The 922746-nt window shown below is 63.2% G+C and carries 707 protein-coding genes, 27 tRNA genes, 15 rRNA genes, 1 other RNA gene and 4 pseudogenes (1 of these 754 running past the window's edge); 459 read left to right on the top strand and 295 right to left on the bottom strand.

Annotated features, from left to right (window positions below):
• A protein-coding gene (locus tag U0O11_RS17220; protein ID WP_043331757.1) for an MFS transporter crosses the window boundary here: on the top strand, positions 1–448 show its 3' end. Its footprint begins 740 nt before the window's first position; only the last 448 of its 1188 coding nucleotides appear in the window; the start codon falls outside the window, past its left edge; it ends in the stop codon at positions 446–448.
• Positions 449–586: 138 nt separating this feature from the next.
• On the opposite strand, the gene U0O11_RS17215 is transcribed toward U0O11_RS17220, so the two are convergent.
• Positions 587–1624 (bottom strand): GlxA family transcriptional regulator, encoded by a 1038-nt coding sequence (locus U0O11_RS17215; RefSeq protein WP_324690882.1) that lies wholly within the window; start codon positions 1622–1624, stop codon positions 587–589.
• A 265-nt stretch (positions 1625–1889) separates the two neighbouring features.
• Here U0O11_RS17215 and U0O11_RS17210 point away from each other — a divergent pair, with 265 nt between their 5' ends.
• Entirely contained in the window at positions 1890–3545 is a 1656-nt protein-coding gene (locus U0O11_RS17210) for a BCCT family transporter (RefSeq protein ID WP_324690880.1), read from the top strand.
• 254 nt (positions 3546–3799) lie between these two features.
• The gene (locus U0O11_RS17205; protein ID WP_153636711.1) at positions 3800–5380 is read left to right on the top strand and encodes a BCCT family transporter; all 1581 of its coding nucleotides are present in this window, start codon (positions 3800–3802) and stop codon (positions 5378–5380) included.
• Between the two features lie 96 nt (positions 5381–5476).
• On the opposite strand, the gene U0O11_RS17200 is transcribed toward U0O11_RS17205, so the two are convergent.
• The 3 genes from U0O11_RS17200 to U0O11_RS17190 form a co-directional block, all read right to left on the bottom strand.
• A complete protein-coding gene (locus U0O11_RS17200) occupies positions 5477–5905 on the bottom strand; it encodes an organic hydroperoxide resistance protein (RefSeq protein ID WP_054556341.1) in 429 nt (142 codons plus the stop codon).
• 99 nt (positions 5906–6004) lie between these two features.
• On the bottom strand, positions 6005–6862 hold the full coding sequence (locus tag U0O11_RS17195; protein WP_324690877.1) for a DUF3883 domain-containing protein: 858 nt from the start codon (positions 6860–6862) through the stop codon (positions 6005–6007).
• Positions 6863–6886: 24 nt separating this feature from the next.
• The gene (locus U0O11_RS17190) at positions 6887–7750 is read right to left on the bottom strand and encodes a YicC/YloC family endoribonuclease (RefSeq protein WP_107335803.1); all 864 of its coding nucleotides are present in this window, start codon (positions 7748–7750) and stop codon (positions 6887–6889) included.
• A 195-nt stretch (positions 7751–7945) separates the two neighbouring features.
• On the opposite strand from U0O11_RS17190, the gene rph reads away from it, so the two are divergent.
• Positions 7946–8692, top strand: coding sequence for a ribonuclease PH (gene rph / locus U0O11_RS17185; protein ID WP_043331764.1), 747 nt, complete (start codon positions 7946–7948; stop codon positions 8690–8692).
• A gap of 212 nt (positions 8693–8904) precedes the next feature.
• Here rph and U0O11_RS17180 read toward each other — a convergent pair whose 3' ends face one another.
• Complete coding sequence (locus U0O11_RS17180) at positions 8905–9672, bottom strand: exodeoxyribonuclease III (RefSeq protein WP_043331765.1); 768 nt, start codon at positions 9670–9672, stop codon at positions 8905–8907.
• A gap of 86 nt (positions 9673–9758) precedes the next feature.
• Between U0O11_RS17180 and pyrE the strand changes: the two genes are divergently transcribed.
• The 4 genes from pyrE (at position 9759) to rep (ending at position 13848) form a co-directional block, all read left to right on the top strand.
• On the top strand, positions 9759–10433 hold the full coding sequence (pyrE, locus tag U0O11_RS17175; RefSeq protein ID WP_107335804.1) for an orotate phosphoribosyltransferase: 675 nt from the start codon (positions 9759–9761) through the stop codon (positions 10431–10433).
• Positions 10434–10488: 55 nt separating this feature from the next.
• Positions 10489–11049: a YfaZ family outer membrane protein gene (locus tag U0O11_RS17170; RefSeq protein WP_153636709.1), complete on the top strand. Its 561-nt coding sequence runs from the start codon at positions 10489–10491 to the stop codon at positions 11047–11049.
• A gap of 144 nt (positions 11050–11193) precedes the next feature.
• Positions 11194–11667 (top strand): tRNA (uridine(34)/cytosine(34)/5-carboxymethylaminomethyluridine(34)-2'-O)-methyltransferase TrmL, encoded by a 474-nt coding sequence (gene trmL, locus U0O11_RS17165; protein ID WP_324690873.1) that lies wholly within the window; start codon positions 11194–11196, stop codon positions 11665–11667.
• A 99-nt stretch (positions 11668–11766) separates the two neighbouring features.
• Positions 11767–13848, top strand: a complete 2082-nt coding sequence (gene rep / locus U0O11_RS17160) for a DNA helicase Rep (protein WP_054556336.1) — start codon at positions 11767–11769, stop codon at positions 13846–13848.
• A gap of 30 nt (positions 13849–13878) precedes the next feature.
• On the opposite strand, the gene U0O11_RS17155 is transcribed toward rep, so the two are convergent.
• The gene (locus U0O11_RS17155) at positions 13879–14373 is read right to left on the bottom strand and encodes a c-type cytochrome (RefSeq protein ID WP_324690870.1); all 495 of its coding nucleotides are present in this window, start codon (positions 14371–14373) and stop codon (positions 13879–13881) included.
• A gap of 144 nt (positions 14374–14517) precedes the next feature.
• Between U0O11_RS17155 and U0O11_RS17150 the strand changes: the two genes are divergently transcribed.
• Both U0O11_RS17150 and U0O11_RS17145 read left to right on the top strand, forming a co-directional pair.
• Positions 14518–14594: transfer RNA gene (locus U0O11_RS17150), tRNA-Arg, on the top strand.
• A gap of 358 nt (positions 14595–14952) precedes the next feature.
• Positions 14953–16458: a coniferyl aldehyde dehydrogenase gene (locus U0O11_RS17145; protein ID WP_324690869.1), complete on the top strand. Its 1506-nt coding sequence runs from the start codon at positions 14953–14955 to the stop codon at positions 16456–16458.
• 6 nt (positions 16459–16464) lie between these two features.
• On the opposite strand, the gene rnk is transcribed toward U0O11_RS17145, so the two are convergent.
• The 3 genes from rnk to typA all read right to left on the bottom strand — a co-directional run bounded on the left by rnk (position 16465) and on the right by typA (position 20415).
• Positions 16465–16878: a nucleoside diphosphate kinase regulator gene (gene rnk / locus U0O11_RS17140; protein ID WP_175090630.1), complete on the bottom strand. Its 414-nt coding sequence runs from the start codon at positions 16876–16878 to the stop codon at positions 16465–16467.
• A 187-nt stretch (positions 16879–17065) separates the two neighbouring features.
• Positions 17066–17956: a WYL domain-containing protein gene (locus U0O11_RS17135; protein ID WP_043331776.1), complete on the bottom strand. Its 891-nt coding sequence runs from the start codon at positions 17954–17956 to the stop codon at positions 17066–17068.
• 650 nt (positions 17957–18606) lie between these two features.
• Positions 18607–20415, bottom strand: a complete 1809-nt coding sequence (gene typA, locus U0O11_RS17130; RefSeq protein WP_043335760.1) for a translational GTPase TypA — start codon at positions 20413–20415, stop codon at positions 18607–18609.
• Positions 20416–21057: 642 nt separating this feature from the next.
• Here typA and glnA point away from each other — a divergent pair.
• The 6 genes from glnA to U0O11_RS17100 all read left to right on the top strand — a co-directional run bounded on the left by glnA (position 21058) and on the right by U0O11_RS17100 (position 30009).
• Positions 21058–22464 (top strand): glutamate--ammonia ligase, encoded by a 1407-nt coding sequence (gene glnA, locus U0O11_RS17125; protein WP_043335758.1) that lies wholly within the window; start codon positions 21058–21060, stop codon positions 22462–22464.
• A gap of 451 nt (positions 22465–22915) precedes the next feature.
• Positions 22916–23608: a DUF4124 domain-containing protein gene (locus U0O11_RS17120; RefSeq protein ID WP_324690865.1), complete on the top strand. Its 693-nt coding sequence runs from the start codon at positions 22916–22918 to the stop codon at positions 23606–23608.
• A 262-nt stretch (positions 23609–23870) separates the two neighbouring features.
• Positions 23871–24965: a nitrogen regulation protein NR(II) gene (gene glnL, locus U0O11_RS17115; protein ID WP_264158090.1), complete on the top strand. Its 1095-nt coding sequence runs from the start codon at positions 23871–23873 to the stop codon at positions 24963–24965.
• On the top strand, positions 24962–26371 hold the full coding sequence (gene ntrC / locus U0O11_RS17110; RefSeq protein WP_043335756.1) for a nitrogen regulation protein NR(I): 1410 nt from the start codon (positions 24962–24964) through the stop codon (positions 26369–26371). The genes glnL and ntrC overlap by 4 nt, the downstream gene beginning before the upstream one ends.
• 130 nt (positions 26372–26501) lie before the next feature.
• Positions 26502–27839 carry a deoxyguanosinetriphosphate triphosphohydrolase gene (locus U0O11_RS17105; protein ID WP_043335753.1) on the top strand — a complete coding sequence of 446 codons (1338 nt, stop codon included), beginning with the start codon at positions 26502–26504 and terminating at the stop codon, positions 27837–27839.
• Positions 27840–28257: 418 nt separating this feature from the next.
• A complete protein-coding gene (locus U0O11_RS17100) occupies positions 28258–30009 on the top strand; it encodes a BCCT family transporter (protein ID WP_043335751.1) in 1752 nt (583 codons plus the stop codon).
• Between the two features lie 120 nt (positions 30010–30129).
• Here U0O11_RS17100 and U0O11_RS17095 read toward each other — a convergent pair whose 3' ends face one another.
• From U0O11_RS17095 to tkt, 8 genes are all read right to left on the bottom strand, one after another.
• Positions 30130–30966, bottom strand: a complete 837-nt coding sequence (locus U0O11_RS17095; RefSeq protein ID WP_107335810.1) for an ATP-grasp domain-containing protein — start codon at positions 30964–30966, stop codon at positions 30130–30132.
• 149 nt (positions 30967–31115) lie between these two features.
• Positions 31116–32036, bottom strand: coding sequence for a nuclease-related domain-containing protein (locus U0O11_RS17090; protein ID WP_043335750.1), 921 nt, complete (start codon positions 32034–32036; stop codon positions 31116–31118).
• Between the two features lie 92 nt (positions 32037–32128).
• The gene (locus U0O11_RS17085) at positions 32129–32581 is read right to left on the bottom strand and encodes a YbaY family lipoprotein (RefSeq protein WP_043335747.1); all 453 of its coding nucleotides are present in this window, start codon (positions 32579–32581) and stop codon (positions 32129–32131) included.
• 51 nt (positions 32582–32632) lie between these two features.
• On the bottom strand, positions 32633–33007 hold the full coding sequence (locus U0O11_RS17080; protein WP_043335744.1) for a translation initiation factor Sui1: 375 nt from the start codon (positions 33005–33007) through the stop codon (positions 32633–32635).
• A gap of 185 nt (positions 33008–33192) precedes the next feature.
• On the bottom strand, positions 33193–34257 hold the full coding sequence (fba, locus tag U0O11_RS17075) for a class II fructose-bisphosphate aldolase (RefSeq protein ID WP_043335741.1): 1065 nt from the start codon (positions 34255–34257) through the stop codon (positions 33193–33195).
• 119 nt (positions 34258–34376) lie between these two features.
• Complete coding sequence (locus U0O11_RS17070; RefSeq protein WP_043335739.1) at positions 34377–35540, bottom strand: phosphoglycerate kinase; 1164 nt, start codon at positions 35538–35540, stop codon at positions 34377–34379.
• Entirely contained in the window at positions 35537–36646 is a 1110-nt protein-coding gene (locus U0O11_RS17065) for a type I glyceraldehyde-3-phosphate dehydrogenase (RefSeq protein ID WP_324690859.1), read from the bottom strand. Before U0O11_RS17065 ends, U0O11_RS17070 begins: the two co-directional genes overlap by 4 nt.
• A gap of 462 nt (positions 36647–37108) precedes the next feature.
• The gene (gene tkt / locus U0O11_RS17060) at positions 37109–39103 is read right to left on the bottom strand and encodes a transketolase (RefSeq protein ID WP_043335737.1); all 1995 of its coding nucleotides are present in this window, start codon (positions 39101–39103) and stop codon (positions 37109–37111) included.
• Positions 39104–39611: 508 nt separating this feature from the next.
• Between tkt and metK the strand changes: the two genes are divergently transcribed.
• The 3 genes from metK to U0O11_RS17045 all read left to right on the top strand — a co-directional run bounded on the left by metK (position 39612) and on the right by U0O11_RS17045 (position 42894).
• On the top strand, positions 39612–40832 hold the full coding sequence (gene metK / locus U0O11_RS17055) for a methionine adenosyltransferase (RefSeq protein ID WP_043335733.1): 1221 nt from the start codon (positions 39612–39614) through the stop codon (positions 40830–40832).
• A 133-nt stretch (positions 40833–40965) separates the two neighbouring features.
• Positions 40966–41469 carry a M48 metallopeptidase family protein gene (locus U0O11_RS17050; RefSeq protein WP_324690856.1) on the top strand — a complete coding sequence of 168 codons (504 nt, stop codon included), beginning with the start codon at positions 40966–40968 and terminating at the stop codon, positions 41467–41469.
• A gap of 153 nt (positions 41470–41622) precedes the next feature.
• On the top strand, positions 41623–42894 hold the full coding sequence (locus tag U0O11_RS17045) for a cation:proton antiporter (protein ID WP_324690855.1): 1272 nt from the start codon (positions 41623–41625) through the stop codon (positions 42892–42894).
• 99 nt (positions 42895–42993) lie between these two features.
• Here the strand turns inward: U0O11_RS17045 and U0O11_RS17040 are convergent, their stop codons facing one another.
• Positions 42994–43749, bottom strand: coding sequence for an aspartate/glutamate racemase family protein (locus U0O11_RS17040; protein ID WP_216061195.1), 756 nt, complete (start codon positions 43747–43749; stop codon positions 42994–42996).
• A 380-nt stretch (positions 43750–44129) separates the two neighbouring features.
• Here U0O11_RS17040 and U0O11_RS17035 point away from each other — a divergent pair, with 380 nt between their 5' ends.
• The 3 genes from U0O11_RS17035 (at position 44130) to U0O11_RS17025 (ending at position 48137) form a co-directional block, all read left to right on the top strand.
• The gene (locus U0O11_RS17035; RefSeq protein WP_324690852.1) at positions 44130–45605 is read left to right on the top strand and encodes an NCS1 family nucleobase:cation symporter-1; all 1476 of its coding nucleotides are present in this window, start codon (positions 44130–44132) and stop codon (positions 45603–45605) included.
• Between the two features lie 305 nt (positions 45606–45910).
• Positions 45911–47083: a GGDEF domain-containing protein gene (locus U0O11_RS17030; RefSeq protein ID WP_215823609.1), complete on the top strand. Its 1173-nt coding sequence runs from the start codon at positions 45911–45913 to the stop codon at positions 47081–47083.
• Between the two features lie 178 nt (positions 47084–47261).
• Positions 47262–48137 (top strand): UDP-2,3-diacylglucosamine diphosphatase, encoded by an 876-nt coding sequence (locus tag U0O11_RS17025; RefSeq protein WP_324690850.1) that lies wholly within the window; start codon positions 47262–47264, stop codon positions 48135–48137.
• Between the two features lie 3 nt (positions 48138–48140).
• Here U0O11_RS17025 and U0O11_RS17020 read toward each other — a convergent pair whose 3' ends face one another.
• Positions 48141–49070, bottom strand: a complete 930-nt coding sequence (locus U0O11_RS17020; RefSeq protein WP_054556323.1) for an AEC family transporter — start codon at positions 49068–49070, stop codon at positions 48141–48143.
• Positions 49071–49441: 371 nt separating this feature from the next.
• Between U0O11_RS17020 and metF the strand changes: the two genes are divergently transcribed.
• A complete protein-coding gene (metF, locus tag U0O11_RS17015) occupies positions 49442–50293 on the top strand; it encodes a methylenetetrahydrofolate reductase [NAD(P)H] (protein ID WP_153636696.1) in 852 nt (283 codons plus the stop codon).
• A gap of 159 nt (positions 50294–50452) precedes the next feature.
• Entirely contained in the window at positions 50453–51022 is a 570-nt protein-coding gene (sodC, locus tag U0O11_RS17010; RefSeq protein WP_324690847.1) for a superoxide dismutase [Cu-Zn] SodC, read from the top strand.
• Positions 51023–51127: 105 nt separating this feature from the next.
• Here the strand turns inward: sodC and U0O11_RS17005 are convergent, their stop codons facing one another.
• Together U0O11_RS17005 and prlC are read right to left on the bottom strand one after the other, a co-directional pair.
• Positions 51128–51379, bottom strand: coding sequence for a YheV family putative zinc ribbon protein (locus U0O11_RS17005; RefSeq protein ID WP_043335719.1), 252 nt, complete (start codon positions 51377–51379; stop codon positions 51128–51130).
• Between the two features lie 180 nt (positions 51380–51559).
• Positions 51560–53608 (bottom strand): oligopeptidase A, encoded by a 2049-nt coding sequence (gene prlC, locus U0O11_RS17000; protein ID WP_324690845.1) that lies wholly within the window; start codon positions 53606–53608, stop codon positions 51560–51562.
• A 271-nt stretch (positions 53609–53879) separates the two neighbouring features.
• Here prlC and U0O11_RS16995 point away from each other — a divergent pair, with 271 nt between their 5' ends.
• The 3 genes from U0O11_RS16995 to U0O11_RS16985 all read left to right on the top strand — a co-directional run bounded on the left by U0O11_RS16995 (position 53880) and on the right by U0O11_RS16985 (position 56963).
• The gene (locus U0O11_RS16995) at positions 53880–55223 is read left to right on the top strand and encodes a sodium-dependent transporter (RefSeq protein ID WP_324690843.1); all 1344 of its coding nucleotides are present in this window, start codon (positions 53880–53882) and stop codon (positions 55221–55223) included.
• A 197-nt stretch (positions 55224–55420) separates the two neighbouring features.
• The gene (locus U0O11_RS16990; protein WP_043335714.1) at positions 55421–55963 is read left to right on the top strand and encodes a gamma carbonic anhydrase family protein; all 543 of its coding nucleotides are present in this window, start codon (positions 55421–55423) and stop codon (positions 55961–55963) included.
• Positions 55964–56255: 292 nt separating this feature from the next.
• Positions 56256–56963 carry a metal-dependent hydrolase gene (locus U0O11_RS16985; RefSeq protein WP_052384803.1) on the top strand — a complete coding sequence of 236 codons (708 nt, stop codon included), beginning with the start codon at positions 56256–56258 and terminating at the stop codon, positions 56961–56963.
• Between the two features lie 63 nt (positions 56964–57026).
• On the opposite strand, the gene U0O11_RS16980 is transcribed toward U0O11_RS16985, so the two are convergent.
• The 3 genes from U0O11_RS16980 to U0O11_RS16970 all read right to left on the bottom strand — a co-directional run bounded on the left by U0O11_RS16980 (position 57027) and on the right by U0O11_RS16970 (position 61812).
• Positions 57027–58562, bottom strand: a complete 1536-nt coding sequence (locus U0O11_RS16980; protein WP_324690841.1) for a sigma-54-dependent transcriptional regulator — start codon at positions 58560–58562, stop codon at positions 57027–57029.
• Positions 58559–60958: an ATP-binding protein gene (locus tag U0O11_RS16975; RefSeq protein WP_324690839.1), complete on the bottom strand. Its 2400-nt coding sequence runs from the start codon at positions 60956–60958 to the stop codon at positions 58559–58561. The genes U0O11_RS16980 and U0O11_RS16975 overlap by 4 nt, the downstream gene beginning before the upstream one ends.
• An 83-nt stretch (positions 60959–61041) precedes the next feature.
• On the bottom strand, positions 61042–61812 hold the full coding sequence (locus U0O11_RS16970; protein ID WP_054556318.1) for an FCD domain-containing protein: 771 nt from the start codon (positions 61810–61812) through the stop codon (positions 61042–61044).
• A gap of 425 nt (positions 61813–62237) precedes the next feature.
• Between U0O11_RS16970 and U0O11_RS16965 the strand changes: the two genes are divergently transcribed.
• The 5 genes from U0O11_RS16965 to rrf (U0O11_RS16945) all read left to right on the top strand — a co-directional run bounded on the left by U0O11_RS16965 (position 62238) and on the right by rrf (U0O11_RS16945) (position 72365).
• Positions 62238–63944, top strand: coding sequence for an L-lactate permease (locus tag U0O11_RS16965; protein ID WP_324690836.1), 1707 nt, complete (start codon positions 62238–62240; stop codon positions 63942–63944).
• 62 nt (positions 63945–64006) lie between these two features.
• The gene (locus U0O11_RS16960) at positions 64007–66949 is read left to right on the top strand and encodes an FAD-binding and (Fe-S)-binding domain-containing protein (protein WP_324690835.1); all 2943 of its coding nucleotides are present in this window, start codon (positions 64007–64009) and stop codon (positions 66947–66949) included.
• Positions 66950–67443: 494 nt separating this feature from the next.
• Positions 67444–68984: ribosomal RNA gene (locus U0O11_RS16955) — 16S ribosomal RNA — on the top strand.
• Between the two features lie 243 nt (positions 68985–69227).
• A 23S ribosomal RNA gene (locus U0O11_RS16950) occupies positions 69228–72113 on the top strand.
• 136 nt (positions 72114–72249) lie between these two features.
• Positions 72250–72365 (top strand): 5S ribosomal RNA (rrf, locus tag U0O11_RS16945).
• 379 nt (positions 72366–72744) lie between these two features.
• Here the strand turns inward: rrf (U0O11_RS16945) and U0O11_RS16940 are convergent.
• Entirely contained in the window at positions 72745–73035 is a 291-nt protein-coding gene (locus U0O11_RS16940) for a hypothetical protein (RefSeq protein ID WP_324690833.1), read from the bottom strand.
• A 304-nt stretch (positions 73036–73339) separates the two neighbouring features.
• Between U0O11_RS16940 and U0O11_RS16935 the strand changes: the two genes are divergently transcribed.
• The 50 genes from U0O11_RS16935 to rplQ all read left to right on the top strand — a co-directional run bounded on the left by U0O11_RS16935 (position 73340) and on the right by rplQ (position 114342).
• Positions 73340–74880 (top strand): 16S ribosomal RNA (locus U0O11_RS16935).
• 243 nt (positions 74881–75123) lie between these two features.
• Positions 75124–78009: ribosomal RNA gene (locus tag U0O11_RS16930) — 23S ribosomal RNA — on the top strand.
• A 136-nt stretch (positions 78010–78145) separates the two neighbouring features.
• A 5S ribosomal RNA gene (gene rrf / locus U0O11_RS16925) occupies positions 78146–78261 on the top strand.
• The 16S, 23S and 5S rRNA genes sit together here, the layout of an rRNA operon.
• A gap of 179 nt (positions 78262–78440) precedes the next feature.
• Complete coding sequence (locus U0O11_RS16920; protein WP_324690831.1) at positions 78441–81404, top strand: DUF2339 domain-containing protein; 2964 nt, start codon at positions 78441–78443, stop codon at positions 81402–81404.
• A gap of 91 nt (positions 81405–81495) precedes the next feature.
• Entirely contained in the window at positions 81496–82476 is a 981-nt protein-coding gene (locus tag U0O11_RS16915; RefSeq protein WP_043334904.1) for a biotin--[acetyl-CoA-carboxylase] ligase, read from the top strand.
• The gene (locus tag U0O11_RS16910; RefSeq protein WP_054556896.1) at positions 82473–83312 is read left to right on the top strand and encodes a type III pantothenate kinase; all 840 of its coding nucleotides are present in this window, start codon (positions 82473–82475) and stop codon (positions 83310–83312) included. Before U0O11_RS16915 ends, U0O11_RS16910 begins: the two co-directional genes overlap by 4 nt.
• Positions 83313–83421: 109 nt before the next feature.
• Positions 83422–83505 (top strand) — tRNA-Tyr (locus tag U0O11_RS16905).
• A 46-nt stretch (positions 83506–83551) separates the two neighbouring features.
• Positions 83552–83625 (top strand) — tRNA-Gly (locus U0O11_RS16900).
• Between the two features lie 35 nt (positions 83626–83660).
• Positions 83661–83735 (top strand) — tRNA-Thr (locus tag U0O11_RS16895).
• Positions 83736–83898: 163 nt separating this feature from the next.
• Positions 83899–83974: transfer RNA gene (locus tag U0O11_RS16890), tRNA-Trp, on the top strand.
• A gap of 77 nt (positions 83975–84051) precedes the next feature.
• Positions 84052–84420: a preprotein translocase subunit SecE gene (gene secE, locus U0O11_RS16885; RefSeq protein ID WP_043334897.1), complete on the top strand. Its 369-nt coding sequence runs from the start codon at positions 84052–84054 to the stop codon at positions 84418–84420.
• 10 nt (positions 84421–84430) lie between these two features.
• Positions 84431–84964, top strand: coding sequence for a transcription termination/antitermination protein NusG (gene nusG / locus U0O11_RS16880; RefSeq protein WP_043334895.1), 534 nt, complete (start codon positions 84431–84433; stop codon positions 84962–84964).
• A 120-nt stretch (positions 84965–85084) separates the two neighbouring features.
• On the top strand, positions 85085–85516 hold the full coding sequence (gene rplK, locus U0O11_RS16875; protein WP_043334893.1) for a 50S ribosomal protein L11: 432 nt from the start codon (positions 85085–85087) through the stop codon (positions 85514–85516).
• Positions 85517–85518: 2 nt separating this feature from the next.
• On the top strand, positions 85519–86211 hold the full coding sequence (rplA, locus tag U0O11_RS16870; protein WP_054556897.1) for a 50S ribosomal protein L1: 693 nt from the start codon (positions 85519–85521) through the stop codon (positions 86209–86211).
• A 261-nt stretch (positions 86212–86472) separates the two neighbouring features.
• Positions 86473–86979, top strand: a complete 507-nt coding sequence (rplJ, locus tag U0O11_RS16865) for a 50S ribosomal protein L10 (protein ID WP_043334888.1) — start codon at positions 86473–86475, stop codon at positions 86977–86979.
• Positions 86980–87071: 92 nt separating this feature from the next.
• The gene (rplL, locus tag U0O11_RS16860) at positions 87072–87440 is read left to right on the top strand and encodes a 50S ribosomal protein L7/L12 (protein ID WP_043334886.1); all 369 of its coding nucleotides are present in this window, start codon (positions 87072–87074) and stop codon (positions 87438–87440) included.
• Between the two features lie 206 nt (positions 87441–87646).
• Positions 87647–91723: a DNA-directed RNA polymerase subunit beta gene (rpoB, locus tag U0O11_RS16855; RefSeq protein WP_043334884.1), complete on the top strand. Its 4077-nt coding sequence runs from the start codon at positions 87647–87649 to the stop codon at positions 91721–91723.
• An 88-nt stretch (positions 91724–91811) separates the two neighbouring features.
• Positions 91812–96053, top strand: coding sequence for a DNA-directed RNA polymerase subunit beta' (rpoC, locus tag U0O11_RS16850; RefSeq protein ID WP_043334882.1), 4242 nt, complete (start codon positions 91812–91814; stop codon positions 96051–96053).
• A 137-nt stretch (positions 96054–96190) separates the two neighbouring features.
• Positions 96191–96565, top strand: coding sequence for a 30S ribosomal protein S12 (rpsL, locus tag U0O11_RS16845; protein ID WP_043334880.1), 375 nt, complete (start codon positions 96191–96193; stop codon positions 96563–96565).
• A 101-nt stretch (positions 96566–96666) separates the two neighbouring features.
• A complete protein-coding gene (gene rpsG, locus U0O11_RS16840; protein WP_043334878.1) occupies positions 96667–97137 on the top strand; it encodes a 30S ribosomal protein S7 in 471 nt (156 codons plus the stop codon).
• A gap of 18 nt (positions 97138–97155) precedes the next feature.
• Positions 97156–99273: an elongation factor G gene (gene fusA, locus U0O11_RS16835; RefSeq protein WP_043334876.1), complete on the top strand. Its 2118-nt coding sequence runs from the start codon at positions 97156–97158 to the stop codon at positions 99271–99273.
• A gap of 29 nt (positions 99274–99302) precedes the next feature.
• A complete protein-coding gene (gene tuf, locus U0O11_RS16830) occupies positions 99303–100496 on the top strand; it encodes an elongation factor Tu (protein WP_043334873.1) in 1194 nt (397 codons plus the stop codon).
• A 147-nt stretch (positions 100497–100643) separates the two neighbouring features.
• Positions 100644–100955: a 30S ribosomal protein S10 gene (gene rpsJ, locus U0O11_RS16825; RefSeq protein WP_024950650.1), complete on the top strand. Its 312-nt coding sequence runs from the start codon at positions 100644–100646 to the stop codon at positions 100953–100955.
• Between the two features lie 146 nt (positions 100956–101101).
• Positions 101102–101740 carry a 50S ribosomal protein L3 gene (gene rplC, locus U0O11_RS16820; RefSeq protein ID WP_024950651.1) on the top strand — a complete coding sequence of 213 codons (639 nt, stop codon included), beginning with the start codon at positions 101102–101104 and terminating at the stop codon, positions 101738–101740.
• Between the two features lie 13 nt (positions 101741–101753).
• Positions 101754–102359: a 50S ribosomal protein L4 gene (gene rplD, locus U0O11_RS16815; RefSeq protein WP_054556901.1), complete on the top strand. Its 606-nt coding sequence runs from the start codon at positions 101754–101756 to the stop codon at positions 102357–102359.
• Positions 102356–102652: a 50S ribosomal protein L23 gene (gene rplW, locus U0O11_RS16810; RefSeq protein ID WP_043334865.1), complete on the top strand. Its 297-nt coding sequence runs from the start codon at positions 102356–102358 to the stop codon at positions 102650–102652. The genes rplD and rplW overlap by 4 nt, the downstream gene beginning before the upstream one ends.
• A gap of 16 nt (positions 102653–102668) precedes the next feature.
• Positions 102669–103496: a 50S ribosomal protein L2 gene (rplB, locus tag U0O11_RS16805; RefSeq protein ID WP_043334862.1), complete on the top strand. Its 828-nt coding sequence runs from the start codon at positions 102669–102671 to the stop codon at positions 103494–103496.
• A 22-nt stretch (positions 103497–103518) separates the two neighbouring features.
• Complete coding sequence (gene rpsS, locus U0O11_RS16800; RefSeq protein WP_024950655.1) at positions 103519–103794, top strand: 30S ribosomal protein S19; 276 nt, start codon at positions 103519–103521, stop codon at positions 103792–103794.
• A gap of 19 nt (positions 103795–103813) precedes the next feature.
• Positions 103814–104146, top strand: coding sequence for a 50S ribosomal protein L22 (gene rplV / locus U0O11_RS16795; RefSeq protein ID WP_043334859.1), 333 nt, complete (start codon positions 103814–103816; stop codon positions 104144–104146).
• Positions 104147–104156: 10 nt separating this feature from the next.
• Positions 104157–104849 (top strand): 30S ribosomal protein S3, encoded by a 693-nt coding sequence (gene rpsC, locus U0O11_RS16790; protein ID WP_043334856.1) that lies wholly within the window; start codon positions 104157–104159, stop codon positions 104847–104849.
• Between the two features lie 11 nt (positions 104850–104860).
• Positions 104861–105274 carry a 50S ribosomal protein L16 gene (gene rplP / locus U0O11_RS16785; protein WP_043334854.1) on the top strand — a complete coding sequence of 138 codons (414 nt, stop codon included), beginning with the start codon at positions 104861–104863 and terminating at the stop codon, positions 105272–105274.
• The gene (gene rpmC / locus U0O11_RS16780) at positions 105274–105465 is read left to right on the top strand and encodes a 50S ribosomal protein L29 (protein WP_024950659.1); all 192 of its coding nucleotides are present in this window, start codon (positions 105274–105276) and stop codon (positions 105463–105465) included. The genes rplP and rpmC overlap by 1 nt, the downstream gene beginning before the upstream one ends.
• 1 nt (position 105466) lies before the next feature.
• Positions 105467–105727: a 30S ribosomal protein S17 gene (gene rpsQ / locus U0O11_RS16775; protein ID WP_043334852.1), complete on the top strand. Its 261-nt coding sequence runs from the start codon at positions 105467–105469 to the stop codon at positions 105725–105727.
• Between the two features lie 50 nt (positions 105728–105777).
• On the top strand, positions 105778–106149 hold the full coding sequence (gene rplN / locus U0O11_RS16770) for a 50S ribosomal protein L14 (RefSeq protein ID WP_043334850.1): 372 nt from the start codon (positions 105778–105780) through the stop codon (positions 106147–106149).
• Between the two features lie 15 nt (positions 106150–106164).
• The gene (gene rplX, locus U0O11_RS16765) at positions 106165–106482 is read left to right on the top strand and encodes a 50S ribosomal protein L24 (protein ID WP_043334846.1); all 318 of its coding nucleotides are present in this window, start codon (positions 106165–106167) and stop codon (positions 106480–106482) included.
• Between the two features lie 17 nt (positions 106483–106499).
• Positions 106500–107039 (top strand): 50S ribosomal protein L5, encoded by a 540-nt coding sequence (gene rplE / locus U0O11_RS16760; protein ID WP_043334844.1) that lies wholly within the window; start codon positions 106500–106502, stop codon positions 107037–107039.
• Positions 107040–107048: 9 nt separating this feature from the next.
• Positions 107049–107354 carry a 30S ribosomal protein S14 gene (rpsN, locus tag U0O11_RS16755; protein WP_043334842.1) on the top strand — a complete coding sequence of 102 codons (306 nt, stop codon included), beginning with the start codon at positions 107049–107051 and terminating at the stop codon, positions 107352–107354.
• Positions 107355–107386: 32 nt separating this feature from the next.
• Entirely contained in the window at positions 107387–107779 is a 393-nt protein-coding gene (gene rpsH / locus U0O11_RS16750) for a 30S ribosomal protein S8 (RefSeq protein ID WP_043334840.1), read from the top strand.
• A gap of 9 nt (positions 107780–107788) precedes the next feature.
• A complete protein-coding gene (gene rplF / locus U0O11_RS16745) occupies positions 107789–108319 on the top strand; it encodes a 50S ribosomal protein L6 (protein ID WP_216060035.1) in 531 nt (176 codons plus the stop codon).
• Positions 108320–108328: 9 nt separating this feature from the next.
• Positions 108329–108679: a 50S ribosomal protein L18 gene (gene rplR, locus U0O11_RS16740; protein WP_024950667.1), complete on the top strand. Its 351-nt coding sequence runs from the start codon at positions 108329–108331 to the stop codon at positions 108677–108679.
• Between the two features lie 11 nt (positions 108680–108690).
• Positions 108691–109191 carry a 30S ribosomal protein S5 gene (gene rpsE, locus U0O11_RS16735; RefSeq protein WP_054556902.1) on the top strand — a complete coding sequence of 167 codons (501 nt, stop codon included), beginning with the start codon at positions 108691–108693 and terminating at the stop codon, positions 109189–109191.
• Between the two features lie 6 nt (positions 109192–109197).
• A complete protein-coding gene (gene rpmD, locus U0O11_RS16730) occupies positions 109198–109380 on the top strand; it encodes a 50S ribosomal protein L30 (RefSeq protein WP_024950669.1) in 183 nt (60 codons plus the stop codon).
• A 3-nt stretch (positions 109381–109383) separates the two neighbouring features.
• Positions 109384–109818, top strand: coding sequence for a 50S ribosomal protein L15 (gene rplO, locus U0O11_RS16725; protein WP_043334834.1), 435 nt, complete (start codon positions 109384–109386; stop codon positions 109816–109818).
• Positions 109819–111153 (top strand): preprotein translocase subunit SecY, encoded by a 1335-nt coding sequence (gene secY / locus U0O11_RS16720; RefSeq protein WP_043334831.1) that lies wholly within the window; start codon positions 109819–109821, stop codon positions 111151–111153.
• A gap of 34 nt (positions 111154–111187) precedes the next feature.
• Positions 111188–111301 carry a 50S ribosomal protein L36 gene (gene rpmJ / locus U0O11_RS16715; RefSeq protein WP_077373351.1) on the top strand — a complete coding sequence of 38 codons (114 nt, stop codon included), beginning with the start codon at positions 111188–111190 and terminating at the stop codon, positions 111299–111301.
• A gap of 131 nt (positions 111302–111432) precedes the next feature.
• Positions 111433–111789: a 30S ribosomal protein S13 gene (gene rpsM, locus U0O11_RS16710; protein ID WP_024950672.1), complete on the top strand. Its 357-nt coding sequence runs from the start codon at positions 111433–111435 to the stop codon at positions 111787–111789.
• A 30-nt stretch (positions 111790–111819) separates the two neighbouring features.
• Entirely contained in the window at positions 111820–112203 is a 384-nt protein-coding gene (gene rpsK, locus U0O11_RS16705; protein ID WP_043334827.1) for a 30S ribosomal protein S11, read from the top strand.
• A gap of 12 nt (positions 112204–112215) precedes the next feature.
• Complete coding sequence (rpsD, locus tag U0O11_RS16700) at positions 112216–112836, top strand: 30S ribosomal protein S4 (protein WP_043334824.1); 621 nt, start codon at positions 112216–112218, stop codon at positions 112834–112836.
• A gap of 74 nt (positions 112837–112910) precedes the next feature.
• Positions 112911–113909 carry a DNA-directed RNA polymerase subunit alpha gene (locus U0O11_RS16695; RefSeq protein WP_043334822.1) on the top strand — a complete coding sequence of 333 codons (999 nt, stop codon included), beginning with the start codon at positions 112911–112913 and terminating at the stop codon, positions 113907–113909.
• A gap of 46 nt (positions 113910–113955) precedes the next feature.
• Positions 113956–114342, top strand: coding sequence for a 50S ribosomal protein L17 (gene rplQ, locus U0O11_RS16690; protein WP_043334820.1), 387 nt, complete (start codon positions 113956–113958; stop codon positions 114340–114342).
• 184 nt (positions 114343–114526) lie between these two features.
• Here the strand turns inward: rplQ and uvrA are convergent, their stop codons facing one another.
• The gene (gene uvrA, locus U0O11_RS16685; protein ID WP_324690811.1) at positions 114527–117406 is read right to left on the bottom strand and encodes an excinuclease ABC subunit UvrA; all 2880 of its coding nucleotides are present in this window, start codon (positions 117404–117406) and stop codon (positions 114527–114529) included.
• A gap of 207 nt (positions 117407–117613) precedes the next feature.
• Between uvrA and U0O11_RS16680 the strand changes: the two genes are divergently transcribed.
• From U0O11_RS16680 to U0O11_RS16655, 6 genes are all read left to right on the top strand, one after another.
• A complete protein-coding gene (locus U0O11_RS16680; protein ID WP_052384727.1) occupies positions 117614–119029 on the top strand; it encodes an MFS transporter in 1416 nt (471 codons plus the stop codon).
• A gap of 87 nt (positions 119030–119116) precedes the next feature.
• Positions 119117–119773: a single-stranded DNA-binding protein gene (ssb, locus tag U0O11_RS16675; protein WP_278421209.1), complete on the top strand. Its 657-nt coding sequence runs from the start codon at positions 119117–119119 to the stop codon at positions 119771–119773.
• Between the two features lie 142 nt (positions 119774–119915).
• Positions 119916–121235, top strand: coding sequence for a site-specific integrase (locus tag U0O11_RS16670; protein ID WP_324690807.1), 1320 nt, complete (start codon positions 119916–119918; stop codon positions 121233–121235).
• 28 nt (positions 121236–121263) lie between these two features.
• On the top strand, positions 121264–122805 hold the full coding sequence (locus U0O11_RS16665) for a site-specific integrase (protein WP_284893609.1): 1542 nt from the start codon (positions 121264–121266) through the stop codon (positions 122803–122805).
• The gene (locus tag U0O11_RS16660; protein WP_324690804.1) at positions 122798–124855 is read left to right on the top strand and encodes a hypothetical protein; all 2058 of its coding nucleotides are present in this window, start codon (positions 122798–122800) and stop codon (positions 124853–124855) included. The genes U0O11_RS16665 and U0O11_RS16660 overlap by 8 nt, the downstream gene beginning before the upstream one ends.
• Positions 124855–125262, top strand: a complete 408-nt coding sequence (locus tag U0O11_RS16655; RefSeq protein WP_284893603.1) for a hypothetical protein — start codon at positions 124855–124857, stop codon at positions 125260–125262. Before U0O11_RS16660 ends, U0O11_RS16655 begins: the two co-directional genes overlap by 1 nt.
• A gap of 167 nt (positions 125263–125429) precedes the next feature.
• Here U0O11_RS16655 and U0O11_RS16650 read toward each other — a convergent pair whose 3' ends face one another.
• The 4 genes from U0O11_RS16650 to U0O11_RS16635 form a co-directional block, all read right to left on the bottom strand.
• Positions 125430–126557, bottom strand: coding sequence for a DUF3800 domain-containing protein (locus U0O11_RS16650; RefSeq protein ID WP_284893600.1), 1128 nt, complete (start codon positions 126555–126557; stop codon positions 125430–125432).
• Positions 126558–126637: 80 nt separating this feature from the next.
• Positions 126638–127585 carry a DUF4365 domain-containing protein gene (locus U0O11_RS16645; RefSeq protein WP_284893597.1) on the bottom strand — a complete coding sequence of 316 codons (948 nt, stop codon included), beginning with the start codon at positions 127583–127585 and terminating at the stop codon, positions 126638–126640.
• 134 nt (positions 127586–127719) lie between these two features.
• Positions 127720–128286 (bottom strand): hypothetical protein, encoded by a 567-nt coding sequence (locus U0O11_RS16640; protein ID WP_284893594.1) that lies wholly within the window; start codon positions 128284–128286, stop codon positions 127720–127722.
• An 89-nt stretch (positions 128287–128375) separates the two neighbouring features.
• Complete coding sequence (locus U0O11_RS16635; RefSeq protein WP_284893592.1) at positions 128376–128966, bottom strand: hypothetical protein; 591 nt, start codon at positions 128964–128966, stop codon at positions 128376–128378.
• 1479 nt (positions 128967–130445) lie between these two features.
• Here U0O11_RS16635 and U0O11_RS16630 point away from each other — a divergent pair.
• The 4 genes from U0O11_RS16630 to U0O11_RS16615 all read left to right on the top strand — a co-directional run bounded on the left by U0O11_RS16630 (position 130446) and on the right by U0O11_RS16615 (position 136536).
• Complete coding sequence (locus U0O11_RS16630) at positions 130446–130739, top strand: hypothetical protein (protein WP_284893589.1); 294 nt, start codon at positions 130446–130448, stop codon at positions 130737–130739.
• 1562 nt (positions 130740–132301) lie between these two features.
• Positions 132302–134809: a bifunctional diguanylate cyclase/phosphodiesterase gene (locus tag U0O11_RS16625; RefSeq protein ID WP_324690800.1), complete on the top strand. Its 2508-nt coding sequence runs from the start codon at positions 132302–132304 to the stop codon at positions 134807–134809.
• Positions 134810–134871: 62 nt separating this feature from the next.
• The gene (locus U0O11_RS16620; protein ID WP_324690798.1) at positions 134872–135756 is read left to right on the top strand and encodes a sugar nucleotide-binding protein; all 885 of its coding nucleotides are present in this window, start codon (positions 134872–134874) and stop codon (positions 135754–135756) included.
• A gap of 18 nt (positions 135757–135774) precedes the next feature.
• Complete coding sequence (locus U0O11_RS16615; protein ID WP_324690796.1) at positions 135775–136536, top strand: lysophospholipid acyltransferase family protein; 762 nt, start codon at positions 135775–135777, stop codon at positions 136534–136536.
• 142 nt (positions 136537–136678) lie between these two features.
• Here U0O11_RS16615 and fabB read toward each other — a convergent pair whose 3' ends face one another.
• Both fabB and fabA read right to left on the bottom strand, forming a co-directional pair.
• A complete protein-coding gene (fabB, locus tag U0O11_RS16610) occupies positions 136679–137896 on the bottom strand; it encodes a beta-ketoacyl-ACP synthase I (protein WP_324690794.1) in 1218 nt (405 codons plus the stop codon).
• A 13-nt stretch (positions 137897–137909) separates the two neighbouring features.
• Positions 137910–138425 (bottom strand): 3-hydroxyacyl-[acyl-carrier-protein] dehydratase FabA, encoded by a 516-nt coding sequence (fabA, locus tag U0O11_RS16605; RefSeq protein ID WP_043334808.1) that lies wholly within the window; start codon positions 138423–138425, stop codon positions 137910–137912.
• 297 nt (positions 138426–138722) lie between these two features.
• Between fabA and U0O11_RS16600 the strand changes: the two genes are divergently transcribed.
• The gene (locus U0O11_RS16600; protein WP_324690793.1) at positions 138723–140561 is read left to right on the top strand and encodes a putative bifunctional diguanylate cyclase/phosphodiesterase; all 1839 of its coding nucleotides are present in this window, start codon (positions 138723–138725) and stop codon (positions 140559–140561) included.
• 5 nt (positions 140562–140566) lie between these two features.
• Here the strand turns inward: U0O11_RS16600 and U0O11_RS16595 are convergent, their stop codons facing one another.
• The 10 genes from U0O11_RS16595 to U0O11_RS16550 all read right to left on the bottom strand — a co-directional run bounded on the left by U0O11_RS16595 (position 140567) and on the right by U0O11_RS16550 (position 150524).
• Entirely contained in the window at positions 140567–141106 is a 540-nt protein-coding gene (locus U0O11_RS16595; RefSeq protein WP_324690791.1) for a DUF2878 domain-containing protein, read from the bottom strand.
• On the bottom strand, positions 141094–142377 hold the full coding sequence (locus U0O11_RS16590; RefSeq protein WP_324690789.1) for a cyclopropane-fatty-acyl-phospholipid synthase family protein: 1284 nt from the start codon (positions 142375–142377) through the stop codon (positions 141094–141096). Before U0O11_RS16590 ends, U0O11_RS16595 begins: the two co-directional genes overlap by 13 nt.
• Before the next feature lie 10 nt (positions 142378–142387).
• Positions 142388–143206: a DUF1365 domain-containing protein gene (locus U0O11_RS16585; protein WP_324690787.1), complete on the bottom strand. Its 819-nt coding sequence runs from the start codon at positions 143204–143206 to the stop codon at positions 142388–142390.
• On the bottom strand, positions 143203–144549 hold the full coding sequence (locus U0O11_RS16580) for an NAD(P)/FAD-dependent oxidoreductase (protein WP_324690785.1): 1347 nt from the start codon (positions 144547–144549) through the stop codon (positions 143203–143205). Before U0O11_RS16580 ends, U0O11_RS16585 begins: the two co-directional genes overlap by 4 nt.
• Before the next feature lie 96 nt (positions 144550–144645).
• Positions 144646–145470 (bottom strand): SDR family NAD(P)-dependent oxidoreductase, encoded by an 825-nt coding sequence (locus U0O11_RS16575; protein WP_324690783.1) that lies wholly within the window; start codon positions 145468–145470, stop codon positions 144646–144648.
• 169 nt (positions 145471–145639) lie between these two features.
• Positions 145640–146140 carry a nuclear transport factor 2 family protein gene (locus U0O11_RS16570; RefSeq protein ID WP_324690781.1) on the bottom strand — a complete coding sequence of 167 codons (501 nt, stop codon included), beginning with the start codon at positions 146138–146140 and terminating at the stop codon, positions 145640–145642.
• Positions 146141–146204: 64 nt separating this feature from the next.
• Positions 146205–147701: a deoxyribodipyrimidine photo-lyase gene (gene phrB, locus U0O11_RS16565; RefSeq protein WP_324690779.1), complete on the bottom strand. Its 1497-nt coding sequence runs from the start codon at positions 147699–147701 to the stop codon at positions 146205–146207.
• A 49-nt stretch (positions 147702–147750) separates the two neighbouring features.
• Entirely contained in the window at positions 147751–148662 is a 912-nt protein-coding gene (locus U0O11_RS16560; RefSeq protein ID WP_043335996.1) for a MerR family transcriptional regulator, read from the bottom strand.
• A 266-nt stretch (positions 148663–148928) separates the two neighbouring features.
• Positions 148929–149315, bottom strand: coding sequence for a sirohydrochlorin chelatase (locus U0O11_RS16555; RefSeq protein WP_192839454.1), 387 nt, complete (start codon positions 149313–149315; stop codon positions 148929–148931).
• 39 nt (positions 149316–149354) lie between these two features.
• The gene (locus tag U0O11_RS16550; protein ID WP_324690775.1) at positions 149355–150524 is read right to left on the bottom strand and encodes an NAD(P)/FAD-dependent oxidoreductase; all 1170 of its coding nucleotides are present in this window, start codon (positions 150522–150524) and stop codon (positions 149355–149357) included.
• A 165-nt stretch (positions 150525–150689) separates the two neighbouring features.
• On the opposite strand from U0O11_RS16550, the gene U0O11_RS16545 reads away from it, so the two are divergent.
• Complete coding sequence (locus U0O11_RS16545; RefSeq protein ID WP_324690773.1) at positions 150690–151625, top strand: TIGR01777 family oxidoreductase; 936 nt, start codon at positions 150690–150692, stop codon at positions 151623–151625.
• A gap of 20 nt (positions 151626–151645) precedes the next feature.
• Here U0O11_RS16545 and U0O11_RS16540 read toward each other — a convergent pair whose 3' ends face one another.
• From U0O11_RS16540 to U0O11_RS16530, 3 genes are all read right to left on the bottom strand, one after another.
• Positions 151646–152407, bottom strand: coding sequence for an RluA family pseudouridine synthase (locus tag U0O11_RS16540; protein ID WP_324690771.1), 762 nt, complete (start codon positions 152405–152407; stop codon positions 151646–151648).
• Between the two features lie 232 nt (positions 152408–152639).
• Positions 152640–155582, bottom strand: a complete 2943-nt coding sequence (rapA, locus tag U0O11_RS16535) for an RNA polymerase-associated protein RapA (RefSeq protein ID WP_324690770.1) — start codon at positions 155580–155582, stop codon at positions 152640–152642.
• Positions 155583–155720: 138 nt separating this feature from the next.
• A complete protein-coding gene (locus tag U0O11_RS16530; protein WP_324690769.1) occupies positions 155721–156578 on the bottom strand; it encodes a TlpA disulfide reductase family protein in 858 nt (285 codons plus the stop codon).
• A gap of 198 nt (positions 156579–156776) precedes the next feature.
• Here U0O11_RS16530 and U0O11_RS16525 point away from each other — a divergent pair, with 198 nt between their 5' ends.
• A complete protein-coding gene (locus U0O11_RS16525; protein ID WP_043335981.1) occupies positions 156777–157037 on the top strand; it encodes a hypothetical protein in 261 nt (86 codons plus the stop codon).
• Positions 157038–157072: 35 nt separating this feature from the next.
• Here U0O11_RS16525 and U0O11_RS16520 read toward each other — a convergent pair whose 3' ends face one another.
• From U0O11_RS16520 to ispB, 3 genes are all read right to left on the bottom strand, one after another.
• Positions 157073–157303, bottom strand: coding sequence for a hypothetical protein (locus U0O11_RS16520; RefSeq protein ID WP_054556922.1), 231 nt, complete (start codon positions 157301–157303; stop codon positions 157073–157075).
• Positions 157304–157439: 136 nt separating this feature from the next.
• A tRNA-Pro gene (locus U0O11_RS16515) sits at positions 157440–157516 on the bottom strand.
• Positions 157517–157758: 242 nt separating this feature from the next.
• Positions 157759–158748 (bottom strand): octaprenyl diphosphate synthase, encoded by a 990-nt coding sequence (gene ispB / locus U0O11_RS16510; protein WP_107335841.1) that lies wholly within the window; start codon positions 158746–158748, stop codon positions 157759–157761.
• A gap of 283 nt (positions 158749–159031) precedes the next feature.
• On the opposite strand from ispB, the gene rplU reads away from it, so the two are divergent.
• From rplU to thiO, 26 genes are all read left to right on the top strand, one after another.
• Positions 159032–159343 (top strand): 50S ribosomal protein L21, encoded by a 312-nt coding sequence (gene rplU / locus U0O11_RS16505; protein WP_043335971.1) that lies wholly within the window; start codon positions 159032–159034, stop codon positions 159341–159343.
• Positions 159344–159376: 33 nt separating this feature from the next.
• Entirely contained in the window at positions 159377–159634 is a 258-nt protein-coding gene (gene rpmA / locus U0O11_RS16500) for a 50S ribosomal protein L27 (protein WP_043335969.1), read from the top strand.
• A 125-nt stretch (positions 159635–159759) separates the two neighbouring features.
• Entirely contained in the window at positions 159760–160956 is a 1197-nt protein-coding gene (gene cgtA / locus U0O11_RS16495; RefSeq protein WP_043335967.1) for an Obg family GTPase CgtA, read from the top strand.
• A gap of 221 nt (positions 160957–161177) precedes the next feature.
• Positions 161178–162341 (top strand): glutamate 5-kinase, encoded by a 1164-nt coding sequence (gene proB, locus U0O11_RS16490; protein WP_425337742.1) that lies wholly within the window; start codon positions 161178–161180, stop codon positions 162339–162341.
• 301 nt (positions 162342–162642) lie between these two features.
• The gene (gene rpsT / locus U0O11_RS16485; protein ID WP_043335965.1) at positions 162643–162909 is read left to right on the top strand and encodes a 30S ribosomal protein S20; all 267 of its coding nucleotides are present in this window, start codon (positions 162643–162645) and stop codon (positions 162907–162909) included.
• Between the two features lie 279 nt (positions 162910–163188).
• Positions 163189–164685 (top strand): murein biosynthesis integral membrane protein MurJ, encoded by a 1497-nt coding sequence (murJ, locus tag U0O11_RS16480; RefSeq protein WP_234368289.1) that lies wholly within the window; start codon positions 163189–163191, stop codon positions 164683–164685.
• A 134-nt stretch (positions 164686–164819) separates the two neighbouring features.
• On the top strand, positions 164820–165953 hold the full coding sequence (gene ribF / locus U0O11_RS16475; RefSeq protein ID WP_324690765.1) for a bifunctional riboflavin kinase/FAD synthetase: 1134 nt from the start codon (positions 164820–164822) through the stop codon (positions 165951–165953).
• An 11-nt stretch (positions 165954–165964) separates the two neighbouring features.
• Entirely contained in the window at positions 165965–168796 is a 2832-nt protein-coding gene (ileS, locus tag U0O11_RS16470; protein ID WP_279837339.1) for an isoleucine--tRNA ligase, read from the top strand.
• Between the two features lie 118 nt (positions 168797–168914).
• Entirely contained in the window at positions 168915–169442 is a 528-nt protein-coding gene (lspA, locus tag U0O11_RS16465) for a signal peptidase II (RefSeq protein ID WP_279837337.1), read from the top strand.
• 20 nt (positions 169443–169462) lie between these two features.
• Positions 169463–169906, top strand: coding sequence for an FKBP-type peptidyl-prolyl cis-trans isomerase (gene fkpB, locus U0O11_RS16460; protein WP_043335961.1), 444 nt, complete (start codon positions 169463–169465; stop codon positions 169904–169906).
• 59 nt (positions 169907–169965) lie between these two features.
• Positions 169966–170934, top strand: coding sequence for a 4-hydroxy-3-methylbut-2-enyl diphosphate reductase (gene ispH / locus U0O11_RS16455; RefSeq protein ID WP_052384823.1), 969 nt, complete (start codon positions 169966–169968; stop codon positions 170932–170934).
• 221 nt (positions 170935–171155) lie between these two features.
• Positions 171156–171644, top strand: coding sequence for a type IV pilin protein (locus U0O11_RS16450; RefSeq protein WP_107335846.1), 489 nt, complete (start codon positions 171156–171158; stop codon positions 171642–171644).
• Between the two features lie 74 nt (positions 171645–171718).
• Positions 171719–172219 carry a GspH/FimT family pseudopilin gene (locus U0O11_RS16445; protein WP_176678500.1) on the top strand — a complete coding sequence of 167 codons (501 nt, stop codon included), beginning with the start codon at positions 171719–171721 and terminating at the stop codon, positions 172217–172219.
• A complete protein-coding gene (pilV, locus tag U0O11_RS16440; RefSeq protein WP_082388834.1) occupies positions 172216–172782 on the top strand; it encodes a type IV pilus modification protein PilV in 567 nt (188 codons plus the stop codon). The genes U0O11_RS16445 and pilV overlap by 4 nt, the downstream gene beginning before the upstream one ends.
• The gene (locus U0O11_RS16435; RefSeq protein WP_192839447.1) at positions 172779–173768 is read left to right on the top strand and encodes a prepilin-type N-terminal cleavage/methylation domain-containing protein; all 990 of its coding nucleotides are present in this window, start codon (positions 172779–172781) and stop codon (positions 173766–173768) included. Before pilV ends, U0O11_RS16435 begins: the two co-directional genes overlap by 4 nt.
• Entirely contained in the window at positions 173768–174346 is a 579-nt protein-coding gene (locus U0O11_RS16430) for a pilus assembly PilX family protein (protein ID WP_131432819.1), read from the top strand. The genes U0O11_RS16435 and U0O11_RS16430 overlap by 1 nt, the downstream gene beginning before the upstream one ends.
• 13 nt (positions 174347–174359) lie before the next feature.
• Complete coding sequence (locus U0O11_RS16425; RefSeq protein ID WP_279837332.1) at positions 174360–177938, top strand: pilus assembly protein; 3579 nt, start codon at positions 174360–174362, stop codon at positions 177936–177938.
• Positions 177939–177948: 10 nt separating this feature from the next.
• The gene (locus U0O11_RS16420) at positions 177949–178287 is read left to right on the top strand and encodes a hypothetical protein (RefSeq protein WP_043335952.1); all 339 of its coding nucleotides are present in this window, start codon (positions 177949–177951) and stop codon (positions 178285–178287) included.
• Positions 178288–178343: 56 nt separating this feature from the next.
• Positions 178344–178772: a type IV pilin protein gene (locus tag U0O11_RS16415; protein WP_054556933.1), complete on the top strand. Its 429-nt coding sequence runs from the start codon at positions 178344–178346 to the stop codon at positions 178770–178772.
• Between the two features lie 244 nt (positions 178773–179016).
• Positions 179017–179562 carry a GspH/FimT family pseudopilin gene (locus U0O11_RS16410; RefSeq protein WP_215824657.1) on the top strand — a complete coding sequence of 182 codons (546 nt, stop codon included), beginning with the start codon at positions 179017–179019 and terminating at the stop codon, positions 179560–179562.
• Positions 179546–180052 carry a hypothetical protein gene (locus U0O11_RS16405; RefSeq protein WP_153636659.1) on the top strand — a complete coding sequence of 169 codons (507 nt, stop codon included), beginning with the start codon at positions 179546–179548 and terminating at the stop codon, positions 180050–180052. The genes U0O11_RS16410 and U0O11_RS16405 overlap by 17 nt, the downstream gene beginning before the upstream one ends.
• Positions 180052–181053 carry a PilW family protein gene (locus U0O11_RS16400; protein ID WP_279837331.1) on the top strand — a complete coding sequence of 334 codons (1002 nt, stop codon included), beginning with the start codon at positions 180052–180054 and terminating at the stop codon, positions 181051–181053. The genes U0O11_RS16405 and U0O11_RS16400 overlap by 1 nt, the downstream gene beginning before the upstream one ends.
• Positions 181050–181589: a pilus assembly PilX family protein gene (locus U0O11_RS16395; RefSeq protein WP_279837330.1), complete on the top strand. Its 540-nt coding sequence runs from the start codon at positions 181050–181052 to the stop codon at positions 181587–181589. The genes U0O11_RS16400 and U0O11_RS16395 overlap by 4 nt, the downstream gene beginning before the upstream one ends.
• A 1261-nt stretch (positions 181590–182850) precedes the next feature.
• Positions 182851–185025 carry a pilus assembly protein gene (locus U0O11_RS16390; protein ID WP_279837329.1) on the top strand — a complete coding sequence of 725 codons (2175 nt, stop codon included), beginning with the start codon at positions 182851–182853 and terminating at the stop codon, positions 185023–185025.
• Between the two features lie 184 nt (positions 185026–185209).
• Positions 185210–185665: a type IV pilin protein gene (locus tag U0O11_RS16385; protein ID WP_054556939.1), complete on the top strand. Its 456-nt coding sequence runs from the start codon at positions 185210–185212 to the stop codon at positions 185663–185665.
• Positions 185666–185816: 151 nt separating this feature from the next.
• A complete protein-coding gene (thiO, locus tag U0O11_RS16380; protein WP_279837328.1) occupies positions 185817–186962 on the top strand; it encodes a glycine oxidase ThiO in 1146 nt (381 codons plus the stop codon).
• A 49-nt stretch (positions 186963–187011) separates the two neighbouring features.
• Here thiO and U0O11_RS16375 read toward each other — a convergent pair whose 3' ends face one another.
• Complete coding sequence (locus U0O11_RS16375) at positions 187012–187275, bottom strand: PP0621 family protein (protein ID WP_043337174.1); 264 nt, start codon at positions 187273–187275, stop codon at positions 187012–187014.
• Between the two features lie 180 nt (positions 187276–187455).
• Here U0O11_RS16375 and U0O11_RS16370 point away from each other — a divergent pair, with 180 nt between their 5' ends.
• A complete protein-coding gene (locus U0O11_RS16370) occupies positions 187456–189090 on the top strand; it encodes an NAD+ synthase (RefSeq protein ID WP_043337176.1) in 1635 nt (544 codons plus the stop codon).
• Positions 189091–189216: 126 nt separating this feature from the next.
• Here U0O11_RS16370 and U0O11_RS16365 read toward each other — a convergent pair whose 3' ends face one another.
• Positions 189217–190020: an outer membrane protein assembly factor BamD gene (locus U0O11_RS16365; RefSeq protein ID WP_054556941.1), complete on the bottom strand. Its 804-nt coding sequence runs from the start codon at positions 190018–190020 to the stop codon at positions 189217–189219.
• A 94-nt stretch (positions 190021–190114) separates the two neighbouring features.
• On the opposite strand from U0O11_RS16365, the gene rluD reads away from it, so the two are divergent.
• From rluD to ilvN, 5 genes are all read left to right on the top strand, one after another.
• Positions 190115–191068 (top strand): 23S rRNA pseudouridine(1911/1915/1917) synthase RluD, encoded by a 954-nt coding sequence (gene rluD / locus U0O11_RS16360; RefSeq protein WP_054556942.1) that lies wholly within the window; start codon positions 190115–190117, stop codon positions 191066–191068.
• Between the two features lie 39 nt (positions 191069–191107).
• The gene (gene pgeF, locus U0O11_RS16355) at positions 191108–191884 is read left to right on the top strand and encodes a peptidoglycan editing factor PgeF (protein WP_043337183.1); all 777 of its coding nucleotides are present in this window, start codon (positions 191108–191110) and stop codon (positions 191882–191884) included.
• 310 nt (positions 191885–192194) lie between these two features.
• Positions 192195–194843, top strand: a complete 2649-nt coding sequence (gene clpB, locus U0O11_RS16350; RefSeq protein WP_279837326.1) for an ATP-dependent chaperone ClpB — start codon at positions 192195–192197, stop codon at positions 194841–194843.
• A 578-nt stretch (positions 194844–195421) separates the two neighbouring features.
• Positions 195422–197146 (top strand): acetolactate synthase 3 large subunit, encoded by a 1725-nt coding sequence (locus U0O11_RS16345; RefSeq protein ID WP_043337225.1) that lies wholly within the window; start codon positions 195422–195424, stop codon positions 197144–197146.
• A complete protein-coding gene (ilvN, locus tag U0O11_RS16340; RefSeq protein ID WP_043337227.1) occupies positions 197146–197637 on the top strand; it encodes an acetolactate synthase small subunit in 492 nt (163 codons plus the stop codon). Before U0O11_RS16345 ends, ilvN begins: the two co-directional genes overlap by 1 nt.
• Before the next feature lie 91 nt (positions 197638–197728).
• On the opposite strand, the gene ilvY is transcribed toward ilvN, so the two are convergent.
• The gene (gene ilvY, locus U0O11_RS16335; RefSeq protein ID WP_279837325.1) at positions 197729–198658 is read right to left on the bottom strand and encodes an HTH-type transcriptional activator IlvY; all 930 of its coding nucleotides are present in this window, start codon (positions 198656–198658) and stop codon (positions 197729–197731) included.
• Positions 198659–198978: 320 nt separating this feature from the next.
• Between ilvY and ilvC the strand changes: the two genes are divergently transcribed.
• From ilvC to rrf (U0O11_RS16310), 5 genes are all read left to right on the top strand, one after another.
• Positions 198979–199995 (top strand): ketol-acid reductoisomerase, encoded by a 1017-nt coding sequence (gene ilvC / locus U0O11_RS16330; protein ID WP_043337232.1) that lies wholly within the window; start codon positions 198979–198981, stop codon positions 199993–199995.
• A 209-nt stretch (positions 199996–200204) separates the two neighbouring features.
• Complete coding sequence (gene pssA, locus U0O11_RS16325; protein WP_043337235.1) at positions 200205–201056, top strand: CDP-diacylglycerol--serine O-phosphatidyltransferase; 852 nt, start codon at positions 200205–200207, stop codon at positions 201054–201056.
• Between the two features lie 647 nt (positions 201057–201703).
• Positions 201704–203244: ribosomal RNA gene (locus U0O11_RS16320) — 16S ribosomal RNA — on the top strand.
• A 243-nt stretch (positions 203245–203487) separates the two neighbouring features.
• Positions 203488–206373 (top strand): 23S ribosomal RNA (locus U0O11_RS16315).
• A gap of 136 nt (positions 206374–206509) precedes the next feature.
• Positions 206510–206625 (top strand): 5S ribosomal RNA (gene rrf / locus U0O11_RS16310).
• Positions 206626–207404: 779 nt separating this feature from the next.
• Here the strand turns inward: rrf (U0O11_RS16310) and U0O11_RS16305 are convergent.
• Entirely contained in the window at positions 207405–208304 is a 900-nt protein-coding gene (locus U0O11_RS16305; RefSeq protein WP_324690746.1) for a Tim44 domain-containing protein, read from the bottom strand.
• A 74-nt stretch (positions 208305–208378) separates the two neighbouring features.
• Between U0O11_RS16305 and U0O11_RS16300 the strand changes: the two genes are divergently transcribed.
• A complete protein-coding gene (locus tag U0O11_RS16300; protein ID WP_279837395.1) occupies positions 208379–208984 on the top strand; it encodes an isochorismatase family protein in 606 nt (201 codons plus the stop codon).
• 27 nt (positions 208985–209011) lie between these two features.
• On the opposite strand, the gene yaaA is transcribed toward U0O11_RS16300, so the two are convergent.
• The 3 genes from yaaA to U0O11_RS16285 all read right to left on the bottom strand — a co-directional run bounded on the left by yaaA (position 209012) and on the right by U0O11_RS16285 (position 211472).
• Entirely contained in the window at positions 209012–209800 is a 789-nt protein-coding gene (gene yaaA / locus U0O11_RS16295) for a peroxide stress protein YaaA (protein ID WP_279837396.1), read from the bottom strand.
• Positions 209801–209907: 107 nt separating this feature from the next.
• On the bottom strand, positions 209908–210360 hold the full coding sequence (locus U0O11_RS16290) for a DMT family transporter (protein WP_043336565.1): 453 nt from the start codon (positions 210358–210360) through the stop codon (positions 209908–209910).
• Positions 210361–210440: 80 nt separating this feature from the next.
• On the bottom strand, positions 210441–211472 hold the full coding sequence (locus U0O11_RS16285) for an NADP(H)-dependent aldo-keto reductase (RefSeq protein ID WP_279837397.1): 1032 nt from the start codon (positions 211470–211472) through the stop codon (positions 210441–210443).
• A gap of 317 nt (positions 211473–211789) precedes the next feature.
• On the opposite strand from U0O11_RS16285, the gene U0O11_RS16280 reads away from it, so the two are divergent.
• Together U0O11_RS16280 and U0O11_RS16275 are read left to right on the top strand one after the other, a co-directional pair.
• Positions 211790–212275: a tetratricopeptide repeat protein gene (locus U0O11_RS16280; RefSeq protein WP_043336560.1), complete on the top strand. Its 486-nt coding sequence runs from the start codon at positions 211790–211792 to the stop codon at positions 212273–212275.
• A gap of 266 nt (positions 212276–212541) precedes the next feature.
• Positions 212542–213042 carry a 3'-5' exonuclease gene (locus U0O11_RS16275; RefSeq protein WP_043336558.1) on the top strand — a complete coding sequence of 167 codons (501 nt, stop codon included), beginning with the start codon at positions 212542–212544 and terminating at the stop codon, positions 213040–213042.
• 208 nt (positions 213043–213250) lie between these two features.
• Here the strand turns inward: U0O11_RS16275 and U0O11_RS16270 are convergent, their stop codons facing one another.
• Positions 213251–214219 carry an NAD(P)H-quinone oxidoreductase gene (locus tag U0O11_RS16270; protein WP_324690741.1) on the bottom strand — a complete coding sequence of 323 codons (969 nt, stop codon included), beginning with the start codon at positions 214217–214219 and terminating at the stop codon, positions 213251–213253.
• Between the two features lie 212 nt (positions 214220–214431).
• On the opposite strand from U0O11_RS16270, the gene U0O11_RS16265 reads away from it, so the two are divergent.
• Positions 214432–216213 carry a lysophospholipid acyltransferase family protein gene (locus U0O11_RS16265; RefSeq protein WP_279837398.1) on the top strand — a complete coding sequence of 594 codons (1782 nt, stop codon included), beginning with the start codon at positions 214432–214434 and terminating at the stop codon, positions 216211–216213.
• Positions 216214–216347: 134 nt separating this feature from the next.
• On the opposite strand, the gene U0O11_RS16260 is transcribed toward U0O11_RS16265, so the two are convergent.
• A complete protein-coding gene (locus tag U0O11_RS16260) occupies positions 216348–216890 on the bottom strand; it encodes a TIGR00730 family Rossman fold protein (RefSeq protein WP_043336551.1) in 543 nt (180 codons plus the stop codon).
• Positions 216891–217239: 349 nt separating this feature from the next.
• Between U0O11_RS16260 and U0O11_RS16255 the strand changes: the two genes are divergently transcribed.
• Positions 217240–218580 carry a sodium-dependent transporter gene (locus tag U0O11_RS16255; RefSeq protein ID WP_279837399.1) on the top strand — a complete coding sequence of 447 codons (1341 nt, stop codon included), beginning with the start codon at positions 217240–217242 and terminating at the stop codon, positions 218578–218580.
• 97 nt (positions 218581–218677) lie between these two features.
• Here U0O11_RS16255 and U0O11_RS16250 read toward each other — a convergent pair whose 3' ends face one another.
• The 9 genes and pseudogenes from U0O11_RS16250 to U0O11_RS16210 all read right to left on the bottom strand — a co-directional run bounded on the left by U0O11_RS16250 (position 218678) and on the right by U0O11_RS16210 (position 225738).
• Positions 218678–219205 (bottom strand): DUF501 domain-containing protein, encoded by a 528-nt coding sequence (locus U0O11_RS16250; protein ID WP_279837400.1) that lies wholly within the window; start codon positions 219203–219205, stop codon positions 218678–218680.
• Positions 219183–219512 (bottom strand): hypothetical protein, encoded by a 330-nt coding sequence (locus U0O11_RS16245; protein WP_043336543.1) that lies wholly within the window; start codon positions 219510–219512, stop codon positions 219183–219185. The genes U0O11_RS16250 and U0O11_RS16245 overlap by 23 nt, the downstream gene beginning before the upstream one ends.
• 64 nt (positions 219513–219576) lie before the next feature.
• Positions 219577–220056, bottom strand: coding sequence for an aminoacyl-tRNA deacylase (locus U0O11_RS16240; protein ID WP_279837401.1), 480 nt, complete (start codon positions 220054–220056; stop codon positions 219577–219579).
• A 95-nt stretch (positions 220057–220151) separates the two neighbouring features.
• Positions 220152–220541 (bottom strand): annotated as a pseudogene (locus U0O11_RS16235) (acyl-CoA thioesterase); the annotation flags it as partial.
• Positions 220542–220588: 47 nt separating this feature from the next.
• Positions 220589–221410 (bottom strand): hypothetical protein, encoded by an 822-nt coding sequence (locus U0O11_RS16230; protein ID WP_043336537.1) that lies wholly within the window; start codon positions 221408–221410, stop codon positions 220589–220591.
• Entirely contained in the window at positions 221407–222429 is a 1023-nt protein-coding gene (locus tag U0O11_RS16225; protein WP_279837402.1) for a zinc-binding dehydrogenase, read from the bottom strand. The genes U0O11_RS16230 and U0O11_RS16225 overlap by 4 nt, the downstream gene beginning before the upstream one ends.
• A gap of 215 nt (positions 222430–222644) precedes the next feature.
• The gene (locus U0O11_RS16220) at positions 222645–224186 is read right to left on the bottom strand and encodes an alanine/glycine:cation symporter family protein (protein WP_279837403.1); all 1542 of its coding nucleotides are present in this window, start codon (positions 224184–224186) and stop codon (positions 222645–222647) included.
• 80 nt (positions 224187–224266) lie between these two features.
• On the bottom strand, positions 224267–224704 hold the full coding sequence (locus U0O11_RS16215) for a universal stress protein (RefSeq protein WP_043336528.1): 438 nt from the start codon (positions 224702–224704) through the stop codon (positions 224267–224269).
• Between the two features lie 608 nt (positions 224705–225312).
• Complete coding sequence (locus U0O11_RS16210; RefSeq protein WP_213114765.1) at positions 225313–225738, bottom strand: hypothetical protein; 426 nt, start codon at positions 225736–225738, stop codon at positions 225313–225315.
• A gap of 120 nt (positions 225739–225858) precedes the next feature.
• Here U0O11_RS16210 and U0O11_RS16205 point away from each other — a divergent pair, with 120 nt between their 5' ends.
• Positions 225859–227013 carry a MalY/PatB family protein gene (locus tag U0O11_RS16205; protein ID WP_153636641.1) on the top strand — a complete coding sequence of 385 codons (1155 nt, stop codon included), beginning with the start codon at positions 225859–225861 and terminating at the stop codon, positions 227011–227013.
• A gap of 576 nt (positions 227014–227589) precedes the next feature.
• Here the strand turns inward: U0O11_RS16205 and U0O11_RS16200 are convergent.
• The 5 genes from U0O11_RS16200 to U0O11_RS16180 form a co-directional block, all read right to left on the bottom strand.
• A complete protein-coding gene (locus U0O11_RS16200) occupies positions 227590–228555 on the bottom strand; it encodes a tetratricopeptide repeat protein (protein WP_043336518.1) in 966 nt (321 codons plus the stop codon).
• A gap of 134 nt (positions 228556–228689) precedes the next feature.
• Entirely contained in the window at positions 228690–229169 is a 480-nt protein-coding gene (locus tag U0O11_RS16195; protein WP_192839481.1) for an EVE domain-containing protein, read from the bottom strand.
• Between the two features lie 169 nt (positions 229170–229338).
• Positions 229339–229415 (bottom strand) — tRNA-Met (locus tag U0O11_RS16190).
• Positions 229416–229458: 43 nt separating this feature from the next.
• Positions 229459–229535, bottom strand: a tRNA-Met gene (locus tag U0O11_RS16185).
• A 53-nt stretch (positions 229536–229588) separates the two neighbouring features.
• Positions 229589–229665, bottom strand: a tRNA-Met gene (locus U0O11_RS16180).
• Between the two features lie 370 nt (positions 229666–230035).
• Here U0O11_RS16180 and phbB point away from each other — a divergent pair.
• Positions 230036–230782, top strand: coding sequence for an acetoacetyl-CoA reductase (phbB, locus tag U0O11_RS16175; protein WP_279837404.1), 747 nt, complete (start codon positions 230036–230038; stop codon positions 230780–230782).
• A 151-nt stretch (positions 230783–230933) separates the two neighbouring features.
• Here the strand turns inward: phbB and U0O11_RS16170 are convergent, their stop codons facing one another.
• Positions 230934–233780 (bottom strand): DUF349 domain-containing protein, encoded by a 2847-nt coding sequence (locus U0O11_RS16170; protein ID WP_324690734.1) that lies wholly within the window; start codon positions 233778–233780, stop codon positions 230934–230936.
• A 524-nt stretch (positions 233781–234304) separates the two neighbouring features.
• On the opposite strand from U0O11_RS16170, the gene minC reads away from it, so the two are divergent.
• The 4 genes from minC to sbcB all read left to right on the top strand — a co-directional run bounded on the left by minC (position 234305) and on the right by sbcB (position 237863).
• Positions 234305–235063 (top strand): septum site-determining protein MinC, encoded by a 759-nt coding sequence (gene minC / locus U0O11_RS16165; RefSeq protein WP_153636638.1) that lies wholly within the window; start codon positions 234305–234307, stop codon positions 235061–235063.
• Positions 235064–235145: 82 nt separating this feature from the next.
• Positions 235146–235964: a septum site-determining protein MinD gene (minD, locus tag U0O11_RS16160; protein ID WP_054557277.1), complete on the top strand. Its 819-nt coding sequence runs from the start codon at positions 235146–235148 to the stop codon at positions 235962–235964.
• A complete protein-coding gene (minE, locus tag U0O11_RS16155) occupies positions 235961–236221 on the top strand; it encodes a cell division topological specificity factor MinE (protein ID WP_043336475.1) in 261 nt (86 codons plus the stop codon). Before minD ends, minE begins: the two co-directional genes overlap by 4 nt.
• Positions 236222–236387: 166 nt before the next feature.
• The gene (gene sbcB, locus U0O11_RS16150; RefSeq protein WP_279837406.1) at positions 236388–237863 is read left to right on the top strand and encodes an exodeoxyribonuclease I; all 1476 of its coding nucleotides are present in this window, start codon (positions 236388–236390) and stop codon (positions 237861–237863) included.
• A gap of 164 nt (positions 237864–238027) precedes the next feature.
• On the opposite strand, the gene U0O11_RS16145 is transcribed toward sbcB, so the two are convergent.
• The gene (locus tag U0O11_RS16145; RefSeq protein WP_279837407.1) at positions 238028–241012 is read right to left on the bottom strand and encodes an insulinase family protein; all 2985 of its coding nucleotides are present in this window, start codon (positions 241010–241012) and stop codon (positions 238028–238030) included.
• A 140-nt stretch (positions 241013–241152) separates the two neighbouring features.
• Positions 241153–241863: an SOS response-associated peptidase gene (locus U0O11_RS16140; protein WP_084589627.1), complete on the bottom strand. Its 711-nt coding sequence runs from the start codon at positions 241861–241863 to the stop codon at positions 241153–241155.
• Positions 241864–242158: 295 nt separating this feature from the next.
• On the opposite strand from U0O11_RS16140, the gene U0O11_RS16135 reads away from it, so the two are divergent.
• Together U0O11_RS16135 and U0O11_RS16130 are read left to right on the top strand one after the other, a co-directional pair.
• Positions 242159–242803 (top strand): TetR/AcrR family transcriptional regulator, encoded by a 645-nt coding sequence (locus U0O11_RS16135; RefSeq protein ID WP_279837408.1) that lies wholly within the window; start codon positions 242159–242161, stop codon positions 242801–242803.
• A complete protein-coding gene (locus U0O11_RS16130) occupies positions 242800–244692 on the top strand; it encodes an MFS transporter (RefSeq protein WP_192839485.1) in 1893 nt (630 codons plus the stop codon). The genes U0O11_RS16135 and U0O11_RS16130 overlap by 4 nt, the downstream gene beginning before the upstream one ends.
• A gap of 122 nt (positions 244693–244814) precedes the next feature.
• Here U0O11_RS16130 and U0O11_RS16125 read toward each other — a convergent pair whose 3' ends face one another.
• The 3 genes from U0O11_RS16125 to U0O11_RS16115 all read right to left on the bottom strand — a co-directional run bounded on the left by U0O11_RS16125 (position 244815) and on the right by U0O11_RS16115 (position 248541).
• Positions 244815–246050: a multidrug effflux MFS transporter gene (locus tag U0O11_RS16125; RefSeq protein WP_160317893.1), complete on the bottom strand. Its 1236-nt coding sequence runs from the start codon at positions 246048–246050 to the stop codon at positions 244815–244817.
• 316 nt (positions 246051–246366) lie between these two features.
• Entirely contained in the window at positions 246367–247644 is a 1278-nt protein-coding gene (locus U0O11_RS16120; protein WP_043336457.1) for an HlyC/CorC family transporter, read from the bottom strand.
• Positions 247645–247743: 99 nt separating this feature from the next.
• Positions 247744–248541, bottom strand: a complete 798-nt coding sequence (locus U0O11_RS16115) for a cytochrome C assembly family protein (protein WP_279837409.1) — start codon at positions 248539–248541, stop codon at positions 247744–247746.
• A gap of 384 nt (positions 248542–248925) precedes the next feature.
• Between U0O11_RS16115 and ffh the strand changes: the two genes are divergently transcribed.
• The 15 genes from ffh to rrf (U0O11_RS16040) all read left to right on the top strand — a co-directional run bounded on the left by ffh (position 248926) and on the right by rrf (U0O11_RS16040) (position 265348).
• Positions 248926–250362 (top strand): signal recognition particle protein, encoded by a 1437-nt coding sequence (gene ffh, locus U0O11_RS16110; protein ID WP_054557273.1) that lies wholly within the window; start codon positions 248926–248928, stop codon positions 250360–250362.
• A gap of 223 nt (positions 250363–250585) precedes the next feature.
• Positions 250586–250837: a 30S ribosomal protein S16 gene (gene rpsP / locus U0O11_RS16105; RefSeq protein ID WP_043336448.1), complete on the top strand. Its 252-nt coding sequence runs from the start codon at positions 250586–250588 to the stop codon at positions 250835–250837.
• A gap of 7 nt (positions 250838–250844) precedes the next feature.
• Entirely contained in the window at positions 250845–251411 is a 567-nt protein-coding gene (rimM, locus tag U0O11_RS16100) for a ribosome maturation factor RimM (RefSeq protein WP_082388946.1), read from the top strand.
• Between the two features lie 25 nt (positions 251412–251436).
• Positions 251437–252189: a tRNA (guanosine(37)-N1)-methyltransferase TrmD gene (gene trmD / locus U0O11_RS16095; protein ID WP_043336440.1), complete on the top strand. Its 753-nt coding sequence runs from the start codon at positions 251437–251439 to the stop codon at positions 252187–252189.
• Between the two features lie 196 nt (positions 252190–252385).
• A complete protein-coding gene (gene rplS, locus U0O11_RS16090) occupies positions 252386–252742 on the top strand; it encodes a 50S ribosomal protein L19 (protein ID WP_043336437.1) in 357 nt (118 codons plus the stop codon).
• Positions 252743–253012: 270 nt separating this feature from the next.
• Complete coding sequence (xerD, locus tag U0O11_RS16085; protein ID WP_279837412.1) at positions 253013–253918, top strand: site-specific tyrosine recombinase XerD; 906 nt, start codon at positions 253013–253015, stop codon at positions 253916–253918.
• Between the two features lie 39 nt (positions 253919–253957).
• Complete coding sequence (locus tag U0O11_RS16080) at positions 253958–254728, top strand: DsbC family protein (protein WP_279837410.1); 771 nt, start codon at positions 253958–253960, stop codon at positions 254726–254728.
• 172 nt (positions 254729–254900) lie between these two features.
• A complete protein-coding gene (locus U0O11_RS16075; protein WP_153636631.1) occupies positions 254901–256217 on the top strand; it encodes a homoserine dehydrogenase in 1317 nt (438 codons plus the stop codon).
• Positions 256218–256332: 115 nt separating this feature from the next.
• On the top strand, positions 256333–257724 hold the full coding sequence (gene thrC / locus U0O11_RS16070; RefSeq protein WP_215823551.1) for a threonine synthase: 1392 nt from the start codon (positions 256333–256335) through the stop codon (positions 257722–257724).
• Positions 257725–257883: 159 nt separating this feature from the next.
• Positions 257884–259689 carry a single-stranded-DNA-specific exonuclease RecJ gene (locus U0O11_RS16065; RefSeq protein WP_279837413.1) on the top strand — a complete coding sequence of 602 codons (1806 nt, stop codon included), beginning with the start codon at positions 257884–257886 and terminating at the stop codon, positions 259687–259689.
• Positions 259690–260169: 480 nt separating this feature from the next.
• Positions 260170–261710, top strand: a 16S ribosomal RNA gene (locus U0O11_RS16060).
• Between the two features lie 76 nt (positions 261711–261786).
• A tRNA-Ile gene (locus U0O11_RS16055) sits at positions 261787–261863 on the top strand.
• A 39-nt stretch (positions 261864–261902) separates the two neighbouring features.
• Positions 261903–261978 (top strand) — tRNA-Ala (locus tag U0O11_RS16050).
• Positions 261979–262210: 232 nt separating this feature from the next.
• Positions 262211–265096, top strand: a 23S ribosomal RNA gene (locus tag U0O11_RS16045).
• A 136-nt stretch (positions 265097–265232) separates the two neighbouring features.
• A 5S ribosomal RNA gene (gene rrf, locus U0O11_RS16040) occupies positions 265233–265348 on the top strand.
• Between the two features lie 865 nt (positions 265349–266213).
• On the opposite strand, the gene U0O11_RS16035 is transcribed toward rrf (U0O11_RS16040), so the two are convergent.
• On the bottom strand, positions 266214–268799 hold the full coding sequence (locus tag U0O11_RS16035) for a heavy metal translocating P-type ATPase (protein ID WP_442872663.1): 2586 nt from the start codon (positions 268797–268799) through the stop codon (positions 266214–266216).
• A gap of 257 nt (positions 268800–269056) precedes the next feature.
• On the bottom strand, positions 269057–269512 hold the full coding sequence (locus U0O11_RS16030; protein ID WP_213113556.1) for a MerR family DNA-binding protein: 456 nt from the start codon (positions 269510–269512) through the stop codon (positions 269057–269059).
• 443 nt (positions 269513–269955) lie between these two features.
• Here U0O11_RS16030 and U0O11_RS16025 point away from each other — a divergent pair, with 443 nt between their 5' ends.
• Positions 269956–271209, top strand: coding sequence for an OmpP1/FadL family transporter (locus U0O11_RS16025; protein ID WP_279837643.1), 1254 nt, complete (start codon positions 269956–269958; stop codon positions 271207–271209).
• 177 nt (positions 271210–271386) lie between these two features.
• On the opposite strand, the gene U0O11_RS16020 is transcribed toward U0O11_RS16025, so the two are convergent.
• The 6 genes from U0O11_RS16020 to U0O11_RS15995 all read right to left on the bottom strand — a co-directional run bounded on the left by U0O11_RS16020 (position 271387) and on the right by U0O11_RS15995 (position 279903).
• Positions 271387–272469, bottom strand: coding sequence for a porin (locus tag U0O11_RS16020; protein WP_279837642.1), 1083 nt, complete (start codon positions 272467–272469; stop codon positions 271387–271389).
• A 353-nt stretch (positions 272470–272822) separates the two neighbouring features.
• Entirely contained in the window at positions 272823–274418 is a 1596-nt protein-coding gene (locus U0O11_RS16015) for an ABC transporter ATP-binding protein (protein ID WP_279837647.1), read from the bottom strand.
• 147 nt (positions 274419–274565) lie between these two features.
• Positions 274566–275489 carry an ABC transporter permease gene (locus U0O11_RS16010; protein ID WP_107335886.1) on the bottom strand — a complete coding sequence of 308 codons (924 nt, stop codon included), beginning with the start codon at positions 275487–275489 and terminating at the stop codon, positions 274566–274568.
• A gap of 14 nt (positions 275490–275503) precedes the next feature.
• The gene (gene oppB / locus U0O11_RS16005; RefSeq protein WP_279837641.1) at positions 275504–276430 is read right to left on the bottom strand and encodes an oligopeptide ABC transporter permease OppB; all 927 of its coding nucleotides are present in this window, start codon (positions 276428–276430) and stop codon (positions 275504–275506) included.
• A 59-nt stretch (positions 276431–276489) separates the two neighbouring features.
• Positions 276490–278127 (bottom strand): peptide ABC transporter substrate-binding protein, encoded by a 1638-nt coding sequence (locus U0O11_RS16000; RefSeq protein ID WP_279837640.1) that lies wholly within the window; start codon positions 278125–278127, stop codon positions 276490–276492.
• A gap of 150 nt (positions 278128–278277) precedes the next feature.
• Positions 278278–279903, bottom strand: a complete 1626-nt coding sequence (locus U0O11_RS15995) for a peptide ABC transporter substrate-binding protein (RefSeq protein WP_324690714.1) — start codon at positions 279901–279903, stop codon at positions 278278–278280.
• Between the two features lie 419 nt (positions 279904–280322).
• Here U0O11_RS15995 and prfB point away from each other — a divergent pair.
• The 6 genes from prfB to U0O11_RS15965 all read left to right on the top strand — a co-directional run bounded on the left by prfB (position 280323) and on the right by U0O11_RS15965 (position 285896).
• A protein-coding gene (gene prfB, locus U0O11_RS15990) for a peptide chain release factor 2 (protein WP_107335890.1) occupies positions 280323–281421 on the top strand; the annotation gives its coding sequence in 2 pieces (ribosomal slippage) (positions 280323–280397 and positions 280399–281421; 1098 coding nt in all).
• A gap of 164 nt (positions 281422–281585) precedes the next feature.
• Positions 281586–283124, top strand: a complete 1539-nt coding sequence (lysS, locus tag U0O11_RS15985) for a lysine--tRNA ligase (RefSeq protein ID WP_043336301.1) — start codon at positions 281586–281588, stop codon at positions 283122–283124.
• 367 nt (positions 283125–283491) lie between these two features.
• A complete protein-coding gene (locus U0O11_RS15980) occupies positions 283492–283875 on the top strand; it encodes a hypothetical protein (RefSeq protein WP_043336300.1) in 384 nt (127 codons plus the stop codon).
• Between the two features lie 205 nt (positions 283876–284080).
• Positions 284081–284392 carry a BolA family protein gene (locus U0O11_RS15975; protein ID WP_043336297.1) on the top strand — a complete coding sequence of 104 codons (312 nt, stop codon included), beginning with the start codon at positions 284081–284083 and terminating at the stop codon, positions 284390–284392.
• A gap of 2 nt (positions 284393–284394) precedes the next feature.
• Complete coding sequence (locus tag U0O11_RS15970; protein WP_279835845.1) at positions 284395–285366, top strand: hypothetical protein; 972 nt, start codon at positions 284395–284397, stop codon at positions 285364–285366.
• Positions 285363–285896: a GNAT family N-acetyltransferase gene (locus U0O11_RS15965; protein WP_279835848.1), complete on the top strand. Its 534-nt coding sequence runs from the start codon at positions 285363–285365 to the stop codon at positions 285894–285896. Before U0O11_RS15970 ends, U0O11_RS15965 begins: the two co-directional genes overlap by 4 nt.
• Before the next feature lie 194 nt (positions 285897–286090).
• On the opposite strand, the gene zapB is transcribed toward U0O11_RS15965, so the two are convergent.
• Both zapB and rsmD read right to left on the bottom strand, forming a co-directional pair.
• Positions 286091–286351 carry a cell division protein ZapB gene (gene zapB, locus U0O11_RS15960; protein WP_054556544.1) on the bottom strand — a complete coding sequence of 87 codons (261 nt, stop codon included), beginning with the start codon at positions 286349–286351 and terminating at the stop codon, positions 286091–286093.
• A 182-nt stretch (positions 286352–286533) separates the two neighbouring features.
• Positions 286534–287208, bottom strand: coding sequence for a 16S rRNA (guanine(966)-N(2))-methyltransferase RsmD (gene rsmD / locus U0O11_RS15955; protein ID WP_279834585.1), 675 nt, complete (start codon positions 287206–287208; stop codon positions 286534–286536).
• 451 nt (positions 287209–287659) lie between these two features.
• Between rsmD and ftsY the strand changes: the two genes are divergently transcribed.
• The 5 genes from ftsY (at position 287660) to U0O11_RS15930 (ending at position 294779) form a co-directional block, all read left to right on the top strand.
• On the top strand, positions 287660–289075 hold the full coding sequence (gene ftsY, locus U0O11_RS15950) for a signal recognition particle-docking protein FtsY (protein WP_442872662.1): 1416 nt from the start codon (positions 287660–287662) through the stop codon (positions 289073–289075).
• Positions 289072–289740, top strand: a complete 669-nt coding sequence (gene ftsE, locus U0O11_RS15945) for a cell division ATP-binding protein FtsE (RefSeq protein WP_043336289.1) — start codon at positions 289072–289074, stop codon at positions 289738–289740. Before ftsY ends, ftsE begins: the two co-directional genes overlap by 4 nt.
• Positions 289737–290819 carry a permease-like cell division protein FtsX gene (gene ftsX / locus U0O11_RS15940; RefSeq protein WP_043336287.1) on the top strand — a complete coding sequence of 361 codons (1083 nt, stop codon included), beginning with the start codon at positions 289737–289739 and terminating at the stop codon, positions 290817–290819. Before ftsE ends, ftsX begins: the two co-directional genes overlap by 4 nt.
• A 258-nt stretch (positions 290820–291077) precedes the next feature.
• The gene (gene rpoH / locus U0O11_RS15935) at positions 291078–291953 is read left to right on the top strand and encodes an RNA polymerase sigma factor RpoH (RefSeq protein ID WP_043336284.1); all 876 of its coding nucleotides are present in this window, start codon (positions 291078–291080) and stop codon (positions 291951–291953) included.
• A gap of 195 nt (positions 291954–292148) precedes the next feature.
• On the top strand, positions 292149–294779 hold the full coding sequence (locus tag U0O11_RS15930; RefSeq protein WP_279835853.1) for a putative bifunctional diguanylate cyclase/phosphodiesterase: 2631 nt from the start codon (positions 292149–292151) through the stop codon (positions 294777–294779).
• A 148-nt stretch (positions 294780–294927) separates the two neighbouring features.
• Here the strand turns inward: U0O11_RS15930 and slmA are convergent, their stop codons facing one another.
• The 5 genes from slmA to coaBC all read right to left on the bottom strand — a co-directional run bounded on the left by slmA (position 294928) and on the right by coaBC (position 300183).
• Positions 294928–295545, bottom strand: coding sequence for a nucleoid occlusion factor SlmA (gene slmA, locus U0O11_RS15925; RefSeq protein ID WP_043336281.1), 618 nt, complete (start codon positions 295543–295545; stop codon positions 294928–294930).
• Positions 295546–295657: 112 nt separating this feature from the next.
• Entirely contained in the window at positions 295658–296575 is a 918-nt protein-coding gene (argB, locus tag U0O11_RS15920) for an acetylglutamate kinase (protein WP_043336279.1), read from the bottom strand.
• A 227-nt stretch (positions 296576–296802) separates the two neighbouring features.
• A complete protein-coding gene (locus U0O11_RS15915) occupies positions 296803–298185 on the bottom strand; it encodes a phosphomannomutase/phosphoglucomutase (protein ID WP_054556539.1) in 1383 nt (460 codons plus the stop codon).
• 171 nt (positions 298186–298356) lie between these two features.
• Positions 298357–298815: a dUTP diphosphatase gene (gene dut, locus U0O11_RS15910; RefSeq protein WP_043336274.1), complete on the bottom strand. Its 459-nt coding sequence runs from the start codon at positions 298813–298815 to the stop codon at positions 298357–298359.
• Positions 298816–300183: a bifunctional phosphopantothenoylcysteine decarboxylase/phosphopantothenate--cysteine ligase CoaBC gene (gene coaBC, locus U0O11_RS15905; RefSeq protein WP_279835854.1), complete on the bottom strand. Its 1368-nt coding sequence runs from the start codon at positions 300181–300183 to the stop codon at positions 298816–298818.
• A 300-nt stretch (positions 300184–300483) separates the two neighbouring features.
• Here coaBC and radC point away from each other — a divergent pair, with 300 nt between their 5' ends.
• From radC to U0O11_RS15850, 11 genes are all read left to right on the top strand, one after another.
• Positions 300484–301158 carry a RadC family protein gene (gene radC / locus U0O11_RS15900; RefSeq protein ID WP_043336272.1) on the top strand — a complete coding sequence of 225 codons (675 nt, stop codon included), beginning with the start codon at positions 300484–300486 and terminating at the stop codon, positions 301156–301158.
• Between the two features lie 440 nt (positions 301159–301598).
• Positions 301599–301835 carry a 50S ribosomal protein L28 gene (gene rpmB / locus U0O11_RS15895; protein ID WP_043336270.1) on the top strand — a complete coding sequence of 79 codons (237 nt, stop codon included), beginning with the start codon at positions 301599–301601 and terminating at the stop codon, positions 301833–301835.
• Positions 301836–301927: 92 nt separating this feature from the next.
• Positions 301928–302083, top strand: coding sequence for a 50S ribosomal protein L33 (gene rpmG, locus U0O11_RS15890; RefSeq protein ID WP_016417370.1), 156 nt, complete (start codon positions 301928–301930; stop codon positions 302081–302083).
• A gap of 156 nt (positions 302084–302239) precedes the next feature.
• Positions 302240–303055 carry a bifunctional DNA-formamidopyrimidine glycosylase/DNA-(apurinic or apyrimidinic site) lyase gene (mutM, locus tag U0O11_RS15885; RefSeq protein WP_279835855.1) on the top strand — a complete coding sequence of 272 codons (816 nt, stop codon included), beginning with the start codon at positions 302240–302242 and terminating at the stop codon, positions 303053–303055.
• A gap of 130 nt (positions 303056–303185) precedes the next feature.
• Positions 303186–304376 carry a class I SAM-dependent rRNA methyltransferase gene (locus tag U0O11_RS15880; protein WP_279835856.1) on the top strand — a complete coding sequence of 397 codons (1191 nt, stop codon included), beginning with the start codon at positions 303186–303188 and terminating at the stop codon, positions 304374–304376.
• A gap of 208 nt (positions 304377–304584) precedes the next feature.
• Positions 304585–304941, top strand: coding sequence for a putative signal transducing protein (locus U0O11_RS15875; RefSeq protein ID WP_279835858.1), 357 nt, complete (start codon positions 304585–304587; stop codon positions 304939–304941).
• Complete coding sequence (locus tag U0O11_RS15870) at positions 304938–305444, top strand: acyl-CoA thioesterase (RefSeq protein ID WP_216060563.1); 507 nt, start codon at positions 304938–304940, stop codon at positions 305442–305444. The genes U0O11_RS15875 and U0O11_RS15870 overlap by 4 nt, the downstream gene beginning before the upstream one ends.
• 143 nt (positions 305445–305587) lie before the next feature.
• Positions 305588–306709, top strand: coding sequence for an alanine dehydrogenase (gene ald / locus U0O11_RS15865; protein WP_279835860.1), 1122 nt, complete (start codon positions 305588–305590; stop codon positions 306707–306709).
• 185 nt (positions 306710–306894) lie between these two features.
• Entirely contained in the window at positions 306895–307908 is a 1014-nt protein-coding gene (locus U0O11_RS15860) for a tryptophan--tRNA ligase (RefSeq protein WP_279835861.1), read from the top strand.
• A gap of 250 nt (positions 307909–308158) precedes the next feature.
• The gene (locus U0O11_RS15855) at positions 308159–309403 is read left to right on the top strand and encodes a YeeE/YedE family protein (RefSeq protein WP_249330402.1); all 1245 of its coding nucleotides are present in this window, start codon (positions 308159–308161) and stop codon (positions 309401–309403) included.
• 309 nt (positions 309404–309712) lie between these two features.
• Positions 309713–311392, top strand: coding sequence for an NAD-dependent malic enzyme (locus U0O11_RS15850; RefSeq protein WP_324690696.1), 1680 nt, complete (start codon positions 309713–309715; stop codon positions 311390–311392).
• Positions 311393–311538: 146 nt separating this feature from the next.
• On the opposite strand, the gene acnA is transcribed toward U0O11_RS15850, so the two are convergent.
• Entirely contained in the window at positions 311539–314298 is a 2760-nt protein-coding gene (acnA, locus tag U0O11_RS15845) for an aconitate hydratase AcnA (protein ID WP_215823533.1), read from the bottom strand.
• 377 nt (positions 314299–314675) lie between these two features.
• On the opposite strand from acnA, the gene U0O11_RS15840 reads away from it, so the two are divergent.
• The 3 genes from U0O11_RS15840 to trxB all read left to right on the top strand — a co-directional run bounded on the left by U0O11_RS15840 (position 314676) and on the right by trxB (position 317349).
• Positions 314676–315041, top strand: a complete 366-nt coding sequence (locus U0O11_RS15840; protein ID WP_153636610.1) for a CPXCG motif-containing cysteine-rich protein — start codon at positions 314676–314678, stop codon at positions 315039–315041.
• A gap of 279 nt (positions 315042–315320) precedes the next feature.
• Entirely contained in the window at positions 315321–315923 is a 603-nt protein-coding gene (locus U0O11_RS15835; protein WP_043333044.1) for a peroxiredoxin, read from the top strand.
• Between the two features lie 469 nt (positions 315924–316392).
• On the top strand, positions 316393–317349 hold the full coding sequence (gene trxB, locus U0O11_RS15830) for a thioredoxin-disulfide reductase (RefSeq protein WP_043333042.1): 957 nt from the start codon (positions 316393–316395) through the stop codon (positions 317347–317349).
• Between the two features lie 190 nt (positions 317350–317539).
• On the opposite strand, the gene U0O11_RS15825 is transcribed toward trxB, so the two are convergent.
• Entirely contained in the window at positions 317540–317791 is a 252-nt protein-coding gene (locus U0O11_RS15825; protein ID WP_279835865.1) for a SlyX family protein, read from the bottom strand.
• 584 nt (positions 317792–318375) lie between these two features.
• Here U0O11_RS15825 and U0O11_RS15820 point away from each other — a divergent pair.
• Positions 318376–318840: a cold-shock protein gene (locus tag U0O11_RS15820; RefSeq protein WP_043333039.1), complete on the top strand. Its 465-nt coding sequence runs from the start codon at positions 318376–318378 to the stop codon at positions 318838–318840.
• Between the two features lie 95 nt (positions 318841–318935).
• On the opposite strand, the gene U0O11_RS15815 is transcribed toward U0O11_RS15820, so the two are convergent.
• The 7 genes from U0O11_RS15815 to map form a co-directional block, all read right to left on the bottom strand.
• Positions 318936–319349 (bottom strand): hypothetical protein, encoded by a 414-nt coding sequence (locus U0O11_RS15815; RefSeq protein ID WP_279835866.1) that lies wholly within the window; start codon positions 319347–319349, stop codon positions 318936–318938.
• Positions 319346–320545, bottom strand: a complete 1200-nt coding sequence (gene dapE, locus U0O11_RS15810) for a succinyl-diaminopimelate desuccinylase (protein ID WP_279835868.1) — start codon at positions 320543–320545, stop codon at positions 319346–319348. The genes U0O11_RS15815 and dapE overlap by 4 nt, the downstream gene beginning before the upstream one ends.
• A gap of 157 nt (positions 320546–320702) precedes the next feature.
• The gene (gene dapD / locus U0O11_RS15805) at positions 320703–321728 is read right to left on the bottom strand and encodes a 2,3,4,5-tetrahydropyridine-2,6-dicarboxylate N-succinyltransferase (protein ID WP_279835870.1); all 1026 of its coding nucleotides are present in this window, start codon (positions 321726–321728) and stop codon (positions 320703–320705) included.
• Between the two features lie 40 nt (positions 321729–321768).
• Positions 321769–322125 carry an ArsC family reductase gene (locus U0O11_RS15800; protein ID WP_279835872.1) on the bottom strand — a complete coding sequence of 119 codons (357 nt, stop codon included), beginning with the start codon at positions 322123–322125 and terminating at the stop codon, positions 321769–321771.
• A gap of 84 nt (positions 322126–322209) precedes the next feature.
• Positions 322210–323409, bottom strand: a complete 1200-nt coding sequence (gene dapC / locus U0O11_RS15795; RefSeq protein ID WP_279835874.1) for a succinyldiaminopimelate transaminase — start codon at positions 323407–323409, stop codon at positions 322210–322212.
• Between the two features lie 185 nt (positions 323410–323594).
• Positions 323595–326306 carry a [protein-PII] uridylyltransferase gene (locus U0O11_RS15790; protein WP_279835875.1) on the bottom strand — a complete coding sequence of 904 codons (2712 nt, stop codon included), beginning with the start codon at positions 326304–326306 and terminating at the stop codon, positions 323595–323597.
• A 5-nt stretch (positions 326307–326311) separates the two neighbouring features.
• Positions 326312–327103: a type I methionyl aminopeptidase gene (map, locus tag U0O11_RS15785; RefSeq protein ID WP_043333030.1), complete on the bottom strand. Its 792-nt coding sequence runs from the start codon at positions 327101–327103 to the stop codon at positions 326312–326314.
• Between the two features lie 315 nt (positions 327104–327418).
• Here map and rpsB point away from each other — a divergent pair, with 315 nt between their 5' ends.
• The 18 genes and pseudogenes from rpsB to tilS all read left to right on the top strand — a co-directional run bounded on the left by rpsB (position 327419) and on the right by tilS (position 349365).
• The gene (gene rpsB, locus U0O11_RS15780; RefSeq protein WP_043333027.1) at positions 327419–328153 is read left to right on the top strand and encodes a 30S ribosomal protein S2; all 735 of its coding nucleotides are present in this window, start codon (positions 327419–327421) and stop codon (positions 328151–328153) included.
• Between the two features lie 178 nt (positions 328154–328331).
• The gene (gene tsf / locus U0O11_RS15775; protein WP_043333025.1) at positions 328332–329201 is read left to right on the top strand and encodes a translation elongation factor Ts; all 870 of its coding nucleotides are present in this window, start codon (positions 328332–328334) and stop codon (positions 329199–329201) included.
• Between the two features lie 116 nt (positions 329202–329317).
• Positions 329318–330055, top strand: coding sequence for a UMP kinase (gene pyrH / locus U0O11_RS15770; protein ID WP_225347344.1), 738 nt, complete (start codon positions 329318–329320; stop codon positions 330053–330055).
• A 4-nt stretch (positions 330056–330059) separates the two neighbouring features.
• Positions 330060–330617 carry a ribosome recycling factor gene (gene frr / locus U0O11_RS15765; protein ID WP_043333023.1) on the top strand — a complete coding sequence of 186 codons (558 nt, stop codon included), beginning with the start codon at positions 330060–330062 and terminating at the stop codon, positions 330615–330617.
• Positions 330618–330671: 54 nt separating this feature from the next.
• Entirely contained in the window at positions 330672–331415 is a 744-nt protein-coding gene (gene uppS, locus U0O11_RS15760; protein WP_043333020.1) for a polyprenyl diphosphate synthase, read from the top strand.
• On the top strand, positions 331415–332218 hold the full coding sequence (locus tag U0O11_RS15755) for a phosphatidate cytidylyltransferase (protein WP_279835877.1): 804 nt from the start codon (positions 331415–331417) through the stop codon (positions 332216–332218). The genes uppS and U0O11_RS15755 overlap by 1 nt, the downstream gene beginning before the upstream one ends.
• On the top strand, positions 332215–333468 hold the full coding sequence (ispC, locus tag U0O11_RS15750) for a 1-deoxy-D-xylulose-5-phosphate reductoisomerase (protein ID WP_324690684.1): 1254 nt from the start codon (positions 332215–332217) through the stop codon (positions 333466–333468). The genes U0O11_RS15755 and ispC overlap by 4 nt, the downstream gene beginning before the upstream one ends.
• An 88-nt stretch (positions 333469–333556) precedes the next feature.
• Entirely contained in the window at positions 333557–334912 is a 1356-nt protein-coding gene (rseP, locus tag U0O11_RS15745) for a sigma E protease regulator RseP (RefSeq protein ID WP_279835879.1), read from the top strand.
• Between the two features lie 245 nt (positions 334913–335157).
• Positions 335158–337494 (top strand): outer membrane protein assembly factor BamA, encoded by a 2337-nt coding sequence (gene bamA / locus U0O11_RS15740; RefSeq protein WP_192839168.1) that lies wholly within the window; start codon positions 335158–335160, stop codon positions 337492–337494.
• Between the two features lie 145 nt (positions 337495–337639).
• Positions 337640–338152 (top strand): OmpH family outer membrane protein, encoded by a 513-nt coding sequence (locus U0O11_RS15735; protein WP_279835881.1) that lies wholly within the window; start codon positions 337640–337642, stop codon positions 338150–338152.
• A 92-nt stretch (positions 338153–338244) separates the two neighbouring features.
• A complete protein-coding gene (gene lpxD / locus U0O11_RS15730) occupies positions 338245–339282 on the top strand; it encodes a UDP-3-O-(3-hydroxymyristoyl)glucosamine N-acyltransferase (protein ID WP_043333012.1) in 1038 nt (345 codons plus the stop codon).
• A 193-nt stretch (positions 339283–339475) separates the two neighbouring features.
• A complete protein-coding gene (gene fabZ / locus U0O11_RS15725) occupies positions 339476–339919 on the top strand; it encodes a 3-hydroxyacyl-ACP dehydratase FabZ (protein WP_043333010.1) in 444 nt (147 codons plus the stop codon).
• Positions 339916–340683, top strand: a complete 768-nt coding sequence (lpxA, locus tag U0O11_RS15720; protein ID WP_043333008.1) for an acyl-ACP--UDP-N-acetylglucosamine O-acyltransferase — start codon at positions 339916–339918, stop codon at positions 340681–340683. The genes fabZ and lpxA overlap by 4 nt, the downstream gene beginning before the upstream one ends.
• 2 nt (positions 340684–340685) lie before the next feature.
• Positions 340686–341837 (top strand): lipid-A-disaccharide synthase, encoded by a 1152-nt coding sequence (gene lpxB / locus U0O11_RS15715; RefSeq protein WP_107335918.1) that lies wholly within the window; start codon positions 340686–340688, stop codon positions 341835–341837.
• 101 nt (positions 341838–341938) lie between these two features.
• Positions 341939–342583 (top strand): annotated as a pseudogene (gene rnhB / locus U0O11_RS15710) (ribonuclease HII); the annotation flags it as partial.
• A gap of 359 nt (positions 342584–342942) precedes the next feature.
• On the top strand, positions 342943–346443 hold the full coding sequence (dnaE, locus tag U0O11_RS15705) for a DNA polymerase III subunit alpha (protein ID WP_279835885.1): 3501 nt from the start codon (positions 342943–342945) through the stop codon (positions 346441–346443).
• 276 nt (positions 346444–346719) lie between these two features.
• A complete protein-coding gene (accA, locus tag U0O11_RS15700; protein WP_043333001.1) occupies positions 346720–347673 on the top strand; it encodes an acetyl-CoA carboxylase carboxyl transferase subunit alpha in 954 nt (317 codons plus the stop codon).
• Positions 347674–347832: 159 nt separating this feature from the next.
• Positions 347833–349365 (top strand): tRNA lysidine(34) synthetase TilS, encoded by a 1533-nt coding sequence (gene tilS, locus U0O11_RS15695; protein WP_324690679.1) that lies wholly within the window; start codon positions 347833–347835, stop codon positions 349363–349365.
• A gap of 41 nt (positions 349366–349406) precedes the next feature.
• Here tilS and ppx read toward each other — a convergent pair whose 3' ends face one another.
• Entirely contained in the window at positions 349407–350966 is a 1560-nt protein-coding gene (ppx, locus tag U0O11_RS15690) for an exopolyphosphatase (RefSeq protein ID WP_405277782.1), read from the bottom strand.
• Positions 350967–351372: 406 nt separating this feature from the next.
• Here ppx and trxA point away from each other — a divergent pair, with 406 nt between their 5' ends.
• The 5 genes from trxA to folM all read left to right on the top strand — a co-directional run bounded on the left by trxA (position 351373) and on the right by folM (position 356813).
• Positions 351373–351699 carry a thioredoxin gene (gene trxA, locus U0O11_RS15685; protein ID WP_043332999.1) on the top strand — a complete coding sequence of 109 codons (327 nt, stop codon included), beginning with the start codon at positions 351373–351375 and terminating at the stop codon, positions 351697–351699.
• Between the two features lie 596 nt (positions 351700–352295).
• Positions 352296–353555, top strand: coding sequence for a transcription termination factor Rho (rho, locus tag U0O11_RS15680; protein WP_043332997.1), 1260 nt, complete (start codon positions 352296–352298; stop codon positions 353553–353555).
• Between the two features lie 160 nt (positions 353556–353715).
• On the top strand, positions 353716–355185 hold the full coding sequence (ubiD, locus tag U0O11_RS15675) for a 4-hydroxy-3-polyprenylbenzoate decarboxylase (RefSeq protein ID WP_054556519.1): 1470 nt from the start codon (positions 353716–353718) through the stop codon (positions 355183–355185).
• An 86-nt stretch (positions 355186–355271) separates the two neighbouring features.
• On the top strand, positions 355272–356066 hold the full coding sequence (locus U0O11_RS15670; RefSeq protein WP_043332993.1) for an FAD-binding oxidoreductase: 795 nt from the start codon (positions 355272–355274) through the stop codon (positions 356064–356066).
• A 33-nt stretch (positions 356067–356099) separates the two neighbouring features.
• The gene (gene folM, locus U0O11_RS15665; RefSeq protein ID WP_279835888.1) at positions 356100–356813 is read left to right on the top strand and encodes a dihydromonapterin reductase; all 714 of its coding nucleotides are present in this window, start codon (positions 356100–356102) and stop codon (positions 356811–356813) included.
• A 177-nt stretch (positions 356814–356990) separates the two neighbouring features.
• Here the strand turns inward: folM and U0O11_RS15660 are convergent, their stop codons facing one another.
• Both U0O11_RS15660 and U0O11_RS15655 read right to left on the bottom strand, forming a co-directional pair.
• Entirely contained in the window at positions 356991–357701 is a 711-nt protein-coding gene (locus U0O11_RS15660) for an anti-sigma factor (protein ID WP_107335921.1), read from the bottom strand.
• Positions 357680–358234 (bottom strand): sigma-70 family RNA polymerase sigma factor, encoded by a 555-nt coding sequence (locus tag U0O11_RS15655; RefSeq protein WP_043332989.1) that lies wholly within the window; start codon positions 358232–358234, stop codon positions 357680–357682. The genes U0O11_RS15660 and U0O11_RS15655 overlap by 22 nt, the downstream gene beginning before the upstream one ends.
• Before the next feature lie 726 nt (positions 358235–358960).
• On the opposite strand from U0O11_RS15655, the gene U0O11_RS15650 reads away from it, so the two are divergent.
• Together U0O11_RS15650 and U0O11_RS15645 are read left to right on the top strand one after the other, a co-directional pair.
• Entirely contained in the window at positions 358961–360121 is a 1161-nt protein-coding gene (locus U0O11_RS15650) for a 3-deoxy-7-phosphoheptulonate synthase (RefSeq protein WP_279835889.1), read from the top strand.
• Between the two features lie 262 nt (positions 360122–360383).
• Complete coding sequence (locus tag U0O11_RS15645; RefSeq protein ID WP_279835890.1) at positions 360384–362525, top strand: PhoX family protein; 2142 nt, start codon at positions 360384–360386, stop codon at positions 362523–362525.
• A gap of 206 nt (positions 362526–362731) precedes the next feature.
• Here U0O11_RS15645 and ppk1 read toward each other — a convergent pair whose 3' ends face one another.
• On the bottom strand, positions 362732–365017 hold the full coding sequence (gene ppk1, locus U0O11_RS15640) for a polyphosphate kinase 1 (RefSeq protein ID WP_131432772.1): 2286 nt from the start codon (positions 365015–365017) through the stop codon (positions 362732–362734).
• 48 nt (positions 365018–365065) lie between these two features.
• On the bottom strand, positions 365066–366085 hold the full coding sequence (hemB, locus tag U0O11_RS15635) for a porphobilinogen synthase (protein WP_279835892.1): 1020 nt from the start codon (positions 366083–366085) through the stop codon (positions 365066–365068).
• 664 nt (positions 366086–366749) lie between these two features.
• Between hemB and elbB the strand changes: the two genes are divergently transcribed.
• Positions 366750–367436, top strand: coding sequence for an isoprenoid biosynthesis glyoxalase ElbB (elbB, locus tag U0O11_RS15630; RefSeq protein WP_054556514.1), 687 nt, complete (start codon positions 366750–366752; stop codon positions 367434–367436).
• A gap of 201 nt (positions 367437–367637) precedes the next feature.
• Here the strand turns inward: elbB and tatC are convergent, their stop codons facing one another.
• The 13 genes from tatC to U0O11_RS15565 form a co-directional block, all read right to left on the bottom strand.
• Positions 367638–368429 (bottom strand): twin-arginine translocase subunit TatC, encoded by a 792-nt coding sequence (tatC, locus tag U0O11_RS15625; RefSeq protein WP_131432770.1) that lies wholly within the window; start codon positions 368427–368429, stop codon positions 367638–367640.
• On the bottom strand, positions 368429–368827 hold the full coding sequence (gene tatB / locus U0O11_RS15620; protein WP_131432769.1) for a Sec-independent protein translocase protein TatB: 399 nt from the start codon (positions 368825–368827) through the stop codon (positions 368429–368431). Before tatB ends, tatC begins: the two co-directional genes overlap by 1 nt.
• 5 nt (positions 368828–368832) lie before the next feature.
• Positions 368833–369087 (bottom strand): Sec-independent protein translocase subunit TatA, encoded by a 255-nt coding sequence (gene tatA / locus U0O11_RS15615; RefSeq protein WP_043332981.1) that lies wholly within the window; start codon positions 369085–369087, stop codon positions 368833–368835.
• A gap of 109 nt (positions 369088–369196) precedes the next feature.
• Positions 369197–369532, bottom strand: a complete 336-nt coding sequence (locus U0O11_RS15610; RefSeq protein WP_043332980.1) for a phosphoribosyl-ATP diphosphatase — start codon at positions 369530–369532, stop codon at positions 369197–369199.
• A gap of 201 nt (positions 369533–369733) precedes the next feature.
• Positions 369734–371362 (bottom strand): ubiquinone biosynthesis regulatory protein kinase UbiB, encoded by a 1629-nt coding sequence (gene ubiB, locus U0O11_RS15605; RefSeq protein ID WP_043332979.1) that lies wholly within the window; start codon positions 371360–371362, stop codon positions 369734–369736.
• Positions 371359–372027: a ubiquinone biosynthesis accessory factor UbiJ gene (locus tag U0O11_RS15600; protein ID WP_131432768.1), complete on the bottom strand. Its 669-nt coding sequence runs from the start codon at positions 372025–372027 to the stop codon at positions 371359–371361. Before U0O11_RS15600 ends, ubiB begins: the two co-directional genes overlap by 4 nt.
• A 7-nt stretch (positions 372028–372034) precedes the next feature.
• Positions 372035–372781 carry a bifunctional demethylmenaquinone methyltransferase/2-methoxy-6-polyprenyl-1,4-benzoquinol methylase UbiE gene (gene ubiE, locus U0O11_RS15595; RefSeq protein WP_043332974.1) on the bottom strand — a complete coding sequence of 249 codons (747 nt, stop codon included), beginning with the start codon at positions 372779–372781 and terminating at the stop codon, positions 372035–372037.
• Between the two features lie 147 nt (positions 372782–372928).
• Complete coding sequence (locus tag U0O11_RS15590; RefSeq protein WP_225348182.1) at positions 372929–373300, bottom strand: gamma-butyrobetaine hydroxylase-like domain-containing protein; 372 nt, start codon at positions 373298–373300, stop codon at positions 372929–372931.
• A gap of 338 nt (positions 373301–373638) precedes the next feature.
• Positions 373639–374964, bottom strand: a complete 1326-nt coding sequence (gene hslU, locus U0O11_RS15585) for an ATP-dependent protease ATPase subunit HslU (protein WP_043332972.1) — start codon at positions 374962–374964, stop codon at positions 373639–373641.
• A 1-nt stretch (position 374965) separates the two neighbouring features.
• Positions 374966–375487, bottom strand: coding sequence for an ATP-dependent protease subunit HslV (gene hslV / locus U0O11_RS15580; RefSeq protein WP_043332970.1), 522 nt, complete (start codon positions 375485–375487; stop codon positions 374966–374968).
• A 331-nt stretch (positions 375488–375818) separates the two neighbouring features.
• Positions 375819–376472, bottom strand: a complete 654-nt coding sequence (locus U0O11_RS15575) for an SPOR domain-containing protein (protein WP_279835894.1) — start codon at positions 376470–376472, stop codon at positions 375819–375821.
• A gap of 3 nt (positions 376473–376475) precedes the next feature.
• The gene (gene argS / locus U0O11_RS15570) at positions 376476–378161 is read right to left on the bottom strand and encodes an arginine--tRNA ligase (protein WP_043332965.1); all 1686 of its coding nucleotides are present in this window, start codon (positions 378159–378161) and stop codon (positions 376476–376478) included.
• A gap of 240 nt (positions 378162–378401) precedes the next feature.
• Complete coding sequence (locus U0O11_RS15565; protein ID WP_279835895.1) at positions 378402–380660, bottom strand: primosomal protein N'; 2259 nt, start codon at positions 380658–380660, stop codon at positions 378402–378404.
• Between the two features lie 240 nt (positions 380661–380900).
• On the opposite strand from U0O11_RS15565, the gene rpmE reads away from it, so the two are divergent.
• Complete coding sequence (gene rpmE / locus U0O11_RS15560; RefSeq protein ID WP_054556509.1) at positions 380901–381113, top strand: 50S ribosomal protein L31; 213 nt, start codon at positions 380901–380903, stop codon at positions 381111–381113.
• A 566-nt stretch (positions 381114–381679) separates the two neighbouring features.
• Complete coding sequence (locus U0O11_RS15555) at positions 381680–382948, top strand: malic enzyme-like NAD(P)-binding protein (RefSeq protein ID WP_054556560.1); 1269 nt, start codon at positions 381680–381682, stop codon at positions 382946–382948.
• A 195-nt stretch (positions 382949–383143) separates the two neighbouring features.
• Here U0O11_RS15555 and U0O11_RS15550 read toward each other — a convergent pair whose 3' ends face one another.
• Complete coding sequence (locus U0O11_RS15550) at positions 383144–383905, bottom strand: DUF481 domain-containing protein (protein WP_043332961.1); 762 nt, start codon at positions 383903–383905, stop codon at positions 383144–383146.
• Between the two features lie 224 nt (positions 383906–384129).
• Positions 384130–386646, bottom strand: a complete 2517-nt coding sequence (locus tag U0O11_RS15545; RefSeq protein ID WP_107335931.1) for a penicillin-binding protein 1A — start codon at positions 386644–386646, stop codon at positions 384130–384132.
• A 248-nt stretch (positions 386647–386894) separates the two neighbouring features.
• On the opposite strand from U0O11_RS15545, the gene pilM reads away from it, so the two are divergent.
• The 12 genes from pilM (at position 386895) to eno (ending at position 404313) form a co-directional block, all read left to right on the top strand.
• Positions 386895–387959: a type IV pilus assembly protein PilM gene (gene pilM, locus U0O11_RS15540; protein ID WP_107335932.1), complete on the top strand. Its 1065-nt coding sequence runs from the start codon at positions 386895–386897 to the stop codon at positions 387957–387959.
• Positions 387956–388546, top strand: coding sequence for a PilN domain-containing protein (locus U0O11_RS15535; protein ID WP_064503256.1), 591 nt, complete (start codon positions 387956–387958; stop codon positions 388544–388546). Before pilM ends, U0O11_RS15535 begins: the two co-directional genes overlap by 4 nt.
• The gene (locus tag U0O11_RS15530; protein WP_043332958.1) at positions 388543–389175 is read left to right on the top strand and encodes a type 4a pilus biogenesis protein PilO; all 633 of its coding nucleotides are present in this window, start codon (positions 388543–388545) and stop codon (positions 389173–389175) included. The genes U0O11_RS15535 and U0O11_RS15530 overlap by 4 nt, the downstream gene beginning before the upstream one ends.
• Positions 389172–389723 (top strand): pilus assembly protein PilP, encoded by a 552-nt coding sequence (locus tag U0O11_RS15525; protein WP_279835897.1) that lies wholly within the window; start codon positions 389172–389174, stop codon positions 389721–389723. The genes U0O11_RS15530 and U0O11_RS15525 overlap by 4 nt, the downstream gene beginning before the upstream one ends.
• A gap of 152 nt (positions 389724–389875) precedes the next feature.
• Positions 389876–391933, top strand: coding sequence for a type IV pilus secretin PilQ (locus tag U0O11_RS15520; protein WP_279835898.1), 2058 nt, complete (start codon positions 389876–389878; stop codon positions 391931–391933).
• On the top strand, positions 391933–392475 hold the full coding sequence (gene aroK, locus U0O11_RS15515) for a shikimate kinase AroK (RefSeq protein ID WP_054556506.1): 543 nt from the start codon (positions 391933–391935) through the stop codon (positions 392473–392475). Before U0O11_RS15520 ends, aroK begins: the two co-directional genes overlap by 1 nt.
• Positions 392476–392544: 69 nt before the next feature.
• Positions 392545–393651 (top strand): 3-dehydroquinate synthase, encoded by a 1107-nt coding sequence (gene aroB, locus U0O11_RS15510; RefSeq protein ID WP_054556505.1) that lies wholly within the window; start codon positions 392545–392547, stop codon positions 393649–393651.
• Between the two features lie 507 nt (positions 393652–394158).
• Positions 394159–398610, top strand: coding sequence for a glutamate synthase large subunit (gene gltB / locus U0O11_RS15505; protein WP_054556504.1), 4452 nt, complete (start codon positions 394159–394161; stop codon positions 398608–398610).
• A gap of 77 nt (positions 398611–398687) precedes the next feature.
• Positions 398688–400103 carry an FAD-dependent oxidoreductase gene (locus U0O11_RS15500; protein WP_043332950.1) on the top strand — a complete coding sequence of 472 codons (1416 nt, stop codon included), beginning with the start codon at positions 398688–398690 and terminating at the stop codon, positions 400101–400103.
• A gap of 194 nt (positions 400104–400297) precedes the next feature.
• Positions 400298–401938 (top strand): CTP synthase, encoded by a 1641-nt coding sequence (locus U0O11_RS15495; protein WP_043332948.1) that lies wholly within the window; start codon positions 400298–400300, stop codon positions 401936–401938.
• Positions 401939–402069: 131 nt separating this feature from the next.
• Entirely contained in the window at positions 402070–402921 is an 852-nt protein-coding gene (kdsA, locus tag U0O11_RS15490; RefSeq protein ID WP_279835900.1) for a 3-deoxy-8-phosphooctulonate synthase, read from the top strand.
• 102 nt (positions 402922–403023) lie between these two features.
• The gene (gene eno, locus U0O11_RS15485) at positions 403024–404313 is read left to right on the top strand and encodes a phosphopyruvate hydratase (protein ID WP_043332946.1); all 1290 of its coding nucleotides are present in this window, start codon (positions 403024–403026) and stop codon (positions 404311–404313) included.
• Between the two features lie 1262 nt (positions 404314–405575).
• On the opposite strand, the gene fdxA is transcribed toward eno, so the two are convergent.
• Positions 405576–405899, bottom strand: a complete 324-nt coding sequence (fdxA, locus tag U0O11_RS15480; protein ID WP_043333067.1) for a ferredoxin FdxA — start codon at positions 405897–405899, stop codon at positions 405576–405578.
• Between the two features lie 279 nt (positions 405900–406178).
• Positions 406179–408758 carry a DNA mismatch repair protein MutS gene (mutS, locus tag U0O11_RS15475; RefSeq protein ID WP_153636588.1) on the bottom strand — a complete coding sequence of 860 codons (2580 nt, stop codon included), beginning with the start codon at positions 408756–408758 and terminating at the stop codon, positions 406179–406181.
• Positions 408759–408924: 166 nt separating this feature from the next.
• Here mutS and U0O11_RS15470 point away from each other — a divergent pair, with 166 nt between their 5' ends.
• The 9 genes from U0O11_RS15470 to U0O11_RS15430 all read left to right on the top strand — a co-directional run bounded on the left by U0O11_RS15470 (position 408925) and on the right by U0O11_RS15430 (position 417141).
• Entirely contained in the window at positions 408925–409461 is a 537-nt protein-coding gene (locus U0O11_RS15470) for a CinA family protein (RefSeq protein WP_404813635.1), read from the top strand.
• A 215-nt stretch (positions 409462–409676) separates the two neighbouring features.
• On the top strand, positions 409677–410744 hold the full coding sequence (gene recA / locus U0O11_RS15465; RefSeq protein ID WP_043332943.1) for a recombinase RecA: 1068 nt from the start codon (positions 409677–409679) through the stop codon (positions 410742–410744).
• Positions 410745–410916: 172 nt separating this feature from the next.
• Positions 410917–411561: a regulatory protein RecX gene (locus tag U0O11_RS15460; RefSeq protein ID WP_324690661.1), complete on the top strand. Its 645-nt coding sequence runs from the start codon at positions 410917–410919 to the stop codon at positions 411559–411561.
• A 242-nt stretch (positions 411562–411803) separates the two neighbouring features.
• Entirely contained in the window at positions 411804–414407 is a 2604-nt protein-coding gene (alaS, locus tag U0O11_RS15455) for an alanine--tRNA ligase (RefSeq protein WP_153636586.1), read from the top strand.
• A 109-nt stretch (positions 414408–414516) separates the two neighbouring features.
• The gene (locus U0O11_RS15450; protein ID WP_043332939.1) at positions 414517–415764 is read left to right on the top strand and encodes an aspartate kinase; all 1248 of its coding nucleotides are present in this window, start codon (positions 414517–414519) and stop codon (positions 415762–415764) included.
• Between the two features lie 358 nt (positions 415765–416122).
• Positions 416123–416314: a carbon storage regulator CsrA gene (csrA, locus tag U0O11_RS15445; RefSeq protein ID WP_043332937.1), complete on the top strand. Its 192-nt coding sequence runs from the start codon at positions 416123–416125 to the stop codon at positions 416312–416314.
• 462 nt (positions 416315–416776) lie between these two features.
• Positions 416777–416869: transfer RNA gene (locus U0O11_RS15440), tRNA-Ser, on the top strand.
• A gap of 22 nt (positions 416870–416891) precedes the next feature.
• Positions 416892–416968, top strand: a tRNA-Arg gene (locus U0O11_RS15435).
• Between the two features lie 96 nt (positions 416969–417064).
• Positions 417065–417141 (top strand) — tRNA-Arg (locus U0O11_RS15430).
• A gap of 307 nt (positions 417142–417448) precedes the next feature.
• Here the strand turns inward: U0O11_RS15430 and U0O11_RS15425 are convergent.
• On the bottom strand, positions 417449–418507 hold the full coding sequence (locus U0O11_RS15425) for a tRNA dihydrouridine synthase (RefSeq protein ID WP_153636994.1): 1059 nt from the start codon (positions 418505–418507) through the stop codon (positions 417449–417451).
• 256 nt (positions 418508–418763) lie between these two features.
• Between U0O11_RS15425 and U0O11_RS15420 the strand changes: the two genes are divergently transcribed.
• The 3 genes from U0O11_RS15420 to U0O11_RS15410 all read left to right on the top strand — a co-directional run bounded on the left by U0O11_RS15420 (position 418764) and on the right by U0O11_RS15410 (position 422461).
• Positions 418764–419030 (top strand): OadG family protein, encoded by a 267-nt coding sequence (locus U0O11_RS15420; RefSeq protein WP_153636585.1) that lies wholly within the window; start codon positions 418764–418766, stop codon positions 419028–419030.
• A gap of 205 nt (positions 419031–419235) precedes the next feature.
• Entirely contained in the window at positions 419236–421071 is a 1836-nt protein-coding gene (oadA, locus tag U0O11_RS15415) for a sodium-extruding oxaloacetate decarboxylase subunit alpha (protein WP_153636584.1), read from the top strand.
• Between the two features lie 70 nt (positions 421072–421141).
• Positions 421142–422461 (top strand): sodium ion-translocating decarboxylase subunit beta, encoded by a 1320-nt coding sequence (locus tag U0O11_RS15410; RefSeq protein WP_131432760.1) that lies wholly within the window; start codon positions 421142–421144, stop codon positions 422459–422461.
• 85 nt (positions 422462–422546) lie between these two features.
• Here U0O11_RS15410 and U0O11_RS15405 read toward each other — a convergent pair whose 3' ends face one another.
• From U0O11_RS15405 to U0O11_RS15380, 6 genes are all read right to left on the bottom strand, one after another.
• Positions 422547–423662 carry a metal-dependent hydrolase gene (locus U0O11_RS15405; RefSeq protein WP_153636583.1) on the bottom strand — a complete coding sequence of 372 codons (1116 nt, stop codon included), beginning with the start codon at positions 423660–423662 and terminating at the stop codon, positions 422547–422549.
• A gap of 50 nt (positions 423663–423712) precedes the next feature.
• Entirely contained in the window at positions 423713–424297 is a 585-nt protein-coding gene (locus U0O11_RS15400; RefSeq protein WP_153636582.1) for a DNA-3-methyladenine glycosylase I, read from the bottom strand.
• The gene (locus tag U0O11_RS15395; RefSeq protein WP_242007701.1) at positions 424297–424701 is read right to left on the bottom strand and encodes a DoxX family protein; all 405 of its coding nucleotides are present in this window, start codon (positions 424699–424701) and stop codon (positions 424297–424299) included. Before U0O11_RS15395 ends, U0O11_RS15400 begins: the two co-directional genes overlap by 1 nt.
• 66 nt (positions 424702–424767) lie before the next feature.
• On the bottom strand, positions 424768–425211 hold the full coding sequence (locus U0O11_RS15390) for a GNAT family N-acetyltransferase (RefSeq protein ID WP_153636581.1): 444 nt from the start codon (positions 425209–425211) through the stop codon (positions 424768–424770).
• A 44-nt stretch (positions 425212–425255) separates the two neighbouring features.
• Positions 425256–425861: a glutathione S-transferase family protein gene (locus tag U0O11_RS15385; protein WP_043332924.1), complete on the bottom strand. Its 606-nt coding sequence runs from the start codon at positions 425859–425861 to the stop codon at positions 425256–425258.
• 133 nt (positions 425862–425994) lie between these two features.
• Complete coding sequence (locus U0O11_RS15380) at positions 425995–426597, bottom strand: LysE family translocator (RefSeq protein ID WP_043332923.1); 603 nt, start codon at positions 426595–426597, stop codon at positions 425995–425997.
• A gap of 157 nt (positions 426598–426754) precedes the next feature.
• Here U0O11_RS15380 and U0O11_RS15375 point away from each other — a divergent pair, with 157 nt between their 5' ends.
• Positions 426755–428203, top strand: a complete 1449-nt coding sequence (locus U0O11_RS15375) for an aminotransferase-like domain-containing protein (protein WP_153636579.1) — start codon at positions 426755–426757, stop codon at positions 428201–428203.
• A 13-nt stretch (positions 428204–428216) separates the two neighbouring features.
• On the opposite strand, the gene U0O11_RS15370 is transcribed toward U0O11_RS15375, so the two are convergent.
• The 4 genes from U0O11_RS15370 to U0O11_RS15355 all read right to left on the bottom strand — a co-directional run bounded on the left by U0O11_RS15370 (position 428217) and on the right by U0O11_RS15355 (position 433273).
• Entirely contained in the window at positions 428217–429548 is a 1332-nt protein-coding gene (locus tag U0O11_RS15370; protein ID WP_153636578.1) for a methylated-DNA--[protein]-cysteine S-methyltransferase, read from the bottom strand.
• 114 nt (positions 429549–429662) lie between these two features.
• Positions 429663–430187, bottom strand: a complete 525-nt coding sequence (locus tag U0O11_RS15365) for an acyl-CoA thioesterase (RefSeq protein WP_043332919.1) — start codon at positions 430185–430187, stop codon at positions 429663–429665.
• 272 nt (positions 430188–430459) lie between these two features.
• Entirely contained in the window at positions 430460–431770 is a 1311-nt protein-coding gene (locus U0O11_RS15360; RefSeq protein ID WP_153636577.1) for a short-chain fatty acid transporter, read from the bottom strand.
• 168 nt (positions 431771–431938) lie between these two features.
• Positions 431939–433273: an MATE family efflux transporter gene (locus U0O11_RS15355; protein ID WP_153636576.1), complete on the bottom strand. Its 1335-nt coding sequence runs from the start codon at positions 433271–433273 to the stop codon at positions 431939–431941.
• A 273-nt stretch (positions 433274–433546) separates the two neighbouring features.
• On the opposite strand from U0O11_RS15355, the gene U0O11_RS15350 reads away from it, so the two are divergent.
• Positions 433547–433828 carry a hypothetical protein gene (locus tag U0O11_RS15350; protein WP_234368090.1) on the top strand — a complete coding sequence of 94 codons (282 nt, stop codon included), beginning with the start codon at positions 433547–433549 and terminating at the stop codon, positions 433826–433828.
• A 107-nt stretch (positions 433829–433935) separates the two neighbouring features.
• Here U0O11_RS15350 and U0O11_RS15345 read toward each other — a convergent pair whose 3' ends face one another.
• From U0O11_RS15345 to U0O11_RS15330, 4 genes are all read right to left on the bottom strand, one after another.
• Positions 433936–436866, bottom strand: a complete 2931-nt coding sequence (locus U0O11_RS15345; protein WP_153636575.1) for a sensor domain-containing diguanylate cyclase — start codon at positions 436864–436866, stop codon at positions 433936–433938.
• 594 nt (positions 436867–437460) lie between these two features.
• Positions 437461–437718, bottom strand: coding sequence for a YfhL family 4Fe-4S dicluster ferredoxin (locus U0O11_RS15340; protein WP_043334597.1), 258 nt, complete (start codon positions 437716–437718; stop codon positions 437461–437463).
• Positions 437719–437728: 10 nt separating this feature from the next.
• Entirely contained in the window at positions 437729–438238 is a 510-nt protein-coding gene (coaD, locus tag U0O11_RS15335) for a pantetheine-phosphate adenylyltransferase (protein WP_043334599.1), read from the bottom strand.
• A gap of 227 nt (positions 438239–438465) precedes the next feature.
• The gene (locus U0O11_RS15330) at positions 438466–440340 is read right to left on the bottom strand and encodes a beta-ketoacyl synthase (protein WP_279837392.1); all 1875 of its coding nucleotides are present in this window, start codon (positions 440338–440340) and stop codon (positions 438466–438468) included.
• A gap of 478 nt (positions 440341–440818) precedes the next feature.
• On the opposite strand from U0O11_RS15330, the gene trmB reads away from it, so the two are divergent.
• Positions 440819–441508: a tRNA (guanine(46)-N(7))-methyltransferase TrmB gene (trmB, locus tag U0O11_RS15325; protein WP_107335950.1), complete on the top strand. Its 690-nt coding sequence runs from the start codon at positions 440819–440821 to the stop codon at positions 441506–441508.
• A 6-nt stretch (positions 441509–441514) separates the two neighbouring features.
• Here the strand turns inward: trmB and U0O11_RS15320 are convergent, their stop codons facing one another.
• Positions 441515–442441 carry a LysR family transcriptional regulator gene (locus U0O11_RS15320; RefSeq protein ID WP_153636574.1) on the bottom strand — a complete coding sequence of 309 codons (927 nt, stop codon included), beginning with the start codon at positions 442439–442441 and terminating at the stop codon, positions 441515–441517.
• Between the two features lie 141 nt (positions 442442–442582).
• Here U0O11_RS15320 and U0O11_RS15315 point away from each other — a divergent pair, with 141 nt between their 5' ends.
• From U0O11_RS15315 to dacB, 3 genes are all read left to right on the top strand, one after another.
• Positions 442583–443032: a PACE efflux transporter gene (locus tag U0O11_RS15315; protein WP_153636573.1), complete on the top strand. Its 450-nt coding sequence runs from the start codon at positions 442583–442585 to the stop codon at positions 443030–443032.
• A gap of 4 nt (positions 443033–443036) precedes the next feature.
• Positions 443037–443366, top strand: a complete 330-nt coding sequence (locus tag U0O11_RS15310; RefSeq protein ID WP_153636572.1) for a DMT family transporter — start codon at positions 443037–443039, stop codon at positions 443364–443366.
• Between the two features lie 67 nt (positions 443367–443433).
• Entirely contained in the window at positions 443434–444984 is a 1551-nt protein-coding gene (gene dacB, locus U0O11_RS15305; protein WP_242007700.1) for a D-alanyl-D-alanine carboxypeptidase/D-alanyl-D-alanine endopeptidase, read from the top strand.
• Positions 444985–445288: 304 nt separating this feature from the next.
• On the opposite strand, the gene U0O11_RS15300 is transcribed toward dacB, so the two are convergent.
• Both U0O11_RS15300 and nhaB read right to left on the bottom strand, forming a co-directional pair.
• Positions 445289–446266: an MDR family oxidoreductase gene (locus U0O11_RS15300; RefSeq protein WP_153636571.1), complete on the bottom strand. Its 978-nt coding sequence runs from the start codon at positions 446264–446266 to the stop codon at positions 445289–445291.
• 197 nt (positions 446267–446463) lie between these two features.
• Positions 446464–447996 carry a sodium/proton antiporter NhaB gene (nhaB, locus tag U0O11_RS15295; RefSeq protein ID WP_043334613.1) on the bottom strand — a complete coding sequence of 511 codons (1533 nt, stop codon included), beginning with the start codon at positions 447994–447996 and terminating at the stop codon, positions 446464–446466.
• Positions 447997–448283: 287 nt separating this feature from the next.
• Here nhaB and U0O11_RS15290 point away from each other — a divergent pair, with 287 nt between their 5' ends.
• The 4 genes from U0O11_RS15290 (at position 448284) to U0O11_RS15275 (ending at position 453720) form a co-directional block, all read left to right on the top strand.
• A complete protein-coding gene (locus U0O11_RS15290; protein WP_043334615.1) occupies positions 448284–448655 on the top strand; it encodes a diacylglycerol kinase in 372 nt (123 codons plus the stop codon).
• Between the two features lie 102 nt (positions 448656–448757).
• Complete coding sequence (glnE, locus tag U0O11_RS15285) at positions 448758–451847, top strand: bifunctional [glutamate--ammonia ligase]-adenylyl-L-tyrosine phosphorylase/[glutamate--ammonia-ligase] adenylyltransferase (RefSeq protein ID WP_279837374.1); 3090 nt, start codon at positions 448758–448760, stop codon at positions 451845–451847.
• 79 nt (positions 451848–451926) lie between these two features.
• Positions 451927–452694, top strand: a complete 768-nt coding sequence (locus U0O11_RS15280; RefSeq protein WP_054557234.1) for a hypothetical protein — start codon at positions 451927–451929, stop codon at positions 452692–452694.
• A 141-nt stretch (positions 452695–452835) separates the two neighbouring features.
• Positions 452836–453720, top strand: a complete 885-nt coding sequence (locus tag U0O11_RS15275; protein WP_279837375.1) for an ion transporter — start codon at positions 452836–452838, stop codon at positions 453718–453720.
• 121 nt (positions 453721–453841) lie between these two features.
• On the opposite strand, the gene speD is transcribed toward U0O11_RS15275, so the two are convergent.
• The 4 genes from speD to U0O11_RS15255 form a co-directional block, all read right to left on the bottom strand.
• Positions 453842–454636, bottom strand: a complete 795-nt coding sequence (gene speD, locus U0O11_RS15270) for an adenosylmethionine decarboxylase (RefSeq protein ID WP_043334620.1) — start codon at positions 454634–454636, stop codon at positions 453842–453844.
• A gap of 313 nt (positions 454637–454949) precedes the next feature.
• Entirely contained in the window at positions 454950–455375 is a 426-nt protein-coding gene (locus tag U0O11_RS15265) for an OsmC family protein (RefSeq protein ID WP_324692531.1), read from the bottom strand.
• 178 nt (positions 455376–455553) lie between these two features.
• Positions 455554–456414, bottom strand: coding sequence for a nucleotidyltransferase family protein (locus U0O11_RS15260; RefSeq protein WP_279837376.1), 861 nt, complete (start codon positions 456412–456414; stop codon positions 455554–455556).
• Positions 456414–457682 (bottom strand): aminoglycoside phosphotransferase family protein, encoded by a 1269-nt coding sequence (locus U0O11_RS15255; RefSeq protein WP_153636567.1) that lies wholly within the window; start codon positions 457680–457682, stop codon positions 456414–456416. Before U0O11_RS15255 ends, U0O11_RS15260 begins: the two co-directional genes overlap by 1 nt.
• A 383-nt stretch (positions 457683–458065) precedes the next feature.
• Here U0O11_RS15255 and U0O11_RS15250 point away from each other — a divergent pair, with 383 nt between their 5' ends.
• From U0O11_RS15250 to U0O11_RS15215, 8 genes and pseudogenes are all read left to right on the top strand, one after another.
• Entirely contained in the window at positions 458066–460450 is a 2385-nt protein-coding gene (locus tag U0O11_RS15250; protein ID WP_442872661.1) for an LPS-assembly protein LptD, read from the top strand.
• A gap of 82 nt (positions 460451–460532) precedes the next feature.
• The gene (locus tag U0O11_RS15245) at positions 460533–461816 is read left to right on the top strand and encodes a peptidylprolyl isomerase (protein WP_043334629.1); all 1284 of its coding nucleotides are present in this window, start codon (positions 460533–460535) and stop codon (positions 461814–461816) included.
• A 27-nt stretch (positions 461817–461843) separates the two neighbouring features.
• Positions 461844–462860 (top strand): 4-hydroxythreonine-4-phosphate dehydrogenase PdxA, encoded by a 1017-nt coding sequence (pdxA, locus tag U0O11_RS15240; RefSeq protein WP_324690640.1) that lies wholly within the window; start codon positions 461844–461846, stop codon positions 462858–462860.
• A 194-nt stretch (positions 462861–463054) separates the two neighbouring features.
• Positions 463055–463843 (top strand): annotated as a pseudogene (gene rsmA, locus U0O11_RS15235) (16S rRNA (adenine(1518)-N(6)/adenine(1519)-N(6))-dimethyltransferase RsmA); the annotation flags it as partial.
• A 185-nt stretch (positions 463844–464028) separates the two neighbouring features.
• On the top strand, positions 464029–464409 hold the full coding sequence (gene apaG, locus U0O11_RS15230) for a Co2+/Mg2+ efflux protein ApaG (RefSeq protein ID WP_043334633.1): 381 nt from the start codon (positions 464029–464031) through the stop codon (positions 464407–464409).
• A 71-nt stretch (positions 464410–464480) separates the two neighbouring features.
• Positions 464481–465320 (top strand): symmetrical bis(5'-nucleosyl)-tetraphosphatase, encoded by an 840-nt coding sequence (locus tag U0O11_RS15225; RefSeq protein ID WP_043334635.1) that lies wholly within the window; start codon positions 464481–464483, stop codon positions 465318–465320.
• A 78-nt stretch (positions 465321–465398) separates the two neighbouring features.
• Complete coding sequence (glpE, locus tag U0O11_RS15220) at positions 465399–465725, top strand: thiosulfate sulfurtransferase GlpE (protein WP_043334637.1); 327 nt, start codon at positions 465399–465401, stop codon at positions 465723–465725.
• A 91-nt stretch (positions 465726–465816) separates the two neighbouring features.
• Positions 465817–467061, top strand: coding sequence for a polynucleotide adenylyltransferase (locus U0O11_RS15215; protein WP_216060519.1), 1245 nt, complete (start codon positions 465817–465819; stop codon positions 467059–467061).
• A gap of 196 nt (positions 467062–467257) precedes the next feature.
• Here the strand turns inward: U0O11_RS15215 and U0O11_RS15210 are convergent, their stop codons facing one another.
• Entirely contained in the window at positions 467258–467878 is a 621-nt protein-coding gene (locus U0O11_RS15210; protein ID WP_279837381.1) for a glycerol-3-phosphate acyltransferase, read from the bottom strand.
• A gap of 161 nt (positions 467879–468039) precedes the next feature.
• Between U0O11_RS15210 and folB the strand changes: the two genes are divergently transcribed.
• Positions 468040–468417 carry a dihydroneopterin aldolase gene (gene folB, locus U0O11_RS15205; protein ID WP_043334640.1) on the top strand — a complete coding sequence of 126 codons (378 nt, stop codon included), beginning with the start codon at positions 468040–468042 and terminating at the stop codon, positions 468415–468417.
• The gene (folK, locus tag U0O11_RS15200; protein WP_131432744.1) at positions 468414–468953 is read left to right on the top strand and encodes a 2-amino-4-hydroxy-6-hydroxymethyldihydropteridine diphosphokinase; all 540 of its coding nucleotides are present in this window, start codon (positions 468414–468416) and stop codon (positions 468951–468953) included. Before folB ends, folK begins: the two co-directional genes overlap by 4 nt.
• 159 nt (positions 468954–469112) lie before the next feature.
• On the opposite strand, the gene tsaD is transcribed toward folK, so the two are convergent.
• The gene (gene tsaD, locus U0O11_RS15195) at positions 469113–470153 is read right to left on the bottom strand and encodes a tRNA (adenosine(37)-N6)-threonylcarbamoyltransferase complex transferase subunit TsaD (protein WP_054557225.1); all 1041 of its coding nucleotides are present in this window, start codon (positions 470151–470153) and stop codon (positions 469113–469115) included.
• A 425-nt stretch (positions 470154–470578) separates the two neighbouring features.
• On the opposite strand from tsaD, the gene rpsU reads away from it, so the two are divergent.
• The 3 genes from rpsU to rpoD all read left to right on the top strand — a co-directional run bounded on the left by rpsU (position 470579) and on the right by rpoD (position 475284).
• The gene (rpsU, locus tag U0O11_RS15190) at positions 470579–470794 is read left to right on the top strand and encodes a 30S ribosomal protein S21 (protein ID WP_024951433.1); all 216 of its coding nucleotides are present in this window, start codon (positions 470579–470581) and stop codon (positions 470792–470794) included.
• A 228-nt stretch (positions 470795–471022) separates the two neighbouring features.
• Positions 471023–473119: a DNA primase gene (gene dnaG / locus U0O11_RS15185; RefSeq protein WP_279837382.1), complete on the top strand. Its 2097-nt coding sequence runs from the start codon at positions 471023–471025 to the stop codon at positions 473117–473119.
• Between the two features lie 326 nt (positions 473120–473445).
• A complete protein-coding gene (rpoD, locus tag U0O11_RS15180; RefSeq protein ID WP_043334650.1) occupies positions 473446–475284 on the top strand; it encodes an RNA polymerase sigma factor RpoD in 1839 nt (612 codons plus the stop codon).
• Between the two features lie 210 nt (positions 475285–475494).
• On the opposite strand, the gene U0O11_RS15175 is transcribed toward rpoD, so the two are convergent.
• From U0O11_RS15175 to U0O11_RS15165, 3 genes are all read right to left on the bottom strand, one after another.
• Positions 475495–475821, bottom strand: a complete 327-nt coding sequence (locus U0O11_RS15175) for a hypothetical protein (protein WP_054557224.1) — start codon at positions 475819–475821, stop codon at positions 475495–475497.
• A 437-nt stretch (positions 475822–476258) separates the two neighbouring features.
• Positions 476259–476993 carry a hypothetical protein gene (locus U0O11_RS15170; protein WP_279837384.1) on the bottom strand — a complete coding sequence of 245 codons (735 nt, stop codon included), beginning with the start codon at positions 476991–476993 and terminating at the stop codon, positions 476259–476261.
• A gap of 153 nt (positions 476994–477146) precedes the next feature.
• The gene (locus tag U0O11_RS15165) at positions 477147–478157 is read right to left on the bottom strand and encodes a LysR substrate-binding domain-containing protein (RefSeq protein ID WP_131432742.1); all 1011 of its coding nucleotides are present in this window, start codon (positions 478155–478157) and stop codon (positions 477147–477149) included.
• Between the two features lie 264 nt (positions 478158–478421).
• On the opposite strand from U0O11_RS15165, the gene U0O11_RS15160 reads away from it, so the two are divergent.
• The 6 genes from U0O11_RS15160 to U0O11_RS15135 all read left to right on the top strand — a co-directional run bounded on the left by U0O11_RS15160 (position 478422) and on the right by U0O11_RS15135 (position 485493).
• Positions 478422–479804, top strand: a complete 1383-nt coding sequence (locus U0O11_RS15160) for an L-serine ammonia-lyase (RefSeq protein WP_131432741.1) — start codon at positions 478422–478424, stop codon at positions 479802–479804.
• Between the two features lie 618 nt (positions 479805–480422).
• Positions 480423–481256 (top strand): ABC transporter ATP-binding protein, encoded by an 834-nt coding sequence (locus U0O11_RS15155; RefSeq protein WP_279837385.1) that lies wholly within the window; start codon positions 480423–480425, stop codon positions 481254–481256.
• Positions 481253–482050 (top strand): ABC transporter ATP-binding protein, encoded by a 798-nt coding sequence (locus U0O11_RS15150; RefSeq protein WP_442872634.1) that lies wholly within the window; start codon positions 481253–481255, stop codon positions 482048–482050. Before U0O11_RS15155 ends, U0O11_RS15150 begins: the two co-directional genes overlap by 4 nt.
• Positions 482051–482313: 263 nt before the next feature.
• On the top strand, positions 482314–483495 hold the full coding sequence (locus U0O11_RS15145; protein ID WP_279837394.1) for an ABC transporter substrate-binding protein: 1182 nt from the start codon (positions 482314–482316) through the stop codon (positions 483493–483495).
• Between the two features lie 107 nt (positions 483496–483602).
• Positions 483603–484490 carry a branched-chain amino acid ABC transporter permease gene (locus tag U0O11_RS15140; protein WP_043334657.1) on the top strand — a complete coding sequence of 296 codons (888 nt, stop codon included), beginning with the start codon at positions 483603–483605 and terminating at the stop codon, positions 484488–484490.
• Between the two features lies 1 nt (position 484491).
• Positions 484492–485493, top strand: a complete 1002-nt coding sequence (locus U0O11_RS15135) for a branched-chain amino acid ABC transporter permease (protein ID WP_082388929.1) — start codon at positions 484492–484494, stop codon at positions 485491–485493.
• A 468-nt stretch (positions 485494–485961) separates the two neighbouring features.
• Here U0O11_RS15135 and nirD read toward each other — a convergent pair whose 3' ends face one another.
• Genes nirD through U0O11_RS15120 form a run of 3 tightly spaced genes read right to left on the bottom strand, consistent with a single transcriptional unit; the run spans position 485962 to position 490504 of the window.
• On the bottom strand, positions 485962–486426 hold the full coding sequence (nirD, locus tag U0O11_RS15130) for a nitrite reductase small subunit NirD (RefSeq protein ID WP_279837387.1): 465 nt from the start codon (positions 486424–486426) through the stop codon (positions 485962–485964).
• Positions 486423–489074: a nitrite reductase large subunit NirB gene (gene nirB / locus U0O11_RS15125; protein WP_279837388.1), complete on the bottom strand. Its 2652-nt coding sequence runs from the start codon at positions 489072–489074 to the stop codon at positions 486423–486425. Before nirB ends, nirD begins: the two co-directional genes overlap by 4 nt.
• Positions 489071–490504, bottom strand: a complete 1434-nt coding sequence (locus U0O11_RS15120; protein WP_279837389.1) for an NAD(P)/FAD-dependent oxidoreductase — start codon at positions 490502–490504, stop codon at positions 489071–489073. Before U0O11_RS15120 ends, nirB begins: the two co-directional genes overlap by 4 nt.
• Before the next feature lie 840 nt (positions 490505–491344).
• On the opposite strand from U0O11_RS15120, the gene U0O11_RS15115 reads away from it, so the two are divergent.
• The 9 genes from U0O11_RS15115 to U0O11_RS15075 all read left to right on the top strand — a co-directional run bounded on the left by U0O11_RS15115 (position 491345) and on the right by U0O11_RS15075 (position 504015).
• On the top strand, positions 491345–494209 hold the full coding sequence (locus tag U0O11_RS15115; protein WP_279837390.1) for a molybdopterin-dependent oxidoreductase: 2865 nt from the start codon (positions 491345–491347) through the stop codon (positions 494207–494209).
• Positions 494178–495164, top strand: coding sequence for a uroporphyrinogen-III C-methyltransferase (gene cobA, locus U0O11_RS15110; protein WP_324690622.1), 987 nt, complete (start codon positions 494178–494180; stop codon positions 495162–495164). Before U0O11_RS15115 ends, cobA begins: the two co-directional genes overlap by 32 nt.
• A gap of 607 nt (positions 495165–495771) precedes the next feature.
• Positions 495772–497312: ribosomal RNA gene (locus U0O11_RS15105) — 16S ribosomal RNA — on the top strand.
• A gap of 243 nt (positions 497313–497555) precedes the next feature.
• Positions 497556–500441, top strand: a 23S ribosomal RNA gene (locus U0O11_RS15100).
• A gap of 136 nt (positions 500442–500577) precedes the next feature.
• Positions 500578–500693 (top strand): 5S ribosomal RNA (gene rrf, locus U0O11_RS15095).
• Between the two features lie 239 nt (positions 500694–500932).
• Complete coding sequence (tnpA, locus tag U0O11_RS15090) at positions 500933–501286, top strand: IS66-like element accessory protein TnpA (RefSeq protein WP_324689574.1); 354 nt, start codon at positions 500933–500935, stop codon at positions 501284–501286.
• Entirely contained in the window at positions 501283–501618 is a 336-nt protein-coding gene (gene tnpB, locus U0O11_RS15085) for an IS66 family insertion sequence element accessory protein TnpB (protein WP_175090695.1), read from the top strand. Before tnpA ends, tnpB begins: the two co-directional genes overlap by 4 nt.
• 92 nt (positions 501619–501710) lie before the next feature.
• Positions 501711–503240 (top strand): IS66 family transposase, encoded by a 1530-nt coding sequence (tnpC, locus tag U0O11_RS15080; protein WP_324689573.1) that lies wholly within the window; start codon positions 501711–501713, stop codon positions 503238–503240.
• 496 nt (positions 503241–503736) lie between these two features.
• Complete coding sequence (locus tag U0O11_RS15075; RefSeq protein WP_054556829.1) at positions 503737–504015, top strand: hypothetical protein; 279 nt, start codon at positions 503737–503739, stop codon at positions 504013–504015.
• 179 nt (positions 504016–504194) lie between these two features.
• On the opposite strand, the gene U0O11_RS15070 is transcribed toward U0O11_RS15075, so the two are convergent.
• Positions 504195–505040 (bottom strand): acyl-CoA thioesterase, encoded by an 846-nt coding sequence (locus U0O11_RS15070; RefSeq protein WP_248380608.1) that lies wholly within the window; start codon positions 505038–505040, stop codon positions 504195–504197.
• Between the two features lie 201 nt (positions 505041–505241).
• Here U0O11_RS15070 and tadA point away from each other — a divergent pair, with 201 nt between their 5' ends.
• Positions 505242–505688: a tRNA adenosine(34) deaminase TadA gene (gene tadA, locus U0O11_RS15065; RefSeq protein WP_279836850.1), complete on the top strand. Its 447-nt coding sequence runs from the start codon at positions 505242–505244 to the stop codon at positions 505686–505688.
• Positions 505689–505796: 108 nt separating this feature from the next.
• On the opposite strand, the gene U0O11_RS15060 is transcribed toward tadA, so the two are convergent.
• Together U0O11_RS15060 and mltF are read right to left on the bottom strand one after the other, a co-directional pair.
• A complete protein-coding gene (locus tag U0O11_RS15060) occupies positions 505797–507752 on the bottom strand; it encodes a GGDEF domain-containing protein (RefSeq protein WP_052384859.1) in 1956 nt (651 codons plus the stop codon).
• 82 nt (positions 507753–507834) lie between these two features.
• Positions 507835–509328 carry a membrane-bound lytic murein transglycosylase MltF gene (mltF, locus tag U0O11_RS15055; RefSeq protein ID WP_082388806.1) on the bottom strand — a complete coding sequence of 498 codons (1494 nt, stop codon included), beginning with the start codon at positions 509326–509328 and terminating at the stop codon, positions 507835–507837.
• Positions 509329–509500: 172 nt separating this feature from the next.
• On the opposite strand from mltF, the gene purL reads away from it, so the two are divergent.
• The 12 genes from purL to nadA all read left to right on the top strand — a co-directional run bounded on the left by purL (position 509501) and on the right by nadA (position 525260).
• Positions 509501–513415 (top strand): phosphoribosylformylglycinamidine synthase, encoded by a 3915-nt coding sequence (gene purL / locus U0O11_RS15050; RefSeq protein ID WP_324690616.1) that lies wholly within the window; start codon positions 509501–509503, stop codon positions 513413–513415.
• Positions 513416–513811: 396 nt separating this feature from the next.
• Complete coding sequence (locus U0O11_RS15045; protein ID WP_199852285.1) at positions 513812–515458, top strand: FMN-binding glutamate synthase family protein; 1647 nt, start codon at positions 513812–513814, stop codon at positions 515456–515458.
• A gap of 213 nt (positions 515459–515671) precedes the next feature.
• Positions 515672–516493: a crotonase/enoyl-CoA hydratase family protein gene (locus U0O11_RS15040; protein ID WP_131432728.1), complete on the top strand. Its 822-nt coding sequence runs from the start codon at positions 515672–515674 to the stop codon at positions 516491–516493.
• A 265-nt stretch (positions 516494–516758) separates the two neighbouring features.
• On the top strand, positions 516759–518549 hold the full coding sequence (locus tag U0O11_RS15035) for a DEAD/DEAH box helicase (protein ID WP_279836852.1): 1791 nt from the start codon (positions 516759–516761) through the stop codon (positions 518547–518549).
• 131 nt (positions 518550–518680) lie between these two features.
• Positions 518681–519895, top strand: a complete 1215-nt coding sequence (locus U0O11_RS15030) for a hypothetical protein (RefSeq protein ID WP_043336371.1) — start codon at positions 518681–518683, stop codon at positions 519893–519895.
• A gap of 126 nt (positions 519896–520021) precedes the next feature.
• Positions 520022–521059 carry a segregation and condensation protein A gene (locus U0O11_RS15025; protein ID WP_279836853.1) on the top strand — a complete coding sequence of 346 codons (1038 nt, stop codon included), beginning with the start codon at positions 520022–520024 and terminating at the stop codon, positions 521057–521059.
• Entirely contained in the window at positions 521056–522147 is a 1092-nt protein-coding gene (gene scpB / locus U0O11_RS17670) for an SMC-Scp complex subunit ScpB (protein ID WP_279836854.1), read from the top strand. Before U0O11_RS15025 ends, scpB begins: the two co-directional genes overlap by 4 nt.
• Before the next feature lie 332 nt (positions 522148–522479).
• Positions 522480–523340: a 23S rRNA pseudouridine(2605) synthase RluB gene (rluB, locus tag U0O11_RS15015; protein WP_043336411.1), complete on the top strand. Its 861-nt coding sequence runs from the start codon at positions 522480–522482 to the stop codon at positions 523338–523340.
• 267 nt (positions 523341–523607) lie between these two features.
• Positions 523608–523682: transfer RNA gene (locus U0O11_RS15010), tRNA-Lys, on the top strand.
• Between the two features lie 36 nt (positions 523683–523718).
• Positions 523719–523793 (top strand) — tRNA-Lys (locus U0O11_RS15005).
• A 16-nt stretch (positions 523794–523809) separates the two neighbouring features.
• Positions 523810–523884 (top strand) — tRNA-Lys (locus U0O11_RS15000).
• Positions 523885–524201: 317 nt separating this feature from the next.
• Positions 524202–525260, top strand: coding sequence for a quinolinate synthase NadA (gene nadA / locus U0O11_RS14995; RefSeq protein WP_279836891.1), 1059 nt, complete (start codon positions 524202–524204; stop codon positions 525258–525260).
• 110 nt (positions 525261–525370) lie between these two features.
• On the opposite strand, the gene U0O11_RS14990 is transcribed toward nadA, so the two are convergent.
• A complete protein-coding gene (locus U0O11_RS14990) occupies positions 525371–526873 on the bottom strand; it encodes a M48 family metalloprotease (RefSeq protein WP_279836855.1) in 1503 nt (500 codons plus the stop codon).
• Between the two features lie 255 nt (positions 526874–527128).
• Between U0O11_RS14990 and U0O11_RS14985 the strand changes: the two genes are divergently transcribed.
• The gene (locus U0O11_RS14985) at positions 527129–527395 is read left to right on the top strand and encodes a sulfurtransferase TusA family protein (protein WP_043336423.1); all 267 of its coding nucleotides are present in this window, start codon (positions 527129–527131) and stop codon (positions 527393–527395) included.
• On the top strand, positions 527392–528483 hold the full coding sequence (locus U0O11_RS14980; protein WP_043336373.1) for an AI-2E family transporter: 1092 nt from the start codon (positions 527392–527394) through the stop codon (positions 528481–528483). Before U0O11_RS14985 ends, U0O11_RS14980 begins: the two co-directional genes overlap by 4 nt.
• Before the next feature lie 135 nt (positions 528484–528618).
• Here the strand turns inward: U0O11_RS14980 and U0O11_RS14975 are convergent, their stop codons facing one another.
• Positions 528619–529095, bottom strand: coding sequence for a peroxiredoxin (locus U0O11_RS14975; protein ID WP_054556838.1), 477 nt, complete (start codon positions 529093–529095; stop codon positions 528619–528621).
• A gap of 447 nt (positions 529096–529542) precedes the next feature.
• Here U0O11_RS14975 and dapA point away from each other — a divergent pair, with 447 nt between their 5' ends.
• From dapA to purC, 4 genes are all read left to right on the top strand, one after another.
• Positions 529543–530427 (top strand): 4-hydroxy-tetrahydrodipicolinate synthase, encoded by an 885-nt coding sequence (dapA, locus tag U0O11_RS14970; protein WP_043336386.1) that lies wholly within the window; start codon positions 529543–529545, stop codon positions 530425–530427.
• Positions 530427–531365 (top strand): hypothetical protein, encoded by a 939-nt coding sequence (locus U0O11_RS14965; RefSeq protein WP_279836856.1) that lies wholly within the window; start codon positions 530427–530429, stop codon positions 531363–531365. Before dapA ends, U0O11_RS14965 begins: the two co-directional genes overlap by 1 nt.
• Positions 531366–531520: 155 nt before the next feature.
• Positions 531521–532303 (top strand): MBL fold metallo-hydrolase, encoded by a 783-nt coding sequence (locus tag U0O11_RS14960; RefSeq protein ID WP_213114027.1) that lies wholly within the window; start codon positions 531521–531523, stop codon positions 532301–532303.
• 194 nt (positions 532304–532497) lie between these two features.
• Positions 532498–533214, top strand: a complete 717-nt coding sequence (purC, locus tag U0O11_RS14955) for a phosphoribosylaminoimidazolesuccinocarboxamide synthase (RefSeq protein ID WP_043333774.1) — start codon at positions 532498–532500, stop codon at positions 533212–533214.
• Between the two features lie 161 nt (positions 533215–533375).
• On the opposite strand, the gene U0O11_RS14950 is transcribed toward purC, so the two are convergent.
• Both U0O11_RS14950 and tsaA read right to left on the bottom strand, forming a co-directional pair.
• A complete protein-coding gene (locus tag U0O11_RS14950) occupies positions 533376–533954 on the bottom strand; it encodes an NADPH-dependent FMN reductase (protein WP_043333775.1) in 579 nt (192 codons plus the stop codon).
• 187 nt (positions 533955–534141) lie between these two features.
• Positions 534142–534882: a tRNA (N6-threonylcarbamoyladenosine(37)-N6)-methyltransferase TrmO gene (gene tsaA, locus U0O11_RS14945; RefSeq protein WP_279836892.1), complete on the bottom strand. Its 741-nt coding sequence runs from the start codon at positions 534880–534882 to the stop codon at positions 534142–534144.
• Between the two features lie 359 nt (positions 534883–535241).
• Between tsaA and U0O11_RS14940 the strand changes: the two genes are divergently transcribed.
• The 4 genes from U0O11_RS14940 (at position 535242) to U0O11_RS14925 (ending at position 537792) form a co-directional block, all read left to right on the top strand.
• Complete coding sequence (locus U0O11_RS14940; RefSeq protein WP_279836857.1) at positions 535242–535907, top strand: methylthioribulose 1-phosphate dehydratase; 666 nt, start codon at positions 535242–535244, stop codon at positions 535905–535907.
• Positions 535904–536500: a 1,2-dihydroxy-3-keto-5-methylthiopentene dioxygenase gene (locus U0O11_RS14935; RefSeq protein ID WP_052384566.1), complete on the top strand. Its 597-nt coding sequence runs from the start codon at positions 535904–535906 to the stop codon at positions 536498–536500. Before U0O11_RS14940 ends, U0O11_RS14935 begins: the two co-directional genes overlap by 4 nt.
• Entirely contained in the window at positions 536497–537177 is a 681-nt protein-coding gene (gene mtnC, locus U0O11_RS14930; protein WP_279836858.1) for an acireductone synthase, read from the top strand. Before U0O11_RS14935 ends, mtnC begins: the two co-directional genes overlap by 4 nt.
• 93 nt (positions 537178–537270) lie before the next feature.
• A complete protein-coding gene (locus tag U0O11_RS14925; RefSeq protein WP_052384567.1) occupies positions 537271–537792 on the top strand; it encodes a GNAT family N-acetyltransferase in 522 nt (173 codons plus the stop codon).
• A gap of 138 nt (positions 537793–537930) precedes the next feature.
• On the opposite strand, the gene U0O11_RS14920 is transcribed toward U0O11_RS14925, so the two are convergent.
• The 3 genes from U0O11_RS14920 to nadC form a co-directional block, all read right to left on the bottom strand.
• Complete coding sequence (locus tag U0O11_RS14920) at positions 537931–538725, bottom strand: SDR family NAD(P)-dependent oxidoreductase (protein ID WP_279836859.1); 795 nt, start codon at positions 538723–538725, stop codon at positions 537931–537933.
• A 135-nt stretch (positions 538726–538860) separates the two neighbouring features.
• Positions 538861–539520 (bottom strand): class I SAM-dependent methyltransferase, encoded by a 660-nt coding sequence (locus tag U0O11_RS14915; RefSeq protein ID WP_279836860.1) that lies wholly within the window; start codon positions 539518–539520, stop codon positions 538861–538863.
• A 110-nt stretch (positions 539521–539630) separates the two neighbouring features.
• The gene (gene nadC / locus U0O11_RS14910) at positions 539631–540494 is read right to left on the bottom strand and encodes a carboxylating nicotinate-nucleotide diphosphorylase (RefSeq protein ID WP_054556845.1); all 864 of its coding nucleotides are present in this window, start codon (positions 540492–540494) and stop codon (positions 539631–539633) included.
• 171 nt (positions 540495–540665) lie between these two features.
• On the opposite strand from nadC, the gene ampD reads away from it, so the two are divergent.
• From ampD to U0O11_RS14870, 8 genes are all read left to right on the top strand, one after another.
• Positions 540666–541277 (top strand): 1,6-anhydro-N-acetylmuramyl-L-alanine amidase AmpD, encoded by a 612-nt coding sequence (gene ampD, locus U0O11_RS14905; RefSeq protein ID WP_052384569.1) that lies wholly within the window; start codon positions 540666–540668, stop codon positions 541275–541277.
• Positions 541278–541725: 448 nt separating this feature from the next.
• The gene (gene aceE, locus U0O11_RS14900; protein WP_279836861.1) at positions 541726–544401 is read left to right on the top strand and encodes a pyruvate dehydrogenase (acetyl-transferring), homodimeric type; all 2676 of its coding nucleotides are present in this window, start codon (positions 541726–541728) and stop codon (positions 544399–544401) included.
• Positions 544402–544506: 105 nt separating this feature from the next.
• On the top strand, positions 544507–546540 hold the full coding sequence (aceF, locus tag U0O11_RS14895; protein ID WP_279836862.1) for a pyruvate dehydrogenase complex dihydrolipoyllysine-residue acetyltransferase: 2034 nt from the start codon (positions 544507–544509) through the stop codon (positions 546538–546540).
• 270 nt (positions 546541–546810) lie between these two features.
• On the top strand, positions 546811–547572 hold the full coding sequence (locus U0O11_RS14890) for a TerC family protein (protein ID WP_043333781.1): 762 nt from the start codon (positions 546811–546813) through the stop codon (positions 547570–547572).
• Between the two features lie 554 nt (positions 547573–548126).
• Positions 548127–548783, top strand: a complete 657-nt coding sequence (gene adk / locus U0O11_RS14885) for an adenylate kinase (protein WP_215823460.1) — start codon at positions 548127–548129, stop codon at positions 548781–548783.
• 290 nt (positions 548784–549073) lie between these two features.
• A complete protein-coding gene (gene tsaB / locus U0O11_RS14880) occupies positions 549074–549769 on the top strand; it encodes a tRNA (adenosine(37)-N6)-threonylcarbamoyltransferase complex dimerization subunit type 1 TsaB (protein ID WP_279836863.1) in 696 nt (231 codons plus the stop codon).
• A 205-nt stretch (positions 549770–549974) separates the two neighbouring features.
• Positions 549975–550793, top strand: coding sequence for an undecaprenyl-diphosphate phosphatase (locus U0O11_RS14875; protein ID WP_054556849.1), 819 nt, complete (start codon positions 549975–549977; stop codon positions 550791–550793).
• Between the two features lie 296 nt (positions 550794–551089).
• Complete coding sequence (locus tag U0O11_RS14870) at positions 551090–551788, top strand: class I SAM-dependent methyltransferase (RefSeq protein WP_225348174.1); 699 nt, start codon at positions 551090–551092, stop codon at positions 551786–551788.
• Positions 551789–551899: 111 nt separating this feature from the next.
• On the opposite strand, the gene plsB is transcribed toward U0O11_RS14870, so the two are convergent.
• On the bottom strand, positions 551900–554518 hold the full coding sequence (gene plsB / locus U0O11_RS14865) for a glycerol-3-phosphate 1-O-acyltransferase PlsB (RefSeq protein WP_324690603.1): 2619 nt from the start codon (positions 554516–554518) through the stop codon (positions 551900–551902).
• Positions 554519–554821: 303 nt separating this feature from the next.
• Between plsB and U0O11_RS14860 the strand changes: the two genes are divergently transcribed.
• Positions 554822–555943 (top strand): phospholipase D-like domain-containing protein, encoded by a 1122-nt coding sequence (locus U0O11_RS14860; RefSeq protein ID WP_054556850.1) that lies wholly within the window; start codon positions 554822–554824, stop codon positions 555941–555943.
• A gap of 119 nt (positions 555944–556062) precedes the next feature.
• Here the strand turns inward: U0O11_RS14860 and U0O11_RS14855 are convergent, their stop codons facing one another.
• Positions 556063–556791: a YecA/YgfB family protein gene (locus tag U0O11_RS14855; RefSeq protein ID WP_064503292.1), complete on the bottom strand. Its 729-nt coding sequence runs from the start codon at positions 556789–556791 to the stop codon at positions 556063–556065.
• Between the two features lie 181 nt (positions 556792–556972).
• Between U0O11_RS14855 and U0O11_RS14850 the strand changes: the two genes are divergently transcribed.
• From U0O11_RS14850 to U0O11_RS14835, 4 genes are all read left to right on the top strand, one after another.
• Positions 556973–557629, top strand: a complete 657-nt coding sequence (locus tag U0O11_RS14850) for a SprT family zinc-dependent metalloprotease (RefSeq protein WP_279836865.1) — start codon at positions 556973–556975, stop codon at positions 557627–557629.
• A gap of 276 nt (positions 557630–557905) precedes the next feature.
• Entirely contained in the window at positions 557906–559852 is a 1947-nt protein-coding gene (gene acs / locus U0O11_RS14845; RefSeq protein WP_107335998.1) for an acetate--CoA ligase, read from the top strand.
• A 268-nt stretch (positions 559853–560120) separates the two neighbouring features.
• Positions 560121–561077, top strand: coding sequence for a DMT family transporter (locus U0O11_RS14840; RefSeq protein ID WP_279836866.1), 957 nt, complete (start codon positions 560121–560123; stop codon positions 561075–561077).
• A 228-nt stretch (positions 561078–561305) separates the two neighbouring features.
• Positions 561306–561968 carry a response regulator gene (locus U0O11_RS14835; protein WP_043333788.1) on the top strand — a complete coding sequence of 221 codons (663 nt, stop codon included), beginning with the start codon at positions 561306–561308 and terminating at the stop codon, positions 561966–561968.
• 133 nt (positions 561969–562101) lie between these two features.
• Here U0O11_RS14835 and U0O11_RS14830 read toward each other — a convergent pair whose 3' ends face one another.
• Positions 562102–566100 (bottom strand): hybrid sensor histidine kinase/response regulator, encoded by a 3999-nt coding sequence (locus U0O11_RS14830; RefSeq protein WP_324690597.1) that lies wholly within the window; start codon positions 566098–566100, stop codon positions 562102–562104.
• Between the two features lie 553 nt (positions 566101–566653).
• Between U0O11_RS14830 and U0O11_RS14825 the strand changes: the two genes are divergently transcribed.
• The 10 genes from U0O11_RS14825 to U0O11_RS14780 all read left to right on the top strand — a co-directional run bounded on the left by U0O11_RS14825 (position 566654) and on the right by U0O11_RS14780 (position 578361).
• Positions 566654–566911, top strand: a complete 258-nt coding sequence (locus tag U0O11_RS14825) for a DUF4212 domain-containing protein (RefSeq protein WP_043333789.1) — start codon at positions 566654–566656, stop codon at positions 566909–566911.
• Between the two features lie 90 nt (positions 566912–567001).
• Positions 567002–568804 carry a sodium:solute symporter family protein gene (locus U0O11_RS14820; RefSeq protein WP_225347281.1) on the top strand — a complete coding sequence of 601 codons (1803 nt, stop codon included), beginning with the start codon at positions 567002–567004 and terminating at the stop codon, positions 568802–568804.
• A gap of 152 nt (positions 568805–568956) precedes the next feature.
• Entirely contained in the window at positions 568957–570927 is a 1971-nt protein-coding gene (locus U0O11_RS14815) for a DUF294 nucleotidyltransferase-like domain-containing protein (protein ID WP_279836868.1), read from the top strand.
• Between the two features lie 28 nt (positions 570928–570955).
• Positions 570956–571600: a 3'-5' exonuclease gene (locus U0O11_RS14810; protein ID WP_215823455.1), complete on the top strand. Its 645-nt coding sequence runs from the start codon at positions 570956–570958 to the stop codon at positions 571598–571600.
• A 507-nt stretch (positions 571601–572107) separates the two neighbouring features.
• A complete protein-coding gene (locus tag U0O11_RS14805) occupies positions 572108–572329 on the top strand; it encodes a hypothetical protein (RefSeq protein ID WP_043333792.1) in 222 nt (73 codons plus the stop codon).
• Positions 572330–572556: 227 nt separating this feature from the next.
• Positions 572557–573522 carry a tRNA 2-thiocytidine(32) synthetase TtcA gene (ttcA, locus tag U0O11_RS14800; RefSeq protein WP_082388814.1) on the top strand — a complete coding sequence of 322 codons (966 nt, stop codon included), beginning with the start codon at positions 572557–572559 and terminating at the stop codon, positions 573520–573522.
• Positions 573523–573740: 218 nt separating this feature from the next.
• Positions 573741–575519, top strand: coding sequence for a bifunctional isocitrate dehydrogenase kinase/phosphatase (aceK, locus tag U0O11_RS14795; RefSeq protein ID WP_279836869.1), 1779 nt, complete (start codon positions 573741–573743; stop codon positions 575517–575519).
• A gap of 54 nt (positions 575520–575573) precedes the next feature.
• Positions 575574–576323 (top strand): SIR2 family NAD-dependent protein deacylase, encoded by a 750-nt coding sequence (locus U0O11_RS14790; RefSeq protein ID WP_052384572.1) that lies wholly within the window; start codon positions 575574–575576, stop codon positions 576321–576323.
• 82 nt (positions 576324–576405) lie between these two features.
• On the top strand, positions 576406–577350 hold the full coding sequence (locus tag U0O11_RS14785; protein ID WP_324690590.1) for a bile acid:sodium symporter family protein: 945 nt from the start codon (positions 576406–576408) through the stop codon (positions 577348–577350).
• A 99-nt stretch (positions 577351–577449) separates the two neighbouring features.
• Positions 577450–578361 carry a tRNA-uridine aminocarboxypropyltransferase gene (locus U0O11_RS14780; protein ID WP_082388815.1) on the top strand — a complete coding sequence of 304 codons (912 nt, stop codon included), beginning with the start codon at positions 577450–577452 and terminating at the stop codon, positions 578359–578361.
• 89 nt (positions 578362–578450) lie between these two features.
• Here U0O11_RS14780 and U0O11_RS14775 read toward each other — a convergent pair whose 3' ends face one another.
• The 5 genes from U0O11_RS14775 to def form a co-directional block, all read right to left on the bottom strand.
• A complete protein-coding gene (locus U0O11_RS14775) occupies positions 578451–579899 on the bottom strand; it encodes a TrkH family potassium uptake protein (RefSeq protein WP_043333794.1) in 1449 nt (482 codons plus the stop codon).
• 88 nt (positions 579900–579987) lie between these two features.
• Positions 579988–581361 (bottom strand): Trk system potassium transporter TrkA, encoded by a 1374-nt coding sequence (gene trkA, locus U0O11_RS14770; RefSeq protein ID WP_043333795.1) that lies wholly within the window; start codon positions 581359–581361, stop codon positions 579988–579990.
• 160 nt (positions 581362–581521) lie between these two features.
• Positions 581522–582973, bottom strand: a complete 1452-nt coding sequence (gene rsmB / locus U0O11_RS14765; protein ID WP_279836870.1) for a 16S rRNA (cytosine(967)-C(5))-methyltransferase RsmB — start codon at positions 582971–582973, stop codon at positions 581522–581524.
• Entirely contained in the window at positions 582970–583974 is a 1005-nt protein-coding gene (fmt, locus tag U0O11_RS14760; protein ID WP_279836871.1) for a methionyl-tRNA formyltransferase, read from the bottom strand. Before fmt ends, rsmB begins: the two co-directional genes overlap by 4 nt.
• Positions 583975–584159: 185 nt before the next feature.
• Positions 584160–584669 (bottom strand): peptide deformylase, encoded by a 510-nt coding sequence (def, locus tag U0O11_RS14755; protein WP_043333797.1) that lies wholly within the window; start codon positions 584667–584669, stop codon positions 584160–584162.
• A gap of 255 nt (positions 584670–584924) precedes the next feature.
• Here def and U0O11_RS14750 point away from each other — a divergent pair, with 255 nt between their 5' ends.
• Positions 584925–585977 (top strand): LysM peptidoglycan-binding domain-containing protein, encoded by a 1053-nt coding sequence (locus U0O11_RS14750; RefSeq protein WP_279836872.1) that lies wholly within the window; start codon positions 584925–584927, stop codon positions 585975–585977.
• A gap of 101 nt (positions 585978–586078) precedes the next feature.
• Entirely contained in the window at positions 586079–587368 is a 1290-nt protein-coding gene (gene dprA, locus U0O11_RS14745; RefSeq protein ID WP_279836873.1) for a DNA-processing protein DprA, read from the top strand.
• Positions 587369–587427: 59 nt separating this feature from the next.
• Here dprA and U0O11_RS14740 read toward each other — a convergent pair whose 3' ends face one another.
• Complete coding sequence (locus U0O11_RS14740; RefSeq protein WP_279836874.1) at positions 587428–588312, bottom strand: 5'-nucleotidase, lipoprotein e(P4) family; 885 nt, start codon at positions 588310–588312, stop codon at positions 587428–587430.
• A 306-nt stretch (positions 588313–588618) separates the two neighbouring features.
• Between U0O11_RS14740 and U0O11_RS14735 the strand changes: the two genes are divergently transcribed.
• The 3 genes from U0O11_RS14735 (at position 588619) to aroE (ending at position 591177) form a co-directional block, all read left to right on the top strand.
• Complete coding sequence (locus U0O11_RS14735; RefSeq protein WP_279836875.1) at positions 588619–589200, top strand: L-threonylcarbamoyladenylate synthase; 582 nt, start codon at positions 588619–588621, stop codon at positions 589198–589200.
• Positions 589201–589379: 179 nt separating this feature from the next.
• Positions 589380–590300, top strand: a complete 921-nt coding sequence (gene hemF, locus U0O11_RS14730) for an oxygen-dependent coproporphyrinogen oxidase (RefSeq protein WP_279836876.1) — start codon at positions 589380–589382, stop codon at positions 590298–590300.
• 43 nt (positions 590301–590343) lie between these two features.
• Complete coding sequence (aroE, locus tag U0O11_RS14725; RefSeq protein ID WP_279836893.1) at positions 590344–591177, top strand: shikimate dehydrogenase; 834 nt, start codon at positions 590344–590346, stop codon at positions 591175–591177.
• A 179-nt stretch (positions 591178–591356) separates the two neighbouring features.
• On the opposite strand, the gene U0O11_RS14720 is transcribed toward aroE, so the two are convergent.
• Positions 591357–592073: a response regulator transcription factor gene (locus U0O11_RS14720; RefSeq protein ID WP_043333802.1), complete on the bottom strand. Its 717-nt coding sequence runs from the start codon at positions 592071–592073 to the stop codon at positions 591357–591359.
• Positions 592074–592349: 276 nt separating this feature from the next.
• Between U0O11_RS14720 and U0O11_RS14715 the strand changes: the two genes are divergently transcribed.
• Both U0O11_RS14715 and U0O11_RS14710 read left to right on the top strand, forming a co-directional pair.
• Positions 592350–592841 (top strand): hypothetical protein, encoded by a 492-nt coding sequence (locus U0O11_RS14715; protein WP_279836877.1) that lies wholly within the window; start codon positions 592350–592352, stop codon positions 592839–592841.
• A 48-nt stretch (positions 592842–592889) separates the two neighbouring features.
• Positions 592890–595316 carry an ATP-binding protein gene (locus tag U0O11_RS14710; RefSeq protein ID WP_279836878.1) on the top strand — a complete coding sequence of 809 codons (2427 nt, stop codon included), beginning with the start codon at positions 592890–592892 and terminating at the stop codon, positions 595314–595316.
• Positions 595317–595538: 222 nt separating this feature from the next.
• On the opposite strand, the gene U0O11_RS14705 is transcribed toward U0O11_RS14710, so the two are convergent.
• Both U0O11_RS14705 and U0O11_RS14700 read right to left on the bottom strand, forming a co-directional pair.
• Positions 595539–596726 carry an EAL domain-containing response regulator gene (locus U0O11_RS14705; RefSeq protein WP_279836879.1) on the bottom strand — a complete coding sequence of 396 codons (1188 nt, stop codon included), beginning with the start codon at positions 596724–596726 and terminating at the stop codon, positions 595539–595541.
• Positions 596727–597103: 377 nt separating this feature from the next.
• Positions 597104–597943, bottom strand: a complete 840-nt coding sequence (locus U0O11_RS14700) for a M48 family metallopeptidase (RefSeq protein ID WP_279836880.1) — start codon at positions 597941–597943, stop codon at positions 597104–597106.
• A gap of 237 nt (positions 597944–598180) precedes the next feature.
• Here U0O11_RS14700 and U0O11_RS14695 point away from each other — a divergent pair, with 237 nt between their 5' ends.
• Complete coding sequence (locus U0O11_RS14695; RefSeq protein WP_043333805.1) at positions 598181–599044, top strand: ATP-binding protein; 864 nt, start codon at positions 598181–598183, stop codon at positions 599042–599044.
• A 175-nt stretch (positions 599045–599219) separates the two neighbouring features.
• Here the strand turns inward: U0O11_RS14695 and der are convergent, their stop codons facing one another.
• From der to U0O11_RS14625, 14 genes are all read right to left on the bottom strand, one after another.
• Positions 599220–600644 (bottom strand): ribosome biogenesis GTPase Der, encoded by a 1425-nt coding sequence (gene der / locus U0O11_RS14690; RefSeq protein WP_043333806.1) that lies wholly within the window; start codon positions 600642–600644, stop codon positions 599220–599222.
• A gap of 413 nt (positions 600645–601057) precedes the next feature.
• Entirely contained in the window at positions 601058–602218 is a 1161-nt protein-coding gene (gene bamB, locus U0O11_RS14685; protein ID WP_043333807.1) for an outer membrane protein assembly factor BamB, read from the bottom strand.
• On the bottom strand, positions 602215–602871 hold the full coding sequence (locus U0O11_RS14680) for a YfgM family protein (RefSeq protein WP_279836882.1): 657 nt from the start codon (positions 602869–602871) through the stop codon (positions 602215–602217). The genes bamB and U0O11_RS14680 overlap by 4 nt, the downstream gene beginning before the upstream one ends.
• 87 nt (positions 602872–602958) lie before the next feature.
• On the bottom strand, positions 602959–604242 hold the full coding sequence (gene hisS, locus U0O11_RS14675; RefSeq protein ID WP_084589419.1) for a histidine--tRNA ligase: 1284 nt from the start codon (positions 604240–604242) through the stop codon (positions 602959–602961).
• A gap of 112 nt (positions 604243–604354) precedes the next feature.
• Entirely contained in the window at positions 604355–605470 is a 1116-nt protein-coding gene (gene ispG / locus U0O11_RS14670) for a flavodoxin-dependent (E)-4-hydroxy-3-methylbut-2-enyl-diphosphate synthase (RefSeq protein WP_043333809.1), read from the bottom strand.
• A gap of 11 nt (positions 605471–605481) precedes the next feature.
• Positions 605482–606519 (bottom strand): RodZ domain-containing protein, encoded by a 1038-nt coding sequence (locus U0O11_RS14665; protein WP_279836884.1) that lies wholly within the window; start codon positions 606517–606519, stop codon positions 605482–605484.
• A 337-nt stretch (positions 606520–606856) separates the two neighbouring features.
• Positions 606857–607765, bottom strand: coding sequence for a type IV pilus biogenesis/stability protein PilW (gene pilW / locus U0O11_RS14660; RefSeq protein ID WP_324690579.1), 909 nt, complete (start codon positions 607763–607765; stop codon positions 606857–606859).
• A 131-nt stretch (positions 607766–607896) separates the two neighbouring features.
• On the bottom strand, positions 607897–609054 hold the full coding sequence (rlmN, locus tag U0O11_RS14655; protein WP_043333811.1) for a 23S rRNA (adenine(2503)-C(2))-methyltransferase RlmN: 1158 nt from the start codon (positions 609052–609054) through the stop codon (positions 607897–607899).
• A gap of 354 nt (positions 609055–609408) precedes the next feature.
• A complete protein-coding gene (gene ndk / locus U0O11_RS14650) occupies positions 609409–609834 on the bottom strand; it encodes a nucleoside-diphosphate kinase (RefSeq protein WP_043333812.1) in 426 nt (141 codons plus the stop codon).
• A gap of 240 nt (positions 609835–610074) precedes the next feature.
• Positions 610075–610401, bottom strand: coding sequence for a HesB/IscA family protein (locus U0O11_RS14645; protein ID WP_279836887.1), 327 nt, complete (start codon positions 610399–610401; stop codon positions 610075–610077).
• A gap of 15 nt (positions 610402–610416) precedes the next feature.
• Positions 610417–611565, bottom strand: a complete 1149-nt coding sequence (locus U0O11_RS14640; RefSeq protein ID WP_225347262.1) for an aminotransferase class V-fold PLP-dependent enzyme — start codon at positions 611563–611565, stop codon at positions 610417–610419.
• A gap of 120 nt (positions 611566–611685) precedes the next feature.
• On the bottom strand, positions 611686–612159 hold the full coding sequence (locus U0O11_RS14635; RefSeq protein ID WP_043333815.1) for a Fe-S cluster assembly transcription factor: 474 nt from the start codon (positions 612157–612159) through the stop codon (positions 611686–611688).
• Positions 612160–612301: 142 nt separating this feature from the next.
• On the bottom strand, positions 612302–613261 hold the full coding sequence (gene cysE / locus U0O11_RS14630; RefSeq protein ID WP_215823443.1) for a serine O-acetyltransferase: 960 nt from the start codon (positions 613259–613261) through the stop codon (positions 612302–612304).
• A 9-nt stretch (positions 613262–613270) separates the two neighbouring features.
• Complete coding sequence (locus U0O11_RS14625) at positions 613271–614068, bottom strand: RNA methyltransferase (RefSeq protein WP_054556868.1); 798 nt, start codon at positions 614066–614068, stop codon at positions 613271–613273.
• A gap of 505 nt (positions 614069–614573) precedes the next feature.
• On the opposite strand from U0O11_RS14625, the gene U0O11_RS14620 reads away from it, so the two are divergent.
• A complete protein-coding gene (locus U0O11_RS14620) occupies positions 614574–615368 on the top strand; it encodes an inositol monophosphatase family protein (protein WP_043333816.1) in 795 nt (264 codons plus the stop codon).
• Positions 615369–615495: 127 nt separating this feature from the next.
• Here U0O11_RS14620 and secF read toward each other — a convergent pair whose 3' ends face one another.
• The 5 genes from secF to queA all read right to left on the bottom strand — a co-directional run bounded on the left by secF (position 615496) and on the right by queA (position 621106).
• Positions 615496–616401, bottom strand: a complete 906-nt coding sequence (secF, locus tag U0O11_RS14615; RefSeq protein ID WP_279836888.1) for a protein translocase subunit SecF — start codon at positions 616399–616401, stop codon at positions 615496–615498.
• 12 nt (positions 616402–616413) lie between these two features.
• The gene (gene secD, locus U0O11_RS14610; RefSeq protein ID WP_054556870.1) at positions 616414–618264 is read right to left on the bottom strand and encodes a protein translocase subunit SecD; all 1851 of its coding nucleotides are present in this window, start codon (positions 618262–618264) and stop codon (positions 616414–616416) included.
• Positions 618265–618334: 70 nt separating this feature from the next.
• Complete coding sequence (yajC, locus tag U0O11_RS14605) at positions 618335–618670, bottom strand: preprotein translocase subunit YajC (RefSeq protein WP_043333819.1); 336 nt, start codon at positions 618668–618670, stop codon at positions 618335–618337.
• Positions 618671–618800: 130 nt separating this feature from the next.
• On the bottom strand, positions 618801–619919 hold the full coding sequence (gene tgt, locus U0O11_RS14600) for a tRNA guanosine(34) transglycosylase Tgt (protein WP_054556871.1): 1119 nt from the start codon (positions 619917–619919) through the stop codon (positions 618801–618803).
• 155 nt (positions 619920–620074) lie between these two features.
• Entirely contained in the window at positions 620075–621106 is a 1032-nt protein-coding gene (queA, locus tag U0O11_RS14595) for a tRNA preQ1(34) S-adenosylmethionine ribosyltransferase-isomerase QueA (RefSeq protein ID WP_279836894.1), read from the bottom strand.
• A gap of 407 nt (positions 621107–621513) precedes the next feature.
• On the opposite strand from queA, the gene U0O11_RS14590 reads away from it, so the two are divergent.
• A tRNA-Leu gene (locus U0O11_RS14590) sits at positions 621514–621599 on the top strand.
• 256 nt (positions 621600–621855) lie between these two features.
• On the opposite strand, the gene U0O11_RS14585 is transcribed toward U0O11_RS14590, so the two are convergent.
• The gene (locus tag U0O11_RS14585; protein ID WP_279837496.1) at positions 621856–622101 is read right to left on the bottom strand and encodes a hypothetical protein; all 246 of its coding nucleotides are present in this window, start codon (positions 622099–622101) and stop codon (positions 621856–621858) included.
• 939 nt (positions 622102–623040) lie between these two features.
• Between U0O11_RS14585 and U0O11_RS14580 the strand changes: the two genes are divergently transcribed.
• Positions 623041–623652, top strand: coding sequence for a LysE family translocator (locus U0O11_RS14580; protein ID WP_279837512.1), 612 nt, complete (start codon positions 623041–623043; stop codon positions 623650–623652).
• A gap of 148 nt (positions 623653–623800) precedes the next feature.
• Here the strand turns inward: U0O11_RS14580 and U0O11_RS14575 are convergent, their stop codons facing one another.
• Complete coding sequence (locus tag U0O11_RS14575; protein ID WP_279837495.1) at positions 623801–624352, bottom strand: copper chaperone PCu(A)C; 552 nt, start codon at positions 624350–624352, stop codon at positions 623801–623803.
• 311 nt (positions 624353–624663) lie between these two features.
• Here U0O11_RS14575 and U0O11_RS14570 point away from each other — a divergent pair, with 311 nt between their 5' ends.
• The 10 genes from U0O11_RS14570 to U0O11_RS14525 all read left to right on the top strand — a co-directional run bounded on the left by U0O11_RS14570 (position 624664) and on the right by U0O11_RS14525 (position 665059).
• Positions 624664–625176: an NUDIX hydrolase gene (locus U0O11_RS14570; RefSeq protein WP_225347259.1), complete on the top strand. Its 513-nt coding sequence runs from the start codon at positions 624664–624666 to the stop codon at positions 625174–625176.
• 118 nt (positions 625177–625294) lie between these two features.
• The gene (locus tag U0O11_RS14565; RefSeq protein WP_054556876.1) at positions 625295–626224 is read left to right on the top strand and encodes an AAA family ATPase; all 930 of its coding nucleotides are present in this window, start codon (positions 625295–625297) and stop codon (positions 626222–626224) included.
• Positions 626221–627240 (top strand): DUF58 domain-containing protein, encoded by a 1020-nt coding sequence (locus tag U0O11_RS14560; RefSeq protein WP_279837494.1) that lies wholly within the window; start codon positions 626221–626223, stop codon positions 627238–627240. Before U0O11_RS14565 ends, U0O11_RS14560 begins: the two co-directional genes overlap by 4 nt.
• Positions 627237–629393, top strand: a complete 2157-nt coding sequence (locus tag U0O11_RS14555) for a transglutaminase TgpA family protein (protein ID WP_279837493.1) — start codon at positions 627237–627239, stop codon at positions 629391–629393. The genes U0O11_RS14560 and U0O11_RS14555 overlap by 4 nt, the downstream gene beginning before the upstream one ends.
• Before the next feature lie 218 nt (positions 629394–629611).
• Complete coding sequence (locus tag U0O11_RS14550) at positions 629612–657364, top strand: VCBS domain-containing protein (protein ID WP_324690564.1); 27753 nt, start codon at positions 629612–629614, stop codon at positions 657362–657364.
• Positions 657365–657461: 97 nt separating this feature from the next.
• A complete protein-coding gene (locus U0O11_RS14545) occupies positions 657462–659636 on the top strand; it encodes a type I secretion system permease/ATPase (protein ID WP_279836845.1) in 2175 nt (724 codons plus the stop codon).
• Positions 659629–661011: an HlyD family type I secretion periplasmic adaptor subunit gene (locus tag U0O11_RS14540; protein WP_153636505.1), complete on the top strand. Its 1383-nt coding sequence runs from the start codon at positions 659629–659631 to the stop codon at positions 661009–661011. The genes U0O11_RS14545 and U0O11_RS14540 overlap by 8 nt, the downstream gene beginning before the upstream one ends.
• A 33-nt stretch (positions 661012–661044) precedes the next feature.
• Complete coding sequence (locus tag U0O11_RS14535) at positions 661045–662352, top strand: TolC family outer membrane protein (RefSeq protein WP_279836844.1); 1308 nt, start codon at positions 661045–661047, stop codon at positions 662350–662352.
• A 66-nt stretch (positions 662353–662418) separates the two neighbouring features.
• A complete protein-coding gene (locus U0O11_RS14530) occupies positions 662419–664368 on the top strand; it encodes an EAL domain-containing protein (protein WP_279836842.1) in 1950 nt (649 codons plus the stop codon).
• Between the two features lie 22 nt (positions 664369–664390).
• A complete protein-coding gene (locus tag U0O11_RS14525; protein ID WP_153636503.1) occupies positions 664391–665059 on the top strand; it encodes a transglutaminase-like cysteine peptidase in 669 nt (222 codons plus the stop codon).
• Positions 665060–665243: 184 nt separating this feature from the next.
• Here the strand turns inward: U0O11_RS14525 and U0O11_RS14520 are convergent, their stop codons facing one another.
• Positions 665244–665657 carry a DUF7079 family protein gene (locus U0O11_RS14520; RefSeq protein ID WP_166020033.1) on the bottom strand — a complete coding sequence of 138 codons (414 nt, stop codon included), beginning with the start codon at positions 665655–665657 and terminating at the stop codon, positions 665244–665246.
• Positions 665658–666007: 350 nt separating this feature from the next.
• Between U0O11_RS14520 and fabV the strand changes: the two genes are divergently transcribed.
• From fabV to astB, 7 genes are all read left to right on the top strand, one after another.
• Positions 666008–667210, top strand: a complete 1203-nt coding sequence (gene fabV / locus U0O11_RS14515; RefSeq protein WP_043334421.1) for an enoyl-ACP reductase FabV — start codon at positions 666008–666010, stop codon at positions 667208–667210.
• A 266-nt stretch (positions 667211–667476) separates the two neighbouring features.
• Positions 667477–668478 carry a GlxA family transcriptional regulator gene (locus U0O11_RS14510; protein WP_172978721.1) on the top strand — a complete coding sequence of 334 codons (1002 nt, stop codon included), beginning with the start codon at positions 667477–667479 and terminating at the stop codon, positions 668476–668478.
• A 156-nt stretch (positions 668479–668634) separates the two neighbouring features.
• Positions 668635–669855, top strand: coding sequence for an aspartate aminotransferase family protein (locus U0O11_RS14505; RefSeq protein WP_279836840.1), 1221 nt, complete (start codon positions 668635–668637; stop codon positions 669853–669855).
• 23 nt (positions 669856–669878) lie between these two features.
• Positions 669879–670940 (top strand): arginine N-succinyltransferase, encoded by a 1062-nt coding sequence (locus tag U0O11_RS14500; RefSeq protein ID WP_279836849.1) that lies wholly within the window; start codon positions 669879–669881, stop codon positions 670938–670940.
• Positions 670940–671971, top strand: coding sequence for an arginine N-succinyltransferase (astA, locus tag U0O11_RS14495; RefSeq protein WP_279836839.1), 1032 nt, complete (start codon positions 670940–670942; stop codon positions 671969–671971). Before U0O11_RS14500 ends, astA begins: the two co-directional genes overlap by 1 nt.
• Before the next feature lie 152 nt (positions 671972–672123).
• Positions 672124–673623 carry a succinylglutamate-semialdehyde dehydrogenase gene (gene astD / locus U0O11_RS14490; RefSeq protein WP_279836837.1) on the top strand — a complete coding sequence of 500 codons (1500 nt, stop codon included), beginning with the start codon at positions 672124–672126 and terminating at the stop codon, positions 673621–673623.
• Between the two features lie 100 nt (positions 673624–673723).
• Positions 673724–675070, top strand: coding sequence for an N-succinylarginine dihydrolase (gene astB / locus U0O11_RS14485; protein ID WP_279836835.1), 1347 nt, complete (start codon positions 673724–673726; stop codon positions 675068–675070).
• 118 nt (positions 675071–675188) lie between these two features.
• Here the strand turns inward: astB and U0O11_RS14480 are convergent, their stop codons facing one another.
• A complete protein-coding gene (locus U0O11_RS14480) occupies positions 675189–676379 on the bottom strand; it encodes an MFS transporter (protein ID WP_279836833.1) in 1191 nt (396 codons plus the stop codon).
• A gap of 229 nt (positions 676380–676608) precedes the next feature.
• Here U0O11_RS14480 and U0O11_RS14475 point away from each other — a divergent pair, with 229 nt between their 5' ends.
• From U0O11_RS14475 to U0O11_RS14455, 5 genes are all read left to right on the top strand, one after another.
• Positions 676609–677313 (top strand): glutamine amidotransferase-related protein, encoded by a 705-nt coding sequence (locus tag U0O11_RS14475; RefSeq protein ID WP_279836831.1) that lies wholly within the window; start codon positions 676609–676611, stop codon positions 677311–677313.
• A gap of 480 nt (positions 677314–677793) precedes the next feature.
• Complete coding sequence (locus tag U0O11_RS14470) at positions 677794–678387, top strand: (2Fe-2S)-binding protein (protein WP_442872633.1); 594 nt, start codon at positions 677794–677796, stop codon at positions 678385–678387.
• A complete protein-coding gene (locus U0O11_RS14465) occupies positions 678374–680758 on the top strand; it encodes a xanthine dehydrogenase family protein molybdopterin-binding subunit (RefSeq protein WP_279836830.1) in 2385 nt (794 codons plus the stop codon). Before U0O11_RS14470 ends, U0O11_RS14465 begins: the two co-directional genes overlap by 14 nt.
• Before the next feature lie 103 nt (positions 680759–680861).
• Entirely contained in the window at positions 680862–681887 is a 1026-nt protein-coding gene (locus U0O11_RS14460) for an XdhC family protein (RefSeq protein WP_279836828.1), read from the top strand.
• A 33-nt stretch (positions 681888–681920) separates the two neighbouring features.
• Positions 681921–682535: a nucleotidyltransferase family protein gene (locus U0O11_RS14455; RefSeq protein WP_279836826.1), complete on the top strand. Its 615-nt coding sequence runs from the start codon at positions 681921–681923 to the stop codon at positions 682533–682535.
• Between the two features lie 105 nt (positions 682536–682640).
• Here U0O11_RS14455 and U0O11_RS14450 read toward each other — a convergent pair whose 3' ends face one another.
• The 13 genes from U0O11_RS14450 to U0O11_RS14390 all read right to left on the bottom strand — a co-directional run bounded on the left by U0O11_RS14450 (position 682641) and on the right by U0O11_RS14390 (position 698411).
• A complete protein-coding gene (locus U0O11_RS14450; RefSeq protein WP_054555691.1) occupies positions 682641–683051 on the bottom strand; it encodes a hypothetical protein in 411 nt (136 codons plus the stop codon).
• Positions 683052–683253: 202 nt separating this feature from the next.
• Positions 683254–686448, bottom strand: a complete 3195-nt coding sequence (locus tag U0O11_RS14445) for an efflux RND transporter permease subunit (RefSeq protein ID WP_279836825.1) — start codon at positions 686446–686448, stop codon at positions 683254–683256.
• Positions 686445–687731: an efflux RND transporter periplasmic adaptor subunit gene (locus tag U0O11_RS14440; protein WP_279836823.1), complete on the bottom strand. Its 1287-nt coding sequence runs from the start codon at positions 687729–687731 to the stop codon at positions 686445–686447. Before U0O11_RS14440 ends, U0O11_RS14445 begins: the two co-directional genes overlap by 4 nt.
• Positions 687732–688017: 286 nt before the next feature.
• Complete coding sequence (locus U0O11_RS14435; RefSeq protein ID WP_153636493.1) at positions 688018–688782, bottom strand: transporter substrate-binding domain-containing protein; 765 nt, start codon at positions 688780–688782, stop codon at positions 688018–688020.
• Positions 688783–689031: 249 nt separating this feature from the next.
• On the bottom strand, positions 689032–689784 hold the full coding sequence (locus tag U0O11_RS14430) for an ABC transporter permease (RefSeq protein WP_225348169.1): 753 nt from the start codon (positions 689782–689784) through the stop codon (positions 689032–689034).
• Between the two features lie 41 nt (positions 689785–689825).
• On the bottom strand, positions 689826–690542 hold the full coding sequence (locus U0O11_RS14425; protein WP_043334396.1) for an ABC transporter permease: 717 nt from the start codon (positions 690540–690542) through the stop codon (positions 689826–689828).
• A 41-nt stretch (positions 690543–690583) separates the two neighbouring features.
• Positions 690584–691408 carry a transporter substrate-binding domain-containing protein gene (locus tag U0O11_RS14420; RefSeq protein WP_043334394.1) on the bottom strand — a complete coding sequence of 275 codons (825 nt, stop codon included), beginning with the start codon at positions 691406–691408 and terminating at the stop codon, positions 690584–690586.
• Between the two features lie 189 nt (positions 691409–691597).
• Positions 691598–692392, bottom strand: a complete 795-nt coding sequence (locus tag U0O11_RS14415) for an ABC transporter ATP-binding protein (RefSeq protein ID WP_442872660.1) — start codon at positions 692390–692392, stop codon at positions 691598–691600.
• Between the two features lie 588 nt (positions 692393–692980).
• Positions 692981–694003, bottom strand: coding sequence for a succinylglutamate desuccinylase (locus U0O11_RS14410; protein WP_192837393.1), 1023 nt, complete (start codon positions 694001–694003; stop codon positions 692981–692983).
• A complete protein-coding gene (locus U0O11_RS14405; protein WP_043334387.1) occupies positions 694000–694818 on the bottom strand; it encodes a DUF1338 domain-containing protein in 819 nt (272 codons plus the stop codon). Before U0O11_RS14405 ends, U0O11_RS14410 begins: the two co-directional genes overlap by 4 nt.
• A gap of 287 nt (positions 694819–695105) precedes the next feature.
• Complete coding sequence (locus U0O11_RS14400; protein ID WP_279836819.1) at positions 695106–695663, bottom strand: lipocalin family protein; 558 nt, start codon at positions 695661–695663, stop codon at positions 695106–695108.
• A 181-nt stretch (positions 695664–695844) separates the two neighbouring features.
• Positions 695845–697047: a GGDEF domain-containing protein gene (locus U0O11_RS14395; RefSeq protein WP_175089233.1), complete on the bottom strand. Its 1203-nt coding sequence runs from the start codon at positions 697045–697047 to the stop codon at positions 695845–695847.
• Positions 697048–697178: 131 nt separating this feature from the next.
• On the bottom strand, positions 697179–698411 hold the full coding sequence (locus U0O11_RS14390; RefSeq protein WP_242007692.1) for a TauD/TfdA family dioxygenase: 1233 nt from the start codon (positions 698409–698411) through the stop codon (positions 697179–697181).
• Between the two features lie 200 nt (positions 698412–698611).
• Between U0O11_RS14390 and U0O11_RS14385 the strand changes: the two genes are divergently transcribed.
• Positions 698612–699535: a LysR family transcriptional regulator gene (locus U0O11_RS14385; protein WP_153636487.1), complete on the top strand. Its 924-nt coding sequence runs from the start codon at positions 698612–698614 to the stop codon at positions 699533–699535.
• Between the two features lie 213 nt (positions 699536–699748).
• Here U0O11_RS14385 and U0O11_RS14380 read toward each other — a convergent pair whose 3' ends face one another.
• Entirely contained in the window at positions 699749–700594 is an 846-nt protein-coding gene (locus tag U0O11_RS14380; protein ID WP_279836815.1) for a zinc-dependent peptidase, read from the bottom strand.
• Positions 700595–700598: 4 nt separating this feature from the next.
• Positions 700599–702158, bottom strand: a complete 1560-nt coding sequence (locus U0O11_RS14375) for a carbon-nitrogen hydrolase family protein (protein WP_279831993.1) — start codon at positions 702156–702158, stop codon at positions 700599–700601.
• Between the two features lie 388 nt (positions 702159–702546).
• On the opposite strand from U0O11_RS14375, the gene U0O11_RS14370 reads away from it, so the two are divergent.
• Positions 702547–703266, top strand: a complete 720-nt coding sequence (locus tag U0O11_RS14370) for a glutathione S-transferase N-terminal domain-containing protein (RefSeq protein ID WP_166020010.1) — start codon at positions 702547–702549, stop codon at positions 703264–703266.
• Positions 703267–703352: 86 nt separating this feature from the next.
• Positions 703353–704042 (top strand): glutathione S-transferase C-terminal domain-containing protein, encoded by a 690-nt coding sequence (locus U0O11_RS14365; protein ID WP_279836812.1) that lies wholly within the window; start codon positions 703353–703355, stop codon positions 704040–704042.
• A 106-nt stretch (positions 704043–704148) separates the two neighbouring features.
• Here U0O11_RS14365 and U0O11_RS14360 read toward each other — a convergent pair whose 3' ends face one another.
• Positions 704149–705063: a LysR family transcriptional regulator gene (locus U0O11_RS14360; protein WP_279836811.1), complete on the bottom strand. Its 915-nt coding sequence runs from the start codon at positions 705061–705063 to the stop codon at positions 704149–704151.
• 446 nt (positions 705064–705509) lie between these two features.
• Here U0O11_RS14360 and modA point away from each other — a divergent pair, with 446 nt between their 5' ends.
• The 4 genes from modA to U0O11_RS14340 all read left to right on the top strand — a co-directional run bounded on the left by modA (position 705510) and on the right by U0O11_RS14340 (position 709424).
• Positions 705510–706451 (top strand): molybdate ABC transporter substrate-binding protein, encoded by a 942-nt coding sequence (gene modA / locus U0O11_RS14355; protein WP_279836810.1) that lies wholly within the window; start codon positions 705510–705512, stop codon positions 706449–706451.
• Between the two features lie 174 nt (positions 706452–706625).
• Complete coding sequence (modB, locus tag U0O11_RS14350) at positions 706626–707318, top strand: molybdate ABC transporter permease subunit (protein ID WP_054555674.1); 693 nt, start codon at positions 706626–706628, stop codon at positions 707316–707318.
• Positions 707311–708549 carry a molybdenum ABC transporter ATP-binding protein gene (gene modC, locus U0O11_RS14345; RefSeq protein WP_279836809.1) on the top strand — a complete coding sequence of 413 codons (1239 nt, stop codon included), beginning with the start codon at positions 707311–707313 and terminating at the stop codon, positions 708547–708549. The genes modB and modC overlap by 8 nt, the downstream gene beginning before the upstream one ends.
• Before the next feature lie 59 nt (positions 708550–708608).
• Positions 708609–709424, top strand: a complete 816-nt coding sequence (locus U0O11_RS14340) for an MOSC domain-containing protein (RefSeq protein ID WP_153636483.1) — start codon at positions 708609–708611, stop codon at positions 709422–709424.
• 124 nt (positions 709425–709548) lie between these two features.
• On the opposite strand, the gene U0O11_RS14335 is transcribed toward U0O11_RS14340, so the two are convergent.
• Both U0O11_RS14335 and U0O11_RS14330 read right to left on the bottom strand, forming a co-directional pair.
• Positions 709549–710523, bottom strand: a complete 975-nt coding sequence (locus U0O11_RS14335) for a histone deacetylase family protein (protein ID WP_242007690.1) — start codon at positions 710521–710523, stop codon at positions 709549–709551.
• On the bottom strand, positions 710507–712672 hold the full coding sequence (locus U0O11_RS14330; protein WP_279836807.1) for an alkaline phosphatase D family protein: 2166 nt from the start codon (positions 712670–712672) through the stop codon (positions 710507–710509). Before U0O11_RS14330 ends, U0O11_RS14335 begins: the two co-directional genes overlap by 17 nt.
• Before the next feature lie 266 nt (positions 712673–712938).
• Here U0O11_RS14330 and U0O11_RS14325 point away from each other — a divergent pair, with 266 nt between their 5' ends.
• Both U0O11_RS14325 and U0O11_RS14320 read left to right on the top strand, forming a co-directional pair.
• The gene (locus U0O11_RS14325) at positions 712939–713595 is read left to right on the top strand and encodes an oxidoreductase (protein ID WP_279836806.1); all 657 of its coding nucleotides are present in this window, start codon (positions 712939–712941) and stop codon (positions 713593–713595) included.
• A 51-nt stretch (positions 713596–713646) separates the two neighbouring features.
• Positions 713647–716409 (top strand): ATP-binding protein, encoded by a 2763-nt coding sequence (locus U0O11_RS14320; protein WP_279836805.1) that lies wholly within the window; start codon positions 713647–713649, stop codon positions 716407–716409.
• 85 nt (positions 716410–716494) lie between these two features.
• On the opposite strand, the gene cra is transcribed toward U0O11_RS14320, so the two are convergent.
• A complete protein-coding gene (gene cra / locus U0O11_RS14315; RefSeq protein ID WP_279836804.1) occupies positions 716495–717502 on the bottom strand; it encodes a catabolite repressor/activator in 1008 nt (335 codons plus the stop codon).
• A gap of 387 nt (positions 717503–717889) precedes the next feature.
• On the opposite strand from cra, the gene ptsP reads away from it, so the two are divergent.
• Genes ptsP through U0O11_RS14300 form a run of 3 tightly spaced genes read left to right on the top strand, consistent with a single transcriptional unit; the run spans position 717890 to position 723761 of the window.
• Positions 717890–720934 (top strand): phosphoenolpyruvate--protein phosphotransferase, encoded by a 3045-nt coding sequence (gene ptsP, locus U0O11_RS14310; RefSeq protein WP_279836803.1) that lies wholly within the window; start codon positions 717890–717892, stop codon positions 720932–720934.
• Entirely contained in the window at positions 720934–721977 is a 1044-nt protein-coding gene (locus U0O11_RS14305; RefSeq protein WP_279836802.1) for a 1-phosphofructokinase family hexose kinase, read from the top strand. The genes ptsP and U0O11_RS14305 overlap by 1 nt, the downstream gene beginning before the upstream one ends.
• Positions 721974–723761, top strand: coding sequence for a PTS fructose-like transporter subunit IIB (locus tag U0O11_RS14300; protein WP_279836801.1), 1788 nt, complete (start codon positions 721974–721976; stop codon positions 723759–723761). The genes U0O11_RS14305 and U0O11_RS14300 overlap by 4 nt, the downstream gene beginning before the upstream one ends.
• Positions 723762–723920: 159 nt before the next feature.
• Here U0O11_RS14300 and betT read toward each other — a convergent pair whose 3' ends face one another.
• The 8 genes from betT to U0O11_RS14260 all read right to left on the bottom strand — a co-directional run bounded on the left by betT (position 723921) and on the right by U0O11_RS14260 (position 737478).
• A complete protein-coding gene (gene betT / locus U0O11_RS14295; protein WP_043334330.1) occupies positions 723921–725960 on the bottom strand; it encodes a choline BCCT transporter BetT in 2040 nt (679 codons plus the stop codon).
• A 1009-nt stretch (positions 725961–726969) separates the two neighbouring features.
• Positions 726970–728154, bottom strand: a complete 1185-nt coding sequence (locus tag U0O11_RS14290) for a Spy/CpxP family protein refolding chaperone (protein WP_279836799.1) — start codon at positions 728152–728154, stop codon at positions 726970–726972.
• 243 nt (positions 728155–728397) lie between these two features.
• Positions 728398–728793, bottom strand: coding sequence for a hypothetical protein (locus tag U0O11_RS14285; protein ID WP_279836798.1), 396 nt, complete (start codon positions 728791–728793; stop codon positions 728398–728400).
• Between the two features lie 199 nt (positions 728794–728992).
• The gene (locus U0O11_RS14280) at positions 728993–729736 is read right to left on the bottom strand and encodes a response regulator (RefSeq protein WP_215823399.1); all 744 of its coding nucleotides are present in this window, start codon (positions 729734–729736) and stop codon (positions 728993–728995) included.
• Positions 729737–729769: 33 nt separating this feature from the next.
• Positions 729770–731188, bottom strand: coding sequence for an ATP-binding protein (locus U0O11_RS14275; protein ID WP_279836797.1), 1419 nt, complete (start codon positions 731186–731188; stop codon positions 729770–729772).
• Entirely contained in the window at positions 731185–734310 is a 3126-nt protein-coding gene (locus U0O11_RS14270) for an efflux RND transporter permease subunit (RefSeq protein WP_279836796.1), read from the bottom strand. The genes U0O11_RS14275 and U0O11_RS14270 overlap by 4 nt, the downstream gene beginning before the upstream one ends.
• Complete coding sequence (locus tag U0O11_RS14265) at positions 734307–735752, bottom strand: efflux RND transporter periplasmic adaptor subunit (protein WP_279836795.1); 1446 nt, start codon at positions 735750–735752, stop codon at positions 734307–734309. Before U0O11_RS14265 ends, U0O11_RS14270 begins: the two co-directional genes overlap by 4 nt.
• A gap of 367 nt (positions 735753–736119) precedes the next feature.
• Positions 736120–737478, bottom strand: coding sequence for a GntT/GntP/DsdX family permease (locus U0O11_RS14260; protein ID WP_043334321.1), 1359 nt, complete (start codon positions 737476–737478; stop codon positions 736120–736122).
• Positions 737479–737771: 293 nt separating this feature from the next.
• Here U0O11_RS14260 and U0O11_RS14255 point away from each other — a divergent pair, with 293 nt between their 5' ends.
• On the top strand, positions 737772–738362 hold the full coding sequence (locus U0O11_RS14255) for a gluconokinase (RefSeq protein WP_324690533.1): 591 nt from the start codon (positions 737772–737774) through the stop codon (positions 738360–738362).
• Positions 738363–738420: 58 nt separating this feature from the next.
• Here the strand turns inward: U0O11_RS14255 and U0O11_RS14250 are convergent, their stop codons facing one another.
• From U0O11_RS14250 to U0O11_RS14240, 3 genes are all read right to left on the bottom strand, one after another.
• Positions 738421–739458 (bottom strand): LacI family DNA-binding transcriptional regulator, encoded by a 1038-nt coding sequence (locus U0O11_RS14250; RefSeq protein WP_153636471.1) that lies wholly within the window; start codon positions 739456–739458, stop codon positions 738421–738423.
• A 76-nt stretch (positions 739459–739534) separates the two neighbouring features.
• Positions 739535–740461 carry a lysine exporter LysO family protein gene (locus U0O11_RS14245; RefSeq protein WP_153636470.1) on the bottom strand — a complete coding sequence of 309 codons (927 nt, stop codon included), beginning with the start codon at positions 740459–740461 and terminating at the stop codon, positions 739535–739537.
• 195 nt (positions 740462–740656) lie between these two features.
• Positions 740657–741520 (bottom strand): hypothetical protein, encoded by an 864-nt coding sequence (locus U0O11_RS14240; protein WP_279836793.1) that lies wholly within the window; start codon positions 741518–741520, stop codon positions 740657–740659.
• A 258-nt stretch (positions 741521–741778) separates the two neighbouring features.
• On the opposite strand from U0O11_RS14240, the gene U0O11_RS14235 reads away from it, so the two are divergent.
• A complete protein-coding gene (locus U0O11_RS14235) occupies positions 741779–742339 on the top strand; it encodes a DJ-1/PfpI family protein (protein ID WP_043334317.1) in 561 nt (186 codons plus the stop codon).
• Between the two features lie 106 nt (positions 742340–742445).
• Here U0O11_RS14235 and U0O11_RS14230 read toward each other — a convergent pair whose 3' ends face one another.
• Positions 742446–743525: a PLP-dependent cysteine synthase family protein gene (locus tag U0O11_RS14230; protein ID WP_279836792.1), complete on the bottom strand. Its 1080-nt coding sequence runs from the start codon at positions 743523–743525 to the stop codon at positions 742446–742448.
• Positions 743526–743759: 234 nt separating this feature from the next.
• Here U0O11_RS14230 and U0O11_RS14225 point away from each other — a divergent pair, with 234 nt between their 5' ends.
• Positions 743760–744215, top strand: coding sequence for an Lrp/AsnC family transcriptional regulator (locus U0O11_RS14225; protein WP_043334316.1), 456 nt, complete (start codon positions 743760–743762; stop codon positions 744213–744215).
• Positions 744216–744269: 54 nt separating this feature from the next.
• Here U0O11_RS14225 and U0O11_RS14220 read toward each other — a convergent pair whose 3' ends face one another.
• Complete coding sequence (locus U0O11_RS14220; protein WP_279836791.1) at positions 744270–745286, bottom strand: 2-hydroxyacid dehydrogenase; 1017 nt, start codon at positions 745284–745286, stop codon at positions 744270–744272.
• A 444-nt stretch (positions 745287–745730) separates the two neighbouring features.
• Between U0O11_RS14220 and doeA the strand changes: the two genes are divergently transcribed.
• From doeA to U0O11_RS14175, 9 genes are all read left to right on the top strand, one after another.
• Positions 745731–747041, top strand: coding sequence for an ectoine hydrolase DoeA (doeA, locus tag U0O11_RS14215; protein ID WP_279836790.1), 1311 nt, complete (start codon positions 745731–745733; stop codon positions 747039–747041).
• 45 nt (positions 747042–747086) lie between these two features.
• Positions 747087–748172, top strand: a complete 1086-nt coding sequence (gene doeB / locus U0O11_RS14210) for a N(2)-acetyl-L-2,4-diaminobutanoate deacetylase DoeB (RefSeq protein WP_279836789.1) — start codon at positions 747087–747089, stop codon at positions 748170–748172.
• Positions 748169–748672, top strand: coding sequence for an Lrp/AsnC family transcriptional regulator (locus tag U0O11_RS14205; RefSeq protein WP_192837421.1), 504 nt, complete (start codon positions 748169–748171; stop codon positions 748670–748672). The genes doeB and U0O11_RS14205 overlap by 4 nt, the downstream gene beginning before the upstream one ends.
• A gap of 94 nt (positions 748673–748766) precedes the next feature.
• Positions 748767–749780: a LysR family transcriptional regulator gene (locus tag U0O11_RS14200; RefSeq protein ID WP_324690525.1), complete on the top strand. Its 1014-nt coding sequence runs from the start codon at positions 748767–748769 to the stop codon at positions 749778–749780.
• Between the two features lie 73 nt (positions 749781–749853).
• Positions 749854–750807 carry a glutamate racemase gene (gene murI / locus U0O11_RS14195; RefSeq protein WP_279836787.1) on the top strand — a complete coding sequence of 318 codons (954 nt, stop codon included), beginning with the start codon at positions 749854–749856 and terminating at the stop codon, positions 750805–750807.
• Between the two features lie 207 nt (positions 750808–751014).
• The gene (gene trmA / locus U0O11_RS14190) at positions 751015–752145 is read left to right on the top strand and encodes a tRNA (uridine(54)-C5)-methyltransferase TrmA (protein ID WP_248380820.1); all 1131 of its coding nucleotides are present in this window, start codon (positions 751015–751017) and stop codon (positions 752143–752145) included.
• A gap of 357 nt (positions 752146–752502) precedes the next feature.
• Positions 752503–757341, top strand: a complete 4839-nt coding sequence (locus U0O11_RS14185; protein ID WP_279836786.1) for an NAD-glutamate dehydrogenase — start codon at positions 752503–752505, stop codon at positions 757339–757341.
• 338 nt (positions 757342–757679) lie between these two features.
• A complete protein-coding gene (locus U0O11_RS14180) occupies positions 757680–758822 on the top strand; it encodes a hypothetical protein (protein ID WP_279836784.1) in 1143 nt (380 codons plus the stop codon).
• Between the two features lie 207 nt (positions 758823–759029).
• Positions 759030–760073: a quinone-dependent dihydroorotate dehydrogenase gene (locus U0O11_RS14175; protein ID WP_279836783.1), complete on the top strand. Its 1044-nt coding sequence runs from the start codon at positions 759030–759032 to the stop codon at positions 760071–760073.
• Between the two features lie 833 nt (positions 760074–760906).
• On the opposite strand, the gene rmf is transcribed toward U0O11_RS14175, so the two are convergent.
• Complete coding sequence (rmf, locus tag U0O11_RS14170; protein ID WP_043334308.1) at positions 760907–761116, bottom strand: ribosome modulation factor; 210 nt, start codon at positions 761114–761116, stop codon at positions 760907–760909.
• 488 nt (positions 761117–761604) lie between these two features.
• Between rmf and rlmKL the strand changes: the two genes are divergently transcribed.
• Both rlmKL and U0O11_RS14160 read left to right on the top strand, forming a co-directional pair.
• On the top strand, positions 761605–763821 hold the full coding sequence (gene rlmKL / locus U0O11_RS14165) for a bifunctional 23S rRNA (guanine(2069)-N(7))-methyltransferase RlmK/23S rRNA (guanine(2445)-N(2))-methyltransferase RlmL (protein ID WP_279836782.1): 2217 nt from the start codon (positions 761605–761607) through the stop codon (positions 763819–763821).
• A gap of 3 nt (positions 763822–763824) precedes the next feature.
• Complete coding sequence (locus tag U0O11_RS14160) at positions 763825–764175, top strand: glutaredoxin family protein (protein ID WP_279836781.1); 351 nt, start codon at positions 763825–763827, stop codon at positions 764173–764175.
• Positions 764176–764268: 93 nt separating this feature from the next.
• Here U0O11_RS14160 and U0O11_RS14155 read toward each other — a convergent pair whose 3' ends face one another.
• A complete protein-coding gene (locus tag U0O11_RS14155; protein ID WP_043334304.1) occupies positions 764269–764547 on the bottom strand; it encodes a WGR domain-containing protein in 279 nt (92 codons plus the stop codon).
• Positions 764548–764758: 211 nt separating this feature from the next.
• Between U0O11_RS14155 and pdxB the strand changes: the two genes are divergently transcribed.
• Together pdxB and nhaC are read left to right on the top strand one after the other, a co-directional pair.
• The gene (gene pdxB / locus U0O11_RS14150) at positions 764759–765937 is read left to right on the top strand and encodes a 4-phosphoerythronate dehydrogenase PdxB (protein WP_043334303.1); all 1179 of its coding nucleotides are present in this window, start codon (positions 764759–764761) and stop codon (positions 765935–765937) included.
• A gap of 303 nt (positions 765938–766240) precedes the next feature.
• Positions 766241–767797 carry a Na+/H+ antiporter NhaC gene (gene nhaC / locus U0O11_RS14145; RefSeq protein WP_279836780.1) on the top strand — a complete coding sequence of 519 codons (1557 nt, stop codon included), beginning with the start codon at positions 766241–766243 and terminating at the stop codon, positions 767795–767797.
• A 97-nt stretch (positions 767798–767894) separates the two neighbouring features.
• Here the strand turns inward: nhaC and argE are convergent, their stop codons facing one another.
• Genes argE through U0O11_RS14120 form a run of 5 tightly spaced genes read right to left on the bottom strand, consistent with a single transcriptional unit; the run spans position 767895 to position 772177 of the window.
• Entirely contained in the window at positions 767895–769049 is a 1155-nt protein-coding gene (gene argE / locus U0O11_RS14140; RefSeq protein WP_279836779.1) for an acetylornithine deacetylase, read from the bottom strand.
• 8 nt (positions 769050–769057) lie between these two features.
• Positions 769058–769822, bottom strand: a complete 765-nt coding sequence (locus tag U0O11_RS14135; protein WP_279836778.1) for an ABC transporter permease — start codon at positions 769820–769822, stop codon at positions 769058–769060.
• A complete protein-coding gene (locus U0O11_RS14130) occupies positions 769815–770540 on the bottom strand; it encodes an ABC transporter permease (protein ID WP_043334300.1) in 726 nt (241 codons plus the stop codon). Before U0O11_RS14130 ends, U0O11_RS14135 begins: the two co-directional genes overlap by 8 nt.
• A 44-nt stretch (positions 770541–770584) precedes the next feature.
• On the bottom strand, positions 770585–771358 hold the full coding sequence (locus tag U0O11_RS14125; RefSeq protein WP_248380800.1) for a transporter substrate-binding domain-containing protein: 774 nt from the start codon (positions 771356–771358) through the stop codon (positions 770585–770587).
• An 18-nt stretch (positions 771359–771376) separates the two neighbouring features.
• Positions 771377–772177, bottom strand: coding sequence for an ATP-binding cassette domain-containing protein (locus U0O11_RS14120; protein WP_279836777.1), 801 nt, complete (start codon positions 772175–772177; stop codon positions 771377–771379).
• 201 nt (positions 772178–772378) lie between these two features.
• Between U0O11_RS14120 and U0O11_RS14115 the strand changes: the two genes are divergently transcribed.
• Together U0O11_RS14115 and U0O11_RS14110 are read left to right on the top strand one after the other, a co-directional pair.
• On the top strand, positions 772379–773272 hold the full coding sequence (locus tag U0O11_RS14115) for a dimethylarginine dimethylaminohydrolase family protein (RefSeq protein WP_279836776.1): 894 nt from the start codon (positions 772379–772381) through the stop codon (positions 773270–773272).
• A gap of 10 nt (positions 773273–773282) precedes the next feature.
• Positions 773283–773906 (top strand): TetR/AcrR family transcriptional regulator, encoded by a 624-nt coding sequence (locus U0O11_RS14110; protein ID WP_043334296.1) that lies wholly within the window; start codon positions 773283–773285, stop codon positions 773904–773906.
• A 111-nt stretch (positions 773907–774017) separates the two neighbouring features.
• Here U0O11_RS14110 and htpX read toward each other — a convergent pair whose 3' ends face one another.
• The 4 genes from htpX to msrB (U0O11_RS14090) form a co-directional block, all read right to left on the bottom strand.
• Positions 774018–774917 carry a protease HtpX gene (gene htpX / locus U0O11_RS14105; protein WP_107336103.1) on the bottom strand — a complete coding sequence of 300 codons (900 nt, stop codon included), beginning with the start codon at positions 774915–774917 and terminating at the stop codon, positions 774018–774020.
• Between the two features lie 195 nt (positions 774918–775112).
• Positions 775113–776351: a pyridoxal phosphate-dependent aminotransferase gene (locus U0O11_RS14100; protein WP_225347204.1), complete on the bottom strand. Its 1239-nt coding sequence runs from the start codon at positions 776349–776351 to the stop codon at positions 775113–775115.
• 238 nt (positions 776352–776589) lie between these two features.
• On the bottom strand, positions 776590–777567 hold the full coding sequence (gene ylqF / locus U0O11_RS14095) for a ribosome biogenesis GTPase YlqF (RefSeq protein ID WP_043334293.1): 978 nt from the start codon (positions 777565–777567) through the stop codon (positions 776590–776592).
• A 233-nt stretch (positions 777568–777800) separates the two neighbouring features.
• Positions 777801–778223 carry a peptide-methionine (R)-S-oxide reductase MsrB gene (gene msrB / locus U0O11_RS14090; RefSeq protein WP_043334292.1) on the bottom strand — a complete coding sequence of 141 codons (423 nt, stop codon included), beginning with the start codon at positions 778221–778223 and terminating at the stop codon, positions 777801–777803.
• A 268-nt stretch (positions 778224–778491) separates the two neighbouring features.
• Here msrB (U0O11_RS14090) and U0O11_RS14085 point away from each other — a divergent pair.
• The 17 genes from U0O11_RS14085 to U0O11_RS14005 all read left to right on the top strand — a co-directional run bounded on the left by U0O11_RS14085 (position 778492) and on the right by U0O11_RS14005 (position 787740).
• A tRNA-Glu gene (locus U0O11_RS14085) sits at positions 778492–778567 on the top strand.
• Positions 778568–778593: 26 nt separating this feature from the next.
• A tRNA-Gly gene (locus tag U0O11_RS14080) sits at positions 778594–778668 on the top strand.
• A 4-nt stretch (positions 778669–778672) separates the two neighbouring features.
• Positions 778673–778748, top strand: a tRNA-Glu gene (locus tag U0O11_RS14075).
• Positions 778749–778785: 37 nt separating this feature from the next.
• Positions 778786–778860: transfer RNA gene (locus U0O11_RS14070), tRNA-Gly, on the top strand.
• Positions 778861–778933: 73 nt separating this feature from the next.
• Positions 778934–779009, top strand: a tRNA-Glu gene (locus U0O11_RS14065).
• A gap of 70 nt (positions 779010–779079) precedes the next feature.
• A tRNA-Gly gene (locus tag U0O11_RS14060) sits at positions 779080–779154 on the top strand.
• 31 nt (positions 779155–779185) lie between these two features.
• Positions 779186–779261: transfer RNA gene (locus U0O11_RS14055), tRNA-Glu, on the top strand.
• A gap of 35 nt (positions 779262–779296) precedes the next feature.
• Positions 779297–779371: transfer RNA gene (locus tag U0O11_RS14050), tRNA-Gly, on the top strand.
• Between the two features lie 368 nt (positions 779372–779739).
• Complete coding sequence (locus U0O11_RS14045) at positions 779740–780708, top strand: ABC transporter ATP-binding protein (protein ID WP_043333884.1); 969 nt, start codon at positions 779740–779742, stop codon at positions 780706–780708.
• Positions 780705–781478, top strand: a complete 774-nt coding sequence (locus U0O11_RS14040) for an ABC transporter permease (RefSeq protein WP_043333883.1) — start codon at positions 780705–780707, stop codon at positions 781476–781478. Before U0O11_RS14045 ends, U0O11_RS14040 begins: the two co-directional genes overlap by 4 nt.
• Positions 781479–781612: 134 nt before the next feature.
• On the top strand, positions 781613–782491 hold the full coding sequence (gene queF, locus U0O11_RS14035) for an NADPH-dependent 7-cyano-7-deazaguanine reductase QueF (RefSeq protein WP_225347203.1): 879 nt from the start codon (positions 781613–781615) through the stop codon (positions 782489–782491).
• A 150-nt stretch (positions 782492–782641) separates the two neighbouring features.
• A complete protein-coding gene (locus tag U0O11_RS14030) occupies positions 782642–783202 on the top strand; it encodes an NAD(P)H nitroreductase (RefSeq protein WP_054555640.1) in 561 nt (186 codons plus the stop codon).
• A 66-nt stretch (positions 783203–783268) separates the two neighbouring features.
• Positions 783269–783856 carry a YiiD C-terminal domain-containing protein gene (locus U0O11_RS14025; protein WP_225347202.1) on the top strand — a complete coding sequence of 196 codons (588 nt, stop codon included), beginning with the start codon at positions 783269–783271 and terminating at the stop codon, positions 783854–783856.
• A 176-nt stretch (positions 783857–784032) separates the two neighbouring features.
• Positions 784033–784120, top strand: a tRNA-Ser gene (locus U0O11_RS14020).
• 276 nt (positions 784121–784396) lie between these two features.
• Entirely contained in the window at positions 784397–784678 is a 282-nt protein-coding gene (locus tag U0O11_RS14015; protein WP_043333877.1) for a peptidylprolyl isomerase, read from the top strand.
• A gap of 94 nt (positions 784679–784772) precedes the next feature.
• The gene (locus tag U0O11_RS14010; RefSeq protein ID WP_225347201.1) at positions 784773–786362 is read left to right on the top strand and encodes an ABC-F family ATPase; all 1590 of its coding nucleotides are present in this window, start codon (positions 784773–784775) and stop codon (positions 786360–786362) included.
• Between the two features lie 181 nt (positions 786363–786543).
• Positions 786544–787740, top strand: coding sequence for an NAD(P)/FAD-dependent oxidoreductase (locus U0O11_RS14005; RefSeq protein WP_225347200.1), 1197 nt, complete (start codon positions 786544–786546; stop codon positions 787738–787740).
• Positions 787741–787768: 28 nt separating this feature from the next.
• Here the strand turns inward: U0O11_RS14005 and U0O11_RS14000 are convergent, their stop codons facing one another.
• Entirely contained in the window at positions 787769–788677 is a 909-nt protein-coding gene (locus tag U0O11_RS14000) for a LysR family transcriptional regulator (RefSeq protein ID WP_225347199.1), read from the bottom strand.
• Positions 788678–788923: 246 nt separating this feature from the next.
• On the opposite strand from U0O11_RS14000, the gene U0O11_RS13995 reads away from it, so the two are divergent.
• Positions 788924–790120, top strand: coding sequence for an MFS transporter (locus tag U0O11_RS13995; RefSeq protein ID WP_225347198.1), 1197 nt, complete (start codon positions 788924–788926; stop codon positions 790118–790120).
• A gap of 95 nt (positions 790121–790215) precedes the next feature.
• On the opposite strand, the gene U0O11_RS13990 is transcribed toward U0O11_RS13995, so the two are convergent.
• The 4 genes from U0O11_RS13990 to U0O11_RS13975 form a co-directional block, all read right to left on the bottom strand.
• Positions 790216–790566: a YqjK-like family protein gene (locus U0O11_RS13990; RefSeq protein ID WP_225347197.1), complete on the bottom strand. Its 351-nt coding sequence runs from the start codon at positions 790564–790566 to the stop codon at positions 790216–790218.
• 34 nt (positions 790567–790600) lie between these two features.
• On the bottom strand, positions 790601–791023 hold the full coding sequence (locus tag U0O11_RS13985) for a phage holin family protein (RefSeq protein ID WP_225347196.1): 423 nt from the start codon (positions 791021–791023) through the stop codon (positions 790601–790603).
• Positions 791023–791361: a DUF883 family protein gene (locus tag U0O11_RS13980; RefSeq protein ID WP_082388358.1), complete on the bottom strand. Its 339-nt coding sequence runs from the start codon at positions 791359–791361 to the stop codon at positions 791023–791025. The genes U0O11_RS13985 and U0O11_RS13980 overlap by 1 nt, the downstream gene beginning before the upstream one ends.
• 441 nt (positions 791362–791802) lie before the next feature.
• Complete coding sequence (locus U0O11_RS13975; protein ID WP_225347195.1) at positions 791803–793017, bottom strand: phospholipase A; 1215 nt, start codon at positions 793015–793017, stop codon at positions 791803–791805.
• Positions 793018–793442: 425 nt separating this feature from the next.
• On the opposite strand from U0O11_RS13975, the gene mscK reads away from it, so the two are divergent.
• Positions 793443–796988 carry a mechanosensitive channel MscK gene (gene mscK / locus U0O11_RS13970; RefSeq protein ID WP_225347194.1) on the top strand — a complete coding sequence of 1182 codons (3546 nt, stop codon included), beginning with the start codon at positions 793443–793445 and terminating at the stop codon, positions 796986–796988.
• A gap of 144 nt (positions 796989–797132) precedes the next feature.
• Here mscK and U0O11_RS13965 read toward each other — a convergent pair whose 3' ends face one another.
• The 3 genes from U0O11_RS13965 to U0O11_RS13955 form a co-directional block, all read right to left on the bottom strand.
• Positions 797133–798293, bottom strand: a complete 1161-nt coding sequence (locus tag U0O11_RS13965) for an ABC transporter substrate-binding protein (protein ID WP_225347193.1) — start codon at positions 798291–798293, stop codon at positions 797133–797135.
• A 128-nt stretch (positions 798294–798421) separates the two neighbouring features.
• Positions 798422–800146, bottom strand: a complete 1725-nt coding sequence (locus tag U0O11_RS13960) for a sensor histidine kinase (RefSeq protein ID WP_225347192.1) — start codon at positions 800144–800146, stop codon at positions 798422–798424.
• Positions 800143–800973 carry a response regulator transcription factor gene (locus tag U0O11_RS13955; protein ID WP_225347191.1) on the bottom strand — a complete coding sequence of 277 codons (831 nt, stop codon included), beginning with the start codon at positions 800971–800973 and terminating at the stop codon, positions 800143–800145. Before U0O11_RS13955 ends, U0O11_RS13960 begins: the two co-directional genes overlap by 4 nt.
• A gap of 257 nt (positions 800974–801230) precedes the next feature.
• Here U0O11_RS13955 and U0O11_RS13950 point away from each other — a divergent pair, with 257 nt between their 5' ends.
• The 13 genes from U0O11_RS13950 to U0O11_RS13890 all read left to right on the top strand — a co-directional run bounded on the left by U0O11_RS13950 (position 801231) and on the right by U0O11_RS13890 (position 817999).
• On the top strand, positions 801231–802316 hold the full coding sequence (locus U0O11_RS13950; protein ID WP_324690504.1) for an AbrB family transcriptional regulator: 1086 nt from the start codon (positions 801231–801233) through the stop codon (positions 802314–802316).
• 129 nt (positions 802317–802445) lie between these two features.
• Positions 802446–802542, top strand: an RNA gene (gene ffs / locus U0O11_RS13945) — signal recognition particle sRNA small type.
• Between the two features lie 430 nt (positions 802543–802972).
• Positions 802973–805246 (top strand): DNA polymerase III subunit gamma/tau, encoded by a 2274-nt coding sequence (dnaX, locus tag U0O11_RS13940; RefSeq protein WP_225347189.1) that lies wholly within the window; start codon positions 802973–802975, stop codon positions 805244–805246.
• Between the two features lie 181 nt (positions 805247–805427).
• The gene (locus U0O11_RS13935; protein ID WP_043333871.1) at positions 805428–805760 is read left to right on the top strand and encodes a YbaB/EbfC family nucleoid-associated protein; all 333 of its coding nucleotides are present in this window, start codon (positions 805428–805430) and stop codon (positions 805758–805760) included.
• Complete coding sequence (gene recR / locus U0O11_RS13930; protein ID WP_043333870.1) at positions 805760–806386, top strand: recombination mediator RecR; 627 nt, start codon at positions 805760–805762, stop codon at positions 806384–806386. The genes U0O11_RS13935 and recR overlap by 1 nt, the downstream gene beginning before the upstream one ends.
• A gap of 217 nt (positions 806387–806603) precedes the next feature.
• Positions 806604–807785: a ribonuclease D gene (gene rnd, locus U0O11_RS13925; RefSeq protein WP_225347188.1), complete on the top strand. Its 1182-nt coding sequence runs from the start codon at positions 806604–806606 to the stop codon at positions 807783–807785.
• Positions 807786–807900: 115 nt separating this feature from the next.
• Positions 807901–808257: a YcgL domain-containing protein gene (locus U0O11_RS13920; RefSeq protein ID WP_225347187.1), complete on the top strand. Its 357-nt coding sequence runs from the start codon at positions 807901–807903 to the stop codon at positions 808255–808257.
• Positions 808258–808326: 69 nt separating this feature from the next.
• Positions 808327–808806, top strand: coding sequence for a YcgN family cysteine cluster protein (locus U0O11_RS13915; protein WP_054555633.1), 480 nt, complete (start codon positions 808327–808329; stop codon positions 808804–808806).
• Between the two features lie 393 nt (positions 808807–809199).
• Positions 809200–809826, top strand: coding sequence for a TetR/AcrR family transcriptional regulator (locus U0O11_RS13910; protein ID WP_225347186.1), 627 nt, complete (start codon positions 809200–809202; stop codon positions 809824–809826).
• An 86-nt stretch (positions 809827–809912) separates the two neighbouring features.
• Positions 809913–811145, top strand: coding sequence for an efflux RND transporter periplasmic adaptor subunit (locus U0O11_RS13905; protein ID WP_225347185.1), 1233 nt, complete (start codon positions 809913–809915; stop codon positions 811143–811145).
• A 3-nt stretch (positions 811146–811148) separates the two neighbouring features.
• Complete coding sequence (locus U0O11_RS13900) at positions 811149–814232, top strand: efflux RND transporter permease subunit (protein WP_324690500.1); 3084 nt, start codon at positions 811149–811151, stop codon at positions 814230–814232.
• Positions 814233–814459: 227 nt separating this feature from the next.
• Entirely contained in the window at positions 814460–817087 is a 2628-nt protein-coding gene (locus tag U0O11_RS13895) for a DUF1266 domain-containing protein (protein ID WP_225347184.1), read from the top strand.
• 312 nt (positions 817088–817399) lie between these two features.
• Complete coding sequence (locus U0O11_RS13890; RefSeq protein ID WP_131432632.1) at positions 817400–817999, top strand: C40 family peptidase; 600 nt, start codon at positions 817400–817402, stop codon at positions 817997–817999.
• A gap of 150 nt (positions 818000–818149) precedes the next feature.
• Here U0O11_RS13890 and U0O11_RS13885 read toward each other — a convergent pair whose 3' ends face one another.
• On the bottom strand, positions 818150–819124 hold the full coding sequence (locus U0O11_RS13885) for a LysR family transcriptional regulator (RefSeq protein WP_225347183.1): 975 nt from the start codon (positions 819122–819124) through the stop codon (positions 818150–818152).
• A 187-nt stretch (positions 819125–819311) separates the two neighbouring features.
• Between U0O11_RS13885 and U0O11_RS13880 the strand changes: the two genes are divergently transcribed.
• The gene (locus U0O11_RS13880) at positions 819312–820631 is read left to right on the top strand and encodes an MFS transporter (RefSeq protein WP_225347182.1); all 1320 of its coding nucleotides are present in this window, start codon (positions 819312–819314) and stop codon (positions 820629–820631) included.
• A 141-nt stretch (positions 820632–820772) separates the two neighbouring features.
• Here U0O11_RS13880 and msrA read toward each other — a convergent pair whose 3' ends face one another.
• Positions 820773–821450, bottom strand: a complete 678-nt coding sequence (gene msrA, locus U0O11_RS13875) for a peptide-methionine (S)-S-oxide reductase MsrA (protein WP_225347181.1) — start codon at positions 821448–821450, stop codon at positions 820773–820775.
• Positions 821451–821746: 296 nt separating this feature from the next.
• Here msrA and U0O11_RS13870 point away from each other — a divergent pair, with 296 nt between their 5' ends.
• From U0O11_RS13870 to U0O11_RS13850, 5 genes are all read left to right on the top strand, one after another.
• The gene (locus tag U0O11_RS13870; RefSeq protein WP_225347180.1) at positions 821747–823969 is read left to right on the top strand and encodes an FAD-dependent oxidoreductase; all 2223 of its coding nucleotides are present in this window, start codon (positions 821747–821749) and stop codon (positions 823967–823969) included.
• 67 nt (positions 823970–824036) lie between these two features.
• Positions 824037–825320, top strand: a complete 1284-nt coding sequence (locus U0O11_RS13865) for an ABC transporter substrate-binding protein (protein ID WP_279835475.1) — start codon at positions 824037–824039, stop codon at positions 825318–825320.
• Positions 825296–827059 carry an ABC transporter permease gene (locus U0O11_RS13860; RefSeq protein WP_225347178.1) on the top strand — a complete coding sequence of 588 codons (1764 nt, stop codon included), beginning with the start codon at positions 825296–825298 and terminating at the stop codon, positions 827057–827059. The genes U0O11_RS13865 and U0O11_RS13860 overlap by 25 nt, the downstream gene beginning before the upstream one ends.
• A gap of 59 nt (positions 827060–827118) precedes the next feature.
• Positions 827119–827781: a CDP-alcohol phosphatidyltransferase family protein gene (locus tag U0O11_RS13855; protein ID WP_225347177.1), complete on the top strand. Its 663-nt coding sequence runs from the start codon at positions 827119–827121 to the stop codon at positions 827779–827781.
• Positions 827782–827863: 82 nt separating this feature from the next.
• On the top strand, positions 827864–828562 hold the full coding sequence (locus U0O11_RS13850) for a DUF3047 domain-containing protein (protein WP_225347176.1): 699 nt from the start codon (positions 827864–827866) through the stop codon (positions 828560–828562).
• A gap of 202 nt (positions 828563–828764) precedes the next feature.
• On the opposite strand, the gene U0O11_RS13845 is transcribed toward U0O11_RS13850, so the two are convergent.
• The gene (locus tag U0O11_RS13845) at positions 828765–829247 is read right to left on the bottom strand and encodes an FKBP-type peptidyl-prolyl cis-trans isomerase (protein ID WP_043333860.1); all 483 of its coding nucleotides are present in this window, start codon (positions 829245–829247) and stop codon (positions 828765–828767) included.
• Between the two features lie 493 nt (positions 829248–829740).
• Here U0O11_RS13845 and U0O11_RS13840 point away from each other — a divergent pair, with 493 nt between their 5' ends.
• The gene (locus U0O11_RS13840; protein ID WP_043333859.1) at positions 829741–830025 is read left to right on the top strand and encodes a hypothetical protein; all 285 of its coding nucleotides are present in this window, start codon (positions 829741–829743) and stop codon (positions 830023–830025) included.
• A 158-nt stretch (positions 830026–830183) separates the two neighbouring features.
• Here U0O11_RS13840 and U0O11_RS13835 read toward each other — a convergent pair whose 3' ends face one another.
• The 11 genes from U0O11_RS13835 to U0O11_RS13785 form a co-directional block, all read right to left on the bottom strand.
• A complete protein-coding gene (locus U0O11_RS13835) occupies positions 830184–831161 on the bottom strand; it encodes a lipid A deacylase LpxR family protein (RefSeq protein ID WP_107336769.1) in 978 nt (325 codons plus the stop codon).
• A 549-nt stretch (positions 831162–831710) separates the two neighbouring features.
• Positions 831711–832214, bottom strand: coding sequence for a glycine zipper 2TM domain-containing protein (locus U0O11_RS13830; RefSeq protein ID WP_052384587.1), 504 nt, complete (start codon positions 832212–832214; stop codon positions 831711–831713).
• Positions 832215–832702: 488 nt separating this feature from the next.
• On the bottom strand, positions 832703–834013 hold the full coding sequence (gene aceA / locus U0O11_RS13825; protein WP_225347175.1) for an isocitrate lyase: 1311 nt from the start codon (positions 834011–834013) through the stop codon (positions 832703–832705).
• 197 nt (positions 834014–834210) lie between these two features.
• A complete protein-coding gene (locus U0O11_RS13820; RefSeq protein ID WP_225347174.1) occupies positions 834211–834981 on the bottom strand; it encodes a hypothetical protein in 771 nt (256 codons plus the stop codon).
• A gap of 338 nt (positions 834982–835319) precedes the next feature.
• Positions 835320–835751 (bottom strand): GNAT family N-acetyltransferase, encoded by a 432-nt coding sequence (locus U0O11_RS13815; protein WP_225347173.1) that lies wholly within the window; start codon positions 835749–835751, stop codon positions 835320–835322.
• The gene (locus U0O11_RS13810; protein WP_054555618.1) at positions 835748–836992 is read right to left on the bottom strand and encodes a cupin domain-containing protein; all 1245 of its coding nucleotides are present in this window, start codon (positions 836990–836992) and stop codon (positions 835748–835750) included. The genes U0O11_RS13815 and U0O11_RS13810 overlap by 4 nt, the downstream gene beginning before the upstream one ends.
• 257 nt (positions 836993–837249) lie before the next feature.
• Complete coding sequence (gene purB, locus U0O11_RS13805; RefSeq protein WP_192837462.1) at positions 837250–838617, bottom strand: adenylosuccinate lyase; 1368 nt, start codon at positions 838615–838617, stop codon at positions 837250–837252.
• Positions 838618–838766: 149 nt separating this feature from the next.
• On the bottom strand, positions 838767–839402 hold the full coding sequence (gene hflD / locus U0O11_RS13800; RefSeq protein WP_043333854.1) for a high frequency lysogenization protein HflD: 636 nt from the start codon (positions 839400–839402) through the stop codon (positions 838767–838769).
• A complete protein-coding gene (gene mnmA, locus U0O11_RS13795; RefSeq protein WP_054555617.1) occupies positions 839399–840580 on the bottom strand; it encodes a tRNA 2-thiouridine(34) synthase MnmA in 1182 nt (393 codons plus the stop codon). The genes hflD and mnmA overlap by 4 nt, the downstream gene beginning before the upstream one ends.
• A gap of 201 nt (positions 840581–840781) precedes the next feature.
• Positions 840782–841231, bottom strand: coding sequence for an NUDIX domain-containing protein (locus U0O11_RS13790; protein ID WP_043333853.1), 450 nt, complete (start codon positions 841229–841231; stop codon positions 840782–840784).
• Entirely contained in the window at positions 841231–842034 is an 804-nt protein-coding gene (locus U0O11_RS13785; RefSeq protein WP_153636424.1) for a pseudouridine synthase, read from the bottom strand. The genes U0O11_RS13790 and U0O11_RS13785 overlap by 1 nt, the downstream gene beginning before the upstream one ends.
• Positions 842035–842134: 100 nt before the next feature.
• On the opposite strand from U0O11_RS13785, the gene icd reads away from it, so the two are divergent.
• The 3 genes from icd to clpA all read left to right on the top strand — a co-directional run bounded on the left by icd (position 842135) and on the right by clpA (position 846596).
• Positions 842135–843397 carry an NADP-dependent isocitrate dehydrogenase gene (icd, locus tag U0O11_RS13780; protein ID WP_043333852.1) on the top strand — a complete coding sequence of 421 codons (1263 nt, stop codon included), beginning with the start codon at positions 842135–842137 and terminating at the stop codon, positions 843395–843397.
• Between the two features lie 499 nt (positions 843398–843896).
• Complete coding sequence (clpS, locus tag U0O11_RS13775) at positions 843897–844298, top strand: ATP-dependent Clp protease adapter ClpS (protein ID WP_324690487.1); 402 nt, start codon at positions 843897–843899, stop codon at positions 844296–844298.
• 33 nt (positions 844299–844331) lie between these two features.
• Positions 844332–846596: an ATP-dependent Clp protease ATP-binding subunit ClpA gene (gene clpA, locus U0O11_RS13770; protein WP_043333850.1), complete on the top strand. Its 2265-nt coding sequence runs from the start codon at positions 844332–844334 to the stop codon at positions 846594–846596.
• Positions 846597–847171: 575 nt separating this feature from the next.
• Here the strand turns inward: clpA and infA are convergent.
• The 3 genes from infA to aat all read right to left on the bottom strand — a co-directional run bounded on the left by infA (position 847172) and on the right by aat (position 849301).
• The gene (gene infA, locus U0O11_RS13765) at positions 847172–847390 is read right to left on the bottom strand and encodes a translation initiation factor IF-1 (RefSeq protein WP_024953359.1); all 219 of its coding nucleotides are present in this window, start codon (positions 847388–847390) and stop codon (positions 847172–847174) included.
• A gap of 354 nt (positions 847391–847744) precedes the next feature.
• Entirely contained in the window at positions 847745–848548 is an 804-nt protein-coding gene (locus tag U0O11_RS13760; protein WP_054555616.1) for an arginyltransferase, read from the bottom strand.
• 36 nt (positions 848549–848584) lie between these two features.
• Positions 848585–849301: a leucyl/phenylalanyl-tRNA--protein transferase gene (gene aat / locus U0O11_RS13755; protein WP_225347171.1), complete on the bottom strand. Its 717-nt coding sequence runs from the start codon at positions 849299–849301 to the stop codon at positions 848585–848587.
• 26 nt (positions 849302–849327) lie between these two features.
• Here aat and U0O11_RS17665 point away from each other — a divergent pair.
• The 3 genes and pseudogenes from U0O11_RS17665 to lolA form a co-directional block, all read left to right on the top strand.
• A pseudogene (locus U0O11_RS17665) lies at positions 849328–850368 on the top strand (DNA translocase FtsK 4TM domain-containing protein); the annotation flags it as partial.
• Positions 850348–853560: a DNA translocase FtsK gene (locus tag U0O11_RS13750; RefSeq protein ID WP_442872659.1), complete on the top strand. Its 3213-nt coding sequence runs from the start codon at positions 850348–850350 to the stop codon at positions 853558–853560. The pseudogene U0O11_RS17665 and the gene U0O11_RS13750, both read left to right, overlap by 21 nt.
• A 193-nt stretch (positions 853561–853753) precedes the next feature.
• Positions 853754–854422, top strand: a complete 669-nt coding sequence (gene lolA / locus U0O11_RS13745) for an outer membrane lipoprotein chaperone LolA (protein ID WP_054555615.1) — start codon at positions 853754–853756, stop codon at positions 854420–854422.
• Positions 854423–854553: 131 nt separating this feature from the next.
• On the opposite strand, the gene U0O11_RS13740 is transcribed toward lolA, so the two are convergent.
• Positions 854554–855921, bottom strand: coding sequence for a replication-associated recombination protein A (locus U0O11_RS13740; protein ID WP_324690482.1), 1368 nt, complete (start codon positions 855919–855921; stop codon positions 854554–854556).
• Between the two features lie 312 nt (positions 855922–856233).
• Here U0O11_RS13740 and U0O11_RS13735 point away from each other — a divergent pair, with 312 nt between their 5' ends.
• The 13 genes from U0O11_RS13735 (at position 856234) to U0O11_RS13675 (ending at position 871337) form a co-directional block, all read left to right on the top strand.
• Positions 856234–856782: a hemerythrin domain-containing protein gene (locus U0O11_RS13735; protein WP_043331576.1), complete on the top strand. Its 549-nt coding sequence runs from the start codon at positions 856234–856236 to the stop codon at positions 856780–856782.
• Positions 856783–857034: 252 nt separating this feature from the next.
• Positions 857035–858588, top strand: a complete 1554-nt coding sequence (locus tag U0O11_RS13730) for an NAD-dependent succinate-semialdehyde dehydrogenase (RefSeq protein WP_225347169.1) — start codon at positions 857035–857037, stop codon at positions 858586–858588.
• Positions 858589–858684: 96 nt separating this feature from the next.
• Positions 858685–860145 carry an aminotransferase gene (locus U0O11_RS13725; RefSeq protein ID WP_225347168.1) on the top strand — a complete coding sequence of 487 codons (1461 nt, stop codon included), beginning with the start codon at positions 858685–858687 and terminating at the stop codon, positions 860143–860145.
• 3 nt (positions 860146–860148) lie between these two features.
• A complete protein-coding gene (locus U0O11_RS13720) occupies positions 860149–861258 on the top strand; it encodes a pyridoxal-phosphate dependent enzyme (protein WP_225347167.1) in 1110 nt (369 codons plus the stop codon).
• Positions 861259–861316: 58 nt separating this feature from the next.
• A complete protein-coding gene (locus U0O11_RS13715) occupies positions 861317–862345 on the top strand; it encodes a cyclodeaminase (RefSeq protein WP_225347166.1) in 1029 nt (342 codons plus the stop codon).
• Positions 862346–862479: 134 nt separating this feature from the next.
• A complete protein-coding gene (locus tag U0O11_RS13710; RefSeq protein ID WP_225347165.1) occupies positions 862480–863340 on the top strand; it encodes an HAD family hydrolase in 861 nt (286 codons plus the stop codon).
• 6 nt (positions 863341–863346) lie between these two features.
• Complete coding sequence (locus tag U0O11_RS13705) at positions 863347–864396, top strand: DMT family transporter (protein ID WP_225347164.1); 1050 nt, start codon at positions 863347–863349, stop codon at positions 864394–864396.
• 264 nt (positions 864397–864660) lie between these two features.
• Entirely contained in the window at positions 864661–866148 is a 1488-nt protein-coding gene (locus tag U0O11_RS13700; RefSeq protein WP_054555610.1) for a SulP family inorganic anion transporter, read from the top strand.
• Positions 866149–866324: 176 nt separating this feature from the next.
• Complete coding sequence (locus U0O11_RS13695) at positions 866325–867215, top strand: universal stress protein (RefSeq protein ID WP_248376876.1); 891 nt, start codon at positions 866325–866327, stop codon at positions 867213–867215.
• Positions 867216–867637: 422 nt separating this feature from the next.
• Positions 867638–867994, top strand: coding sequence for a RidA family protein (locus U0O11_RS13690; protein WP_043331456.1), 357 nt, complete (start codon positions 867638–867640; stop codon positions 867992–867994).
• Positions 867995–868293: 299 nt separating this feature from the next.
• Positions 868294–869304 (top strand): IS30 family transposase, encoded by a 1011-nt coding sequence (locus U0O11_RS13685; RefSeq protein WP_442872632.1) that lies wholly within the window; start codon positions 868294–868296, stop codon positions 869302–869304.
• 8 nt (positions 869305–869312) lie between these two features.
• Positions 869313–870578: a biosynthetic peptidoglycan transglycosylase gene (locus tag U0O11_RS13680; RefSeq protein WP_324690476.1), complete on the top strand. Its 1266-nt coding sequence runs from the start codon at positions 869313–869315 to the stop codon at positions 870576–870578.
• A gap of 24 nt (positions 870579–870602) precedes the next feature.
• Positions 870603–871337 (top strand): NYN domain-containing protein, encoded by a 735-nt coding sequence (locus tag U0O11_RS13675; protein ID WP_131432607.1) that lies wholly within the window; start codon positions 870603–870605, stop codon positions 871335–871337.
• A 12-nt stretch (positions 871338–871349) separates the two neighbouring features.
• Here U0O11_RS13675 and U0O11_RS13670 read toward each other — a convergent pair whose 3' ends face one another.
• The 20 genes from U0O11_RS13670 to U0O11_RS13575 all read right to left on the bottom strand — a co-directional run bounded on the left by U0O11_RS13670 (position 871350) and on the right by U0O11_RS13575 (position 891454).
• Positions 871350–872219 (bottom strand): hypothetical protein, encoded by an 870-nt coding sequence (locus tag U0O11_RS13670; protein WP_225347161.1) that lies wholly within the window; start codon positions 872217–872219, stop codon positions 871350–871352.
• 33 nt (positions 872220–872252) lie between these two features.
• A complete protein-coding gene (locus U0O11_RS13665) occupies positions 872253–872792 on the bottom strand; it encodes a heavy metal-binding domain-containing protein (protein WP_225347160.1) in 540 nt (179 codons plus the stop codon).
• A 214-nt stretch (positions 872793–873006) separates the two neighbouring features.
• The gene (locus U0O11_RS13660; RefSeq protein WP_225347159.1) at positions 873007–874266 is read right to left on the bottom strand and encodes a beta-ketoacyl-ACP synthase; all 1260 of its coding nucleotides are present in this window, start codon (positions 874264–874266) and stop codon (positions 873007–873009) included.
• Positions 874266–875039, bottom strand: coding sequence for a 3-oxoacyl-ACP reductase FabG (fabG, locus tag U0O11_RS13655; protein WP_324690475.1), 774 nt, complete (start codon positions 875037–875039; stop codon positions 874266–874268). The genes U0O11_RS13660 and fabG overlap by 1 nt, the downstream gene beginning before the upstream one ends.
• Positions 875039–875647 carry a hotdog family protein gene (locus U0O11_RS13650; protein WP_225347157.1) on the bottom strand — a complete coding sequence of 203 codons (609 nt, stop codon included), beginning with the start codon at positions 875645–875647 and terminating at the stop codon, positions 875039–875041. Before U0O11_RS13650 ends, fabG begins: the two co-directional genes overlap by 1 nt.
• The gene (locus U0O11_RS13645; protein ID WP_225347156.1) at positions 875641–876960 is read right to left on the bottom strand and encodes a beta-ketoacyl-ACP synthase; all 1320 of its coding nucleotides are present in this window, start codon (positions 876958–876960) and stop codon (positions 875641–875643) included. Before U0O11_RS13645 ends, U0O11_RS13650 begins: the two co-directional genes overlap by 7 nt.
• Positions 876953–877768 carry a DUF3261 domain-containing protein gene (locus U0O11_RS13640; protein ID WP_225347155.1) on the bottom strand — a complete coding sequence of 272 codons (816 nt, stop codon included), beginning with the start codon at positions 877766–877768 and terminating at the stop codon, positions 876953–876955. Before U0O11_RS13640 ends, U0O11_RS13645 begins: the two co-directional genes overlap by 8 nt.
• Positions 877769–877777: 9 nt before the next feature.
• On the bottom strand, positions 877778–879169 hold the full coding sequence (locus U0O11_RS13635) for an NAD(P)/FAD-dependent oxidoreductase (RefSeq protein ID WP_225347154.1): 1392 nt from the start codon (positions 879167–879169) through the stop codon (positions 877778–877780).
• A gap of 84 nt (positions 879170–879253) precedes the next feature.
• Positions 879254–881710: an MMPL family transporter gene (locus U0O11_RS13630; protein WP_225347153.1), complete on the bottom strand. Its 2457-nt coding sequence runs from the start codon at positions 881708–881710 to the stop codon at positions 879254–879256.
• Positions 881707–882312, bottom strand: coding sequence for a LolA-related protein (locus tag U0O11_RS13625; RefSeq protein WP_225347152.1), 606 nt, complete (start codon positions 882310–882312; stop codon positions 881707–881709). The genes U0O11_RS13630 and U0O11_RS13625 overlap by 4 nt, the downstream gene beginning before the upstream one ends.
• Complete coding sequence (locus tag U0O11_RS13620; RefSeq protein ID WP_225347151.1) at positions 882312–882824, bottom strand: acyl-CoA thioesterase; 513 nt, start codon at positions 882822–882824, stop codon at positions 882312–882314. The genes U0O11_RS13625 and U0O11_RS13620 overlap by 1 nt, the downstream gene beginning before the upstream one ends.
• A 14-nt stretch (positions 882825–882838) precedes the next feature.
• Positions 882839–884443, bottom strand: a complete 1605-nt coding sequence (locus tag U0O11_RS13615; RefSeq protein ID WP_225347150.1) for an HAL/PAL/TAL family ammonia-lyase — start codon at positions 884441–884443, stop codon at positions 882839–882841.
• 113 nt (positions 884444–884556) lie between these two features.
• Positions 884557–885600: a glycosyl transferase gene (locus tag U0O11_RS13610; RefSeq protein ID WP_225347149.1), complete on the bottom strand. Its 1044-nt coding sequence runs from the start codon at positions 885598–885600 to the stop codon at positions 884557–884559.
• Positions 885597–886460 carry a glycosyltransferase family 2 protein gene (locus tag U0O11_RS13605; protein WP_225347148.1) on the bottom strand — a complete coding sequence of 288 codons (864 nt, stop codon included), beginning with the start codon at positions 886458–886460 and terminating at the stop codon, positions 885597–885599. Before U0O11_RS13605 ends, U0O11_RS13610 begins: the two co-directional genes overlap by 4 nt.
• Positions 886457–888511, bottom strand: coding sequence for an AMP-binding protein (locus U0O11_RS13600; RefSeq protein WP_225347147.1), 2055 nt, complete (start codon positions 888509–888511; stop codon positions 886457–886459). The genes U0O11_RS13605 and U0O11_RS13600 overlap by 4 nt, the downstream gene beginning before the upstream one ends.
• Positions 888512–888637: 126 nt before the next feature.
• Positions 888638–889255 (bottom strand): hypothetical protein, encoded by a 618-nt coding sequence (locus U0O11_RS13595; protein WP_225347146.1) that lies wholly within the window; start codon positions 889253–889255, stop codon positions 888638–888640.
• Positions 889252–889524: an acyl carrier protein gene (locus U0O11_RS13590; RefSeq protein WP_043331449.1), complete on the bottom strand. Its 273-nt coding sequence runs from the start codon at positions 889522–889524 to the stop codon at positions 889252–889254. The genes U0O11_RS13595 and U0O11_RS13590 overlap by 4 nt, the downstream gene beginning before the upstream one ends.
• Complete coding sequence (locus U0O11_RS13585) at positions 889514–889783, bottom strand: phosphopantetheine-binding protein (protein WP_043331448.1); 270 nt, start codon at positions 889781–889783, stop codon at positions 889514–889516. The genes U0O11_RS13590 and U0O11_RS13585 overlap by 11 nt, the downstream gene beginning before the upstream one ends.
• Positions 889784–889928: 145 nt before the next feature.
• The gene (locus tag U0O11_RS13580) at positions 889929–890732 is read right to left on the bottom strand and encodes a lysophospholipid acyltransferase family protein (protein WP_225347145.1); all 804 of its coding nucleotides are present in this window, start codon (positions 890730–890732) and stop codon (positions 889929–889931) included.
• Between the two features lie 8 nt (positions 890733–890740).
• Complete coding sequence (locus U0O11_RS13575; protein WP_225347144.1) at positions 890741–891454, bottom strand: beta-ketoacyl synthase chain length factor; 714 nt, start codon at positions 891452–891454, stop codon at positions 890741–890743.
• Between the two features lie 421 nt (positions 891455–891875).
• On the opposite strand from U0O11_RS13575, the gene U0O11_RS13570 reads away from it, so the two are divergent.
• Positions 891876–893339 (top strand): TrkH family potassium uptake protein, encoded by a 1464-nt coding sequence (locus tag U0O11_RS13570; protein WP_225347143.1) that lies wholly within the window; start codon positions 891876–891878, stop codon positions 893337–893339.
• An 85-nt stretch (positions 893340–893424) separates the two neighbouring features.
• Here the strand turns inward: U0O11_RS13570 and U0O11_RS13565 are convergent, their stop codons facing one another.
• Together U0O11_RS13565 and U0O11_RS13560 are read right to left on the bottom strand one after the other, a co-directional pair.
• Positions 893425–894693 carry a 1-acyl-sn-glycerol-3-phosphate acyltransferase gene (locus tag U0O11_RS13565; protein WP_225347142.1) on the bottom strand — a complete coding sequence of 423 codons (1269 nt, stop codon included), beginning with the start codon at positions 894691–894693 and terminating at the stop codon, positions 893425–893427.
• Positions 894694–894755: 62 nt separating this feature from the next.
• Entirely contained in the window at positions 894756–895676 is a 921-nt protein-coding gene (locus U0O11_RS13560; protein WP_043331446.1) for a recombination-associated protein RdgC, read from the bottom strand.
• Positions 895677–896060: 384 nt separating this feature from the next.
• On the opposite strand from U0O11_RS13560, the gene U0O11_RS13555 reads away from it, so the two are divergent.
• The 8 genes from U0O11_RS13555 to rpsA all read left to right on the top strand — a co-directional run bounded on the left by U0O11_RS13555 (position 896061) and on the right by rpsA (position 908175).
• Positions 896061–897161, top strand: a complete 1101-nt coding sequence (locus tag U0O11_RS13555; RefSeq protein WP_225347141.1) for a YHYH protein — start codon at positions 896061–896063, stop codon at positions 897159–897161.
• Positions 897162–897292: 131 nt separating this feature from the next.
• A complete protein-coding gene (locus U0O11_RS13550) occupies positions 897293–897841 on the top strand; it encodes an acyl-CoA thioesterase (RefSeq protein ID WP_225347140.1) in 549 nt (182 codons plus the stop codon).
• Between the two features lie 248 nt (positions 897842–898089).
• Positions 898090–900867: a DNA gyrase subunit A gene (gene gyrA / locus U0O11_RS13545; protein ID WP_225347139.1), complete on the top strand. Its 2778-nt coding sequence runs from the start codon at positions 898090–898092 to the stop codon at positions 900865–900867.
• Between the two features lie 58 nt (positions 900868–900925).
• Positions 900926–902020, top strand: a complete 1095-nt coding sequence (gene serC / locus U0O11_RS13540) for a 3-phosphoserine/phosphohydroxythreonine transaminase (RefSeq protein WP_054555590.1) — start codon at positions 900926–900928, stop codon at positions 902018–902020.
• A 13-nt stretch (positions 902021–902033) separates the two neighbouring features.
• A complete protein-coding gene (pheA, locus tag U0O11_RS13535; RefSeq protein ID WP_052384256.1) occupies positions 902034–903173 on the top strand; it encodes a prephenate dehydratase in 1140 nt (379 codons plus the stop codon).
• A 68-nt stretch (positions 903174–903241) separates the two neighbouring features.
• On the top strand, positions 903242–905473 hold the full coding sequence (locus U0O11_RS13530; RefSeq protein WP_225348167.1) for a bifunctional prephenate dehydrogenase/3-phosphoshikimate 1-carboxyvinyltransferase: 2232 nt from the start codon (positions 903242–903244) through the stop codon (positions 905471–905473).
• Complete coding sequence (gene cmk, locus U0O11_RS13525) at positions 905470–906189, top strand: (d)CMP kinase (RefSeq protein ID WP_225347138.1); 720 nt, start codon at positions 905470–905472, stop codon at positions 906187–906189. The genes U0O11_RS13530 and cmk overlap by 4 nt, the downstream gene beginning before the upstream one ends.
• Positions 906190–906495: 306 nt before the next feature.
• Positions 906496–908175, top strand: a complete 1680-nt coding sequence (gene rpsA / locus U0O11_RS13520; RefSeq protein ID WP_043331442.1) for a 30S ribosomal protein S1 — start codon at positions 906496–906498, stop codon at positions 908173–908175.
• A gap of 245 nt (positions 908176–908420) precedes the next feature.
• On the opposite strand, the gene U0O11_RS13515 is transcribed toward rpsA, so the two are convergent.
• The 5 genes from U0O11_RS13515 to U0O11_RS13495 form a co-directional block, all read right to left on the bottom strand.
• Positions 908421–908624: a hypothetical protein gene (locus U0O11_RS13515; protein WP_107336170.1), complete on the bottom strand. Its 204-nt coding sequence runs from the start codon at positions 908622–908624 to the stop codon at positions 908421–908423.
• 475 nt (positions 908625–909099) lie between these two features.
• Positions 909100–909918 carry an RNA methyltransferase gene (locus U0O11_RS13510; protein ID WP_225347137.1) on the bottom strand — a complete coding sequence of 273 codons (819 nt, stop codon included), beginning with the start codon at positions 909916–909918 and terminating at the stop codon, positions 909100–909102.
• Positions 909919–910239: 321 nt separating this feature from the next.
• Positions 910240–911889 carry a chaperonin GroEL gene (groL, locus tag U0O11_RS13505; protein ID WP_043331439.1) on the bottom strand — a complete coding sequence of 550 codons (1650 nt, stop codon included), beginning with the start codon at positions 911887–911889 and terminating at the stop codon, positions 910240–910242.
• Between the two features lie 57 nt (positions 911890–911946).
• Complete coding sequence (locus tag U0O11_RS13500) at positions 911947–912240, bottom strand: co-chaperone GroES (protein WP_043331438.1); 294 nt, start codon at positions 912238–912240, stop codon at positions 911947–911949.
• 628 nt (positions 912241–912868) lie between these two features.
• A complete protein-coding gene (locus U0O11_RS13495) occupies positions 912869–913432 on the bottom strand; it encodes an FxsA family protein (protein ID WP_216061314.1) in 564 nt (187 codons plus the stop codon).
• A 561-nt stretch (positions 913433–913993) separates the two neighbouring features.
• Between U0O11_RS13495 and U0O11_RS13490 the strand changes: the two genes are divergently transcribed.
• From U0O11_RS13490 to rsd, 6 genes are all read left to right on the top strand, one after another.
• Entirely contained in the window at positions 913994–914755 is a 762-nt protein-coding gene (locus U0O11_RS13490) for an SDR family oxidoreductase (RefSeq protein WP_153636394.1), read from the top strand.
• A gap of 142 nt (positions 914756–914897) precedes the next feature.
• Complete coding sequence (msrB, locus tag U0O11_RS13485; RefSeq protein WP_225347136.1) at positions 914898–915395, top strand: peptide-methionine (R)-S-oxide reductase MsrB; 498 nt, start codon at positions 914898–914900, stop codon at positions 915393–915395.
• A gap of 160 nt (positions 915396–915555) precedes the next feature.
• Positions 915556–917979, top strand: coding sequence for a Tex family protein (locus tag U0O11_RS13480; RefSeq protein WP_225347135.1), 2424 nt, complete (start codon positions 915556–915558; stop codon positions 917977–917979).
• A 164-nt stretch (positions 917980–918143) separates the two neighbouring features.
• The gene (gshA, locus tag U0O11_RS13475) at positions 918144–919742 is read left to right on the top strand and encodes a glutamate--cysteine ligase (RefSeq protein WP_225347134.1); all 1599 of its coding nucleotides are present in this window, start codon (positions 918144–918146) and stop codon (positions 919740–919742) included.
• A 272-nt stretch (positions 919743–920014) separates the two neighbouring features.
• Complete coding sequence (locus U0O11_RS13470) at positions 920015–920575, top strand: disulfide bond formation protein B (protein WP_225347133.1); 561 nt, start codon at positions 920015–920017, stop codon at positions 920573–920575.
• A 126-nt stretch (positions 920576–920701) separates the two neighbouring features.
• Positions 920702–921205 carry a sigma D regulator gene (rsd, locus tag U0O11_RS13465; protein WP_213114509.1) on the top strand — a complete coding sequence of 168 codons (504 nt, stop codon included), beginning with the start codon at positions 920702–920704 and terminating at the stop codon, positions 921203–921205.
• A 108-nt stretch (positions 921206–921313) separates the two neighbouring features.
• On the opposite strand, the gene U0O11_RS13460 is transcribed toward rsd, so the two are convergent.
• Positions 921314–922705, bottom strand: a complete 1392-nt coding sequence (locus U0O11_RS13460; RefSeq protein WP_043331433.1) for an FAD-dependent oxidoreductase — start codon at positions 922703–922705, stop codon at positions 921314–921316.
• Between the last annotated feature and the right edge of the window lie 41 nt (positions 922706–922746).

The following is a 922746-nucleotide window of genomic DNA, read 5'->3' as shown; positions in this document are numbered from 1 at the left end:
GATGGTGCTGGCCGTCTTCGGGGTAGGCACCATCATCGGCAACCTGATCGGTAGCCGTGCCGCGGATATCGACCTGATGCGCACCATTCCTGCCGTGCTGATCTGGAGCGCGCTGGTGCAGGGCGGCTTCTACTTCGCCGCCGATGGTGTCTGGAGCGGCATCCTGTTCGTCGGGCTGGTCGGTACTGGCATCGGGCTGGCACCGGCGCTGCAGATGCGCCTGATGGATGTGGCGGAAGACGCCCAGACCATGGCGGCGACGCTCAATCATGCGGCCTTCAACATCGCCAATGCGCTGGGCGCCTGGTGTGGCGGCATGGCCTTCGCCTATGGCCCGTCGCATTCCTCCATCGGCCTGGTCGGGGTGGCGATGGCCATCGCGGGCTTGATCGTCTTCCTGCTCGGGCAGCGTCATGAGCGCCGCGAGCTGCAGACGGCTTCTGCCTGATGTGGGCCTGAAGCGGGGCAAGAACCCCCCGTGAGCACAAGCCGCAACGAAACAACGCCGCCCTTCGGGGCGGCGTTGTTTCGTTGCGGTGGCGGAAAGTCTGTGGAACAGCACCGGCACGTCAGCAACAGGGCACCGTCAGCGCTGCTGACGCGCGCGCGTCGGCGACATGCCGAAGTAATCGCGGAAGCAGTGGCTGAAGTGGGTGGTGCTGACGAAGCCACAGGCCACGGTGACCTCGGTGATGCTGGCGTTGCCCTGTGTCAGCAGCTGGCGTGCCCGGGTCAGGCGCAGCTCCAGATAGTAGCGCGAGGGCGTGGTATCCAGATGGCGGGTGAACAGGCGCTCGATCTGGCGGCGTGACAGCGTCACGCAGTGTGAGATCTCGCTCATGCTCAAAGGCTCCTCGAGGTTGTTGCTCATCAGCTCGAGGATGGTGCGCAGTGCCTCCGGGTGCTGGCTGTCCGGCGCGGGCAGCGTCTGGTCCGGATGCCAGGGACTGGGTGTCGCGGGGCGCTCGCAGGCGAGGATTTCCTCGACACTGCGCGCCAGGTCATCGCCGTGACGCTGGCGCATGGCTTCCAGCATCATGTTCAGGGCGCTGCCGGCATTGGTGCAGCTGAAGCGCGCCGCTTCCACCACCAGCGGGGCGCGTGACAGCTCCAGCTGGGGGAATGACTCGCTGAACAGCGCCGCATTCTCGGGATGGATGGTGCAGCGATGGCCCGCCATCACGCCGGCGGCCGCCAGAAAGTAGCTGCCATTCCACAGGCTGCCGAGGCGACAGCCCTGGTGGTCGGCTCGCCGCAAGACCTCGCTCAGCAAGGGAATCTCGTCCAGCTGCACCCGGTAGCCGCCGCACACGATGATCATGTCGATCTGCGCCTGCCCCAGCGACTCGAGCCCAGCGCTGGCCATGATGTCGATGCCCAGATCACTGCGTACGCTGCCCGCCGTCACCCCGAAGGTGTGAATGCAATAGAAGGGGATATCGCGGAGCAGATTGGCCGTGACCAGCACATCGAGGGCGCTGGTGAAGGCGGGCATCGAGAAATGCTCTAGGAGAATGAAGGCGACATTGAGCGGTGCGCTCTGGGCACAGGTCACGTCCTTGAGCAGATGCTGGTTGCGACGCTTCATCGCGGGGGTGAAGTCGCGGCGACGGGGCGAGGTCATGGCTTGCGTTCGTTGCAGGGGCCGCGAGCGGCAGTGGATCGAAGGCGGCCGGGAGGGCGGCCACCGTGAGACTCCATCCTCGCAGCTGCGCGCTCCCGCGGCGAGCCTCTCGCTGGCGGTTACGGGGTGGCAGGCATGTAATGAGGCTGTTGGCTTGATGATACGTCGCGTTACATGGGTGTAAAAACAATCACTTGTGTCATATTCGGCGCTTTCTCGCCTGTTAGACTGCCCCGTCACTCAGATCATGCCCCGAGGCTGACTAATGACGGATACCACCCGGACTGCCTTGTCCGGCTCCGCAACCCAAGCAGCTCCCCTTTCCGATCACGCCGCATCTCTTGCTGATCACACCGCATCCTCTCCTGATCAAGCCGCATCACTTCCTGATTCCGAGCTCACAGCGCTCAACAGCTCCCGCAGTCTGGACTGGCCGGTCTTCCTCCTCAGTGGAGGCGTGATGGCGCTGTTCGTCGCCGCCGCGCTCATCGACCTGGACGGCGTGTCGGCCCTGATCAATCACGCCTTCGACTTCTCGACCACCTACTTCGGCGCCTATTGGCAGGGCTTGATGATCGTGACCTTCCTCGTCGCCGTCGGCATGACCTTCGGGCGCACGGGGCGCGTGGTATTGGGCGGGTTGGCGACGCCTGACATCTCCACGCCGCGCTGGATGGCGACCATTCTGTGCACCCTGCTGGCCGGTGGTGGCGTGTTCTGGGCCGCCGCAGAGCCCATCGCGCACTTCGCCTCGCCGCCGCCCGTCTTCGGGCCGGAGGCACCGGTCGGCAATCTCGATGCGGCCTACAATGCGCTGGCGCAGAGCTTCATGCACTGGGGCTTTCTCGGCTGGGCGGTGCTGGGCAGTCTGACGGGCGTCGTCTTCATGCACCTGCACTATGAGAAGGGCTTGCCGCTCAAGCCACGCACCTTGCTCTATCCGCTGCTCGGAGAACGCGTGATGCGTGGGCCGATCGGCGCGCTGGTCGATGCCTGCTGCGTACTGGCCGTCATCGCGGGCACCGTGGGGCCGGTCGGGTTCCTCGGTATCCAGGTCAGTTACGGGCTCAATGCGCTGTTCGGCATTCCCGATACCTACGCGACGCAACTGGTGCTGCTGGCCATCCTGACCCTCGTCTACACCCTGTCCGCCGTCAGTGGCGTGATGCGTGGCATCCAGTTCCTGAGCAGTGCCAACGTGCTGATCGGCGGCGCGATGCTGTTCTTCATCGTGCTCTTCGGGCCGACCGAATTCCTGCTCAAGGCCTTCCCGCTGGGCATGGTCGACTACCTGGACAATATCGTGCCGATGGCGGTCTTCCGCGGCGACAGCGGCTGGCTGGATAGCTGGACGCTGTTCTTCTGGGGCTGGTTCATCGGCTTCGGTCCGCTGATGGCGATGCTGGTCGCACGTATCTCGCGGGGGCGTACCCTGCGCCAGATGGTGCTGTTGATCACCATCCTGTCGCCGCTCGCGACCTGTCTCTGGTTCACCATTCTCGGCGGCAGCGGCCTGGCCTTCGAGCTGGAAAACCCGGGCAGCGTCTCCGGCCCGTTCAGCGGCTTCAATCTGTCGGCGGCCTTGATCGCCATCACTCAGCAGCTGCCGTTCGGCTTCATCATGTCGGTGCTGTTCCTGATTCTGTCGGCGCTGTTCGTGGCCACGACCGGGGATTCGATGACCTACGCCATCTCGATGGTGATGAGTGGGCACGACAACCCGCCACGCAGCGTGCGCGTGTTCTGGAGCCTGATCATGGGGGTCGTGGCGGCGATCCTGATCTCGATGGGCAATGGCGGCATCAATGCGCTGCAATCCTTCATCGTGGTGACCGCGGTGCCTGTCTCGCTGGTGCTGTTGCCCAGTCTGTGGAATGCCCCACGTATCGCGCGGCAGATGGCGCGTGAGCAAGGGCTGTAACTGGCTGATGTGAAAAAGGCCGCCCACTCGGGCGGCCTTTGCATGTCGTCATGCACGGATCAGCCTGGCATGGCCGCAAGATGGCAGCCGAGGGAGGTCATGAGTTGTTATCACCGATGCCCGGATGTAAAACGGCTGTAGGCTTGGTGATACGTCGCGTTACATGGGTGTAAAAACAACGGCTTGTGTCATAGTTCAGCGTTTTACGGCTGATACACTGCACCGTCACTCAGATCATGCCCAGAGGCTGACTAATGACGGATTCTTCCCGGACTGTTTCGTCCGGCTCCGCCACACCGGTAAATCCCCCCGCTGAACCCGCACACACCCCGCAAGGTATCGACTGGCCCGTCTTCATCATCAGTGGTGGCGTATTGGCAGTGTTTGCCATCGCCGCATTGGTGGATCTCGACGCTGTCTCCGCGCTCATCCAGAGTGCCTTCGGTGTCTCGACCCAATACTTCGGTGCCTACTGGCAAGCGCTGATGCTGGCGACCTTCGTCATCGCCATCGTGCTGACCATCGGCCGTACCGGACGGGTGCGCATGGGCGGGCTGGCGGCGCCAGATATCTCGACGCTGCGCTGGATGGCCATCATCCTGTGCACGTTGCTGGCGGGTGGTGGTGTCTTCTGGGCAGCGGCAGAGCCGATCGCTCACTTCACCTCGCCGCCGCCGGTATTCGGCGCGGACGCCCCGACGGGCAATGCCGATGCCGCCTACAACGCGCTGGCGCAGAGCTTCATGCACTGGGGCTTTCTGGCCTGGGCGATGCTCGGCAGCCTGACCGGCATCATCTTCATGTACCTGCACTACGAGAAGGGCCTGCCGCTCAAGCCGCGCACGCTGCTCTATCCGCTGTTCGGCGACCGCGTCATGCGTGGCCCCATCGGTGCGCTGGTCGATGCCTGCTGCGTGCTGGCAGTGGTGGCCGGTACCGTCGGCCCCATCGGCTTCCTCGGCCTGCAGGTCAGCTATGGCCTCAATGCGCTGTTCGGCATTCCCGATACCTACGCGACCCAGCTCACGCTGCTGCTCGTACTGACCGTCATCTATACCCTGTCGGCCGTCAGCGGCGTGACCCGTGGCATCCAGTTCCTGAGCAGCACCAACGTCCTGCTCGGCGGCGCGCTGCTGCTGTTCATCCTGATCATGGGCCCGACCGGCTTCCTGCTCGAAGCCTTCCCGCAGGGCCTGGTGCGCTACGTCGGTGACTTCGTCGCCATGTCTTCCTTCCGGGGTGACGATGGCTGGCTGAATGGCTGGACGCTGTTCTTCTGGGGCTGGTTCATCGGCTATGGTCCGCTGATGGCGATGTTCGTGGCGCGTATCTCGCGTGGCCGCACCCTGCGTCAGATGGTGCTGCTGATCGCGGTCATCTCGCCGCTGGTCACCTGCCTGTGGTTCACCATCATTGGTGGCAGCGGCTTGGCCTTCGAGCTGAGCAACCCGGGCAGCGTCTCCGGTCCGTTCACCGGCTTCAATCTGCCGGCAGCGCTGATCGCCATCACCCAGCAGCTGCCGTTCGGCTTCACCATCTCGGTGCTGTTCCTGGTGCTGACCACGCTGTTCGTCGCCACTACCGGTGACTCGATGACCTACGCGGTCTCGATGGTGATGAGTGGCCACGACAATCCGCCGCGCGGCGTGCGCGTGTTCTGGAGCCTGATGATGGGCGTGGTCGCGGCGCTGCTGATCTCGATGGGCGATGGCGGCATCAACGCGCTGCAATCCTTCATTGTCGTCACCGCCGTGCCGGTGTCGCTGATTCTGCTGCCCAGCCTGTGGAACGCTCCGCTGATTGCCCGCCGCATGGCGCGCGAGCAGGGCGTTTGATCAGCCCCCACGCTCGCAAGCCATGCGCGTCTCGCACCATCCAAAACGCCGCCCCGAGGGGCGGCGTTTTCGTGTCTGGCGATCAGTCGTCAGCCATCAGACGCTGACGTTCAGCGTCACATCGATGTTGCCACGCGTCGCGTTGGAGTACGGGCACACCTGATGCGCCTTCTCGACCAGCGCGTCCGCCTCGGCCTTGTCCATGCCCGGCAGGCTGATATCCAGCGCCACCTCGATACCGAAACCGGCCGGAATCTGGCCGATGCCCACCTTGCCGGTGATCTCCAGGCCTTCCGGCAACGTCACGCCGTCAGTGCTGGCCACGTGCTTCATGGCACCGATGAAGCAGGCAGAGTAACCCGCCGCGAACAGCTGCTCCGGGTTGGTACCTTCACCGCCACCACCACCCAGCTCCTTCGGTGTGCTCAGGGTGACATCCAGCGCCCCATCGGAAGAACGCGACTTGCCCTCACGACCCCCAGTGGTAGTGGCTTCTGCACGGTACAGCACTTGTTCGATAGACATGCCTGACTCCTTGAGCGGAAAAGCCCTCAGCCGAGGGATGGAAACAAGATGGCGCCTGTCGGGCAGAGTTTCAATTGCTGAGGGACGGGTGCCAGATATTCACAGCAGGTGCGCGCGATAGCTCTGCGGGTTGAGCGTCAATTGCGGGTAGAGGTCGCCCCTCAAGCAGTACATGTTGGGCTGGGTTAAGAAGCTAAAGATGCGGAAAAGATGGTAGTGCTCAGGATTGGCTTGCGAGCACTTGAGTTCATTTGGCGTGATGAAAAAAGCGCACTCTTTGGCAAATGCCGTTGTCTTCACCTCGATCCAACGCTCTCGTCCATCCGCATCAAAGGACAGGACGTCATAGCCCAAGCCATCGCCCTGGGTTTCCGCCACATGCTCGACCTTCTCGGCCAGCGATGTGTGGCCTTCTTTTCTAAGGCGCATCTTCTCAAAGGCCACCACAAAGCGCTCGCCGGCACTCCCCAGTGCATGGTTGCGGGCTTCTCGCGCCAGGTAGTCGCGCTTAACCGGCGTGGGCGTCGCGTAACCCTGCTTGGCTTCTTGCACGCTGGTCTGAGGCGTCTTAGATTCCGGTGGCGTGACAATGATGGAAGTATCTTTGGGGGCCGGTGCATCAATGACCGGCCGGTCTGCTGCATTGCGTGCTGCCTGATCGAATAGCTCAGTACGCAGTAGGTGGCGTTCAACAACATCGACCAGCATGCCCTGATAGTTACTCCTCGGCTTGTAGCCGTTGATATAGGGGCAGTCGGCATCGCGCAGCACGGCACTGATATTTTGGTGCTTAAATTCGATAGAAGCCTTTGAGCGATTATTTAATTTCTCGGCAAGCTCACGATTGTGGTCCTTTTTCACGTAATGCTGGCCGCAAAGTTCTGCAACCAGCATCTTCTTGTACGTTTCGACAATCGCTGTGACTTCTTCACCACTCCATGGTTCGGGTCTGCTCATCCGGCTAACTCCTTTGGCGGGATATCACTCGATATTCTGAATCTGCTCGCGCATCTGTTCGATCAGCACCTTGAGCTCGACGGCGCAGCGGGTGGTGTCGGCGACGACGGACTTGGAGGAGAGGGTGTTGGCTTCGCGGTTGAGTTCCTGCATCAGGAAGTCGAGGCGGCGGCCGATGGGGCCTTTCTGGGTGAGCTGACGACGGACTTCGCCGACGTGGGTGTCGAGGCGGTCGAGTTCTTCGTCGACGTCGGCTTTCTGGGCCATCAGGGTCAGTTCGGCTTCCAGGCGTTGCGGGTCGAGGGTGGCGCGGACTTCTTCGAGGCGAGCGAGCAGGTTCTCGCGCTGACGGGCGAGGATGTCGGGCATCAGGCGGCGGACTTCGGCGACGTGGGTATCGACGCCATCGAGGCGTGCGCTGATCAGCTCGGCGAGGCGTTCGCCTTCGCGGGCGCGGCCTTCGATGTGCTCGTCCAGCGCGCGCTTGAACAGGCTGAGGGCATCGGCCTTGATGCGTTCTTGATCGGCGCCTTCGCGCACCAGCACGCCGGGGTAGTCGAGCAGGGCGAGGCGTGAGGGCTGCGGGGCGTCCGGGCAGTGCTGGCCGACTTCGGCGAGCACGCGGCTGAGTTCACCCAGGCGTCTGGCATCGACGGCGAGGCTGTCGGCACCGGCTTCGGCGTCAAAGCGCAGCGAGAGTTCGACCTTGCCGCGGTTGAGGCGCTTGCGCAGGCCTTCGCGGAAGGCGCTTTCGAGTTCGCGCAGGCTGTCGGGCAGGCGGAAGTGCGGTTCGAGATAGCGCTGGTTCACCGAGCGCAGCTCCAGCGTCAGGGTGCCGTAGTCGGCTTCATGGGTCTGGCGGCTGAAGGCGGTCATGCTGTGGACCATGACGTGCTCCTTGTCGGTTGGCTGTCAGAAGAGGGGCGGTGCATGAGCGACCGCGCTGATAGCCTGAAGTGTACGCGTGCCGCTCTTGAGCGCCCAGTGATCAGGAGCAGGTCCGGCCCGCGCGGTGCGAAGGTCGTCGCCCGTGGCTGCGGCGTGTAGACTCTGGCCTCCCGAATACTGCTACAAGGAATCCCCATGAGCGAAGCCAACGTGACCCGTCCCAGTGGCCGTACCCCGGAGCAGCCGCGCGAGATCCGCCTGACCCGTGAGTTCACTCGTCACGCCGAGGGTTCGGTGCTGGTGGAGTTCGGGGAGACCCGCGTGCTGTGCACCGCCTCTGTCGTGGCTGGCGTGCCGCGCTGGCTGCGCGGTTCCGGCAAGGGCTGGCTGACCGCCGAGTACGGCATGCTGCCGCGTGCGACCCATACCCGTAATGATCGTGAAGCGGCGCGTGGCAAGCAGGGTGGCCGTACGGTGGAGATCCAGCGTCTGATCGGCCGTGCGCTGCGCGCTGCGGTAGATCTCAAGAAGCTGGGCGAATACACCATCACCATCGACTGCGATGTGCTGCAGGCCGATGGCGGCACGCGTACCGCGGCGATCACCGGTGGCTGTGTGGCACTGGTCGATGCGCTGCAGGGCCTGCAGCGTGAGCGCAAGATCAAGACCGACCCGCTGGTGAGCCTGGTCAGCGCCGTCTCGGTCGGCATCTACAAGGGCGTGCCGGTCACCGATCTCGACTACCCGGAAGACAGCAAGGCCGATACCGACATGAATGTCGTGATGGCCGAAGGCAAGGGGCTGATCGAGGTGCAGGGCACGGCCGAAGGCGCGGCCTTCGATCGCGCTGAGCTCAATGCCCTGCTGGATCTCGCCGAGCGTACCGGTGAGCAGCTGTTCGCCGCGCAGCGCGCCGCACTCGGCATGCCGGCCGACGCCTGAGTTCTGCGACACGGTGCTGTGTCATGAGCGCCATGTCATGAGTGCTGTGTCGTGAGTGTCATGTCATGAGCGCTGCGTCATGAACGCTTGATGCCAGACAGAAAACGCCCCCACCGCTTGCGCGATGGGGGCGTTTTCGTCAGTGCCCGAAGGCACATCATGCGACTGGCAGGGTGGCCCGAGGCCGAACGCTCAAGGGGTGACAGCGTGCATCACAGCTCGAGGTCGTACTCGACGATGACCGGTGCGAACTCGCTGAAGGTGGCATCGGTGTCGATCCAGGCGTCCTTGATGTGACGACGCAGGTTCGGGTCGATGACCTGATAGTCGAGGCGCCAGCCTTCCTGACGGGCGCGCGGCTGGTCACTGTCCAGCGCTGGCCACCAGGAGTACTGGTCGGCATCGCGGTTGACTTCGCGGAAGGCGTCGATGAAGCCGATCGGGCCGAAGACCTGATCCATCCATGCGCGTTCTTCCGGCTTGAAGCCCGGCGTCATCTGATTGTCGGACCAGTTGGCGAGGTCGACAGTCTTGTGGGCCACATGCCAGGTGCCGCAGATCATGTAATCACGACGCTTGCGGCGCAGCTTGCTGAGGTATTCCTGATACTGCTCCATGAAGGCGCCCTTGGCAGCCGGATCACTTCCGTCAGGCATCAGGAAAGAGCAGATGCTGAAGCGGTCGTAATCGGCCTGCAGGTAGCGGCCTTCGTTATCGCACTGCTCGAAGCCCAGTCCATACATGATGGCCTTGGGAATCTGGCGGCAATAGAGGCCAACCCCTGAGAAGCCGTCTTTTTCGGCGTCCAGGAAGTAGCCTTCGTACCCTTCCGGGTAGAGGATGCTGTCGTCGAGCTCGAAGCTCTTGGCCTTGAGGTTCTGGATGCAGACGACGTCGGCGTCCTGACTGGCAAGCCAGTCGAGGAAGCCGCGGCTGACCGCTTCTCGAATACCATTGACGTTAACTGTAGCGATTTTCATACGTGGTCCCTGGTTCGTCGCGCCTGTATGATACCCGAGCTTTAGACGATTTGGTAAATGGCTAACGAATTCAAAGGTGATATCGGATGCAGGACTACCAGCGGGAGTTCATTGAGTTTGCCATCGAGCAGGACGTGCTGCGGTTTGGCGAGTTTACGCTCAAGTCCGGGCGGGTGAGCCCCTACTTCTTCAATGCTGGTCTATTCCGCTCCGGACAGGCCCTGGCGCGTCTGGGACGCTTCTATGCGCGTGCCATCGTCGAATCAGGCCTGGAGGCCGATGTGCTGTTCGGCCCGGCGTACAAGGGTATCCCGCTGGGTGCCGTGACGGCCGTGGCGCTGGCTGATCATCATGATCGTGACATGCCGTTCACCTTCAATCGCAAGGAAGCCAAGACCCACGGTGAAGGGGGCTCGTTGGTCGGCGCGCCCCTCGAAGGCCGCGTGATGATCATCGACGATGTCATCACCGCCGGCACCGCCATCGGCGAAGTGATGGAGATCATCCACGCCGAGAGTGCCAAGGCGGCGGGTGTCGTGATCGCACTGGACCGTCAGGAGCGCGCTCCCGATGGTCAGGGAGGCCTGAAGGCGAACAGCGCCATTCAGGAAGTGGAGGCACGTTTCTCCATGCCCGTGGTCAGTATCGTGACGCTCGACCAGGTGCTCGAATATCTGGAACAATACGCACAGCAGGAACTGTCTGGGCATGCGGTCGCGATTCGCGACTACCGTGCGCAATACGGTCTCCAGGGCGCCTGAGAGCGTTCATGACCCGCGCAGCATTACCTTCCCAGTCACGTACAGAGGTGCATACATGACAGCTCACCGTAACATTCTCGGCCTTTCGGCAGCCATCCTCGCTGCCAGTCTGTCCGCCCCGGCCATGGCCGGCAACGCTGACCTCAACCTGAATAGTGAAGCCGTTCAGGGCGAAATCAATGGCGAGATCGGCAATGGCGTCCAGCTCGGCGGCGGTATCCTGTCCAGCGATGACCACGACGACGTCACGGCCGGTCACGTCCAGCTGCTGGGCACCGAGCGCACCAGCGAATACGACGTGGGCCTCGGCGCACGCTGGAGCCAGTACGACACCGACCACGGTGACGGCGGCGGTCTGGGCCTCGGCGGCTACGGCTACTACTACCTGCCGGGCGCACCGCGCGTCTCGCTGGGTGGCTACGGCTACGTGACCCCGGACGTCGCGACCAGCAACGATCTCGAGCACAGCTACGAATACGGCCTGCGCGCACGGTATCAGGTCATCGACAACGTCGAAGGCTATGTCGGCTACCGCAAGGTGAAGGCTGACTTCGAGAACCGTGACGAACGCACGCTGGATTCCGGCCCGCTGGTCGGCATGCGTCTGCAGTTCTGAGGCGGGTTCTCGGCAACGCGTGCTCCGCGTGAGTCACGCATTGCGGTAAGATGGCGGGCCCTTCGGGGCCCGCTTTGCGTTGTCATGGCCAGGTGAGCATCGCCGGCCAGCCCCCTGTTTTCGCCTTCTGCCGCGAGTCTGCTCATGCTCGATATCGTGCTCTATCAGCCCGAGATTCCGCCCAATACCGGCAACATCATCCGGCTGTGTGCCAACACCGGTTACCGCCTGCATCTGATCGAGCCGTTGGGGTTCGAGCTGGACGACAAGCGCCTGCGTCGGGCGGGTCTCGATTATCATGAGTGGGCTCGCGTACAGCGCCATGCCAGCCTCGATGACTTCATGACGAGCGTGACACCTTCGCGGGTCTTCGCGCTCTCGACGCGTGGTCGCACCGCGCCGCATGAGGCCAGCTTCCAGGCCGGTGATGCGCTGGTATTCGGCCCCGAGACACGCGGCCTGCCGCAGGCGATGCTCGACAGCCTGCCCCGCGAGCAGGTGTTGCGCCTGCCGATGCTGGCCGACAGCCGCAGCATGAACCTGTCTAATGCCGTCGCCGTGGTCGTCTATGAAAGCTGGCGTCAGCTCGATTTCGCCGGCGCCGCAATTCTCGATTGATCGGCTAGCCCTCGACTGATCGGCCAGCCCTCGATTGACCGACCATCGCCCGCGTGAGATGCATTTCCGCTCCCTTTCTTCGCCCAGCAGGACACCGTGATGACCGAGATCCGTGATCGCCTCGCCAAGCTCAACCCCCGCCAGCAGGAAGCCGTGCGCGCCATCGATGGCCCCTGTCTGGTGCTGGCCGGTGCCGGATCAGGCAAGACCAGCGTGATCACGACCAAGATCGCCTACCTGGTGCAGGAATGCGGCATGAAGGCACGCAACATCGCCGCCGTGACCTTCACCAACAAGGCGGCGCGCGAGATGAAGGAGCGTGTCGGCAAGATGCTCAAGGGCCGCGAGGGCCACGGGCTGATCGTCTCGACCTTCCACACCCTCGGCCTGACCATCATCCGCGGCGAGCTGAAGACACTGGGCTACAAGCCGGGCTTCTCGCTGTTCGACACCGATGACGCCAAGGTGTTGATCAAGGAGCTGATGCACAAGGAAGCCGACACCGACGCCGAGCAGATCAACGCGGTGCAGAGTCAGATTTCCACCTGGAAGAATGACCTGATCCTGCCCGGGGCGGCGCTGTCGCATGCCGAGGATGAAGACGCCCAGTACGCCGCGGTGATCTACGAGGCCTACAACCGGCATCTCAAGGCCTACAACGCGGTCGACTTCGATGACTTGATCCTGCTGCCGGTGGTGCTGTTCCGTGATCACCCCGAGGTGCTGGCGCGCTGGCAGCGGCGCATCCACTACATGCTGGTCGATGAGTATCAGGACACCAACATCAGCCAGTATCTGCTGGTGAAGATGCTGATGCAGGAGCGCCAGACCTTCACGGTGGTGGGCGACGATGACCAGTCGATCTACGCCTGGCGCGGCGCGCGCCCGGAGAACCTCGTCACCCTCGGTGAGGACTTCCCGCGCCTGAACCTGATCAAGCTGGAGCAGAACTATCGCTCCACCGGCATCATCCTGCGCGCGGCGAACACCCTGATCGCCAACAATCCCCACGTCTACGACAAGACGCTGTGGTCGCAGATGGGCGATGGCGACCCGATCCGCATCATCATGAATCGCAACGAAGAGGCCGAGGCCGAGCGCGTGGCGGGCGAGATCCTCACGCGGCGCATCAAGGAAGGCGCCGAATGGCGTGACTTCGCGGTGCTCTATCGCGGCAACTTCCAGGCGCGCCTGCTGGAGCTGAAGCTGCAGCACTACCAGATTCCCTACAAGCTCTCCGGCGGGACCTCCTTCTTCGGGCGCAACGAGATCAAGGACGCGATGGCCTACCTGCGTCTGCTGATCAATCCGGCGGACGACAACGCCTTCCTGCGCATCGTCAACGTGCCGCGGCGGGAAGTCGGGCCGGGCACGCTGGAGAAGCTGGCCAACTACGCCACCGGGCGTGGCGTGTCGCTCTACGCCGCCTGCAGCGAGATGGGCCTGCGCGAGCAGCTGAGCGAGCGGGCGCTGGACCGCCTCGGCCGCTTCACCCATACGCTGGACCGCGTGCGCCGCGAGATGGATGCCGGCCAGTCGATCAGCGCCATCCGCGAGCTGTTCCGCGAGGTGGATTACGAAGGCTGGCTATACCAGAACGCCAGTGCGCCCAAGATCGCCGAGCGGCGCATGGCCAACGTCTGGATTCTGGTCGATCAGCTCGAGAAGTCGATCAGCGGCAATCCGCAGGAAGAGGTGGAGGAGCTCGAAGGCAGCGAGGCGATGATCGGCGATACCGAGACCGGCGATGTCGCGGCGGCCATCTCACGCCTGGTGTTGCGCGACATTCTCGAGCAGCAGGCCGAGGAAGATGACTCCGACCGCGTGCAGCTGCTGACGCTGCATGCCTCCAAGGGTCTGGAGTTCCCGCATGTCTACGTGCTGGGGCTGGAGGAAGACCTGCTGCCGCACCGCAACTCCATCGAGATGGACACGGTGGAGGAGGAGCGCCGCCTCGCCTACGTGGGCATCACTCGTGCCCGCCGTACGTTGGTGCTGACGCTGGCGCGCCAGCGCAAGACCTACGGCGAGATGATGGACTGCGTGCCGAGCCGCTTCCTGGATGAGCTGCCGCCAGAAGACCTCGAGTGGGAAGGGCGGGCCGACAAGCCGCAGGATCAGGAGAAGAAAGTGGCCCGCGGGCGGGATGCCATCGCGGGCCTGCGTTCGCTGCTGGGCTGATGTTTACTGTCGGGTACTGTGCGCTGAGACTCAGCGCACGGAGTCGAGCAGATAGTCCACCGCGGCCTTCACTTCCTCATCGGAAAGCGCCGGGTTGCCGCCCTTGGCCGGCATGGCATTGAAGCCTTCGATGGCGTGGGTGTAGAGCGTCTCGTCGCCCTTGGAGAGACGGCCCTCCCAGTCGCCGGCCTCGCCCAGGCGCGGGGCACCGGCGGCGCCAGTCGTGTGACAGGCCATGCAGATGCCACCGTAGACTTTCTCGCCGTCTATCGCGCTGGCGGCATCGGCTTGCCCGCCAGCGCCGCTGACCGCCGGCTGCGAGCTCGCTGCCGAGGCATCACCGGCGCAGGCATCGCCCTTCACGCATAGCTCGCCCACCGGCTTGAGTCGCTCGGCAATCGCCTCGCGGGAGTTGTCTGCGGCCTGTGCGGACGCGCTGACAAGCACGCTGAACAGCATCGCGCTCAATGAGAGTGACAGGGAAGAGCGCTTGAGGGGAAAAGCAGCTGGCCGGCGAGCTTGCATGGCGTGCACCTTTTGGGGCTGTGTATCGAGCCAGTATAGCGCTCGCCGGAGGCGCAGCAACCGCGTGGCTGGCGGGATATCTCGACATCGTAGAATCAAGACGTTACCATAAGCGCGCCTCGGTTCACTGCAACCCTGGCATGCGCGCCCATAGCTCAGCTGGATAGAGTACTGCCCTCCGAAGGCAGGGGTCGCAGGTTCAAATCCTGCTGGGCGCGCCAACGAATTCCCGTCACCGGCGCCATCGCCGGTCGACACCCGAAAAGCCCTCGTACCTCACGGTGCGGGGGCTTTTTGCATTGCGGCGTGCACCAGCGGCGCAGGCGACTTTCTTTGACGTCATCAAACGAGTGTTCTAAAACGGGATGAGCCACGCTGGCGATTCTCCGCGCGCCGGTCGCTACCGACTGGTACGCCATACTCGTGGCTGTCTGCCTTCGCTGCCGGCTTTGCCGGCCCTCACTGGATGTTCTCATGACGACTGCCGCCCCTGTTGATCCTGCTTCGCCTGAATCTGTTGTCTCGTCTGCTGGCTCGTCTAATGAGAGCAGCGAGGCTGCCACTCGGGAGATCACGCGCATGCAGGCGCTGCTGGAAGACCAGCGCGCCGCCTATGGCCTGTCGCCGATGCCCAGCGCCAATGAGCGCCAGGCCTGGCTGACCTCGCTGCGTGATGCGCTCAAGTCACACGAGGAGGCCCTGATCGCGGCGATCAGCGCTGATTTCGGCCACCGCAGCGCCCATGAGACGCGTCTGGCCGAACTGGTACCGAGCTACGAAGGCATTCGTCATGCACGCCGTCACCTGAAGGGCTGGATGAAGCCCTCCAAGCGCCATGTCAGCGTCGCCTTCCAACCGGCCTCTGCGCGCGTCGTCTATCAGCCGCTGGGTGTGGTCGGCATCATCGTGCCCTGGAACTATCCCCTCTATCTGGCGATCGGCCCCTTGATCAGCGCCCTGAGTGCCGGCAATCGGGTGATGATCAAGATGAGCGAGTTCACCCCCGAGACCGCTAAGGCGCTGCGCGTGATGCTGCTCGATGCCTTCGATGAGGTGCAGGTGGCCGTGGTGATCGGTGAGGCCGATGTGGCGGCGGCCTTCTCGGCCTTGCCCTTCGACCACCTGCTGTTCACCGGCAGCACGGCGGTCGGCAAGCATGTGATGCGCGCCGCGGCGGACAACCTGACCTCCGTGACGCTGGAGCTGGGCGGCAAGTCGCCGGTGATCATGTCGCGTGAACTGATGGCGGATGAGGCGCAGCGTCGTGAAGCGGCGGGGCGGCTGGCCTTCGGCAAGGGCATGAACGCCGGCCAGACCTGCGTCGCGCCGGACTACGTGCTGTGCAGTGAGGAGCAGGTCCCGCTGCTGGTCACGGCGCTGGGCGAGGCCTTCCAGCGCTTCTATCCGCGCTTCTGCGAGACGCAGGACTATTCGCGCATCATCAATCAGCGTCAGTACCAGCGCTTGCGAGAGGTGCTCGAGGACGCCCTGGCGAAGGGCGCGACACTCAGGCCTCTGGTCGACAGTCCCGACTGGAATGACCCGGAGCTGGTCGAGAAGCGTCTGATGCCGCCGCTGGCGTTGCTCGAGGTGACGGATGAGATGCGCGTGATGCAGGAGGAAATCTTCGGCCCGCTGCTGCCGATCGTCGGCCTGTCGGACCCGGGGGCAGTGGATGAGGCGGAGGGCGAGACGAGTGTGAAGGACACGTTGCTGGAGGCACCGGCGGATACGCTATCCGTCGCGATGGCCTATGTGAACGCCCGGCCCCGGCCGTTGGCGCTGTATTACTTCGGCCACGACAAGCATGAACAGCAGCGGGTCACCGAAGGCACGCATGCGGGCGGAATGTGTCTGAACGATACCCTGCTGCATGTGGCGCAGGATGACATGCCGTTCGGCGGTATCGGGCCGTCCGGGATGGGCCATTATCATGGCAAGGAAGGCTTCCAGACGCTCAGCAAGGCCAAGGGAATCTTCGCCAAGGGACGCATGAATGGCGCGCGACTGATGTATCCGCCCTATGCCGACGGGCCGACAGCGCGCGCCATCCATGCTCTTATCCGCCGCCTGCTGATGCGCTAGGCGCTGTCAGCGGTGCAGGTCGCCGGCACTTTCCGGCTGGTAATGCAGCGCCTCGATACGCACCTCGTGCAGGCTGCCATCCGGCAGCCGCCACTCGATGAGGCTGCCGACCTTGAGGCCGAGCAGGGCAGCCCCCAGTGGTGCCAGCACCGACAGGCCATCCTGCTGGCCGGGCAGCGCATGCGGATAGACCAGCGTGCGCACCAGAGTCTGCTGGCGGGTCAGGTCCGTGAACTCCACGCGGCTGTTCATGCTGACGATATCGGCGGGCACCTCGTGAGGCTCGACGACCTCGCCGCGCTCCAGCTCGTCCTCAAGCTGTTCTGCCACCTGACGGTCGGCGGCGGCAACGCGATCAATCAGGCGCTCGAGGCGTTCGGCGTCCAGACGATTGATGATGATCGAGGGAAGTGTGGCCATGAGACCTCCTGTCAGTCGTGGTGTCAGCCCCTTGCGAGCAAGGCCTTGCTGGACACCAAAAAAACAGCCCTCCGCCGGGAAGGGCGAAGGACTGTGTGCAGAAGTCATCATATAAACTTCGCTCGGCGATGGATAGCCCATTCAGGCAACTGAGGTCAGCGCGAGGGCAGACCCGCTCACTCCCGCGTCAGGCGCTGGAGCTGACGAACAGCCAGTCAGTGATCTCGTCGCGATTGAGCACGACCAGCTGCTGGGCGCGCGGAGACTCTTCCAGATGGTCCGGATTGATGCCCAGCTCGCGCAGGACGTATTGCACCAGAGCGCCGCGTGTCGGCAGGTGCAGCTCGCCATCCACCATGCCGTGGTCCTGCTCTATCAGGCCGCGCTCGGCGGGCGTCAGGCGCGGGTCGGCGCCCAGCTTCAAGGTGACGCGCGTCTCCCAGCCTTCATCGCACTCGCGCTGGCTGCCCTCGAGGGCTTCACCGAACAGCTCCGGCACCGCGCGGAATCGAGACAGCACGAAGTCACGAAAAGCCCGGTTCTTCTCGCAGAAGGCGCGCACATGCCAGCGGCCAGCGGCGTAGACCAGCGTATGCGGACACAGGATGCGCTCCTCTCCCTGAGGAGAGTTGAGAGAGGCATAGGTCACCTCGAGACGCGCGCCCTGACTGGCGGCTTCGATCAAGGCCCTGACCACCGGCGGACTGGCGCTGCGTGACGGCAGGCGCAGGGCCTCGGTGTTTGCCTGGCCTAGCCCCAACCCGGTGAAATGCGGATTCAGATTGTCGTGATTGCCCAGCAATTGCAGGTATTCATCGACCTCACCCCGCGTCAGCATGGGGCAGAAATTCGCCGACGGACGGTAGCCCTTGATGACGGGGTCATACTCGAGATTGTTCTCGGCGACCGTCTCGCGGTAGGTCTTCATGACGCGCGAGGCTTGCTGTCTGGCGATACCGAAGGCGTTGCCCAGATGACGCGAAGTGACTCGCCCCTCCCACAAGGCGATGATCTCGATCAGGCGGTAACGCGCCAGCGTGTCCCATGGCAGGACTTCGAGGCGTTGCTTGATGCTCATTGCTGAATCCTTTCATACGGGTCTTCTGGAGCGTATTCGTGACGCATTGCACACACCTGGCTTGGCAATGACGACACATGGCGAGTGCTCACGAGGATCGGTAAGAGGACCCTGCTCCGGGTGGCGTGTGGCGAACAAGTCTTCGTTAACTGCAGGATATGCATAAAGAAAGCTCCGGCAGAAGATACCTGCTCCGTTGCGTTGACCCTAGTGACTGCGCATCGACGTCTCGTTTTTGCGTCGTTCAAACGCGACGCATCATTAGAATTCGACGATTTATCCTCGCTCGGTGACGTGTGATTGCGCGCTATCAACAGATCAAGACATTACGTTGCGCAGGGGCGTTGGCCGCGTGTGGCATGCTCTGAATGAAGACGCTATATGCGCAACACGAATATGCCTCATATAACCCTCATTTAAGTGTTAGAGATGCCTCAGGCCAAGGTATCGCGCAAAGTTCCCTTATTCTGCGAGCCCTAATAGCGACGCACTTCCTGCAATGACATTCATAAGTATTAGAGAGATGGTCATGCTGTCCTTTGCGGCAACAGCGAAAAGTGCTCAAACGCAAAAGACCCGCCGAGTTGGCGGGTCTTTTGCGTTTGAGCACGATGCCCCCTGCCATCAGGCAGGGGGCAGGCTGGGCCAGCTTACTTGCTGGCGCGCTTGCGCTCGTTCTCTTTCAGGTACTTCTTGCGGATACGGATGTGCAGCGGAGTGACTTCCACCAGCTCATCGGAATCCAGGAACTCGATCGCCTGTTCCAGGGTGAAGCGAATCGGCGGCGTCAGCACGATGTTTTCATCGTTGCCGGTAGAACGCATGTTATCGAGCTTCTTGGCCTTGGTCGGGTTCACGACCAGGTCGTTGGCGCGGTTGTGGATACCGACCAGCATGCCTTCATAGACTTCGGTACCGTGACCGATGATCAGCTTGCCACGTTCCTGCAGGGTGTACAGGGCGTAGGACAGCGCCTTGCCCGGCACCATGGAGATCATGACGCCGTTGCGACGCTCGACGCCTGCGCCTTCCTTCAGATCACCGTAGTGATCGAAGCGGCTGGTCAGGATGCCGGTACCGGAGGTCAGGGTCAGGAACTGACCACGGAAGCCGATCAGACCGCGAGACGGGATGATGAAGTCCAGACGCACACGACCCTTGCCATCCGGGTTCATGTTGGTCAGCTCGCCCTTGCGGTAGCCCAGCTCTTCCATGATGGAGCCCTGGTGCTGCTCTTCACAGTCGATGATGACTTCTTCGTACGGCTCCTGCTTCTTGCCGTCGATTTCCTTGATGATCACTTCCGGACGGCCCACGGCCAGCTCGAAGCCTTCACGACGCATGGATTCGATCAGAACGGAGAGGTGAAGCTCACCACGACCGGAGACGACGAATTTCTCCGGAGTCTCGCCCTGTTCGACGCGCAGTGCGACGTTGTGGATCAGTTCCTGGTCCAGACGCTCACGGATGTTGCGGCTGGTGACGAACTTGCCGTCCTGACCGGCGAACGGAGAGTCATTGACCTGGAAGGTCATGGAGACGGTCGGCTCATCGACGGTCAGCGGCGGCAGCGCCTCGACAGTGGCGGTGTCGCAGATGGTGTCGGAGATCGCGAGGTTCTCGATACCGGTGATGCAGACGATGTCGCCGGCAGTCGCCTTGTCGGTCTGCACGCGGTCCAGACCCATGTGAGTCATGACCTGGCCGATCTTGCCCTTACGGACAGCGCCTTCCTTGGTGATGATGGAGACCTGCTGACCCGGGCTGACGGCGCCGCGCTTGATGCGACCCAGACCGATGACGCCGACGTAGCTGTTGTAGTCCAGTGCGGAGATCTGCATCTGGAACGGACCGTCCAGCTCGACCTTCGGCGGCTCGACGATGTCGACGATGGACTGGAACATCGGGTCCATGGTGTCTTTCAGGTCTTCCGGATCCATACCGGCAATGCCGTTGAGGGCAGAGCAGTAGATGATCGGGAAGTCGAGCTGCTCGTCAGTCGCGCCCAGGTTGTCGAACAGATCGAAGATCTGGTCGACGACCCAGTCAGGACGAGAGCCCGGACGGTCGATCTTGTTGACGACGACGATCGGCTTCAGGCCCTGGGCGAATGCCTTCTGGGTCACGAAGCGAGTCTGCGGCATCGGGCCATCGACGGCATCGACCAGCAGCAGCACGGAATCGACCATGGACATCACGCGCTCGACTTCGCCACCGAAGTCAGCGTGCCCAGGGGTATCCACGATGTTGATGTGGTAGTCGTTCCACTGGATCGCGGTGTTCTTCGCGAGAATGGTGATGCCGCGCTCTTTTTCCTGGTCGTTGGAATCCATGATGCGTTCCTGACCCTCGGCCTTGCGGTCCAGGGTGCCAGACTGACTCAGGAGCTTGTCGACCAGGGTAGTTTTACCGTGGTCAACGTGGGCGATGATGGCTATGTTGCGAAGTTTCTCGATCACGACGGGAACCTGTGCGGAAAATGGGCGCTCGCGTACCGGGCGCTTGTGATTTGGGGCGCATTATAGGGGGCATGGCATGCCTCCTGCCAGCATCGTGCATTCACGAGGCGAGTCAGCGAGTGCCTTCAATTGGCCTGAAGTGCCCAAATGGTTGTCTCTCAAGTCTTTTCCGCGCCCTTGTCGCGGATGAAAAAAACTTGTGAGTCGAGGCAAACATGAGGATGAAAGAAAGAAATGACCGCAATGTGATGCTGACGTGATCATCGGGTGTGAGTGGAAAAATTCCCCGGATTCAGTGTTTTGCACCAATGTGGAGCAATGGCGTTTTTTGGTGCACTCAAATGATGAATCTGCACTGCGCGGCAAGATTTTTTGCACCTTGTCGGCCCATCTTTGGTCGGGTTTTCGTGCTGCATGCATGAAGATGGTGATGTTTTTTTTCAGCATATTCATGGGCTTACTGAAATGAGCGATGTGGCGTGCGCCATTCTGGCACGCTCGCTGCATTGTTAGAGCATCCTGTCTGATGGCTGGCATAACGACGCCGACCATGAGAGAAAAGGCTTACAAAATAGAGCAATAACCCCAGACAACGCTGACACCAACTGTAACCAGAGCCGCCGGCTCCATCGGAGAATTACCATGGCTGAGAAGACACTTGCCCTGATTGAAGAACACGAAGTCAAGTGGGTTGATCTGCGCTTCACCGACACCAAGGGCAAGGAGCAGCACGTCTCCATCCCGGCGCGCACAGTTGACGAAGAATTCTTCGAGAACGGTCAGATGTTCGATGGTTCCTCCATTGAAGGTTGGAAGGGCATCAACGAATCCGACATGATCCTGATGCCGGACGACGGCACTGCCTTCCTCGACCCGTTCACCGAAGACACCACCCTGGTGCTGCGCTGTGACGTCATCGAGCCGGCCACCATGCAGGGCTATGAGCGCGATCCGCGTTCCGTCGCCAAGCGCGCCGAGGAATTCCTGAAGTCCACCGGTCTGGGCGACACCGCCTTCTTCGGTCCGGAGCCGGAATTCTTCATCTTCGACGAAGTGCACTGGAAGAACGAGATGAACGGTTCCATGTTCAAGATCTCTTCCGAAGAAGGTGCCTGGGCGACCGATTCCACGCCGGAAGGCGGCAACCTGGGTCACCGTCCGCGTCTGAAGGGCGGCTACTTCCCGGTCCCGCCGATCGACAGCTTCCACGATATCCGTGCTGCCATGTGCAACACCCTGGAAGCCATCGGTCAGGAAGTCGAAGTTCACCACCACGAAGTGGCGAACGCCGGCCAGAACGAGATCGGCGTCAAGTTCAACACCCTGGTCAAGAAGGCCGATGAGGTTCAGGAACTCAAGTACGTGATCCACAACGTGGCTCACGCCTACGGCAAGTCCGCGACCTTCATGCCCAAGCCGCTGGTCGGTGACAACGGGTCCGGCATGCACGTTCACCAGTCCTTCTGGAAGGATGGCGACAACCAGTTCGCCGGTGACGAGTACGCGGGTCTGTCCGAAATGGCCCTCTACTACATTGGCGGCATCATCAAGCACGCTCGTGCCCTGAACGCCTTCACCAATGCGTCCACCAACTCCTACAAGCGTCTGGTGCCGGGCTTCGAAGCGCCGGTCATGCTGGCCTACTCTGCCCGCAACCGTTCCGCTTCCATCCGTATCCCGTACACCGCCAGCCCGAAAGGCAAGCGTGTCGAGGCGCGTTTCCCGGATCCGACGGCCAACCCGTACCTGGCGTTCTCCGCGATGCTGATGGCCGGTATCGACGGTATCAAGAACAAGATCCACCCGGGCGACGCGATGGACAAGAACCTCTACGACCTGCCGGCCGAAGAAGCCAAGTCCATCCCGACCGTGGCCGAGAGCCTCGAACAGGCCCTGACCGCGCTGGACGGCGATCGTGAGTTCCTGACCCAGGGCGGCGTCTTCACCGACGACATGATCGATGCCTACCTCGAGCTGAAGGGCGAAGACGTCCAGCGCCTGCGCATGGCGACTCACCCGCTTGAATTCGACATGTACTACAGCGTCTAAGTACTGCCGGGGTTGAGGCAGACATTCGCTAGTCACGCCATCTGACGGAGTGCCTTCCAGGTGAAGGCAAGCCCACGACGATGACGACAGCAGGGCCATACCGACAGGTGTGGCCCTGTTTTCGTTGTGGCCCTGTTTTCGTTGTGGCCCTGTTTTTCATTGTGGCCCTGTTTCGTTCTATCTCTTTGCTCTGATCCTTTGCTCTGCCCCTGATCCTTTTCCCTGAGATCGGCCATTCTGCTGACAGACCTGCAGGGCGCGGTGGTAGCCTTGCGTGACAGTCAATGCACACAGGCGTCTTGTCGAAGGCCCCAAATGCTGGCATCAACGCGGTAAGCTTTGTAACTTGTTAGCCTTGTCATCAGGCAGCAGGATCGCCTGTCGATAGACCCAACCCGCTGGAGCTGCCTGCGGCTTCTGGCCTCCCATGACTCTCTTCAGGAATCTTCGGATGTGGCCCTTCGTATCCTCCCTGCGCGTCGCGAACCCCGCGACTGACTCGCGTGCACTGCCAGCAGCGCGCCCCGAGCCACTGCAGTGCCTGCTGCTGGCAGCGACGCTGATGCTGTCGAGCCTGTCGTTCGATCTACAGGCGGCCCAGGTCTATCGTCACGTCGATGCCAACGGCAACGTGGTCTTCAGTGATCAGCCTGCGGGCGGCAGCAAGGTGCAGCTGACGCCGCTCAGCGTGGTGCCGTCGACGGAATCCCTGCCGTCGCGGCGCAGCACGCCGTCGCGCGTGACTTCTTCCTCATCCAGCGAGAGCACCCGCACCCGGGCGCCTGCGGTGGATGTGGCCTTCCGTGGCTATACCACCTTCACCATCCAGAGCCCGTCCAACGAGGAGACGCTGCAGACCGGGCAGGCGGGCAATCTGGCGGTGCGCCTGGGGATCGAGCCCAAGCTGCGCCCGGAAGACAAGGTGCGCGTGACCGTGGACGGCGCGCCGTCTCAATCCGCCATGCACAGCACCGTCTTCATGGTGCCGGCGCTGGAGCGTGGCAAGCATGTCATCCAGGCGGAGCTGCTGGATTCCACCGGCCGCGTGCGCCAGACCAGCGAGCCGAAGGTGGTCTATGTGCAGCGCGCCAGCGTCAATCTGCCTCGCAACCCCAACAACCCTGCCAATGCTGGCGGTGGCTAGCAGCGTCTGGGCGGCCTTTTGCTTCGCGCGTTTCTCCTTCGCTGACAGGCCGCCTTCGGGCGGCTTTTTCGTGTCCGGGCCAGTCGATGTCGGGCCGCCTGGCGGTGAAGTGAGGCAACGCGGGTTCGAGTGCGATTTTCCGCCTGCACCATTTTGGTGCCAATATGAGGGGCCAGAAATGGTTGCACAGCATCGGACGCCGTGTTCTCGGTGCCTGCACCAGACTGGCGCGGTTATTGCAGAACAGGGGGACGTACTGCAGATGGCGAACAAACCCATGCATCAACGACTGCTCGAACACCTGAACACTGCCGTGGTGGTGCTGGACTCACAGCTGCAGATGGTCTGGATGAATCCCGCCGCGGAGACGCTGCTGGCGGTGAGTCTGGTGCGTGTGAAGGGCAGTACGCCCGACAACATGACCGGGCTGGATGACACCCTGATCAATGTGCTGCGCAAGGCGCTGGAGGAACAGCACCCCTACACCCAGCGTGAGGCCGAGATCATCAACGCGGCCAATGAAGCGCTGACGGTGGATTTCACCGCGACGCCCATCAGCGCCAATGAACTGCTGGTCGAGATAGAACCGCGTGACCGCCTGATGCAGATCTCGCGCGAAGAAGCGCTGATCGCCCGCCAGGAGGCGGTCAAGGTGCTGACGCGTGGTCTGGCGCATGAGGTCAAGAATCCGCTCGGCGGCATTCGTGGCGCTGCCCAGCTTCTCGAACGTGACCTGCCCGAACCGCAGATGGTGGAGTTCACGCGCATCATCATCGAGGAGGTGGACCGCCTGCGTGATCTGGTCGATCGCATGCTCGGGCCGAACCGGCCGCCGTTGCAGGCACCGGTCAATGTGCATGCGGTGACCGAGCGGGTGCGGGCCTTGCTGCAGGCGGAAGGCAGCGCCATCACCTTGAGCGCCGACTACGACCCGAGCCTGCCGGAGGTGATCGGCGACGAAGGCCAGCTGATCCAGGCGGTGCTCAACATCGCGCGCAACGCCACCCAGGCCCTCAATGAGCAGCCACAGCCCGATTCACCGCAGCCTGACGCCGCCCCCTACGAGATCACGCTGCGGACCCGCGCTCGCCGGCAGTTCACGCTGGGCCATGAGCGCCACCGGCTGGTCTGCGAGCTGGCGATCATCGACAACGGCCCCGGCATTCCGGAGAGCCTGCGCGAGACGCTGTTCTACCCGATGGTCTCGGGGCGCGCCGAAGGCTCAGGGCTCGGGCTGTCGATCGCCCAGGGCATCCTGCACCAGCATCAGGGGCTGATCGAGTGTGACTCGCGCCCCGGCCATACCGAATTCCGATTACTCATTCCGCTAGCCGGCACTTCTGGAGATCACACATGAGCGAGACTGCCCGCGTCTGTATCGTCGATGACGACCGTGCCATTCGCTGGGTGCTGGAGCGCGCTCTGGCACAACCCGACCTCGAGGTGGAAACCTTCGAGCGTGCCGATCAGGCCGAAGCCAGCATCATGCGCCAGTGCCCGGATGTCCTGATCACCGATATCCGCATGCCCGGAACCGATGGTTTGGACCTGATGGCGCGCGTGCGCGAGAAGTACCCGGACCTGCCCGTCATCGTGATGACGGCGCATTCCGACCTCGACAGCGCCGTGGCCTCCTATCAGGGCGGCGCCTTCGAATACCTGCCCAAGCCGTTCGATGTCGATGAAGCGCTGGCGCTGGTACGGCGCGCCGTGGCACATGCCCGTGAATCCAAGGCGCCCGCCGCCGTGCCGGAAGGGCTGACCAAGGAAATCATCGGCGAAGCGCCGGCGATGCAGGAAGTCTTTCGCGCCATCGGCCGCCTGTCTCAGTCGCATATCACCGTCTTGATCAACGGCGAGTCCGGTACCGGCAAGGAGCGCGTGGCCCAGGCGCTGCATCAGCACTCGCCGCGCGCCGCCAAGCCGTTCATCGCGCTCAACATGGCCGCGATTCCCAAGGACCTGATGGAATCGGAGCTGTTCGGCCACGAGAAGGGCGCCTTCACCGGCGCCACGGCGCTGCGCCGCGGGCGCTTCGAGCAGGCCGATGGCGGCACGCTGTTCCTCGATGAGATCGGTGACATGCCCGCCGAGACCCAGACCCGCCTGCTGCGCGTGCTGGCCGATGGCGAGTTCTATCGTGTCGGTGGCATCACGCCGGTCAAGGTCGACGTGCGCATCATCGCCGCGACGCACCAGCACCTGGAAAAGCTGGTCGAGGATGGGCGTTTCCGTGAGGATCTCTTCCACCGCCTCAACGTGATTCGCGTGCATCTGCCGCGCCTGTCGGAGCGCCGTGAAGACATTCCGCGCCTGATGAGCCACTTCCTGGGCGAGGCCGCGCGTGAGCTTTCGACCGAGCCCAAGGTGCTGACGGAGGCCGCGGAGAAGCACCTGACGCGCTTCGACTGGCCGGGCAACGTGCGCCAGCTCGAGAACACCTGTCGCTGGCTGACGGTGATGGCCTCGGGGCGTGAAGTGATGATCGAGGACCTGCCGCCGGAACTGCGCGATGCCAGTGGCACCGAGGCGGCCTCCGGCGATTGGCGTGGTGCCTTCCGCGAGTGGGCGGACCGCGCACTCGCCGCCGGCCACACCCATCTGCTGGAAGAGGCGGTGCCCGATTTCGAGCGCATCCTGATCGAGACGGCCCTCAAGCATACCGGTGGTCGCAAGGGTGAAGCCGCCGAGCTGCTGGGCTGGGGCCGCAACACCCTGACCCGCAAGCTCAAGGTGCTGCTGCCGGCGCTGGCCGAGGACTGAGGAAGGCCTGAGCGGGCTGGAGACAAGGAGAACAGGGTGCCACAATCCCTGTTCTCTTTTTTTATGCGCGTCATTCACCTGTTATCTGCTCGCCGGCGCCAGTGCTCGGCGCCTGCCAAGGAGTTGCCTGATGTCATCGATGAGCTGGGAGCGACTGCTGGAACCGAGTCGCCTGCATGACGCACCGGGCACCGTATCGCGTGAGATGGGGCGGACTCCCTTCCACAAGGACCACGATCGCATCGTGTTCGCGGGCTCCTTCCGTCGCCTGGGGCGCAAGACCCAGGTCCACCCGCTGACCGACAACGACCATATCCACACGCGGCTGACCCACTCGCTGGAGGTCGGCTGCGTCGGTCGCTCGCTGGGCATGATGGTCGGCGAGAAGCTCAAGGAGCAGTTGCCCGACTGGATCACGCCGTCGGATCTCGGCGTCATCGTCCAGACCGGCTGCCTGGGGCATGACATCGGCAACCCGCCCTTCGGGCATGCGGGGGAGTACGCCATCCGTGACTGGTTCGCCGCCGAGGCCGCCAGTGATCACGGTCGGCTGGCCGGGCTGAGCGATGCCGAGCGCGAGGACCTGCTCACCTACGAAGGCAATGCCCAGGGCTTTCGCATCGTCACTCAGATCGAATACAACCAGTTCCATGGCGGCATGCGCCTGACGGCAGCGACGCTGGGCACGTTGCTCAAGTACCCGTGGACGGTGGAGCACGCCACGGCCGGCGGCAAGTTCGGCTGCTATCAGAGCGAGCGCGTGCTGCTGGATCAGGTCGCCGAGCGCTGCGGGTTGCTGGCGCGGGCCGATGGCCGCTGGTGCCGTCACCCGCTGGCGTGGCTGGTCGAGGCAGCCGATGACATCTGCTATGCATTGCTGGACCTGGAAGATGGCCTCGAGATGGGCATCCTGCAGTTCGAGGAAGTGTTCGAGATTCTCACCGGCATCAGCGGTGGCGAGCCGCGCGAATACCAGGAGATGGTCGCCCGCGGCACCTCCCAGCGGCGCAAGGTGGCGGCACTGAGAGGCGCGGCGATGGAGCGTGCCGTCAATGATGTCGCCGAGGCTTTCGTGCAGCGCGAGACGGAACTGCTGGCCGGCACGCTCAGTGAAGACCTGCTCGACCTGTGCCACCCCGACCTCGGCTGGGGCGTGCGGGAAGCCAAGAATCTGGCGCGCCAGAAGATCTTCCGCAACGAGCGCAAGGCCAAGCTGGAGATCGGCGCCTACACCACGCTGGGCATCCTGCTCGAGGCCTTCATCGGCGCTGCGCATGAGCTGCATACCAAGGGGCGCTCCAGCTTCAAGCATCAACGTGTGCTGGCATTGATCGGCGAGAACACGCCGACCAAGGACTGGGATCTCTACCGCAGCTATCGGCGCATGCTCGACTTCATCGGCGGCATGACGGACCACTTCGCGGTAGACCTCGCCCAGGAGATGGGCGGGCGCCTGCGCGGCGACTGAGCCCGAGGCGCCATCAGCTCGATCATCTCAAGTCTGATTATTCCCACCAGGGAACGGCAGCAGTGCCGTTCCCTGGTGGATGCCTGCTCTCCGGCCTGACATCTGCCGCTTTGCCTGCGTCTTACCCCTATGGGCCTTCCCTCCTGCTGCTATCCACCTCTGCGCCGCCTGTTCTGGCTGTGTCTTCCCTGCTGATTTGCCTGTCGCTGCCAGCCCTGTCGTCGTGCTTCCAGCTCTTCTCTTGGCCTGAACGCCAAGGCCTGCCAAGCGCTAATAAATGACTGGCTTGCGTTAAATTAACTTTACGTAGCCGCTTGGATCGTTGTACTAGGATTGTACGCAGTGGGGATGCGTGTATCGCAATCACTCATGATAAGCTGTTATCATGTATAGCAATAACGATAAATGAGGCTTATATATGAGCAAGGAAACCCGAAAGGTATCCGCCAGGGCGGCGGGGGATCGGCCGGAAAAGCCCTTCGACATGATCGACAAGCCGACCTTCTTCGGCTCGATCTTCCTGCTGTTGGCAGTGACGCTGCCCCTGGTCATCTTCCCCGAGCAGGGCGCGATGTGGGTATCGGCGGCCAAGAACTTCGTCACCAGCAAGCTCGGTGTGCTCTATCTGCTGCTTGGCGTGGGGGCCGGCGGCTTCATGATCTACATCATCTTCAGCGATATCGGTCAGATAAAGCTCGGTGATGCCGAGGAGAAGCCCGAATTCTCCATCGTCTCATGGGCGGCGATGCTGTTCTGTGCCGGTATCGGGGCCTCCATCCTGTACTGGTCGATGATCGAGTGGGTCTACTACTACCAGTCGCCCCCGTTCCATGTGGAAGGCCAGACACCGGAGGCAGCGGAATGGGCCGCGGCCTACGGCATCTTCCACTGGGGCCCGCTGGCATGGGCGATCTACCTGATTCCCGCCGTGCCGATCGCCTACTTCTACTATGTGCGTCACCACAGCGTGCTGAAGATTTCCGAGGCGCTGATGCCGGTGCTGGGTGAAAAGCTGGCGCATGGCTGGCTGGGCAAGCTGATCGATATCAGCTTCATCTTCGGCATGCTGGGCGGCGGTGCGACCACCCTGGGTCTGGCGGCACCGATGATCAACGAGGGGGTGCACGAGCTGTTCGGGGTGCCCAAGTCGCTGACCACGCAGATCGTGGTGCTGCTGGTGTGTACCGCCCTGTTCGGCTACAGCGCCTACGTGGGCCTCAAGAAGGGCATCAAGCTGCTGTCAGACATCAACTTCTGGCTGGCGGTCGGCCTGTTGCTGTTCATCTTCATCGCGGGGCCGACCCTGTTCATGGCCAATACCGGGCTGGATGCGCTGGGCCGCGTGATGAGCAATCTGATCCACATGGCCACCTGGCTTGAACCGTTCGCCGAGTTCAAGGGCTTCGAGGACACGCACTTCCCGCAGGACTGGACCATCTTCTACTGGGCCTGGTGGCTGGTGTTCGCGCCCAGCGTGGGGCTGTTCATCGCGCGTATCTCGCGGGGCCGCACCATCCGCGCCATGGTCGCCGGTTCGATGTTCTTCGGCACCATGGGCTGCTTCCTGTTCTTCATGGTGATGGGCAACTACGGCCTCTACCTGCAGCTGTCCGGTGAGCTGGACGTGGTCACCATTCTCAATGACCAGAGCCCGACCGCAGCCATCTTCGCGATGCTGCACACGCTGCCGCTGGACTACGTGGTGATCTTCGCCTTCACGCTGCTGGCGCTGATCTTCACCGCGACCACCTTCGACTCCATCTCCTACATTCTGGCCGCTGTGGTCCAGAAGGAAGTCGATGAAGAGCCGATGCGCTGGAACCGCCTGTTCTGGGCCTTCGCCCTGTCGTTCATGCCCATCGTGCTGATGTTCATCGGCGGGCTGGAGACCCTGCAGACGGCCTCCATCATCGGGGGTGTGCCGCTATTGGCAGTGGCCTTGATGCTGTGTATCTCCATCGTGCGTGCCGCGCACTATGACCTGCGCTACCAGCCGGATTACACGGTCAAGGAAATCAACATCGAGGAGTTCCCGGCAGACGACCCCTGGACCGAAGACGGCACTTGGGAAATACCCGACGAGGACGTGCCGGCAGCAGGCAAACCGCGGCAGGACCCGCCCAAGGATCATATCGAAGGCGATCCGCACAGCCGCCCCTCACGCCTGTGAGGAGATGAGCCGGCCGGCCGGTTGAACGGCCAGTGCCAGACGACAAGACGCCGCTCATTGGGCGGCGTCTTGTCGTTCAGGGCAGGCAAGGACGTAGCGTGATGACTGGCCCGCAAGGCGTCAGCCGGTTTCCTCGAGTGTCGCGCGGCGCACTCGGCGCGGCGTCAGTAGCGGTGGCGTCGGGTCGTTGTCGCTGCTGTCGAGCGCCAGATGGCGGAGGATGGCGGCACCGATGCGCCGCGAGCTGTCCGGGATGCCCTGATTGCCGAACAGGCGGTTGAACTCGAACACGAGCGGATGGCCATCGACCATCGCGATATCGAAGCCGGCATGATCGACACTCAGTGCCTCGGCCAGGTGCAGGGCCAGGGCGATGGCGGGCGCCGGGATATTGTCGTAGGCCGTCTCGCCGCCCTGACTGACATTGGAGCGATAGCCGCCCAGCGGCGTGACGCGCCAGTAGGCGGTGATGACTTCGCCACCCACCACCACGATGCGCAGGTCGCGGTCGATCTCCAGGCGCGGCTGGGCATACAGCACCGGATGCTCCGCCGCATGTGCTTCCAGTTCGCCACGCGACTGGATCAGCTTCACGCCGACGCCCATCGAGCTTTTGACTTCCTTGACGATCAGCGGATAGCCGAAGCGCGCCTCGATATCGTCGATTGCCTGACGGCTGGCGCCGCGAATCTCGGTCGGTGGCACGTTGTCCGGGCAGATGGCCTGAAAGACGCGTGTCTGCTCGACCTTGTCGTGGCCGATCGCGTAGCTGGGCAGGCTGGGGAAGATGCGTTTGCCGAGGCCGTAGACCAGGGTGGTGATCTGCCAGTATTCGGGAAACAGCAGGATATCGGCGGCGCGGATCTCGTCGAGGTGATCCAGCATGCGCTCCGGCTTGATATAACGAACACCGGGAATGCCGAGGGTACGAAAAGCGTCGAAGGTGATGAGTTTCATGCGGGATATGTCGCCAAGAGCGCCATCATTGCGATAGCGCGATAAGGTTGCCAAGGCTGGACCGGCGCGTATTTAACGCCGGGCGGGGCGCCTTGGCAAGCCTTTGTCTGGCGCTGCCATGCTCCGAGGGGCCGGAGCATGGCGGAGGATCAACTGGTGGCGAGGCGCTCGGCCTGAACGCGGTCAAGAATCGCCTCGTTGATGCGCTGCTTTAGGGCGTCATCCAGGGTCGGGCAACCCTCTTCGGGAGCCATGCAATGGGTGCTCAGCCACTCGGCCAGGCCCTCGCCATTGACGACTTCGGGGTCATTCTCGCGCTGGGTCCCCTCGCGCACGATCTGCCAGCCCGGCAGCGCCAGCAGCCCCTGCACCGGCACGTCGACACCGCATTCACGCTTCAGCCAGGCGGCCGTCCAGTCGCGTGCGGTACGTGTCTCGCGCAGCGGTTTGCGCTCGCGATAGCCCGGGAAGTACAGGCGACCATCCTTGAGCTTGACCTCATCCTTGAGTGCGCCCAGCGCATCCAGCGGCCGCGAGCGCGCCTTGGTGCGAATGGCATAGGCGCCGGCGGGGGTGACCACCAGATGATCGATATGGAAGCCATCGGCCGGCACGTCGTGATAGACCATGCTGGTCAGCTGTTCCGGGCGGATGAGCTGGTCGAGCTCCTGACCGATGGACAGCTCGCAGGCTAGCCCCAGCTTGAGCTTGCGGATACGCTGGAAGTGACGCGTCAGGCGCAGCGCGAACACCAGCACCAGCAGTGCACAGGCCAGACCGTAGGCGGCCCATTCCAGCCAGTTCTGCTCTTCGCCGAACACCATGCGCCCCATGCCGTAGACCAGCGGACTCAAGGTGATGAGCGGCCCGAGCGCCCCGTCGAGAAACAGCGCCTGGAAGGCCTCGTCGAGACGGTCACGCAGGCTCTGGCCCGGTTCACGCAGCTGGCGGCGGGTCAGCGGCGACTGGATGCGCCGCTCATGCAGGCCGCGCATGCCCAGCACCACCAGCGCGATGGCACCCAGTGGGGTAAGGAAGAAGACAGGTAACAGGTATTCCAGCCAATCCATTGGGGTGTCCTATCGGTGAGAGACGGGCCTACTGGTCAAGTCGAGCGTACTGGTCAAGTCGAACGTACTGATCGGGCCGGGCGAGCGCGCCATCAGTGGCCCAGCGCACGCGGCAGCGGCGTGAGCGGGATCTCGACCTCGCCCTGTGAGGTGCTGGCGTCACCCAGCACCGGCACCGCGCTGTCATTGATCCAATACAGGCGACCCTCGCTGCGCACATCGGCTTGCAGCGCATAGCGATGGCCTTCCTCGATGGCATTGCGGTCGTACTGCAGGCTGACCGGGAAAGGCCCTTCACGCAGGCCGCCATAGCGGGTACTGGCAATCAGTCCGGCCTCGGCGTCGGCGCGGGAGACATCCACCAGGCGCACTTCCAGCATCGCATCCGGCGGTGCCGTGAAGGCCTGCTGTGGCACCACGCGCGCCTCCAGCTGCGTGAAGTCCGGGCCGGTCATGCAGCCACCCAGCCCGAGCGTGGCCAGCAGCAGGCCAGAGAGCGAGAGCGTGCGAGCCGAAGGCCGGCGTGGCGTGATGAAGTTCAGCATGGAAATCCCTTGTGCAGCGAGATGGAAGGCAAAGGTGCGCGCAGCAGGCGTTCAGCCACCGGCCAGCTTGACGGTATAGCCCATCCGCGTGAGTTCAGCCTTGAGCGTCTCGCGGTGATCGCCCTGGATCTCCACGATGCCATCCTTGAGGCTGCCGCCAGTGCCGCACCGTTGCTTGAGAGTCTTGGCCAGCGCCTTGAGTTCCTTCTCGGCGAGCGGAATCCCGCTCACGGTGGTCACGCCCTTGCCCTTGCGACCGCTGGTCTCGCGACGGATACGCACCACGCCATCGAGGCTTGCCAGGCGCTCACGCTCGGCGAGGTCGGCACATTCGCACTCGGCTTCGGCACGCCGACACTCAGGGCAGGTTGCGCCATGTTCGGTGGAATAGACAAGCCCGGACAGTTGATCCTTGAGCGAGGCCATGATGTCTCCTGCGATACGGTGATGAATGATCAATGCCAAACGGAATCTCGAAAGGATACCTGCGTGCGCGAGAGGCTGGCACCCTGAGGCGCATAAAAAAGGCGACCCCGAAGGGTCGCCTTTCTCTTCATTCCCTGCCTGCTCGCGTGCGGGCAGGCAGGGAGACCTTGGCGGGTGTCGCCCGATCAGTTGATCTTCGGGTCCAGCTCGCCGCGGTTGTAACGCTCGAACATCGCTTCGAGGTTGATCGGGTCGATCTTGCTGCCATGACCGGCGGCACCGAAGGCTTCGTAGCGGGCGATGCAGATGTCGCGCATCGCCTTCACGGATTCCTTCAGGTACTTGCGCGGGTCGAATTCAGACGGGTTCTGCGCCATGAAGCGACGGATGGAACCGGTAGAGGCCAGACGCAGATCGGTGTCGACGTTGATCTTGCGCACGCCGTGCTTGATGCCTTCGACGATCTCGTCGACCGGCACACCGTAGGTTTCCGGAATCTTGCCGCCGTATTCGTTGATGATTTCCAGCCAGTCCTGCGGCACGGAGGAAGAGCCGTGCATCACCAGGTGAGTCTCGGGGATGCGGGCGTGGATTTCCTTGATGCGCTGGATGGACAGGGTGTCACCCGTCGGCGGCTTGGTGAACTTGTAGGCGCCATGGGAGGTGCCGATGGCGATGGCCAGGGCATCGACGTGGGTCTTCTTGACGAAGTCGGCGGCTTCTTCCGGGTCGGTCAGCATCTGGTCGTGGTCCAGCTTGCCTTCGGCACCGATGCCGTCTTCTTCACCGGCCATGCCGGTTTCCAACGAGCCGAGGCAACCCAGTTCGCCTTCGACGGACACGCCACAGGCGTGGGCCATCTCGACGGTGCGACGGGTCACATCGACATTGTATTCGTAGCTGGTCGGGGTCTTGCCGTCTTCGCCCAGCGAGCCGTCCATCATCACCGAGCTGAAGCCCAGCTGGATGGAGCGCTGGCAGACTGCCGGCGAGGTGCCGTGATCCTGGTGCATGACCACCGGGATATGCGGGAATTCTTCCACCGCAGCCAGGATGAGGTGGCGAAGGAACGGCGCGCCCGCGTATTTGCGTGCGCCGGCGGAGGCCTGGACGATCACCGGAGAGTCGGTGTGATCGGCGGCTTCCATGATGGCGCGCATCTGCTCGAGGTTGTTGACGTTGAACGCCGGGATGCCGTATCCGTACTCGGCTGCGTGGTCCAACATCTGGCGCATGCTGATCAATGCCATGACATCACCTGTCTTTTTGAGGAATCGAGTGGAGAAGCGTCGGGTGCCCCCCGTCAGCTGACGGGGAGCGACCTTGTGGCCGTGACTCTAAGCCTGCGCCAATGAGGACACAGGCGGGTTCAGCTTGCTGCGGCTTCCAATGCCGCAACGGCCGGCAGTACCTTGCCTTCCACGTATTCGAGGAAGGCGCCGCCACCGGTAGAAATGTAGGAGACGCGCGACTCGACGTCGTACTTGTCGATGGCCGCCAGGGTGTCGCCACCGCCGGCGATGGAGAAGGCGTCGCTCTCGGCGATGGCCATCGCCAGCTGCTCGGTGCCGTTGGCGAACTGTTCGATCTCGAACACGCCGACCGGGCCGTTCCACAGAATGGTGCCGGCGTCCTTGAGCAGCGCACCGAAGCGCGAGGCGGTCTCCGGACCGATATCCAGGATCATCTCGTCGTCCTGGACGTCGGCGACGGCGCGCACGACGGCTTCGGCCTTGTCGGAGAACTCGGTGGCGACGACGACGTCGGTCGGCAGCGGGATCTCGACCTTGTCCATCAGCGCGCGAGCGGTATCGAGCAGGTCAGCCTCGTAGAGGGACTTGCCGACGTTGTAACCGGCCGCCGCGATGAAGGTGTTGGCGATGCCGCCACCGACGATCAGCTGATGGCACTTGTCGGACAGCGCCTTGAGCACGTCGAGCTTGGTGGAGACCTTGGAGCCGCCGACGATGGCGACCATCGGCGCACGCGGTGCGGCGAGTGCCTTCTCGAGGGCTTCCAGCTCGGCGGCCAGCAGCGGGCCGGCGCAGGCGTCCGGGGCGAAGCGTGCCACGCCATGGGTCGAGGCCTGGGCACGGTGCGCGGTGCCGAAGGCATCCATCACGTAGACATCGCACAGCGCGGCGTAGGCGCGGGACAGGGATTCCTCGTCCTTCTTCTCGCCCTTGTTGAAGCGCACGTTCTCCAGCAGCACGACCTCGCCTTCGGCGACATCCGGTGCCGTGTCGAGGTAGTCGTTGATCAGGCGCACCGGGCTGCCCAGCAGCTCGCCCAGATGTGCCGCGACCGGTGCCAGCGAGAACTGGTCTTCCGGCTCACCCTCGGTGGGGCGGCCCAGATGACTCATCAGCATCACGCGTGCGCCGGCGTCGCGTGCCGCCTTGATGGTCGGCAGGCTGGCACGGATGCGCGCGTCGCTGGTCACCTGACCGTCGCGGATCGGCACGTTGAGATCTTCGCGGATCAGCACACGCTTTCCGGACAGGTCGAGGGCGGTCATCGTTTGCACGTTCATGACGGGTTCCTTGGTCGTGAATCGGTGGAGAGAGCTTCCCTCGCCAGAGGCGTTGTCATCTCGCAGGCGTGCCAATGGGTGGCGACGTCCAGCATGCGATTGGCAAAGCCCCATTCGTTGTCGAACCAGCACAGCATCTTGATCAGCCGGCCGCCGGCAACACGGGTCTGGGTCGCATCCACGATACCCGAGCGCGGATCGTGGTTGAAGTCGATGGAAGCCGTCGGCTCCTCGCTCAATCCCATCAGGCCCTGCAGGCGTTGGGCGCAGGCCTCGCGCAGCAGGTCATTGACCTCATCCGCGCTCACGTCACGCTTCACCTCGATGGACATGTCCATGCAGGACACGTTGATGGTCGGCACGCGCAGGTGCAGACATTCGAAGCGTCCTTCCAGGTGCGGCATCAGGCGGTTGATGCCCTTGGCCAGGCCGGTGTCCACCGGCACGATCGAACTCATCGCCGAGCGCGTCAGGCGCAGGTCCGTCTGGTGGTAGGCGTCGATCACCGGCTGGTCGTTCATCGCCGAGTGCACCGTGGTGGTGACGCCGCGCTCCAGCCCGAAGGCCTCTTCCAGCACCGTCAGAATCGGAATCAGGCAATTGGTGGTGCACGACGCCGCCGAGACGATGCGCATGCCGCTGCCTGCCGGCCCCGCCTCGGCGGGGGCCAGCGCCGACTGGTTGATGCCGCACACGATGGTGGCATCGACATCGGCGTCGGTATCGCCGGGCTGGGAGAACAGCAGCCGGCCGGCGCCTGCCGCCAGATGCCGCTCGGCGGTGGCGCGGTCCTTGAAGCTGCCGGAGCACTCCAGCACCAGGTCAATCCCCAATGCCCGCCAGGGCAGGCAATCTGGATTGGCCTCGGACAGGATGTTGATCGCATGGCCGTTGACGACCAGCTGGCCGTCGCGCTGTTCCACCGTGCCGGGGAAGCGGCCGTGGGTGGTGTCGTAGCGGGTCAGATAGGTGATGGTGTCCAGATCTGACAGCTCGTTGATCGCGACCACTTCCAGCGGCAGTGCCTCACCGCGTGCTTCACGTTCTACCAGCGCTCTCAGCACACACTGACCGATGCGTCCGTAGCCATTGATGGCCACTCGCAAGGGAGCGTTTCCCTGGCGTCGGGACGCCTTGTCTCCCTGGGGAGCGTCGGCGGTGGGCAGAGGCGGTTGGTGGTTCAAGGATGTTGAGTTCCGAGTGTTTTTCAGGGGGTCCATGGTAGCGCATCGCTTTGCTGGGCGGAGGGAGCGAAAGGCGCGCAAGCGCCTGATTTCTGGTTTTTTTCGTCTAAGGACACGTAGTCACACTACCCAACTGGAGGGGTTGTGTAGTCGCCGTCTGCGCTGTCTTTCGTGGGCATGATCGCCGGAGAATGACCGCTCATGCAGGATGAATCGTGTCATCAAGCCGCGACTCGTGTGAGCCACGTCGACTACAGGCGACAGCCGGTGACGCTTGAGGGCTCCTCGAGTGTCGCACAGACGAAAACGCCGCCGCTCCCAGCGGGAGGCGGCGGCGTCGATCTGCATCCCACTCCGTCATCGACGGGGTGGGTCAGGCGGTGATCAGCCCAGCAGCTTGTTGGCGCGTTCGACCACGTTCTCGACCGTGAAGCCGAAGTGCTTGAACAGGTCGCCAGCCGGCGCGGATTCCCCGAAGGTCTCCATGCCGATGATGTCGCCGTTCAGGCCGACATACTTGAACCAGTAGTCACGATGACCGGCTTCGATCGCCACGCGTGCGGTGACGGAAGACGGCAGCACGGATTCGCGGTATTCCGCGTCCTGCGCATCGAACAGGTCGGTGGCCGGCATGGACACGACACGCACGGCGCGACCGGCGGCTTCCAGCTCGGCGGCGGCATCCATCGCCAGGCCGACTTCGGAGCCAGTGGCGATCAGGATCACTTCCGGCTGGCCGTTGGCGGCGTCCTTCAGCACGTAACCGCCACGGCTGATGTTGGCCAGCTGGGCCTTGTCACGGTTCTGGTGCGGCAGGTTCTGACGCGACAGGATCAGCGCGGTCGGGCCGGAGTGACGCTTGATGGCTGCATCCCATGCCGCCGCGGTTTCCACGGCATCCGCCGGACGCCAGGTGGACAGGTTCGGCGTGGTGCGCAGGCTGGTCAGCTGTTCGATCGGCTGGTGCGTCGGGCCATCTTCGCCCAGACCGATGGAGTCGTGGGTGAAGACGTAGACGGCCTGCTGACCCATCAGGGCGGCCATGCGAACGGCGTTGCGCATGTATTCCATGAAGATCAGGAAGGTCGCGCCGTAGGGGATGAAGCCGCCGTGCAGACCGGCGCCGTTCATGATCGCGCCCATGCCGAATTCACGCACACCGTAGTGCAGGTAGTTGCCGCTGAAGTCTTCGCGGGTGATCGCCTGGGCGCCCTTCCAGAAGGTCAGGTTGGACGGGGCCAGGTCGGCACTGCCGCCGAGCAGTTCCGGCAGCTGCGGGCCGAGCTGGTTCAGGCACTCGAAGGACGCCTTGCGCGAGGCCGGGCTGTCGCCGGCGGCCTGGGCATCCTCGATCATCTTCTCGCTGGTCAGGGCGTGCGGCAGCTTGCCTTCCAGACGACGGGTGAACTCGGCGGCCAGTTCCGGGTGTGCTTCGGCGTAACGGGCGAAGCGTGCATCCCAGTCGCTCTCGAGCTTGGCGCCACGCTCGCTGGCGTCCCAGCCCTGATAGATGTCTTCCGGAACGTGGAAGGGTGCGTGGGTCCAGCCCAGCTTCTCGCGGGTGGCAGCGACTTCGTCGTCACCCAGCGGTGCGCCGTGGCAGGACTCGGTGCCTTCCTTGTTCGGGGAGCCGAAGCCGATCACGGTCTTGCAGATGATCAGACTCGGCTTGTCGTCGTGGCTCTTGGCCAGGGCGATGGCAGCGTTGATCTCTTCCGGCTTGTGGCCGTCGACGTTGGAGACGACGTGCCAGCCGTAGGACTCGAAACGCTTGGCGGTGTCATCGGTGAACCAGCCTTCGACTTCGCCATCGATGGAGATGCCGTTGTCGTCATACAGGGCGATCAGCTTGCCCAGACCCAGGGTGCCGGCCAGCGAGCCGACCTCGTGGGAGATGCCTTCCATCATGCAACCGTCACCCAGGAAGCACCAGGTGGTGTGGTCGACGACGGTGTGACCCGGACGGTTGAACTGCGCCGCCAGTGTCTTCTCGGCGATCGCCATGCCGACGGCATTGGCTAGACCCTGACCCAGCGGGCCGGTGGTGGTCTCGATGCCCGGCGCGTAGCCGTATTCCGGGTGACCGGCGGTCTTGGCGTGCAGCTGGCGGAAGTTCTGCAGGTCTTCAAGGCTCAGCTGATAACCCGAGAGGTGCAACAGGGAGTAGAGCAGCATGGAGCCATGGCCGTTGGACAGCACGAAGCGGTCACGATCGGCCCAGTTCGGGTTGGCCGGGTTGTGCTTGAGGTGGTCGTTCCAGAGCACTTCAGCGATGTCGGCCATGCCCATGGGGGCGCCGGGGTGGCCAGACTTGGCCTTCTGAACGGCGTCCATGGAAAGTGCACGGATGGCGTTGGCCAGGTCAAAACGGGAAGGCATGCAGTAGCTCCTCGCCTGCGGGCGTCAAGAGTGGGGCAATGAATCACGGCGTGCTGCGCCGGACGCTCAGTGCATCCCGAGAGCCAGGGCATGCTGCTGCCTGGGTCTCCTTCAGGACTGTGCGCCTGAAACAGTGCGCCGGAAAGGACAGTGCGTCGCGTGAACCTTGTACGCGCGGACTCGCGTCCGAGCGTGATCTCCGGGCGGGTATTGTCACCGAGATGACAGGGCGCGGCAAATCGCATCCGGGATGTGCGCTCGTCCAAAGGTGGCAACGGCTTATTACCCTGTGTGCAGCGCTTGTCGCAAAAAGGTCTCGATTGGACGGCCCCACGGGCCCCATTGCGCTAGGAACTCACATAAGTGGCGTGTAAACTCGCCCCCCCGAGGCTCAACCGCCCGTGTTGAGCTTCATCGTGCGCCGCAAGCGTGTTTCTACTCGGTCGTCAACGCAGTCTGCCGTCAGTGGCCGAATCATCCCCGCATCCGAAAAGAGGGTCGAGGACCAATGAGCGAATACTCACTCTTCACATCCGAGTCCGTGTCCGAAGGGCATCCGGACAAGATTGCCGACCAGATTTCCGACGCCGTGCTCGATGCCATCATCGCGCGCGACAAGCAGGCACGCGTCGCGTGCGAAACGCTCGTCAAGACAGGCGTTGCCATCGTGGCCGGTGAGATCTCCACCAGCGCGTGGGTGGATCTCGAGGAGCTGGTACGTCGTGTCATCACCGATATCGGCTATACCTCTTCCGACGTCGGCTTCGACGGCGAGACCTGTGGTGTCCTCAACCTGATCGGCAAGCAGAGCATCGATATCGCCCAGGGCGTCGATCGCACCAAGCCGGAAGATCAGGGCGCGGGCGACCAGGGCCTGATGTTCGGCTACGCCACCAACGAGACCGACTCCTTCATGCCGGCGCCGATCCACTACGCCCACCGTCTGGTGGAGCGTCAGGCGGAACTGCGCAAGAACGGCATGCTGCCGTGGCTGCGTCCGGATGCGAAGAGCCAGGTCACCTTCCGCTACGACGAAGCCGGCAAGCCGGTCGCCGTCGAAGCCGTCGTGCTGTCGACCCAGCATGACCCGGAAGTGTCCCAGGAAGACCTGCGCGCGATGGTCAAGCGCGAGATCATCGAGCAGGTGCTGCCGGCCGAGTGGCTGTCCGAGACCACCGAATACCACATCAACCCGACCGGCAACTTCGTCATCGGTGGCCCGGTGGGTGATTGTGGTCTGACGGGTCGCAAGATCATCGTCGACACCTACGGCGGCATGGCCCGTCACGGTGGTGGCGCCTTCTCCGGCAAGGACCCGTCCAAGGTCGACCGCAGCGCCGCCTATGCCGGTCGCTACGTGGCCAAGAACGTCGTCGCCAGCGGCCTGGCCGACAAGTGCGAGATCCAGGTCTCCTACGCCATCGGTGTCGCCGAGCCGACCTCCGTCTCGATCAACACCTTCGGCACCGGCAAGATCAGCGATGCCAAGATCGTCGAGCTGGTGCGCGAGCACTTCGACCTGCGTCCGTACGCCATCACTACCATGCTGGACCTGGCGCACCCGATGTATCAGCTGACCGCTGCCTACGGCCACTTCGGTCGTGAGCCGTTCGAGCACAGCTACAGCTGGACCGACGTGAGCGGCGAGCAGAAGACCGAAACCTTCACCGCCTTCCCGTGGGAAAAGACCGATCGTGCCGCTGGCCTCAAGGCTGCCGCTGGCCTGTAAATTCGCCAGCTCGACAGGCCTGGCAGGTGGCGGACGTCTCGCCCCTCGCTTTCGGCGCCATGACAAGAAAACCCGCCTCGGCGGGTTTTCTTGTCTCTGGCCCTCCTTCGGACAGCAACAGGAGAGATGCCCAGTGGCTGATCTACGCTATCTCAAGGGCTACGCCCCCGAAATCCAACAGCAGGCGAGTGAACTGCTGGCGTCGGGCAAGACGGCAGCCTTCTTTCTCGGCAAGTATCCCGAGCCTCATCAGCTGCAGGGGGCGCGGGCGCTGCATGACTACACCATGGCGCTGAAGAATCGGTATCTGCGCAGCTCGGCGCCGATCAGCAAGGTGATCTACGACGACCGGATTCACGTCATCGACAACGCCCTGGGGCTGCACACCTTCGTGTCGCGGGTGCAGGGCAACAAGCTCAAGGCCAAGAACGAGATCCGTATCTCGTCGCTGTTCCGTCGCCTGCCGGAGCCACTGCTCAACATGATCGTGGTGCATGAACTGGCGCATCTGCGCGAGAAGGCCCACGACAAGGCGTTCTACCGGCTCTGCTGTCACATGCAGCCGGAGTATCATCAACGTGAGTTCGAGCTGCGTTTCTATCTCTGCCACCGTGAACGCCACGGCGATCTCTGGTAGCCGCGCTCCGTTCTGGTAGCCATGAGCCGCTCTGGACAGTCACGCTCAGCTCAGACAGCCACGCGGCCGCTCACGCGACAGAAGAACTGGAAAGAATGACAAGGACGTCATGCCATCAGGGGTATCGGCGCCACTGCAAAGGACCGTTTTCGGATGCTCAATCTCGCTGCACTGTTCATCACCATCACTGCCGTGTGCATGTGGTTCAATCATCGCGTCCTGCGCCTGCCGCCGACCATCGGCGTGATGGCCATCGGCCTGGTGCTGTCGCTGGGCGTGATCGGGCTCGATCACTTCGCGGTGACCACCGTCGTGGCCGATACCGCGGAAGACTGGCTGGGGCGCATCAATTTCAACAGCCTGCTGATGGACGGCATGCTGTCCTTCCTGCTGTTCGCCGGCGCGCTGCACGTGGACCTCTCGCGCCTCAAGGCCTATCGGCGCTCCATCGGCCTGCTGGCCACGCTGGGCGTGCTGATCTCGACGCTGGTGATCGGCTCCGCCGCCTGGTGGCTGTTCCAGTGGGCCGGTATCGAGGTGCCCTACCTGTATTGCCTGGTGTTCGGTGCGCTGATCTCGCCCACTGACCCGATCGCCGTGCTCGGCATCATGCGCAGTGCCGGCGCGCCTGCCGACATGGAGATCCGCATCGTCGGCGAATCACTGTTCAATGATGGCGTGGCGGTGGTGCTGTTCACCGCGCTGCTGAGTGCGGCGTCGGCCGGCAGCGGCGAGGTCGAGCTCGGCCACATGGGGCTCTTGTTCCTCGAGGAAGCCGGCGGCGGCATCCTGCTCGGGCTGGCGCTGGGCGCGCTGGTCTACCAGCTGATGCGCAGCATCGACCAGTATCAGGTCGAGGTGATGCTGAGTCTGGCGCTGGTGCTGGGCGGCTATGCGCTGGCCTCGGCGCTGCATGTCTCCGGCCCCATCGCGATGGTGGTGGCGGGGCTGATCATCGGCAACATGGCGCGTGATGGCGCCATGTCCGACAACACTCGCCGCTATCTGGACGGCTTCTGGGAGCTGGTCGACGAGATTCTCAACGCGGTGCTGTTCGTGCTGATCGGCCTCGAACTGGTACTGATGCCGATCACGCTGACCTCGATCGGCATCGCGCTGGTGCTGGTGGCGGTGATCCTGCTCTCGCGCCTGGCGCTGATCGGTCTTCCGCTGAGCCTCTTGCGCCGCTGGTACACCTTCCGCCCCGGCACCACGCGCGTGCTCACCTGGGGTGGCCTGCGCGGCGGCATCTCGGTGGCGCTGGCACTGGCGATTCCCGAAGGCGACTTCCGCGAGCCGCTGGTGGTCACCACCTACATCATCGTGCTGTTCTCGATCCTCGTGCAGGGGTTGAGCATCGGCAAGCTGGTGATGGCGGTGGTCGGCGATCGCAGCCACGCGGGAGAGTCGAACGACAAGCACTGAGTCAGAGTCGGCCAAAGCAAACGCCCCTTCACTGACAGCAGTGAGGGGGCGTTTTCGTTTCGGTCGCGAGGCGCCAGCCAAGGGCAGTTCGCCTGCGAGTCAAAGGGCCGCCAGGCCCCGGGCAAAGACACCGCTGAGAGGTTTCACCTCACCCGCTTGCTTCGCGCGAGCGACAGCGGGCTGGCGCATCAGGGTCAGCAGCAGGTCGCGCCCCGCCAGCAGCGGGTCGACCACCGGCAGGCCGATCTCTGACGCGATGGCATCACGCAGCGGCCCCATCGCAGCGCAGCCCAGCACGATGCTGCCGGCACCGCTGGCTCTGGCGTGTTCACAGCTCACCAGCAATGGCGCGGGGGGAGTGCGCGCCTCGGACAACGCCAGCACCGGTACGTCGCATGCCAGCAGCGCCTTGCACAGAGGGCGCATCGCATAGCGCTCCAGCAGCTGCTCGGACATCGGCAGCGTGCTGGTCATGCTGGTGACGATAGCAAAGGAGGGAGCCGCCAGCGTGGCCATGTGCATGGCGGCCTGGGCGATGCCGATCACCGGCACGGGGCTCAGTTCACGGGCGGCCTCGAGGCCGGGGTCACCGAAGCAGGCCAGCAGATAGCCATCGGCGGGCGGGGTCTCCAGCAGGCCCTCACGATCACGGGCGATCAGCGCCAGCAGCGCGACCACCGCCATGGCTTCCTCGACGGCGGTCTCGATGCTGGGGGCGCCATGCTCGGCAGTCAGCACCTCGAGGTGGACGTCCCGGGCGAGCTGCCGTTGCAGCGAGTGCGCCATCTGCTGGCTCATCGCCTGGCTGGTGTTGGGATTGATGACCTTGAGACGCAACATGGCGGGCTCTCTCATGATGGTGGGCTCGTGATGGACTTTCGCGTGACGGCGCGCGCCGGATGCAGGGCCGTGCGAGCGGAGCACACAAAACACGAGCAGCATCCGTGCCAGTCCGGTAACACCTGCTGGCGCAACGTTCGTTTCATTGGCGGTGCGCTGCTGTGGTGCATATGGCTAATACAGCGGAAGTTGATGGTGCCTGATGTCTCAGGAGTTGCCACGCACATGACGTTGCTGGCAGGGGTGTCACGCAGATCGGGCCTTGGGGAAAACGCTTGGAGTTTGAAAATCCGCAACAAGTGTTTCACTGGCACGCTTGTTGATAAGGGGAGGGTATGGCGAGGCATGACGCCTCGTGACTGGCCCATGGCCCACAAGCCCCTCTGGAGACAACAATGACACCCCAGACTCCCCCTGATCTGAGCAACGCGAGCAAGCGGCTCATCAATGAGGACCTCGCCCCCTGCGAGCAGAACTGGAACTGGTACAACATCTTCTCGTTCTGGATGTCCGATGTGCACAGCGTCGGTGGCTACGTCTTTGCCGCCAGTCTGTTCACCCTGGGGCTGGCCAGCTGGCAGATTCTGGTCTCGATGCTCGTTGGCATTCTGGTGGTGCAGGTGTTCGCCAATCTGATCTCGCGGCCCAGCCAGCAGACGGGAGTGCCCTTCCCGGTGGTCTGCCGTCAGTCCTTCGGCATCTATGGTGCCAACATTCCGGCGATCATCCGCGGGCTGATCGCGGTGGTGTGGTACGGCATCCAGACGTATCTGGCGGCGCATGCCTTGATGCTGGTGCTGCTGCGCTATGTGCCGTCGCTGGAAGGGCTGACCGAGACCCAGCTGTTCGGGCTCTCGCAGCTGGGCTGGTACTGCTTCCTGTTCATGTGGGTGCTGCAGGCGCTGGTGTTCTGGTGGGGCATGAATGCGGTGCGCCGCTTCATCGATTTCGCCGGGCCAGCCGTCTATGTGGTGATGTTCGCGCTGGCGGGCTGGATCGTCTGGCAGGCCGGCTGGGACAACATCAGCTTCACGCTGGGCAGCAAGACGCTCTCTGGCAGCGACGCCCTGTGGCAGATGGTGATCGCCGCGGCGCTGGTGGCGGGCTACTTCGCGGGGCCGACGCTCAACTTCGGGGACTTCTCGCGCTACTGCGCTACCCCCGGGGATGTGAAGCGCGGCAATTTCTGGGGCCTGCCGGTCAACTTCCTGCTGTTTGCCGTCATCACCGTGGTGGTGGTGTCCGGCACGCAGCCCATCTTCGGCGAGATGCTGCATGACCCGATGGAGACCGTCGCCCGCATCGACAATGGCGTCGCGGCAGCGCTGGGCATCCTGACCCTGGTGCTGGCGACCATCGGCATCAACATCGTGGCCAACTTCGTGTCCCCGGCGTTCGACTTCTCCAATGTGGCACCGTCACGCATCAGCTGGCGCATGGGCGGCATGCTCGCCGCCGTCGGCTCCATCTTCATCACGCCGTGGAATCTGTTCAACAACCCGGAGATCATCCAGTACACCGTGGGCATCCTCGCCGCAGCCATCGGCCCGGTGTATGGCGTGATCCTGTTTGACCACTATCTGGTCAACAAGGGCGGCATCAACACCAAGGCGCTGTTCACCGACAGCGCGGAAGGCGAGTACTTCTTCGAGAAGGGCGTCAACGTCGCGGCGGTCAAGGCGCTGCTGGTCTCCTCGGCGGTGACGCTGATCATCAGCTTCCTGCCGCTGGGCGACATCACCCACTTCACGCTGTTCATCGGCGGGCTGATGGCGGCAGGGCTTTATGGCGTCTTCTCGGGGTACTGGCTGGGAGATGCCGCCTCTGCACGCATCTATGTGCCGGCCGGGGTGCGCCAGAAGATGTCATGACGCTCAGGCCGTGAGCTGGGCGTGAGCTGGCCATGACCTGGCATTGCCTTGGCTTTACCTTCAGCGCCCTGCTGTCGCCACCGATATGGATGACGACAGCAGGGCGCTTTCGTTCGTGTTGCCGGCACATTCTTGTTGCCGACACCTCTTTGCCCTTGCTTCGCCTGGCCGGCCTGATGACACAGCACATTGTTCTATCAGGCAGACGGTATTCTTGCGTTTACTGATCAACTCTTTATTCCAGTGAGGTGTGCTCTGCGCGCGGTGTAACATTGGTTGATGCTACCGAGTGTCGAGGATGGAACATGCTGCTTCATGAACATCTGATATTGCCGGGCAGGGACGGTTCGGATATCGAAGCGCAGCACTATCGCACGCGAATCAACAATACCTTCATCATGTTCGCCATGGCGTGCTTCGCCTGCTTCCTGCTGTTTGACTATTTCCAGGTGCCGTCTGCCTGGCAGGCGTTGTGGGTGGGGCGGCTGATCATCTTCCTCTGCTGCCTGCTGTGCATCCTCCAGCTGCGCCGCGGCGGCGTGCATTCGGACAAGATCCTGCTGGCCGGGGCGATACCCGCCAATCTGTTCTTCTGCTTCGGTGCCGCGCTGATTCCGGATGCACTGACGCTGACGTTGTGGAACCTGAGTTTCTCGACCTGCATGCTGATCGCCATGCCCGCCTGGCTGGTGTGGGGCTGGCGCTACCAGCTGGCCAGCAGCCTGCCGCTGATACTGTGTTATGTGCCCATCTATGTGTGGCTGAGTCCCTTGTCGTTGACGACATTGGCCGGCGCTGGCGGTGCCTACATCCTGGGGACCCTCTTCATCGCGCCGGCACTGGCGCATGCCCGAGCCTCGACCTTCCATCGCACCATCCGGCTGCAGCGCACGCTGGAGGCGCGCAATCTCGAATTGCACGACATGAATCAGCGGTTGCTCACCCAGCAGAACGAGCTGGAATACCGCGCCAATCATGATCTGCTGACGGGGCTGCCCAACCGTCGTTTCGGCTTTGATTTTCTCGAGCGGATGCTGGCCGAGAGCACGAGCACTCGGCAATGCATGTCGATCCTGTTCGTGGATGTCGATCGCCTGAAGCACGTCAACGACAGTTTCGGGCACGCCGAGGGCGATCGCCTGATCCAGCTGGTGGCTCGGAGTGTCGCCCAGGCGGCCGGTGAAGACGGGCTGGCATGCCGCCTGGGTGGCGATGAATTCCTGGTCGTGATGCCTGGTGCCTGTGATATGGCCAGCCAGCAGGCGACGACCCAGCTGATGCGCCATCTTCAGGAGCAACGTCTGGAGCAGCAAATCCCCTTCCCGGTCGAGGTCAGTATCGGGCGCGTCACCCACGACCCGGTATTGCAGGGCGATGTGGATGTCGATGATCTGATCCATATCGCGGATGACCGCATGTATCGTCAGAAGCGCGCTCGGCGGCGGGCCATGGCGGGCGCCAACGACCCTCAGGCGTAAAAAAGCCCGCGATCTTCCCCTCATTCATGCTGCAAGTGATTGATGGCAATGGCTGTCATCGCTTTTTCATGTCGCTGTTACGGGTATGTCATCGCCTCCCCTCAGTCTTGCTGGGCAACGACAGGGGCCATCTGCGCCTCGCCTGTCGATTCCGCCTGGCAACCCAGAGGTGACTGACATGACCGCTCCGCAATCGGCTCCCCGTGCTGAAATGCCGCCTGCTTCCGACGCTCTCGGTCAGGTTCGCACGCTGTTCATCTCCGATGTGCATCTGGGAACCCCGGACTGCCAGGCGGCGCTGCTTGCGAAGCTGCTGCGTCGCGTGCGCCCCGAACGCCTGTATCTGGTCGGCGATATCGTCGACCTGCTGGCGATGCGCAAGCGTGCGGTGCTCGACAAGGACCAGCAGGCGCTGGTGGCGCGGGTGCTGCGTCTGGCGCGCAGTGGCTGTGAGGTCATCTACATTCCCGGCAATCATGATGCCGCCTTCCGTCGCCTGTGCGGCCTGAAGCTGCACAACGTGAGCATCGAGCGGCGCGCGATCCATACCACCGGCAGCGGTCGTCGCCTGCTGGTCTCCCACGGCGACGAATTCGACACCCATGTGCGCATCGCGCCGTGGCTGCTCAAGCTGGGCGATGGCATGCACGGCTTCATCCTGTCGCTCAATCGCTGGTGCAACCGCGCGCGTGGCATGTTCGGGCTGCCGTACTGGTCGCTGGCCAGCGCGCTCAAGCGTCGTAGCGGCACCGCCCAGCGCTATGTGGCCCAGTTCGAGGAAGCCGCCATGCGTCAGGCGCGTCTCGAAGGGCTGGATGGCTATGTCGGGGGGCATATCCACCAGGCGGGCTTCCGGGTCGAGGAAGGCGTGCTCTACTGCAACGACGGCGACTGGGTCGAGCACTGCACCGCGTTGGCGGAAGATGCCGAAGGCGCGCTGCACCTGATTGACTGGCAGGGTCAGATCCTCGAGACGGCGCCGCGCCATCTGATGCCGCGTCCGGCGCCGGCCGCGACGCCCGACGCCGTCACGCCCGAGATGGCTGGCGCCTGAGCCTCACCCCAGGCCGCTGATCGCCAGCATCCATGACAGATACAGCGGGATGATCAGCGGCGCCGCCAGGGTGGTCAGCATCACCGCGATCGCGCCCTTGGCCGGCTGGATATTCAGCTCGATGGCCAGCACGACCACATTGGCGGCCATCGGCACCACGCCCAGCAGCAGCAACACCTGCGCCAGCACCGGGTCGAGGGCGAACAGGCTACCCAGTAGCATCACGCTGCCCAGACTCAGCAGCGGCCACATCACGAAGCGCAGGCCGGTCGCGGCCAGAATGAAGCGCGGGTCGATCTCGCGCAGGCTGACACCGCCCAGCGTCATGCCGATGATCATCATGCCCAGCACCGTGTAGCTGTACTTGAAGTAGTCGAGTCCCTCCATCACCGCCCCCGGTACCTCGAGCCCCAGCGTCCCCACCAGCAGGGCGGCCAGAAAGGCGTAGATCAGCGGCAGACGCACGATCTTGACCAGACTCTGGCGCATCGAGAACTGCCCGCGCGCACTGACGTAGAAGCCCAGCGTGAACTCATACAGCGTGATGCCGAGCAGGCAGAACAGGTACTGGGTCACGCCTTCCGGCGGCAGCAACAGCATCGCGACCGGCAGGCCGAAGTAGCCGGTATTGCCGGTGCCGGAGGAGAAGGCGAGCAGGGCGGCTTCCTGCGGCGGGAAGAACTTCGCGGCCAGCGGGCGCACCAGCAGGCAGATGCTGCTGGCCAGCGAGAACAGCCCCAGCGTCAGGCCCAGATCACTCAGCGATGGCTCGCCGAGCACCAGCCCGCGGAAGAAGGTCAGCGGCGCGATCACGTAGATCAGCAAGGTGGCGATGGGGCGCGGGTCGATCGCGAGGCGGCGTGCGCAGAGGGCGCCGAGGGCGACGAAGGTGATCAGCATCCAGAGCGGTTGCTGCAGATCGATGTGGTCCATCACGGTTCCTTGTGAAGCGTCATTGTCCTTTTGGCTCATCATGCCGTGTGGCCCCTGTCAGCGTCATCCCATGAATGACGCTCATTGCGTCTTTCCTTGATCCGGCTACGCATCGCGTGGTTGCGCGGCTGGTGAGGGCCAGGACGCCACTGTCAGCAATGGTTATAAACACGCACTTTCTTATATGAATGGTATTGAAGTTGAGGCGAAAACCTTTCATTGGCCGGGGTCGGCGGCGGCGGTCAGAATGCTCGACATGCAGTACAGGGGCGGTGGCGTGACGCGCCGGACGTGTATTGCTGCACGCGCACCGCGAAGTGTGCGGCGATAACGACATCAATGCCGGACACGACGACCACGAGGGCCGCCCCATGAGTGCAAGCGAACATCCGTCAGGGATCAGCTTCGAATTCTTCCCGCCGAATACCGAGGCCGGGCGTGAAAAGCTCAAGGGGGTTCGCGATCAGCTGGCGGCGCTGGAGCCGGAGTTCTTCTCCGTCACCTATGGCGCGGGTGGCTCCACGCGTGAGCGCACCTTCAACACCGTGCAGTCGGTCAGCGCCAGCGGCATCTGCACCGCGCCGCACCTGTCGTGTGTCGGCAGCGACCGCGGTGAGCTGCGCGAGATCCTGGCGCAATACCGCGAGCAGGGCGTCAAGCGCCTGGTGGCGTTGCGCGGGGACCTGCCCTCCGGGATGGGCTCGCGCAGCGAGCTGCGTTACGCCAACGAGCTGGTCGAGTTCGTGCGCGAGGAGACCGGCGATCACTTCGAGATCGCGGTGGCGGCCTATCCGGAGTGCCATCCACAGGCCGACAACTACCACAGCGATCTCGAGAACTTCGCGCGCAAGATGCAGGCCGGCGCCGATATCGCCATCACCCAGTACTTCTTCAATGCCGATGCCTACTTCCACTTCGTGGAGCGCGCGCGTGCCGCCGGCATCCAGCAACCGATCATCCCGGGGATCATGCCGATCACCAACTACACCCGACTGGCGCGTTTCTCCGATTCCTGCGGGGCGGACATCCCGCGCTGGCTCCGCCGGCAGCTCGAGAGCTATGGCGATGACAGCGAGAGCCTCCAGGCCTTCGGCACCGAGGTAATCTCGCGCATGAGTCAGCGTCTGCTGGATGGCGGCGCGCCGGGCCTGCATTTCTATACCCTCAATCAGGCCGAGCCGTGTCTCAAGGTGCTGGAAAATCTGGGGATCTCTTCTCGTTGAGTCACGCGCGCCGGGTGTGCGCGACAAGTAATTGGAAGAGCGGCATTGAATGTGGCGTCGCTCGCCCTGAGGTCTGACGGGTAGCCGCTTGTGACAGCGGCCCGCAAGCCACTCAAGGCGTCGGCAGTGACGCCGGCCTCAGTGATGGAGAGATTGCTCATGAATCACGAGACACAGCACACGGCATCCTTTACGACCTCTTCCAGAAAGCCCCTCAAGACCGCCGCGACGGTGGCGCTCGGCGCCTGGTTGTTCGGCGGCGTCGCCCAGGCCGCCACCGAGGTGGAAATGCATCGCGTCAGCAGTGATGGCGTCGGTGAGTCCGTCGGCAGTGTCATGGCCGAGGATACCGATGATGGTCTGCTGCTGACGCCGAAGATCGAGGGGCTCGAGAGCGGCATCCACGGCTTCCACCTGCATGCCAATGCCAGCTGCGAACCGGCCGAGAAGGATGGCGAGACCGTCGCCGCGGCCGCGGCAGGTAGCCACTTCGATCCAGAAGAGACCGGTACCCACCAGGGCCCCTACGGTGATGGCCACCTCGGTGACTTTCCGGCGCTGAGCGTCGATGCCGATGGCAAGATCGCGCTGCCGGTGCTGGCACCGCGCCTCAAGGAAAGCGATCTCAGCGGCCATGCGCTGATGATCCATTCCGGCGGTGACAACTACACCGATACGCCCAAGCTGGGCGGTGGTGGCTCGCGCGTCGCCTGCGGTGTGGTCGACTGAACGATGGTCGACTGGTCTGTGGTCAACTGAACCACCTGCCGAGATGACATGAAAAAGCCCCGCCAATTGGCGGGGCTTTTTCATGTCGCTGCGCTACAGCAGATGTTAGTGCAGCTTGCCGGGGTCCAGAATGCGCACCGGCTGAACCTCATCGCTTGCCGGCGTCTCGCGGGGGTCGCTCACGCGCGTGGAGATCTCGGCGAGGGTCGGCGGTTCCTCGATGGCTTGCTGTTCGAAGAAGTCGCAGGACACGCAGTCACGGTAGCGGGTCTCGTTCTGCTCCCAGGTACGCAGGCGGTCCATTGCTCCGCAGCGCGGGCAGACGGCACCGGCGATGAAGCGCTTGATGGTAGACATGGTGCCTCCAGTCAGGGTCAGGGTAGGTCTGGCAATCCCGCCTCGGGCGGATGATGCGCCATATGATACGCCCCCGACCGGTAAAGGTCAGGGGCGCATGGTCTGTGGCATACGATCCGTAGCGTAAGCTCAGCGGCTCGTGGTCAGGCTTGCGCCATCACGAGACGGGGCGAGGCGAGATCAGGCCGCCTGGGCACCGATGCCGGAGTGACGCAGCAGGGCATCGACCTGCGGGTCACGGCCACGGAAGGCGCGGAACAGCTCGGCGGCGTCACGCGAGCCACCGCGTGCCAGTACCTCGTCACGGAAGCGTTGGCCGGTGGCGGTATCGAAGACCGCGCTTTCCTCGAAGGCACTGAAGGCGTCTGCCGACAGCACCTCGGCCCACTTGTAGCTGTAGTAACCCGCGGCGTAACCGCCGGCGAAGATATGGCTGAAGCCATTCTGGAAGCGATTGAACTCGACCGCCGGTACCACGGCGACCTTGCTGCGCACCTCGTCGAGCAGTGCCTGGACATCGCTGGCCGACGGCTTGTCGAGCTCATGATGCAGGCGGAAGTCGAACAGCGAGAACTCCAGCTGGCGGACCATGGTCATCGCCGCCTGGAAGTTGCGGGCTGCCTGCAGGCGCTCGAGCATGTCATCGGGCAGACGCTCGCCGGTGTCGACGTGACGTGCGATCAGATCCAGCCCTTCACGCTCGTAGCAGAAGTTCTCCATGAACTGGCTGGGCAGCTCGACGGCGTCCCAGGCCACGCCGTTGATGCCGGAGACTTCGGCGACTTCCTGACGGGTCAGCATGTGATGCAGGCCGTGACCGAACTCATGGAACAGCGTGACCACTTCATCGTGGGTCAGCAGTGCCGGGCGATCGCCCACCGGGCGGGTGAAGTTGCAGGTCAGGTAGGCGACCGGCAACTGCAGGCTGCCATCCTCGCGGCGGCGACGCACGCGGCACTCATCCATCCAGGCACCGCCACGCTTGCCTTCACGCGCGTAGAGGTCGAGATAGAAGCCGGCGATCGGGGTGTCATTCTCGATCACCTCGTAGTAGCTGACGTCCTCGTGCCATACCGGCACTTCGCGCTGCTTGAAGGTGATGCCGTAGAGGCGGTTGACGACCTCGAACAGCCCGTCGATGGCCTGCGGCGCCGGGAAGTAGGGACGCAGCTGCTCCTGATTGATCGCGTAGCGCGACTCGCGCAGCTTCTCGCTGGCATAGCCGACATCCCACGGCTGCAGGTCGTCGATGCCGAGGCTCTCGGTGGCGTAGGCCGCCAGCTCGTTGAACTCTTCACGCGCCTGCGGCACGGCGCGGGTGGCGAGGTCATCCAGGAAGGCGATGACCTGCGCCGGTGAGTCGGCCATCTTGGTCGCCAGCGACAGTGAGGCGTAGTCGTCGAAGCCGATCAGTGCGGCCAGCTCCTGACGCAGGGCCAGAATCTCCTCGATCACCGGACCGTTGTCGAATTCACCGGCGTTGGGGCCCTTCTCCGAGGCGCGCGTGACGAAGGCGGTGTAGACCTCCTCGCGCAGCTCGCGGTTGTCGGCATAGCTGAGCACCGGGAAGAAGCTCGGGAAGTCCAGGGTGATGCGATAGTCTTCCAGGCCCTTGGCTTCGGCATTGGCCTTGAGCGCTTCAAGGCCGCTTTCCGGTACGCCCGCCAGCGCCTCTTCGCCGACATCCTTGTGCCAGGCCTGGGTGGCATCCAGCACATGGTTGGAGAAGGTGTTGGAGAGCTCGGACAGGCGCGCCTGGATCTCGCCGTAGCGCTGCTTCTTGTCTTGCGGCAGATCGACACCGGCGAGACGGAAGTCGCGCAGGCTGTTGGTGATCGCCTTCTGCTGGGCTTCATCGAGGCTTGCGAACTCATCGCTGTCCGCGAGGCGCTGATAGGCCGCGGCCAGGTCGCTGTTCTGACCCACCCAGGTGGAGTAGGCCGACAGCTTGGCGAGACAGGCCTGATAGGCCTCACGCAGCTTGGGCGAGTTCATGGTCGAGTTGAGGTGCGAGACCGGCGACCAGGCCTGGCTCAGGCGATCACCCAGTGCTTCCAGCGGCGCGGCGAAGTTGTCCCAGCGCGTGTCATCGCGAGTGGCCTCGATCAGGCGCTCGATCTCCTGCTGGTTGTGCTCCAGCAGCTCGCTGATCGCGTCCTCGACATGCTCGGCCTTGAGGGTGTCGAAGGGGGGCAGGGTGTTGCGTTCCAGCAGGGGATTGATCGACATCATGTACCTCGCGTCATTCGGGTGGGCGGCAGCGGTGAGCGGTAAAGGAGAACTTGCGCATCGATTGCGCCGTGAAAACGGCGTCACCGCTGCCGCGGGGATACCTAGAATGTGAGGCCTCGGCGCGTGTTATTCAATCTATCGCCTCGATAGGCGGGCGTTGCCACGCGCATGTCGCATTGGCCGAGACCGGTACGGCTGCTATCTTGCTGGCCTTGGCCCCTGAGTGGGGCCCGTATCCTTCCCCCGTACCGAGACCACGAGAGCAGACATGAGCGAAACCACCGAACGCTGGGGCAGTCGCCGAGCCTTCATTCTGGCCGTGACCGGGGCCGCCGTAGGGCTGGGCAACATCTGGCGCTTCCCCTACATGACCGGCGAGAACGGCGGTTCCGCGTTTCTGCTGCTGTATATCGGTTTCGTGCTGTTGCTGGGCCTGCCGGTGATGATGGCCGAGATCATGATCGGCCGCGCCGGACGTCGCGGACCGATGCAGGCGTTGGCCCATCTGGCCGTCAGCGGTGGACGCACCCCGCACTGGCGCTGGCTGGGGTTGTTCGGTGCCATCACCATGTTCTTCATCCTGTCGTTCTACTCGGTGGTCTCCGGCTGGTCGATCGAGTATCTGGTCGATTCGCTGAAGGGTGACTTCAGCGGCATGAGCCCGCCGGAGATCGGCGCTTCCTTCGGTACCTTCCTGGAAGACCCGGTCACGATGACCTTCAACCACACCGTCTTCATGCTGATGACGATGAGTGTGGTGGCCGCCGGTATCTCTTCCGGTCTCGAGCGGCTCAACAACCTGATGATGCCGCTGCTCTATGTGCTGTTGCTGGCGCTGGCGGGTTACAGCATCAGCACGCCCGGCTTCGGCCCCGCGCTGAGCTGGCTGTTCATGCCCAATCCGAGTGCCATCACGCTGGACGTGATGCTCAATGCCATGGGGCATGCCTTCTTCACTCTGGCGGTCGGTGCCTGTGCTCTGATGGCCTACGGCGCCTACATGCCGGAGCGCCAGAGTCTGCCGACGGCCGCGATCGCCGTGGCGGCACTGGATATCGGTGTGGCGCTGCTGGCGGGTATCGCCATCTTCGCGGCGGTCTTCAGCCAGGGCATGGACCCGGCCTCCGGCCCCGGCCTGATGTTCGTCAGCCTGCCGATCGCCTTCGCCAATCTGCCGGGCGGCAGCGTGCTGCTGGCGCTGTTCTTCCTGCTGTTGCTGCTGGCGACCTGGACCAGCTCGATCAACATCGCCGAGCCCATCGTCGAGGTGCTGGAGGGCTGGGGGCTCAAGCGTCGCCACGCGGCACTGGTGGTCGGTGTCTCGGTGTGGGCGATGGGGCTGTTGTCGGTGCTGTCCTTCTCGAGCCTCAAGGACGTGCACGTGCTGGGCGAGATGAATGTCTTCGATGCGGTGACGACGATTCCGCCGGACTTCTTCCTGCCGATCGGCGGGCTGCTGATCGCCATCTTCGCGGCCTGGGTGATGCCGCAGAATCGTGCGCTGGCAGGCCTCGGCACCTCGCGTGGCTTCTTCCGCACCTGGCGTTGGGTACTGCGCTGGATCTCGATTCCGCTGGTTGTCGTCGTGCTGGGCTGGAGCTTCTTCAAGTAATTCCGCTTGCGCCATCGGTACGTGAATCTTGCGTTGAGTCAGCGCACGGCGTGGCGCGATGCGTGGGGCATGGCGAGCCTGCAAGCGGGGCGTCGGGACGGGGTGTCGAAAACATCGCAACGCGAGTCAGGCTGTTGCGCTATTGGCATCCCGGTGTTTGGCGCAGTAGGCTGGTTGCCTAATTCAGGAGGTAAGGCATGAGCATTAGATCCTTCAAGGGCCTGACGCCGCGACTGGGCGAGCGGGTTTTCGTCGATCCGGCCAGTGTGGTGCTGGGTGATGTCGCCCTCGGGGATGACAGCTCGGTATGGCCGCTGGCGGTGATTCGTGGCGACATGCACCGTATCCGCATCGGTGCGCGTACCAGCGTGCAGGATGGCGCGGTACTGCATATCACCCACGCCAGTGATTTCAATCCGGGCGGCTACCCGCTGGAAATCGGCGATGACGTCACCATCGGTCACAAGGCCGTGCTGCATGGCTGCACCATTCACGACCGCGTGCTGGTCGGCATGGGCGCCATCGTGATGGACGGCGTGGTGGTGGAAGATGAAGTCATCATCGCGGCGGGTGCGCTGGTGCCGCCGGGCAAGCGCCTCGAGGGTGGGCATGTGTATGCCGGCAACCCGGCCAAGGCACTGCGCCCCATCAAGGACAGTGAACGTGAGTTCTTCACCTATTCGGCGGTGAACTACGTCAAGCTGAAGGATCAGCATCTGGCCGAAGACTACGTCGACTGAATCTTCCTCGCACAGAGCGGCAGACGCAGCAATGATCACTCCCCCGTTGGCTCAGGCCGGCGGGGGAGTGCTCGTTTCAGGGCCGGATTCTCCACAAGCCAGGGGCGGATTTGCCGCAAGCCAGAGTCGGTTTTCCACGAGCTTAAGAAGGCAGATGTGGCAGTGGTGCGTACAAACCAGGACAAGCCATTGTTTTTCATGAAATGCTTGCGTCATAATCTGGACGTATATCCAGTGCCAGCGTGTGGCGTCTGGTCCAGTGACATCGTCGAGGGCTCGCGACCCGTATTTCATGGCCAATTTTCGTACCCATATCACCGTAGCGGCCTTTGCCGGCGGCATCGTCGCGGCGGCGGGCTGGCAGGGCGGCCTTTGGTCGCTGGCGGAGGGGGTTCCGCTGGCGAGCCTGACCACCTTCGGCGGTATCCTGCCGGATATCGACTCCGACAACTCGCGCGCCATCCGTATCCTGTTCACGCTGTTTGCGGTACTGGCGACCATGGCCTGCGTGCTGTTGCTGCAGGACCGCCTGCTGGCGGGGCCGCTGATGATGGCAGGCGGCGCCACCTATCTGGGCGTGCGCTATGTGGCCAGCGCCATCTTCAAGCGCTTTACCGTCCATCGCGGTATCTGGCACTCGCTGCTGGCGTCACTGCTGTGCTCGCTGGGCGTGACGGCCGCCAGCCTGCATGTGCTGGGTCAGAGTGAAGAGCAGGCCTGGTGGCAGGGCGCGGCCCTGTTGTTCGGCGCCATGATTCATCTGTTGCTCGATGAGATGTACAGCGTCGACATGGTCGGGGCACGCCTGAAGCGCAGCTTCGGCACCGCCTTCAAGCTGTTCGATTATCGTGAGCCGGGCAACTCGCTGGCGATGGTGGCAGTGATCGCCGCCATGACGCCCTGGCTGCCACCATTGTCGGTACTGGTGGACATCATGCATCTGCAGGGGCCGCTGTCCGTGTTCGGCGCAGGCCTGTCACGGCTGATGGCCGGCGTCTGATGCCGTCTGGCTGAAGGCCGGCGCGAATCTCAGCTGCTGTTGTGATGCCTTGGTTGTGATGCATCAGGCACGATAGGGCTCGGCGCTCAGGCCGTGCTTCTTGAGCTTGTCGTAGAGCGTCTTGCGCGGCAGGCCCAGCCGTTCGCAGGCCATCACCACCTGACCTTTGCTGGCCGCCAGGGCCTCGCGAATCAGCGCGGCCTCGAACGCCTCCATGCGCTGCGGCAGCGATTGCGCCTGGGTGGCTGCCTTGACGTTGTGCTCCAGTTCCCCCAGCTCGCCTGATTCCCTCGGTGCGCCTGATGCATGCCGCTCGCCCGTGCCGGCGATGATGCCTTCTCTGTCCGCCTCTCTTGCGGCTTCCGCGCTGTTCACGGCCGGGCCACTCGTGCCCGCGGTGAGCGGTCGCCCTTCCGCCATGCTGTCGCCGATGTTGCCCTCCAGCCCGCCCAGCAGCACATGGCGTTCTGCACAGTTTCTCAGTTCACGCACGTTGCCCGGCCAGTCATGCGCCAGCAGTGCCTGCAGGGTGGTGGCGTCCAGTGGCGGGACTTCCAGACTGGTGCGTTCGCTGGCCAGAATCGCGAAGTGCCGGAACAGCTGCAGGATATCCTCGGCATGCTCGCGCAGTGGCGGCAGATACAGCGTGACCACGTTCAGGCGGTAGTAGAGGTCTTCGCGAAACTCGCCGGCGCTGGCCGCTTCACGCAGATCCCGCTTGGTGGCGGCGATGACGCGAATGTCGATGGGGCGTGGCGTATTGCTGCCGAGCCGCTCGATGCTGCGCTCCTGCAGCACCCGCAACAGCTTGATCTGCAACGACATCGGCATCGATTCGATCTCATCGAGAAACAGGGTGCCGCCGTCGGCGTGTTCCAGCTTGCCGATGCGGCGCTCGCTGGCACCGGTGAAGGCACCTTTCTCATGGCCGAACAGTTCCGATTCGATCAACGTCTCCGGCATGCCGCCACAGTTGAGTGCCACGAAGGGCTTGCTGGCGCGGGCACTGCGCTCGTGCAGACAGCGGGCGACACGGTCCTTGCCGGCGCCGGTCTCGCCATACAGCAGGGTGTCGGCATCGACCGCCGCCAGGCGTGATACCTGAGCATCCAGGCGCTGCATGATGTCACTGCTGCCGACCAGTCTGGGGCCGGCGCTGTTGCGCTGGGTATCCAGCTGTTCGCGCAGCGAGCGGTTCTCCAGCGTCAGCCGGCGGGCGGCCACCGCACGCCGCACGCCATCGAGCATGCGCTCGCGATCGAAGGGCTTCTCGATGAAATCCCAGGCACCGGCCTGCATGGCCGCGACGGCGGTATCGATGTCGCCATGCCCCGTCATCACGATCACCGGCAGCTCGTCATCCACGGCATGCGCCGCGTGCAGCAGGCTCAGGCCATCCATGCCCGGCATGCGAATGTCCGTGATCACCACACCTTCGAAGGGCGCTTCGGCGCGCAGGATCGCCAGTGCCTGCTCGGCACTGGCCAGCGGGCGAGTGCGGTAATCGGCCAGCATCAGACTCTGGCTCAGGCTGTCGCGCAGGTGCGGTTCGTCATCCACCACCAGCACCTGCATGTCGGTATTCGTGACGTCGCTCATGACGGCTCCTGTGAATGGTTGGCGGTGGGTGGCATCGGGGGTTGTGAGGGCATAGACGGTTGTGAGGGCATCGCCAGTGAGGGCATCGAGAGTGCCGGCAGCGTCAGCCGGAACAGTGCGCCGCCCAGCGGCGAGGGATGCGCCTCGAGGGTGCCGCCGAGGTCGGCGACGATACGCGCGCTGATCGATAACCCCAGCCCGAGTCCCTGGCCGTCGGCGCGCTGGGTATAGAAGGGTTCGAACACGCGCACCAGTTGCGATGGCTCAAGGCCGGGGCCGTTGTCGTGGACTTCCAGCACGACCTGATTGCCGGCGCTGCCCGCTTGCTCATGCAGGTTGAGCTGGATGCTGGGGGGCTCCGTGCGCTCGGGGGGCATGTCGGCCAGCGCATCCAATGCATTGCCGATCAGGTTGACCAATACCTGCTCCAGACGTACCGGCTCGGCGCGCACCCGGGCCAGCTTTGGACTCGCTTCGCGAATGAGGGCCACGCCGAGTGCCTCGCAGCGTGCATGCAGCAGGCGCAGGGCGTAGTCGAGGCTGGTGGTGAGATCGATGGCCTCCAGGCGGTCACCGCTCTTGCGTGAGAACTGACGCAGCTGTGCGCTGATCTCGCCCATGCGCTGGGTCAGCTCGGTGATCTGGCGCAGATTGCTCTCGACCTGGGAGGTCTGGGCGCGGGCGAGGAAGGCGGTCGCGTTCTCGGCATAGGCGCGGATGGCGGCCAATGGCTGATTGAGCTCGTGATTGATGCCGGCGGCCAGTTCCCCCAGTACCGCCAGCTTGGCGGTCTGGATCAATTCATCGCGCGTCTCGCGCAGCTCGCGTTCGGCGCGGGTGCGCTCCTCGACTTCGGCACTCAGGCGCGTGTTGCTGGCGGCGAGGTCGCGGGTGCGCTCGACCACCCGTTGCTCGAAGGCATCGCGTGCCTGGGCGAGCTGTTCGGCCTGGGCACGGCGTTCGCTGACATCGAAGACCGTGACCAGCCAGCGCGGACCGTTGGGACTGGGCAGCGGCGAGCAGGAAAGCTCCAGTGGCACCGCGACACCCTCGCGCAGGCCATGCACTTCCAGCGGCCCGACGGAGCGGGCCTGGGTCAGGCGGTCCAGCAGGTGGCGCTCGGCCGGCAGGAAAAGCTCGCGCAGATCACGCCCTTCACGGGCGCTGGGCTGGCGGGATGAGTCTTCCGGTGAGGCATCGGCACTCAAGGGCGAGCCGAACAGCGCGATGGCCGTCGGATTGAGATACACCAGCCGGACCCGCTCATCGAGGATGCACAGGCCAGCCTGAGTGCGGTCGATGATGCCGCGCACCCGTTGCTGGCTGCTGGCGAGATTCTGGCGCTCGCGCTCGGCGAACAGGCGACGCTCACGCAGGATGCGCAGTCGCTGCCAGCCCAGCCCTGCCAGCAGACACAGCAAGGCATAGCCACCGGCCGCGAGTCCGGCCGCTTGCCAGATGCCGCTGCGCAGCGGTGCCAGTGGCTTGAGCACATGCAGGCGCCAGCCGATGTCCGGCAGTGGCTGGGACAGGCTCAACCAGGCGTGCTGCCAGAGATCCCCCGGTGTCAGCTGCAACAGCTCGATGGAGGTCGTGTCGCGGCGCGACTCAAAGGGCGGGCCCAGCAGCTCCGGCAGCGCCTCGCGGTGATGCAGGCGCAGCGGGCGCAGGCGCTGATTGGCATAGCGCTGGGTGTCGAGCAGCCGGTTGCGTGTCTCCTCGCTGAGTGGCTCCAGCGTGCGCAGTACCCGCTGCGCCTGGCTGGCAATGAAGATCACGCCATGCGGATCAGTGACCATGATGTCGGCATTCTGGTCGAGCCACGCCGCCTCCAGCGCCTCTATCTGCACCTTGACCACGGCCACGCCACGTCGCCCCTGGGGGCTGGTGACGGCAGCGCTGAAGAAGTAACCGCGCTCACCGGAGCTGGTGCCCAGCCCGTAGAAGCGCCCCTCGCCGCCGTTGATGGCGTCTTGCCAGTAGGGGCGGAAGCGATAGTTCTGGCCGATGAAGGTATTGGCGGAACGCCAGTTGCTGGCGGCGATGGTGGTGCCGGTGTCATCGACCAGGTAGAGGTCCGAGATGCCGGCCAGCTCACGCATGCGGTCCAGGCGCTGATTGAGCGCCACTTCCGCGCTGGGATCTTCTGGGTGATCCAGAAAGTCGCGCAGCTGGTCATTTTCTGCCACCAGTCTGGGCAGATAGGCGTGGCGATTCAGCTGACCACGCAGGCTGGCGGCGGTCAGACGCAGTTCGTTGTCTGCCTCATGCCCCAGGCGCTCCAGCCCTTGGCTGCGCGCCATCGAGACCGCCTGCCATACGCACAGCATCAGCCCCAGCGGCAGCACGACCGCCAGTACGAGACGCCACAGCTGGGGCAGGCGCGTGTCCTTCATCGGCAAGCCTTCATGTTCAGGCCCTCATCTCAAGCACTGCATATCCGGAACTCCATATTCAGCCAGAGCGTCATGACTGAGCGTCATGAGCCATCCGGCGCCGCCTGGGCACGGCGCAAGGCGCGCTGGGCACGAGTCTCGGCGCGTTCCAGTTCCAGCAGCGAATCCTCGACGAATACCAGATGCTCATGGGCGGCGTTGCGTGCATCTTCGGCGCGGCCTTCCATGATCGCCTCGAACAGGCTGCGGTGCTGCTGGATCAGGCGCGGGCGTGATTCCGGCTTCTCGAACAGGTGGCGCAGGTTGGCCACGATGCTCTTCTCCAGCAACTGGAACAGGCTGCGCATCGAGTGCAGCAGCACCACGTTGTGCGCGGCCTCGGCGATGGCGAGGTGGAAGGCGGCATCGGCACCGGCCTCGCGCTCCGGGTCACGTCCCTCGAAGCTCTTCTCCAGGTCCTCGAAGCGCTGGCGCAGCATTGCCTTGTCGGCAGGGGTGGAGCGCATGGCGGCGTAGTAGGCGCTGATGCCCTCCAGCGCATCGCGAAATTCCAGCAGGTCGAGATTGAACTCGCCGTGGCGACCCAGCAGCGCGCTGAGCGGGTCCGACCAGGCGCGCGCCAGCTCTTCAGAGACATAGGTGCCGCCGCCCTGGCGTGAGGTCAGCAGTCCGCGCGCGGCCAGCTTCTGGATGGCCTCCCGCACGGAGGGGCGCGAGACCTCGAACTGCTCGGCCAGGGTGCGCTCCGGTGGCAGGCGCTCGCCGGGTTTCAGGCTGCCTTCGATGATCATGCTTTCGAGGCGCTCGGTGAGTACATCGGCGATACGGGGTTGGCGGACAGGGGCGTAACGCATGGAAGTGTCCTTGCGGCAATGGTGAAAGGCGGCGCCGAGCGCTGGAATGCCGGTGCGCGGCATGCAAGAGAGGGGCGCTTGCGGCGCTGCCGATGATCAGTGTGGCCCGTGGGCATTCCACGCCACAGCCGACATTGGTCTTACCAATATGTGTGATAACCACGCCTCGCGTGGGAGACGGGCGCTATCAATAATTGGTAAGACCAATTTTACCCAATGAGGCTGCTTTGACCAATGTCTAGATGCCTTGCACCACATGATGTTTGACCCCTTTCGAGGCGACGCCTAGATTATGCCGAAGCACAGTAGGGTAAATTGGTATGACCAATTTATCGGAAGGCCTGACCCAAGGGTGCGCCAACCCCCGAGTCCTTCATTGCCGTGCCAGACAACAATCACAACAATTCGCCTGCGGAGTTTCCGTCATGTCCGAGCCACTGCTGGCCTTGCTGGCCTTCACCCCTATCCTGCTGGCGGGCATCCTGCTCGTCGGTCTGCAATGGCCCGCGCGTCGCGCCATGCCATTGGTCTTTCTCGTCACCGCTGCCATCGGCTACTTCGTGTGGCAGATGTCGCTGACGCGCATTCTGGCCTCCACGCTGCAGGGGCTGATGGTGACCGTCTCGGTACTGTGGATCATCTTCGGCGCCATCTTCCTGCTCAATACGCTCAAGCATTCCGGGGCGATCGCGGTGATCCGCGGCGCCTTCACCACCGTCAGTCCCGACCGTCGCGTACAGGCCATCATCATCGCCTGGCTGTTCGGCAGCTTCATCGAAGGGGCTTCCGGCTTCGGGACGCCTGCGGCCATCGCGGCGCCGTTGCTGGTCGCCATCGGCTTCCCGGCGCTGGGGGCGGTGATGGTGGGCATGATGATCCAGTCGACGCCGGTATCATTCGGGGCGGTGGGCACGCCGATCGTGATCGGCGTGAATGCGGGCCTCGACAAGGCCAATCTCGGTGAGCAGCTGCTGGCGAACCATTCCAGCTGGGAAGCCTTCATGCAGCTGATCACCTCGGAGGTCGCCATCGTGCATGGCATCGTCGGCCTGCTGATGCCGTTGTTCATGACCGTGATGATGACGCGCTTCTTCGGCGCGAAGAAAAGCTGGAGCGAGGGGCTGTCGATTGCGCCGTTCGCGCTGTTCGCCGGCCTGTGCTTCACGCTGCCCTACGTGGCGGCGGGTATCTTCCTCGGCCCGGAATTCCCGTCACTGATCGGCGCTCTGGTCGGCTTGATCCTCGTGGTGCCAGCGGCGCGTGCCGGCTTTCTACTGCCGAAGGACAGCTGGGATTTTCCGCCCGAGGCCGAGTGGCCCAAGCATTGGCTGGGTGACCTGACGCTGGAGCGTGATGACGTCGAGTCCGCCGCGGCGGGCAGAAAGCCGCTGCCTCTGTGGCTGGCGTGGTTGCCCTATGGGCTGATCGCGCTGCTGCTGGTCGCCTCGCGCGTATCGAGTGACTTCAAAGGCTGGCTGGTCAGCGTGCAATTCAGTGCCACTGACCTGCTGGGTGCCAGCGGTATCTCCGGCGCGATACAGCCGCTCTATCTGCCTGGCGGCATCATGGTCTTCGTGGCGCTGATCACGCTGCTGCTGCATCGCATGGCCCCTCGCCAGCTGGTGGCGGCGGCCAGCGAATCCTGGCGCACACTGGTCGGCGCCGGCTTCGTGCTGGTGTTCACCATTCCGATGGTGCGCATCCTGATCAACTCCGGCGTCAATCTGAACGACCTGGCGTCCATGCCGGTGGTGATGGCGGACGTGGTGGCTGACAGCCTCGGTCAGGCCTATCCGTTGTTCGCCTCGGGCATCGGCGCGCTGGGCGCCTTCATCGCCGGCTCCAATACGGTCTCCAACATGATGCTGTCCCAGTTCCAGTTCAACGTCGCCGCCCAGCTCGGGCTGTCGGGAGCGCTGATGGTGGCGCTACAGGCGGTCGGGGCCGCGGCCGGCAACATGATCGCCATCCATAACGTCGTGGCGGCCTCGGCGACCGTCGGTCTGCTGGGGCGTGAGGGTCGTACCCTGCGCATGACGGCGATTCCGACCGCCTACTATCTATTGGCCTCCGGCGTGCTGGGCATGCTGGCGTTCCACCTGGTGGGCCTGAGTGATCCGCTGCTGCCGTAAGCGTGATCCGTGCTGACTGATACCCTGAAAGACATCCTGACTGACTGATGAAGAGACTGGCCATGACCGTCGCTGCTGCCCCTGACTCCACTGCTCACCCTGCCATGGGCGGGCATGCCTCTCCCCAGGCGCGTGCTGCTGCCTATGACGCCCTGCGCGAGGCGTTGGCGCAGCACATTCCCGGTGAGCGCCTGATCCATGATCCGCTGCGTACCCTGGCCTACGGGACGGATGCCAGCTTCTATCGGCTGGTGCCGCAGCTGGTGGTGCGGGTGCATGACGAGCAGGAGCTGGGGCATGTGTTGCGCGAGTGCCGGGCGCGCAAGTTGCCGGTGACCTTCCGTGCAGCAGGGACGTCACTGTCCGGTCAGGCGCTGACGGATTCGGTGCTCATCCAGCTGGGCGGTGAGTGGCGAGGGGCGCAGGTGCTGGAGCAGGGCAGCCGCATCTGCCTGCAGCCGGGGGTGATCGGGGCGCGTGCCAATCAGCTGCTGGCACCCTTCGGGCGCAAGATCGGCCCGGACCCGGCTTCGATCAACAGCTGCATGATCGGCGGTATCGCGGCCAACAATGCGTCCGGCATGTGCTGCGGTACGGCGCACAACAGTTATCGCACCGTCGAGGACCTGCGCGTCATTCTCGCCGATGGCACCTGCCTGGATACGGCCTCGCCGGAGAGCGTGCAGGCCTTTCGCGCCAGTCATGGTGGTCTGCTCGCGGAGCTGGAGCGCATGGCGGCCAGTGTGCGCGCCGCCCCTGAGCTGGCCGAGCGCATCCGCCACAAGTATCGGCTCAAGAACACCACCGGCTATAGCCTCAATGCGCTGGTCGACTATGCCGATGGTCTCGAGATCCTCAAGCATCTGATGATCGGTTCGGAAGGCACGCTGGGTTTCATCGCCTCCATTACCTATCGCACCGTGATCGAGGAGCCGCACAAGGCGGCGGCGCTGGTGTACTACCCGAACATCGATGCGGCCTGTCGCGCCACCATGCTGCTGAAGACGGCACCGGTCGCGGCGGTGGAGCTGATGGACCGCGCGGCGCTGCGCTCCGTGGAGGACGCACCGGGCATGCCGGACGTGTTGCGCACCCTGCCGGAAGAGGCGGTCGCGCTGCTGGTGGATGTGCGGGGCGCGCATCATCAGGAGCTGGAGGCGCGCATGGCCGAGGTTGCCCGCGTGCTGGAAGGCATCGAGACCTGCGAGTCGTGGGCCTTCACCCAGGATGCGCAGCGTTATGCGCTGTACTGGAAGATCCGCAAGGGGCTGTTCCCGGCGGTCGGCGCAGTGCGTGACCTGGGGACCACCGTGATCATCGAGGATGTCGCCTTCCCCATCGAGCGGCTGGCGGAAGGCGTCGGTGCACTGACGGAGGTCTTCCAGCGGCATGGTTACTCCCAGGCGATCCTGTTTGGCCATGCGCTGGAGGGCAACCTTCACTTCGTCTTCCCGCAGGGCTTCGAGCGCGAAGGCGAGGTGGCGCGCTATCAGGCGCTGATGGATGACGTCGCGCAGTTGGTGGGGCAGGAATATGGTGGCTCGCTCAAGGCCGAGCATGGCACTGGACGCAACATGGCGCCTTATGTAGAGCTTGAGTGGGGCAAGGATGCCTATGCCCTGATGTGGCGTATCAAGGAGGCCTTCGATCCGGACAATCTGCTCAACCCGGAAGTGATCCTGACGCGCAATCCTCGCCTGCATCTGGAAAACCTCAAGCCATTGCCGGCGGCGGACCCGCTGGTGGACCGCTGCATCGAGTGCGGTTTCTGTGAGTCGGTCTGCCCGTCGAAGAACCTGAGCCTGACGCCGCGCCAGCGCATCGTCATCCGGCGGGAGATCGCACGCCTGGCTGCGCTCGAGGCGCCGGATGAAGCACAGCGCGACCAGCTGGCAGTGCTCAGGAAGGAATACGCCTATCAAGGCATGGAGACCTGTGCGGGCGATGGCCTGTGCGCGACCCAGTGTCCGGTCGGTATCAATACCGGTGATCTGATCCGGGGGCTGCGTCATGAGGAGAACGCCGGTGCCGATCATCCAGGCAAGATGAAGGTGGCGCATTGGGCCGGTGAGCACTTCACGCGTGTCACCAGCGGCATGCGTGGCGTGCTCAGGCTGGCGGACGGGCTGCATGGTGCCGTCGGCACGCGCAACATGTGTCGCCTGACCCGGGCTGCTCGCAAGGTGTCCGGTGACAGGGTGCAGCAATGGACTCCCAGCATGCCGGCCGCCGCTGCGCGTGATTATCTCAAGCATCTCGCACAGCCACTGGGGCGCAGTGCAGCGCCCAATGGGCATGTCGTCTACTTCCCGTCCTGCGCCACGCGTGTCTTCGGGGTCGCTGCTGATGATCGCGATCCGCGCAGTGTCACGGAAATGGCGCTGGCCTTGATGGACAAGGCCGGCTTCGAGGTCGTGCTGCCGAAAGGTCTGGAGGCGCTGTGCTGTGGCATGGCCTTCCAGTCCAAGGGGCAGTTCGAGGCGGGAGATGCCAAGGCCGCCGAGCTGGCAACGGCGCTGGTGGAGGCGAGTGACGGCGGACGGCTGCCGATCTTCTGTGATACCAGCCCGTGCCTGGCACAGGCTCAGGCCTATGCGCGCGAGCACCTCGAGGTGTCGCTGACTCTGGTCGAGCCGGTGCAACTGGTACTCGACTATCTATTGCCCTATCTCTCGATCACACCGCTCAAGGCGAGAGTCGCGGTGCATGTCACCTGCTCCAGTGTCCGTATGGGGCTGGCAGAGCAGTTCGTGGCGCTGGCGCGGCAGTGCGCCAGTGAAGTCGTCGTGCCGGAAGAGATCACCTGCTGCGGCTTCGCCGGCGACAAGGGCTTCAGTACACCGGAGCTCAATGCCTCGGCATTGAAGGGACTGAAGGAGGTAGTCGCCGATTGCGACTACGGGGTCTCCAACTCGCGCACCTGCGAGATAGGGCTGAGTGAGCACTCCGGGCTCAGCTATCAATCGATTCTCGGTCTGGTCGATAGAGCATCGGCACCAAGGTGATGGGAGGTGTTCGAGATGCATGACACCCTGATGACAATCTATTGAAAAAGCCCTTGCCCTCACGGTGGTTCGTGCGTAAAGTACACATCCGCTGCCGGGGACGCATGGCGTTACCAGCGGTGAAAGAGGTTTGCAGGTGATTGTTTTGCTTGATGTTTTTGAAGTTCACTTCGAAATCATCGATTGACAATCCCGGGCGATTCGCTAGAATACGCCGCACTCCTTACGGAACAGGTGATCGAGCAACGCTCCTCACCGCTTGATGATGCTTAGAGGCAGTCGACTGACTCATCATCAAGTGCTTGACTTCTCAAGCGTTCCGGGTAGAATATGCCTCCTCGCTTAACAGCGACGCTCTTTAAAAATTTGATCAGGTAATTCGTGTGAGCGCTTGCCGATGAGTGGTGACAAGGTCACCAAATATCGGAGCAAGCCTCTCACGAGAAGTTTGACTCTGAACCAAGTTTGGTCTGCTTAACAGACTATCAAGCTTTCAACTGAAGAGTTTGATCATGGCTCAGATTGAACGCTGGCGGCAGGCTTAACACATGCAAGTCGAGCGGAAACGATCCTAGCTTGCTAGGAGGCGTCGAGCGGCGGACGGGTGAGTAATGCATGGGAATCTGCCCGATAGTGGGGGACAACCTGGGGAAACTCAGGCTAATACCGCATACGTCCTACGGGAGAAAGCAGGGGATCTTCGGACCTTGCGCTATCGGATGAGCCCATGTCGGATTAGCTTGTTGGTGAGGTAATGGCTCACCAAGGCGACGATCCGTAGCTGGTCTGAGAGGATGATCAGCCACACTGGGACTGAGACACGGCCCAGACTCCTACGGGAGGCAGCAGTGGGGAATATTGGACAATGGGCGAAAGCCTGATCCAGCCATGCCGCGTGTGTGAAGAAGGCCTTCGGGTTGTAAAGCACTTTCAGCGAGGAAGAACGCCTTGGGATTAATACTCCCGAGGAAAGACATCACTCGCAGAAGAAGCACCGGCTAACTCCGTGCCAGCAGCCGCGGTAATACGGAGGGTGCAAGCGTTAATCGGAATTACTGGGCGTAAAGCGCGCGTAGGTGGCTAAGTCAGCCAGGTGTGAAAGCCCCGGGCTCAACCTGGGAACGGCATCTGGAACTGCTTGGCTAGAGTGCAGGAGAGGAAGGTAGAATTCCCGGTGTAGCGGTGAAATGCGTAGAGATCGGGAGGAATACCAGTGGCGAAGGCGGCCTTCTGGACTGACACTGACACTGAGGTGCGAAAGCGTGGGTAGCAAACAGGATTAGATACCCTGGTAGTCCACGCCGTAAACGATGTCAACTAGCCGTTGGGTCCCTTGAGGACTTAGTGGCGCAGCTAACGCAATAAGTTGACCGCCTGGGGAGTACGGCCGCAAGGTTAAAACTCAAATGAATTGACGGGGGCCCGCACAAGCGGTGGAGCATGTGGTTTAATTCGATGCAACGCGAAGAACCTTACCTACCCTTGACATCCAGAGGACTTTCCAGAGATGGATTGGTGCCTTCGGGAACTCTGAGACAGGTGCTGCATGGCTGTCGTCAGCTCGTGTTGTGAAATGTTGGGTTAAGTCCCGTAACGAGCGCAACCCCTATCCTTATTTGCCAGCGAGTAATGTCGGGAACTCTAAGGAGACTGCCGGTGACAAACCGGAGGAAGGTGGGGACGACGTCAAGTCATCATGGCCCTTACGGGTAGGGCTACACACGTGCTACAATGGCAAGTACAAAGGGTTGCAATACTGCGAAGTGGAGCCAATCCCATAAAGCTTGCCTCAGTCCGGATTGGAGTCTGCAACTCGACTCCATGAAGTCGGAATCGCTAGTAATCGTGGATCAGAATGCCACGGTGAATACGTTCCCGGGCCTTGTACACACCGCCCGTCACACCATGGGAGTGGACTGCACCAGAAGTGGTTAGCCTAACCTTCGGGAGGGCGATCACCACGGTGTGGTTCATGACTGGGGTGAAGTCGTAACAAGGTAGCCCTAGGGGAACCTGGGGCTGGATCACCTCCTTATCGACACTGTCTACTGCTCGCGGCAAGTGCTCACAACGAATTACCTGATCTTATTGCTGGCTTAGCCGGCAGTGGCAAGCGTGCTCATCAGAGCGCGCTTCTCACTGTTCTCTGAACAGCCGCTCTTTAACAATGTGAATCATGCTGACGATAGATGTGTGCGCCAAGCGCATGTCTATCAAAACGATATGTCGGAGAGGTCCGACAGATTCGTAATCCTTGACAGACCCCTTGGGGTTATATGGTCAAGCGATTAAGCGCATACGGTGGATGCCTTGGCAGCCAGAGGCGATGAAGGACGTGATAGCCTGCGATAAGCGTTGGCGAGGTGGCAAATACCCTGCGACCCAACGATTTCCGAATGGGGAAACCCACTCACCATCAGGTGAGTATCTATAGGCCAATACATAACCTATAGAGGCAAACCCGGGGAACTGAAACATCTAAGTACCCGGAGGAAAAGAAATCAACCGAGATTCCCCAAGTAGCGGCGAGCGAACGGGGACCAGCCCTTAAGCGTGACAACTGACAGACGAACAAGCTGGGAAGCTTGACGATACAGGGTGATAGTCCCGTAGTCGAAGTCTGAGTCACGTGAAATCGAGTAGGTCGGGGCACGAGAAACCTTGACTGAACATGGGGGGACCATCCTCCAAGGCTAAATACTCCTGGCTGACCGATAGTGAACCAGTACCGTGAGGGAAAGGCGAAAAGAACCCCGGCGAGGGGAGTGAAATAGATCCTGAAACCGTATGCGTACAAGCAGTGGGAGCACCTTCGTGGTGTGACCGCGTACCTTTTGTATAATGGGTCAGCGACTTATATTCTGTGGCGAGCTTAACCGTATAGGGGAGGCGTAGGGAAACCGAGTCTTAACTGGGCGACCAGTCGCAGGGTATAGACCCGAAACCGGGCGATCTATCCATGGCCAGGGTGAAGATTGAGTAACATCAATTGGAGGCCCGAACCCAAGTATGTTGAAAAATGCTGGGATGAGCTGTGGATCGGAGTGAAAGGCTAATCAAGCCCGGAGATAGCTGGTTCTCCTCGAAAGCTATTTAGGTAGCGCCTCACGTATCACCGCTGGGGGTAGAGCACTGTTTCGGCTAGGGGGTCATCCCGACTTACCAACCCGAGGCAAACTCCGAATACCAGTGAGTGCAGCGTGGGAGACACACAGCGGGTGCTAACGTCCGTTGTGAAAAGGGAAACAACCCAGACCGTCAGCTAAGGTCCCAAAATCCTGATTAAGTGGGAAACGATGTGGGAAGGCTCAGACAGCTAGGAGGTTGGCTTAGAAGCAGCCATCCTTTAAAGAAAGCGTAATAGCTCACTAGTCGAGTCGGCCTGCGCGGAAGATATAACGGGGCTAAATCAGGTACCGAAGCTACGGGTTCATCCTCTGGATGAGCGGTAGAGGAGCGTCGTGTAAGCCAATGAAGGTGGATTGAGAAGTCTGCTGGAGGTATCACGAGTGCGAATGCTGACATGAGTAACGATAAGGGGAGTGAAAAACTCCCCCGCCGGAAGACCAAGGTTTTCTGTTCTACGTTAATCGGAGCAGAGTGAGTCGGCCCCTAAGGCGAGGCGGAAACGCGTAGTCGATGGGAAACGGGTTAATATTCCCGTACCGGATGTGGTTGCGATGGGGGGACGAAGAAGGCTAGGTGAGCCAGGCGTTGGTTGTCCTGGTGAAAGCATGTAGGCCGAGGAATCAGGCAAATCCGGTTCCTCTGAGGTCGAGATGCGAGACGAACTGACCACGGTCAGGAAGTCATCGATGCCACGCTTCCAGGAAAAGCCTCTAAGCTTCAGATCACATGCGACCGTACCCCAAACCGACACAGGTGGTCAGGTAGAGAATACCAAGGCGCTTGAGAGAACTCGGGTGAAGGAACTAGGCAAAATGGCACCGTAACTTCGGGAGAAGGTGCACCGGTTCGAGTGAAGGACTTGCTCCGTAAGCTCTTACCGGTCGAAGATACCAGGTGGCTGCAACTGTTTATTAAAAACACAGCACTCTGCAAACGCGCAAGCGGACGTATAGGGTGTGACGCCTGCCCGGTGCCGGAAGGTTAATTGATGGGGTTAGCTCACGCGAAGCTCTTGATCGAAGCCCCGGTAAACGGCGGCCGTAACTATAACGGTCCTAAGGTAGCGAAATTCCTTGTCGGGTAAGTTCCGACCTGCACGAATGGCGTAATGATGGCCACGCTGTCTCCACCCGAGACTCAGTGAAATTGAAATCGCAGTGAAGATGCTGTGTACCCGCGGCTAGACGGAAAGACCCCGTGAACCTTTACTATAGCTTTACACTGGATGCTGATGTTGTCTGTGTAGGATAGCTGGGAGGCTTTGAAACCGCGTCGCCAGATGCGGTGGAGCCAATCTTGAAATACCAGCCTGACATCATTGGCGTTCTAACTCAGGTCCGTTATCCGGATCGAGGACAGTGTATGGTGGGTAGTTTGACTGGGGCGGTCTCCTCCTAAAGAGTAACGGAGGAGCACGAAGGTACCCTCAGCACGGTTGGAAATCGTGCATTGAGTGCAAGAGCATAAGGGTGCTTGACTGCGAGACAGACACGTCGAGCAGGTACGAAAGTAGGTTCTAGTGATCCGGTGGTTCTGTATGGAAGGGCCATCGCTCAACGGATAAAAGGTACTCCGGGGATAACAGGCTGATACCGCCCAAGAGTTCACATCGACGGCGGTGTTTGGCACCTCGATGTCGGCTCATCACATCCTGGGGCTGAAGTCGGTCCCAAGGGTATGGCTGTTCGCCATTTAAAGTGGTACGCGAGCTGGGTTTAGAACGTCGTGAGACAGTTCGGTCCCTATCTGCCGTGGGCGTCGGAAGTTTGAGAAGAGCTGCTCCTAGTACGAGAGGACCGGAGTGGACGAACCTCTGGTGTTCGGGTTGTCATGCCAATGGCATTGCCCGGTAGCTACGTTCGGACGGGATAACCGCTGAAAGCATCTAAGCGGGAAGCCCCCTTCAAGATGAGACTTCCCTGAGGCCTTGCGCCTCCTGAAGGGCCCTTGAAGACTACAAGGTTGATAGGCTGGGTGTGGAAGCACAGCAATGTGTTGAGCTAACCAGTACTAATTGCCCGTGAGGCTTGACCATATAACACCCAAGGGGTTTGCGCAGGCAAACGCCGGGATTGCGACAGGATCGAGACATATCGGTCAGCATGATTCATATTGCGAGTCGCGAGGCCAAAAGCCTCGGGACTCAGGCATCGCAAGATGCCACCGTTTCGCCTGACGACCATAGCGAGCGTGAACCACCCGATCCCATGCCGAACTCGGAAGTGAAACCGCTTAGCGCCGATGGTAGTGTGGAGTTTCTCCATGTGAGAGTAGGTCATCGTCAGGCACTTATCCCGAACCGCCCCTGTAGCCTTGCTGCAGGGGCGGTTCTCTTTGTGGTGAGAAAAGTTGTGCTCAGGAAAAATTTGCGCAGGGAGTCCTGGATGCGAAATAGCTGTGGGCGAGAGATAAGCTTCCCCTGGCTGCGCAAGAAGAAAGTCTTTGGCTCATCATCGTGCTGTGATAGTTCTGTCATTGATGAAAAATGATGTGCGCTTTTTCTTTATGCCTGGTTTTGCCAAGCATCGCCCCTGCAGCTTTTGTTGTGGAGGCGTTTTTTGTGCGGTTTGAGGCACCTCGCATGGGTCTGTCAGCGTCGGAGTTCATCAGAGGGATGCTCATTTGCATCATGTCTGGGTTGGGAGTGGTGTCATTCAGGATGTTTTTTATGCGCAAGACTGGGTTTTTTTCCGTGCGCCGCCAGGTGAAGAAAAGGGTGCTAAAAACGAGCCTTGTTGCCAGAGATCGGCTGGCTGGAGTGCTCCAGGTGCCAGAATCAGGGGTGTGAAGGCGAAATCTGGCCTGATCTTCAAAAAGCCCTTGCCCTCACGGCGGTTCGTGCGTAAAGTACGCATCCGCTGCCGGGGACGCATGGCGTTACCAGCGGTGAAAGAGGTTTGCAGGTGATTGTTTTGCTTGATGTTTTTGAGGTCCGCTTCGATATCATCGGTTGACAATCCCGGGCGATTCGCTAGAATACGCCGCACTCCTTACGGAACAGGTGATCGAGCAACGCTCCTCACCGCTTGATGATGCTTAGAGGCAGTCGACTGACTCATCATCAAGTGCTTGACTTCTCAAGCGTTCCGGGTAGAATATGCCTCCTCGCTTAACAGCGACGCTCTTTAAAAATTTGATCAGGTAATTCGTGTGAGCGCTTGCCGATGAGTGGTGACAAGGTCACCAAATATCGGAGCAAGCCTCTCACGAGAAGTTTGACTCTGAACCAAGTTTGGTCTGCTTAACAGACTATCAAGCTTTCAACTGAAGAGTTTGATCATGGCTCAGATTGAACGCTGGCGGCAGGCTTAACACATGCAAGTCGAGCGGAAACGATCCTAGCTTGCTAGGAGGCGTCGAGCGGCGGACGGGTGAGTAATGCATGGGAATCTGCCCGATAGTGGGGGACAACCTGGGGAAACTCAGGCTAATACCGCATACGTCCTACGGGAGAAAGCAGGGGATCTTCGGACCTTGCGCTATCGGATGAGCCCATGTCGGATTAGCTTGTTGGTGAGGTAATGGCTCACCAAGGCGACGATCCGTAGCTGGTCTGAGAGGATGATCAGCCACACTGGGACTGAGACACGGCCCAGACTCCTACGGGAGGCAGCAGTGGGGAATATTGGACAATGGGCGAAAGCCTGATCCAGCCATGCCGCGTGTGTGAAGAAGGCCTTCGGGTTGTAAAGCACTTTCAGCGAGGAAGAACGCCTTGGGATTAATACTCCCGAGGAAAGACATCACTCGCAGAAGAAGCACCGGCTAACTCCGTGCCAGCAGCCGCGGTAATACGGAGGGTGCAAGCGTTAATCGGAATTACTGGGCGTAAAGCGCGCGTAGGTGGCTAAGTCAGCCAGGTGTGAAAGCCCCGGGCTCAACCTGGGAACGGCATCTGGAACTGCTTGGCTAGAGTGCAGGAGAGGAAGGTAGAATTCCCGGTGTAGCGGTGAAATGCGTAGAGATCGGGAGGAATACCAGTGGCGAAGGCGGCCTTCTGGACTGACACTGACACTGAGGTGCGAAAGCGTGGGTAGCAAACAGGATTAGATACCCTGGTAGTCCACGCCGTAAACGATGTCAACTAGCCGTTGGGTCCCTTGAGGACTTAGTGGCGCAGCTAACGCAATAAGTTGACCGCCTGGGGAGTACGGCCGCAAGGTTAAAACTCAAATGAATTGACGGGGGCCCGCACAAGCGGTGGAGCATGTGGTTTAATTCGATGCAACGCGAAGAACCTTACCTACCCTTGACATCCAGAGGACTTTCCAGAGATGGATTGGTGCCTTCGGGAACTCTGAGACAGGTGCTGCATGGCTGTCGTCAGCTCGTGTTGTGAAATGTTGGGTTAAGTCCCGTAACGAGCGCAACCCCTATCCTTATTTGCCAGCGAGTAATGTCGGGAACTCTAAGGAGACTGCCGGTGACAAACCGGAGGAAGGTGGGGACGACGTCAAGTCATCATGGCCCTTACGGGTAGGGCTACACACGTGCTACAATGGCAAGTACAAAGGGTTGCAATACTGCGAAGTGGAGCCAATCCCATAAAGCTTGCCTCAGTCCGGATTGGAGTCTGCAACTCGACTCCATGAAGTCGGAATCGCTAGTAATCGTGGATCAGAATGCCACGGTGAATACGTTCCCGGGCCTTGTACACACCGCCCGTCACACCATGGGAGTGGACTGCACCAGAAGTGGTTAGCCTAACCTTCGGGAGGGCGATCACCACGGTGTGGTTCATGACTGGGGTGAAGTCGTAACAAGGTAGCCCTAGGGGAACCTGGGGCTGGATCACCTCCTTATCGACACTGTCTACTGCTCGCGGCAAGTGCTCACAACGAATTACCTGATCTTATTGCTGGCTTAGCCGGCAGTGGCAAGCGTGCTCATCAGAGCGCGCTTCTCACTGTTCTCTGAACAGCCGCTCTTTAACAATGTGAATCATGCTGACGATAGATGTGTGCGCCAAGCGCATGTCTATCAAAACGATATGTCGGAGAGGTCCGACAGATTCGTAATCCTTGACAGACCCCTTGGGGTTATATGGTCAAGCGATTAAGCGCATACGGTGGATGCCTTGGCAGCCAGAGGCGATGAAGGACGTGATAGCCTGCGATAAGCGTTGGCGAGGTGGCAAATACCCTGCGACCCAACGATTTCCGAATGGGGAAACCCACTCACCATCAGGTGAGTATCTATAGGCCAATACATAACCTATAGAGGCAAACCCGGGGAACTGAAACATCTAAGTACCCGGAGGAAAAGAAATCAACCGAGATTCCCCAAGTAGCGGCGAGCGAACGGGGACCAGCCCTTAAGCGTGACAACTGACAGACGAACAAGCTGGGAAGCTTGACGATACAGGGTGATAGTCCCGTAGTCGAAGTCTGAGTCACGTGAAATCGAGTAGGTCGGGGCACGAGAAACCTTGACTGAACATGGGGGGACCATCCTCCAAGGCTAAATACTCCTGGCTGACCGATAGTGAACCAGTACCGTGAGGGAAAGGCGAAAAGAACCCCGGCGAGGGGAGTGAAATAGATCCTGAAACCGTATGCGTACAAGCAGTGGGAGCACCTTCGTGGTGTGACCGCGTACCTTTTGTATAATGGGTCAGCGACTTATATTCTGTGGCGAGCTTAACCGTATAGGGGAGGCGTAGGGAAACCGAGTCTTAACTGGGCGACCAGTCGCAGGGTATAGACCCGAAACCGGGCGATCTATCCATGGCCAGGGTGAAGATTGAGTAACATCAATTGGAGGCCCGAACCCAAGTATGTTGAAAAATGCTGGGATGAGCTGTGGATCGGAGTGAAAGGCTAATCAAGCCCGGAGATAGCTGGTTCTCCTCGAAAGCTATTTAGGTAGCGCCTCACGTATCACCGCTGGGGGTAGAGCACTGTTTCGGCTAGGGGGTCATCCCGACTTACCAACCCGAGGCAAACTCCGAATACCAGTGAGTGCAGCGTGGGAGACACACAGCGGGTGCTAACGTCCGTTGTGAAAAGGGAAACAACCCAGACCGTCAGCTAAGGTCCCAAAATCCTGATTAAGTGGGAAACGATGTGGGAAGGCTCAGACAGCTAGGAGGTTGGCTTAGAAGCAGCCATCCTTTAAAGAAAGCGTAATAGCTCACTAGTCGAGTCGGCCTGCGCGGAAGATATAACGGGGCTAAATCAGGTACCGAAGCTACGGGTTCATCCTCTGGATGAGCGGTAGAGGAGCGTCGTGTAAGCCAATGAAGGTGGATTGAGAAGTCTGCTGGAGGTATCACGAGTGCGAATGCTGACATGAGTAACGATAAGGGGAGTGAAAAACTCCCCCGCCGGAAGACCAAGGTTTTCTGTTCTACGTTAATCGGAGCAGAGTGAGTCGGCCCCTAAGGCGAGGCGGAAACGCGTAGTCGATGGGAAACGGGTTAATATTCCCGTACCGGATGTGGTTGCGATGGGGGGACGAAGAAGGCTAGGTGAGCCAGGCGTTGGTTGTCCTGGTGAAAGCATGTAGGCCGAGGAATCAGGCAAATCCGGTTCCTCTGAGGTCGAGATGCGAGACGAACTGACCACGGTCAGGAAGTCATCGATGCCACGCTTCCAGGAAAAGCCTCTAAGCTTCAGATCACATGCGACCGTACCCCAAACCGACACAGGTGGTCAGGTAGAGAATACCAAGGCGCTTGAGAGAACTCGGGTGAAGGAACTAGGCAAAATGGCACCGTAACTTCGGGAGAAGGTGCACCGGTTCGAGTGAAGGACTTGCTCCGTAAGCTCTTACCGGTCGAAGATACCAGGTGGCTGCAACTGTTTATTAAAAACACAGCACTCTGCAAACGCGCAAGCGGACGTATAGGGTGTGACGCCTGCCCGGTGCCGGAAGGTTAATTGATGGGGTTAGCTCACGCGAAGCTCTTGATCGAAGCCCCGGTAAACGGCGGCCGTAACTATAACGGTCCTAAGGTAGCGAAATTCCTTGTCGGGTAAGTTCCGACCTGCACGAATGGCGTAATGATGGCCACGCTGTCTCCACCCGAGACTCAGTGAAATTGAAATCGCAGTGAAGATGCTGTGTACCCGCGGCTAGACGGAAAGACCCCGTGAACCTTTACTATAGCTTTACACTGGATGCTGATGTTGTCTGTGTAGGATAGCTGGGAGGCTTTGAAACCGCGTCGCCAGATGCGGTGGAGCCAATCTTGAAATACCAGCCTGACATCATTGGCGTTCTAACTCAGGTCCGTTATCCGGATCGAGGACAGTGTATGGTGGGTAGTTTGACTGGGGCGGTCTCCTCCTAAAGAGTAACGGAGGAGCACGAAGGTACCCTCAGCACGGTTGGAAATCGTGCATTGAGTGCAAGAGCATAAGGGTGCTTGACTGCGAGACAGACACGTCGAGCAGGTACGAAAGTAGGTTCTAGTGATCCGGTGGTTCTGTATGGAAGGGCCATCGCTCAACGGATAAAAGGTACTCCGGGGATAACAGGCTGATACCGCCCAAGAGTTCACATCGACGGCGGTGTTTGGCACCTCGATGTCGGCTCATCACATCCTGGGGCTGAAGTCGGTCCCAAGGGTATGGCTGTTCGCCATTTAAAGTGGTACGCGAGCTGGGTTTAGAACGTCGTGAGACAGTTCGGTCCCTATCTGCCGTGGGCGTCGGAAGTTTGAGAAGAGCTGCTCCTAGTACGAGAGGACCGGAGTGGACGAACCTCTGGTGTTCGGGTTGTCATGCCAATGGCATTGCCCGGTAGCTACGTTCGGACGGGATAACCGCTGAAAGCATCTAAGCGGGAAGCCCCCTTCAAGATGAGACTTCCCTGAGGCCTTGCGCCTCCTGAAGGGCCCTTGAAGACTACAAGGTTGATAGGCTGGGTGTGGAAGCACAGCAATGTGTTGAGCTAACCAGTACTAATTGCCCGTGAGGCTTGACCATATAACACCCAAGGGGTTTGCGCAGGCAAACTCCGGGATTGCGACAGGATCGAGACATATCGGTCAGCATGATTCATATTGCGAGTCGCGAGGCCACAAGCCTCGAGACTCAGGCATCGCAAGATGCCACCGTTTCGCCTGACGACCATAGCGAGCGTGAACCACCCGATCCCATGCCGAACTCGGAAGTGAAACCGCTTAGCGCCGATGGTAGTGTGGAGTTTCTCCATGTGAGAGTAGGTCATCGTCAGGCACTTATACTGAACCGCCCCTGTAGCCTTGCTGCAGGGGCGGTTCTCTTTGTGCGTGGAAAAGAAAGCCCGGCTCCCCCAGGAGTCGGGCTTTTTGCGTCCAATGTGCAAATACGGTGCTGAGAGACTGACAGCATGAGGTGCCGGGCAAAATGCCGTAGTCTCTGAACACGACTCTTCGATGACGGGCTGGGCGATGGATGAGCTGATGTTGGTGGGCGTCATGATGGCGTTGCTGGTACTGGGTGGTTCCTTGATGGGGTGGCTCAGCATGCTGCGCATCAAGGCGCTGGAGCAGCGACTGCGCGATATGGAGGCCAGGCTTGCTCGCGAGCTTACTGCTCATGACGCTCCGGTTATGCACACCCCCTTGCAAGAAGGGGGTGTGGACAAATCGCCTGCCGAAGTGCCGCCCCGGGAGGGACTGGCAGCAGCCGATGCAACACCACCGATCAGTGACTCGCGGGCCACTGCATCATCCAGTGGCGGCCACTCTCTGTCCTACCGGCTACTTCAGCGCTTGTTGCATGGCGCTGCCTCCAGTCGTTCAGGCAAGAAGGGCCGGGGCGCAGACCCTGCAAGCAAGGCATCAGAGGTGCTGCCGGGAGGCATGTCACGTCTGCTGACGGTCCTTCAGGAACACTGGATGATTCTTGTGGGTGCCTTGTCTCTGGTGATGGCAGGCATCCTGCTCGTCGGGTACTCCCTTGAGCAGGGCTTGCTGGGGCCGGGGGTACGGCTGGCGCTGGGTCTCGGGTTCGGCCTGAGCATGACGGTATTGGCCGAGTGGCTGAGACTGCGTACGTCCCAGTCATCGAGCCTGACCGGCGCCGTCAGCGGTGCCGGCAGTCTGGTGCTCGCGGCGAGCCTGCTGGCTGGTCACTTTCTGCTTTCGCTGGTGTCCATGCCGGTCACCTTCGTGCTGTTGGCAGCCTTGAGTCTGTGGATGCTGGAGCGTGCGCGGCATCATGGGCCGTGGCTGGCAGCATTGGGCATGTTGGGCGGATATGCTCTGCCCTTGGCGCTGCCCATTCACCAGCAGTGGCAGGAAGCCTCGACCTTGCTGTTGCTGGGGTATGCGGGTGTGATCGCGGCAGCGTGTCGTGTGCTGTACCGCCAGGTCGCGGTGAGCTGGCTGTATTGGGGCGGTCTGGTGGGAGCGCTCGCCTGGTGGTTGTTGTTGATGCCCTTCGGCATCTCTTCTGGCGCGACATTGCTGGTGGGGCTGTTGCCCTGGGTGGGTGGTGTCTGGCTGGCCGTGCTGGCGTTGGGGTATCTGTGGGGGGAGGTGTGGGAGCCATCCACGGGCGCCGCAGAAAAGGATGAGCGACAGTCGAAGACCTCACTTGCGACCTGGTTGCCCTGGCGCGCATCTCTTGACCTGCGTCGGCACTGGCTCGCCGGGGGGCTTGTCTCAGTGAGCGTCGTGCTGGGACTCTGGCTGCCCTGGCTGGGCAGTCTCGTGCATGGCGTCTCCTTTGACTCATTGGTGGCGCCTTCCGATATGGCCGGCTCCGGTGTGTCCCTGTGGCATCGGGGGTGGCTGGCTAGCCTCATGCCGATGCTGGTGATTGCCTGGTCTAGTCGCCGCCATGCGGTGCTGTGGTCGATGGTGGTTGCTGGCAACGGACTCTGGTTGCTGGTGTGGGGGCTTGCTTTGACGGCACCGCTGTCGAGCAGCGCGATGATCAGCCCGCTGATACTGAGTGTCGGCCTGTTGTCGCTGGCGCGTTGGCGACCGCGTCATGATGCGGGTGAAAGAGCAGAGAGGTCGCTTGCAGCCTGTTGGTGGGCATTGGCGACCATGGTGCCGCTGCTGGCGTGGGCCCTGATGCTCTGGCAGGACGTCATGCCATGGACGAGCGGGGCGAGCGATGCAGGGAGGCTGATCAACACAGGACTGGTCAACACAGGGCTGCCGCCATTGATCTGGGGGCTGGTGTGCTGGGCAGGTGCCATGCGTTTCCAGGCGCGTGAAGGCGCTCAGCTTGCCGCAGGACTGTGGCTGCCGGCGCAGGCCGGAATATTCCTTGCCCTGGTGGCAGTGCTGGAGGGGCCATCTCTGACCCTGGCGCTGGCGCTGCAACTATTGGGTTTGACCGCTTGTGAATGGCGCTGGTATCGCGAGGGGCATACCGCGGGGCGCTCCGTGTTTGCTGAGCTGTCACGCTTGCTGGCGTGGGGTGTCGTGGCTCGCTTGATGTATGGCATGGCGCATGACGACTATGCCGGTATTGCGCACTGGCCACTGCAGATACTGCTGCCGGTATTGGCCTGTGTTGCCATGACCAGTCTCGGCATGCGCCACCGTCCGCGGACACAGCGTTGGCTGGAGGGTGCCGTTGTCCAGCTTGCCGTCGCGACGCTGGTGATGGAAATCCGTTATGTGTTGACCGGTGGAAAGCCCTTCGAGGGCAGCCTCACCCTGGCGGAGCTTTCCCTGCAGGTGTTGGCGCTGGCCGGGGTGGCGGCAAGCTATGCCTGGCGTGCTCGTAGCGACGGTGCTGAGGCGCGGGCAGGGACGCAGCTTTATCGCGTGCTGGCACTGGTGGTCGGCGGAGCGGCTGTGATTCTCTGGAGTGTCGGCGTGCTGGGCATCTTCAATCCGCTCTGGCACCCGGGGGATGTCGGGAGCTGGCCGCTGGTCAATTGGCTTCTGCCGGCCTACGGCCTGCCTGCACTCGGCGCCGCTATGCTCTGGCGCATGACATCCAGGCGCGCACCGGACGTGGATGCGGGAAGCGCCGCGACACGCTCACGAATACGCGGGCTAAGTGAAGTGCTCGGTCTGCTGTCAGCCGGATTGTGGTTGGCGCTCAACTTGCGTCACTGCTGGCATGGCGCTGGGCTGGGGCTATGGCAGGGCATCGAGCAGGCGGAGCTATATGCCTACAGTGTGCTGATGCTGGTCGTCGCGGCGGCCCTGGTCGTGAGTGGTGCCAAGGTGGGGCAGCAACACTGGCAGCGTATCGGACAGGGCATTCTGATCCTCACCGTGATCAAGGTGGGGGTGTGGGATACCGCCACCCTGGAGGGGCTGTGGCGAGTAGGTTCATGGCTGGGACTGGGCAGTGTCCTGATGCTGCTTTCCGCCTTGTTCAATCGCCTGGCGGGGGCGGGAATGCGTGCCGGGGAGCGGAATTGACGAAAAGAGCGTTATCTTTGGTCGTTGTTCTTGGCTCGCAAGCCCATGAATCCGATAGAATGTGCGCTTTTGCACAGGGACAGGCCTCCGCATGACCATCCGTGATCTCATTCGTCTGCTTGGAGATGGTGGCTACCACTCCGGAGAGGCCCTGGGCGAAGAGCTCGGGGTGTCGCGTACGGCGGTCTGGAAGCAGCTCAAGAAACTTGAGGCGCTCGACATTCCGCTGGAAGCCATCAAGGGGCTTGGCTATCGACTGGCCAACCCCATCGAGTTGCTCGATGGTCAACAGATCATCGAGGCGCTGCCGCGCGAGACTCGCAAACACCTGACGCGCCTGTTCGTCGAGGAGTCGGTGGACTCGACCAATACCTTCATCCGCGAGCGCTTTCGTCAGGGAGCCGGCCATGCCGAGGTCTGTCTGGCGGAGGTGCAATCGGCTGGGCGTGGCCGTCGTGGGCGTGAGTGGGAGACTCCCTGGGGCCGCAGCCTGGTCTTCTCGCTTGGCTGGCGCTTCGAATCAGGCGCCGCATCGCTTGAGGGCCTGAGTCTGGCGATCGGCGTGGCGGTGGCGGAGGTGCTCGAGGCCGATGGCCTGCCCGCGCGCCTCAAGTGGCCCAACGATGTCCTGCTGCAGATACAGAAGGATCAACCCAAGATCGCCGGTATCCTGGTCGAGGTCACAGGGGATGTGTCCGGTCCCTGTGATGTCGTCATCGGTATCGGCATGAACATCGAGTTGCCGGCCTCCCGACGCGAGGCGATCACTCAACCGGTGGCTGCGGTACGTGACATCATTCCCGGTGCTTCACGCAATCGCTATGCCGCGCGTCTGATGGAGTCATTGCTGGCACTGTTGCCCGAGTTCGAGTCGCAGGGCTTTGCCGGATGGCAGGCGCGCTGGAATGAGCGCAATGCCTTCAAGGGGCGTGATGTGGTGATTCTGCGCGGAGACAGACGAGAAGAAGCCGTGGCAGAAGGTGTCGATATCAATGGAAATCTTGAGGTGCGCATGAATGGCGAAACCATCACTCTCGCCGGTGGCGAGATCAGTCTGCGCGCCGTCTCATGATTCTGGATCTTGATATCGGCAACACCTTGTCAAAATGGCGTCTCAAGGACACCGTTTCCAGCGAGATCCGCTCGCGCGGCGCCGTCTGGACGCGAGAGGAGTGGCGGCCGGGCGCGGACATTCCTGACCTGGATGTCGTCACGGCCGTGCGTATCTCCAGCGTGGCGCGCAAGCAGGTGCTGGATGAGACGGTGGAGTTGCTGCGCAAGCAGGTCGGCGTCGTGCATGTCGCGCACTCGACGCGGGAGGCGCTGGGCGTCACCTGCGGCTATGAAGAGCCGCAACGGCTGGGCGTCGATCGCTGGTTGGGCGCACTCGCCGGCCATCACCTCACCGGGGGCTGTTGCAGCGTCGATTGCGGTAGCGCGATCACGGTGGATTTCGTGCTGCCGGGTGGCAAGCATCTGGGGGGCTATATTCTCCCGGGGCTGCGTCTGATGAAGGAAAGCCTCAAGCTGGGCACGCGCAATGTGGCCATCGACCCGGATACCGAGGTGGATACGTTGCTCGCGCCGGGTCGCAATACGGTAGAGGCCGTCAATCACGGCATCTACATGGCGGCCGTCAGCGCGGTCAATCGTCTCTATGCCGAGGTCTGCGATCGTGAAGGGGTAGCCTTGCCGCTACTGCTGACCGGCGGTGACGCGCGGGTGGTGGCGCGCGGTCTGCGGGTGCCGCATGCGCTGTGGCCAGACATGGTGTATGCCGGCCTGGAGGCGCTGTATCCATTGACCGCTGCCGAGCGGGCAGGGCGCCTGTCAGGTGCGCCCGACCAGCCGCGAGTGCCTGATCTAGAAAAACTTCGCTCAGGGCTTGCGCTCACCCAGATGCTTTGACATACTACGTCCCGTTCTGAGGCGATACATTCCCTCAAGCGCTTGAAGTAGAATGAAATCAAGCACTTGACAGCGTATCCCAAGCGGCGTAAGATTCGTCGTCACAGATGGTGGGGTTCCCGAGTGGCCAAAGGGAGCAGACTGTAAATCTGCCGCGAAAGCTTCGAAGGTTCGAATCCTTCCCCCACCACCAGATTCGCTTATGATGCCGCGTGCATCAGGGCAGCAAGAGTTGGAAAGCGGGCATAGTTTAATGGTAGAACCTCAGCCTTCCAAGCTGATGACGCGGGTTCGATTCCCGCTGCCCGCTCCAGTTCATCTCGCCAGTCGAGATTGCGCAAAGGTTTTGCTCGTGTAGCTCAGGGGTAGAGCACACCCTTGGTAAGGGTGAGGTCGGCGGTTCAAATCCGCCCACGAGCTCCATACAACGGAAAGGCGAGTCGCAGTTTGGCTCGTCTTTTTCGTTTCCGACGACCTCCCAGGTCGCGGTCAAAGATAAGGCTTGTCAGTTTGGGTTGTCTCAGCTATGATGGCGCCCGCTGTTCATTCAGCCTTGTTTTTAGTCTCTGGAACACGCAAGTGTTACAGGCCAGTAGCTCAATTGGCAGAGCAGCGGTCTCCAAAACCGCAGGTTGGGGGTTCGATTCCCTCCTGGCCTGCCATCCTTCCCCAGGATGGTATTCGACTTCTTACCGATTCTCGATTCTAGCGATCGCTGCACCCTTGAGGAGTCTCTTTGATGAAACAGAACGCCGAGGTGCAGGAAGCGCGCCACGACGGGTTCAAGTGGTCGGTCGTTGTCATTCTTCTTGTGCTGGCTGTTGCTGGCAACGCCTATTTTGCTGACCAAGCGCTGCTTTATCGCGTGCTTGGCGTCGTCGTGCTTGGTGTTGCAGCGGCTGCTCTGGCGATCACGACCAACAAAGGTCGTGATGTTGTCGAGCTGGCAAGTAGTGCGCGCCGCGAGATCCAGCGCGTCGTTTGGCCGACCCGACAGGAAACTGTCCAGACAACTGCCATCGTGCTGGGTGCCGTGCTTATCGTGGGCCTGTTGCTATGGCTCATCGATACCACCCTCGGCTGGCTGATGTCCGGCATCGTCAGTTAACGGAGTTTCCATGTCCAAGCGTTGGTATGTCATACACGCCTATTCCGGTTTCGAAAAGCAGGTCATGCGTTCGCTCAACGAGCGTGTGAAGCTTTACGCCATGGAAGATCACTTCGGTGAGATTCTCGTGCCGGTCGAAGAAATCGTCGAAATGCGTGACGGCAAGCGCCGCAAGAGCGAGCGCAAGTTCTACCCGGGCTACGTGCTGGTCGAGATGGACATGAATGATCAGTCCTGGCACCTGGTGAATGAAACCCCGCGCGTCATGGGGTTCATTGGCGGAACCCCGGAGAAGCCGGCAGCGATTACCCAGAAAGAAGCCGACGCCATGCTGCGTCGCGTTCAGGATGGCACCGACAAGCCGCGTCCGAAGACTCTCTTCGAGCCGGGTGAAACGGTGCGTGTCACTGATGGTCCGTTCGCGGACTTCAATGGCGTAGTCGAAGAAGTGAATTACGAAAAGAGCCGTCTGCAGGTCAGTGTGCTGATCTTCGGGCGTGCTACGCCGGTGGAGCTCGAGTTCTCCCAGGTCGAGAAGGACTGATCTCAGGATCATCATCTCACCTGTTTGAACACGAGCATCACGGCAACACGACGGGTCGCCTGAGGCGGCCCGGTTTTACGGGGAGCCGCAAGGCGCTACCACCCATACTGGAGTCCTATCATGGCCAAGAAAGTACAGGCTTACATCAAGCTGCAGGTTGCAGCCGGTAAAGCTAACCCGAGCCCGCCCGTGGGTCCTGCCCTCGGTCAGCACGGTGTCAACATCATGGAGTTCTGTAAAGCGTTCAACGCCGCTACCCAGAACGTCGAGCCGGGTCTCCCGACTCCCGTGGTCATCACTGTCTACTCCGACCGTAGCTTCACTTTCGTCACCAAGACGCCGCCTGCGGCCGTCCTGCTGCTGAAAGCGGCTGGTCTGAAGTCCGGTTCTGGCGAGCCGAACAAGAAGAAGGTCGGTACCGTGACTCGCGCTCAGCTCGAAGAGATCGCGACCACCAAGGAACCGGACCTGACAGCTTCCAATCTGGACGCTGCTGTTCGCACCATCGCCGGTACTGCCCGTAGCATGGGCCTGAACGTGGAGGGTCTTTGATCATGGCCAAGATTTCAAAGCGCGCCCAGGCGATCAACGCGAAAGTTGAATCCGGCAAGGTCTACAGCGTCGAAGAAGCTGTTGCTCTGCTGTCCGAGCTGTCCACCGTCAAGTTCAAGGAGACCATCGAAGTCTCTCTGAACCTGGGTGTTGATCCGCGTAAATCCGATCAGGTCGTTCGCGGCGCTACCGTGATGCCGAATGGCACCGGTAACGAAGTGCGCGTCGCTGTCTTCACCCAGGGCGCCAACGCTGAAGCAGCGAAGGAAGCCGGTGCAGACGTGATCGGCATGGATGACCTGGCAGAACAGGTCAAGAAAGGCGTGATGGACTTCGACGTCGTCATCGCTTCTCCGGATGCCATGCGCGTTGTCGGTCAGCTGGGCCAGATCCTCGGTCCGCGCGGCCTGATGCCGAACCCGAAAGTCGGTACCGTGACGCCTGACGTCGCGACTGCCGTGAAGAATGCCAAGGCTGGTCAGGTGCGTTTCCGTACTGACAAGAACGGCATCATTCACGCCGGTATCGGCAAGATCGACTTCAGTGCTGACTCCATTCAGGGTAACATTGACGCCCTGGTGGCCGAAGTCAAGAAGCTGAAGCCGAGCACTTCCAAGGGTATCTACCTGAAGAAGATCACCCTGTCCAGCACCATGGGCCCGGGTCTGACTGTCGATCACGCCAAGTACGCGTAAGGCAGTCTCAGAATGTTTCACTTTGCGGTCCCCGTGCTCAGCCGCGGGGCGCCGTCAAAGACCGCAGGCGCTGGCCTTGTCACCTCGGTGACGGGGCCGGCTTAATCGCGCCGCGATGCTTGCATTGCGCGTAGCCTGCGCAGATGGTGTCCCAGCCCTGCTGGTGGCAGCCATCCTCCAAGACTCTCCCGCGCAGTTCTGGTGAGAGAGATGGTAAACCACTGGGGAATTCGTTCCCCGGCACGAAATGGAGTCAACACCGTGGCTTTAGGTCTCGAAGACAAGAAGGCAATTGTTGCTGAGGTCAGCGAAACCGCCAAGGGTGCTCTCTCCGTAGTCGCTGCCGACTCTCGTGGTGTAACTGTTGGTGCAATGACCGAATTGCGCAAACAGTGCCGCGAAGCGGGCGTCCAGCTGCGTGTTGTTCGCAACACTCTGGCTCGTCGTGCGCTGTCCGGTACCTCTTATGAGGTGCTGAACGAGTCCTTCGTCGGCCCGACTCTGCTTGCATTCTCCATGGAACACCCGGGCGCTGGCGCTCGTCTGTTCAAGGAATTTGCCAAGAAGGTCGAGGCGTTCGAAGTCAAGGCATTGGCCTACGAAGGCGAGTTCATCCCGGCGGCGAATATCGACCGTCTGGCATCTCTGCCGACCCGCGATGAAGCACTGTCCAAGCTGCTGTCTGTCATGAAGGAAGCTTCTGCAGGCAAGCTGGTCCGTACTATCGCAGCACTGCGCGATCAGAAGGAAGCCGAAGCCGCCGCGTAAGCAGCGCTTTGACCTCCTGGCTGTCTCGTGCAGCCTGAATCGATTTCCGTTTGACCGAGCATCTTTGCTCCGCAAAGTTTAGGATTGCTAAAATGGCACTGACCAAAGAAGACATCATCAACGCCGTCGCTGACATGACCGTCATGGAAGTGGCTGAGCTGATCGAAGCAATGGAAGAGAAGTTCGGCGTTTCCGCCGCTGCCGCCGTCGTCGCTGGCCCGGCCGCTGCTGGTGAAGCCGCTGAAGAACAGACCGAGTTCGACATCGTTCTGACTGCTGCTGGTGACAAGAAAGTCAACGTCATCAAGGCTGTTCGTGAACTGACTGGCCTGGGTCTGAAAGAAGCCAAGGCAGCTGTCGACGGCGCTCCGGCCACCCTGAAAGAAGGCGTGAGCAAGGAAGACGCTGAAGAAGCGAAGAAGAAGCTGGAAGAAGCTGGCGCGTCCGTGGAACTCAAGTAACTCGTGTTCCAGGCTGCGCACGCTGCGTAAGCTTCCTGGCTGGTGGCGGACTCCGCCACCAGCCTTTTTCTGTTGCAAGACGAATTATGACGGCGAGCCAGCCCGCAAGGGAGGCTTGCCGTCCGCGCCTGATGGACATCGCCGCGCCATCAGGGATGAGCCGACCACGCATCGGTCACCCAAGGTGAACAAGCTGGGGAATACAGATGGCTTACTCATACACTGAGAAAAAACGCATCCGCAAGGATTTTGGCAAACTGCCCCAAGTGATGGATGTGCCTTACCTGCTGGCCATCCAGCTTGATTCCTACCACGACTTTCTCCAGCAGGACAGGGCGCCAGAACAGCGCCTGGAAGTCGGCCTTCACGCTGCCTTCAAGTCCGTGTTCCCGATTGCCAGCTTCTCTGGCAACGCAGCGCTCGAGTATGTCAGCTACCGCTTCGGTACGCCGGCGTTCGACGTCAAGGAATGTCAGCTGCGCGGAGTCACTTACTCTGCACCGCTGCGCGTGAAAGTGCGCCTGATGATCTATGACAAGGAATCGTCGAACAAGGCGATCAAGGACATCAAGGAGCAGGAAGTCTACATGGGGGAAATCCCCCTGATGACAGAGAACGGTACCTTCGTCATCAATGGTACCGAACGTGTCATCGTGTCACAGCTGCACCGCTCGCCGGGTGTGTTCTTCGACCACGACAAGGGCAAGAGCCACTCGTCCGGCAAGCTGCTGTACTCCGCACGTGTGATTCCTTACCGCGGTTCCTGGTTGGACTTCGAGTTTGATCCGAAGGACAACGTCTACGTCCGTATCGACCGTCGTCGCAAGCTGCCGGCTTCCGTTCTGCTGCGTGCCATGGGCATGACCAGCGAAGAGATTCTCGGTACGTTCTTCGACACCACGATGTACCACATCGAGCGCAGCGGCTTCTCCGTTGAGCTGGTGCCGGCACGTCTGCGTGGCGAGACCGCCGCCTTCGACATCAAGGATGCCGACGGTAGCGTGATCGTGGAGGAAGGTCGTCGTATTACACAGAAGCACGTCCGTCAGATGGAAGCCTCCGGCCTCGAGCGTCTCGAAGTGCCGATGGACTACCTGTACGGCAAGGTGCTGGCCAAGGATCAGATCGATCCGGCCACTGGTGAGCTGGTCTGCGAAAGCAACAGCGAGATCACTCCGGAACTGCTGGAGAAGATGGCTCAGGCCAAGATCACCCAGTTCGAAGTCATCTACACCAACGACCTGGATTGCGGTCCGTTCGTGTCCGATACCCTGAAACTGGATACCACGCGTAACCAGCTCGAGGCGTTGGTCGAGATCTACCGCATGATGCGTCCGGGCGAGCCGCCCACCAAGGATGCAGCAGAGTCACTGTTCCAGAACCTGTTCTTCAGCGAAGACCGCTACGACCTGTCGGGCGTGGGCCGCATGAAGTTCAACCGTCGCCTGCGTCGCGAAAGCGATACCGGCAGCGGCGTGCTCGATCAGGACGATATCCTGACCGTCATGAAGGAGCTGATCAGCATCCGTAACGGCAATGGCGATGTCGATGACATCGACCACCTGGGTAACCGTCGTATTCGCTCTGTGGGCGAAATGGCGGAAAACCAGTTCCGTGTCGGCCTGGTCCGCGTCGAGCGTGCGGTCAAGGAGCGTCTGTCCATGGCCGAGAGCGAAGGCCTGATGCCGCAGGATCTCATCAACGCCAAGCCGGTTGCGGCGGCGGTGAAGGAATTCTTCGGTTCCAGCCAGCTCTCCCAGTTCATGGATCAGAACAACCCGCTGTCCGAAGTGACGCACAAGCGCCGTGTCTCCGCGCTTGGCCCGGGTGGTCTGACCCGTGAGCGCGCCGGCTTCGAAGTTCGTGACGTTCACGCCACGCACTACGGCCGTCTGTGCCCGATCGAAACGCCGGAAGGCCCGAACATCGGTCTGATCAACTCGCTGGCGACCTACTCCAAGACCAACAGCTATGGCTTCCTCGAGACGCCGTACCGCAAGGTCGTGGATTGTCAGGTCACCGACGATGTCGTCGATCTGTCCGCGATCGAGGAAGGCGATTTCATCATCGCCCAGGCCTCCGCGACCGTCGACGAGAACGGCCGTCTGGTCGACGACCTGGTTCAGGTTCGTCACCGTGGCGAGACCACCTTCATGGCGCCGGAAAAGGTCACCATGATGGACGTGTCTCCGCGTCAGGTCGTCTCTGTCGCTGCCGCACTGATCCCGTTCCTCGAGCACGATGATGCCAACCGCGCCTTGATGGGTGCGAACATGCAGCGTCAGGCCGTTCCGACTCTGAAGGCTGACAAGCCGCTGGTCGGTACCGGCATGGAGCGCTTCGTGGCGCGTGACTCCGGCGTCTGCGCCGTGGCACGTCGTGGCGGCGTCATCGATTCCGTCGATGCCAAGCGCATCGTCGTACGTGTGCGGGAAGAAGAGATCATCGGCGGTGAAGCCGGCGTTGATATCTACAACCTGACCAAGTACGTGCGCTCGAACCAGAATACCTGTCAGAACCAGCGCCCGATCGTGCGCCCTGGCGACGAAGTCGCCATCGGCGACATCCTGGCCGACGGCCCGTCCGTCGACATGGGTGATCTGGCCCTGGGTCAGAACATGCGTCTGGCGTTCATGCCCTGGAACGGCTTCAACTTCGAGGATTCCATCCTGTTCTCGGAGCGTGTGGTGCAGGAAGATCGCTTCACCACCATCCATATCCAGGAACTGACCTGTGTCGCGCGTGACACCAAGCTCGGGCCGGAAGAAATCACTTCCGATATCCCGAATGTCGGCGAATCCGCACTCTCCAAGCTGGATGAGTCCGGTGTCGTCTACATCGGTGCCGAGCTGAACCCGGGCGACATCCTGGTCGGCAAGGTCACGCCGAAGGGCGAGACCCAGCTGACGCCGGAAGAGAAGCTGTTGCGTGCCATCTTCGGCGAGAAGGCGTCCGACGTTAAGGACACCTCTCTGCGTGCCCCGACCGGCATGAAGGCCACCGTCATCGACGTTCAGGTCTTCACCCGTGACGGCGTCGAGAAGGATCAGCGTGCGCTCTCCATCGAGCAGATGCAGCTGGCCGAGGTCCGCAAGGACCTGCAGGAAACCTACCGCATCGCGGAAGAGGCGACCTTCGAGCGTATGCAGCGCAACCTGGTCGGTCAGGCCGTCAACGGTGGTCCGAAGCTCAAGAAGGGCGACGTGCTGACCGATGACTACCTGGAAGCACTGCCGCGCCAGGAGTGGTTCAAGCTGCGTCTGCAGGACGAATCTCTCAACGAACTGCTGGCTCAGGCCGATGAGCAGCTCGAGATCCGTCGTCGCGAGATGGACGAACGCTTCGAAGACAAGAAGCGCAAGCTCACCCAGGGCGATGATCTGGCACCGGGCGTGCTCAAGATCGTCAAGGTATACGTCGCCGTGAAGCGTCGTATCCAGCCGGGTGACAAGATGGCCGGTCGTCACGGTAACAAGGGTGTCATTTCCGCGATCATGCCGGTCGAAGACATGCCGTTCGATGGCAATGGCGAGTCGGTTGACGTCGTGCTGAACCCGCTGGGTGTTCCGTCGCGCATGAACGTCGGTCAGATCCTCGAGACCCACCTCGGCATGGCCGCGCGTGGTCTGGGCGTGAAGATCGAGCACATGCTGCGCGAAGAGCGTGCCGAGCAGGTCAAGCAGATCCGCGAATTCCTCGACAAGGTGTACAACACCGTCGGCGGTCGCCAGGAAGACCTCTCCGTGCTCAGCGATGATGAAATCATCACCATGGCGCACAACCTGAAGAAGGGCGTGCCGATGGCAACGCCGGTCTTCGATGGCGCCAAGGAACACGAGATCAAGCAGTTGCTCACGCTGGCCGGTATCCCTGATTCCGGACAGATGGACCTCTACGATGGCCGCACCGGCGAGAAGTTCGATCGCAAGGTGACCGTCGGTTACATGTACATGCTCAAGCTCAACCACCTGGTGGATGACAAGATGCATGCGCGTTCGACCGGCTCCTACTCCCTCGTCACGCAGCAGCCGCTGGGTGGTAAGGCGCAGTTTGGTGGTCAGCGCTTCGGTGAGATGGAGGTCTGGGCCCTCGAGGCGTACGGCGCTGCCTACACCCTCCAGGAGATGCTCACGGTCAAGTCCGATGACGTGGAAGGCCGTACCAAGATGTACAAGAGCATCGTAGATGGCGATCACACCATGCAGGCGGGCATGCCCGAATCCTTCAACGTGCTGGTGAAGGAAATCCGCTCGCTGGGTATCGACATGGAGCTGGAAGGCTGACGCCGAAAAGCCACAAGTATTGACGGTCCGCAAAGCCTGGTGTCAGCAGCCAGGCTTTGCCCATGACAACTCCGCAACGGAGCGACCCATGAAAGATTTGGTGAAAGTTCTCAAATCGCAGGCGCAGTCCGAAGAATTCGACGCCATCAAGATTACCCTGGCGTCTCCGGACATGATTCGCTCGTGGTCTTTTGGTGAAGTGAAGAAGCCTGAAACCATCAACTACCGGACATTCAAGCCGGAACGTGATGGTCTTTTCTGTGCCAAGATCTTTGGCCCGGTGAAGGACTACGAGTGCCTGTGTGGCAAGTACAAGCGGATGAAGCATCGCGGCATCATCTGTGAGAAGTGTGGCGTTGAAGTGACCAAGGCGGCAGTGCGTCGTGAGCGTATGGCTCACATCGAACTGGCGAGCCCGGTCGCGCATATCTGGTTCCTGAAGTCTCTGCCGTCCCGTATCGGCATGCTGCTCGACATGACTCTGCGTGATATCGAGCGCGTGCTGTACTTCGAAAGCTTCGTGGTCATCGATCCGGGCATGACGACCCTCGAGAAGGGTCATCTGCTCAACGATGAGCAGTACTTCGAAGCGCTGGAAGAATTCGGTGATGATTTCGATGCCCGCATGGGTGCCGAGGCCATCAAGGCGCTGCTCGAGGACATCGAGCTGGAAGAAGAGGTCGAGCGCCTGCGTGAAGAGATTCCGCAGACCAACTCCGAGACCAAGATCAAGAAGCTGTCCAAGCGCCTCAAGCTGCTGGAAGCCTTCTACTATTCCGGCAACAAGCCGGGCTGGATGATCATGGAAGTGCTGCCAGTGCTGCCGCCGGACCTGCGTCCGCTGGTACCGCTGGACGGCGGCCGCTTCGCGACCTCGGATCTGAACGATCTGTATCGTCGTGTGATCAACCGCAACAACCGCCTCAAGCGTCTGCTCGACCTCAATGCGCCGGACATCATCGTGCGCAACGAGAAGCGCATGCTGCAGGAATCCGTGGATGCACTGCTCGACAACGGTCGTCGCGGTCGCGCCATCACCGGTTCCAACAAGCGTCCGCTGAAGTCGCTGGCCGACATGATCAAGGGCAAGCAGGGTCGTTTCCGTCAGAACCTGCTGGGCAAGCGTGTCGACTACTCCGGTCGTTCCGTCATCACCGTCGGCCCGACCCTGCGTCTGCACCAGTGTGGTCTGCCGAAGAAGATGGCGCTTGAGCTGTTCAAGCCGTTCATCTACGCCAAGCTGCAGGCCTCCGGTCACGCCAGCACCATCAAGGCCGCCAAGAAGATGGTCGAGCGCGAAGCCCCGGAAGTCTGGGATTTCCTCGCCGACGTCATCCGCGAGCACCCGGTGCTGCTGAACCGTGCCCCGACTCTGCACCGTCTGGGTATCCAGGCGTTCGAGCCGCTGCTGATCGAAGGCAAGGCCATCCAACTGCACCCGCTGGTCTGCGCTGCGTATAACGCCGACTTTGATGGTGACCAGATGGCTGTCCACGTACCGCTGACGCTGGAAGCCCAGCTGGAAGCGCGTGCGTTGATGATGTCGACCAACAACGTGCTGTCGCCGGCCAACGGCGAGCCGATCATCGTGCCGTCCCAGGACGTCGTGCTGGGTCTGTACTACATGACCCGCGAGAAGATCGGTGCCAAGGGTGAGGGCATGGCCTTCGCGAACCTGGGTGAAGTCGAGCGTGCCTTCGGTACGCACAGCGCTCACCTGCACGCGATGGTCAAGGTCCGTCTGACCGAGACGCTCAAGGACGAAGAGTCCGGCGAGCTGTACGAGAAGACGTCCCTGCACGACACCACCATCGGTCGCGCACTGCTGTTCCGCATTCTGCCGAAGGGCATGCCGTTCGAGCTGATCAACCAGGTGATGAAGAAGAAAGCCATCTCCGGTCTGATCAACGAGGCGTACCGTCGTGTCGGTCTGAAGGACACCGTCATCTTCGCTGACCAGCTGATGTACACCGGCTTCCGTCTCGCGACCTGGTCCGGCGCCTCCATCGGCGTCAACGACTTCGTCATCCCGGACGCGAAGAAGGTCATCATCGACGCGGCCGAAGACGAAGTGAAAGAGATCGAAGACCAGTTCTCCTCCGGTCTCGTGACCGCGGGCGAGAAGTACAACAAGGTCATCGATATCTGGGCGCGTGCCAACGACCGTGTCGCCAAGGAGATGATGGCAGGTATCTCGAAAGAGACCGTCGTCAACTGGAAAGGCGAAGTGGTCAATGACGAAGACGGCAAGCCGATGGAGCAGGACTCCTTCAACAGCGTCTTCATCATGGCCGACTCCGGTGCGCGTGGTTCCGCCGCACAGATTCGTCAGCTGGCTGGTATGCGTGGCCTGATGGCCAAGCCGGATGGCTCGATCATCGAGACGCCGATCACCGCCAACTTCCGTGAAGGTCTGAACGTACTCCAGTACTTCATCTCCACGCACGGTGCCCGTAAGGGTCTGGCGGATACGGCACTGAAGACCGCCAACTCCGGTTACCTGACCCGTCGTCTGGTCGATGTTGCCCAGGATCTGGTCATCACCGAAGCGGATTGCGGCACTCAGGAAGGTCTGATTCTGCACCCGGTCATCGAAGGCGGCGACATCATCGTCCCGCTGTCCCAGCGTGTGCTGGGTCGTGTCGTGGCGCAGGACGTGATCGATCCGGTCTCTGATGAGGTCCTGATCGCACGCGGTACGCTGCTCGACGAAGCCTGGTGTGCACAGCTCGATACCATGGGTGTCGATGAGATCATCGTGCGTACCACCATCGGTTGTGAAACCGTGCACGGTGTCTGCTCGGCCTGTTACGGTCGTGACCTGGCGCGTGGCCATCAGGTCAACGTCGGTGAAGCCATCGGTGTCATCGCGGCACAGTCCATCGGTGAGCCGGGTACCCAGCTGACCATGCGTACCTTCCACATCGGTGGTGCCGCTTCGCGTGCCTCCGCCGTGGACAGTGTCCAGGTCAAGCATGGCGGCAGCGTGCGTCTGCACAACATCAAGTCGGTCGAACGTGCCGATGGCAAGCTGATTGTCGTCTCGCGTTCCAGCGCACTGGCAGTGGCGGATGACCACGGCCGTGAGCGCGAATTCTACAAGCTCCCGTACGGTGCTGAGCTGTCCGTACGTGACGGCGATCCGGTGGCCTCTGGTCAGTCCGTCGCCAAGTGGGATCCGCACACTCACCCGATCGTCGCGGAAGTCGCGGGTCAGGTGCAGTTCACGGACATGGAAGATGGCCAGACCATCAACCGTACCACTGACGAAATGACCGGCCTGTCCTCCATCGAGGTCATCGAAAGTGCTTCACGTCCGTCCGCGGCCCGTGACAAGCGTCCGATGATCATGCTGGTAGACGGTAGCGGCAAGCACGTGACACTGCCGGGCTCCAACACGCCGGTCCAGTACCTGCTGCCGGGCAATGCCGTGGTGTCCGCCGAGAATGGCGCAGCCGTCGGCGTGGGTGACGTCATCGCACGTATCCCGATGGAAGCGTCCGGTAACAAGGACATCACCGGTGGTCTGCCGCGCGTTGCCGACCTGTTCGAAGCACGTCGTCCGAAAGAGCCGGCCATTCTGGCCGAGATCTCCGGCACCGTGACCTTCGGCAAGGAAACCAAAGGCAAGCGTCGTCTGACCATCACGCCGGTGGAAGGTGATCCGTTCGAGCTGTTGATCCCGAAATGGCGCCAGATCAGCGTCTTCGAAGGTGAAACGGTCGAGAAGGGTGAAGTCATCTCCGATGGCCCGAGCAACCCGCACGATATCCTGCGTCTGCTCGGCGTCGCGGAAATGACCAAGTACATCACCACCGAAGTCCAGGAGGTCTATCGCCTCCAGGGTGTCGGCATCAACGACAAGCACATCGAAGTCATCGTGCGTCAGATGCTGCGCAAGGTCGAGATCACCGATTCTGGCGATTCCACCTTCATCACAGGCGACCAGGTGGAATACGCCCGCGTCGTCGAAGAAAACATGCGTCTCGAGGCCGACGGCAAGTTCCCGGCCAAGTTCGATCGCATCCTGCTCGGTATCACCAAGGCGAGCCTGGCAACTGAATCGTTCATCTCCGCGGCGTCCTTCCAGGAAACCACGCGAGTTCTGACCGAGGCATCTGTCACCGGCAAGCGCGATTATCTCCGTGGTCTGAAGGAGAATGTCGTGGTCGGTCGCCTGATTCCGGCGGGTACTGGCCTGGCCTATCACGACGAGCGTCGCCGCCGTCGCGATGGCCTGCCGCTCGCACCGGCCCCGTCGGCACAGGACGTCGAGCAGGAATTGGGCGCTCAGCTCACTGCCCTCGACGCGGACGACGACGACCTCTGAGGTCTTGCGCCCCGCCGTCTCTGACGGCGGGGTTGACGCCCTTGTGGCCCAAGCCCTAGAATATGCAGCCTTTAACAGTAGGGCAGGTGCATCCTGCCCTGTTGTTGGAAGGCAGTACAACCCATTGGAGCAAGCAAATGGCAACCGTTAACCAGCTCGTGCGCAAGCCGCGCAAGCGTCAGGCGTCCAAGAGCGACGTCCCTGCGCTGCAGGCATGTCCGCAGAAGCGTGGCGTGTGTACCCGTGTATACACTACTACCCCGAAGAAGCCGAACTCCGCACTCCGTAAGGTTTGCCGTGTTCGCCTGACCAACGGCTTCGAAGTCACTTCATACATCGGCGGTGAAGGTCACAACCTTCAGGAACACTCTGTTGTTCTGATCCGTGGCGGTCGTGTGAAGGATTTGCCGGGTGTCCGTTACCACACCGTTCGTGGTGCACTGGATACCTCTGGCGTGCAGAACCGTAAGCAGGGCCGTTCCAAGTACGGCGCCAAGCGTCCGAAGGCGTAATTCAAAGTTTAATATCGGTCTGATAAGAGTAAGGTCGGGCGTCGCGTCCAACGCGAGGCGTCCCGGGTTTACCTGAAGGACCCTTCTACTGAGGGCTTATCATGCCTAGAAGACGTGTAGCAGCTAAGCGCGAAATCCTGCCGGATCCGAAGTTCGGAAGCGAGCGCCTGGCCAAGTTCATGAACCACCTGATGATCAGCGGCAAGAAGTCTGCAGCTGAGCGCATCGTTTACGGTGCTCTCGATCGTGTTGCCGAACGCTCCAATGACGAGCCGCTGGACCTCTTCGACAAGGCGCTGGAAGCCATCCAGCCGATGGTCGAAGTGAAGTCCCGTCGTGTTGGTGGTGCAACCTACCAGGTGCCGGTTGAAGTTCGTCCTTCCCGTCGTCAGGCACTGGCCATGCGTTGGCTGGTGGACGCTGCGCGCAAGCGCGGCGAAAAGACCATGGTGCAGCGCCTCTCTGGCGAGATCCTGGATGCCGCTGAAGGCAAGGGTTCTGCTGTGAAGAAGCGTGAAGACGTGCACCGCATGGCAGAAGCCAACAAGGCCTTCTCCCACTACCGCTTCTAAACAACGGGGATACTCACCGTGGCACGCAAGACTCCACTTAAGCGTTACCGCAACATCGGTATCTGTGCCCACGTCGACGCCGGTAAGACTACCACTACCGAGCGCGTCCTGTTCTATACCGGCCTGTCTCACAAGGTCGGCGAAGTCCACGATGGTGCTGCCACCATGGACTGGATGGAGCAGGAACAGGAACGTGGCATCACGATCACCTCTGCGGCGACCACCTGCTTCTGGCAGGGCATGAGCAAGCAGTTCGACGAGCACCGTATCAACATCATCGATACTCCGGGGCACGTTGACTTCACTGTTGAAGTCGAGCGTTCACTGCGTGTTCTCGATGGCGCGGTCGTGGTGCTGTGTGGTTCTTCCGGTGTCCAGCCGCAGACAGAGACTGTCTGGCGTCAGGCCAACCGTTACGAAGTTCCGCGCATGATCTTCGTCAACAAGATGGACCGCGCTGGCGCGGACTTCTTCATGGTCGTCGAGCAGGTGCGCAAGCGCCTGGGCGCGAACGCCGTCCCGATCCAGATCAACTGGGGTGCGGAAGACGAGTTCAAGGGCGTCATCGACCTGATCAAGATGAAGGCCATTGTCTGGGACGAAGACAATCACGGCATGAACTACGAGCTGATCGACATTCCGGCCGAGCTGCAAGATACCGCTGCCGAATGGCGTGAACACATGCTCGAGTCTGCTGCTGAAGCGTCCGAAGAGCTGATGGACAAGTACCTTGAAGAAGGCGAGCTGTCCGAGGAAGAAGTCAAGGCTGCGCTGCGTCAGCGTACCCTGGCCAACGAAATCTGCCTCGTGACCTGTGGTTCTGCCTTCAAGAACAAGGGTGTCCAGGCGGTTCTGGATGCGGTCATCGAATACATGCCGTCTCCGCTTGAAGTCAAGGCCATCGAAGGTGAGCTTGACGACAAGGACGGTACCATCGAGACCCGCGAAGCTGACGACAAGGCTCCGTTCGCGGCGCTGGCGTTCAAGATCGCGACCGATCCGTTCGTTGGTACCCTGACCTTCATTCGCGTCTACTCGGGCGTGCTGAAGTCTGGTGATGGCGTCTTCAACTCCGTCAAGAGCAAGAAGGAGCGTGTCGGTCGTATCGTCCAGATGCACTCCAACTCTCGTGAGGAGATCAAGGAAGTCTATGCTGGCGATATCGCCGCATGTATCGGTCTGAAAGACGTGACCACCGGTGACACCCTGTGTGACCCGGATCACAAGATCGTGCTTGAGCGCATGGAATTCCCTGAGCCGGTCATCTCCGTCGCTGTCGAGCCGAAGTCCAAGGCCGACCAGGAAAAGATGGGTGTTGCACTGGGCAAGCTGGCCCAGGAAGATCCGTCCTTCCGCGTCGAGACCGACGAAGAGTCCGGTCAGACCATCATCTCCGGTATGGGTGAGCTTCACCTGGACATCCTCGTCGACCGCATGCGTCGCGAGTTCAATGTCGAGGCGAACATCGGCAAGCCGCAGGTGGCTTACCGTGAGACCATCCGTACCAAGGTCGAGCAGGAAGGCAAGTTCGTTCGTCAGTCCGGCGGTCGTGGTCAGTTCGGTCACGTCTGGCTTCGCATTGAGCCTCTCACTGCAGAGGACAAGGGCGACGACGAAGAAATGACCTTCAAGTTCGAGTCCGAGATCGTCGGTGGTGCGGTTCCGAAGGAATACGTGCCGGCCGTCGAGAAGGGCGCCGCTGAGCAGCTCAAGAATGGTGTCATCGCCGGTTATCCGATGATCGACGTCAAGGTCACGCTGTTCGATGGTTCCTACCACGACGTCGACTCCAACGAGACTGCGTTCAAGGTCGCCTCTTCCATGGCGATCAAGGCCGGTGCCCCGAAAGCGGGTGCGGTGCTGCTTGAGCCGCTCATGAAAGTCGAAGTCGTCACGCCTGAAGATTTCATGGGTGACGTCATGGGCGACCTGAACCGTCGTCGTGGCCTCGTTCAGGGCATGGATGATTCTTCCACTGGCAAGATCATCAATGCACTGGTGCCGCTGGGTGAGATGTTCGGTTATGCGACCGACCTGCGCTCACAGACCCAGGGCCGCGCAAGCTACTCCATGGAGTTTGCGAAATACGACGAAGCACCGAACAGCATCGTCGAAGCCGTCATCAATCAGAAGTAACCGATTAGCTAACGAAAGAGGTTATAGCAGTGGCTAAGGAAAAATTTGAGCGTTCGAAGCCGCACGTCAACGTCGGCACCATTGGTCACGTCGATCACGGCAAGACCACTCTGACTGCGGCTCTGACTCGCGTCTCTGCAGAAGTCTTCGGTGGTGACGCGCGTGCGTTTGACTCCATCGATAATGCCCCGGAAGAGCGTGAGCGTGGTATCACCATCTCCACCGCTCACGTGGAATATCAGTCCGAAGTGCGTCACTACGCGCACGTCGACTGCCCGGGTCACGCCGACTACGTCAAGAACATGATCACCGGTGCTGCCCAGATGGACGGCGCTATCCTGGTCTGTTCCGCTGCTGACGGCCCCATGCCGCAGACTCGCGAGCACATCCTGCTGTCCCGTCAGGTCGGCGTTCCGTTCATCGTTGTCTTCCTGAACAAGGCTGACATGGTCGATGACGAAGAACTGCTCGAGCTGGTCGAGATGGAAGTTCGTGAACTCCTGAGTGAGTACGACTTCCCGGGCGACGACACTCCGATCATCATCGGCTCTGCCCTGATGGCTCTGGAAGGCAAGGACGACAACGGCATGGGTACTACCGCCGTTGCCAACCTGATCAAGGCCCTGGATGCGTACATCCCGGAGCCGGAGCGTGCTATCGACCAGCCGTTCCTGATGCCGATCGAAGACGTCTTCTCCATCTCTGGCCGCGGTACCGTCGTCACTGGCCGTATCGAGCGTGGTCTGGTCAAGACTGGCGAAGAGATCGAGATCATCGGCGTGCGTGACACCACCAAGACTACCGTTACCGGTGTCGAGATGTTCCGCAAGCTGCTGGACGAAGGTCGTGCTGGCGAAAACGTCGGCGCCCTGCTGCGCGGCACCAAGCGTGATGACGTCGAGCGTGGCCAGGTTCTGGCCAAGCCGGGCTCCATCAAGCCGCACACCAAGTTCGAAGCCGAAGTCTACGTCCTGTCCAAGGAAGAAGGCGGTCGTCACACTCCGTTCTTCAAAGGCTATCGTCCGCAGTTCTACTTCCGTACCACTGACATCACTGGTACCTGTGAGCTGCCGGAAGGCGTCGAGATGGTCATGCCGGGCGACAACGTCCAGATGGTCGTGTCTCTGATCGCTCCGATCGCCATGGAAGATGGTCTGCGTTTCGCTATCCGTGAAGGCGGTCGTACCGTCGGCGCTGGCGTCGTGGCCAAAATCGTCGAGTAAGGTTCTCCTTACCTGACACAGAAGGGGGCCCTGATGGGCCCCCTTTTCTCGCATGTTTGACACCTGATGTCAGTCTGCCTATAATGCGCATCCTTTGAATGCGTGGGTGACGGCCTACGCCGTCGACATCCATTGGAGTTTTGGGCAATGCAAAACCAGAAGATTCGCATCCGGTTGAAAGCATTCGACCACCGTCTGATCGACCAGTCCTCTGCAGAGATCGTTGAAACTGCAAAGCGTACCGGTGCTCAGGTTCGTGGCCCGATCCCGCTGCCGACCCGTCGCGAGCGTTACACCATCCTGGTCTCTCCGCACGTCAACAAGGACGCGCGTGACCAGTATGAGATTCGTACCCACAAGCGCGTTCTCGACATTGTCGAGCCGACAGAGAAGACTGTCGACGCGCTGATGAAGCTTGACCTGGCTGCCGGTGTGGACGTCCAGATCAAGGTTGACTGATACCTCACTAGTCACTGCGGCCCAGCGCTCTCACTGATAGAGCAGCAGCCGCCACGCCGGGATGGCGTCATACAATGTGCTAGTGGAATGCTCTGGAAAGGGCAGCCATAGCGGGTGACAGCCCCGTACACTAAAGGAGACTGAACATGTCTATCGGTTTAGTCGGTAAGAAGGCCGGGATGACCCGTGTCTTCACCGAAGCTGGCGCCTCTGTGCCGGTTACCGTGATTGAAGTTGAGCCGAACCGCATCGTGACCATCAAGTCTCTCGAGACTGACGGCTACAATGCTATTCAGGTGACAACTGGCTCTCGTAAAGCCAAGCACCTCACCAAGGCAACTGCTGGTCAGTATGCCAAGGCGGGTGTTGAGGCTGGCCGTACCCTGATGGAATTCCGCCTGAACGAAGGTGACGAAGCTCCTGCAGTGGGCGGCGAACTCACCGTATCCCTCTTTGAAGCTGGTCAAAAGATTGACGTGACCGGCACCTCCAAGGGTAAAGGTTTCCAGGGCGCAGTTAAGCGCTGGAACTTCCGCACCCAAGACGCTACCCACGGTAACTCACTGTCGCACCGCGCGCCGGGTTCCATCGGTAACTGTCAGACCCCGGGCCGCGTCTTCAAAGGTAAGAAGATGGCTGGCCAGATGGGCAACGTCCGTTCCACCGTCCAGAGCCTGGAAGTGGTCCGCGTCGACGCTGAACGCAATCTTCTGCTGGTCAAGGGTGCCGTTCCAGGTGCTCCGGGCGGCGAAGTGATCGTGCGTTCCGCTGTGAAAGCTCGCTGAGGGGAATTAACCGATGAATCTTAATCTTGCAGGTGCAGGCGGCGCAGTAGACGTCTCCGATGCCACCTTTGGTAAGGACTTCAACGAGGCTCTGGTTCACCAGGTCGTCACCGCCTATCTGGCTGGTGCACGTCAAGGTACCGTGGCTCAGAAGACCCGTTCTGACGTGTCCGGCGGTGGCAAGAAGCCGTGGCGTCAGAAAGGTACTGGTCGTGCACGTGCCGGTACCATCCGTTCCCCGCTGTGGCGTTCTGGCGGTGTGACCTTTGCAGCGCGTCCTCAGGACCACTCGCACAAGGTCAACCGCAAGATGTATCGCGCTGCCATGCGTTCCATCCTGTCCGAGCTGGTCCGTCAGGATCGCCTGGTCGCGGTCGATGCTATCAGCGTCGAAGCTCCGAAGACCAAGCTGCTGATCGCCAAGCTCCAGGAACTGGGCCTTGAGAAAGCGCTGATCGTCACTGAAGAGCAGGACGTCAACCTGTACCTGGCCGCGCGCAACATCCCGTATGTTGACGTCGTCAATGTCGCTGGCGCTGACCCGGTCAGCCTCGTCGGTTACGACAAGGTGCTGATGACTGTCGCTGCCCTGCGCAAGTTCGAGGAGAACCTGGGATGAATCAGGAACGCGTATTCAAGGTCCTGCTTGGTCCTCACATGACCGAGAAGGCCGCGGTCGCTGCCGAGAACAACCAGTACGTGTTCAAGGTTGCCAGCGACGCGACAAAGCCCGAAATCAAGAAAGCCGTCGAAGCGCTGTTTGGTAAGAAAGTCGATCGTGTTCAGGTTCTGAACATGAAAGGCAAGACCAAGCGCACCGCTCGCGGTGTTGGTCGTCGCGCTGGTTATCGCAAGGCCTATGTAACTCTGGCCGCCGGCGAGACCATCGAAGACTTCTCTGGCGCCGAGTAAGGCAGGAGTACGGAACATGGCAATTGTTAAGACAAAACCTACCTCCGCCGGTCGCCGCCACCTGGTAAAGGTCGTCAATGACGAACTTTTCAAAGGTCGCGCGTACGCTCCGCTGCTTGAAAAGCAGTCAAAGTCCGGTGGTCGTAACAATAATGGTCGCATCACTACTCGCCACATCGGCGGTGGTCATCGTCACCATTACCGTCTGGTCGATTTCAAGCGCAACAAGGATGGCATTCCGGCCATCGTTGAGCGTCTGGAGTACGATCCGAACCGTAGCGCGAACATCGCGCTGGTGAAGTACCTTGACGGCGAACGTCGCTACATCATTGCACCGAAAGGTGTCTCTGCTGGCGATCGTCTCGAGTCTGGTGTTAACGCACCGATCAAGAAAGGCAACGCTCTGCCGCTGCGCAATGTCCCGGTGGGTTCCACCGTTCACTGTGTAGAGCTGAAGCCAGGCAAGGGCGCCCAGATCGCTCGTAGTGCAGGTACCAGTGCCCAGGTCGTGGCACGTGACGGTAACTACACCACGCTGCGTCTGCGCTCTGGCGAGATGCGTAAGGTGCTGTCCGAATGCCGTGCAACTCTCGGCGAAGTGGGCAACTCCGAGCACAGCCTCCGTCAACTGGGCAAGGCCGGTGCTAAGCGTTGGAGAGGCGTGCGCCCGACTGTTCGCGGTGTCGCGATGAACCCGGTCGATCACCCGCATGGTGGTGGTGAAGGTCGTACCTCTGGTGGCCGTCACCCGGTCAGCCCGTGGGGCGTCCCGACCAAGGGTCACAAGACTCGCAAGAACAAGCGCACCGATAAGCTTATCGTCCGTCGCCGCAAGGCCAAGTAACAGATATTGAGGGGTAACGGCTGTGCCACGTTCACTGAAGAAAGGTCCTTTTATTGACCTTCATCTGCTGAAGAAGGTTGAGACAGCAGTGGAAAAGAACGACCGCAAACCGATCAAGACCTGGTCGCGTCGTTCCATGATCCTGCCGAACATGGTCGGGCTCACCATTGCCGTCCATAACGGTCGCCAGCATGTCCCGGTTCTCGTTTCTGAGGAAATGGTCGGTCACAAGCTCGGCGAGTTTGCTGCCACCCGCACATACCGCGGGCACGCTGCAGATAAAAAAGCCAAACGGTAAGCCAGAGAGGATTTAAGAGATGGAAGTAGCTGCTAAGCTGCGCGGCGCTCGTTTATCCGCCCAGAAGGCCCGTTTGGTGGCTGACCAGGTGCGCGGTAAGCCGGTCGCCGAGGCGCTGAATCTGCTCGCTTTCTCACCGAAGAAGGCCGCGAAGATTGTTCGCAAGGTTCTGCAGTCCGCGATCGCGAATGCGGAAGAAAACAACGGCATGGACATTGACGAGCTTCGCGTCTCGACTATCTGTGTCGACGAGGGCATGACGCTCAAGCGCATCCAGCCACGTGCCAAAGGCCGTGCGGATCGTATCTTGAAGCGCACTTGTCATATCACCGTCAAGGTAGCCGAGAAGTAGGAGACGACCAATGGGTCAGAAAGTTAATCCGACAGGTTTCCGACTGGGTATTGTCAAGGATCATACCTCTGTCTGGTACGCCGAAGGCGCTACCTATGCCGACAAACTGAACAACGATCTGCAGGTGCGTGGATTCCTGGAAGAGCGTCTGAAAAGCGCTTCCGTGAGCCGCATCAGCATCGAGCGTCCGGCAAACAACGCCCGTATTACCATTCACACCGCCCGTCCGGGTATCGTGATCGGTAAGAAAGGTGAAGATGTCGACCGCCTTCGTCGTGAAGTTTCCGAGATGATGGGCGTTCCCGTCCACATCAACATCGAGGAGATTCGCAAGCCGGAACTCGATGCCAAGCTGGTTGCTGCCAATGTGGCAGGTCAGCTCGAGCGTCGTGTCATGTTCCGTCGTGCGATGAAGCGTGCTGTGCAGAACGCAATGCGTCTGGGCGCCAAGGGCATCAAGATTCAGCTCTCTGGTCGTCTCGGCGGTGCCGAAATCGCCCGTACCGAATGGTACCGCGAAGGCCGCGTTCCGCTTCACACCCTGCGTGCTGACATTGATTACTCCACCTTCGAAGCTCACACCACCTACGGCATCATTGGTGTCAAGGTCTGGATCTTCAAAGGCGAGATCCTCGGTGGCATCGAAGAGGTGCGAGCCAAGGCGAAGCAGCCCGCGTCCGCACCCAAGAAGAAAGGCAAGTAAGGGGGTAATCGATGTTACAGCCCAAGCGTATGAAATTCCGCAAGATGCAGAAAGGTCGCAACCGTGGCCTGGCGCATCGCGGAAGCAAGGTAAGCTTTGGTGAGTTTGGCCTGAAAGCCACCGGCCGTGGTCGTATCACCGCTCGTCAGATCGAAGCTGGCCGTCGTGCCATCACTCGTCACGTCAAGCGTGGCGGTAAGATCTGGATCCGTGTCTTCCCAGACAAGCCGATCTCCAACAAGCCGTTGGAAGTTCGTATGGGTAAAGGTAAGGGTTCTGTCGAGTACTGGGTCGCTCAGATCCAGCCCGGCAAGGTCCTCTACGAGATCGAAGGTGTATCCGAAGAGCTGGCCCGTGAAGCATTTAGCCTGGCCGCTATGAAGATGCCGATCTCCACCACCTTTGTTAAGCGGACGGTGATGTGATGAAAGCCCAAGAACTCCGTGAAAAGTCAGTCGAGGCGCTCCAGGAGCAGTTGTTCGAACTGCTGCGTGAGCAATTCAATCTGCGCATGCAGAAGGCAACAGGCCAGCTGAGCCAGGTTCACCTGCTCAAGCAGACTCGTCGCCAAATTGCTCAGGTTAAGACTGTGCTCAACCAGAAGTCAGGTGAGTAAAATGGCCGAAGAAACTAAAGCACGCACACTCACCGGCAAGGTGGTGAGTGACAAGATGGAAAAATCCATCGTTGTCATGGTCGAGCGCCGTGAGCGTCACCCGATCTATGGCAAGTACCTGAGACGCTCCACCAAGCTGCACGCCCATGATGAGGCGAATCAGGCTCGGATCGGTGACACCGTCTCTATCGCCGAGACTCGTCCGCTGTCCAAGAAGAAAGCCTGGACCCTGGTCGAGGTGGTTGAACAGGCCAAGGGTTAATCCCTAGGCCAGTTCCCACCAGGCAGTCAGATTAGGTTTGGAGAAAACCGATGATTCAGACTCAGACAATGCTGGATGTCGCCGACAACAGTGGCGCGCGCCGGGTGCAATGCATCAAGGTGCTGGGTGGTTCACACCGCCGTTACGCTCGTGTTGGAGACATCATCAAGGTCACCGTCAAAGAAGCTATCCCGCGTGGCAAGGTCAAGAAAGGCCAGGTCATGAAGGCAGTGGTCGTTCGTACCAAAGCCGGTGTCCGTCGTAATGACGGTTCCGTGATCCGCTTCGACGGTAATGCGGCCGTTCTGTTGAACAACACCAACGAACAGCCGATCGGTACCCGTATCTTCGGCCCGGTTACCCGTGAACTTCGCAGTGAGAAGTTCATGAAGATCATTTCCCTGGCGCCCGAAGTGCTGTAAGGAGCGGAAGCGGATATGCAAAAGATCAAACGTGACGATGAAGTCATCGTCATCGCCGGGAAGGACAAGGGCAAGCGCGGTACCATCAGCAAGGTGCTGAAAGGTGAGCGTCTGCTCGTGTCCGGTGTGAATATGATCAAGCGTCACACCAAGCCCAACCCGATGCTGGGCACCCAGGGGGGTATCGTCGAGCGCGAGGCTCCGATTCACGCGTCCAACGTGGCCATCTTCAACCAGGAGACCGGCAAGGCGGATCGTGTCGGAATCCAGGTACAGGAAGACGGTACTAAGGTACGCATCTTTAAGTCGACTCAGAAGCTGATCGACGCCTAACGCGAGTCGGGTACAACATGGCGAACTTGAAAGAACGTTATCAGAACGAAGTGGCCGCCCAGCTTAAAGAGCAGTTCGGCTACGCCAATGTGATGCAGGTTCCCCGCATCACCAAGGTGACCCTGAACATGGGTATCGGTGAAGCCACCGCTGACAAGAAGCTGATCGACAACGCGTTTGCCGATCTCCAGATGCTTTCTGGTCAGAAGCCCATCGTCACCAAGGCACGCAAGTCCATCGCTGGCTTCAAAGTCCGCGAAGGATGGCCGATCGGTGTTAAGGTGACCCTGCGCAGCGATCGTATGTGGGACTTCCTGGACCGTCTCGTGAACGTGGCTATCCCGCGCGTTCGTGACTTCCGTGGTCTGAACCCGAAGTCCTTCGATGGCCGTGGAAACTACTCCATGGGTGTGCGTGAGCAGATCATCTTCCCGGAGATCGAGTATGATAAGATCGACCGGATTCGTGGCCTGGACATCACCATCACCACTAGCGCCAACACCGATGATGAAGGTCGTGCGTTGCTGGGCGCGCTGAACTTCCCGTTCAAGAAATAAGGGTGGATCATGGCAAAGAAAAGCATGGTTGAGCGCGAGCTCAAGCGCACCAAGCTGGTCGCTAAGTACGCCGCCAAACGCGACGCACTGAAGACCATCATCAACGACGTCAACGCTTCTGAAGAAGAGCGCTTCGACGCACAGCTGAAGCTGCAGCAGCTGCCGCGTGATGCCAGCCCGGTCCGTCAGCGTAACCGCTGCCGTATCACTGGCCGTCCGCACGGCTACTACAACAAGTTCGGCCTGAGCCGCAACAAGCTGCGTGAAGCCGCTATGCGTGGTGACGTGCCTGGTCTGACCAAGTCCAGCTGGTAACACCACTGCAAGAATTCAGGAGCGCAACGTAAATGAGCATGCAAGACACTCTGGCGGATATGTTCACTCGTATCCGCAATGCGCAGATGGCCACCAAGGAGACGGTTACCATGCCGTCTTCCAAGCTCAAGGTTGAAGTGGCCCGCGTATTGAAGGAAGAGGGTTATATTTCCGAGTTTGCCGTCGCAGAAGGCGCCAAGCCGGAACTGACCGTGACCCTCAAGTACTTCGAAGGCAAGTCGGTTATCGAGAGCATCAAGCGTATTTCCAAGCCGTCCCTGCGCCAGTACAAAGGCAAGGGTGAGCTTCCGAAAGTCGCAGATGGCCTGGGTATTGCGATCGTTTCCACCTCCCGGGGCGTGATGACCGATCGTGCGGCCCGTCAAGCTGGTGTCGGCGGCGAAGTCCTCTGCACCGTATTCTAGGAGTTTGGAATGTCCCGCGTAGCCAAGTATCCGGTTAAATTGCCGAACGGCGTCGAGGCAAAGCTCGACGGCGACAAGCTGACCGTGAAGGGCAGCAAAGGCCAGCTGGAACTGACCGTCCACCAGGACGTGGTCATCTCTATGGAAGAAGGTCAAATGACCTTCGTTCCGTCCGAGACCGCCAAGAACTGGGCGATGGTTGGTACCACTCGTGCTCTGGTCAACAACATGGTGTCTGGTGTTTCCGAAGGCTTCACCAAGTCTCTGGAAATCAATGGTGTGGGTTATCGTGCCCAGGCCAAAGGCCAGACAATCAACCTGACACTGGGCTTCTCACACCCGGTCGACTATGAACTGCCGGCAAGTGTTACGGCTGAAACGCCGAAGAACACTCAGATCGTCCTCACGTCTGCTGACAAGCAGGCTTTGGGTCAGGTCGCCGCAGAGATTCGCGCATTCCGTCCGCCGGAGCCCTACAAGGGCAAAGGTATTCGGTACAGCGACGAAGTCGTCCGTCGTAAAGAAGCCAAGAAGAAGTAAGGCAGGGTTATGAACGCGAAGAAAGAATCTCGTCTCCGTCGTGCCCGCCGCGCTCGTGCGAAAATCCGCGAGCTGGGCGTGTTTCGCCTGTGCGTGAACCGCACCCCGCGTCACATCTACGCGCAGATCATCTCGCCGGATGGCGGCCAGGTCCTGGCCACCGCATCCACGCTCGACAAGAGCCTGCGCGAAGGTTCTACCGGTAACTCGGACTCCGCCGCCAAGGTGGGTGCTCTGATTGCCGAGCGCGCGAAGGAAGCGGGTATCAAGCAAGTGGCTTTCGATCGCTCCGGGTACAAGTACCACGGTCGCGTGAAGGCCCTGGCCGATGCCGCACGTGAAGGCGGCCTGGAATTCTAAAGGGTTTTACGATGGCGAATATCGAACAGAAGGGCGGTGACCTGCAAGAGAAGCTCGTGCAGATCAACCGCGTCGCCAAGGTAGTCAAGGGCGGCCGTATCTTCGGTTTCACCGCTCTGACTGTCGTTGGTGACGGCAATGGTCGTGTTGGCTTCGGCCGTGGCAAGGCACGTGAAGTGCCGGTCGCGATCCAGAAGGCAATGGACCAAGCTCGTCGCAACATGATCAAGGTTGACCTGAAGGGCCACACCCTGCAGTACCCGGTGAAGGCTCGTCACGGCGCATCCAAGATCTACATGCAGCCAGCGTCCGAAGGTACCGGCATCATTGCCGGCGGTGCGATGCGTTCCGTGCTCGAACTGGCAGGCGTCCATGACGTCCTGGCCAAGTGCTACGGTTCCACCAATCCGGTCAACGTGGTGCGCGCGACCATCAACGGTCTCGCTGCCATGAAATCTCCGGAAGACATCGCCGCCAAGCGTGGCCTGTCTGTCGACAAGATTGCGGGGTAAGGCACCATGGCAGCTAAGATCACGGTAACCCAGATCCGCAGCACCATCGGCGTCCTCGAAAAGCACAAGGCCACTATGAAAGGTCTTGGCCTGCGCCGCATCGGTCACACTGTCGAGCTGGAAGACACCCCCGCGGTACGCGGCATGATCAACAAGGTTCACTACCTTGTCCGTGTTGAGGGAGAGTAATCCATGAAATTGAATACCCTGAGTCCGGCCCCGGGCTCCAAGCACGCTGCAAAGCGTGTCGGTCGTGGTATCGGCTCCGGTCTTGGTAAGACCGGCGGTCGTGGCCACAAGGGCCAGAAGTCCCGTTCCGGTGGCAGCGTCAAGCCGGGCTTCGAAGGCGGTCAGATGCCTATGCAGCGTCGCCTGCCGAAGTTTGGTTTCACTTCCGCGAAGTCTCTGATTTCCGAAGAAGTGCGCCTGAGCGAACTGGCACTGGTAGACGGCGAGATCGTCGACCTCGAAACGCTGAAGAAGGCCAACGTGCTTCGTGATTCCACGAAGTTCGCGAAGGTCATGCTCTCCGGCGAACTGGACAAGGCAGTCACGGTTCGCGGCATTAAGGTCACCAAGGGTGCCCGTGCTGCGATCGAAGCTGCCGGTGGCAAGGTAGAGGACTAAATGGCTAAGTCAGGAAACGTACCGGCGATGCAGGGAAGTGGGTTGAGCGAACTCTGGGCGCGTTTGCGCTTCGTGTTCATCGCCATCGTGGTGTACCGAATCGGTGCACACATCCCCGTTCCCGGTATCAATCCTGACCAGCTTGCTGCCTTGTTCAGGGAAAACCAGGGCACCATCCTGAGCATGTTCAACATGTTCTCCGGTGGTGCACTGGAGCGAATGAGTATCTTCGCGCTGGGCATCATGCCCTACATATCCGCGTCGATCATCATGCAGCTCCTGACGGTGGTCTCGCCTCAGCTTGAGCAGTTGAAAAAGGAAGGCGAGGCCGGCCGTCGCAAGATCAGCCAGTACACGCGCTACGGCACGGTAGTACTGGCCCTGGTCCAATCGATCGGCATGGCAGTCGGACTGGTCGGAAACGGTGTCGCCTATTCCGCTGACTTCAGCTTCTACTTCACCGCCGTGAGTACGTTCGTGGCTGGTGCAGTGTTCCTGATGTGGCTGGGAGAGCAGATCACCGAGAAGGGTATCGGCAACGGGATCTCACTGATCATCTTTGCTGGTATTGTCGCCGGGCTGCCGAGTGCCATCGGCCAGTCTTTCGAACTGGCGCGCAATGATGGTGCCTGGAATGTGCTTCCGCTGCTGGCGCTGACGCTGCTCGCAGTCATTACCGTTGCCTTCGTGGTGTTCATCGAACGCGGCCAACGCCGCATCACGGTGAACTATCCGCGCCGTCAGGTTGGCAACAAGATGTATGCAGGTCAGAGCAGCTACTTGCCGATGAAGGTCAACATGGCCGGGGTCATCCCGCCGATCTTCGCGTCAAGCATCCTGCTGTTCCCTGCGTCGATGGGTCAATGGTTTGGCCAGAGTGAAAGCATGCAATGGTTGCAGACGGCATCTCAGGCTCTCGGGCCGGGTCAGCCACTGTATATCTTGCTTTTCGCTGCCGCTGTAGTATTCTTCTGCTTCTTCTACACGGCGCTGGTCTTCAATCCGAAGGATGTTGCTGACAACCTCAAGAAGTCAGGAGCGTTTCTGCCGGGTATTCGCCCAGGCGAACAGACCGCCCGTTACATCGATAAGGTGATGACTCGCCTGACGCTGTTCGGCGCCCTCTACATCACCCTAGTCTCCCTGATGCCTCAATTCCTCGTTGTTGCATGGCAGGTTCCGTTCTATTTCGGCGGCACCTCTCTGCTCATCGTGGTCGTGGTGGTCATGGACTTCATGGCCCAGGTGCAGTCGCATCTGATGTCAAATCAGTATGCGTCGGTGATGAAGAAGGCCAACCTCAAAGGCTATGGCAGCGGTGGCATGATGCGCTGATTGCGCAGCCCCTGTTAGCAAACTGGAGAGAACGATGAAAGTTCGAGCTTCCGTCAAGAAAATTTGCCGTAACTGCAAGATCATTCGGCGTCGTGGCGCAGTGCGGGTCATCTGCACTGAGCCCCGCCACAAGCAGCGTCAGGGTTAATTCCCTCGACCCGCTTAGCTGAATACAAGCTCGGGTGCTGGCATACCCCCTTGTTCCCAATGGGATCAAGGGGTATGCTATTGCGCCCTTTGTGGATGTAAAATCCGCCGCTAACCTTTCGGAGAAAACTGATGGCCCGTATTGCTGGCGTCAATATCCCGGACAACAAGCACGCGGCGATCTCGCTGACTTATATCTTCGGGATTGGCCGTACGCGTGCACAGCAGATCTGCGCCGCTCTCGGTTTAGAACCGAGCGTCAAGATCGCTGATCTGTCTGTTGAACAACTGGACCTGGTTCGTGCCGAGGTGGGTAAGTACACCGTCGAAGGCGACCTGCGTCGTGAGATCACGCTGAACATCAAGCGTCTCATGGACCTCGGTTGCTATCGTGGCCTGCGCCATCGTCGTGGTCTTCCGTTGCGCGGTCAGCGCACCAAGACCAACGCACGTACACGCAAAGGTCCGCGTAAACCGATTCGCAAGTAAACGAACTGGCGTTTAGACAGGAAACATCTAATGGCTAACCCGAGTAAGCGCAAGAAGGTTAAAAAGCAGGTAGTGGATGCCATCGCGCATATCCACGCCTCTTTTAACAACACTATCGTGACGATCACAGACCGCCAGGGCAATGCTCTTTCCTGGGCAACTGCCGGTGGTTCGGGTTTTCGTGGTTCTCGCAAGAGCACCCCGTTCGCTGCGCAAGTCGCAAGTGAACGTGCAGCGACCGCTGCAGCCGAATATGGTGTGAAGAACGTCGACGTGCTGGTCAAGGGCCCGGGTCCGGGTCGTGAGTCCGCCGTGCGTGCTCTCAATGCCGCAGGCTTCCGCGTGCAAAGCATCACCGACGTGACCCCCATCCCGCATAATGGGTGCCGTCCGCCGAAGAAACGCCGCGTTTAAGGAGACAGACTCATGGCTCGTTATATTGGACCGAAGTGCAAACTGTCTCGTCGTGAAGGCACCGACCTCTTCCTGAAGAGTGGCGTGACTCCGTTCGAGAAGAAGTGCAAATCCGAACAACCCCCGGGTGTTCATGGCCAGCGCCGTCAGCGTCTTTCAGACTACGGCCTGCAGCTGCGTGAAAAGCAGAAGGTACGTCGCATGTACGGCGTGCTGGAAAAGCAATTCCGCAACTACTACAAAGAAGCCGCTCGCCTCAAGGGTGCGACCGGTGAGGTTCTGCTCCAGCTCCTCGAGACTCGTCTCGACAACGTCGTCTACCGCATGGGCTTCGGCTCCACGCGTTCCGAGGCACGTCAGCTGGTCAGCCACAAGGCGATCGCCGTGAACGGCCGTACCGTCAACGTTGCTTCCTTCAAAGTGAAGGCTGGCGATGTGGTCACCGTTCGTGAGAAGGCCAAGAACCAGGCTCGCATCCAGCAGTCTCTGGCACTCGCTGCCAACCGCGGTGATGTCTCCTGGGTCGACGTCGACTCCAAGAAGATGGAAGGCACTTTCAAGGCTGTCCCCGAGCGTGGCGACCTGTCTGCCGATATCAACGAAAACCTGATCGTCGAGCTGTACTCCAAGTAATGTAACGCCGGGCCGATTCGTCGGCCCGGCTGGAGTACCCAGATTATCCGTTTGGCAGCCTTAAAGGTGTTCTTATGCAGCGCTCAGTGACAGAGTTTCTCCGTCCTCGCGATATCAAGGTCGAGGAAGTCAGCGCCCATCACGCGCGAATCGTCCTCGAACCCTTCGAGCGTGGTTTCGGCCACACCCTGGGGAATGCTCTGCGTCGCATCCTGCTTTCTTCCATGCCCGGCTGTGCCGTCGTGGAAGCTGAGATCGAAGGCGTTCTGCACGAGTACAGCGCCATTGAAGGGGTGCAGGAGGATGTAATCGAAATCCTGCTGAACCTCAAGGACGTGGCCATCAAGATGCATGGTCGCGACGAAGCTGTGCTGGCGCTGAACAAGAAGGGCCCGGGTATCGTGACTGCTGGCGACATCGCTGGCGACCACGATCTCGAAATCGTGAATCCGGATCACGTCATCGCTCACCTCAATGATGGTGGCGAGCTGAAGATGCAGCTCAAGATCGCTCGTGGCCGCGGCTACGAAGCGGCAGATGCTCGCATCTCTGCTGATGACGAATCACGTGCCATTGGCCGCCTCCAGCTGGATGCGACCTTTACCCCGGTTCGTCGGGTCTCCTATGCCGTCGAGGCTGCGCGTGTTGAACAGCGCACCAACCTCGACAAGCTGGTGATCGACCTGGAAACCGACGGCACACTGGATCCGGAAGAAGCGATCCGCCGCTCCGCAACTATCCTGCAGGAGCAGCTGGCAGCCTTCGTTGATCTGGAAGCAGACAAGGAACAGGAAGTCGAAGAAGAGGAAGATCAAATCGATCCGATCCTTCTCCGTCCCGTAGACGATCTTGAGCTGACTGTTCGCAGTGCGAACTGTCTCAAGGCCGAGAATATCTATTACATCGGTGATCTCATTCAGCGCACCGAAGTTGAGCTGCTGAAGACCCCGAATCTCGGCAAGAAGTCCTTGAATGAAATCAAGGACGTGCTGTCCGCGCGTGGTCTGTCCCTCGGCATGCGGTTGGAAAACTGGCCGCCCGCAAGCCTGAAGGACGACAAGGCTTCCGCTTAAGGAAGCCCGGTCGGCTCAAGCCCCAGACTGGTAAGGAATCACAACCATGCGTCATCGTAAGAGTGGTCGTCACCTGAACCGTACCAGCTCTCACCGTGAAGCCATGTTCAAGAACATGTGCATCTCTCTGGTAGAGCACGAAGTCATCAAGACTACCCTGCCGAAAGCCAAGGAACTGCGTCGTCATATCGAGCCGCTGATCACCCTGGCCAAGCAGGACACCGTTGCGAACCGCCGTTTGGCGTTCTCTCGCACGCGCTCCAAGGAAGCGGTCGGCAAGCTCTTCAATGAGCTCGGCCCGCGCTACACCTCCCGTCCGGGCGGTTACCTGCGCATCCTGAAGTGCGGCTATCGCGCCGGTGACAATGCCCCGATGGCATTCGTCGAGCTGGTCGATCGTCCGGTTGCCTCCGAGGCAGCGGGCGAAGAGTAAGCTTCGGCTTGCTTCGTCCACAAGAAAAGGCCAACCCTCACGGGTTGGCCTTTTTTTATGCCTAGCAGTTGGCCGGGTGACACGGGCGTGTCATTTGCCGAAAGGTTCACCTCGCCCCGGGGTGTGTTGAGAGTGTGCTGGGGCGAGGTGAATCAGAGGAGCTGAAGGGGACGTGAGCCGGCGCCTAGCTGCTGGTCTCGGCCTTCTTCTTGCTGCTCGCGGTGGCACTGGTGGCTTTCTGGCGCTCCAGCAGCGGGGCCAGGAAGCGACCGGTGTGCGAGATCTCCTGCGTGGCCAGTTGCTCCGGCGTGCCTTCGGCGATGATCTGGCCGCCGCCTGAGCCGCCCTCCGGGCCGAGGTCGATCAGCCAGTCGGCGGTCTTGATCACATCCAGGTTGTGCTCGATCACGACCACGGTGTTGCCGTGATCGCGCAGGCGGTGCAACACGACCAGTAGCTGGCGAATATCCTCGAAGTGCAGACCGGTGGTCGGCTCATCGAGAATATAGAGCGTCTTGCCGGTATCGCGCTTGGCCAGCTCGCGCGCCAGCTTGACGCGCTGGGCTTCACCGCCGGACAGCGTGGTCGCACTCTGGCCGAGGCGGACGTAGGAGAGGCCGACATCCATCAGCGTCTGCAGACGGCGGGCGATGGCCGGAACCGGCGAGAAGAACTCCAGCGCCTCCTCGATGGTCATCTCCAGCACTTCGTGGATGTTCTTGCCCTTGTACTGCACTTCAAGCGTCTCGCGGTTGTAGCGCTTGCCCTTGCAGACATCGCAGGGCACGTACATGTCGGGCAGGAAGTGCATCTCGACCTTGATCAGGCCGTCGCCCTGACAGGCCTCGCAGCGGCCGCCCTTGACGTTGAAGCTGAAGCGGCCCGGCTTGTAGCCGCGGGCGCGTGCTTCCTGGGTGCCTGAGAACAGCTCGCGAATCGGCGTGAAGATGCCGGTATAGGTCGCCGGATTGGAGCGCGGCGTCCGCCCGATGGGGCTTTGGTCGATATCCACCATCTTGTCGAACAGGTCCAGCCCTTCGATGGTGCCGTAGGGCGCGGGCGTGAGGGTGGTGGCCCGATTGAGCTCACGCGCCGCCAGTGGCATCAGGGTGGCATTGATCAGCGTCGACTTGCCCGAGCCCGAGACCCCGGTGATGCACGTCAGCAGGCCTGTCGGCAGCGTCAGCGTCACATCCCGCAGGTTGTTGCCGGTGGCACCGGTCAGGCGCAGCACCTTGTCAGGGTTGGCCGGAAGGCGGTAGGGCGGCACGGCGATCTCGCGCTCGCCGCTCAGGTATTGTCCGGTCAATGAGCCTGGCGTGGCCTCGATCTGCTCCGGCGTGCCCTGGGCGACGATCTCGCCACCATGCACGCCGGCGCCCGGGCCGATATCCAGCACGTGGTCGGCGGCGCGAATCGCATCCTCATCATGCTCGACCACGATCACGGTGTTGCCCAGGTCGCGCAGATGGATCAGCGTCTTGAGCAGGCGATCATTGTCACGCTGATGCAGGCCGATGGACGGCTCATCGAGGATGTACATCACTCCGACCAGGCCGGCACCGATCTGGCTGGCGAGACGGATACGCTGCGCCTCTCCGCCAGACAGGGTGTCGGCGCTGCGCTCCAGGGTCAGATAGTCGAGGCCGACATTGACGAGAAATTCGAGGCGCGCCTGGATCTCATGCACGATCTTGGCGGCGATCTCGCCCTTGCGTCCCGGCAGGCTCAGCTTGCCGAACTCTTCCCACGCCTCGCCGATCGGCTGACGCACGACCTCGGAGAGTGTGCGGTCATCGACATAGACGTTGCGCGCTTCACGACGCAGGCGCGAGCCGTCGCAGCTCGGGCACGGCTGGACCGCCAGATAGCGGGCGAGGTCCTCGCGCACCATGTTGGATTCGGTCTCGCGGTAACGACGCTCCATGTTGGGCAGCACGCCCTCGAAGGGGTGCTCGCGGGTCACCTTGCGGCCACGGTCATTCACGTAGCTGAAGGCGATGTCCTCGCGGCCACTGCCATTGAGCACGGCGTCACGCGCTTCATCGCTGAGCGACTCCCAGGCCGCTTCCAGCGCGAAGCCGTAATGCTCGGCAACGGCCTGAAGCTGGCTGAAGTAGTAGACGCTGCGACGGTCCCAGCCCTTGATGACGCCTTCGGCCAGTGACAGCTCAGGATGGCTGATCAGCTTATCGGGATCGAAATATTGCTTCACGCCGAGGCCGTCACAGGTCGGGCAGGCGCCCGCCGGGTTGTTGAAGGAGAACAGGCGCGGTTCCAGCTCGGCCAGCGCATAGCCACACACCGGGCAGGCGAAGCGCGAGGAGAAGACGAGGTCTTCCTGTTCGCCATCCATGAAGTGCAGGCGTGCGCTGCCGTCGGCCAGATTCAGCGCGGTCTCGAAGGATTCGGCCAGGCGCTGCTTGAGGTCTTCGCGCACCTTGAAGCGATCGACGACGACGTCGATGTCATGCTTCTTGTTCTTCTCCAGCGGCTTGAGGTCATCCAGCTCGACGATCACGCCGTCGATGCGTGCACGCACGAAGCCCTGGGAGCGTAGCTCTGACAGCAGCTGGAGGTGCTCACCCTTGCGGCCACTGACCACCGGTGCCAGCAGCATCAGCTTGCTGCCTTCCGGCAGGGCGAGCGCCTGATCGACCATCTGCGAGATGGTCTGGGCTTCCAGGTCGATCGCGTGGTCCGGACAGCGCGGCGTACCGGCGCGTGCATACAGCAGGCGCAGGTAATCGTAGATCTCGGTAATGGTGCCGACGGTGGAGCGCGGGTTGTGCGAGGTCGATTTCTGTTCGATGGAAATCGCCGGCGACAGACCTTCGATATGGTCGATGTCCGGCTTTTCCATCATCGACAGGAACTGACGTGCGTAGGTGGACAGTGATTCGACGTAGCGCCGCTGTCCCTCGGCATAGAGAGTGTCAAAGGCAAGTGATGACTTGCCGGAACCGGAAAGTCCGGTCACCACGATCAGCTTGTCACGCGGCAGTTCGACATCGATGTTCTTGAGGTTGTGGGTGCGCGCACCCCTCACCTGAATCCTGTCCATTGCCACCTCGGGCTGCGTCGATAAAAGCAACGATTATAAGGCGCGGGTGAAACACCCGGCAAAGGCTGCATGCTTTCAAAGCCGCCAAGCGGGCCTTAGAATATGCAGTCCATTGGTGGGCGACCATCGTTGGACGTCACATCTCGGCGACCCACGTGGTCGGCCTCCCTCTTCTTGACTGTCATGCTCCGGAGCCCGCCGCCGCCCATGAAAACCTCTCGACTGCTCGCGCCGGAACGCCGCGCCATCGTCGGCCTTGCCAGCCTCTATGCGACTCGCATGCTGGGGCTGTTCATGGTGTTGCCGGTGCTGGCGCTCTATACCCGTGATCTCGCCGGTGCGACGCCGACACTGGTCGGTGTGGCGCTGGGTGGCTACGGGCTGACCCAGGCATTGCTGCAGATTCCGTTCGGCTGGCTGTCAGACCGACTGGGGCGCAAGGCCGTGATCGGCTTCGGGCTCGGGTTGTTCATTCTGGGCTCGCTGGTCGCGGCGACGGCCGACAGCATCGAGATGATCATCCTTGGACGCTGTCTGCAGGGCAGCGGCGCCGTGGCGGGAGCGATCATGGCACTGCTGGCCGATCAGACCCGGGAGGAGGTTCGCACCATGGCGATGGCCTCCATCGGCATGTCGATCGGGGTCGCCTTCGCGCTGGCGATGGTCGCAGGGCCACTGGCCGCAGATGCCTTCGGCCTGTCGGGGGTCTTCTGGTTGACCGCCGTGATGGCCGTCGCGAGCCTGTTCGTGCTCTGGAAGCTGGTGCCAGCTGCGCCCAGGCGTCAACATCAGGATGTGGGGCTTGATAGGCGCCAGCTCAAGGGTATCCTCGCGAATTCCGCATTGTTGCGCATGGATGTGTCGATCTTTGCGCTGCACATGATCCTGACCGCCTGCTTCGTGGCCATTCCCCAGCAGCTGGTCAATTTCGGCATCGCCCCGGCGCATCACGGCTGGATCTACCTGCCATTGATGGGGCTGGCCTTTGTCGCCATGCTGCCACTGGTCATCGTGGCCGAGAAGTATCGGCGCATGAAGCCCGTCTTCCTGGGGGCCGTCGCGACCATCGCGACAAGCTTGCTGCTGCTGGGAGTCGATGGCATCGAGCATGCGGGGCTGGCGATGTTCCTCGGCCTGCTGTGGCTGTTCTTCGTCGCCTTCAATCTGCTTGAGGCGACCTTGCCGTCGATGATCTCCAAACTGGCCCCGGCCGGCGCCAAGGGCACGGCGATGGGGGTCTATTCCACCAGTCAGTTCCTGGGCGCCTTCGTGGGCGGTGTCGGGGGCGGCTGGTTGACCGGGCATTTCGGTCTGAGCGGCGTGTTCTTCGCCATGGGGCTGGTCGCCATTCTGTGGCTGGCCGTGGTGTGGGGCATGCAACCGCCGCGACATCTGGGCAGTGAAGTGATCGGCCTGTCACCCGAGGCCTCGCAATTGTCGGCCGTCGAGCTGCAGACACGCCTGCTGGCGATCGCCGGCGTGGAAGAGGCGCTCGTGGTGCGTGAGGAACGGGTCGCTTATCTCAAGGTCACACGCGATACACTGGATGATAAGGCGCTGGCCCGCTTCACTCGCCAGCGTGATGACGAAACTCCGGCAGGCGCGGAAGTGCCTGCCAGCTGAACCCTGACATCGGCAACACATTGCCGGTGCACTCGATACCTTCTCCGGTGCCCATGGCGCGCCGGTCTATTTGCAGGAGTAATCTTCATGGCTCGTGGCGTAAACAAGGTCATTCTGATCGGTAATCTCGGTCAAGACCCGGAAGTTCGCTTCACCCCGTCCGGTAGTGCGGTGTGCAACCTGAACCTCGCGACGACGGATACCTGGAATGATCGCCAGAGCGGTCAGCGTCAGGAACGTACCGAATGGCACCGTGTGGTGATGTTCAACAAGCTGGCTGAAGTGGCCCAGCAATACGTCAAGAAAGGCTCACGCCTGTATATCGAAGGCCGCCTGCAGACGCGCAAGTGGCAGGATCAGAACGGCAATGACCGTTACAGCACCGAAATCGTGGCCAACGATATGCAGATGCTGGATACGCGTGGTGAAGGTGGCGGCGGCAACTTCGCTGGTGGTCGCCCGCAGCAGGCGCCTCAGCAGGGTGGCCAGCAACCGGCCGCAGCCCCCCAGCAGGGTGGCCAGTTTGGTGGTCAGCAGCCGGCCCCGCAGCAAGGTGGCCAGTTCGGTGGTCAGCAGGCGGCCCCTCAGCAAGGCGGTCAGTTCGGTGGTCAGCAGCCGGCCCCTCAGCAGGGCAACAACTTCGGTGGCCAGCAGCCTGCCCAGCAGAACAACTCCCAGAACAACAATTTCGGTGCGCCGCCCGCGGGCAGCTTCGATGATTTCGATGATGAAATCCCGTTCTAGCCAATAGCTTCAGAGTAGAGTAGATAAAATGATAGGCAAGTCACTGATTCTTCAGTGGCTTGCCTTTTTTTGTGTGCAGAAAAAAGTGGAGAAAAGATTTACTAGTACTACACTCAAAAAAAGGTAGAGAAAAGAGGGAGCCATGTCGACACTCACAATCAGGGTCCTAGAGGGAGGGGAGCGTACTCCGTTCCTGCTGGATGACAGCGGTGTTCCGATGTTCTATCCGACTCTGTTCACCACGGTGCGCTTACGTAACGCGGGTGCTGCGGTCAACACCATCAGGAACAAGCTTGCCGACATCCTCGTTCTACTACTGTGGGAGGCTCACAACCGGAGGGACCTGATCGCTGAATTCTCCCAGTCTCGCTTTCTGTCTCTCCCCGATGTTCTATCCCTACGGGACTTCATGAAACGCGACACACGCGACTTGAAACCCGTGAAACCGCGTAGGGGGGCCGCACCGATTCATGCTTTCCTTGAGGCGCACGTGGGGCAAAGCGGTACACAGGCATCGGTCTGTGCCTCACACCACTTCAACCGAATGACCACCTTGGCCGAGTATCTCGAGTTTCTGGCAACCGTACTGACTCAGCATAAGCAGAGTAACGACGATTCGGATGCGATCAAGAAGATGGTGACGAGCATTCGTAACCATCGGCCGCGTGGGCTCATGGGGTATTCGGACGGTGATCCTCATGACAAGTCTCCTCCCTCAGAACTCATCGATCGCTTCATGGCCGTGTCCGCTGTCGATCATCCTCACAACCCGTTCCGCGACCCAGGCGTTAGGTTGCGCAATGCGATCCTGTTTGGGTTGCTGAGGCATACGGGAATGCGACGTGGAGAGCTGCTGAGCGTCCGTACAGACCTCATTGAGTTCGGTAATGAGCCCTTGGTCTGGTTACGCCGCAATCAGGACGATATCAGTGACCCTCGTCCCTATCAGGGGGTCCCCAAGACCAACGAGCGTGCTTTACCGTTGCCGCGGGCCCTTGCAGATCAAATCCAGGACTACATCCTGAACGTTCGTGCAGGCATTCCAGCGGCGCGACGGCACCCGTACCTGATTGTGTCGCACAAGAAAGGGCCTGGATATGGCAACCCCCTGTCTGCTGCGGCCCTTGGCACTCAAATCATGTGCAAGATGCGTCAGGTCGACCCCGCCTTTTCTGCAATCCATCCACACGCCTTTCGGCATCACTTCAACTATGAGCTGTCTCAGCAAATCGATGAGCACAATAGGAAAGCGCGTAGTGGTAGTGCCGAATACGCGATGCTGGAGCCTATTAGTGAGGCTAGAGAGTTGGATATTCGGGCGATCTTGAATGGCCATCGAAGTCGAGAGTCTGGAGTTGCCTACAACCAACGTCATATTCGTGAAACCGCTAATCGGGCTATTCGCGAGCTACAGGCGGGAATGATGTCGACTGATCCTTCAAGGGGGGAACATGATCACTAGCGCTAAAGAATGGCCCCAAGAGAGGTCAGTGGATCAGCAGATTTTATCTAAAGACGGATATGCTTTCTCCTTGTCAGACCCCCTTTGGAAGCTGAATAAAGATGTAAAGTTGTCAGTTGGGTTTGTATCCGATCTGCCGGAGCCGACGCAGAGTGGCTTCCGTTTAACATTAGCTCGATATGCTGAAGAGTTCTCAGCAAAGCATGCCGAAAATATGACAACAAGATTTAAGAGGTTCCTTAACGATACTGGTGCGAACTCTGTATCGTCTGAAGCACTGCTGAACTGGCGCTCGAGCTTACAAAAGGAAGAGCAATGGTATCTCGGAGGGCTCAAAGGCTTCCTGTTAGCGTGGCACGATTATGGCTTCCCCGGTGTGAAGAAAGATGTGGCCGATTTGTTGCGGGAGTGGCGGATAAAGGGAAACGAGAAGGGTAAGGCAGTAATAACGTCATGCCCCGAGACGGGGCCTCTAACAGATCTTGAAATCCAATCTCTGTTGAATTGGGCCAATATGGCAGCTGCCCAAAAGAAAATCAGTCTTAGTGAATATGCCTATTTGCTGACACTAGCTATGACAGCCAGAAGGCCCGTGCAGATTGCAGCTTTGCGTGGGAAAGACCTTCTCAAGGAAACATCCAACGACATATTACAGTATAAGATACGTATTCCTCGCGCTAAGCAAAGAGGAGGTAGATTTCGCCATGCCTTTCGCACGCTGGCTGTTATTGAAGATTTATACCAAGTACTCAAGCATTTGCATCTAGAATCGGTTTCTCAAGTAGAGAGCGTAATTGGCAATAAGCTAGATTCCGAACTCTGTAATGAGATACCTATCTTTATCAACCCGCTAGCGTTGGAAAATATATCTGATGCTATCGATGTTACAGAGCTTCTGATGGGAGCTCGCCCTGATGCGTTGCATGCGACTACAGCACAACTTGCACGGGGACTCCAAAACCTGGCTCGATTGTCACAAGCTCGCTCAGAACGTACTGGCGAGTTTATTCGCTTATCAGCAACACGCTTCCGCTATACCCGAGGAACAAAACTCCGCCGAGAAGGTTTTGGAGCGCAGGTGATTGCTGAATTGCTAGACCATACGGATACGCAGAATGTACAGGTCTACTGCGAGAACACAGCCCAGGAAGCGGTTATCATCGATGAGTTAGTAGGGGCTAAATTGGCACCGTTTGCTCAAGCCTGTATGGGGACACTGGTTTGGTCGGAGCGTGAGGCTATACGAGGAAGTGATCCGGGAAGTCGAGTACCGAATCATCGACAGCAAGCTGTTGGTACTTGTGGTAACTATGGCTTTTGCGCCAGTGGATATCGTGCTTGCTATACCTGCCATCATTTCCAGCCTTGGGTTGAAGGCCCGCACAGAGAGGTACTCGTGGAGCTTCATGAGGAGAAGCGTCGCTCACGAGAGGCTGGATGTGATGAGCTGGTTGTGCAGGCAAATGATCAGTTGATTCTGGCTGTCGAGCATTGCGTATCTTTGTGTGAGCGGGCACAGCGGACTGATGTGCCAGCCGAGGAGTCAAATATGGAGAGAGATGATGGCTGATATAATCCAATTTGTTCCTCGAGTAGAGTCGGATGCAAAGCAGAATCTGAAAGATTTCATTTGTCTGGCCAAAGAGAAGCTGACGGCCTTTGAAGAGGGCGGTGGGTGGGATAGTGACCGGTGGCAGCAAGGCAAAACAGTTGCAGTATTTGCAACAAAGACTAAGCCTCTAGGTGCTTACACTTATACGCCGTTATCGGACCCGTATAGACAGTTTGCCAAGGCTTACATCCGCTATACTTTTAGTCACCGACCAGTTGTGTCGGTCATGTATGATTTGCATGCACTTCGGTGTCTTGAAGCTGCACTGCTAGATGTGCATGGCAAGGCGGATATCTCTCTTCTGAATCAGGTAGTATTGGATGTCAGTGCTGATAAGTGTCGAGAGTATTTTTCCAATTCGGATGTGAAGCATAAAACTGGGTTAAAAATTCAAAAGATTTGCGAATTTTGTGTCAAGCACAGCTTAGTGCCATCTCTTCCTCAGTGGAGATCCCCATTTACTAAGCCTAAGATTTTAAATAAAGCTCTTGATGAAGATGGTAGTAATCATAGGGCATCAAAAATGCCCTCGCATCAAGCTATGCTTATGGTAGCTGATCTATTTGCTAATGCAGATGACGTGGAGACACAATACTTCTCTAGCATCATGGTGTTACTTATGGTTGCTCCTAGCCGTATTTCCGAGGTGCTTGCGTTGCCTGTGAATTGCATAGGTTGGGAGGAAGACAATCAGGGGAGGCAACAGATGTTTCTTCGCTGGTATGCTGCGAAGAGTAAGGGAAATATGAAAAAGTGGATCATACCCGCTATGCATAGTGTTGTGGAGGAAGCAGTGCGGCGTCTTACCGTGATTGGCGAGCCTGCACGTATAGCGGCAAAATTCGCGTATAATAACCCTGGTCGTATTATGGGCGACGCGGGAGTGGACATATTCCCGAATAGTCAAAGAGACAATCAGCTTTCTCCTAAAGAACTAAGTGATATACTAGCATTATCATCTAGTCAGGGTAATGCCATTGATAGTAGTGGGAATGTACGGTGGGCATCGATAGGGGGTCAGAAGTGGCTTTCTAAGTTAGTGATAGACAATAAAATAACATATGGTCGGTTGGCAGATTTTATATTTAATACCTATTGTGGTGCAGAGTGGCCTTACTCAAGTAGTTTAGGTGAGGTTTTTATGTGGAATGCATTGTGTCTTCATCGTGAGGGCGAGTTTCACTCTACATTTAAAACGAAGCCATTTTCGTGGCGTCTGCCTACTACTACTGAAGTGAATAGTCGTATGCAGTCAAAGAGCAGCAATAGCCGGAGGTCTTTGTTTGAACGGTTTGAGCTTAGAGAGGTCGATGGCACACCGATTGTATTAACAAGCCATCAATTAAGACACTGGCTGAGTACTATGTCAGAGCGTGCTGGAATGGATGACTATACGCTCGCACAATGGGCAGGCCGTGCTCGGGTGAGCGATAACCGTTACTACGATCACCGTACCCCCGAAGAAAAATTCAACACAGTCCAAAAATTGTTGCATGCAGAGAAGCCTAGTGTCCTCGAACGGTTTCGAGGAAAGGCTCCCGTCACCTATAGTGAGCTAGGCATCGATCGGTTGGGTACGGCGAAAGCAACCCTCTATGGTATGTGTACGCACGACTACGCAATGGCTCCTTGTCAGAAACAGATGGAGTGTATGACCTGCAAAGAGCATGTGTGTGTAAAAGGGGATCATGTCACCCTCGAACGCATCAAGCGGCTTGAAGATCAGACGGAAGAGCTGCTCAAGCTTGCGACAGTGGCCCACCAGGACGGCATTTTTGGTGCCGACCGATGGGTAGATAATCACAAGTGGAAGCTGGCGAATGTTCGCGCTATGCGCATGACGCTTGAACAACCAGGTGTACCTGATGGCACGCTTGCAAGCATACCTAATGAACATGACCCCTCGGCTATTGAGCGGACGTTAAGGTCATTGGATATTACCTATGATCATGTTAGCGATCCTTTAGTAAAGCCCATTGTCTTTCAACCAACTTTAGGAGATTCGTGATGCCCAAGAAAATAGTAACTTCATCTACTCTGCCTAAAATTCTTAGGGAGCTGGATCGGTGGCAAGGAAAGCTAACCTGGCCTCTATTCTGTGAGCATATGGCTACCGTGTTAGGTATTTCGTCTATATCAAAGCATACGATGTATCAATATCCCGTTATCAAGACTGCTTTCAAAGAGCGCCAACTAGCCATCAGGGAGGATGTGAGCTCTTCTCCTCGCGATTTTACGCTAGAAGCAGCAAATAAACGCATATCTGCCTTGGAGGCTGAGGTCAAGCGCTTAGAAAAGACTAATAATCTGTTGTTAGATCAATTCAGGCGCTGGCAATATAATGCTTATTCGCAGAATATGGATGTGTCTCGGTTAAATCTTGATTCGCCTTTGCCGGAAGTTAATCGTAAATGATAAGTGCTATCAAGTTAATTCACTGTAGGAAGTGCCTGTTCAAAAGTAATCGTGCGCTCAGCTCCATATCCATCGAGCACCTATGTATTTTATCGCACAGGTGCTCAATATCGTATTATCGATAATGTACCAAAGCTTAAGACTAAGCATTTAGTAACTTAATGTTTTTACAATTTGCTATGCATAAAGCGAATGTTCTTCTGTACTTCATCCTCACTGACAACTCTGTGGAAAAAACCACGACTCACTTCGTCTGATTTATCAATCAATATTTTCAATAATTGCATGTTTGTTCTCTGTTGTGAGTCTAGGTTGCTCCTAATTACATCTAAGTGCTCGTGTTTCGTATCTGTAAGAAAGGCTGAATATTTTGCAAACAATCCCGCTAAAATATCTGAAATCTGAACTTCTACTGATTCTTTAGAATCTACAAAAGAATAATTTTTTATTGTTTCTCCTCGATCTAAAAGCTCGGTTTGGTTGAATATAGACTCAATTTCTTTTTCTACATCAAATATATGATTGGAGTTTTTAAAGAGGAATACATTCCTTAAATAAAATGTGAAAAAGTCAGAAATTAGAATGTGTTTTTCTTCATCCATTACAAACAAGAGCTCGTCTGAATTTAAAGCTTTCTCTACGAACATGTTTATATTATTCCTTCTCCACCTATCTAGACTCTCTGAGTTATTCTGAACGAAAGCAACTAAAAATATTGAGAAGTCCTTTATCTTGTTAGGCTTTATATCCGGATAATCAAATTCTCTAAGTTTTTCTAGGAATAGCTCTTCATTGCTTAGTATGACCTTGTATAAATCATTTTTTATCTGTTGATTAATTGTAATGTAGAAGCATCTTTCCTGTTCGGTTAAGTTTTCTATGATCGAGTCTACAATATCAGTAATTGACCAGTATAAAACATTTAAGGTGAAGCAGTGTATGTATAGTTCGTTATCTATAAGCCATTGCAATAGAATGCTTAATGTCTTAGATTTTAAAATATCTACGAATGAGCCTCTGCCAATATGTTTTAATTTAACTTCGTTGGTAGATTTTTGTAACTTTAGATTTATTATTAACGTATCAAAGTTCGCGCTATGATAACTACCTTTGTGCACGATTCCAGCCAATACAAAATTACCTGCTTTATTGACATTCAATCCCCGAGTAGTTAAATGTAGTTTCCTAATATTATTAGATTCATCGTAATAAAAGGTAAAGTTATCATCGACATGATCAAATTTCTCATGCGCAATAACTAAATCCCTAATTTCATTGATATCAACAAGCTGCATAACGTCTCCATAAATTTTATAATACCGCAGCGGGTAAGGGATTCGGTAGTTCGATCATGCGTTTGTAAGTATTAAGCTCTTTACCATTGTAAGTCATCCGCAGTAAAAACTTTACTTTGAAATTTGTTTTCCTCAAGTAGAAAGTCATCTAATTCTAAGAATGACTTTCCTAGATCGTTTAACTCTAGCTGTAATCGATAAGTAGCAACTTCACCATCTTCTTGGAAAGGCACTATACCTTCTGGTTCGTCGTACCATTCATCAAAAGACATACCATGAATTACTCTTCCTTCTTCTTCATCATAAGTCATGTAGCACTCGGCATCCCATTGCCCAATGCTAGCTTCACGATGAGCTTCTATATCTATCTTAACATCTGCCCAAGGCAAGAAAAATTCGAGGGCCTCTTCAGGTGACATTCCTGGGCAGTAGGTCATGGGCCAAGACTGACTCTCATCGTCACAGAATAATCTAATTTGGTATCTATTCAATGATTTGTTTATCCAATCATCAAATTCCACAAAAACATTACGCCCTTGGTTTAACTGCTCTATCCAGTAGCGATCAAGCTTTATTTTATTAAGTTTCTGTATGTATGGTTCCGGCTGAGTAATACTGCTTAGGGCTCTTAGGCTTCTATCATCCAAAATGTTTCTTTTGGGTATTTTAACTTTCCAGCCTATGCCAGTCGAAGTGATAGTATCCTTATTTATATGCTCCCAATATAACTTTTCCTCGTCGGTATTGTACATGACTAAAATGATCGGAAGAGTATGGTTGGACCAATATTTAATATGCTTGTCTTCTGTTCTGTAAATATATGAAGCTTCATTTTCTTCTGAAAAAAAACTCATACCAGATTTTATTTGTATGGCAATAAGTTGTCCTGTTGGATAGTGTTCTGTAGTGATCTCGACATGCGCATCTATTCCATAATCATGCACCGTTTGCTCTCTGAATAACCAGCCATGAGAAGCAAAGTAGTGTCCAAGCGCCGTAACACCTAATCTATCAGTACATGGCTGCATATTTTCAGTCTCCTAAATGTCTATTTAAATTCAAGCAGAGAATAGAGTTTAATGTTGAATCTGTTTTTAGTATTTTGCATAACGAATATGTCCTTTGGATTTATTGATACGTTGAGTTCTCTTGCCTGCACTTGTTATTTTCTTTGTTCATATTCACGGAGTGCCTGTTGAAATCGATGCGCCAAAGAGTTTGAATCCGATAAGGATTCTAGGCGACTGCCAACATGTTTAGCAAAATCCTCCAGAACATCCATACTGTTATCACTGGGAGTACTCGGCTTTGCGAGTGCCTCTCGAAGAGCCCTAAAGGTTTTAACGGACAAAAGAGACTCTTTGTCCTGGTCAGTTACTTTAGCCTCTAAATTGTGAGCTAATTGATTCCTGATTTTATTCAAGCGCCGAATTCCAACAACAAGTTCCTCGATCTCTGGGGAGTAATTTTCTATAAGCGCCAGTTTTTGCGCAAAAGTGAGTCGTGCTTTCTCCAGGTTCCCTAAAGCCGGATTAAATGTTACTAGGCATTCAGTAACAAAGTGCTCGACAAAAAGATGCGCGCGGAGAATGCGGCCTATGGCCCCTACATCTTGATTCCATTTATCATTAATCCGAGCAAGTTTTTGGTCCATTTCGTCATTGAGTTTTTGCGTGCCTCCAGAGAGTTCAATTACTCGCTTGGCAATCTCTGTATGATCAATGTCCATGCATCCCCCTTGGGATATAACGACGCCAGTACGCAAGGCTCTGTAGTGAGGGCGAAGCCGTAATGAAAAGACGTCTTTTAATTTTCCCCTCAGGCACCCAACGCTGAGAGAAGAAATGAGCCTATTGAGGCAATGCTACCGGCACTCGGCAAAGCGCCCAAAAGCGTTTCTACGACAACCTTGCTAGGTGCGCTTGATTCGAACTGACCCTCAATAGCATCAACCACTTCAAGAGCCGGCTTTTGATCCTGACCTGGAAGGAGGCGCTTCACTTCTGCTCGCAACATTGAAATATGCTCGGAGACATCGGAGGTAATATTAACTGTATTTACTGAATTGTCAGTAGAGTGATTGTTGACTCGAGCGTTGGACCCGGATATGTGATACGTGATGTTCTGAGCTGCCGCCTTGGCTTCTGGCACACCAAGTTTTCGATGGGTTATCTGGTAGTGAGCCTCAATACCATGGAAGCTCTCATGAAACCCCGGGTCGATTACCTCGTAAGTCTCTTTACCGCCGTTAGTCATCTTCCGCTCAATAAGGTCACCGGTTTCGATTAAAATATCGTACCGATATATGAAGATTTTTTTCGCCTGAACGTTGGCTTTAATTTCTTCTATTCGATCACCATTCTTTCTCTGAAGAGTGACGGTATCATTTAGCATGTTTGATAATTGCACGATGACTCCTTATATAAACTCATTTTTTAAAAATTTGCCATGATCGATATCAGACTTGATCGCAAGCTCACGTTTAACAATGTTGCTTAGCGTGTCGCTCATGCTCTAGACTATTGAAATACCGAGGCGTTTAGTATTATTCGTCAGTATAGCATCAGTCATCGCACATGCACATATACCTGATAAACATACCTGCTGTCTTTGGCCGCTTTGGGTTGAAACGGGTCATTGTTCTAGATTCTGTACGAAAGGCTATTTTTGCTAGTGTGACTCATGTATATCCAGCATAGGCGCGATATGGCAGATCGCTACGAAATCTCTGATCGCCAATGGCAGTTGATCGAAGATATTTTGTCACTAGCTCAATCGACGGGAAGGTCCAAGAAAGGCGATAGATAGTTGCTGAGCGACATCTTTTGGGTCCTCTGCTCTGGCGCCAAGTAGCGCGGCCTTCCCAAACGTTATGGCCGTTGGGGTACTGTCTATGCCAGGTTCCGACAATGGCGTAACGACGGCACTTTTGAGACGGTTTTGTTGCGTTTTCGGCTTCGCGAAGATGGCCAGATTGATTTCGAAACCTATATGATCGACTCAACCGCCGTCAGTGCAACATCTGCCTCCGCAGGTAGGGGACAAAAAGAGGGGTATGAAGAGACTTTAGACCATGCACTGAGCCGGAGGAGTACGGCATTACGACCAAAAATTCATTTGATTTGTGACCGTCCTGACTGGCCCATCTCCTGCACGCTTAGGGGGCAAGAGTCGGATGCGAGGTGCTTTAGGTCCACCTTTGTAAGGGCTCATTTAACGGAGCGTCTTGGTCGGCCACGTAAATATTACCGCTACATTGTGGCAGCCAAGGTTTATGATTGTGGCGAGTTGCTCCGTTACTGTGACCGCATACTAATCAAGCCGGCCATCGCTCAACGAAAGGTGAAGCGAAAACCCCGCCCAGGTCTCCCATATGTTTTCGATAAACTCATGTACCGTCATCTGAACATCGTGGAGCGCTCTTTCAGTTGGCTGAAGTGTTTCCTCGCATTGCGACGCGATATGAGTAGTTTGTCCGTAGCTTTTATGCGACGGCATGCATGGCTTACGTATGCCGCTGCTTACGAGCCGACTTTTGTACAGAGCCTAAGAAGCGGGCACAGACACATAAGGAACAACCATAGCTCCTGCATTTCGATATTGGCTCCCATCGCACTTTGCCTTTGTAGTCGATTAGTCTAATCCGGAGCCTTGAAAAAACTAACTTTTCTCCTCCTTGCTATTTAATATATCGTTTATTAAGTCTTTCTCTAGCCTCTTTCAACCGGTTTTAGCTCACAAATGGAGTATAACTAATTAATTTTCAGTTTACTCCGGTTTGGAAGGGTATTTTTCAAAAAAATAATTTATTGGTTTTGTTTGCTAGCTAATTGATTTGTTCTGAACAGCTAGTATTATGATTTACGGCTAAACTAATTAGGAGTGTAGATGATGACTACCAGTAAAGAAGTGTATGATTGTAGTGTAAAGGATTGGCTTATTGTTTCTGTGGACGATGATAAAGTCAAAGGAAGGTTTTTATATGGTATTGTAGTGTTAGATAAAGTAGGTAGGTTTAATGAAGGCGACTATGTTTTCACATCTCCTATATTGTCTATAGACGAAGAGTCATCTATTATACGAACATATAATAACAAGTATTTGGCTTTAGGGGAGGGTGAATCTGTTACTTACTCTTTTCCCCAAGCTATCTTACTTAAACAATTTGGGGTCTTATCTTGAATAGACTTATGTATATAGGTGACAAAATGACAAAAGAGCAAATATATATAAGGCTTTATAGAGTTATTTCTGATCAATACGATATTAGGAACAGTCTTCTATCGGTCGTAATTCGCGACTGTGTTGACAATAAGGGCACTATGCCCTCATCGTTAAGTAGTAGTGAGGTAGAAAGACAGTGTCCAGGTGTATTAGACATGATCTGTAAAAATTATTTTTTGATCATTGCGGAGGACAAGGAGTCTTTGTAATGCCTATATTCTACGTCTGGTTTTTTGAAGTCAGCATACTCAGGACTGTTACGTAGCAGGGCAGTCTCAAGTTCCATGCGCAACGCTATTGAAGGGTGCTCGGACCGCCGACAGATTTCGTGAGTACCTCGGCGTAGATTTCCTGTGGGGTTCGCTAGTCCAGTGTCTGGCGAGACCTGCCGACGTGAATCGTTGGGAGACATGCGCTTCAGTGTGCGGGCTATCTGTTACGGTGACCAGTACTTGCGCAGTAGATGGACCACGACTCCCCGTAGGGGAGCAGCTTGCGACGCCGACGGGGCCGATGGCGCGTCAGACGAGCCAGGTAGCCTGCGAGGCTGGCATCGTAGCCATTGATGGAGTGGCGAGCGATTTCTAGCGACACGGCACTCGGTGCACAGTCCAGATAATGGGCAATAGCTCGGATCGAGTGAGTCGCTTTTATCATCATGATAGCGGCTCGGGCTTCAGCAGAAAGATGGCGATCGTAGTGGTTCATGGCAACACCGTACCTGATGGGGCACGTGTTGCACTTGGTCATAGAGACCGTCCAGTAAGGGGGGGTAGTGTGTGGCTGGTTTTTCCTGATTCGGTAAACCCAAGGTCATCGCCACTCTTGGGTTTATGTGTAAAGTGGCAAGAGTTGGCTGAGTGCTGCTTGGTCCTAGAGCTTGTACATAGAGGAGGCGGGGACGCTTGGCTTCAGTCTGGATCGAAAGGGAGGCACTGCCAGCAGCATTTTGATCAACTAAAATTCGGTCAGTGGTTGACTTCTTGTGGATTTTTCCAAATTTTTCCTGTAGATTCATATGTTTATTCTAAGCCATTTTGTTTTAATTGTGTTTAGGTATACACAACCGTTCTGAATAAAGTTTTTCGCCTGTGCGCCGATAGAGCGCGCAAGCGATAACGATGAAAAGGCCCTCGTTCAGCGAGGGCTTTTTTTTGAATCAACCATGAGATGTTCGCGATATTTTTTTATGTAAGCTACTGTTTTTCATGAATTATAGCCGATCATGAGAAATGATTCCGAGCGCGACATCCAGTGGCTAGTGCCGCGCGTAAGGGAGGTTGAGCGCCAGTCCATTGCGGCTCATACATGCGTTGCAAACGAGCGTTGTGCAAAAAACGCTTCATGGCCGTATTCTCTTGGTATCTCGCCGTTGGACTGCCAGTGTTGTCGGGTGGCAATCCATGGCCTGAGAAGCCTGTCGTGGTACTCCAGAGGGGGTGCTGGCGACATGACGCCGTTGTCGGATTTCCGCCCCTATCTTGCCGACTGTGGCATGCCCCTGATGATTGAGGTTATTCATGCATGGCAGTTATTCCTATCCACTGGTCGCCCTGTCAATCGTGGTTGCAGTGCTGGCTTCACATGCAGCGCTGCAGTTGATTCGTCAGGTCGCGCTGGCCCCTTCGCGCGCCACCAGCCTCGGCTGGCTGGTGGGCGGAGCCGTGGCGATGGGGCTGGGTGTCTGGGCCATGCATTTCATCGGCATGCTGGCGTATGAAAGCCAGGCTTCGGTCACCTATGCGCCCGGCCTGACGGCGTTGTCGGTGCTGATCGCAATGCTGGCCTCGGGGCTGGCGCTCTGGGTGAATACGCTGCCACGCCTGACGCCGATGCTGTTGATGACGAGCGGGACCATCATGGGCGGCGGCATCGCCACGATGCACTACACCGGCATGGCGGCGATGCAGATGCACATGCCATACCGCTATGACCCGCTGCTGTTCGCGGTGTCCATCGTGGTGGCGGTGGTGGCCGCGACGGCGGCCCTGTGGCTGGGAGGCTTCTTCTTGCGCCAGCGCCGCCCCAATCGTATCTATCAGGCCCTGGCGGCCGGTGCGATGGGTCTTGCCATCGCCGGCATGCATTACATCGGCATGGCGGCGATGGAGATGATGCCGCTGACCACGCCCATCATCTCTCCCGCCGGGGTGGGCATGAACTCCGGGCAGAATCTGTGGCTGGCCCTGGCCATCGCGATCGCGACCCTGGCCGTGCTGGGGCTGGCACTCCTGGCCATCAGTGCCGAGCAGCGCATGCGTCGTAGTCGCCATTACCGCTCGCGTCTTGATGGCCTGCTGGAGTATCGGACCCGGGAGCTGCGTCATGAGCGCGATCAGGTGGCGGTCATGCTGGATTCCATCGATGAAGGAGTGATCAGCCTCGATCGCGAGGGCCATATCCAGCACATCAATCCCATCGCTGCCGAACTGTGTGGCTGGGACCCGTCGTTGGCCCGCGGTCGTCCCTGGGCGCGCATCTTGCAGCTGCGCCATGAAGGTACGTTGCAGTCGGTTGCCAGCCAGCTGGAAGGGGTCTTGCAGCGTGGCGAAGTGGTGCACATGTCCAGCCAGACGCTGCTGGTGGCACGTGATGGCAGTGAATGTGCCGTGGAGCTCAAGGCCTCGCCCGTGCGGCGTCGCAGTGGAGATGTCGAGGGGGCCGTACTGGTCTTCCGCGACATCAGCTATCGCCAGGCCATGATTCGGCGCCTCAACTTCCAGGCGCATCACGACAGTCTGACCGGCCTGCACAATCGCACCGCCTTCGATGACTCTCTCACCGCGGCGCTGGCCGATGGCGGCTTTCACCAGCTGCTGTACCTGGATCTCGACTTCTTCAAGGTGGTCAACGACACCTGCGGGCACGCGGCTGGAGACACCGTGTTGCGCGAGCTCTCCGCGCTGATGCGAGCACATGTGCGGGAAACGGATGTACTGGCACGCCTGGGGGGCGATGAATTCGCCGTGCTGCTCTATCGCTGTTCTCGCGAGCAGGCCATCGAGCGTGCCGAAGCGCTGTGCGCGGCCGTCAGTGCCTATCGCTACTACGATGAGGGGCGGCCATTCCAGTTGGGCGTCAGTATCGGGGTCGCGCCGGTCGAAAGTGGTGTCCAGGCCTCCGGGGTCCTGCGTCAGGCGGATGGGGCCTGCTACATGGCCAAGCAGAGCGGGCGCAATCAGGTGCATGCCTACCATGACGGAGATGCGGGGTTCGAGCGCGCCCAGCGCGAGGTGCAATGGCTGCCGCTGCTGCACGAGGCGCTGGAGAATGATCGCTTCACGCTGTATATCCAGCCGATCCGCTCGCTGAGTGATGCCACCAGCAAGCCCTACTATGAGGTGCTGCTGCGCTACGTCAACGACTCGGGCGAGCACCTGGCCCCGGCGCACTTCATGGCGACGGCGGAGCGGTTCGGCCTGATGCCCGAGATTGATATCTGGGTCGTTACCCAGGCGCTGCAGGTGCTGGAGTCCGATGATGGCCGCATCGAATCGGATGCCGTGCTGGCGATCAACCTCTCCGGCCAGAGCATGGGCGATCTGCGCATGCGCGATCAGCTGGCGGCGCTGGTCACGCAAAGCTCCGTCATGCCACAGCGGCTGTGCTTCGAGATCACCGAGACGGCGGCCATCAGCAATCTGGCCCAGGCGCGCGAGTTCATCTATAGCATGCGCCGGCTCGGCTGCAGCTTCGCCCTGGACGACTTCGGCAGCGGCATGTCGTCCTTTGCCTACCTCAAGGAGCTGCCGGTCAACCAGCTCAAGATCGACGGTGCCTTCGTGCGCAACCTGACTCGCGATAGCCTCGACGCCGCCATCGTCTCCGCCATCTGTGGCATCTGTGCCCAGATGGGCATCATCACGGTGGCGGAATATGTCGAGCGTCTTGAGCTGATCCCCGCCCTCGAGCTGATCGGTGTCGACTTCGTGCAAGGCTACGGCATCGGTCGTCCTCACCCGATCGGCGCCCCTTTGATCCCCATCACTCCACGCAACAACGGGCCTGCAGCCAGTCTGCAAGGTTGATAGAATGACACCTTTGCATCGTCGCCTCTTGCGGCGATGCGCCTGTTTGCTGGAGCCTGCCTGTGAAACTCTTGCTGCTAGATGCCGGGCATTGTCTTGGCCTGGGTCTGATTCGTGCGGCCGGTACGCGCGCCGATCTTGAGCTCAACGCCGTCAAGTCTGACCGTATTGGTGCCGATGACATCCGCGCCAGCCAGGCGGATGTCGTCATCGTGCCGCCGTTCGCACGCCCGGCCGATTCCGCACCTGCCGAGGTGATGGCGCATGCCGAGGCGGTGGAGCAAGTGCTGGCCGCCTGCATCGAGACCGGCACACCGCTGGTGTGGTGCGTGGCAGATCAGATGTTCGAGCAGGGCGGCGAAGGCTTGCTCGACGAGGACGAGGTGCCCTCGCCGATCGATACGGCGCTGCGCCGCGTCATCGCGACCGGTGATCGCATCCGTGCCGAGCTGCCCGATCACCTGATCGTGCGTCTGGGCCCGCTGTTCGGTCCGGAAGGGCGTGATGCCTGGCTGCCGACGCTGATCGAGCGCCTGCTGGCGGGGGAAGAGGTGCGTGCCGCCGAGGACGTCATCCTGTGCCCGACCAGTGTCGATGCCGTGGCGATGGCGTTGATCGGCATGCTCCAGCAACAGCGCTGCGGTGCGGATGCCTGGGGGGCCTACCATCTGGCCGGCACCGAGCCCATCAGCACCTACGCCTTCGTCAGTGTCGTGCGTACCCAGTTGATCACCCGTCTCGAGGGGCTGGGCGAGACGGTGGCCGCGGGCCCGCTCAAGGCACTGACCCTCAACGCCGGTACGCCGCTGCGGCGTGTGCTCAACTGTCGTCGCGTGCTGGACACCTTCGGTGTGCATCAGAAGCCGTGGCGCCTCGAACTATCCCGCCTGATGGATGACTGGATCGCGCAGCGCGCCTCCGGCTCATCTCGCCCTGATTCGATCTGACCTGTGGAGACTGTGCCTGTGAATGCGCTGCGTAGCGTGCTGTTTTATGTGGGTTATTTCATGGCGTTGCTGCTCAGCGCCGTGGTGCTGGTGCCGCTGGCGGCCTGCCTTCCGCTACAGGCGCGCTACCGTGTCCTGCATAGCTACAACCATATCGTGCTGTGGTGGTTCCGTCTGACCTGCGGCGTGAAGGTGCAGGTGAGCGGGCGTGATGCCTTGCCTGAGGGGGCCTGCGTGCTGCTGGCCAACCACCAGAGCGAGTGGGAAACCATCTATCTGCAGGTGGCCAAGCGCCCGTTATGCACCGTGCTCAAGCAGGAGCTGCTGAAGATTCCGGTCTTCGGCTGGGGGCTGAAACTGCTGGAGCCGATTCCGCTGGATCGCACCCAGCCGTCCAAGGCGCTCAAACAGGTGCTGTCAGTGGGCACTCAGCGCCTCAAGGACGGTTTTACCGTGCTGATCTTCCCGGAGGGCACGCGCATCGCGCCGGGGACGCGCAAGAAGTTCAACAAGTCCGGCGCCGCGATTGCCTGCCGTGCCGGCGTGCCGGTGGTGCCGGTGGCGCACAATGCCGGTGAGATCTGGCCCAACGACAGCTGGATCAAGCGCCCGGGCACCATCCATGTCGCCTATGGCCCGGCCATCGAGACGGCGGGTCGCAAGCCGGATGCGGTGATCGCCGATGTCGAGGCCTGGGTCGAGACCAAGCTGCAGGAAATCTCCAGCGTCCAGCGTCCGCCGCTGGAAGAGGAAGCGGCGGCCGATAGCGTCGGCGCCTGACAGCTTGTCGCGCTTCTGATGCATCCGGTCCCCGCCAGCGAGTACCGGACAGCCACCAAAAAGGCCGCCCCGAAGGGCGGCCTTTTCGTGTCTCACACCAGCGCATATCTGCAGACTGCATGTCTGCTGAACGCGTGCTGAATCAGTCCTGGAAACGTTCCAGAATCAGGCAGGCGTTGGTGCCACCGAAACCGAAGCTGTTGGACAGCACACGGTCGATCTTGACGCCATCACGACGGGTCGTGACGATGTCGAGGCCTTCGGCGCGGTCATCCAGCTCGCTGACATTGGCAGACGCGGCAATGAAGTCGTTCTCCATCATCAGCATGGAGTAGATGGCTTCCTGCACGCCAGTGGCGCCCAGCGAGTGACCCGTCAGCGACTTGGTCGAGCTCATTGCCGGGCTGGCGGCGCCGAAGACTTCCTGGATGGCCTTGAGCTCGGCCACATCGCCCACCGGCGTCGAGGTGCCGTGGGTGTTGATGTAGTCGATATCGCCATTCACGGTTGCCATCGCCTGACGCATGCAGCGTGCTGCACCTTCGCCGGACGGTGCCACCATGTCGTGGCCATCGGAGGTCGCGCCATAGCCGGTCACTTCGGCGTAGATCTTCGCGCCGCGTGCCTTGGCGTGTTCCAGCTCCTCGAGTACCAGCATGCCGCCGCCGCCAGCGATGACGAAGCCATCACGGGTCTTGTCGTACGGACGCGACGCGGTTTCCGGCGTGTCGTTGTAGCTGGTGGACAGGGCGCCCATGGCGTCGAACAGGCAGGACAGGGTCCAGTGCTCTTCTTCACCACCACCGGCAAACACGATGTCCTGCTTGTTCAGCTGGATCTGTTCCACGGCGCTACCGATGCAGTGGGCAGACGTGGCACAGGCCGAGGAGATCGAGTAGTTGATGCCCTTGATCTTGAACGGCGTGGCCAGACAGGCAGAGACGGTCGAGCCCATGGTGCGAGTGACGCGGTAGGGACCGACGCGACGCAGGCCCTTGGCGCGCATCACGTCTGCGGCCTCGACCTGGTTCGCGGAGGAAGCGCCACCGGAACCGGCGATCAGGCCGGTACGCTCGTGGGAAACCTGCGCTTCGGTGAGACCGGAATCGGCAATCGCCTGCGCCATGGAGATGTAGGCGTAGGCCGCAGCATCCCCCATGAAGCGCAATTGCTTGCGATCGATGTGGTCTTCGAGATTGATGTCGACAACGCCGGCCACGTGGCTACGGAAGCCCAGCTCGGCGTATTCCTCTTTGCGGCGGATACCAGAACGTCCTTCGCGGAGCGATTCCAGGACCTGCTGGCGATCATTGCCCAGGCAGGAAACAATGCCCAGCCCGGTGACTACCACTCTACGCATGGGAGCCTCCCGTTCAGAAGTTCGCAGTGGAGGTGAACAGACCGACGCGCAGGTCGTTGGCCTGATAGATGTCGCGACCGTCAACTGTCACTGTACCATCGGCGATGCCGAGGATCAGCTTGCGAGTGATGACTCGCTTGATGTTGATGGTGTAGGTCACTTTCTTGGCGGTCGGCAGCACCTGGCCAGAGAACTTGACCTCGCCGCAGCCCAGCGCGCGGCCACGGCCCGGATTGCCCAGCCAGCCGAGGTGGAAGCCCACCAGCTGCCACATGGCATCGAGGCCCAGGCAGCCCGGCATCACCGGATCACCCGGGAAGTGGCAGTCGAAGAACCACAGGTCCGGAGAGATATCCAGCTCAGCAATCAGCTGACCCTTGCCGTGGCTACCGCCTTCCTCACTGATGTGAGTGATGCGATCCAGCATCAGCATATTGGGAGCAGGCAGTTGCGCATTGCCCGGGCCGAAGAGTTCGCCCTGGCCACAGGCCAGCAGCTCGTCGCGAGTAAAGGAGTGTTGCTTGGTCACTGAGTCATTCCGAGTAGCGGGATGGTAATGCCGTACGAGGCACCTGAGCGCCTGAATGGGGCTAGTCTAATGGCTGGCACCCCTGAATGCACGTGGGGGCCAGACTAAAGGGCAGCAAGGGCGGGTGCAAATAAGTCCTACAGCTGGGGGGAAAGTGGTCGATAGGAGCTAGTGTGTGATTCGCGCGGGATCCCCTTTGCCGGCATCGGTCGCAATCCGCTGGAGCCGTGCCGAGAGTGGCCCGCTGCCTGCAAATGCAGGATCATCCCCGATGACCCCTTCCACCGAGAGCTGCTTATGTGGCCGCAAGCCCACTTCAATCGGCCCCTGATCATCGGGGCGCTCGTTGCCTTGACAGCGCTGCCCTGGTTGCCGGGGCTCGAGCTGCGTCTTGCCGCGTTGCTGCCCGCCGTTCTGGCGGGGCTGGACATCGCGCGCCAGCGTCGTCGCCAGCTGCTGCATCGTCAGCTGCTGGAAGCCGCCGTGCACCTGAGCAGTGATGGTCTGGTGATCAGTGATCGCCACAATCGGGTGCTGGCCGTGAACGCCGCCTTCAGTCATATCACCGGTTACGCACCGGAAGAGATCATTGGTCGCAACCCTTCCCTGCTGTCTTCCGGGCGCCATGACGAGGAGTTTCACGCCCGTTATCGCCAGGCGCTCGAGGCCAATGGCCACTGGGAAGGCGAGGTCTGGAACCGGCGCAAGCAGGGGGATGAATACCCCGAGTGGCTGCGAGCACGCCGTATCGAGCAGGGCGGCGACGTCTTTCATGTCGCTCTCTTTACCGATATCACCCGCCACAAGGCACGCGAGCAGGATCTGCAGCGTCTGGGGCTGGAAGACTCCCTGACGGGCCTGCCCAATCGCCGACGGCTGGGCGACCTGCTGGTCAGTCGCCTCAATGGCCTGCGCGCCGGGGAGGCGATGGACCTGGCACTGATCGATATCGATGCGCTCAAGAGCATCAATGATGCCCTGGGCGCGGAAGGGGGCGATCGTCTGCTGCAGCAGTTCTCCCAGCGTCTGACAGCGCTGGCGCGGGGCGGCGTGGTCGGACGCATCGGCGGCGACGAATTCGTGATTCTGCGCTCTACGGCGGGTGGCGAGCATACCGCCTGGGTGGATGAGCTGCGTCAGGTGCTGACCAAGCCCTTCGAGATCGGCGATCAGGCGCTGCACCTTGCGCTGTCGATCGGCAGCTGCCGCGCCCCGGAGGATGGCGTTGACGCCGATGTGCTGATGCAGCGCCTGGAAAGTGCCCTGTATGCCGCCAAGCGACATGGCCGCAACACCGACATGCGCTTCCAGCCTGCACTGGATGCGGGCGGTGACCTGCAGCTGGGGCTGGCGAATGACCTGCGGGTCGCCATCGAGAGCCAGGGGCAATTGCAGCTGCACTATCAATGTCAGCACGACGCCAGCACCGGCAAGGTCGCGAGTGTCGAGGCGCTGTTGCGCTGGAAGCACCCGCTGCGGGGTGCCATCTCACCGGCCGAATTCGTGCCGCTGGCCGAGCGCCACGGCCTGATGCTGCGCCTGGGCAACTGGGTACTGCGCGAGGCAGTACAGCAGCAGGCCAGCTGGCGGCGTGCCGGTCACCGCCTGTGCATCTGGGTCAATGTCTCGGCCTTGCAGCTGATCCAGGGTGGCTTTGAGGCCTCGCTGGCGGGCCTGTTGATGGAGTATGACGTGCCTGCCAGCTCCATCGGGCTGGAGCTGACGGAATCGGTATTGCTGGATGAGCGTGCCGGCGACGTCTCACGGCGCCTGGCGGCACTACGCGCTCGCGGCCACCAGATCGCGGTGGATGACTTTGGTACCGGCTATTCGTCACTTGCCTATCTGAAGGACCTGCCGGTGGACAAGCTCAAGCTGGACCGCGCCTTCATCCGCAGTCTGCCCGGCGAGCGTGCGGATGCCGCCATCACGATGGCGGTGCTGGCGATGGCCAAGGGCCTGGGCATGGAGATGATCGCGGAAGGCGTCGAGACCGCTGAGCAGCGTGAATATCTGGTATCGAATGGCTGCGGCTGGATCCAGGGGTTCTACTTCTCGCGGCCGGCACCCGCGGGGGAGGTCATCGAGCGGCTCAATGGCTACGAGGCCGGCAATCTGGCCATCAAGGCCGCATGATGTCCTCAGGTGCGCTCGGCATGCCCCTGCAGGCGTGCGATGCCCAGGCACAGGCCGCCCCAGATCAGCGCCTGCGCCGGTAGCAGCCAGTCGGCGAGGGCCACACTGGCGAGCTGCGCCCCGCCGTAATAGGACAGCGGGGCACTGATGGCACCGCCAGCCGCCGCAAGCCAGGGCCGCTGCCACAGCCAGCGCAGCGCATGATGGATCGTGCTGGCGAACAGCGGCCACAGACACCACATCCAGACAGGCAGGGGCAGCCAGTGCGCCCAGTCAGTCGTGTCCGAGGTGATGGTGTAGCCACCGGCCAGTGACAGGCTGCCATCCACCACCATGCCCAGCGCCACGAAGGCGGCCAGCCAGCGCAGCTCGCGCAGGCGCGCACTCGTCGGCACGATCAGCCACAGATGCACGGCCAATATCAGCGGCGTGGCCAGCAGGGCGACCGTCGAGCCGCCCAGTACGCAGCAGAACCAGCCGAGCTGGAAGAGCCCGGCATTGAGCAGTGCTCCATAGCGCTCGGACAGCATGTTCAGGCGTCCCAATCCTGAAGTCCCGCCTGGACCGGACGTGCCCCCGGCCCCCCCAGCAGCAGCTGACAGGTGCCGATGGTGCGCTCGCGGAAGCCCCCCTCGCAGTACGCCAGGTAGTAACGCCACATGCGCACGAAGCGCTCGTCGTAGCCCTGCGCATAGACCTCCCCGAGACGCGCCTCGAAGCGCTGCCCCCAGGCCTTGAGCGTGGCGGCGTAGTGCAGGCCGATATCCTCGAGCTGCAACAGGTTCAGCTGGGTGTCCTGCTGCATGGCGCTGAGAATCGCCGCATGGGACGGCAGGAAGCCGCCGGGGAAGATGTAGCGCTTGATGAAGTCCATCTCGCGGCTGGCGGCCACGAAGCGCTGATCGCGAATCGTGATGGCCTGCAGTGCGATCAGGCCTTCCGGCTCGAGCAGGCACTCGAGGGTCTTCAGGTAGGTCGGCAGATACTGATGGCCGACCGCCTCGATCATCTCCACCGAGACGATGCGATCGAAGCGACCTTCCAGTGCCCGGTAGTCTTCCTTGAGCAGCGTGATGCGATCCTCCAGCCCTTCCGCGGCGATACGCGCCTTGGTATAGGCGTGCTGCTCATCGGAAATGGTCGTGGTGGTCACGCGGCAGCCGCGTGTTCTTGCGGCATGGATCGCCAGCCCGCCCCAGCCGGTGCCGATTTCCAGCAGGTGATGCTGTGGCCCCAGTTCCAGCAGGTTGAACAGCTTCTCCAGCTTGTGGGTCGAGGCCGCCTCCAGGCTGGCCTCGGGATAGGGAAACACCGCCGCGGAATACATGCGGTGCTCGCGATCGAGAAACAGCTCGAAGAGGTCGTTGCCGAGATCGTAATGCGCCGAGATGTTGCGCTTCGAACCCGCCAGCGTATTGCGCGCCAGCGCGTAGGCGACGCTCAGCGCCCACTTGGACAGGCGCGACGTCCCGCTGTCCACCGAGTCATTGACCTGTTCGAGGTTGTAGGCGAACAGGCGCACCAGCCCGACCAGATCATCCGTCTCCCACTGGCCATCCATGTAGGCCTCCGCCGCCGCGACGGTGCCACCCAGCGCCATGCGCCGCCACGCGCGTGAGTCATGGATACGCAGCGTGACGTTGCGCGCGCCGCCCTTGCCCAGTAAGTGGCGCTCACGGCCTTCCAGCACCGTCAGGCTGCCACCCTCGAGCTTGTCGAGCATGCGCAGCAGGCGTGGCCGCAGCAGCCGAGTCAGGCGGTCCGCCGGTGCCTGTGTCGTGGCCAGCGTGGGGGGGGAGGGTTCGAATTGGCTCATGATGAGTTCCTCATGATGAAGACGGCGAGCGCGGATGGTCGAAGATCGGCACGCGCTTGAGCGCCAGACGCAGCGCCTCGAAATGAATGCCTGCGACCGTCTTGAGCGTCATCCAGGGGAAGCGCAGCAGCAGGCGATGAAAGGCGCGCGGGGTGGCCGGTTCCAGATGCAGGCTCAGGCTGGCATCGAACAGCGAGTGCTGCGCTATCCGCGCCGTATCCCCGGTGAGGGGGTGGTTTTCCATGTGCAGCAACAGCTCATCCGCGCTGGGGTCGTTGAAGCGCCAGTGATAGCGCATGCCCATCGGCATGAAGGGCGAGACATGCATGCGCTTGTCGAACTGCGCCGCCTGCATGCGACGTTGCGGGTCAGTCCGGGCGGCATACAGCACACGCTCCCCCCAGGGGATATTGGTTACCTCACCGAGCACGGCGCCCAGCTGGCCTGAGGCGTGATAGAGGTAATAGAGGCGGATCGGATTGAAGCCGATCCCGAAGTGGCGCAGCTGGGTCAGCAGGAAGATGCGCCCCTGCGGCAGCGGTGCGTGATCGCCATTGCGGGCAAGCTCGCGCTGGCAGGCGGCGCGCACCCGTTCCTCGAGTGGGCCATCGGCAATGTCGTGGACTGCGGCCGGCAGGTGGTCACTGTCGCGAAAGGCCAGTGGCGCGGCGTGACTGGCACTCACCAGACGCTTGCCGTCCATCAGTGCCGGCAACTCATCCAGTGCCAGCCACGCCATGGCGACGCGATAGCGAAAGGCGTGCTGGCGCGGCGCGTGGCGACGGTGGCGCAGCGTGCCATAGCCGATGCGGCTGGCGGGCGCCTTCAATCGTCTGCCTCGCGCGCACCCAGTGCCTCGGCGACCCGCAGCGCACTCCATACGCCATCCTCGTGAAAGCCGTTGCGCCACCAGGCGCCACAGAAATGGGTGCGGCCCACAGCACCGTCCGCCTTGGCCTGCGCGCCGGAAATCTGCGTGAAGCATGCCTTGGCGGCTTCGGCGGCCAGCGTGAAGCGCGGGTGGTCATAGGCATAACGGCCCAGTACCCGAGCGGGATCAATCGCGTCGCTGTCATTGAGCGTGATGCAGAAGGTCTCGCGGGGCGGGTGCTCGCGCTCATCAAGGCGTTGCAGGATGTTCATGTCGTAGGTGACGCTGGCCCGCTGGGCGTCGTCGCGCCCATCGAGGCGGTAGTTCCAGCTCGCCCAGGCCGCCTTGCGCCTGGGCAGCAGCGAGGTGTCGGTATGCATCACCACCTCATTGCGCTGGGTCGTGATCGCTCCCAGCACCGCGCGCTCCTGCTCGCTGGCATCGCCGAGCAGGGCCAGTGCCTGCGGCGCATGACACGCCATCACCACCTGGTCGAAGCGTTCACGGCGGCCATCGGCATGCTCAAGCGTCACGCCGTCGGCGTCGCGCAGGACCCGGGTGATCTTGCTGTTGAGGCGAATGCGCTCGGCGTAGCCCTCGGTCAGCGGTGCGATATAGGCGCGCGAGCCACCGACCAGCGTGAACCACTGTGGGCGGTCATTGACCGACAGCAGGCCGTGATGGCGGAAGAAGCGCACGAAGAACAGCAGCGGGAACTGCGCGATATCCGCGATGCTGGCGGACCAGATCGCCGCGCCCATCGGCAGCAGGTAATGCTCACGGAATACCTGCGAGTAGCCATTGGCATCCAGGTAGCTGCCCAGGGTCGCGCCCTCGGCGAGCTTGCCGTTGTCCAGATCGGCGGCAGCCTGCTTGTTGAAGCGCAGGATGTCGCGCAGCAGGCGATAGAAGCGCGGGCGCAGCAGATTGCGCTTCTGGGCGAACAGCGACAGCAGGGTATGGCCGTTGTACTCGAAGTCCTCGGCGGTGGTGTGCACCGAGAAGCTCATCTCGGTGGGCTGATAGGCCACGTCGAGACGTTCCAGCAGGCGCTGGAAATGCAGGTAGGTGCGGTCATTGAAGACGATGAAGCCGGTGTCGATGGCCCAGTCGCTGCCATCGGCGCACTGCACATCCATGGTGGCGGTGTGGCCGCCCAGGCGCTCGGCTGACTCGAAGACATGCACTTCATGCTTGCGACTCAGGTAGTAGGCCGCTGACATGCCGCTGATGCCGCTGCCGATGACGGCAATGCGCTGGCGGGGTAGAGGCGCTGTCGCGTAGGTCGTTGTCGTGTTCATGCCACTCCAGAAGAAGAACGCACCATGTCGTCATGAGCAGAAGCGTTGCCGGGTATTCGGCGCGGGCAGGTATTGTCGGTCTTGCCTGCCGCGCCCTCAGTCGCGGGTCATGCGTAGACCGATGCTGCGTCGCAAGGGGGCGGGCAGGATGCCCAGCAACTTGACCAGCAGCGTGAAGCGTCTCGGGAAATGGATGTCGAGCCGATGACGCGCGAGCCCCGCCACGATCGCCTCGACCGCCTGATCGACAGTGACCTGCATCGGCATCGGGAAGTCATTGCGCTCGGTCAGCGGTGTCTTGACGAAGCCGGGGTGAATCACGCTGACATCGATGCCCTGGTTGTCGAGGTCCAGTCGCAGCGATTCCAGGAAGTAGCTCACCGCGGCCTTGGAGGCGCCATACGCCTCCGCGCGTGGCAACGGCAGGTAGGCCGAGGCACTGGAGACCGCTGCCAGCTGCGGTCGCTCACCGCCGTCTGCCGCTGCCATGCGCAGCAGCGGCAAGGCGCTTTCGATCACATCCACTGCGGCCTGGAAGTTGGTCGCGAACACGCGGTGGACCAGGTCTGCCTCGAATTCCCGTGCATCCAGATATTCGCAGGTGCCAGCGTTGAGCAGTGCAAGGTCGAGTCCACCAAAGCGGGCCTCTATTTGGCTGGCCGCCGCGCGGATGGCCTCACGGTCGGTGAGGTCGAGCGTCACGACCAGCGCTTCCCCGGGGCCTTGCTCGGCATCGGCTGCGATGGCCTCCAGCTTGTCGGCGGAGCGCGCGCTGAGGGCGACCCGGTGGCCATCCGCCAGCAGCCGGCGTGCCAGCCCTTCGCCGATGCCGGAGCTGGCGCCGGTCAGCCAGATGCGTTTGCGAGCCTTTGCGGTCGCCGATGCGGTCGTCGATGTCGTGCTCGAACCATGACTGGCCATTTCCCCTCCTTGGCATGTGTGTGTCTGGCGTGCCTGTCTGTGTATGCGTGTCTGACTGTGTCTGCGTGTCTGCGCCTTGCCTGCCTGGCCTGGCGAATCTGGATGGCACTGACTCAGAGAACGCCGGGCGTGTCCGTATGGATGTCGCCAGGGCTCAACCCTCTGCTGCTCAGTCCATGCGACGTTTCAGCAGGCCGATCACGTTGCGCAGTACGGGCACCTGCTCGTAGAGCAGCTCACCGGCATCGAAGAAATCACGGTGCTGGATGACCTTCCCGTCTCGGAACTCGAGGCGTGAGGCGCCCTGCACGCTGATGTCCTTGCCCCCGTTCAGACGGGGATGGCGATAGGTCATCGTCCAGCTGAGCCAGGCAAGTCCCTGTTCATTGCCTTCATCCGCATTGCCTTCATCCGCAGGGCCGGGGGCTTGCGCAGGCATCGGCCCCAGCGGGTGGTGAAAGACGAAGTCGATGGCGGCGACATTCATGTACAACCCTGAGAAATAGGCGTTGAGTGCCGTCAGGCCGCGGACTTCGTGCAGGGGGTCGCGGAAGACGATGTCGTCACTGTAGACTGATTTGAGCAGTTCTGTAGAGGTTTTGTCCAGCTTTTCGTAAAGACGACATACCCGAGTCAGGGCCGGGCTCATCTCGTCGGGTAGCGATTGCATGGCAATGCTCCTGAAGGGGGAATACAAGAGCGGCCTGCTGAAGATCAGCAGGCCGCTTGAGGGGTCATTCGCTTTTTGACAGCGCCTTGAAGGTATCCAGCGCCCGCTGGCGGGCGGCCTTGTGATCGACGATCGGTCGTGGGTAGCCCGTCTGTTGGCAGTCATCCGCACTGGGCTGGTGGCGCCGCTTGGCCGGCAGCTCGGCCAGTTCCGGCACCATGCTCGCGATGAACTCGCCGTCCTTGTCGAAGCGCTGGCCCTGGGTGGTCGGATTGAAGATGCGGAAATAGGGCGCGGCATCGGTGCCGGTGGAGGCCGCCCATTGCCAGCCACCATTGTTGGCGCCCAGCTCACCATCGACGAGATGGGTCATGAAGAAGGCCTCGCCACGCCGCCAGTCGATCAGCAGATGCTTGGTGAGGAACATCGCCGTCACCATGCGCAGGCGATTGTGCATCCAGCCGGTCTGCACCAGCTGACGCATGGCGGCATCGACGATGGGGTAGCCGGTGCGGCCCTCGCACCAGGCGGCAAAGCCTGCGTCGTCATCGCGCCACTGCAGGGCTTCGGTATGACGCTGGAAGGGACGGTGGCGATTGACGCGCGGGAAGCCGACCAGGATGTGCTGATAGAACTCACGCCAGATCAGCTCGTTGACCCAGCTGGTCAGGCCGACATCGCCATCGGCGAGGCTGCCGTTCTCTGCCAGCACGGCGGCGTAGCATTGGCGGGCCGAGATCATGCCCAGTGCCAGATAGGGCGAGAGCTCGCTGGTGCCCCGGGTGGCGGGGATATCGCGCTGCTCGTGGTAGCGGCGCGCGCGGAAGGTCAGAAAGCGTTCCAGACGCTCCTGCGCGGCCTCTTCGCCGGCCGGCCACAGCTCGGCGTCCAGCGCTGTCGCCGGCTCGCTCTTGAGCGTCTCGGGCAGTGGCGGGATGGCGTCGCCGTGGATCTCGCGCTCCTGGGCGTCACGGGGCGTGGCTTGCACTGCCGGTGCCTCGTTCAGCGCCAGACGACGGGAATCGACTTCCTTGTGCCAGCGCTTGGAGAAGGGCGTGAAGACGCCGTAGTAATCGCCCTTGCCGGTCAGCAGCTCGCCGGGCGTGAAGGCCAGCATGTCGGTGTAGCGATGCAGGCGGACGTCGCTCTCGGCCAGGCGCTCACGCACGCGCCTGTCGCGCTCACGCTCATTGACGGCATATTCGTCATTGAAGTGCAGGCCCTGGGCTCCCAGTTCGTCGCACAGCGCGGCCAGCGCCTCGGGCACCTCATCGAAGGTGTCGCAGTCGAGCACCTTGAGCGGGATGTGATAGCCGGCGAGTGCCTGTTGCAGGACATGCAGGCCGCGGCGCAGGAAGTCGAGCTTGTTGGCACCGTGACCGTGCTCGACCCACTGCGCCAGGCAGGGGGCGACGACGGCCACGACCGGGCCGCGTGCGGCGGCCTGCGAGAGAGCAGTGTTGTCGTGTACGCGCAGGTCACTGCGCAGCCAGACCAGCTGCAGGGGAGCCCCCGCTGGCGCGGAGGCGGGGGAAGAGGCGGATGGTGAGTCAGATGACATCGGGGCTCCTTGGCGATCGGTGAAACCAATGCCGAGCAGGAGCCTGCGATCAACGTGCCATCAAGGACCTCAGGCGAGCGACCGCCTGAATCGGGTCGGCCCCCAGGCCTTCAATGGGCCCGTCTACCAGCTCCTGCTGGCGAATCTGGGCGGCCGGACCAGCGATGGCCAGCGGCACGCTTAATTGTTCTGCGACCCGCGGCAACTGACGGCGCATGACATCCGAGCGCTCGGCCTGGGTGCCGACCAGTACCACGGCCTGTGCCTGCAGGCGCTCTGCGGCCAGCGGCAGCTCCGCCAGCGGCAGTGGGCCATCCAGCAGGCTGACGTGATAGCCGGCGTCGCTGGCGACCAGCGCGAACAGCAGCAGCCAGCTCAGGCCCGGCTCTTCCGGCAGGCGCGTCAGCGTGATGTGCGGGGCGTGACGCTCCTGATTGGCAAACACCAGCCGAGCACCGATGCGCGAGCGCAGGAAGCTCTCGAAGAAGCACTGGGCCAGGCGGGTGCCGAAGGTGGCGGTACCGCGCTCCTCGAGCTGCTCGAGCAGCGGACGCCACAGGCGCTCGACCACGCTGCTGACCGGGTACAGCGCCAGACTCTGGTTGTACAGCTCGGCCAGGCGCGCCTCGTCCTGGGCGTCGATGGCGGCCAGTGCCAGCTGCTGCTGGCCACTCCAACTGCCTTCGTCCGGCATCGGCGTGCTTTCCGGCTGCGGCTGGTCGAGCAGCTCGCGTACCTGGCTGACAGGTACTCCGCGGTTGAGCCACTGCAGGATGTGTTCGATCCGCTCGATGTCCTCGCGGGCATACAGGCGATGCCCCTTGGGCGTCCGGCGGGGCTCGATCAGTCCGTAGCGGCGTTCCCAGGCTCTCAGCGTGACCGAATTGACGCCGGTCAGGCGAGAGACTTCGCGGATCGGAAACAGCGGCGAACTGGCAGTTTCCGTGGCCTTGTCAGTCATGAATGGTGTTACCTCTGGCGGTGACGAGGCATCCCGGGTGAAGCACAGGTGAGGACGACACACAGGGTAAAGTTGAAGTGTCGTCACTTGGGGCGCTGTGGGATACCGGCAATGCATCTTGTGCACTAGCTGTACATGTGGGCATCAGGATGGCGCAGCCGCCAGAGCCTGACAAGAGGCAAGCTGCGTCGTATCCCCGGTGCGCATGTTTTGAAGGTGCATCACAGCGCCTTTGACGCCGAAGGTCCCGTCATGAAATCGGCCGTCTAGGCGTTGTCCTGTTGCTCCACAATCTGGATCAAGGCCTCGACAAAGGCCGGATGTGCACCCACCGGGTCAAGCAGACTGATGGGGCAGTCGGGGTGCTGGCGCTGCGAGTCTTCCAGCATGGCGGGCACGTCTTCACGCAGATGACGGCCGGCCGCGAAGAACAGCGGCAGGATGTCGATACGCGCGGCACCGTCTGCCGCCAGGGCATCGATGGTGTCGGTCAGCAGCGGATCGCACAGTTCCATATAGGCCAGACGCGTCGGGCGCTTGAGGCGGGAAGCCAGTGTGGCTTCCAGTGCCTCGAAGGGCTCGCGCCAGCGCGGGTCACGTGACCCATGGGCCAATAGAATCAAGGCGTTGTCGTGATCTGTGGGCGTAGTCATGCAGCTATCCTGTGGGCGATGAAGGGTCGCGGCAGCGTATCAGCTGTCGGCGAGGGTGTTGAGCAGCTGTTCGGCTACCTCGTGCCCTGACAGCCAGGCGTCCTCGACGCGCGGGCCACGCAGGGCGTCTCCGGCCAGCCATAGCCCGGATGACCCTTGGCCGTAGCCCTTCTGGTCATAGCCATTGTGGCCGGCTGCCGCTGAGGTCTGCGGCAGTGTCTGGGTCGGGTGAGCGTAGCGCCAGCGATGCGCCGCAAGGGTGACCTTGCCCTGGCTCCAGCTCGGCGCCAGCTCGCGGAGCTCCGGCAGTGCCTCGAAGGCCTGCCACAGCAAGGTCGCGACTTCCTGTGGCGACTTCTCGAGATTCGCTCGGCTCCAGCCGGCGGTCGCCAGCAGGCTCAGGGTCTCCCGGGCATGCATCGGTGCCTGGCGGCCGGGACGCGAATGCTGGCGCATCACGCAGCGCAGCGGACCATCATCACCGCGACTGACCAGCAACCCTTGCCAGTCAGCGTCGCCCCCCAGCGCGGGTAGCGGCGTCTCCAGAGTGGCCATCAGTGTCCAGGTCGGCGCCATCTCCACCTGCGCCAGCGCCTCACTCAGGGCCGGGGCCAGCGAGTCCTCGGCGAGCGCCGCCCCCTGGGCGTCGGTGCCGGCCGTGCTCAGCAGGGCGCGTGCCTGCGGTGCCGGTGCGCTGACCACCACGTGATCGAAGGGGCCGTGCTGATCACCGTCGCTGTCCTCGAGTCGCCAGCGCTTGCCTGATGCTGTGCCTTCGTCCGCGATCAGGCGCGTGATGCGCGTTTCGCTGTGCAGACTGGCGTGGGCCGGCAGCTGTTCACTGAGGTGGCGGCTCAGGGCGCTCATGCGCGGACTGGCCACGTAGCGGGTGGAATCATCGCGCAGCCGCTGCCATTGGCTCTCGTCAGATGCCGACTTGCCGAGACTCAACAGCCTCTCACCCCAAGTTGCGACGACGCCTGCGGCCCGCCACTGCTCGAGCGCGGACTGGAAGCGTGGATCACGCGCCGTGAAGTATTGCGCGCCGATGTCGATGGGGCCTTCGCTCGTTCGGCGACTGGCCAGGCGTCCGCCGGGGCCGCGTGCCTTCTCGAATATCGTCACTGCATGGCCCTGGGCGGCGAGTCGGGTAGCGGCGGACAATCCGGCGATACCGGCACCGATGATGGCGATGGACGATACTGGCATCTGGAGGCGACTCCTGCGCGGGCGGTGTTCAGGGGGGGGACGGGTCGTCATGTGACCCGACAGCAGATACGCTAAAGTTAACTTCTTGCGCATAATTGTACAATATAAGTATAGATTTATGGCGGAAGTCGGCACACTCGATGCTTCATCGCCGAGGAGGGCAACATGCGAATATTGATAACAGGTGCAACGGGGTTCGTCGGCCAGGCGCTGTGTCAGTCACTAGCCGCTGCGGGTCACTCGCTGGCGGTCGTATCGCGCCGCCCGGAGCGTGCTGAGCGCCAGTTTGCCGACCTGGGGCTGACGGTGGTCGCGGCGGATTCGTCGCTGGCCTTCAAGGATTGGCAGCCTGAGGGCATCGTCAATCTGGCGGGGGAGTCGATAGCCGGGCGGCGCTGGAGCGAGGATCACAAGCGTGAGCTACGGCGTTCGCGGCTGGAGACCACCGAGCATCTGGTGATGCTGTGTCAGCAGCTGGCCGTCGAAGGCCATGCGCCGCAGGTGATGGTGTCCGGTTCGGCGATGGGCTATTACGGCGCACAGCCCAGGGCGGGCGAGCCGGGCGATGTCGAGATCGACGAGCAGGCGACGCCTCACGACGATTTCAATCATCGCCTGTGTCGCGACTGGGAAGCGGCCGCCATGCCCGTCACCGAATACGGCGTGCGACTGGCCATCATCCGCACTGGCCTGGTGATGGAGGTCGATGGCGGCACGCTGGCCAAGCTGCTGACGCCCTTCAAGCTCGGGCTCGGGGGGCGGCTGGGTGATGGGCGCCATTACATGCCGTGGATCCACCGCCACGACATGATTCGCATCATCGAGCGTCTGCTGGCGGATGACAGTCTCAGCGGTGCCTTCAATGCCAGCGCGCCACATCCGGTCACCAACATGGGCTTCACCCACGCTCTGGCTCGCGGTCTGGGGCGTCCGGCGATTCTGCCGCTGCCGGCCAAGGCGCTTGAGCTGGGGCTGGGGGAAATGAGCACCCTGCTGCTGGAAGGCGCCCGCATGGTGCCGGCGCGTCTGCTGGCTGCCGGCTTCACCTTCGACTACCCGACCCTCGACGTGGCCTTCGCCGATATCCTGTCACGCAAGTGAGTCTTGGCAGCAAGGCGATGCTAGAAGGGCAGCGGCGCTTCCAGCACCAGTGGCGGTGACTCGCTGTCGCTGGCTGGCGGAATCACCAGGCGCGCCGCATGCAGCAACAGGCGCGGGCTGGCATTGAGTGCCGCTCCGCGCGCATAGAAGCCATCACCGATGATCGGATGGCCGAGCGCCAGCATATGCAGGCGTAGCTGGTGTGAGCGCCCGGTATGCGGCGTCAGCGATACACGGCTGGCGGCGAGGGTCTGAGGCGTACCATCCGGGCGCTGGCCCTCGAGCGTCAGATGCTGCTCGACCCGATAATGCGTCAGTGCCGACTTGCCATGCGTGAAGTCGACGATCTGACGCGGGCGGCGTGGCCAGTCACAGCGCAGCGGCAGGGCGATGCTGCCCTCGGCGGGCGTGAGATGCCCTGCCACCACGGCCAGGTAGCGTTTCTCGATGGTGCGCGACTGGAAGAGCCGTGACAGCCGCCGCTGGCCCTCGACGTTGCGCGCCACCAGCAGCACCCCGGAGGTCGCCACATCCAGACGGTGCACGGCGCGGGTATCGTCGCTCAGCTGACACAGGCGCGAATGGACACTGTCGAAGCGCGAAGGGTCACGCCCCGGCACCGAGGGCAGCTCGGCCGGCTTGTCGATGGCCCACCAGTCATCGCCCGCGGCCAGCAGCGACAGTCCCACCTTTGCGACACGCTCGCCTTCCTCGGCCAGGCGCTCTCCCTGCCAGCTCTGCCCTGACGCTGCCTCGTCGCTCTCTGGGTATGATCTCGCCATGAGGGTGCTCTGTAGTAATGAAACGATAGGATGAAACGAAAAGGGTGAAGCGGAAGTGATGAAGCGCAAGTGACGGGCCGCGAGTCGCGACGCGCAGGCGATGGCATCGTCGCGGCCGCTGGTCGATCTGGCAAGTCCAGCGGGCCATTGTCGCTGGCGCACACGGCAAAACGCCCCACCTGCCGATGGCGGGTGGGGCGTTTCAGGTGCATCACTGACGCCTGCGGTCAGCTCAACGCTCGTGGGCATCCACGGTGACGATGACGCGCACGCTGTCCAGGCGCAGACGGGTAGTCTCGATGGCGCCATCCAGCGCGGCACGTTCCTGACGCAGCGCTTCGAGCTCTTCCTCGCGCACGGCCGGGTTGTGGCTGGCCAGGGCTTCCAGGCGCGCCAGTTCGGCACTGAGCTGCTCGCGCATCTGCTGCTGGGCCTGCTCGACGATGGTCGGCAGTTCGCGCTCGGCTTCCTGCTCGGCATCGCTCATCAGCTTGCGCAGCGTGGCGTGGCTCTGCTTGATCAGGTCGCGTGCGACCGCCTTCTTGACCGGCTTGAGGTTCTTGGCCAGTCCGCCGAAGGACACCTTGTCGGACAGGTTGCTGCCGGTTTCATCCAGCAGCACACGGATGGCGGTCGGCGGCAGGAAGCGGCCCAGACGCAGGCCGCGCGGCGCGGTGGACTGGGTGCGGAACACCACTTCCGTCATCAGGCGGCCACCGGGAATCGCCGGGTGCTTGAGCAGCGCCAGCGCGGTGTTGCCCATCGAGCCGTCCAGGATACGGACCAGCATCTCGCGTACCAGCGGGTGCTCCCACGACAGGTGCTGCACGTCTTCGCGTGACAGCGCGGTGGCGCGGTCACTGGTGACGCTGAAGCCTTCCTCGCCCTTCACCAGCCCAGGCAGACCGTCGAGCATGTGCGGGCCCGGTGCCAGATAGGTGATGCCGTCGCCGAGGTCCCGGCTCTCGATGCCGAAGATGTCGAAGGCGCGCTCCAGATAGCCGGGCAGCGCCTTGTCATTGTCCAGCGTCTCGATGGCGGCGATGACTTCCTCGGCGCGCTCGTGACGGCAGGCATTGAGTTCCAGCAGGCGGTTGCGGCCGGACTGACGCTCTTCCTGCAGGGCGTCGAAGCGCTCGCGGGTCTGCTCGATGATGCTGTCGATCTCTTCGCTGTCGAGCAGGGCTTCTTCCAGCTCGTCGCCGAACTGGGCGTAGAGCTCGCTGCCGATGCCGTGCGGCGCGCTGAAGGCGTCCATGCCATCACGGTACCAGCGCAGCAGCTGGGCGCCCGGCGAGCCTTCGAAGACCGGCACGTGGATCTCGATCGGGAACTGCTGACCGATGCGGTCCAGGCGCCCGATGCGCTGTTCGAGCTGGTCCGGATGCACCGGCAGGTCGAACATCACCAGGTGGTGGCAGAACTGGAAGTTGCGACCTTCCGAGCCGATTTCCGAGCACACCAGCAGCTGCACGCCTTCCTCTTCGGAGGCGAAGGCCGCGGCGGCACGGTCGCGCTCGACCAGGCTCATGCCCTCATGGAAGACCGGCGCATGCACGCCGCCCAGCACGCGCAGGCCTTCGGACAGCTCGCGCGCGGTATCGGCGGTATGACAGATCACCAGTGCCTTCTCGTTGCCGAGGTCGGTCAGGGTTTCCAGCAGCCACATGACGCGCGGGTCGATCTGCCACCAGGGCTCCGCGTTCATGCGGTCATCGGGCAGCGATCGGTACATCTCATCGAGGAATAACACCACCTCGGGGTGGTTCATGCCGGTCTCGATCAGCAGGTCATCGAGGTAGTCCTCGTCACGCTCCAGCTTGCGCACTACACGACGGTAGGAGGAGGGCAGTTCCAGCTCGTGGACGTGCAGGCGACGCTCGGGGAAGCCGGCGACATGGGTACGTGAGTTGCGGAACATCACGCGGCCGGTGCCATGGCGGTCGAGCAGCTGGTCGCGCAGCTGGCGACGCGCGCTGTCGCGCTGGGCATCGTCGGCATCACTGTCCATCAGGGTGTCGAGCAGGGCGCGGCTGTCGCTGTCATCCAGCACGCTGGCGAGGCTGTCGAGACCGGACTGATCGGCGGGCAGCGCTTCCAGGGCGTCGATGGCGCTGGCGACGGCGACATAGCCCTGTTCCTCGGCCTTGAAGCGCTCGATGTCGTGATAGCGCTCCGGGTCGAGCAGGCGCAGGCGCGCGAAGTGGCTCTCGAGCCCCATCTGCTCCGGCGTGGCGGTCAGCAGCAGCACACCGGCGGTCTGGCGAGCGAGGGATTCGACACAGGCGTAGCCCGGGCCGACCTTGTCTTCGCTCCAGTCGAGGTGGTGGGCCTCATCGACGATCAGCATGTCCCAGTCGCAGGCGGCAGCCTGGATCTGACGCGACGGGTTGGCGAACAGCCAGTCCTGGCTGGCCAGAATGATCTGGTTGCCTTCGAAGGGATTGCGCGTGCCGTAGGCCTTGCACTGCTCCTCGTCGAGCAGCGAGACATCCAGCGCGAAGCGGCGCAACATCTCGACCAGCCACTGGTGGGTCAGGCTCGCCGGTACCAGGATCAGCGCTCGGCTGGCGCGGCCGCTGAGCAGCAGGCGGTGCAGGATCAGGCCGGCTTCGATGGTCTTGCCGAGGCCGACTTCATCGGCCAGCAGTACGCGCGGCGCGTGACGGCGCGAGACTTCATCGGCGATGTAGAGCTGGTGCGGCACCAGATCGACCTTGGGGCCGGACAGGCCCAGCGCCGGGCTCTGCTCGACACGATGGAAGTGGCGCAGGGTGCGGTAGCGCAGGTCGAACCAGTCATTGCGGTCGACCTGGCCGGTCAGCAGGCGATCACGCGCCTGATTGAACTGCATCTTGTCGTTCAGGCGGGCTTCGGGAAGCTCGATGAGCTCGCCGGCATGCTCGCCGCTGCGCTCACAGATGTAGACGATCTGGCCGCGCACTTCCTTGAAGTCATCGACGATCAGCCATTCGCCATCGTCGGACTGGATGCGGTCGCCATTGCCGAAGGCCACCCGGGTAAGGGGCGCTTCGCGCAGACTGTAGGTGCGGGTTTCTTCGCTGGCGGCAAAGAGCACGGTGACGGTGCGGAAGTCGACATTGAGGATGGTGCCAAGGCCGAGATCAGCCTCGCCGTCACTGATCCAGCGCTGACCGGGAATGAAGTCGCTCATGAAGCCTCGGGGTAGGACAAAGACGGGAATCGGGAATACAGGGGCGCGGTATCTTACCGGATCAGACGCCGTGGCTTAAGCGCCTTTTCTTGTGGCGAGCGTCTTTGTCGCAGCGAGCGAGGCCAGCGGCGTGTCGCACTATGGCTGTGACGCCGGTAGCAGGGCGTCCAGCTGGGCGCGGCTCAGCTCGCCGATATGACGCTCGATCAGCTGTCCGTCGCCATCGAAGACGAGGGTCGCGGGCAGTCCCTGCGCCTCGGCCAGCGCCATCAGTTGCATGGCGGGGTCGAGCAGCGCGTACTCGAGCGTCAGCTGTTCGCTTTTCAGAAAGCGGGTAACCGCCAGTGCCTGCTCGCCCTGATTGGCGAGTACCACGGTGACGCCGGGTCTCTGATCGGCCTCTGCCAGCAGTGGCATCTCGCGCCGGCAGGGCGGGCACCAGGTGGCCCATAGATTGACGATCACGCGCTCGTCCTGGATGTCATTCAGTGCCACGGGGCGGCGATCCAGATGATTGAGGGTGATGGCAGGCATCGCCTCGATGGCGGAGTCGTTGCCCAGCGGGTCGAGTTGCTTGAGGCCGAGGAAGGCGGTCAGCCCCAGGGTCAGACTGCCCAGCGCGATGACCTGGCGAATCGCGCCATGCCGGCGCAGCAGCCACAGGCTGGCCAGGGTCGCGGCCAGCATGCCGCCGAGCAGGTGGTAGCCCGGTTGCCACAGCTTGAGGATATCCAGCGGTGCCTGCTGATAACTTGCCCAGTGCAGTGCGACATGAGTGAGGCGCGCACCGATCACCCAGCTGACCAGCATGCGATTGAACCAGCGCGAGGGGCTCAGCGGGGGAGAATCGTGAGCGGGCGCGGTCGTGCCCCTGGCGTGCATGCGTGCCAGCAGACGAATCAGCAGCGAGAACTCGATCAGCATCACCAGGGCTGCCACGAAGGCATAGAGGCGTTCGACGGAAATCAGGGCAGGGCCCAGGGCGATGGCATCCATGCGGTTATCCTTTGGCGGTGTCCGGGGAAGCGTTCAGGGCAGAAATGCCTGTCGGCCACTGTATGTGGCAAGTGCTTGGCAAACGCTCGGCAGGCGCTGCAGTCGCGAGGCTCGAGTATGCGATAATCGACGGACTTCGACATCCACGCCTCGCGCTGAGCATTGCTCTGCCGCCGAGGACGCTGCAAGGATATCCCCATGCTGTCACATCATTATGACCGTAGCCGTGCGATCGCCGTTGCCAGTCAGGCCAGCGGCCTGATCGCCATCGTCGCGCTGGAGACCTGGCTTGGCGATGCCGCCCGCCCTTGGCAGGGCCTGGTGTTCGCCCTGATGCTGGCCTTCGGTCTCGGCCTTGCCCTGCGCAGTTACTACCTCAAGCAAAAGGCCCGCCGCGACCGTGAACGTGCTGGTCGCGAGCGGGCCCGCAAGGCGAGTGACAGCTGGATGTCCGACTGACTCGCCGCTCGATATGGCTCAGTGCGCGCTATGAATCAGTAACTCTGCAGGCGGTAGCCGTCGCGCTCCATGCAGTATTTCAGCAGTGTCTGCTTCTCGTTGGCGGACTTGTCGGTCAGGCCAAGCTCGTACTGGCAGCCCGCATAGGTATTGTGGGCTTGTGTGCTGTTGGCACCGGGCTTTTCCCATTGGGCGCGCGGGCTGGCGCAGGCGGAGAGCAGTGAGGTCAGCAGCAGGGACAGCAAGGCAAGACGCAGTGTGTGCATGGGGCATCCTGAGGGATGTAGCGCGTTGGGGAGTGCGTCGCAGGCGCGAGCAAGCAGAAGGAAGCTTGTGAGGCAGGAAAAACCTTCCAGCATCAAAAAAGCCGCTGATCAGTGATCAGCGGCTTTTTCATATGTCTGGTCGGAGTAGCAGGATTCGAACCTACGACCTCTGCCTCCCGAAGGCAGCGCTCTACCAAGCTGAGCTATACTCCGATGCGTCGTGAGCTTGTCTCGACGGAGGTGAATTATACGCAGGCAGCTTTGCTTTGCAAGCCCTTGAGGTCAAAAAGTTTTATCTGAGTCTCAAGGGGCAATTCCGCTGTCGAGAAGCGCGCTTCTCTTTACCCCGTCCTGCCGGCGCTTCTCGCCACGTTGGCGGCGGTTTTCTGCTGTCATGATGGACTGACTGACCAGCTGACCGACGACCTGCCAGGCAGGCCATCGTCATGCGGGTATCAGGCCTGGCGGCCGACGCTCAACAGCGCGATGCGCTCGAGGCTGTCGCGGAATTCGCTCTCCGGCAGTGCCTTGAGCTCGTTCAGGGCGTTGTCGGCCATCTCCTGGGCGCGGCTGCGGGTATAGTCGAGGCCGCCCGTGAGGCGCACCACTTCCAGTACCTCGTCGAGCTGCTCCAGCCCACCTTTCTCGATGGCGCCGCGCACCAGACTGGCCTGCGCCGGGCTTCCGACCTGCATGGCGCGAATCAACGGCAGGGTCGGCTTGCCTTCGGCCAGGTCATCACCGACGTTCTTGCCCATGGTCTCGGCATCGCCCTGATAGTCGAGCAGATCATCGATCAGCTGGAAGGCGAGGCCCAGGTAGCGGCCATAGTTCTGCAGCGCGCTGACCTGTGCCGGGGTGACGGTGTCGTCGGTTTCCCTGGCCAGAATCGCGCCGGCATGTGCGGCCGCCTCGAACAGCATGGCGGTCTTGCCGTGGATGGTCTCGAAGTAGGCAGCTTCATCAATGTCGGCATTGCCGATATTGGTCAGCTGCAGGACTTCCCCCTCGGCGATGGTGCAGGTGGCGGCGGAGAGAATCGCCATCACGTCCATCGAGCCGACTTCGACCATCATCTGGAAGGAGCGCGAATAGAGGAAGTCACCGACCAGTACCGAAGGCGCATTGCCCCAGGTGTCATTGGCGGTGGAGCGGCCACGCCGCAGGCTGGATTCATCCACGACATCATCGTGCAGCAGGGTCGAGGTGTGCATGAATTCGATCAGCGCGGCCAGATGAACGTGTTTCTCGCCTTGATAGCCCAGCGCGCGGGCTGCCAGCAGCACCAGCACCGGGCGCAGGCGTTTGCCACCACTCTGGATGATGTACTGACCGATGGTCTGGACCAGCGGCACGCGCGACTCGAGCTGCGCGAGGATGGTGCGGTCGACGGCGGCGAAGTCATCTGCCACTGCCGCGTGAAGGGTCGATGCGTCGGCTTGCATGAGATCGTCGTGCCCGTAGCGAGAGGTGAGGCCGCCGTGGCGTGCCGTTTGGCGGTAATGCTATGGGGCACCCCTATGGCCGTCAAGGCGTGCACCCGCGCAAGGACGCTGGCTGGCGGCCGATTGGTCGCGTAAACCTTGACATTGCTTGTCGGTCGCGGCACGTGGCGCTATAATACGCGGCCGTGACTCATCCCGCTCCCTGTCAGATGGCTCCAGAAGGGGCGCCACTCGCAGCAGGCCACCCAAGAGCACACCCTTGATGAGTCCGATGGAGAGAATCATGTACGCAGTTATCAAGAGCGGTGGCAAGCAGTACCGCGTTCAGGAAGGCCAGACCCTGAAGCTCGAGAAGCTTGAAGTCGCGACTGGCGAAGCTATCCAGTTTGACGAAGTCCTGATGGTCGCTGAAGGCGACGACATCAAGGTCGGCGCTCCGCTGGTTGAAGGTGCCAAGGTTTCTGCCGAGGTCGTGTCTCACGGCCGTGGCGACAAGGTCACCATCATCAAGTTCCGTCGCCGGAAGCACTCCATGCGTCGTGCGGGCCACCGTCAGTGGTTCACCGAAGTCAAGATCACTGGTATCTCTGCTTAATTGCAGCGCTACCCACCATAGGAGAATTATCCAATGGCACATAAGAAGGCGGCGGGCTCTACCCGCAACGGTCGCGATTCTGAATCCAAGCGCCTTGGTGTGAAGCTGTTCGGTGGCCAAGCGGCTATCGCCGGCAACATCATCGTGCGTCAGCGCGGCACCCGTTTCCACGCTGGTACTGGCGTCGGCATCGGCAAGGACCACACTCTCTTCGCTCTGGCCGACGGCCACGTGAAGTTCGAGACCAAGGGTCCGAAGAACCGCAAGTTCGTCAGCATCGTTTCTGCCTGAAACGTCTGACAGCTTACGCAGACTGCTCGATGCCCCGGTGTCGCATGGCAGTCTGCAAGGAAGCCCCGCCCAGGCGGGGCTTTTTTGTCGCATGACGGCCCGGGTCGTCGTCAGGAGAGAGCAGCATGCAGTTCCTTGATGAAGCGTCGATCATTGTAGAGGCCGGACGTGGCGGCAATGGTTGCCTGAGTTTTCGCCGTGAAAAATACGTGCCGCGCGGTGGTCCCGATGGGGGCGACGGCGGGCACGGCGGCAGTGTGTACCTGATCGGGGATGACTCGCTCAATACCCTGATCGACTTCAAGTTCCAGCGCTACTATCAGGCGGAGAGCGGCGATGCCGGTCAAGGCCGCCAGATGGCAGGCAAGGCGGGCGAGGACCTGATCGTCAAGGTGCCGGTCGGCACCACCGTGATCGACGAGGAAACCCTCGAGATCATCGGTGACGTGACGGAAATCGGTCAGCTGTTGCTGGTCGCGCAGGGCGGACGTCGTGGTCTGGGTAACATCCACTTCAAGTCCTCGACCAACCGCGCGCCGCGCCAGACCTCCAAGGGAACCTGGGGCGAGCGTCGCAACCTGCGCTTCGAGATGAAGGTGATGGCAGATGTCGGTCTGCTCGGCATGCCGAATGCCGGCAAGTCGACGCTGATCCGCGCCGTCTCCGCCGCCAAGCCCAAGGTCGCCAACTACCCGTTCACCACCCTGGTGCCGAACCTCGGTGTCGTGAAGATCGGTAGCCACCAGCACTTCGTGATGGCCGATATCCCCGGTCTGATCGAAGGCGCTGCTGACGGCGCTGGCCTGGGTCTGCGCTTCCTCAAGCACCTGACGCGTACGCGCCTGTTGCTGCACGTGGTGGACATTGCGCCCTTTGACGAGAGCGACCCGGCCTATGCGGTCGAGGCGATCCTCAAGGAGCTCAAGAACTTCTCCGCGGCACTGACGGAGCTGCCGCGCTGGCTGGTGATCAACAAGATCGACCTGCTGCCCGAGGATGATCGCGACGCTATGGTCAAGGACCTCGTCGAGCGCCTGGGCTGGGAGGGCGAGCTGTTCGTCGTCTCCGCGGCCAGCGGTATCGGCACTCAGGAGCTGGTGCAGGCCGCTCACCGTTGGCTGGGCGAGCAACGCCTGCAGCTGGCGGAAGATCCGGAAGCTGCCGAGGCGCATGCCGCCTTGCTGGCGCGCATGGAGAACGAGTCGCTGGAGCGCGCTGAAGAGCGCCTGACACGTCGCAAGCGCAAGAAGGATGACGAAGAAGAGGACGATGACGACTTCAATGACGACGATTACGACGTCGAAGTCGAATACGCGCCCTGAGGTCTCAGTTCGTCCGGTGGCTGTCCTGCGCGGCAGCCACCGAGTGACGAGCGACCCGCTTCGCGATTCACGCCCCGCCCCGAACCTCATGGTCTCGCGGCGGGGCGTTTTCGTTGTCGGGGCCGGCGAGGAGTGATGACAGCGGGCTGGCGGGAGCAGACAATGGCAAGCAGGGAGGCAGAGCCTGCCGGGCGGGGGATTACATGACAGGAGAGAGCGCGGTGTCGGAGCAGAAGGTGGCGGAAGTGGCGGAACTGGGTAGTCAATCGGGGCGCGAGGCCTTGGCCAATGCACGACGCGTGGTGGTCAAGATCGGCAGTGCGCTGCTGACCGACGATGGCCGCGGGCTGGATGATGCCGGCATCGGCCGTTGGGTCGATCAGATCGCGGCGCTGCACGCGCGGGGTGTCGAGGTGATCGTGGTGTCCTCCGGGGCGATCGCGGTTGGCATGTCGCGGCTGGGCTGGTCGGCTCGCCCCAGCGGCGTGCATGAGCTGCAGGCGGCAGCGGCGGTCGGTCAGAACGGCCTGACCCAGTGCTATGAAGAGCATTTCCATCGTCATGGCCTGACCACGGCGCAGATTCTGCTGACCCACGATGACCTCTCCAACCGCAAGCGCTACCTGAATGCACGCTCGGCGCTGCGCACCCTGGTCGACCTGCGGGTGGTGCCGGTGATCAACGAGAACGACACCGTGGTCACCGACGAGATCCGCTTCGGCGACAACGACACCCTCGGCGCGCTGGTCGCCAACCTGCTCGAGGCCGATGCGCTGTTGCTGCTCACCGATCAGGAAGGCCTCTATGATGCGGACCCGCGTCATGATCCGGCGGCCAGCCTGATCGAGGAAGCCCAGGCCGATGACCCGATACTGGTCAAGGTGGCCGGCGGTGGCGGCGTGCTCGGACGTGGCGGCATGGCGACCAAGGTGCGCGCGGCGCGTCTGGCGGCGCGCAGTGGCGCATTGACCGTGATCGCCTCTGGTCGTCAGCCCGAGGTCATCACCCGGCTGGCTTCCGGTGAGCGCTTCGGCACGCTCCTCTTGCCGGAGCATGCGCCGATCGCGGCGCGCAAGCGCTGGATCGCGGGGCAGCTGCAGGTGCGCGGCACCCTGACGCTGGATGCCGGCGCCGTCAATGTGTTGACCACGCGTGGCTCCAGCCTGTTGCCGGTGGGCGTCAGGAAGATCGAAGGCGCCTTCAAGCGCGGTGATCTGGTGCAGTGCGTCGATGAATCCGGCCAGCGCATCGCCAAGGGCCTGGTGAATTATAGCGCCGAAGATGCCGGGCGGATTCTCGGCCTGCCCAGCCATCAGATCGAGGCGACGCTGGGCTATATCGAGGCGCCGGAACTGATCCACCGCGACAACCTCATCGTGCTGTAGCACCCATGAGGCCTGCTTCCTGGCTCTGTGCCTGGGTCTGTGCCTGGGGCAGGCGCAGGCAAGCTCAGACTGGCGATATGCGCTCGGGTCATGCTAGACTCTGCCGTCCTGTCGGGTGCTGGTCCGCCCCGATGGCGAAGGTTTGGCGGGGCTTCCACGTCAAGTCGCTGATTTCTCGAAAGTCTTCACTTCAGTGTCGAAAGGCGAGAGATGATCGGACTCGCTGTCGCGGTGCGACAACGTCTTCCAAATTCAAGTTCATGAGTACGCGCCTACGGGTGGACTCATAAGGAGCATCAAAGTGGCAAATTCCAAGCAAGCACGTAAGCGCGCTCGTCAGGCTGAAGTTCGTCGTCAGCACAACTCCGCACAGCGTTCCGCCGTGCGTACCAGCATCAAGAACGTGCTGAAGACCGTCAAGACTGGCGATCACGCTGCTTCCATGGCCGCTTTCAATGTCGCGCAGAAGGTCCTCGACCGTTACGCCGACAAGGACATTCTGTCCAAGAAGAAGGCCGCTCGTCTGAAGAGCCGTCTGAACACTCGCGTCAAGGCACTGGCTGTCTAAGACGTGTGAGTGTGAAAAAACCGGCTTCGGCCGGTTTTTTTGTGTCTGTCTGTCGAGTGGATGACATCGGTGTCAGGTCAGGGAAGCGAGAGGGGTGTCAGGGTGAGCAAGCCGCAGGATGAGTCGCCCGCAGGCGAGAAGGAAGTCAGGGGAGAAGACGGCAAGGCCGAGGCCGCCGCGCAGTCCGCTTCACAGGCGAGTGCCCAGGGCGAGACCCGCTCGGGCGACAGCCTGCCGGTGCGGGGTGGTCTGTTGCGCTCCGGGTTGATCGTCAGCGTGATGACGATGCTGTCGCGCGTGCTGGGCCTGGCGCGCGATGTGACCATCGCATCCCTGCTGGGCGCCGGCAGCGGGGCGGACGCCTTCTTCGTCGCCTTCAAGATCCCCAACTTCATGCGCCGCCTGTTTGCCGAGGGTGCCTTCAACCAGGCCTTCATTCCGGTGCTGTCGGAATATGCGACTCGCCGGACGCGGGAAGAGGTCCGCGAGTTGCTGGACGCCGTCAGCGGCAGTCTTGGCGTCATACTCGCGTTGATCACCGCGCTTGCGATGCTGTGTGCGCCCTGGCTGGTATGGGTCTTCGCGCCCGGGTTCGGTGACGATGCCGGCAAGCTGGCGCTGACCGGCGACATGCTGCGCCTGACCTTCCCGTATCTGCTGCTGATCTCGCTGACCGCCTTCGCAGGCAGCGTGCTCAATACCTGGAATCGCTTTGCGGTGCCGGCCATCACGCCGGTGCTGCTCAACCTGAGTCTGATCGGCGCGGCGCTGTTGCTGGCCCCGCGCTTCGAGACACCCGCCATGGCGCTGGCCTGGGGCGTGTTGATCGCAGGTGGCGTGCAGCTGCTGTTCCAGGTGCCGTTCCTGCTGCGGCTTGGCCTGATGCCCAAGCCATGGCCGAATTTTGCCCATGAAGGCGTGCGCCGCATTCTCAAGTTGATGACCCCGGCGCTGTTCGGTGTCTCGGTCTCGCAGATCAATCTGCTGCTGGATACCGTGCTGGCCTCGTTTCTGGTCACCGGCAGCGTGTCGTGGCTCTATTACTCCGACCGTCTGGTCGAGTTGCCGCTGGGCATCATCGGCATCGCCATCGGAACGGTGATCCTGCCGGCGCTCTCCAAGCGCCACGCCGAGCAATCACTGGAGCACTTCCAGAAGATGCTCGACTGGGCGCTGCGTTCGGTGCTGTTGATCGGTGTGCCGGCGGCGCTGGCGCTCGGCGTGCTGGCCGAACCCCTGCTGATCACCCTGTTCCACTACGGCGCGATGACCGACAACGATGTGGTGATGTCGGCCCAGAGTCTGCGCGCCTACAGCTTCGGTCTGCTTGCCTTCATGCTGATCAAGGTGCTGGCGCCGGGCTTCTATGCGCGTCAGGACACGAAAACGCCGGTCAAGATCGGTATCATCGCGATGGTCGCCAACATGGCCTTCAACCTGGCGCTGATCGTGCCGCTGGCGCACGCCGGGCTTGCGCTGGCCACGGCGCTGTCGGCCTTCCTCAATGCGGGTCTGCTGGCACGCGGCCTGTATCGTGACGGCGTGCTGCGCTTCCAGCCCGGCTGGGGACGCTATTCGCTGACCCTGATCGGCGGTTGTGCCCTGATGGGCGGCGGCCTGATGTGGCTGTCACCGGACTGGACCACCTGGCTTGGTTGGGGCCTGTGGGAGCGCTGTGCGATGATGGGAGCGCTGGTCGTTGGCGGTGTACTGGCCTATGCGGTGTGGTTGGGGCTGTGCGGTGTCCGCCCGCGCCATTTCCGCATGCAGAGCTGAGTCTGCTGCCCGGGTGCCATGCAGGTTGGTGCCCCCGGTTCCAGCTGTTTTCTCCCTGGCGGGGCAACGGTGGCTGTCAGCGCCGTGCCCCTTCGCTATAATCGACCACTTTCGGCGGCTTGTGTGATGCACGCATGGACTTGATCAGAGGACTCCACAATCTCGCCCGCCTGCGCAAGCAGGATGGCAGTCGCGGCTGTGTGGCCACCATCGGCAATTTCGATGGCGTGCATCTCGGCCACCAGGCGATTCTGGAGCAACTTCGCGAGCGCGCGGCGGCCTATGGTCTGCCCGCCACGGTGGTGGTGTTCGAGCCGCAGCCGCGTGAGTTCTTCGCGGGTGACAAGGCGCCGCCGCGGCTGACGCGTCTGGCGGACAAGGTGCGTCTGCTGGATAGCCATGGCGCCGAGCGCGTACTGTGTCTGCCCTTCAATGAGGCGCTGCGCTCGCTGTCGGCACGTGAGTTCATCGAGCAGGTGCTGATCGATGGGCTCGGCGTGCGTCATCTGGTGGTCGGTGACGACTTCCGCTTCGGCTGCGATCGCGCCGGAGACTTCGCGCTGCTGGAGCGCATCGGCGCCGCCGAAGGCTTCGCGGTGGAGCATACCCGCACCTTCGAGATCGCCGGTGAGCGTGTTTCCAGCACCCGCGTGCGTGAGGTGCTGGCCGCAGGCGACATGGCGCTGGCCGCCCGGCTGCTGGGGCGTGCCCACCACTGGCAGGGGCGCGTGGTCGCGGACCGCCAGCTGGGCCGCACGCTGGGCGTGCCGACCGCCAACCTGCCGCTGCCGAATGCGCCGCTGGCGGTCTCCGGCGTCTACGCGGTGATGGCGCACCTTGCCGACGGCCGCGACTGTCCGGCGGTGGCCAACATCGGCTGGCGCCCGACGGTTGGCACGCCGCGACCGGTGCTCGAGGTCCATCTGTTGGACTTCGCGGAAGACCTCTACGGCCAGCCGATGCGCGTCAGCTTCTGCGCCTTCCTGCGCGGTGAACAGCGCTTCGATGGCCTGGAAGCCCTCAAGGCCGCCATCTACGCCGACATCGCCCTGGTGAAGCGCTTCTTCGCGCTGGCCGCGGGCGAGACGCCTGCCGGTGATGAGCAGGCGTTGCTCGATTGCATGACCTCGATGGCTGACCTGCCGCTGGCCAGCCGTCCGCTGAGCGCACTGATGACGGATGCGCCGACGGCACCCTTACACGGCACTGCTGAGGTGTCTGATTCCACAGCTCGGGAAGCCCAGGCTTCCCGCCCCCACGACGGCTGACCCGAAAGGCTATGAGCGACTACAAGCACACTTTGAATCTGCCCGATACCGACTTCCCGATGCGCGGCAATCTCCCCAAGCGTGAGCCGGACCAACTGGCACGCTGGAACGAGATTGACCTCTACGCGCGTCTGCGTGAAGCAGGCAAGGGCCGTCCGAGCTTCGTGCTCCACGACGGCCCTCCCTATGCCAACGGCAATATTCACATCGGTCATGCCGTCAACAAGATTCTCAAGGACATCATCGTCAAGTCCAAGACGATGGCGGGCTTCGACGCGCCTTACGTGCCGGGGTGGGACTGTCATGGTCTGCCCATCGAGCACAAGGTCGAGACGACCCATGGCAAGCATCTCGAATCCGAGAAGGCGCGCCACCTCTGCCGTGAATACGCCGGCGTGCAGGTGGAAGGCCAGAAGCACGAGTTCATCCGTCTCGGCATCGTCGGTGACTGGGGCAACCCGTATCGCTCCATGGACTTCGCCAATGAAGCCGGCGAGATCCGTGCGCTGGCCGAGATGGTCAAGGGCGGTTATGTCTTCAAGGGCCTGAAGCCGGTCAACTGGTGCTTCGACTGCGGCTCTGCGCTGGCGGAAGCGGAAGTCGAGTACGCCGACAAGACCTCTGACGCCATCGACGTCGCCTTCGCGGCAGACGATAGCGCGGCGCTGGCCAAGGCCTTCGGCCTCGAGTCACTGAGCAAGCCGGCGGCGATCGTGATCTGGACCACCACTCCGTGGACCATTCCGGCCAACCAGGCGCTCAACGTTCACCCGGACTTCGTCTACTCGCTGGTCGACACCGGCGAGCGCCTGCTGGTGCTGGCCGAGGAACTGGTCGAGGACAGCCTGGCGCGCTTCGGCCTGAGCGGCGAGACGCTGGCGACCGTCAACGGCGCGGCGCTGGAGCTGATCAACTTCCGTCACCCGATATACGATCGTCTGTCGCCGGTCTATCTGGCCGACTACGTCGAGACTGGCGCCGGTACCGGTATCGTCCACTCTGCGCCGGCCTACGGCGAGGATGACTTCCATACCTGCCGTCGTTACGGCATGAGCTTCGACGAGATCGAAAGCCCGGTGCAGGGTAACGGCGTGTACGTGCCGGACCTGCCGGAATTCGGTGGCCAGTTCATCTGGAAGGCCAACCCGAACATCGTCGCGCGTCTGGAAGAGCTCGGTGCGCTGATGGCGCACGAGAAGATCTCTCACAGCTACATGCACTGCTGGCGCCACAAGACCCCGGTCATCTATCGCGCGACGGCCCAGTGGTTCGTCGGCATGGACATTGCCGGCACCGACGGCGTGACTCTGCGTGACAAGGCGCTGTCCGCCATCGAGGACACCGCCTTCATCCCGGCCTGGGGTCAGGCGCGCCTGAAGAGCATGATCGCCAACCGTCCGGACTGGTGCATCTCGCGTCAGCGCAACTGGGGCGTGCCGATTCCGCTGTTCCTGCATCGCGCGACGGGGGAACTGCACCCCGACAGCGTGGCGCTGATGGAAGCGGTCGCCGATCGCGTCGCCGAGCACGGCATCGATGCCTGGTGGTCACTCGACAGCCAGGAGCTGCTGGGCGATGAGGCCGAGAACTACGAGAAGGTCACCGACACGCTGGACGTGTGGTTCGACTCCGGGACGACCCACTGGCATGTGCTGCGTGGCTCGCACCCGCATGGTCATGAGGAAGGCCCGCGTGCCGACCTGTACCTGGAAGGCTCCGACCAGCACCGTGGCTGGTTCCACTCGTCACTGCTGACCGGCTGTGCCATCGACGGCCACGCGCCCTACAAGGCGCTGCTGACTCACGGCTTCACCGTGGATGCGCAGGGTCGCAAGATGTCCAAGTCCGTCGGCAACGTGGTCGCGCCGCAACAGGTGATGGACAAGCTGGGTGCCGACATCCTGCGCCTGTGGGTGTCCTCCAATGACTACTCCGGCGAGATGGCCGTCTCGGACGAGATCCTCAAGCGTACCGCCGATGCCTATCGTCGTATCCGCAACACCTCGCGCTTCCTGCTGTCCAATCTGAACGGCTTCGAGCCCGAGCGTGATGCGCTGGCCTTTGACGACATGCTGGCGCTGGACCAGTGGGTGGTCGATCGTGCCGCCCAGCTGCAGGCACGTGTCGAGCTGGCCTACGAGGAATACCGCTTCCTCGACATCTACCAGCAGGTACTGACCTTCTGCTCGCGTGAGCTGGGCGGCTTCTATCTGGATGTCATCAAGGACCGCCAGTACACCACGCAGCCGAACTCGCGTGCGCGTCGTAGCTGCCAGACGGCGCTGTATCACGTGATCGAGGCACTGGCACGCTGGATGGCGCCGATCCTCTCCTTCACCGGTGAAGAGATCTACGCCAACATCCCGGGCCCGCGCAAGGACACCATCTTCCTCGAGACGGCCTACACCGGCCTGACGACTCTGGCGGATGATGCGGCCATGGGGCGTGAGTTCTGGGAGCAGGTGCTGCACGTCAAGCAGGCGGTCAACAAGACGCTGGAAGGCGCGCGCAACGCCGGTCTGGTCAAGAACGGTCTGGCGGCGGAAGTCACTCTCTACGTCAACGACGAGCTCAACACGCTGCTGGCAAGTCTCGGCGACGAGCTGCGCTTCGTGATGCTGACCAGCGGCGTGACCCTGGCGCCTCTCGAGGCGGCCGGTGAGGCAGAAGAGACCGAAGTGTCCGGCCTCAAGGTGGCGGTCAAGGTCAGCGAGAATGCCAAGTGCGAGCGTTGCTGGCACCACCGTCCGGAAGTCGGCACCCTGCCGGAACATCCGACGCTGTGCAGCCGCTGCGTGACCAACCTGCCGGATGGCGAAGGCGAGACGCGTCACTTCGCTTGATCGCTGATGCGACCGCGGCATCGTTCAGCCTCCGCTGAGCGCTGATATCGAACGCCGGGCTCTGGCCCGGCGTTCGTGTCTTGCCGGTCGCAGACTCATTTCACGACAGGAAGGTAACATGACGTCTTCTTCACAAGGCCCCGCGACGGATACCCCCTCGGCCGGCAGTGAGCCGATGCGCTCGCCGCTGCGCTGGCTGTGGCTGTCGCTGGTGATCGTGGTGCTGGACCTGGCCACCAAGTGGCTGGCCAGCAGTTCGCTGGTCTATGGTCAGGCCAACGAAGTGCTGCCGATCTTCAATCTGACGCTGCTCCACAACACCGGCGCGGCGTTCAGTTTTCTGGCCGGCCATGATGGCTGGCAGCGCTGGTTGTTTGCGGGCATCGCGGTGGTGGCAGCCATCGGCCTGAGCATCTGGCTTGCGCGCCTCAAGCGTCACGAGACCTTCACCGCGCTGGGCATCGCGCTGGTGCTGGGGGGCGCGCTTGGCAATCTCTATGATCGTGTCGTGCATGGCTACGTGGTGGACTTCCTGTCCTTCCACTTGGGCAATGCCTTCTTCCCGGCCTTCAACGTGGCGGACGTCGCCATCAGCCTGGGAGCCGTGGCACTGATTCTTGAATCTTTCCGTGGCCGCTCCGAATGAGCGCCACAAGCGAGGTCAGCATGAGCGAGCATCGTATCGCCGATAACATGGAGGTCAGCCTCCATTTCCGTCTGCGTCTGGAAGACGGCACCGAGGTGGACTCCACCTTCGACAAGACACCGGCCACCTTCCAGGTGGGTGACGGCAATCTGCCGCCGGGCTTCGAGCGTTCGATCATGGGCATGGCGGCGGGCGAGACCGGCAGCTTCACGATCACGCCGGAGCATGCCTTCGGTCAGCACAATCCGCAGAACGTCCAGACCGTGGCGCGCAAGAGCTTCGATGAAGAGATCGAGGTCGGCATGGTGATGTCCTTCGCCGAGCCGTCGGGTTCGGAGCTGCCGGGCATCATCCGCGAGATCGATGAGCGTGACGTCAAGGTCGACTTCAATCACCCGCTGGCCGGGCGTACCCTGACCTTCGAGGTCGAGGTACTGTCAGTCGCCCCCGCGACCACGCACTGAGTCTTCTTTCCAGAGGTGCGCTCCCCGTGAGCGCACCTCGCCATCAAGCGGAGCCTGTCATGCAGATCAAGCTGGCCAACCCGCGCGGTTTCTGCGCCGGAGTGGATCGCGCCATCGATATCGTCAACGGGGCGCTCGACGTGTTCGGGCCGCCGATCTACGTGCGTCACGAGGTGGTGCACAACCGTTTCGTGGTCGACTCCCTCAAGGAGCGCGGCGCCATCTTCGTCGAGGAACTGCACGAAGTGCCGGATGACGTCATCGTCATCTTCTCGGCACACGGTGTCTCGCGTGCCGTGCAAGAAGAGGCCGAGCGTCGCAACCTCAAGGTCTTCGATGCCACCTGTCCGCTGGTGACCAAGGTGCACATGGAAGTCCTGCGCTATGCGCGCAAGGGCCAGGATTGCGTGCTGATCGGTCATGAGGGCCACCCGGAGGTCGAGGGCACCATGGGCCGCTATGACACTTCCAAGGGTGGCACCATCCATCTGGTGGAAGACGAGTCCGATGTGGCGCGTCTGGAGGTCAAGGACCCGGAGCAGCTGGCCTTCGTCACCCAGACCACGCTCTCGATGGATGATACGGCGCGGGTGATCGACGCGCTGCGCGAACGTTTCCCGGCGATTCAGGGCCCGCGCAAGGATGACATCTGCTACGCGACCCAGAATCGCCAGGACGCCGTGCGCATGCTGGCGGAAGCCTGCGATGTGGTGCTGGTGGTCGGCAGCCCCAACAGCTCCAACTCCAATCGCCTGCGCGAACTGGCCGAGCGCATGCAGACCCCCGCCTGGTTGATCGACGATGCGCAGCAGATCGAGGCCAGCTGGCTCGAGGGGATCGGCAGCATCGGCATCACCGCCGGGGCCAGTGCCCCCGAAGTGCTGGTGCAGGGCGTGATCGATCGTCTGATGGCGCTGGGAGCCTCGGCGCCCGAGGAGCTCGAGGGCCAGGAGGAAAACATCGTCTTCTCGATGCCCAAGGAGCTCAAGGAGCGCTTGATCGCCTCGGATCAGATCCGCGAGCTGTAACGCCTTGTAAGTTTCTGCCAGTGAAGAAGCCGCGACCCTGTCGCGGCTTTTTTGTGCGCGCCATTCGCATTTTGCCATCCAATTCAGCAGTTTCTTGTATAAGCAACGGCATTCTTGAGCACGATCGTTGATCAATCTGGTGCGTATTGAAAAAAAATGTAATGCGCAGTTACCAAAATGATACATAATAGAGGTATGGTTCGTACTCTGGAGAATTCCCCATGCCACGACTGTTCTCGGTCACCGGTGTCAGCAGTGCAGGTGCACGCCGCAAGCCGAGACCGGGGCGCGGGGCAGCTGGCAGGCGTCGGGCCAAGGGCTTCACCCTGATCGAGATGATGATGGTGGTCGCGATCATCGGCATTCTGGCGGCGGTCGCCATTCCCTCCTATCTCGGTTATGTGGAGCGCAGCTGGCGCTCGCATGCCCAGCAGGCACTGGGGCAGCAGGCCAGACAGCTGCATGGCTTCTACTACCAGAATTTCTCCGAGGCGCCCGTGGGGGATGATGACCAGCCGACGGATGGCGTCAGCCGTATAGAGGACGGCGGTGGCAATCTTCGCTACCTGATCACGTATCGCAGTCTGTCTGCCTCGGCCTTCGTCCTGCAGGCGACGCCTCAAGGGGCACAACTCAATGATGACTGCGGCGTGCTGTGGATGGACCAGGACATGAATACCGGTGCCGAAGGAGGAGGTCGGTGCTGGTGATGGTGGGCCCCCAGAAGACAGACTCGAGTCCGGCATGGCCGGTCGACCCTTAGCGGCAAGGAGAAGTATCTCTCATGCGCCAATCCCGTGGTTTCACCCTGATCGAGCTGGTCGTGACAGTGGCGATCATTGCCATCATCGCGACCTGGGCGGTGCCGGCCTGGCAAGGCCTGGTGCAGCGCTCTCAGGTGGAGTCCGATGTGCGTGCCCTGACCCATGCGCTCGGCATGGCGCGCAGCACCGCTACCACGCGCGGTGTGGATGTGAGTGTCTGTCCCTATGCGCCGAGCGTTGCCACCCCCAATCCCACGACCTGCGACGATGACTGGGCGAATGGCTGGGTCGTCTATGTCGGGAGTACTTCCAACTTCACCCTCGACGACCGCCTGTGGATCCATCAGGACAGCAATGCGGTTGCCCAGTCGGGGGGCGCCTCCAGGATCACCTACAACGATCGCGGCACGCTGACGAGTGGCAACAGTACGCTGGTGTTCTGTGCGGCCTCCGATGCTACCTCTGTGGTAGTGGCGCCTTCAGGCCGTGTGCGCCTTGAATCAGGAGGGGACTGCTCATGACAGCATCGTTGATGATCACATCCCTCAAGCAAGCCCTGCAGCCGAGAGCGCTGAGGAAGACATTGCTGTCTCGCCTGCAACGGCGCCGTTCCGCTCGGCATTCACAGCGCGGCGTCGGCCTGATCGAGGCGCTGGTCGCGGTCATGCTGCTGGGGGTTTCCCTGCTGGGGCTGGGGTTGTTGCAAGTTCAGACGCTTCAGCATCAGCGCGTCAGCTACAGCAATACCGTGGCACAACTGCTGTCGCTGGACATGGCTGAGCGTATCCGCGCCAACCTTGAGGCCATCGATCAATATGATGATGCCGATACCACCAATGCGCCCGCGGATGGATGCAGCTCGGACTGCGTGCCCGCAGAGCTGGCGGACCAGGACATCATTGATTGGCGTGACGCCATCATCGGCTCCACGCTGACCAGCGGCGTCGGCAGCGTGGAAGTCGACGAGCGTGTTGTCGGCGGCGCCGGTATCGGCGTTCACGATGTCAGTGTCCAGGTGCAGTGGAGTGACCCCATCAGCGGGGGAGTTGACCAGCAGACCTATCGTTTCGAGGTAGAGCCATGAATCGCTGTTCCCCTGCATCGGTCCGCCGACGCTTCGCCCCCGCCACCACCCGCCCTCATGGCATGAAGCGCCAGGCGGGTGTGGGGCTTGTCGAGCTGATGATCAGCCTGGTGCTGGGGCTGTTGATCACGGCGATGGCCGTGCAGATGTTCTCGACCTCACGCAGCACCGTGAGCACCCAGGAGGCGCTTTCCTATCTGCAGGAATCGGCCCGCTACGTGTCCTTCCGGCTCCAGCCGCTGATGCGCAATGTGGGCTACGCAGGCTGTGCCAATAGCCGCGATATCACTAATGCCAGCTCGGTGGATGCGTCCCATGACCTCACGGCGCCTTTCGGGGGGCAGCAGCGTACCCAGCGGGGCCTCAGCTATTTCAATCTGACGTTCGTCGCTGCCAGCAAGGACGGCGATGAAACCACGCTGACCAGCAGCATGACGTCGCTGGGCGGCCCCCTGTCCGTGCGCAACGGCAGCGAAGATGCCTTCGTGACCAACGAGTATGCGCTGGTCAGTGATTGCAGCAGCACCGATGTCTTCAGGGTGTCGGGCACCACCCAGGGCAATGTGGAAACCAATGACACCCTGTCACGTTCCTACGGCAGCTCTCAGTCCTCGAACGCCTATCTCTACCCGGTGCAGGCCTGGGAGCTGCGGCTGGATGACCAGGCTGACGATTCTTCGGTGCGTTCACTGTATATCGACCGTATCGATGCCGCTTTCGCACGCGAAGAACTGGCCTCCGGCGTACAGGGCTTCGATGTCAGCTTCAGTCTGGATACCACCGGCAATGGCAGTGTCGACCGCGTCAAGGTGCCGGCCGCCACGGTGCGCAGCGAAGGCCGTTGGGATGAGGTGCGCCGTATCGAGATCGCACTCACGCTCGAGAGCCTGCCGGGAGTGGTGCCGGGCGGGGATAACGATGGGCGTTTGACGCGAACCTTCAATCTCACGTTCACACCGCGCAATCTGCAACTGAGGGGCAGCTGATGAATACATCGTCTTCAACGTCCAGAGTCTGCGCGGTCACCCGGGGGCCGGCACGTCAGCAAGGCATCGCCTTGCTGATCGTGTTGATCATGCTGGTCGTGATCGGCCTGCTGGCCGTGACCGGGGTCGAGGACAGTCAGCTGCAGACACGCATGGCCGTCAACAGCCGCAACTTCGAGCAGTCCTATTACAACGCGGAAACCAGCCTGAGCATCGGTGAGCGTGCGCTGCAGGAAAGCCTGGAGGATGGCACCTGGAGCCTGGACAGCTTCGATGACTCGGCTGGCCTGATGCTGGCACTGCCCGAGGATGCACCGCCGATCAACCCGCTCTCGGAAGCGGATTGGCAAGCCAGCGGTATCCAGACGCTGGACAGTGATACCGGTGCGGTCATCGGGGCCTATGTGATCGAGTATCTGGGCAAGGTCGGCGAGCCGCCGCTGAATGCCAGCAACGAAGTGAATGCGGTGGGCACGCGCCTGGATGCCTTCCGTATCAACGCGATGGGCACGGGGGGCGGCAATGGTGCCTCCTGGACAGTAGTGCAAAGCGAGATGGAACTGGGCCCTTACTTCTGAGAGGAGCATGAATATGCGTTATCTGCTGAGTGGTGCCTTGTGCCTTGTCGCCTTGCCCTGTCTGGCGGCCCCCGGGGAAATCGCCCGCGCCCCGGTCACGGAAGCGACCGGGGTTCAGCCCAATATCCTGTTCATTCTGGATGATTCGGGCAGCATGGCCTGGGAAGACACTCTCAACAAGGGGGTGGAACACTGGGGGTATCAGCCAGCGTCCTCGGTGCTTGGGAACTCCGGGGTCTACTCGATCAATGCCGGGGTCGTCAGCCATCGCACCCAGAACACCATCGCTCGGGCCATCGGCTCGTGCAATGGTTTCAATGTGCTGGCCTACGATCCGGAGCTGACCTACACCCCTTGGGCGGGCAAGGACCGCTTTGGGGTGGAGTACGCAGATGCCACGTTGTTGACGGCGCGTTCAAATCCTTATGAGCCGACGTCCACCGTCAACCTCACCGGGGTCTACTACATGCCCTGGACGGATAATGATGGTGATGGAGAGTATGACTTCGAGGAGTGTGGCCTCTATCAAAGCGGCAGCAGCCTCTATGTGGACAACACACGTCAGACCTACATCAACCAGCAGTCCGCCGCGCAGAAGACCAACTTCGCCAACTGGTTCACGTATTACCGTGACCGCATGTCCGTGGCCAAATCCGCCATGGCCGGCGTGATCGACGCCAACGAGTCCCGGGTCGGGCTACGTACCATCCAGGGTCGCAACAATCGCAACGTTGCGGACATGACGGATGTCGATGAGCGTGAAGACCTGCTGGAGGAGCTGTTTACCGCCTATCCCTCCGGTGGCACCCCTCTGCGTACCGCGCTCAAGAATGCCGGTGAGTATTATTCCAGCACTGGAAGCAATGCTCCCATCCTGAGTGCGGATGAGGGCGGCATGTGCCAGCAGAACTATTCCATCATGATGAGCGATGGCTACTGGAATGGCTCCAGCCCCAGTGTCGGCAACGTCGATGGTGGCAGCGGTGATCACATCAGTGCCAGTCACCGTGACAGCCATTCCAATACGCTTGGCGATGTCGCGATGAAATATTATCGCGAGGACCTGCGGACTGACTTGATCGACAGCGTGCCTACCATACCGGGAGTGGATGAAAACTCCGCTCAGCACATGGTGACCTACACCGTCGCTTTCGGTGTGGATGGCTCGCTGTCCGAGAACCCTGCTGATCTCGAGTCTGCCTTCACCTGGCCGCAGCCTTCCGCCAATACCAATACCACCATCGATGATCTGCGCCATGCGGCCTGGAACGGACGTGGTGAATATCTCAGCGCCGCCAATCCGCAGGCATTGATTGATGCGCTGAACAATATCGCGCAGTCCATCGCAGGGCGCGCGGCCAGCACCGGTAGCCTGGACATCAGCAGTGGTGGGCAGACCAGCGGCGCTTATGTGATCCAGACCATCTATGATCCCGCCGATTGGTCGGGCGATGTCGTTGCACGCAAGATCGGCACCAATGGCGCCTTGAGCGCCACCTCGGACTGGTCCGTCGCGGAGTGGTTGCGTGACGATGATAGCCGTAGCTCCAGCCGCAAGGTGATCACCTACAACCCGGGGATCTCCGAAGTGGATGAAAAGGCGTTCTTCTTCAATATCGAGGAGGCCGGATCACTGGAGGCCGAACAGGTACTGGACCTCGTGGGCTTCCTCGATGAGACCCTGCTGTCAGAAACACTGCTGGCAACGCTGCGGAGAACCGTCCGGGATGATGACGACGACGACGACGACGACGACGATGATGATGGCATTCTTGGCGGAGTCGGCTCAGTGGTCGGAGGCGTCACCAGTGGCGTGACTCAGCTGACGGGACGCGTCCTGGATACTACCGGTACCTTCCTGAAGCTGGATGGCGCTAACCTTGGTGTCAGAACGTCGGATCTCGAGAATCTGATCGGCTACCTCAAGGGTGATGATGCCTACGAAGGCACCTTGTTCCGCGAGCGTGACGACAACTATCTCGGAGATATCGTGCATGCCTCGCCGGCGATCGTCGGGCCGCCTTCGGCCAGCTATCGCAATGACATGGAAGTGTCTTCGTACCGCTCCTTCAAGACGCTGTATGAGGAGCGCCAGAACATGATCTACATCGGTGCCAACGACGGCATGCTGCACGCCATCGACATGGAGACCGGTGAAGAGAAGTTCGCCTACATGCCGTATGCCGCCTTCAGCATCGAGAGCGGGCGCGGTATTCGCCAGCTCGCTGATCAGAACTATGTGCACCAGTACTATGTCGATGCCACTCCGGTCGCGCGTGACGTGCATGTCCAGTTGGGGGATGAGGATGCGCCCGGTTGGCACTCGGTCCTGCTGGGTGGGCTGGGCGCTGGCGGCAAGGCGGTCTACATGCTGGATATCACCGATCCTGAAGGCTTCGAGTCATTGGGTGAATCCGACGGCACCTCGCCGGCCGAGATCGTGCAGTGGGAATTCACGCACGAGGACCTCGGCTATACCTTCAGCGATATTCAGGTAGCGCGTCTGGATGACGGCAAGTGGTATGCCATCTTCGGCAATGGCTACAACGCCGACAGCGATGGGCGTGCCAAGTTGTTCATCGTGGACCTGGAAGACCCCGACAACTATGCGCTGCTGGATTCTCAACAGGGCAGTAATGCCGGTGGGTCGTGCACCTCTGGCAGCAGTGACTGCAATGGCATGTCGAGCCCTGAGCTGGCCGACGTCGATGCCGATGGCATCACCGACTGGGTCTATGCCGGCGACCTGCATGGCAATGTCTGGGTGTTCGACATGCGCGAGTTCTCGCTGAGCAACATCGGCAGCAGCGAAATGTCGCGTCTGTTCCAGTCATGTGCCGTTGCCTTGAACAGCACGTCATCGATCTGCCCAGCTGCTTCCCGTCAGCCCATCACATCGCGGGTAGCCGTGGCACGCAGCGGTGTCTTCAACAGCACCGTCGATACGCCGTACCTGAATGTGTACTGGGGCACCGGGCAATTGCTGACGCTGCAGGATGCGGTCGATACCTCGACGCAATCCTTCTACAGCGTGCTGCATACCGGGTCTTCGACTCGCCGTCATCATGGCCAGCTGGAAAAGCAGAGCTTCTCCAATATCAGTGGCGTGAGTGACGCGCGAACGGTCACGGGGGTAGGCGTCGATTATTCCAATCAGAACAACAATGGTATGCAGTATGGCTGGTACCTGGAGCTACCGGACTCCGGTGAGCGTCTGGTGACCATCCCGGCTGTCCGTGGTGATCTGATTGTCTTCAATACCACCATCCCGGGCTCCAATGGCCCCTGTACTGGCGGTGCCAGTGGTTGGCTGAATGCGCTCAGCTTGCGCAACGGCCTGCAGCCGGTACGCAGTTACAACAATGTGCAGCAGGTCTTTGATTACAACGCTGATGGCGAGGTCAACGCGAGCGACAACGTCAACAATCAGGTCGTACTCTCGATCAAGACAGAAGGCGAGCCCACCTCACCGAAATTCCTGGGCGATACCCAGTATGTCGGTCAGGGTGGCACCAATCAGGTGGTCGAAATGGCCATGGACTTCGGGATCGATGGGCTGGAAGGCCGTAGTGCCTGGTATCAGCTGCGCTAGGAGAGAGACCATGAAGACATCACGACTCAAGCTGACTGGTAGTGGACTGATGCTGGCGGCGGGCCTGCTCTTCACGAGCTGGGGCTCCCAGGCCCTGGCGGAAGATGCCCCGATTCCGCTGGTCATGGAGCAGAGCGTCACCGGCGTCATCGACGAGCGAGAGGGAGATCAGCTGCTCGTCGACGACATGGGGTTCGTGCTTCAGCCGGATAGCCGGATACTCAATCGCAATGGGCGCGAGCTGAAGGCCTTCCACCTCACGCCGGGGCAGGAGGTCGAGGTGCGCTTCGACCCACGTGGTGAGCCGAAGCAGGTCATCGACATCACGCTGCTGCGTCGGGGGCGCTGATGATCAGGCGAACAGGGGGGGCTCGGGCACAAGGCGGCTTCGGTCTGCTGGAGCTCATGATTGCCGTGGCCATCATCGGCATTCTGGCGGCGATCGCCTATCCCAGCTATCAGGATCAGGTGGAGCGTTCACGTCGCACCGACGCCACCACCGCCTTGCTGGCGCTTGCCCAGACCCAGGAGCGCATCATGGCAACCTGCGGTGAATACGCGACGGCCAGCGTGACAGCGGCGACCAGCTGTGGAGATGCGCTTGGAGGCGGTGGCGGTGGTATCGGGCTGGGCCAGGCAGATGCCGTCAGCGAGGAAGGCTTCTACAACCTGGCCGTCGCAGGCGATGCAGACAGCTATACCTTGACCGCCACTGCTACCGGCAGTCAGGCCAACGATGAGGACTGCGCCACCTTTACGCTCACGGAGTTGGGAGTGAAGGGAGCGGCAGTCCTTGAGGACTCGGAAGACACCGATAGCAGTGATTGTTGGTAGGCACTGACAGCCGACATTGCATGGCAAGCGCCTGAAGCCTCGATCTACGATGATCGGGGCTTTTTTTGTCTGGTGGATGAGGTTCAGTCGAGAAATATGGAATAACGGTGATTATGGGGAGTTTTCGGAATGATGGGTAATCTTGTGTAACATAATGATTCCATCTGTGGTTCATAGACGTTAAATTGCCCAATTTCACGCCCTGCAGGGTGCTTTGGCCTGCGTGGCTTTCAGGGGTAAGACGATGCAGCTTTTTCCTGCACTTCGGCATGGATGTCAGCAGGGCCGCCAGCAAGGCTTCACGTTGATTGAGCTGATGATCACGCTGGCCATTCTCGTGATCACGATCACGATTGCCGTCCCCGCCTGGCAGGGGGTGGTCGCGCGCAACGCCGTCACCGGCACGGCCGAGACGCTCGTGTCTTCCATCAACTATGCGCGTAGTGAGGCGGTGGCCAGCGGCAACGACATCACGCTCTGCCCTCTGAATGCGCAGGGTGACGCCTGCATGAATTCCACCAGCTGGAGCAATGGCTGGGCGGTGGTGCAGGGCAGTCAGGCCGAGGCACGGGCGTCGCTGGGCGATGACCTGTTGCGCGTGTTTGATGCCGCCATCACCGTGCAGGCGGGTGTTGCCGGCGTGACTTTCGATGATCAGGGCGCGACCTCTGATTCCACCTGGTTGTTGATCTGCGATCAGTCGGGCGGGCAGGGCCATCGCCAGCTTGAATTGACTCCCATCGGACGAGTATTGACGGAGACTTATGGCAGCGATGACCAGAGTTGCTGAGCTTGGCGTGTCCCGCGCAAGCGGTGGCCAGCAAGGTACCAGCCTGCTGGAGGCGTTGATCGCTCTGCTGTTGATGGGGCTGACATTGCTGGGGTTCGGGCTCATGCAGATGGAAAGTCTGCAGGCCAACAACGAGAGTTACGCGCGTACCGAAGCCCGTATTCTCCTGGTCAGCATGGCAGAGCGCATTCAGGCCAATCCCGATGGCGTGGATGACTACGATGGGCTTTCCACTGCGGGGGCAGGAAATCCGGGCGGTTGCCCATGCAGTGTTGCCGAGCTTGCGGCCCGTGATGTGGCGGTGTGGGCGGACAGGCTTGAGGACAGCAGTCTGAACGCGCCGGTCGGGTCCATCGCCAGCAGCGGCAGTGACCTTCTCACTCTGACCCTCGGCTGGAGCGGTGCCGCGCAGCTCGGGCAGAACGAAGACAGCATGGACGCCGATGCTCAGGCATTGAGCGAGACCCTACAGATACGAGTGGTGCCCTGATGTCGTCGAAAGCCTCCCTCCCGCTGCGAGCCTTCGCGTCGCGCTCGCCTCGGGCGCCGCGCTCGATTCCCTCACGGCGTGCCCAGCAGGGCGTCGGCCTGGTCGAATTGATGCTGGCGCTGGTGCTGGGACTGTTCATTTCCGCCATGGCGCTGGAATACTTTCTGGCCTCGCGCTCGACCCTCAACACCACGTCTGCCGTGTCCTACCTGCAGGAGTCTGCACGCCATGTCACACGCCGCCTGCAGCCATTGGTGCGCAATGCCGGCTTTTCCGGTTGTGCGTCGGTGAGTAGTGTCAGTGATGGTACCGGCAGCCATGCGCTGTCCGATTCTCCTCTGACGGCCGAGTCCGACACGGTGGCGGGGGTCACCTACGACCGTCTGGCCTTGCAGGTACCGGCGCTGGGAGCGCAGCGCGGTTGGCAGCTCGGGGCGAGCGTCGCCCAGGGCGATACCTCGCTGACCCTGGAGGACTACACCTCCGGCACGCTGGAGACGGATAGCGTCGTGCTGATCAGCGACTGTGAGAGCGGCGATATCGCACGCCTCTCGGGCGATGGCAACAACTCGCTCGAGCTGTCGAGCGCCGTCGAGCACGGCTATGGCGGCACCATACAGACCCAGGCATATGTCTATCCGCTGCAGCGTTGGTACCTGTTGCTGTCACAGGCCGATGACGACTCCCCCGTTCGGCTCTGCCTGAACGGCGAGGATGTCGCTGGCGACCCGGCAGCAGGCTGTGGCGAAGAAGTGGCGCGATACGTCGAAGCGCTGGACCTGACCTTCGATACGGCCTCCGGCAGCGGTAGCGCGAGTCGCTTTGCCGTGGAGCGCAGCGTGGCGGAAGTGGAGGCCGCGAACGACTGGAGCAGCGTCAGACGGATCCACATCAGCCTGATCCTCAAGACGCCGCCGACGATCAATGTCGAGGGTGAGGGGAACGGTGAGTTGCAACGCACCTTCGATATCACCCTGAGCCCGAGGAATATCGGTCTATGAACCAGTCAAGTTCTCCCAGGCTGCCACGCCAGCAAGGCATGGCATTGCTGGTCGTGCTGATCATGCTGATCGTGGTGGGTGTGATGGCGGTGACGGGCAATGAAGATACCCAGTTGCAGACCCGCATGTTGATGAATACCCAGTTCTACGACAACGCCTACGCGGAGGCCGAGAGCCTTCAGCAACAGGCGGAGAGTCGTCTGCTCGAGGGGGAGCTGACCCTGGATGATTTCGGTGGGGACGGCTTCTATGACGTCACGGCGGGGGAGGACCTGGACTTCGATCCTCTGCAGGCAGACGCCTGGGAGGGGGAAGGTGTCTTGAGTGGTGATGCGGCTGACAACGGCAACTATGTCATCGAGTATCTCGGAGAGACGACGGAAGGCGTTCTGAATGACGATAACCTGAGCAGCAGTCAGTTGTTGAATGCCTTCCGCATCACGGCCGCCGGTTGGAGTCTTGAGAGCGCAGGTGACCCTGATAGCAAGAAGCGTGCACTGGCAGTGGTGCAAAGCGAAATCATGATGGCCGATTGAAGGGAATCTATCGATGAAATCGAAGCACTCACCCCGCCGCAGCGGCTTGCGTCGTATTCACCTGCCGGTCTTGCTGTCAGGTGGACTGCTGGTCGCCTTGCCCGTGCTGGCAGACAGCGACACACTACTTCAGTTGCCCACCACCCAGAGTGTCGGCGTCACGCCCAACGTCCTGCTGGTGCTGGATGATTCGGGCTCGATGTCTTTTGAAGACACTTTTGAGGGTGGGGATTCTGTTCAGAAATATGACTTGGTCTATGCCGAACAGAAAGAGTGTGAGTGGGTACAGAGGTGGTGGGGAAAACAAAAGAAATGTGAGACTGTTTTCAAACCTCTTGACTTGGATAGGAAGTATTTCTGCTACACACAAAATACTCAAGCATATAACCCTCATCAGACTTATCTTCCTTGGAAAAAGGGGGATGGGGATGAACGCTATGACAATATGGATCCTACTGCTACCTGGGTTGATTTCAACTTAGGAGATGTTACCAGTAACCTGGTTGATCTCACCGATCCAGATTTGAACTATCGTTACTACACTGGAAGTAACTGTAATTCGGATACTGAGGTAAAACTCTCAGGTGACAGTCTTTCGGAACAAGAAAAAATCAATTACGCCAATTGGTTTACCTACTATCGTGATCGTTTGGGTGTCGGTAAGGCTGCTGCCTTGGAGTTGTTGGCAGGCACTAATTTTCGCACTGGCTTTTTGACTATCAATCCAGACTCTGTTACTGCCAAGCAAGCTGAAGTTGATGATATATATGATACATTGATAAGCGAGGTCATCAATTCTATCGGAACAATAGTCTCAATAATAACAAGCTCTGACAGTGGTAATGATCATCTGGATGAAGTGAAGGATGCTATCGTTGGCTCCAAAATCATACCGAATACTGAATACAATTATAATTCCTATCGTGGAACTCCACTGCGTGAGGCTCTTCATCGTGCCGGTAAATATTACCAGGGTGATTATAGGGGGCTCGGGGATTCCCCCATAATTTCTGCAGATGAAGGCGGTATGTGTCAGCAGAATTTCACTGTCCTCATAACCGATGGTTTCTGGAATTCCGAGGACTCTTCATACTCCACTGCGATTGAAAAAGATATTCGTGATGCCAATGGTGATGGTCGTACCTGGCGTCAAAGCAATGGCCGATCTGGTGGCGATGCCACCTTGGCGGATGTCGCTTATTATTATGCCAATATTGATTTACGCAAAAACCTTGGCAGTGGCACCTATGAAAAGCAGGTGATGACGACGTATACCGTCGCCTTTGGTGTGGACTCCGACAGTGATGAGTGGAGCAGCAAAAAGCGTGTCACCGAAAGCAGCTCCAGCACCATTGATGACCTGGAGCAGGCGGCGATCGATGGTGGGGGCTCCTACTTCAATGCCTCCAGCCCGACGGACCTCGTCTCGGCCCTGGCGGCGATCGCCTCCGAGATCGTCGCGGTGGGCAACAGTGTCAGCGGCCTCTCCACCAACCTGACGACGGCCAGTGTCGAGACGGATAGCCGACTGATCGAGAGCCGCTATTCCGCCTCGACCTGGACGGGCGATGTGGTGGCCTCGTCGGTACAGGAGGGCAAGGACGTTGAGGATGACGACCAGGTCTGGAGTGCTGCCACCCAGTTGAGTGAGGCATTGGAAGAGAAGGATGGTGTTGAGTCGCGTACGGTCTTCACCATGTCCGGCGGCAACGGAGTCAAGTTCACGACCGACAACGCGGGCCGCCTGAGCTCCAGCCAGCGCAATGATCTCGCGCGCATGGAGGTCGGCGGCAACTCCACCGATGACCACGTGGAGGCAGCGATCGAGTGGCTGCGGGGCAGCGATGAATACGAAGGCGATGGTCTGCGCAATCGCACTGGCGTTCAGCTGGGCGACATCATCGGCTCGTCGCCTGTCGTCGTGACTCAAGAAGACTCGACGACAGAGGGCAGTGTCTTCGTCGGGGCCAACGACGGCATGCTGCATGCTTTCGACCTCAAGACCGGTAACGAGCAGTTCGCCTATATTCCGGAACTGCTCTACAGCGAAGAGGACGACGCAGGGCTGGGGTATCTGACGGACCCGGGCTATCAGCATCGCTACTATGTCGACGGTGAACTGCGTCTGGCCAGCCTGAATGGTGAGGAGTGGCTGGTCTCCGGTCTCGCTGGCGGTGGGCGCGGCCTGTTCGCGCTCAATGTCACCAAGGCCGTGGCAGGCGAAGACTTCGATGAAGATGATGTGGTGCGCTGGGAATTCGGTGCCAGTGACGATGATGACATGGGGCATGTCTACGGCAGCGCGCATATCGTGTCACTGAACAACGGCGACAGCGCGGTGCTGGTCGGCAACGGGCTGGAAACGGTCGATGAGAACGCCGCGCCGACGTTGTTCGCGCTGGAGCTTGATGGAGTCAATGCCGGTGGCGTGATCGCCAAGCTGTCCCCCAGCGGGGTGACAGGCGGATTGGCAAACCTGCAGGTCGCGGACCTCGACAGCAATGGCACCGTCGATTTCGCCTATGGCGGAGACCTGCAGGGGCGACTGTGGAAGTTTGACCTCAGTGACGACGACAGCAGCAAGTGGAGTGTCACGCGCCTGTTCACGGCCTGTGCTACCAGCCTGACCGGCGGGGAGTGCCAGACGGACGCGCTGCAGCCGATCACCGTCAAGCCGACACTCAGTCGCTACTCCGGCGAGACGCACACCATGACCTCGCCCAATCTGCTGGTGTCCTTCGGGACCGGCCAGGACATGTACGCCGACGCCGAAGATGAAGCCTGGGTCACGCAGAGCCTCTACACCGTGCTGGATACCGGCGGCAGTCATACCGGCCTGACGCGCAGTGACCTTGAGGCACGCAACTTCGTCAGCGGCAGCTACACCAACGGCGAGCTGACAGGCCGGACCCTTGGCGGCGACAGCTTTGCCTACTATCCCAGCCAGCTCGAGGATCAAGACACGGATCGCTTCGGCTGGTATCTGGATCTGGATGCCTCCGAGCAGGAAGAGCTGGTCGAGCCGGCCAATCTGCTCTCCAATCTGGTGGTCTTCTCCACCAGCACGTCCAGTACCGGAACCAACTTCTGTGAAAGTACCGGCGGTGGCTGGCTGGTCGCGCTGGACACCGAGACAGGTCTGCCGACCTACGACGATAGCGAAGGCAGCTACGTGACCATCTTCGATTTCAATCAGGATGAGGCCTTCAGCGCTGATGACCTGGTCGGTACCCTCGTTGATGACACCGTCGCCGTCGGCAATGTCATCGTCAGCGTCAAGTTGAGCGGTACACCGACGTCCAGTGTCAGTGTCGGTGATACGGTCTACGTGGGCACCAGTTCGCTGGGCAGCGAGGAGGGCGGTGTCTCGTCCTATGATCTCAACGTGTCCAGCTCGACGGACACCGGCCGTGTCTCCTGGTATCAGCTGCGCTGAGCCCGCCTCGGACATGAGGCAAGGATGACACGCTGCGCCGCCACGCCTTCCCCGGGGTGGCGGCGCCTTGCCTTTCATCAGGGTTTACTTCCTTCAGGCAGGCTTGCTCGGTGCCTTTTGGCCGAGTCTTGCGCCCTGGTCTTTCACCCAAGCCCTTCATTCACGTTCTTCAAGGAAGCACTTCATGGCCAGTCTTCTCTCTTCCCGTTCGCGCCTCTCTCGGCGCCGGTACACCTCAGGCTTCACGCTGACGGAGATCATGATCGTGATCGTCATCGTCGGCATTCTCGCGGCGATCGCCTACCCGAGCTATCAGGACCAGGTGATCCGCTCGCGTCGTGCCGATGGGCAGGCGGCACTGATGTCATTGGCTCAAGCCCAGGAGCGCTACATGGCGCGTTGCGGTGGCTACGCGACCAGCATCGCCGGCGACAGTGATTGTGATGAGGAAGGACTGGGGCGTGCCACCGAGTCGCCGGAAGGCTATTACACCCTGAGCCTGGAGGATGGCGCCACGACCACGCGCTTCACGCTCATCGCGACCGCGGTGGCACCTCAAAGCGCCGATGCCGACTGCCCCGCGCTGACCCTCACCAATACCGGTGTCCGCGATACGACCGGCGATGGCGATTGCTGGTAGCCGTGAAGCGCTCGGCTCTGCACGATGCTGGAGACTCTGCTCAATGCTGGAGGCTCTGCGCAATGCTGGATTGCACGCGGCTCGCTTGCACCGCCTTGCGGGCGGCGTATTCTTGACCCCTTTCCCGGGCTGATGGCAGGAGCGAACAGGCGTGAATGACTTTGTGGTGGTAGGCGGTGGCGTGATCGGCATGCTGACCGCGCTGGAGCTGGCGGATGGTGGTGCCGAGGTCACGCTGGTCGAGCGAGGCCAGTGTGGGCGTGAGGCGTCATGGGCGGGCGGCGGTATCGTCTCGCCGTTGTATCCGTGGCGTTATAGCGCGCCGATCTCGCGCCTGTCTGCCTGGTCGGAAGGCTTCTACCCCACCTTGGCCGAGCGCCTGATCGAGACCACCGGCATCGACCCCGAATATCGCCAGCAGGGCCTGCTGTACCTGAATGTCGAGGACGCCGAGCAGGCACTGGCCTGGTCCCGGGAATATGCCAAGCCGCTGACGCGCGTGGACGCCGACTTCGTCTATGACAAGGCACCGGCGGTCGCGCCCGGTTGCGAGTCGGCGCTGTGGATGCCGACGCTTGGCAGCATCCGCAATCCGCGTCTGGGCAAGTCACTGCGTGCCGCGCTCGACGCTCACCCGCGCGTGCGCCTGCTGGAGAATGTCGCGGTGCAGGGCATTCTGCTGCAGGACGACACCGCCATCGGCGTACAGACCGCCAATTCGGTGCTGTCTGCCGGGCAGGTCGTGGTCTGCGGTGGTGCCTGGAGTCGTGAGATTCTGAGAGAGGCGGGGCTTGCGCTGCCGGTGCGGCCGGTACGCGGCCAGATGGTGCTGTTCAAGGCACCCAAGGGGCTGGTGGAGCGCGTGGTGCTCAAGAATGGACGCTACGTGATACCGCGGGGCGATGGTCGCATCGTGGCCGGCTCGACGCTGGAGGAGGTCGGCTTCGACAAGGCGACCACCGCCGAGGCACGCGAGTCACTGATCAAGAGCGCCTGCGAGATCATCCCCGCGCTGGCGGAGTGTGAGGTGGAGCACCACTGGGCGGGACTGCGCCCCGGTTCGCCGACCGGCACGCCCTTCATCGGCGCCGTGCCTGAACGCCGCCACCTGCACGTCAATGCCGGCCATTACCGCAATGGGCTGGTACTGGCGCCGGCCTCGACCCGCCTGCTGGCGGATCAACTGCTCGGGCGCACGCCGATCATCGACCCCGCGCCCTACCAGCCCGAGACTCTGCTGGCCGAGATCGCTGCGCTGGATGCGTCGTCAGATGCCGGCGAGACCCGCTGGGCCTGAGGGATTGGTTGCCGTCTTTCGCCATCGAGCATCTCGTCTCGGTGGCGAATCATTTGCGCGGTCCTTCGTCGAGGAAGTGCTGCTGGTGTTCCTGGCAGCAGAAGTGCAGCGCCTCATGGCGGATGGCGTCATTTTCCGGCAGATGCAGGTCGCAGTAGGCGCAGCGCACCATGTTCTGCGCCTCGCGTTCGGCGGGGCTGTCGTTGCCGTAGTCGTCCTGGCTCAGCTTCCATTGGCGATACATGCGGTAAAGGCGCAGGCCGGCCCAGAACAGGGCGACGAAAACCAGCAGACGGATGATCAACAGGCTCATTCCTATATGACTCCCAGATGAGGCGGCGCGCGTGGCTTTTGCCAGCGGCGCGACCTTGCGGGACAATGGCGGCCAACATGATGACAGGTGGGCCGGTGCACGGCTCAGTGATCTGAGCCAGATGTCTGGCCACAGTGTACTGGCCCCTTATCGAACCGCCAATCGAGAGATCCTTACCGCATGCAAGATCTGACTCTGGTGATGGCCCAGCTCGACCCGCTGGTCGGTGATATTCCCGGCAACACTGCGCGTGCCATCGAATCGGTGCGTGAAGCGAGTCTTGAGCACAAGGCCGATGTCGTAGTGCTGCCCGAGTTGTGTCTGACCGGCTACCCGCCGGAAGACCTGCTGCTGCGCGAGTCCATGGAATCCCGCCTCGAGGAGGCGCGCGCCCAGATGGCGAAGAAGGTCGCGCCCGGCGTGATGGTCATCGTCGGCTACCCCGGCATGCGTGACGGCAAGCGTTACAACCTGGCCGGCGTGCTCAAGGATGGTGAGTGGATCGCCGAATATGCCAAGCAGGCCTTGCCCAACTATCAGGTCTTCGATGAGCAGCGCTATTTCACGCCGGGCAGCGAGCCGTGTGTGGTCGAGTGTCGTGGTGCCCGTCTGGGCATCGTCATCTGCGAAGACCTGTGGGACGGCGCGCCGATCCGTCAGGCACGCGATGCCGGAGCCGAGATTCTCGTCAGCCTCAACGCCTCGCCCTACCACCTGGAGAAGCCGGCCGAGCGCAATCAGCTGTTCGCCGAGCGGGCAGCCGAGGTCAATTGCCCGCTGGTCTACGTCAATCAGATCGGCGGTCAGGATGAGCTGGTCTTCGATGGGGGCTCTGCCGCCATCGATGCCGACGGCAAGACCTGCGTGCAGGCGCCGTGGTGGGATGTCGGCCTGATGCCGGTGCAGTTCCTCAAGGCAGAGGGTGGCAACTGGGTGCCGCAGAGTGGCGAGATCGCCGAGCTGCTGTCGCCGGAGGAGTCACTCTACTGTGCGCTGGTCACCGGGCTGCGTGACTACGTCAACAAGAGCGGCTTCAAGGGTGTGGTGCTGGGGCTTTCCGGGGGCATCGATTCCGGCCTGTCGCTGGCCATCGCCGTCGATGCGCTGGGCGCGGACCGCGTGCACGCCGTGATGATGCCGTATCACTACACCGCGGACATCTCCAAGGAAGACGCCGCCGAGCAGGCCAGGCTGCTGGGCGTGAATTACGAGGTGATGCCCATCGCGCCGATGGTCGAGGCCTTCACCGAGACCCTGGCGGAGAGCTTCGCCGGCAGCGAGCGCGACACCACCGAGGAGAATCTGCAGTCGCGGTGCCGTGGCGTGCTGCTGATGGCCATCTCCAACAAGAAGGGCCTGATGGTGCTGACCACCGGCAACAAGAGCGAGATGGCGGTGGGTTACGCCACGCTCTACGGCGACATGGTCGGCGGCTACAACGCGCTCAAGGATGTCTACAAGAGCTGGGTGTTCCGTCTCGCCAACTGGCGCAACACCATGGGCCCGGCGATTCCGGAGCGCGTCATCACGCGCCCGCCGTCCGCCGAGCTCGCCGAAGACCAGCTCGACAGCGATTCGCTGCCGGACTACGACACCCTGGATGCGATTCTCACACACTACATCGAGGGTGACATGAGCGCCGAGGCGATCATCCGCTCAGGCTTTGAAGAAGAGGATGTCTATCGCGTGGTGCGTCTGGTCGACCGTACCGAGTACAAGCGTCGTCAGGCGCCGGTGGGTGTGCGTGTCACGCCGCGCGGCTTCGGGCGGGACCGTCGCTACCCGATCGTCAATGGCTGGGTAGCCGGCGAATGACGGATTGCGGATTCTTTGCGCAAGACGCTGAAAACGCCTGAATCCGACGATTCTGGCCATGCTGGCAGCACGAAAAAGCCCGTGATCGATGATCACGGGCTTTTCGATGGTGACGCCTGCCGGTCGTCAGACCGTCAGGTCGTCAGCCTTCACGTAACGCGGCTCGAAGGTGCGGCCATCCAGACGTTCGTTGTCCGGATCATTCTGGATCAGCACCTTGAGCGTCTCGCTGGCACGGTCACGCAGACCGAGGCCCAGATAGCCCTCGACCATCACGGCCAGCGCATCGCGGGTGGCAGGAGTGTTAGGGTAGTGCTCAATGACCCACTCGCCACGCTTCACGGCAGCCAGATAGGCCTGCTTGCGCAGGTAGAAATCGGCTGTCTGCAGCTCGCCGCGCGCCAGTACGTTGCGCAGATAGATGATGCGCTGACGGGAATCTGCCGCGTAGGTGCTGTTGGGGAAGCGACGTACCAGCTCACCGAAGTCGACGTAGGCATCGCGTGTCGCGCCCAGGTCACGCTTGGAAATATCGATCAGATCGAGGGATTCCAGGCTGAAACGACCCGCGCTGTACGCTGCCAGTCCACGCATGTAGTAGGCATAATCGACCTGCGGGTGATCGGGGTGCAGGCGAATGAAACGGCTGGCCGCGGCGCGTGCCGCCTCCCAGTTGTCGACCTGATAATAGGCGTAGATCAGCTCCAGCTGCGACTGTTCGGCGTAGCTGCCGAACGGGAAGCGAGTATCCAGGGCTTCAAGTTGTTGCACAGCGGAGTTGAAGCGGCTGGTATCCAGGGAAACCTGGGCCTGACGATACAGGTCCTGCTCCTGAAGATCCGGTGCCGGCTCGTTGGACGCACAGCCAGCCAGCAAGGTGCTGGCCAGGGCGAGGGCAGTCAAGGGAAGGGCGCGCATCGGTTTCCTCATCTCGGGCAATCCATGGCGGGCATGCTAGAATCCGCCGATCCGCACTCACTATAAAGCAAAGGCCCTTTCGTGCGAAACGGCCTCAGAGAGCAATATGGCAGACACCATCAACCGCGAAGAGCGGATCCCGGAGGCGATGATTGGCATGCGCCTTGATCAGGCCTGCGCCGAGATCTTCTCCGACTATTCCCGCGAGCGTCTCAAGCACTGGATCAAGACCGGTGCGCTGACCCTCGACGGTGCCGCCGTCAAACCCCGCGAGAAGGTCTATGGCGGTGAACGTCTGGCCCTGACCGCCGAGCTTGAAGAAGAAGTCAGCCACGAGCCGGAAGATATCGAGCTCGAGATCGTCTATGAAGACGACGACGTGCTGGTCATCAACAAGGAGCACGGCATGGTCGTGCACCCGGGCGCGGGTAACCACGATGGCACGCTGCTCAACGCCATCCTGCATCATTGTCCGGGCAATTCCATGATGCCGCGTGCCGGCATCGTGCACCGTCTCGACAAGGACACCAGCGGCCTGATGGTGGTGGCCAAGTCATTGACCGCCCAGGCGGACCTGGTCGAGCAGCTGCAGGCCCGTACCGTGTCGCGCGAGTATGATGCCGTCGTCACGGGCGTGCTGACCTCCGGTGCCACCGTGGATGCGCCCATCGGGCGTCACCCCAAGGACCGCAAGCGTCAGGCCGTCACTCACAGTGGCAAGCCGGCGGTCACCCACTTCCGCGTGGTGGAGCGTTTCCGGGGTCACACCCATATCCGCTGCAAGCTGGAAACCGGGCGTACCCACCAGATCCGCGTGCACATGGCGCACCAGCGCTATCCGCTGGTCGGAGACCCGGTCTACGGCGGGCGTCTGAAGCTGCCGCCGGGGGCCAGTGACCCGCTCAAGGAGCTGCTGCGTCAGTTCCCGCGTCAGGCACTGCATGCCCGTCGTCTCGCCTTCATCCACCCGATCACGGGCAAGGAAGTCGAATTCCGCGCCGAGATGCCGGGCGACATGCTGGTGCTGATCGACTATCTCAAGGAAGACATCGCTCGCTGAGGCGGCAGGCTCGCGCGACACGCCGCACAAGGAGAGGTTATGCACGACGAGAGTCTACGCCCGACCCTGATACTGCCGGACTGGCCCGCGCCGAGCCCGGTGCAGGCCTTCGTGACCACGCGTGAGAGCGGCCCCAGCCAGGGGCCGTATGCCGGCTTCAATCCGGCGCTGCATGTCGGCGATGACCCGGCGATGGTGGCGCAGGTGCGCGAGCTGCTCGCGGCGGAGGTCGATGACGGTCGTCCGCTGGCGTGGCTGGATCAGGTGCACGGCACTCAGGTGGTGGATGCCTTCGATGTCTGCCACGCCGAAGACCGCCCGGATGCCCCGCCACGGGCGGATGCCTGCATCAGTACCGGCACCGGGCAGGCCTGTGTGGTGATGACGGCGGACTGTCTGCCGGTGCTGTTCTGTGATCGGCAGGGCACGCGCGTCGGCGTGGCGCATGCGGGTTGGCGCGGGCTGGTCGAAGGCGTGCTGGAAGCCACCATCGAGCGTCTTGGCGATGACCCCGGCGAGCTGATGGCCTGGCTGGGCCCGGCGATCTCCAATGCGCAGTTCGAGGTCGGCCCCGAGGTGCGTGACGCCTTCATCGCGGACCTTCCCGAGGCCGATGACGCCTTCGAGGCCAGCCCCTACCGGCTCGGTCACTATATGGGTGATCTCTACAAGCTGGCACGCCTGCGTCTCGAGCGTGCCGGGGTCGGTCATGTCAGTGGCGGTCACTTCTGTACCGCCTCTGAATCACGCTTCTATTCACACCGGCGGGATGATGGCGTGACCGGACGCCTCGCCACGGTGATCTGGCTGCGCTGAGGCGCTGATCAGGAATCTCGGTCGGGGCGCTGGTCAGCGCATTCCGCAAGCTCGACATGCAGTACCCACAAACGCCCCGTTGACCTGATATCTCAGGTTGGCGGGGCGTTTCTGTGTGTGACAAAGCTGATGGCCGGCGGGGGCGGCGGGAATCTGACCTGGATCAGGCAAATGCCACAACATGCTGCAGCGCGGCGAATCCTGCCTTGAAAGCCGTGCGCCAGCCCCCATCTTGAGAGTCAGATACGAAATGTTACAGGCGAAGCTCCTGAGAAAAGGAGTACCGCCATGACTCTCAGGAGAAGGCACCATGCGCATCGACAAACTCACCAGCAAGCTGCAGAACGCTCTGGCGGATGCCCAGTCGCTCGCCGTCGGGCGAGGCCACAATGAAATTCACCCGCAGCATCTGCTACTGGCACTGCTGGAAGACCGCGATGGCGGCCTCAAGGCACTGGTCAACAAGGCGGGCGGCGATGCCACCAGTCTGATCAGCGGCCTCAAGCGCCAGCTGGATGACCTGCCGACCGTGTCCCAGTTCGACGGCAATGTCGCGCCCTCGCAGGCCCTTGGCAAGCTTCTGAATCTGGCCGATCGTGAAGCGCAGAAGCGCGGCGATCAATACATCGCCTCCGAGCTCGCGCTGCTGGCTGCGCTGGAGCTGGGTGGTGATCTCGGCAAGCTGTTCACCTCCTCGGGCATCAAGAAGCCCGCCCTGACCTCCGCCATCGATGCGCTGCGCGGTGGCGAAGCCGTGGGCGATGCCGATGCCGAGAACAATCGCGAGGCGCTCAACAAGTACACCCTGGATCTGACCGAGCGTGCGCGGGATGGCAAGCTCGACCCGGTGATCGGGCGTGACGAGGAAATTCGCCGAACGATCCAGGTGCTGCAGCGTCGCACCAAGAACAACCCGGTGCTGATCGGTGAGCCCGGCGTCGGCAAGACCGCCATCGTCGAAGGGCTGGCCAGCCGTATCGTCAATGGCGAGGTGCCGGAAGGCCTCAAGAACAAGCGCGTGCTGTCTCTCGACATGGGCTCGCTGCTGGCGGGGGCCAAGTTCCGCGGCGAATTCGAGGAGCGCCTCAAGTCGGTGCTGAAGGAGCTGGCGCAGGAAGAAGGCCAGGTCATCCTGTTCATCGACGAGCTGCACACCATGGTCGGCGCGGGCAAGGCTGAAGGCGCGATGGATGCCGGCAACATGCTCAAGCCGGCGCTGGCGCGTGGCGAGCTGCACTGTGTCGGTGCCACCACGCTTGACGAGTATCGTCAGTACATCGAGAAGGACGCCGCACTGGAGCGCCGCTTCCAGAAGGTGCAGGTCGATCAGCCCAGCGAGGAAGACACCATCGCCATCCTGCGTGGCCTGAAGGAGCGCTACGAGGTGCATCACGGGGTCGACATCACCGACAGCGCCATCATTGCCGCCGCGCGGTTGTCCTCGCGCTACATCACGGACCGTCAGCTGCCGGACAAGGCGATCGACCTGATCGATGAGGCCGCGTCACGTATCCGCATGGAACTGGATTCCAAGCCGGAGGAGATGGACCGTCTCGACCGCCGCCTGATCCAGCTCAAGATGGAGCGTGAAGCGCTCAAGAAGGAAACCGACGAGGCAGCGCTCAAGCGTCTCGGCGCGCTTGAGGACCAGATCTCGGAGCTGGAGCGGGAATACGCCGACCTCGATGAAGTCTGGAAGGCCGAGAAGTCCAGCATCCAGGGCGCGGCCCAGTTCAAGGCCGAGCTGGAGCAGGCGCGTATCGATCTGGAGCAGGCGCGCCGCGCCGGTGACCTCAGCCGCATGTCGGAATTGCAGTACGGCGTGATTCCGGGGCTCGAGAAGCAGATCAGCGAAGCCGGCGAAGGCGAGGCGGATACCTCCGCCCACGTGCTGCTGCGCTCCAATGTCACCGAGGAGGAGATTGCCGAGGTCGTCTCGCGCTGGACCGGCATTCCGGTCGCCAAGATGCTCGAAGGCGAGCGTGACAAGTTGCTGCGCATGGAAGAGGCGCTGCACGAGAAGGTGATCGGCCAGGACGAGGCGGTGATCGCGGTGTCCAATGCGGTGCGTCGCTCACGCGCTGGGCTGTCGGACCCGAATCGTCCCAACGGCTCCTTCCTGTTCCTCGGCCCGACCGGTGTCGGCAAGACGGAGCTCTGCAAGTCACTGGCCAACTTCCTGTTCGACACCGAAGAGGCGATGGTGCGCATCGACATGTCCGAGTTCATGGAGAAGCACTCCGTGGCCCGTTTGATCGGCGCGCCTCCCGGCTATGTCGGCTATGAAGAGGGCGGCTATCTGACCGAGGCCGTGCGCCGCAAGCCGTACTCCGTGCTGCTGCTCGACGAGGTCGAGAAGGCGCATCCGGATGTCTTCAACATCCTGCTGCAGGTGCTGGAAGATGGCCGCCTGACCGATGGTCAGGGGCGTACCGTCGACTTCCGCAACACCGTGATCGTGATGACCTCCAACCTGGGCTCGGAAATGATCCAGCGCATGAGCGGCCTCAATGGCGAGCTGGCGGAAGACGAGAGCAGCACGGAAGGTGCCGACGAGCGTGCCGAGCGCAAGGCGGCCTTCCAGTACGACGACATGAAGACGGCGGTGATGGAAGTCGTCGGCAATCACTTCCGCCCGGAGCTGATCAACCGCATCGATGAAGTGGTCGTGTTCCACGCGCTGGGACAGGCGCAGATCGCCTCCATCGCGGGCATCCAGCTGGAGCGTCTCAAGGCGCGTCTGGCCGAGCGCGATCTCGGCTTCGAGATCACCGACCCGGCGATGGCCTTGCTGGCCAAGGCCGGCTTCGATCCGGTCTATGGCGCTCGCCCGCTCAAGCGCGCCATCCAGAGCCGCATCGAGAATCCGCTGGCCCAGGCCCTGCTGGGCGGTGACTTCGTGCCCGGTGACGTCATCCGTGTCGGCGAAGAGGGCGGGGAGTTGACCTTCACGCGCTGATTCGCACGCCCGTAAGTGACGCCCCACCGTGACGGAAGCACGCCCTTCCGCTTGCGGTGGGGCGTTTTCGTGTCTGCCGCCTGGGCGCAAAAAGACAACCCGGCGTGAGGCAGGCTGAAATCCACGAAGCAGAAAATTGCGAATTTATCGCCATTGGTGAGGTTTTACGCACGCTTATGGCCGGATTCGTTGTTATCGGTGTGGCATTTGGCGCAGGCGGCGCACACTGGCGTAAGGTTGAGTTGACAGCCCCTTGCGGCTGTTGGACTCTTGACCATTCCTGATTGCGGGCGCGGCCATTCGGGCGACCCTCGAAGCGCCGCGTGAAGGACAGACGCTGAGTCGCTGTCCGCCTGTCAAAGGATACGCCGGTCCGGGTACGCCAACCGTACCGACCGGCCATCAGCCCCGACCGCATCCAACCGATGCGACAAGAGTGCAGGCCCTAACCGGGCCGCAGACGCCAGGGTTTGGCATCAGGTGCCGCAATTTCTGCGGTAGCGACATTCAGGTCGCACTCGATCCGGCTTGCGCATTGCCGCCGGACGCACTCGAGACCTCCAGGGGAGAATAACCAAGTGGAATTGCTTTCCGGCGCTGACATGATCGCCCGCGCCCTGCATGACGAGGGCGTGGAATATATTTACGGCTATCCCGGTGGAGCGGCGCTGCATATCTATGACGCCCTGTTCCGCCAGGACAAGGTCCAGCACATTCTGGTCCGTCACGAGCAGGCCGCGACCCACGCCGCCGATGGTTACGCGCGCGCCTCCGGCAAGCCGGGTGTGGTGCTGGTCACCTCAGGCCCGGGCGCGACCAATGCTGTCACCGGCATCGCCACGGCCTACATGGACTCGATCCCCATGGTCGTGCTGTGTGGTCAGGTCGCCAGCCACCTGATCGGTGAAGACGCCTTCCAGGAAACCGACATCGTCGGTGTGACTCGCCCGATCGTGAAGCACAGCTTCTCGATCAAGCACCCGAGCGAGATTCCCGAGGTGATCAAGAAGGCCTTCTATCTGGCCTCCAGTGGTCGCCCGGGGCCGGTCGTCATCGATATCCCGAAGGACATGACCGCCCCGACCGAACGCTATGAGTACAGCTACCCCAAGAAGGTACGCATGCGCTCCTATAGCCCGGTCACCCGTGGCCACAGCGGCCAGATCAAGAAAGCCGTCGAGCTGATGCTCAAGGCACGTCGCCCGCTGTTCTTCACCGGCGGTGGTGTGGTGTCAGGGCGTGCCAGCGAAGCGCTGACTGACCTGGTGCGCCGCCTCAACTTCCCGATCACCACCTCGCTGATGGGCATCGGTGCCTACCCGCAGGGCGATCGGCAGTGTCTGGGCTGGCCCGGCATGCACGGCTCCTACGAGTCGAACAATGCCATGCACCACACCGATCTGATCATCTGCATCGGTGCGCGCTTCGATGACCGCGTGACCAACAACACCTCGAAGTTCTGCCCGACGGCCAAGATCATCCACGTCGACATCGACCCGAGCTCGGTTTCCAAGACCGTGCGCGCCGATGTGCCGATCGTCGGTCCGGCCGATGCCGTGATCAACGAGATGATCAGCCTCGTGCAGGGTCGCGAGCTGGCCAACCCCGATGCACTGGAGGCCTGGTGGTCCCAGATCGATGGCTGGCGTGCCGAGCGTGAAGGCAAGCTGTATGAGCCGTCCGCCCCGGGTGAGCCGCTCAAGCCGCAACAGGTGGTGGAAGCCGTGCACCGTGCGACGCGTGGTGAAGCCTTCGTCGCCACCGATGTCGGTCAGCACCAGATGTTCGCCGCCCAGTACTACAAGTTCCAGCGCCCCAACCGCTGGATCACCTCCGGTGGTCTGGGCACCATGGGCTTCGGCTTCCCGGCGGCCATGGGCATCAAGATGTCCTACCCGGAAGACGATGTGGTGCTGTTCACCGGTGAGGGCAGCTTCCAGATGATGATGCAGGAGTTCTCGACCTGTAAGCAGTACGGGATCGGGGTCAAGATCATCAACCTCAACAACCAGTCGCTGGGCATGGTGCGTCAGTGGCAGGACCTGAACTACAAGTCCCGTCACTCGCATTCCTATATGGAGTCGCTGCCTGACTTCGTGCAGCTGGCGGGCGCCTATGGCTTCCGTGCCATCAAGGTGCACACGGTGGAGGAGCTCGAGCCTGCGCTGGAAGAAGCCTTCCGCAACAAGGACGAGCTGGTGTTCCTCGACATCTATGTCGACCCGCGTGAACACGTCTACCCGATGCAGGTGCCTCTCGGCTCCATGCGTGACATGCTGCTTACGAAGACGGAGCGGACCTGATGCGCCATATCATCTCCATTCTGATGGAAAACGAACCGGGCGCGCTGTCACGGGTCGTCGGCCTGTTTTCACAGCGCAACTTCAACATCGAGACCCTCAACGTGGCCCCGACCGAAGACGCGACCCTGTCCCGTCTGACCGTCACCACGGTCGGTGAAGATCGCGTCATCGAGCAGATCACCAAACACCTCAACAAGCTGGTGGATGTGGTCAAGCTGGTGGATCTCACCGAGGGCAGCCACATCGAGCGCGAGCTGATGCTGGTCAAGGTCAAGGCGCTGGGCGCCCAGCGTGACGAGATCAAGCGCACGGCGGACATCTTCCGTGCCCAGATCGTCGACATCACGCCGAGCCTCTACACCATCCAGATCACCGGCGACGGTGGCAAGCTGGATGCCTTCCTGGCGGCGATGCAGCCGGTAGGCGTGCTGGAAGTGGCACGTACCGGTGTCTCCGGCATCGCTCGCGGTGAGAAGGTGTTGAGCCTGTAAGACGGTGGTGGTGGAATCGCAAGACAAGAACGGCGCCCCTCGGGGCGCCGTTTTCGTTGCTGCGCCATTTTCGTGGGCTCGCTACCAGGTATCAGTCAGCGGGGCGCTGCGGCGAGCCGGGGAGTTGCTCCCACAACGCGCGCACCAGCGGATGTCGCAGGCGTTTTTCCTGTACGCACAGGCCGACCTTGTAGGGGGTCAGCGGCGGATCGACATCAAGGATGCGCACCTGGTCGGCCAGCGGCGAATTGTCGAGCACGATCTGCGGCACCACGCCGACCCCGAAGCCCAGTCCGACCATGCTGACGATGGCCTCGTTGCCGGCGACCTGGGCATACAGGCGCGGCTTGATGCCGCGTGTGTGGCACCAGGCATCGAAGCGCTCGCGCGCCAGGCCGGTCTCCGACAGGATCATCGGCACGCGCGTCCAGTCGATGTGGTCGTCGCCCGCCGCCGAATCGTCCGCCTCGCCGATGCCTTCCAGTTGCTGGCCGGGGCCATCACGACGCGGGGCAATGAAGCGCAGTGGCGACTCGGCGAAGTCGGTGAAGGCGAGACGGGAAGGCAGCACGTCGGGGCGCGCGGCGATCGCCAGGTCCTCGTGCCCCATCAGGACACGCTCCAATGCCACGGCGGGGTCGCCGGTATGCAGCTTGAGCTCCACATGCGGATGGCGGGCACGGAAGGTGGCCAGAATCTCGTAGAGAAAGCTGTAGCTGGCGGTCACCGAGCAATACAGGGAGAGCTCGCCGCGCAGCTCATCGCTGTCTTCCAGCAGTGACTGGCGAATGTCATCCCATTGACTCAGGAGTTCGCGAGCATGACGACGGAAGCGTTCACCCGCCGGTGTCAGCGCGACGCTGCGGTTGTCGCGTTCGAACAGGCTGACGCCCAGCTCCTCCTCCATGGCCCGGATGGCACGTGACAGGGCAGAGGCGCTCAGGTGGCAGGCAGTGCTGGCGCGCCCGAAATGTAGCGTTTCGGCGAGGGTCAGGAATTGCTTGAGTTGACGATTGTCCATGCCGGAGTCCGCTGTCGGTGAGTGCTGTAGAGGGAAATGCCTTGTGTTGCGCAATATGGCATATGATGGTGCAAATATAGCATTTTACGCAATGTTGAGGTGCAGGTAAGGTGGACTCATCGCCGCGCAGGAGGAGGACGGCAGACCTTGATCCAAGGCGCACGACCTCCCCAGGACGCAGAGCGGCCGAGACAGATGGCCGTCGGCGCTGGACACTGTCATACGCCTTTCCCTCGCGGGAAGGGTCGCAAGAACAACAGACACTCTTTCAAGATCTCACGCCATCCCGCTGACGGGGTGAGCCGCCAGGAGCAATGACGATGAAACTCTATTACGACAAGGATTGTGACCTCTCCCTCATCCAGGGCAAGAAAGTGGTCATCCTCGGTTACGGTTCCCAGGGCCACGCCCACGCGAACAACCTGAAGGAATCTGGCGTCGACGTCACCGTAGCCCTGCGTCGCTCTTCCTCCAGCTGGGCCAAGGCCGAAGCGGCTGGCCTGAAGGTTGCCGAAGTCGAGGAAGCGGTCAAGGCTGCCGACCTGGTCATGATCCTGGCGCCGGACGAGAACCAGAAGGCCATCTACGAGAACCAGGTGGAACCGAACCTGAAGCAGGGCGCGACCCTGGCCTTCGCTCACGGCTTCAACGTCCACTACAACCAGGTCGTTCCGCGTGCTGACCTCGACGTCATCATGATCGCGCCGAAGGCACCGGGTCACACCGTGCGTTCCGAGTTCGTGAAGGGCGGCGGTATCCCGGACCTGATCGCCATCCACCAGGATGCGACTGGCCAGGCCAAGGACATCGCACTGTCCTACGCGGCAGGCGTCGGCGGCGGTCGTACCGGCATCATCGAGACCACCTTCAAGGACGAGACCGAAACCGATCTGTTCGGTGAGCAGGCTGTCCTGTGTGGTGGCGCGGTCGAGCTGGTCAAGATGGGCTTCGAGACCCTGACCGAAGCGGGCTACGCACCGGAAATGGCCTACTTCGAGTGTCTGCACGAGCTCAAGCTGATCGTCGACCTGATGTACGAAGGCGGCATCGCCAACATGAACTACTCCATCTCCAACAATGCGGAGTATGGCGAGTACGTGACCGGCACCGAAGTCATCAACGAGCAGTCCCGTGTCGCCATGCGCAATGCACTCAAGCGCATCCAGAGCGGTGAATACGCCAAGATGTTCATCCAGGAAGGCAACACCAACTACCCGTCCATGACGGCCCGTCGTCGCCAGAACGCCGAGCATCCGATCGAGCAGACTGGTGAGAAGCTGCGCGGCATGATGCCGTGGATCACTGCCAACCAGCTGGTCGACAAGTCACGCAACTGATCCTGCCTATTGGATCCGGCGTGAAATGAGCGGGGCGCTCTCCATCAGGAGGGCGCCCCGCTTGCGTTGTTGCTCTATAAGCGCTATCGAATGGGAGAGGGAAGTGACAGTCGACGGTGAGGCCGCTAGGGTGTCACCACTATTCGCGCTCATTGGCAGGTGTAGAATGTGGTTACCCTGCCACGACGAGGCATGATGCAAGGAATCCCATGACTGACGAAAATCGACATCCCGGCGCAGAAGAAGCCCCCGAAGCACAGACACGCCGCAGCAGTTCAGTGCTGGACAAGGTAGTGGAGGAGTTCACCGACGACAGCGAAGTCGTGGAAGAAGCCATCGAGGACGGCAAGCCCGTTCGTCGGCGTGGTATCTATCTGCTGCCCAACCTGTTCACCACCTCCGCGCTGTTCTCCGGCTTCTTCGCTGTGGTGTGTGCGCTGAACGGGGAGTTTGCCAACGCCTCCATCGCCATCTTCGTCTCGATGGTGCTCGACGGCCTGGACGGTCGTGTGGCGCGCCTGACCAACACCCAGAGCGCCTTCGGTGCCGAGTACGACAGCCTCGCGGACATGCTGTCCTTCGGCGTGGCGCCGGCGCTGGTCACCTTCAGCTGGATTCTGCAGGATGTCGGCAAGATCGGCTGGATCGCCGCCTTCGTCTACGTGGCAGGCGCTGCGCTGCGTCTGGCGCGCTTCAACGTCCAGATCGGCTCCACCGACAAGAAGTGGTTCATCGGTCTGCCGAGTCCGGCAGCGGCGGCACTCGTGGCCGGCTGCGTATGGACCATGCACAACTTCGACGCCGAGACCTTCGCCTTCAAGTCGCTGATGGTCTTCGTGGTCGCGGCTGCCGGTATCCTGATGGTGTCGAATATCCGCTACTACAGCTTCAAGGAAATCGACCTCAAGGGGCCGGTACCCTTCGTGGCGCTGCTCGCCATCGTGCTGGCCTTCGTGGTCATCTCGCTGGAGCCGTCCGTGATGCTGCTGGGCCTGTTCGGTTGCTATGTCGCCAGTGGCCCGATCATGGCGCTGGGGCGCAAGCTGCGCGGTAACAAGTAAGCGTCAGCTGTCAGCAGTGTGATGATCGATATTCGGCCCCGCCATTCCTGGCGGGGCCGAATGCGTTTCTGGCCGGGGGAAGATGTCAGCAAGCAACGGCGCGACGAGGACAAGAAGAACAGAGAAGCAGTATGAGGAGGGGAGAGAAAGGCAGAGCAGAGATGTCACCCGTATGTCCCGAGAATGACAATCTCTTGAAAAAGCCCTTGCCCTCACGGCGGTTCGTGCGTAAAGTACGCATCCGCTGCCGGGGACGCATGGCGTTACCAGCGGTGAAAGAGGTTTGCAGGTGATTGTTTTGCTTGATGTTTTTGAGGTCCGCTTCGATATCATCGGTTGACAATCCCGGGCGATTCGCTAGAATACGCCGCACTCCTTACGGAACAGGTGATCGAGCAACGCTCCTCACCGCTTGATGATGCTTAGAGGCAGTCGACTGACTCATCATCAAGTGCTTGACTTCTCAAGCGTTCCGGGTAGAATATGCCTCCTCGCTTAACAGCGACGCTCTTTAAAAATTTGATCAGGTAATTCGTGTGAGCGCTTGCCGATGAGTGGTGACAAGGTCACCAAATATCGGAGCAAGCCTCTCACGAGAAGTTTGACTCTGAACCAAGTTTGGTCTGCTTAACAGACTATCAAGCTTTCAACTGAAGAGTTTGATCATGGCTCAGATTGAACGCTGGCGGCAGGCTTAACACATGCAAGTCGAGCGGAAACGATCCTAGCTTGCTAGGAGGCGTCGAGCGGCGGACGGGTGAGTAATGCATGGGAATCTGCCCGATAGTGGGGGACAACCTGGGGAAACTCAGGCTAATACCGCATACGTCCTACGGGAGAAAGCAGGGGATCTTCGGACCTTGCGCTATCGGATGAGCCCATGTCGGATTAGCTTGTTGGTGAGGTAATGGCTCACCAAGGCGACGATCCGTAGCTGGTCTGAGAGGATGATCAGCCACACTGGGACTGAGACACGGCCCAGACTCCTACGGGAGGCAGCAGTGGGGAATATTGGACAATGGGCGAAAGCCTGATCCAGCCATGCCGCGTGTGTGAAGAAGGCCTTCGGGTTGTAAAGCACTTTCAGCGAGGAAGAACGCCTTGGGATTAATACTCCCGAGGAAAGACATCACTCGCAGAAGAAGCACCGGCTAACTCCGTGCCAGCAGCCGCGGTAATACGGAGGGTGCAAGCGTTAATCGGAATTACTGGGCGTAAAGCGCGCGTAGGTGGCTAAGTCAGCCAGGTGTGAAAGCCCCGGGCTCAACCTGGGAACGGCATCTGGAACTGCTTGGCTAGAGTGCAGGAGAGGAAGGTAGAATTCCCGGTGTAGCGGTGAAATGCGTAGAGATCGGGAGGAATACCAGTGGCGAAGGCGGCCTTCTGGACTGACACTGACACTGAGGTGCGAAAGCGTGGGTAGCAAACAGGATTAGATACCCTGGTAGTCCACGCCGTAAACGATGTCAACTAGCCGTTGGGTCCCTTGAGGACTTAGTGGCGCAGCTAACGCAATAAGTTGACCGCCTGGGGAGTACGGCCGCAAGGTTAAAACTCAAATGAATTGACGGGGGCCCGCACAAGCGGTGGAGCATGTGGTTTAATTCGATGCAACGCGAAGAACCTTACCTACCCTTGACATCCAGAGGACTTTCCAGAGATGGATTGGTGCCTTCGGGAACTCTGAGACAGGTGCTGCATGGCTGTCGTCAGCTCGTGTTGTGAAATGTTGGGTTAAGTCCCGTAACGAGCGCAACCCCTATCCTTATTTGCCAGCGAGTAATGTCGGGAACTCTAAGGAGACTGCCGGTGACAAACCGGAGGAAGGTGGGGACGACGTCAAGTCATCATGGCCCTTACGGGTAGGGCTACACACGTGCTACAATGGCAAGTACAAAGGGTTGCAATACTGCGAAGTGGAGCCAATCCCATAAAGCTTGCCTCAGTCCGGATTGGAGTCTGCAACTCGACTCCATGAAGTCGGAATCGCTAGTAATCGTGGATCAGAATGCCACGGTGAATACGTTCCCGGGCCTTGTACACACCGCCCGTCACACCATGGGAGTGGACTGCACCAGAAGTGGTTAGCCTAACCTTCGGGAGGGCGATCACCACGGTGTGGTTCATGACTGGGGTGAAGTCGTAACAAGGTAGCCCTAGGGGAACCTGGGGCTGGATCACCTCCTTATCGACACTGTCTACTGCTCGCGGCAAGTGCTCACAACGAATTACCTGATCTTATTGCTGGCTTAGCCGGCAGTGGCAAGCGTGCTCATCAGAGCGCGCTTCTCACTGTTCTCTGAACAGCCGCTCTTTAACAATGTGAATCATGCTGACGATAGATGTGTGCGCCAAGCGCATGTCTATCAAAACGATATGTCGGAGAGGTCCGACAGATTCGTAATCCTTGACAGACCCCTTGGGGTTATATGGTCAAGCGATTAAGCGCATACGGTGGATGCCTTGGCAGCCAGAGGCGATGAAGGACGTGATAGCCTGCGATAAGCGTTGGCGAGGTGGCAAATACCCTGCGACCCAACGATTTCCGAATGGGGAAACCCACTCACCATCAGGTGAGTATCTATAGGCCAATACATAACCTATAGAGGCAAACCCGGGGAACTGAAACATCTAAGTACCCGGAGGAAAAGAAATCAACCGAGATTCCCCAAGTAGCGGCGAGCGAACGGGGACCAGCCCTTAAGCGTGACAACTGACAGACGAACAAGCTGGGAAGCTTGACGATACAGGGTGATAGTCCCGTAGTCGAAGTCTGAGTCACGTGAAATCGAGTAGGTCGGGGCACGAGAAACCTTGACTGAACATGGGGGGACCATCCTCCAAGGCTAAATACTCCTGGCTGACCGATAGTGAACCAGTACCGTGAGGGAAAGGCGAAAAGAACCCCGGCGAGGGGAGTGAAATAGATCCTGAAACCGTATGCGTACAAGCAGTGGGAGCACCTTCGTGGTGTGACCGCGTACCTTTTGTATAATGGGTCAGCGACTTATATTCTGTGGCGAGCTTAACCGTATAGGGGAGGCGTAGGGAAACCGAGTCTTAACTGGGCGACCAGTCGCAGGGTATAGACCCGAAACCGGGCGATCTATCCATGGCCAGGGTGAAGATTGAGTAACATCAATTGGAGGCCCGAACCCAAGTATGTTGAAAAATGCTGGGATGAGCTGTGGATCGGAGTGAAAGGCTAATCAAGCCCGGAGATAGCTGGTTCTCCTCGAAAGCTATTTAGGTAGCGCCTCACGTATCACCGCTGGGGGTAGAGCACTGTTTCGGCTAGGGGGTCATCCCGACTTACCAACCCGAGGCAAACTCCGAATACCAGTGAGTGCAGCGTGGGAGACACACAGCGGGTGCTAACGTCCGTTGTGAAAAGGGAAACAACCCAGACCGTCAGCTAAGGTCCCAAAATCCTGATTAAGTGGGAAACGATGTGGGAAGGCTCAGACAGCTAGGAGGTTGGCTTAGAAGCAGCCATCCTTTAAAGAAAGCGTAATAGCTCACTAGTCGAGTCGGCCTGCGCGGAAGATATAACGGGGCTAAATCAGGTACCGAAGCTACGGGTTCATCCTCTGGATGAGCGGTAGAGGAGCGTCGTGTAAGCCAATGAAGGTGGATTGAGAAGTCTGCTGGAGGTATCACGAGTGCGAATGCTGACATGAGTAACGATAAGGGGAGTGAAAAACTCCCCCGCCGGAAGACCAAGGTTTTCTGTTCTACGTTAATCGGAGCAGAGTGAGTCGGCCCCTAAGGCGAGGCGGAAACGCGTAGTCGATGGGAAACGGGTTAATATTCCCGTACCGGATGTGGTTGCGATGGGGGGACGAAGAAGGCTAGGTGAGCCAGGCGTTGGTTGTCCTGGTGAAAGCATGTAGGCCGAGGAATCAGGCAAATCCGGTTCCTCTGAGGTCGAGATGCGAGACGAACTGACCACGGTCAGGAAGTCATCGATGCCACGCTTCCAGGAAAAGCCTCTAAGCTTCAGATCACATGCGACCGTACCCCAAACCGACACAGGTGGTCAGGTAGAGAATACCAAGGCGCTTGAGAGAACTCGGGTGAAGGAACTAGGCAAAATGGCACCGTAACTTCGGGAGAAGGTGCACCGGTTCGAGTGAAGGACTTGCTCCGTAAGCTCTTACCGGTCGAAGATACCAGGTGGCTGCAACTGTTTATTAAAAACACAGCACTCTGCAAACGCGCAAGCGGACGTATAGGGTGTGACGCCTGCCCGGTGCCGGAAGGTTAATTGATGGGGTTAGCTCACGCGAAGCTCTTGATCGAAGCCCCGGTAAACGGCGGCCGTAACTATAACGGTCCTAAGGTAGCGAAATTCCTTGTCGGGTAAGTTCCGACCTGCACGAATGGCGTAATGATGGCCACGCTGTCTCCACCCGAGACTCAGTGAAATTGAAATCGCAGTGAAGATGCTGTGTACCCGCGGCTAGACGGAAAGACCCCGTGAACCTTTACTATAGCTTTACACTGGATGCTGATGTTGTCTGTGTAGGATAGCTGGGAGGCTTTGAAACCACGTCGCCAGATGCGGTGGAGCCAACCTTGAAATACCAGCCTGACATCATTGGCGTTCTAACTCAGGTCCGTTATCCGGATCGAGGACAGTGTATGGTGGGTAGTTTGACTGGGGCGGTCTCCTCCTAAAGAGTAACGGAGGAGCACGAAGGTACCCTCAGCACGGTTGGAAATCGTGCATTGAGTGCAAGAGCATAAGGGTGCTTGACTGCGAGACAGACACGTCGAGCAGGTACGAAAGTAGGTTCTAGTGATCCGGTGGTTCTGTATGGAAGGGCCATCGCTCAACGGATAAAAGGTACTCCGGGGATAACAGGCTGATACCGCCCAAGAGTTCACATCGACGGCGGTGTTTGGCACCTCGATGTCGGCTCATCACATCCTGGGGCTGAAGTCGGTCCCAAGGGTATGGCTGTTCGCCATTTAAAGTGGTACGCGAGCTGGGTTTAGAACGTCGTGAGACAGTTCGGTCCCTATCTGCCGTGGGCGTCGGAAGTTTGAGAAGAGCTGCTCCTAGTACGAGAGGACCGGAGTGGACGAACCTCTGGTGTTCGGGTTGTCATGCCAATGGCATTGCCCGGTAGCTACGTTCGGACGGGATAACCGCTGAAAGCATCTAAGCGGGAAGCCCCCTTCAAGATGAGACTTCCCTGAGGCCTTGCGCCTCCTGAAGGGCCCTTGAAGACTACAAGGTTGATAGGCTGGGTGTGGAAGCACAGCAATGTGTTGAGCTAACCAGTACTAATTGCCCGTGAGGCTTGACCATATAACACCCAAGGGGTTTGCGCAGGCAAACTCCGGGATTGCGACAGGATCGAGACATATCGGTCAGCATGATTCATATTGCGAGTCACGAGGCCACAAACCTTGGGACTCAGGCATCGCAAGATGCCACCGTTTCGCCTGACGACCATAGCGAGCGTGAACCACCCGATCCCATGCCGAACTCGGAAGTGAAACCGCTTAGCGCCGATGGTAGTGTGGAGTTTCTCCATGTGAGAGTAGGTCATCGTCAGGCACTTATCCCGAACCGCCCCTGTAGCCTTGCTGCAGGGGCGGTTCTCTTTGTGGTGAGAAAAGTTGTGCTCAGGAAAATTGGCGCGTAAAAAGCCCATGGATGGCCACCTCATGGGAGGCCTGTACCAAGGGCGGTCATGAAAAGCTCGTCAGGCACTTGTCCTGCACCGCCCCTGTCGCCTTGCTGCAGGGGCGGTGCTGTCTGTGGCAGTGCATAGGGGGGCAAGGTGCCCTGCTGAGGAAGGGAAGCGCACAGAGATCCGCCTGTGGACAACCGGAATCTGGGAGTGGCGCCTGAATTATCCACAAGGGCTTGTCGAGCACGAGGAGTTTCCAGGAGTAGGCAAGCCTTGCTGAAACCATGGGTACAGCCGACTGATGGTGGGGGCTGATCAGGCGTCGCGGGTTCTGCACCTCAGGGTTGCTCATGTTTTTTACGGTCAGGCTGAACTAAAGCTCAATCGGCGACTCTGAGTATGTGAGTTTCGACGTTCCCTTGCTTAGAAACTTGTCTGTGCTATCCCATCAGCAGACTTTTTGCGATCTGGCGCTCCTGCCTTGCAGTCGAGCAGCCTATCCGCCGGTCACTTCCCCAGTGGCCGGTTTTTTTATGCCTGTCATTCGGGCGATGCCTTTGTGGTCTTCGGTGAACTGTTGCGAAGGCTCCGGTGACCTTCTGCAGCGAGACACAAAAAAGCGGCCGGATGAGTGATCATCCGGCCGCTTTGGCATCTGATGTGGCCCTCACGGAGTGAAGGTCACATCAGAGAGAGGAGCGTCTTAGCTGTTCTGCTCGATGCCCTGGATGTGCCAATCGGCGCCATCACGCAGCTCACGGACCAGGTGCCAGGTCTCGTTGAACTCGTTCTGCTCGCCATTTTCATCCAGCACGCCGTGGAACAGGACCGTCGCTTCCGCCTGCTTGCCAATCTCCTGCACGCTGCCCAGTTCAGCAAACAGACGCACGATCTCGGTACGGTTGTTGGCCGGTTGCTGAGCGCGCTCTTCACGCAGCAGATTGTAGAGCTCTGGCGTGACGTACTCCTGAATGCGCGGCAGGTCGTTGTTGTCCCAGGCGCGCTGCAGCGTCATGAAGTGTTCCTTGGCGCCGCCGAGGAACTGCTCCTTGTCGAACCAGGCCGGTTCGCTGGTAGGGGCACCGCCCGTCAGGCCTGCCCCGATACCACCGGCCGGAGCCAGCGACTCGCCTTGCGCCTGATGCGCTTCACGCGCCTGCACATTGCGCGGCTGGTCATCGTGGCGTGTAGAGGAACCACCACCACTACCTGCCGGCCCGCCGCTCGCCATGGCGGCCTTCTTGCGCGCGCTGAGGAACTTGAAGGCGATGAAGGCGATCACCGCGATGATCAGGAAGTCTGTCATGCGCAGACCATCGAAGGCGCCGCCGAAGAACAGCGATGCCAGCAGGCCGCCTGCCAACAGGCCTGCCAGAGGTCCGGCAAACTTGGACAGGCCGCTGGAGGGCTTGGACTTCGCTGCGGTGCTGCTGTTGGTGGTCTTGTTGCTACCAAACAGTGAGCTGGAGGATTTTCCGCTGTCAGCGGATCGTGAGTAGCTACCGAAACTCTTGCCGCCGCCGAGGCGCTTGGCCTCTGCGTGTTCGACGCTCAGACCGAAGCCGAGCAAGCCGACCATCAGCATGATGAACAGATGGCGCATGTGGGATCTCCTTGGATGCGCTAGCGTGTAAGTGGAAGCTCCATTCTAGCCTTAGAATCGTCGTGGGAGGACCAATGGACGACGAAAAGTCTCAACACCTGATGGCGAGGCGATCATTGTTGTTGCTGATCGATTTCCAGGCTCGCCTGATGCCGGTTCTGAGTGGCGGAACCGAGGCCATCAACAGTGCCATCTGGCTGGGCGGAATCGCCCAGGCGCTGGAAATTCCCGTCTGGCTGACCGAGCACTGCCCCGACAAGTTGGGCGCGAGTGCTCCGATGACGCATCTACTGAATGAGCGCACCCGCTGCTTCACCAAGCGCAGTTTCAGTGCGCTGGATGCGCAGGACTTTCGCAAGGCATTGGAGCAGAGTGGCTGTGACCAGTTGGTGGTGTGTGGTGCCGAGGCGCACGTCTGTGTGATGCAGACCGTGCTGTCCCTGTGTGGCGCAGGCTATCGAGTGGCGCTGGTCGCCGATGGTGTCGCCAGCCGCCGCCCGCGGGAGGCGGCGCTGGGAGTGGCCCGCTGCGAGGCAGCGGGCGCCAGTATCGTCAGTGCCGAGATGGTGGCGTATGAATGGCTTGGGTGTGCAGATCACGTCCTGTTCGGCAATATTCATCGCCGTTACCTCAAACCGCGTGCCGCAGAACATCTGACTTTCCCGGGGCTGGGCGAATGAGGCGTTAAGTGACCCGCCGGTCACGTATCAGGCGCGTACCGCGTCGGCCTCACTGCGCGTGAAGACCAGCGTATCGCCCTCAGAGGCGGCATTGGAGAAGCGATAACCGGCCACGTCGAAGTCCTTGAGGTCCTCGGCTGTCTCGATATCGTGCTTGAGCATCCAGGCGCTCATCAGGCCGCGCGCACGCTTGGCGTAGAAGCTGATGATCTTGGACTGGCCATTCTTCTCGTCCTTGAACACCGGCGTCACGATGCGGTGGCGGAACGCCTTGGCATCGATGGCCTTGAAGTATTCATTGGAGGCCAGGTTGACCAGTATCGGCGTGCCGCTGTCTTCCACCGCCTGCTCCAGTGCCGGAGTCAGCGTCTTGCGCCAGTAGGCGTAGAGGTCCTTGCCGGCCGGGTTGCTCAGACGCGTGCCCATCTCGAGACGGTACGGCTGGATGAGGTCCAGCGGGCGCAGCAGCCCATAGAGGCCGGAGAGAATGCGCAGCTTGTGTTGTGCGCGTTCAAAATCTTCCTCGCTGAACGAATCCGCCGCCATGCCCTGATAGACGTCCCCCTGGAAGGCCAGCACCGCCTGTTTGGCGTTATCCGGCGTGAAGGGCGGCTGCCATTCCTGGAAGCGAGCGGCATTGAGGCCGGCCAGCTTGTCGGAGAGCTTCATCAGGCTTGCGATGTCCTGCGGCGACTGTTCGCGCAGGATGTCGATCAGCGGTTGAGCCTGCTCGAGAAAATCGGGTTGGCTATGACGGGAGGTCACGGGGGCGCTGTCGAAATCCAGCGATTTGGCGGGCGAAATCACACTCAGCATGTAGACCTCCTGGCAGGGAAAGGTCTCAGTATATCAGGCAGACAAGATGGCCCCGAGTCCGCCAGGACTATCGGGGCCATAGATTGCACTGCGTGACGCCAGAGGCATCAATAGCGGCGGATCAGGAAGACCCCCGCGAACAGCAGCAACACGCCTGCCACGCGCCCCAGCGAAAGGTCATGCTGCGGGAAGGTCGCCCAGCCGAAGTGGTCCAGCACTACCGAGGCCGTCAGCTGCCCCGCCAGAAAGGTCGCCATCATGGTGGCAGCGCCCAGCTTGGGCACCAGTATCACGCTGGCCGCGACGAAGAAGGCGCCCAGCAGACCGCCGGTCCAGCTCCACCAGGGGGCTGCCTTGAGGGCACCGACGCCCGGCATGGGCAGGCGCATGGCCAGCACGATGACGACCAGCGCGATCGAGCCGACCACGAAGCTGACCATGGCAGCCATGAGCGAACTGTGGGTCTGCAGGGCCAGCGTGGAATTGACGCCAGCTTGAATCGGCATCATGGCACCGGCGGCGACAGCCATGAGGATCATGCTCAATTCAGCGGGATTCATGAGGGGTCCTTGGTCACGAGCAGGCCGGTCATGATGACCGGCCTGTCGGGGTTGTGTATCCGTTACGGGTCAGTGGCGATTCAGGGGCACGGGTTGGGCGCGGTGTTGTGGATCATCTCGATCTCGGCCAGCACTTCCTCGCTCAGCTCCACCTCGAGGCTTTTGATGTTGCTTTCCAGCTGGGTCATCGTCGTGGCACCGATGATGTTGCTGGTCAGGAACGGGCGAGTGTTGACGAAGGCGAGGGCCATCTGGGCCGGGTTCAGGCCGTGACGACGCGCGATGTCCACGTAGCAGGCAATGACGTGCTGAGCCGGCTCGGCGTTGTAGCGCTGGAAGCGCTCGAACAGCGTCAGGCGAGCGCCTTCCGGACGGGCGCCGTCCAGATACTTGCCGGACAGGGTGCCGAAGGCCAGCGGCGAGTAGGCCAGCAGGCCGACATCTTCGCGGTGCGCGAATTCGGCCAGGCCCACTTCGAAGCTGCGGTTGACCAGGTTGTACGGGTTCTGGACGCTGGCCACGCGCGGCAGGTTCAGGCGCTCGGCCAGATTCAGGCACTGCATCACGCCCCACGGCGTCTCGTTGGACAGGCCGACGGCGCGAATCTTGCCGGCGGTGACCAGCTCGCCGAGTGCCGACAGGCTTTCTTCCAGCGGCGTCATGTCTTCCTCTTCGGTCGGCTGGTAGCCCAGCTTGCCGAAGAAGTTGGTCTTGCGGTCCGGCCAATGCAGCTGATAGAGGTCGATGTAATCGGTGCCCAGGCGACGCAGGTTGTCGTCACAGGCGGCGATGATCTGCTCACGCGTCAGGCGCGAACCACCGCGCAGGTAATCCATGCCCGGGCCGGTGACCTTGGTGGCGATCTTGACCTGATCACGATTGCCGCGTGCCGCCAGCCAGCTGCCGACGTATTCCTCGGTACGGCCCTGGGTCTCGCCATTCGGGGGCACCGGGTACATCTCGGCGGTATCGATGAAATCGATGCCAGCGTCGAGCGCGCGGTCCAGCTGCTGGTGGGCATCGGCTTCGCTGTTCTGCTCGCCGAAGGTCATGGTGCCAAGGCATAGCAGACTGACGTCGATGCCAGTACGGCCAAGAGCTCTACGTTGCATGCAGGATTCCCCTATCGGGTAGGTGTCAATATTGCGGGCAGGACGAGTGCTTCCAGCACGCGCGTGGCGCGCGGTTCGCGCGCGTACTTTACCCCAAGGATCGCGCACATATTAGCAGCGTAACAAAAACCCACAAGGCGGGCTTGAGTCCCCCCGATTGCGCGAGTATGCTTGGCGCCCCGCTGTCAGGGGAGCAGTCTTTCTAGGCCGCCCGCAAGGGCAAACTGACAGTGTTGGCAAGGAGAATAGCGTCGCGGGCTCAGGATCGGGCCAGGACACGGCGTCACCCCTCTTATTCTGTATCAAGGTTACTCGTCATGCCGCAGGCCCCAACCCTGATGACTGGACTGAAATACCGCCTGGCGGAGCGTCTGTTCCACGCCTCCTGGCTGTCCGGCTCTCAGCAGAAGCATCGTCTGACCATGCGTCTGTTCAATCACTGCGCCAATGCCGGTCACACCGGTGCGTTGTCATTGTACGGGCACATGCTGTTCCAGCGCGGCAACTCCGCTCAGGAAAAGGCCAAGGGCGCGCGTTTCGTCATCAAGGCCGCGCAGGCCGGCGACGTGCATGCCCAGTATCAGGCGGCGCGTATCTATGAGTATGGCTGTGCCCAGTATCAGAGCGATCCGGCCAAGGCCGTGACCTGGTACGCACGTGCCGCCGAGTGCCGCCATGCTCTCGCGGCCCAGCGCCTGGCGCGTGCCTATCGTGAAGGCTCCCTCGGTCTGGCGGTCTGCCCGCACAAGGCCGAGCAGTGGGAAGCCCACGCCCGCACGGGTGGTGAGGCAGACCTGCACTGAGCTGATGTACTGAACTGATGTACCAGCTGATGTGCTGCCCTCGCTGCCACTGACAACGCCCTCTTCGTGAGGGCGTTGTCGTCTCTGGCCCTCCCGCGCGCGTCTCTTGAACGTGATGCCAGCGTGATGGAGCAGATCGACCTGATGCCTGCGTTGACAGCGTCGCGCTCAGGACTCGCCAAGCAGGGGGCAATTCCCGTAACCTGAGGACATTCAACCTCTTCTCGCCCGGGCCCTGTCTGCCTGAGATACCTTGGGAGATTCGTGTGACGCTGCCTATTCTGCTCGATATTGAAGCCTCCGGCTTTGGCCGTGGTAGCTATCCGATCGAGATCGGGCTGGCGCGTGCCGACGGCAGCAGTTGCGCCTTCCTGATACAGCCTCTTGATGAGTGGGTGCATTGGGACCCGAAGGCGGAGCTGTTGCACGGCATCTCACGGGCACGGCTGGCACGCGAAGGGCGGCCAGTGCGTGAGGTGGCGCAGTGGGTCAATGATGAGCTGGGTGAGGCCGGAATCGCCTACAGCGACAGCTGGGGCTACGACAATACCTGGCTCTCGCTGCTGTTCTATCATGCCGGCATGCTGCCGCGCTTTCGTCTCGAGGCGCTCAGACGGCTGCTCGATGAGGAGCAGCTGAATTGCTGGGCGGAGCTCAAGGAAGCGGTGATCGCCGAGGGTGGCATCCAGCGCCATCGCGCCGGAGATGACGCCCGTCTGCTGCAACTCACCTGGCAGAAAGCCCAGTCGATCGGGCGTAGCGAATAAGCCTCTGCCAGGTGCCTCGGGGTCTACGCCTGGCGGCATGAGCGACACTGCTGTCAGGCCGGGTGTTGTCAGGTCAGATGTTGTCAGGCGGAGCAGTGAGCACGAGATAGCGCCAATAAAGCCAAAAAAGCGGCAGCCCAGTGGGCTGCCGCTTTTTCATGCTGCCGTTTTTTTCATGCTGCTGATGTCATCAGCGCCATGACGAGGCTCAGGCGCCCGTCACCGCCAGCAACACCTTGCCGGTGCTGGCGTTGTCCTGCACATAGGCATGCGCGGCATCGGCTTCCTGGATCGGCCAGCTCTTGTCGATATGCGGGCGCAGCTCACCCCGCGCCAGGCGCGGCCACACATGCACGTAGAGCGCATCCAGCACCATGCCCTTGCCATCGGGGGAGCGCGACCGCAGGGTCGAGCCGATCAGGCGCTGACGCTTCATCAGCATGCGACCCAGATCCAGATCATCCATGCGCCCGCCCATCAGGCCGATCAATACCATGCGGCCATCCTGTTTCAGCACCTGCTGATTGTCGGCCAGATAGCCGCCGCCCACCGGGTCGAGAATCATGTCGGCGCCGCCCCAGTCGTTCACGGCCTCCACGAAGCTGCCATCGTGGCGATTCCAGCCGGCATCCGCGCCGAGGCGCAGGCAGGTCTCCAGCTTTTCCTGGCTGCCGACGGTCACGAAGCACGGATGCCCGAACAGCCCGCACAGCTGGATGGCGGTGGTACCGATGCCGCTGGCACCGGCATGCAGCAGCACGCGCTCCTTGTGCTTGAGGTTGCCCTCGATGAACAGGTTCAGCCAGGCGGTGGCGAACATCTCCGGCAGCGCGGCGGCGTCTCGCAGGCTATAGCCCTCCGGCACCGGCAGCACCTGCAGGGCGTTGACGACCACTTCCTCGGCATAGCCGCCACCGGACAGCAGTGCACAGACCGGATCACCGACCTTGAAGCGCTCGACGTGGCGGCCGACCTCGCGAATGGTGCCACTGACCTCCAGTCCCAGGATCTGACTGGCACCTTCGGGTGGTGGATATTGGCCGGCGCGCTGCATCAGGTCGGCGCGGTTGACGCCGGCCCAGGCCACCTCGATACGCACCTCATCCGAGGCGATCCCGTGCGGGGCCTCGGTTTCCTGCCAGACCAGTGATTCATTCTCGACGGCTATCGCAAACATTCGCTCTCTCCTTGGCGTGGCAGTCGCGCTGCCTGTTCGTACGCGGATGATCTCCGTGCCGGGGCGCATCGGCCGCGGATCACGTGGGCGACTGTCATCTCACTGTACGGGGACTGTGACGCATCTGTCATGAAGTGGCGCGAACCTGACGTGATATCAAGCCCCATGATCCAGACATCGCGTTCCGCACTCCGTGCGGCCAAGGAGAGAGCATGATCGATACTGCCCGCGTCATCGCTGCCAAGTATCCTGCCTTTGCCAAGCGTCACCCGCTGATCCGGCGGCCAGCTCTGGCCATGCTGCGGCGCCTGGTGCACGAGGGCGAGATCAATGCCTTCCTCGGCGAGAACTCGGACCAGCGCGGTTTCGACTTCATTGACCGCGTGCTCGATCACTTCTCCTTCGGCTACTCGGTGTCCTCGCGGGAGCGCGAGAACATTCCGGCCTACGGGCGTGTCGTCATCGTCGCCAACCATCCGCTGGGGTCACTGGATGGCCTCGCGCTGCTCAAGCTGGTCGGCGAAGTGCGCCGCGACGTCAAGATCGTCGCCAATGACATCCTGATGAAGGTCGAGCCGCTGGCACCCTTGCTGCTGCCGCTGGACAACCTCAGTCGCCGTGGCTATCGCAAGAGCAGTGGTCAGATCTGCGATGCGCTGATGAATGAAGAGGCCGTGATCATCTTCCCGGCCGGCGAGGTCTCGCGTGCAGGCCCGACCGGGCCACGCGATGGCAAGTGGCTGTCGGGTTTCCTGCATTTCGCGCGCAAGACCAACGCGCCGGTGCTGCCTATCCACGTCAGCGGGCGCAACTCGACGCTCTTCTATGCGCTGTCGTCGATCAACCGCAGCTTCGGCACACCCCTGCTGGCGCATGAGATGTTTCGCCAGCGCGAGCGGCAGCTCAAGCTGCGCATCGGCGAGCTGATTCCGCTGGAGCGCCTCGACAGTGATGCCCTCAATACCAACGCCAAGACGCGTCTGCTGCGCAAGCACCTGTATCGCATCGGGCGCGGCAAGCGTGGCCTGTTCGTGACCGAGAAGGCCATCGGCCATCCCGAGGAGCGCCAGGCGCTGCGTGAGGAACTGACGCCCTGTGAATTGCTGGGTGAGACCCGCGACGGCAAGAAGATCTATCTGTTCGATGCCTTCCCCGGCTCCAGCGTGATGCGCGAGATCGGGCGACTGCGCGAGATCAGTTTCCGGCGGGTCGGCGAGGGCACCGGCGAGCGGCGCGATATCGATCGCTATGACGCCCACTACCGGCATCTGGTGCTGTGGGATGACGCCGATCTCGAGATCGCCGGTGCCTATCGCATCGGAGAGGTACGCAAGATCATGGCGGCACATGGCGAGAAGGGGCTCTACAGCCCGACCCTGTTCCGCTTCACGCCCGAGATGTTCGAGCGCATGCAGGACGGTCTGGAGCTGGGGCGCAGCTTCGTGCAGCCGCGCTACTGGGGGCGGCGCAGCCTCGATTACCTGTGGCAGGGGCTGGGCGCCTATCTGCGCTGTCATCCCGAGATTCGCTGGCTGTTCGGCCCGGTCACGCTCTCCAACAGCTATCCGGAGGCCGCCAGGGCACTGATCGTCAGCTACTACCGTCACTATTACGGGGATGATGAGGGGCTGGCGCGTGCGCGGGCACCGGTTGCCCAGAGCGTGCCGGGCAGCGCCGCCCATGAAGCGGAGCGCCTGTTCGATGGTCAGGACGCCGATGGCGATTTCCGCCGCCTGCGTGCCCAGCTGGATGCGATGGGTGTGACGGTGCCGACGCTCTACAAGCAGTACGCCGAGGTCACCGAGCCCGGTGGCACCCGTTTCCTCGATTTCAGTGTCGACGCCGATTTCGGTTACTGCATCGACGGCCTGGTGATGGTCGATGTCGAGCAGGTCACCGCCAGCAAGCGGGCGCGCTATATCGGCAAAACCGTTCAGCAGCAGGCCGCCTCGGAGGATGCCGTTGAGGCTGTTGGCGAGACGGCGCTGAACTGAGGTGGCGCGCTGCTGAGATAGCGCGTTGAGCTGAGACGGCCGCTCGCAGAGTCACTCCCCATGGCGCTGGCGTCATGCGCTTGATGGGGAGTGACGCGACAGCCTGTCAGGTCTCAGGCCTTACGTCTCAAGCCTTACGTCTCGGGCGCCAGTCGCTTCAGCAGGGGCGCGATCTCGCGCTCGCTGATCAGGCGTGCGCGAGTGTCCGCATCGAGGAAGCCCGCCTCGACGGTGCGGTCCAGAAACTCGAGCAGGGGCGCGAAGAAGCCGTCACTGTCGAGGACGGCGATCGGCTTGGCGTGAAAGCGCAGATACTGCCAGGTCCAGGTCTCGAACAATTCCTCCAGGGTGCCAATCCCGCCGGGCAGGGTCACGAAGGCATCCGCCAGTGCGGCCATCTGCGCCTTGCGCTCATGCATGTCCGCCACCTCGATCAAGCGCGTCAGACCGGTATGTGCCTTCTCGTTGCGTACCAGTGCCTGGGGGATCACGCCGATCACCTCACCGCCCGCTGCCAGCGCGGCATCTGCCAACGCCCCCATCAGCCCGGCGCGCGCGCCTCCGTAGACCAGTCCCCAGCCGCGCTCGGCGATGGCCGTGCCCAGGGCTTCGGCCAGTTGGCGGTGCTGTGGGGAGACGCCCTCGCGGGAGCCCAGATAGACACAGATGCGATGCATGTTGCTCTCCTGAATGTTTCTCGGCGGCGCTCACTGCTGGCTGCCGTGCCTTGATGTCATGTCCTTCCTATCCTACGCGAGTTGTGCGGCGACGCTATGACGCCGGTGAGGAACTCGGCATTGCCCCGTGGCCAACGCGGGCACGTGCTGACTTTCGGCGTTGTCGCCTGCATTCGCGGGCCTGCTCTGCTACCCTTGCCGCCCCCGCAGGCGACGGCTGGCGGGCGCTGGCGCCCCGTGAGCTTGCATCGGGATGCACCCCAACTCATCGCGACGTCGTCTTCGGCGAGCGTGGACTCATCGCGACGTCGTCTTCGACGGACGCGGAACAACAAGGCAGGAGAGGCAGATGGCGCAGGTGCGCGGACGCTTTGCCAGTCGGCTGGGCTTCTTGATGGCCGCCGCTGGTTCGGCAGTAGGACTTGGCAACGTATGGGGCTTCCCGTCCCAGACGGCCAACAACGGAGGCGGGGCCTTCGTGGTGATGTATCTGGTGCTGGCCTTCCTGCTGGCATGGCCGGCCTTGATGGCTGAGCTTGTCATCGGCCGTCATGGTCAGGCCAACATCGTCACCAGCATGAGTCTCGGTCGAGGCATCACCAAGCGCTTCGGCGCGCTGGCGGGCTGGGCGGGCATGCTGACCGCCAGCCTGATTCTGGCCTTCTATGCCATCGTCGCGGGCTGGCTGCTGGGCTATACCGCCGCACCGGTCAGCGAGGCGCTGGGCATGAGCTCCGCCGCCAGCTGGCTGACCACCTTCGACTTCACGCGCAATGTCTCGCTGACGGCGGTCTTCCTCGCGTTGACGATGGCGATCGTGGTCGGCGGCGTGCGCGGCGGGATCGAGAAGTGGTCCACGCGTCTGATGCCGCTGTTGCTGATGCTGCTGGTCGGTCTGATCGGCTACGTGCTGACCCTGCCGGGCGCCGATGAAGGCCTGAGTGTCTACCTGACGCCGCAGTGGGACCGCATCTTCGATGCCGACCTGATGCTGAGCGCGATGGGCCAGGCGTTCTTCTCGCTGTCTCTCGGCGTGGGCGCGATGCTGATCTACGGCTCCTATCTGGGGCCGGAGCAGAACCTGCCGCGTCTGGGCGTACTGGTGACGCTGATCGATGTCGGCATCGCCTTCCTCGCCGGCCTGCTGGTGATTCCGGCCATGTACGCCGCGCGTCATCTGGGCGTCGAGATCTTCGATGCCGATGGCCTGCTCAAGAGCTCGGACACTCTGCTGTTCGACACGCTGCCGGCGCTGTTCGGCCAGATGGGCGGCGCAGGTGACGTCTTGATGGTGGCGTTCTTCGCGCTGATGAGCGTGGCGGGCATCACCTCTTCCATCTCGATGCTGGAAGTGCCGGTATCCTTCGTGGTCGAGCGTGGCTGGCTGGGTCGGCGTGCCGCCACCCTGGCCGTCGGTGCCACCATCATGGCCATCAGCCTGACCATCGCCGCCAACTTCGGGGCACTGTTCGGCCTGGTGATCATGTTGACCACCCAGTACAGCCAGCCACTGGTCGCGCTGGTGATGTGCCTGCTGGTCGGCTGGGCGATGTCGCGCCATGCGCTGCTCAAGGAGATCCAGAGCGGGGCGCCGGACATCGAGTCCAGCCTGTTCTGGAAGATCTGGCCGTGGTACGTGCGCCTGATCTGCCCGCTGTGCATCGCGCTGGTCTTCGCGCACTCGCTGTAGATCTGACGCCCGTCCCAACGCAAGAAGCCCGCCAATTGGCGGGCTTCTTCGTCTTCTGTATTCAAGCCGACGGCATCGGATCGATCGTCGCCAGGGCTCAGGGCAGCTCGGACAGCACGTCGTAATGGGCATCGACCCAGTGACCGATGGCGTTGCCCTCGGCGTAGGCGAGATGCTGGGCGTACTGGGTGTGCAGGCAGCGCACTTGATTCCAGTCACGGATACCGCCGACGCCACGTTCACGCATCAGGTCGGTGAAGCCCTGGGACTCGATGGCGTTGCGCTCGGCCTCGCTCATGAAGCTCCAGCGTTCGGCGACGTAGGCCTCATGGCTGGCACGATAGCGCGCCAGCAGTTCCTCGTCGGTCTTGAGGCGTTCTTCCAGCCCCTTGATGACGCCTTCGGCCTCGATGCGTGACAGCGAGATCTTGAGGCGTTCATCGCACAGCCAGTAGAGGGTCGGGAAGGGCTTGCCGTCCACCAGCGAATGCATGCGCAGCACCAGCGGAGTGCCCTCGCCATCGGTGGCGGCCACGGCCTGGATGCCGCGCGGCTTGCGCCCGAGCTGGCGCTCGATGATCTCGAGCTCCCGTGCGTCGGGACTATGATTGGTCAGGATCACCATGCTTGCGGTCAGGCTCCAGCACACACTTGTTGGACCGGGATACGGCCCGGAAGAAAGCCTGGTTGAGCTGCTGGGGGCTCGGCACATAGCCATGCCACTCGCGCTCGCAGTAGTCACTGCCGCGCGCCATCAGCTCCGGGGCCAGACGATTGAACCAGCCATCATAATCGTAGGGGTCAAGGCCCGGCAAGCTGATGTGCGGGTAGTCGGCGAAGCGCTCACTGAACCAGTGCTCCAGCGCCGCCTCGACCTGCGCATGCAGCTCGGTCATGTCCGGGTAGATCCACTTGCTGTAGCGAATGCCCATCGGGCCTCCTCGCTGATGCGGTGCTGTGGCGGGTGCTCGTCATGGTGTGCCACGCCCGTGGCTATCATTCGTCACGGGCCAGCGGGGCGAACTGGCCATTGCCCAGCTCACACAGTAACGCGGGGGCGAGCGCTATCTCCAGTCCACGACGGCCGCCGCTGATGAAGATTTCCGCCTGCGTCGCGGCGCTGTCATCGACCCACAGTGGCAGGCGCTTCTTCTGCCCCAGTGGACTGATACCGCCAACCACATAGCCGGTGGCACGCTCGGCGGCCTCATGCGCGGCCAGCGCCGCCTTGCGTGCCCCGCAGGCGCGTGCCAGTGCCTTGAGATCGAGCGTACCGCTGACCGGCACCACGGCAACCACCAGCGGCTGACGTGCATTGCCGCCTTCCAGCTGGCAGACGAGGGTCTTGAAGACCTGGGCGGGATCAAGCCCCAGCGTGCGGGCGGCCTCTTCCCCATAGGCGGGGGCGCGTGGGTCGTGGGCATACTCGAGTGTGCGGTGCGGCTTGCCCTTGAGCAGCTTGAGCGCGGGTGTCATGCCGGCACGCTCCCTTCGGAGGTTGCGCTGTGCGTCCCGAGTGCCCGGGCGGCCTCGCGCAGGGCGGGGACATCCAGTTCGGCGCTGTCGGTGTGCTCGTGCACATGGCTGACCAGGGTCGCGCGCAGCTCGCCCTCGATGGGCAGCGACTGCTTGGCATGATGATCGAACTGCACCAGCACGCAGTGGCCACGCGCGCCGCAGACGCCGCTTTGCCACGCTTCCTGGGTCACGGTGAAGGAGCTGCCGCCGAGACGCGACAGCCAGGTGCGAATCTCCACCGGCTGGCCGTATTGCAGCTCGGCGAGGAAGTCGACCTCGATGCGCGCCATGATCAGCGGCCACTTGCGCGGGTCGAGGTCCGGCACGAAGACGCGGAACAGGTCATTGCGCGCCCACTCGAACCAGGCCGGCAGGCGCGTGTTGTTGACGTGCCCGAGGGCATCGGTGTCGTAGAAGGCCGGTTCCAGCGTCTTGAAGTACATGTCATCGCTCCTGGGCATCCATGCGGCATTTCAGCCTATCAGGAAGCTCAGGCGCTGGCTGTACGTCGTGAGGCTAGTCGACGTTGCAACGGCGTGAACACGCCCAGCCACGCCGTCGCCACGATGAAACCGAGCAGGGTGCCCAGGCCGACCCCCATGCCGGGGTAACTGAGCGAGACCACCAGCGCATAGCACAATAGCGAGCCAAGGCCGGCCGGGTAGTGCTTGATGACGGTCGCGACGGCCACTGGCCCCTGGGTGAGATGCAGAATCACCAGCAGCGGGTACATGGTGACCGGGAAGGCCGCCACCAGACCTGCCCACGAGGGCGGCAGCAGATGGGCCAGCGCGGTGATGCCGAACACGATGCCGGCGGCCAGTCCGGCGCGCGCCAGCAGCGAGACCCAGGAGAAGGGCGACTTGCGCGCCGTGCTCTCCGGTACGCCGCGATAGAGGCGCATGCACAGCACGATGGCGATCAGCGTCACGATCACGCCGCTGACACGCGTGAACTCGAACTGCGCCAGCACCAGACTGGCGAGCAGCCAACCCAGCAGGCCGCCCAGAGTGCCGTTGATGACGCCGCGCAGTCCTTGTGCGCGCCCGCATAGCCAGTAGCCGACCCCCAGCGCCAGCGTCGAGGAGAAGCCGGCCAGAGTGTAGACGGCGCTCTGGCCGGCGAACTCGGGGGAGATCTCAACGCCGATGAAGCCCAGCGTGATGGCCGTGCCGAGCGGGTAGCCGGACAGCAGCCCGGCCATGCGCGTCGAGAGGCGCTCCGCGATCAATGACAGCCCGATCACCACCGCCACCGAGATCAGCAGCTTGAGCAGTTGCAGGCCCAGCTCACCCTGAAGCGCTGCGCTCATTGGGCGGCGTCCCAGAACTGACGACGCACCAGCGAGATCTTGCCCACTGCCTTGCCGGAGGCCTGATGACGATGGGCCTCGGCGACCTCGCTGAAGTCGAACTGGCGCTCATCGAGGCGCACCTTGAATTCGCCTTCCTCGACCAGCTCCACCAGCTTGCCCAGCGCCTGGCGCTGCTGCTCATGCCCGATGCCAGCGGTCAGCGGCAGCAGGATCGACAGCACTTCCAGGCTGCGGCTGCCGGCGTGCAGCGGCGAGAGATCCACCGTGGTGCGGGCATTGATGGTCACGATGCGTCCGCCCAGCTTGCTGGCGGCGAAGCTGGCGGCCAGGTTGTCGCCGCCGACGCAGTCGAAGACCAGATCGAAGCCCTCGCCCCCCGTCAGCCGGGCCACGTAATCGGCCACGGCTTCCTCGCGGTAGCGAATGACGTGGTCCGCACCGCAGTCACGTGCCGCCCGGGCCTTGTCATCGCTGGACACCGTGGTGGCGACTTCCGCGCCGATGCAACGGGCAATCTGCAATGCCACATGGCCGACGCCACCGGCGCCGCCGTGGATCAGCACGCGTTGTCCCGCTTCCAGCTGGCCACGCTCCACCAGTGCCTGCCAGGCGGTGATGAACACTGCCGGCAACGCGGCGGCTTCCATGAAGCTCAGGCGGCGCGGCTTGCGGGTGATCAGGCGCTCATCGGCGAGCATGTAATCCGCCAGCGCGCCCGGATGAGCGGCGACACCGCCGGCGAAGCCGAGCACCTCGTCGCCGGGCGAGAAGGCCAGCACGTCATCACCGACGGCATCGATCACACCGGCCACGTCGCCGTGCAGCACGCAGGGTGCTGGCGGCAGGAGAGGCACCTGGCCGCTGGCCAGCTTGAGATCCAGTGGATTGACGCTGGAGGCAGCGACGCGAATGCGCACCTGGCCGGAGCCGGGAGTGGGCAGCGGGCATTCGGTCGCCACGAAGTCGGCATCCGGGCCGGGATTGCGCAGCACCATGGCATGCATGGAAGCGAGCATGAGACGTCCTCGTTGATACGGGTTCCGGCCAGTGTGGCCAGTGAGCGCCACACCCTACCCATTGCGCTGCGTTGCGGCAATCCGACTTGGGTGGTTTCAGCCGTCCAATGCACGGAATTGCATGATCGACAACGAAAAAGCCCCTGCCGATGGGCAGGGGCTTGGGTCATGCGGCGGCTGACGGCTGTGTCAGGCCCGCCTGGGCGTGATGGGGATCACGCGTTCTGGCGCTTGGCCTCCTTGTCGACCGGTGCGATCTCGCCGGACTTCAGCTTGGCCATGTACTGGGCCAGCTCACGCTTCACGACCGGCATCAGGTAGTAGAGGCCGATGATGTTGGCGATGGACATGGCGAAGATCATGGCGTCGGAGAAGTCGATGACCGGGCCGAGGCTCATGGAGGATCCGATGACCACGAAGGCGAGGAAGATCAGCTTGTAGACGATCTCGGAGCCCTTGCTCTCACCGAACAGGTAGGTCCAGGCCTTCAGGCCGTAGTAGGACCAGGACAGCATGGTGGAGAAGGCGAACATCAGCACTGCCAGGGCCAGCACATACGGGAACCAGGGGAAGGCGGTCTCGAAGGCGTAGGAGGTCAGCTGGACGCCGCCGAGGCCTTCGACCTGATAGGCGCCGGTGATGACGATGACCAGTGCGGTCATGGTGCAGATGACGACGGTATCGATGAACGGTTCGAGCAGGGCGACGATCCCTTCGGTCGCCGGCTGGGAGGTCTTGACGGCAGAGTGGGCGATGGCCGCGGAGCCGATACCGGCTTCATTGGAGAAGGCAGCACGCTTGAAGCCCTGGATCAGCACGCCGACGATACCGCCGCCGACCGCGACCGGTGCGAAGGCACCTTCGATGATGGCGCCGAAGGCGGCCGGAATCGCACTGAAGTTGAAGCCGAGAATGATGAGTGCCGCGATCACGTAGATGACAGCCATTATCGGCACCAGCTTCTCGGTGACACGTGCGATGGACTTGATGCCGCCGATGATGACCATGCCGACGATGGCGGCCATCACGAGACCGAATAGCCAGCCGTAGCCGACCAGGAAGCTGGCATCACCGCCGGTGACGTTGACGGCCTGCTGATAGGACTGGTTGGCCTGGAACATGTTGCCGCCGCCGATGGAGCCGCCGATGGCACAGATGGCGAAGAAGATCGCCAGAATCTTGCCCAGACCCGCCTTGCCGTTTTCCGCGAAGCCCTTGGACAGGTAGTACATCGGGCCGCCGGAGATGGAGCCATCCGCATTGACGTTGCGGTACTTCACGCCAAGCGTACATTCACAGAACTTGGAGGCCATGCCGAGCAGACCGGCCAGAATCATCCAGAAGGTCGCGCCCGGGCCGCCCAGCGAGACGGCGACTGCGACGCCGGCGATGTTGCCAAGGCCGACGGTGCCGGACAGCGCCGTGGCCAATGCCTGGAAGTGGGACACCTCGCCTTCATCCTTCGGGTCGGTGTAGTCGCCCTTGACCAGACGAATGGCATGGCCGAACAGGCGGAACTGCACGAAGCCGAAATAGAGCGTGAAGATGACGGCCGCGATGATCAGCCAGCCGACGATCAGCGGGAACTGGGTGCCGGCCACCGGCACGGAATAGAAGATGGTCGAGACGATCGGATTGACGATCGGTCCGACGATGTCACTGATGGCCTGGTCCATGCCTTCGGCACGGGCAGAGCTTGCGGCCATGAGGGCTGCCATCGCGGCAGCCCAGGGGGCCAGGGAGCGGAATCGACTCATGAGAGGTAACCTCGAAAAGCGAATTGTCGTTATTGTCTGGTGCGAATCTCTGCAGGCGGCGGGTGCGGGAGGCGCCTGTCTCAGGGAACGATGGTGACGGGCACCGAGGCCTCTTGAATCAGATGGGCGGTGACGCTGCCGAAGATGCGTGAGCGCACGCTTTCCCCCTTGCGGCCGACGATGATCTGCTCGGCATTCACTTCACGCGCCAGCAGGCTGAGGATCTCGGCGGCATCGCCGTGGCGGACACGCCCCTCGACCTGATAGCCCTCCTTTTCCAGCTCGCTGATGGCAGGCGCCAGCACACGCTCGCGGGCCAGCTTGATCTCGTTCTCACGGCGGCTGGCACGCTGGGCGTTCTCCTCCGGCGTGTTGAAGCTGTAGGGCGACCATTCGACCACGTAGCAGAGAATGATCCTGGTTTCCGCGCCCACCAGAGAGGCGACGCGCTTGGCATAGGCAATGGCACTGTCGCCGCCCGGGGTTCCATCCAGTCCGACAATCAGGGAGGTGGTCATGGAGCTTCTCCTGAAGCTTGCTGGTCGTCGTGTCGCGCCAGCGGATTCTTGTTGAATTACCGTTTCGTTGCGGTTGAAAGAACTTTACTCCTCGCTCACACAAGAAATCCCTTCGGGTGTATCGCTTCACAAAACGATGATTAAACGAAATGGCGTCAGTTACGCGTTGACGAGACTCAGGTTTCCGCTACGCCATTAGCCGGTGGTGACGATATTCGCTGAGAAAACTGCTACCCATGGCTGTCAGCAATGCCGAGAGCGGGACGAGCTGCCCTATGAGGGGGCCAGCAGGGTCACCATCAGAATCGCCATCAGTGGCAGGGGGGAGCGGGAGTGAAGAGGATGTGACCAGGGAGTTTCGCAGGGGCAAGGAGTAAGAGCCGCAAGGAGAGGGAGCCGCAAGGAAAAGGAGCCGCAAGGAGAGTGCGGGCAGAGATAGAGCGCAGCGGACAGGGACGGGCGGGAGCGTACAAGGAAATAGAGCAGGCAAGAGAGGGTAAGCAGGGGAGGGAAAGCAGAGGAGAGGGCGGTGAGGAAGGAGAGCAGAGTAGAGAAAAGCGCAGCGCTGCTCACCAACAGCGCTGCGGGCGCTCGACAATCGAGCGCGGCTAGATCAGCCGCTGATGCGTCAGGTCTTGCCAGGCGGCTTCGATGGGCCAGGCCAGCGGCTGACGCAGGTGTTCCGGCAGCGCCATCAGGGCGGCCGTGGGGCTGTCGTGTTCGCGCATGCGCAACCAGCAATAGGCCCAGGCGCAGGCATCATCCGGGCTCTGCGGCACCGGGCGTGCCGGCATCTGCATCAACAGGAACAGCGCTGCCTTGGGTGCCCACAGCGGCGCACCGCCCTCGGCGGCCCACTGCTCCAGCGTCTCGCCATCGGGATTGCTGGCGGGCTGGCCAAGACTTGCGACGCGCGCGGTATCGGCCAGCAGCACGGCGAGACGCTCGCTGTCGCCGCGGCCATGGGTCAGCCAGGCACGCAACAGGCCGGGCAGCCCGCGCTGGGCCTGTGGGTAAAAGGTGTCTTCAGACATGCACAAAGCCTTATGCTGTAGTTGGTCCACAGGTATTCTTCTCGCCGCCCTCGGGCGGCGTGAGTCGAGAGCACTGCTCGCGTTGCCTGCCAAATTTGCCCGCCACAGGGAGACTCCATCTTGCCATTCGATTTCATCACCCCGCTCGATCGACGCCAGTATCCTTCCCAGAAGTGGGATCGCTACGCCTCGGACGTCATGCCCCTCTGGATCGCCGACATGGACTTCAGCGCCCCGCCCGCCGTGACGCGAGCGCTGGCCGAGCGAGTGGCGCACCCGGTCTACGGCTATGCCAAGCCGTCGGAGGGCCTCGATGACAGCCTGTGTGACTGGAGTCGCGAGCATTATGGCTGGGAGGTGCCGCGTGACGCCATCGTCTGGTTGCCGGGCGTGGTGCCGGCCTTGCACCTGGCCAGTCTGGCATTGACCTCTCCCGGCGCGGGCGTGGTCACGACGACCCCGATCTACCCGCCCTTCCTCAAGGTGGCCCAGAAGACCGGGCGACTGGCACAGATGGCGCCGCTGGCAGAGCCCGAGACGCAAGGCGGCCCCTGGCGTCTGGATCTGGAGGCGCTGGAAGCGGCCATCACGCCCGAGACCGAGCTGCTGCTATGGTGCCACCCGCACAATCCTACCGGCCGCGTCTGGCGCGAGGAAGAGCTCGAGGCGCTGGCGGAGCTGGTCGAGCGTCACGATCTGCTGGTGGTCTCCGATGAGCTGCATGCGGATCTGGTGGTGGACCCGACGGCCCGCCATATCCCGCTGGCCAGCCTGAACGAGCGACTGGCGGCGCGCTGCGTGACCCTGTGGGCGCCCTCCAAGACCTTCAACACCGCCGGGCTTACGTTCGCCTGCGCGGTGATCACCGATCCCAAGCTGCGTGCACGCTTCACCGGCGCCGCCAATGGCTTGATGCCCGATACCAATGTGCTGGGCATGGCCGCGACCGAAGCGGCGTGGCGCGAGGGCGAGCCGTGGCGTCAGGAGTTGCTGAGCGTGCTGCGTGACAACCTCGATCTGCTGGAAAGCCATGTGGCACGTTGGGACGGCGTCAGCATGTCGCGCCCGCAGGCCACCTATCTGGCCTGGCTGGATATGCGCAAGGCAGGGCTCGGGGAGTCTCCGCAGCAGACCCTGCTCGAGGAATGCGATGTCGCGCTGTCGGATGGCGCAGACTTCGGCTGGCCGGGCTTCGTGCGCTTGAACTACGGTACCACGCGCGTGCAGCTGGAGAAGGCGCTGCAGCAGATGGATGAGCGACTGCAGAAAGGCTGAGTTCGGTAGAGAGGCGAAATTGATCTGGGTCAGCCTGCGGCGTTTCGTTGGCAGCTATCGCTCATCGCAAACTTGAATTGAGAATCATTATCGTCAAATCTGAAGCTAGGCCGCTCATCGGGAGGGGCTTGTCATCAGGAGATGCGACGATGAGACATGAGGTGGCAGAGACGCCGCGACAGGGGCGGCCAGCAAGCAGGGATGCAGGCGTGACGGCCTGTCGTGAATGGTGTTGTCAGGGCGGGAGCCTGCGCCTGGCGCGTTCATCGCCGCCATCTTCCCGCTGCCGTGCGCCCGCGGCGTCATCTGCCACCCCGTCTGCGCCAGACGCCGTGAAGTCTGCGGGCCAGGAACTAGAGGTGGACTTTCCGCCCAGCGTGCGCGAATCGCGTGCTCGCCCCTCGCTTCTCAAGGGCTGGAGCCGTCGTTAGCCCTTGAATCGGCGCGACGGCAGGCCCTCAATGACAAGGCCCCGCTTCCTTTACCGGAGGCGGGGCCTTGTCGTCTGCGTGGCGTGATCAACTCATTGATACGATCAGCAGTACGATCAGCAGTACGATCAGCGCACCAGCACGATCAGTACATCAGAGCGAACAGTTGGCGCCGGAAGCGCACGGTCAGCTCATGGGTCGCGCCGAGGGCGTCGAAGACACGCAGCAGCGTCTTGCGTGCCAGATCATCGCCGTACTGGCGATCGGTCTTCACCAGGCTGATCAGGGCATCCAGCGCCAGCTCGTAATGGCCATCCGCCAGGTCACGCATGGCGCGCTGGTAGCGGGCTTCGCTGTCGTCCCGCTCGATCATCGCCTGCACCTCTTCGGGAGACGGTGCCTCGGCGATGAAGTCGATGCGCGCACGTACGCCACGCGCCTGGGCGCCGTCACGGTCTTCCGGCTTGAGGGAGTCCAGCAGCTGACGGGCCTCTTCACCATTGCCTTCGGCGACCAGCACCGAGGCGAGGTGGATGCGGTATTCCGGTGTCTCGGGGGATTCCTGCGCCAGCTGCTGATACAGCGCCTTGGCGGTGACGAGGTCGCCGCTTTCCAGTGCAGTGGCCGCCTGCTCCGCGAGGCTGGGACCTGCTCCTGCCGCCGGCTGGACCTTGTGCTGCTCGAGGAACTGGCGAATCTCGGCTTCCGGACGTGCGCCGGTGAAGTTGCCTGCCAGACCGCCCTGGATGACCAGCTTGACGTCCGGCACCGAGCGCACGCCCAGCTGAGCAGCGATGTCCTGCTGTTCCTCGGCGTTCAGCTTGGCCAGGATGAAGCCGCCCGCATATTCACGTGCCAGCTTCTCGAGGATCGGTGTCAGGACGAGGCAGTGCTCGCTCTGCGGCGACCAGCAATCCAGCAGTACCGGCACTTGCTGTGAGGCTTCCAGCACCTGCTGAAGATTGCTCATGTCCACATCGATGATGTAGGTGTTGGCGTCTTCTGCCTGGCGCGGTGCACTGGCGGCACCGCCGCCGACCACCCCTTGTGGCTGGGCGGCGGTGGTGTCATTGCCGGTCAGTGGCTGGCCGGTATTGGGATCGATGATCATGGTGCATGCCCCGAAATTCTGTCTGCGATTCAAGGCTCGCGCGCGAGCCGGTTGGCCTGATGATGCGGCCCGTCGCAGTGGAGTTCAAGGCGCTGCCGGACACTTCCTCGCGCGAGCGTCCCGGGCGCGTCGGTTCACGGCAGCAGGGTGTCGCCGGCCAGGCTGGCGATGCAGGCGGCTTCGCTCTCGCTGAGCGGCATCACGGACAGGCGTGCGCGGCGCACCAGGTGGCTATCCGCCAGCTCGGGCCGGGCCTTCAGGCGCGCGATGGGCAGGGTGGTGCGCAGCGGGCGAAGGTAGCTCAGACGCGGGGCGACCCAGCGCGGAGGCTTGTCGGCATCGATATCTGCCACCTGACGTGGGTCGAAGCCCTTGTGCTCGGGGTCACTGGCCGTCGGGTCGGGCAGGGCGAGTTCGCTGACGACGGCCAGTCCGACCACCGCAGGCACCTTGCAGCTGGAGTGCTGGATGAGCACGACATCACCGAGCTGCATCTCGCGCAGGAAGTTGCGCGCCTGATAGTTGCGCACGCCATCCCAGAGCGCCGGTGATTCGCGGCGCAGGTCATCCAGCGAGAAGGCATCGGGTTCGGTCTTGACCAGCCAGTGGCGCATGCAGGCACTCCCTTGGGACTGACGTGATGAGTGTGAAGGGCCAGGTGTGAAGAGGCCTGGTGTGGATAGGGGTAGCCAGGCCCGTGAACCGGCTTCCTCGCCATCATCGCACAGGAATTTCACGCATACGAAAAAGGCCTGATGCATGGCATCAGGCCTTTCGAATTCTTGGTAGCGGGGACCGGATTTGAACCGATGACCTTCGGGTTATGAGCCCGACGAGCTACCAGACTGCTCCACCCCGCAACACTGGGTACTGCCTTTGCTCCAACTCTGACGCATCAGAGGTTGGTAGCGGGAACCGGATTTGAACCGATGACCTTCGGGTTATGAGCCCGACGAGCTACCAGACTGCTCCATCCCGCAACATTACGTTGGTGTCTGACCGGCAATTACCTTGATAGGCAACGACTTGTCAGTGGTAGCGGGGACCGGATTTGAACCGATGACCTTCGGGTTATGAGCCCGACGAGCTACCAGACTGCTCCACCCCGCATCAACGTGGGGCGTAGTATAAGGATATACAGTGCTGCGTCAACCGTTATCCCGTAATTGACGCAAACTTCTCGTGTCCGGTGAGTCGTCACCAACCCGTCTTCGCCCCTCGAGCGATTATCGGCATCTTGTGTGAGAGATCTGCTACATACATTCCCGCTGCATCCTGTCCATACTGAGGGTGACGCGCCTCGCGCAGGCGGATGGCAGGCGTCACAGAGTGCACGATTGTCATCAGGCTGTTAGAGACGCGGGTCATTGTTGTCGTTGCAGGCATTCTCGTTTTCTCAGGGCGGGGGTGTCCGCAGATTCGCCAAGCTGTGCCCAAGCCAAGGACACAGGACGTTCCAGGATTAGGGAGACACAATAAGATGACACAAACAGCACCCGTCGCATGGGTTACCGGTGGTACCGGTGGCATTGGTTCCGCTATCTGCCGCGAGCTGGCGAACCAGGGGTATCAGGTCATTGCGGGTTACCGAAACAAGGAAAAGGCAGAAGGATGGCTGGAGGAACAGCGCGCTGCCGGTTTCGAGAACATCGCACTGTCCGGCATCGAGCTGGACAACTTCGAAGCCTGTCAGGCAGGCGTCAACGAAATCCGCGAGCGCTTCGGTCCGATCGCGGTACTGGTCAACTGCGCCGGCATCACGCGTGATACCTCCATGCGCAAGATGAGCTATGAGCAGTGGCGCGAAGTCATCAACTGCAACCTCGACAGCGTCTTCAACACCTGCCGTGCCGTCATCAATGACATGCTGGAGCACAAGTACGGCCGCATCGTGAACATCTCCTCCATCAATGGCCGCAAGGGCCAGTTCGGGCAGGTCAACTACTCGGCCGCCAAGGCGGGCATGCATGGTCTGACCATGGCGCTGGCGCAGGAAACCGCGACCAAGGGCATTACCGTCAACACCCTGTCACCGGGCTACATCGCCACCGACATGATCATGAAGATCCCCGAAGAGATCCGTGAATCGATCCGCGAGACCATCCCGGTCAAGCGTTATGGTCAGCCGGACGAGATCGCACGTGCGGTCGCCTTCCTGGCCGACGAGAAATCCGGCTTCATCACCGGTGCCAACCTGGATATCAATGGCGGCCAGTTCATGGGCTGATGCTCTGCGCTAGCGCGAGCCAGTGCAGGGTTGGCACCCGGCCCCGCCTGGCAAGAGAATGAAAAAGCCCCCGTCTCTATCGAGGCGGGGGCTTTTCGTTGCCATGACTTCAGTCTTGCGAGCGCGTCGTCACCAGCTCAAGAGCACTGGCTCAGTGATTGAACAGCGCATCGAAGCGCGGCAGTTCGGTCTGCCAGGCGTCCCAGTCCAGCGGACCGTTGGCGAGCAGCGCATCCAGCACCTCATCCAGCTCTTCTTCACGTTCCATGCGCTCACCCAGCTGCTGGTTGATGCGCGCGACCTGCACGGTCAGGCGGCGTGATTCATCTTCGCTGCCCAGCGGGGCCTCGAACAGAATGGCAAGGTGAACACGCAGCTCGGCCAGGCGCTCGTTGGCGGCGCTGCAGTTGCTCGGCAGGGCCTGACGCATCTGGTTGCGCGCCGCATTGGCCTGACGGCTGTTGTCGTCGAAGGCCGAGGTGTTCGGCAGCTCGACATCCTGCACGTCGCCGTTGCGCGCGCTGGCATCCGCCACGGCGTGCTGTTCGAGCAGGTCACGCCATTGCTGCCATTCCTCACGCAGTTGCAGGGCGTGCAGTTCATCCAGACGCTGCTCGCGACGCTTGAGAATGCCGGTCCAGCGACGACGCATGCCGTCGCCCCGCTTGCCGCGCGGCAGCGGGCCGAGGGTGTCGGCTTCCTTCAGGGCATCATCGAGCAGGGCGGCGTCTTCCAGCGTCTCCGGCTCCCAGCTGTCGAGACGTTCGATCAGCGCCTGCCACTGATCCAGACGTGCCTGCTCGCGGCTGTCGCGGTCTTCACGGTCCTGATCGCGTGCAGCGAAGATGCGGTCGCACGCCGCGCGGAAGGCGGCCCACAGACGTTGCTCTTCGCCCTTGGGCGCGCGGCCCATCTCGCGCCAGCGACTCTGCAGGGCCTTGGCCTGTTCGGCGCGGGCACGTGCCGGTGAGTCCTCATTGGCCAGTGCCTCGACGGCATCGACCAGTGCCTGCTTGGCGGCGGCGATCTGGCCCGCGCGGCTGTCGATCAGCCCCTGCAGTGCCGTCAGTGCTTCACCGAAGCGGTGCGATAGCTGGCGACCGGGGCCCGCGGGCACCGGCGTGTGGCGACGCCATTCCTCACGGGCGCGATCACGGATCTGGCGCAGGGAGTCGGGGTCGGCATCATCCATGGCGTGGCCGTTGAGCGATTCGAGCTGCTCGCAGAGCGCTTCGCGCATGGCCAGATTGTATTCACGCAGCTGCTTGCGCGATTCGCGGTAATCCCGCAGGCGCAGCTTGATGGCGTCAGAGGCGGTGCGGAACGCCTGGCTGGCATCGCGGCTGGCGGCCGCATCGCCCAGCTCGCGCCATTGCTGAATCAGTTGTTGGTGCTGGCGGTCGCGCTGCTCATCGCTGATGTCATCGCGCTCGCTCAGGGTGGTGATGGCCTCGAGCAGCTGCTCGCGCTTGGGCGCCGCGACGAAGTTCTGCCAGTCACGGAGTTCCGCGACCCGCGCGCCCAGCTGGCGCAGGCGTGTCTGGCGGGCATTGTCGAGCTGGCCTTCGGTACGATCGCGCAGTGAGCGATGCAGTCGGCTGGCCGGTTTGAGCTTGCCGGCATCGAGATCCGCTTCCAGGCGTGCCAGTTCGGCATCCAGTGCGTCCAGATCCAGGCTCGCCTTGCGCGCAGTGCCCTCGCGGGAGGCGTCAGCTGACTCGGCGTCTTGTGCTGGGCTGCCATCGAGCGCGTCCTGCTCCTGCGCTGCCTCTTCCGGCTCTTCCGGCTGCGCCGCGCTGATCGCCTGACGCACCGCGCTCAGGCTGGCGGTCTGCGGCAGACCCGCAGGCCAGGCCACTTCGCTTTCCAGACGACGCAGCTGGTCGATGTCATTGTCGACCAGCGCGGCATCCAGCTCGCCCTGGCACAGCTGATGGCGATGCCAGGCATCGAGGGCGTCCTGCAGCTGCTGTTGCAGGCGCTGCTGACGTTCGAGCAGTTCGGCCGGGGCCGAGAACTGGTCGGTCAACTCGCTCCAGCGCTCTCCCTGCAGACGGCGCTGGGCCTGCAGGCTGGCGAAGTCGTGGTCATTGACGCAGTCGCGGCTGTAGAGGTCTTCCCGCGCCTGATCCACGGCGCTGAGAATCTCTTCCAGGTGCGTGTTGAGGTTGGCGCTCAGGCGCTCATGGGCGCGAATGGCTTCCTCGCGGGCCTCGTGGTCGCTGATGACCTTGTGCGCCTGCTGGCGCGCCTCTTCGAAGCGCTGTTGAATCTCGTAGTCCGCGGCCGGCAGACGCTCCCACTCGCGCAGCAGCGAGCGGTAACGCGAGGGCACGCTGTCTTCCCACGCCTGACGCGGCAGCTTTTCCATCTGGCGCAGCAGGTTGTCGCGGCTGGCGGCCAGCGCGTCGGCCTGCTGAGCATCGGCACGGCGCTGGGCGAGGGTGTCGCGCGCCTGACGCTGCACGTGGCGGTCTCGCTTGGCATCGCGCACCAGACGCTCGAGGCCGGCCTGGCTGGTGATGCGGGCGGCAGCGGCATGGCGCACGGCGGCGATGGTGTTGTGGCAGGCCTGATGGATCAGCGCCTCTTCATCTTCCAGACGGCTCAGTGCGGTCAGACGCAGTTGCTGGTTGTCACCGCGGGACGCCACGGCCGACAGCAGTTCGCTATCGTCCAGGCGCTCGACCAGCTGTTCACGGCTCAACAGTGAGGGCGCATCCTGGCCGCCGCTCAACAGTTCGATCAGGCGCTCGCGTACCAGGCCATCGGCGCGGTCGAGCAGCGGCAGCAGACGCTCGGGAGATTGCATGCGCGTCAGGGCGGCATGGCGAACTTCCAGGGCATCATCTTCGAGAATCAGGGTCTCCAGGATCTTGCGCTGGTCTGGAATCTCCGGGTCAAGCTGGTCAGTGGCAGCGGAGCGAATGGCAGGGTTGGCGTGTTGCCAGCGAGGAGTGAACAGGCGGCCAGTGAGGCGGGAGAGCAGTCCGGTCATGAGAGAGCGGTTATCCAGGCAAAAAATAGAGGGGCGCAACAATTGGCCGCACACTCGGCGGGTGCAATCGGGTGGGCACGACGGAGTGGCGGAGTGACGGCGCATGAATTTCGTCACCCCGCTATCTTACCAGTCACAGCCCCCCGTTGTGTGGTATCGCATGTCGATCGATGTGCCTTATTGCACGTGCGCGGCGGCGTGCAGGGCGACCGGCGGCGGGTGACAAGTCGGCAAGGGAGCCACGTCGTAGGCTCGCGACACCTGACAGTGCCTGCTGCTGGCCGTATCATCAGTTGCAGCACTGTGTTCGCTCACATAGTTTTGTACGTTACCGCTATGCCATTCAGTGTCTGTCATTCATGCTCGGCGCCTATCAAGCAGTCGCTGTGCCGTGTGCGACGGCGAGCTATGTTATTCAGGTGGCCTTTCCAATCGAGGGTCGCCTTGAGGATGCCGTGAACAGCACGTGCATCATCAAGAGTGTCGGAGGGCTTCGACACTCCTTACGCAACCGGAGTCAGGTCATGAGTCTCAGTACGGACAGGGCCCCTCAGGCCTTCACCTTCAAGGGCGGCATGCTGCCGATGACGGTCATGGAGCTGGTCAGCGGTGATCCGGAGCAGATCCGTGCTCAGCTGGCCAGCAAGCTCAGCCAGTCGCCGGCCTTCTTTCAACATACGCCGGTGGTGCTGAGCGTCGAGAAGCTCGACGAGCCGCATCTGGCGCTGGAGCGCATCTGTGCCGTCTGCCGAGGGCACAAGCTGCTGCCGGTCGCGGTGCGTGGCGGTGGAGACCCGGTGCGTCAGTCCGCCTGGGCGTTGGGGCTGGGGTGGTTCCCGCCGCAGGAGAATCGCGGGCGCTCCCTCGAGTCCGTGCCGCCGGTGGCCGCTGAACCGGTCGCCGAGCCTGCCGAGGCAGTCGCGGACAGCGCGGCCGAGAAAGCGGAGCCAGCCCACGCCAGCAAGGTGTATCGCGGCACGGTGCGCTCGGGCCAGCAGGTCAGCGCACCGGAGGGCGATCTGGTCATCATCGGCGCGGTGAATGCCGGCGCCGAGATCCTGGCCGCCGGCAGTGTGCATATCTATGGCGCTCTGCGTGGCCGCGCGCTGGCGGGTATCCATGGCGATCGCAACGCCAGCATCTACTGCAAGGAACTGCACGCCGAGCTGCTCTCGGTGGCCGGAACCTACAAGCGACTCGATGACATCGACAATCGCCTGCTGGGTGCCAATGTCGAAGTCGTGCTTGAACACGACCAACTCTGTATCGCACGACTCGGCTGACCCCAGCACTGTGTTCTGAACGATATCCAATATTTACAGGTGATCCTCGCTCGGCGAGGGACTCTCAGCAAGGAAGATACCTTTGGCCAAGATTATCGTAGTGACTTCAGGCAAGGGCGGAGTCGGCAAGACGACCAGCGCCGCCGCCATTGCCACCGGACTGGCTTTGCGCGGCAACAAGACCGTAGTGATCGATTTCGATGTGGGCCTGCGTAACCTGGACCTGATCATGGGCTGCGAGCGCCGTGTGGTCTATGACCTGGTCAACGTCATCCAGGGCGAAGCCAATCTCAAGCAGGCCCTGATCCGCGACAAGCGCATCGACAACCTGCACATCCTTCCGGCCTCCCAGACCCGTGACAAGGACGCGCTGACGCTGGAAGGCGTCGAGAAGGTGCTCGACGCGCTGCGCGAGGAGTTCGATTACGTCATCTGTGACTCGCCGGCCGGTATCGAGCGCGGTGCCCAGCTGGCGATGTACTTCGCCGACGAGGCCGTGGTGGTGACCAACCCGGAAGTCAGCTCGGTACGTGACTCCGACCGCATCATCGGCCTGCTGTCTTCCAAGACGCGTCGCGCCGAGAATGGCGACACCCCGGTGCGTGAACACCTGCTGATCACCCGTTACCATCCGGCGCGCGTCACCGGCGGCGACATGCTCAACCTGACCGATATCCAGGAAATCCTGTCGATCCCGCTGATCGGTCTGATTCCGGAATCCGACGCCGTGCTGCGCGCGTCCAACCAGGGTGTGCCGGTCACGCATGACCAGAAGAGCGATGCCGGCCAGGCGTACGTGGATTGCGTGTCCCGCCTGTTGGGCGAGGAAGTGCAGCTGCGTTTCCATGAAGTCGAGAAGCGCGGTCTGCTGGCCAGAATGTTTGGAGGGGGGCGCAAGTGAAATTACTGGATTTTCTGAAGCGAGAGCGCAAGAAGACCGCCAATGTCGCCAAGGAGCGGCTGCAGATCATCGTCGCGCACCAGCGTAGCCAGCGTGACCAGCCGGATTACATGCCGATGCTGGAGCGTGAGCTGCTCGAGGTGATTCGCAAGTATGTGCAGGTCGACCAGGATGCCATCAACATCTCGCTGGACCGCGAAGACGACTGCTCGGTGCTGGAACTCAACGTCACTCTGCCGCGCCCCGGCGAGGCCTGAGTTCGCGGGGCGTCGGGTGCTTGCCTCCTGAGGCGCTGCCGAGCGGGCAGCGCCTGCGACGTCCCGACCCAGCCCATGCCCATTGCCTGCCAGAGCACCGTGCCAGCCTTGCTGGAGACGGTGCTCTGGCGCGTTCATTTTTCGACCGCCCGCGTGGAGACATCCTGTGGCAGAGCCCACCTTCCTGTGGCACGACTACGAGACCTTCGGCGCCGACCCGCGCCGTGACCGTCCTTCGCAGTTCGCGGCCATCCGTACCGATGCTGACTTCAATGAGGTCGGCGAGCCGCTGACCCTCTATTGCAAGCCGGCCGATGACTTCCTGCCCCAGCCGATGGCGTGTCTGATCACCGGCATCACCCCGCAGCAGGCCGAGCGTCGCGGCATTCCCGAGGCCGAGTTCGCCGGGCGCATCAATGATGAGATGAGCGTGCCGGGGACCTGCACGCTGGGCTACAACAGCCTGCGCTTCGATGATGAAGTCAGTCGTCATCTGTTCTACCGCAACTTCCTCGACCCCTACGGGCGTGAGTGGCAGAACGGCAATTCGCGCTGGGACCTGATCGATGTCGTGCGCGCCTTCCATGCCCTGCGCCCGGAAGGCATCGAATGGCCCAAGCGTGAAGATGGTGCGCCCAGCTTCCGTCTGGAGCATCTGACGGCGGCCAATGGCATCGAGCACGCCGGCGCGCATGACGCGCTGGTGGACGTGCGCGCCACCATCGCGCTGGCACGCCTGCTCAAGTCGCGCAATGCGCGCCTGTTCGATTACCTGCTAAAGCTGCGCAACAAGCGCCATGTCGCCAGTCTGCTGGATATCGGCGCACGCAAGCCGATGCTGCACATCTCGCGTCGCTATCCGGCCTCGCGGGCCTGTGGCGCGCTGGTGGTGCCGCTGGCGGAGCATCCTTCGAATGCCAATGGCGTGATCGTCTATGACCTCTCGGTCGACCCGGCGCCGTTGATGGAGCTGTCACCGGAAGAGATACGTGCCCGTGTCTTCGCCAGTGCCGATGACCTCGCGGAAGGCGAGGAGCGGATTCCGCTCAAGGTCATCCATCTCAACAAGAGTCCGGTGCTGCTGCCGGCCAATGCGCTCAAGGATGTGTCCGGGCCGCATGAGGGCGAGTACGGCGAGATCGCCGCGCGCTTCAAGATCGACCCCGCCCAGTGTCGCGTGCACTGGAAGTGGCTGAAGGACAACGCCGGTGTCGGCGCCAAGGTGGCGCAGGTGTTCGCCGAGGCGCCGCCGGCCGGCCCGGCTGATCCGGACCTGATGCTCTATTCCGGCGGCTTCTTCTCGCCCGCGGACCGCAAGGAGATGGAGCGGGTGCGCGCCACCCATCCCGAGGCGCTCGACGATACGCCTTTCGCCTTCCAGGATGGTCGGCTCGAGGAGATGCTGTTCCGCTATCGTGCGCGCAGCTACGGCTACACGCTCAACTCCGCCGAGCGCGAACGCTGGGAGCAGTGGCGTTGGGAGCGCATGAACGATGAGCAGGTCGCGAGCCTGACCGTGAAGGGCTTCGTCAGCGAGATCCAGCGGCTGGCCCAGAGCGAGCAGGACCCGGACCGCGTGCAGATTCTCGAAGAACTGGCGATGTACGTGGAAGGCATCATGCCGCCGCAGGCCTTCGGCTGATGACGGGCTAGCCGGCCCGCTATGCTTGCCGGCAAGGCATGAATGAACAAGACCCCGACGCGGTTATTGAACTGCACCGCGTCGGGGTCTTGTCGTTTCAGGCGCCCGTCCGGTGAGGGCCGGCGCCTTGTTTGCCCGCCAAGCCGCTGGCGGGCCGGCGAGACTCAATGCTGGGCATTGCCGCTGGCCTCGGCTGAGGGTGCCGCCAGGGTCGCGCCTGTCTCGGCGCGCGGCGCCTCGGGCAGTGGCGGCAGGTCCAGTTCGTTAAGGCGCTGGTCGAAGTCGCTGGGCGTGCCGGGGTCGAAGGCCAGTTCCAGCGCGCTGGAGTCATTCAGCTGTTGCCAGATGGCGCGGATATCCTGCGCGCTGACCTGCTCGACGGCCGCGACCAGTTGCTGGCGGCGGTCAAAGCCTGTCCAGCCGAAGCTCAGCTCGCTCCAGTTGCGCGCTGCCAGCTCGGACAGCTTGCGGGGCTTCTGGGTCAGGCTGTCGACGACGGCGTCACGGTAGCTGGCAAGCGCGGCCTCATCCAGCGATTGCACGCGGCTGCCGAAGCGGGTGAGGAAGGCATCCATGCGCGAAAACAGCGTCTTGCTGTCCTTGGACGGCGACTGCACCAGCAGGCTCAGCCCCGGCGCATCGAGCATGGGCGAATAGCGCGCGGAGACGATATAGCCGAGTTGCTCCTCGGTGCGCAGCTGGCTGTAGAAGGGCGCTTCGAGCAGCTGACCCAGCACCGCGATGCGGGCCTGGGTCTGCAGCGTACGGTCCTTGCCCTGCAGGTAGCGCAGGGCACCGGAATCGCCGCGTGTGCTGTCCGGGCGCAGTACCGTGTGCTGGGTGACCTGACGCACTTCCAGGTCTGGCACCGCCTCGCGCGTGATGCGCGGCGCAAGCCCGTTGATCACCAGCTGGCCGGTCTCGCGGGCCTGGTCGGCGGTCAGATTGCCGGTCACCATCGCCTGCACGTGCAGCTTGGCAAGGAAGCGCTTGCGGAAGCTGTCCAGTGACTGGGCGTCGATCTTGTCCAGGGCCGCCAGTTGCTGCTCGGCGGTGCTCGGCAGGCCGACCAGCGTTTCGCTGAGGCTGCGACCCAGGCGCGTGTAGAGCGGTGCCTGAACGCGATTCTGCAGGCTGCGACGCAGGCGTTGAGTAATGCGCTCCAGGGTGGCGGGGGCCATCTCGCCATTCACCAGCTGGTCGAGCACTTCACGCATTTCCGGCTGCTGACCATCGCGCCAGCCACTGAACTGCAGCGTGATGCCACGCCCATGGGCATAGACCAGCGCATCCTGCCCCGCCAGACGTGCCGGATACAGACGCGCGTTGAGGCTGTCATTCAGCCACGCCGCCAGCACCTGACTCATGGCCTGGTCATCCACCGAGCGACTGACGTCGGGATTGAGCAGACCGAAGCGCCATTCGGCCTTCGGCACGCCGAAGCTCGCATCGCCCTGATACCAGAGCTCGGCACCGGGCTCATCGATCAACTGGCTCGGCTTGGCGTCGGCCAGGTCGAGTACGCGGAAGTCCTTGGCCAGATAGGGGTTGGGCCTGGGCAGCGCCAGCTGGCTGGCCAGGGTGTCATCGACGGCGGTCTGAGCAGCGGCATCCGCCGTCAGGCGCGTCAGGGTGTAGGGCGCCTTGAACCACTCGCCCTGTTGATCCCCCTCCACCTGCGGGCCGGAGTAGACCTCCAGCAGGTTGTCGGGTGTCAGGCGAGCGAGGGTGTCCTTGATCAGGTCCGGGTCGAAGTCCTGCATCAGGTAGGGCGCCGCCAGCACATCCTCGATCGGATAGCGCGTCATCATCATCGCCAGATTGCTGGCCAGATTGACCGGCGAGCTGCGCTGCTGGAAGCGGAAGCTCTGCTCGCCCAGCTGTGCCTGTTCGGTATAGCGCCAGTCGTTGATGCCCTCAGCGCGGATCAGGGCCAGGTAGTCGAACAGCGCGGCACGGATCTCCGCCTGATGCTGCGCGCCCTCCGGGGTCAGGCTGATGTCGACGCTGAGCAGGGCATGCGCGCCATCACTGAGACCACCGCCGGCCGAGAGGCCATCTGCCCAGCCCTTGTCCTTGAGCACTGCCAGCAGACTGCCTTCGCCCTCATGACCGATCAGGTTGGCCAGGTAGCTGACCGGCTGTGAGCGGTAGTGGGCAATCGGGTCGTCGATGGGGAACATGAACGACAGCTTGCGCTCCTGCTTGAGCGCCTTGACCTCGAGGCGTGCCGGCAGCTCGTCACCGCTGGCCAGGGGCGTGGTGATCTCGGGGCGCGACAGCCCGCGGTCGGGCACATCACTGAAGTTGTCACGGGCCAGCTGTTCGAGCGTTTCCAATGACTGCGGCCCGACCAGTGACAGGCGCATCACGTTGGCGCCGTAGTGCGCCTGATAGAAGTCGACCAGACGTTGGCGCAGGCTGCCGGCCTCGGTGTCCTTGAGGGTCTCGAGGCTGCCGACACTGAAGCGGTTGAAGGGGTGTTCCGGGTTGAGGGCCGCTTCGACAGCCTCGTAGATGCGCCGGCCATCATCCTGCAGGCGTGCCTGATACTCGGAATTGACCGCATGGCGCTCGCGATCCACGTAGTCGGCATTGAACTGCGGGGCGACGAAGAAGCGTGCAAAGCGCGGCAGCGCTTCATCGAAGGCATCCGGGTCGATGTCGAAGAAGTAGTTGGTGTCCTGGCTGGCGGTGAAGGCGTTGTGCTGGCCGCCATGCTTGGTGATGAAGTCCTGGTAGGCATCCGGCTTCGGATAACGATCGGTGCCGAGGAACAGCATGTGCTCCAGGAAGTGTGCCAGCCCCGGAACATCGTCGGGGTCCTGGGCGCTGCCGACTTCGACATCGACGGCAGCGGCGGCCTTGTCGGCCTTGGCATCACTGACCAGCAGGACCTTGAGGCCGTTATCGAGGGTCAGGCTGCGATAGAGTCGCTGGTCGTTCTCGCTCTTGATGACGGGGCTGGCTTGCTCGGCCCTGGCGGGCGCCGTGCTTGAGGCGGAGTTGGCGGCCGGCGCGAGGGACGACGCGGGCGCGGAAGCCGGGCGGGTATCGGCATGGCTGATGGCCGGCGCCAGGCCACTCATGACGATGGCGGCAATGGCCGTGCTCAGTGCAAGAGGGCGAAATCCTGAAGGCAGTGACATCTTCTCTCCTGATTCATGCCACCGCTGCTCGGGCAGGTGGCGCTGACTCGGTGATGGTTCTCATTGGGCGAACATGCGCGCGAGGCGGTAGAGCGATGCAGTGCCGCCATCCTCGATACGTGCCGTCGGCGCAGGCGGATTCAGGTCAGCATCGGGCCGGTGGGGTGCGCGACGCTCCACTCCTGATGCTCGGGGTCGTTGACGAGGCGTGCGACCGGGAAGGCGGCCAGGCTGGCGTTCGGCGTCAGCATGCTGCGTACCGTCTCCAGCGGCGTCTCGGCATTCAGCCAGTCGCGTACCTGATGCGGCGCAATCACGGCGGGCATGCGATCGGTCAGGCGTGACGTGACCCCGGCACACTCGACACTGATCAGCGCGAAGCTGTCGCGCCCCTCGGGGGGCAGCCCCTCCATCAGGGGGGCGCTGAAGTGGCGCGTCCACAGGGCGGCCAGCAACAGCGGGGCGCGGGTCGGGTGCGTGACCAGAAACGGCTGCTTCATGCGCGGTTGTTCCTTCCACACATAGACACCGCCGACGGGGATCAGTGCCCGCTGGCTGATGAACGACTCGCGGAACATGCGTCGCGTTTCCAGCGACTCTGCCCGCGCCACGTGCGGGGCGTGGTCCATGATCTCCAGCCAACTGGGAGTCAGGCCCCAGAGTGCCGGCACCAGGCGCAGGCGGGGGCCTTCCATGCGCAGCATCGAGGCGGGCATGCGCGGGGCGCGATTGGCGCTGACCAGCAGTTCGCTGCGCAACTGGCGTTCGAGCGCGGGAGTCGCCAGCGACCCGAACAGTTCGTCGGGGGGCAGGTCAGCGGGGTAGGGGGGGATATACAGACGACCGGCCACGAGAATCCTTTGAGGCGATGAGGCGAAGGGAACATGCAGCGGCAGCTGCTGCCTGAGATGGGGTGTGGATCGCGCTGCACGCCACGGATGCCAGCATGCCACACCTTGGTGGTGCTTGCGTTTGTGCTCAGTCTCGATATGCTGGACGGAAACACTGTTCGATTCAATGACCGATACGGGGTGCTCCAAGAGATGCCCGCAAGGCGTCGCAACCCTTTGCCCACCCGTGCTGTCCGAACACACACCGCGTCAGATTCGCTACGCGGTAACGCATCTCAAGCATCAGAGGAATTCGATGGCCCGTCCACGTCAGCATGCACCGGAAGCGCTGCATGCGCGGGTAATGGAGACCTGCGATGAATGGCTCAAAGCGCAGCCCGTTCACGCCCTGTCTCTGCGCAACCTGGCTCGCGAAGTCGGTTGTGCGCCCAGCACCCTGCTCAAGCTTTATGGCAGCTTCGGCAACCTGCTCCAGCACGTCAATCTGGCGACGCTGGACAGGCTGCACGATGCGATAGCCGGACAGGAGACGCCGAGTCCTTCGGAACGCCTCAAGGCCCTGGCGCGCGCCTACTGGGGCTTCGCCCAGCGCGACCCTTACCGCTGGCAGCTGCTGTTCGACTTCCCGCTCGCGCAGGAAGGTGAGCTGGACCAGCGTCAGAACGCGATGATCGAAGGGCTGTTCGAACGTGTGGAGGGGGCCTTGGTCGAGTACGCCCCACGCGTCGAGTCCGTCGAGGCCAAGCGCATGGCGCGCACGCTGTGGGGTAGCGTGCACGGTCTGGTGCAGCTGGGCATGAACGAGCGTCTGGGACTCTGGCAGGGGCAGCCACTGGAAGTGACGGAGCTGCTCGATCAGTTGCTGGACACCATGTTGGCGGGGCTCAAGGTGCGCAGCGAGGCTGCGTGTGCGGGGGATGCCACGGAAGCTGGCAAATGAGTCGAGAACTGCTCCGGCGACCCCGTTTTGCGCCCTTCTTCTGGACCCAGGCCCTCGGGGCCTTCAATGACAATCTGTTCAAGAACGCCTTGCTGCTGCTGATGACCTTCGTGGTCATCGAGCAGCGGGGCTGGGACACCGGCATCGTCAACAACCTGGCGGCCGGTCTGTTCATCCTGCCTTTTCTGTTGTTCTCCGCCTGGGGCGGCCTGTTGGCTGACCGCCTCGACAAGCAGCGCCTGATCGTGCGACTCAAGTGGCTGGAGCTGGCCACCATGAGCGTGGCGGCCGGCGCCTTGATCTTCGAGGCCTGGGAGTTGCTGCTGGCGCTGCTGTTCATGATGGGCACCCAGTCGGCGCTCTTCGGGCCGGTCAAGTACGCCATCCTGCCCCAGCACCTCAAGCCGGATGAGCTGGTCAGCGGCAATGCCTGGGTCGAGCTGGGCACCTTCCTCGCCATCCTGATCGGTACCCTTGCCGCCGCGGCCTTGATGGCACTGGGCGGCGAGCTGGCACGCTGGGCGCTGTCCGCATCGCTGGTCTCCCTGTCTCTTCTAGGCGTGATGGCGGCCGGCAAGATTCCGCCGGCACCCTCCGCTTCGCCCGGCCCTGTGCCGTGGCGTCCGCTCTCCGGCAGCATAGCGGTGATGCGTGAAGGGCTGAGCAACCGCCGGCTACGCTGGGCGCTGCTGGGCATCAGTGCCTTCTGGTTCCTCGGCGCCAGCTATCTGACGCAGTTGCCGGCCTATGCGCGCGATATCGTGCATGGGGCTGAAGGGGCGACCTCTGCCTTGCTGGCGGCCTTTGCCATCGGTATCGGGCTGGGGTCGCTGGCCTGTGAGCGTGTCTCGCGCGGGCGTCTCGAGACGGGACTGGTGCCCTTCGGCGCGCTGATCATCTTCGCTGGCGGGCTGGATCTTGCCCTGCGCCCGGCGCTGGCCGAGGCACAGATGGCCACGCCCTTGATCGAGCTGCTGGGCATCGCCGGTTTCTGGCGCATGTGGCTGGATCTCGGCGTCATCGGCTTCGGCGGCGGCCTCTATATCGTGCCGCTTTATACCCTGCTGCAGATTCGCAGTCCTGAAGATCACCGCGCGCGCATGATCGCCGCCAACAACGTGCTCAATGCCCTGCTGATGGTGCTGTCGGCCGGTGCCGGCATTCTGGTGCTGGGCGTGATGGGGCGCGATATTCCGGACTTCCTGCTGCTGCTGTCCCTGATCAGCGGGCTGATCGCGGTGGTCTGCATGCTGCGTGACCCGCGGCCCTTCCTGCGCCTCAATATCTTCATCCTCATCCACCTGATGTATCGCCTGCACCTCAAGGGGCGCTGGCGGATACCGGCGGAAGGGGCGGCGCTGGTGGTGTGCAATCACGTCAGCTTCATGGATGCGCTGATTCTGGGCGGGGCCAGTCCGCGCCCGCTGCGTTTCCTGATGGATGCCGAGATATATCACTCGCCGTGGCTGAAGTGGTTCTTCCGCATCGCCGGGGCGATTCCGGTGGACTCCTCGCGCAAGGACCCGGCAGGGGTGCGCCGCTCGCTGGAGGAAGTCGGCAAGGCGCTGCGCGAGGGAGAGGTCGTGATGATCTTCCCCGAGGGCAAGCTGACGCGCGACGGTGAGGTCGGGCGCTTCCGGCGCGGGCTGGAGTTGATTCTGGCGCGTGACCCGGTGCCGGTGATTCCGATGGCGCTGGGTGGCCTGTGGGGCTCCTGGTTCTCCCACGGCGGCGGGCCTGCCTTCGCCAAGTTTCCGCGCCGCCTGCGCGGGCGGGTAGAGCTGTGTGTCGGGCGTACCTTCGACCCTGTCGGCACCAAGGCGGTGGAGCTCGAAGAAGCGGTGCGTGATCTACATCGCAAGGCGACACGCCTGGCGCGCTCCCGCTAGCCCCTCACTTTTTTCAGTGCTGCATGAAAATGCCGCCCATGCCGACACGATCGTCAGGCAGGGGCGGCATTTCACGTTCTGGCGACCAGCAAATGGCCACTGGTGGTGAGCGCGGCGTCGCGTCAGTCGCTGGACTGCTCGGAGGGAGCGGTGTGGCGCGTGACCCAGAAGCCGAAGCCGCCGATGGCCCAGGCGCCCAGCATGACCAGCGGCACCGCCAGCATGTCATCGCCGCTCAGCCACAGGCTGGCCAGGGCGCCATAGAGACCGCCGCCGAGATACAGCACCGTGCCGGAGATGGCATTGGCGGCACCATGGCCACGTGCGAACAGCGACTGGTAGTCGGCCATCACGTTGGGCGTGATCATGCCGCCGGCGCCCAGCACGAACAGGATGCCCGGAATCAGGGTGGCGACCTGGACGTTGTCGGTGATGACCAGCGAGATCAGCCAGGTGATGCCGATCCCCTGCATGCACAGCGCCACCTGAACCAGCTTGCGCGTGCGCAGATGCTTGAGGCCGAAGTGGTTGAGGCGGTTGCCGATCAGCATCGCGCCGACATTGGCGCCGAAGGCCAGCGCGAACTCACCGGAATTCAGCCCCAGCACACCCTGATAGAGATAGCTCGCGTTGGTCAGGAAGGTGAACATGATGCCGGGCCCGCACAGCAGCAGCATCAGGTGCCCGGGGACGCCGCGCGTCGTCAGTACCGTGCGATAGCTGGCCAATGCGCCGCGCAGGCTGAGCGGTGAACGCTCGCTGGCAGGCAGGGTCTCCGGCAGCCACTGGCGAATGGCGACTCCGGCGATCACGCCATAGACGGCCAGGCCGATGAAGACCATCTGCCAGGTGCTCAGCGCCAGGATGAGGGCGCCGAGGCTGGGGGCGACCAGCGGTGCTGCCATCAGCACCATCATGACGTTGGTCATCAGGCGCGCGGCGTCCTTGCCGGTCGCGACATCGCGCACCACGGTGCGAGAGACGCCGCCGGTCATGCCGGTCGCGATCCCCTGCAGGACACGGAAGACCATCAGCCATTCCAGGCTATGCGTCATGGCGCAGCCGAGACTCGCGATCAAGAACAGCACGATGCCGCCCAGCGCGATCGGGCGACGGCCCAGGCTGTCCGACAGCGGGCCACCACTCAGCTGACCGAAGGCGTAGCCGGCCAGGAAGAAGGTGATGGTCAGGCCGAGGCGGGAGTGATCGACACCGAATTCCGCGGCCATGGCGGGGATGGCGGGCAGGAAGGCATCCATCGATAGCGGGGCGAGCGCCACCATCAGGGCCAGCAGCACGGTGAAGTGAGGTTGTCGATGCAGGGCGGGGGTCGCCGTTGGGGCGGAAGCTGAAGTCATGAGGGCCATTCGAAGGTTGTGGGGCATTGCAGCGGGAGCGGTGAGTCAGCCTGCTCTGGCGCAGGTCCGTGACGTCTGGCGCTGGCGGGCAGCGCGAACGCGCACAGCATAGCGTGGGTTCGGGCCGCTTGCGTGTCGTGGTCTGCAACACCGTATTGCAGCTGGTTCTTGCACCTGAGCAGCTGCAAATGAGCACCCGCAAATGAGTACCTGCAAGTGAGCACCTGGGCGAGTTGGCGTGCCCCAGACGCGACAGGCCCGCCAATTGGCGGGCCTGTCGTCGAGAGTGCCGTGCTGCGTGGCAATGCGGGGGGCGTCAGCTGCGCGTGGTGCGAGCCGCCTGCCAGCAGCGTGCCGAGGTGATCTGGTTGTCCTTCACCTGCTGGATCTCGATGCGCGTGGTGCCGATGGCGAGACTGGCCGGGGCATCCGGGAAGGATTCCAGATGTTCCAGAATCAGGCCGTTGAGCGTCTTGGGACCGTCAGTCGGCAGCTGCCAGCCGATGGCCTTGTTGATCTCGCGGATGTTGGCGGTGCCTTCGATCACGTAGCTGCCGTTGTCCTGCGGGTGGATCTCCTGATGCGTACCGGCGACATCGGTGGTGAACTCGCCGACGATCTCCTCGAGGATGTCCTCCAGCGTCGCCAGCCCCTGCACATCGCCATACTCGTCGACCACGATGCCGATGCGGCGCTTCTGCTTCTGGAAGTTGAGCAACTGGGTATGCAGCGGCGTGGATTCCGGGATGAAGTAGGGCTCGCGGGCTTCCTGGATGATGGAGGCCTTGGTGACCTCGTCCAGTGACAGGAAGCGTGCCGCGTTGCGCAGGTGCAGGATGCCGATGATGTTGTTGATGTCACCCTTGTAGACCGGCACCCGCGTGTGCTGACTGGCGCGGATATGGCTGAGGATGATGTCGAGGTCATCGTCCAGGTCGATGCCGAAGATCTCCTGACGCGGCACCATGATGTCATCGACGGTGACGTTCTCGAGATCGAGAATCGACAGCAGCATGCCCTGGTGGCGACGCGGGATCATGCTGCCGGCTTCGTGGACCACGGTGCGCAGCTCGTCACGGGTCAGGCTGTCGGCGCCGCCGCTGACATCGCGCACGCCGAACAGGCGCAGCAGGCCATTGGAGATGCCATTGACCAGCCAGACCAGCGGGTAGAGCAGCTTGAGCAACGGTTCCAGCACCAGCGAGGCCGGATAGGCGATGCGCTCCGGGTTCACGGCGGCCATGGTCTTGGGCGTCACTTCGGCAAAGATCAGCACCACGATGGTCAGTACGGCGGTCGAGACGGCCGGGCCCGAGACATCACCGAAGTAATGGATCGCGATGATGGTCGCCAGCGAGGCAGCCAGGTTGTTGACGAAGTTGTTGCCGATCAGGATGACGCCGATCAGGCGGTCCGGACGGGAAAGCAGGCGGGTAACACGCTTAGCGCCGCGCTCACCGCCCTTGGCACGGTGACTGAGACGGTAGCGGTTGATCGACATCATGCCGGTCTCGGAGCTCGAGAAGAAGGCAGACAGGATGATCAGGATGACCAGTAGGCCGAACAGCAGCCCCAACGGGGTGTCGTCGCTCAAGAGTGAAGGGTCCTCGGTGGCGGATTTAGGCGCATGATACTGACACGCTCGCTGCAATGCATCAGGCGCAGCGAGCGATCTCTGTCGGGGTGGCAGGGCTTAGTGGGAAAATATCACTTGCAGCACGAACTTGGTGCCGAAGAAGGCCAGCGCCAGTACCAGGCAGCCGCCCAGTGTCCAGCGGGCGGCACGCTGGCCGCGCCAGCCCAGCACGTGATGCCCGAACAGCAGCACGGCGAAGATGATCCAGGCGCCGAGGCTGAGCACCGTCTTGTGAGCCAGATGCTGGGCGAACATGTTGTCCAGATAGATGGTGCCGCTGATGATCGACACGCTGAGCAGGATCATGCCGGCCCAGATCAGCTCGAACAGCGCGCGTTCCATGCTGGTCAGTGCCGGCAGCACCTGGACGATGCCGCGGGTATGGCGCTTCTTGAGCGCGTGCTGTTGCAGCGACAGCAGTCCGGCCTGCATGGCCGCGATGCTGAAGAAGGCCAACGCCGCCACCGAGGTGAAGACGTGGGCGACCAGACCGGGGGAGAGCGGGTTCTCGGTGGTGGCGCTTGGCAGGTTCATCACGCCGAGCACGCAGGCGGCGGCGACCGGGAACAGCGCCGCGCCCCCGGCGATCACCGGCTTGAACAGGCTGGCGATGACCAGCAGCAGGCAGATGGCCCAGCTGACCAGCGACGCGCTCTCGAACAGTCCGAGGTGCAGCGCGCCACCGTGGTTGAGCGTGACCCAGACGATGACGGCATGGCAGGCGACGGCGATCAGCGCCAGACTGCGCACCAGACGCGTGCGTGCCGGGACGCGGCGTGTCAGGGTAAGGCCCTGCCAGAGGCCGGCGCCGAGATAGAAGATGATGGCCAGAAAGGCAAAAGGCAGAGCCTGCATGTGCTGTTGTCCAGGTGCCGGAGGGTAGCGGGAGATCAGGCCTCGCATGAGGCACTGTCTATCTGCAGAGACTATACCGAATGCGCCGCCGGGATTGCATCCACTCGCGGTGTCCTGTCGCGTGCTCTCGCGGGCGATGAGGCCTGCGCGGCGACAGACTCCGCATTGCATGACGATTGTCGGCGCTGCTTCCTTCATGCATGTCATCGCCAGGATGGCGACTTGCAAGCCTTGCATGCATGGAGACACGGCCGCCCTGTGCGTATAATGCGCGACAGGATAACCATTCACGCGCTGGGGCGTCATGCCGTGCGCCGGTCACGAGGTGGCTTACGCCCTCGTCCCCGCAGCGCGGACCCCAGACGTCCCTAGCCGGAGAGGCCCATGTTTCAAAGTTTGAGTGATCGCCTGTCGCATACGCTGAAGTCGATTACCGGCCAGGCCAAGCTGACGGAAGACAACATCAAGGACACCCTGCGCGAAGTGCGCAAGGCGTTGCTTGAAGCCGATGTCGCGCTGCCGGTGGTCAAGGCCTTCATCGAGCGAGTGCGCGAACGTGCCGTCGGTCAGGAAGTGTCCAAGAGCCTGTCGCCGGGCCAGCAGTTCGTCAAGATCGTCCAGCAGGAGCTGGAAGCGATCATGGGCGAAGCCAATGAAGGTCTGACGCTCAAGGGCAGTCCGGCCGTCATTCTGATGGCAGGCCTGCAGGGTGCGGGCAAGACGACTACCGTCGCCAAGCTGGCACGCTACCTGCGCGAGCGCGAGAAGAAGAAGGTGCTGGTGGTCTCGGCCGACGTCTATCGCCCGGCCGCCATCGACCAGCTGGAAACGCTGGCCAAGGAAGTCGGGGTCGATTTCTTCCCCTCCGACTCCTCCCAGCAGCCGGTGGCCATCGCCGAAGCGGCGATGAAGCACGCGCGTATCCAGTTCCACGACGTGGTGCTGGTCGATACCGCCGGTCGCCTGCATGTCGATGCCGACATGATGGACGAGATCGCCGCCCTGCACCGCAGCGTCAATCCCGACGAGACGCTGTTCGTCGTCGATGCGATGACCGGTCAGGATGCCGCCAACACCGCCAAGGCCTTCCATGAAGCCTTGCCGCTGACCGGTGTCGTGCTGACCAAGGCCGACGGTGATGCGCGTGGCGGTGCGGCCCTGTCCGTACGTCACATCACCGGCAAGCCGATCAAGTTCATGGGCATGGGGGAGAAGGTCGACGCCCTCGAGCCCTTCCACCCGGACCGTATCGCCTCGCGCATCCTCGGCATGGGCGACATGCTGTCGCTGATCGAGGAAGCCGAGCGCACCGTCGACAAGAGCAAGGCCGAGCAGCTGGCCAGCAAGGTCAAGAAAGGCGAAGGCTTCGATCTCGAGGACTTCCGTGACCAGCTCCAGCAGCTCAAGAACATGGGTGGCATGGGCAGTCTGATGTCCAAGCTGCCGGGCATGGGTCAGCTGGCGGAAGTCGCCCAGAGCCAGGCCAGCGAGAAGGAGCTGGGCAAGCTGGAGGCGATGATCAACTCCATGACGCCCAAGGAACGCCGCAACCCGGATCTCATCAATGGGTCGCGCAAGCGCCGCATCTGCATGGGCTCCGGTACCCAGGTGCCGGACCTCAATCGTCTGCTCAAGCAGCACAAGCAGATGGCCAAGATGATGAAGAAGGCCGGCAAGAAAGGTGGCATGCAGAAGATGATGCGTGGCATGTCCGGCATGATGGGCGGTGGCGGTGGTCCTGGCGGCCCCGGCGGTATGGGTGGCATGGGCGGTATGGGTGGCCCCGGCGGCATGGGCGGCGGACGCTTCCCGCGTCGCTGATTGCTGACCCGATGCCCGATGCAGCGCTGATGAGACATGGGCGCTGACACCAGGAATTGCGCTCCGTGGCACGTCCCGTGTCGCGGAGCGTGTGCATGGCCTTGGAAAAAGGTTTCCAAGGCTTGCCAATTTCCGTAGAATGTCGCCTCTTCGTGTGGACCCTCCATGCGAAGACGAGTTCTGTGGCACGATTTTCACTTCAACACGAAGGACAGATTACGCAATGGTTACCATTCGTCTGGCACGTGGTGGCGCCAAGAAGCGTCCCTTCTACCACCTCGCTGTGGCTGATTCCCGCACAGCCCGTGATGGCCGCTTCATCGAGCGCGTCGGCTTCTTCAACCCGGTCGCTCGCGGCCAGGAAGAGCGTCTGCGCGTCGATCTCGAGCGCGTCGCTCACTGGCAGCAGCAGGGCGCACAGGTCTCTGACCGTGTCGCTCAGCTGATCAAGGAAGCTGGCAAGCAGCAGGCTTGATTCCAGGATGCCTACTCAACCGAACAACCCGCAGCCGACCGCAGCGTCATCGCATGACGATGATGTCGTGGTAATGGGGAAGCTTACCAGCCCCTATGGCGTCAAAGGCTGGCTCAAGGTGTATTCCTACACCAGCCCGATTGACGGCATCTTCGATTACGCTGGCTGGATGCTGAAGCTGGACGGGAAGCAGATTCCCGCCCGCCTCGCTCAGGCACGTCGCCATGGCAAGGGCCTGGTGGCACAGCTCGAAGGTATCGACAGTCGCGAAGCAGCACAGGAGCTGGCCGGGGCGGAGATTCTCCTGCCCAAGCAGCACCTGCCGCAGCTGGAAGTCGGTGAGTACTACTGGCATCAACTGGAAGGTCTCGAGGTGGTAACGCTGGATGGCCAGCGCCTCGGGAAAGTGAGCACCCTGATGGAAACCGGTGCCAACGACGTTCTGGTGATAAAGCCGAACGACGACAGCATCGATGAGAAGGAACGGCTCGTGCCGTACCTTCCCGATCAGGTGGTTCGCGATGTGGATCTCACCACTGGGCGCATGAGCGTCGACTGGGATCCCGAATTCTGATGTTAAGCACAGAGAGCTGACGCCTGTGTGGATTGGTGTAGTGAGCCTGTTTCCGGAAATGTTCACGGCGATTACCGCCAGTGGCGTGACCGGCCGAGCGGTCGACAAGGGCCTGCTCGAGGTCGATTTCTGGAATCCTCGCGACTACGCCACCGACAGGCACCGTACGGTCGATGATCGTCCCTACGGCGGTGGTCCCGGCATGTTGATGAAGGTCGAGACCCTGCGTGGCGCCATTCGTGACGCCCGCGCCGCTGGCGGTGACAACGCTCGTGTGATCTATCTCTCCCCGCAAGGCCGCAAGCTGGATCAGGCCGGTGCCCGCGAACTGGCGACGCAAGAGCGTCTGATCGTGGTGGCCGGGCGCTATGAAGGCATTGATGAGCGCGTGGTGGAAGAGGAGATCGACGAGGAGTGGTCGATCGGCGATTACGTCCTGTCTGGCGGGGAACTGCCGGCCATGGTCCTGATCGATACGGTGGCACGCCTGGTGCCGGGCGTACTCGGGCATGAAGCCAGCGCGGAGGAGGATTCCTTCACCGATGGCCTGCTCGACTGTCCGCACTATACCCGCCCTGAAGTCATCGACGGCAAGCGGGTGCCGGATGTTCTGCTCAGTGGCAATCATGCCCTGATCAAGCGCTGGCGGTTGCAGCAGTCTCTGGGACGTACCTGGCTCAGGCGTCCGGATTTGCTGGAGAGTCGCACGTTGACTCGTGAGGAGCGCAAGCTGCTCGACGAGTTCATCGCGCAGCACGCCCGGAAAGGCAAGGCCTGACCGCTGCGAGCCGAAGGTTCGCTGTCAGGAGAAGGCCGCCACCGTGGCGGAGGTGCGGCACGGCCCGGAGTCATCTTGCGGGAGTTCCGTGGCGCGTCACACACAAGGTCGATCCCCGTGTTCAAGGCCGTTTGCGGTGCCGGGGTCATGACGAACATCAATCCCAGGATTGATGCTAACGAATTTGGAGCTAGCGATGAGCAGCAAGAATAAACTGATCCAGGCGATCGAAAACGAGCAGATGGCCAAGGAAATCCCGGCCTTTGCACCGGGCGACACCATCGTCGTCCAGGTCAAGGTCGTCGAAGGTACTCGCGAGCGTCTGCAGGCCTTCGAAGGCGTGGTGATCGGCAAGCGTAACCGCGGTCTGAACTCCGCCTTCACCGTCCGCAAGATCTCCCACGGTGTGGGCGTCGAGCGTACCTTCCAGACTTACAGCCCGCAGGTTGCCGCTATCGACGTCAAGCGTCGTGGTGACGTCCGTCAGGCCAAGCTGTACTACCTCCGTGAGCGTAGCGGCAAGTCTGCACGCATCAAGGAAAAGCTGGGCTAAGCGCTCCGCATTCCCTGACTGCAGAACTCGGCAGTACTGCGGGGGAGCGAATTGCCACTTGCTCCTCCGCCATATGAAGACCCCGCCATGCATCGCATGGCGGGGTCTTCGTGTTTGTGCACCAGGGAAATCCGCTATGACTTGCAGCGGGTTCATTTCATCGTCAGGGCATCACGGTAGAATCGAGGCTCACGCAGGCCAGGTGCCGCGGTAAATGACGGCCACGGCGAGCGTGGATGGCGCGTCATTCAGGACGGGGAAGCGGGAATGATGGACGACGATGCGTTGGTCGAGGTCTTTCTCGATACGTTGTGGCTAGAGCGGGGTGCCAGTGACAATACGCTCGGCGCCTATCGCAGTGATCTCACGGCCTGGCGGCGCTGGTTGGCCGATCAGGCGGAGGCGGGCGCTGACACGGTGCCGTTGCTGAGCGTGGCACCGCAGCAGGTGCAGGCCTTCTGTGACTCGCGGCGTGAGTCGCATGCGCTGCGCTCCACGGCGCGTCTGCTGTCGGCGCTGCGGCGCTTCTATCGCTGGGCGCTGGCCGAAGGCATGATCGAGGCGGACCCGCTGCATGAGGTGCGCCTGCCGCGCGTGATTCCCAGCCTGCCGGGCACGCTGGATGAGGAAGAGGTCGAGCGCCTGCTGGAGGCGCCGGATCTCGACACGCCCATCGGGCTGCGCGACCGCACCATGCTCGAAGTGCTCTACGGAGCGGGGCTGCGCATCAGCGAGCTGGTCAACCTGAGTGTCGATGCGCTCAATCTGCGCCAGGGTGTCGTGCGAGTCACCGGCAAGGGCGATCGTGAGCGGCTGGTGCCGCTGGGCGAGGAGGCCTGTGACTGGTTGTCACGCTGGCTGTCCGTTGGCCGACCTGCGATGATGGCCGACCAGACGCGTCCGGCACTGTTTCCCGGCCGACACGACAAGGCCATGACGCGACAGACCTTCTGGCATCGCATCCGGCGTCACGCCGTGACTGCGGCCATCAGCAAGCCTCTGTCACCGCATACGCTGCGCCATGCCTTCGCCACGCACCTGCTCAATCACGGTGCCAACCTGCGTGTCGTGCAGCTGTTGCTGGGACATCGTGATCTTTCCACGACCCAGATCTATACCCATGTGGCCCAGGCGCGACTGGAGCGTCTGCATGCCGAACATCATCCGCGTGGCTGAGTGTCCTTCCCTCTGCGCGCGGACGCCAAGGAGTGTTTGATGAGCAAGTCTTTCCGTCGTCCGCAGGCCCTGTCCCATGCGATCCGCCTCCTGAGCGCCGGTGCCATGCTGACGCTTGTGGCGCCATTGGCCCAGGCTGATGCGCTGGATGATCTGCGCGACAAGCTTGTCGTCAATGGCCAGCCGCTGCCGGTCGAATCACTGGCCTCAAGCCCCATCGACGGCCTCTATGAGGTGCGCCTGACCAGTGGTGAGAGCTTCTTTACCGATATCGACGGCAAGCATCTGATCGTGGGTGAGATGTACCGCAACGATGGCGACAAGGGGCTGGTCAATCTCAGCGAGCAGAAGGCCAATGGCGAGCGCCTCGAGCTGCTGGCCGAGGTCAGTGAAGATGATATGGTCATCTTCCGCCCGGCGGGTGAGGTCAAGGCGGTGATCAGTGTCTTCACCGATACTACCTGCCCGTATTGCCGCAAGCTGCACCAGGAAGTGCCGGAACTCAATGCGCGTGGCATCGAAGTGCGCTATCTGGCCTTCCCGCGCGGTGGCATGCGCTCGCAGGGCGCGCGTGAGCTGGCGCAGGTGTGGTGTGCGGACAACCCCACCGAGGCGATGAACCAGATCAAGAATGAAGGCGAAGTGCCCAAGCAGGCGGCCAGCTGCGATGCGCCGGTGCAAAGCCAGTATCAGCTGGGCACGCGCATGGGGGTGCAGGGCACCCCGGCCATCGTGATGCCGGATGGCCAGATGGTGCCGGGCTACCTGCCGGTGGAGCGTCTTGCCAGCATGCTGGGCATCGATGACTGAACCACAGGCGACAAGACTGCGCGTTGACAGGGCGTCCTGCCTTGCTACCGTGGTCACGACAGACGTACGTGCAGGATGTCTGGATAATAGACCGACGTGAGATCGGCAAGGCCGTCGCTGACAGTGGCGCGGCCCTCAAGGCTGGATACCGTAACAAGAGAGGAAAGCGACGTTGAAACCGGTGAAAGTAGGAATCTGTGGTCTAGGGACCGTAGGCGGCGGCACTTATAACGTGCTGATTCGCAATGCCGATGAGATTGCGCGTCGTGCTGGACGCCCGATCATCGTCGAACAGGTCGGCGCACGACGCGACAATCCTGACTGCGATATCACCGGCGTCAGCCGCACGCATGACATCTTCGAGGTCGCGCGCAATCCCGAGGTCGACGTGCTGGTCGAGCTGATCGGCGGCTACGATGTCGCCTATCAGCTGGTGATGGAAGCCATCGCCAACGGCAAGCATGTCGTGACCGCCAACAAGGCGCTGATCGCCGTCCACGGCAACGAGATCTTCCGTGCCGCCGCCGAGAAAGGCGTGATGGTGGCCTTCGAAGCCGCAGTGGCCGGTGGCATTCCCGTCATCAAGTCGCTGCGTGAAGGCCTGGGTGCCAACCGCATCCAGTGGCTGGCCGGCATCATCAACGGCACCGGCAACTTCATCCTCAGCGCGATGCGTGATGAAGGTCGCAGCTTCGAGGACGTGCTGGCCGAGGCGCAGGCGCTGGGCTATGCCGAAGCCGATCCGACCTTCGATGTCGAAGGCATCGATGCCGCGCACAAGCTGACCATCCTGGCCTCGATCGCCTTCGGCGTGCCGCTGCAGTTCGACAAGGCCTACACCGAAGGCATCTCGCGCATCACGGCCGAGGACATCGAGCAGGCCGATAACCTGGGCTACATCATCAAGCATCTGGGCATCACCCGCGCCACGGCCAAGGGCCTCGAGCTGCGCGTGCATCCGACGCTGATTCCCAAGGAACGTCTGCTGGCCAACGTGCATGGCGTCAAGAATGCCATCGAGGTGATGGGCGACGCTGTCGGCCCGACCCTTTATTACGGTGCCGGCGCCGGTGCCGAGCCGACGGCCTCTGCCGTGGTCGCGGACCTGCTCGACGTGGCGCGCGATATCGCCACCGACCACCGCTACCGTGTGCCGTATCTGGCCTTCGCCGAGATCAATCAGCACGGCGACACCCTGCCGATCCTGCCGATGGAAGAGATCGAGACGGCCTGCTATCTGCGTCTGCACGCAGTGGACCGCCCGGGCGTGTTGGCGCGTGTCGCGTCGATCCTCTCCGAGCAGGGTATCTCCATCGAGGCGATCATCCAGAAGGAAGCCACCGAAGGGGAGCTGGTGCCGATCATTCTGCTCACGCACCGTGCGCGCGAACTGCACATGAACGAAGCGATTCGTCAGCTGGAAGCGCTGGTGGATGTCGCCGGTTCCGTGGTGCGCATTCGTGTCGAGGATCTCGACGACAACGCCTGATCGCGGGCAAACGGGGCGGGGCTATCGACGGTGATGGCACTGCCCCGCTGGGCAGCCGGCGCAGGCCGGAAGAGCAAGAATCATAACGGTGGCAAGAGCCACGGGAAGACACGACATGCGTTATATCTCCACGCGCGGCCAGGCGCCGGCGCTCGGTTTTGAAGATGTGGTTCTCACGGGGCTTGCCAGCGATGGCGGCCTGTACGTGCCGGAAACCCTGCCGCAGTTCAGCGCCGAAGAGCTGACGGCGATGGCCGGTGAGTCCTACGCGGAAATCGCCTTCCGTGTCATGAAGCCCTTCGTCGATGGCGCCATCGATGACGCGACCTTCCGTGACATCGTGCGCGAGACCTACGCGACCTTCAGTCACGATGCCGTCGTGCCGCTCAATCAGCTCGACAGCAACCATTACCTGCTGGAGCTGTTCCACGGCCCGACACTGGCCTTCAAGGATGTCGCGCTGCAGCTGCTGGGTCGCCTGCTGGATCACTTCCTTGCCAAGCGCGGCGAGCGTGCGGTGATCATGGGCGCGACCTCCGGCGATACCGGCTCTGCCGCTATCGAGGGCTGCCGTGCCTGCGATCATGTGGATATCTTCATTCTGCATCCGCACAACCGTGTCTCCGAAGTGCAGCGTCGCCAGATGACCTCCGTGCTGGCGCCCAACGTCTTCAACATCGCCATCGAAGGCAACTTCGATGATGCCCAGGCGATGGTGAAGGCCAGCTTCGCCGACCAGGACTTCCTGAACGGCACGCGTCTGGTCGCGGTCAACTCGATCAACTGGGCGCGCATCATGGCCCAGACCGTCTACTACGTGGCCGCCGGTGTGGCGCTGGGCGCTCCGGCGCGTCAGGTCAGCTTCACGGTGCCGTCGGCCAACTTCGGCAACATCTTTGCCGGCTATCTGGCCTCGCGCATGGGGCTGCCGGTACGCCAGCTGGTGATCGCCACCAACGCCAACGATATCCTGCATCGCACCATCTCCTCCAATGACTTCTCACGTCAGGAGCTGAAGGCGACGCTGGCACCGTCGATGGATATCGTGGTGTCCTCCAACTTCGAGCGCCTGCTGTTCGAGGCCTATGGCCGCGATGGTCAGGCGATCCGTGAGCTGCTCGAGCACTTCTCGCGTGAACCGGCAGCGCTGGCGGATGCCCCGTTGGCGAAGCTGCGTGAGCTGTTCTCCAGTCACAGTGTCGATGACGAGACGATCCTCGAGGTCATCCGTGAGGCGCACCATCGCACCGGTGAGATCCTCGATCCGCATACGGCAACCGGCTATCGCGCGGCTGAGGTCTGCCGCACCGATAGCGCGACGCCGATGATCACGCTGGCGACGGCGCATCCGGCCAAGTTTGCCGAAGCCGTGGCGCGTGCCGGCTTTGCTGGCGTCGATCTGCCGCCGCATCTGCATGACCTGCTGGAGCGCGAGGAGCGTTACAGCGTACTGCCGGCGGAGTTGGCGGCAGTGCAGGACTTCGTGCGCGAGAATCGCCGCGGGTGATTGCAACAACTGCCGGTTGGCCCGTTCGGGGTAATCGGCAGTCATCTTTTCATGGCCGTCATGTCTGCAGCCCGCTGCCGAGATGACGGCCATGTCGTTTGTCAGGAGCTCTTCATGTCTGTCACTTCCCCCGTGTCGCCCCCATTCTCGCAAGATTCCATGAGTCGTCCGGACGAGCGCACGCTTGCGGCCAGCATTGCGCGGGTCATTCAGCCGCGCGCGCGTGACGAGCGTCTCTATCAGCAGGGCATCGCGACCGGGCTCAGCGAATTGCAGGCGCGTGTGCTGGCAGGGCGTCTGACGCTGGAGAGCTGCAAGGCGCCCCTGGAGGCGCTGGTCACGCCGGCGCTCCGGCATATCGAGCATCCCGAACGGCTGGCCGATGGCCGGCGCGCGGCAGAGCGCATCGCGCGCGCCGTCGCCGAGGGGGAGCATATCGGCATCCTCACGGACTATGACGTGGATGGCATCACCTCGCATGTGGTGATGCTGCGCACGCTGACCGAGCTGTTCGATGTGCCCTACGACCGCGTGCACAGTCTGATCGGCCATCGTATCCATGATGGTTATGGCATCAGTCTGCCGCTGGTCGAGCGCATCATGACGCTGTCGCCGCGCCCGTCTCTGATCGTGACCGCGGACTGCGGCTCCAGTGATGAGGCGCGTCTGGCGTTGCTCAAGGAGGCGGGGATAGAGGTGGTGGTGACGGATCACCATGCGTTGCCTCAGGAAGGGCCGCCGGCTTCCGCCTACGCGACGGTCAATCCGACACGAGATGACTGCGCCTATCCCGATGCGACCATTGCCGGTTGCATGGTTGCCTGGCTGACCATGTCATTGACCCGTAACGTCTTGATCGAACAGGGCAGGTTGCCGAGCGATGCCCCCAAGCTGTCGCCGTGGCTGTCGTATGTGGCGCTGGGGACGGTGGCGGACTGTGTGTCACTGGGGGGGAGTGCGATCAATCGCGCGGTGGTCAATCTCGGCCTCACGCTGATCAACCGCATGCAGGAACCCTGCTGGCGCGCGATGGCAGAGCGGCTCGGGGCGGATAGCGTGCCCTTCAATGCCGAGACGCTGGCCTTCCAGATGGGGCCGCGTATCAATGCCCGCTCGCGTCTGGATGACCCTTACGCCGCGCTGCATTTCATGTTGGCGCGGGAAGATGACGCGGCGCAGCGTGCGCTGGAAGTGCTCGATCAGGACAACCAGTCCCGCAAGGCGATCGAAGCCGAGATGGTCGAATCGGCGCGTGCCCTGGCGCTCACCTCCTTGCGGGAAGGGCATCAGGTGATCGTGGTCCACCTGGAGGATGGTCATCCCGGGGTGCAAGGCATTGTCGCTTCGCGCCTGGTGCAGCAGTTCGGGCGACCGACCGTCGTGCTGACACCAGCTGCGGTGCCCGGCATGTTGACGGGCTCCGGGCGCTCCATCGAAGGGTTGCACCTGCGGGATGCGCTGCAGCGCGCCCATGATCTCGCGCCGCAGTGTCTGCCGCGCTTCGGTGGGCATCGCGGCGCCGCCGGGGTGGGCTTGCCGCTGACGGAAAAGGACACCTTCACTCGTGCCCTGCAACAGGCAGCCGCGGAGCAGTTGGGGGAGAGGGCGCTCAATCCCTTGATTCTCAGCGATGGTGAGCTGCTGGAAGGGCAGTTGAGTCTGGAGACGCTGGATGAGCTCGAGCGTCTGGCGCCTTTCGGGCGTGAGTTCGAGGCGCCTCTCTTCGAGGGCAGCTTCCTGGTCGAGAGCCTCAGGCCGGTAGGCGCCGATGGCACGCACCTGTCATTGGAGCTCTCGCTCGGGCGTACACGCCTCAAGGCGATCTGGTTCCGTGCGCTGTCACCGGGGGAATCACCGGCATTTGGCGTGGGGGCCTCTCTGAAGTGTGCTTACAAGTTGTCGCGCAATCGCTGGCGGGGGAGAGAGTCACTGCAGTTGATGCTGGAGCACGCAGTGCCTGCATGAGCTTGTTTGAATTGATAGCGATATCTGGCCAAAAAGCCCTTGCCATCAAGCCGATTCCTGCGTAAAGTACGCATCCGCTGCCGGGGACGCATGGCGTTACCAGCGGTGAAAGAGGTTTGCAGGTGATTGTTTTTCTTGATGTTTTTGAAGCCCGCTTCGACATCATCGATTGACAATTCCGGGCGATTCGCTAGAATACGCCGCACTCCTTACGGAACAGGTGATCGAGCAACGCTCCTCACCGCTTGATGATGCTTAGAGGCAGTCGACTGACTCATCATCAAGTGCTTGACTTCTCAAGCGTTCCGGGTAGAATATGCCTCCTCGCTTAACAGCGACGCTCTTTAAAAATTTGATCAGGTAATTCGTGTGAGCGCTTGCCGATGAGTGGTGACAAGGTCACCAAATATCGGAGCAAGCCTCTCACGAGAAGTTTGACTCTGAACCAAGTTTGGTCTGCTTAACAGACTATCAAGCTTTCAACTGAAGAGTTTGATCATGGCTCAGATTGAACGCTGGCGGCAGGCTTAACACATGCAAGTCGAGCGGAAACGATCCTAGCTTGCTAGGAGGCGTCGAGCGGCGGACGGGTGAGTAATGCATGGGAATCTGCCCGATAGTGGGGGACAACCTGGGGAAACTCAGGCTAATACCGCATACGTCCTACGGGAGAAAGCAGGGGATCTTCGGACCTTGCGCTATCGGATGAGCCCATGTCGGATTAGCTTGTTGGTGAGGTAATGGCTCACCAAGGCGACGATCCGTAGCTGGTCTGAGAGGATGATCAGCCACACTGGGACTGAGACACGGCCCAGACTCCTACGGGAGGCAGCAGTGGGGAATATTGGACAATGGGCGAAAGCCTGATCCAGCCATGCCGCGTGTGTGAAGAAGGCCTTCGGGTTGTAAAGCACTTTCAGCGAGGAAGAACGCCTTGGGATTAATACTCCCGAGGAAAGACATCACTCGCAGAAGAAGCACCGGCTAACTCCGTGCCAGCAGCCGCGGTAATACGGAGGGTGCAAGCGTTAATCGGAATTACTGGGCGTAAAGCGCGCGTAGGTGGCTAAGTCAGCCAGGTGTGAAAGCCCCGGGCTCAACCTGGGAACGGCATCTGGAACTGCTTGGCTAGAGTGCAGGAGAGGAAGGTAGAATTCCCGGTGTAGCGGTGAAATGCGTAGAGATCGGGAGGAATACCAGTGGCGAAGGCGGCCTTCTGGACTGACACTGACACTGAGGTGCGAAAGCGTGGGTAGCAAACAGGATTAGATACCCTGGTAGTCCACGCCGTAAACGATGTCAACTAGCCGTTGGGTCCCTTGAGGACTTAGTGGCGCAGCTAACGCAATAAGTTGACCGCCTGGGGAGTACGGCCGCAAGGTTAAAACTCAAATGAATTGACGGGGGCCCGCACAAGCGGTGGAGCATGTGGTTTAATTCGATGCAACGCGAAGAACCTTACCTACCCTTGACATCCAGAGGACTTTCCAGAGATGGATTGGTGCCTTCGGGAACTCTGAGACAGGTGCTGCATGGCTGTCGTCAGCTCGTGTTGTGAAATGTTGGGTTAAGTCCCGTAACGAGCGCAACCCCTATCCTTATTTGCCAGCGAGTAATGTCGGGAACTCTAAGGAGACTGCCGGTGACAAACCGGAGGAAGGTGGGGACGACGTCAAGTCATCATGGCCCTTACGGGTAGGGCTACACACGTGCTACAATGGCAAGTACAAAGGGTTGCAATACTGCGAAGTGGAGCCAATCCCATAAAGCTTGCCTCAGTCCGGATTGGAGTCTGCAACTCGACTCCATGAAGTCGGAATCGCTAGTAATCGTGGATCAGAATGCCACGGTGAATACGTTCCCGGGCCTTGTACACACCGCCCGTCACACCATGGGAGTGGACTGCACCAGAAGTGGTTAGCCTAACCTTCGGGAGGGCGATCACCACGGTGTGGTTCATGACTGGGGTGAAGTCGTAACAAGGTAGCCCTAGGGGAACCTGGGGCTGGATCACCTCCTTATCGACACTGTCTACTGCTCGCGGCAAGTGCTCACAACGAATTACCTGATCAAGTTAGTTTATCGAGTAGTAGTGTCGGGTCTGTAGCTCAGTTGGTTAGAGCGCACCCCTGATAAGGGTGAGGTCGGCAGTTCAAATCTGCCCAGACCCACCAAAAGCTTCGTGCTTTTGTCGACACGGTTTTGCCGACTTTGGGGCCATAGCTCAGCTGGGAGAGCGCCTGCCTTGCACGCAGGAGGTCAGCGGTTCGATCCCGCTTGGCTCCACCATGAAAGTCCGGTTCAGCTTCTACTACCTGATAACGCTGCACAGTCCACAGTGACAAGCATATCGCCTTCCTCGTGAAGGTTGTGTGACTTCTCACTGTTCTCTGAACAGCCGCTCTTTAACAATGTGAATCATGCTGACGATAGATATGTGCGCCAAGTGCATGTCTATCAAACGATATGTCGGAGAGGTCCGACAGATTCGTAATCCTTGACAGACCCCTTGGGGTTATATGGTCAAGCGATTAAGCGCATACGGTGGATGCCTTGGCAGCCAGAGGCGATGAAGGACGTGATAGCCTGCGATAAGCGTTGGCGAGGTGGCAAATACCCTGCGACCCAACGATTTCCGAATGGGGAAACCCACTCACCATCAGGTGAGTATCTATAGGCCAATACATAACCTATAGAGGCAAACCCGGGGAACTGAAACATCTAAGTACCCGGAGGAAAAGAAATCAACCGAGATTCCCCAAGTAGCGGCGAGCGAACGGGGACCAGCCCTTAAGCGTGACAACTGACAGACGAACAAGCTGGGAAGCTTGACGATACAGGGTGATAGTCCCGTAGTCGAAGTCTGAGTCACGTGAAATCGAGTAGGTCGGGGCACGAGAAACCTTGACTGAACATGGGGGGACCATCCTCCAAGGCTAAATACTCCTGGCTGACCGATAGTGAACCAGTACCGTGAGGGAAAGGCGAAAAGAACCCCGGCGAGGGGAGTGAAATAGATCCTGAAACCGTATGCGTACAAGCAGTGGGAGCACCTTCGTGGTGTGACCGCGTACCTTTTGTATAATGGGTCAGCGACTTATATTCTGTGGCGAGCTTAACCGTATAGGGGAGGCGTAGGGAAACCGAGTCTTAACTGGGCGACCAGTCGCAGGGTATAGACCCGAAACCGGGCGATCTATCCATGGCCAGGGTGAAGATTGAGTAACATCAATTGGAGGCCCGAACCCAAGTATGTTGAAAAATGCTGGGATGAGCTGTGGATCGGAGTGAAAGGCTAATCAAGCCCGGAGATAGCTGGTTCTCCTCGAAAGCTATTTAGGTAGCGCCTCACGTATCACCGCTGGGGGTAGAGCACTGTTTCGGCTAGGGGGTCATCCCGACTTACCAACCCGAGGCAAACTCCGAATACCAGTGAGTGCAGCGTGGGAGACACACAGCGGGTGCTAACGTCCGTTGTGAAAAGGGAAACAACCCAGACCGTCAGCTAAGGTCCCAAAATCCTGATTAAGTGGGAAACGATGTGGGAAGGCTCAGACAGCTAGGAGGTTGGCTTAGAAGCAGCCATCCTTTAAAGAAAGCGTAATAGCTCACTAGTCGAGTCGGCCTGCGCGGAAGATATAACGGGGCTAAATCAGGTACCGAAGCTACGGGTTCATCCTCTGGATGAGCGGTAGAGGAGCGTCGTGTAAGCCAATGAAGGTGGATTGAGAAGTCTGCTGGAGGTATCACGAGTGCGAATGCTGACATGAGTAACGATAAGGGGAGTGAAAAACTCCCCCGCCGGAAGACCAAGGTTTTCTGTTCTACGTTAATCGGAGCAGAGTGAGTCGGCCCCTAAGGCGAGGCGGAAACGCGTAGTCGATGGGAAACGGGTTAATATTCCCGTACCGGATGTGGTTGCGATGGGGGGACGAAGAAGGCTAGGTGAGCCAGGCGTTGGTTGTCCTGGTGAAAGCATGTAGGCCGAGGAATCAGGCAAATCCGGTTCCTCTGAGGTCGAGATGCGAGACGAACTGACCACGGTCAGGAAGTCATCGATGCCACGCTTCCAGGAAAAGCCTCTAAGCTTCAGATCACATGCGACCGTACCCCAAACCGACACAGGTGGTCAGGTAGAGAATACCAAGGCGCTTGAGAGAACTCGGGTGAAGGAACTAGGCAAAATGGCACCGTAACTTCGGGAGAAGGTGCACCGGTTCGAGTGAAGGACTTGCTCCGTAAGCTCTTACCGGTCGAAGATACCAGGTGGCTGCAACTGTTTATTAAAAACACAGCACTCTGCAAACGCGCAAGCGGACGTATAGGGTGTGACGCCTGCCCGGTGCCGGAAGGTTAATTGATGGGGTTAGCTCACGCGAAGCTCTTGATCGAAGCCCCGGTAAACGGCGGCCGTAACTATAACGGTCCTAAGGTAGCGAAATTCCTTGTCGGGTAAGTTCCGACCTGCACGAATGGCGTAATGATGGCCACGCTGTCTCCACCCGAGACTCAGTGAAATTGAAATCGCAGTGAAGATGCTGTGTACCCGCGGCTAGACGGAAAGACCCCGTGAACCTTTACTATAGCTTTACACTGGATGCTGATGTTGTCTGTGTAGGATAGCTGGGAGGCTTTGAAACCACGTCGCCAGATGCGGTGGAGCCAACCTTGAAATACCAGCCTGACATCATTGGCGTTCTAACTCAGGTCCGTTATCCGGATCGAGGACAGTGTATGGTGGGTAGTTTGACTGGGGCGGTCTCCTCCTAAAGAGTAACGGAGGAGCACGAAGGTACCCTCAGCACGGTTGGAAATCGTGCATTGAGTGCAAGAGCATAAGGGTGCTTGACTGCGAGACAGACACGTCGAGCAGGTACGAAAGTAGGTTCTAGTGATCCGGTGGTTCTGTATGGAAGGGCCATCGCTCAACGGATAAAAGGTACTCCGGGGATAACAGGCTGATACCGCCCAAGAGTTCACATCGACGGCGGTGTTTGGCACCTCGATGTCGGCTCATCACATCCTGGGGCTGAAGTCGGTCCCAAGGGTATGGCTGTTCGCCATTTAAAGTGGTACGCGAGCTGGGTTTAGAACGTCGTGAGACAGTTCGGTCCCTATCTGCCGTGGGCGTCGGAAGTTTGAGAAGAGCTGCTCCTAGTACGAGAGGACCGGAGTGGACGAACCTCTGGTGTTCGGGTTGTCATGCCAATGGCATTGCCCGGTAGCTACGTTCGGACGGGATAACCGCTGAAAGCATCTAAGCGGGAAGCCCCCTTCAAGATGAGACTTCCCTGAGGCCTTGCGCCTCCTGAAGGGCCCTTGAAGACTACAAGGTTGATAGGCTGGGTGTGGAAGCACAGCAATGTGTTGAGCTAACCAGTACTAATTGCCCGTGAGGCTTGACCATATAACACCCAAGGGGTTTGCGCAGGCAAACTCCGGGATTGCGACAGGATCGAGACATATCGGTCAGCATGATTCATATTGCGAGTCACGAGGCCACAAGCCTCGAGACTCAGGCATCGCAAGATGCCACCGTTTCGCCTGACGACCATAGCGAGCGTGAACCACCCGATCCCATGCCGAACTCGGAAGTGAAACCGCTTAGCGCCGATGGTAGTGTGGAGTTTCTCCATGTGAGAGTAGGTCATCGTCAGGCACTTATCCCGAACCGCCCCTGTAGCCTTGCTGCAGGGGCGGTTCTCTTTGTGCGCAGGAAAAATTGGCGCAAAAGAAAAGCCTCGTGCAAGCAAAATGTGCCGAGAATTGCTGATGAAAGCTGCTAGATCATTGGTGTGATAGATCCGCCAGGTAGGGTTTCTCCCTGCAAGAGTCGCGGATGGCCGCCCCACGACAGTCATGAAAAGCTCGTCAGGCACTTATACTGAACCGCCCCTGTAGCCTTGCTGCAGGGGCGGTTCTCTTTGTGCGCAGGAAAAATCATAGGCGCGAAGGTCATGCGTGGGAGAAGCCATGTGTGACATGTGTGGAAAGGCGCGCATAGAGACGTCAGTAGAGACGCTGTGCAGAAAGAAGACCAAAGGAAACGCCCCTGTCACCGATGTGGCAGGGGCGTTTTTGCATTCTCGGCACCTTGATCAAGCGGGATAAAGAAGAGGCACGCGGGGTAAAGAAGAGCAAAGCGGCTGTGGAAAACTCAAGATTCGGCAGTGCAGGAGCTATCCACAAGACCTCGCGACAGCTGCTTTCCCCCCAGTGGACTTGCCGGGTGACCCAGGTCTCGGAGCCGCAGGACGGCATGTCATGAGCGCTATCGTTGCGAGTCTTGCGAGAGCCGTCTGGTGCGCTTTTGATCAGGAAACAGTCACGAAAAAAGCCCTGCCACACAGGATGTGACAGGGCTTTGAGTTGATGATCTTGCGCGATTGTCTTGTGCGATCAGCTTGCTCTATTTCAGGGACTACAGAGCAAGGCCTGGAGTGTGTTTCATGACTTGGCGAGCCAGAACCACCAGACAATGGCGGCGATCAGGCCGAGCCCTAGCAGATTGATGGCCATGCAGATCATGCTGACGCTCCTTGTGAGGTGGTGGCGGTATTCTCGGGGTTACTCGTTGCGGATCCAGCTGCGTTCGGGGGCGTATAGCGACGCAGACGATTGGCATTGGTCACGACGGTGACCGAGGACAGGGACATGGCCAGTCCCGCGATGACCGGCGACAGCAACATGCCCGTGAAGGGGTAGAGGATGCCTGCGGCAATCGGGATGCCGATCAGGTTGTAGCCGAAGGCCCCCACCAGGTTCTGCTTGATGTTGCGCAGGGTGGCCTGGCTGATCGCGATCGCATCCGCGACCCCGCCCAGCGACGGCTGCATCAACGTGATACCGGCGGTCTCGATGGCGACATCGGTACCTTCGCCCATCGCGAAGCCGACATCGGCCAGCGCCAGCGCCGGCGCATCATTGATGCCATCGCCGACCATTCCCACTACGTGACCTTCCTGCTGCAGCCGCGCGATCTCATCGTGCTTGTCATCCGGTGAGACGCCGGCACGGTAATCATCGATACCGGTCTCGCGCGCCACGGCCGCTGCCGTGTGAGGGTTGTCACCGGTCAGCATGATCACCTTGAGGCCGATGGCATGCAGGCGAGCGATGGCATCGCGGCTATCGTCACGCAGCGGGTCGGCCAGGCCGAAGACGGCGAGCAATTCATCGTCGCGAGCCATCAGGATCAAGGTGCGCGCATTGTCTTCTAGAGACGTGATCTGCTCGCTGAGAGGAACCAGGCTGATACCTGCCTCTTCCAGCATGGCAGCGTTGCCCATGCGCCAGGTGCGCCCTGCATCGTCCTGGGCCTGAATGCCGCGCCCGCTGATGGTCTGGTAGTCATGGAAGGCCTTGCTGCGCGAGGCTTCGGGGCGTCTGGCTTCGATATGTGCCAGCAGCGCCGCGGCCAGCGGGTGCTCTGAGCCCCGCTCCAGTGCATATGCTGCATCCAGCACGGCTTCCTCGTCTTCCCCTTCGAGGAGCGAGACCTCGGTGACCTCCGGCTTGCCGCGCGTCAGGGTGCCGGTCTTGTCGACCACCAGCGCGGTCAAACGACTGGCGGTCTGCAGTGCCTCACCGCTGCGGACCAGTACGCCATGTTCCGCCGCCTTGCCGACCCCGATCATGGTCGAGATCGGCGTCGCCAGACCCAGCGCACACGGGCAGGCGATGACGAGTACCGCCGTCGCGACCACCAGCATATGCACGCCGGTCGGCGCAGGCCCGAAGTTGAACCACGCCAGCGCCGCGATGATGGCAATGATCATCACGCTGGGCACGAACACGCCGGAGATGGTGTCAGCCAGCCGGCCGATCGGCGGGCGCGAATTCTGCGCCTGACGCACCTGGCTGATGATGCGTCCCAGGCGCGTCTCGCTACCGACGCGCTCGACCTCGAAGACCAGGCTGCCACGCGTATTGAGCGTACCGGCGGCTACCTCGTCGCCAATACCGCGTGACACGGGCAGTGGCTCACCGCTGAGCATCGATTCATCGATGTGGCTCTGGCCCTCGATGACCCTGCCATCCACCGGGATGCGCTCACCGGGGCGAATGCGCACCTGGTCCCCGCTGCGGACCTCGTTGATATCGATCTCGCGCTCTTCACCGTCGCGGATCACGCGGGCCGTGCGGGTCTGCAGATCCAGCAGCGCGCGCAGCGCCTGCTGAGTGCGGCCGCGGGCGCGGACTTCCAGCGCCTGCCCCAGGCTGATCAAGCCGATGATCATGGTCGAGGCTTCAAAGTAGAGCCCGCGCGCCGCCGGGGGCACGCTGTCGGGAAACAGCAGCACGCCCATGGAGTAGATCCATGCCGCCCCGGTACCGAGCGCCACCAGCGTATCCATGTTGGCCTGATGGTGCGTGAAGGCCTTCCAGGCGCTGGTGAAGAAGTTGCGTCCTGCCGTGGCGAGCACGCCCAGCACGGCGACGCCGATCGCCAGCCACACCCCGCGCTCGAGCCCCTCGAAGCCGGGCTGATGGAAGAACATGCTGATCATCAGGGGGATGCCGATGCCCAGTGACAGCACGCTGTCACGGACACGAGAGCGATATTCCTGATCGGCGTCCTCTTGCTGTTGCAGCTCACCGGCCTGCGCGTCTTCCACCAGGCTCGCCCCGTAGCCGACACCTTCGATGGCCGAGACGATCTCGTCGGGAGTGAGGCGGCTCGTGACCTGGGCGGTGCGTGAGGCGAAGTTGACCTGCGCCTGCTGAACTCCATCCAGGCCATCCAGTGCCTTCTGGATCGTCGCCACGCAGCTGGCGCAGGTGACGCCGGACAGCGAGAACTCGGCGTTTGCGCTATCGGCTGGCTGGCTCGCAGTCGCTGTCTTGTTTGCAGTACCTGACGCGTTCGCAGCGCCTGACTTGCTCGCAACGACCGGCGTATCAGCAGCCGGCGCGGCTTGAGCTTCAGCCGCCTCGGCGGGGGCCTCAAGCGAATAGTCCGTCTCGAGGATGATTCTCTCGAGCAGCCCGCGCGGCAGACAGGTGTCCACGTCGAGAGTGTCTTCTTTCGGCGTGCCACTGACTTGCGCGGTGTCATCCCAGTGCTGGATGGCCTCGCGCAATCTGGCGACGCATTTCTGGTAGTGCATGCCGTACACCGACAGATCGTGATGGGCGCGTTCCGGCAGGGCTTCTTCCTTGAGGGGGTAGCCGCAGTCGTCCGCGACTTCCTGCAGTGCCGTGGATGACAGCTGGCTGTGCATCAGCAACAGCTCTGCGTCAGGCGCGCCGAGCAACTCGGCCTGCGGGTCCTGCGCCTGCACGGCACGACGAATCCTGCTGACACAGCCCTGACAATGGATGCCTGGCGCCTGCAGAAGGCGTGTCTCGGGAAGTGATGTGGTCGTCATGATTGCCCCCCGTCGCGGCGTTTGGAGGTGGAAGCGGTGTCGGGCACGTCCTGCGGAAAGCCTTCGATCAGACAGCACACGCTGTTGCCGTCCGGCACGCCATCCGGCAGGTCCTGCCAGCAATCCAGCGCATGCTCCATGCGCTCTGCGAGGGCTTCCAGCTCACGAATGCGCTCGCGCACTCTCGGCAGGTGCTGTCGCAGCAGGTCACGAACCAGCGGGCACGGCGAGTCGTGCTGGTCCGCCTGCTCGAGAATCTGTTTGATGTCGGCAAGGCTGAAGCCCAGCTGGCGTGCCTGACTGATGAATTTGAGGCGTACCAGCGCCTGCTCATCGAAGCGCTGGTAGTTGTTGACGGGATCACGTCGGGCCGTGATCAGCCCCTGGCGCGTGTAATGGCGAACGGTTTCGGCGGTGACGCCCCCCGCGCGGGCCAGCTCAGCGACTTTCATTGCATCATCTCCTGGTGATCAAGAGTGGCGGAGAGAGCATTCGGCTGCCCTGAAGGTCTGTCGGCAGCCAATGTTCCGTGACTGATCATCAGTGTAAGACTTATGTGTTGCACATAGGTCAAGCGAGCCGATACATACGAAAAAGCTGATGTTCGACCAATAGGCTAGAGGGGGGAGCAGAGGAGGTTGTCGTGTTTTAAACGCTGGCGACAAGGCACTAAATCGTCGTCAGGTCATGGGCTTAGCAGCACGAGACAGTGCAGACATGAATGAAAGTTCCCTGAATACTAGAAATCTCCCTATTCAAACAAACGTTCGCCCTTGACTTGAGCGATCGACTCGCCCAAAACGTAAGTGACAGGGCTATGCATCAACGAACGATAACAACAACATGCAGCTCTCCAGCCACCTGCAATGGGACGCCATCCATAATGAAAAACAAGATGAACAAACTCACCCTCGGGGTCGCTCTGGCAACGGTAGCCACGGCTTATGCCGGTGGCGTTCACGCGGGGGCCTTCCAGCTGAACGAGCAGAGTGTCAGCACCCAGGGCACCTCCTTCGCCGGGCGCGCCTCGAATGCCAATGATGCCTCCACCGTATTCGGCAATCCGGCCGGCATGTCTTTCCTGGATCGTGCCCAGATCACCGGCGGTGTGACCTATCTGGACGTCAATACCGATATTGATGTCGCCAGCGCGAATGATGCACTCGGTCGGCCAGTCTCTGGCGGAGATGACGGTGACATGGTGCCAGGGGCGGCAGTGCCTTCCTTCTATTACGTGCAGCCGATGAACGACCGGGTAGCACTGGGCTTCGGGGTCTACGCGCCCTTTGGTGTGATCACCGATTATGGTTCTGATTTCCGCGGCCGCTATTTCGCCAATTACAGTGAAGTCGAGGTGGTCACCGCCCAGCCGACCATCTCCTACCGCATCAATGACAAATGGGCCATCGGCGCCGGTGTGACCTACAACAGCGTCAAGGGTGAGCTGACGTCGAATACTCTCGATGCTGGCACAGGCGATGGCAAGGTCAAGATCAAGGGCGACGATGCCGCTTGGGGCTACAACGTCGGGGTCATCTTCCAGCCGGTGGAAAGCACCCGTCTCGGTCTGTCCTATCGCTCCAAGGTGGATTACAGCCTGGAAGGCGAGGCCAAGTACAACAATGTCTTCACTGGCACGGGCTTCGCGAATACCGAGCAGGATGCGTCGCTGGACGTGACCCTGCCGGAAAGCATCGACTTCTCCGTGACGCACAAGCTGGATGATCGCTGGACGCTGATGGCGGGTGTGACCTGGGTGCACTGGAGCCGCTTCGATGAGATCGCGGTGGAAGTCGACAACATGAACGACATCGTCGAGGAGCAGGGCTACGAAGACAGCTGGCAGTACGCGGTGGGTCTGAGCTATCAGCTCAATCCGCAGTGGGTGCTGCGCACCGGCATGGCCTTCGATGACAGCCCGACCGTGGATGAGCATCGCAGCGCGCGTATCCCGTCCGGTGATCGCACCATCTTCTCGCTGGGGGCCGGCTGGACGCCGATGCCGGAGCTGACCATCGACATGGCCTACACCTACCTGTGGGAAGAGACGGCCACCGTCAGCCTGAGCGAGCCCAACCGTGGCACCTATGAAGCCGATTACGAGAATGAAGCGCATGGCTTCGGTCTCGGCGCGACCTATCGCTTCTGAGCACGTCAGCGGCTGAAACGCTGAGCTGATCTCGGGACAACCGATACAACCGACAAAAAAACGCCCGGTCATATGACCGGGCGTTTTTTTGTCATCCCTGCCGGGTTCATCAGGCAAGGGGGAACTATCGCCTCAGCGCGAGCATTGGCGAACCGTCACCAGCGTCAGACATGACGATCAGAAGTCGTAACGCGCCAGGAACATCAGCTGGTCGCGGTCGGCGCTGTACTCGCTGCCGTCTGACTGGCGGCTGTTGTCAAAGCGATACTCGGTGGCCAGCGTCAGGTCCTTGACCCGCCAGGCCGCGCCCAGAATCTGATAGGCGTAGCGTGCTTCGCTGTCGGCGTCCTCCAGGTGATTCAAGCCACCGTAGAGCTCGACACTGTCATCGCCCCAGATGACCTCCTTGAACTTGTAGTTGACCACGAATTCCGCGCCGCGCGCCTTGTCGACGAAGCTTTCCGAGGAGTCCAGGGTGCTGCCGGCGATGTGGTTGCGATATTCCCCGCCGACGAGGGCGATGTACCAGTTGCCCGGTGACCAGTGACCGCCGAGCAGCCAGGCATCGATATCGCCGTTCTCGCTGTTGCCGCTCTCGTAGTCGCTCAGCTCCGTATGGTGGAAGACCCCGCCCACCGTGAAGTCCTCGTTCGGGTGCCAGTTGAGCGCGGCTTCATAGCTGTAGTCACGCTCATACCCCGAATACTCGGTCTCGGTGGTGAAGACGCCATCCTCGAAGAGTGAGGTCTCGTTGCTGTGCTGGCCATCATGGCCGAGCTGGTAGAGCAGGCCGACAGTAACGTCGTCGAAGCTCTTCTTCCAGTAGAGCGAGTTGTCCGGCCGCCCCGTGCCATGCAGGCCGCCGTCACCGCTGCGGCCTTCGAAGGTGCCGGACGCCTCGCCACCATTGATCCAGAACCAGTCGGTGTTGACGGCCACCATGTCGTACCAGGGGCCATACTGCTTGCCGACCGTGAAGCTGCCCCATTTCTCGTGGGCCGCTCCGGCATAGAGCATGCGCTTGTAGTGAGCATCGGTGCCGTCCTTGAACCAGGGATCGAAGCCCCATTCGGCGCGGATGATGGAGCTCCAGCCCTGCTCGAACTGATGCTCGTGGATCAGGCGCACCCGCGAGCCGCCGTTGTAGATCTCGTCGTGTGCGCCATCCTGGATCACGGCAAACGCCGCCAGGCGGCCACTGAACTCGACGCGGTCGGTATCCGTCTTGTAGACCTCGATGGCCTGGGCCATGGGGCTCATGCTCAGCAGTCCCGTACCGAGCAGGGCTGCGCCAATCGCGTGACGCAGTCGTGAGTGAGTGTGAAGGGGGATGCTGGCTGTTGTTGTAGGTTGCATCGTCATCCTGTGCATGTCTTTCCATCGGTGTGGGTCATGCCGGAGCGTCCTGCTCCGGCCTCGGTCGGGTGCAAGCACCCGGTTGGCAGCCAATGTCGATTTGTGTGAGCGACTCGGCTGCCCTTGCCCGGGGCGAGGCCGGGCGCTCATCGCCACCCTTCAAGCAGGCAGTGATTAGGCCCTGCGCCTTTTCTCAGGCAAAGCGGGGTCTTGATGGGCGCCGCAGCGCCCATCAGTCATGTCGTCTTTTCAGGGGGTCAGTGGTGCGTCTGTCCCAGGTCCGGGGCGAAGGCAGCCTGCATCAATTCACGCGTATAACGCTCACGGGGTGCCTCGAAGATGGCGTGGGTGCTGCCGCTTTCCACCACCTCGCCTTCCTTCATCACGATGAGGTGGTCTGACAGCGCACGCACGACCGCCAGGTCATGGCTGATGAACAGATAGGTCAGGCCATGGCGCGCCTGCAGGTCGCGCAGCAGGTCGATCACCGTGACCTGTACCGAGCGGTCCAGCGCCGAGGTCGGCTCGTCCAGCAGCAGGAATTCCGGCTTGAGCACCAGGGCGCGGGCGATGGCGATGCGCTGGCGCTGACCACCGGAGAATTCATGCGGATAGCGATTGCGCATGCCGGGGTCGAGGCTGACCTCGCTCAGGGCGTCGCAGACCCGCGCATCGCGCTGGGCGCGATTGAGCTCGGGGTGATGCATGCGCAGGCCTTCGCTGATGATCTCGCCCACGGTCAGGCGCGGCGACAGGGAGCCGAAGGGGTCCTGGAAGACGACCTGCATGCGCGAGCGCAAGGGGCGCATGCCCGACTTGTCCAGCGGCATGATATCGACGCCATCGAAGCTGATCTGGCCCTGGCTCTTGAGCAGGCGCAGCAGGGCGCGACCCAGCGTCGACTTGCCGGAGCCGGACTCGCCGACGATGCCGATGGTCTGGCCGCGTCGCACCTCGAGATCGATGCCGCGCACCGCCTCGAAGGCGACCTTGGGCCCGAACAGTGGACGCTTGATGGTGAAACTGACACGCACATCGCGCGCCGACAGCAGCACCGGTGCATCCGCGGCCACCGGTGCTTTCTCACCGGCCGGTTCGGCATCGATCAGCATGCGGGTGTAGGCGTGCTGCGGGCTCTCGAAGACGTCGTGGGTGGCGCCAGTTTCCAGCAGCTCGCCGTGACGCATCACGCAGACGCGGTCCGCGAAGTGGCGCACGATGCTCAGGTCGTGGGTGATGAACAGGATCGCCATGCCGTAGCGCTGCTGCAGCGACTTGAGCAACCGCAGGATCTGCGCCTGCACCGTGACATCCAGCGCGGTGGTCGGCTCATCGGCGATCAGCAGGTCCGGCTCGCAGGCCAGCGCGATGGCGATCATCACGCGCTGACGCTGGCCACCGGACAGCTCATGGGGATAGCTGTCGATACGCCGTGCCGGCTCCGGGATGCCGACCTGCTCGAGCAGTTCCAGCGCCTTGTGGCGAGCCGCGCGGCCCTTGAGGTCACGATGCAGCGCCAGTACCTCGATGATCTGGCGCCCGATGCGGTGCAGCGGGTTGAGCGAGGTCATCGGCTCCTGGAAGACGGTGGCGATGCGGTTGCCGCGCAGCTCGCGCATGCGACGCGTCGAGGCACTCAGCAGGTCTTCGCCGCGCAGGCGGATGGCACCCTTGATCTCGGCGAGTTCCGGCAGCAGGCGCAGGATGGCGGTGGACGTGACCGACTTGCCGGAGCCGGACTCGCCGACCAGCGCCAGCGTCTCGCCCTTGTTGAGGGTGAAGCTGACGCCCTTGACGGCGGGTACCGCGCCATCCGGCAACTGGAAGTCGACCTTGAGGTCATCGATCTCCATCAGCGGCGGCGTGCCCGGCGCCTCGGCCGTCAGTCCCAGGCGAGTCAGGGTGTCGGCGCGTGCCTGGTCGGCGGCGTTGCGTGCTGGCGGCAAGCTGGAGGAGGTGCCGGAGGTAGAGGGTGAAGAAGTCATGATCAGCGCTCCGGTTCAGCGAGTCTTGGGGTCGAGGGCATCACGCAGCCCATCGCCGAGGAAGTTGAGGCAGAACAGGGTCGCGGCGAGGAAGGCCGAGGGCACCAGCAGCATCCAGGGTGCGGTCTCCATCATGTCCTTGCCTTCGGAGATCAACACGCCCCATGAGGTCAGCGGTTCCTGCACGCCGAGGCCGAGGAACGACAGGAAGCTTTCCAGCAGGATGACCTTGGGCACCGTCAGCGTGACGTAGACGATCACCGGCCCCAGCGCATTGGGGATCAGGTGGCGGGTGACCACCTGCAGGTCGCGCACCCCCAGCGCATGCGCCGCCTCGACGAATTCGCGCTTCTTGAGTGCCAGCACCTGGCCGCGCACGATGCGCGACATGTCCAGCCACTCCACCGCGCCGATGGCGGCGTAGATCAGGAAGATGTTGCGACCGAACACCACCATCAGCAGGATCACCAGGAACATGAACGGCAGCGAATACATGATGTCGACGAAGCGCATCATCAGGTTGTCGGTACGTCCGCCGAAGTAGCCGGAGACGGCGCCGTAGAGCACGCCGATCACCAGGCTGACGAAGGTGGCGACCAGCGCCACCGACAGCGAGATCTGGCCGCCATGCAGGGTGCGGGTCAGCAGGTCGCGGCCGTTGACGTCGGTGCCGAAGACGTGGCCGGAGGCCAGGTCCGGACCGGTGCCGATGGCGTTCCAGTCGACTTCATCGAGTTCGAAGGGCGTCAGCCACGGGCCGATCAGACAGGCCAGCACGATGACGGCCATCACCACCAGGCTGCACATGGCAGCGCGGTTCTGCTTGAGACGACGCCAGGCGTCGCGGGTCAGGCTGTCGCCTGCCGGCGCGGCAGGGGGCTGGCCATCGAAGGCGCTGGCACCGCCGGTGCCGTGGGGAGCGGGAGTTGTCTGTGACATGTCAGGGCCTCGGGTCAGTCGTCGTAGCGGATCTGCGGGTCGAGCATGCTGTAGAGCAGATCGACGATCAGGTTGAGCAGCAGGATCAAGGCGCCATAGAAGACCACCGTACCCATCACCAGGGTGTAGTCACGATTGAGCGCACCCTGCACGAAATAGCGCCCGATGCCGGGAATGCCGAAGATCTGCTCGATCACCACCGAGCCGGTGATGATGCCGGCGATGGCCGGGCCGAGGTAGGAGACCACCGGTAGCATCGCCGGTCGCAATGCATGGCGCAGAATCACCTTCCACTCGCCCAGGCCCTTGGCGCGGGCGGTGCGGATGTAGTGACTGCCGAGCACCTCGATCATGCTGGCGCGCATCATGCGGGCGATGTAGGCGATCTGCTGGATGGAGAGCGCCACCACCGGCAGCAGCAGGTTCTGCCAGGCGCCACCGTTCCAACCGCCGGCCGGCAACCAGCCGAGCAGCACGCCGAACACCAGCGCCAGCAGCGGGGCGATCACGAAGTTGGGCACCGCGATCCCCGCCAGCGCAGTACTCATCACCACGTAATCTGCCGTCGAGTTGCGCCGGATGGCCGCGATCACCCCCAGCGGCACCCCGATCAGCAGCGCGGCCAGAATCGCCCACATGCCCAGCTCCAGACTGGCCGGGAAGCCCTGGCTGATCAGCTCGCTGACATCGAAGTCCTTGTACTTGAAGGACGGGCCGAGATCGCCCTGCACCAGATCGCCCAGATAGCGCAGATACTGCATCGGCAATGGCTCATCCAGGTGATAGGCCGCGCGCAGGTTCTGCTCGATTTCCGGGGGCAGGCGGCGCTCGCCATCGAAGGGGCCGCCCGGGGCGACCCGCATCAGGAAGAACGACAGGGTGATCACGATCAGCAGGGTGGGAATCGCCTGCAGCAACCGTTTGAGGGTGTAGCTCAGCATCCAGTGCTCCGTCCGGGCCGCTGCCCGGGTGTGTCGTTGTTATTGGTGACTGTTGTCTGTCAGTGCGAGGTATCGAGCTGCAGATAGCGACTCGGGTGCACGTCCAGCGCATTGGGCGCCCAGCCGCTGATGGCGGGGTCGACCAGGCTGGAGGTGACATAGTCGTAGAGCGGCAGCACCACATCGTTGTCGAGCAGATACTGCTCGGCGTCGTGGAGCTGGCGCTGGCGGGTGCCGACATCTCCTTCACGCGCCGCCGCCTCGATCAGCGCATCGTAGGTCGGCGAGCTGAGCCCGGGCGCGTTGGAGGTGTTGTCGCTGCTGAAGGCGTTCAGGAAGTCGTAGGCATCGGCGATGGTGGCGATCATGCCGTAACGGCCGACCTCGAAATCGCCCAGCGCCAGATCGCGGTAATGCACCGCGGCCTCGGTGTTGGTCAGCGTCACCTTCACGCCCAGCGGTTTCCACATCGCCCCCAGGGCCACGGCGATCTTCTTGTGGTCTTCCAGGGTGTTGTAGCGCAGGGTCAGCTCAAGCGGGGTATCCGGGCCGTAGCCCGCGTCTGCCATCAGCTCACGCGCCTTCGCCATGCGCCTGTCCATCGACCAGTCAGCGAAGTCGAAGCGCGCGCCCTGATGCTCACCCAATGCCTTCGGCACGAAGTGCCAGGAGGGAATCTGGCCCATGCCGAGAATGCGCTCGGTGATCACCTCACGGCGCGTGGCCAGATTCAGCGCGCGACGAATGCGCGGGTCGGCCACCGGCGAGCCATCACGCAGATTGAAGACATAGAAGTACTCGCCGAGGATCGGGTAGGTCTGCAGGGCAGCGGCCAGATTGTCCTGGATCCAGGTGTAATGGCTGGCGGGCACACCGTAGGCGATCTCGACTTCGCCGGCGCGGAAGCGATTGAGCGCGGCATGACTCTCCTCGATGGGCAGGTAGACCACCTCATCGAGCGCGACCGTGTCCGCCGCGTGATAGCGCGGATTGGGCGTCAGGCGAATCTCGGCCTGGGGCGACCAGGTCTTGAGCACGAAGGCGCCCGAGGTGGCCATGTTGGCCGGCCGCGTCCAGTCAGCGCCCTTGGCCGCGATCACATGGCGTGGCAGCGGAGCGGCTTCGCTCATCGCCAGCGTCTGCTCCAGCGTCGCCGAAGGGTGGCTGAGAGTGATGGTAAGCGTGCGCGCATCCGGTGCGGCCACGCCGAGTTGATCCGGTGCCAGCGCACCGGTATTCACCGCGCGGGCATTGACGATCGGGTAGTAGAGCGTGGCGTTGTGGGCCGCGGTGGCGGGTGTCAGCAGGCGGCGCAGCGCGAAGACGGCATCCTCGGCGGTCAGCGGCGTGCCGTCTGACCATTCGAGCCCCTCGCGCAGATGAAAGGTCCAGCTCAGCCCATCGGCGGACGACTCCCAGCGCTCTGCCAGCCCGGGAGTCAGCTCGCCGTCGGCGGAGTAGGCGATCAGCGGCTCGAACAGATCACGCGTGATGCGTGTCTCCCAGGTGCCGTTGGTCTGTTGCGGGTCCAGCGAGCCGGGCTCGGCGCCATTGGCGATACGCAGGATCTGCTCGCTCTGGCTCGTGGATGCTGCGGCCATGACGCTGCCGGAAGCGCCAAGGGAGAGGGGAAGAGCGGACAGCAGCAGGCCTGCGCTGAGGCTTGCCGCGCATTGCATCGGTGAGGTGGGGGACATGCATGAACTCCTTGTCACGCCCGTGGGGCGCGACGTCATCTTCTGGTGCCATCCTTGGCAGATGCCACGCTCCTGCCCTGACGGACACGAGCGTGGACCCATGACGATCTAGAGAGCGGCGAGCCGGGTCAGAGGCTCACAGGGCTCGCCTCACTCGGAGAACGAGACCCAGCGCGAGCGGTGAGTATCCTCGATGTTGTTCTTCCAGCCGCTGAGCTTGGGGTTCACCAGATTGCGCGACACGTAGTAGTAGATCGGCAGCACGGCGTAGTCATCCAGCGCCTTGCGCTCGGCGTCCTGCATCAGCGCCTCGCGATCCTCTATGTCGAGCGTATTGGCAGCCTTGTGCATGTCGTCATCCAGCGCACTGTTGGAATAGGCGCCGTAGTTATTGGGCACGCCGCTTTCCAGCAGGTTGAGGAAGTTCTGGGCGTCGTTGTAGTCGCCGATCCAGCCGGCGCGGCCGACATCGAACTTGCCCTGGCGCATGTCCTCGTAGTGCACCGCGACTTCGGCGTTCAGCAGATTGACCTTCACGCCCAGCGGCTTCCACATCGCGGCGGCGGCGATGGCCACCTTCTTGTGGTCTTCGCTGGTGTTGTAGCGCAGGGTCAGCTCCAGCGGGTTGTCCGGACCGTAGCCGGCGTCTTCCATCAGGGACCTGGCCTTCTGCATGCGCTCATCCATCGACATGTCCTTGAAGGCCATCTCCTGGATGTCGTAATGGTTCACGCCGGTGGGCACGAAGCTGTAGGCCGGCACTTCGCCGGTGCCGAGAATCTTGTCGGTGATGATGTTGCGACGGATGGAGAGGTTGAGCGCCTCGCGCACGCGCGGGTCTGCCGTGGCATGGCCATCGCGCGAGTTGAGCACGTAGTAGTAGATGCCCAGGTAGGGCGCGACGTGGGTGGCGTCCGGCAGGTTGTCCTTCAGCCAGCCGTATTGCTGGGTCGGGAATTCGCGCGCGATGTCGATCTCGCCGGCGCGGAAGCGCTTCAGGGCGCTGTTGCGCTCCTCGATGGGGTAGTAGATCACCTCATCCAGCGCGACCTCATTGGCATCGTGGAACTCAGGATTCTTGAGCGCGACGATGCGGGTCTGCGGCTGCCACTCGCTCAGCTCGAAGGCACCGTTGGAGACCATCTTGCCGGGGTCGGTCCAGTCCTTGCCGTACTTCTCCACCACATGTTTCGGCAGCGGGTAGGCGGTGTAGTGCGACAGCTGATCCAGGAAGTAGGGCGTCGGGCGCTCGAGGGTGATCTCGAGGGTGTGATCATCCACGGCACGCACGCCGAGGGTGTCCGGCTCGGCTTCGCCACTGTTGATGGCCTTGGCGTTCTTGATCGGATACAGGATGTAGGCGTAATCCGAGGCATTTTCCGGCGTCATGATGCGCTTGAGCGCGTACACGAAGTCCTCGGCGGTCACCGGCTCACCGTCTGACCACTTGCCGTTCTCGCGCAGCGTGAAGGTGTAGGTCTTGCCATCGTCGGAAATCTGCCACGACTCGGCCGCGCCGGGGATGCGCTCGCCATCGGCCGCTTCGGTGACCAGTCCCTCGAAGAGATCGCCTACCACGTCATTTTCCCAGGTGCCGGAGATCTGCTGCGGGTCCAGCGAGGCCGGTTCGCCCATGATCGCCAGCTTGAGCGTGTCGGCCATGATGCCCTGGGAGGCGACGATGCCCCCGGCCAGCAGCAGAGAGCCTGCCAGGCGTTTGAGCGCGAAGCGTCCGGGGAGCACCGGGGTGTGAGAGGGGGAGTGCAGTCGTGCCATGATAGGGAAGCTCGCTATTGTTGTTAGGGGTAATACGAGTGTCGCCTTCTACCATCGAATCTTTTCCTGCCCGCTGTCCATGTTAAAAAATGGATGGCTTATGCATGCATTCGATAAACGTCATGCAAGGCGTGGAAACTCGGGCCATTCGGGGCTGACGGGCCTTTGAATGACTTTGGTCGTATTCGTCGCCTGCCCGCTGATGGGTGGCATGCCTGACAGCCGAGAGCCGCCGCTTGCCCGCTGGCCACGGATGATGGGCCGGGCATGGTCGCCACGCCGGGAAATGGCTACAATATCGGGCTTTGCGCGCTGTCGATCTGCACATGCACCCTGGGGTGGCATGTGGCGGAGCCCGTCGCTTGCGACAGGATCGCCGCGCACCCATTCACGCATCATCGCCTCAAGACAGGACGACCATGCAAGAGATCAATCCGATCACCAACCTCATCAAGGACCTGTCCGAAAGGGCAGAAGTCCTGAGGGGGTACCTTTGACTATGCCGAAAAGCAGGATCGGCTAGAGGAAGTCACTCGCGAGCTCGAGAATCCGGATGTCTGGAATGACCCGGACTACGCGCAGAAGCTCGGCAAGGAACGTGCGTCGCTGGAGCTGGTCGTCAAGACCCTCGACGACATGAGCAACGGTCTGTCCGACTGCTCCGATCTGCTGGAAATGGCGGTCGAGGAAGAGGATGAAGGCACCGTGGACGAAGTCGTCCGCGAGCTGGACCAGCTCAAGGCCAGTCTCGAGAAGCTCGAGTTCCGCCGCATGTTCTCGGGTGAGATGGACGCCAACAACGCCTACCTCGACATCCAGGCAGGCTCCGGCGGTACCGAAGCGCAGGATTGGGGCAACATGTTGCTGCGCATGTACCTGCGCTGGGCCGAGCATCACGGTTTCAAGACCGAGATCGTCGAGGCGAGCGCCGGTGAAGTCGCCGGCATCAAGTCCGCGACCATCCACGTCGAGGGTGATTACGCCTTCGGTTGGTTGCGCACCGAGCTTGGCGTGCACCGTCTGGTCCGCAAGAGTCCCTTCGACTCCGGCGGCCGTCGTCACACCTCGTTCGCGTCCGTGTTCGTGTCGCCGGAAATCGATGACAACATCGAGATCGACATCAATCCGGCCGACCTGCGCACCGATACCTATCGCTCCTCCGGCGCCGGTGGTCAGCACGTCAACACCACCGACTCCGCGGTACGTATCACCCACGTGCCGACAGGCATCGTGGCGGCCTGCCAGACCGAGCGTAGCCAGCACTCCAACCGTGACCGCGCCATGAAGATGCTGAAGGCGCGTATCTACGAAGCCGAGATGCAGAAGCGCAACGCCGCCAAGCAGGAACTCGAGGACTCCAAGTCCGATATCGGCTGGGGTAGCCAGATCCGCTCCTACGTCCTCGATGACCAGCGCATCAAGGACCTGCGGACCAGCGTCCAGTCGAGCAACTGTGACAAGGTGCTCGACGGCGACCTCGATGACTTCATCGTCGCCAGCCTCAAGATGGGGCTCTGAGCGCGAGTACCCTCGCGGCCCAGCGCCTATTCGCCTCCGCCGGTCTCGCCGGCGGAGGCCACGAATCCCCGTATCGCGGTCAGCCCTGATGGTCACAATCGTCAGGCTGACCATGATCTGTCGTGGCCCAGGCCATGACCCTTTGACACGAGACAGGCCCCTCCATGTCGACAGAGCAGACCCCCGCCATTGATGAGCAGCAGGCCGCCGAGCAGGCTCAGGAAGAGAACCGCCTGATCGCCGAACGTCGCGCCAAGCTGAACGCCCGCCGCGAGCAGGCCGCCGCCGAAGGCAAGAGTGCCTTCCCGAATGATTTCCGTCGCGACAGCCTCGCCGCTGACCTGATGGAAGAGCTGGGCGAGAAGGACAAGGCCGAGCTGGAGACGCTGGACCGCAAGGCCGCCGTCGCCGGGCGTATCATGCGCAAACGTGGCCCCTTCATCGTGCTGCAGGAAGTCTCCGGTCAGATTCAGCTCTACGTCGACAAGAAGGGCCTGCCGGAAGCGCTGCTCGAGGACATCAAGAGCTGGGATATCGGTGACATCGTCGGTGCCAGTGGCCCGGTGCACAAATCCGGCAAGGGCGATCTGTATGTCATGATCGAAAGCGCCCAGCTGATGACCAAGAACCTGCGTCCGCTGCCGGACAAGTTCCACGGTCTGTCCGATCAGGAAATGCGCTATCGCCAGCGTTATGTCGACCTGATCATGAACGAGCAGTCACGCCGCACCTTCGCGCTGCGTGCCGGCATCGTCGCCTCCATCCGTCGCTTCCTCAGCGAGCGCGGCTTCATGGAAGTCGAGACGCCGATGCTGCAGCAGATTCCGGGTGGCGCGACCGCGCGTCCGTTCATCACGCACCACAATGCGCTGGACATGGAAATGTACCTGCGCATCGCGCCGGAGCTGTACCTCAAGCGTCTGGTGGTGGGCGGCTTCGAGCGCGTGTTCGAGATCAACCGCAACTTCCGCAACGAAGGGCTGTCGACGCGTCACAACCCCGAGTTCACCATGCTCGAGTTCTACTGGGCCTACGCGGACTACCGTGACCTGATCGCGCTCACTGAAGACATGATCCGTACTGCCGCGCAGGAAGTGCTCGGCACCACGCAGATCACCTGTCAGGGCAGCGAGTACGACCTGAGCCAGCCGTTCATCCAGATGACCATGCGCGAGTCGATCATCAAGTACGGCGATGGCATCACCGAAGCCGACCTGGCCGATTATGACGCCGCGCGCGCCACGGCCGAGCGTCTCGGTATCCAGGTCAAGCCGATCTGGGGTCTGGGCAAGCTCGAGACCGAGATCTTCGAGGAAGTCGCCGAGCACCGTCTCGACCAGCCGACCTTCATCACCGAATATCCGGCCGAGGTCAGCCCGCTGGCGCGTCGCAACGATGCCAACCCGCACGTGACCGATCGCTTCGAGTTCTTCGTCGGTGGCCGCGAGATCGCCAATGGCTTCTCGGAGCTCAACGACGCCGAAGATCAGGCCGAACGCTTCCAGGCCCAGGTGGCCGAGAAGGACGCTGGTGATGACGAAGCCATGTTCTACGACGCCGACTACGTGCGCGCGCTGGAATACGGCATGCCGCCGACCGCCGGTGAAGGCATCGGCATCGACCGTCTGGTGATGCTGCTGACCGACAGCGCCTCCATCCGCGACGTGCTGCTGTTCCCGGCGATGCGTCCGCAGCAGGGCTGAGCAGTCGGCCGCCAGCCCATCCCCATGGCGCATCATGACGCGCCATCGTGACGGGCCGCGCTGAGGGCACCCGCAACGCCTCCGATCCCTGATCGGGGGCGTTGTGGTCCCTGCCTCACACGAATGACTGACGACGAGTGCCTCGCGGGGCATGATCGGTGCCGATGAGGCAAGGTGGCGCTTGGCTTTGTTGCCCGCGAGCGGCCATAATGGTCGGCGTCCAGTCTGCTGGCGCCCTGGCACTGCCAGGGTGACGCACTGGACGCCTCGAGGCTCACCCGCATCGCGTGCCTGCTTTATGAGCGGCGCTGCCATCCACGGTGTGTCCTGTCTCGGAATTGTCCCTGAATGTCCTGGAGAGTGCAGAATGAAGCTGCTTAACCGTTCCGCCCTGAGCGTCAAGCCGACCCAGGCGTTTGTCGACTGGATCAACTCGCTGGAATCCGAAGGCGAGGGAGGCGAGGATCTGGCGCTGGAGGATGTCAATCAGGAGAGCACCGTCTACCTGATTCCCGAGATGGACACGCGTGAGGCGCTGGACGGCTTCGTCTCCGAGCGCTGGCTGGACGTGCTGGAAAGCGAGCTGCGCGCCTGGGAAGAAGACACCCGCCATTGGCCGGAGCCGATGGACAAGGCACTCTTCGAGCGCTTCCTGACCGTCGAGCACAGCTATCTGGCGGTCGACCTGGACGACGAGGCACCGCTGGAAGTCAGCGAAGTCGATGACGAGCTGCTGGCCGATCTGGACTGACTCTTCGGCATGATGGCCGTCGTCGCCGCACTTTCCGCAAGAGCTGTCAGCAAGCGCCGTCAGCAATGACTGTCAGTGATGGCGACAGACGCTACAATGGCCTCGGGCAAAATGCCCGAGGCCATTTGCGTTGTGGCGATCGCATCGTCACCCTCAATTTTCCGCATGTCCGTCGTGCGGCTTCCCCCCTTCAAGGAGATTGCGCATGAGCATCCAGACCCAGATAGACACCAAGCTCGCGACGCTTGACCCGTTGATGGTCGAAGTCGTCAACGAGAGCCATATGCATAGCGTGCCGGCTAACTCCGAGACCCACTTCAAGGTCACGCTGGTCAGCGATCGCTTCAGCGGCCTGTCGCGGGTCAAGCGTCACCAGCAGCTGTATGCCTTGCTCAGCGAAGAGCTGGATGGCCCGGTGCATGCACTGGCACTGCACCTGTACACCGCGCAGGAGTGGGCGGCACGCGGTGGCGAGATTCCGGATTCCCCCAACTGTTTGGGCGGCGGCAAGCACTGACCATGACCCCTGAACCGCAACGCCTGCAATATCTGGACGCGATGGGACTGACCGCCTGGGTCGGTCGCTATCAGCTGCCCAATGCCTTGCCCACCCAGGCGTGTGACTGGCCCGAGCCGCAAGCGGCGGAGGCGGTCGCGCCTCAGGCGCGCCTGCACGCGCTGATCGATGAGGCGCCGCGCCCGCCTGCTGCCCACCAGACGGCGGATGCCAGCCATGGCTCCTCCGCTCAGGCTGGCGGCATGGCCGGCAGCGCGACGCCACGCCCGGCAGGGCCTTCTCCGGCCTCGAGTGCACGCGCCTTGCTGGGCATGGCGCCGGCGGCGGTCGAAGCCCCCGCTGCGGCTGCCCCGCCGACGCCCGGCGCTGCCGAGACCAGCAGCACCGCCTCGTGGGGGACGCCGCCGACGCAGGTCTCGGCCGAGGCACCGGCAGCAGATGAGGCAGTGACACCGCCAGCGGCAGACAAGCCGCCACTGCGCTTCAGCGTTCAGCTGGCGGCGCTGGAAGGACGCTGGTTGATCATGCTGCCCGGTGACGAGGCACCGCATCTGGAAGGGGAAGCCTTGCTCAAGGCGTTGTGGCGCGCCGCCGGTATCGAGGCGGCATCAGGGCTTTCCTTCAGCCACTTCCGCTGGCCGCTGTTGCCCAACCTCAAGGCCAGTGCGCCACTCGAGGAAGCCCGCGAAGGGTTGCATGCCTTCCTGAGCGGCCCAGCACGTCGTGGTTGGCAGCCGGAGAGGCTGTTGATCTTCGGCAGCGATGAGGCCAGCGAGACGCTGCGCGAGGTGCTTGGCATCACCGCTTCCGAGCGCGGCGAGGCGACCTCCAGTCTGCTGAACCTGCCGGTCTGGCAGGGGCCGGCACTGCCGGCGCTGGCGCACTCCAGTGAGGCCAAGCGCAAACTGTGGCCGCTGTTGATCCGCTGGGGACGCGAGTGGCAGTCGGCATCGCCGCAGACGGACGCCTCATGAGCGAGTCAGTTTCCCGGCGCCTCGAGCTGCGTGAGCTGGCCGATGATCAAGCGACCCTGACGGCGCTTGAGGCTATCGAGGCCAGCCAGGCACATGGCCTGAGCGCTTCACAGCTGATCGATGTGCTCAACGATGACGCGCGCTGTGTGCTGGGCGCCTGGTGGCAGGCCTGTGACTCGCCGACTTGTGAATCGTCGGGCGGTGAGACGTCGACCGCAGAGCTGATCGGCTTCGTGGTGCTGGCGCGTGGGCCCTTCGAGGCCGAGATCGAGGCGATCACCGTACACGCCGCGCAGCGCGGGCAGGGCGTCGGTGCACGCCTTTTGGCCGCCGCCATCGCGCAGGCGCGTGACTGGCAACGTGACTCGGGGCTTGAGCGCCTGCTGCTGGAGGTGCGCGCCAGCAATGCCGCCGCCGCAGCCCTCTATGCGAAGGCCGGCTTCACCCGGGATGGAGTGCGCAAGGGCTACTATCCGCTGGCGGATGACGGGCGAGAAGATGCCTGGCTCATGTCGCTGCCGCTGGTGTGATCCTGGCCCTTCTGTCTTGGGCTCCGGCTATCTCCCTTGCGCTGGTGCCGATACGAAAACGCCGCCGACAGTCTCCTGTCGGCGGCGTTTTCATGAGGCCCTGTTCATGAACTCTTGTTCAAGCGCTCCTGTTCAAGAGCCATTGTTCAAGAGTGCAGGTTCACGCGGCCCAGCGCGCAGGGCGCGCGGGAGCATCAGGCGCTCTGGGTTTCGCTCTCGGTCTCGCTGAAGCGTGCGACCAGTGCTTCCAGACGCTGTGCCCACTGGTCACGCTCTTCCTGCAGTTGAGCGTTGGTCTGGCGCAGCTGCTCCAGCTCTTCGCCCTGACCTGTCTTGGCTTCGGTCAGGCGCTGGTTCTCTTCCTTCAGCTCTTCGACTTCCATCTTCAGCATCTCGATGCTGTCGATGGCCTGGCCGACTTTCTGCTCAAGTTGGGTAAAGAGTTCGGTGCTCATGCTATCTCCTTGTCGAGTCACGGTCGTGGCCCGAGGGGGTTCGTTGAGGGCGGTAAAGGTATGCGGTAAATGCTGGTGCGATGAATATCGGCCATGTCGGGAATCCTTGCCGGATGGCGCAGCGATACCCGCCTGCAGGCAGACTACGACGCCGCCTGAGTCGACACAAGTGGGAAGGTGGCTCAGGCGGGCGGATGGCGCCGATACAGGCGGCCATGACTGTCGCCGGCACGGCTTTCCCGGTGCAGCTGCCAGTTGGCGGGCACCACGGGGTCGAGGCCGGATTCCACTTCCAGATAGATCATGGCGTCATCGCTCAGCCAGCCATGCGCTTCGAGCAGTGCGCAGCTCGCGGCGGCCAGCTCGAGCCGGAAGGGCGGATCGAGCAGCACCAGATCCATGCCGCCTGCAGCGGGTGTGGCCGTCTCGAGCCAGTGCAGGACATCGCCGGTCACCACCTGTGTTGGCAGGCTGTCACCGTTGGCGAGGGTCGCGAGATTGGCCTCGAGCGCACGCGCGACGCGGCTGTCGCGCTCCACGAAGGTGACATGCGCCGCCTCACGCGACAGCGCCTCGAGGCCCAGCGCGCCGCTGCCGGCATAGAGGTCAAGCACGCGGGCGCCGCCGACATGAAAGCCCAGCCAGTTATAGAGCGTCTCACGCACGCGGTCGGGCGTCGGGCGCAGGCCCGGTGCGTCGATCACGTTGAGCAGGCGGCGCTTGAAGCGCCCGCCGATGATGCGCAGGCGACCTGGCCCGCCGGCGGCCTGGCCACGCTTGCCGCTCTGTTTGTCAGCGCGCGAGGGCGCGTTGGATTTGCCCCGTGCGGGGCCTTGGGAGGATGCGCGTTTTTTCATGCCGCGAGTCTAGCATGTGCGACGCCGGATGCCGCGCGGTGCGTACCTTCAGCCCCGAAGGGATGGTAGGATGACGCCACTTTCACGAGTTCAGGACTGTCTCGCCATGTTCGGTTTTTTCAAGCGCAAGAAACACAAGGCTCAGGAGCAGAAAGCCTCCGAGCAGCAGGCCCTCGAGCAACAGGCTCTTGAACAGACACAAGACGCCACGCCCCACGAGCAAGCCGATGCCGAGCAGGCAGCGCGGCTCGAGGCGAAGCGTCTCGAGGCCGAGAAGGTAGAGGCAGAGCGCCTTGCCGGTGAAGAGGCGGCTCGGGTCGAGGCTCAGAAGGCCGAAGAGCAGCAGGCCGAGGCTCAGAAGCTCGAAGAGCAGAAAGCCGAAGCTGAAGCCGAGCGCCGCGCCTCTGAGCAGGCGGCTGCCGACCAGGCCGCCAGGGCAGAGGCCGAGCGCATCGCGCAGGAACGCGCAGCGCAGGAGCAGGCCGCTCAGGAACAGGCCGCCCGAGACGAAGCGGAGCGCACCGCCCAGGAGCAGGCCGCTGCAGAACGCGTCGCCGCCGAAAAGGCCGCCCGGGAAGAGGCGGAACGTCTGGCTGCCGAGCAGGCCGCCCAGGCAGAGGCCGAGCGCATCGCTGCCGAACAGGCCGCTCAGGCCCGTGCGGAAGAAGCCGCCAGTGAAGCGCGTGCCGAAGAGGCGCGTATCGCGGCTCGCGAGGAAGAAGAGCGTCAGGCCGCCGCGCAGCTGGCCGCCATCGAGGCCGAAGAGCAGGCCGCGCTGGAACAGGCTCGCCAGGAAGAAGAAGCACGTGCCGCCGAGGCTGCCGCCGCTGGCGCAGACGCCGTGGTCGAGGATGACGCTGCGCGTGATACTGCCCGCGATGGTCGGGAAAAGCCGCGTCGTGGCTTCTTCGCGCGTATCAAGGCCGGTCTTGGCAAGACACGCGCCAATCTGACCGAGGGCGTCGCCAGCCTGTTCCTCGGCAAGAAGCAGATCGATGATGAGCTGATGGAAGACCTCGAGACCCAGCTGCTGATGGCAGACGTGGGCATCGAGGCGACCACCGAGATCATCGACAACCTGACCGCGCGTATCTCGCGCAAGGAATTGAAGGAGCCGCAGGCGCTCTACGAAGCGCTGCAGGAAGAGCTGCGCGTGATGCTGGCGCCGGTCGCCAAGGACCTGGAGCTGCCGGCCAAGGGCAGCGGTCCCTTCGTGATCCTGATGATCGGCGTCAACGGCGTCGGCAAGACCACCACCATCGGCAAGCTGGCCAAGCGCTATCAGAGCCAGGGCCGCAGCGTGATGCTGGCGGCGGGCGATACCTTCCGCGCCGCGGCGGTGGAGCAGCTCAAGGTGTGGGGCGAGCGTAACAAGGTGTCGGTCATCGCTCAGCATACCGGCGCCGACAGTGCCTCGGTCATCTATGACGCCCTGGAAGCCGCCAAGGCGCGCAACGTCGATATCCTGATCGCCGATACCGCGGGCCGCCTGCACAACAAGAGCCACCTGATGGAAGAGCTCAAGAAGGTGCAGCGCGTGATGGCCAAGCTGGATGTGTCCGCGCCCCACGAGGTGATGCTGGTGCTGGATGCCGGTACCGGCCAGAACGCGCTGTCACAGGCTTCCACCTTCCATGAAGCGGTCAACATCACCGGCCTGACGCTGACCAAGCTGGATGGAACCGCCAAGGGCGGCATCATCTTCGCGCTGGCCAAGCAGCTCAATCTGCCGATCCGCTATATCGGTGTCGGGGAAGGTGTCGATGACCTGCGTCCCTTCGCGGCTGATGACTTCGTCAGTGCCCTGTTTGCACGTGCTGGCGATGAGGCAAGCGAAGAGGCCAACGCCGAGTCGCGCGAGGCATGATTGCCTTCGAGCATGTCGGCAAGCGCTATGGAGGGCGCTTCGATGCACTGGCCGGGCTCGACTTCAGGGTCGAGCGTGGCGAGATGGTCTTTCTGACAGGCCATTCCGGTGCCGGCAAGAGCTCGTTGCTCAAGCTGATCATGCTCCTCGAGCGCCCCTCGCGTGGGCGCATTCTGGTGGCGGGGCATGATATCGGGCGGCTGCATACCTCCCAGGTGCCGTATTACCGCCGCCAGATCGGCGTGGTCTTCCAGGACCACCAGCTGCTGACCGACCGCAACATCTTCCACAACGTGGCCCTGCCGCTGATGATCCAGGGGGTTCCGCCGCGTGAACAGGCACGGCGGGTGCGGGCGGCGCTCGACAAGGTCGGCCTTCTGCATCGTGAGAAGGCGCTGCCGATCGAGCTGTCCGGTGGTGAGCAGCAGCGGGTCGGCATCGCGCGCGCCGTGGTCAACAAGCCCGCGCTGCTGCTGGCCGATGAGCCGACCGGCAATCTGGACCCGGCACTGTCCGCCGACATCATGCGTCTGTTCGAGGACTTCAATCGCATCGGTACCACGGTGATGATTGCCAGTCACGATCTGGCGCTGATCGCCCGCCTGCACCATCGCACGCTGGAGCTGTCCGATGGTCGTCTGATCGCCGACAAGGATGCCCGATGAGCCCCCCGCGTTCCCGTAACGAGTCTCCCTCTTCTTCACGCGAGCGTGGCCAGCCCCGCGCCGAGACGCGTACCCGCAAGTCCGCCGCGCAGGCGCCTGGATCACCGGAGGCCGCCGAGCGTGCGGCGCGCAAGGGTGCGCGCTCCAGTCGCGTCTCGGTCGAGAGCCGCTACCGCAGCTGGCTGCGTCATCACGCTGCCATGGCGCGCGACAGCGCACGCCGCCTGTTGGTCGCGCCCATCGCCAGCCTGCTGACCATGCTGGCCATCGCCATCGCGTTGACGTTGCCGGCGGCGCTGTGGCTGGCACTGGACAGCGCACGCCTGCTCGACAATGAACTCAATGACAGCGCCCAGCTCACCCTCTATCTCGAGACCTCGGTCGACGAGAGCCAGGCGCTGACGCTGTCGGACTCGCTGCGCGACGCTGCTGGTGTCGGGGGAGTGCGTCTGATCACCGCCGCCGAGGGCATGCAGGAATTCGCCCAGGCGCTGGACCTCAAGCGCTCGCTGAGCCTGCTGGATGACAATCCCTTGCCGGCCAGCATCGTCATCACGCCGCTGGACACCACGCCGGAGTCCGTCCGCGCCCTGGCCACGCGCCTCGAGGGCGAGCCGGGTGTCGCCAGCGCACGTCTGGATCTGGCCTGGCTCGAGCGTCTGCGCCAATTGGGTGAGCTGGGTCAGAAAGTGACGCTGGGACTCGCGTTACTCTTCGGGCTGGGCGTGTTGCTGGTGGTGGGCAATACCATCCGCCTGTCCGTGGAGAGTCGCCGCCAGGAGATCGAGGTCGTGACGTTGATCGGGGCGACCCACGCCTTCGTACGGCGTCCCTTCCTCTACAGCGGCGCCTGGTACGGTCTGGGAGGAGGGCTGCTGGCCTGCGGAATCCTGGCGCTTGGCGGCAACTGGCTGGCGGCACCCGTGACGGCCCTTGTACAAAGTTATGGCGGCAACTATGTGTTGCCCGCGCTGGGCGTTGCAGGGGGTGCCACGCTGCTGTTTTCGAGTACAATATTGGGCTGGATAGGGGCCTGGATCGCGGTCGGACGTCATCTGGCGAGTATTTCTCCGCGCTGATTCCGATTATTTTTCGCGGTTTTCAGCCAGTATTTCTGCCCAGGAAGGTCAAAAGTTACGTTCCGACAACATTCCTGTCGGACGTCAGTGAAGGGGGTTGGTGGGTGGTTAAACGCACCACACACCCGACAGCGTTACGAAGTGCTACTCGTCATGACAATTGTACACGCCATGTACAGCTATTGACGGGAACCTGTCCCACCCTTCACAGTCTCACTACTTGCATGCGTGTTAGGCAACCATGGAGACATCTGCACTATGAGCACCAGTCTTCAGCCACTTGGCCACCTGTCACCGGGTCAAGATCTAAACGGCTATATTCAGTCGGTGAACCGTATCGCTGTGCTTACTGCCGAAGAAGAGCATGAGCTGGCCCTGCGGTTGCATGAAGAGAATCATCTGGAGTCGGCCCGTCGACTCGTCATGTCGCACCTGCGCTTCGTCGTGCATATCGCGCGCAGTTACAGCGGCTATGGCTTGCAGCAGGCGGACCTGATCCAGGAAGGTAACGTCGGCCTGATGAAGGCGGTCAAGCGTTTCGACCCGCATCAGGGCGTACGCCTCGTCTCCTTTGCCGTGCATTGGATCAAGGCCGAGATCCACGAGTTCGTGCTGCGTAACTGGCGCATCGTGAAGGTCGCGACCACCAAGGCTCAGCGCAAGCTGTTCTTCAACCTGCGTGGCGCCAAGAAGCGTCTTGCCTGGTTGAACAACGATGAAGTGGATGCCATCGCGGGCGATCTGGACGTCAAACCTGCCGTGGTGCGTGAGATGGAAAGCCGTCTCTCCGCCCACGATGCAGGCTTCGACGCCGGCCCCAGCGACGACGAGAGCTCTGCCTATCAGGCGCCGGCCAACTATCTGGAAGATCACAGCCTCGATCCGGCTGCCCAGGTGGAGCAGCAGGACCTGGAAGACGACTCCCACGGTCGTCTGCTCAAGGCGCTGGCGGCACTCGATGAGCGTTCACGCGACATCCTCCAGCAGCGCTGGCTGAGCGACAACAAGTCGACTCTGCACGAGCTTGCCGACATCTATGGCGTCTCTGCCGAGCGTATCCGTCAGCTCGAGAAGAACGCGATGAAGAAGCTGCGTGAATCGATGGGTGACATGAGCGAAGGCTTCGCTGCCTGAGCTTTATGACCCCATGACATGAGCCCGCGATTTTCAGGCTCGCTGTCACGCGAAAATGCCCCGCCGGGTTTCCCGGCGGGGCATTTTCGTTGAGGGAGAGTGGATCCCGAGGAATCCGTCGTTATTGGTTGAACAGTGCAACACAATGTTTCATTCTGTCACACTAAGACATGAAACATTTCTACTGGTGACCCCGTGGACCCGACCTCCTCGCACGTCAATGGCACACATTCGCTGTGGCGAATCTTTGGGCTCAATGCAGCCTTGATGGTGGTATTGGGTGGCCTGTTTCTGGCCAGCCAATGGTTTGATGTGCGTGAACAGGAAATGCGTCGCCTGGAGCTGCTGGATACCCAGCTGCATATCTCCACCGAGCAGCTGATCGCCAATGTCTCGCGCGAGATGATGGTGCTGGAGCGCGTGTTGAGCAGCGAAGGCAAGGAGCTGTGGCGTGGCTCGCTGGATAGCGCGCTGGGCCGTCATCCCTCTCTGGTCTCGCTGATGGTGGTGCCGTTTGCCGATTACCGCGGCAGCAGCCTGCGTCAGATCGGCGTGGGGCGCAGTTGCAGCTGGCAGCTGACCCAGCCGGAAGCCCAGGCACTGCCCGGGCGCAGCAGCCTGCTGTTCGGCTCCGCACTGCCGCTGGCATCCGGTCAGCCGGGCTTGCCGTTCTACCGTCACATGGATATCGAAGGCATGTCCTGGCTGCTGATCGGCTGCCTGGACTTCTCCGAGGCACGCAGCCTGCTGGCCAACCCGAATTCCGATGATGGGCAGCGCCTGCGCCTGTTCTCCACCAACGGTCTGCTGCTGTTCTCGAGCCCTCAGGAGCATGCGCTGGGCGTGACCGGCAAGCTGCCGCTGTCCTCGATGGCCAACATGGGCAAGTACATCTCCGAGCGTGGTGTGCGTCGCTATCATGTGCCGGGCTTCGACGGCCGGCCGCGCATGGCGGCGGGCAGCTATATCGCACCGCTCAAGCTGTTCAGCGTCGTGAGTCAACCACTCTCCAGCCTGTGGTGGCTGTGGTGGAATCGTATCTGGTTCGGCATGCTGCTCGGCGGTATCTTCCTGGTCGTGCTGGTGGTCGTGGTGGCGCGTGCCGAGCGCAAGCGCGCTGAGCGCCACGATGAGTTGGAGGGCGCACTCGAGTCGATGACGGCGCGCTCTCGTACCTTGGTGACGCTGATGGATAACCTGCCGGGCGTGGTGTATCGCATCGAGGTCAACACCGGTGTGCTGACCTTCATCAGCAACGGCTCGGCCGAGCTGTTCGGTCGCTCGGCCGAATCACTGGTCGGCGCCGGCATCACCCTGACCGAGCTGATCCATCAGGAAGACCGTCAATCCGTCAGCGCCGCCCGCCACTGGGCGATGTGCGCGCAGATGCGCCATGAGCAGGTCTTCCGCATCATCGCTGACCATGAGCGTTGGGTGCTGGACCGCAGCGTGATGATCGAGGGCGAGGATGGCGTGCGCTACTGGGAAGGCCTGCTGCTCGACATCAGTGCGCACAAGGAATCCGAGCGTCAGCTCGATTTCCTGGCGCGCCATGACGCCCTGACGGGGCTCTATAACCGCAAGGCCTTCATGGCGGCGGCCGACGAGCGCGTCGCGGCGGGTGGCTTGATGATCTACGCCGATATCGACCGTTTCTCGACCGTCAATGATGGTCTGGGCCATGAAGCCGGTGATCAGCTGCTGGTCGCTGTCGGCGAGCGTCTGCGTCGTCTGCTGCCGCCGGGCGGTCTGGTGGCGCGTCTGGGGGCCGATGAGTTCGGCCTCTATCTGCCGCATGGCAATGATGATCCGGCGCAGGTGGTGGAGGAGATCCAGCAGAAGGTCGAGCGTCCCTTCACGATTCTGGGTCGCCCGCTGATCATCAGTCTGACGGCAGGCTATGTGCTGTCCGAGACCAATGGCGATGCCCAGGCGCTGATGCTGAATGCCGATGTGGCGCTCTATCACGCCAAGTCGCGCGGCGATCATGCGCTGCGCTGGGAGTCGTCGCTGGACAAGCATGTCGCCTCGCGCATGACGCTGGAGCAGGACCTGCGTCAGGCCATCGGCAGCGAGCAGCTCTATCTGCATTACCAGCCGCAGCTGGATAGCCAGGGCGAGCTGCAGGGTGTCGAGGCGCTGCTGCGTTGGCAGCATCCGGAGCTGGGCATGATCTCGCCGGCCCAGTTCATTCCGCTGGCCGAAGAGACCGGTCTGATCTTCCGTCTCGGACGGTTCGTGCTCGAGGAAGCCTGTGCCCAGATGGTGCGCTGGCAGGACGCCGGCCTTCACATGCCGCGCATGGCGGTCAATCTGTCGGCGCGCCAGCTGACCTCGGGCTACGAGAATGAAGTCTTCGGCGTGCTGGAAAGCCAGAAGCTGTCGCCGACGCGGCTGGAAGTCGAGGTGACCGAGACGCTGCTGATCCAGGACATGGAAGGGGGGCTTGCGGTGCTCGGCGCGCTGCGCGAGCTGGGCGTGCGTGTGGCGCTGGATGACTTCGGGCAGGGCTATTCGTCGCTGTCCTATCTGTCATCCCTGCCGCTGGATGTGCTCAAGGTCGACCGCAGCTTCGTGATGAAGATGGATGCGGTCGCCGGCTCTGACGGCGGTATCCGCTGTCCCAATCAGCAGGCCATCCAGCTGGTCGGCGCCGTGATCAGCCTGGGGCACTCGCTGGGCCATGAGATTGTCGCCGAAGGGGTCGAGACGGACGTGCAGTTCGAGGAGCTCAAGCGGCTGGGTTGCGACACCTATCAGGGCTACCTGCTGGCGCGGCCGGTGTCCGCCGAGGCCATACTGGAGCGCTTCAGCGTCAACGCCTGAGGCGCCGCCCGTGCAGTCCGGCCCCACCCCCATCCCACCCCACCCGGTGGTGATATGAGAAGGCCTGACCCAAAAAGAACGCCCCGCCTGCAATGACTGCAGGCGGGGCGTTCTTTTTGGTGCGGCGCATGCGCGCGGGGCAAGACCCTCAGACGGCAATGCGCTCCTGACTGCTCAGCAGCAGGTCGCGGCTCAGTAGCTGCCACTGGTCTTCCCAGTGCTCGGTCGGGCGCTTGCGATAGTCGCTGCGCACGTACTGGCCGATACGACCTTCCGCACACGCCAACAGCAGGTTGGCCGCTGCCGTGACGGTGATGGCCGGTCGCAGTCCCTCGCGAGGCTCGGCTTCGCGCAGTACCTGCTTGATCTGCGTCTCGAGACGCTCGAATAGCTGCGCCATGCGCGTACGCAGGCGTGCCGTCTCGCCGGTGAGGGCATCACCATTGAGGAGGCGACACAGCCCCGGGTTCTTCTCGGCAAAGCCCAGCAGCAGACTCAGGATGTGATGCACCCTGGCATGCGCGGTGTCGTTGTCCTGAATGATCAGCGCGATACGCTCGAACAGCGTGCTCTCGATGAATTCGATCAGTCCTTCGAACATGCGTGCCTTGCTGGGGAAGTGACGATAGAGCGCCGCCTCCGAGACACCGACCTGTCGTGCCAGTGCTGCAGTCGTGATGCGTTTGCCGCTGTCCTCTTCCAGCATCAGAGCGAGTGCCTGGAGGATCTGTTCGCGACGTGATTGTTTTGGATTCGCCTGCGTCATGGAATCTTGTCGTTTATCGCGGCCTGCAGCAGTGTGCTACGGGCGGGTCCGTGTCCTGAGGCATGTCGCTTGCCTCGCGCGAAACACCGGGGCCGAGCCCCGGCTTGTCACCTTACGCCTTGTCAGTGTCCGCTTCCGCGTTGCTGATCAACGTGCCGACCCCGGCATTGGTGAAGATTTCCAGCAGGGTCGCATGTGGCACGCGGCCATCGATGATGTGAGCACTGCGCACGCCTTGCTTCACGGCGTCCAGTGCACAGCTGATCTTGGGCAGCATGCCACCGTAGATGGTGCCATCCTCGATCAGGCCATCCACCGCCTCGGTGGTTAGGCCGGTCATGACTTCGCCTTGTGCGTTCATCAGGCCAGCCACGTTGGTCAGCAGCATCAATTTCTCCGCGCCCAGTGCCTCGGCGACCTTGCCGGCGACCAGGTCGGCATTGATATTGTAGCTGCGACCCTCGGCATCGACCCCGATGGGGGCGATGACGGGAATGAAATCGTTGCGTGTCAGCAGTTCGATCAGGTCCGTGGAGACATGCTCGACTTCACCGACATGACCAATGTCGATGATTTCAGAGGCATTCATGCCCGGCGTCTGGCCGCTGACCTTGAGCTGGCGGGCGCGAATCTGGCCGCTGTCCTTGCCGGTCAGGCCGATGGCCTTGCCGCCACTCTGGTTGATCAGGTTGACGATGCCCTTGTTGACCAGGCCGCCCAGCACCATCTCGACCACGTCCATGGTCTCGGAATCCGTGACGCGCATGCCATCGACGAAGCGCGATTCGATGTTCAGCTTCTCGAGCAGCGCGCCGATCTGCGGGCCGCCGCCATGCACGACCACCGGATTGATGCCGACTTCCTTCATCAACACCATGTCGCGAGCGAAGGAGTCGATCAAGGCTTCTTCGGTCATGGCGTTGCCGCCGTACTTGACCACCACGGTCTTGCCCGAGAACTGCTGGATATAGGGCAGGGCTTCGGACAGGACCTCGACCACCTGATGCGGGTCGCGGTTGGCGTGGCTCATCAGCGTATCACTCCACAGAAAATGGTCCGGAAAGAGAGTCCGGACACTGTCACTCGAAACGGTCTTTCAGCACGCGCGGTGCGCGCTGTCATGCAAATCGGTTGCTTCAGGCACCTGATGCGCCCGGATGAGCGGCTGCAGTGCCTGGCAAGGCGAGGGCGGCGATCAAGCGGCAGACCGCCGCCCCCGTTGCGACTCATGCCATCCTGTCGATGGCGAGCGAGGGATCAGAACGGTGCCTGGATGCTCGGCTCGGCCTGCTTCAGCGCGGCGCGGAAGCTGTCCTTGATACGCTCCAGTGCGGCTTCCGACTTGCCTTCGAAGCGCAGCACCAGCATCGGCGTGGTGTTGGAGGCACGGCACAGGCCCCAGCCATCGGCGTAGTCGACACGAATGCCGTCCAGCGTGGTCTTGACGCCGTCGCTGCCGAAGTCGCCTTCACTGGCCAGTCGCTCGACGATAGCGAACTTGTTCTCGTCGGTCACTTCCACATTGATCTCGGGGGTGCCGAGGTCCTGCGGGAAACGGGCGAAGAAGGTGTCGGCATCGACATCCTGCTTGGCGAGGATTTCCAGTAGGCGCGCAGCGCCGTAGATGCCGTCATCGAAGCCGAACCAGCGCTCCTTGAAGAAGATGTGGCCGCTCATCTCGCCGGCCAGTGCCGCGCCGGTTTCCTTCATGCGTGCCTTGATCAGCGAGTGGCCGGTGCGCCACATTTCCGGCGTGCCGCCGGCCTTCTCGATCACGGTCGCCAGGTTGCCGGTGCACTTGACGTCGAAGATGATGCGCGCGCCCGGCACGCGTTCGATCAGGTCTTCCGACAGCGCCATCATCAGGCGGTCCGGGTAGAGGATCTCGCCCTTGGGCGTCACGACGCCGAGACGGTCGCCGTCACCATCGAAGGCCAGACCGATGTCTGCGCCGGTTTCCTGCATGGTCTTGATCAGGTCCTGCAGGTTTTCCGGCTTGCCCGGGTCCGGGTGGTGATTCGGGAAGTTGCCGTCGATCTCGTCGAACAGCGGCACGGTGTCGACGCCCAGGCGACGGATCAGCTCCGGGCCCAGCTCGCCGGCCACGCCGTTGCCGCAATCGACCACGGCCTTGAGCGGACGCTTGACGACCACATCACCGGTGATCTGCTCCAGATAGCGCTCACGCACGTCCTCTTCACGCAGGCTGCCTTCGCCTTGCGCCAGATCGCCTTCCTGCAGGCGACGATAGAGGTCGGTGATGGTGTCGCCGGACAGGGTCTCGCCGGCCAGCACGATCTTCAGACCGTTGTAGTTGGCCGGGTTGTGGCTGCCGGTCAGCATCACGCCGGAGCGGGTGCCTTCCAGGATATTGGTGGCGTAGTAGAGCACCGGCGTCGGCACCATGCCGATGTCGACGACATCACGGCCGGCATCGCGCAGGCCCGCGATCAGCGCCTTGGACAGGCGCGGGCCGGAGAGACGGCCGTCACGCGCGACCACGACGGTGGATTCACCGCGTGCCGCGGCTTCGCTGCCGATGGATTGGCCGATGGCGCGCACGCCGTCTTCGGTGAGGGTCTCATCCACGATGCCACGGATATCGTAGGCGCGGAAAATTGAAGCGGGTACCTGACTCATGGTGCATCCCTGTCGGTTGAATCAATCGTGAAGTCGCTTGAGGCGTCATGCGTCTCGAACGCTATCGCTGCATGACGATCAGTGTGGAAACCTGCCTGGCTTCCTTGTGACCGGAAGCCCGGCAGCCGGCGCAAGCTTGCCGCTCGGCCGCCCTCTGGCATGACGGGTCAATCAGTGGCGACCGGAGTGGCCGAAGCCGCCTTCGCCACGTTGGCTGGCCTCGAATTCAGAGACTTCCACCAGCTCCGCCTGTACCACTGGCACTAGCACGTACTGTGCCAGACGCTCGCCGGGTTCCAGCACGAACTCGCTCTCGCCGCGGTTCCAGACCGAGATCATCAGTTCGCCCTGGTAGTCGGAGTCGATCAGGCCGACCAGATTGCCCAGCACGATGCCGTGTTTGTGCCCCAGACCGGAGCGCGGCAGGATCATGCCGGCCAGTGCGGGGTCGGCGATATGGATCGCCAGCCCGGTACGCACCAGCTCACAGGCGCCCGGCGCCAATGTCAGCGGCGCGTCGAGCAGTGCGCGCAGGTCCATGCCGGCGCTGCCGGGAGTGGCGTGATGCGGCAGCGGGTAATCGCGAACGCGCTCGTCGAGAATCTTGAGTTCGAGCCGGGGGCGGGTCATCTAAGGTGCTTCCTGATCGTCGGTGACAGTCGGTGTAACGGTCTGGATGGCAGGGTCGAGGCTGACCCTGTGCTGATGGAGTGCCAGGGCGCGCTTCAGAATCGCGCGCGCCAGTTCCGTCTTGGGACAGGCCGCGATGGCCTGTTCGTGTTGCGTGTTCGTGTTCTGATCGAGCGGCTGCCACAGCAGGGTGGCGGCATTGCTGTCACTGCCGAAGCCAAGGCCCGGCGTGCTCACATCATTGGCGACGATCATGTCGAGCTGTTTACGCGCGAGCTTGTCGCGTGCATAGCGCAGCACATCGCGGGTCTCGGCGGCGAAGCCGATCACCAGTGGTGCCCGCTGACCGGCGGCGCGGCGTGCCTGCGTCTGGGCGGCGATACCGGCGATGATATCCGGATTGCGGATCAGCGTGACCTGCATCTGCTCCTCGCCCGACTGCTTCTTGAGCTTGTGGTCGGCGACCGTGGCCGGGCGGAAGTCGGCGACTGCCGCGCAGCCGATGAAGAGGTCGCTCTCGCTGGCGGCTGCCTCGGCGGCGGCCTGCATATCCAGCGCGGATTCGACATCGATGCGCTCGACGCCAGTCGGGGTCGTCAGTGCCACCGGGCCACTGATCAGGCGCACGCTGGCGCCCAGCGCCGCGGCCTCGGCGGCCAGCGCATAGCCCATCTTGCCGGAGCTGTGATTGCTCAGATAGCGCACCGGGTCCAGCGGCTCGCGGGTCGGGCCGGCGGTGATGGTCACCGTCAGGCCTGCGGCCGGCAATGACATCTCATTGCTCTTACGGCCCGGGTCGCTCTGGCTCATGAGGTCGCTCTGGCTCATGAGGTCGCTCAGCGCCGCGACGATCTCTTCCGGCTCCAGCATGCGCCCCGCGCCCACGTCGCCACAGGCCTGTTCGCCGCTGGCGGGGCCGAGCAGCGTCCAGCCATCGGCTGTGAGCTGGCGGGCATTGCGCTGGGTGGCGGGGTGCGCCCACATGGCCTGATTCATCGCCGGGGCCATCACCCAGCGCGCGCTGTTGGCCAGGCACAGGGTAGTGAGCAGATCATCGGCATGCCCATGCACCAGGCGGGCCATCAGATTGGCGGTGGCAGGCGCGATCAGGATGACCTCCGCCCAGCGTGCCAGCTCGATATGCCCCATGCCGGCCTCGGCCTCGGGGTCCAGCAGGGAGGTGTGCACCGGATTGCCCGACAACGCCTGCAGGGTCAGCGGTGTAATGAAGGCTTGAGCCCCTTCGGTCATGGCGATGCGCACTTCACAGCCCGCCTTTTTCAACAGGCGGGTGATCAGAGCGGCCTTGTAGGCCGCGATGCCGCCACTGATGCCCAGCAGAATGCGCCGTCCGGCGAGTGAATGCATGGTGTGTCCTGCGTCCCTGATGCGTCGATTGCTACGCTCGCGCGTTTGCCCTCTACCATATCACCGTGATGCAACCTTGCGTAGCGCCGCTGGCCCGCGACGCCGAGTGTCGCCATGGTCCCTGCGAGCGCTCGCTTCATGGGGCGGGGGCTGTCATCAGGTGGCATGCAGGGGCCAGACGCAGGCCCCCGGGGCGGCAAGCGTTGATGCTCACAATGGCGAAAGAGGCGGCATCTGACCACGCTTCTCATGCTTTGGACTGTCAGCCATTCGGGGCGACAGGCGATGGGAGAAGAGTGCATGGGGATTCGAGAGTGGCCGGTCGGGGAGCGTCCGCGCGAGAAGCTGTTGTCGTCAGGGGCAGGGGCCTTGTCAGATGCCGAGCTGCTGGCCATCTTTCTGCGCGTAGGCATAAAAGGACGCTCGGCGGTGGATCTGGCGCGCGACCTGCTGAACACCTTCGGCGGTCTCAGGCCGCTGCTGGAGGCGACTCAGCAGGACTTCTGCGCGGCGCGCGGACTGGGTGACGCCAAGTATGTGCAGCTGCAGGCTTCGCTTGAGCTGTCGCGTCGCCATCTGGAAAGTCTGTTGATGCGCGGGGCCGCCCTGACGTCGCCCCTGCTGGTGCGGCGCTATCTGTCCTCGCATCTGCGCGACCTGCCGCATGAGGTGTTCGCCGCGCTGTTTCTCGACAGCCAGCATCGCGTCATCCGCTTCGAGACACTCTTCACCGGCACGCTGGATGCCGCCGCCGTCTACCCGCGCGAGGTGGTCAAGCGGGCGCTGGCGCTCAATGCCGGCGCCCTGATTCTGGCCCACAATCATCCCTCCGGCGTCGCGGAGCCCAGCGAGGCCGACCGGCGCATCACGCAGCGCCTGGAAGAGGCGCTGGGGCTTTTCGATATTCGCGTGCTGGATCACTTCGTGGTCGGAGATGGCGAGGTGGTCTCGTTTGCCGAGCGTGGCTGGCTCTAGTTGGGGTGTCGAGGAGGCTGAGGCGCTGAGTGCCCGATGACGGTACAGCCCCGCCAGATGCGGTCGCCGCTGGCGTGAGAAATGCGCAGGGATTGCAAACCAGGGCACTGGTTGTGGTAATGTTGCGCCTCCCGTATCACCCACCACAGAATTCGCGACCACTCTGGCCGACATTGGCTGAGTGAAGCGTTTGGCTGAGAAGCGTCTGTACCGATGTGACACGTCGGGCATGGGCGTGCTGGCGAAAAAAATCCGTATAGGACGTGCTTTCACGTTCCTCTTCGGGTAAAATGCTGCGCCTGCACGTTCCAGCACCCGAAAGCTTGTCTTCCGGAACGGACGTAAACACTTTGAAATCAGGGCATGAGGCGGCGCCTGCCACTTCCGGTTTGCCCGACAGGTTTTGAACAACTTAGCCAACGCAGCGGTTGGAGGCTCCAATGTCCAAAGTATGTCAGGTTACCGGCAAGCGCCCGGTGACTGGTAACAATGTTTCTCACTCCCAGCGCAAGACTCGTCGCCGGTTCCTGCCGAACCTGCACACCCACCGTTTCTGGGTTGAATCCCAGCAGCGCTTCGTCAAGCTGCGCGTCTCTACCAAGGGCATGCGCATCATCGACAAGAAGGGTATCGACGAAGTCCTCAAGGACCTCACTGCACGTGGCGAGCGCTTCTAAACACTAGAAGACAGCCCCTGTAGCAATGGCAACCGAGCCGAGGGCAACGCTCTCAATCGTTCGGTGAATGCGACTGTGGAAGGAAACTGAAAATGCGTGACAAGATCAAGTTGGTGTCAAGTGCCGGTACTGGCCACTTCTACACCACCGACAAGAACAAGCGTAACACTCCGGACAAGCTTGAATTCAAGAAGTACGATCCGGTCGTTCGCAAGCACGTGATGTACAAGGAAGCCAAGATCAAGTGATCTTGTCTCCCGCCAGCGTGCTGTCGGAACCCTCGAAAACCCGGTCCTGACCGGGTTTTCGAGTATCTGGATGTCGCTGTTCTGGGCATCCTGCAACAGGGTGGCGGCTTCTGTCGTCACCCTGTTGTGCGTCTGGCGGTCAGTCGAGGAGAGAACATGCCCGAATTACCGGAAGTCGAGACGACGCGCCGCGGTATCGCACCGCTGGTCGAGGGCCAGGAGGTCACCGAGGTGATCGTGCGTCAGCCGCGTCTGCGCACCCCCGTGCCCGGCGAGCTCGCCGAATGGCTGGTGGGTCAGCGTTTCGGCACGCTTGCGCGTCGCGCCAAGTACCTGCTGTTGCCGATCGCCGATGGCCATCTGCTCTGGCACCTGGGCATGTCCGGTAGCCTCAGACTGGTGCCCATCGGCACGCCGCCACGCACGCATGATCATGTCGATGTCGTGCTCGGCAATGGCCATGTGCTGCGCTATCACGATCCACGTCGCTTCGGCTTCGTCGACTTCGTGCGTGGTGACCCGCATGCCGATACGCGCCTGGAGCGACTCGGCCCGGAGCCGTTGTCCGATGCCTTCAATGGCGAGCACCTCTTTGCGCGCTCCCGCAAGCGCCGCGTGGCGATCAAGCCGTTTCTGATGGACAACGCCAATGTGGTGGGCGTGGGCAATATCTACGCCAGCGAGGCGCTGTTCATGGCGGGTGTCGACCCGCGCCGTCCTGCCGGTGAAGTGACGCGCGAGGAGTGCGAGCGCCTCGCCAACGCCGCCAGCAGCGTGCTGGCCGCGGCGATCGCCCAGGGCGGCACCACGCTGCGTGACTTCGTCGGCGGAGATGGCAAGCCGGGCTACTTCGCGCAAAGCCTCAACGTCTACGGGCGGGGTGGCGAGCCATGCCGCGAATGCGGCCACGAGATCATGAGTCTGGTGCTGGGCCAGCGCGCCAGCTGCTTCTGCCCTTATTGTCAGCGCTAGCGGCGAGCCGCATCAGACCACTGCTTGACCGGGGGCTCCGTGACCGGGGCCGCCATGACGACTAGAATAGGCCCGTTCGGGCGCGTCCTGTCGTCGTCCTGTCCCTTCCTCTGCTTTCTGGATATTTCCCGTGACTGAACGTCTGCGCCTGAAGAAGAATGCTGATCGCCGCCTCAAGGCCGGCCATCTGTGGCTGTACTCCAATGAAGTCGATACCGTCGCGACGCCGCTCAAGAACTTCGAGCCGGGCGCCCAGGCCATCATCGAGGCCAGCAATGGTCGTGCGATGGGTGTTGCCTACGTCAACCCGAACTCGCTGATCTGCGCGCGCATCGTGTCGCGCAACCCGGAACAGCGTCTGGATCGCTCGCTGCTGGTGCACCGCTTCAATCAGGCGCTGTCACTGCGCGAGAGCCTCTATGACAAGCCGTTCTATCGTCTGGTCCACGGCGAAGGCGACCTGCTGCCGGGCCTGATCGTCGATCGCTTCGGCGACGTGCTGGTCTGTCAGCTCAACACCTTCGGCATGGAGCGTCTGGCGGAAGTGATCGTCGATGCGCTGCTCAAGGTCGTCAAGCCGACAGCCATCGTGTTCAAGAATGATTCCAGCGGTCGCCGCCAGGAACAGCTCGAGCGCAATGTCGAAGTCGTCTACGGCGAGCTGCCGGAAAACGTGCTGCTGGAAGAGAATGGCGTCCAGTTCACGGCGCCAGTGCTCAACGGCCAGAAGACCGGCTGGTTCTACGATCACCGCGCCAATCGTGCCTGGTTGAACCGTCAGGTCGAAGGCAAGCGCGTGCTGGATCTGTTCAGCTACGTCGGTGGCTGGGGCGTGCAGGCGGCGGCACATGGCGCCAGCGAAGTGCTGTGTGTCGATGCCTCCGGTGCGGCACTCGAGCGTGTCTCTGACAACGCCGTGCTCAACGGTGTCGAGGATCGCGTCTCCATCGCGGAATCGGATGTCTTCGAGGCCCTCTCGGCCCTGCGTGCGGAAGGCGAGCAGTTCGACGTCATCATCGCGGATCCGCCCGCCTTCATCCGCAAGCGCAAGGACATCACCAACGGCGAGCGCGCCTATGCACGCCTCAACCGTGAAGCCATGCGCCTGCTGGGCCGTGACGGCCTGCTGATGTCCGGCTCCTGCTCCATGCATCTGGCGCCGGAGCGCCTGATGGACGTGGTGCGTGGCGCTGTGCGTCACCAGGACCGCCACGGTCAGGTCATCTTCCAGGGCCATCAGGCCAGTGACCACCCGGTGCACCCGTCCATCCCCGAGACGTCCTACCTCAAGGCCCTCGGTGTGCGCGTCTATCGCGACTGATGACGCCTGACGGATATCAGGACTCACGGCTATCAGGACTGACGGCTGTGCCATCCGGCATCGACGACAACGCCGCCCTTCGGGGCGGCGTTGTCGTCTGTGGCTTGTGAGTCGTCTGTGGCTTGAGTGTCGGCTATGGCTTGTCTATCGACTGCGGCCCGCTTTTGGCTAATCGTCCATGGCTCATGGACTCTGATAGTCTGACGGCATGTATAGACGACTGACATCTCATCACAATCTCGTGCTGCTCGATCACTGGCGCAACCTGCTGGAAAGCGAGGGCATCCCCTGTGAGCTGCGCAATCGCCTGCTCGGTTCTGCCGCGGGTGAGTTGCCCGTGCTCGACTGCGAGCCCCAGCTGTGGGTGGCAGAGCATGACCTTCCACGTGCCCGCCGCCTGCTGGCGAGCATCGAGGCCGCGCCGGCCCTGCCGGCTTGGCAGTGTGCCTGTGGCGAACATCTCGAGGGCAGCTTCAGCGAGTGCTGGGCGTGTGGGGCAAGCGCGCCGCAGCAGCCCGCACCACAGGCGCGCCCGCGCGATGAGGACCCGGAGTTCGTGGCATGAGCAAAGGCACCCCGAAGGCGAGCGACGCACCGCCGTTGACGCAAGACTCCCCCGGTTGGGCGTTGCCACGGCCGTTCCTGTTGCCGATCAGCGTGAAGAAGAAGGCGCTGGATGGTTATGGTCACGTCAACAATGCCGAGTATGTGCGCTGGCTGGAGGACATCAGCTGGGCACACTCCGAAGCGTTGGGGCTTGGCCTGGCGCACTACCGTGAGCAGGACCGCGGCATGGCGGTCCACCGTCACGAGATCGACTATCTGGCCAGTGCGCGACTTGGCGATTCACTGATGCTGGCGACCTGGCTGGTGGATTGCGATGGTCGCCTGAGTCTGACGCGTCGCTTCCAGTTGCGCCGGTGCTCGGATGGCCAGACGCTGCTGGAGGCGCGCACGCGCTTTGTCTGCATCGAGCTCTCGAGTGGACGGGCCCGACGCATGCCCGGCGCCTATCGTGAATGCTATTCGGCGGCGCTGGTGAGTGAGGAAACTGCCAGTCAGCGATGATTCCTCGCATTCCACTGCATCATTGGCGTGTTTTGGTGAATCTTGCTGGTATCTGATTGGCGAGACGCTGACGAGTCTGCTGTGCTTGTAGCAGGCGTCGTGATGACGTCAGTGCATTCCGCCAGCAGTGCAAGGAGTTCACCATGCAGATTGCCGTGCCGAAGGAAATCAAGAACCACGAGTATCGCGTCGCCCTCACGCCTGCCGGTGTGCGCGAGCTGATCGCCCAGGGCCATGAGGTGATCGTCGAGTCTGGTGCCGGGGAGGGCAGTGGCTACCCCGATGCGCAATATCAGGGCGTGGGCGCGCGTCTCGAGTCGGACGTCGAGCGGGTCTTTCGCGACGCCGAGCTGATTCTCAAGGTCAAGGAACCGCAGCCGGCCGAGGTCGCGCGGCTCACTAGCGGCCAGACCCTGTTCACCTATCTGCATCTGGCCGCCGCTCGTGAGCTGACCGAGAGCCTGCTGGAGAGCGGCGTGACGGCCATCGCCTACGAGACCATCACGGATGCCGACGGGGGGCTGCCGCTGCTGGCGCCCATGAGTCGCGTCGCCGGGCGCATGGCGATCCAGGCCGGCGCGCACGCGCTGGAGAAGGCGCAGGGCGGCATGGGCGTGCTGTTGCCCGGCGTGCCCGGCGTGCCGCCGGCGCGGGTCACGGTGATCGGTGGTGGCGTAGTGGGGGAGAACGCGGCACGCATGGCGCTGGGGCTGGGCGCCGAGGTGGTGATTCTCGATACCTCACTGGCGCGCCTCGAGACGCTGGATCATCGCTATCAGGGCCAGATTCGTACCGTCTATTCGACCTCCGAGGCGCTGGAAGAAGCGGTGCGGCAATCGGCGTTGATCATCGGTGCCGTGCTGGTGCCCGGCGCGGCGGCTCCCAAGCTGATTCGCCGCGAGCATCTGCGCAAGATGACGCCGGGCGCCGTGCTGGTGGATGTCGCCATCGATCAGGGCGGTTGCTTCGAGACCAGTCAGGCGACCACTCACGCCGAGCCGACCTACGTGGTGGATGGCATCGTGCATTACTGCGTGGCCAACATGCCCGGCGCGGTGGCACGTACCTCGACCCAGGCGCTGACCAGCGCGACGCTGCCGTATATCGTGCGCCTCGCCAATGGCGGCTATCGTGAGGTGCTGAGCCGGGACAGCCACTTTGCCGCGGGCCTCAATGTGCACGCGGGGCAATTGATCCTGCCGGAAGTCGGCGAGGCCTTCGACATGCCGGTCACTGCACTCGCCGAGGCACTGGCGAAGGAGTGAGCCGGGCGCGCCGGCCCTTACGAAGGCTGCACGCCTCAGGGTAAGATGTGGGACATATAGCGACAGGTCATGGTGGCTGCGTTCGAGGACTTCGAGCGGCGCTGCCGCGACCTGTCGTGATCCATTGTGAGCGAGTGCAGCCCCGCGGCACGACCTCCCGACCCAGACGCCCAAGAAGTGCATCCATGACCAAGACCCGCGTTCTTACCGGCATCACGACCACCGGCACCCCTCATCTCGGCAACTATGTCGGCGCCATCAAGCCTGCCATCGAAGCCAGTCAGGACCCGACGGTCCAGTCCTTCTACTTCCTCGCCGACTTCCACGCCCTGATCAAGTGTCAGGACCCGAAGCGCGTGCAGGAGTCGCGTCGTGAGATCGCTGCCACCTGGCTGGCACTGGGTCTGGACACCGACAACGCCATCTTCTATCGCCAGTCGGACGTGCCGGAAATCCCGGAGTTGATGTGGCTGCTCAACTGCGTGTGCGCCAAGGGCTTGATGAACCGCGCGCATGCCTACAAGGGCGCCGTGGCCGAGAACGAAGAGAGCGGCATCGAGGATCTCGATCGCGGCATCAGCATGGGGCTGTTCAGCTATCCGGTGCTGATGGCGGCGGACATCCTGATGTTCAATGCGCACAAGGTGCCGGTGGGGCGTGACCAGATTCAGCATATCGAGATGGCGCGCGACATGGCCGGGCGCTTCAACCACCTCTTCAAGGGCAACTACTTCGCCATGCCCGAGGCGGTGACCGACGAGAAATCCCAGCTGCTGCTGGGCCTCGACGGGCGCAAGATGTCCAAGAGCTACAACAACACCATCCCGCTGTTCGGCACCGAGAAGCAGCTGCTCAAGAGCGTGCGCAAGATCAAGACCAACTCGCTGGAGCCGGGCGAGCCGAAGGACCCGGATACCTGTTCGCTGTTCCAGATCTATTCGGCCTTTGCCACCGAGGCGGAAGTCGCCACCATGCGTGAGCAGTACGCGGCCGGCATCGGCTGGGGCGACGCCAAGAACCAGCTGTTCGAATACCTGAATGATCACCTCAAGGCGCCGCGCGAGCGTTACGTCGAGCTGATGGAAGACCCGGCGCATGTCGAGGCGATCCTCAAGCGTGGCGCCGAGCGTGCCCGCGAAGAGGCCGCACCGATGATGGAGCGCCTGCGTCGCGCCGTCGGTCTGGGCAACTTCATCTAGGTCGCCCGTCCACGCTGCTCGATCGGCCCCCGTCATCTTCCCGGATGGCGGGGGTTTCTGTTACTGGCGCCATCGTTTCAGAGGGTGGCGTCATCGGGGCTGGCGGGCTGATGGCACCCAGGGCGTGATGTCAGGCATATATCTGCGGGGAATGAAAAGCGTGCTGGAAATTCATTCACAGCTATAAAGCGACGCGTTAGGCTTGCCGCATAAATGCTTCAAGCATGCTGAATACACAAGGGGGTACGACATGAGTCAACACGCGATGCCGGGCAAGGCCAGTGAGCCTGCCCAGCCATCTAGCACCATCAACCCTCGCGCCGTCTGGGCGGGTGGGCTGCTGGTCATTGCTTCAGTGCTGCTGGGCCTGGTCGCCGGCTGGCGCCAGGGTCTGCTGTTGCTGATCGGCGGCGCGCTGGGCGTGGTGCTCTACCACGCGGCCTTCGGCTTCACCTCCGCCTGGCGAGTGTTCATCACCGAGCGTCGTGGCCGCGGCCTGCGCGCGCAGATGCTGATGCTGGCGATTGCCGTGGTGCTGTTCTTCCCGGTACTGGCAGCAGGCAGTCTGTGGGGGCAGGACGTCTCCGGCTTCGTCTCGCCGCTGGGCACCTCCGTCGTGGTCGGCGCCTTCCTGTTCGGCCTCGGCATGCAGCTGGGCGGCGGTTGCGCCTCGGGCACGCTGTTCACCGTCGGCGGCGGCAATGCGCGCATGGTGATCACCCTGATCTTCTTTTGCGTCGGCTCAGTGATCGGCACCGCGCACTTCAGCTGGTGGCAGAGCCTGCCGTCACTGCCCGCCGTCTCGCTGGTGGACAGCTTCGGCGCGCTGGGCGGCATCATCGTCAGCCTGGCGCTGTTCGCCATCATAGTGCTGGTGACGCGCACGCTGGAGAAACGTCGTCACGGTGAGCTCGAGAAGGCCGCCGTGACCGACAGCCAGCCGCGCGGCCTGTCACGTTTCCTGCGCGGCCCCTGGCCGCTGCTGGCGGGCGCCGTGGCGCTGGCGCTGCTCAACTTCGCCACCCTGGCGCTGGCCGGGCGTCCGTGGGGTATCACCTCGGCCTTCGCGCTGTGGGGCACCAAGGTCTACACCACGCTGGGCTTCGATGTCAGTGACTGGGGTTACTGGCAGGCGGCAGGCAACGCCAAGGCACTGGCGGCGCCGCTCTACACGGACATCACCACGGTGATGAACATCGGCATCGTGGTGGGGGCGCTGGCGGCAGCGCTGCTGGCCGGCAAGTTCGCACCGAAGTGGAACATCCCGCTGCGCTCGCTGGTGGCTGCCGTGCTGGGTGGCCTGCTGCTGGGCTACGGCGCGCGCCTGGCCTTCGGCTGCAACATCGGCGCCTACTTCGGCGGCATCTCCTCCGGCAGCCTGCATGGCTGGCTGTGGCTGGTGATGGCCTTCGCCGGCAACATGCTGGGCGTGAAGCTGCGTCCCTTCTTCGCCCTTGCGCCGCGCAAGCCGGCATCGCGTGCCGATCTGGCCTGAGCCATACCCCGCACGTGACCGCGAACGCCTCGCTCCTTCCCCGTCAGGGGGGAGCGGGGCGTTTCTCGTCATGCAGTACCCTTGTCTGCGCAACGCACGCCGACCTTGCACAGGCTGCCGGAGATAGCACTGCGCGTGCTATCATCATGCCTTGTTCGCACGTGGAAACTGCACGTCGAAAGGTCCCTCGGACGCCCGGTTGCCAGCAGGTCTTCTGCGGTGCTTCAGCGGGCATGCTGCGCTTGTCTGCCGGCATGCCGGGAAGCTTGCCGAGCGTGAGGTCGTCCCCACTGATTCAAGAGTCTCGCCATGACGGATACTTCCAAGCGCGCCCTGTACGTTCCTTACGCCGGCCCGAGCCTGCTCGAGATGCCGCTGCTCAACAAGGGCAGCGCCTTCAGCCTCGAGGAGCGTGTCAGCTTCAATCTGATGGGCTTGCTGCCGCAGAATGTCGAGAGCATCGAAGAGCAGGTCGCGCGCGTCTACAGCCAGTATCAGCAGTGCGCCACCGACCTCGACAAGCACATCCTGTTGCGCTCGGTGCAGGACGACAACGAGACCCTGTTCTTCCGCGTGATCGAGGAACACCTCGAGGAGATGATGCCGATCATCTACACCCCGACCGTCGGTCAGGCGTGCGAGGAGTTCTCCAACATCTACCGCAACCACCGCGGCCTGTTCATCTCCTACCCGGACCGCGAGCACATGGATGACATCCTGCGTTCCGCGACCAAGGACAACGTCAAGGTCATCGTCGTCACCGATGGCGAGCGTATCCTGGGGCTGGGCGATCAGGGCATCGGCGGCATGGGCATCCCCATCGGCAAGCTGTCGCTGTACACCGCCTGTGGCGGCATCAGCCCGGCCTACACCCTGCCAATCTCGCTGGATCTGGGCACCAACAACCAGAAACTGCTCGACGACCCGCGCTACATGGGCTGGCGTCACGAGCGCGTCACCGGTGATGACTACAACGCCTTCGTGGCCGAGTTCATCACTGCCGTGAAGCGTCGCTGGCCGAAGGCCATGATCCAGTTCGAGGACTTCGCGCAGGCCAACGCCATGCCGCTGCTCGAGCGTTACCGCGATGAAGTCTGCTGCTTCAATGACGACATCCAGGGCACCGCCTCCGTGGTGGTCGCGACCCTGATGGCGGCCTGCAAGGCCAAGGGCGAGAAGCTCTCCGACCAGCGCGTCACCTTCCTGGGTGCCGGTAGCGCCGGCTGCGGTATCGCCGAGATGATCGTGGTGGCGATGGTCAAGGAAGGCATGGAGGAAGCCGAGGCCCGCAAGCGCGTCTTCATGGTCGATCGCTTCGGTCTGCTGACCAGCGACATGGAAGGTCTCTACGACTTCCAGAGCCGTCTGGCCCACGATATCGACAGCGTGGCCGACTTCGGTGACCGCGGTCTGCTGGATGTGGTCAGGGCTGCCAAGCCGAGCGTGCTGATCGGTGTGTCCGGCCAGCGTGGCCTGTTCAGCGAAGACGTGATCCGTGCCGTGCAGGCCGGTTGTGAGAGCCCGCTGGTGATGCCGCTGTCCAACCCGACCTCACGCGTCGAGGCGACGCCGGCGGAAGTCATCGAGTGGACCGACGGCAAGGCGCTGGTCGCCACCGGCAGCCCGTTCGCACCGGTCGAGCACAACGGCCACACCCACGCGATCGCCCAGTGCAACAACGCCTACATCTTCCCGGGCATCGGTCTGGGTGTGCTGGCGTCCAACGCCTCGCGCATCACCGACAACATGCTGATGGCCGCCGCCAATGCGCTGGCCAACAACGCCCCCATCGTCCTGAAGGGCGAGGGCGCGCTGCTGCCGTCACTGGGCGACATCCAGGACATCAGCCGTCAGATCGCCTTCGACGTGGCGCGTCAGGCCCAGACCGATGGCGTGGCGCTGACCTCCAGCGACGAGATCATCCAGGCCAATATCGAGAAGAACTTCTGGCAGCCGCGTTACCGCGCCTACCGTCGCAAGGCGTTCTGATCGCGCCTGCGCCTTCAGTGAGCGCATGAAGCAGATTGCATGAAACAGGTTGCATGAAACAGAGTGCGTAAATGAAGAAGCCCCCGCAGGCCATGCCTGCGGGGGCTTTTGTGTTGCAGTCAGCGCTGCGGTGAGCGGCTGGCGGGTTACAGCATGCCGCGCAGCACGTAGTGGAGGATGCCGCCGTGACGGTAGTACTCCAGCTCGTTGTCGGTATCGATGCGGCACAGCGCCTCGATCTTCTGCTCACCCTTGTCGCTCTTGAAGGTGACCTGGACCTTGCCGCCGGCCGTCAGGTCATTCAGGCCGCTGATGCTGATTTCCTCATCACCGGTCAGCCCCAGCGACTGGCGGCTCTCGCCTTGCGGGAACTGCAGGGGCACCACGCCCATGCCGATCAGGTTGGAGCGGTGGATACGCTCGTAGGACTCGGCGATCACCGCGCGTACGCCCAGCAGCAGGGTGCCCTTGGCGGCCCAGTCACGCGAGGAGCCAGTGCCGTACTCCTTGCCGGCGACCACCACCAGTGGCGTGCCTTCCTCGGCATACTTCATGGCGGCATCGTAGATGGCCATCTGCTCGCCGGACGGCACGTGGCGGGTCTCGCCGCCCTCGACGCCATCGAGCATCTCGTTGCGGATACGCACGTTGGCGAAGGTGCCGCGCATCATCACTTCGTGGTTGCCGCGACGCGAGCCGTAGGAGTTGAAGTCCTTGACCTCGACCCCGTTCTTCTTGAGGTAGCGACCCGCCGGGCTGTCCGGCTTGATGGCACCGGCCGGAGAGATGTGGTCGGTGGTCACCGAGTCGCCGAGCATCGCCAGCACGCGGGCATTCTCGACATCCTGAACGGCTTCCGGCTCGCGTTGCATGCCTTCGAAGAACGGCGGATGCTGGATGTAGGTGGAATCCTTCCACTCATACACTTCGGCTTGCGGCACGTCGATGGCCTGCCAGGTCTCGTCACCGTCGAAGACCTCGGCGTACTCCTTGCGATACATCTCGGTACGCACCTGCTCGACGGCCTCGGCGATCTCGGCCTGACTCGGCCAGATGTCCTTGAGGAAGACGTCATTGCCGTCGGTGTCCTTGCCCAGCGGCTCCTTGGAAAGATCGACCCGCACGGTGCCGGCGAGGGCATAGGCGACCACCAGGGGCGGCGACGCCAGCCAGTTGGTACGCACGTTGGGATGCACGCGACCCTCGAAGTTGCGGTTGCCCGACAGTACCGAGGCGACCGTCAGGTCACGCGTATTGATGGCGTCCTCGACCGGTTCCGGCAGCGGGCCGGAGTTGCCGATACAGGTGGTGCAGCCATAGCCGACCAGGTTGAAGCCCAGCTCGTTGAGGTCATCCTGCACGCCGGCAGTCGCCAGGTAGTCGGTGACGACCTTGGAGCCCGGCGCCAGTGAGGTCTTGACCCATGGCTTGCTGCTCAGGCCTTTCTCGCGTGCCTTGCGCGCCACCAGGCCTGCCGCCAGCATCACGCTGGGGTTGGAGGTGTTGGTGCAGGAGGTGATGGCGGCGATGACGACATCACCGTGATCGAGGCGGAAGGTCTCGCCATTCAGCTCGCTGTAATCGCCGTTCTTCACCTCGCTCTGCTTGTCGTAGCTCTGCTCGACATCGACGGCGGTCTGGCCACCTTCGGACAGCCACTTGCCGTCCTCGATGTCCGGCACTTCGCCCAGCTGATCGCCGAGGATCTTCTCGAAGGTCTGCTTGATGTCGGTGAGGGCGACGCGGTCCTGCGGGCGTTTGGGGCCGGCGAGGGAGGCGACGACCTCGGTCATGTCCAGCTCGAGCGTATCGGAGAAGACCGGCTCGTGGCCCGGCTCGCGCCACAGGCCCTGCTCCTTGGCATAGGCCTCGACCAGCGCGACCTGCTCATCGGAGCGACCGGACAGACGCATGTAGTTGAGCGTCTCGTCATCCAGCGGGAAGAAGCCACAGGTAGCACCATACTCCGGCGCCATGTTGGCGATGGTCGCGCGGTCGGCCAGCGGCAGGTCATCCAGGCCATCACCGTAGAACTCGACAAACTTGCCGACCACGCCACGGCTTCTCAGCATCTGGGTGACGGTCAGTACCAGGTCAGTCGCGGTGATGCCTTCGTTGAGCTTGCCGGTCAGCTTGAAGCCGACCACTTCCGGAATCAGCATCGAGACCGGCTGGCCGAGCATCGCGGCTTCTGCCTCGATACCGCCGACACCCCAGCCCAGCACGCCGAGGCCATTGATCATGGTGGTGTGGGAGTCGGTGCCGACCAGGGTGTCGGGGTAGGCGAAGGTCTTGCCATCTTCCTCGCGGGTGAAGACGGCGCGGCCCAGATATTCCAGGTTCACCTGGTGACAGATACCGGTGCCCGGCGGGACGACGGAGAAGTTGTCGAAGGCCTGCTGGCCCCAGCGCAGGAACTCGTAACGCTCGCGGTTACGCTCCATCTCGATGCGCACGTTGTCCTTGAAGGCGCTCGGATCGCCGTAGTGGTCCACCATCACCGAGTGGTCGATGACCAGGTCCACTGGAGTCAGCGGATTGACCTTCTCGGGGTCGGCGCCGAGCTTCTTGACGGCGTCACGCATGGAGGCCAGGTCGACCACACCGGGCACACCGGTGAAATCCTGCATCAGCACGCGCGCCGGACGATAGCCGATCTCGTGGGTGCTGGAGGCGGTCTTCTGCCAGTCGGCCAGCGCCTTGATGTCTTCCTTGGTCGCGGTTTCACCGTCCTCGAAGCGCAGCTGATTCTCCAGCAGCACCTTGAGCGTGAAGGGCAGTCGCGTCAGGTCGCCAAGCGTGTCGGCCGCCTTCTTGAGCGAGTAGTAGTGATAGCGCTTGTCTCCGACTTCCAGCTCGGAGAGGGTGTCAAGCGAATCCAGTGACTGAGAGCGCTGGGAACCCATGATTCTCCTCCTTGTCGTTGTCTTCACCGGCCAGACTGCTGAAGTGTCATCCAACAGGCGCGTCAGGTGCCTCGGCCGGATGCGACGCGTCGCGAGAGCGACTGCCAGGTCGCGGATGGTTGCCTATATAAGGCTATGGTCATCATGTGACAGGAATTCAAGCGCGCACCGTCATCGAGGATAGTGTGAAGCAAGGAACCCTGCGTCGCGTTCGCTGCCATAGAGATTGCCGCCACGACTCTCGCGCGGCGTGAATGCGGCCTCTAAGGTATCCGGGACAGGGGTATCCGAAACGGTGACATCCAAGACGGTGGCACCCCAGACGGTGCCACTCGCAACGTCCGTCGCGTTCACCATCAGGCACAACGGAGGCTGTCATGAACGAACAAGGGCGCAGGCCGAGCGAATCCGGCGAGCTGCCGGAAGATGATGAGGTTCTGGATGCGGCGGTCGAGCAGTGGCTGGCGGAGCATTCCTCGGGCCAGTCCGATGAATGGCCGGGCCATGAGTTGCTGGAAGACAAGCAGGAAGGAGTGGTCAATGAGGCGCTGCATGAGGCGGAAATCAACTGCCCCTACTGCGACACGCCCTTCACGGTGTTCCTGGATCTGGACGAGGGCAGTCTGACCAACATCATCGACTGCGAGCGTTGCTGTCAGCCGATCCAGGTGCGCCAGCAGGTCGACCCGGTCAGTGGTGAGCTCGAAGGTCTGGATATCGGCCAGGATGACGACGTGCTGTGACGGCATCTCACCTGCGCTGCACGCTGGCGCCGGCAGGCGTCAGTGGCGCAAAGTGACAGGCTTGCAGGAGCAGGGCGCGGCAGATGCTGTATTCTGCAGCCAAGGTCACTTATGATCCCGACACCCGCTGTTGGCGTCATCGAGCTGCCATAGGCAATCTCTATGGTGGTGATTGCAGCAAACATTTGGCATCTGCCACACGTGGCGATTAGTCTGTGTGGCGATTCATCACAAAGGCGGCCCGCTGCCTTTATCATCATTATTCCTCAGGAGATCACCATGAGCGTATTGGTCGGACGTCAGGCCCCGGATTTCGAAGCCGCAGCAGTGCTGGGCGACGGTACCATCGTCGACAACTACAAGCTGTCTGATTCCAACGGCAAGCTGCGCGTGCTGTTCTTCTGGCCGCTGGACTTCACCTTCGTTTGCCCGTCTGAAATCATCGCCCACGACAACCGTCTGGCGAAGTTCAAGGAACTCGGCGTCGAAGTCATCGGTGTGTCCATCGATTCCCAGTTCACTCACCACGCATGGCGCAAGACCTCTCCGGACGCTGGCGGCATCGGTGAAGTCGGCTTCCCGATCGTGGCTGACGTCAAGCATGAAGTCACCCAGGCATACGGCATCGAGCATCCGGAAGCTGGCGTCGCTCTGCGCGCTTCCTTCCTGATCGACGAAGACGGTGTCGTTCAGCACCAGGTCGTCAACAACCTGCCGCTGGGTCGTAACGTCGACGAGATGGTCCGCATGGTCAAGGCTCTGCAGTTCCACCAGACCAACGGCGAAGTCTGCCCGGCAGGCTGGGAAGAAGGTCAGGAAGGTATGAAGGACACCGCTGAAGGTGTTGCCAAGTACCTGGCAGGCCACTCCAGCAGCCTGTAAGTCGCTGCCTGGACGAGATCAGCTCACGCGCTCGCGCTGACTGATCCCGCGACTGCCTTTCGAACCTTCGGTAATGAGTGTCTCGAGAGGTAGGCGAACCGGAAGCCGTCGCCCCTGGCGGCGGCTTCCGCGCATCTGGGCAATGCCATCCTGCGGGGGCGTGCTTGAGCATAAGCTTCTGCGATGCCGGTCTGAGTCCGGTGCTGAAAGCTGGCGGCGTCTGCGCTACTCTGCGCAGTCCTTGTTCGCCTCAACCAGCCCGGCGAGCCAGTCAGCTAGCGATTACAAGTGCTTCCAGCGGGAAGCCTGCGCGGGCGCCAGCCGGCCCGGATCATCACGCCGTGTCCTGAACCATGCCGATCGCATGCGCCGTCTGCAGCGCTGTCGGTATCGTTCAGTACATTGATCGCCAGCAGCCGCCATTGCTGCTGGTGAAATCCTCCGCCTTCATCTGTCACTGAGGTCATCCATGAGCAATGTCCGTCACGAACGTCTGATCATTCTCGGTTCCGGCCCGGCGGGTTACACCGCTGCCGTCTACGCTGCACGTGCCAATCTCAAGCCGCTCCTGATCACCGGCATGCAGATGGGGGGTCAGCTGACCACCACTACTGACGTCGACAACTGGCCCGGCGACGATGCTGGCGTGCAGGGACCGGAGCTGATGGAGCGCATGCGCCGTCACGCCGAGCGCTTCGAGACCGAAGTCCTGTTCGACCACATCAACGAAGTGACCCTCGGCGAGCGTCCGTTCCTGCTCAAGGGTGACAACGGCAGCTACAGCTGTGACGCCCTGATCATCGCCACCGGCGCCAGCGCGCAGTATCTGGGCCTGCCGAGTGAGCAGCAGTTCATGGGCCAGGGCGTCTCGGCCTGTGCGACCTGCGATGGCTTCTTCTATCGCAATCAGGAAGTCGTGGTGGTCGGTGGTGGCAACACCGCTGTCGAGGAAGCGCTGTACCTGTCCAACATCGCCTCCAAGGTCACGCTGGTGCATCGCCGCGACAGCCTGCGCGCCGAGAAGATCCTGCAGGACAAGCTGTTCGACAAGGTCGAGAACGGCAACATGGCGGTCGAATGGCACCACACTCTTGACGAAGTGCTGGGCGACAACTCCGGTGTCACCGGCGTGCGTCTGCGTCATGTCGAGAGCGGTGCCACCAAGGAATTGAGCTCGATGGGCGTGTTCATCGCCATCGGCCACCGTCCGAATACCAGCCTGTTCGAAGGCCAGCTCGACATGCAGGGCGGCTATCTCAAGGTCCAGTCTGGCCTGGAAGGCAATGCCACCCAGACCAGCATCCCCGGCGTCTATGCCTGTGGCGATGTGATGGACCACGTCTACCGTCAGGCGATCACCTCTGCCGGTACCGGCTGCATGGCGGCGCTGGATGCCGAGCGTTACCTGGATGGCCTCATCGCCTGAGATCGCCCTGTCCATTTCGACACGATCCATGTCGACACGATCTGTGTCGAGAGTGTCTGATTCGGCACTGCCTGATTCGAGAAAGTCTGATTCAGCACTGCCCGACCGGCCCCGCAGCCTCGCTGCGGGGCCGGTCTGCGTTCAAGGCCCTGCCAGGTCTGCGCCGGGAGAGCTGAGTGCTGCTGACAGCTCAGTAATGGGGCGGCAGCTCGTCGTGTGGCTGCGCACTGAAAGGTGCTGTCGAGTCTGCATCGCCTTGTTGTTCGCGCAGGGTGCGTAGCTGGCTGGCCATCAGCGCGGTGAGGCGCTCGAGTGTCTCTATCTGGCGCTGCTGGGTGATGACGGTGCGATCGAGGGTCTCGAGCCAGTCATCCTGATGCGCGAGGCGCGATTCCAGTGCTTCCAGTCGGGCTTCCAGGCTGGGATCAGTCGAGGTTGTCATGCATCCGGGCTCCAGAGGGTGAGGGAATGGTCCGCGTGGGCAGTGGGGGAGGAGGGTCAGGCAGCCGCCGTTGGATGACGACTCATGCCACGATTTCTGAGCGATGGCACGCCGAATCGTTGCTGCGGTCGTTGCCTGGATCGTTGTCGAATTACCGCAAAGTGTTGAAGGATTGTCACTGAGTTGCCTCAGACGCATCAGGAAGAGGCGTGATAGACTGTTGACAGTGCGATTGACTTATTTTTCGTATATCGCACCCATTGACGGCCTTCGATTGCCTGCGCTTCGCGCGTCATTGACAGGGCCGGTTCCATCGACTGATGTGGAGTTACCTGCATCACGAGCCACGACGTCACCAGAGCGATGCACAGGCATCTTCGCGTGTATCAGTGATGGTGGCGGGCACCGCCGTGAGGCGCTGCATTCAGGCAGTTTCCCGACTGACGATAGCTGCTGTAACCCTGTCGTGCGGTCAGGCGCTGTCCATTGCGATCAAGGGCAGAACATTCTGATAGGGATCATCCGAAGCACTCATTTCTGCCCTCGCGTTACACCTCCACCCATTACCTAGAGAGTTTATCTTGATGAGTTCCAAGACGTTCTTCCGTTGTTTCATCATCAGCCTGCTGCTGGCACTGCCGGCACCGTTGCTGATTGCTGTCTTCATCACCCTGACCGGCGGCCAGCTGGCCGACACCCTGAGCCAGGCGCTTAGCGTCGAGGGCTTCGAGCTGGCGTACGCGGCTGCCGTCGCGGCCGTGTTCATCCTGCTGTTGATCGCGACGCTTGCCATTCCGGTGCTGTCTCCGCGCTCAGCGGTACTGGCTGAAGTCGAGGACGACGATCGTGAGATCGGCGAGGTCAAGTGGTTCAACGTCAACAAGGGCTACGGTTTCGTGACCCGTGAAAGTGGTGAAGATGTCTTCGTTCACTTCCGTGCCATTCGTGGCAAGGGCCATCGTACCTTGGCCGAAGGACAGAAAGTGCGTTACCACGTCATCAGCAATGAGCGTGGCCTGCAGGCGGATGACGTGACGGTCATCACCTGATCGCTGACTCGCTCAGTGAAAGACGACAACGCCCCGCAGGCTAGCCTGCGGGGCGTTGTCGTTTCATGGACTTGTCACCAGAAGAGGCGGGTCACTCAGCCCTTGTCCGGCCAGGTGAAGGCCTCTTCGCTGCCGTCGGCCATGACGCGGAAGAAGCGGTCCGGCTCATCACCGGGCTGCCAGCTGCCCAGCGAGCAGCGCGTCTCGACCTGCAGGGCCCTGGCGGCGGCGCGTGCGCAGTCGACATCGCGCGCCCAGGGGGTACTGGCGCTGTCGAACCACAGGCTGGCGAAGCCATCGGCGACCTTCTCGACCACCAGTACCGCGATCTCGGCGCCATCACGCGTGAGGCGCGTACGGTGTTGCAGCTTGCCGGCCGGCTGGAAGACGGCGACCTGACCGAACTGCTCGCCCAGCCAGGCGCCCAGTGCTTCCAGGCTCAAGGGCTTGAGGTAGATCTCGATGTCCGGGTACTGCTCATCGGCGTCATTGTGCGGGGTGTCGCTCATGCCGTGGCCTCTTGGGTCGCGGGGACAAACAGGTATTCCAGGATGTGCTCGTAGGCGCTGGATAGTCGGTCCAGATCGCTGGCCATGACGCGTTCATCGATCTTGTGGATGGTCGCGTTGACCGGCCCCAGCTCGACGACCTGAGTGCCGAGCTTGGCGATGAAGCGACCATCGGAGGTGCCGCCTGAGGTGGACAGCACCGGCTTGCGTCCCAGCGCGCGTTCCACGCCGTGCACGGCGGCATCGACCAGCGCGCCCTCCGGCGTCAGGAAGGGCTCGCCGCTCAGGTTCCACTCGATCTCGACGTCCAGACCGTGCTTCTCGAGGATCTCATAGGTGCGACGCTTGAGGTCATCGGCGGTCAGCTCGGTGGAATAGCGGAAGTTGAAGACCACTTCCAGCTCGCCGGGGATGACGTTGGTCGCGCCGGTACCGCCACGGATGTTGGAGATCTGGAAGCTGGTCGCCGGGAAGAAGTCGTTGCCGTTGTCCCAATGCTCGGCAGCCAGGGCGGCCAGCGCCGGGGCGGCATCGTGGATCGGGTTGCGCGCCAGATGCGGGTAGGCCACATGGCCCTGGATGCCCTTGACGTGCATGACCGCACCCAGCGAGCCGCGACGGCCATTCTTGATCACGTCACCGGCGTAGTCGGTGGAGGACGGCTCGCCGACGATGCAGTAGTCGAGGCGCTCGTGATGCTCGCGCAGATACTCGACCACCGCACGGGTGCCGTGAACCGCCGGGCCTTCCTCGTCGGAGGTGATCAAGAAGGCGATGCGGCCTTCGTGGTCGGGGTTGGCGGTCACGAAGCGCTCGGTGGCGGTCAGCATCGCGGCCAGCGAACCCTTCATGTCGGCGGCGCCACGGCCACACAGGAAGCCGGCATCATCGATGCACGGCGAGAACGGCGGATACTGCCAGTTGGCTTCCGGGCCCGTCGGCACGACATCGGTGTGACCGGCGAAGGCCAGCACCGGACCATGATGGCCGCGCACCGCCCAGAAGTTGTCGACATCGCCGAAGGGCAGCCGCGTGATGGTGAAGCCCAGCGCCTCGAGGCGTTCGATCATCAGGGTCTGGCAGTCCAGGTCGTCCGGCGTGACCGAGGGGCGTGAGATGAGATCGAAGGCCAGCTCCAGCGTCGGAGACAGATCGGCGGGGCGTGGCGGAAGCGGTGCGTTTGAATCAGTCATCATGGGCCATCGCTGCAGGCGTCATCGCGAGGAGCGACAGCGCGAAATTCGGGGGAGAGACGAAGTGTCTTCACGCCGGCTCGGGCACTGCTGCCCGAGCCGGGAAATGCCACGACGGCCTGCCAGAGGTGCAGCCCCTGACAGGCCGTCGTCACACGCCTCAGTTGTGGGCGTGCAGGGCATCGTTGAGCGCGATGGCGCTCTTGTTGGTGCGGCACTCGACACGGCCGGTGACGGAGTTGCGACGCAGCAGCAGGTCGTCCTGGCTCGCCAGCTCACGGGCCGCGACCGTCTCGACTTCCTGGCCTTCGTTGTCGAAGACCATGACCTTGGTGCCGGCGGTGATGTAGAGGCCAGCTTCCACGGTGCAGCGATCGCCCAGCGGGATGCCGATACCGGCATTGGCGCCGATCAGGCAGCCTTCGCCGACCTTGATGACGATGTTGCCGCCACCGGACAGGGTGCCCATGGTGGAGCAACCGCCGCCCAGATCAGAGCCCTTGCCGACGAAGACGCCCGCAGAGATGCGGCCTTCGATCATGCCCGGGCCTTCGGTACCGGCATTGAAGTTGCAGAAGCCTTCGTGCATCACGGTGGTGCCTTCGCCCAGGTAGGCGCCCAGGCGCACACGCGCGGTGTCGGCGATACGAATGCCGGTCGGCACCACGTAGTCGGTCATCTTCGGGAACTTGTCGACGCAGTCCACGGACAGGGTGCGACCTTCCAGGCGGGCCTTGAGGCGACGCGCCGGCAGCTCCTCGATGTCGATGGCGCCTTCGCTGGTCCAGGCGACATTCTTGAGCAGACCGAACATGCCGGTCAGGTCGATGCCGTGCGGACGCACCATGCGGTGAGACAGCAGGTGCAGCTTGAGGTAGACCTCCGGCACGCTCTGCGGGGCGTCGTCTTCCTCGATGAACATGGCGACCAGCGGGCGCTGGCTGGCGGCCAGGCTCTCGGCCAGTTCGGCCTGGGCGCTGTCACCGGCGTCGCGCAGGGCGCTGGCCAGGGCGGCGCAGTGTTCCGGCAGGAAGCTGGTGGCGGTGGTGCCAGCCGGTGCGTCCAGTGCCTTGCGAGCGGCGTCAGCAACGGCAGCGGTCGGCTTGAACAGCGGGGCAGGATAGTAGACTTCCAGCCAGTCGCCGGTGGTGTTCTGGGTGCCGATTCCGAGGGCAAGGCTCAACATCGTGTCAATCTCCGGGGTGTCCAGTGGTGTAAGGGGTAACTCAGTCCTGCGGTTCGTAGACCGCCTTGTCATAGCCGATCACCAGATCCATCTCATTGTCGGTGGGATGACGCTCGAGAATGGGACGCTTGATCAGGGTCGGGTGCTCCAGCATCAATGCGCGTGCCGAATTGGCATCGAGGCTGTCACGCTGTTCATCGCTCAGGTTGCGCCAGCTGGTGCTGCGCTTGTTGAGCAGGCTGCTCCAGGCGGTCTGCTCCAGCCAGGATTCCAGCAGGCTGGCGGAGAGGCCATCCTCACGCAGGTCATGCCAGCGATAGGGCACGCCACGGTCGTCGAGGGCGCGGCGCGCCTTGCGGCAGGTATCACAGGTCTTGATGCCGTAGAGCACGTGCATGGCGGTCTCCTTGAGCCAATCCGCCCCGCCGGGCGAGGCTGTCATCCAGTGTTGGGCTGCTGTCAGCCCGTGCAGGCCTGGCGCTCAGCGCAGGCGTTCAACGAAGCGACGCAGGCGCTGGGCGGCTTCGACGGTCTGTTCCAGTTCGGCCACCAGCGCCAGACGAATGCGTCCGGCACCCGGATTCACGCCGTCCACCTCGCGCGCCATGTAGCTTGCCGGCAGCACGCCGACCGCCTCTTCGCGCAGCAGTTCGCGGGTGAAGGCGGCGTCGTCACCGCCGGGCACGGCGGGATACAGGTAGAAGCTGGCTTCCGGGGTCGGGAAGTCCATCACCGGTGCGAGGATTTCGGTTACGGCGGCAAACTTCTCGCGGTAGGCATCGCGATTGGCCAGCACGTGGGCTTCATCATTCCAGGCGGCGATGGAGGCGTGCTGGTGATGCAGCGGCATCGCGCAGCCGTGATAGGTGCGGTAGTGACGGAAGCGACGGATCACCTCGCCATCGCCGGCCACGAAGCCGGAGCGCAGGCCCGGCAGGTTGGAGCGCTTGGACAGCGAGTGGAAGACCACACAGCGCGCGTAGTCATCGCGGCCCATGGCGGCACAGGCCTGCAGCAGTCCCGGCGGCGGCGTGGACTCGTCGAGATAGAGCTCCGAGTAGCACTCATCGGAGGCGATCAGGAAGTCGTGCTCGTCGGCGAGGCGAATCAGCTGCTGGAAGTCCTCCAGCGGTGTCACGGCGCCGGTGGGATTCCCCGGCGAGCAGATGAAGACGATCTGGGTATCACGCCACACCTCGGCCGGCACCGCCGCGTAGTCGGGGCGGAAGCCATTCTCGGCGGGGCAGGGCAGGTAGGTGACCTCACCGCCGGCCAGCAGCGTCGCGCCTTCGTAGATCTGATAGAAGGGGTTCGGCACCAGTACGCGCGCCGGACGCGTGCTGTCCAGCGAGGCCTGGATGAAGGCGAACAGTGCCTCGCGGGTGCCGGTGACCGGCAGGACCTGCTGGTCGATATCCGGCGTGGCGTTGAGCGAGAAGCGCTTCGCGAGCCAGTCGGCGATCGCCTGGCGCAATTCCCCCAGACCGCCGGTGGCGGGGTACTTGGCCACGCCCATGATGTGCTCGCGCAGGGTGTCGAGCACGAACTCGGGCGGCGCGTGACGCGGCTCGCCGATGGTCAGTGCAATCGGGTCCAGGGCGGGATTGGGCACGACGCCCTCGCGCAGCTTGGCCAGGGTTTCAAACGGGTAGGGCTTGAGCTGGTCGAGATCCGGGTTCATGCACGTTCCATGGGTGATGGCCGTGGCAGCCAGGCTGCCGGCCGAGCAGGGAGGAAGGCGTCCGCGAGTCACCGGACTGCCATGCAGGTCGACTCGCGATTATAGGGAAGCCGGCCGGTCCCCTCAATCGCGGGGTGCCGGCCGGCGCTTTCCCTCTGTACTCTCGTCACGTGCCGTCGCGCGTCTCAGCCGCGCTCGCCGACCTCGAGGACTTCGGTGAGGGCGTCACGCAGACGTGTCTGGCGCTCGGGGTCGGTGATGGGCTCGCCGGCGCGGTCGGTGATGAAGAAGATATCCTCGACGCGCTCGCCGAGGGTGGCGATCTTGGCGGCATCGATGGCGATCTCGTGCTCCATGAACACGCGGCCGATGCGCGCCAGCAGGCCCGGGCGGTCCGAGGCGATCACTTCCAGCACGCTGCGGCCGTTGGTGTAGTCCTGACTCAGCGTGATGCGCGGCGCGATGCGGAAATGCTTGAGCTGGCGCGGCGTGTGGCGATTGACGATCACCGAGTAGTCATCCGGGTCATCCAGCTCTTCGACCAGATGGGTGCGGATATCGGCCAGGCGCGCGGCGTCGCGGATCGGCTCACCGTCATCGTCGAGCAGGATGAAGGTGTTGAGCGTCCAGTTGTGACTGGAGGTGGCGATGCGTGCATCGTGGATCGAGAGCCCCAGCTGCTCCAGCGCCGCGGCGGTGGCCGCGAACAGGTTGTCCACCGAGCGAGTGTGGATGAAGACCTTGGTGCCGCCTTCGGTCATCTCCTCGGTGGGCGCGCTGGTCAGTACCAGCGGCAGCGGCTCGCCATGCTCGTCGAGCTGCGGTGCCGCCTGGCGCGCGAGGATGCCCTGGGTGTGCCAGGCCACCTCGCTGGGCGCATAGCGCACGAAGTAGTCGTCGCCGAGGCTGGCCCACAGCGCCTCGGCGTCAGTGCGGGTGGTGCCCATGCCGGCCAGCAGGGACAGCGCTTCCTCACGGGTCTCGGTGATCCACTCGTGGCGCTCCGGCGGATGCTCGAGGCCACGGCGCAGCGCCCGGCGCGTCTCCATGTGCAGCTGGCGCAGCAATGCCGCACGCCAGCCGTTCCACAGCGACGGGTTGGTGGCGTTGATGTCGGCCACCGTCAGCACGTAGAGATAATCGAGGTGCGTCTCGTCGCCGACGATCTCGGCGAAGCGCGTGATGATCTCGGGGTCGGCGATGTCCTGCTTCTGCGCGGTCATCGACATCAGCAGGTGGTGGCGCACCAGCCAGCTCAGGGTGCGGGTGTCGCGCGGGCTGAGGTCATGACGGCGCGCGAAGTCCTCGACTTCCTCGGCACCGATCTCGGAGTGGTCGCCGCCACGGCCCTTGCCGATGTCGTGATAGAGCCCGGCGATCCACAGCAGCTCCAGCTTGGGCAGCTCGCGGATCAGGGTCGCGGCGACCGGGAATTCCTCCTCGGCATCGGGGGCGCGGAATTCCTGGGCGACCTTGAGCAGGCGCAGGGTATGCGCATCGACGGTGTAGACGTGGAAGAGGTCGTGCTGCATCAGCCCCACGGCGCGCCCGAAGGCCGGCAGGTACTTGCCGAGGATGCCGTAGCGCGCCATGCGCTTGAGTACGCGGGGCACGTTGCCGCCACAGCGCATCAGCTCCATGAACAGGCTCTGGTGGCGCACGTCGTCGCGGAAGGCGTCGTCGATCTGGTGGCGATGATCACGCAGCGCGCGGATGGTGTCGGCGCGCACACCCTCGATCTCCGGGTGCTGCGCCATCAGCAGGAACAGCTCCAGCAGCGCGGCGGGGCGGCGGCGGAACACGCCTTCCTCGCGCAGGCTGATGTAGCCGCTGCGGATCTCGAAGCGTGGATTGAGCGGCACGATGTTGACCGGCTCGTCATGACGCAGGATGGCCTCGTCGAAGTGCTGCAGCAGCATGTCGTTGAGGCCCGCCAGGGCGGTGACGTGGCGGTAGTAGCGCTTCATGAACTGCTCGACCGCCAGATGCTCGGGCGTGTCGCGGAAGCCGAACAGCTCGGCGATGGTGCGCTGGTGGTCGAACAGCAGCCGGTCCTCGGCGCGTCCGGCCAGCATATGCAGCGCGAAGCGCACCTGCCACAGGAAGGCCTGGCCCTGGCTGAGAATGCGCAGTTCGGCATCATTCATGAAACCCAGCGCGACCAGGTTGTCGTAGCGCTCGACCCCGAAGTGACGCTTGGCGACCCAGCCGATCATCTGGATATCGCGCAGGCCGCCGGGCGACGACTTGATGTTGGGTTCGAGGTGATATTCGGTGTTGGCGAACTTGTGGTGGCGAGCGATCTGCTCCTGCCACTTGGCCTCGAAGAAGGCTTCGGCCGGCCACAGACGGTCGGTGGCCAGACGTTCGCGCATGGCCTCGCGCAGCCGCTGCGGGCCGGCGATGACACGGGATTCCAGCAGGTTGGTGATCACGGTGACATCGGCGCGTGCCTCACGCTCGCAGTCACTCAGCGAGCGCACGGACTGGCCGATCTCGAGACCGATGTCCCACAGGAAGGTGATGAAGTCGGACAGCGCCTCACGATAGGGCGTGTCGTCGTCCTGCTCCAGCAACAGCAGCAGGTCGATGTCGGAATGCGGGTGCAGCTCGCCGCGGCCGTAGCCGCCCACGGCGAGCAGGGCGATGCCGTCATCCGGCCAGGTCTGGCGCTGCCAGGCGATGGCCAGCAGGCGGTCGATGGCGCGGGCACGACCATGGATGAGGTCGCGGATGTCGGCGCCCGCCTTGAAGCGAGCCTCGAGACGCTCCTGTACCTGTGCCAGAGCCCGCTTGAAAAACGGGATGGGTGTCTTCGTCGTGGCCAGCTCGCCGTCGAAGGTGACGGCATCGTAGAGCGCTTCACGCTCGACGAAGTGATAGTGGTGCAGGAGCATCTTGATCAACCCTCGAGGAAGGAGAGGTCCTCTTCCGTGCGACGTGTCAGTACCTCGACGCCGGTGGCGGTGACCAGCAGGGTGTGCTCCCACTGGGCCGAGAGGCTCTTGTCCTTGGTGACAGCTGTCCAGTCGTCCTTGAGGACCTTCACTTTGTAGCCACCGACATTGACCATCGGCTCGATGGTCAGGCACATGCCTTCCAGAAGCTCGGCGTCGGCACGGGCTTCGTAGCCGTCATAGTGCAGCACCTGCGGGTCTTCATGGAAGCCGGCGCCGATACCGTGGCCGCAGAAGTCACGCACGACACTGTAGCCCGCCGCTTCGGCATGCTTCTGGATCGCGCGACCGATTTCTGACAGGCGTACGCCCGGGCGTACCAGCTCGATGCCTTTATAGAGGCATTCCTGGGTGACGCGGCACAGACGCTCGGCCTGGATGCTCGGCTCGCCGACGATGTACATCTTCGAGGTGTCGCCGTGATAGCCGTCCTTGATCACGGTGATGTCGATGTTGAGGATGTCGCCTTTCTTGAGCTTCTTGTTGTCATCGGGGATGCCGTGACAGACCACGTGATTGATCGAGGTGCAGATCGATTTCGGGAAGCCGTGGTAGTTGAGCGGCGCCGGAATGCAGCCCTGAACTTCGGTGATGTGGTGGTGCGCGATGCGGTTGAGCTCGCCCGTGGTGACGCCGGGACGGACATGCTCGTCGAGCAGCTCCAGCACTTCAGCCGCCAGACGGCCGGCGACGCGCATCTTGTCGATTTCTTCAGCTGTCTTGATGGGAATGTTCATGAGGACTCGAGGCAGGAGATAAGAGGGATGAAACGCCGCCAGGCCGCGCGTGACGGGGGAATGGCGCGACGCATCGCATGCCGCGTCGGGCAGTGGCGACTTCATATCGTGGTCGAGCTATGGTATAAAGCCGCGCGCTTTCCTGCAAATTCTCCTCGATCGGCCACCTCCGGGCGCCTGGCCGAGGCGAGATTGAAGGACTGACGTACATAACCCCAATCCACACACGTTCCGTCACATGGTCCCGGGTGCCGCGCAAGCGGTCGGATCCATGGGGGACGTGGAGGCCCAACCCGATATCCAGGAGATATTCACATGGCGCAAGTCAACATGCGCGATCTGCTCAAGGCAGGCGCACACTTCGGTCACCAGACCAAGTACTGGAACCCGAAGATGTCCAAGTTCATCTTCGGCGCTCGCAACAAGATCCACATCATCAACCTCGAGCACACCCTGCCGGCGCTGAACGAAGCCGTGTCAGTGGTCGAGAAGATGGCTGCCAATGGCAACAAGATCATGTTCGTGGGCACCAAGCGCGCTGCCGGCAAGATCATCAAGGAAGAAGCTCGCAAGGCTGGCCAGCCGTACGTCAACCATCGCTGGTTGGGCGGCATGCTGACCAACTTCAAGACCATCCGTCAGTCCATCAAGCGCCTGCGTGAAATCGAGCAGATGCATGAAGACGGTACCTTCGCGAAGCTGACCAAGAAAGAAGTCCTGATGGCCACTCGTGAGCAGGACAAGCTCGAGCGCTCCATCGGCGGTATCAAGGACATGGGCGGCCTGCCGGACGCAATGTTCGTGATCGACGTTGACCACGAGCGCATCGCGATCAACGAAGCCAACAAGCTGGGCATCCCGGTCATCGGCGTCGTCGATACCAACTCCAACCCGGACGGCGTGGACTACGTCATCCCGGGTAACGATGACTCCATCCGCGCCATCCAGATCTATGTCCAGGCAATTGCAGGCGCCTGTGGCAAGAACAAGGAAGAAGAGCTGGCCGGTGAGTTCGTCGAAACTGCTTCTGAAGAAGACGCAGCAGAGTGATCCTGGCGGCTTGATCTGACTGTCACAAACGCTGCGCTACACTAAGTGCGGCATGGCCTAGCCAGGTGGCAGTCAGGTCAGGCAATGAGGGGGCCACGGCCCCCTTATTTGCGACCGTTCAGCGGTCGTGACCGAATTCCCGTATTCAAAGACGTCGACACGACAGAGGTTTCATCCCATGGCAGCTATCAGCGCATCTATGGTCAAGGAACTGCGTGAGCGTACTGCGCTCGGCATGATGGAATGCAAGAAGGCTCTTACCGAAGCCGGTGGCGACATCGAGCTGGCGATCGAGAACCTGCGCAAGAACTCCGGCCTGAAGGCCGCCAAGAAAGCTGGCCGCGTGGCCGCTGAAGGCGCCATCGTCATCAAGGTCGCCGACGACGCCAGCTACGGCGTGATGGTCGAAATCAACTCCGAGACCGACTTCGTCGCTCGTGATGACAATTTCAAGGCCTTCACCCAGCTGATCGCCGATCGTGTGTTCGCTACCAAGAACACCGACATCGCTTCCCTGATGGAAGGCGAGCTGGAAGACACCCGTGGTCAGCTGGTTCAGAAGATCGGTGAGAACATCTCCGTTCGTCGTGCCGAGCTGGTCGAAGCGCCGGCTGGCGGCGTCGTCGGTGGCTACGTCCACGGCGGCCGCATCGCTGCGCTGACCCTGCTGAACGGCGGTACTGGTGAAGCAGCCAAGGACGTCTCCATGCACGTCGCAGCCGTCAACCCGGTCTGTGCACGTCCGTCCGACATGCCGCAGGAACAGATGGACGCTGAAAAGGCCATCATCCTTGCTCAGCCGGACATGGCAGGCAAGCCGGCGGAAATCGCCGAGAAGATGTCCCAGGGTCGTCTGAAGAAGTACCTGGCTGAGAACAGCCTGACCGAACAGCCGTTCGTCAAGGATCCGAACCAGACCGTCGCCGAGTTCGTCAAGGCAGCCGGTGGTGAAGTGGTATCCTTCGTACGCATGGAAGTCGGTGAAGGTATCGAGAAGGAAGAAGTCGACTTCGCAGCTGAAGTCCGCGAGCAGGCCAGCCGCGCGTAAGGGCTGACTGTTTTCGCTTCTCATGATGGCGTGCGCATAGTCGCACGCCATCGTGTATCTGGCCCCCGCCTTCGGGCCGCCCCGTTCCCCGTATGTCAGTATCAGGAGAGATTCGCATGGCCACCATTTCCGCTGAACGCAATGCCAAGTACAAGCGCATACTGCTCAAGCTTTCCGGTGAGGCCCTGATGGGCGATGGCGATTTCGGCATCGACCCCAAGGTGCTGGATCGCATGGCGCTGGAAATCGGTCAGCTGGTGGGCATCGGCGTCCAGGTCGGCATCGTCATCGGTGGCGGCAACCTGTTCCGTGGCGCAGCCCTGCAGGAAGTCGGCATGGAGCGTGTGACCGGTGACCATATGGGCATGCTGGCGACCGTGATGAATGGTCTGGCGCTGCGTGATGCGCTGGAACGCTCCAACATCCGTTCACGCGTGATGTCTGCCATCCCGATGAGTGGCGTGGTAGAACATTATGATCGCCGTACCGCCATCCGTTATCTGACGTCTGGCGATGTGGTCATCTTCTCCGCCGGTACCGGCAACCCGTTCTTCACTACCGATTCCGCTGCCTGTCTGCGCGGTATCGAGATCGACGCGGATGCCGTCATCAAGGCAACCAAGGTGGATGGTGTCTACGACAAGGACCCGGTCAAGTTCCCGGATGCCGTGAAGTACGACAGCCTCAGCTACGATGATGCGCTGGACCAGAAGCTTGGCGTGATGGATTTGACCGCCATCTGCCTGGTACGTGACCATGACATGCCGGTGCGGGTGTTCAACATGAACAAGGCAGGCGCGCTGCTCAACCTGGTGGTGGGTGGCAAGGAAGGCACGCTGATTGATAGAGGGTAAGACTGTGATCAACGACATCAAGAAAGACGCCGAATCACGCATGAAGAAGACCATCGAGTCCCTCGGTGCCGCCTTCGGCAAGATCCGTACGGGGCGTGCGCATCCCAGCATCCTGGATGCCGTGACGGTCGATTACTATGGTAGCCAGGTACCGCTGAATCAGGTGGCCAACATCACCACCGAAGATGCGCGCACCCTGACTGTCGTGCCGTGGGAAAAGCCCATGGTGCCGAAGGTCGAGAAGGCCATCATGACTTCTGACCTGGGTCTCAACCCGTCCACCGCCGGTGACGTGATTCGCGTCCCGATGCCGATGCTGACGGAAGAGACGCGTCGCGGTTACACCAAGCAGGCGCGTGCAGAAGCGGAAAACGCCCGCGTGGCGCTCCGCAATGTGCGTCGTGACGCCAATGGCGACATCAAGAGCCTTCTCAAGGACAAGGACATCTCCGAAGACGATGCACGTCGCGGAGAAGACGAGATCCAGAAGCTGACCGACAAGTATGTGGCGGAAGTCGACAGTGCTCTGGAGCACAAGGAAACCGACCTGATGCAGGTCTGATCGGGTCTGCCGCCGGCGTTTGCCGGCGGCATCCGGTGCTCGTAGCGAGACCCCATGACGTCACCGAATTCCCCCTCCACGCCACGCCATGTGGCGATCATCATGGACGGCAACAACCGCTGGGCGAAGTCCCGCGGCTGGGCTGGCATACGCGGCCATCGCGCCGGTGCCGAAACCGTCCGCAGTACCATCCGTCGCGCTGCCGAGCAGGGCGTGGAAGTGCTGACCCTGTTTGCCTTCTCCAGTGAGAACTGGAAGCGCCCGGCCAATGAAGTCAGTGCGCTGATGGAGCTGTTTCTGCTGGCGCTCAAGCGCGAGGTCAAGAAGCTTCATCGCCACGATATCCGACTCTCGGTCATCGGCGAGCGCAGCCGTTTTTCCAATTCGATTCAAAAGCATATCCAGAGCGCCGAAGACATGACGCGCGGCAATCGCGGCATGCACGTGGTGATCTGCGCCAATTATGGCGGCCGTTGGGATATCGCCGAGGCCGCCCGCCGTCTGGCGGAGCAGGTCGAGCGCGGCGAGCTCAAGGCAGCGGACATCGACGAGTCACGTCTCGGGGCGGAAGTGTGCCTGAGCGAACTGCCGGAGGTGGATCTGTGTATCCGCACCAGCGGTGAGCAGCGCATCTCCAACTTCCTGATCTGGCAGCTGGCCTATGCCGAGTTCTATTTCTCGCCCGTACTGTGGCCTGATTTCGATGCGGCGGCCTTCGATGAAGCGCTCAGCGCCTACGCCCTGCGTCAGCGTCGTTATGGCATGACCAGCGAACAACTCGACGCCGAGGGGCTCTAGTGCTCAGACAACGAATCATCACCGCGCTCATTCTCGCGCCGCTGGCGCTGTGGGGGCTGTTCGGCCTCGACGGTGCCGCCTTCGCCACCTTCACCGGGGCTGTCGTCGCGCTGGCCGCCTGGGAGTGGTCCAACCTGTCTGGCGTGCGTGCCGGCATGGCGCGTCTGCTGTTCCCGCTGGTGCTCAGCGTGCTGATGCTGCTGGTCTGGCAGTTCGATGGCGCTCTTGCGCGTTGGCCGCTGTATCTGGCGGCACTGGCATGGCTGGTCAATCTGCGCTGGGTAATGCGCTATCCGGCCGCCAGTCAGGAATGGCAGGCGACCGGCGTGCGGCTGGGCGTCGGCGTGCTGGCACTGCTGCCGACCTGGTTCGGCTTCGTGCAGCTCAAGGCCAGTGGCGGTGAGTGGCTGCTGTATGTGCTGCTGATGGTGTGGGCGGCGGATATCGGTGCCTACTTCTCCGGCAAGCGCTTCGGCAAGCGCAAGCTGGCGCCGCGCGTCAGCCCGGGCAAGTCCTGGGAGGGCGTCTACGGTGGTCTGGTGGCCACCGGCCTGCTGGCGACCGGCTATGCGCTGGCGGGGCTGGCCGACTGGCTGCCGCTGCTGCTGGTCACGCTGGGCGTGACGGCCGTCTCGGTGCTGGGTGACCTGCTCGAGAGCATGTTCAAGCGCCAGCGTCAGGTGAAGGACTCAAGCCATCTGCTGCCCGGTCATGGTGGCGTGATGGACCGCATCGACAGCCTGACCGCGGCGGTGCCGCTGTTTGCCCTGCTGTTGCCGTGGGTGCTGGGAGGTGGTGCGTGAGCACGAATGTGAACGTGAACCACGAGATTCCTCATGAGGCGCCTGCGCTGCAGCGCATCACCATTCTCGGTGCGACCGGCTCCATCGGGTCCAGCACCCTGGATGTGATCGCGCGCCATCCCGAGCGTTATCGGGTGCATGCGCTCAGCGCTGCCACGCGTCACGAGGCGCTGCTGGAGCTGTGCCTGACGCATCGCCCGCAGGTGGCGGTGATCGCCTCGTGCGAGGCGGCTGCGTGGCTCAGTGAGGCGCTCAAGGGCGTCGAGAGCTATCAGGGCACGCCCATCGAGGTGCGCCATGGTGAGCAGGCACTGGTCGACATCAGCGAGGCGCCTGAAGTCGATAGCGTGATGGCCGCCATCGTCGGTGCGGCTGGCCTGTTGCCGACACTGGCGGCGGTGCGGGCTGGCAAGCGCGTGCTGCTGGCCAACAAGGAAGCGCTGGTGTGTGCCGGGCAGCTGTTCATGGATGCGGTGAAGCAGCACGGGGCGACCCTGCTGCCGATCGATTCCGAGCACAACGCCATCTTCCAGTGCCTGCCGGGCCAGCATCGTGATGGCCTGGCGCCGATCGGCGTCGAGAAGCTATTGCTGACCGCCTCCGGCGGCCCGTTCCGCGATGATGCCGAATGGCCTGCCGAGCGGCTGGCGACGGTGACGCCGGACGAGGCCTGCGCGCATCCCAACTGGTCGATGGGGCGCAAGATTTCCGTCGATAGCGCCACCCTGATGAACAAGGGCCTGGAGCTGATTGAGGCCTGCTGGCTGTTCGCCTGCGGGCCGGACGACATTCAGGTGGTCGTGCATCCCCAGAGCGTGATTCACTCGATGGCGGCCTACAGTGATGGCTCGGTGCTGGCCCAGATGGGCAATCCGGACATGCGTACGCCGATCGCCTATGCGCTGGCGTGGCCGGAGCGTATCGATGCCGGCGTCGAGCCGCTGGACCTGTTTCAGGTCGCGCGTCTCGATTTCCGTGCCGCCGACGAGACGCGCTTCCCGTGTCTGCGGCTGGCGCGCGAGGCCATCGCGGCAGGCGGCACCTGGCCTGCGGTGATGAATGCCGCCAACGAGGTGGCCGTGGCCGCCTTCCTCGAGGGTCGCCTGGCCTTCGATCGAATCCCGGCAGTGGTGCAGGCCGTCATGCAGGCGCGTCCGCCACTGGCGGTGGATGGCCTCGAGGTGATTCTCGCCGAAGACGCGGCGGCGCGTGAGCTGGCTGCCGCCGAGTTGGCCCTCGCCGGGCCCTGAAATCCTATCTTGCACTGTCTTGTCACTTTCTTCGTGAGCGTGGCAAGGCAGGCTGCCCATCTCGGGCACCAATCTCCAGGAGCGCGTGATGGGTGTGATCCAGAATATTCTTGCCGTGATCGTCGTGTTGGGGGTGTTGATCACCATCCATGAGTACGGTCATTTCTGGGTCGCGCGTCGTTGCGGCATCAAGGTGCTGCGCTTCTCCATCGGCTTCGGCAAACCCTTCTGGTCGTGGACCGATCGCCACGGCACCGAGTACGGGATCGCCGCCATCCCGCTGGGTGGCTACGTCAAGATGCTGGATGAGCGCGAGGGGCCGGTCGATCCGACCGAGCGTCATCTGGCCTTCAATACCAAGTCGGTGTGGAAGCGTATCGCCGTCGTCTCGGCGGGCCCGCTGGCCAACTTCCTGCTGGCCATCGTCGCCTACTGGGCGCTGTTCGTCGCCGGTACCACCACGGTGGTGCCGATGGTCGGTGCCGTGGCGCCGGACTCGCCGGCTGGCCGCGCCGGCCTTGCGCCGAAGACCGAGATCGTCGCCATCAATGGTCAGGCCACTCCCTCGTGGGATGAGGTCAACCTGCGCTTGATCGGTGCGATTGGCGATGACAGCCTGACGCTCACCACGCGTGCCGAGGGTGCCAGCGCCACGCACGAGCAGTCCCTCGACGTGACACGCTTCCTGGTCGATCAGGATCCGCCGCGTCCGCTGGTGACGCTGGGCATCACGGCCTGGCGTCCTCAGCTGCCGGCGGTGCTGGGGCGTGTGCTGGACGGTGGCGCCGCTCAGGCGGCAGGCCTGCAGGCCGGTGACCGCATCGTCAGCATCGATGGCACCCTGGTGGTCGACTGGATCGATTTCGTCGAGCGCGTGCGCGGTGCGCCGGGTGAGACGCTGTCGGTGCTGGTGGCGCGTGATGGCAAGGAAGAGACGCTGTCACTGACACCCGCCAGCAATTCGCTCGATGACGGGCGTGTGGTGGGGCAGGTCGGCGCCGGTGTCGAGAACGTCAGCTGGCCCGAGCAGTATCAGCGCGAGCTCAGCTTCGGACCGCTGGCGGCCGTCGGACAGGCCGTCGGCAAGACCGGCGAGATGACGGTGCTGACGCTGGATTCGATCCGCAAGATGCTGGTTGGTCTGATCGCACCGTCCAACCTGTCTGGTCCGATCACCATCGCGCGTATCGCCGGCGACACGGCGCGCTCCGGCCTCGAGGCCTTCCTCGGCTTCATGGCCTATCTCTCCATCAGCCTGGGTGTCCTCAACCTGCTGCCGATTCCGGTGCTGGATGGCGGGCACCTGCTGTTCTATCTGGTGGAAGCCGTGCGCGGCAAACCACTTTCGCAAGAGGTCCAGAATGCGGGGCTGAAGATCGGCATGGCGCTGGTCGGTTCCCTCATGCTGATGGCCATCTACTTCGATCTCATGCGTCTTTGGTGACGGATTCGGGGAGCCATCAGCACGTGATGGCTCCCGCAGGATGAACCGAATCTGAACTGTCGATGCCCATGGGGGTCAATTCATTGCACGGGCTGGTCAATGCGATCAACTCCCGTCATCATGCCCACACGACTTCGGCCCCGATTGCCGATCCTCACTCGTAGCTGTCTTGTCAGTTGCAGGGGGTTGTGTATAAGGTGCCTGTTCACCCAAGCGGGCGGAATCCAGAGAAGCGAAGCGACTGCATGAAACTCAAGACCATTGGATTGGCAGCTGCGCTGCTCGGGGCCAGTCAGGGCGCCTTGGCCGCATCTTTTAAAATTTCGGACATCCGGGTAGAGGGCCTCCAGCGCGTGTCTGCGGGCACCGTCTTCAACGCCTTCCCCGTCTCCGCGGATCAGAATGTGGAAGAAGAGGACCTGTCGTCGGCTGCGCGTCAGCTGTTCGACACGGGCCTGTTCGACGACATCCGCCTCAAGCGTGATGGCGATGTCCTGATCATCGATGTGGTCGAGCGTCCGACGATCTCCAAGATCGAGATTGACGGCAACTCGCAGATTCCCGATGAAGACCTGCGCAAGGGCCTCAAGGAAGCAGGGCTGGCCGAGGGTCAGGTTCTGCAGCGCTCCACGCTGGAAGAGATGCAGCGTGAGCTCGAGCGTGTCTACCAGGCTCAGGGCCGCTACAGCGCGCGTATCGAGACCTCTGTCGAGGAACTCGAGCGCAACCGCGTACAGGTCAACATCGACGTCAAGGAAGGCGCGATCGCCAAGATTCATCAGATCAACATCGTCGGCAACGATGCCTTCGATGACGAGACCCTGCGCGAACAGCTGGAGCTGGAAGACAAGCCGAGCTGGTTCTTCGGCTGGTTCTCCGATGATGAATACTCGCGCGAGAAGCTGACCGGCGATATCGAGACCCTCAAGTCCTGGTATCTCGATCGCGGTTACGTCAACTTCCAGGTGCGCTCGACCCAGGTGTCCATCTCGCCGGACAAGTCCGAGATCTTCGTCACCATCAACGTCGATGAAGGCAAGCCGTACAAGATCGGCAATATCGGCTTTGCCGGTGACCTGAAGATGAAGGAAGAGCGCGCCCGCGATCTGGTCAAGCTCGCCCCGGATGCCCTCTATTCCCAGCGTGATGTGACCGCTTCCAGCGAGGCGCTGCGCCAGGCACTGGGTGCCGACGGCTTCGCCTTCGCCAAGGTCAACGCGGTGCCGGAGGTCAACGAAGAGAGCGACACCGTCGATCTGACCTTCGCGGTCGACCCCGGCAAGCGCGCCTACGTGCGTCGCATCAACTTCAAGGGCAACACCACCACTGCAGACGAAGTGCTGCGTCGTGAGATGACCCAGCTGGAAGGTGCACCGGCCTCCACCGACAAGATCAAGCAGTCCAAGCAGAAGCTTGAGCGTCTCGGCTTCTTCAAGCAGGTCGATGTCGACACGCGTCCTGTCGCCGGCGAGCCGGACCAGCTGGACGTCAACTACAACGTCGAGGAGCAGCCGTCAGGCTCGATCTCGGCGTCGGTCGGTTTCTCCCAGGGTGACGGTGTCATCTACGGGGTGGGCCTGTCGCAGAAGAACTTCCTGGGCACCGGTAACGAAGTCAACATCAACGCCCAGAAGTCGGATGACTACACCAACGTCAGCTTCGGCTATACCGACCCGTACTGGACGCTGGATGGCATCTCGCGCGGCTACAACATGTTCTACCGCAAGGTGGATTACGACGATGATGACGACGTCGCCAGCTACGCGACCGACAGCTTCGGTGGCGGGATCAACTTCGGTTACCCGATCAACGAGCTGTCACGTCTGAACTTCGGCGGCGGTTACGAGTTCGTGCGCGTCAAGGACTTCGACGACAGCCCGGCGGAGGTCACGCAGTTCATCGAGGATGAAGGCGAAGACTTCAATCTCTACAAGCTGACGGCCAGCTGGTCTCGCAACAACCTCAATCGTGGCATCCTGCCCACGGCGGGCAGCTCTCAGCTGCTGTCGCTGGAAGTGGCGGTGCCGGGCTCCGATGCGGATTACTACAAGCTCCGCTACAAGGGATCCAAGTACTTCGAGCTGAGTCAGGACTGGTCACTCAAGTTCCGTACCGAGCTGGGCTATGCCAACTCGTTCTCCGGCGATACCTATCCGTTCTTCAAGAACTTCTATGCCGGTGGTCTGGGCAGCGTGCGTGGCTACAGCTCCAATACCCTGGGGCAGTCCACCACTGAGCAGAACGATGGTGACGACGATACCATCGGCGGCAACATCCTGATCGAAGGTGGGGTGGACCTGATCTTCCCGATGCCCTTCATCAAGGACAAGCGCTCGGTGCAGCCGTCGTTCTTCGTCGATGCCGGTAACACCTATCTGACGTCGTGCTACGACGTGAGCTCCAGTGACACCAGCAGCTGTGAGAGCGGTGTCGACCTGGGCGAGCTGAATTACAGTGCCGGTATCGGCCTGTCGTGGATCACGCCGGTAGGCCCGCTGACCTTCAGTGTCGCCCAGCCGATCGGTGACGATGACGACGATGACACCGAAATCTTCCAGTTCTCGCTGGGCCAGACCTTCTAAGGCCGTACGAGGCCGTACCCGCTTGAGCCGGTGCGGCCTTCGTCACGACCACCGGCGGCGCTGTCCCTGTTCCGTCGCCGGTCCTCGCACCGTCGGTCGCTGAGTCATCAGTGACTGAACAACAGGCCTACAAGGAGTTTGTGTGATGCGTAAATTGACCCGCGCCCTGTGTCTGGCTGGTGGCCTTGCCGCCATGGCGACTCCGATGCTGGCACAGGCCACCGAAGTCGCGGTCCTCGACTGGCGCCAGGCGCTGTTGAGTTCCGACTCGGCCAAGATTTCCATGAACCAGCTCAAGAATCAGCTGGCCGGCAAGCAGGACCAGGCCAAGGCACTCGCCAAGGAACTGGAATCCCTGCAGGCCAAGCTGCAGAAGGACGGCGCCGTGATGTCCGATTCCGAGCGTCAGTCCGTGCAGCAGCAGCTGCGCCAGAAGGGCGGCCAGTTCCAGCAGCTGCGTGGCCAGGTCCAGCAGCAGCAGCAACAGGCGGAGCAGGCCTTCCTCAAGCAGTCCAAGCCGAAGCTCGACAAGGCCATCCAGCAGGTCGTCGACAAGCATGGCATCGAGCTGCTGGTCGACCGCAATGCGACGGTCTACAGCAAGGACGGTATGGACCTGACCAATGAAGTGACTCAGGTGTTCAACTCGCTCAACTGAGTACATCCCGCGCGCGCAAGCGTGCGGGATGTGTTGCATCCGAGCATGCCAACGCGAATGCGAGCCAGAGGCGCTCAGCGCCCAGAGACAGAATGAAAAAGCGACAATTCTCTTACACTCTCGAGGATCTGGCTCAGCGGCTGGGCGCTCGTCTCGTCGGTGACCCGGCTGTCCGGGTCACCGGCCTGTCGACGCTGGTCGATGCTGAGCCCGGCGATATCGCCTTCCTCGCCAATCGCGCCTACCTCAAGTATCTCGGGGAAACCGCCGCGACTGCCGTGCTGCTGCATGAAAGCCATCTTGAAGAGTGCAAGGGCAATGCCCTCGTGCTGGACAATCCGTATCTGGCCTACGCTGAGCTGTCGCGTCTGTTCGATCCGCTGGCGGTCGAGCCTCAGGCGAGCGTGCACGCCAGTGCCGTCATCGACGAGACCGCAACCCTGGGGGCCAATGTCGAGGTCGGCCCGCAGGTCGTGATCGGTCCGGGCGTCAGCATCGGCGACAACACGCGCATTCACGCGGGTTGCGTGATCGGGGCTGACAGCGTGTTGGGCGAGGGCTGTCTGCTGCACCCCAATGTCACGCTCTATCATGGCGTGGTGATCGGGGCGCGCGCGGTACTCCACAGCAGCTGCGTGATCGGTGCCGATGGCTTCGGCTTTGCCCACGATGGCAAGGGCTGGCACAAGATCGCCCAGCTCGGTGGCGTGCTGATCGGCGATGATGTCGAAGTCGGCAGCTGCACCAGCATCGATCGTGGTGCGCTCGGTGACACCATCATCGGCAATGACGTCAAGATCGACTCCCAGGTCCAGATCGCGCACAACGTGCAGATCGGTGACCACTCGGCGCTGGCGGGCTGTGTCGGCATCGCCGGCTCCACCAAGGTCGGTCGCTACTGTCTGATGGGCGGTGGCGTGGGGCTGGCGGGGCACCTGGAGATCGCCGATGGCGTGCAGGTGACCGGCATGAGTCTGGTGACCAACTCCATCACCAAGCCGGGCGTCTATTCCTCCGGCACTGGTGCGATGGATAACGGCCTGTGGCGCAGAAATGCCGTACGTTTCAAGCAGTTGGATCAGTTGGCGCGACGCTTGAATCAGGTCGAGAAGAGTTTGAAGGACAAGTAGTACTGCAAGCCCGGGTAGTACCTGTCCAGAGCAGAGTCTCGCACCTGCTTGGCGCACTGTCGGGCAATGAGCGGCTGCCAGCCACGCGCAAGGACGCTATAATGCGCGCCATTGCCCGAACGGCGGTCCGGACCGTCATTACATGCCTGCCCGCGAGCGGCAGGCATTTCGTTATTTCAGAGGTTGCAAGCCAATGGTTATGGACGTCAACGAGATCCGTGAGTATCTCCCGCACCGCTATCCTTTCCTGCTGATCGATCGTGTCATGGACCTGACCCTTGGCGAGTTCATCGTCGCGCGCAAGAACGTCAGCATCAATGAGCCGTTCTTCAATGGTCACTTCCCGGAGCACCCGATCATGCCGGGCGTTCTGATCGTGGAAGCCATGGCTCAGGCGGCGGGTATTCTCGGCTTCAAGACCGTCGACAAACGTCCCGCCGATGGCTACATCTATTATCTCGTCGGAAGCGACAATGTGCGCTTCAAGCGCCCGGTGATGCCGGGTGACCAGCTCGAGATCAGCGCCCGCGTGCTGCGCGAGAAGCGTGGCATCTGGAAATTCGCCTGTCAGGCCAAGGTCGACGGCGATCTGGTCTGCGAGGCCGAAATCATCTGTGCCGAGAGGAAGGTCGCTTGATACATCCTACTGCCATTGTCGATCCCGGCGCCCGCCTGGCCGATGATGTCGAGGTCGGCCCGTTCTGCGTGATCGGGGCTGATGTCGAGATCGGCGCTGGCACGGTGGTGGGGCCGCATGTCGTCATCAAGGGCACCACCGTCATCGGTGAGCGCAACCGTATCTTCCAGTTCGCGTCAGTGGGCGAGGACTGTCAGGACAAGAAGTACGCCGGTGAGCCGACGCGCCTGGAAATCGGGGATGACAACGTCATCCGCGAGGGCGTGACCCTGCATCGCGGCACCGTCCAGGATGCCAGCCTCACGCGTATCGGCAGTCGCAACCTGTTCATGGCCTACTCGCATGTCGGCCATGACTGCATCATCGGTGACGACTGCATCATGGCCAATCAGGCGACGCTGGGTGGCCATGTCCATCTCGGCAACCACGTCATTCTGGGCGGCCTGTCGGCGGTGCATCAGTTCTGCCATATCGGCGAACATGCCATGGCGGGTGGTGGCTCCATCATCACCAAGGACATCGCGGCCTTCGTGATGGTCAATGGCCATCCGGCGGAAGCGCATGGCCTCAACAGCGTTGGCCTCAAGCGTCGTGGCTTCAGCCGCGAGACCATCTCCGCGCTGAACACGGCCTACAAGACGGTCTTCCGTCAGGGGCTGACGCTGGCCCAGGCCCTCGAGCAGCTGGAAGCCGAGCCGCCGCTGGCCGAGCGCGATGTCTTCATCGCCTCGCTCAAGGCGTCCACTCGCGGACTGACTCGCTGAGCATGCGCATCTACCTGGTAGCCGGGGAACTCTCCGGTGACATCCTCGGTGCCAGCCTGATGCGCGCGCTCAAGGCGCGCTATCCCGATGTCGAGTTTCGTGGCATCGGCGGTCCGCGCATGCAGGCCGAGGGCTTCGACAGCCTCTATCCGCTGGAAACCCTGTCGGTGATGGGGCTGGTCGAGGTGCTCAAGCATCTGCCGGCGCTGATCAAGGTGCGTCGCCATCTGTTGCGCGACGCCCTTGAGTGGCAACCCGACGTGATGATCGGCATCGATGCCCCGGACTTCAATCTGGGGCTCGAGCTGCGCCTGCGCAAGCAGGGCATCACCACCGCGCACTACGTCAGCCCCTCCGTGTGGGCCTGGCGTCAGGGGCGCGTGAAGACCATTCGCCGCGCCGTCGATCGCATGCTGACCTTCCTGCCCTTCGAGGCCGCCTTCTATCGTGAGCATCAGGTGCCGGTGACCTTCGTCGGCCATCCGCTGGCCGATGAGTTGCCGCTCGAGGATGATCGCGCTGCTGCCCGTGGGCAGTTGGGGATCGACCCGGAAGTGCAGCTGCTGGCGGTATTGCCGGGCTCCCGCGCCAACGAGATCCGCTTTCTCGGCGAGACCTTCCTGGCCGCCATCGAGCGCCTCTGTCAGCGTTACCCCGGCCTTGAGGTGGTGATCCCGGCGGCCACGCCGCTGCGGCGCACCGAGCTCGAGTCCCTGATGGCGGAGCGTGAAGGGCTGGATCGCAGTCGCATCCATCTGGTGGATGGCCAATCGCGTGAAGCGATGACCGCCGCCGATGCCGTGCTGCTGGCTTCCGGCACGGCGGCACTCGAATGCCTGCTCTGTCACCGCCCGATGGTGGTGGCCTATCGCATGGCGCCGATGACGCATCGCATCGCGCGGCATATGGTCAAGACCGAGTGGATTTCCCTGCCCAATCTGATCGCCCGCGAGACGCTGGTGCCGGAGCTGATCCAGGACGCCGCCACGCCGGAGTCCATCGAGGAAAGCCTTGCGCCATTGCTGTCGCGTGCCGCCGGTGACGTCGCCCGCCAACGAGAACTGCGTGAGCGTTTCACCGCCATGCATCGTGAACTGACCTGTGATGCCAGCGCCGCGGCCGCCATCGCCATCGGTGAACTGGCCGGACGCTGATCCCGCGTGTCGCCGCCAGACATTGCGCTACCCTTGATTGAATCACCTCGACAGGCAGATCGCATTGGCGCTCTGCCTGTTGTCTTACGCCTTGAGATATCATGACCGACTCTGCCGACAGCCACGCCACCACGCCTTCTGCGCGCAAGCGTAAACCCGCCGATGATTTTCCGCCGCTGGTGATTCCCTATCAGGGGCAGTTGCTGGCCGGTATCGACGAGGTCGGGCGTGGGCCGCTGGTCGGCCCGGTGGTGGCGGCAGCGGTGATTCTGGACCCGAATGACCCCATCGAGGGCATCACCGACTCCAAGAAGCTCAGCGAGAAGAAGCGTCTGGCCCTCTACGAGCAGATTCGGGCCCGTGCCTGGGCGTGGGCGATCGCCGAGGCCACCAGTGACGAGATCGATGAGCTGAACATCTATCAGGCCACGCACCTGGCCATGCGGCGCGCCATCGATGCATTGGGCGTGCGTCCGGAATACCTGCTGGTGGATGGCAACCGCCTGCCGGGACACGAGGTTCCCGGCATGGCGGTGGTGAAGGGTGATCTGCGCCACGCTGCCATCGGCGCAGCCTCGATTCTGGCCAAGGTGCATCGTGACGCCCAGATGGCGGCGCTGGATTCACACTTCCCCGCCTATGGCTTCGCGCGTCACAAGGGCTACCCGACCCGTGAGCATCAGGCCGCCATCGAGGAACATGGCATCCTCACCCTGCATCGCAAGAGCTTCGGACCGGTCAAGCGACTGTTCATGTCGGGGCACGTGCCACAGGCCGTGCCGCCGGACGCGCTGATCGCGCTTCCGGCCCCGGAGCCGAGCGAGGCAAGCGAGGCGAGCCAGCAGCCCACGGCAAAAAAGCCGCCAGCCGTGGTCTGACTGATGCTAGTGAGACCACGGCATCCCCGTCAGTCGAGCCTGCCCGGGCGGATGCTGCGCCTTCAGATGCTATGCCTTCAGGCGATGGCGCTGACAGGCTATCCTTGAAGCCCGAGCCCGAGCCCGAGCCCGAGCCTTCAACCTCGCAGCCGCCGGCACCCGCAGCGACGACAGCACCCGCCGCAACCGAATCCTTCACCGTCACGCCGACTTCACGAGCCGATTCCATGACCACGCCCTTTGTTCACCTGCGCGTTCACACCGAGTTCTCCCTCGTCGATGGTCTGCCCGGCGTCAAGCCGCTGATCAAGGCGACCGCCGCGGCGGGCCAGCCGGCTGTCGCGGTGACTGACGAGGCCAACCTGTTCGGGCTGGTCAAGTTCTACTCCAATGCGCGCGCTGCTGGCATCAAGCCGATCATCGGTGCCGACATGTGGCTGATCAATCCCCAGGATGCCACACGCCCGTATCGCCTCACGCTGCTGGCGATGAACGACACCGGCTATCGCAACCTCACCGAGCTGATCTCGCGCGGCTGGACCGATGGCCAGAAGCAGGACCGCGCCTACCTCGAGAAACAGTGGATCTTCGAGCAGGCCGAGGGCCTGATCGTGCTGTCCGGTGGCCGTGAAGGCGAGATCGGCCGTCATCTGCTGTCGGACCACGAAGACAGCGCCCGGGCACTGCTCGGTGAGTGGAAGGCGGTGTTCGGGGATCGCTTCTATCTGGAGCTGACCCGCACCCAGCGTCAGTACGAGGAAGAGTGCCTGCACCTGTCGGTGGCGCTGGCCGAGGCCACCGATACGCCGGTGGTCGCCACCAATGATGTGCGCTTCCTCAAGCGGGAGGACTACTGGGCCCACGAGACGCGCGTCTCCATCGGCGAAGGCAAGGCGCTGGATGACCCGCGGCGCGAGACCCGCTACAGCGATGAGCAGTACCTGAAGAGCGCCGAGGAGATGAGCGAGCTGTTCTCCGACATTCCCGAAGCGCTCGAGAACAGTGTGCTGATCGCGGCGCGCTGCTCGGTGACCGTGCAGCTGGGCACCTACTTCCTGCCCGAGTTCCCGGTGCCGGAAGGCATGACGATGGACCAGTTCTTCCGCAAGGTCTCGCATGATGGCCTGACGGAGCGCCTCGACAAGCTGTATCCCCACGCCAGGCATCCGCGCGACAGCGAGGCCTGGGCCGAGATCGAGCAGCGCTATCGCACGCGGCTGGATTTCGAGCTCGACATCATCCTGCAGATGGGCTTCCCCGGTTACTTCCTGATCGTCATGGACTTCATCCAGTGGGGCAAGGACAACGGCGTGCCGGTCGGCCCGGGGCGTGGTTCCGGTGCCGGCTCGCTGGTGGCCTACGCCCAGAAGATCACCGATCTGGACCCGCTGGAATATGACCTGCTGTTCGAGCGCTTCCTGAACCCGGAACGTGTCTCCATGCCCGACTTTGACGTCGATTTCTGCATGGAGAAGCGTGACCGCGTGATCGATTACGTGGCCGAGCGCTACGGGCGCAACGCGGTCTCGCAGATCGTCACCTTTGGCACCATGGCCGCCAAGGCCGTGGTGCGTGACGTGGCGCGTGCCCAGGGCAAGCCCTACTCGCTGGGCGACAAGCTCTCCAAGCTGATTCCCTTCGAGGTCGGCATCACGCTCGAGAAGGCCATCGAGCAGGAGCCGCAGCTCAAGGAATTCATCGACAACGACGAGGAAGCCCAGGAAATCTGGGAGATGGCGCTCAAGCTCGAGGGCACCACGCGCGGCACCGGCAAGCACGCCGGCGGCGTGGTGATCGCGCCGACCAAGCTGACCGACTTCGCGCCGCTGCTGTGTGATGAAGACGGCAGCGGTCTGGTGGTCCAGTTCGACAAGAACGACGTCGAGGAGGCCGGGCTGGTCAAGTTCGACTTCCTGGGTCTGCGCACCCTGACCATCATCGACTGGGCGACCGAGATGGTCGACAAGATCCGTGAGCGGGAAGGGCTGGCGCCGCTGGATATCGATGACATCCCGCTGGATGACGCCAAGACCTTCGACATGCTGCAGAAGGCGGAGACGACGGCCGTCTTCCAGCTGGAATCCCGCGGCATGAAGGAGCTGATCAAGAAGCTCAAGCCCGACTGCCTGGAAGACATGATCGCCTTGGTGGCCCTGTTCCGTCCCGGCCCGCTGCAGTCCGGCATGGTGGATGACTTCATCAACCGCAAGCACGGTCGTTCCGAAGTGTCTTATCCACACCCGGATTACCAGCATGAGCTGCTCAAGCCGGTACTGGAGCCGACCTACGGCATCATCCTGTACCAGGAGCAGGTCATGCAGATCGCGCAGGTGCTGGCCGGCTATACGCTGGGTCAGGCCGACATGCTGCGCCGCGCGATGGGCAAGAAGAAGCCGGAAGAGATGGCCAAGCAGCGCGCCGGCTTCATGGAAGGCTGTGCGGGCAAGGGCATCGACAAGGACCTGGCCGGCAACATCTTCGACCTGGTGGAGAAATTCGCCGGTTACGGCTTCAACAAGTCGCACTCGGCGGCCTATGGTCTGGTTTCCTACCAGACCGGCTGGCTGAAGGCGCACTATCCGGGGCCGTTCATGGCCGCGGTGATCTCGACCGAGATGCAGACCATCGAGAAGGTGGTGCCGCTGATCGAGGAGTGCCGCCATATCGGCCTCACGGTCACGCCGCCGGATGTGAACATCGGCGGCTACAAGTTCACCGTCGACCTGGAAGGGCGCGTCGTCTACGGCCTGGGCGCCATTCGCGGCGTCGGCGAGGGCCCGATCGATGCCATCGTCAGCGCGCGCGCCGAGGGTGGCCCGTTCAGCGACATCTTCGATTTCTGCAAGCGCATCGACGCCAAGAAGATCAACAAGCGCACCTTGGAAGCGCTGATCCGCTCCGGCGCGCTGGACAACATCGGCCCGTCGCGTGCGGTGCTGATGCTGGCGGTGGAGGATGCGCTCAAGGCCGCCTCCCAGAATCACGCCAACAATGATGTCGGCATCACCGACATGTTCGGCGATGCCTTCAGCGAGCCGGAAACCGATGTCTACGCCGGCTATCGCAAGGCCCGCGAGTGGACCGACAAGGAGCGCCTCACCGGCGAGAAGGACACTCTGGGGCTTTATCTGACCGGCCATCCCATCGATGAGTACGAGGGTGAGCTCAAGCGCTTCATCAATGCGCGCATCAGTGATCTGAAGCCGTCGCGTGAGCCGCAGCGCATCGCCGGGCTGGTGATCGCCATGCGCACCATGAAGTCCAAGCGGGGCGACACCATGGCCTTCGTGACCCTGGATGACCGCACCGGGCGCATCGAGGCCTCGATGTTCGGTGAGCTCTACGATCAGGTGCGCAACAAGCTGGTGCCTGACAGCGTGGTGATCGTCGAGGGCGAGGTCAGCCAGGATGACTACTCCGGTGGCCTGCGTCTGCGCGGCAAGGACGTCACGCCGATCATCGATGCGCGGGCGCGCTTCGGTGAGGCGGTCGAGATGAGCATCGCCGCCGAGGACATCGGCGGTCGCTTCACCCAGCAGCTGACCACCTTGCTGACGCCACACCTGGCCAGTGAAGGCCTGCCGATGCGCCTGCGTTATCGCAACGCCGCGGCGGAGGCCTGGCTGGAGCTGGGCGAGCAATGGCGCGTTGCGCCCAGTGATGAGTTGTTGATCCAGCTGGGTGAGGTGGAAGGCCAGCGCGGTGTGCGCCTCAAGTACCGTGAGTGAGGTGCTGGCCGACAGGATGGTGCCTGTCTCGCCAAGCGGTGGGGCAGGCGCAGCACCGAGATGAGCGGCGTGGGCGCAGAGTTAATCCACGCCTAACAGGCGGGCAAGGTTTGCACCTGTCGAACAGGGTGCGATAATGCCTGTCCATCTTTTCCGTACCCAATTCCATGCCGACTGTGACCGCCGCGAGCCACAGATCGCCTGAGCGTGTGCTCAGGGGGAGTGACCCGGCCGACTCGCTTTCCTGGCTGCCCGAGACGACGAACGAAACGCCTTATGAATCCCAATTATCTGGACTTTGAACAGCCGATCGCCGAGCTGCAGGCCAAGATCGAGGAACTCCGTCTGGTCGGTAACGACTCCCAGGTCAACCTGTCTGACGAGATCGCTCGCCTGCAGGAAAAGAGCACCAAGCTCACCGAGTCCATCTTCAAGGACCTCGGCGCTTGGCAGGTATCTCAGCTGGCACGTCACCCGCAGCGCCCGTATACCCTCGACTACCTCGAGAATCTGTTCACGGACTTCGATGAGCTGCACGGCGACCGTCACTACGCGGACGACGAAGCGCTGGTCGGCGGTATCGCGCGCCTCGACGACAAGCCGGTGATGGTGATCGGTCACCAGAAAGGCCGCGACGTGAAGGAAAAGGTGCGTCGCAACTTCGGCATGCCGCGTCCGGAAGGCTACCGCAAGGCCTGCCGTCTGATGGAGATGGCCGAGCGTTTCAAGATGCCGATCCTGACCTTCATCGACACCCCGGGTGCCTATCCGGGCATCGGTGCCGAGGAGCGCGGTCAGTCCGAGGCCATCGCCTACAACCTGGCGGTGATGTCTCGCCTCAAGACGCCGATCATCTCCACCGTCATCGGTGAGGGTGGTTCCGGCGGCGCACTGGCCATCGGCGTGTGTGACGAGCTGAACATGCTGCAGTACTCCACCTACTCGGTGATCTCGCCGGAAGGTTGCGCCTCCATCCTGTGGAAGAGCGCCGAGCGTGCCGCCGATGCCGCTGATGCGATGGGCATCACTGCCTCACGCCTCAAGGAACTGGGCTTCGTCGACAACCTGATCAAGGAGCCGCTGGGTGGCGCGCACCGCAACCCGCAGTCCGCTGCCGACAGCATCAAGGCCGCGCTGGGCGAAGGTCTGGAGCGTCTTGGCGCCCTGGATACCGATGCCCTGCTGGAGCGTCGTTACCAGCGCCTGATGAGCTACGGCGCCCCGGCATGATGCCGGTGCCTCTCGCGTGATGCGCGATCGGTTCATGCCCGCGTGACCAGGACGCCTCCGGATTCTTCCGGGGGCGTTCTTGCGTTCAGGGCCGGCGCTTTCTTCTCCACTTCCTTTTCTCCTCCACTTCCTTCATCCGCTTCGCGACAGGAGCCCGACATGTCTCTGTCCCCCTCACTGGATTCGCTGTGCCTGCGTGCTCAACCGCTGAGCGAGATGGCAGAGTCGCGGGCACTCGTCGCCGTGCGTGAGGCGCTCGAGGCCAGCGATGCCAGGCGCACGGTGTGGATCGCGCTCTCGGGCGGGCTGGATTCGGTGATGCTGGCGCGGCTGGCGGCTCGCGCGGTCAAGGACTGCCCGCGTCGACTGCGGCTGGTGCATGTGCATCACGGCCTGCAGGCGGCCAACGATGATTTCGAGCGCCTGGCGCGTAGGCTGGCTTCGCGTCTCGGGCTACCGCTGAGCGTGCGTCATCTGGCGCCGGCGGAGACAGCACTCAAGTCGCGAGGACTGGAGGCGGCAGCGCGCGAAGGGCGGCTGGCGGCACTGAGCGCCTGTCTGGCGGCGGGGGATAGCCTGTGGCTGGCGCAGCATCAGGATGATCAGGCCGAGACGCTGTTGCTCAACGCATTGCGTGGCAGCGGCGGGCGCGGGCTGGCGGCCATGCCGCCTGAGCGGGCGCTGGCCGTGGGCGAGGCATCCCCGGGGCGAGACCAGCGCGCCCATGAGCGGGCAAGACTACTTCGGCCGCTGTTGGGCATCCCACGCGATGAGATCCAGACACTGGCGAGCCAGCAGGGCTTGCAGGCCGGGCGCGACTGGTGCGAAGACCCCAGCAATGTCGATCAGCAGTTTGATCGCAACTACCTGCGCCACAGTGTCGTGCCGCTGCTGCAGGCGCGCTGGCCGCAGGCCGTGGCCAGCCTGGCGCGTTCGGCGCAGCAGTTGCAGGAAGAGCAGTCACTGCTTGATGAGCTGGCGGCCGAGCTGTTGGCGAAGGTTCAGGTCTCAGGCGCAAAGCGCCTGGCTCAGAGACAAGGACAGGAGCAGGGGCAGGGCCTGAATCAGAGACTTAATCAGGGCCTGGATCAGGGACGGGCGCACGAGACGCAGTTGTCACTGGCGGAGCTGGCAGGCTTGAGTGAGTCACGTCAGCGGTTGGTCCTGCGCCATCTATGCCAGTCGCGTGGCTGGCCGGTGCCGCCGCGGGGTCGCTTGATGAGCCTGCAGCAGTTGATCGCCACGCCGCCCGACTCGGTGGCCGAGGTGCACTGGGCCAATGCCGAATACACCGTCAGCGTGCGCGCGTGGCGCGGCCAGCTGTGGTGGCAGGTGTCAGATACCGTTATTGAGCAGGGTATGCGTCATCGACAAGGCGATACCGGCTACGCGAGAAGTGGTCGCCAACCCGGCGGGACGCCTTCCTGCGAGTGGGATGCTGAGGCGCGCAAGGCATGGCGGGCGCTGGGAAGGGATGAGCAGCATGTTGCCTTCACCTCACGTCAGCCGGGAGATGTACTGCGAGTGGCAGGGCGGGGGCGGCGCGATCTCAAGCGCTTGCTGCAGGAAGCCGACATCCCGCCGTGGCAGCGTGACCAGTTGCGTGTGGCACGCATGCACGACGGGACAATCGCGGGGCTGTGGCATCCCTCGCGGGGCTGGTGGCTACTGGCCGCACTCACACAGCAGTGAGGCCAGCGGGCGGTCTCGCCGATGTCTTGCGCAGTGCTCGCTCAGGCATCGGCCAGTGTCAGCGTCATGCCGGCGGCTTTCTGCAGCTCGCTTTCCTGACTGAGGTCATCGTTGATCAGGCTGTGATCGCGATATTCCTCGGTCAGATTGAGCGTCAGGTCGTCGCCTTCGGCGCTGAGATGCATGCCGAGCACCGGTGCTTCCGAGCGTGAATGGTTGAGCATCACCGCCATGCGCAGCAGGCGTGCCAGACGCGCCAGACGCGGTTGCTGCGGCTCCGGCAGCGCCGCCAGTTCGTTCTTGGGGAACTTGCGACGGTGGGCGCGGACCAGGAAGGCCAGCGCGCGCTGTTCCGGACGCGAGAAGCCGAGCAGGTCGGAATGCTCGAGCAGGTAGGCGCCATGGCGATGGAACTGGCTATGGGAAATCGCCTGGCCGACTTCGTGGAGGTCAGCGGCCCAGCTCAGCAGCTGACGTGACGTTGCCCCCAGCGCCCAGTCGCCGGCGACCTGATCGAACAGCTGCAGGGCGGTGTCGCGCACATTGCTGGCGTGGCGGGTATCGATGCCGTAACGACGCTGCAGCGACTCGATGGCCGACAGACGTGAATCCTCCGGCGTGTTGCGCCCGATCAGATCGAACAGTACGCCTTCACGCAGCGCGCCGTCGGAGTAGCGCATCTGCTCCAGTCCCAGTGCCTCGAAGACACCGCACAGGATGGCGATGCCCGCCGGGAAGACGGTGGCGCGATCGCTCTTCAGGCCCGGCAGGCTGACCTTGTCGAGGCGCTTGAACTCCAGCAGTGCCGCGCGCAGCTTGTGCAGCCCTTCACGTGTGACCACGCCATGTGGGGCCCAGCCGTGCGCTTCCAGCACGTTGGCGGCGGCCTTGATGGTGCCGGAGGAGCCGACCGGGTCATCCCAGCCCATCTCGCGATAGGTGCGCTGGATGCTGGCCAGTTCCGAGCGTGCGGCCAGCTCGGCGCGGCGCATGCGCTTCTCGCTGATCTCGCCGTCCTGGAAGAAGGCCTTGGTATAGGCGACGCAGCCCATGTGCAGGCTTTCCAGCAGCTGGGGCTCGAATTGCTCACCGATGATGAACTCGGTGGAACCGCCGCCGATATCGACGATCAGGCGCTTGCCGTGCACATCGGCCAGTGCATGCGCCGCGCCCAGATAGATCAGGCGGGCTTCTTCGCGCCCGGCGATGATCTCGATGGGATGCCCCAGCAGGGCCTCGGCACGCTCGATCAGTTCTTCACTGTTATGCGCGGCGCGCAGGGCGTTGGTGCCCACGACCCGCAGATGGTCGGCCTCGATGCCATCGATGAAGGGCGCGAACTGGGCGAGGCAGTTGAGGGCGCGCTCCATGGCTTCCTCGCTGAGCATGCCGTCTTCGTCCAGCCCTGCCGCCAGCTGGACCTTCTCACCCTGCTTGGCCACGACCTGCAATTGCCCCGCCTGATGGTTGGCCAGCAGCAGGTGGAAGCTGTTGGAACCCAGATCGATGGCGGCCAGCTTCAGCAGCGGGGCCTCGTTGCCGGCGCTGCCTTCATCAGAGGCGGTGGGTTGCGGCTGCTGGGAGGGTGCTGATTCACTCAAGGGCGGAGTCCTTTACGGCGGGTCATTCATGGCAGGCATCATGCACTGCCTCCTTCACGCCAACTCCTGCGACGGCTTCCTTGCATAGCGACCATGGCGCAATGAAGTTGTCGTGAGCGTGGGCGGCCACCGGGCGCGAGCCTGCTGCGGGAAGATGACGCTGGCAGCAGGGCGCGGCGGCGACTCTCGCAAGATTGCGGCGACTGGCCAGAGGTGTCAAACCGGTGTCACACACGGCGCCATCACCACGAGGGGCTGGCGGCACATTCAGCGCATGGGGCATGCTATTCTAGCGGCGTGATATGACAGAACGACGAAGTCGCGGGTCATCATCACGCTCAATGAGTCGCAAGCCATCACGCAGCACAATCAGCAAGACCAACCGGGTCTGGGAGATAACGTCGCGATGAGCGAACGTGTGGTACCGATTGCAGAAAGGGACTTCGAATCCGTGGTGCTGGAGAGCGAGCATCCGGTGCTGGTGGATTTCTGGGCTTCCTGGTGCGGGCCGTGCAAGAGCGTGGCACCGACGCTGGAATCCCTGGCCGAGGAGTACGAAGGGCAGCTCAAGATCGTCAAGGTCGATGTCGATGAAGCTCCCGAGCTTGCCGCCCGCTTCGGCGTGCGCGGTGTGCCGACATTGATGCTGTTTGTGGGCGGCAATGTCGAAGCCAGCAAGGTGGGCGCCATGCCGCGCGCGCAGCTGGCAGCCTTTCTGGATGCTAATCTGTGAGACGGGCCTTGCCGCCGTCGGGTGCCTTGAGACGCCAGTGAAAGCGTCATGTCAGCGGCGGCTATCGCAGCACTGGCTGGCCGCTGGTGAGCGCTTCAGGCAGCGCCGGGTGCGCCACCAGGCCGCCGGGGCTTGCGTTCAGGGGCCGGCTTGACTACCATCGAGGCGTTCGCCTGATTACACGCTCTCTGATTGCGTCATGTCGACCGTCCCACGGTCCCCCAGTTGTCAGCCAGCCCTCTGGTAATGCTGCCCGCGACATGCCGGCCAGCCACCAGGCGATTCATACCGCTAGATTCCATATCGAGAAGACTTTTCTGTCAGGAAGCATGACGCTCCGTGTCCCTTCGACCGGTCCGTCGTCGCTGGACATCCGTAGCTCGACACTCCGTTGCTGAATTCGTTGTTCGGCCGTGGTGAGTGATCTTTCCTGAACTTTTGGCACCTGTCTTCATCCAGCTCAGGCGCTTGCCTCCGGGAATGCTGTCGAGTTCTGTCTGCACCTTTGCAGTGCCGGTCCTTGCCTTCTGCCCGTCTTCTCGATTCCCTTCTTATCTATCAGCCCTGCTGACCTGAGCCACGTTCAAACAAAGCCGATGAATCTTACCCAACTCAAGCAAAATACTGTCCCCGAACTGCTGGAACTTGCCCAGACGATGGGCATCGATAATCTGGCACGTTCGCGCAAGCAGGACATCATCTTCGCCATCCTCAAGAAGCACGCGAAAAGCGGTGAGGACATCTACGGCGACGGCGTTCTGGAAATCCTGCAGGACGGCTTCGGCTTCCTTCGCAGTGCAGACTCTTCCTACCTCGCGGGTCCTGATGACATCTACGTTTCACCGTCCCAGATCCGTCGCTTCAATCTGCGCAAGGGCGACACCATCTCCGGCAAGATTCGTCCGCCGAAGGAAGGGGAGCGTTACTTCGCGCTGCTCAAGGTCAATCAGATCAACTTTGACCGCCCCGAGAATGCCAAGCACAAGATCCTGTTCGAGAACCTGACGCCGCTGTTCCCGCAGTCGCGCCTGCTGATGGAAATCGGCAACGGCTCCACCGAAGACATCACCTCGCGCATCCTTGATCTGACCGCACCGATCGGCAAGGGCCAGCGTGGTCTGATCGTCTCGCCGCCCAAGGCGGGCAAGACGATGATGCTGCAGAACATCGCCGCCTCCATCACGCGCAACAACCCCGAATGTCACCTCATCGTGCTGCTGATCGATGAGCGTCCCGAGGAAGTTACCGAGATGTCGCGCACCGTGCGTGGCGAAGTCGTGGCCTCCACCTTTGATGAGCCGCCGGCCCGTCACGTCCAGGTCGCCGAGATGGTGATCGAGAAGGCCAAGCGTCTGGTCGAGCACAAGAAGGATGTCGTCATCCTGCTTGATTCCGTGACCCGTCTGGCGCGTGCCTACAACACCGTGGTGCCGTCCTCCGGCAAGGTGCTGACCGGTGGTGTCGACGCTCACGCCCTCGAGAAGCCGAAGCGCTTCTTCGGTGCCGCGCGTAACATCGAAGAAGGCGGCAGCCTGACCATCCTCGCCACGGCGCTGGTCGATACAGGTTCCAAGATGGACGAAGTCATCTTCGAGGAATTCAAGGGCACCGGTAACATGGAAGCTCACCTCGACCGCAAGCTGGCCGAGCGTCGTGTCTTCCCGGCCCTCAACATCCGTCGTTCCGGCACGCGTCGTGAAGACCTGATCGCGTCCGAGGATGAAATGCAGCGCATGTGGATCCTGCGCAAGCTGCTCAACCCGATGGAAGACGTGGCAGCTACCGAATTCCTGATCGATCGCCTGAAAGATACCAAGACCAACCTCGAGTTCTTCGAGGCCATGAAGCGCCGCTGATCGACACTTGGCCCAGCCGGTTGGCTGGCCATGCTCTCGACAGGTGCTTGCCAGGACGCCCACTTCCCGCCCGGGAAGTGGGCGTCTTGCGTTGCTGACCTGCCGAGTGCCGGCTGGCAATGGTATGCTCGGGACTTGATCAAGCCGAGCGGAAACTCCCATGCAGTATCGAGACTTACGCGATTTCATCGCGGCGCTGGAAGAGAAGGGCGAACTCAAGCGCATTCGTGCCGAGGTGGACCCCTATCTGGAGATGACCGAGATCTGCGATCGCACCCTGAAGGCGGGTGGTCCGGCGTTGCTGTTCGAGAACGTCAAGGGCCACAGCATGCCGGTGCTGGGCAATCTGTTCGGCACGCCGCGGCGCGTGGCGCTGGGTATGGGGCAGGAGTCTGTCGAGGCGCTGCGCGAAGTCGGCGAGCTGCTGGCCTTCCTCAAGGAGCCGGAGCCGCCCAAGGGCTTCCGTGATGCCTGGGACAAGCTGCCGATCTTCAAGCAGGTGATGAGCATGGGGCCGAAGAAGGTCAAGCGTGCGCCCTGTCAGGAGATCGTGCTGGAAGGGGATGATGTCGATCTCGACATGATTCCGATTCAGCACTGCTGGCCCGGGGATGCCGCGCCGCTGGTGACCTGGCCGCTGGTGATCACCCGTGGTCCGCACAAGGAGCGCCAGAACCTCGGCATCTATCGTCAGCAGAAGCTCGGCAAGAATCGCCTGATCATGCGCTGGCTGGCACACCGTGGCGGCGCGCTGGACTTCCGCGAGTGGCAGAAGGCCCATCCGGGCGAGCCCTTCCCGGTCGCGGTGGCGCTGGGTGCCGATCCGGCCACCATCCTCGGCGCTGTCACGCCGGTGCCGGATTCACTCTCCGAGTATGCCTTTGCCGGTCTGCTGCGCGGCTCGCGCACCGAGCTGGTCAAATGCGGCCTGTCGGATCTCGAAGTCCCGGCCAGCGCCGAGATCATCCTGGAAGGCTATCTGTATCCGGATGACGTGGCACCGGAAGGCCCCTACGGCGATCACACCGGCTATTACAACGAGGTGGAGACCTTCCCCGTCTTTACCATCGAGCGCATCACCCATCGGCGCGACCCGATCTATCACTCCACCTATACCGGGCGTCCGCCGGATGAGCCGGCGATTCTCGGCCTGGCGCTCAATGAAGTCTTCGTGCCGATTCTGCGCAAGCAGTTCCCGGAGATCGTCGACTTCTATCTGCCGCCGGAAGGCTGCTCCTACCGCATGGCGGTGGTGACGATGAAGAAGCAGTACCCCGGCCACGCCAAGCGCGTGATGATGGGGGTCTGGAGTTTCCTGCGTCAGTTCATGTACACCAAGTTCGTGATCGTGCTGGATGATGATGTCGATGCCCGCAAGTGGGAAGATGTCATCTGGGCCATCACCACGCGCATGGACCCGAGCCGTGATACCGTTCTGGTCGACAATACGCCGATCGATTATCTGGACTTCGCCTCGCCAACGGCGGGGCTTGGCTCCAAGATGGGCATGGACGCGACCAACAAGTGGCCCGGCGAGACGGACCGCGAGTGGGGCGAGCCCATCGTGATGAGCGAAGAGATCACATCCCGTGTCGATGAACGCTGGGACAGTCTGGGCATTCTGGACTGATTCCGCGACAGACCATCAACACCCATGCATTTACCCTGTCGTTGCGCGGCGCGCTGGCGGCAGGCATCAGATAACAAGAGGATACGATGACGGCGCGGACCCTGACCTGTCATGTCGAGAGTGTGGAAGATCTGACCCCGGACGTGTTTCGTGTGCGCTTCGCCGCACGTCCCGAGGCCCTGGCGCACGCGCCGGGCCAGTATCTCGAGATGAAGCTCGATGACACCACCTGGGTACCGTTCTCCATCGCCAATGCCGCCAGTGATGATGGCGTGCTCGAGCTGCATATCCAGCATTGGCCGGAGCGCAGCAATTCCGCGCGTCTGCGCAGCCTGCTGGTCGCGGCCAATCAACTTGAGCTGCGCCTGCCCAGTGGCGAGTGCGTGCTGGACCTCGACGACCCCAGCCCCATCGTGCTGATCTGTGCCGGCACCGGGTTCTCGCAGATGCACGCCATGCTGCAGGCGGCGTTTGCGCGTGGCCTGACCCAGCCCATCGAGCTGTGGTGGGCGGCGCGCGAGCGTCGCGATCTGTACCTGGAGAGCGCGGCGCTCAACTGGGCCGCCAGTCAGCCCAACTTCCGTTATTTCCCGGTGCTGGAAGAAGCGCCGGAAGTCGGTGATGCCCACCATCGCGCGCTGGAAGCGGCCGGTGTCGAGGCCGCTTTCAATGGCCATCTGGGGCGTATCGACGAGGCGCTGCGCAAGCACGCGGGCAGCATGGCGGGCAAGCGCGTCTATCTGTCCGGCTCGCCGGGCATGGTCTATGCCTGTGTCGATGCGCTGACGCCATTGGGTGTCGAGGCCAGCGCGCTGAGCTCCGATGTGTTCAGCTATGCGCCACGCGAGCCGCTGCTGGACCCGGCGCTGGTCTCTGCCTGAAGCAGCCTGACATTGCCTGAAGGAGTCGAGTGAATGAGCCAGTCCCCGATACTGATCACGGGCGGCGCCCAGCGTCTGGGGCGCTATTGTGCCGAGCGACTGATCGATGATGGTCATCCGGTCATCATCAGTTATCGACGCGAGCGGGAAGAGCTCGATGCCCTGCGCGCGCTGGGCATTCGCACCGTGCAGACGGATTTCTCCAGCGAGGCAGGCATCCAGGCCTTCATCGCGGCGATTCGTGAGCTGACTCCGACATTGCGGGCCATCGTGCACAATGCCGGCGACTGGGCGCCGGATGGCGACGGCGAGGGGCAGGGCGAGCTGTTCGAGCAGCTGTTCCGTGTCCACATGCAGGCGCCGTACCTGATCAATCTGGCGCTGCGCGATCTGCTGGAAGCCGGAGTCGAGACGCAGGCGGACATCGTCCACATGAGTGACTTCGTGGTCCAGAAGGGCTCGCGCAAGCATGCGGCCTACGCGGCCAGCAAGGCGGGGCTCGAGAACCTGACCTTGTCGTTCGCGTCGATGTTCGCGCCACGCATCCAGGTCAACACCATCGCGCCGGCGCTGATCATGCTGCGCCCGGACGATGATGATGACTATGCCGAGCGTGCGCGCGCCAAGTCGTTGATGCAGCAGGTGCCGGGGCCAGGCGTCATCTGGCAGGCACTGCGCTATCTGCTGGACAGTCCCTATGTCACGGGCACGACCCTGCCGGTGGATGGTGGCCGCCACCTGCGCTGATAGCTTGTGTCAGTGCTCTTTCGGTTATCGCTTTTGATTTTCGAGGCGTGACATTCGAGACCTGAGCACCGCACAAAAAAGCCCCCGCTTCTCAGCGGGGGCTTTTTTTCGTTGCTGCGACCGTTGTTGCGATCGTTGTGGCGATCGTTGCTACTACATCCTGTACTAGCGAAGCGCTTACAGGATGTGGCGGCCTTCGACCGGCGTCAGCTGGCCCTTCTTGAGGGTCGGGCCCATCTGGTTGCCGGAGGGAGCGCCCTGCGGGCTTTCCAGCGTGATCACCAGGTCGCTGTCGGGGAAGGCGGCCAGATACTCCTTGGGCACCTCGACCTTCATGGTGCCGGAGTGCGGCAGGATGCCCAGTGACATCGGCTCCTTGCCATCCTTGGCCATCAGCCACAGCTCGCAGACCTTGCCGGGGGCCGGCGCTTCGGGCCTGACGGCCTGCACCATCATCTCGCCCGAGTGGGAGGCGTTGACGATCCAGCCGGGGCTGCTGTCAGAGTTGTTGACCACGAACACGTAGTCGCTCTCCATGCCCGCGTTGTGCCCCAGGCTGAAGGTCAGGGTGACTGCCAGTGCCAGGCTGAACGCCGTGGCGGTCATGCCCTGCCACAGGCCCAGGCGACGCCACCAGGGCTGACGGGCGGTGCCCGTCGCCTCGGCGATGCCTTGCCAGACATGGGCCGGTGGCGTGACGGGGGGAAGCTGTTCATTGAACACGTTGAGATGCTCGCGCCAGCGCTCCACATCACGTTGCAGGTCGTGGCTGACGGCCAGCAGTGACTCGAATGCCGCGCGCTCGTCGCGTGTCAATGTGCCGAGCGCATATTCGCCCGCTGCGGCTTCGCGCAGTTCCGGGTCGCTCAGATCAAATGACTCATGCATGTCTTCAACCTCTCGAGTCCACGACGGACCCAGCTCTTGACGGTGCCCAAGGGCTGGTCCAGTTGATTGGCCAGATCCTGGTGGGTGAGGCCTTCGAAGTAGGCCAGTTCCAGGGCGCGGCGTTGATCGTCATTCAGCTCGGCCAGGCACTGGTGGAGTTCACCACTGTGCTGGGCCAGGTCGACATCTGCCTCGATATCACTCCGCCCCGGCATGGCGGCGATCAATTCATCGCTGTCATGCTCGCTGGGTCGCTGTCGACGTATCCAGTCGATGGCGATGTTGCGGGTCATGGTGCCGAGCCAGGTCATCGGGCGGGCGCGGCCGGCGTCATACTGGGCGGCGGCGGCCCATACCCGGATGTAGACCTGCTGAAGACAATCCTGCGCGGATGCCTCATGTCTCAAGATACGCAGCAACTGAGCGTATAGATGCGCACTGGTCGCTCGATAGAGCTGATCCAGTGCCTTGGCATCCTGCCGGGCGCATCCCGACAGATACTCAATCAGTGCATCATTTCGGGAATCCTGCATGCATGCATTCCAAGCTGTGGGCGCGGTGTCAGGCACCGCTGGACGAATGCGTGTTGCCGATCATGTTGCTCGACAACCAAAGATTATACTGATGCCACTTCAGGCTGATAGCCCTTCTTTATGCGTGCGGGCAACGGTTTGTTGCCGGTTCACGCTTGCGCAGGACGATCTGGAGTGCAAGGATAGGCCTATCACCTTTTCATCGTCACCACTGGATACCGGCCCGCCCCATGAATCAGACCACCAGCCACCGCCCGTTCACTGTCGCTGCCTGCCCTTCGGGCCAGGTCGTGACGGCGGCGTGTGCGGCCGGCTATTGGTATTGGTTTACACAGGGGCGCGCCTGAGGTTACGGCGCGCCTGTCTCGTACGGGCTGCCACCACCTTGAAGAACCCCCGGTCGCAGCCACGGCCGGGGGTTCTTGCGTTTCGGGCCTTGCGAAATCCATGACGAGAGGCATGCCACCCTAACGTGCCGACAATGATTGCAGCATGAATGACGAGAGGAATGACCATGCGCACCACTATCCTGACTACCCGCTTTTCTCTTGCCTCCGCTCGGGTCGTGCATGGTTATTGGCGCTGGCGATTTAGCGGCGTCCTGCCTCTTTCCGCTGTCACCGCGGGGCAGGGCGAGCAACACCGGGGTGACGATTCGCGAAGTCCCTGTCTGTCAGAATGAATATTGCGTGATGGAGCCGAGGCTTCATCACAGGAGAGAAGACCATGAACGCCAGCCTTGAACGCGTGTTGACCGCCAACCCGCATACTGCCGACGCCACTGTTGATCCCTTGACTGCCGAGAACGCCACCGTGACCCGCTCTGATGCCGCCCAGACACCGACCACACCCGGACGCATCAGTCGTGAAGCCCTGCCCAGCGCCAGCGAGTTGCGCGAGCAGCTGCCGGTGGACGCCGACCTGGCCGGCCAGATTCGCCAGCATCGCGATGAGATCAACGCCATTCTCGCCGGCGACGATGATCGTCTGCTGGTGGTGGTCGGGCCGTGCTCCATCCATGACCTCAAGGCCGCGCGCGAGTACGCCCAGCGCCTGGCGGTGATCGAGCCGCAGGTGCGTGATCGCCTCAAGCTGGTGATGCGTGTCTATGTCGAGAAGCCGCGCACCACGGTGGGCTGGAAGGGGCTGGCCTATGATCCGCACCTGGATGGCAGCGATGACATGGCCACCGGCCTGCGTCAGGCACGCGAGCTGATGCGCGAGATCAACCAGCTGGGCCTGCCGGTGGCGACGGAGCTGCTGCAGCCGCTGACCGCCGCCTACCTGGAAGACCTGCTCGGCTGGGCGGCCATCGGCGCCCGCACCACCGAGTCGCAGATCCATCGCGAGATGGCCTCCGGCCTCGGCTGTGCAGTGGGCTTCAAGAACGGCACTGACGGAGGCGTCGAGGTCGCCGTGCAGGCCATCGGGGCGGCGGCGCATGGGCATCGCCACTTCGGCATGGATGACAGCGGACGTCCGGCGCTGATCGAGACCGCGGGCAACCCGCACACCCATGTGGTGCTGCGCGGCGGCCATGGCCAGCCCAACTATGACGCCGCCTCGGTGGCCGCCTGCCGGCGTGAGCTGGAAGGCGCTGGCCTGACGCCGCGCCTGATGGTCGATTGCAGCCACGCCAATTCCCGCAAGGACCACCGTCGCCAGAGCGAAGTGATGCTGGATGTGCTCTCTCAGCGCCTGGCGGGGGATGATGCCTTGATCGGCGTGATGCTCGAGAGCCACCTCAATGAAGGCAAGCAGGCCTTGCCGGCAGCGGAGAAGCTCTCCCAGCTGCGTCATGGCGTGTCCGTCACCGATGCATGCCTTGGCTGGGAAACCACCGAGCACCTGCTGAGCCTGGCCGCCGAGCGCCTGCGCGAGGCCTGAGGTCAGACGTCAGGCGCCAGACTCGCGCCTCGATGGGAGGATGACGTCGCGCTTGCCTGATGTTTGCTGAATTTGTCGGCTTGTCCTGAAGTCCCCAGCGCCCAACGGTCGAAAGGCCGTTGGGCGCTGTCGTCTCTTGCCTTTGTTGCCCGTTCGTCACGGAATTGTCATCGGGCTCGCGTATCACTCTTGTTGCCTTCGGCATGCCCTCAAGGGGCATGCCTGAACAGAACAACCCGAAACCTGACTACGGGGAAGCGACATGAGCAAGGAAATCGAAGACCATCGCCTGCTTAATCCCAGCAGCAACGAGACGTTCTCATCCGTCATCGAACGACACATCTCGCGTCGTCGTGTCCTGCAGGGTGGCCTGGGCATGGCGGCTGCCAGCATGCTGGGTGGTTTCGGTCTTGCGGGGCTGAGCACCACGGCCAACGCCGCCAGCAATGCTGCGGGCGAGAAGACGGCTCTGGCACTGGCCTTCGAATCGATCAAGGGTTCACGCACGGATGCAGTCGTGGTTCCCAAGGGGTATACCGCACAGGTGCTGGCGCCGTGGGGCACGCCGCTCAATGCCAAGGCACCCAAGTGGAGCAAGGACCTGGCGATGACGCCGGAGATCCAGCTCAACACCGTCGGCATGCATCACGATGGCATGCACAATTTCGCCTTGAGCGACGACACGGCCTCCAGCAACTTCCTGCTGGTCATGAACAACGAATACATCGATCAGGATGCTCTGTGGGCACCCAAGGGCGGCGCAACCAATGCGGATTCCGGCAAGCGTCCGGCCGATGAAGTGCGCACCGAGATCAATGCCCATGGCGTGACCATCGTCGAGGTCAAGAAGGCCAGCAACGGCAAGTGGGAAGTGGTGGGCGATTCGCGCTACAACCGCCGCTACACCAGCGCCAGCGAAATGAAGCTGAGCGGCCCGGTGGCGGGCAGCGATTACGTCAAGACGGCCTTCTCGCCGGATGGCATGCGCACCCGTGGTACCAACAACAACTGCGCCAACGGCTACACCCCATGGGGCACCTACCTGACCTGCGAAGAGAACTGGCCGGGTTACTTCGTCAAGCGCAGCGATCGTCAGCTCGATGACAACCGCATCGGCATCGAGACCGAGCGTGGCCGCTATGGCTGGGAAACCGCCGCCGGGGATGCCAGTGAAGTCGATGGCGAATTCGCGCGTTTCGACAACACGCCGACGGCAGACACCGCCGACAAGGATTACCGCAACGAGCCGCGGACCTTCGGCTATATCGTCGAGATCGACCCCTACACCGGCGAGCAGGCCATCAAGCGCACCGCGCTGGGCCGCTTCCGTCACGAAGGTTGCTGGCCGGGCAAGCTGGTCGAGGGTGAGCCGGTGGTCTTCTACTCCGGTCACGATTCGCGCAACGAGTACATCTACAAGTTCGTGTCGGACGCCAAGTGGGACGCCGCTGATGCCCGTGGCGCCGGTGACTTCAAGGACCGCCTGGCGATCGGCGACAAGTACCTGGACAAGGGCACGCTGTATGTCGCCCAGTTCTCCGCCGATGGCACCGGCACGTGGCTCAAGCTGACCCCGGACGCCGTGACCAAGGATGGCCGCACCCTGGCCGAGGCACTGGGGCTGGCGGCCGATGACCTGGCTGGCATCATCATCCACACCACCGATGCGGCTGACCTGATGGGCGCGACCCCGATGGACCGCCCGGAGTGGGGCGCGGTGGACCCGGTGTCCGGTGAGGTCTACATGACGCTGACCAACAACTCCAAGCGTACCGAGGAAGGCACTGACGCCGCCTTCACCAACGATGGCACCGCCATCGAGGAGCCGGGTGTCGGTTACAAGACCGCGCCGACCAACGCGGCCAATCCGCGTGGCAACAACGAAGCGGGTCAGATCATCCGCTGGCGTGAAGCGGGCGATCACAAGGCCTTCGATTGGGAGATCTTCGTGTTCGGCGCAGCGGCCAGCGATGCCGACAACCTGTCCGGCCTGACCGAGATGAACGAGTTCGCCAGTCCCGATGGCCTCTACTTCGATGGCCGCGAAGGTCAGGACAGCATCCTGTGGATCCAGACCGACAACGGCTACGAAGGCATCACCGAGGTCACCAATGACCAGCTGCTGGCGGTCGTGCCGGCAGGTCTCGAGCAGGCCGAGGGTGACGCGGCCGTGATCGGTGCCGACAACCAGGCGCAGCTCAAGCGCTTCGCGGTGGGCCCGAACGGTTGTGAAGTCACCGGTATCTTCACTACCCCGGACAAGACCGCGATGTTCATCAACATCCAGCACCCGGCCAACTGGCCGCAGAGCGATGACGCCACCGCCGAGACCGACGGCAGCGTGCGTGCCCGCGCCGCGACCGTGGTCATCCAGCGCGAAGATGGCGGCCAGATCGGCGTCTGATGTAAGCCGCCGCGCGTCAGGTGTGAACGCGAAGCCCCCGTATCGATGATACGGGGGCTTTTTCATGCGCCTGAACCTGGCCCCGCTTCGCTTGAGGGTGCTTGGTCGATCAAGCGGGTGGGGAGGGCCAACGACAACGGCCCCCACGCAAGCATGAGGGCCGAGAGTTCATGAGCTTTGTTCTGTCCTGACCTTGCCGAGCGCGATCAGGCCTTGGCGGCGTAGGCGAACAGCAGGGTTTCCTGCACGCTGATCGGTTCCGCGTCGCCGGCATCCAGCTGGGTGTAGTGGCCATCGCTTTCCAGACGCCAGCTCTGGCAGTTGTCGACCAGATAGGTGTCCAGGTCCTTGCGGATACGCTGGGCCAGCTTCTTGTCGAGCAGCGGGAAGCAGGTCTCGACGCGGTGGAACATGTTGCGCTCCATGTAATCCGCGCTGGAGCACCAGGTTTCCGGCTGACCGGCATTGTGGAAGTGGAAGGTGCGCGTGTGTTCGAGGAAGCGACCGATCACCGAGCGTACGCGGATGTTGTCGGAAATCCCCGGCACGCCAGGGCGCAGACAGCAGACGCCGCGGATGATCAGGTCACACTGCACGCCAGCCCGCGAGGCGCGGTAGAGGGCGCGAATCAGCTTGGGCTCGGTCAGTGAATTGCATTTGATGATGATGTGGGCGCGCTTGCCTTTCTCGGCATTGCGCGCTTCACGGTCGATCATCTCCACCATGCGCTCATGCAGTGTGAAGGGCGCGTGCAGCAGCTTCTCGATATTGCGCTGCTTGCCCATGCCGGTCAGCTGCTGGAAGACCTTGTGGACGTCCTCGCACAGCGTCTCGTTGGCGGTCAGCAGGCTGTAATCGGTATACAGGCGCGCCGTCTTGGCATGGTAGTTACCGGTGCCCAGGTGCGCGTAGTGACGCAGCTCGCCGTGTTCACGTCGCACGATATGCAGCATCTTGGCATGGGTCTTGTAGGCCATCACGCCGTAGATGACGATGGCGCCGGCTTCCTGCAGGCGTGAGGCCAGCTGCAGGTTGTCGGCCTCATCGAAGCGCGCCCGCAGCTCGATCACCACGGTGATCTCCTTGCCCTGACGTGCGGCTTCCACCAGCGAGGAGACGATGTTGGAGTCGGCGCCGGTGCGATAGAGGGTCTGCTTGATGGCCAGCACGTTCGGGTCACGCGCCGCCTCGGCGAGCAGGTTCTCGACCGGGGAGAAGGACTGGAAGGGGTGATGCAGCAGGATGTCCTCGCGACGGATCGCATCGAACAGGCTGTTGTCGCCCTTGAGCGCCTTGGGAATGCCCGGGGTGAACGGGGCGTAGAGCAGGTCCTCGCGGCCGACGTCGCCGATGACTTCCATCAGGCGGTTGAGGTTGACCGGGCCCTTGACCTGATAGAGGTCACGCGTTTCCAGGTCGAACTGCTTGAGCAGGAAGGTGTAGAGCGCTTCCGGGCAGTTGTCGGCCACCTCGAGACGCACCCCGTCGCCGTAGCGGCGCGCCAGCAGCTCGCCACGCAGCGCGGAGGCCAGGTCGGAGACATCCTCGGCATCCACCGAGAGGTCGGCGTTGCGGGTCAGGCGGAACTGATAGCAGCCCTTGATCTTCATGCCCGGGAACAGCTCCTGGGCGTGAGCGTGGATCATCGAGGACAGGAAGACGTATTCGGTGTACCCCGGCTCGACGAGGCCATCCGGGATGCGGATCAGACGCGGCAGCGAGCGCGGGGCCGGCAGGATGGCCAGGCCACCTTCACGACCGAAGGCATCCTTGCCTTCCAGCTCGACGATGAAGTTGAGGCTCTTGTTGACCAGGCGCGGGAACGGGTGCGACGGGTCGAGGCCGATCGGGCTGATGACCGGCTGGATCTCTTCCTCGAAGTAATCGCGCACCCAGGCCTTCTGGGCATCGTTCCACTGATTGCGGCGACGGAAGCGGATGTGCTGCTCTTCCAGCGCGGGGATCAGGTCCTCGTTGAGCATGCGGTACTGGCGTTCGACCTGCTCATGCGTGATGCGGGATACCTCATCGAGCACCTTGCTCGGCAGCATGCCGTCACAGCCGGGGTCGGTGCGATCGAAGGCGATCTGATGCTTGAGACCCGCCACGCGAATCTCGAAGAACTCGTCCATGTTGGACGTGAAGATCAGCAGGAACATCAAGCGGTTGAGCAGCGGATGCGAGGTATCCTTGGCCTGCTCGAGTACGCGGATGTTGAACTGCAGGTTGGACAGCTCGCGATTGAAGTACAGCGCCGGATCAGCGAGATCAGCCTCGGGGGAGGGGGTGGCCTTGGCATGGATACCGGTACGCGTCCGGTTGACGCGCAGGGGCAGCGGTTCCTGAGCCGGCGGCTCATCCGCCGCCAGCTCGATCTCGCCTTCCCGTGGGGTGGATGCTGCCTTGGGGGCAGCATCCTTGTCGCGACTGTCAGCGACTTCCGGCAGGGTCGCCGTGTTGTTGTCGGTGTCTTGCTTGGGCGTCTGTTCCATCATCAACTCCATGATCCCGGTCAGCCGCATCCGCAATGGCCGGGGTTGTCAAAGGCGGTTTTTCTGCGCCAGCAATTCGGCCGCCTGGCGAGCAAAATAGGTGAGGATGCCGTCGGCACCCGCACGCTTGAAGCACATCAGCGACTCGAGAATGACCTTGTCGGCATCCAGCCAACCGTTCTGGAAAGCCGCCATGTGCATGGCGTACTCACCGCTGACCTGATAGGCGAAGGTCGGCACTTCCAGCTCGCGCTTCACACGCGTTACCACATCAAGATAGGGCATGCCCGGCTTGACCATCACCATGTCAGCGCCCTCGGCGATGTCCATCGCCACCTCATGCAGGGCTTCGTCGCTGTTGGCGGGGTCCATCTGGTAGGTCTGCTTGTCGGCCTTGCCCAGATTGCCGCTCGAACCGACTGCGTCACGGAACGGGCCGTAGTAGTTGGAGGCGTACTTGGCCGAGTAGGCCATGATGCGCGTGTTGATCAGGCCTTCCTGTTCCAGCATGGCGCGGATGGAGCCGATGCGGCCATCCATCATGTCGGAGGGCGCGATGACATCGGCACCGGCTTCCGCGTGTGACAGCGCCTGCTTGATCAAGGTCTCGACGGTGCGGTCGTTGAGTACGTAGCCGTCTTCGTCGAGGATGCCGTCCTGACCGTGAACGGTGTAGGGGTCGAGCGCGACATCCGTGATGACGCCCAGCTCCGGCAGCGCTTCCTTCAAGGCGCGCACGCAACGCTGCACCAGGCCGTTGGCGTTATAGGATTCTTCGGCATACAGCGTCTTGGCCTCGGCATCGACCACCGGGAAGAGCGCGATGGCCGGCACGCCCAGTCCGTGGACGGCGCGGCATTCTTCGACCATGAGGTCGATGGACAGGCGCTCGACGCCCGGCATGCTGGGCACGGCTTCACGACGCTGGGAGCCTTCGAGAACGAAGACCGGCAGGATCAGATCATCGGCCGTCAGCTGATTTTCACGCATCAGGCGGCGAGAGAAGTCGTCCTTGCGCATACGGCGCATACGAGTCGCAGGAAACTGGCGCGGGGTACGTTGGCTCAAGAAATGCTCTCCGGGTCGGGTGGTCCGCTCCCGTGATGGTCGCAGGCAGTCTAGGTCTATAATATTTCATTAATATTACAGTGATGCCAGCGGTCATGGGGCAAGGCCGGTCACGTGAGGTGCCAGCAGGGGCTGAACATGATGACAAGGCGTCTGTCGGGCGACGAGAAGGCCTGGCTTGCGGCCTGCAAGTGGGTGGCCCGTGACGGAAGCCGTCGTCCCTGTGGCAGGGTCAATTGAGTATATCAGCGTTGACTTGTGGCCACAGGTGCAGGAGATGTGTCGCGGTGTCGCGCCTCATGCACGGCCCTGATGGGGCGGGTGTGGGGCCTGACAGACCCCTCCGGACACCGCGGCAAGCCTCCGGCACCAGAGCCTTGATGGCATGCGAGTGGACGAGGAGCAGCACTTGAGTTGTGCCAGGGCCGCCCATAGTCTTGAGGGGATGCGCAGTGACATGCCCCGCCTGCACGCCTGTCACTGTCTGCCGCGTGGCGGTCGCGCATCTTCGGTGCCGCTGAAGCGTCTCGCGCCTGGCATGACGCCGGGCATGACGCCGGGCATTAAATCAGGCTCGGCATTCGAATCAGTCACGCGCTTGTATTAGTCTTTTCTGACCTGTCCGGCAATCGCCGCGCACAGCTCATCGTCAATGGAGTAACCCATGACCAAGCAGGTAGCCCTGATCCTTTCCGGTTGCGGTGTCTTTGATGGCTCCGAGATCTATGAAACTACCCTGACGCTGCTGCGTCTCGATCAGCTGGGCATTGCCTATGAGTGCTTTGCACCGGATGTCGCGCAGCATCACGTGATCAATCACGGCACTGGCGACGAGATGGAGGAGACCCGCAACGTGCTGGTCGAGTCCGCGCGTCTGGCACGTGGCAAGGTGCGCCCGCTGGAAGAGCTGTCAGCGGACGACTTCGATGCGCTGATCCTGCCCGGCGGCTTCGGTGCCGCCAAGAATCTGTGTGACTTTGCCGTCAAGGGTGAGGACCTCGAGCTCGTCGCGGGGCTGCAGGACGCGGTGCAGCCCTTCCATGCGGCCGGCAAGCCGATCGGCGTGATGTGCATCGCGCCGGTGATGGTGCCCAAGCTGCTGGGGGAAGGCATCTCGGTCACCATCGGCAACGATGCCAGTGTCTCCGGGGCGATCAGCGCCCAGGGAGGCCTGCACAAGAGCTGTGAGGTGACGGACATCGTCGTCGACGCCGCCAACCGTGTCGTCACTACCCCGGCCTACCTGCTGGCGGAGCGCATCAGCGAAGCGGCCCAGGGCATCTTCAAGCTGGTCGAGCGCATCGATAGCTGGATCGAGGACGACAAGGCGCGTGCCGCCGAGCAGGACTGACCTCGACACGCCAGTGCGTCTGGCGTGATAGCGCGTGGCTGGTCTGAGCAAGTTCATTGGCAACACAAAGCCCCCAGAAATAGAAAGCCCCGCCGGTGAACCGGCGGGGCTTTGTGTTTTGATGCTCTGATTCTGAGGCTCTGATTCTGGCGCCCTGTTTCTGGCGCCCTGTTTCTGATGCCCGATTGCAGGCAGTCGCGTTCAGGGCGTGTCCTGCGATGCCTCATCGTCTGATGCCGCACGCCGGCGCTTGAAGAGGCGCGAGGCCAGAATGCCGACCTCGAACAGCAGCCACATCGGGATCGCCAGCAGCGACTGTGAGATCACGTCCGGCGGTGTCAGCAGCATGCCGACCACGAAGCAGGCGATCACGATATAGGGGCGCTTCTTGCTCAGAGCCTCCACCGTGGTCGCGCCGGTCCAGATCAGCAGGAAGGTGGCGATGGGAATCTCGAAGGCGACCCCGAAGGCGAAGAACAGCTTGAGGACAAAATTCAGGTACTGATTGATGTCCGTCATGATCGCCACGTTCTCGGGGCCCGTGGTGGTGAAGAACTGGAACAGCAGCGGGAACACCACGTAGTAGGCGAAGGCTGCACCGGCATAGAACAGCAGGATGCTGGAAGCCAGCAGCGGCAGGGCCAACGCCTTCTCGTTCTCATAGAGGCCCGGCGCGATGAACGCCCAGGCCTGATAGAGCACGGCGGGAATCGCCAGGAACAGCGCCACCACCAATGTCAGCTTGAAGGGCGCCAGGAAGGGTGAGGCCACTTCGGTGGCGATCATCTGCGAACCCGGTGGCAGCAATGCCATCAGCGGTTCGGCGACATACAGATAGATCTGGTTGGAGAAGCCGTACAGCGCGGCGAAAACCACCAGCACCACCAGGGTGGCGCGCAGCAAGCGCGAGCGTAGCTCGATCAGGTGCTCGATGAGCGGCGCGTGTGCGGCGTCGCCCTGACCACCTGACGGTGAGGCATGTGGATCACTCATCAGGAACGTGGCTCTCGTGATTCACGGGTGTCGGAAGCAGTGCTCGGCTCGGTGGCCGGCGCACCATTCTCGGCAGGGCGGGGGCTGGTCTCGGCGCCGGAGGCGCCTGCATCGCGGGGCGTGCTGGACTCGGTGATGCCGCGCTCGACATCGCGTGCCTCGTTGCGCGCATGAGCTAGCGTCTCATCGAGCTGCTTCTTCTGCTCGTTGAGCGTCTGACGCAGTTCCTCGGCTTCCAGCTGGGCACTGATTTCCTGCTGAATGCCCGAGACACTGCGCTTGATGCGTCCCAGCCACAGACCCGCAGTGCGGGCGGCCCGGGGCAGACGCTCCGGGCCGAGCACGATCAGCGCCAGCAGCGCGATCAATGCCAGTTCAAAAAAGCCGATATCGAACATGCGGGTTACGAGCGCTTGTCAGCGGTATCGCGGCTCTCGGCCTCGACATCGATGGTGTCGCCACGCTTTTCCTCATGCGCGACCTTCTGCTGGGCAGTCGGCTCGTCGCTCTTCTTCTCTTCTTCCTTCATCGCGCCCTTGAAGCCCTTCACGGCACCGCCGAGATCAGAGCCGACGTTGCGCAGCTTCTTGGTCCCGAAGATCAGGATGATGATGCCGAGCACGATGAGAAGCTGCCAGATACTGATGCCACCTAACATGGGAAATTCTCCATTTGGGCCGCTGACACCGGGTCATTGGGCCTTGAGACTTGCAGGGTGCTGGCACCGCTGCCGGAAAGCCGACTTGCGCCGGAAGAATACGGGTCCTTCACTGGCCGCGAGCGGCCTTTTCATCATGGCCGGAAACACCGAAGCGGCGTGCCAGCTCATCCAGCACTTCCTGATGATCCAGCCCCAGATGCGACAGCATGACCAGTGAATGGAACCACAGGTCAGCGGTCTCACCGATCACGGCACGCTGCGAGTCCACGTCGTCGTGAGCGAAATCCTTGGCGGCCAGTACGGTTTCGGTCGCCTCTTCGCCAATCTTCTCCAGTACCTTGTTGAGGCCCTTGTGATGCAGGCTCGCGACATAGGAGGAGGTCGGGTCAGCGTCGCGCCGTTCTGCCAGTACCACTGACAGACGGTTGAGAATATCACTCATGAATCATCATTCCTGAAAGCTTGGGTCTTGCGTTAAGTCATCGAGTTCTGCGCTGACGTCACACCTTGCACGGCAAACGGCACGGCGTGGGCAGGCGACTCAGGATGCAAGTGTTATATGTCATTCATATTGCACTGCGTCCCATGGGGCGGCAAGTGTCGTTGCGCGCCGGGCCAGTCAGGCCATCATGTCTGCCTGCGGCTAGCGCCACAGCAATAACACGATTCCCAGTCCTGCGCCCACCAGTACCGCCACGGGCTGGGTCTCCGCCCAGGCCATCAGGGGCTGCCAACCGAAAGCGCCGGCCACCAGCAGCAGGCCCGCGCGCAGCCGCCAGCTGGTGCTGGAGGCGTGATTGACCCGGTCGCGCAGCGTGGTGATGGCTTCTGTCTGGCGTTGACGGGCGCGATGCTCGTCCTCGATGCGCTCCATGGCCTGGAAGGCCATCGCCGGCAGCTGTGGCAGCTGATGCGACAGCTCCGGTGCCTGCTTGACCATCTCGGCCCAGAACGCCTTGGGGCCAGCGCGCTCCTTCATCCAGCGCTCCAGATAGGGGCGGGCGGTGGCCCACAGGTCCAGGTCCGGATACAGCTGGCGGCCGAGGCCCTCGATGTTGAGCAGGGTCTTCTGCAGCAACACCAGCTGCGGCTGGACTTCCATGTTGAAGCGGCGCGCGGTCTGGAACAGCCCCAACAGGACCTGGCCGAAGCTGATGTCCTTGAGCGGCTTCTCGAGAATCGGCTCGCAGACGGCGCGGATGGCCGCGGCAAACTCGTTGGCGCGCGTGCCTTCGCCGACCCAGCCGGACTCGATGTGCAGCGCCGCGACCTCGTAGTAATCCTGGCGGAAGAAGGCCAGCAGGTTGCGCGCCAGATAGTCCTGATCCTCGCGGGTCAGGCTGCCGACGATGCCGCAGTCGATGGCGATGAACTGCGGGTCGTGCGGGTTCTCGCGCGAGACGAAGATGTTGCCGGGGTGCATGTCGGCGTGGAAGAAGTTGTCGCGGAATACCTGGGTGAAGAAGATCTCCACGCCGCGCTCGGCCAGCTTCCTGAGGTCGGTGCCCTGCGCCGTCAGCTCCTCGATATCGGCGACCGGAATGCCGCGGATGCGTTCCTGCACCATCACGCGGCGGCGCGTCAGTGGCCAGTGGATGGCCGGGACGTAGAGCAGCGGCGAGTCGAGGAAGTTGCGCTTGAGTTGGGAGGTGTTGGCGGCCTCCTTGTGCATGTCGAGCTCGTCGAACAGCGTCGCCTCGTAGTCGGCGACGACCTCGACCGGGCGCAGGCGACGGGCTTCCGGCGAGACCTTCATCAACAGGCGCGCGAACATGTAGAGCAGGCCGATGTCCTTGCGCATCACTTCCTCGATGCGCGGGCGGATGACCTTGACCACCACGTCCGAGCCATCGTGCAGGCGTGCGGCATGTACCTGGGCGATGGAGGCGGAGGCCAGAGGCTGGGCCTCGAATTCGGCGAAGGCTTCCTCGACCGACATCTCGAGTTCCTGCTCGACCAGCTCCCGCGCGACCTGGTTCTCGAACGGTGGCACCTGATCCTGCAGGCGCTTGAGTTCGTCGGCGATGTCCGGCGGCAGCAGGTCGCGGCGCGTCGAGAGCATCTGGCCGAACTTGATGAAGATCGGGCCGAGGGCCTCGAGCGCGAGACGCAGACGCTCGCCACGCGTGCGTCTGCCGATGGGGAACAGACGCAGCGGCGACAGCTTGAGCAGCGGGCGCAGCAGGGCCGGCACGCGCCCCGGCGGCACCAGGTCGTCGAGGCGGTAGCGGGCGATGACCCACAGGATGCTCAGCAGGCGATAGAGTCTCACGACGGCTGGCACTCCCGCTCGGCAGGTTGATGGGAGGTGGCGGCCTCGAGATGACGGCGCAGCCGCGCCAGACGTGCTTCGGTGCGATCCAGACACTGGGTCAGCTCGGTCAGCTCGTCGCGGGCGACGCGCATCTGCGCCTGACCGGGCAGCCAGCGCGCCTCCTCGGTGAGGTATTCGCGCAGGTCCAGCTCCAGCTCACGGCGACTGATCAGGCCGAAACGCCCGAGGCTGCGCAGGCCGCTGGCCAGGCTATGGCCCGGGGCTTCGCCGAACCATTCACTGAGCGCGCCTTCCCAGTCCAGGTCGAGGTCCATCACCAGATCTCGAGCGCTCTCCAGCAGATGGATACGGCCACGCACGGCGAGGCGACCCTCGAACATCAGGCGCTCGATGGATTCACCGGACAGCAGGGCGGCGGCGGTCTCCATGTCGAGCTCCACCACCACATCGCCATCGCTCTCGTTGGCCTGGGGCAGGCGCAACAGGTGCAGGCCCTGCAGGTCGAAGTGCACCAGCAGGTCGAAGGCGGGGCGTTCGACACGCACCAGCAGGCGTCGGCCTGCCAGTGCATTCAGGCGCGACGTCGAGGCCGGGTCGCGAGCAAGCAGCTGATTCAGCGTCCGCTCAGCGGTCGCCAACAGCAGGGGGGTCAGCAATGCCATGACAGCCTCAGAGCTTGATACCGCGGTGCAACGCGACGATGCCGCCCGTCAGGTTGGTGTACTCGACGCGCTCGAGACCGGCCTCTTCCATCATGCCGGCCAACGTCTTCTGGTCGGGGTGCATGCGGATGGACTCGGCCAGGTAGCGGTAGGAGTCGGCGTCGCCGGCGACCATCTCGCCCATCTTGGGCAGCAGCCGGAAGCTGTACTGGTCATAGGCGGTGGAGAGCAGCGGATTGACCGGCTTGGAGAATTCCAGCACCAGCAGACGGCCGCCCGGCTTGAGGATGCGCTGCATGGAGCGCAGGGCCTTGGCCTGGTCGGTGACGTTGCGCAGCCCGAAGGCGATGGTGATGATGTCGAAGGTGTTGTCCGGGAAGGGCAGGGCTTCGGCATTGGCCTGCACGTATTCGACGTTGCCGCCGACGCCACGGTCGAGCAGCTTGTCGCGGCCGACGTTGAGCATCGAGGCATTGATGTCGGCGAGCACCACGCGGCCTTTCGGGCCGACCAGACGCGAGAACTTCAGCGTCAGGTCACCGGTGCCGCCGGCGATGTCCAGCACCGACTGGCCGGGACGGGCGCCGGCACGCTCCAGGGTGATGCGCTTCCACAGACGGTGGATGCCGAACGACATCAGGTCATTCATCACGTCGTACTTGGCGGCGACACTGTGGAAGACATCCGCGACGCGGCCTGCCTTCTCGTCCACGGCAACTTCCTGATAACCGAAGTGAGTCGTACGCTTGTCCATGACTTCCCCTGTTGTGACGTCGCCGTGGCGACGTCAGCACAATATGGTGAGCTTTCGCAGTGGCTCGATTGTAACCGCTGGCCAGCGGGCTGTCTTTTGGCAAGACGTCGACTCGGACATCTTGCCGCGCCCAGTGGCATCAGTGGCTTACAGCTGGTTGAGCGGAATGCCCAGTGGTTCGCGCGAGGCGCCGGCCTCTTCCAGCTGGCGCAGGTAGTAGGCCCACATGGCGTCGCGGCGATTGGCCAGTTCCCACAGGTATTCCCAGGTATACAGGCCGCTGTCATGGCCATCATCGAAGTGCAGCTTCAGCGCGTAGCGGCCGCTCTGGGTGATGTTGGTCAGCCCGACGTAGCGCATGCCGACCTGCAGGGTTTCCTGGCCGACACCGTGGCCACGCACTTCCGCCGACGGCGACATCACGCGCAGGAATTCGGTGCTCAGGCGGAAGCTCTGGCCATCGGCGTAGCCCAGTTCCAGTTCGCGCTCTGACTTGTGGTAGTGCACGCGCGTCGGCACCGGGGCCTCTTCGCCATCACGGGCATGGCGCTCGTTGAGGCGGTAGTCGCGCTGCTGGCCGCTGGTATCAGCGTCGTGGGACGCGGCGGCGTCCTTGGGAGTGTCGTGGCTCATCGGGGCATCCTCGGGCTTGCATGCCGCGCGGCGGCGTAGGGCGTAGGGCGCAGGGCGGCATGGCGAAGGCAGATAGGCGTCGAGCACGGCGCTTGGCCGGTCGATGTGTCTTGTGCGCATGATGCACTGACGCCCGATCCGGGCCAAGCCGGATCGGGCGTCAGAAGTCCCCTCAGGAACGGGACTGGCTTCCATGAGGGGCTGTCAGGCGCGTGAGCGTGTCGTCAGAGGATGTAGCGCGACAGGTCTTCATCACGCGCCAGATCACCCAGGCGGGCATCGACGTAGGCGGCATCGACCTTGAGTTCGCCGGGCTGATCGCCACCCTCGTAGGAGATCTCTTCCAGCAGACGCTCCATCACGGTGTGCAGACGACGGGCGCCGATGTTCTCGGTGCCTTCGTTGACCTGATAGGCGATCTGGGCGATGCGCTCGATGGCATCATCCGCGAAGCTCAGCTCGACGCCTTCGGTCGCCAGCAATGCCTTGTACTGACGGATCAGGGCGGCGGACGGCTCGGTCAGGATGCGCTTGAAGTCTTCCGGCGTCAGGGCGTTGAGCTCGACGCGGATCGGCAGACGGCCCTGCAGCTCCGGAATCATGTCCGACGGCTTGGAGAGGTGGAAGGCACCGGAGGCGATGAACAGGATGTGGTCGGTCTTGACCATGCCATGCTTGGTGGACACGGTGGAGCCTTCGATCAGCGGCAGCAGATCGCGCTGCACGCCTTCGCGGGACACGTCACCGCCACTGCCGGATTCGCCACGCTTGGCGACCTTGTCGATCTCGTCGAGGAAGACGATGCCGTTCTGTTCGACGGCCTCGATGGCACGGCTCTTGAGGTCTTCATCGCTGACCATTCTGGCCGCTTCTTCCTCGTGAACCAGCTTGAGCGCTTCCTTGACGGTGATGCGACGGCTCTCTTTCTGCTGCTTGCCCATGTTGGAGAACATGGACTGCAGCTGGCTGGTCATCTCTTCCATCCCCGGCGGGGTGGCGAAATCGAGACTCTGGCTGGCCGGGCTCAGCTCGATGTCGATTTCCTTGTCATCCAGCTGACCTTCGCGCAGCTTCTTGCGGAACATCTGGCGCGTGCTGCTGTTGTTGGCGGCAGCGTCGTACTCTTCGCCACGCACCCGCGGCAGCAGGGCGTCGAGGATGCGCTCTTCGGCGGCATCTTCGGCCTTGTCGCGCACTTCCTTCATGGCGTCTTCGCGCACCAGCTTCATCGCGACCTCGACCAGGTCGCGGATGATGGATTCCACGTCACGGCCGACATAGCCGACCTCGGTGAACTTGGTCGCCTCGATCTTGAGGAAGGGCGCGCCGGCCAGCTTGGCCAGACGACGGGCGATCTCGGTCTTGCCGACACCGGTCGGGCCGATCATCAGGATGTTCTTCGGCGTGACTTCCGGACGCAGATCGTCATCGAGCTGCATGCGGCGCCAGCGGTTGCGCATGGCAACCGCCACGGCGCGCTTGGCTTCAGGCTGGCCGACGATGTGCTGATCGAGGGCGTTGACGATTTCCTTCGGGGTCATCTGGGACATCTCAGGACAGCTCCTCGATGATGGCATTGTGGTTGGTGAAGACGCAGATATCGGCCGCGATGGAGATGGACTTCTCGGTGATCTCGCGGGCGGAAAGCTCGGTATTCTCGATCAGGGCGCGGGCAGCGGCCTCGGCGTAGTTGCCGCCGGAGCCGATGGCCAGCACGCCGTGCTCGGGCTCGACCACGTCACCGTTGCCGGTGATGATCAAGGAGGCGTGCTTGTCGGCGACCACCAGCATGGCCTCAAGCTTGCGCAGGGCGCGGTCTGAGCGCCACTCCTTGGCAAGCTCCACGGCGGACTTCACCAGCTGGCCCTGATACTTCTCGAGCTGTGCTTCGAAGCGTTCGAACAGCGTGAAGGCATCGGCGGTACCACCGGCGAAACCGGCCAGTACCTGATTGCGATACAGACGACGCACCTTGGCGGCGTTGCCTTTCATGACAGTGTTGCCAAGGGATACCTGGCCGTCACCAGCCAGGGCGACCTGGCCGTTGCGACGCACGGAGACGATCGTGGTCATGGATAACTCCTGAGAGAGCATGCCGGCGATTGGAATAAGGTGAACGGGGCCGGGCATGGCATTTCTGGGCAGACGAGGCCGTGGCCTCGTCGCGTAAAACGGGTGGTGATCGTCAGCCTGGCGCTTGCCACTGCTTGCCGCGATCCTGCACCGCCTGACGGGCGGCACGCGGGCCTGATATCTCACCGGAATGCTGTAGATGGGGGCGCCGATACGGGTTTCAAGTCATCGGCGACTCAGCGTTGACTGCGATCGGTCCTGGTCTGTGCCCTCATGCAACGGGCCCGCTCAAAAATGAGCGGGCCCGTCTGTCGCAAGGCTCACGCCTGGCTTACTGCAGCTTGATCAACAAGGGCTCGATGCCCTGGGTGTTCATCAGGTCCTGGGCGCGATTTAGCTCACGGGTGTCCTTGTAGGGACCGACCTGCACCCGGTGCCAGACGGTACCGCCGGAGGCATTGACGTCACTGACCTTGGCCAGCAGGCCAAGGTCCTTGAGCTTGCCGGCCAGCTTCTTGGCATCGCTCATCTCGCGGAAGGACGCGGCCTGCAACATGTAGTTGGTCAGCGAGGCCTCGGACTTCTTGGTGCTCTCGGCGCTGCCCGGACGCGGCGTGGACTTGTACTCATCCACCTTGGGTGCGATCACCTCGGTTTCCGGCAGCAGGGTGTAGAACTCGAAGGTCGGCATGTTGCCGGCGGACTCTTCGGGGGCTTCCTTCTGCTGCTGGTTGCCCTGCTTGGCGGTCTGCTGCCCGCTCTGCTGTCCGTTCTGCTGCGTGTTGGCCTTGGGCACGATGGCCGCGACCGGCAGACGCGGGGCCTGTTTCTCGAAGTACTGCGCGAGAGCGAAGCCGGCGATCAGACCGATGATGCCCCACAGCCAGCCGGGCAGACCACGACTCTGGCTGGCAGCGGGTTGCCGACGGGGGCTCGCCCCCTGGCGGGAGGCGGGCTTCTTGTTGGCGGGGCGCCGAGCAGCCATGGCTTACATCTCCTCGGGAGCGCTGACACCCAGCAGGGCCAGGCCGTTGCGGATGACCTGAGCGGTCGCCAGACCCAGCGCCATGCGCGCATTGCGGGTCGCGTCGTCCTCGACCATCACCTTCACCGCGTTGTAGCAGGTGTGGAAGTCGGAGGAGAGGTCCTGCAGGTACTGGGCGACCTGCTGCGGCTCGCGCACCTTGGCGGCGTGGGCGACGACGTCCGGGAACTGCGCCATGCGATTCATCACGGCCTTTTCCTGGTCGCTGGTCAGCAGGGTGAGCTGCGCCATGGCCAGGGCTTCGTCGAAGGGCTTCTCTTCGCGGCTGGCCTTGCGCAGCACGCTGTGCACGCGGGCGTGAGCGTACTGGATGTAGTAGACCGGGTTGTCATTGGACTGGGAGCGCGCCAGGTCGATGTCGAAGGTCAGCTGGGAGTCGGCGCGACGTGCCGCCAGGAAGTAGCGGGTCGCATCGCGGCCGACTTCCTCGATCAGGTCGCGCAGGGTCACGTAGCTGCCGGCACGCTTGGACAGCTTCACTTCCTCGCCGGAGCGCATCACGGTGACCATCTGGTGCAGCACGTAGTCCGGCCAGCCCTTGGGAATGTCCGCCTGCAGGGCCTGCAGACCGGCACGCACGCGGGTCACGGTGGAGTGGTGATCGGCGCCCTGCTCGTTGATGACCTGGGTGAAGCCACGCTGCCACTTGTCGAGGTGGTAGGCGACGTCGGGCAGGAAGTAGGTGTAACCGCCGTCACGCTTGCGCATCACGCGGTCCTTGTCATCGCCGAAGTCGGTGGTGCGCAGCCACAGGGCACCGTCGTCTTCATAGGTGTAGCCGTTGTCGACCAGGCGCTTGACGGTCTCCTCGACCTTGCCGTCGCTGTAGAGCGAGGACTCGAGGAAGTAGACATCGAATTCGACGCCGAAGGCCTTGAGATCGAGATCCTGCTCGTGGCGCAGGTAGGCGACGGCGAAGACGCGGATGGCCTCCAGGTCATCGGGGTCCGCGGCGCCGGTCACCTGCTTGCCATCGGCTTCGACGGTGTCGCCGGCCATGTAGGAGGCGGCCAGTTCGCTGATGTAGTCACCGCGATAGCCATCGGCCGGCCAGCTGGCATCGTCCGGGCCCAGACCCTTGGCGCGCGCCTGGACGGAGAGCGCCAGATTGTTGATCTGGGCGCCGGCATCGTTGTAGTAGAACTCGCGCGTGACGTCGTGACCGGTGGCGGCCAGCAGGCGGCACAGCACGTCGCCGACCGCGGCGCCGCGGCCGTGACCGACGTGCAGCGGGCCGGTCGGGTTGGCGGAGACGAACTCGACCTGCACCTTCTCGCCGGCACCCACGTCGCTGTGACCGAAGCTGTCGCTTTCGCTGAAGACGCGACGCACGATATCGGCTACCGCACCGGTATCAGCGAAGAAGTTCAGGAAGCCGGGGCCGGCGATCTCGACCTTGGAGACGGCATCGGAGGCCGGCAGCGCCGCGATCAGCTTCTCGGCCAGATCGCGCGGCTTCATGCCGGCGGCCTTGGACGTCATCATCGCCAGATTGCTGGCGTAGTCGCCGTGGCTCTTGTCCTTGGTCGGGTCGACCTTGATCTGCGGGCTGGCGTCGGCGGGCAGGGTGCCGTCGGCCTTGAGGGTTTCCAGGGCCTGGCCCAGCAGTTCGATGATCGTCTCTTTCATGGAATATCGGTCTCTTCACGGCTCGGGTCGCACCGCGTGCCATACAGCAGGCGGTTGCAGGCATCAGGCCTGCGGGCAATGGGGGAGTGCGGATGTCGCTGCACGATGGCGGGCATTATCACCGATCCTGCGGCTTGCATAAACCGTCGTGATCAATCGCGCCGCATTCCGCGCCCTGCAGGGATAGTGGTCAGTTCATCGCAAGCGGCGTGAAGGGCTGTCACACCGCTTGCGTATCACTCAGGCCATGCCGATGGGATCGACATCCAGCGACCAGCGCAGGCGGCGCGCGTCGCGGTCCTGCTCGCAGAGCGTCACCAGCCAGGCCGCCGCTTCATGCAATGGGCCGCGTTTCGCACAGCGCAACAGCAATTGGGCGTGATAGCGATTCTGGCGACGCTCCATCGGTGCGGGCACCGGGCCGAGGCAATCCACCTTGAGATTGGCAGCCTCGAGGTGCTGGCGCAGGGCGCCACCGACCTTCAACAGCCACTGTTCGACCTGCTGCTGGTCGCTGGCCTCGGCGCGCAGCAGCGCCAGATGGCTGAACGGCGGCAGCTGGGCGATACGGCGCTCCTCGAGCAATTCCCCCGCCAGCTGCGGGTAGCCGGCCTGAATCAGCGTCAGCAGGTTGGGGTCTTCCGGGTGGCGGGTCTGGATCAACACCTCACCGGGGCGCTCGGCGCGTCCGGCACGCCCCGCGACCTGCACCAGCAGCTGCGCGGACTGCTCCAGCGCCCGGAAGTCGGCGGCATAGAGGCCGCTGTCGGCGTTGACCACCACCACCAGGGTGACGTGGGGGAAGTGGTGGCCCTTGGCCAGCATCTGGGTGCCGACCAGCAGGCAGGGTTCGCCACGCCGGATCACCGCCAGCGCCTCGCTCATGGCGTCCTTGCGCTGGGTGCTGTCGCGGTCTATGCGCAGCACCGGCACGTCGGGGAATTTCTCGCCGAGCAGCTCTTCGGTGCGCTCGGTGCCCGCGCCCTGCGGGCGAACATCTCCGCTGCCACAGGCCGGGCAGGCATCCGGCAGCGGGCGGGTACGCTCGCAGTGGTGGCAGGTCAGCTGGGGCGGATGACGATGCAGGGTCATGCGGGCATCGCAGTTGTCGCATTCGGCGATCCAGCCGCAGGCATGGCAGGTCAGGGTCGGCGCGAAGCCGCGCCGATTGATGAACACCAGCACCTGATCGCCCTGGGCGAGGCGCTTCTCGATCGCCTCCAGGCTCTGGGTCGAGAGACCGCCCAGCGTCATGCGGCCGCGCAGGTCGACCGGGTGCAGGCGCGCCGGCTGGCTGCGACCGGCGCGCTGATGCAGGTGCAGATGCGTGAAGCGGCCCTCGCGAGCATGGCGCAGGCTCTCAAGGGACGGCGTGGCGCTGCCGAGCACCACGGGTATGCCTTCCTGCTTGCCGCGCACCAGCGCCAGATCGCGGGCGTGATAGCGCAGGCCGTCCTGTTGCTTGAAGGAGCCGTCGTGCTCCTCGTCGACGATGATCACGCCGAGTCTGGCCATCGGCGTGAAGATGGCGGAGCGGGTACCGATCACGATGCGCGCGCGACCGCTGCGGGCGGCTTCGAAGCCATCGAGGCGTTCACCATCGCTGACGCCGGAGTGCAGCATCACCTGCGGCACGCGGAAGCGTCTGCGGAAGCGCTCCAGCGTCTGGGGCGTCAGGCCGATCTCGGGCACCAGCACCAGCGCCTGGCCACCGCGGTCCAGCACCGCCTCGATCAATTGCAGATAGACCTCGGTCTTGCCGGAACCGGTCACGCCCTCCAGCAGTGTGGGCGAGAAGCGGTTCAGGCCCTCATGCAGACGCGAGAGGGCGCGACCCTGCTCATCATTGAGGGCCAGGCCGGGTTCGGCGAGCACGCCTTTGTTGGCCTGCTCCGGCGTGGCGCCGGTCACCGGCTCCTCACGGGATTCGATATAGCCGCGGCCGCGCAGGGTCTCCAGCTGCTGGCGGGTGAAGCCCTGGGCGGTGATGGCGCTGTGCACCAGACCATGACGATGCTGAGCGAGCAGCTCCAGCAACGCGATCTGGCGGGTGGCTCGCCCCAGGCTTGCCGGCTCGGTGGCGCGGCCCTTGTCGGTCAGCGTCCAGCGCTCTCGGGTACGCGCCTCCAGGGCGCGCCCCTGACGCAGCAGCGAGGGCATCGCCTGGGCGAAGGTGTCGCCGAGCGAGTGCTGGTAATAGCGCGCGGTAAACTGACATATCCACAACCAGTCGGCCGGCAGCGGTTCGTCATCGATGACTTCGCTGACAGGCTTGAGCTTGTCGATGGGGAAGCTTGAGTCGCTGCGCAGCTCGGCGATCACCCCGACCAGCTGGCGACGCCCGAATTCGACGCGCACGCGCAGACCCACCTGCCAGCCGTGACGAGGCGGCTGGCGGGATGGCAGGTAGTCGAACAGATCGCGCAGCGGGCCGGGAATCGCGATGCCCAGCACACGTCCCGGCAGGTGAGTCGCAGTCTTGTCGGTAGTGTCAGGCACGCAAGGTATCCGGATATGAGGTGATATGAGGCGTTCAGTAAAACGGGGATATGCCGTGGCACGCAGTCTACAGAGTGTTGCCCGCAATAAACGGCACAAAGTTTGGTCTTGCGGCAGATGACTGGTAAAATGCGCGGCCTTCCGTCGGAAACGGCGGAATGACCGGTTCAATCCAAAACCCGTGTACGGTGCCTGGCAAGTGATCAGGTGGCGGTGCACAGCGACCTGAGGTTACACATCATGAAACAGGGTATCCATCCGGACTACCAGCGCCAGACCGCAACTTGCTCCTGCGGCGCGCAGCACGAAATCGGTACCACTTCCAAGCAGACTTTCGCGCTTGACGTGTGCTCCGAGTGCCACCCGTTCTACACCGGCAAGCAGAAGCAGGCTACCACCGGTGGTCGCGTCGAGCGCTTCAACAAGCGTTTCGGTGCTGCCATCAAGCGCTGATACCTTCAGCTGCTTGTCGCTTTCATGGCGCTGCGCATCTTGCAGCGTCATGGACGAAAACCCGCTCACGAGCGGGTTTTTTTGTGCCTGTCGTTCAGACCACCCTGAAGAGAGCCGCGACCACGCCAGCCGGCCCGGGATGCCCTTGTCGTGATGGTCTGGCGTGATGGTCTGATGTGATGGTCTGCCGTGATGCCCTTGCGAAGGTCTCACCCCTGCGCTGCGCTTGCTGAAAGGAAAGATTGTTTCCGATTTGGCACTTTTTCTGCTCTGCCTCTGCATCAAGCGCGCCGGAATGGCGGGTTGCGTCAGTGAGCGGTCGAAAATCGAGGATCGTGCGCGAATCGTGGCGTCATCTCGGGCCGAAATCGGCGTGAAAGCCGGTCAGCGATAAGGAAAGGTTTATGGCTGGGCAGGGCATCCATAACGTTAGACGAATGGCTAAAATATTTTTTAAACGAACGTTTTAAAGTCATGCATAACAGCAAGTTGCGTCGGTTGTTCAGAGGTGTCTTTTTCTATATTCTGGAGCAGCCAACCCCCCGCCAAAATACCGGATGACACGCATGTCTGATGCCATGAAGAAAGCAGCACTGCAATATCACGCCGAACCGATTCCCGGAAAGCTCTCCATCGAGCTGACCAAGCCGACCGAGACCGCCAAGCACCTGGCGCTGGCCTACAGCCCGGGCGTTGCCGAGCCGTGCCGCGAAATCGCCGCCGACCCGGAAAATGCCTACCTGTACACCGGCAAGGGCAACCTGGTCGCGGTCATCTCTGACGGGACTGCCATCCTTGGCCTGGGCAACCTGGGGCCGCTGGCTTCCAAGCCGGTCATGGAAGGCAAGGGCGTGCTGTTCAAGCGCTTCGCTGGCATCAACTCCGTCGATGTCGAAGTGGATGCGGAAAGCCCGCAGGCCTTCATCGACACCGTGCGTCGCATCCACACCACCTACGGTGGCATCAACCTGGAAGACATCAAGGCGCCGGAGTGCTTCGAAGTCGAACAGGCGCTGATCGAACAGTGCAACATCCCGGTCTTCCATGACGACCAGCATGGTACCGCCATCGTCACCGCGGCCGGCATGCTCAACGCCCTGGATATCGCCGGCAAGAAGCTGGAAGACGCGCGCATCGTCTGCCTGGGCGCCGGCGCTGCCGCCATCGCCTGCATGAAGCTGCTGGTGGCCAGTGGTGCCAAGGTCGAGAACATCTTCATGCTCGACCGCAAGGGCGTGATCCACAGCGGCCGTGATGATCTGAACCAGTACAAGGCGATGTTCGCCACCGAGACCGAGCTGCGCACGCTGGACGACGCCATCGATGGCGCCGACGTCTTCGTCGGTCTGTCCGGCCCGAACCTGCTCAAGGCAGAGCAGCTCAAGAAGATGGCCGCCAATCCGATCGTCTTCGCCTGCTCCAACCCGGACCCGGAGATTCACCCGGATACCGCTCGCGAAGCACGCCCGGACGTCATCATGGCGACAGGTCGCTCCGACTACCCGAACCAGGTCAACAACGTGCTGGGCTTCCCGTTCATCTTCCGTGGCGCGCTGGATGTGCGTGCGACGCGCATCAATGAAGAGATGAAGCTGGCCGCCGTTCACGCCCTGAAAGACCTGGCGCGTGAGCCGGTCAGCCAGGATGTGCTGGATGCCTACGAGATCGACAGCCTCGAATTCGGCCCGGGTTACATCATCCCGACGCCGATGGACTCGCGTCTGCTCGAGCGTCTGCCGGCCGCCGTGGCCCAGGCGGCCATCGATTCCGGCGTCGCACGCAAGCCGTACCCGGCGCACTACCCGCTGACCAGCACGGATCAGGTCTACGGTTAAGCGCCAGCGGTCGAATGGTCGGTTGGCGGCGTCGCTGAAGCGACGCAAGACATGAAAAAGCCCTCGTCGGAGATTCCGGCGAGGGCTTTTTGTTGGTGGCTGCTTTCAGCCTAGAGCCTTGAGCCATGAACCGCGAGCCATGAGCCATGAGCCACCAGCGACTGGCGCCTGGGCGGGCAGGCGTCAGGCCTGTGCTCAGAAGCTGTAGAGGATGGAGGCCGCCGTGGTGGTGTCGGTCTTGGCATCCGACTCGTCGGGCGGGTTGGTGTTGTTCTCGATCTCGTGCGAGAGCTTGAGAGCGAGGCTTGCATTGATGGCGACCGTCAGCGCGGTATAGCTGCGACTGATCACGTTCTCGCGCGTGGCCTCCGCCGAGAACTGCTGCTCGAACTTGGAGGTGTCGGACAGCTGCCAGCGGTAGTCCATCGCGCCATAGCCCAGCAGGTAGTTCTCGTGATCCCCCGCCGTGATGTCATCGAAGCGATAGCCCGGCCCGGCCTCGAGGGAGAGGTTGTGCTCGGGGCCATCCAGTATCGTGATGCCCTCACCGACGATGGAGGTGACCTGGTGGTTGTAGCCGGAGAAGCGCTCCTTCTCCCAGCGCAGCAGCCCGAAGGCGTAGTGGTCATCGCTGAGGTCATAGCGCTCGCGCTGCCCGACCAGATACTTGTCGGTCGTGGTCTCGCCACTGCTGGAGACGTGCTTGGCCTCCACACGGAAGGTGTGAGTCCAGGGCTTCAGGTGCCAGGACAGGCTGGTCTTGCCCAGTAGGGTCTCGCTGTTCGAGTTGCCCGACAGCTTGGTGAAGCCCAGCTCGGCCTGGCCGCTGAAGGGCTCAGAGTCCTCGCTGGCGGGTGGTGGCGCATAGAAGAGGTCGTCTGCGACAGCCGTGTCGAGGGGAAGCAGGGCCAGGCACAGAAACGCGGTCCTGCGCAGTGTGGGCAATGGGTGAAGCATGCGAACTCCGGCATGTTTGAGGCATGACATCATCATCGGGAATGTGGCTTGCGAGATGACGCTTGCTGAGCGAGGCGGCCTGGCGCGTCATCCGGACGCTACCAGTGGATCGCGATACGGGGGAGCCTTGCGAATGCTCAGATGGCAGAAGAGCGACCAGCGGCCGCTCTTCCTTGGGCTCTCCCCCTGCCGATGAGGCTGGCAGGCGAGGTCTGGAGATCAGATCAGAAGATGGCCTCGAAAGTTCCGGTACCTTCCGAACCGCTTTCCTGCTCCAGTTCCTTGCGGATGGTGCGTTCCTGGTAGGGCGGCAGATTATCCTTGCGGAACAGCTCACTGATGCCGCCGGACTGACCGCTGCGCAGGCGCTTGCCAGAGTCCGGGTCGATGGTCGCCGTCACGATGTTGTCCGGACGCTCCATGGTGGAGGACGGCATGCCCTTGAGGGCGCCGCGCATGTAGTCGACCCAGATGGGCAGGGCGGCCTGGGCGCCATACTCGGCCAGGGTGTCGTTGGAGTCCTTGCCGACCCAGACCGTGGCCACCAGCTTGCTGTTGAAGCCGGAGAACCAGGCATCACGCTGGTCGTTGGTGGTGCCGGTCTTGCCGGCCAGGTCATCACGACCCAGCGCCAGGGCGCCACGGCCAGTACCGCGCTTGATGACATCCTGCATCATGTCGCGGATCAGATACATGGCTTCGGGGGAGGCGACACGCTCGGCCAGCGGGTACTGGCGACCGTCACGATTGACGGTGACCATGCCCGGCGCACAGTTGGCGCAGGCAACCGGCGGATGCGCTTCATAGTCGGTCTCGTCATCGCCACGCGTGATGGTATCGATGTACCAGGGCTCGACACGGAAGCCGCCATTGGAGAGCACGGCATAGCCGCGTGCCATCTCCAGCGGGGTCAGCGAGGCGCTGCCCAGGGCCAGTGACAGGCCATTGGGCAGCTCGTCACGCTGGAAGCCCAGCTTGACCAGGAAGTCGAGGGTCTTGTCGAGGCCGACCGTCTGCAGCAGGCGCACGGAGACCAGGTTCAGCGAACGATACAGGCCAACGCGGATACGGGTCGGGCCGGTGAACTTGCCGCCGGCATTTTCCGGACGCCACACCTTGCCGCCATCCTGAAGCACGACAGGGGCGTTGTTGATGATGGTCGCCGGTGACATGCCGGCCTGCTCGAGCCCGGATAGATAGACGAACGGCTTGAAGATCGAGCCTGCCTGACGGCGTGCCTGGATGGCGCGGTTGAACTTGCTGGCGGAATAGCTGAAGCCACCTTGCAGGGCGAGGATGGCGCCACTTTCCGGGTCCAGCGAGACGATGGCGGATTGCGCGTCCGGCAGCTGGCCCAGACGGTAGCCGTCGTCCTGCTTGATCACGCGTACCAGATCACCGGCCTTGGCGATCTCGGCGGCCGACCCCGGCACGCCACCACGCCATTTGGCGCTCTTGTACTCACGCGCCCACTTCAGGCCGTCCCAATCGAGGGTCACGACCGTGGCGTCGGCCAGCAGTGCCTTCATCTGCTTGCCGGTGCTTTCGACCACGATGGCGGCCTTCAGCGGGCCGTAATCCGGGGTGCGATCGAGCACTTTCAGCCAGTTCGAGACATCACGGTCGATGCCGGCGATGCGCTTCTCGCTCTTCTGGGCCGCCTGCTTGGCGGTTTCCAGCACTTCCGGTGACTTGGAGAGTTCTTCCTCGAGGCCGGCCTGATCGGTCTGGTCCTGAGCTTCCGCCAGGGAGGCGGCGATGTCGGATTCCTCGACCCCGCGCCAACCGTGGCGGGTATCGTAGGCGATCAGCCCCTTGATCAGTGCATCACGTGCCATTGGCTGCAGCGAGCTGTCCAGCGTCGTGGTGATGCGGACGTTGTCGGTGTAGGCCTTGTCGCCGAAGCGGTCGACGGCGAAGCTGCGCGCCATTTCCGCGACGTAGGGTGCCTGCACTTCCGGCCGGGAGTAGTGGCGTGCCGCGGTGATCGGTGCCTTGACGGCTTCGTCATAGGCCTGCGGCTCGATGTAGCCCAGCTCCTTCATGCGCAGCAGGATCCAGTTGCGACGGATCAGTGCGCGCTGCGGGTTGGTCAGCGGGTTGAAGCTCGACGGCGCCTTGGGCAGGCCGGCCAGCATGGCCTGCTCGGCCAGGGTCAGCTCATCCAGGGACTTGTCGTAGTAGGTGCGCGCAGCGGCGGCGATCCCGTAGGCGCGATGGCCCAGGAAGATCTTGTTGACGTAGAGCTCCATGATCTCCTGCTTGGAGAGGATCTCTTCCATCTGCAGCGACAGCAGAATCTCGCGAATCTTGCGCGTGAATGTCTGGTCCAGCGTCAGCAGATAGTTGCGCGCCACCTGCATGGTGATGGTGCTGCCACCGGACTGGATGCTGCCGCTGGAGGCCAGCTGCACGGCCGCGCGCGCCAGCCCCTTGGGGTCGATGCCCGGGTGGGAGAAGAAGTTGCTGTCCTCGGCGGCGAGGAGGGCGTCGACGAAGGTCTCGGGGATCTCGTCGTAGGTGACCGGGATGCGGCGCTGGTCACCGTATTCGCCGATCAGCTTGCCATCGCGGGTATAGATGCGCAGCGGCGTCTGCAGCTTGGTATCCTGAAGCTGATGGACGTCGGGCAGGCCCGGCGAGAAGTACAGCGAAGCGCCAACGATGGCCAGAAGTCCCGCGGCACATAGTGATAGCAGCAGCCAGAACACTGGCGAAAATAGTCGTCTCAATAGCTTCATGGGCAAGACAGGGTCCGTGGGTAAGAAAAGCGAGTGGCTGCGCGGGGATTGGCAATTCCATTGCTGGGGCATTATAAGTAGCGGGTTCAGATGCGGCCAGCGTTGAACCCTGACTTGCGCGTCTGTTGTGTTATTCTGGGAAACATAATGTAACATCCTGGAATGATAGAGGGTGTCGCGGCAACGTCGTCAGGGAACCGGCGGCCAGCCAGTCTGGCAAGATCGTCATCAGAGCAGGGGAACGCCAATTGCTGGGACTCAAATCCGCCGGCAAGGGACTCATTGGGGTCGATATCACGTCGGCCACGGTGAAGCTCCTGGAGCTGTCCAGGCAAGGAAATCGATACCAGATCGATAGCTATGCGGTGCGTCCACTCAAGGAAGGCGCAGTCGTCGAGCGACGTATACGGGACATGGACGAAGTCGTGCTGGCCATCAAGCGCGCGGTCGAGCAGGCACAGCCGCGCTCGAAGCGCGCCGTGGTCGCGGTTCCCGCGAGCGCTGCCATCACCAAGACACTGAGCTTCCCGGCCAATCTTGCCGATGACGAGATCGAGCAGCGCATCGCGCTCGAGTCCGAGAAGCACTTTCCCTTTCCGCTGAACGATGTCGCGTTCGACTTCCAGCATCTGGGCGTCAATCCGCGCAATCCCGATCAGCAGGACCTGCTGCTGGTGGCGTGTCGCAGCCTGGACGTCGATCAGCTGACCTCGGCACTGTCCCAGGCCGGCCTCGAGCCAGCTGCCGTCGATGTCGAGACCTTCTCCCTCGAGCGCGCCTTCGGCGAGCTGCGTCATCAGTTGCCGCCGACCTACGACAACGAAGAGTGCGTTGCCGTCGTCGATATCGGTGCGACGATGACCGCCTTCCACGTCATCCAGAATGGCCGCATCGTCTACAGTCGCGACGCCGTCTTCGGGGGGCGTCAGCTGACGGACGAGATCATGAATCGCTTCGATCTCTCCAATGATGAGGCGGGCCTGGCCAAGAAGCGTGGCGGTCTGCCGGATACCTATGACAGCGAAGTGCTGGGTCCGTTCCGCGAGACGCTCATCCAGCAGATCGCACGCTCACTGCAGCTCTATTACACCGCCGGCAAGCGCCGCGAGGTGCAGCGTATCCTGCTCGGGGGCGGTACGGCCGCCATCGTCGGGCTGCGTGAAGGCCTGGCGGAGCACACCGGGCTTGAAGTGATCATGGCCAACCCCTTCACTCACATGAGCGTCAATCCGCGCGTCGACATCCAGGCGCTGGCGGGCGATGCCCCGGCGATGCTCACGGCCTGCGGTCTTGCGATGAGGAAGCGCTCATGACCATCGAGATCAACCTGCTTTCCTGGCGTGAAGATCGGCGTGAGAAGCGCAGCAAGCGCTTCATGGGCATACTGGCGCTGGCGGCTGTCATCGGTATCGGTGGCGGCTATGGCATGAGCGAGTATTACCAGAGTCAGCTCGAGGCGCAGCAGCAGCGCCATGCCTTCATCGAGAAGGAAATGGCCCGCCTCAATCGGGACATCAAGGAAGTCGAGGACATCGAGGCACGCCGCACCCAGATGCTCGACCAGATAGAGCTGATCCGCAGTCTGCAGTTCTCGCGTCCGGAAACGGTGCGGGTCTTCAATCAGCTGGTGACGTCTCTGGTGGACGGCGCCTGGTATCAGAGCATCAGTCGCAGCGGGCGCCAGCTCAAGGCGAATGGCACGGCGGAAAGCACGCGTCAGGTCTCGGGTCTGATGCGCGCCATCGCCCTGTCGGATTCCTTCGGCACCCCGACGCTCTCCGATGTGCAGAGCAATGACGACGATCAGCGCAGCTTCAATATCATGATTCCGGAGCGCCCGACGGGGTCGGCGCTGAGCGCTGCCGATGCGGAAAATGACAAGAAAGGAGGTCGGCGATGAGTTTCATCGATGCTGAAATCCGCCGCCTCAAGTCGACGGATTTTCGTGATCTTGATCTGAAGGAAGCCGGCATCTGGCCGGTCACGCTGCAGGCCGTGCTGGCGCTCATCGTGCTGGGCGCCCTGTTCTGGGCGTCCCATTGGTTCCTTGCCGCGCCCAAGGCGGAAGACCTCGAGCGTCTGCGTGCCCAGGAAAGTCAGCTGCTCCAGCAGTTCGAGAGCAAGGCGTTCAAGGCCGCCAACCTGCCGGCCATGCGCGAGCAGATGGTGGAGCTGGAGTCCCGCATGGGGCAGCTGCTGGAAATGCTGCCCACCGACGCGGAAGTCCCGGCGCTGCTGGATGACATCAGCGAGACGGCGATCAACAACCAGCTGGCGGTCGAGTACATTCGTCTGAAGCCGGCGGAGAATCGCAACTTCTATGTCGAACAACCTTTCGATATCAAGGTGCGCGGCGACTATCATCGTATCGCCGCCTTCATTTCCGGTGTCGCGGGGCTTTCACGCATCGTGACGCTGCATGATTTCGTGCTGACGCCGGTCGCCAACAGCGATGATCTCGAGCTTTCGCTGCTGGCCAAGACCTACAATTATCGCCAGACCCCGGCAACATCAGGAGGCAAGCAATGAGCCTGATGACACGTCGAAATACCGTGATGGGAAGTGTGTTGCTGGCCACTCTGCTGGCGGGTTGTGGAGATCCGCAGCTGGGCGCGCTGGAGGGGGAGCTCGAGTCCTTGAGAGGGCGTCCTTCCGGCAAGGTGCAGGAGTTGCCGCCGCAACCCGAGTATCATCCCGTCACCTATGACATGGCGGACGCGCGCAGTCCTTTCCAATCACGCCTGCCGGAGCCCGAAGAGGAGCTGACGGCCGTCGACAACGGTGTGCGACCGGACCTCGATCGCCCTCGTGAACCACTGGAAGCCTGGCCGATGGAGCAGCTCAGCATGGTCGGGACGCTGGATGTCGATGGCGCGCGTTCGGCGTTGATTCTGACGCCGGAGCAGGAAGTCCAGCGTGTGCGGGTCGGCAACCACATGGGCAGCAACTTCGGCAGGATCACCCGTATCGGTGATACGCAGATCGATATGGTGGAAATCGTGCCCAATGGTCAGGGCGGTTGGATAGAGCGGTCTCGCGCCATGGCGCTGAAAGAGCCCGTGTCGCAAGGTGGTTGAGATCACTGGCGTTGGCAGTAGCCATATTGTCACGGAAGACGAACGGTCGACCCGCAAGAGTTGGCGACCGACACCATAACGCTTCGATAAGAATAAGGCGCGATCAGCCCGACGGTTGAACGGAGCCACGGCGAGACAGGGGACTAGGGAACATGACGCGATTGCAACGAATGAGTCTGCTGGGGCTGGCGGCAGTCGGTAGCCTGATGGCGAATGTGGCGATGGCTGCGTCGTCGCTGCAGGACCTCAACTTCACCGCCCTCGGGGGCGACCGTATGGAGCTCAAGCTCGACTTCGTCGGCGGAGTGCCGGAGGTCAAGGGCTACCGTATCGAGACGCCGCCGCGCATCACCATCGACCTCCTGGATACCAGCAGCCAGCTCGACAAGCGTCGCTTCGATCTGGGGCTCAGCGGCGTGGACGAACTGGTGGCGCTGGAGGCCGGCTCGCGCACGCGTCTGGTCATGAAGCTCAACCAGTCCAAGCCGTACGTCACGCGCACCGAGGGCAACAGCCTCTACGTCATCATCGGCGAGCAGGGCGGTGCGCCGGGCGCTCAGCCTGCGGCTGCCTCCCAGGCGAACGCCACCAATGTGCCGCCGGACAATCGTGCCCTGGAAGTGGCCAGCGAGCCGGCCGTCAGTGGCATCGATTTCCGTCGTGGCACGGACGGCGAAGGTCGTGTCGTGATCAACTTCAACCGCTCCAACGTCGAGTCGCGCGTCACCGAGCGTGGGCGCAAGATCTACGTCGACATCAAGGGCGTGAAGCTGCCGCCGGAGATGAATCAGGTGCTGGATGTCGGCGATTTCGCCACGCCGGTGACGCGTATCGATCCGCAGCGTACCCGTGATGGCGTGCGCATGGTGGTGGATGCCAGTGGCTACTACACCCAGCTTGCCACCCAGGCAGGCAACGAGCTGGTGCTCGAGGTCAAACCGCTGACGCGTGAAGAGCAGGCGGAGCGCATCAAGGACAAGTTCCCCTACACTGGCAAGAAGATCTCGCTCAACTTCCAGAACATCGAAGTGCGCTCCGTGCTGCAGATCATCGCTGACTTCACGGGGCTCAATCTGGTCGCCAGTGACAACGTCACCGGCAACGTGACCCTGAACCTGAAGGAAGTGCCCTGGGATCAGGCGCTGGATCTGGTGCTCAAGTCCAACGGTCTGGCCAGTCGTCGCATGGGCAACGTGCTGATGGTCGCGCCGGCCGAAGAGTTGGCGGCACTGGAGCGCAAGGAGCTCGAGGCGAACCAGCAGGTCAAGGAGCTGGCGCCGATGACCACCGAATACATCCAGGTGCGTTATGCCAAGGCGGCGGATCTGGCGGCGTTGCTGCGCGGTGAAGGCGGGATCGGTCTGCTGTCCGAGCGGGGTCGCGTGATGGTCGATGAGCGCACCAACACCATGCTGATCCAGGATACCCGCGATACGCTCGAGTCCATTCGCGGCACGCTGGAATATCTCGATATCCCGGTGCGTCAGGTGCAGATCGAGGCGCGCATCGTCATCGCGCGCAGCAGCGTCTCCAGCGAGATCGGTGTCAACTGGGGGCTTTCCAACAGCAGCAACGGCAAGTTCGGCCTGGAAGGCGCGTCGACCGGTACGACCAGCAACGGTGGTCTGAGCGTAGATCTGGGGGATGACAGCAGTCCGGGAAGCACCTTCAGCTTCGGTTACCTGTCCGGCGATATCCTGCTGGACCTGGAGCTCTCGGCGCTGGAAAGCGAAGGCAAGAGCCAGACCATTTCCCAGCCCAAGATCATCACCGCCAACCAGAAGAAGGCCGTCATCAAGCAGGGTCAGGAAATTCCCTACGAGGAGGCGACCTCCAGCGGTGCGACCAACATAGAGTTCAAGGAAGCGGTGCTGGCATTGGAAGTGACGCCGCAGATCACGCCTGACAACCGCATCATCATGGATCTGTTGATCAACAATGACGATGTCTCCGATGACAGCTTCAATGGCGAACCGGCCATCGATACCAATGAAATCGAGACGCAGGTGCTGGTCAATGACGGCGAAACCGTGGTGCTGGGCGGCATTCTGACCTCCGAGCAGATTCGCAGCGTCTTCAAGACGCCCTTCCTCGGGGACCTGCCGGTGATCGGGAATCTGTTCCGCTATACCGAAGAGTCCAACGAGAAGGTAGAATTGCTGGTATTCATTACCCCGAAGATCATCGAGGACGGCCTGGCGGTGCGCTGATGCATGTGATTCCCAACGTATTCCTTGTTGGCCCCATGGGGGCCGGCAAGAGCACTATCGGCCGCCTGCTGGCGGCCGACTTGCATCGTGAATTTTGCGATAGCGACCATGTGATTGAAGACCGCTGCGGAGCCAGCATTCCGTGGATTTTCGACGTCGAGGGCGAGTCCGGCTTTCGTGAGCGTGAGCAGGCTGTCATCGATGAGCTGACCTCGCTCAGGGAAGTCGTGATGGCCACCGGTGGTGGCGCCATCATGGCGGAGGCCAATCGGCGCGTACTGCGCGAACGCGGCACTGTCGTGTATCTCTACGCGCCTGTCGAACAGCAGCTCAAGCGAGCCGGCCGTGATCGCAATCGTCCGCTGTTGCAGCAGGATGACCCCGGGCGGGTGCTCAAGCGCCTGTTCGAGTTGCGTGACCCGCTCTACCGCGAGACGGCCGATATCATCGTGCGTACCGATCGGCGCAGCCCTCGGGCGGTCACCAACGAGATCCGTCGCCGCATCAAGGCGCTGGCGGACCCGTTGCACGCCCCTGGCTAGTCTCATCAGCGGCTGGTGGCCCTGGCGGGCATCAGTCGCTGTCATCTGTTTCGCCCAAGGAGAATTCTGATGTCCCTGGCACCTGCTCATCGTCTTGATGTCGCGCTTGGCGAGCGTAGTTACCCCATTCATATCGGGCCGGGCCTGACCGCACGTGGTGATCTGATTCGGGAGCACCTTGCGGGGCGTCAGGTGATGATCGTCACCAACACCGTGGTGGCACCGCTGTATCTGGACGCACTGAAGGCCTCGTTGGGCGAGGGACTCGATATCCGCGAGGTCATTCTCGACGACGGTGAGCAGACCAAGCACATGGCCAGCATCGGCCTGATCTGGGATGCCCTGCTCGAGGCCGGCTTCAATCGCCGCTGCACCTTGATCGCCCTCGGTGGTGGCGTGATCGGTGACATGACCGGCTTCGCGGCGGCCTGCTATCAGCGGGGCGCAGCCTTCATCCAGGTGCCGACCACGCTGCTGTCGCAGGTGGATTCCTCGGTGGGCGGCAAGACCGGCGTCAATCATCCGCGCGGCAAGAACATGCTGGGCGCCTTCTGGCAGCCGCGTCTGGTGCTGATCGATACCGCAAGCCTCAAGACATTGCCGCAGCGTGAGCTGTCAGCGGGCATGGCCGAGGTCATCAAGTATGGTCTGCTGTGGGATGAAAGCTTCCTGAGCTGGCTGGAAGACAACATGACGGCCTTGATGGCGCTGGACGAGACCCTGCTCGGTGAAGCCATTCGCCGCAGCTGTGCCATCAAGGCGGATGTCGTGGCGCAGGACGAGACCGAGCAGGGCGTGCGTGCGCTGCTTAATCTGGGTCACACCTTCGGGCATGCTATCGAGACGGACCAGGGCTATGGCGTCTGGCTGCACGGTGAAGCCGTCGGCACCGGCATGCTGATGGCGGCTGAGCTTTCGGCGCGCATGGGCTGGCTGTCGAGTGCGGATGTGGAGCGTGTCTCGCACATCATTGCCAAGGCGGGCCTGCCGCTGGCGGCTCCGGAAGATATGGGTGTCGAGGACTTCCTCAAGCACATGCAGCTGGACAAGAAGAATGTCGATGGCCGTCTGCGCCTGATCCTGCTTGAGCGCATCGGCCGAGCGGTGATTACCGAAGAGGCGCCAGCCGGCGTGCTGGCCGACATGCTGGAGCACTGGCCACGCAGCTCTCGCTGACATCCCGGCCAGCCATCGGCTGGTTCATGGGCGCTGCACGACCACGCAAGCCGTCACCCTTTGGGTGGCGGCTTTTCTTTTGGCCGGTGTCAGCGCGCCGTGACGGAGTCATTGGTGGAGCGTGATTCCTGAATTGGTATGCCGTATGCGTAATCGGTATGGGGTAAATCGAATAAAAACGCTGTTTTTTATTTAACCAATACTAAAGTTGCAAGGCGAAATTCATGAGGCATGTCTACCCGCTAAGCGCTTGAGCCTACAGGGTTTTTTGGTTGAATGTTCTTCTAACCTTCGGTTTTGTCAGGTTTTTTTGGTCGATGGGCGACCTGTGGAGAATTGCGCAGGCGGGAAGCTGGGGGATATGCTCGAGGGAAATCTGGCGTCGTGTAGCGACACTGATGGCGCCACTATCGGCAGGTATAAAAATAAAGATAACCGATAACTATAACCGGGAAAATGCTTGAAAAAAAGCATCTGGACACATGATTTCTCCGTGAGGCACGCCCCATGAACAAAGGTCTCCACCATCCGGGAGAGTTCCGCGACAACTGCGGCTTCGGTCTGATCGCCCATATGGAAGGGCAGGCGAGCCACGAACTCCTGCAGACCGCCATTGAATCCCTGACCTGCATGACCCACCGTGGCGGGATTGCCGCTGACGGCAAGACCGGCGATGGCTGTGGCCTGCTGCTCAAGATGCCGGACGGCTTCATGCGCCAGATCGCTCGAGAAACCCTCGGGCTGGAACTGGGCGCCCGCTATGCCGTTGGCACGCTTTTCCTGCCCGATGATGACGCGCGTGAACAGTCCGCGCGTGACGCCTTCGAGTCGGCGCTGAGCGCGCGCAATCTCGAGGTGCTGGGCTGGCGCGACATGCCGGTAGATGACAGCGTGTGCGGCCCGATGGCCCGCGACTGCCTGCCGCGCATCCGTCAGGTCTTCGTCGGCGCCGCCGACGAGCGCACTGACATCGCCTTCAATGTCGATCTGTTCATGGCGCGTCGCTATGCCGAGCAGGCGCTGAAGAGTGAAGAGGACTTCTACGTCTGCTCGCTTTCCGGCAAGGTCATCTCCTTCAAGGGCCTGGTGATGCCGGAAGATCTTCCGCGCTTCTACAAGGACCTGGGCGACCCGCGCCTCGAGACTGCGATCTGTGTCTTCCACCAGCGCTTCTCGACCAACACCGCGCCGCGCTGGCCGCTGGCCCAGCCGTTCCGCTTCCTCGCCCACAACGGCGAGATCAACACCATCGAGGCCAACCGCGGCTGGGCCAACGCGCGCAAGGAGAACTTCGTCTCCGAGCAGCTGCCCGAGATCGCCGAGCTGGACGAGATCGTCAACACTGTCGGCTCCGACTCCTCCAGCATGGACAACATGCTGGAAGTCCTGCTGACCGGTGGCATGGATATCTATCGCGCCATCCGCATGATGGTGCCGCCGGCGTGGCAGAACGTCGAGCAGATGGACTCCGATCTGCGTGCCTTCTACGAATACAACTCCATGCACATGGAGGCCTGGGACGGTCCGGCGGGCATCGTGCTCACCGACGGTCGCCACGCCGTGTGCATGCTGGACCGCAACGGCCTGCGTCCGGCGCGTTGGGTCATAACGCGCAATGGTTTCATCACCCTGGCCTCCGAGATCGGCACCTACGATTACAAGCCGGAAGATGTCGTCGCCAAGGGGCGCGTCGGGCCGGGGCAGGTGCTGGGTGTCGATACCGAGACCGGTGAAGTGCTGCACACCGATCAGGTCAGCGAGCGCCTCAAGGGCGCGCATCCCTACAAGCGCTGGCTGCGTGAGAACGCCAACTATCTCGAGTCAGCACTGACCGAGCTGGCGCGTTTTCAGCCGATGGATGCCGATCAGCTGGACGTCTACCAGAAGATGTTCCAGGTCAGCTTCGAGGAGCGCGATCAGCTGCTGCGCCCGCTGGCCGAGAGCGGTCAGGAGGCGGTCGGCTCGATGGGCGATGACACGCCGATGGCCGTGCTGTCGCGCCAGAACCGCGTGCTGACCGACTACTTCCGTCAGAAGTTTGCCCAGGTCACCAACCCGCCGATCGATCCGCTGCGCGAAGCGATCGTGATGTCGCTGGAGACCTGCTGTGGCGCCGAGCTCAACATCTTCGACGCGACGCCGGAGCACGCGCATCGCCTGATCCTGACCACGCCGGTGCTGTCACCGCGCAAGTTCAATGCGCTGGTCAATCACGAAGATCCGGCCTTCACCTCGCAGACGCTCAAGCTGCACTACGATCCGGCGCAGGATTCCCTCAAGCAGGCGCTCAAGGGCCTCTGTCAGCAGGCCGAGGAAGCGGCGCGCAATGGCAAGGTGATCCTGGTACTCAGCGACTGTGGCTTGAAGAAGGGGCAGCTGCCGATCCACGCCGCACTGGCGACTGGCGCCATCCATCATCACCTCGGTGCGCTGGCCCTGCGCCCGCGCGTCAACCTGGTGATCGAGACCGGCTATGCGCGTGACGCGCACCAGATGGCAGTGCTGTTCGGGGTCGGCGCCACGGCGGTCTACCCGTACCTTGCCTATCAGGTGATGGCTGACATGCATCGCACCGGCGAGCTGTCCGGCAACCCTGCTGATGCCCGCGAGAACTATCGCAAGGGCATGCAGAAGGGGCTCTACAAGATCCTGTCCAAGATGGGCATCTCGCACATCGGCTCCTACCGTGGCTCGCAGCTGTTCGAGGCGGTCGGTCTCAACAGTGAAGTCATGGACATGTGCTTCACCGGCATGGCCTCGCGCATCGAAGGCGCCGGCTTTGCCGAGCTGCAGTTCCAGCAGGAGCTGCTGGCCCGTGAAGCCTGGCTGCCGCGCAAGCGCATCAAGCAGGGCGGACTGGTCAAGTACGTGCATGGTGGCGAATACCACGCCTACAACCCGGATGTGGTGGTGAAGCTGCAGCAGGCCGTGCAGCAGGGTGACTACGGCAAGTGGAAGGAATTCGCGCGCCTGGTCAACGAGCGCCCGGTGGCGACCATTCGTGACCTGCTGACCCTCAAGCCGGTCGCCGAGCCGCTGCCGATCGAGGAAGTCGAGTCCGTCGAGTCCCTGTTGCCGCGCTTCGACAGTGCCGGCATGTCGCTTGGTGCACTGTCTCCCGAGGCACATGAAGCGCTGGCCCAGGCCATGAATGAGGCCGGTGGGCGCTCCAACTCCGGTGAAGGCGGTGAAGACCCGGCGCGTTACGGCACCGTGCGCTCCTCCAAGATCAAGCAGATCGCCTCCGGTCGCTTCGGTGTCACGCCGGCGTACCTGGTCAATGCCGAGGTACTGCAGATCAAGGTCGCACAGGGCGCCAAGCCCGGTGAGGGCGGTCAGCTGCCGGGCGGCAAGGTCAACGACCTGATTGCACGTCTGCGCTACGCCGTGCCGGGGGTGACACTGATCTCGCCGCCGCCGCACCACGATATCTATTCCATCGAGGATCTGGCGCAGCTGATCTTCGATCTCAAGCAGGTCAACCCGTCGGCGCAGGTCTCGGTCAAGCTGGTCTCCGAGCCGGGGATCGGCACCATCGCCACCGGTGTCGCCAAGGCGTACGCCGACCTGATCACCGTCTCCGGCTATGACGGTGGCACCGCGGCCAGCCCGATCACCTCGATCAAGCACGCCGGTTCCCCGTGGGAACTGGGGCTGCCCGAGGTGCATCAGGCGCTGCGCATCAACCAGCTGCGTCACAAGATTCGTCTGCAGACGGATGGTGGCCTCAAGACCGGCCTGGACGTGGTCAAGGCCGCGATCCTGGGCGCCGAGAGCTTCGGCTTCGGTACCGCGCCGATGGTCGCACTGGGCTGCAAGTACCTGCGTATCTGTCACCTGAACAACTGTGCCACCGGTGTCGCGACCCAGCACCAGGCGCTGCGTGACGAGCATTTCCGCGGCACCGTCGAGATGGTCAAGCACTACTTCCGCTTCATCGCCGAGGAAGTGCGCGAGCTGATGGCACTGCTGGGCGTGCGTCAGATCACCGACCTGATCGGTCGTACCGATCTGCTCGAAGTGCTGGAAGGTGAGACCAACGCGCAGCGTCGTCTCGACCTCACGCCGTTGCTGGGCAATGACTTCGTGCCCAAGGACGCGCCGCAGTTCTGCCAGGTCAGCCGCAACGAGCCGCATGATCCCGGTGCCAAGAACCTCGAGATGCTGGCCGCGATGGAATCTGCGATCGACAGCCGCAGCGGTGGCGAGTTCAGTTTCCATGTCACCAACTGCGATCGCTCGGTGGGCGCGCGTGTCTCGGGTGAAATCGCCAAGCGCTATGGCGAGGCCGGATTGGCGGGCTCGCCGCTCAAGGTCAGCCTGACCGGTGTGGCAGGCCAGAGCTTCGGTGTCTGGAACGCGCACGGACTCGAGATGCATCTGGAAGGCGACGCCAACGACTATGTCGGCAAGGGCATGAACGGCGGCAAGCTGACCATCGTGCCGCCGCGTGGTTCGCGCTTCGAGAGCCACAAGACTGCCATCATCGGCAACACCTGCCTGTACGGCGCGACCGGCGGGCGGCTGTATGCCGCGGGCACCGCCGGCGAGCGCTTCGGGGTGCGTAACTCCGGTGCGCACGCCGTGATCGAAGGCGCGGGTGATCACTGCTGTGAGTACATGACCGGCGGTCTGGTGTGCGTGCTGGGCGAGACAGGCGTCAACTTCGGTGCGGGCATGACCGGCGGCTTCGCCTACGTGCTGGACGAGAATCGCGACTTCGTCGACAAGTACAACCACGAGCTGGTGGAAATCCACCGCATCAATACCGAAGCCATGGAGGCCTATCGTCGCCATCTGCGCGAAGTCATCGAGGAATATGTGGCCGAGACCGGCTCCGAGCGCGGGCGCGACATCCTGCGTGATTTCCCTGACTTCGTGCGTCACTTCTGGTTGGTCAAGCCGAAGGCGGCAAGCCTCAACGGCCTGCTGGACCAGTCACGGCGTCAGCCGGAGTGATCGCACCCCTCACCCCAGCATGCCTCGGGTGAGGGCCCGCACCGCGACGGTGCCCGGATTTTGAAGGAGGATTCATCATGGCCAATCAGCTCGCCAACGACTTCCAGTTCATCGATGTGGGTCGTCAGGACCCGCAGAAGAAAGATGCTCGCGTGCGCGCACGTGAGTTCAACGAGATCTATGCCGAGTTCAAGCCGGTAGAAGCCGCCAGCCAGGCACATCGCTGCCTGGGCTGTGGCAACCCCTACTGTGAGTGGAAGTGCCCGGTACACAACTACATTCCCAACTGGCTGAAGCTGGTCTCCGAGGGCAATATCCTTGAAGCCGCCGAGCTTTCGCACCAGACCAACTCGCTGCCGGAAGTCTGTGGTCGCGTCTGCCCGCAGGACCGTCTCTGCGAGGGCGACTGCACCCTGAATGACGGCTTCGGTGCCGTCACCATCGGCTCGGTGGAGAAGTACATCACCGACACCGCCTTCGCGATGGGCTGGCGCCCCGACATGTCCAAGGTCAGCTGGACCGACAAGCGCGTCGCCATCATCGGTGCAGGCCCGGCGGGTCTCGGTGCCGCCGATATCCTGGTGCGCAATGGCGTGCGTCCGGTGATTTATGATCGCCATCCGGAAATCGGCGGTCTGCTGACCTTCGGTATCCCGGAGTTCAAGCTCGAGAAGGGCGTGATGACGCGCCGCCGCGAGATCTTCGAAGAGATGGGCATGGAGTTCCGTCTCAACGTCGAGGTCGGGCGTGATGTGACCTTCGATGCGCTGCTCGAGGAATACGATGCCGTCTTCCTCGGTATGGGTACCTACAACGCCATGAGTGGCGGCTTCCCGGGCGAGGATCTGCCGGGCGTGCACAAGGCGCTCGACTTCCTGATCGCCAACGTCAATCACTGCCTGGGCTTCGAGAAGGACCCGGCGGATTACGTCTCCATGGAAGGCAAGAAGGTCGTGGTGCTCGGCGGCGGTGATACCGCGATGGACTGCAACCGCACCTCCATCCGCCAGGGCGCGGAAAGCGTGACCTGTGCCTACCGTCGTGACGAGGCCAACATGCCGGGCTCACGTCGTGAGGTGACCAATGCCCGCGAAGAGGGCGTCGATTTCCTCTTCAACCGTCAGCCGGTGGCAGTGGTCGGCGATGGCAAGGTCGAAGGCGTCAAGGTCGTGCGCACCCGCCTGGGTGAGCCGGATGCCAATGGTCGTCAGCGTCCGGAAGTGGTGCCGGGTTCCGAAGAGATTCTGCCGGCGGATGCCGTGGTCGTGGCCTTCGGCTTCCAGGCAAGCCCTGCGCCGTGGTTCGCCGACTTCGACATCGCCGTCGATGAGCGTGGCCGCATCGCGACCAGCGCCGAGCGTCATGCCTTCCAGACCACCAATGCCAAGGTGTTCGCTGGCGGTGACATGGTGCGCGGCTCCGATCTGGTGGTGACCGCCATCGATGAAGGTCGCCGTGCCGCTGAAGGGATTCTTGATTTCCTGGAAGTGTAAGGGTCATGTGACGTCACGCATCAGGCCCGCCACGGCGGGTCTGATGCGTTATGGCGGGTGCATCGGATGGCGACGCGAGATGGGCAGGTGGTGGCATTCAAATTGAGCCGGAGCAGCCTTTCCGCTAGACTGGCGACCCATCCTGATCCGTTCCCCCGGATCTCTCCTACAGCTCACGTTTTCGGCAGGTTTCCATGACACGATTTATCTTCGTGACGGGCGGCGTTGTGTCCTCGCTTGGCAAGGGCATCGCATCCGCTTCGCTGGCGGCTATTCTCGAGGCCCGTGGCCTCAAGGTCACCATCCTCAAGCTGGATCCGTACATCAACGTCGATCCGGGCACCATGAGCCCGTTCCAGCACGGCGAAGTCTTTGTCACCGAAGATGGCGCGGAAACCGACCTCGACCTCGGTCACTACGAGCGTTTCATCCGCTCGCGCATGACCCAGGGCAACAACTTCACTACCGGTCGCGTCTACGAGCACGTGCTGCGCAAGGAGCGCCGCGGTGACTACCTCGGCGGAACAGTGCAGGTCATCCCGCACATCACCGACGAGATCAAGCGTCGCGTGATCGCCGGCGGTGAAGGCTATGACGTCGCACTGGTCGAGATCGGCGGTACCGTGGGTGACATCGAGTCGCTGCCGTTCCTGGAGTCCATCCGTCAGCTGCGTGCGCAGCTGGGTGGCGAGCGTGCACTCTTCATGCACCTGACGCTGGTGCCGTACATCAAGACGGCCGGCGAGACCAAGACCAAGCCGACCCAGCACAGCGTCAAGGAGCTGCGCTCCATCGGTATCCAGCCGGATATCCTGATCTGCCGCAGCGAAGTCGAGATCGAGGAAAGCGAGCGTCGCAAGATCTCGCTGTTCACCAACGTCGAAGAGCGTGCCGTCGTCTCCCTGCAGGATGCCGACACCATCTATCGCATTCCGTTGATGCTCCACGAAGCCGGCCTCGACGAGATCGTCTGCGACAAGTTCCGCCTGGAGGCCAAAGAGGCCGACATGTCCGAGTGGGTCGCGGTGCTCGACGCCAAGCTCAACCCGCTCAAGACCATCAACATCGCGATGGTCGGCAAGTACATGGAGCTGCTCGACGCCTACAAGTCGCTGAACGAGGCGCTGATCCACGCCGGTATCCAGGGGCGTGTGAAGGTCAACGTCGACTTCATCGACTCCGAGGAAATCGAGCGCAACGGCACCGACCGTCTGATCGGCAAGGACGCGGTGCTGGTACCGGGCGGCTTCGGCGAGCGTGGCGTGGAAGGCAAGATCGCCACTGCGCGCTTCGCGCGTGAGAACAAGGTGCCGTATCTGGGCATCTGCCTGGGCATGCAGGTTGCCGTCATCGAGTTCGCGCGTAACGTGGCAGGCTGGAGCGATGCCAACTCCACCGAGTTCACCCATGACACCCAGCACCCGGTGGTCGGTCTGATCACCGAGTGGCTGACGCCGGAAGGCAAGATCGAGACCCGCGACGCGGCGTCTGATCTGGGCGGCACTATGCGCCTCGGCGGCCAGGCCTGCAGCCTGCTCAACGGCTCCAAGGCGCATCAGGCCTATGGCAGCGACGAGATCGTCGAGCGTCACCGTCACCGCTATGAGGTCAACGACCAGTTCGTGCCGGCCCTTGAAGAAGCGGGCCTGATCTTCTCCGGTCGCAGCGTCGACAACTCTCTGGTCGAGATGGTCGAGCTGCCGGATCACCCGTGGTTCGTGGCATGTCAGTTCCACCCGGAATTCACCTCCACGCCGCGTGATGGCCATCCGCTGTTCACCGGCTTCGTGAATGCCGCGCTCAATCACAAGGCGGCGCGTACTCGCGGCGAGTGATAGGGTGTTGAGCGGGCGCCACCTCGGGTGGCGCCCGTAGGTCTTCTCCGCGGTGGTTGCATGTCTTGATGTTCGCCAGAGCATCATCAGGCAGACTGCCGATGGACAACGATTTGATGGACGGTGCAGAGATGAGCAACGAACAACGCATGATCGGATTTGCGGGTCTGCAAGTCGCCAACGATCGTCCGATGACGCTTTTCGGTGGCATGAACGTGCTCGAATCGCGGGAGCTGGCGCTGGAAGTCGCCGAGCAGTATGTCGAAGTGACGACACGCCTGGGCATGCCGTACGTCTTCAAGGCCAGCTTCGACAAGGCCAATCGCAGCTCCATGCACTCCTACCGTGGTCCCGGGATGGAGAAGGGGCTCGAGATTCTGGCCGAGATCAAGTCGCGCTTCGGTGTGCCGATCATCACGGACGTGCATGAGCCGCATCAGGCGGCAGCCGTGGCGGAAGTGGCCGATGTCATCCAGCTGCCGGCCTTCCTGGCGCGGCAGACGGACCTGGTCGTGGCCATGGCGCGCACCGGCGCCGTCATCAACGTCAAGAAGCCGCAGTTCCTCGCGCCGCACGAGATGCGCCATGTCGTCGCCAAGTGCGGTGAAGCGGGCAATGACCGGATTCTGCTGTGCGAGCGTGGCTCCAGCTTCGGTTACAACAACCTGGTGGTCGACATGCTCGGCATGGCCGAGATGAAGGATAGCGGCCTGCCGGTATTGTTCGATGTCACCCACTCGCTGCAGCGCCCGGGCGGGCGAGCCGATTCCGCTGGCGGGCGTCGTGAGCAGGTCTTCGATCTGGCACGCTCCGGTGTCGCATTGGGGCTGGCGGGTCTGTTCCTCGAAGCGCATCCGGACCCGGACAACGCCAAGTGTGACGGCCCCTGCGCCTTGCCGCTGGATCAGCTCGAACCCTTCCTGCGCCAGCTGCAATCGCTGGATGCACTGGTCAAGGGCTTCGCGCCGCTGGACATTCGTTGAGCAGGACTACTGGCCGTTCACCCCTGTGTGAGCGGCCTTTTTGCACTATGGGCAAGATGCCCGTCGTGGTGTTTCAATCCCCCGTGTAGAGGACGACACAAGATGGCCAATATCGTCGAAATCCGCGCCCTTGAGGTGCTCGATTCCCGTGGTAACCCGACCGTACAGGCCGAGGTCGTGCTGGAGGGTGGCCAACGCGCCAGTGCCTGCGCTCCTTCCGGTGCCTCCACCGGTTCGCGTGAAGCGCTGGAATTGCGTGATGGCGACAAGAGCCGTTATCTGGGCAAGGGCGTGCTGAAGGCAGTCGAAGCCGTCAATGGCGCGATCCGCGAGCGCCTCGTGGGCATGGATGCACTCGACCAGCGCGCGCTGGACGATGCCATGCTGGCGCTGGACGGTACCGAGAACAAGGAATCGCTGGGTGCCAACGCGATTCTTGCCGTCTCTCTGGCGGCTGCCAAGGCGGCAGCGCAGGCCAAGGGCATCGAGCTCTACGCTCACATCGCTGAGCTTTACGGCCAGCCAGGCCAGTACTCCATGCCGGTGCCGATGATGAACATCATCAACGGCGGTGAACATGCCGACAACAATGTCGACATCCAGGAGTTCATGGTCCAGCCGGTCGGCGCGCCGACCTTCCGTGAAGCACTGCGCACCGGCGCCGAGATCTTCCACGCGCTGAAGAAGGTGCTGCAGGGTCGCGAGCTGAGCACCTCCGTGGGTGATGAAGGTGGCTTTGCACCGAACCTGGCGTCCAACTCCGAAGCACTGGCCGTCATCAAGCAGGCCGTCAGCGATGCAGGCTACACCCTGGGCACCGATGTGACCCTGGCGCTGGATTGCGCGTCTTCCGAGTTCTACAAGGACGGTCAGTACAACCTGTCCGGCGAAGGCAAGAGCTTCGACGCACGTGGTTTCGTCGACTATCTGGCCGGCCTGGCCGCGGAATATCCGATCGTCTCCATCGAAGACGGCATGGATGAGTCCGACTGGGAAGGCTGGAAGATGCTGACCGACGAGTTGGGCGACAAGGTGCAGCTGGTCGGCGACGATCTGTTCGTCACCAATACGCGCATCCTGAGCCGTGGTATCGATGAAGGCATCGGCAACTCCATCCTGATCAAGTTCAACCAGATCGGCTCACTGTCCGAGACCCTGGATGCGATCAAGATGGCGCAGGCCGCCGGCTTCACCGCGGTCATCTCCCACCGCAGTGGCGAGACCGAAGACACCACCATCGCCGACCTCGCCGTCGGTACCTGTGCTGGCCAGATCAAGACCGGCTCTCTGTGCCGCTCTGACCGTGTCGCCAAGTACAACCGTCTGCTGGTGATCGAGCAGCAGCTGGGTGACGTGGCTTACAACGGCCTGAAAGAGATCAAGGGTCAGTAATCGCCTGTGATGTGAGGGCTCAGCGCCCAGCATCGCAGAGGTAACTTGCAACGGGGTCGTGCCTTCTGGCACGGCCCCGTTGTGCATTGCAGGCGATGATTGAGTGCGTTTGAGGGGGATGCAGGAAACAGGCCGTTTTCAGGCACTGATTTCGTGTAAGCCATCTCTTACAAATCCCGCAGGACAATCGAGACACTGGCTGCGAGTCGCCTGCGGACATGAACGTATGTTCTTCAATATCTATTTGATTTTATTGATGATATTTTCTTTGACGGCCTGTTCAGATATAGCGGGTTAAGCGGTTTGGCTAGTTGCCTCGCCGGCGAATGCTGCCCAGAATGGCTGCATGGACGTGAGGGTGCGGCGGGACACCGCAGTCTCGGCAGGATGCCAACGGGATGATCAGAAAAGACTTGATGGCGAGACAGGACGTTTCGCCCCGCTGAGCAGGACGCTCGGCGGAAAAGGACCTGACATGGACGTCGGTAGCAGAGAGCTGCATATCTTCGCTTGAAGGAGTCAGGCGAGAAATGCTAGGGAAGCAAGGATAGCGGGCATGACACCGGAGTGTGTCAGGATCAGGATGATCCGTCGGCGATGGGAAGCGCCACACAGGCAGGAAGCACGATAACGACACGGAGTGTCGAAGAGCCCCAGGCTCTGATATGCAGTCAGGAAGCTTGCCCTTCACAGGAAGTGACGGATGACGGGACATCATCCGCGTCAGGAATGATGGGGCAGAAAGCGGCAGCATCAAGTGGCAGGAAGCCACGACAAGGATGGTCGGACAAGGAATGTCGTGAGGCTGTCAGCTGCACAGGCAGGGAGCGGTACAGGCAGGACGCCGGGCAATGCATGGGCAGGACAGCAGGACAGGCAAATATCTGCACTAACGGGCATTGCGGTGGGACAGCTGCGCGAGCAGTGCTGCAATGCCCGCCACGCGTGACGGTGCGCCCCGAATGACAGGATGTCGTGAAGGGCAGGGACAGCACTCAGGAGTGCGATCCAGGATGGATCGACAGGGACACGCTTGGAGCGGGCGACCTTACGGGGTCGCCCTTTTTTATGCCCGGATGTCAGGGGGCTGAGCTCCTGACATGAGCTTGAGTCTCCGACTTCAGGCACCGACTTCAAGCATCAGAGACAGAAACGGCAGCGGCTCCCGAGGGAATCGCTGCCGTTTCTGTCGTGAGACCCGGGCTTGCCCGGTCAGGGCGGGCAAGCCGCTTGCCACGTGAGATGCGGGTTGCTTGAGGGGCTTACTGCTCCAGATACTCAAGCTTGCCATCGACACCATCCCACTTCTCGGCGTCTTCCATGGCGTCCTTCTTCTCGCTGATGTTCGGCCAGACTTCGGCCAGATCGGCATTCAGCTCGATGAATTCCTTCTGGTTCTCCGGCACTTCATCTTCGGAGAAGATGGCTTCGGCGGGGCATTCCGGCTCACACAGCGCGCAGTCAATGCACTCATCCGGGTTGATCACCAGGAAGTTCGGGCCTTCGTAGAAGCAATCCACCGGGCAGACTTCCACGCAGTCGGTGTATTTGCAGCGAATGCAGTTCTCGGTGACGATGAATGCCATGCAGGTCTCCTGACGCGGATTGGCGTCTCTCTCGTAGGTCGTGGTCCAGGCGCCCACCATGTGTCATCTCGGCGACATCATGGTCTTCAGGTTATAAGCGGCGCAGATGTTATAAGGCGTTATTCTAGTGGCGCTCTGCCGCCCCCGCAATCAGCAGGGGCGGATCGTTTTGGAATGGTGCTATGCCCGAAGGTTGCTGTCGAGCCTTGCCGCGCATTCTCGGGCCTTGCCACTCATTCTCGGGCCGGGCACGCCAACGCTGGCTCGGTGTGACGGCGCTCAGCGCTGACGGTGCCATTCGTAGATCAGCTCCAGCGCTCGCTTGGGGCTCAGATCATCCGGGTCTAGGCCATTGAGGGCCTCGACAACCGGATGCGGCGGTGCCGCGAACAGGTCATTCTGCTGCGGTACCGGCTGGCCCAGCGCATCCTCGCGCGCCACCTGCGGACGATCGACTTCCTGCTGCTCCAGGCTGGTCAGCTTCTCGCGCGCGCGCAGGATGACGCTCTGCGGCACCCCGGCCAGCTGGGCCACCTGCAGGCCATAGCTCTGGCTGGCAGGGCCTTCCTCGACACGGTGCATGAAGACGATGCCATCGCCGTGCTCAGCGGCCGTCAGGTGCACGTTGGCGACGGCATCGGCATGCTCGGGCAGCGCCGTCATCTCGAAGTAATGGGTCGCGAACAGGGTGAAGGCACGCGTGCGCGCCAGATGCTCGGCGCTGGCCCATGCCAGTGACAGGCCATCGAAGGTCGAGGTGCCGCGGCCGATTTCATCCATCAACACCAGGCTCTCATCAGTGGCGTTATGCAGGATGCTGGCGGTCTCGGTCATCTCGACCATGAAGGTCGAGCGGCCGCCGGCCAGGTCATCCGAGGAGCCGATGCGCGTGAAGATGCGGTCCAGCGGGCCGATGCAGGCGCGCGACGCCGGCACGAAGCTGCCGGTATGCGCGAGCAGAGCGATCAGTGCCGTCTGGCGCATGTAGGTGGATTTACCGCCCATGTTGGGGCCGGTGATCACCAGCATGCGCCGCGCATCATCGAAGCGCACATCGTTGGGAACGAAGGGATGATCGCTGACATGCTCGACCACCGGGTGGCGTCCGCCTTCGATATCGATGCCCGGGGTCTCGCTGAGTTCGGGGCGCACGAAATCGAGCGAGGCAGCGCGATCGGCGAAGGCGGTCAGCACATCCAGTGACGCCAGTGCGCGGGCCGTCTGCTGCAGGCCATCCAGTTCGGTATTCAGGTCATCCAGCAGGTGCTCGTACAGCAGCTTCTCGCGCGCCAGTGACTTGGACTTGGCAGACAGCGCCTTGTCCTCGAACTCCTTGAGCTCGGGGATGATGAAGCGCTCGGCATTCTTGAGGGTCTGGCGACGGATGTATTCCGGCGGGGCCTCGGCCGATTGCGAGCGCGGCAGCTCGATGAAGTAGCCATGCACGCGGTTGTAGCCGACCTTGAGGTTGCTCAGGCCGGTGCGCTCGCGCTCGCGGGTCTCGAGTGCGACCAGATACTGGCCGGCGTTCTCGGACAGGCCGCGATACTCGTCCAGCTCATCGTCGTAGCCATCGGCGATCACGCCACCATCGCGCAGCACCACCGGCGGATTCTCGACCAGCGCCTCGCTGAGCATCGCGGAAAGTGCCGGGAACAGGCGGATGGCATCGCGCAGGTCATCGATGGCGCTGCCTTTTTCGACGCTGGCGAGCACGGCGCGCAGCTCGGGCAGAGTGTTGAGGCCATCGCGCAGGCGTGCCATGTCACGGGGGCGTGCGCTGCGCAGCGCGACACGGGCGAGGATACGCTCCACATCGCCGATGCGCTTGAGCAGGCCTTGCAGCTCGAAGGGGTAGTCGCCATCCAGCAGACGTTGCACCGCCGCCTGACGCTGGCCGATCTGGAGCTGATCGCGCAGCGGGCGGTTGAGCCAGCGCTTGAGCAGGCGTGAACCCATCGCGGTCGCGGTGACGTCCAGCACGCTGGCCAGCGTGTTGTCGCTGGTGCCGCCCAGGTTGGTGTCGATCTCGAGGTTGCGACGGCTGGCGGCATCGATCACCACCGAGTCATCGCGGCTCTCGACGGCCAGCGCGGTCACGTGGGGCAGGCCGGTACGCTGGGTGTCGCGAGCGTAGTCGAGCAGGGCACCGGCTGCCGTGACGGCGCGCGTCAGGTGGCTGCAGCCGAAGCCGTTGAGGTCCTGGACGCCGAACTGATCGCACAGCAGGCGCAAGGCAGTCTCGTGATCGAAGTGCCAATCGCTCTGGCGGGTCAGGCCCGGGCGCGAGGCCAGGCTGGCGGGGAGGGTACGGCTTTCGCCGACCATGACTTCGGCAGGCGACAGACGCTGGATCTCGGCCAGCAGCTCGTCATCACCATTGACCTCGAGCACGCTGAAGCGACCGGAGGAGAGCTCGAGAGCGGCCAGGCCCCAGGTCTCGCCATCACGATGCAGCGCCACCAGCAGGTTGTCGCGGCTGGCATCCAGCAGCGCCTCATCATGCAGCGTTCCCGGGGTGACGATACGTACCACCTTGCGCTCGACAGGCCCCTTGCTGGTCGCCGGGTCACCGATCTGCTCACAGATGGCTACCGATTCGCCCATCTTGACCAGGCGTGCCAGATAGCCTTCGGCGCTGTGGTAGGGCACCCCTGCCATGGGGATCGGGGAACCGCCGGAGCTGCCGCGCGCCGTCAGCGTGATATCGAGCAGTTGTGCTGCGCGCTTGGCGTCCTCATGAAACAGTTCATAGAAGTCGCCCATGCGATAGAACAGCAGCACGCCGGGGTGCTCGCGTTTGATCTTCATGTACTGCGTCATCATCGGCGTCATCTGGGGCGCGCTGTTCTTGGCCATGGCCATGGACTTCCTTGACTGCACTGCAATGGGAAAAAGCACACATGCGAGAGCACGGCATGCGGGATGCGCGATATTCTACGGACTGGCGCGGCCGGCTCCAATGCCTGTGATGTCTCATGCTCGCTGCCCTTTTCACCCGATGACCTCCACAAGGAGAAAGTTCGTGAGCCGATTGACTGGTACGACCCCCGAGGCTGCGTGCGCGAATGCCCTGGCTGAGCAGTTGCAGGCGTTGGCAGTCGCGCGCGGCGTGCGCATCACCACCGCCGAGTCGTGCACCGGGGGCGGGGTGAGTGCGGCGATCACGGCGATTGCCGGTAGCTCCAGCTATTTCGATGCGGGCTACGTGACCTATTCCAATGCCACCAAGCAGCGCCTGCTGGGGGTCAGTGAGACATCGCTTGAAACATTCGGTGCCGTCTCAGAGGCGGTCGTGTGCGAGATGGTGCGGGGCGCCTGTCGCGAAAGTGGCGCTGAGCTGGGGGTGGCGATCAGCGGTGTGGCCGGCCCCGGCGGGGGAAGTGACGAGAAGCCCGTCGGCACCGTATGGCTGGCGTGGGGGAGCGAGGCGCGCCAGCAGGCACGCTGCTGTCACTTTCCCGGCGACCGGCAGGCCGTGCGCGACGCCGCGGTGCGGGAGGCATTGCAGGGCTTGATCGAGCGCGTGGAGGCCTTGCAGATCGGCACCGAAGACGCATGAGCCCGATGCAAGCCCCGCGTTGAGGGTGCTGCCTGAAAAAGCGCATCACCGGACTGGCAGAGTGACGCAACTTGCGGCATTATACTGTCCATGTATACAGGGTTTTGCCACGACACCTCAGCCGCTAGTCTGACGGTGTCTGCTCAGCTCTCAGTGATAGAATTCTCTATTCCAGGTGGCAGCCCGTGTGGCTCCGCCGTTCGACAGGAGGCCACATGGCAAAGGACGACAATCGTACCAAGGCGCTGAACGCGGCGCTGTCCCAGATCGAGCGCCAGTTCGGCAAGGGCGCCGTCATGCGCATGGGCGATGCCCCGCGTGTGGCCATCCCGTCGGTTTCCACCGGTTCTCTGGGGCTGGATATCGCACTCGGCATCGGCGGCCTGCCCTTCGGGCGCGTGGTCGAGATCTATGGCCCGGAATCCTCGGGCAAGACGACACTGACCCTCTCGGTCATCGCCCAGGCGCAGAAGCAGGGCAAGGTCTGTGCCTTCATCGATGCCGAGCACGCACTGGATCCGTCCTACGCCGAGAAGCTGGGCGTCAATCTGGACGAGATGCTGGTCTCCCAGCCGGACACCGGTGAGCAGGCGCTCGAGATCGTCGACATGCTGGTACGCTCCGGCGGCGTTGACGTCATCATCGTCGACTCCGTGGCGGCACTGACGCCGCGTGCCGAGATCGAAGGCGAGATGGGCGACTCCCACGTCGGCCTGCAGGCGCGTCTGATGTCCCAGGCGCTGCGCAAGGTGACCGGTCACATCAAGAACGCCAACTGCATGGTGGTGTTCATCAACCAGATCCGCATGAAGATCGGCGTGATGTTCGGTAGCCCCGAAACCACGACTGGCGGTAACGCACTGAAGTTCTACTCCAGTGTGCGTCTGGATATCCGTCGCACCGGTTCCGTGAAGTCCGGTGATGAAGTCACCGGTAACGAGACCCGCGTCAAGGTCGTCAAGAACAAGGTCGCGCCGCCGTTCCGTCAGGCCGAGTTCCAGATTCTCTACGGCAAGGGCATCTATCACGCCGGTGAGGTGATCGATCTGGGCGTGCAGTGTGGTCTGGTCGGCAAGTCAGGCGCCTGGTACAGCTATCAGGGCAGCAAGATCGGTCAGGGCAAGGCCAATTCCGCCCAGTACCTGGAAGACAATCCCGCCATCATGGAGGAGATTGAAACCCAGATCCGTGCCCAGTTGCTGGCAGCGCCGGAAGCCAAGGAAGAGCCGAAAGAGACCGCGGCCGCCGAGAGTGAAGACGACCTGGATATCGATCTCGACTGAGGTTCGTCCAGAAGAAAGAGCAAGAGCGCCAGCCGCCAGGCTGGCGTCATCGCACCGTGTCGTTTCCGACCCGGTGAGATGACCCCAAGGCGCCCGCCCCGATGACTCGGAGGCGGGCGCCTTGCGTTCACGTCCATCGATGTCCTTCTGCTCAACCCCGGGGAGCATGACCATGCACGATGACAGCGCTGAAATGGGTGGGCCTGAGTATCAACCGCTCGACTCAGGCGCGATGACGCCGCAACGGCGTGCGCGCAATGATGCCATCGCGCGTCTGGCGCGCCGCGAACATAGCCGCCGCGAGCTGCACGACTATCTCAAGGAGCGTGACTACCTGCGGGCGGTCAGCGATGACGAGTTGGCAGAGCGGCAAGCCGCTGGCGAGGAGGGCGCACAGGCGGCCTTGAGTCGCGATGAGGTCGAGCTGCTGATCGAGGAGGTGCTGGAGCGCATGGCCGAGGAGGGCCTGCAATCCGATGAGGGCTTTGCCGCCAGCTTCCTGCGGACGCGAGTGCTGCGCGGGCAGGGGCCGAGGCGTATCCAGCAGGAGCTGCGCCAGCGTGGTATCGATAGCGAGACGCTCAATGCCGTGATGCGTGCCGCCAGTGACCCGACGCCGGATGCCTTCGGTCATGTCGAGGCGGTGGATTTCTTCGAGCTGGCGCGCGAGACGCTGGCCAGGCGCTTCTCCGGCCCCGGCGAGGGGCACAAGGAGCGCGCACGGCGCGAGCGCTTTCTGCTCCAGCGCGGCTTCGACTATGAGCAGCTGCGCTATGCCATGGAGTCCGCCTGGAGTGATGAGGGGGAGGAAGGCTAGCTGGCGGGCGACTGTTTGGCTCTCATGACGCGCAAACCGGCGCTTCAGGACATTTCCCCCCCTTTAGCTTGCGCGAACAGGCGTTATACTAGGTCGTCTTGCGACGGCACGGGGCAGGCGCCTTCTTTCATGCTTTTCATTGCACCTCCATGCATACCCACATGGATGAATATGCAGAAACCATGCGGAAGTCATGCAGAAGACCCCCGGAGCGTCTTTACGCACATCGCTACGGAACCTCTATGAAAAGCGCAGAAATCAGAAACGCCTTCCTGACCTATTTCGAGAAGCAGGGCCATACCATCGTTCCCACCAGCTCCCTGGTGCCGAACAACGACCCGACCCTGCTGTTCACCAACGCCGGCATGGTGCCCTTCAAGGATGTCTTCCTGGGCCGTGATCCGCGTGGCTACAGCCGTGCGACCTCTGCGCAGCGCTGCGTGCGCGCCGGTGGCAAGCACAATGACCTGGACAACGTCGGCTATACCGCCCGTCACCACACCTTCTTCGAGATGCTGGGCAACTTCAGCTTCGGCGACTACTTCAAGCGCGAAGCCATCCAGTTTGCCTGGAAGTTTCTGACCGAAGAACTCGGCCTGCCGAAGGAGAAGCTGTGGGTCACCGTGCACGTCAGCGATGATGAAGCCCGTGACATCTGGTTCAACGAGGTCGGCATCGATCAGAACCGCTTCTCGCGTCTCGACGAGGACAACTTCTGGCAGATGGGCGACACCGGCCCGTGCGGCCCGTCCTCCGAGATCTTCTATGACCACGGCGAAGATGTCGCCGGTGGCCCGCCGGGCAGCCCGGACGAGGATGGCGATCGCTACATCGAGATCTGGAACCTGGTCTTCATGCAGTTCGACCGTGACGCCGAGGGCACGCTGCACCCGCTGCCCAAGCCGTCCATCGATACCGGCATGGGCCTGGAGCGTGTCGCGGCCGTGATGCAGGGCGTGCACTCCAACTACGAGATCGATCTGTTCCAGAATCTGCTGGCCGCCGCGGCCGAGATCATCGGTCACGACAACATCGCCACGCCGTCACTGCGCGTGGTGGCTGACCACATCCGCTCGTGTGCCTTCCTGATCGCCGATGGCGTGCTGCCCTCCAACGAAGGCCGTGGCTACGTGCTGCGTCGCATCATCCGTCGCGCCGTGCGTCACGGTCACAAGCTGGGGGCGCGTGGCAGCTTCTTCTACAAGCTGGTCGCGGCTCTCGACAGCGAGATGGGCGATGCCTATCCGGAACTGCGCGCCGCACGCGAGCAGATCGAACGTGTGCTGCTCAAGGAAGAAGAGCAGTTCGCGCGTACGCTGGAACATGGCATGAAGCTTCTGGAAGAAGCCATCGCTGACCTCGAGGGCAATACCCTCGACGGCGAGACCATCTTCAAGCTCTACGACACCTACGGCTTCCCGTATGACCTGACCGCCGACATCTGCCGCGAGCGCGAGCTGATCCTCGATGAGGCAGGTTTCCAGGCGGCCCTGGAAGCACAGCGTGATCGCGCCCGTGCCGCCAGCAACTTCGGCGGCGACTACTCCGCCAACCTGGTGCTGGAAGGCGAGACCGTCTTCACCGGTTACGACCAGCTGGAAGGGGAAGCCACCGTCACCTCGCTGTTCGACGCCGAAGGCAATGCCGTCGAGCAGCTCGAGGTGGACACCAAGGGCATCGTGGTGCTCGATACCACCCCGTTCTACGGCGAGTCAGGCGGCCAGGCCGGTGACACCGGTTATCTGCATCTGGATGGTGGCCGCTTCCAGGTCAGCGATACCCAGAAGCAGACCGGCCATCACCTGCACCACGGTGTGCTGATCGAAGGCGCTCTCAAGGTCGGTGACAAGGTGCGTCCGCAGGTCGATGCCGAGCTGCGCGCGGCTTCCGTGCGCAACCACTCCGCCACGCACCTGCTGCACGAAGCGCTGCGTCTGGTGCTGGGCGAGCACGTTCAGCAGAAGGGCTCGCTGGTCACGGCCGAGCGTCTGCGCTTCGACTTCAGCCACTTTGAGGCGATGACGGCCGAGCAGCTGTCCGAGGTCGAGCGCATCGTCAACGCGCAGATCCTGGCCAACGCCGAGACCACCATCGAGTTCATGAGTCTCGATGAGGCCAAGGCGCGCGGCGCAGCGGCACTCTTCGATGCCAAGTATGGTGAGGAAGTCCGCGTGCTGACCATCGGTCAGGATGCCTTCTCCATCGAGCTGTGCGGCGGGACTCACGTCAAGCGCAGCGGCGACATCGGCCAGATGCACATTCTCGCCGAGACCGGCATCGCGTCCGGCGTGCGTCGTATCGAGGCCATCACCGGTCGCGCCGCGCGTGACTTCCTGCTCGCGCAGGAAGCGACTCTGGCTCGCCTCGGTGAGCGTCTCAAGGCCAAGCCGGAGCAGGTCGAGGAGCGCGTCGGCAGCCTGCTGGAGCGCAACCGCGGCCTCGAGAAGGAGCTTGAACGCCTCAAGGCCAAGCTGGCGTCCGCTTCGGCCAGCGACATGCTCAGCGACATCGCCAATGTCCAGGGCATCAAGGTGCTGGCCAAGCAGGTCGAAGGCGTCTCCGGCAAGGAGCTGCGTGGCCTGATGGATGACCTCAAGTCCAAGCTCGGCTCCGGCATCCTGGTGCTCGGCGTCGCGGACGGTGACAAGGTCAGCCTGATCGCCGGTGTCACCGACGACCTGACCTCGCGCGTCAAGGCGGGTGACCTGGTGCGCCACGTGGCCGAGCAGGTCGGTGGCAAGGGTGGCGGTCGTGCTGACATGGCCCAGGCCGGTGGCAGTGACGCCGCCTCGCTTCCGGGCGCACTGGCCGGTGTGCCATCATGGGTAGACGCCCAGCTGGGCTGACAGTACAAGATGAAGGCCGGGCTCCTCTTGGGGAGACCCGGCCTCTTTTTGGGCTCACATGAGCTTCATGTGGGGACAACGCAAACGGACACGGATAACGGAAACGCACATGGCGCTATACGTTCAGAAGTTCGGAGGCACTTCGGTCGGCTCGGTGGAGCGGATCAAGGCCGTCGCCGAGAAGGTCAAGCGATTCCGCGATGAAGGCCATCAGATTGTCGTGGTCGTCTCTGCCATGAGTGGCGAGACCAACCGACTGATCGGTCTCGCCAGCGAGATCAATGATGACCCGACACCGCGCGAGATGGACATGCTGGTCTCCACTGGCGAGCAGGTCACCATTTCCCTGCTGGCCATGGCGCTGCAGAAGATCGGCGTCGACGCGACCTCCTACACAGGGGCGCAGGTGGGAATCCGCACCGATAGCGCGCACACCAAGGCGCGTATCCAGCACATCGATACCGATGACCTGCGTGAAGACCTCGACGATGGCAAGGTGGTCGTGGTGGCAGGCTTCCAGGGTGTCGATGAAGAGGGCAACATCACGACGCTGGGTCGTGGTGGCTCTGACACCACCGGTGTCGCCCTGGCTGCCGCACTGAAGGCGGATGAGTGCCAGATCTACACCGATGTCGATGGTGTCTATACCACTGACCCGCGCGTGTGCTCCAAGGCACGTCGTCTGGAAACGGTGACCGTCGAGGAAATGCTGGAAATGGCGAGCCTGGGCTCCAAGATCCTGCAGATCCGTTCGGTGGAATTCGCCGGCAAGTACAATGTTCCCCTGCGTGTGCTGTCTTCCTTCGAGGATGGCCCGGGTACCCTGATCGTCGCTGAGGAAGAAGACAACATGGAAGAACCGCTGATCTCCGGCATCGCCTTCAATGTCAACGAAGCCAAGCTGACTCTGCTCAACACGCCGGATATCCCGGGTGTCGCTTCCAAGATTCTGGGCCCGATCGCCGATTCCAACATCGAAATCGACATGATCGTCCAGAACGTCTCTCCGGACGGCAATACCACTGACTTCTCCTTTACCGTCGCCAAGACCGACTTCAAGGCGACCCAGCGCATCCTGACCGAGACGGTGATTCCGTCCGTCGGTGGTGGTGAGATGCGCGGTGATGACAACATCGCCAAGGTCTCGCTGGTCGGTGTCGGCATGCGTTCTCACGCGGGTGTCGCCTCCAAGATGTTCCGCGTACTGGCGGAAGAAGGCATCAATATCCGCATGGTCTCCACTTCAGAGATCAAGATTTCCGTCCTGATCGACGAGAAATTCATGGAGCTGGCGGTTCGCTCTCTGCACACCGCTTTCGGCCTGGATGCAGAAGCGATCAGCGACGAGACTGCCTGAGTCTCACCACGGAGCGTGCAGCAAGGAAGTCGTAAAGACACCGACAATCAATGACTTGGCCAAGTCGTGAAGCGTCGGTGCCCAGGCCGGGGATGTTGGTCTGGCAGACGTGCGGCACGTGAAGTCGATAGCGCCCGATGCATTTTCTGTCATTCTTCTGAATGTCAGTCTGTGCATCGGGCGCTTTCATTCAACGTGTCTATCGGGTGTGATGAAGGTATGGCATTGGCCGTCGGAGCATGCATAGCGCATAATTCGAGCTTCATGCATCAGGGTGGTCGACTTGTCCCGGTCGATCGCCGCCTCCACATCCCGTTGAAGTCCCAGCTGTTTTGAATTTCTGACAAGGAGATCAGTCATGCTCATCCTGACCCGTAGAGTGGGTGAAACTCTGATGATTGGAGACGACATCACTGTCACCGTTCTCGGAGTGAAAGGTAATCAGGTGCGTATCGGTGTGAACGCGCCCAAGGACGTTGCCGTCCATCGAGAAGAGATCTATCAGCGCATCCAGCGTGAGAAAGAAGACAATGGCGATGCCATCGCCTGACGGCATGCTGCGCCTGCACGTCGCACGACCCTGCACGACCCGATGAACGCCAGCCATTGTCCCCATGGCTGGCGTTCGCGTGTGTGGGCCTGGCGCAGGCGAGGGTGGCCCGCCTACTTCATGAACAACGGCGTACTTACTCCATGAGCAGCGGCTCATGCGGGGTGATGAGAGGGTAGCTTGTTCAAGTCTGTGTTCCGTAAGGGAAAAATTTGGCTTTTTTCTCAAAAAGGGGGAGACAAGCCGATTCTGGTTCGGTAATATGCCCGCTCCCTCGAACGAGACGCGACGACAGGCTAGCCATCGTCATGTTCTGGTTCATGCGGGGAGATTGCTTGGGGGCGCGCAGCCTCGAGCCTGTTGTCGAGTGGTGATGAGATGTTCAGCATCGAAGCCAAAAAATCGACACAGGGGCTGGACAAAGCCCAATCAAATGAGTAAGATATGCGCCGTACCTGATGAGGAGAGGTGGCCGAGTGGCTGAAGGCGCTCCCCTGCTAAGGGAGTATAGGGTTTATAGCCCTATCGAGGGTTCGAATCCCTCTCTCTCCGCCATTAGGTACAAATGCAGTAAGATGCGCCCTTAGCTCAGCTGGATAGAGTACCTGACTACGAATCAGGCGGTCGGAGGTTCGAATCCTCCAGGGCGCGCCACTGCAACGCAAGACATGAAGTTGGAAAGACGCAGTACTCGCACGATAAAGTCCTGAAGTCATTTGAAATGCTCAGGCCACAGATTTCAAGGTTTATGCGCCCTTAGCTCAGCTGGATAGAGTACCTGACTACGAATCAGGCGGTCGGAGGTTCGAATCCTCCAGGGCGCGCCAATTGAAAAACCCGCTTCACTGAAGCGGGTTTTTCTTCGTCTGAAGAAAAGTCAGGCACTGAAAGAAGCCAGGCTATTGAGCCAGGCTATGAGGCAAGATCAGCGCCGAGTGATCGCCGCCTGCACGGCCCCGATCCCCACATTGCTGATGACCTGAGTGTTCTACCGCTTTCCTTGACTGTGATGTCACGCCTTCGGGCGGACGATCGCCAGGGCGCCCTTTTCGCGAGGGGCGCCCTTTTTTTGGTTCACTGATCGGGGCAGCGAACGGATCGGGTGTTGGTCGGTGCTGATGTTCAGGTTCAGGCTCAGGCCGGGGTGGTCGCGGCTTCCGTTTCCGATGCCTGGGGCGATCCCGATGTCTGAGTCGGTTCCGGCATGCGAGTCACCGACGTCAGAAGGCTTGGCGCCAGCTCCAGCGCAGTGCCGGCCACCAGGCCGGTGAAGAACTCGGCGCGCCCCTTGTGGCGCTTGATGGCCTGGAAACGGCTTTCGGCTTCCGCGTTGCCGCTCTGGCGCATCATGTTCATCCACTGCTTGAGCAGCGGCACCATCACCTTGTCGGGGAGGTGGGCGCAGCGCTCAGCATGGGAGAGCAGCACCTGCGCACGCTGCGTCCAGTCCGTCTCGGGCAGCAGCTCTCCGGTCGCCTGCCAATGCTTGATGCGCGCCGCCAGGAAGGGGTCAGCCAGGGCGGCACGCCCCAGCATGACATCGCGACAGCCGGACAGGGAGCGCGCCCGCCAGTAGCAGTGCATATCCCAGATATCGCCATTGGCGACCACCGGAATGGAGAGCTCGGAGGTGATCTTGCCGATCCATTCCCAGTGCGCCGGTGGGCGATAGCCTTCCTGTTTGGTTCGCCCATGCACCACCAGCTGGGTCGCACCGCCTGCCTCGGCTGCCTGAGCGCAGGCCAGCGCCAGGCGCCGATCATTGAAGCCGAGACGAATCTTGGCGGTGACCGGTACGCCCGTGCCCTCGAGTGCCTTGCGCACGCCTTCCACTGCGCGGAAGACGCGTTCCGGCGAGCGCAGCAGTGCCGCGCCACCATCATGTCGATTGACGGTCTTGGCCGGGCAGCCGAAATTGATATCGACGCTTGGCGCACCCAGACGCGCAGCGACCCGGGCATTGATGCCCAGTGCCTCGGGGTCGGCCCCCAGCAGCTGCAGGGCGACCGGGGTCTCGTGTCGTGTCTGTGCCGTCTGTGTCGGGGAGGCGTCGAGCAGCTCCGGACAGATGCGCTTGAAGACGCGCGGCGGTAACTTGACGTGGGTCACGCGCACGAATTCCGTCACGCACCAGTCGTAGCCGCCAAGGCCGGTGAGACATTCGCGCGTGATGTCATCTATCACGCCTTCCATCGGCGCGATGCCGATGCGGCCGGCCCGCGCGAGGGCCTGTGGGGTCAACGATGGTGTCATTGCAATTGCCGTGGAATCAGGCACTTTAGAGCGACCAACAAGCATTGAATGCAGCTGCATGGGCATACCGACAGAGGCTATCGGCGGCGGAGCCTATCCGTCGTGCCGTGTCCGGCGTGACCGAAGACATTGGCGTTCAGCGCAGGCGCTGCGCCGTAGTGCGGCTCGATAACGAGAAAGACTCGAGGACACTGGCATGCAAGAGAATGATCTGCTCGGTGAAGGCTTGAACCTGATGGTGTTCGGGATGGGGTTCGTGTTCGTGTTTCTAAGTCTGCTGGTGGTCGCCATGATGGCGATGGCCAGGCTGGTGGATCGCTTCGCGCCTGCACCAGTGCCCGCTGCGCCAGGTGCTGCGCGGGCGCCGGCTGCCCCGGCACCTGCGGCAGAGGACGACAGCGAACTGACGGCCGTCATGGCCGCGGCGATTCACCGCTTCCGGCAGGACCAGCACCGGCACTGACGCTTTCGCAGCTTCGCCTATAGCGTCTGGGCTCTGCCGAGCGTCTGACCACTGCCGAGAATAGCAGGCGGCGATTCTATCACGAGCAGTACGGTGGGTAGACCTCCCCCCGAGTGCAATATTCTGTGTTGCAGGCCGACGCAACAGGCTGCCTGCAGCGCGCGCAGAACTCGATATCCACAATATAAAGAACAAGGGATCACTCATGGACAAGCAACCGCTGGGCATCACGGATGTGGTACTGCGCGACGCGCATCAGTCACTGTTGGCCACGCGCATGCGCCTCGATGACATGCTGCCGATCGCCGCCAAGCTGGACGACATCGGCTTCTGGTCGCTGGAGAGCTGGGGCGGCGCGACCTTCGACGCCTGCATTCGCTACCTGGGCGAAGACCCCTGGGCACGCATTCGTGCCTTGAAGGAAGCGATGCCCAAGACCCAGCAGCAGATGCTGCTGCGCGCCCAGAACCTGCTCGGCTATCGTCATTACGCCGATGATGTGGTGGATACCTTCGTCAAGCGCGCCGCGACCAGCGGTGTCGATGTCTTCCGTGTCTTCGATGCCATGAATGACCCGCGCAACCTCGAGCGCCCGCTCAAGGCGGTGCTGGATCAGGGCAAGCATGCCCAGGGCACCATCTCCTACACCGTCAGCCCCGTGCACACCCTGGAGATGTGGGTCGAGCTGGCACAGAAGATCGAGTCCATGGGTGCCCAGTCACTGGCGATCAAGGACATGGCAGGCCTGCTGACGCCGTACACCGCCTTTGAACTGGTCTCGCGCCTCAAGGCGAGCCTGTCGATCCCGATCCACATGCAGTGCCACGCCACCACCGGGCTTTCCACCGCCACGGCCCTCAAGGCCATCGAGGCGGGCATCGACAACGTCGACACCTCCATCTCTTCCATGTCGATGACCTACGGCCATAGCCCGACGGAATCCGTGGTCGCGATGCTGGCGGGAACCGAGCGCGATACCGGGCTCGATCTCGAGAAACTCGAGGATATCGCCGGCTATTTCCGCGAAGTGCGCAAGAAATACGCGGCTTTCGAAGGCAGCCTGCGCGGTATCGACTCGCGCATCCTGGTCGCGCAGGTGCCGGGTGGCATGCTCACCAACATGGAAAGCCAGCTCAAGGAGCAGGGCGCCGGTGACAAGCTGGATGACGTGCTCGCCGAGATTCCGCGTGTACGCAAGGACCTGGGCTATATCCCGCTGGTGACCCCGACCTCACAGATCGTCGGCACCCAGTCGGTGATGAACGTGATGATGGGCGAGCGCTACAAGTCGATCTCCAAGGAAGTGCAGGCGCTGCTCAAGGGCGAATATGGCGCGGCGCCGGCGCCCTTCGACAGCGAGCTTCAGTCCCGCGTGCTGGAAGGCGGCGAGCCGATCACCTGCCGCCCGGCCGACAACCTGACGCCGGAGATGGAGCGTCTGCGTGAGGAGCTCAAGGGCAAGGCCAGTGAAGAGGGCATCACCCTGGAAGGCGGCGAGCGCGAGACCGATGACGTGCTGACCTACGCGCTGTTCCCGCAGATCGGCCTCAAGTTCCTGCGCAACCGTGGCAACCCGGATGCCTTCGAGCCCGCCCCGCAGGCTGTCGATGACAAGGCGTCCAAGGCTGCAAGTGCGCCGGTCTCCAATGCTCCAGCCGTCAGTGCTCAAGCCGCGTCCAGCGGTCCGCAGACCTACACCCTGAACGTCAACGGCAAGCAGTATGTGGTCGAGGTCGCCGAAGGCGGAGACATCACCCAGGTGCAGGCCAGTGCGCCAGCGGCGCCTGCTCCGGCAGCCGCAGCGGCGGCACCTGCCGCACAGGCCGCCTCCGGTGAGCCGGTGAGTGCGCCGCTGGCGGGCAACATCTTCAAGGTCAATGTCAGTGTCGGTGACAGCGTGGCCGAAGGGGATGTGGTCATCATCCTCGAGGCGATGAAGATGGAGACCGAGATCCGTGCCCACCAGGCCGGTACCGTCTCCGCGGTGAAGGTCAAGGAAGGCGACAGTGTCAGTGTCGGCGACGTTCTGATCACCCTCTGAGCCGGTGTGTCCGGCCCGTCGTCATGCGCGGCGGGCCGGTCGGTGATGCTCCTCTGCAAGGCGACACGACATGGACAAGATACTCAACCTCTGGCACGGCTCGGGGCTCTACAACATGAGCTTCGGCCAGCTGGCGATGATCGTCATCGGCCTTGGCCTGCTTTATCTGGCGATCCGCAAGAACTTCGAACCCCTGCTGCTGGTGCCGATCGGCTTCGGCGGCATTCTGGCCAACATCCCGGAAGCCGGGCTGGCGCTGTCTGCCGCCGAGCAGGCGGCCCATCTCGGCAAGCCGGAGCTGTTGGCTTCGATGGCCAATCTGCTCAACGTCAACATCGCCAGCCTGCCGCTGGATGAGGCGCGCCACGCGGTGGAGCAGGCGCTGCATGGCGAGATTCCCGCCGCGCTCAAGCAGCAGGCCAGCAACATGGCGCTGGATGGCGGCTTCTCCAACGGCATGCTCTACAGCTTCTACAGTGTGGCGATCGCTTCCGGCATCGCGCCGCTGGTGATCTTCATGGGCGTGGGCGCGATGACGGACTTCGGCCCGCTGCTGGCCAATCCCAAGACCCTGTTCCTCGGCGCGGCGGCGCAGTTCGGCATCTTCGCGACCCTGCTGGGCGCGGTGGCGATGACCTCGATGGGCCTGATGGACTTCAGCCTGCAACAGTCGGCGGCCATCGGCATCATCGGCGGTGCGGACGGTCCGACCTCCATCTACGTCGCCAGTCTGCTGGCGCCGGAGCTGCTGGGCGCGATCGCCGTGGCGTCCTACTCCTACATGGCACTGGTGCCGATGATCCAGCCGCCGATCATGCGCGCGCTGACCACCGCCAAGGAGCGCAGCCTGGTCATGACCCAGCTGCGGCCGGTGTCCAAGACCGAGAAGATCCTGTTCCCGCTGGTGCTGCTGATCATGGTGGCGATGCTGCTGCCGGACGCCGCACCGCTGCTGGGCATGTTCTGCTTCGGTAACCTGATGCGCGAGTGTGGTGTGGTGGAGCGTCTGTCGGATACCGCCCAGAACGCACTGATCAACATCACCACCATCTTCCTGGGACTGTCAGTGGGCTCCAAGCTGCAGGCCGACAAGTTCCTGGCGGTGGAGACGCTGGGCATTCTGGCCCTCGGCGTGGTTGCCTTCGGTATCGGCACGGCCTGCGGGGTACTGATGGCCAAGCTGATGAACAAGGTCTCCAAGACACCGATCAATCCGCTGATCGGGTCGGCCGGTGTCTCGGCGGTGCCGATGGCGGCACGTGTCTCCAATAAGGTCGGGCTCGAGTACAACCCGCATAACTTCCTGCTGATGCATGCCATGGGGCCGAACGTGGCCGGCGTGATCGGCTCGGCGGTTGCCGCGGGGGTGATGATCAAGTACCTCGGCTGATCGTCTTTGCAGCACTGATACGACAACGCCCGCCATGGCTACCATGGCGGGCGTTGTCGTATCTCGGGCCTTCATCAGCGGCGCTTTATCTTGTCTCGGCCGAGGGATTTGAGGGCGTGGCAGAGACGGTGCGCTGATTCGGCTGCATGCGCGTCTGCGGGTCGTGGACGGCCTGCCAGAGGCTTAGCAGGGCGGCGCGATCGACAGGCCGGCTGGGCAGCCGCTGGCTGTCCTCGAGCCCTTGCCATTCCCCTTGGGCGCTCTGGCGTGCGAGGGCAAAGCGGAAGGGGTGATAGCCGGGTGAGCCCAGGCGTGTATCGGTCACTGCCAGCAGCGTCTCACCTTCCGGGGTCCGCTCGCGGCTCGCGCGCAGATAGGGCGCCGCGAACCAGCGCAGACGTTGGCCGTCCTCCAGCTTCGCGACCTCGGCATCCAGCGTCGGATGGCGCGGATAATCACGGCGTGCGAGAGACGCCAGCTGCGCGTCGGAGTCGAACACGCTGACCATCCATTCGTGATCCGCCTGCGGCGTGGTTGCGCTGACACGCCACAGCAGGCTGTTGAAGGGAGTCGGCTGCACCATGCGCGGAGCGTCGGCGAAGCCCTGGCTGGCCAGCAGCGGCGCCACGCGATGTTCGACCCAGCTCTTGGCGGCCAGTCCCCAGCCCAGATAGAGGCTCGAGAGCATGAGGCCCGCGCTCAACAGATGCCCGGTGCGACCACGAATCGCCACCCACAGGCCGGTGATCAGCAGCGGCAGGGTGTAGAGCGGGTCGATGATGAAGATGCTGGCCAGACTGATGGGACGGCTGGGCCACGGCCACAGCAGCTGGGTGCCGTAGGTGGTGAAGCTGTCCAGCAACGGGTGGGTGACCAGGCACAGCACGCAGTAGGCGATCAGCCGCCCACGGCCGAGGCTCGCCAGACGTGGCAGGCGCGCCAGCAGCCAGCCGAGCACGATGCCCAAAAGCGCCAGCACCGGCAGGGAATGGCTGAAGCCACGGTGATGGGTGTAATTGGCGACCGCGTCGCCGTAGTCGATCATCACGTCGAGGTCGGGCAGGGTGCCGAGTGCCGCACCGCCGAGCAGCGCATAGCGGATGGCCGCGCCGCGTTTCGGGCCGGGCAGGCGGCGAATGGCCGGCGTCATGACGGCGCCGCCAACGACGGCCCCGAGACAGATCTGGGTGAGGGAGTCCATGCGTGGGCTACCTGTGAGGAAGAAGAGAGCGGGAGGCGTGGGAGCAGGCGTCAGTCATCTGCGCGGATCGCCGCCAGGGCGCCCGGCTCGGCCCAGCGCGGGCCGGCATCCAGCACGCGTGCCTGCACCGGACAGTCATCACGATGACAGCCGGGCAGATAGCCGCAGCTCATCAGCAGCTCGTTGACGATCTCGGGGCCGGTGAAGCGGAAGGTCTTCTTGAACAGCTTGACCCAGGCTGACAGCGGTTGTGGATGGTGGGCATCCAGCCAGGCACTGAAGCTGCCGTGGGAGTCCTTGAGCTGCATCACCACGCCTGCGTTGTGGATCACGGCATTGATCTTGAGTCGGTTGCGAATGATGCCGGCATTGCTGAGCAGGCGCGCGCGGTCCTCGTCCCCGTAGGCGGCGATGCGCGCGATATCGTAATCCTCGAAGGCCTCGCGGAAGGCCGCGCGCTTCTTGAGCACCGTCAGCCAGGAGAGGCCGGCCTGATTGATCTCGAGCACGAAGCGTTCGAACAGCACCCGGTCATCGCTGACCGGAAAGCCGTATTCATGATCATGATATGGGCCATGAATCGGGTGCCGGGGAGCATTCTCGCAATAGGTGCTGGCGGTGACGACGTCGGCCATCAGTCCTCCTGTACCGCGAAGCGGCCGCTGCCGAGAAAGACGATGGCCAGGGCGCTGGTGAGGAAGAAGCCTTGCAGCTCCAGCGCCCAGCCGCCGGAGGGCGACAGGCTCAACAGCTGGCCCATGTGCGCCACGGCAAAGGCGAACAGCATGTTGGCGACCACGATCAGACCGGCGATGCGCGAGTGCACGCCGAGCACCAGCATGATGGGCGCGATGATCTCGCCAATGTAGACGCCATAGGCCACCACGCCCGGGATGCCCAGATTCTCGAGCTCGCCGGCGATCCAGCTCAGCGTGCCGCCATCACCGAGCAATTTCGAGAGGCCATGAAACAGCAACAGCAGGCCCAGCATCAGGCGCAGTATCAGCTTGCCGAGGTCGTCATTTTCGAGAAATTGCACGGTAGAGCTCCTTGCTCAGCGGTCGTCGGGCTTGCTCAGCGGTCGTCGGGATAGAAGGCGGCTGTCTCAGGCGTTGGGGTTGTCCACCAGAATGCGCGAGAAGCGCACGATCTCGGCATTGCGGTTGGACCAGCCAAGGCGCTCCCAGAAGCGATGAGCGTCATGGTTGTCGTGCAGGGTATCCAGATGCACCTTGTCGATGCCTTCGCAGGCCAAGGCTGCCAGACAGCGATCGACCAGCGTGCTGGCGATGCCCTGGCCACGCATGTCCGGCGCCGTCATCACATGCTGAAGATAGCCGCGCTTGCCATCATGGCCCGCCATGGCGCAGCCGACCAGGCGCTCATCGAGAAAGGCCAGGTGGCTCATGCCGGGATTGCGCGCCAGATAGCGGGCGACAGGGGCATGGCGGTCGGCATCGCGGATGACCACGCCCGGAGTCGCCTCCATCATGGCGATGAAGGCAGGGTGGTCTTCCGGTGTCATCGGGCGATAGGTCAAGGTTGGCATCGTGTTTCCTGGCAAGCGGCGGTCGTCGGGGATGCCATATCCTATCAGTCCCGCGGGATATCGAAATGCCCCGGCTGCGCCGCGACACGTGCCAGCCACGCCTGTATGGCGGGATAGTCATCCAGCGCGAAGCCGCCTTCATCGGCAACATGCGTATAAGCATAAAGGGAAATGTCGGCGATCGTGAATCGGTCCCCGACCAGCCAGTCATGCTCGGCGAGATGGTGCTCCATCACGCGCAGGGCACGCTTGCCGCCATCCTGCTTGGCGGCGTACTCGGCGCGGCGCTCATCGGGGAGGCCAAGGTAGCGATTGATGAAGCGGGCGGTGGCGATGTACGGCTCATGGCTGTACTGCTCGAAGAACTGCCACTGCAGCACCTTGGCGCGCAGGAAGGGGTCGCTCGGCAGGTAGTCGCTGCCATCGGCGAGGTAATTCAGGATGGCATTCGACTCTGACAGTGTCTCGCCGCGATGCAGCTCCAGCAGCGGAATCTTGCCATTGACGTTGCGGGTCAGGAATTCCGGCGTGCGGGTGTCGCCGGCCAGAATATCGACCTCGATGTAGTGATGATGGCGTTCGAGCAGGTGCAGCAGCAGCTCGACCTTGTAGCAGTTGCCGGAGCGGCGATCACCGTAGAGTGTCAGCATGCAGGGAGCGTCCTGTGCGAGCGTGGAATTGGCGTCTCGACAGTCTAGCCAACCTCGCCTGCATGAACAGTGATTATTCGAACAGTGTTCGATGCTCCGGTGTCATTCGCGTGCTCCAGGCGCAGGCTGTGGATCAGCCGAGGATCATCACCACGCAGGAAGCGGTCAGCACGCCCATCACGCGGTTGAAGATCTTCCAGGCGCGCTCGGTATTCAGCAGACGCCCGATGGCGGTCCCGAAGCCCGCCCACAGCGAGATGCACGGCAGCGCGACCAGTTCCGCGAAGCCTGCCAGCAATACGGCGTTGAGCAGTGCCGGGCCTTCCTCGGGCAGAAAGCTTGCCATCAGCGCCATGCCCATCACCCAGGCCTTGGGATTGGCGAACTGGAACAGGCACGCCGCGAGGAAGGTCATCGGACGCGCATCCTGCTGGCTGGCGAAGTCAGGGGGCGGAGCGGTGGCGATCTTCCAGGCCAGGTAGAGCAGGTAGGCACTGCCCAGCACCTTCAGCAGCGTCTGCACGATGGGATAACGCTCGAAGACCAGCCCCAGCCCCAGCGCGATGGCGATGAACAGCACCAGGCAGCCGATCAGGATGCCGAAGATATGCGGTAGGGTGCGCCAGTAACCATAGTTGGCCCCCGAGGCCGTCAACATCACGTTGTTGGGGCCGGGTGTCAGGGTCATCGACAGCATGAAAAGCGTGGCGGGGGCCAGAAAGGCGAGGGATTCCATGGGTGTCCTTCAGCGTGGTGGGCGTTGTCGAGGTGGCGTGTCTGATTGTATGGATTCAATTTTCGGATGCCGGCACATTCCTGTGTTTTGTGGCTTGTTGGCGGCATGTTTTGAGCATAATCTGATGACAATTACCGTCAACAGGTTTTTTGTCACCATGACAATGTGGATTCCGACCCTGGACCCCGCCATGCCGCGTTACCGTGCGCTGGCGGAGGCCATCCGTCTCGATATCGCCGCGGGCCAACTCAAGGAAGGCGAGCGACTGCCGCCTCAACGGCGGCTGGCGGATGCGCTGGGCGTGACCATCGGCACGGTGACGCGAGGCTACGCCGAGGCCGAGCGGAGTGGCCTGGTGTCGGCGCGTGTCGGGAGCGGCACCTACATCAACGGCGCCACCCGGAGCGCGCATGGATCCTTCAGCAGCTTCGGGCATGCTCTGCGTGCCAGCAAGGCCTATGGATTGGCGCCAGAACAGGAGGGCGCGCTGCCGGCATCCGGCGTGATCGATCTCACCATGAGCCTGCCACCGCCTCACCCCGCGCGGCAGCAGGGAATGGCGGCGGCGCTGACCGCGATCAGCCAGTCACCCGAGGCCTTGCTGCGCAGTGTCGAGTATCAGAATGAATTCGGCGACGGCAGCCACCGGCAGTTGCTGGCGAGCTGGATGGGCGAGCTCGGCATGCCGGTCGACCCCGAGGAGCTGATGCTGACCCAGGGCGGCCAGAATGGCATCACGCTGGCGCTGTCGGCGCTGCTGGCGCCCGGAGATGCCGTGGTCACCGGCGCGCTGACCTATCCCGGCTTGATCGTCGCCAGCGCCGAACGTGGCCTCAAGCTGTTGCGGGTGCCGCTGGATGATGACGGCATGGATGTCGAGGCACTGGCGCGGCTGTGTCGTCAGCAGGCACCCAGAATGGTCTATGTGATGGCCGAGCAGAACAATCCGGGCGCGGCGCAGTTGTCTCATGCACGGCGCGAGGCCCTGGTCGCCCTCGCACGCCAGCATGACTTCTGGATTCTGGAAGATGGGGTGCAATATCTGCCCGACGAGGAGTGCGGTACGCGGCTCTATCAGATGGCGCCGGAGCGCACCCTGTATGTCTTCAGCACCTCCAAGTTGCTGGCTGGCGGCCTGCGCCTGGGCGTATTGCGGGCGCCGGTGGAGGTACTGACCCGCATCGGCGCAGTGCTGCGCAGCCACAGCTGGATGGTGGCGCCGCTGTTGATGGAGACGGTCTGCGCCTGGCTGACCAGCGGCAACGCGACACAGCTGGTGGAGTGGCAGATGGAGGAGATGCGCGCGCGCCAGCGACTGGCCCGCACGCTGCTGGCGGAGTGGTCGCCGGCGGCGCGGCCGTCCTCGTTCGATCTGTGGCTCGAGTTGCCCGAAGGGCAACGCAGTCAGGCGATGGTCGCGTCATTGGCCGAGCGGGGGGTGCACGTCACCAGCGCCGAGCCCTTCTGTGTCGGCAATGAGCCGCCACCGCAGGCCATCCGGCTGTGCCTGAGCGCTGCCGAGAGCCGTGAGGCGCTGACCCACGCGCTGGAAATCGTGCGCGAGCAGCTGCAGGCGCCGCCTGCGCTGCGCCCCATGACGCTCTAGCACATCGCCGCTCTCACTCCCGGCGGGTGCCGGACTCCTGCGCCAATCGGGCCTGCTTGAGCGGCACGCCCCAGCGATAGCCGCCGAGTCCGCCATCGCCGCGTACCACACGATGGCAAGGCGTCAGCAGAGCCAGCGGATTGGCGCCACAGGCATTGGCGACGGCGCGGCTGGCGGTCGGTCGCTCGAGCGCCTCGGCCAGCTGGCGGTAGGTCAGGGTATCGCCACTCACGGTGGCGTTGAGCCGCTGCCAGACGCTCAATTGAAAGGCGGTGCCACGCACATCCAGCGGCAGTTCGAGCAGCAGCGCATGGCTGGTCTCCGGTTGCTCACACAGAGCGAGCAACCGTGCCCCCAGTGAGGCATGCAGCAGGCGACTGGCCGCGTGACCGCTGCCGTCCTGCTCGTCTGTCTCTGTCTCCATCTGCTGCCAATTGGCTTTGGGCAGGCGTGCTTCCAGCGCCTGCTGGCCCGCCTCACGACTGTCGCTGAGCTGAATGACGACCACGCCACGCGCGCTGAGTCCTGCGCTCAGCCAGCAGGACTGCTCCGGTATCCCGAAGCGACACGGCCAATGCAGGGCCAGCAGGTCTTCTCCCTTGCCGCCGGAGCGGCGGGCACTGGGCGTGATGCCGTCCCTGCGCGCATAGGCGCGGCTGCTGGAGCGATAGCCGGCGGCGATGATCGCCTCGGTCACGCCATGGCCTTCCTCCAGCAGCGCATGGAACTGCATCTGACGCAGACCCGCCGAGTACTCGGAAGGTGACAGGCCCAGCAGCGCCGTGAAGCGGCGCTGAAGATGCGAGGCACTTATCCCGTGCTCCGCCGCCAGGCTTGCGAGTGTCGGGGTGGGCTCGCCTGCGGCGACGGCCCGCTCCAGCTGCCGACACACCGCCAGCGGCCAGGGCGAGACGGGGGCTGGGGCAGCTTCTACAGATGTCGAGCGGGCGGCAGTGGAGGCGCGTGAAAGTGGTGTGTTCGATTCCGGCATCGTCGGTGCTCCAGGCGTGGCCCTGACGGGATGGCGAGCCTGCTTGTCGGCGTGAGGGCGATCAGGCTTTTCGGACTGCTCAGGATGACAGCGCCGACAGGCGCGCATGCCTGCGGCTCGCGCCGCGTGGGCGTCGGCAAACAGGCGCAGGTTGTCGCGGCGTGGCGCCGGGGATGGGCAGCCGATGCGACAGAAGATGCCAGTGGTGATCACGCCGTAGCGCAGTGCCTCCCCGGCGATCGGGTGGCGCGCCAGCAGGCGCTGCCAGATGGCCTCATCGCACCCTTGAGCGTCGCCAGCGGCAGGTGGTGCCGTCATGCCTGCCGCTGTCTTTTCGCCGGACACTGATGTCATCGTTCATCTCGCTGTGCAAGGTTCACGATCAGTATCGCCATCCGCTCGGGGCGGTGCACTCCGTATCTTGTGCTGACTGTCAGGATTGCGCTCGCAGCGCTTGCCGGGAGTCGCTCAGAACTCGATGGATTCCTGGCGCTTCTCTTCTTCTTCGGCCTGCTTGCGCAGCTTCTTGCGGATGGCGGCCTTGTGGAAGCGCAGCTTCTGTTCCTGGGTTTCCAGGTTGAGTGGCGGCACCGGCACCGGCTGGCCGTTGGAGTCGACCGCGACCATGGTCAGATAGCAGCTGTTGGTATGGCGAATCAGGCGACCCTGGATGGATTCGGCGACCACCTTGATACCGATTTCCATCGAGGAGCGGCCGACATGATTGACCGAGGCCAGGAAGGTCACCAGCTCGCCGACGTGGATCGGCTGCTTGAAGCGCACCTGATCGACCGAGAGAGTGACGACGTAGCTGCCGCTGTAGCGACTGGCACAGGCGTAGGCGACTTCATCCAGCTTCTTGAGGATGGCGCCACCGTGCACCTTGCCGCTGAAGTTGGCCATGTCGGGGGTCATCAGCTCGGTCATGATCAACTGATGCTGGCCGGGCAGAGCTTCGTTGAGGGCGGTCTGTTCTGGCTGGTTCTCGCTCATTGGGGCGTCCTTCAGGCACGGGCCTGTCAGGTGAGTGGGAGCTGTCAGGGGCTCTCAGGTGAAGCAATGGCTCTGGCTTGCCGCGCAGAGAGGGATAATGGCTAGTCTGCGGGATTCGTGACATCTTGGCACCCCGTGAGCGGCATATCAGCTATCTATAAACGACCTTGCCCCCACAGTCACCTGTGGGGGCAAGGAAGCTTGCGGGGTTATCGGTAAGGCTACTGAATCGCTGGCTGAAAAGGCTAGCTGACGCCGCCGTCAGGCAGGTATCAGAGCAGCGTCAGGCCCAGCGAGATGATGATGCCGGTCACCAGCAGCTGCACCAGACAGAAGCCCATGATGTCCTTGGCCTTGAGGCCGGCGATGGCTAGCACCGGCAATGCCCAGAAGGGCTGCAGCATGTTGGTCCAGGCATCGCCCCAGGCGACGGCCATGGCAACGCGTGACAGGTCGGCACCCAATGCCTGGGCGGCGGGAATCATGACCGGTGCCTGCACGGCCCACTGACCGCCACCGGAGGGCACGAACAGATTGACGATACCGGCACTGATGAAGGACCAGAACGGCAGGCTGTCGGCGGTGGCAATCGACACGAAGCCTTCGGACAGCGTGGCGGCCAGCCCCGACTGCACCATGATCGCCATGATGCCGGCGTAGAAGGGGAACTGGATGACGATGCCTGCGCCGCCCTTGATGGCTTCATTCAGGCTGTCCAGCAGCTTGCGCGGCGTGCCATGCAGCACGATGGCCAGGAACAGGAAGCTGAAGTTGATCACGTTCAGGTTCAGTCCGCCGCCACGAATCACGAAGTGATCCACCAGCCAGGCGAGGCCGAACAGCCCGACGACCCAGGCGAGAATCGGCGAGTTCTCGAGACGCTCGGCGGGACGAGGCTGGTCGCTGATCTCGGTGTGCTTCTCCTCGAGCAGGGCCGGGTCCACGTACACGCTTTCCTTCTCGAAGGGCATCATGGCGCGATTGACCAGCGGCATGATGATCAAGAGCGCCGCGACGATGGCGATATTGAAGAAGGCGAAGATGGTGTCCGAGGTGGGCACGATGCCGATGCTGTCCTCGGTGAAGTGGCCCGCGGTGGCGATGGTCAGCGGAATCGAGCCCGAGATGCCCGCATGCCAGATCACGAAACCGGAGTAGGCACTGGCGATCAGCAGGCGGTAATCGACCTTGATCATTTTGGCCAGCTGCTTGGCGAACAGTGCCCCGATGACCAGCCCGAAGCCCCAGTTGATCCAGCTGGCGATCAGCGACACGAAGGTGACCAGCATGATGGCGCTGCCGGGCGTTCTGGCCAGCGAGGCGATGCTGGCCAGGCCTTTCTTCACCGGCGGGGTGTTGGCGAGCATGAAGCCTGAGATCAACACCAGCAGCATCTGCATCGAGAAGGTCAGCAGATTCCAGAAGCCATCGCCCCAATAGCGCATCACCTCGGTGGGGGAGCGCTGTTCGATGAGCATGGCGGCTGCCGCTGCAACGACGGTCAGCAACAAGACGAAGATATAGGGGTCAGGCAGATAGCGCTCAACCAGCTTGACGGCTGGCCGTGATAGCGATTGCAGCATGTGAGAGTCCCTGTTGGCTTTTTATCAGTATGGGAAACGGGTTGGCACGCTCACATTAGTCCATTCGCTATCAGGAGAATATCGCGCGATGGTCGAGTGGCACGCCAATGCCAGCGGCAAGCCTTTCAGCGCTGCATCAACCTGCTGGAGGCGTCAACTGGCATGGCATCAGCGCCAATGATGGCGGCGATGATGCAGGTAGTAGCCGCCGAGCACGGCAGAGCGCACGCTGGTGAACAGCAGGAAGGCCAGCCACAGTCCATGATTGCCGAAGCCTTCGAGCAGCGGCCACAGGCCGATGAATGCCAGCAGGGACACCACCAGCGTATTGCGCATTTCACGCGTCGCCGTGGCGCCGATGAAGATGCCGTCCAGCAGGTAGCTCCACACCGCGACCAGGGGCATGGCGACCATCCAGGGCAGATAGACGGTGGCCAGGGCGCGGACTTCGGGAATGTCGGTCAGCAGGTGGATCAACGCCGGCCCGCAGAGCCAGAGCAGGCCGCTGGCCGCTGTCGCGGTGATCAAGGAGAAGCGGGTTGCCGCGCCCACGCTGCGCGCGAAGCGTTGCCAGTCGTTCTGGCCGACGGCTCGCCCGACCTCTGATTCCGCCGCCTGGGCGAAGCCATCCAGTGCATAGGACGTCATCATCACGAACTGCAGCAACACCGCATTGGCCGCCAGAACATCATCCCCGAAGCTGGCACCCTGCGAGGTGAAATAGGCCGTCGCGCCCAGCAGGCACAGGGTGCGCACGAACAGATGCTGATTGACGCGGATCAGCGCGCCCCAGGCGGGGAGAGACAGCAGCGCTGCGCGATCACTGCGCCCCGGCATGCGTCTGAGCTGGCGGGCGACCAGCCACAGGCCCGTGGCCAGCGCACAGTAGTCGGCGATCACGCTGGCCAGCGCCACGCCATCGCTGGTCATGCCCAGCCCGGGCACGAAGGCCAGGTCGAGCAGGATGTTGACGCCATTGGTCAGCACGAGGATGCCGAGCGTGACGCGCGAATTACCAAGCCCCAGGAACCAGCCCAGAATCACGTAGTTGATCAGCACCGCCGGCGCCGACCACAGCCGGATGCTGGCGTAGTCATGGGCCAGGGCGCGCGTGGTCTCGCTGGCCTCCATCAGCGATAGTCCCAGGGTGATCAGCGGCGAGCCGGCGATGATCAACACCAGCCCTATGGCGAGTGCCAGCCCGATGCCCTGGCCCAGCAAGGTACGCAGGCCATCGTGGTCTTCACGGCCATGGGCCTGTGCCGTCATGCCTGTCGTGCCCATGCGCAGGAACCCGAAGCCCCAGTACAGAAAGCTGAAGAGGACCGCGCCCAGCGTGACCGCGCCCAGATACACCGCATCCTCGAGATGCCCGACCACGGCGGTATCCACCAGCCCCAGCAACGGCACGGAAATGTTGGAAAGGATGATGGGCCAGGCCAGGCGCCACATATGGCGATCGGCGGAAGGCAGTGTGGCGGTCTTCAGGGAAGGTGCGGGCATGTTGGGTCCGAATGAGGGGTGAAGGTAACGTCAGCCGGGAGCGGTCGCGTTGATCAGGATAAGGCCTGGCAGGGCTGGGCGTAATGGCGCTGGAGCGCTAATCTAGTTCTGGTGACTTGATGGCAAGGCCTGCCATGCGCCAGCAGAGAGCTCCACTGGCGCGAAGACCCATAACAGGGACGCATGGAGCGTCCGGACGCAAGGGAACTGACTATGAAACGCACGATTCTTCAGCGAAGCACGCGATTGCGCACTGGGCTTGCAGCAGCTGGCATGACGCTGGTGCTGGCGACGCCGGTGCAGGCCATCGAGCTGCCCAGCGAGCAGGGTGACGACACACCCAGCGCAGGCATGATGGTGGCCGATGCCCTTATCGGGCGTCCACTGTTGCTGGCCACGACCGTCGTCGGTGCTGCCATCTTTGTCGTGTCGGCTCCCTTCGCGGCCATGGGGCAGAATATCGATGAGACGGCGCGCGTACTGGTCGCGACTCCGGCGCAGGCGACCTTCGCTCGCTGCCTCGGCTGCAAGACCACGCGTGTCGATTGGGATTGAGGATGTCCTGATCGCGGCTGGTGAGCACGCGCCGCTCATGGCTGGACACGACAACGCCGACCTTGAGGGTCGGCGTTGTCGTATCTGAAGGGTGGTGAAAGCGGCTGTTAGTGCGCGGTTTGCCTGGCGTGGTTATCGGCTGCAGGCGGCAGTGAGTTGAAGCACAGCACGCGTTTGCGTCCGGCGCGTTTCGCCTGGTAGAGCGCATTGTCGGCCATGTTGAACAGCGCGTCGGTGGCCTGGCTGTCATGCGGCGCGTTGGCGACCCCGGCGGAGAAGCTCAAGCCGGTCAGCGGCCCCAGCGTCTCATGCTCGAAGACTTCTTCGTGGAAGGCTTCGAGAATGGCTTCGACACGTGCGCGTGACACCGCTGCGCTGGCACCGGGAATCAGGATCACGAACTCTTCGCCACCGTAGCGACAGGCTTCATCGGAGCTGCGCAGCGACTCACGTATCAGGTTGGCCAGGCGCGTGAGGACCTGATCGCCCATCTCGTGTCCGTAGGTGTCGTTGACCTGCTTGAAATGGTCGAGATCCAGCACCACCAGGGACAGCGGGTTGCCGATGCTGGCCTCGGCCAGTTTCTGGGGCAGCACCTCATCGAGGTGACGACGATTGAAGAGGCGCGTCAGCGTATCCTTGCGCGCCTCATGTGCCAGACCCCGCTTCAGCTGCAGGTCGGCCAGTGCCAGCATCACCAGGTGGCTGACATCTTCCGCCAGGGGCTGCAGGCGCTCCAGGCTGTCCTCTTCCGGCGGGATCAGCAGCACGAATTCCCCCACCTGGCCATCCCCGACCGTCAGCGTCTGCTTGAGGTGACGAGCGTCGGTGGGCGGTGACCCCCAGTTGATATGCATCGTCTGATTGATGTCATTCGGGTCATGCAGGGTCACGTTGCCTTCGCAGCCGGCGAACAGGCTGGGCAGACGAACATTGAGCTGGGTGATGATCTCATCGAGCTGGGAGCAGGTCAGCAGGCATTCCGCGAGGTGATGGATCTGGCTGCGGCTCTCGGAGAGTCGCGACAGCTTGAGGTTGGCGGCCTGCAGGTCGCGCTGGGCACGCTTGCGATCGGTGATGTCGTGAACGATGGAGAACAGCAGGGTGCGGCCGTTCAGGTCCACCGGGCCGGTAAAGATCTCGACATCACGCAATTCACCGTTGGCAAGCTGATGGCTGGCCTCGAAGTGGTTGTCGGTACGGTTGACGACCGCACGGATGCGCTTGGAGAGCGACTGGCTGGCCAGCACGTTGATACGGCCCAGTGGCATGCCGCACATCTCGCCGATGCTGTAGCCATAGAAGTCGGCGGCGACCGGGTTGGCATCGATGATCTCGGCAAGCTCCGGGTCGATCAGCAGCTTGATGGCGTTGCCGGTGCTGAAGACTTCCTGATACAGGGTCGCATTCTCCTCGAGCAACTCGATGGCGCGGCGGCGGTCCTCGATATTGTTGATCAGTACCAGGGTGCGCTCCTCGCCCTCCAGCGGCGTGAGGGTGACTTCCGCCCAGAACATCTGCCCCGTATCAGTCTGCATGTGGTATTCGTCCTGGAAGCTGCCGCCTTCGCGCTGCAGCTGGCCCCAGGCACGTTTCATGCGACTGATCTCGTCCAGTGAGAACAGCCCCCACAGCGATTGCTGGAAAAGCTCGGCATCACTCTTGCCCAGCAGGGCATGCATGGCCGAGTTGGCATCCGCGATGGTGCCATCCCGGTCGGCGACGATGATGCCCACCGGGGCGGAGTGATAGATGGAGCGCAGGCGGGCACGGCTGCTGATCAGGCGTTGCTGCTGCTCCTTGATCCAGTCGATATCGCTGTGAGTACCGATCATGCGCAGGGGCCTGCCATCCTCGGCACGTTCCACCACGCGTCCCTGATCGAGAATCCACTTCCATTCACCGTTGCGCGTCAGCATGCGGTGCTCGTTGCGATATTCTGCGCTGTGGCCTTCAAAGTGCTGTTTCAGGTCGTCGAGGGTGCGCGGCATGTCATCCGGGTGGATGCGTGACTTCCATTCATCGAAGCTGCTGCCGATCTCGTGTTCCTGGAAGCCGAGCGTCGCCTTCCACTGCGGAGAGTAGAAGACGTGATCGGTATCCTGCTTCCAGTCCCAGACGCCGGCGCCTGAGCCTTCCAGCGCGAACTGCCAGCGTTGTTCGGCCTCGCCCAGGGCGTCACTCATCTTCTGCAGCTGCTGATAGGGGTAGACCATGCGCGATGAATAGATGGCGTGATAGATCATCGCGTAGGCCACCACCTTGTACAGGTGGCCGAGCAGATTGAAGACATCGAAGGCAGTGGCATAGAGCGTGAAGCACAGCTCGGAAATCCCCGTGGCCAGCGCCGCGACCGCCAGCCAGCCGGCATTGGTGCCTTCAGGCAGTCGGCGCGCGCCGAGCAGAAGTACCGCGGCCAGCACAGCGCTCAGCGCCAGGGCCCACTCGTAGCCGATCTTCCAGGCGGTCAAACCGCTGCCGACGATGAAGGTCTCTGGCAGGAAGTCGAGATGAAAGAGGCCTATCCAGCTCACCGCCAGCCCGATGGCGAGCGTCAAGCCAAAGGCCACGGGCAGATAGCGGCGCGGTACGGGGCGGGCCGTCAGCAGGCAGGGGGCCAGCAGCGCGATGATGAAGGCGGTCCGCCCTGCCAGCCAGAAATGGATGGCCTTGCTGACGGAGGCTTCGCTGACGAAGTCGGGCATGCCGTCATAGCTGAAGATATGCACCATGTCGAAGAAGGCGGAGAGCATGAAGGCGCACCCCATGACCAGAAAGCTGGTCGGCAGCGTCCGACGGTGCCCCTGGAAGATGGAGACGGCAGACATCAGAGCGACCAGTATCGCGCCCATTTCCAGCAGTGAATGCGGGACGAGGTACTGTCCGACCGAGCTGAACAGCTGCGGACGCGGCACCACGATCAAGACCACCATGATCGCCAGCATGACAAGCAGCATCCCCGTGCCGGCATTGGGCAGCTGTGTGCGTGTCCCCAGGAAGGGGCGCTTGAGAACGGTAGAGAGAGAGCGAGAGGACATGGGCAATCCGTGCGCGTGAAAGGGTACGACAGTGACTTTATCACTACAGGATAGAATAGATTGTTTACATTGCCCTAACAGAAAATAACCTGGCGTAGCGTTTGGTATTAATTGCGTAGCCGTTTAGGCAGGGGCCGAGAGCAGGTTGGTAGCCACGATGTTGTCTGGCCATGGTAGCAGCGGGGCCGGCAGGGAGGACGGCGGGGAGGACGGCGGGAGCAGGCACTGGCGGGTAGAGCGGGAGGTCTTGATCGCGAACGAAGTGTGTCGCCAGCCGGCGTCTTTGCCCGTCGGCGCCTTTGCCAGTCGGTGTTAGTGCCAGTCGGTTACGTTACCTGTTGGTGTCTTGTAGCAAGAGGCGCCGCGTTGGCGAGTCAGGCGCTGAAACGCCTGTCAGGGCCGAGTCTGAGGAAAGGGCTTGAGGAAAGGGCTTGAGGAAAGGGCTTATGGAGAGGACTTGAGGAAAGAGCTTATAGAGAGGGCTTGCGGAGAAAGCAGGAGGTGTCAGGCAAGAAGCAAGCAGCAGCCGTCACGACGGATGTGGCGCAGTACAGGCCATGTCATCGTCATGACGGCTGCCGGAGCAGGCGGCAATCAGTTGCCGAGTGCGGCCGTGATGATGTGGTACTTGTCCATCAGCTCTTCCTGGCTTTCCTTGTTGGCCGGGTCGAGCGGGATGCAGTCGACAGGACAGACCTGCTGACATTGCGGCTCATCGAAGTGTCCGACGCATTCGGTGCACAGGTCCGGGTCGATGACGTAGATCTCTTCCCCCGGCGAGATGGCCCCATTGGGACATTCCGGCTCGCAGACGTCGCAGTTGATGCACTCATCAGTGATGATCAGGGCCATGATGCTGTCCTCAGCTTGTGGCGGTGTCGTCGTCGGTAGCGGAGAAATGCCGGGCGAGGGTCTCGGCCACCAGCGGATGCACCAGACGCGACACATCACCGCCATGACGCGATATCTCGCGCACGATGGTCGATGAAATGTAGGAGTTCTGTAATTCCGGGGTCAGGAACAGGCTATCGACGTGCGGTGCCTGGGCCCGGTTCATGTTGGCCAGCTGCAGTTCGTACTCGAAGTCGGAGACCGCACGCAGGCCGCGCAGAATGATACGCGCATTCTGTTGCTCAAGCAGCTCTGTCAGCAGGCAGCTGAAACCGATGACCTCGACATTGTCGAGATGCGCCAGAATCCGGCGTGCCAGATCGATGCGCATCTCCAGCGGCAGCGCGGGGCGTTTGCTGGGGCTGTAAGCCACCGCGACCACCACCTTGTCGAACAGGCGGGCGCCGCGCTCGATCAGGTCGGTATGGCCATTGGTGATCGGGTCGAAGGTGCCGGGATAGACGGCAATGTTCTTGGGCATGACGAACTCGAGCTCTGTCGGCAGCGGGTCAGCCTGGTGACCGGCTGCAGTGGACGACGAAGGATGAGGAGCCGCAGAAGGCCGGGGCGCAGTGGCTGTCGCGCCGCCGGCTCCCCCGGTACGCCGAGTGTAGAACCCCTCGCGCGGCTTGCCAGTCGCGGGAGGGGATTCGTCACCGAGTGCGCAACCCGGGAGGGGTAGCCAGCCGGTCTTGCAGCGAGCCTGGCTTACAGCGAACCGAAGGGGTTGTCGACCTTGAGCGAGACGGGCTTCGCATAGCCGGGGATACGGATCTCGCGATCCGTGATCTCCAGCTCCGGACCTTCGAGCACGCCTTCACCGAAGCGATAGGTCGGCGTGAATTCGCCGCGCTGTGCCTTGTCCAGATAGTCGGCGCGACGCTGCTCGCAGAGACCGCTGCGTTCACGCCAGGCGGCCAGTGCCTCCTCACCATGTCGCGCCGCCAGCAACTTCAGCGTGACGTCTGCCGACAGCACCACGCCACTGGCGTTGTTGCCACCGAAGCCCTTGGCATTGATGAAGGCGACGTCTGCGGTGAACTCGCGCGCCTCGCGGCGGATGTCGAGGTGGCTGTGATGCACGTCATCGGCGATGGCATCCAGCGTCGGGATACCCGGCAGGATGCCGGTCGCCATGCTGCCGAGCGCCGACACTGCCTGATCGCCCGCGGCGCTGCCCTGGCTGTGGCCGACGAAGGATTTTACCGCCACCACGGGCCAGGCCTGGATGTCGTTGGCGCGAGCCACTTCATTGAGCACGTGGGACTCGGTGGTGCGGTTCTTCGGCGTGGAGGTGGCATGGGCGTGCACGAAGCTGCGCTGGCGCACGCCTTCATCGCCGACGATATCGCGCGCCAGCGCCACCGCCTTGCTCAGGGTGATGTAGTTGCCGACGCCGGGTGCCGAGATGGAGCGCTTCCAACCATCGGCATTGACGAACACGTCCGGCACGCTGCCGATGATGCGAGCGCCGGTGTCCAGCGCCAGATCATCCGCCATCAGGATCACGAACTGGGTCGCTTCCGCGATGGTGAAACCACAGTTGCGCGCGAACGGGCGACAGGCCTTCTGGTAATCGCTGTCGGTGAGCACTTCCAGCGCGTCGAGGGCCTTGAGGCTCTCGTCATCGGCCAGGGCGCCCATGCTGCGGAAGCCCTCGATGACTTCCGGCGTGATCGGCGCATCGGCGGTACCGACCATCACCACACGGCGACGGCCGCTGCGGATGTCATTCAGGCCCAGCTTCAGGTTGTAGAGGAAGCTTGCGCAGGCGCCCATCGCCGCACCGGCGCCGCCGACATTGCCCAGCACATAGGCATTGAGGAAGTCGGCGGGCATCTGGGCATAGCCCAGCGGCATCTGCTTGGAGGTGGCGCGCTCGCCGGCCACGAAGGACTTCATCAGTCCGCCCCAGCCTTCGGCGTCCATCTGGCCGATGGAGTTGCCGGCGTAGACGGCAATATCGTCCGGATCGAGGCTATCGCGCAGCGCATCCCAGTCCAGGCCGCTGTCGCCGAGGCAATCGCTGGCACCGAAGATGGTCATCGACAGGCCGCGCGGGTGATGCACGCTGCGATAGAGCTGCTCCGGCGCGAAGCCGCTGGGCAGCTGACCCGCGGCACGCACCAGCGCCTGACGATGATCGGGCAGCAGGACATCGAATTCGCCGGCCGGTACCGTGACTTCGACATGACGGTTGTCCAGCTCGCGGATCTGCCAGTCAGCGGGCGGCTGTTCCGGCAGCTGGCGGCTGCGCAGCGTGAAGGTCAAGTCCTGGCCCAGCGTCAGCTTTGACTGACGATTGGCAGGAATGCCGGTCGCGTTGAAGCGCTCGTCTTCAATGCGACGAATCAGGGTGTGGGACAGCACCTGGTCTGCCAGACGCTCCGCAAGCGCCTGAGCCTCGGCGGGCTGGCCTTCGGCATCGAACCACTGGCCCTGATCATCGCAGCGGGCGAGGTTCATGAGCGACGCGAGACCCAGCAGGGTCTCTTGACGGTCTGTCTCCGGCAGGGAGTCGAGCACCGTGCGTCGGAACGCCTGATGGCCCGAAGTTCTGCCGGCGGCATTGACGCCGCCCATGCCGACGATCACCGGTAAGTGTGACAAGCCGCTTTCCTCGTAAAAATACTGTGAGTCGTTGGTCTGGGCGATACCTCTGCGGATATTCGTCCAAATGATGGGCGGATGATAACACCCCCTCAATACAGGCGTCATGCACCCCCGCCTCTACGCGGGCGCGCCAGCGAGCGCTTGCTGCGAACACTGTGCGATATCTCTGCGCTCAGTGCGAGTCCCACTGGCCTGTTTTTGTACTCGTCATGGCGCGGGATGATCGTGATTAAACGTTTGTTTGATTTTCGAATCGCAAGCTGCCATTCTGTCGTGGCTGTTTGAGTTGGTGTAGGCGCGTGCCGCGAGGCAGGCGCCTTTTTTTGTGCCCAGGCCTTCCTGCGCCGCCGGCCCCGGATGGGCTGTACGCCATATGGCGCAGCCCGATGCAGGCGCATCTGCTAGACTCCGCGCGTGATTTTCCTGCCCGTTGCTATCGGAACTGCTGATGTACGCCAACTCCCGCCAGATCGATTCTCCCCAGACCGGCCCCCACGAGGATATCGAGCGTCGCGTGCGCCGTGCGATGGCTCATCCGCTGCGCAAACCCGTGGCGGAGCATACCCGCGAAGCGTTCCTGCAAGCGCAACAGTGGTTGTCGGCTCAGGCGAAGCCCCTGTGGCTGGACAGCGGCTGCGGCGTCGGGCGATCGACTCGCCAGCTGGCACTGGCGCATCCGGACCATGCCGTCATCGGCGTGGACCGCAGCGAAGACCGTCTCAGCCGCAAGCATGGCGAGCTGCCGGACAACGCCTTGCTGGTGCGCGCAGACCTCGTCGACTTCTGGCGCCTGGCGCTCGCCGCGGGCTGGGCACCTGCGCATCACACCCTGCTGTACCCCAATCCTTATCCCAAGGCGCGCCATCTCAAGATGCGCTGGCAGGGCCACCCGGTATTTCCGATCATCATGGCGCTGGGCGGTCAGCTGGAGCTGCGCACCAACTGGGAGATCTACGCTCGGGAGTTCGCCCAGGCCATCGGGTATGCCACCGGTGTCGAGGTGACAGCGCACGCCTTCGAGCCGCAGGGCGATTATCTGACGCACTTCGAGCGCAAGTATCACGAGTCTGGCCAGGCGCTGTGGCGACTCGAATGCCAGCTTGAACACACGCCCGAGCGCTACCCGCTGCAGGTCTGACGCGACTCACGTCGGTGGCAGGTTCTGGTTGGCGATAGCGGCGTGGCTGTTGTGGAAGGTGTCGCGCAGTGACTGGCGCAGCCAGCTGGCCGCGGGGCCACGAGGGCTGTCGCGGCGCGAGATCAGTTCGATATCGATGTCGGCGGTGGCGCCCAGCGCGCTCAAGTCCAGAATCTTCAGGCGCTGCTGAAAGGGGGGGTAGTGGGCGATATGGCGCGGAACCTGTGCCCAACCCAGCCCGCGCGTCGTAAGCTCTGCCATCGCATAGAAGCTGTTGAGCTGCCAGAAGCGCTGTGAGCGTGGCCCCTCGTGGCCGGGTTCCAGTTGCTGACGTTGGCCGATCATCAGCTGGCGGTGATCGGCCAGATCACTGTGGGTCGGGCTCTCGAGCTGCGCCAGCGGGTGATCGCGTGCCACGATCAGCACCTGCTCCAGTCGCCCCAGCGCCTCGCGCTCCAGCGCCATGACACCCAGCGGCTGATAGAACAGGATGCCGAGATTGGCCTGGTGCTGCTCCACCCAGCGGGCCACCTCATCCTGCGCGCCATTGAGCAGATTCAGCGTCAGCGTCGGGTATTGCACCGCCATCTTTTCCAGTACCGCCATCACCGGCGGCATCTCTACCAGCGCTTCATCGATCGCCAGCGTCAGGCTGGCTTCCAGCCCCTGGCTGAGGGTGCGGGCGCGTGCTTCCAGGCGCTGGCATTGCATCAGCACGCTGTTGGCTTCATGCAGCATGGCCTCGCCCGCGGGCGTCAGCACCGGCGTACGAGGGCCGCGATCGAACAGCTCGCAGCCCAGGTCCAGCTCCAGATTGGCGATGGCGGTGCTGACCGCGGATTGCGCGCGACCCAGACGCCGCGCCGCCGCCGAGAACGAGCCCGTCTCCGCCACGCAGCGCAGCGTCTGCAGTTGCTCCAGTGTCCAGTTCATTGCCTCGCCTCGCGCCTTGATCCATCTGAATAATAGATGGATACCAACTTTAAACCATCTTGTACCTCTCTAGAATGCCTCCTCCATCCGCGTCGTTCAGCCCGTCCGGCATCACACGCGGTGATCGAGAGGAGGTATGACATGCGTTCCAAGAAAGAACGTCTGGCCCAGGCAGGATTGCTGGAATTGGGCGGTATCCTGCTCGTGGCGCCGCTGTCGGCACTGGTCACGGGGAATGACCTGGCGAGCATGGGCAGCCTGGCGGTGGTGATGTCCACACTGGCGGTGATCTGGAGTACGGTCTGGAACTGGATGTTCGATCGCTGGGTGCCGACCCGCCAGCGCAGCGCGACCCAGCGCATCGCTCAGGCACTCGGCTTCGAGCTCGGCCTGGTACTGGTGACCGTCTTCATCGTGGCCGCCTGGCTCGACCTGGGACTGTGGCAGGCATTGCTGCTGGATCTGGGCTTCGTTGCCTTCTTCCTGGTCTGGGCCATGATCTTCAATCCGTTGTTCGATGCCGTGATGAGTCGTCTGCTGGCGCGCAAGGCCGCGCGTGAGCAGCAGCTGGCCCCCCACAATACGAGGTGATTCGATGAGTTATGTCTTCCTGGCAGTGGCCATACTGGCGGAGGTCATCGCGACCAGTGCGCTCAAGGCCTCCGAGTCCTTTTCGCGATTCGGCCCCAGCGTGATCGTGGTGGTGGGCTACGGCATCGCCTTCTATTTCCTGACGCTGGTACTGCGTGATCTGCCGCTGGGCGTGACCTATGCGGTGTGGTCCGGGCTCGGCATCGTGCTGGTCACCGTGTTCGGTGCGGTGGTCTATCGCGAGATGCCAGACCTGCCGGCCATCCTGGGGTTGGCGATGATCGTGGGCGGTGTCGCCGTCCTGCATCTGTTTTCCAGCGCCAGTCCTCATTAAGCTAGGGGCATCACGGCGCCTCCCGGCTGTGACATGGATGCTCACCGACGACGTCACTGGATGCCTCATGCCCCTATTTCGCACTGCACCGACCTCTGCGCGACCCTCCCGACTGTCTCCCCTGTTGCCCTTGCTGAAGGCGGCGCGCCCCGCGGCAGCGGGCAAGTCGCTGCGTTTCACGCGCTCGCTGCGCCGACTGGCCATGGCGGCCGGTGCGACGCTTGTCGTGGCGGGGCCGGCGCAGGCGGCGGGCTTTGACAACCTGACGCGACTGACTGACAAGGGCTTCATCGTCAGTGCCCAGGCGCGCATGCTTGATACCGGCGAGACGCTGGCCTCGGTCAATCCCGACCAGCAACTGACGCCGGCTTCGCTGTCCAAGCTCTATATCGCCGGTGCGGCGCTGGACCGTTTCGGCCCGCAGTACCGTTTCTCCACGCGTCTGCGCAGCACGGGCACGATCAGCGGCGGCGTCTTGACCGGTGACCTGGTGCTCGAGGGCAGCGGCGACCCGGCGCTGACCAGTGAAGAGCTGTGGCGTCTGACCGAGGAGCTGCGTTTTCGGGGCATCCGCCGCGTCGAAGGGCGCCTTTTGATCAGCCAGTGGCGCTTCGGGCCGGTGCCCTGCATCAGTACCGATCGCTGCAATGCCTCGCGGCGTTCCAGCAATGCCTATGATGCGCTGCTGTCGTCCGCGGCCAGCAACTATGCCAGCTGGTGCGTGAAGGTGATGCCGGGTGCGGGCAGTCAGGCGCCGGCGCGACTGGCCAGCTGCGACACCACCCAGCCCACCGAGATATTCGACAACCAGGTCACCACGGTCGGCGCGGGGGGCAAGAGCGCCATCAATGCCCGCCGCACCACCAGCAACGGTCGCGATACGCTGGTCGTCACCGGCACCATCGCCGCCGACAGCCAGCCGCGCAGCATCTACCGCGCCGTCTCCAATCCTGCGCTGTACACCGGTGAGCTGATGCGTGACATCCTGGCGCGCGCCGGGATCACGGTGACCGGCGGGGTGGACATCACCTCGACGGCGCCGCCCTCCAGCGCCGCGCAGCTCGGTAGCGTCGAAGGCAAGCCGATGCAGGAGTTGCTGACGCGCATGCTCAACTACTCCAACAACTTCATGGCGGACCAGCTGACGCTGGCGCTGGTCGGCGGCAGTCAGGCCACCTTGCGCCAGGGCGGCGCCAAGCTCGAGACCTTCGCCAGCGCGATTCCCGGTCACGGCCCGCTGACGATGTATTCCGGCAGCGGCCTGACCTCCCAGAACCGCACCAGCGTCAGTGGACTGGTGGCGTTGCTCGACAGCATGTATTACCGCCCGGCGCTGTTCCCCACCTTCGTGGCGGGCCTGCAGGCACCGGTCAATGGCCCGATGCGCTTCATCCGCCGTGGCAGCGAGACCTTCCGCAATCACGTGATGGTCAAGACGGGCACGCTCAACAACCCGGTGCCGGTGCGCGCCATCTCGGGATACTTCCGCACGCAAAGTGGCCGCTGGGGCGCCTTCGCGGTGATGGTCAACGGTCGGGCAGCGGTGCCTTATCTGTCCTGGCCGCAGGTGCTGGATCCGGTCGCCGAGGACCTGACCGCGATGATCGAGCGCAACTGAGCTCCTGATCGCGAGCGCAAGACACGAAAGCCCCGCCAATCGGCGGGGCTTTCGTGTTCATGGCCTGAGTGACAGACACAAAAAACCCCGCCCGAAGGCGGGGTGGTCCTCCACACGCCCGGCATGGCTGAGGGGAGGGCACTCGGGACGCTCGACAGGGCGCAACGAGATAACAAGAGCATAGCGTTGTGTGACGGCGTTGGCTAACGCCAAAATCGCTATTGCACCGCAACAATCAAGGACTTGAAGCGTTTTTGGCGCTGCGAGGGCAAATTTTCCGTCGCGGGTCGTGCGTCGAGTGTCTTCAGCGCGTCGGGTCGAGCAGCACACGACCGCTGACGCGTCCGTCGATCATCGCCTCGGCGCGTTCGGCGAGGCCTTCCAGGCCGACCGTCTCGAGCTGCATCTGGGTGTGCATCTCGTCCGGCAGGTCGGCCAGACGCTGCCAGACCTTTTGCCGGCGTTCGGCGTTGATCATGACGCTATCGACGCCCAGCAACGAGACACCGCGCAGGATGAACGGCATCACGCTGGTGGGCAGGTCGGCGCCCGCCGCGAGGCCCACGGCCGCCACCTTGCCATCGTAATTCATCTGCGCCAGCAGATTGGCCAGCACCTGGCCACCGGCGGTATCCACGGCGCCTGCCCAGCGGCTCTTCTCCAGCGGACGGCCCTTGTCCTCGAAATCACTGCGCAGATGGACTTCGCTCGCGCCCAGTGACTCGAGCCATTCGCGCTGCTCGGCCTTGCCGCTGACCGCGTGAACCTCGAAGCCTTGCCCAGCCAGCATCTGCACGGCCCAGCTGCCGACCCCACCGGTGGCGCCGGTGACGATCACCGGGCCCTGCTCGGGCGTCAGGCCGGCCTCCTCGAGACGCATCACGCATAGCATGGCGGTCAGGCCGGCGGTGCCGAAGGCCATGGCCTGCTCGGCGCTCAGATTGGCGGGGCGCTTGACCAGCCACTCGGGCTTGACGCGCATGCGCTCGGCCAGGCCGCCCCAATGGCGCTCGCCCACGCCCCAGCCGGTCAGGAGGACCTCATCGCCCGGCTGATAATCCGGCGAGTCGGAGGCCTCGACGCGACCCGCGAAATCGATGCCCGGCACGAAGGGCAGCTCGCGAACGATCTTGCCACGGCCAGTAATGGCCAGCGCGTCCTTGTAGTTGAGTCCGGAACGCTCGATGGCCACCGTGACAGGCAGGTCAGGTAGCTGATCATCGGAGAGGTCGACGACTCGAGCGCGAGGTGTCTCTTCGTGCAGCATCAGTGCGCGGGACATGGCTGTCTCCTTGTGGATGGCGTTGGTGTTGGCGGTCTTCCTGCTTGAAGGTGTCACGGCGTCTGATCGAGACGCGTCATCTCACAGTGCCTGCAAGCGACGCTGTGGGGAAGTCTCGCGATATCGACATTGGGATGAGACTGACGCAACCGGGGCCAGCCGGAGGTGCGGCTGGCCCCGGTAACAGGAGGTGCTGACTAGATGAAGCTGCGCACGGTGGCCAGCCCGACCAGCGTCATCAGCACCGTGTAGGGCAGCGCCATCCACACCATGCGCCCGTAGGAGAGCCTGACCAGCGGCGCGATGGCGGAGGTGAGCAGAAACAGGAACGCCGCCTGGCCGTTGGGGGTCGCAACGCTGGGCAGGTTGGTGCCGGTGTTCACCGCGACCGCCAGCGCATGGAAGTGCTCGCGGCTGATATTGCCGGCCACGAACTCGTTCTTGACCTGGGTGATGTATACCGTGGCCACGAAGACATTGTCCGAGATGGCCGAGAGCAGGCCGTTGGCCAGAAACAGCGCGCCGGCCTGTTCCTCGATGGGCAGACTCAGTACCCACTGGATGAACGGCTGGAACAGATGCTGCTCGTGGATGACCGCGACGATGGTGAAGAACACCACCAGCAGCGAGGTGAAGGGCAGCGATTCCTGGAAGGCGCGGCCGATCTGATGCTCATCGGTGATGCCGTTGCCGGCGGTCAGCAGGATGATCACCGCCAGCCCGATCAGCCCGACTTCTGCCATGTGCAGTGCCAGCGCCAGGACCAGTAGCACGGCCACCACGGCCTGCACGATCAGCGCGGCGCGTTCCCGCGGCGTGCGCCGTGAATCCTGGTGATGGTCATAATCCTCGAGAATGCGTCGTACGCTGGCGGGAAGGCGCTGGCCGTAGCCGAACCAGCGGCCACGCTCCAGCAGCACGCACAGGGCGAGGCCGGCGAAGAAGGTCGGCACGGTGACCGGCGCCATGGCGAGGAAGAAGTCGATGAAGTCCCATTCGGCGGCCTTGGCGATCACCAGATTCTGCGGCTCGCCGATCATGGTGCTGACGCCTCCCAGCGCGGTTCCCACCGCGCCATGCATCAGCAGCGAGCGCAGAAAGCCGCGGAAATCCTCGAGGTCTTCACTGTGCACGGCCTCGACGCTGACATCGTTGGCATGGTCATGCTGGGTATCGAAATGCTTGCCCGAGGCCACCTTGTGGTAGACGGAGTAGAAGCCCACCGCGATGCCGATGATCACCGCCGTCACCGTCAAGGCATCGAGAAAGGCGGACAGCAGGGCGCTGGAGAGACAGAACATCAGCGACAGCCAGGTCTTGGAGCGCACGCCGAGGATGATCTTGGTGAAGGCATACAGCAGCAGCGGCTTCATGAAGTAGATGCCGGCCACCATGAACATCAGCAGCAGGATCACCGGCAGGTTGCGCTCCATCTCCTGCATGATGGCCTCCGGCGAGGCCATGCCGATGACGACGGCCTCCAGTGCCAGCAGGCCACCTGGCTGGAGGGGATAGCACTTGAGCGCCATCGCCAGCGTGAAGATGAATTCCCCCAGCAGCAGCCAGCCGACGATCACGCCACCTTGCGGACCGCTGAACCACAGCAGCAGCGGATTGGTGATCAGAAACAGGCACATCAGCTGCTTGTACCAGCGTGGCGACTGGCCGAGGAAGTTGCGCGCCAGTCCGCGGCTGAGCGTCTGGCGTGTGTCGTGTGATAGCGAAGGCATGGGCAGTTCCCGGCGTTGATTTGTTGTTGTTGGAGGACGGGATCGGCAATGCCGCTTCAGCGCGTGCTTTGCTATCATCGCCGCCGTCATCGAGCGCCTGGCGGTATTAGAGCACGCCCGTCGATGAGGTCTCGGGTAGCCTTTGGTCGTGAAAATCGCGCAGGCAGCGCTGCGCTGTCGCTGGCCGGTGTGCTGCGAGCTCTCCCGAGGCGTGTTGCTGGCAGACGTCGTCCGATTGAAAGATCGGCCTTTGCAGCCTCCGTGCTGCTTCTGTACGAGACCCGAAGATGAAATCACGGCATACCGGCTTGACCCACCTCAAGCATTCCGCGCGTTACTCGCTCAAGGGCCTCAAGGCCGCCTGGAGCAACGAAGAGGCCTTCCGCCAGGAGATCGTGCTGTGCGCCTTGCTGCTGCCGTTTGCCTGGTGGATCGGTGATTCGCATGTCGAGTGGCTGCTGCTGGTCGGCTCCACGCTGATCGTGCTGATGGTCGAACTGCTCAACTCGGCGGTGGAATCCGCGATTGACCGCATCGGCCCGGAATTCCATGAACTGTCTGGCCGCGCCAAGGACATGGGCTCGGCGGCGGTGATGATCAGCCTGATCTTCGCCGGGCTGACCTGGGGCACCTTGCTCTACGACAAGCTGTTCGGCTGAGCGTCTTCGCTCCGGTCTCATCGATGGAAGGGGCAGCGGGCAGGGCCGTGTCATGTGCCTGCGGCCTCCGTTATGCTGAGGGCTGGATCGAAGGAGACGACCATGCCCCAGCCATCCCCCGCGCAGTCCCGCCCACTGTTGCCCGCTGATTTCCTTGCGCCGTCATCGCTGCTGGCCGAGCAGTCGGCTGACAGCCGTGCCACGCTCGAGAGCGCCCTGTGCGCCGCCCAGGAGCGCCTCGAAGAGAGCCTGGCCCAGGCTGAGAACCTCAGCGAGATGCGTGGCGATGACAGCTCTCCGCTGGCGAGCTTTCTGGCCCTTGATGAGCGTCAGCGCAGCCAGCTGGGACGTCTGATCACGCTGTCCGACTTCGCGCTGGAGACGCTGTGCCGTCGCCCTGAACTGCTGTCCGAGCTGCTCGAGAGCGGCGAGCTGCAGCGCGCCTTGCCGGTCGCCCAGCTCACTGAGCGCCTCGCCGTCGGCCTCGCCAGCGCCGAAGATGAGAAGGCGATGCAGCAGGTGCTGCGGCGCTTCCGCCAGCTGCGCATGCTGGGCATCGTGTGGCGCGACCTCAACGGCGCCGACATGTGGCAGACCGCGGCGGCGGTCTCGCACCTCGCCGAAGTCACCCTCGAGGGCGCGCTTGGCTGGCTGGAAGCCTCGCTTGAGCCGCGTTATGGCCGCCCCGCGCCGGACCGTTTCGGCGAGCCGCAGCGGCTGGTGGTGCTCGGCATGGGCAAACTGGGCGCCGGCGAGCTCAACCTCTCCTCCGATATCGATCTGATCTTCGCCTTCCCCGACAAGGGCGAGACATCAGGTGGCCGCAAGTCTCTGGATCATCAGGAATATTTCACGCGTCTCGGCCAGAAGCTGATTGCCGCGCTGGACGCGATGACCGCCGATGGCTTCGTGTTCCGCGTCGACATGCGGCTGCGTCCGCTGGGGGACGGCGGGCCACTGGTCGGCAGTTTCTCGATGCTGGCCAGCTACTACCAGGATCAGGGCCGCGAATGGGAGCGTTACGCGATGCTCAAGGCGCGCCCGGTGGCGGGCAGTGTCGCTGCCGGCGAGCGCCTGATCGCGCACCTGCGGCCCTTTGTCTATCGTAAGTATCTGGATTTCGGTGCCATCGAGTCGCTGCGCGAGATGAAGGCGATGATCAATCGCGAGGTCAAACGGCGCGGGCTGTCCGACAACATCAAGCTCGGCTCCGGCGGCATTCGCGAGGTGGAGTTCGTCGCCCAAGCCTTCCAGCTGATTCGGGGCGGGCGTGAGTCGGAATTGCAGGTCACCTCGCTCAAGCAGGCCTTTGCGCGCCTGCCAGCCCTGGGATTGCTGCCGCAGGCGGTCGTGGATGAGCTGGTGCCGGACTACGTCTTCCTGCGCGATCTCGAACACGCTCTGCAGGCACAGGCCGACCGCCAGACCCAGACACTGCCGCTGGACCCGCTGGGCCGCGAGCGCCTCGCGCTGGCCATGAAGCTGCCCGATTGGGAGGCGCTCACCGCGCGGCTGGAAGAGGTGCGTACGCGCATCCGCCATCACTTTGACAACGTGATCGCCGCGCCGGAAGACGACGAGGCCGAGCAGGGCGAAGGCCAGCAGGCGCTGGATGAGTGGCGAGCACTGTGGCGTGGCGAGCTGACGGCCGAGGAGGGCGAGGCTCTACTCGCCGAGAGTGGCTTCGAGAGTGCCGCCGAGAGTTTCCGGCGCCTCGACAGCCTGCGGCGGTCACGTGCGGTGCAGGGCATGCAGCGCATCGGCTTTGATCGTCTCGATGCACTGATGCCGCCATTGCTGCAGGCGCTGGGCTCGGCGGCGGGCGACCCCGAGAAGCCCGGCGAGCACGATGCCAGCCGAGTGCTGGAGCGCGTCTTGCCGCTGATCGAGGCGGTACTGCGGCGGACGGCCTATCTGGCGCTGCTGCGCGAGAACCCGGATGCGCTGGCGCAGTTGATGCGCCTGTGTGCGGCCAGCCCGTGGATCGCCGAGCAGCTGGCGCGCTATCCGGTGCTGCTCGACGAGCTGCTGCACCCGCATAACCTGTACTCACCCGCCGACAAGACGCGCCTCGCCGATGAGCTGCGCACTGCGCTTTCGCGCATTCCCGAAGATGATGAAGAGGCGCTGCTCGAGGCCTTGCGGGTGTTCCGCCATGCCCAGGTGCTGCACGTGGCGGCCTCCGATATCGCCGGTGCCCGCCCGCTGATGAAGGTCAGCGACTACCTGACCTTCATCGCCGAGGTGGTGCTGGAGCAGGTGCTGGCGATGGCGTGGAAGACCCTGACCCGCAAGCATGGCTTCCCCATCGGGCGCGATGGCCAGCCGATCACCGGCGACAGCCTGAGTGGCAGTTTCGTGATCGTCGGCTACGGCAAGCTGGGTGGCATCGAGCTGGGCTATGGCTCGGACCTGGATCTCGTCTTCCTGCATGATGCGGCCAGCAAGGGCCAGACGGATGGCCCGCGGCCGCTGGACAATCCGCTGTTCTTCACGCGTCTGGGGCAGCGCATCATCCACCTGCTGACGGCGGTGACGCCGGCCGGTGCGCTCTACGAGGTCGACATGCGCCTGCGTCCATCGGGCAATTCGGGGCTGCTGGTCTCGAGTCTGGCGGCCTTCCGGGACTATCAGCTCACGCAAGCCTGGACCTGGGAGCATCAGGCGCTGGTACGCGCGCGGGCCGTGGCGGGAGACCCGGCGCTGGCGCTGGCCTTCGAGGAGGTACGCCGTGAGGTCCTCGGTCAGCAGCGGGACGAGAAGACGCTGCGCCAGGAGGTGATCGCCATGCGCCACAAGATGCGTGATCACCTGGGCAGCAGCGCCAAGGACCGCGAGGCCGGCCAGTTCCACCTCAAGCAGGACGCCGGCGGCATCGTCGACATCGAGTTTCTCGCCCAGTACTGCGTGCTGGCGCTGAGTCATCAGGTGCCTGCTCTGCTCGAGTGGAGCGACAACATGCGGCTGCTGGAAACCCTCGAGTCCTGCGGACGGCTGCCGGGCGAGCAGGCCGGTGAGCTGCGCGAGGCCTATCTGGCCTATCGCGATGTCAGCCATCGCCTGGCGCTGGAGAAGCACGGCAGCCTGATGCGGTTGGAGCAGCACCCGGTGATAGCCGCCCATCGTGAGCGGGTCATCACCCTCTGGCAGGCACTGCTGGGCGAAGATCAGGTCAGCCACGAGGGAGTTTAACGCCAAATCAATGCTCGCAATCCCCTGTCGCTGTCCCCAAGAAAGGGTGCACCAGACAACGTTGACAGGGGAGGTCAGCATGATGGAGTGGATTGCGAATCACTCGAAAACCATCTCGGCGATAGCCAGTATCGGCTCGTTCTTCATCTGGCTGGTCTATGCGCAGCTGCTGTATCACAACTTCCGTCGCCAGCGTCGCCCGCGCGTGCTGATCAATCGCGGCAAGTCCAAGGGTATCGACAGTCTGTGCATCGTCAGCAACATGAGTGCCGAATCGATCTTCATCGAGCACATCATCGCCAGGCTGGATACCAGTCATGGCAGCCTGCTGATGGATGTCACCGAGTTCGAACGCAGCTATCAGGAAGGTGACGAGCAGGGTAACAATCAGCAGGACGGCGACAGCGAGCAGTCCGCGCAGGAGGCTTCCAGCAGCAGTGAATGGCGTATCTCCGATACCACGCGTCAGGGGCCGCTGGGCTCGGGCGACTTCCTGCATATCGGGACTTTCTCTGAAGTCATCGAGCGCATGGCGCGCCGCAATGGCATCTCGCTCGACGGTCACTGGCCCAGCAATGAGCAGCTGGAATTCCAGCGCCTGACGCTGAGCATCATCGGCATCTATGGCAGTGAGGACCATCCGATCGGCGTCGAGCGTGCCTTCCGCCTGCACGATGCCAATGGAGAATGTGCGCTGGTGCCGGAACGCTGGGATTCCAATCGCCTGTCATCACGCAGGCAGCGTCACAAGTTGCGCAAGCTTTTGAATCGCATCAGTGGTGAGGACATCAGCGAGCAGTCCACCTTCCAGCCCCCGAGTGACGAGGAGTCGCGCAACAAGGCTTGATGAGCGCGGGCGCCTGAGCCCAGGGATGCATGAACCATCGGACAGATGAGTGCTCGGGCGCACGCCAGCGGTGGCTGCACACTGTCAGGGCGACGAGGATGGGGTAGGCTTTCCAGAGCCCCACTCACGGAGAGTCTTCGGATGCAGGAACGCGTCACGCCCTTTCAGCTGTTCATCCTGGTGCTGTCGATCTATGTGATCGGCGCCATGGTGGTAGACCTTGTCTTTGTGCTGTCACCCCAGGTCCAGCGGCTGCTGGAATACATGGACTATGTGGTCTGCCTGTTCTTCTTCATCGATTTCTGCAAGCGCTTCGCCAGTGCCAAGAGCAAGCGCGAGTACATGAAGTGGGGCTGGATCGACCTGCTGGCCTGTATTCCGGCGGGACTCTTCCAGGGCGCGAGGCTGTTTCGCGTGGTGCAGGTGCTGCGGGTTCTGCGCGCCATCAAGTCGATGGAAATGATCTGGAAGCTGCTGTTTCGCAACCGGGCCGAGGGGGTCTTCGCCTCGGCGGCCACCGCCACGGTGCTGCTGGTGGTGTTCGGTGCCCTGACCATGCTGATGGTGGAGACACCCAATCCCGACAGCCCCATCAATACCGCAGAGGAAGCGCTGTGGTGGGCGGTGGTGACGGTGACCACCGTCGGTTATGGCGACTACTATCCCATCACGACGCTCGGTCGCGTGGTGGCGGTGCTGCTGATGGTCGGGGGCGTGGGGCTGTTCGGGAGTTTCGCCGCCTATATCAGCTCGATCTTCATCGAGGATGACAGCGAGCAGGAGGCCCGGGCGGCGCGTGCTCAGCGCGACATGACGCGGGCGCTCTATCATCAGATCAGCGAGCTGACGACGGAAGTGCGCGAGCTGCGTGAGCGGCTGGATCAGGTCGCGCAGGAGCGGGGTGAGTCGCTGGCTGAGCGCGAGCGCCACCGCGAGGCGCTGCATCGCCAGGTGAATGAGGAGATGGAACAGCGCCTGGGGGATGCCGCTCCGCCAGACAGGGAGGGCCCCGCCGGCGATCGTTGAGCCGGCAGGCAACAAAAAGCCCCTGACACCGTGAGGTGTCAGGGGCTTTTTTCGGACTGTCATCAGGCCTCAGGCAAGCAGGCACAGGCGCTGCGACTGCCGTGCATGACGCAGATGATGATCAGTCGAAGTTGCGCGAGTAGAAGATCTCGAGCATTTCACGACGCAGGCGGCCTTCGATGTTGGTGGCTTCCTCGAAGGTCAGCTCGCGACGCGAGGTGCCGAAGAGGTAGTTGTCCAGTTCGAAGTCCTTGAGCAGCATCTTGGTGTGGAACATGTTCTCTTGATACACGTTCACATCGACCATCTGGTAGGCACGCTTGGTGTCTTCCGCCAGGTAATCCTGGATGGAGGTGATGTCGTGATCGATGAACAGCTTCTTGCCATCCACGTCGCGCGTGAAGCCACGCACGCGGTAGTCCATGGTCACGATATCGGAATCGAAGCTGTGGATCAGATAGTTCAGCGCCTTCAGCGGGCTGATCATGCCACAGGTCGAGACATCGATATCCAGACGGAAGGTGCTGATGCCGTTGTCCGGGTGGGACTCGGGATAGGTGTGCACCGTGACGTGAGACTTGTCCAGATGGCCGACGACCGTTTCCGGCAGCGGGCCCGGGCCCGGCGCGGTCTGGGACACGTCCTGCTCTTCCAGCTCGTGCTCGGCGATCAGGATGGTCACGCTGGCACCATGCGGCTCATAGTCCTGGCGTGCGATGTTCAGCACGTGGGCACCGATGATGTTGGTGACATCCTTGAGGATCTGGGTAAGACGCTCGGCATTGTAGAGCTCATCGATATAATCGATATACGCCGTGCGCTGCTCTTCGGTCTGCGCGTAGCAGATGTCGTAGATATTGAAGCTCAACGAACTGGTGAGGTTGTTGAACCCGTGAAGGCGGAGTTGATCGCTCACGTCCAGGCCTCCTTGAAATGGGAGGGTGGTATGACATCCGATGCGCCATTGCAATGGAGCAGAGGCAGGCATCGGGCCGAAGAGGACATCTCGAAAGGCACGTCCCGAGCGCTGGCAGCATGACTCACAGGGAGCATTGCATGCCATCTTTGCCACGAGACGACCGGTGAGACGACCGGTTTGAGGGGCGTATTATGCACAGGCAGGCCTGACACGCCAGCGACAATTCCCGCCGATCCTGGCGAGACGTCGTCAGTGGTGCGCTCCCTCCCGCCGTCGGCGGGGCCTTGAGCGGCGGGAGGGCGAGGCTTGATCAGGCCGCGATGTCGATGACTTCGTAGGAGTAAGTGATCTCGACACCCCCGGCGCTCAGCATCAGGGAGGCGCTGCAGTACTTCTCGGCGGACAGCTCGACGGCACGCTTGACCTGGGATTCCTTGAGGTTGCGACCGGTGACCACGAACTTGACGTGAATCTTCGTGAACACGCTCGGCACGCTATCGGCGCGCTCGGCGCTCAGTTCGGCGTGACAGTCAGTGACCTGCTGGCGGGCCTTTTCCAGAATCTGGATGACATCGAAGCTGGTGCAGCCGCCCAGACCCATCAACAGCATTTCCATCGGACGCGGACCGGTGTTGCGACCGCCGTTGTCCGGATTGCCGTCCATGACCACGCTGTGGCCGCTGCCGGATTCGGCGAGGAACTGGCGACCATCGGTCCATTTGATGCTGGCGTTCATTGCCATGTCGGAACTTCTCCTTCTGATAAGTCGTTGATGCGCCACCGGCCCGGAGCTAGTGGCTATAAAGGCCAGGGGCTACAGGAATAAGGGCGCGGTGAGCACGATGGCGCACAGGGTAGCATTGTCATCGCCGTGCCCGGAGGAACGTCCAGCGCTGAGCTTATATCGCGCTGGCTCAGGCCCTGGCGTGGCTCAGCAGCTCATCCAGCTCGGCCAGACGCTGTGGGGTGCCGACATCGATCCAGGCGCCGCGATGATGCAGGCCGCGCACCTCGCCATGCTGCATGGCATCACGCAGCAGCGGCGCCAGCTTGAAGACGCTGTCGGGGCCTTGATAGGCCGGTGTCTCGGCAATGGCGCGGCGGATCAGGCGTGGTGACAGCCACGACACACCGGAGAAGGTCAGGTGGGTGCCGGCCTGCTCTTCCTGCTCGTCTTTCTCTTCCTTCTCGTCCTGTTCGTCGCTCTCGGCGCCGGCTTCATCCTTCACTATCCCCGTCGGGGTGAGCAGGAAGTCTCCCTCGGGATGATGTGGCGGGTTATCCACCAGCACCAGACCCGCCAGCGCCTGCGGCTGGTCGGCAAGCGGGGCCAGTGAATGGCTCGCCAGCGCCTGGATGGTCAGCAGCGTGAGGTCGACGTCACACCAGACATCGCCATTGATCAGCAGGAAGGGCGTGTCATCGCCTGCGTCCTGCGTCAGCGCATCGGAGAGTGACAGGGCGCGAGCGATGCCGCCGCCGGTTTCCAGCGGCGTCTCCTCGCGCGAGAAGATCAGCGTCAGGGAGCGCTTGCGGCCCTGCCAGCAAGCCTCGAGCTGGCCCTTGGCATTCGGCTTCGCGGCGAAGTGGCTCAGAATCCTGTCGGCCAGGTGGCCGACATTGATGACGACCTTGTCCACATCGATCGCTTCCAGACGCAGCAGATGGTGCTCCAGCAACGGCAGCCCGGCGACTTCCAGCAACGGCTTGGGGGTGTGGTCGGTCAGCGGGCGCATGCGCGTGCCGAAACCGGCCGCTAGAATCATCGCGCGCATCAGTGGCTCCCCGGCTGGTTATCGGCATTTGCTGCGCTTTCCTTGCTTTCCCCACTTTCCTTGCTTTCCCCACTTGCCGCAGCGCTCTTCGCGGTGTCAGCGGCGGCCGCATTGCGTTGCAGGCGGGCGGCGCGATCGGCGAGTGCCGCCAGCTCATCGTAATCATCGAGGTTGATCTCGGGGCGCTCGCCATTGGCGAGGCGCAGATCGCGCGCCTCGCATTCCTCGGCCAGCCGCAGCGACAGCGCCGGCGTCAGCACCTCATCCAGCCAGTGGGTGAAGGAGATCAGTTCCGGGCAGAAGGCCAGACCTTCGCGCAGGTGACCGAGGAAGCGCGGCATCAGCGTCAGGTAGCGAGGCTTGGCGTCCCGCAGTGTCAGGCGCGCGAAGATGCCGAGAATCTTGAGATTGCGCTGCACGCCCATGCGTTCGACGCTCTGGCGGTATTCCAGCGGGCTCGGTGCCGGCAGGCCGGCCGCGGCGTAGCGTGGCAAGGCGGCCAGACGCGCCTGCTCGATCCAGCGCGCCATGGCGGGTTCCGGCCAGCGCCAGTGACGGTCACGCAGCAGCGAGATCAGGTCGTAGTTCTCGGGGCCGCTGACGGCGTCTTGAAAATCGATGATCCACAGCCGGGTCTGGTGCTGGGATGCCGACTGATGCAGGAACAGGTTCTGGGCATGGAAGTCGCGATGCACGCTCACCACCGGTTGCGCGCTGGCGGCCGCGAGCAATTGCCCCGTCAGCTTGTTCCAGGCGGCGTAGCGGCGGTCATGCGGCATGTCGAGCAGCTGGCCGAGACACCACTCCGGAAACAGCTCCAGTTCGGCGGACAGGCGGGCGTCGTCATAGGCAGGCAGGTTGCCGGGCGGCAGTTGATGCAGCTGCTCGAGCAGCCCGATGGCTTCGCCATAGTAGTGGTCGGCGTGCTCGGTGCTGGTCAGGGCGGTCATCAGCGGGGTGTCGCCGAGGTCTTCCAGCTCCAGAAAGCCGAGTGCCTCGTCGAAGGCGAAGACCTCGGGAAGCGGCAGGCCGGCGTCGCGCCATTGGCGGGCGATGGCGACGAAGCCGTGGCTGTCTTCCTTCTCGGGCGGGGCGTCCATCAGGATGCGCGCCGGCGTGGCCGGATCGAGTTCCTCGAGGTGCAGACGGAAATAGCGGCGGAAGCTGGCGTCGTCAGCCACGGCGCTCATGCGCACGGCCTCTGGTGTGAGGTCGTGGCGGGCGGCGGCCCAGGCGTGCAGCGCCTGGCGGCGGGCGTCGGATGTCATGGGGCTTGGGCTCCTGTCGGCGTGTGCGCGGGGCCGGCTGTCAGTTGACGCCTGTGCCGCGGCCCCGCATGCTGTCGTGTGGTGACGAGAAGGCAGGCGGAACCGGCAAGCAGGAAGGCCGGTTGCTGGGCCTGTATAATACCGATTCCCCCAGCCAAGGACACAGAGCAGCCATGGCCCAGCGCAGCCATTCATCCCATCCGGGCAAGCCGACGACCGCTCCCGGGCGACGTCAGCGTCGCTTCGCGACTCCCTCTCTGTCTGCTCATTCCCGGCAGGCACCGATAGCCCGATTGGGCGATGACCGCCCGGTCTGGCAGCTCAAGCCACTGGTTTTCCGTCTGTTGTGGACCTTGGCGCCTCTGGCCGCCGGCGCCCCTCTGATGGCACAGGCCGCTCCGCCCGAGCCCCTGTCAGCCAGTCAGCTCGACTGGCAGCCCTATGATGAGGTGCCGCAGGGCAAGCTGTGCTCCGGGCGCTATGTCACGCCGGCCTACCGTATCGAGGCGGGCGACACGCCGGAGCAGGTCACGACCTCGGCCGACAAGGCCAACTACGGCAACGATGGCGTCGCCACCCTGATGGGGGAGGTGGTGCTGCGCCGCGGCGATTCCCAGCTGGAATCGCCCGAGGTCAGCGTCAACGAGGCGCGTGACACCGCCACTGCCAAGGGGCCTGTCACCTATCGCCAGCCCGGAGTCCTGCTGCGCGGCGACGACGCGCGGGTCTCGCTCAACAGCGATGCGGCCAGCGTCGACAACGGTCACTACGTCTTTCATGAGCAGCACGTGCGCGGCGACGCAGTGCAGCTGGCGCGTCTCGAGGATGGTCGCTACCGCCTGAAGGATGCCAGCTTCACCTCCTGCGAGCCGGGCAACAGCCTGTGGCGTCTGGTCGGCAGCGACATCACCATCGATCAGGACTCCGGCTGGGGAACGGCCAAGCATGCGCGCATGGAAATGGGCGGCGTGCCGGTCTTCTACTGGCCCTACGTGCGCTTCCCGGTCGATGACCGTCGCCACACGGGCCTGCTGTGGCCGCAGTTCAGCTACACCAGCTCCAGCGGCTTCGATTACGCCCAGCCGATCTACTTGAATCTGGCCCCCAATTACGATGCCACCCTCACGCCGCGTTACATCTCCGAGCGTGGCGAGATGCTGGAAGGCGAGTTCCGCTATCTATTGCCGCGTGGCGAGGAAGGCAGCATCGAGGGTGCCTGGCTCGCCGATGACGATGGCGGCAGCGACCCCGACGATGACGAGGAAGATCTGATCGGCGAGGACCGCTGGTACATCAACTACCAGCATGCTGGCCGCTATGATGCCCGTACCGACTACCAGTTGAAGTACGGCGCCGCCTCCGACGGCAATTATTTCGACGACTTCGGGCGCAATTTCGGGGAAACGGAAACCGATAGCCTCGAGCGTCTGGCACAGCTCGATTACCACGGCGATGTCTGGGACCTGCAGTTCAAGGCGCAGGGCTACCAGCGCATGGACTACCCGCTGGATAACGATGACAAGCCGTTCTACCGTCTGCCGAGCCTGACCGCGGATGGCCGCTGGAGTCAGTCCAACGGCTTCTACGAAGAGTGGAATTCCAACGCGACCTACTTCTGGCGTGATGTCGATGAGACGGATACCGACATCGACGAAGACCAGGCCGCCAATGGTTCGCGCCTGCGTCTGGCGCCGGCGCTGGGCTGGCGCAGCGATCAGAGCTGGAGCTTCATCGAGCCGCGCGCGCAGCTGGTCAGCCTGTCATACAGCCTGGACTACGGTGACCGCGAGACCGACCGCAGCACCAGCCCGTCCGCCACCATCCCGGTGCTGTCACTGGACAGCGGCCTGATCTTCGATCGCGAGACCGAATGGTTCGGCGACGGCTATACCCAGACACTGGAGCCGCGCCTCTATTACGCCTACGTGCCGGAGGTCGACCAGTCCGATCTGCCCGACTTCGACACCTCGGAAGACGCCTTCAGCTGGAATCAGCTGTGGTCGCCGTACCGCTTCAGCGGGGGTGACCGGGTCGGCGATACCAACAAGGTCTCCTACGGCGTGTCGTCACGCTTCATCAGCGGTGAAAGCGGCCGTGAACGCCTCAAGCTGGGTGTCGGCCAGTCGAGCTACCTGTCGGACCGCAACATCGACATGGACGGTGATCCGGACAAGACCTCACGCTCCGACTTCGACAGCTACTCCGACTACTATCGTGCGACGCGTGACCGCTCGCCGGTGGTCTTCCAGGCCGATGTGGTGCTCAACGACCAGTGGACCGCCTCCCAGGCCGTGTTCCAGGATTTCGATCGTGGCGTGACCGAAAGTGCCCAGACCTCGCTGCGTTATCGCGCGGAACAAGGCACGGTACTGAACTTTGGCTTCAATCGTGAGATCGAAGGCTTCGTGCCTTACGACGATGAGGACGCGGATGACGTGCTGGGCTATACCCGCAACGAGTGGGATTTCTCCTTCGCGACGCCGATGAGCGAGAGCTGGTCGCTGCTGGGCCGCTACATGTATGACAGCACCAATTCCCGTTCACTGGAGAAGGTGTTGGGCGTGCAGTACAACGATTGCTGCTACGGCGTGCAGGTCACCTGGCGTGAATGGCAGGATGACAACGACACCGCCAACACCATCTCGGATGACGAAGAGAAGAATGGCATCTTCCTGACCTTTGAATTCAAGGGCTTGGGAGGCGTTGGCCAGAGTGCTGACAGCTACCTGGAACAGGCCGTACCGGGCTATCGCAACGCGGGCTTCTGAGTCGCCGCGCCAGGCCGTGAATGACGCCAAGGCGCCGCCGCAGGGTGGCGCCATCAACATTTTTACGCCGAGAGAACATGTGATGCGCAAGACCCTGATTGCCCCGCTGGGGCTGGCATTTGTGCTGGCGAGTCTGCCGGCCGGTGCCGCCGAGTTGCTCGACCGCGTGGTTGCCGTGGTCAACAAGGACGCCATCATGCAAAGCGACATGGAGCAGCGCGTCACCCAGGCGAGTCAGCAGTTGCAGAGCCGTGGCATCAACCTGCCGCCGCGCGACGTGCTGGAGCGTCAGGTTCTTGATCGTATGGTCAACGAGCAGATTCAGCTGCAGCTGGCGGAGCAGGCCAATCTCAGCATCGATGACACCCAGCTCAACGCCACCCTGCGCGGCATCGCCAAGGACAACGGCATGAGCCTGGAAGCCTTCGCGGACAAGCTCGAGCAGGATGGCATGTCACTGGCCCAGGTGCGCGATCAGGTGCGTCGTGAGCTGCTGGTGCAGCAGATCCAGCAGCGCAGCGTCGCCAGCCGGGTGCGGATCTCCGATCGTGAGATAGACCGCTATCTCAACCAGCAGAATGTCGGCAGCGACGTCCAGTACCATCTGGCCCACCTGCTGGTGGCACTGCCCCAGGAGCCGACGCCGGATCAGGTCAAGGCCGCGCGCGCCAAGGCCGACAGCCTGCGTCAGCAGATCGAGCAGGGCACCGATTTCGCCCAGCTGGCTGCCGCCGAATCCGCCGGCAGTCAGGCACTGAGCGGCGGTGATCTCGGCTGGCGTTCCGGCGGTGAGCTGCCGACGGTGTTCGCCGATGTCATTCCGAACATGCAGGCCGGTCAGGTCTCCGAGCCGCTGCGCAGTGCCAGCGGTTATCACCTCGTCAAGCTGATCGAGAAGCGTGGCGCGGGCAAGGCGTTGATCTCCCAGACGCGCGCACGCCACATCCTGATCCAGCCCAACCCGAACCTCAGCGATCAGCAGGCGCTTGAGCGTGCCGAGTCCATTCGCCGCCGTCTGCTGGGAGGCGAGGATTTCGCCGCGCTGGCTCAGGAATTCAGCGACGACAAGGGCAGCTCTCTCAAGGGCGGCGAGCTGGGCTGGGTCAGCCCGGGCCAGACGGTCTCCTCCTTCGAGACAGCCATGAATGGTCTGGACGTGGGCGAGATCAGCCAGCCGGTCAAGAGCCGCTTCGGCTACCACATCATCGAAGTCGAGGAGCGTCGCCAGCAGGATGTGACCAACTCCAGCCAGCGTGACAAGGTGCGCAAGACCCTGTTCCAGCGCAAGCTCAATGATGAGCTCGAAGCCTGGCAGCAGCAGGTGCGTGCCGAGGCCTATGTCGACAACCGTCTCGATGAGCAGTAAGTCCGAGTGGAGCAGCGAGACACCGTCATGAATCGTCGCGAAGAGATTGCGCCCGACATCATCGCCCTGACCGCCGGTGAGCCGGCGGGTATCGGCCCGGAACTTCTGGTCATGCTGGCCGGTCAGGCGGAAGCGTTCCCCGCGCAGCTGGTCGCCGTGGCGGACCCCGCCTTGCTGGTCAGTCGTGCCCGCCTGCTGAGACTGCCGCTGGTGGTGCATGAGCTGGCGCCGGGTGACCCGCTGCCGCCGGCCCGCAATGGTGAGCTGGCCGTGTGGCCGGTGCCGCTGGCAGTGCCCAGCGAGCCGGGCGTGATCGATGCGCGCAATGGCGATCATGTGCTGGCGATGCTGGATGTCGCCATCGCCGCCTGCCAGGCGGGGCATGCCAGCGCGATGGTGACGGCGCCGCTGTCCAAGGCCGCCGTGATCGAGGCCGGGCATGCGGGCTTCACCGGCCACACCGAATACCTGCGCGATGCCTGCGGGGTCGAGGAAGTGGTCATGATGCTGGCGTGCCCCGGGCTGCGGGTGGCGCTGGCCACCACGCACCTGCCGCTGCGCGAGGTGGCCGATGCCATCACGCCCGAGGGCCTGACGCGGGTGATGAAGATCCTCGCCAAGGACCTGACGCGCTACTTCGGCTGTGCCGCGCCGCGCATCGCGGTGTGCGGGCTCAATCCGCATGCCGGCGAGGGCGGGCATCTGGGGCATGAGGAGATCGAGGTGATCTCCCCGACGCTCGACGCCCTGCGCGCGACCGGCATGCAGCTGGATGGCCCGCTGCCGGCCGATACCCTGTTCACGCCGCGGCATCTGGAGGGCGTGGATGCGGTACTGGCGATGTACCACGACCAGGGCCTGCCGGTGCTCAAGTATGCCGGCTTCGGTGAAGCCGCCAACATCACGCTGGGCCTGCCGATCGTGCGTACCTCCGTGGATCACGGCACGGCGCTGGACCTTGCCGGCAGCGGGCGTGCCGACGTCGGCAGCCTGTTGCAGGCCGTGCGTGTCGCCATCGAGATGGCAGCCGCCGCGCGAGCCTGAGATAATCCCCGCATCACTCGGGCGTGACCGCATGGCGGCACGTCAGGCGTGCGCCACCGCGTGGCGTCTCGCTACCCCAGTCATTCGACCATCGAGGATGGTCTCGCCGCCCCGGTCTGCCTGTGTCCCTGCAGGCCATGGCGGCGTCTTGTTGTCGGGAATCCCGACGGATTCCCAGGAGGAAGGTCAGTCCCATGTCCCAACATTTCCCCGCGCATCGTGCTCGCAAGCGTTTCGGTCAGAACTTTCTGCAGGACCTTGGCGTCATCTCTCGCATCGTGAATGCCATTCGTCCCGCGGAAGGCGAGCGCCTGGTCGAGATCGGCCCGGGGCAGGGTGCCTTGACCGGCCCGCTGCTGGAAGCGGCAGGCAAGCTGGAAGTCATCGAGCTGGACCGTGACCTCATCCCGGGTCTGCGCGTGCAGTTCTTCAACTACCCGGACTTCGTGATCCACGAAGGCGATGCCCTGCGTTTCGACTTCCCGGAGCTGGTCGGTGATGGCCCGGCACTGCGCGTGGTCGGCAACCTGCCGTACAACATCTCCACCCCGCTGATCTTCCACCTGCTGGAAGCACGCGGCGCAATCTCCGACATGCACTTCATGCTGCAGAAGGAAGTCGTCGAGCGTCTGGCCGCCGAGCCGGGTGGCACCGACTGGGGCCGCCTGTCGGTGATGACCCAGTATTACTGCGCGGTGGAAAATCTGTTCCTGGTGCCGCCGAGCGCCTTCTTCCCGGCGCCGAAGGTGGATTCCGCCATCGTGCGTCTGGTGCCGCACCGTGAATTGCCGCATCCGGCCAAGGACGAGAAGCTGCTCGCCGTCATCGTGCGCGAAGCCTTCTCCCAGCGCCGCAAGACGCTGCGCAACAACTTCAAGGGCCGCATCGATGCCGACCAGCTGACCGCGCTGGGCATCGATCCCTCGCGTCGTCCGCAGACACTGACCGTCGCTGAGCTGGTGATGATCAGCAACCACCTCAGTGAGCAGGGCATGACGGTGGACAAGGCCGACAAGGCACCGAAGAAGCGTCCACGCAGCAATGTCGGCCACGGTGCGCCGGCAGCCGACAGTGCCAGTGGTAGTGATGGGAATAGTGACAGTGGCGAGCGCCTCGATGCCGAGAGCGATGCCAAGGGCGACGCCCGCAACGCCAGCGACCACGACGCATGAGTAGCGTGGCGGACATCCGTATCGACGCCGTACCCGAGTACTGCGCCGACGAGAGTCGTCCGAGCGAGAACCGACACGTGTTCCGCTACACCATCACCGTGCACAACGGGACGGATGAGACCGTGCAGCTGCTGGCGCGCTACTGGAAGATCACCCAGGGCAGCGGCGATGAGCAGGAAGTGCGTGGCAAGGGCGTGGTCGGCAAGCAGCCGCTGATCGCGCCCGGCGAGAGCTTTCGCTATACCTCGCGCGCCGTGCTCGACATGCCGGTCGGCGTGATGCAGGGGGCCTATACCTTCTGTGACGCGACCCATGCGCGCACCTTCGAGGTCGCCATCGCACCGTTCCGTCTCGCCGGTCCGCATCAGGTTCACTAGGGTGGCCGCGTGACGCAGCGTTTCGTATTCAAGACAGCAAGTCAGGCCGCCACGGCGGTCAGGGAGTGGGCATGACGCAGTGGGCGATTGGCGATTTGCAGGGCTGCCATCAAGAGTTCGAACTTCTGTTGCAGCGCCTCGATTTCACGCCGGGGCGCGATGTGCTGTGGCTGGCGGGAGACCTGGTCAATCGCGGGCCGGGCTCGCTGGAGTGCCTGCGTCTGGTCAAGTCGCTGGGCGATGATGCGCGGGTGGTGCTGGGCAACCATGACCTCCACCTGCTGGCGGTGGCTGAGGGCTTCAGCCGCCACAAGCGCTCCGATACGCTGACGCCGATTCTCGAGGCGCCGGACCGTGAGGAGCTGCTGGACTGGCTGCGTCGTCAGCCGCTGATGGTGGATGCGCTGGTCGGCAATCGCCGCACGGTGATGAGCCATGCCGGCGTGTTGCCGAGCTGGACGCTGGACCAGGCGGCCGGTTATGCCCGCGAAGCGCACGCCGTGCTGGCGGGCGACGACTATCGAGGCTTTCTCGGCGAGATGTACGGCAATACGCCGGACCGCTGGCAGGAGGATCTCGAAGGCACGCCGCGCCTGCGCTGCATCGTCAATGTCTTCACGCGCATGCGCTTTCTGCACAGTGATGGCCGACTGGATTTCGCGGCCAAGGAAGGACTGGACAGCGCGCCGGAGGGGTGCCGTCCCTGGTTCCAGTATCCGCGTCCCGAAGGGGCCTGGGATGATTCGCCGCGCCTGCTGTTCGGTCACTGGGCTGCTCTGGAAGGCGAGACGCCGGCGGCGCGTCAGGATGTCGAGGCGCTGGACACCGGCTGCGTGTGGGGCGGTGGCCTGACGGCGCTCAATCTCGAGACGGAAGAGCGCGTCTTCGAGCCGGCGCTGACCTCGCGCTGAGCGCCCTCCCGTCGCCAGTGACAGCAGGTCTGCCGTCGCTGGCGAATGCCTTTCCCTTACTCAACAAGCGGAGTCCGCATGAGTTTCGAACATCTTGATCTCGCAACCCTCAGTGACTGGCGCCAACGCGACCCGTCGCTCGTGGTACTCGATATCCGCGATCCGCTCAGCTTCACGCAGGGGCGTATCCCGGGCAGCCGTCATCTGGACAACGCCAGTGCCGCTGCCATCCTGGAAGACACCCCGCGCGACAAGCCGCTGGTGGTGGTCTGCTATCACGGCCATTCCAGTCAGCAGGCCGCCGCCTGGCTGGCGGGGCAGGGCTTCGAGAAGGTCTATTCCCTCGATGGTGGCTTTACCCAGTACCAACTGACGCATGGCGATGACGTCGAGAGCGGTAGCTGACGCCGCCTGCACGTGACTGCCATCACTGGCCTTACTTCCTCGCTTTCCTCATTCAGCTTTGTATCTCGTGCCGCAGGGCAAGGACATTCGCATGACTCAGACGACGCCTTCTTCACTGACCGATTCGCGTGACCGCCTGTTGAGCGGGCTTGAGGTCTATCGCGTGGGCGGCGCGGTGCGTGATGCGCGCCTGGGTTGGCCGTGGCACGAGTGTGACTTCGTGGTGGTGGGCGCGACGGTGGAAGACATGCAGGCGCGTGGCTTCCGGCCGGTCGGGCGGGACTTCCCGGTCTTCCTGCATCCGCAGACCCAGGAGGAGTACGCGCTGGCGCGTACCGAGCGCAAGTCCGGCCACGGGTATGTCGGCTTCAGCGTGCATGCCAGCCCCGATGTGACGCTGGAAGAGGACCTCATTCGTCGCGACCTGACCATCAATGCCATGGCCGAGCCGCTCGACAGCACGCCGGGGCAGGGCGAGGTGATCGACCCCTACGGTGGCCTGGCGGATCTCGAGGCGCGCGTGTTGCGTCATGTCTCGAGCGCCTTCAGCGAAGACCCGCTGCGCGTATTGCGCGTGGCACGCTTTCTGGCGCGCTATCAGGGGCTCGGCTTCACGGTCGCGGAGGAGACACGGCAGATGATGGTTGCCATGGTCGAGAGCGGCGAGGTCTCGCATCTGGTGGCCGAGCGGGTCTGGAAGGAGACCGAGAAGGCGCTGGGCGAGGCCAGTCCCGAAGCCTACTTCCAGCTGCTCGATGAGCTGGGGGCGCTGGCGGTGCTGATGCCGCCGCTGACCCGCGATGCCGAGCAGCTCGCAGCGGCACTGGCGCGTCTGGACCGCCTGCCGCGTCAGCTGGTCGATGAGGCGGAGATGGTCTGCTGGCGTATGGCGCGCCTGGTGGAGCACCTGTCACGCGACGAGATCGATGCCCTGGCGCAGGACTTGCGCCTGCCCAGCGCCGTGCGTGACGCCGCCCAGCAGGCGCGTCTGTGCCGGGAATTGAACGAGGCCTCGCGGCGGGAAGGTGGCGTGAGCGCAGCAGACCTCAAGGCCTGGCTGGATGGTGTCGATGCCTGGCGGCGTGGCGAGCGCCAGTCGGTGCTGGTGGCCCTGCTGGCGGTCGAGGACAAGGGGCTGGCACGGTTGGGCAATGCCGTCTGGCAAGCCGCGACGGCGGTGTCGCCGCAGTCTCTGGTCGAACAGGGCCTGAAAGGGGCGGAGATCGGGCGTGCGCTCAGCGAGCAGCGCCAGCAGGCCATCGAGCAGGCGCTGAGCGAATGGCAGGCCATGCCGGAAGTGCACGCGCCTCATTGCGGCTGCGGACACAGTCACTGATCACCTGCCCGCTGCTGAGCACCTGGCCTGAGCACCTGCTCTGAGCAAATGATCCGAGTATATGACCCCGAAAGCCCCGGTCCTGCGCCGGGGCTTTTGCGTCGTGGCATCAGGAAGGGTTTTGTGAGGCGGAGCGTGCTGTTTATGGGCAGAGCGTGTTTCCATGAGCGGAGCGCAGCGTGTGAGCAAAACATGCTTACAGGCGCGGCTCGCTGCCATCGCTCAGGCGGCGCAGATTCAGCGCATGACGAATCACGATCAGGCTGGCGAAGACCAGAATCACGCCGCTCATCTGCGGCGCCAGCCACAGGCTGAACAGGGGTGCCGCCAGGCCGGCCACCAGCGAGGCGATGGCCGCCGTGCGCAGTCGCCAGGCCAGCCCGACCCACAGCGCGGCGCAGCTCAAGGCGACGCCCGGCGCCAGCATCAGCAGCACGCCAAAGGCAGCGGCCACGGCCTTGCCGCCGCGATGGCCGCGGTGCCACAGCGGCAGGCTGTGGCCGATCAGCACGGCCAGTCCGATCAACCCCAGTGCCCAGGGCGGCAGCGAGAGCGCCAGCCCCAGCCAGAGTGCCGGCATGCCCTTGGTAGCATCGAAGACCAGCACCAGAGCGGCGGGCAGCGCGCCATGCAATCGCAGCACATTGGAGAAGCCCGGGTTGAAGGACCCCGCCAGGCGTGGGTCGGCCAGCCCCAGTCGCTGACAGATCCACACCGCGCCCAGCACCGAACCGCTGGCATAGGCCACGGCCATCAGCAGGCTCAACTGTTGCCAGCTGGCTAGTTGCGCGGCCCACTCGATCAGGCCTGTCAGCATGATGTCGACTCGTTGCGTGCCCGAGGTGTCGCACACAGGCAGGGAGAGAGGGGCAGGCAGCTTGGCCAAGCAGGGGCCGGGTGCAGTAGAATCAGTCGCATGATGGCGGGGCCTTGGGCGTCGTTTTTATTCGTTCATTCGACAAGCATAGAGGTAACGCCGTGGATCGTGTGCTGATCGAGGCTCTGGCCGTGGAAACCGTGATTGGGGTCTATGACTGGGAGCGTACCATTCGCCAGCGTCTGGTGATGGATCTGGAAATGGCCACGGATATTCGTGCCGCAGCTGCCGACGATGACCTGACGCACACCCTGGACTACGCCGCCATCAGTGCGCGCATCCAGACCTTCGCCGAAGAGAGCCACTTCGAGCTGGTGGAAACCTTCGCCGAGCGCCTGGCAGCGCTGCTGCGTGAAGAGTTCGGCATTCCCTGGCTGACCATGACGGTGCGCAAGCCGGGCGCCGTGCCGGAAGCCGCCGCCGTTGGCGTGCGCATCGTGCGCGGCAGCCTCGAGACCGTCTCGGATGCGCCGGCATGAGTCTGGTACTGATCTCCATCGGTAGCAATATCGAGCGCGAGCATCATGTGCGGGTCTGCCTGGATGCGCTGGAGGCGACCTTCGGCAACCTGACGCTGTCCTCCGTCTACGAGAGCGAGCCGGTGGGCTTCGTCGACGGGCGCAACTTCCTCAACCTGGTCGCAGGTTTCGAGAGTGACTGGAGCGTCGGCGAATTGCAGGCTTGGTGCAAGCAGCTCGAGCTGGCCAATGGTCGCCTCAAGAACAGCGCCAAGTTCAGTCCACGCACCCTGGATCTGGACCTGCTGACCGTCGGTACCCTGACCGGGGAGGTCGATGGCGTGATGCTGCCGCGCGATGAGGTCGATCGCAATGCCTTCGTGCTGCTGCCGCTGGCCGAGTCGTTCGGCGAAGAGCGCCACCCCGTCTCCGGAGAGGATTACGCTTCGCTTTGGAAGGCGTTCGTGGCCGCCGGGCGCGCCGAACAACAGCCGCTATGGCCGGTGGACTTCAGCTGGCGTTGCCGCATGATCTCTCGCGCCGATGCCACGGTCTGACACTGCTCTCTGATGTCTCGGTCTGACACCATCAGGCGCCACGTTGCCGGTGTCAGTGTCCGGCGGTGAGTGTGACCTGCCCCTCAACAACAACGCCCTGCCGATGAGAATCGGCAGGGCGTTGTTGTTGAGGGGCAGGGTACTGGCGTCTGGCAGGGCTCAGTCCTGCGCTGTGCTCGGGGCCGCCAGGCTGTCCAGCGGCCAGCGCGGCACGGCCTTCATCGGGCCGGTGTCCTGCTCGCCGGCATTCAGGCGCTGCGCGCCCACGTAGGCGATCATCGCGCCGTTGTCGGTGCAGAAGCGGCCACGCGGGTAGTAGGCGCGGGCATTGCGCTTGGTCAGCTCATGGCTCAGACGCTCACGCAGACGGGTGTTGGCACTCACGCCGCCGGCGACGACCAGGCGTTTGAGACCGGTCTGGTCCAGCGCGCGACGACACTTGATGACCAGGGTGTCGACCACGGCTTCCTCGAAGGCGCGTGCGATATCGGCGCAGTGCTGCTCATCCAGGTCGTCCGCAGCCTTGGCCTTCTTGAGCGTGACCATGGTGTGGGTCTTGAGGCCGGAGAAGCTGAAGTCGAGGCCCGGGCGGTCCGTCATCGGGCGCGGGAAGCGATAGCGTTTGGGGTCGCCCTGTTCGGCCAGCTTCGCGACCTGCGGGCCACCGGGGTAGGGCAGTTCCAGCATCTTGGCGGCCTTGTCGAAGGCTTCGCCGGCGGCGTCATCCACGGACTCGCCGAGCAGCTCGTATTCGCCCAGTCCGCGCACCGCGACCAGCTGGGTGTGTCCGCCGGAGACCAGCAGCGCCACGAAGGGGAATTCCGGTGCATCGTCTTCCAGCATTGGCGCCAGCAGGTGGCCTTCCATGTGGTGGACGCCGAGCACCGGCACTCCCCATGCCTTGGCAAGCCCGTGTGCGGTGGACGCGCCGACCATCAGTGCGCCGACCAGGCCCGGGCCTGCGGTATAGGTGATGGCATCGATGTCAGCGGCCTTCAGCTGCGCCTCATCCATCACCTGCTGGATCAGCGGCAGCAGCTTGCGAGTGTGATCACGCGACGCCAGTTCCGGCACCACGCCGCCGAACTCGGCGTGCATGGCGATCTGGCTGTAGAGGGCATCTGCAAGCAGGCCCTGGTCCGTGTCGTAGATGGCGACGCCGGTCTCGTCGCAGGAAGTCTCGATGCCGAGCACACGCATGGCTGACTCTCAGGAAATATCAGAAGTAGAGGGCGGCACGGCCAGCGAGGCTGCCTGAGCGAGCCCGAGAGGCGTGTGTGCCGTGAATGCGCGACATTCTACTGGCTGTGAGCACGGGTGTCGCGCCAGCTGGCGTTGAGGCAGAGAGGATTTCCGGTTTCCGCGTTTGCAAAGCCGGGGGCGGGTGTCTAGAATATGGCACTCTGCAAGACTGGGTCGTGCATCCGACCACCCCGCAAAAGCTCCCCGAATCATGATTCCAGCCAGCGACGGCTACCCTCACCGGTGGTGTCGCAGGCGACTGATTGATGCTGGATCGACCTGCAGGTGGCGGTTTACCGTCGCTGGCTGGTGGCTCCTGAGGAGTGGCTGCACCGGATGTGCGTTCAAACCGAACTCATGATCTCAAGGTAGGTGAGTGTTTAATGCCTTCAGTTAAAGTACGTGACAACGAGCCGTTCGACGTCGCCCTGCGCCGTTTCAAGCGCTCCTGCGAAAAAGCCGGTGTTCTTTCCGAAGTGCGTCGTCGTGAGCACTACGAGAAGCCGACAGCTGTTCGCAAGCGTCAGCAGGCGGCCGCTGTAAAGCGCCACGCCAAGAAGGTTCAGCGTGAGCGCAAGCGTTTCGAGCGTCTCTACTGATCCGTACTTTTGGGGAGTGATAGTCTGCTCTCTGGAAGGACACCAAGCGGCTGCCTCACGGTGGCCGCTTGTTTTTGTCTCTAGTGGTCCGTTTGTTCTCGAGCCGTGTGCCGTTGCCTGGCGCATGTCGCTAACTCGAGGAATGGCCTGACCTGAAGGTAGCCGCTCACTTTGCTGAGCCGACACTATCTTGCGGTCAGTCCGTTTTTCCACGACTTCTGGCGAATCATGGCTGGTCTCATCCCCCAAGGCTTCATTGACGATCTGCTGGCCCGCACCGACGTGGTCGAGGTGGTGGGTGAGCGCGTCCAGCTGAAGAAGGCCGGCAAGAGCTATGTCGGCCTCTGCCCGTTCCATCAGGAAAACTCTCCCTCGTTCAACGTCATCCCGGACAAGCAGTTCTATCACTGCTTCGGGTGCGGGGCGAGCGGCAGTGCCCTCAAGTTCCTGATGGAGTTCGATCGCCTGCCGTTCCCTGAGGCCGTCGAACAGTTGGCCTCGCGGCTGGCGCTTGAAGTGCCGCGCGAAGGCGGCAACCAGAGTCCGCATGAGCGCCGTGAGCGCCAGCGTCGTGAGCAGGCCCGCGAAGAGGGCGTCAATCTGCTCGAGGCGGCCGCGGACTTCTATCGTCAGCGCCTGACGGAGCCGGCCGCGCAGCCGGCACGTGAGTATCTGGAAGGCCGTGGTCTGTCGCGTGAGGTCATGCGTGATTTCGGCATCGGCTTCGCGCCGGAAGGCTGGGAGCACCTCAAGCATCACCTGAGCAAGCTGGGTGTCAGCGAGGATGTGCAGATCGAATACGGTCTGCTGATCCATCACGAGGAAAGCGGTCGCCGCTATGACCGCTTCCGCGATCGCGTGATGTTCCCGATCCGTGACTGGAAAGGCCGCACCATCGCCTTCGGCGGTCGCGTGATGGGCGACGCCAAGCCCAAATACCTGAATTCTCCCGAGACTCCCGTCTTCCACAAGGGACGCGAGCTCTACGGTCTGTTTGAAGCCCGTGAGGCGAATCGCAAGCTGGAACGCATGCTGATCGTCGAAGGCTACATGGACGTGGTGGCACTGGCGCAGTACGGCATTCGCAATGCCTGCGCGACCCTGGGCACCGCGACCAGTGAGGAGCACCTCAAGCGCCTCTATCGCCTGGTCGATGAGGTGGTGTTCTGCTTCGACGGCGACAAGGCCGGTCGGCAGGCGGCGCGCCGCGCGCTGGAGACCGTGCTCGAGGTCATGATCGATGGCCGTCAGGCGCGCTTCCTGTTCCTGCCGGAAGGCGAGGACCCGGATTCCCTGGTGCGCAGCGAGGGTCAGGAGGCATTCGAGAAGCGTGTCACCTGCGCCTCCGGGCTCTCCGAGTTCCTGTTCGAGCAGGCCGCGGAAGGACGCGACCTCAAGCGCATGGAGCAGCTCGAGCGGTTCGTGACCCAAGCGCTGGAGTGGATCTCGCGCGTGCCCGAAGGGGTGCTGCGCTCGCTGCTGCTCAAGGAGCTTGAGCGGCGCAGTGGTCTGGAGCGTGAGCGGCTGGACGCCATGCTGGTGGAGCGCGCCGCGGCGCGTGAAGCCCAGCAGGCACGGCTGCGTCAGCACCAGCAACTACGTCAGCACCCTCAGCAACCGCAGCGTTCGCAACAGCAGCAACGTCAGCCCGGCGCGACACATTCGGCACCGCGTTCAACGCCCGCTGCCAGTCCTCAGGACGGCGCGACGCTGAGTGACGCGCAGGATGAGTGGTCGTCGCTGGAGGCGATGGCAGATGCCGGCTTCGGCGACAGCGAGCCCGATGGCTGGCAGCCGGATGACTGGCAGTCGCATGGCGAGATGCCTGCGGGCCAGGGCGCTCAAGCCGCGCGCGCGACGCCGGCCAGGTCTCAGAAGCGCACCTCGGTCAGCATGCTGACGCGCCTGTTGCATCTTCTGGTGCACGAGCCGCAGCTGGTCGCCGAGCTGCCTGACTCCAATGAGTGGATCGAAGGCGCGGGCGAGCCGGCCGACAGCGAGGATGCGCAGCTGTTGAACGACGTGGTGCGTCTCTTGAAGGCGGGGCAGTATCGTTCGCCACAGGTGCTGTTGGCGCACTTCCTCGGCACCGCACAGGGGCCGAGGCTTGAGCAGCTGGCAGCCCGCGAATTGCTGATTCCGCGTGACGTGCGCAGCGAAGAGCTGAAGGGGCTGGTGGAGCATTGCCAGCATCAGCAGGCGCGCACCACGCCGGAAGCGGAATATCAGGCCTTGCTGGCCAAGGAAAAGCGTGGCGAGAAGTTGTCGGCAGAAGAGAAGCAGCGGCTGATGGCCCTGCTGATGGAGCTGGCAACACGGCGCTGACGCAGTCTCGGTGCCAGGAAGGCCGACAATGGTGGAAATGCCGTGAGAGCTGAGGCGATGGCGCAGGAAAATACGCCCCATGGCCTTGAAAGACGCACTCATGCCCACTATTTAATGAGGTAGCTCCCGATGCGGACTGCCGCAACGTAACCGATAACGCTAACACACCTGGATGGTCCGGCAAATACGCCGCTGGCAGCATCTCCTGATGGCACGCTATACTGGTGCGCTTGATGCTCTCTTCGTCCCTATACCGGCGCCATGCTCACTCGCTGAGCCGCGTCGCGTCCAGGTGCTTCATTCTTCTTCGTCGAGATAGGGGTTCTATGGCTGGTAATGCGCAGCAGCAGTCGCGTCTCAAGGAGTTGATCGCGCGCGGCAAGGAACAGGGTTACCTGACCTATGCCGAGGTCAACGATCACCTGCCCGAGGATATCGCTGATCCCGAACAGGTGGAAGACATCATCAGCATGATCAACGATATGGGCATCAAGGTCGCGGAAGAAGCGCCCGATGCCGATACCTTGATGATGTCTGATTCCTCCACTGACGAGTCTGCCGCCGAAGAGGCCGTTGCCGCCCTCGCCGCGGTGGAAAGCGATGTGGGGCGCACCACCGACCCCGTCCGCATGTACATGCGTGAGATGGGCACCGTGGAACTTCTGACCCGTGAAGGCGAAATCAAGATCGCCAAGCGGATCGAGGAGGGCACGCGTGAGGTGATGTCGTCGCTGGCATTCTTGCCGGGGGCAGTCGACTCCATCCTGGAAGCCTATGACGGCACTCTGGGCGAAGACGGCGGACGTCTGTCCGATCTCTTCTCCGGTTTCATCGACCCTGACGAAGGCGTGCCGGGTGTCGCCGAAGTCGAAGTCGAGGAAGTCGAAGAGATTCCCGAGGGCGAAGAGTCCGAAGGCGACGAAGACGAAGACGACGATTCCGCCTCTGAAGGTGGCCCGGACCCCGAGCTGGCCCGCGTCCGCTTCGAGCAGATCCGTGAGCAGAACGAGGCGACCAAGGCCGCCATCGAGAAGTACGGTTCCGGCTCTGCCGAGGCGAAAGCCGAACAGGATCGTCTTGCCGAGCTGTTCTCGCCGATCAAGCTGGTGCCCAAGCACTTCGAGCGTCTGGTCGGTCAGGTTCGCGTGTCCGTCGAGCAGGTGCGCGAGCAGGAAAAGGTCATCCTGCAGATCTTCGTCAAGCGCGGCAAGGTGCCTCGCAAGAGCTTCATCAAGGCCTTCCCGGGCCACGAGTCCGACATGGACTGGTTCGACAGCTTCATCGGTGGCAGCAAGAAGTACGCCGACAAGCTCGAGCCGTTCCGTGCCGACGTGCTGCGTGCCCAGCGCAAGATCGCCTTCGAGCAGGACATGGTCCAGCTGCCGGTCAGCGAGCTGAAGGAAGTGAACCGTCGCCTGTCGATCGGTGAAGCCAAGGCGCGTCGTGCCAAGAAGGAAATGGTCGAGGCCAACCTGCGTCTGGTCATCTCCATCGCCAAGAAGTACACCAACCGTGGTCTGCAGTTCCTGGATCTCATCCAGGAAGGCAACATTGGTCTGATGAAGGCCGTGGACAAGTTCGAGTACCGTCGTGGTTACAAGTTCTCGACCTACGCCACCTGGTGGATCCGTCAGGCGATCACTCGCTCCATCGCGGACCAGGCGCGCACCATCCGTATTCCGGTGCACATGATCGAGACCATCAACAAGCTGAACCGTGTCTCGCGTCAGATGCTGCAGGAAATGGGTCGCGAGCCGACGCCGGAAGAGCTGGGCGAACGTCTCGAGATGCCGGAAGACAAGGTGCGTCGCGTACTCAAGATCGCCAAGGAGCCCATCTCCATGGAGACGCCGATCGGTGACGATGATGATTCGCACCTGGGTGACTTCATCGAGGACGGCACCATGGTCTCGCCGATCGACTCCGCCACCGGCGAAGGTCTGATCGAAGCGACCCGTGGCATCCTGTCCGGCCTGACCGCACGTGAAGCCAAGGTGCTGCGCATGCGCTTCGGTATCGACATGAACACCGACCATACCCTCGAGGAAGTCGGCAAGCAGTTCGATGTCACCCGTGAGCGTATCCGTCAGATCGAAGCGAAGGCGCTGCGCAAGCTGCGTCACCCGTCACGCTCCGAGTCACTGCGTTCCTTCATGGAAGAGTGATCTGAAGCGCTCGGGGCCACACCTGAACTGCTGGCCCCGCTGACAAGACAACGCCCGCCCCCATGCGAATGGGAGGCGGGCGTTGTCGTTTGTGGGCTTTACGTTGCGGGTCTTTCTCTACGGGCTGTGTCGCCTTCAGGCTTTTCTTTACGGACCTTGCCACCTTCGAACTGCGTCGTTAAAGGTCTGCGTGATGTGCCCTGGGGGCTATCAGGCGCCGTGGCGCAACTGGTGAGACGAAGGCGTTGCCGCCACGCTGAAGACGACACGGCCCTTGATGCATTGACGGGAGACCGGCCCCATCTGCTCGCTGCTCAAGCCGTCGGGATGCTCGCCGCGTAGCCACAGGCGGCCGTTGTCGTCGATGCGATGCAGGCGCTTGACCAGCTGGCCCAGCCTGGGATGTTCCACCACGACGGTGGCGCCGGGCGTCAATCGCCAGCGACTGGGCCAGCGCATGCTGATGATGAGGCTGTGCTGCGGGAGACTGGGGGCAAGACTATGACCGTGCAAGCGGTAGCTACTGAACCAGCGCATGTGAGGCTCCTTGAGAATGAGGGCATGACACGGTCAAGATCCTGTCGGTGCTTTCCTGTGGCAGTGGCGATAGTTGAATTGTATCCACTGCTTAGTAAAATATAATCATTCTCATTTGATGTCCAGCCGTTTTCCGTCAGTACCTCGCGCAATGGCTATCGAGAGACGCCTGTCTAGCGCAGCCTGTCGAGAGAAGACTGTCGAGCAGAGACTGTTGAGCAGAGACTGTTGAGCAGAGCCTGTTGAGAGTAGAAACGAAAAAAAGCCGCGGCTCAGGTGAGCAGCGGCTTTTGGGAGAGTCACGGGTCTGTCTGTCTCTTGCGCTTCACGCTGTGCTTCATGTCACGTCACTTCGCGTTGTTTCATGGGGCAGGGCGAAGTGACGGTCGTGCGACAGGTCATGCGCGCAGCTCGGCAAGAGGGTTTTGCTGCCGGGCTCAGTCGTTGGCGTTGAGCTCACGCAGCAGGGCGCGGCGCTGGCGGCCCATGCGGATCGCCAGCAGCACGATCTCGATCACGGCGATGGCCATCAGGGTGTAGCCGAACAGTTCGGTGACTTCCTCGGCGGCATTCTTGACCGAACGCAGGTAGGAGTCCCCCATCAGGGTTTCCCAGAATTCCGAGCGACCGTAGAGGCGTGAGAAGACGTAGGTCGCCAGGAAGCCGGCGCCGAACAGGCCGAACGCGAAGCTGCGTCCGAAGTGCTCGAACTCGGCAATGAAGCGGTTGCGGTTGCGCCATACGCCGATGATGACCGGGATCGCGACCACGCTGACCAGGAACTGCCAGCTGCCATCGCCGATCATGCCGTCGAGCAGGGCGTCCTGTTCACGGATCAGGGACGCCGCGAACAGACCGAACAGCAGCAGGCTGATGGTGCGCAGGTCCGGCAGGCGTGAATGCACCAGCCACATGGTGGCTGCGCTCAAGGCCAACAGAGTGCTCTGCATGTGTTCTGTCCAGCTGGCTTCGCTGAAGCCGACATCACCGAAGTGGTGGGCATCATGCATGACCAGCGACATCATCGCGGCCACCAGCGGCGCATAGATGGCCAGGCGCAGGCAGGCTTGCATGAAGAGCGAAGTGGGCTTGCGCCCATACAGCGGCTGTTCGGCGCTGATGGGGAGCGGAACAGCGTTATGGTGCTGGGTATGCGAAGTCAGGCGAGACAAGGGACTCTCCGGACAGTCCATGGACTGCCTGTCAGGGTGAGGGTGTTGTTTGCCTGCTCATTATAACGATGCAAAGGTGCTCAGTTAATATTCTGGTAAGAAAACTGTGAGATTCCATTTCAGCATCGATGTTGCGCCGAGCGGAAATGTTCGTCAGCTCTGACGTAACCGATCCCGCTCGGCTTCCTCGACGATCCAGTCATGCACGGCCTGGATGCGGCCATCATCCAGGGTGCCGTGGGGATGGACGATGACGTAGCGCTTGCCGGTCAGTACCCGCTGCGCGAAGGGCGCGATCAGCGTGCCGCGCGACAGCTCGTCGGTGATCAGCGTGCGCCTTGCCATCGCGACTCCCATGCCGGCGATGGCAGCCTCCATCGACAGGTGGTTGCGGTTGAAGGTATAGCCACGCTGAACGTTGATCTCGGGCGCGCCGATGCTGGCCAGATAGAATTCCCACTCGGCGTGGTCGTGACTGCCGCGCCAGGCGGTGATGTCGTGCAGCAGCGGATACCAGGCGAGGTCCTCTGCGCTGCGCAGCGGCGGGCGGCCGCGCATCAGGCCGGGATGGCAGACGGGGAAGATCTCCTCCTCCATCAGGTCGGTGACCTGCATGCCCGGGTAGTGGCCGTCGTTGAGGTCGACTGCCAGCTCGAAATCACCCTCGCGCAGCGGTGAGTCACTGTCCTCGGCGCGCACGTGCAGCTCGATATCCGGAAAGCGTGCCTGTAGGCGCGGCAGCCGGGGCGCCAGCCATTTGGAGAGAAATGACGGCACCGAACGCAACCTGAGCACACCACTCATCAAGCCGCTGCGCAGCCGTTTGACCTCCAGTCCCACCGCGCTATAGGACTGCTCCACGACACGCGCCAGTCGAGCGCCTTCTCCTGTCAGCTCGAGTCCGCGTGAACGACGCAGAAACAGCTTGAAGCCCAGCCGCTCCTCCAGCTGCTTGATCTGCTGACTCACCGCGCCCGTGGTGACGTGCAGTTCTTCCGCCGCACGCGTGAAGGAGCCATGACGTGCGGCGCAGGCGAATACCTGCAGCCAGGCATGGGTCTGACCATTCAGGTGGCGCAGGCTCGGTGTGGTGGCGGGCGTGCCGGTCGCCGTCGGCGGCACGACGGGGCCAGTACCAGGCGTGTTGTCGAGAGAAGACGTCATGGGCGGGTCTCATGCAAGCGCTGGAGGCAGATAGTGAGGGAGAAGCCGCGATGGCCAGATGCAGATGGCGGTGATAGCTAAAGGCATCAGGGCACAAGGTGGCGCGAAGAGCATAGTTTACGCCGTTTTTGATGCATAGGGTTTAGTCAGGCTAAACCCACGACCAATTTTTATGGTTTGTCGCGTCCCGCCCCCATCCATCATCATTGCCTCATCCACTGGCAGGCGCTCAGGCGCGGCGAGTTTCCGAGATGAGGTGTTGTCATGTCCATCAGTGTATTTGATCTCTTCAAGGTCGGTGTCGGCCCCTCCAGCTCGCACACCGTCGGCCCGATGCGTGCTGCCGCGCAGTTCGTCGAGACCCTGCGCTCGCGTGACCAGCTGGAGCGCGTGGCGCGAATCGAGGTGCAGTTGCATGGTTCGCTGTCTGCCACTGGCGTAGGCCACGGCACCGACAAGGCGACCATTCTCGGTCTGATGGGCGAGCTGCCGGAAACGATCGACCCTGCGATCATCGACCCCTGCATCGAAGAGCTGCTGGAGTCCCAGACACTGCTGCTCGACAACCGCATCGCGGTGCCCTTCGTGTGGGTACGTGACATGCAGTGGCACGATGCGCCGCTGCCGTATCACCCCAATGCCATGCGTCTGATCGCCTACGGCCATCGCGATGAGCTGTATCGCAATGTCTATTACTCGGTGGGCGGCGGTTTCGTGGTCGACGAAGTCGAGGCTGCGCGTGACCCGCTGCTGGAAGACGAAAGCCTGCGTCTGCCGTATGAATTCAACACCGCCGATGAGCTGCTGGCGCTGTGTCGCATGCACAAGATGCGCATCAGCGAGCTGATGATGGCCAACGAATGTGCGCTGCGCAGTGAGACCCAGGTGCGTCGTGGGCTATGGCGCATCTGGGAAGTGATGAACGAGTGCATCGACAACGGCCTGACGCACGAAGGCGTGCTGCCCGGCGGGCTCAACGTAAAGCGCCGTGCCAAGCGACTGCATGCGCGTCTGCTGGATGTGGAATCCAGCAAGTCGATCATCACCTCGACCTTCTCGGCGATGGACTGGGTCAACCTGTTCGCGCTGGCGGTCAATGAAGAGAACGCGGCCGGTGGTCGCATGGTGACGGCGCCGACCAATGGCGCGGCCGGCATCATTCCGGCGGTGCTCAGCTATTACATGAAATTCCAGGAAGATGCTCGCGAGGAGGACGTGGTCGACTTCCTGCTCACGGCAGCCTCGGTGGGCATCCTGTGCAAGAAGAACGCCTCCATCTCCGGCGCGGAAGTCGGCTGTCAGGGCGAGGTGGGTTCTGCCTGCGCCATGGCGGCCGCCGGGCTTGCCGAGCTGATGGGCGCGACGCCGGAGCAGGTCGAGAACGCGGCGGAAATCGGTCTCGAACACAATCTGGGACTGACCTGTGACCCGATCGGCGGCCTGGTGCAGATTCCCTGCATCGAGCGCAATGCGATTGCCTCGGTCAAGGCGATCAATGCCGCCCAGATGGCGATGTGCGGCGATGGCGATCACTTCGTCTCGCTGGACAAGGCGATCCGCACCATGCGTGACACCGGCCGCGACATGCAGGACAAGTACAAGGAGACCTCCAAGGGCGGTCTCGCGGTCAACGCCATCGAATGCTGATGCGCCCAGTAGTCACTGACAGGTTCCGTGACCTGGACTGGATTGAGTCTGACTGAATTGAGTCTGCGTGAATTTAACCCGCGCGATGTGAACCTGTGTAATGTGAGCCTGAGTCGAACTGCCATGACTTTCCGCCGGAGGCCAGCCGCCTCCGGCCAAACCCGTTGTCTCTTGTCAGGTACATGATCTCCGGCCAGAGGTCATGATCTCGGCAACCCTCGTTGACGCCTCTTCGGCGCGGTATTCCGCGACGGACAGGCGTCTTTTTTATGGCGGGAATTGCGCTCATCTCGACGGTTCGGCTTTGGCTGGTGGGGGAGTCTGCCGGCCTCGAGATGTCTCGGGAGGGCTGCGTTGTAAAGAAGTCGCTGATATATCGGCTATTGGTCGAGTGAGCGCGCTTGCCGCTGGCAGCGCGCCTCTCGCTATTCTAGTTTACGTTAACGTCAGTTGCGCCGTTCGCAACGATGGCGCATATCAAGGGCCTGTGGATAGCGCCTGTTGATGCTGCGTGTCGATGACGAGCCGCGATGTTGCGGGCATCCGCGCTGACGAACTGCCCTCATGTCTCTTGGAAGACACAGACCACCGGCTTGCCGGTCAGGACGGAGTACTGACATGCCATCACCGCCCATTCAGGGGCCGCGTGCCAGCGGGGGCGCATCAGCGACGGCCCCGATTCTCGAGACGCGTGGCTTGAGCAAGGACTTTCGAGGTTTCACGGCCGTCGATGACGTCAATCTCCAGGTGCAGGAAGGGCATATCCATGCCCTGATCGGCCCCAATGGCGCCGGCAAGACGACAGTCTTCAATCTGCTGACGCGCTTTCTACCGGCCACCCGCGGCGAGATTCTCTATCGCGGCAAATCCATCACTCGCATGAAGTCGCATGAGATCGCGCGCCTGGGGTTGGTGCGCTCCTTCCAGATATCGGCGGTGTTTTCCCAGATAACGGTGCTCGAGAACGTGCGGGTCGCCCTGCAACGCCCCCAGGGCACCTCGTTTCATTTCTGGAAGCCGGAACGCAGCCTCGACAGCCTGAACGAGCAGGCGCTGCATCTGCTGGAGCAGGTAGGGCTGCGCGATGACGCCCACCGTGTGACCGCCAGTCTGCCCTATGGCCGCAAGCGCGCGCTGGAGCTGGCGACCACGCTGGCGCTTGAGCCCACGGTGATGCTGCTGGACGAGCCGACCCAGGGCATGGGCGCCGAGGATGTGGACCGCGTGGTCGAGCTGATTCGTGTCGCGGCGCGGGGCCGTACGGTGCTGATGGTCGAGCACAATCTGAGCGTGGTCAGCCGTCTGTGCGATCGCATCAGCGTGCTGGCGCGCGGCCGGGTGCTGGCGGAAGGCGATTACGCCAGCGTGTCGGCCAACCCCGAGGTGCGTGAAGCGTATCTGGGCAGTGAAGCGCCCGAGTCCACGGCGGATGAGCACAAGGAGGTTTCATGACGGTGGTTATGGAGCAGGCGACGGACAGGCAAGCCTCGACGGCCGACTCGCCGCTGGGGGAAGAGCAGCTCTGCCTGCGCGAGCTGAACGCCTGGTATGGCGAGTCCCATGTGCTGCATGGCGTCAACATGACGGTGCGGCGCGGCGAACTGGTGACCTTGCTGGGGCGCAACGGGGCCGGTCGCAGCAGCACGCTGCGCGCGATCATGAACATGGTCGGCCGGCGCAGCGGAGAGATTCTCATCAAGGGGCAGGACAGCATGGGGCTGGCGCCGCATCGCATCGCCCATCTCGGTGTCGGCTTCTGCCCCGAGGAGCGTGGCATCTTCGCCAGCCTGAGCGTCGAGGAGAATCTGCTGCTGCCACCGCTGGTCAGGAGCACAGGACATGACCAGAGCCAGAGCCAGAGCCAGGGCCAGGGCATGTCGCTGGATGAGCTCTATGCGCTGTTCCCCAATCTGCATGAGCGGCGCACCAGTCAGGGCACGCGCCTCTCCGGTGGCGAGCAGCAGATGCTGGCGTTGGCGCGCATCCTGCGCACCGGGGCGGACCTGCTGCTGCTGGATGAGATCACCGAGGGTCTGGCGCCGGTCATCAACCAGAAGCTGGCCGAAGTGCTGATGATGCTGAAGGCGCGCGGCATGACCATCGTGCTGGTGGAGCAGAACTTCCGCTTTGCCGCACCGCTGGCCGACCGTCATTACCTGATGGAGCACGGCACCATTCTGGAAGAGATCAGCGCGGCCGAATTGCCGGCCCGCCACGAATATCTGCACAAGGTACTGGGGGTCTGAGCTCCCGCTCGGGCTGAGCTGCACAGGGCTGGCCGCCATGCACGGCCTTTGCACTCGTCCATCTGAAGTCCGTACGTCTCGCCACAACAATCACAATATTGCCGGGAAACCGGTCTGGAGATGTCATGCACGCCACCGCTTCATCCAACGCCACTGCTACATCCAACGCCACCGTTTCATGCAACACCACTCCTGTCGCATCACCGTTGTCACGCCGCATCACGGCGGCCACTCGCCGGCGCCTGTTGCCGCTGTCCGCGCTCATGATGGGGTCACTGTTGTCGGCGGGAATCGCGCAGGCCGATATCAGCGACGGCGTGATCAAGATCGGCTATCTGGCCGACATGTCGGGCACCTATCGTGACCTGGCAGGACCGGGCGGCCTCGATGCGCTCAAGATGGCGGTCGAGGACTTCGGCGGCAGCGTCAACGGCATGCCGATCGAGGTATTGAGTGCCGATGACCGCAACAGCGCCGATGTCGGCGCCAATACGGTGCGCGGCTGGATCGATCAGCAGAATGTCGACATGGTCGCCGGACTGGTGGCCTCATCGGTGAGCATCGCGGTGACGCGGATTCTCGCCGAACAGGACACGCTGGGAATCGTCTCCGGCTCGGCGGCTTCCAGCATCACCAATGAGCATTGCACGCCCAATCATGTCCACTGGGTGTATGACACCTACCCGCTGGCGCATGGCACGGCCAAGGCGATCGTCGATGAAGGCGGCGATAGCTGGTTCCTTTTGACCGCGGACTACGCCTTCGGTCATGCCCTGGAAGGCGATGTGGAAAAGGTGGTGAACGAGAACGGCGGCACCATCGTCGGCAAGGTACGTCATCCGTTCCCGACCAGTGATTTCTCCTCCTACATCCTGCAGGCGCAGGGCTCCGGGGCCAAGATCGTCGGGTTGGCCAACGCCGGGTCGGACACCGTCAATGCGCTGACCACGGCGAGCCAGTTCGGCGTGGTGCAGGCCGGGCAGTCGCTGGCGGGGCTGTTGATCTTCCTCAATGACGTGCATGCCCTGGGGCTTGAGGTGGCGCAGGGGCTGCAGCTCACCACCGGCTGGTACTGGGACCTCAATGACGAGACACGTGCCTGGTCCCAGCGCTATCACGAGCGCAATGAGCGCATGCCGACCATGGTGCAGGCCGGTATCTACTCCAGCACCCTGCATTACCTGAATGCGGTCGCGGCCACCGGCAGCGATGACACCGCCACCGTGCGCGCCAAGATGGGCGAGACGCCGGTCAACGACATGTTCGCCAACAACGGCACCATCCGTGCCGATGGGCGCATGGTGCACGACATGTATCTGGTCAAGGTCAAGGCGCCCTCCGACTCCCAAGGCGAGTGGGATGTCTATGACGTGATCCGCACCATTCCCGGCGCTGAAGCCTACCGACCGCTGGCGGACAGCCAGTGCGAGCTGGTCAAGGGCTGAAGCCGAACGTCAGTCGAGTCGCTGAGGCGTATGGCATGGCGCTGCCGGTCGGATGATCGGCAGTGCCGAGCGGCTGACGCGAATGGGCGCTGAAAAGGAATGTGCGGATGACCATGATTTTTGGAATACCCCTGATGGTGCTGTTCGGTCAGCTGATGCTGGGGCTGATCAACGGTGCCTTCTATGCATTGCTGAGCCTGGGGCTGGCGGTGATCTTCGGTCTATTGCGCATCATCAACTTCGCGCATGGTGCCCAGTACATGCTGGGCGCCTTCGCGGCGCTGCTGGGAGCGCAATATCTGGGGCTCAACTACTGGACGGCGCTGATCGTGGTGCCGCTGGTGGTGGGAGCATTGGGCATCGTGGTCGAGCGTCTGCTGCTGCGGCGCATCCAGCATCTTGATCACCTCTATGGCCTGTTGCTGACCTTCGGGCTGGCGCTGATCTTCGAGGGCACGCTGGTGAATCTGTTCGGTGTCTCGGGGTCGAGCTATCCGATCCCCGAGGCGCTGAGTGGCGGCTTCAAGCTGAGCTTCATGTTCCTGCCCACCTACCGCGCCTGGGTGCTGGTGGCGGCGTTGGTGGTCTGCTTCGGAGTCTGGTTCCTGATCGAGCGCACGCGCCTCGGTGCCTATCTGCGCGCGGGAACCGAGAATCCCGAGCTGGTGCAGGCCTTCGGCATCAATGTGCCCTTGATGGTGTCGCTGACCTACGGACTCGGTGTGGCGCTTGCCGCCTTCGCCGGCGTGCTGGCCGCGCCCCTGTATCCCGTCTCGCCGACCATGGGCTCGAGCCTGCTGATCGTGGTGTTCGCGGTGGTGGTCATCGGCGGGATGGGCTCGATTCTCGGTGCCATCCTCACCGGGCTCGCGATGGGGCTGATCGAGGGGCTGACCAAGGTGTTCTATCCCGAGGCTGCCAATACCGTGATCTTCGTGGTGATGGTGATGGTGTTGATGCTTCGCCCTGCCGGGCTGTTCGGAAAGGAGGCCTGACATGGCCGTACTGCAACAGGATCACCAGGCCGCGCGTGCAGGCAGCGCGCCGCGCAGAATCACCCCGCTGGGCGTGCTGTATCTCGTGCTGTTCCTGCTCGGGTTGCTGGCACCCTGGGTCGCCTATCCCGTCTTTCTGATGAAGATTCTGTGCTTTGCGCTGTTCGCCAGCGCCTTCAATCTGCTGCTCGGCTTCGTGGGGCTGCTGTCCTTCGGGCATGCCGCCTTCCTGGCCACGGGCGCCTATATCACCGGCTTCTTGCTCGCGGAATACCCGGGCCTGAGTCCGGCGCTGGGCATCGTGGCCGGTACGCTCGGCGCGGTAGTGCTGGGGACGCTGTTCGGGGCGCTGGCCATCCGACGGCAGGGCATCTACTTCGCGATGATCACGCTGGCCCTGGCCCAGATGATGTTCTTCTTCTTCATCCAGGCGCCGTTCACCCACGGGGAAGATGGCCTGCATGGCGTGCCGCGCGGTGAGCTGTTCGGCGTGTTCGATCTGGCGAACAACCACACCCTCTATTACTTCGTGTTCGCGATCTTCGTGGCGGCCTTTGCCCTGATCCGGCGCGTGGTGCATTCCCCCTTCGGTCAGGTGCTGAAGGCCATCCGCGAGAATGAACCGCGCGCCATCTCGCTGGGCTATCACACCGATGCCTACAAGCTGGTGGCCTTCGTGCTGTCGGCGGGGCTGGCAGGCCTGGCGGGAGCGACCAAGACGCTGGTGTTCCAGCTCGCCTCGCTGGGTGATGCCAGCTGGCACATGTCGGGGGAGGTGATCCTGATGACATTGCTGGGCGGCGTCGGCACGCTGCTCGGGCCACTGGTGGGCTCCGGGCTGGTCATCGGGCTGCAGCATCAGTTGGCGCAATCCGCGCTGGGGGATTGGGTCAGCGTGATTCTGGGCGCCATCTTCGTGGTCTGCGTGCTCAGCTTCCGCAGCGGCATCATCGGTGAATGTCAGCGCTGGATCGCGCGTCGTCAGCAGCGGGAAGAAAAATGAGTGGCGAGAAGCGAGATCAGCAAGAAGGAGTGAGCGGCCCATCGTGCTCTGAAGCAAAGACATCAATGACTTGCCGCTGTCTGCTGGCATAAAAAAAGTCCACCCCAAATAGGGTGGACTTAAATGCCATTGTATATCGAGGGGGATACGCCGGTCCCGGATCCTCGACTCAGCAATGAGCACGCCATGCGAGATAGCCGCCATTTGCCATCTCGCTGTATAGATTGCATGCCCGATGCCAGCTTTTTGGTATTCCCAATAAAAACAATGGCTTGAGGTATTGGTGCCTGTTTGTGGGCTGCCAGGTGGCGGTCAGATGAGTCGAGCCGTGCGCGCTGTTGGGCGATTCATGGTGCGTTGCAGCATGGTTGTGCACCAAATGCGTGCCGTTTTTCGAGCATATCCGTACGTCATCAATAACTTATGTGGCTTGCGGGTGTGGATAGCGGGTGTGGATAGCGGGTTTGGCTAGCAGGCATCGTCTGCCCGCTGGCACTGTATCTGTACCTCGCCGCCAGCCAGACGCACAGGCCACACCGTCAATGCGAGTGTGTCGTCGTCCAGGCATTGGCCATCACTGAGTCGATAGCGCTGCTTGTAGAGTGGCGAGATCACCAGTGGCTCTCCGGCGTGATCACCCAGCAGGCCACGGGCAATCACGTTGGCGCCTGACACCGGATCATGATGGTCGATGGCGAACAGCGTGAGGTCGTCGCTGTCGGCTGTGGCCGGCAGCGTGAACAGGGCGATCTGGCGGACCTGGCCGTCCGCCTCAAGCCAGGCGGCCACGCCGGAGCCCGGCACCAGGTCCTCGCGCTGGCAGAGTGTCACCCAGCGTAGCGGCGTCTGTGCCGCGGCAGAGGTGTCCTGTGTTGCAGAGGACGGGCTGGAGAGCGGATCGGTAGATGTCGTGGCGAGTGCAGGCGATGTCATGAGCGTACCTCCGTGGCCAGGTGGGTCGTTGACTGATGTTCTGCCACTGCTTCGCGGGCGCCACCGTCGCTGATGATCAGATTGCCACTGGCCAGTTCATCGCGGCTGGCGGGGCGAATCTGGTCGCGCTCGACGATATTGACCACGTCAGGGTCCGGGCGCTGGTCATTCACGTAGCTGCGGAAGCGCTTGAGTTTCTCGGGGCTCTTGAGCGCATTGGCCCATTCGCATTCGTAGCGGTCCACCACCTGCTGCATCTGCTCTTCGAGGGTCTCGCCGAGCCCCAGACTGTCCTCGAGAATCACCTCTTTCAGATAGTCGAGGCCGCCTTCGAGGCCCTCGCGCCAGACGGAGGTGCGCTGCAGGCGGTCGGCGGTGCGGATGTAGAACATCAGGAAGCGGTCGATGGTGCGGATCAGGCTCTCGTCATCCAGGTCGGTCGCGAACAGCTCGGCATGACGCGGGCGCATGCCGCCGTTGCCGCAGACATAGAGGTTCCAGCCGTTCTCGGTGGCGATCACGCCGACATCCTTGCTCTGGGCCTCGGCGCATTCACGGGTGCAGCCGGAGACGGCGAACTTGAGCTTGTGCGGGGAACGCAGGCCCTTGTAGCGGTCTTCCAGCGTCAGCGACATCGCCATGCTGTCCTGCACGCCATAGCGACACCAGGTGCTGCCGATGCAGGATTTCACCGTGCGGGTGGACTTGCCGTAGGCGTGGCCGGTCTCGAAGCCGGCGGCGATCAGCTCGCTCCAGATGTCCGGCAGTTCATGCAGCTGGGCACCGAAGAGGTCGATACGCTGACCGCCGGTGATCTTGGTATAGAGGTTGTAGCGCTTGCCGATCTCGCCGATGGCGATCAGCTTGTCCGGCGTGATCTCGCCGCCGGGGATGCGTGGCACCACGGAATAGGTGCCGTTCTTCTGCATGTTGGCCATGAAGGTGTCATTGGTGTCCTGCAGCGGAATGTGCGAGGACTCGGTGATCGGCGCGTTCCAGCACGAGGCCAGAATCGAGCCCACCGCCGGCTTGCATATCTCGCAGCCCAGGGCATCCGGATGGCGGCCGTGGCTGGCCATCAGCTCGGCGAAGGTCTCGATGCCTTCGACGCGCACCAGCGAGTAGAGCTCCTGACGCGTGTGCGCGAAGTGCTCGCACAGTGAGCGATCGACCTCGACGCCACGACTTTCCAGCTCGGCATCCACTACCTTCTTGAGCAGCGCCGCACAGCCTCCGCAGCCGGTGCTGGCCTTGGTACAGGCCTTGATGGCGCCCAGATCACTGTTGCCGGCATCGATGGCGCTGCAGACATCGCCCTTGGAGACGTTGTGGCAGGAACACAGCGTGGCACTGTCGGGCAGGGCATCCGCGCCCAGCGTGATGGCTTCGCCACTGGCATCCGGCAGGATGAGTGCCGCCGGGTCCTTGGGCGCCGCGATGCCATTGGTGACGTACTGCAGCAGGGTGTCGTAGCGCGAGTTGTCGCCGATCAGCACCGCGCCCAGCACCTGCTTGCGGTCCTGCGAGACGATCAGGCGACGATAGACGCCGTCGGCCTCGTCACAGTAGCGATAGCTGATCGCGCCCTCGGTCTTGCCGTGGGCGTCACCGATGGAACCGACATCCACGCCCAGCAGCTTGAGCTTGGTGGACATGTCGGCGCCCTGGAAGCGGAAGCTCTCCTGAGAGGCGCTTGCGGCATCGCCAGCGCTGGCGGCCAGCAGGGACGCCACGCCGCGGGCCATCTGATAGCCCGGCGCGACCAGACCGAAGATGCGCGATTGCCACAGGGCGCACTCGCCGATGGCGAAGATTTCCGGGTCTGAGGTGCGGCATTCGTCATCGATGATGATGCCGCCGCGCTCGCCGATCTCGAGGCTGGCGCTGCGTGCCAGCGCGTCCTGAGGGCGGATGCCGGCAGAGAACACGATCAGGTCGGTCTCCAGATACTCGCCATCGGAGAAGTTCATCCGCCACTGATGGTGCTCGCCGGGCACGATGTCGGTGGTGGCGCGATTGAGGTGCACCCCCACGCCCAGCGCAGTGATGTGTTGCTTGAGCGCAAGGCCGCCATCCTCATCCAGCTGCACCGGCATCAGGCGTGGCGCGAATTCGACGACATGCGCTTCCAGGCCGAGTGACTTGAGGGCGTTGGCGGCTTCCAGCCCCAGCAGGCCACCGCCGACCACCACGCCGTGTGTCTTGCCATCGGCGGCAGCGCGAATCTGATCAAGATCCTCCAGGGTGCGGTAGACCAGACGATTGCTGGCGGCGGCCTCGCTTCCCGGCTCACCAAGGCCCTGGATGGGCGGCACGAAGGGGGTCGAGCCGGTCGCCAGCACCAGGCTGTCGTAGGGGTAGCGCCCGCGCGAGGTGATGACATGGCCGCCATCGCGGTCGATGGCGGTGACACACTCGTCGAGGTGCAGGGTGACGCCCGCCTTGCGGTAGTCGTCGGCGGTGCCGAGCGCGAGAGATTCGGCATCACGCCCGGTGAAATACTCCGAGAGATGCACGCGGTCGTAGGCGATGTGGCGTTCTTCGCCGAAGACATGAATCTGGTAGTGCGCGGTGGCGCCCAGTGCGATCAGCTGCTCGACGCAGTGATGGCCAACCATGCCATTGCCGATGATGATCAGGTGTTTCATGCGGCCTCCTCGAAGGTGTCAGGGGTGTTGTCGGTCTTGTCTGTGGTGTCGCGATCACGATGCTGGTCTGTCATGTCTTGAGTGCCCGGCTTGCCGCTGGGGTCATCGGGCGCCGTCGGCGGGCCGTCCTGGGTCAGTCCTGCCAGGGCTTCTGCCGGCATCAGCAGGAGGTCTTCGCGAATCCGGGCCAGTGGCGTGCCGGCCTTGAGCGCTTCGAACAGGGCGTTGCCGGCACTGACGTCGCCGTAGAGCACCACGCCGACCAGGCGCTCCTCGCGCAGCAGCAGTCGGCGGTAGTCGCCCAGGGCGTGGTCCTGATAGACCAGCACCTCGTCATTCGGCTGGGGGGCAAGCTCGCCGCAGCTATAGAGGTCGATGCCGCTGACCTTGAGGCGCGTCGCCAGTGGCGCATTGCGATAGGGCGGAGTCGGTTGCGCGAGAAGCTGGCGGGCGAGCACTTCGATCTGCGCCCAGATGGGCTCGATCAGGCCGAAGGTCTCGCCATCCACCTCACAGCATTCGCCCAGCGCATGAATGTGCGGATCGCTCGTGAGCAGATGGCCATCGACCTGGATGGCGCGCTGACAGGCCAGCCCTGAAGCACGCGCAAGTTCGATTTCGGGGCGAATGCCGGTGGCGGCGATGGTCAGTCCGGCGTGAAGTTCGCGGCCATCCGTGAGGCGCACGCCGCTGATGCGGCCCGCCGGGGACTCGAGCCACTCTTCGAGGTGCGCGCCAGTGATGATGTCGAGGCCGCGCTCGCGAAGCTCCTGCTCCAGCAGTCCGGCCGCGACCTGATCCAGTTGACGGTTCATCAGGCGCTCGCTGCGCTGCAACAGCGTCACCTCAAGGCCACCCTTGCGCAGGCCCTCGGCGGCCTCGAGTCCGAGCAGCCCGCCGCCGATGACCAGTGCGCCGGCGCCCGCCTGCCGTCCGGCAAGACAGGCGGCCTGCATCTGCTCGACATCCTTCAGGTCGCGAAAGCCCATCAGTCCCGGCGGCCAGCCATTGGCGGACGACGCCTCTGGCAGGTGAGCGGGCAGAGGCAGGGGCAGCGCCGGCCGTGAGCCGGTCGCGATCACCAGCCGCTGATAGGGGATGCGGCCACCGCTGGCGGTCTCGACACAGCGGGCGGTGCGATCGATCTGGCTGACGGGATCGCCGCTGATCCGTGTGATGGCGTGCCGCGAGAACCAGTCGGCCTGCTGGCTGATCAGGCCTTCGGTTCGTGTCTCGCCGGCCAATAGCGGCGAGAGCTGAATGCGGTTGTAGGGGAGGTGGGGCTCCTCGCCGATCACCGTGACCGGCCAGGGAAGCTGCTGATCAGGGCTCAGCGAGACCAGCTGTTCCAGCAGCTTCTGCGCCGCCATGCCGTGGCCGATGATGACCAGTGCTGGCGTAGGCTCGCGGGTGGTAGATGACGGATGCATTCTGCCTCCTTGCGCTGACGTTCTGGACGCATAAAAAAAGCGCCTGCTTGCCGCCGTGATGATCACGACGTCAAGCAGGCGCCTTTGCCTGGAAGATGAGGGCTAAGCATTGGATAGCGAGTTGCAGCTTCAGGTGACGATGTCGCTGTCACCCGCAACTGCGGCAGGTCTGGCGGACCGTTGGCTGCTGCATGTCACTCATCGGAGTGATGCGCTGCGAGACCTGCGATTCGGGGTCGTCATTGACCCAACCTGCCGATACTCAGGCGAATTCGGTGCCGCTTCAGAGAAAGTCGCTATTTTTCATTCACTTGCAGTTGAAGAGGCTCGAGGCGCTGTCCTGCCATGGCAGAGTCGGTCGCGGTTGCGGGAGGCATCAAGGCAGGGATTGGTGCAGTCGCATGCGCTGATGCACATGGCTGGTGCGTCAGTAGTGCCTGGCGCTGGCCGTCTCGCGCTGTTCGGCTCCTGCATCGGTAGATTATGGCGGCCAAGTAATTGTTATTTATGATGATTGGTCAGGGTTGGTCTGTTAAGTGCGTCTGTCAGGTCATTGGTGTGATACCTGATTGAGGGTTCGTGACTCGGCAAGCTTCACTGTTGCGAGACTCGCGAACCGGCCAACGGCGGCTCTTCAATCATGCACGCCATGTCGACGTCTCGAAGACGAGATTGCGCACCCATCGGCATGGCGAGATCGTATTCACCATCAGTTCCATTGTCAGTCTGCAGGGCAGACCAGGACTGACAACGACAGGCAAAGGCGCCTGATGACCGCACATTACGTGGCGGGTCATCAGGCGCCTTTTTTCATGCTTACTGCACCAGGGAGTGATGTCGATGCAGGCCAGCAAGCCCCAGAGCACAAGTGAGTCTTCCTCCTGCAGCGCCTCGACGACCTGCCCGTATTGCGGTGTCGGGTGTGGCGTGTCACTTGAGCTGGAAACCCGGACGCAGGAGGGCGGTGAGCTCAAGCGCAGGATCACCGCCGTCAGCGGCGACAACGACCATCCGGCCAATTACGGGCGTCTGTGCGTCAAGGGGTCTGCGCTTGCCGAGACACTGTCATCCAGCGGCCGTCTGACGCAGCCTCAGATACGCGATGCCGCAGGCGTGCTGCGAGAGGTGAGCTGGGATACGGCGCTGGAGCTGATCGCCGCTCGCTTCGGTGAGCTGCGCAGCACCCATGGTGGGGACAGCATCGCCGCCTATCTGTCGGGGCAGCTGTTGACCGAGGACTATTACCTCGCCAACAAGCTGTTCAAGGGCTTCATCGGCACGCCGCACCTGGATACCAATTCGCGGCTGTGCATGGCCTCGGCGGTCGTGGCGCACAAGCGTGCCTTCGGAGCAGACGCCGTGCCTTGCAGCTACGAGGATCTCGAGCGTGCCGAGCTGGTGGTGCTGGTCGGCAGCAATCTGGCCTGGAATCACCCGGTGCTGTTCCAGCGCCTCAAGCAGGCGCGTATCGACAATCCCTTGCTGCGTATCGTGGTGATCGACCCGCGTCTGACCGACAGCTGCGAGATCGCGGACCTGTATCTGGGCATTCGCCCCGGCAGCGATGCGCGCCTCTTCAATGGCTTGCTGGCCTATATGGCCGAGCGCGGACGCACAGATCGCCTCTATCTGGAGGCTCACACCCAGGGTTTCGATGCGGCGCTCAAGCAGGCGAAGCGTGACGACTGCTCGCTTTCCGCGATTGCGCGGGATTGCGATATCGATGTGGAGCGTCTCGAGACCTTCTATTACTGGTTCGCCACCCAGTTGCACGTGGTCACGCTGTTCTCCCAGGGCGTGAATCAATCGACCAGTGGCACCGACAAGGGCAATGCGATCATCAATTGCCATCTGGCGGGCGGCAAGATCGGGCTGCCGGGGGCGGGGCCGTTCTCCATCACCGGGCAGCCCAATGCGATGGGCGGTCGCGAAGTCGGTGGCCTGGCGAACCAGCTGGCGGCACATATGGATTACGACACGCCGGGCGCGCGGGCGCTGGTCAGCGAGTTCTGGAAGGCACCGAACCTGCCCGAGGGGCCTGGTCACAAGGCGGTCGAGCTGTTCGCGGCGCTGGGGCGTGGCGAGATCAAGGCGCTGTGGGTCATGGCGACCAACCCGGCGGTGAGCCTGCCGGATAGCGCACGAGTGCGTGCGGCGCTGGCGGCCTGCCCGCTGGTGATCGTCTCCGAGTGCATGGCCGACAGTGACACCCTGGCGTACGCCGATGTGGTGCTGCCGGCCAGCAGCTGGAGCGAGAAGGATGGCACCGTCACCAACTCCGAGCGCTGCATCTCGCGCCAGCGTGGCCTGCTCACTCCGCCGGGTGAGGCGCGTCATGACTGGTGGCAGCTGGCGGAGGTCGGCAAGCGCATGGGCTATCAGGAGGCTTTCGACTACTCGGGGCCCCACGCGATCTTTCGTGAGCACGCCCGCCTCTCGGGGTTTCGCAATTCTGCGCCGCGTCTCAAGGCCGGTCGCAAGCCATCGGCGACCTCCTCGGTCAAGCGGCTGTTCAACATCGCGCCGCTGGCGGAGCTGGATCGCGCGGGTTACGACGCGCTCAAGCCGATCCAGTGGCCGGTACGCCGTGGGGAAAAGGGCGAGCTGATCGGCACGCCGCGCCTGTTCGAGGATGCCACCTTCAATACCCCCAATGGGCGCGCACGCCTGGTGCCCGTGGTACCGCAATTGCCGCAACAGGCGCTGAGCGATGCGGCGCCGCTGCGCCTCAATACCGGGCGTATCCGTGATCAGTGGCACACCATGACGCGCACCGCGCGCAGTGCTCGCCTGATGAATCATCGTGCCGAGCCTTTCGTGGAGCTTCATCCGCAGGATGCGGCGGCTCGCGATTTGCAGGATGGCGGTCTCGCGCAGCTCAAGGGGCGTGATGAGCAGGGCGGGCTGCGTGGAGATTATCGGGCTCGCGTCCGCATCAGCAGTGGTCAGCGTCGCGGTGAGGTGTTCATTCCGATGCACTGGAGCGACCACTTCGCGAGTCATGCCCGAGCCGGTGCGCTGCTGGCGGGGCTCGTCGATCCCTTCTCCGGTCAGCCGGAATCCAAGCATGGCGCGGTCGAGGTCGCTCCATTGCCATGCGAGTGGCAAGCCACCTTGTTGATCGCCCCCTCCATCCTGGCCGGGCGTGAGGATCTGGCAGATGCCGTGGCCCAGCTCGATGGACGCTACTGGGCGCGTATTCCGCAATCGGCATTGGTGCGCTACCAGCTGGCAGGTCAGGGGCAGCCGGATTGGCAGCATTGGTGCGAAAGCCATCTGGGTGTCCCGGCGGGGCTCTGGGCACAGGACGCCGCCCAAGGGGGCATCAGCGCAGCGGGCTTTCGTGATGGACGCCTTGTCTGGTGGCTGAAGGTGATGCCGGGTGACGCACACCTCGATCGCCAACCCAATATCGCCTGGCTGGGCGAATGCTTCGCATCAGAGCAGCTCTCCGCGCATGAGCGGCGCAGCCTGCTGGCCGGCCGTCTCTCCGGGCAGGCGGATGTCGGGGCGATGGTCTGCGCCTGTCATCAGGTCGGCGAGCTGACCATTCGCCAGGCCATCCAGTCCGGTGACGGTTCCGTGGAAGCCCTGGGCGCGCGACTGGCCTGCGGCACTCGCTGCGGTTCCTGCCTGCCTGAACTCAAACGTCTTGTGGAAGAGGAGCGATCCGATGAGCGGACTGATTCGTTGGAAATGGCGTGACCTGATGTCGCTATCCAGCAGTGCAGAGTCTCTCGGGATTCTCATGGCACGGCTGACCGACGGCCTGATGTCGCGGCGCGAGTGGCGTGGCGAGAATCGGCAGGCGCCAACGCGCAGCGATGCCAACGGGATTTCTCCCGCCTGGGAGGCGTTTCTTCCAGGGCAGGTCGCGCTGGTGGGCGCGGGGCCGGGGGATCCGGACCTGATGACGCTCAAGGCTTGGCGAATGCTGAATGCCGCGGATGCGGTGGTCTATGACCGCCTGGTCGGCGATGAGATTCTCGCTCAGCTACCGGTGCACTGTGAGCGCTACTACGTCGGCAAGGCCTGCGGCAATCATAGTGTGCCGCAGGATGAGATCGGCGCGCTGATGGTGCGCCTGGCAGGTGAGGGCATGCGAGTCGTGCGCCTCAAGGGCGGTGACCCTGGTGTCTTCGGCCGCATGGGGGAAGAGCTCGCGGCCCTCGATGATGCGGCCATCACGCGTCATATCGTGCCGGGCATCACCGCGGCTTCCGGTGCGGCCGCTGCCCTGGGGATGCCATTGACGGACAGGGCGCATGCACAGCGTCTGCGTTTCGTGACCGCTCAGCTCTGCAGCAAGAGTGAGCAGCCTGAATGGCAGCAGCTGGCGCGTCGCGATGAAACGCTTCTCTTCTATATGGGGCTCAATCGTCTCGAGGTGATCTGTGATGAGTTGCAGCGTCATGGACTGCCGGCGGACTGGCCGATGATGCTGGTCGCCAATGCCAGCCTTCCCGAGCAGCAGACTCTGCACGGCTCGCTCGGCAATATGGTGAGTCGTCTGGCCGAGCATCCATTGCCGACACCGTGCCTAATCATCGTGGGCAGTGTCTGCCAGATGGCGGCGGGGCGAGAGAGTGCGCTGGCCGATACCGTCGCGCATGCAGCGGCTCACATGTCTTGCAGGGAAGTTTTCGAAGAAGCGTGTTGAGAGGGGGGGGAAGGTGCGCTTGATGGGGTGGCGCTGGAAGCGCTGATAGAAAAGTGGCTGTATATAGGGCGCTCCATGTGATGCCCTTCGAGATGTCGTCCTGATGGCGCTAGAGAAACGCATGGGCCCGCTTTGCACTGTTTTGGACATTACTGCCAAAAAGCCCTTGCCCTCACGGCGGTTCGTGCGTAAAGTACGCATCCGCTGCCGGGGACGCATGGCGTTGCCAGCGGTGGAAGAGGTTTGCAGGTGATTGTTTTGCTTGATGTTTTTGAAGTCCGCTTCGACATCATCGATTGACAATCCCGGGCGATTCGCTAGAATATGCCGCACTCCTTACGGAACAGGTGATCGAGCAACGCTCCTCACCGCTTGATGATGCTTAGAGGCAGTCGACTGACTCATCATCAAGTGCTTGACTTCTCAAGCGTTACGGGTAGAATATGCCTCCTCGCTTAAAAGCGACGCTCTTTAAAAATTTGATCAGGTAATTCGTGTGAGCGCTTGCCGATGAGTGGTGACAAGGTCACCAAATATCGGAGCAAGCCTCTCACGAGAAGTTTGACTCTGAACCAAGTTTGGTCTGCTTAACAGACTATCAAGCTTTCAACTGAAGAGTTTGATCATGGCTCAGATTGAACGCTGGCGGCAGGCTTAACACATGCAAGTCGAGCGGAAACGATCCTAGCTTGCTAGGAGGCGTCGAGCGGCGGACGGGTGAGTAATGCATGGGAATCTGCCCGATAGTGGGGGACAACCTGGGGAAACTCAGGCTAATACCGCATACGTCCTACGGGAGAAAGCAGGGGATCTTCGGACCTTGCGCTATCGGATGAGCCCATGTCGGATTAGCTTGTTGGTGAGGTAATGGCTCACCAAGGCGACGATCCGTAGCTGGTCTGAGAGGATGATCAGCCACACTGGGACTGAGACACGGCCCAGACTCCTACGGGAGGCAGCAGTGGGGAATATTGGACAATGGGCGAAAGCCTGATCCAGCCATGCCGCGTGTGTGAAGAAGGCCTTCGGGTTGTAAAGCACTTTCAGCGAGGAAGAACGCCTTGGGATTAATACTCCCGAGGAAAGACATCACTCGCAGAAGAAGCACCGGCTAACTCCGTGCCAGCAGCCGCGGTAATACGGAGGGTGCAAGCGTTAATCGGAATTACTGGGCGTAAAGCGCGCGTAGGTGGCTAAGTCAGCCAGGTGTGAAAGCCCCGGGCTCAACCTGGGAACGGCATCTGGAACTGCTTGGCTAGAGTGCAGGAGAGGAAGGTAGAATTCCCGGTGTAGCGGTGAAATGCGTAGAGATCGGGAGGAATACCAGTGGCGAAGGCGGCCTTCTGGACTGACACTGACACTGAGGTGCGAAAGCGTGGGTAGCAAACAGGATTAGATACCCTGGTAGTCCACGCCGTAAACGATGTCAACTAGCCGTTGGGTCCCTTGAGGACTTAGTGGCGCAGCTAACGCAATAAGTTGACCGCCTGGGGAGTACGGCCGCAAGGTTAAAACTCAAATGAATTGACGGGGGCCCGCACAAGCGGTGGAGCATGTGGTTTAATTCGATGCAACGCGAAGAACCTTACCTACCCTTGACATCCAGAGGACTTTCCAGAGATGGATTGGTGCCTTCGGGAACTCTGAGACAGGTGCTGCATGGCTGTCGTCAGCTCGTGTTGTGAAATGTTGGGTTAAGTCCCGTAACGAGCGCAACCCCTATCCTTATTTGCCAGCGAGTAATGTCGGGAACTCTAAGGAGACTGCCGGTGACAAACCGGAGGAAGGTGGGGACGACGTCAAGTCATCATGGCCCTTACGGGTAGGGCTACACACGTGCTACAATGGCAAGTACAAAGGGTTGCAATACTGCGAAGTGGAGCCAATCCCATAAAGCTTGCCTCAGTCCGGATTGGAGTCTGCAACTCGACTCCATGAAGTCGGAATCGCTAGTAATCGTGGATCAGAATGCCACGGTGAATACGTTCCCGGGCCTTGTACACACCGCCCGTCACACCATGGGAGTGGACTGCACCAGAAGTGGTTAGCCTAACCTTCGGGAGGGCGATCACCACGGTGTGGTTCATGACTGGGGTGAAGTCGTAACAAGGTAGCCCTAGGGGAACCTGGGGCTGGATCACCTCCTTATCGACACTGTCTACTGCTCGCGGCAAGTGCTCACAACGAATTACCTGATCTTATTGCTGGCTTAGCCGGCAGTGGCAAGCGTGCTCATCAGAGCGCGCTTCTCACTGTTCTCTGAACAGCCGCTCTTTAACAATGTGAATCATGCTGACGATAGATGTGTGCGCCAAGCGCATGTCTATCAAAACGATATGTCGGAGAGGTCCGACAGATTCGTAATCCTTGACAGACCCCTTGGGGTTATATGGTCAAGCGATTAAGCGCATACGGTGGATGCCTTGGCAGCCAGAGGCGATGAAGGACGTGATAGCCTGCGATAAGCGTTGGCGAGGTGGCAAATACCCTGCGACCCAACGATTTCCGAATGGGGAAACCCACTCACCATCAGGTGAGTATCTATAGGCCAATACATAACCTATAGAGGCAAACCCGGGGAACTGAAACATCTAAGTACCCGGAGGAAAAGAAATCAACCGAGATTCCCCAAGTAGCGGCGAGCGAACGGGGACCAGCCCTTAAGCGTGACAACTGACAGACGAACAAGCTGGGAAGCTTGACGATACAGGGTGATAGTCCCGTAGTCGAAGTCTGAGTCACGTGAAATCGAGTAGGTCGGGGCACGAGAAACCTTGACTGAACATGGGGGGACCATCCTCCAAGGCTAAATACTCCTGGCTGACCGATAGTGAACCAGTACCGTGAGGGAAAGGCGAAAAGAACCCCGGCGAGGGGAGTGAAATAGATCCTGAAACCGTATGCGTACAAGCAGTGGGAGCACCTTCGTGGTGTGACCGCGTACCTTTTGTATAATGGGTCAGCGACTTATATTCTGTGGCGAGCTTAACCGTATAGGGGAGGCGTAGGGAAACCGAGTCTTAACTGGGCGACCAGTCGCAGGGTATAGACCCGAAACCGGGCGATCTATCCATGGCCAGGGTGAAGATTGAGTAACATCAATTGGAGGCCCGAACCCAAGTATGTTGAAAAATGCTGGGATGAGCTGTGGATCGGAGTGAAAGGCTAATCAAGCCCGGAGATAGCTGGTTCTCCTCGAAAGCTATTTAGGTAGCGCCTCACGTATCACCGCTGGGGGTAGAGCACTGTTTCGGCTAGGGGGTCATCCCGACTTACCAACCCGAGGCAAACTCCGAATACCAGTGAGTGCAGCGTGGGAGACACACAGCGGGTGCTAACGTCCGTTGTGAAAAGGGAAACAACCCAGACCGTCAGCTAAGGTCCCAAAATCCTGATTAAGTGGGAAACGATGTGGGAAGGCTCAGACAGCTAGGAGGTTGGCTTAGAAGCAGCCATCCTTTAAAGAAAGCGTAATAGCTCACTAGTCGAGTCGGCCTGCGCGGAAGATATAACGGGGCTAAATCAGGTACCGAAGCTACGGGTTCATCCTCTGGATGAGCGGTAGAGGAGCGTCGTGTAAGCCAATGAAGGTGGATTGAGAAGTCTGCTGGAGGTATCACGAGTGCGAATGCTGACATGAGTAACGATAAGGGGAGTGAAAAACTCCCCCGCCGGAAGACCAAGGTTTTCTGTTCTACGTTAATCGGAGCAGAGTGAGTCGGCCCCTAAGGCGAGGCGGAAACGCGTAGTCGATGGGAAACGGGTTAATATTCCCGTACCGGATGTGGTTGCGATGGGGGGACGAAGAAGGCTAGGTGAGCCAGGCGTTGGTTGTCCTGGTGAAAGCATGTAGGCCGAGGAATCAGGCAAATCCGGTTCCTCTGAGGTCGAGATGCGAGACGAACTGACCACGGTCAGGAAGTCATCGATGCCACGCTTCCAGGAAAAGCCTCTAAGCTTCAGATCACATGCGACCGTACCCCAAACCGACACAGGTGGTCAGGTAGAGAATACCAAGGCGCTTGAGAGAACTCGGGTGAAGGAACTAGGCAAAATGGCACCGTAACTTCGGGAGAAGGTGCACCGGTTCGAGTGAAGGACTTGCTCCGTAAGCTCTTACCGGTCGAAGATACCAGGTGGCTGCAACTGTTTATTAAAAACACAGCACTCTGCAAACGCGCAAGCGGACGTATAGGGTGTGACGCCTGCCCGGTGCCGGAAGGTTAATTGATGGGGTTAGCTCACGCGAAGCTCTTGATCGAAGCCCCGGTAAACGGCGGCCGTAACTATAACGGTCCTAAGGTAGCGAAATTCCTTGTCGGGTAAGTTCCGACCTGCACGAATGGCGTAATGATGGCCACGCTGTCTCCACCCGAGACTCAGTGAAATTGAAATCGCAGTGAAGATGCTGTGTACCCGCGGCTAGACGGAAAGACCCCGTGAACCTTTACTATAGCTTTACACTGGATGCTGATGTTGTCTGTGTAGGATAGCTGGGAGGCTTTGAAACCACGTCGCCAGATGCGGTGGAGCCAACCTTGAAATACCAGCCTGACATCATTGGCGTTCTAACTCAGGTCCGTTATCCGGATCGAGGACAGTGTATGGTGGGTAGTTTGACTGGGGCGGTCTCCTCCTAAAGAGTAACGGAGGAGCACGAAGGTACCCTCAGCACGGTTGGAAATCGTGCATTGAGTGCAAGAGCATAAGGGTGCTTGACTGCGAGACAGACACGTCGAGCAGGTACGAAAGTAGGTTCTAGTGATCCGGTGGTTCTGTATGGAAGGGCCATCGCTCAACGGATAAAAGGTACTCCGGGGATAACAGGCTGATACCGCCCAAGAGTTCACATCGACGGCGGTGTTTGGCACCTCGATGTCGGCTCATCACATCCTGGGGCTGAAGTCGGTCCCAAGGGTATGGCTGTTCGCCATTTAAAGTGGTACGCGAGCTGGGTTTAGAACGTCGTGAGACAGTTCGGTCCCTATCTGCCGTGGGCGTCGGAAGTTTGAGAAGAGCTGCTCCTAGTACGAGAGGACCGGAGTGGACGAACCTCTGGTGTTCGGGTTGTCATGCCAATGGCATTGCCCGGTAGCTACGTTCGGACGGGATAACCGCTGAAAGCATCTAAGCGGGAAGCCCCCTTCAAGATGAGACTTCCCTGAGGCCTTGCGCCTCCTGAAGGGCCCTTGAAGACTACAAGGTTGATAGGCTGGGTGTGGAAGCACAGCAATGTGTTGAGCTAACCAGTACTAATTGCCCGTGAGGCTTGACCATATAACACCCAAGGGGTTTGCGCAGGCAAACGCCGGGATTGCGACAGGATCGAGACATATCGGTCAGCATGATTCATATTGCGAGTCGCGAGGCCAAAAGCCTCGGGACTCAGGCATCGCAAGATGCCACCGTTTCGCCTGACGACCATAGCGAGCGTGAACCACCCGATCCCATGCCGAACTCGGAAGTGAAACCGCTTAGCGCCGATGGTAGTGTGGAGTTTCTCCATGTGAGAGTAGGTCATCGTCAGGCACTTATCCCGAACCGCCCCTGTAGCCTTGCTGCAGGGGCGGTTCTCTTTGTGCGCAGAAAAAATTGGCGCAAAAAAGCCTCGTGCAAGCAAATTGTGCCGAGAATTGCTGATGAAAGCTGCTAGATCATTGGTGTGATAGGTAAGCGACCGGTGATCCCATCTACCGCAGAGTCCTGAACTCCGTCACGTTAGATGTCCACCTATCAATAAGTGGACACTTATCATGACGGAATCAAGCGTGTTGGAAGTTCCTCGCAAGCGTCGCCGCTTCACTGCCGCCTTCAAGGCCAGGATCGTCGAAGCGTGTCAGCAACCCGGTGCCTCCGTTGCCGGAGTGGCGTTGGAGCACAGCCTGAATGCTAACCTGGTCTACAATTGGATCCGTACCACCCGTCAGCAAACGGCTGTGCCAGAAATACCGGCATTTGTACCGGTGCCCATGACTCGCGAGTTGTCACCGGCCACTTCCCAGCATCAGGTGGCGGACCCTATTCGCCTCACCATCCCGCACCCCAACGGCCCGATGGTCATCGAGTGGCCTGCCTCGGAGGCCGACACCTGTCGATCTCTGATTCGGGAGCTGCTCGCATGATCCGCATCGACGAAATCTGGCTGGCTACCGCCCCCCTGGATATGCGGGCCGGTCCGGACACTGCGTTGGCCCGAGTGGTGAAGGTCTTCGGCGCGGCTCGCCCGCACTGTGCTTATCTGTTCGCCAACCGGCGTGGCAACCGCATGAAGGTGCTGGTCCACGATGGTCTGGGCATCTGGCTGTGCGCCAGGCGCCTGAACCAGGGCAAGTTCCATTGGGCTGGCAACCGGCATGGCGATTGCGTCGAGCTCTGCCCCGAGCAGGCCATGGCACTGGTGCAGGGCCTACCCTGGCAGCGTCTCGGCACCGACGGCGTCATCTCTGTCGTCTGACACGCCAGGCCAGGTACGGCACAGAACCTCCCGGCCCGCTATTCGCTGATGCGCCAATCCCACTGCCTTCGGCGGGCTGGCATACTGGCGGAATGACGACGCCCCCCGACTTGACTCAACTCTCTCCCGATCAGCTCCGCCACTTGGCGGCAACGCTGATGACGCAGGTGGAGGAAAAGGAGAAAGCGCTACGCCACAGCGAGCAGGTCAATCAAAAGCTGACCTATGAAATGGCATTGCTCAAGCGCCACGCCTTCGGCAAGCGCAGCGAGCATCTCAATGTCCTGCAGATCAGCCTGCTGGAGGAAGGGGTGGACGCCGACATTGCTGCCATCGAGACCGAGCTGGAAGAGCTCCACCTCACTGCTGCCACGCCAGTGGCAAGGAAGACGCCCAAGCGCACGCCCTTACCTCCCGAGCTACCGCGCACCGAGATTCATCATGATCCGGAGAATGATCACTGCCGGTGTGGTTGTCAGCTGAGGCGGATCGGCGAGGAAATCAGTGAGAAGTTGGATTACACGCCGGGCGTGTTCCACGTCGAGCGGCATATCCGTGGCAAGTGGGTCTGCGACCAATGCGAGACACTGACCCAGGCACCGATGCCGACGCAGATCATTGACAAGGGCATCCCCACCGCCGGCTTGCTGGCCCAGGTGCTGATCGCCAAATATGCTGATCACCTGCCACTCTATCGCCAGGAGCAGATCTTCGCCCGCGCCGGCGTAGCGATTCCGCGCTCCACCCTGGCCGAGTGGGTCGGCACCTGCGGGGTGCGACTTCAGCCGCTGATCGATGCACTGCGTGAAGTGTTGCTCAACGAGCCGGTGCTGCATGCCGACGAAACGCCGGTACCGATGCTGGCCCCTGGCAAGAAGAAGACGCACCGCGCCTATCTCTGGGCCTACGCCACCACCCCGTATGCCGGGTTGAAGGCCATAATCTACGACTTCAGCGAGGGACGTGGCGGACAACATGCCCGCGACTTCCTCGGGAAGTGGCGGGGCAAGCTGGTCTGTGACGACTACAGTGGCTACAAGCAGAGCTTCGCCAACGGTGTTACCGAGATCGGTTGCATGGCCCATGCCCGCCGTAAATTTGTCGATCTGCACGTCGCTGGCAAGAGCCAGATCGCCGGGCAGGCTATCGAACTGATCGGTCAGCTATACCAGGTGGAGCGTGAGGTACAGTCACTCAGTGCAGAAGAGCGTCAACGGCTGCGGGAGACGAAAGCAAAGCCCATCGCCGATGCGCTACATCGCTGGATGCTGGCGCATCGCGAGAAGGTCCCGAATGGTTCGGCGACGGCGAAAGCGTTGGCTTACAGCCTGAAGCGCTGGACGGCGTTGACGCGCTACCTGGATGACGGCGCGTTGCCGATCGATAACAACCGGGTGGAGAACCTGATTCGCCCCTGGGCGCTGGGGCGTTCAAACTGGCTGTTCGCCGGATCTCTGCGCAGTGGCCAGCGTGCTGCCACCATCATGAGCCTCATTCAGTGTGCCAAGCTGAACGGCCATGAGCCCTATACCTACCTGAAGAATGTGCTGGAAAGGCTGCCGACCCAAAAGGCTAGCCAAGTGCACGAACTTCTGCCCCATCATTGGCAGCATACTGCGTGATCACTCACAAGCGGTGATGCCCGAACGCTTACTGTGATAGCCCCGCCAGGTAGGGTTTCTCCCTGCAAGAGTCGCGGATGGCCGCCCCATGACAGTCATGAAAAGTTCGTCAGGCACTTATACCGAACCGCCCCTGTAGCCTTGCTACAGGGGCGGTTCTCTTTGTGTGCAGGAAAAGCCGTGCTCAGGGAAAGTTGGCGCAAAAGAACTGCCGTGCTGGGGTAAATGCGTATAGCACAAGACATGGCTACATGAGCTATATGAGACAAAGATGCCTCTATCACTTCTGTGATAGAGGCATCTTTATTTATGGATCAGTATCACTGGGAAAGCGTTCTGACGCTCCATTGAGTGTACTTGATCGACAGGCATTCCACGCTGTTGAGAGGTATCTTTATCGGGAGATATCTTTGCTGTTGCTGCACCTGCTCGGTGTCTGCGCTGTCATTGAATATCACTCATTGAAGCTATCCATGAACAGGCGCAAGGAGGCGACATGTCGAGGGGCTTTTCATATTCGTTATCAAGACTTCTAGTGGCAGGGATGATGGCCCTTTTGATGGGGCTGATGTCATCAGAAATGGCATCTGCCGGGGAGCGAGAGAGGAAGATAGAGCGCTGTCAGTTCATCAAGGACAAGATCGAATATTATACCGATAGGCGTCGCGGCGGCGGGTCGTCGGGCCAGATGCGAAGTTGGCAGTCCCAGCGCAATGACTACAAGCAGCGCTATCGGGATGAAAACTGCACGCGCGTCAGAACAGCACTGAAGTGACTCCCGTAATGACGCGATAATAGTGAGTCGCAGTGCGCTACTCTCAGTGCTGTAGGTTGTAGATAGACGCAGCCAAAAATGACAATGCCCCTCCTGAGAATGTCTCAGGAGGGGCATTGTTGTTCAGGACGATTCGCTCAGGACAATTCGCACAGGACAATTCGCACAGGGCGATTCGTTCAGGGACGTTTGCGCAGGCGTGTCAGGCCTTCCTGGGCGCTGGATGCCACCAGTTCACCGTGCCGGTTGTAGAGGCTGCCGCGAGCGAAGCTGCGTGCGCCTCCCGCCCACGGGCTATCCATCTCGTAGAGCAGCCAATCATTGACGCGTACATCGCGGTGGAACCATAGCGAGTGATCCAGGCTCGCCATTTGCAGTTCGGGCGAACCGAACCGCACACCATGTCCGCCGAGGCCTGTCGCCAGCAGATTGAAGTCGGAGCTGTAAGTCAGCAGGTAGCGATGTAGGGCATCATCTTCCGGCAGCTCGCCTGCCAGTCGGAACCACAGCCGCTGGCGTGGTGGGGGGCAGGCGTCATCATCACTCGCCGTGATCGGCGCCTTCAGGCGCAGGAACTCGATGGGGTGGCCTTCGTAGCGCTCGATACGTGCCCCCTGTTCGATCAACTGCTCTGGGGACTCGATATCGGGCATGGCGAGCTGATGCTCGAATCCCGCCTCCTTGCCATGGAAGGAGGCGCTGCAGAAGAAGATGGTCTTGCCATTCTGGATGGCACTGATGCGGCGGGTCGTGAAACTGCCGCCATCACGCACGCCATCAACCTGATAGATGACAGGCTTGTGGGCATCGCCCGGGCGCAGGAAGTAGCCATGCAGAGAGTGAACCTGGCGTTCGACCGGTACCGTGCGTGTCGCTGCGGACAGCGCTTGTCCGAGTACCTGTCCACCAAATAGCTGAGGGAAGCCGAGGTCCTGACTGTGCCCTCTGAACAGGTTCTCTTCCAGGGTCTCAAGACCCAGCAGGGTGACCAGAGCCTCAAGAGGCGCAGTAGCTGTTTGGGTCATGGATCTATCCTTGTGCTGAGGGGCAGGCGCTCGGAGCAGTGCCAGACCGAGCGGGTCGGGCAATGCAGGAGGAAGCGCGAGCGCCAAGCCGTTATCATGGTGAGCGAAACAATGGCCTCAGGATACCGGAGAACAACGGTGAGTGACGAGTTGGCGATAGCGCCGCAGGCCCGGAGTGGGCCACGTGGGGATCATTACTATATGCATCGGGCGCTGGACCAGGCGCGGCTGGCATTCGAGGCTGGCGAGGTGCCTGTCGGCGCGGTGGTGGTGGATCCCCAGGGCGACATCATCGGCACTGGCTACAATGCGCCGGTCAGCACCCCGGACCCGACGGCACATGCCGAGGTGCAGGCCTTGCGCGCGGCGGCGGCCCGACTCGGCAACTATCGTCTCGACGATTGCACGCTGTATGTGACGCTGGAGCCCTGCATGATGTGCAGTGGCGCCTTGATCCACGCGCGGGTGAAGCGGGTCGTCTACGGGGCGGCAGAGCCGAAGACCGGCATGGTGGAATCGCGTGCCAACCTGTTTGCACAGCCCTGGCATAACCATCACGTCGAGGTGGAAGGGGGGCTATTGGCCGCTCAGGCCAAGCGCTTGCTCAAGTCCTTCTTCGCTGAGCGGCGCGGTGAGCTTCCGCGCTGATCCTTTCATGCTGAACCTTCCGCTCAGATCCGCCCGAGCAGGTCTTTCCGCTCAGTTCCGCTCGCACAGATCTCTCCGCGTTGCGATCGTGTTGGTCTCCATGAGTCGTCAGGCAGCGACCTGAACCTGATTGCGACCACTGGACTTGGCGCGATACAGCGCCTCATCCGCTGCCTGCAACAGTGCATCCAGCCGCAACGGAGCGCGCGCCACGCATGCCATGCCCACGGATACCGTGACGACGCTGTCCGTGGCGGGCTGCGGCAGTCCTGCAGCCTGCACGGCACGCCGCAGCTCTTCCGCCAGAGTGCGGCCTACCGCGCGCGGGCATTCCGGAATGCACACCACGAACTCCTCGCCACCGAAGCGCGCCAGTATGCCGCCGGCAGACTCCACGGGCGCCCGTGAGACGGCGGCAATCTTCTGCAGGTAGCGATCTCCCTCCAAGTGACCCAGTTTGTCGTTGATCGTCTTGAAGAAGTCGATATCCAGAATCATGACCGTCAGAGGCATCTTGCCGCTGAAGCTCTGCACCTGCTCGAGGAAATAGCGACGATTGGGCAGCTGGGTCAGCTCGTCGTGACGCGCCAGCCACTGGATCTCGTTCTGCAGTCGCTCTCGCCGCACCATCTCTTCGCGAAGTGCATCATTGGCATTCTTGACGATGCCGTGCTCCTGCGAGACGCGGCGATACATGTAGATCACCAGGAAGAGCAGATAGGCCAGCAGCATGCCCGTCAGCAACGTCACTTCCGGCAGACGGCCGCGAGTGGCCGCCAGGAACTGCTGTGTCGGCTGCAGACCCAGGGTCAGGTCGGTGGCGGGCAGCTCGATGGGGATGCGATGGCCCCAGGGCGCCAGACGGCTTTCCGGGCCGACATGGATATAGATGTTGCCGCGCTCTGACAGGGTGACCGCAAATGCCTCATTGCGTGCCGTGTCCATGGCCCTGTCGAGCAGAGGGGCCAGATCCACCACCATGGCGATCGCCCCCAGGATGGTGCCATCACGAGGATCGCGCACCGGCAGGTAGGACACCATGCCCTTGCCGCCCTGAATCAGGTCGATGATGCCGGTATGGCCCTCGATGCCAAGTTCCAGCGGGTTGCGCAGCGGCGTATCCGGCTGAGCATCCAGCAGGCGTACGCCCAGCACATCATGATTGCGGCCCTTGTCTGGGAAGACGCGCGTTATCACGCTGTCCGGGTCGATGAAGGCGATGTTCTGGAAGTAATCGAAATCCTTGTAATAGCTGCGTGCCAGGCGTTGCCACTCTCCGCGTGACGGTGTCTGCCCCATCAGGCTCCAGAAACCGGCGAAACGTCGCATCGCATTGAGCTGGTCGTTGATCTCGCGAGACAGCTCCGTGGCGATCTTGTCGCCCAGTACGTAGGTCGACTGGTTGATGCGATTGTTCTCGTCCTGGCTCTGCTGCTGCCAGGCGAGCAGACAGACCAGGGTGATCGAGGAGGAAATGATCAGCGGTATGAGATTGCGGCGCCACATCTGCATGAATGCCGGCTGTAGATCGATCCATTGAGCGATCAACAGCAGACTGACGAAGCTGGTCAGCGTGATGCGTTCCGGGCCTGCCAGCACCATGCTGGCGACGGAAAGACTGGCATCGGACATCATGGCAAACAGCAACAGCAGCGTGACTTGCGTCAGCTGGATGGCAGAGCCGAACCCCAGTCGCATGCGCAACAGGGCGCAGGTAGTGAGGCCGAAACAGGCGAACAGGATCAGGATAGGCGGGCGGATATTGGCGATGTGCCAATCGCCCGGCAGATTGATCAGCAGGTCTCCCCAGTGGTCCACCCCCACCCAGCTTTCCGGTAGCAGGAAGGTGCAGATCAGCAGGATATTGAGGATCAATGAGGCGCTGAGGAACAGCTGACTGAGGGAGGTATTGCGCCAATGCCAGGCAGCCTGGCCGGCGGCTTGCAGGGTCAACATCATCAGCAGCAGCGCATTGGCTTCATTGCCGGCAGACGGCCAGAGCCCCAGCAAGGCGATGCCGAACGCGATCAGGCTTAGCGACATCAAGACGAGTCTGCGTGTCATTCCCTGTCCTTAGAGGCTCTTGATGCGTGGTGAAGATGCGTGCACTTGAGGCACCGGAGTGCTGACGGTCCGAACTCCATCCTCAGAGAATCGGAGGCACTGTATCGAAGGGGTTGCTGTCGCCTTCGTCGTCGGTAATCGGACGCTCATCCAGCTGATAGAACTGCTGCTGGCTACGGTAAACATAATTCAGTATTTCATAATAACGACGGATATTGCGGACATAGATGACAGGTTCTCCGCCACGTGCATAACCATAACGGACTTTCTGGTACCACTCACGATTCTGCAGCAAGGGCAGGGCTTCGCGGACATCCTTCCAGCGATTCGGGTCGCCGCCCTTCATCTTCACGATCCGTCTGGCGTCAAACAGGTGACCCAGGCCGACATTGTAGGCTGCCAGCGTCATCCAGGTGCGATCCGGTTCCTTGATCTCGTCCGGCAAGCGTCCCTTTATACTCACAAGATAGCGTGAGCCACCATCGATGCTCTGAACGGGGTCCAAACGGTTGGCGATCTTCATTTCGCGCGCCGTCACATTGGTCAGCATCATCAGGCCGCGCACCCCCGTGGGAGAGGTGGCCTTCGGCTGCCAGTGCGATTCCTGATAGCCCGTGGCGGCCAGCAGTTTCCAGTCGATGCCGGTTTCGCGCGCGGCTTCCTTGAAGGTGTCGATATAACGCGGCAGGCGGTCGCGTGCCTGGCGGATGAAGGTCCGTGCGCCGACATACTCGAGATAGTCATCATGGCCGAAATAGCGCTCGACCAATTGATCGAGGGTGCCATCCTGGCGACGTGTCTCGAGAAAATCATTGGCGGCGGTCAGCAATGAGATGTCGCCATGCGCGGGGAAGGCCCAGGCCAGGGTCAGCGGATCGCCCACGTCGAAGCCGTTCTCCACATTGGGGAAGAACAGGCGATTGAGCTTGAATTGATGGGCATAGACGACCGCCGCATCCAGCTTGTCTTCCTCGATGCGTTGCAGCAGGTCCGCCACCTCAAGCTCGCCGGTTTCCTTCCAGCTGAGCTCGGGGATGTCCTGCTGGACTTCGCGCAGTACCAGGCTGGTGCCGGCGCCCTTGATGACGCCGATGCGCTTGCCGACCAGATCCTTCAATTCCTTGGGCGGGTGCATCCCGCGGCGATAGACCACCATCGCCTGCAATTCGAGGATGGGGCGCGAGAAGCGCAGGTCCTGTTCGGAGAGATCCAGCGGCAGGGTCGCGGCCGCAAGATCGGCCTGATCATTGAGCACGCTCTGGGTCAGGCTCTCGATATTGTGCTCGGAATCCATCGACAGACTCACGCCAAGATAATCGGCGAAGTCCCGTGCCAGCTCGTATTCGAAACCGGTAGGCCCCTGACGGCCACGATAGAAGGTCGTGGGGGTATTGCGCGTGGCGACCTGAATGAAGTCGCGCGCGCGGACATCGTCCAGCCGCGTGGGCATCTCGATGAGGGTGCGCTCGGGCAGTATCAGCAAGGCGAGGGCCAGCGCCGCGACGAGGAAACGCCGCGCGTGGCGCAGCAGCTGTCGCACGGGCGGAATGAGAGAAGAGGGCGAAGTCTTGAGCATGCGTCAGCATCATTCACGGCAGGGCTTCCACCATACCGGCAGCTCAACACACTGTCATCCAACGCATGTCGCCTGCGGGCTTCGTTAAGGCTCGCCTTTCACGTATGATATGCGCTTGCTGCCGCCGTTTGGCGGTTGTCCGTTCACGCTGCTTCAGAGGCTTTCCCTGACCATGCTCGAACTGCGAGGCGCGCCTGCCCTTTCCGCCTTCCGTCACACCCGTCTACTGGCTGCATTACGCGAGCTGGTGCCGGAGGTGGAATCTCTTCATGCCGAGTACCTTCATCTGGCCGAGGTCGATGGTGAACTGAGCAGTTCCGATCGGACAACACTGGAGCGCCTGCTGGACTACGGCCCCAGTCGTGACGAGAGCGCTCCGGAAGGACATCTCTTCCTCGTCATCCCCCGCCTCGGCACGCTGTCTCCCTGGTCTTCCAAGGCCACGGATATCGCCGCCAACTGCGGCCTGCCGCAAGTCCGCCGCCTCGAGCGTGGCATCGCCTACCGCATCAAGCTGGACGCGCCCCTGAGCGAAGAGCTCTTCGCCACGCTGTCCTCCCGACTGCACGACCGCATGACCGAGACGGTATTGACCCGCACTCAGGACGCGGCACGTCTGTTCCAGCATCAGGCACCTGCCAAGCTTGCCCATGTCGACATCCTCGGCGGTGGCCGCGAAGCCCTGGCCAAGGCCAACGGTAGCCTGGGTCTGGCGCTGGCCGATGACGAGATCGATTATCTGGTCGAGTCCTTCAAGACTCTGGGCCGCAATCCTGCCGACATCGAACTGATGATGTTCGCTCAGGCGAACTCCGAGCATTGCCGCCACAAGATCTTCAATGCGGACTGGACCATCGACGGCGAGGCGCAGTCGCACTCGCTGTTCAAGATGATCAAGAACACCTACCAGCATCATCCGGATGGCGTGCTGTCCGCCTACAGTGACAACGCCGCCGTGATGGAAGGTCCGACTGCCGGGCGTTACTTCCCGACAGGCGAAGGCCACATCTATCGCTACCATCAGGAACCGATCAACATCCTGATGAAGGTCGAGACCCACAACCACCCGACCGCCATCGCTCCCTATCCGGGCGCCGCGACCGGTGCCGGTGGCGAGATCCGTGATGAAGGTGCGACCGGTGTCGGCTCCAAGCCGAAAGCGGGTCTGACCGGCTTCAGCGTCTCCAACCTGCGTATCCCGGGCTTCGAACAGCCGTGGGAGCACGACTACGGCAAGCCGGAGCGCATCAAGACCGCCTACGACATCATGCTCGAAGGCCCGATCGGGGGCGCTGCGTTCAACAACGAATTCGGCCGTCCCAACCTCAACGGCTACTTCCGTACCTACGAGCAGGATGCCTTCGGTGCCGGCGGCATCGAGCGTCGTGGCTATCACAAGCCGATCATGCTCGCCGGCGGTTACGGCAACATCCGCAGCCAGCACGTCGAGAAGGGCGATATTCCGGTCGGCGCCAAGCTGATCGTGATGGGCGGCCCGGCGATGCTGATCGGTCTGGGCGGCGGTGCTGCCTCTTCCATGGCCTCCGGCAGCTCCAGCGAAGACCTCGATTTCGCCTCCGTGCAGCGTGACAACGCCGAGATGGAGCGTCGCGTGCAGGAAGTCATCGATCGCTGCTGGGCGCTGGATGACAAGAACCCGATCTGCTTCATCCACGACGTCGGCGCGGGCGGTCTGTCCAACGCACTGCCGGAGCTGGTCAAGGATGGCGGTCGCGGTGGCCTGTTCGACCTGCGCGCCGTGCCGAGCGCCGAATCCGGCATGAGCCCGCTGGAAATCTGGTGCAACGAATCCCAGGAACGTTACGTGCTGGCGGTGGCGCCGGAGAATCTGGCCACCTTCGAAGCCCTGTGCGAGCGTGAGCGTTGCCTGTACGCCGTGGTCGGTGAAGCCCTCGAGGAGCACGAGCTGGTCGTCAAGGATGGTCACTTCGATACGCGTCCGGTCGATCTGCCGATGGACGTGCTGTTCGGCAAGCCGCCCAAGATGTCACGCAGCTTCGAGCGCCAGACGCTGGAACTGCCGGCGCTGGGTCTCGACAACCTCGACCCGCGCGAAGCGATGACCCGTGTGCTGCAGCTGCCCACCGTCGCCTCCAAGAAATTCCTGATCACCATCGGTGACCGCTCGATCACCGGTATGGTCGCGCGCGACCAGATGGTCGGTCCGTGGCAGGTGCCGGTGGCCGATTGCGCCGTCACCACCAGCTCCCTCGACAGCCATGTCGGTGAAGCGATGGCGATGGGCGAGCGTACGCCGGTCGCACTGATCTCGCCGGCCGCGTCCGCGCGTCTGGCCGTGGCCGAGGTGATCACCAACCTGGCCGCCGCGCCGATCGCCAAGCTGTCTGACATCAAGCTGTCCGCCAACTGGATGAGCGCTGCCGATCACACCGGCGAGAATCAGGCGCTCTACGAGGCCGTCCACGCCGTCGGCATGGAACTGTGCCCGGCGCTGGACCTGACCATTCCGGTCGGCAAGGACTCCATGTCCATGCGCACCGCCTGGCAGGACGAGAACGGCGAAGACAAGTCGATCACCGCGCCGCTGTCGCTGGTGATGACAGGCTTCGCGCCGGTCACCGATGCCATGCGTACCCTCACGCCGCAGCTGCGTCGCACGCTGAATGGCGAGGCCGTGGAGACAGATCTGATCCTGATCGATCTCGGCCATGGCGCTCACCGCCTCGGTGGCTCCGCGTTGGCGCAGGTCTATGGTCAGGTCGGCAACGAAGCGCCGGATCTTGCCAAGCCCGAAGACCTCAAGCACTTCTTCGAGGCCATCCAGCGCTTCAATGTCGAAGGCAAGCTGCTGGCCTATCACGACCGCAGCGACGGTGGTCTGTTGACCACCTTGATGGAAATGTCCTTCGCGGGACGTGTCGGTCTCGATATCTCCCTCGACTGGACCGCCGCCGAGCCGGGTCAGGCCACCGGCGCGCTGTTCGCCGAAGAACTGGGTGCCGTGGTGCAGGTGCGTCGCGAGCATACCGAGTCCATCCTCGCCGAGCTCAAGGCCGTGGGCCTCGAGCACAGTGGCGTGATCGCCACGCCGCGTGCCGATGAGCAGATCAACATCACGCTGCTGGGCCAGAACCTGCTCTCCACCACCCGCGCCAGTGCCGAGCGCCTGTGGGCCGAGACCAGCTATCGCATGCAGGCCGCACGTGACAACGCCGATTGCGCCAAGAGCGAATTCGAGTCCATCAACGACGTGCGTGACCCGGGCCTGACCGCCCAGGCCACCTTCGACGTCAACGAGGATATCGCGGCGCCGTACCTGAACACCGGTGCACGTCCGCGCATGGCGATCCTGCGCGAGCAGGGCGTCAATGGTCAGCTCGAGATGGCGGCAAGCTTCGACCGTGCCGGCTTCGAGGCCGTCGATGTCCACATGAGCGACATCCTCGAAGGGCGTGTCGATCTGGACACCATGCGGGGCCTGGTCGCCTGTGGCGGCTTCTCCTACGGTGACGTGCTGGGCGCTGGCGGTGGCTGGGCCAAGTCAGTGCTGTTCAATGCGCGTGCGCGTGAACAGTTCGAGCGCTTCTTCAACCGTGACGACAGCTTCGCGCTGGGCGTCTGCAACGGTTGCCAGATGCTCTCCCAGCTCAAGGAGCTGATCCCGGGTGCCGAGGCCTGGCCGCGCTTCGTGCGCAACGAGTCCGAGCAGTTCGAGGCCCGTGTCGCGATGGTCGAAGTCGAGAAGAGCGCCTCGCTGTTCCTCGATGGCATGGAAGGCTCGCGCCTGCCGATCGCCATCGCGCATGGCGAAGGGCGTGCCGAGTTCCGCGACAGCGCTCACCTGCGCAAGATGCAGAGCAGCGGCCAGGTCGCGCTGCGTTACGTCGACAACTACGGCCAGACCACCACGCGTTATCCGGCCAACCCGAACGGCTCGCCGTCCGGCATCACAGGTCTGACCACCGATGATGGTCGCGTGACCATCATGATGCCGCACCCGGAGCGTGTGGCGCGTGCCGTCACCAACTCCTGGCGTCCGGACGACTGGCAGCAGGATGGCGCCTGGTTGCGCATGTTCCGCAATGCCCGTCGCTGGGTTGACTGAGCGACGTGACGCGCCAGCGACTCGGCCTCATCGGCCGATGAGGCTGGCGCACGCCACCAGTGGCGAAATGCAGTAACGGGAGACGCCTTCGTGGTTCACGCCACGAGGGCGTCTTCTTGTTTACAGGCATGCCGAAAGCATCGTGGTGCGACTGGCTCAACAGCGGGTTCCACCGTTGAGCAGGACAGTCGGCCCGGCATACGGCAGGCTGGCGTCATCGTGATGTCGCCATCGCTATCGATGATGATGCCTCCCTGACAGGCATGGCGTGTTCCGTGGCCGCCGCACTGGACGCAACCCGTGGTCGCGACTCTTGATCACAACCCCTGGCCGCAACCCCTGACCCTCCCACAACGACAGCCCTGACATTGCTGTTCGCTGGCAAAGGAAGCCTTGATGAAACTGAAATGGTCGCTGTTACCTCGCTACTCCGTCTTCGGGCTCTGTGTCCTCGGCTTGCTGGTCTGCCTGGGGCTGTCGGAGCTGACGCCCTGGATATGGCCGCTGACGCTGCTGATGGCCTTTCTGGTCGCCGTCGGCATCTACGACATGCAGCAGCCGGATTACGCCGTGCGTCGCAACTATCCGGTGATCGGCAACATGCGTTATCTGTTCAAGGCGCTGCGTCCGGAAATGCGTCAGTACCTGTTCGAGTCGGACACCGATCAGCTGCCGTTTTCCCACAAGCAGCGCGAGCTGGTCTATGCGCGTGGCCGTCAGCACAACTCCTCCCAGCCGTTCGGCACCTTGCTCGATGTCTATTCCGACAGCTATGAGTTCATCGGCCACTCCATGCAGACCTCGAGCGTGCCGGACCCCAAGGGCTTTCGTCTCAACGTCGGCAACTCCCAGTGCTCGCATCCTTACAATGCCTCGCTGTTCAATATCTCGGCGATGAGCTTCGGCTCCTTGAGCGCCAATGCCATCCGCGCCCTGAACAAGGGCGCCAGGCTGGGCAACTTCGCCCATGACACCGGCGAAGGCAGCATCAGTCCCTATCACCGCGAATTCGGGGGCGATCTGATCTGGGAGCTGGGCAGTGGCTACTTCGGCTGCCGCGACGAGGAAGGGCGCTTCGATGGCGAGAAGTTTGCCCGTCAGGCGGCCAGCGAGCAGGTCAAGATGATCGAGATCAAGCTCAGCCAGGGTGCCAAGCCCGGCCACGGGGGCGTGTTGCCGGCCAGCAAGATCAGCGAGGAGATCGCCGAGACGCGCGGGATTCCGATGGGCAAGGACTGCATCTCGCCCTCCAACCACGGTGAGTTCTCCACACCGCTTGAGCTGTTGAGCTTCATCCAGCGCCTGCGCGAGCTGTCGGGTGGCAAGCCGGTGGGCTTCAAGCTGTGCCTCGGTCAGCCGTGGGAGTTCATGGCCATCGTCAAGGCGATGCTCGAGACGGGGATCGTGCCCGATTTCATCGTCGTCGATGGCAGTGAGGGCGGCACCGGCGCCGCGCCGACCGAATTCACCGACCACCTCGGCACCCCGCTGCGTGAAGGGCTGCAGTTTGTCCACAACTCGCTGGTGGGCGCAGGGCTGCGTGATGAGGTGCGCATCGGGGTCAGCGGCAAGATCATCAGTGCCTTCGATATCGCCTGCGTGATGGCGCTTGGGGCGGACTGGGTCAATGCCGCACGCGGTTACATGTTCGCGCTGGGCTGCATCCAGTCACTGAGCTGTCACACCAACAAGTGCCCGACGGGGATCGCCACCCAGGATGATCTGCGCCAGAAATCGCTGGTCGTGGAAGACAAGGCCGATCAGGTGCGTCACTTCCATCACAACACCCTGCATGCGCTGGCCGAGATCCTGTCGGCGGCGGGCCTGCATACGCCCTGGCAGATCACCCCGGACCACCTGGTGCATCGTGTCTCCGAGAATGAGGTCAAGCTGTTCTCGCACCTGCATCCCTTCCTGACCAAGGGCGCACTGCTGACGCAAGGGGATGACTATCCCTTCTATCGTCGTGTCTGGGCGATGGCCCAGGCCGAGAGCTTCCAGCCGCGATCGCTGTCAGAGGTGTCGGGCGCCAAGCGCGAGTAGACCATCGTCACTTCTGCGACCAAACGACCGTTCAACAACCGGGCGCAGGCAGTCACACTGAGACGTAGCGAGTCATGCCCGCGGGCAGCTCGACGAACGCAGTGTGGTTGCCTGCGCCTTTTGGGTTTATCACTGGATGAGTGCCATCGCTCGGCACTGTCGTGAAATCGTTCGAGCGCGTGCTTGCTCGTTATCCGTCGCAGGGAGACCGCCATGTCTGACGCTACCCACCTCACGCCTGAACGTTATGTGACCCTCTCGATCAGTGAGCATGTCGCCGACGTGCGCCTCAATCGCCCTGACAAGCACAACGGCATCGACTGGAAGATGATCGATGCCCTGCTGGCGGTACAGCAGGAATTGCATGCCCGCGCCCGGGAATCAGGCCTGCGCGCCATCGTGCTGTCGGGCGAGGGGCCCAGTTTCTGTGCGGGGCTGGATATCGCCGCCATCATGGGCGACGCCGCTCGCGTGCCGCAGTTGCTGGTCGCGGGGGCCAATGGCTGTGCGCCGCAGCGCAATACCGTGCAGCAGCTGGCGCTGGGCTGGCGAGATGTCGGGGTGCCGGTCATCGCCGCCTTGCATGGCAATGTCTTCGGTGGCGGCCTGCAGATCGCGCTGGGGGCGGACATCCGCCTGTGTGATCCTGATGCGCGCCTGGCGGTGCTCGAGATCGATTGGGGCATCATTCCGGACATGGGCATCAGTGTCACTGCGCGTGGCGTGCGACCGGACTGGCTGCACGAGCTGACGTGGAGCGGGCGCAAGGTCGAGGCCAACGAGGCGCAGAGTGCCGGCCTGGTCACGCGCATCATCTCCAGCCCACAGGAGGAGGCGTTGGCCCTGGCGCGCCAGATTGCCGGGCGCTCTCCCAGCGCCATCCGCGCCATCACGCGTCTCTATGACGAGGCCCTCGCGGCGCCGGAAGCCGAGGCGCTGGCGCTTGAGGCAGAACTGCAGTCCTCGCTGCTGGGGCGCGCGGAGCAGACCGAGTGCATCAAGGCCAAGCTCGAGGGACGCGCGCCGCGCTTCTGATCCTGACGGGTCAAGACTTACGGGCCAAGGTTGGCGGGCTCAGGTTATCCACACCCACTTTGCCGCTGCAGTCGCTGATGCGGATAATGGGGGCATTGTCCCTTCCTGCGATTCGGCGGCCCCTTGATGTCAATGTTCCTCTCAGCCCTCACGTCCCTGTCAGCCCTCACGTCCCTGTCAGCCCTCACGTCCCTGTCAGCCCTCACGTCCCTGGGCCTGCCTGCCGGCAGCGCTCCCACTCGCGTATCTCGCTGGACGGCGCTGCATGTTTGAGCTGCGTCCGTATCAGCAGGAGGCCGTGCGGCGTACCGTCGAGCACTTTCGCCGCAGTGATGAGGCGGCGGTGATCGTGCTGCCCACCGGCAGCGGCAAGTCGCTGGTGATCGCGGAGCTTGCGCGTATCGCGCGTGGCCGTGTGCTGGTGCTGGCGCATGTGCGCGAGCTGGTCGAGCAGAACCACGCCAAGTACGAATCCTATGGCAAGGACGCCGACATCTTCAGTGCCGGCCTCAAGCGCAAGCAGGCCTCGCGTCAGGTGGTGTTCGGCTCGGTGCAGTCAGTGGTGCGCAATCTTGATGCCTTCACGCCGGCTGAGCCGACGACTGATGCTCAGGCGGCGCCCTTCACGCTGCTGGTGATCGATGAGTGTCACCGGGTCTCGCTGGAGAAGGACGCCAGCTATCGCAAGGTCATCAATCATCTGCGCGAGCACAATCCGCGCCTCAAGGTGCTGGGGCTGACGGCGACGCCGTATCGCCTCGGTCAGGGATTCATCTTCCACCGTCACTATCACGGCATGGTGCGGGGTGATGATGACTGCTTCTTCCGTGATTGCGTCTTCGAGCAGCCGCTGCGCCTGATGGTGCGGCAGGGCTTTCTGAGTGAGCCGCGGCGCGTCGATGTCGCGGTGGCGCGCTATGACTTCTCGCAGCTGGCGCCCGGTATCGGCGGCAGCTTCCAGGAGGCGGAGCTCAACGAGGTGGTGCAGGGCTCCCGCGCGACGCCGGGCATCGTGCTGGATATCGTCGCCCAGGCACGCGAGCGGCGCGGCGTGATGGTGTTCTGCTCCACCGTCGAGCATGCCGAGGAAGTCACCGCACTCCTGCCTGACGACGAGGCGGCGCTGATCACCGGTGAGACCCCCGGCGAGGAGCGCGAGCGGCTGATCAATGCCTTCAAGGCCCAGCAGCTCAAGTATCTGGTCAATGTCGCGGTGCTCACCACCGGCTTCGATGCGCCGCATGTCGATCTGATCGCCATCCTGCGGCCCACGGAATCCGTCAGTCTCTACCAGCAGATCGTCGGGCGCGGCCTGCGTCTGAGTCCCGGCAAGACGAACTGTCTGATTCTCGACTACGCCGGCAATCCCTGGGACCTCTACGCGCCGGAGGTGGCGACGCCGAAGCCGGCTGGCGACACCGAGATCGTCCAGGTCGAGTGCCCGGTGTGCGGCAACGCCAATCTTTTCTGGGGACGCAAGGATGGCGAGCTGGTGGTCGAGCACTTCGGGCGCCGGTGTCAGGGGCTGGTCGAGTCGCCGGAGGGCGAGGGCAGGCCGCTGGTGCAGTGCGACTTCCGCTATCGTGCCAAGGCCTGCCCGCAGTGTGGCGAGGCCAATGACATCGCCGCCCGCCATTGTCACGCCTGTCAGGCACGGCTGGTCGACCCGGATGACAAGCTGCGCGATGCGCTCAAGCTGCGTGATGCGCGGGTGCTGCGCGTCAGCGGCTGGCAGCTGGAGGAGGCGCGCAACGGGCGCGGTCTGCCACGCTTGAAGGTGACCTATTACGACGAGGATGGCACCGATCTGTCCGAGTGGTTCGCGCTCGAGACCTCCGCCCAGCGTCACGCCTTCCGCTTGAGCTTCCTCGCGCGTCATCTGCGCGCGCCGGGCAGTGACTGGGCGCCGAAGGACATCGCCGAGGTGCTGGCGGGCGAGGAGCGTCTCAAGGCGCCGGACTTCGTCATCGGGCGCAAGAGCGGGCGTTACTGGCAGATCCGCGACAAGCTGTTCGACTACGCCGGGCGCTATCGCACCGGCATCGCCGCCGGCTGACAGGCGCGCTGGCCGCTGCGTGATCCGGTCGCGTGGCGCATGTTGTCAGGGACACGACGTCGCGGGGATGCTGATCGGGGCCTCGGGTTGCTAGACTGGCGGCTTCATACGCCTCAGGGAGAACTCACAAGGTGAGTGCCACCGATACCTCGGCCAGGCTGGTGTCCGGCTTACGCCCCACCGGACACCTGCAACTCGGACACTATCAATCAGTGATCCGGCGCTGGACCGAGCTGCAATACCATCACGATGCCTATTTTCTGGTCGCCGACTGGAACGCGTTGGCGGTCAGCGGTCACGCGCCTCACGAGATCGAGCAATACAGCTGGGCGATGGTGATCGACTGTCTCGCCTGTGGGGTCAACCCCAAGGTCGCTACCCTGTTCATCCAGTCGTGGGTGCCGGAGCTGACCGACGTGCACATGATCCTGGCCAGCGTCACGCCCAAGGCCTGGCTGGAGCGTCTGCCCAGCTACCGCGAGATGGTCGCCGGGCTCGGTGAGCAGCAGGGCGCCAGCCTGGCCATGCTCGGTGCGCCCCTGATGCAGGCGGCCGACATTCTGGCGCTGCGGGGGCAGGTGGTGCCCGCCGGCCCCGAGCAGCGTGCGCATATCGAGTTCACCCGTGAGGTCGCCCGACGCTTCAATCATCGCTATGGCCGCGATGCCGGCTTCGAGGAGCAGGCCGAACGCGCCATCGCGCGCCTGGGCAAGAAGAGCGGTCGCCTGTATCGCGAATGGTTGAGCGACTATCAGGAAGAGGGCGATCTCGAGGCCTTCGAGCGTGCGCGCGGCCTGCTGGCCGAGACCAGCAAGCTCAACCGCAACCAGCAGGAGCGCCTGCTCGGCTATCTGGAAGGTGGCGGGCGGCGCATCCTCGGCGAGCCGGAACACTGGCAGGGTGAGGTCGAGCCGCTGCTGGGCATGGAGCTCAAGACGCACAAGGCCGCACGGGAAGACGCCATCTTCCTGCGCAGCGGGCGCGACGATATCGCGGCCTGCGTGCGCGAGATGCCCACCGACCCTGCGCGCGTGCGTCGCAAGGACCCCGGCGACCCGCAGCGCTGCCCGCTGTGGACGCTGCATGAAAGCTTCACGCCCGCCTCGGACCGCCAGTGGGCAGAGGAAGGCTGCCGTGATGCCAGCATCGGCTGCCTGGACTGCAAGGGCTGTCTGATCGAGCATGTCGACGCAGCGCTGACGCCGATTCGTGAGCGTGCCGAGGCACTGGAAGGGGAGCATGGCAAGGTGCGCACCATGATGACAGAAGGCGCCGAGCGGGCCCGCGACACCGTGCGCGACACCCTGGATGAGCTGCGGCGCGTGATCGGCCTGACCTATCGCTAGAGGCGGGCGGCGCCGAGCGCGGCCCCGGCGTATCACCGGCGGCGTAAAGACTTGGGGGATGGGGCGCGAGCCGCTAGAATGCCCGTCCCCCAGACCCACCTTCACCCGCCTCCTGCAGGAGATGTCATGAGCGACCTGCTCGATGGCGCCAGTTTTGCCCTCACCGATGGGCATCAGCCCGCTCCTCTCGTCACGCCCCCGACGGCGGCGTCGACGGTGCTGGCGCGCGTCAACGACACCGCGCTCACCGAGATGCCGCAGGACCTGTACATCCCGCCGGAGGCGCTGCGTGTCTTTCTCGAGACCTTCGAGGGGCCGCTGGACCTGCTGCTCTACCTCATCCGTCGCCAGAATCTCGATATCCTCGCCATCAATGTCGCGGCCATCACCCACCAGTACATCGAGTATGTCGAGCTGATGCACGCCATGCAGATCGATCTGGCCGGTGAATACCTGCTGATGGCCGCGATGCTGGCGGAGATCAAGTCGCGCAGCCTGCTGCCGCGTCAGCCCAAGGCGACTGATGACGACGAGGAAGAGGACCCGCGCGCCGAGCTGATTCGCCGCCTGCAGGAATACGAGCAGACCAAGCTGGCCGCCGAAGGGCTGGATGAGATGCCGCGTCAGGGCCGCGACTGGTTCGTGGCCACGGCAGACCTGCCCGAGCTCGAGACGCGGGTGGTGCACCCTGATGTCGACCTGTCGGAATTGCTCGGCGCGCTGTCCGGTCTCTTGCGTCAGGCGGACCTCGTCCAGGCGCACACCATCTCGCGTGAGGTGATGTCGACTCGCGAGCGCATGCTGGCGATCATGAATCTGTTGACCCATGAGCACTTCACGCCCTTCGAGAAGCTGTTCACGCTCGAGGAAGGGCGTGCCGGGGTGGTGGTCAGCTTCATGGCGATTCTGGAGCTGGCCAAGGAGTCGATGATCGAGATCGTCCAGAACGCGCCGCTGTCACCGATTCACGTGCGCGCCCGCACGCCGGAACCGGACCCCGAGGATGACGAGGACTGGCTGGCGCTGGAATTCGCCGACGAAGACGAGGTGGCGGCCGATCAGGGGGCGTTCGATGACGCAGCGTACGATGACGCAGCGTTTGATGATGCGCAGACGTCACCTTCCTTACCCCCATCCGACGAGCAGGAGAACGCGGCGTCATGAGTTTGCGCGATGTCCCGCTGGACCAGATCATCGAAGCGGCCCTGCTGGCCGCCGGCGAGCCGCTGACGCTTGAGCGCCTGGCCGGTCTGTTCGATGAGTATTCAAGCCCGACCAGGCCTGCGCTGCGCGAGGCGTTGGGCAAGCTGGAAGCGCGTCACCCGGCCGACAAGAGCGCGCTGGAGCTGATCGAGACCGCCAGTGGCTGGCGGCTGCGCGTTCGCCAGCAGTATTCCCCCTGGGTATCGCGGCTGTGGGAAGAGCGCCCGCAACGTTATTCACGCGCCTTGCTGGAGACCCTGGCGCTGGTGGCCTATCGTCAACCGGTGACCCGCGGCGATATCGAGCAGGTGCGTGGCGTGACGGTCAGCTCCTCGATCATGCGTACCCTGGTCGAGCGCGGCTGGGTGAGAGTGGTCGGCCACCGTGATGTGCCGGGGCGTCCGGCGGTATTCGCCACCACGCGTCAGTTCCTCGATGACTTCGGGCTCAAGACGCTGGAAGAGCTGCCGCCGGTGCATGAACTGAAAGGCTTCGAAGGACTCGAACAGCTCGAGGCAGACCTGTATGATGTGCCGCCCTCTCAGACCTTGCCGCTGCCGGATGACCCGGACGGCGAGGCGGAGGAGGCACCGGCGGACGGCGCTGATGCGGGGGTCGATCCAGAGCGTGAGAGAGCGCCTGAGTCAGCACCTGACGCAGAGACTGGGGAAAAGACTGGGGGAAAGACTGAGTCAGGCGCTGAGACAGGGCTTGAGACAGGTCTTGAGACCGACACTGGCACCCCGGTGCCCGACGACTGGCAACCGCCGGACGTCACCGCCGAGCAGCTGGAAGAGGCGCTGAAGATGCGCGCACTCGATACCTCCGGCGCCTCGGCTGACACACCGAACACAGCAGCACCCTCCGCCTCACAGGCGGAAAATGACCACGCCGGGATGGCGTCCACCGGCTCGGGGTTCGACTTCGCCACACTCGAAGCGCGCCTCAGCCAACGTTTGCGCGGTGCAGACGAGGATGACGACGCTGCCGATGCGCAGCCGCACGACTCCTCCGCTGCCGGGACCGTCGATGATGACGACCCTGCGTAGGCGAAACTCCTATAGATGAAATGGTTCATGTCATGAGCAAGACAGACTCTGATAAGCGCAAGACCTCTCGCCCCGGCAGCAGCCAGGCAGGCAATAAGCAGGCTGGCGGCAAGCACGCCGGTGGCAAGGCCGTGACCGGCAAGGCCTTCGCGGACAAGAATGTCACGGACAAGCGCGCGGCAGATTCTGCCGACAAGCGTGGCGAGCAGGCCCGCCCGACCCGTGATACCGGCAAGTCCACGCGCGGCAGCAAGGCCAATGTCGGCAAGAAGCCGGCCGCCGCCGACGCGCCGGAACTGCGTCCGCTGCCGCCGCAGGCCAAGGGCGACAAGCTGGTCGAGGACGAGAAACTGCAGAAGGTGCTGGCGCGCTCCGGTCTCGGCTCCCGCCGTGAGATGGAAGTCGCCATCAGCGCCGGTCGCGTCAAGGTCAACGGCAAGGTCGCCCAGCTGGGCGATCGCGTCGGCCCGCGTGACCAGGTCAGCCTCGATGATCGCCCGCAGAGCCTGAAGGGCGCGGAAGAGACGGCGCGTCGCGTCATCATGTACAACAAGCCGGAAGGCGAGCTGTGCACGCGCAAGGACCCGGAAGGCCGCCGCACCGTCTTCGAGCGTCTGCCGCGCCTGAAGGGCGAGCGCTGGATCGCGATCGGTCGTCTCGACATCAACACCAGCGGTCTGTTGCTGTTCACCACCGATGGTGAGCTGGCCAACCGTCTGATGCACCCGTCGACCCAGATCGAGCGTGAGTACGCCGTGCGTGTCATGGGTGAGGTCAAGCGCGAGCACGTCGTCAACATGGTCAATGGCGTGATGCTCGAAGATGGCCCGGCGCGTTTCACCGATGTGCAGGAATTCGGTGGCGAAGGCATCAACAGCTGGTTCCACGTCGTGATCATGGAAGGCCGCAACCGTGAGGTTCGCCGTCTGTGGGATTCCCAGGGCCTGACCGTCAGCCGCCTGAAGCGCGTGCGCTACGGCAACATCTTCCTCGACAAGCGCGCTCGCGCCGGTGAGTGGGTGGAGATGGAGCAGAGCGAGATCGATGAACTGTCCACGCTGGCTGGTCTCGAGCATCGCAAGGCGCCGGCCCTGACGCCGGACGAGCAGAACCGCTGGAGCCGCGACAAGCAGAAGCGTCGTCCGGTGCGCGCCATGAAGAAGCCGCCGCAGCGTACGCGCAAGCCGCGCTGATGGCGCAGTCGGTGAGGGCGGCGATGCGCCGTCATTCACTGACATGGCATAAGCTCGTGGACGTGCCACAAGCTCGTGCGACCTAAGTGGTAACCCGCAAGCCCGCGCCCATCGCGGGCTTGCGTGTCTTTGTCACAGGGGCTGGCCGCGCGCTGGCGCTGGCGTTTCGCGAGGTGCCAGCGGACAAGCTGGTCATTTACTTGAAGTTTTTTTGCAAAAGGCTTGCGTCGAAACGGGATCGGCGGTATCTTACGTCCCGCTTCGCAAGGGTCGTTAGCTCAGTGGTAGAGCAGTTGGCTTTTAACCAATTGGTCGAAGGTTCGAATCCCTCACGACCCACCATTCTCTGGAATGGTCTCTTGCAAAGCACCCGGCGGCGGGTCGTTAGCTCAGTGGTAGAGCAGTTGGCTTTTAACCAATTGGTCGAAGGTTCGAATCCCTCACGACCCACCATCCGCCACCCAGTTTTGGGTCGTTAGCTCAGTGGTAGAGCAGTTGGCTTTTAACCAATTGGTCGAAGGTTCGAATCCCTCACGACCCACCAGATCTTGCCCCGTGCCTTCATTGGCGCGGGGCAATTTTTGTTACGCGAAAGGAAAGAGTCCGTTGCCCCCAAGTCGACTGGAGCCGCGATCGCGCCAGGCGTATCCTTGTGGGCGAGCCAAGGCTCATGTCCGCCCAGTGCGGACGACGTTGCGGGCGATAGACGCCCAAGGCACACGCCGCAGTCTGGGGAGCCCAGCTGCAGCGCTGGCAGGGCCGCCACGGGCCGTTCGTGTCCGGGCCGAGTCCTGACCCACTCAGCACAGGGGGAGCCCCTGTGGGCTAGGTGAGAGACACATGAACAGCCTGACTAATGCCATGCCGGGTCGTGAGGCCCACAATGCCGTCCGTGAGCAGGTGCGCGAGCATCTGGCCCGCGCTTACTGCCCGACACGCCCCGCCGCCGAGGATGCCGCGCTGATCGACGAGATCAAGCAGCTGCTCATCGAGCGTGATGCCGCGCTGGTCGCGCATTACTACTGTGACGACGCCATCCAGCAGCTGGCCGAGGAAACCGGCGGCTGCGTGGCCGACTCGCTCGAGATGGCACGTTTCGGCGCCCGCCATGATGCCTCGACACTGATCGTCGCTGGCGTGCGCTTCATGGGCGAGACCTCCAAGATCCTGTCGCCGGAGAAGCGCGTGCTGATGCCGACGCTGGAGGCGACCTGCTCGCTGGACCTCGGCTGCCCGGAAGACGAGTTCGCGGCCTTCTGTGATGCCCATCCCGACCGCACCGTGGTGGTGTACGCCAATACCTCGGCGGCCGTGAAGGCGCGCGCCGACTGGGTGGTGACCTCCTCGATCGCCGTCGATGTCATCGAGCACCTGCACGCCCGGGGCGAGAAGCTGATCTGGGCGCCGGACAAGCATCTGGGCGCCTACGTGCAGAAGCAGACCGGTGCCGACATGTTGCTGTGGGACGGTGCCTGTATCGTCCACGACGAGTTCCTTGCCCAGGGCATCAGTGACCTGCTCAAGGTCTACCCGGACGCCGCGGTGCTGGTGCACCCGGAATCACCGCAGTCGGTGGTCGAGCTGGCCGATGTGGTCGGTTCCACCTCGCAGCTGATCAAGGCCGCCGTCGAGCTCGACAATCAGCAGCTGATCGTCGCGACCGATCGTGGCATCTTCTTCAAGATGCAGCAGGCCGCGCCGCACAAGCAGCTGTACGAGGCGCCGACCGCCGGCAATGGCGCGACCTGCAAGAGCTGTGCGCACTGCCCGTGGATGGCGATGAACGGCCTGGAGAATCTGGCCGCCGTGCTGCGTCGCGATCCGGCGGAAGCCAATGCCGAGGAAGTCTTCGTCGATGATGACCTGCGTGAGCGCGCCCTGAAGCCGTTGACGCGGATGCTGGAATTCAATCGCGGCTGAGCGCTGACGCTGATCGCCACCGATTGATGTCTGCATGAACCAGAACCGCCGCTCCCGATTCCCCGGGGCGGCGGTTTTTGTTTGCCTGGTGCAGCGAGAGGGAGCGTGCCTCAGAACTCCTCGATGGCGTTGCGATAGCGCTTGAAGTCCTCCCGGCGTGAACTGATACGGTTGGCCATGCTGAAGTCGCCGTTCTTGCGCGCGGCCTCGTCGGCCAGCTTGAGCTGAGCGAAGGCCTTGTCCATGCGGCCCTCCAGCTGGTCGAATTCGGCGCGATACAGGAAGGCCTCGGCGGTGTGGCCGCTGCGCCCACTGGCTTCGGAGGCCAGACTCCAGACCTTGGGGTCATCGGGATGATCGCGGCGCATGTCCTCCAGCTGCTGGCGCGCGGCGGCGGGTTCCTGTTGCAGCGCGACTTCCGCCATGGCCAGTCGGGTCGGCAGGTAGTCGGGTTGCAGGCGCAGCAGGCGTCTGGCGCGGCGGGTCGCCTCCTCATAACGCCGGGCATCCCGCGCGACCTCGACCGCACTGGCGCTGATCAAGGTCAGGTCAGGATGCTTGTCGTGCAGGCGGTCCAGCGCGGCCAGTGCCTTGTCGACCTGGTTGTGCTCCGCCGCGGCCAGCGCCTGATAGTAGGCAATCGCGTCGGGGTCGGGGTTGTCTTCGCGCAGTGTCGTCAGCCCCTGCTCGGGCTGGCGCAGATTGAGCGCCAGCAGGGCGCGGGCGCGGATCATCGCGTAAGCGAGCTGCGCGAGCGGATCGGGGGTCACCTTCTGCATGGCGTCGGCACGGGCCTGGGTGTCGCCGATGCGCGCCTCGGTCACCGGGTGCGTGAGCAGAAATTCCGGTGCATTGCCGCCCTGCAGGCTGGCCATGCGTTGCATGGCGCGGAACATGCGCGGCATGGCTTCGGGGTCGAAGCCGGCGCGTGACAGCGCATCGATGCCGACGCGGTCGGCCTCCTGCTCGAAGCGGCGCGAATAGGCCAGCTGATCGGAAATGGCAGCGGCCTGGGTGCCGGCCATGGTCGCGATGCCCGCTGAGCCGCCACCGCCCGCCGCGATCACCATGCCGGCGAGAAAGCCGGCCAGCGTCGGCAGGCGTGTCTCGGCCTGGCGCTCCATGTTGCGCGCGAAGTGATGCTGGGAGAGGTGGCCCAGTTCGTGGGCGAGTACCGAGGCGAAGGCGTCGCGGTCCGGCGCGAAGGCGAACAGCCCCGTATTGACGCCGACCACGCCGCCGGGCACCGCGAAGGCGTTCAGCTGGCTGCTGGCGACCAGCGTGATGATGAAATTGCGCTCATCCAGCTCGCTCCACGGCGCCAGTTGACGCACGATGCTACCGATCCAGTCCAGAGTGATGGGATCATCCCATTCACGCACATGGGCGCGGAACTGACGCAGCCAGGCGCGACCGATACGATATTCATCGTTGCTGGAGATGCCGCCACTCGCACTCCCCAGGTCCGGCAGTCCATAGTCGTTCTGGGATGCGGCCGGCGCACTGGCGACCGGCGCGCCCATCAGCAACAGGCCGAGCAGGGCGCTCGACAGGGTGGCAAGCCCGCGGCGTCCGATGCGGACGCGTCCGCTCAAGGGGGGCAGCAACGACATGCAGGCAATCCTCTTCGATATGGCGCAAGGTGCGGTCGGCTCGCAGGATTGCCGGGCGCCGCACTGGCGTTGACGGCCCTGCGCGAGTTCGGGCAAGACGCAGCCGCGCAGGGCGGAAAGTTGCTTTGTCAGGCAAGGTGCCCTTAAATCGGGGCGTTTTCAAGCTGCACCCTCCATGGCGTGCGGCAGAACATCATAACGAGAACGGAAGGGCAGATGGCATTCGAACGACCTGGCGCTGAGACTGCGAATCCGATGGCTGACTCCACGGCCGATACCCACCTGCAGACGCTGGATGCGCGCGGCCTGCACTGTCCGTTGCCGCTGCTGCGCACCAAGCTCAAACTGGCTGGCATGAGTGCCGGCGAGCAACTCGAGGTCCTCGCCAGCGACGCCGGCGCCTGGGGCGACATCCCTGCCTATCTGGCGCTGAGCGATCACGCGCTGGTCTCGCGTGAAGAGACGCCAGAGGGCGACTATCGCTTCGTGATCAAGGCGCTGTGCGAGGAAGATCCGTCATGACCATGAAGACGTTGTTGCGTGGCTGGATCGAGCGCTATTTCTCCGACGAAGAAGCGGTGGTGCTGTTTCTGGTGCTGGTGCTGGTGTTCGCCGCCGTCATTCTGCTCGGCAGCATGCTGGCGCCATTCTTCACCGCCCTGATCGTCGCCTTCCTGCTGCAGAGCGGCGTGAGCTGGATGGAGCGCCGCGGCCTGCCGCGCCTGGCGGCGGTCAGCCTGATGACGCTGGTGTTCATGGGCATCATGCTGGCCAGTGCGCTGATTCTGCTGCCGCTGGTCTGGCATCAGCTGGCCAATCTGATCCAGGAGATTCCCGGCATGTTCGCCTCCGGGCAGCGCTGGCTTGGCGAGCTTCAGGAGCGCTTCCCCGGCCTGATCACGCCGGAGCAGGTCCAGCAGTGGGTCGGTGCCGCCGGACGTGAGCTGACCCAGTTCGGGCAGCGCGCGGTATCGCTGTCGCTGGCGTCGCTGGGCAACCTGATGGGCGTGGTGATCTACCTGGTGCTGGTGCCGATCCTGGTGTTCTTCATGCTCAAGGACCGCGAGCGGCTGGTGGACTTTACGCTGGCGCTGCTGCCACGCAAGCGCCTGCTGATGAGCCGGGTCTGGAACGAGATGGATGACCAGATCGCCAACTTCGTGCGCGGCAAGGTGATCGAGATCGTCATCGTCGGCGGCGTCAGCTACGTCACCTTCGTCGCCTTCGGGCTGCCGTATTCGGCGCTGCTGGCGATCGTGGTCGGCTTCTCGGTGCTGATTCCCTACATCGGCGCGGCAGGGGCAACCTTGCCGGTCGCCGCCGTTGCCGGTTTCCATTACGGGCTAGGCGATACCTTCATGTACGTGATGATCGCCTACGGCATCATCCAGGCGCTGGATGGCAACGTGCTGGTGCCGCTGCTGTTCTCGGAGGCGGTCAATCTGCATCCGGTGGCGATCATCCTCGCGGTGCTGTTCTTCGGCGGCATCTGGGGCTTCTGGGGGGTGTTCTTCGCCATCCCGCTGGCGACCCTGATGAAGTCGCTGCTCTACGCCTGGCCGCGCCGGGCGCGCGCCGAGGAGAATCGGGTCGCGGACAAGAGCGCCTGATCGAAAAAGCCCCGCCAATCGGCGGGGCTTTTTTCATGGCTGAGGCGGCTGGCGCACAGGCGCTCTCTGCTCAGCTGTTTCTCCACGAGCTGATGTCACATGAGCTGCTGTCACTCGGACAGCTGCCACTCGACACTAGCGGTCAGCGTTGAGCTCGCGAGCGGCTTCCAGCACTTCCTCGACATGGCCCTTGACCTTCACGCCACGCCATTCGCGCGCCAGATTGCCATCGGCGTCGATCAGGAAGGTGGAGCGCACCACGCCGAGGCTTTCCTTGCCCATGAATTTCTTCATGTGAATGACGTCAAAGATCTTGCACAGGGTCTCGTCCGGATCGCTGATCAGCTCGAACGGGTAGCCCTGTTTCGCGCGGAAGTTCTCGTGGGTGCGCAGGCTGTCGCGGGAAACGCCGAGAATCACGGTGTTGGCCGCTTCGAATTCCTCGAGGTTGTCGCGGAAGTCACCGCCTTCGGTGGTGCAGCCCGGCGTGTGGTCCTTCGGGTAGAAATAGATGACGGCTTGCTTGCCCTTGAGGCTGGCCGGAGTGACTTCGGTGTCACTGGTGGCCTGGGCGGTAAAGTCGGGAATTGGCTGACCGAGGCTGACGCTCATCGTGCTCTCCTGGCGATGACTGACGGCCATGTGGCGGCTGACAGTGCTGAATGATGAAAAAAACCGGCAGTGATGGGCATCGCGCTTGCCCGCTTCTGCGGTGTGTCCTGCATTACACGCAGGGCGTCCTGACTTGTCAAAGACAGGGCAGAACTCTTGTGTTTCACCGTCTTGGCGACCGGCGCCATCGCGCCCATCCGCCGTGCATCTGCCCCACGGACAGGCGAGGGAATCCACCGCTTTGCACAACCGGTGCAGATGGCGTCTGTACAGGCTTCGATGGTCTTTGTAACATCATCACCCTTGACGCGACTCGCGTGTCGGCGTGCCCACGCAATCAGAGTCCTGCGTCAACCAATTTATGTCAGATGTCTGTCCCCGAGATCCGTTGTTTCAACAGCGCAGGGACACGCCTGGCGCATCAGGCACCAGAGGAGAATTCGAGGGATGATCACAGGTAGCATTGTCGCACTGGCGACCCCGATGAAGGCCACCGGCGAGATCGACTGGGACGCCCTGCGCCAGCTGGTCGCCTTCCACCTCGAAAATGGCACCGATGCCATCGTCGCCGCCGGCACTACCGGCGAGCCGACCACCATGTCCTTCGCGGAGCACTTCGATGTCATCCGCTGTGTGGTCGAGACGGTTGCCGGCAAGATTCCGGTCATCGCCGGCACGGGCGCCAACGCCACCTCCGAAGCGGTCGAGCTGGCTCGCTACGCCAAGGAAGTCGGTGCGGATTACTGCCTCTCCGTGGCGCCGTACTACAACAAGCCGACCCAGGAAGGGCTCTACCAGCACTTCAAGGCCGTCGCCGAGCAGGCCGGTATCCCGGTCATTCTCTACAACGTGCCGGGTCGTACCTGCTCCGATATCTACAACGAGACGGTCTTCCGTCTCGCCGAGCTCGACAACATCGTCGGCCTCAAGGATGCCACCGGCAACCTGGAGCGTGGTCAGGAACTGATCGACCGCCTCAAGGGCACTGACTTCGCGCTCTACTCCGGCGATGACCCCACGGCCTGCGACTTCATCCTGATGGGCGGCCACGGCGATATCTCCGTGACGGCCAACGTCGCGCCGCGCCTGATGCACGAGATGTGCGAAGCCGCCGTGGCCGGCGATGCCGAGCGCGCTCACCAGATCAACACGCGCCTGATGCCGCTGCACTCCGCGATGGGCGTCGAGTCCAACCCGATCCCGGTCAAGTTCGCCATGCATCGCATGGGCCTGTCGCCGGAATCCGGCGTGCGTCTGCCGCTGACCTGGCTGTCCGAGCAGTATCACTCCACGGTCGAGGAAGCACTGCAACTGGCCGAGGTGCTCAACTGATGAGTCAGCGTTTCGTGCCACTGGCCCTGCTGACGGCGCTCGCGGTCGCAGGCTGTTCCAGTGATGGCTACTACTACGATCGCAACAGCGAGTATGCCGATGCCAGCATCGCGCCGCCGCTGAAGCTGCCGGACACGATCAATCGTGGTGATTACCAGGATTCCATGCCAGTGCCGCAGGCCAGCAGTGACTTCCTGGCCAGCGACGACTTCGAGGCACCGCGACCCCAGCCGCTGGCGACCAGCGAGCAGGGCGGGCGCGAGTTCGTCGCCATGCGTCAGAGTGGCGATGCCCGCTGGCTGGCCGTGAACGCCGCGCCGGCAGCGGTGTGGACGCGTCTGCAGTCCTTCGTGCGCGACCAGGGCCTGGATGTGCAGAGCATCGATGCCGGCAAGGGCGAGATCACCACGGCCCAGGGCATCATCAGCGTCAGCCAGGGGCTGCGTGCCGATGCCTCCGAAGTGCGTTGTCAGCAGGGCGGCGATGTCGCCGGCAGCTGCCTGAACGCGCTGAGCGGCTATCTGGCCGCGTCTTCCGCCGATAGTGGTGTCTCGCTGGCGGCCCAGTCGCTCAGTCGTGATGACCGCGTGCGCCTGGAAGGCCGCGATGGCACCTGGCAGGTCGACCTGGCGCTGGACACCGAGCGCAGCTGGGCCGAGCTGCTCTATCAGCTGCAGAAGAACTTCAATACCGACTACCAGACGCTGACCGATCAGGACCGCTCGCGTGGCGAGTTCATGGTCGATTACATCCCGCGTGAAGAGCGTGATGGCGGCTGGTTGGGTATCGGTGGCGATGGTGATCCGGTACCGATGGTACTCAAGCTGCGCTCCGAGAATGACCACACCCTGGTCACGGCGACCCGTGCCGATGGTGAAGAGACCACGCCGGCACTGGCGCGTGAGCTGCTCGACGCCGTGGCGTCGACACTGCGCTGAGCATGTGGCTCGACACGCCTTGCGCCGCCTCATCTGACGACTCGTCGGGTGAGGCGGCTGCGTCGTTTCAGATCCCCCTCCCGGTGGCAGGCAGTGGGGCGCTGGCGGCTGGCCTGACGGCCGCCCGTGGGCCGGGTGACGACGCCCAGGGCGTGATGGCGATGGCTTCGCTGGGCAGCGGCAGCAAGGGCAACGGCACGCTGATCCGCACTCGCGAGGCACTGGTGCTGGTCGATTGCGGCTTCACCCTCAAGGAGACCGAGGCCCGCCTGGCGCGCCTCGGCGTGCACCCCTCGCAGCTGGACGCCGTGCTGGTCACGCATGAACATGGTGATCACCTGAGCGGCGTGGGGCCGCTGGCGCGTCGTCACGCTGTGCCGGTGCATCTGACCACCGGCACCTGGCTTGCCGGGCGTGCCAAGAAGCTCGGCGCGCTGCCGAGTCGCCATCTGATCACGCCGCAGCAGGAATTCGCGATCAAGGATCTCGAGATTCTGCCGGTCACGGTGCCCCACGATGCGCGTGAGCCGGTGCAGTTCGTCTTCAACCGGCGCGGTGAGACGGCCACGCGTCGCCTCGGCGTGCTGACCGATCTCGGCCATGTCAGTGAGCATGTGCTCCAGTGCTTTGCCGATTGCGATGCGCTGGTGATGGAGTTCAACCACGATCCGCAGATGCTGGCCAGCGGGCCGTATCCGCCCAGCCTCAAGCGGCGGGTCGGGGGGCGGCTCGGTCACCTGGCCAACGCTCAGGCATGCGCCGCCTTGCCCTATCTGGGGCTGGCGCGCCTGCAGCGGCTGGTGGCCTCGCATCTGTCGGAGAGCAACAACCATCCGTCATTGGCCCGGGAGGCACTGGCCCCCTGGCTTGCGGATGACGATAGTCGCCTGATCATCGCCGCGCAGGACAGCGGCTTTGGCTGGCAGGCCATCGCCTGATATTCATGACGCCCGGTCGCTTCGCGATCGGGCGTTTGTGATTCTGGATGAGCTGACCAGATGGACAGCTCTTGAATCACGTCATATACCAGCGCCACAGTCCTTCTCGACTGGGCGTGACAGACTCAAGCGTGATCGATTCATCGTCGACCGCCTCAACACTCGACGCGTCTAGCGTCATCAGGGGGAATCTCATGGAAAAGCGTGAAGAGCTCTACGCTGGCAAGGCCAAATCCGTCTTCGTCACTGACGATCCGGATCTTCTGCTGCTGGAATTCCGCGACGATACCAGCGCCTTCGACGGCAAGCGTATCGAGCAGCTGGATCGCAAGGGCATGGTCAACAACAAGTTCAATGCCTTCATCATGGAGAAACTCAAGGCGGCCGGTATCCCGACCCACTTCGAGCGTCTGGTCAGCGACAACGAGTGCCTGGTCAAGCGTCTCGACATGATGGCAGTGGAGTGCGTGGTGCGTAACATCTCCGCCGGTTCACTGGTGCGTCGTCTGGGTGTCGAGGAAGGCATCGAGCTCAATCCGCCGACCTTCGAGCTGTTCCTCAAGAACGACGAGAAGGGCGACCCGATGATCAACGAGTCGCTGGTCGAGACCTTCGGCTGGGCAGAGCCCAAGCACCTGGCGCGCGCCAAGGAACTGACCTTCCAGGTCAATGACATCCTCAAGCAGCTGTTCCTCGACGGCGGCATCCTGCTGGTCGACTACAAGCTCGAATTCGGCGTCTTCAAGGGTGAAGTCGTGCTGGGTGACGAATTCTCGCCGGATGGCTGCCGTCTGTGGGATGCCGAGACGCGCGAGAAGCTCGACAAGGACCGCTTCCGTCAGGGCCTGGGCGGCGTGATCGAAGCCTACGAGGAAGTCGGTCGCCGCATCGGTATCGATTTCTCGGCCTGAGCCTGAATCTGGGGCAAAGTCTGAGGTGATGCACTGACGCTCTGACGTCACAGACAGCGCATCAAGGAACGGCCCCCTGCCAATGGCAGGGGGCCGTTCCTGTTTGGCAGGCGCCAAGTGTCTGGCCGGGGACGTAGCTGTGAGGAAAGAAGCGTGTCGCTTCAGGAGGCGCGCAGGCTGGCCAGGTCGATCACCTGACGGGCGACAGCCGCGAGGGCGTGGTCCTGGCCTTCGTCATCCAGGCTGCCATCCTCGTGGAAGGCGCTGGCGGCACGCGAGACCGCGATCTGCTGGGGCGCGACCAGCATGCCGAGGTTGTTCAGGTACAGGCGCACGAAGGGTAGCGCCCGCATGCCGCCCATGGCGCCCGGTGAGGCCGAGACGATGCCGACCGGCATGCCGCGCAGGGCGTCCATGCCGCTCTGGCCATCCGCCGCCGGGCGTGACAGCCAGTCGAAGGTGTTCTTGAGCAGCGGGCTGAAGAAGCCGTTGTATTCCGGCGTCGCCAGCAACAGCCCCTGATGGCTGGCCAGCATCTCCTGCAGGCGGTCGGCGCTGGCGGGACGGCCATTGGCCTCTTCGCTGTCGCCATCGTAGAGCGGCATCGGGAAGTCGTTGAGATCGAGCAGACTGACCTCGGCACCTTCCTGTCGGGCGTGGTGCGCCAGGCGCTCGATCAGGCGTCGATTGACGGAGGCCTTGCGGGTACTGGCGGCAAAGGCAAGCAGACGGATACTCATGCGGCGGACTCCCGGTGAAGCGAGTGGAGATGAAGGAACGCACGCCCAGTATGGTCAGGACTCGTGACGGTTTGCCAATCCAATCTGGCATTGTCTTGATCTGGCGCGCGCAATCCTTCGATCCGCTTCATGCAAGGCGTTGCCCCCCACTGGACAAGGCGCTGCCCTGGCTCGCGCAAGGGCTTGATCAGACGGCCACGATGGCCGCGACCTCCATCAACAAGTGGCCATCGGGTTGCGTGCGGGCCGTGAAGCGCACATCCACGTCCACTAACCGCACGCCATACTGGCGCTTGCCATCGGCGGGCCTGGCGGCGTGATAGGCGGGGCGCGGGTCCTGGGCGAGCACTTCCTCGATCAGTGCGCGCAGCGTGGCGCTGTCGGCCCGGGTCGCCAGTGTCTGCTCGGCCTCTGCGCTGAAGACGACGGCGTGGCGCGGCGGTGGCGCAGGCGCATAGCCGGCACGCGCCTCGGGCACGGCATCGACCCACGGCAGATACGGCTTGATGTCCATCACCGGCGTGCCATCGAGCAGGTCATGGCCGCGCAGCAGCAGGCGCACGCCGTTGCGCTTGCCTGACTGCCCGCCATCCGGCGTGGCGTTGGCCGCCGTCTCGACGCCTGCCAGTTCGACCACCGACTGCCCCAGTCGGTTGGGGCGGTGGGTGCTGCGCGAGGCGAAGACACCGGTGCGCGCGTTGCCTCCCAGGCGCGGCGGGCGGATCAAGGGCGTCCAGCGTGTGGGGCTGGCGTGGAACAGGAAGTGGATCCACAGATGGCTGAAGCCCTCGATGTCGCGCACGCAGTCCGGGTCATCGAAGGGCGGCAGCAGGTGCAGGATGGCGGTGGCGTGGCGCGCCAGCCCCGGCTGGCGGGGAATGCCGAACTTGTCCGGGTAGCAGCTTTCGATGATGCCCACCGGCTGCATGGCCTGTTGCCCCAGCGCCGCGGCCTGCTCACGCAGATGAGGGGGCAGCAGCGGCAGGCGCCTGGCCAGTGCAGTGTCGCTCATCGGGCGCTCGGCCGTGTCGGCGGTCGGGTGGGGGCTGGCGGGCTGATCGGAAGAGGACATGGCAAGACCGTGGCAGAGGCTGAAGTGATGATGGCGCAGAATGTCGTGTGACGTTCCAGGCCGCCATGATGCCATGCCCGTCGTCGCACGGCATGACTGGTCTCACTGGGTCGGCTTGTGTAGTCTGCCGCGAGAGCAGCGCCACGTGGCGCTGAATCGTGATGCTGGCGACGGGGCGTGAATGCCCCGCGCGACTCTTGAGGGCAACTTTGATCATGTCAGACCCTATCGCCATTGCCGCTGCCGACGGCCTGCGGTCGACACTGGACCTCGACCGCCTTGCACTGGCGAGCCAACAGTTGATCGAGGCCGGTCAGGCGCTGGACGCTGCCGGGCAGGTGCCGGCCACCGGTGGCAACTTCTCCTGTCGTCTCAGTGATCGCCTGATGGCGGTCACCGCCTCGGGCTGCCACAAGGGCCGCCTGACCAGTGGCGACATTCTGGTCAGCGATTTTGCCGTCAGGCTGCAGGGCACTTCCCGCAAGGCCTCTGACGAGGCGCGCCTGCATGGTCAGCTCTACGAAGACCTGCCCCACGCGCAGGCGATTCTGCATACCCACTCCAGGGCCGCCACCGTGCTGTCGCTGTGCCATGAAGGCGACACCCTGAGCCTGGAGGGTTTCGAGCTCAACAAGGCGCTGGAAGGCGTCAAGAGTCATGAGACGGCGGTACGTCTGGCCGTCTTCGACAATACTCAGGATATCGAGGCGCTGGCGCTGGACGTGCGTGCCCGCCTGGCCGCCGATGCCGGTCTGCACGGCTACCTGATCCGCGGCCATGGCCTCTATACCTGGGCCAGCAGCATGACGGCCTGTCGCCGCCATGTCGAAGCGCTCGATTTCCTGATGGGTTGTGAACTGGAACTGAGGAGACAGCGATGAGCTTTCTGGCCATCTACGCCGAGCAGGACGCCTCGCGTCCGCAGTTGATCACCAATGATGGCGCGCAGATCGCCAGCGAACTCGAGGCCGAAGGCATTCGCTTCGAGCGCTGGACGGCGGGCTGCGAGATGAGTGACCCCACCGACCAGACCCAGGTGCTGGCGGCCTACGCCGACGATGTCGCGCGTCTCAAGTCCGAGAACGGCTTCGTCACTGCCGACGTGATCGGCCTGACGCCGGATCACCCTGACCGCGACGCCCTGCGCGGCAAGTTCCTCGATGAGCACCGCCACGCGGAGCATGAGGTGCGCTTCTTCGTGCGCGGCAGCGGCATCTTCTACCTGCATCTGGGCGAGCGCGTGCTGGCGGTCGGTTGCGAGAAGGATGACCTGATCGCCGTACCGGCCGGCACGCCGCACTGGTTCGACATGGGGCCGACGCCGGACTTCACCGCCATCCGCCTGTTCACCAATCCGGAAGGCTGGATCGCCAACTTCACCGACAATGACATCGCCGCCCGCTTCCCGCGTCATGAAGCGCTGGCCGAGCACTTTACCCAGACCGCAGCCCCGCATTCCCAGGAGTCCGCATGATTCGCGCCATCGTCACCGACATCGAGGGCACGACCGGCTCGATTCGCTTCGTGCATCAGGTGCTGTTCCCCTATGCGCGCGCCAACCTGGGCAATTTCGTGCGCGCCAATGCCGAGCGTGAGGATGTCGCCGAGCAGCTGGCCGCCACCCGTGAGCTGGCCGAAGCGCCCGCGGCCGATCTCGAGGCCGTGATCGCCATTCTGGAAGGCTGGATCGATGCCGACCGCAAGGCCACGCCGCTCAAGGCACTGCAGGGCATGGTCTGGGCACAGGGCTACGCGGACGGCGACTTCACCGGCCATGTCTATCCCGATGCCGTGAAGGGATTGCGTGACTGGAAGGAACGCGGACTGTCCTTGTATGTCTACTCTTCAGGCTCCATCCAGGCCCAGAAGCTGCTGTTCGGGCATTCCGATGTCGGCGATCTGACTCCGCTGTTTGCCGGCTACTTCGACACCACCACGGGCCCCAAGCAGGAAGCCGAGAGCTATCGCCGCATCGCCGGTCAGCTGGGTATCCCGGGCGCGGAGATCCTGTTCCTGTCGGATGTCGTCGCCGAGCTGGACGCCGCCGCTGCCGCCGGCTTCCATACCTGGCAGCTGGTGCGGGAGCCGGACATGATCACGGGAGATCACCCCCGGGCCAGCCGCTTCGATGAGGTGTCCTTCAGCGGCTGAACAGGACGCTTCAGTGACAGGTGTCAGCCGTGAGCCTGTCAGATTTTCCATGAATACATCGTCCTCGTTCGAGGACACAAGGAGGACGAACGATTGCACAGCCAGACCGATAGCCGTGAAGTGGCCAGGGAGCGTGTTCATATCGTGGCGGCGCAGCCGCAGCATGCCGCGGACCAGGCCGAGGTGTTCTACCAGGCCGTCATGCAGGGCGCTGCCGGCCACTATGATCTGGCGCAGCGCCAGCAGTGGGCCGCGCGTGTCCCGCGCGACGCCGAGCGCTGGGCCGCGCGTCAGCATCGCTTCGAGGTGCTGGTCGCGGAGCGTGATGGCCGCTGTATCGGCTTCTGCGAGTACGCCCCCGAATGGCCGCTGGCGCGTATCGAGATGCTTTACGTCTATCCGAGTCTGATGGGGCAGGGCATCGGCAGCCAGTTGCTGGCGGCGGCCGAGCGCGACCTGCGTGAGCGCAAGGTGCGCGTGATGAGCCTGGAGGCCAGTCTGACGCTGTCACCGGGCCTGGCCCGCCGTGGCTGGCACAGTCTGGGGCTTGAGCACGTCAAGCGCGATGGCATCTGTCTCAAGCGCGAGCGCTTCGAGAAACGTCTCGACGAGTGAAGCGCCAGGACGACTGAAACGCATAGCACTGTGATGCTGAACATGAAGAAGCCCCCGCCGGTCGACCGGTGGGGGCTTCTTGTGTCTGGCATGGTGTCGCGTCTGGCATGGTGTCAGTCATGCCGCGTGATCAGACGATCAGGCCATGGTATCGACGATGCCGCCTTCCACACGCAGTGCGGCGCCGGTGGTGGCGCTGGCCTGTTCGGAGGCGGCGTAGACGCTCATGTTGGCGACTTCCTCGGGGCTTGCCAGGCGCTGCAGGATAGAGGTCGGACGGGCCTGCTTGATGAAGTCGGCCTCGACCTCCTCAAGTGACCTGCCTTGCTCCTCGGCGTTCTGCTTGAGCATCTCGAGCACGCCCTCGGAGCGGGTCGGCCCGGGCAGGATGGCGTTGACGGTCACTTGGGTGCCGGACAGCACCTTGGCGAGCCCGCGTGAGACGGACTGCACCGCGGATTTGGTCATGCCGTAGTGGACCATCTCGCTGGGGATGTTGAGCGCCGATTCGCTGGACAGGAACTGGATGCGACCCCAGTCGCGCTCCTTCATGCCACGCGCATAGTGGCGGGACAGGCGTACCGCCGACATCACGTTGACCTGGAAGAACTGCTCCCAGGTGTCGTCGTCGGTGTCGAAGAAATCCTGCGGGGCGAAGATGCCGACATTGTTGATCAGGATGTCGGTGTCCGGCACGGTGCGGATCAGCGTGTCGCAGCCTTCGCGTGTGCCCAGGTCCGCGGCCACGCCCTGTACCTCGCTGCCGGGCGCCTTGTCTCTGAGGCTGGCGACGGCCTCATCGACACGTGTCTGGGTGCGGCCGGTCAAGGTGACACTGGCGCCTGCGCGGGCAAGCCCTGTGGCGATGGCGAAGCCGATACCGGCAGTGGAACCACTGATGATGGCGCTGCGGCCGCGTAGATCAATCTGCATGCAAACCTCCTTGCAGGGAGCGACGGCGACGAGAGCCCAGGCAGGTGCCTCGAGCCGTGTCGCTTTCGTCATCCGGGTGTGCTCATTGCGTGGCGATGCCGAACGCGCAATGCAAGGGGGGAGTGGCAGTGCAGATCAGATCTTGCGCAGATGCATGTGGCGCAACGCCCCGCCGGGGCCGAGGTCGCGGTCCTCGAGTCGCTGCACCGCATGGCCCTCCAGCAGGTTGTCCAGCGGCACATTGAGGTTGGTCGCCACCAGCCGGGCCAGTGGATTGAGCAGACGCCGCAGCCGTCCGGCCGGGCGATTGCCGCGCAGGCCCTTGTCGAGCAGTGACAGCTCGCCATCGCTGGCCAGCACGCGCAGCGCTTCATCGAAGGCGCGCTGGGGCTCGGGCACCACGGCGATGATCAGGTGGGCGATGACGACATCGAAATAGCCATCGGGGAGGTCGAGCGCCATGGCGTCGCCCGGCTTGACGTTGGCATCGAAGCCCAGCGTCTCGGCGCGCTCGCGACAGCGGCGCAGCATGGCGGGGGAGGCGTCGATCACCTCGAGCTCGATGTCACGGGGCAGGAAGGGCAGGTCGAGCCCGGTGCCGCCACCGAGCAGCAGCACGCGGGTGCCCGCCTGGATATCGAGGGTCGCGATGGCGTCGCGCCGCGCGGAGCGCAGGATGCGAGCGGCCGCACGGTCATAGATCGGCGCGTAGAGACTCCAGCGGCGAGTCTGCCAACCGCCACCTGATGCCCTGGGGGCTTCAGGCGGCGGCTGATGAGGAGATGGCGGGGACATGGGGCGCCTCCCTGGCGGCATGGCAATGTGTCGTGACAGATGGGCCGGCGTCAGCGGCGACCTCTGCAGGACAGGAGCTGGCCAGCAGGAAGGCATTCCCCTGTCGTTGGCTAGCGGGTCTCGACAGTGTAGATGCGCATCGACAGGTCGATGGAGGTCACGTCCTTGGTTAGTGCGCCGATCGAGATGCAATCCACGCCAGTGGCGGCGATGCCCGGCAGGGTCGCCTCGCTGACGTTGCCGGAGGCTTCCAGCACGGCCGGCTTGGCATGCGCCTTGTTGCGCGCCACGGCCTCGATGAGCTGATCGTTGTCGAAGTTGTCGAGCATGATGACGTCGGCACCGGCATCCAGCGCCTGGGCCAGCTCCTCGAAATTCTCGACTTCCACTTCACAGGTGACGTCGGAGGCGATGTCGCGCGCCTCACGTACCGCCGCCGCGATGCTGCCACAGGCGGCGATATGGTTTTCCTTGATCAGGAAGGCGTCATAGAGGCCGATGCGATGATTGTGGCCACCACCGCAGCTGACGGCGTATTTCTGGGCGACACGCATGCCAGGCAGGGTCTTGCGGGTATCGAGCAGGCGCACGCCACTGCCCTCGACCAGCGAGGCATAGTGGCTGGCGCGGGTCGCGGTGCCGGAGAGCGTCTGCAGCAGGTTGAGCGCCGCGCGCTCGCCGGTCAGCAGCGAGCGTGCCGGGCCTTCCAGCTCCAGGAAGGGCGCGTCGGCCTCGAGGCGATCACCGTCGCTGGCCAGCCACTTGAGGCTGACGCGCGGATCGAGGCGCCGAAACAGCTCATCGACCCAGGGCACGCCGCACAGGATGGCCGGTTCGCGACTGATCACGCGCGCCTTGGCCCACTGGCGCTCCGGAATCAATTCGGCGGTGATATCGCCACCGCCGACATCCTCGGCGAGCAGGCGGGCGGCGCTGGTACGGATATCCTCGGCGAGGGCGTCGTGGAAGTTCATGCGCGTCTGATCCTTGTACGAAGAGTGCTGCCGGAGCCTGGGTCTGTGCGTGTGCCGGGGCAGTGACACAGACCCGTGGCTGCCGAGCATGCCATAATGTGCGCCATTATAGGAAAAGCCACGCGAGCGGTCAGTCCCCGCGTGCGACGACCTTCCCGTCTGGAGTCTTCGATGCCCCCCTTGTCCTCTTCCCCGCGGTCGGGCCACCTGACGCGTCTGGCGGTCACCCCCGAGCACTGGCTGGAGAGCGCCCGTCAGGTGCCGTCTCCCAATCACAATGCTCGTCCCGAGGGAGAAGTCTCGGCGCTGGTGCTGCATTCCATCAGCCTGCCGCCCGGACGCTTCGGCGGCCCGGCCATCGAGCAGCTGTTCACCAATCAGCTCGACCCTGGCGCCCACCCTTACTTTGCCGATATCCATCAGCTGCGTGTCTCGGCGCACGTGCTGATCCAGCGCGACGGTCGCCTGGTGCAGTTCGTGCCCTTCGATCGTCGCGCCTGGCACGCCGGTCGCTCGCGCTGGCATGACGGTCAGCGTGAACGCGTCGAGCTCAATGACTTCACCATCGGCATCGAACTCGAGGGCGATGAGGTGCATCCCTATCGCGATGTCCAATATCGCACCCTGGCACGCACCGTGGCCGGCCTGATGGCGAGCTATCCCGCGCTGACGCGCGAGCGCATCACCTCGCATGCGCGGATTGCGCCGTTGCGCAAGACGGATCCTGGCCCGGCCTTCGATTGGGCTTACTTCGATCGCCTGCTGGACGACATTCAGGACTAAGGTCGCAGGTGTCTCGCGATGGTGCATTGCAGCATTGTGTGGCGTCTCCAGGCAGGAAACGCCCAGTGGCGGGGCGCGTTGGTAGTTTTACTACATCACGGCTATCGAGGGCGGCTCAGTCTGGCGTATGAGTCCCGACCGCAAGGCGCATGAGGCCAGTGCTGCCGCGGGGCAGCCAAGCCTTGCACCTGCCCGGTGAGTCTTGCTGCCCTGAATTGGCACGCGGGGGTGTTTGCGGTATCTTTCACGCCAAATGACTGCATCTTGTGCCCTGCTTTGGCGCAGGATGCGCGTCGAGATTGACGGCCGGCAAGACCCGGTCACGACAGGTCTATCGGAGATGCGACCCACTCAGAAGGTCGTGCCCACACTGAAGAGCGCCACTGGTTTCGATATCGCTGTTCGTCGAAACGTTTGACAAAAAATTTCTTCACTCGGAGAGACGTCTATGAGTCTGGAGGCAAGAGAAGATCTCGATCCGATCGAAACCACGGAATGGTTGGACTCCCTGGAATCGGTTCTGGATCGTGAGGGTGAGGATCGTGCCCAGTACCTGATGTCACGCCTGGCCGACCGCCTGCGTCGTGATGGCCATCAGGTGCCCTTCTCGGTGACCACGCCCCATCGCAACAGTATCCCCGTGCACCGCGAAGCGCGCATGCCGGGCGACCTGTTCATGGAGCGTCGTATCCGTTCGCTTATCCGTTACAACGCCATCGCTCAGGTGATCCGCAACAACCGTGCCCACAAGGGCCTGGGCGGTCACATCTCGAGCTTCATGTCCAGTGCGACGCTTTACGACGTAGGCTTCAACCACTTCTTCCGTGCACCGGAAGGAGATTTCGAAGGCGATCTGCTTTACATCCAGGGTCACGTGGCGCCGGGCATCTACGCCCGTTCCTTCCTGGAAGGTCGTCTCAGCCAGGAGCAGATGGACAGCTTCCGTCAGGAAGTCGACGGCAACGGCCTGTCTTCCTATCCGCACCCGTGGCTGATGCCGGATTACTGGCAGTTCCCGACCGTCTCCATGGGTCTGGGCCCGATCCAGGCGATCTACCAGGCGCACGTCATGAAGTACCTCAACTCGCGTGAGTTGAAGTCCATGTACGACCGCAAGGTGTGGTGCTTCATGGGTGACGGCGAGTGTGACGAGCCGGAATCCCTGGGTGCCATCTCGCTGGCTGGCCGCGAGAATCTCGACAACCTGATCTTCGTCATCAACTGCAACCTGCAGCGTCTTGACGGTCCGGTGCGCGGCAACGGCCGCATCATGGACGAGCTGGAAGGCGTCTTCCGTGGTGCCGACTGGAACGTGCTCAAGGTCACCTGGGGTCGCTTCTGGGATCCGCTCTTCGAACAGGACAAGAAAGGCATCCTGCAGAAGCGCATGGACGAAGCGGTCGACGGCGACTACCAGAACTACAAGGCCAATGGCGGCGCTTACACGCGCGAGCACTTCTTCGGCAAGTACCCGGAGACGGCCGATCTGGTCAAGGACATGTCAGATGACGATATCTGGCGTCTGAACCGTGGTGGCCACGACCCGTACAAGGTCTACGCGGCGTATCACGAGGCGGTCAACAACGCCAATGGTCGTCCGACCGTCATCCTGGCGCACACCGTCAAGGGTTACGGCATGGGCATGGGCGATGGCGAAGCTGCCAACGAAGCCCACCAGGTCAAGACCATGGAACACGAAGCGCTGAAGACATTCCGCGATCGCTTCGGTATTCCGCTGACCGACGAGCAGCTCGAGGAAGTGCCGTACTACAAGCCGGCGGACGACAGCCCGGAAATGAAGTACATGCACCTCATGCGCGAACGTCTGAACGGCTACCTGCCGCAGCGTCGCACCGAGTATGAAACGCTGGAAATCCCGCCGCTGGACGACAAGATCTTCGCGTCCCAGCTCAAGGGCTCCAACGGCCGCGAAGTGTCCACCACCATGGCCTTCGTGCGCGTGCTCAACGGTCTGGTCAAGCACAAGACCCTCGGCGAGCGTGTCGTGCCGATCATTCCTGACGAAGCGCGTACCTTCGGCATGGAAGGCATGTTCCGTCAGCTGGGCATCTACACCGCGGCAGGCCAGAAGTATGAGCCGGTCGACAAGGGTCAGATCATGTATTACCGCGAGGACCAGAAAGGTCAGGTCCTCGAGGAAGGTATCTCCGAAGCAGGCGCCATGTCTGCGTGGGTGGCGGCGGCAACGTCCTACGCCAACCACAACCTGCCGCTGATGCCGTTCTACGTCTACTACTCGATGTTCGGCTTCCAGCGCATCGGTGACCTGGCGTGGGCCGCAGGCGACCTGCAGGCACGTGGCTTCCTGGTCGGCGGTACTGCCGGTCGTACCACCCTGAACGGCGAAGGTCTGCAGCACCAGGATGGCCACAGCCATATCCTGGCCTCGACCATCCCGAACTGCCGCACCTACGACCCGACCTACGCTCACGAAGTGGCGGTCATCGTGCAGGACGGCATGAAGCGCATGTTCGAGCAGCACGAGCCGGTCTTCTACTACCTGGCGGTGATGAACGAGAACTACGAGCAGCCAGCACTCGAGACGGTGCCCGCAGAGGACATCATCAAGGGGATGTACCTGCTCAAGGAAGGCGGCAAGGACGGCAAGGCACGCGTTCAGCTGCTGGGTTCCGGCACCATCCTGCGTGAAGTCGAGGCAGCCGCCGAGATGCTCAAGCAGGACTACGGTGTCGACGCCGACATCTGGAGCGTCACCAGCTTCAACGAGCTGCGTCGCGAAGCGCTGGAACTGGATCGTCAGGCCTTCCTCAAGCCGGAAGAGACCCCGGCCAAGCCGCACGTCACTCAGTGTCTGGAAGGACGTGACGGCCCGGTCGTGGCTGCCACTGACTACATGAAGCTGTTTGCTGACCAGGTTCGTGCCTGGGTGCCGGCTGACTATCACGTGCTCGGTACCGACGGTTTCGGTCGTTCCGATACCCGCGAGAAGCTGCGTCACTTCTTCGAAGTCGACCGCAACTTCGTCACCGTCCAGGCCCTGAAGGCGCTGGCGGATCGTGGTGAGATCGACCGCAAGGTGGTCGCGGAAGCGATCAAGACCTACGGCATCGACCCCAACAAGCCGAATCCGCTGAACGTCTGAGCGGAGATCGCGGAACAGGCGAGCGGCACTCCCTCCTCGACATCATGATGATGCGCAGGTGATTCGGGTGTCGCTCCCCGTGCACGTTTTGGAAGGAGCACGATCTTGAGCAGCGAAATCATCAAGGTTCCCGACATTGGCGGTAGTTCCGATGTCGAGATCATCGAGATAGCGGTGGCGGTGGGAGATGTCATCTCCGCCGAAGACACCATGATCACTCTTGAGTCCGACAAGGCCAGCATGGATGTGCCGGCACCGAAGGGCGGCAAGGTGGTGAAGATTCTCGTCAAGGAAGGCGACACCGTCTCCGAAGGCGACGATATCCTGGAGCTGGAAGCCGAAGGCGGTGGTGACACCTCCTCTGACGCTTCTGACGAGCAGGAAGCGCCGAAGGAAGAGGCTCCCAAGCAGGACGCCTCTGAGCAGCAAGCGCCGAAAGAGTCCGCTCCTGCGCCGAAGGCCGCTTCCGGTGGCACCCAGACCGTCGACATCGTCGTGCCGGACCTGGGCGACTCCGAAGCCGTGCCGATCATCGAGATGGCCGTCTCCGAAGGCGATGAAGTCGACGCCGAAGATGCGCTGATCACGCTGGAATCCGACAAGGCCAGCATGGACGTCCCGAGCCCGCACAAGGGCAAGATCGTCAAGCTGACCGTCAAGGAAGGCGACAGCGTCGCTTCCGGTGATGTCATCGGTCAGATGGAAATCGCCGGTGAAGGCGGTGACAGCGCGTCTGATTCCGCGCCGGCCGAGCAGGCTTCTTCCTCCGAGTCCACCTCTGAAGACACGTCTTCCGAGGCACCGGCTGCTGAAGAAGCGCCGGCCTCCGGTGAGCCGGAGCGCAAGGAATTGCGTGTCCCGGATCTCTCCGGCAGCGACAGCGTGCCGATCATCGAGATGGCCGTGGCCGTCGGTGACGAGGTCAACGAGGAAGACGCGCTGATCACGCTCGAGTCCGACAAGGCGACCATGGACATCCCGAGCCCCTACAAGGGCAAGGTGGTGGAGCTTTCCGTCAAGGAAGGTGACACCGTCTCCGAGGGTGACCTGATCGGTTACATCGAGGTCGCGGGTGCCGCGCCTGCGCCGAAGGCTGCCAAGTCCGAAGCGCCGGCTGCTCCCAAGGCGGAGAAGAGCGAGCAGAAGCCGGCTCCGACACCGGCCGGTGCGCCGAGTCCGGAAGCCCAGATGGCCGCTCACAAGCCGAGCAAGGGTGCCAAGGTCCACGCAGGGCCTGCGGTTCGCCTGCTGGCACGTGAGTTCGGTGTCGACCTGGCGGACGTCTCCGGCAGCGGTCCGAAGGGCCGTGTGGTGAAGGAAGATGTCCAGGCCTACGTCAAGCAGATGATGCAGAAGGCCAAGTCCGCACCGGCAGCCCCTGCCGCGCAGGCCACCGGCGGTGCCGGTATCCCGCAGGTGCCGGATCAGGACTTCAGCCAGTTCGGTGAGATCGAAGAGAAGAAGATGGGCCGCCTGATGAAGGCCGGTGCCACCAATCTGCATCGCAGCTGGCTCAACGTCCCGCACGTGACCCAGTTCGATGAAGCCGATATCACCGAGCTCGAGGCCTTCCGCAAGTCCATGAAGGCCGAGGCGGAAGCGGCAGGTGCCAAGCTCACGCCGCTGCCGTTCATGATCAAGGCGGCGGCTCACGCGCTGGCCAAGTATCCGCAGTTCAACGTCAGCCTCAAGGCCGACGGCGAGACCCTGGTGCACAAGAAGTACGTGCACATCGGTATCGCGGTGGATACGCCGGACGGCCTGATGGTGCCGGTGATCCGCAATGCGGATCAGAAGAGCCTGCTGGACCTGGCCAAGGAGTCCGTGGAACTGGCCAAGAAGGCGCAGACCAAGAAGCTCAAGCGCGAAGAGATGACCGGTGGTTGCTTCACCATCTCGAGCCTTGGCTCCATTGGCGGTACTGCCTTCACCCCGATCGTCAACACGCCGGAAGTCGCCATCCTGGGCGTCTCCAAGGCGCAGATGAAGCCGGTGTGGGACGGCGCTGCCTTCCAGCCGCGTCTGATGATGCCGCTGTCACTGTCCTACGATCACCGTGCGGTGAACGGGGCGGATGCAGCACGCTTCACGGCGTATCTGGCTCAGGTGCTGACCGACGTGCGTCGCATGCTGCTCTGATGATGCCTGTGGCATGAAGCGCGGGTGCCGTGACCTTCCTGGAAGGTGAAGGCGCTCCTCGCTGACAGACCTGGCTGACAGGTCTGGTTGACATAACGGCCTCCTTCGGGAGGCCGTTTTTTTGTGCATGTCCGTTGGCGTGGCAGGGCGGCGACCGCTGTTGCTGCCCTGCACAACATGCGATGCTTCACGCCAACCTGCCGCGATCTGTCGCATCGTGCTGGCACGACCCGGGAAGGCCGGTTCTCGCAACACACAAGGAGCAAGACAATGGAATGGTTGATGGACCCTTCGGCATGGGTGGCTCTGGCGACCCTGACCGCGCTTGAGATCGTGCTGGGCATCGACAACATCATCTTCCTGTCGATTCTGGTCGCGCGGCTGCCCGAGTCCCAGCGTCAGCGCGGGCGCATGATCGGCCTGGGCCTGGCGATGGGCATGCGCATCGTGCTGTTGATGTCACTGTCGTGGCTGATGTCGCTGACCGCGCCCCTGTTCAGCGTGGCCGACTTCAGCTTCTCGGGACGCGATCTGATTCTGGTCTTCGGGGGCCTGTTCCTGCTCGGCAAGAGCACCCACGAGATCCACGCCAACCTGGAAGGCGAAGATCCCGCCGAAGAGGGCGCGAAGAAGGGCAGCGCCAGCTTCATGGCGATCATGGTCCAGATCGCCTTGATCGATATCGTCTTCTCGCTGGATTCGGTGATCACGGCGGTGGGCATGGTCGATCACCTGATGGTGATGGTCATCGCCATCGTCATCTCGGTGGGCATCATGATGGTGGCCGCCAAGCCCATCGGCGATTTCGTCGATCGTCACCCGACCATCAAGATGCTGGCGCTGTCCTTCCTGATCATGGTCGGCATGATGCTGATGGTCGAAGGCTTCGGTGTCCACGTGCCCAAGGGCTACATCTACGTGGCGATGGCCTTCTCGCTGGCGGTGGAAATGCTCAACATCCGTCTGCGCAGCAAGCGCGCCAAGGCAGTGCGTCTGCGTCGCAGCAGCCAGGCCGAAGACGTGACCGAGTGAGGCATTGGCACAGCAACGGCTGACATGACTCAGCCTGATCATGCCACGGCGACTGAGCAAGGTGGCCCGGCGTGAGTGGAAAGACGCCCTCTGCGACCGCGTGCCGCAGGGGGCGCTTTCGTGTCATGACAGCCGTGTATGGCAGGTCGGGAACCGGCGAGGAGGGCGACAGGCCCTCCTGCGCGCCAAAACAGTGCCAAAGGGCGGCATACGCGCCTTTGGTGTGCTTGTGCCGGCGTCGTGTGAACGGTATCGTCAGCTCTACATTGCATGGCGATGACATAATGAGATCATCCGTGCGCGCCGTCGTTTAGCGCAGCACATATTGGTCCGCTGCCCATATTCATCCTGGTCATCGATACGCTCGATGCGTTCGGCCCTCATGAGGTAGTCGAGCGTCTCGACGCCGCGAGTTTCGCCGCTACACCTCGAACGTGTCGACGACCAGAGCGCCTTGGATGGCCATCTGCCGCCGAGGGCAAGGTGCACCAGCGCCAGATGACCCTTTACACCCGTTTGATGCTTTTCATTTGCACACTCAAGGAGCAGTACCGATGCGTTTGATCCTGTTGGGCGCCCCCGGCGCCGGCAAGGGCACCCAGGCCCAGTTCATCTGCGAGCGTTTCAACATCCCGCAGATCTCTACCGGAGATATGCTGCGCGCCGCGGTCAAGGCCGGCAGCGAGCTGGGACTCAAGGTCAAGGAGATCATGAATACCGGCGGACTGGTGTCCGACGAGATCATCATCGCCCTGGTCAAGGAGCGCATCAGCCAGGCCGATTGCGAGAACGGCTTCCTGTTCGACGGCTTCCCGCGCACCATCCCGCAGGCTGACGCCATGAAGGAAGCGGGCGTGAAGCTGGACCACGTGGTCGAGATCGCCGTCGCTGACGAAGAGATCGTCAAGCGTCTGTCCGGTCGTCGTGTGCACCCGGATTCCGGTCGTGTCTACCACATCGAGTACAACCCGCCGCGCGAAGAAGGCAAGGACGACGTCACTGGCGAAGCCCTGATCCAGCGTGAAGACGACCGCGAAGCCACCGTGCGCAACCGCCTGTCTGTCTATCACGAGCAGACGGAACCGCTGGTCGAGTACTACTCCAGCTGGTCTGCCACTGGCGATGCCCAGGCACCGGCCTACCACCGCATCGAAGGCGTCGGCTCCGTCGACGACATTCGTGCTCAGCTGGTCAGCGCGCTGGAGCACTGATTGCCTGGCACGCCTCAGGTGGCTCAGCTGGAACAGATCTGATCGCGCTGGTGAAGCCGGCCGCCTGACGAAGAACGCCCGTAGACATTGTCTGCGGGCGTTTTTTTGTTCTTCGCATACTGGCGCGAATCAGGAATCAGGCGTTGCGGCAGGCCGCTTGATGGCGTGGGCGTGGGGGTTGCAGCAGGAGTGACGCCCGCGGCCGACACCAGCCGTGGACAGCCTGCGTCTTTTGCTGCCCGCGGGGGACGGGTAGAATCGCGTCACATTTTTCTGACGACGAACCGCCCATGACCACGCTTCTGGCCATCGATGCATCCTCTTCCGCCTGTTCCGCTGCCCTGTGGCAAGACGGCGTTGTTACTGCCGAGCGCTGTGAGGCTCCCCGTCAGCACACCCAGCGCATGATGCCGATGATCGAGGCGCTGCTGGCCGCTGCCGATCTGACCCTCAACGACCTCGACGCCCTGGCCTACGGCCACGGACCGGGCTCGTTCACCGGGTTGCGCATCGCCGCTGGCACCATCCAGGGCCTCGCCTTCGGTCTCGATGTGCCGGTGATCGGCGTCTCGACGCTGGCGGCCCTGTCACTGCAGGCCCACCGCCTGCATCACGCGCGTTTCGTGCTGCCGATGCTGGATGCACGCATGGGCGAGCTCTATACCGGCGCCTATCGCGTCGTGACGCGCGCTGACGGCGAGATCGAGGTCGAGCAGGTGCTACCCGAGCAGGTCTGCGCTCCGGGCCTGCTGGAGCTGCCTGCGGCGCTGTGTGAGCATGACTGGCTGGCGGTCGGCTCGGGTCTGGTGATGCACGACGAGCTGCCCGAGAGCGTGCGTGCCAGCCTGGCACTGCAACTGCCCGAGCCGCAACCGGATGCCGAGGCCATGGTGATGCTGGCTGCCCAGGCATATGCCCGCGGTGAAGCGGTGTCGGCGGTCGAGGCCCAGCCGGTCTATCTGCGCAATGAGGTGGCATGGCGCTGATGGCGCCAGGGATTGCCATCTTGTTGCGTCATCGTGGGTTCAGCCAAGGCTGACATAAGGTTCGCGCATCATCATGTCGCGCCCGACACTTGCGGCGCGGCTTGAGGCAAAGCGTTGTTCTGTCACTACGGCACGTGCAGTGCCACAGACGATGTCTGTCGTCCGTGTGGGCCACTGAGGCCCGTCTCTCTTAAAAGGATGTTTCATGGAACTCATGCATGTGGTGGCGTTGGCCGTCATTCAAGGTCTGACGGAATTTCTGCCGATTTCCTCCTCCGCCCACCTGATTCTGCCCTCCCAGGTGTTCGGCTGGCCGGACCAGGGGCTGGCGTTTGATGTCGCGGTACACGTCGGTACCTTGCTGGCCGTGGTGATGGCCTTCCGCAAGGATGTCGCCAATATTCTCGCTGGCTGGTTTGGTCAGTTCAGTGGCGGCGGTACGCTGGCGGCGCGCCAGACTGAAGACAGCCGTCTGGGCTGGGCGGTGTTGCTGGCGACGCTGCCGGCCGTGATCTTCGGCGGCCTGCTGGGCGATGTGGTGGAAACGGCCGGGCGCTCGATCGCGGTGATCGGTACCACCACCATCGTCTTCGGTCTGCTGCTGTGGTGGGCGGACGTCAAGGGTGCACGCACGCGTGACCTGGCGACGCTGACGCTCAAGGGCGCGCTGATCATCGGCCTGTTCCAGGCGCTGGCCCTGATTCCCGGCACCTCGCGTTCGGGCATCACCATCACCGCCGCGCTGCTGCTGGGCTTCGAGCGTCAGAGCGCCGCACGCTTCTCCTTCCTGCTGTCGATTCCGCTGATCGTCGCGGCCGGCCTGCTCAAGGGCCTGGAGCTGATCGAGACCGGCAGTGAGGCGCAGCTGTTCGATGTCGCCCTCGGCGTGGTGCTGTCCTTCGTCTCCGCGCTGGTGTGCATCAAGCTGTTCCTCAAGGCCATCGACAGCATCGGCATGTTGCCCTTCGTCATCTACCGCCTGCTGCTGGGCATGATGCTGTTCGGCATGCTGTTGCTGCTGTAAGCCATGCGCGCGATGACGTAAGCTTGTCCCCTGACGGCGTCGCTCTTGCGGCGCCGTCGGCGTTTGTCAGCCTGACCGCATGCCATGCGAGTTTCCCTTTTCCTGCGTTCACCGTTTCTCTTCACCGTTTCTCATAGAGCCCATCCATGCTGCCACCCGAAGACTCCCTTGCTGCCCATGATGCAGCGGCCGATGCCGCTCCCGTGATCGCCATTGCCCGTTCGCGGCTGCAGGCGCGCCCGGAACTCGCCATGCTGGCGGCACATTTCGGTATCGCGCTGCGGGAAGATGACGAGATGCCGGCGCTCAAGCTTGAGGTGGCGCTGGACGAGCAGGGCGCACCGCGCCTGGTGATCGCCGGAGACGAGCGCGAATACGGCAAGCCGCTGTGCGTCGATTTCGTCGCCGGTCGTGCCGATCATCGCCGTCGTTTCGGCGGGGGGCGCAACCAGCTGATCGCACGCGCCTGTGGCCTGAACCGAGGCGCACTGCCGAGCATCGTCGATGCCACCGCAGGGCTCGGGCGCGATGCCTTCGTGCTGGCGAGTCTCGGGGCACCGGTATTGATGATCGAGCGCGTGGCGGCTACGGCGGCGATCCTGGTCGATGGCCTGACCCGGGCACAGGGCTGCGCGGATGATGAGATTCGCGAGATCGCGCTGCGCATGCAGGCCCTGCACGGTGATGCCACGCGGGAGCTTGGGGAGCTGGTGACGCAGTGGGACCAGCCGCCTCAGGTGGTGCATCTCGACCCGATGTACCCGCACCGTGACAAGTCGGCACTGGTCAAGAAGGAGATGCGTGTCTTCCGCGCCCTGGCCGGTGATGATGCGGATGCCCCGGCGCTGCTCGAGGCGGCGCTGGAGGTCGCGACGCATCGTGTGGTGGTCAAGCGCCCACGCAAGGCCGAACCCATCGGCGGGCTCGCGCCGAGTCATGTGGTGGAGGAGAAGACCAGCCGCTACGACGTCTATGTGAAGCAGGCGCTGCGCTGACGCCTGACGATGGCGTCAGCGATGTAACAGCCTCCGCCAAACGCAACAGCCCCCGCTCGCGATGTGATCGCGGCGGGGGCTTTTTTGCGCCAGGGGCCTCGGCCCATCATCTCATTCGCGCTGAGAGGAGGTGTCGGGCGCCTTGTGGTCTGCTGAGGCGGCTTCGTCAGCAGCCTCGTGGCCGTCGAGAGCTGGAGCCTGCTCCTCGTCCATGCCTTCGGTCGGGGCGTCGCTCTCGGTCTCGTTCTCGCTGTCGCTGTCGCGCAGGCGCACATGCTGCAGGCGATGGCGCAGGGCGGGATCGAATAGATCGCGGCCGTGCACCTGCAGGTCTTCCAGCGCTTCGCCGAAGCATAGCTGGCCGCTTTCCAGCCAGATGAACTCCAGCTCCAGCAGGGTATCGAGCAGGCCGCTGAACAGACGCTTGTCGAAGAACTCCGGTGCATTGAGACCCGACAGCAGGGTCAGGCGTTCGGCCAGGGCGCCGGAATGGCTCTCGAGGGACTCGCGGTCCAGCGTGCCGCTGCCGTGCTGCAACAGGGCGGCGATCAACAGATAGCCGCGTTCCAGTGTCGGTTGTACCGGCTGAGCCAGCAGGCGCAGCTGCTCGGAAGGCTCCTGGCTGGCCACCGGACGAGACCAGCGCTCCGGAGTGTCGCCAGTCGCGGCTTGATGCTCCAGCAGACCTTCCTCGCTCATCAGAGCCAGCGTGGCGGCGATATCCGCCTTCAGCTCAGGGGCCTCGGGGACGAACAGCTCGCGCACCAGCAGCGGCCAGGCGGGACTGATCTGGTCTTCCAAAGCCTCGAGGGTGTACTGGGCCGTATTGCGGAAGGCGAAGGCGATCAGCGCCGGCAGCGCCAGCAGGTGCAGCACGTTGTTGCGATACCAGGTCAGCAGACTGGCCTGCTCCGGGGTGGCGATCACCAGCTCGCCAAGACTCTGTGGACGTAGGGTGACCAGCCCCAGATGCGCGCTGTGTGCGACCCATTCCTGTGGCGTGCCCTCGGGCAGGCTGTGGTCATGGCGGCCCGGCAGCTTGTCGGCGAGACGCACCAGCATCGCCAGCTGGCGTTGCAGCAGGCTGGCCTCGATGGCGTGGTGGGCGGTGGACAGCAGCACCAGCGCCGTCAGCGAGACCGGATTGAGCGCGGCGGCGGCATTGATGCGCGTGGCGATTTCATGCCCCAGTTGCGGCACCGCCTGGGTCAGCCATTCTGGGCGGCGCTGATGTCGGCTGGCCTTCCAGTCCGGCGCGGTGTCATCCAGCCATTCGCCCAGCTTGAGCGGCTCGCCGATGTTCAGGTAGACCTTGCCGAAGGGCTGCTTGAGCTGGCCGAGCACGCGGATGAGGTCCAGCGGTGATTCCTTCTTCTTGCTGGCCCCCGACAGCTCGCGCTGATAGCTCAGGCTCTCGAAGACCTTCTCGTAGCCGATGTAGACCGGCACGAAGGCCACTTCGCGGCGTGTATCACGCAGGAAGGAGCGCAGCGTCATCGCCAGCATGCCCGGGCGTGGGGGCAGCATGCGGCCGGTGCGTGAACGGCCACCCTCGATGAAGTACTCCAGCGGGTGGCCACGGGTGATCAGCTGATGCACGTACTCGTCGAAGACGGTGGCATACAGGCGATTGCCGCGGAAGCTTCTGCGCAGGAAGAAGGCGCCGCCACGGCGCAGGATCGGGCCGATGATCGGCATGTCGAGGTTCTTGCCCGCGGCGACGTGGGGCGTCATCAGGCCCTCGTGGAACAGCACGTAGGACAGCAGCAGATAGTCGATATGGCTGCGATGACAGGGCACGTAGATCAGCTCGCAGTCGCCGGCGATCGCCTTGACCTGCGACATTCCACGCACCTCGACGCCGTCGTAGAGCTTGTGCCACAGCCGCTTGAGGGCATGCGCCAGAAAGCGCTGCACCGGATAGCCCATGTTGGAGGCGATCTCGCGACCATACTGCAGGGCGCGCTTCTCCAGACGTGCCGGCGGCTGATTCTGCTCGCGTGCCAGCTCGCTGATCACGTCCTGCACGGCGGGCGCCTTCTGCAGGTTGCGAATCATGGTGTGGCGGTGGGAGAGGTCTGGCCCCAGCAGGCGGGTACGCACGCGCCGGAAGTGCACGCGCAGCAGGCGCGAGATGCGGCGGTGCGCCAGCGCCGAGTCCTGCGGGCCTTCCCTGAGCGCTTCGTGCAGCCTGAGCGGCTGGCCGAAATGCACATCCACCGAGCGCCCATGCGCCAGAATCGCGATGGCGCGGCGCAGCACACCCGTCACCCGCCAGCTATCGGCGGAGATGAACTTCCAGAAGCCGAATTCCTTGCCCGGGGCACGCCCCCAGAACACGCTGACCGGCACCAGCTGCACCTCGACATCACTCGGGGCGTCTTCCAGTGCGGCGATCAACTTGGCCAGGCGGCGTGACAGCAGGCTCCTGTCGCTGCGCGAGCGCCGCAACAGACGGAGGCGGGAGTGGCTCAGGCGCAGGTCGCCTATGCTCAGAGGCAGGGTCGGAGAGGGCAGGCCGCGTGCCTCGCACAGCTGCTCGACCACCAGCTCGTCGGACAATGCCTGGTACGGGAAGACGTAGACCACCGGCAGCGTCGGGTCGAGGTTCAAGGCGCTGTGGTCCAACGCATTGATGTCGGGCTCCACCGCGCGCAGCTCCACCCACTTGTCCAGCAGACGGCGACTGACATTGCGCAACGGGCGCAAGACTAAGGTGACTGGCGACATGGTGAGGCTCTCGCAGGTGTGGACAAGGACGGACTACCGGAAACGACAATCTGTCGGCGTTCACGAATAAAGCATCGGGACGATGAATGAGGGTTGATTGCGACGTTTTCATGGTCTGGCTGGTAGCGCTCAGCGCGAGCATGATATTGAACATTATACGCATTCTGCCCGCAGACGCCGTGGCAGAGTACGTAGCGACAGAGTGCGAAGTGGCGAAGCGCACACTGGCAGCATCTGGCGATGCACCGTCATGGGCATCGTCATCTGTATCGTGCCGTGCAGGGAAATGACGGGAGGCAAGGCATGCTGGGAATGTGGCGATCAGGCAATCGATTCACCTTGCTGCCGGAAGGCGCGCGTTTTCTGCCCAGCATGCTGGAGGCGGTGGAATCCGCGCGCCATTCCATCCTGCTCGAGCTGTATCTGGCCGAGAGCGGCCACCTCAGTCGCGTCCTGATCGATGCGCTGTGTGGCGCGCGTCGCCGCGGCGTGACGGTGCTGGTGCTGCTGGACGGCTTCGGCTCGCTGGGCCTCGAGGAAGCTGACCGCCAGCGCATGATCGAGGCCGATATCCAGCTCAGGATCTACAACCCGCTTTCCTGGTGGCGGCTGGGGCGCAATCTGACGCGTGACCATCGCAAGCTTTTGGTGGTCGATGGGGAGGTGGGCTTTACCGGCGGCTTCGGTGCGGTGGACGTCTTCGCCGAGGCCTGGTCGGAAGTCGCGATACGCATCGAGGGGCCGTGCATCAGTGACTGGGTGCGCCTGTTCGCACGCGTGTGGGACTCCGCGGCCAGTCGTGGCCATGGCAGTCGGCTGGCGGTGCGCAGCATCAATGTGCGTGCGTGCCGGGTCGAGGGCTATCTGAGCATGCGTGGGCGGGTGGTCTGGGGGCATGGCTTCCGCTATCAGGCCATTCGTCATTCCCTGCAGCATCAGGCCAGCAGCTCACGCAAGCGGCTGTGGATCTGTACGCCATACTTCGTGCCGACCTTCAGCATGCGGCGGCGTCTCAAGCGCGCGGCGCGCCGGGGTGTCGATGTCCGCTTGCTGATCGCCGGCCAGCATCATGATCACCCGGGCGTGCGTTCGGCGGGGCAGCGCTTCTATGCCGGGCTGCTCAAGGCGGGCGTGCGTATCCATGAATTCCAGCCCCGCTTTCTGCATGCCAAGTTCTCGCTGGCGGATGACTGGGTGACGCTGGGATCGTGCAACTTCGATCATTGGAGCCTGCAGTGGAATCTGGAGGCCAATCAGGAGGTGCAGGACCATCGCTTCGCCGCCGACGTCGCCACGCTGTTCGAGCATCACTTCGCCCACAGTGTCGAGATCACCCAGGCCGCCTGGCAGCGTCGGCCGTTGATGCAGCGCTGTCGCGAGTGGGGCTATGGCACCCTGGATAGCCTGGTGACGCGGCTGCGCTGAGCGGCTCGCAGCTGTTTCAACAGACGCGGCTGCGTGGAACCAAAACGCCGGACGACCCATGAGGTCGCCCGGCGTTGTCGTTTTCAAGGCTGCATGGCGTTAAGAGCGCCATGGCAAGCTCAGCGCTTCTTGCCGCCGCCCTTGCCACCGTTCTTGTTGCCACCCTTGCCAGCGCCCTTGTTGCCGGCGTGCTTGCTGCGCGGAATGCCGGCTGCGCCCGGTGCGGCGGAACCCTTGCGACGCGGCGACGGCTTGGGGCTTTCCGGCGGGACACGGTAGAGCAGGTAGAGGTCCAGCAGCAGTTCCGGCAGCTGGTTGACGAAGCGCTGGGCACCGATCGGGTCGGCGATCAGCTCACCGATCTCCGGGTCTTCATCGTCGAAGACGCCGGAGATGGCCATGAACGGCAGCAGCAGTTCGGCGGCAGCCTCTTCCTGGGTGCCGAACCAGGCCTCCTCGTCCATGAACACGCCTTCCATGAAGCCGGCGCACCAGTCGCCGATCGGTGTCTCGACCGGGTCGGCACCGCCCAGTTCCAGCTCGAACAGCAGTTCCGGCAGCACGCCGTGCTCGAGGGCATCGATGGCGTTGGCGCGCATCTGCTCGAACAGGGAGACGACTTCTGCTTCCTGCTGCGGGCTTTCGTAGCTTGGCTGCCCCTGGAAGAGTTCCGGCAGCCACAGGCTGGAGGGCACTTCGCGCGGTGCGATGGCCAGTGCCAGCATGAAGCCATGCGCACTGATGATATCGAGAGCTTCCGGGCCGACGATGTCGGACTCGAGGAATTCGTCGAGGATGTCGAGGGATTCATCATCCAGCAGCGGCTGGGTCTGGACAGGCTCGGCCATGGGGGAGTCTCACGTGCGATAAGGGGAGAAGTCGAACAGTGCCGCCTGGCTACCTGGGTGAACCAAGGGGAACCGGGCAGGCGTGAATGGCGCTAGTGTATCATTTCACGCCTCGAGGAGTGGTACGCTCGCTCGTCATCAGCTCATCCGTTCTTTCGCTCTGCTGTCTGGTCATCGTGTCATGTCATCAACCACTCGTCGTGTCGTCAGTCGTCACCGCTTTGCGCCCGATCATGCTCTGGCCTGCCTGGGGGAGACCCCCGCGGCGCCACTGCCGCTGGCCGATGCCGCGGAGCTCGAGGCGCTGACGGCGCCTGCCCTGCACGCGACGCTGGAGGCGCAGGTGCTGGCATGTCTGGCGCGCGCGCGTGTCCTGTTCCCCGAGCTGCGCATGCCGTCGGTCTCCTGCCGCCTCAAGGGGCGCACGGCGGGCACGGCGGATTCGGCGCGCCAGCGGCTGCGCTTCAATTGGCAACTGCTCAGCGAGAACCGCCATCACTTCCTCAGCCAGACCGTCCCCCACGAGGTCGCGCACTGGGTGGTGATGGAGGTGGTCGAGCGCGCCGGCAAGACGCGTGTCAAACCGCATGGCCCCGAGTGGCAGCAGGTGATGACCAACCTCTACGGCATCCCGCCGGAGGTGACGCATCGCATGGATGTCTCGACTGCCAGTCCGACGCCCTGGGCGTATGGCTGTGGCTGCGATACCGCGCACTATTTCAGCTCGCGACGCCATGCCAATGCCCAGCGCGGTCACCGCTATCGCTGTCGGCGCTGTGGCCAGGAGTTGAGCGGGCCATTGAATGATCCGGCGCGCAATGCGTCGACTGCGCGTTGAGGCGCATTTCGCTCGCTGGCGCGTCATTGCAAAGTGCGAGTCGCGCCAGAAGGTGTCTTTTCAGGCGGTTTCTGTCCTCCGAACGTCGCTGTGACCTTGGTGTAATTTGTTGATAAACAGTTGAAATAATTAGTAAAAATTTATCTACCAAGGTCTAGTGTGTGGCCCCCCCATGCTTGGGTTTAAGCTGAAATGGACTTGCCTCGGCTCGCCTGTGCTTCACGCATGCCGCGTGGGACAGCGAGTCGCCAGCCAATCCGTCAGAGGTCACGCCACATGAGCGAACATGCCAAGGTTCATCCGGTCACTCCCGATGTCGCCGCCCACGCCTGGGCAGACCGCGAGCGCTATCAGGCCATGTATCAGCAGTCCGTCGAGGCGCCGGAGACATTCTGGGCCGAGCAGGCCCAGTCACTGGACTGGTTCGATGCGCCCTCGGTGATCCGCAATACCAACTTCGGCCCCGGTGATGTCGATGTGCGCTGGTTCGAGGACGGCAAGCTCAACGTGGCGCACAACTGCCTCGATCGCCACCTCGCCGAGCGTGGCGATCAGGTCGCCATCATCTGGGAAGGGGATGACCCGAACGAGTCCCAGTCGATCACCTATCGCGAGCTGCACGCGCGTGTCAGCCAGTTTGCCAATGGCCTCAAGGAACTGGGCGTCAAGCGGGGCGATGTGGTCACGCTGTACATGCCGATGATTCCCGAAGCCGCGATGGCGATGCTGGCCTGTACGCGCATCGGTGCCGTGCACTCGGTGGTGTTCGGTGGCTTCTCGCCGGACGCGCTGGCGGGGCGTATCGTCGATTCCAGCTCGCGCATCGTGATCACCGCCGATGAGTCACTGCGGGGTGGCAAGCGCGTGCCGCTCAAGGAGAACGTCGATGAGGCGCTGGAGCGTGATGGCACCGACTGTGTCGACCACGTGCTGGTGGTGCGGCGTACCGGCGGTGAGGTGAACTGGGGCAGCCGCGATGCCTGGTTCCATGAGCTGGTGGACCGTCAGTCCAGTGACTGCCCGGCCGAGGCGATGGGCGCCGAAGACCCGCTGTTCATCCTCTACACCTCCGGTTCCACCGGCACGCCCAAGGGCCTGAAGCACACCACGGGCGGTTATCTGCTCTATGCCGCGATGACCCATCGCTACGTGTTCGATTATCACGATGGCGATATCTACTGGTGCACGGCGGATGTCGGCTGGGTGACGGGCCACAGCTACATCGTCTACGGCCCGCTGGCCAATGGCGCGACCACGCTGATGTTCGAGGGTGTGCCCAGCTATCCGACCCACGGGCGTATCGGCGAGATCGTCGACAAGCACCAGGTCAACATTCTCTATACCGCCCCGACCGCCGTGCGTGCACTGATGGCACATGGTGACAGCGTGATGGACTCAAGCTCGCGCACGAGCCTGCGGCTGCTCGGCTCGGTGGGCGAGCCGATCAACCCCGAGGCCTGGGAGTGGTTCCACCGCGTGATCGGCAATGGCAATTGCCCGCTGGTGGACACCTGGTGGCAGACCGAGACCGGCGGCATCATGATCGCGCCGCTGCCGGGCGCGACCGATCTCAAGCCGGGCTCCGCCACGCTGCCGTTCTTCGGTGTGCAGCCGGCGCTGGTCGACAACGAGGGCAACATCCTCGAGGGCGCGACCGAAGGCAACCTGGTGATTCTCGACAGCTGGCCGGGGCAGGCACGTTCGATCTGGGGCAATCACGAACGCTACGTGCAGACCTACTTCTCCACCTATGCGGGCATGTACTTCACCGGTGACGGCTGTCGTCGTGATGAGGATGGCTACTACTGGATCACCGGGCGCGTCGATGATGTGCTCAACGTCTCTGGCCACCGCATGGGCACCGCCGAGATCGAGTCCTCGCTGGTCGCGCATGAAGCGGTCGCCGAGGCCGCCGTGGTCGGCTATCCCCATGACATCAAGGGCCAGGGCATCTACATCTACGTGACGCTCAACGACGGTATCGAAGCCAGTGATGAACTCAAGAAGACGCTGACCCAGTGGGTGCGCAAGGACATCGGTCCGATCGCCTCGCCGGACGTCATCCAGTGGGCGCCGGGGCTGCCCAAGACGCGTTCCGGCAAGATCATGCGCCGCATCCTCAGGAAGATCGCCGCCAACGAGACCGACGGTCTCGGCGATACCTCGACCCTGGCGGACCCGTCAGTGGTGGATGACCTGATCGAGCAGCGCGCCAACCGCTGAACGCGTCGAGTGACGGTCATCGAGGCCTGACAAGACACGCAGCGACAGCAAAGCGCGGGAGCCTGGCTCCCGCGCTTTTTTGTGCGCCTGTCCGGGAGCATCTGTCTGTTCGTATTCCTGGCCCGCGCTTTTGCGCTGTGCGAGACGTGAAAGGTTGGCCATTGAGGAGGCGCTGGCTTGATAATGACGCGCCAGCGCATGTGCCCGCGGAGTCCATTCGCGCCTCGCTGCGCATTTCCCCAATCAATTCATGATCAAGGCCGCCCCCATGTCAGCAGGCAAGTCGGATGCATCCTGCCCCGCCTCTCAGCCAGCCAGTTCTCCCGCCGCCGCGTCGTCCACTGAGGGCGAGAATCGTCCTCGCGCCGTCATCCTGATGTGCCTGTCGGCGATCTCGTTCGCGCTGATGGGAGCGATGGTCAAGCTGAGCGGCGACCTGCCGCTGTTCGAGAAGGTCTTCGTGCGCAACCTGGTCAGTCTCGGCGTGGCGGTGGTGATGGTGCGCATGGCGGGCGCGCGTCTGCTGGGCCACTGGCATCACCAGCCGATGCTGATGGCGCGGTCACTGATCGGACTCGGCGGCGTGATGAGCTTCTTCTACGCCATCGATCATCTGCTGCTGGCGGATGCGACTATTCTGAATAAGCTATCGCCGTTCTTCGTCAGCCTGTTTGCCGGCCTCTTCCTGGCCGAGCGCCTTGGTGGCTGGCGGCTGGTCGGCATGCTGGTCGCCTTCTCTGGCGCGGCGCTGGTCATCAAGCCGCAACTGGCATTTGCCGAGGGCGGGGTGGAGGCATTGTTGCCCGCCATGGTCGGGCTGGGTTCGGCAATGCTGGCGGGGGCGGCCTATACGCTCATCCGTGCGATGAGAGGGCGCGAGGCCTCGGCGACCATCGTGCTGCATTTCTCGCTGGTCTCCAGTGTGGTGACATTGGTGCCGATGTTGATGAATCCGGTGATGCCGAGCGGCCCTCAGGCGCTGGCCTTGCTGGGCATCGGCATCTTTGCGGCCGGCGGTCAGATTCTGATGACCACCGCCTATCGCCTCGCACCGGCGGGGGAAGTGTCGATCTATTCCTATCTGACCATCGTGTTTTCGGCACTGGCGGGCTGGGCCATCTGGGGGGAGGTGCCGGATATCGCCAGCCTGATCGGCTTCGTGCTGATTGCCGGTGTCGCATTGATCGGCTGGCATGCCAGTCGCGTTGCGGGTAGGGTTGTCTGACTCACCATCCCCAGGATGCTGTCAGAATCAGCGCACGGATTGTTCGCTCGCCGGGCATCAATCCGTGCGATACTCGTGTTCCCCGAGCGAAACATCAGTACATCTTCCGATGGTGGGCTGCTTTGTTAAACGCACGTTTTATGGGGTAACATGCCAGAAAATAACGGCGATTGTTGACCGGCCAGGAAGGTCGGTGATGATCACCATCGGGGTTTTGGAGGAGACTCAATGGCCTTTGCCCAGAAGTTCATCGTTGCAGACGATCACCCGCTCTTTCGTGCCGCACTGACCCAGGCGCTTAGACAAGTCGCCTCCCAGGCGGAGATCGTCGAGGCTGACAGCATGGAAGCGACCAACGAAGTCGTTGCCCGCCATCCCGATGCCGACCTGATCCTGTTGGACCTGCACATGCCGGGAGCCCACGGCTTCTCCGGTCTGATCCAGTTGCGTGGCCAGACACCGGACATCCCGGTGGCGGTCGTGTCCGGTAGCGAGGAGCCCTACGTGGTGCGCCGCGCCATCGATTATGGGGCCTCCGGCTTCATTCCCAAGTCCGCCAGCCTCGACGTCATCGCCGAAGCCATCGGCGAGATCCTCGAAGGTGAAGTCTGGCTGCCGACGGATATCGCCGAGGCCATGGGCGAGTCTTCCGAGGATGAATCGCGCTTCGCCGAGGCGATCGCGTCACTGACGCCGCAGCAGTTCCGCGTGCTCAACATGCTGACGGAAGGTCTGCTCAACAAGCAGATCGCCTATGAGCTGAATGTGTCCGAGGCCACCATCAAGGCCCACGTGACCGCCATTCTGCGCAAGCTGGGCGTGCATTCGCGCACCCAGGCCGTCATCGCGGCCCAGCGTCTGGAAGTCGAGCCGCCGAAAGTCCGCTCCTGATCCTGCGTCAGCGCTTGAGCTGAGGCTCTCCTCGAGAGTCGCGCCTTCAAGCCACAAAAAGCCCGCCCTGTCGCTGACAGGGCGGGCTTTTTGCTTCTACCAGGTCTAAAGAGCGACAGGCCAGCCCGCCTGATCAGGGGGCTGGGTCATCCGTCGCGGCGTCGGGGGCATCACTTGCGCCACTGGTGTGCTTCTCGGCGCGGTTGGCCTGCAGGGTGCGCGTCAGCAGCGCACGCAGCGCGGCGGGTCGCACTGGCTTGAGCAGCAGGTGATAGCCCGCACGGCGCACTTCCTCGGCGACCTCATCGGTGCGGTCGGCGGTGATCACGATGCCCGGCACCGAGCCCGCCAGACGTTCATCCAGTGCATCCAGCGCCATCAGGCCAGTCACCTCGTTGTCGAGGTGGTAGTCGGCGAGGATGGCATCCGGATCACCATCCAGGTTGCGGATCACCGACTTGGCGCCGCCGATCGAGGTCGCCGTGAACACCTCGCAACCCCAGCCGGACAGCATCGCCTTCATGCCCTCGAGGATCAGGCTCTCATTGTCGATGCACAGGACGCGAGTGCCGGTCAGCTTGTTGCCGGCGCGCTTGCGAGCCGGGACGGCATCCGGCAGCTCGGCCGCCGGCAGCTCCTTGCTGATCGGCACGCTGACGGCGAAGACGGTGCCGATGCCGACCCAGCTGCGCACCGTGATCGGGTGGTCGAGCACCCGGCTCATGCGTTCGGCGATCGACAGTCCCAGGCCGAGACCCTTCTCGCTTTCCTTGTGACGCTCGGTCTGATCGAGACGCCGGAATTCCTGGAAGATCTCGGTCAGCTTCGACTCGGGAATGCCGGGGCCGGTGTCCCAGACCTCGATGCGAATGCGATCGCCCAGACGGCGACAGCCCAGCAGCACATGGCCCTGACGGGTATAGCGCACCGCGTTGGAGAGGAAGTTCTGCACGATGCGTCTGAGCATCTGGCCATCGGAGTCCACTGCCAGCTGCGTCATCACCACCTTCAGGTCCAGCCCGCGATCTTCCGCCATCACCTCGAACTCGGCCTTGAGCGGCTTGAGGATATCGGAGAGATGGAACACGCTGCGGCGTGGCGCCAGTGCCCCGGCATCCAGCTTGGAGATGTCGAGCAGGGTGCTGAGCAGTTCCTCGGCGGCCTGCAGCGAGTTGTCGATGTGATTGGTGGTGGTCTTCATCTCGCCTTCGACCTGCTGGGCGAGGGCAGAGGTGAACAGGCGCGCCGCATTCAGTGGCTGCAGCAGGTCGTGGCTGGCCGCGGCCAGGAAGCGTGTCTTGGAGGCGTTGGCATCCTCGGCCAGCTGCTTGGCCTGACGCAGTGCCTGCTCGGCCTCGGCGCGCACGCGGTTCTCGGTGCGCAGGGCCTCGTTGACCTGTGACAGCTCCTGGGTACGCACGCGCACGCGCTCCTCCAGGTTCTCGTTGGTCTCCTTGAGGGCGATCTCCGCCAGGCGTCGCTCGGTGATGTCCTGATAGAGCGCGAAGAAGCCGAGGATGTTGCCCTTGGTGCTGAAGTGCGGCGTATAGGTGACCAGCATGTAGCGCACGCCGCCTTCCGGGGCTTCCAGCGAGATCTCGAAGGAGACGCGCTCACCGGACAGCGCGCGCGTCATCCACGGCGCGCGTTGGCGATAGATGTCTTCCGGCATCGCCTCTTCGGCGGGCTCGCCGATCACGGCGGTACGGTCGATGCCCATCACCGCTTCATAGGCACGGTTGGTGAAGAGGTAGCGACACTCCTTGTCGAAGTAGGCGATCAGCGCCGGCACATTGTCGGTGTAGATGCGGATGTTGTTTTCCGAGCGGATCAACGCCTCTTCGGTGCGCTTCTGCTGGGTGATGTCCTGATAGGTGTAGACGAAGCCACCACCGGGCATCGGGTTGCCCTGGATCTCCATCACGCTATCATCCTGGCGATAGCGCACGTAGCGGTGCGGCTCGCCGTTGCGGATGGCATCCAGCAATTGATCGACGTGCTCTTCGGGGTCGCCCGGGCCGTATTCGCCGTTGTGGGCGTTGTAGCGGAAGATGCGATCGATGGGCGCGCCGACCCGGATCAGGTTGTCAGGGAAGCGGAACATGTCCAGATAGCGCTGGTTCCACACCACCAGGCGCATGTGCTGGTCGACCACGCTGATGCCCTGGTGGATGTTCTCGATGGTCGCCTGCAGCAGGGCGCGGTTGAATTCGAGCACCTGCGAGGCTTCATCGACGATGGAGATGACATCCGAGATGCCGATGCCGCGACCCTGCAGCGCCGAGTTGACGACGATGCGTGCCGAGGAGGCGCCGAGTACCGAGGCTAGGAAGCGTTCGGTGAACTGGATCAGGTCGATGGAGGCGCGTGCATGCAGCTCCAGCGGCTGGCCACTGCGGCGCGCGTAGTCCTCGAAGGCGCGCTCGACCTGCTCGTGGCTCAGGAAGCGTTCGCACAGGACGCGCAGGTCGGAGACGGAGGTGGAGCCGGTCCAGGGGCGCGAGACGCTGGTCTGGCGGGTCTCGACACTGTCGACGAACAGCGAGGCCTGGATGCGCTCGACGACGCGCTGCGGCGTCATCTGCGAGACGAAGATGTAGCAGAACAGGTTCAGACCGAGCGACAGCATCACGCCGTGGGTCAGCGGGTCATTGAAGCGGAAGCCGAACAGGCCATGCGGCGACAGCCAGTCGATGCCCAGCGGGCCATGATTGACGATCTCGGTCGGCATCAGGCCCGCCTGTGCCAGTGCCGGCACGAGCAGGGTCCAGGCCCAGACCGCGAAGCCGACATTCAGGCCGACGATGACGCCGAGGCGGTTGCCGCGCTTCCAGTAGAGGCCACCCATCAGCGAGGGCGCGAACTGGGCGACGGCGGCAAACGACAGCAAGCCGATGGCCGAGAGGGTGCTGTATTCGGCGATCAGCAGATAGAAGCCGTAGGCCAGCGCCAGGATCATCACGATGGTCAGACGGCGCGCCAGCAACACGATATGGCTGTAGTCGCGCGCCTCGGTATCGAACCAGCGCAGGCGGAACAACAGCGGAATCACGATCTCGTTGGAGATCATGATCGAGACCGCGACGGCGGCGACGATCACCATGCCGGTGGCGGCGGAGAAACCGCCGATGAAGGTCAGCAGGGTCAGCCAGGTCTGGTCCGCCGCCATCGGCAGCGCCAGCACGAAGCTGTCCGGTGACACCGAACCGTCGGGGAACATGGTCAGGCCGGCGGCGGCGATCGGCAGCACGAAGAAGGAGATGGCGACCAGATAGATCGGGAACATCCAGCGCGCACGGCGGGCGTCATCGTGGTGGGTATTCTCGACCACCGCGACGTGGAATTGGCGCGGCAGGCAGAAGATCGCCAGCATCGCCAAGAGGGTCTGGGCCCAGAAGCCGGTGCCGAAGGTCTGGGTCTCCAGCTGCTGTTGCAGCTCCAGATAGGTGTCGGCCTTGGTGAACAGATCGCCCAGGCCATTGAACATGCCCCAGGTGACGTAGACGCCCAGGGTCAGGAAGGCGACCAGCTTGACCAGCGATTCGAAGGCGATCGCCTGCAACAGGCCGACATGGTGCTCGGTGGCGTCGGTGTGGCGGGTGCCGAACAGGATGGCGAACAGCGCCATGATCGCCGCGACATAGAAGGCGGTATCGCCCAGCCAGGCGGTCCGCGTGACATCGCTGGTGTCGGTGAGTACCTGATAGGCACTCGAGACGGCCTTCAGCTGCAGGGCGATGTAGGGCAGGGTGCCGACCAGGGCCACCAGCGAGGCGAACACCGCCAGCGACTGCGTCTTGCCGTAGCGCGAGGCGATGAAATCGGCAATCGAGGTGATGTTCTGGCGCTTGGCGACCCGAATCATCTTGAGCAGGATCGGCCAGAACAGCAGACAGGCCAGAATCGGCCCGATGAAGATGCTCAGATAACTCCAGCCGCTGGTCGCGGCCTGCCCGACGCTACCGTAGAAGGTCCAGCTGGTGCAGTAGACCGCAAGCCCCAGACTGTAGACCGCTGGGCGCCGATTCGGCGACCCGTGTTTCTTGGCGTTGCGATCCCCCCGCCATGCAATCGTGAACAGCACCGCGATATATGCGAGTGCCACTGCGATCAGCCACCAACCCTGGAACATGTCGCTCTCCTCTCTGGAAGCGCCATTCTACGCAGCCCCGCCACGAGTCCCAAGCACTGTGCATGACAGACTCAGCGTCTTGAGAGTCGTGAGGAAGAGGCTGTGTCATCCATTGCCACGCAGACGCCTCGATGATTGGCGCCAAGAAGCCGGAAATGGCGTCTGCACAACGGGCCTATTTGCTGTCATCGGCCAATGTCATGCGCGCAATACGCCGAAGCTTTCGCCGATCATTCTTCGCCCATTTGGCCAATAGACCAAGGGATTGCACCTTTAGGATATGAATCAACTTGTTGATTTAAAATTAATTGTATCGTTCTCAACTTTGCTCCATCAGGGGTGACTGACATTCTCGACTAAAGTCAGCCTGCAACGTTGCAGGGCCTTGTCTACTGTCAGATTCGAGTCGCCAAGTTTCCTGTCATGCCTTGAAAGGCGCAGGAAATATCCATCAACCGCCGAGAAAGGATCATCCGCTGACGGGTGGTCATCGATCTCCGGATCGCCAATCACTCCACTTCGCCAATCACAATAAAAATGCGAGAACACCATCATGAAGGAAGCGAATGCCAAGGCGTATTGGTCCGCCAATATCAAACTGATCATGGGCTATCTCGTGGTCTGGTTCGTGGTGTCCTATGGATGCGGGATATTGCTGGTGGACGTGTTGAACAACATCCAGTTCTTCGGTTTCAAGCTGGGCTTCTGGTTTGCGCAACAGGGGGCGATCTACTTCTTCCTCGCGCTGATCATTCTGTATGCCCGTTCGATGAACAAGCTCGATGAGCGCTTCGATGTTCACGAGCAATGAGTCAGTGACACGCCGGGCACAGGCCGCTCGTCGTGACGCGCCGTTGTGTGAATAAGAACAATATGATCGACATCGCCAAGGACACTGCCAATGGATGTTCAACTGCTGACCTATCTGTTCGTGGGCGCGTCATTTGCGCTCTATATCGGGATCGCGGTGTGGTCGCGAGCCGGTTCCACCAAGGAATTCTATGTCGCCGGGGGTGGCGTTCACCCCATCGCCAACGGGGCAGCGACCGCCGCAGACTGGATGTCGGCGGCCTCGTTCATCTCGATGGCGGGCATCATCGCCTATGTCGGCTATGACGCCTCCGTCTACCTGATGGGCTGGACCGGCGGCTACGTCCTGCTGGCCATGCTGCTGGCGCCGTACCTGCGCAAGTTCGGCAAGTTCACGGTGCCGGACTTCGTCGGTGACCGTTACTACTCCAGCGTCGCGCGCACCGTGGCGGTGGTCTGCGTCATCTTCATTTCCTTCACCTATGTCGCCGGTCAGATGCGCGGTACCGGCATCGTCTTCGCGCGCTTTCTCGAGGTGGACGTGAACGTCGGCGTGGTGATCGGCATGGCGATCGTCTTCTTCTATGCGGTACTCGGCGGCATGAAGGGCATCACCTATACCCAGGTGGCCCAGTACTGCGTGCTGATCTTCGCCTTCCTGGTGCCGGCGGTGTTCCTGTCGATCATGATGACGGGCCACGTGCTGCCGCAGACCGGCTTCGGCGGCACCCTGGTCGATGCCCAGGGCAATGACACCGGCGTCTATCTGCTGCAAAAGCTCGATCAGGTGGTGACCGATCTCGGCTTCCGCGAGTACACCGAGGGTTCCAAGTCCACCATCGATGTCTTCTTCATCACCGCCGCGCTGATGTGCGGTACCGCGGGTCTGCCCCACGTCATCGTGCGCTTCTTCACGGTGCCGACGGTCAAGGATGCGCGTATCTCCGCCGGTTGGGCGCTGTTCTTCATCGCACTGCTCTACACCACTGCGCCGGCCGTGGGTGCCTTCGCGCGGGTGAATCTGGTCGAGACCGTCAACGAGACGGCCTATGAGGAGCTGCCGGGCTGGTTCTACAACTGGGAGAACACCGGGCTGATCGGCTGGGTCGACAAGAATGGCGACGGCATCATCCAGATGCGTGGCGGTGATCCCTTCGCGGGCAAGCCGAGCTACGAGGGCAGCGCCGACAGTCAGGCGGCCCGCGGTGAGTACGGTCAGCGTCTGGTGAGCAACACGCCCACCGACAACGAGAGCGAGGTCTACATCGACCGCGACATCATCGTGCTGGCCAACCCGGAGATCGGCAACCTGCCGGCATGGGTCATCGCACTGGTGGCGGCGGGTGGGGTGGCGGCAGCACTCTCGACGGCGGCCGGTCTGTTGCTGGTCATCTCGTCGGCCATCTCACATGACCTGCTCAAGAAGACCTTCAAGCCAGACATCAGCGAGAAGCAGGAGCTGATGGCGGCACGCATGGCGGCGGCCGTGGCCATCGTGATCGCCGGTTACTTCGGCATCAATCCGCCAGGCTTCGTGGCGCAGGTGGTGGCCTTTGCCTTCGGGCTTGCGGCATCGAGCTTCTTCCCGGTCATCCTGCTGGGGATCTTCTCCAAGCGCATGAACAAGGAAGGTGCCATCGCGGGCATGCTGGTCGGCCTGGTCTTCACCTTCAGCTACATCGTCTACTTCAAGTTCATCTCGCCGGAACTCAACAGCGCCGAGAACTGGTTGCTGGGTGTGTCGCCGGAGGGGATCGGATCGCTGGGCATGGTGCTCAACTTCGTCGTCGCGGTCATCGTCTGCAAGATGACTCCGCCGCCGCCCGAGCACATCCAGCATATCGTCGAGGACATTCGTGTTCCGCGCGGGGCCGGAACAGCAGTGGATCACTGATTCAGGCAGCAGGGCCTATTCGCGCAGCACGCAGCATCGGCGCGAACAGGCCCCCGTTTCCCGAAGCCCCGTCTTGCACCTGCAGGCGGGGCCTCGTGGTTTGAGGGCTCGTGCATCGATAAGCGCTGCACGCGCAGAGGGGAGTCGCTGTCATGCAAGCGTCACTGGTGGATATCGCGTTCGAGGAGCCGCCGTTCAGTCTGCTGGATGAGCGTCTTCGGCAACGGCTGGCCGAAGGGGTGGACCTTCACTATTTCGAGGCACTGGCGCAGCCGCTGGTGCCGGGGGCCGTCGGTGAGGCGGTCTACATCATTCACAAGGGCGAGGTGGCGGAACTGGCCGCTGATTCGGCACTGCCGGACGCCGCCACGCTCGACAAGGCGCAGCGCGAGGGACTGGATGCCTGGGTCAGCCTGCGCATCGGCCATTACACCGCGGGGGACCTGTTCGGGGCGCTGACGCTGCTCAATGGCCATTGCCGCACCCGCTTCGTCTGCGAGCAGGAGACGCTGTGCTACCAGCTGCCCGCAGAGCTGTTCTTCTCGCTGTGCGACGAGTGTCCTGCCTTCGGTGAGTACTTCCAGCACAGCCTGAGCGACAAGGCGCGGCTGCTGGCGGCGCAGCGTGATACCCGTCAGGGCGCGAGTCGCGACCAGGCAGGCTTCATGCTGGCGCGGGTGATGGACTGCATGCGTCCGCCGCTCAAGCTGGCGGCCAGCGCCAGCATCGAGCAGGGCGTCAAGGCCATGCAGACGGCGGGGGCGGACAGCCTGATCATCACTGTCGAGGGGCGTCAGGGCGTGGTGACGCGCACGGACCTGCTCAATGCGCTGGTGATCCAGGGTTTGGCTGCCAATCATCCGCTCGCCTCGCTGGGCAGCTTTGCGCTGGTGGCGGTCACGGCGGAGGAATATCTGTTCCAGGCGCTGGTGCAGATGACCCGCCACCGGGTCGCGCGGATCGTGGTCAAGGAGCGCCTGACGCCTGACGCGGCGGTCGTCGGGGTCATCGAGCTGACCGACGTGCTGGGGTTCTTCTCCAATCGCAGTCAGCTGTTGAGTCTCGAGATCGAGCGCGCCTCTGACATGGCGGCGCTTGAGCAGGCCAGTGCGCGTCTGCCGGAAATGGTCAGGGCGCTGGCGATGCAGGGAGTCCACATGCGCCATGCGATGGCGCTGTTGAGTGCGCTCAACGGGCGCCTGATCGAGCGCACCTTCGCCATGCTGGTGGCGGAGGAGCACCGGGCCTCGAGTTGCCTGATGCTGATGGGCAGCGAAGGGCGCGGCGAACAGATCCTCAAGACCGATCAGGACAATGGGCTGATCATCGCCGATGGCCACCAGTGGCCCGATAACGAGGACACCCTGCAGCGCTTCAGTGACGCCCTGGCGGGTCTCGGCTATCCACCATGCCCGGGCAACATCATGGTCTCCAATCCGGAGTGGGTCGCCACCGAGTCGCGCTGGCGCGGCAAGATCGCACGCTGGTGCGCCGGACGCGATGGCGAGGCGCTGATGAATCTGGCCATCGTCTTCGACGCGCGCGCCAGCGGCGGCAATGAAGCGCTGGTCGACAGCTTGCGCGGACACCTGGTACGCCACGCCACGCGCGATGAGCTGCTGCTGTCGCACTTCGCGCGCCCGGCGCTGCATTTCTCGACCCCGCTGACGCTGTTCGGCTCCTTGCGCTCGCCGCGACACGGCATCGATATCAAGAAGGGCGGCATCTTCCCCATCGTGCATGGCGTTCGCACCATGGCGCTGGAACGCGGAGTGATGGCCACCGGCACCTTCGCGCGGCTTGAGGCGCTGGTCAGTGATGGGCGTATCGAGGCCAGCGACAGCGCCGACCTTGCCGAGGCGTTGTCCCTGTTTGCCGAGTTGCGTCTGCGCCAGCAGCTGCGCCATCTGGAAGAGGACAAACATGGCGCTGCCGCCGGCGGGGCCAGCGACTCGCGAAGGGATGGCCAGGACAAGACCACGGCGGCGCGGGAGGCGGGGAGTCGCAACCTGATCATCACCCAGTCGTTGTCCTCGTTGGAGCGTGATCTATTGCGCGATGCCCTGAGTCGGGTCAAGGACTTCAAGCAGCGGCTGTCACATCGTTATCACCTGGAATACTGAACCGGCCTCAAGGCCGAGGGGAGGTGGCATGTTCGAACAACTGAGACGCGCCAGTGATCGTCGTCGTCATGCGCAGGGCGAGTTTGCCGAGCTCTTTCGTCCCTGGCATGCCGCCGAGCGGGGCGGGGAGCGTGTAGCGCTGGACTGCGAGACCACCAGTCTCGATGTCGGCCACGCCGAGCTGGTCTCGCTGGCGGCGGTGCGTTTCGATGCGCGCCATATCCATACCTCCAGCGCGCTGTCGCTCTATCTGCAATGCCCGCAAGGGCTGCAGGGCGACTCGATCCGCATCCACCGCCTGCGCGGTATCGATCTGCATGGCGGAGAAGCGCTGGGCGATGCGCTGCGACAGCTGCTGGAGTTCATCGGCAATCGTCCGCTGGTGGGCTGGTGCATCGACTTCGATGTCGCGGTGATCAACCGTCACCTGCGGCCACGCTTCGGCTTTGATCTGCCCAACCAGCGTCACGATCTGGCGCGCGATTACGTCCGGCGCTGCAAGCATGAGCAGCCGGACGCCGCCCCGGACCTGCGCTTCGAGGCGATGGCTGATGCCCTGGGCGTGCCGGTGATCGGTCGCCACAGCGCGCTGGGGGACGCCGTGACCAGTGCGCTGATGGCGCAGCGCCTGATGCAGGCACCGCTGTCGCCCTCGCTGGCCAGCCAGGCCTGAGCGGGGCTTATGTCAGGAGCTTATGGCAGGGGCTGGGCAGGCGCTGGATGCGTGTCAGGCCCGGTATCAGACGTCTCATCAGCCGACATCATCCTCAAGGCTATTATTCCAAGGTCTGTTGCCGGAATGTCCAATGGCCCGGCTCACTGCCTTTGTCCACACTGACTGTCATACGACACGCCCACTGCGGCGAGAGGTCGACTCTGATTACACGCCAGTGCACTACCGGCCAGCAGGACGGCCAAGCCATGCAGGATGAAAGACCGAGCAGCTTTGATAACCATAATGAAGCGGCGACAGCGAGCAAAGGCCACGCGTGATACGGACCTGCTGTCAGCCAGCCTCTGTTAGGCCTGAGGACGGCATCTTTCTCTTCAGGATCGTCATCACTGCGCCAGGTGATGACTGTCGGGCCCCGGGCATCTGCTCGGGGCCCGGCTTCAGATAAGGCATCCGCCCGCGATTGCCTTCCTTATGACTCAGGGGTACTTGCCCACGAGGTGCGACATGCTGATCGCGACCAATACGCTGTTGATTCTTGGCCTGGCCATCGTGCTGTTTGCCTACGGCCTCTATATTCGCCGGACACAGGACATGCGCGGTGTGCTGATGTTCTGGTCACGCAAGCTTGCGCTCACTGCGCTTGAATTCAGACTGCAACGCTTCGGTATCCTCGTGATGCTGGGCGGGGTGGTGATCCGCTATCTGGAAGTGCTGCGCCTGTTCTAGCCTGCGCCTGTTCTAGCTTGCAGGAAGTCCGCGCAAGCGCCGCTGTTCCCCACGGCGCATGCCACACGCCAACGCCCGCTGACTGCGGGCGTTGGCGTATCTTGCGTCGGCGTCACGCCACCTGGCCCGACAGGGGCAGGCACCCCGCCTGAAGTACGCTGCCTCTGTGACCGTCTACTGGCCAATGCTAGACTGTGCGCCCTTCCAAACTGCCAGCCTGATGCCCCATGTTCACACCCGATAGCGAGCTTTCGTCCAGCCCCACTGATGCGGCCACTGCCAAGCGCGAACTGAACAAGTTGCAGAAGCGCCTGCGGCGCAATGTCGGTACCGCCATCACCGATTACGGCATGATCCGTGATGGTGACAAGGTGATGGTGTGCCTGTCCGGGGGCAAGGATTCCTACACCATGCTGGATATCCTGATGAACCTGCAGCGCAATGCGCCGGTGCAGTTCACGCTGGTGGCAGTGAATCTCGACCAGAAGCAGCCCGGCTTTCCGGAGCATGTGCTGCCGGCATGGCTCGAGTCGGTGGGCGTCGAGTACCACATCCTCGAGCGCGACACCTATTCCATCGTCAAGGAGAAGGTGCCGGAGGGCAAGACGACCTGCGGGCTGTGCTCGCGCCTGCGTCGCGGCTCGCTGTATGGCTTCGCCGCCGAGATCGGTGCGACCAAGATCGCCCTCGGCCACCACCGCGACGACATCCTCGAGACGCTGTTCCTGAACATGTTCTTCGGTGGCAAGCTCAAGACGATGCCGCCCAAGCTGCTCTCTGATGACCAGCGCCATATCGTGATTCGCCCGCTGGCCTATTGCCGTGAGTCCGATATCGAGGCCTATTCCAACGCGCGCGAGTTCCCGATCATCCCCTGCAACCTGTGCGGCTCGCAGGAGAATCTGCAGCGTCAGGTGGTCAAGGAGATGCTGCAGGACTGGGAGAAGAAGCATCCGGGGCGGCTGGAAACCATGTTCCATGCCGTCACCTCGGTGGCGCCGTCACATCTGGCAGACCGCGACCTGTTCGATTTCGCCGGCCTGGATGAGCAGCGTGACCGCTTCCAGGCCTCGCGCATCGATGCGCTGGACATGAGTTCCGAGCAGGCCGGCATGGCCGATGACCTGTTCGAGGCCGAGCGCCGCGTCAAGCCGCTGGCCGACTCGGCGGCCTCGCTGGGGCATGAGTTGTAAGCCACGCGCCCCTGGCCATCGTCAGACATCATGAACGCCACCTCGCTTGCGGGGTGGCGTTCTGCGTTTCAGGCGGTCCGCTGCCACCCCGGCCTTGATGGATGGCGCACCTAGCGTGAGTCAGGGTTGAAGGCCCGCGACCATTGTCGTCTCGCTTGCTGGCGCGACAGTCCGCATGCTTTGGACATGTCAGGTGACTGAAGGGCAGGGAGGCGGCGATGGGCAATGATGTAGACAGTGACGAGCGCGGCAATGGCCAGCAGGGCCAGCGGCTGGCGGCGACCGTGTTGCATGGTTTCGATGAATATCGATCACGCTTCAAGCAGATATCCAGTGATGCGCGGCGGCGCTTCATCGAGGCCGACTGGCGTGAGGCACAGCAGGCCTCCGCCGCGCGCATCAACCTCTACGACGAGAAGGTCGCCGCCACCATGGAGCGGCTGGAGCGTGCCTTCGAGCCCGACCGCCTGTGCGAGTGCACCCTGTGGGGCGAGGCCAAGCGGCAGTACATGGCGCTGATCGATCAACGCCTCGACTACAAGCTGGCCGAGACCTTCTACAACTCCATCTTCTGCAGCGTGTTTTCCCATCGTCACATCCGCGATGACTGGATGTTCGTCTCGCCATCCCGCCAGGGGCCGGCACGCCATTCCGGCTTGAGCATCAGTCATCGTGTGCCGGTCGAGGGTGACTGGGCCGGGGCACTCGAATCCGTGCTCAACGAGGCGCCACTGGGGATCGCCTTCGAGCATCAGGGGCGCGATGTGACGCTGGGCGCCGAGATGTTGCTCGCGACGCTGCCTGAGGCGGTGCGCGATGCGCCGGATGCCGCCTTCGAGATGCTGCGCAGCGTCTTCTATCGCAACAAGGGGGCCTATCTGGTCGGGCGCATCGAGGGTGGCGGCCAGACCCTGCCGCTGGTGTTGCCGGTGCTGCATACCGAGCGCGATGGCGTCTATCTGGATACCGTGATCATCGAGCCGGAAGAGGTCTCGATCATCTTCTCCTTCACGCGGGCCTATTTCCAGATCGAGATCGAAGTGCCCAGCGAGGTGGTCGGGTTTCTGCAGACCTTGATGCCCGAGAAGCCCATCGGCGAGCTGTACGCCGCCATCGGCTTCTACAAGCATGGCAAGACCGAGCTGTTCCGCGGCCTCAACCAGCATGTGGCGAGTCGCTCCGATCAGTTCATCATCGCGCCGGGCGTGCGCGGCATGGTGATGGCGGTCTTCGTGCTGCCCAGTTACCGGCTGGTGTTCAAGCTGATCAAGGACCGCTTCGCCCCCGGCAAGGACATGAGTCGTGATCAGGTGCGCGAGAAGTACCGTCTGGTCAAACGCCATGATCGGGTCGGGCGATTGGCCGATACGCAGGAATTCTCGAACTTCACCGTCGGCAAGGACCACTTCGACCCGGCCTGCCTCGAAGAGTTGCTGGAGGTGTGCAGCTCCTCGATCAGCCTGCGCGGCAACAAGGTGCTGATACGTCACTGCTACACCGAGCGCATGATGACGCCGCTCAACCTGTATCTCGAGGAGTGTGACGCCGAGGAAACCCGCGCGGTGCTCAATGATTATGGCAATGCGATCAAGCAGTTGGCTGCCGCTGACATCTTCCCCGGCGACATGTTGCTCAAGAACTTCGGCGTCACGCGCCACGGGCGGGTGGTCTTCTATGACTACGACGAGATCAGCTACCTGACCGAGTGCAACTTCCGTGAGATTCCCGAGGCACGTTACCCTGAGCAGGAACTGGCCAGCGAGCCCTGGTATTCGGTGGGGCCCAACGACATCTTCCCCGAGGAGTTCGGCCCCTTCCTGTTTGCCGATATCCAGCTGCGCAAGCTGTTCTATGAGCTGCATCCCGAGATCTTCCAGGCCAGCTGGTGGCGTGGCCTGCAGGACGCCATCGCGCAAGGGCGCGTGATCGATGTCTATCCCTATCGCAACAAGCGGCGCTTCGGTGTCGATCGCAGTCAGGACTTCATCGATGACTGAGTGTGATCGCCATGCCCGCTGTTCGATCCTGTCCAACGCCAGAGAGAGTGCTAGATGAGTGAAGGCTTCAAGGACCCCGGTGCACGTCACGGACGCCATCTGGTCGTGTTGAGTGGCGCCGGCATCAGCGCCGAGAGCGGCCTGCGCACCTTCCGCGCCGAGGATGGCCTGTGGGAAGAGCATCGTCTGGAAGACATCGCGACGCCGCAGGCCTTCCGACGTGACCCCCAGCAGGTGCTGCGCTTCTACGATGACCGCCGCACCCAGGTACGCCGCGCCAGGCCCAACGCGGCCCACAAGGCGCTGGCTGAGCTGGAGCAGCACGGCTTTCGCGTCTCGGTCATCACCCAGAACATCGACGACCTCCACGAGCGAGCGGGCTCGCGCGAGGTCGTGCATCTGCATGGCGAGATTCTCAAGGCGCGCTCCAGCGTCGACCACGGCCTGCGCTATCCCTTGCCGCGTGGCGGCATTCGCCTCGGGGACCTGTGTGACAAGGGCAGTCAGCTGCGCCCGGACGTGGTGTGGTTCGGTGAGGCGGTGCCGCTCTATGCGGTCGCCGAGGAGATCGCCGCCGAGGCGGACCTGCTGTTGATCGTCGGCACCTCGCTCAAGGTCATGCCGGCGTCCAACCTCTATGCAGCAGCGCCGCTGGATGCCCCCATCGTGCTGGTCGACCCGAATGCCGATGAACTGGCCGAGCCCGGCGTGCTGCCGCTGGCCGAAAGTGCCGGTCAGGCGGTACCGCGCCTTGTGCGCCATTGGTTGTATCAGGGCCACCTGGGGCTGCCTGATACGTTATGATGCGCGCCTTCAGGCCTGCCATGGGAGGCGGGCCAGCAATTTCCGGGAAATCGATGCCCCGGGCGACCGAAAAGTGAAAAGCATGTTCGAGACGCTGAATCGTTTCTTCCCCTTGTGGGCGCTGGTCTTTGCCGGCATCGCCGTGGTGGCTCCGACGCCGTTCGTGGCGCTCAAGGACACCATTCAGCCTCTGCTGGCGCTGATCATGTTCGCCATGGGCCTGACCCTGTCGCGTGACGACTTCATACGCGTGGCACGTCGCCCCGGCCCCATCGCGCTCGGGTTGCTGCTGCAATATAGCGTGATGCCGCTGGCCGCCTTCCTGATCGCACGTCTGCTGGGGCTGGACCCGGCGCTGACGGTGGGCATGGTGCTGGTCGGTGCCACGGCAGGGGGAACCTCCTCCAACGTGATGACCTGGCTGGCCGGCGGACACGTGGCGCTATCGGTCTCGATGACCATGGCCTCGACGCTGCTCTCCATCGTGATGACGCCGCTGCTGACCTGGTGGCTGCTGGGCACCGATATCAACGTGCCGGTCAGCGGCATGCTGCTGAGCATCGCCAAGCTGGTGGTCGCCCCCATCGTGCTCGGCGTGGTCGTGCACCACTTTGCGCGTGATCTGATCCGCGAGTGGGAGTCGGCATTGGCGAGTCTGGCCATGCTGGCCATCGTGCTGATCATCGCCATCGTGGTCTCGCTCAACGTCGGGCGACTTGCCACGCTGGGCCCGCTGGTCGCGCTGGCGGTCGTGGCACACAATGTCATCGGCCTGAGCGCGGGTTATGGCCTGTCGCGTCTGTTCGGGCTGGATGAACGCACTTCGCGCACCATCGCCATCGAGGTCGGCATGCAGAATTCCGGCCTGGCGGCGTCACTGGCCAGTCAGTTCTTCTCCGCCACGGCGGCGCTGCCGGGGGCGATCTTCTCCATCTGGCACAACGTCTCGGGGTCGCTGCTGGCAGGCTACTGGAAGCGTCGTCCGCCCAAGTTCGTGACCGGCAGCAAGCACCGCTACGAGGTCTGATCCCGCGAATCGGCAACCTGAGTCGGGACAGAAGAATGGGAGAAAGGGACGCGCATGCTAGAATGCGCGTCCCTTTTTCCTTGGTTCTGACTGCTCATCATGTGTGATTCCCGCCCCCCGCCGGCTGATGGCGACGATATCGCCGCCTGTGCGCCTCAATCTGCTTCCGCTGTCGCCTCCAGCGTCGATGGCGACGCTGTGGCAATCGATACCGTCGCGCCAGGCGCAGGCAGTGGCATCACCACGCTGCCCAGTGGCGAGCCGGAGGCGTGGCACGGACGGCATCCGCGCCGCGAATTCAAGGCGCGCGGCAGTCAGGTGATTCGCTGTGAGGCGTGCCGCCTGCCCAGGCTCAATTGCCTGTGTCCCTATCAGGTCACCGCCGAGTCGCGGATCAAGTTCTGGCTGATCACCCATCCGCTGGAGCATTACAAGCCGACCAATACCGGGCGCCTGATCTCGGATGTGCTGGCGGGCACCGAGGTCTTCAGCTGGTATCGCGTCGAGCCGGATCCGCGCCTGCTGGCGCTGCTGGAAGATGAGCGCTATCAGCCCTTCATCATCTTCCCGGATGACCAGCCCGACTACGCCGATCGCGTGGTCGACGTGAATGCCATCGCCGGCGTCGGCGCCGATGTGGCAACGCATACCGCCAGTGGCGAGGCACGCATTCCGGTGTTCATCCTGCTCGATGGCACCTGGCGTCAGGCGCGGCGCATCTTCCGCAAGAGCCCTTATCTGGACGGCCTGCCGGTATTGCCGCTGCACACTCAGCGTCTGACCCGCTATCACCTGCGCAAGCCTGCCTCCGAGGCGCACCTGTGCACGGCGGAAGTGGCGGCGGAGCTGCTGCGTCAGGCGGGGGAGGAGAACGCGGCCAGCGTGCTGGATGACTACTTCGACGCCTTCAACGACTGCTATCGTGCCAGCCGCATCCACTATGTGCTGGAGCCGACCGCGCCAATGCGCCGCCTGCTGGCGCGCCGTGACGCCACTACCGGCGAGTCATAGTCGAAGCGCTGCAATAAAAACGCCCCCGTCGGAGTCCTCCGGCGGGGGCGTTTGCGTTCAAGGTGACGCTCTGGGCACGCTGGCGGCTGTCAGCGCCGCCAGAAGGCCGGCGTGAACAGCACCAGGATGGTGAAGATCTCCAGACGTCCCAGCAGCATGGCGAGGATCAGGATGCCCTTGGCGGCCCCCGGAATATCGCCGTAGTGGGTCGCGACCTCACCCAGTCCCGGCCCCAGGTTGTTGAGCGCCGAGCCGACCGCTGACCACGCCGTCACCTGGTCAAGCCCGGTGGCCAGCATGCCCAGCATCATCAGCACGAACAGCATCAGGTAGACGGAGAAGAACCCCCACACCGCCTCAGCGACACCCTCGGAGATACGCATCTTGCCGACCTTGACCGACAGGATGGCATTGGGATGGATCAGACGATGGATCTCGCGCACGCCCTGCTTGAGGATCAGCAGGATGCGGATGACCTTCATGCCACCACCGGCGGACCCGGAGCAGGCACCGATGAAGGCGGCGATGAACAGCATCATCGGCAAGACACCCGGCCAGCCGGTGAAATCGGCGACGCCGAAGCCGGTGGTGGTGGCCACCGAGACGGCCTCGAACAGGCCGTGGCGCAGCGCCTTGCTGTCATCGTAGCTGCCGGTCAGCAGCAGGCCGGCGATGGTGACGCAGGTCAGGATCAGCAGCAGGATCAGGAAGAAGCGTGTCTCCGGGTCGCGCAGATAATGGCTGATGCGGCCCTCGCGCCAGGCGGCGAAGTGCAGGCCGAAGCTGATCGAGGACACCACCATGAAGAACACGCAGATCATCTCGATGCTGGCGGAGTCGAAGTAGCCGATGCTGGCGTCGTGGGTCGAGAAGCCACCGACCGCGACGGTCGAGAAGCTGTGGCCCAGGGCATCGAACCAGCTCATGCCGGCCGCCCAGTAACTGGCGAAGCACACCAGCGTCAGCGCGGCGTAGATGTACCACAGCGCCTTGGCCGTCTCGGTGATGCGCGGCGTCAGCTTGGAGTCCTTCAGCGGGCCGGGAATCTCGGTGCGGTAGAGCTGCATGCCGCCGATGCCGAGTGTCGGCAGGATCGCCACCGCCAGCACCACGATCCCCATGCCGCCCAGCCATTGCAGCTGCTGGCGGTAGTAGAGGATGGAGTGGGGCAGCAGATCGAGCCCCGTCATCACCGTGGCGCCGGTGGTGGTGAGCCCCGAGAACGACTCGAACATGGCATCGATGATGGTCAGGTTCGGGTCTTCGGCGAGCAGGAAGGGCAGCGAGCCGAAGGCCCCCAGCACGGTCCAGAACAGCACCGTGATCAGGAAGCCATCGCGGTTGCGCAGCTCCTTGCGGGCGTGCCGATTGGGGTAGAAGAGCGCGAAACCGGTCAGCAGGGTGATGCCCATCGCCACGGCGAAGGCGCTCAGGGTGTCGTCCTCGAAGACCCTCGAGATCAGCATCGGCGGCACCAGCGTCAGGCTGAACAGCATCAGCAGGATACCGAGGATGCGAGAGATCACGCGTAGGCTCATGCGGCGCCTCCCTGAGAGAGGCGCTGCGTGGCGAGGCCGCCGAGTGACGTTCGGGGCGGGCGCGGGGCGGAAGTCATGGAGGCCGGCATCAGAAGAAGGTCAACCCGACCTGGAACAGACGCTCCACCTCGCGGATGCGACGCTTGTCGACCACGAACAGGATGACGTGGTCGTTGGATTCCACCACCAGGTCATGATGCGCCACCAGCACTTCCTTGCCGCGTACCACGGCACCGATGGTGGTGCCCTCCGGCAGGTTGATATCCTCGATGCGTCGGCCTACCACCTTGGAGGAGCGCTCATCGCCGTGGGCGATGGCCTCGATGGCCTCTGCCGCACCACGGCGCAGCGAGTGGACATTGACGATGTCACCCTTGCGCACGTGGGTCAGCAGGCCGCCGATGGTCGCCTGCTGGGGCGAGATGGCGATATCGATCTCGCCGCCCTGCACCAGGTCCACGTAGGCCGCGTTGTTGATCAGCGTAAGCACCTTCTTGGCGCCGAGTCGCTTGGCCAGCATCGACGACATGATGTTGACCTCGTCGTCGTTGGTCAGCGCGCAGAAGATATCGCAATCCTCGATGTTCTCCTCCAGCAGCAGACGCTTGGAGGTGGCGCTGCCGTGCAGGACCACGGTGCGATCGAGGCGCTCGGAAAGGTCGGTGCAACGCGCCAGCGAGTGCTCGATGATCTTGACCTGATGACTGTGCTCCAGCGTCTCGGCCAGACGCTCACCGATGTGGCCGCCACCGGCGATCACCACCCGGCGGAAGTTGCGATCGACGCGTCGCAGCTCGCCCATCACGGTGCGGATGTCCTTGCGTGCCGCGATGAAGAACACCTCGTCATCGGCCTCGATCACGGTGTCACCGCGCGGGATGATCGGACGATTGCGACGATAGATGGCGGCGACGCGGGTATCCACGTTGGGCATGTGGCGACGCAGGAAACCGAGCTCCTGACCGACCAGCGGTCCGCCGTAGTAGGCCTTGACCGCGACCAGCTGGGCGACGCCATTGGCGAAGTCGAGCACCTGCAGGGCGCCGGGATATTCGATCAGGCGGCGGATGTGGTCCGTCACCACCTGCTCGGGGCTGATCAGTACATCGACCGGAATGGCGTCATGCGAGAACAGGCCCTTGCGGGTCAGATAGGCGGTCGAGCGCACACGCGCGATCTTGGTCGGCGTGTGGAACAGGCTATGGGCGATCTGACAGGCGATCATGTTGACCTCGTCAGAGTTGGTCACCGCGATCAGCATGTCGGCATCCTCGCCACCCGCCTGCCGCAGGATCTGCGGATAGCTCGCCGGCCCCGTGACCGTGCGGATGTCGAGTCGGTTGTGCAGCTCGCGCAGTCGTTCGCTGTCGGTATCCACCACCGTGATGTCATTTTCTTCATGGGCCAGGTGTTCGGCGAGCGTTCCGCCGACCTGACCTGCGCCCAGAATGATGATTTTCATGTCCGGCTCGTCCGCTGTTGCTCAGTCGGCACAGGATAAACCAGTGCCAGGACGGAAGACAGCCGCGCCCCGAGAGTCGGGGCGCGGCTGTCCGGGAATGTCAGGCGTGGCGTCTCATGTCATCACGGACGTCGCGCCGACACGGCTCACCTGGCTGTGATCAGGCGCTGGCCTTGGTGATGTGGGCCAGGTAGAAGCCGTCGTGACCATTGACCTGTGGCAGCATCTGGCGGCCAGCACCGGAGACACGGCCCCAATCGGCCTTGATGGTCTCGGCCCTGGCGTCCGGCGTCGCGGCCAGGAAGCGGTCCATCACGCGGGCGTTTTCCTGGGTGATGATGGAGCAGGTGCCGTAGACCAGGGTGCCGCCGGGCTTGAGCATGCCCCACAGATTGGCCAGCAGCTTGCCCTGCAGGCGTGCCAGGTCGCCGATGTCGTTCGGGCGACGCAGCAGCTTGATGTCCGGGTGACGGCGGATGACGCCACTGCCGGAGCAGGGCGCGTCGAGCAGGATGACGTCGAAGGCTTCGCCGTCCCACCAGTCGCGTTCGCTGGCATCGGCACATACGACACCGGCACCCAGCTCGAGACGCTCCAGCGTCTCTTCCACGCGCTCGAGACGCTCGCCGTCGATGTCGATGGCGGTGGCGTCCAGGCCCGGGAAGCGCTCCAGCATGTCCGCCAGCTTGCCGCCCGGCGCGGTGCAGGCATCCAGCAGGCGCACGCCTTCCCCTTCGGCGTTGATGGCCGTCACGGCCGGTGCCAGCAGCTGACCGGCCAGCTGTGCCGCTTCATCCTGCACGCTGACCAGGCCTTCCTCGAAGCCCGGCAGGGCGCTGACGTCGCAGGCGCTGGTCAGGGTGATGCCGTGCTCGGCGAACGGGCAGGCCACGCCTTCGATCTCGGCTTCCGCCAGCTGGGCGAGGTAGTCGTCGCGGCTGATGGCGGCGACATTGACGCGCAGCGTCATCGGCGCCTGGGCGTTGTTGGCCTCGGCGATGGCCTGCCAGTCGTCCGGCCAGTTGCGCTGGAAGGTATCCAGCAACCACTGGGGGTGGGACAGGGCGACGGCGGGGTCCTTGTCGACTTCGGCTTCCAGCGCTTCCTGCTCACGCTGGAAACGACGCAGACAGGCGTTGAGCACGCCGGTGGCCCAGCCCTTGCCCAGGCCACGGGCAGCGCCAGCGGTCTCACCGACGGCGGCGTGCGGGGCGATGCGCATGTACAGCAGCTGATAGAGGCCGAGCAGCAGCAGGGCGTGGATGTCCTGATCCTGCGACTTGAAGGACGACTTCAGCAGCTTGCCCGCCAAGGCATCCAGACGCGGCAACTGACGGCAGACGCCGAAGCACAGTGCCTTGTAGAGGCCCTGGTCACGCCCGGCGACGCCGGACGGCAGGCTGTCCAGGTTCAGCGAGGTGCGCGCGGCCAGCACCGGGGCCAGCGTCCGCGCGGCCGCGACACGCACCGCAGCGCCCGGCGAGGCCGGTGCATTGTCAGGCTTGCGACGGGCGCCGCCATGCTTGTGAGCGCCGCCCTTGCTGCGGGCTGGCGGCAGGGAGTTGCGCTTCTTGCCGTTGCCCTTGGAGGACGGGTTGTCTGACTGGCTCATGCGGAAGTCTCGGTCTGGGAATCGGTATCAGGGGCGTGATCTGCGCCGAGGACGAGGCCCTCGGGGAAGCGCGCAGCACGGGAATTGAGCAGGTCCTTGACGGACAGCGGCTTGGCGCCGGGCAGCTGGGCGCGAGTGATCTCGAGCACCTCATGGCCATCGCCGCAGGCGATGCGCAGGCAATCCTTGCCGGGTGCCAGCAGGGTGCCGGGCGCCACGCTGTTCGCAAGGCGCTGCTCGCTGGTGCGGGACATCCACAGGCGCAGCGGCTCGCCCGCAAGGCGTGTCCAGGCCACCGGCCACGGATTGAAGGCGCGAATGCGCGCGTCCAGCTCGGCGGCAGGGCGGGTGAAGTCGAGTTCGGCCTCGGCCTTGGAGAGCTTGGCGGCGTAGGTCACACCCTCATCCGGTTGGCGGGTCGCGGGCAGGTCGCCAGCGGCGATGGCGTCGAGGGCCGTGACGATGGCCTCACCTCCCTGGGCCGCCAGCGCATCATGCAGCTCGCCACCGGTGGTGCTGGCGGTGATCGGGGTGCGGCGGATCAGCAGCATGTCACCGGTATCCAGGCCGGCATCCATCTGCATGATGGTGACGCCGGATTCGCTGTCACCGGCTTCGATGGCACGCTGGATCGGCGCGGCACCGCGCCAGCGCGGCAGCAGAGAGGCGTGGATGTTCAGGCAGCCCAGACGCGGAATATCGAGCACCGCCTGCGGCAGGATCAGGCCGTAGGCCACCACCACCATGATGTCGGCATCGAGGTCGCGCAGAATCTGACGATCGGCCTCGTCCTTGAAGTTGAGCGGCTGATGGACGGGGATATCGTGCTGGAGTGCCAGCTGCTTGACGGGGCCCGGGGTCAGCTTGCGACCACGCCCGGAGGGGCGATCAGGCTGGGTGTGGACACTGATGATCTCGTGGCGACTGCCCAGCAGGGCGGACAGACACTCGGCGGCGAAATCGGGGGTGCCGGCAAAGGCGATGCGCAGGGCTTTCGACATGTGCTATGACTCATGTAGGAGCACGGAGGCGGCTGTGCTCAAGGTGCTGACGGTTGCGGCAGGACGGCCAGCGCGACAGATGCGGCTGATGGACCAGTAACCGCACGAAGGCCGAGGGGATGCCCTCGGCCTTCGTGCGGTGCCGCCATGCGCTCAATATCGGCCGTGTGGCCGAGCGTGAGGGATCAGGCTTCTTGCAGCTTGTGACGCTTCTGCATCTTCTTCATCACCCGATCACGCTTGAGCGGGGAGAGGTAGTCGACGAACAGCTTGCCTTGCAGGTGGTCGTGCTCGTGCTGGATGCAATGTGCCAGCAGGCCATCGGCTTCCAGTTCGTAGGCATCGCCGTTGCGGTCCTGAGCCTTGAGTCGTACCTTCAGATAGCGCGGGACTTCGGCATAATATTCAGGAATCGACAGGCAGCCTTCCTGCATCGGTTGCTGTTCATCACCGATCGGGGTGTATTCCGGGTTGATCAGCACCAGCGGCTGGGACTGATCTTCGCTGACGTCGATGACGATGAGACGGCGATGCTCGTCGACCTGTGACGCGGCGAGGCCGATGCCGCGGGCGTCATACATGGTCTCGATCATGTCGTCGATCAGGGTCTGCAGCTCGGCGTCGATCGTGTCGATCGGGGCGGCAACGTTGCGCAGACGCTCATCAGGGAATTCAAGGATTTCGCGTTTGGCCATGGCTGGTGTAATTACCGTTGTGCTGTCAGAAAGGATTTGCCTGATATTGTAGTGTGCGCAAGCGAGGAACGGAACCGAATGCCGTCAATGCTGCTACTATCGCGGCAATAGTCAGGATTGATCTGACATGGCGATGGACAGGGGTCAGCAGCCACCAGGCGCGGGGCAGAGCGGGTCTGCGCGGTGCGGAGTTCAGAACAAGACCATCACCACCGAGCGATGGGTGGCAATAACGCAAGGGACGCAGGAATGGGCATGAAACGACTGGTCGGCAATGCCGTCTTTACGGCACTCCTCGGCATGGCGACGCTGGGGGCAAGCGCAGGGATGTCGCTGGCACAGGCAGCAACCGTACGTGATGACGTACCTTCCACCTACGTGGTGGTGCGTGGCGATACGCTCTGGGACATCTCCGGGCGCTTTCTGCGTGAACCCTGGCTGTGGCCGGAAGTCTGGCGCGCCAATCCGCAGATCAAGAATCCGCACCTGATCTATCCGGGCGATCGCATCTCGCTCTACTACGAGAATGGCGAGCCACGTCTGCGCCTGGAGCGCGGCCAGGGCGGGGTCGTGAAGCTGTCTCCCCAGATCCGCAAGATTCCCAAGCGCGAGGCGGTGCCGCCGATTCCGCTGGAGAAGATCTCGGCCTTCTTGAAAGAGCATCGCGTGATTGACCCGGCGCTGCTCACCGATGCGCCCTATATCGTGGCCGGGGATGACACCCGCCTGATCAGCGGTGCCGGCGATACCATCTACGCCCGCGGCAACTGGTCCGCCAATGACACCTACAGCGTCTACCGCAAGGGCCAGCGCTATCTGGACCCGGACACCCAGGAGTTTCTGGGGCTGGAGATGATCAGCATCGGCGACATCAAGCTTGAGCGTCGCGAAGGCGATATCGGCGTGCTGCGCGTGCTGTCGGCCAATCGCGAGATTCTCAATGGCGATCTGCTGCTGCCGGCGGACGGTGGTGCGATCACCACCAGCTTCCAGCCGCAGCCGACCGAAGAAGATGTGGGCGGCGTCATCCTCGCGGCCCCCGATGGACTGCGCAATATCGGTCGCAATGACATCGTCGCGCTCAATCGTGGCAGCCGTGAAGGCATCCAGCCGGGGTTTGTCTTCGGTATCGAGCGCCGCGGCGAGACGATCACCGATCCCGTCACCGGCGAGCCGATCACCCTGCCCGGTGAGGAAGGTGGCCTGGTGATGGTATTTCGTATCTACGACAAGGTCAGCTACGCGCTGGTGATGCAGGCCGGCCGCCCATTGAGCGTCGGTGACAAGCTGCTGGAGCCCCACGGCTGATCGAAAGCCCCTGTCATCCGCAAGCATCGGCGTGGTGAAACGACTCGTCGTGCTGAAGCGAACAACCAGGGTGAGTCAATAATCCGCTCGGGAGGTGTGGCGTGTCGATCGATGTCGAACAACGCGGCCCCTCGCGGGCGGATTTCGTCTTTCTGGCGCGCCTGCCGGGCTTTGGCACGCATACCGCGGCCAAGCTGCGTGAGCGGGCCGACTGGCCGCAGGGCTGGCTGGCGGTATTGCCGCCACGCCTCGCGGCACCGCTGCGCCTGTGGTGCGAGCGCCCTGAATCCTCGCCGCTCCATGAGCAGGTGATGGCAGACCTTGCCTGGCATGCGCCGGCACAGGGCTATCATCTGCTCACCCCCGCGGACCCCGAGTGGCCAGCCATGCTCGACACCCTGCCGGACCCGCCGTTGGCGCTCTGGGCGCTGGGGCGGCAGTCGCTGCTTGAGTTGCCCATGCTGGCCATCGTCGGCGCACGCAAGGCCAGCCAGGCAGGCCTGCGGCATGCGCATGACTTCGCGGCTGAGCTGGTCTCACGTGGCTGGAGTGTCGCCAGTGGGCTGGCGCTGGGGGTCGATGCCGCGGCGCATCAGGGAGCCCTGGCGGCGTCAGCGCGTCTCGGCGCGCACGACTATGCGGCCAACCCCTCGACGCTGGCGGTGCTCGGCTGTGGGGTCGATGTGGTCTATCCCGCTCAGCATCATCATCTTCGCCAGCGGCTGCTGGAGGGCGGCGGTCTGCTGCTCTCGGAGCATCCGCCTGGCACCGGCGCGCATGCGCGCCACTTTCCCCGCCGCAATCGGCTGATCACCGGCCTGTCACTTGGCGTGCTGGTGGTCGAAGCCACGCTGCGCAGTGGCTCGCTGGTCAGTGCCCGGTTGGCGATGGAGCAGAATCGCGAGGTGTTCGCGCTGCCGGGACGCATCGATGACATCACCGCCAGCGGTTGTCTGGAGTTGATCCGTCAGGGGGCGACGCTGGTACGCGATGTCGATGACATGCTGGCGGAGCTCGAGCACCTGTTGCCGGCTCACTCGACCGAGCAGCCGTCAACGCAGCCCCGGGTGGCGTCATCCAGGCAGCCCGCTGCCACCTCTGCGGCCTCTCGCTCCGCCACTTCGGCTCGGCAAGCGACAACCTCCGCTACCTTCGCGACACCCACGACATCACTGCCCTTGCCGTCTCTGGCGCCGCCAGCGTCACGCGCTGCCACGCCGCCTGACAGTCAGGAGGCGGCGCCATTGTGCTTTCTGGGGGCCGTGCCACTGGCGCTGGACAAGCTGGTCGAGCTGAGTGGCACCTCGGTCAGCGAGCTGAGCATGCAGTTGCTGGAACTGGAGCTCGAGGGGCGAGTCATGCAGGCACCGGGTGGCTGGAAGCGGCTCTGACGCTCTGAGCAAATGTTGCCGACCTGGCATTGATGATCCGGGAGGCCGGCAACCTGAACTCATTTGCCGAGGCTGACCTTGCCGCTCTCGGGCTGCCAGGCATTGAGCGCTGCGTCACGCATGGCGCGCTTCTCGCGCTCACTGGCACTCCAGTTGCCATCGTAGAGCACGCCTTCCCACTCGCCGTAGGTCGGGTTGGGCAACAGCACGAAGCGACGGCCGAACTGATCCGCCTGGCGGGCGACCTCGGCATTGCGTGCGCGGGTGGTGGACTGCTGGAAGGCCTGATCGAAATCGCCGAGGTTATCGCCCATCAGCAGCGCGATGTCATGCTCCTGCGTGACCCGTGCGCGGCGCGCGGTCTTGTCGGAGCTGTCGATGCGCGGCATCACGTGCTCGGCATTGGCCTGCGGGAAGCCCAGCGCGGCAAGATTGGCGATGGTGGCCTGCTTGCCGGCTGCCTTGCGGTTGGTGATGTAGTAGACATCGACGCCGCTGGCGTGTGCGTAGTTGAGGAACTCCACGGCGCCCGGTGAAGCCGTGGAGACGGCGTCATCCACCCAGTCAGCCCAGCTCTGGCTGTCGTAGGTACGACCTTCACGCAGTGCCCAGCCGCCGTAGCTGGTGGTGTCGAGCACGGTGTCATCGACATCGACGACCACCGCCAGCGGCTTGTCCTGCGCGTGGCGACGCGCCAGCGCCAGATTCAGGCGGTCGTGGGCCACGTTGAAGGCTTGCAGTGACAGGGCATGAAACTCCGCGCTGCGCTGTATCCATAGGGTCGCCAGCATCGCCTGGTCGCTCAAGGGCGCCTGCGCCGCGGCATCCTGCAGCGGGGCAGGGCGTGGCGCCGGCGCGGTCGGCGTCTGGGGGCCAGAGCTGGCACAGCCTGCCAATGCCAGCAGTAGAGCGGCTGAGGTGGTCAGTGAGAAAGCGCGACGCATGGATCACATCCTTGTCTGAAGAAAAGGGGGAGGAAAAGTGGGGGTGAAACGCCATCAGGCCCGGTGCTGGAGACTGTCCAGCAAAGCATCCAAATGACCTCGATAGTCTTTTGAAACAAGCCTTTGCGTCAGTTTCGCAATACCCTGAGGGTGATGGACCCGTTCATCATGCCGTGAACCGGGCGGTGCGCCTATGCCACTCCGACGCGACGCCGTGTTGCGTCGATGTGCAGCGTCGGTCTCGCGCCGGTGAGCGTGCTAGAATCGCCGCCATTGTGTTGCCGCAGCTAGGAGTTCGAGCAGATCATGAATGTCAGTGATGTTTCGCTGGATCAGCGTGCCCTCGACGGCGCCGCTGCCTGTCTTCGCAATGGGGGCATCGTTGCCTATCCCACCGAGGCCGTCTGGGGGCTGGGGTGTGATCCCGACGATGGTGAGGCCCTGGCTCGGCTGATCAAGCTCAAGTCCCGCGACGCCGCCAAGGGCTTGATCCTGATCGCCGGTGATATCGCCCAGCTGGAACCCTGGCTGGCGGGGGTCACCGTCGCGCAGCGTGAGCAGCTGCTGGCCAGCTGGCCGGGACCCTATACCTGGCTGGTGCCTGACAATGGCCGTGCGCACCCCTTGCTGCGCGGTGAACACGTCAGCCTGGCCGTGCGCGTGACCGACCATCCGCTGGTCCAGGCATTGTGCGCTGCCTTCGGCGGACCGCTGGTGTCGACCTCGGCCAACCGTGCAGGCGAATCGCCTGCCATGACCGCAGACGAGGTGCGTGACGCCTTCGGCGATGCGCTGGTCAATGACGTGATCCTCGAAGGACCGCTCGGCGGCAACCCGCGTCCCAGCACCATTCGTGATCTCGCGACCGGCAAGGTGCTGCGCGCCTGAGCAGCAGGATCGTCGCTCGGGTTGATCCAGATCAGTGCCGCGTCATCCAGGCGCCCAAGAGGGGCATTTTCCGACCTGCCGAGCGCAGCGTGTCGCGGTAAGCTGGCAGTTCACCGCCAGCAGCGGCCAACGACGGGTGTCGCCCCGTCATCATTCATTCCCGTTCTACCGGAGGCATCGTGGCCCACGCCAATCTCGAAGACGTCAAGGTCTACCTGCTCGATCTGCAAGACCGCCTGTGCGAGGCGCTGCAAGCCTGCGATGGCCAGGCAAGTTTCCGTGAAGATAGCTGGGAGCGTGCCGAGGGTGGCGGTGGTCGCTCACGGGTCATCGAGAATGGCGGCGTGTTCGAGAAGGGTGGCGTCAACTTCTCGCATGTCTTCGGGCATGAATTGCCGGCTTCCGCGACGGCGGTACGTCCGGAGCTGGCCGGTCGCAGCTTCCACGCCGTCGGGGTCAGCTGGGTGCTGCATCCGCACAACCCGCACGTGCCGACCAGCCATGGCAATGTGCGCTTCTTCATCGCCGAGAAGGAGGGCGAGGCGCCGGTATGGTGGTTCGGGGGCGGCTACGATCTGACGCCGTTCTACCCGCATGAAGAAGACGCGCGTCACTGGCACCAGACGGCCTGCGATGCCTGCATCGCCTTCGGCAGTGATGTCTATCCGCGCTACAAGACCTGGTGTGACGAGTACTTCTACCTCAAGCACCGCGACGAGACGCGGGGCGTGGGTGGCCTGTTCTTCGATGACCTCAACGAGTGGGGCTTCGAGCGCTGCTTCGCCTTCCAGCAATCCGTCGGCGACAGCTTCCTCGAGGCCTATCTGCCCATCGTCGAGCGCCGCCGCGAGACGGCCTATGGCGAGCGTGAACGCAACTTCCAGCTCTATCGTCGCGGGCGCTACGTGGAGTTCAACCTGGTCTGGGACCGCGGCACGCTGTTTGGCCTGCAGAGCGGCGGACGTACCGAGTCGATCCTGATGTCGATGCCGCCGGTAGTGCACTGGGAGTACGGCTACGAGCCCGAGGAAGGCAGTGCCGAAGCGGTGCTGTATCGTGACTTCCTGCATGCCCGCGACTGGCTGGGCGAAGAGGCCTGATCGCCGCATTGACCTGACGCTTTTCTGTGATTGCCCCGGAGTCCTGATGTCCCGTTACGCTGTATTCGGCAACCCGATTGCCCACTCGAAATCCCCGTTGATTCATCGCTCCTTCGCTGAGCAGCTCAAGGACTCGCTGAGCTACGAAGCGCGACTGGCGCCGGTCGATGACTTCGCGGCCGGTTGGGCCGAGTTCGTCGCCGAAGGCGGCCAGGGGGCGAATGTCACCATGCCCTTCAAGGAGCAGGCCTTCCGGCTGGTCGATGTGCTGAGCCCGCGTGCCCGTCGCGCCGGCGCCGTCAATACGCTGATGCTCGGCAAGACCGGTCAGCTGTATGGCGATACCACCGATGGTGTCGGCCTGACCCGTGATCTCGAGCGTCTCGAGGCGCCGCTCAAGGGTGCGCGCATCCTGATTCTCGGCGCGGGTGGCGCCGTGCGTGGTGTGCTGGAGCCTCTGCTGGCCAAGCAGCCGGCGGCATTGGTGATCGCCAATCGCACCGCCGCCAAGGCCAGCGCGCTGGCCGAGGACTTCGCCGACCTGGCGGGGGAAGGCTGCCAGCTGTCCGGTGGCAGCTATGCGGCCATCGAGGGTCAGTTCGATCTGGTCATCAATGGCACCAGTGCATCGCTGGGCGGCGAGCTGCCGCCGTTGCCGGATTCGCTGTTCTCTCCGCAGGCGCTCGCCTACGACATGATGTATGCCGCCGAGCCGACCGTCTTCATGCGCTGGGCCAGCGAGCGCGGCGCGCGGGTTGAGGATGGTCTCGGCATGCTGGTGGAGCAGGCGGCCGAGTCCTACTTCCTGTGGCGTCACAAGCGCCCGGAGACGGGGCCAGTGGCGGGCATGTTGCGCAGGATGCTGGCGGAAGGATGATCCGCGGGAGCTTGCCGGGCATGCACGTCGATTCAGATGGCCGCCAGACGGGCAGCCAGATGACCAGCTAGCCGACCAGTCAGACGACAGACGATGAAAAGGAGCGGGGGACTCGATAGAGTCCCCCGCTCCTTTTTGGTTGGCCATGATCCAGCGTGCTCACGCCTCGCTGTTGGCGCTCAGCTGCTCTTGACGGGGGCCGTGGCACAGGATTCGAGCCGATATCCGTACTGATAGACGCTTTTCAGCCTGAGCCCACGGCTGCCGTTCAGTCCCAGTTTGCGCCGCAGGCGGCTGACGTGGGTGTCGACCGTCCGGGTCGAGATGTCCCCGTTGACCCCCCAGATCATCTCCAGCAGGTAGGCGCGTGAGTAAAGCTCTCCGACGTGGCGCAGTAGCAGGGAGGCCAGCTGATATTCGCGCTGGGTCAGGGCGACCGGCTCCTCGCCGCACCAGATGGTGTGTTCATCCGGCTCGATCCGATATTGATCGCTGATGGCCACCTTGGGCTGCAGGTAATTGGTGTCGGAGGTGACGAAACGCCTGCCCAGCGCTTCCACACGCGCCGTGAGCTCAGCAGGGCGGATAGGCTTGGCCAGAAAGTCATCGGCGCCGTGCTGAAGCGCATGCACGACATCCTCCTCTCCCTGGCTTGCGGTGATGAACAGGATCAGCCCTCGCCAGCCGTGCTCGCTGCGCAGTGTGCGCGTCAGCTCCATGCCGCAGGCATCCGGCAGTTGCCAGTCGATGATCAGCAGGTCGAAGCTGCGCTCGCGCAGTGCGCGCAACAACTGGCTGGCGCGCTCGAAGCCTGCCAGCTCATGTCCCTGAGCCTCGAGACACAGGGTCAGGTAATCACGTTGATCATGATCATCTTCCAGGATGCCGATTTGCATGTCGTTGCCTCCCCGCGTGGGTATCGCAAGCAGTCTACGCGTCTCTTGCGTGAGACCGCGTCACAATGGTTCACGTTTGGCATGACGATGGCGACATATACTCGTGTTCATCCCCTCTCGCTGCTTCATGGCGCGGTGCCGCTGCTGGCCCGTGAATGGCGAGGATGAAACGAGACGGTGAACCTCCGGCCGTCATCCATGGTTGTCCATGACCCCTGGAGTCTTCCCATGCCGCTTCTCATTCTCCTGCGATGTCTCACCACGGCGTTACTTCGCATGCGCCACTGGCTTCTGTTGCTGACGCTGTCGTTTTCCCCCTTTGCCATGGCCCTGGAGGCTCCGCAGGGGCCGGTGGTGCTACGCGTCACCGGGGATATCACCCATGCCAACGCCGGAGGCGAGGCACATTTCGATCGCGCCATGCTCATGGCGCTGACGCAACGGGAGACCGTGACCACCACCCCCTGGCATGACGGCGAAGTGAGCTTCAGCGGTCCGCTCGGTTCGGCGCTGATGGAGGCGGTGGGCGTCGAGGATGGCACCATGCGTATAGTGGCGCTCAACGACTACGCCGCCACCGCGCCGGTGCAGGATTATTTCGATCATCCGGTGATACTGGCCATGGAAGTCGATGGCAAGCGACTGCGTGTGCGCGACAATGGCCCCATCTTCATCATCTACCCCTTCAGTGAGCAGCCGGATCTCCTCAACGAGGAAATCATGACCCGCTCTGTCTGGCAGGTGAAGCGAATCGACATCGAACGCTGAACCCGCCTCTCCTGCTCCGTTTCATGAGCGCTGCCAGGATGCTCGTGCATGAATCCACTCCGTTCTCTGCATTTCAGAACCGCCATCGCCATTGCCGCGACGTTGTTCTTCGTCTCGGCATTGGTGACTGGCGTTCTGGTCTATCAGCGTCAGCAGGCACTCGAGCACAAGCTGCGTGAGAATCTGATCTGGGCGGTCTATCAGTTCGACAGGGAAGTGCGCGAGCTGCGCATGGTGGTGGCCGAGGAGCAGAAGACCCCGACGCCGCCCGCCTTGATGGATGACAGCGAGCTGCTGTTGCGGCTCGACATCCTCTATAGCCGGGTACAGCTGCTGCAGAGCGGCCAACTGGGCAGCATGCTGGCGGGGATGCCCGACCTGCATGCCCAGCTGATGGCCATGCTGCCCAGAATCGAGGTGCTGGACAGCGCCATCATGGACCTGGCGAGTCGTCAGGAGCGTGATGCGTCCCTATATGTGCAGATACTCAGCCGGCTTGCCTCGCTTCAGGAGCAGACCGGCGAGTTGCTGCTCAACATCAATGCCGAGGCCGCTATCCAGCGCACCAAGGAGCGCTCGGAGCTCCTCAACCTGTATGCCCTTGCGCTGTCGCTGGTGCTGCTGATGACGTTGAGCGGCATCGTGCTGGTGGTCGCGCTGATCGTCGAGAGTCGTGGACGGGCCTACAAGACCCGCAAGCTGGAGGAGCGCACCCAGGAGCTGGATGGCATGGTGCAGCTGGCGCAGGCGGCCAGTCGTGCCAAGTCGGAATTCATGGCGATCATGAGCCATGAGATACGTACCCCGCTCAATGGCATGGTCGGCGTGTCGGACCTCATCGGCGAGGAAGTCTCGACCCGGCGTGGCCAGCAATACCTGACGATGCTGCGCCAGAGTGCCGAGAGCCTGCAGGCCGTCATCAATGATGTGCTGGATTATTCCAAGATCGAAGCCGGCAAGCTGGAGCTGGATCAGCGCTGCTTCTCGTTGCCCGAATTCCTCGATTCCCTGGCCGCGCATTACCATCGCCAGACAGGCAGTGCCGGCAAGGGATGCTCGCGCATCTTCCTCGAAGAACGTGCCGATGATCTGCCTGTCTGGGTCAAGGGTGACGTCAATCGCCTGCGTCAGGTACTGACCAACCTGCTCAACAACGCCTTCAAGTTCTGTCCCCAGGGCACCATCCGGCTGAGGGCATCACCGGAAGACGGCGAGACGCTTCATTTCGAGGTTCACGACAGCGGTTGCGGGATCGCCGCCGACCAGGTGAGCCAGTTGTTTGCCCCCTTCACCCAGGTGGATACCTCGATTGCGCGTCGTCATGAGGGCACCGGGCTCGGGCTTGCCATCTGCAAGCGACTGGTGGAGGCGATGGGCGGTGAGATCGGCGTCGAGAGTCATCTCGGGCTTGGCAGTCGCTTCTGGTGCCGCGTGCCGCTGCCGGTATTGACCGCCGCCGAGGCTTGCCCGCAGCAGGCGGTGGGAGACACGCCCTTGCCCCACGCAAGCGTGCTGGTGGTGGAAGACAACGAGGTCAATCAGTCGCTGGCGCGGGCCATGCTCGAGTATCTGGGGCAGCAGGTCACGGTGGTGGAAGACGGTGAGCAGGCACTCGAATGGCTGGCGCAGGCTGGCAACGATGTCGATCTGGTGTTCATGGACATGCAGATGCCGGTGCTGGATGGCGTCGAGACGACACGTCGCTGGCGTCAGCAAGAGTCCGAGCAACCCGCCAGCGCTCGTCTGCCGATCATCGCGATGACCGCCAACGTGATGCAGGAGGATGCCCGCCGCTGCATCGAGGCTGGCATGCAGGGGGTGCTGCACAAGCCGTTCACGCGTGATGATCTGCATCGGGTGCTGCAACAGTATCTGGTCCAGGCCTCTGATTCGCAGGCCTCTGATTCACAGGAGGCTGATTCACAGAAGTCTGATTCGCAGCAGAAGTCGCTCGAGCCAGACAAGCCAGAGGCTTCGGCTGGCGAGCCGTCTGCCGCCCTGCAGGCACCAGGCGATGATGGCACCAGCTCGTCAGCGGCTGATGATCAGGACGCGCAGATCGACGCTGCCCCGGCGCTCGATGTGGCAACTGACGACTCAGCTGCGCGCGCTCTGCCCGATGCCGCGCCTTCCTTGCTGCAACACGCGACCTGTCAGGAGCTGCTCACGACCCTGAGTGGCGAGGCCTATTCACGACTGCTGAGCAATTACCTGACGCGACTCGAAGGACGCCTCGACGTGATGGTGACCTTGCTGAAGCAGATGGATCTCACCGAGCTCAAGCGTGAGGCGCATTCCCTGAAGGGGGCGTCAGCCTCGCTGGGATGCAGCGGCATAGCCAGTGGCGCCAAGGCGCTGGAGGAGGCCGTGATCAGCGAGGACCTGCCCGAGGTACACCAGCATGTCGCCACATTGCGCTCCTTGAGTGTGCCGACGCGGGACAGCCTTCTCGCAGAGGGCTATCTGTTCTCCTGACGGTATTGGGACGTGATGGCGTGATCGACAGCCGACAGCATTCACTAGCGTCCCTCTTGTTCTCCCGTTCCCGCCTTCTCTCGCTCTCTTCATCCTGGCCTTCACGATTCATCCTGGCCTTCACTACATAGACGCCACCCATGGTGACATGGGTGGCGTCTGTAGTGGGGAGTTGCGGCATTCCCGCTGTCTGTGCTGCGCTGTGGCGGGACGCCAGTCTCCTCAATGGACGGCGGAGACGTGGCGCTGGCTGAGTGCATTGACGGCGCTGGGCGGGCAGCGGCTCCAGGCATTGAAGTCGCTGACGGGCATGGGGCGCGCGAACAGATAGCCCTGGCCGATATTGCAGCGGGTATCGCAGAGGTAATCGCGCTGTTCCGCGGTCTCGATGCCTTCGCCGACCACGGCGAGATTCAGGCGTTGGCCCAGCTCGACGATGGTACGCGTGATGGCGCGCGCTTCCGGGTGGCTGTCGCTGCGTCCGACGAAGCATTGGTCGATCTTCAATTCGTCGAACGGCAGGTTGTAGAGCTGCATCATCGAGGAGAAACCGGTGCCGAAGTCATCCAGCGCCAGGCGATAGCCGCGGTCGCGAATGGCGTTCAGAAGGTGACGAGCGTAGGTGAGGCAGTCGATCCCGCAGCTCTCCGTGAGTTCCAGCGTGATGGAGTGCGGATCGACATGATGCTGACTGGCCAGCGCATCCAGCGTCTTCAGCATGTCACGGGTGCGCAGCAGCTGGGGTGACAGATTGAGCGCGAGGTCAAGGTGAAGGCCCTGGGACTGCCATTGGCCCTGCTGGCGGAAACCATTCTCGATGACCTGCCAGGTGAGTGCCTCGATACGGTTGCTGCGTTCCGCCAGGGCGATGAACTGGTTGGGCATGACCATGCCGCGCAGAGGATGCTGCCAGCGCACGAGAGCCTCCGCGCCGCTGAGCCGGCCACTGGCGAGGTCGATCTTGGGCTGATAGACGAGATGCAGCTGGCGCTCGGTCAGGGCATCATCCAGTTCATCGAGTGACAGCGGATTGCGTTGCTTGTCCAGCTCTGCCAGCAGCGAGGCCAGGTGCATGATGTCGAAGGGCTTGCCGAGCTGGCCCAGCATCTCCAGGCCGCTGCGCTTGCCCCTGGCGACCATCGCTTGCATGTCGTCGTTGTGACAGGCGCTCATCAGGATGATGCCCGCCTCGACATTGCGTTCGCGCAGATAGCCGAGCACATCATCGCCGGTGAAGTCGCCCAATTCGTAGTCCACCAGGATGAGGTCCGTCTCCAGACAGGCGGGATTGCAGGCGATGTCCTGCAGCCCTTCGCTCTGCGTGCAGTCGAACCCATGGGCGGAAAGCAGCCCGCTGATGAGTTCACGAAAATCCGGATCGTCGTCAATGATGAGTGCGTGTCGAGTCATGTAAGGCATCCTCAAGCGAGTGTCGGGAACACGCTCGCGCCGCTGTGCATGAAGTGTCTGCATGAGCAGTGCGCAGGCGAGCAGGTGATCCCAGATTAGCAATGCGGTTACATGATTCGCGGATATCGACACATTTGATGGCTTCTTTTTACATTCAGACTTTCAAGCCGGTAAAGCGAGGAGCTGGTAGAGCGTTAGATAGCCAAGGGAGGTAGATCAGAAGGCAGGCTAGTGAGAGCAGAGCCAGAGAGTAGAGGGCGGCTGGATGGAGGGCGGCTGGATAGAGAGCGCCGCACGCTCGCGCAGCCCCAGGTTCTCCAGGGGCCGCGCGAGCGTGTGTTACCTGAGGCTGATGATGCCACGCCACACAGGTGGGGTCAGCGCAGTCGATCGCAGTTGGGCTTCTCGCCGGCGGCGCGGGCCTGCTGATAGGTCGGCAGAGCGGTCTCGAGGCGCTCGTTGAGGGCCGCCATGCGCTGTTCGTCACTCGGGTGTGTCGACATCCACACCGGCGGTTGCGCGCCACCGGCAGCATTCATGTTGGCCCACAGCTTGATGCTGGCGCGCGGGTCGAAGCCGGCTTCGGCCATCAGGTCCAGCCCCAGCAGGTCGGCTTCGGACTCGTGGGAGCGCGAGAACGGCTTGAGCACGCCATATTCCGCGCCCATGCCCAGCAGGCCCATGAGCTGGTCGCCACCGGTGCCTTCGAGGCCGGCCAGTGCCTGGGTGAGTGACAGCCCGGCGGAGGTCAAGGATTGGGTCGAGACGCGTTCGTTGGCGTGGCGCGCCAGCACGTGGGCGATCTCGTGGCCGATGACGGTCGCCAGCTGGTCCTGATTCTCGGCGACCTCAAGCAACCCGGTGTTGACGCCGATGTAGCCGCCCGGCAGGGCGAAGGCATTGGCGGACTCATCCTCGAATACCTTGACCTGCCAGCCGCTGATGCCATAGCTGGCGGGCACCTTGGCGGTCACCGCATCCGCCACGCAGCTGACGTAGGCATCCTGACGACCTTCCACCACCGGCAGCTCCTGCTGGTACTTGCTGAAGCTGGCTTCCCCCATCTTCTCCAGTTCCTGGTCCGAGTAGAGGGTCAGCTGGCTGCGGCCCAGCGGAGAGTTGGCGCAGGCACTCAGGGTGACGGACGCCGCAAGCGCCGCCAGCGGGAGCAGACGACGCAGGGCGCGGGGAGATGAGAGATCGAGCAATCCTGGCATTGGGGCCTCCTGGCTAGATGACGTGACAACCTTCGAGCGCACGGCAGGGCGACGCTGAACGTGCAAGAAACGTGCAGACAGCATAACCGGATAGGCGCAGTGGTGCAGTCAGCGAAATGATACGTTGCTGAGATCACAGCATCGTCAGGCCAGACGGCCCCGCCGGGCATGAGATACTGGGTTTGATCTGATGGGCCTGCCACGGCCCGGACCCCATGTATCTGACAGGGAATCACCATGTCGCCAGAGTTTGAACGCCGCCTCTCGCATCTGCTGGACCGACTCGAACCGATGCTGCCGCCGACGGCTGTCGAAGTGGACTGGACACGCGATGTCGCCGCCTTGTGGACCCGCCACCCCCTGGGAGGGCGACTGACGCCGATCGCGCCGCGTGACGCCCTGACACTCGAGGACCTGCTCGGCATCGCACGCCAGAAGCGTGAGCTGCTGGCCAACACTCGCGCCTTCCTTGCGGGCAAGCCGGCCAACCACGCGCTGCTGTGGGGCGCCCGTGGCACCGGCAAGTCATCGCTGGTCCGCGCACTGCTCAATACCCTGGGCCGCGAGGGGCTGCGTCTGATCCAGATCGACCGGCACGACCTGCCGGCACTGCCGGCGCTGGTCGCCGAGCTGGCCCAGCAGCCGCATCGCTTCATCGTCTATTGCGATGACCTGTCCTTCGAGGGCAGCGATGACGCCTACAAGGCGCTCAAGAGCGTGCTGGATGGCACCCTGACCGGGCCGCCGGAGAACGTGCTGCTGTACGCCACCTCCAACCGTCGTCATCTGCTGCCGGAGCACATGAGCGACAACCAGGCCACCCACATCGTCGATGGCGAGCTGCATCATGGCGATGCGGTGGAAGAGAAGATCTCGCTGTCGGACCGCTTCGGCCTGTGGCTGGCCTTCCATCCCTTCAATCAGGACGCCTATCTGGAGACCTGTCAGCACTGGGTGGAATGGCGTCTCGGCGCTGGCAGCTTCGATGAGGCCGCGCGTGGCGAGGCGCTGCGCTACGCCACCCAGCGCGGGGTGCGCAGCGGGCGTGCCGCCTGGCAGTTCGCCAATCTATGGGCGGGGCAGAAGACGCTGGAGGCGTGAACCCGGTGCTTGACGCCCTTGAGATGATTGTGGCGCTTGAGGTGCTCTGAAACGTCAGTGCGCGTGACATGAAAAAGCCGCCCCTGCAGTCATCTGCAGGGGCGGCTTTTTCATGGGGCAGGCTGGCGGATCAGATCCGCTCGCCTGGCATCACGCACAGGCGCAGTTCACGCCATCAACGGCGCTGCTTGCGTTCCTTGCGAGCTTCCTTGGTGCGCGCCAGTGAACGCTCTTTCGCGCGCTCGCGGTCATCAGCCCCCTGGGCGCCATCGAAGGGGTTGTCGCCGGAGCGGAACTCGAAGCGCATCGGCGTGCCCTTGACCTTGAGCACCTTGCGGAAGGTGTTGGTCAGGTAGCGCTTGTAGGCTTCCGGCAGACGGTTGGTCTGGTTGCCGTGCACCACGATCAGCGGCGGATTGGCGCCACCCTGGTGAGCCATGCGCAGCTTGATGCGACGGCCGTTGACCATCGGCGGCTGGTGCGCCTGGGTGGCGTCCTGCAGCAGGGTGGTCAGACGCTTGGTCGACCAGCGGGCCACGGCGCTTTCGAAGGCGCGGTCGATGGACGGGTAGAGATCACCCACCGCAGTGCCGTGCAGCGCGGAGATGAAGTGCAGGTCAGCGTAGTCGGCGAAGCCCAGACGACGCTTGATCTCGGAGCGCATCTTCTCCTTGGCTTCGCTTTCCAGGCCATCCCACTTGTTGACCACCAGCACCAGCGCGCGGCCGCTGGTCAGCACGAAGTCCAGCAGGTGCAGGTCCTGCTCGACGAGTCCCTGGCGGGCATCGAGCACCATCACGGCGACGTTGCACTTCTTGATCGCTTCCAGCGTCTTGATGATGGAGAACTTCTCCACCACTTCGCGCACGTTCTTGCGACGACGGATCCCGGCGGTATCGACCAGCAGGTAAGGCTTGCCACGACGCTCGAAGGGAATCTCCACGGCGTCGGTGGTGGTGCCGGCCTGGTCATAGACGACCACGCGCTCCTCGCCCAGCAGGCGATTGACCAGCGTCGACTTGCCGACGTTCGGACGACCGATGATGCCGATGCGCACGCCGCGATCATCCAGCTCCGGGTGCAGGTCCTCGTCTTCGCCTTCCTCGACTTCGGGGTAGGGCGAGAGCACCTCTTCCAGCAGTGTGGTGACGTTGCGGCCGTGCTCGGCGGCGATGGCGCGCGGGTCACCCAGACCCAGGGTCCAGAAGTCGGACTTGCCGATCTCCTCGTCCATGCCGTCGGTCTTGTTGACCACCAGCCAGGTCTTCTTCTGGTTGACGCGCAGGTGATTGGCGATGGCCTCATCCGCCATGTTCAGACCGGCGCGCGCATCGACCATGAACAGCACGATGTCGGCTTCGTCGATGGCGGCCAGTGACTGGCCGGCCATCATCAGGTCGATGCCTTCCTCGTCACCGCTGATGCCGCCGGTGTCGATGACGGTGTAGGGCTTGCCGCCGACCTTGCCGGTGCCGTACTTGCGGTCACGGGTCAGGCCGGGGAAATCGGCGACCAGAGCATCACGGGTCTTGGTGAGGCGATTGAATAGCGTCGACTTGCCGACATTCGGGCGGCCGACCAGGGCGATCACGGGGTTCATGGAATCTCACAGCATTCGCAGGGATAGCATCGATGCCGGCCCCGTACGGTCTGCTTCGAACCATGATGGCTGGAAAGCACCTTGTGCAGGCAGGGCTATAGCGATGATATCGGACTTGGGGCACTGGATGACGACGCAGGCGTCGCATGCATCCAGTATGGTCCGCCGACAGGGGGTTAGCACTGTCGGCGGAAAGATCTCGTGGCTGAATCAATGGCTGCGTCGTGCGGCAGGCCTGATCAGCGGGGGCAGCATTCTAGCATTGACAGGGAGTTGCTACCAATGGCGCATTAAGACAACGGCAGCCAGATGGCTGCCGTTGTCTTGACGAGGGCTGAACGAGGGCTGAACGAGGGCTGAACGAGGCGCATGTCAGATTGCGGGCAGGCTGACATGCGCGCTCGATCAGTGGCTTACGGGGCTTCGAGATCCAGCGCCGTCAGCTCGCCATCGTTGGTGTAGACGTAGATGCGCTTGCCTTCGGTCAGCGGGGTGATGCTGATGCCATCGCCCCCCACGTCATAGCGGCCGGCCATCTCGCCGCTCTGGGCGTCGATCAGGTGCACATAGCCTTCGTAGTCACCGACCACCAGCTTGCCATCGACGAAGGCCGGAGAGGTCAGCCAGCGGCCTTCCAGGTCTTCGGACTTCCACAGCACGTTGCCCGTGTTGGCATCCATTGCCAGCACATGGCTGGCATTGTCGATGCTGAACAGGTAATCGCCGACCACGATGGGCGTCAGATAGCTGGAGGACGGCTTGTCCCACAGCGGCTCGCCGTTGCGGGCGTCCAGCGCGATCAGACGACCGTTGTAGCTGGTGACGAACAAGCGGCCATCCTGCGTCAGCACCGGCTGGCCATCGAGATCGACCAGCTGGTCCACCTCGGTACGCCCGGCCGGCACGGCGACGCGCAGGTCCCACAGTTCCTGACCTGAGCGGTTGTCGAGCGTGACCAGCTTGCCGTTGGCGAAGCCCGCGAAGGTGACCGGCTGGATGACCCGCGGCGCGCCGGTGCCACGCAGCGTCAGGGCCGGAATCGTGGCCGAGTAGGCCCACTGCTCTTCGCCGGTGAAGCGATCAAGCGCGGTCACGGTGCCATCGACGCTCTGCACCACGACCAGCTCGTCGTTGTACTGCGGCGCGGCCAGCACTTCACTGGAGACACGCGTGCTCCATTCGATGCTGCCATCTTCCTGGCTGACGGCACTGACCTTGCCATCGCGCGTACCGACGTAGAGGCGGGAGGCATCGGCATTCAGTGCGCTGGTGATGCCAGCCGGCAACCGTGTCTGCCAGATGTCGTCGCCACTGTCGGCAGCGAGGGCTTCCAGCTCACCGCCTTCGGCACCGACGAACAGCTTGTCGTTGGCGAAGATCGGTGACAGCGGATAGTGGGCACGGCCCAGGCCATTGCCGACCGATTCGCTCCAGACGGAATCAAGCGCGACCTGGCGATCGAAATCGACCAGCTCCTTGGGCGCATATTCCGGTTGGGCACTGCTGGCACAACCGGCCAGCAGACTCACGGCCAGCAGCGAGGCCGGTACGCTCAGACGACGAGTGACGCTCATGAAGAAGACTCCGCAGCCAGATCGGCGAGTTTCAGGTCGAGACCGTAGACCGGCTGACCACTTTCCTGCGACAGGGTGCTGGCCTGCTGATAGGCGGCGATGGCCTCATCACGCTTGTCCTGTGCGGCCAGGGCATCGCCACGCACCGCAGCCGCCTGCGCTGCCAGCGGCGCCGGCGGGCTCTTGAGCAGGGCGAGTGCCGCGTCGTTGTCGCCGCGCTCGACGTTGATGCGCGCCAGACGTAGGCTGGCCAGCCCCTGCAGGTAGCTGTCATCGCTGTTGTCGATCACGCTCTGCAGCGCCGTGGCGGCTGCATCGAGATCGTTGGCCTTGACCGACATGCTGGCATCCAGCAGGTGCGCCATCTGGGTGTAGAGGCTGTCGCCGTGCTCGCTTTCCAGTTCGCCGATCAGCGTACGCGCCTGCTTGATGCCGGCGTCTTCCAGCTTGGGCTGGCTGACGAGGCTGATCAGTTGCTGGTAACGCACGGAGGCCGCTTCGGACTGGCTGGCGTCGTAGTTCTGCCAGGCCTTGAAGGCAAAGACACCGGCGCCGGCCAGTACGACACCAGCAATCAGTGACTTGCCGTTCTCGCTCCACCAACGCTTGATGGCTTCAAGCTGTTCTTCTTCGCTTCTGAGCTCTTCCGCCACGGGCGGTCTCCTTGACCTGGCCGGCATGCCGGCACTTGCATTCGTGAGGCGGAGAGCTGGCTCTCCGCCCGATATTCATTGGCAGTCTCAGGCGCCGAAGACGCTGTCGAGACGTTCGCCCAGCGCACGCTGGTTCAGCGTTTCCTGGTCGCGTTCCTCGCGCAGGAACTTGAGCGCCACCGTGCCTTCGATGACTTCATTCTCACCGAGAATCAGCGCGATGCGAGCACCGCTCTTGTCGGCCTTCTTCATCTGGCTCTTGAAGCTGCCACCACCGCAATGCAGTACCAGACGCAGATTGGGCAGGGCGGTGCGCAGCTCTTCGGCCAGACGCATGGCTTCGCCTTCGGCCTGCTCGCCCATCGACATCAGGTAGACATCGACGGTCTCGCGGACGTCCTGCGGTACCAGTTCCAGTGTCTCGAGCAACAGGATGAGGCGCTCGACGCCCATCGCGAAGCCGACCGCCGGTACCGGCTTGCCGCCCAGCTGTTCGAACAGGCTGTCGTAGCGGCCGCCGGCACACACGGTGCCCTGGCTGCCCAGCGCGGTGGTGGTCCATTCGAACACACTGCGCGAGTAGTAATCGAGGCCACGCACCAGGCGCGGGTTGATGACGTACTCGATGCCAGCGGCGTCGAGACGTGCCTTGAGGCCCTCGAAGTGCACGCGGGACTCTTCATCCAGGTGATCCCCTAGGCGCGGCGCGGCGTCGACGACGGCGGCCATGTCCGGGTTCTTGGTGTCGAGGATGCGCAGCGGGTTGCTGTGCAGACGACGCTTGGAGTCTTCGTCGAGGACATCCAGGTGCTGTTCGAAGTATTCGACCAGCAGGTCACGATAGGCGGCACGCGCCTCGAGGCTACCCAGCGAGTTGAGCTCGAGCGTGACGTGCTCCAGCAGGCCCAGCTGGCGCCACAGACGCGCGGAGATCAGGATCATCTCGGCATCGATGTCCGGGCCTTCCATGCCGTAGGCTTCGACGCCCACCTGATGGAACTGACGATAACGGCCCTTCTGCGGGCGCTCGTGGCGGAACATCGGGCCGGTGTACCACAGACGCTGGATCTGGTTGTGGACCAGGCCATTCTCCATCGCCATGCGCACGCAGCTGGCGGTGCCTTCCGGACGCAGGGTCAGGCTGTCGCCGTTACGGTCGTCGAAGGTGTACATCTCCTTCTCGACGATGTCGGTGACTTCGCCGATGGAGCGCTTGAACAGCGCGGTCTGCTCGACGATGGGGGTGCGGATCTCGCGATAGCCGTACTGGCCCATCAGCGCTTCCACCTGGTGCTCGAAGTATTGCCATACCGGTGACTGGTCCGGCAGCAGGTCGTTCATGCCACGAATGGCCTGGATCTTGGTACTCAACGTTCTCTCCTGAATCCTTGCGCGTCTCCCCACGGCGCTCGCATGAGGTCATGCAGGCGGGTGGGGAGACGAAGGCGCGTCAATCATGACGCGCAAGCCAGCCGAGACAAGCTCAGCTCTGGCGGATGATAGTGTCGGCCTCACGGGCCTCTTTTTCCGCGACCTTGTCACGGATGAGTCGCTCAAGATCGTCAACCAGGGTGTCATTGGTCAACTTGCTGGCCGGCTTGCCGTCCAGGTAGACCAGGTTGGCGGGGCTGCCGCCGGTCAGACCGACATCGGTCTCCTTGGCTTCGCCGGGGCCATTGACGACACAGCCGATGACCGAGACGTTCAGCGGCGTCATCACGTCTTCAAGACGTGTCTCCAGCTCGTTCATGGTCTTGATGACGTCGAAATTCTGACGCGAGCAGCTGGGGCAGGCAATGAAGTTGATGCCCTTGGCGCGCAGCTTGAGGCTCTTGAGCATGTCGAAGCCGACCTTGATCTCCTCGACCGGGTCCGCTGCCAGCGACACGCGGATGGTGTCACCGATGCCGTCCATCAGCAGCATGCCCAGGCCGATGGAAGACTTGACGGTGCCAGAGCGCAGGCCGCCCGCTTCGGTGATGCCCAGGTGCAGCGGCTGTTCGATGCGCGCTGCCAGGTCACGATAGGCGGCGACGGCCATGAACACGTCGCTGGCCTTGACGCTGACCTTGAAGTCCTGGAAATCGAGGCGATCCAGATGATCGATGTGACGCATGGCAGATTCGACCAGCGCCGCCGGCGTCGGTTCGCCGTATTTCTTCTGCAGGTCCTTTTCCAGCGAGCCTGCGTTGACGCCGATGCGGATCGGGATGCCGTTGTCGCGGGCGGCGCTGACCACGGCGCGCACGCGGTCTTCACGACCGATGTTGCCCGGGTTGATGCGCAGGCAGTCGACGCCAAGTTCCGCCACACGCAGGGCGATCTTGTAGTCGAAGTGGATATCGGCCACCAGCGGGATGTTGCTCTGCTGCTTGATGCGACCGAAGGCTTCGGCGGCATCCATGTCCGGCACGCTGACACGCACGATATCGGCACCGGCATCCTCGAGGCGCTTGATCTGCGCGACGGTGGCGGCGACATCGTTGGTGTCGGTGTTGGTCATGCTCTGCACGGAAATCGGTGCATCGCCGCCGACGGCCACATTGCCGACATGAATCTTGCGCGAGACGCGGCGCTTGATGGGGGAGTGACTATGCATGGGATTCCGGGTCATTCACCGAGGGTAAGTTTGGCGACACTGCCGCGCGTGACGCGCGTGAGGTCGACCGCTTCATTCATGTAACGCAATTCGACGCCAGAGGCATTGCCGATGGTCAGCGTGAAGGGCGGCTTGCCTTCCAGCGTCGTGCTGGTGCCGGCCTCGTTGTTGCCGCGCAGCAGGCGCTTGCCATCGGCATCACGAATGTCGGTCCAGGAATTGATGTTGAACGTCAATTCAAGCTTGCGCGGGTCTGCCGCCGGCGCAGCTTCTTCTGCTGCGCTCTCTTGTGTGGTGTCGGCACTGGCATCGGCGACAGCACTCACGTCAGTGGCAGCGGCGCTATCCGTGGCAGCGCCAGACGCTGACGTGCCAGCCTCTGCAGCGCCCGGCGCGGCCGCGGTTGCGCCTGTATCGAGCGCGTCAGCACTCTGCGCTGTCGTCTCGGGCGAGGCTGCTGTCTCGACGGCAGACGCATCAGCGGTAGCAGTGGAGGACGGCGCCGCTTCACTGGCAGAGGACTGCGAGAGCGAAAGCTCGATGGAGCCATCGGCGTTCACGACCGGTGCGGCGCTGTCCGCATCGCTGCCACCTTCGAGGGCGGAGGTTTCCGCGGGCGAGGTGCGGCCATAGTCGCCACTCTGCCACCACACGTAGCTGAGACCGATCAGACCGGCGATGACCAGCAGGCTGACGAGGCGGAACAGGTACTTGCCCATCTTGCCCGGTGGGCGCACCGACGGCGTGGAACTGGGGGTGTAGCGCTCGGCTTCGGTGGTGCCGAACTGGGCATTGTACTGCCCGACGATGGCCTTCTCGTCCATGCCCAGCAGGCGGGCATAGGCACGCAGATAGCCGCGACGGTACGCGGCGATGGGAATCTGGTCGTAGTGGTCGCGTTCCAGGTCATCGACCAGGCTGGGGCGCAGGTTGAGCTGTGTCGCCACCTCATCACGCGACAACCCCTGATGCTCGCGCTCCAGCTTGAGGCGCGTGCCAGGCAGTGCATCACTGGCGTGCTGATCAGGGGCGGGTTGATGTTCGCTCATGGCGCATCCTTGTAAGGAAAAACTGTCTACCGAACGCACATCCGGGCGCTCTTCCGGTACTGCGGGAAACTGCTCCTGACACTGATGCTGGAGCATGCTGACTGATGCTGTCGCGCGATTGGCCGGGTGCTGCACGACTCGTTGATCATCATGCGAGTGAGCAGCGTGAAAAGCGATGACCTCCCATGCCAATCGACGCGCACGAACACACGTTCGTCCGCGTCGGCACTATACCAAGCCCGCGCCGAGATTTTCACCGGCAATTCGGTCTTCTCGGTCCTGCTTGCAGCGACCCCGCCCGTGAGCTGGCGCCATCAGCGGCGTCGTTGCGCCTCGTTCAGGGAGTGCGAATCACCGCGCGACCGGATTCCCGAGTCATGACCTGCTCCAGCTGACGGCTGTAGAGATCTGCCAGACGGCTGTCGCCGCGAGCCGTGGCCACATCGACGGCCAGGGCGAGACTGTCGCTATCGGTGCCTGACAGACGGAAGTAGCGGCTCAGCGCCGACTGGGCGGCGTCATTGTCGCCGGCGTCATGTGACATGCGTGCCACCGCCAACCAGGCCTCTGACTCACGCGGATTGATCTTGACGGCACGTTCGAAACTCTTCGCGGCCTCGCTAGTCTTGCCCAGCTGCAACTGACAGCGGCCCAGATTGGTATAGAGCTGGCCACGATTGTCGTAGGTCAGGTCTTCCGCCGCGATCTCGAGCTGCCGACAGGCCTCGACGTATTCACCGCGAGAGTAGAGAAAGGCCGCGTAGTTGTTGCGCGCACGGGTAAAGGACGGATCGCTGGAAATGGCCTGATTGAAATAGTCATCGGCGAGCACGTTCTCACCCTGGCGCTGATAGATCATCGCCAGCCCGGCCTTGGCCTCGGCATTGCTGCTCTGCAGCTTGAGTGCCTTCTGGAAGGCGCTGTCGGCGCGTTGCAGCTGATTACGACCCAGATAGGCCTCTCCGAGTTCCACGTAGGCGTTCGAGGCCTTGTTGTCATCCGGCGGGGCGTAGGGGTCGTTGGTTTCCACGCGTGTCGCACAGCCTGCGAGGGTCAGGCCGGCAAATCCGAGGCACAGCAGCAGGGCTCTGGTGCGGCGAGTGATGCCGCGAGCAGCGGTGCGGGTGTGGGAATCATGCTGGCAGGGGCCCTGTGCGACAGTGCCATGGGCGACAGGGTCATGCTCATTGGTGCGATGACGGGGCAGACGACTCGGCATGCAATCCTCGCGTGAATGAAGGCTCATGATGTGCCTGCGGGCGAGGGTCGCGGCAGGCAACAAAAGCGCCCCCATCAAAGCGCCGCACCTGCCACAAGTCAAGGTGGCAGGGCGGCGCATGGCTATGGCGATAGCGTCAGGTCAGGGCTGGCAGCCGCTCAGTCGGCGTCGAGCTGGATGGCGTTGATGTAACGCTCGGCGCGACGGGTGCGGTCCTTGACCTGACCGACCAGCTGGCCACAGGCGGCGTCGATGTCATCGCCACGTGTGGCGCGCACCGGTGCGGTGTAGCCCAGCTCATAGAGACGCTGCTGGAAGCGCATCACCTGGTTGCGTGACGGCTTCTCGTAACCGGAATGCGGGAACGGGTTGAACGGGATCAGGTTGATCTTGCACGGCAGCTCGTCTAGCAGCGCGGCCAGTTCCTCGGCGTGCTGGATCTGGTCGTTGACGTCCTTGATCAGGGTGTACTCGATGGTGACGATACGCGCGTCGTCACACTTGGCCAGGTAGCGATGGCAGGAGTCGAGCAGCGCGCGGATGTTCCACTTGCGGTTGATCGGCACCAGCACGTTGCGCAGTTCATCGTTGGCCGCGTGCAGCGAGATCGCCAGGCTGACGTCCATCTCGTCACCGAGCTGGTCCAGCTTGGGCACCACACCGGAGGTGGAGAGGGTGACGCGACGCTTGGACAGGCCATAGGCGTTGTCGTCCAGCATCAGCTTCATCGCCGGCACGACGTTGTCGTAGTTCATCAGCGGCTCGCCCATGCCCATCATCACCACGTTGGTGACCGGACGCTTGCGGGTGTCCTTGCGGTCTTCGGCGCCACGGGTGGCGACCCACACCTGGCCGATGATCTCGGCGGCGGTCAGGTCACGCTCGAAGCCCTGCTTGCCGGTGGAGCAGAAGCTGCAGTCCAGCGAGCAGCCGACCTGGGAAGACACGCACAGGGTGCGACGGTTGCCGTTCTCGGACGGGATCAGCACGGTCTCGACATAGCTGCCATCGCTGACTTCCAGCACCCACTTGCGGGTGCCGTCCTTGGACTCGCCTTCATAGACGATGCCCGGCGCACGGATCTCGGCGACCTGCTTGAGGCGCTCGCGCAGCGGCTTGGCGAGGTTGGTCATCTCGTCGAAGCTGTCGACGCCTTCCTGGTGAATCCATTTCATCACCTGGGTGGCGCGGAATTTCTTCTCGCCGATGCTCTCGAAGAAGGCTTCCATCGCCGGGCGCGGCAGCCCCAGCAGGTTGGTGAGCTTGACGGCGGCAGGGGCCGCGGCATCGGTGGCAGTTGCAGTGGTATCAGTCATGGTATGGGCCGGTCGTGTCAGGGATGGGCAGGCGTCACACAAAGGATAGACGTCTGCAGGGCGACGCTGTCAGCGGAGGTGGCGATGGTTCGCAGACCTCAAGAGGCTCTCATCATCAGCGCAGTGCGCGTGGGCGTCACATGGCGTGGGGAGAGGGCGCTGCAGCGGCTTTCAGAAAAGCGTATCGGACCTGCTCAAGCGTCGAATCTGCTTCAGGGGGTGCATGCTGTCGCGCGACGCTTCAGCACGTCCGATACCACGACGGCCCCGCCTCGCAGGCAGGGCCGTCGTGTCATGCACGGCTGAAAGGCGCGTGCCCCGAAGGGCCGGGCTTCTCAGTCGTACAAGGCGAAATCAACCGCGCGGGCAGATTTCGTTGTCGCCGAAGAAGTAGGCGATTTCGCGAGCAGCAGATTCCGGCGCGTCAGAACCGTGAACGGCGTTGGCGTCGATGGAAGTAGCGAAGTCTGCACGGATGGTGCCGGCTTCTGCTTCCTTCGGGTTGGTAGCGCCCATCAGGTCGCGGTTCTTGGTGATGGCGTCTTCGCCTTCCAGCACCTGGATCATGACCGGGCCGGAAGTCATGAAGCCGACCAGCTCACCGAAGAAGCCACGTTCGCTGTGCTCAGCGTAGAAGCCTTCGGCCTGTTCCTTGGACAGGTGAACCATCTTGGAAGCGACGATCTGCAGACCGGCCTTCTCGAAGCGAGAGTAGATTTCGCCGATCACGTTCTTGGCAACGGCATCCGGCTTGATGATGGACAGAGTACGCTGAGTCATGGTGAATCTCCTGAGACAAGCTTTGAAGAGCCGCACGGCAGATGCCGAACGGCGGAAAACGGGCTCTGTCGGCATGCGCGCGACAAAAGTGGGCGGCATTATAGCGGCAAGTGCCACCGGCTGCATCCATCATGCCTGAGTCGCATGACGCGCAGATGGCAAGCGCCTCGTCGGCATGGGCTGGCGAGGCGCTGGGGGTCGGCTCGGACGTTGCGCTTGGCCTGGACGCTGAAGCTTGGTCTACACGCTGAAGCTCTCGCCACAACCACACTCGTCCTTGACGTTGGGGTTGTTGAAGCGGAAGTAGCGGTTCAGGCCGTCCTTGACGTAGTCCACTTCGGAGCCGTCGAGCACGTTGAGGGCTTCGGTGTCGACATAGACGGTGGCGCCGTGATCGACGAAGACGGCGTCTTCCTCGTTGACCTCGTCAGCGAAGTCGAGCACGTAGCTGTAGCCGGAGCAGCCGCTGGGCTTGACCGAGACACGCAGGCCGAGGCCGTGGCCGCGCTCGGCCAGCACGACGCGGATCTGGTCGGCGGCGGAGGAGGAAATCGACAGATGTGCCATGAGCAGTCTCCCGGGTCAGGCGCGCAGCGACGTCAGGGCATGCCTGAGTTCGCCGAGCGCGGATTCGATGTCGGCAGCGGTGGTGAAACGACCGAAGCTGAAGCGCAGTGATGCCAGCGCCAGCGGACGGGGCACCCCGATGCCGGTGAGGACGAACGACGGTTCGACACTGGCGGAATTGCAGGCCGAGCCGGTGGAAATCGCGATGCCGCGCAGCGCCATCAGCATCGCCTCGCCATCCACGCCCTCGAAGGCGAGATTGACGATGTTGGGCGCGCTGACCTCTATATCGGTATTGAAGTGCACGCCTTCAAGGCCGGCAAGCCCGGCGACGAACTGATCACGCAGCGCGACGAGGTGCTGATGATCGGCGTCGAACTGCTCGGCGCTCAGGCGGTAGGCCTCGCCCATGCCGACGATCTGATGGGTCGGCAAGGTGCCGGAACGCATGCCGCGCTCATGACCACCGCCGTGGATCAGGGCATCGACCTTGATCTGCGGCTGGCGACGCACGTACAGCGCGCCGATGCCCTTGGGGCCGTAGGCCTTGTGGGCGGACAGTGACAGCATGTCGATGGGCTGACGGCTGACATCGATCTGCACCTTGCCGGGCGCCTGGGCGGCATCGACATGGAAGGCCGCGCCATGCGAGTGGGCGATGTCGCCCAGCGCATCCAGGTCATTCAGGCTGCCCAGCTCGTTGTTCACCGCCATCAGCGATACCAGGATGGTGTCGCTGCGCAGGGCGTCGCGCAGGCTGTCCGGGCTGATGCGGCCGTCAGGCTGCGGCGCGATGCGCGTGACCTCGAAGCCTTCCGCTTCCAGCGCACTGGCGGTATCCAGAATCGCCTTGTGCTCGATGGTCGAGGTGATCAGATGGCGGCCACGCGCGGCATTGGCACGCATGTAGCCGGTCAGCGCCAGATTGTCGGCTTCGGTGGCACCGCTGGTCCAGACGATCTCACGCGGGTCGGCACCGATCAGCTCGGCGACCTGACGTCGTGCGCCCTCGACGGCCTGTTCGGCCAGCCAGCCCGGCATGTGACTGCGCGAGGCCGGATTGGCGAAGGTGCCGTCCTGCGTCAGGTGACGCATCATCAGCTCGGCGACGCGCGGGTCGACGGGCGTGGTGGCGGCATAGTCAAGGTAGATCGGCTGGGACATGGTGACTTCCTGAAGACACGACAGACAGTGATGACGGTGAACGTGATGAAGACGATCTCGAAGGCGATGGGGCGCGGCGAGCATCGCCTGGCCGTGCTCAGCCTGGCTGGCAAACGCCGCTCAGCTGCCTTGCATGACGGTGATCGGTGTCGGCTCGCACGCCTTGCGCTGACGACTGGCGATCTGGCGAATCTCTTCGCGCGCGACCAGGTCGGCCAGGCTGATGCCGTCGAGAAAACCGTGGATCTCGTCGGACAGATCACACCACAGATGGTGCGTCAGGCAGGTGTCACCGGCCTGGCAGTCCGACATTCCCTGACAGCGTGTGGCATCGACTGACTCGTTGACGGCGTCGATGATGCACGCCACCGAGGTGGTCTCGAGTTCGGTATCCAGCAGATATCCGCCACCGGGGCCACGCACGCTCTTGACCAGGCCTGCGCGCCGCAGACGCGCAAACAGTTGCTCCAGATACGACAGCGAGATGCCCTGGCGTACGGAAATATCGGCCAGACAGGTCGGGCCGCAACTGGCATGCAGGGCCAGATCGAGCATCGCGGTGACGGCGTAGCGTCCCTTGGTGGTCAGGCGCATGACAGAGTCCGTGAGCAGATGGAGCCTGCGACGTTGAGGACGAGGCCGGGCGTAGTCGCCGCCTCTGGCGAGACGGCGTATCAATGCGCCCCATTATGGTGGGGTGGTCTGGCGGGGTCAATCCCGACTGAATTGGTCAACTTTAGCCATGCTGACGTTCAGCGGGCTCCTGCGTATCGCTTGCCTGCTCGGTCGGCGGCTGCTCAGTTGGTGCCTGCTGGGGCGAGGTCTGCTCGGAACTGGAGGCTGCCCGGGCCTTGGGTGAGGTGCTGCCCTGGGCCGCGGCCACGTCAGCGACGGTCGTCTCGCCGCCGCAGGGCCCCAGTTCATCGATCAGCTGGGCGAAGTCAGCATCGTCGAGCTCGGGCAGGCGCCCGGCGCGATAGCTGGCATCCAGCTTGCGCAGCGTGCCGCACATCTGTTCGATGCGCTTGTCCACGGCATGCATGTGATCGAGCATCGCGTGCATGGAGCGCGCGACCGGATCGGGCATGTCCTGGCCCATGCCGTAGGCATCGAAGCCGAACTTCTCCTTCATGGCCTCGCGGCTTTCCGGGTCGACTGACGGTTCCTCTGCCACATCCGGCTCGGCGCGCTTGACGATCTTGCCGGGAATGCCGACGACGGTGGCGCCGGCAGGCACTTCACGCGTGACCACGGCATTGGAGCCGACCTTGGCGCCGGCACCGACGGTGAACGGGCCGAGAATCTTGGCGCCGGCACCGACGATGACACCATCGCCGAGGGTCGGGTGGCGCTTGCCGGCGTTCCAGGTGGTGCCGCCGAGAGTGACGCCGTGATAGAGGGTCACGTCATCGCCGATCAGGGCGGTCTCGCCGATCACGACGCCCATGCCGTGGTCGATGAAGAAGCGCCGACCGATGGTGGCACCCGGGTGGATCTCGATGCCGGTCAGCCAGCGCATCAGGGTCGAGCCGGTGCGCGCCAGCCATTTGGCGTTGTGGCGCCATAGCCAGTGATTGATGCGATGGGCCACCAGCGCATGCAGGCCCGGATAGTTGGTCAGGACTTCAAAGAAGTTGCGCGCCGCCGGGTCACGGGCAAACACGCTATCGATGTCTTCACGCAGTCGAGTGAACATGGCGTGTCCTCAGGAAGTGCGGTTGGCCGTGTCGGCTTGTGCCAGGCGAACCTGCTTGTCCACCGCGGAAAGAATGCCGCGCAGAATGTTGATTTCCATGCTGTCCGGACGTGCGCGCAGATAGAGGCGACGCAGGCGTGCCATCAGCTGGCGCGGCTGTTCCGGATCGAGGAAGTCGACGCTGATCAGTGTCTTCTCGAGATGCTCGAACAGGCGCTCGAGGTCGGCATGGCTGGCCAGCGGGCTGTCCCAGTCGATGCCGAACGGCTGGTCATCCTCGGCACGCGGCGTCTCGCCGGCGGCTTCCTGGTCGGCCAGCCACGCCTGGCGGCACTCATAGGCCAGCACCTGCACCGCCGCGGCCAGATTCAGCGAGCTGAAATCCGGATTGGTCGGGATGTGCACGTGGCGGTGGCAGCGCTGCAGCTCTTCATTGGAGAGCCCGGAATCCTCGCGGCCGAAGACGATGGCCACGCGGGCATCCGGCAGGCGGGCTTCATCGGCCAGGGTGGCACCGAAGGCGCGCGGCGTGATCATCGGCCACGGCAGGTTGCGCGAACGTGCGCTGCAGCCGACCACCAGACTGCAATCCGCCACGGCCTCTTCCAGCGTCTCGTGCACCGAGGCGCTGGCGACGAGTGCATCGGCACCCGAGGCGCGTGAGGCGGATTCCTGGCATTGCACCTGACATCGCGGCGCGACCAGTGCGAGATCGGCCAGGCCCATATTGAGCATGGCGCGGGCTGCACCACCAATGTTGCCGGGATGGCTGGTGCCAATCAGGACAATGCGCAGACGTTCAAGCATGAGGACTTCCAGGATAGCAATTGAAGGGCGGGTCGGCCGACGCGGCTGGCGCAGTGCGTGATCCGCATACGCAGACTCAGCGATAAATCGCGCGTCAGGACCCGATATCCTAGCATGAAGCCGCGTCAGGGAGCAGTTTCCCGCCGGTGTTGAGGGCAAGAGCGGCGCGAGGGAGGCGCGCGCGGGCAGGGCGCAGGGAGGCGAAGCGCAGGCAGAGGGTGGCCGCAGGCAATGGCGGCTCGAGCCGAGCTCTGATAGACTACGCCGTCCCGTCATGTCGCAACATGTGTTCGCCCTCGCTGGCGCCGCGTGCTGTGGCGGCTGGCAGCCTGCATACATTGCACTATGCAGCGCGCCCCGCGCCGTATCAGGATTCCTGTACGGGCTACATGACCGCCTGATCTGATTGCACCCAGTTTCGCTCGATCCGTGTTGCGCCGCGTTGATGTCTCACGCGCCGTGGCACCCGTTCTTTAACAGCTCCCGACTCGTCAAGGCCTTGATCATGCATCCGATGGTCCAATTTGCGCTGCGTGCTGCACGCGGTGCCGCAGAGCAGTTCGTCCGTGCTCGTGAACGTATCGAAGTCGCCCGTGGCGACAACGATCTCGACACCTTCATTGCAGACACTGCACGTCGCGCCGAAGCGCACATCGTGCGTCAGCTGGAGCGCGGTTATCCGCAACACGGTCTCTCCGGCCGTTATACCGACCATCGCGATGGTGAAGGTCAGGGCTCTGACTACCACTGGCGCATCGAGCCGGTGCACGGTTACTCCAACCTGGCATCCGCGGCCTCCGGCTTCGCGCTGTCCGTGGTCTGCCTGTTCAAGGGCCGTGCCGAGCACGCCGTGGTCATCGCACCGTTCACTGACGAAGAGTACATCGTCAGCCGCGGTCGTGGCGCCCAGCACTCCGGTCACCGTATCCGCGTGACCAACGCCACCTCCATCGAAGGTGCGCGTCTGGCGATGGGCCTGCCGGAAAGCTGGCAGCGTCCGCGTCACCTGCCGACCTACCTCTCCATCGTTCAGCAGGTCGGCCCGCAGGTCGAGATGCTGCGCACCAGCGGCTGTGCGCTGCTGGACGTGCTCGAGCTGGCCTCTGGTCGCGTCGATGCCGTCTATGTGCTGGGTCTGGATGCCGGTGACAGCGAGATCGTCAGCCTGTTCCTGAAGGAATGTGGCGCGCTGGCAGGCAGTGCCGACGGCACGCCGGTCGTGGTTGCCGAAGGCACCCTGATGGCCGCTGGCGCGCGTCTGTACAAGGCGCTGGCGCAGACCATGCAGCCGCACCTGTAAGACCCTGCAAGACGACGTGACCTGACAGCCTTCGGGGCCGTCTGGAGAACGAAAAAAACCCCACCTCGCATGAGGTGGGGTTTTTTTGTGCCTGGCGATCCGTGCCGAGCTTAACGAGCGGAGGCGCTTACGGCGCGCCGTCCTCGAACTGCTCCTTGGGCGGGGGGATCAGATCCACACGCTGCAGGCCGACCACCAGCAACAGCGCCGCTGCCACGTAGATGGACGAGAAGGTCCCCGCGACCACACCGATGATCAGCGCGATGGCGAAGTTGTGGATCATGTCACCGCCGAGGAAGAACAGCGCCAGCAACACCAGCAAGGTGGTGCCGGAGGTGGACAGCGTGCGTGACAGCGTCGCGTTGATGGCGTCATTGAAGATCGACGGCATGTGATCGGTACGCGATTTGCGAATGTTCTCGCGAATGCGGTCGTAGACGATGATGGTGTCGTTCAATGAGTAGCCGATCACGGCCAGCACCGCGGCCAGTACCGTCAGGTCGAAGTCGAGTCCGAACAGGGCGAAGATGCCCAGCAGGATGATGACGTCGTGACCCAGCGAGATGAGTGCGCCGAGGGCGAACTTGTACTGGAAGCGGAAGGCCACGTAGACCATCACCACGGCCAGGGCGAGCAGCATGCCGAGACCGGACTGGTCACGCAGCTGATCACCGACCTGGGCGCCGACGAACTCGGCGCGGATCAGGTTGACGCTGTCACCGGTGGCCTGCAGATGCGCCACGATGTCATTGCCGATGCCGGCTTCGAAGCTCTGCTGCAGACGCACCAGAATCTCGTTGCTGGCACCGAAGGTCTGGACCGAGACATCCTTGTAGCCGGCGGCTTCGAGTGTCTGGCGCACGCTCTCCAGCGCCGGTGCCGCCTGGTATTTCACTTCCACCAGGGTGCCGCCGGTAAAGTCGAGGCCCAGGTTCAGGCCATGAATCACAAGGGCGCCAATGGCCACGATCGTCAGCACGATGGAGACGATGAAGGCCGCGCGCCGCTTGCTCATGAAGTCAAACTGTCGCATCACGATGGCCCCTCAGATCCAGAGTTTCTTGAGTGTCTTGCCACCAATGGCAAGATTGATGATGCCGCGCGAGACCATGATCGCCGTGAACATCGACGTCAGGATGCCGATGGACAGCGTCACCGCGAAGCCCTTGACCGGGCCACTGCCGATGGAGAACAGGATCACCGCGACCAGCAGGGTGGTGATGTTGGCATCGACGATGGAGGTGAAGGCGCGCTCGAAGCCGGTGTGCACGGCCTGATGCAGCGGCATCTTGGAGCGCATTTCCTCGCGGATACGCTCGAAGATCAGCACGTTGGCATCCACCGCCATACCTAGCGTCAGCACGATACCGGCGATACCCGGCAGCGTCAGGGTGGCGCCCAGCATCGACATCGCGGCTATCAGGATCGCCAGGTTGGCGGTCAGGGCCACGTTGGCGACGACACCGAAGGCCTTGTAGCGCGCCAGCATGAACAGCACGACCAGCAGCAGGCCCAGCTCGACGGACAGGATGCCGCGCGAGATGTTCTCGGCACCGAGGCTCGGGCCGATGGTGCGTTCCTGCACGAAGTAGATCGGCGCGGCCAGTGAGCCGGAACGCAGCAGCAGCGACAGCTCCTTGGCTTCCGTCGGCGAGTCGAGGCCGGTGATGCGGAAGCTGTTGCCCAGTGCACTCTGGATGGTCGCCAGGCTGATCAGCCCCTTCTCGGTGTACGGGATGCGCTTCTCGACCTTCTCGCCGTCTTCCATCACGGTGCGCGTGCGGGTCTTGTGCTCGATGAACAGCACCGCCATGTTGCGGCCGATCGCGGCACGCGTGACGCGGTTCATGATCGAGCCACCGGTTCCGTCCAGGTTGATGTTGACCTGCGGACGGCCGCTTTCATCGAAGCTGGTGCTGGCGCTGGAGACGCTGTCACCGCTGATGATCACGTCCTTCATGATGTTGGCGGTGCGGCTCGGCTGGTTGCGGAACGCGAAGCTCTCCATCTCGCTGGCCGGCGTGTCGCTGGCCGCTTCCAGACGGAATTCGAGGTTGGCGGTGGCACCCAGTACGCGCTTGGCGGCGGCCGTGTCCTGCACGCCCGGCAGCTCGACCACGATGCGGTTCGGGCCCTGGCGCTGAACCAGCGGCTCGGACACGCCCAGCTCGTTGACGCGATTGCGGATCGTGGTCAGGTTCTGGTTGACCGCGTAATCCTGAATCTCCTTGACGGCGGCAGCGGTCAGGGTGAGGTCCAGTACGGCCCCACGCTCGACATCGCGCTCGTCGTATTCGAAGTTCTGGAAGTCGCGCGAGATCAGTGAGCGCGCCTTCGAACGGTCTTCCTCATCGGAGAACGTCAGGCTCAGGGTACCGTCGTCGACTTCGCTGCCGCGGTAGCGGATACGCTCCTCGCGCAGGGTTTCCTTGATGGCGCTGGCGTTGACTTCCAGGCGCTGCTTGACCGCGGCGTCCATGTCGACTTCCAGCTGGAAGTGGACACCACCACGCAGGTCAAGGCCCAGCTTCATCGGTGAGGCACCGAGGCTGGCCAGCCACGACGGCGTGGCGTCGGCCAGGTTCAGCGCGACGATGGCGTCATCGCCGAGCGTCTCGCTGATCAGTTCCTTGGCGCGCAGCTGCTGGTCGTTGCTGGTAAGGCGAATCAGGCCGGTGGAACCGTTGAGTTCCCCGGATTTGGGCGTGATGCCGGCGTTTTCGAGGGCACTGGTGGCGCGATCGAGGTCTTGCTGGTCGATGGCCTCGGCGCCGCTGGCGGCACTGATCTGCACTGCCGGGTCTTCGGGGTAGAGATTCGGCAATGCGTAGATCACGCCGACGGCAAGTACCAGGCAGATCACCAGGTACTTCCAAAGCGGATAGCGGTTGAGCATGGCAGCCCTGTCCTTGGTGGAGCGGGAGAGAAAAGCATGCTGCCGGCACAGGGGCCGGCAGCAGGAGGGATCAGATGGACTTGATGGTGCCCTTCGGCAGGACTGCAGCCACGGCAGACTTCTGCACGTTGACTTCGTTGCCTTCGTTCAGCTCCATGGTGATGAACTGCTCGCTGACCTTGGTGATGCGGCCAACCAGGCCACCACCGATGACGACTTCGTCACCCTTGGCCAGGTTGCCGATCAGGTTCTTGTGTTCCTTGGCGCGCTTGGACTGCGGACGCCAGAGCAGGAAATAGAAAATGACCACGAAGCCGACCAGCATGACGATCTGGCCGATGGCGCCGCCGCCGGCGACAGCCGCTTCGGCTTCCGCGTGTGCGGCAGGAATCAGGAATTCCAGCATGTGTATCTCCAGAGGTTACGAGTGAACTGTTGTTATGCAATGAGCGTGATTCAGGCTCTTCTTCACGTCTGGCTCGAGTCGAATATCAAGACGACCGGAGGATTTGGCCCCCGGTCGTCATTCGCCTCGATCAGTCGGCCAGCGGCGGCACCGGCAGGCCGCGCGCGGCATAGAACTGTTCCACGAAGTCCTGCAATGTACCCGCTTCAATTGCACCGCGCAAACCAGCCATCACGGTCTGGTAGTAGCGCAGATTGTGGATGGTGTTGAGCATCGAGCCGAGCATTTCTCCACAGCGATCAAGGTGATGCAGATAGCCGCGCGAGAAATTGGTGCAGGTGTAGCAATCGCAGTCCGGGTCCAGCGGTGAAGTGTCACGCTTGTGGACGGCGTTGCGGATCTTGACGGTGCCCGTCGGCGTGAACAGGTGACCGTTGCGCGCGTTGCGGGTCGGCATCACGCAATCGAACATGTCGACGCCACGCCGCACGCCCTCGACCAGGTCTTCCGGCTTGCCGACGCCCATCAGATAGCGCGGCTTGTCTTCCGGCATCCACTCGGGGAGGTAGTCGAGAACCTTGATCATCTCGTCCTTGGGCTCGCCCACGGACAGGCCGCCGATGGCGTAGCCGTCAAAATCGATCTTCTTGAGACCCTCGAGGGACTTCTCGCGCAGGTCCGGATACATGCCGCCCTGAATGATACCGAACAGCGCCGACGGCGAGTCGCCATGCGCGTCGTAGGAGCGCTGCGCCCAGCGCAGGGACATCTCCATCGACTTGCGCGCTTCATCATGGGTGGCCGGATACGGCGTGCACTCATCGAAGATCATCACGATGTCGGAGCCCAGCGAGCGCTGCACCGCCATCGATTCTTCCGGGCCCATGAAGACCTTGGAGCCATCGACCGGTGAGCGGAAGTGAACGCCCTGTTCGGTGATCTTGCGCGTCTTGCCCAGCGAGAAGACCTGGAAGCCGCCGGAATCGGTCAGGATCGGCTTGTCCCACTGCGCGAAGTCATGCAGATCGCCATGCGCTTCGATGACTTCCGTGCCCGGGCGCAGCCACAGGTGGAAGGTGTTGCCGAGGATGATCTCGGCGCCGATGTCCTTGATGGACTCCGGCGTCATGCCCTTGACGGTGCCGTAGGTGCCCACCGGCATGAAGGCCGGGGTTTCCACGGTGCCGCGGGGGAAGGTCATGCGGCCACGACGTGCACGGCCATCGGTCGCGAGCTTTTCAAAGCTCATGAAGCATTCTTTACGCATGGTGCTCTCTTTGCTTGGCGGCGAAACAGGCCGCAGCTGGTGTGTCGATGCCACTATGCCGCAGCATAGCGCGGGGCGCGTTAACTGCGCATGACACGGCCCTCGGCGAATGCCGGGGCCATGTCAGAAGAGGGGATTCAGGCGCGTTCCAGCAGCATGGCATCGCCATAGCTGAAGAACTGGTAGCGCTCTTCCACCGCCGCCTGATAGGCCGCCATGGTGTGCTCGTAGCCGGCGAAGGCCGAGACCAGCATCAGCAGGGTCGATTCCGGCAGATGGAAGTTGGTGATCAACAGATCCACCACCTGCCATTCGTAGCCCGGGTAGATGAAGATGTCGGTATCGCCGGAGTAGGGGGCCAGCTCACCAGCGTGGGCCTTGGCGGCGCTCTCGAGGCAGCGCACGCTGGTGGTGCCGACGGCGACCACGCGGCGACCGGCGGCGCGGGCACGGGCGATCTTGTCGCAGGCTTCCTGACCGACCTCGATCCACTCGCTATGCATGTGGTGCTCGAGAATGCTGTCGACGCGCACCGGCTGGAAGGTGCCGGCGCCGACATGCAGGGTGACGAAGGCGGTCTCGATGCCTTTCTCGGCCATGGCGGCCATGATCGGCTCATCGAAGTGCAGGCCCGCCGTCGGGGCGGCCACGGCGCCATCGCGCTTGGCATAGACCGTCTGATAGCGCTCGCGATCCGACAGTTCGTCATCCCGAGTGATATAAGGCGGCAGCGGCATGTGGCCGTGCTGGTTGAGCAGCTCGATCATCGGCGTCTCGCCGTGGAAGCGCAGCTCGAACAGCGCCTCCTGACGGCCTTCGACCACGGCCGTGATGCCGCCTTCGAAGATCAGCTCGGTACCTGGCTTGGGCGACTTGCTGGAGCGGATGTGCGCCAGGCCACGATGGGCGTCCAGCGGACGCTCCAGCAGCATCTCGATCTTGCCGCCGGAGGCTTTCTGACCATGCAGGCGCGCGGGGATCACGCGGGTGTCGTTGAACACCACGATATCGCCGGGTTCCAGCTGCTCGAGCAGATCCGGGAAGCGGCGGTGCACGATCTCGCCGCTCTTGCCATCCAGATGCAGCAGCCGGCAATCGCTGCGCTGCTCTGACGGGTAGCGGGCAATCAGCTCATCCGGCAGGCTGAAATCGTAATCGCTGCGCTGCATCGGGCGCGCGTCGTTAGGTGTGGCAACGCCCGAGGCATCACCGGAATCGATACGTGACATGGCCAACCTGACACTCTGATAACACGAGGCGCGTGGTGCGCTCCGTGGCATGCGTACATGCACAATGGGGAGATGCCGCCCTGAGACACTGGCGCTCTCGTCGCGAGCGCATGACTCCCTTTCTGCGGGTGGGGCAGTCAGGTGCGACACTCTCGAGGCTTTGGCTGTCCGGGCAGACGAAAAAGGTCGCTCATGATACCCAATGCCATCGTCCACGCGAAGACCCGTTTGCGGGAGACACGCCTCAGTCCACTGCGGCGTGGGGTGTGAGGAAGCGCTCCATGTGTCTGATCTGACGCCAAAACTCGTTGACCTTGGCGCAATGTCCCGTATAATTTCGCTCCGTTGCCGGTGTGGCGGAATTGGTAGACGCAGCGGATTCAAAATCCGCCGCTTAATAGGCGTGTCGGTTCGAGTCCGACCACCGGCACCAGAATTGAAAAAGTCGCTTTCGAGCGGCTTTTTGCGTTTCTGGCTCCCGCCGATTCATCTCCCTTGTGGTTCTTCGCTCGCTCTCTGTCTCTGCCCCGAATACCAGTCCTTGCTTATTCCTTCACGCTTCGCCTGTCATGGCGCTGGCGATGGCAGCTGCTTGTCTGTGCTCTGTACGTGACGGCAGGGGCCCAGACACAGGAAAGCCCCGAACGAATGTCGGGGCTTTCCTGTGTCTCGTGCATCCAGTCGGCGGCTCACGCCTGTTGTGGAACGCTCTTCACGCGTCGATAGATGCTGTTGCTGGCGAGGGAGGGGGCGAGGAGTGCGATGCGGGTGTTCTGGATCGCGAGTTCCTGGCGCAGGGTAAACCACATGCCGACGTATTCATGGCAATCCTGGCAGTGCACCAGGTGGTCGGCCGATGGGGTGTGGTACTGATACTCCATCTTCAGGCCGGAGCATGCCGGACAACACAGTGCGGCTTGAGCTTTCCCTTCCATGTCTCCTCTCCTTCTCAGCAATTGACTGAATCTGGTGAGGTGCAGCGTAGTGGTCTCTTTCCTTGAGTTCGCAAACCTGCCAGTCATCAAGGCCCATGAATCAATCGCTCAGACTCATGGATCTTGCTGGCCGGGGAGTGAAGCTTCCCATGCTTGCGCGTCATCCTCTGACAGGGCCTGTCCCTGGCTGCACTTCCTGTGCACTTGGCCCGTCACTACGCTGAACCTGCCGCTCTTCCTGAGCAGCGATCGGGCGTTACTGGCCCGCAAGAATCTTGTACACCTTTCAGAAACTGACTGAATTCGGTGTCATTCAGCGTAGTGCTCTCTTTCCCTGAGCTCGCAGGCTTGCCAGTCATGAAGATTCGTAAACCTACCCGCTCAGGCTTACGAATCTTCCTGGCTAAGGAGCGAAGTCCCCAAGCCTGCGCGTCATCCTTTGACAGGGCCTGTCCCTGGCTGCACTTCCTGTGCACTTGGCCTGTCACTACGCTGAACCTGCCGCTCTTCCTGAGCAGCGGTACAGACGTTACTGGTTATCATAAACTTGTACAATGTCTAATTTGTTGCACAAGTTTTCAAATGTGTAAATTTCTGTACTTTATTATGTTCTCATATAAATCCATGCACGACGGCCGCCTTCGAGGGCGGACTGTCCAGCCCGTGTGACACCCATCGTGAGGGGCATGTCCAGGTCGTCCATATGGCCTGCTGCCGCATCAGCATGGCGCTTGATACACTCGACTGCGTCTGCCTGAAGACTTGGTGGGAGTCGTATGTGCCCGATGCTCTCATCCCTTGAGCAGCGCCGGATGGGTAGGGCGGGCCCCATCGCGAGCGCCGGGCTACTGTCAGGTGATCCCCCAGGTGTATGTCCGAGGCCGGCGCAGTGTCGCTTTCACCAATTGACTGGAACATGGAATGACCTTCATGCATTGGATGCCGCTGAATCTGTGGTTGTCACTGGTTGCGCTATGCGCGATGGGGGCGATGTCGCCCGGACCGAGTCTGGCGATGGTGCTGCGCCATACCCTGGGCGGCGGGAGGAGTGCGGGGGTCGCCGCCGGTATCAGTCATGCGCTGGGAGTCGGGTTGTATGCCGCGCTGACTGCCTGGGGGCTCGGCGCCTTGATCGTTCATTATCCGGGCGTCTTCCAGGCGATCATGCTGCTGGGCGCAGTCTATCTGGCCTGGTTGGGGTTCAAGGCGCTGCGGGCAGGTCGCGGTGGAGCGCTGGAGGCGCAGGCCGTCACGACGTCCCGTTCCATGGCGATACGCGATGGTTTCATGGTGGCGCTGGCCAACCCCAAGTTGATCCTGTTCTTCGTGGCGCTGCTCAGTCAGTTGATCACGCCGGAGATGAGCGAGTCGGGCAAGTGGCTGGTCGTCGTGACGGCCATGGGCATCGACGGGCTCTGGTATGTGCTGGTGGCACTGGTGCTGTCGCACTCGCGGGTGCTGCCCTGGTTGCAGGCGCGCGCGATGTGGATCAACCGTCTGACGGGCGTGGTGTTGCTGGGGCTGGCGTTGCGGGTGGTCTGGGGGCTTTGAGACAGCCTGTCAGCCCGGTGAGGCTCTGGCGCTTCTTGAGAAAACGGCCCTGGCACCTTGTGTCAGGGCCGTTTTGCATGCGCGTTTCGCGGGTTGAGGCGTTTGTCGATAGAGGTGTTTGTCGATAGAGGCGTATGCACCGATGGCGTTACTCACTGAGCGACATCATCTCGGCGTAGTCCTTGACCGAGACCTCAAGGCTCGTGTCAGGTCTCGCCAGAAAATGCAGCGTCAGCGGCAGCTTGTCGCCTGCAGTGAGTGGCTGCGTCAGCCCGATCAGCATCAGGTGGGGGCCGCCGCCGGGAGCCATCGTCAGCGGCGCGTCAGGGGAAATCGCCAGTTGCTCGATTCTGTGCATCTGCATGCGCTCTTGCGTGACTTGCATGCTGTGCAATTCGACCGTGGCGGCCATCGGCGTGCTGGCGCCTGTCAGCATGGCATCGCCCTTTGCGATCGAAAGTGTCAGGTAGGCGGCCCCGGTCGTGGCACCCGGTGGCGTCGGTAGCGCAAAGGCTTGCTCGACATGGGGGGAGGCGGATGGGGGCTCCTGCGCAGTGGCGTGAACCGTGGCAAGGGAGAGCAGGGCTAGCGTCGCCAGCCATCTGCTGGCGGTGCTGGCGATGGTGCGAAGGGCGGTCAGGCCAGCCGATATCTGTCCGGCGCGTCGCGGCGCGCCATGTCCCTGGCGAGGTTGCCTCATGCTGTGCGCATCTCCTGTGTCGGTGTGTAAAGAGAATGACCATGGGAGCGGTCCATGATGCCAGTGTGGTGTTTTCTGACGTCGATGGCCTCTAGTGTAGAGGCTATTGCAGAGGGTTCTGTTTTAGGTGGTTTGCACGAATGCGAGCGTCGCCTGTTACCCGGGTGTGAAGGCAGGTGTCCGGGCCGCAGTTGAAGGCAGCTTCGTCGCATTCTGCTACCGTGGGACGCATTGGTCGATGCCATCCGGCGGTGTTGGTCGTCGCGGATGGCTATCGAAGTGATTCAAGGACAGGCAAGGAACAGGGAACGGTGATCCAGGACGAAATCATTCAGCTGGTCGATGCGCAGAATCGCCCTTGTGGCACGGCACCGCGTCGCTTGATGCGACGCTACCGCTATTGGCACCGTGCCACCTATGCATTCGTGCTCAATGGCCGCGGTGAGCTATGCATCCAGAAGCGTACCCTGAGCAAGGAAGTGTTCCCCGGCTATTTCGACCTCGCCAGTGGGGGTGTTGTCGGGGCCGGTGAGGCCGTGCAGGTGGCTGCCCGTCGCGAGCTGGAGGAAGAGATTGGCGTGCGCGGCGCGCCGCTCAAGCATTGTTTCGATTTCTGCTACACCGACGCGACCAACCATGTCTTCGGCAGTGCGTATCTGGTGCATTACGATGGCCCGCTGACGCTGCAGGCCGAAGAAGTGGCAGATGCCTTCTGGGTCACGCCTGCCGATGCGCTTGCGTTGCATCCTTCAACGCCTGATAGCCGTATGGCCCTTGAGCGCCTGATTCGTGAAGGCTTTCTGAGTGAGAGCCTGAGCCGATGATCTTCGCTTTTCCTTGTCGAGCTTGGGCAGCAACGCCGCTGGCCCTGCGTCATCTGGCGTGTGCTGCCCATCGTGATGGCCGCATCTCCTCCTCCCCACTTTGTTCTGGAGTCTTTGCATGAATGCCAAGGTATCGCCACAGCAGCTGGAAGAGGTGGAAGCCGCATTGTCGACCGTGCTGGCGGGCAAGCCGCGCCAGATCCGTCTGGCGCTCTGTTGTCTGCTGTGCCGTGGTCATGTCCTGATCGAGGACTTGCCGGGGCTGGGCAAGACGACGCTCGCCCAGGGGCTGGCGCGTCTGATCGGAGCGGACATGCAGCGGGTGCAGTTCACCAGCGATCTATTGCCCGCTGACATTCTCGGCGTGTCGGTATTCGACCCGCGTGAGGGCAACTTCCGCTTCCATCCCGGCCCGGTGTTCCACTCGCTGGTGCTGGCGGACGAGATCAACCGTGCCACGCCCAAGACGCAGAGCGCGTTGCTGGAGGCGATGGAAGAGCGTCAGGTGACGGTGGAAGGTGAGACCCGTCGCCTGCCAGAACCGTTCTTCGTGATCGCGACCCAGAATCCGCTTCAGCAATCCGGCACCTTCCCGCTGCCGGAGTCCCAGCTGGACCGCTTCCTGATGCGGCTGTCATTGGGCTACCCGGAACCCGCAGCCGAGCGCGAGATTCTCAAGGGCAATGCCGGGCGTCAGCATATCGAGGCGCTGCGACCCTTGTTGCCCGTCTCGGTGCTCAAGGAGTGGCAGGCCGCCGTGGACCGTGTGCGTCTGTCTGACCCGCTGCTGGATTATCTGCAGGCGCTGGTGGCGGCGACGCGCAGCTCGCCGGAAGTGGCCTATGGTCTCTCGACGCGCGGGGTGCTGGCGCTGGCCAGTGCTGCGCGTGGCTGGGCACTGCTGGCAGGACGCGACTATGTGCTGCCGGAGGATGTGCAAGCGGTCTGGGCGCCCGTCGTGGGGCACCGCCTCAGCGAAGGCAGTGTTGCCGAAGGTGAAGCCGTGGCGCGCCATCTGCTCGGGCAGGTGGCGGTGGTGCCTGCATGACCCAGGTGGCGAAGCCCGGCGCATGGACGCGCGTGAAAGCCCGCATGCTGCGCAAGATGTCGATTGGCGGAGGCGAGGCGCTTCATCATGCGCGCTTGATGATCTTGCCGACGCCCTTCGGGCTGTTCTGGGCGGTGCTGGTGATCCTGCTGCTGCTGTTGGGGATCAATTACGAGAACTCGCTGGCGCATGGTCTGTCCTTCTGGCTGTTCGCCGTGGCAGTGGTCAGCATCTTTCGCAGCTGGCGCAATCTGGCGGGTGTGCGAGTGCAGCTGATCGCCGATGGCGAGGCGTTTGCGGGCAATACATTGCGCGTCATGGTGCGCCTCACCGGTCGGGCTCGCTCGCATGCCATTGATGTGCGACTGGGAGAGGCGCGCCAGCGACTCGAGATCCATGACGGCGAAGGCAGTGCGACGCTGGAGCTGGCGGCCTTTCAGCGTGGCCAGTTCTCATTGCCGACGCTGACGCTGGAGTCGCGCTGGCCACTGGGACTGGTGCGCCTGTGGGCCTGGGTCGCGATCGACACGCCGGTCCTCGTCTATCCACAGCCAGAGCTTCCCTCCACCCCGCAGGGCAGTCGTCGTACGCTCGAGCAGATAGAGCAGGGCGATTTCGCCGGTCTGCGCCGCTATGTGCCGGGTGATGCGCCAGCGCATATCGCCTGGAAGCACTGGGGGCGCAGCGGCGAGCTGGTTACCAAGCGCTTCGAGACGCCTGCGCGTCCCTCGCTGTGGCTGGATTACGAGGCCTGTCGTGGCGACATGGAGCAGCGGCTTTCGGAGCTCACGGCACGCGTGCTGGCGGCGGAAGGCGCCCAGGCGACCTATGGTCTGCGGCTGCCGGGCCAGACATTAGCCATCGCCAGCGGCGGGGCGCATCGCCGTCGAGTGCTTGAGGCGCTGACGCTGTTCGGCGGCGAGCAGAGGTTGCCATGGTCCGCCCAGCTGGCGGCCAGTGAGGCCGCCGAGCGAGCCGGCGCGAGTCGTCCCTTGAGTCAGGAGGGCAGTGCATGAGCCTGTCGACAGCCAAGGCTTCCCCGGGACGCGCCTCCCTGGGCCGCTCCTCAAAGGACGAGCTCTCCAGTGGCGCATCTTCTCCCTCCTCCAGCGCCAGACGACGCTGGTGGCAGCGCAAACCTCTGACGCCTGACCAGGCATTGGGCTGGCTGGAGCTGCGCCACCTGTTCATCGGCCAGTGCCTGGTGCTGGCGCTGCATGTGCTGTGGATGCCGGTATGGCTTGCCCTGCCGGCCTTGCTGGCGGCGTTGTGGCGCTTTCAGCAACTCCGGGCGCGAGTTCCGCGCGCTGGCATCCTGTTGCGACTGGCGGCGGTGGCAATGGTCGCGGCGGGCCTGTTTCTCGAATACGGCCAGATGCTGCGCCTGGAGGCGATGATCGGCCTGCTGGTCGGCATCTATCTGCTCAAGCTGCTGGAGACGGACAGCCTGCGCGATGGTCGCGTGGTCTGCGGGCTGGGTTTCGTGGTGCTGGCGGCGGCCTTCCTGCATGACCAGGGGCCCTTGATGGCGGCGGCTTCGGTCATGGCCGCGGCGTGGCTGGTCGGCGGGCTGGTGTTGATCGCCGGTGCACGCGAACGTCGTGAGGCCATGCGGGAGACGGCCTGGCTGATGGGGCTGTCCCTGCCGCTGATGCTGGGCTTGTTCGTGCTCTTTCCCCGCCTGCCGCCGCTGTGGAACGTGCCGCAGCTCAACGAGGCCACCACGGGGCTTACCGACAGTGTCTCTCCCGGCGATATCGCCGCCCTGGGTCGCAGTGATGCCCTGGCGTTTCGGGCGCGTTTCGACAACGGACTGCCGGCGACCTCCCAGCGCTACTGGCGTGTGTATACCCTGAGCCTGTTTGATGGCGTGCGCTGGTCGCGCGCCACGCCGGAGCGTCTTCAGGAGGCACTGGGCGGGCCGGCCGAACGCTACGTTCAGCGCGGGACGCGTATGGAGGGGGAAGTCGCGCGTCATCGCTATGAGCTGCTGCTGGAGCCGGACCCGCGCCCCTGGCGGCCGAGTCTCGGCGCGCCACTGACGACCAGCCGCGAGGCCCGTTACCTGATCGACGGCACCCTTGAGGGGCTGGCGTCACTCAATACCCGCGAGCTGTTGGAGATGTCTTCCTCCGGCGCGCCACCGACAACGGCTCCGCAATGGATGCAGCGCCTTGATCAGCTGTTGCCCGATGATGGCAATCCGCGTGCCCGTGAGTTCGCTCGCGATCTGATGAGTGAGTCGGGGGGAGATCCTCAGGTCTTCCTGCAGCGCCTTTTCCAGTATTTCAATCGCCAGTCTTTCCACTACACCCTGACGCCACCGCGCCTCGAGGGGCTCAGCCGTGTCGATGATTTCCTGTTCGACAGCTTGCAGGGCTATTGCACCCATTACGCCTCTACCAGCGTTTTTCTGGCGCGCGCTGCCGGACTGCCGGCGCGTATGGTCGCGGGTTATCTGGGCGGCGAGGCACAAGGCGATGGCATCGGTGGGCCGCAGGAATTGAGCATCCGTCAGTATGACGCTCACGCCTGGGTCGAGGTGTTCCATGCCGGCCGCTGGCATCGATTTGATCCCACCGCGGCGGTGGCTCCCGAGCGAATCTCGCAGGGGGCGCTGAGTCTGCAGGGGCAGCCGGGCTTCATGGCCGATGCTGGCTTGCGCGCCTTCACGCTGAATAATTCATTGCTCAGTGATCTGAGACGGCAGTGGGAGCGTTTCGAATACCGCTGGCAACGCAGCGTGGTGGGGTTCCGTCTCGACGAGCAGCGAAATCTCTGGAAGCGACTGTTTGGTGACTTCCGCTGGGAGTGGTTTGTCTGGGGTGTGCTCGGGCTGCTGGCCAGTGTGGTGCTGGCAGGCGTGGCACTGGTGTTGTGGTCGGGTCGTGAGGTGTCAGCGCACGCAGGTGTGCGAGCCTACCGCAGATTGGTGAAGCGGCTGGAGCGTACGGGCCATGGCCCCCACGTGGGCGAGGCTCCCGGCAGCCACTTGCGCCGTATTGCCCAACAGCAGCCGCAGAATGTAAGAGTATTGTTACATTTGGCAGATTTGATTGAACAATGGCTATACAACGATGCTACGGTATTAGCGAGTTCTCATGGTGAAGCATCATCCTTGCGTAGTGTTCGGCGCCAGTGGTCTGTGCAGTCTCGCAAGATTCGCTAAATCACAATGATGACTTTTATGAGTGTTACTTATTGATTTAAAGAGGTTTTTCCGAATTAGATATCTCATCCTTGCAGCGCGATAGCGCTACTGAAAATTGCTAGGTTGCGGTAAGTGTTGTTGTGTATCAAAATGTAACTATCCGTTCTTGTCTATCATGCCATCGCTCCCCCTTCGCAGCATGATGCAGCACCTTTCCCCAGTAGGAGTATGTCCCCATGGTCCAGGTCATCCGCACAGAAGGCACAGTACTTGTTGTTTCCTCCTCCAGCGAGGCGCAGCGTGTCGTCAATGGAATGACGCTTGAACCAACAGCCACTCTGGTCGCACCGCAGGGCGCGATCGTGGTGCTGGAAGACGGCACCCAGCTTGTGGTGCCGCAGGGGGCGCCGATCGGCGTTGAGGTGTTGCTGGCCGAGTCGCGTGGGGAAGCGCCTGTTGACCCGGCAGTGGAAGCGTTGCGCGAAGCGATCGCTCGTGGCGAAGACCCGACCGCGATTCAGGAAGCTCCCGCAGCCGGTGAGAGTGGCGGTGCGCCGGGCAGCAGTCGTAGTGGTTTCCTGGATGCCTCTGGGGTGGGGCGTGAAGGGCGTGTCGAACGGACCTCCTATGAATATGAGGGCGGCTTTACCGACCCGGAATTCAATGATGAGGACGAAGATGGCCTGGGGCTGGATCTTGATCCGACACTGCCCACAGAGGTCGTGCTGTCCTTGTCGGTCGATGCACCGGCGCTGACCTCCGACACCACGCCGACCATCGTCGGTACCACCGATGCCGACGATGGCAGCACCGTCACGCTGGTCATCACCGACAGCGACGGCAACGAGCAGACCGTCACCGCGACGGTCGAGAACGGCACCTACAGCGTCGACGCCGAGACGCCGCTGAGCGAAGGCGAGTACAGCGTCGAAGCCTCGGTCACCGACCCGGCCGGCAACACCGCGACCAGCAATGATGTAGGCGAGATCGACGCAAGCGCGCCGGCGTTGACCGTTGATGCCCCCGCGCTGACCTCCGACACCACGCCGACCATCGTCGGCACTACCGATGCCGAAGACGGCAGCACCGTCACGCTGGTCATCACCGACAGCGACGGCAACGAGCAGACCGTCACCGCCACCGTCGAGAACGGCACCTATACGGTTGACGCTGAAACGCCGCTGAGCGAAGGCGAGTACAGCGTCGAAGCCTCGGTCACCGATCCGGCCGGCAACACCGCGACCAGCGATTATGTGGGCGAGATCGACGCAAGCGCGCCGGCGCTGACTGTCGATGCTCCGGCTCTGACCTCCGACACCACGCCGACCATCGTTGGCACCACCGATGCCGAAGACGGCAGCACCATCACGCTGGTCATCACCGACAGCGATGGCAACGAGCAGACCGTCACCGCGACTGTGGAGAACGGCACCTACAGCGTCGACGCCGAGACGCCACTGAGCGAAGGCGAATACAGCGTTGAGGCCTCGGTCACCGATCCGGCCGGCAACACCGCGACCAGCAATGACGTGGGCGAGATCGACACAAGCGCGCCGGCGCTGACCGTCGATGCCCCCGCGCTGACCTCCGACACCACGCCGACCATCGTCGGCACCACCGACGCCGACGATGGCAGCACCGTCACCCTGGTCATCACCGACAGCGACGGCAACGAACAGATCGTCACCGCGACCGTCGAGAACGGCACCTACAGCGTCGATGCCGAAACACCGCTGAGCGAAGGCGAGTACAGCGTCGAGGCCTCGGTCACCGATCCGGCCGGCAACACCGCGACCAGCAATGATGTAGGCGAGATCGACGCAAGCGCGCCGGCACTGACCGTCAATGTCCCGGCACTGACCTCCGACACCACGCCGACCATCGTCGGCACCACCGATGCCGAAGATGGCAGCACCGTCACCCTGGTCATCACCGACAGTGACGGCAACGAGCAGACCGTCACCGCCACCGTCGAGAACGGCACCTACAGCGTCGATGCCGAGACGCCGCTGAGCGAAGGCGAGTACAGCGTCGAGGCTTCGGTCACCGACCCGGCCGGCAACACCGCGACCAGCAATGACGTGGGCGAGATCGACGCAAGTGCGCCGGCACTGACCGTCGATGCCCCGGCACTGACCTCCGACACCACACCGACCATCGTCGGTACCACTGATGCCGAAGACGGTAGCACCGTCACCCTGGTCATCACTGACAGCGATGGTAACGAGCAGACCGTCACCGCCACCGTCGAGAACGGCACCTACAGCGTCGATGCCGAGACCCCGCTGAGCGAAGGCGAGTACAGCGTCGAGGCCTCGGTCACCGATCCGGCTGGCAACACCGCGACCAGCAATGATGTGGGCGAGATCGACGCAAGCGCGCCGGCGCTGACCGTCGATGCCCCGGCACTGACCTCCGACACCACGCCGACCATCGTCGGTACCACTGATGCCGAAGACGGCAGCACCGTCACGCTGGTCATCACTGACAGCGATGGCAACGAGCAGACCGTCACCGCGACTGTGGAGAACGGTACCTACAGCGTCGACGCCGAGACGCCGCTGAGCGAAGGCGAATACAGTGTCGAGGCTTCTGTCACCGACCCGGCCGGCAACACCGCGACCAGCAATGATGTAGGCGAGATCGACGCGAGCGCGCCGGCGTTGACCGTCGATGCCCCGGCGCTGACCTCCGACACCACGCCGACCATCGTCGGCACCACCGATGCCGACGATGGCAGCACCGTCACCCTGGTCATCACCGACAGCGACGGCAACGAGCAGACCGTCACCGCCACCGTCGAGAACGGCACCTACAGCGTCGACGCCGAGACGCCGCTGAGCGAAGGCGAATACAGCGTCGAGGCCTCGGTCACCGACACGGCCGGCAACACAGCGACCAGCAACGACGTGGGCGAGATCGACGCAAGTGCGCCGGCGTTGACCGTCGATGCCCCCGCGCTGACCTCCGACACCACGCCGACCATCGTCGGTACCACTGATGCCGAAGACGGCAGCACCGTCACCCTGGTCATCACTGACAGCGATGGTAACGAGCAGACCGTCACCGCCACCGTGGAGAACGGCACCTACAGCGTCGATGCCGAGACACCGCTGAGCGAAGGCGAGTACAGCGTCGAGGCCTCGGTCACCGATCCGGCCGGCAACACAGCGACCAGCAATGACGTGGGCGAGATCGACGCGAGCGCGCCGGCGTTGACCGTCGATGCCCCGGCGCTGACCTCCGACACCACGCCGACCATCGTCGGCACCACCGATGCCGACGATGGCAGCACCGTCACCCTGGTCATCACCGACAGCGACGGCAACGAGCAGACCGTCACCGCCACCGTCGAGAACGGCACCTACAGCGTCGACGCCGAGACGCCGCTGAGCGAAGGCGAATACAGCGTCGAGGCCTCGGTCACCGACACGGCCGGCAACACAGCGACCAGCAACGACGTGGGCGAGATCGACGCAAGTGCGCCGGCGTTGACCGTCGATGCCCCCGCGCTGACCTCCGACACCACGCCGACCATCGTCGGTACCACTGATGCCGAAGACGGCAGCACCGTCACCCTGGTCATCACTGACAGCGATGGTAACGAGCAGACCGTCACCGCCACCGTGGAGAACGGCACCTACAGCGTCGATGCCGAGACACCGCTGAGCGAAGGCGAGTACAGCGTCGAGGCCTCGGTCACCGATCCGGCCGGCAACACAGCGACCAGCAATGACGTGGGCGAGATCGACGCGAGCGCGCCGGCGTTGACCGTCGATGCCCCGGCGCTGACCTCCGACACCACGCCGACCATCGTCGGCACCACCGATGCCGACGATGGCAGCACCGTCACCCTGGTCATCACCGACAGCGACGGCAACGAGCAGACCGTCACCGCCACCGTCGAGAACGGCACCTACAGCGTCGACGCCGAGACGCCGCTGAGCGAAGGCGAATACAGCGTCGAGGCCTCGGTCACCGACACGGCCGGCAACACAGCGACCAGCAACGACGTGGGCGAGATCGACGCAAGTGCGCCGGCGTTGACCGTCGATGCCCCCGCGCTGACCTCCGACACCACGCCGACCATCGTCGGTACCACCGACGCCGACGATGGCAGCACCGTCACCCTGGTCATCACCGACAGCGAGGGCAATGAACAGACTGTCACCGCCACTGTCGAGAACGGTACCTATAGCGTCGATGCCGAGACCCCGCTGAGCGAAGGCGAGTACAGTGTCGAGGCTTCTGTCACCGATCCGGCCGGCAACACCGCGACCAGCAATGACGTGGGCGCCCTGATTGGCGGCGATTCTGGAGAGGTAACGGAGGATGGCGTTACCGAAGCTTCAGGCGCGCTTGTCGATGTCGAAAGTACTGATGTTGTCGCTGGCACCCAAAGCGATGATTACGGCACTTTCAGCGTCAACGAGGCAGGGGAGTGGACCTACACCCTCGATAACGAAGCCGCTGTCGTTCAGGGGTTGAATGACGGTGACACTGTCAGCCAGTCGTTCGTGGTCGAGCTCAGCGATGGCTCGACCACCACGGTCGACATCGTCATCACCGGCGTGGATGACTCGGCGCCGACCCTCACCTCGCTGGATGACCAGTCGGTCACTGAGGCGACCGGCGGCACCGTCACTGACACCTTCCAGGTGGAAGCGGATGCCGGCATCGCCAGCGTCACCGTGAATGGCACTGATATCACCGGCGCGACCGAGGCCGATCCGGTCGAGATCACCACCGTCGAAGGTGTCCTGAGCGTGACCGGCTACGACGCCGACACGGGCACCGTGACCTACACCTACGCCGAGGACGGCGCGAGCGAAGATCACACCGACGGCGACATCACCGACAGCTTCACCGTCGTGGTCACCGACATCACCGGGCAGAGCAGCAGCGACAGCCTGGACATCGCGATCCTCGATACCGCGCCGGTCGCCAACGCCGACGCCCGCAACATCGCCGAAGACACCACCACGGCGCTCGATGGCAACGTCATCGACGGCGCCACCGACACCGCTGACACCCTGGGCGCGGACGCCACCACGGTCACTGACGTCGATGGCAGCACCGTCACGGCCGATGCCGCGGCAGTCGTCACCGGCGACTACGGCACGCTGACGCTCGAAGCCGACGGCAGCTACAGCTATGTGCTCGACACCACCAATCCGGCCGTGCAGTCGCTGGATGATGGCGAGAGCCTGGCTGACGTCTTCAGCTACACGATCACCGACGCCGATGGCGATGCCTCCAGCACCACGCTGACCATCACCGTCGACGGCTCGACCGATGGCGTGCCGACCATCACCTCGCTGGATGACCAGTCGGTCACTGAGGCGACCGGCGGCACCGTCACTGACACCTTCCAGGTGGAAGCGGATGCCGGCATCGCCAGCGTCACCGTGAATGGCACTGATATCACCGGCGCGACCGAGGCCGATCCGGTCGAGATCACCACCGTCGAAGGTGTCCTGAGCGTGACCGGCTACGACGCCGACACGGGCACCGTGACCTACAGCTACGCCGAGGATGGCGCGAGCGAAGATCACACCGGCGGCGACATCACCGACAGCTTCGCGGTCGTGGTCACCGACATCACCGGGCAGAGCACCAGCGACAGCCTGGACATCGCGATCCTCGATACCGCGCCGGTCGCCAACGCCGATACGCGCAACATCGGTGAGGACACCACCACGGCACTCGACGGCAACGTCATCGACGGCGCCAGCGACACCGCCGACACCCTGGGCGCGGACGCCACCAGCGTGACCAGCGTCACGCCGGACGGCGGGAGTGCATCCGACGTCACGGCCGATGCCGCCGCAGTCGTCACCGGCGACTACGGCACGCTGACCCTCAACAGTGATGGCAGCTACAGCTATGTGCTCGACAACAGCAATGCCGAGGTCCAGGGCCTGGATGACGGCGCGTCACTGACCGACGTCTTCAGCTACACGATCACCGACGCCGATGGCGATGCCTCCAGCACCACGCTGACCATCACCGTCGACGGCTCGACCGATGGCGTGCCGACCATCACCTCGCTGGATGACCAGTCGGTCACTGAGGCGACCGGCGGCACCGTCACTGACACCTTCCAGGTGGAAGCGGATGCCGGCATCGCCAGCGTCACCGTGAATGGCACTGATATCACCGGCGCGACCGAGGCCGATCCGGTCGAGATCACCACCGTCGAAGGTGTCCTGAGCGTGACCGGCTACGACGCCGACACGGGCACCGTGACCTACAGCTACGCCGAGGATGGCGCGAGCGAAGATCACAGCGACGGCGACATCACCGACAGCTTCACCGTCGTGGTCACCGACATCACCGGGCAGAGCACCAGCGACAGCCTGGACATCGCGATCCTCGATACCGCGCCGACGGCCAACGCCGATACGCGCAACATCGGCGAAGACACCACCACGGCACTCGACGGCAACGTCATCGACGGCGCCAGCGACACCGCCGACACCCTGGGCGCGGACGCCACCAGCGTGACCAGCGTCACGCCGGACGGCGGCAGTGCGTCCGACGTCACGGCAGATGCCGCGGCAGTCGTCACCGGCGACTACGGCACGCTGACGCTCGAAGCCGACGGCAGCTACAGCTATGTGCTCGACACCACCAATCCGGCCGTGCAGTCGCTGGATGATGGCGAGAGCCTGGCTGACGTCTTCAGCTACACGATCACCGACGCCGATGGCGATGCCTCCAGCACCACGCTGACCATCACCGTCGACGGCTCGACCGATGGCGTGCCGACCATCACCTCGCTGGATGACCAGTCGGTCACTGAGGCGACCGGCGGCACCGTCACTGACACCTTCCAGGTGGAAGCGGATGCCGGCATCGCCAGCGTCACCGTGAATGGCACTGATATCACCGGCGCGACCGAGGCCGATCCGGTCGAGATCACCACCGTCGAAGGTGTCCTGAGCGTGACCGGCTACGACGCCGACACGGGCACCGTGACCTACACCTACGCCGAGGACGGCGCGAGCGAAGATCACACCGACGGCGACATCACCGACAGCTTCACCGTCGTGGTCACCGACATCACCGGGCAGAGCAGCAGCGACAGCCTGGACATCGCGATCCTCGATACCGCGCCGGTCGCCAACGCCGACGCCCGCAACATCGCCGAAGACACCACCACGGCGCTCGATGGCAACGTCATCGACGGCGCCACCGACACCGCTGACACCCTGGGCGCGGACGCCACCACGGTCACTGACGTCGATGGCAGCACCGTCACGGCCGATGCCGCGGCAGTCGTCACCGGCGACTACGGCACGCTGACGCTCGAAGCCGACGGCAGCTACAGCTATGTGCTCGACAACAGCAATGCCGAGGTCCAGGGCCTGGATGACGGCGCGTCACTGACCGACGTCTTCAGCTACACGATCACCGACGCCGATGGCGACACCTCCAGCACCACGCTGACCATCACCGTCGACGGCTCGACCGATGGCGTACCGACGATCACCTCGCTGGATGACCAGTCGGTCACTGAGGCGACCGGCGGCACCGTCACTGACACCTTCCAGGTGGAAGCGGATGCCGGCATCGCCAGCGTCACCGTGAATGGTACTGATATCACCGGCGCGACCGAGACCGATCCGGTCGAGATCACCACCGTCGAAGGTGTCCTGAGCGTGACCGGCTACGACGCCGACACGGGCACCGTGACCTACAGCTACGTCGAGGATGGTGCGAGCGAAGATCACACCGACGGCGACATCACCGACAGCTTCACCGTCGTGGTCACCGACATCACCGGGCAGAGCACCAGCGACAGCCTGGCCATCGCGATCCTCGATACCGCGCCGGTCGCCAACGCCGACGCCCGCAACATCGCCGAAGACACCACCACGGCGCTCGATGGCAACGTCATCGACGGCGCCACCGACACCGCTGACACCCTGGGCGCGGACGCCACCACGGTCACTGACGTCGATGGCAGCACCGTCACGGCCGATGCCGCGGCAGTCGTCACCGGCGACTACGGCACGCTGACCCTCAACAGTGATGGCAGCTACAGCTATGTGCTCGACAACAGCAATGCCGAGGTCCAGGGCCTGGATGACGGCGCGTCACTGACCGACGTCTTCAGCTACACGATCACCGACGCCGATGGCGATGCCTCCAGCACCACGCTGACCATCACCGTCGACGGCTCGACCGATGGCGTGCCGACCATCACCTCGCTGGATGACCAGTCGGTCACTGAGGCGACCGGCGGCACCGTCACTGACACCTTCCAGGTGGAAGCGGATGCCGGCATCGCCAGCGTCACCGTGAATGGCACTGATATCACCGGCGCGACCGAGGCCGATCCGGTCGAGATCACCACCGTCGAAGGTGTCCTGAGCGTGACCGGCTACGACGCCGACACGGGCACCGTGACCTACAGCTACGCCGAGGATGGCGCGAGCGAAGATCACAGCGACGGCGACATCACCGACAGCTTCACCGTCGTGGTCACCGACATCACCGGGCAGAGCACCAGCGACAGCCTGGACATCGCGATCCTCGATACCGCGCCGACGGCCAACGCCGATACGCGCAACATCGGCGAAGACACCACCACGGCACTCGACGGCAACGTCATCGACGGCGCCAGCGACACCGCCGACACCCTGGGCGCGGACGCCACCAGCGTGACCAGCGTCACGCCGGACGGCGGCAGTGCGTCCGACGTCACGGCAGATGCCGCGGCAGTCGTCACCGGCGACTACGGCACGCTGACGCTCGAAGCCGACGGCAGCTACAGCTATGTGCTCGACACCACCAATCCGGCCGTGCAGTCGCTGGATGATGGCGAGAGCCTGGCTGACGTCTTCAGCTACACGATCACCGACGCCGATGGCGATGCCTCCAGCACCACGCTGACCATCACCGTCGACGGCTCGACCGATGGCGTGCCGACCATCACCTCGCTGGATGACCAGTCGGTCACTGAGGCGACCGGCGGCACCGTCACTGACACCTTCCAGGTGGAAGCGGATGCCGGCATCGCCAGCGTCACCGTGAATGGCACTGATATCACCGGCGCGACCGAGGCCGATCCGGTCGAGATCACCACCGTCGAAGGTGTCCTGAGCGTGACCGGCTACGACGCCGACACGGGCACCGTGACCTACAGCTACGCCGAGGATGGCGCGAGCGAAGATCACACCGGCGGCGACATCACCGACAGCTTCGCGGTCGTGGTCACCGACATCACCGGGCAGAGCACCAGCGACAGCCTGGACATCGCGATCCTCGATACCGCGCCGGTCGCCAACGCCGATACGCGCAACATCGGTGAGGACACCACCACGGCACTCGACGGCAACGTCATCGACGGCGCCAGCGACACCGCCGACACCCTGGGCGCGGACGCCACCAGCGTGACCAGCGTCACGCCGGACGGCGGGAGTGCATCCGACGTCACGGCCGATGCCGCCGCAGTCGTCACCGGCGACTACGGCACGCTGACCCTCAACAGTGATGGCAGCTACAGCTATGTGCTCGACAACAGCAATGCCGAGGTCCAGGGCCTGGATGACGGCGCGTCACTGACCGACGTCTTCAGCTACACGATCACCGACGCCGATGGCGATGCCTCCAGCACCACGCTGACCATCACCGTCGACGGCTCGACCGATGGCGTGCCGACCATCACCTCGCTGGATGACCAGTCGGTCACTGAGGCGACCGGCGGCACCGTCACTGACACCTTCCAGGTGGAAGCGGATGCCGGCATCGCCAGCGTCACCGTGAATGGCACTGATATCACCGGCGCGACCGAGGCCGATCCGGTCGAGATCACCACCGTCGAAGGTGTCCTGAGCGTGACCGGCTACGACGCCGACACGGGCACCGTGACCTACAGCTACGCCGAGGATGGCGCGAGCGAAGATCACAGCGACGGCGACATCACCGACAGCTTCACCGTCGTGGTCACCGACATCACCGGGCAGAGCACCAGCGACAGCCTGGACATCGCGATCCTCGATACCGCGCCGACGGCCAACGCCGATACGCGCAACATCGGCGAAGACACCACCACGGCACTCGACGGCAACGTCATCGACGGCGCCAGCGACACCGCCGACACCCTGGGCGCGGACGCCACCAGCGTGACCAGCGTCACGCCGGACGGCGGCAGTGCGTCCGACGTCACGGCAGATGCCGCGGCAGTCGTCACCGGCGACTACGGCACGCTGACGCTCGAAGCCGACGGCAGCTACAGCTATGTGCTCGACACCACCAATCCGGCCGTGCAGTCGCTGGATGATGGCGAGAGCCTGGCTGACGTCTTCAGCTACACGATCACCGACGCCGATGGCGATGCCTCCAGCACCACGCTGACCATCACCGTCGACGGCTCGACCGATGGCGTGCCGACCATCACCTCGCTGGATGACCAGTCGGTCACTGAGGCGACCGGCGGCACCGTCACTGACACCTTCCAGGTGGAAGCGGATGCCGGCATCGCCAGCGTCACCGTGAATGGCACTGATATCACCGGCGCGACCGAGGCCGATCCGGTCGAGATCACCACCGTCGAAGGTGTCCTGAGCGTGACCGGCTACGACGCCGACACGGGCACCGTGACCTACACCTACGCCGAGGACGGCGCGAGCGAAGATCACACCGACGGCGACATCACCGACAGCTTCACCGTCGTGGTCACCGACATCACCGGGCAGAGCAGCAGCGACAGCCTGGACATCGCGATCCTCGATACCGCGCCGGTCGCCAACGCCGACGCCCGCAACATCGCCGAAGACACCACCACGGCGCTCGATGGCAACGTCATCGACGGCGCCACCGACACCGCTGACACCCTGGGCGCGGACGCCACCACGGTCACTGACGTCGATGGCAGCACCGTCACGGCCGATGCCGCGGCAGTCGTCACCGGCGACTACGGCACGCTGACGCTCGAAGCCGACGGCAGCTACAGCTATGTGCTCGACAACAGCAATGCCGAGGTCCAGGGCCTGGATGACGGCGCGTCACTGACCGACGTCTTCAGCTACACGATCACCGACGCCGATGGCGACACCTCCAGCACCACGCTGACCATCACCGTCGACGGCTCGACCGATGGCGTACCGACGATCACCTCGCTGGATGACCAGTCGGTCACTGAGGCGACCGGCGGCACCGTCACTGACACCTTCCAGGTGGAAGCGGATGCCGGCATCGCCAGCGTCACCGTGAATGGTACTGATATCACCGGCGCGACCGAGACCGATCCGGTCGAGATCACCACCGTCGAAGGTGTCCTGAGCGTGACCGGCTACGACGCCGACACGGGCACCGTGACCTACAGCTACGTCGAGGATGGTGCGAGCGAAGATCACACCGACGGCGACATCACCGACAGCTTCACCGTCGTGGTCACCGACATCACCGGGCAGAGCACCAGCGACAGCCTGGCCATCGCGATCCTCGATACCGCGCCGGTCGCCAACGCCGACGCCCGCAACATCGCCGAAGACACCACCACGGCGCTCGATGGCAACGTCATCGACGGCGCCAGCGACACCGCCGACACCCTGGGCGCGGACGCCACCAGCGTGACCAGCGTCACGCCGGACGGCGGGAGTGCATCCGACGTCACGGCCGATGCCGCCGCAGTCGTCACCGGCGACTACGGCACGCTGACCCTCAACAGTGATGGCAGCTACAGCTATGTGCTCGACAACAGCAATGCCGAGGTCCAGGGCCTGGATGACGGCGCGTCACTGACCGACGTCTTCAGCTACACGATCACCGACGCCGATGGCGATGCCTCCAGCACCACGCTGACCATCACCGTCGACGGCTCGACCGATGGCGTGCCGACCATCACCTCGCTGGATGACCAGTCGGTCACTGAGGCGACCGGCGGCACCGTCACTGACACCTTCCAGGTGGAAGCGGATGCCGGCATCGCCAGCGTCACCGTGAATGGCACTGATATCACCGGCGCGACCGAGGCCGATCCGGTCGAGATCACCACCGTCGAAGGTGTCCTGAGCGTGACCGGCTACGACGCCGACACGGGCACCGTGACCTACAGCTACGCCGAGGATGGCGCGAGCGAAGATCACAGCGACGGCGACATCACCGACAGCTTCACCGTCGTGGTCACCGACATCACCGGGCAGAGCACCAGCGACAGCCTGGACATCGCGATCCTCGATACCGCGCCGACGGCCAACGCCGATACGCGCAACATCGGCGAAGACACCACCACGGCACTCGACGGCAACGTCATCGACGGCGCCAGCGACACCGCCGACACCCTGGGCGCGGACGCCACCAGCGTGACCAGCGTCACGCCGGACGGCGGCAGTGCGTCCGACGTCACGGCAGATGCCGCGGCAGTCGTCACCGGCGACTACGGCACGCTGACGCTCGAAGCCGACGGCAGCTACAGCTATGTGCTCGACACCACCAATCCGGCCGTGCAGTCGCTGGATGATGGCGAGAGCCTGGCTGACGTCTTCAGCTACACGATCACCGACGCCGATGGCGATGCCTCCAGCACCACGCTGACCATCACCGTCGACGGCTCGACCGATGGCGTGCCGACCATCACCTCGCTGGATGACCAGTCGGTCACTGAGGCGACCGGCGGCACCGTCACTGACACCTTCCAGGTGGAAGCGGATGCCGGCATCGCCAGCGTCACCGTGAATGGCACTGATATCACCGGCGCGACCGAGGCCGATCCGGTCGAGATCACCACCGTCGAAGGTGTCCTGAGCGTGACCGGCTACGACGCCGACACGGGCACCGTGACCTACAGCTACGCCGAGGATGGCGCGAGCGAAGATCACACCGGCGGCGACATCACCGACAGCTTCGCGGTCGTGGTCACCGACATCACCGGGCAGAGCACCAGCGACAGCCTGGACATCGCGATCCTCGATACCGCGCCGGTCGCCAACGCCGATACGCGCAACATCGGTGAGGACACCACCACGGCACTCGACGGCAACGTCATCGACGGCGCCAGCGACACCGCCGACACCCTGGGCGCGGACGCCACCAGCGTGACCAGCGTCACGCCGGACGGCGGGAGTGCATCCGACGTCACGGCCGATGCCGCCGCAGTCGTCACCGGCGACTACGGCACGCTGACCCTCAACAGTGATGGCAGCTACAGCTATGTGCTCGACAACAGCAATGCCGAGGTCCAGGGCCTGGATGACGGCGCGTCACTGACCGACGTCTTCAGCTACACGATCACCGACGCCGATGGCGATGCCTCCAGCACCACGCTGACCATCACCGTCGACGGCTCGACCGATGGCGTGCCGACCATCACCTCGCTGGATGACCAGTCGGTCACTGAGGCGACCGGCGGCACCGTCACTGACACCTTCCAGGTGGAAGCGGATGCCGGCATCGCCAGCGTCACCGTGAATGGCACTGATATCACCGGCGCGACCGAGGCCGATCCGGTCGAGATCACCACCGTCGAAGGTGTCCTGAGCGTGACCGGCTACGACGCCGACACGGGCACCGTGACCTACAGCTACGCCGAGGATGGCGCGAGCGAAGATCACAGCGACGGCGACATCACCGACAGCTTCACCGTCGTGGTCACCGACATCACCGGGCAGAGCACCAGCGACAGCCTGGACATCGCGATCCTCGATACCGCGCCGACGGCCAACGCCGATACGCGCAACATCGGCGAAGACACCACCACGGCACTCGACGGCAACGTCATCGACGGCGCCAGCGACACCGCCGACACCCTGGGCGCGGACGCCACCAGCGTGACCAGCGTCACGCCGGACGGCGGCAGTGCGTCCGACGTCACGGCAGATGCCGCGGCAGTCGTCACCGGCGACTACGGCACGCTGACGCTCGAAGCCGACGGCAGCTACAGCTATGTGCTCGACACCACCAATCCGGCCGTGCAGTCGCTGGATGATGGCGAGAGCCTGGCTGACGTCTTCAGCTACACGATCACCGACGCCGATGGCGATGCCTCCAGCACCACGCTGACCATCACCGTCGACGGCTCGACCGATGGCGTGCCGACCATCACCTCGCTGGATGACCAGTCGGTCACTGAGGCGACCGGCGGCACCGTCACTGACACCTTCCAGGTGGAAGCGGATGCCGGCATCGCCAGCGTCACCGTGAATGGCACTGATATCACCGGCGCGACCGAGGCCGATCCGGTCGAGATCACCACCGTCGAAGGTGTCCTGAGCGTGACCGGCTACGACGCCGACACGGGCACCGTGACCTACACCTACGCCGAGGACGGCGCGAGCGAAGATCACACCGACGGCGACATCACCGACAGCTTCACCGTCGTGGTCACCGACATCACCGGGCAGAGCAGCAGCGACAGCCTGGACATCGCGATCCTCGATACCGCGCCGGTCGCCAACGCCGACGCCCGCAACATCGCCGAAGACACCACCACGGCGCTCGATGGCAACGTCATCGACGGCGCCACCGACACCGCTGACACCCTGGGCGCGGACGCCACCACGGTCACTGACGTCGATGGCAGCACCGTCACGGCCGATGCCGCGGCAGTCGTCACCGGCGACTACGGCACGCTGACGCTCGAAGCCGACGGCAGCTACAGCTATGTGCTCGACAACAGCAATGCCGAGGTCCAGGGCCTGGATGACGGCGCGTCACTGACCGACGTCTTCAGCTACACGATCACCGACGCCGATGGCGACACCTCCAGCACCACGCTGACCATCACCGTCGACGGCTCGACCGATGGCGTACCGACGATCACCTCGCTGGATGACCAGTCGGTCACTGAGGCGACCGGCGGCACCGTCACTGACACCTTCCAGGTGGAAGCGGATGCCGGCATCGCCAGCGTCACCGTGAATGGTACTGATATCACCGGCGCGACCGAGACCGATCCGGTCGAGATCACCACCGTCGAAGGTGTCCTGAGCGTGACCGGCTACGACGCCGACACGGGCACCGTGACCTACAGCTACGTCGAGGATGGTGCGAGCGAAGATCACACCGACGGCGACATCACCGACAGCTTCACCGTCGTGGTCACCGACATCACCGGGCAGAGCACCAGCGACAGCCTGGCCATCGCGATCCTCGATACCGCGCCGGTCGCCAACGCCGACGCCCGCAACATCGCCGAAGACACCACCACGGCGCTCGATGGCAACGTCATCGACGGCGCCACCGACACCGCTGACACCCTGGGCGCGGACGCCACCACGGTCACTGACGTCGATGGCAGCACCGTCACGGCCGATGCCGCGGCAGTCGTCACCGGCGACTACGGCACGCTGACCCTCAACAGTGATGGCAGCTACAGCTATGTGCTCGACAACAGCAATGCCGAGGTCCAGGGCCTGGATGACGGCGCGTCACTGACCGACGTCTTCAGCTACACGATCACCGACGCCGATGGCGATGCCTCCAGCACCACGCTGACCATCACCGTCGACGGCTCGACCGATGGCGTGCCGACCATCACCTCGCTGGATGACCAGTCGGTCACTGAGGCGACCGGCGGCACCGTCACTGACACCTTCCAGGTGGAAGCGGATGCCGGCATCGCCAGCGTCACCGTGAATGGCACTGATATCACCGGCGCGACCGAGGCCGATCCGGTCGAGATCACCACCGTCGAAGGTGTCCTGAGCGTGACCGGCTACGACGCCGACACGGGCACCGTGACCTACAGCTACGCCGAGGATGGCGCGAGCGAAGATCACAGCGACGGCGACATCACCGACAGCTTCACCGTCGTGGTCACCGACATCACCGGGCAGAGCACCAGCGACAGCCTGGACATCGCGATCCTCGATACCGCGCCGACGGCCAACGCCGATACGCGCAACATCGGCGAAGACACCACCACGGCACTCGACGGCAACGTCATCGACGGCGCCAGCGACACCGCCGACACCCTGGGCGCGGACGCCACCAGCGTGACCAGCGTCACGCCGGACGGCGGCAGTGCGTCCGACGTCACGGCAGATGCCGCGGCAGTCGTCACCGGCGACTACGGCACGCTGACGCTCGAAGCCGACGGCAGCTACAGCTATGTGCTCGACACCACCAATCCGGCCGTGCAGTCGCTGGATGATGGCGAGAGCCTGGCTGACGTCTTCAGCTACACGATCACCGACGCCGATGGCGATGCCTCCAGCACCACGCTGACCATCACCGTCGACGGCTCGACCGATGGCGTGCCGACCATCACCTCGCTGGATGACCAGTCGGTCACTGAGGCGACCGGCGGCACCGTCACTGACACCTTCCAGGTGGAAGCGGATGCCGGCATCGCCAGCGTCACCGTGAATGGCACTGATATCACCGGCGCGACCGAGGCCGATCCGGTCGAGATCACCACCGTCGAAGGTGTCCTGAGCGTGACCGGCTACGACGCCGACACGGGCACCGTGACCTACAGCTACGCCGAGGATGGCGCGAGCGAAGATCACACCGGCGGCGACATCACCGACAGCTTCGCGGTCGTGGTCACCGACATCACCGGGCAGAGCACCAGCGACAGCCTGGACATCGCGATCCTCGATACCGCGCCGGTCGCCAACGCCGATACGCGCAACATCGGTGAGGACACCACCACGGCACTCGACGGCAACGTCATCGACGGCGCCAGCGACACCGCCGACACCCTGGGCGCGGACGCCACCAGCGTGACCAGCGTCACGCCGGACGGCGGGAGTGCATCCGACGTCACGGCCGATGCCGCCGCAGTCGTCACCGGCGACTACGGCACGCTGACCCTCAACAGTGATGGCAGCTACAGCTATGTGCTCGACAACAGCAATGCCGAGGTCCAGGGCCTGGATGACGGCGCGTCACTGACCGACGTCTTCAGCTACACGATCACCGACGCCGATGGCGATGCCTCCAGCACCACGCTGACCATCACCGTCGACGGCTCGACCGATGGCGTGCCGACCATCACCTCGCTGGATGACCAGTCGGTCACTGAGGCGACCGGCGGCACCGTCACTGACACCTTCCAGGTGGAAGCGGATGCCGGCATCGCCAGCGTCACCGTGAATGGCACTGATATCACCGGCGCGACCGAGGCCGATCCGGTCGAGATCACCACCGTCGAAGGTGTCCTGAGCGTGACCGGCTACGACGCCGACACGGGCACCGTGACCTACAGCTACGCCGAGGATGGCGCGAGCGAAGATCACAGCGACGGCGACATCACCGACAGCTTCACCGTCGTGGTCACCGACATCACCGGGCAGAGCACCAGCGACAGCCTGGACATCGCGATCCTCGATACCGCGCCGACGGCCAACGCCGATACGCGCAACATCGGCGAAGACACCACCACGGCACTCGACGGCAACGTCATCGACGGCGCCAGCGACACCGCCGACACCCTGGGCGCGGACGCCACCAGCGTGACCAGCGTCACGCCGGACGGCGGCAGTGCGTCCGACGTCACGGCAGATGCCGCGGCAGTCGTCACCGGCGACTACGGCACGCTGACGCTCGAAGCCGACGGCAGCTACAGCTATGTGCTCGACACCACCAATCCGGCCGTGCAGTCGCTGGATGATGGCGAGAGCCTGGCTGACGTCTTCAGCTACACGATCACCGACGCCGATGGCGATGCCTCCAGCACCACGCTGACCATCACCGTCGACGGCTCGACCGATGGCGTGCCGACCATCACCTCGCTGGATGACCAGTCGGTCACTGAGGCGACCGGCGGCACCGTCACTGACACCTTCCAGGTGGAAGCGGATGCCGGCATCGCCAGCGTCACCGTGAATGGCACTGATATCACCGGCGCGACCGAGGCCGATCCGGTCGAGATCACCACCGTCGAAGGTGTCCTGAGCGTGACCGGCTACGACGCCGACACGGGCACCGTGACCTACACCTACGCCGAGGACGGCGCGAGCGAAGATCACACCGACGGCGACATCACCGACAGCTTCACCGTCGTGGTCACCGACATCACCGGGCAGAGCAGCAGCGACAGCCTGGACATCGCGATCCTCGATACCGCGCCGGTCGCCAACGCCGACGCCCGCAACATCGCCGAAGACACCACCACGGCGCTCGATGGCAACGTCATCGACGGCGCCACCGACACCGCTGACACCCTGGGCGCGGACGCCACCACGGTCACTGACGTCGATGGCAGCACCGTCACGGCCGATGCCGCGGCAGTCGTCACCGGCGACTACGGCACGCTGACGCTCGAAGCCGACGGCAGCTACAGCTATGTGCTCGACAACAGCAATGCCGAGGTCCAGGGCCTGGATGACGGCGCGTCACTGACCGACGTCTTCAGCTACACGATCACCGACGCCGATGGCGACACCTCCAGCACCACGCTGACCATCACCGTCGACGGCTCGACCGATGGCGTACCGACGATCACCTCGCTGGATGACCAGTCGGTCACTGAGGCGACCGGCGGCACCGTCACTGACACCTTCCAGGTGGAAGCGGATGCCGGCATCGCCAGCGTCACCGTGAATGGTACTGATATCACCGGCGCGACCGAGACCGATCCGGTCGAGATCACCACCGTCGAAGGTGTCCTGAGCGTGACCGGCTACGACGCCGACACGGGCACCGTGACCTACAGCTACGTCGAGGATGGTGCGAGCGAAGATCACACCGACGGCGACATCACCGACAGCTTCACCGTCGTGGTCACCGACATCACCGGGCAGAGCACCAGCGACAGCCTGGCCATCGCGATCCTCGATACCGCGCCGGTCGCCAACGCCGACGCCCGCAACATCGCCGAAGACACCACCACGGCGCTCGATGGCAACGTCATCGACGGCGCCAGCGACACCGCCGACACCCTGGGCGCGGACGCCACCAGCGTGACCAGCGTCACGCCGGACGGCGGGAGTGCATCCGACGTCACGGCCGATGCCGCCGCAGTCGTCACCGGCGACTACGGCACGCTGACCCTCAACAGTGATGGCAGCTACAGCTATGTGCTCGACAACAGCAATGCCGAGGTCCAGGGCCTGGATGACGGCGCGTCACTGACCGACGTCTTCAGCTACACGATCACCGACGCCGATGGCGATGCCTCCAGCACCACGCTGACCATCACCGTCGACGGCTCGACCGATGGCGTGCCGACCATCACCTCGCTGGATGACCAGTCGGTCACTGAGGCGACCGGCGGCACCGTCACTGACACCTTCCAGGTGGAAGCGGATGCCGGCATCGCCAGCGTCACCGTGAATGGCACTGATATCACCGGCGCGACCGAGGCCGATCCGGTCGAGATCACCACCGTCGAAGGTGTCCTGAGCGTGACCGGCTACGACGCCGACACGGGCACCGTGACCTACAGCTACGCCGAGGATGGCGCGAGCGAAGATCACAGCGACGGCGACATCACCGACAGCTTCACCGTCGTGGTCACCGACATCACCGGGCAGAGCACCAGCGACAGCCTGGACATCGCGATCCTCGATACCGCGCCGACGGCCAACGCCGATACGCGCAACATCGGCGAAGACACCACCACGGCACTCGACGGCAACGTCATCGACGGCGCCAGCGACACCGCCGACACCCTGGGCGCGGACGCCACCAGCGTGACCAGCGTCACGCCGGACGGCGGCAGTGCGTCCGACGTCACGGCAGATGCCGCGGCAGTCGTCACCGGCGACTACGGCACGCTGACGCTCGAAGCCGACGGCAGCTACAGCTATGTGCTCGACACCACCAATCCGGCCGTGCAGTCGCTGGATGATGGCGAGAGCCTGGCTGACGTCTTCAGCTACACGATCACCGACGCCGATGGCGATGCCTCCAGCACCACGCTGACCATCACCGTCGACGGCTCGACCGATGGCGTGCCGACCATCACCTCGCTGGATGACCAGTCGGTCACTGAGGCGACCGGCGGCACCGTCACTGACACCTTCCAGGTGGAAGCGGATGCCGGCATCGCCAGCGTCACCGTGAATGGCACTGATATCACCGGCGCGACCGAGGCCGATCCGGTCGAGATCACCACCGTCGAAGGTGTCCTGAGCGTGACCGGCTACGACGCCGACACGGGCACCGTGACCTACAGCTACGCCGAGGATGGCGCGAGCGAAGATCACACCGGCGGCGACATCACCGACAGCTTCGCGGTCGTGGTCACCGACATCACCGGGCAGAGCACCAGCGACAGCCTGGACATCGCGATCCTCGATACCGCGCCGGTCGCCAACGCCGATACGCGCAACATCGGTGAGGACACCACCACGGCACTCGACGGCAACGTCATCGACGGCGCCAGCGACACCGCCGACACCCTGGGCGCGGACGCCACCAGCGTGACCAGCGTCACGCCGGACGGCGGGAGTGCATCCGACGTCACGGCCGATGCCGCCGCAGTCGTCACCGGCGACTACGGCACGCTGACCCTCAACAGTGATGGCAGCTACAGCTATGTGCTCGACAACAGCAATGCCGAGGTCCAGGGCCTGGATGACGGCGCGTCACTGACCGACGTCTTCAGCTACACGATCACCGACGCCGATGGCGATGCCTCCAGCACCACGCTGACCATCACCGTCGACGGCTCGACCGATGGCGTGCCGACCATCACCTCGCTGGATGACCAGTCGGTCACTGAGGCGACCGGCGGCACCGTCACTGACACCTTCCAGGTGGAAGCGGATGCCGGCATCGCCAGCGTCACCGTGAATGGCACTGATATCACCGGCGCGACCGAGGCCGATCCGGTCGAGATCACCACCGTCGAAGGTGTCCTGAGCGTGACCGGCTACGACGCCGACACGGGCACCGTGACCTACAGCTACGCCGAGGATGGCGCGAGCGAAGATCACAGCGACGGCGACATCACCGACAGCTTCACCGTCGTGGTCACCGACATCACCGGGCAGAGCACCAGCGACAGCCTGGACATCGCGATCCTCGATACCGCGCCGACGGCCAACGCCGATACGCGCAACATCGGCGAAGACACCACCACGGCACTCGACGGCAACGTCATCGACGGCGCCAGCGACACCGCCGACACCCTGGGCGCGGACGCCACCAGCGTGACCAGCGTCACGCCGGACGGCGGCAGTGCGTCCGACGTCACGGCAGATGCCGCGGCAGTCGTCACCGGCGACTACGGCACGCTGACGCTCGAAGCCGACGGCAGCTACAGCTATGTGCTCGACACCACCAATCCGGCCGTGCAGTCGCTGGATGATGGCGAGAGCCTGGCTGACGTCTTCAGCTACACGATCACCGACGCCGATGGCGATGCCTCCAGCACCACGCTGACCATCACCGTCGACGGCTCGACCGATGGCGTGCCGACCATCACCTCGCTGGATGACCAGTCGGTCACTGAGGCGACCGGCGGCACCGTCACTGACACCTTCCAGGTGGAAGCGGATGCCGGCATCGCCAGCGTCACCGTGAATGGCACTGATATCACCGGCGCGACCGAGGCCGATCCGGTCGAGATCACCACCGTCGAAGGTGTCCTGAGCGTGACCGGCTACGACGCCGACACGGGCACCGTGACCTACACCTACGCCGAGGACGGCGCGAGCGAAGATCACACCGACGGCGACATCACCGACAGCTTCACCGTCGTGGTCACCGACATCACCGGGCAGAGCACCAGCGACAGCCTGGCCATCGCGATCCTCGATACCGCGCCGGTCGCCAACGCCGACGCCCGCAACATCGCCGAAGACACCACCACGGCGCTCGATGGCAACGTCATCGACGGCGCCACCGACACCGCTGACACCCTGGGCGCGGACGCCACCACGGTCACTGACGTCGATGGCAGCACCGTCACGGCCGATGCCGCGGCAGTCGTCACCGGCGACTACGGCACGCTGACCCTCAACAGTGATGGCAGCTACAGCTATGTGCTCGACAACAGCAATGCCGAGGTCCAGGGCCTGGATGACGGCGCGTCACTGACCGACGTCTTCAGCTACACGATCACCGACGCCGATGGCGATGCCTCCAGCACCACGCTGACCATCACCGTCGACGGCTCGACCGATGGCGTGCCGACCATCACCTCGCTGGATGACCAGTCGGTCACTGAGGCGACCGGCGGCACCGTCACTGACACCTTCCAGGTGGAAGCGGATGCCGGCATCGCCAGCGTCACCGTGAATGGCACTGATATCACCGGCGCGACCGAGGCCGATCCGGTCGAGCTCACCACCAGTGAAGGCACCCTGAGCGTGACCGGCTATGACGCCGACAGCGGTGAGGTCACCTATAGCTACGTCGAAGATGGCGCGAGCGAAGATCACACCGGCGGCGACATCACCGACAGCTTCACCGTCGTGGTCACCGACATCACCGGGCAGAGCACCAGCGACAGCCTGGACATCGCGATCCTCGATACCGCCCCGGTCGCCAACGCCGACGCCCGCAACATCGGTGAGGACAGCACCACGGCACTCGACGGCAACGTCATCGACGGCGCCAGCGACACCGCCGACACCCTGGGCGCGGATGCCACCAGCGTGACCAGCGTCACGCCGGACGGCGGCAGTGCGTCCGACGTCACGGCAGATGCCGCCGCAGTCGTCACCGGCAGCTACGGCACGCTGACCCTCGAAGCCGACGGCAGCTACAGCTATGTGCTCGACAACAGCAATGCCGAGGTCCAGGGCCTGGATGACGGGGCGTCACTGACCGACGTCTTCAGCTACACGATCACCGACGCCGATGGCGATGCCTCCAGCACCACGCTGACCATCACCGTCGACGGCTCGACCGATGGCGTGCCGACCATCACCTCGCTGGATGACCAGTCGGTCACTGAGGCGACCGGCGCCACCGTCACTGACACCTTCCAGGTGGAAGCGGATGCCGGCATCGCCAGCGTCACCGTGAATGGCACTGATATCACTTCGGCGTCAGTGGACAACCCCATCGTGATTCCGGGTGCGACTGATGACGAAGGCACGCTGACCATCACGGGCTATGATTCCGGCACCGTGTCCTACACCTATGTGGAGGATGGCACGGCTGCGGATCACTCGGATGGCGACGATAGCGTGTTCGACAACTACGCCGTGGTCGTCACTGACCTGGCCGGGCAGAGCACCAGCGACAGCCTGGACATCGCGATCCTCGACACCGCGCCGACGGCCAAGCCGGATGAGCGCGATATTGATGAAGATGCGACGGACGAGCTCACGGGCAACGTGATCGACGGTGCCAATGACAATGAGGACGTCCTGGGTGCAGATGCGCCGTTCATGGTCTGCAAACTGAACGATACCGGGATTGCCGACGGCGGCAGTGCCACGGTCACGGGCGACTACGGCACGCTGACGCTCAACAGTGACGGCAGCTATACCTACGTTCTGGATACCACCAAGACGCAGTCTCTGGCAGAGAATGAACCGGCGGAAGATGTCTTCACCTATGTGCTGGAAGACAGCGATGGCGATTATTCCAGCACCACGCTGACCATCAATATCACCGGCTCGACCGACGCAGTGCCAGTCATCACGTTGGCTGACAAGGAAGTGACCGAGGCCACGGGGGAGATGGTCACTGACACCTTCGAGGTGGCAGCGGATGCCGGAATCGCCAGCGTTACCATCAATGGCACGGATATCACTTCGGCGTCAGGGGACAACCCCATCGTGATTCCGGGCGCGACTGATGACGAAGGCACGCTGACCATCACGGGCTACGATGCCGGCACCGTGTCCTACACCTATGTGGAGGATGGCACGGCTGCGGATCACTCGGCTGGCGACGATAGCGTGTTCGACAACTACGCCGTGGTCGTCACTGACCTGGCTGGGCAGAGCACCAGCGACAGTCTTGACGTCAAGATTCTGGATACCGCGCCTGTCGCCAATGACGATACCTACACCATTCGCGAAGATGATACGTCTCCGGATGGTGAGCCGGTGATCAACACCAATGTCATTTCCAGTGTTGTCGGCGGCGGACAGGATGAGCTGGGCGCTGATGGCGTGACCATCACGCATCTGGATGGCATTTCACTGGCAGACAATGAGGGTAGCGTTACCGTCGATGGCAGCTACGGTAGCTTGACCATCAATACCGATGGCACCTTCAGTTATGACCTTGATGATGCGCGCGCTCAGGCACTGGGTGCCGGTGACCTCGTCAAGGAAGTATTCGAGTACACCATCCTAGATGCGGATGGCGACTCGGATACCGCCGACATCACCATCAATGTCCAGGGCTTGAATGACAAGCCGGTGGCCTATGACGATGGTCCGATCGTGGTCGAGGAAGATACTCCGGTCAGCGGTAACGTCCTGAACAACGACGTCGACGCCGATGGTGATGAGTTGAGCGTCGTCAGCTTCACTGTTGACGGGGTTACGTACGACCCGGGCAAGACAGCGGATCTTGGCGAAGTCGGCACACTTCTGATCAATGCTGACGGTACCTTCACCTTCACGCCCGGTGAGAATTACAACGGTCCGGTACCTAACACCACTTATGTGATCACGGATGGCACCGAGTTCGATGAAGCCATTCTCAGCTTCGAGGACGTCGCAGCGATTGATGACCCTGTCGTCATCAGTGCCGATGATGGCGCTGTTGCCGAAGATGGTGTGACGGAAGCTTCAGGGACGCTGACCGCGACCGATGTCGATAGTGACGCGCCGACGTTCACGCCGGCCACTGACGACAGCAGTCTCTACGGTACCTTCGTCGTCGATGCTGACGGCAACTGGACCTATACGCTGGATAACGACACTGCCGCTGTGCAGGGGCTGACATCTGCCGACACGATCAATGAGCAGTACATCGTGCAGCTCAGCGATGGCTCCAGCACGACAGTGGATATCGTCATCAAGGGGACTGATGATGCGCTGCCGGTCATCAGTTCACTGGAAGACCAGTCCGTCACCGAAGCGACCGGAAGCACGCTTACCAATACCTTTACCGTGTCAGCTGCAGCAGGTATCGCGGCAGTGACGATTGCTGGCGTGGATATCACGGATGCCAGCACCACACCGGTAGTGATCTCCAATCCAGATGGTGAAGGCACGCTGACCGTCACTGGCTATGATGCCGACACCGGAGTGGCCTCCTACAGCTATGTGGAAGATGGCACTGCGGCTGATCATTCCGGTGGCGATGACCGTGTCGTTGACGACTTCGCTGTCGTGGTGACGGATCTTGCCGGTCAGAGCACCACATCCAGTCTGGATGTCACCGTTCTGGACACCGCGCCGATAGCCAACGCTGATACCAGCAGCATGAACGAGAATCGCAGTGCTGCCGTTACCGGCAATGTAGTGGACGGCTCATCTGCGACGGTGGACACCCTGGGGGCCGATGCGGTCACCGTCACCGCCGTCACTTCTGGATCAGAAACCGTCGCGGTGAGCGATGGTGCGGCGGCCGTGATCACTGGGTCTTATGGCGAGCTGACGCTTGAAGCGGATGGCTCCTACAGCTACCAGTCAGCACGCGAAGATCTGCAGTACCTGGCGGCGGGTGAGTCGGTCACGGACGTCTATACCTACGTGATCACGGATGCTGACGGTGATACCGCCACTACCACGCTGACCATCACCATCAATGGTAGCAACGATGCGCCGGAGATCAGTGTCAGCAGTGGCGACAGTGCAGCCGCCAGCCTGACGGAGACGGATTCACCGCTGAGTGCCAGCGGGACTCTGTCGGTGGATGACGTGGATCTCAGCAACAGCGTGACGCCGAGCGTCGCCGGCGTCTCCAGTGATGGCGACACCGGCACGCTGGACAACGATGACCTGCTTGCGCTGCTGGGCGTGGATACCGGGGCCGTCATCGATGACGAGAGCACTGAAGGTACGCTCAATTGGTCCTTCGACAGCAGTGCTGCCGGGGAAAGCTTCGACTACCTGTCTGCAGGCGAGTCGCTGGTCCTGACCTACACCGTCATTGTCACGGATACGGCGGGAGCGACAGCTACCCAGGATGTCACCATTACCATTCAGGGGACGAATGATGCCCCGGTGGTGACTGCGACTGAAGGCCGCGTCAGCGAAGAAGGGCTCGAAGGCGGTATCGCCGATAGCGATGCGGCTGATGGCTTCACGGATACCACCGATGCCACCACTGTCACCGGTACGGTTTCCGTCACGGATGTCGACAGTGACAGCGTGTCGCTGGTATTGACGGCTCCTGCCACGGCCATCACCTCCGGTGGCAGTGCGGTGACCTGGTCCGGCAGCGGCACCCAGTCAATGGTGGCAACCGATGCTGATGGCAATGAAGTCGCGACGGTGACCATCGATGACAGCGGCGCCTATACCTTCACTCTGAGTCAGGCGGTCGATCACTCGGGTGATGGTGAAGATGTCCTGTCTCTGGACTTCGGTGTGCTCGCAACGGATAGCGAAGGCGCCAGCTCCACCGGCACGCTGACCATCGGCATCGAGGATGATGCACCTGAGCAGCAGGAAGCGCAGAGCTTCTCGTCCACCCTGGTGGATACCAATGTCACAATAATGCTGGATATCTCGGGTTCAATGAGTACGAGTGATGGAGTTGACAATAGCACTCGTCTTCAGAGTGCAATTGATTCGGTCAAGGTGCTTCTAGATTCTTACGATGATTTCGGTGACGTGATGGTCAACCTTGTTGTCTTCCAATCTTATGCATCGTATGCGCCTGGCTGGGTGACGGTCGAAAGAGCTTCATTGTTATTGGATACATTGGAAGCCGGTGGTGCTACCAATTATGATTCTGCTCTTGATACGGCAATGTGGAATTTTAATGCAGATGGTGCTCTTGAATCGGCACAGAATGTGTCTTATTTCTTCTCCGATGGCATACCTAATCGTCCTTCTGGAAGTGCTGGGATTTCAGCTGGTGAAGAAGTCGAATGGCAACAATTTTTGATCGATAATTCAATTAAGTCTTACTCAATTGGTTTGGGAGGCTCTGTCAATGAGAGCAATCTTGATCCTATTGCCTATGACGGCTCAGCTGATGAAGATATTGATGCCGCTATCGTCACCAGTTTCTCGGACCTCGATGATAGTCTGGCCGCGACCGTGCAATCGCCTGTCAGTGGTCAGCTTGTCTCGGGCAGCTCCGTGGATGGCAGTCTGTTGGGAGCGGATGGCGGTTATCTGCAATCGGTCACCGTGGATGGCACGACCTACAGTTATGACCCGGTTACCAACACCGTGTCTGCTACGGGGTCGGACAACAGCAGCTACGATGCGGACAGCCTGGAGTTGATCATCTCGACGGACCTGGGCGGCAGCATGCTGTTCAATCTGGGGAGCGGTGACTTCACCTACACGCCCCCGGCTAACGTCAGCGAGCGCTCCACGGACAGCTTCGATTACGTGACGGTCGACAATGACGGGGATACCAACGCCTCAAGTGTCAGTATCGATGTCGACAAGCTGGCCGTGGTCATCGGCACCGATGGCAACGACACCCTGACGGGAGATGGCGATGGCCCATTCTATGCGGACTATCTGGTTGGCCAGGGTGGCAATGACACCCTGAGCGGTGGCGAGGGCAGTGATCGTCTGGAAGGCGGCAGCGGCAACGATACGCTGAGAGGCGGCACCGGCAACGATATCCTCTCTGGTGGTGAGGGCGATGATCTTCTGGTCGGAGGTGCCGGCAATGACATCCTGACCGGCGGCGATGGTGCCGACACCTTCCAGTGGCTGAGCGGTCATGACATCAACAGCGAAGGCGGCATGGCGACGGATACCATCACCGACTTCAGTGTCGCGGATGGCGATGTCATCGATCTGTCCGATCTGCTTCAGTCCAACGATGATGCCGATACGCTCTCGAGCTTCCTGCACTTCGAGTCAGACGGAGAAGGTGGCACCAATATCGAGATCAGTGTCGACGGTTCCGACGGCAGCAATATCACGCAAGAGATCAATCTGCAGGATGTCGACCTGACATCAGGTGGCGACACGGATACGCAGATCATCCAATCTCTGCTCGACAGCAACAGTCTCAAGACGAACGTCGACGGCTGAACCGATGTGATAGGGGAGATGGCTTAGGCTGTCTCCCCTTGCTGTATTAGACTTTGCCGTAGAGACATCTGCGAAGTGCCCTACTAAGGAGGACAGGTTGAGCGATCAACCCACGCCATTAAGACCGGAGCCCGTTGGCGAGAGGGAGGGCGACCCCCTTCTCAATGCGCTGGTCTTCATGGCGCGTTACCACGGTAATCCCAGATCTGCAGCAGTGCTGGTCGATGGTCTTCCCATGGAGGAAGGCCGTCTTCCCCTGGCGCTTGTCAGTCGTGCCGCGGCACGTGCCAATCTGAGTGCCAAACTGGTCAACCAGCAGATCACGGCCATCAGCGACATGCTGATGCCGTGCATTCTCATACTCAAGGAAGAGCGTGCTGTCGTCTTGCTGGAGGTCGACAACGACGCAGGCAAGGCCAGGATTCATCAGCCTGAGGCCGAGGGTGATGAGCTGGTCGACATCGAGTCACTGGCTGAGCGTCATGATGGGCGTGTCGTCTATCTCAAGCAGGAGCACCGCTTTGATGAACGCGCACCGGAAACGCTCAAGCAGAGCGATGGCCATTGGTTCTGGTCAACGCTGAAGCTGTCGCGGCCGATCTACCGTGATGTGATTCTGGCGTCGATATTGATCAACCTGTTTGCCGTGGCATCGCCACTGTTCGTGATGAACGCCTATGACAAGGTCGTGCCCAATCTGGCCTTCAACACGCTGTGGGTCTTGGCGACGGGCATGGCGATCATCATGGTGTTCGACTTCGTGATGCGCCAGACACGCGCCTACTTCATGGACACGGCCGGCAAGAAGTCCGAGGTGTTGCTGACCTCGAAGCTCTTCTCCAAGACCATGAATCTGCGGATGGAAGCGCGTCCCGGCTCTGTCGGTGGCTATGTGAAGCACCTGCAGGAGTTTGATTCGATCCGCGAGTTCTTCACCTCCGCGACCCTGACCACCCTGGTCGATCTGCCGTTTGCCCTGCTGTTCCTGCTGGTGATCTGGATCGTGGCGGGGCCATTGGTTCTGGTGCCCTTCGCCGCGCTCGTGATCCTGCTCGTTTACAGTCTGGCGATCCAGAAATCGCTGCGCAGCAGTATCGAGCAGGGGTCGCGCCTGGCGACGGAGCGCAATGCGCGCCTCGTCGAAGCGGTCTCCGGCCTCGAGAGTCTCAAGCTGGCCAATGCTCAGGGCGAAACCCAGCGTCGATATGAACGCGCCGTCGGGCAGATCGCGCATTGGGGGGTGAAAAGCCGCAACCTGACGACCTCTGTCAGCTCGCTGAGCATGTCGCTGACACAGGCCACCACGGTGGCGCTGGTCGTGTTCGGGGTCTATCTGATCGCGGATGCACGCCTGTCTGTCGGTGGCTTGATCGCCGCGGTCATGCTGTCCGGGCGTGCGCTGCAGCCGCTGGGGCAGTTGGCGTTGCTGATCACGCGCATCGGCCAGACTCGCAGTGCCATGAGTGCGCTTGAGCAGATCATGGCATTGCCGGAAGAGTCGGAAGATCGTCGTTACGTTCACCGCGAGCACCTGCAGATGCGCATCGAATTCGACCGCGTCGGCTTTGCCTATGCGCCGAATACGCCGCCTGCCGTGTCGGATATCTCACTGACCATCAATCCAGGTGAGAGGATCGCGATCATCGGGCGTATCGGTGCTGGCAAGAGTACCTTGCAGCGTCTTGTCTCTGGCCTGTATCGCGCCACGGCGGGCAGCGTTCGAATCGATGGGCTGGATCTCAATCAGCTGCATCCCGCCGACGTACGCCGGCATATCGGCCACGCGGGCCAAGACAGTTCACTGTTCTTCGGCTCCATTCGCGACAACATCACCCTCGGCCAACCACACGCCAGTGATGTACAGGTCGACCTCGCGGCTGATGCCTCCGGTGTGACCGAATTCACTCGTCATCACCCTGAAGGACTGGACCGTCAGGTGGGTGAGGGTGGGCGCATGCTCTCCAGCGGTCAGCGTCAGACGGTCTTGCTGGCACGCGCACTCTTGATGCGTCCCCCGCTCTTGCTGCTCGATGAGCCCGGCTCGCACATGGATAACCGCGCCGAGCTGCGCCTGCGCAGAATGCTCAAGTCCCTGCCACGCAGCCAGACGCTGCTGCTGGTCACCCACAAGAGCAGCATGCTCGACGTGGTAGACCGCGTCATCGTCATGGAAGGAGGGCGCATCGTCGCCGATGGGCCCAAGCAGCAGGTGCTGAGCGCCCTGAATGAAGGCCGTGTCGCCGGACGCAAGCAGGAGGTGAATCGTGGCTAAGGCACCGATTGAGCAGCGTGACCTTCACCATCTCGATGATGTCAGTTCGGCCGTGTTGCTGGCGACTCCCTGGAAGTCGCGCATCCTGATCTGGATGGTGCTCGCATTCGTGGTCATCTTCATCATCTGGGCTAGCCAGGCGAGTCTGGAGGTCGTCACGCGCGGCTCCGGCAAGGTCGTGCCCTCGACGCATCTTCAGGTCGTCCAGAACCTGGAAGGTGGTATCGTGCGCGAGATCTATATCAAGGAAGGTCAGGTCGTCTCGGCGGGGGAGCCACTGCTGCGCATCGATGACACCAGTGCAGGTTCCGATCTGCGCGAGCGTGTCTCGACCCTCGATGGCCTGCAGGCCACCATCATGCAGTACGACACCGAGCTTGATTCCATCGAGGTCAACGCCTCCGCGGATGCCTGGAAGGATCAGGTGAGCGTGAAGAATATCGAGTTGCCCTTCGACGAAGAATTCAAGGCACGCAGTCCCGCTCTGGTGTCGCGTGCGATGACGGCATATCGCACGCATCTGAATCAGCTCAACAGTGGCCTCAATGGCGCGCGTGAACAGATTCTGCAGAAGGAGCAGGAGTTGCGTGAGTTGAGATCGCGCATCAACAGTCTCGAGCGCAGCTATCAACTGTCACGTCGCGAGCTCGGCATGACGGCCCCGCTGGTGCGTGAAGGCGTGGTCTCTCAGGTGGACCTTCTCAAGATCCAGCGTGAGGTCAACGACCTGCGGGGTGATCTTGAGTCGGCGCGTCTGGCCGTGCCGGGCAAGCAATCGGAGCTGGATGAGGCCATCTCGAATCGGGTCGGCGTCGCGCAGGAATTCCGCTCACGTGCCGCGGAAGAGCTCGCCAAGACCCAGGCGGATCTGGGTCGCTTGCGTGAGGGGCGCACCAGTCTTCAGGACCGACTCGATCGTACTTTGGTGACCTCTCCGGTTCAGGGCGCCATCAAGACGCTGAATATCAATACCATAGGCGGCGTCATCGAGCCCGGGGAAGACCTGATGGAGATTGTTCCCATCGAGGATCAGCTGCTGGTTCAGGCGCGAGTCGCTCCCAAGGACATCGGCTTTCTGAGAATCGGACAGCCGGCCGTCGTCAAGTTATCTGCCTACGATTTCACCATCTACGGTGGATTGGAAGGCAAGGTCGATCAGATCAGTGCGGATACTGTGCAGGATGAAGAAGGCAACAGTTTCTACGAGATCAAGGTGCTGACGGAGCAGAACCACCTTGGAAGTGACTCGGATCCGCTCACGATCATCCCGGGCATGCAGGCCAGTGTCGATGTGATCACTGGCAATCAGACCGTACTGCAATATCTGATGAAGCCGATTCTGCGCGCCAGGCAAGGTGCCTTGCGTGAACGTTGATCAAGGATTTGATGGATTCGAGGGTAACTCATAATGAAAAAGACACTCTTGGCGTTGAGCATCGCCGCAGGGATGGGGTTTGGCGTTCAGGCTTCGGCTGCGACTCTTGAAGAGGCCGTATCCCGAGCGGTAATGGAAAACCCGCGCACGCGCGTTCAGGTTTCACGTCACATCCAGCGACTCGAAGAAGCGGAAACCCAGCGCGGGGCGTATCGCCCGACAGTGGATCTGACCGGTCGTCTGGGCTATGGCAAGTTCGACTCGGAAGATGACGGCGTCAATGACGATGACGACTGGCACGATTACACGCGCCTTGATCTGACCATCCGTCAGCTGCTCTGGGACGGCAACACGACAATCGAGCGCATTCGCCAGGCCGAGACAGAGGCGGACTACCAGCGCCTGCAGGTTGCGGCCGAGGCCAATGACATCGCGCTGGATACGGCCGGTGCCTATCTGCAGGTCATGCGTGATGAGCTGATTCTCAAGTATGCACAAGCCAATCTCGAGGCTCACCGTCGTATCTCGAATGATATCGGGCGGCGTGCGGAATCCGGCCTTGGTGCGCGCAGTGACGTGCGTCAGGTGGATGGACGTCTGGCCAATGCCGAAGCCAGCGTGCTGTCATCGATCAACAATCTCGAGGATTCCCGCTCTGCCTATCTGCGACTGGTGGGTGAGATGCCGTCGGATCTCAGCATGCCGGGCATCGACACCAGCCTGCTCAGCGAGGATGTCGAGAGCGCCTACGTGCAGGCCAATCAGCGCAACCCGCTGTTGGCGGCAGCGCGGGTCTCCATTGACGCTGCACGCCATGAAGTGAACGCCGAGAAGGGCGATAACTACCCCGAGTTCAGTCTCGAGGGCAATCGCACGCTGGACAATGATTATGACCAGGACAAGAGCAAGTCAGACGACTGGAGCGTCGAACTGGTCATGCGCTACAACCTGTATCGTGGCGGCCGTGATCAATCCGAGATCCGCGGTCGTCAGGCAGCGCTGGAAGCGGTCGAGCACGACAATGATCGCGTGATGCGCGATGTGCGTGACGAGATTCGTCTGGCATGGAATGCCCGCGAGAACCTCAAGCGTCAGATCGATTACCTGGAAAGTTATGTGCGTGCCGCGACCGATACCCGCGAGAGTTATCGCAAGCAATTCGATATCGGGCGCCGCACATTGCTGGACCTTCTGGATAGCGAGAGTGAGTTGTTCACCTCTCAACAGAACCTGATTCGTGCCCGTTTTGATCTGGAAACCGCCAACTATCGCCTGCTGTCGGCGACCGGCGCTCTGCTGGATTCCATGAGTGTTGCCGTCCCCGTCCAACAACAGGGCTAAGCCACCCACGGCGCTCCCGCACCCTGGGGGCGCCGTTGCCATGCTGATGGTTGATGAGGAAATCAGATGAGTCTTTCGCGCCGCCTGTTTACCTTGATGTTGCTGGTATTGTTGGGGTTCTCCCTCGGTATCTTCTTCATCCAGGTCAACAACACCCGTGATGCACTGGCCGAACGACAACGCGTCGAACTCTCGAATCTCGCCCAGAGTTTGAGTCTCGCGCTGGTGCCACATGTAGAGCTTGGCGATGCCGCCAGTGCCGAAGCCCTGATACGTGCCACGGTGGATGGTGGTCATGTGCGCGATGTCAGGCTGGAGAGCGTGGCCATCGCGACACCCATCGCTTTCAATGTCGTGCGCGAGAGTCTGGCACCGCAGTGGTTTCGTGACTTGATTCCCATGCCGGTGGAATCGGCGAGCCGCGAGCTGCCGGGTGGCTGGGCGTCGCTGGGCACGATCAGCCTGACCGGCGAATCTGCCCAGGGCTATGACCAGCTCTGGCAGCTGGCCAAGCGTCTGGCGCTGTGGCTGTTGCTGGGCGGTCTGATCACGCTGCTGATTGCCTCATTGGTCATGCGTCGTCTGCTGCGCCCGCTGGAGCGTCTCTCGTCTCGCCTCAATGAGATGGAGACGCAGCGCTTCGACGCGCCGCTGGAAGAGACCAGCGTGGCGGAGCTCAAGGGCATCACCTCGGCGGTCAATCGTCTGGGGCAGCGCCTGCAGACCCAGTTCGAGGCTCAGGCCGCGCAGTTGGCGCGTCTGCAGCGCCAGGCGGAAGAAGACTCGGTATCGGGGCTTGGCAACCGTGGCTATTTGAACCGAGCGGTCGATGAGTGGCTGAGCGAGCCGATGGGGGGCAGCTTCGCGCTGCTGCGCGTGTCGCATATCGAGGTAGTGTATCGCGAGCAGGGCTACAAGGGGCGTGACGCCCTGGTGAAAGCCATCGCGCGCAAGCTGGAAGATCGCGAACTGGCGGGTGAGGCGATCATCGCCGCGCGTCTGGCCAATAGTGATTTCGGCCTGTTGCTGCCGGAAACCGACGAGGCTCGGCTTCAGGAGTTTCTCACGCTATTGGCGGAGGACATCGACAACCTGCTGGATGCCAATCCGCTGGTGGATACTCCACCGGAGAACTGTGCCCTTGGCGCCGTTCGGCGTGAGCCGGGCATGCAGCGTACCCAGATGTATGCCGTTGCAGATGCCACGCTTCGTCAGGCCATCGAGCAAGGGTCGGGCGTGGAACTGGCCCCTGCGGGTGGCCGTGCGCGTCCGCGAGGCGAGTGGCGCGAGATCATCGAAAAGGCTCTGGATTCCCCCAAGGGGCTCGATTTCGTCGCTCAGCCGGTGTTGCTCAATGATGGTGGCGAGCTCCACTGCGAGCTGTTTGCCCGTCTGCGCGATGGTGATGAACTGCATCGTGCGGGTGATTTCCTGCCCGTGATTCGCCATTTCCGCATGGGGGCGCAGTTCGATCTGCGCGCTCTGGAGTGGCTGGCGTCCTATATCGACAGGATTGAAGTGCCCAGACTGGCGCTCAATCTGACCGAAGAAACCTTCGACGATGAAGCCAGTTATATTGGTCTGCTCAACTGGTTGGCGGCGCATCCGCGCCTGTGCAAGCGTCTGGATATCGAGGTGTCCGAAAGCATCGCCCTCAGGCATCAGGAGCGCATCAAGATGCTGTTCCGACATGCTCGTCGTCTGGGGGCGCGGGGCGGCATCGACCGCTTCGCCCGAGAGCTGAAGGAGCTCAGCTACCTGTCGGCGCTGCGGCCTGATTACGTCAAGATCGACCAGGCGTTCTTCAAGCGCGAAGACGTCGACACCGAGCTGTTGCAGAGTCTGTGCATGACGGCGCATCAGGTCGAGTCGCAGGTCATCGTGACCCGCGTCGAGTCCGAGGCGGATCAGGAGCGGGCGATGTCGCTGGGCGCAGATGGCTATCAGGGCTTCGTGTCACCGGCAGTCGATGTCATGGCAAGGCTCGCCAATCCAGCAGAAGATATGCCTCGCTAAGTGACATTCAGGGTGCCTCGACATGAATCATCGCCGCTGGTGGGAGGGTCTTGCGGTCGGGGTGCTGCTGGCGTTGTCGCTCGGTGCGGGTCTGGCACAGGCGGTGGATTCCCGCCAGTTCATCCAGATCTACGGGACCGGTGGCTGGAATCGTGTGCAGCAATGGCAGCAACTGTTGCAGCGTCTGGAGGGCGCGCCGGTCAGGCGTCAGTTGAGCGAAGTGAACGATTTCTTCAATCGTCTCAACTTCACCGATGACCTCAGCGTCTGGGGAGCGACCGATTACTGGGCGACGCCGCAGGAGTTTCTGGGGGCAGGGGCCGGTGATTGCGACGACTTCGCCATGGCCAAGTACCTGACCCTGCGCGAGCTTGGCGTACCGGAAGACCGCCTGCGTCTGCACTACGTCAAGGCGCTCAGCCTCAACCAGTTCCACATGGTCGTGACCTATCAGGGCGCCAATACGCGCAATCCTGATGTACTGGACAACCTGAACAGTTCCATCCTGCCGGCCAGTGAGCGCACGGACCTGCTGCCTATCTACAGTTTCAATGGCAGTGCGCTGTGGATGAGCAAACGTCTGGAAGGGGGCAAGCGCATCAGCGATAGCCGAGGCCTTTCAAGTCTGTCTGATTGGCAGAAGCGCCGTGCACAAGGGGTGCTGAGAGTGCCGCGCCACAAACGGCCATGAGCCTGGCGACGAAAGCCCCCTCGAGGAATGGCGGTTGAGCTCTGCTCTAAGCACTATTAAGCACTATTAAGCACTACAGCACGACAAGACACCCCGTGACCTTCCGGTCGCGGGGTGTCTTGCCATTCGGGCGTTGCTGGCCAGAGCCCTTGCGAGCTTTACCGTGCAGATTGCGGGGCGCGTATTAGCGGGGCGTATTGCCGCGCAGGTGCAGGATCTCGAGCAGGTTGCCGTAGCGATGGCGGCTCGGCATCGTGGCCAGCCCCGAAAACAGTAGCCAGAACATGCGCCGGCCACGTGTCAGACGATGCGTATGCTGCAGCAGGCGTGACAGCAGTTGGCTGTCATCGAAGCCCTTGAAGTTGGGCGTCATGCTGACCTGCTCTCGCACCAGTACCGGCGCCATCTCCAGCCGATAGAGCTTTTCCAGTTCCTGGAAGCTCAGCCCCTGGGCTTCGACAACTTCTGCCATGTGCTGATACTCGGCTTCACGTGGGTCGCGCTCCAGCCACAGTGGAGACAGCGCCAGCCAGATGTCCTGTCGGCGCTCGAGCAGGGCGGCCACATCGGGGGCGAGGTGAGCGTTCTGATCGTTCATGAAAACATCCTGGGCAGAGCCTGTCGGACAGTGCGGCTGGCAACCAGCGGCGAATGCAGGACGGCAGTGGAATGGCAGTACGTGAAAAGGCCTACATGATACGGCAGCCGCCGCGGCTGGCTCCAGTGATATGCAGGCAGATGGCGGATCATGACGGCAGGGCGGACAGCGTCGCCGACAGCCGCTAGAATAGCGCCCATGAGCTGGCACTGAGCCTGCTTTACGGGATTCGAACGCCCTATTTCACGATACGCTTCACCACCCAAGGACGGCCATTGCCTGCTGTCAGGGTGAAGCGAGTATCGCATCGGCGGGTACACGCCGGGCCAACAGCAAACGAGGTTCTTTACGTGATCATCAAACCCAAGGTTCGTGGCTTCATCTGCACCACCACACATCCCAAGGGCTGCGAGCAGAATGTCGCCGAGCAGATCGCCATCACCCGCAAGACAGTCGGTGACAAGCGTGACGGTGGTCCGAAGAAGGTGCTGGTGATCGGTTCTTCCAGCGGCTATGGCCTCGCGGCACGCATCACGGCAGCCTTCGGCTATGGCGCCGATACCCTGGGCGTGTTCTTCGAGAAGCCGGGCACCGAGAAGAAGGCCGGCACCGCAGGCTGGTACAACTCTGCCGCCTTCGACAAGTTCGCCAAGCAGGAAGGCCTCTACAGCCAGGCCATCAACGGCGATGCCTTCTCGCATGAGACACGCGCCAAGGCCATCGAACTGATCAAGGCCAACATGGGCGAAGTCGACCTCGTCGTCTACTCGCTGGCCTCTCCGGTGCGCAAGCTGCCGGACAGCGGTGAAGTGAAGCGCTCCGTGCTCAAGCCGATCGGCGAGACCTACCGCGCGACTGCCATCGACACCAACAAGGACACCATCATCGAAGCGGAGGTCGAGCCGGCCACCGAGCAGGAAATCGAAGATACCGTCACCGTGATGGGTGGTCAGGATTGGGAGCTGTGGATGCAGGCGCTGGACGACGCCGGCGTGCTGGCTGAGGGCGCCCGCTCCGTCGCCTTCAGCTACATCGGTACCGAGATCACCTGGCCGATCTACTGGCACGGTGCGCTGGGTCGCGCCAAGGAAGATCTGGACCGCGCCGCCGGCAGCATCCACGAGAAGCTGTCCGCCAAGGGCGGTCGTGCTCACGTGGCCGTGCTCAAGTCCGTGGTCACCCAGGCCAGCGCCGCGATCCCGGTCATGCCGCTCTACATCTCCATGGTCTACAAGATCATGAAGGAGAAGGGCCTGCACGAAGGCACCATCGAGCAGCTCAACCGCTTCTACGCCGAGCGCTTCTATGGCGAAGGCGAGATCGCCACCGACGAGTCCGGCCGTCTGCGTCTCGACGACTGGGAGCTGAAGGACGACGTCCAGCAGGCCTGTCAGGAACTGTGGCCGCAGGTCACCAGCGACAACCTGTTCGACATTACTGACTACGCCAGCTACAAGCAGGAATTCTTGAAGCTGTTCGGCTTCACCCGTGACGACGTCGACTACGATGCCGATGTCGCCACCGATGTCGAGTTCGATGTCGTTCAGATGTAAGAGCGCCTCAATATAAGCGCGCCTCGGCATAAGCGCAGAGGTCTTGGTAGCTCGCTGAGCGCTGCCCACTGAGACCTGAGCGCTGCCCGCTGAGCACTGCATGTTGAGCACTGCACGTTGAGCACTGATGACGGCATCCTTCGGGGTGGCGTCGTCGCGTTTGGGGGGCTCATCTCGAGCGTCATGCCAGTGAGGGCCAGGCACAAGTGCCAGAGGCATGGCACAATATGGCGCCACCCTCACGCGACGGACCTCGACTCACACTCATGCCCGTGGATTCACTGGTTTCCCCCCAGGCCCAGCAGCGCCAGATAGGCTTCGTGCTGCTGCCCGGCTTCTCGTTGTTGTCCCAGGCCTGTGCGCTGGAGCCGCTGCAGGTGGCCAATCAGCTCGCGGGGCAGACACTCTATCGGGCCGTCACCTTCGCGCTTGACGGGCGTGGTGTGGCGTCCGCGGCGGGCTTGAGCCTCTCGCCGGACAGTCTGGTCGCCAGTGATTCGCGCCATCTGGATGCCCTGTTCGTGTGCGGTGCTCAGCCGGCAGGCGAGGCGAGCCTGCAGGAGGTGGCCTCGAATCCCGCGCTGCTGGCCTGGCTCAAGCGACTGGCCGAGCGTGGCGTGATGCTGGGCGGCATCTCCACCGGCACCCGTGAGCTGGCTCGCGCCGGGTTACTCGATGGCTATCGTGCGACGATCCACTGGCAGCGCGCCGAATCCTTCCGCCGCGACTTCCCGCAGGTCAACGTCTCCCATCAGCTTTATGAGCTGGACCGCGATCGTGTCACCTGCGGCGGTGGTACCGCGGCGATGGACATGATGATGACGCTGATCGCCCAGCAGCATGGCCGCGCGCTGGCCGAGAAGGTCTCCGAGCACTTCGTCTGCGAGCGCATCCGGCTAGCGGACGAGCCTCAGCACGTGCCGCTCAAGAACCGTTTCGCCCATGCGCCCCAGCCGCTGGTGGAGGCCGTGACGCTGATGGAGGCCAATATCGAGGAGCCGCTGTCCACCCACGAGATCGGCGAGCACCTCGGCATCTCGCGGCGTCAGCTGGAGCGGCTGTTCAAGAAGCATCTGCAGGCGGTGCCCAGCCGCTACTATCTGGATCTGCGTCTGGCGCGCTCGCGCCAGCTGCTGCGCGAGAGCGATCAGCCGATCGGCGAGATCGCGCTGGCCACCGGCTTTTCCAGCGCCGCTCACTTCTCCACGGCGTTTCGCAACCATTTCGGGCGCAGTCCCCGCGACGAACGTCTCATGCTGCAGGCCTGACACCTTCCCTGAATGACAAAAGTCGCCTCCTGACATAAGTCGTCGTCCTTTCGCTGAAAGTCTTTGTCATCTCGCCTCCCTATACTCGAGTGTCATGACCCGTGGCTTGCCGATCATCGGCCGGCCATGCCAAGACCCCGCGATGAGGAAGAGACGATGACCCAGCTGACCCGTGCCGATTTCGACCATGCCATGGTGCCCAACTACGCACCCCAGGCTGCCATTCCGGTACGCGGCGAGGGTAGCCGTCTGTGGGATCAGGAAGGTCGCGAGTACATCGACTTCGCCGGTGGCATCGCTGTCACCTCGCTGGGTCACTGCCACCCGGCGCTGGTCAAGGCGCTCAAGGACCAGGCCGACAGGGTCTGGCACCTGTCCAACGTCTATACCAACGAGCCGGCACTGGCGCTGGCCAAGGCGCTGACCGAGCGCACCTTCGCCGACAAGGTCTACTTCTGCTCCTCCGGTGGTGAGGCCAACGAGGCCGCGCTCAAGCTGGCGCGTCGTTTCGCCCACGACACCCATGGCGAGAAGAAGGACAAGATCATCTCCTTCCGTCAGTCCTTCCATGGCCGCACCTTCTTCACCGTCAGCGTCGGTGGCCAGCCCAAGTATTCCCAGGGCTTCGGGCCGATTCCGGGCGGTATCCAGCACGCCGAATTCAACAATCTCGACTCCGTGCGCGAGCTGATGGACGATGACACCTGCGCGATCATCGTCGAGCCGCTGCAGGGCGAGGGCGGCATCATCCCGGGCGAGCAGGCATTCCTCGAAGGACTGCGTGAGCTGTGTGACGAGCACGATGCGCTGCTGATCTTCGATGAAGTCCAGAGCGGTGCCGGGCGTACCGGCCACCTGTACGCCTACCAGCACTTCGGTGTGGTACCGGACATCCTGACCACCGCCAAGGGCATCGGCGGCGGCTTCCCGCTGGGCGCCATGCTGACCACCGATCGCATCGCACCGGCCATGGCCATCGGCACTCACGGTTCCACCTACGGCGGCAACCCGCTGGCGTGTGCCGTGGGTCTGGCGGCGCTCGAGACCATCGATACCCCGGAAACCCTCGACGGTGTCGCGCACCGCCACCAGCTGCTGCGCAACGGCCTGGAAGGCATCGCCAAGCGTCACGGTGTCTTCAAGGAAGTACGTGGCATGGGCCTGTTGATCGGTGCCCAGATGGCACCGGACTACGCGGGGCGTGCCAAGGACATTCTCAACCTGGCGATGGAAGAAGGCCTGATGGTGCTGATCGCCGGTCCTGACGTGCTGCGTCTGGCACCGTCGCTGGTGATCAGCGAAGAGGAGATCCAGAGCGGTCTCGACAAGCTCGACCGCGCCGTGGCGAACTTCGTCGCCGCCTCTGCATCTGCATGAGCAGCGCCATGAGCAGTGCCCCGATGCTGGTGGTGCGGCCTGCCGAAAGCCGCGATCTGCTCGCCCTCGAGCGGCTCGCGGCCACGGCCACGCCTCGCCTGACCAATCTGCCGGCACATCGTGACCGCCTCGAGGAGCGCATTCTGCGCTCCCAGCGCAGCCTGCGAGCCGAGATCGACTTCCCGGGCGACGAGATCTACTGCTTCGTGCTGGAAGATCTCGACACCGGCGAAGTGGTCGGTACCGCCTCTCTGCGCGCCGAGGCTGGCGCGCGGGAGGCCTACTACACCTATCGTCAGGAAACGCTGATCCACGCCTCGCAGCAGCTCAACGTGCGCCACGAAGTGCAGACGCTGTCGCTGTCGCATGAGGTGTCGGATGCCACGCTGCTGTGCGCGCTGTCGCTGGATGCCCGCTACCGCGAGACGGATGCGGACAGCCTGCTGCGCCGCGCACGCCTGATGTTCATCGCCCAGTACCCGGAACGCTTCGCCACCGAACTGGCGGTGGCCTTCCCGGGCTATCTGGAAACACGCGACGAGCGCCAGGTCAGTCCGTTCTGGGACAGCGTCGGCCAGCACTTCTTTGATCGTGATTTCAACGAAATCAATCAGATGGCAGGGGTGCGCTCCAAGAGCTTCATCGCCGAGGTCATGCCGCCGTTCCCGCTCTATCTGCCGCTGCTCACCCCCCAGGCACGTGCCGCCATCGGGCGTGAGAATCCGCGCCATGAGTACGCCATGCAGGAGATGCTCGCCGAGGGCTTCTCGCGCTCGCGTCATGTCGACATCTTCGATGCCGGCCCCTTGCTGCTGGCGGAGTGCGAGCGTCTGCATACCTTCAAGCAGTGCGGTTGGCATCCGGTGCGTATCCGCCCGCAGGAAAGCCTGCCGGATGCGGTGCCGGCGATGGTGGCCAACCAGCGTCTCGGCGATTTCCGCTGCGTGCTGGCGCGCTACGCCCTGACGCCGACCGGCCAGCTGATGCTGACGCCGCAGCAGGCCGAGGTGCTGGGCGTGGAAGAGGGGCGTGCGGTACTTGCCGTGCCGATGCCATTGCCGGCGATGGATGAGGGAGAGTTGTAATGCGCATTCGTCCTATCGCTCGACACGATATCGAAGGCCTCAAGGTACTGGCGCGGGAAACCGGTGTCGGCTTCACCTCGCTGCCGGACAATCATGAGTTTCTCAGCGCCAAGATAGAGCGCACTCTGGCCGCCTTCGAGGGCCGCGAACCCAGTGATGATCGCCTGTACTTCTTCGTGCTCGAGGATGATCGCGATGGCAGCATCGCGGGCTGCTGTGCCATCGAGGCCTGCGTGGGCACCGATGCGCCGTTCTATCACTATCGCCTCGGTTCGCTGGCGCACTCCTCGGTGCAGCTCGATCTGCATCGCACCCTGGATACGCTGACGCTGTGCTCCGATCACACCGGTGATGCCGAGGTCTGCTCGCTGTTCCTGCGTGAGGACTGGCGCAAGGACCGCAACGGCGCGCTGCTCTCCAAGGTGCGCTGGCTGTTCATGGCCCAGTTCCGCGCGGCCTTCCCCGACAAGGTGCTGGCCGAGATGCGCGGTGTCTTCACGCCCGAAGGGCGCAGCCCGTTCTGGGAGTGTCTGGGCAGCCACTTCTTCCCGATGGACTTCAATGAGGCCGACCGCCTCACCGGCATGGGCCAGAAGAGCTTCATCGGCGAGCTGATGCCCAAGTTCCCGATCTATACGCCGTTTCTCTCCGAGCCCGCGCGGGCCGCCATCGGGCAGGTGCATGAGCACACCCGACCGGCGGTGGCGATGCTCAAGAAGGAAGGGCTGCGCTGGGAGGGCTACGTCGACATCTTCGATGGCGGCCCGACGGTCGAGGCCTATATCGATGATGTGCGCGCCGTGCGTGACAGTCAGCTGGCGAGTGTCGAGGTCATCGCGTCTGATGCCCCGGCCTGCGAGCGTCCCGCCGTGATGGCTGCCACCACCGGCATGGCCGACTTCCGTGCCAGCTGGATCAGCCACGACGTCACCCGGGATGACTCCGGCGCCTGCCATGTGCGCCTCCACCGTGATGAGGCCGAACGCCTCGGCGTCACCGGCGGTGACACGCTGCGCGTGCTGGCCGGCTGAAGCGTCCGCCACGGGCATCCGCTTCTTCGCGCCATCTCGCAGGCGCATACCGCCTTGCGTCCTTTTGCCATCAGCGGGGCAGATCGCCAACTGCCCCGTGATCTCCTTGTTCAGCGTCGCTCGCGCGGCGCGCCCTTTCGATGAGGCATGCCATGACCACTACGAATTCAACTCCCGCCACACTCAACGTGCGTCAACAGCTCTTCATCGACGGCGCGTGGCAAGCGGGTGAGGCCGCATCCTTCACCAAGACCGACCCCGTCTCCCACGCACGTCTGTGGCAGGGCGCCGCTGCCACTGCCGAGCAGGTCGAGCAGGCCGTCGCGGCAGCGCGTCAGGCATTCCCGGCCTGGGCGCGCCTGGGCTTCGAGGCGCGTCTGGCGGTGGTGGAGCGCTTCCGCGATCAGCTGGAGCAGCACCGCGAAGCGCTGGCGGTCAGCATCGCCAGCGAAACCGGCAAGCCGCTGTGGGAGGCGCGCACCGAGGTCGGCGCGATGATCGGCAAGATCGCGATCTCGGTGAAGGCCTATCACGAGCGTACCGGCGAGCGCGCCAAGGATGTCGCGGGCACCCAGGCAGTCCTGCGCCACCGTCCGCACGGCGTGATGGCTGTCTTCGGCCCCTACAACTTCCCGGGGCATCTGCCCAATGGCCACATGGTACCGGCGCTGCTGGCGGGCAATGCCTGCGTGTTCAAGCCCTCCGAGCTGACCCCGGCCACCGCCGATCTCACCCTGCAGTGCTGGGAGGCCGCGGGCCTGCCGGCCGGCGTGATCAATCTGGTGCAGGGCGCGGCGGAAGTCGGCCAGGCCCTGTCCCAGTCCGAGGGCATCGATGGGCTGCTGTTCACCGGCAGTGCCAAGGTCGGCAAGCTGCTGCACCGTCAGTTCGCCGGTCAGGTCGGCAAGCTGCTGGCGCTGGAGCTGGGTGGCAACAACCCGCTGGTGGTGCGCGATGTGCAGGATGAAGCCGCCGCGGTGCTGGCGATCATCCAGTCGGCCTTCGCCTCGGGCGGTCAGCGCTGTACCTGTGCGCGACGCCTGATCGTGCCGCAGGGCGAGGTCGGCGATCGTCTGATCGAGACACTGGCCACGGCACTGCGTGAGCTGCGGGTGGCGGGGCAGTTCGCGCAGGACGCCCCCTTCTATGGCGGCCTGGCAAGCGTCGCCGCGGCCGAGGGGCTGCTCAAGGCGCAGGACGATCTCGAAGCGCTGGGCGGCAACGTCATCGTGCGCATGCAGCAGGTGGAAGAGGGCACCAGTCTGCTCAGCCCGGCGCTGATCGATGTCACCGGCCTTGCGCTCGAGGACGAGGAGTTCTTCGGTCCGTTGCTCAAGATCCATCGCTACGCCGATTGGGACGACGCCATCGCGCTGGCCAATGACACCCGCTACGGCCTCTCGGCCGGGCTGATCGGTGGCGATCGCGCTGACTGGGACGACTTCCTGCTGCGCATTCGCGCGGGCATCGTCAACTGGAACCGCCAGACCACCGGCGCCTCCGGCGATGCGCCCTTCGGTGGTATCGGTGACAGCGGCAACCATCGTCCCAGCGCCTATTACGCCGCCGACTATGTCAGCTATCCGGTCGCCTCGATGGAAGCCGAGGAGCTGGCGCTGCCCGCGAACCTGCCGGCCGGTATCCGTCTGTAAGGCCGTCCGTACGGGCACCGCTGCCGCTTACCCATTGTTGACCACGACGCCCGCCGTGCCTGTTTGCTGAGCTGGCAAGGCGTCGTGGCAGGAGACATTCATGTCCGACACCCTGTATCAAGAGATCAATTTCGATGGCCTGGTCGGCCCGACCCACAACTACGCCGGCCTGGCGCATGGCAACGTGGCTTCGATGCGCCACGGCGGCCTGGCCTCCAACCCGCGCGAAGCCGCGCTGCAGGGCCTCGACAAGATGAAGTCGCTGGCGGATCTGGGTTATGCACAGGGGATTCTACTGCCGCAGCAGCGCCCGGACCTCGGCGCACTGCGTGATTTAGGCTTCACCGGCAGCAACGCCCAGGTGTTGAAGGCGGCCAGCGAGCAGGCACCGCAGCTTCTGCGCGCGGTGTGTTCCGCCTCCAGCATGTGGACGGCCAACGCCGCCACCGTCACGCCGTCGCGCGACAGCGGTGATGGCCGCGTGCATTTCACGCCGGCCAACCTGCAATCCAGCTTCCACCGCTACCTGGAGCCCGCGACCACCGGGCGCATCCTGGGCGCCATCTTCGCCGACGATGGCCACTTCGCGCATCACCCCGCGCTGCCCGCGACGCCGGCCTTCTCCGATGAGGGCGCCGCCAACCATACGCGGCTGTGCGATGGCCACGGCGGGCCGGGCGTGCACCTCTACGTCTATGGCCGCCAAGCCTTCGGCGGTGACGGCGTCGAACCGCGTCGCTATCCGGCGCGCCAGACGCTGGAAGCCAGTCAGGCCGTCGCGCGTCAGCATGGTCTGAGCGAAGAGCAGGTGGTGTTCGCCCAGCAGCACCCGGACGCCATCGATGCCGGCGTCTTCCACAACGATGTGATCGCGGTGGGCAATGGCCCGGTGCTGTTCTATCACGAGCTGGCCTTCCGCGATGAAGAGGCGGTGCTTGACGAGATTCGCGCCAAGCTGTCCACGCCGCTGATCCCGATCCGCGTGCCGTTGGAAGCCGTCAGCCTCGAGGATGCCGTCTCCTCCTATCTGTTCAATTCTCAGCTGCTCTCCAACGACGATGGCAGCATGACGCTGGTGGTGCCGGGTGAGTGCCAGGAGAACGAGGCGGTATGGAACGCACTGCAGAACGCGATTCTGGCCGGCCCTAACCCGATCGGCGAAGTACTGGTCAAGGACGTGAAGCAGAGCATGCGCAATGGCGGTGGCCCGGCCTGTCTGCGTCTGCGCGTGGTGCTCAGCGACGCCGAGCGCGCCGCGCTGTCCGGACGCGTGATGATGAGCGATACGCTGCACGCCGAGCTGGGTGACTGGGTCAAGCGTCACTACCGTGACAGCCTGACACCGGCAGACCTCGCCGATCCGCAGCTGGCCGAGGAGACACTGTCGGCACTGGATGAGCTGACGCGGCTGCTGAAGGTCGGCAATGTCTACGCCTTCCAGCGCTGATCGCCCCCGCTGAAGCCCTGAACGACACAGCCCCCATCGGTCTCGCCGGTGGGGGCTGTGTCGTTGTGGATAGGTGATCTGAAGTCTGAGATGTGAGCGGCGGATCCCGTGATGCGACTCAGGCCAGTTGTGGCTGGATCACGCGCGTGGGATCGCGGCGCACCGGCCAATGCACGATGGCGGCCAGCAGACCGAAGATGCCGCTGGAGATCCACAGCAGATCGTAGCTGCCGGTCAGCTGATAGACCACACCACCGCCCCAGGCCCCCAGGAAGGCACCGACCTGATGGGCGGCCAGCACCATGCCGAACACGAAGGCCTGACGCTTCTGGCCGAAGTAGAGCGCGACGGCCTGACTGGTCAGCGGCACCGTCGACAGCCACAGAATGCCCATGATCGCGCCGAAGGCGTAGAGCAGCATGCTGCTGGGTGGGATGACCACCATCGCCATCACCAGCGCGGCGCGGCACAGATAGATCAGCATCAACAGCTGCGGCGGGTGACGGCGGCCGCCCCAGGCGCCGAACAGGATGGTACCCGCGATATTGAGCGCGCCGATGATCGCCAGCGTATTGCCGGCCACGTTCAGGGGCAGGCCACAGGCGACCACGAAATTGGGCAGGTGGGTGGCGATGAAGGCGACGTGCACGCCGCAGACGAAGAAGCCGCCGGCGAGCGCCAAGAAGCGCCGGTCCTGCAGCAGCGGGCCCTGGCTCGGGATATCCTCCGCTGGTGCCTCACTGCCGGCCGGCGGGCGACGCAGCAAGGGCAGGGCCATGGGAATCAGCAGCAGACAGCTGGCGCCGAGAGCCAGCATGGCGATCTTCCAGTCGATCAGCACCAGCATCGGGGTCGCGACCGAGTAGATCAGCTGTCCGAAGGAGCCGCCGGCCGAGGCGATGCCCAGCCCGATGCCACGATGCTGGAGGGGGACCACGCGCGTGACGGCAGCCAGCACCAGCGGGAAGGTGGTCGCACCGATGCCGATGCCGGCCAGCACGCCGGCGCCCAGCATCCACACCGTCGGGGTCGGCCAGAGGGCGGTGACGCCCATGCCGACCGCATAGCACAGGCTACCGACGAGGAAGACGCTGAGCGTGCCGAAGCGGTCCGACAGCTTGCTGGCGATGGGCGCGGCCAGTCCGAAGACCAGATTCTGGATGGCGAGCGCGAATGACAGACTCCCCATGCCCCAGGTGAGTTCGCTGGCCATCGGTGGCAGCATGAAGCCCATGGCCTGCCGCGCGCCGGTATTGATGGCGAGAATCAGCGCTGCCAACGCGATCGCTGCCTTCCAGTTCAGTTGCATGTCTGGCCCACCCCTGTCGTTACCATTGTGCTGCGGACTCCACTGCCTGTGGGCGGAAGATCACCTTGAGACCTTGGTCTCTATATTCCACTTTATTCTCATGGATGGGCGCATCCCGAATACGTCAACGACGGTAGCAGAAGCGACAGCGCAGTCGTTGCTTGTCACGTACGGTCGTGCCGCGGTCGTGGCGCGGACGTCGCCGACCCCGCCACCTCAGGAGGTAGTGATGCATATCGGTCTGCTGCAATGCGATGACGTCAATCCGGCCCTCATCGATCGGCACGGCAACTACCCCGCCATGTTCGAGGCCCTGCTCACTAGCAGCGACCCGGATATCCGGCTCAGCGTCTGGCGCTGCCTGGATGGCGAATTTCCCGAGCAGCTGGATGCCTGCGATGGCTGGCTGATCACCGGGTCAAGGCATGGCGTCAATGATGGGCTCGCCTGGATCACGACACTGTGTGAGTTCGTCCGGCGCGTGCATGCGGCAAAGCTGCCGCTGGTCGGTGTCTGCTTCGGCCATCAGGTGATCGCCAGGGCCTTGGGGGGCGAGGTGGAGAAACATGCGCGCGGCTGGGGTGTCGGCCTGTCGTTCAATCGTGTCCGTGCGCAACGCCCCTGGATGCAACCGCCGCAAGCAGGGCTGGATCTCATCGTCAGCCATCAGGATCAGGTCAGTGTCCTGCCTGCCGATGCCCGGGTGCTGGCGGACAGCGCCTTCTGCGCCTTCTATCTGATCGAGGTGGGCAGCTGCCTCGGGGTGCAGGGGCATCCCGAGTTCAGCCCCGCCTACTCACGTGACCTGATGAGGTTGCGTCGCGAACAGATCGGCGAACATCGGGTGCGTGAGGGCGAAGCCTCTCTGAGTGTCACGCCAGACAGCACCGTGATGACGCAATGGATGCTGGCCTTCATTCGCCACTGGCGTTGAGGCCTGACCAGCGCAGGACGCTTTTTTCACGCCTCGTCAGCAACGGGCAGCAGCCATCAGGCGTCGGCAGGGACTGTCAGCTATCAGGCGCCGCCAGGCATCGGTGACGAATCGTGCCCGGCTTGCGTGGAATCCACTGCCGATCGCACCCCGCGAAACGCTATACTGTCATGCATGTCACATGCGCTGTTTACCATGGCAGGTGTCATACCCCGGTCTGGTGACATGCCGCGGTCTGGTGACACTACACTGTTTCCCGTTTGGCACCATGGTGCTGAGTCGTGACCTGTAGAATTTCGCCATTCGGGGTATGCCAATCGCGCAGCCTGCCCGACATGCAACGTGCCGTTCGCCCCCTGACACCGGACACACGCAGCGTCAGTCTACTGACGCCATGTCGAGTCATGCCGTCGCGCCGCTCTGTATCCCAGCTCTGTATCTCAATCCTGTCCCTGCTTCATGCTCCTGAGGAGAAGCCCCTTGGCCAACTTCACTCTGAACGGCAAGGCCGTCAGTCTCGAGGTCGATCCGCAAACCCCGCTGTTATGGGTGCTGCGTGAGCACCTGGGTCTGACCGGCACCAAGTTCGGTTGCGGCATCGCCCAGTGCGGCGCCTGTACCGTGCACCTGAACGGCACAGCGGCGCGTACCTGTGTCCTGCCGGTTCTGGCCGCCGAAGGTGGTGACATCGTCACCATCGAGGGGCTGGCCGAGAACGATGACCACCCGCTGCAGCAGGCCTGGGTCGAGGAGCAGGTGCCGCAGTGCGGTTACTGCCAGTCCGGCCAGATCATGCAGGCCGCCGACTTCCTCAAGAACACGCCCGACCCCACCGATGAGCAGGTCACCGCCGCCATGGCCGGCAACCTGTGTCGCTGCATGGCCTACGTGCGCATCCATCGCGCAGTGAAGCGTGCCGCCACCATCGCCAATGAGCGTGCCACCAGCCAGCTGAGCGGTCAGCAGACCGACGCCACGGCCGCGACTGCCGGCGTCGGTACCTTCGATCCGCGTGCCACGGCAGGCACCGTATCCCATTCTGCTGTCGAGGAGACGTCTCATGGCAAGGTTTGATGACAAGCTGGCCGCGCATCAGCGCGAGCTTGCTGCCGCGCACAAGACTTCCTCGAGCCGCGGCGGTATCACGCGGCGTGGCTTCCTGATCGGCAGTGTGGCGGGTTCCACCATGCTGGCCTTCGGCGTGTCCGGCGCGGCGCTGGCCGCCGGGTCAGACGGCAAGGGCTCGGCCAGCGAGACGCTGTCCGCCGGGGCCTTCGAGCCGACCATGTGGTACGCCATCGCCACGGATGGCACCGTCACCGTGCATATCACCAAGTCCGAGATGGGCCAGCACGTCGCCACCAGCCTCGCGCGTCTGGTGGTCGAGGAGCTTGAGGCCGACTGGGACAGCGTCAAGGTCGATTACGTCGACAGCGCCCCCAAGTGGGGCTACATGATCACCGGCGGCAGCTGGTCGGTTCACCAGAGCTACCAGCCGCTGTCACAGGCCGGCGCGGCGGGACGTATCGCGCTGATCGAGGCGGGCGCTCAGCAGATGGGCGTGGCGGTCGAGAGCTGCAAGGCGCGCAAGGGTCGCGTCATCAGTGGCGATCAGTCGCTGAGCTATGGCGAGATCGTCGCGGCGGGGCTGGAGCGCAGCTTCTCCGAGGAGGAACTTGCGGCCATCGAGCTCAAGCCGGCCTCCGAGCGTCGCGTGCTGGGTACCAGGGGCAACGCGCTGGACGTGCCGCCCAAGACCAACGGTCAGGCCGTCTACGGCATCGACTACACCCTGCCGGCAGATATCGAGGCGCGTGTCGGCAAGACATTGCATGCGCGTCCGGTGATGCCGCCGAGCCGCTTCGGCTGCAAGGTCACTGCCGTCGATGACAGCGAAGCCCGCAAGGTCATCGGCTATCGCCAGACCATCGAGCTCAAGGACCCGTCCGGTATCTGCCAGGGCTGGCTTGCGGTCATCACCGACAACTTCTCGGCGGCCATGCGCGCCACCGACCTGCTCAAGGTCGAGTGGAGCAAGGGCGACAGCTATCAGATCGACGAGACGGCGATCCAGGCCGAGGGCCAGCGTCTGGTCAGCTCGCCGAGCCGCGACAATGGCTCGCTGCTGGTGGATCAGGGCGACCCTGCGCCGCTGCTCGAGAATGCCACCACCACGGTGGAATCCACCTTCACCACCTCAAGCGTGCTGCACTTCACGCTGGAACCGGCCAATGCGCTGGCTTACGAAGAAGATGGCCACTGGCACATCCACTGCGGCAACCAGCAGCAGTCCCTGCTGACCTCACTGGTCACCAAGGCGCTGGAGCTCGAGGAAGGCAAGGTCACCCATCACCAGCTGTATCTGGGCGGTGGTTTCGGGCGTCGTCTGCACGGTGACTACGCCGTGCCGGCAGCGCTGGCCTCCAAGGCCGTGGGGCGTCCGGTGAAGATGATCTTCACGCGCCCGGATGACAGCCGCTTCGATTGCGTGCGTTCGCCCTCGGTGCAGCGTCTGCGTTCCGGTCTCGATGCCGAGGGTCGCGTGGTGGCCTCCGAGCACGCCGCCGCCGCCGGCTGGCCGACGGCAGCCCTGATACCGGCTTTCCTTGCAGAGGCGGTCGAGGGCGGCGGCAAGCTGGACTCCTTCTCCATCAGCGGCGCGGACCACTGGTACAACGTCGGCACCCAGCGTGTCTGGGCGCAGCAGAACAAGGTCGCCCACGAGGCCTTCGTGCCCGGCTACCTGCGCTCCGTCGCACCGGGCTGGACGCTGTGGGCGGTCGAACAGCATATCGATGAGCTGGCACTGGCCGCCAGCCAGGACCCGGCTGAATTCCGTCTCGCACTGCTGGACGCCGAAGGCCGCAACGCCGGCAAGGCGCCGGTCAGCACCGGCGGCGCCGAGCGTCTGCGCAACGTGCTCAAGCGCGTGATGGAGAAGTCCGGCTGGAGTGAACGCGACAGCCTGCCGGCAGACACCGGCATGGGCGTGGCGCTGAGCTTCGGTCAGGAACGCAGCATGCCGACCTGGGTGGCCTGTGTGGCACGGGTCAAGGTCGATCGCGCCACGGGCGAGGTCAAGCTCGAGAAGCTGACCAGCGTGGTGGATGCCGGTACGCTGGCGCATCCGGATGGCGCCATGGCACAGCTGGAAGGCTCGCTCCTGTGGGGCGTCTCGATGGCGATGCACGAAGGCACCGAATACCGCGAGGGCGGCCCGGTGGCGCAGAATCTGGGCGCCTACCAGCCGCTGCGCATGCATCAGGTGCCGCAGATGGATCTCGAGTTCGTCGACAGCACCGAGATGCCGGTCGGTCTCGGCGAGCCGGGCACCACGGTGGTCGCACCGGCGATCGCCAACGCCATTCAGCATGCGGTCGGCGTGCGGCTGCGTGACCTGCCGATGCGTCCGGCGGCGCTCAAGGCCGCGCTCAGCGAGGCCTGATCCTCCCCGGTGAATGCCTCTGATACCCGCCACTCCGGCATGCCCGGGTGGCGGGTTTCGTGTCTTCAGACCGGGCGCAGGCTTCTGATATGAGAGATTATTGATGCAACACCTTGATCTTGAAGTGATCCATCAGGCGATCGACTGGCTGGCACCCGCAGATGGCGAGCCATCCGCGCGCCCGATCTGGCTGTGCACGGTGCTGGCCACCTTCGGCTCCTCGCCGCGTGAGCCGGGCACCTGGCTGGTGGCGCGCGCCGATGGGCAACATCGTGGTTCGCTGTCCGGCGGCTGTGTCGAGGAGGACTTTCTGGCGCGCCTGGCTGACGGGGAATTCACCGCGCCTGCCCAGGTGATCCGCTATGGCGAGGGCGGCCACCAGGGCGCGGGGATCGCCTTGCCCTGTGGCGGCATTCTGGACGTACTGGTCGAGCGCTTCACGGCCTGTGACGCGGACATCGCGCACCTCGAGGCGCTGCGTGCAGCACTCGAGGGCCAGACGCCGCGTCTGCGCCAGGTGATGCTGGAGGGGGATGGCGCGCGTACGCTTCAGCACGACAGCGGGCTGGGGGAGCGGGTCGAGCCACTCAAGGGCCATGAGGGTGAGGCATGCGGCTATCAGCTGCGGGTCGGGCCGGTGGCGCGTCTGCTGCTGGCGGGGCTCTCGCCGGTGGCGGAAGCCTGCGCAGCCTTCGCCGTCAGCCTCGGCTTCGAGGTGATCATCTGCGAGCCGCGCGAGGAAGTGCTGGCCGACTGGGATTCCCGCAAGGCGCCGCTCGAGGGCGTCAGCCTGCGCCGCGAGCTGCCGTCACGCTTCATCGCCGCCGGCGGCTGTCATGCCGCCACCGCCGTGGTCGCGCTGACCCACGACCCGCGTATCGATGACCTGGCGATGATCGAGGCGGTACGCCAGCCCGCGTTCTATATCGGGGTGATGGGCTCGCTGCGTACCTCAACGGCGCGCGCCGAGCGGCTGGCACGCAGCGGTGGGCTCAGCGCCGAGGAGATTGCGCGCATCGTGATGCCGATCGGGCTGAATCTGGGCAGCAAGACACCGGCCGAGATCGCGCTGGCGGTGATGGCCGATATCGTGCGCATCCGGCGTGGTCGCGCTCGCGAGAGTCTGTGAAGGCGCTTGGTGAAATCGTCAGGGAGGTCGCCCATGAATGAGTCGATCATTCTGGTCATGGCCGCGGGGCAGAGTCGCCGCTTCGGCAGTGACAAGCGTCAGGCGCGTCTGGCGGATGGCCAGACACTGCTGATGGCGACGCTTGCGCGGGTCATGTGCTGTGAGGTGGACTGGCGTCTGCTGCTGCGTGAGGACGATGATCCCGCCGCACTGCTGGGAGATGACTTCGCGCGTGAGCATGACGGGCGGATCTGGCGTGCGCCGCAGGCGGGCAACGGCCTCGGTGCCAGTCTCGGCGATGCCTTCCGTCAGCTCAGTGATGAGGCTGTATTGGCGCATGTGCAGGTGGCGGCGGTATGGCTGGCGGACATGGCGCAGGTCACGGCGCAGACCTTTCATGCCCTGCAGGCCGAGGCCCAGGCCGATGGCGTGCATATCGTGCGACCGAGGCTTGACGGCGAGGGCGGCCCCGGGCATCCGGTGCTGTTCGGGCGGGCGCTGTGGGCAGAGCTTGCGGCGCTTGAGGGCGGCGAGGGCGCGCGCGAGGTGATCGCGCGACATCGCGAGGCGCTGCGTGAGGTGGCAGTCGGCGATGCCGGTATTCATCACGACATCGACACGCCAGCGATGCTGAAGCTCAGAGGCTGAAACTGAAACTGCAAGAATTCACGTGCGCTGGAAACAGGCCCCTCCAGACAGCAAAAGGCCCCGTCACCTTGGAGTGACGGGGCCTTTTGCTGTCTGCCTATCGTGTTACAGCGTGCGCATATCCAGCAGCTTGATGCTCTGGATGCGCGGCTCGCCCCAGCTCAGGTCGAGCACCCACTCGGCGTCGAAATGCGTGTGCAATACGCTGCCATCGCGCATGGCGGCACGGTGTTCACCGCCCATGCGCAGGGTGGCGCTGTCGAGGCTGTTGCGCTGCGCACGCACCCAGCCGAGTGCATGGCCATTGACCAGCAGCTCGCTGCGACGCTGCTCCCAGTTGGCCAGGTACTCGCTGCCGGTCAGGGTTTCATCCAGCAGCTGGATGGAAGCCTCCTCGCCCAGCAGCTCCGCCAGTTCGATAGCAGGCGCCATGCGGTTGAGCATGGAGAACCAGCGGTGCGCGAAGTTTTCGAGTTCGGCCTCGAGGGCCAGATCATTGAAGGTATCGGCGTACATGGCACCTGCTCCCGAGTGGGTAAATATTGATGGGCATTATGCCGAGAGTCGTGAGCAGTAAACATGCCACGAACGGAATGGCAGTGTTGCCAACGGGGAGTCAATGCTTCAACGGTTGCTGAAGCCGCGACGCCCCGTGGCGTTTGCCTGTTCTCGATCTCTCAGGAGAGTGGTCGTATCAGTGGATAGCTCAGTGGTCGTATCAATGACTGTGGCGGCCTGACTCGGCATTGCTGTCCGGCGTGTCAGCGTCCTGATGCGCTTCACGTTTCTCGACCAGGCGGCGGATACCGACATAGAACAGCGGTGTCAGCAGCAGACCGAACACGGTGACGCCGATCATGCCGGAGAACACCGCCACGCCCATCGCCTGCCGCATCTCGCTGCCGGCACCGGTGGCCAGTACCAGCGGCACCACGCCCGCGGTGAAGGCTACCGACGTCATCAGGATGGGACGCAGACGCAGGCGACAGGCCGTCAGCACGGCGTCCAGACGACTCTGGCCAGCATGCTGCTGCTCACGAGCGAACTCGACCAGCAGGATCGCGTTCTTGCACGCCAGCGCCACCAGCACGATCAAGCCGATGCGCGTGAAGATGTTGTTGTCGCCCCCCGTCAGCCAGACACCGGCCAGCGCCGACAGCAGTGTCATCGGCACGATCAGGATGATCGCCAGCGGCAGCGACCAGCTCTCGTACTGGGCGGCCAGCACCAGGAACACCAGCAATACCACCAGCGGGAAGATGTAGATCATGGTGTTGCCGGCCAGCACCTGCTGGTAGGTCACCTCCGTCCACTCGTAGCCGATGCCCTGTGGCAGGTTGCCGGCCAGCACTTCCTCGATGGCGGCCTTGGCCTGATCACTGGAGACGCCCGGCGCCGGCGAGCCGTTGATGTCGGCGCTGACGAAGGTGTTGTAGTGCATCACGCGGTCCGGGCCGGTGGTCGGTGTCACCTTGACGAAGCTGCCCAGTGGAATCATGCGGCCGTTGTCGCTGCGCACCTTGAGATTGCGGATGTCATCCGGGTCGAGACGCGCCGACTGCTCGGCCTGGGCGCGCACCTGATAGGTACGCCCGAAGCGGTTGAAGTCATTGACGTACAGCGAGCCCATGTACACCTGCAGAGTCTCGAAGGCACGTTCCACCGGCACGCCCATGATCATCGCCTGCTCGCGATCCAGATCGATGTCGTACTGCGGCACCTGGATGCGGAAGCTGGAGTAGACACTGCTCAGACGCGGGTCAGCGTTGCCCTTGGCGGTGATGGTCTGCACGGCGGAGAACAGCTCATCGAAGCCCTTGTTGCCACGGTCCTGCAGCTGCAACTTGAAGCCACCCGTAGTGCCCAGGCCCAGAATCGGCGGCGGCGGGAAGACGGCGACGAAGGCCTCGTCGATCCCCGCGAATTTCTGGTTCAGCTGAGCGGCGATCGCCTGACCGGAAAGCTCGGGCGACTGTCGCTCATCGAAGTCCGCCAGGGTCGCGAACACGATGCCGGAGTTGGAGGCATTGACGAAGCCGTTCACGGAGAGCCCCGGGAAGGCCACGGTGTGCGCCACGCCCGGTGTGTCCAGCGCCAGTGCCTGCATCTCGTCGATGACCTCGGAGGTGCGGTCGAGGCTGGCGGCGTCCGGCAGCTGGGCCATCGCGACCAGGTACTGCTTATCCTGCCCGGGGATGAAGCCGCCGGGCACGCTGTCGAACAGCTTGCCGGTGGCACCGAGCAGGGCCAGATAGATAACGCCGACGATGACACCGAAGCGCAGGAGTTTCTTGATCAGGCCGGTATAGCCGTTGGCCATCGCATTGAAGGCACGGTTGAACGGTGCGAACAGCCAGCGACCGAACAGGCCGTCGATGACACGGGTCAGCCAGTCCGGCTTGCTGCCATGCGGCTTGAGCAGCAGGGCCGACAGCGCCGGTGACAGCGTCAGCGAGTTGAAGGCCGAGATCAGCGTCGAGATGGTGATGGTCAGCGCGAACTGCTTGTAGAACTGACCGCTCAGGCCGCTGATGAAGGCCGTCGGCACGAATACCGCCGTCAGCACCAGCGCGATGGCGATGATCGGGCCGGTCACCTCACGCATGGCGATCTGGGTGGCCTCGATGGGCGAGTGACCCAGCTCGATGTTGCGCTCGACATTCTCCACCACCACGATGGCGTCATCGACGACGATACCGATGGCGAGCACCAGCCCGAACAGTGACAGCGTATTGATCGACACGCCCATCAGCTGCATGACCGCAAACGTCCCGATCAGCGAGACCGGCACCGCGATCAACGGAATGATCGAGGCCCGCCAGGTCTGCAGGAACAGGATCACCACGATCACGACCAGCAGGATGGCCTCGAACAGGGTGTCGATGACCGCCTCGATGGAGCCACGCACGAAGACCGTCGGGTCGTAGACGATGTCGTAGCTGACGCCATCCGGGAAGGCCTCGGACATCTCGCTCATGCGCTCGCGCACGGAATCCGACAGCGCGATGGCATTCGAGCCGGGACGTTGGAAGATCGGCATCGCCACGGCGTCCTTGCCATCCAGCTGCGCGCGCAGCGAATAGTTGTCGGCGCCCAGTTCGACACGCGCCACATCCTTCAGGCGTGTCAGACGGCCGTCTTCATCGACACGGATGACGATGTTCTCGAATTCCTCGGCGCTCTCCAGGCGGCCCCGCACATTGAGCAGGCGCTGGAACTGGTTGTCGTCAGGCGAGGGCTGGGCACCGACGGAACCGGCGGCGACCTGCTGATTCTGGGCCCGCAGGGCACTGATGATGTCACCGGCAGACAGGCCCCGCGCCGCCACGGCGTCCGGGTCGAGCCACACGCGCATCGAGTACTCGCCGGCACCGAACAGCTGCACGTCGCCGACCCCCTCGAGACGGGCGAGATTGTCCTTCAGGTTCAGGCGCGCGTAGTTGGACAGCCACAGCTGATCATAGCGGCCATCCGGGGAGGTCAGGTGGACCACCATCGTCAGGTTGGGCGAGGCCTTCTCGGTGGTGATGCCGAGTTGCTGCACCTCCTGCGGCAGGCGTGGCGTGGCGCGGGCCACACGGTTCTGCACCTGCACCTGGGCCTTGTCCAGGTCAGTGCCCAGCGCGAAGGTCACCGTCAGGGTCAGGTTGCCGTCGGAGGTCGCCTGGGAGTCCATGTACAGCATGCCTTCGACGCCGGTGATTTCCTGCTCCAGCGGCGTGGCGACGGTGGCCCCGATGACTTCGGGATTGGCCCCCGGGTAGTTGGCGCGCACCACCACGGTGGGCGGCACGACTTCCGGATACTCGGAGATGGGCAGCTGGAACAGCGACAGCATCCCGGAGATGACGATCAGGATCGACAGCACCGCGGCGAAGACCGGGCGCTTGATGAAGAAGCTGGAGATATTCACGAACGGCCTCCGGCTGCCTGACGGTCAGCCTCGGCCAGTGTCGCGGCGTCCTGGTCGTTGTGCTGATCCAGCGGCTGGGCGGTCTGCTGCTGCAGGCGCGAGATACGCGCGGCGAGTGCCTTGAGGGCACCGTCATCAGGCATCTCGACCAGCTTGGGGGTGATCGGCATGCCCGGACCTGCCTTGGCAGGCCCCGCGGCCAGCACGCGGTCACCGGCGGCCAGGCCATCGGTGACGGCACGCAGCGGGCCGAAGCGCGGGCCGGTGGTGATGCCGCGGTAGGCGAGGGTGTTGTCCTCGGCGACCACCAGCACGAACTGACGGTCCAGATCGGTGCCGATGGCGCGTTCCGGAATCAGCACGGCATCACGGATCTCGGGCGAGGCGAGACGCAGGCGTGCAAAGGCGCCCGGACGCAGGGCGGCATCATCGGCGCTGAAGGTGGTGCCGATCCGCAGGGTGCCGGTATCGATATCGACGCTGTTGTCGATGAAATCGAGCTCACCGTGGAAGGGGAAATCCTGCTGACCGGCCAGCTGCAGTTCGACCGGCAGGTGGTCATCGGCGCTGACGTTCGCGAAGTCCTGGTTCCAGGTCAGCTCGCTGATGTCGATATAGGCGTCCAGCTGGCGGGTCTCGACCAGCGTGGTCAGCACGCTCTGGCCAGCCTGCACGGTGTTGCCACGCGTGATGCGCGCATTGGACAGGCGGCCATCGATCGGGGCGCGGATGGTGGCGTAGTCCAGATCCAGACGGGCACGCTCCAGCTGGGCGATGGCACCCTTGAGCTGTGCATTGAGGCCGGTGGCGGTTGTGCTGCGCGAATCGGCTTCCTCGCGCGAGATCAGGTTGCGCTTGACCAGACTGGCGGCGCGACCGGACTCGCTACGGGCATTGGCCAGCTCAGCCTTGATGCGTGCGACATCCGCTTCCAGACGCTGAACCTCGGCCTTGAAGGGGCGTTGATCAAGACGCACCAGCGGCGTGCCGGCGCTTACCTGACTGCCTTCGGTGAACAGCACTTCTTCGACTTCGCCGCTCACGCGTGGGCGCAGTTGCACGCGCTGGGGAGATTCCAGACGTGTGGTGTAGGTGTGCCAGGCCGCGACCGGCTGCGACTGGGCGGCGACGACTTCCATCGTCGGGGGAGTCTGTTGCGCGTTGCCGGTCTCTTCACTGTTGCCCTCGCTGCAGGCACTGAGCGCCAGAAGGCCACCAAGGGTCAGTAGCAGGGAAGAAGCGATACGAGGAAGGCGCGCCGGACGTAAGTTCAGTCTCGACATGAGAATTTTCCGTTGCAGGATAGTTGGCTCGGCATCCTAGAGAGCCGGCCTGCGACGGATAAGCCCCTTGGAGCACACCGCTTTGATTCTGAATATGCACCAATTGTGCAGATGGCGCGCTGGCTGCCTGCTGTGCTTGAGCAAGGGCTCAACGCAAAAGCCCCGCGGCGAATGCCAGCGGGGCTTGTTGACGTGCATGTCACTTGCGTCTGCTGCCGCTCGACTCACTGTGCAGGCATCTCGGCACAGGCATCACGGCATGGCTGGCATGCCGCTTGAAGCGACCTTACTGCTTCTCGCCGAAGTACTTGGTGTGGATGGTGTCGTAGGTGCCATCGGCCTTCAGCTCAGCCAGGGCGCCGTTGATCTGCTCGGCCAGGTCCTTGTCACGCTTGCGCATGGCGATACCGAAGCCGTCGCCGAAGTACTTCTTGGGCTCGGTAACCACTTCACCCACGGCCTTGTAGTTGCCGTTGCCGCCGTCGATCAGGGTGGACTTGCCGACCGGGAAGTCGAGGAAGGCGATGTCGAGGCGACCCGCTTCCATGTCCAGCACCAGGTCATCGGCGGTGGTGTAGCGCTTGACCTCGGCATTCTTGCCGTAGAGATCGGTGACGTAGTTGTCCTGCAGGGTGCCGCGCTGCACGCCGATGGCCTTGTCAGCCAGGGCTTCCTGGGAGGTGGCGCTCAGCTCGCTGTCGGACGGGGCGAACCAGGCGGACGGCGGGGTGATGTAGGTGTCGGAGAACAGCACCTTCTCGCGGCGCTCCTCATTGATGGTCATCGAGGACATGATGGCGTCGTACTTGCGCGCCATCAGGCCGGGAATGATGCCGTCCCACGCCTGGATGACCCACTCGCAGTCGCGGTTGATCTTCGCGCAGATGGCATTGCCCAGTTCGATATCGAAACCGGTCAGCTCACCGTCGGGCGTCTTGTATTCCATCGGCTCGTAGGGCACGTCGACGCCGATGCGCAGCGATTCGGCCGCCTGAGCGCCACCGGCCATCAATGCTGCACCCAGCAGGGAGATTCCCAGAAGCTTCTTCATGTCAGTCCCATCCATCATTGTTGTTGGTCATACTGGCTGATCAGTGGCATCAGACACTCCCTCCTGAACACCAGCCGTCTGAGCCGCGGACATAAGGGGGTGTGTCATGCCAGTGGCTCCACACTAGCCCAGACCGAGGCTGTGGTGAAGAGGGTCAATGGACAAATTCAAACGGTCGTTAAACGAGATGAATTCCTGCCGTTATATCCTGATATAAAAAAAGCGCCCTACAAAGGGCGCTTTTGACGTTCAGCTTAACGGTTTCAAGTGTGCCAGCAGGCGTTTCTCCAGTTGCCGGAATATGGCAATGATGGTGAAGGTCAGACACAGGTAGATGGCGGCGACGAACAGGAAGGCCTCGAAGGGCGCGTAGAAGCGTGCGTAGATGTCACGCGCGGCGCCGGTGAGATCCAGAAGCGTCACCACGCTGCAGATGGCACTGGCATGCAGCATGAAGATGACTTCATTGCCGTAGGCCGGCAGCGCCCGGCGGAAGGCACTGGGCAGAATGATGCGACGCATCATCTTGCCACGTGACATGCCGTAGGCGCGGGCGGCTTCCATCTCGCCCTTGGGGGTCGACTGGATGGCACCGTGGAAGATCTCGGTGGTGTAGGCCGCGGTATTGAGCACGAAGGCCAGCAGCGCCGGCACGAAGGGATCACGGAAGTAGTCCCACAGCCAGGTCTCCTGGATGCTGGGCACATGCACGCTGGTCACGCCCAGCGAGATGTCGAAGCCGTCGAAGAACACCACGCCGTAGTAGATCAGATAGAGCTGGATCAGCAGCGGCGTGCCGCGGAAGACGTAGGTGTAGAGATAGACCGGCATCTTCACCCAGCGACGACGCGAGCCGCGCATGATCGCCAGCGGCACGGCCAGTATCAGCCCGATGAGCAGCGCCAGACATACCAGCTGTACGGTGGTGACCAGCCCTTCCCAGTAGTGCCACAGGGTGGTCGCGGTGAAGATGTAGTTGTCGCTCAGCGCATCCTCGAGCATCTGACCCAGCTGGGCGATGACGCCTGAAGGGCCTGCATCATTCAGTTGTTCCATGCGCTGGCCTCCCCGAATCCGGCGTTATAGCGCTTCTTGAGACGTGCCAGCCCCCATTCGGACACGGTGGCGATCAGCAGATAGCCCGCCGCAACCGGCAACAGGAAGGTGAAGGGCTCGTGGGTCGCCTTGGCGGCCTCACTGGCGACACGCACCATGTCGACCAGCCCGATCACCGACACCAGGGCGGTGGTCTTGAGCAGTACCATCCAGTTGTTGCCCAGCCCCGGCAGGGCGTGGCGCATCATCAGCGGGAAGCGAATGCGCTTGAAGACCTTCCAGTCGTTCATGCCATAGGCACGCCCGGCCTCGATCTGCCCGGCATCCACCGCCATGAAGGCGCCACGGAAGGTCTCGCCCATGTAGGCACCGAAGATGAAGCCGATGGTGACGACGCCGGCAGTGAACTCATCGACATTGACGAAGACGTCGATGTCGTAGCTGTCGTACAGCCAGTCGGTGACCATGTTGATGCCGATCTGGCCGCCGAAGAACAGCAGCAGCATCAGCACGATGTCGGGCACGCCGCGGATGATGGTGGTGTAGAGCGTCGCGAGCCAGCGCAGAGGCGTGGAGCGCGACATCTTGGCCGTCGCCGTCAATAGCCCCAGCGCGATGGCCAGCAGCTGGGCCAGCACGGCCAGCTGCACCGTGACCCAGGCACCTTCCAGCAGGCTGGGCCCGTAGCCTTGTAGGTCAATCATGGGAAGTCTCCCGTGAAGCGCCGAATAACCCGTTCAGCGGCTTACTGGTGGTTGTCGGACGCAGTGGCGGCGCTGGCGAAGTACTTGTCGTTGAGACGCTTCAGCGTGCCATCGGCCTTGAGCGCTTCCAGGGCACCATCGATGGCCTTCTTGAGGTCGCGATCGCGCTTCTTCATGGCGATGCCGAAGCCGTCGCCGAAGTACTTCTTCGGCTCGCTGATGGCGCTGCCGGTGTTGACGAAGTTGCCGTCGTTGGCGTTGACCAGGGTGTCCTGACCTACCGGCAGGTCCAGGAAGGCGACATCGACGCGGCCGCTATCCATGTCCAGCACCAGGTCATCGAGCTTGGTGTAGCGGCGCACTTCAGCCGTGCGGCCGTAGAGGTCGGTGACGTAGTGATCCTGCAGGTTGCCACGCTGCACCCCGATCACCTTGCCCGCGAGCGCCTCGGCATCGAGGGTATCCGCGCCCGCCAGCGGGCTGTCCGCCTTGACGAACCAGCCGGACGGCGGCGTGAAGTAGGGCTCGGAGAACAGCACCTGACGCTCACGCTCCGGATTGATGGTCAGCGCCGACATGATGACGTCGTACTTGCGCGCCATCAGGCCCGGGATGATGCCGTCGAAGTCCTGCTCGGTCCATTCGCAATGGGTGGCGAGCTGGGCGCAGATGGCGTTGCCCAGTTCGATCTCGAAACCGGTCAGCTCACCGCTGGGCAGCTTGTAGCCGAAGGGTGCGTAGGGTACGTCGATGCCCAGGCGCAGCGGGTCCGGCACATCGGCCGCCTGAGCGGCGCTGGTGGTGATGGCGAAGGTGGAGAGGCCGAGGGTGAGGCCCAGCAGGGCACGTGTCGCGAACTGTTTCATTACTTGTCATTCCTGAAGTCTTGGACACCTCGAGGCCTGCCGTTGGCGTGGCGCTCGCGGTGCTGAATCATGTGCCGGTCACGGGATCACCGTGCCGGGATGTGCCACAGGCCGAGCGGTCGGCTCAGCGATGGGCCAAGGGCCAAGGGCCAAGGGCCATTCATCAGTATTGGTGATCAGGGCGCTTGCTCAGTACTTGGGCGCCAGGAACTGCTTGAGGCGCTCCGACTGGGGATTGCCCAGCACGTCTTCCGGCCTGCCGGCTTCCTCGACCAGTCCCTGATGCAGGTAGACCACCTGGCTCGAGACATCACGCGCGAAGCTCATCTCGTGGGTCACCACCACCATGGTGCGGCCTTCCTCGGCCAGGTCACGCATGACCTTGAGCACGTCACCGACCAGTTCCGGGTCGAGGGCCGAGGTCGGCTCGTCGAACAGCATCACCTCCGGCTCCATCGCCAACGCGCGTGCGATGGCGCCGCGCTGCTGCTGGCCACCGGACATCTGCGCCGGATAGTAGTCGGCGCGCTCGAGCAGGCCGACGCGGTCCAGCAGACTGCGTGCGTGGGCGATGGCTTCCTTCTTCGGCTTGCCGAGCACATGGATCGGCGCCTCGATGACATTTTCCAGCAGCGTCATGTGCGACCACAGGTTGAAGCCCTGGAAGACCATCGACAGGCGCGCGCGCATGCGCTCGACCTGACGCCAGTCCATCGGTTCACGGCCACGGCGGCTTTCCTTGAAGCCGATCTGCTCGCCATGCACGAAGATGTCGCCGCCGTCCGGCTGCTCCAGCAGGTTCATGCAGCGCAGAAAGGTGCTCTTGCCGGAACCGGACGCGCCGATCAGGGTGATGACATCGCCCTTGCGTGCTTGCAGCGACAAGCCCTTGAGCACCTGATTGGTGCCGAAGGACTTGGTGATGTTGCGGACCTCGAGAGGCAGCGCGTCGCTGCTCGGGCTCTCGGCCACGGAAGATCTCATGGTCATGCAGTTACTCCAATCCGGACGTTGCCAGCCCTGGGGGCAATGACACGCCACGAGTCCGCCGCGGGGCGGTCGGGCTCGGGATACAGGTTCGTTGCCGACATGGCACGGCTGCCTGGCACTGCCTTTCACTGTCGCTCGCTGACTTGCGCGACGCAGACGTGATGAGGCGGCAAGGCGTGGCACGGGAGGAGTGGCGGAGAATGCCGTCAGGGGCATGGCCAGTTCCTCACGATCAGTCCGATTGATCGTCGTTCTCGCTGCCAGTGACCGTCTACAACAGGCGAAAAATGCCTGTGCTTGCATGTCGTGGACGGGAAAGGGGGCCGATTCTACCAGCTCAACGCAGGGTTCACCGCTATCTGGCGTGGAGGAATGTTACGACTTTGGTGGGGCGTGCAGGGACGCACGCGGATGCCGTCCGGCCGTGGGGGAGGAGTCTTCATGTTCAAGGTCGCCTGTTGTCGTTGTAGTAAGGCTTTCGTCAGTGCAATCGCGCCGGCATCGTGCTGCGCCCTGAGGGGGATGGGCGGGCAGAACGCCGGCGCTTGTGGCTCAGTGCCGGTTTGTTCAGTGTCTGGTGACTCAGTCTGTCGGTGTCGAGCTCTCGGCCAGCAGCAGGGCGGCGCGGGCGCCTATCTCCACCTTCGCGTTGGGGAACACCACCCGCAGTGGCGTATCGCCGATGATGCAGGGGCCAGCAGCGGCGTCTTCGGCCACCACGCTGCCAGGGGCGAAGGCAGTGAAGTTGGCGACATCCTCGCTGAAGCACAGCGTGAAGTCGGCTGACTGACGCATCAGTTCCACTTCCACCGTGAAGTAGTCGATGGCCTCAGGGTCTGCTTCGGCGGGTGCCGTGCCGGTCGCCAGCGCCGCGAGCAGGGCTTTCATCGGTGCGAGTGCTGCCATGTCGTTGGCGCCGAACGGGCGAACCTGACCCAGCTCCAGCGTGAAGGCGTCGGCATCATGGTAGTGGCGCGAATAGTGCGAGAAGGTCCAGCTGTGCTGATGCTGGTGCAGCACGGCCTGGATGCCGGCGGCGCTCAATATCGGCCACTGCGATGCGCTGATGGCGTCGCCATCACTGAAGGGCACCACCGCGAAGCGCGGATAGAGGCTGTCGCGGATGGCGGTGTGCATGTCGTAGTGCAGACGGCGCGTGCCCTCGGCCAGCGGGAAGCGGGCATAGAAGGTGTCCACTGCCGCCATCAGCTGACGCGCGCGTGCCGGCTCATCATCGGACGGACAGTCGTTGCCCGTGACGCTGGCCTCGGCGCGCTTGAACAGCCGATTGAGATTGGTGGTGATGAAGCGCTCGCCACTGCGGATGGCAGGCAGGTTGCCCAGAATCAGCAACAGCGGCGCCCCGACGATCAGGTGGCCGCTCTCCAGGCCCGCGATCAGTTCACCGAGCAGCTCGATGGGGGCGGTCTCGTTGCCGTGGATGCCGGCGGAGATCACGCACGGGCGCGCCTTGGGCCCCGTGACGTCGGGGGTGATCTCCAGCACGCCGGGTGCGACGATCTCATAGCGGCCGCCGGGAATACGACCCATGCCACGGGCGCTGGCGTGGCCTTCGAGTGTCAGGTCTAGCCAGTCGGCAATCACGAGGCAGTCGGCTCCTGGCGAACATTGGTGGATTCGAAGATCTTGTCGGCGCTGGCCGCCACGAAGCCCTGATACAGCTCGCCATCGGCATCGGGATAGCGGCGCGCGAATTCGTAGTAGCAGGTGGAGATTTCGTGCTCCTCGCCACCGGCGAAGGTGAAGGTCTGGCGGTCGGCGAGGGTGGAGGCCTGCTCCAGCAGCACCTCGGGCGAGCCCTTGATGCGCCCTCCGGCCGGGTTGATGCCAAGGCCAAGCGACTCGACGCGCGTCAGCACCTTGTCGAGGGTGTCGTGATGGCTGAGCGCGTTGACGCTGATGGTGAAGTGGTTGGCGCGCAGACCGATGATCGACAGCCAGGCCGCATACTCGCTCTCTTCCATCAGGCGCTGATACTGCTCGAAGCTGGGCGCTTTCCACAGGCGGCCCGACCACAGCACGGAGGGCTGGGTGGCGGCATCCGGCGAGATCTGGCTGACCAGCCCATCGATGATCGCCTGGGCGCGCTCGGACAACTCATGGCATTTCAGCTCGGAGAGGAATACGCGCGGCATGTCGGGTGACGGCGGCAGATAGCCGAAGGCGCGCAGCTTCTTCTCGCGGAAATCATAGGGCGCGAAGCGGGTATAGCCCAGCGCCAGCAGGTGAGGTTCCAGCGCGCTCAGGGTAATCGGCCCGCGATCGAAGGTGCGGAAGGCGACGTGGTCGTTGACGATGGTCTCGCCGTCAGCGATGAAGGCATCCTGGATCTTTTGGGCCTGGGGCGTCATGGCGACGTAGTCATCCCACAGGGCGCTGAAGAACTGCTGGATATCCATGGCACGGGCTCCCTCTGAACTGAGTTGCCCAGTGCAGCGAGGCGTCACTGGCACTGGGCGACAGCATCAAACGATTGGCATCAGGGCAGCGCACTCGGCGAGGCGCTACCCCGGAAGATTGTCAGCTCACCATTGGCGAGCCACGCGCGCGTGACAAGATGCGAGGTCGGTTGGATGAAAGCGGCTGTCCGCACCATATAAACGTCACGCGCCGGTTTAGACCTTGGTGTCAGGCCTTGGTGTCAGGCCTTGGGTCTTGGGAACGGATTCGGTGTCAGCTATCGGTGTCAGCGTTCGGTGTCATCAGGAGAGGGGCAGGCGTTGCCCTGTTCGACCTTGATCAGCGCGTCGGTCGCGAAGCCGAGCTCGGCGGCCTGCTCGACCAGCGCCTGATAGGTGTCGTCATCCAGCTGCGGCTCACGCGCCAGTATCCACAGGTAGTCGCGATCGGCGCCGGCCACCAGCGACCACTGATAGTCGTCATCCAGCGCCAACACGTTGTAACCGCCATAGAAGGGGCCGAAGAAGCTGACCTTGAGGGCCGCCGTCTCGCTGCCCTGAGTGAAGTAGGCACGACCTTCGGCCTGGCTCCATTGCCCTTGCTCGGCGTTGTAGCCGCGATTGATGACGCGCACGCCGCCGCCCTCGCGGGGCGAGTAATCGGCACTGACGCAGCTCAGGCCCTCCTCGAAGCTGTTGGGCAGGCGGGCGATCTCGTGCCATTCGCCGTAGTAACGTTCGAGCTCGAAGTTCTCGACGGGCTGGGTGCCGGACGGGACTCCGGCGCAGCCGCCGAGGAGACCGAGACCGAGTAGAGAGAAGGCAAGATGCGGCAGGCGTGTCATTGGCAGGCTCCATGCGCCAGGACGCCCCATTGATGAGTCGTGGGGCGTTCTGGCGTGATGCGGGTCATGAGAAAAAGGACGAAACGGCATCCTTGTCTCATTGGGGCGTCTGCCGCTGTCTCAAGAGGGAGGGTGGCGCGGCGACATGCTCGAGGAGACGTCGAGCATCGAGCGTCGAGCGTCACAGTACCAGGCGGAGCGGATTGCCGGTGACGACGACGCCCCGCCCGCGTTGCTTGGCCTCGTACATGGCGCTGTCGGCGCGCGCGATGACCGTTTCCGGCGTGGCGCCCGAGAAGGGGAACAGGCTGATGCCGATGCTGGCACTGACGGCGATGATCAGCGGTTCACCATCGACTTCCAGCGTGATGGGACGGCTGATGGCGTCGATCAGACGTTCCGCCAGCTGCTCCGGGCCCTTGCGGCCGTTGCCCTCACGGCTGATCAGCACCAGAAATTCATCGCCGCCCAGGCGACCGACGATATCGTTGCCGCGCAGGGTGTTGCCCAGGCGCTCGCCGGTGATGCGCAGCACCTCATCGCCGATGGCATGGCCGTGGCGGTCATTGACGGGCTTGAAGCCATCGAGGTCGATGAACAGCGCGGCCTGCACCGTGCCGGGGGTCTGGATATCGAGTATCTGGTCGAGGCGTGTCAGCAGGGCGCGCCGGTTGAGCAGCCCTGTGAGCGAGTCGCACATCGCGTGGTCGCGCAGATCGTCCCGCTCGCCGGTGATATGGCATTCATGCAGGAAGAGTTGCCGGCTCTGGCGCTCGCGCGAGTAGGCGCTAAGGCCTGCCAGCATATTGACGGCCATCATGAAGAAGACTTCGTTGACCTCCACTAGTGTATCGGAGCCAAGATGCATCAGCGCGCAGCTGACGGTGCAGCCCATCCATATCAGCAGTCCGCAGGCCATGGCATAGATGAACTGCAGTCCCAGCAGGGTGTAGGTCCAGAAGACCACCAGCAACAGGGCGACGAAGTAGACCGGGAAGTCACCATGCTCGTCCTCATGCTGTCCGGCGGCGTGGCTCTCCACCAGGTGCTCTCCGGCGTGACCGTCCCCCACATGGAACATCGCCAGCGTCCCCAGCGCTGCCACCAGCGAGGCCAGGCACAGGATGCCGTTGACGTGGTGTCGGAAACGCGGGAGGCGTGACAGCAGGAACAGGCCCAACACGCCGATCAGAACGCTGGTGCGCAGCAGCAGGTAGGGCTCGTAGTGCTCCAGCAGACTGAGCTCGATCAGCCCATAGGACGCGAACAGCAGACAGCTCAGCGGGATGGTGATCCGGCTGAGCTTGTGTGAGGTCTCGATCTGTCGACGCCGATAACGTCGTTCCAGGGTGTCATCCGCAAAGCAGAGTGTCATGGGATTCATGGGGCGATACCTGAGTTGCCAGACTCTCAGGATGCCACTGCCTTGCGTGGTATGCCCTGGAGGAACCGCCGCAACCTTTGCGTGCGGTTCAACGCTATTTCAAGTACTCCGCGGCATGAGAGCTTTCGTGCTCACGACTGAGTGAGGTTGGCACCGGCCAGCTGGCGCGCCGTGACGCGCAGCGCGGATTCCACCATGTCGTAATCCACATAGCAGCCCTGCAGGTGGCGGCGGCCGGTCGTCGGGTCGAAGGACTTGCGTCCGTGCATCACGCGGCGGTTGTCGAAGGCCACCATCTGGCCGGCTTCCAGCTTGAGATGCAAGCGGAAGGCCGGTTCCCGCAGGATGCTCCAGTACTGGCGATAGGCGCTGTACCAGGCCTGCATCTGTTCCAGCGGCAGGCGCAGGCTGTCGCGGATCCAGTTGTTGAAGCGCACCTCGATGACCTTGTCGTTGGCATCCAGATGGATCACCGGCTCGCGCACCACCAGGTCGGTGGTCTCGTCGGCAAAGCGGAAGTCCACCGGAGTCTCGGCCAGCAGCCTGAAGGCCTGCGGGTCCCGCTCGCGCAGGGCTTCGGCGACCGCCATGCCGTCTCCGAAGATGGAGTCTCCGCCTTCGGCCTCATTGGCCAGGCAGTAGAGCATCTGGATGTCTGGCGGCTGACGCCAGTTGGGCAGGTCGGTGTGCAGTTCCAGTGCGATCGGCGTGTAGGCGGCGTTGTTGGGCGCCTGCTTGGAGAAGACCTCGAAACGGCCACCGAAGTTGGTCGCGCGGATCGGGCCGATGGTCGCGGCCACCTGGTCGATCTCGCCGCCTGCCGTCGGGCCGGCATCCAGAATCGCGAAGCCGTCGCGGCACAGCGCTTCCAGCCAGCCCAGGCGCGCCTGTCCACCGGCCATGTAGTCGGCAAAGGCGGTGACGTGAGGCTCATGGCCCTGCTGCCAGGCCTGGCTTGCAGGGACCGGCGTGGCCGGCGGCGCATCACTCGGACGACGTTGCAGCAACCAGCCGGCATCGAAGCGGCTGGTGTGGCCGTCCTGCCAGACGACGACGAGATTGCCCTGCTCGACACGCATCTGGTGCACCGTCAGGGCCGCGTCGTCCATCAGCATGAAGGTGCGCTCGAAGGTCTGCGGATGACGGCAGAGATCGCAGGCGCAGTGGTCGCGCAGCCAGATCAGCGGCAGTCGGGTCTGCTCACCGCTGGCCCATGCCAGTGACGCCAGGGTCTCGTCGTGGTCTGCCTTCACCAGCGGCGCGCCCTCGTGATGGGGCAGGTATTCCTTCATGTCCCACTGATGGCGTGCCTGTGACGCTTCAGTGCCTTGGGTGTCAGGGGCAGATGCGATGAGAGTCTCCATGGGCGCCGTCCTATGTCGTGTGTGCAGTAGCAGGTGAGCCGACGCGTGTCGCGTGGCTGGGTCGTATGGCTGAGCCGTGACCCGAGAATGAGGCCATTGTCCCCCTCGTCATCACGGCTGGCCAACGCGAAATATGACGGCCATGACTTAGCTGAGCTAATGTGTGCCGATTGACCTTCATGCTCTGATGCGAGATAGCCATGCACGAACCTTCCCCCACGACGCCGGATGCCTTGCCGCGCCCCCTGCCGCCGCTGGCCTGGTTGCAGGCCTTCGAAGCCGCTGCGCGCCTGATGAGCTTCACGCGTGCCGCCGAGGAGCTCAGTGTCACCCAGTCGGCCATTAGCCAGCGGATTCGCCAGCTGGAGGACCGCCTTGGCCAGCCATTGTTCGTGCGTCACGCCCGCAGCCTCAATCTGACGCCGGCCGGTCAGGCCTGGTTGCCAGCGCTGCAGGATGGCTTCCAGCGCCTTCAGGAAGGCACGCTGGAAGTCTTCGGCCCCTCGCGCGCCGCGCCGGTCAGCCTGCGGGCGACCCCGATGAGCCAGCAGGCCTGGCTGTTGCCGCGGCTGGCGAACTTCCATCGTGATCAGCCCGAGATCGCGCTGCGTCTGGTCAGTGCCTTCTGGCAGAGCGACTTCGATGGCGAGCAGGTGGATATCGAGCTGCGCTACGGCCAGGGCGACTGGCCGCAGGTAGAGGCGATCCAGGTGGGGGCAGGGCAGGAGAGAATGGCCGTCGTGGCGAGTCCGGCGCTGAGCGCGCAGCTGACCACGGCGGCGGACCTGGCCGGCATGACGCTGCTGCATGCCGCAGGCTTTGCGGTGGGCTGGCGGCGCTGGCTGGTGGCGGCAGATCAACTGGGGCTGGAGAAGACGACCTCCACCATCAGCTGTGATACCCAGGTGATGACGCTGGAAATGGCGCGGCTCGGCATGGGGGTGGCGCTGGTGCATGAAGGCCATTTCCGGCAATGGCTGGCGTCCGGCAATGGCGGGCTGGAGCAGGTCTTCGCGCTGACGATTCCCGCCGAGCAGAACTTCTGGCTGGTGCGCTCCAATCAGCGCCCGATGCGGCCCACCGCACAGCGTGTCTGGGATTATCTGTTGGCGGAGCCACAGTGAGCGATGCAGAGGTGGCTTTTGCGACCTCTGCTGAGCGAGTCGGCGTGTCTACTGATGCGCCTTCGAACGATATACCGTTAGCTTGAGGCGATGCCCGGCGCGGTAAGCGACCGCTATCTCTTCTCTATCGCGATTTCCTCGCCTTGCTGGCGCCTTGTCTGCCAAGCGGATGGACATATCTTCCAAGCGTGTAGTCAGATCTGCCAGGCGTGGTCAGTCGGAAGGCGGCGGGCAGCGCGCCAATGGCGACTGCTGGAAGAAGCGCTCCAGCAGGGCATACAGCGCCGGATAGGCCGCATTGAGCTCATCCGGCGCGCTGAAGAAATACTCGCAGCAGACGGCGAAGCATTCGGCGGGGTGGCTGGCGGCGTAGTCATCGATGGGCGTCGGCTCACCGCGTGACAGGCGCGCGCTCAGGTCATCCCACACGGCAGTGAAGGTGGCGTGCCACTCCGCCGCGCTGATATGGCGCGGCAGGGGTGGAAAGCCATCGGCATCGGTGGTGTTGGCCATGTCGAGCTTGTGGGCGAATTCATGGATCACCACGTTGAAGCCGTTCCAGTCACCGCTATTGGAGAGGTCTTCACGGGTGACTACCACCGGTCCCTGGTACCAGGTCTCGCCGGCGCGGGTATCCTCGAAGACATGCACCACGCCGGCGTCATCCATTTCTTCCACCTCACGGCGGATGGCCTGCTGCGGCAGCATGATCTCGTGCACGCGAGCGCCGGCGTCCTGCCAGCGCTCGGCATGCGCCCAGCCGTTGAGCAGCAGCATCGCCTGAGCGGCCAGTGCCAGCGCCTCGACCTGTGCGAGCGGTTCGGCGCTGGTCAGCTTCCAGTCGTTCAGCTGATGGCGGGCGCGCCGCTCAAGACGCGCCAGTGCCTCGGCGTCGAGTCCCTCGAGAATCGGCAGGCGCTCGCGGGCTGCCTGCCACGCGTCATCCGGCGCTGTCTCGCCAGCGGGGGATGCGGTTGAGACAGCGCAGGCGTCGGGGGCTGACGTATCACGGCCGTGGCGAGCGGAGCGCTGCCACAGCCGTTGCCACCAGTGCGTCATCGGCTCAGTCCTGACGGCTGCCGGACTTCCACGACCAGTCACGCAGCCGCAGCTCGAAGAGGTCCTTGCGGCGGTCCTTCAGGTTGGTCACCGAGCCTTCGCTGCGCACCACCTTGAGACGCTCCAGATCGAGATCCGAGAACATGATCATCTCGGTGTTCGGCGTGGTCTCGGCCATCACCGCGTCATGCGGGAAGGAGAAGTCCGACGGCGAGAACACCGCTGACTGGGCGTACTGGATGTCGAGGCTTTCGATGGACGGCAGGTTGCCGACACTGCCGCAGACCACCACGTAGCATTCGTTCTCGATGGCACGCGCCTGGGCGCAGTTGCGCACGCGCAGGTAGCTGTTCTTGGTGTCGGTCCAGAACGGCACCATCAGGATATCCATGTCCTGATCGGCCAGCAGACGCGACAGTTCCGGGAACTCCACGTCGTAGCAGATCAGCATGCCGATGCGTCCGGCGTCGGTCTCGAACACGGCCAGCTCGTCACCGCCCTTGATGATCCAGTCGCGGCGCTCCTGCGGCGTGATGTGCAGCTTGGCCTGACGGTCGATCTCGCCATCGCGGTGACACAGGTAGGTGACGTTGTAGAGCTCGTTGTCGTCACCGATCTCGACCATGGAGCCGGCCACGATGTTGATGTTGTAGGCCACCGCCATGCGCGAGATTTCCTGCTTGAAGCGCTCGGTGAAGCCGGCGAGGTAGCGGATGCAGCGCACCGGGTCGCTCTGGTCTTCCAAAAGGCCGATCAACGGCGTGTTGAACAGCTCCGGGAAGACGGCGAAGTCACTCTGGTAATCCGACAGGGCGTCGACGTAGTACTCGACCTGTTGCAGCACGGATTCGACACTGTCGAACTTGCGCATCTGCCACTGCACGGCGCCGACGCGAATCATCGTCTTGCGGCTTTCCAGCACGCGCTCGGCGGGCTCGAACAGGATGTTGCTCCACTCCAGCAGCGTGGCGTAGCCCTGGGAATCCTCGTCTTCCGGCAGGTACTGGCGCAACAGGCGCTTGACCAGGAAGCCGTTGGCCAGCTGGAACGACAGGATGGGGTCATGGATCTCGCGACGCTCCACCTTGTCGATGTACTCGGAGGGCGAGAGCTCGGCGGCATATTCGTGGTACTGGGGAATGCGCCCGCCGGCCAGAATCGAGCGCAGATTCATCGAGCGGCACAGCTCCTTGCGCGCCTCGTACAGGCGGCGACCAAGGCGATAGCCGCGGTAGTCGACGTCGATCAGCACATCCAGACCGTAAAGCGCATCGCCATCCTCCTTGTTGAGGATGATCTCGCGCTGACCGATCAGGTCGTCGTACTTGTGCGGGTTGGAGAAGGCGTCGTAATCCACCAGCGCCGTCAGGGCGACACCGACCAGCCTGTCGCCATCCTCGATCACGATCTGGCCATCGGGGAATTCGGCGATCAGACGGTTGATGGTGTGCTCAGGCCAGGCGCCACCGATGTCGTCGTAGATGCCGTCCATCAGGCGCTTGAGCTGGGGGTAGTCTGATTCCTGCAGGTTGCGCAGGTTCAGGTGCAGGTCTTCGACGGACATCGAGACTCCTTGGAAAATGAAGAGAGGGGATCAGGGCAGGAAGTGGCTGGCGCGAAAGCGATGGGCCCCATTATTCGCGCTGTCGAGGCCGGGTGTCATCAATATCCTTTGGTCAATGACCGGCCCTGGTCACGCAACCCTCATCAATGGGTCCAACCTCGCGTCACTGCAAGGGTGAGCGAGCCTTCGCGCCTTGAGTGGCGTTCAGCGCGATGTTGAACGAATGCTCATTTTGCTTGCATTTGCGCGGCACAACGTCCAAAACATTGCCAGGGGCAGGACGCGCGCAGTGAAGTCATGCCGTTCATATCAAGCTTGAAAGACACCAGGCCCCAATGACCTCAGGCCTTAGTGACACCAGACCTCAATGACAACCAAGGAGTCCCGCATGACCCCAGTCCTCTATGAATTGCGTGGCCGTGATGACCGCCTGCGTTTCTCGCCGTTCTGCTGGCGCGCACGTCTGGCCCTGGCGCACAAGGGCATCGAGGCAGAACTCGTGCCGATGCTGTTCACCGACAAGAGCCCGATCGACTTCTGCGATTCCACCACGGTGCCGGTGCTCAAGGATGCGCACGGCGTGGCGATGGACAGCTATGACATTTTCAAGCATCTGGACGCGCATTATCCGAACGCCGGCAATGGCCCGCTGATCGGTGATGCCCAGGCGCAGGCGCGTCTGAATTTCGTCAAGGTCTATGCCGAGCAGGTCATGGCCGTCGGTTTCTTCCGCCTGGTGGCGCTGGATCTGGTGCAGGCCATTCACCCGGATGACCGCGAGTACTTCCAGAGCGCCCGTGAAGCCCGCTTCGGCATGTCCTTCGAGGAGTTCCATAACGTCGAGATCGCGCGCGGCATTCTCGACAGCGCCTTCAAGCCGCTGCGTGGCCTACTCGCCAATCAGCCTTTCATGGATGGTGATGCCCCGGCGGCGGCAGATTACCTGATCTTCGGTTTCTTCATCTGGGCCCATATCGTCTCTGACACCTCGCCCTTCGGCGAGACGGAAGACCCCAGTGATCCGCTGGTGCAGTGGCGCGAGCGCATGATGGATCTCTACGACGGCATGGCGCGCAAGGCGCCACGTGCCAGCGAGATTGCGCAGTAATCTCGCATCGGAGATGACCTTTCTCATGGCCCGAACGCTGAAGGGCGTTCGGGCCATGTCGTGCTGTTCCAGACAAGGAGCCCATGATGATCGATCTGTATTACTGGACCACGCCCAACGGCCACAAGATCACGATCTTTCTGGAGGAAGCCGGTCTCGAGTATCGCCTCATTCCGGTGAACATCAGCAAGGGTGAGCAGTTCGCGCCGGAATTTCTGGCCATCTCGCCCAACAATCGCATGCCGGCGATCGTCGATCATGCGCCAGCCGATGGCGGTGAGCCGATCTCGGTGTTCGAGTCCGGTGCGATTCTGGAGTATCTGGCCGACAAGTGCGGCAAGTTTCTGGCGCAGGAAACACGCGCCCGCAATGACGTGCTGCAGTGGCTGCACTGGCAGATGGGTGGCCTGGGGCCGATGCTGGGTCAGGTGCATCATTTCAAGCACTACGCGCCAGAGCCGGTGGAATACGCCATCGAGCGCTATCACAAGGAAGGCGAGCGCCTCTACGGCGTGCTGGAGCGCCAGCTTGCGGGGCGTGACTTCGTGGCGGGGGACGAGTTGAGCATCGCCGACATGGCCATCTGGCCGTGGCTGAAGGCCGAGAAGCAGGAGATCGATCTGGCCCGCTTCCCGGCGGTCGCCGCCTATCGCGCCCGCATCGCCGAGCGTGACGGCGTCAAGCGGGCAATGACGCGTATCGATGACATCCATCCGGCCGCCAATGTGGCGATGGATGAGGAAGCGCGCCGTCATCTGTTCGGCCAGCAATCCTGACGGGCAGTCAGTGCCGCTGTGAAGTCGTGAAGCTGTGAAATTGTAGAGCTGAGAAGTTTGAAGCAACCGTTGATCTGTCGGCCTGCAGCGCTGTCAGGCCGACAGATCAGCGGGTCCAGTCCGTCGGCACACGACGGCGGATATGGTCGAGCAGCGCGCCGAGCTTGCGCGGCGGGTGCCCGAAGGGATAGTGCAGGCTGACCGGAATCGACGCCCCCTTCCACTCGGGCAGGCAGGCCTCGAACTGTCCCGGGTGCGCCGTCGCCCGGGTGCGCACGTGGTAGTCCGGCAGCAGGCCGATACCGGCGCCGTGCGCGATATGGTCGGCATGCACCACCACGTTGTCGACCGTGAAGCGTGACGGTGGCAGGCTCAGGCGATACTCGCCTTCCTCGGGGTGATTGAGCACCAGATTGGGGTGATGGCGGTCGATCAGATTGACCCAGTCATGGGAGGTCAGCTCGCTGGGGTGCTGCGGATGGCCGTGCTGGCGCAGATAGCTGGGGTGAGCGTAGAGATGTTGCTGCTGCTGACCCAGAATCTCCTCGCGCAGCCCGGTGTCCTTGGCCGGGCCTTCCCACAGCCACAGCATCACCTGGTCGTCATCGCGTGATGGCGGCAGATGGTTGGCGGTCAGGGTCAGGCGAATGCCCGGATACTCTTCGATGAAGTCGGTCAGCACATGATTGAACCAGCCACGCAGGAAGTGCGGGTGCGCGCTGACGGTGATATCACCGCTGATCTCCTCGCGCAGTTCATCCAGCGCGATCTGCGAGCGCTCGCCCAGCGACAGCATCTGCTGGCAGTACTGATAGAACAGCGTGCCGGCCTCGGTGGGAATCAGGCGGTTGGCCTGACGATGCAGCAGTGGCTGGCCGAGCTGGTGTTCGAGATGGCTGATCCGGCGGCTGAGCGTGGACTTGGAGATACCGAGATGCTCGGCTCCTGCGCCCAGATTGCCGTAGCGCATGATGGCATCGAAGGCACTGAGGCCCTGAAATTCGTCAAGTACTGGAGGCATGACTTAGTGGCACCCGCCGCTGTTGTCTGCCGTTGAAGCGGCAAATAGCGTGAAAGAAAGCATGAAAGCAGGAATCGCGTCGTTGCTGGGGTGTGGGCCAGCGTCTCCCTGCCATTTTGGCCAGCATTGTAGCCGATCTGATCGAGTGAATGGCATACATGTGAGTGATTCGCGTTTGCCTGTAGCTGGATGCGGCAAAACATCCGCCAGCCGACGGACGTCGCTGACCAGCTTGTGGCTGGTGGCAGGCGGGCGCTGACAGGCAGCCAGCGTGCCTCAAGCAAGCCTCATGCCGCTGGCGTTCGACAAACAGGGTTGGCGGTTTCCGCGCCCCGCGCGGCAATTGCGCCCACATGAGATGCACATGGCGAGCGAGCGCGGCATCATGGCGAGATCAATGCGCAGCAGGCCTCGTCGCTGCGTCTCACTGTTCAAGGACCCTGTAGATGTCATTCGCTACCCGCTTGCGCGCCCGGGCCGCCTTGCTTGCCTCTCCGCTACGGCTTGCGTCATCAGCGCCAACGCCTTCATCAGCGCTATCTTCTTCATCAGTGCTGTTGAGGGCCGCCAGCCTGGCGGCCCCGTTGATGCTGGCACTGCTGGCCGCACCCGCTCAGGCAGACGAGCGCCCCCAGATCCGTGTCATGGCCGCCGCCTCGCTGCATGATGCGCTGGATGCCATCGAGGCACGCTACGAGCGTCTCGCCGACGTGGATATCCAGCCGGTCTACGCCTCGTCCTCGACCCTGGCGCGTCAGCTGGCCAATGGGGCTCCGGCGCAGCTGTATCTGTCGGCCAATGAGCGCTGGATGGACTGGCTGGAGCAGCAGGCCGGCATCGTCGTCACCGGCCGTCACGACCTGCTGGGCAACCGTCTCGCGCTGGTCGCGCCTGGCCCCAGCCAGCTGGACGCCAGTGTCAGCAATGCCGAGGACGTCACCGATGTGGCCGAGCGCCTCGCCGCCACCGGCAACAACACTCGCCTGGCCGTCGGCGACCCCGATCACGTGCCCGCGGGCATCTATGCGCGTCAGTCGCTGGAAGCGCTGGGGCAGTGGCAGACGCTGCGCTCGCGTCTGGCCAGCGCCGAGGACGTGCGCGCCGCGCTGGCGCTGGTAGAGCATGGCGAGGCCCCGCTGGGGATCGTCTATGCCACCGACGCCGCCATCAGCCATCGGGTGCATCAGATCGGCCTGCTGCCGGACAGCAGCCATGATCCCATCCACTATCCTGCCGCCTTGATCAGTCGTGGCGGTGATGCGCCATCGTCACAGGCCGAGGCCTTCTCGGCCTGGCTTTCCAGCAACGAGGCCGGTGCCATCTTCCATCGCTTCGGCTTCAGCACGCTCGCCCATCAGGCTCCTGCTGCGCAGCCAGAGGCCGACTAGCCGCTGGATCAGCGTCGAGGTGCCTTGCGTCATACGCTGGCATGTCATCGACAAGATGAGGCCGCTACACTGGGAGCTTGCTGTCACATCGGCGTGATCAAGGCGGGCAGGGCTGTCTGCCGGCGCTTCGCGTCACGTCATGTGCGAGAACCTGTCTTCGTCTGAGGAAGATCCATGCTGAGTGCGCTGGAATGGGAAGCCCTGAGCCTGAGCCTCAAGGTGGCTTGCGTCGCGGTCGGCCTGAGCCTGATTCCCGGTTTTGCGGCGGCCTGGTGGCTGGCGCGACGTGAGTTTCGTGGCAAGGCGCTGGTCGATGGTCTGCTGCATCTGCCGCTGGTGTTGCCGCCCGTGGTGGTCGGTTATCTGTTGCTGGTCACCTTCGGGCGCAATGGTGCCATCGGCCAGTGGCTGGCCAGGATCGATATCGTGCTGCCCTTCACCTGGCAGGGCGCGGCGCTGGCGGCGGCGGTGATGGCCTTTCCGCTGATGGTGCGCGCGATGCGCCTGTCGCTGGAGGCCATCGACCCGGGCCTGGAGGCCGCGGCCCGCACCCTGGGCGCCAACCCGCTGCGCGTGCTGTTCACGGTGACCATGCCGCTGGCGCTGCCGGGCATTCTCACCGGCGGCATGCTGGCCTTCGCGCGCGCACTGTCGGAGTTCGGTGCCACCATCACCTTCGCCGCCAATATCCCCGGCGAGACCCGCACGCTGCCGTTGGCGCTCTATACCTTGATCCAGACCCCGGGCCAGGAAGGCGCCGCGGCCAGGCTGTGCGCCATCGCTGTCGTCATCGCGATGCTGTCGCTGCTGGCCTCCGAATGGCTGGCGCGTCGCGCGCGACTGCGCATGGAGGGGCGTGATGCTTGATTTCCACCTCCATCGTCAGCAGGGCGCCTTCACGCTGGATGCCACGCTCAAGGTGCCAGCGCGCGGCGTCACGGCGCTCTTCGGGCGCTCCGGCAGCGGCAAGACCACCATCCTGCGCCTGATCGCAGGCCTCGAGCGTCCCGACCATGGCCATCTGCGCCTGGATGGCGAGTGCCTGACGGGCGGCGAGAACGATATCTTCGTGCCGGCGCATCGTCGCAGGCTCGGGGTCGTCTTCCAGGAGCCGCGCCTGTTTCCGCACTACAGCGTGCGCGGCAACCTCCGCTACGGCATGCCGCGCGCCCTGACGCCTGCCCAGCGCCAACAGAATCAGTCACGCCTGCATGAGATGGTGACGCTGCTGGGCATCGAGGACCTGCTGTCGCGCATGCCCGGCCAGCTGTCCGGTGGCGAGGCGCGGCGTGTCGCGATCGGCCGCGCCCTGCTGTCACGCCCGCGCATGCTGTTGCTGGATGAGCCGCTGACCGGCCTCGACGGCGCGCGCAAGCAGGAGCTGCTGCACTACATCGCGCGGCTGGCGCGCGAGATCGAGATTCCGATCCTGTTCGTCAGTCATGACACCCGCGAGCTGTTCGCGGTCGCCGACCGCCTGGCGCTGGTGGACAACGGCCGCATCACCGCCAGCGGCGAGATCGGTGACATGCTGTCACGGCTGGACCTGGCACCGCAGACCGGCCGCTTCGAAGCGGGCTCGCTGCTGACCGCTGAGGTGCTGTCGCACGATGATGACTGGCAGCTGACGCGTCTGGGGCTGGGCGCCGGGCTGAGCCTCAAGCTGGCGCGGCTGGCGATGCCGGTGGGGCGTCGTGTGCGACTGCGACTGCGGGCACGTGACATCAGCATCGCGCTGGAGACGCCGACCCATACCAGCCTGCGCAATGCCTTGCCGGCCGTGATCCACGAGATCGAGAGCGAGCGCGGCCACGCCAGCGCCGAGCTGGTGCTGGGCATCGCCGGCCAGCGGGTGAGGGCGCGAGTCGATCGTCTGGTCTGTCAGGAGCTGGGCCTCAAGGTCGGGCTGGGCGTCAAGGCGCTGATCTCCAGCGTGGCGCTCTCGGGCCCCGACGTGATCAGCCTGGACGCCATGGATGACGACATCCCTGTGGTGAATGCGGCCCAGCCGAGTGCGGCCCAGCCGAATGCGACACAGACAAATACCGCACAGGCCAAGGCGCCAAATGACGCAGGCTCTGCTTCGTCTGCGAGCTGATTCCGCTCGCACCGTTCGCTGATTTCTCGAATTGATGGGCTCTGGCAAGGAAACCTCTCATGCAGTTGACCCACCTGTGGCGCTATCCCCTCAAGTCCGGCGCCGCTGAGGCGCTTGAGACAGCGACGCTCGGCGAGGAAGGTCTCACGCAGGACCGCCGCTTCGTGGTGGTCGCGGCGCGAGGCAAGTTCGTCACCGCGCGTACGCATCCCCAGCTGCAGCGACTGGCCCTGCGCGAAGACGCCAGCGGCCAGTGGCGACTGTGGCATCTGGACCGCCCCGAATGCGGCAGCGTCAGCTTTGCCACCGATGACCAGGCCGAGCGTCTCGACATCCAGGTGTGGGCCGATCGGTTCACAGCCTTGAGCGTGAGCTTTGAGGCCGATGCCTGGCTGAGTGAGCAGGTCGGCATGCCGGTCAGGCTCAGCTGGTTGGGCGAGCGCTCGGAGCGCTATCGCGAGATCATCGCGCAGCGCGTCAGCGCCGCCGACGGCTTTCCGCTGTTGCTGGCCAATCAGGCTTCGTTGTCGGCGCTCAACGCCCAGACTCCGAGTGCGGACCATGGCATGGATCAGTTCCGGCCCAACCTGGTGATCAGCGGCGCCGAGGCATGGGCCGAGGATGGCTGGCAGGAAGTGCGCATCGGTGAGGCACGCTTCACGCTGGTGTCCTCCTGCACTCGCTGTGCGATGGTCAATGTCGACCCGGCGACGGGCGACAAGCGTGGCGACGGCGAGCCGCTCAAGACGCTGGCACGGGTGCGCCGCTTCGCGGATGGCCAGGTGCACTTCGGCTACAACCTCGTCGCGCTCGATCCCTCGCGCAAGCCTAGCTTGCGTGTCGGCGACGAGGTGGAAGTCATCGCCTTCAAGTGATGTCGCTGGAATCTTGCCTACAGGCCTGAACCCAAACGCCCGCCATCCTCGATGGCGGGCGTTTTCGTTCAGGGGGCGCTTGGCAAGACGGTAAGCGAGGCGCTTGGCAAGACGGTAGGCAAGTTCAGCCCGGGGGCCCGAACAGGGCAGGTTGGCCATGCGCCTCGCGCCAGACATCCAGCGCTGCACGGTGAAGCTGGCTGTGTCGCCATGCCAGCGCCTCGATATCGCGGTCATAGCCACCGCCGATCACGCAGGCCACGGCGGCGCCCGCCGCGCGACAGCGCTGGATGACATGCCGCTCGCGGTGGTAGAGGCCGCTGTCGCTCAATTCGAGATGGCCGAGCCTGTCTGCGGCATGCGGGTCGACACCGGCATCGAAGATCACCAGCTGCGGGCGTACCCGCGTCAGCACCTCTGTAAGCGTACGCTCCAGCACCGCCAGATAGTCCGCGTCGCCCATGCCCCTGGGCAAGGGCACGTCCAGATCACTTTGCTGCTTGCGCGCCGGGAAGTTGCTCTCGGCATGCAGTGACAGCGTGAAGACCCGCGGCTCGTCGGCGAAGATCAACGCCGTGCCATCGCCCTGATGCACATCGAGATCGACGATCAGCACGCGCTTCACGCCGTCTTCCAGCGCCTGATGCGCCGCCACGCCGATGTCGTTGAGCAGACAATAGCCGCTGGCGGCCTCCGGGTGGGCATGATGGGTGCCGCCCGCGGTGTTGCAGGCCAGTCCGCGCTTGAGTGCTTCGCGTACGGTGGTCAGGGTGCCGCCCACGGCCAGCACGCTGCGCTCGCGCAGTGCCTCGCTCCACACGAAACCGCTGCGCCGCTGGGCCTGCGCGCTCAGGGTGCCAGTGAGGAACTCATGCACATAGCGGCGGGTATGCACGCTGAGCAGGTCATCCTCCTCGGCGGGCTCGGGCGTCACCCAGTCGACGGCCGAGGCGCAGTCGGCCAGCTGGCGGTCGAGCAGGCGCTTGAGCACGCTGAACTTGTCCATCGGGAAGGGATGCTTCTCGGGCAGCGCGATCCGATAGCCGGGATGATGGATCAGCGCCAGCGGCGGGCAGTGGGCATCAGCGACGGGGCACAAAGTGCACCTCCTGTCCGTCGGTGGTCAGCTGGCGGATGGCGGTGGGGCGGCCGTCGCTGTCCAGATCGACCAGCCCGATGCCGCAGGCGTTCAGCAGGCGTTCGCCCTGACTAGCCGCATCGTGACGGCGCGGCGTGACACGCATGTTGCGCCGGCGTGTCAGCAGATTGAGCGGCGAGCGTGGGGCGTACAGCCAGTGATTGAGACGGTCGAGCACATCCAGCAGGCCGACCGGGAAGCGATTGCGGATGCCGCTGCTGGTGATCTGCCAGATGCTCGGGCTCGAACGGCGATGCTTGAGGCGCACGTCGTAGGCGAAGGAGTAGTGCACATCGCCGGACAGGATCACGAAGTTCTGCGGCGTGCGCGAGTGGCGGAAGATGTTGAGCATCACGCTGGCCGCGCCGCGATGCGCCATCCAGTTCTCGGCATCGACCATCAACGGCTTGCCGGCCAGCGTGAACAGCTTCTGGATGCTCTCGATCAGCTTGACGCCGAACATCGGCGCCGGGGACACCAGCACCACGGCCGGATGGCCGACCAGGCGTTGCTGAAGCTCGCTCAGCGCCTCCCAGTCCATCAGCCCCGAGGGATGCGAGAGCTTGCGCTCGCTGCGCCAGCGGCGGGTGCGCGTATCGGCCACGATCAGCGGCGGCGTGGTGTCGAGCTGATAATCCCAGCTCTCGCAGCGATGCAGGTGGGCGATCAACGCCTCCTGACGCTCGACATCGAAATGGCCGTCTGCGGCCGTGTCAGTGCCAGTCAGGGCATGAGTGAACAGCGCCCGTGTCTCCTCCAGCAGCTCCGCCAGTGGCTCCGGCCCGTTGCCGGCGGCCTGACACAGCAGATAGCCGGTCAGCGCATTGCCGATGATGCGGCGCGAGAAGGGGTGGCCATAGGCGGCTTCCTCCCAGGCGGCGCTGAGGTTCCAGTCATCGGTGACATCGTGATCATCGAAGATCATCAGGCTGGGCACATTGGCCAGCAGGCGACGAACCTGACCGAGTCCGCCACAGAAGCGCCGCAGATGGCGGGCCTCGGTGGCATGGCGCTCGCGGGTGGCGTCGTCATGGCCCTCGAGCGCAGAGGGGTCTTCCAGGGTGATGCCCAGCGCCTCCCACGGCACGTCAGACCACACCAGCAGGTACATGGCGATGACTTCCGACAGGCCGATCAGGTGGTTGTCAGCACCGGTGGAGGTGAAGATGGGCTTGCGCTTGGCACCGAAGAAACTGGCGGCCACACCTTCGTTGGCCGGCATGTCCGGCAGCAGCTGCGGGCGGTGGTAGAGATGCGAGGGGTGCTGGCGCAGCTCACGAGTGTCGGAGACCTCGGCCTCCATCAGCGTCTCCTCCGGCAACCCCAGCCCCGCGATCAGCTGATCGATCGCGCCCAGCATCGGCCCTGCGACATCGTCGGCGTAGATCTGATCGCCGGTGAACAGCATCACCTCCGGCCACTCGGCGACGCTCTCACGTCGCTCGCTCAACCAGCGATCCAGCGCCACCAGTCCGTCGCCACCCGGGCCCTTGGGCGGTGGCGTCTCAAGGCGATCGGTCGACGCAGCGTCTTCTGCACTCTGCTGCGCCTGCTGCTCGTCGTCACTCAAGCCGTGATGCGGCTTGCGGCAGCTGCCATGCGCGACACGCGTCAGGCGTGACGGCAGTCGAAAGCGCGGCAGGCTTTCACCGGGGTAGCAGATCTGAGGCGCCCAGTCGGCGATGCCCTGCCATTCGGGCGTAACTGACGATGACGCTGCCGCTTCCGTTGCCGTTGACGCTGCCGTTGCCGATGACGGCTCCGCCAGGCCCAGCTCGTAGGCGATGGCGCAGTCGGCGGGCAAGGGCGTGTCGGGATGCGCTTCGATCAACAGCAGCCAGGCATGCTCCCCCAGCGGCATCGCCAGATGCTCCGTCAGCCGACAGCTTGATGTCGTCGGCAGGCCATCCTCACCTCGCGTGGGAGGCGTCGCGTCCTGCTCCGGCAGCAGCCACACCCGCGCCTGCTGTGGGCGAGAGGTCACCAGCCACAGCATCACGCCCTCGGCGGTGACACGGCGCAATATCGGGCCTGCCAGCACGCGGGGCAGGGCAGCAGTCGGTGTGGGAGAGCCGTTGGCAGGCAGCGAAGCGGACGAAGTGGCAGACATGAAGCAGGCTCGATGGCAGGTGGAGACGGATAGCGGTCAGCTGACTATTATCAGCTGGCGCTTAACAAGCGATAGCGTAACAGGCGACGAACGCCAGCCATGGGCACAGGCGTGGGCCTGGGCCTGGGCGTATGAGTGGCTCCGTGCGTTGAGTGTGACAACTCGTCGTGGCGCGAGGTTCGCAGGCTCGCAAAGCATGCGCGAGCTAGCGTAAAGTTGGGCCCTTGAATGCACATGGCGTTCGCACAATAGCATGGGAAACCGGCATGAATGATCCATCGGCGAAGCGCCTCGTGAGTCCGCTGTCCAGGCCAGTCAACTGCGGGCACAGCTCGCGCAGCTCCATCTGGCGCAAGGTCGCCCTGGCAACGAGCCTGATCGCAACCCTGTCAGCGAGTCTCTTCAGCCCTGCGGCCCTGGCCGCCGAGGCGCCGCTGGCGACAGGCGAGCGCCACGTGCTGGCGGCCAATGACTGCCTGCCCGCACCCAGCGGGCCGGTGGTGTTGACGGTCGAGGGCGCTGTCAGCTGTGGCAATGCCGGTTCCCTGCAGGCACCGCGGGCGCGTTTCGATCTGGCGATGCTCGAAGCCATGCCGTCGCGCGTGGTGGCCACCCACACCCCCTGGACCCAGGGACGAGTCAGCTTCTCCGGCCCGCTGCTGCGCGAGCTGGTGGCGCGGGTGTCTGAAGATGCCAGGGGGCTCAAGGTGCGGGCACTGAATGACTTCGTGGCCGAGATTCCCCTCAGCGACATCGAGGACTTCGATGTCCTGCTGGCCACGCGACGCGACGGCGAGCGCATGCCGGTGCGTGACCTCGGGCCCTTGTTCGTGCTGTATCCCTTCGATGCTCATCCGGAATTGCTCAATGAGCAGGTACGCTTTCGCAGTGTCTGGCAGGTCACCGGGCTGACGCTGGAGTGAGCGAGGGCTGGCGCCTGACCCCTCAGGCGCAAGATGACATGGAGTCATGCAGTGAATCAGTCGCCGGATGAAAGATCCCCGCTTTCAGGCACCGCTGCTGATCAGTCCCTTGCTGATCAGGGCATTGCCGCGTCGGGTGTGGGCGGAAGCGGCAATTCCCCCGCGCGCTGGCCGCTGTGGCTGGGCATGGCGATCAGCATCCTGTGTCTGCTGGCCTCCATCGGCATCGGCGGCACCATCCTGCACAACCAGGTCAGTCTGGAAGACCGCACCCGCGACGACGCCGTCTGGTCGATCTACAAGCTGGATCGTGAGGCGGTCAGCCTTTCCTCCTCGATAGCGCGCTATCGCGTCGCCGGGCCAGCCGATCGTGCCAGCATCTGGAATGAGGTGCTGCAGAATTACGAGCTGCTCTACAGCCGCACCTATATCTTCCGGCGGGGGGATTTCCAGCGCCACCTGATGACCCTGCCGGCCGTGCCGCTGCTGGCCGATGAGTTGATGAGCCAGATCGAGTATCTCGATCTGCGGCTGGAAAAGTGGCGGCATGGCCCGGTGTTCGAGGGCACGGGCCCGGTGCAGGGCGCTCAGGCTGACGACGCTTCCGCAGACATTGACGCTGCACAGCGCTCCCAGGTGCTGGGGCCCGAGGGTCGCGAGGCGGCGGAGTTCCAGCAGCTGAGCGATGCGCTGGGCGATACCACCCAGACGCTGTTGTTGCGGGTACGCGCACGCCTGGCCGAGGAGCTGGCCCACGAGCGCCAGAGCCGCGACAGCCTGGTGCAGCTGATGTTGCTGCTGCTGGCGCTGATGCTGCTGGCCACCTTGATGGTCTGCCGTCAGGTCTGGCTGCAGGCCCGCGGGCGTGAACAGGCCCGCCTGCAGATGCTGGCGATGTCGTCGGCCCTCAAGCACGAGGCGGCGCGGGCCGAACAGGCCAGTCGCGCCAAGTCCGAGTTTCTGGCCACCATGAGCCACGAGATTCGTACTCCGCTCAATGGCGTGATCGGCATGAGCGAGCTGTTGCTGGCCGAACCGCTGCAGAGCAGTGCGCACCGCTATGCCAGCAGCCTGCGCGACAGCGGCGAAGTGCTGATGGGGCTGGTGGATGATGTCCTCGACTTCTCCAAGATCGAGGCCGGCAAGCTCAGCGTCGAGCGACGTCCCTTCGAGCTGCACACGGCCATCGATGGCGTGATCGACCTGCTGCTGCCGCAGATGGACAGCACGCGCATCGTCTTCGATGACCGCCGCTCCGCCCAGCTGCCCGAGCAGGTCATGGGCGATTCGGTGCGTCTGCGTCAGGTGCTGCTCAATCTGCTCTCCAATGCCTTCAAGTTCACCGAGCAGGGGCGTGTCTGTCTGCTGGTCGAGGCATTGCCGGCTGGGCGCGTGCGCTTCGAGGTCGATGACACCGGCATCGGAGTCAGTGAAGAACAGGCCGCCCAGCTGTTCGAGCCCTTTACCCAGGGTGATGCCTCCACTGCGCGTCGCTTTGGCGGTACCGGACTCGGGCTTTCGATCTCGCGGCGGCTGGTCGAGCTGATGGGCGGGCGACTGGGCCTCAAGCAACGCCCGGGCAAGGGCGCCTGCTTCTGGTTCGAGCTGCCGCTGCCACGCGCCGCGGCGCTCAAGCGACCGGCCTTCACCTCCGCGCCTCTGCCGCTCAGCCGTGGCGAGCATGTTCTGGTAGTCGACGACAATCACATCAATCGCGAAGTGGCCCACTCCATGCTCAGTGGCCTGGGCTACACGGTGACGACGGTCGACAGTGGCGAGGCGGCGCTGGCGTGGTATGCGCGCCAGCGCGATACGGTGCTGGTGCTGCTCGACCTGCGCATGCCGGGACTGGATGGCTTTGCGGTGGCGCGGCGTTGGCGCGCCATGGAGCACAGTGACAGGCGTGCGCCGAGCCTTATCGTCGCGATGACGGCCAATGTGGCGGCGGGGGAGCGTGCGCGCTGCCTCTCGGCGGGCATGAACGACTTCCTGTCCAAGCCGATCCGGCGTCAGCAGCTCGCCAGCATGCTGGCGCGCTGGCAGTCGGGCAGCCAGGACCTCGGCGAATGGCGCGTCAATGCCCTCGCCAGCACCCAGCCCTTCGATCCGATCAACTATTCCCCTACCACCGAGCGACCGCCCCACTTCGAGGCACCGCCGGAAACCGGTGAGGCACTCGCGCGTGCGGCGTCACTGTTGGCATCACTCGATTCCCCCGCTGCGCGGCGTCGCATGATCCATGAGGCCCAGGCGCGTGCCACCGAGGCCGAGGCTGAAGCTGAAACTGAGACTGAAGCTGAAGCTGAAGCAGACAAGGTCAGTGAGCCGTCGGCGGCTGGCCCCATCGAGCGGCGTGAGCCTGAGGGCAAAGGCGAGAGCGAAGGCGAGGGCGAACGGGAACGGGAAGGGGCAGAAGGGGGGCACACGCGCATGAACACAGGGGAGTCGTGGACATCTGGCGGCTCAGCGGCGGAGCTTGCACAGGCCGCGACGCCTGCGCTGCGGGATGAACTGGATGCCGACAGCATCGCGGCCCTCGAGGCGGCCTTCGAGGAGCAGCTAGAGCAGCAGTCCCAGCGCCTGTCACGGACGGTGGATCATATGGACCTGAAGCAGTTGCAGCATGAAGCCCATCTGCTCAAGGGCAGCGCCGCCACCCTGGATCATGACCTGCTGCGCGATGCCGCCCTGCAGCTGGAGCTGCTGCTGGCATCCGACACGCCGCGCACCCGCATCGAGGCCGCGGTGGCGGCGCTGCTGGCCGAGATTCGTGATCACCGCATCGCCCACGATGCCGGTCAGGCCTGGCGCTAGCACAGCCTGGCGCCAGCACAGTTTGGCGCCAGCAAAGCCGCCCTCGGCCAGATACATCACCTCAGGCATCACCTCAGACATCAGCTCAGTGCTGGCGGCGGCGCAGTTCGCGTTCCACCAGCGTCACGCCGGGCGTGGTCTGGCCCTGAATGCCCTGCAGCGCCAGCGTCAGCGTCGCATCGGCGATCTGCTGGTGACGCTGGGGCAGTGAATGGATCGGCAGCGGCAGGAAGTCGAGCAGGCGGTCGTCGCCGAAGCTGGCCATCGCCTTGGGCGGATTGGCCGGCGGCCCCTCGGCGAACAGCACATCAAGCACGCCATCCATCAGGGTGTAGGAGGCGGTGACGATGGCGTCCGGCAGCGGTGAATGGCGGAGATGCTCGGTCAGCGCCGCCGCGCCTGCCTCGCGCTCGTAACGCGCGGCATGCAGGGTGGTGGCCTCAAGCTCGCTGCTGCCGGTGCGCTGCTGATAGTGCGCCAGCGCCGCCTGCATGCCGCTGGCGCGCGCCCGTGTGATATCGATCTCCGGCAAGGCATCCAGCCACAGCAGTCGCTGCGGCGCGTGTTCCAGCACGGCTTCGGTCAGCTCGCGGGCGGCATCTTCATTGTTGCTGACCACGCTGGCGAAGTGGCGCGTATCCAGCGCGCGATCGACACCGATGACCGGGAAGCCATCCAGCGCCAGTTCGCGGTAGAAGGGGTCGTCGGGGGACAGGCAGCTGGCGGTGATCAGCGCATCGACCCGCCGCGCCTTGAGCATGCGCGCCAGCTCGCGCTCGGTTTCCGGCTCATCGTCGGAGCAGACGATGAACAGCTGATAGTCGCGCTCACGTGCCCCACGCTCCAGCAACTTGGCCAGGCGGGCATAACTGGCGTTCTCCAGGTCCGGCAGCATGAAGCCCAGCGTGCGGCTTTCGCCACGCCGCAGCGCGGCTGCCTGGGCATCGATCCGATAGTGATGACGTTGTACCACCGCCATGACGCGCTCGACCGTCTGGGGGCTGATACGTCGTGCCTGTGCCTGCCCATTGACCACATAACTGGCGGTGGTGCGTGAAACGCCTGCAAGACGCGCGATTTCTGCCAGGGTCATGCCACTGTCCTTGCTGGAAAGGGGGAACGGGATCTGCGTGCTCCATGTGCGAGGAATGATGCGCACTTGTGGGCTCGGGTGCAAATCCTCTCTGCGCCGGGCACGCCTCGCTCGACACCTCTCGAGCCCGCGCCACAGGCGGCTCTACACCCAATGTCTAGTCACCAGAAGCACGTTTTCGGTTTGTGTTCGCTTGATCGGGCGCAAGAAAACGGCCAGCATGAGCCCTATTGAGGTGACACGATTCAGCACGCTCGTCATCACACCATGACGCCGCTACCCTGTCGGAACTCGCCAAGTGACGTGTCGCGGCAGCTGAAAGACACGCTTGCAGCGCACCGCCAACATCCAGGCTCCTCATCAGAAGGGAGCCTCAAGGAGCCAGCCATGCTCAGTCTTGATCGCGAGGACATCCTTCTCGCCGCCCATGCCAGCGACTGGCGCGATGCCTTGCAACAGGCCGCCGATGCCCTGGTCGCCGGTGGGCGCGCCACGCCCGACTACCGTGAGGGCCTGCTGGCGCGTGAAGCCCAGTCTTCAACCTACCTGGGGCAGGGGATCGCGATTCCCCACGGCACGCCGGACAGCCGCGAGGCCGTGCTGGCCACCGGGGTGCGTGTCCTGCAGTTTCCGCAGGGCGTGGAGTGGCACGACGGCAATCGCGTCTTCCTGCTGGTGACCATCGCGGCACAGTCCGATGAGCATCTCGACATCCTGCGTGCGCTGACGCGCGTGCTCGATCGCGATGGCGTCAGTGAGCGCCTGGCTTCGGCGACCACCGCCGAGGAAGTGCTGAGCGAGCTGGGCCGCGAGGTGGTGCCGCCGCGGCTGGATGCCGAGACGCTGCTGTGCGGTTTCCCCGCGCGCGATCGTGACGAGCTGGTGCTGGCGGGGGCCGCGCGCCTGCGCCAGGCCGGCTGTGTCAGTGATGGTTTCATCTCGGCCATGCTCGCCGCCCAACCGGTGGCGCTGGGGCAGGGCGTGTGGCTGGCGCAGTCGCAGCAGGATGTCACCCGCTCGGCGCTGGCCATCGTCACGCCGGAGAAGGCGCTGGAGACGCGCCACGGGCGCATCACTGCGCTGGCCTGTCTGGCAGTCGATGCCCAGCAGGGCCAGCATCAGCCGTTGCTGGAGCGCCTGCTGACGCTGTTGGAAGAGGGTGCGGGCGAAAGCCTGCCGGGCCTGTCGGCCAGCGCCCTGCTGGCGCGGCTGTCGGGGGAATCCGCCACGGCGCAGCTGGCTCAGGTCGTGTTGCTCAACGCCCACGGCCTGCATGCGCGTCCGGCCAAGCAGCTGGTGCAGGCGGCGCGCGAAGCCGGCGAGCAGCATGGCGTCATTCCGGCGTTGCGACTGGAAGGCGATGACAGCGGTGTGGTCAGTGCCGCCAGCCTGACCAAGGTGCTGGGGCTGGGCGCACGCCGCGGCCAGACGCTGATCTTCAGCGCCTCCGGCGATGACTCGGCGGCCAATCAGGCGGCGCTGAGCATGATGGTGAGCGCGGTGCAGGCCGGTCTCGGCGAGGCGGTGGAGCCGCTGGCAGATTGGCGCGCCGACGCCGCCACGCCGCTGGAGGCCCGCGAACAGCAAGCCACCGGCGACACCCGGCAGGCCGCTCCCGCCGCCGATAGCGTGGTGCCTGCGGTGGCCGCCTCGCCGGGCATGGCCATCGCGCCGTGCTGGGTGATGCGCCTGCCGCGCTTCGTCTACGAGACGCGCAGCGATGCCGGCGCCGATCGTGAGGCCGAGCGCCTGGTGGCCAGTATCCAGACCGCGCGCGAGCAGTTGCTGGCGCTGGTCAATCGCGCCGAAGGCGCCGAGATGGCCGAGATTCTCTCGATGCACGAGGAGATGCTCGGCGATCCGGAGCTGTTTGCCGCGGCGCGCGAAAGCCTCGATGAAGGCCACAGCGCCGAAGCGGCGTGGTGGTCGGCCATCGACAGTGCCGCCAGCGCCCAGGAAAACCTCGCCGATCGCCTGCTGGCCGAACGCGCCGCCGACCTGCGCGATGTCGGGCGGCGGGTGCTCGGCGTGCTGACCGATACGCCGCTGCCCAGCGCCCCCGAGACACCGCATGTGCTGGTGACCGAGGACATCGGCCCGTCGGATGTGGCGCGCCTGGATACCACTCGCGTGCGGGGGCTGGTCACGGCGCTGGGCGGGGCGACCTCGCACAGCGCGATTCTGGCGCGCTCGCTGGGCATTCCGGCGGTGGTCGGGGCTGGCCCGAGCGTGCTGGCGATCGCCGATGGCAGCGAGCTGATCGTCGATGGTGAACGAGGCCGTGTCAGCGTGATGCCCTCGGCCAGTCGCCGCGCGCGCGCCGAAGAGGCGATCGCCGGGCATGAGCAGCGTCAGGCCGCCGCCTGGGAGTCGCGCATGGCACCCGCCACGACCCTGGACGGCCATCATGTCGAGGTGGTCGCCAATCTGGGCAACACCGCCCATGCCGGTGACGCCGTCGAGCGCGGTGCCGAGGGTGTCGGCCTGCTGCGTACCGAATTCGTGTTCATGGCGCACCCGCAGGCGCCGGATCTGGCCACCCAGACCGCCCAGTACGGTGAGGCGCTGGATGCGCTCGAGGGGCGGCCGCTGGTGGCCCGCACGCTGGATGTCGGCGGCGACAAGCCGCTGCCGTACTGGCCGCTGCCGCGTGAGGACAATCCCTTCCTAGGCCTGCGTGGCATTCGCCTCGCCCTGACGCGCCCGGAAGTGCTCGAGACCCAGGTGCGGGCGTTGCTGACGGCCGCCGGGGCGCGGCCGATCCGCCTGATGTTCCCGATGGTCAAGGACCTGGCCGAACTGCGTGGCGCGCGTGCCATCGTCGATCGCGTGCGTGCCGAGCTGGACGCCGCCTATGAGGCCGAACATGGCCAGCCGCCGGTGCGCGACGTGCAGGTCGGCGTGATGATCGAGATCCCCTCGGCGGCGCTGACTGCTGCCAGCATCGCGCCGGAAGTCGACTTCTTCTCGGTGGGCACCAATGACCTGACCCAATACACCCTGGCGATCGATCGTGGCCATGCGACGCTCTCGGCGCAGGCCGATGGCCTGCATCCGGCGGTGTTGCGCCTGATCGAGATGACCGTCAGTGCCGCCCACGCCCACGGTGCCTGGGTCGGCGTCTGCGGTGAGCTGGCCAGTGATGACCAGGCTGTCGGCGTGCTGGTCGGGCTGGGTGTGGATGAGCTGTCGGTGTCCAGCCGCCAGATTCCGCTGGTCAAGGCGCGGGTGCGCGAGCTGGACCTGGCCACGGCGCGTGAGCAGGCGCGGGTCGCGTTGGCCCAGCCGACCTCGGAAGACGTGCGCAGTGCTCTGGAAGCGCTGCTCGAGCAGGGCGAGCCTTCCGTTGCCGAGGTCACCTCAGGCGCTGCGGCCAGTAATGCGGACAGTAGTGCGGCCAGTAATGTAAACAGCCCGCGGGAGTCAGTGTGATGAGTGACAACACGACGCGTCAGGCTGCCGACTGCCCGGTATTGTGCGTGACGCTCAACCCGGCGCTGGACATGACCATCGGCCTCGACAGCCTGGTGCCGGGCAAGGTCAACCGGGCGCGCAGCCATCATCTCGAGGCGGCGGGCAAGGGCATCAACGTCGCGCGGGTGCTGGCGACGCTGGGTCATCCGGTGACGCTGAGCGGCTTTCTGGGCGCCGACAACCAGGCCGATTTCGAGGCCGCCTTCGCCGAGTGGGGGCTGAGTGATGCCTTCGAACGCGTCGCGGGCGCGACCCGCATCAACGTCAAGCTCGGGGAGGCCAGTGGCCGTGTCACCGATATCAACGGCGCGGGCATGCAGGTCGATGAGGCCGCCTTCACGCGGCTTGAGGTGCGTATCGATGAGTGGATCGATCGTCAGCAGGCCGAGGGTAGTCCGGAGCGCTGTGCCGTCGTCATCGCCGGCAGCCTGTCGCCGGGTGTCAGCAGCGAGCAGCTGGCAAGCCTGGTGCAGCGGGTGCGTGCCCGCCGCATTGCCTGCTGGCTGGATACCAGCGGCACGGCACTCGAAGCCGGTCTGGCGGTGCCGCCCAGCGGCGTGAAGCCCAACGAGCAGGAACTGGCGCTGTGGGCGGGCGAACCGCTGGAGAGCGACGCCGCCCGTCAGCGCGCGCTGGCGAGTCTGGTCGAGCATGGCATCGAGCAGGCGCTGATCTCTGCCGGTCCGGAAGGCGTGCTGTGGGCAAGCCCCGGCGCCGAGACACTGCGGGCACGCCCGCCGCGCATGCGAGTGGTCAGTACCGTGTGTGCCGGTGATACCCTGCTGGCCGCCATGCTGCATGGGGTGCTTTGCCATCCGACACCCACGGCGGCCATGCGTGAACGGATTCTGCGTCATGCCACGGCGCTTTCCGCCGAGGCCGTGACCCACCCGGGGCCGGGCGATCCCGCCGCCCCGGAGCTTGAAACCCTCCAACAACACACCAGCATCGAGACATTGGCCAGTGCCGAGGTCGCGACAGCCGGAGAGCCACGCCCATGAATGTCATCATCGTTACCGCCTGCCCGAGCGGCATGGCGACCAGCTTCCTGGCGGCGCGCCGCCTGGAGCAGGCCGCCCGTCGTCGCGACTGGGAGCCCCTCATCGACATGCGCTCGCAATTCGAGCGTGAACTCGTGTTGAGCGATGCCCAGCTCGCCGCCGCCGAACTGGTGATCGTCGCGGCGTCGCCGATGACCAGCGCCGGTCTCGAGCGTTTCGTCGGCAAGCGCGTGCATGTCGCGCCCATCGAAGAGGCGCTGCCGGACCCCGCCGCCTTCCTGGCCAATGCCGAGGCCCGCGCCCGCGTGCTGGAAGCCAAGGACATCGCCGACGTGGCTGCGACTGTCAGCACGACGGCCAGCGGCGCAGCAAGCGCAGCTGATGGAGAGGTGGCGCACAAGCCGTCCATCGTCGCGGTTACCGCCTGCCCGACCGGCGTGGCGCATACCTTCATGGCCGCCGAGGCTCTGAGCGAGGCAGGGCGAGCGCTGGGCTACCCGACGCGGGTCGAGACCCAGGGCTCGGTGGGCGCGCAGGATGCGCTGACCGAGCAGGAGATCGCCGCGGCCGAGGTGGTGATTCTGGCCTGTGATATCGAGGTCGACCCGACGCGCTTCGCCGGCAAGCGGGTCTGGCGGACCTCCACCGGCACCGCGCTCAAGAAGCCGCGCGATACCATCGAGCAGGCGCTGGAAGGCGCCGAGGTGGAGTCCGCCACCGCCGCGGACGGTCAGGGCAGCCAGCAGAAGGGCGAGAAGCGTGGCCCCTACAAGCACCTGCTGACCGGCGTGTCCTTCATGCTGCCGATGGTGGTGGCGGGCGGCCTGATGATCGCGCTGTCCTTCGTGTTCGGCATCAAGGCCTTCGAGGAAGAAGGCACCCTGGCGGCGGCGCTGATGCAGATCGGCGGTGGCTCGGCCTTCAAGCTGATGATTCCGGTGCTGGCAGGCTACATCGCCTACTCCATCGCCGACCGCCCGGGCATCACGCCGGGCATGATCGGTGGCTGGCTGGCCGCCACCCTGGATGCCGGCTTCCTCGGTGGCATCATCGCCGGCTTCCTGGCGGGCTACAGCGCGCTGGGGCTGAGCCGTTTCGTCAAGCTGCCGCAGTCGATCGAATCGCTCAAGCCGATCCTGATCATCCCGCTGGTGGCGAGCATGGTCACCGGTCTGGTGATGATCTACGTGGTCGGCACGCCGGTGGCGGGGCTGATGGCGACGCTGACCGAATTCCTCGAATCGATGGGCTCGGCCAATGCCGTGCTGCTGGGCATTCTGCTCGGCGCGATGATGTGCTTCGACCTCGGTGGTCCGGTCAACAAGGCCGCCTATGCCTTCGGTGTCGGCCTGCTGGCCAGCGAGACCTATGCGCCGATGGCGGCCATCATGGCGGCCGGCATGGTGCCGGCGCTGGGCATGGGGCTGGCCAGCTTCATCGCGCGAGCCAAGTTCGCCGAGCCGGAGCGTGAGGCGGGCAAGGCCAGCTTCATTCTCGGCCTGTGCTTCATCTCCGAGGGTGCGATTCCGTTCGCCGCCAAGGACCCGCTGCGCGTGATTCCGGCCTGCATGGTCGGCGGTGCCGTCACCGGCGCACTGTCGATGCTGATAGGCGCCAAGCTGCTGGCGCCGCACGGCGGGCTGTTCGTGCTGCTGATTCCCAACGCCATCAACGTGCCGCTGATGTACCTGGGCGCCATCGTCGCCGGCACTCTGGTGACGGGTATCGGCTATGCGCTGATCAAGAAGGGCGCACAGCAGGTCGAGACCGCTGCCGCGACCTGAGCCGCTGGCAGGCAGGTAAGGACACAAGCCGCAAACGCACAAGGCAAGACGCAAAAAGCCCCCGCCGGTCTCCCGGCGGGGGCTTTTGCATTGCAGGCCGAGCGCAGGCGCTCAGCGACAGCGGATGGCTCAGTCCAGTTCTGATCAGTCCAACTTTGATCAGTCCAGTTCTGACTTGCCGATCACGCCCGGCATCGCCGGCGCTTCATTGACCGTATCGTGGCGCACGAAGGCCAGATGCTGCTGATAAGCGGTGACGACTTCGTCGAGCACCTGGGCACGCGACAGGCCGTTGAGCTCCTGACCGCTGCCACCTTCGGAGAGGTGCACTTCCAGACGCAGGTAGAAGTCGTCATTGGCGTCGATGAAGCTCGGCGTCTGCTGGCGTACCGCACGCACCTGGTAGACGAAGTTGGAGGCGTCCTCGAACTCGACTTCCAGCGTCACGCGGGGCAGCGGCTCATCTTCCAGCGTCTCTTCGGTGACGCTCGAGACCTGACCGCGACGATTGAGCTCCTCGGCCAGCTGGTTGAGGGCCGGGCGGATGGAGCGCTTGAGGGTCGCCTCGGAACTGCCGCTCTGGGCGAAGTCGAGCACGTGATCCAGACGCTCATGCCAGTCGACGCCTTCGTAGACGCAGCTGTTGTCCTGACGCACGTTCTCCTTGCGGTCCTCGATCATCAGCGCCTTGTACATGCCGATCATCATGAAGATCAGCACGATGGAGAAGGGCACGGCGGTGATCACCACGGCGCTCTGCAGCGCGCTCAGCCCCCCGACCATCAACAGCGCCAGCGTCAGCAGGCCGATGATGGCGGACCAGAAGATGCGCAGCCAGATCGGCGCATCGTGGTTCACGTCCTTGAGGATGGAGGTGAAGTTGGCCAGTACCAGAGCGCCGGAGTCGGCGGAGGTCACGAAGAACACGATACCCAGAATCGCCACCACGGCGGTGGTGATGGTGGAGTAGGGCAGCTGCTCCAGGAAGGTGTAGATGGTGTTCTGAGGTGCGTTCAGGGCTTCGGTGGCCAGTGCCGCGACGTCCTGATTGGCGACCATGTCGATGGCGGAATTACCGAACACGCTCATCCACACCATCATGAAGCTCAGCGGAATCAGCAGCGCGCCGAACACGAACTGACGGATGGTACGGCCACGCGAGATACGCGCCAGGAACAGGCCGACGAACGGGGTCCAGGCGATCCACCAGCCCCAGAAGAACAGCGTCCAGCCGCTCATCCACTCATCGGTACCCGGGGTGTAGGCGTAGGTATCGAAGCTCTTGGCGGTGAACTGGGTGATGTAGTCACCGACATTGAGCACCAGGGCGTTGAGCAGCTGCGAGGTGTCGCTGACGGCGAGCACGAAGATCAGCAGCGCGGTGGCCAGCAGCATGTTGAACTCGGACAGCATGCGGATGCCTTTCTCGACACCGGTGATCACGGAGATGGTCGCCAGTACCATCACGCCGATGATCAGCGCGGCCTGGACGGCGAGGTTCTCGGGCACGCCGAGCATGAACTTGAGGCCGTAATTGAGCTGGATGACGCCGATGCCCAGCGAGGTGGCGATGCCGAATACGGTGGAGATGATCGCGAAGATGTCCACGGCGTTGCCGATCGGGCCATTGATGCGGTTGCCGAGCAGAGGGTAGAAGGCCGAGCGGATCGCCAGCGGCAGGCGGTGGCGGTAGCTGAAGTAGGCCAGCGACATGCCGGCGAGCACATAGATGCCCCAGCCGGAGAGGCCCCAGTGGAAGAAGGTTTCCACCATGGCGTTGCGGATCGCCGCCTGGGTCTGCGGGTCACCGGTCACCGGCGCCACGTAGTGGGACAGCGGTTCGGCGATGCAGTAGAACAGGATGTCGATGCCGATGCCGGCCGCGAACAGCATCGCCGACCAGGACAGCAGCGAGAATTCCGGGCGTGAATCATCCGGCCCGAGGCGAATGCGCCCGAAGCGCGAGCAGGCGATCAACACGCCGAAGACCAGATAGGCGACGATGGCCAGCATGTAGAACCAGCCGAAGGTGTCGATGGTCCAGCCCAGGGCGCTGCCGATCCAGGCGTCGGCCTGTTCGGTGAACAGCATCGCGAAGGCCAGGAAGGCGAGGATACCGATGATCGATCCGTAGAAGACCGTCGGGTTGATACGACTCGAGGACGGTGTGGCGTTCTCGGCGGAAGCAGGTTTCTGCATGAGCAACTCCTTATCAGGGGAAGTTTCACTCGTGCGTGGTGCTTAGCTGCCCGTCAGCCGCAGAAATTGCGGGTGGCGTGCAGGAAAAGACGGACACGAACGGCACGGGCCGTGCTCAGCTCACGCGCGGGGCGGAACTTGCAGCAGCGGCAGTGTCGACTGCCGTGGCGACGCGATTGCAGGGGCATCGCTGGGCAGCAAGCAAGAAATGCCGATGGGCAATTCATGAGAGACGCCGGGTGCGCACCGTGGTGCGGCCCCTTTTCTGCAGGCCAGATTGGCCGCAGAAGAACGATGGCGGGCCGAGCGCTGGGGAACGCTGTACCTTCATCGTGCTGCTCTCATCACTTCGAACGTCTACTCGGCGTCCCTGGACGTCACCCGACCTTCTCGCGAAGGGGCGGGTCACTCCGGTGTCTGCTCGCGAGCCCGTGGCGGTCGCCGTCGCTTGCCCCCTTGAAGTTGCCGGGATGGCAGGCGTCAGTCTCGTCGGCATCTGCCGGGTCCGCTTTCCTGTGACGGTTGCAGGCATCCCGTCTTGCTGCCGCCGGTCGAGATCGGCAGCGGAGGGGGAGCTCAGCAGTCAGGAAAACGCGACTCACATCATCACGCCGTGTAATGCTCAAAGCCTTGCAGAATTATTTTAATTGATTGTTCAATAAAAATATAACCCCCCTTTGGGGAAAAAGGCAGTGCAACTGTCGCTTCCGCTTATCCTCGTGTCGCGATCACGTCGCCGCGAGGCCCGATGGCAGAGCCTCGCAGGCACGGTGTCGTGCTCGGAAAAATCGCTGTCGGTAAAAGGACACAACGACGCCGCCCCGACCACAGAATCGTGGCCGGGGCGGCGAAAGTGACATCAGCAGGGCAGTTGAATGGCTGTGTTCGGGGCGTGGATCGTCCGGGGCGCGATCGTCCGAGGCGCGATCGTCCGGGGCGCGACCGCCCGATTCTTACCTCGCCGGAGCGTCGATCAGCCGGCTTTCAGTTGCCCGGGTGATGGCCTGACTCAGGCATCTTCAGACTGGTCGGCGTCATGCATCGGGCCGCGCTTCATGTCGCCGCCCTTCATGTCACCCTTCATGCCACCATGATGCTTGCCAGCGTGATGGCGCATGCCATTGGCCATGAAGGCTTCCAGCGCATCGAGCTGCTCGGCGGACAGCACATCGGCGAGTTTCTCGCGGCCTTCCTCACGCAGTTCCAGGCGCTGCTCCTTCATTTCCTTGCGCATTTCCTGGCGGGCGGCGACACGCTCCTGCTTGGTGTCGGCGTCCTGCATGGCATCGCGCATGTCGTCGTGCATCTCTTTCATGCTGTCATGCATCTCGTCACGCATTTCCTTGCGGACTTCCTTGAGCGCCTGCATCTGGTCATCGCTCAGGTTCCAGCTGGCCAGCAGCGCCTTCATGCCTTCCTGCTGCTGACGGTCGGCCATCTTCGGACCGCGCTTGTCACGCTGGTGCATCAGGTCCAGCACCTTGATCTGGTCGTCATCCAGCACCTTGGCCAGACGATCGTGCTGGGTCTTGCGCAGCTCCTCGAAGGCGGCCTTGCGCGCTTCACGCGAGTCGAAGTCGGTCTTCTTGAGTGACTCCATGTCGTCACGCATGGACTTGAAGGAGTCCTTGAGCGCGCTGCGCTGGTCGTCATCCAGGTCCCAGCTGTCGAACAGGGCGCCCATCAGCTGCATGCGCTGCTTGCCGTCGTCGGCCATGTGCTTGCCGCCACGCTCGCCGGCCATGTGCTTGCCGCCGCGTTCGCCACCACGTTCGTCGGCATGCTTGCCTTCGCCGTGACGTTTGCCGTCATGCTTGCCCATGTGCTTGCCGTGCATCGGCTTGCCGGCAGCCCAGTAGGCTTCGAGCACCTTGACCTGATTCTCGTCGAGAATCTCTGCCAGGGCGGCCTTGTATTCTTCACGTTGTGCCTGGATGGCGTCGCGGCGCGCTTCGCGGGAGTCGAACTTCTGCTCCTTGAGCTGCTTGCGGCTTTCCATCTGCTGTTGCTTGAGTGCGTCGAGCTGTTGCTGCTGTTCATCGCTGAGATGCCAGCTGGCGAGAATCTTGTCGAGGCCTTCCTTGCGGTCGGCGCCGTCATGGTGCTTGTCGTTGCTTGAGGCCACGGCGGTCATCGGCAGTGCCAGGGCGGTCAGCAGACCGGAAACGATGAGCTTGCGAGAAATGCGGTTCATGGCGTACTCCGAGTGTCTAGATAAAGGGCCGGAATCAAGCGATAAGAGCATTATCAGCAGTGAATGTGCCGGCATTGTGCAACGTTTCATGGGGTTGCGTGCAACGCGCCTGGGCGGAACATGCAACGGCTTGCTGTGTCTTTTTTGCAGCGTGATCTTGTGGTCTGAATCCTGTAGGGACTGAGTCCTTGGTCAAGGTGATGACGCCAGGTTTCAACCCGGGGCGCTCAGACGCGGTTGCCATCAGCCACCGTGGTGGCGCTTATTCGCCGCCTTGGCGTTCGCCTGGGCGTTCGCCGGATAGTGGCGGTCGAACTGCTGGTGGAAGCGCTGGGTCTGATGGCGATTCAGGACGCGATCGACATCGGCCAGGTAGGCCTTGCGCGCCTTGGCAAGCGCCTTGGCGTCGTGATGGCTCTCTGCGGCCTGACGTTGCTGGCGATAGTGGCGATATTGCTTGTCGAGGGTGGCACGCTGGCTGACGTTCAGGCTGATGCCATCCAGCAGCACGTTCAGCGAGACATCGGCGGCGCTGGCACTGGTCACGCTCAGCGGTGATGCCATCAGCATGACGCTCAGTACGCCGGCACCGATCAGGCGAGTGCGGGAGAGAGCACGACTGGCAGGACTGTGGGACATGACGAATACCTCACTTGTGGCGTAGACCCGCGCTTGAGCAGCAGTAAATGGCTCTCGCTTAGGCAGTGATGACAGTATCCGTCGCAGTTGGACAGCAAGTTCGCACCGTGGGTGCAACAAAAACGCAACCGCCGTCTGTGGTCACAGACGGCGGTTGTCATGTTTCTGAAAGGTTTCAGGGCCTGCGTGAGGCGAGATATCAGTCCAGCACGTCAGGCTCGAACTTGTAGCCGACCCCATAGATGGAGCGAATCACGTCGCGCTCCGGCCAGACATTGGCGATCTTGCGGCGCAGCTTCTTGACGTGGGAATCCACCGTGCGCTCGGAGACGATGCGGTGGTCGCGGTACATGTGGTCCATCAGCTGGTCGCGGGAGAAGATGCGCCCCGGCGACTGCATCATCACCTTGAGCAGCTGGAACTCGACTGCGGTCAGGCCCAGGTCGCTGCCATCGGCCAGTGCCTGCCAACCTTCCTCATTGAGCACCAGCTGGCCCTTGTCAGAGGTCTGCGAGAGGGTCTGATCAAGCGCCTGGCTGCGACGCAGCACGGCCTTGATGCGCGCCACCACCTCACGCGGGCTGAAGGGTTTGCAGATGTAGTCATCGGCGCCCAGCTCCAGCCCCAGCAGGCGGTCCACTTCCTCGACCCGCGCGGTCAGCATCACGATGGGCAGCAGGTTGTCCTCGGCCCGCAGCTGACGGCACAGGGTCAGGCCGTCGGTGCCCGGCAGCATGAGGTCCAGCAATACCAGGGCGGGTGTCTCGTCATTGACCGCCGCGATGACGGCGTTGCCGTCGTCGACATGCCGGGTGCGATACCCGCTGCCGTCCAGATAATCGCACAGCAGGCTTGCGATCTTGGGCTCGTCTTCCACCACCAGAATCAGCGGTTTCTGGGTCTCGGCCCGGGCGTCAGAGGTGTCGGCGTGAACGTCGCTCATGGTCAAGAGTCCTTGCAGATGAAAATGTCTGTTTCAAGTAGACAACAGCGGCAGGCGAATGTCCCATCGCAGTCCGCCCAGCGATGACTGGCCCGGTATCAGCTGGCCATCATGCGCACTGACCAGCGCGCTGGCGATCGACAGGCCCAGCCCTGAACCCCCGCTGGAGCGATTGCGCGAGTTCTCGACCCGATACAGGCGCTCGGTGAGGTGGGCAAGCTCGGCCTCTGGCACGCCGGGGCTCGAGTCTTCCCAGCGCACGACCGCCCAGCCTGGGTGGCCGGCGCCATCCCCGGGTGCGGCGGCCTCGCGCAGCAGGCTGACCCTCAACTTGCCGGGCGAGTCGGTGTAGGCGCGGGTGTTGCTGGCCAGGTTGCTCCACAGCTGATGCAGGCGCTGCATGTCGCCCTGAACGCGCAGCGGCAGCTGGATGTCGGTCTCCAGCTGGATGCCGCTGTCTTCCAGCCAGCCGCGCAGGTCGTCCAGGCTGTCGCTGAGCTGGGCATCCAGCTCCAGCGGCTCGCGCCAGGCTTCCAGGGTGCCGGCATCGCTCTGGGCCAGCAGGCGCAGATCCGACACCAGGCGGTTGAGGGCATCCACCTCCTGCTCCAGCGAGCCGAGGCTGTCCTGGTTCATCGGGCGGATACCGTCCTGCATGGCCTCGATCTCGCCCTTGAGCACCGCCAGCGGCGTGCGCAGCTCATGGGAGATATCACTCACCCAGCGCTGGCGCGAATCGCGGTTGGTCTCCAGCGTCTGCGCCAGCGCATTGAAGTCGCCGGCCAGCCGCGACAGCTCATCCCGCCCGCGCACCGGCAGGCGGGTGGCATAGTCGCCACTCGACAGACGGCTGGCGCCACTGGCGAGGTCACGCACCCGATGGCCCAGCCACCAGGCGATGCCGGCCGCCGCCAGCAGCGAGGCGAAGGTGGAGGACAGGATGATGGTCGCCAGATTGCGCGATTGACGCTCCAGATACTGGTCCTTGCCGCGGCGCAGGAATTCACTCACCGGCAGGTAGCCCAGCTCGCCGATCTTCTCGCCGTCCAGCATGAGGTCCTTGAACCGCATGCCGGGGATGGGGCGCGGCGGCCCATTGAGGCGCTGGCCGCGGGTATCGCGCAGCATGTAGTCCTGGGGGCGATTCATGTTGGCGCCCGGCGGCATCTCGAACCTGTCCGGCGGCGCCTGGGAATGCACGATGCGTCCCCAGTTGCGCCGGCTCTTCATCCAGTCCCAGTTGCCTTCCGCGGCGTAGGCGCTGACCAGATCGGACGAGATCAGCTCGATGCGCTCCTGCTGAGTCTGCTCCAGATACTCCGCGAACCCTCTGTCCATGCTGTGGGAGATGAACATGTAGATGCTGCCGCCGATCACGACATTGGTCAGCAGCAGGATCACGAACAGCCGCACGGACAGCCGTGAGCGCCAGGCGGTGACGGCGGGCATCATGATGTCTGCTCCTCATGACGCGGGGTGCGGGGCGGCAGCCCCAGCAGGCGGCGCAGGTTGTGCTGCAGATCTTCCAGCAACAGATAGAGCGAGGGCACCAGAATCAGCAGGATCACCGTCGCGAACAGGATGCCGAAGCCGATGGAGACCGCCATCGGGATCATGAAGCGCGCCTGACGTGAGGTCTCGAAGATCATCGGCGCCAGGCCGAAGAAGGTCGTCAGCGTCGTCAGCAGGATCGGGCGCAGACGCCGCGTGGCCGCCATGATGATCGCCTCACGCGCGGTGGCGCCGGCCAGACGCTGGCGGTTGGCGTAGTCGATCAGCACCAGGGCGTCGTTGATGACGATGCCCGACAGCGCCAGCATGCCCATCAGACTGATCACCGACAGGCCATAGCCCATCAGCTGATGGCCGATGACCGCGCCGATCAGGCCGAAGGGGATCGCCGTCATCACCAGCAGCGGCTGCAGGTAGCTTCTGAACGGCAACGCCAGCAGCAGATAGAGTGCCGCCAGTGTCAGCAGCAACGACACCTGCAGTGACCCCAGGTTGTCGGCGGTCTCTTCCTGACGCCCACCATAGCCGATGCTCAGGCTCGGATACTGGCTCTTAAGCTGAGGGTAGACGTCGCTTTCCAGGCTGGTGATCACCTGATTGACCGCGTCGGACGGGGTGACGTTGGCGGTGACCTCGATCACGCGGCGCCCGTCGATGCGCAGAATGCTGGACGCGGCGCGTCCCTGCTCGATGTCGGCCACCAGCCCCAGGGGTACGCTGACGCCGTTGCCGGTCTGCACGCCGAAGTTCTCCAGCTGGGCGAGGCTTGCGCGCTGGTCTTCGGGCAGCAGCACCTTGACCTCGACCTCATTGCGACCCTGCTGCTGCTTGAGGGCGGTCGCGCCGGACAGCGGGCCACGCAGCTGGTTGGCCAGGGTGGCGCCATCCAGTCCCAGCGAGCGACCGTAGGCATTGAGCTGCAGATAGAGCTCGCGCTTGCCGTCATCCAGGCCGCTGTCGATGTCCGACAGCGAGCTGTAATCCTCAAGCGACGTCGCCAGCGACTCGGCGGCAGCCATCAGCGCGCCACTGTCAGACGAGGAGAGGCGGATGGTGAGGCCCGCGCCGCGGCCCGGCCCGCCGATATCGGATTCGAACAGCAGCGACTCGGTATTGGCGATGGTGCCGGCTTCCTCACGCCAGGCCGTGATCAGCTGCGAGGGCGACCAGTTGTCTTCCACCGTGGTGTCCAGATTGGCGATGATGCTCAGCGAGTTGCCTTCGATCTCGGCGCTGGTGGAATAGATCGCGGGGGCGTCGTCGCGCTCACGGACCCGCTCCAGCGCGTCCAGCAGCAGGGTGCGCACTTCGCGGTCCTGGCTGATCGGGCTGCCCACCGGCAGGTTGGCGGTGACACCGGCACGGTTGGACTCGACACGCGGCATCAGCGAGAAGCCGAGGCGGCCGCTGGCCATCCAGGCCATCGCCAGCACCAGCAGCGCCAGGCCGCAGATGGCGGTCAGGCCACGATAGTTCAGGCACCCTTCGAGGAAGGGCTGGAAGCGGCGACGCGTGAAGCGCTCGAGCCCGTGCTGGACGCCATGGCGCACGCGGTCCAGCGGTGCCAGCCAGCGGATCGGCTTCTCGCTGGTGTGGCCCAGGTGCGCGGGCAGGATGAAGATCGCCTCGATCCAGCTCAGCGCGAAGATGCTGATCACCACCAGCGGGATGATGCCGAATACCAGCCCGAGGAAGCCGGGCAGGAACAGCAGCGGAATGAAGGCCACGATGTTGGACAGGATCGAGAACGCCAGCGGCACCGCGATCTCGCGCGCGCCGAGAATGGCGGCTTCGCGCATGCTGGCGCCGCGCTCGCGGTGCGAGTGGATGTTCTCGCCGACGATGATGGCGTCATCGACCACGATGCCCAGCGCGATGATGAAGGCGAACATCGAGATCATGTTGATGGACACGCCGACCAGCGGCAGGAACAGCATCGCGCCGAGGAAGGCGGTGGGAATGCCCAGCGTGACCCAGAAGGCGAGACGCGCCTCGAGGAACAGCCCCAGCAGCACCAGCACCAGCACCAGCCCCATCCAGGCATTCTTGAGCAGCAGCTCCAGACGGTCCTGATAGACCAGCGAGTCATCGTCCTCGACGCTCAGCGTCAGTCCGCGCGGCAGGCTGGCGGTCAATTGCGGCAGCATCGCCATGGTCGCGGCGGACAGCTCGTTGGGCGTCTGGGAGCCGACCTGATAGATGTCGAGACCGATCGCCGGTTCGCCGTCGTAGAGCACTTCCTTGTCGCTGTCAGCGAAGCCGTCGGTGACGGTGGCGATATCGCCCAGACGCACGACATTGCCTTCCTGGCTGGAGATCACCGGCAGCTGCGCGAACTCGGCGGCGCCGTCGCGACGCGCCTCATAGCGCACCAGGTATTCGCCCTGCTGGGTGTCGAGACTGCCCCCGGCCAGGTTGAGCGCCTGATTGCCGATCAGGCCGGCGATATCCTGATGCGACAGGCCATAGCGACGCAGCGCGCCTTCTTCCAGCGCGACATGCACCTCGCGGTCACGGATGCCGGTCAGCTCCACCTTGGTGATGTCGTCGCTGTCGAGCAGGCTCAGGCGCAGACGCTCGGCGACATTGCGCAGGGTCTGGTCATCGGTCTGGCCATGCAGCTTGAGTTCCATCACGCTGCGCGAGCGGCCCGCCAGCGAGTAGACGGGCGGGTCGGATTCATCGGGCAGGGTGGTGATGCTGTCGATGGCCTGCTGGATGTCCTGGTAGGCGCGCATGGTCTCGACGCCGTCCTGCAGCTCGATGGACAGCGAGCCGAGGCCTTCCTCGGCGGTGGCGGTGATCTCCTCGATGCCCTCCACGTCCTGTACCGCGGACTCCATCGCCTGCAACAGGCTCTCGGAGACTTCATCCGGCGTGGCACCGGAATAGCTGACGCTGACGTTGATGATCTCGAGCTCGAAGGAGGGGAAGACCTCCTTCTTGATCTGACTGGACATCAGCAGGCCGCCGAGAATCAGACACAGCATCAACAGGTTGGCGGCGACGCCGTGATCGTGCATCCAGCGGATGGGGCCCTTGAGGCGCGACTGTGCCGTCATGAGTCACTTCCGGTGGTCGTGGCGTTCTTGTCGGCAACCGTGGTGCTCCTGTCGCCAGCTGCGGTGTTTTTGTCGCCAGCGGCGGTGCTCTTGTCGACAACCGCCGTGTCCTTCTCAACTGTCGCGGTGCTCGTGTCGCCAGCCGTCGTCTTGTCGTCAGCCGCCTCGGCATCAGTTGTCTTGGCGGTCGGCGTCGGCGCATCGCCGCGCGCGCGCAGGGCCATGCCGGCCTCGACGCTGCTCAGGGAGCTGGTGATGACGCGCTCGCCGTCCACCAGACCGTCGGCGACCAGCAGGGTGTCATTGCCCAGATGGCGCACGCCTACCGAGCGCTTCTCGAGATGCCCATCCTCCGTCAGCACCCAGACCTGCTGGCCGCTGCGCAGCGCACTGATCGGCAGTTCGATCAGCGAGGCGGTGCGCTGGGGCGTCAGGGTCGCCTCGACCACATCGCCGATGCGCAGTGCCGGGGTGCTGGCGCGCGCCTCCTCGGAGACATTGAGCGCCAGCGGGTCTTCCACTGCCACCATCACCTGGGTCAGCAGGCCGTTGTCTTCCAGCGACGGCAGCACGCTCCACACTTCGCCACGGCGATGCTGGCCATCTGGCCAGGCCTTGCTCGAGAGCAGTACCGGCGTGCCCTGGCCATCACGGGCGTGGGTCGAGAGCCACTCCATGTCGGCCTGCGGCAGATTGAGGCGCACCCAGAAGCGGTCGGTGGCCACCAGCGTCAACAGGTCGGTGAAGGCGTTGAGGTCGCTGCCTTCGCCGACCAGACGCTCGCTGATCAGGCCGTCGTAGGGGGCGCGAATCTCGGTGCGGGCCAGATTGAGCTTGGCCTGATCGCGGCTGGCGCGGGCGCTTTCCACGGCGGCCTGGGCCGACTTGAGCTGAGGTTCGCGCAGGACCAGCGCTTTCTGGGCCGCCGGCAGGTTGCGACCGAAGGTCTTGTATTCCGAGGCGGCGCGGATCTGCTCGCCCTTTTCAGAGGCGAGGCTGGCTTCTGCCGTGGCGAGATCCGCCTCGGCCTGACGCAGTGCCAGCTGATAATCCAGTTGATCGAGACTGGCCAGCAGCTGGTTCTCGCGGACTTCGCGGCCGGCCTCGATGCCTTCGGGGAAGGGCGCCAGCTGACCGCTGACGCGCGTGGAGACCGTGGTCTGACGATCGGCGATCACGCGGCCGAAGCCCTCAAGCGTCGGGGCGTTGGCGGCATGGCTGACCGTGACCACCTCGACCGTGGGCGCAGGTGCCTCGCTGGGGGCACGCTTCGGCGCCCCGGGGCGATGATTCATCCACCAGGCAGCCAGCGCGATCGCCAGCGCGAGAATGATCAGCGCCAGCAGGCGCATCCAGATCAGGCGCCGCGAGGAGGGTGCGGGGCGGCCGGCAGGGGCGGGCGACGCGGAAGACGACGCTGGCGTCTCAGGGCTATGGTCCATGCGGACTCCGAACGAAAAGTGACTGGCCTGATGCGCAGCCGTCTTCCGGCCAGTCGCTTTGGCGTCGGTCAGAGCGGGCGGTGGATCATGGCCATGAAAGGCAGACGAATGGGTGGATGATCGCATGATGCCATTCAGGCGCAATGCCAAAATGGGAAATAGCGTGCAACAGACGCAATCTGCCATTGCGTGATTGGCACCCCACGAAAAAAGCTGCCACACGAAGTGGCAGCTTTTCACGAGTGCGCCTGGCGGGCGGCGCCTGCTGACGGATGAATCGCTCTATCAGCCGAGCTGAACCGCGCGGGCAGGCCAGATTTCAGTAGTTGAAATAGTTGAAATAGTTGAGCTGGATGAACGGGATAAACTAGATGAACAGGCCGATCAGCAGCGCCATGCAGACGCCGATCACGCCGATCAGGGTCTCCATCACCGTCCAGCTCTTGAGTGTTTCCTTCTCGGTGAGGCCGAAGTAGCGGCTGACCAGCCAGAAGCCGGAGTCATTGACGTGACTGAGGACGGTGGCGCCACTGGCGATGGCGATCACCACCAGCCCCAGCACCGGGCCGGACAGCGCCAGCGTATCGATCACCGGGGCCATCAGGCCGGCGGCGGTGATCATCGCCACGGTGGCCGAGCCCTGGATGACTCGCACGGCGGTGGCGATCAGGAAGGCGAGCAGGATCGGCGGCAGATTGCTGTCGGCCATCAGGTTGCCGAGCACGTCACCGACCCCGGAATCGATCAGCATCTGCTTGAAGACGCCGCCCGCGCCGGTGACCAGGATGATGATGCCGGCAGGTTCGAGTGCCTTGGTGGCGACTTCCATCACCTGTTCGCGCGTCATGCCACGGCGTGTGCCCAGCAGGGTGAAGGCCATCAGGGTGGCCAGACTCAGTGCCACGAACGGGTGGCCGAGGAAGCCCAGCCAGCCGACCAGCGGGCTGTCGTCACCGAACAGGAAGCCCGAGACGGTATTGAGCACGATCAGCGCCAGCGGCAGCAGCACGATGGACAGGATCAGACCGAAGCCCGGGGCGCGCTGATTGACCTCTTCATCGCTCATCACGCTGCCGGTATTTTCCATGTAATCCGGAATCCTGGCGTCGATGCGCGCCGCGATGAAGCGACCGAAGATCGGCCCCGCGACGATCATCGCTGGCAGGCCGCACAGCGCGCCGAACAGGATGACGTAGCCGAGATCGGCACCGATCAGCTTGGCGACCGCGATCGGCCCCGGCGTCGGTGGAATGAAGGAGTGGGTCACGGCAAGGCCGGCGAGCAGCGGGATGCCGTAATAGAGCAGCGAGCGGCCGCTGCGGCGTGCCAGCGCATAGACCAGCGGCACCAGGATGATGAAGGCGACATCCAGGAACACCGGAATCGCGACCAGAAAGCCGGTCAGCGCCAGCGCCCATTGCGAGCGCGAGGTGCCAAAGCGCCCCAGCAGGGTGTTGGCCATGCGATCGACACCGCCGGACACTTCCAGCATCTTGCCGAACATCGCGCCGAGACCGACCACGGTGGCAACGAAGCCCAGGGTGTTGCCCATGCCGTTGGTGACGGAGTCGATGATGGCGTCGGGCTGCATGCCGGTGGCCAGTCCGACCCCCAGGCTCACCACCAGCAGGGCAACGAAGGCATGCAGGCGCAGGCGCATGACGAGGTAAAGCAGCAGCAGAATGCCGCCGAGGGCGGCAAGGACGAGGGTGCTATCTGGGGACATGATGGCGAACTCTTGCGGCTGGCAACGGCGTGATCATCGGCCATTGCCCAAAGGCGTATTGTGTGAGGCGTCGTGGGTCGTGCAGGATGAAAGTTACCGGTAACATTAACGCTTACGCAATGATCCGAAAGGTGCATGAGGGACAAAAGTCTGTCGCGTCTGGCAGCTGACTGTCCGTCAATTGGCAGTCGCTCAGTGCGCGACAGCCGCCCCGAGGCGCCGGACAAGGGATTGATCGGCAACATCGGGTACGCTGGTGGGCCATTGTTTTCATTCAGGGGGAGAGGGTTTTCATGCAGCAGCAGGCAGAAGGAGCATCAGCGGTCGCGTCGATACCGACCAGGTCAGAGGCTCTGGCCGCTCAGGGTGGCGTGCGTCTGGTGGTCATGGGGGTGTCGGGCTGTGGCAAGTCGCATGTCGGGCAGCAGCTGGCGGCGTGCCTAGGCGCGCAGTTCATCGATGGCGACGATTATCACGGTGAGGCCAACGTGGCCAAGATGGCGCGCGGCATCCCGCTGGATGACGACGATCGCCACGGCTGGTTGGCCCGTCTGGCCGAGCTGATCGAGGAGGCGCGTCGCGACGGGCGCAGTCTGGTACTGGCCTGCTCGTCCTTGAAGCGCCGTTATCGGGATCAACTGCGTGGCGGGGACCCCGCGCTGGGTTTCGTCTTCCTCGAAGGCACGCGCGAGCTGCTGCTGGAACGCCTCGAGGCGCGGACCGATCATTTCTTCAAGGGCGCTGACATGCTCGACAACCAGCTGGCGACGCTCGAGGTGCCCGGCGACGATGAAGGGCGCATCCACACCCTCGACATCAGCGCCACACCGCAGGCGCTGGTCGAGAGTGTCTGTCAGCAGATCGTCGACGCGCCAGAGCGCTAGTCGCTCGCCAGACGTCTCACGGCGCTAGGCTGCCGCCACGTATTACGTGGACAAAGTATCACGGTGCCAGACTGCCGCCTGTCTGCAGACTGAAGCCCAGGTCTTCCCACAGGCCGTGGGGCGTGGCGTCGAGATCACCGTTCAAGCGCGCCAGCAGCAGGGTGGCGGCGCGCTCGCCGATCTCGCGGCGTGGCGTGACCACGCTGGCCAGCGGCGGCCAGGTGCCGCGGGTCATCTCCAGGCCGTTGAAGCCGGCCAGCGCCAGCTGGTCGGGCACCGACAGGCCGCGGCGCTGACACTCGAACAGCCCGCCGGCCGCCAGGTCGTCATTGCAGCAGAACACGGCCTGGGTCTCGGGCCAGCGGGTCAGCATCTCGTCGAGCAGCTTGCCGCCCATGCGCACGCTGGAGGGGGCATCGGTGGTCAACAGCGCCTGCTGCGACAGGCCGGCGGCCTCCATCGCCGCACGCCAGCCGCCCAGGCGCTGTTCGACGCGGCGGTCCATGCGCGCACCGAGAAAACCGATATGGCGATGGCCCAGGGCGATCATGGCCTCGGTCATCGCGCGGCCAGCGGCGTGCTGGTCCAGTCCCACCGCCATGTCGAGCGGCGTCTCGCGTTTCTCCATGCACTCCACCACCGCACAGCCCGAGCGCGCGATCATCTCGCGGGTACGAGGGCTATGGCGACTGCCGCACAGCACCAGCCCGTCGATGCCGAAGGAGAGCCAGGTCTCGATCAGGCGCTCCTCTTCCTGCATCGAATAGCCGGTATGGCCGATCAGCAGCTGATAGCCCGCGGCGGCCAGCGGGGCTTCCAGGCCGCGATGCAGCTCCGAGAACACGGCGTTGGAGAGCGACGGAATCAGCAGCGCGATCAGTCGCGAGTGACCGCTGGCGAGGCTGCCGGCCTGACGATTGGGCATGTAACCCAGCTCGCGGGCGCATTCGGTTACCCGCTCGCGCATCGCGGCGGACACCTTCTCGGGCTGATTGAGCGCGCGCGACACCGTGACCTTGGTGACGCCCAGTCGGGCGGCGATATCGGCCAGGGTGACGCGCTTGAGGCGGGAAGCTTTGTGTGGCTGAGAGGGCATGGACATTCAAGCGGCTGCGAAGGAGGACAAGAGTGTCCCTGTTAAGGCAGCCCGGGAGCAAGCCTTGCCCGGCGGATCAGACGTGACTCAGCGAGAGCAGGAACAGGATCATCGGCGGTGCCGCCAGCGACAGCAGGAAGCCCGAGACCACGGCGACCGGGACGCAGGCTACGCCGCCGGTCTGCTGGATCACCGGTAGCGTGAAGTCCATCGAGGTGGCCCCGCCGATGCCGATGGCTAGCGGCGTGTAGCGCTGGATGGTCAGGGGGATCAGCACGAAGGCCAGCAGCTCGCGCGCCAGATCATTGAAGAAGGCGGCGCCGCCGAGAATCGGCCCGAGCTGATCACCGATCAGGATCCCCGACAGGGAGTACCAGCCGAAGCCGGCCGAGATCGCCATGCCCTGATTCCACTCCAGCGCCAGCAAGGGGGCCGCCAGCAGGCCACCGAGCAGCGAACTGGCCATCACCGTCAGCGCGATGATCAGGCCATGCCGATTGAGCAGGATCTGGCGCAGGCTCATGCCGGAGCTTCTGAGCTGGCAGCCGATCAGCGCCAGCAGCACATAGAGCGCCCATTCGGCGAGGGTGTCGGTATCAAGCTGGGTGCCGAAGGTCTTGAGCAGCACGCCGGCGCCGACGCCAAGCGCGACCACGGCGGCAAGGGTCAGCGAGCCGGACAGCGCCTGCCAGCGGGTCATCGGCGCGCCATCCACCGCCTGGGCGGGATTGGCGCGCAGCGGGCTGCGGCGCGACAGCCACCACAGCGCCAGCAGATTCAGCGGTGTGATGATGGCGAACAGCGTCAGCGCCTGACCGCTCATGGCGGCCATGCCGACACTCAACTGCTCCAGCGCCGCCAGTCCCATGCCCATCAGGAACAGGATGAGATAGATGGAGGCATTGACCAGCCGATTGACCACCGCCAGGCGGCCAGGATCGGTGAGGCGTACCAGATAGCCGAGTATCAGCGGCAGCAGAATGAAGATGAGACCCGACAGCATGACCCTTCCTTGGCGTTGCCACCCGGACAGCAGGGGCGGCGCAAGTGATTGATTGGCGGTGAATACCGCCGAAGGGCCTTACTATATCGGTTGGCGTGGAGTCTGGATAACCCCGCCATCACCATTGCGCGAGAGACTTGCTCATGGCGTATCAGCGGGGCTTATGATCAGCCGCGCTAGAGGCGGGAGCTTTCCTCACTGGCGGGCGCTGCTCAGCTGGTTCAGGGTCAGATGGGCCGAGCGCGGCGGCACCTCGCCGTTGCGGTTGCCGTCCTTGTCCATGACGTCTTCGTAGTCGAGGTAATCGAGGCCGACCATCAGGCCCGGCCAGCGCGGCGCCAGCCAGATACGGTAGTGCTTGTGCTCGCGATGCTTGCGCCACGCCTCGATACGCAGGGTGCGGAAGGTACGCTGTGCCGCCTGGCGCGTTTCCTGGCCCTGGATCTCGTACATCAAGGTGCGCTGGCGGCCCTTGTGGTCGAGATAATCCAGTGAGCAGGGCGTCGCGGCCAGACAGGCCTGCTCGCTCCATTGGCTGTCGACCTGCTGGCTCAGCAACACCAGCAGGCTCTGACGGTCAGGCAGGCGGGTGTCGCCTGCCACCGGCGCTTCCCGGTTGTAGTCCTTGCCGATGCCGGCCAGCCGATAGCCGGAGCGATAGCCCTCGGGCAGCAGGCGACCCTCCGCGAGCGTGAAGCGGCCCTGCTCATAGCCACTGGCGACCTTGATGGAGGCCTCCATGCTGGCGATGTACAGCTCGCCGCTCTGGCTGACGCGCTGGGTGATGGGCACGTCCGGCCAGCCATCCAGCACCAGGGTGTAGTGGGCGGTGAAGGGCACCGGCGCGATGCTGGCGACAGGCGCCAGGGGCGCGTCAGGGCTGACAGCGGCCTCATCGCTGGCCGCCTGGGCATTGCCCGCCAGCAGCAGGAGCGCCCCCAGGCCTGCGCGACACAGGCGCTGCCATGCCGAGGGCCGATCGGCGCGTGTGGCGGTACAAGCGCCGCGCCGCGCGGCAGATTCAGAGAAGTGAGACAAGGCGGAAGATGGCAGGGTCATGGTGACTCCCGAGACCGGCACTGGAGCCGTGGCCTGTGAATGGGGGTGTCGAGCGGTCAGGCAGCGACGGGGCAGGGCGACTATACGTGATGATGTAATGATGTTGAGGTGATCCACAATCAAGCCAACGCCCGTCAGGCGGCCACGACGATATTTCAGCGCTTGCTCATGTGCAATGGATAGGTACTCTGTAACTGCCTTGTCCTTCCCGCCGCGCGCGGCGCGTACCTAGACGTTGGGTCCAATCAGGAGATCATCATGGCCAGCATTGTCATCATTGCCGGGGATTTTGTAGAAGATTATGAGCTGATGGTGCCGTTTCAGGCGCTGCAGGCGATGGGGCATCGCGTGGATGTCGTCTGCCCGGACAAGACGGAAGGCGATATCGTCAAGACCGCCATCCATGACTTCGAGGGTGACCAGACCTACACCGAGAAGCCGGGCCACAACTTCGCGCTCAACGCCAGCTTCGCCGAGATCGCCGTCGAGAGTTACGACGCGCTGCTGATCCCCGGTGGCCGCGCCCCCGAGTACCTGCGTCTGGATGAGCGTGTGCTGGCGATGGTGCGTCACTTCGTCGAGGCCGACAAGCCCATCGCCGCCGTCTGTCATGGTCCGCAGCTCTTGGCCGCCGCCATGTCACTGGAAGGCCATCGCGTCAGCGCCTATCCGGCGTGTGCGCCGGAGGTGAAGCTGGCGGGCGGTGAGTTCGTGTCGCTGGAAGTGACCGACGCCGTGACCTCCGGCAAGCTGGTGACCGCACCGGCCTGGCCGGCGCATCCGGAATGGCTGCGTCAGTTCCAGGCGCTGCTGGTGTGATTCACCCCCGCTAGCCACGCCATCGCATCGGATGTGCCTTACGACACCCTGCCACTCGGCGGGGTGTCGTCGTTTCAGGCGGGGTGTCGTAAAGGGCGTCGTCGTTTCAGTCGCCAAACGCCTCGATCCAGGCCCGCTGTGGGGCGAGTCGCGATTGCTGTGCAGCTCGCCATGCGGGGTCGCCCAGCGTGGTGGCATAACGCTCGGCGTGATCACAGGCCAGCAGCAACCAGCTGCCGGCCAGCGACTCACCGCGTGCGCGCCTGAGCGCCAGACTCTCGAGCAGCCCCGCGAAGGCGGTGCCGGTGGAGGGGCCGACCTCAAGCCCGGCATGCTCGGCCAGCCACAGCGCGGCCGCCTGACTGCGCGCATCCGCAATGCGTCGGTAATCATCGAAATGGGCGGGGTCGAATGCCTCCAGTACGCAGGGGCGCCCGATGCCTTCGATGGGATTGGACGCCTGCGGGGCGGGCAGGCGGGTCGTACGGGTGCCGTGGGCACGATGGTGCTGCCAGCAGGCGTGATAGACGGAGTGCTCGGGGTCCACGCCGATCACGCGGGCGCGATGGCTCCCGTGATGCAGATGGCTCCCCTGATGCAGATGGCGCTTGTGGCGCAGATGACGCGCGAAGCTGGCGGCGCTGCCGCCGGTACCGGCGCCAAGAAATACCGCCTGCAGCTCGGGCAGGTCACGCGCGGCGATCTGTGCCAGGCACTCCCCGGGCAGGCTGGTGTCGCTTGCCCAGTCACCGGCAGTAGCGGCATGGCGGAATTGGTTGATGAAGTGGCCGCCGCTGTCGTCGGCAAGTGCCTGCGCATGCTGACAGAGCCGAGCGGAGTCCTCGATTTCCACCACGCGCCCGCCCTCGCCACGAATCGCTTGCTGCTTGTAAAAGGCGGTGCCCCTGGGCACCACGGCAATGAATTCCAGCCCCAGCCGGCGTGCCAGCCACGCTTCAGAGACCGCGGTGGAGCCCGAGGAGGCTTCGATCACCGGGCCGCCGGGCGTCAGCCAATCCTTTTGCAGGGCCTGCTCGAACAGCGACATCGCCAAGCGATGCTTGAGCGAGCCGCTGGCATGCGCCCGCTCGTCCTTGATCAGGATGCGCGCCTCGCCCAGCCCGCGCAGGCTGAGTTCCAGCAGCGGGGTTGCCGGGGTGGCGGCCTTCAAGGTCGCAAGCTTCATGAGGCTGCGTTGGCGCCATGACTCGCGCTGACTCGCGTGCGGGGCGTGCTGTGCTGCGGGCGTGCTGAAAGGCGCAGTCGAGGGCGAGGCAGTGGTCGGCATGGCGGCATTTCCGGTCGCAGGAAGGAGCTTTCATGGTACGACCAGCCGCCAAGCAAAACTTGCCAGTTGTCATGGCGTGAGCCATGTTTCATGGCAAGAATTCATTGCGAGGTGAGGGTAATGGAGAAAATAGTGCTCGATGCTACGGACCGCGCCCTGCTGCGGCTGCTGCAGCGCGATGCCAGCCTGTCGTTGGCGGCGCTGGCGGAAGCCGTGCATCTGACCACGTCTCCCTGCTGGAAGCGCCTCAAGCGCCTGGAAGAGTGTGGCGTGATCACCGCACGGGTGGCGTTGCTGAATGCCGAGCTGATCGGCATGGGGCTGACGGCCTTCGTGCAGCTCAAGACCCGCGATCACTCGCGGGCCTGGTTCGAGCGTTTCGTGGCCATCGTCGAGGAGATCGAGGAAGTCACCGAGTTCTATCGCATGGCCGGTGACTACGACTATCTCCTCAAGGTGCAGGTCGAGGACATGAACGCCTACGACCGCGTCTACAAGCGGCTGGTCAACACCATCGACGAGCTGAGCGACGTGTCGGCCCGCTTCGCGATGGAGCGCATCAAGACGACCACCGCGCTGCCGCTGTGATGGCTGTCAGGCAGTGACGTCTGATCGCCGGTTGAGCACCGCGCGCCAGCGCGCTCAATAACCGTGCTCGCGGCTGATGCCGGTCAGCACCTCACCCCGCTGAATGCGACGAATGTTGTCGGCCAGCTGGTCGGCGGCCTCGGCCACCGGGGTCGGCGCGGCGGCATGCGGCGTGATGATCACGCGCGGCTGGTGCCACAGCGGACTGTCCTCGGCCAGTGGCTCGTGCTGGAAGACATCGAGCAGGGCGCCCCTGAGCTTGCCTTCCTCGAGCGCCGCGACCAGATCCTCCTCGACCACGCTGCTGCCGCGCCCCGGATTGATCAGCACGGCGTCGTCGGGCAGAGCCTGGAAGACCTCGGCGTTCAGCACGTCTCTCGTGGCCGGGGTATTGGGCAACAGGTTGATCACCGCCTTGAGGCCGAGCGACTCGTCGCCCAGCACTTGCTTGAGCGAGCGGCCGCCTTCGCCGGTCTCATGGTGGCAGGTCACGCCCTGCAACGTGTGGGCGCTGCGGCTGAAGCCATGTACCGGATAGCCGTCTGCCGCCAGCGACTCGGCGATCTGGCTGCCGATGGCGCCGAGCCCGAGTACCGCCACCGGGTACTGGTGGGCGCGCACCACGCGGTGTGGGGCCCACTGGGTGTCCGCCTGCTGTCTGGCGTAGCGGTCGAAGTCACGCCGAAAGTGCAGCAGGCCGTAGCGCACGTAATCCAGCATGTGGCTGGCCATGCCGGCATCGCTCAGCTTGAGCACCGGCACATCGTCAGGCAGTGCCGGGTTGTCGAGCAGGCTGTCGACGCCCGCGCCCAGATTGAGGATCGCCTTGACGTCGTGATCACGGTGGCGCTCGAACAGCGCCGCAGGCGGCGCCCACACCACCAGCACATCGCCCAGCATCTCGCCGTCATCGGCAACGATTTCCAGCGGCGCTTGTTTTGATGACGGTTCCGACGGCTGTTCCGACGACTCGCCTTGCCGCGACCCCTTGGTGCTGGCGGTATCGCACAAGCGCTGACGCAGAGCATCGCACCAACGTTCGGCGCGTTCATGATGTACCAGTATTCGCATGCTGTTCTCCTCTTCAGGGACGCTGGGTGGCGGGTCGGGATTGCTGCACTCTCCCGGCCTGTTCGCAGGCTCTGTTCGTGGCTCTGTGCAAAGGGGCTGGAGTTGTCGCCTCACCATGCGCCATTGCCTTGCGGGCATGGCCGGCTCGCGGGCGGCAATGGCGCAGGCCTTGCAAGGGCTCAAGCGAAGGGCGACAGTGCCAGAGTCGTCCTTTGACCCGTTGTTGGCAGAGTGACAGACTCGAATCCAGAGGGGAATTCGGATGTACGCATGTACGCCGACCCTGCCGACCCGCAGGGCGCATCGTTCGCTCGCGGCGCATGCAGGCATTGTCAGCCCGGAGCGGCTGACAGGTCGGTCACCCGCCGCCTGGCCCTGCGTATGGCCACTGGCTCCGCCCCAACGTGCTGCTTGCCTCAAGGCCTGATCGAAAAGGAGCGCTGCATGAGTCAATTCCCGCCCCATACTGGTGCGCCCCAGCCAGCCTTCGCTGGCCTGGCCACCTTGCCCAGCAGCGAGGCACCGGCCACCGAGAGTGACTGGACGCCACGCGCGCTGTCCGCTGGCCGTCAGGCCTTCACCATCGGCGAGTATCGCGCGCGCATCCATCGGGTGCGTGAGGCCATGGCGCGCGCTGGCATCGATGTGATGGTGATTTCCGACCCCTCCAACATGGCGTGGCTTACCGGCTACGACGGCTGGTCCTTCTATGTGCACCAGTGCGTGCTGCTGGGGCTTTCCGGCGAGCCGGTCTGGTACGGGCGCCGTCAGGACGGCAACGGCGCGCTGCGTACCTGCTGGATGGGTGAGGACAACATCCTGTGGTATCCGGATTACTACGTGCAGAATCCGGACATGCATCCGATGGAGTTTCTCGCCCAGTCCATCCTGCCGCAGCGTGGCTGGCACGATGGGGTCGTCGGGGTCGAGCTCGACAACTATTACTATTCGGCGCGGGCGCACCTGTCGCTGGTCAAGGAGTTGCCCCACGCGCGGCTGGTGGATGCCAACTCGCTGGTCAACTGGTGTCGGGCGATCAAGTCCGAGCAGGAAATCGCCTATATGCGCGTGGCCGGGCGCATCGTCGAGCGCATGCATTCACGCATCCTAGAGATGATCGAGCCGGGCCTGCCCAAGAGTGCGCTGGTCGCGGAGATCTACCGGGTCGGCGTCGAGGGCGTGATCGGGCCCGAGGGCGAGATTCTCGGTGGCGACTATCCGGCCATCGTGCCGCTGCTGCCCACTGGCAGTGATGCCGCCGCGCCGCACCTGACCTGGGATGACACGCCATTTCGTCAGGGCGAGGGCACCTTTTTCGAGCTGGCCGGCTGCTACAAGCGCTATCACGCACCGCTGTCGCGTACCGTGTTTCTCGGCCGTCCGCCGCGCGATTTCGTGCGTGGTGAGTCCGCCTTGCTGGAAGGCATCGAGAGTGGTCTGGCCATCGCCAAGCCCGGCAATCGCTGCTGTGACATCGCGCTGGCGCTGGGCGCGGCGATGGACAAGTACGGCTTCGACCGTGGCGGCGCACGCTGCGGCTATCCCATCGGCATCAGCTATCCGCCGGACTGGGGCGAGCGCACCATGAGTCTGCGCCCCAGTGACGAGACCGTGCTGGAACCGGGCATGACCTTCCACTTCATGCCCGGCATGTGGATGGACGACTGGGGGCTCGAGATCACCGAGTCGATCCTGATCACGGAAAACGGTGCCGAGCCGCTGTGTGATGTGCCGCGCCAGCTGTTCGTCAAATAGCCTGCCGACAAGTGTCAGCAGCCCGCCATAACAAGGAGTGGTGTCATGCGAGAGTCCCCCGTCAGTCTGACCATCGATCTGTTCGCCGATGGCGTTCAGCACGGTTTCTTCAAGCTGCCGATCTCGACTGACGAGTCGGCGTGGGGCGCGGTGATGACCCCGATCAGCGTGATCGCCAATGGTGAGGGGCCGACGGTATTGCTGACCGGCGGCAATCATGGCGACGAGTACGAAGGCATCACCGCGCTCTACAAGCTGGCGGCGCGTCTGACTGCCGAGGACGTGCAGGGCCGCGTCATCATCGTGCCGACCATGAATGCGCTGGCGGCCAAGGCCGGGCGGCGCTGTTCGCCTCTCGATGGCGGCAACCTCAATCGCAGCTTCCCCGGCAGCCCCACCGGCGGCCCGACCGAGCAGATCGCCGACTACTTCACCCGAGTGCTGGTGCCGCAGTGCGACTATGCGCTGGACCTGCATTCCGGCGGCCGCACCCTGGATATCCTGCCGTTCGCGGCCGCGCACCGTCTCGACTATCTCGAGGAGTCGCTGGGCGTCGAGCAGTGTCGTCTGCAGGAAGCCGAGAGCCTGGCCGGGGCGCTGGCCTTCGGGGCGCCCTCGGCGATGATGATGTTCGAGCTGGACGCCGAGGCACTCTACGACACCGCGGTGGAGCGCCAGGGCAAGGTCTTCGTCACCACGGAGCTGGGCGGCGGCGGTTCCACCACGCCGGAGCGTCAGGCGATCGCCGACCGTGGCGTCGACAACTTCCTCGCCTTCAGTGGTGTGCTGCGCGAGCGCAGTCGCGCGGATCTAGAGCAGGACATCGAGCGCCAGCGTGCCAACCAGGCGAACGCGCCGCTGTTGATCGACATGCCGGATGCCAGCTGTTACGTGCAGAGTGAGCATGAAGGGCTGCTGGAGCTGTGCGTGGCACTCGGCGAGCAGGTCACGGCGGGGCAATGCGTGGCGCGGGTCTATCCGCTGGGGCGCGCCGGTCAGGCGGCGGTGGAATATCGCGCGGCCCGTGATGGCGTGCTGGTGGCGCGGCGCTTCCCGGCCCAGGTGAGTCTGGGCGACACCCTGGCGGTGATCGCGGAAGTCGTGGACGACCTGGCGCGAGAGGCCTCATGAGCGCGAGTCCCTCCCGCTCGCAGCCAGCGCCGAAGCTGGATGCCTTCGATCTCAAGATTCTGGCGATACTCGAGCGCGATGGCCGTATCACCAAGTCGCGGCTGGCCGAGGAGATCAACCTGTCGGTCAGCCCGTGCTGGGAGCGCGTCAAGCGCCTCGAGCAGGCGGGCATCATCGAGGGTTATGCCGCCATCATCAATCAGCAGCGCCTGAGTGATCAGCAGGGTGGCGCTGCTTCGGGGGCTGCCCCGCGCACGCCGGTGTGGGTCGAGATCCACCTCAAGCATCATGATGCCGGCAGCTTCCAACGCTTCGAGCGTGCCATGCGAGAGGCGGATGAGGTGATCGAATGCGTCGCCGTCGGCGGCGGGGTGGACTACCTGCTGCGGCTGGAGACCGCCAGCATCGATGCCTATCAGCGTCTGGTCGATCACTGGCTGGTGTCAGAGCTGGGCATCGATCGCTATTTCACTTACATCGTCACCAAGCAGGTAAAATAGGCGCGCCGGGCGCGGACTTGTCGTCATCTTGCCGTCCCGCTTTTCAGGCTCACTTTCCTGGCTCATTTTCCTTGATCGCAAAGGGGATCGCACGATGGATAGACTCACTGCCATGCAGGTGTTTCGCGCCGTGGTAGAGGAGGGCAGTTTCGCGGGCGGTGCTCGTCAGCTGGGACTATCCAACGGCATGGTCAGCAAGCAGATCTCGCGCCTGGAAGTCGAGCTGGGCGTTCGCCTGCTGATGCGCACCACGCGCAGTCTGCAGCTGACCGCCGAGGGCGAGCATTACCTGGCGGGTGCCTGTCGTGTGCTCAATGACCTTCAGGCGCTGGAAGACAGTCTTGGCGAGCGCCAGGGCGAGGTTCGGGGGCGCTTGAAGATGTCGGCACCGATGGATTTCAGCATCCAGTGTCTGATGCCGGCCCTGGCGCATTTCCGCCAGACCTACCCCTATGTCGAGCTCGACCTGCGCCTGGAGGATCGCCATGTCGATCTCATGGCCGAGGATTATGATCTGGTGATTCGCGCCGGTGCGCTGTCTGATTCCAGCCTGATCGCGCGCCGGTTGGCGGGCACCCAGGTCGGAGTCTATGCCAGCCCGGGTTACCTGGCCGAGAATGGCACGCCCGAGGTGCCGGAAGACCTTGCCCATCACCGCTGCCTGAATTACACCCAGCAGCGCGAAGGGCCGGTGTGGAGCTTCATGGTTGACGGGCGGCCACGCAAGATCCGCCTGTCGCCGACCTTCAGCTGCGACAGCGGGCGCGGGCTGGTCGAGGCCGCCGCCCAGGGCATCGGCATTACCTGCAAACCGGATTTCCTGGTGGCCAATGACGTCGCCAATGGCCGCCTGGTGCCGCTGCTTGTCGACTACTGGTGCGCGGCGGTGGATATCCATCTGGTCTATGCCGAGCGCGACATGCAGCCGGCACGCCTGCGGGCATTGATAGAGGTGCTGTGTGAGCACTTCGCGCGGATTGGCCACACGATGATGCCCGACGTGCTCGCCACGTCATCGACAGCCGTCCGCGACACCACGGCCGTGAATGATGCCGGGCAGAACGATCTGTCACCGCTCGAGGCTGTGAAGCCGGGTCTGCGGCCGTGATAGACTCCGCGCCCTTGTCCCGTCTGTTCGAGTCGCCCGTCTCCATGATGATTGTCGCCAGCGGTATCTGCCGATGAGTCCTGCCCGCCCAGGCGACACGCCTGCCTCTGCTTCCCGTTCTTCTGCCCCGGTGCTGGTCTTCGATTCCGGCGTCGGCGGGCTGTCCGTCGCCGCCGAGATCCGCCGCCAGTGGCCGCAGCTGTCGCTGGCCTATGTCTGTGACAACGCCGCGTTGCCCTATGGCACCAAGCCGGATGACTGGTTGATACCGCGCATCGTTCAGGTGTGCGTGGCGGCCGTCGAGGCAAGCGGGGCACGGGCGTTGGTGGTCGCCTGCAATACCGCCAGCACCCTGGCGCTGACGGCGCTACGCGCAGCGCTGTCGATTCCGGTGATCGGCACCGTGCCCGCCATCAAGCCGGCGGCGACGTTGGCACGTGCGCGTCAGAGTGCAGCACGTCGTGAGAAGTGCGAGCCGCCGGTCTTCGCGTTGCTGGCGACATCCGCCACGGTGCGTCGCGCCTACACCGAGCAGCTGATTCGTGACTTCGCCGCCGACTGTCGCGTGATTCGCGTCGCCGCCGATCCTCTGGTCGCGGAGGCCGAGCGGCGTCTGCGCGGTGAGCCGGCGCGCCCCGAGGTGGTGGCGGCCAGTCTGGCTGATCTGGCGGCGGTCGAGGCGCTGGAAGTGGTGATTCTCGGCTGCACGCATTTCCCGCTGCTCGGCGCCGACATCTCGCAGGTGCTGGGCGAGTCTCGGGTGGCGCTGGTGGATTCCGGCGCGGCAATCGCCCGCCGCGTGGCGGAGGTGCTGGCGCTTGGTGCTGCGGCGCAAGCGGCTGATCAGCAATTCGCTCAGGCTGCTCAGCAAGTCGCCCAAGAGGCTGAACAGCAAGTCGCTCAAGCGGTTCAACCAGCACCGCATGAGCACATGGCGCTGGCGACGGATGCCCGGCAGCCGGGGCTGGCCACGGCGCTGGCCAGTCAGGGTTTCGCCGCGCCGCAGGCGCTGGCGTTCGACGACTGAGGAGCAGGGGCGTTGACTCTCGCGGCCCTCTTGCACCTGCCTGCTCCCGCCTTGGCTCGCCATTTGGCGCTTGAGCTTCGCGCTGCCGATGGTAGGCTAGCGCGCCCAACCTTTGAATGGACGTGATCGGCATGGTTCACCATGACGTCCCCGCGTCCCTTTGCTCATCGTTTCAGTGCTGCGGTATGCCCGCAGGCAGGAGTCAGTGTGGCCATCGCCGTCGTCGATCCCAGTCAGTATGAACAGCAGCTCGCCGAGAAGGCCGAGCAGACCCGCGCACGTTTCGCTGCCTTCGATGCGCCGGAACTGGAGGTATTTCCCTCGCCGCCCAGCCATTACCGCATGCGTTGCGAGTTCCGTATCTGGCACGAGGATGATGACCTCTATTACGCGATGTTCGAGGTCGAGTTCGACGACGAGGGCAACAAGAAGAAGACGGTCGTGCGCATGGACGACTTCCCGGTCGCCAGCCAGCGCATCAATGAATTGATGCCGCTGCTGCGTGAGCGACTCAAGGCAAGCCCGGTGCTGCGTGAGCGTCTGTTCCAGTGCGAGTTCCTCACCACCCTGAGCGGCGAGGCGCTGGTCACGCTGATCTACCATCGCAAGCTCGGCGAAGACTGGGAAGCCGAGGCGCGTGCGCTGGAAGAAGAGCTCGATATCATGATCATCGGGCGTTCGCGCAAGCAGCATATCGTGCTGACGCGCGATCACGTCTTCGAGCGTCTCGAGGTCGATGGCCGCGAGTACGTCTATCAGCAGGTCGAGAACAGCTTCACCCAGCCCAATGCCGAGATCTGCCGCTCGATGCTCAGCTGGGCACGAGACGTGACTCATCCTGACAAGGCGCAGGCGGAAGGCCGTGAGCAGGGCGATCTGGTCGAGCTCTACTGCGGCAACGGCAACTTCACCATCGCGCTGGCCGAGAATTTCCGCCGCGTGCTGGCCACCGAGATCTCACGCACTTCCGTGGCCTCGGCGCAGGTCAACCTGGCGGCCAATAGCATCGACAATGCCCAGGTGGCGCGCATGTCGGCCGAGGACTTCTCGCTGGCGCTGGCGGGCGAGAAGGCGGGCCGTCGCGTCGCGGAGATGGACCTCGACAACCACGACTTCCGCACCGTGCTGGTCGATCCGCCGCGTGCCGGCCTCGATGCCGACAGCTGCGAGCAGACCGCGCGCTACGAGCGCATCGTCTATATCTCCTGCAACCCGCAGACGCTGATCGACAACCTTGAAGTACTGTGTCGCACGCACCGTATCGAACGCTTCGCGCTGTTCGATCAGTTCCCGTATACCGACCACCTCGAATGCGGTGTCTATCTGGTTCGCAGATAAGCGCATCTTCAAACCGACAGCCGATGTCACGCCCGCGTGAGCGACGTATCGCGGCAATCGTTTGAAAAACCAGAGCCCCGACGTCATCTACCTGTCAGGTAGGGGACGACGGGGCTTTTTTGCGCACATGACAGTCACTCGAATTAGACTTTCGTTTCACGCGCGGACCGCCAAGTCAATACCCGATGCACAGATGTAATGCTGCATGACCAATATGGAACAGGCATGGGGCAGAGGCGCAGACTGCGCTAGTCTGTGATGCACTGCATGAGTCTGTGCTGCAACGCCTTTTTGGCCGGCGCAGACTCTCTATGACTATTTTCCCTGATACATCCATCAGGTCAGTCGAGGTGATTGATGCTACACGTGGCGACGGACGGCAAGCAGGAATTTCTTGCGCAGCTCGAAGAGCAGCTGGACAAGCGACTTCCCAAGGACAAGGTGGACGTGATCGCGGCGTTTGCGCGCGACTATCACGCAACGGCCTCCTTCGAGGACATGGCCGAGCGCAAGCTGGATGACCTCTACGGTTCCACCCTGGCCGTATGGCACTTCCTGCAGAGCCTCGAGGCTCCCAAGGTGCGTGCCTACAACCCGGACTTCGAGAAGCATGGTTGGCAGTCGACGCACACCATCATCGAAGTGCTGCACCCGGACATGCCGTTCCTGGTCGATTCCGTGCGTATCGAGCTCAACCGTCGTGGCATCACCGTTCACGCCATCCACAACGCCGTGCTGGCCGTTGCACGTGATGATGCCGGTCAGCTGGAGCGCGTGACCGCACCGCGTGCCGAGAACGCCCCGCAGCACCGCGAGTCGCTGATCTACATCGAGGTCGATCGTCACAACGACGCCGAGACGCTGGAAGACCTCGAGACCAGCCTGCGTGAAGTGCTGGCCGAAGTGCGCGTTGCCGTCGCTGACTTCGACGCCATGCGCAGCCAGGGCGCCCAGGCGCTGCAGGAGCTGCGTGACAACCGTCCGCCGACCGTCTCCGAGGCTGACCATCAGGAAGCCTGCGACTTCATGCAGTGGATGGGCAACGACCACTTCACCTTCCTGGGCTATGACGAGTACACCGTCGATGAGCAGGAAGACGGCACCCGCGTGCTGAACAAGGTCGAAGGTTCCGAGCTGGGGGTGCTCAAGCTGGACCTCGAGCGCTATCACGAGCAGTCCCGTCACCAGCAGAGCGTCAACAGCGATCAGTACGTGCTGATTCCGGAGCTGCTGTCCTTCGCCAAGAGCGCCTTCCACGCCCGCGTGCACCGTCCGGCCTACCCGGATTACATCACCGTCGAGCGCTTCGATGAAGAAGGCCGCGTGATCGGCGAGCGCCGCTTCCTGGGGCTCTACACCTCCACGGTGTACAACCAGAGCCCGCGCAACGTGCCGATTCTGCGTCGCAAGGTGCAGGACGTCATGGAAGCCGCCGGCGTCAACCCGAAGGGCCACAACGGCAAGCACCTGCTGCAGATTCTGGAAGTCTATCCGCGCGATGACCTCTTCCAGATCTCCACGGACGAGCTGACCCGTACCGCCACCAGCATCCTCAACATCCGCGAGCGTCGTCGCGTGCGTCTGATCGTGCGTGAAGACCGCTTCGGCAAGTTCTTCTCGGTACTGGTGTTCGTGCCGCGCGACGTCTATTCCACCGACCTGCGTGTGCGCATCCAGAATCTGCTGTGTGAAGAGCTGAACGCCACCTTCGGTGACTTCACGCCGTATCTGTCCGAGTCCGTGCTGACACGTATCCAGTTCATCCTGCGCTTCAAGGGCGATGAGCCGGGCCAGTACGACATGCGCGCGCTGGAGAACAAGATCGCTCAGCTGGCCCGCAGCTGGCGTGACGAGCTGCACGCCGCCATGGTCGAAGGCTTCGGTGAAGAGCAGGCCAACGAGCTGATGACTCGCTACCGTGATGCCTTCCCGGGCAGCTACCGTGACGACTTCTCGCCGCGCACCGCCGTCTATGACGTGGGCCATCTACGCGCGCTGGACGAAGGCCAGGCCGTCGGCCTGAGCACCTATCGTCTGGTCGAGGACGACAACTCCGGCGTCAACCTGAAGCTGTTCCACAAGCATCAGCCGATTCCGCTTTCCGACGTGCTGCCGGTGCTGGAAAACCTCGGCCTGCGTGTCATCGGTGAGCGTCCCTACGAGATCACCCGCACCGATTCCTCCTGCTGGGTGCACGATTTCGATCTCGAGCATCACGGCAAAGGCGCGGTCGAGCTCTCCGAAGTGCGCGAGAGCTTCATCGAAGCCTTCAAGAAGATCTGGTCCGGCGAAGCCGAATCCGATGCCTTCAACCGCCTGATCATCGGCTCTGGCCTGGACTGGCGTGAAGTGGCGATGCTGCGTGCCTACGCGCGCTACCTGAAGCAGATCCGCTTCGGTCTCTCCCAGGCCTACATCGCCAATGCGCTGGGCAGCCATCCGGATATCACCCGCGAGCTGGTGCAGCTGTTCAATCTGCGCTTCGACCCGCAGGGTCAGGGTGGCGAGGATGACGTCAACGCCTGCCGCGAGCGCATCAATGGTCTGCTCGACCAGGTCTCCAGCCTGAACGACGACCGGCTGCTGCGTCGCTACGTCGACCTGATGATGGCGACGCTGCGTACCAACTTCTTCCAGCCGGCAGAAGATGGTCAGGCCAAGGACTACATCAGCTTCAAGCTCGACACGCGCAGCATTCCTGACGTGCCGAAGCCGCGCCCGATGTTCGAGATCTTCGTCTACTCGCCGCGCGTCGAAGGTGTTCACCTGCGTGGCGGCAAGGTCGCACGTGGTGGTCTGCGCTGGTCCGACCGTCATGAAGATTTCCGCACCGAGGTGCTGGGTCTGGTCAAGGCGCAGCAGGTCAAGAATGCGGTCATCGTGCCGGTCGGCGCCAAGGGCGGTTTCGTCTGCAAGCGCATGCCGGAAACCACCGACCGCGACGTGATCCAGAAGGAAGGTATCGCCTGCTACCAGATCTTCATCCGCGCACTGCTCGACATCACCGACAACCTGTCCGGCGGTGACGTGGTGGCCCCGACGGCCGTCGTGCGTTACGACGAAGACGACCCCTACATGGTCGTCGCGGCCGACAAGGGCACCGCGACCTTCTCCGACATCGCCAACGCCATCTCCAACGAGTACGGCTTCTGGCTGGGCGATGCCTTCGCCTCCGGTGGCGCCAACGGTTACGACCACAAAGGCATGGGCATCACCGCCAAGGGCGCCTGGGTCAGCGTGCAGCGTCACTTCCGCGAGATGGGCATCAACATCCAGGAAGACGAGTTCAGCGTGGTCGGTATCGGTGACATGGCCGGTGACGTCTTCGGCAACGGCATGCTGCTGTCCGAGAAGATCCGCCTGGTCGGTGCCTTCAACCACCGCAACATCTTCGTCGATCCGAACCCGGACACCGCGAAGAGCTTCGCCGAGCGCGAGCGTCTGTTCCGTCTGCCGCGTTCCAGCTGGGACGACTACGACAAGAGCCTGATCAGCGAAGGCGGCGGTCTGTTCTCGCGTGATGCCAAGACCATCGCCATCAGCCCGCAGATGAAGGAAGTCTTCGACATCAGTGCCGACCATCTGGCGCCCAACGAGCTGATCAACGCGATGCTCAAGGCGCAGGTCGACCTGATCTGGAACGGCGGTATCGGAACCTACGTCAAGGCGTCCAGCGAGTCCCACGCCGATGTCGGCGACAAGGCCAACGATGGCCTGCGTATCGACGGCCGTGAGCTGCGCTGCAAGGTGGTGGGCGAAGGCGGCAACCTGGGTCTGACCCAGCGTGGCCGCATGGAAGCCGCGGCCCAGCAGGGCGTGCGCGTCAACACCGACTTCATCGACAATGCCGGTGGCGTGAACTGCTCGGATCACGAGGTCAACATCAAGATCCTGCTGGACGACATCGTCGCCCGTGGTGATCTGACCGACAAGCAGCGCAACCAGCAGCTCGCCGAGATGACCGACGAAGTCGGCGAGCTGGTGATCAAGGACAACTATCGCCAGACCCAGGCACTGTCGCTCTCCGAGCAGCAGTCCAGGGAAGGTATGGGCGTCTTCCGTCGCTTCATCAATGAGCTGGAAGCGGCCGGCACCCTGGACCGTGAACTCGAGTTCCTGCCGTCCGATGAAGCGCTGATCGAGCGTTCCAACGCCGGTGAAGCCCTGACCCTGCCGGAACTGTCCGTGCTGGTCTCCTACGCCAAGAGCGATCTCAAGACCAGCTTGATCGCCTCTGACGTGCCGGACGACAGCTACGTGCAGCAGCACCTCGAGCGCGCCTTCCCGCGCGTGCTGATGGAGCGCTTCCCGGAAGAGATGTACCAGCACCGTCTGAAGCGTGAAATCGCCGCGACCCAGATCGCCAATGACCTGGTCGACCACATGGGCATTGCCTTCGTGCGTCGCCTGGAAGACACCACTGGTGCCGACAAGGCGGAAATCGCGCGTGCCTACATCGTGGCGCGTGACAGCTTCAATCTGGAAGCGCTGTGGACCCAGATCGAGGCTCTCGATCACCAGGTGCCGGCAGAACTGCAGTACCGCATGATGGGTGACCTGATGCGCCTGATGCGTCGTGCCACTCGCTGGTTCCTGCGTCAGCGCAGCTCCATGGGCGTCAAGGAATGCATCGGCCACTTCGCCCCGCGTCTGGCCCAGCTCTCCGAAAGCATCGGTGAGCGTCTCAAGGGCGAAGCCCGCGAGAACTGGGAAGCGCGTCGCGACAGCTATGTCGAGGCAGGCGTGCCGGAGGCCCTGGCCAGCACCATCGCCGCGACCTCAAGCCTCTATGCAGGGCTTGGCATCATCGAGGCGGCCAAGGCGACCGGCGAGAAGATAAATCGCGTGGCAGAAGCCTTCTACGGCATCGGCCATCGTCTGGAGCTGCCGTGGGTCGGTGACAAGATCAACGGCCTTGAGGTGCAGGACAGCTGGCAGGCGCAGGCACGTGAAAGCTTCCGCGATGATCTCGATCGTCAGCAGCTGGCACTGACCGTCAGCGTGCTCAAGCAGGACAATGCACCGCGCGAGATCGATGAGCGTGTCGACAGCTGGATGGCCAGCCACGAGAGTCTGGTCAGCCGCTGGTGCTCACTGCTCGGCGAGATGAAGGGCGGTGCTCAGCTGAGCTTCCCGCTGTTCGCGGTCGCCCTGCGCGAGCTGGTCGATCTGGCCGAGTCCAAGCGCGAAGCCTGATGCTTTCGGCCTCGGAGGCAGCAAGAGGCTGACGCAAGTGGCGAGCATCTGATGACTCGCTGATAGAAGCCCTCACCATTGGTGAGGGCTTTTTCATGTCGGGAATGAATAAAAAAGTGATAGCTGAAGCCTGCGGTAAGGTAACTGTCGTCAGCTGTCTGGTATGCTGAATGGCGACCAGTGCAGAGACTGATACAGGCCCTGATGGTTGCATCCTTTTCTGCAGACCCTGTTTTCAGTCCTTGATTTTCAGACCCTCATTTCAAGTCTCGGAGTCGCTGCGGCGCTCGCTGGAGGCTTCTGTTTTCAAAGCATCAGTACAACAAGGCAGAGACACCATGTCACATCGTGCATTACCCCTCGCCTGCGCCCTCGCGCTCGGCCTGTCCACTCTGGCATCCCAGGCCGTGCTGGCCGATGGCAGCCCCGCTCAGCAGCGTGCAGAAGAAGCGGCAGGCAAGCTGGACATCTCCAAGTTCCTCAAGCCGCGCAGTGATGCCCACAGCCAGAACTTCCTGTTCGGCGGCACCAGCGTGCACCAGTTCACCATCAAGGAAGCCGGACGCTACGAAATCGATGGCGTCGCCAGTTTCGATGTGACCGACCCCTACACCATGAAAGCCACGCTCGAGAGTGAGCAGGGTGAGGTCGTGGCCACTGCAGAAGGTGACAGGGCCTCTGATGGCTTGAACATGAATACCGAGCTTGAGCCGGGCGTCTACAAGCTGCGTGTGCGCGCCGACAAGCTGGGGGCTGGCAAGTCGGGCGGCAACACCTATGAAATCAACGTCGCAGGCCTGAGCGAGAGTGGCGAGAAGCTGTCTGCCGAGGAAAGCGGCATCGAGACCGGCAACGGCCTGGTCTTCCTCGACACCGATGGCGATGGCCGTCGTACCGCCTTCGTCGATGCCAACGATGAAGTCGCGACCATCAAGCCGGCCACCGTTGCCGCCGCCGAACAGGCCGCCCGTGAGAAGAAGGCTGCCGAGACAGGCAATGCGGCAGCTGAAGGCGCTTCCGCCACAGGCGCCGTCGCTACTACTTCGGCAGCCGCGACTGCTGCAGCCGAGACGTCTGCCGCTGCTGCCACGACCGCTGCTGCCACGGGCAGTGCAGCCGTGACGGAAACCGAGGCCGAAGCGGAGCCGGATCGTCGTTTCGACGAGATCGTCACCGATGTGCGCATTCTCGAGAAGGGCGAGGTCATGACCTTCGATGTCGCGGACCGCGGCACCGTGACCATCGACAGCGAGACCTTCCCGGGCAGCGAAGGTACCTACAAGCTGCAGATGCGCCTGCTGGACGAGAGTGGCAATACCGTCGCCAGCGACAAGGGCGAAGGCTTCCAGGGCGACTTCCACCTCAAGACCGTGCTTGAGCCGGGGCGTTACACCGTCTGGGTCAGCGGTCAGAAGTTCGGCTCTTCCATGCAGGGTGTCAACAACTACACCGTGCGCGTGCAGCAACTCGACGTGAAATGATCTGCAGGGCATGACCCCGACCCCGTCGGGGGCGACACAAGGGCGGCCCAGCGGGTCGCCCTTTTTTGTTGCCCTGAGTGTGAGCAATGCTATCGACAGCAGCGCGAGCGTTCCGGCGCGCAGTGTCTGTCCCCGCGGGCTTCGGGTATACTTCGCGCCCAGCTATGCTGTCGTCACGACCCTGCCGCCCGCTGTCTGGAGATCATCATGTACTCGTTTGCTCGCTCGCTTCTCTTCAAGCTCGACCCGGAAACAGCTCATGGTGTGACGCTGAGTGCGCTGGACATGGCACATCGCCTCGGCATGGCGCGCGGTCTGGGCGGTGAAGCGCCGCGTGATCCGGTCTCGCTAATGGGGCTCGAATTCCCCAATCGCGTTGGCCTGGCGGCAGGTCTCGACAAGAATGCCGATCACCTCGATGCGCTTGCCGCTCTGGGCTTCGGCTTCGTGGAGGTCGGCACGGTGACGCCGAAAGGGCAGGACGGCAATCCCAAGCCGCGTCTGTTCCGGCTGCCGGAGCATCAGGCGATCATCAACCGCATGGGCTTCAACAATGCCGGAGTCGAGCATCTGGTCGCGAAGGTCAAGGCCAGTCAGGCGCGTGCTGCCTTTGGTGTCGTGCTGGGGATCAACATCGGCAAGAACCTGACCACGGCGGTGGATGATGCATTGAGCGACTATCTGGTCTGCCTCGATGCCGTGCATGCGCATGCCGACTACATCACCGCCAATATCTCGTCGCCCAATACCCCGGGGCTGCGCAATCTGCAGTTCGGTGATCATCTCAGCCAGCTGCTGGCCGGGCTTCGCCAGCGTTGCGATCAGCTCGATGCCGAGCGCGGCAGGAAGGTGCCGCTGGTAATCAAGATCGCGCCCGACATGGACAACGAGGAAATCCTGTTCGTGGCGCGCGCGTTGGCGGACAACGGCATCGATGGCGTCATCGCCACCAACACCACCATCGAGCGTACGGCGGTCGCGGGTAGCCCGCATGCGCAGGAGGCGGGCGGACTTTCCGGCGCCCCGGTGCGTGAATCGTCGACGCGGGTGATTCGTGGCCTGCGTGAAGCGCTGCCGAACATGCCGATCATCGGTGTGGGCGGTATCACCGATGGCGAGAGTGCGCGTGAGAAGATCGCCGCGGGGGCGGATCTGGTGCAGCTGTATTCCGGGCTGATCTACCGCGGCCCGGCATTGATCGGTGAGTGCGCGCGTGCACTGGAGAAGGCCGATACCCTGATCAAGGTGTGATCCGGCCTGGGCTCCGTCGCAGCGTGATGCTGGTATCTCCCACTCACGGCGCTTCAAGAGAGGGGCGAGTGGGGAAGGGCAGACACAGAAAAGCCGCCTTCTGACATCAGAAGGCGGCCTCGGTACCGGCGTGAATGATGATATGACAACGGCAGGGAAGTGATGCGTGATCTGCCGTTGTCGTGTTGGCTGCCATGTCCAGCCAGCGTGCACGATGCGAAGCGCTTTTGCCGTCAGAAACGGCGGTTGGGGGTTGGCCCCTTGAGCTCATCGGGTGCGTGGATGGTTGAAGCAGGCCTGGAAAGAACCTGCTGATGCAGTCAAGGTGAACGTTTGCCCGTGTCGTGCTCCGCGCTGGACCGTCGTCCTCGCAGGCCGTCGCCTGCTGCGCCTCCTCTTCTGGAGCCATACCACGATTGAAACGACACGAGCGCCAACATCTCGGCCTTTCAGGAAGTGAAGCGAGTCGGCCCCATTGCCTACTGCGTCTCTTGCCTGTCAGTGCCGCGCGTCATCAAGATAGAAATAAGGCGTTACCTCCCTGGTGATTTGACGTGTCGCTGGGCGACTTCCGTGGGATTTTCCGGGTGATGTCGCTAAACCGACTCACCGTGAACACCTCGAGTCCTCTCTGTACGTGCCAGCCGACCCTGTAACATGTCAGGAGCCGGTGGCGTGATGCCGGAGAATCCGCTTGGGCAGCGCATCAGGCTGCGTCGGCGGGGTGAAAGGCGCCAGGCGCCGTATTGCCAGTGTCATTCCGTGACGTGCCGCTTTCCTGAAATGGGATGACCTCCTGGTCGCGGATGATGAACCTTGGCGTCATGCGGTGCTCAGCTGAGCACCATGGGGTTCTTGTGGATGCCGGAGACGCCGGTCATTCCCGACCACTGGTCCCCGCGGCCTTCACGCCAGCCGCTCATCCAGAATTCACGTAGATTGACATCGATACTGGGACAATCATCACGGGAACGGCCGGTGACACCAGCCTTGTAGCCGTGAACATAGGCACGCTGAAAGCGATCACGTTTCTGTCTCTTCATGGATGACCTCTAAGTGAGAACCCATCGGCACTGTGTGCCAGTGATGGAGAGACGTACCCGGCGAGACCTTGTCTGGCCGCGGTTGTCCCTGCCATTGGACATGCCGAGTGAGAGAGTTGGCCGATGCCCTGTCGGGCACTGCCGGCCTCGTGCATCATCACCTCGCGTCGTTGGCCATTCTTGTCGGAAAAGGTCACGAGTGTGAGATGATGGAAGGTCTTGCCTGTATATGCTCGAGCGTGATGGTGAAAGAGCGACTGCCTTGCCGTGCCGGAAGTCCGATCTCCTGAGCGGCACAGGTAGGCTGCCCGAATGAGGCTCGTGTCCCTTGATCCTCTATTTCGCATGGCGTGTCACCTTTCCGAATTGCAGCTACACCTATAGTTTTTAGAACACTGCCTCTGGCTTGTCGACAGCCGTATAGGAATATCGCTAGTGCCAGAAGCCAACTCACAGGAATAAGTCCGGCACCTGCCGGTGAGAGATTCATGACTGATACGACCTCTGCGACTACACCCCGCGCGCCCAGCAACTCGCTCTCTACCTGGTTTGCGACCTGCCCGCGTGGCATCGAAACGCTGCTGGCCGATGAGCTGACGGCTCTGGGTGCCGAGGTGACTGGCACGACCGTCGCTGGCGTACACTTCAACGGTAGCCAGGAAACCGCCTACCGCACCATCCTGTGGTCGCGACTGGCCAACCGCATCATTCGTCTGCTCACTCGCGTGGGTGGCGTCGACACCGGCGAGCAACTGCGCAAGGCGAGTGCGGGTGTCGATTGGGCGATGGAATTGCCGGATCGTGCGTCCATCGCCGTCGATTTCCACGGAACATGGAAAGACATTCGCCACACCTTCTTCGGTGCCCAGACCGTCAAGGACGGCATCGTCGAGGCGATGTTCGAGGAAGGCCGCAACAAGCCGACCGTCGATGGCAAGAATGCAGATCTGCGCATCTACGCGCACCTGCACAATGGCTACATCACCCTGGGCATCGACCTCGTGGGGCGCAGTCTGCACCAGCGTGGCTACCGTCCTGATCTCGCGCATGCGCCGCTGAAGGAGAACCTGGCGGCGGCCCTGCTGATGCGGGCCGACTGGCCGGCGCGTGCGGCGCGTGGCGAGAGCCTGGTCGACCCGATGTGCGGCTCCGGCACGCTGCTGATCGAAGCGGCCTTGATGGCGGCGGATATCGCGCCGCAGTCGCTGAACCAGGAGTTCGCCTGCCGTCACTGGGGGCGCCATGACGAGCGCATCTGGAAGGGCCTGTGGGAAGAGATGGAGCAGCGTGCCATTGCCGGGCGCCGCAAGGTCACTGCACGTCTGTTCGGTCGCGATCACAGCCCGCAGGCGATTTCTGCCGCGCGCTCCAACGCCATGCGTGCCGGCATTCCGGCGCTGATCGAGCTGGAAGGCGCCTCCGTCGCCGAGCTGACCTGTCCCGAGGGCGCCACCACTGGCCTGGTGATGACCAACCCGCCCTATGGTGAGCGTCTGGGCGAGCTGCCGGCACTGGTGCCGCTCTACGCAAGCCTGGGTGAGCGCATGAAGCGCCACTTCGGCGGCTGGACGCTGGGCATGTTCACCGGCAATCCGGATCTCGGCCATCGCCTCGGCCTGCGTGCGCATCGCCAGTACGCCTTCCGCAACGGTCAGCTCGACTGCAAGCTGTTGATGATCGACGTGGCGGCGCGTGAGCGTGCGGTCGACGAAGACAGCGTGGCCGAAGATGCCCGCAGTCAGCCCGCGCTGAGCGAGGGCGGCCAGATGTTCGCCAATCGCCTCAAGAAGAACCAGAAGTCATTGGCACGCTGGCTCAAGCAGAGCGGTACCACCTGTTATCGCCTCTACGATGCCGATATGCCGGAGTACGCGCTGGCCATCGATATCTATGGCCGTCACGTGCACGTGCAGGAATACACGCCGCCCAAGTCCGTGGATGCCAGTCAGGCGCAGCGCCGCCTGATGGATGCATTGGCGGCGATTCCGCAGGTACTGGGCTGCTCGCCCAACGATATCCATATCAAGCAACGCACGCGTCAGGCGGGCAAGGCGCAGTACACGCGTCAGGACAGCTCCGGTCAGCGTATCGAGGTGCAGGAAGGCGATGCCCGGCTGTGGGTGAATCTCAAGGACTACCTGGATACTGGCCTGTTCCTGGATCACCGTCCGGTGCGCAAGCTGCTGGGCAAGGAAGCGGACGGCAAGCGGGTGCTCAATCTGTTCTGCTATACCGCGACGGCCACCGTGCATGCGGTGCTGGGCGGTGCCAGCGAGAGCGTCAGCGTCGACATGTCCAATACCTATCTGGACTGGGGGCGCGAGAACTTCAAGCTCAACGGCATCAGCGAGAAACGCCATCAGCTGGTGCGTGCCGACTGCCTGAAGTGGCTGGAGCGCTCCCGCGAGGAGTTCGACCTGATCTTCCTCGATCCGCCGACCTTCTCCAATTCCAAGAAGATGGAAGGCACCCTGGATATCCAGCGTGATCACGCGCGCCTGATCGACCTGGCGATGGCCAGTCTGGCGCCGGGCGGCACGCTGATCTTCTCCAACAACCATCGTCGCTTCGTGATGGATGACAGCGTCAGCCAGCACCATGTGGTGGAAGACCTGTCGCGCAAGCTGCTGGACCCGGACTTCAAGCGTCGTCCGGATATCCACCACGTCTTCCGCATCCGTCGCGCCAGCGATGTGAAGGGCTGAGCGATGGCCAGCGTCCCGCTGTGGCTCTACACCACGGCGGGCTGTCATCTGTGCGCTCGGCTGGAAGCCACGCTGCAGGCGCTGGGGGCGGATGTCACGCTCACGCGGGTCGAGATCGCCTTCGATGCGCAGCTGAGCGAGCGTTACGCGACGCGCATCCCTGTACTGGCGAGCGCATCGGGTGCGGAGTATTCGCTGGCCGATGGCGAAGAGGTGTTGCCGGAGTGGTTGCGCGCGCAGGGCGTCGAGCAGCGCCTCGAGCAGGGTGTCGAAATCACGCCCCCGGCCGAGCACGACTCAGCCACTGAGCCGCAGGGGTCCACCCTGCGCAACGGGCGTCGCTTTCTGCGCTGAGCGGCGCAGACGTGTCGCTATAAGCTGGTGCAAAAAGACCGCCGCTACCTCAGGGTAGCGGCGGTCTTTTCGTGTCCGGCACCGTGCTGCGCACTAACTCTCCAGCAGCGACATCTGGCGCATGGCGTCTTCGGCTTCCGGGCTATCGGCCGTGGCCTCCAGCACCTTGGTATAGCCGCGTGAGGCCTGGATGTGGGCGAGGTCGCTGACCCAGGTCATGGCCTGTTCGTGGCTTTCGGCGAGATCGTGCTTCAATCCGCCGAACTGGGTGCCGATCTGGCCCCATGAGCGGCTGACGATCCAGTCGCCGAACATGTCCTGATGCACATGGACCAGAACGTAATCGTGGTGGCTTTCCCAGCGGATGATCACGCGTGACTCCCGAGGCGAAACGATGGTGGCTGGACTCAATCATGAGCTTGTGACGCCCGTTGCGTGCGCCTAAGATGGCACGGCGGCGGGCAAGCAAGCATACCATTGTAATCTTCACGTGCCTTGCGGCAAGGTGTGAAGTCACTAAGGCGCTCATGCTGGCCCGTGAACCCGCAGCGACACTCATTGCCACAGCAAGGAAAGGCAACAGATGCACATCATCGTGGACGATAACGTCCCTCTGGCAGAGGAATTCTTCTCCGAACTGGGAGAGGTGACCTGCATGCCGACTCGCGAGATCACCAATGCCGTCCTCAAGGACGTCGACATGCTGATCTGTCGCTCTACCTTGCGCGTGGATCAGGCGCTGTTGGAAGGAACGCGGGTGCGCTTCGTCGGCTCGCCGATCATCGGCACCGACCATGCCGATCTCGAATGGCTCGCGGCCAACGATATCCACTTCACCAACGCGCCGGGCTGCAATGCCGACTCGGTGGTGGATTACGTGCTGTCGTCGCTGTGGCATCTGGCCGAGCAGGAAGGGCTGGATCTGCAGCTGGACCGCCGCTTCGGCGTGGTCGGGGCCGGTCAGGTCGGGTCACGACTGGTCAAGCGTCTCGAGTCGCTGGGTGCCGAGGTGCTGGTCTGTGACCCGCCGCGCGCCGCGCTTGAGGGCCAGAGCGATGAGCGCCCCGAGAAGTCCCGCTTCGTGGACCTCGATGAGCTGGTCGCCGAGTGTGATGTCATCTGTGTGCACACCCCGATGGTCACCGGTGGCGAGCATCCGACCCATCATCTGATCAATGCCGAGCGCATCCGCGCCATGAAGCCCGGCAGCGTGTTGCTGAGTGCCGGCCGCGGTGGCTGTGTCGATACCGCGGCGCTCAAGCAGCGCCTCAAGGAGCAGGCTGACCTGCTGACCGTGCTGGATGTGTGGGAAAACGAGCCGGATATCGATGCCGAGCTGGCCGCACTGGTGGACATCGCCACGCCGCACATCGCCGGGCATAGCCTGGATGGCAAGATGCAGGGCACCGAGATCATCTATCAGCAGGCCTGTCGTCACTTCGGGCTGCCGGCGCGCCGCAAGCTGGGTCAGCTCAAGCCGGACCCGTGGCTGCGCAAGCTGGTGCTGACGGGCTGGGCGCCGCCGGAAGAGGCGCTGGGGCTCTGCGTACGCGCCTGCTATGACGTGCGTCGCGATGCGCTGGGCCTGCGTCGCTATCAGCGTCGTTTCGGCAATGCCGAGGGCTTCGTGCGTTATCGACGGGAATATCCGCTGCGTCGCGAGTTCTCCACGCTGCGTGTCGAGCTCAAGAAGAATGCCCGCGAACTGCGTGAGGTACTCGAGGGCTTCGGTTTCTCTCGCGTCAAGCTGGTCAGCAAATGATCACGGCGTGATTCGCAAGCCGCCCTGGAACGCCCCTGTCAGCTCTGCTGGCGGGGGCGTTCGCGTTGTGGAGGTCGCTTGATGGATGAGGACCTTGCCGCATGCCTGAATCCCTGACCGTTTCGGTCTTCGACCTTGGTCGATATAATGCGCCCCAGATCGCTTGGCGACACGCGCCGGGGCTGGCCTTGACGGCATGCCCCGCCTGACGCCGCGGCGTTGCTCCCCATTCTCCGTGTCTTCTGCCATGCCCGTCACCACGCGGCGTGTCGGCGTCCTCATTTCTTGAAGATGGTGTCTTGAATGCAACAACACCCTGATAACTCTGCTGAGGACAGCGGCTATCGTCCGCCTTCTCTGCTGGATGCCCTGATTCCCATCGTGCTGGTCATCGCCATGCTGGTGCTGGCGGTGGTGCTGTTCGGTGCCGATGCCTCCTGGGGGCCCAATCAGGTCGCGCTGCTGTCCGGCGCGATGATCGCGGGCCTGATCGGTCTCAAGAACGGCTATCGCTGGAGCGATATCGAAGAGGGGATCAACAAGGGCATCCAGATCTCGCTGGGTGCGATCCTGATCCTGCTGGCGGTCGGCGCGATGATCGGCACCTGGATTCTCGGCGGCACCGTGCCGGCGATGATCTATTACGGTCTGGACGTGATCGCGCCGCAGTACTTCTATGCCTCCGCCTGTCTGCTGTGCGCGCTGGTGGCGCTGTCGGTGGGCAGCTCGTGGACGGTCGCCGGTACCATCGGCATCGGCCTGATCGGTATCGCCGATGGCCTGGGGCTGTCCGAGGCGATCACCGCCGGCGCGGTGATTTCCGGAGCCTACTTCGGTGACAAGCTCTCGCCGCTGTCCGATACCACCAATCTGGCGCCGGCAGCGGCCGGCACCACGCTGTTCGCGCATATTCGTCACATGCTGTGGACGACCGTGCCCAGCATCCTGCTCGCGCTGGCAGGCTTTCTGTGGCTCGGCCATGACTCCGTCTCCAGCCTGCAGACGCCGGAGCAGGTCGCCAATCTGCGTGCCCAGCTGGGCGAGCAGTTCAACATCGGCCTGCACCTGCTGATTCCGCTCCTGGTGCTGCTGGTGATGGCCGTGCGTCAGATGCCCGCCTTCCCGGCCATCTTCATCGGCGCGGCGCTGGGCGCCGTCTTCGCGGTCATCTTCCAGCCGCAGGCGGTGGTGGGGCTGGCAAGCGTCACGGACATGTCCACCGCCATGGCGCTGCTCAAGGGCGTGTGGATGTCGATGTTCGATGGCTATGTCTCCCACAGCGGTGATGAGGTGATCGACTCGCTGCTCTCCAAGGGCGGCATGAGCAGCATGCTCAACACCGTGTGGCTGATCCTGTCGGCGATGACCTTCGGCGGCGTGATCGAACGCCTCGGTCTGCTGGAGCGTCTGGTACAGAGCCTTCTGGGCGCGACACGCAATGCCGGTTCGCTGGTCATCACCACGCTGGGCACCTGCCTGGCCTCCAACGTGGTGACCGGGGATCAGTACATCTCGGTCATCCTGCCGGGGCGCATGTATCGCGCCGAGTTCCGTCGCCGCCGCCTGGCGCCGGTCAACCTGTCACGCGCGCTGGAAGACTCCGGCACCATCACCTCGCCGCTGATTCCCTGGAACAGCTGCGGTGCCTACATGGCGGCCACCCTGGGCGTCGCGACCTTGAGCTACCTGCCCTTTGCACTGTTCAACCTGATCAACCTGGCGCTGGCAGTGGCCTACGCCATGGTCGGCTTCAAACTGGAGCGCCTTGAAGAAGGCGAGGGGACTGAAGGCGTGGAGCCGACGCCGCTGGCCGAGTCACTGGTGCTGGATACGCCCCACGAGACCTCGGAGTCACGCTGACTCGATCCTGAGGGATAGATAAAAAAGCCCGCCACGTGGATCACGTGGCGGGCTTTTTTACGGCTCAAGGTCAGGGCGAAACCGTTGTTCTCAGCGCTCAATCCGCGCACTGGTGCTGCATGAGGCGCGCGAGGAAGTCACGGTATCGCTCAAGTTCCGCCATCTCGATGTATTCGTCTGCCTTGTGGGCCTGTGCGATGGAGCCCGGCCCACACACGACGGTGGAGAAGCCGCGATCCTGGAACCAGCCCGCTTCCGAGCAGAAGCCGACGCCACAGCGCTCACTCTGTCCCGTCAGGGCGAAGGCCAGCGCCTCAGCCTTGCCGTCGGGTTCCGGGGTGAGTGCCGGCACCGAGGCATAGTCCTCCAGTGTCTGGATGCGGCAGTCGGCTGAATGCTGCTGCATCTCGCGCGCCAGTTGCGCGGTGAAGTCATCGAAGCGTGCACGCACCGCGTCAGGCGGATCACTGGGCAGATTGCGCAGCTCCCAATGCAGACGAGCGTCCTTGGCGATGATATTGGGGGCATTGCCGCCCTGCATGGCGCTGACGTGCAGGGTGGAATAGGGCGGCTCGAACAGCTCTCCCCGGATGGCATTAGTGCGCAGCTCGTTTGCCGTGCGTTCGAGTTCCGAGATGATGCGCGCGGCGTAGAAGGTGGCCGAGACGCCAAGGTCTGGCCGGCTCGAATGGGCCGGGACGCCCGTCACCTCCGTGCGCCAGGAGTGCACGCCCTTGTGCGCTGACACCACGCGGCCTTGCGTCGGCTCGCCGATGATGACGGCGGCGACCTCGGGCAGTGTCTCGCGCATGTGGTCGATCAGCGGCAGGCAGCCCATGCAGGTGCTTTCTTCGTCATAGGAGAAGGCGAGATGGATCGGCCGCTTGAGAGGCGATGCGAGAAACTGCGGCACCATCGCCAGGCAAAGGCCGATGAAGCCCTTCATGTCCACCGAGCCGCGACCGTACAGGCGCCCCTCCTTGAGCGTGGCCTGGTACGGGTCCTGCGACCAGGTCTGCCCCGTGACGGGCACGGTGTCGGTGTGACCGGAAAGCACCACGCCCCCGGCGACAGGCGGCCCTATCGTCGCCAGCAGTGAGGCCTTGTCGCCTTCGGCATTCGCCAGCACGGTCGCCTGGATACCGTGCTCGGCCAGCAGGTCACGCACGAAGTGGATCAACGCCAGATTGGAGCGGTCCGACGTGGTATCGAAGGCGATGAGGCGAGTGAGGATATCGAGGGTACGTTGCATGTCAGGCCTCATGAAGCGTGGCGTTTCTCGAGTGTGCGAAAGCCGAGGGTGATCAGTCCCGCGATGACGAGATAGATCAAGGCCATCAGCAGCAGCGGCTCGTAGACGATATAGGTTTCCTGGCGGATACGCCCGAAGACGGCATAGGTATCGATGGCGGAAATGGTCGCGACCAGTGGCGTCGCCTTGAGCTGGATGATCAACTCGCCATTCAGCGTGGGCAATACCCGTTGTACGGCTCTGGGCAGCCAGATGCGCCGGAGAATGCTGAAGGGAGACATGCCCAGCGAGCGAGCCGCTTCAAGTTCGCCGCGCGGTACGCCGGCAAAGGCGCCGCGCATGATCTCGCCTTCATAACCCGCGAACGACAGGGTCAAGGCACAGAAGGCGTAGATCCACGGATCTGCCAGCACCGGCCATAACCAGCTGCCACGCAAGCCGAGAATATACGGAAACAGAGACCCCAGTCCGTAGTAGAGAATCCACAGCTGCAGCAGCAATGGGGTACCGCGAATCAGATTGCAGAACCCTCGCGCCAGCCACGCCAGCGGACGCGGCCCACGTGCCTGTGCCAGCCCCAGCGGGATGGCCAGCAGGAAGCCCGCCACACTGGTGGAGACCAGCAACAAGAGCGTCAGTAGTACGCCTTTGACGATCTCACCGCGGTACTGGGCGACCCACTCCCAGTGCATCTGGGTGCCGATCGCCACCAGGATGGCGACGACAATCGCGATCAGGATGAGGCGATGGGGCGGAAGTCTGGGCTCAGCCATGGTGGGCCCCCTTGTCCATGCGACGTTCCAGTGTCTTGAACAGCAGGTTGGAGGCAAGCGATACGATCAGATAAAGCACCCCCGCGGCGCCGAGAAACAGCAGGTAATGACGGGTGGAGCCGGCCGCCTGACGCGAGGCCAGTGTCAGCTCCGTGAAGCCCACGACCGCCAGCAAAGCCGTGTCCTTGGTCGCGATCAGCCATAGATTGGAGAGGCCCGGCAGGGCGCCTGGCAGCAACAATGGCAGCGTGATGCGGCGCAGGATGGTGAAGGGCGCCATGCCATGCGCCAGTGCGGCCTCATGCATTCCCTTGGGGATGGCATTGATGGCACCGCGGATGACTTCGGTGGCATAGGCGCCCTGCACCAGAGCGATGACGGCCACCCCGGCGACGAAGGGGCTGATCTCGAGGGGGCCGAGGCCGACGGCGCTCGCCAGATGGTTCAGGGCATCCGGCGCCGCGAAATACACCAGCAGGATCAGTACCAGCTCGGGAACCGCGCGTATCACCGTCGTATAGCCGGTGAGCAGATCCCGGGTGACGGGGCCACCCGAGATCTTGCCCGCAGCGCCCGCCATGCCGATCACCAGGCCAATCAGATAGCCGCTCGCCGCTACCTGCAGCGATAGCACCAGACCATCCAGCAGAGCGCCTCCCCAGCCCGGCGGCGTCAGCGACAGCAGCTCGCCGATGCTCATGTTGCGATAGTCAGCCATGCAATTTCCTCATGCGGTATGGCGAAGTCGAGACGAGGGCGGCTTCAATCTCCGTAGATGTCGAAGTCGAAGTACTGCTTGCTGATCTCGTCATAACGCCCGCTGGCACGAATCTCGGCGATACCGGCATTCAGGCGCTCCAGCAGCTCGCTGTCGCCCTTGCGCACGCCGAATCCGACGCCGGACCCCAGGATGCTCTCGTCGTGCGCGACATTGCCCTTCATGTCACAGCACAGTTCGCCATCGTCGCTCGCGAGATAGTCATCCAGCACGAGGATGTCGGCTAGGGTGGCATCGATGCGTCCGGCGAACAGGTCCTGGTTGGCCTCATCCTGGGTCTGGTATTCACGCACTCGAGTGTCGGGGAAGTGGCGCTTGGCATAGGTCTGATGAATGGAGGCCGACTGCACGCCCAGTGTCTTGCCGGCCAGTCCTTCTGGCGTCGGCGTGATCTCGTCGCCCTTGGCACCCATGACGGCAGCGCTGGTCTGGTAGTACTTGTCCGAGAAGTCGATGACCTTGCGGCGCTGCTCGGTGATGGAGAGTGAAGCGGCGATCGCATCGATCTTGCGCGTGGTCAGCGCCGGAATCAGGCCATCCCAGGAGGAGGTGACAATCTCGCACTCAAGCTCTGCCGCGGCACAGACGGCATTGGCGATATCGACTTCCCAGCCGGTCACGCTGCCATCCGACTGCAGGGTGGCGAACGGCGGGTAGGGCTCACTGGCGAAGCCGACACGTACGACGTCGGCCTGGGCTACGGTGCTCAGAGACAGGGCGATGGCCCCGAGAGATGCGATAGCGGACAGGGTTTTCATTGTTGGTCTTCTCCTGGTTCAGGTAATCGAGCCGATGAACTGCTTGAGGCGCTCGGAAGAGGGGGAGCGGAATATCTGGTCGGGGGTGCCCTGGGCCTCGATGTTGCCCTGGTCGAGGAAGATGACCTTGTTCGCGACGTCAGCGGCGAACTTCATCTCATGGGTGACGATGACCATGGTGCGCCCTTCGGCAGCCAGGTCGCGCATCACCTCGAGCACCTCGCCGACAAGTTCGGGGTCCAGTGCCGAGGTCGGTTCATCGAAGAGCAGCACCTCCGGCGACATGGCCAGGGCTCTGGCGATGGCGCCACGTTGCTGCTGGCCGCCGGAAAGCGTTCTCGGGTTGGCCTGGCGGTGGGAGTACAGCCCGACGCGCTCCAGCAGCTGGTGAGCATGCTCCCGAGCTTCTGCGCGGGACTGACCGAGCACCTGCATCGGCGCTTCCATGAGGTTCGCTTCGAGGCTCATGTGAGGCCAGAGATTGAAGTTCTGGAAGACCATCGCCAGGCGAGCTCGCAGCAGACGCAGCTGTCGGCGATTGACGGGTTCGAGTCGCTGGCCGCGCCGCCGCAGCGCCACGTCCTCGCCCAGCAGGCGCAAGGACCCGTCGCTGGGTGTCTCGAGCAGGTTGATGCAGCGCAGCAGGGTGGACTTGCCCGAGCCGCTGCTGCCGATCAGTGAGATCACGTCACCACGCTGGGCGGTGAGGTCGATGCCCTTGAGGACTTCGCGTCCAGCAAAGGATTTCCAGAGTCCGCGAATGTCGATGACGGCATCGTCATTCTTGTCGGTCAACGGGGTGGCAGGGGAGTGAGGCACGCGCGAGTCCTCTGATTGATCTTGTTGTTATGCACTCGGGTACTGACTATGCAGTTGCATAAAGTCATGTGCCTGTATAAGACTATGCAGTTGCATAAAGTCATGTGCCTGTATAAGACTATGCATCTGTATAAAAATTATGCATCTGTATAACATTCGAGTCAATTGCGACTGACAGACCATCAAAATGAGGTTTCCTCCATGTCGAATACCCCCGCCTCCTCCCGGTTCGGTTGCCACTCAATGGCCGCTCGAATGACGCGTGTCCTGATGCGTCGTCCTGGCGACAGCCTGCGCAATGCCGATCCGGCGGTCTGGCATTACAACCACTACTTCAATGCCGAGAAAGCCATCAGTCAGTACCAGGCCCTGGTCGAGATGGTGGAGGAGAGCGGTGCCGAGATCGTCTGGCTCGAGGACACCAATGACGGGCTGTCAGATGCCATGTTCACCCGCGATGCTTCGGTGGTGACGCGTGCTGGCGCCGTGCTGTTCCAGATGGGCAAGCCGCTGCGCAAGGACGAACCGAACCGGCATGGTCAGGTCTATGAGCAGGCCGGCATTCCGGTCATCGGTCACCTGGAAGGTGAGGCGGCCATCGAGGGGGGCGACACCCTGTGGCTGGATGAGAACACCCTTGTCGTCGGCATGGGCTTCCGCTCCAATCGGGAGGGCGTGCGTCAGCTCAACGCGCTGCTCAATCCGCACGGGATCGAGGTGCTGGGCTTCGACCTGCCCGTCTGGGAGGGCGAGGCGGCCTGCCTGCATCTGATGTCGGTTATCTCGCCGCTGGCGGATGACACCTATCTGGTACATCCCAAGTTGATCCCTGCCGCACTCTGGACCTTGATGAAAGCGCGCGGTATCCGCTTCGTGATTGCCCCGGAAGAGGAGTTCCATCAGTCGCTGGGCCTGAGCCTGAATGTCATGCCGTTGGCGCCGAACGATTGCGTGATGATCGATGGCTTCCCCGGCACGCGTGCCATGATGGAAGCCGCCGGCATACGTGTGCGCACTTTTGAAGGTGACGCCCTGTGCATGGCGTGCGAAGGTGGCCCCACCTGCCTGACCAATCCGATTCTGCGCGAGGGGTAATTCACGTTCCATGGCCAGTCGTCGAGACAACAATGCCCGAGAGGATGACCTGATCGAAGCGACCCTGACCTGCATTGCCAGCGAGGGAATCTCGCGCACGACAGTGCGGCGTGTCGCCGAATATGCCGGTGTCTCGAATGGGTTGATCCGCTTCTATTTCGAAGGCAAGGACAACATGCTCTATGCGGCCTATCGCCGCTTTCTTGAGCGCCTGCTGTCCGATGCCTCCGACACGATAGAAGGGCGAGAGCTGGCACCGCATGCGAGGTTGAAGGCCTTTCTTGAGGCCAATCTGTCACCGCCGATCGTGACGCCGCAGACATTGTTGCTGTGGGCCAACTTTCTGCCGCTCACCTATGGCGACCCTCGCATGGCCGAGATTCGCCGCGAGGCCTATCGCGAAACGACCGAGCTGTTCCGTCATCTGGTGGAGGACGTTCTGGTGGCGGAAGGGCGTCAGGAAGACGAGACCCGGCTGCAGCATCTGACCATCGCGCTCAATGGGCTGGTCGATGGCCTGTGGATCGAGGGCGCCCTGCGGGGTGACTCGCTGAACGTGGGCGAGATGCAACAGATCGGCCTCGACGCTGCCGTGAATCTGCTGGGGCTGTCGGGGTGGGAAGCGTTGGCGTGAGGGGCGGCATGTCGAGCGGCGCCCACTGACAGAAAAGCCCGCCACGTGGATCACGTGGCGGGCTTTTTGCTGTCTGCAGGGGCCAATCAGGCCGTGCAGGATTGGCGGAGCTTACTTGTAGGCAGCGGCCTTGAGCGCGGCGATACGGTCATCCAGCGGCGGGTGGCTGGCGAACAGTTGTTCCATCAGCTTGCGGCTCTTGCCGGTGGTGATGGCGAAGGCGGTCATGGTGTCGGGCATCTGGTCCGGCAGCTCATGTTCCTGCTTGAGGCGAGCCAGGGCGTTGATCATCGAGCCGCTGCCCGCCAGGCCTGCGCCTGCGGCATCGGCACGGTATTCGCGCCAGCGCGAGAACCAGGCGACGATCATCGAGGCCACCAGGCCCAGCACCATTTCCAGCACGAACACGACCGCCATGTAGCCGAAGAAGCCCAGGCCGCCGTTCTCGTCATCGCGCTTGAGGAAGGCGTCGATGGCATGTGCGGCGATACGCGCGAAGAACATCACGAAGGTGTTCACCACGCCCTGGATCAGCGTCAGCGTCACCATGTCGCCGTTGGCGACGTGGCCGATCTCGTGCGCCAGCACGGCGCGCACTTCCTCGGGGCGCATGCGATTGAGCAGGCCGGCCGAGACGGCGACCAGCGCATCATTGCGGTTCCAGCCGGTGGCGAAGGCATTGGATTGCTGCGCCGGGAAGATGCCGACTTCCGGCATCTTGATGCCAGCGTCGCGCGCCAGTTCTCCGACGGTGTCCAGCAGCCAGCGTTCGGTGTCGTTCTGCGGCTGTTCGATGATCACGGTGCCGGTCGAGGACTTGGCCATCGTCTTGGACAGGAACAGCGAGATCACGGAACCGGCCATGCCGATGATGAAGCAGAAGATCAGCAGCGCCGTGTAGTTGATGCCGTTGGCTTCCATGTAGCCATCGAAGCCCAGCAGGCGCAGCGTGACACTGGCCAGCAGCACCACCGCCAGGTTGGTGATCAGGAAAAGGGCTATCCGCATCATGGGGTCAGGTCTCCAATGCCAATATATCGGTAGGGCGCAATTATCTGCCCGCGATACTGACAGTGAGATGAATCACTGGCGGCAGCGCGGGCAGAATTTGCGTCGACAGTCTGCAAGGACGGTCTGCAAGGACAGCAAGGTATCACCACTGGAGGCGATCTGCGTAGCCCCTTGATCACGGGGGCTGGGCCGATGTCAGGCCTTGCGACGTCGCGCCAGGAAGCGGCCGAGGCGTTCGATGGCTTCTTCCAGCTGGTCGGCGTAGGGCAGGGTGACGATGCGCAGGTGGTCCGGATTCGGCCAGTTGAAGGCGGTGCCCTGCACCAGCAGCATCTTCTCTTCCAGCAACAGCTCCAGCACCATCTGCTGATCGTCCTCGAAGGGATACATCTCGGGGTCGAGCCGCGGGAACATGTAGAGCGCGCCCTTGGGCTTCACGCAGCTGACGCCGGGAATCTCGTTGAGCTTCTTCCAGGCCGCGTCACGCTGGGCCAGCAGGCGTCCGCCCGGCAGTACCAGATCATTGATCGACTGATAGCCGCCGAGCGCCGTCTGGATGGCGTGCTGCGCCGGCACATTGGCGCACAGGCGCATGCTAGCCAGCATGTCGAGGCCGGAGATGAAGTCGGCCGCCGGGCGCTTGTCGCCGGAGAGAATCATCCAGCCGGAGCGGAAGCCCGCGCAGCGGTAGCTCTTGGACAGACCGTTCATGGTCACGACCAGCAGGTCATCGGCCAGCGCGCCGGTGGAGACGTGCTCGGTACCGTCGTAGAGGATCTTGTCGTAGATCTCGTCAGAGAACACCACCAGACCGAATTCGCGCGCGACCTGCAGGATGTCCTTCACCACCGCGGGCGGATAGACCGCGCCGGTCGGGTTGTTCGGATTGATCAGCACGATGCCCTTTGTGTGGCTGGTCACCTTGGCGCGGATGTCCTCGATGGAGGGCGCCCAGTCCTGCGCTTCGTCACACAGATAGTGCACGGCGCGACCACCGGCCAGGTTGGCGGCAGCAGTCCATAGCGGGTAATCCGGCGCCGGTACCAAAAGCTCGTCGCCATCATCGAGCAATGCCTGCATGGCCAGCACGATCAATTCCGAGACGCCGTTGCCGATGTAGATGTCCTCGATCCCGACACCCTGGATATCCTTGCGCTGGCACTCCTGCATGATCGCCTTGCGCGCAGAGTAAAGCCCCTTGGAATCACAATAGCCCTGCGCTGTCGGCAGGTTGCGCATCACGTCCTGCAGAATCTCTTCCGGTGCCTCGAAGCCGAAGGGCGCCGGGTTGCCGATATTGAGCTTGAGAATGCGATGGCCCTCGTCCTCGAGACGCTTGGCGTGTTCGAGAACCGGCCCGCGAATGTCATAGCAGACGTTGTCCAGCTTGTGTGACTTGCGAATTTCGCGGGGCTTTCTTTGCTCGGTATCCATGATGCTTTCCGTAGATCTCCGTCACGTAAGGTGTAGGGGCGAGCGTCCAGCATATCGCGCCGCTGGCCTGCCGCGCCACGGCCAAGGGCCAATAGCGTGGTTAAATTTGTGGTTTGAGATGTTCAGGCAGAAAAAAATCCCGCCAGAGGTTTTCTGGCGGGATTTTCAACTGGAATTCAGGCGTGTTCCGCGGACGGGAGCCAGACGAGAGTCGCGTTAGCGCCTTGTTCTGGTAGCGTTATTCGCTCTCTTGCTCACGCGTTTCGGCTCCATCTTCTGTCTCGCCACTGGCTTCCGGCACCGGCTCGGCAGGAATGTCGGCGGGTGTTTCCAGTGTCAGGCGCCCGAGCTTGCCGTCGCGCAGTTCATGCAGCAGCACCTCGGCACCGCGGTGCAGGTCGATGATGCCACCGGCACGCAGGCCACCGCGCTTGCTGGCTATCTCTTCCAGAATCGCGACTCCATTGAAGCCGGACAGCGCCATCAGATCGACCTTGCGCGGGCCATCACTCTCGACTCGCTCGGCGTCAGGGTTGGCGCTGTAGGCCGGCAGTGACTTCAGCTTGTAGCGTGCGGTCAGCTCCGTGGGGTAGCGCTTGGCCAGCTCCGCCGCGACGATCACCGCCACATCGGTGTAATCGATGGCGGTGTCACGGATCGCGCCACTGCCGGCCAGGCGATAGGCGCTGGCCTGGTCTTCGATCTTCGGCCACATCACCCCGGGGGTATCGATCAGGGCAATGCCACCGTCGATGCGAATCTTCTGCTGGCGCTTGGTGACGGCGGGCTCGTTGCCGGTCTTGGCGATCTTGCGACCCGCCAGGCCATTGATCAGCGTCGACTTGCCGACGTTGGGGATGCCCATCACCATCACGCGCGCATCACGATCGACGCGGATATGACCGGCCATCTCGCGGCATAGCCGCGGAATCTGCTTGAGGTCACGCGCCTCAAGTGTGGTGATCGCCAGTGCACGGGTGTTGGGCAGGGCATCGAAATACTCGACCCATTCGCGCGTGCGTGCCGGGTCCGCCAGATCGGCGCGAGACAGCAGCTTGAGTACCGGCTTGTGGCGGGTCAGTTCGGACAGCACCGGATTGGTGCTGGAGTAGGGGAGGCGGGCATCGAGGACTTCGATGACCACGTCGATCTCGGGCAGCGCGTCCTTTATCTGACGGCGTGCCTTGTGCATATGTCCCGGATACCAGCCCAGCATGTCGCTTCTCTCCTGCCGTCAGGGGTATGACGGTTGTTCTGTGACCTCTGTCCTGCCTCCTTCTTCCCGCATGCCAGGAAAGGCGCTCATCCATCAGGGATGGCGCTACATGGCATGCGGCAGAGGAGGGGACGCGTATGGCGACGCATTCTATCAGAGGCGGCCTGGCCATGGAGGCGCGCTATCCGGTCATCACTGCCTCAGCGCTCTGTCGACTCTCCATGTCCCGGGTGTCAGGCACGTATCGGCTTGAAGCGCAGCGCGACGGAGTTGATGCAGTAGCGCTGACCGGTGTCAGTCGGGCCATCCGGGAAGACGTGCCCCAGGTGGGACTCGCAACGGCGACAGCGCACTTCCACGCGACGCATGCCATGGCTGGTATCGAAGTGCTCCTCGACGGCGGCATCGGCATAGGGGCGGTCGAAGCTCGGCCAGCCACAGCCGGAGTCGAACTTGGTGTCGTTGTCGAACAGCTTGGCGTCACAGGCGATGCAGTGATAGGTACCCGGCGTCGGGCTGACTTCGTGATCGCCAGTGAAGGGGCGCTCGGTCCCTGCCTCGCGCGTCACCCGGTATTGCTCCGGCGTCAGGCGCTTGCGCCACTCCTCTTCACTGCGAATCAGCTTGTCCTGAGTCTGCGGGTCTTGTTCGCTCATGATCTCTTCTCTCTATCTATGCGTTTCTCGAATGGCGCTCGTGTGAACCTGCAAGCAAGTTCTCCTGCGCGGCAATTCGAAAAGAGTGACTGCCGGTCTTCACGCGAAACCCGGTACATACCCCAAGAATGCGGGCGTCAGGGCGTGACCACAAGCATGTGGTGGATGCACTTGGCCAACGCCGGAAAAATCCTGTTGAAGCAGGGGGTTGACGAAGGGGGAGGGTCTTTGTAATATACGCGCCACCTCGACGAGGCAAGAACGTTACGTCCCATTCGTCTAGTGGTCCAGGACACCGCCCTTTCACGGCGGTAACAGGGGTTCGAACCCCCTATGGGACGCCACTTTCTTGCAGCGTAGAGACCGGAGTGCGGGAATAGCTCAGTGGTAGAGCACAACCTTGCCAAGGTTGGGGTCGCGAGTTCGAATCTCGTTTCCCGCTCCAGTGTGTCCCATTCGTCTAGTGGTCCAGGACACCGCCCTTTCACGGCGGTAACAGGGGTTCGAACCCCCTATGGGACGCCATCTTCGCTCTTGTGTGGTCGCATGATCTGCTTGTGTTGCGGGAATAGCTCAGTGGTAGAGCACAACCTTGCCAAGGTTGGGGTCGCGAGTTCGAATCTCGTTTCCCGCTCCATTAGGAACAAGTGGTGTGACAAGGTCGCGAGCTGAACGTCAGCCCGGTCGAATCTCATCTCTCGCTCCAGTACGTCCCATTCGTCTAGTGGTCCAGGACACCGCCCTTTCACGGCGGTAACAGGGGTTCGAACCCCCTATGGGACGCCATGCAGAGCATGATGGTGTGGCAAGCCAGCAGTAAGACAGATGTCGTGAGCACAGGTTCATGACACCCGGTGCGGGAATAGCTCAGTGGTAGAGCACAACCTTGCCAAGGTTGGGGTCGCGAGTTCGAATCTCGTTTCCCGCTCCATTTAGATTAAGCATGGCTTTTTCTAACGTGTGTCCCATTCGTCTAGTGGTCCAGGACACCGCCCTTTCACGGCGGTAACAGGGGTTCGAACCCCCTATGGGACGCCATTCTGTTTTACGCCGCAGTTTTTGTGTTTCGACAGGCGGGAATAGCTCAGTGGTAGAGCACAACCTTGCCAAGGTTGGGGTCGCGAGTTCGAATCTCGTTTCCCGCTCCAGTCGAATGTGACGTTGCAAGCTGAAGCATGACATAGCAGTACGCCATCGCCTGACAGACACGATCATCGTGTTACGTCACTGGCGATTTTTTTGTGCCTGAAATTCCTCTCCACCCTGTTCTGCGCCGCTCTCTGGTGCTGTCCCCGCGTGATTTTCTCCCTCTGCTTGTTTCCCGTGGCGCACTAATGCCTTTCTGCCGTGTGTCTGATGTGGCAGCGCCGAATGCGTTACCATGCGCATCCAATATCTTGCGTCTGATTTTCATGTCCGCGGACGGCGAAACGGTGCCATCACTGTTGCGCAATTGTTCTCAGATGCGTCTTTTCTGCTGTGCTGGCTGACAGCGTCAATCGATTACAGGTGTCCGATGTCACGACCTGCCTTGTCTATCCGTGGCCTGACCAAGGTCTACGGCAACGGTTTTGAGGCGCTCAAGGGGATTGATCTTGACGTTCCCGAGGGCGATTTCTTCGCGCTGCTGGGCCCCAATGGGGCCGGCAAGTCCACGACCCTCGGCGTGGTGAGTTCGCTGGTGCAGAAGACCGCAGGCAAGGTCGAGATCTACGGAATCGATATCGACAAGGACTTCTCGAAGGCCAAGTATCACCTCGGTGTCGTGCCGCAGGAGTTCAACTTCAATCAGTTCGAGAAGGTGCAGGATATCGTGATGACCCAGGCGGGTTATTACGGCATGCCGATGAAGGAAGCGCGCCCGCGTGCCGAGCGTCTGCTCAGGGATCTCGGGCTGTGGGACAAGCGCGACACCCCGTCACGCATGCTGTCCGGTGGCATGAAGCGTCGTCTGATGATTGCCCGTGCGCTGATTCACAAGCCGCGTCTGTTGATTCTCGATGAGCCGACGGCCGGTGTGGATATCGAATTGCGCCGCTCGATGTGGGAGTTCATGCGCCGCATCAATCGGGAGGAGGGCACCACCATCATCCTCACCACGCATTACCTGGAAGAGGCCGAGAGCCTGTGCCGCAACATCGCCATCATCAATCATGGCGAGATCGTGCATAACACCAGCATGCGTGAGCTGCTCAAGGAGCTGGATGCGGAAACCTTCCTGCTCGACATTCGTGAGCCGCTGACCAAGGCGCCGGTGATTGCCGGGTTCGAGGTCTCCTTGAGTGACCCTCAGCAGCTGGCGCTCGCCGTGCGCAAGGGCCAGTCGATCAATACCGCCTTCGCGGCGCTGGATCGCGCTGGCATCACCGTGGTGTCGATGCGCAATCGTGCCAATCGTCTCGAGGAGCTGTTCGTCGACCTGGTCGAGCGTTCCAACGCCGAAAGCGGTATCGCCTCCAATGTTGCCAAGGAGATCACGCAGTGAACCCCCGTCAGCTATGGGTGGCTCTGGTCACCATCGTCGTCAAGGAAGTCCGTCGTTTCACGCGTATCTGGCCGCAGACGCTGTTGCCGCCTTCCATCACCATGACGCTCTATTTCGTCATCTTCGGCAATCTCATCGGCTCGCGCATCGGCACCATGGATGGCATCAGCTACATGGATTACATCGTGCCGGGGCTGATCATGATGTCGGTGATCACCAACTCGTATTCCAACGTGGCTTCGTCATTCTTCTCCAACAAGTTCCAGCGCAGCATCGAGGAGCTGATGGTCTCGCCGCTGCCCTCGTGGATCATCCTGCTCGGCTACATCATCGGTGGCGCCGTGCGCGGGCTGGGGGTCGGCATCATCGTGACCGCCGTGGCCTTCCTGTTCACGGACCTCGATATCCATCACCCCTTCCTGACCATCATGGTCGTGGTGCTGACGGCGCTGCTGTTCTCCATCGGTGGCTTCATCAATGCGCTGTTCGCGCGCAAGTTCGATGACATCTCGATCATTCCGACCTTCGTGCTCACGCCGCTGACCTACCTGGGTGGCGTCTTCTATTCCATCCACATGCTGCCGGAATTCTGGCAGACGGTGTCGCTGGCCAACCCGATCCTCTACATGGTCAACACCTTCCGCTACGGCATTCTGGGCGTCTCGGACATCAGCGTCGGCCCGGCGATGGCCGCCATCGTGGCCTTCATCATCGGCCTGTTCGCCTTCGCGCTGTGGCTGCTGGAGCGTGGCAAGGGCATCCGCAGCTGAAGATGTCGCCCAGACGATGATGGTAAGATGCGCGCTATCGCGCCAGTGCATGCAACGCCGACTTCTGCCGGCGTTCTGCTGTCTGCGCCCCCTGATATCGATGCTTTATTGGCCTATTTCACTGGAGTGCTGTCATGGCTCACCCCACTGCCGTCAACGTGCCCGACGAGGCGCGCCCCGAGACCCTCAAGGATGCCCCGCTCGGGCGAGAGTCCGCCTATCCCGAGCACTACGATGCCAGCCTGCTGTTCCCCATCGCGCGGGCGGCCAACCGTGGCCCCATCGGCATCGATGACGCGGCGCTGCCGTTCGTCGGTGAGGATGAGTGGCACGCCTTTGAAGTCTCCTGGCTGGATGAGGCCGGCAAGCCGTGGGTACGCGTGGCCCGTTTTCGCCTGCCGGCAGCCTCGCCGAACCTGATCGAATCCAAGTCCTGGAAGCTCTATCTCAACAGTCTCAATCAGAGCCGTTTCCCCGATCAGGCAGCGGTGCAGGCAACGCTGGAGCGTGACCTCGCCGCCGCGGCCGGGGCGCCGGTCGAGGTGTGCCTGCTGGAGCTGGACGATAGCGAGCTGGACGTCGGGCGTCTGCCGGGGGAGTGCCTCGATGACTTGCCGATCAGCGTCGAGCACTACACGCCGTCGCCGGAGCTGCTCAGCGCCGATGACGCCGACATCGTCAGCGAAGACCTGCACAGCCATCTGCTCAAGTCCAACTGCCCGGTCACCGGCCAGCCGGACTGGGGCAGTGTGTGGATCCGTTATCGCGGCCCGCGTATCGACCGCGAGCGCCTGCTGGCCTATCTGATCAGCTATCGCCAGCACCAGGATTTCCATGAGCACTGCGTCGAGCACCTGTTCGTCGACCTGATGGCGCGCGTGAAGCCCGAGTCTCTGCTGGTGATGGCGCGCTATGTGCGGCGTGGTGGCCTGGATATCAGCCCGTGGCGAGCCACGGCGGATCTCGAGGCCGAGGCCCGCGCCAGTCTGCCGCGGCGTCTCTCCCGGCAGTAGTCGTCTCTGTCACCTCGCCAACCAGATAGCGCCTTGGCAATCAGGTAGCGTCTTGCCAATCAGATAGATAGCAGCGAGTGATGAGACGGCGTACCGGCGACATGCTAGTGTGAGAATCATTCTTATCTTAAGTCTGTGACAGGAGAGACGATGGACGCGCTGACGTTACTGCATGAACGCAATTCCATGGGCAAGTTGATGGCGCCGGCCCCGAGCGCTGAGCAGATGGAGGCCATCTACCAGGCCGCCCTGCGCGCGCCGGACCACGCCGAGCTGACGCCCTGGCGCTTCATCGAATTCACGGGTGGCGGGCTTGAGCGCCTTGGCGAGCTGTTCGCCGAGGCGGAGCGCAACAAGTCGCCGGCCGGTGACGAGGCCGCCCAGGCCGCTGCCAGCAAGAAGCCGCTGCGTGCGCCGATGGTGATCGCGGTGATCGCCAGGGTCACGCCGGACCACCCCAAGGTGCCGCGTGTCGAGCAGGTGGTCAGTGCCGGCTGTGCCGCTCACGCCATGCTGTATGCCGCTCAGGCCCAGGGGCTCGGTGGTATGTGGCGCACCGGTGGCTACGCCTTTGACCCTATCGTGCACGCAGGGCTGGGCATGGGCGAGCAGGATGAGCTGGTCGGCTTCCTCTATCTCGGCACCCCGGGCGGACGCCTCAAGCCATTGCCGAACCGCAACAGTGCCGACTTCGTCGAACGCTGGCAGTGAAACGCTGAATGAGCGAGGCCCTTGATGAGCAGCGCTGAGCGAGGCCCTTGATGAGAGAGACGCTGAGTGAGTGAGACGCGAAATGAGCCGTCGCGCTTGAGTGGTGAGGCCTGGCCACCGTTGCCCCTGCCGCGTGATGCGCAGGGGCAGCCGGGCAGTCTCGCGGCGCCGGTCAGCGACGACCTGTCACGGTTTCGTGGCTGGCTGACGCAGGCGATCCCGCTGGCTGTTCATCTGGGGCTTGTCGAGATGCAGTGGTCAGAGCCCGAGCGTGCGACGGGTCAGCTGAGCTGGCATCTGCATCTGCCGCCCAATCTCAATGACAAGGGCACTGCCTTTGGTGGCGCCATGAGTCTCGAGGCGACCCTGTGTGGCTGGAGCTGGCTGACGCTCTGGCTGCGTGCACGCGGTATCCAGCGCGATATCGTGGTGTCGCAGGCCAGTCAGCGGTTTCTGGCCCCGGTCAGTGGCGACTATCACATCATCTGCGCGCCGGATGACATGGCAGCGCTGGACGAGGTGGGCGAGCGCCTAGCAGCAGGGCGGCGAGCGCGACTGTCGCTGACCCAGCAGCTGTGGTGTCAGGTCGAAGGGCAGTCCGCTCCGCGACTGTGTTTCGAGGCCCGCGGCGATTACGTGGTGCTGGGGCCGTGACGATGAGTGCGGTCTCGGCCCAGTGCGCAGGGTGGAGCGTAGGGCGAGAGCGCTGACGCTATCTATCTGAAAGTTTTTGGAAAAAAGGCTTGCGCCACTCGAAGGTTATCGATAATATACGCCGCGTTCTCAAGGGAAACACGACGCAGTCGGGTGACCAATGAGAGCACTGATCTGGAGGGGTGTCCGAGTGGTCGAAGGAGCACGCCTGGAAAGTGTGTAAGTCGAAAGGCTTCGAGGGTTCGAATCCCTCCTCCTCCACCAGATTCAGAAAAGCCCGCATCTCACGATGCGGGCTTTTCGCGTTTCTGAGCGAGCTATCGAGCTTGCACTGCAGCGTCTGTCATCCTGAGCTGTTATCATGCCCGCCTTCAGACTCACCCCATCGCCTGTCGAACCTTCCCCGAACGCCTGATCTCGCGTCATGACGGCTGTCATGTCGTCAGGGACGTGCTCGGATGACGTCGGGCCCGCCTCCGGGATGCCCGGGGCACGAGATGGTGTGAGGCAAGACCGATTCCGCCTGCAAGAGGACATGAGATGGCTCGTATTGCCATGGCACGCCACATTCTGGTGAAGACCGAGGCCGAGGCGCAGCGTCTCAAGCAGTCACTGGAGCGCGGCCAGCCGTTCGAGAAACTGGCCAAGAAGCACTCCACCTGTCCCTCCGGCAAGCAGGGCGGTGACCTGGGCGAAGTGCGCCCCGGCCAGATGGTCGGCGGCATTGATCGCGCCATCTTCAAGGGGCCGCTCAATACCCTGCAGGGGCCGCTGAAGAGCAAGTTCGGCTATCACCTGCTGGAAGTCTTCTTCCGCGGCTGATGCCTGCCAGGCCTTTGCGGCTCCCCGTATTTCCCGGCGCCAGCGTGACACTTCGTCACCGCCCACCTTTTTCATTTCAAACGGATATTCCCTCGTGATCTCTACCGCCAATCTCACCATGCAGTTCGGTGCCAAGCCGCTGTTTGAAGACGTCTCCGCCAAGTTCGGGCGTGGCAATCGCTACGGCCTGATCGGCGCCAACGGCTGCGGCAAGTCGACCATGATGAAGATTCTCGGTGGCGATCTGGAGCCGTCCGGTGGTCACGTCATGCTCGAGCCCAACATCCGTCTGGGCAAGCTGCGTCAGGACCAGTTCGCCTATGAGGAATACACGGTGCTCGACACCGTCATCATGGGCCACGAGCGTCTGGCCGTGGTCAAGGCCGAGCGTGACCGCATCTACTCGCTGCCGGAGATGAGTGAGGAAGACGGCATGAAGGTTGCCGACCTCGAGGTCGAATTCGCCGAGCTGGATGGCTACACCGCCGAAGCGCGTGCCGGTGAGCTGCTGATGGGCCTCGATATCCCCATCGAGCAGCACCTGGGGCCGATGAGCGAAGTCGCGCCGGGCTGGAAGCTGCGCGTGCTGCTGGCACAGGCGCTGTTCTCCGATCCTGACGTCCTGCTGCTCGATGAGCCGACCAACCACCTGGACATCAACACCATCCGCTGGTTGGAAGGCGTGCTGACTGCACGTGCCAGCACCATGATCATCATCTCGCACGACCGTCACTTCCTGAACAGTGTCTGCACCCACATGGCGGACCTGGACTACGGTGAGCTGCGTCTGTTCCCGGGCAACTACGACGAGTACATGACCGCTGCCACCCAGGCGCGCGAACAGCTGCAGGCCGACAACGCCAAGAAGAAGGCGCAGATCGCCGAGCTGCAGTCCTTCGTCAGCCGCTTCTCCGCCAACGCCTCCAAGGCCAAGCAGGCGACCTCGCGTGCCAAGCAGATCGACAAGATCCAGCTCAACGAGATCAAGCCGTCCTCACGCGTCAGCCCGTTCATCCGCTTCGAGCAGACCAAGAAGGTCCACAACAACGCGGTGATGATCGACAAGCTCTCCAAGGGCTTCGACGGCAACACCCTGTTCGAGAACTTCAGCTTCACGGTCGCCGCCGGAGAGCGTGTCGCCATCATCGGCCCGAACGGCATCGGCAAGACCACGCTGCTGCGCACCCTGGTCGGCGAGATGCACCCGGACGCCGGTGAAGTGAAGTGGACCGACGCCGCGGACGTCGGCTACTACGCGCAGGACCACGCCCATGACTTCGCCAACGACATGAGCCTCTATGACTGGATGGCGCAGTGGACCGGCGGCGGCGAGCAGGTCGTGCGTGGCACCCTGGGTCGCATGCTGTTCTCCAATGACGACATCCAGAAGTCGGTCAAGGTCATCTCCGGTGGCGAGCAGGGCCGCATGCTGTTCGGCAAGCTGATCCTCAAGCAGCCCAACGTGCTGGTGATGGATGAGCCGACCAACCACCTGGACATGGAATCCATCGAGGCACTCAACCTCGCGCTGGAAAACTACCCAGGCACCCTGATCTTCGTCAGCCACGACCGCGAATTCGTCGGCTCGCTGGCCACCCGCATCATCGAGCTGAAGGCCGATGGCGTGGTCGACTTCTCCGGCACCTACGACGACTACCTGCGCAGCCAGGGCGTCATCGTCTGAGACTCGCCATGACTGGCTAGTCTGTCCGGTCTGACAAGACACCCTCATCGTCTCTGACGATGGGGGTGTCTTGTTTCCCATCTCCGGCCGCTGGCTGCGGCAGGCTTCTGGTAGAATGCCGGCCCGCGTGTGTCTGCACAGCCGATTTCCTTTCCTTTCTTCGCTTCACGGAGTGTCCCGCATGGCCACATATGACGTCATCATCATCGGCGCAGGCGCGGCAGGCCTGATGTGTGCCGCCACGGCAGGCTATCAGGGCAAGCGCGTGCTGGTGCTGGACCACGCCAACAAGGCCGGCAAGAAGATCCTGATGTCCGGCGGTGGGCGCTGCAACTTCACCAATCTGGATGCCGGCCCAGCCAACTTCTTCTCGCGCAATCCGCACTTCTGCATCTCGGCGCTCAAGCGCTATACGCCGCACCATTTCCTAGAACTGGTGGAGCGTCATGGGCTGGAGCACGTCGAGAAGAAGCCGGGACAGCTGTTCTGCGCCGATTCCGCCAAGGACCTGCTGGCGATCCTGATGACGGAGTGTGAATGGGCCGGGGCGGAGATTCGCCTGAGTACGCGCATCACCTCGCTGGAGCGCGCGGGCGAGGGCATGCGGGTCGAGACCAGCAATGGTACGCACACGGCAGGGCGCGTGGTGGTGGCCACCGGCGGCATGTCGATTCCGACGCTGGGCGCGACCGGCTTCGGCTACGACATCGCGCGCCAGTTCGGGCTCGAGGTCACCGATACCTACGCCGCGCTGGTGCCATTCACGCTGACCTCGCAGTGGAAGGAGCGTCTGTCGCCGCTGTCAGGGCTTGCCTGTGACGTCAGCGTCACCGCCGGCAAGGGCCATTATCGCGAACCGATGCTGATCACCCATCGCGGGCTTTCCGGTCCGGCGATGCTGCAGGCCTCCAGCTGGTGGACGCCCGGGCAGCCGTTGAGCATCGACTTGCTGCCGGGCGTGGATGCCTACGCCGAGCTGCTGGCCCTGCGCGAGCAGCATCCCAAGCGCCAGATCGGCCCCTGGCTTGGCGAGCGCCTGCCCAAGCGCCTCGCCCAGTCGCTGGTCGAGTGGCAGGACGCCGACGCCGGTCGCATCAGCGAGCGCAGCCTCGCCGAGCTTTCCAACGCGCGTCTCGAGCAGCTGGCCAAGGCACTCAATCACTGGCAGCTCAAGCCGGCGGGCACCGAAGGCTGGCGCACCGCCGAGGTGACCATGGGTGGCGTGGTCACTGACGCCATCTCGCAGAAGGACTTCAGCGTGCGCGATCTGCCGCAGCTGGCCTTCATCGGCGAGGTGCTGGATGTCACCGGGGAACTTGGCGGCTACAACTTCCAGTGGGCGTGGTCCTCGGCGGTGGCCTGCGGCTTGAACTGCTGACCGGCACCTTCTCGCCTCTGGCTGCGTCTCACGCCATCTGCTGGCGGATGGCGGGCAGGCGCTGCTCGACCAGCGCGACAAAGGCCTCGATTACCGGGCGGACCGGTGTGGTCGGGTAGTGCAGCTCCAGCGGTACCGCGCCGAGTGCCGGGCGCAGGGGAATGAACTGGCAGCCATCACGTTGCAGGCGGCGAATGCAGCCGGGCGCGATGGCGACTCCCAGTCCCGCCGCCACCTCACTGAGCAGTGTCTGCATCAAGGCCGGTTGGCGCTGGATGCGCGGCGAGAAGCCGGCATCGCCGCAGGCACTGATGATCTGATCGAACAGCCCCGTCGCCTGCCCGCGCTGAAACAGCACGAAATCTTCCTGCGCAAGCTCGCTGAGGGCCAGTCGCTTGCGGTGCGCCAGACGATGCCCCTCGGGCACCACCGCCATCAGCCTATCCTCGTAGACCGCCAGGGCGGTCAGGCTGTCACGCTGCTCGCTGGGAAGCGGGCGCGACAGCCCGATGTCGATCTCGTCACGCGCGAAGGCATCCAGCTGCTGCTGGGCGCTCATCTCATGCAATGACAGGCTGACCTCGGGATGGTCGCTGGCGAAGTCGCGCATCAGTCCGGGCACGAAGCTTGCGCAGGCCGAGCTCATGTAGCCGATGCGCAGTGTGCCGGTCTGGCCGCTTGCAGCCATCGCCACGCGCTTGCGTGCCTGCGCCTCCAGCGCCAGCATGCGCTGCGCTTCTTCCAGCAATGCCTCCCCCGGTCCCGTCACCTTCACCTCCCGCGTATTGCGCCATAGCAGGCTGACGCCCAGCTCGGCTTCGAGATCGGCGATCTGGCGGCTGATGGCGGGTTGCACGGTATGCAGCTCGCGGGCGGCGGCCGAGAAGCTTCTGTGCGTCGCCACCGAGACGAAGGTTTTCAGTGTGCGGAGTTCCATGCCGGCCCTCGTGGCTGATTGATGTTCAGTAAGTATAAGTCATATCAAGTATTGTCATTTCTATTATAAGCCTGCACTCGCTAGTCTGAAGGCCTGCCAAACCTCCCTTCGTCAGTCTCTGCCGTCTCGCCTTGTCTCCTGTCTCTTGCTGCTTGCCGCTGGCTTTGCCTCGCAAGCAGACAAGCAAGCGAGCAGGCGGGGCGCGTAGCGGCTGACAGGAGGGTTCTGAATTCGAGTGGAGCCAATATGACGACATCAACGAGTGGAGTGGCCGCGCAGGATACGCGCGGACCCTCACAACCGCTTTCTGCCGGCGGCCGTTTCACGCTGCTGGCCATCGCCTGTCTGACCATCATGGTGGGAACCGTGGTCGCACCGGGGCTTCTGAGCATCGCCTCGGCGCTTGAGGTGGAGAGCCATGCCAGCTGGCTGATTACCCTGCCGTCGCTGGGCGCCGTGCTGTTCGCGCCCATCGCCGGGCGCATGATCGATCGTGTCGGTGCCTATCGCTCGCTGGTGGGCGGGCTGTTCCTGTATGGCGTGCTGGGCGCGGGTGGCGCACTGCTGGAAGGCACCGTCGTCGTGTTCGCCGATCGCATTCTGCTCGGCGGCGTGACCGCCGTGGTGATGGCGGGCGGCACCACGCTGATCTCCGAGTGGTATCACGGCCATGCGCGTCTGGCGATGATCGCCCAGCAGGGCATGTCCATCGAGCTTGGCGGGGTGATCTTCCTGTTCGTCAGTGGTGTGCTGGCGGGTATCGCCTGGCAGTGGCCCTTCGCCCTCTATCTGCTGGCCTGGGTACTGCTGGCCATGCTGTGGATGATGGTGCCGAAACAGTCGCCTGAAGCGCCTGCCGAGGAGAGCGGAAATGCCGGCGGTGAGGCCTTGTCCTCCTCGCTGACCAGCGTCTACCTGGCCGCGGCCATCTCGTTGACGCTGTTCTTCACCGCCATCGTCATGCTGCCGATGCGCTTGAATCTGCTGGGGCTGGATGAAGCGGCCACCGGTATCTTCCTGGCGGGCATTTCGCTGGTCGCGGTGGTCGCGGCGATGCTGATGCCGAAGGTGTCGCGTGCCCTGGGTGAGATGCCGACGCTGGTGCTGGCCTTCCTGCTCTATGCCGGCAGCCTGTTCCTCTTCCAGCAGGCCGAGAACATGACGCTGATGAGCGTCGGTGCCGTGTTGTCCGGCATGGGCTTCGGCTTCTCGATCCCCTTGCTCAACCACATGACGGTGGAGCGCAGCCACACCTCGGTGCGCGGTCGCAATCTCTCCTACCTGACGATGGCGATCTTCCTGGGACAGTTCCTGACGTCCTTCCTGGAATTCCTGTCCGGTGACGGCAGCAACGTCTTCGGCGCCGCCGCCGTGCTGGGGCTGATCTTCGCGGTGCTCTATCTGGGCGTGTATCTGCTCAAGCGTGACAGCCGCAGCGCCTGATCGCGGCAGGGTTAACAGAACGACACGTCGCAATGACGAAAAAAAGCCCCGCCACCTGAATCCCAGGTGGCGGGGCTTTCGCTGTAATGCCGTGATCATTTGTCGAACAATATTCTCAGACGGCGAATCATCACCCAGCTCATCAGCCCGCGCTTGAGCAGGCTCAGGCCCTTCTTTGGCCGGAACCCGCCCCGCGCCGCGATCAGGCCGCCCACCAGCACCAACGGGCCGCGGTATTGCTGGACCTTGGCCCAGCCGCGGTCGATGGGGGCGGTGGCCTCCTTGAGTTCGCGCATCGCATGGCTGACATCGAGGCGCTGCTGACTGATGCGTGCTTCGAGTTCCGCACGCCGAGCGTCACGCGGATGTGCTGACCGGCGTCCGTTCCCCTGCACGGGGGGCAGCGCCGGCTCGCGTCGCGCGAGGGACTGTCTGGAAGAATTCATCTCGCCTCCTTGGCAGGCACTGGCAGGCGGGGCATCAAAGGTTTTCGCGTTGGCGCTGGCGTTCCAGTGCGTCGGCACGCACATCCTTGAGGCTGTCGCTGTCACGGCTCAGGTTGCTGAGCGTGGAACGCAGCAGGCTGCGCTGGGAAGCGATCACCTTGACGCGCCAGGCGATCAACCCCCCCAATGCCAGCAGGATACCGCCGCTCAGGGCGATGGCCAGCAGGCGGTGGGTATCCCAGAAGGTCACGACCACCAGCAGGATCGCCAGGCCGATGCCGAAGCAGATCAGCATCAGGGCGATACCCGACAGCAGCAGCATCACGAACAGCCGTTCGCGCTCTTCCTCGAGCTCCAGCACGGCGAGACGCAAGCGCGTCTCGCCACTCTCGACCAGGCTCGCAGTCAGACGTCGGATGGCGCCAAGTACGCGTTCAACCGGCCCTTGTTCCTGCATCAGCGACGGCCAAGCAGCATGCCGACGACGACACCGGCGGCCGCGCCGATACCGACACTGGTCCACGGGTTGTCGTGCACGTAGCGATCAGCGCAGTCCACGGATTCGCGCGCACCGGCGGCGAGGCGATCGCCCTGGGCGCTGAGGCGGGCGCGGGTGGCTTCCAGGCGAGTCTGGGCGCGGGCGCGGGCTTCCTTCATGCTCTCGCGGGAATCTTCAGCCGAGGCGTGCAGCAGTTCCTCGACGGTCTGGGACAGATGGCGCAGATCTTCCTTCAGCTGGTCGGTGTTGGCACCGGTCGCGGAAGTGGTGTGATCGCCGATCTTTTGCATAGCCATGGTGTAACTCCTTCCCGTATGTCGAATCAGATTTCGCGAATGGTGAGCGCGGTGTTGTCTGCGCTTGACTCTCGAACTCTCTCTTCCCTGGGGCGCCGCAGGCGGCAGGGCATGACCTGAATCCACTTGCACGAGACTCTTGCAAGCATCGTCAGCACGTCGTCATGACGCGTCTTGCGTGGTCATGCACAAGTCGTGGGGGTCGAATGCGACAAACACAAGGGCAAGACACGCACAGAGCACGATATCGCCATGTCACGTGCGGGAGGCATGATCTGGATCATGGACGTGCCACCTTGTCCACATGGTCGGTCCACATGGGCAGTCCACATAAGGGCGGTGCATACGGAGGGCAGATGGCAAGACGGGCAGCCTGGGCTGCCCGTTGCGGGAGGGTCATGCGAGTTCTTTTATCAGAACTTTTTGATCAGAACTCTTTGATCAGGTCTCGGGCGAGCCGGCGAAGAAGGTATTGATCGAGAAGCCCAGGCCAAAGCGATTCACGCTGTGGTCGTAGTCGATCAGGCTCTCACCGTAGCCGTGGTAGTACTGCACGTAGCCACGTACCTTGCCGAACAGCGGGAAGGAGTAGTCGAGCTGGTTGCCGTAGTTGCCCTTGGAGGGGTTGCCGCGCACCATCCAGGTGACTTCGTGCTGATCGGAGGTATAGCCGACCGTGATGTCGCCGTAGCCGATGTAGTTGTAGAGGTCCGGATTGTCGTCCTCGTCGGACTCCTCCGGCACGCGCCAGTGCGGCGTGACCGCGATGGCCCAGTCGCCGTTCTGGAACATCATGTCGGCGTAGACACGGTTCCAGCTGCGCGACAGCGGGTCGGAACGGCCGTTGGACTGATGCGCGAAACCGATGCGGTTGCGGGTATTGGTCCAGCCGAACAGCTCATAACGATTGTCGAACTGCAGGAAGGCTTCCGGCTCGTAATTGGTCTCGCGGAACGGCGCCGAGGCATCGGAGTTGTAGGCCTGCCACCAGCTGCGCTGGGTATAGGCGAAGAACACGTCGCCATTGTCACCGAAGATGTCATCCATCAGCTCGACCTTGAGGCTGAGCTGGTATTTCACCTCGGTCTTGTCCACCTCGCCTTCCTGGGTGACTTCGGCAAAGCCGTTGGCATCCGGGTTGGTGTTGTAGGCCCAGGGCAGCAGGTAATTGCGCTTGTAGGCGGTGATGGCCAGCGGATTCTTCTCGGCGTCGTTCTCCAGCACGACACGCTCCTTGGCGCGCTGCTGGGCCAGGCTTTCATCGAGGGGCGCATCGACGCTCTGGCCTTGTGCCCCCTCGGTCTCGGCCGCTTCCGCCGAGTAGCGCTCGTCATCCGCGTCTTCGCGGTTGGAGAGGAAGACCTGCTCGGTACGCGGGTCACTCTCGACGCCGTCCGCCGTGCCCGGTGCAGAGGCCGCCAGCTCGCGCCAGTCAGCCTGACTCATGGCACCCGCGCGGGCCTGGGCGGCAGTCATGCCCAGTGCTTCGGGAGCGAAGCGCTTGCCGTTGGCCAGTACCACGCGTCCTTCGGCATCCATGGTGTAGGGCACGTCGGCCGCTGCCGGTGCGGCGGCACCCAGCAGTACTGTGGCCAGCACTCCCGAGAGGCGTGCAGGGACGGACCGGAATCCGATGGAGGCAAGGCGGAGGGGCATGGAAATATCCTGTCGGTTACACCGCGGCGGGGGAGCAGCGCATTATGGAGCAATGTTCATGACATGTCTGCCATTCTACTGGTGGCGCAGTGTCCGGTTCCAGCACGAAGATTCCGACAGGTGCGTCGCCTCGATGCGACGATGCATGTCGCTCACGCTGGCCTGCAAGCATCGCTTTCTCGCCCCGTCACTCTTTGCTGCATTCTCCGCTTCACTCTCTAGTTCAATCTCCACTTCATCCTTTGCTGGGCGGCCGCCGGCGGACGTTTGCCGACAAGGATTGCGTGGGATGCAGCGCCAGTCGACAATGCGGCCCTTGCCCGCGTTTGCGGCCGGTCACGATGTCATCCTGCATGGCTGGCGGCGGCCTGGCGGGGCAGCAGAGCCGATGAAGAAGTGCGGTGGTGACCATTGAGGAGACAGCTGTGACAGGTAACAAGTCCTTGAGACTGATGATGTTGGCAGGCGCCTTGCTGCTGATGGTGCTGCTGGCCTGGGTGCCGGCCACGGCCAGTGCGGACGCCCCGAAGCGTGCTGATGTCCAGACTCAGCTTGAAGACCTGCAGAGCGTCGAGAAACCGGATGCCGACACCCGTCAGCGCATCGCGGACCTCAAGGATACCCTGACGGTGCTCGACGACCTCGCCGAAGCCACCAGCAGCCTGAATTCCCTCAAGAGTGAGGTCAAGGAGGCGCCGGCGGAGCTGGCGAAGGCGCAGGCCGAGCTGGCGCGCCTGCCTCAGGACTACACCCCGCCCAGCATCGCCTCGCTGGAAGACGAGTCGGTCGAGGCGCTGGACAAGCGCATGACCTCGATTCTCGACTCGCTGCAGAACCTGCAGGACAAGCTGGCCGACACCAATCGGCGCCTGATCAATGCCCAGAGCCTGCCGGAGCGTTCGCGCTCGACCCTGGCCGATGCACAGCAGCAGGTGCAGCGCCTGCAGACCCAGCTGGGTGGCAGCGGCGATGCCGACCTGTCCGGCACCGGGCGTGACCTGATCGAGGCCCGCCTGGCGCTGGCCGAGACGCGTGGCGAGCTGAGCCATTCAGAGCTCAATTCAAGCTCTCTGCTGCGTGAGCTGGCCCAGGTGCGCAAGACCCTCTACAGCCGTCAGATCGCCAATCTGGAGCAGGACCTGGAGCAGGTCCAGACGCTGGTCAACGACAAGCGCCGCAACCAGTCCGAGCAGACCATCGCCGATGCCACCAGTGGCGAGAATGCCGCGCTGGCCGACAACCCCATCTTCCAGCAGGTGCTCAACCGCAACCGCGAACTCAGCAGCCAGCTGCTGGCGATCACCGATCGCGTCAACGCCGTGATTCGCGATGGGCTGGAGGTGCGCACCCAGCTCGACCGCGTCACCCAGGTCGAGCGCACCATGAGCGAGCAGATCGAGGCCATCAAGGGCAGCGTCCTGCTGGCGCGTATCCTGCGTGAGCAGCAGAGTCGCCTGCCGCAGGTCGATGTGCGCAAGGACTTGAAGGAAGAGATCGCCGACCTGCGCCTCAAGCAGTTCGAACTCAACAAGGTGCGCGAGCAACTCGCCGATATTCCGGGCTATCTCAATTCCTACGTGCTGGGCGAGGCCGCGGCGCTGGAACGCCCCGGCGGCAATGCCGATGTCAGCCAGATCAGCGCCGAGCTGCGTCAGGCGTTGATCGGTCAGCTGGAGGCGCGCAAGGAGCTGGTCGACAAGCTCGACAAGGAATACGACAGCCTGCTGGCACGCGCCATCGACCTGCAGCTCAACCAGCAGCAGCTGCTGGAAGTGTCAGGGCGTCTGCGCCAGACCATCGAGGAGCAGCTGTTCTGGGTCGCCAATGGCAAGCCGCTGGATCTCGACTGGCTGTCGCGTACCCCGGAAATGCTCGCCGAGGAGCTCAGGCCCAACGTCTGGCGTGGCGTGGTGGCGGGGCTGTCCAAGGGCTTTCAGCTCAGTGACCTGTGGGTGGCGCTGCCGGGCTTGCTGCTGCTGATCTTCATCACCTGGAAGCGTTCGCGCATCCGTGCGCGCCTGGCGGACCTGCACGCCCAGATAGGGCGCCTGAAGCAGGACACCCAGCTGCATACGCCGCGCGCCATTCTGCTCAACGTCCTGCTGGCCATCCCCGGCGCGCTGGCGCTGGCGCTGATCGGCGGCGTGCTGTCGCTGGGCGAGGGCATCATGCTGTGGGCGTTGGGCCAGGCGCTGTTGAAGCTGTCGCTGGCGTGGGGCATCTTCGCCATCTTCCGCCGCCTGCTGGTCAAGGACGGTGTCGCCGAGCGTCACTTCCAGTGGCCGGCCAACTACGTGGCGGAGCTGCGCCGCCATATCTGGTGGCTGGGCTTCGCGCTGCTGCCGGTGGTGCTGACCACCAACATCATCAGCGAGGCGGACCTCAACCTGCTCGAGCGTCCGCTGGGGCTGGCCATTCTGTTCGTGGGCCTGATGGCGATGAGCTTCTGTCTGTCGCGACTGATTCTGGCCCACGTCCCCTTCTTCGGCCTCAAGCTGTTCCGACTGATTCTGGGCCTTGCGATGGCGCTGGTGCCGGTGGCGCTGGGCGTGCTGATCTGTCTCGGCTACGAGTACACCGCGCTGCGCCTGTGTGGCCGCTTCATCACCACCATCTTCCTGTTCGGGGCCTGGATTCTGGTGGAAGCCACCGTGGTGCGCGGGCTGGCAGTCGCCGCGCGGCGTCTGGCCTATCGTCGCGCCGTAGCGCGTCGCCGTGCCCAGGTGCAGGAGGGCGCCGAAGGCGGTGTCGAGGTGGTGGAAGAGCCGCCGCTGGACATGGAGCAGGTCAACTCCCAGTCACTGCGTCTCTCGAAGCTGATCCTGGTCATCAGCTTCCTGTCGATCTTCTATGTGGTGTGGGCCGATCTGCTCAATGTGCTCAGCTATCTCGACAGCGTGGTGGTGTGGGAAATCGCCGCTTCCGTCGAGGGCGATTCGGCGACGCCCATCTCGCTGGCGGACTTGATCGCGGGCATGATCACCCTCGCCGTGGCGGTGATGATGGCGCGCAACCTGCCGGGCCTGCTGGAGGTCTCGATCCTGTCGCGGCTCGAGCTCAAGCAGGGCTCCAGCTACGCGATCACCTCGCTGCTGTCCTACGTGATCATGGCCACCGGCTTCGTGATGACATTGGGCAGCATGGGCGTCAGCTGGGACAAGCTGCAGTGGCTGGTGGCGGCGTTGAGTGTCGGGTTGGGCTTCGGTCTGCAGGAGATCTTCGCCAACTTCATCTCGGGCCTGATCATCCTGTTCGAGCGGCCGGTGCGCATCGGCGACACCATCACCATCGGCAACCTGCATGGCACGGTCAATCGCATCCGGATCCGCGCCACCACGGTGACGGATTTCGATCGCAAGGAGATCATCATTCCCAACAAGGTATTCGTCACCGACCAGCTGATCAACTGGTCGCTGTCGGACAACGTCACGCGGGTGGTGCTCAATTTCGGTGTCGCCCATGGCAGTGATCTGGATCTGGCGCATCGTCTGCTGATGCAGGCCGCCCAGGAAAACAGGCGGGTGCTCAAGGACCCGGAGCCGCTGGTGTTCTGCCTGACCTACAACCAGGACAACTTCGGTTTCGAGCTGCGCATCTACGTCAATGACCTGACCGATCGCCTCTACGCCACCGATGAGATCAACCGCTGGGTGGACGCACGTTTCCGTGAGCATGGCCTCAAGGTCGCCTTCCAGCAGATGGATGTCTGGCTGCATCGCGACGATGGCACCGAGCGCCTCGTCGAGCAGCGCAGCGCCTCGGCGGAGCCGTTGCGCCCCGCCAGCGGCTCACCGGAAAGCAGCGAGACGGAAAGCACGGAGTATCAGAGCAGCGAGCACCGGGAAGGTGGTGCGCTGATCGCGCGGCGCAAGCCCGCCGAGGGTCTGGCAGGCCGTGAGGACGCCGGGCTGCGCGAGGCCGCACCGGACGCCGATGGCGGTGATGGCGGCGGAGATGCCGGTGGTCGCTGACGCTGAATCCACTGCTCATGTCATTGAATGCCGCATGGCATCACGCACAAGGCGCCCCGCGGGGCGCCTTGTGCGTGATGGGCTCGGAGCTGTGTTTAGTGCGTTTACAGAACGGGAGGGGCTAGCCAGCCCTGACACCACGCATCATTGGTTCAATTCGGGCTGCGTGGCTGACGGGGCCTCGAATTCCAGTACCCAGCGGCTCAGGAAACTGGCCTGCTTGAGGCGATCGAGTGTCGCCAACAGGCCAGGGCCGATCTCGATCGGACGTAGTGCATCGCCCAGTTGCTCGCGCATATGCTGAGCGCTGCCCTCGCCACGCACCTCGGGGTGCAGTGCGCCCAGCTGGCTGTCGCTGGCCACCGCCTGCTGGCCTTCCAGACTCAGCCACCAGTCGAGAAAGGCCTCACCGGCCTCGGGATGAGGCGCCTGCTGGGGGACGAAGGCCAGCCGGCGCTGAATCAGCACGTAGTCTTCCGGCACGATCACCACCAGCTCCGGATGGGCGCGGGCAAAGGTCACCGCGTAGGGGCCGACCAGGTTGTAGGCGATATCCACCTCGCCGCTGGCCAGCGCCTCGAGCATGGCGCCGGTGGTGCTGACCAGTCTGGCATCGGCCTGACCCATGGCGCGCACCAGCGTCCAGTAGCGCGGCGATTGACGGGCATCGGACACGGCGTAGGTGAAGCCGGAGCCGCTGCGGCGCGGGTCGTAGCTGATGATGCGGCCGCGCAGCTGCTCGCGGCGCGTCTCGAGCAGGTGCCAGAAGTCGCGATGGCTGCGCAGCACATCGCGGGGATTGCGCAGGCCGTCGAGGTCCGCCAGACGCTTGAGCGCATCACGTCGCGCCACCATCACGATCGGCTCGAAGCTCATCGCATACAGCTCATTGCGCCAGCGTGAGTTGGCCGGCCAGGCGGCCAGATTGGGGGCCTCGAGTGCCAGGGCGTGACCCTGATTGGCGAGTCGGTACTGCAGGCCCATGGCCGAGGAGATCATCAGATCCGCCTGCGGTGTCAGCGGTGCCTGCAGGTACTGTGCTTCAAGCCCCAAGGCGGAGCGATTGACGTAGTGCAGCACTCGCTCAGGATGCTGGCGGCTGTAACGCAGCAGCAGCGGGCGAATCTCGGGCAGGTCCAGCGCGGCGTGAATCGTCAGATCGGCCGCGTGGCTGGCGTCGCTGTCAGGCGCGGGCGCCGTGACTGGCTGGCCGCCCTGCAACCACAGCGATTGATGCTCTTCGAGCAGCGGGTCAAACGCTGCCTGGGTCGCCGCCCGGGACGCCGCCTGACTAAAGGGGCTCACAAGCACGGCCAGCACGAGGCAGGCCGTCAGCCGTCCAGATCGCTGTCTGCCCGGGCGGTGATTGTCATGACCGTGATGGTCAGAGCAGCGATTGTCAGAATGCTGCTGCCCGGTTGGCGGTCGTCTCGCTAGCATGCTGTGCCTCCTGTCTTCGCAGGCTTGCCGGCCTGTGCTGATTCATCATCCCCACCCACTCTCACCTCAGGCGCTGCACAGGGCGCCAGATGCAGACTGACGCATAGCCCGCAGGACGCGCCTGTCTCGTCTGCGTCGTCTGCGTCGGCTGCGCGGGTTGCATCGTCTGTGCGGGATGCAGGATCAGCAGCCTGCGTCATGCTGCGTGCTGTCGCGTCGCTAAGCGTCAGGCGCGCATCGTGGTGTCGCGCGATGCCATCGACGATCGCCAGCCCCAGTCCGGCGCCTTCGTGATGCTTGAGCTCATCGGGCTGCTGCGCCGGCGCCTGATCATGACTGTCGGGCTGGGTGTTGCGGTGGAAGGGGCGCAGCACCAGCAGGCGCCGCTCGGCGTCGATGCCCGGGCCATCATCCTCGACACTCAACCGCCAGCGGCCCGCCAGTGCGGCACTGTCCGATTGCGTGAACGTGGCATCGCTCGGTGTCGCCATCCGGCTCAGGGTGAGTGTGACGGTGCGTGCGCCGTGCTTGCAGGCATTGTCGATCAGATTGGCCAGTGCCTCCTCCAGCTGCCACTCGACGCCCAGCGTCCAGGCGGCGCCATCGATGTCCGGGGCGATCTCGAGGCCGAGGTCCACGCCGGCGCGATCACAGCGCAGGAACAGCCGGCTGACGGTGGCGCGCGCCAGCGCTGACAGCTCCAGCGGCACGCGCGGCGGCTGCACCTCCGGGTTGTTGAGGCGTGTCAGCGACAGCAGCTGATTGGCCAGATGGGCGGTATGGCTGGCGGTGGCCTGCATCTGGCCCAGCGCGGCATGCCAGGCGCTGGGGTCCTGCTGGCGCAGTGCCAGCTCGGCGTGAGCGGAGAGTCCCGCCAGCGGGGTGCGCAGCTGGTGCGAGGCATCACCGATGAAGCGCTCCTGGTTGGCGCGCACGCGGCGCATGCGCGCCAGCAGGTCATTGATGGTGTGCTTGAGCTCCTCGAGCTCGCGCGGCAGGGGCAGGTTGAGCGGCGCCAGACTGCGCGAGTCGCGTTCGCGAATGGCGCGGCGCAGGCGGGTCAGCGGCGACAGCGCCAGCCGGACGCCGATCAGCACCACCAGCAGTGCCAGCGTGGCCATGCCCGCCAGACGCACCAGCGAGCCACTGAACAGCTCACGCGTCAGGGTGTCTCGCCCCTCGCGGGTATGGGCGACGCGAATGCTGTAACGCTGGCCGTGGCGTGGGTCATCGCCCCAGCCGCCCAAGCGGGTATCGAGGCTGCCCAGCCGCAGTGCCTGTCCCTGCCAGGCGATATCGCGAAACGACAGCTCGCCGCTGCGTCCGAGTGATTCCTGCGGGGCCAGGCGACCATTGGCGGCGCGATTGGCATCCGGCAGGTGGGTATTGCCGGTGACCTGCTCGCCATCGGCATCCACCAGGCTGTAGAAGACGCGTTCCTGGGCGTCGGTAGCCAGCATCTCGAGGGCGGCGGGCGGCAGGTCGAGCCACAGCTGGCCGTCCTGCCATTTGACCTGCTCCGCGATGGTGACCAGCGAGGCCTCCAGCAGCCGGTCGTAGGCGCGGTCCGCTGCCTCACGCGCCGACAGGAAGGCCTGCACCAGCAATAGCGTGCCCAGCGCCAGCAGAGGCAGCAGCAGCCAGCTCAGCAGGCGCCGATAGAGGCTGATACTGCGTTTTGCCTCTGTCTGTGGGCGTGGTGAGGGTGCGGAATTCAAGCGCTGCCGTCCGTGGTCTGTTCCAGTAGATAGCCAAGGCCACGGATGGTGCGCAGATTGACGTCGCTGCCTTCCAGGCGCTTGCGCAGGCGATGCACATAGACCTCGATGGCGTTGTCGCCCACGGCCTCTTCCTCACCGAAGGCCTCGCGGGTCAGGCGCGCCTTGTCCACCGGTTCGCCGGCATGCTGGATCAGACAACCCAGCAGGCGCTGTTCGCGGGGCGGCAGCGCCAGTGGGGCATCGGCGAGCAGAAAGCGTGCATTGAGTGGCTCGAAGGCCAGGCTGCCGAGAGTCAGGCGTGGGGCGATGCCAGGCGAGGGCGCCGGCTGCTGGCTGGCCTGAAGAGTGGCCTGCTGACTGGCCTGAAGAGTGGCATGGCGGCGCAGCAGGGCGCGCACGCGGGCTTCCAGCTCATCGAGCACGAAGGGCTTGGCAAGATAGTCATCGGCGCCCAGGTCCAGCCCGCGCACGCGATCTTCGATGGCGCCGCGCGCGGTGAGAATCAGCACCGGGGTCTGGCGATCGTGCTGGCGCAGCGCGGCGAGAATCTCGAGCCCGGAAGCGCCGGGCAGGTTGAGGTCGAGTACGATCAGCGCGAAGCCGTGATCGTGGTGGGCCGCCAGGCGGGCAAGCGCCGCGGCGCCGTCGGCCAGGTGGGTGACCGCAAGGCCCTCGGCGGAAAAGACGCTGCACAGCGTGCTGGACAGCAGGGCGTCGTCCTCGACCAGCAGCAGGGCCGGGGGCGGTGCGGTGGCTGGGCCATGCGCTGAGGCGTCAGCCGCTGAATCGTCAGCCGCTGAGGGGAGTGAGTCGGGAGAAGTCATCCGGGCTCCGCAAGGGCGCGTCAGGTACGCGACAAGAGTGATGAGAGTCAGGCACAGGGCCGGTCTGCGACCTGCAATGGCCGCTTGAAGGCGCAATATTGCCTCAAACAGGCAGCCAATGGCGCTTGCGCCAGCGTATCATTGGTGGCCTGTTTCGTGTCGCTGACAAGGAAGCCAGCATGCCATCCGTTCCGCTATTGCAGCGCCTCAAGGCGCGCGCCTCTCGTCTCTCGCCAGCCCATAGGCTCACGGCTGTCATGTCGCTCAGGGCTGTCACGTCGCTCAAGGCTGCCACCTCGCTCAAGGCTGACGCGCCGCTCAGGCCGCTGCTGACCTCGCTGGCGCTGGGGGTGGTGGGCGGTTGGCTGTTCCAGCTCACCGGCATGCCGCTGGCGTGGATGCTGGGGCCGCTGGTCGCCAATCTGCTGGGCGCGATGGCCGGGCTGAGGCTGGGCGTACCGGACCGCCTGCGCAACCTGTTTCTGGGGGTGCTGGGGCTGACGCTGGGCGCGCGCGTCTCGCCCGAGCTGGTCTCGCACCTCTCCAGCTGGTGGTTGTCGGCGTTGCTGCTGCTGGCGGGGGTGTGGGCCTCGACGCTGGCCTGCGCCGCCTGGTATCGCCGCTGTGGTTTTGACGCCACCAGTGCGTGGTTCTCCTCGGTGCCCGGCGCGCTGACGGCGATGGTGGTGATCGGCGAGCGCATCGGTGGCGACCCGCAGCGCATCGCGGTGGCGCAATCGTTGCGGGTGCTGCTGGTGATCATGATTCTGCCGCCGCTCTATTGGGTGCTGGAAGGTGCGGCGGGCACGCCCGGCATCGGCAGCGATGTGGCGGTAAGCGGCCTGTGGCTGATCGCGGTGCTGCCGTTTCTGCTGCCCCTGGCCAGGCGACTGCGCATTCCCAATGCCTCGCTGCTGGCGCCACTGTTGCTGGCGCTGGTGCTGTCGCTTGGCGACGTGGTGCGTTTCTCGCCACCGGTATGGGGCACCGATGTCATGCAGCTGGTGCTGGGCTGCGCCATCGGGGCGCGCTTCAAGGGCCTTACGCCGCGGGTGCTGGTCGGGGTGATGGGCCAGTCGGGCGTGGCGACCCTGATCTCGCTGTCGGTGCTGGGCTGCTTTGCCGAGCTGATCCATCAGCTGATGGGCGTGCCGCGTGATGTGGCCTTTCTCGCCCTGGCGCCCGGCGGTATCGGCGAGATGGCGCTATTGGCGGTGGCGCTCGATCTCGACCCGATCTTCGTCGCCTTCCATCACCTTCTGCGCCTGATCGTCCTGATGCTGTTGCTGCCGGTGATGGCGCGTCATTTCCGCCATCGCCGAGCGCGTGAGGCGACGCAATAGCCCGTGGCGTGATCTCCCCTTGTGAGGGCGGCGATGCGCTGTTATAGTGTGCGCCTTGATCACGCCAAGTGCTTGAAGTTCAAGCGATTGGCTCGGTAGTTCACCGAATGATCATATTTGTGGTGGCCCTGTCGGTCCTCCCGCAATGCTAGGCTGCAAACCCCGCCAGGCCCGGAAGGGAGCAACGGTAGTGGCTGACGCGTGTGCCGGGATGTGGCTGATGGGGCCGCCTCCATTTCAGGGCCTTGAAAGTGGCTGCTCGTGAAATGTCCGAATCATCCCGCCTGCTGTGCAAGGCTCTATCTCAAGTCCTCGCAAGCCCCCCCTGCAAGCCCTTCGCTTTACGTTGCCTGAAGCCTTTCGCCACACCCTCGCTGTCTGAATCTGTCATCTCCTGCCTGTCCCGAGCCCCGCTTGGCGTTTCGTCGTGCCCGCAATTCGGGACGAGCACCACGCCTGTCATCCGGCCTCGTGCCCTCAATCCTGCTACGCAAGTGGCATCGTGCTTTGAAGCCACACGGCAAGTCGCTAGAATGAGCGCATTCTCAGCGAGGCCTCGTCATCGGTCTCCGTCTGTCGACCGTCGGGGGTAAAGCCCAGCCGGGTCGTGCAGGTTTCAGCTCATGTTTCAGATCGCCCAAGGAATGCCCCGCTCAATGAGCTATCAGGTATTGGCGCGCAAGTGGCGCCCGCGCAATTTTCACGAACTGATCGGTCAGGAGCATGTCAGCCGTGCGCTGGTCAATGCCCTCGATCAGGGGCGCCTGCACCATGCCTATCTGTTCACCGGGACCCGCGGTGTCGGCAAGACGACGCTGGCGCGCATCCTGGCCAAGTGCCTGAACTGTGAAGAGGGCGTCAGCTCCAGGCCGTGTGGCGTTTGTGGCACCTGTCGCGAGATCGATGAGGGCCGCTTCGTCGACCTGATCGAAGTCGACGCCGCCTCGCGGACCAAGGTCGAGGATACGCGTGAGCTGCTGGACAACGTCCAGTACGCGCCGACCCAGGGCCGCTACAAGGTGTACCTCATCGATGAGGTGCACATGCTGTCGACCCACAGTTTCAATGCGCTGCTCAAGACGCTGGAAGAGCCGCCGCCCCACGTGAAGTTCCTGCTCGCGACCACTGATCCGCAGAAGCTGCCGGTCACCATCCTGTCGCGCTGCCTGCAGTTCACGCTCAAGAACATGCCGCCGGTGCGCGTGGTCGAGCACCTGTCCGACATTCTCGCCCGCGAGGAAGTCAGCTTCGAGGAAGACGCGCTGTGGCTGCTCGGCAAGGCTGCCGATGGCTCGATGCGTGACGCCATGAGTCTGACCGATCAGGCGATCGCCTTCGGCCATGGTCAGGTGCGGCGCGAAGATGTCGCCGCCATGCTCGGCACGCTGGATCACCGCCATGTGCTGGCGCTGCTGGAGTGTCTGGCCTCGCTGGACGCCGCGAGTCTGCTGGCGGAGGTGGCGACACTGGCCGAGCAGGGGCCGGACTACGGCGGGGTGCTGGATGACATGGCCTCCGTCTTCCACCGTCTGGCGATCGCCCAGATGGTGCCGAGCGCACTGGACAACGGGCATGGCGACCGTGATGCGCTGCTGGCGCTGGCCAGCCGTTTCACCGGTGAAGACGTGCAGCTCTATTACCAGATCGCCCTGCAGGGGCGTGGCGACATGGCCAACGCCCCGGATGCGCGCACCGCGCTGGAAATGACGCTGCTGCGCATGCTGGCCTTCCGCCCGCAGGGCGTGCCGCGCCCGGCGCAGACGCCGCTGCCGATGACCGGCCAGGCGGAGGGTGCGAACGCGCCTGGCGCTCAAGCTCCGGCGCCTGTCCAGCAAGCGCCTGTTCAACAGGCTCCTGTTCAGCAAGCTCCGGCTCAGCAGGCTCCTGTTCAAGAAGCTCCGGTTCAGCAGGCACCTGTCCAGCAGGCTCAGCCTCAGCAAGCACCGGCAGCCCCGATGGCACCCGCGCCTCAGCCTGCCGCACCAGTGGCCGCGCCAGCGACCGAAGCACATCCGCCGATGGCCGACGAGCCGCCCCCGTGGGCGACGGAGGACGCTTCGCAGGACGCCCGGGATGCCGGCTTTCGCGACGTAGCGCAAGACGTGCCCCAGCCAGCGGCCGCGCCAGTGTCGGCGCCAGCGCCAGAACAGACGGCAGCTCCCGCACAGGCGCCCGCTGCGCCCAGTTCGGCGATGTCACGCCTGAGTGCCGCCTTCGGTTCCGCGCCGGCGCAGCCAGAGGCTGCTGAGTCATCGGCTCCGCAGCCCGCTGAAATGGCAGCGCCGCAGCCCGCTGAAGCCGTACCAGCAGCGCTAGAGCCCGCTGAAGCTGAAACGTCAGCACCAGCACAGCCCGAGCCCGCTGCACCGCCGGCGCCTGAGCCGGCCGTGTCTGAGCCGGTCGCAAACGAGCCGGTCGCCAGCGAGCCAGCCGTGGCAGCGCAACCGCTGCCGGAGCCTGCTCCCGCACCGGAGCCGGCACCCGCGGCTGCTCCCACGCCGGCGCCGAGCGCCCCGAGTACCGATGGTCGCTTGAATCACGCCGCGTGGCTGGAGCTGTTCCCCTCACTGGGGCTGGGCGGCATCACGCGCAATATCGGCGCGCATTGCCTGGTCGAGCACGATGACGGCACCCACCTCAAGTTGAGGCTGGACCCCGCCCAGTCGGCGATGATGGCCGAAGTCCATCAGGAGCGCATTCGCAAGGCGCTGGCGGGCCAGGGCGTGGAGCGTGTGCTGGAGATCAGCGTCGCGCCGCTGCCGGAAGGTCTGGAAACGCCGCACAGTCGTCGCATTCGTCTGCTGGGCGAACGTCATGTGCGCGCGGTTGAAGCCTTGCGTGCTGACCCGCATATCCAGTCCATGGAGCAACAGCTGGGCGCACGTCTGATCGAGGAAAGCGTCAACTCCTTCGAGCCGGACGATTTCTGACGCTCTGGGCAGTTTCGACCGAGTGTCGGCGGTGCCGGGCATCGCTGACGCTTTCCCGGATTCGCGGTGCGTGTGCCGACAAGGCATGCACACCACAGGCCGGAGGTGCCACGACATGGCACGTCCGGCAGACAGCATTTATCGTTAGGTCATGTTCAACACGTTATTGATGAGGTGAGCCATGTTCGGTGGAAAAGGCGGTATGGGTAACATCATGAAGCAGGCGCAGGAAATGCAGGAGCGCATGCAGAAGGTCCAGGAAGAAGCCGCCAAGGCGGAAGTCCAGGGCGAATCCGGCGCGGGCATGGTCAAGGTCACCATGAACGGTCGTCATGACGTCGCGCGCGTCGAGATCGACCCGAGCCTGATGGAAGAAGACAAGGAGCTGCTGGAAGATCTGCTGGCGGCCGCCGTCAATGACGCGGTGCGCAAAGTCGAAGTCAATTCCAAGAAGCAGATGGAAGAGGCGACTGCTGGCATGAACCTTCCGGCCGGCTTCAAGATGCCGTTCTGATGGGATTTTCGCCGCTGGTAGATCAGTTGCTGGATGCCTTGCGCGTGCTGCCGGGCGTTGGCCCGCGAACGGCACAGCGCATGGCGCTGCATCTGCTGGAGCGTGATCGCATGGGCGCCGACCGTCTGGTCGGCGTGCTGGGCGAGGCGCTGGAGCGCGTCGGTTATTGCGCGCGCTGTCGCACGCTGACCGAGGAAGAGGTCTGTCAGCTGTGCCTGAGTCCGCGGCGTGATGAGCGCGTGCTGTGCGTGGTGGAATCGCCCGCCGACCAGCTCGCCATCGAGGGCGCGGGTGGCTATGTGGGGCGCTATTTCGTGCTGCACGGCCATCTGTCGCCGCTGGATGGTATCGGGCCCGAGGATATCGGGCTGGATGCGCTGGAAACCCGCGTCCGCGAGAGCCAGATCGAGGAGCTGGTGCTGGCCACCAACCCGACGGTCGAGGGCGAGGCCACCGCACATTACATCGCCGAGCAGCTTCGCGATGTGCAGCACGGTGGGCAGCCGCTCAAGCTGACGCGTCTGGCCTATGGCGTGCCGATGGGCGGGGAGCTTGAATACGTCGATGGCGGCACGCTCAGTCGTGCTTTCAGCGGCCGTCTGCCGTTCACCCTCGGCGAGATCTGATGCGATACCGGTGCCGACGCTGTTCGGCACCGGCATCAAGGCAACTTCGGTAGCAAAGCAGCTTCGGTATCAAAGCAACTACAGCAGCACGTCTGCGGGCGTGGTGGTCAGGAACCACCACGCCCGCGGTCGTTTACCGCCCGGTGTCTGGCGAGTGCCCGTCACCTTCAATTCCCGCTTGCCCGGGCAAGCCTGTCACCACGAGATTTCCTTGCTGATGAGTGATCAACCCGCCACCGCACTGCTGTCAGAACTCGATTTCGAGGCCGTCTGGGTCGAGACCCCCGAGGCGCTGGCCGCTGCCTGTGCAGAACTGGAAGGCGCCGATTGGCTGGCGTTGGACACCGAATTCATCCGCGAGTCGACCTTCTTCCCGATTCCGGCACTGGTGCAGCTGATGGCCGCCCGTGACGGCGAGCTGCCCGGTGCGGACGGCAAGACGCCGCGCATCTTCCTGATCGACCCCACCGTGGTGCCGGCCAGCGAGGCGCTCAAGCGTCTGCTGGGGGCAGAGGGTCCGCTCAAGCTGCTGCACGCCTGTGGCGAGGACATGGAAGTCTTCCTGCGCTGGGCGGGCGTGGCGCCGACGCCGCTGATCGATACCCAGATCGCCGAAGGCCTGACCGGCGGCGAAGCCTCAATGGGCTATCAGCGTCTGGTCGAGCGCGTGGTGGGCGTCACCGTGCCCAAGGAAGAGACGCGTTCCAACTGGCTCAAGCGCCCCTTGAGTCAGGCGCAGTGCGATTACGCCGCGCTGGACGTGCTGTTCCTGCCGCAGGTGTGGTCCGAGCAGCGTGATGCATTGCTCGAGTTGGACCGCATGGCGTGGCTTGAAGAGGATTGCCGGGACCCGGGCAGCAGCGGCGGTGCCACGCCGGACCCGGAGTACTGGAAGCGTCATCGCAGCCTGTGGAAGCTCTCGCCGCGTGGCCTGGCCGCCTGGCAGGTGCTGTGTGACTGGCGCGAGGAGCAGATTCGTCTGCGCGACGTGCCGCGTTCACGCCTGCTGGCCGATGCGCAGCTGTTCGGGATCTGCGAGCGACTGCCGACCAATCGCTTCGAGCTGGCCAAGGTCGATGGCATGCATCCGCCGCAGATCAAGCGCCACGGGGACACCGTGCTGACGCTGCTCAAGGACGTGGCGATGCTCGATGACAGTCAGCTGCCGCGCGTGCCGCCGTCGCCGTTGGCGCCGGAGTGGAAGAACTGCATGAAGCGCCTCAAGCGTGAGGTCAATGCGGTGGCGGAGGCACAGCAGCTCAAGCCTGAGATTCTCGGCAAGCGCCGTGACATGGAAGCGCTGGTGATCGCCGATTACGAGGGCGAGCCGCTGCCCTTGGCGCAGGGCTGGCGTGGTGAGCTGCTGGCCGCGCGCCTGGCCAAGGCGCTCGAGAGCTGACGCTCCCCGCTTTCGTGGGCCAGACTGCAAGGGGCATGCGCGAGGCTCGCGCAGCCTGGCCTGCCAGCAACACAGGTCAGAAACAGGCCAGAAACCGGTAGTGAGCTCTCGGGTCATGCCCGTGACGCGAGAGCCCGCTGATGCGCGCAAGCGCTGCAAGATGATGGGTAGCCCGATGACAGACGACAAGATGATCTGCGAGATCTACAAGAGCGCCAAGAAGGACGAGATGTATCTCTACGTCGAGAAGGCGCGTGGACTCAAGGATGTGCCGGAATCCCTGCTGGGCATCTTCGGCACGCCGACCCCTTTGATGACACTGCTGATTCGTGCCGACAAGCCGCTGGCGCGCGTTGCCAGCACCACGGTGCTCGAGAAGATTCGCGAGCAGGGCTTCTATCTGCAGATGCCGCCGGCCAAGGAAAATCTCCTCAAGGAGATTGGCGTGACGCCGCCGGAAACGCATTACTGACGCCCTGTCCGGCAGACAAGACCGTACTGATGAAACGACCCTGCTGCCCGGCAGGGCGAGGAGAGCAAGATGAGCGATGTTCCGCAGCCTGACGGCGGAAAGCGTGAGCGTTTCTGGGAGCGCCACGCACTCTCGGAGCTGAATACCGCCGAGTGGGAGGCGCTGTGCGATGGCTGTGGCCAATGCTGCCTGCTCAAGTTCGAGGATGAAGACAGTGGCGATATCGCGGTACTCGATGTCGCCTGTCGTCTGCTGGATGTGCGCAAGGTCAGCTGCCGCGATTATCCCAATCGCGCCACGCGCGTGCCGGGCTGCATCCCGCTGGATGTCGAGACGGTGGGCAAGCTGCGCTGGCTGCCGGAAACCTGCGGCTATCGTCGCCTGAATGAAGGCCGTGAGCTGCCCGAATGGCACCCGCTGTTGACCGGGGATGCCAAGAGCGTCAAGCGCGCCGGGGTCTCGGTGTCACGCTTCGCCGTCTCCGAGGTATCGGTGCGCCAGCAGGACCTGGAAGACCACATCATCGCGATCATCGATCCCGAGAGCTGAGACGCGCCGCGGGCGCGTGTCAGATTTCAGGTGGATGTCTTTAGAAAGCGCAGCTCTATGAGCTGCGCTTTCTTGTTTCTGACATTCTGTATCTGGCATTCCGTGCCTGACATTTCGAGTCAGGCATTTCGAGTCAGGCATTCAGTGGCCTTGTATTTGACGCCTCTGACCCTCAGTCACGGCTTGATCTGCTAGATACGATAATTTGCATAAGCTGATTTTGATGAGCTGATTTGCATGGCCGAGGCGGGTGCACGCACTCGGCCGCGCAATGTCTGGTTGTAAATAAATGAACGTTCATTTATTTTGTGAGGATTCGCTCAAGACCAGATCAGACTAGAACTGACCAAAACAGACCAGAACAGACCAGAACAGACCAGAGGCAGACGGGCCATGCGCCATCGTGATGAACACAAGCAGCAGGCGTTGCTGGAAGCCACGCTGCATGAGGTGGCCGAGCATGGTTTTGCCGTGACCTCCGTGGCGCGCATCGCGCGTGCCGCCGGCATGTCGCCCGGCACGCTCTATCTCTACTACCGCGGCAAGGATGACCTGCTGGAGGCGACCTTTCGCGAGGTCAGCCGGCGCATCATCGCGGTCGCCATCGAGGCCTTCCAGGCCGAGCCGGCAGAGGCATTCGAGGCCGAGCCGTCAACGCTGTCGCCGGCCGCCCAGCAGCTGAAGTCGGCACTGTGTCGGGTGTGGAATGCCCTGGTGGCGCTGGGGCGCCGTCAGCCTGCGTTGTTCCTCTTTCACGATCAGTTTCTGCACTCTTCCCATATGCAGGACGCCCTGAGGGTGGCCAATCAGGAGCGCGCCGCGCCCTTGCTGGACGCCTTCGCGCTGGGCCAGCAGTCCGGCATCCTCAAGCAGATCGATCTCGCCCTCATCGAGGTGTTCATGTTCCGGTCGATCTACAGCCTGCTGCAGGGCTCCAGTTGCCAGTTGCCGGCCATCAGTCATGCCAGCTTCGACCAGGCCTTCGAGATGGCCTGGGACGCGATCGCGCTTCGCCAGTGAGGGCAGCCAGCCCCGAAGCGCGCACGCCGGACAGATGACAGATTTTCGCTTGTGCCATTTTATTCCAACGACTCAAGGGCCCGCTGATGAAACTTCGACCTGGTGCCAAGCCACACCTGCGTACTCCTTTCGCCTGGCGGGGAGGCCGCGTCCTTCAGCTGTTCGCCGGACTCGTGCTGGCCCTCGGGCTTGCGGCCTGCAGCGAGGAAGAGGCGCCGCTGGAGAAGCAGAAGGTGCATCCGGTCAAGTTGCTGTCGCTGTCGGATGAAGGCGGCGGTGTCATCCAGCGCTACCCCGGTGTGGTCGAGGCCTCGGAGCGCTCCAACCTGTCGTTCCGTATCGGCGGTGAGCTGCGTGAACTCAAGGTCCAGGCCGGTCAGGAGGTCGAGAAGGGCGAGCTGATCGCGCGCCTGGATGATCGCGATGCCAGAAGCGAGCTCAACAATGCCCGCTCCAGCTTCAATCTGGCGCAGGCGACCTACAAGCGCATGAAGTACTCGGTGGAGAAGGGCGCCATCAGTCGGGCGCGCTTCGATGAGGCGCAGGCCGAATTCCAGTCAGCGCAGGCCCAGTATTCCCAGGCGCAGGACCAACTTAGCTACACCTATCTCAAGGCACCCTATAACGGGGTGATCGCGCGCGTGCCGGTGGACAACTATCAGGTGGTCGCCGCTCAGGAAACCATCGCCGTGCTGCAGCAGCCGGGTCAGATCGACGTGATCTTCAACATGCCGGAGCGTCAGGTGCGCGCCATCGATCGTGAGCGTGCCGAGGCCGGGCGCCTTGAGGATGCCGCCCTGGCCTGGGTGCGCTTCGGCAGTGGCGAGTCGCGCTATCCGGCCCGTTACAAGGAGCACGACACCAGCGCCAGCGAGGGCTCGCTGAGCTATGAAGTCACCCTGACGCTGCCGGAGCCGCAGGACATCACCGTGCTGTCAGGCATGAGCGCCACCGTGGAGCTGGACATGCAGCAGCTGACGGCGGCGACCCAGGGCCAGTGGCGCGTGCCGATCGAGGCGGTGGTCACTCAGGAGGAAAGCCCGAACCAGGCCGTGGTGTGGCGCTATGTGCCCAAGGGCGGTGACGCTCAGGTGAGCGAAACGATCAACGAGGACGCCGGCAAGAGCGAGGGCAAGCAGCAGGAAGCTGGCGCCCAGGGCACCGTCGAGGCCGTGCCGGTCACGGTACTGCAGGCCACCGGCGAAGGGCTGGTGATCACGGGAGAACTGAGTGCCGGTGACCGTCTGGTCACCGCGGGCGCCAGTCGCATGGAAGCCGGGGAGCCTGTGCGTCCCTGGGTCAAGGAAGCGGGGCTCTGATCCATGGTCGATTATTTCCTGAGACACAAGGTCATCAGCTGGATGGTCGTGTTGCTGCTGTCGGTGGGTGGCGTGACCTCCTTCTTCGGCCTCGGCCAGCTGGAATTTCCCGAGTTCACCATCCGCAACGCGGTGGTGATTACCCAGTATCCGGGCGCGACGCCCAAGCAGGTGGAAGAGGAAGTCACGCTGCCGCTGGAGAAGGCGATCCAGCAGATTCCCAATCTCAAGCGCGTCAGCTCGGTCAACAGCTCCGGGCTTTCCCAGATCACGCTGGAGCTCGAGAGCAGCGTGCGCGAAGGCGAGATGCAGCAGTACTGGGATCTGCTGCGCCGCAAGATCAATGACGCCCAGTCGAGCCTGCCGCCCGGCAGTGGCTCCTCGATCGTCAATGACGACTTCGGCGATGTGTTCGGGCTGCTCTACAACCTGAGCGGCAAGGGCTATTCGGCGCATGATCTCGAGGACCAGGCCGACTTCCTGCAGCGCGAGCTGACGCTGGTGGAGGGGGTAAAGAAGGTCTCCATCGTCGGCGCGCGCAGCGAGCAGGTCATCGTCGCGCTGGATCGTGATCGCATGCAGGCGCTGAACATCTCGCCGGATCAGCTCGCCAACCTGCTCAATGCCCAGAACGTGGTCGGCGACGCCGGACGGATCCGTCAGAACGGCCTGTCGCTGGAACTGCAGCCAAGTGGCGAGTTCCAGAGCGTGCAGGACCTGGAGCGTCTGGTGGTCGGTCGTCCCGGCAATGGTGGCCTGATTCGTCTCGGCGATATCGCCTCGGTCAGCCGCGAGTACACCGAATCGCCGTCGCGCCTCTATCACACCGATGGTGAGACGGCGCTGTCGCTGGGCATCTCGTTCGCCTCTGGCGTCAATGTGGTCGAGGTCGGTGCGCTGGTCGACAAGCGTCTTGGCGAGCTTGAGTCGCGCATGCCGCTGGGCATGGAGCTGACCACGGTCTATCACCAGCCCCAGGTGGTGGATGAGGCGGTGTCCGGCTTCTTGATCAACCTGGCCGAGGCCGTCGGCATCGTGATTCTGGTGCTGCTGGTATTCATGGGCGTCAAGAGCGGCGTGCTGATGGGGCTGGTGCTGTTGATCACCATTCTCGGCACCTTCGTGATGATGTCGATTCATGGCATCGAGCTGCAGAAGATCTCGCTGGGGGCCTTGATCATCGCGCTGGGCATGCTGGTGGATAACGCCATCGTGGTCACCGAGGGCATGTTGATCGGTCTCAAGCGCGGCAAGACCAAGCGCCAGGCCGCTTTCGAGGTCGTCAACCAGAACCGCATGCCGCTGCTGGGGGCCACGGTGATCGCGATCACCGCCTTCGCGCCCATCGGTCTGTCGCCGGATGCCACCGGCGAGTTCGTCGGGTCATTGTTCTGGGTGCTGTGCTACTCGTTGCTGTTGAGCTGGATCACCGCCCTGACGCTGACACCGTTCTTCTTCGACATGTTCTTCCGCGAAGCGCGGGAGACGGCAGGCAGCGACACGGACGAGAATCAGGAGGAAGACCCCTATCGTGGCGTCATCTTCCGTGGCTTCCGCAGCCTGCTGAGCTGGGCGATTCGCCTGCGCTGGCTGACCCTGGGGGGCGCGGTGGCGTTGCTGGTGGCGGCCGTGATGAGCTTCGGTCAGGTCAAGAATGCCTTCTTCCCGGATGCCTCGACCCCGCTGTTCTTCGTCGATGTCTGGATGCCGGAAGGCACCGATGTGCTGGCGACGGAAGCGCGCATCGCGGACCTTGAGCAGCAGGTGCTCAAGATGGACAAGGTCAATCATGTCACCAGCGTCACCGGCGGGGGCGCCCAGCGCTTCACGCTGACCTACTCGCCGGAAGACAGCTATGCCAGCTTCGGGCAGCTGATCGTCGAGACTCAGGACCGGGCCAGTCGCGAAGCGCGCATGGAGGAGGTGATACGCCTGGTGCGCGCCGAGTATCCTGAAGTCGAGTACAAGGTGCAGGCGTTGCAGGTCGGCCCCTCGGCCAAGGCGAGTCTCGAGGCGCGCCTCTACGGCGAAGACCCCGCAGTGCTGCGTCAGCTGGCAGGCAAGGTGCGTAGCGTCTTCGAGGAGGAGCCGCTGGCCGACAGCATCCGTCTGTCATGGCGCAATCGCGTCAATCGCATCGAGCCCGAATTCCTGGATGATCAGGCGCGGCGTGTCGGCGTGACGCGTGACTCGTTGCATCAGGCGCTGCTGATCAACAGCGACGGCGAGAGCGTCGGTGTCTATCGCGAAGGCTCCGAGCTGATCCCGATCCTGCTGCGCGGTGAAGAGCGTCAGCGCTTCGACCTCGATACCCTGGCGAGCCTCAACGTCTGGAGCGATGAGCAGGAGACCTACGTGCCGGCGGGCTCGGTGATGGGGCCGCTCGAGACCGAGCTGCGCGACCCGCTGATCAAGCGTCGCGATCGTCAGCGCATGCTGGCGGTCTACGCCGAGCCCATGCCGCTGTCCGGCGAAACGGCCGCCAGCGTGCTGGGGCGTATCCGTCCCAAGATCGAGGCCATCGAGCTGCCCGAGGGCTATCACCTGGAGTGGGGTGGCGAGTACGAAACCTCATCCGAAGCTCAGGAGGCGCTGTTCTCCTCGCTGCCGATGGGGCTGCTGGGCATGTTCGTGATCACGGTGCTGCTGTTCTCCAACCTGCGTCAGGCGCTGGCCATCTGGTCCATCGTGCCGCTGACGCTGATCGGTATCGTCAGTGGTCTGATCGTGTTCGGCGCGCCGTTCACCTTCATGGCGCTGCTCGGCACCTTGAGCCTGATCGGCATGGTGCTCAAGAACGCCATCGTGCTGGTGGAGGAGATCAACGTGCAGCTCGATGAGCAGGAGAATCGCTTCCAGGCGGTGGTGCAGGCGGCCGTCAGTCGTGTACGGCCGGTGTCGATGGCGGCCATCACCACCATGCTGGGCATGATTCCGCTGTTCCCGGATGCCTTCTTCTCGAGCATGGCGGTGGTGATCGTGTTCGGGCTGGGCGTGGCGACCCTGCTGACGCTGGTGGTGCTGCCGGTGGCGTACTGCGCCTTCTTCCGCATCCCGACCGGCAACAAGTCCATGAAGACATCCTGATGTGATGATAATGCGGTAATCTTGGTCTGCGCAGTCGCGGCCACCCACACCATGACGCCCGATGACAGTGCCTTTGTCATCGGGCGTCATGGTGTGGTTCGTGCTCGCTATCCTGCGTGAGGGGCATCGCCGCAAGCCCCTTTCCGTTACACTATGCGCCGCCGGTTGCGAGTTGCCCGGTCGCAAGTGTTGCGTCAGTCGAATCCTATCGAGTCGTGAGGTGTGCCTTGGTCGAACCCCTGAGTGCCTGGTGGGGGCAACAGCTGGTGTTGTGCGGTTGGGGTTTCAGTGCAGCGCCGGAAACGGTGTGGACACCGGCCCAGGCGTGCGCGCGTCTGAAGGCCCAGGAAGTCCCGGATGCGGGCGAGTTGGGATGGCGTCTGCTGGAGGCCTTCCCCAATGACACCCCGGACCCGCTGCACCAGTTGGAGGCGTTGGAATTGCTGGCGCTGGCACGTACCGCCGGCTGGCTGTCAGAGGCGCGCACGCGTGCCTGGCTGATACGTCTGCTCACGGCGATCGGCGGGCGTTTCGCCTCGCTGGATGACTGGCTCAAGGCCCTGGCTCATTCGCGCAGCGATGCGGGCTGGACGCGAGGCGATGATGGCTTCTTCGAGGCCAGCCTCGCGTTGTCTCAGTTGGAGCACGAAGACGCCGGCGTCACCTGGCCGCGTCTGCAGGAAGCGCTGGAGGCACAGCCTCCGGTGGCGGTTACTGAGCTCTGGCCTCAGGGCGAGCGCGACCGGGTCTGGATGGCGCGCGCCATCTTCTCGCCGTGGCTCGGCGGTCAGACATTGACCACCGATGACAGCGGCCCGCACGAGGACGGTGCCAGCGGTTTTGACGCCGCGGCGCACTGGCCGGACGTCACGCGCTGGCTGGCCGAGACCTGGGCGATCACCGGGCGTGATGAGCTGATTCGACTGCTGCTGTGGCTGGCCTCGCAGGGGCATCGCTATGGCTGGGACATCGACAGCGCACGCCTGATGACGGCCAGCGACAGCGAGCGTGCCAAGTGGCTGGATGAGCTGGAAGCGGATGCGGCTCAGGAAGAGGCCGAACGCAAGACGGAAGGGCGCAAGGGCGCCCCCGCGCATGCCTCCTCCAGCATCGACGTCGCCGATGGCGGGCTGGAAAAGCCCCCGTCACCGACGGCCTATGGCGAGCTGCTGCTGCAGTATCTCGATCGTGGCGAGCCGTTGGAATTCGCCGCCTGGGACTGGCTGCGTCTGGTCGATCTCGCCTTCGCCGGGCTATGTGCCGGCTGGCTGAGTCGTGAGGAGGGCGAGGACTTCGCCGCCCACGGCATCGACCTGCTGGTGCGCCGCTATGCCGACTGGCAGGGCGTGGCCCGCGCCTATCAGCGCGGTCGCAGTCTGTTCGAGGGTGTCGATCTGACCCGCGACACCGAGAGTGACTGGCGTCCGCTGATGGCGTCGCCGCTGACGCCGCTGCGTTGCGAGCTGCATGCGCTGCTGCCTGCCGCCCGGCGTGAGCGCTGCCGTGCGGCGATTCGTGCGTGGCGCAATGACAGCCGCCACTGGGTGCTGGCCATCGCCAGTATCCGCGAGCCGGACCTGCTCTATCGTCAGGGGCTTGTCGCCGAGGTCGATGCGGCGCGCCGCGAAGAGGCACGCCAATATCTCAACGAGACGCTGGCGCTGGACACCCGCGATGGCGTGCAGGGCATGGCGCGCTTCTGGCTGCCGGCGCAGGCGCATCATCTCAACCAGCTGGCCGCCGATGCCGCGCGTGGTGCCTTGCCCGACGCCCAGACGCCCTTCGGGCGTGCCGATGCCGTCGAGCTGGAACGCCGACAGCGTCTGGCCGTCTGTCATCGCTATCCCGCCAGCGTGGTGATGGCCGAGAAGTACGCCTTCTACCTGCTGATGGTCCAGGACAGCGGTGATTTCCCGGCCGATGAGCTGGCCCAGTGTGCCGAGCGTCTGCGCAGTGCCCTGTGCCGCTACTATCCGGACGCCATGCGTCTGCTGGAAGCTTGGGCGGTGTGGGAATCCGCGGTGCCGGAACTCGAGGATCATCCGCTGGTCAACGAGATCCGCTGGCATCTCGATGACCCCGGCAGCCTGTTCCATTGGCTCGACTGGCGCGCCAGCGACTGGCAGGAGCCGGGGCTGCGTCCGAGTCTGGATCGCTTCACGGCGCTGGCGCTGAGCGGTCCGCTCAATACGCCGTGCTGGGGTGAGCCGATGGTCGAGTACGGGCGGGGCGTCGAGGAACTCAGCGGCTGGCTCGAAGGTCATTATGGTCTCGCCAATGCCGAGGCGCTCAAGGGCTTCCTCGACTTCCTGCGCGATGCCGGTGATCGGGATGAATACCAGATCAATTACGGCCCTTACACCCTCAATCGCGCCCGTCTCGACAATGAGATCGACGTGCTGGAAAGCGCCGAGCGCGGCGATGATGAGCAGGTGCATCTGGACCGTCTGCGTCGCGTCAGGGACAACGAGGCGCGCTGCAACGAGCTGGACATGGCGGCGTGGGACATCGCCCAGATGGTGGACCTCGCGATTGCCGGGCGCCAGCTGGGCTGGCTGGACGACGCGACCTTCACCGCCTATCTGGACAGCGCCTATGCAATGGCGCGCGACCACTACGGCAGCTGGAAGGAATATGCCCGGGGACTGTTCGCCGGCTATGCCTTCTTCATGGGCGACACCGACCAGCGTGACAGCTTCCTGCGCGGCTTCCGCGATGCGCTCATCCAGTGGTTGACGGCGGCGCCACCGCTGGCCGGTGCCTGGTCAAGTCTCGACTTCCCGGGCGCGCGCCCGGGGCATTGGCCGGCGTTGCATCTGGATGTGCTGAGCGGAGACGCTCGCACGTTGCACTGAGCGGGATTCAATTCAGGTTGGGTGAGCGGCAGGGGGGCACTTTCTCTGATGCTTTGGTCTAACTTGTGCGGCAATGGCATACGGTTTGCGGAAACATGAACTACTATCCTGCGAACGAATTGAGTTTGTCATCTGACTGTCGTCATCGTGTTGCAATGTGTGCTGCTGCCTGATCCGGCCCACCTTGTCAGATAGTCGCCGTGTTACCCCTGATCGATCAACGATCATCGTCATGCATCAATGGTTATCGCCGTCCGCAAGCGCTGCTCACCTTCACCCTTCCAGCGCCGGGCCCACGACGAGGAATGCTGGATGCGCCACGCGTTATTATGCTGTTTTCTGATCCTGCCACTGGGTGTGGCAGGCTGTGCCAGTCACTCAACACCGTCCAATGATGTGGCCTACTACGATGTGGACCTGCCGGAACTGCCGAAGCTCAAGCGCTATCGCCAGTCCGCGTCCCAGCCGGCCGCCGAGTCGCAGGACTACGCCATGTCAGGGCCGAGCATCCGCGATGTCCTGCTTGAAGAGCATGACCGCTGGGCCGGGACGCCCTATCGTCTGGGGGGAACCAACTCCCGCGGCATCGATTGTTCCGCCCTGATGCAGCATGTCTTCAGTGATGGCTTCGGCATCGATCTTCCGCGCACCACCACCGACCAGGTGAAGCGTGGCAAGCGCATCGACAAGTCGCAGCTCAAGCCGGGTGATCTGGTCTTCTTCCGTCCCTCGCGTCGCTACAACCATGTGGGGGTCTACGTCGGCAACGGCTACTTCCTGCATGCCTCCACCTCGCGTGGCGTGAAGCTGTCGCGACTCGACAATGTCTATTGGTCCCAGCACTACTGGCAGTCGCGTCGCCCGATGCCCTACGAGGCCATGCAGATGAAGCTGGCCATGCGCAGTCAGTGAGCCGATCACGCTGGCACTGAAACAGACAAGCGCTGACACAGACAAGCCCTTGAATAGACAGGCCCTTGAATAGACAAGTGTCTTCTTCGACATCACCCGGCCCTGGCCGGGTGATGTCGTTTATGAGCCCCGGCAAATGTCAGCCACTGCTCAGGAAGGGGGCTTCAGCGTAGTGCTGCTTGCCTGATCATCAGCGCTCAAGGCATCCGGGGCGAGCCTCCCGGCCGCCGAGTGTTCAATGACGAAATCGACCAGCGCCTGCTCGGCACGTGACAGGCCGCGCTCGCGGCGCCAGGCGAGTGACAGCTCAAGCCAGGCGGGCTCATCGAAGGAGACGGCGGTCAGGTTGTTCTCTTCACGGTCATCCTCGACCACACGCTTGAGGAAGGTGGTGATCCCGAAGCCACGCGCGACGATCGCCTTGTTGAGGGCGATCAGGTTCGATTCGAAGGCGATGCTCGGCGCGAGACCATGCTGGCTGGCCAGGCGCTCGATGAAGTCGCGATGGAAGTAGCCGCGCTTGAAGACCACCAGCTCCTCGGCGAAGAACTCCTCGACGCTGATCTGCGTGCGGGCGGCCAGCGGATGATCGTTCGCCAGGCAGACCACCATTTCCTCGCTCAGGAAGTGGCGTCGAATCAGGCCGTGGGTGTCGGTGCCGAGCTGATCCTCGACGATGACGCCCAGGTCCAGCTCGGCATTGTCGATCATTCGGCGCAGGCTCAGGGTGCCGCCCTCGATCACGCTGAGCTTGATGTCGGGATAGCGTGCCTTGAATGCCATCAACAGGGGCGGGAAGTAGTAGGAGCCGAGCATCGAGGAGACGCCGATGCGCACCTCGCCCTTGACCAGCCCCTCGAGCTCCGCCATCGCCAGTGCCGCGCGCTGTGCCTGTTGCAGTAGGGGCCGGGCATGCTCGAGCAGCGTATCGCCGGCCGGTGTCAGGCGCAGACCGCGTGAGCCCCTGACCAGCAGTTGCGTGCCCAGCCGGCTTTCGAGCCCGGCGATCGACTGGCTGACCGCTGACTGGGCCAGGCTGAGTGCCTGAGCGGCAGTGGTGAAGCTCTGGTGCTCGACGACACTGACGAATATCTCCAGTGCACGCAGATCGAAGGGCAGTTTCATCGCGGGGTCCTGTTGATCGCGAAGTCCTTTATCAGCGCTGCTTCCTCTCGGCGCAGTTTGCGACATCCCTGTGTCGCCGTTGTCATCAGCTTTGCTGATGGCCAGCATCATGTCGAGCTATTTTACTGATGCGAGCGCGCGGCGCAGACTGGCGCCATCCCCATGCTTGATTGAGTGCAGGTACCTGATGGCTTCATCGCTTTCCGCGTCTTCTTCCCCCGATTCCGCCGCCTCGGTTTCCGCCACACAGTCCGAGCTGCCCGAGCCGCTCAAGGCGCGCGGGCGTGACTGGCGGCGCATGACCCAGGCGCTGTGCCTGGGCTCCTTCGTGGTCTTCATCAACCTCTATCTGGTGCAACCGCTGCTGCCGCTGCTGGCGACGGATCTGGGCCTGAGCTCGCTGCAGGCGAGTCTGTCCCTGTCGGTGAGCACCCTGACGCTGGCTATGGCACTGCTGGTGTTCGGCCCGCTGTCCGATGCGCTGGGGCGGCGGCGTATTCTGCTGTGGACCCTGGCCGGCGGGGTGGCCTGTTCAGGGCTGGCACTGTTCGCCGAGGGCTTCTGGTCGCTGCTGGCGGTGCGCGCGCTGCAGGGCTTTCTGCTCGGCGGCCTGCCGGCGGTGGCAGTGGCGTACATGAGTGACGAGATGGAGCAACCCGCCTTGATGGTGGCGGTGGGGCTCTACATCAGTGCCAATTCGCTGGGCGGCATCTCGGGGCGGGTCGCGGGGGGCGTGATCGCGGAGCACTGGGGCTGGCAGGCCAGCTTCGCCGCTATCGGCGGCGTCAGCCTGCTGGTGCTGGGGGCGTTATGGCAGCTGCTGCCGCGCCAGAGACGCTTCGTCGCCCAGCCGCTCAAGCTGAGCAGCATGCTGGCAGGTCTGGGTCGCCATCTGCGCAATCCTCGTCTGTGGCCGGTGTTCCTGCTCGGTGGGCTGAATTTCTTCATCTTCGTCAATCTCTACAGCTACATGACCTTCCGGCTGAGTGAGGCGCCCTGGTCGCTCAGCAGTCAATGGCTGGGGCTGTTGTTCCTGACCTATCTGGCGGGCACCTTCGGCGCCTCCCAGTCTGGCCGGCTGGCACGGCGTCTGGTACCGGGAGGTGCGGCTGAGGACGGCGAGGCCGCGCTGGCGATCGCTCAGCGACGCGGTCAGGCACTGACCATGATGCTGGGCACCGGCATCGTGATGCTCGGCACGCTGCTGACGCTGAGTCACTCGCTGATCGGCATGTTGATCGGCCTGAGTCTGAATGCCTTCGGCTTCTTCCTCGCGCATGCCACAGCTTCAGCCTGGGTCGGGCGCAATGCCGAGGGCGCGCGGGCCAGTGCCAGTGCGCTGTATCTGACCGCCTACTATCTGGGCGCGAGTCTCGGCGGCTTCTGGCTGGAACCCTTCTGGCAGGCTGCCGGCTGGCCCGGGGTGGTCATGGCCAGCGTACTGGTGCTGGCGGTGACCTTCTCGCTGGCGATCCTGTGCTGGCGCCGGGCCACCACGCAGTATTGAGCCTGAGAGCAGGGTTGATGGAAGATCAGAGAGCAGAGCAGACCGCAGAATAGAGAGCAGGGCACGTAAATCAGAGCATGCAACTGAAAACGGCTCGCCAGATGGCGAGCCGTTGTCGTTCAGAGGGCCTGGAGGGCGAGATCAGTGCGCGGGCGCGTCGTCACCCCAGATCTCTTCCAGACGATCATCGCGGCCACAGCCGGCGCGGTAGAAGCGATAACGCACCGGGTTCTTCTTGTAGAAGTCCTGATGGTAGTCCTCGGCCGCATACCAGGGCCCTGCCGCCTCGATCTCGGTGGCGATGCCTTCGGGGAATCTGTCCTTCAGCGCATCGCGACTGGCCTCTGCCGCGTCACGCTGGGCCTCATCGAGGGGATAGATGCCGCTGCGGTACTGGGTGCCGGCATCACAGAACTGGCGGTCCACCGCGACCGGGTCGATGTTGTGCCAGAAGACCTCCAGCAGGGTGTCGTAGCTGACCTTTTCCGGCTCGTAGACCACCTTGACCGCTTCGGTATGCCCGGTGCCGCCCGCGGAGACCTGCTTGTAGGTCGGGTTGTCCTGTTCGCCCGCGGTATAGCCGGAGGTGGTCGAGATCACACCCTCAAGCTTGTCGAAGGGGCCTTCCATGCACCAGAAGCAGCCACCGGCGAAGATGGCGACTTCCTGGCCCTGAGCGACACCCTCGGCGACGCCCTTGGGCGCTGTCTGCGGGTCGAAGGCATGGGCGTGGCCGACAAGCAGCAGGCCGCCGAGGAGGCTTGCCAGTGGCGTGAGACGTCTGATCGCAGGGAAGGGGATTCGCGTGTATCGGGTCATGGTGTCTCCGGGAAAGGCGTCATTCCTTCGAGATGAGTACACGGAAATCTCCATGTCTCGGTGAGCCGTGAGGTGACTGGCGCTGTTGAGTCCTCACTGCCTGTATAGGTTTCTACGCGAATAAACGTGGGATGGATGCGAACATGCAGAATGAAACGTTACCGTTGTCGTGATCAAGCCACTGCCATTCACTCCGCTACGCGAATCAGTGCATCCAGTCAGCGACATGCCTCGTAAGGACACGGTACATCCCAATGACATGCCCATGACGGCAGGAATCGAAAAGGAAATCGCCAGTGAATAAACGCAAGTTACTGCTTCTGGGCGCCATCGTCGCTGCCATCGTGGTCTTCTTTGCCAGCGGGGCACAGGATTACTTCACTCTGCAGAGCCTCAAGGCCAGCCAGTCCGAATTCCAGGCGTTGTTCGCGGAATCACCGTACAAGGTCGCGGGCACCTTCTTCGTCGTCTACGTGGCGATGGCGGCGCTTTCACTGCCCGGTGCAGCACTGCTGACGCTGCTGGGTGGCGCGCTGTTCGGCTTCGGCTGGGGGCTGCTGCTGATCTCCTTCGCCAGCACCATCGGTGCGACGCTGGCCTTCCTGATTTCCCGCACTCTGCTGCGCGAGAGCATCGAGAAGCGCTTCCGCCGTCAGCTGGAATCCCTCAACCGTGGCGTCGAGCGCGAAGGCGGCTTCTATCTGTTCACGCTGCGCCTGGTGCCGGTCTTCCCGTTCTTCATCGTCAATCTGGTGATGGGCCTGACCCGCATGCGCGTGGTCACCTTCTACGTGGCAAGCCAGCTGGGCATGCTGGCGGGCACCGCCATCTACGTGAACGCCGGGCGTGAGCTGGGCCAGCTGGAATCCCTGTCCGGCATCCTCTCGCCGGGGCTGATCGCCTCCTTCATCGCGCTGGGCCTCTTCCCGCTGATCGCCAAGAAGATCGTCGGCGTGCTGCGCAAGCGCAAGCAGCAGGCGGCCTTCGACAAGCCGAAGACCTTTGATTACGACATGGTCGTCATCGGTGCCGGTTCCGCCGGGCTGGTCACCAGCTATATCGCCTCTGCCGTGAATGCGCGTGTCGCGCTGATCGAGCGCCACAAGATGGGCGGTGACTGCCTCAATACCGGCTGCGTGCCCTCCAAGGCGCTGATTCGTGCCGGGCGTGCGGCTCATGAGATTCGTCAGTCCCAGCGCTTCGGGATCACCGCCAACGAGCCGGAAATCGATTTCGCCAAGGTGATGGGCCATGTGCATGACGTGGTCGAGAGTGTCGAACCGCATGACAGCATCGAGCGTTACGAAGGCCTCGGCGTGGAAGTGCATACCGGCAACGCCAGACTCAGGACGCCCTGGGAAGTGGAAGTCGATGGTCGCGTGCTGACCACGCGCAACGTGGTGATCGCCACTGGTGCCCGTCCGCGTGTGCCAGCCATCCCGGGCATGGAATTGATCACGCCGCTGACCTCCGAGAACCTGTGGGACCTCAAGGTGCAGCCCAAGCGTCTGGTGGTGCTGGGTTCCGGCCCGATCGGCATGGAACTGGGTCAGAGCTTCGCGCGCCTGGGCAGTCACGTCACCATCATCGAGGGTGCCCCGCGCGTGATGCCGCGTGAAGACGAAGAAGTCAGCGCGCTGATGCACGAGCAGCTGGCCGGTGAGGGCGTCGATTTGCGCGTCAATTCCACCGCCACGCGCATCGAGGTGCTCAAGGACAAGGACAGTCAGCCGATGCGCCATCTGGTCGTGAGTTCTCCCGACGGCGAGGAGAGCTGGATCGAGTTCGATGAGCTGCTGGTGGCCATCGGGCGCGAAGCCAACGTCGAAGGCTTCGGTCTGGAAGATCTGGGCATCGCGGTCTCCGAGCGCGGCACCATCGATGTCTCCGAGTCGCTGCAGACCCTGCAGCCGAATATCTGGGCGTGTGGCGATGTGGCCGGTCCGTACCAGTTCACCCATGCGGCGGGCCACCAGGCGTGGCACGCGGCGGTCAACGCGCTGTTCGGTGGTCTGAAGACCTTCAAGGTCGACTACCGTATCATGCCGATGGTCACCTACACCGAGCCGGAAGTGGCACGTGTCGGCCTCAACGAGACCGAAGCCAAGGCCCAGGGTTACGAGTACGAGGTCACGCATTACGAGATGGGCGAGAGTGATCGCGCGCTGGCCGAGCGTGCGACGGAAGGCTTCGTCAAGGTGCTCACCGAGAAGGGACGCGATCGTATCCTCGGCGTGACGCTGGTCGGTGCCTCGGCAGGGGAGTGGCTGGCCGAATTCACCATGGCGATGAAGCATGGCATCGGTCTCAACAAGATCCTGTCCACCATCCATCCGTATCCGACGCTGTCCGAGGCCAACAAGGCCGCGGCGGGCATGTGGAAGAATGCCCACAAGCCGGAAGGCGTGCTCAAGGTGCTCGACCGTTACTTCACCTGGCGCCGCAACGGCCGCTTCGAGCCGACCAAGACCCTCAAGGCAAATGCTGCCGAGCGGACTGTGGCTGTCGAAAAACAGTAATCGCTGAATCATGCCGCGGGCCTGCAGGTGCAGGGTCGCGGCATTTTTCCATCAGGAGAAGCCCTTCATGAAGACGAATCATCTGGCGGGTCGCCGTCGTGCCCTGGCGCTGATGGGCGGCTCGCTGGTCTTGCTGGCCGGCGTCACTACCAGTCCCTGGGCCGCTTCTCTGGCGTATGCCGCAGACGCGCAGGCCGGGCGCGCGACCCCTGAGCTCGCCTCGCTCGAGTGGCAGGTGATCGCCGAGCGCGCGCGCGGTCAACGCATCGACTTTCATGCCTGGGGCGGCAGTGAGGCGACCAACGCCTATCTGCGCGCCCAGGCCGAGACGGCGGCGGCGCGGCATGGCATCGAGGTGCGCCACGTCAAGATCGCCGATACCGCCGAGAGCGTCTCGACCCTGCTGGCCGAGAAGGCGGCCGGGCGCCGCGACGGCAGCATCGATGTGATCTGGATCAACGGCGAGAACTTCCGTGCGCTCAAGCAGGCCGAGCTGGTGTGGGGGCCCTTCGTCGAGCATCTGCCCAACAGCGACTATCTGCTCGAGGAGATCGGTGCGCGCGATTTCGGACTCGCCACCGATGGTCTGGAGGCGCCCTGGGGGCGTGCGCAGCTGATCTTCATGTATGACACTGCACTGCTGGAATCGCCGCCGCGCTCGATGCAGGCGCTGCTGGAGGTGGCCAGAGAGCATCCCGGGCGCGTGACCTATCCGCAGCCGCCCAGCTTCCACGGCACCACCTTCCTCAAGCAGGCCTTGATTGAATTGATGCTAGTAGAGCAGCGCGAGGTGCTGGCATCCCCCGTGGCGAGTGATGCTCAGTTCGCTGAGGTGACCGCTCCGCTGTGGGACTATCTCGATGCGCTGCATCCTTTGATGTGGGCGCAGGGCGAGCGTCAGCCAGCCGGTGCCGAAGAGCAGATGAAGTTGCTGGCTCAGCGCAGCGTGTGGATCGCGCTGACCTTCGTGCCCCAGGAAGTGGCCAACGCCCGTCAGGAAGGGCGGCTGCCACCGACCATCGAGCCGTATATCCATGACGGCGGCACTCTCGGCAATGTGCACTATCTGGCGATTCCGGCCAGTGCACCGCACAAGGCCGCAGCACTGGTGTGGATCAATCAGTTGATGTCCGCCGAGGCCCAGGCTGCCAAGGCCGACCCCTCACGCTGGGGCGATGACACGGTGCTGGATGTCGCCCGCCTGCCGCCGCAAGAGCGCGCCGCCTTCGAGGCCTTGCCGCAGCTGCCCGGCAGCATGTCGCCCGAGGCGTTGGGCACTCCGCTCAGCGAGCCACACCCGAGCTGGACCGATGCGTTGGAGGCCGAGTGGGCGCGACGCTATCGCAATTGACGCAATGGGTCGCTGACCGCTGGCGTGTCGCCCCCGCCACTGGTCATGCACCGCTGACGCCCGCCCGTGTGCTGCGCTGGGGCGTCTTGCTGTTGCTGCTCGGCCCGACGGCGCTGGGGCTGGCTGGACTGGTCGCGCCGGCCTTCGGGCTGTGGCCGACGCTGGGCTTCGAGCAAGTCTCGGCGGTCGCCTGGCAACGCTGGTGGGCCTTGCCCGGGCTGGCGGAGGGCTTTCGACTGACGCTGGTCAGTGGCCTCGGCGGTACGCTGCTGGCGGTGCTGCTGACCATGGGGTGGGTCTCGGCGGCCGCCGGGACTCGCTTCGGTGAGCACATGGAGCGCCTGCTGGCCCCGATACTGGCGATGCCGCATCTGGCTCTGGCGCTGGGGTTGCTGTGGCTGGCCGCCCCGAGTGGCGTGCTGATGCGCCTGCTACTGGCGCCCTTCGAGGTGCTGGTACCGCCGCAGTATCCGCTGCCGGATGCCCACGGCATCTCGCTGGCGGTCGGTCTGGCGCTCAAGGAGGCGCCATTCTTGATGCTGATGGCGCAGACGGCGCTGTCACGCCTGCCGGTCACGGCGCAGCTTCAGGCAGGCCAGGCGCTCGGCTACAGCATCCCTCAGCTGCGCTGGCGCATTCTGATGCCACAGGTGATGCGCGCGATCGCCTTGCCCATTGGCGCGGTGCTGGCCTACTCGCTGGCGGTGGTGGATGTGGCGCAGGTGCTGGGGCCGACACGCACGCCGACGCTGGCGGTGCGCCTGATCGAGCTGTGGCGCGACAGTGACCCGTCGGCGCGCCTGCCGGCGAGTGTCGGCGCCCTGATGCTGGCCCTGCTGGTGATCGGGATGATGGCGCTTGGCGCGGCGCTGGGGCGTGCTCTGCTCACCTGGCATCGCGACTGGGCACTGAGCCATCACCCGGCGCGTGCAAGCCGGCTGGCGCTGGCGAGTGAAGCCCTGTTCGGGCGTGTCGCGCGCGGAGTGCTGGGCGTGGTCACGCTGATCTCATTGCTCGCCTTCGTGGTGATCGGCGTTAAATCGGTGGCCAGAAGCTGGTTCTTCCCTGCGCTGTTGCCGTCTCGCTGGGGCTGGGAGAGTTGGCACCAGGCCCTCGCTGGCCTGGGGGATGCCTTCAGCAACAGCCTGTGGCTGGCACTGCTGGTGGCGACGCTGGCCGTCATCCTCAGCGTGGCGGTGTTCGAGCGTGAACGGGAAAGTGGCCGCCTGCGCGGCTTCGTGGTTTGCCTCTATCTGCCATTGCTGCTGCCGCAGGCCAGCTTCCTGTTCGGTTTTCAGGTCGGCTGGTTGAGCCTGGGGGCCAGCCCCGGTTGGGCGGGAGTGGTGATCGGCCATCTGCTGTTCGCCCTGCCTTACGCCTGGCTGACGCTGGCCGGCCCCTGGGCACGCTTCGATACCCGACTCGAGCAGGCGGCACGCCTGCTGGGGCGTTCACGGCTCGAGGTGCTGATCGGTATCCGCCTGCGCCTGATGCTCAGGCCGCTGGCCATCAGCTGGGCAGTGGCCTTCGCGGTCAGTATCGCGCAGTACGTGCCGACGGTGGTGCTGGGCGGCGGGCGTGTCCCGACCCTGACCACCGAAACCCTAGCGCTGGCGACGGGGGCCGACCCGCGCCTGACCGCGGTGGCCGCCTGCCTGCAGGCCTGTCTGCCGCTGGTGGTCTACCTGCTGGCGCGTGCGGTACCTGCCGGGCGCTCGGTCTCGCCGACGCGCGGCTGAGCGCCTGTCAGGCGCTGGAATGACGATGACCTCAACGACTTCATGGGAGTAGATGCAACATGCTGGACAAGTGGACCTCACGCTGGGTACAGCCGCCTCTGAAACGTCTTGCGAAAAGTGCGGCGGCGCGCGGTCTGCATCCGGATCAGCTGACCCTCGCGGGCTTCGCCATCGGCATGCTGGCGTTGCCGTTGCTGGCTTATGGGCATTTCGGGTTCGCGCTGGTCGCGATCCTGATCAATCGGGTGGTGGACGGGCTGGATGGCGCGCTGGCGCGGCATGCCGGCCTGAGCTCCGATGCCGGTGGCTTTCTGGACATCTGTCTCGATTTCCTGTTCTACGCCGCCGTGGTGGTGGGCTTCGCCCTGGCAGACCCTGGTGCCAATGCGATGGCGGCGGTGGCGCTGCTGTTCGCCTTCGTCGGCACGGGCTCGAGCTTTCTGGCCTTTGCCATCATGGCGGCCAAGCATCAGCTGGAGCGGCCCAATTTCACGCGCAAGGCCTTCTATTATCTGGATGGCCTGACCGAGGGCACCGAGACCATCGCCTTCTTCGTACTGGCCTGCCTGATGCCACAGCATTTCGCATTGTTGGCATGGATCTTCGCCGCGGCATGCATCCTGACCACACTGACGCGCGTATGGGGAGGGTATGTCACCTTGCGAGCCCAGGATCGATGCGAGCAGCATGGCGCTGATCCGCACAATGCTGACCGGAGATGATGCGCTGCGAACCTGGCCTTGCTGATGATACGGCTCGTTACCTTTCTCACTCGCCTTGCTCAGGCGCCTCGGAGTCCTGCCAATGAAGATTGCTTCCCGTCAGTTGCCATCATTCCTGCCCCTGTTCGCGGCAGTCGCCTCCAGCGGCCTGCTGGCGGCGCTACTGCCCTCGGTGACCCACGCGGCTGACAGGAGTTTCTCGCCTGCGCAGATTCTTGCCTGGGGCGAGAAGACCTTCGAAGGCCAGACGGCCTATCGCGTGGTGGAGCGCGATGGCAGACCTGCGCTCGAGGCGCGCGCTCGGGGCCAGGCGTCCGCGCGCTATCTGGAGCAGGATATCTCGCTTGAAGAGACGCCCTATCTGAAATGGTGCTGGCAGGTGGATGGCATCTACCCGAGCGTGAACGAGAAGACCAAGGGCGGCGATGACTATCCGGCGCGTCTCTACGTGGTCAACAAGACCGGTATCCTGCCGTGGCAGGTCGAGGCCATCAATTACGTCTGGTCCAGCAATGAAGCCAAAGGCAGCCATTGGGACAATGCCTTCACGGATCGTGCCGTGCTGCTGGCCGTTGAATCCGGTGATGAGAAGGTGGGGCAGTGGGTGGCGGAGGTGCGTGATCTGCGTGCTGATTACGCGTCACTGTTTGGCAGCAAGCCGAGCGAGATTGCCGGACTGGCGCTGATGGCTGACGGTGACAATGCCGGCGGTGATGCCACGGCGCTGTTTCGTGGCCTGAGCCTTTCCAGCGATGCCACGCCGCCCAGCTGCGGTGCCTGATCCGGAATCATGAGTGATCAGGGCTGTGAAGAGAGGGCTGAGCCAGTCTGACAAGCGCGCCAAGCCAGTCAGGCCGACACGGAGCCAGACACGAAAAAGCCCCGCGACTGATGACTCAGTCGCGGGGCTTTCGGTTCCGGCCTCCCACACTGTGGGAGGCGCTCATCCGGGGAGATGCCTCAGATGAGGGAAGAGGCGGAGCTTAGTGCTCCACGCCGCCTTCGCCGTGAACGTGGCCGTGTTCCAGCTCTTCAGCAGAAGCTTCACGCACGTTGGTGATCTGCACGTCGAAGTTCAGGGTTTCGCCGGCCAGCGGGTGGTTGCCATCGACAGTGACAGTGTCGCCTTCGACCTTGGTGACGGTGACCATCAGCGGGCCGCCCTGGGTCTGCGCCTGGAACTGCATGCCAGCTTCGATGTCTTCGACACCCTGGAAGGCTTCACGCGGCACTTCCTGGACCAGGGCTTCCTGGACTTCGCCGTAACCTTCTTCCGGAGAGACGGCAACTTTCAGCTCGTCGCCGGAAGTCTTGCCGTCGAGTTCCTTCTCGAGGCCCGGGACGATGTTGCCAGCGCCGTGGATGTAGGCCAGCGGCTCGCGACCTTCGGAGCTATCCAGCACTTCCCCTTCGTTGTTGGTCAGGGTGTAGTGGAAGGATACGACGGCATTCTGGGCGATTTGCATGATGAGAGCCTTTCGATAGGTATATGAACGTCAATGGTAACGTGCCCCTGAGGTGACTGTCAGGGGGGAAACTGGAAAAAAGCCGCGTATCACGTGGCTCCTGGCCCGCTGATGACATTGCCAGAGAGGCAATCCAGCGCACGTTACCTTGTCTTGAAAGTATAGGTGACGCTCGCAGGCGTGCATTTCAACCCTGAGGCAGGGTTTTTTCTCACCCCCGACGCCATCGGTGAACAAAGGGGCAAAACGGTTGGATTATCAGGTGTCTGGCGGGGTTGCCCTGTCAGCGCACAGCGGCCTTGCTGCTGGCGGCCAGACAAGGTTGGGGCGATGGCTTGCGAGGGCCACAGGGTCTGGTTACTCTGCCTACTCGGATATTGCGGATTCTGACGCGCGGCCCGAGGTGGCCTCGCTCTGCACACTCTGTCCCGTCGCCTGACGGGAAATGACAACTCAGGCGCCATGCGACCCTATTTTTCAGGAGAGAATTTCGATGACCGTGACATTGATCTGGCTGGTGAGCTTCGCTGCGATCTTCATGCTGTGCTTGAACCGCTGGGAAGGCTCGCTGGGTGCCACCGTCAAGCGTGTCCTGCCGGAGGCTCTGAGCATCGATAGCGGTGACCGCTACGTCTGGGGCGTGGCCCTGGGTATTCTGGGTGCGACCTTCATCGTCAATCCCGTCTCCATGCTGATGGCATTGATCGTGCTGGCGCTGATCGTTCTGATCGGCGGCAAGCTGATCTGCTGGGGCATGAGCAAGGTCAAGATGCACTGATCTCACCAGCAGCAACCTTCCGGGAAGCATGACGTTTCCCGCAGACAGAAAGGCCGGGCTATCTGCCCGGCCTTTCTGTTTCTGCTCATCAGACACTTCTCATCAGGCTCTGCTCATCCATCGCGTCTTGTCAGTGCCGCCTGCAGCTCAGCGCCGAGTCATAGCCAGGTCGAGAGCGTCAGCGAGCCGAATTGATCGCTCTCCTGCTGCGTCTCGAATTCGTGAGTGCGCCACACGTTGACGAACGCCAGCTGCCAGCGTTGCCAGCTGAGTGCGAAGCCCAGTTGCAGGTCGCCGACCAGTGGGCGACGGTCTACCGAGGCGCTGTCCTCGAAGCCATTGCCATCCAGCAGCATGTTGTAGGCCATCGCGCGGCCCTCGATATTGGCGAACAGGTACCAGGCGAAATCACCGTCGGGATGGAAGTACTGACGGCCGCCCTGGGCCGGCGCCACTGTCGGTATCCCGTAGCTGCGGGTCAGCCCCTGGCCGATGCGTACCCCGCCACCGACGCCCGCATAGGTGTAGAGATTGCCCAGCGCCACGGAAGCCGAGGGGCCGTACTCCACCTCCAGCCCTGCGGCCCTGGCCGGCAGCCATAGCTGCGTCTGCCAGCCGGTGCTGATCACCGGCTCGTTGTGCAGCTGGTGATCCCAACCCTCCGGCTCATCACTGCCGGTCAGCTTGTGTACCGCCTTCTGAGCATCCTTGGCGCCCGAGGCCGGGCCGACGATGCCGAGATCCAGATTGAAGGTGTCCACCCGTCGCCAGTCATCTCCCTCTTCACCGGCGAACAGCGAGACGCCACCGAACAGGTAGCCCGCGTAGGGGCGGTCATCCTGATCCGGTTGCTCTCGCTTGATGTCATTGGGGGTATAGATCTGCTGTCCGAAGCGGTAGGCCGTGGCGTCCAATCGCGCCGCGCTGAAGCCGGGCACCCAGTCCGCGAATGAGCGTGACCAGTGCTGCTCTGGTGTCTTGAAGGTGTAGCTCAGCGCAAAGCCGTTGGTGTAATGGCCATCATCGCCGGAGGTGAGAATGTCGTTCTCGACCTTCAATGACAGCACGCCACCCTCGTCCTCGGCGGCCTCCACCATGGGAGCCAATGCCACCGCGCCCAGCATGATCAATGCCATGCCCAGGCGCCGGGTCGAGAAGGCCGGCGCCATCTGCGGGGCATGGCTTGAGGCGGCGGTACCGCCAGGGTTCTCATTGACTGGACTGGGATAAGCGCGGGGAGCGTTTCTTGAAGAAGACGTGACACAAGACAGCTTGCGGGTGCCTGGGCGAGAACCTGGCGGACGGGCAGTGACGGGACGCATCGCAACTCCTGGGACGGGTAGTTGTGTACAGAGTCAAGTTAGGCTGCAGGCGTATAACTTTGCACAAAAAATCCCGATTTCATAGCCTGTTAATCAATAGGCAGTCTGCATATCGCCCACTGCGGCGAGCCGTGCCTGTGTGAGATCGAGGGAGGGGATGCGAAGCGAAGCGAGGGGGTGGGGCGTGTGGGAGATGCAGAGCGCGAGAGGTGCGAGAGACGCGAGAGAGGCGGGGATGCGTGAGCCAGGCGAGATGGGGAGAGCGTGGCGGCGTTTCCCGCGCAGGGCTGCGACAGGCGTCGCTGAAGGCGCAGAATCAGAACGGCTGGCGTCCCGGCAAGGGAGCGCCAGCCGTCGAGAGACTCAGTAAGGCGCGACGCTCAGGTTGGCGCCGTAGCCGACCAGGCGGACACGTTGGCCAACCGAGAAGGCGGTGTCGGCTTTCTGGACGACGATGAGGCTGTCGCCGGCATCGCGGCGGACTTCAATCTCGTAGGCGTCGATCTGGTCGACATTGTCAGCGATCGACTTGCCGGCCACGCTACCGCCGATGGCACCCGCGGCAGTGGCGATCGCACGACCGGAGCCGCCGCCGATCTGGCTGCCGAGCAGGCCGCCGACGACCGCACCACCCAGGCCACCGAGCACGCCGCTGCCTTCATCCTGTGCCTGGATCTGCACCGGGCGCAGCGAGGTGATGGTGCCGTAGCTGACGGACTGTGCGCGCTTGGCCTGATCGCCGGTGTAGACGTTGCCGGAGTAGATGTCGCTGTTCGCGCAGCCGCCAAGCGTCAGCACGCCGAGTGCGATCACGGGCAGCCAGCGGCGTGCGCCAGTCGATCGTTTGTGAGTCAGTGAGAGTGTCATGGTGTGTCTCCTCGCATGATGCGGTGCAGCTTGAGGTTGTGATGGAGAATGCTGAGGCTGAGAGAGCAAGGCTCAGGTAGGCGATCACTTCCTTGGGCCGCCAGCAGGTTCTTGTCACGACGGGCGTGCGAGAACACTGTTTCTTAACATTATAGACCACGTCGACCATGACGGGTTCCCGACCTGAAACGCTGAGGTGACGCAACTTCTGCACTTCCCGGTCGCGTGAGTGCTACCGCGTGAGTACCGACCACGTGAGTACCGGCGCATGAGTGCTGCCACGCAAGTACTTCCGCGTGAGCACTTCTTCTTGAGCCATACCGAGTGAATGTCAGCGCAGGGGCGTTCGTTGCTGATGGTGGACATTCGCGGCGGGCATTCAAGGCGTAAAGCACGAAAAAGCCCGCGTGAGCGGGCTTCGGTCAGTCTGCGAGTGGCACCTCGCGCAATCCGGTCATTGCGAGGTGCCATGCCGTGATGTCAGCGGTCTAGAACTGGTCTTCTTCCGTGGAGCCCGTCAGTGCGGTGACGGAGGAGTTGCCGCCCTGAATGACGTTGGTCATGTCATCGAAGTAGCCGGTGCCGACTTCCTGCTGGTGCGCCACGAAGGTGTAGCCCTTCTCGGCTGCGGCGAATTCGGCTTCCTGCACCTTCTCGACGTAGTGCTTCATGCCTTCGCCCTGCGCATAGTCGTAGGCAAGATCGAACATGTTGAACCACATGTTGTGGATACCGGCCAGGGTGATGAACTGGTACTTGTAGCCCATGTCCGACAGTTCCTGCTGGAACTTGGCGATGGTGGCGTCGTCGAGGTTCTTCTTCCAGTTGAAGGAAGGCGAGCAGTTGTAGGCCAGCAGCTGGTCCGGGTATTCCTTCTTGATCGCTTCGGCGAAGCGGCGCGCCTCCTCGAGGTCCGGCTTGGCGGTTTCACACCAGATCAGGTCGGAGTAGGGCGCGTAGGCCAGGCCGCGGGCAATGGCTTGATCCAGGCCTGCATTGACACGATAGAAGCCTTCGTCGGAGCGCTCACCGGTCAGGAACGGCTTGTCGTAGTCGTCGACATCGGAGGTGATCAGGTCAGCGGCATTGGCATCGGTACGCGCGATGACCAGGGTCGGGACACCCGCCACGTCAGCAGCCAGGCGAGCGGCCACCAGCTTCTGCACCGCTTCCTGGGTCGGCACCAGTACCTTGCCGCCCATGTGGCCACACTTCTTGACCGAGGCCAGCTGGTCCTCGAAGTGCACGCCGGAGGCACCCGCACGGATCATGGCGGTCATCAGCTCGTAGCCGTTGAGCACGCCACCGAAACCGGCCTCGGCATCCGCCACGATAGGCGCGAAGTAATCGACGAAGTCGGCATCGCCCGGATTGGCCCCTTTCTGCCACTGGATCTGGTCGGCGCGGCGGAAGGTGTTGTTGATGCGCTTGACCACGGTCGGCACGGAATCCACCGGATAGAGCGACTGATCCGGGTACATGGCTTCACTGGTGTTGTTGTCGGCGGCGACCTGCCAGCCGGACAGGTAGATGGCCTCGATACCGGCCTTCACCTGTTGCATGGCCTGGCCACCGGTCAGGGCGCCCAGACAGTTGACGTAGCCCTTCTTGGCATCACCATTGACCAGCTTCCAGAGCTTCTCGGCACCGCGGGTCGCCAGGGTATTGGCTTCCGGAACGGAACCGCGCAGGCGCACCACATCCTCGGCGGAATAGGGGCGAGTGACCCCTTTCCAGCGCGGATTCTCGGCCCAGTCCTTTTCGAGCGCGGCAATCTGATCGGCACGTGTGTGACTCATGGTGGCATCTCCTGATGGCTTCGTCGTCGGGGCTCAGCCCCTGGCGTGTTGTCTGTGTCTTGTGTCTGTTCGCTTGTCTTTCGTCTGGCGGTCGACGCGAGAGCGACGCGTGAAATGGGAGTGTCGGTGCTCTGCGTCTTGAGTTGCTGCATGACAGTTTGTTGTTGTTATTGATCTTTCAGGCGTTACCAGTGGAGTCACGCCGTGCGACAGAAGGCGTCGTCGGTGGCGTTGTCGAGCTCCGCTGGCTCAGCAAGTCTGAAGCGAGCCTTGATCACGCCAAGGCAGGCAGTTTCCAGGCCGGGGGCCGCTGTCAGCGTGATGCTGTCCAACCAGGGCATCAGGAAGTACAGGCTGGCTTCCAGCGTGGGTAACGTGCAGTGGCTGAGGGTGAGGGCGATGCGTGGCGGCCTGCCGTCCGGCGCACGCAGCCGTGAGATCAGCTCTCCCCAGCACAGCGCTTCGCGCACGCTGCTGATCTGGGCAATGGCCAGCACCGAATGACGTTCGCCGCGATGCCGCGCGGCGGCCAGGGTCCAGAGGGCCCGAGGGAGCGGGCGGTTGCCCAGCTGCACCCCAGTCACGTCATCGGTGAGTCCGGCAAGCGCCAGCTGGTCAGGCGCGTCCTGCGTCTCGCCTGCGGTTGCCGGCTGCACACTGCACTTCAGCTTCCCATTGCACTTCAGCTGCCAGCCGCTGCCCTGTGAGCGCAGTTGCCACTGCTCGCCGGGAAGCTGCCAGCGCTGGTCGCGACTCAGATGGCAGATCGTCTGCGCCTGTGCCGCCACCGACTCCGCTGTCTGCGGTGGCAGCAGGTCCTTGAGGGGACGTGCCAGCTTGAGAATCCGCGTGCGGATCTCGGCGTTGTGCCATTGCTCGGCCAGAGCGGCATCCTCAGGCTGCCCGAGTACCTGGTCACCTCTACCGCCCATCAGGGTGGTCTGCGTTCGTGAGTCTGAGGTGAGCATGGGCGAATCTCCTGAAGGCGGTGCCGGGTCGGGCAGCGTGTCATGTCGCAGTGCAGCGTAAATGACCTGATCTCTAGCATCGCTCCGAAATTGAGTGCTGTCTTTCATTCCTTGGTCGCATTAAAACGATCGTTTTATACCAGTTTCAACGTTGTGGAATTCCTGCCGACAAACAGTCGTTTTAATATTTATCAATGACGTCATGATGTCAGTATCCATGGGCCTTGGGGAATGATGACTTGGTCAAGGAGCGGGTTGTAGCCAGACTACAAGAAACTTCAAGGCACAAAAAAACCGGCCCCAAATGGGGCCGGTTTTTGTAAGGCGGACGCTAAAATTCAGTTCAGAATCAAGCGCATGCTGCGGTGCGGTATGCCGGCATCGAGAAACTCGTCGCCGTAAGCCGTGAAGCCGAGGCGTTGATAGAATTCCAGCGCATGGGTCTGAGCATCCAGTAGCACTTCAGCATGACCAGCCTGGCGCGCAGCATGGATGACCGCTTCCATCAGGCGTTGGCCAAGCCCCAGTCCGCGCGCTTCGGAGAGGATGGCGACGCGGCCGACATGGCCGTCCGGCAACAGACGGGCCGTGCCGACGGTGCGGCCATCCAGATGCACGAGGAAGTGTTCGCAGGTGTCATCGCGCCCGTCCCACTCCTCATTCTGCGGTACCTGCTGTTCCTCGATGAACACGACGCGGCGGATCTCGCTGGCCTCGTTGCCCAACGTCTGCCAGTCGCCCCGTTCCAGGCTGATCATGGCGTCACTCATTCTTCATCGTCCTCTTCGTCCTGAAGGTCGCATTCCAGTATCAGGCTGCCGCGGTTGATCAGCGCCGTCAGCAGGCTGACCACGGCACTGCGATCAAGGTCTGCTGTGGTGTAGTCAAGCAACACCGCCGTGAGGCGCTGATCGGAGGCCAGCGCTTCCGCCAGCGGCTGAGGGGCCAGGATGCCATCGCCATCGACGAACAGCGTGCTGGTGCCATTCTCGCCGTGACGGAAGGCGAAGCGTGAGCCCAGGGAGCGCACCAGTACGCCTTCATCTTCCAGATACTCGACCAGCTCATGCGTCTTGAGGGCCGGTTCGCGGGCGGCGAGCTGCTCCAGATACTTGGGTTGGGTCATGTAGCGACCGAACCACTGTGCCAGCTGGGTCGGGTTGTCCAGCGTGCTGAGCAGCAACTCACGCACGCGCTCGAGCGAGGCGTCGTCCAGCTCGCCGGCATTGGCGACCGGTGCCATGCCCTGGTCACGGTAGCGCAGCGATTCCGGCAGACTGGCACCCAGATAGTCGGCGTAGGAGGTGACGACTTCATCGGCGGAAGGCGCACGGAAGCCGACGGAGATGGTCATGCAGTCATCGGACTGGCTGACACCGTGGTGCGCCAGGCGCGGCGGCACGTAGAGCATGTCGCCGGGTTCCAGCACCCAGTCCTCGCCCGGAGTGACCTCGAAGTGCTTGAGGATGCGCAGGTCGATGCCATCGATGATCTCGGCGTCGTCACCATGCATGCCGCCCAGCTGCCAATGACGCTGGCCCTGGGCCTGCAGCAGGAAGACATCGTAGTTGTCCAGGTGCGGGCCGACGCTGCCACCGGTCGGCGCGTAGCTGATCATGATGTCATCGAGGCGCCAGCGCGGCAGGAAGGTGAAGGGCTCGAACAGCGCGGCGACGTCGGGGACGTAATGGTCCACCGCCTGTACCAGCAGGCTCCACTGGCTGTCGTCCTTGGCGTCGAGACGCGCGAAGGTCGCCTCATCGAAGGGGCCGTGGCTGACCTGCCAGGCCTTGTCCGGGCCGTTTTCCTCGACCAGACGGGCTTCGATGCCATCTTCACAGGCCAGACCGGCCAGTTCATCGGCTTCCAGCGGCGTCTCGAAGTCTGCGAAGGCTCCGCGGATCAGCAGCGGCTTCTGCTGCCAGTAATCGCGCAGGAATTCACGGATGCTCAGGCCGCCCAACAGTGCCAGTGGCGTGTCGGTGTCGCGGGGGGCGGGGGATGTGCTCATGCAGAACCTCTCGAACGCGAACGGCAGCCTGTCAGGGGGCGGCGGTCTCGCGATGACGTCGTTGAAGCCGTGTTGCCGGATGGCAGACGGCGATGCGTTCCATGCCGAGCCTTGAGAGCGTGGCATGTCGTGCCCACTGACGGAGAGCGTCAGTGGTCGTGAATCCAGTGTGTCGTTCAGCGTGCTGCGTAATGCGTAATGTATGACGCCGGAGCAGAGGCCCCGGCGTCTTGAGACTTGCAGTGAACCTGCGCCGCTTAGAGCGCCTTGGCCTGTGCAATGGCGTTACCGATGTAGCTGGCCGGGCTCAGTGCCTTCAGCTCGGTCTTGACGTCGTCCGGCAGTTCCAGCGTCTCGATGAAGGCGGCGAAACCGGCCTGGTCGATACGCTTGCCACGGGTCAGCTCCTTGAGCTTCTCGTAGGGCTTCTCGATGCCGTAACGACGCATGACGGTCTGGATCGGCTCGGCCAGCACTTCCCAGCTGTTGTCCAGATCGGCGTTCAGGCGCTCCGGGTTGGCTTCCAGCTTGCTGATGCCTTTCAGGGTCGCCTGATAGGCGATCAGACCCTGCGCCAGGCCGGTACCCAGGTTGCGCAGCACGGTGGAGTCGGTCAGGTCACGCTGCCAGCGGGAGATCGGCAGCTTCTGTGCCAGATGGCCCAGCACGGCGTTGGCGATGCCCAGATTGCCTTCGGAGTTCTCGAAGTCGATCGGGTTGACCTTGTGCGGCATGGTGGAAGAGCCGATCTCGCCGGCCACGGTACGCTGCTTGAAGTAACCCAGCGAGATGTAGCCCCAGACGTCACGATCGAAGTCGATCAGAATGGTGTTGAAGCGGCAGATGGCATCGAACAGCTCGGCGATGTAGTCGTGCGGCTCGATCTGGGTAGTGTACGGGTTGAAGGTCAGCCCGAGGCTCTCGACGAAGGTTTCGGCGTTGGCCGCCCAGTCGATGGCCGGATAGGTGGTCAGGTGGGCGTTGTAGTTGCCCACGGCACCGTTGATCTTGCCGAGCATCTCGATGCGTTCGATCTGCGCCAGCTGACGACGCAGACGCGCAGCGACGTTGGCCATTTCCTTGCCGAGGGTGGTCGGGCTGGCCGTCTGGCCATGGGTGCGCGACAGCATCGGCTGTTCGGCGTGCTGGTGGGCCAGCGCGACGATCGCTTCGGTCACTTCACGCATCTGCGGCAGCAGCACGTTGTCCAGGCCGCCACGCAGCATCAGGGCATGAGACAGGTTGTTGATGTCTTCACTGGTGCAGGCGAAGTGGATGAACTCGGTGACGGCGTTGAGTTCGGCGTTGCTTTCGACCTTTTCCTTCAGGAAGTACTCGACCGCCTTCACGTCGTGGTTGGTGGTGCGTTCGATGTCCTTGATGCGCTGGGCATCCTCGACACTGAATTCACTGACGATGCTATCCAGCACGGCGTTGGCATCCGCGGAGAAGGCCGGCACTTCAGCGATCTCGGCGTGGGCGGCCAGGCGTTGCAACCAGCGCACCTCGACGATGACGCGGGCACGGATCAGGCCGAATTCACTGAAGTGCTCGCGCAGGGCCTCGGTCTTGGCGCCATAGCGGCCATCGACGGGAGACAGGGCGGTGAGGGCGGACAGCTGCATGATGAGAATCTTCCGATGGTGGCAGGACATGATGCGCTGCCGGTTCAAGTGTCTCGGAGCCCGGTTGATGGGCTCCAGCGTTGTTGAAGCGAATTCGGGTGTGAATCTGGTGCGTCAGGTGACGCGCTGGCGCGAGCGCGGAGGCGGGCTCAGCCCAGCTGCTGCAATGACTTCTTGAGCGCGCTGCGCTGGAAGACCAGCTTCCAGCGACGGCCACCCTGCTGGTCCCACAGCAGCGCGAAGCGCACGCCTGCCAGCAGGGCGCAGCGGATGCGTTCCGGCATCATGCGCTGCTGCAGCAGGCCGGGGTCGCCCTGCACCACGATCCGGTAGCGGAAGGTGGAGAGGGTCTGCTGGTAAAGCTCGCCCAGACTTGCGATCACGTTCTCGTGGGTCGGCCCGAAGTGCTCGGCCTGGCCCTGGATGCGCGTCAGGCCCGCGCCCAGCTTGTCCAGCATGTCCGGGTCCTTCTTGAGCTTGCTCATCAGCATCACCAGCGAGAAGCCGTAACGCATCACCACGGGCGAGACCTGGCGACGTTCCATCACCGCACTGACGGTGTCGATGCCGAGCCGCAGGCGGTTATGGTGTCCGCCGTAGATGGCTTCGAAGCTTTCCGGATTGGTATCCAGCGTGGCATTGACCAGGGTTTCCCAGGCGCGCTCATCGCACTGGCCGTGGCGGGCCAGCTCATCGACCAGCGCGGCTGCCTGGAAGACGCCCGCCAGCGACAGTGCCTGGCGGGTAGTGGTATCAGTGACGGGACGGATCGGCACGCTGGTCATTGCGCGGCGGACTCCTCGGGGCCAGAGAGCGGGGCGGTGGAAGCGCTGGCGTCCGCCGCCGGAAGTTTCCAGGCGGCATCGATCACGCCGCCGCCCAGACAGATGTCGCCGAGATAGAAGACGGCAGACTGGCCGGGCGTGACGGCGCGTTGCGGTTCATCGAAACGCACCTCGACACGCTGGCCGTCATTGACGATCAAGGTCGCGGCCTGGTCTTCCTGGCGATAGCGGTTCTTGCAGCGAATGCGCAGCTCGCCATTGGCATCGGTCTGCGGCGGCTCGCCGGCGACCCAGTCGACGGATTCGGTGCTCAACGCCTGAGTGTAGAGCAGGTCGTGGTGCTTGCCCTGCACGGCGATCAGCACGTTGCGCTCCAGGTCCTTGGCACACACGAACCAGGGCGCGTCCGGATAGCGCTTGAGGCCACCGATTCCCAGCCCCTGGCGCTGGCCGAGGGTGTAGTACATCAGGCCCATGTGCTCGCCGATGACATCGCCATCGGGGGTCTCGATCTTGCCGGGCTGAGCGGGCAGGTACTGCTTGAGGAAGTCGGCGAAACGCCGCTCGCCGATGAAGCAGATACCGGTGGAATCCTTCTTGCGCGCGGTGATCAGCTCATGCTTCTCGGCGATGGCGCGTACTTCGTGCTTCTCGAGCTCGCCGACCGGGAACAGGGTGCGCGCGATGGCCGCCTGCGGCACGGCATGCAGGAAGTAGCTCTGGTCCTTGTTGGTGTCCAGGCCCTTGAGCAGGCGCGGGAGACCATCACGCACGCCGCCACGCACGTAGTGACCGGTGGCGATCAGCTCGGCGCCCAGCATCTCGGCATACTCGAGGAAGACCTTGAACTTGATCTCGCGGTTGCACAGGATGTCGGGATTCGGCGTGCGACCGGCCTTGTACTCGGCCAGGAAGTGCTCGAAGACGTTGTCCCAGTACTCCGCGGCGAAGTTGGCGGTGTGCAGCTTGATGCCGAGCTTGTCGCACACGGCCTGGGCATCGGCCAGGTCTTCGAGGGCGGTGCAGTATTCGCTACCGTCGTCTTCGTCCCAGTTCTTCATGAACAGGCCTTCGACGTGGTAGCCCTGCTCCATCAACAACAGGGCAGAGACGGAGGAGTCGACACCGCCGGACATGCCGACGATGACCTTGGTTCCGGTACCGGTTTCAGCGGTCATCAGTTCTCTCGTCACCCGCATGGCCGCGGGTTGTCACAAACAGGGGAGGCGGCAGCCCCGTCATTCTGGCGCCGCTTGAATGGGCGGGATTATACCTGAATGCGGGGGTGGGATTCACCCCGCCTGCGCCGTCTGCCGCACAGGGCCGCAAGCGCCGCTCGACAGCACGCCCGGCGGCGGACTTCCGGCGCGGGCAATCGCTCAATCGTGCAGCACATCCAGCGGGAAACGCTTGCCACGTTGGCTGTCGCGAATACGCCGGGTCACCAGCGGGCTGCGCAGGCGGCCCATGTCCTCGAGCTGCTCGATCTCCTCAAGCGACAGCCAGTGCGTTCTGACGATGTCAGGGTCCAGCGGCGTGCACAGGTGCTCAAGGGCGGCGGCCTCGAAACTGTGGGAGTGGAAGTGGGTGCCGTCCTCGGCCACGTGCACATAGAGGCCGAGATAGCCGGTCAGCAGGATGCGCCAGGCGGTTTCCTCGCGCACTTCGCGTTGCACGCCGTCGATGATGCGCTCATGGGGTTCGAGATGGCCGGCCGGCTGGTTGAACACCGTGCAGGGCCCGCCCTTGTCTTCCTCGACGATCAGGTAGCGCCCGGCGCGTTCGACGACGCAGGCGACGGTGACATTCGGGGTCCAGCGAGCAGCCATCAGGATTTCCTTCCTTTCTTGGGGGATGAGGGACGACGGGAGGGGGCGCGGGCGCCGGGTGTCTTGCCTGAACCCTTGCCTTCAGTCTGGCCAGAACTCCGACGGGAACCCCGACCTGAGCCCTTGCCGCTCTTGCCCGCGCTGTTGCCTCTATTGTCACTGCCCCGGGGGCCAGCGTTGCCGGTGCGGCGCTCGCCCGGCTTGCCAGTCGCGCCCTTGTGGCGTGGCGAGCGGGACTCGCGACGAGGTGGCGCAGGCATCTCGACTTCCTCGCTGCGCCATTCACCGGGGGCAAGGCCGTCGAGCTTCCACGGCCCGATGGCCGCGCGGATCAAGCGCAGGGTCGGCAGGCCGACGTGGGCGGTCATGCGGCGCACCTGGCGATTGCGACCTTCGCTGATGATGATCTCCAGCCAGTGGGTCGGAATGCTCGCACGGAAGCGCACAGGGGGTTGCCTGTCAGGCAACTCGGGGGGCTCGATGCGCCGCACTTTGGCTGGGCGCGTCATGCCATCCTTGAGTTCGACACCGGCACGCAGCGCGGCGATGGCCTGCTCGTCAGGGGCACCTTCCACCTGTACCCAGTAGGTCTTGGGCTGCTTCTTCTTCGGGTGCGCGATCTGGTGGGAGAGTGCGCCATCACTGGTGAGCAGCAGCAGTCCCTCGGAGTCATAGTCGAGGCGCCCGGCGGCATAGACATCCGGTACGTCGATGAAGTCAGCGAGTGTCTGGCGGCCCTGATCGCGGTCGGTGAACTGGGTCAGGACGCGGTAAGGCTTGTGAAGCAGATATATGAGAGACATGGTTTAGACTTTTGTCGCGGCTGCCGTATAAGCCTACTGTGAGAAGCGGCACGGGTGCTATACTCGCGCCTCCACTGAATCCATGACAGGGGAGTTATCAATGGGGTTCCAGAAGATTGTCGTCCCGGAAGGCGGTGCCAAGATCACCGCAAATTCCGACAATACCCTCAACGTTCCGAATAATCCGATCATCCCGTTCATCGAAGGCGATGGTATCGGTGTGGACGTGACTCCGGCCATGAAGATTGCCATCGACGCTGCTGTCGACAAGGCCTATGGCGGCGAGCGCAAGATTCACTGGATGGAAGTCTACGCCGGTGAAAAAGCCACTCACGTTTATGATGCTGACACCTGGCTGCCGGAAGAGACTCTCGAGGCTGTCAAGGATTACATCGTTTCCATCAAGGGTCCGCTGACCACTCCGGTGGGCGGTGGTATTCGCTCCCTGAACGTCGCTCTGCGTCAGAAGCTGGATCTGTACACCTGCCTGCGCCCGGTGCGCTGGTTCACTGGTGTGCCGAGCCCGGTCAAGAAGCCGGCTGACGTCGACATGGTCATTTTCCGCGAAAACTCCGAAGACATCTATGCCGGTGTCGAATGGAAAGCGGGAACGCCGGAAGCCGACAAGGTCATCAAGTTCCTGCGTGAAGAGATGGGTGTCACCAACATCCGCTTCCCGGAGAACTGCGGTATCGGCGTCAAGCCGGTCTCCGAAGAAGGTACCAAGCGTCTGGTCCGTCAGGCTGTCCAGTACACCATCGACAACGACCGTGAGTCGCTGACCCTGGTGCACAAGGGCAACATCATGAAGTTCACCGAAGGTGCCTTCAAGGACTGGGGCTACGAAATCGTCAAGGACGAGTTCGGCGGCGAGCTGCTGGATGGCGGCCCGTGGATGACCTTCAAGAACCCGAACAACGGCAAGGACATCGTGGTCAAGGACGTCATCGCTGACGCCATGCTCCAGCAGATCCTGCTGCGTCCGGCGGAATATGACGTCATCGCCACCCTGAACCTGAACGGTGACTACCTGTCCGACGCTCTGGCGGCGGAAGTGGGTGGTATCGGTATCGCGCCGGGTGCCAACCTGTCCGACACCGTCGCCATGTTCGAAGCGACTCACGGTACTGCACCGAAGTACGCTGGCCAGGACAAGGTCAACCCGGGCTCCGTCATCCTCTCTGCCGAGATGATGCTGCGTCACATGGGTTGGGTCGAAGCGGCTGATCTCGTGCTGAAAGGCGTCGAGAAGGCCATCGCCAAGGGCGAAGTCACCTATGACTTCCATCGCCTGATGGACGATGCCAAGCTGCTGAAGTGCTCCGAGTTCGGTCAGGCTGTTGCTGACAACATGGATGCCTGAGACCCTGCGTTGATCTGATGCCCAGGCATCAGGTTGCGTGACAGGTTTCAGCAGAAGGCCCCCGGACATGTCCGGGGGCCTTCTTGCGTTTGAGATGGAAGCTTCTCGGTTGCGCGCTCAGTCTGCTGCCAACGATTGCCACTCCTGTGCGTTCTGCGTGGAGCGTTCTGCGCGGGGGTTCTGTGCGGAAGCATTGCGGGCTTCATTGAGCGGCGAGACGCTTGAGTGGGTCGCCGGTTGGCGACGCCTGTCGAGAGGTGTCTGTCGCGTATGTGAGCGAAAATGCATGCAAATGTCCGCATTCATGTCAGAGCGTCGCGATGCAGGCATGAACGTGTACGCTCAGGCGTGCGCGACTAAAGCTTGCAACCAGATCGACAAGCCCCCATCTTTTCCTTATCACACCCACATTGAGACGACGTGGCAGCGCTTGACCTTCTCCGCGGCGCGTTGAGGCAATCTGCTTCGTCACGGCTTGTGTTCACCGGATCAGCCCCTTATGTTCAAGACAGAGACATCGCGCGGCAGTCCTCCCTTTCTGGAGACACTGTCGATCAGCAATCAGGCCCAGTCGGCTCAGGCACCCGGATACCAGGAAGACCACGAAGGTGATCTGGCATTCGAGACCGCTGAGCCTGAACTGGCTCCACCGCCCATGTACAAGGTCGTTCTGCACAATGATGACTTCACGCCGATGGACTTCGTCGTGGAGGTGCTGACCACCTTTTTCAACAAGGATCAGGAGCAGGCAGTACAGATCATGCTCGCTGTCCATCATCAGGGAAAAGGAACCTGTGGCATCTTCAGTCGCGACATCGCGGAAACGAAATGCCACCAAGTCAATCAATATGCTCGAGAGTGCCAGCATCCGCTGCTGTGCGACATCGACCGGGCGGAGTGATCCGTCCAAGACGCGGCCTAGAGGGGACTTGCCATGTTGAGCAAAGAACTTGAACTGACCCTGAACACGGCCTTCACCGTGGCACGTTCCAAACGCCACGAATTCATGACCGTGGAACACCTCCTGCTGGCACTGCTGGACAATGCCTCCGCTGCCGATGTCCTGCGCGCCTGTGGTGCCAATCTGGACAAGCTGCGAGTCGACCTTCAGGACTTCATCAATTCCACCACCCCGCTGATTCCGGAAGAGCAGGAAGACCGCGAGACGCAGCCGACGCTGGGCTTCCAGCGCGTCCTGCAGCGTGCCGTCTTCCACGTGCAATCCTCCGGCAAGAGTGAAGTGACCGGCGCCAACGTGCTGGTGGCCATCTTCTCCGAGCAGGAAAGTCAGGCCGTCTACTTCCTCAAGCAGCAGAATGTCGCGCGTGTGGACGCGGTCAATTACATCGCGCATGGCATCTCCAAGGTCGCGGGTCACACCCAGACGCCCCAGGCGTCGGTCGAGAATGAAGAGAGCGAAGAGGCGAGCAGCGAAGGCGGCAACAACCCGCTGACCAACTACGCCACCAACCTCAACGAGCAGGCGCGTCTGGGCAAGATCGACCCGCTGATCGGTCGCGATGGCGAGCTCGAGCGCGTGGTGCAGATTCTGGTGCGTCGCCGCAAGAACAACCCGCTGCTGGTCGGTGAGGCCGGTGTCGGCAAGACCGCCATCGCGGAAGGTCTCGCCAAGCGCATCGTCGAGGAGGACGTGCCGGACGTCATCAAGGAAGCCGTGGTCTACTCGCTGGATCTCGGGGCGTTGCTGGCCGGCACCAAGTACCGCGGTGACTTCGAGAAGCGTCTCAAGTCGCTGCTGGCGGAGCTGCGCAAGGAACCGAACTCGATCCTGTTCATCGATGAGATCCACACCGTCATCGGTGCGGGTGCCGCGTCCGGTGGCGTGATGGATGCCTCCAACCTGCTCAAGCCGCTGCTGTCTTCCGGCGAGCTGCGTTGCATCGGTTCCACCACCTTCCAGGAATTCCGTGGCATCTTCGAGAAGGACCGCGCCCTGGCGCGCCGCTTCCAGAAGGTCGATGTCATGGAGCCGTCGGTGGATGACACCATCCGCATCCTCAAGGGGCTGCGTGGTCGCTTCGAGGAGCACCATGCCATCAAGTACACCGATGCCTCGCTGGAAACGGCAGTGCGTCTGGCAGACCGCTACATCAACGACCGTCAGCTGCCGGACAAGGCCATCGACGTGATCGACGAGGCCGGTGCCCACCAGCGCCTGCTGCCGGAGAGCATCCGCGTCGACACCATCGATACCGAGCAGGTCGAGGCGATCGTCGCCTCCATCGCCCGCATTCCGCCGAAGACGGTCTCCAGTTCCGACAAGAAGCTGCTGTCCAACCTCGAGCGCGATCTCAAGATGCTGGTTTTCGGGCAGGACGACGCCATCACCGGGCTGTCCGCAGCGATCAAGCTGTCGCGTGCAGGCCTCAAGGCGCCGGACAAGCCGGTGGGCAGCTTCCTGTTCGCTGGCCCGACAGGGGTCGGCAAGACCGAGGTCGCTCGTCAGCTGGCGGCGCTGATGGGCATCGAGCTGGTGCGCTTCGACATGTCCGAGTACATGGAGCGCCACACCGTCTCGCGCCTCATCGGGGCACCGCCGGGCTACGTCGGTTATGACCAGGGTGGTCTGTTGACCGAAGCCATCACCAAGCAGCCGCACTGCGTGCTGTTGCTTGATGAGATCGAGAAGGCACACCCGGAAGTCTTCAACCTGCTGCTGCAGGTGATGGACCACGGCCGCCTGACCGACAACAACGGTCGCGAAGCGGACTTCCGCAACGTCATTCTGGTGATGACCTCCAATGCGGGTGCCGAGCAGGTGGCGCGTCGCTCCATCGGCTTCAAGCACCAGGATCACTCCACCGACGCCATGGAAGTCATCCGCAAGACGTTCTCGCCGGAATTCCGCAACCGTCTGGATGGCATCATCCAGTTCGGCGCGCTGGATCTCGCCGTGGTGCGCAATGTGGTCGACAAGTTCCTGGTCGAACTGCAGGCGCAGCTGGATGAGAAGCGTGTGCAGCTGGATGTCGCTGATGAGGCGCGCGACTTGCTGGCGACTCTCGGGTATGACCCGGCAATGGGGGCTCGCCCGATGGCACGCGTGATTCAGGAGAAGCTCAAGAAGCCGCTGGCAGAGATGATCCTGTTCGGCGACCTGTCCGAGTCGGGCGGCATCGTGCATGTCACGGTCGACAACGGCGAGCTGCACCTGGAAACGGAAGCGGAAATGGCGTGATCTGACGCTCAGCTTGCTGCCCTGAAGGGTCGACATGAACGGTCAGTGCTCAAGCACTGGCCGTTTTTTATGCCTGTCAGTCAGCAAGCTGTCCGCACGTAGCGAGCATGAAGTCGATTGCTCAAGCTGGACACGCGCGCACGCCAAGGGGCTCGCCATCCTCAAGGGAAGGGCGGGGAGTTGGATGAGTACTGGAGGAGGCGAATGCGTATCGGGGGAAGCGAATGCGTACTGGGGGGAGAAGATGCCCAGCGGGGATGAGCCGCCTGTCATCATTGAATGGGAGCGAAGGCCAGATTGGCGTTCGGGCTCAAGACGCATTCATGGGACAAGGCGGCATCATCGGAATACTCAGGCATACGCCATCGAGGTGGCGGGTGTCTCGCCGCGAAGGGCAAGTCTTGCAACCTCGATGCGTTCCGGGTCCGGGCGGAGGGTTCAGGCGGAGGTGACGCTGGTGCCTGAGGTGCCGGGAACGACCGGTTCAGCCAGCCGGTGTCATGATGATCGCATGCAGGTCCAGGACGTACAGAGTGATCGATGGCATGGCAACCGGCAGGGCAGTCTGACCGTGCTTAGCGCGAACGGTAGACGATACGGCCCTTGGACAGGTCGTACGGAGTCAGCTCAACCTTGACCTTGTCGCCAGTCAGGATGCGGATGTAGTTCTTGCGCATCTTGCCGGAGATGTGAGCGGTCACGATGTGGCCGTTTTCCAGTTCAACACGGAAAGTGGTGTTCGGAAGGGTGTCGACGATGACGCCTTCCATTTCAATATGATCTTCACGCGCCATATAGGCTGATCCTCACTTATTACAGGGAATACTGCTGGTAGTTCCGAGCCGCCTCAGCACAAAAAGTGCCCGATTCGGGACTTCGATACGCGATATTGTGCCGTAAGGGCGGCGGCAAGGCAAAGTCGAAGCGCGATTGTACGTTCCTTGAGCGCCTGTGGGCAGCTCAGGAGGAAGATAAAAATCGGCATCTTGCGCCGGGGCAACTCTCGGCAGGCGGTTGGTCGGCACTCAGCGCTGTCTGATGAGCCCCTGCCAGCTGAGCGTTGCGTCACCATAGCGTTGTCGGAGCGCTTGCGTCGAGAGGGCGCCTGGAGAGCGCGTCGAAAGAGCCCATGCAATGAGCTCAGCGCGTCACTCGCCGGATGTCACTGACGCGCCTTGCTTGACCAGGCTCAGTGGCAGATGGCTGTCGGTATGGTTGGCCGGTATGCGTCGCCGCCAGTGGCTGCCATCCAGATACTCGAGCGGCTGGAAATGCTGCTTGTAGTTCATCTTGCGGCAATCGCGGATCCAGTAGCCCAGATAGAGGTGGGTCAGGCCTTCGCGGCGTGCCTGCTCAATCTGCCACAGCACCGCGTAGGTCCCCAGCGAGCGCTGATTCAGTGACTCATCGGGATCGTAGAAGGTATAGATGGCGGACAGGCCATGACTCATGCGGTCCATGGCGGCGACGGCCACCAGACGGCCATCGAGGCGAAAGCTCACCAGGCGGGCATAGTCATCGCGGGAGGTGAGGAAGGTGCGATACTGCTCATGACTGGGCGGGAACATGTCGCCATCCGCATGACGGCTGCGGATGTAGTGGGCGTAGAGGCGATAATGCTCGGGGTCGAAGAGTGCTGGCCCCTCTTCGATGACCAGGTCGGCATTGCGACGCACCAGACGCTTCTGGGTGCGGTTGGGCGTGAAGTCGGCGATCGGCACGCGTACGGAAATGCAGGCACGGCAATCACCGCAATGCGGACGATAGAGATGAGAGCCGCTGCGACGAAAGCCGAGCAGGGCAAGGGCGTCATAGACACCGGAATTGGGCGCTTCCTGCGGATCGAGAAACAGCGTGGTCGCCTGGCGGCCTTCCAGATAGCTGCAGGCGTGCGGTACCGTCAGAAAGAAGCGCAGATCGCGTTGCGGTTGCTTGGGGGTATTGCTGCTCACCGTTGCATCATCTCCCTCTTGGAATTGCCGTGGCCATCATTCCCGGGCGTGCTGCGTGGGCCAGGATGTCAGTGACCACTTGCCCTCATGCCCTTGGCCAGTGGCATACTGGTCAAGATAGCTGATGAAATCGCTGCGGGCGATGCTGCGGGCGCCAAGACTTGCCAGGTGCGGAGTATGCATCTGACAGTCGATCAACGGAAAATCCCGTGCCTTCAATTCCTGGCACAGGATCACCAGCGCCAGTTTCGAGGCATCGGGCACGCGCGAGAACATCGACTCGCCGAAGAAGATGCGTCCACAGGCGACGCCATACAGGCCGCCCACCAGAGAATCGCCCTGCCAGACTTCAACGCTGTGGGCATGTCCCATGGCATGCAGGGCGATGTAGGCCCGCTGCATTTCTGGCAATATCCACGTGCCTGCCTGGCCATCGCGAGGAATGCTGGCACAGGCATTGATCACACCGGTAAAGTCGCGGTCGATACTGTAGCTCAGGCCTGCATTGCGCAGGCGCTTGGCCAGACTGCGGCGTACACGGACTTCCTCTGGCTTGAGCACCATGCGTGGGTCCGGTGACCACCACAGGATGGGGTCACCCGGACTGAACCAGGGAAATATGCCGCGGGGGTAGGCCGCCAGCAGCCACTCGGGACTGAGTTCGCCCCCTGCACACAGCAGGCCGTCGGGCTCGCTCAGGGCGGTGGAAGCATGCGGAAAGCGGACAGGGGCAGGGGGAAGCCAGGGAAGCATGGGCAGCCTCTTGTCGGTTCGGGAACATGCACGGAGCAATGGGCTCCTGGCGCCTTGGCGTCATGAGCAGACGTGAATCGGCAATTATGACGTCACTGCCATCGAATGGTTATGATAACCGGCTGAAGGTACATGGAAAATCGCCCACAAGGTGCAAGGGGGATGGCGACTTGACTGCCAAGAGTGCCAGAAAGACAAGTCGGGAACAGGCCAAGCCTGAAACCCGTAGCCGCCGTGCGGCAGCAACACCCAGGAAGCGTGCCCGTCAGAAAGCGGACTCGCCGGGCTTCTTCGCGCGTCTGCGCGGTGCTTCGGCCACTGAGTCCAGCCCGGCACGCAAGACGCCGCGCGTCTCGGGCAAGCCCGCGAGGAAGGACGCCAGCGGCCAGCCTGCTGCCAAGGCCAGAAACAAGCCGCGCGTGCAGGAAGAGAGCCCTGCAGCCCAGCGCCGCGCCGAGCGTCAGGCCGAACGCGCCGAACGCCAGGCCATCCGCGCCGAGCAGCGTGCGGAGAAGGCAGCGCGACCACCGTCACGCCTGACCACCACCCTGCAGGGCGTCAGCCGTGAAGGCGTGGTCATTCTCATGCTCAGCCTATGCGTCTTCATGCTTCTGGCGCTGTTCAGCTATGCGCCGACGGACCCCGGCTGGTCCTACAGCGGCCCTGAACTCACGCCCAGCAACTGGATGGGCAGCATCGGTGCCTGGCTGTCAGACGTGCTGTATTCGCTGTTTGGCGGCAGTGCCCTGTGGTGGCCGGCAATGCTGGGCTTCGGTGCCTGGCGCCTGATGCGTCAGCCCAGTACAGAGCTGGTGTGGGACCCGACGACCATCGCGGTGCGCGCTGGCGGCCTGTTCCTGCTGATCATGGCGACCTGCGTCATCGGCGATATCCAGTTCTACAGCCCCGACAGCCAGCTGACCAACGGCGCGGGCGGCATTCTCGGCAAGGGCATCGCCGGGGCACTGACGCCATTGATCGGCATGGGCGGCACGGTACTGGTCGCGATGGCCAGCTTCCTGTGCGGCTTCACGCTGTTTACCGGCATGTCGTGGCTGACGGTCATGGATGAGCTGGGCAATGGCTGCATGCGGGTGTCCGGCTGGTTCGCCGAGCGCTTCAACAGTCGCCGCGACGATCAGGACGCCTACGATGACGAGGCAGCCTACGCCGAAGAGTCGCTGACGCACGAGGACGGTGAAGAGGATGACTCGGATCGCGACCCGGCCCCCAGACTGAGCTGGTGGCAGCGTCTGCTGCCGGGCCGCCGTGCCCGTGAGGATGAGTGGGACGAGGACAGCGACGAGATTCTGCTTGGTCGCCGTCAGGAGGCAGAAGGCATCGCCGCCGAGCCGCGCGGCCAGCGCCGTGTCGAGCCGTCTCTGGATGGCGGCACCGACGAGGCCATCAGCGCTCGCGATGACTTCGCGGATGACCGCAGCACCGATATCCCGTGGCAGACCGCTGAAACCACGCCTTCCGCCAAGGTGCCGGGCGCTGCCTACACCGAGCGCATGACGGTGCAGAGCGCCAATGTCAGCATCGAAGGGGTTGATCTGGCCGCGGCCCTGAAGACCGCCGTGGCGGCAGAGGCCGCCTCCGCGCCGCGTGTCGCGCATGCCGATGTCACGCGCTCCCGTCTGCCGCAAGCCGCTGCCATTGAGGCCGAGCGCCAGCGTCATGCTGACGCCTCAGTCACCACGCAGGCTCCCAAGGCGGCGACGCCAGCCCCTGCCGCCGAAGATACGGCATCAGCCTCCGACAGTACGGCTGCCCCTGCTGCCTGGGACGCCGCCTCAGCCTTTGCACCGACCGCTCGTCACGACACGGCTCGTCATGAGACCGCCCGACACGACACGGCGCAAGACGCTCAGGCGCAGAGCGAGGCCGAAGCTCACAAGGCTCCGTCTCAGGCACAAGCTCAGGCTCAAGAGCTGGCTCGCGAGCAGGAAGCGCAGCGCTTGGCTGAACAGGAAGCGCAGCGCTTGGCAGAACAGGAGGCGCAGCGCGAAGCTGAACAGAAAGCGCAGCGTGCAGCCGAGCAGCAAGCGGCAGAGCGACAAGCGCAGCTCGAAAAGCAGGCACAGCTCGAGCAGCAGGCGCAGCTTGAGAAAGAGGCACAGCGTGAGCGCGACGCGCAACTTGCGCGCGAGCGCAGTGATGCCGCGCCGGATAGCCGCAATCAACCGCCGGAGCCCAGGGACGACGATGATGCGCCCCTGCCCGGCAGTGGTGGTCAATTCGCCACGGCCGCAGGGCTGGCTGCCGGTGCGGGTGTGATGGCGGCCGGTGTCGCGGCGGCCGCTTCCGAGACTCCCGCTCGCAAGGCGGTCGTCTCCTGGGATGATGCCTTCGAGCAGCCGACGGGCAACGCGCCGACACAGGCAGACGCGCCTGCGGCGCCGAGCAGCCCGTCTGCCACGCCGCCGCAGCATGCCCCTGAGCCGCGTCAGCCTGCAGCGCCTCATCAACCGGCCGAGCCGGTCGCACCAGCGGAGCCCGATTCCGTGGCGCCTCAGGCCGAGCATGTGCCGCCTTTCGAGGCGCCGACAGCCACGCCGGAAGCGACCCCCGCAACGGCCGAGCGTCCTTCCTGGGCCTATGACGGCGATGAGTCCGGCATGGTGCCGGGCGGTGGTCGTCTGGCGACGGCGGAAGATGCGCAGGCGGCTGCCAGTGATCCCTCCGGCCCGACCCTGTGGACCGTGGAGCACATGCAGAGTCAGCGCCATGAAGGCGCCGATCACGAGGACGAGCCGGAAGGGGACCTGCCGCAGCTGAGTCTGCTGACGCCGCCGGATGCCCAGAAGCCCAACTACAGCGAAGAAGAGCTCGACCAGATGGCCGAGCTGCTGGTGGTGCGTCTGCGCGAGTATGGCGTCAAGGCCGAGGTGGCGGATGTCTGGCCGGGGCCGGTCATCACACGCTTCGAGATTCAGCCGGCGCCGGGCGTCAAGGCGTCCAAGATCTCCAACCTGTCGACGGACCTGGCGCGTTCGCTGCTGGTCAAGAGCGTGCGTGTGGTCGAGGTGATTCCGGGCCGTCCGACGGTCGGCATCGAGATCCCCAACCCCAACCGCGCCATGATTCGCCTGCGCGAAGTGTTCGATTCCGATGCCTATCAGCTGGCGGAATCTCCGGTCACCCTGGCGCTGGGGCAGGATATCGGTGGCGCGCCTGTCGTGGCCAACCTCGGCAAGATGCCACACCTGCTGGTCGCCGGTACCACCGGTTCGGGCAAGTCAGTCGGCATCAACTCGATGCTGATCTCGATGCTGCTCAAGGCCACGCCGGACGAAGTGCGCATGATCATGGTCGACCCCAAGATGCTGGAGCTGTCGGTCTATGACGGCATTCCGCATCTGCTGGCGCCGGTGGTGACCGACATGAAGGAGGCCGCCAACGCCCTGCGCTGGTGTGTCGCCGAGATGGAGCGTCGCTACAAGCTGATGGCCGCCATGGGCGTGCGCAACCTGGCCGGCTTCAATGCCAAGATCGATGAAGCCGAGGCACATGGCGCCCAGATCGCTGACCCGCTGTGGGAGCCGCAGCCCTGGGAGATGCACCAGCATCCGCCGGTGCTCGCCAAGCTGCCCTACATCGTGGTGGTGATCGACGAGTTTGCCGACATGTTCATGATCGTCGGCAAGAAGGTCGAGGAGTTGATCGCACGTCTGGCCCAGAAGGCGCGCGCCGCGGGGATTCACCTGATTCTGGCCACCCAGCGTCCGTCGGTGGACGTGGTGACCGGCCTGATCAAGGCCAACATCCCGACGCGCATGGCCTTCCAGGTCTCCTCCAAGATCGACTCGCGCACCATCCTCGATCAGGGCGGCGCCGAGGACCTGCTGGGTCACGGTGACATGCTCTACCTGCCGGCCGGTGCCGGCATGCCGACGCGCGTTCATGGTGCCTTCGTCGATGATGACGAGGTTCACCGTGTGGTCGATGACTGGAAGCGTCGCGGCTCGCCGGAGTACATCGAGGAGATCCTCACCGGTGGTGTGCAGGCGGATGCGCTGGCCGGCCTCGAGGCTGAAGGCGAGGACAGCGATGCCGAGCAGGATGCGCTCTACGATGAGGCCGTGGCCTATGTGGTCGAGTCGCGTCGTGCCTCCATCTCTGCCGTGCAGCGTCGCTTCAAGATCGGGTACAACCGCGCCGCGCGTCTGGTCGAGGCGATGGAGATGGCGGGCGTCGTCTCCGCGATGGGCACCAATGGCTCGCGGGAAGTGATCGCGCCCAACCACAGCGGCTAGCCGCCGCCGGCCTGGTCGCTGAAACACACGAAGGGGAGCTTTTTGCTCCCCTTCGTGTCAAAGACATCAGATAACAGATCACTGCCAGCAGGATATTGGCAGCAATCATCCCGAATCGCTGAAATGATGATGGTCAGCTGCAGGGCCTCGGTGCCGAGGCTTGCCACTGGTCTTCCTCATCGCAAGGAGTTTCATGAAGACATTGTCCCGTTCTTTCGCTTCTTCGTTGACCGCTCGTCTGGCCAAGGGGCTGGGCGCCGCGCTGATGTTGGGCATGGCCGCTCTGCCAGCGCACGCCGAGGAATCGGCAGGCGATCGCCTGTCGCGCCTGCTGGAGCCGCTCAAGACCTATGCAGCCGACTTCGATCAGCAGATCCTCGATGCCTCCGGTCAGCGTCTGCAGGAAGCCAAGGGCAAGATGTGGCTGTCGCGCCCGGGCAAGTTCCGCTGGAGCGTCGATGCGCCGTACCGTCAGGAAGTGGTGTCGGACGGCAAGGAAGTCTATCTGCATGACCCGGACCTCGAGCAGGTCACCGTGCAGCCGCTGGATGAGCGCGTCACCCACACGCCGGCGCTGTTGCTGTCCGGTCGTGCCAGTGAGCTGACCGCCAACTATGCGGTCAAGCGTCAGCAGCAGGGCGCGCGTGAGACCTTCACGCTGACGCCCAAACAGGCCGATACGCTGTTTGAAAGCCTCAAGCTGACCTTCGACAGCGAGCAGCTCGACATGCTGCAGATGGCGGATTCCACCGGCCAGCGTACGGCGATCGACTTCAGCAACGTGCAGTACAACCCGTCGCTGCAGGATAGTCGTTTCGTGTTCCAGATCCCGCAAGGCGCCGACGTCATTCGCGAGCAGTGATCACGCCCAAGGTGCAGCGCAAATCCTGAATACGCTTGACCAGACAAGAACGCCCGGACCTTCTGGTCCGGGCGTTCTTGTCTGTGCCAGTCGCGACTCTGCAGCCATGTGCGCGCAGGATTCGCCGCTGATCAGCTTTGTCCGGGCGTCTCGCCACGGTCTGCGGCGGCGTCCTGCTCGCGGCGCCAGCGCTCAATCTCGGCGAAGCGCTTCTCACCGCCATGCTGGGTCGGGCGGTAGAACTGCTGGGTCGGCAGCTCTTCTGGCCAGGCATCGTGGGAGCGGCCGGCCGGATAGCCATTGGGCTCGTTGTGGGCATAGCGATAGCCTTCGCCCATGCCCAGCTCCTTCATCAGCGTGGTCGGGGCATTGCGCAGGTAGACCGGCACCCCGAAGTGGGGCTGCTGGCGCACGAAGGCCTTGGCTTCCTTCCAGGCCACCTCGATGGCATTGCTCTTGGGCGCGATGGCCAGGTGGATCGCCGCATGGGCGATGGCGCGCTGGCCCTCGTAGTCACCGAGGCGCAGATAGGCGTCCCAGGCGGCGATGGTCAGCGGCAGGGCGCGTGGGTCGGCGTTGCCGACATCTTCGGAGGCAATCGCCGTCAGGCGCCGCACGACATCCAGCGGGTCGCCGCCGCCATCCATGAAGCGCGCCATGTACAACAGCGCCGCGTCGGGCCGCGAGGAGCGTATCGACTTGTGGATCGCCGACAGCAGGTCGTAATAGTCATCGCCCTGCTTGTCGAAGCTGGAGGCCTGATGGCCCAGCACGGCCTCCAGCGAGCTGTTCTCGAGTATCTCGCGCGTTCCCCCCTGGGCGTCTGGCTCACGACGCACGAAGTCACAGGCAGTCTCCAGCAGGCCGAGGGCGCGGCGTGCATCGCCGGAGGCCGAGCGCGCGATGCGGGTCAGCGTCTCGCGGCTGGCTTCGATATGACGCTTGCCGAGGCCGTTGACCTCATCCTGCAGGGCGCGCGTCAGTACCTCGATCAGGTCGTCCGTCTCCAGGGCCTTGAGCACATAGACCCGCGCCCGTGACAGCAGGGCCGAGTTGACCTCGAAGGACGGGTTCTCGGTGGTCGCGCCGATCAGCGTCAGCAGGCCGGATTCCACATGCGGCAACAGGGCATCCTGCTGGCTCTTGTTGAGGCGGTGGATCTCATCGAGAAACATCACCGTCTGGCGATCGCTGGCCTGGAAGTGTCTGGCGCGCTCCACCACCTCGCGGATGTCCTTGACGCCGGCCATCACCGCCGAGAGCTGCTCCAGATGGGCATCACAGCCCTTGGCGAGAATCTCGGCCAGCGTCGTCTTGCCGACCCCCGGCGGCCCCCACAGGATCATCGAGCGCACCACGCCGGAGGCCACCATCTGGCGCAGCGGCATGTCAGGCCCGACCAACGCTGTCTGTCCGATGTAGTCATCCAGGGTGCGGGGACGCATGCGGAAGGCCAGTGGCGCATGGGAATTCGAGGCGGTATCGGCAAAAAGATCCATCGGCGAGTCTGGCTCCGGCAGGCGTGGGGCAGTATTGCGCTCATCATGGCCGATCCTGCAGGACTGTACAAATCAGCAGGGGCGGCACGGTCAGTCAGCGGCCTCAGGCCGCGCGTGGCATTGCACCAGACTGTCATGTTTTCCTGACAGCATGACACGCTCATTTAGGCAATCCCACCCAACGTCTAACTGGCGCTCGGGGGATGTGTCCTACACTTCTAGGTGACGACATTGCTACATTCGGTAGCAATGCCCGAGGCGGCAGCGCTGTCTGCCAGCATCGGCCACCTGTTCCGTAAGGAGGAGGAAGTCATGCCCAATGTGACTCAGCTGCGCCAGGACCACGCCAACATGGCCCGTCTGCTGCACGTGCTTTCGCACCGCCACAAGACGCTCGTCAGTGGTGAGCGTCCCGACTTTCGCATGATGCGTGAGGTGGTGGATTACATTCTCGATTACATGCAGGGCTTCATCATTCCGCTGGAGCGTCAATGCACCCAGATGCTGTGCGAACGCTCCGAAGACGCCGCGCCACTCTGTCAGCGCCTCATCCAGCAATATCGCACCCTGCACGAGCGTCTGGACAAGCTGTCCGACAATCTCGACAGCATCCTGATGGACCAGATCATCCCGATGGATCAGTTCAATGCCGACCTGCGCGAGTATGTGGAGGCACACCGTGACTACCTGCGTGCCGAGCGCCAGGAGCTGTTCCCGCTGATGCGCGACAACCTCAGTGACGAGGAATGGCAGCAGCTGACCGATGCCATCCCGCATGCGCGCACCGAGCTTGAGCGCCTCCAGGAAGCCTACCCGGAACTCTACGCCGAGCTGACCGAGAGTGATGTCGTGACCGCCTGAGCCACGTCGGTCCGATCAGTGACGCTCTGATCCATAACCGTCTAGTCAGGAACTCGCCACACAGAAAGAATCCGCACTTTACCCGCCACAACAGAAAGAACGCCAAGTCGTTGGCGGGTATTCCGAAAGTCTCCACGTCCCATCTCCCCCACACTGAGGTCATCACATGACGCCCGCCGCGTTTCGGTGGGCGTTGTCTTTGGCGGTGTTCCGCCTTCTCAGATGACGGCCGTGCGGCCCGGGAGACAAGCGATGAGTGCTCAATCTCTTGCACGACAGTGGGCAACTTCCCAGGACGGAGCGACGTCCGAGCCCACCCAGTTCGCCAGCCAAGGCATTGCCCTGGAAGACCCGCGCCTGTTTCGCCAGCTCGCCTACGTGAATGGCTGCTGGGTGCATGGCGAAGGCGGGCGTGAGGAGGCGGTCTTCGACCCCGCCACCGGCGAGCGTCTCGGCCAGGTGCCGTGGCTCGAGGAGGCGCAGATCGACACCGCCATCGCCGCCGCCGATGCGGCCCAGAGTGAATGGCGCAAGCTGCGCGTCGACCAGCGCGGCGAGCTGCTGGATGCCTGGTACGACCTCATCCGCGCCCACAAGGAAGACCTGGCCATGCTGATGACGCGTGAGCAGGGCAAGTCGCTGGACGATGGGCGTGGCGAGGTGGAATACGGCGCCAGCTTCGTTCACTGGTTCGCCGAGGAGGGCAATCGTGCCTTCGGCGAGACCATTCCCAGCCATATCCCGAATGCCGCGCTGGGCACCGTGCGTGAGCCTATCGGTGTCGCGGCGCTGATCACGCCGTGGAACTTCCCGCTGGCGATGATCACTCGCAAGGCCGCGGCCGCGCTGGCGGCGGGCTGCACGGTGCTGGTCAAGCCGGCCGGCGAGACGCCGTTCTCGGCGCTGGCGCTGGCGGAGCTGGCCGAGCGTGCCGGCATTCCCGCAGGTGTCTTCAGCGTCATCACCGGCGAGGCCTCCGAGGTCTCCAGGCAGCTGTGTGACGACCCGCGCGTCGCTGGGCTGTCATTCACCGGCTCCACCCGGGTCGGGCGTCTGCTGCTGAAACAGTGCGCCGACAGCGTCAAGCGTGTCTCGCTGGAACTGGGCGGCAACGCCCCCTTCATCGTCGGGCCGGACATGGACCCCGAGGAGGCTGCGCGCGCCGCCGTCGATGCCAAGTTCCAGACCTCCGGTCAGGACTGCCTCGCGGCCGACCGTATCCTGGTCCACGACAGCCTCTACGAGGACTTCCTGAGCCACTTCGCACGCATCATGAAGCAGCTCAAGGTCGGCAATGGTCAGGTGAAGGGGATCGACCTTGGCCCGCTGATCCACCGCGACGCCGTCGCCAAGGCGCAGACCATCGTCGATGACGCCGTCGAGCGTGGCGCGCGGCTGATCCACGGCGACCAGAGCATGGCGCCGGGCCCCAACTTCTTCATGCCGGTACTGCTGGCCGACATCACGCCGGACATGCGCGTCTGGCGCGAGGAAACCTTCTCGCCGGTGGCCGGCATCACCGCCTGGCACGATGAGGAAGAGGTGATCGCGATGGCCAACGACACCGAATACGGCCTCGCCGCCTACGTCTATACCCACGATGTGCGCCGCATCTGGCAACTGATGCGTGGCCTGCGCTTCGGCATGGTCTCCGTCAATTCCGTCAAGATGACCGGCGCGCCGATTCCCTTCGGCGGCGTCAAGCAATCTGGCCTGGGTCGCGAAGGTGGCCGTCAGGGGCTCGAGGAATATCTCGATATCAAGTACTACTGTCTGGGTGGACTGGAAAGCGCCTCCGGAAGTTGAGACGGACATCCTTCACTGTCACATGTCGATCATGGCGACCGGTGGCCATTGAGCACCACCGGTCGATCGCCCCTAGTTGAGCATTCGGAGAGTCACATGAGCACCGATAACACCCTGAGTCAGGCCGCCAGCTTCGACGACGCGACCTCGACCGATGAGCTGATTCGCCGTGATCGCAAGGTCACCTTCCATGCCTCGACCCACCTGCGCGATTACGCCCAGGGCGATGCACCGGGCCGCGTGATCACCGGTGGCGAAGGCATCCGCATCCGCGAGCGTGACGGGCGTGAGCTGATCGATGGCTTCGCCGGCCTCTACTGCGTCAACATCGGTTACGGGCGCACGGAAGTCGCTGATGCCATCCACGAGCAGGCCCTCAAGCTCAGCTACTACCACACCTATGTCGGCCACTCGAATGAGCCGCAGATCGCGCTGTCCGAGAAGATTCTCGAGCTGGCCGGCCCCGACATGTCCAAGGTCTATTACGGCATGTCCGGCAGTGATGCCAACGAGACCCAGCTCAAGCTGGTGCGCTATTACCACAACGTGATCGGCAAGCCGGAGAAGAAGAAGGTCATCTCGCGCTGGCGCGGCTATCACGGCTCCGGCATCGCCTCAGGCTCGCTGACCGGACTGGCGGCCTTCCATGATCACTTCGATCTGCCGATTCCGGGCATCCTGCACACCGAGGCGCCGGACTATTATCGTCGTCCCGCCGAGTGCGCCGAGATGAGCGAGCGCGAATTCTCCACCTGGTGCGCCGAGAAGCTCGAGGCGATGATCCAGGCCGAAGGGCCGGAGACCGTCGGCGCCTTCATCGGCGAACCGGTGCTGGGCACCGGTGGCATCGTGCCGCCGCCGGAGGGCTACTGGGAGGCCATCCAGACCGTGCTCAAGCGCCACGACATCCTGTTGATCTGCGATGAGGTGGTGTGCGGCTTCGGGCGCATCGGCAGCCAGTTCGGCTACCAGCACTTCGGCATCAAGCCGGACCTGGTCACCATCGCCAAGGGCCTGACCAGCGCCTATCAGCCGCTGTCCGGGGTCATCGTCGGTGACCGCGTGTGGAAGGTGCTGGAGCAGGGCACCGGCGAATTCGGCCCCATCGGCCATGGCTGGACCTACTCCGGCCATGCGCTGGGCGCCGCCGCCGGTGTCGCCAACCTGGAGATCATCCGTCGCGAGGGCCTGGTCGACAACGCCCGCGATACCGGCGCCTATCTGCAGAACGCCATGCAGGAGGCTTTCGCCGATCACCCCATCGTCGGCAATGTGCGTGGCATCGGCCTGCTGGCGGCGCTGGAGTTCTCGCCGCAGCCGTCACAGCGCAAGGCGTTCGACTCAGCGCTCAAGGTCGGCCCGCGCATCTCCGCGGCAGCCCTCGAGGAAGGCCTGGTCGCTCGCGCCATGCCGCAGGGCGACATCCTCGGCTTCGCGCCGCCGCTGGTGGTCACGCCTGAGGAAATCGATGACATCGTCGCCCGCGCGCGTCGCGCCGTGGACAAGGTGCATCAGGAGCTTGTCGACAATGGCGATCTCACGTCTGGTGATCAGTAGGCCATGGCATTGACCTTACCCCCGCTCAAGAGCACACGGGAAACGCCGCTGGCGCTGGCCGATATCCATGCCGCGCGCCAGCGGCTGTTTCATTCATCGACGGCCACGGGTGTCGAACGCACAGCGCTGGTGCCTTCACCGGCGCTGTCGCGCCGCTTCGATGCCGAGATTCTGCTCAAGCTGGAGACCCGCCAGCCCACTGGCGCCTTCAAGCTGCGCGGGGCCAGCAATCTGCTGGCCGCCGTGGCGGAGCAGGCCGCCGGGGAGGCCTACGAGCGCCTCCAGCGCGGCGTGACCACCGCCTCCACCGGCAATCATGGTCGCGCGTTGGCCTACGCCGCGATGCGCCGTGGCCTCAGGGCGGTCATCTGTCTCTCCGAGCAGGTGCCCGCCAACAAGGTGCGTGCCATCGAGGCGCTGGGTGAGTTGGGCGGTGCCACTGGTGGCAGTGTCGAGGTGCGCCGGGTCGGGCGCAGTCAGGACGAGGCCTTCCACGAGGTCAATCGGCTGGTCGAGGAGGAGGGGATGCTGGCGGTGCCGCCCTTCGATGACCCGCTGATCGCGGCCGGTCAGGGCACCATCGGGCTTGAGTTGATGGAAGATTGCCCGCAGCTCGATCAGGTACTGATCGGACTGTCCGGCGGCGGCCTGCTCGGCGGTATCGGGGCGGCGCTCAAGGCGATTCGCCCCGAGACCCGCGTGCATGGCATCAGCCTCACCGAAGGCGCCGCGATGTGGCATAGCCTGCAGGCGGGCACACCGGTGGAGGTGCAAGAGGTCGCCAGCCTCGCGGATTCGCTGGGCGGCGGCATCGGGCTTGGCAATCACACCACGCTGCCGCTGGTGCGCCGCGTGATGGATGAACACCATCAGGTCAGCGAGCGCGCCATCGCCCGCGCCATGCTGATGCTGCTGGAAGAGGAGAAGCTGCTGGTCGAGGGCGCCGCCGTGGTCGGGCTTGCCGCGCTTGAGGCCTCGCGACTGGGCGAGACCGACCCGGCGCTGGCCGAGTCGATCCGCGGCCAGCGTGTCGCGCTGATCATCAGCGGCAATGGCGTCAGTCTGGAGACCTTCGATCAGGCCAGAGCGCTGCTGGCGGACGCTCAGCAGTGATTTTTTCGCCCATGGCTCACAGCGTGAGACAGATGATGGCACATCAGGAGGAGGGCGCATGACGGAACCGACTCAAGAAAGCATGCAGACGTATTCCCGTGAACAGATCGAGCAGGTCGTGGGGCTGGACGCCACGGCACTGGGCACCATTCGCGATGCCTTCATCGCGCTGGGCCAAGGCAAGGTGGTGCAGCCGCCGATCCTGTCGATGGCCATCGAGGAGGCCAACGGCGAGGTGGACGTCAAGACCGCCCACATTCAGGGGCTCAAGCACTTCGCGATCAAGATCAGCCCCGGCTTCTTCAACAATCCCGCCCGCGGCTTGCCAAGCCTCAATGGCCTGATGGTGGTGTTCTCCGCCGAGACGGGGCTGGCCAAGGCCCTGCTGGATGACGGTGGCTATCTCACCGCCATTCGCACCGCGCTGGCCGGTGCCGTGGCGGCAGAGGCCCTGTCACGCCCCGACAGCAAGCGCGTCGCACTGATCGGCGCCGGTGAGCAGGCGAGCCTGCAGCTGGAAGCGCTGCGACTGGTGCGCGATATCGAGAGTGTCGATGTCTGGGCACGCGACAAGGAGCGCGGCGAGCGCTTCGCGCGCGACACCGAGCAGCGCCTGGGACTCACCGTGCGCAGCCATGACAGCCTGCATGCGGTGTGTCAGAACGCCGATATCATCATCACCGCCACGCCGTCTCACACGCCGCTGCTGGAATACTCGATGCTGCCGGAAGGCGTGCATGTCACCGCGATGGGCTCCGACAGCCCCGAGAAGCGCGAGCTGGAAGCCGACGTGCTGACCGATTGCGACTACTTCGTGTGTGACAGCCGCGCCCAGTCGGAAATCAATGGGGAGCTCAAGGGGCTGGATGAAGACCAGGCCAAGGCATGCGAGGTGTACGAGCTGGGCAAGCTGCTGGCCGATGGGCGTCGTCTGCGTGACGGTGACCAGAACAGCGGTGACCAGAACAGCGGTGAACAGGCTGAAACCGCCACTGATACCCTCATCACGGTGGCAGACCTTACCGGCACCGGCGTGCAGGACACCGCGATTGCCAGTCTGGCGCTCGCTCGACTCGCCCAGCGCTAGCGCCGCGCGCAGCGACTGCGGGTCATGAAGGCGCGACGGACTTGCCCAGCGCGGCGCCGCATGCGAGGGTCACGCAGTAACGGCAGGAAGCCGTTGACTCCCTCGTCCACTCGGAGCCTGTCGTGACTCGAACCATGCCCTCACCCTCTGCTGCGCCGCGCGCCCTCAATGCTGCCCCCGGGGTAGAGGTCCGCCGCTCACCGCTGGCGGATCTCTGTGCCGACTGCGATGCCGTGACGCTGCTGCCACCGCTATCGCCGCCGGGTGAGGGGTATCTGCGCCATTTCTGCCAGCTGGATTCCCCGCTGGCGGTGTTCGATCTCGACGATACCCTGCTCGATGGCGACTGCACCGGCATGTGGATGCGCTGGATGGCCGCCTGTGGCTGGATCGAGGATGTCGATGCCTTCATGGCCATCGGCGAGCGCCACCAGAGCGAGTATCACGCCGGCACCCTAGATATCCACGAGCATACCGGCCATCTGCTCAGCCCGCTCATCGGACGGCATCGCGATGAGGTGCGTCGTGAAGTCGATGATTTCGTGGAAGAAATGGTAATGCCGCGTCTGCTGGAAGGCGGCATCGCACGGCTGGCCGAACACGGCGAGGCGGGCCATCGCACCCTGATCATCTCCGCCTCCATGCATCATCTGGTCGGCCCCATCGCCAGTCGTCTGACCGCCGATGGCGCGCTGGCCACCCATCCTGCCTTCGATGAAGAGGGCCGCTTCACCGGCGAGACCACCGGCATCGTCACCTTCCGCGAAGGCAAGCTGGCGGCGCTGGATGCCTGGCTGGAAGACGCCAGCCAGCTCAAGCGTGCGCCGCAGGCACTGTGGGGCTACTCCGATTCCCACAACGACCTGCCGCTGCTCGAGCGGGTCGATCATCCCCACGCCACCCAGCCGGATGCGCCGCTGCGCCAGTTCGCCGAAGCGCGTGGCTGGCCGGTGGTCGACTGGCGCCAGTCGCACCTGTCCATCGAATCGGACTGAGCGTGCATGCAGCCGTCGACTGACTCCCATCTTTCCCGCGATCACGGCCCGGATGCCAGAGCCCTGCAGGCGCGCGGCGTCGCGCTGACGGCGCTGGGCGTGTTGCTGATCTCGCCGGATGCGCTGTTGCTGCGCCTCGCCGATGTCGCCGATGGCCCGCTGGTGTTCTGGCGCGGCCTGCTGACGGCCATCGGCTTTGCGCTGATTCTGCTGCTCACCCAGCGCGGCGGGCCAGGCCAGCGCTTCGCCAGTGCGCTGGCGCGCATGCGTGGCTGCGGGCGTACGGGGCTGTGGGTCGCGCTGCTGTTCACCGGCTCCACGCTGGGCTTCGTGCTCGCCAATCAATACACCCGCGCCGGCAATGTGCTGATCATCCTCGCTGCCAGTCCGCTGTTCGCGGCGCTGATGTCGCGGCTATGGCTGGGCGAGCGTCAGCCGCGCCATGTATGGGGCGCGATTCTGGTCTCGCTGGCGGGCATCACGCTGCTGGTGATGGACGAGGCGGGCAACGGCTCACTGACCGGCAATCTGCTCGCGCTGGGCTGCAGCCTGTCACTGGCGGGCAACTTCACGCTGTGCCGTACGCGCCCGGGCCTCGACATGAGCCCGATGCTGACACTGTCGGGACTGCTGACCGCGCTGTGCGGCCTGCTGGCCTGCACGTGGTTGGCGGTCTCTGGTGCTGGGGAGGGTGCAGCAGAGGGCCTCGAGAGCGTGCTCACCCAGCTATGGCCCTCGCACAGCGATGATTTCGCCCGGCGCGCCGGCTGGCTGGTGCTGCTGTGTCTGGTGCTATCGCCGCTGGGCTTCACGCTGATCCAGCGTGGTCCGCTGTATCTGCCGTCCGCCGAGGTGGCGCTGCTGATGCTGCTGGAAAGCGTGTTCGGCATCCTGTGGGTGTGGTGGGTGCTGGACGAGTCGCTGACCGTGCGCGGCTGGGTGGGCGGCGCCATGGTGCTGGGCGCGATGCTGATCAAGAGCCTGATCGACCGCCGCCTGCGTCACCTGCAGGCCACGCGCACGCCTTCTGCGGATGCGTCTGCGGGCGGCAACTGATACAATCCCGCCCATCCCCGAGTTTATTCACTGTCAAATGACAGCCCTCTGGACGCCTCACGGCGACCGGAGCGAATAGCTCATGGCGCGAAGAAAGCCACAGGGCGATCGGAAACGACGGCGACTTCACGACGCGAGCCAGGCGCGAGCGGCACTGCCCCTGACGGCAGTGATGAAGATTGCAACAACCGGACGCCAGACTGACTCGACAGCGCCAGGATCCAGCACGCACACCACCTTCCCCAACCTGTTGCGGACGACTCGATGACAAGCAGCCTCAAACAGCAGTGGCTCTCCAACCTCCGGCCCGACATCCTGTCCGGCCTGGTGGTGGCGTTGGCCCTGATCCCCGAAGCCATCGCCTTTTCCATCATTGCCGGTGTCGACCCCAAGGTCGGCCTGTATGCCTCCTTCTCCATCGCCGTGGTGACCGCCATCGCCGGTGGCCGTCCGGGCATGATCTCCGCCGCCACCGGTGCCATGGCACTGCTGATGGTCGACCTGGTCAAGGACCACGGCCTGGAATACCTGCTGGCCGCCACCGTGCTGACCGGCGTGATCCAGATCATCTTCGGCTACTTCAAGCTCGGCTCGCTGATGCGCTTCGTGTCGCGCTCGGTGGTCACCGGCTTCGTGAATGCGCTGGCGATCCTGATCTTCATGGCCCAGCTGCCGGAGCTGACCAACGTCACCTGGCACGTCTACGCCATGACGGCGGCCGGTCTCGGCATCATCTACCTGCTGCCGCTGGTGCCGAAGGTCGGCAAGCTGCTGCCGTCGCCGCTGGTCTGCATCATCGTGCTCACCATCTTCGCGATGGTCGTCGGTCTGGATATCCGCACCGTCGGCGACATGGGCGAGCTGCCGGACAGCCTGCCGGTGTTCCTGATTCCGGACATCCCCTTCAATCTGGAAACCCTGTGGATCATCCTGCCGTACTCGCTGCCGCTGGCGGTCGTGGGCCTGCTGGAATCCCTGATGACGGCCACCCTGGTCGATGATCTGACCGATACGCCGTCCGACAAGAACCGTGAGTGCAAGGGCCAGGGCGCGGCCAACGTCGTCACCGGCTTCCTTGGCGGCATGGCGGGTTGCGCGATGATCGGCCAGACGATGATCAACGTGAAGTCCGGCGGTCGTACGCGTCTCTCCACCATGGTGGCGGGTGTCGTGCTGCTGATCCTGGTCGTGTTCCTCGGCCCGTGGGTCTCGCAGATTCCGATGGCCGCACTGGTCGCGGTGATGATCATGGTCTCCATCGGCACCTTCTCCTGGCAGTCGATCCGTGACCTCAAGACCCACCCGATGTCCACCAACATCGTCATGCTGGGCACCGTGGCCGTCGTGGTCGCGACCCACAACCTGGCGATCGGCGTACTGGTCGGCGTGCTGCTCTCGGCGCTGTTCTTCGCCAACAAGATCGGTCAGGTGCTGCATATCGGCAGCGACATGAATGCCGATGGTCGTACCCGCGAATACCGCGTGGTCGGTCAGGTGTTCTTCGCCTCCAGCGAGCAGTTCCAGGCCGGTTTTGACCTCAAGGAGACCGTCGAGCGTGTCGTCATCGACGTCAGCCGTGCACACTTCTGGGACATCACCGCCATCGGCGCGCTGGACACCGTGGTGGTCAAGTTCCGCCGCGAGGGTACCGAGGTCGAGGTGCGTGGCCTCAACGAAGCCAGCGCCACGCTGGTGGATCGCTTCGCGGTGCATGACAAGCCGGATGCGGTCGAGAAACTGATGGGGCATTGATCCCGTTGGCGCCACCCGCCTGATCGAGGGCGGCGCCAGCAGCGTGATTGATGCGTAAAGACGGCGGGCAGTCCTTCACGGGCTGCCCGCCGTTTGCGTTGGTAGGGTCGGAAAGTGGTAATCTCGAAACAGGCGCCTGAAGCGCCACCTTGATCGTCAGCATAAGGAAGCACGCCATGAGCCAATCCTCTGCCAGTGCCCTGACAGGCCATGACAAGGTCACCGCCTGCATTGACGGCTCCGCCTTTGCCGTCTCCGTGTGTGATGCCGCCGTATGGGCAAGCCAACGTCTCTCGGCGCCGCTGAGCTTCCTGCATGTGATCGACCGCCAGGAAGGGGCGGGCGAGACCAACAGTGATCTCTCCGGCAGTATCGGGCTCGGTGCGCGCGAGCATCTGCTGGAAGAGCTCGCCACCCTGGATGAGCAACGCGGGCGTATCGCCCAGGAGCAGGGCCGCCTGATGCTGGAGGCCGCCTACGAGCGCGCCGTGCAGGCGGGTATCGCGGAGCCGCGTCCACGCCAGCGCAATGGAGAGCTGGTCGAGACCCTCGCGGAGCTGGAAGACGAGATTCGCCTGCTGGTGATCGGCAAGCGCGGCGAAGGGGCGGAGCAGGCCAGCGAGCACCTGGGCAGCAATCTGGAGCGCGTGATTCGCAGTCTGCATCGTCCGGTGCTGGTGGTGCCGGGCGAGTTCAATCAGCCGACGCGGGTGCTGATCGCCTTCGATTGCAGCACCACCATCAAGCGCGCCGTCGAGGTATTGGCGGCAAGCCCGCTGCTGCAAGGCGCGGAGCTGCATCTGGTGATGGTCGGCGCGGAGTCGGTGGAACATCAGGCTCCGCTGGACGCCGCGCGCGACACCCTCACCGCGGCAGGTTTCAGCGTGCAGGCCAGCTTCAGAGCAGGAGAGGTGGAAGCCTGCCTGCGCGAATATGCCAAGGAACACGCCATCGACATGCTGGTGATGGGCGCCTATGGCCACTCGCGCATCCGTCAGCTGCTGGTCGGCAGCACCACCACCGAGATGATTCGCAACGCCACGGTGCCGCTGCTGATCCTGCGCTGAGCCATCCCTGAGGCGCTCAGGCGGCTCTATGAGCATTGGCTGATGAGCGAGCCGTTCCATCATTGCCGTGACGCCGCGCTTCCGTAATCTCTCGGGCGCGGCGTCTTGCTGTCTGGCGGGTGTCTTCGTATACCGGCAGTCTTGAGTTCACGCACGTTTTCCTGCATCACCGGCAGCACGCGTGAAACAACAGCTGTCACCACAAGAGCCACCACAAGAGCCATCACAAGAGCCCCCATAACTGAAACCACAGGTTCTTCTGATGCAGGGTAATATTCTCCGCAGGTCGCGTTGCGCCGCTCGCGCGAATCTGGAACGCTGAAGGACTGACCTCACCCTGCTTCGCTAGCGGTCTTTTCTGTATCAGCACCGCTGGGGGCATTTTTTCACTACCCAAGAAGAACAGCACAAGGACACTCTCGATGAACATCCAACGCCATGACACCAAGCCGCGCATGAGCCGCGCCGTGATCCACAACAACACCATCTACCTGTGTGGCCAGGTCGCCGGTCCGGACCATCGCTTCGGGAATATCACGGACCAGGCCAACAGCATGCTCGCGCGTGTCGATGCGCTGCTGGAAGAAGTCGGCACCGACCGCGAGCACCTGCTCTCCGCCACCGTCTATCTCAAGACAATGGACGACTTCAAGACCTTCAACGACATCTGGGACACCTGGGTGCCACAAGGTCACGCCCCCGCCCGCGCCTGTGTACAAGCCGCCATGGCCAGCCCGGAACTGCTGTGTGAAATTACCGTGGTCGCCGCTGTTAAGTAACTCGCAGTATGGTTTTCCTAACCCCGGCAGAGATTTCTCTGGCGGGGTTTTTTATTATTAGTCGTTTAGGGTATAAGTGTTAAGAAATGTTTTCTTTGCATGATGGGCTTATAGGTGGTTTTGGATGAATAGTGGCGATAACCCAGGTTGGAAGCAGCACTACCCAACGTTTAAGTTTGATAATAATGAAATGATTCTTGAAGAGTATAGGTCAGCGTCAAAAACGTTAGAAACGGAAGAGAAGGTCGGCGGTCTCAATGACCAAGTGCAACACGTGACCCATCAGGTACGGTGTTGCCATGAACCACTGCTATCGCCATCTTTCTGCTGAAGACCGAGCCGCCATCATGATGATGAGAGCGACTCACTCGATCCGAGCTATCGCCCATCATCTGGGCCGTGCACCGAGTACCGTGTCGCGAGAAATTGCTCGCCACTCCATCAATGGCTACGATGCCAGCCTCGCAGGCTACCGGGCCCGCCTGACACGCCATCGGCCCCGTCGGCGTCCCAAGCTGCACCCCGACAGGGAGTTGTTTGAAGTCGTGGTCCATCTGCTGCGCAAGTACTGGTCACCGCAACAGATAGCCTGCACACTGAAGCGCATGTCTCCCAACGATTCACGTCGACAGGTCTCGCATGAGGCCATCTACAACGCGCTCTATGTGATGCCCCGCGGCAGCCTCAAAAAGGAACTTATCGCCTGCCTGCGACAAGGCAACGGCAAACGCCGGCCACGAAGTCGTGGCACGGATCGGCGCAACCAGATTCCCGGTCTGGTTAGCATCCACGCGCGACCGCCTGAGGTCGAAGATCGTTTGATGCCTGGCCACTGGGAAGGCGATCTCATCATCGGTGCCAACAATCGCTCTGCCGTCGGTACGCTGGTGGAACGCACCACGCGATTGGTGATTCTGGCGAAAGTGGATGGCACCACCGCCACCGCAGCGGCCGTTGGCTTCAGCGACAAGCTAAACGAGGTGCCGCGATCTCTGCGCTTGTCCATGACCTACGATCAAGGCAGAGAGATGGTGAAACATGCCGAGATCACCCAGAAGACCGGCACGGCGATCTACTTCGCTGACCCGCATAGCCCTTGGCAGCGAGGTTCGAACGAGAACACCAACGGGCTGTTGCGGCAGTATTTGCCAAAGGGCACGGATCTCTCCGTCTACAGCCAAGAAGAGCTCGACGAGATCGCCGACTCACTGAACACACGGCCTCGCCAGACACTGGACTGGCGAACTCCACTGGAAGTCTACGCCGAGGTGCTCAAGAAATCCGTCGGCGGTCCGAGCACCCTTCAATAGCGTTGCGCTTGGAACTTGAGACCGCCATCTTCTTGAGCGCGGCTAATATCGCGATTGTAATAGGTGCAGCATTCGGTTCACTGACTTTAGGTAAATTGGAAAGCATTACAGGTAATAAAGATTTTTTGATGCCAGTTGAGTCTATGCTTTTTGCTTTTCTCATTATCACTATTCTATTTACTGTTCTATTTTTGTTTCATTTTGCTGCAAGACAAAAATCAATAGTATATGCGGCTAGAAAAGTAGTTGTTTTGAGAACTGTGCTCGGTGTTAAATATGGTGAGTTTCAGCTCGTTCTTCCTAATTGGCGGATTGAAGGAGCTAATGAACCATTTGCCATACGTATGTTTCCAGGCTGGAAAACTTACGTAGCATATCCATGCTATGCCATATCAGGAATCTCGGCTTTTGTAATATATTTTATTTTGACTATTTTGTTAGATGTAGGCGGGTTGTCAATAGCTTCTACTTTGAATGCTGATCTGGTTGTCTCTGTTCCAGCATCATTCCTTGCTTTTGTTGCCTTTTGTTTCCTATATAGGCACGCTTTGCTAGATAAGCACGAGAGTATGCTTCTTGTTTTTACTCAGTATGTGTCTAAGCTACTCTCGTTAAAAGTCGAGGAGCGAATAGAGCATATTGTTTATCATGCAAAATTATCTGTATACGAAGCTCAGAGATTAAATATTGACTTAAAGGCCCTCAAGCAAATTGCAGTGCGAATAGAGGATAAAGAGTTTTACCGTCACAGCGGTGTGAGTTGGAAGGGGCTTGCAAGAGTTATATTGTCCTCGTTGAAATTGCACCCAAGGTCAGGTGGCTCGACTATTACACAGCAGTTAGTTCGTACATTGTTTATAAAAGATTTTAGTAAAACAAAAAGAAGAAAGATTGTAGAGATACTTTTAGCCAAGTGGTTTACTAAAGTTATAGATAAAGACGAGCAGCTAGATATGTACTTGTCTTCCGTAAGGTATGAGTTCAGGGTTATGGGGGTAATTCAAGCATCTAAATATTTCTTTGGGGGTATCGAGCGTAGCTTCTCTATTGCGCAGTCATTCTTCTTGATAGAGCGTTTATCAAATGTCAGGTCAAAAATATATGGCAAGAGGATTAGACAGATATTACAAGCTTTACTCGATGATGATAAAATTTCCATGGATGATGTCGTGAAAATTATTGAAATATATGATGAAATGGTTGCAAAGGGACTGGTTGAAAATAATACTACTGAAGGTGTTGAGTACTTAAGAAATAATTTTTGTAACCACTAAAACTTCTAACAAGGGGATGAGCTGATGGCTGGAGAGCAACGGATTGCGCTTTTGATAGATTGTGACAATGTTAGTCATAATTCAATTGAAGGGGTTCTAGAAGAGCTTGCAAAATATGGTGTGGTTAATGTCAGACATGCCCATGGTGATTGGAACAGCCCTTTGCTATCAGGATGGATTGAAAAGCTTCATCCAAATGCTATAAGGCCTATGCAGCAGTTTGCCTTTACGAAAGGTAAAAATGCTACTGACTCTGCAATGATTATAGATGCTATGGATCTCCTCTATAGTGGTAATATTGATCTTTTTGCGCTCATGACTAGTGATAGCGATTTTACACCATTAGTCTTGAGGCTGCTTGAAGGAGGATTCCCTGTCTATGGTTTTGGAGAGCAAAAGACTCCGAGACCTTTTGTAGATGCTTGTTCGACATTTATATATACTGAAAAATTGTATTATGAAGAGCCAGTTACGGATATACCAGATGATAGTAGCCAAGTTCCAAGATGTAGGAATGAGCTTAGAAGTGATACAGCATTAGTCAATTTGCTAAGAAACGCTGCAGAGCAATCTTCAGAAGACGATGGGTGGTCTTTATTAGGCCGAGTGGGACATTATATGTCTAATAAAAGTTCTTTTTCATCTATTAATTATGGGTATAAAAAGCTTGGGGATTTAGTTAGAGCATCAGAACTGTTTTCCATAGAAATGCGTGGCAATGGAACTGCCATGTATATCAGAGATGCTAGGAAATCCTGAGCTTAAGACGCATTATCTTATTAACTTGAACGCCGCCTCATACCTCACCCATTCTCGATAAAACCCGTCCAGTCGTTCTGTCTCGCTGAGGTGTGATGCCTCGGCGAGGTGTTCGCGTGCGTCCTGGGGCAGCATGGCGATGCGGGCGTCGAGGTCGTGGGCGTGGCGGGGGTTGCGGTATTCGAGGTCCAGCCCGAGCGGGGCGGTGGCGAGGCCGACGAGTACATGGCCGTGGCGGTGGGCGATGGAGACGTAGAAGCCTGCCGGTAGCGCAGGGTGATGGGGTGCCTGGCCACGCGGCGACCAGTCGGTCAGTGGCAGCACAATGCCTTGGGCCGCGGCGAGTTCACCTAGCAGGAGGCGAGCGAGGTGTGACTCGGCTTCACGTTGCTGGCGACGGCGGGCCTTGGCAGATGACACGGGGGTGTCCGCGTTATCCACATCCGGCTGGCGAGCGCGCAGCGAGCGACGGCGTGAAGCATCCGCCGAGGAGTTGATAGAGGGAGCAGCCGAATCAGCACAGGATGCTGGCAGCACACACGCCTCGGCCAGCCACAGGCGGGCTGGCCGAGGGGATGATGCAGAGCAGTGATTCGCCAAGGCGCGGGCAGCGCCGCCAGTCGCAGACGCCAAGGAAGCGGCGAGGGCGTGGGGATCATGCGAGATCAGCGGCTCAATGCTTGGCCGCCCGACGCTCAGCGGCTCAATGCATGGCGAATCACTGCTCAGCGAACCACTGCTCAGTGAACCAGTGCTCAGCGAAGCGGAGCCATCCGCTGCAGCATGCCCCAGCACCACGCAGCGGTAGGCGGGGTGGTCGGTCGGGCGCGCCGCAGGCTCGATTGCCGAGTTATCCTCAACCGGCTTACTTGTCTCGCTCACACCCTCGCCTTGCCTGGCCGTCATGATGGCGAATCAGTTCTTCGGATGCAGGATCACCAGATCCCCACGCAACGCGACGCCCGCGACGATATTACCCGCATGGCACTCGTACTTCTCGCTGCTGGAGTAGGGCACCTTGTCATAGTCGCTGCGAATGTTGATGACCGCATTGGCCCCATATTCGCGCGCCTTTTCCTGCAGCTCACGCAGCGCCGACAGGAACACCCAGCGACAGGCTTCCGCATCGCTCTTGTTGGTGGCGTTGGTCTTCGGGTTCACCCGCGCCCAGCCGCGCTTCTCGATCCGCTCGTAGGGCTGCTTGTCACCGAAGAAGAAAGCCACGTCCTTGCCCAGTCGCTGACTGGCCGCGGTGCTGGCCATCACCGGCATGATCGGCAGGAAGTGCTGCGTGTCCCGCGCCACCGCCGGGGCGGAGGCCACAAGCCCCGCAGAGCCGAGCAGCAGTGCAGACACCAGTGTCAGCACACGCGAGGCGCGACCCGAGCGAGTGCGCGTGGCAGGTGCCGTGGAACGTTTCGAGGATGCGAGCGACTGAGCAGAACGTGACGCCATCTGAGACCTCTCCTAACAGGGTGATTGACTGGCGCGACGCCAGTGAATAGCGCCGTCAGCCAGCCAGGGGCGTGAGCCAATCACACCATAGACCATGCAGCGGGCGCGTATCTTGCGCCAGATCCGACCCGCTGCAAAGTCGTACGTTGGCGACACCCTGCAAAGGCGTCAGCGCGAAGCGTAATGACTGGCGCCAGATCAGATTGCCAGTGACTCACTCGCCCTGCCAGCGACGCAGAATCAGCGAGGTATTGATGCCACCGAAGGCGAAGTTGTTGCTCATCACGGTGTCCGTCTCGATCTCGCGGCCTGCGCCGGTGAGGTAGTCGAGCTGCGCACAGCGCGGGTCGAGACTGGTGAGATTGGCGGTGCCGTGGAACCAGCCATCACGCATCATCTCGATGGCGATCCAGGCCTCCAGCGCGCCACAGGCGCCCAGCGTATGGCCGGTGTAACTCTTGAAGGCGCTGATCGGCGTGGAATCGCCAAACACCGCATGGGTGGCATGGCTCTCGGCGATATCGCCGCGCTCGGTGGCGGTGCCATGGGCGCTGACATAGCCGATCTCTGAGGCCTCGACACCGGCATCCTCCAGCGCCATGCGCATCGCGGCCTCCATCATGTTGGCGTCCGGCTGGGTGACGTGACGGCCATCGGAGTTGGTGCCGAAGCCGAGAATCTCGGCGTGGATGGTCGCGCCGCGCGCCAGGGCGTGCTCCAGCTCTTCCAGAATCAGCGTGCCGGCGCCTTCACCGATCACCAGGCCATCACGTTCGGCATCGAAGGGCCGCGGTGACAGGTCCGGGCGCTCATTGCAGGTGCTGGTGGCGAACAGGGTATCGAACACGGCGGCGTCGGCGGCGGACAGCTCCTCGCAGCCACCGGCGACCATCGCGGTCTGGCGGCCGAAGCGGATCGCCTCATAGGCGTAACCGATGCCCTGGCTGCCGGAGGTGCAGGCGCTGGAGGTGGTGTGAATCCGCCCCTTGATACCGAGAAACACGCCGATATTGACCGGCGCGGTGTGCGCCATCATGCGGATATAGGAATTGGCGCTGAGCCCGTCGGTGGAGTGGTTGAGCAGCATGTTGCCGAAGTCGGCCACCGCATCCGGCTCACCGGCCGAGGCGCCGTAGGCGATGCCCATCTGGCCGCTCTCCTTGAGCGGGCTGTCACTCAGGCCGGCCGCTTCCAGCGCCAGTTCGCTGGAGCGGGTCGCCAGCTGCGCCACACGGCCCATGCTGCGCAGCGCGCGACGGTTGTAGTGACTGGGCAGTTCGAAATCGTTGACCGGCGCGCCGAGGCGGGTGTTGAGGCCGTCGTACTTGTCCCAGTCCTCGATATAGCGGATGCCGGTGCGCCCGGCGGCCAGGTTGGCGCGCAGGGTCGGCCAGTCATTGCCGATGGGCGAGAAGCCATGCATGCCGGTGACCACGACACGTCTGCCGCGCAGTGCCTGAGAGGAAGTCGTCATCAGAACATCCCCCCGTTCACCGCGATGGTCTGGCGGGTGATGTAGCCGGCGTCCTTCGAGCACAGGAAGGCCACGGTGGCGGCGACTTCCTCGGCTTCCCCTGCGCGGCGCATGGGAATCATCTTCAGCGCCTCTTCCATCTCGACGCCTTCGGTCATCTCGGTGGCGATGACGCCCGGTGCGACGGCATTGACGGTGATGCGGCGCTTGGCCAGCTCCACCGCAAGTGCCTTGACCGCGCCGATCAGCCCCGCCTTGGCGGCGGAATAGTTGACCTGACCCCGATTGCCCATCATGCCCGACACCGAGGATATCACGATGATGCGCCCCGGCTTGCGGCGGCGTACCAGCGGCATGGAAAGCGGCTTGATGACGTTGTAGAAGCCATCGAGGTTGGTGCGGATCACGCTGTCCCAGTCTTCATCGGTGAGCGCCGGGAAGGCGTTGTCGGCATGGATACCGGCATTGCAGACCACCCCGTAGCAGCAGCCGTGGGCCTCGATATCGGCTTCCAGCGCGCTGCGTGCGGCGTCACGGTCGGCGACATCGAAGCTGAGGATGCGCGATTCGCCGCCCAGGGCGCTGATCTCACGCGCGACCTCCTCGGCGGCGTCACGGCGCGAGCGACAATGCAGCACCAGGTTGTAGCCTTCGCGGGCCAGACGCAGCGCGATGGCGCGGCCGATACCACGGCTGGAGCCGGTGACCAGAATCCACTCGCGTGCTTCAGGGGCAGCGGTGGCAGTTTCAGTAGCGAGGGGTATGACAGACATCAGACATTACCTTGCGATGAGGCACCGGCAGCATCCTGCTGTCCGGGTGAGGATTCTTGTGCGGTCTCTTGCGTAGACGCCGCGGAGGGCAGCGGCTCGGGCGCCGGCTCGAAGACATTGACGCCGGCACGCGCGACAGTGGCGCCGTGCTCGTCGCTGATGGTGGCCTCGAAGGCGCCCAGCCCGTTGTCGGCGCGATAGTCGAGCTGAACATGAATCAGCCAGCGACAGTCGCAGGAAAAGGCGGCGACTTCGCTCTCATAGCGGCGACTCCCGAGCAGAAAGCCGACTCGCGGCGGCTGGCCGCTGCGCGCAGCCTGCAGGCCCGACCAGGCGGCGATGGCCTGCGCCATCCACTCAAGCCCGACCCAGGCGGGAATCACGGCCTGGCCGTCGTCGTCCGGCTCGGCGAACAGATTGTCTGGCGTCGGGGTGATGTCGGCGCTCAGCGAATGCTCGTCACAGCGCAGCACGCTATCCAGCAGGCACATGCCGGCATCATGGGGCACATAGGGGCCGATGGCGCAGGGCATGGCGGGATAGCGCGCCTCACGGGGCTGCACCTCAGCGCCAGCAAGGGAAACTGAGTCGGTGCTCGGGGTCAGCATGCAGAGGACTCCGGGTCGGTGGTGTGGCGCTCCAGCACCAGCGAGATATTGTTGCCGCCGAAGGCGAAGGCATTGCTCATCACCCGCAGCGGCGGGGTCTCGGGGCGGTCACGATAGACGATGTTGAGCGCAGGCAGCGTCGGGTCCAGCGCCTCACGCGGCGTGGCATGCGGCGGCAGGCGGCCATGTTCCAGCGCCAGCCAGCAGAAGGCGGCTTCCAGCGCCCCGCAGGCGCCCAGCGTATGGCCGGTAAGGGCCTTGGTCGAGCTGACGGCGGGCAGACGGGCGTGATCGATATCAGAACCGGTGTCAGAGTCGGCATCTGCACCGAACAGGCGGCTGATGGCGAGGCTTTCCATCGCGTCATTCAGCGGCGTGGCGGTGCCGTGCAGGTTGATGTAGTCGATCTCACCGGGGGCGCGGCCGGCACTGGCGAGCGCGCCGCGCATGGCGGCCTCGGCGCCGCTGCCATCGGGGCAGGGCGCGGAAATATGGTGGGCATCGCTGGATTCGCCGACGCCGGTCAGCTGTACGCCGCCGCGCTCCGGCGTGACCACGAACAGTACTGCGGCCTCGCCCAGATTGATGCCATCGCGCTCGGCTCCCAGCGGCTGGCTCTGCTTGCGGCTGACGGCCTCCAGACTCATGAAGCCCTTCACCGTCATGTGGCACAGGCTGTCGGCACCGCCGGCGATCACCGCATCGCACTGGCCGGAGGCCAGCAGACGACGTGCACTGGCCAAGGCCTTGGCGCTGGAGGTGCAGGCGGTGGACAGGGTGTAGATCGGCCCACGCGCGCCGCTCAGCCAGGCGACACACTCGGCGGGTGCGCCCAGTTCCTGACGACGATATTCAAAGCTTTGCGGCCAGCTGTCGGCGCTCGGCGTGCCCTGGGCGACGGCGGCGCGCTGGGCGTCCATCGCGGCTTCCGTCTCGCCGATGCCGGAGGTGCTGGTACCGAGCACCACGCCAATGCGCTCCGGCGCGATGCCCTGACGCTTGAGGGCTTCAAGTTCCGGTGCCAACTGCTCAAGCGCGGTGGCCAGCAGGCGGTTGTTGCGTGAGCGCAGCGGGGCCGGCCAGTCGCTGTCATCCACCAGCCGCGCGGTGACGCGCCCCAGCGACAGCGGCGTGCCGGGGCTGAAGTCATCACTGACACGCAGGCCACGGCTGGCGCTGAACAGCGCACTGCTGATCAGGCCGTGGTCTGCGCCCAGCGGGCAGACGATGCCGGGGCGAGACAGGCGGCAGGCGTTGCCAGTGTCGCGGCCCTTGGGGGTAGCGGTGGCCACGGTTGCAACAGATTCAGTCATGCGCGGGAGCTTCCGGTGAGTCGTCAGGGGCGTTCTGTGTGCTGGGCGCTGCCAGCGGTTCCAGCGTCAGCTGCATGTCGGCCGCCGGGTCGCGCAGGGTCACGCTGCCACTGGCATCGCGGGTCAGCTCGGCGATGGTCACACCATCTTGCGTGATGATGCGCTGCGCGGGCTGGCGACTTTGTTGCCAGTCGCCGCGTTGTACCAGCTGCCAGCCTGTGTTCGCAAAGGCGTCATCGATCGCGGCCTGCGGCCAGTGCACCCAGGCGATACGTCGCGCCAGCCAGTCGGCGCTGAAGGGCAGCTTCTCGAGTACCTCGGGGCGTGCCTTCTCGAAACGGCTGCCGTCGGCATCATGCACCAGCGTCAGCAGGCGTTGGCCCTGCACGCTGAGCATGACCAGCCGCATGGCCTCGGGCGATTGACGCAGTACGCCGATGAGAGGCGGCAGATTCTGCTCCTGCGCACCCTCGCCAGCCTCGGCATCCACAGCGACAGTCCGTTTTGCGTTGTCATCACTCTCTATACGCGCCACACGCAGAATCAGACGTTGGGTACTGGTCTGCTCGAGACTCGCCAGCGCCGGCATCGGGCTGGCAGCCTCCAGCGGCTGTGGGGCGAGCAGGCTGCAGCCGCTCAACAGCAGCGTGGCGGCCACGGCAAGGCTGGCCAGCCCGAGGCGGCTGCGCAGCCCTGCTGAACGCAGCCCGACTGTGTGCAGCCCAGTAGAGCGCAGCCCTGCTGAGCGCAGCCCGACTGTGTGCAGCCCAGTAGAAACAGCGTGAGAGGCGAAAGACATGTTTTTCATGACGCTACTTTACCTGTTCTCGCCGACGCTTGCTGCGCGGCCGAAGGCGCTGAGGTCAGCGAGCGAATCGCTTTCCGGCACCGCGTCTGGCGCGAGTGTCTGCTCGGGCGCGGTCAGTCTGGCAAGGGCCGTCAGGCGGCGGCGACTGGCACTGACGAAGGGGTTGGTCGTGTCCCAGGCGTAACCGGCGAGCACCGCGCTGATCATCTGGCGAATCCGCGCATGCGGCTCGGGATGATAGATGATGTCGGTCAGACGGCTGTCGTACCAGGCGGTGACGAATTCGCGGAAGACCTCGATGCCACGGCGCAGCGGCTGCTCATATTCGCTGGCCCAGTCGGGGCGCTGCTCATCGCGGGTCGCGGTAAGCTCACGCCCGACCAGCGGCGCGGCACGCAGCGCCGATTCCAGCGCGATGGTCACGCCGGAGGAGAACACCGGGTCCAGAAATTCTCCGGCATTGCCGAGCAGCGCATAGCCCGGGCCATGCAGGCGACTGACATCGGCGCTGTAACCGCCCAGCGACTGCACGGCGTTGGCCGGTCGAGCATCACGCAGCAGCTCCGCCAGGCGCGGTTCTTCCATCACCCACTGCCACAGGCGTGTCTGCGCATCGTCCTCGGCGGCAGGCTCGATCAGCTCGCGCGGGCCGACCACGCCCAGCGAGGCGCGGCCATTGGCGAAGGGAATCAGCCAGTACCAGACATCGGGATGCGTAGGATGCGAGGCGATCAGGATATTGTCGCGGCGATAGCCCTCGGCGGGCGGCGCGAGGTCGGCGATGCCATCGTGGACATGGCCGAACAGCGCCATGCGCGGCTCCAGGCGCGGGTCACGCTCAAGCGATTCGAGGCGCGCCAGCACGCGGCCATAGCCGCTGGCATCCAGCACGAAGGCGGCCTCAAGCTCGCGGCCATCCGCCAGCGTGAGGCGTGGCCCCTGCGCATGGCCGGTGGCGTCGCTCTGCGCGGCGCGAGCCGGAGTGAAGCCCGTGACCGTGACACCGAATTCGACCTCGGCGCCCGCCGCCCGCGCGCCCTCGATCAAGCGCTGATCAAAGTCGGCGCGCTCTACCTGCCAGGTGGTGCCGGGGCCGTCGCTGAACTTGTCGCGGAAGTCGATCACGCGATGCTCGCCGCGGCGGGTGAAGGCCGCACCGGTCTTGCGCTGATAGCCACCGGCGGCGGCGGCCTCCATCAAGCCGCAGGCCTCCAGATGCTGCATGCAACGTGGCAGCAGGCTCTCGCCGATGGAGAAGCGAGGGAAGTGGCTGCGCTCCAGTACGCGCACCGCATGGCCCGCGCGTGCCAGCCACGCCGCCGCCGCCGCGCCGGCGGGTCCGGCGCCGATGATGATGACTTCCTTGCGTGGTGGGTTGTTGCTGCGATCTGCCGATTCCATGGCATCGTCCCCTGTCGTTGTCGTTATGTGTACATGCTGCGCTGCGTTCCCTGCGGCTTGCTTGTCTTTCGCTTCAGACCCGCCTCAACTGCGCGCGAAGGGCACCAGACACCAGGTGGCGCTCAGCCCCAGCAGGCAGGCCAGCCCCAGTGCCGCCAGCGCCGGTGTCTGACTGAAGCTCAACAACCCAAAGGCTAGCAGGCTGGAGGCGCACGACAGCGAAATCGCCAGCAGGCTGGCCTGCGATGCACGGCTGGTGCTGGTCTGTGCTGCATCTGACGCTGGAGCTGATAAAGAGCGGCGCGCAGGATGCTCGGCACAGAAGATGCCAGCACTGCTTTTTTCTGCGCTGCGCGCGGGATGCTCGGCACAGAAGATGCCTGCATCGAGGCCAATCCCCAGTACCAGCAACAGGCCCAGCAGGTGGAAGAGGTTGAGGCCGACGCCTGCCAGCGTCAGGGCCGCCAGCGTCAGCACCAGTCCGCCCAGCGGCGGCAGCAGGGCTCGCCAGGTGCTGCGGCGATAGCGCAGCGCCAGCAGCAGGCTGATCAAGACCACCGCGCCGCCGACCAGCCAGGCCATCTCGCTGCTAATCCTGCCCAGCGTCGTCGAGAGCCTGGCGACCTGATCGACATACTCGAGTCTGTCGTCATCCGCGGCGAGGCGCGCAAGCGCTGCGCTGCCCTCAGCCGTGACATCGCCGAAGCGCACGATGCCGATGGCGGCGCGGCGCGAATCGAGCCACAGTCGCTGGCCCATCTCACCGGCGGGCAGCGCGACCCAGTCCGCCGGGCGCAGCGGGTGGGCGTCTGCGATGGCCTGCTCGGCACGCGTGACTAGCTCGGGTGACAGGCCTGCGGTGCTCAGCACCTGGGGCAGCAGGGTGCGGGTGCGCTCACGCATGGCGCCGAGATTGGCCTGCTGCTGTTCAAGCGTCGGCAGTTGCTGAGCGAGGCTCGCCCAGTGGCCCAGCTGCTGGCGTGCATTCAGCTGCTGGAAGGTGTCTTCCAGCGCATGCAGGCGCGTGAGCAGGGCGGCGTCAGTCTCGGCCTGCACGATCAGGTAGCGCAGGCCATCCGGTTCGGCAAGCAGGCGCTGGACCTCGCGTTGCTCGTTGATCAGAGACGCAGGCGAGGGGTTGAGCTGCGTGAGGCGGTCATCGCTGCGCAGTCCGTAGAGGCTGGCAAGCGCAGCCATCAGCAGCAGACCCAGTGCCTGCCAGCTGCGCTTGCCGGGAATGGCGCGCGCCAGACATCCTGCGGCGCGGGCGGCGGGGGAGTCCTCGCGGGTGGCCTGTGCCGGCAGTGGCAGTTGCGGTAGCCACAGGCGCACGCTCAGCCAGGCACCGATCAAGCCGAGCGCCGCGAACATGCCCATCTGGCGCAGGCCGGGCATCGGCGTCAGGGTGATGGCCAGATAGGCGGCGAGGCTGGAGCACAGTCCCAGCGTCAGGCCCGGCCACAGCGCGGCGAGCCCGCCACGGCCATGCGTCGCCAGACGGCGCATGCACTCCAGATGCAGCACATAATCGATGGAGATGCCGATCAGGCTGGCGCCGAAGGCCAGCGTCAGCACATGCAGGCTGCCGAAGGCCCACCAGGTCAGCGGCAGCGCGAACAGCACACCCGTGGCCACCGGCACCAGCAGCAATGGCAGCCGACGCGGGGTGCGGAACACCGCCCATAGCAACAGCAGCACGCCGATCAGCGAGCCGAGCCCGATGGTCGACATCTCCTGCTTGGCCTGTTGCGCGCCGTTGCTGGCATGGAAGACCAGTCCGGAGCGCAGCAGCTGGACGTCGGGATAGTCGGCCTTCACGCCATTCACGGCCTGCTCCAGCGCCTGCTGGTCACTCATCGCGTAGGCGCTGCCCGTCAGGGTGGCGCTGATCAGCCGATAGCCGCTACCGCCTTCTTCGCTGTTCTGCTCATCACTGTCCTGTTCGTTACTGGCTGAGCCAGCGGAAGCCGGCGCGCGCAGCAAGAGCTGGCCGCCGGACAGCGACAGGTTGGCGGGCGTCAGCCAGCTCTGCCAGGCGCCGGCGAGACCGAAGGGATCGCGGATCAGGTCGCGCTGGCCGCCGGGCTGGAACAGTTGCCTGAGGGCGCGTGCCTGCCAGTCATCGTCACTCAGGCCTGCAAGCGACGGGGCGATCAGGGCCGGCTGGACCTCTGCCGGCAGGCGCAGGCTTTCGAGGCTCTTGCCGTCATCCAGCGTCGCGATGGGCGCGAGCGCCTGACGCAGCGCCTGGGCGGCGGCGTCACGCTGCTTGCGTGCGGCGGCGCTGGCATCGCGACTGCCGACCAGAATCACCAGCCGGTTGGCGGTGTCATCCAGCGATTCGGCGCGCGCTGCCAGCGGGCTGCGCTCCTGCTCTGGCAGCATGGCGGTGATGCGGGTGTCGATCGCCCCACGCCAGGGGCTCTGCGGGACGATCTTCGCGGCCAGCAGCAGCGCGCACAGCAGCAGGGCGGCGGCCCACAGCCAGCGCCAGATGGCGCGATCCAGCCCCTGGCGCGGCTCATGGCTGGGCGATGTCATCGCTCGCAGTGACCGCCGGCGGTGAGCGCCAGCTCAAGGCGGTCACCGTCGCCGCTGTCGAGATTCACGTGTTCCAGCCAGCTGCCACCGTCGATCTCGAGGCGCTCGATGGCCTCGGCCAGCCGGGCATCGTTGGGCGTCAGGCTGGCCTGCCAATCATCCGGCGTACCCGTCAACGTCAGGGAGAAGTGCTCCTCCAGCGCCTGCCAGTCGCCGTGGAAGAAGCTGATCAGCAGCTCCGCCATCGCCTGCTGGTCGGCCGGCAGCGGCTCGCCATTCGGGCCTTGGCCGGCATCGGGGCGCATCTCGAGACGGTCTTCAATCGGCGAAGTGGTTTCCCACACCAGGCCTTCGGGTGCGTTCGGGTCGCCGATCAGACGGAAGTGACCCCGGCTCTCGAGCTCTGCACCGACATCCTCGAGCCAGCGCGTCTGCTGGAAGTCACCGCAGACCGGGGCGGTGCGCGCCAGCTGTTGCGTCAGGGCGCGGGCGTCGAATTCGGCGGTGCTGGTCTTTGAGGCACTGTTCTCGGATGCGCTGGCCCAGGGGGCACCGGCAGTCAGCAGCAGGGCAGTGGCGGCAATGGCAAGGCGCGAAGTCATCACGGTGTTCCTTGTGTCGGGTTCGGGGTGGCAGGCGCATCCTCGTCGCTGGAGCGTGACTGGCTGACTTGCGACTGACTGGCCTGCCAGGCGGCCAGCCGCTCGCTGAGCGCGGCGGGCGAGGCCAGCAGCATCTCGCCATCTTCCAACCCGACGGCGACCTGCACGCTGTAGCCGCGGGTCAGGCGCTTGCCGCTCTCGACATCGCGGATCACGTAGTCGAGCTTGAGGCGGTTCTCCCACTCACGCAGCCGCGCGGTGACGGCGATGCGCTGACCGAAGCGCGCCGGGCCGGCATAGCGCAGGCGCAGGTCGATCACCGGCCAGGCGTAGCCGGAATCGCGCATCTGCGGGTAGTTGTAGTCGAGCATGTCGAGCAGCTTGCAGCGGGCGATCTCGAGATAGCGCACGTAATGGCCGTGCCAGGCGACTTCCATCATGTCGACGTCGTGGAAGGGCACTTCCATCTCTACCGTGGCGGTCGGCATCGGTGTTTCGGCTGGCTGATTCATGGCTTGTCTCTCGTTCATGCGTTGGCCTCGCCGGCGCTCAGGGCCCAATGGCGCTCACGGATGCGCGCGCACAGCAGGCGCAGGTCGGCTTCCAGACCGCGATCTTCCTCGAGGGGCGCGATGTCTTCACGCAGTTCACGGGTGAAGGCGGCCAGTCTGGGCGGCGTGGCGGCTTGACCCGTGATGTCGGCGCGTTGCTCGCTGCCCTGCACGGCGGCGTGCAGGGTGGCGGCGGCGACCTGTTCCACCAGTGTCAGCACGCGCAGCGCATCCCGCGCGGCGATGGTGCCCATGCTGACCTTGTCCTGATTGTGGCACTCGGTGGAGCGCGAGAAGACGCTGGCGGGCATGGTCAGCTTGAGGGCTTCCGCCGTCCAGGCCGAGGCGCCGATCTGTACCGCCTTGTAGCCATGATTGAGCGGCGCGCGTTCGGGCGTGGCACCGCTGAGATTGCTGGGCAGGCCACGGTTGTAGCGGCTGTCGACCAGCAGTGCCAGCTGGCGGTCGAGCAGGTCAGCCAGGTTGGCGACCGCCGTCTTGAGGCTGTCCATCACCATCGCCACATGGCCGCCATAGAAGTGGCCGCCGTGGAGAATCTTGCCGGCCTCGACATCGATCAGCGGGTTGTCGTTGGCGCTGTTGAGCTCGGTCTCCAGGAAGCTGCGCCACCAGCTGAGGCTGTCCTCGACCACGCCGATGACGTGGGGCGCGCAGCGCGTCGAGTAGCGGTCCTGCAGACGCGGCGAGTTGATCGGCGTGGCGTCGACTTCCGGTGCCGCCGGGTGGGCCAGATCATCGCGCAGCCACTGGGCCACGCGGGCTTGACCGGGGTGCGGCTTGGCGGCGAACAGGTCGGCATCGAAGTGGTAGGGGTTGCCTTCCAGCGCCTGCACGCTGAGGGCGGTGATGCGCGCGCTCAGGCGGCTGAGGTAGCAGGTGCGGCCATAGGCCAGCGCGGCGAGAGCCGTCATCACGGCGGTGCCGTTCATCAGCGCCAGGCCTTCCTTGGGGCGCAGCACATAGGGCGTCAGGCCGTGTGCCGCGAAGACCTCGGCCGTCGGGCGCAGCGCGTGGGGCTGGCCTGCGCCGGGGCGCACCCAGACCTCACGCTCGCCACACAGCACGGCGGCGACATAGGAAAGCGGGGTGAGATCGCCGCTGGCTCCCACCGAGCCTTCTTCGGGAATGCGCGGCAGGATGTCGTGATTGAGCAGCCATACGAGGCGCTCCAGCAGCGCCATGCTGACCCCGGAGACACCACGGCACAGCGAGACGAGGCGCACCATCACCACCGCGCGACTGCTGACCACATCCAGGTCCGCGCCCATGCCACAGCCGTGGAAGGTATAGAGATGGCGCGGCAGGGCTTCGAGGTCCTCTGCCCCCTGCACGGCACGCGTCACGGAATCGCCGTAACCGGTGGTGACGCCGTAGACCACGCCTTCTTCCTCCAGCAGGCGTTCCAGCAGGGCCGGGCCGGCCTCGATACGGGCGCGGAAGGCGGCATCCGAAGTCAGGCGCACCTCACGGCGGCCTTCGGCGACATCGATCAACTGCTCGAGGGTGATATCACTGCCGTCGAGAATCAGGGCGGAGGAAGAGGTGGCGGGCTGTGACATGACGAGGTACCTGGCGAAGAGAGAAGCGTGAAAATGCGCTGAACGTGAAGAGCGAACAAGGTGAAGGCCGCAGAGCCGGGCGCGAAGCAGCGTTGCCGCAGGCCCGGCGCGGCTCAGGCGTCCTGTTTCGGAGCCGACGCGCTGTCTGGATTCGACGTGCTGTCAGGCGCCTGATGCCAGAAGTCGAAGAAGTTGAACCACTGCAGCGGATGGCGCTTCACGCGCGCTTCCAGATGACGGGCGTGACGCTGCATGGCCTGCTGGATCCACGCCTCGCGACCGCTGCGCTTGACGGCGCGGCTGTCATCAAAGGGCGCGAAGTCGACCCGGAAACGCGGATGGGCGCCGCCCTGTTCGCGAATGCAGCTCAGGGTATAGACGTGACAGCGCAGCAGCGCGGCCAGCATGAAGGGCCCCTGCGGGAAGGGCGCGGGCTGATCGATGAAGTCACAGTGCAGCACGCGCGGTGAGGCCGCGGCACTGGCCGGCGACGCGAGTCTGCTGCCTTCTGCTGGAGGGGTGTCTGCCTTGGCATCGTCGGCGGTGGGCGGAATCGGCACGCGGTCGGCGGCGATGACCACGAAGCCGCCGCGATTGACCCGATCGCCCAGCGCCATGGCGGTGGCAGGCGTGATCTCGCTGACCTCGATCATCTGCGGCGGCTTGCGCCCGGTGGCCTGCTCCAGCAGCTGATTGAACTTCTCGGCGTGGCGCGTGTGCACCAGCGCGCACAGATCGATGTCGTGGCGCTCGCCGATGGCATTGATCACATCCAGATTGCCGTGGTGAGCGACGAGGATGATGCCGCCCTCGCCACGCAGCGCGGCGTCGCGCAGGTCTTCCGGGCCGGTGCCGGTCAGCGAGGTCAGCGGAATCTCGCCGCTCCAGGCCGAGACCTTGTCCATGATCGCCTCACCGAACTGCATGAAGTGGGCGAAGCTTCTCGTCCATAGGCGCACGCCGCCAAGCTCTGGCTCGAGGCGCTTGAGGAAGTCGAAGGAGGCACGCCGCGCCACCCCGCGCAGCAGGAAGTACCACACCAGCACCGGAAACAGCGCGATACGAAACGGCCAGGCACCTAGGCGACGACGAATCGTCACCATCAGGCGCATGCCAGTGGTGGAGCCTGTTTCCGACAGGCGTGCCCAATGGGTCATTCGTGTTTCCCCTTCGCATCGTCAGGCTGCGAGGGGCGACTGACATGAGTGGATGATGTCCTGCCATTGCGTCCCGACAGCGTGCGCCAGGCAAGTTTCGGTGAGCGCAGCAGCATGCCGAGGAACAGCCGCGTGTGCATGGCGCTGATCAACAGGTTGTCGTGACCGGGGCGGAAGTGGCTGACGCCTCCGGTGGGATAGCTGACATGCACCGGCAGGTTGGCGACCTCGCCATCGGCCCAGTACCAGCGCACCAGCACCTCGGTGTCGAAGGACATGCGATCGCCACAGTCATGATGCGCCAGCAGCCGGTTGGTGGCGGCCAGCGGATAGAGGCGCACGCCGCACATGGTGTCGCGGATGGCCAGCGACAGGGTGTTGATCCACACCCAGATGTGCGAGGCGTAGCGGCCATAGAAGCGGATGCGCGGCACGCTGGCGTCGTATTGCGGATAGCCGATCTGCAGGCAGTCGGGATTTTCCTGCATGCCGTTGAGGAAGGCGGGCAGATCACTGACGTCGTGCTGCCCATCGGCATCCACCTGCAGGGCATGGGTGAAGCCGAGCTGCTCGGCAGCCTGCAGGCCGCTGCGCACGGCAGCGCCCTTGCCGCCATTCTGCTCACGGCGCACCAGGTGATGACCCTCGGCCGCCAGCTGATCCAGCACCTCGGCGCAGGGCGCGCTGCAGCCATCATCCACCAGCACGATGGGCAGCCCGAGCGGTGCCAGACCCGCGCACACGCCGGCGATGGTGGCGGGGTGGTCGTAGACCGGAATCACCACGCAGGCGCGCAGTGGCGACTCGCTGACGGGGGGAGAGGGTGTGTGGCCGGTCATCGGCGCCTGGGGCTGGCTCATGACGCCTCCGGTGTGGGTGTCGTCTGGGGCGAACTGAGTGGTGGGCTGAGGGGCGAGCTATCAGCCGCGCTATCGGTTTCAGCACCGTAGCGCAAGCGGCCACTGGCGTGCAGGCCCGCGCGGGATTCCAGGCGAAAGTCGACGCGCAGGCCGTGACTGTCGGCGACCAGTGTCGCGGCCAGCGTAAAGCGCATGCCCGGCAGCAACAGGTTGGAGAACTTGATGCGCTCCAGACGCTGAAAACGGCTTTCCTGCACGCCGACACCCGCCAGGCGCAGGCGGCGACCGAGATCGCGAGCCCATTTGAGCATCACCACGCCGGGCACCAGTGGCTGGTCAGCGAAATGCCCCTCGAGGTAGCACAGGCTGTCGGGCACCTCGGCTTCCAGCGTCAGCTGCTGCGGACCGCTGGAGGTTTCGCCCAGCCAGCGTGGCAGACGATGATCGTCGAGATCGGCAAACAGCCGCGCGACGGAATCCGCCGTGAACTTGCCCTGGGCATTCAGCGGCAGGCGCGTGACGAATCGCCAGTAGCGCGGCAGGGCGATGCGCTCGAAACCCGGCATCAGCGCACGGCGCAGACGGGCAATCAGATCACGGCGGCTGGCGTGGTCCTGCGGCAGCGCGCTCTCGTCCATCACCACCACCGCGCCCAGACGATGATCGCGGGTGGGCATCGGCAGGCAACGTACTTCCAGCACCTCCGCTTGCGCGCTGAGGCAGCGCTCCACCGCGCTCAACGAGACCCGCTTGCCGGCCAGCTTGACCAGCCGATCACTGCGCCCCAGCAGCTGGAAGCGTGGCGCCGCCTGCTGCTCGCCTTGCGACGACGTTTCAGCCGCCACTGGCGCGGCGTTGTCGGCCTGCTGCCACCACTGGTCCGGCTGCTCCAGAAACGGCGAGCGCACCGCGAAGGCGGGCGAGAAGCGGATCTCGACCTCCGGCAGCGGTGTCCAGTCGGACGTCTCGTGCTGGCGGCGATGCGCGATGCCGCCCGTTTCGGTGCTGCCGTAGATCTCGATCACCGGCGCCTGCAGGCAGTTCTCTGCGTGGCGGGCGGCCTCGGCCGGCAGCGGGGCACCTGAAGAGAAGACCCGCAACACCTGAGCCTGAGCCTGGCCCGCCACGCGGCTCCCGTCACTGGCCTGGGGCAGGCGCGCCAGCTGGGCCGGCGAGCTGACTAGCTGGCAGCGATGCCCGAGGCCGGACAGCTGCGCGATGGCGGCGGCCAGCTGCTCCGGGTAATGACAGGCTTCGCTGAGAAACGGCACCCCTTCGCTGAGCGGGCGCAGCAGCGACACCAGCAGACCGTAGATGTGCTGGTGACTGACCTGGCTGAGGCTGACGGCGCCTGTGCTTGGCTCAGACGCTGAGTCAGTGCCTGAAGCGTCCGTCGCCAGCGGCCACAGCGCGCGATGCACGGCCAGTTCGGCCTCGAGCTGATCGAAGCGCTTGGCGATGCGCAGCGGCTCGCCGGTGGAGCCGGAGGTGCAGAGCTCCAGCGCGAGACGCCCGCCGTCCGGCGTGATCTCGAACGGTGTATTCGGTGCTGCGGTAGAGCCGACAGAGTCGGTAGAGCTGAGAGTGCCGGTAGAGCTGAGAGCTCCGGATTGCTCCGGCGGCCAGCCAGCGGCGCTGGTCTCGGGCAGTTTGCCATCACTGCTCTCGGCCAGGCGGGCCAGGGTTTCCGGGCGGTCATCGCCGGGCAGCACGGCGAGCATGCCGCGCTCCCACAGCGCCAGCAGCTGCACGCAGGCGCCCAGTGTGGTGGGCTGGAACAGCACCCAACGTGCGCCGGGTCGGCGGCCAGCATGCGCAGCGGGCAGGTTGTCCAGCCACTGATGCCAGGCATCGACGCGTGCCATCAGCTCGGCACGACTCAGCGGGCGCAGCGGCTGACCGGGACTGGCCAGCCAGCAGGCCGGCGCCGCGGGCGCGAGTCGGGCGAGCTGGCGCCAACCCTGATGGATGAGGGAGGTGGCGCGCTGGGCGGCGTCTTGCTCAGTGGAGCGTGCGGTGGCGCGGCTGGCAGGCTGGCGGGCATCAGACATGTGAGGCAGGCAACTCTTCAGAAAGTCGAATTCATCTGGGGGCGTATCCACGCCGGGCGTATCCATACATGGATTCAGCTATCGATAGCCGAGCTCATCGATAGCCAAGCTCATCGATAACCAGGTTCAGCCATCGGCGCGGCGCAGGCGACGGCGTACCAGCCATTCGCCGCAGAACAGCAGCCCCATCAGCACGTAGCTCACCAGGCCGTTGTAGAGCGTCCAGGTCGCGAGGTCGGCATACAGCGCCGTGGTCGCGGCAACACTGGCATTGAAGACGAAGAAGCCGCACCACACTCGGGTGACCTTGCGGGTATAACGCACGCCGGCGGCGGGCAGATCAGGCTCCTGCAGACGCGCCAGGCGCTCGATCACCGGCATGCCGCGCCACAGACTGGTGGCGAACACGCTGAGCATGGCCAGATTGACCAGCACCGGATAGGCGCGCAGCCCCAGTTCCGCCTCGCTGAGCAGGCTGATGGCGATCAGCAGCGCGGCCAGCGTCAGGCGCAGGATCAACGGCAAGGGCAGACGCTGGATCAGCAAGGCGCCCAGCGCGATCAGTGCCCACACCCAGGGCGAGACATGTCCGCTGGTCGCGTCGCCCACCGGGTCTGCCGTCAGCCGCGAGAGCAGGGCATAGACCAGCAGTGGCCAGCATATGGCGGCCACGACGCCCAGCCCGCCGAGCAGCAGCCTTGGCAGTGACGGACGCCGCCCTCGACCAGAGGACAATGACGTCATGCCTGGCGCTGCATCAGCTGCTCGACGGCGGTCACGACGTCATCGAGGCTGCGTACGCTCTTGAAGTCATTGGCTTCGATGCGTCGGCCGGTGAACTTCTTGAGTTCGACCACCAGGTCCACCGCATCGATGCTGTCGATGTCGAGGTCTTCATAGAGCAGCGCCTCGGGGTGGATGTCAGCGGCATCGATCTCGAACAGCTCGATCAGGGTGCTGCGCACATGGGCATAGATCTCTTCGCGGGACGCGGTCTGTTGCTCAGCGCTCACGACGGGCCTCCACGAGTTCACGCAGGGCATTGAGGCTGGCGAAATGCGCGCGGGTGTCCTCGGCTTCGGCGTCCAGCGTGATGCCGTACTGCTTCTGCAGCGCGAGACCGAGCTCCAGGGCGTCAATCGAATCCAGCCCCAGGCCGTCCACGAACAGCGGTTCATCGGCGACGATGTCGTCCGGCGTGATGTCCTCAAGCTCCAGGGTGTCGATGATCAGTTGCTTGAGTTCCAGTTCCAGCTTGGCGCTATCGCTCATGAGTATTCCTCGTGTCGGCGTACCGATAATGGCCGGTATGAATGGCAGCAGGCTTTATTAACGGCGGGAAGGCCGAATATCTTAATCACTTTTTCTCGCTATCTGATCAACATCGAGATCAGGGGCAGTGCGGATCAGCGCGTTGTCATGACTCGCGAATCCGTCGCTGAAAGGCGGCCAGCTCAGCGGCAAAGTCGCTGGCCAGGCGGCGCGTCAACTGGCGGGCATCGCGTGACAGCGGCACCTCATCCTCTGCTGCCGGTGGCGGTGCGACATGCGCCGTCATGTCCGGCAGCACCTTGATATTGAGCATCACCCGTCGGGCCGGGATGTGATACCAGGGCTCGCCCTTGGTCAGGGTGCTGGGCTGGCAGTCGATCAGCACGGGGGTGATCTCGCTTGGCGTGCGCAGCGCGATGTTGGCGGCGCCGCGGCGGAATTTCAGCGCGCGCCCGGGCACGCTGCGCGTGCCTTCCGGAAACAGGATCAAGGCATTGCCGCGCGCCAGGCTCGCGCCGGCGGCCTCGAGCACGCCCTGCGGCTCTTCATTGGTGATGTAGCCAGCGGCGCGGATGGGGCCACGGGTGAAGGGGTTGCGTGCCAGCCGTCCCTTGACCACGCAGTCGGCGTGGGGAATCAGCGCGAGCAGGAAGACCACGTCGATCAGCGTCGGGTGATTGGCCAGCACCAGCAGGCCGGGACGTTGCAGACGCTCGCAGTCGTGCAGGCGATAGTCGAGCACGCCCAGGCCGCGCATCAGGCCCACGAAGCCGCGCATGCAGTGATGGATGATGCTGCGCGCGAGCTTCTGTCGCTTGTCGGGGCGGCGTACCACCAGTGTCAGCAGGGGCCACATTCCCCCCACCAGCAAGCCGCCCAGCCCGAAGGTCAGGAAGCTGATGGCCGTAGCGATGCCACGCCACAGGCGCCCGAGGGGAGACGACAGCATGCGTGGCATCAGTCTGCTGGCGGCGTCGGTGAGGCGGCGTGAGCGCGGCTCAGCTGCCAGTGATGGCGACGACAGGGGAGCGTCTCAGCCCCGGCCTGCTCGAGCCAGGCGATGACCTCAAGCGGCGTCGGGGCGCTGTCCGTCAACGATTCGCCAGGCGTAGCGCTCAGTGTCCATGCGCTGTCATCGTCACTGCTGCGGCTCAGGCGCAGGGCGACGGCGCTGGCGCAGGCCGGGTAGTCACCGTGGAGCAGGAAGGCCTCCGGCGCGGCGATATCGGAGAACAGCACGATGACGTCCCCGCGCTCGCTCAGATAGCCGAGCGCCTCGCTCATCAGCGCCTCGAATTCGTTGCCACAGGCGGCGAGGGCTTCCAGCGGCTGATGGGACTTGCCGGTGATCGAGTACATGCCCAGCACGGCGTTGTGCACCGAGAGCGAGAAGCGCGCCGGTGACAGGGCTTCGTCGGACTGGGTGGCGGCGTCCAGCAGGGCGAGAATCTTGCCGGTATCGCCATGGCGCGAGGCATGGATGATAGGCAGGTCGGCGTCAGGGTCGAGCGCGAACAGCAGCTTGCAGCAGGCCTGGCCGACCGGGCTGAGTCGACGACGCTGCATGGCCGGGACTTGCTCGGCACGCGGGGAGGGGGTGATATCTACGCGGCTGTCGTGGGCGGTGCGGGACGCACTCGCCTGCCAGGCTCGCCAATCAGTCAGACGCATGAGGTTCTTGTCCGTGAACGCATCGTTGCCATATTGGGGCCTCAGTGTACCGCACAGGGGTTGGGCAGCCCAACCGGACTCAGGCGTGTTGGCACTGAGCAGGCGGCGTGGCTACGCGTGTCGTTGGCAGGATAGCAGCTTGCAGGGCGGCACAAGGCGCCTGACGTGAGGTGTCGGGGTGTGATGTCCTGCGGCGGGTCACCGCTGTGGCGGCGCTGGACAGCGGCAGAAGAGGGTGTAGGGTATCGTCGCACTGAGACTGGCGCCCGGGGCGTCATGGGGTAAAACGCTGAGGACGCACAATGATGACTGTCATCAACAGGCCGGTGGCATGAAGGGTGGCTCGCGGGACCTGCTGCGTAGACGAGCGCGCGCAAGTGCTCGCGCAGGGCAGGCGACCCGAGCGCACTCGCAGGCGCTGATGCGCCTTCTTTCGCTCTCGGAGTGGTTGCCGGTCATCCGGGTACTCGGCCTGCTGCTATGCGTGGTGGCCTTGATGATGCTGGCGCCCTTGCTGGTGTTGCTCGGCGAAGCGGATGCGGATGCCAGCGCCTTTCTGATCTCGCTGGGCATCACGCTCGGCTCGGCGGTCATCATGCTGACGGTCTCGCGCAAGGTGGAGCTGCAACTCAAGCCGCGTGCGATGTTCGTGCTGACGACGCTGAGCTGGGTGCTGGTGTCGGCCTACTCGAGCCTGCCGTTGATCTTCGGTGCGACCCACCTGGGCGTGACCGATGCCGTGTTCGAATCGGTGTCGGCGATCACCACCACCGGCTCGACCGTGCTGTCTGACATCGAAGGGCTCTCGGATGGCCTCAAGCTGTGGCGCGGCCTGATGCAGTGGGTCGGTGGTATCGGCATCATCGTGATGGCGATCGCGATCCTGCCGTTTCTGAAGGTCGGCGGCATGCGCCTGTTCCAGACCGAATCCTCGGACTGGTCCGACAAGGTGCTGCCGCGTGCCGGTGGCGTGGCCAAGGCCATCGGGCTGGTCTATGTCGGGCTGACGTTGCTGGCCATCGTCTGTTACTGGCTCGGTGGCATGCACTGGCTGGATGCGCTGGTGCATGGCATGACGTCGCTGGCCACCGGCGGTTTCTCCAATTACGACAGCTCGATGGGCGTCTATTCCGACCGGCCCTATCTGCTGTGGATGGCGTCGGCGTTCATGTTGCTGGGGGCGCTGCCCTTCGTGCTGTTCATCCGCGCCTGGCAGGACCAGGCCGGTGTCCTGTGGCGTGATGCCCAGGTGCGCGGCTTCCTGCGTCTGCTGGGGTGGGTGATCGCCTTGCTGACGCTGTATCGCGTCGTCAATGGCGAGGCCATCTTCACGGCGCTGACCCAGGTGACCTTCAATGTCATCTCGGTGGTGACCACCACCGGCTACGCCAGCGACGACTACAGTGCCTGGGGGTCCTTTGCGGTGGTGGCCTTCTTCTATCTGACCTTCGTCGGAGGCTGCAGCGGCTCGACCAGCGGCGGCATGAAGATCTTCCGCCTGCAGATCGGCCTGATCATGCTCGGCAACCATCTGCGCTCGTTGATCCATGCCAATGGCGTCTTCTCGCAGCGCTACAACGGTCGCGCGCTGCCCGATGAGGTGGTGCGCGCCGTGATCGCCTTCTCGTTCTTCTTCTTCATCACCATCGGTGGCCTGGCGCTGGCGCTGTCGTTCATCGGGCTGGACCTGATCACCGCGGTGACCGGCGCCGCCACGGCCGTCACCAACGTCGGCCCGGGGCTGGGTGAGATCATCGGCCCGGCGGGCAACTTCTCGAGCCTGCCGGACAGCGCCAAGTGGTTGCTGTGCATCGGCATGCTGATGGGGCGTCTCGAGATATTGACCGTGCTGGTGCTGTTCTCGCCCAGCTTCTGGCGCAAGTAGCAGCCCACGAAAAAGCCACCGTCGATTGACGGTGGCTTTTTCGTGGCAGGTACAAGACTCAAGTGTCTTGCTCCGCAGTGCTGGCTTACTGAGCGACCTTCTCGCCGTCCGTCGCCTCGGCGGCATCGAGCTTTTCATCGAGATCGATGGAGAGCCCTTCGCGATTGAGGATCGGGTTGGCGTATTGCACCAGCCACCAGTCCTTGAGCTCTGCGGGCACCTCTGCGAGGCGGTTCTCGAAGGTGGCGCGCTCGGCACCGCTGATGGCCGAGACATCCAGCGCCGAGGCCAGGCGCGGCTCCTCACGCAGCTGCGGGCGGCTGGCGGCCAGCTTCTCGAGTGCCAGCTGATGGCTCGGGTAGAGGGTGTAGTAGGCCAGCACTTGGCGGTCGACTTCCTTCACCACGTCTTCCGGGGTCTCGAAGTCGCCCTTGAGCGGCTCGCCGAACACCAGCTTGACGCGCCCCTTGTGCCCGCTGATACCCGCCGCGATGGACTTGATGTCCTCGTACTGCACCTTCTCGTAACGGCCTTCATTGGCGACGGCCGCCAGCTCACGCGCTTTCTGCAGGTCACAGGGGTCGAACTCGTAGCTGATCGACACCGGCACGATGTTGAGCTCGCTGACCGCCTCGCTGAACGGACGCGTCTTGTCGGCGGTGCGCGCCGCCATGGTCAGCATCTTGATGATGGCACTCTCGGTGCCATCACGGCCATCCTTGGCGCGCCCTTCACGCTGGGCCAGCCAGATGGAGTGCTGGTCGTGGGTCAGCGAGTGGCGGATATAGCCCGACAGCGACTGGTAGGCGGCCAGCATCGCGCGCTTGCCCTTGGCGGAGCGCGGCACGATGAAGCTCTTGTTGAGGCGCATCAGGTCGGTGACGAAGGGTTTCTGCAGCAGGTTGTCACCGATGGCGATGCGCACCGTGTCACGCCCGTGACGATAGAGGGCGTAGTTGACGAAGGCCGGGTCCAGCGAGATATCGCGATGGTTGGACAGGAACAGATACGGCGTGTCCGGGGACAGGCGCTCCAGCCCCACCGTCTCGAAGCTGGTGGTGGTGGTGTGGATCATGCGCGCCATGTAGACGGCGATGCGGCTCTGGAAACTGGCAACATCCTTGACGCCAATCATCTCGCGCTTGATGGCCAGGCGCGCGACCTGGCGTGCCAGCCACGGGAAACGCTGGGTCAGGCCCGGCAGGCGGAAGCGAGTCAGGGTGTCGAGCAGCTCGCGGTCCTGCTCCAGGCGTACCAGCACCTCCGCTACCTCGTCGTCGTGGTAGGGGCGAATATCGGCGAACGGGTCCTGTTCGCTGGTCGTGGCAGGCTTGGGTGTTGCAGTGTCAGTCATCGACGCACGTCATCCGGGTTTGTCATTCTGAAAAAAGAGAGGGTCGGCAGCGGGCCCAAGGCTCAGCTGGCGGGCTGGGCTTCACCACCCAGCCAGGCGGTCATCTGCTCGATCACGCCGGACAGCACCTGGGCCATCAGCGCGAAGTCGGTCTCCAGACGCAGGATGGGGTCTTCGCCGTCATCCTGGGCGTTGGCTTCATCGACCACGGCATCGGCGAACTTGAGGCTCTTGAGCGCCATGTCCTCACCGAGCACCAGCGCGACGCGGCCATCGACTTCCAGCGCCAGCTTGCTGACCACACGGCCCAGATTCAGCGCCGTCTGGATTTCCTCGCCGTCGAGATCGAACTGACGTGCACGCAGCACGCCATCCTCGCCGCCCGGCGCCTTGAGTTCGACCTGGTCACCGACGATCAGGTCTTCCGGGCGCGAGCTGACATCCTTGAGCCAGGTGGTCATCACCTGGGAAGGCGGCTGCGCGACGGCCAGCGGCGTGACCTTGAGCGTACCCAGTGTCTGGCGCAGCAGGTCCAGCACTTCCTCTGCGCGCTTGGCATTCGAGGCGTTGACGGCGATCAGGCCGCGACGGCTGTCCCACCACAGGTCGGTGCGCGAGGAGCGCGTGAAGGCGCGCGGCAGCAGCTCCTCGTAGATCTGCTCCTTGAGGGTCAGCTTCTCGCGGCGACGCAGCGGACGGCCTTCGGCGGTCTCGCGCTCGGCCACGCGCTCCTCGAGTTCTTCCTTGACCACGGCGGAGGGCAGTACGCGCTCCTGGCGCAGGGCGCTGATCAGGAAATGGCCCTGAATCTCGTGCACCAGCAGGTCGCTGTTGCGGCCGCCCGGTGCGACCCAGCCGATACGCTTGGCTTCGACGCCGGTGACCGGGCGGAAGACATGCTCCGGCAGGGCGTCGGCGAGACGACCCTCTTCCAGCGGGGCGCTATCGTGCAGGCGATACAGTTGCAGGTTCTTGAACCACATGCGACCAGTCCTTGAGTCCGGTGAACGGGGGCTGCCCGTCTGAATGGCGCATATTATGGCGAAACTCATGCGACGGGTCATCCGCCGTGGACGTGACCCTGCGTCACACTGCGGTTGCCGACCATCGCGCGCGAGCACAAAGACATACTGTATGCACGCTGTGGCGCTAGTCTTGAGTCGACCTGGCGGTGCGCGGTCTGGCGGTTTGCGGTATCGCCCGACAGATATCGATCAGCAGGCATCGACCAGTAGATATCGAATAGCAGGCATCGACCTATAGGCATAGACCATCAGACTTGAGACGCGGAGGGCAGCAGAGTGATCGACGACGTTGTTGTGGAGACTGCTGTGGGGACTGCTGAGGAGACGGTTGTGGAGGCTTTTGTGAAGAGCAGAGCTTCAGGCGCGAGCGCGCTGAAACGGACACGACCACTGACGCTGGCGGCGCTGACCCTGCTGCTGTTCGGCTGCAGCGGGGAGCATGACGCCCACGACAAGGCGGCCAGCGCGGCCGAGACCAGTGCAACGGTCACGAAAGAGGCAGCCGCTGACGGCGAATCTGCCCCTGCGGCGCTCGGGCTGGAACCTGAGGTGTTTGCCGAGGGCGCGATCGTCGGTGAGGTCGAGACCGTCGACTGCACCCTGAGCGGCGGCACGCAGACGACCTGCTATCAGTTCCGCGTGGCCGGTGCGCCCGCGGACCCGCAAACCTCGCCGGAGGGGCCTTTCTGCCCGCCCAATATCCACTCCGGTGAGCAGGAAGGCGGCACCTGGATGGATGGCGAGGGCACCCTCTATCAGGTGGACGGCGAGTTCATCAAGAATCTGGCCACTCTCTACAAGGACAAGGAGTGGCAGATGTACGACGTCAACACGGGCGAGATCACCGTGATCGATGGCGCGCGTGGCTGCGAGGTGGCGGGGAACCCGAACCCCATCGAGGGCTTCGACAACTTCTGTCTCGAGTGTCCGCTGGATGAGCTGGGCGGTGGCATCGAGAAGACTGCCGTGATTCCCGAGGTGCCGGTGCCGGCCGCCGAGCCGACCTCGCTTGCCGGCCGCTCCAACACCGGCGTGGCGCTCAATGGCGTGCTGTTCGGCCCGCCGGCGCCGCTGGAGCTGATCCTGAGTTCTCACACCCTGGGAGTGCTCGATGATTGTGGCGCGCATGCCAACCCTCATGAGGGCTATCACTATCACACCGCCACTGGCTGCTCCGAGATCGGCATTCAGGAAGATGGCCATTCGCCGATGATCGGCTATGCGCTGGATGGCTATGCCATCTATGCCAGAGAGGACAACGACGGCAATGTTCCCGCTGACCTGGATGAGTGTGGCGGCGAGACGGACCCGGTGCGTGGCTATCACTATCACGCCTTGGCGCCGGGGGTTAACCAGATCTTCGGCTGCTTCATGGGCGAGAAGGGGCACTTCCTCGACGAGGAGGGCGGCGAGAGGCCACCGCAGGGTCCGCCCGGCGAGTAGCCGCCTTGCCGGGATGGCGAGCAGGGCAGGCGTCATCATTCAGCCAAGCGTTTGTTTTTCTGTCCGTCACCGGCATAAGATCAGCTGACGATGGCCATACGGCGCGATCGTTTCACGGACGGGAGGCAGGGATGCAACACGACAGCAATCCACCGCAGGCAGCGGTCGGCTCTTACACAGATGTCGGCACTCGCACAGACGTCGGCACTCACACAGACGTCGGCAATCACGCAGGCGTCGTCAGTCGCACGACCCTGACGGTGCGTGGTTATCATCTGGATGGCTATGGGCACGTCAACAATGCCCGCTATCTGGAGTTCTATGAGGAAGGGCGCTGGGAGTTCATGCTCGCGCATCTCGATCTGGCCGCGCTCAAGCGCGAAGGTATCGCGATGGTGGCGGTCAACCTCAACCTGGATTGGCACTATCCCGCCACCGTGCATGATGAGCTGGTCATCACCACGCGGCTGGCCGAGCTCGGGCGCCGCAAGATGATCATGCGTCAGGAGATCCATCTGGGCGAGCGGCGCATGGGCGAGGTGCATCCGCGTTCCGGGGCGCTGGTCTCCAGGGCGGACTTCACCTTCGTGCTGATGAATACCGACACCGGTCGCGCCATGCCGCTGGACGGCGAGATCGGCGCGCTGCTGGGCGCGTTGGTCAGTGAAGAAACGGCCTGATCGCCCCTCAGCGGCGAGGCATGAGCCAGCAGGCCGCGCATATTGACGGCCGTACTACCGTACTGAGGTGTCCTTGCGGCGTCGTGTGAGCTGCTAGGCGCGCTCGCAAGTGATATAATGCCGCCACTTCGGTGCCGCGGAGCTGGCACCCCGTGTCTGCTTCACGCCACTGCCGCGCTGCAGTACCGACGGAGCATGCGTCGTTGCTGCAGTGGCGCCAACAGTTGAGTTCAAGGATTTGACGAATCATGGGTGAGATCGCCAGAGAGATACTGCCAGTCAACATCGAGGACGAGCTCAAGCAGTCGTATCTCGATTACGCGATGAGCGTCATCATCGGGCGTGCCTTGCCGGATGTTCGCGATGGCCTCAAACCGGTTCACCGTCGCGTACTGTTCGCGATGCACGAGCTGAACAATGACTGGAACAAGGCCTACAAGAAATCTGCCCGTGTCGTCGGCGATGTGATCGGTAAATACCACCCGCACGGTGACAGTGCGGTCTACGACACCATCGTCCGCATGGCCCAGCACTTCTCCATGCGTTATGTGCTGGTGGATGGTCAGGGCAACTTCGGTTCCATCGATGGCGACAGCGCCGCGGCGATGCGTTACACCGAGGTGCGCATGGCGCGCCTGGCGCACGAGCTGCTGGCCGACCTCGAGAAGGACACCGTCGATTGGGTCGACAACTATGACGGCACCGAGCGCATTCCTGCCGTGCTGCCGACCAAGACCCCGAACCTGCTGGTCAATGGCTCCTCCGGTATCGCCGTGGGCATGGCCACCAACATCCCGCCCCATAACATGGGCGAGGTCATCGACGGCTGTCTGGCGCTGATCGACAACGGCGATCTGACCATCGATGAGCTGATGGAATTCATCCCGGGGCCGGACTTCCCGACCGCCGGTATCATCAACGGCCGTGCCGGCATCCTCGATGCCTACCGCACCGGTCGTGGTCGTATCTACGTGCGTGCCGTGCATACCATCGAGCACAACGACAAGAACGGTCGTGATCACATCATCATCACCGAGCTCCCCTACCAGGTGAACAAGGCGCGTCTGATCGAGAAGATCGCCGAACTGGTCAAGGACAAGAAGATCGAGGGCATCGCCGAGCTGCGTGACGAGTCCGACAAGGACGGTCTGCGCGTGGTCATCGAGACCAAGCGTGGCGAGTCCGGTGAAGTGGTCGTCAACAACCTCTTCTCCCAGACCCAGCTTGAGACCGTGTTCGGCATCAACATGGTCGCGCTGCACGAAGGTCAGCCGAAGATCCTGAATCTCAAGCAGATTCTGGAATCCTTCGTGCGTCACCGTCGTGAAGTCGTTACCCGTCGTACCCTGTTCGAACTCAAGAAGGCGCGTGAACGTGGCCACATTCTTGAAGGTCTGGCGGTGGCGATCTCGAACATCGACGAGGTGATCGAGCTGATCAAGGGCTCGCCGAGCGCGGCGGAAGCCAAGGAAAAGCTGGTCGATCGTGAATGGCAGCCGGGTCAGGTGGTCGAGATGCTCGAGCGCGCCGGTGCCACTTCCTGCCGTCCGGAAGATCTGCCGGAAGGTCTGGGGCTGTCTGAAGACGCCAAGCACTACCGTCTGTCGCCGGCCCAGGCCCAGGCCATCCTCGAGCTGCGTCTGCATCGCCTGACCGGTCTCGAGACCGAGAAGCTGCTGGCCGAGTACTCCTCCATCCTCGAGCGCATCGCCGAGCTGATGGAGATCCTGTCCTCTGCCGACCGCCTGATGGAAGTCATCCGCGAAGAGCTGCGCGAAGTGCGTGCCCAGTACGCCGATGAACGCCGCACCGAGATCATGACCAGCCGTCGTGACCTGACCATCGAAGACCTCATCAACGAGGAAGACATGGTGGTGACGGTCTCGCGCAGCGGCTATGCCAAGACCCAGCCGCTGTCTGACTACCAGGCCCAGAAGCGTGGTGGCCGCGGCAAGTCCGCCACCTCGATGAAGGATGAGGATGTCATCGAGCACCTGCTGGTCGCCTCGACCCACGACACCGTGCTGCTGTTCTCCAACAAGGGCAAGGTGTACTGGCTCAAGGTCTACGAGATGCCGCAGGCGTCACGTGGCTCGCGCGGCAAGCCGCTGGTCAACCTGATTCCGCTGGACGACGGCGAGTGGGTCACCACCATCCTGCCGGTGCGCGATTACGCCGCCGACAGCTACATCTTCTTCGCCACCGCCAACGGCACGGTCAAGCGCACCGCGCTGAGCCAGTTCTCGCGTCCGCGCAGTGTCGGCCTGATCGCGCTGGACATCGAGGAAGGTGACCGTCTGATCGGCGCCGACATCACGTCCGGTTCCGACCACGTCATGCTGGTGTCCTCCAACGGCAAGGCGATCCGCTTCGAAGAGCAGAACGTGCGCGTGATGGGCCGTACTGCCCGTGGTGTGCGCGGCATGCGTCTGCTCGACGATGCACAGGTCATCAGCCTGATCATTCCGCGCACCACCGCGATCGATGACAACGAGATCGAGGTCGATGACGCCGCGGACGCGACGGCGGAAGGCGTCGAGAGCGCTGATGTGGCAACCACCGAGGGCGTGTCGGAAGACGGCGTCGCCAGCGGTGAGGTGCCGCAGTGCTACATCCTGACCGCGTCCGCCAATGGCTTCGGCAAGCGCACGCGTCTGGAAGAGTTCCCGCTGCGTGGCCGTGGTGGCCAGGGCGTGATCGCGATGCAGACCAGCGAGCGCAACGGTGATCTGGTCAGCGCGGTGCAGGTCAGCGACAACGACGAACTGATGCTGATCACCGACCGCGGCACCCTGGTACGTACCCGCGTCGCCGAGGTGTCCACCACCTCGCGCAACACCCAGGGCGTGACCTTGATCCGCACCGCGGAAGAGGAGCGTCTGGTGACGACGGTGCGTGTCGACGAGCCGGAAGAGGTCGTCGTGGTGCAGGATGAGCTGGACGAAGAGGCGCTGAGCACCGACGAACAGGTGCAGGCGGGAGATGACGCCGAGTCGACGGATACCCCGCCGACAGACGCGGAATAAGACGCTGGATTGCGACCGCCTTCGGGGCGGTCGCTTCACTTTCGGGAAATAAGACGACATGACACGCAAGTTCAACTTCTGCGCCGGTCCTGCTGCACTGCCGACCGCTGTCCTGGAGCGCGCCCGCGCCGAGATGCTGGATTATCAGGGCCGCGGACTGTCCGTCATGGAGATGAGTCATCGCTCCGACGAATTCGTGGCCATCGCCGAGAAGGCCGAGGCGGACCTGCGCGAACTGCTCGAGATTCCGTCCAACTATCGCGTGTTGTTCATGCAGGGTGGCGCTTCGACCCAGTTTGCGGGTGTGCCGCTGAACCTGCTGGGCGCGGGTGGCAGTGCCAACTATCTGTATACCGGTATCTGGGGCAAGAAGGCGATCAAGGAAGCCGAGCATCTGGCGGTGGGCAGCCACGTGGCGGCCTCCAGCGAGAGCAATGGCCTGATCGCCGTGCCGCGCCAGAACGCGATCCAGCTCTCGGGTGATGTGGGTTATCTGCACTACACCGCCAACGAGACCATCGGCGGCCTCGAGTTCGACTACATCCCCGAGGTGGCAGCGGATGGCGTGCCGCTGGTGTGCGACATGTCGTCTTCCATCCTGTCTGGCCCGCTGGATGTCAGCCGTTTCGGCGTCATCTATGCCGGCGCCCAGAAGAACATCGGTCCGGCGGGTCTGACGCTGGTCATCGTGCGCGAAGATCTGCTCGATCGCGCCCGCAAGGACTGCCCGACCATGCTGAACTGGAAGACGGCCGCCGAGGCCAATTCCATGTTCAACACGCCGCCGACCTACGCCTGGTATCTCTCCGGGCTGGTGTTCGAGTGGCTCAAGGACGAGGTCGGTGGCCTCGCCGCCATGAACGCGATCAATGATCGCAAGGCGCAGGCACTCTACGCGGCCATCGATGGCAGCGACTTCTATTCCAACCCGATCGTCACCGAGAACCGCTCACGCATGAACGTGCCGTTCGTGCTGGCCGATGACCGTCTCGACAAGACCTTCCTCGCCGAGTCCGAAGCGGCGGGTCTCTTGAATCTGGCCGGTCACCGCAGCGTCGGTGGCATGCGTGCCAGCCTCTACAACGCCGTGCCGGAAGCTGCCGTCACTGCGCTGGTGGACTTCATGGGCGACTTCGCGCGCCGTCACGGCTAAGGGAGGAGGTGAGATGTCGGATTCCAAGGAGAGCCCTGCGCCGCAGGCGGCGGGCAAGGCGGTGACGCTGGACGACCTGCGTCAGCGCATCGACGCCATCGACAACGAGCTGCTGAACCTGATCAGCGAGCGCGCGGGCTGCGCGCAGCAGGTCGCCGAGGTCAAGCTGGCGGCCGGTGACGTGGGCGAGGACGGCCAGGTGCAGTTCTACCGCCCGGAGCGCGAAGCCCAGGTGTTGCGTCGCATCATGGCCAACAACCCCGGCCCGCTGAAAGGCGAGGAGATGGCGCGTCTGTTCCGCGAGATCATGTCCGCCTGTCTGGCGCTGGAACAGCCGATCCGCCTGGCCTATCTCGGCCCGGAAGGCACCTTCACCCAGCAGGCCGCGCTCAAGCACTTCGGCGACAGCGCCGTGACCAAGCCGATGGCCGCCATCGACGAGGTGTTCCGCGAAGTGGAAGCGGGCGCGGTGCAGTACGGTGTGGTGCCGGTGGAGAACTCCACCGAGGGCGTCATCAACCACACGCTGGATTCGTTCATGGGCTCGCAGCTCAAGATCTCAGGCGAAGTGGTGCTGCGCATTCACCACCACCTGCTGGTGGGCCCGAATACGCGTCGCGAGAAGATCTCGCGCATCTATTCCCACGCCCAGTCGCTGGCCCAGTGCCGCAAGTGGCTGGATGCCCACTTCCCGCACGCCGAGCGCATCGCGGTGTCCTCGAATGCCGAGGCCGCGCGTCAGGTGCGCACCGAGTGGCATAGTGCGGCGATTGCCGGTGACATGGCGGCCAAGCTCTATGAGCTGGAGAAGGTCGAGGAGAAGATCGAGGACAGCCCCGACAACTCGACGCGCTTCCTGATCATCGGTGACAGCTCGGTGCCGGCGTCCGGCGATGACAAGACCTCCATCGTGGTGGCGATGCGCAACCAGCCGGGGGCACTGCACGACCTGCTGGCGCCGTTCCACCGCCACCAGATCGACCTGACCCGCGTCGAGACGCGTCCGTCACGCTCCGGTGCCTGGAACTACGTCTTCTTCATCGACTTCCGTGGCCACCGCGATGACCCGCTCATCACGGCGACGCTGGAAGAGCTGCGCCAGTGCGCGGCGGACGTCAAGGTGCTCGGGTCCTACCCGGTCGGTGTGCTGTGAGCGAGCTTGACCACGCGCGCCATGCTGCGTCGTCAGACCTGCTGTCCTCGCTGCCGTCAGCGGAGCGTCTGGCCGGCGAGCGGCGTATCCTGCTGGTCGGGCTGGGCTTGATCGGTGGCTCGCTGGCGGCGGCATTGCGCGCGGCGGGCCATCGCGGCGAGATTCTCGCCTGTGATCGTGACTCCAACGAGATCTGCCTCGGCCAGCGCATGGGGCTGATCGACGGTGGCAGCACGCAACTGGCGGCGCTGGTACCGGGTGCCTCGCTGATCGTGCTGTGCGTGCCGGTGATGGCGATGCAGAGCGTGATGGCCGAACTGGCGCCGTTGCTGGATGATGACGCCGTCATCACCGATGTCGGCAGCACCAAGGGCGCGATCCGCGATGCGGCGCTCGGCGTCTTCGGTCGCATGCCGCCGAATCTGGTGCTCGGTCACCCGATCGCCGGGTCCGAGAAGAGCGGTGTCGCGGCGTCCAATCCCGAGCTCTATCGCGATCACAAGGTGATCCTGACGCCGGAGCCGGACAGCGATGCCGAGGCCGTGGCACGCGTGGCGGCCATGTGGTCGGTATGTGGTGCCCAGCTTCTGAGCATGAGCGTGGCGCGCCACGACGAAGTGCTGGCGCGCACCAGCCACCTGCCGCACCTGCTGGCGTTCTCGCTGGTCGACAGCCTGGCGCGCCAGGATGAGCGATTGGAGATCTTCCGCTACGCGGCGGGCGGTTTCCGTGATTTTACGCGCATCGCGGGCAGTGACCCGGTGATGTGGCGCGACGTCTATCTGGCCAACCGCGATGCGGTGCTGGAGGCGTTGGACGAATTCGAGGCCGGGGTAGCGCGGGTGCGCGCTGCCGTGACCGCGGGCGATGGTGAGGCGATGCTGGGGATATTCACCCGCGCAAGCCACGCCCGACACTACTTCAATACCCTCTTGAAACAGACGAGTTATCAGACCATGGAACAGCAGAACGTGCGGTACCGTGCACTGCCGGGTGGGCAGGTTCAGGGGCGCATTCGTGTGCCGGGCGACAAGTCCATGTCGCATCGCTCCATCATGCTGGGCGCATTGGCGACCGGCGTGACCGAAGTCGAAGGCTTCCTGGAAGGGGAAGACAGTCTGGCCACGCTGCAGGCCTTCCGCGACATGGGCGTGGTCATCGAAGGCCCGCATCAGGGGCGTGTCACCATTCACGGTGTGGGTCTCAACGGCCTGAAGCAGCCGCCGGGCCCGCTGTATGTCGGCAACTCCGGCACCGCGATGCGCCTGTTCGCCGGCTTGCTGGCCGGTCAGGCCTTCGACACCGAGCTGACCGGTGATGCCTCGCTGACCAAGCGTCCGATGGACCGCGTCGCCAATCCGCTGCGCGAGATGGGCGCGGTGATCGATACCGCAGACAACGGCCGTCCGCCGCTGCGTATCCACGGTGGTCAGCCGCTCAAGGGCATCCGTTACGAGATGCCGATGGCGTCCGCTCAGGTCAAGTCCTGCCTGCTGCTGGCCGGTCTCTACGCCGAAGGCGAGACGCGTGCCATCGAGCCGGCGCCGACGCGTGATCACACCGAGCGCATGCTCAATGGCTTCGGCTACAAGGTCGAGCGTCAGGGCGCCGAGGCGTGGTTGAACGGTGGCGGCAGCCTCGAAGCCTGCCCGATCGACGTGCCGGCCGACATCTCCTCCGCGACCTTCTTCCTGGTCGCCGCGGCCATCACACCGGGCTCCGAACTGGTGCTGGAGCACGTCGGCATCAACCCGACGCGCATCGGCGTGATCAACATCCTCAAGGCGATGGGTGCCGACCTGAGCGTCTCCAATGAGCGCGAAGTCGGCGGCGAGCCGGTGGCAGACCTGCACATCCGCTATGCGCCGCTCAAGGGCATCGACATTCCGGAAGACCAGGTGCCGCTGGCCATCGACGAATTCCCGGCACTGTTCATCGCCGCTGCCAATGCCGAGGGCATGACCCGTCTGCGTGGCGCCGAGGAACTGCGCGTCAAGGAGTCCGATCGCATCCAGGTGATGGCGGATGGTCTGGCGCAGATCGGCGTCGAGCACGAAGTGGTCGCGGACGGTATCGACATCCGTGGTGGCGCCTACGGTGGCGGCCTGGTCGACAGCCACGGCGATCACCGCATCGCGATGGCCTTCAGTGTCGCGGCGCTGCGCGCCCAGGGCGAGATCCTGATCGACGACTGCGCCAATGTCGCGACCTCCTTCCCGAACTTCGTGGCGCTGGCCGCTGAAGTCGGCATGCAGGTCGAGAACCTCGGTGCCGTGGCACCCGGCCAGGAGGCTTCATGAGCGGGGAAGCGACACCTCATCACAGCCAGATCTGCGACGCGCCGGTGTTGACCCTTGATGGCCCCGGCGGGGCAGGCAAGGGCACCATCAGTCGTCTGGTCGCGTCGAGCCTGGGCTGGCATCTGCTGGATTCCGGTGCGCTTTATCGCCTGACGGCACTGGCCGCCGAGCGTCATGGCGTGGCGCTGGAAGACGAGGACGCCGTGGCGACCATCGCCGAGCACCTCGATGTGCAGTTCGATGCCGAAGGCGACGCCACCAGCGTGATTCTGGAAGGCGAGGACGTCACCCGTGACATCCGTCTCGAGTCGGTCGGCAACAATGCCTCCATCATCGCGGCCCAGCCGCGCGTGCGGACTGCACTGCTGGCGCGCCAGCGTGCCTTTGCGCGTGCGCCGGGCCTGGTGGCCGATGGTCGCGACATGGGCACGGTGGTCTTCACCGGTGCGCCGCTCAAGATCTTCCTGACGGCGAGCGCCGAGGAACGTGCGCGTCGTCGTCATGCCCAGTTGCAGGAAGCGGGTGTCGATGCTAATATTTCGAGCCTTTTGACAGAAATACAGGCGCGCGATGCGCGTGACATGGGCCGGGCAGTCGCCCCGCTCAAGCCTGCAGACGACGGCGTGATCCTCGATACGACGGATCTCGACATCGACCAGGTGATCGAACGCATCCAGCAGCTGCTGGTCGAATACGGCCTGGTAGCGGCGCGCTGAGACTCGAGTCTCAGCCTGTAAGTCGTCAGAACAACGGATTGATCGCCTGCTGTTGCAATACGGCCTCCGGGTCGGGCAGCAGCGGGTTTCGCTCGCTTCGCGAGTGATGATGCAGAACCCAGATGACACCGAGGTGTCATCAACCCCCCGGCAAGGTGTCATGGGGTGCATCGGCGGCAAGCGGAAAGCCGGTGTATCTCGAACCAGCGTCAACGCCCCCGGGGATATGTAGATATGGCCCGTGCTTGCTGGTGGTACGGAGACTGCGGTGCAAGCCGCCCCAAACGTTGATCATGTAGGAATACCATGAGCGAGAGCTTTGCTGATTTATTTGAACAGTCACTCCAGGACATCAACATGGAGCCGGGCGCAATCGTGTCCGCTACCATCGTGGATATCGATGGCGACTGGATCACTGTCAATGCCGGTCTGAAGTCTGAAGGTCAGATTCCGTCTGAACAGTTCCGTGACGAAAGTGGCCAGCTGTCCATCAGCATCGGCGACGAAGTCATGGTTGCACTGGAAGCCGTGGAAGATGGCTTCGGTGAGACCCGCCTGTCCCGCGAGAAGGCCAAGCGTGCCGAAGCGTGGAAAGAGCTGGAAGCCGCCTTCGAGAAAGACGAGATCGTCAAGGGCGTGATCAACGGCAAGGTCAAAGGTGGCTTTACCGTCGACATCAACACCATCCGTGCCTTCCTGCCGGGTTCTCTGGTCGATGTCCGCCCTGTGCGCGACACCGCCCACCTCGAGAACAAGGAGCTGGACTTCAAGGTCATCAAGCTCGACGCCAAGCGCAACAACGTTGTCGTGTCCCGTCGTGCCGTCCTCGAAGCCGAGAACAGCGCTGAGCGTGAAGCCCTCCTGGCCACTCTGCAGGAAGGTCAGCAGATTCAGGGTATCGTCAAGAACCTGACCGACTACGGCGCCTTCGTCGACCTCGGCGGCGTTGACGGCCTGCTGCACATCACCGACATGGCATGGAAGCGCATCAAGCATCCGTCCGAGATCGTTGCTGTCGGCGACGAGATCAATGTCAAGGTGCTGAAGTTCGACCGCGAGCGCAACCGTGTGTCTCTGGGTCTCAAGCAGCTGGGCGAAGATCCGTGGGTCAACATCAAGGCTCGCTACCCGGAAGGCGCCAAGATCAACGCACGCGTCACCAACCTCACCGACTACGGCTGCTTCGCCGAGCTGGAAGAGGGCGTCGAAGGTCTGGTCCACGTGTCCGAAATGGATTGGACCAACAAGAACATCCACCCGTCCAAGGTCGTCAATGTCGGCGATGACGTGGAAGTGATGATTCTGGACATCGACGAAGAGCGTCGTCGTATCTCCCTGGGTATCAAGCAGTGCACCACCAACCCGTGGGAAGACTTCAGCGGCAAGCACAACAAGGGCGACCGTGTCTCCGGTACCATCAAGTCAATCACTGACTTCGGTATCTTCATCGGTCTGGAAGGCGGCATCGACGGCCTGGTTCACCTCTCCGACATTTCCTGGAACGAAGCTGGCGAAGAAGCCGTGCGTCGTTACAAGAAGGGCGAAGAAGCTGAAGCGGTCATCCTGTCCATCGATCCGGAACGTGAGCGCATCTCTCTGGGTGTCAAGCAGCTCGAGAGCGATCCGGTCTCCGAGTACCTGGCCGTCAACGACAAGGGCGCTATCGTGTCCGGTCGTGTTGTCGACATCGATGCCAAGGAAGTTCAGGTAGAGCTGGCGACTGACGTCATCGCTATCCTGAAGGCTTCTGAAATCAGCGCTGACCGTGTCGAAGACGCACGCAACGTCCTGAGCGTCGGCGATGCTGTCGAAGCCAAGATCGTCGGTGTGGATCGCAAGAGCCGCCTGATCAACCTGTCCGTCAAGTCCAAGGACCAGGTTGAAGCACCGCGTCGCGATGCTGCCAAGCCGCGTACCCAGGAAGTCGAGAGCAACGGCCCGACTACCATCGGTGATCTGATCAAGCAGCAGCTGGGTCAGGAGTGATCCCGAGACACTCCGCCTCCTCGTGAGGTGGGGAGTCCGGATCCACGCTGAGGTGACATGCCTCTGGTAGTCACCTCAGCGTCTCCGAATCGGTATCCTGCATGAGACGCATGTCATATGCGGGAACGAAAAAAACCGCCACCCTTCGGGGTGGCGGTTTTTTCATGCCTGGTCGTTACGGGTGGCTGCTGGTCATTGTTGATCATTACCAGTCGCCACCTGCCAACCATCTCACCTGGCGTCGCTCAATGCGCCTGCGAGGCTGCGGGCTGACTGACCTTGGCCAGCAGTTGCATCTGGCGTAGCGAGATCGTGCAGTACAGGCTGCGGTAGAGCGTCGGTTCCTGCGTCGGGTCGGTCTTGAGCAGGCGAGCTTCCAGCTGGTGGATGTCGCTGGCCAGCTGTTCCGCGTCCGGGGTCTGAGTCTGTCGTGCGGCTGTCCGAGTCATGTAAAGGCGCTCCGTGAGTCCATGGTCGTGGATGGGATCAGGGTCGGCTCTTCTTGTGGGTGTCTCGAGGTGCGTCGCCACGCTGGCCTGTCATGGCCCTTCGTGTGTTGGCGTGGCGGCGTCTCTGCCTGCTCTTGCGGCAGTTCTCGACCTGCATGGCAGGTCTCAAGGTCGCAAAGGAGCCTTTGCCTGACACTGCAGCCTTCGCGCGTGACTTCCTTGCTGGGCTGCAGCTACTGCATGGGTCTGTGCCGTATCTCTATGCCGGTATTTCTATACCCGTATTTCTATACCTAGGCTGTGTGACGGGTTCTGCGGTGCCTGACGTCTTGCCTATCAAGCATAGCGGAAGGTCTACAGTGCACCTTGATCCATGTCAGAAGGATGACGTTGCGCTGACAGGCTGTTGCGAAGTGGCGAGAGCCAAGTAGCAACAGTCCGAGCCTCAGTACATGACGGGGCGGTCGTGCGCGACTCAGGACGCCTCGTGATCGCTCTGCTCGCTGCCTGTGCCAGCGTTCGCCGCTGCCGTCTGACGCTCAAGATTGGACAGCATGCCACGCAGGATGGAGAGCTCGCGGCGTGTCGGCTCGGCACGTGCGAACAGGGCGCGCAGCCGCTCTTCGGTCTGGGAGTGGGGCTGGTTGAGGAAGCCGGAGCCCTGCAGGGCGCGGCCGAGATGCTCATGGAAGTAGCCGAGTTGTTCGCGGGTCGGCAGCTGATCATCCTCACGGCGCGCCACAGGCGCCTCCTGAGGCTTGTCGAGCGTCAGGCGCCATGTACTGCGGCACTCGTGCGCCAGCACCTGGACGGCCTGTGAGACGTTGAGGATGCCGTAGTCCGGGTTGGTGGGGATCGACACCTGATGCGTGCAGCAGGCGATTTCCTCGTTGGTCAGCCCGAAGCGCTCGCGGCCGAATACCAGCGCCACCTTGCCATCGCGCGCGATATCCATGGCGTGCGCCGCCATCTCGCGTGGCTCATCGAAGTGGGGCAGCGGGACGCTGCGCAGACGAGCGCTGGCCCCGATGACCAGCTGGCAGTCATTGACGGCGTCTTCCAGGCGCTCGACCACGCGTGCATTATCCAGCAGCTCCGCGGCGCCGCTGGCCATACGCGTCGCTTCCTCGTCGGGGAAGCAGCGCGGATTGACCAGCACCAGGTCCTTGATGCCCATGGTCAGAATGGCGCGAGCGGTGGCGCCGATGTTGCCGGGATGGAAGGTCTGCACCAGCACGACACGCACATTGTCGAGGGCGCTAGTGGTCTGGGAAGCGGCGGGGGTATCAGTCATGAGAAGGTCCTGGGCAAGCGAGTCGCGCGGCCTGAGCGGTTGGCGTCATCGGTCGTGATCGTGGGCATTTCAGCCTCAATGCATCGTCAGCCTCGATGCACTGTCATCACCAGGCGCAATGTCTCGGGTCGCGGCAAAAAGTGGCGCCTAGTGTAGCGTGGTGAGCGGGAGGCGTCAGGTGCCGAGAGCCGCGGCGCTTACCGTATGAGAGCTGCAGCGCCTTGAATGACAGGCATTAAAAAAACCGCCCCTGCTTGCGCAGGAGCGGTTCGGGTCACGACGGGTGAGTCGTGGGGGGGGGGGGGGGGGGGTGAGGCTGGCTTACATCATGCCGCCCATGCCACCCATGCCGCCCATACCACCCATGTCGCCGCCGCCGGCAGCAGCCTTGTCTTCCGGATCTTCAGCGATCATGCATTCGGTGGTGATCATCAGGCCGCCGATGGAGGCCGCGGACTGCAGTGCAGAACGGGTCACCTTGGCCGGATCCAGCACGCCCATCTCGAACATGTCGCCGTAGACGCCGGTAGAGGCGTTGTAACCGTAGTTGCCTTCGCCAGCCTTGACGTTGTTGAGCACGACAGAGGCTTCTTCACCGGCGTTGGTGACGATCTGACGCAGCGGCGCTTCCATGGCACGCAGTGCGATGGCGATACCGTGAGTCTGATCTTCGTTGTCGCCTTTCAGGTCGACCAGCTGACCCAGCACGCGAACCAGGGCAGTACCGCCGCCAGGCACGACGCCTTCCTCGACGGCCGCACGAGTGGAGTGCAGGGCGTCTTCGACGCGAGCCTTCTTCTCTTTCATCTCGACTTCGGTGGCAGCACCGACGCGGATGACGGCAACGCCGCCGGCCAGCTTGGCGACACGTTCCTGCAGCTTCTCGCGGTCGTAATCAGAGGAGGTTTCCTCGATCTGAGCGCGGATCTGGGCAACGCGTGCTTCGATATCGCCTTCGTTGCCGGCGCCATCGATGATGGTGGTGTTTTCCTTGGACATGGTCACGCGCTTGGCGGTGCCCAGGTGGTCCAGGTTGGCCTGTTCGAGGTTGAGGCCGACTTCTTCGGAAATCACGGTGCCACCGGTCAGGACAGCGATGTCCTGCAGCATGGCCTTGCGACGGTCACCGAAGCCCGGTGCCTTGACGGCAGCGACCTTGACGATACCGCGCATGGTGTTGACGACCAGAGTCGCCAGCGCTTCGCCTTCGATGTCTTCGGCGATGATCGCCAGCGGCTTGCCGGACTTGGCAACGCCTTCCAGCACCGGCAGCAGTTCGCGGATGTTGGAGATCTTCTTGTCGACCAGCAGGATGTACGGGTCTTCGAGTTCGACCGCCATGGTGTCCTGGTTGGTGACGAAGTAAGGAGACAGGTAACCGCGATCGAACTGCATGCCTTCGACCACTTCCAGCTCGTCTTCGAAGCCACGACCTTCATCGACGGTGATGACGCCTTCCTTGCCGACCTTCTCCATCGCTTCCGCGATGATCTCGCCGATGCGAGAGTCGCCATTGGCGGAGATGGTGCCGACCTGGGCGATGGCCTTGGTATCGGTGCACGGCACGGACAGCTCACGCACGGCCTTGACGGCTTCGATGACAGCCTTGTCGATGCCGCGCTTCAGGTCCATCGGGTTCATGCCCGCGGTCACGCCTTTCAGGCCTTCGTTGACGATGGACTGAGCCAGCACGGTGGCGGTGGTGGTGCCGTCGCCAGCCACGTCAGAAGTCTTGGAAGCGACTTCCTTGACCATCTGGGCGCCCATGTTCTCGAAGCGGTCCTTCAGCTCGATTTCCTTGGCGACGGAAACGCCGTCCTTGGTGACGGTCGGAGCGCCGAAGGATTTTTCCAGTACCACGTTACGGCCTTTCGGGCCGAGGGTAGTCTTGACCGCGTCGGCCAGGACATTGACACCACGCGCCATGCGCTTGCGTGCATCATCGGAGAAACGAACGTCTTTTGCAGCCATGTTTATCTCTACCTTTAATCAGTAAGTCGAAGCGTTGGAACCCGAAAAAGCTGAAACTCAGCCTTCCACCACGGCGAGGATGTCGCTCTCGCTCATGATCAGCACCTCTTCGCCGTCGATTTTCTGCTTCTCGACGCCGTAGCCATCCTTGAAGATCACGGTATCGCCGACTTTCACGTCCAGCGGGCGAACTTCACCGTTTTCGAGGATGCGACCGTTGCCGGCAGCGAGAATCTCGCCACGGGTCGGCTTTTCCTGGGCGCTGCCGGGCAGAACGATGCCACCTGCAGTCTTCTGTTCTTCTTCCACGCGACGAACCACGACGCGATCGTGCAAGGGACGAATGTTCATTGCTCACGTTCTCCTGATGGTAAATCCCGCCAGCTCCCGTTCTTTGTCGGTGAGTCTGGCGTTCAATGGGGTTGCCTACCGAGTGTTGGGCCCCGCCGCTGGGGGCGTGGCCGTTATCCATTGCACCGCTTTTATGGTGGCGGGGGGACAGCTTTCAAGTAGGCGATCATAAAAAAATTTCAAATCGGTGCATCTTGTGCGTCGCATGAAAGCTACGCACCCTGGGTGCAGCCTGTCTTCCGCAAGGTTCCGCTAGATGAATCAACGGCTTGAGTGTATCCGAGCCGTTCACCGTTGGCATATAGCTGGCAGCCTCCAGACGGTGTCCATTGGTACAAGACGCCAGTGGGTGGGCAGAGGCCAGGGTGAGCCTTGTTGCAAGGCGCAAGGGTTCGGTCGGGCAGCTCACAGAGCGCGACTCCGGTCAGTGACAGGCATTGGCGCTGGGGCTGGCCAGTGCAGGACAGGAGAGAGCAGGACAGCGTGATGGAGCCTGTGAAGCAAGATATCACGAATCAAAAAGGCCCGGCACTGGTGTTCCAGTGCCGGGCCCATCGCTTTCAAACATGACTTTCAAACATGGTTCTCAAGCAGACGATTGCGCGTGGTGCTTGTGCGTGAGAAGGCGCTAGAGGCGCGGCTCGTCACGGCTGATGTAATCGCCTTCCAGCGGCTCGCCGGTCTGCTGGCTGCTGCCTTGCTGCCCTGCATGGTTGCCGCTGGCGTGCTGCTGATCGCCATCGCTGCGTGATGCGCTGTCAGCACGGGCGTCGGCTTCCCAGTCACCCGTGCGGGTGCTGCGCGAGGTTCCCGCAGCCGAGAAGCGCCCCTTGAAGAAGCGCGCGATCGCGCCATTGCCGCTCAGGCCGCGCGTTAACAGTCCCCGTGAGGCGGGGAGCAGGCACAGCAGGCCGAAGGCGTCAGACAGAAAGCCCGGCGCCATCAACAGGGCACCGCCGAAGATGAGCGCCGCGCCTTCCATCAGCTCGCCGGAAGGCATCTCGCCACGTTGCAGGCGTTCCTGGGCGCGCATCAGTGTCGCGCGACCTTCGCGGCGAATCAGATGCAGGCCGACGGCGCCGGTGATCAGCACCAGCGCCAGGGTCGGCAGCAGGCCGATCTGGCTGCCAAGACTGAACAGCACCACGAAATCCAATAACCCGAACAGGGTAATCACTAACAGTATGGGCATCGTCTCTCCCGAAGCAGGTAAATGGCAGGTTGCGCCAATGCGTCAAGGGTAAACCAGCCGCCGGATGGGGAACAGTCGAATCGGGCTCATGAACGGGCCATGATCCGCTGATGAGCCGCTGATGGTCGGCGGCGTGGATGGCTGGCGCTGCAGGAGTAGCGGTGCCATGCTGAACGATGTTGCATGTTGCAGTGCACAATAGAGGGGCTGGACAGGTAGAGCCCATGGCGTCCGCAGGGGGCGGGCCGAGGCTCACTCATCAGCATTCCCTGCTTTCGCGCCCGCTGTCGATGGCGTGCGTTGACGCCGTCAGTGCGTTGCGTTGGCGGATCTCGCCTGCGTTGAGGCAGGACACGCCGTGATCTGTTGCACTGCATCATGAGAATTCACCGCGAGCTGGCAGCGGGCGTCATCCCGAGGCATTCTCTGTCACGATGACGCTCAACACTGAAGGGCGCGGTGCGGGACACTCGACACATAGATCGTGACGCCCGTACGGCATTCGGGCCTCGCATCCGGCAGACGTTCCTCACTGCCGGCAGACAACCTGGGAGACGGGACATGAAGCTTGACGACAAGGTCATCGCGATTACGGGCGGCGCTCGTGGGCTGGGGTTGGCCATGGCGCGCTATCTGGGCGAGAAGGGAGCGGTACTGGCGCTGCTGGACATCGAACAGGACGGCCTGGATGACGCCGTCGCGAGTCTGGAAGCTGCAGGCATCAAGGCGCAGGGTTTCGTGACCAATGTCGCGGAAGAGGACTCCGTCACGGCGGCCTTCTCGGCCATCAAGAGCGCATTGGGACCGGTGAGCGGTCTGGTCAACAATGCCGGCATCACCCGCGATGGGCTGCTGATCAAGGCGCGTGATGGCGTGGTGGAGAAGACCATGTCGCTGTCCAGCTGGCAGCAGGTCATCGATGTCAATCTGACCGGTGTCTTCCTGTGCACGCGTGAAGCGGCCAGCCAGATGATCGAAGCTGGCCAGCCGGGCGTGATCGTCAATATCTCCAGCATCTCGCGCGCCGGCAACATGGGGCAGAGCAACTACACCGCCGCCAAGTCCGGTGTCGCGGCACTGAGCGTGACCTGGGCCAAGGAGCTGGCACGCTACAGGATTCGTGTCGGTGCCGTGGCGCCGGGCTTCATCGCCACCGAGATGACCGCCGGCATGAAGCCGGAGATGCTCGACAAGATCAAGAGTGGCATCCCGATGCGCGACCTGGGCCGCCCGGAAGATATCGCCAGCAGCGTGGCCTTCATCTTCGACAATGACTACTTCACCGGGCGAGTGATCGAATGTGATGGTGGTCTGCGCATCTGACCCGATGGCTGGCGTCAGCCGATGAGACCCAAGCCCCCGCGATGGCAGCATCGTGGGGGCTTTCTCATGAGGCGATGCATCCAGCGCAGGCCGCTGCGCGTAGAAGTCAGTATTGCCGTTCATTGCTACAAGGAGACACGTCATGCAACGTCGCCAATTCATAGGGCTGGTGCTGGGGGCGGGAGCGATGCTGGCGCTGCCCAGGCTGTCTGCCGCGCGTCCGGAGCTCGAGCTCGAGCGTGGCGCGGATATCACGCCGCTGACCCTCGAAGAAGACGAATGGCGTGCCCGCCTGAGCCCGGAGCAGTATCGCGTGCTGCGCGAGGAAGGCACCGAGCGGGCGGGCTCCAGCGAGCTCAACAAGGAGCATCGCGAGGGTGAGTATCGCTGTGCCGGTTGTGATCTGGCGTTGTTCTCTTCCGCCACCAAGTTCGAGTCCGGCACCGGCTGGCCCAGCTTCTTCGATCATATCGAAGGGCGCCTTCTGACCAAGACCGACTACGGACTCATCTGGCCGCGCACCGAATATCACTGCGCGCGCTGCGGCGGGCATCAGGGGCATGTCTTCGAGGATGGCCCCGAACCCACCGGCCTGCGCTGGTGCAACAACGGTGTCGCGCTGCGCTTCGTGCCCGCGTGAGGCGCTTGGGAGGCATCCCGGCTGGCGCAGTGAGCGGCTAAAGCAATCTTGCCGCTTTGTGGTAACGTGACGACATCGTGATACAGACGGCCCGGTCGATTCCACGACCGGGCCGTCTGTATATTGCCGCATGAATTCTGCTGTAAGGGACTGACGTTTCATGGACGCTACTGCAACTGACGCTACCACCTCCCGTCCTGCACCGACGCTGTCGCCCGCTGCCACCACTCGCCGCATTCAACAGGCGCTGGCCGGTGAGCTTGGGGTGCGCGAAGAACAGATCACCGCCACCGTCGAGCTGCTGGATGGCGGCGCGACCGTGCCGTTCATCTCGCGCTACCGCAAGGAAGCCACCGGCGGGCTCGATGACACCCAGATGCGTCAGCTCGAAGAGCGCCTGCGCTATCTGCGTGAGCTGGAGGAGCGGCGTCAGGTCGTGCTCGAATCGATCGCCGAGCAGAACAAGCTGAGCGCCGCGCTTGAGCGGGATGTGCTGGCCGCCGACAGCAAGCAGCGCCTGGAAGATCTTTATCTGCCGTATCGCAAGAAGCGCCGTACCAAGGCCCAGATCGCGCGTGAAGCGGGGCTGGAGCCTCTGGCCGATGCGCTGCTCGCGGACCCGACGCTGGAGCCGGAGGCTCAGGCGGCCGGTTTCGTCGCTGCCGACAAGGACGTGGCCGATACCAAGGCGGCGCTGGATGGCGCCAAGCAGATTCTGATGGAGCGCTTCGCGGAGGACGCCGCGCTGGTCGGTCGCCTGCGTCAACGTCTGTGGGACGACGGTATCCTCAGTGCGCGCGTCATGAAGGGCAAGGAGCAGGAGGGCGCCAAGTTCTCCGATTACTTCGAGCATGACGAGCCGCTGCACAAGGCGCCCTCGCACCGTGCGCTGGCCATGCTGCGTGGTCGCAATGAAGGCGTGCTGAGCCTCGCGCTCAAGCTGGAAGGCGAAGACGACTTGCCGCGTCACCCGATGGAAGGCGCCATCGCGGCGCATTTCTCCATCGAGGATCAGGGGCGCGCCGCGGATCGCTGGTTGAAGGAAGTGGTGCGCTGGACCTGGCGCGTCAAGCTCTATACCCATCTGGAAAGCGAGCTGATCGGCCGCCTGCGCGAGCGCGCCGAGCAGGAGGCCATCCAGGTCTTCGCCGACAACCTGAAGGACTTGCTGCTGGCGGCGCCGGCGGGCCCCAAGGCCACGCTGGGCCTGGACCCGGGCCTGCGTACCGGCGTCAAGGTCGCGGTGGTGGATGCCACCGGCAAGTATGTCGATCAGGCCACCATCTATCCGCATGCGCCACACAATCGCTGGGACGCCTCGGTGGCCGAGCTGGTCAAGCTGGTCGAGCGGCATGACGTCGAGCTGATCGCCATCGGCAACGGCACCGCCTCGCGCGAGACCGACAAGCTGGCCGCCGACGTGCTGACGCGCCTGTCCGGCCGTCGCCTGCAGAAGGTGATGGTCAACGAGGCCGGCGCGTCCATCTACTCGGCCTCGGAATATGCGGCGCGCGAATTCCCGGACCTGGACGTGACCATCCGCGGCGCGGTGTCCATCGCCCGCCGCCTGCAGGACCCGCTGGGTGAGCTGGTCAAGATCGAGCCCAAGTCCATCGGCGTCGGCCAGTACCAGCACGATGTCAGTCAGGTGCAGCTGGGGCGCAGTCTGGAAGCCGTCGTCGAGGATTGCGTCAACGGTGTCGGCGTCGACCTCAACATGGCCTCAAGCGCGCTGCTGTCGCGCGTCGCGGGTCTCAACACCACGCTTGCCGAGAATATCGTCGCGCACCGGGATGCCAACGGCCGTTTCGCCTCGCGCCAGGAATTACTCAAGGTCAGCCGGCTGGGTCCGCGCACCTTCGAGCAGTGTGCCGGCTTTTTGCGCATCGCCTCCGGCAAGAATCCGCTGGATGCCAGTGCCGTCCACCCGGAGGCCTATCCGCTGGTCGAGCGCATCGCCAAGGCGCACGGGCGTGATCTGCCGAGTCTGCTGGGTGACAGCGCCTTCCTGCGCACCGTGAAGCCGACGGAATTCACCGATGAGCACTTCGGTCTGCCGACGGTGACCGACATCCTGCGCGAGCTGGACAAGCCGGGACGTGACCCGCGCCCCGAATTCCGCTTCGCCGAGTTCAAGGAAGGCGTCGAGACCCTCAAGGACCTCGAGCCGGGCATGAAGCTTGAGGGCGTCGTCACCAACGTGACTCACTTCGGGGCCTTCGTGGACATCGGCGTGCATCAGGACGGCCTGGTACACATCTCTGCCCTGTCGCAAAAGTATGTTGCCGACCCGCGCGAGGTGGTCAAGGCGGGCGACATCGTCAGCGTCAAGGTGATGGAAGTCGACATCCCGCGCGCGCGCATCGCGCTGAGCATGCGCATGAGCGATACTCCCGCCGAGAAAGGCGCGGCAGGCGAGGCGCGACGCGGCGCAGAGGGCGGTCGCGGTGGGCGCTCGCAAGGCGGCGGTGGCCGTCAGGAGCGCGGTGGTCGCGGCAGCAATTCTGGCGCGAGCGGCGGCGCGGCACCGGCCAACAATGCGATGGCAGCAGCACTGCTCAATGCGCGCAAGTCGAAATCATAAGCCTTGAAAGCATTTTTTACGCGCCCATAATGTGGGCATACTGACCTGACGCGAACGGTAGCTGCCGTTCGCGTCTTGCATGGCATCCGGTGCAGCACGCGGGCCATGGTCATCCAATTCGACCGGAGAGGCTGGGCTTCTCCCCATGCGAAAGGGTTCATACCTTGTCCGAGCAACTCGCGTCCGCCATTGCGCGACTCACGCCCCAGGCCCGTCAGGGTCTCTTCGGGCGCCTGCGCCGTGGTATCGAGAAGGAAGGCCTGCGGGTTACCGCTGGCGGTGACATCAGCCAGACGCCGCATCCGCGTTCTCTGGGGTCGAAGCTGACCCACCCGTACATCACCACGGACTATTCCGAGTCTCTGCTCGAGTACATCACCCCGGTGTTCACTCGTCCCAAGGAGTCGCTGGAGTTTCTGGCTGACCTGCATCGTTTCAGCTATCGCAACCTGGGCGATGAGCTGATCTGGCCGGCCAGCATGCCGCCGCGTCTGCACGGCAACGACAGCGTGCCGATCGCCGATTACGGCACCTCCAACAGCGGCACCATGAAGCATATCTACCGCAAGGGGCTGGACGTCCGTTACGGGCGCATCATGCAGTCGATTGCCGGTATCCATTACAACTTCTCGCTGCCGGATGACTTCTGGAGCCTGCTGCAGGGGCTGGAAGGGGCAGAGGCGGAAGATGCGCGCGACTTCCGCTCGCGTCGCTATTTCGAGCTGATCCGCAACTTCCGTCGTCACAGCTGGATCCTGCTCTATCTGTTCGGCGCCTCGCCGGGCATCGATGAGAGCTTCCTCGATGGCGGCAATGATGATCGCCTCAAGCGTCAGGCGGACCGCAGCCTGGTCTCGGCCTACGCCACCAGCCTGCGCATGTCGGACCTGGGCTATCAGAACAAGGTGCAGGCGCAGCTCAAGATCTGCTTCAACTCGCTGGACAACTTCGTCGGCACGCTGCGTCACGCCATCGTCACGCCGTGGAAGGACTACGAGAAGCTGGGCGTCAAGCAGGACGATGGCAGTTGGTCGCAGCTCTCCAGCAACATCCTGCAGATCGAGAACGAGTACTACTCCGACATCCGTCCCAAGCGTGTCACCCGGCAGAACGAGACGCCCAGCCAGGCACTGGAAGGGCGTGGCGTCGAGTACATCGAAGTGCGTTGTCTGGATCTCAACCCCTTCCTGCCGGTCGGGATCGACGAGACGCAGATCCGCTTCCTCGATACCTTCCTGATCTGGTGTCTGCTGACCGAGAGCCCGTGGATCGACGACGAGGAATGCGCCACGCTCGACAACAGCAAGCGTCGCGTGGTCGAGGCCGGGCGTGACCCGGAACTGACCCTGAGCGTCAATGGTGAAGAGCGTCGCCTGCGCGATCTGGCGGCCAACATCATGGATGAGCTGGGGGAAGTCGCGGGCCTGCTCGACAGTGGCGACAAGACGGGCAGCGCGCACCGTGATGCGCTGGCGGCGCTCGCGCCGCGCTTCGACGATGCCCAGACCACCCCGTCGGGCCGTCTGCTGACCAGCATGCTCGACAACGGCAGCAACTTCGTCGACGAAGTGCTGGCGCTGGCCAAGGGGCAGGCCGAGCAGTTCAAGTCAGAGCCGACGGAGCGTGCGCGCGGCTATCTGCTCGATCAGCTGGTCGAGACCTCGCTGCAGCAGCAGGGCGACATCGAGAAGGGCGATCATCAGGATTTCGACACCTTCATGGCCGAGTACTTCGCGTCCGCCCATGGCACGCAACCGGCGTGATCTCGTGACGCAACGCCAATTCATGTTCAGGTCATCGCGACACGGCATGATAGGCATCAGTCGCTGATAGTGACGGATTCGGCTATCGCTTCATCATCGGCGCCTCAGGTTTGAGGCGCCGATGATGTATGTGGCCTGTGCAGCCAGACTGAGCGCGGCTGCAGGGCACGACGCGGTGCAAGCCTCAATGCAGTCGCAGGGCCTTGATGGTCTTGCGGCTGCGTCATTTCTCACCCATGACTCCACTGGAGTTCCACCGGCAAGGACGGCAAATGACACAAGCGGACAAACAATCGGGGCAGCAGCCGGTAGCGCGCAAGGGCGGGCTTGCCCGGCTGGCGAGCTGGAGCGGGCGTCAATGGTGTCTTTTGGGAGCGCTGGGGTGCGCCTTTTTGCTGGGCGTGGCCTTCGTGCTGCAGTTCGCCTTCGATCTGGCGCCGTGTTCGCTGTGCATCTTCCAGCGCGTGGCGGTGGCCGTGGCCGGCGCCTTCTTCCTGCTGGGAGCCTTGCATGGCCCCGGACGCATCGGCACGCGCATCTACGCGCTGGGCGCACTGGCCGGCAGCCTCGGCGCGGTCGTACTGGCGGGTCGCCATATCTGGCTGCAGTCACTGCCGCCGGATCAGGTGCCGGCCTGTGGCCCGGGCCTCAACTACATGCTGGAAGTGCTGCCGGTATGGGACGTGATCACCCAGGTGCTCAACGCCTCCGGTGAGTGCGCCCAGATCAGCGCGCAATGGCTGGGGCTCTCGATCCCGCAGTGGTCGTTGATCGGCTTCTGTGGGCTGGCGCTGGTACCGCTGGCGATGCTGTGGAGCAGCTTCCGCCGTTGAGGCAATATGCCCTGCCACCATGGTGGGGGGTTGGCAGCGTGCACGGCATGGAGGATAGTGGGTTGGCAGCGGGGCGAGCACCGGATGTCAGCCCCTATCGTTCGGGTCATGCCAGAGGAGGCGCCCATGCTGGAGGAATGCACCACTGCGGCGGAACGCTTTCGTGGCGTTCATCAGTTGGTTGATCGCTGGCTGGACCAGCGACGCGAGATGCTGGTCTGCTTCATGGATCTGCACGAGGCCTGCGTGAATGACCTCGAGCAGCTCGAGATGACACGCGTCAATCGCTTCATCGAGCTTTTGATGGACTACATCTCGGCGGGGCATTTCGAGGTCTATCCTCAGCTCAAGGAAGAAGGCCGTGTCTTCGAGGACACCGCGGCGCTGGCGGTCTGCGAGCAGCTGATGCAGCGCCTGGAACCCTCCACCGAGCTGGTGCTGTCCTTCGATGAGGATTTCTCCAGTCCTACCCGCTGCCAGCACTATCGCGCCCGACTGCCGGAATGGCTGGCCCGCCTGCAGCAGGGGCTGACCGAGCGTTTCGCGCTGGAGGATCAGCTGATCCAGCGTCTGCATGCGGTACACGAGCCAATTGCCCAGTCGGCCCCGTCGGGTCAGTCGGTGTCCTGAGGCCGCCTCCCGCCAGGCACCCATCGACAGGCACCCATCAAAAAGCCCCGCCAGCATTCGCTGGCGGGGCTTTTTGATGCTCATCCCGATGCGTGTCTCGAAAGAGGCTTACATCAGTGAGGAGGCCTCCGGACGCTCGATCTCGGTCAGTTCGATCTCGCCGGTCAGCAGATCACGCTCGAAGGTTTCCTTGTCGATGTTGAAGCCAAGGAATTCCTGGGCGAGATACATGTCCTTCTCGGCGTTGCCCAGACAGCTGGTGCCACCCGGTGACGGCGTCATGTTGAAGACGATGCCGGTACCCGGATTGATCTTGGCTTCGCCCATCACGAGCTTCTGCTTGCTCTTGTCGATCAACTGCGGACGAACGCCACCGAAGCCCTTGGCGAAGCTGACGTCCTTGACGTCCAGGCTCGGCACGATCTTCTTGATGTCGCCGTGGAACAGACGCTCACGCAGCACCGGCACCTCGAACATGAAGTTCTTGAAGATGTAGTTGCGGATGTCGCGCACCTTCATCAGGTCCCACAGGGCCTTGACGACGTTGCGGTCCATGCGCAGCACCTTGAGGAACTCCCAGAAGGTCTTGCCGTTGTAGCGCTCCAGCAGCGGCAGCATCAGGGCGGTCGGGCCGAAGCGGGTCTTGCCTTCCACCAGCACGTCCGGGTCGCCGTGGACGGCGGCGAACGGCAGGTTCTCGTTCTGGATGGTATAGACCTTGCCGTTGAGCACCTTCGGGGTGAAGTAGAAGGAGCCGGCCATCGGCAGGCAGGACTTGTCCAGGCCGTAACCCATCTTGTGGGCGAACAGCAGGGAGTGACCGCCGGCGCTGACCACGACATAGCGTGCGCTGAGCTCGCCCTTGTCGGTCTTGACCTTGTAGACGTCACCTTCCTTGCGGATGTCTTCCACGGCGGTCGAGAGGCGAACGTCGAAGTTCATGCCTTTCTCGGCCGCTGCCTTCTCGCCTTCGCTGACGAAGGCTTCCGACAGGGTGGTGTAGTTGACGGCGGTATATTCGTCGGTGGAACCCAGCGCGACGATTTCCTCGTCAGGACGACGACCTTCCACCACCTTCGGCTCCAGCTCGGCGATATCATCACGCTCGAGCAGCTTCAGGTTGGGGAACAGCTGCTTGAAGGTGTCGAAACGCTTGCGCAGGAACTGGCATTCCTTGGCACCGACCGCCAGCACCATCTTCGGATACTTGTAGACGATGTGATCGCGCTCACTCTCGCTGAGCTTGGTGGCGAAGTTGACCACCATGCCCGCGGTGCGCTTGGTCACACGCGCCTTCTCGACCGTGTAGTTGGTCTCGATGTCGCCGCAGTGAATGGTCTGGGAGTTGTTGCGACCGTGCGAGTTGACGATCGCGACGTGGTCGTACTTTTCCACCAGGCCGACCGACTTGAGGTCGGTGTAGCGGGCGAGTTCATAGAGAAGGGCGGTGCCGGACACGCCGCCACCCACAATCAGGACATCGTATGTCGTTGAGGACATGGCTGCTCACGCTCAAGGTTGGTGAGGGACATCCCCCGGAC

The organism is Cobetia sp. D5 (genome assembly GCF_035666195.1).
Classification (GTDB): domain Bacteria; phylum Pseudomonadota; class Gammaproteobacteria; order Pseudomonadales; family Halomonadaceae; genus Cobetia; species Cobetia amphilecti.
The sequence above is the reverse complement of the archived record's forward strand: the minus strand, read 5'-3'. Positions and strand labels throughout refer to the sequence as shown.

Excerpts from the sequence above, each read along its gene's own strand:
- secE (WP_043334897.1), top strand. The coding sequence starts at position 84,052 with ATGAAACAGAACGCCGAGGTGCAGGAAGCGCGCCACGACGGGTTCAAG.
- infA (WP_024953359.1), bottom strand. The coding sequence starts at position 847,390 with ATGGCGCGTGAAGATCATATTGAAATGGAAGGCGTCATCGTCGACACC.
- aroB (WP_054556505.1), top strand. The coding sequence starts at position 392,545 with ATGTCCCTGGCACCTGCTCATCGTCTTGATGTCGCGCTTGGCGAGCGT.
- U0O11_RS13650 (WP_225347157.1), bottom strand. The coding sequence starts at position 875,647 with ATGCTGACCCCGAGCACCGACTCAGTTTCCCTTGCTGGCGCTGAGGTG.
- U0O11_RS14290 (WP_279836799.1), bottom strand. The coding sequence starts at position 728,154 with ATGAACCGCATTTCTCGCAAGCTCATCGTTTCCGGTCTGCTGACCGCC.
- U0O11_RS14240 (WP_279836793.1), bottom strand. The coding sequence starts at position 741,520 with ATGACCCTGCCATCTTCCGCCTTGTCTCACTTCTCTGAATCTGCCGCG.
- nhaB (WP_043334613.1), bottom strand. The coding sequence starts at position 447,996 with ATGCCTTCGCTATCACACGACACACGCCAGACGCTCAGCCGCGGACTG.
- U0O11_RS15545 (WP_107335931.1), bottom strand. The coding sequence starts at position 386,646 with ATGAAGCTATTGAGACGACTATTTTCGCCAGTGTTCTGGCTGCTGCTA.
- ntrC (WP_043335756.1), top strand. The coding sequence starts at position 24,962 with ATGAGCGAGACTGCCCGCGTCTGTATCGTCGATGACGACCGTGCCATT.
- U0O11_RS13740 (WP_324690482.1), bottom strand. The coding sequence starts at position 855,921 with ATGGATCTTTTTGCCGATACCGCCTCGAATTCCCATGCGCCACTGGCC.
- U0O11_RS16115 (WP_279837409.1), bottom strand. The coding sequence starts at position 248,541 with ATGCAGGCTCTGCCTTTTGCCTTTCTGGCCATCATCTTCTATCTCGGC.
- scpB (WP_279836854.1), top strand. The coding sequence starts at position 521,056 with ATGAGTTTGCGCGATGTCCCGCTGGACCAGATCATCGAAGCGGCCCTG.
- metF (WP_153636696.1), top strand. The coding sequence starts at position 49,442 with ATGAGTGCAAGCGAACATCCGTCAGGGATCAGCTTCGAATTCTTCCCG.
- U0O11_RS14840 (WP_279836866.1), top strand. The coding sequence starts at position 560,121 with ATGTCAGCAGGCAAGTCGGATGCATCCTGCCCCGCCTCTCAGCCAGCC.
- U0O11_RS16570 (WP_324690781.1), bottom strand. The coding sequence starts at position 146,140 with ATGCAATCGCTACCCGACGAGATGAGCCCGGCCCTGACTCGGGTATGT.
- U0O11_RS15340 (WP_043334597.1), bottom strand. The coding sequence starts at position 437,718 with ATGGCCCTGATCATCACTGATGAGTGCATCAACTGCGACGTCTGCGAG.
- tnpC (WP_324689573.1), top strand. The coding sequence starts at position 501,711 with ATGACGACGCCCCCCGACTTGACTCAACTCTCTCCCGATCAGCTCCGC.
- U0O11_RS16020 (WP_279837642.1), bottom strand. The coding sequence starts at position 272,469 with ATGAGCCCCATGGCCCAGGCCATCGAGGTCTACAAGACGGATACCGAC.
- U0O11_RS14780 (WP_082388815.1), top strand. The coding sequence starts at position 577,450 with ATGTGTGATTCCCGCCCCCCGCCGGCTGATGGCGACGATATCGCCGCC.
- U0O11_RS13470 (WP_225347133.1), top strand. The coding sequence starts at position 920,015 with ATGACACAAGCGGACAAACAATCGGGGCAGCAGCCGGTAGCGCGCAAG.
- U0O11_RS15965 (WP_279835848.1), top strand. The coding sequence starts at position 285,363 with ATGAGCGAGTCAGTTTCCCGGCGCCTCGAGCTGCGTGAGCTGGCCGAT.
- glpE (WP_043334637.1), top strand. The coding sequence starts at position 465,399 with ATGAGTTTCGAACATCTTGATCTCGCAACCCTCAGTGACTGGCGCCAA.
- U0O11_RS17080 (WP_043335744.1), bottom strand. The coding sequence starts at position 33,007 with ATGGCCTCGCTCAAGGATCAACTGTCCGGGCTTGTCTATTCCACCGAA.
- rplS (WP_043336437.1), top strand. The coding sequence starts at position 252,386 with ATGAGCAGCAAGAATAAACTGATCCAGGCGATCGAAAACGAGCAGATG.
- recA (WP_043332943.1), top strand. The coding sequence starts at position 409,677 with ATGGCAAAGGACGACAATCGTACCAAGGCGCTGAACGCGGCGCTGTCC.
- U0O11_RS17090 (WP_043335750.1), bottom strand. The coding sequence starts at position 32,036 with ATGGATTGGCTGGAATACCTGTTACCTGTCTTCTTCCTTACCCCACTG.
- lpxD (WP_043333012.1), top strand. The coding sequence starts at position 338,245 with ATGAAAAAGCGACAATTCTCTTACACTCTCGAGGATCTGGCTCAGCGG.
- acs (WP_107335998.1), top strand. The coding sequence starts at position 557,906 with ATGAGCGAACATGCCAAGGTTCATCCGGTCACTCCCGATGTCGCCGCC.
- U0O11_RS16995 (WP_324690843.1), top strand. The coding sequence starts at position 53,880 with ATGAGCGAAACCACCGAACGCTGGGGCAGTCGCCGAGCCTTCATTCTG.
- recR (WP_043333870.1), top strand. The coding sequence starts at position 805,760 with ATGGGATTTTCGCCGCTGGTAGATCAGTTGCTGGATGCCTTGCGCGTG.
- U0O11_RS13995 (WP_225347198.1), top strand. The coding sequence starts at position 788,924 with ATGACGACATCAACGAGTGGAGTGGCCGCGCAGGATACGCGCGGACCC.
- U0O11_RS15875 (WP_279835858.1), top strand. The coding sequence starts at position 304,585 with ATGTATAGACGACTGACATCTCATCACAATCTCGTGCTGCTCGATCAC.
- rseP (WP_279835879.1), top strand. The coding sequence starts at position 333,557 with ATGGGTGTGATCCAGAATATTCTTGCCGTGATCGTCGTGTTGGGGGTG.
- U0O11_RS16365 (WP_054556941.1), bottom strand. The coding sequence starts at position 190,020 with ATGAGGAAACCGATGCGCGCCCTTCCCTTGACTGCCCTCGCCCTGGCC.
- trxA (WP_043332999.1), top strand. The coding sequence starts at position 351,373 with ATGAGCGAACGTGTGGTACCGATTGCAGAAAGGGACTTCGAATCCGTG.
- U0O11_RS14825 (WP_043333789.1), top strand. The coding sequence starts at position 566,654 with ATGAAGGAAGCGAATGCCAAGGCGTATTGGTCCGCCAATATCAAACTG.
- U0O11_RS17135 (WP_043331776.1), bottom strand. The coding sequence starts at position 17,956 with ATGAGCATCAAGCAACGCCTCGAAGTCCTGCCATGGGACACGCTGGCG.
- U0O11_RS16575 (WP_324690783.1), bottom strand. The coding sequence starts at position 145,470 with ATGGCCAGTCATGGTTCGAGCACGACATCGACGACCGCATCGGCGACC.
- dacB (WP_242007700.1), top strand. The coding sequence starts at position 443,434 with ATGCCCCTATTTCGCACTGCACCGACCTCTGCGCGACCCTCCCGACTG.
- hslV (WP_043332970.1), bottom strand. The coding sequence starts at position 375,487 with ATGACCACGATCGTCTCCGTGCGTCGCAACGGCCAGGTCGCCCTGGCT.
- ispB (WP_107335841.1), bottom strand. The coding sequence starts at position 158,748 with ATGCAAGCCGACGCATCGACCCTTCACGCGGCAGTGGCAGATGACTTC.
- hflD (WP_043333854.1), bottom strand. The coding sequence starts at position 839,402 with ATGACCAGCGTGCCGATCCGTCCCGTCACTGATACCACTACCCGCCAG.
- U0O11_RS13500 (WP_043331438.1), bottom strand. The coding sequence starts at position 912,240 with ATGAACATTCGTCCCTTGCACGATCGCGTCGTGGTTCGTCGCGTGGAA.
- cgtA (WP_043335967.1), top strand. The coding sequence starts at position 159,760 with ATGCAGTTCCTTGATGAAGCGTCGATCATTGTAGAGGCCGGACGTGGC.
- U0O11_RS14415 (WP_442872660.1), bottom strand. The coding sequence starts at position 692,392 with ATGAGATCTTCCGTGGCCGAGAGCCCGAGCAGCGACGCGCTGCCTCTC.
- U0O11_RS14530 (WP_279836842.1), top strand. The coding sequence starts at position 662,419 with ATGAGTCTTTCGCGCCGCCTGTTTACCTTGATGTTGCTGGTATTGTTG.
- U0O11_RS14785 (WP_324690590.1), top strand. The coding sequence starts at position 576,406 with ATGTTCGAGACGCTGAATCGTTTCTTCCCCTTGTGGGCGCTGGTCTTT.
- U0O11_RS15290 (WP_043334615.1), top strand. The coding sequence starts at position 448,284 with ATGAAATCACGGCATACCGGCTTGACCCACCTCAAGCATTCCGCGCGT.
- ppk1 (WP_131432772.1), bottom strand. The coding sequence starts at position 365,017 with ATGGAACAGACGCCCAAGCAAGACACCGACAACAACACGGCGACCCTG.
- U0O11_RS13890 (WP_131432632.1), top strand. The coding sequence starts at position 817,400 with ATGCGCCACGCGTTATTATGCTGTTTTCTGATCCTGCCACTGGGTGTG.
- msrA (WP_225347181.1), bottom strand. The coding sequence starts at position 821,450 with ATGACCCGATACACGCGAATCCCCTTCCCTGCGATCAGACGTCTCACG.
- U0O11_RS13915 (WP_054555633.1), top strand. The coding sequence starts at position 808,327 with ATGAGCGATGTTCCGCAGCCTGACGGCGGAAAGCGTGAGCGTTTCTGG.
- U0O11_RS16080 (WP_279837410.1), top strand. The coding sequence starts at position 253,958 with ATGAGCAAGTCTTTCCGTCGTCCGCAGGCCCTGTCCCATGCGATCCGC.
- U0O11_RS14475 (WP_279836831.1), top strand. The coding sequence starts at position 676,609 with ATGCATATCGGTCTGCTGCAATGCGATGACGTCAATCCGGCCCTCATC.
- fabZ (WP_043333010.1), top strand. The coding sequence starts at position 339,476 with ATGGTTATGGACGTCAACGAGATCCGTGAGTATCTCCCGCACCGCTAT.
- U0O11_RS15660 (WP_107335921.1), bottom strand. The coding sequence starts at position 357,701 with ATGCATGAGTCATTTGATCTGAGCGACCCGGAACTGCGCGAAGCCGCA.
- tsaB (WP_279836863.1), top strand. The coding sequence starts at position 549,074 with ATGACCACGCTTCTGGCCATCGATGCATCCTCTTCCGCCTGTTCCGCT.
- U0O11_RS14375 (WP_279831993.1), bottom strand. The coding sequence starts at position 702,158 with ATGTCCGTCGAAGACCTGCACCTGAACCTGCGCAACCTGCAGGAATCA.
- U0O11_RS15150 (WP_442872634.1), top strand. The coding sequence starts at position 481,253 with ATGACGGTGGTTATGGAGCAGGCGACGGACAGGCAAGCCTCGACGGCC.
- icd (WP_043333852.1), top strand. The coding sequence starts at position 842,135 with ATGGGGTTCCAGAAGATTGTCGTCCCGGAAGGCGGTGCCAAGATCACC.
- bamB (WP_043333807.1), bottom strand. The coding sequence starts at position 602,218 with ATGAGCGTCACTCGTCGTCTGAGCGTACCGGCCTCGCTGCTGGCCGTG.
- U0O11_RS17040 (WP_216061195.1), bottom strand. The coding sequence starts at position 43,749 with ATGAGAGAGCCCGCCATGTTGCGTCTCAAGGTCATCAATCCCAACACC.
- U0O11_RS14700 (WP_279836880.1), bottom strand. The coding sequence starts at position 597,943 with ATGCCAGGATTGCTCGATCTCTCATCTCCCCGCGCCCTGCGTCGTCTG.
- U0O11_RS14395 (WP_175089233.1), bottom strand. The coding sequence starts at position 697,047 with ATGAATCCCATGACACTCTGCTTTGCGGATGACACCCTGGAACGACGT.
- kdsA (WP_279835900.1), top strand. The coding sequence starts at position 402,070 with ATGAGCAACGAACAACGCATGATCGGATTTGCGGGTCTGCAAGTCGCC.
- U0O11_RS16210 (WP_213114765.1), bottom strand. The coding sequence starts at position 225,738 with ATGTCTGAAGACACCTTTTACCCACAGGCCCAGCGCGGGCTGCCCGGC.
- U0O11_RS13985 (WP_225347196.1), bottom strand. The coding sequence starts at position 791,023 with ATGCAGGAACAAGGGCCGGTTGAACGCGTACTTGGCGCCATCCGACGT.
- U0O11_RS14580 (WP_279837512.1), top strand. The coding sequence starts at position 623,041 with ATGCCGCTGAATCTGTGGTTGTCACTGGTTGCGCTATGCGCGATGGGG.
- U0O11_RS13810 (WP_054555618.1), bottom strand. The coding sequence starts at position 836,992 with ATGAGCACATCCCCCGCCCCCCGCGACACCGACACGCCACTGGCACTG.
- U0O11_RS14400 (WP_279836819.1), bottom strand. The coding sequence starts at position 695,663 with ATGACACGCCTGCCGCATCTTGCCTTCTCTCTACTCGGTCTCGGTCTC.
- U0O11_RS16450 (WP_107335846.1), top strand. The coding sequence starts at position 171,156 with ATGCCACGACTGTTCTCGGTCACCGGTGTCAGCAGTGCAGGTGCACGC.
- rpmG (WP_016417370.1), top strand. The coding sequence starts at position 301,928 with ATGCGTGACAAGATCAAGTTGGTGTCAAGTGCCGGTACTGGCCACTTC.
- ftsX (WP_043336287.1), top strand. The coding sequence starts at position 289,737 with ATGAGCCCCCCGCGTTCCCGTAACGAGTCTCCCTCTTCTTCACGCGAG.
- U0O11_RS16405 (WP_153636659.1), top strand. The coding sequence starts at position 179,546 with ATGACCAGAGTTGCTGAGCTTGGCGTGTCCCGCGCAAGCGGTGGCCAG.
- U0O11_RS15825 (WP_279835865.1), bottom strand. The coding sequence starts at position 317,791 with ATGACAACCTCGACTGATCCCAGCCTGGAAGCCCGACTGGAAGCACTG.
- U0O11_RS16985 (WP_052384803.1), top strand. The coding sequence starts at position 56,256 with ATGGCCAATTTTCGTACCCATATCACCGTAGCGGCCTTTGCCGGCGGC.
- U0O11_RS16170 (WP_324690734.1), bottom strand. The coding sequence starts at position 233,780 with ATGACCGGACTGCTCTCCCGCCTCACTGGCCGCCTGTTCACTCCTCGC.
- U0O11_RS14740 (WP_279836874.1), bottom strand. The coding sequence starts at position 588,312 with ATGCGTCGCGCTTTCTCACTGACCACCTCAGCCGCTCTACTGCTGGCA.
- U0O11_RS16015 (WP_279837647.1), bottom strand. The coding sequence starts at position 274,418 with ATGGAGATCGATGACCTCAAGGTCGACTTCCAGTTGCCGGATGGCGCG.
- msrB (WP_225347136.1), top strand. The coding sequence starts at position 914,898 with ATGCAACGTCGCCAATTCATAGGGCTGGTGCTGGGGGCGGGAGCGATG.
- uvrA (WP_324690811.1), bottom strand. The coding sequence starts at position 117,406 with ATGGACAGGATTCAGGTGAGGGGTGCGCGCACCCACAACCTCAAGAAC.
- dnaX (WP_225347189.1), top strand. The coding sequence starts at position 802,973 with ATGAGCTATCAGGTATTGGCGCGCAAGTGGCGCCCGCGCAATTTTCAC.
- rpsL (WP_043334880.1), top strand. The coding sequence starts at position 96,191 with ATGGCAACCGTTAACCAGCTCGTGCGCAAGCCGCGCAAGCGTCAGGCG.
- tsf (WP_043333025.1), top strand. The coding sequence starts at position 328,332 with ATGGCAGCTATCAGCGCATCTATGGTCAAGGAACTGCGTGAGCGTACT.
- modB (WP_054555674.1), top strand. The coding sequence starts at position 706,626 with ATGCTGAGTGCGCTGGAATGGGAAGCCCTGAGCCTGAGCCTCAAGGTG.
- U0O11_RS13785 (WP_153636424.1), bottom strand. The coding sequence starts at position 842,034 with ATGTCTCTCATATATCTGCTTCACAAGCCTTACCGCGTCCTGACCCAG.
- tatC (WP_131432770.1), bottom strand. The coding sequence starts at position 368,429 with ATGAGTGATCCACATGCCTCACCGTCAGGTGGTCAGGGCGACGCCGCA.
- U0O11_RS16555 (WP_192839454.1), bottom strand. The coding sequence starts at position 149,315 with ATGACTACGCCCACAGATCACGACAACGCCTTGATTCTATTGGCCCAT.
- gltB (WP_054556504.1), top strand. The coding sequence starts at position 394,159 with ATGAACAAAGGTCTCCACCATCCGGGAGAGTTCCGCGACAACTGCGGC.
- rplQ (WP_043334820.1), top strand. The coding sequence starts at position 113,956 with ATGCGTCATCGTAAGAGTGGTCGTCACCTGAACCGTACCAGCTCTCAC.
- ubiD (WP_054556519.1), top strand. The coding sequence starts at position 353,716 with ATGCAGTATCGAGACTTACGCGATTTCATCGCGGCGCTGGAAGAGAAG.
- U0O11_RS14640 (WP_225347262.1), bottom strand. The coding sequence starts at position 611,565 with ATGTCCCAGCCGATCTACCTTGACTATGCCGCCACCACGCCCGTCGAC.
- U0O11_RS15860 (WP_279835861.1), top strand. The coding sequence starts at position 306,895 with ATGACCAAGACCCGCGTTCTTACCGGCATCACGACCACCGGCACCCCT.
- U0O11_RS13685 (WP_442872632.1), top strand. The coding sequence starts at position 868,294 with ATGAACCACTGCTATCGCCATCTTTCTGCTGAAGACCGAGCCGCCATC.
- U0O11_RS16680 (WP_052384727.1), top strand. The coding sequence starts at position 117,614 with ATGAAAACCTCTCGACTGCTCGCGCCGGAACGCCGCGCCATCGTCGGC.
- U0O11_RS14975 (WP_054556838.1), bottom strand. The coding sequence starts at position 529,095 with ATGAGCGTCAGCCTCGGTCAGCCAATTCCCGACTTTACCGCCCAGGCC.
- U0O11_RS17020 (WP_054556323.1), bottom strand. The coding sequence starts at position 49,070 with ATGGACCACATCGATCTGCAGCAACCGCTCTGGATGCTGATCACCTTC.
- U0O11_RS14990 (WP_279836855.1), bottom strand. The coding sequence starts at position 526,873 with ATGTCGTTGCTGCCCCCCTTGAGCGGACGCGTCCGCATCGGACGCCGC.
- U0O11_RS17145 (WP_324690869.1), top strand. The coding sequence starts at position 14,953 with ATGCAGGCGCTGCTGGAAGACCAGCGCGCCGCCTATGGCCTGTCGCCG.
- U0O11_RS15345 (WP_153636575.1), bottom strand. The coding sequence starts at position 436,866 with ATGTCCTCTCGCTCTCTCTCTACCGTTCTCAAGCGCCCCTTCCTGGGG.
- U0O11_RS14710 (WP_279836878.1), top strand. The coding sequence starts at position 592,890 with ATGAATCCACTCCGTTCTCTGCATTTCAGAACCGCCATCGCCATTGCC.
- lolA (WP_054555615.1), top strand. The coding sequence starts at position 853,754 with ATGAAGACATTGTCCCGTTCTTTCGCTTCTTCGTTGACCGCTCGTCTG.
- queF (WP_225347203.1), top strand. The coding sequence starts at position 781,613 with ATGGCTCACCCCACTGCCGTCAACGTGCCCGACGAGGCGCGCCCCGAG.
- rpmE (WP_054556509.1), top strand. The coding sequence starts at position 380,901 with ATGAAACAGGGTATCCATCCGGACTACCAGCGCCAGACCGCAACTTGC.
- U0O11_RS13615 (WP_225347150.1), bottom strand. The coding sequence starts at position 884,443 with ATGTCACAGCCCGCCACCTCTTCCTCCGCCCTGATTCTCGACGGCAGT.
- U0O11_RS13910 (WP_225347186.1), top strand. The coding sequence starts at position 809,200 with ATGCGCCATCGTGATGAACACAAGCAGCAGGCGTTGCTGGAAGCCACG.
- uppS (WP_043333020.1), top strand. The coding sequence starts at position 330,672 with ATGACGTCACCGAATTCCCCCTCCACGCCACGCCATGTGGCGATCATC.
- U0O11_RS17210 (WP_324690880.1), top strand. The coding sequence starts at position 1,890 with ATGACGGATACCACCCGGACTGCCTTGTCCGGCTCCGCAACCCAAGCA.
- rpsU (WP_024951433.1), top strand. The coding sequence starts at position 470,579 with ATGCCTTCAGTTAAAGTACGTGACAACGAGCCGTTCGACGTCGCCCTG.
- rpmA (WP_043335969.1), top strand. The coding sequence starts at position 159,377 with ATGGCACATAAGAAGGCGGCGGGCTCTACCCGCAACGGTCGCGATTCT.
- U0O11_RS16640 (WP_284893594.1), bottom strand. The coding sequence starts at position 128,286 with ATGGACATTGATCATACAGAGATTGCCAAGCGAGTAATTGAACTCTCT.
- purC (WP_043333774.1), top strand. The coding sequence starts at position 532,498 with ATGGAAAAGCGTGAAGAGCTCTACGCTGGCAAGGCCAAATCCGTCTTC.
- U0O11_RS16300 (WP_279837395.1), top strand. The coding sequence starts at position 208,379 with ATGGACGACGAAAAGTCTCAACACCTGATGGCGAGGCGATCATTGTTG.
- fmt (WP_279836871.1), bottom strand. The coding sequence starts at position 583,974 with ATGTCGAAAGCCCTGCGCATCGCCTTTGCCGGCACCCCCGATTTCGCC.
- U0O11_RS14405 (WP_043334387.1), bottom strand. The coding sequence starts at position 694,818 with ATGGATATCCAGCAGTTCTTCAGCGCCCTGTGGGATGACTACGTCGCC.
- nadC (WP_054556845.1), bottom strand. The coding sequence starts at position 540,494 with ATGAACTTCCACGACGCCCTCGCCGAGGATATCCGTACCAGCGCCGCC.
- dnaG (WP_279837382.1), top strand. The coding sequence starts at position 471,023 with ATGGCTGGTCTCATCCCCCAAGGCTTCATTGACGATCTGCTGGCCCGC.
- rplV (WP_043334859.1), top strand. The coding sequence starts at position 103,814 with ATGGAAGTAGCTGCTAAGCTGCGCGGCGCTCGTTTATCCGCCCAGAAG.
- mutM (WP_279835855.1), top strand. The coding sequence starts at position 302,240 with ATGCCCGAATTACCGGAAGTCGAGACGACGCGCCGCGGTATCGCACCG.
- rph (WP_043331764.1), top strand. The coding sequence starts at position 7,946 with ATGAGCGAAGCCAACGTGACCCGTCCCAGTGGCCGTACCCCGGAGCAG.
- U0O11_RS16965 (WP_324690836.1), top strand. The coding sequence starts at position 62,238 with ATGTCCGAGCCACTGCTGGCCTTGCTGGCCTTCACCCCTATCCTGCTG.
- U0O11_RS14830 (WP_324690597.1), bottom strand. The coding sequence starts at position 566,100 with ATGTTCCAGGGTTGGTGGCTGATCGCAGTGGCACTCGCATATATCGCG.
- U0O11_RS17070 (WP_043335739.1), bottom strand. The coding sequence starts at position 35,540 with ATGAACGTGCAAACGATGACCGCCCTCGACCTGTCCGGAAAGCGTGTG.
- U0O11_RS14230 (WP_279836792.1), bottom strand. The coding sequence starts at position 743,525 with ATGAAGCTTGCGACCTTGAAGGCCGCCACCCCGGCAACCCCGCTGCTG.
- rplC (WP_024950651.1), top strand. The coding sequence starts at position 101,102 with ATGTCTATCGGTTTAGTCGGTAAGAAGGCCGGGATGACCCGTGTCTTC.
- U0O11_RS14000 (WP_225347199.1), bottom strand. The coding sequence starts at position 788,677 with ATGGAACTCCGCACACTGAAAACCTTCGTCTCGGTGGCGACGCACAGA.
- U0O11_RS13640 (WP_225347155.1), bottom strand. The coding sequence starts at position 877,768 with ATGAAAAACATGTCTTTCGCCTCTCACGCTGTTTCTACTGGGCTGCAC.
- U0O11_RS14965 (WP_279836856.1), top strand. The coding sequence starts at position 530,427 with ATGAGTCAGCGTTTCGTGCCACTGGCCCTGCTGACGGCGCTCGCGGTC.
- rpmC (WP_024950659.1), top strand. The coding sequence starts at position 105,274 with ATGAAAGCCCAAGAACTCCGTGAAAAGTCAGTCGAGGCGCTCCAGGAG.
- U0O11_RS14565 (WP_054556876.1), top strand. The coding sequence starts at position 625,295 with ATGAATGCCAAGGTATCGCCACAGCAGCTGGAAGAGGTGGAAGCCGCA.
- ispH (WP_052384823.1), top strand. The coding sequence starts at position 169,966 with ATGCAGATCAAGCTGGCCAACCCGCGCGGTTTCTGCGCCGGAGTGGAT.
- rlmKL (WP_279836782.1), top strand. The coding sequence starts at position 761,605 with ATGACTGATACGACCTCTGCGACTACACCCCGCGCGCCCAGCAACTCG.
- U0O11_RS13855 (WP_225347177.1), top strand. The coding sequence starts at position 827,119 with ATGCTGGACAAGTGGACCTCACGCTGGGTACAGCCGCCTCTGAAACGT.
- U0O11_RS13885 (WP_225347183.1), bottom strand. The coding sequence starts at position 819,124 with ATGAAACTGCCCTTCGATCTGCGTGCACTGGAGATATTCGTCAGTGTC.
- oppB (WP_279837641.1), bottom strand. The coding sequence starts at position 276,430 with ATGCTGAGCTACACCCTCAAACGGTTGCTGCAGGCGATTCCCACCCTG.
- doeB (WP_279836789.1), top strand. The coding sequence starts at position 747,087 with ATGCGAGAGTCCCCCGTCAGTCTGACCATCGATCTGTTCGCCGATGGC.
- minC (WP_153636638.1), top strand. The coding sequence starts at position 234,305 with ATGAGTCTCAGTACGGACAGGGCCCCTCAGGCCTTCACCTTCAAGGGC.
- U0O11_RS13905 (WP_225347185.1), top strand. The coding sequence starts at position 809,913 with ATGAAACTTCGACCTGGTGCCAAGCCACACCTGCGTACTCCTTTCGCC.
- U0O11_RS15070 (WP_248380608.1), bottom strand. The coding sequence starts at position 505,040 with ATGACCCAAACAGCTACTGCGCCTCTTGAGGCTCTGGTCACCCTGCTG.
- U0O11_RS14850 (WP_279836865.1), top strand. The coding sequence starts at position 556,973 with ATGTCATCAACCACTCGTCGTGTCGTCAGTCGTCACCGCTTTGCGCCC.
- U0O11_RS13595 (WP_225347146.1), bottom strand. The coding sequence starts at position 889,255 with ATGACGTCATTGTCCTCTGGTCGAGGGCGGCGTCCGTCACTGCCAAGG.
- U0O11_RS17215 (WP_324690882.1), bottom strand. The coding sequence starts at position 1,624 with ATGACCTCGCCCCGTCGCCGCGACTTCACCCCCGCGATGAAGCGTCGC.
- U0O11_RS13665 (WP_225347160.1), bottom strand. The coding sequence starts at position 872,792 with ATGGCGTCACGTTCTGCTCAGTCGCTCGCATCCTCGAAACGTTCCACG.
- U0O11_RS14625 (WP_054556868.1), bottom strand. The coding sequence starts at position 614,068 with ATGCTTGAACGTCTGCGCATTGTCCTGATTGGCACCAGCCATCCCGGC.
- nadA (WP_279836891.1), top strand. The coding sequence starts at position 524,202 with ATGCCGGGTCGTGAGGCCCACAATGCCGTCCGTGAGCAGGTGCGCGAG.
- U0O11_RS13730 (WP_225347169.1), top strand. The coding sequence starts at position 857,035 with ATGAGTGCTCAATCTCTTGCACGACAGTGGGCAACTTCCCAGGACGGA.
- tatA (WP_043332981.1), bottom strand. The coding sequence starts at position 369,087 with ATGTTAGGTGGCATCAGTATCTGGCAGCTTCTCATCGTGCTCGGCATC.
- U0O11_RS14555 (WP_279837493.1), top strand. The coding sequence starts at position 627,237 with ATGAGCCTGTCGACAGCCAAGGCTTCCCCGGGACGCGCCTCCCTGGGC.
- pyrH (WP_225347344.1), top strand. The coding sequence starts at position 329,318 with ATGGCCACCATTTCCGCTGAACGCAATGCCAAGTACAAGCGCATACTG.
- U0O11_RS13560 (WP_043331446.1), bottom strand. The coding sequence starts at position 895,676 with ATGTGGTTCAAGAACCTGCAACTGTATCGCCTGCACGATAGCGCCCCG.
- U0O11_RS15350 (WP_234368090.1), top strand. The coding sequence starts at position 433,547 with ATGACGCTGGTGCTGGCGACGCCGGTGCAGGCCATCGAGCTGCCCAGC.
- U0O11_RS15850 (WP_324690696.1), top strand. The coding sequence starts at position 309,713 with ATGACGGATACTTCCAAGCGCGCCCTGTACGTTCCTTACGCCGGCCCG.
- U0O11_RS14940 (WP_279836857.1), top strand. The coding sequence starts at position 535,242 with ATGTCAGACCCTATCGCCATTGCCGCTGCCGACGGCCTGCGGTCGACA.
- U0O11_RS17005 (WP_043335719.1), bottom strand. The coding sequence starts at position 51,379 with ATGTCTACCATCAAGCGCTTCATCGCCGGTGCCGTCTGCCCGCGCTGC.
- U0O11_RS16390 (WP_279837329.1), top strand. The coding sequence starts at position 182,851 with ATGACGACGTATACCGTCGCCTTTGGTGTGGACTCCGACAGTGATGAG.
- tsaA (WP_279836892.1), bottom strand. The coding sequence starts at position 534,882 with ATGCAGCCGGTGGGCATCATCGAAAGCTGCTACCCGGACAAGTTCGGC.
- mtnC (WP_279836858.1), top strand. The coding sequence starts at position 536,497 with ATGATTCGCGCCATCGTCACCGACATCGAGGGCACGACCGGCTCGATT.
- U0O11_RS13815 (WP_225347173.1), bottom strand. The coding sequence starts at position 835,751 with ATGAGTGACGCCATGATCAGCCTGGAACGGGGCGACTGGCAGACGTTG.
- U0O11_RS14260 (WP_043334321.1), bottom strand. The coding sequence starts at position 737,478 with ATGTCCCCAGATAGCACCCTCGTCCTTGCCGCCCTCGGCGGCATTCTG.
- U0O11_RS15500 (WP_043332950.1), top strand. The coding sequence starts at position 398,688 with ATGGCCAATCAGCTCGCCAACGACTTCCAGTTCATCGATGTGGGTCGT.
- metK (WP_043335733.1), top strand. The coding sequence starts at position 39,612 with ATGAGCGAATACTCACTCTTCACATCCGAGTCCGTGTCCGAAGGGCAT.
- U0O11_RS15260 (WP_279837376.1), bottom strand. The coding sequence starts at position 456,414 with ATGCGCGCGATGATTCTAGCGGCCGGTTTCGGCACGCGCATGCGCCCG.
- U0O11_RS15450 (WP_043332939.1), top strand. The coding sequence starts at position 414,517 with ATGGCGCTATACGTTCAGAAGTTCGGAGGCACTTCGGTCGGCTCGGTG.
- U0O11_RS13700 (WP_054555610.1), top strand. The coding sequence starts at position 864,661 with ATGACAAGCAGCCTCAAACAGCAGTGGCTCTCCAACCTCCGGCCCGAC.
- U0O11_RS13510 (WP_225347137.1), bottom strand. The coding sequence starts at position 909,918 with ATGACTGATACCCCCGCCGCTTCCCAGACCACTAGCGCCCTCGACAAT.
- U0O11_RS16130 (WP_192839485.1), top strand. The coding sequence starts at position 242,800 with ATGAGTCGAGAACTGCTCCGGCGACCCCGTTTTGCGCCCTTCTTCTGG.
- zapB (WP_054556544.1), bottom strand. The coding sequence starts at position 286,351 with ATGAGCACCGAACTCTTTACCCAACTTGAGCAGAAAGTCGGCCAGGCC.
- slmA (WP_043336281.1), bottom strand. The coding sequence starts at position 295,545 with ATGACGCAGGCGAATCCAAAACAATCACGTCGCGAACAGATCCTCCAG.
- U0O11_RS14665 (WP_279836884.1), bottom strand. The coding sequence starts at position 606,519 with ATGAGCGAACATCAACCCGCCCCTGATCAGCACGCCAGTGATGCACTG.
- U0O11_RS16525 (WP_043335981.1), top strand. The coding sequence starts at position 156,777 with ATGCTGTCACATCATTATGACCGTAGCCGTGCGATCGCCGTTGCCAGT.
- U0O11_RS15600 (WP_131432768.1), bottom strand. The coding sequence starts at position 372,027 with ATGGCATTGCTGACCCCCCTGCTGTTGGCGACCGCTGAGCGGACGCTG.
- U0O11_RS13490 (WP_153636394.1), top strand. The coding sequence starts at position 913,994 with ATGAAGCTTGACGACAAGGTCATCGCGATTACGGGCGGCGCTCGTGGG.
- secD (WP_054556870.1), bottom strand. The coding sequence starts at position 618,264 with ATGCTCAACCGCTATCCGCTTTGGAAGTACCTGGTGATCTGCCTGGTA.
- U0O11_RS17085 (WP_043335747.1), bottom strand. The coding sequence starts at position 32,581 with ATGCTGAACTTCATCACGCCACGCCGGCCTTCGGCTCGCACGCTCTCG.
- U0O11_RS14505 (WP_279836840.1), top strand. The coding sequence starts at position 668,635 with ATGACCCAGCTGACCCGTGCCGATTTCGACCATGCCATGGTGCCCAAC.
- U0O11_RS16250 (WP_279837400.1), bottom strand. The coding sequence starts at position 219,205 with ATGGTGATCCTGACCAATCATAGTCCCGACGCACGGGAGCTCGAGATC.
- U0O11_RS17095 (WP_107335810.1), bottom strand. The coding sequence starts at position 30,966 with ATGAAACTCATCACCTTCGACGCTTTTCGTACCCTCGGCATTCCCGGT.
- U0O11_RS14890 (WP_043333781.1), top strand. The coding sequence starts at position 546,811 with ATGGAATGGTTGATGGACCCTTCGGCATGGGTGGCTCTGGCGACCCTG.
- U0O11_RS13675 (WP_131432607.1), top strand. The coding sequence starts at position 870,603 with ATGGCTGGAGAGCAACGGATTGCGCTTTTGATAGATTGTGACAATGTT.
- tatB (WP_131432769.1), bottom strand. The coding sequence starts at position 368,827 with ATGTTCGATATCGGCTTTTTTGAACTGGCATTGATCGCGCTGCTGGCG.
- rpmJ (WP_077373351.1), top strand. The coding sequence starts at position 111,188 with ATGAAAGTTCGAGCTTCCGTCAAGAAAATTTGCCGTAACTGCAAGATC.
- U0O11_RS14510 (WP_172978721.1), top strand. The coding sequence starts at position 667,477 with ATGCCCGTGGATTCACTGGTTTCCCCCCAGGCCCAGCAGCGCCAGATA.
- U0O11_RS17180 (WP_043331765.1), bottom strand. The coding sequence starts at position 9,672 with ATGAAAATCGCTACAGTTAACGTCAATGGTATTCGAGAAGCGGTCAGC.
- U0O11_RS15165 (WP_131432742.1), bottom strand. The coding sequence starts at position 478,157 with ATGACGTCTTCTCTCGACAACACGCCTGGTACTGGCCCCGTCGTGCCG.
- U0O11_RS16960 (WP_324690835.1), top strand. The coding sequence starts at position 64,007 with ATGACCGTCGCTGCTGCCCCTGACTCCACTGCTCACCCTGCCATGGGC.
- U0O11_RS13625 (WP_225347152.1), bottom strand. The coding sequence starts at position 882,312 with ATGACTTCGCGCCTTGCCATTGCCGCCACTGCCCTGCTGCTGACTGCC.
- rplE (WP_043334844.1), top strand. The coding sequence starts at position 106,500 with ATGGCGAACTTGAAAGAACGTTATCAGAACGAAGTGGCCGCCCAGCTT.
- U0O11_RS14480 (WP_279836833.1), bottom strand. The coding sequence starts at position 676,379 with ATGCAACTGAACTGGAAGGCAGCGATCGCGTTGGCAGCGCTGATTCTC.
- U0O11_RS15215 (WP_216060519.1), top strand. The coding sequence starts at position 465,817 with ATGACTCAGACGACGCCTTCTTCACTGACCGATTCGCGTGACCGCCTG.
- U0O11_RS14110 (WP_043334296.1), top strand. The coding sequence starts at position 773,283 with ATGGCCAGTCGTCGAGACAACAATGCCCGAGAGGATGACCTGATCGAA.
- ampD (WP_052384569.1), top strand. The coding sequence starts at position 540,666 with ATGCCCCCCTTGTCCTCTTCCCCGCGGTCGGGCCACCTGACGCGTCTG.
- U0O11_RS14285 (WP_279836798.1), bottom strand. The coding sequence starts at position 728,793 with ATGTCCCACAGTCCTGCCAGTCGTGCTCTCTCCCGCACTCGCCTGATC.
- U0O11_RS14430 (WP_225348169.1), bottom strand. The coding sequence starts at position 689,784 with ATGCTCGAGGATGCGCTGAGCGACAACTACATCTTCACCGCGACCACC.
- U0O11_RS13620 (WP_225347151.1), bottom strand. The coding sequence starts at position 882,824 with ATGAATCAGCCAGCCGAAACACCGATGCCGACCGCCACGGTAGAGATG.
- hslU (WP_043332972.1), bottom strand. The coding sequence starts at position 374,964 with ATGTCCCAGATGACCCCGAAGGAAATCGTCAACGCCCTCGATCAGCAC.
- U0O11_RS14455 (WP_279836826.1), top strand. The coding sequence starts at position 681,921 with ATGAATGAGTCGATCATTCTGGTCATGGCCGCGGGGCAGAGTCGCCGC.
- U0O11_RS14860 (WP_054556850.1), top strand. The coding sequence starts at position 554,822 with ATGCTGGGAATGTGGCGATCAGGCAATCGATTCACCTTGCTGCCGGAA.
- U0O11_RS14985 (WP_043336423.1), top strand. The coding sequence starts at position 527,129 with ATGGCTGACTCCACGGCCGATACCCACCTGCAGACGCTGGATGCGCGC.
- der (WP_043333806.1), bottom strand. The coding sequence starts at position 600,644 with ATGAACCCCGTGATCGCCCTGGTCGGCCGCCCGAATGTCGGCAAGTCG.
- tilS (WP_324690679.1), top strand. The coding sequence starts at position 347,833 with ATGTCTCTGTCCCCCTCACTGGATTCGCTGTGCCTGCGTGCTCAACCG.
- rpsA (WP_043331442.1), top strand. The coding sequence starts at position 906,496 with ATGAGCGAGAGCTTTGCTGATTTATTTGAACAGTCACTCCAGGACATC.
- thrC (WP_215823551.1), top strand. The coding sequence starts at position 256,333 with ATGCGTTATATCTCCACGCGCGGCCAGGCGCCGGCGCTCGGTTTTGAA.
- oadA (WP_153636584.1), top strand. The coding sequence starts at position 419,236 with ATGGACAAGCAACCGCTGGGCATCACGGATGTGGTACTGCGCGACGCG.
- U0O11_RS15025 (WP_279836853.1), top strand. The coding sequence starts at position 520,022 with ATGAGCGACCTGCTCGATGGCGCCAGTTTTGCCCTCACCGATGGGCAT.
- pyrE (WP_107335804.1), top strand. The coding sequence starts at position 9,759 with ATGCAGGACTACCAGCGGGAGTTCATTGAGTTTGCCATCGAGCAGGAC.
- purL (WP_324690616.1), top strand. The coding sequence starts at position 509,501 with ATGCTCGAACTGCGAGGCGCGCCTGCCCTTTCCGCCTTCCGTCACACC.
- U0O11_RS16530 (WP_324690769.1), bottom strand. The coding sequence starts at position 156,578 with ATGGATGCCATCGCCCTGGGCCCTGCCCTGATTTCCGTCGAACGCCTC.
- U0O11_RS16580 (WP_324690785.1), bottom strand. The coding sequence starts at position 144,549 with ATGAACACGACAACGACCTACGCGACAGCGCCTCTACCCCGCCAGCGC.
- U0O11_RS14250 (WP_153636471.1), bottom strand. The coding sequence starts at position 739,458 with ATGCCCTCTCAGCCACACAAAGCTTCCCGCCTCAAGCGCGTCACCCTG.
- ileS (WP_279837339.1), top strand. The coding sequence starts at position 165,965 with ATGAGCGACTACAAGCACACTTTGAATCTGCCCGATACCGACTTCCCG.
- U0O11_RS16375 (WP_043337174.1), bottom strand. The coding sequence starts at position 187,275 with ATGAGCCTGTTGATCATCCGTCTGCTGGTTTTCGTCGCCCTGTTCTGG.
- U0O11_RS15255 (WP_153636567.1), bottom strand. The coding sequence starts at position 457,682 with ATGACATCCGACGCCCGCCGCCAGGCGCTGCACGCCTGGGCCGCCGCC.
- U0O11_RS15045 (WP_199852285.1), top strand. The coding sequence starts at position 513,812 with ATGAAACTGAAATGGTCGCTGTTACCTCGCTACTCCGTCTTCGGGCTC.
- rpsP (WP_043336448.1), top strand. The coding sequence starts at position 250,586 with ATGGTTACCATTCGTCTGGCACGTGGTGGCGCCAAGAAGCGTCCCTTC.
- ald (WP_279835860.1), top strand. The coding sequence starts at position 305,588 with ATGCAGATTGCCGTGCCGAAGGAAATCAAGAACCACGAGTATCGCGTC.
- U0O11_RS16305 (WP_324690746.1), bottom strand. The coding sequence starts at position 208,304 with ATGCGCCATCTGTTCATCATGCTGATGGTCGGCTTGCTCGGCTTCGGT.
- rpsE (WP_054556902.1), top strand. The coding sequence starts at position 108,691 with ATGGCGAATATCGAACAGAAGGGCGGTGACCTGCAAGAGAAGCTCGTG.
- U0O11_RS14705 (WP_279836879.1), bottom strand. The coding sequence starts at position 596,726 with ATGACTCGACACGCACTCATCATTGACGACGATCCGGATTTTCGTGAA.
- rplU (WP_043335971.1), top strand. The coding sequence starts at position 159,032 with ATGTACGCAGTTATCAAGAGCGGTGGCAAGCAGTACCGCGTTCAGGAA.
- U0O11_RS13495 (WP_216061314.1), bottom strand. The coding sequence starts at position 913,432 with ATGCCCATACTGTTAGTGATTACCCTGTTCGGGTTATTGGATTTCGTG.
- rho (WP_043332997.1), top strand. The coding sequence starts at position 352,296 with ATGAATCTTACCCAACTCAAGCAAAATACTGTCCCCGAACTGCTGGAA.
- nhaC (WP_279836780.1), top strand. The coding sequence starts at position 766,241 with ATGCAACAACACCCTGATAACTCTGCTGAGGACAGCGGCTATCGTCCG.
- ttcA (WP_082388814.1), top strand. The coding sequence starts at position 572,557 with ATGTTCACACCCGATAGCGAGCTTTCGTCCAGCCCCACTGATGCGGCC.
- nirB (WP_279837388.1), bottom strand. The coding sequence starts at position 489,074 with ATGAAACACCTGATCATCATCGGCAATGGCATGGTTGGCCATCACTGC.
- U0O11_RS14245 (WP_153636470.1), bottom strand. The coding sequence starts at position 740,461 with ATGCTGTCGGGTCTCATCTTCATTCTGCTGCCGCTGATACTCGGCTAT.
- U0O11_RS16240 (WP_279837401.1), bottom strand. The coding sequence starts at position 220,056 with ATGACACCCGCGCTCAAGCTGCTCAAGGGCAAGCCGCACCGCACACTC.
- U0O11_RS15550 (WP_043332961.1), bottom strand. The coding sequence starts at position 383,905 with ATGCTTCACCCATTGCCCACACTGCGCAGGACCGCGTTTCTGTGCCTG.
- aceK (WP_279836869.1), top strand. The coding sequence starts at position 573,741 with ATGGGCAATGATGTAGACAGTGACGAGCGCGGCAATGGCCAGCAGGGC.
- U0O11_RS13790 (WP_043333853.1), bottom strand. The coding sequence starts at position 841,231 with ATGGCTGCTCGCTGGACCCCGAATGTCACCGTCGCCTGCGTCGTCGAA.
- rsmB (WP_279836870.1), bottom strand. The coding sequence starts at position 582,973 with ATGAGCCAGTCAGACAACCCGTCCTCCAAGGGCAACGGCAAGAAGCGC.
- U0O11_RS14045 (WP_043333884.1), top strand. The coding sequence starts at position 779,740 with ATGTCACGACCTGCCTTGTCTATCCGTGGCCTGACCAAGGTCTACGGC.
- U0O11_RS16540 (WP_324690771.1), bottom strand. The coding sequence starts at position 152,407 with ATGGCGAGATCATACCCAGAGAGCGACGAGGCAGCGTCAGGGCAGAGC.
- fkpB (WP_043335961.1), top strand. The coding sequence starts at position 169,463 with ATGAGCGAGCATCGTATCGCCGATAACATGGAGGTCAGCCTCCATTTC.
- U0O11_RS15060 (WP_052384859.1), bottom strand. The coding sequence starts at position 507,752 with ATGACACGCAGACTCGTCTTGATGTCGCTAAGCCTGATCGCGTTCGGC.
- rplN (WP_043334850.1), top strand. The coding sequence starts at position 105,778 with ATGATTCAGACTCAGACAATGCTGGATGTCGCCGACAACAGTGGCGCG.
- U0O11_RS14450 (WP_054555691.1), bottom strand. The coding sequence starts at position 683,051 with ATGTACGCCGATACCTTCAATGATCTGGCCCTCGAGGCCGAACTCGAA.
- U0O11_RS16270 (WP_324690741.1), bottom strand. The coding sequence starts at position 214,219 with ATGTTTGCGATAGCCGTCGAGAATGAATCACTGGTCTGGCAGGAAACC.
- U0O11_RS15410 (WP_131432760.1), top strand. The coding sequence starts at position 421,142 with ATGGACAAGATACTCAACCTCTGGCACGGCTCGGGGCTCTACAACATG.
- U0O11_RS13605 (WP_225347148.1), bottom strand. The coding sequence starts at position 886,460 with ATGAGCCAGCCCCAGGCGCCGATGACCGGCCACACACCCTCTCCCCCC.
- U0O11_RS15495 (WP_043332948.1), top strand. The coding sequence starts at position 400,298 with ATGACACGATTTATCTTCGTGACGGGCGGCGTTGTGTCCTCGCTTGGC.
- U0O11_RS14440 (WP_279836823.1), bottom strand. The coding sequence starts at position 687,731 with ATGTCGAGACTGAACTTACGTCCGGCGCGCCTTCCTCGTATCGCTTCT.
- U0O11_RS16065 (WP_279837413.1), top strand. The coding sequence starts at position 257,884 with ATGAGTCGTCCGGACGAGCGCACGCTTGCGGCCAGCATTGCGCGGGTC.
- U0O11_RS13830 (WP_052384587.1), bottom strand. The coding sequence starts at position 832,214 with ATGACACTCTCACTGACTCACAAACGATCGACTGGCGCACGCCGCTGG.
- U0O11_RS15120 (WP_279837389.1), bottom strand. The coding sequence starts at position 490,504 with ATGCATCCGTCATCTACCACCCGCGAGCCTACGCCAGCACTGGTCATC.
- ispG (WP_043333809.1), bottom strand. The coding sequence starts at position 605,470 with ATGCATAGTCACTCCCCCATCAAGCGCCGCGTCTCGCGCAAGATTCAT.
- U0O11_RS16670 (WP_324690807.1), top strand. The coding sequence starts at position 119,916 with ATGTCGACACTCACAATCAGGGTCCTAGAGGGAGGGGAGCGTACTCCG.
- U0O11_RS15405 (WP_153636583.1), bottom strand. The coding sequence starts at position 423,662 with ATGGACTCCCTCACCCAGATCTGTCTCGGGGCCGTCGTTGGCGGCGCC.
- U0O11_RS16975 (WP_324690839.1), bottom strand. The coding sequence starts at position 60,958 with ATGAAGGACACGCGCCTGCCCCAGCTGTGGCGTCTCGTACTGGCGGTC.
- htpX (WP_107336103.1), bottom strand. The coding sequence starts at position 774,917 with ATGATGCGGATAGCCCTTTTCCTGATCACCAACCTGGCGGTGGTGCTG.
- U0O11_RS14365 (WP_279836812.1), top strand. The coding sequence starts at position 703,353 with ATGATCGATCTGTATTACTGGACCACGCCCAACGGCCACAAGATCACG.
- fba (WP_043335741.1), bottom strand. The coding sequence starts at position 34,257 with ATGGCATTGATCAGCATGCGCCAGATGTTGGACCACGCAGCCGAGTAC.
- U0O11_RS13575 (WP_225347144.1), bottom strand. The coding sequence starts at position 891,454 with ATGCGTCTGACTGATTGGCGAGCCTGGCAGGCGAGTGCGTCCCGCACC.
- rlmN (WP_043333811.1), bottom strand. The coding sequence starts at position 609,054 with ATGACTGATACCACTGCAACTGCCACCGATGCCGCGGCCCCTGCCGCC.
- folK (WP_131432744.1), top strand. The coding sequence starts at position 468,414 with ATGAGTCTGGTACTGATCTCCATCGGTAGCAATATCGAGCGCGAGCAT.
- U0O11_RS14575 (WP_279837495.1), bottom strand. The coding sequence starts at position 624,352 with ATGAGGCAACCTCGCCAGGGACATGGCGCGCCGCGACGCGCCGGACAG.
- U0O11_RS16370 (WP_043337176.1), top strand. The coding sequence starts at position 187,456 with ATGCAAGATCTGACTCTGGTGATGGCCCAGCTCGACCCGCTGGTCGGT.
- U0O11_RS14360 (WP_279836811.1), bottom strand. The coding sequence starts at position 705,063 with ATGCCTCCAGTACTTGACGAATTTCAGGGCCTCAGTGCCTTCGATGCC.
- U0O11_RS15655 (WP_043332989.1), bottom strand. The coding sequence starts at position 358,234 with ATGCAGGATTCCCGAAATGATGCACTGATTGAGTATCTGTCGGGATGC.
- rplR (WP_024950667.1), top strand. The coding sequence starts at position 108,329 with ATGAACGCGAAGAAAGAATCTCGTCTCCGTCGTGCCCGCCGCGCTCGT.
- U0O11_RS14160 (WP_279836781.1), top strand. The coding sequence starts at position 763,825 with ATGGCCAGCGTCCCGCTGTGGCTCTACACCACGGCGGGCTGTCATCTG.
- U0O11_RS14435 (WP_153636493.1), bottom strand. The coding sequence starts at position 688,782 with ATGAAGAAGCTTCTGGGAATCTCCCTGCTGGGTGCAGCATTGATGGCC.
- U0O11_RS15225 (WP_043334635.1), top strand. The coding sequence starts at position 464,481 with ATGACGCAGTGGGCGATTGGCGATTTGCAGGGCTGCCATCAAGAGTTC.
- dut (WP_043336274.1), bottom strand. The coding sequence starts at position 298,815 with ATGACCCGCCCCCGGCTCGAACTCAAGATTCTCGACGAGCGCGTTCGC.
- U0O11_RS17190 (WP_107335803.1), bottom strand. The coding sequence starts at position 7,750 with ATGGTCCACAGCATGACCGCCTTCAGCCGCCAGACCCATGAAGCCGAC.
- U0O11_RS14735 (WP_279836875.1), top strand. The coding sequence starts at position 588,619 with ATGAATGTCAGTGATGTTTCGCTGGATCAGCGTGCCCTCGACGGCGCC.
- U0O11_RS17195 (WP_324690877.1), bottom strand. The coding sequence starts at position 6,862 with ATGAGCAGACCCGAACCATGGAGTGGTGAAGAAGTCACAGCGATTGTC.
- U0O11_RS14425 (WP_043334396.1), bottom strand. The coding sequence starts at position 690,542 with ATGATTGACCTACAAGGCTACGGGCCCAGCCTGCTGGAAGGTGCCTGG.
- U0O11_RS13580 (WP_225347145.1), bottom strand. The coding sequence starts at position 890,732 with ATGCTGTCGTCTCCCCTCGGGCGCCTGTGGCGTGGCATCGCTACGGCC.
- U0O11_RS16225 (WP_279837402.1), bottom strand. The coding sequence starts at position 222,429 with ATGCTCGCTTCCATGCATGCCATGGTGCTGCGCAATCCCGGCCCGGAT.
- U0O11_RS15280 (WP_054557234.1), top strand. The coding sequence starts at position 451,927 with ATGATGGAGTGGATTGCGAATCACTCGAAAACCATCTCGGCGATAGCC.
- U0O11_RS14265 (WP_279836795.1), bottom strand. The coding sequence starts at position 735,752 with ATGGACCATAGCCCTGAGACGCCAGCGTCGTCTTCCGCGTCGCCCGCC.
- cobA (WP_324690622.1), top strand. The coding sequence starts at position 494,178 with ATGAGCGGACTGATTCGTTGGAAATGGCGTGACCTGATGTCGCTATCC.
- U0O11_RS16385 (WP_054556939.1), top strand. The coding sequence starts at position 185,210 with ATGGCCAGTCTTCTCTCTTCCCGTTCGCGCCTCTCTCGGCGCCGGTAC.
- U0O11_RS14030 (WP_054555640.1), top strand. The coding sequence starts at position 782,642 with ATGGACGCGCTGACGTTACTGCATGAACGCAATTCCATGGGCAAGTTG.
- U0O11_RS15360 (WP_153636577.1), bottom strand. The coding sequence starts at position 431,770 with ATGCTGCAATCGCTATCACGGCCAGCCGTCAAGCTGGTTGAGCGCTAT.
- trxB (WP_043333042.1), top strand. The coding sequence starts at position 316,393 with ATGAGCAATGTCCGTCACGAACGTCTGATCATTCTCGGTTCCGGCCCG.
- yajC (WP_043333819.1), bottom strand. The coding sequence starts at position 618,670 with ATGCTGGAATTCCTGATTCCTGCCGCACACGCGGAAGCCGAAGCGGCT.
- U0O11_RS15390 (WP_153636581.1), bottom strand. The coding sequence starts at position 425,211 with ATGCCAACCTTGACCTATCGCCCGATGACACCGGAAGACCACCCTGCC.
- ribF (WP_324690765.1), top strand. The coding sequence starts at position 164,820 with ATGGACTTGATCAGAGGACTCCACAATCTCGCCCGCCTGCGCAAGCAG.
- U0O11_RS13690 (WP_043331456.1), top strand. The coding sequence starts at position 867,638 with ATGAACATCCAACGCCATGACACCAAGCCGCGCATGAGCCGCGCCGTG.
- gyrA (WP_225347139.1), top strand. The coding sequence starts at position 898,090 with ATGGGTGAGATCGCCAGAGAGATACTGCCAGTCAACATCGAGGACGAG.
- U0O11_RS13955 (WP_225347191.1), bottom strand. The coding sequence starts at position 800,973 with ATGACTTCTCCCGACTCACTCCCCTCAGCGGCTGACGATTCAGCGGCT.
- rplB (WP_043334862.1), top strand. The coding sequence starts at position 102,669 with ATGGCAATTGTTAAGACAAAACCTACCTCCGCCGGTCGCCGCCACCTG.
- rpmB (WP_043336270.1), top strand. The coding sequence starts at position 301,599 with ATGTCCAAAGTATGTCAGGTTACCGGCAAGCGCCCGGTGACTGGTAAC.
- argS (WP_043332965.1), bottom strand. The coding sequence starts at position 378,161 with ATGAAAGAGACGATCATCGAACTGCTGGGCCAGGCCCTGGAAACCCTC.
- U0O11_RS15370 (WP_153636578.1), bottom strand. The coding sequence starts at position 429,548 with ATGACATCAGTGTCCGGCGAAAAGACAGCGGCAGGCATGACGGCACCA.
- glnA (WP_043335758.1), top strand. The coding sequence starts at position 21,058 with ATGGCTGAGAAGACACTTGCCCTGATTGAAGAACACGAAGTCAAGTGG.
- U0O11_RS16135 (WP_279837408.1), top strand. The coding sequence starts at position 242,159 with ATGGCCCGTCCACGTCAGCATGCACCGGAAGCGCTGCATGCGCGGGTA.
- U0O11_RS14875 (WP_054556849.1), top strand. The coding sequence starts at position 549,975 with ATGGAACTCATGCATGTGGTGGCGTTGGCCGTCATTCAAGGTCTGACG.
- apaG (WP_043334633.1), top strand. The coding sequence starts at position 464,029 with ATGAGTAGCGTGGCGGACATCCGTATCGACGCCGTACCCGAGTACTGC.
- doeA (WP_279836790.1), top strand. The coding sequence starts at position 745,731 with ATGAGTCAATTCCCGCCCCATACTGGTGCGCCCCAGCCAGCCTTCGCT.
- U0O11_RS15915 (WP_054556539.1), bottom strand. The coding sequence starts at position 298,185 with ATGAGTCAGGTACCCGCTTCAATTTTCCGCGCCTACGATATCCGTGGC.
- U0O11_RS13720 (WP_225347167.1), top strand. The coding sequence starts at position 860,149 with ATGGCATTGACCTTACCCCCGCTCAAGAGCACACGGGAAACGCCGCTG.
- U0O11_RS16970 (WP_054556318.1), bottom strand. The coding sequence starts at position 61,812 with ATGCGTTACGCCCCTGTCCGCCAACCCCGTATCGCCGATGTACTCACC.
- modA (WP_279836810.1), top strand. The coding sequence starts at position 705,510 with ATGTCATTCGCTACCCGCTTGCGCGCCCGGGCCGCCTTGCTTGCCTCT.
- U0O11_RS14100 (WP_225347204.1), bottom strand. The coding sequence starts at position 776,351 with ATGGATACCGAGCAAAGAAAGCCCCGCGAAATTCGCAAGTCACACAAG.
- U0O11_RS14960 (WP_213114027.1), top strand. The coding sequence starts at position 531,521 with ATGGCGATGGCTTCGCTGGGCAGCGGCAGCAAGGGCAACGGCACGCTG.
- rpsN (WP_043334842.1), top strand. The coding sequence starts at position 107,049 with ATGGCAAAGAAAAGCATGGTTGAGCGCGAGCTCAAGCGCACCAAGCTG.
- U0O11_RS16415 (WP_054556933.1), top strand. The coding sequence starts at position 178,344 with ATGATTGCCGTGGCCATCATCGGCATTCTGGCGGCGATCGCCTATCCC.
- U0O11_RS13710 (WP_225347165.1), top strand. The coding sequence starts at position 862,480 with ATGCCCTCACCCTCTGCTGCGCCGCGCGCCCTCAATGCTGCCCCCGGG.
- prlC (WP_324690845.1), bottom strand. The coding sequence starts at position 53,608 with ATGTCGATCAATCCCCTGCTGGAACGCAACACCCTGCCCCCCTTCGAC.
- U0O11_RS14255 (WP_324690533.1), top strand. The coding sequence starts at position 737,772 with ATGCAGCAGCAGGCAGAAGGAGCATCAGCGGTCGCGTCGATACCGACC.
- U0O11_RS13845 (WP_043333860.1), bottom strand. The coding sequence starts at position 829,247 with ATGCAAATCGCCCAGAATGCCGTCGTATCCTTCCACTACACCCTGACC.
- rpoB (WP_043334884.1), top strand. The coding sequence starts at position 87,647 with ATGGCTTACTCATACACTGAGAAAAAACGCATCCGCAAGGATTTTGGC.
- U0O11_RS17030 (WP_215823609.1), top strand. The coding sequence starts at position 45,911 with ATGCTGCTTCATGAACATCTGATATTGCCGGGCAGGGACGGTTCGGAT.
- phbB (WP_279837404.1), top strand. The coding sequence starts at position 230,036 with ATGACACAAACAGCACCCGTCGCATGGGTTACCGGTGGTACCGGTGGC.
- U0O11_RS14185 (WP_279836786.1), top strand. The coding sequence starts at position 752,503 with ATGCTACACGTGGCGACGGACGGCAAGCAGGAATTTCTTGCGCAGCTC.
- U0O11_RS13565 (WP_225347142.1), bottom strand. The coding sequence starts at position 894,693 with ATGACTGACACTGCAACACCCAAGCCTGCCACGACCAGCGAACAGGAC.
- rpsB (WP_043333027.1), top strand. The coding sequence starts at position 327,419 with ATGGCGCAAGTCAACATGCGCGATCTGCTCAAGGCAGGCGCACACTTC.
- coaD (WP_043334599.1), bottom strand. The coding sequence starts at position 438,238 with ATGCCCAAGAACATTGCCGTCTATCCCGGCACCTTCGACCCGATCACC.
- pdxB (WP_043334303.1), top strand. The coding sequence starts at position 764,759 with ATGCACATCATCGTGGACGATAACGTCCCTCTGGCAGAGGAATTCTTC.
- U0O11_RS15520 (WP_279835898.1), top strand. The coding sequence starts at position 389,876 with ATGACGCGATTGCAACGAATGAGTCTGCTGGGGCTGGCGGCAGTCGGT.
- alaS (WP_153636586.1), top strand. The coding sequence starts at position 411,804 with ATGAAAAGCGCAGAAATCAGAAACGCCTTCCTGACCTATTTCGAGAAG.
- U0O11_RS14115 (WP_279836776.1), top strand. The coding sequence starts at position 772,379 with ATGTCGAATACCCCCGCCTCCTCCCGGTTCGGTTGCCACTCAATGGCC.
- U0O11_RS16430 (WP_131432819.1), top strand. The coding sequence starts at position 173,768 with ATGAATACATCGTCTTCAACGTCCAGAGTCTGCGCGGTCACCCGGGGG.
- U0O11_RS15670 (WP_043332993.1), top strand. The coding sequence starts at position 355,272 with ATGACGGCGCGGACCCTGACCTGTCATGTCGAGAGTGTGGAAGATCTG.
- U0O11_RS15250 (WP_442872661.1), top strand. The coding sequence starts at position 458,066 with ATGGCACAGGCCGCTCCGCCCGAGCCCCTGTCAGCCAGTCAGCTCGAC.
- U0O11_RS14855 (WP_064503292.1), bottom strand. The coding sequence starts at position 556,791 with ATGGCCGAGCCTGTCCAGACCCAGCCGCTGCTGGATGATGAATCCCTC.
- U0O11_RS16590 (WP_324690789.1), bottom strand. The coding sequence starts at position 142,377 with ATGAGCCAATTCGAACCCTCCCCCCCCACGCTGGCCACGACACAGGCA.
- U0O11_RS13865 (WP_279835475.1), top strand. The coding sequence starts at position 824,037 with ATGAAGACGAATCATCTGGCGGGTCGCCGTCGTGCCCTGGCGCTGATG.
- fabB (WP_324690794.1), bottom strand. The coding sequence starts at position 137,896 with ATGCGTAGAGTGGTAGTCACCGGGCTGGGCATTGTTTCCTGCCTGGGC.
- U0O11_RS15315 (WP_153636573.1), top strand. The coding sequence starts at position 442,583 with ATGCGTTCCAAGAAAGAACGTCTGGCCCAGGCAGGATTGCTGGAATTG.
- murI (WP_279836787.1), top strand. The coding sequence starts at position 749,854 with ATGAGTCCTGCCCGCCCAGGCGACACGCCTGCCTCTGCTTCCCGTTCT.
- ylqF (WP_043334293.1), bottom strand. The coding sequence starts at position 777,567 with ATGCTGGGCTGGTATCCGGGACATATGCACAAGGCACGCCGTCAGATA.
- serC (WP_054555590.1), top strand. The coding sequence starts at position 900,926 with ATGACACGCAAGTTCAACTTCTGCGCCGGTCCTGCTGCACTGCCGACC.
- rpmD (WP_024950669.1), top strand. The coding sequence starts at position 109,198 with ATGGCAGCTAAGATCACGGTAACCCAGATCCGCAGCACCATCGGCGTC.
- ndk (WP_043333812.1), bottom strand. The coding sequence starts at position 609,834 with ATGACTCAGCGTACTCTGTCCATCATCAAGCCGGATGCCGTTGCCAAG.
- U0O11_RS14465 (WP_279836830.1), top strand. The coding sequence starts at position 678,374 with ATGGCAAGGTTTGATGACAAGCTGGCCGCGCATCAGCGCGAGCTTGCT.
- U0O11_RS13820 (WP_225347174.1), bottom strand. The coding sequence starts at position 834,981 with ATGCTCACCTCAGACTCACGAACGCAGACCACCCTGATGGGCGGTAGA.
- U0O11_RS15425 (WP_153636994.1), bottom strand. The coding sequence starts at position 418,507 with ATGGAAGGCGTGATAGATGACATCACGCGCGAATGTCTCACCGGCCTT.
- pilV (WP_082388834.1), top strand. The coding sequence starts at position 172,216 with ATGACAGCATCGTTGATGATCACATCCCTCAAGCAAGCCCTGCAGCCG.
- elbB (WP_054556514.1), top strand. The coding sequence starts at position 366,750 with ATGACCAAGCAGGTAGCCCTGATCCTTTCCGGTTGCGGTGTCTTTGAT.
- accA (WP_043333001.1), top strand. The coding sequence starts at position 346,720 with ATGAATCCCAATTATCTGGACTTTGAACAGCCGATCGCCGAGCTGCAG.
- U0O11_RS14585 (WP_279837496.1), bottom strand. The coding sequence starts at position 622,101 with ATGGAAGGGAAAGCTCAAGCCGCACTGTGTTGTCCGGCATGCTCCGGC.
- U0O11_RS13695 (WP_248376876.1), top strand. The coding sequence starts at position 866,325 with ATGAGCCAATCCTCTGCCAGTGCCCTGACAGGCCATGACAAGGTCACC.
- U0O11_RS15400 (WP_153636582.1), bottom strand. The coding sequence starts at position 424,297 with ATGGCCGACGTCGTCACCGCCAGCACCTATTGCGAGAATGCTCCCCGG.
- groL (WP_043331439.1), bottom strand. The coding sequence starts at position 911,889 with ATGGCTGCAAAAGACGTTCGTTTCTCCGATGATGCACGCAAGCGCATG.
- glnE (WP_279837374.1), top strand. The coding sequence starts at position 448,758 with ATGCCCCAGCCATCCCCCGCGCAGTCCCGCCCACTGTTGCCCGCTGAT.
- U0O11_RS15530 (WP_043332958.1), top strand. The coding sequence starts at position 388,543 with ATGAGTTTCATCGATGCTGAAATCCGCCGCCTCAAGTCGACGGATTTT.
- U0O11_RS17205 (WP_153636711.1), top strand. The coding sequence starts at position 3,800 with ATGACGGATTCTTCCCGGACTGTTTCGTCCGGCTCCGCCACACCGGTA.
- U0O11_RS13950 (WP_324690504.1), top strand. The coding sequence starts at position 801,231 with ATGTCGCTCAGGGCTGTCACGTCGCTCAAGGCTGCCACCTCGCTCAAG.
- rplW (WP_043334865.1), top strand. The coding sequence starts at position 102,356 with ATGAATCAGGAACGCGTATTCAAGGTCCTGCTTGGTCCTCACATGACC.
- U0O11_RS13660 (WP_225347159.1), bottom strand. The coding sequence starts at position 874,266 with ATGACGACTTCCTCTCAGGCACTGCGCGGCAGACGTGTCGTGGTCACC.
- rplP (WP_043334854.1), top strand. The coding sequence starts at position 104,861 with ATGTTACAGCCCAAGCGTATGAAATTCCGCAAGATGCAGAAAGGTCGC.
- U0O11_RS15355 (WP_153636576.1), bottom strand. The coding sequence starts at position 433,273 with ATGCCCGCACCTTCCCTGAAGACCGCCACACTGCCTTCCGCCGATCGC.
- U0O11_RS16650 (WP_284893600.1), bottom strand. The coding sequence starts at position 126,557 with ATGCAGCTTGTTGATATCAATGAAATTAGGGATTTAGTTATTGCGCAT.
- ilvY (WP_279837325.1), bottom strand. The coding sequence starts at position 198,658 with ATGGACAATCGTCAACTCAAGCAATTCCTGACCCTCGCCGAAACGCTA.
- xerD (WP_279837412.1), top strand. The coding sequence starts at position 253,013 with ATGGACGACGATGCGTTGGTCGAGGTCTTTCTCGATACGTTGTGGCTA.
- U0O11_RS16445 (WP_176678500.1), top strand. The coding sequence starts at position 171,719 with ATGCGCCAATCCCGTGGTTTCACCCTGATCGAGCTGGTCGTGACAGTG.
- U0O11_RS13635 (WP_225347154.1), bottom strand. The coding sequence starts at position 879,169 with ATGGAATCGGCAGATCGCAGCAACAACCCACCACGCAAGGAAGTCATC.
- U0O11_RS13840 (WP_043333859.1), top strand. The coding sequence starts at position 829,741 with ATGACCGTGACATTGATCTGGCTGGTGAGCTTCGCTGCGATCTTCATG.
- tadA (WP_279836850.1), top strand. The coding sequence starts at position 505,242 with ATGCATCGGGCGCTGGACCAGGCGCGGCTGGCATTCGAGGCTGGCGAG.
- U0O11_RS14935 (WP_052384566.1), top strand. The coding sequence starts at position 535,904 with ATGAGCTTTCTGGCCATCTACGCCGAGCAGGACGCCTCGCGTCCGCAG.
- ilvC (WP_043337232.1), top strand. The coding sequence starts at position 198,979 with ATGAAACTCTATTACGACAAGGATTGTGACCTCTCCCTCATCCAGGGC.
- U0O11_RS15820 (WP_043333039.1), top strand. The coding sequence starts at position 318,376 with ATGAGTTCCAAGACGTTCTTCCGTTGTTTCATCATCAGCCTGCTGCTG.
- rplA (WP_054556897.1), top strand. The coding sequence starts at position 85,519 with ATGGCCAAGATTTCAAAGCGCGCCCAGGCGATCAACGCGAAAGTTGAA.
- rimM (WP_082388946.1), top strand. The coding sequence starts at position 250,845 with ATGCCTACTCAACCGAACAACCCGCAGCCGACCGCAGCGTCATCGCAT.
- U0O11_RS16030 (WP_213113556.1), bottom strand. The coding sequence starts at position 269,512 with ATGAAAGTCGCTGAGCTGGCCCGCGCGGGGGGCGTCACCGCCGAAACC.
- U0O11_RS15840 (WP_153636610.1), top strand. The coding sequence starts at position 314,676 with ATGAACGAACAAGGGCGCAGGCCGAGCGAATCCGGCGAGCTGCCGGAA.
- U0O11_RS13480 (WP_225347135.1), top strand. The coding sequence starts at position 915,556 with ATGGACGCTACTGCAACTGACGCTACCACCTCCCGTCCTGCACCGACG.
- U0O11_RS14525 (WP_153636503.1), top strand. The coding sequence starts at position 664,391 with ATGAATCATCGCCGCTGGTGGGAGGGTCTTGCGGTCGGGGTGCTGCTG.
- U0O11_RS17045 (WP_324690855.1), top strand. The coding sequence starts at position 41,623 with ATGCTCAATCTCGCTGCACTGTTCATCACCATCACTGCCGTGTGCATG.
- U0O11_RS14325 (WP_279836806.1), top strand. The coding sequence starts at position 712,939 with ATGAATGATCCATCGGCGAAGCGCCTCGTGAGTCCGCTGTCCAGGCCA.
- ffh (WP_054557273.1), top strand. The coding sequence starts at position 248,926 with ATGTTTCAAAGTTTGAGTGATCGCCTGTCGCATACGCTGAAGTCGATT.
- U0O11_RS14205 (WP_192837421.1), top strand. The coding sequence starts at position 748,169 with ATGAGCGCGAGTCCCTCCCGCTCGCAGCCAGCGCCGAAGCTGGATGCC.
- U0O11_RS13735 (WP_043331576.1), top strand. The coding sequence starts at position 856,234 with ATGCCCAATGTGACTCAGCTGCGCCAGGACCACGCCAACATGGCCCGT.
- U0O11_RS15145 (WP_279837394.1), top strand. The coding sequence starts at position 482,314 with ATGATGGGGTCACTGTTGTCGGCGGGAATCGCGCAGGCCGATATCAGC.
- U0O11_RS16145 (WP_279837407.1), bottom strand. The coding sequence starts at position 241,012 with ATGTCACTGCCTTCAGGATTTCGCCCTCTTGCACTGAGCACGGCCATT.
- U0O11_RS13880 (WP_225347182.1), top strand. The coding sequence starts at position 819,312 with ATGGCTTCATCGCTTTCCGCGTCTTCTTCCCCCGATTCCGCCGCCTCG.
- U0O11_RS13725 (WP_225347168.1), top strand. The coding sequence starts at position 858,685 with ATGAGCACCGATAACACCCTGAGTCAGGCCGCCAGCTTCGACGACGCG.
- U0O11_RS15980 (WP_043336300.1), top strand. The coding sequence starts at position 283,492 with ATGAAGCTGCTTAACCGTTCCGCCCTGAGCGTCAAGCCGACCCAGGCG.
- U0O11_RS14775 (WP_043333794.1), bottom strand. The coding sequence starts at position 579,899 with ATGAGCCTACGCGTGATCTCTCGCATCCTCGGTATCCTGCTGATGCTG.
- coaBC (WP_279835854.1), bottom strand. The coding sequence starts at position 300,183 with ATGCATTCACTCGCCGGACGGCGCATTCTGCTGGGCATCAGTGGCGGC.
- U0O11_RS14715 (WP_279836877.1), top strand. The coding sequence starts at position 592,350 with ATGCGCCACTGGCTTCTGTTGCTGACGCTGTCGTTTTCCCCCTTTGCC.
- U0O11_RS16230 (WP_043336537.1), bottom strand. The coding sequence starts at position 221,410 with ATGAGCGCAGCGCTTCAGGGTGAGCTGGGCCTGCAACTGCTCAAGCTG.
- dapE (WP_279835868.1), bottom strand. The coding sequence starts at position 320,545 with ATGATGACTGATTCAAACGCACCGCTTCCGCCACGCCCCGCCGATCTG.
- U0O11_RS14560 (WP_279837494.1), top strand. The coding sequence starts at position 626,221 with ATGACCCAGGTGGCGAAGCCCGGCGCATGGACGCGCGTGAAAGCCCGC.
- U0O11_RS14300 (WP_279836801.1), top strand. The coding sequence starts at position 721,974 with ATGAATGTCATCATCGTTACCGCCTGCCCGAGCGGCATGGCGACCAGC.
- U0O11_RS14980 (WP_043336373.1), top strand. The coding sequence starts at position 527,392 with ATGACCATGAAGACGTTGTTGCGTGGCTGGATCGAGCGCTATTTCTCC.
- plsB (WP_324690603.1), bottom strand. The coding sequence starts at position 554,518 with ATGTCGCCAGTCACCTTAGTCTTGCGCCCGTTGCGCAATGTCAGTCGC.
- U0O11_RS16265 (WP_279837398.1), top strand. The coding sequence starts at position 214,432 with ATGATCGATACTGCCCGCGTCATCGCTGCCAAGTATCCTGCCTTTGCC.
- betT (WP_043334330.1), bottom strand. The coding sequence starts at position 725,960 with ATGCAGAAACCTGCTTCCGCCGAGAACGCCACACCGTCCTCGAGTCGT.
- U0O11_RS13630 (WP_225347153.1), bottom strand. The coding sequence starts at position 881,710 with ATGACATCGCCCAGCCATGAGCCGCGCCAGGGGCTGGATCGCGCCATC.
- U0O11_RS16545 (WP_324690773.1), top strand. The coding sequence starts at position 150,690 with ATGCGAATATTGATAACAGGTGCAACGGGGTTCGTCGGCCAGGCGCTG.
- U0O11_RS14720 (WP_043333802.1), bottom strand. The coding sequence starts at position 592,073 with ATGCAAATCGGCATCCTGGAAGATGATCATGATCAACGTGATTACCTG.
- U0O11_RS14920 (WP_279836859.1), bottom strand. The coding sequence starts at position 538,725 with ATGCAGATTGATCTACGCGGCCGCAGCGCCATCATCAGTGGTTCCACT.
- U0O11_RS14805 (WP_043333792.1), top strand. The coding sequence starts at position 572,108 with ATGCTGATCGCGACCAATACGCTGTTGATTCTTGGCCTGGCCATCGTG.
- U0O11_RS15245 (WP_043334629.1), top strand. The coding sequence starts at position 460,533 with ATGCGCAAGACCCTGATTGCCCCGCTGGGGCTGGCATTTGTGCTGGCG.
- U0O11_RS14790 (WP_052384572.1), top strand. The coding sequence starts at position 575,574 with ATGAGTGAAGGCTTCAAGGACCCCGGTGCACGTCACGGACGCCATCTG.
- secY (WP_043334831.1), top strand. The coding sequence starts at position 109,819 with ATGGCTAAGTCAGGAAACGTACCGGCGATGCAGGGAAGTGGGTTGAGC.
- U0O11_RS14200 (WP_324690525.1), top strand. The coding sequence starts at position 748,767 with ATGGATAGACTCACTGCCATGCAGGTGTTTCGCGCCGTGGTAGAGGAG.
- aroK (WP_054556506.1), top strand. The coding sequence starts at position 391,933 with ATGCATGTGATTCCCAACGTATTCCTTGTTGGCCCCATGGGGGCCGGC.
- U0O11_RS16245 (WP_043336543.1), bottom strand. The coding sequence starts at position 219,512 with ATGGGCATTCGCTACAGCAAGTGGATCTACCCGGACATGACCGAGCTG.
- U0O11_RS16645 (WP_284893597.1), bottom strand. The coding sequence starts at position 127,585 with ATGCAGCCATGTACTGATAGATTAGGTGTTACGGCGCTTGGACACTAC.
- def (WP_043333797.1), bottom strand. The coding sequence starts at position 584,669 with ATGGCCAAACGCGAAATCCTTGAATTCCCTGATGAGCGTCTGCGCAAC.
- U0O11_RS14380 (WP_279836815.1), bottom strand. The coding sequence starts at position 700,594 with ATGACGCACTGGTGGCAACGGCTGTGGCAGCGCTCCGCTCGCCACGGC.
- U0O11_RS15140 (WP_043334657.1), top strand. The coding sequence starts at position 483,603 with ATGACCATGATTTTTGGAATACCCCTGATGGTGCTGTTCGGTCAGCTG.
- U0O11_RS15310 (WP_153636572.1), top strand. The coding sequence starts at position 443,037 with ATGAGTTATGTCTTCCTGGCAGTGGCCATACTGGCGGAGGTCATCGCG.
- U0O11_RS16220 (WP_279837403.1), bottom strand. The coding sequence starts at position 224,186 with ATGAGTCGATTCCGCTCCCTGGCCCCCTGGGCTGCCGCGATGGCAGCC.
- tsaD (WP_054557225.1), bottom strand. The coding sequence starts at position 470,153 with ATGCGTGTGCTCGGCATCGAGACTTCCTGCGACGAGACCGGCGTCGCC.
- rpsG (WP_043334878.1), top strand. The coding sequence starts at position 96,667 with ATGCCTAGAAGACGTGTAGCAGCTAAGCGCGAAATCCTGCCGGATCCG.
- U0O11_RS13750 (WP_442872659.1), top strand. The coding sequence starts at position 850,348 with ATGTCGTGGCTGACGGTCATGGATGAGCTGGGCAATGGCTGCATGCGG.
- U0O11_RS14820 (WP_225347281.1), top strand. The coding sequence starts at position 567,002 with ATGGATGTTCAACTGCTGACCTATCTGTTCGTGGGCGCGTCATTTGCG.
- U0O11_RS16980 (WP_324690841.1), bottom strand. The coding sequence starts at position 58,562 with ATGAGCGACGTCACGAATACCGACATGCAGGTGCTGGTGGTGGATGAC.
- U0O11_RS15645 (WP_279835890.1), top strand. The coding sequence starts at position 360,384 with ATGAGCAAGGAAATCGAAGACCATCGCCTGCTTAATCCCAGCAGCAAC.
- phrB (WP_324690779.1), bottom strand. The coding sequence starts at position 147,701 with ATGTCATCTGACTCACCATCCGCCTCTTCCCCCGCCTCCGCGCCAGCG.
- pilW (WP_324690579.1), bottom strand. The coding sequence starts at position 607,765 with ATGAGCCTTCATTCACGCGAGGATTGCATGCCGAGTCGTCTGCCCCGT.
- U0O11_RS14180 (WP_279836784.1), top strand. The coding sequence starts at position 757,680 with ATGTCACATCGTGCATTACCCCTCGCCTGCGCCCTCGCGCTCGGCCTG.
- rplL (WP_043334886.1), top strand. The coding sequence starts at position 87,072 with ATGGCACTGACCAAAGAAGACATCATCAACGCCGTCGCTGACATGACC.
- U0O11_RS14950 (WP_043333775.1), bottom strand. The coding sequence starts at position 533,954 with ATGAGTATCCGTCTGCTTGCCTTTGCCGCCAGTACCCGCAAGGCCTCC.
- U0O11_RS17105 (WP_043335753.1), top strand. The coding sequence starts at position 26,502 with ATGTCATCGATGAGCTGGGAGCGACTGCTGGAACCGAGTCGCCTGCAT.
- U0O11_RS17170 (WP_153636709.1), top strand. The coding sequence starts at position 10,489 with ATGACAGCTCACCGTAACATTCTCGGCCTTTCGGCAGCCATCCTCGCT.
- rmf (WP_043334308.1), bottom strand. The coding sequence starts at position 761,116 with ATGAAGAGACAGAAACGTGATCGCTTTCAGCGTGCCTATGTTCACGGC.
- rsmD (WP_279834585.1), bottom strand. The coding sequence starts at position 287,208 with ATGAAAAAACGCGCATCCTCCCAAGGCCCCGCACGGGGCAAATCCAAC.
- aceE (WP_279836861.1), top strand. The coding sequence starts at position 541,726 with ATGAGTCTGGAGGCAAGAGAAGATCTCGATCCGATCGAAACCACGGAA.
- fdxA (WP_043333067.1), bottom strand. The coding sequence starts at position 405,899 with ATGGCATTCATCGTCACCGAGAACTGCATTCGCTGCAAATACACCGAC.
- U0O11_RS14275 (WP_279836797.1), bottom strand. The coding sequence starts at position 731,188 with ATGATGCCCGCCGTCACCGCCTGGCGCTCACGGCTGTCCGTGCGGCTG.
- lspA (WP_279837337.1), top strand. The coding sequence starts at position 168,915 with ATGACGTCTTCTTCACAAGGCCCCGCGACGGATACCCCCTCGGCCGGC.
- acnA (WP_215823533.1), bottom strand. The coding sequence starts at position 314,298 with ATGGGTTCCCAGCGCTCTCAGTCACTGGATTCGCTTGACACCCTCTCC.
- U0O11_RS16520 (WP_054556922.1), bottom strand. The coding sequence starts at position 157,303 with ATGCACACACTGCGTCTTGCCTTGCTGTCCCTGCTGCTGACCTCACTG.
- U0O11_RS16695 (WP_043334822.1), top strand. The coding sequence starts at position 112,911 with ATGCAGCGCTCAGTGACAGAGTTTCTCCGTCCTCGCGATATCAAGGTC.
- purB (WP_192837462.1), bottom strand. The coding sequence starts at position 838,617 with ATGCAGCTGTCCGCCCTCACCGCCCTGTCTCCCGTCGATGGCCGCTAT.
- pssA (WP_043337235.1), top strand. The coding sequence starts at position 200,205 with ATGACTGACGAAAATCGACATCCCGGCGCAGAAGAAGCCCCCGAAGCA.
- U0O11_RS15035 (WP_279836852.1), top strand. The coding sequence starts at position 516,759 with ATGTTTGAGCTGCGTCCGTATCAGCAGGAGGCCGTGCGGCGTACCGTC.
- U0O11_RS15160 (WP_131432741.1), top strand. The coding sequence starts at position 478,422 with ATGTCCATCAGTGTATTTGATCTCTTCAAGGTCGGTGTCGGCCCCTCC.
- U0O11_RS14330 (WP_279836807.1), bottom strand. The coding sequence starts at position 712,672 with ATGTCTGCCACTTCGTCCGCTTCGCTGCCTGCCAACGGCTCTCCCACA.
- U0O11_RS16420 (WP_043335952.1), top strand. The coding sequence starts at position 177,949 with ATGAAGACATCACGACTCAAGCTGACTGGTAGTGGACTGATGCTGGCG.
- U0O11_RS16990 (WP_043335714.1), top strand. The coding sequence starts at position 55,421 with ATGAGCATTAGATCCTTCAAGGGCCTGACGCCGCGACTGGGCGAGCGG.
- rpsH (WP_043334840.1), top strand. The coding sequence starts at position 107,387 with ATGAGCATGCAAGACACTCTGGCGGATATGTTCACTCGTATCCGCAAT.
- U0O11_RS14235 (WP_043334317.1), top strand. The coding sequence starts at position 741,779 with ATGGCCAGCATTGTCATCATTGCCGGGGATTTTGTAGAAGATTATGAG.
- U0O11_RS14280 (WP_215823399.1), bottom strand. The coding sequence starts at position 729,736 with ATGAGCGACGTTCACGCCGACACCTCTGACGCCCGGGCCGAGACCCAG.
- U0O11_RS15535 (WP_064503256.1), top strand. The coding sequence starts at position 387,956 with ATGACCATCGAGATCAACCTGCTTTCCTGGCGTGAAGATCGGCGTGAG.
- rpsD (WP_043334824.1), top strand. The coding sequence starts at position 112,216 with ATGGCTCGTTATATTGGACCGAAGTGCAAACTGTCTCGTCGTGAAGGC.
- U0O11_RS14635 (WP_043333815.1), bottom strand. The coding sequence starts at position 612,159 with ATGCGCCTGACCACCAAGGGACGCTACGCCGTCACCGCGATGCTCGAT.
- U0O11_RS15385 (WP_043332924.1), bottom strand. The coding sequence starts at position 425,861 with ATGCTGACACTCTACGGTGATCGCCGCTCCGGCAACTGCTACAAGGTC.
- U0O11_RS16600 (WP_324690793.1), top strand. The coding sequence starts at position 138,723 with ATGTGGCCGCAAGCCCACTTCAATCGGCCCCTGATCATCGGGGCGCTC.
- U0O11_RS15330 (WP_279837392.1), bottom strand. The coding sequence starts at position 440,340 with ATGGGCGGCGTCAATGCCGCCGGCAGAACTTCGGGCCATCAGGCGTTC.
- U0O11_RS13645 (WP_225347156.1), bottom strand. The coding sequence starts at position 876,960 with ATGACTGAATCTGTTGCAACCGTGGCCACCGCTACCCCCAAGGGCCGC.
- U0O11_RS13900 (WP_324690500.1), top strand. The coding sequence starts at position 811,149 with ATGGTCGATTATTTCCTGAGACACAAGGTCATCAGCTGGATGGTCGTG.
- U0O11_RS15525 (WP_279835897.1), top strand. The coding sequence starts at position 389,172 with ATGAGCCTGATGACACGTCGAAATACCGTGATGGGAAGTGTGTTGCTG.
- U0O11_RS16195 (WP_192839481.1), bottom strand. The coding sequence starts at position 229,169 with ATGCGCCACTGGCTGGTCAAGACCGAACCCGATGCCTTCTCGCTGGAT.
- U0O11_RS14135 (WP_279836778.1), bottom strand. The coding sequence starts at position 769,822 with ATGGCTGAGCCCAGACTTCCGCCCCATCGCCTCATCCTGATCGCGATT.
- rnk (WP_175090630.1), bottom strand. The coding sequence starts at position 16,878 with ATGGCCACACTTCCCTCGATCATCATCAATCGTCTGGACGCCGAACGC.
- rep (WP_054556336.1), top strand. The coding sequence starts at position 11,767 with ATGACCGAGATCCGTGATCGCCTCGCCAAGCTCAACCCCCGCCAGCAG.
- secF (WP_279836888.1), bottom strand. The coding sequence starts at position 616,401 with ATGCGACAGTTTGACTTCATGAGCAAGCGGCGCGCGGCCTTCATCGTC.
- murJ (WP_234368289.1), top strand. The coding sequence starts at position 163,189 with ATGACGATGCTGTCGCGCGTGCTGGGCCTGGCGCGCGATGTGACCATC.
- pheA (WP_052384256.1), top strand. The coding sequence starts at position 902,034 with ATGTCGGATTCCAAGGAGAGCCCTGCGCCGCAGGCGGCGGGCAAGGCG.
- U0O11_RS13570 (WP_225347143.1), top strand. The coding sequence starts at position 891,876 with ATGCGCCTTCTTTCGCTCTCGGAGTGGTTGCCGGTCATCCGGGTACTC.
- U0O11_RS14915 (WP_279836860.1), bottom strand. The coding sequence starts at position 539,520 with ATGTCCCCGCCATCTCCTCATCAGCCGCCGCCTGAAGCCCCCAGGGCA.
- rpoC (WP_043334882.1), top strand. The coding sequence starts at position 91,812 with ATGAAAGATTTGGTGAAAGTTCTCAAATCGCAGGCGCAGTCCGAAGAA.
- U0O11_RS16025 (WP_279837643.1), top strand. The coding sequence starts at position 269,956 with ATGAACAAACTCACCCTCGGGGTCGCTCTGGCAACGGTAGCCACGGCT.
- U0O11_RS13835 (WP_107336769.1), bottom strand. The coding sequence starts at position 831,161 with ATGGCATTGATCATGCTGGGCGCGGTGGCATTGGCTCCCATGGTGGAG.
- U0O11_RS16285 (WP_279837397.1), bottom strand. The coding sequence starts at position 211,472 with ATGCAACGTAGAGCTCTTGGCCGTACTGGCATCGACGTCAGTCTGCTA.
- folM (WP_279835888.1), top strand. The coding sequence starts at position 356,100 with ATGAGCCAGTCCCCGATACTGATCACGGGCGGCGCCCAGCGTCTGGGG.
- U0O11_RS16560 (WP_043335996.1), bottom strand. The coding sequence starts at position 148,662 with ATGACTGACAAGGCCACGGAAACTGCCAGTTCGCCGCTGTTTCCGATC.
- U0O11_RS15855 (WP_249330402.1), top strand. The coding sequence starts at position 308,159 with ATGAGTCAACACGCGATGCCGGGCAAGGCCAGTGAGCCTGCCCAGCCA.
- U0O11_RS16410 (WP_215824657.1), top strand. The coding sequence starts at position 179,017 with ATGCAGCTTTTTCCTGCACTTCGGCATGGATGTCAGCAGGGCCGCCAG.
- U0O11_RS16255 (WP_279837399.1), top strand. The coding sequence starts at position 217,240 with ATGGCGCAGGTGCGCGGACGCTTTGCCAGTCGGCTGGGCTTCTTGATG.
- U0O11_RS17155 (WP_324690870.1), bottom strand. The coding sequence starts at position 14,373 with ATGCAAGCTCGCCGGCCAGCTGCTTTTCCCCTCAAGCGCTCTTCCCTG.
- U0O11_RS15040 (WP_131432728.1), top strand. The coding sequence starts at position 515,672 with ATGTCTGACGCTACCCACCTCACGCCTGAACGTTATGTGACCCTCTCG.
- U0O11_RS14340 (WP_153636483.1), top strand. The coding sequence starts at position 708,609 with ATGCAGTTGACCCACCTGTGGCGCTATCCCCTCAAGTCCGGCGCCGCT.
- cmk (WP_225347138.1), top strand. The coding sequence starts at position 905,470 with ATGAGCGGGGAAGCGACACCTCATCACAGCCAGATCTGCGACGCGCCG.
- csrA (WP_043332937.1), top strand. The coding sequence starts at position 416,123 with ATGCTCATCCTGACCCGTAGAGTGGGTGAAACTCTGATGATTGGAGAC.
- U0O11_RS14520 (WP_166020033.1), bottom strand. The coding sequence starts at position 665,657 with ATGAACGATCAGAACGCTCACCTCGCCCCCGATGTGGCCGCCCTGCTC.
- map (WP_043333030.1), bottom strand. The coding sequence starts at position 327,103 with ATGAACATTCCCATCAAGACAGCTGAAGAAATCGACAAGATGCGCGTC.
- lysS (WP_043336301.1), top strand. The coding sequence starts at position 281,586 with ATGTCGACAGAGCAGACCCCCGCCATTGATGAGCAGCAGGCCGCCGAG.
- cra (WP_279836804.1), bottom strand. The coding sequence starts at position 717,502 with ATGACCCTGGCAGAAATCGCGCGTCTTGCAGGCGTTTCACGCACCACC.
- U0O11_RS14390 (WP_242007692.1), bottom strand. The coding sequence starts at position 698,411 with ATGGAGACTCTCATCGCATCTGCCCCTGACACCCAAGGCACTGAAGCG.
- queA (WP_279836894.1), bottom strand. The coding sequence starts at position 621,106 with ATGCAGCGCAGCGATTACGATTTCAGCCTGCCGGATGAGCTGATTGCC.
- dnaE (WP_279835885.1), top strand. The coding sequence starts at position 342,943 with ATGACCACGCCCTTTGTTCACCTGCGCGTTCACACCGAGTTCTCCCTC.
- U0O11_RS15380 (WP_043332923.1), bottom strand. The coding sequence starts at position 426,597 with ATGGAATCCCTCGCCTTTCTGGCCCCCGCCACGCTTTTCATGCTGTCG.
- U0O11_RS16630 (WP_284893589.1), top strand. The coding sequence starts at position 130,446 with ATGATGACTACCAGTAAAGAAGTGTATGATTGTAGTGTAAAGGATTGG.
- mnmA (WP_054555617.1), bottom strand. The coding sequence starts at position 840,580 with ATGACCGCTGAAACCGGTACCGGAACCAAGGTCATCGTCGGCATGTCC.
- U0O11_RS16200 (WP_043336518.1), bottom strand. The coding sequence starts at position 228,555 with ATGATCATCGATCCCAATACCGGCCAGCCACTGACCGGCAATGACACC.
- U0O11_RS13515 (WP_107336170.1), bottom strand. The coding sequence starts at position 908,624 with ATGACTCGGACAGCCGCACGACAGACTCAGACCCCGGACGCGGAACAG.
- U0O11_RS13975 (WP_225347195.1), bottom strand. The coding sequence starts at position 793,017 with ATGCCCCTCCGCCTTGCCTCCATCGGATTCCGGTCCGTCCCTGCACGC.
- U0O11_RS15300 (WP_153636571.1), bottom strand. The coding sequence starts at position 446,266 with ATGTCCCGCGCACTGATGCTGCACGAAGAGACACCTCGCGCTCGAGTC.
- U0O11_RS17120 (WP_324690865.1), top strand. The coding sequence starts at position 22,916 with ATGTGGCCCTTCGTATCCTCCCTGCGCGTCGCGAACCCCGCGACTGAC.
- modC (WP_279836809.1), top strand. The coding sequence starts at position 707,311 with ATGCTTGATTTCCACCTCCATCGTCAGCAGGGCGCCTTCACGCTGGAT.
- U0O11_RS14810 (WP_215823455.1), top strand. The coding sequence starts at position 570,956 with ATGTTCGAACAACTGAGACGCGCCAGTGATCGTCGTCGTCATGCGCAG.
- aat (WP_225347171.1), bottom strand. The coding sequence starts at position 849,301 with ATGCTTCCCTGGCTTCCCCCTGCCCCTGTCCGCTTTCCGCATGCTTCC.
- ptsP (WP_279836803.1), top strand. The coding sequence starts at position 717,890 with ATGCTCAGTCTTGATCGCGAGGACATCCTTCTCGCCGCCCATGCCAGC.
- tgt (WP_054556871.1), bottom strand. The coding sequence starts at position 619,919 with ATGAGCTTTGAAAAGCTCGCGACCGATGGCCGTGCACGTCGTGGCCGC.
- U0O11_RS16400 (WP_279837331.1), top strand. The coding sequence starts at position 180,052 with ATGTCGTCGAAAGCCTCCCTCCCGCTGCGAGCCTTCGCGTCGCGCTCG.
- U0O11_RS16920 (WP_324690831.1), top strand. The coding sequence starts at position 78,441 with ATGACGGGCTGGGCGATGGATGAGCTGATGTTGGTGGGCGTCATGATG.
- U0O11_RS14305 (WP_279836802.1), top strand. The coding sequence starts at position 720,934 with ATGAGTGACAACACGACGCGTCAGGCTGCCGACTGCCCGGTATTGTGC.
- U0O11_RS16260 (WP_043336551.1), bottom strand. The coding sequence starts at position 216,890 with ATGCATCGCATCTGTGTCTATCTGGGCTCCCGCGAGGGCGTCTCCCCA.
- U0O11_RS14550 (WP_324690564.1), top strand. The coding sequence starts at position 629,612 with ATGGTCCAGGTCATCCGCACAGAAGGCACAGTACTTGTTGTTTCCTCC.
- trmB (WP_107335950.1), top strand. The coding sequence starts at position 440,819 with ATGTACGCCAACTCCCGCCAGATCGATTCTCCCCAGACCGGCCCCCAC.
- U0O11_RS15460 (WP_324690661.1), top strand. The coding sequence starts at position 410,917 with ATGCACGATGACAGCGCTGAAATGGGTGGGCCTGAGTATCAACCGCTC.
- rpsQ (WP_043334852.1), top strand. The coding sequence starts at position 105,467 with ATGGCCGAAGAAACTAAAGCACGCACACTCACCGGCAAGGTGGTGAGT.
- nusG (WP_043334895.1), top strand. The coding sequence starts at position 84,431 with ATGTCCAAGCGTTGGTATGTCATACACGCCTATTCCGGTTTCGAAAAG.
- rplK (WP_043334893.1), top strand. The coding sequence starts at position 85,085 with ATGGCCAAGAAAGTACAGGCTTACATCAAGCTGCAGGTTGCAGCCGGT.
- U0O11_RS14005 (WP_225347200.1), top strand. The coding sequence starts at position 786,544 with ATGGCCACATATGACGTCATCATCATCGGCGCAGGCGCGGCAGGCCTG.
- U0O11_RS16435 (WP_192839447.1), top strand. The coding sequence starts at position 172,779 with ATGAATCGCTGTTCCCCTGCATCGGTCCGCCGACGCTTCGCCCCCGCC.
- adk (WP_215823460.1), top strand. The coding sequence starts at position 548,127 with ATGCGTTTGATCCTGTTGGGCGCCCCCGGCGCCGGCAAGGGCACCCAG.
- pgeF (WP_043337183.1), top strand. The coding sequence starts at position 191,108 with ATGCACGACGAGAGTCTACGCCCGACCCTGATACTGCCGGACTGGCCC.
- U0O11_RS14750 (WP_279836872.1), top strand. The coding sequence starts at position 584,925 with ATGAAACGACTGGTCGGCAATGCCGTCTTTACGGCACTCCTCGGCATG.
- U0O11_RS16125 (WP_160317893.1), bottom strand. The coding sequence starts at position 246,050 with ATGACTTCAGCTTCCGCCCCAACGGCGACCCCCGCCCTGCATCGACAA.
- radC (WP_043336272.1), top strand. The coding sequence starts at position 300,484 with ATGGGGATTCGAGAGTGGCCGGTCGGGGAGCGTCCGCGCGAGAAGCTG.
- U0O11_RS13550 (WP_225347140.1), top strand. The coding sequence starts at position 897,293 with ATGCAACACGACAGCAATCCACCGCAGGCAGCGGTCGGCTCTTACACA.
- trmL (WP_324690873.1), top strand. The coding sequence starts at position 11,194 with ATGCTCGATATCGTGCTCTATCAGCCCGAGATTCCGCCCAATACCGGC.
- astD (WP_279836837.1), top strand. The coding sequence starts at position 672,124 with ATGACCACTACGAATTCAACTCCCGCCACACTCAACGTGCGTCAACAG.
- rplF (WP_216060035.1), top strand. The coding sequence starts at position 107,789 with ATGTCCCGCGTAGCCAAGTATCCGGTTAAATTGCCGAACGGCGTCGAG.
- U0O11_RS14125 (WP_248380800.1), bottom strand. The coding sequence starts at position 771,358 with ATGAAAACCCTGTCCGCTATCGCATCTCTCGGGGCCATCGCCCTGTCT.
- ilvN (WP_043337227.1), top strand. The coding sequence starts at position 197,146 with ATGCGCCATATCATCTCCATTCTGATGGAAAACGAACCGGGCGCGCTG.
- U0O11_RS14270 (WP_279836796.1), bottom strand. The coding sequence starts at position 734,310 with ATGACGGCACAGTCGCGCCTCAAGGGCCCCATCCGCTGGATGCACGAT.
- U0O11_RS14695 (WP_043333805.1), top strand. The coding sequence starts at position 598,181 with ATGTCGCCAGAGTTTGAACGCCGCCTCTCGCATCTGCTGGACCGACTC.
- U0O11_RS13705 (WP_225347164.1), top strand. The coding sequence starts at position 863,347 with ATGCAGCCGTCGACTGACTCCCATCTTTCCCGCGATCACGGCCCGGAT.
- astB (WP_279836835.1), top strand. The coding sequence starts at position 673,724 with ATGTCCGACACCCTGTATCAAGAGATCAATTTCGATGGCCTGGTCGGC.
- rapA (WP_324690770.1), bottom strand. The coding sequence starts at position 155,582 with ATGAGCGACTTCATTCCCGGTCAGCGCTGGATCAGTGACGGCGAGGCT.
- U0O11_RS15115 (WP_279837390.1), top strand. The coding sequence starts at position 491,345 with ATGCAGGCCAGCAAGCCCCAGAGCACAAGTGAGTCTTCCTCCTGCAGC.
- ubiE (WP_043332974.1), bottom strand. The coding sequence starts at position 372,781 with ATGGACAAGCGTACGACTCACTTCGGTTATCAGGAAGTTGCCGTGGAC.
- rnd (WP_225347188.1), top strand. The coding sequence starts at position 806,604 with ATGAGTGATCAACCCGCCACCGCACTGCTGTCAGAACTCGATTTCGAG.
- U0O11_RS15365 (WP_043332919.1), bottom strand. The coding sequence starts at position 430,187 with ATGAGCGAGAACCAGCCAGAACAGACCGCCCTCAACGAAGCTCTGCCC.
- rplD (WP_054556901.1), top strand. The coding sequence starts at position 101,754 with ATGAATCTTAATCTTGCAGGTGCAGGCGGCGCAGTAGACGTCTCCGAT.
- clpS (WP_324690487.1), top strand. The coding sequence starts at position 843,897 with ATGTTCAAGACAGAGACATCGCGCGGCAGTCCTCCCTTTCTGGAGACA.
- U0O11_RS13850 (WP_225347176.1), top strand. The coding sequence starts at position 827,864 with ATGAAGATTGCTTCCCGTCAGTTGCCATCATTCCTGCCCCTGTTCGCG.
- U0O11_RS15155 (WP_279837385.1), top strand. The coding sequence starts at position 480,423 with ATGCCATCACCGCCCATTCAGGGGCCGCGTGCCAGCGGGGGCGCATCA.
- U0O11_RS13610 (WP_225347149.1), bottom strand. The coding sequence starts at position 885,600 with ATGACCCATTGGGCACGCCTGTCGGAAACAGGCTCCACCACTGGCATG.
- U0O11_RS13980 (WP_082388358.1), bottom strand. The coding sequence starts at position 791,361 with ATGGCTATGCAAAAGATCGGCGATCACACCACTTCCGCGACCGGTGCC.
- tnpB (WP_175090695.1), top strand. The coding sequence starts at position 501,283 with ATGATCCGCATCGACGAAATCTGGCTGGCTACCGCCCCCCTGGATATG.
- U0O11_RS16215 (WP_043336528.1), bottom strand. The coding sequence starts at position 224,704 with ATGACCACCTCCCTGATTGTCGGACTGGATGGAACCCCGGGCGGCGAC.
- sodC (WP_324690847.1), top strand. The coding sequence starts at position 50,453 with ATGAATCACGAGACACAGCACACGGCATCCTTTACGACCTCTTCCAGA.
- bamA (WP_192839168.1), top strand. The coding sequence starts at position 335,158 with ATGAAACTCAAGACCATTGGATTGGCAGCTGCGCTGCTCGGGGCCAGT.
- rpoH (WP_043336284.1), top strand. The coding sequence starts at position 291,078 with ATGAGCACCAGTCTTCAGCCACTTGGCCACCTGTCACCGGGTCAAGAT.
- U0O11_RS14175 (WP_279836783.1), top strand. The coding sequence starts at position 759,030 with ATGTACTCGTTTGCTCGCTCGCTTCTCTTCAAGCTCGACCCGGAAACA.
- U0O11_RS15995 (WP_324690714.1), bottom strand. The coding sequence starts at position 279,903 with ATGGCACGACTGCACTCCCCCTCTCACACCCCGGTGCTCCCCGGACGC.
- U0O11_RS15815 (WP_279835866.1), bottom strand. The coding sequence starts at position 319,349 with ATGAGCGACACCCCGCACAATGACGCCGATGAGCAGTACCCGGACATC.
- rplO (WP_043334834.1), top strand. The coding sequence starts at position 109,384 with ATGAAATTGAATACCCTGAGTCCGGCCCCGGGCTCCAAGCACGCTGCA.
- ftsE (WP_043336289.1), top strand. The coding sequence starts at position 289,072 with ATGATTGCCTTCGAGCATGTCGGCAAGCGCTATGGAGGGCGCTTCGAT.
- cysE (WP_215823443.1), bottom strand. The coding sequence starts at position 613,261 with ATGTTCACTCGACTGCGTGAAGACATCGATAGCGTGTTTGCCCGTGAC.
- clpA (WP_043333850.1), top strand. The coding sequence starts at position 844,332 with ATGTTGAGCAAAGAACTTGAACTGACCCTGAACACGGCCTTCACCGTG.
- dapC (WP_279835874.1), bottom strand. The coding sequence starts at position 323,409 with ATGAACCCGGATCTCGACCAGCTCAAGCCCTACCCGTTTGAAACCCTG.
- U0O11_RS16395 (WP_279837330.1), top strand. The coding sequence starts at position 181,050 with ATGAACCAGTCAAGTTCTCCCAGGCTGCCACGCCAGCAAGGCATGGCA.
- U0O11_RS15420 (WP_153636585.1), top strand. The coding sequence starts at position 418,764 with ATGCAAGAGAATGATCTGCTCGGTGAAGGCTTGAACCTGATGGTGTTC.
- U0O11_RS14620 (WP_043333816.1), top strand. The coding sequence starts at position 614,574 with ATGCATCCGATGGTCCAATTTGCGCTGCGTGCTGCACGCGGTGCCGCA.
- rpsM (WP_024950672.1), top strand. The coding sequence starts at position 111,433 with ATGGCCCGTATTGCTGGCGTCAATATCCCGGACAACAAGCACGCGGCG.
- U0O11_RS15800 (WP_279835872.1), bottom strand. The coding sequence starts at position 322,125 with ATGCACGTGCTCTACGGCATCAAGACCTGTGATACCTGCCGCAAGGCG.
- mutS (WP_153636588.1), bottom strand. The coding sequence starts at position 408,758 with ATGGCCAAGAACAGCGCGCCCCAGATGACGCCGATGATGACGCAGTAC.
- eno (WP_043332946.1), top strand. The coding sequence starts at position 403,024 with ATGGCCAATATCGTCGAAATCCGCGCCCTTGAGGTGCTCGATTCCCGT.
- U0O11_RS13935 (WP_043333871.1), top strand. The coding sequence starts at position 805,428 with ATGTTCGGTGGAAAAGGCGGTATGGGTAACATCATGAAGCAGGCGCAG.
- lpxB (WP_107335918.1), top strand. The coding sequence starts at position 340,686 with ATGCGCATCTACCTGGTAGCCGGGGAACTCTCCGGTGACATCCTCGGT.
- U0O11_RS16010 (WP_107335886.1), bottom strand. The coding sequence starts at position 275,489 with ATGTCACAGACAACTCCCGCTCCCCACGGCACCGGCGGTGCCAGCGCC.
- U0O11_RS14815 (WP_279836868.1), top strand. The coding sequence starts at position 568,957 with ATGCAAGCGTCACTGGTGGATATCGCGTTCGAGGAGCCGCCGTTCAGT.
- rpoD (WP_043334650.1), top strand. The coding sequence starts at position 473,446 with ATGGCTGGTAATGCGCAGCAGCAGTCGCGTCTCAAGGAGTTGATCGCG.
- U0O11_RS13920 (WP_225347187.1), top strand. The coding sequence starts at position 807,901 with ATGCCCGTGACGCGAGAGCCCGCTGATGCGCGCAAGCGCTGCAAGATG.
- U0O11_RS15555 (WP_054556560.1), top strand. The coding sequence starts at position 381,680 with ATGTCTGATGCCATGAAGAAAGCAGCACTGCAATATCACGCCGAACCG.
- U0O11_RS15075 (WP_054556829.1), top strand. The coding sequence starts at position 503,737 with ATGTCGAGGGGCTTTTCATATTCGTTATCAAGACTTCTAGTGGCAGGG.
- rpsJ (WP_024950650.1), top strand. The coding sequence starts at position 100,644 with ATGCAAAACCAGAAGATTCGCATCCGGTTGAAAGCATTCGACCACCGT.
- U0O11_RS14015 (WP_043333877.1), top strand. The coding sequence starts at position 784,397 with ATGGCTCGTATTGCCATGGCACGCCACATTCTGGTGAAGACCGAGGCC.
- msrB (WP_043334292.1), bottom strand. The coding sequence starts at position 778,223 with ATGAGCGAACAAGACCCGCAGACTCAGGACAAGCTGATTCGCAGTGAA.
- U0O11_RS17200 (WP_054556341.1), bottom strand. The coding sequence starts at position 5,905 with ATGTCTATCGAACAAGTGCTGTACCGTGCAGAAGCCACTACCACTGGG.
- nirD (WP_279837387.1), bottom strand. The coding sequence starts at position 486,426 with ATGACATCGCCTGCACTCGCCACGACATCTACCGATCCGCTCTCCAGC.
- U0O11_RS16660 (WP_324690804.1), top strand. The coding sequence starts at position 122,798 with ATGGCTGATATAATCCAATTTGTTCCTCGAGTAGAGTCGGATGCAAAG.
- U0O11_RS16550 (WP_324690775.1), bottom strand. The coding sequence starts at position 150,524 with ATGCCAGTATCGTCCATCGCCATCATCGGTGCCGGTATCGCCGGATTG.
- U0O11_RS15135 (WP_082388929.1), top strand. The coding sequence starts at position 484,492 with ATGGCCGTACTGCAACAGGATCACCAGGCCGCGCGTGCAGGCAGCGCG.
- U0O11_RS14130 (WP_043334300.1), bottom strand. The coding sequence starts at position 770,540 with ATGGCTGACTATCGCAACATGAGCATCGGCGAGCTGCTGTCGCTGACG.
- U0O11_RS15265 (WP_324692531.1), bottom strand. The coding sequence starts at position 455,375 with ATGAACGCCAGCATCAAATGGACCGATGGTCGCCAGTTCCTCGCCGAA.
- yaaA (WP_279837396.1), bottom strand. The coding sequence starts at position 209,800 with ATGCTGAGTGTGATTTCGCCCGCCAAATCGCTGGATTTCGACAGCGCC.
- U0O11_RS13585 (WP_043331448.1), bottom strand. The coding sequence starts at position 889,783 with ATGAGCGATAGCGCCAAGCTGGAACTGGAACTCAAGCAACTGATCATC.
- U0O11_RS15650 (WP_279835889.1), top strand. The coding sequence starts at position 358,961 with ATGAACGCCAGCCTTGAACGCGTGTTGACCGCCAACCCGCATACTGCC.
- U0O11_RS15375 (WP_153636579.1), top strand. The coding sequence starts at position 426,755 with ATGACAATGTGGATTCCGACCCTGGACCCCGCCATGCCGCGTTACCGT.
- rplX (WP_043334846.1), top strand. The coding sequence starts at position 106,165 with ATGCAAAAGATCAAACGTGACGATGAAGTCATCGTCATCGCCGGGAAG.
- U0O11_RS17035 (WP_324690852.1), top strand. The coding sequence starts at position 44,130 with ATGACACCCCAGACTCCCCCTGATCTGAGCAACGCGAGCAAGCGGCTC.
- U0O11_RS16035 (WP_442872663.1), bottom strand. The coding sequence starts at position 268,799 with ATGCACTACCAGAAATGCGTCGCCAGATTGCGCGAGGCCATCCAGCAC.
- rsd (WP_213114509.1), top strand. The coding sequence starts at position 920,702 with ATGCTGGAGGAATGCACCACTGCGGCGGAACGCTTTCGTGGCGTTCAT.
- U0O11_RS16290 (WP_043336565.1), bottom strand. The coding sequence starts at position 210,360 with ATGAATCCCGCTGAATTGAGCATGATCCTCATGGCTGTCGCCGCCGGT.
- U0O11_RS13460 (WP_043331433.1), bottom strand. The coding sequence starts at position 922,705 with ATGTCCTCAACGACATACGATGTCCTGATTGTGGGTGGCGGCGTGTCC.
- U0O11_RS14370 (WP_166020010.1), top strand. The coding sequence starts at position 702,547 with ATGACCCCAGTCCTCTATGAATTGCGTGGCCGTGATGACCGCCTGCGT.
- mltF (WP_082388806.1), bottom strand. The coding sequence starts at position 509,328 with ATGCTCAAGACTTCGCCCTCTTCTCTCATTCCGCCCGTGCGACAGCTG.
- U0O11_RS14645 (WP_279836887.1), bottom strand. The coding sequence starts at position 610,401 with ATGGCACATCTGTCGATTTCCTCCTCCGCCGCCGACCAGATCCGCGTC.
- U0O11_RS16280 (WP_043336560.1), top strand. The coding sequence starts at position 211,790 with ATGCCGCAGGCCCCAACCCTGATGACTGGACTGAAATACCGCCTGGCG.
- U0O11_RS15210 (WP_279837381.1), bottom strand. The coding sequence starts at position 467,878 with ATGCTGACAGGCCTGATCGAGTGGGCCGCGCAACTAGCCAGCTGGCAA.
- U0O11_RS15870 (WP_216060563.1), top strand. The coding sequence starts at position 304,938 with ATGAGCAAAGGCACCCCGAAGGCGAGCGACGCACCGCCGTTGACGCAA.
- argB (WP_043336279.1), bottom strand. The coding sequence starts at position 296,575 with ATGAGCCACGCCAACCGCGACCCGCATCAGGTGGTCGAGGTCCTGTCC.
- U0O11_RS15970 (WP_279835845.1), top strand. The coding sequence starts at position 284,395 with ATGACCCCTGAACCGCAACGCCTGCAATATCTGGACGCGATGGGACTG.
- U0O11_RS14870 (WP_225348174.1), top strand. The coding sequence starts at position 551,090 with ATGCCGGCGCTCAAGCTTGAGGTGGCGCTGGACGAGCAGGGCGCACCG.
- U0O11_RS15175 (WP_054557224.1), bottom strand. The coding sequence starts at position 475,821 with ATGCGCTGGTTCAGTAGCTACCGCTTGCACGGTCATAGTCTTGCCCCC.
- U0O11_RS16425 (WP_279837332.1), top strand. The coding sequence starts at position 174,360 with ATGCGTTATCTGCTGAGTGGTGCCTTGTGCCTTGTCGCCTTGCCCTGT.
- U0O11_RS15735 (WP_279835881.1), top strand. The coding sequence starts at position 337,640 with ATGCGTAAATTGACCCGCGCCCTGTGTCTGGCTGGTGGCCTTGCCGCC.
- U0O11_RS14500 (WP_279836849.1), top strand. The coding sequence starts at position 669,879 with ATGCTGGTGGTGCGGCCTGCCGAAAGCCGCGATCTGCTCGCCCTCGAG.
- U0O11_RS15835 (WP_043333044.1), top strand. The coding sequence starts at position 315,321 with ATGAGCGTATTGGTCGGACGTCAGGCCCCGGATTTCGAAGCCGCAGCA.
- fabG (WP_324690475.1), bottom strand. The coding sequence starts at position 875,039 with ATGTCTGTCATACCCCTCGCTACTGAAACTGCCACCGCTGCCCCTGAA.
- dapD (WP_279835870.1), bottom strand. The coding sequence starts at position 321,728 with ATGTTGAGCCTTGCCCTCGGAATCGGCACCCAGAACACCACCGGCGAC.
- U0O11_RS14385 (WP_153636487.1), top strand. The coding sequence starts at position 698,612 with ATGCACGAACCTTCCCCCACGACGCCGGATGCCTTGCCGCGCCCCCTG.
- pdxA (WP_324690640.1), top strand. The coding sequence starts at position 461,844 with ATGAATCGTCGCGAAGAGATTGCGCCCGACATCATCGCCCTGACCGCC.
- U0O11_RS15975 (WP_043336297.1), top strand. The coding sequence starts at position 284,081 with ATGAGCATCCAGACCCAGATAGACACCAAGCTCGCGACGCTTGACCCG.
- U0O11_RS13600 (WP_225347147.1), bottom strand. The coding sequence starts at position 888,511 with ATGTCTGATGCCCGCCAGCCTGCCAGCCGCGCCACCGCACGCTCCACT.
- U0O11_RS14535 (WP_279836844.1), top strand. The coding sequence starts at position 661,045 with ATGAAAAAGACACTCTTGGCGTTGAGCATCGCCGCAGGGATGGGGTTT.
- aceA (WP_225347175.1), bottom strand. The coding sequence starts at position 834,013 with ATGAGTCACACACGTGCCGATCAGATTGCCGCGCTCGAAAAGGACTGG.
- tkt (WP_043335737.1), bottom strand. The coding sequence starts at position 39,103 with ATGCCTTCCCGTTTTGACCTGGCCAACGCCATCCGTGCACTTTCCATG.
- U0O11_RS16625 (WP_324690800.1), top strand. The coding sequence starts at position 132,302 with ATGCATGGCAGTTATTCCTATCCACTGGTCGCCCTGTCAATCGTGGTT.
- U0O11_RS13990 (WP_225347197.1), bottom strand. The coding sequence starts at position 790,566 with ATGAATTCTTCCAGACAGTCCCTCGCGCGACGCGAGCCGGCGCTGCCC.
- argE (WP_279836779.1), bottom strand. The coding sequence starts at position 769,049 with ATGCAACGTACCCTCGATATCCTCACTCGCCTCATCGCCTTCGATACC.
- U0O11_RS15275 (WP_279837375.1), top strand. The coding sequence starts at position 452,836 with ATGCAGGAACGCGTCACGCCCTTTCAGCTGTTCATCCTGGTGCTGTCG.
- U0O11_RS13715 (WP_225347166.1), top strand. The coding sequence starts at position 861,317 with ATGACGGAACCGACTCAAGAAAGCATGCAGACGTATTCCCGTGAACAG.
- U0O11_RS17025 (WP_324690850.1), top strand. The coding sequence starts at position 47,262 with ATGACCGCTCCGCAATCGGCTCCCCGTGCTGAAATGCCGCCTGCTTCC.
- U0O11_RS16655 (WP_284893603.1), top strand. The coding sequence starts at position 124,855 with ATGCCCAAGAAAATAGTAACTTCATCTACTCTGCCTAAAATTCTTAGG.
- rluD (WP_054556942.1), top strand. The coding sequence starts at position 190,115 with ATGGCAGACACCATCAACCGCGAAGAGCGGATCCCGGAGGCGATGATT.
- U0O11_RS16000 (WP_279837640.1), bottom strand. The coding sequence starts at position 278,127 with ATGTCCCCCACCTCACCGATGCAATGCGCGGCAAGCCTCAGCGCAGGC.
- trkA (WP_043333795.1), bottom strand. The coding sequence starts at position 581,361 with ATGAAAATCATCATTCTGGGCGCAGGTCAGGTCGGCGGAACGCTCGCC.
- U0O11_RS16910 (WP_054556896.1), top strand. The coding sequence starts at position 82,473 with ATGATTCTGGATCTTGATATCGGCAACACCTTGTCAAAATGGCGTCTC.
- U0O11_RS14835 (WP_043333788.1), top strand. The coding sequence starts at position 561,306 with ATGGCCTTTGCCCAGAAGTTCATCGTTGCAGACGATCACCCGCTCTTT.
- U0O11_RS14420 (WP_043334394.1), bottom strand. The coding sequence starts at position 691,408 with ATGAAACAGTTCGCGACACGTGCCCTGCTGGGCCTCACCCTCGGCCTC.
- rpsC (WP_043334856.1), top strand. The coding sequence starts at position 104,157 with ATGGGTCAGAAAGTTAATCCGACAGGTTTCCGACTGGGTATTGTCAAG.
- ssb (WP_278421209.1), top strand. The coding sequence starts at position 119,117 with ATGGCTCGTGGCGTAAACAAGGTCATTCTGATCGGTAATCTCGGTCAA.
- U0O11_RS15575 (WP_279835894.1), bottom strand. The coding sequence starts at position 376,472 with ATGGCTGCTCGGCGCCCCGCCAACAAGAAGCCCGCCTCCCGCCAGGGG.
- glnL (WP_264158090.1), top strand. The coding sequence starts at position 23,871 with ATGGCGAACAAACCCATGCATCAACGACTGCTCGAACACCTGAACACT.
- dapA (WP_043336386.1), top strand. The coding sequence starts at position 529,543 with ATGATCACAGGTAGCATTGTCGCACTGGCGACCCCGATGAAGGCCACC.
- U0O11_RS16915 (WP_043334904.1), top strand. The coding sequence starts at position 81,496 with ATGACCATCCGTGATCTCATTCGTCTGCTTGGAGATGGTGGCTACCAC.
- U0O11_RS14220 (WP_279836791.1), bottom strand. The coding sequence starts at position 745,286 with ATGCGAATACTGGTACATCATGAACGCGCCGAACGTTGGTGCGATGCT.
- U0O11_RS17100 (WP_043335751.1), top strand. The coding sequence starts at position 28,258 with ATGAGCAAGGAAACCCGAAAGGTATCCGCCAGGGCGGCGGGGGATCGG.
- U0O11_RS14460 (WP_279836828.1), top strand. The coding sequence starts at position 680,862 with ATGCAACACCTTGATCTTGAAGTGATCCATCAGGCGATCGACTGGCTG.
- rpsK (WP_043334827.1), top strand. The coding sequence starts at position 111,820 with ATGGCTAACCCGAGTAAGCGCAAGAAGGTTAAAAAGCAGGTAGTGGAT.
- U0O11_RS15610 (WP_043332980.1), bottom strand. The coding sequence starts at position 369,532 with ATGAGTGATATTCTCAACCGTCTGTCAGTGGTACTGGCAGAACGGCGC.
- U0O11_RS15790 (WP_279835875.1), bottom strand. The coding sequence starts at position 326,306 with ATGCTCCTGCACCACTATCACTTCGTCGAGCGTGAAGCGCTCTACGAT.
- astA (WP_279836839.1), top strand. The coding sequence starts at position 670,940 with ATGCGCATTCGTCCTATCGCTCGACACGATATCGAAGGCCTCAAGGTA.
- U0O11_RS15320 (WP_153636574.1), bottom strand. The coding sequence starts at position 442,441 with ATGAACTGGACACTGGAGCAACTGCAGACGCTGCGCTGCGTGGCGGAG.
- clpB (WP_279837326.1), top strand. The coding sequence starts at position 192,195 with ATGCGCATCGACAAACTCACCAGCAAGCTGCAGAACGCTCTGGCGGAT.